This window comes from Shigella dysenteriae (assembly GCF_022354085.1).
GTDB lineage: Bacteria > Pseudomonadota > Gammaproteobacteria > Enterobacterales > Enterobacteriaceae > Escherichia > Escherichia coli.
Genome location: NZ_CP055055.1, coordinates 399,576 through 1,322,321, shown reverse-complemented (window position 1 = coordinate 1,322,321; position 922,746 = coordinate 399,576). Strand labels below are relative to the sequence as shown.

Below are 922,746 nucleotides of genomic sequence, written 5' to 3'. Positions count from 1 at the left end.
CTTTCTTGAGCAATCGCGGTTTATTGCCCTACTGATGTATATCTTACGCAGCAGCGTCCGCGACAGCGTCTGCCGCATTATTCAAAGCGATATTCAGCATTACTGGAATCTGCGAATTGTCGCCAGTTCGCTATGTTTAAGCCCCAGCCTGCTCAAAAAGAAATTAAAAAACGAAAATACCAGCTATAGCCAGATTGTCACAGAGTGTCGTATGCGTTACGCCGTACAGATGTTATTGATGGATAACAAAAATATCACTCAGGTGGCGCAATTATGTGGCTATAGCAGCACGTCATACTTTATCTCTGTTTTTAAGGCGTTTTACGGCCTGACACCGTTGAATTATCTCGCCAAACAGCGACAAAAAGTGATGTGGTGAAGGGCAAAGCGGAAACGGATAAGACGGGCATAAATGAAGAAGAAATGGCGCGCCCTGCAGGATTCGAACCTGCGGCCCACGACTTAGAAGGTCGTTGCTCTATCCAACTGAGCTAAGGGCGCGTTGATACCGCAATGCGGTGTAATCGCGTGAATTATACGGTCAACCCTTGCTGAGTCAATGGCTTTTGATCTGGTTGCTGAACAAGTGAACGACCGCGTCTGATTTTCTGATTTATTTCGCTATAGCGGCAAACAAACGCACACCGCTGCGCGTCTGAATCAAGAAAACCCGTATTTTCATGTATCAAAGTACAATTTACCGCCCTAACGGAAAATTGTCCGCTCCTATGAGACTGGTAACTATGAAACCAACGTCGGTGATCATTATGGATACTCATCCTATCATCAGAATGTCTATTGAAGTTCTGTTGCAAAAAAACAGTGAATTGCAGATTGTCCTGAAAACGGATGATTACCGCATAACCATCGATTATCTCCGAACCCGTCCTGTTGATTTAATCATTATGGATATAGACTTGCCCGGAACAGACGGTTTTACCTTCCTGAAAAGGATCAAACAAATCCAGAGCACAGTGAAAGTGTTATTTTTATCATCGAAATCAGAATGCTTTTATGCTGGCAGAGCGATACAAGCTGGTGCTAACGGTTTTGTCAGTAAATGCAATGATCAGAATGATATTTTTCATGCCGTTCAGATGATCCTCTCCGGATACACTTTTTTTCCCAGCGAAACGCTCAACTATATAAAAAGCAATAAATGTAGTACGAATAGTTCAACGATCACTGTGCTATCTAATCGTGAAGTGACCATATTACGTTATCTGGTTAGCGGATTATCTAATAAAGAAATTGCCGATAAGTTATTACTTAGCAATAAAACAGTTAGTGCGCATAAATCTAATATTTATGGCAAGCTAGGTTTGCATTCAATTGTAGAGCTTATCGACTACGCCAAATTATACGAATTAATATAATATTAATTATAATTGATCATAAATATCGCATCCGCTTTCGCCACACCTGGCTGAACACCGCTGGCTAACGCTCGATAATTGGCAAAAAAGTTTAGTGTGACATTGCCATTTGCATCTACTTCCTCAGTCGGGCTCGCCTCCCCCAGTGCGAGCCGGGAGCGATCGCTATTACGTAATTCGATGGCAACGGTTTGTGCCATTGCGGGATCATCCAGAGCCAGCAGGTTGGCATCAGATGCCGGCGTTCCCGTAAATAAAATCGCAACTGAACCCGGAGGACATCCCTCCAGCCGCAGGCTAAAAGGGACGAGTGCCGTGGTATCGCCAGCGTTCAGTAATTGTGTCGTAGGCCATCTGCCTAAATCTACCGTCTTATCCTTATCCGCTGTGTTTACGGTACAAGAGAAATCAACCACGTTACCGTGCAAATTGATATTAATCGTTCCTAAAGGGTCAGCTGCCCATCCACTGGAACTCCACAGTAACCCGCAGAAACAGCTAAAGAATACTCTTCTCATTCTCCGTACCTCATTGATAATCGACGCGTAAATACCCCAGCGCGCTAAACGGCCCCTCGGTCGGTTTTTGACCGGTAATACTGATAGGCCAGGCGCGAAGTGTGACATTGGCTGCCGCAGCTGCATCCAGACGGAAAGGAATAACGCTATTGAGATCGTTAGGCGTGATCGGCGTATCGTTCTGATCGGCGACAATAAAACCTAAATCCTGATTGTCCGACACCATCGCCTGACCAGAAACGGCACTGGCTTCCAGACGCATTGTTAAATAAGCCTGCGCAGCAACATTCGTACATTTGACCGCAATGCTCTTGGTTTGCGGCATGACACCAGCAGGTCGATTACCCGGCCCTGCCGCACTAAATAACGATGCGCCGATATCACCAAAATCAAATTCAACAATCTGCCCGGCATTTAATTCGCAGTTTTGCGGTACTTCAACCCGGCCACCAAAACTAATGGTATAAACAGGTGTAACCAACGGATCGTAAGGCGTTGATGTCACATACACGGTAAACATCACCTGTCTGGGGATCTCCACCATGTTAATAAAGGGACGAATAACCTTTAAACGAAATATTAAACGAGAATCCATCACCCCGAACGGAAGGTTTTGCGAAACATTAGGATCTGTTCCCATACGAATATAATTTTGCGGGGGAAATTGAATATCCATCACGCTATCAACCAGACTCATCGCACCTAATAGATAATCATTTAATTGCATATATTTATAATTATCGATAGTTTCCTGAACAATAAAGTTGGTGACATAACTACGGTATGTATAATTCACCAGCGTGCCGGGTGGACAAATTGCTGACACACCTACCCAGCCGGATTTGTCCGGTAAAACAACAATCTGCCCTGGCTGGTTATTGGTGCTATTAAAGACATTTGAGAGATCATAGTGTTCATCTTCTGCTACGCCAGTACTATTTGCACAAACAGTAGCCCAGGATATGTTTGCCAGACACAAACATGCCATTGCCAATAATAATCTGCAGATTATCTTCATTGATAATTTCCTTTATGAGCCAGGATGTGTGCAAACTGCCGAAATAACAGTGACGGCTTGCTGTAAGCTTTGCTTCGGCAATACATAGTGCGCAATGCAGCGTGAGTTCGCGCCGTCTCCCCACTGAACCAGTAATTCACCAGACAATGGCGCACCACTTAAATAAACTTGCCCGTCATCACCCACCATACTGGTTATTCCGGTACTGTTTTCCCGTACCAATGATCCAAACGGCACCGGTTTTCCACCCTGGGTAACGGTAATGAGCGCCCGCACGCCTATGCGGGTATCAAAATTGGCACGAACCAACGCGCCTTGCGTCGGCACAACGCTGCTAATATTTTTTTCAACATCGATGGAATTCCCCATCGTATTGGTATCAAGCGCGATACGGTTATACCGATAAACCGTGGCATACGGCATCACCGCATAGCCGCGCCAGTCGGTTAAAATGCCAGTTTGATTTTCAATGCGTACACCGCCTGCGCCAGGCGCTTTAATCAAAACATTGGTATCCCCTAAAGGCTGGCTCAGCGTTATGCCATTTTCATGCCCGACCACACCGCCAGACAGCTGCCAGTTAACGTCATGTTGATCGCGGTCGTAGTTATACCCGACCCCCAGCGTACCGTAAGCGGCCTGCCAGTTTGCCGTGGCGCTGCCCGTGTACCCATTATTCGAAGTATCGCCCTGGCTTACGTGATAACTCAGGTTGTGGCCTTCCAGTAAGGTCCCACCAACGCCTGCCAGCCAACTATTTTGCCCGTTGCTGTTACGGTTAGCGTTCAAGGAGGCATAAGCGCGGTCGAGCGCATTTTCCCGGGTGTAGCGACGTTTGGTCAAAACATTGAAAGGCACTGAAACATTAAGTCCGACAATATGTTCGTTATCGGGGATCCCTACAGATTCATTCCACGAAAATGAGAGCGAATAGCTGATGCCAACCCAGCTGCTGGTATACCCCACCTGATACCACGTATCTGAATCCGAAGTATTCCAGTATTTTTGATGGGTACCAGAGATATAAAGCGAGCCAAAGTCATTAAGTGATTGTGAAATATTTAACTGCAAACGGTCTTTACGGCTAAAGCGTAAATTGTGGTAATTCACGATTATCGGTTCATCGCGATGCTCACCGTCGTAATCGTAATCATATTCGTACCCCTCCATTCGACGATACGCAACATCATCAAGGGTATAAAAACCTTGTGTCGAATAGCGGTAACCCATTAACTGAAAATTGGTGCCGAAGGTGTTCATCGATTTCGCATAGAGGAAGCGAATGGAATCCCCCTCATGACGACTGTCGTCGGCTAACTGACTGCGCGCATGGGTCACATCCAGCGACACTGCGCCCCAGTTCCCGAGGTTGCGCCCCAGCCCTAATAAAAAGGCGGTGTAATTGGCAGATAATTGCGTCCCGCCGTAGGCAGTAAATTCCTGTGGTAAACCGCCGAGTGCCGTGCCCTGAAAAAAGAAAGGCGATGATTGCTGACTATTACCGCTACGAAAATCGCCCGCCGTCAGGTCAAATTTGAAACGCCCTTCGCGTTGTAAAATTGGCACTGTTGAATACGGAATTGTGTAATTCTGCTGATTACCATCGCGCTCGTCGATGGTGACGTCCAGATCGCCATTTGAAGATGTCGGGTGCAAATCAGTAATTTCAAAAGCGCCGGGGGAAACATAGCTTTGATAGATAATAAAACCATTTTGCCGAATCGTTAGCTGAGCCGCCGTACGGGCAATCCCACGTACTGTTGGGGCAAACCCTTGCTGGCTATCAGGATACATATTATCGGAAGAATAAAGCCGTACACCACGAAATCCAACACCATCGAAAATATCACTTCCTGTATTGCCGTCTCCCATTACCAGTTCACTTTTCAGCGGAATAATGGCACGCTGTACCCAGGTGCCAATATTATTCCACTGCTCTGAATGATATCCATTTCCGCGAAAATAGTTCCAGGAACCATTGTTGCGTAAACGCCACGGGCCAATATTAATCCCGCTGAGTTCACTAAAAAAATAGCTATCGTTACCATTACCTCTGTTACCAGTGAAATTATAATTCAGGAGTAAAGCAGGAATACCTTCATCCCACTCTTCAGGCGGAATGTAACCGTGAGCGCTACTCAACAACGCTATCTGAGGAATAGTGATGTTCAGGCGCATCGCTGCAAAATCAAAGTTAATTGTGGCATCAGGTACAGCTTTCAGTAAATCGATACATTTATTATTTTGCTGCTGAGCTAACTCGGGAAATGCACTGCTAATAAGGCCAATTCGTTCAAGGAGTACCTGGTTAAAACAGGGCATTAACCCACCTGATTTATCACCTGTATTTTCTGTTGTCGATTCAAATACGATATCCTGTGAACCAATGAACTCATCATTACGCCAGAGATCCACCCGATACACGCCCGCAGGTTGATGATTACCTCTCTCAAAGCGCGATAAATCAGCAACGGATGTGCCATTCTCTAATAAAAATGCCGGGTTGAAATAACTTTCCGCATAGCTTAAAAAGGAGGGTAAAATGGCAAGAGATGAATAACAAATTCCGGCCAGACACCAGGTATACCTCTGCGGAATATCCGTAGTAGTGGGTATTTTCATAATTAGCTCTGATATTGTCAGATGATTCGGTTAGTTTAAGTTCACTTCTCTGACCGGGGTTACTGAACCATAATCATTAACGGTCTGAAATTTCAGTTTTCCCTGCACTCCTGAGGGTAAGGGAATTTGTGAATTAACTCTGGGTGCAGCCATAGCATTCCCCAACTTTTGGCTGCCCACTTGTAAGTTAACCAGGGTGACATAAAAAGGTGATGGATTATGAACATTGATATAGTTACCGGATCGCGAAAACTTGAGTGTGTCCGGCGCTTCTGCGGGTAATTCTTGTAATTGAACTGGACGGAGAAATAACTTCATGCGCGATAAAATCGCCAGTTGCAAAACATTCCTGCCGTTCAATGCATTTTTATCTACCGAAGGGATCGTCTTAACATTCATCCAGAACAGAGACTCACGATCTGCCGCCAGCGGTGGACCGGTGTAAATAATACGCAAAGTATTTTCGCTTTTGGGTTCACTAACAAATAGTGGCGGTGTAATGATGAATGACTTTTCTTTTACACCGCTGCTGTTTTCAATCCACGAATTGACCAGAAAACGCTCATTGGTATGGCTATTTCTAATCCATACCGCAGTCTGTTTAGCATCAGCGGGATAAATAATACGCGTGGCACCTAATGCGATCCCTCCGGCAGCATGGGCGCTGGCCGAAATGATTAAATAAAATATAATGAGCATCAATAACTTTATTTTAGTCATCATAGTTAATACGCCTTGTGTATTCCTGACGGCAAAAATAAGAAATATAAAGAAATGATTGCTTTGGTTTATTACAACACATCATTCCCTTTTCATTTAATAAAGCGGCATGATACAAAGTGAACATGATTTCGATTTACATTGCCACCATACCGCTTCAGACAACCGGTACATTACTTTGTTATAAGACGTGATATATAATTCAAAACAACGTGGTTTTGATTATTCGTATCTCATAATAAAAGTCGCGTCAGCATTTGCTTGCCCTGCTGATGCACTTGTACCGGTGCCTTTATAACGTGCAGAAAAATGAAGAACGTTGGTCCCGGGGATCAAGTTCTGGTTGGTTGAGAAGCTATTCCCATCAGGTTTGAGAATTGCGGATGTATTATCAAGTATTTCAATACCGACACCTGTTGCTGTTGTTGTATTGGTACTGGATGCAATGGCCAATAAATTATCATTGATTGCATCAGCCTGACCAGAAAATGCAACGGCAGCATTAGCGGCAACAACAGGATCGCAGTCGTTCAACTGTATAGTGAATGGAATTAATGCAGAGGTATTACCAACAGCATTGAAAATATCGGTACGATATTGACCGAGTGTGACAACCTGGTCTGCCGAGTCAGTATTCACTGAACAGGCAGCATTCACCAGTTCGCCTTCAAAGTGAATTGTACCGCCATCTACAACGGCAGCATAACTACCCGTAGCGGCGAATAGTGCGGCAGCCAGCGCAGACGAAATAAATCTTAATTTCATATATATTCCTTCAATCTCATTTATCGACTCCACATCCGTATATAACCGATTACTTTATTTAAGACACTGATAGTAGTAAATTCCTTTTTATCCTCTAAGAATGTCTTAATTGAAAATATGCACTCTATTCTAAAAAATAGAGAGCCCCGTTAGATGAATACTTCCGCGCAAAATATATTCAACACAAATATAGACCTGAAGCGGTAAATTACCAGGCTGAAAATTCTTTTTATATTGTCAGGTATTTCTTAAATTATCTTAATCCTTAAACAAGGAAATAAATCAGTTCCAGATTTACAACGCCATCATGGACGAAAAATGAAGCTTTCAATCTCAGCGACCTCAGCGACGGTGCGCCTCACCTTCGCAAGAGGTCGCTTCACGCGATAAATCTGAAACGAAACCTGACAGCGCGCCCCGCTTCTGACAAAATAGGCGCATCCCCTTCGACCTACGTAACAGATGGAATCCTCTCTCTGATGGCAGCAAAGATTATTGACGGTAAAACGATTGCGCAGCAGGTGCGCTCTGAAGTTGCTCAAAAAGTTCAGGCGCGTATTGCAGCCGGACTGCGGGCACCAGGACTGGCCGTTGTGCTGGTGGGTAGTAACCCTGCATCGCAAATTTATGTCGCAAGCAAACGCAAGGCTTGTGAAGAAGTCGGGTTCGTCTCCCGCTCTTATGACCTCCCGGAAACCACCAGCGAAGCGGAGCTGTTGGAGCTTATCGATGCGCTGAATGCCGACAACACCATCGATGGCATTCTGGTTCAACTGCCGTTACCGGCGGGTATTGATAACGTCAAAGTGCTGGAACGTATTCATCCGGACAAAGACGTGGACGGTTTCCATCCTTATAACGTCGGTCGTCTGTGCCAGCGCGCGCCGCGTCTGCGTCCCTGCACCCCGCGCGGTATCGTCACGCTGCTTGAGCGTTACAACATTGATACCTTCGGCCTCAACGCCGTGGTGATTGGCGCATCGAATATCGTCGGTCGTCCAATGAGCATGGAACTGTTGCTCGCAGGTTGCACCACTACCGTGACTCACCGCTTCACTAAAAATCTGCGTCATCACGTAGAAAATGCCGATCTACTGATCGTTGCCGTCGGCAAGCCGGGCTTTATTCCTGGTGACTGGATCAAAGAAGGCGCAATTGTGATTGATGTCGGCATCAACCGTCTGGAAAATGGCAAAGTTGTGGGCGACGTCGTGTTTGAAGACGCGGCTAAACGCGCCTCATACATTACGCCTGTTCCGGGCGGCGTTGGCCCGATGACGGTTGCCACGCTGATTGAAAACACGCTTCAGGCGTGCGTTGAATATCATGATCCACAGGGTGAGTAACATGGCGACATTTTCTTTAGGTAAACATCCGCACGTTGAACTGTGCGACTTGCTGAAACTGGAAGGCTGGAGCGAAAGCGGCGCGCAGGCGAAAATCGCGATTGCCGAAGGCCAGGTGAAAGTCGACGGTGCGGTTGAAACGCGCAAACGCTGCAAAATCGTCGCCGGTCAGACAGTGAGTTTTGCAGGTCACAGCGTACAGGTTGTTGCCTGATCCCTTTCCCGGCCTGTATCAACAGGCCGGTTCTCTTTTCAGACTTTTGCCCTCTACGCCCCGTTCATCCATGCTGATAGCATCGACATTTTGCCGAAGCGACCATCATGCCAACCGTTATTACGCACGCCGCCGTTCCCCTATGCATTGGTTTAGGGTTGGGTTCGAAAGTCATCCCTCCGCGTCTGTTATTTGCCGGAATCATCCTGGCGATGCTGCCCGACGCAGACGTATTGTCGTTTAAATTTGGCGTTGCTTACGGCAATGTTTTTGGTCATCGCGGGTTTACCCATTCGCTGGTGTTTGCGTTTGTTGTCCCGCTGTTATGTGTGCTGATTGGACGCCGATGGTTCAGGGCTGGGCTGATTCGCTGCTGGCTGTTTTTAACCGTCTCGTTGCTATCGCACAGCATGCTGGATTCGGTAACCACTGGTGGTAAGGGTGTTGGCTGGCTGTGGCCGTGGTCAGATGAACGCTTTTTCGCTCCCTGGCAGGTGATTAAAGTCGCGCCGTTTGCATTGTCTCGTTACACCACAGCGTACGGGCATCAGGTGATTATTTCTGAATTGATGTGGGTGTGGTTGCCGGGGATGGTGCTTATGGGAATGTTGTGGTGGCGCAGGCGATAACCGGATGCGAAAACTCGCATCCGGCAATAGCGCAATTACTTACGACGCCAGGTGGTTCCTTGCGGGCCATCTTCCAGCACGATCCCCATCTCGTTAAGACGGTCACGTGCCGCATCTGCCGCCGCCCAGTCTTTCGCTTTACGGGCATCCAGACGCTGTTGAATTAACGCTTCAATCTCAGCCACTTCGCTGTCGTCTGCCTGCGCACCGCTTTGCAGGAACGCTTCCGGTTCTTGCTCCAGCAGGCCCAATACAGCGGAAAGTTTACGCAGGTGAGATGCCATTGCATTCGCCGCTGCCATATCTTCTGCTTTCAGACGGTTTACTTCACGCGCCATATCAAACAGCACGGAATAGGCTTCCGGGGTGTTGAAATCGTCGTCCATCGCTTCAATAAAGCGCGCTTCAAACGCTTCGCCACCGGCAGGCGCAACGGTTTTATCTGTGCCGCGCAGCGCAGTGTAGAGACGCTCCAGCGCCGCACGCGCCTGCTTCAGGTTCTCTTCGCTGTAGTTCAACTGGCTGCGATAGTGGCCCGACATCAGGAAGTAACGCACGGTTTCGGCGTCGTAGTATTTCAGCACATCGCGAACGGTAAAGAAGTTACCCAGCGATTTGGACATTTTCTCGCGGTCAACCATCACCATTCCGGAGTGCATCCAGTAGTTCACATACTGGCCATCATGGGCACAGGTGGACTGCGCGATTTCGTTCTCGTGGTGCGGGAACATCAGGTCTGAACCGCCGCCGTGGATATCAAAGTGGTTACCCAGCTGCTTGCAGTTCATTGCCGAACATTCAATGTGCCAGCCAGGACGGCCCGCGCCCCACGGAGACGGCCAGCTCGGTTCGCCCTCTTTCGACATCTTCCACAGAACGAAGTCCATCGGGTTGCGTTTGTCGTCGACCACGTCAACGCGCGCACCTGCCTGCAGCTGGTCGAGATCCTGACGCGACAGCACGCCATAAGTCGGATCGGTCGGGACGTCGAACATCACGTCGCCGTTGTCCGCCACATAAGCGTGACCTTTGGCGATCAGTTGTTCAGTAAGTTCAATAATTTCTGCGATATGGTGCGTCGCGCGCGGCTCCATATCCGGGCGCAGAATGTTCAACGCATCAAAATCTTTGTGCATTTCGGCGATCATGCGATCCACCAGCGCCACAAAGCTTTCGCCATTTTCATTGGCGCGTTTGATGATTTTGTCGTCGATATCGGTAATGTTGCGCACATACTTCAGCTTATAGCCGAGGAAACGCAGATAGCGCGCAACCACGTCAAAAGCAACAAAGGTACGCCCGTGACCGATATGACAGAGATCGTAAACGGTGATTCCACACACGTACATGCCGACTTCCCCGGCGTGAATAGGCTTAAATTCCTCTTTTTGGCGTGTCAGAGTATTGAAGATTTTTAGCATCGAAGATTCCGTTTAGACATGTGTGGGTAATTGAGTTGCGTATAATACCCATATTTCCCGCGCGAATCAGCATACATTGCGTGATGATCCGATCGTGCGGTTATGCTATAACACCACCCTATATATGACCCGAACTGGGTTGAAGCACCAATCAAACGGAACAGGATGCAAAAATGGTTACTTTCCACACCAATCACGGCGATATTGTCATCAAAACTTTTGACGATAAAGCACCTGAAACAGTTAAAAACTTCCTGGACTACTGCCGCGAAGGTTTTTACAACAACACCATTTTCCACCGTGTTATCAACGGCTTTATGATTCAGGGCGGCGGTTTTGAACCGGGCATGAAACAAAAAGCCACCAAAGAACCGATCAAAAACGAAGCCAACAACGGTCTGAAAAATACCCGTGGTACGCTGGCAATGGCCCGTACTCAGGCTCCGCACTCTGCAACTGCACAGTTCTTCATCAACGTGGTTGATAACGACTTCCTGAACTTCTCTGGCGAAAGCCTGCAAGGTTGGGGCTACTGCGTGTTTGCTGAAGTGGTTGAAGGCATGGACGTGGTAGACAAAATCAAAGGTGTTGCAACCGGTCGTAGCGGTATGCACCAGGACGTGCCAAAAGAAGACGTTATCATTGAAAGCGTGACCGTTAGCGAGTAATCGTGGCGACACTCTTTATTGCAGATCTTCATCTCTGCGTGGAAGAACCGGCGATCACCGCCGGTTTTCTGCGTTTTTTAGCGGGGGAAGCCCGCAATGCCGACGCGCTGTATATTCTTGGCGATCTGTTTGAAGCGTGGATTGGCGACGACGATCCCAACCCACTCCATCGCCAGATGGCGGCGGCGATCAAAGCGGTGTCCGATTCCGGCGTTCCCTGTTATTTCATTCATGGCAACCGTGATTTTCTGCTCGGCAAACGCTTTGCCCGTGAAAGCGGCATGACGTTATTGCCGGAAGAAAAGGTGCTCGAACTTTATGGTCGTCGGGTGTTGATTATGCATGGCGACACGCTGTGCACCGATGACGCGGGTTATCAGGCTTTTCGCGCCAAGGTCCACAAACCCTGGCTGCAGACGCTATTCCTCGCCCTGCCGTTGTTTGTGCGCAAACGCATTGCCGCGCGAATGCGCGCGAACAGTAAAGAAGCCAACAGCAGTAAATCGCTGGCGATCATGGACGTTAACCAAAACGCGGTGGTCAGTGCGATGGAAAAACATCAAGTGCAATGGCTGATTCACGGGCATACCCATCGCCCGGCGGTACATGAACTTATCGCCAACCAGCAACCTGCTTTTCGCGTGGTACTCGGTGCCTGGCATACAGAAGGTTCGATGGTGAAAGTCACGGCGGATGACGTTGAGCTGATTCATTTTCCGTTTTAAAAAACCCGCAACTTTGCTGATTTCACAGCCACGCAACCGTTTTCCTTGCTCTCTTTCCGTGCTATTCTCTGTGCCCTCTAAAGCCGAGAGTTGTGCACCACAGGAGTTTTAAGACGCATGTCTTCCCGCAATAATCCGGCGCGTGTCGCCATCGTGATGGGGTCCAAAAGCGACTGGGCTACCATGCAGTTCGCCGCCGAAATCTTCGAAATCCTGAATGTCCCGCACCACGTTGAAGTGGTTTCTGCTCACCGCACCCCCGATAAACTATTCAGCTTCGCCGAAAGTGCCGAAGAGAACGGTTATCAGGTGATTATTGCGGGCGCAGGCGGCGCAGCGCACCTGCCGGGTATGATTGCCGCCAAAACGCTGGTGCCAGTGCTGGGCGTGCCAGTACAGAGCGCCGCACTGAGCGGTGTCGATAGCCTCTACTCCATCGTACAAATGCCGCGCGGCATTCCGGTGGGTACGCTGGCGATTGGTAAAGCTGGCGCGGCAAACGCGGCGTTACTGGCAGCACAAATTCTTGCGACTCATGATAAAGAACTGCACCAGCGTCTGAATGACTGGCGCAAAGCCCAGACCGACGAAGTGCTGGAAAACCCGGACCCGCGAGGTGCGGCATGAAACAGGTTTGCGTCCTCGGGAACGGGCAGTTAGGCCGTATGCTGCGTCAGGCAGGCGAACCGTTAGGCATTGCTGTCTGGCCGGTCGGGCTGGACGCTGAACCGGCGGCGGTGCCTTTTCAACAAAGCGTGATTACCGCTGAGATCGAACGCTGGCCGGAAACCGCATTAACCCGCGAGCTGGCGCGCCATCCTGCCTTTGTGAACCGCGATGTGTTCCCGATTATTGCTGACCGTCTGACTCAGAAGCAGCTTTTCGATAAGCTCCACCTGCCGACCGCACCGTGGCAGTTACTTGCCGATCGCAGCGAGTGGCCTGCGGTGTTTGATCGTTTAGGTGAGCTGGCGATTGTTAAGCGTCGCACTGGTGGCTATGACGGACGCGGTCAATGGCGTTTACGCGCCGATGAAACCGAACAGTTACCGGAAGAGTGTTACGGCGAATGTATTGTCGAGCAAGGCATTAACTTCTCTGGTGAAGTATCGCTGGTTGGCGCGCGCGGCTTTGATGGCAGCACCGTGTTTTATCCGCTGACGCATAACCTGCATCAGGACGGTATTTTGCGCACCAGCGTCGCTTTCCCGCAGGCCAATGCACAGCAGCAAGCGCAAGCCGAAGAGATGCTTTCGGCGATTATGCAGGAGCTGGGCTATGTGGGCGTGATGGCGATGGAGTGTTTTGTCACCCCGCAAGGTCTGTTGATCAACGAACTGGCACCGCGTGTGCATAACAGCGGTCACTGGACACAAAACGGTGCCAGCATCAGCCAGTTTGAGCTGCATCTGCGGGCGATTACCGATCTGCCGTTACCGCAACCGATAGTGAATAGTCCGTCAGTGATGATCAACCTGATTGGTAGCGATGTGAATTATGACTGGCTGAAACTGCCGCTGGTGCATCTGCACTGGTACGACAAAGAAGTCCGTCCGGGCCGTAAAGTGGGGCATCTGAATTTGACCGACAGCGACACATCGCGTCTGACCGCGACGCTGGAAGCCTTAATCCCGCTGCTGCCGCCGGAATATGCCAGCGGCGTGATGTGGGCACAGAGTAAGTTCAGTTAACCTGGTGCTCATTTGATTGCCGGATGCGGCGTGAACGCCTTATCCGGCCTACACCGATCCGGTACCCATTGTAGGCCTGATAAGACGCGCCAAGCGTCGCATCAGGCATTGTGCGCCAATTGCCGGATGCGGCACCAATTGTAGGCCTGATAAGACGCGTCAAGCGTCGCATCAGGCACAAATGTCTAATGCCTACAACTACAGCGAAATACAGGTCCCCGCTTCGCCCGCCAGCGTCTCTTCAATTCGCGATAACGCCCCAATCCACGCGGGTTTACCACGGCTTCTGACATAACCACTCACCGCCGTTACCTTCGGCCCCATCGAACCATCGGCTTTGGCAAATGGCGCTAACTCATCCGGTGTGGCATGGCGAATGGCACGTTGCTGCGGCGTTCCCCAGTTTTCATATACCGCATCAGCATCGGTGAGGATCACCAGTCCATCGGCGTTAATTTGCTCGGCGAGCAACGCAGCGGCGAGATCTTTATCAATCACTGCTTCACTCCCTGCTCCGTCATCCGTCACAGGCACACCGCCGCCGCCACTGCAAATCACCACATGCCCCTCTTTGAGCAACAACTCGATGGCTTCGCTGTCGAGAATTTTACGCGGTTGCGGAGACGCCACCACCCGGCGCAAATATTTACCATCACGTTTCATCTGCCAGCCGTAAGCCGCTTCCAGTGCCTCTTGTTCTTCTGGCTGATAAACCGGACCAATAAATTTCTCTGGCTGCAAAAACGCCGGATCATCAGGCGAAACTTCAATGCGCGTCAGCACCGTCGTGACAGGCGGCATCTGCGGCTGTGCGCTCAAACTCTGCGCCAGCATATAGCCAATCATCCCCTGACTTTCTGCCACCAGCACATCCAGCGGATACGGTTCTACCTCTTTCCACGCCAGATTCTGCAATGCCAGCAACCCCACCTGCGGCCCGTTGCCGTGAACAATCGCCAGCCGATAAGAACGGGCCAGGCGCGCCAGCGCGGGTACAGCACTGGCGATATTGCGATATTGATTTTCTGCCGTCAGCGCCTCACCGCGCTGGAGTAAGGCGTTGCCCCCAAGAGCTACAACCAGTGTTTTCATGGTTTTCCTTGTAATAATTGTTGGCCAAGCCAAAACCCCAGCAGCGTATCTGCCCCTGACGTATGCCCCAGCGCCAGCAGCGAATCAATCGCAACAGCGGTACGTTTCGGGCAACTCAGAGCATGAACAAAGTGCAGGAGTGGCGAGGCGAAATATCCTTGCGCGGCATAACGTAAATAACTGACGCTCACCGCTGTGGTAACGAGTTGAAGATTGTCGGAACAGGCAAAAAACTGGCGACCGGAGCGCGCATCTAAAGCACCATAATACCAGGCCGCCAGCAGCATTCCGCTCAGCGTGTCATCATGACTTGGCGTTAATCCGGGGCCTTTACCCAGCCAGTGCCGCCAGTCGGTCTTAACGCCATTGAGCGCGGCCTGAAAACAGTGACGAAACTGGCGTAATTCAGCAGGCAGCGGATCGCTTGCCGCCAACACCAGTGGCCCGAAAAGCCCGGTTTCCTCCGCGCGTTGCATCCATGCAGCTGCAAGCGGTTGAGGATGCGCAGGCGGCGTAATACGCAGCAAACAATAAGGCTGTGGCTGTTTAACCGTGAAACGCCCGAGGCGAATCCCTTGAGCCACAACCTGTGGTCGTTCATTGCCGCATAATCCACCGCATAACGCATCGAATTGCGCACGGCGAAGCACCCATCCTCCGGGGCCGAAACCACTACCCTGACGATGCAGCGTTAACAGTTCGCCGCTTTCCGTCATCAGGTTAATCGCCCGCCGCCACACTCCCGCTAACCGCCAGGACTGGCGATAATTCGGTGCGCTACTACTGGCAAGCAGAGGATGGATGATCGTCATTGCGCGTTCCTCAACCAATCCCCATGCTTTCAGCCAGTGCTTCCAGCGCCTGTTCAAAACACGCCAGCGGTGCCCGCACAGTGCCTGCGCCAATCTGCCCGATCCCCGCCTCTTTATGGGCGATACCGGTATTGATGAGTGGCGTAATGCCGGTTTCTACCACGCGACGAATATCCAGCCCCAGGCACGCGCCCTGGAAATCCCAGCTTGGGATCTGCAACTGCATATTGCGTTCAAGGTAAATTTCCGCCATCTCTTCAGATACCGCCCTGGCCGCTTCCATGCCACCCGCACCGACAAAGCGCGTTACGCCAGGCGCTGCGATCATTGCCGCACCTCCGATACCAAAGGTTTCGGTAATCGCGCTATCGCCCATATCCGGGTTCGCCTGCTCCTGCGAGAAGCCGGTGAAAAACAGACCTTGCGGAGTGTTTACAGGCGCAGTAAACCAGCGTTCGCCCAGCCCGCTTACCCGAATCCCGAACATATTGCCGTTGCGGGTCATTGCCGTGACGATGCTGCCTGCGCGGATCATCGCGCCAGCATCCATCGCCGCCTTGCAGTAAGCCATCGCGAGGTTGAGGAAGAACTGATCGGTCACGCTGAGGAAATCCATCACTTCCGCGATGTGCTGTTTATCATGATCGAGGCGAGCAATTTGTGGGGCCAGCGCACGCATTAACAGTGCTGAGGAAGCAATATTGCGTTGATGGAACTCATCGCCCATCGTAATGCCCTGCGCCATCATCGCGGTAAGATCGATACCGCGCTCCATGCGCCCCAGCGCCGCGCTTAATACTGGCATTAACACATCGCGCATCCAGCGATGGCGAGTCAGGACATCTTCGCCGTAAGCGCCAAAACGCATCACTTTGCCGATACCTTCGTTGAGGTTGCAGTACGCCCGGTTGCCGTCGGTCACGTTCTCGACCACCAGCATCGGCATACTGGCAGAAGTAATACCGCCCATTGGCCCGACGGCATTCACATGGTGACAAGGAATGAAGTTCACTTCCCCCTGCTCCAGTATTGCCAGCGCCTGCGCTTCATCTTTCGCCCAACCTTCGAACAGACATGCGCCCACGCACGCCCCTTTCATGGGTCCGGTCATCTCCTGCCAGCGCATTGGCGGCCCGGCGTGAAGCAGTGTTTTGCCCTCGTTTAGTTCGCTGATAAGTGAAGAAGCCGGTTGCACATCCAGCCAGTGTGGACGAGCGCGACGAATTTGTTCGATAACCGCAGCATTGGCTTGCGCCACTGATGTAAACATGGGAACCCCTTATTGCAAACGTTCTAATAAACGAGCCAGTTTTTTATTGCCGCCGGCGACTGGCGACCATTGGTAATGCACAACCGGTTTGCTGGCGCTTTGTAGCTCCAGCGCAAAACTGCGTAATCCGATGTTAATCACGGCGACGTTTTCCAGTAATGACGGTGTGTGTTGCTGTGCGGCAGGCGAGAGCGGATGAATTAACGCTGCCGCCAGCAAGGTGGCTTCCGGTAGCGAACTCACGACCGCAATCCCCGCATCTTCCAGCGTGGCGATTTGCTGCGAGCGGCATTGCGGGTCACGTTCAGTGCCTGTCACCGTGGCAATGGCATACAGTGGTTGATTGTCTGAACGCGCAGCACAGGCTTTTTGCCAGGCGCTTACCAGCGAGGCGGCAGGATCGGCGGTCGCGCCGAAGCCAATCACGACATCAAGTAGCAATACGCGCACTGACGGTTTAGCGCCGAGATCGGCAATTAACTGGTTGCGTAAGGTTGGGTCGATCATCGGATGGGGACGCCCGACGGTGTAGAAATCATCGCCGAGGTCAATAATCTGGTGACCATCGGCGTCGAGCATCATGCCGTGATGATGGGCATCATCGGCTTCCACGCCAAGGTGTCCGGCAAGTAATCCCGCCGCTTCGGCAGCCAGCGTACCGCCGGTATACAAACCGCAAATAAATCCGCTGCTGGCAGGCGTTATCGCGTTACGTCGCGCCGTAACGCGTGAAAGCAGGCAAGCCAGGCGTGCGGCCTCATCCAGCGAGGAGGCAAACCAGACATTCTCGTCGCGGGTCACCGCCGGGGTATAACCTAAAAACAGCGCCACCGTCGGTTTGCCGGTTGCTTTCATGGCATTAACAATTTTCAGACGCACCGCTTCGGCAGGTGGTTTTGAAACAAATGCCAGCACTTCGCTTTTCTCGTCTGCACTGAGCATCTCCAGCGCCGTCAGCGCACTGATGCCGCCCACTTCACGGCTGAGGTCGCGGCCGCCAAGGCCAATCGCGTGAGTAATTCCCTCCCCTGCCAGCGCAATCTGCGAACACAGCTCCTGAATCCCGGTACCGGAAGCGCCAATGACGCCAATGTTGCCTTCCGGCATCACGTTAGCAAAAGCCAGCGGCGTGCCGGCAATCATCGACGTACCGCAGTCCGGCCCCATCACCAGCAAGCCTTTTTCCCGCGCGCGGGTTTTAAGTTGGATTTCATCTTCCAGCGTGACGTTATCGGAGAACATCATCACGTTGAGGTTGCGATCCAGCGCCTGATTCGCCAGCTCCGCCGCATACTCGCCAGCCACTGAAATCAGCGCCAGATTGGCATCGGGTAATTTCTGACAGGCACTGTCCCAGCGACGCACCTGCGTCAACGCCTGGCTGCTGCCTGACCCCTGCGCCAGTTGTTTTAGCGCCTCTTCAAGCTGCTGCATAATCGCCTGCGCGATCCCCGCATCCGCCGCTTCGCTACGAATTGCCACGCAAATATCGTTCGGCGTGGCGTTATTAAAATCGTCATGCCAGAAACCTGTGGTATCTAATAACGCTTTATTGGCGGGCGTACCCATCATTACGGAAACATCATCAACATTTTCTGATTCGCTGAGTTTTCGTGAAATAATCATTAAACTGACCGAATCCTGAAAACACCCTTTTTTAATAAAGGCGTGGATCATAACAACTCCTTAAAAATTGCACCCATGGCAATTGCACGAGCAGTGTTAATGTGGCGATTACGGTATCGATGACAACGGGTAAATAAGGTGATGAATATCACACAGGGATTATTAACAAAAGAATTCAAATAACCGCCATGCTATTACGTGTTATTTTTTAATAAGCGTGGTTGTTTTAAAAACCAGGTTAAAAGCGCGAAGATTATCAAATAAATTCTAACTATATTTTTTGCCTGTCTGGATCACATAATCCAGATATTTTCCCTGTATGTTAATTGCAGTCATGCTTCACACCGTCGTTAAAAAGGAAGACAGATGAAAATCAGTCGGGAAACACTCCACCAGCTAATTGAGAATAAACTCTGCCAGGCTGGGTTAAAACGTGAGCACGCTGCAACCGTGGCTGAAGTATTGGTTTACGCCGATGCCAGAGGGATCCACTCTCATGGCGCGGTGCGCGTGGAATACTACGCGGAACGCATTTCAAAAGGCGGCACCAACCGCGAACCGGAGTTTCGTCTTGAGGAAACCGGGCCGTGCTCGGCAATTTTACATGCCGACAATGCCGCCGGACAGGTCGCGGCGAAAATGGGTATGGAACATGCCATCAAAACCGCCCAGCAAAATGGCGTTGCGGTGGTCGGTATCAGCCGGATGGGTCACAGCGGCGCAATCTCTTATTTTGTGCAGCAGGCAGCCCGCGCCGGATTAATTGGCATTTCGATGTGCCAGTCCGATCCAATGGTGGTGCCGTTTGGCGGCGCGGAAATTTACTACGGTACTAACCCACTGGCCTTTGCCGCGCCGGGAGAAGGCGACGAGATCCTTACCTTTGATATGGCGACTACCGTACAGGCATGGGGAAAAGTGCTCGACGCCCGCTCGCGTAATATGTCTATCCCGGATACCTGGGCGGTCGATAAAAACGGTGCACCAACAACCGATCCGTTCGCGGTACATGCTCTGCTCCCCGCAGCCGGGCCGAAAGGGTATGGCCTGATGATGATGATTGACGTCCTCTCAGGCGTCTTACTCGGCTTACCGTTCGGGCGACAGGTTAGTTCGATGTATGACGATTTACACGCCGGGCGTAATTTGGGGCAATTACATGTAGTTATTAACCCGAACTTTTTCTCCTCCAGCGAATTATTCCGTCAACATCTTAGCCAGACCATGCGCGAATTAAATGCCATTACCCCCGCGCCCGGTTTTATTCAGGTTTATTATCCCGGACAGGATCAGGATATTAAACAACGCAAAGCCGCCGTCGAAGGCATCGAAATTGTTGATGATATTTACCAGTATTTAATTTCCGACGCGCTTTATAACACGTCATACGAAACGAAAAATCCCTTTGCGCAATAATTATTGAGACAGGACTTTCTTATGATTACACATTTTCGTCAAGCCATAGAAGAAGCGCTGCCCTGGCTTTCCTCATTTGGCGCTGACCCAACGGGTGGGATGACCCGTTTACTTTATTCGCCGGAATGGCTGGAAACCCAGCAGCAATTTAAAAAAAGAATGGCCGCAAGTGGGCTGGAAACACGTTTCGATGAAGTGGGGAATTTATACGGTCGCCTGAGTGGCACCGAATATCCACAGGAAGTGGTTCTGAGCGGTTCGCATATCGATACCGTGGTTAACGGCGGTAACCTCGACGGGCAATTCGGCGCACTGGCGGCTTGGCTGGCAATTGACTGGCTGAAAACGCAATACGGCGCGCCGCTACGTACGGTCGAAGTGGTGGCGATGGCGGAAGAAGAAGGCAGCCGCTTCCCGTATGTTTTCTGGGGCAGTAAAAATATCTTTGGGCTGGCGAATCCTGACGACGTGCGGAATATCTGTGATGCCAAAGGAAATAGTTTTGTCGATGCGATGAAGGCTTGCGGATTTACTCTGCCGGACGCCCCGCTAACTCCGCGTCAGGATATTAAAGCCTTTGTCGAACTGCATATCGAACAGGGCTGTGTGCTGGAAAGTAATGGGCAATCAATTGGCGTGGTGAATGCAATTGTCGGGCAACGTCGCTATACGGTGACGCTGAACGGCGAATCAAACCATGCAGGCACCACGCCGATGGGTTATCGTCGTGATACGGTTTACGCTTTCAGTCGCATTTGCCATCAGTCGATCGAAAAAGCGAAAAAGATGGGCGATCCGCTGGTTCTGACCTTTGGGAAAGTAGAGCCGCGCCCGAATACGGTGAATGTGGTGCCGGGTAAAACCACGTTCACCATTGATTGTCGTCATACCGACGCCGCCGTGCTGCGCGATTTCACCCAGCAGTTAGAAAACGACATGCGGGCGATTTGCGATGAAATGGACATTGGTATTGATATCGATTTATGGATGGACGAAGAACCCGTGCCGATGAATGAGGACCTGGTCGCCACCCTGACAGAATTGTGTGAAAGCGAAAAACTGAATTACCGGGTGATGCACAGTGGTGCCGGGCACGACGCACAAATTTTCGCGCCTCGCGTGCCGACCTGCATGATTTTCATTCCCAGCATCAACGGGATCAGCCATAACCCGGCGGAACGCACCAATATTACCGACCTTGCCGAAGGGGTCAAAACGTTGGCACTCATGCTTTATCAACTTGCCTGGCAGAAATAAGGAGTCATAAATGGGATATTTAAATAACGTCACCGGTTACCGCGATGATTTACTGGCTAACCGTGCGATTGTGAAACACGGTAATTTCGCACTGTTAACACCAGACGGTCTGGTAAAAAATATTATTCCGGGCTTTGAAAATTGTGACGCGACAATCCTCTCCACGCCAAAGCTGGGTGCCTCTTTTGTCGATTATCTGGTCACACTGCATCAAAACGGTGGCAACCAACAGGGCTTCGGTGGCGAAGGCATTGAAACGTTCCTGTATGTGATCTCTGGAAATATCACTGCCAAAGCCGAAGGCAAAACATTTGCCTTAAGCGAAGGTGGCTATCTTTATTGCCCGCCAGGCTCCTTAATGACGTTTGTTAACGCCCAGGCCGAAGACAGCCAAATCTTTTTATATAAGCGCCGCTATGTTCCGGTAGAAGGCCATGCACCGTGGCTGGTTTCTGGCAATGCCAGCGAACTGGAACGCATTCACTATGAAGGTATGGATGATGTGATCCTGCTGGATTTTCTGCCCAAAGAGTTAGGTTTTGATATGAACATGCATATCCTCTCTTTTGCACCAGGTGCCAGCCATGGTTATATCGAAACACACGTTCAGGAACACGGTGCCTATATTCTTTCCGGTCAGGGGGTTTATAACCTCGACAATAACTGGATCCCGGTGAAAAAAGGCGATTACATCTTTATGGGCGCTTATTCTTTACAGGCTGGTTATGGCGTAGGGCGTGGTGAAGCGTTCAGCTATATTTACTCGAAAGATTGCAACCGCGACGTAGAGATTTAAGTCATACCACTCGCCTGATTATTTTTAGCTATGTTGGATTTTGCCACGGTTTATACCGTGGCTTTTTTTGTAGTAAATTCAGGTAAAAAAGATGCGAAATAAATCGCATCCGCTTTAAAGGTAAGGGTCAGTTTTTAATTCCCTGACCTATTTTAATGGCGCAGGCAATATTTCGCGCGCTGTTGAAGAGATTGGTTTCACCGCTGGCGAGCACTTCGGCTAAAGGTGCCAGACGTGGCAAAATGCTGAATACCGCATCAATGCCGTACTGGTGCACCACTTCCACGCCATCACCCAATACGCCAGCAATCCCAATCACCGGTACATTAAACTGCTTCGCCACCGACGCAACGCCCAGCGGCGCTTTACCGCCTGCCGTTTGCGAGTCAATGCGCCCTTCCCCGGTGATCACCAGTGCTGCCCCCTGCACCGCCTGCTCCAGGTTGACCGCCCGCAGTACAATCTCAATACCCGGTTTAATATCCGCATTGAGGAATACCGCCGCCGCAATCCCCATACCGCCCGCAGCGCCGCCGCCCGCCATCTGGCAGACATTAATTTCAGTTTGCTGTTGTAAAACACGGGCGTAATTTTGCAGCCCCTGTTCAAGTTCTTCGACCATCTCCGGCGTTGCCCCTTTTTGCGGGCCAAACACCGCCGCCGCGCCGCGTGCCCCTACCAGCGGGTTATCAACGTCACATGCTACTTCAATATGGCAGTTCGCCAGACGCGGATCGCATTCATCCATCTCAATGCTTGCCACGCGCGCTAAATTGCCGCCGTTAGCCACCAGCACCTGACCGTCGGCATCAAGGAAACGCACACCGAGCGCCTGCGCCATGCCCATACCGCCGTCGACCGTCGCACTGCCGCCAATGCCAAGAATAATATGGCGAATGCCGTTATCCAGCGCATGACGAATTAACTCCCCCGTACCAAAACTGGAGGCCAGCAACGGATTACGCTTTTCAGGCGCGACCAGCATCAGGCCACTTGCTGCCGCCATCTCAATCACCGCCGTTTTCCCGTCGCCGGTAAGGCCATAAAAAGCATTCACTTTTTCGCCCATCGGCCCGCAGACTTCAAGCGTCACGATGTTGCCGCCCGTCGCGGCGACCATCGCATCCACCGTCCCTTCGCCGCCATCCGCTATCGGCAAACAGATATAGTTCGCATCGGGAAAGAGGGTCGAAAACCCGGCTTTAATTGCCTGACAACATTTTTCTGCACTTAAGCTCTCTTTAAAAGAGTCTGGCGCAATGACAATCTTCATTATCAATCCTTTTTCAACAAATTATTCGATGCGTTCCCACGGAATAAGGTTATCCATAAGAACAGCCAGTAAAATCCCGACCAATAAGCCGTTACTGAGCAGAGGACGAAGCGTTAATGGAAGGTCTTGCAGATACACAGGCGGTAATGCCATTAAAAATATGCCGACAAATAACGGCAATGCGAGTCGATAAATATTGCGAGCGGTAAACGTTATTTGCTGGCTAAACACCAGCGCGGAAAAGAGTAAAGGCAGATAAGAAACCAGCATGACCGCACTACTCACGGGTAAAGGGATACTGCAAAACAGTCGCGTGAGTGCCGGAACCAGCGCCACCAGCAGGCAAATAACGCTGCCATAAATAAACGAACGCCGCGTGTAATCGCCAGTCTGGGTTAATAAACCAATGGATGAAACAAACGGTGAAAATGGAATTACTGCCAGCGGCACGGTTATCAGTGTCATAAATCCGGTCGCCACAAAGCTACGACGATAACGCGTATTCCCCGCGCCCTGCTGCGGATAAAAAACATCCGTGCCCCGAATCGCACCGTAGGTATTGCTGATATTCACCAGACCTGTAATCACCGCCGTCAGAATAATCCCCGGCGACAAAGCACCGCCACTGCCGAGCGGGAACCACTGCCAGTGCAACTCACCGGAGAGCGAATGCGAAGAAGGAAAGCAAAAGTACCACAACAACCAGCCGGTTATGGTGCCGACCAGCAGGCCATAACGGGCAAAACGTTGCGGCAGGAAAATAATCATCGCCAGTACCAGGCACATCACCGCCACCGAGAGCGCGAACGGCGGTAACTGAATTTTAAAATTCGGGTCGGCTATGCCAAACGGCAGCCCGAGCATACCTTTGAAAAAGATAGTGGTCAGCTGCGCGCCCAGCATCAACATAAACAAGACCATCACCGACGGCGTAAATAACCGCGCCAGGCGATGACCTAATCCGCTAAAACCAATCAACATCGTCAGCACGCCGGAGAGTGCAATCCCCACCGCCAGGCTGGTAGCGATATCGTTGATCGGTGTCCCGCGCGATGCTTCGCCAAGGGTGATAGTTAGGATGGTTCCCCACCACAGGCCACCTGGCCCTTCCATAATAGCGCGACGATGGCCACAGAACGCCTGAGCGAAGCAGGCCAGTGCGGTAGCAAGAAAAGCATATTGTGTGAGTGTAAGCAGGCTACTTTGCGGCAACTGAAAAGCAGAAAGTAGCGTAGGAGGAACCACAACCGTGTTGCAAAAAATAAAGAAAAACCACTGAAATCCTGATAACAGGCTTTCGCGGCTGACTGCAAAATTGAACATAAACACACCTTAACCGGAGAATGCCCGCCGCAAGGACGGGCATTGCAGGGGCCAGATTACTGCTGATGTTTAAGGATAAATTGACCTTTCGGCGCAACAGGGAAGCCCTGTTCGATGTCGTAAATCACATCACCACGTAAGATGGTTTTCGTGATACGCGCGCCAATGGTACGGCCAACATACGGGCTGACTTTGTGGCGATATTCCAGATCGTCATTGGTAAGAACATAGCTGCTATTCGGCTGAATGAAGACGAAGTCGGCATCTTTTCCTGGGGCGATACGGCCTTTTTGCTGCAGACCGAAAATATCTGCTGCGTTAGTCGCCATTAATTTGCCGAACATTGGCAGAGACATTCCGCGTTTCTGTACCGCTTCATCGAACATCACGTCCATACAGTTTTGCAGACCGGCAATACCGCCCCATGCTTCCATAATGTTGCCGGCTTTCATTTCCGGAGGGCATGGTGAGTGGTCGGAAACCAGGCAGTCGATTTCACCGTTAAACAGTTTTTCCCACATGCCTTTCTGGTTTTCCAGATCGCGGATCGGCGGTGAACACTTCGCCAGAGTACCGATTTCTTCGAACTGATCGGTATCCAGTACAAAGTAATGCGGGCAGGATTCACAAGTAACGTCCTGACCTTCCTGACGTGCACGAGTCACTTCTTCAACGCCTTCCGGGCTGCTGATATGGCAAACGTGCAGACGGCAACCGGCAACTTTCGCCAGATACAGCACGCGGCGAATCGCTTCCACTTCGGTAAATACCGGACGCGAAGCCACATAGTCATGGGCAGTTACGCGACCTTCACGTTTCGCTTCTTCGCCCAGTGCGTCACAGATCAGCGCGTTTTCGCAGTGCACCAGCACCGGCTGCCCCAGTTCGCCCAGCTTCTGCGCACCTTTGAAGAACTGCCAGTCGTTTACATCACGGAAGTCGTTGTCGATACCGCGATCGCCACAGGTCGCAACGAAGCATTTGAAGCCGACAACGCCCACTTCATCCAGCTCATGCAGACGGTCGATGTTGTAAGACACCAGGCCACCGAGTTGTGCCGCATCGATAGTCAGCTTGCCTTTAGCGGCATCGAACTTCAGTTCAATTGAAGCGCGGTCAACCGTTGCAGGCAGCTGGTTGAGCGGCATTTCGATCATGGTGGTGATACCACCTTTTGCCGCTGCGCGAGTACCGGTTTCATAACCTTCCCAGTGGCTACGACCCGGTTCAGAAATATGGGTGTGCGCATCAACCATGCCCGGCGAAACCACCAGACCAGACGCATCCATAACTTCTTTTGCATCGCCCAGATCCTGACCGATAGCAGCAATTTTGCCGCCTTTAACGGCGATATCTACAACGCGAGCTTCGTTTTCTAAAATAACGGTGCCGTTTTTAATGATTAAATCAAAAGACATAACAAACTCCTTGTAAAATACAGATTGGTTTTTAACTCAATGTTCAATATCGGGATTAATTAACCTATGGTTTTTTGCTCTCCTGTTTTTTCTGCTGTTGTACGTTTCTTTAATAAGGCGTAGGCCGCAAAGGCGACGATGACGCCGACAAACCATGAAACACGCGATAACGGTTCCATAAAGGGAATAAACTTACCGCCAAGAGATAAAATAACGGCCACCAGAGTTACTGAAAACGCGGTGAGGTTAAAACCGTTATCGTAATATTTATAATCGCCAGGTGCGGTGTACAGTTCATCAAGATTAATTTGCCCACGCATCACCACAAAATAATGCGCCATCATGACACCAATTACCGGACCCAGCATTCCGCCGATGATATCGAGGAACAGATAAATACTGTCCTGATTTTCCATTAATTTCCACGGGCAGATCAGCAGGCTGATAATACTGGCAATCAGTACGCCGTTTTTATAGGTCAGTTTTGTCGGTGCAATGGCAGCAATCTGATAACCGGCCGGAATAATATTACCGGTGGCGTTAGTGGAAATGGTCGTCATCAGAATAACCAGTACCGCAAAGAACGAGGCAAACAGGCTGTCCCAACGCTGAACAATATCCAGCACGTTCCAGGTATCAGCGCCGTAATGAATACTGGCTCCGGCAATAATACATACCCCGGCGACCGCAAACAGAATATAGGCCACAACTAAACCCAGCGTTTGCCCCAGCGCTTGCTCACGAAACGAGTGGGCGTTTTGCGTAAAGTCGGATGCGCTCACCGCCGGAGCCGCCCAGACCGCAACTACCGCGTTAATCACCACCAGGAACAGGAAGCCACTGTTTTCTGCTTTCTGAATACCGCTCGGAATGTAGTCAAAGATTGGACCGAGCCCGACCAGCGAAATCGCCCAAATCGCCATACCGCCGAAAACGATATAGATGCACGGGTTAAGAATGGCAGTGAATTTATTTAAAACTTTGCCACCGCCAAAACCTATACCAACGTTGACCAGCCAGAAGAGTAAGAAAGTAATTAAGCCCGGTAGAGAAAGGCCTAACAGAGTGAAATCACCACCGAGAGTCAAAAATCCCGGCCAGATTTTGCCAATCAGAATCAAGCAGGCCAGTGACCCTGCGTAACATTGCAGGCCAAACCACATAATGGCAGCAATACCGCCTCTTAATAATCCGGGAAACAGTGCGCCACGTACGCCGTAAGAAGCACGCAGGATCATGGCAAACGGTACGCCGTATTTACTGCCCGCAGCACCGTTTAATACCATTACCGCGGCAATGAAAAAGGCGCTGAGGATAATTGCCAGCATAATACTAAAGGTAGACAAGCCGAGAATAAAAAAGCCGCCGACCATCACATAATTGGGAACGTTATGAACCGAACCCATCCATAAGGTAAAATAGTTAAATGTTTTCCAGGTCCGCTGGCTTTGCGTTTTCGGCAATAGATCTTCGCTATAGCCGCGTTGCTGGAATAGTTTTCTCTGATGTTCCATAAATCCCTCTTAATTTCACGTATCGAATAACGTTGTTTTAATCTAGCTATGAGGAACAAATAAAATAAAAATATTATTTTTAATACTGAAGCAACATCTTTGGCTGCTTTCTTTTTTAATATTGCTGGCCGATTCATTTTCTGATATCGGCCATTTTTATTGCGGGTATCAGGCCAGTTTATGGTTAGCCATTAATTCCAGCGCCTGCACTAACGCAGAGTGATCCAACTGGCTGCCACCGTTTGCCGCACAGGTATTAAATAACTCCTGGCAGGTCGCGGTGTTTGGCAGGTTCAGCGCCAGTGTCTTCGCACTTTGCAGTGCCAGGTTGAGATCTTTCTGGTGCAGCGCAATTTTGAAACCTGGATTAAAGGTGCGTTTAATCATGCGCTCACCGTGAACTTCCAGAATACGTGAGGAAGCAAAGCCGCCCATCAGCGCCTGGCGCACACGTACCGGGTCTGCACCGGCTTTTGAAGCAAACAGCAGAGCTTCAGAGACCGCTTCAATATTGAGCGCCACAATAATCTGATTTGCCACTTTGCAGGTTTGACCGTCGCCGTTACCGCCCACAAGGGTGATATTTTTACCGAGCAGTTCAAACAGCGGTTTAACACGTTCAAATACCGCTTCGTCACCGCCAACCATAATTGACAACGTCCCTTCACGCGCGCCGATTTCACCGCCGGAGACTGGCGCATCGAGATAATCACCGCCCAGTTCATTCACCTGGCGAGCGAAACGTTTAGTTTCAATCGGGGAAATGGAGCTCATATCAACAATGGTTTTGCCCTTTAGCGAGGCTTTGGTACAACCATTTTCACCGAATAGAACTTCTTCAACCTGTGGTGTATCCGGCACCATAATAAAAATGATGTCCGATGCTTCCGTTACCTGGTGCGCAGTTTCAACACTGACGGCACCCAGTGACAGTAATTCATCAGCAACCGGACCAATGGTTGTGACATGCAGTTGATGACCGGCACGCGCCAGATTAATAGCCATCGGTGTACCCATAATGCCTAAGCCAATAAATCCCAGTTTCATAATTAACCTCTTTTAAATTTTGCTTTTCCTGGATTCAGACAACACGATCCCCTGCCAACTTAGCGGCCTAAAAAAGCATTGCCTGAACAGCGTTACGTTTTAACGGTACGGATCCATCCAGCGTAAACCGGCTTCCGTGGTGGTTTGGGGTTTATATTCACAACCAACCCAACCGTTGTAGTCAGAATTTTCGATTACCTTAAAGAGATAATCATAATTAATTTCTCCGGTCCCCGGTTCGCCGCGATGCGGATTATCGGCAATTTGCAGGTGACCAATTTTATCGGCCCACTGAGTCATGGTGTTGGTTAATTCACCTTCCATCCGCTGCATGTGATAAATGTCATACTGAATTTTCAAATTGCAGCAACCAACATCATCAATCAATTTCAGCGCCTGCCGAGTTCCGGTGAGATGGAAACCAGGAATATCAAAATGGTTAATAGGTTCAATCAGTAATAAAATATCTTCTTTCATCAGCATATTCGCGGCATAACGCAGGTTTTCTACAAGCGTTGCGTGAATCTGTTCACTGCTGAAACCAGTCGGCGTTTTACCGACCAGACAGTTAATTTTTTTATTACCCAGCGCACGAGCATAACGAATCGCTGCTGCTACGCCATCCCGAAACTCTTCTTCACGGCCAGGAATACAGGCAATACCGCGCTCCCCCGCCGCCCAGTCACCCGCCGGTAAATTGTGCAGCGTATGTTCGAGTTTATTACTCGCCAGCACCTGTTTTAATTCTTCAATGTCGTAGTCATAAGGAAACATAAATTCAACGCCGCGAAAACCACACTGCGCAGCTTTCTCAAAACGGGCGAGAAAATCATATTCACCAAATAACATCGATAAATTAGCAGAGAAACGTAACATTATTTATCTCCCTTATTCATAGTGCATGAAGCAGGTTTCAGTCGGTGCATCCGCTGCGTTATCGGCGATATCTTCAAATTCCATGACGTTATCCAGTTCGCTGCCCATCGAAATATTTGTCACACGCTCGAGAATAACTTCCACGACTACCGGTACCCGATATTGCGCCATTAAGGCTTTCGCCTGTTCAAAGGCCGGTGCAATATCTTCCGGTTTGAAGACGCGAATAGCTTTACAACCTAAACCTTCCGCTACTTTTACGTGGTCGACGCCGTAACCGTTCACTTCGCTGGAGTTGATATTCTCGAAAGCGAGTTGCACGCAGTAGTCCATGTCAAAGGCGCGTTGTGACTGACGAATCAGGCCGAGATAGGCGTTATTCACCAGCACATGGATGTACGGAATGTTGAACTGCGCGCCAACGGCTAACTCTTCAATCAGGAACTGGAAGTCGAAGTCACCGGAAATCGCCACCACATTGCGTTTCGGATCAGCGGCACAAACCCCCAGCGCCGCCGGAATCGTCCAGCCTAACGGACCAGCCTGACCACAGTTGATCCAGTGGCGGTCTTTAAAGACATGCAGCATTTGTGCCGCAGCGATTTGTGACAGACCGATGGTGGTGACATAACAAACATCGCGACCAAAGGCTTTGTTCATCTCTTCATACACGCGCTGCGGTTTCACCGGCACGTTGTCGAAGTGGGTTTTGCGCAGCAAAGTGCGTTTGCGCTGCTGGCAGTCGGCGACCCATTCTTTACGACACGGCAGACGACCCGCTTTTTGCATCTCCTGCGCCACTTCAACCAGCAGTGTCAGCGCCGCTTTAGCATCAGAGACAATGCCGAGATCCGGACACAGCACGCGGCCAATTTGCGTCGGCTCAATATCGATATGAACGATTTTGCGCCCTTCGGTGTATTTCTCTACCGAACCGGTATGACGGTTAGCAAAACGGTTACCGATACCAAACACCATGTCGGACGCCAGCAGTGTTGCGTTACCGTAACGATGCGCGGTTTGCAGACCCACCATCCCGGCCATCAGTTCATGATCGTCCGGGATACAGCCCCAGCCCATGAGCGTTGGGATCACCGGAACGCTGGTCAGTTCAGCAAACTGTTGTAACAGTGCAGCTGCGTCAGCATTGATTACCCCGCCCCCGGCAACAATCACCGGACGTTCGGCCTGGATTAACATTTCTACAGCTTTTTCGATCTGCATACGGCTGGCAGCAGGTTTGTAGACCGGCAGCGGTTCGTACATGTCAGGATCAAACTCGATTTCCGCAACCTGAACGTCGAACGGTAAATCCACCAGTACCGGACCCGGACGACCAGAACGCATCAGGTGAAATGCCTGTTGCAGCACGCGAGGCACCAGCGCCGCTTCACGTACTGTAACCGCCATTTTGCTGACCGGTTTAGCAATTGCTTCAATATCAACAGCCTGAAAATCTTCTTTATGCAGACGGGCGCGCGGTGCCTGGCCGGTAATGCACAGAATAGGAATGGAATCAGCAGAAGCGGAATAGAGCGCGGTGATCATGTCCGTGCCCGCAGGACCGGAAGTCCCCAGACATACGCCGATATTCCCTGCCGTTGCGCGGGTATAACCTTCCGCCATGTGCGAAGCACCTTCCACATGACGCGCCAGAATGTGACGAATACCGCCGTGCTTACGCATCGCTGAGTAGAACGGATTGATTGCAGCTCCCGGAACACCGAAGGCGGTGGTGATACCTTCTTTCTCCAGCACATACATTGCCGCGTCAACGGCTCTCATTTTTGCCATTTTATTCCTACCTCTATTAATTGGAAAAATTTTCCAACTTTCAAATTTTGTCAAAAAAACCCGCTCCGCAGAGCGGGATGCGACAGACATTATGGATGTGCTTTCAGTCCCAACGCCGTGCTGATATCGCGGGCGGTGTCTCTGACCAGCTCACCCTGACTGACAAAACGATCTTCTGTCAGTCTTGATGAAGGCCCGGAGATGGAGATAGCGGCAACAACACTACCTACATCGTCATAAATTGCTGAAGCTATGCAATTCAGGCCTACAACATGCTCTTCTTTATCTACGGTATAGCCCAGTTCACGCGCTTGTTCCAGGTCCTTCAGCAGGGTGGGCATATCCACAAGCGTAGTTGGCGTAAACTGCTGCAAACCGGTTTGCAGAATGATGCTCATCAACTCCTCTTCCGCCAGCGGATAAAGCAGCGCTTTGCCCGCACCGGAAGCATGCAGTGGCAGACGACTGCCCAGTGGCGCGCACATCCTGACCATCGATTTACACTCTAACTGACCAATTAATACCGCTTCATTGCCGTTACGGATCGCGACATTGACCGTTTCGCCGGAAAGTAACATCAGGCGGCGCATAAACGGTCCGGCGACGGAGAGGACATCACGGTTATGGATGTACGCTGCACCGACGTTAAAGACACCTAATCCTATATGCCACCAGCCTAACTGACTGTCCTGATAGACAAAATCCGCTGCCTGTAAAACCTTCAGCAAGCGAAAGGTCGTGGAGAGCGGCAAATCCAGATTGAGAGAAATATCGCTAACCGACGAACTTCCCCCACTTTTTTCCAGATATTGCAGAATCGCAATTCCCCGCTCTAATGCCTGTGCGCCCTTCTGTGCCACAGGCTCCGCCTGTCCTGGCCTGCCGCGCCGTCTAACTTCCGTCATACCTACGTTAACTCCGACCTACAAGTGAGCATAAACAATGAACAATTAGTTTATCTTATGCAAGTCGGTTGCAGGCGTCACGCAAAACAGAGTTCCTGTTCAGGAATACTTTCAACATCACAGTTGTCACTGCCGCCGCGATCGATGGTCAGAAAATCGGTGACGCGCTGCCAGGCGAAAAGTGGGTGATGCCAGACGTTACGATGGTAATTCACTCCCTGTTCGCCGTTGGTAATAAACGCCCGCAGGGTTGACAGGTCTGGTTTGTCGTCACCTAACGCCACGACCACCACAAACACCTCACCTTTCATCGGGATAAAGGCCTGAGTACCCAGCGGATGACGTTCGAGTTCGTGAATGGTCAGCGGCAGATTCGCCGGTTGCGCGCGGTTAATGCTGATAAGCGTACGGTCTTGCTCAAGAATCTCAACCAGCGCCAAATCGTGGTAACGCTCCACCAGGCCATTGTTAATATGGAAAAAATCCCGTTGCTGCGTTTCGATTACGTCGCCATAAGCACTAAAGGCTTCCTGACTTAACGGTAATACCTGAAGTTTCATCTTTTTGTCCTTGTAACATAATTCCGTTCAACCACCGCCGACCGGTCAGCTTGGTTTCAATAACAGGCAATCTAAAACCTTAAGAGAACAACATCAATACAAAAGTTGGAATATTTTTCCAAAACTAGATTTAGTCCACAAATTGAACAGGGTTATCATGTAAAAATACTGATAAATCAGAGGATAAGAAAATCACGCAACTTGCGGATTTAAAAGGGGATACCTGAAGATGTTCGATCCAGAAACCTTGCGGACTTTCATTGCGGTTGCTGAAACAGGAAGTTTTTCAAAAGCGGCAGAACGATTATGTAAAACCACGGCGACGATCAGTTATCGCATTAAACTTCTGGAAGAGAATACCGGAGTAGCGCTGTTTTTCCGTACGACTCGTAGCGTAACGTTGACAGCGGCTGGCGAGCATCTACTTTCCCAGGCCAGAGACTGGCTGAGCTGGCTGGAAAGTATGCCCAGCGAGCTGCAACAGGTGAATGATGGCGTGGAACGCCAGGTGAATATTGTCATCAACAACCTGCTCTATAACCCCCAGGCCGTCGCCCAGTTGCTGGCGTGGCTGAATGAGCGTTACCCCTTTACCCAGTTTCACATCTCCCGACAAATCTATATGGGCGTCTGGGACTCGCTATTGTACGAAGGTTTTTCGCTGGCTATCGGCGTCACGGGAACTGAGGCGCTGGCAAATACCTTTAGTCTTGATCCCTTAGGATCGGTGCAATGGCGATTTGTCATGGCGGCGGATCATCCGCTGGCGAACGTTGAAGAGCCGCTAACAGAAGCGCAGTTGCGGCGCTTTCCGGCGGTCAATATTGAAGACAGCGCCCGCACCTTAACCAAACGCGTCGCCTGGCGATTGCCGGGTCAAAAAGAGATTATTGTTCCCGATATGGAAACGAAAATCGCCGCCCATCTGGCGGGCGTTGGCATTGGTTTTTTGCCAAAATCGCTTTGCCAGTCAATGATCGATAATCAACAACTGGTCAGCCGGGTAATCCCAACGATGCGCCCTCCTTCGCCATTGAGTCTGGCATGGCGCAAATTTGGCAGCGGCAAAGCGGTAGAAGATATTGTGACCTTGTTTACCCAGCGCAGGCCGGAAATCAGCGGATTTTTAGAAATTTTCGGCAACCCACGCAGTTAAAAATCAAGTTTCCTTGCGCGTTGGCGCGTAAAATAGCGCGCAAGCTGATTTGAGGTTCACTTTTAACTATGCAAGAGAGACACACGGAACAGGACTATCGTGCCCTGCTGATTGCTGATACGCCCATTATTGATGTTCGCGCCCCTATAGAGTTTGAGCAAGGCGCAATGCCCGCCGCTATCAATCTGCCGTTAATGAATAACGATGAACGCGCCGCCGTTGGCACCTGCTATAAACAGCAAGGCTCAGACGCAGCGCTGGCGCTGGGACATAAACTGGTTGCGGGTGAAATTCGTCAGCAGCGCATGGACGCCTGGCGGGCAGCGTGCCTGCAAAATCCGCAAGGTATTCTCTGCTGCGCCCGTGGCGGTCAGCGCTCACATATTGTGCAAAGCTGGTTGCATGCAGCGGGGATTGATTATCCGCTGGTGGAAGGCGGTTATAAGGCACTGCGCCAGACCGCGATTCAGGCGACCATTGAACTGGCACAAAAACCGATAGTGCTGATTGGCGGTTGTACCGGCAGCGGTAAAACGCTGTTGGTGCAGCAACAGCCGAACGGTGTTGATCTGGAAGGGTTGGCGCGTCATCGCGGTTCGGCGTTTGGTCGCACCTTACAACCACAACTTAGCCAGGCGAGTTTTGAAAACCTGCTGGCTGCCGAAATGCTAAAAACCGACGCCCGTCAGAATTTGCGCCTGTGGGTGCTGGAAGACGAAAGCCGGATGATCGGTTCGAATCACCTGCCGGAATGCCTGCGCGAGCGAATGACTCAGGCGGCGATTGCGGTGGTAGAAGATCCGTTTGAGATCCGTCTTGAGCGCCTGAACGAAGAGTATTTCTTGCGTATGCATCATGATTTTACCCACGCGTACGGCGACGAACAGGGCTGGCAGGAATATTGCGAATACCTGCATCACGGACTTTCGGCTATTAAGCGTCGGCTGGGGCTACAGCGATATAACGAACTGGCTGCAAGGCTGGATGCAGCGCTGACAACGCAACTCACCACCGGCAGCACCGACGGTCATCTGGCCTGGCTGGTGCCGTTACTTGAAGAGTATTACGACCCAATGTATCGCTATCAGCTTGAGAAAAAAGCGGAAAAAGTTGTCTTTCGCGGTGAGTGGGCGGAAGTGGCGGAATGGGTTAAGGCGCGGTAATGAGGGACGTATTTGTATTAGTCGCGACTTGATCTGACACATGGCCTTGAAAGGTTGAGAGTTACCGGTTTTGATATGAGTGTCGAATCCTTATCCAAAACAAGAGGTAACTCTCATGCTTCATACTGCCAATCCCGTCATCAAACACAAAGCCGGTTTGCTCAATCTGGCTGAAGAACTCAGCAACGTATCAAAAGCCTGTAAAATCATGGGCGTTTCGCGTGATACGTTTTATCGTTACCGCGAACTGGTCGCTGAAGGCGGTGTGGATGCGCAGATTAATCGTAGTCGCCGCGCTCCTAACCTTAAGAACCGTACCGATGAGGCAACTGAACAGGCTGTTGTTGATTACGCCGTCGCTTTCCCGACACATGGTCAGCACCGGGCCAGCAACGAGCTGCGTAAACAGGGGGTTTTTATCTCCGACAGTGGTGTCCGTTCTGTCTGGTTACTCCATAACCTTGAGAATCTCAAAAGACGATACTGAACAAATTTTATCAGGTGACGTTCCGTAAAAAGTTGTATGGAGTTCTCGATGCAGTCGGCGCGACTATCAGTACCCCCGCTGAACCCTGGACTATCGGGCCGCCGTACTGGGGCATGTCACCCTGGCGTGCCGCTGGTTTTCCGCTAATGGTTTATTTCCTCTTTCTTTCCCGGCAAGAATTTATTTTAATCCGGAAGGATTATTTATTTTCAGATAGGGACTCACATTAAACACGTAACATTTTAATTAATGCATGGCTGAATATGTATTACACAATGTCAGATATCGTAAAAGACCAGTGCAATTCTATGTAAACTCTCTGACTGTTTATTTTATTTGTTGTTTCAGGGTCGGAACTCACCCTCAATAAACAACTGAATACGAGTAGATATTCATCGTCTGAGCTATATGGCTTTACACAATAGCCGACATGTCTTTTCTCAGTCAGAAATTTTACTTTTCCTCACTACGAAGTTGACGACTTCGATATGGGATAGACTCTTAATTCAAGCAATTACTCTGCACAAGCATCAGGCAATCCAGCTCCAATATTTGTTATAAAATAATGCGTAACATTAATTTCACCAACAAAAAAAAGGTTTACGCTATCCCCTTGCCCTGGTATTTTACCATATTTACACCACACTTTTTTTGTATCTGGATCATTCTCTGATACGATTTTCGCCACTTGTTCCCTGGCCCTCACTGTCAATGTTTTCTTAAACCTACCCCCATCATCATTTGTTAGGGAAAAATAAGAAAAAAAATAATCATCTTCTACATTTGTGTATATTGATATATCCACCGCTACGTGCGGAAAAAAATCTGGGAGCCATGTAAAAACTCCATCATTTTCTGGTATTGCCATATAGTTTATGTAATGTTTACTTACAAGAGATTCATCTTTGTATAAATAAAGATAAGTAATTACGCATAAAACAACAATGATTATAATAGCAAAAATAAATATTATCATCTTTGATAGATTACTTGAGATAGCCAGCATCTTGTAAAGCCTTTATCGTTTTTTTATGCTCTGGATTAATATAATCACTACATCTATCTGAGCAATCTGTTGTTGATGGACATGTCAACCCATGGTCATTTACAGCCAAGTCTTTTTTATTATCTTCAATCATTTCAGAATGAGATAGCTTTACTTTTCTGCCGTACATACCGAACAGATTTAACCCGTAATCTCTAATCTCTTTTTCATAACCCAGCCCTTTCGCCGATCGGCTAACACCAGCGTCATTTAATTTAGACACTCGACAAAATGCCATACAATGGAAAAATTGATCAGTCCCACCTAAATTTAATCTCTTCATATCTTCATAAGTATCAGATAATATATCCCATGCTCTTTGATGGTTTAGTTGATCTTTTCTTCTTATTAGCGCTACATCTGCGGGACTTAACCCTAATGGATCAATACCATTCACCGGATTCAGCGGATACGCATACAGACTCCATCCCCCCTCCAGCCCTATCGGGTCCTGAGTGATATACCGCCCCTGCAACGGATCGTAGTACCGGTTCCGGTTGTAGTACAGCCCCGACTCCTTATCATACTGCTGCCCCGGCAGCCGGTACGGCTGGTGCAGGTGATGCGGGTTCTCCTCATTAAGCTGGTTGCCCCATTCATCATATTCCGCGCTCCACGCCGTATTGCCGTCTTCACTGATAAGCGCCAGCGGCAGGCCCCGGTAGTCACAGTGATAAAGATGTATTTTTCGCTCAGGCAAATAAACCGGCTCTATCTGTGCCGCCAGCCGCTCCACCGTCAGCCCGCACTGCGCAAGCCACTGGCGGCTTTCACTGCTCACGCAGTTTGCCCGGATTTCCCCCTCCAGCCTGTCCAGCAGCCCCACCAGTTCAGCCGGGAACACCACACCGTGGCCGTCTTCGCTCCCTTCCTGCTGCAGCTTCTCCGCCAGGCTGCGGCACTGCACTTTCTCCCGTTCACCGTTGTCTGTTTCGATGCGGATGAGCGGCGCGAAGCTCCCCGGCTGGTATACCGTCTGGATACGCGTGGTGTCGGTCTGTACCGTCGTCAGCCGGTCGCCGTCCCATCCGTACCACGTCACCTCCGGTTTACGCGACAGCGACATCCATCCCGTCAGGTCACGCCCGCGACGCCACACCCGTTTTCCCGTCCGGCGGCCCAGCGGGTCGTAGAGGTAGCGGCTCTCGACCAGTGGCTCCTCATGCTGTATCCGCGTGTAAAACACCAGCCGGTGCTGGCTGTCGTAGTGGTAGTGGTGGGTCCGCTCGTCGTCCGTCCGTATCACACCCGTCGGGATGCGGTCCGTCTTCTCCGTCAGCCTGCCGTATTCATCGTAACGGTACAGGTAATGCGCGTCTTTGGTGATGCGGTTATCCGGCCACGCCGTGAGCGTGCTGTCCGGGTGCAGCTCCGGGTCCGGCAGGCGGTTGCCCGCCGGGTCGGTGGCATACGGGATGCGGATGTCCAGGTCCGGTGCGAGGGTGCGCACGCTCTCCAGCCTGCCCGTGGCGCTGTAGCCGTATTCCCGCGTCTGCCGGGGGGCGCTGATGCGCACCAGGTCGCCGTTGTCACTCCACCCGTAGTCACGGTCATATACCAGGCTGTTCAGGTGCTGGCTCTGTAACCGGCCTGCGGGGGTGTATGTGTTGGTCAGTTCATATGCGGCATTACTGCCTGCCATGCTGCCGAAGCTGCGCACCGTCTCCCGGTGCAGGCGGTCGCGCGTGAACTCCAGCAGCGGCGTCCCGCCCAGCTTCATTCCCGCCAGGTAACCGCTGCCATACGTCAGCCACTCCACCGGCGGCAGGCTGTCCGGCGTGACGCGGTTTGCCAGCCCCTGTTCGTTGTATGCGTGTTTCGTCTCATGCTGCCACAGCAGTTCCCCCGTCTCCGGGTTCTCCACCGTCTGGCGTTCGCCGGTCAGGCGGCCCTTATCGTCGTAGCCGTAGTGGGCAGCGACACGGTGGCCTTCACTGAGATGGCTGATGTCTGTCAGCCAGCCGTGGCCGTCATACTGCCACTGCTCTGCCGGTTCACCGTTTACCGTGCGGTGAGTGATACGGTCCGATTCATCGTAGTACCAGAGGGTGACAAGCCCCTCATCTTCACTCTGCGTGAGTTTTCCTGTCAGGTCATAATGATAACGTTGCGTCCGCCCGTCAAAGCCGCCCTGCTGTACCAGCCGGTCCAGCGCATCGTAACTGAAGACGCTGTGGCTGCCGTTCTCGTTGGTCAGGCTGATGACACGTCCGGCAGCATCGTACTCCATACTGCGCGTCAGCCCGCCCTGCGTGGTGCTGACCGCCTTTCCCCACGCATCGTACTGTGTCTCGCTCCGGTTGCCGTCCGGGGTGATAACGGCAGTCAGGTCGCCTGCGGCGTTGTATTCATACCGCGTTTCACGGCCCTGTGCGTCTTTCACCGAGGTTAACCGGCCACGGTTGTCATAGCGGCGGTAAAGGCTGATGCCTTCCTCGCGGTGGACCGCCGTCATCTGGCCGAAGCGGTCGTATTCATAACGGGTCTGGTAGCCCGAGCAGTCGGTGAACGCCAGCAACTGACCGTAGCGGCTCCACGTCATCTGCCGGGTGCTGCCCGTCGCATCTGTTGTTGTGGCCGGTAATTCACTGTGCGCATCATCATAGCGGTAGCGTACTGTCTCCCCGCTGCGCGATGTCTCCGTTACCAGCCTGTCCAGTTCATCATATGCCCGGCGGCTCTCCAGCCCGTCCGGGGACACCACCGCCGTCAGCTGGTTCCCGTCGTTATAGTAAAATTTCGTCTCCCGCCCGTCCGGTGTGGTGATGTCCGTGATATCGCCGGACACCACATTCAGACCGTACTCTGTCCGCCGTCCCGCCGCGTCCGTCTGCGCCGTGAGCCTTCCTGCCGCGTCATACCCGCTGTGCGTGACGCTGCCATCCGCCAGTTCTTTTTTCACCACCCGTTTCAGCCCGCCTTCACCTTCTGTATGCAGCACCTCACGCCGGTTCAGGCTGTCGGTGACGGTGATGCGGTCCTGCTCATAAAGATAGCGGTAACTTAACCCTGCAGGGTTCAGTTGCTCCACCACCCGCCCCGCATCGTCGTAGCGGTAGCGCATCTCCGGCCTTCCCGCATAACGGTGCGCCACCATCCGGCCCGGGTGCTGCGCGTCATACGTGAAAGCGCGCACCTGCGTATTGCTGCGGTCATATACCGCCAGCAGTTCACCGGCTTCCGTATACGTGTACCGCACCAGTGGCGCAGCGGGCAGGCTCTCCGGGTATGCCGGGTCGTGCATCAGCCACACCGCCGAAAGGCGGATACCCCTGTCGGGGCCGTATTCGGTACCGGGCAGTGTGTCGGGGAACGCTGAGGCTGAGAGAGGGCGGGAACTGTCAGAAGAAGATAGCGAAGAGGTGCGGGCCTCTTCCGCACGCTGCGCCTGCGTGGTCAGCACCAGACGGAACTCCCGCCCGGCACCGTCCGTCACGCCGGTGATTTCCCCGGTCAGGTCACCGGCGGCCTCACGCCGGTACGTCAGCGTCCGCCCGAAGCGGTCCGCCAGCCCCGTCAGCTCCCGGTACGGCGGCAGCGGCGCTGGCAGTACGTCCTCAGCACCCGGCACCCGCTCAGACCACCCCAGTATCCACCACGGCCCCTGTGCGCTGTTGGTCGCCAGGTAACGATGCGGGCTTAACCGGATATCCGGCGGCAGCGACGCCCACAGCCGTGCCAGCGTATGGCCGTCCGGCTGCGTTGCCTTACCACCGCGCACCAGCCACATTGACTCGCTGCGGCTGTACACCGCCTCCCCCGGCAGCAGCGGCTCAAAGTGAATGCTCCGCCCGCCGTTGTCGTTGAGTATCAGTCCGTCATCATGTAGCTGTAAGCGGATATCAGAAGGCGCTTTCCAGCCGGGGCCAAAAATCCCCACCGGCGCAGGCGTCTTCGTCCGGTAGCTGCTGTAGGTGCGGGAGAGAATGAACGGCAGCGGGCCGGGCAGCGCAAGGTCCGTCTCGCCGGGCAGCACCTTCGCCCCCAGCAGCGGATTTACCGGGTTGCCCGAAGTCATCCCGCCCGGACACACCGAGCACGCCACGCCAGTTGGCGCGCCAATTCTTACACCTGCCGAACCCTGGACAATGGGACCGCCATACTGAGTCATATCTCCCTGACGCGCCGCTGGTTTTCCGCTCATATAAAGTGCCCTTTTAGTTATTGTTCATATCCCTGTGTTAGCAACAAAAAAAATAAAATGACACACAAGACCAGCTAATGTATTTATATATTTTTCACATAAACTTATTTGTTCTCAATCAACAACAACTGTTATTACAGGTCACTTTCAATATTTTATTAAACTAAAATTTTTAGCACAGATGAATTCATCATCAACAAATTCACTATATGGATAATATCCATTCAACGCATATGATTTATGATTTTATTAGTCTGAGTTATTTTTGTAGGGCTATATTTAAAATTATTAAACTCCACCGATTCAGATTAATATCAGCAATAGAAAGATAGGAAATCACCAATTCAATAACATCATCAATGAAACATATTGTAGAATTAATTTAAACAAGGCGTTCCATTCAACCAGAACGCCCCTTATTTACTCTCATCACCCCGCAAACTGCCTGAACAGCGCCTTACCCTTAACCAGTCTCGCACCCAGCCAGCCGCCGAAAAGCGACAGCAGCAGCGCTCCGCTGCACGGCAGAACAATCCACAATCGCCAGTCTGGCTCCCACGGAAAATCAAACACTTTCGCCTGCAACACTGCCAGTGCCGTTTCCGCACCAATTGCGGCCACCAGGCCGGAAACAAACCCAAGCATGGCGAACTCACACCACAACGTGGTACGCAGCAGTTTTTTCCCCGCACCGAGTGTGCGCCACACCACCAGCTCCTGATGACGCTGACGCATTCCCACCTGCACCTGTGCCAGCAACAGCAACATACCGCAGGCGGTGACCAGCACCACCATCACCTCCAGCGCCCGACTTACCTGCTCCAGCACCTGACCGACCTGTTTTAAAATCGCGCCAATGTCTAACAGGCTAATGGTAGGGAACTGGCGGTTGAGTTGCGTTAACATGCCGTTGCCATTCTCCCAGCGGAAACTGGTAAGCCAGCTCTGCGGTTGCCCGTCTAATGCCCCTTCAGGGAAAATAAAATAGAAATTAGGCCGCAGACTTTCCCAGTCCACTTTGCGCAGGCTGGTCACTTTAGCGCGGAACTCCTGGGTATCGCCCATAAAAGTCACGGTATCACCGAGGGCAACGTTTAAGCGTTTCGCCAGCCCCTCTTCCATCGACACTTCATCGGCTTTTGGCGGCCAGTTACCGGCGACAATCGGATTATGATCGGGCCGCGTATTTTGCCAGGTAAGATTGAGTTCGCGATTGAGCGCCTCATCTTCATTGCCTTCTGTCGGCTTGCCGTTAATCGCCGTCAGTCTCGCCCGCACCACCGGATAAAACGATTCCGGGACTATCTGATGTTCCGCGAGGAACGCTTTTAGCGGTGCTACCTGTTCTGTGGCGATGTTGATTAAAAAGTAGTTCGGGCTTTCTGGAGGTAGCTGCTGCTGCCAGCGGTCGAGCAGATCGCCACGCAACACCAGCAGCAGTGCCAGCAGCATAAAGGAGAGCGAAAATGCCGAAAGCTGGCTTAACGTTGACCACGGCTGACGTAACAGGCGGCTAACCGCCAGGCGCAGAGGCAGCGATTTCAGCGTCATGCGGCGAAGTACATTCAGCAGCATCCAGCCCAGCACACCGCACAGCAAAGCCAGTACTACCGCGCCCGCCAGCACCGCCCAAAGCAGCATGCTGCCACCCATTAATCCGGCGAGCAGCAGCACAACCACCACACTGACAATCGGCAGATAAAACTTCAGCGGCCAGACGTTCGCAACCACATCATTACGTAATACGCGTAAAGGCTGCGTTGCCAGCAACAAGCGGTATGGTCGTAGCCCCACCAGCAGCGAGATGACTGTCATGGTGCCAAGCGCCCACAGCCACGGCCAGAGGCTGGCAGGCGGTAGTGCAGCAGGCAGAACGGGCTTGAGCAGCACCATCAACACGTTTTCGAACAACAGGCCTATCGCCCCACCGGTAACGGCTGAAAGCGCCAGCACCATCAACCACTGACCGACGATTAGCTTACGCAGTTGCGCACGCCCTGCCCCCAGCGTTTTGAGGATCGCCACCAGATCGTAGCGACTGCGACAGTAATGATTCATCGCTACCGCCACTGCTGCCACTGCCAGCAGCAAGGTCAGAAGCGCCGAAAGCAGCAGGAACTGTTGCGAGCGTTCCATCGATCGCCCCAGCGCGCCTTCGTCCTGTTCCAGACCGTACCAGCGTTGTTCGGGTTTAAGCTGAGGTAACAACCATTTCTCATAGCCGTCGAGTTGGTTCTCGTTGCCGCCGAATTTATAGCGCCAGTTGACCCGACTCCCCGGCTGCACGGCTCCGGTTTTATCGACATCCGCCAGATTCATCATCAGACGCGGAGCCATCTGGAAGGGGTTAAAACCGGAATCCGGTTCCTGAATCACTTCTCCGGCAATCCGCAAAGTGGCATCGCCCACGTCAATGGTGTCGCCCGTTTTCAGGTTAAGCAGTGCCATCAGGCGTGGGGCCAGCAATACGCTGCCCGCCTGCGGTTTCAGGCCAGGGGGATTGGTTTGCAGATCGCCATACATCGGGTAGATATCATCCACCGCTTTGACGTTCGCCAGCTGCGGTGTGTCGCCTGCAAATGTCATGGTGGCGAAAGTCAGCTGCTTGCCGACTTTCAGGCCGCGCTTTTGCGCTTCCTCCAGCCATGCTTGCGGCACTTCGCGCGAACTGCGCAACGCCCGATCGCCCGCCATAAACTCCCGGCTTTGTTGGCTTAAGCCCTTCTCCATGCGATCGCTGATATTGCCCAGCGCCAGCACGCAGGCCACCGCCAGGCTTAGCGCCAGCCAGACAATTAATAGCGACGGCGAACGCCATTCGCGCCAGAACCAACGTGCAATCATGCTTCCTCCTGCAACTGCCCGTTCACCAGCCGTAAGCAGCGGTCGCAGCGTGCCGCCAGTTGCAGGTCGTGGGTCACCATAATCAACGTGGTGCCATGTTCACGGTTGAGGGAAAACAGCAGGTCGGCAATTTTATCGCCGGTCTGGCGGTCAAGGTTGCCGGTGGGTTCGTCGGCAAACAGCACATCAGGTCGACCGTTAAAGGCTCGTGCCAGCGCCACTCGTTGCTGTTCACCGCCGGAAAGCTGTGCCGGAAGATGATCCAGACGTTTACCCAGCCCTAACTGTTCGAGCAACGCTTTCGCTCCGTTACGACTTTCCGCGCTACTCTCACCGCGCAGCAGCGCCGGAAGCTCGACGTTTTCCAGCGCGTTAAGGGTAGGAATTAACATAAATGACTGAAAAACAAAGCCGACGTGCTTCGCGCGCAACTTTGCCCGCGCTTCTTCGTCCATATTATGTAGCGGTTGTCCCACCAAACTCACTTCGCCACTGCTGCCGTCATCCAGCCCGGCGAGGATCGCCAGCAAGGTTGACTTACCCGATCCCGACTCGCCCACCAGCGCGATGGTCTCGCCGCGTTTGACAACCAACTCAACTCCGGTGAGGATGGAGAGTTCATGCTCCCCCTGACCGACGGACTTCTTAAGATGATGAACTTCAACAATGTTTTCCGCTGGCATTTGCCCTTCCTGTTCCTGGTCCTGTTAACCTTCCGTGCCGCCGCAGCGGACACGTTATTGATTCTGGGTGATAGCCTGAGCGCCGGGTATCGAATGTCTGCCAGCGCGGCCTGGCCTGCCTTGTTGAATGATAAGTGGCAGAGTAAAACGTCGGTAGTTAATGCCAGCATCAGCGGCGACACCTCGCAACAAGGGCTGGCGCGCCTTCCGGCTCTGCTGAAACAGCATCAGCCGCGCTGGGTGCTGGTTGAACTGGGCGGCAATGACGGTTTGCGTGGTTTTCAGCCACAGCAAACCGAGCAAACGCTGCGCCAGATTTTGCAGGATGTCAAAGCCGCCAACGCTGAACCATTGTTAATGCAAATACGTCTGCCTGCAAACTATGGTCGCCGTTATAATGAAGCCTTTAGCGCCATTTACCCCAAACTCGCCAAAGAGTTTGATGTTCCGCTGCTGCCCTTTTTTATGGAAGAGGTCTACCTGAAGCCACAATGGATGCAGGATGACGGTATTCATCCCAACCGCGACGCCCAGCCGTTTATTGCCGACTGGATGGCGAAGCAGTTGCAGCCTTTAGTAAATCATGACTCATAAAGCAACGGAGATCCTGACAGGTAAAGTTATGCAAAAATCGGTCTTAATTACCGGATGTTCCAGTGGAATTGGCCTGGAAAGCGCGCTCGAATTAAAACGCCAGGGTTTTCATGTGCTGGCAGGTTGCCGGAAACCGGATGATGTTGAGCGCATGAACAGCATGGGATTTACCGGCGTGTTGATCGATCTGGATTCACCAGAAAGTGTTGATCGCGCAGCCGACGAGGTGATCGCCCTGACCGATAATTGTCTGTATGGGATCTTTAACAATGCCGGATTCGGCATGTATGGCCCCCTTTCCACCATCAGCCGTGCGCAGATGGAACAGCAGTTTTCCGCCAACTTTTTCGGCGCACACCAGCTCACCATGCGCCTGTTACCCGCGATGTTACCGCACGGTGAAGGGCGTATTGTGATGACATCATCGGTGATGGGATTAATCTCCACGCCGGGTCGTGGCGCTTACGCGGCCAGTAAATATGCGCTGGAGGCGTGGTCAGACGCGCTGCGCATGGAGCTACGCCACAGCGGAATTAAAGTCAGCCTGATCGAACCCGGTCCCATTCGTACTCGCTTCACCGACAACGTCAACCAGACGCAAAGTGATAAACCAGTCGAAAATCCCGGCATCGCCGCCCGCTTTACGTTGGGACCGGAAGCGGTGGTGGACAAAGTACGCCATGCTTTTATTAGCGAGAAGCCGAAGATGCGCTATCCGGTGACGCTGGTGACCTGGGCGGTAATGGTGCTTAAGCGCCTGCTGCCGGGGCGCGTGATGGACAAAATATTGCAGGGGTGAGTTGAAGCGCGCGCTTAAGCCCCCATGTCAAAGAAAATATCGACAACAGAGAGCGACTCCATGTCCGTAGAAAATATTGTCAACATTAACGAATCTAACCTGCAACAGGTTCTTGAACAGTCGATGACCACTCCGGTGCTGTTCTATTTTTGGTCTGAACGTAGCCAGCACTGTTTGCAGTTAACCCCAATTCTGGAAAGCCTCGCGGCGCAGTACAACGGGCAATTTATTCTGGCGAAGCTGGACTGCGACGCGGAGCAGATGATTGCCGCGCAGTTTGGTCTGCGTGCGATTCCGACCGTGTATCTGTTCCAGAACGGGCAACCGGTAGACGGCTTCCAGGGGCCGCAACCGGAAGAGGCGATCCGCGCCCTGCTGGATAAAGTGCTGCCGCGCGAAGAAGAGCTGAAAGCGCAGCAGGCGATGCAACTGATGCAGGAAGGCAATTACACCGATGCCCTGCCATTGCTGAAAGACGCCTGGCAGTTGTCGAATCAGAACGGGGAGATCGGCCTGCTGCTGGCAGAAACGCTGATTGCGCTGAACCGTTCTGAAGATGCGGAAGCGGTGCTGAAAACCATTCCGTTGCAGGATCAGGACACCCGCTACCAGGGGCTGGTGGCGCAAATCGAACTGCTGAAGCAGGCGGCTGATACGCCGGAAATTCAACAGTTGCAACAGCAGGTGGCGGAGAATCCAGAAGATGCCGCACTGGCGACGCAACTGGCGCTGCAACTGCATCAGGTTGGGCGCAATGAAGAGGCACTGGAGTTGCTGTTCGGGCATCTGCGTAAAGATCTCACCGCCGCAGACGGTCAGACGCGTAAAACGTTCCAGGAGATCCTCGCTGCGCTGGGTACGGGTGATGCACTGGCGTCGAAGTATCGCCGCCAGCTGTATGCATTGTTGTATTGATATTCCGTTGATCGGCACATGAACCACAACGCCGGATGCGATGCTGCGCATCCGGCATCGCATCATTTCTTCTTCAATTGCGTCACCACCAACTGGTGGCGCGAATTATAAAACTTACGATAGGTTAAATAGCAGGCAATAATGGTCGACAAGCTGGCGGTTGAGAGCAGCATAAAGGTCACCATAATCTGATATTTAATCGCCTTCACCGGATCAATCCCGGCAAATATCAGCCCGGACATCATTCCTGGTAAACTCACTAAGCCAACCGTTTTTGCTGAATCGACCGTCGGAATTAAAGCCGCGCGAATACTGTCGCGAATCAATATCGCTGAAGCCTGCTTCGGCGTCGCGCCAAGACTCAGTTTCTCCTGAATCTGTTGCTGTTCGCTAATGACCCGTTGCCCTAAATTGTTGTAACACAACCCCACCGCTACCATGGCGTTACCGGCAATCATCCCGGCGATAGGGATCACCTGCATCGGGATAAATTCAATCGACCCTGAGAGAATCAGCACCGCCAGGGTAATTCCCGCCCCGACCGTAATGGCAATAAACGATGAGATAAAAGCTTTAGCAATATATTTACTGCGTTTTTGCGCGTTCCACGCCGCATTAAAGCAGATAAATAACACCATCAATAATGTCAGGCTGGCATCATCCACGCTGAAAATATACTTCAGCACATAGCCGACAATAATCAGCTGAATTATCGCGCGCCCGACGCTCCAGAGAATATCTTTCTCCAGCGCCAGTTTTTCTTTATGGCTAATTAAGATTGCCACCACCACCAGCATTAATGCCAGTGCTAATGATTCGTTAGTAATATTATGCGAGTTCATAGCGTGCTTCCTGCATTTCTCCGGCATGCGGTTGCAGTGTAATCACTTTATCCGCATGATTAATTTCGTCTTTATCGTGTGTCACCCATAGCACGGCAATATTTTGCTCGCGCACATAACGATGGATCATCTCATTGACGTTATGTTTATTACTTTCATCCAGCGCACTGGTTATTTCATCCAGCAATAAAACCTTCGGCATAAATTGCAGGTTACGAATCAATGAGATGCGTTGTTTTTCACCACCAGATAGCTCGGCGATATTCTTCGTCAAAATGCTGTCCGGCAAGGCGAAGCGTTCGAGAAAATCGAGAAAAATGGCTGGGTCAGGCTGCCGGTTACGGATCTGCCAGGGAAAGATCAGATTATCGTATACCGTATCGCCAAACAGCGTCGGTGTCTGGGCGCAGTAAGAGACTTGTTGGCGGTAGATTTCTGGCTTTAGTGTGCTGACATCCTCACCTTCAAACAGTAACGTTCCGCTGGTTGGGCTGATCAATGAAGCAACTATTTTTAGCAGCGTACTTTTGCCACAACCAGAAGGACCGGTAATTAACTTAAATTCGCCAGCACGCAGCGAAAAATTGATGTTATTAAGAATCTTCGTATCACCCGCCAGATATCCTACGTTTTGTAGCTGAAGCAAAGGACTATTTTCCTGCATCGCTGTTCCCTTTTTCTGATTTTTACTAAAAACAGTTTATCCTTCGCAGGAATAAGGGGGAACTCTCTTTCAGTAATCAGGTATAATTTGTTTAATCAAGCAGCAATTTTGCTGATTATGGACGGTACAACAGGAGGTTTTTCCGATGCTTATCTTTATCCCGATTCTCATTTTTGTCGCGCTGGTCATTGTCGGCGCGGGCGTCAAAATCGTGCCGCAGGGCTATCAATGGACGGTAGAACGTTTTGGTCGCTATACCAAAACGTTACAGCCGGGGCTCAGTCTGGTGGTGCCGTTTATGGATCGCATTGGTCGCAAGATCAATATGATGGAGCAAGTGCTCGATATCCCTTCCCAGGAAGTTATCTCGAAAGATAACGCCAACGTTACCATCGACGCAGTCTGTTTTATTCAGGTGATTGACGCGCCACGCGCGGCTTATGAAGTCAGCAATCTGGAGCTGGCAATCATCAACCTGACCATGACTAACATCCGTACCGTGTTGGGTTCAATGGAACTTGACGAAATGCTCTCTCAGCGCGACAGCATCAACTCACGCCTGCTGCGTATTGTCGATGAAGCCACCAACCCGTGGGGGATTAAAGTCACCCGTATTGAAATTCGCGACGTGCGCCCACCGGCAGAGCTTATCTCTTCAATGAACGCGCAGATGAAAGCGGAACGTACCAAACGCGCTTACATCCTCGAAGCGGAAGGGATCCGTCAGGCGGAAATCCTCAAAGCCGAAGGTGAAAAACAGTCGCAAATCCTGAAAGCGGAAGGCGAACGTCAGTCGGCGTTTTTACAGGCTGAAGCGCGTGAACGTTCCGCTGAAGCAGAAGCCCGCGCCACCAAAATGGTGTCTGAAGCCATTGCCTCCGGCGATATTCAGGCGGTGAACTACTTCGTAGCGCAGAAATACACCGAAGCGTTACAGCAGATCGGTTCGTCCAGTAACAGCAAAGTGGTGATGATGCCATTAGAGGCCAGCAGCCTGATGGGGTCGATTGCCGGGATTGCCGAGCTGGTGAAAGACAGCGCCAACAAGCGGACTCAGCCATGATGGAGTTAATGGTCGTTCATCCACATATTTTCTGGCTCAGTCTCGGCGGTTTGCTGCTGGCAGCCGAGATGCTGGGCGGAAATGGTTATTTGTTGTGGAGCGGCGTGGCAGCGGTGATTACCGGCCTGGTGGTCTGGCTGGTGCCGCTGGGTTGGGAGTGGCAAGGGGTGATGTTTGCCATCCTGACGCTGCTCGCCGCCTGGCTGTGGTGGAAATGGTTGTCGCGGCGGGTGCGCGAACAAAAGCACAGCGACAGTCATTTAAACCAGCGCGGGCAGCAGCTGATTGGCCGACGTTTTGTGCTGGAATCTCCGCTGGTCAACGGGCGCGGTCATATGCGCGTCGGTGACAGTTCATGGCCTGTCAGCGCCAGCGAGGATCTCGGTGCAGGTACGCATGTTGAAGTCATTGCGATAGAAGGGATAACGCTGATCATCCGTGCGGTCATCGCCTGATGCGACGCTGACGCGTCTTATCATGCCTACAAAATATGCCCGAATCGTAGGCCAGATAAGGCGCTTGCGCCGCATCCGGCAGTCGTGCACCGACACCTGATGCGAGGCGGGCGCGTATTATCATGCCTGGAAGTCTGCGCCCGAATCGTAGGCCGGATAAGGCGTTTACGCCGCATCCGGCGGTTATGCGCCGATGCCTGATGCGACGCTGACGCGTATTATCATGCCTACTAACACTGCCAGTCTGTGCGCATCCGGCATGTGGGCGGGTAATGACAATTTACTCTTCTGTGGTTTTACCCATACCTTTTTGGTCTTCATCCGGATAGTGTTTTTTTAGATATTCCAGGACGTTTTTATTGACCTTGTGTTGGGTATACACCCACCCTTTCCAGTAATCAGGCTGGTCCAGGTAAACTTCTGGCGGAATGGTGAAATCAGAAAGCGTTAACCATTCGGCTAACAGATCGGGGTTTCGTTTCTGGATCAACTGCAACAGCATAATCAGCGACATGGCAGAGGCAGGAGCCGTACTATCGCCGCTTAAATACTTCCACACTGTCGACCGGTTCGAACGAAAAAGGATTGGTAGCAATGCCCGGTCCAGATTCATTTCATTAAAAATCTTCTCAAATTCATTCATTTAAATTTTCCTGCCTGGCGTAAACCTCTTAAAAATTGAGATTTATCAAAGAAACGCATTTTAGCACACATCAGGAACCGCTTCACGTTTAGTCCAGAAACAGAATTTATTTCGCTTATCAAAACAAGTCTTTACTCTTTTTTACGCTAAAATAGCACAAAATGATTTTCAAAATTATTTACTTAAGAAACCAATTTAGTTTCTTATAGACAGTGTTTACGCTTACACAAGACAAAAACGCGCTTTACATCACACAAATGGCGGCGTAGATTTCGATTAAATTGCAACGCAAATTAACTCCAATAGAAATATTATTAGTTTCTATTAGAAACCAAAATAAACTTAATTTGATCGAGAAAAAATAAATGAAATCTGTAAAGTTGTCTTTACTGGCAGTCGTTGTTGCTACCATTGTGAGCCCATCTGCTTTTGCAGATGATACGTTTGAAGCGGCAGCGACAGAACTGACAGCGATTCACCCAGGTATGTCTCATGATGAAATCGATCAAAAAATCAATCGCTTCATGATTCGGACAGGTAATACAGAAGCCGCGCAAGATTACCTGTTTTCTCATGGATATATGGACCCACAGACAGGCGATAATATTTACCCTGCCAGTACAGCCGTACAGACTGACAGCAACATCACCGACCAAAACCAGGCTGATCGCGACGCGGCGCAAGATACCGCAATTCAGAACGCACACAATATCGCAAGCATTGCGGCGGCAAATGCAGATGACGCCAAAAAAGCGCTTACCACTGCGCAATCTGCAATTGACGCGAACAAGGGAGCTATTGCTGATACTCAGAAAGATGTCGCAGATGTTAAAGCAAGCGCCGCTCATGCCAACACAAACGCCAATACCGCCCTGATGAATGGCCTGAAACTCTCCGGTGCCGTGAGCGACAACAAAAACCAGATTGAAAAAAACAGCTCCTCTATTGCTGAACAGCAGGAACAGATGGCGTTAAGTGAGCAGAACCAAATACATCGCGATGCCGCACAGGACTCGTCAATTCAGGATGCCCAGCACTCTGCTAACTGGGCTTCGCTTAAAGCCGATGACGCGCACCATGCCATTATGGTGGCGCAAACGGATATCGACGCCAATAAGTCGGCCATTTCCGACACACAAAAAGATGTTGCCGCTGTCCGCACCGATGTGAGTGCAATGAAAGATGATGTCGCAGATGTTAAAGCAAGTGCCGATCATGCCAACGCGAATGCTAATACCGCGCTGATGAATGGCCAGAAACTTTCCGGTGTCGTCAGCGACAACAAAAACCAGATTGAAAAAAACAGTACGGCGATTACCGAACAGCAGGAACAAATCACTGCCACGCAAAAAACCGTTGCCGCCACGGGTGATGTAAAGACCGCTGCTCGTTATCAGAGCATGATTAACGCTCTTCAGACAGCCACTGCTGATGCGCAACAATCACAGTCTGAAGCCCAACAAACGCAGATTACAGAGCAACAGAAGCAGATCGCAGCCACAGAAAAAACGGTCGCTGCAATCGGCGATCCCCAGTCAACTGCGCATTATCAAAAGATGATTAATGCCAAACTGACGGCGCAAAATGAAGCCAATGAACGTTCAACCGCTGATCAGGAGCAGAGAATTAATGAACTGGCTTCCAATGTCGCGACGCAACAGCAAATCGATAGCGTGCAATACGGTGAACAAATTCGAAACCTTGCGCAAGACTCGGCCCAGGCACATGAGCAAATCGAAAGTCTGACACAAGATTCTGCCCAAACGCACCAGCAGTTAACAAACACGCAAAAACGTGTTGCAGATAACAGCCAGCAAATCAATTCGCTCAATAACAACTTCAGTTCGTTGAAACACGAAGTGGAAGATAACCGTAAAGAGGCTAATGCGGGTATTGCGTCAGCCGTCGCTATTGCTTCACAGCCTCAAGTTAAGACAGGTGATTTTATGATGGTGTCTGCCGGGGCGGGTACATTCAACAATGAATCTGCGGTATCTGTCGGTGCTTCGTTTAATGCTGGAATTCATACGGTAATTAAAGCGGGAGTCTCTGCGGATACACAATCTGATTTCGGCGCGGGTGTCGGCGTGGGTTATTCGTTCTAATTTTAATAGCAATTTCTTATTCGCAATATTCCGCAGTTTATTTAAGGTTAACAATGATGAATAGCTCCATTAAATCCTTTTCCCTGCTGGCTGTTATATTACTGGCTGGCTGTAGTTCACCCACTTCCCGCATCGCAGATTGCCAGGCGCAGGGCGTCAGTCATGACACCTGTTATCTCGCAGAACAGCAGCGTCAGACGGCTATTTTAAGTGCATCAGAAGCACAGGCATTTAAAAATGCAGAAGCCGCACAACATGCCCAGGCGGCAAAGAAAGCCATTTATAAAGGATTTGGCATGACCTTTAGAATGAGCAGTAAAAACTTCGCTTATCTCAATGATTCATTATGTGCAATTGATGAAGACAATAAAGATGCCACTGTTTATCAGTCAGGTCTGTATAACGTCATTGTTTATCATCACACAGGAAAAATCGCCTTAATGAAAGAAGGCCAGTTTGTGGGCTATTTAAAATGAAGGAGCAAAGGAAAATACCCCTGACGCATATTATGATTATCGGTGCGTTTATTTTTGCCTTCTTGCAAGTGGTGTTATTAGCCTCCCTGGTTCACGCTGTGAATGTTAACAATGAAATCCAGGAAGGCTTATTTCAATCGGGGCGCATTATGGTAGAAAGTTTGCAGCATATTCTTTCGGTGCAAACGGGGATTAATGGGTAAGGGCACCGTTTCCATTTCCAGAGCAATAGTCACCAGCGTAATTTTCTGGCACAGTTCAGGGAACTGAAATTTTGGCTAAGGAGTGGCCATGCTTTTCCCCTGTCGAAAACCTGAAGTACGTCTACTGAAAAATACCGCTGCAGGCGTCATTTTTTCGGTGAAGTCCGGGAAAGGATTTCTGCGTCAATGTGTGACTTACGATCCGCACCCTTACGGGCTTATCCGTTCGCTCTGCTGGCAAGATGTCCCATTGATACGTTTCTGGTCCGAGGCCGACTGCCCCACCTGCGCGGAATTTGTCTACAGCGGTTTTGCGGATAATGAACAGGGAGCTGCCCGGTTTTTGTCTGCTCTCGAAAACTGGAATCGCCCGTGGTCTGGCATGACGGACGCCTTTGCTACGCTGACGCCGCTGTTCTCATGCCTGGCTGATGGCTATTATCTGCTGGAAGATCGTGAACTTTACCCGACAGATGGCAATGGGCATTTCTTTTGGGCGGCAACGGACCATAGCTCCAGTAATCCAGCAACCGTTGCCGTCTGGGATCAGGAATATTGCTCTTTCAGTGACACCGCGCCCTGCTTTCTTCTACCCGGCCAGCCGCCATCACATTTTAATCCTGAGCGTGCGACGTTTTATCGCGATAAACCGGACGCCCGCGCTCTGGCCTGGTATCTCACTGATTCCTATCTATGCGTTCTACTCGACGGACACCATAAAGCCACTGCCGCCGCGCTGGAAGGTCGACCGCTCAAAACCCTGGTGCTCAGCACGGCAACTCGTTTTAATGATGAGCAGCAAACCCTGGTATTTCCGGGCGGGGAATTTCTGCACAAAACAGAGCTGCAATACCGCATCCCAAAACTCACCGCGTGGAAAAAATTGCCGCCCAGCGCATGGGATAGTTTCGGCCCTGATAAGCACGTAAGCCCACTCGAAACCTGGTCAGAAGAGTTGCAGCAGAGCGTCAGCCGTTACCCTTCACTGGATCAAGTCTGGCAAATTGTTGAGGCCGGGAATTTGAGCGAAACACGTATTAAGCGCATAATCCAACAAGGTTTGGGGGAGGATGAAAAGGCTGATGTAATTTTGCAGGCGCTGTTTTTCACACACTCGCCGCTTTTTGTTGACTTTGCCCGAGTCGTTATCAGTCATCCGGTATACGCCATTTATCGCCCCCTCACCTTCCGGCTAATGGCGCAAACCCGAACGCCGCAAGCAGATGCCTTTTTTCTGGATTTTGCCATCAACGATGACGGCGAACGTCCGGAACTGACGAAAATAATGGACGACTATTTCCGTAAGCCCTAATCACCCCGCCCGATGATGGCAGCAGCCGGAGAGATTTTCGATAATTGGGCAGTCGGCGCTTTCATCGCCAGGGCAGGCATTCGCCAGCGCCAGCAGCTGGTTGCGCATAGATTGCAGTTCCTCAATGTGCCGTTCGATCTCCGCCACTTTCTCCAGCGTGCGCCGTTTTACATCAGCGCTGTGGCGCTGCGGGTCGTTAAACAGATTCACCAGTTCGCCGCTCTCTTCCAGGTTAAAGCCCACCTGGCGCGCCTGGCGCAGTAAGGTCAGTTCGTTGAGATGCTGCTGCGTGTAGGTACGATAACCGTTTTCGCTGCGCATCGGCGGCGTCACCAGCCCCTTCTCTTCATAGAAGCGAATGGCTTTGCTGGTCAGGCCGGTAATTTTTGCTACATCGCTAATGTTCATCGTTCGCGCAACGCCTCCTGTGCTTTGTTAAAGGGTTTCAACAGATAATCCAGCACGCTTTTTTTGCCGGTGCGGATATCGACCGTCGCCACCATACCGGGGAATATCGGAAACTGCTGTTTGCTTTTGTTTTCCAGATGGTTGCTGAAAGTGCGAATGTACACCCGATAGTAATAAACATCGCGCCGCACTTCATCCTGCACGGTGTCTGGTGATATCACCGCCACTTCTCCCGGCAGGCCGCCGTAGATGGAGTAATCGTAGGCAGTTATTTTCACCAGCGATTTTTGCCCCGGGTGGATAAACGCCACATCGCGCGGGGAGATTTTTGCCTCAATCAGCAGTTGCTCATCCAGCGGCACGATGGTCATCAGTTTACCACCGGGGGCGATGACGCCGCCAACCGTGGTGACATCAATATCCTGAACAATGCCTCGCACCGGCGCGGTAAAGTTGAGCCTGGTGAGAGAGTCTTCCCGTCCACGGATCACCGAACGCTGGGTTTCCACTTCCGCATTGGCTTTTGCTAACTCTTCGCGCGCCTGAACGTAGTATTGCGTGCGCACGTCGCTGAGTTTGTTTTCCAGTTCATTGGCCTGGCGTTGCAGGCGCAGCACTTCGACGCTGCTCGCCGCCCCCTGTTTCACCAGCGGCTGGGTCATCGCCAGTTCACGGTTGACCAGGCTAATCCCCTGCGTCAGCCCGGTGGTGGCTTTGTTCAACCCGTCGCGGCGAGTGTTGTACAACGCCGTTTCCGACTCGATAAGTTCGGGGAATTTATTCAGTTCGTCAGGGAAGACCAGCGGTTTATTGCTCACTTCCGCCCGCAGCCGCGCCGAGGTTGCCAGCGCCGCGTACAGCCGCGACATCGCTTCCTGGACGTCGGATTCCGTTTTGGTGCGGTTAAGCTGCGCCAGCGGCTGGCCCTGTTCGACAATATCGCCAACTTTCACGTCGAGATGATACAGAATTCCGCCTTCCAGCGACTGCACCACCTGTTCGCGCCCGGAGGGTTCTACCGTGCCGCTGCCGGTGGTGACTTCATCAAGCTGGAAGTACCACGCCCAGCCGAGAAAACAGAGCAGCATCACAGCGGTAACGCGTACCGCCAGCGCCGAACGCGGCAAGCGGGGTTCAGTCAGGCCACGGTTGTATTGCAGTTGTCCGTTCATGCAGCAGACCCCTTATTCTTCTCCTGCAACACCACCCGTCGCGCCGTGGGTTCGCTCTGTTCACGCAAAATGGCCTCTTTCGCGCCATCCATCACAATCCGCCCCTGATCCATCACGATAATGCGGTCCACCAGTTGCAGCATCGCCGTGCGGTGAGTGGCGATAACCAGCGTGCGATGCCCAATCCACTGTTTCAGTTGTTCGATTAAATACGCTTCCGCCATTTCGTCCAGCGAGGCGCTGGGTTCGTCGAGCAGGACGATATTGGGTTGAGAGATGAGTAGCCGCGCCAGCAGCAGCGTTTGCCGCTGACCACCAGAGAGGCCAAATCCCCCTTCCTGAATCATGTAGTTGAGGCCGTTTTTCTGCTTCTGCACAAAGGGCAGCGCTCCGCTGAGGATTAACGCGCGTTCGATATCTTCATCGCTGGCTTCCGGCATCCCCATGGTGAGGTTTTCCCGCAGCGAACCAAAGAACAGTCGCCCGGTCTGGCTGAGTAGCCCCATGTCTCGCCGCAGATCTGCCGGATCAAGCTGCCCGATGCTGATGTTATCCAGCAGCACCTGCCCCTGTTGGGCGATACGCATTCCGGCGAGCATTTGCAGTAGCGTCGATTTACCCGCGCCGTTGCGCCCGAGAATGGCGATTTTCTCTCCGGCCTGAATGTTGAGTTTACCGATCGCCACATCGGCAATTTTCTCTTCTTCGTCGTAATAAAACACCGCGTTGCTGAACTGATAATTACCGTGCAGCACCGCTTTATGCACCAGTTTGCCATGTTCCGGCTGATCCACGGGGCGCTTCATCAGTTCATCAAGGCCGTTACGTGCTACTTTCGCCTGCTGCCAGCGCGAGAGCACGCCGGATATCTGCGACAGCGGCGCGATGGTGCGCGAAGCCAGGATCGTCGTCCCGACCAGCGCGCCGGTGGTCATGTCGCCGTTCATCACCATAAAGCAGCCCACCAGCAGCACCACCACGTAGACGATGGATTGCACTTCCTGGGTCCAGGTGAGCAGCAGACCGGTGAGAAAACGTTGCTTCATGCTGATGGAAGACGCCACGTCGTTGGTGTGGTTCCACTGATTCTGAAAACGCTGTTCGGCGCGCAGCAGTTTAATATCTTCAATCGACTGCACGGCTTCCACCAGCGTAGCGTTACGTACCGCCGACTCGCGCATCCCTTCGTTCGCCAGCCGCGCCAGCGGTCGTTGCACCAGCAGGCCGGGGATCACCAGCAACGGCAGCGCCAGTAAAACCACCAGCACCAGCCAGCCGCCGATCATCCACAAAATAAAGACAAACAGCAGGAAGAATGGCAGGTCCGCCACCGCGCCGATGGTGGTGGAAGTAATCAGCTCCCGCACTGATTCCAGTTCGCGGATCTGCGAGATAAACGATCCGGTGGATTTCGATCGCACGTTGTTTTTCAGCCGTAATGCGTGACCAAAAACGCGATCCGAAATACGCAGATCCGCCCGCTTGCCGATCACATCAGAAAGATGCGTACGCACCATGCGCATACAGAACTCAAACAGGATCGCCATCATCACCCCGGCGAAAAGCACCCATAGCGTCGGATAGGACTGCGCAGGAACCACCCGATCGTAAACCTGCATCGAGAAAATCATCGCTGCCAGCGCCAGCACGTTCGCCACCAGTGACGCCAGCATAATATCGCCATAGCGCCGCCAGTCTTTTAGCGAGAGGTTCCAGAACCAGTTCGCCTGATACGGGCGAATGTAGTCATCCACCCGCGCGTCAGGGATGGCGCTGAGCGGGCGCAGTAGCGCCAGTTCAACGATTTTATCCTCGACATCCGCGACGTTAAGCGTGGTTTCCAGCCCTTCGTCACCGCTGAACTGAACGCTGATATTGTCATGATTGTCGCGACGGGTGATCACGCCAATCTGCTGATTATCAAACACCGCGATCAGCGGCAGACGCCAGGGGTTAAGCGAATCGGCGGAAAACTCCACCAGCCGTAACCCCATTCCCAACTGCCGCGCCATGTCGGTGAGTAACTCCTCCCGCTTACTGTCGCGCTCCCAGTTGACGGTCGCGCGCACATTCTCCTGAGAAAAATCGAGCCGATAATAGCGCGCCACGGCGATCATCGCCTCCAGCCAGGCTTCCACGGACTGGGCATTTTTTTTCATTATCTACACCACCATCAACTGATGATTCGCCAGCAAGGTGGCGAGGTCGGTGTGCACGCCCGTCAGCGTGACCACGTTAGTTGTCGCAAAAGTGCCGCCCGTGCCGTCGCGGTCGATCTGCACGATGGTGTCGCTGCCGCTCTGGGTGACTTTGACAAAGTCACCGATGTTTCCGGCCTGCGCATCCAGCGTCGCCACGCCGTTGACATAGCTGGCTTTGCCGTTTCCGGTGTAGCCGCTGCCCTGCAACAACTCGCGGATATCAATGCGATCGGTGTCGGCAGTGCCTTCCCAGGTGCCTACCGTAAAGCCATTCACCACATCCGAACCGTTGCCGCCAGTGGCGTCGCTGGCGTTGAGCAGTTTATAGAGCAAGGTGTCATGGCCGCCGTTGCCGATGTTGAGCGTGTCGTTGCCGCCGCGCCCTTCAAGTTGGTTATCGCCGCTGCTGCCGGTCAGAGTGTCGTTAAAATTCGAGCCGGAAATGCCTTCGATATTGGTAAATGTCGAGGTGTTAAAACCGGTGGCCTGCGCGGCAGTGCTGCTTAAGTTAGCCGTCACGCCCACCGTCGAAAGCCGGAAATCAACCACGTCCATCCCGCCGTTCGCCAGCCACGTTCCGGTGCCGGAGCTGTACACCCAGCCGCCGGAACCGTCGTAAGTGTCGGTGCCTGCGGTGGCGAAGAAGGTGTCGTTATAGCCGGTGCCGACGAACTTGCCGTTGTTGCTCGCGGTACCCGCTTCAGCGCTGAGATCGTAAGCGTGAGTGGCATCGGTGGCCTGTAAACCGCCCCAGCTGGTGTTGACCGTCTGGTCGATATTGCTGGCGGTGGTGCCGGTGGATTTGATCAGCACCGCGTTGTAGGTTTCTCCGGCATTCAGCCCGTAGAAGTTGACCAGCGCCGAGGTGTCGTTAACCCCCATACCCGACTGCGGGTTGATGATTTGCGTGGCGACCAGCACTCCCGCCGAGTTGTACAGCTTCACGGTATTGCCGTAATAGACGTTAATGCCGTTGGGATCGGTGATGCGCAGGTGTAGCGAAGTGCCGTAGCTCACCGTGTTGGTGTTGCGGATCAGGAACACGCTGCCCGACTGTTTGGTCACCAGCACATCCACCGCGCCGTCCCAGTCGTAGTCCATTGCCGCCACGCCGCTGGTGGTACCGCTCTGGCTGCCGCCGAGGGCTGATTGTGTCCAGTTGCTGGCACCACCAACGTTGGTGTAAAGATACGATTGTCCGGTCTGGGCGATACGGGCGATATCCATCAGACCGTCATGGTTCCAGTCCACTGCCAGGCTAAACTGGCTGGCGTAGGTGGTTGCCGTTGCGCCCACCGCCACCGGGCTACCCAGTACGCCGTTGGTGTTGAATAACAGCGAGCCGTAGTTAGCTCTTCCCTGGCTGGCGGGCAGGAAGAGATCCATATCGCCGTCACCATCGAAATCGGCCCAGGTCATGGAAACGCTGCTGCTCATAGCGCCACTGCCCGCCCCGCTCAGGAAGGTATTGGTGGTGTTCTGCCCCCAGACAAACGTCCCATTCCCCTGGTTGATGAGCGAAGATAGCGTGTAATAGTTGTTCAGGTTGTAGGTGTGCTGAACCAGGTCGATCCTGCCGTCATTGTTCAGATCGACGCCAGAACCTTCGTTGAGCGAAAGATACCCCGTCACCGCCCCGCCCACCGTGGCGCTACCGCCGCTGTTCGACGTGGTGGAGTTACCTACCAGCGTACCTGCGTTGTTCCACAGGAAGGTGTTGGAGTCCGGCCCGCCCGCGTCGCCAATCCAGAAGTCGAGATAGCCGTCGCCCTCTTTATCAAATGCCACAATCGAGCCGTACCACGTCAGGGTGCCGACGGTGACCTGAATAGCGCTGGAAAAGGTGCCGTCGCCGTTATTGGTAAAGCCGTTGATATAGCCTGTACCGTAGTCATCACGGGTGATAAACAGATCGCCCGTGCCGTTACGGTCGTAATCGGCGATGGAGCTGGTGGCGTAGTTGTTGCCGCTCTGATACAGCGTCAGCGCGGTCTTCGACCAGGTGAGTGGGTCAGTCGATTGCATTACCTGCTGGTTTGCCAGCACCGTCCACATCCCGTGCGAGTCGAGGCCGTAGGTCAACCCCCAGGCGGTGGTTTTGCTGGCGGTGGTCCAGGTCGGTGTGTAATCAATCGCCGCGTTAACCGTCACCGTGCCGTTGCTAATATTGGCGTTATTGCCGTTACCCGCCGAACTTTTTACCTGCGCAGTAACGGTATAGGCGGTCGCGGAAACTGTCAGCGCATCGGTATCCGGCAACTGTACATACCAGGTGTTGTGCGCCGGATCGACCACTACCGCGCCGCCCGGTTCAGAGGTGTAGGTTTTGCCGTTGATCACCACTTCAACATACTGCCCACTGGCAAGCGCGGCGGTGATCACCCCGCTGATAATCGGCGTAGTATCGCGCGTGGTCTGGCTGGTGATTTGCGCCAGCGTGGTCGGAATAGAGGTATCGACCGTCAGGACAAAATCACTGGAGGAGGTGATATTCCCCGCCAGATCCACCACTCGCGCGCTGTAGGTATAGGCACCGCTCACCAGCCCGCTGTCGCTGTAGGTCCAGTTCAGAGCGCCGACCATCGTCACCGCACCTAACAGCAGCCCGTTACGGTAGAGGTAAACCACTTCACCGCTGGCAAGCGGCGCGGAGAGTACACCGTTCAGCAGCGGCGTAGTGTCGTCGGTGGCCTGCGAACTGCTTAATGTCCCCTGCCGCTGCCCGACATCATCGGTATACGACACAATGGTTGGCGTGGCGGTAGGGTTAATCGTATCGACCACCACCGTTTTCGATACCACCGGGCCGGTGTTCCCCGCCAGATCCAGCACCCGCACCTGATAAACGTAGCTGCCGTCGGTCAGCGTGCGGCTGTCGGTGTAAGTCCACTGTGTACCGTTGGTGGTGAGCGTGATCCAGGTCGCGCCGCTATCAAGGCTAATCTGTGCCACTTCGCCGCTGGCAAGCCCCGCCCCCAGCGAACCGGTCAGCGTGAGCGTGGTATCACTGGTGATAAAGTCGGTTGCCGAACTCCCCGTGTCGGTGCTAATGCTGGCGATGGTGAGCACCTGCGCCGGGTTAACGGTGTCAATCTGCGCCGACTGGCTGCCGGTTGCGCCAACGTTGCCCGCCAGATCGACCACCCGCACCTGCCAGGTGGTGGTGCCGTTGGTGAGGGTTCGTCCGTCAACGTAACTCCAGTTCAGACCGTCTGCTGCTAGCGTCACGTTCACCCAGGTTGCGCCGTTGTCGGTACTGATTTGTGCGAACTCATTAGCGCCGAGCGCCGCGCCCAACACGCCGCGCACGGTAAGCGTGGTGTCGCTGGTAATAAAATCGCTGCTGCTGGCTCCGGTGTCATCGCTGATACCGGTAATGGTGATACTTTTCGCCGCTTCCGGGCTGGTGGTGTCGACCACCACGTTTTGCGTTGCGGTCTGCCCAACGTTCCCCGCCAGATCCACCACCCGCACCGTGTAGTTCCAGGTGCCGTCAGTAAGCGTGCGACCATCGGCATAGCTCCAGCTGGTGCCAACGACGGTTAACGTAGTCCAGGTGACACCGCCGTCGAGACTGATTTGCGCCCGTTCATCGGCGGCAAGCGCCGCGCCGAGCGTGCCGCGCACGGTCAGCGTGGTGTCGCGAGTAACAAAATCGCTGCTGCTTAACCCGGTGTCATCGCTGATGCCCGCAATGGCGATGGTTTTGCTCGCCAGCGGCGCGGTGGTATCCACGGTGACTATCTGGCTTGCGGTGGCGCCGATATTTCCGGCGGTGTCGATCACCCGTACCTGATAGTTGTAGTTGCCATCCGTCAGCGTACGCCCGTCAAGCCAGGTCCAGGTCAAACCGCTTACCGAAAGATTCTGCCAGGTGGTGCCGCCGTCGATACTGATTTGCGCGAACTCACCGGCAGAAAGCGCCGCGCCCAGCGTGCCGCTCACCGCAAGCGTCGTGTCGCTGGTGACAAAATCGTTAGTGATCAATCCGGTATCGGTGGTGATCGCGCTGATGGCGATGGTTTTCACCGCGGGATCTGGCGCGGTAGTGTCGATCACCACATTCTGGCTGTCGGTCGCGCCAACGTTGCCCGCTGCGTCAATCACCCGCACCTGATAGAGATAGTTGCCATCGGTCAGCGTGCGGCTGTCGTTATAGTGCCAGGTCGTGCCGGTAACGGTGAGCGTGATCCAGGTTACGCCGCCGTCGATACTGATTTGCGCCGTCTCGTTACTGGCAAGCGCGGCGGTGAGCGAGCCGTTGACCACCACCGGACTGACGCTGGTGATAAAGTCGCTGGCGCTAAGGCCAGTGTCGGCTTGCAGGGAATCGATATTAATACCCATCGCCGGGGCGCTGAGATCGACGGTAATGGTGTGATTGCTGCTGCCGGTGTTGCCGATAGCGTTGCTCACCGAGGCGTTAATCACGTAGGCGTTGCCGTCCGCCAGCGCGGTGACATCGGCGCTGCCGAGGGTGTAGCTCCAGCTACCGCCCGTCTGCACCGTGGTGGTGTAGGTTTTGCCGTTTAAGGTCAGGGTCAGCGTCTGCCCGACTGGGGCGGTGGTGGTGCCGCTGATAACCAGCGACGAGCCGTGTTCCGCTGCATTCACCACATCATCGCCCGCAAAGGTGTTGATGGTGACGGTGGGCACGTCGCCGTTCAGCGTCACGCCACGGCTGGCGCTGCCGGGGTTTCCGGCCTGATCGCTAACCGTCGCGCTAATGGTGTAGCTGCCGTCGCTTAATCCGGCAAACTGCTGCGCCGGAATAAACACCGACCAGCTTCCGCCGCTGCCGACCGTTGCGCTCCAGGTTTGCCCGTTAAAGGTAACGGTCACCGTCTGGCCCACTTCGGCGGTGGTGGTACCGCTAATGGTCTGCCCGGCAAGCTGCTCGGCGTTGTTGATAATATCGTCACCCGCCACCGTGGCGATGGTGACCGTTGGCGCAACGGTATCGACGGTCAGGGCGTGCGTGGCCTGTCCGGGGTTACCGGCGCGATCGTTCACGCTGGCGGTAATGGTCTGCGCGCCCTGCCCGAGCGCGGCCAGATCCGCTGCAGGCACGTTCAGCGCCCAGGTACCATTGGCGGCAACCGTAGCGGTATAGGTTTTGCCGCCAAAGGTCACGGTGACCGTCTGCCCCACTTCCGCGCTGGTCGAGCCGTTAAGGGTTAACGGCTGCTGCTGTTCGGCAGCGTTGAGTCGGTCGTCCGTCGAAACGGTGTTAATACTGATAACCGGCGCGGTGAGATCCACGGCCACGCTGCGCGAGGCCGTGGCGCTGTTTCCGGCACTGTCCTGAGCGGAGGCGCTAACCGTGTAGCTGGTGCCATCACTGAGCGCCGCAACATCCGCCGCAGGCACGTTCACGCTCCAGCTCCCGTTGCTCTGAATGGTGGCGCTGTAGCCTTTGCCGTTAAGCAACACGGTCACCACTGTACCTGTCGCGAAATTAGTGCCAGTGCCGCTCAGGGTCAGCGCACTGCCCGCTTCGGCGGCGTTAATAATATTATCGCCGCTGATGGTGCTGACCGAAAGCGACACTGCCGCCGTGTTCACCTGCACGTTGTGCGTCTGCGTGCTGCTGTTGCCTGCGCTATCGGTAATGGTGGCGCTGATGGTCACCGTGCCATCCGCAAGGCCGGAAATCACGCTGGCAGGCACGCCGACGCTCCAGTTGCCGCTGGCATCGGTGCTGGTGACATACTGCTGCCCGGCGATGGTCACCACCAGGCGGTCGCCCGCCACCGCGCCCGTGGCGGTGCCGCTGATAATCTGCGCCTGAATGTGTTCGACGTTGTTAATCACATCATCGCCCGCCACGGTGTTAAAACTGATCACCGGCGCAGTGGTATCGACGGTCACGCCTTTGCTGGCGCTGCCAGGGTTACCCGCCAGATCGCTGACCGTGGCGGTCAGGGTGTAGCCGTTATTAGCAAGTGCGGTTAAGTCGCTGGCGGGCAGCGTTAAACTCCAGCTGCCGTCTGCCTGCACCGTGGTCTGGTAGTTAGTGCCGTTAAGCGTGACGGTGAGCGTCTGCCCGGTTTGCGCCGTGCTGGTGCCGGACACCGTTACGCCCGCCGCCGCTTCGCTGGCGTTGATGATGTTATCGCTGGCAATGGTGTTGATGGTGACCGTTGGCGCGGCGCTATCGACGCTGTATTCGTGCGTTGCCGTGGCGCTGTTGCCGTTGACGTTAGTCACCCGCACCTGGGCGCTGGCATCGCCGTCACGCAGCGCCGCCAAATCCGCAGCCGGAACGGTGGTGCTCCAGCTACCGTTAGCCGCCACCGTGGTGGTGTAGTTTTTGCCGCCAAAGGTGACGGTGACGGTTTGCCCCGCTTCGACGCCAGACGTGCTGCCGGAGAGCGTTAGCGCCGCGCCTTTTTCGGCGACGTTAATCACATCATCGCTGGTGATGCTGTTCATGCTGACGGCGACGGTCGTGAGATCAACAGTCAGCGGATGGGTAATGCTGGTTTGCGTTCCGGCACTGTTCGCCCCGCTAACGGTAATATTCAGCGTTCCCGCAGGCCAGTTACTGACATCCGTCGCCGGTACGCCGACGCTCCAGGTACCATTCGCCAACACCGTGGCGGCGTAAGTTTGGTTATTAATCACCACGGTCAGCGCCGTGCCTGCGGCAAAGCCGGAGCTGCTGCCGGTGATCACCTGCGCCTGAGCGTGTTCGATGATATTGACCACATCATCACCCGCGACGGTATCCACCCGCAGGCCAGGCAGACTGGCATCGATGGTGATATCGCGCGTGCCGCTACCGGTGTTGCCAACGGCGTTGGTCACCGAGGCATTAACCGTTAACTCACCGTTACCCAGCGCCTGCCAGTCGGCGGCAGGTACGCTCACATTCCAGCTTAAATCAGCCTGGACGGTGGCGGTGTAAGTTTTACCGCCCAGTTCAACGGTGACGGTGCTGCCCGCCGCCGCCCCGGTTACCTGGCCGCTGATAGTTTGCGCGCTGCCTGCCTCTGAAGCGTTGATAATATCGTCCGTCGCCACCGGATTAATGGTGATGCCCGGCAGCGCGGTATTAACCTGCACGTTATGGCTGGCGGTGCTGCTGTTACCCTGAGCATTGGTGACGCTCGCCGTCACGCTGTAGGTCGCTTCGCCCAGCGCACTGACCGCCGAGGCGGGCACGGTTACGCTCCAGTTGCCGGAGGCGTCGGTAGTGGCGCTGTAGTTTTGTCCGTTCAGCGTGACGGTGATCGCCGTACCCGCAGGCTGATCGCTGGTGCCGGAAAGCGCCAGATCGGATCCTTTTTCCGTCGCGTTGATCACATCATCGCCCGCGATGGTGTTGATGCTAATCACTGGCGCGCTGAGGCTGACGGTCACGGTGCGGCTGGCGTCGTCGCTGTTGCCCGCCCGATCGCTGACGCTGGCGGTGATGGTCTGTGCACCACTACCCAGCGCCGTAACATCCGCCGCCGGTACGCCAACGCTCCAGTTGCCGGAGGCATCCAGGGTGGTGGTGTAGGTTTTGCCGTTGAGCACGACGCTCACCACATCGCCCGCTTCCCCGCCCGTGCTGGTGCCGGAAATCACCAGCGCCTGGGCGTGTTCGGCGTCGTTGATGATGTCATCGCCCGCCACGGTGTTAATGGTGAGAACCGGCGCGGTGGTATCTACCGCCAGATTGTGGCTGGCGCTGCCGGGGTTGCCCGCTTTGTCGTTGACCGTGGCGCTGACGGTGTAATTGCTTGCGGTCAGCGCGCCTAAGGCTGAAGTGGGAACGCTGACGCTCCAGCTACCGTCTGCCTGCACATTACCGCTGTAGGTTGCGCCGTTAAGGGTGACGGTGACCGTCTGCCCGGTTTCGGCGGTGCTGGTGCCGCTGATAGTGAGCGGGCTTCCGGCCTCTGTGGCGTTAAGAATATCGTCGCTGGCGATAGTATTAATGGTGAGCGTCGGCGCGCTGGCGTCAACGTTATACGCATGGGTCGCCGAGGCACTGTTACCGCTCGCGCTGCTGACGCTGGCCTGCACGTTCGCCGCGCCGTCTGGCAGAGTTGCCAGATCTGCCGCCGGAACGTTCACGCTCCAGCTTCCGTTGGCGGCGACGCTTGCGGTGTAGGTTTTGCCGCCAAAGGTGACGGTAACGGTTTGCCCGCTTTCAATCCCGCTGGTGCTGCCAGAAAGGGTCAGGTCGGTGCCTTTTTCGGCGGCGTTAATCACGTCGTCGCTGGCAACGGTGTTGATGCTGATTGCCACCGCCGTTAAATCGACGGTGAACGGATGGCTGACGCTGACCGGATTTCCGGCGCTGCTCTGTCCTGCCACGTCAACGGCTAACGGCCCCGCAGGCCATGCGCTGACGTTTGCCGCTGGAATGCCAACGCTCCAGCTTCCGTCCGCCTGTACCGTGGCGGAATACGCCACACTGTTGATGGTAACCGTCAGCACAGCACCTGCATTCAGGCCACTACTGCCGCCGGTGATCACCAGCGCCTGTCCGTGTTCAATGCTGTTGACGATATCATCGCCCGCCACGGTATCCACCCGCAGCCCTGGCAGGTTGGCATCAATGGTGATATCCCGCGTGCCGCTGCCCGTATTGCCATTAGCGTTGGTGACCGAGGCGGTAATGGTCAAATCACCATTGCCCAACGCCTGTAAATCGTCTGTCGGAACGGTGACGCTCCAGCTTAAATCGGGCTGAACCTCCGCTGTGTAAGTGTTCCCGCCCAGCGTCACGGTGACCGTATCGCCAGCGGCGGCGCGAGTCACCACCCCGCTGATGGTTTGATCGGCCCCCGCTTCGGCGGCGTTGATAATATCGTCGCCTGCCACGGTGTTGATGGTGACGCCCGGCAGGCCGCTGTCGACCAGTAAATTCGCCTGGCTGCTGGCGGTGTTGCCCGCCGCACTGGTGGCGCTGGCGCTGACCGTATAGTTGGCCTGACCTAATGCCGCCAGATCGCTCACCGGCACGGTTAAGGTCCAGTTGCCCGACGCGTCGGTGGTGGCGCTGTAGTTGTGACCGTTGAGCGTGACGGTTACCTGCGCGCCCGTCGCCAGCCCCGTACTGCCGCCGCTGATGGTCAACGGCTGGCCTTTTTCATCGGCGTTCAGGACGTTATCGCCGCTGATAGCGTTAAAGGTAATGGTCGGCAGCCCGGTATTGACCATCACCTGATGGGTGGTGCTGCCGCTGTTTCCTCCGGCATCAGTGACGCTGGCGTTAATGGTCACCGTGCCGTTTGCCAGCGCCGAGACGACGCTTGCCGGGACGCCGACGCTCCAGTTGCCGCTGGCATCCAGCACCGTGGTGAAAGTATTTGTGCCGATAGTCACCGTCACGGTGCTACCGGTTGCCGCACCGGTGGCGGAGCCGCTGATGATCTGTGCCTGGGCGTGTTCCGTCGCGTTGATCACATCATCGCCTGCCACCGTGTTGATGGTGACGACCGGAACAGAAGTATCCACCGTCAGGTTGTGATTAACTGAGGCCGGGTTTCCGGCTTTGTCGTTCACCGCCGCGCTAACGGTGTAGTTGCTGGCGGTCAGGGCGCTTAAGTCGGCTGGCGGTACGCTGACGCTCCAGCTGCCGTCCGTCTGTACGGTGCCGGTATAGTTTGTGCCATTGAGGGTGACGGTCACCGTCTGCCCCGCTTCCGCCGTGCTGCTACCAGTGATGGTCAGCGCCGCTCCGGCTTCGGCGGCGTTAAGAATGTCGTCGCCCGCAATGGTGTTAATGGTCACCGTTGGCGCGCTGGCATCGACGCTGTATGCGTGAGTAGTGGTGGCGCTGTTGCCGTTAACATTGCTGACGCTGGCCTGTGCGCTGGCATCGCCATCACGCAGGGCCGCCATATCTGCCGCCGGAACCGTGGTACTCCAGGAACCGTTAGCCGCCACCGTGGCGCTGTAAGTTTTGCCGCCAAAGGTGACGGTAACCGTTTGTCCGGCTTCGACGCCAGAGGTGCTGCCGGAGAGCGTTAACGCCGCGCCTTTTTCAGCGGCGTTAATCACATCATCGACGGTAATGGTGTTGATGCTCACCGCCACCGCCGTGAGATCGACAGTCACCGGATGCGTAACGCTGACCGGGTTTCCGGCGGTGGTGTTGCCGCTGGCTGTAATCGTGACCGTCCCCGCAGGCCAGGCGCTGACATCTGCCGCCGGAACACCGACGCTCCATGAGCCATCCGCCAGCACTGCCGCAACATAGGTTTGCCCGTTTATGGTCAGCGTGACGTTGCTGCCCGCTGCCAGATCGGAGCTGCTGCCGGTAATCACCAGCGCCTGCCCGTGCTCGATAATGTTGACCACGTCATCGCCCGCGACGGTATCCACCCGCAGGCCAGGCAGACTGGCATCGATGGTGATATCGCGCGTGCCGCTGCCGGTGTTGCCAACGGCGTTGGTGACCGAGGCGTTAACGGTTAACTCACCGTTACCCAGCGCCTGTAGCGCGGAGGCCGGAACATCGACGCTCCAGCTTAAATTCGCCTGCACCGTAGCGGTGTAAGTCGCTCCGCCGAGCGTGACGGTCACCGTGTCGCCTGCCGCCGCACCCGTCACCTGCCCGCTGATGGTCTGGTCCACGCCCGCTTCGGCGGCGTTAATAATATCGTCCGTTGCCACCACGTTAATGGTGACGCCCGGCAGCGCGGTATTAACCTGTACGTTATGGCAGGCGGAACCGCTGTTGCCATCGGCGTCAGTGGCGGAGGCGGTCACGGTATAAGTCGCTTCACCAAGCGTACCAACCGCAGACGCCGGAACGGTCACGCTCCAGTTCCCGGAAGCATCGGCTGTGGTGGTGTAATTTTGCCCGTTGAGCGTAACGGTAATCTGCGTGCCCGCAGGCTGGTTGCTGCTACCGGTAATCGCCAGATCCGCGCCTTTCTCCGTGGCGTTGATGATGTCATCGACGGCGATGGTGTTAATGCCGAGTACCGGCGCACCGAGCGCCACGCTGACAGTGTGCGAGGCCGTGCCACTGTTGCCTGCGGAGTCGGTAACCGTGGCGGTAATGGTTACATCGCCCTGCGCCAGTGCGGAAATCACGCTGGCAGGCACGCCGATGCTCCAGTTGCCGTTGGCGTCCAGCACGGTGGTATAGGTGGTCGTGCCAATCGTCACGGAAACCGTATTACCGGTAGTCGCGCCCGTTGCCGAGCCGCTGATAATCTGCGCCTGTCCGTGTTCCGTGGCGTTAATGATGTCATCGCCCGCTACCGTGTTGATGGTAACGACCGGCGCAACGAGATCCACCGTCAGGTTATGCGTCGCCGAGGCCGGATTTCCGGCTTTGTCGCTGACCGAGGCGTTAACGGTATACGAGCTGGCGGTAAGGCTAGCTAAATCGCCGGTTGGTACGCTGACGCTCCAGCTCCCGTCTGCCTGCACATTGCCGCTGTAATTAACGCCGTTTAGCGTCACGGTTACCGTCTGCCCGGCTTCCGCCGTGCTGGTGCCGCTGATGATCAGCGCAGATCCCGCTTCGGCGGCGTTAAGAATATCGTCGCTGGCGATGGTGTTGATGGTGACGGAGGGCGCAGTGGCATCGACGCTGTAAGCATGCGTTGCCTGGGCGCTGTTCCCTGCGACGTTGCTGACGCTGGCCTGAACGTTTGCTGCGCCGTCCGGCAAGGTTGCGAGATCGGCGGCGGGGATCGTCAGCTCCCAGCTATTATCTGTGGCAACCGTGGTGGTGTAGCTTTTACCACCGAAGATAACGGTGATGGTTTGCCCCGCTTCCACGCCGGAGGTGGTGCCGGAGAGCTGCAAATCAGAGCCTTTCTCGGCGGCGTTAATCACATCGTCAGTGGAAAGGGTGTTGATGGTGATCGCCACGGCTGCGAGATCGACGGTCACCGGATGGGTAATACTGGTTGTCGTTCCGGCGGTGTTGGTGCCAGAGACGGCAATATTGACCGTCCCCGCAGGCCAGTTTGTGACATCTGCCGCCGGAACACCAACGCTCCAGCTACCATCCGCTAAAACCGTTGCGCCGTAGGTGACGCTATTGATAACCACCGTCAACGCCGCGCCCGCCGCCAGTCCGCTACTGCTACCGGTGATCACCAACGCCTGAGTGTGCTCGATGCTGTTAATCACATCATCGCCTGCCACGGTATCGACGCGCAGACCTGGCAGGTTGGCGTCTATTACGATGTCGTGCGTTGCGGTGCCGGTATTATTCGCGGAATTGGTCACCGAGGCGCTGATGGTCAACTCACCGTTGCCCAGCGCCTGCAACACGTTCGCAGGTACGCTGACGCTCCAGCTTAAATCTGGCTGTACGGTGGCGGTGTATTGGTTGCCGCCAATGATGACCGTCACCGTGTTCCCCGCAGCCGCCGTTCCCGTGACCTGCCCGCTGATGGTCTGCGCCACAGCGATTTCAGCCGCGTTGATAATGTCATCGCCCGCCACGGTATTAATGATCACCCCAGGCAGGAGCGATTCAACATTCACCGTATGGGTGGTGATGCCGCTGTTGCCCGCGCTGTCGGTAGCGCTGGCGCTAATCTGATACACCGCCTCGCCCAGTGCGCCGACCGCCGAAGCGGGCACGGTAACGCTCCAGTTGCCGGAACCGTCGGTGGTGGCGCTGTACGCCAGGCCGTTCAACATCACGGTGACCGTGGTGCCGGTCGCCAGGCCGCTGGAGCCGCCGCTGATGATTAGATCCTGGGTTTTCTCCGCATTATTAATAATGTCATCACCGGAGACGATACTGATGGTCAGCGTCGGGCCGCTGAGATCAACGGTCACATTATGGGTAGTGCTGTCGCTGTTGCCCGCGCGATCGCTCAGGCTGGCAGTGATCGTCTGGCTTCCGGTTGCCAGCGCCGTGACATCCGCAGCCGGAATACCCACACTCCAGTTACCGGAGGCGTCCAGCGTGGTGGTGTAGTTTTTACCGTTCAGCGTAACGGTCACTACATCGCCGGGTTCCGCGCCCGTACTGATGCCGCTGACGACCAGTGCCTGCCCGTGTTCGATGGCGTTGATGATGTCATCGCCCGAAACGGTGTTTATGGTGAGATCCGGCGCGGTAACGTCCACCGCCAGCGCGTGGTCGGCGCTTTCCGGGTTACCCGCTTTGTCGCTCACCGAGGCGGTCACGGTGTAACTGCTGGCGGTTAATCCGCTTAAATCCGCTGCCGGAACATTCACGCTCCAGGTGCCATCCGCCTGAACGGTGGTCTGGTACGTGTTGTTATTGAGCGTGACGGTGAGCGTCTGCCCGGCCTGCGCCGTGGTGGTACCGCTGATGGTGATCCCCGCGCCAGCTTCGCTCACGTTAAGGATATCGTCGCTGGCGATGGTGTTGATGGTCACAAGTGGCGCGGTGGCATCGACGCTGTACGTACGATCCGCCTGGGCGTTATTGCCGTTGATGTTGCTGACGCTCGCCTGCACGTTGCCCGCGCCGTCCGGCAGCGCAGCGAGATCGGCAGGCGGTACATTCACCGTCCAGCTGCCGTTGGCTTCCACGGTGGTGGTGTAATTTTTGCCGCCAAAGATGACGGTCACCGTCTGCCCGGCTTCCACACCGCTGGTGCTGCCGCTCACAACCAGTGTTTCGCCTTTTTCGACGGCGTTGATCACATCATCACCAGAGAGAGTGTTAATGGTGATGGCGACTGCCGACAGATCGACGGTAACCGGATGGGTAATGGTGGAGGTTGTTCCGGCGCTGTTGGTGCCGCTTACCGTGATATCCACCGTACCCGCAGGCCAGTTGCTGACGTCTGCCGCCGGAACACCGAGGTTCCATGTGCCGTCGGCTAACACCGTCGCGCCATAAGTAACGTTGTTAATCTCGACCGTTAACGCCGTTCCCGCCGTCAGCCCGGTGCTGCTACCGGTGATCACCAGCGCCTGATTGTGCTCAATGCTGTTAATCACATCATCGCCCGCCACGGTATCGACCCGTAAGCCAGGCAGATTGGCGTCGATCGTGATATCGCGCGAGCCGCTGCCGGTGTTGCCGACGACGTTAGTGACCGAGGCATTAATTGTCAGGTCGCCGTTGCCCAGCGCCTGAATATCCGCCGCTGGCACGCTAACGCTCCAGCTTAAATTAGCCTGTACGGTAGCGGTGTAGGTGTTGCCGCCCAGCGTAACGGTAACCGTGTCGCCCGCCGCGGCACCCGTCACCTGCCCGCTGATGGTTTGCGCATTGCCCGCTTCGGCAGCGTTAATAATATCGTCGGTCGCCACCGCGTTAATGGTGACGGCAGGCAAGGCGCTGTTGACCAGCACGTTATGACTGGCGGAATTGCTGTTACCTGCGCTGTCGGTGACGTTCGCGGTTACCGTGTAGTTAGTTTCACCCAGCGTGCTAACCGCTGACGCTGGCACCGTGGCGCTCCAGTTGCCGGAAGAATCAGTTGTAGCAGTGTAATTTTGCCCGTTCAGCGTCACCGTAATGGTGGTGCCCACCGGCTGATTACTGGTGCCGGTAATTTGCAGATCCGCGCCTTTTTCCGTGGCGTTAATCACGTCATCGGTGGCGATGGTGTTGATGCCAATGGTTGGCGCGGTGAGATTTACGGTGACCGTGCGGCTAGCATCATCGCTATTACCCGCGATATCCGTAATCGTGGCCGTGATGGTTTGCGGGCCGCTGCCAAGTGCGGTGACATCTGACAGCGGAACGCCGACGCTCCAGTTGCCGGAAGCGTCCAGCGTGGTGGTGTAGGTTTTACTGTTTAGCGTGACGGTGATGACATCGCCCGCTTCCCCGCCAGTGCTGGAACCGGAGATCACCAGCGCCTGTCCGTGTTCGGTAGCGTTAATAATGTCATCGCCGGAGACGGTGTTAATAGTCAGCACCGGTACGGTGAGATCCACCGCCAGCCCGTGGTTAGCGGACGCCGGGTTACCCGCTTTATCGCTTACCGAGGCGCTAACGGTGTACTGGCTGGCGGTCAGATTGCTGAGATCCGCCGTTGGTACGCTGACACTCCAGCTGCCGTCCGCCTGAACGGTACCGGTGTAAGTCACACCATTAAGGGTGACAGTCACCGTCTGCCCCGCTTCGGCGGTGCTGCTGCCGCTGATGGTTAGCGGATTGCCCGCCTCGGCGGCGTTCAGAATATCGTCGGTGGCGATGGTGTTAATGGCAAGCGTCGGGGCCGTGGCATCGACGCTGTAGGCGTGGGTCGCCGAAGCCGTGTTGCCGTTAATAGTGCTGACGCTCGCCTGTACCGTGGCGTCGCCGTCGCGTAATGCGGCGAGATCGGCGGCAGGTACGCTGGTTGTCCAACTGCCATCGCCTGCTACGGTGGCGGTGTAGGTTTTCCCGCCAAAGGTAACGGTGACCGTTTGCCCCACTTCCACGCCGGAGGTGCTGCCGGAAAGGGTTAAATCTGCACTTTTTTCAGCGGCATTAATCACATCGTCGCCGGAAACGGTGTTAATGGAGATCGCCACAGCTGCCAGATCGACGGTGACTGGATGGGTGATGGTGACCGGGTTTCCTGCGCTAGTAGCACCTGAAACCGTGATATTCACCGTACCCGCAGGCCAGTTGCCTACATTTGCCGCCGGAACGCCAAGGCTCCATGTGCCATCGGCTAATACTGTCGCGCCATAGGTGACGTTATTGATCACCACCGTCAGCGCAGCGCCCGCCGCCAGCCCGCTGCTGCTACCAGTTATCACCAGTGCCTGACCGTGTTCGATGCTGTTAACCACATCATCGCCCGCCACGGTATCGACGCGCAGACCTGGCAGGTTGGCGTCTATCACGATCTCGCGCGAACCGCTGCCGGTATTGCCAACGCCGTTGGTTACCGAGGCGTTAACCGTCAGATCGCCATTACCGATGGCCTGAATATCCGCCGCCGGAACGTCCACGCTCCAGTTTAGATTCCCCTGCACGGTAGCGGTGTAGGTTTTCCCGCCAAGCGTTACGGTAACCGTATCGCCCGCCGCCGCGCCCGTGACCTGGCCGCTGATGGTCTGCGCTACGCCCGATTCGGCAGCGTTAATAATATCGTCGCTCGCCACCGGATTAATAGTTACGCCAGGCAGCGCGGTATTAACCTGCACATTATGGCTGGCGGAATTGCTGTTGCCTGCGCTGTCGGTGACGTTCGCCGTCACCGTGTAGCTGGCTTCGCCCAGCGCACCTACGGCGGAAGCTGGCACTGTGGTGCTCCAGTTGCCGGAAGCATCTGTGGTGGCAGTGTAATTTTGCCCGTTCAGCGTCAGCGTAATTGTGGTGCCTGCTGGCTGATTGCTGGTGCCGGAAATTTGCAGATCCGCGCCTTTTTCGGTGGCGTTAATCACGTCATCGGTGGCGATGGTGTTAATGCCAATGGTCGGCGCGGTAAGGTTAACGGTGACCGTGTGCGTCTCACTATCGCTGTTACCGGCGGCATCGGTAACGGTCGCAGTCACGGTTTGCGGGCCGCTACCCAGCGCGGTGACATCCGCCGCCGGAACGCCGACGCTCCAGTTGCCGGAGGCATCCAGGGTTGTTGTATAGGTTTTACTGTTTAGCGTGACGGTGACGACATCCCCCGCTTCTCCGCCGGTGCTGGAACCGGAAATCACCAGCGCCTGCCCGTGTTCGGTGGCGTTTATAATGTCATCGCCCGCAATGGTGTTGATGGTGAGTACCGGAACGGTGAGATCCACCGCCAGATTATGCGTGGTGCTCGCCGGGTTGCCCGCTTTGTCATTGACTGTGGCGGTCAGGGTGTGGCTGCCATCGGTCAATGCCTCAAGATCTGCCGCCGGAATATTGATGCTCCAGCTGCCGTCCGCCTGCACCGTTGCCTGATAGGTCTGCACGGTCGGGCTATTGAGCGTTACCGTAACAATCTGCCCCGCTTCAGCGGTGGTGCTGCCGCTCACCGTCACACCCGCATCGGCTTCGCTGGCGTTGACGATATTGTCGCTGGCGACGGTATTGATAATGATGGTTGGCGCGCTGCTGTCGACGCTGTAGTTGTGCACCGCCGAGGCGCTATTGCCGTTGATATTGCTGACGCTGGCCTGTGCGGAGGCGCTGCCCTCGGGTAATGACGCCAGATCGGCGGCGGGTACGGTGGCAGTCCAGCTACCATCGCTCGCTACGCTGGCAGTGTAATTTTTCCCGCCAAAGGTGACGGTGACGGTTTGACCGGGTTCTACGTTAGTGGTGGTGCCGGAAAGGGTTAGATCAGCGCCTTTTTCTGCGGCGTTAATCACATCGTCCGTGGCGATGGTGTTGATGGTGATCGCTGCCGGAGTGAGATCCACCGTCACCGGATGCGTAATGCTCACCGAGTTTCCGGCGCTACTTTCCCCGGATACAGCAATATTAACCGTCCCCGCAGGCCAGGTGCTAACCTGCGCCGCAGTGACGCCCACGCTCCAGCTACCATCGGCCTGCACCGCGGTGGTGTATTCCACATTATTAATCGTGACGGTAAGCGGCGTGCCTTCTGCCAGCCCCGAACTGCTGCCGGTGACAACCAGCGCCTGCCCGTGTTCGATGATATTGACCACATCATCGCCCGCCACCGTATCGACCCGCAGGCCGGGCAGATTGGCGTCGATGGTGATATCCCGCGTGCCGCTGCCGGTGTTGCCGTTTTGATTGGTGACTGAGGCACTCACCGTTAAATCGCCATTGCCCAGCGCCTGAATATCTGCCGCCAGAACGCTCACGCTCCAGCTTAAATTGGCCTGAACGGTGGTGGTGTAGGTATTGCCGCCCAGCGTCACGGTTACCGTGTCGCCAACGGCGGCTCCAGTCACCTGCCCGCTGATGGTTTGCGCCACGCCCGCTTCGGCGGCGTTAATAATATCGTCGGTTGCCACCGGGTTAATGGTCACGCCGGGGAGCGCACTGTCGACCAGCACGTTATGGCTGGCAGTGGCGCTGTTGCCGATACTGCTGGTTACCGCCGCCGTTACCGTGTAGTTGGCCTGGCCTAATGCTGTCACCGCCGATGCCGGAACGGTGACGCTCCAGTTGCCGGAGGCATCGGTCGTCGCCGCATAGTTTTGCCCGTTGAGCGTCACGGTGATGGCGGTACCCACTGGCTGATCGCTGGTGCCGGTAATCTGGAGATCGGCCCCTTTTTCGCTGGCGTTAATCACATCATCGCCCGCAATGCTGTTAATGCCGATAAGGGGCGCTGCGGTATTGACCGTGACAGTCAGTGACTGGCTGCCCGTGTTTCCGGCTTTGTCGGTTACCGAGACGCTGACAGGATAACTGCCGTCCGCCAGCCCACTGACCACCGAGGCCGGAACGCCCAGACTCCAGTTGCCGGAACCATCCACCACCGTGGTGTAATCCACATTATTCAGCGTCACGGTGACGATATCGCCCGCCTGAGCGCCAGTAACCGTACCGCTGATGATTTGCGCCTGGGTATGTTCCGGCGTGTTGATGACGTTATCGGTCGCCACCGGATTAATTGTTACCACCGGCGGCGTGGCATCCACCAGAGCCACGCGCGAAACGCTGCTCGGATTACCGGCGACATCGTTCACGCTGGCGGTGACCGTAGCGTTGCCGTCAGCCAGTGCGCCCATGTTGGCGGCGGGCACAGTCACGCTCCAGGTGCCGTCTGACTGCACGACGCCCTGATACGTCTGCCCGTTCAGCGTCACCGTCACCGTCTGCCCTGGCTGGGCGTCGGTGGTGCCGGTGATGGGCAGATCCTGCCCGCTTTCGGCGGCGTTAATGATGTTATCAGCGGTCAGTGGATCAATGCTTAAGGCCGGGGCCTGGCTGTCGACGGTAATGGTGCGGGAGGTGTTGCCGGTATTGCCGCTGAGATCCGTCACAGAAGCGGTAATCGCCACCGCGCCGTCAGGCAGATTTCCCATCGCGGCGGCAGGTACCGTCAGACTCCAGGAGCCATCGGCCTGCACGGTAGTGGTAAAACTCTGTCCAGCCAGGGTTACTGTGACGGTTTGTCCTGTCTCAGCCTGTTGAGTGCTACCGGTAAGGGTCAGTGGCGCACCTTTTTCTGCGCCACTGATAATGTCATCGCCGGAGACGGTGTTAATGGTGATCAACGGAGAAACACCGACCAGCGTGATTGCTCGAGACGCCGCGCCAGTATTTCCTGCAGCATCTGTCACGGTGACGAAAATCGTATTGGCTCCGCGATCCAGCGTGCGGGTTACCGCCGGGTCCAGCGCCACATTCCAGCTGCCATCTGCCAGCACGATGCCCGTCAGGACATGAGTGCCCAATTTCACCGTTACCGTATCGCCAGGAGAAGCACCGCTAACTTGTCCGGAGATGATCTGCGCGACGGCCTGCTCGGCATTATTAAGAATATCGTCGCCCGCCACGGTATTAACACTGACCACGGGTGCTGAGGTGTCTACCGTGAAATTGGCGCTGTGGCTGGTGGTGTTCCCTGCCCGATCGCTGACACTGGCATTGACAGCGTAATTACCCTCTGCCAGTGCCTGGACCTCCGTGGCAGGCAGCGTCACTTGCCAGGTTCCGTCGCTACCGACGGTTGCTGTATGGCTTTTCCCGTTGACGGTCAGTGTTACGGTTTGCCCCGCTTCTGCATTCGACGTGCCGCTCAGTACCAGCGCGACGTTATGTTCCGCAGCACTGATGATGTTGTCCTGGGCGATGGTGTTGATGGCAAGCGTTGGCGGTTGGGTATCGACCGTTAGCAGCTGCGCGCCGGTGACCGTATTGCCTGTGGTGTCTTTCCCACTGACCAGTACCGCCTGATTCCCTTCGCCTAACGCCTGTGCATCGGCGGTCGGCACCTGCACGCTCCAGGCACCGTTAGCCCCTACAGTTGTGGTGTAGGTTTTGCCGTTAAGTGTGACGGTGAGTTCTGTTCCCTGCGCCAGATGGCTACTGGTGCCAGAAAGCGTAAACCCGGCGGCCTGTTCGCTGGCGTTAATAATGTTATCGCCTGCGGTGGTGGCAACCTGCACGCTGGCCTGACTATTGTCGATGGTTAACGTTATCGAACCGGCGTCAGTGATGGTACTGCCGACAATTTGCACCACTGACCAGGTATGTTCACCTGCACTTTGCGTGGGTAACGAGACACTCCAGTGACCGTTGTTGTCTACCTGAGTACTGGCAATAGTATTGCCGTTACTGTCTTTAATCTGAATAGTCGCCCCCGCCTGCCCGCTGCCGCTAAAGGTTGGCGTGGTGTCATCGGTGATGTCATTGGTGGCGAGAATGCCGCGCTGATCGCCCTGATTATCGGTAACTAAAAATGATGGTGTGGCGTTGCCAGGCTCAGCAGGTGGCGTAGGGTTATTAATCACTTCTGTTTTCGAGTCGCCATCGCCACCGCTTGCCAGCAGTGCACCAAGCGCGCCACCACCTACCGCCGCCCCCGCCAGCCAACCCCACGGGAAGGCGCTGGTCTGAGCAACGGTATCAAGAAACGGCGCAATGCTTTCAATCGCAGTGGTCTGGGCAGTCAGTTCTACGGGGGCTAATCCACCCGCAGCAGTATCGGCGAAGGTGACATGGGTTAGCTGTTGCCCATCGGCAAACACCAGTTCCGATTGTTCAGCTGTATTCGCCGCTTGCAGGAAATAACCGTTGCAGCGGATCACCGTGCCGTCCTGCATATAGATCAGCAGGTCATTTCCTTCACGGACGTAACGCGCAACGGCAGAGGCCTGAGCATGAACCTGCACCACGGAAGGCTCATAAATAACAACCGTGACGTCGCCAGGATTAATCAGCGTTTGTTTGACGGATGTTTTACGCGAAATAACATCAATAATCAGGCTCATAATGGCATTCCTGATAAATGGCGCACATCCTTAGCGAGTCCATTTATCTAAATAAGACAAAGGTAATCACTTAACAACGGCCCACTATTAATAATGGCAGGATTATTTCAAGTCGGGTAAGTCGTTGTATAAGCCCTGTTTAATTCCCGCTAATGGAATAAGGTTATTCACCGCAGCGGCATAATTTACGGCGGCGACCCAGCCATCATAATTGGCATTTATTTCAGCCGATTGCGCCTGAAAGACATCTTGCTCGACGGTTAATAGATCATTCAGACTGCGTTTACCCAATTTATATTCATTTTGGTACACATCTCGCGTTTTGTGCGCACTTTCGGATTGCGCTAAACCGGCTTCTTCACGGCCCCGTGCGCCGGTCCAGTTCGCATATGCCACAGACGCTCGTTGCAGCACATCCAGTTTTGCCTGTTCGACCTGCGAGGCAGAGATTTTTTGTTGCCCTTCGGCCTGTTGCACCTGGGCAGAAACCGCGCCGCCCTGATACAGCGGCGCGTTAACGTTCAGTTGTAGCTGATCATCCCAATACGAGCGGTCGCTGGTCTGGTAGCGCGTTTTACCCCCCTGAATACTGAGCGTTGGCCAGTATTGCGCTTTCGTTTTTTCCACGCCGTACTGTGCTGACTGGCGTAAGTTTTCTGCCGCCAGCACCAGCGGGATGGACTGGTAATCAATATTCTTCAGCGATACCGGCTGCTCGGCTAATTCAGCAGGTGGCGCGGCTATCGCCTCCGGCTGTACGCCAGTGAGCACCGCCAGTTGCGCTTTGGCGCTCGCCATCTGCGCCTGATATTGCTCCAGCGTTGAGCGCATTCCGGCAATACGCGTCTGGGCCTGTAATTCATCCGACGATGAGTTCAGGCCTGCGTTAGCGCGCAATGCCGCCATGTTGTAGACGTTTTCCAGCGAGTGAATATTGCGTTGAGCCGCATCGCACAAAGTCTGATAACGACTGACTTCCATGTAGGCAGTCGCCGTTTTCTCTGCAACATCGGTTAAGGTTGCCATCAATTTAAAGCGGTAGCTGTCACGGGCGGCAGTTTGCAGATTGATATCGTTGTTAGTTTTACCAAAGTCATACACCAGCTGTGTCAGGGTTATGCCATACGAAACGTTGTTATCAAGCCTGCCGCTGGAGTCCGTTTGTCGGGACGGCCCCGCGTTGCCGGTTAATCCAACGTGCGGATACCAGGCACTTTTGGCTTCATCAATTTGCGCTTCGCCAATGCCTATCTGCGCCGCCTGTTGAGTGACGTCGGGATTTCGCGCAAAGGCGCGTAATATACTTTCCTGTAAGGATAATTGGGCAACTGGCGTTACCGCTGGGGCGTTCGCCCATTGTGGCAGCGGTGCAGCAATTGTAGCTTCTCCCATCACCATAAAACTTATTAAAAAAATAAACCCATTATTTTTACGGCTTTTAAACTGGAATCGCGCCATAGATAAGTCACTTCCTTCCAGGTCATTATTTTAACTGGTTTTTATAACCAGTCTCATTTTATTAAGAAGGGTAATAACTTGTGCATCTCTTTTGTCGATCATTGATATTGGCAAAGAAATGCAGCTAAAAAGCTTATACGTTATTTATTTAGAATACACTACGACTTTTAGATTACCATCATACACATTAAGAATAATCCACGGTAATAAGTGATTAGCATCACAGATTTATCGCGTATATATCATTTTTTTGTGACTTATTTATTAAAGGAATAAGAAAGGTAATTTGAATTAAAGACAAAGGCGCAGTACAGGCAGTACTGCGCGCAGAGAGGTGTTATACGGTTTTATTGCGCTTCATGACCATTGCCACAATAAGGCTGAGTAAGATTGCACCAATAATCCATATCAACGCACGGCTGCCCTGGGACCACAGGCTGTAGATAAAGCCAACGATCACCAACAACATCACCAACGTACCTACGATAAGAATCGGCAACGAGGCGTGAATATCATGACGCAGGCGGATTGCCACCACAAACACCGCCAGATAGCAAATCAAAAAGGTGGCGCTGGCAACGCTGGCGAGTGAGCCTAAATTTAGTGCCGCCGTCATCAGCATAATCAACACCACGACAATGATGTTGCCCCAGGTACTCTGCCGCCACAGGGATTTATTCATTAGCTTCGGCAGTTCGCGTTCGCTGCCCATGTTGTCCATGATGTTAAACACGGCGAACAGGTTCGCGTTGATGGCTGAAGCCGTCGCCAGTAAAGCGCCGATGACGACGATCACATAACCCACATGCCCGAGCAGCGGAGAAGCTGCCTGCGCTACGGCGGTATCGGCATATTTTTCTAACTCTAATGCCGATACATCGCTAAGCAAAACCAGCGCCAGCGAGATATAAAGCAACGTGGTAACGCCAATTGCCACCAGAAACGCCCGTGGCATAATGACCTGCGGATCTTTCACTTTATCCGCCGCGTTCGCCATCATGCCAAAGCCCGCATAGGCAAGGAAGGTTATCCCGATACAGGAGAAGAACGCACCGGAGCTGGGGGGCGCAGAGACGGAAATATGCGCCGGTTGCAGCGACCAGACACCGGCAATAATCAGCAATAACAGGATCATCATTTTAATGCCGACGAGGATCACCTCCAGCCGCCCTACCGCATGGTTGCTTAAGGAGTTGAAAAGCGTCATCACCGCAATGATCCCCAACGCGTAGAGCAAAATAAGGTGCTCCTCCTGGCTGCCTTCATGCAAAAACTGCACGGCATAAGCGCCAAAAGCACGGGCGACCATGGCGATGCTCACCGCCAGCGTCAACAGGTACAGTAACGAGAGCGCCAGCGAAAAGACGCCGTTGCCTAATCCGCGACGAAAGAAGTCGATAATGCCGCCATTGCTGGGATAGCTCGCCCCCAGACGCGCATAGGCATAACCGGAAAACATCGCCACAATACCGCCAAAAGCAAAGGCGACCCAGGTCGAGGCTTCCATTAGCAACGCAGCCTGCCCCAGCAGCGCGAAGATCCCCGCCCCCACCATTGCCCCAATGCCGATGGAAACGACGTTCCATAGACCGAGGGGTTTGTTACCGTTATTACCTTCCGTGTTCATCATGATCAGCCCTTAAACACGTTATAGCCGAGTTGCTTAGCGACCGATGCCACCATTTTTTGACCGCGAACACTGTTGCCTTCTTCGTCCAGCGGTGGTGAGAACGCGGCAATTCCCATCACTCCAGGGACGACCGCCAGAATACCGCCACCTACACCGCTTTTGCCCGGTAAACCAACACGATACGCCCAGTCACCGGAGCGACCATACAGCCCTTCCATCATCATTTCGGCCAGAATGTACGGCACGTTGTCGGCCTGAAGAACGCGTTTATGCGTCAACGGATTCACACCACCCGCCGCCAGCGTCGCGCCAAGCGTTGCCAGTTCAACAGTATTGATGAGCGTGGAGCACTGACGGGTGTACACGTCACAGGCTTCCATTGCATCACAATAGAGATATCCGGCGGAGTACAGCAGCCAGGCAATGGCCCGGTTATGGAAGTTGGTTGTTTGTTCCGACTGGTTGACTTCGTCAGAGAGCGCTACCAGCTCACCAGCCAGTTGCTGTTGGATATGTAAAATTCGCTGCCAGCGTTGTTCGGCATTTTCAGCGTTAATCAGGCTGGTGGTGGCAATAGCGCCAGCATTTACCAGTGGCGACAGCGGTTTGCCGCCATGCAACTCTAAGGCGATAACTGAGTTAAAGGGCAATCCGGTCGGGTCAGCGCCAATTTTGTCCTGTACCGCCTGCGGGCCGACATCTTCTAACGCAAGGGCTAACGTACAGACTTTCGAGATGGATTCCAGCGCAAAGCGGTAATCACTGTCACCCGCACTATAGACGTTGCCATCGCTGGTCACGATAGCCACTGCTGCCAGTTGACCAGGCACATTCGCCAGAAAGGGAATGTAATCGGCATTTTGTCCGCCGTTAAGTGAGTGAAATTGGGTGTAAGCCTGATCCACTGCCTGCTGTAATTTGTTTGCATCTAACATCTTTTGTTAACTCCTTTTTATAGATGCGGGAGGTAATTCCTCACCCCGGTGCCGATTTTCAGGCATCCTGATTTAACTTAGCACCCGCAACTTAACTACAGGAAAACAAAGAGATAAATGTCTAATCCTGATGCAAATCGAGCCGATTTTTTAATCTTTACGGACTTTTACTCGCCTGGGTTATTAATTTCTTGACCTTCCCCTTGCTGGAAGGTTTAACCTTTATCACAGCCAGTCAAAACTGTCTTAAAGGAGTGTTTTATGTCACAAACTATCGACCTGACCCTGGACGGCCTGTCCTGCGGTCACTGCGTTAAACGCGTGAAAGAAAGTCTCGAACAGCGCCCGGATGTGGAACAAGCGGATGTGTCTATCACTGAAGCGCACGTTACCGGGACTGCCAGTGCAGAACAGCTGATCGAAACCATCAAACAAGCGGGTTATGACGCATCTGTAAGCCACCCAAAGGCTAAACCGCTGGCGGAGTCATCAATCCCGTCGGAAGCACTGACAGCGGTTTCTGAGGCGCTTCCGGCAGCGACCGCCGATGACGATGACAGCCAGCAGTTGCTGCTGAGCGGCATGAGCTGCGCCAGCTGTGTCACCCGCGTACAAAATGCGCTGCAAAGCGTACCGGGCGTCACTCAGGCACGGGTAAACCTGGCGGAGCGTACTGCGCTGGTGATGGGCAGTGCCTCCCCACAAGATTTAGTGCAGGCGGTGGAAAAAGCGGGCTACGGCGCGGAAGCGATTGAAGATGACGCTAAACGCCGCGAGCGCCAGCAAGAAACCGCCGTCGCTACGATGAAGCGCTTCCGCTGGCAGGCAATTGTTGCACTGGCTGTGGGTATCCCGGTAATGGTCTGGGGGATGATCGGCGATAACATGATGGTCACCGCTGACAACCGCAGCCTGTGGTTGGTTATCGGCCTGATAACCCTGGCAGTGATGGTTTTCGCCGGCGGCCATTTTTACCGCAGCGCATGGAAAAGCCTGCTGAACGGTGCAGCGACGATGGATACACTGGTGGCGCTGGGTACTGGCGTGGCGTGGCTCTATTCGATGAGCGTCAACCTGTGGCCGCAGTGGTTCCCGATGGAAGCGCGGCATCTTTACTATGAAGCCAGTGCGATGATTATCGGTCTGATTAATCTCGGTCATATGCTGGAAGCGCGCGCACGTCAGCGTTCTTCTAAGGCGCTGGAGAAATTACTCGATTTAACCCCACCGACGGCGCGCCTGGTTACTGACGAAGGTGAAAAAAACGTGCCGCTGGCGGAAGTTCAGCCAGGCATGCTACTGCGCCTGACGACGGGCGACCGCGTGCCAGTAGATGGCGAGATTACCCAGGGCGAAGCATGGCTGGATGAAGCGATGCTGACGGGCGAACCTATCCCGCAGCAAAAAGGCGAAGGCGATAGCGTCCATGCCGGGACAGTGGTGCAGGACGGTAGCGTGCTGTTTCGCGCCAGTGCGGTTGGTAGCCATACCACGCTATCAAGGATCATTCGTATGGTGCGCCAGGCCCAGAGCAGCAAGCCAGAAATCGGTCAGCTGGCGGATAAAATCTCAGCCGTATTTGTGCCGGTAGTAGTGGTTATTGCGCTTGTCAGTGCGGCAATCTGGTATTTCTTTGGTCCGGCACCGCAGATTGTCTATACCCTGGTGATTGCCACCACGGTACTGATTATCGCCTGTCCGTGTGCGCTGGGGCTGGCGACGCCGATGTCGATTATTTCCGGCGTCGGGCGGGCGGCTGAGTTTGGCGTGCTGGTGCGGGACGCCGACGCGCTGCAACGCGCCAGTACACTCGACACTGTAGTGTTCGATAAAACCGGGACGCTGACTGAAGGGAAGCCGCAGGTTGTCGCAGTGAAAACATTTGTTGATTTTGACGAAGCGCAGGCGCTGCGTCTGGCGGCGGCGCTGGAGCAAGGTTCCAGCCATCCGCTGGCACGGGCGATCCTCGATAAAGCAAGCGATATGCAGCTGCCGCAGGTCAACGGTTTCCGCACATTGCGCGGGCTGGGCGTGAGCGGTGAAGCTGAAGGTCATGCGTTATTGCTGGGCAATCAGGCGCTGTTAAATGACCAGCAAGTTGATACTAAAGCGATTGAAGCAGATATTTCAGCTCAGGCATCGCAAGGGGCAACGCCTGTGCTGCTGGCGGTTGACGGGAAAGCGGTAGCCCTGCTGGCTGTACGCGATCCGTTGCGTAGTGATAGCGTGGCGGCGCTGCAACGTCTGCATAAAGCGGGATATCGTCTGGTGATGTTGACCGGGGATAACCCAATCACCGCCAATGCGATCGCCAAAGAAGCAGGGATTGATGAGGTGATCGCCGGGGTGCTGCCGGACGGTAAAGCCGAAGCGATTAAACGCCTGCAAAGTGAAGGACGTCAGGTGGCAATGGTGGGCGACGGCATTAACGACGCGCCAGCGCTGGCTCAGGCGGATGTCGGCATTGCGATGGGTGGCGGCAGTGATGTTGCTATTGAAACCGCGGCGATTACCCTGATGCGCCATAGCCTGATGGGCGTTGCGGATGCGCTCGCTATTTCCCGCGCAACGCTGCGCAACATGAAACAGAACCTGCTCGGCGCGTTTATCTACAACAGTATCGGTATTCCGGTCGCCGCCGGTATTTTGTGGCCGTTTACTGGAACACTGCTTAACCCGGTAGTTGCCGGAGCGGCAATGGCGCTCTCGTCGATTACCGTAGTGAGTAACGCCAACCGGTTGCTGCGGTTTAAACCGAAGGAATAAGTACATCATTGCGGATGCGCTGCTTTAGGGTGGCGCATTTGGCATCGACGCATGACTGCCGGATGCGGCGTGAACGCCTTATCCGGCCTACGGTTCAGGCACAGGTTTGTAGGCCTGATAAGACGCGTAAGCGTCGCATCAGGCAATGGTGCTCGGATGCCGGATGCGGCGTGAACGCCTTATCCGGCCTACGAGATGAAGCGATGTTTTGGCCTTACGCGACCTTTTTTGCACGCTCTTCACGGCGTGCCAAATATTCAGCCACTGTTTCAATCCGTCCCAATTCTTCCTGGGTACGCATGTTGTTTTCAACTTCCCAAAGATCAACTGCCGCCTGGAGGTTTAGCCAAAAATCGACTGTGGTATCAAAAACTTTCGCCAGACGGAATGCCATCTCAGTGGTGAGTTTACGATTGTTATTGATCAGTGCACTGATGCTATTACGATGAACATGCAGCAACTCTGCTAACTCATTGATTTTCAAATCTAGCGGTTCCAGATATTCATAGAGAAGAATATCTCCGGGTGTCGTCGGTTTTCTTGTTGCCTGTTTCATAGTTTTTAACTGTTGCTTCCCTGTGAATAGCGATACAAGAACATACGGAATCATACAAACACATTAAACAAGTTCCCAACTCCATTTGCGCCATCCCTCCCCGCGCGCTAGCATGATATTTCACAAAGGGAGGTCGTATGGATCTGTTGTACCGGGTAAAAACGCTTTGGGCCGCGCTGCGCGGTAATCATTACTCCTGGCCTGCCATCGATATCACCCTCCCCGGCAATCGCCATTTTCATCTGATTGGCAGTATTCATATGGGTAGCCACGATATGGCTCCCCTGCCCGCCCGTTTGCTCAAAAAGCTCAAAAACGCCGATGCGCTGATCGTCGAGGCGGATGTTTCCAACAACGATACGCCTTTTGCTAATTTGCCTGCCTGCGAGGCGCTGGAAGAGCGCATTAGCGAGGAGCAACTCCAAAAACTGCAGCACATTAGCCAGGAGATGGGCATTTCTCCCTCACTCTTTTCTACCCAACCGCTGTGGCAAATCGCGATGGTTCTTCAGGCGACGCAGGCACAAAAACTGGGGCTGCGGGCAGAATACGGTATCGATTACCAGCTATTGCAGGCGGCGAAGCAACAACATAAACCCGTGATTGAACTGGAAGGGGCTGAAAACCAGATTACCATGTTGCTCCAGCTCCCTGACAAAGGACTGGCACTGCTGGACGATACGCTGACCCACTGGCATACCAACGCACGGTTGCTGCAACAAATGATGAGCTGGTGGCTGAATGCGCCGCCGCAAAATAATGAAATAACGCTGCCCAATACGTTCAGTCAGTCGCTGTACGATGTGCTGATGCATCAGCGAAATCTCGCCTGGCGGGATAAATTACGCGCCATGCCGCCGGGGCGATATGTGGTCGCGGTCGGTGCACTACACCTGTATGGAGAAGGGAATTTGCCGCAAATGTTGCGCTAAAAAAATGGCCAATATCGCTATTGGCCCGTCAAAGAGGAATTTCATTTTTTTATTATTATGCCGTCACTTTAAGCGACGGTGTAACTCGATTGTCGCTCAATCTCACCATCCTGCCAATACTCTTAGGCAAGATGACTCTTTTTTTTGGACCGCCATCAGGCGTATGCTTGCTTCGTTTTTTTGTTTAAGGCAGGAAAATTACCATGACACCCGCAGTTAAATTACTCGAAAAAAACAAGATTTCGTTTCAAATCCATACCTACGAGCACGATCCGGCTGAAACCAATTTTGGCGATGAAGTCGTCAAAAAATTAGGTTTGAATCCGGATCAGGTCTACAAAACGCTGCTGGTCGCAGTGAACGGTGATATGAAACACCTTGCCGTGGCCGTTACGCCGGTCGCAGGTCAACTGGACCTTAAAAAAGTAGCAAAAGCGCTGGGTGCCAAGAAAGTTGAGATGGCCGATCCGATGGCCGCGCAGCGTTCGACGGGGTATCTGGTAGGGGGGATTAGCCCACTGGGGCAGAAAAAACGTCTGCCAACGATTATCGACGCCCCTGCACAAGAATTTGCCACTATTTATGTTTCCGGCGGTAAGCGCGGGCTGGATATCGAACTGGCGGCAGGCGATCTGGCGAAGATCCTCGATGCCAAATTTGCTGATATCGCCCGCCGCGATTAAGCATTGTGCCGGATGCGAACATCCGGCACTTTCGGATTACTGCCAGCTCACCTCACCTTTCGGTTCATAAACACTCACATCCAGCGGCGAGCTTTTCTGGATATACGCTTTCAGCACTTCGGCATCAATAAAGCCGGTATTCACATAGCCCGGTTTGTTATCAAGGCGCGGATATCCATCACCGCCGGTGGCATTGAAGTTTAATGTCGCCATACGGTAAGTTTTCGCTGGATCGACCGGTTCGCCTTTGATTTTAAGGTCGTTCAGTTTGCCGTCTTTCGCCACAAAGCTAACGTTGGCAAATTGCGGGTAGGCACCTGAATCTGGCTTCATCTGCGCGACGGCGGTCAGGTAATCAATCACCTCTTTACCGGTCATGTCGGCATACACCACCACATTGCCGAATGGCTGCACTTTCAGCACGTTTTTATAGCTGATATCGCCTGCTTCGATAGAATCACGAATTCCGCCTCCGCTCATCACCGCAAAGTCGGCACCAGTGCGATCCATTTGTGCTGCCAGAATTAACCGCCCCAGATTGGTCTGTACAAAACGCACTTTGTCACGATCGCCTTCCAGACGACCATTGGTTTCGCCTATTTTCACTTCCAGCTGCGCTTTGCCTTTGTTCTGGAACGGTGATAACAGCGAGATCATTTGCTGGTTTTCAGCGATTTCAGGGGTGTACAGCACGCGCTCGCTTTTCCCGTCTTCCCAGGTCACTTTCTTCTTCAGGTTCACCGGAATCAGCTGGTAGTTAACCATTTTCATTTCGCCATTACGAAACTCAAAATCAGCCCGTCCCACGTATTTGCCCCACTCATGCGCCTGCACAATCCAGATGCCGTTTTGTTGATCCGGTTTGCATGGCGTACCCGGCACGTAATCGACCTGTTTTTTGTTTTCTGCCGCCATGCAGACCGGATCTTGCGAGTGACCACCGACGATCATCGCCAGCGATCCGGCAGGCAGCGCGCGTGCCATCTCCACATCGCCCGGTGCATTAGAGCCGTGCTCACCATTGTCGTAATGCCCCATATGGGTCGCCGCGATAATAATGTCTGGCTTTTCTGTCTGTTGCAGCTCCTGAATCACCAGCTTCGCTTCATCGGCGGGCTTACGGAACTCAATATCGGTGAAGTTTTCTGGGTTGCCTAACTTCGCTGTGTCATCCGTCGTCAGACCAATAACGGCAATTTTCAGATCCTGACGCTTAAACAGCGCCCATGGTTTAAACAGGCGCTCGCCGGTACTTTTCTGGTAGATATTGGCAGAAAGTAACGGGAACTTTGCCCACTTTTCCTGCTGGCGTAATACGGTGAGCGGGTTATCAAATTCATGATTACCGATCGCCATCGCGTCATAGCCCACCAGATTCATACCGCGAAAATCAGGTTCGGCATCCTGTAAGTCAGACTCGGGCACGCCAGTGTTAATGTCGCCACCGGAAAGTAGCAGCACGCTACCGCCTTCAGCCGCAACCTCTTTGCGGATACCATCCACCAGCGTTTTTTGCGCCGCCAGACCATATTCGCCATATTCATTGCGCCAAAAATGCCCATGATGATCATTGGTATGCAGAACTGTAATTTTGTAGGTTTTATCCTGCTCATACGCCAGAGCAGCTTCACTCGCCAGTGTAAATGTGGTTAACAGTGCTAACGCCACGCCCCGCTGCAATAATTTCATACTTCTCTCCCTGACCTGATTTCAACGTGTTGAAAAATAGTATGACGCGACATCATAGACAAGTCTGCGTCCGGTGAAGATAAATCTGCATCCAGATTAGAAATTCTGTATTCAGCGTTGAGACTTCCTTCAGGCGGCGCATACAGGTATGTTAGTCGGGTAATAATCACAAATAAGATCATTCTTTACATCGCAACCCTGAAAAAGTGACTTTCCTATGGCAATGAGTGAACAAACCCAGCCTGTGGCGGGCGCGGCTGCGTCAACGACCAAGGCCCGAACATCGTTTGGTATTTTAGGTGCTATCAGCCTCTCACATCTGCTGAACGACATGATCCAATCGCTGATTCTGGCGATTTATCCGCTGCTTCAGTCAGAATTTTCTCTGACATTTATGCAGATTGGCATGATAACCCTCACCTTCCAGCTCGCCTCTTCGCTACTGCAACCAGTGGTCGGCTACTGGACCGATAAATATCCGATGCCGTGGTCGTTGCCAATTGGCATGTGCTTTACCTTAAGTGGTCTGGTGCTGCTTGCGCTGGCTGGCAGTTTTGGCGCAGTTCTGCTGGCGGCGGCGCTGGTCGGTACCGGTTCATCGGTCTTTCATCCGGAATCTTCTCGCGTGGCCCGTATGGCTTCTGGCGGGCGGCATGGCCTGGCGCAATCAATCTTTCAGGTCGGCGGCAACTTTGGCAGTTCCCTGGGACCCTTGCTGGCGGCGGTGATTATCGCGCCTTATGGCAAAGGCAACGTTGCCTGGTTTGTGCTTGCGGCACTGCTGGCGATCGTGGTGTTGGCGCAAATCAGCCGTTGGTACTCGGCACAGCACCGAATGAATAAAGGAAAACCCAAAGCGACGATTATCAATCCACTGCCGCGCAATAAAGTTGTACTGGCGGTCAGCATTCTGTTAATCCTCATTTTCTCGAAATATTTCTATATGGCGAGCATCAGCAGCTATTACACCTTTTATCTGATGCAAAAATTCGGATTATCTATCCAGAATGCTCAACTTCATCTGTTTGCCTTCCTGTTTGCCGTTGCGGCAGGTACGGTGATCGGCGGGCCTGTAGGGGATAAAATTGGGAGGAAATATGTGATTTGGGGCTCTATCCTCGGCGTTGCGCCGTTTACGCTGATTTTACCCTACGCCAGCCTGCACTGGACGGGGGTTTTAACGGTGATTATTGGATTTATCCTCGCTTCGGCATTCTCTGCCATTCTGGTTTACGCTCAGGAGCTGCTTCCGGGACGTATCGGTATGGTTTCTGGACTCTTTTTCGGTTTTGCTTTTGGCATGGGAGGTCTGGGAGCGGCAGTTCTGGGGCTTATCGCCGATCACACCAGCATCGAGTTAGTCTATAAAATCTGTGCTTTCCTGCCACTATTGGGGATGTTGACCATATTCCTGCCTGATAACCGGCATAAAGACTGATTTCATTGCAGCCAAAGGCAAACTTTGGCTGCATCGTTTTACAGTTGCCATAAGCCTTTCCTCTGTTAAACCGCCTTCTGTTTTCCGATCCGTGCTTTTTTTGCAGCTAATTCCATTTTTCTGCAAAATTCAATAATTATTCATGAACATCATCAATGAAATTGTCATAAACTATTACCTGTAATTTTGGTTTTCCCGGCCAAAAATGGACAATAACCACCAGGAAAAGGAGACGGAATGCATCACGCCACCCCGCTTATCACCACCATTGTTGGCGGCCTTGTGCTCGCCTTTATCCTCGGCATGCTGGCCAATAAACTACGTATTTCTCCTCTGGTGGGATATCTGTTAGCGGGTGTGCTGGCAGGACCATTCACTCCGGGCTTTGTTGCCGATACCAAGCTTGCGCCGGAACTGGCTGAACTGGGCGTCATTCTGTTGATGTTTGGCGTGGGTCTGCACTTTTCGCTGAAGGATTTGATGGCGGTAAAGGCCATCGCCATTCCCGGTGCGATCGCCCAGATAGCCGTGGCGACGCTGCTGGGTATGGCGCTCTCTGCCGTGCTGGGCTGGTCGTTAATGACCGGTATCGTGTTCGGTTTATGTCTTTCCACCGCCAGTACCGTGGTGTTACTGCGCGCACTTGAAGAACGGCAATTAATTGACAGTCAGCGTGGGCAAATCGCCATCGGTTGGTTGATTGTGGAAGACCTGGTAATGGTTCTGACGCTGGTGTTGCTGCCCGCAGTGGCAGGAATGATGGAACAGGGCGATGTGGGCTTTGCCACTCTTGCAGTCGATATGGGGATCACCATCGGCAAAGTGATCGCGTTTATCGCCATTATGATGCTGGTAGGTCGCCGTCTGGTGCCGTGGATTATGGCGCGCAGCGCGGCAACCGGTTCTCGCGAGCTGTTTACCCTGTCGGTGCTGGCGCTGGCGTTAGGGATTGCCTTTGGTGCGGTAGAGCTGTTTGATGTCTCCTTTGCACTCGGTGCGTTCTTTGCCGGGATGGTACTGAACGAGTCTGAACTGAGTCACCGTGCCGCCCACGATACGCTGCCATTGCGCGACGCGTTTGCGGTGCTGTTTTTTGTCTCCGTCGGGATGTTGTTTGATCCGTTAATTCTGATTCAGCAACCGCTGGCAGTGCTGGCGACGCTGGCGATTATTCTGTTTGGTAAGTCGTTAGCCGCGTTTTTCCTGGTGCGACTGTTTGGTCACTCCCAACGTACGGCATTAACTATCGCCGCCAGCCTGGCGCAAATTGGTGAGTTCGCGTTTATCCTGGCGGGACTGGGAATGGCATTGAATTTACTGCCGCAGGCCGGACAAAACCTGGTACTGGCAGGGGCGATCCTGTCGATTATGCTCAACCCGGTACTGTTCGCACTACTGGAGAAATATCTGGCGAAGACCGAAACGCTGGAAGAGCAGACGCTGGAAGAGGCAATCGAAGAAGAGAAGCAGATCCCAGTGGATATTTGCAACCATGCGCTACTGGTGGGTTACGGTCGTGTAGGCAGCCTGCTGGGGGAGAAATTGCTCGCCTCTGATATTCCGCTGGTGGTGATTGAGACGTCACGAACCCGTGTTGATGAGCTGCGAGAGCGTGGGGTCCGCGCAGTATTGGGAAATGCGGCGAACGAAGAAATTATGCAACTGGCGCATCTGGAATGTGCAAAATGGCTGATCCTGACGATCCCCAACGGTTATGAAGCGGGTGAGATTGTGGCATCTGCCCGCGCGAAAAATCCGGATATTGAGATTATTGCCCGCGCCCATTATGACGATGAAGTGGCGTATATCACCGAACGTGGTGCGAATCAGGTAGTGATGGGCGAGCGTGAAATCGCCCGTACTATGCTGGAACTGCTGGAAACGCCACCGGCGGGTGAGGTGGTGACGGGGTAAACGGTGGTTGCCGGATGTAAAATATGAAAAATATGTAGGCATGATAAGACGCGCCAGCGTCGCATCAGGCATCGAGATGCCAAATGCCAGATGCGGCGTGAACGCCTTATCTGGCCTACGAACCGACGATAACTTAACGATCCCAGTAAGACTCTTCCAGGCTGTCTTCACGCTCCGGCAAGCCGCGCGTTAAACGAGGTGAATGCTGGTTCAGTACCTGATAGCTCACACGGTTAGCATATTTACACACCTGCGCTAACGATGAATAAGTTAACCAGGTGAATTTATGTTTGCTGGAGTTTGGTACGTTGCTACGGTGGTAGCTGTTGGCGGTAATGTCATGCAGCAACGCTGCCAGTGCGCCATCCCCTGCTCCGTTGGTGTTCATGATTTTTTCCGGCCCGCCCATGTACGGCGCAATGTGCGAATAGACACGCAGCGGATTCTGACAATCCTTGTGGCGCATGGCGCGGCTAAACTCATACTGGTTGAATTCGGCTATAGCGCCCGGCAGCAACGGATGCTGGGTTTTACGTTTCGCTTCGTCTTCGGTAAAGCCCGCCATATACAAGCCGATTGGCCCGGCGGTGCACAGCACCAGATCAACCCAGTCCAGTGCCTTGTCAGATGCTAACAACGGATCGCTTTCTCCGGTCAACGCTTCGGCTTCATCTTCGTTCATCGCAAGGATAGAGACGTGGTCTTTGAGGAATTGCTGCCACCACTGCGGATTCTCGGCAATGACAAACTTGGTGCCCAGCGTCAGCACCACCGGTACGTTATATTTCTTCGCGTACTCAATGGCTTTCATGGTTGCTTCCGGCATGGGTTCACCCGGCTTGCAACGCACCAGATAAGAGGTGAGAACCAGAGCCGAGGCTCCGGCAATCACATCTTCCGGAATACTTTCAGCCCGCAGCTGGTTCATGTGGCCAGGGCTGATAGCAAAGGTACGTTCCCCGGACTCGCCAATCAGCGTAAAGCAACGACCAATCGGGCCATCCACGCCTTGTAGATAGTTAAGATCGGTACGGCTGGAGGTATTACACAGGTAACGATAGGCATAGCTGCCAATTTCAATATTGCTGCACATGACGCCCAGCAGCACCGAACGGTCGTCCGCGAGCACCGAGTAGTTATGCATGGTGTTACCAATGGTGCCACCCGCAAACTGATGGGTAATCAGGTTTTTCTGTTTTAGTTCCTGATAAAGCGCTTCGGCTACATCATCCTCAATCACCAGTGAATGCCCGGCGCTTAATCCATAACGCTCAATGAATTCATCATCCACTTTCGCTTCAATATCGACCAGCGTTTGATCGATACCCACTACCCAGGCGGCGCTGGTTTCGTTTTCTGGCTGGAATTGCTGAAGCAGCGGATCGCGTGCATTTACGGGGAAGTAATGTTTGGATTTACGTTTACCGGGAAATTTCATGGTTGTTTTTACGGGTGGTTAACTGAGCGGCGAATGTTAACACAATCTGACGGGAGCGCGCGAGACGCAGCCAGTTTCAATATCAGCAGGCGGGATCGCATTTTCATGGCAGTGGTTCCTTACAATGACGTAATTTGAAAGGAGTTTTTGTATGAAGCCGGAAAACAAATTACCTGTTCTGGAGCTCATTTCTGCTGAAATGAAGACCGTTGTGAATACTCTTCAGCCGGATTTACCGCCCTGGCCCGCAACGGGAACGATTGCTGAGCAACGACAGTATTACACGCTTGAGCGCCGATTCTGGAATGCGGGCGCTCCAGAAATGGCAACCAGAGCTTACATGGTTCCAACAAAATATGGGCAGGTGGAAACACGTCTCTTTTGTCCGCAGCCAGATAGCCCAGCGACGCTATTTTATTTGCATGGAGGCGGTTTTATTCTCGGCAATCTCGATACCCACGATCGCATCATGCGCCTGCTGGCAAGCTACAGCCAATGTACGGTGATTGGTATTGATTACACCCTTTCACCTGAAGCGCGTTTTCCGCAAGCGATAGAGGAAATTGTGGCTGCTTGTTGTTATTTCCACCAGCAGGCGGAGGATTATCAAATCAATATGTCCCGCATTGGCTTTGCCGGTGATTCCGCAGGTGCCATGCTGGCGCTCGCCAGTGCGTTGTGGTTGCGTGATAAACAGATCGATTGCGGTAAAGTTGCGGGCGTTTTGCTGTGGTATGGGCTTTACGGATTACGGGATTCCGTGACTCGTCGTCTGTTGGGCGGTGTCTGGGATGGCTTAACGCAACAGGATTTGCAGATGTATGAAGAGGCGTATTTAAGCAACGACGCGGACCGCGAGTCGCCGTATTACTGTCTGTTTAATAATGATCTCACTCGCGAAGTTCCGCCCTGTTTTATTGCCGGGGCGGAGTTCGATCCGCTGCTGGATGACAGCCGTCTGCTTTACCAGACGTTAGCGGCGCATCAGCAGCCCTGTGAGTTCAAACTCTACCCAGGCACGCTGCACGCCTTTTTGCATTATTCACGGATGATGAAAACCGCCGACGAGGCTCTTCGCGACGGCGCTCAGTTCTTTACCGCTCAGCTTTAGCGATACGCGGCAACAAGATTAGCCATCATTTCGATATGTTCCGGCGTGGCATTAAGCGCCGGAATATATTCATATTTTTTCCCGCCGGCACCGAGGAAGACCTCACGGTTTTGCTCGGCAATCTCTTCCAGCGTCTCCAGACAATCCGCAGCAAAGCCCGGGCACATCACCTGTATATGACCTACGCCTTTTTCTCCGAGCATTTTCAGCGTTTCGTCGGTATAAGGCATCAGCCAGGGTTCCCGGCCAAAGCGCGACTGAAAGGTCATCATCACTTTTTCCGGTGCCATCCCCAGTGCGGAAGCCAGTTCGCGAGTCGTTGTGCGGCAACGTTGCGGGTAATCATCGCCTTCATCTGCATAACGCTGGGGAATGCCATGATAAGAGAGCAGCAGCAGATCCGGTTCGCCATGTTTGGCAAAAGAAGCGCGTACGCTGTTCGCCAGTGCATTAATGTAATCGTGGTTATCGGCGTAATCACGTATAAACGATATCCCCGGAATGCTACGTTTGCGCGCCAGAATGCGTGCCAGTTCATCCCATACCGCACCGACCGTAGAACAGGAGAATTGCGGATAAAGCGGCAGCACCACAATATGATCTACATGCTCTGCCAGTAGTTCATCTACGGCGCTTTCCAGTGATGGCGAGCCGTAGCTCATTCCCAGCGCTACGGGCGTCTCCGGTAAACGTTGTGCCAGCGCCTGCTGTTGCTGGCGGCTGTAAACCATCAGCGGCGAGCCACCTTCCATCCAGACAGAGGCATACAGCTTCGCCACACGCGGCGAGCGCAGCGGCAAAATCACGCCGCGCAGCAATGGCCACCATAACAACCGTGAGGTATCAACCACGCGTCTGTCGCTTAAAAATTGTTTCAGATAGCGTTTTACCGCTTCAGGTGTGGGGGCATCGGGCGTACCCAGGTTTGCCAGCAGGATACCGGTTTTAGTCTGACGCATTACCGCCTCTTATCGATTCAACTTGTTGATAATTGTAGCGGAAAAGTGAGGAAGAAGAACTAATTGCTGTGAGAGGTATTGCCTGAGGTGGATGAGCAGACCTGCCCGAAAGCAGATCTGCTGCGGCTTGATTAGCCGAGGATTTTTTCCAGATCAGCGCGAACTTCAGCAACCGGCTTGGTGCCGTCAACTTTCGCGTATTTGGTATTACCCGCTTCCGCTTCTTTGGAGTAGTAGCCGATCAGCGGTGCTGTCATCTGATGGTATTCAACCAGACGTTTACGTACGGTCTCTTCCTGATCGTCTTTACGGGTAGTCAGTTCTTCACCGGTAACGTCGTCTTTACCTTCTACTTTCGGCGGATTGAATTTAACGTGATAAACACGACCAGACGGCGCGTGAACGCGGCGACCGACGATACGGTCAACGATCAGTTCGTCCGGTACGTCGAATTCCAGAACGTAATCAACATTGATGCCCGCTTCTTTCATCGCGTCTGCCTGCGGAATGGTACGCGGGAAGCCGTCCAACAGGAAACCATTACGGCAGTCTTCCTGAGCAATGCGCTCTTTAACCAGCGCGATCACCAGTTCGTCGGTGACCAGTTTGCCAGCATCCATAATGTCTTTTGCTTGTTTACCCAGCTCGGAGCCAGATTTGACCGCAGCACGCAGCATATCGCCAGTGGAGATTTGCGGAATACCATATTTCTCCATGATGAACTGAGCCTGAGTCCCTTTCCCCGCGCCCGGAGCGCCAAGCAGAATGATACGCATTGCGAAAATCCCCTTAAAATGTGTCGAATTTTTTGAAAAAGCGATAAACGATACCACCATCAGGCGATTGCCTCAAGAAAGGCACCAGGGGCTGAAACGGTTAATGGCGAGATAATTTGCGGAAAGTGCAGATAATGAAAAGAAAAATGCCGGATGACACGAAGGTCATCCGGCATTACATCAGGAAACCAGCAGCTGGTTCATACGACGAATAAACAGGTTCGGATCTTCCAGCGTGCCGCGTTCTGCCAGCAGTGCCTGATCCAGCAGCAGTTCTACCCACTCGCTGAACTTCGCTTCATCTTCAGTATCTGCCGCACGTTTCACCAGTACGTGATCCGGGTTCAGTTCGAAGATGTATTTCACTTCTGGCACTTTCTGGCCCGCCGCAGCGAACAGTTTCGCCATCTGAGTGCTCATTTCGTCCGCGTCGGTCGAAACGATCGCTGGCGTATCGGTCAGACGGTGAGTCAGACGGACATCTTTCACGCGCTCGCCGAGCAGGGCTTTCACACGGTCGATGAACGGAGTCAGTGCTTTCTCCGCTTCTTTCGCGCTCTCATCAACTTCGTCAGCCAGTTTTTCCAGCGACTCGTCAACTTTAGACACCGACTGGAACGGTTTACCGTCGAACTCAGTCAGATAGTTCATCATCCACTCATCGATGCGGTCGGAAAGCAGCAGAACTTCGATGCCTTTCTTACGCAGCAGTTCCAGGTGCGGGCTGCTCTTCGCTGCCGCATAGCTGTCTGCAGTGATGTAGTAGATTTTCTCCTGCCCTTCTTTCATGCGGGAAACGTAGTCTTCCAGAGACACGGTCTGCGCAGAAGAATCGGTATGAGTAGAAGCAAAACGCAGCAGTTTGGCGATCGCTTCCTGGTTAGCGAAATCTTCCGCCGGACCTTCTTTCAGTACCAGGCCAAACTGTTGCCAGAAGGTCTGGTATTTTTCCGCGTCGTCTTTCGCCAGTTTTTCCAGCATTTGCAGCACACGCTTGGTCAGCGCATTGCGCAGGTTACGCGTTACCGTGCTGTCCTGGAGGATTTCACGGGAAACGTTCAGCGGCAGATCGCTGGAGTCAATCAGACCACGCACGAAGCGCAGATAGTTCGGCATGAACTGTTCTGCGTCGTCCATGATGAACACACGCTGAACATACAGTTTCAGGCCGTGTTTATGATCGCGGTTCCACATATCCCACGGAGCCTGGGACGGAATGTACAGCAGGCTGGTGTACTCCTGCTTACCTTCAACACGGTTGTGGCTCCAGGTCAGCGGATCGTTAAAGTCGTGGGCGATGTGTTTGTAGAACTCTTTGTACTCTTCATCGGTGATTTCCGACTTGTTACGAGTCCACAGCGCCTGCGCTTTGTTAATTTTCTCCCAGGAGATAACGGTTTCGCCGTCTTTCTCTTCGCGTTTTTCGATCTCTACCGGCAGCGCGATATGGTCGGAGTATTTGCTGATGATGGAACGCACGCGCCAGTCATCGAGGAACTCGTCTTCGCCTTCACGCAGATGCAGGGTGATTTCAGTACCACGATCTTCTTTGGTGATGTCGGCAACGGTGTATTCACCTTCGCCAGCCGATTCCCAGAAGACGCCGTTTTCTGGTTTTTCGCCTGCCGCGCGAGTACGCACGGTCACTTTGTCGGCCACGATAAACGCAGAGTAGAAACCAACACCAAACTGACCGATCAGCTGGCTGTCTTTCGCCTGGTCAGAACCCAGGGATTCGAGGAATGATTTGGTACCGGATTTAGCGATAGTCCCCAGATGGTCAATCACTTCGTCGCGGGTCATCCCCACGCCGTTATCGGAGATGGTCAGCGTGCGCTTGTCTTTATCGAAAGAGACACGAACGCGCAGTTCGCCATCACCTTCGTACAGGTCCGGGTTAGAGAGCGCACGGAAACGCAACTTGTCCGCCGCATCGGAGGCGTTAGAGATAAGCTCACGCAGGAAGATTTCTTTATTGGAATAGAGAGAATGGATCATCAGGTGCAGAAGCTGTTTCACTTCTGACTGAAAACCACGAGTTTCTTGTCCTTTCATGTAGGTCTACCTCAATAATGCCATTTTAAGGTTAAAAACAGGATGAGGGAGAGATGGGGACAAGGGAGAATAATTTCAAGCGAGAGCAGGTGATCCTGCTCTCGTTTGCTTAAAAACGAATCTTATGACGCCCGGCAAGGGAGTGTGACAGCGTGGTGCCATCGACCATTTCCAGCTCGCCGCCAACCGGTACGCCATGAGCGATTCGGCTGGCTTCCACGTCATATTGCGCGCAAAGCTCGGCAATGTAGTTAGCGGTAGCTTCACCTTCAACCGTAGGGTTGGTGGCGAGGATCACTTCAGTGATTTTTTCCTCTGCCAGACGCTGTTCCAGACGATCAAGGCCGATATCATCCGGACCGATGCCGTCCAGCGGTGACAGATGTCCCATCAACACAAAATAACGACCTGAAAACTGCCCCGTCTGCTCAATGGCGTAAATGTCCGCCGGACTCTCCACCACGCAGATTTGACCGTTTTCCTGACGACGCGGATTCGAACAGATGTTACAGACTTCCTGTTCGGTGAAGGTGCGGCAATCGGCGCAGTGGCCGATTTCCGACATCGCCCGGGTGAGCGCCTGCGCCAGACGCATCCCGCCGCTACGATCGCGCTGAAGCAGCGTGAACGCCATACGCTGCGCCGACTTCGGGCCAACGCCCGGCAGACAGCGCAGTGCTTCCATAAGCTGTGTTAACAGCGGGCTGGTTTGCATCAGAACGGCATCTTAAAGCCAGGCGGCAGCTGCATTCCGGAGGATACAGAGGCCATTTTTTCTTTCTGCGTTTCTTCAATACGACGTGCTGCGTCGTTGAATGCTGCAGCCACCAGGTCTTCCAGCATCTCTTTGTCGTCTTCCAGCAGGCTCGGGTCGATCTCTACGCGACGGCAGTTGTGTGCACCGTTGATGGTCACTTTTACCAGACCTGCGCCAGATTCGCCGGTGACTTCCAGCTGCGCGATCTCTTCCTGCATTTTCTGCATTTTTTCTTGCATCTGCTGGGCTTGCTTCATCAGGTTACCCAGACCGCCTTTACCAAACATAGGTTTCTCTCTCAATCACGTTAAGGATGACGAACGTAAGCTGTGCTTACGATCAAATGGGGCGGATACTTTCTTCATCCAGCTCCGCATCGAAGAATCGACGCAGGGTCTGAATATTATTATCCGCAATAATGGACTCGCGCGCCTGCGCAAGTTTTTCTTCGTATATCGCCTGACGCCACTCCAGCGGCGTACGCACCGCGGGATTATCATCTTCAACGATAGTCAGTTCAACCGTTGAACCTTTTAACATGCTCAACGCTTCAGCCAGTTTTTGCTGTGCACCGCGGTTGTTCAAATGCCGCTGAGAGGAGCGCAAATGCAGACATACTGCGTTGTCGCTCTCCTCTTTCCAGGCATTTAACGCCACCTGTTCGACCAGTTTTGGTAGCGAAAGTTGGCTCACCTGTGCCGCCCACGCGTCGCGCTCAATGGCTTCTGCCGCCAGCTTCGCCGCCAGTTCCGGCGTTTTTTCATGTTCCAGCGCTTTTTTCAGCGCCTTCGGTGTGGCGACCACTTCTTTTTGCTGCATCACTGGAGTGGTCGCCTTCCAGCGATACGCTTCTTTTTTAGCTGGCGCTTTTTCCAGCGCCGATGGCACCGGACGCGCCTGAACGCGATCTGTGACCGAAGCCAGTCTTTCCAGCGCAGCGTTATTCACCGGCCGCGCGCGGGTAGCGGCTGCCGGTTCACTCTTTTTTGCTTTGGTTGCTCCCTGCACGCGCTGCAACTGCTGGCGCGCCGCCAGCACCTGGCTGGTGGTTTCCGGGAGCGGTACAGTCGGTGCCTGCTGCGGCGCTGATTGCGGTTGCGGCGGCACCTGGGTTGGCGTCATTACTGCCGTTGGCGCGACGGGTGCAAAGGACTGGCGTGGCACTTCTGGCTCAGGCAGCGGCATACGCGGATGGAACGCCAGCGCGCGCAGCAGCGTCATCTCAACGCCCATGCGGCGGTCCGGCGCATACGGTAATTCTTTGCGACCAATCAACAGCGTCTGATAGTAAAGCTGAATATCCGTCGGCGGTATGGTGCGCGCCAGTTCACGCATCCGCAGCTCGATGGCGGCCATGTCGTTGCCAAGTGCAGCAGGCGAAAGTTGTACCATCGCAATACGATGCAACAGGCCGAGCATTTCCACCAGCAACGCTTCCCACTCGATACCACGGGCAGCGGCTTCATTAATCAGCGCCATTACGCGCTCGCCGTTGGCCTCGACCATCGCTTCAACCAGCGACAGCGCCTGATCGTCGTCAAGCGTACCCAGCATCGCACTGACCGCCTGGGTTGAAACCTGGCCGTCACCGCTGGCAATCGCCTGGTCGGTCAGACTTAAGGCATCTCGCAGGCTGCCTTCAGCGGCGCGCGCCAGCAATTGCAGCGCCCGCGGCTCGTGAGCGATATGTTCTTCATTGAGGATGTGCTCAAGTTGATGACGAATTTGCTCGACATCCAGCGCCTTGAGATGAAATTGCAAACAGCGCGACAAAATCGTCACCGGCAATTTCTGTGGATCGGTCGTCGCCAGCAGAAACTTAACGTGCTCCGGCGGCTCTTCAAGGGTTTTTAACAGTGCGTTAAAGCTGTGGCGCGACAGCATATGCACTTCGTCGATGAGATAAACTTTGAAACGACCGCGCGCCGGAGCGTACTGGACGTTATCCAGCAGGTCGCGGGTATCTTCAACTTTGGTGCGCGAGGCGGCGTCGATTTCAATCAGATCGACAAAGCGCCCCTGCTCGATTTCACGACAGTTATCGCACACGCCGCACGGCGTCGCGGTAATGCCGGTTTCGCAGTTTAGCCCCTTCGCCAGCAGTCGGGCGATAGAGGTTTTTCCGACGCCACGGGTACCGGAAAAAAGATAAGCATGATGAATACGCCCTAACGACAAGCCGTTCGCCAGTGCGGTCAGCACATGTTCCTGGCCGACGACGTCAGCAAAGGTTTGTGGGCGCCATTTTCGGGCTAAGACCTGATAACTCATTGGCAGGCTCTGAAACGCTGGAAGGTGGATTCACGAAGGGGTAATGCTAACACAGCCCCGTCAGAACGGCGAGGCTGAATGCACATCTTGTGCTGTCCGTAGCGTGGGCAGCACAAGACTGGCGATAATTAATGGCCCGGGAACGGGACAAGGCTGTAGCTGGTAATGCCCTGTTTTTCGAGACGCTGTTCGCCGCCGAGATCGAACAGGTTGATAATGAACGCAGCGTCAGCCACTTCACCACCCAGACGACGGATCAGTTTAACGGTCGCTTCGATAGTGCCGCCGGTTGCCAGCAGATCGTCCACCACCAGAACTTTGTCGCCCGGTTTGATGGCATCAACGTGGATCTCCAGCTGATCGGTGCCGTATTCCAGATCGTAAGTTTCACTGATAGTTTCACGCGGCAGTTTGCCCGGTTTACGGACCGGTACAAAGCCAACGCCCAACCCCAGAGCTACCGGAGCGCCAAACAAGAAGCCACGCGCTTCGGTGCCGACAACTTTGGTAATGCCCGCATTTTTGTAACGCTCAACCAGCAAGTCGATGCTGAGAGCGTAAGCTTTCGGGTCTTCCAGTAAGCTGGTGACATCGCGGAAAAGAATGCCGGGTTTTGGGTAGTCCTGAATGCTTTTGATGCTATTTTTGAGATACTCAAGCTGCTGTGCAGTCGCGGTCATAAGTGTATGCCTGCTTGTTACGGTGGTACTCACGGCGCGTTTTAAACGTATCAAAAGTAACAGTTGTTTAACCTTTGACCGCCTGCGCCTGTGCTCGAAAACGCCAGAATGTACTGGCTGTACGCAATAATTGCAACTGCGATTGTTGTGCTTCAGTGCTTTTCTTGCTTTTCATCAATCACCGGAATTCGCCACATATAGAAAAGCAAACAGGCGAGAATTACCAGCAACATGATGCGCACCCATGGCATCTGGACGAACCACAGAGAAATGGCAAACGTGAGCAAAATAAGCAAAATCGCCCGCGGTTTGACGCCGCGCGGCATCGCATGATGTTTCTGCCAGAAACGTAGATAGCTGCCAAACCATGAGCGGTACAGCAACCAGGCGTGAAAGCGCGGGGAAGAACGGGCAAAGCACCAGGCCGCCAGCAGGATAAACGGCGTCGTCGGTAATACCGGTAATACCACGCCCAGCGTACCCAGCACTACCGCCAGCCAGCCAATGATGATTAAAATGATTCGTTGCATATTGAGTGTTGTCAGCTTACAGAGTGGCTACTTTAGCATAACAATTATCATTTTCATTGAGGTCTTATCGTGAAAACCGCCCTGCTGCTGGAAAAACTGGAAGGACAGCTCGCTACGCTGCGTCAGCGTTGTGCCCCGGTGTCACAGTTCGCCACGCTAAGTGCTCGTTTCGACAGGCATCTTTTTCAGACTCGTGCGACAACACTACAGGCTTGTCTCGACGAGGCGGGCGATAATCTGGCTGCGCTTCGTCATGCAGTTGAGCAGCAACAGCTGCCGCAAGTGGCCTGGCTGGCGGAACATCTGGCGGCACAACTGGAAGCCATCGCGCGTGAAGCCTCCGCCTGGTCATTGCGCGAGTGGGACAGTGCGCCACCGAAAATTGCCCGCTGGCAGCGTAAACGTATTCAGCATCAGGATTTTGAGCGGCGGCTACGTGAGATGGTTGCCGAACGCAGAGCCCGCCTGGCGCGGGTGACCGATCTCGTGGAACAGCAAACGCTGCATCGTGAAGTGGAAGCCTATGAAGCGCGCCTGGCACGCTGCCGCCATGCGCTGGAAAAAATCGAAAACAGGTTAGCGCGTTTAACCCGCTAGCAATGGAGAGAGTATGTCACTGGAAAATGCCCCCGACGATGTCAAACTGGCCGTCGATTTAATTGTGCTGCTGGAAGAAAATCAGATCCCAGCCCGCACCGTGCTGCGCGCGCTGGATATTGTAAAACGCGATTATGAAAAGAAATTAACGCGCGATGATGAGGCGGAAAAGTGAGAAATAAATGGGGTGGCTAAATGTCCCCTAAGGTTGCGGGCAAACGCAAAACTGCCTGATGCGCTACGCTTATCAGGCCTACACCGATCCTGCAATATATTGAATTTTTGCGGTTTCGTAGGCCGGATAAGGCGGTCACGCCGCATCCGGCATGAACAACGCGCACTTTGTTAGCAATCTCGGGGCAACAAAATGTCGCCCCCTTTCGTTATTACCCTACCGCTGGCGTCGGATCGTCGCCTTTGTAGTCGCGTTTTACTTCCGTCACCTCATCGCCCTTCTCGTTGTGCAGATGCACTTCAAGCTGGTTAAAGGCAATGTTGATGTCGTTTTCACGGCACAGCTGATCGATAGTACGGTTCAGCTCATCGACAGTACGACTACGGTCACGCAGTTCACGCACATACAGACGCAGCTCATGATCCAACGTGCTGGCACCAAATGCCGTAAAGAAGACTTCCGGCATTGGTTCGTGCATCACCCTTGGGTGCTCAGTCGCCGCCTTCAGTAACACTTTACGCACTTTTTCCAGATCGGAGCCATAGGCCACGCCGAGACGGATCACCAGACGCGTAGTAGTGTCAGTCAACGACCAGTTGATCAGACGCTCGGTAACAAACGCTTTGTTCGGGATGATCACTTCTTTGCGATCGAAATCGGTAATCGTTGTCGCACGAATACGGATCTTACTTACTGTCCCCGAGAAGCTACCAATGGTTACCGTATCGCCAATACGCACCGGACGTTCGAACAGAATGATCAAACCGGAGACGAAGTTACCGAAAATTTCTTGTAAACCAAAACCAAGACCTACGGATAATGCTGCTGCCAGCCACTGGAGTTTATCCCAAGAGACGCCCAGCGATCCGAACACCGTCATCGCACCAACAGCAATAATGATGTAGTTAAGGATGGTAGTAATGGCATACGACGCGCCCTGGCGCATATTCAGTCGCGAGAGCACCAGCACTTCCAGCAAACCAGGCAGGTTGCGAATCAACGCCCAGGCCACCATTGAGGCGATAATCGCAAACAACAGACTACCCATGGTGACGTTTTTCACCACCGCAGCACCAGCTTCAGTACCGTTGTAATGCCACAGCGTAATGCTGTCGAGATAGCTGAACACGGTGATCAAATCGGACCAAATTGCCCAGAACATGACACCGAACAGCGCAAACATCAGCAACATGGTAATACGCAGCGTCTGCTGGTTAACCTGCTCCAGTGCAATGGTGGGTTCTTCCGGCGGTTCGGCACCTTCTGCGCCCTCTTTCACCAGATTCTGCCGACGCGCCAGCGCACGACGCCAGGCGATACGCCGCGCCGCTACGCTTAAGCCGCGCAATACCGTCTGGTAGAGCAAGTTCCAGATGATCACCAGATAAACGGTTTCAATCCAACGCCCGGAGAGGCGCAGCGTGGTGTAGAAATAACCCGTGGCAGTCAGCACCATCAATGCAATCGGGATAATCGACAGCACGGTAATGGTGACCAGTCGCATGGTGTGCGACTCTTTATCACGCCAGCTTTCGCGGCACATTGGCCATACCAGGAAGGCAATCAGCAGCAGGTTGAAGAAAATCATCGCCTGCCCCAGCACATCATCCATCAGATGCAGCGGGGAAAGTTCTGCCACCACAGACCAGAAATGGATAGGCAGCAACGCGAGACTGATGCGGACAATTTGCCGACGCCAGTGGCTGGTCTGCTGTTCCGGCATGCCGAAGTGACGCACGGCAACGCCGTTCTTCTCCAGCACTTTCCAGCACAGGCCAAACACCAGCCAGAAAATCGCCAGTTTTTTGCTGAACGACCATAGCAGTTCGCTGATGTTGAGCTGCATGGTCAACAGAATCAGGCCAACCGCGAGAATAATCAGGCACACCGGCAGTGCACGGATCAGGTCGATAAGGATCGCTTTTGGTGTGTTGAGCTGGCTGTCGTTACGCAGGGAACCCACAGCGGAAGCCAGTTTTTGTTGATACGCTTTCAGCCACCCCAGACGCCAGTGGATCAGCCCGGCAATCAACAGCAGCGGCAAACCAGCGAGGAAAGCGATAAAAACGGCGGGCCAGGCTTTTTCCCAGTTAACCGTAATTTTCATCGACTTAAATTCATCTTTCAGGCTTTGCGGGAACGCTTTGATCCAGTCCCAGTCCATTGGACGGTTACTGTTCACCCAAAAGATTTGCTGAGTCAGGATGGATTTCAGGTTTTTCGACACACTCATTAACTGCTGCTGGTTGATTTGCAGGTTAATGGCCATCATCAGCTGGTTACCCAACTGTTTGTTGAGTTGATCCAGCAATTCGCGACGCATATCAACCACTTGCAATAACGCATCGTGAACTTCGCTGTTGACTTCGTTGGTGTGACCTTCTTCCAGTTTGTTGACGAACGCATCGCTCTGGAAGAGTGCATCACGCTGCTGGTTAACTTCAAACTGTTCGAGACGCAAATCCGCGATGCGGTTGGTCATGTTTTCCAGTTCATCCGCCGAGGGCAGCGTTTGTTGTTGCTGGTAAAGGATACGAGACAACAGCAGGCTGCCCTTCAGGACGGCAATCTGCTCTTTAATATTGCGTTCCGATTGCAGCGCCCGCTCCAGCCAGTTTTTGACTTTAATGTTTTGCTGCATCAACTGATTACCGTTTTCAGTCGCGGTAATCAGACGCTGACTTAACTGCTGGTTAATTTCCAGTTCCTGCTTCACCAGCGGATTAGCCTGAATACGCGCGGCTTCATCCGGGGAGACGGCTTCCTGCGCCGTTTTTTCGGTTAAAGTCAGGCGCTTGCTGTTTACCGCTTCTTGCAACAGCTGCAACTGGTGTTCCAGACGGGCGCTGTTCGCCGTCACGTAATCACGTTGCTTTTGCAAGGTATCCTGCAAGACGGTATTCCCTTCCAGGCTTTTACGCTGCTGGTCAATCTCCGCATTCAGCAACGCCTGCTGAGCCTGCATTAACACTTTCTGGCTGGGACGTAAGGCAGTCTCGCCGACATCAGTCCCATCCAGACGACTGCGAATTTGTTGCAGCTGCTGCGAAGCGTTATACATCGCATTTTGCACGCGTTCGGGCTGCGTCTGTAACGAAACCAGCTGGCTGTTATAAGACGCCAGATCGTTTTGTGCGTTTTGCAAATCGTCCAGCGCCTGGGCAACGCGAGTTTCCAGCTGGCGCAACGAAAGCGTGCTCAGAATTTTGCGCGTTTCTTCGTCGTTATCGACATCGCTAAGTGCTGTTAACGCCGCGGTCGCCTGGCGCATTTTTTCCGGCGCTTCAGCGACTTTTTGCCGTAGCTGAACGGTCTCTTCTTTTACGCGATCGATTTTATCGAGGGTGGCTAATGTATCTGTCAGATCCTGCTGCACCAGTTTGTCCTGAGCAGAAAGATCTTTTTGTTTATTTAGTGAGTCAAGTTGCGCCTGCAGGTCCGCTTTTGTCGGCAGATCACCATTCGATGACGCCCGCGCAAACGCCGTGTTCTGGCATAACAAGACAAAAACAAAAGCAATAAATGCTGAAAAAACAAAATGCCGTGATCGTTTGTAATACTGGAACATAGTCATGATGAATGAAGGTTTCTGAACCTGAAGAACGACCTGAAAAAGTCAAACCGCAAGAATATCACGACGCAGTGAACCAGAATAGCAACGACGAAAATGTCCAGGAAAAATCCTGGAGTCAGATTCAGGGTTATTCGTTAGTGGCAGGATTACGAAGCGTGGGGCACAGGAGATACATCTCCAGTAAGATGGCAACGTAATCGCGGGCTTCTTTTTTAAGATCAAAAGATTGCGGGGCAAAGAGCCAGTTTTCCATCAGGCCGGAAATATAGCCGCGCATAATAATTGCTGCGCGACGCGTCATTAAATCCGCAGGCAACATTTTCGCTTCAATACAATGTTTTAACGTTTGTTCTATACGGTCATAACTTTCCAGACAGAGATTACGTTGTGCCTGTTGCACAACAGCCATTTCTCCGACAAATTCGCATTTGTGGAATATAATCTCCATCAATAATCGACGCCGTTCTTCTGTCACCGTGGATTCAAGAACATGAATTAATATCTCTCTTAATACTGAGAGTGGATCGCCAGGGAATTTTGCCTGATACTCAAGCTCTAGTTCACCAATATTGGATTCTGACAGTTCCCAGATCTCACTGAACAAATCCGACTTGTCTTTAAAATGCCAGTAGATTGCACCGCGCGTAACGCCAGCTGCTTTTGCAATCTCGCCCAGCGAGGTGGATGATACCCCCTGCTGTGAGAAAAGACGTAGAGCCACATCGAGGATGTGTTGGCGCGTTTCTTGCGCTTCTTGTTTGGTTTTTCGTGCCATATGTTCGTGAATTTACAGGCGTTAGATTTACATACATTTGTGAATGTATGTACCATAGCACGACGATAATATAAACGCAGCAATGGGTTTATTAACTTTTGACCATTGACCAATTTGAAATCGGACACTCGAGGTTTACATATGAACAAAAACAGAGGGTTTACGCCTCTGGCGGTCGTTCTGATGCTCTCAGGCAGCTTAGCCCTAACAGGATGTGACGACAAACAGGCCCAACAAGGTGGCCAGCAGATGCCCGCCGTTGGCGTAGTAACAGTCAAAACTGAACCTCTGCAGATCACAACCGAGCTTCCGGGTCGCACCAGTGCCTACCGGATCGCAGAAGTTCGTCCTCAAGTTAGCGGGATTATCCTGAAGCGTAATTTCAAAGAAGGTAGCGACATCGAAGCAGGTGTCTCTCTCTATCAGATTGATCCTGCGACCTATCAGGCGACATACGACAGTGCGAAAGGTGATCTGGCGAAAGCCCAGGCTGCAGCCAATATCGCGCAATTGACGGTGAATCGTTATCAGAAACTGCTCGGTACTCAGTACATCAGTAAGCAAGAGTACGATCAGGCTCTGGCTGATGCGCAACAGGCGAATGCTGCGGTAACTGCGGCGAAAGCTGCCGTTGAAACTGCGCGGATCAATCTGGCTTACACCAAAGTCACCTCTCCGATTAGCGGTCGCATTGGTAAGTCGAACGTGACGGAAGGCGCATTGGTACAGAACGGTCAGGCGACTGCGCTGGCAACCGTGCAGCAACTTGATCCGATCTACGTTGATGTGACCCAGTCCAGCAACGACTTCCTGCGCCTGAAACAGGAACTGGCGAATGGCACGCTGAAACAAGAGAACGGCAAAGCCAAAGTGTCGCTGATCACCAGTGACGGCATTAAGTTCCCGCAGGACGGTACGCTGGAATTCTCTGACGTTACCGTTGATCAGACCACTGGGTCTATCACCCTACGCGCTATCTTCCCGAACCCGGATCACACTCTGCTGCCGGGTATGTTCGTGCGCGCACGTCTGGAAGAAGGGCTTAATCCAAACGCTATTTTAGTCCCGCAACAGGGCGTAACCCGTACGCCGCGTGGCGATGCCACCGTACTGGTAGTTGGCGCGGATGACAAAGTGGAAACCCGTCCGATCGTTGCAAGCCAGGCTATTGGCGATAAGTGGCTGGTGACAGAAGGTCTGAAAGCAGGCGATCGCGTAGTAATAAGTGGGCTGCAGAAAGTGCGTCCTGGTGTCCAGGTAAAAGCACAAGAAGTTACCGCTGATAATAACCAGCAAGCCGCAAGCGGTGCTCAGCCTGAACAGTCCAAGTCTTAACTTAAACAGGAGCCGTTAAGACATGCCTAATTTCTTTATCGATCGCCCGATTTTTGCGTGGGTGATCGCCATTATCATCATGTTGGCAGGGGGGCTGGCGATCCTCAAACTGCCGGTGGCGCAATATCCTACGATTGCACCGCCGGCAGTAACGATCTCCGCCTCCTACCCCGGCGCTGATGCGAAAACAGTGCAGGACACGGTGACACAGGTTATCGAACAGAATATGAACGGTATCGATAACCTGATGTACATGTCCTCTAACAGTGACTCCACGGGTACCGTGCAGATCACCCTGACCTTTGAGTCTGGTACTGATGCGGATATCGCGCAGGTTCAGGTGCAGAACAAACTGCAGCTGGCGATGCCGTTGCTGCCGCAAGAAGTTCAGCAGCAAGGTGTGAGCGTTGAGAAATCATCCAGCAGCTTCCTGATGGTTGTCGGCGTTATCAACACCGATGGCACCATGACGCAGGAGGATATCTCCGACTACGTGGCGGCGAATATGAAAGATGCCATCAGCCGTACGTCTGGCGTGGGTGACGTTCAGTTGTTCGGTTCACAGTACGCGATGCGTATCTGGATGAACCCGAATGAACTGAACAAATTCCAGCTAACACCGGTTGATGTTATTACCGCCATCAAAGCGCAGAACGCCCAGGTTGCGGCGGGTCAGCTCGGTGGTACGCCGCCGGTGAAAGGCCAACAGCTTAACGCCTCTATTATTGCTCAGACGCGTCTGACCTCTACTGAAGAGTTTGGCAAAATCCTGCTGAAAGTGAATCAGGATGGTTCCCGCGTGCTGCTGCGTGATGTGGCGAAGATTGAGCTGGGTGGTGAGAACTACGACATCATCGCAGAGTTTAACGGCCAACCGGCTTCCGGTCTGGGGATCAAGCTGGCGACCGGTGCAAACGCGCTGGATACCGCTGCGGCAATCCGTGCTGAACTGGCGAAGATGGAACCGTTCTTCCCGTCGGGTCTGAAAATTGTTTACCCGTACGACACCACGCCGTTCGTGAAAATCTCTATTCACGAAGTGGTTAAAACGCTGGTCGAAGCGATCATCCTCGTGTTCCTGGTTATGTATCTGTTCCTGCAGAACTTCCGCGCGACGTTGATTCCGACCATTGCCGTACCGGTGGTATTGCTCGGGACCTTTGCCGTCCTTGCCGCCTTTGGCTTCTCGATAAACACGCTAACAATGTTCGGGATGGTGCTCGCCATCGGCCTGTTGGTGGATGACGCTATCGTTGTGGTAGAAAACGTTGAGCGTGTGATGGCGGAAGAAGGTTTGCCGCCAAAAGAAGCCACCCGTAAGTCGATGGGGCAGATTCAGGGCGCTCTGGTCGGTATCGCGATGGTACTGTCGGCGGTATTCGTACCGATGGCCTTCTTTGGCGGTTCTACTGGTGCTATCTATCGTCAGTTCTCTATTACCATTGTTTCAGCAATGGCGCTGTCGGTACTGGTGGCGTTGATCCTGACTCCAGCTCTTTGTGCCACCATGCTGAAACCGATTGCCAAAGGCGATCACGGGGAAGGTAAAAAAGGCTTCTTCGGCTGGTTTAACCGCATGTTCGAGAAGAGCACGCACCACTACACCGACAGCGTAGGCGGTATTCTGCGCAGTACGGGGCGTTACCTGGTGCTGTATCTGATCATCGTGGTCGGCATGGCCTATCTGTTCGTGCGTCTGCCAAGCTCCTTCTTGCCAGATGAGGACCAGGGCGTGTTTATGACCATGGTTCAGCTGCCAGCAGGTGCAACGCAGGAACGTACACAGAAAGTGCTCAATGAGGTAACGCATTACTATCTGACCAAAGAAAAGAACAACGTTGAGTCGGTGTTCGCCGTTAACGGCTTCGGCTTTGCGGGACGTGGTCAGAATACCGGTATTGCGTTCGTTTCCTTGAAGGACTGGGCCGATCGTCCGGGCGAAGAAAACAAAGTTGAAGCGATTACCATGCGTGCAACACGCGCTTTCTCGCAAATCAAAGATGCGATGGTTTTCGCCTTTAACCTGCCCGCAATCGTGGAACTGGGTACCGCAACCGGCTTTGACTTTGAGCTGATTGACCAGGCTGGCCTTGGTCACGAAAAACTGACTCAGGCGCGTAACCAGTTGCTTGCAGAAGCAGCGAAGCACCCTGATATGTTGACCAGCGTACGTCCAAACGGTCTGGAAGATACCCCGCAGTTTAAGATTGATATCGACCAGGAAAAAGCGCAGGCGCTGGGTGTTTCTATCAACGACATTAACACCACTCTGGGCGCTGCATGGGGCGGCAGCTATGTGAACGACTTTATCGACCGCGGTCGTGTGAAGAAAGTTTACGTCATGTCAGAAGCAAAATACCGTATGCTGCCGGATGATATCGGCGACTGGTATGTTCGTGCTGCTGATGGTCAGATGGTGCCATTCTCGGCGTTCTCCTCTTCTCGTTGGGAGTACGGTTCGCCGCGTCTGGAACGTTACAACGGCCTGCCATCCATGGAAATCTTAGGCCAGGCGGCACCGGGTAAAAGTACCGGTGAAGCAATGGAGCTGATGGAACAACTGGCGAGCAAACTGCCTACCGGTGTTGGCTATGACTGGACGGGGATGTCCTATCAGGAACGTCTCTCCGGCAACCAGGCACCTTCACTGTACGCGATTTCGTTGATTGTCGTGTTCCTGTGTCTGGCGGCGCTGTACGAGAGCTGGTCGATTCCGTTCTCCGTTATGCTGGTCGTTCCGCTGGGGGTTATCGGTGCGTTGCTGGCTGCAACCTTCCGTGGCCTGACCAATGACGTTTACTTCCAGGTAGGCCTGCTCACAACCATTGGGTTGTCGGCGAAGAACGCGATCCTTATCGTCGAATTCGCCAAAGACTTGATGGATAAAGAAGGTAAAGGTCTGATTGAAGCGACGCTTGATGCGGTGCGGATGCGTTTACGTCCGATCCTGATGACCTCGCTGGCGTTTATCCTCGGCGTTATGCCGCTGGTTATCAGTACTGGTGCTGGTTCCGGCGCGCAGAACGCAGTAGGTACCGGTGTAATGGGCGGGATGGTGACCGCAACGGTACTGGCAATCTTCTTCGTTCCGGTATTCTTTGTGGTGGTTCGCCGCCGCTTTAGCCGCAAGAATGAAGATATCGAGCACAGCCATACTGTCGATCATCATTGATACAACGTGTAATCACTAAGGCCGCGTAAGCGGCCTTTTTTATGCATAACCTACGAACATTAAGGAGTAATTGAACCACCAACTCAGGATCTCATACGAAAACCAGTATTAACCACGGATAAATTCATAAAAAATACTGATTGTTAGTTAATTTATATTAAGTAGCGCTAATAGATTTAATAATCCATAATCATTTAGAGGCTATTCTTAATTATTTGCGGTAATTCTTTATTCATTCCTCGGTTATTACGTCATATTCAGAGCAATCCTGGTATTAGTGTCACCAATTTCATCTGGCGATAATCCTGAAATGTTATGAACAGTTCGAGCAAACTGCTTTTACCTGCTGCGGGTTGGTGCTAGTATGAAAAAGTGAGCCCTGTCCCGCTTCCTTCCTAATTGTAATTTTTCGTAATAATGCGATGAAAACCTGCAAAGAGTGGCTTATAGTTAAGCTAACAAACGAGAGGGCAAGTCCAGGTCAGTAAGTTTTTTCCATCCCGAAAGGTGTCCGTTAGTTCAACCGCTAAGAAGGGGACGCGTTATGGATGAATACTCACCCAAAAGACATGATATCGCACAGCTTAAGTTTCTCTGTGAAACTCTGTATCATGACTGCCTTGCAAACCTTGAAGAAAGCAATCATGGCTGGGTTAACGACCCAACCTCGGCGATCAACCTCCAGTTGAATGAACTGATTGAGCATATTGCGACCTTCGCACTTAATTACAAAATTAAGTATAATGAAGACAATAAGCTCATTGAGCAGATCGACGAATATCTGGATGACACCTTTATGTTGTTCAGCAGTTATGGTATTAATATGCAGGATCTTCAGAAATGGCGGAAGTCAGGTAATCGACTATTCCGTTGTTTTGTCAATGCGACGAAAGAGAATCCTGCGAGTTTATCTTGTTAGAATTATTACAACCATGGGTAGAAGTATGTCCGAAAAACCTTTAACGAAAACCGATTATTTAATGCGTTTACGTCGTTGCCAGACAATTGACACGCTGGAGCGTGTTATCGAGAAAAATAAATACGAATTATCAGATAATGAACTGGCGGTATTTTACTCAGCCGCAGATCACCGCCTCGCCGAATTGACCATGAATAAACTGTACGACAAGATCCCTTCCTCAGTATGGAAATTTATTCGCTAATAAAAAATTCGCTTTCGGAGCTATAACCGGCTGTTTATTAAGAATTTTATACTTTTTCGCCATGAAGACATACCCTATGTGATCTTTATCACACAGATGTAATGGGAACGTTCTCTTCACTGACTTTTCGTCTTACTGTGTTGCCGCATTTTCAGCAACCGGAGGTCAGTAATGAGCACAGAAAAAGAAAAGATGATTGCTGGTGAGTTGTATCGCTCGGCAGATGAGACGTTATCTCGCGATCGCCTGCGCGCTCGTCAGCTTATTCACCGATACAATCATTCCCTGGCGGAAGAGCACACATTACGCCAGCAAATTCTCGCTGATCTATTCGGTCAGGTGACAGAGGCTTATATTGAGCCAACGTTTCGCTGTGACTATGGCTATAACATTTTTCTCGGTAATAATTTTTTCGCCAACTTCGATTGCGTGATGCTTGATGTCTGCCCTATTCGCATCGGTGATAACTGTATGTTGGCACCAGGCGTTCATATCTACACGGCAACACATCCCATCGACCCTGTAGCACGTAATAGCGGTGCTGAACTGGGGAAACCCGTCACCATCGGTAATAACGTCTGGATTGGCGGACGCGCGGTCATTAACCCTGGTGTGACCATTGGTGATAACGTCGTGGTAGCCTCAGGTGCAGTTGTCACAAAAGATGTCCCGGACAACGTTGTCGTGGGCGGTAATCCAGCCAGAATAATTAAAAAATTGTAATCGGTTTTTCGCAACTGTTATGCAAAATTGTGGTAAATCTGTTACTTTCCCTCTACTATTCCCACGTTAAAATAGGGTGTTCCCTGGAAAGTTGCAGATACCACGAAGGCAAACGATGACCGAAATACAACGCCTGCTGACCGAAACGATTGAGTCTCTGAATACCCGCGAAAAACGCGACAACAAACCCCGCTTTAGTATCAGTTTTATCCGTAAACATCCGGGGCTGTTTATCGGTATGTACGTTGCTTTTTTTGCCACCCTGGCGGTGATGTTGCAGTCCGAAACGCTTTCAGGCTCTGTCTGGCTACTGGTTGTATTATTTATCCTGCTTAATGGTTTCTTCTTTTTCGATGTCTACCCACGCTACCGCTATGAAGATATCGACGTGCTGGATTTCCGCGTTTGCTATAACGGCGAATGGTACAACACGCGCTTTGTACCTGCCGCGCTGGTTGAAGCCATCTTGAACTCTCCGCGTGTCGCGGATGTTCATAAGGAACAACTGCAAAAAATGATCGTCCGTAAATGTGAACTGTCTTTTTACGATATTTTTACCCTCGCTCGCGCCGAATCAACATCTTAAGTTAGGATTACATACCAGGCGTAAAGCTCTGCGCCTGGTCAAATGACAACGATCGTTTCCACCCATCACTTCATGAAATACCAGCTCTACCTCCTTATCTCCTGCCAGCCTTTTTCCACAATCAGATATACTTTCCCTACACTGTGTTAATAAGGATATGCTGGTGAGAACACGACATCTGGTCGGTCTTATTTCGGGAGTACTGATTCTTTCAGTATTGCTGCCTATCGGCTTAAGCATCTGGCTGGCCCATCAGCAGGTAGAAACATCGTTTATTGAAGAGCTGGATACCTATTCCTCCCGCGTCGCTATTCGGGCCAATAAGGTGGCGACACAAGGGAAAGATGCGCTGCAAGAGCTGGAAAGATGGCAAGGCGCTGACTGTAGTGAAGCCCATCTCATGGAAATGCGTCGGGTATCTTACAGTTATCGCTATATTCAGGAAGTGGTTTATATCGATAACAACGTTCCCCAATGTTCGTCTCTGGAACATGAAAGTCCGCCCGATACCTTCCCCGAGCCAGGTAAAATTTCGAAAGATGGTTATCGTGTCTGGTTAACATCACATAACGATTTAGGCATTATCCGTTACATGGTCGCCATGGGAACGGCACATTATGTCGTCATGATCGACCCCGCTTCCTTTATTGATGTCATTCCCTATAGCTCATGGCAAATTGATGCCGCCATTATTGGCAATGCCCATAACGTTGTCATAACCAGCAGCGATGAAATTGCTCAGGGAATTATTACCAGGCTACAAAAAACACCCGGTGAGCATATCGAAAATAATGGAATCATTTACGATATCCTGCCCTTCCCGGAGATGAATATTTCAATTATCACCTGGGCTTCAACGAAAATGTTGCAGAAAGGCTGGCATCGGCAAGTCTTTATTTGGTTACCGCTCGGGTTGGTGATTGGCCTGCTGGCAGCGATGTTTGTGCTGCGTATTTTGCGCCGTATCCAGTCACCGCATCATCGGCTGCAGGATGCTATCGAAAATCGTGATATTTGCGTGCACTATCAGCCGATTGTCTCCTTAGCCAATGGCAAAATTGTCGGTGCTGAGGCACTGGCGCGCTGGCCGCAGACAGACGGTAGTTGGTTGTCACCAGATAGTTTTATTCCGCTGGCACAGCAAACGGGCCTTTCTGAGCCATTGACGCTACTGATTATAAGAAGCGTCTTTGAAGATATGGGCGACTGGCTGCGTCAGCATCCACAGCAGCATATTTCGATCAATCTTGAATCCACCGTGCTCACCTCGGAAAAAATCCCGCAATTGCTGCGTGAAATGATCAATCACTATCAGGTTAATCCCAGACAGATCGCGCTTGAACTCACTGAACGCGAGTTTGCCGATCCGAAAACCAGCGCCCCGATAATTTCTCGCTACCGGGAGGCGGGCCATGAAATTTATCTTGATGATTTTGGTACGGGGTATTCAAGTTTAAGTTATTTACAGGATCTGGATGTCGACATTCTGAAGATCGATAAATCTTTCGTTGATGCGCTGGAATATAAAAATGTCACGCCGCATATCATCGAAATGGCAAAAACACTGAAACTGAAAATGGTAGCGGAGGGAATCGAAACCAGTAAACAAGAAGAGTGGCTACGCCAGCATGGCGTGCACTACGGTCAGGGCTGGCTCTACAGCAAGGCATTACCGAAAGAAGATTTCTTACGCTGGGCCGAGCAACATTTGTGAATTTTTGGGCTGACGGCACGCCGCACAGCCCGTCACGCTACCTATTCGTCGATGATTGACTCGAATCCGCCATAGATCATTCGCTTGCCGTCAAACGGCATGGACTCGCCGAACTCTTTCATCCGTGGGTCCGACATCATCTTTTGATTAGCTGCGTCGCGGACCTCTTTTGAAGGGTATTCAATCCAGCTAAAGACAACCTCTTCATTCTCTTCCGCTTTCACCGCCATACGAAAATCGGTCACTTTGCCATCCGGTACATCGCTGGCCCAGCATTCGACAATACGAAGCGCGCCGAACTCTTTAAATAATGGCGCAGCCTTAGCGGCCATTTCCCGATAGGCATCCTTTTTATCGGCAGGAACGGCAACCACAAAACCATCAACATACTTCATCAGACATACCTCCGAAGCGTACTGCGCAGCCAGACAATTCTTGCGACGTCAGTTGTGGTTAAAGTTTAGTCACGCTGGGATTTTTTGACGAAACGGTGGGAAGCAGAAATGGGTGGGGGCCCTGCCAGCTACATCCCGGCACACGCGTCATCTGCCTTGGCTGCTTCCTTCCGGACCTGACCTGGTAAACAGAGTAGCGTTGCGGGAGAACCAACAGAGCCCCCATTGAGAGCGTTGAGAACCAACGCGCAGGCGCATTATCACTGCTGCCCCGGCTAATTGCAACCCATTGCGTGCCAGATGCTGGTTTCTTGCGCAATGCGACTTCACTCGGGCGTTTTTCCAGATTATGCTGAAAAATTACCTCAGGAAGAAAAGATGGAAAAAGAAGATTCATTTCCCCAACGCGTCTGGCAAATCGTCGCCGCTATTCCCGAAGGCTATGTAACCACTTACGGTGATGTGGCGAAACTGGCGGGATCGCCCCGCGCCGCGCGCCAGGTGGGCGGTGTGTTAAAGCGTCTCCCTGAAGGCAGCACCTTACCCTGGCACCGGGTGGTTAATCGCCACGGCACAATTTCGCTAACCGGACCGGATTTACAGCGTCAGCGACAGGCATTACTGGCAGAAGGTGTGATGGTATCGGGAAGCGGGCAAATCGACTTGCAGCGTTATCGCTGGAACTACTAACCCTCTCCGGGCGGAGAGGGTTAACGTCGCTTAATATTGCGTAGGAGCTGGAACTGCCGAAGACGGATTCACCTGAGTTGGTGAAGTCGAAGGTACGGTAGTCGTTGCGCCACCGCTGGCCTGAACCGGCACGGCAGTTTGCTGTACCGGCACCAATGTCAGGTCGGCTTTAGTTCCGCCCTGGTTGATCACCGGCTGAACGGTATCGGTGATAAATACCAGTTTGTCATTCACGGTAATCGCCGCACTCAACAGAATACGCGCGTTCGGCTGAACATCTGCCGGGTTAAATGGCAGAACAAAGCTGAATGGTGACTGTTTACCTTCAGTACGCACCGCTTTCTGCGCCAGCACTTTTGACGGTGCATCGGCTAACGACGCGTCAGAAAGTGTCACGGTCAGCACAGCATCAGGCGGCAGTGCGACTTTCTGACGGATCCAGACGGTACCGGAGACATTCGGTTGCTGGATAGCAGGTTGTTGTGTTGCTGAAATAGACGTATTTGCAGCCGGGGCTGGCGTCTGAATATCCGCGCTTTTATCTGCGCAAGCCGCCAACGCAATCGCAACCGCTAAACCACTGGCCATGTGCACGAGTTTCATTCATTTCTCCTTATTATCAATGCACCAGCGGGCTAACTTTCCTCGCCGGAAGAGTGGTTAACAAAATAGTAACGTCAACAAGTGTGGCACACATCACGCATTTCTGCCTGTAATTAGCCCGTAATTCAGACCATTGCACCCATCGGACCAGTAGCAAATTTGCGTTATACTCAACTCACTTTGGCTTGCTGCGGCAGCTTTGTTACTGGAGAGTTATATGAGTCAGGCGCTAAAAAATTTACTGACATTGTTAAATCTGGAAAAAATTGAGGAAGGACTCTTTCGCGGCCAGAGTGAAGATTTAGGTTTACGCCAGGTGTTTGGCGGCCAGGTCGTGGGTCAGGCCTTGTATGCTGCAAAAGAGACCGTCCCTGAAGAGCGGCTGGTACATTCGTTTCACAGCTACTTTCTTCGCCCTGGCGATAGTAAGAAGCCGATTATTTATGATGTCGAAACGCTGCGTGACGGTAACAGCTTCAGCGCCCGCCGGGTTGCTGCTATTCAAAACGGCAAACCGATTTTTTATATGACAGCCTCTTTCCAGGCACCAGAAGCGGGTTTCGAACATCAAAAAAAAATGCCGTCCGCGCCAGCGCCTGATGGCCTGCCTTCGGAAACGCAAATCGCCCAATCGCTGGCGCACCTGCTGCCGCCAGTGCTGAAAGATAAATTCATCTGCGATCGTCCCCTGGAAGTCCGTCCGGTGGAGTTTCATAACCCACTGAAAGGTCACGTCGCAGAACCACATCGTCAGGTGTGGATCCGCGCAAATGGTAGCGTGCCGGATGACCTGCGCGTTCATCAGTATCTGCTCGGTTACGCTTCTGATCTTAACTTCCTGCCGGTAGCTCTACAGCCGCACGGCATCGGTTTTCTCGAACCGGGGATTCAGATTGCCACCATTGACCATTCCATGTGGTTCCATCGCCCGTTTAATTTGAATGAATGGCTGCTGTATAGCGTGGAGAGCACCTCGGCGTCCAGCGCACGCGGCTTTGTGCGCGGTGAGTTTTATACCCAGGACGGCGTGCTGGTTGCCTCGACCGTTCAGGAAGGGGTGATGCGTAATCACAATTAAAAAAACAGCCGGAGGTGAAAACCGTCCGGCTGTTTTTTGCAGTGCTTGTTACGCGTTATAGGCATTCTCGCCGTGGCTGTTGACATCCAGCCCTTCTCGCTCCTGCTCTTCCGGTACACGCAGACCAACCGTCAGATCCGCCAGTTTGTAGCCAATAAATGCCACCACACCGGACCAGACGATCGTAATGGCGATGCTTTCCAACTGTACCAGCAACTGATGGCCCATCGTCACACCTTCAGCGAAGCCCACGCCGCCCAGCGAGCTGGCGGCAAAAATCCCGGTCATGATACAGCCGACAATGCCACAAACGCCGTGCACACCGAAGACATCGCAGGGATCATCCACCCGCAGCAAGCGTTTGAGCATGGTAACGCCCCACAAGCCCGCCAGACCAGCTACCACGCCGATAATCAACGCGCCGCCAACACCAATGTAGCCACAGGCTGGCGTCACGCCGACCAGACCGGCAATCGCGCCAGAACACGCCCCCAGCAGTGAAGGCTTACCACGCAGCGCCCATTCACCGAAGATCCAGCCAAGAATTGCCGCCGCCGTTGCGACCACAGTATTCACAAATGCCAGTGCCGCGATTTCATTCGCCGTGCCCGCTGACCCGGCGTTAAAGCCAAACCAACCGATATAGAGAATGGCAGTCCCGGTGAAGACCATCGGCAGGTTGTGCGGTTTAAACGCCTCTTTGCCGAAGCCCACGCGTTTGCCTATCAGATACGCGCCCACCAGACCGGCGATTGCGGCGTTAATATGCACCACCGTGCCACCCGCGAAATCCAGCGCACCGTGAGAAGCCAGCAAACCACCGCCCCACACCATATGCGCAATCGGAATGTAAGAGAGCGTCAGCCATACCACCACGAAAATCAACACAGCTGAGAAGCGGATTCGTTCCGCCAGCGCCCCAACTATCAAGCCTACGGTAATGCAGGCAAACGATCCCTGAAACGCTACGTGGATATACTGATAAATGCTGCCCATCACCGCCGTCAGTTCGATGTTTTTCAGCATCAACCAGTTAATGTTGCCGAAGAAGTTGTTGCCCTCACCAAACGCCAGCGAGTAACCGTAAACCACCCAGAGAATACAGACCAGTGCAAATGTCACCGTCACCTGCGTCAGCATCGACAGCACGTTTTTGCCGCGAATCAACCCACCGTAAAACAGGGCAATCCCCGGAATAGTCATAAACAGCACCAGCGCAGTACAAATCATCATAAACGCATTGTCGGCTTTATCGGCCACCGCAGGTGCAGCCATTACCAGTCCCGGCAGCATCGCCAGTGAAGCAAGCCCAGTTTTTATCGTCGCTATCTTCATTTTTCGTTCCTGTTGCTGTGTGCCAGAGATTACAGCGCCGCTTCGTCGGCTTCGCCGGTACGAATACGAATGACGCGTTGCAATTCAGCGACGAAGATTTTGCCGTCGCCAATTTTTCCGGTGTAAGCCGCCTTACTGACGATATCGATCACTTCATCGAGTTGGTCATCAGCAATCGCCACATCAATTTTTACTTTTGGCAGGAAGTTGACACTGTATTCCGCCCCCCGGTACAGCTCGGCATGCCCTTTCTGACGCCCGAAACCTTTCACTTCGGTGACGGTCAGGCCCTGAATACCAATGGAAGATAACGCTTCACGAACGTCTTCCAGCTTGAATGGTTTGATTATCACGGTCACCAGCTTCATAGATCCCCTCCGGTCAGAATTCGGTAATGGTTCTGCTACACGAAGAAGGTATTGCAAGCGGTGTGCCAGAAATGAAAAACGAGAAAGAGAGCAGGAAGTTAAGAAGTTTGAAAATGAAAACGCACTATGACAGTGCACAGTGCGTTACATTTTTGCACCAACGATGAAATATTGCGCTATTCAGGCGCTCAATGATTCCTCTTCACGCACGCTTGCTGCCAGCTCTTCGCCCGCAAGTTGCAGTTGATACATCTGCCAGTAGCGTCCTTGGGCCGCCAGCAGTTGCTGGTGAGTGCCCTGCTCCACGGCTTGCCCACGATGAAGCACCAGAATGGTGTCGGCATCGACAATTGTCGATAAGCGGTGAGCAATCACCACCAGCGTGGTATGTTCACGCACCGCTGCCAGAGCATGTTGAATCGCCTGTTCAGTACCGGAGTCAATGCTGGCGGTTGCCTCATCAAGGATCAGGATTTGCGGCGTCTCCACCAACACGCGTGCCAGTGCCAGCAGTTGCTTTTGCCCGACAGAGAGATTATTCCCCTGCTCGCCCAGCGGCGTGTAAATACCGTCGCTCATGCTACGCGCCAGCTCCGCCAGTTGCACGGTTTCCAGCGCCTGCCAGACGCGTTCTTCGGAGATATCACGCCCCAGCGTCACGTTGGCGAGGAAGGTATCCGCCAGCACCACCGGATCTTGCTGCACCATTGCCACGCCCTGGCGCAGCGCGCTGTGACTTAGCGAACTTAATGGACGACCATCAAGGCGAATCTCACCTTCCGTTAGCGGGTAATAGCCCATCAATAAACTGGCGAGGGTACTTTTACCACTGCCGGTATGCCCGACCAGCGCCACAAAGTTACGCGAAGGCACAGAGAGATTAATGTTCTTTAGCACCAGATTGTCATCGCGATAAGCAAATGACACGTTATCGACTTCGATGGTGCCGCTCTGTAACGGGCGATCATCATTGCCATATTGCTGGCGCGGTCCGTCCATCAGCTCAAACACGCGCTCACCAGCAACAACAGCCTGTTGCAGCATCGCCTGCTGCGTGGTCAGTTCGATTAAGGGTTCGTTAAGTCGCCCAAGATAGCTGATAAACGCATACAACACGCCCACTTCAATGGTGCCGCTGGCGGAGAAGCCAAACAGCATCAACAAGCCACAGAGAATGAGCGATGAAAACAGACTCAGCAGCGGACGCAGCAGAAAACCGTCGAGGCGCAGGGTTTGCATCCTCGCCATATAGTGTGAACGACTGGCCTCACCCATGCGTTCGCCAAATCGCGCCTGCTGGCGGAACTGCTGGATAACGCTCATGCCATTGATGATTTCGTTAAAGCCGTCGTTGATATCCGCCAGATAGGCGCGCACACGACGGACAATCGGCGTACTGTAACGCTGGTATATCACCATTACCACCAGCACCACCGGGAAAATCATTATCGCCACCAGCGCCATTCGCCAGTCGAGGCTGAACATCGCCACCAGCATCGCGCCCACCAGTGCGGCACTGCGCAGGACAGTTGCCACTACGGTAACGTAGAGATCGCGGATCACTTCAGTGTCATTAGTGACGCGGGAAATCACCTGCCCGACGGGTTGGGTATCAAACTCGCTTAATGGCTGGCGTAACGCAGCATCCATCACGTCGGTACGCAACTGTTGCACTACGCCTACTGCCGCCCGATTAAACAGCAGCGATTGCGCGTAATGTAGCCCGGCGGCAAACAGTTGTAGCCCAACATACGCCGCAGCCAGCCCTGCAACCACTTTCAACGGCAGGTTATTTTTCGCTACCATATTGTCGATAAAATAGCTGATAAGCAGCGGCCCACTGACTTCTGCCGCTGCCGCAACCCACATCATCAGGAGCGCAATCCCCAGCGGTTTACGCCACGGCGAACCGTACGCTAACAGACGCTTGAGAGTCGGCCACAGTTGGCTAAAACTACGCATCGACGGCCTCCTCGCGAATTTCCGGAGCGTCGTCGAGCGCCGCCTCCAGTTGTTGATAGCGATACATATCGCGATACCAGCCGCTTTGTTGTGCCAGCTCATCATGATTGCCACGCTGGGCGATATGTCCGTGCTGCATCACAATAATTTCACTGGCTTCCGTCAGTGCCGAAAGGCGATGGGCACTGATGATTACCGTTCTTCCCTGTCCCCACTGGCGCAGGTTATGCAGGATCTGGTACTCAGTGCGTCCGTCCACCGCCGAAAGCGCATCATCAAGGATGAGGATTTCCGCGTTGACTAATAACGCACGAGCAATGGAGATACGCTGTTTTTGCCCGCCGGAAAGCATCACACCGCGCTCGCCCACCTCTGTATCGTAACCTTGCGGTAGACGCAAAATATCGTCATGTACGCTGGCTAACCGCGCGACATGCTCAATCTCTTGCTGGGTGGCATTCGGGCAACCCAGCGCGATGTTATTCGCCACGGTGTCAGAAAAAAGGAATGGCGTCTGGCTAACTACCGCCAGGCGGCTACGCCAGCTATCGAGTTGTAACTTCGTCAGAGGAATATCATGAAAGCGAATATCCCCCTCGCTGACGTCGAAATGACGCTGAATGAGCGACAACAGGGTACTTTTGCCGGAACCAGTCGGCCCGCAGATACCCAGCATCTGACCGGGTTTCAGGGCGAAATTGACGTTTTCCAGCGCAGGATGGTCAGTCTGCGGATACATGAACTGGTGAATATTTACATCCAGTTCGCCACGCCCTTCCGGCACGGGTTCGCTACCATCGTTCACCACCGGCGCTTCCGCCAGCATCGCGCGAATACGGCTGTACGCAGCACTACCACGTTCCACAATGTTAAACATCCATGCCAGCGCCAGCATTGGCCAAATCATCAGACCTAAATACATCATAAAACTGGTGAGCTGGCCCAGCGTTAAACTGCCCTGCACCACCATCCAACTACCGCCGCCAATCGCCAGCAAGTTCGCCATACCAATCGCGATATAGATGGTCGGGTCGAAACGAGCATCAATACGCGCCACCCGCATGTTTTTTTTGCCGGTATCTTCGGCATCCGCGGCAAATAACGCCGACTGGCGATCTTCCAGACCAAAGGCTTTGATCATGCGGATACTGGTGAGGCTTTCCTGGGTGCGGTCATTAAGACTGGAAAACGCCGCCTGTGCCAGCTTAAAGCGTTCATGCAAAGCATCGCCGTTGCGCTTAATCATGATCGCCATCACTGGCATCGGTAACAGGGCAAATAAGGTCAACTGCCAGCTAATTTGCGTAGACATCATAATCAACACAGCGCAGCCCATTACCAGTGAATCCACCAGCGTCAGCACCCCTTCTCCGGCGGCAAACACGACGCGATCGACGTCATTAGTCGCACGAGCCATGAGGTCACCCGTGCGATGACGCAGGTAAAACTCAGGATGCTGCCGGCTTAGCTGACGGTAATAATCTTCACGCAGTTCAACAGCCAGTTGATAAGACGCACCAAACAGCAATACGCGCCAGACGTAACGCAGGAGATAAACCACAACGGCAATCAGCACCATGGTGGCGATCCACATCAGGATCTGCCCGGTAGTAAAGTGTTGTTCTGTCACGCCATCGACAACAATACCAACCACTTTTGGTGGAACCAGTTGCAGCATCGCGATAATGACAAGCAAGGCGACAGCCCCGAGATAGCGACGCCATTCCCGACGGAAATACCAGCTTAATTGAGCAAATAATCGCACGCGTTGTGTCCTGACCTGATTCTGGATATTTATTCGATGGGTAAAGAAGTGGTGTATTTAATCTGTTCCATCGCGAAGCTGGAAGTGACGTCCGACAGCCCCGGCACGCTGTTTACCAGACGCTTATAAAACTCGTCGTAGCGTTTCATGTCGGCAACCTGGACGCGCATCAGATAATCGTATTCACCAGCCATGCGCCAGAACCCCAACACTTCTGGCATTTCGGTAACCACCGTGACAAAGCGGCAATACCATTCGCTGCTGTGATGTTGCGTTTTTATCAGCACAAAGGCGGTCAGACCGAGGCCTATTTTTTCCGGATCCAGCAGGGCGACTTTGCCGATAAGGATACCGTCGTCCTCCAGCCGTTTCAGGCGCTTCCAGCAAGGGGTGGTTGTCAGATTAACGGCTTCAGCCAGTGCCTGCAAAGAGAGGGTGCAATCCTGCTGCAGTAAGGCCAGCAGCTTACGGTCAATTTTATCTAACATAGCCCTTCCACAGAGAATTTTTTTCTCTTTTAATTCTATTTTAAAGGTGAAATCGCGACAATTTATTCTGTGCGGTTTAAACACCACGGCACAAAATGACAAATTCAACGCAAAAAAAAACCGGGCAATTGCCCGGTGCTGGAAGGAATCTCGTTATTCGGGGGAATAAGGTAGATGTGGATAGTCCAGCCAGTGCGTCAAATAGTGAGAGACAGCCTGATTTCGGCAATGTCCAATCACCGGTAAATGCGGGAGCTCCGCGCGCAGTTGCGGCATCGCATTGCCCATAATAAATCCGCTACCGACGCTGCCTAACATTTCGCGATCGTTCATCGCATCACCAAAGGCCATGCAATCGCGCAACGATAAACCTAAATGTTGGGTCAGTACCGTCAATGAAGCGCCTTTATTGCAGCCCACCGGCAGCACTTCAAGGCAATCCGTGGCGGAAAAACACAAATGTGCACGCTCGCCTAATGCTTCGTATAGCTGGATCTGCAAACGTGTAAGATCGTCGTGATCGCCACAGAAGCAGATCTTGGTGACGCTGCCGAGTGGCATTTTTTTGACATCGATTATTTGATAACGAAAACCGCTATAGACAAATGCCTGCAACAACGCAGGGATCTCTTTCCCGGTAAACCAACCGTCGTCATTGAAAATATGCATGCTGGCTCGGGTATCCCATTGCTGATACAGCACCAGCTCCGCGACATCCGCAGGTAAATCATCACGATGTAAAAGTTCACCTTCCAGAGAATGCACGCGCGTTCCGTTGCCGGTAATCAAATACGCATCCAGCGATATCGCCCCGAGAATATGCTGCATCTCCAGCGCATGACGCCCCGTGGCAAAAGTGAGGGTAATGTTGCGTTCACGCAGTCGCGCCAAAGTAGAGAGGGTTTTCTCACCTAAATGATGGTCAGGCATCAATAAAGTGCCATCCATATCAAATGCTGCCAGACGAGCCATTTCTTTCTCCACTCTGTGACACGGTTAATGGTGATTGAGTATCACCTGATATATACGGAAGTAATAGTGAATAGTTAAATAATATTGTTCCGGGTTTATATGCGACTGCTCAACCGTCTTAACCAGTATCAACGTCTGTGGCAACCTTCCGCCGGAAAGCCGCAAACCGTCACCGTCAGCGAACTGGCCGAACGCTGTTTTTGCAGCGAACGCCATGTTCGTACGCTGTTGCGTCAGGCACAGGAGGCGGGATGGCTGGAGTGGCAGGCGCAGTCAGGACGCGGAAAGCGCGGACAATTACGCTTTCTGGTCACGCCAGAATCGCTACGCAATGCGATGATGGAAAAGGCACTGGAAACCGGAAAACAGCAAGATGTGCTGGAGCTGGCGCAACTGGCCCCAGGTGAGCTGCGCACTCTGTTACAGCCGTTTATGGGCGGACAATGGCTAAACGATACACCCACGTTGCGTATTCCCTACTATCGCCCGCTCGAACCGCTACAACCGGGCTTTTTGCCCGGCCGTGCCGAGCAGCATCTCGCCGGACAGATATTTTCCGGCCTGACCCGCTTCGATAATAATACCCAGCGCCCGATTGGCGATTTAGCGCATCACTGGGAAACCTCTACTGACGGATTACGCTGGGACTTTTATCTTCGTTCAACCCTACACTGGCATAACGGCGATGCAGTAAAAGCCTCACACTTACACCAGCGATTATTGATGCTGTTACAACTGCCAGCACTGGATCAATTATTTATTAGCGTGAAGCGTATTGAAGTCACCCATCCGCAGTGTCTGACCTTCTTTTTACATCGCCCTGATTACTGGCTTGCACACCGGCTGGCGAGCTATTGCAGCCATCTGGCGCATCCGCAATTCCCACTGATCGGCACGGGTCCTTTTCGCTTAACACAATTCACAGCGGAGCTGGTGCGCCTGGAAAGCCATGATTATTACCATTTACGTCATCCGCTACTTAAAGCGGTTGAGTACTGGATAACTCCGCCGCTTTTCGAAAAAGATTTGGGAACCAGTTGTCGGCATCCCGTGCAAATCACCATCGGCAAACCGGAGGAGCTGCAACGGGTCAGCCAGGTCAGTAGTGGCATCAGTTTAGGTTTTTGCTATTTAACGTTGCGCAAAAGTCCCCGACTCTCCCTCTGGCAGGCGCGAAAAGTGATCTCCATTATTCATCAATCCGGTTTATTACAAACGTTAGAAGTCGGAGAAAACCTGATCACCGCCAGTCATGCATTACTGCCAGGCTGGACTATTCCGCATTGGCAAGTACCGGATGAAGTCAAACTACCGAAAACCTTGACGCTGGTTTATCACCTACCGATAGAACTTCATACCATGGCAGAACGTCTACAGGCGACACTGGCAGCGGAAGGCTGCGAACTCACAATTATTTTTCATAACGCAAAAAACTGGGACGACACGACCCTACTGGCACACGCAGACCTCATGATGGGCGACAGATTAATTGGCGAAGCACCGGAATATACCCTGGAGCAATGGCTGCGTTGCGATCCACTGTGGCCACATGTTTTCGACGCTCCAGCATATGCACATTTGCAATCGACACTGGACGCGGTGCAAGTAATGCCTGATGAGGAAAACCGATTTAATGCCCTGAAAGCGGTTTTTAGCCAGTTAATGGCAGACGCGACGCTGACGCCGCTATTCAACTATCACTATCGCATTAGTGCCCCTCCCGGCGTGAACGGTGTGCGGCTGACACCGCGCGGCTGGTTTGAATTTACCGAAGCCTGGCTTCCCGCGCCGTCGCAATGAATAGCTGGTCCGGGTTAATCGCAGGCGTTACCATAACGCTTTTATTATTCAAGCAGGATTATCTATGAAACGTGCTGTCGTTGTGTTCAGTGGAGGCCAGGATTCCACCACCTGTCTGGTGCAGGCATTACAACAATATGATGAAGTCCATTGCGTGACGTTCGATTACGGTCAGCGCCATCGCGCAGAAATCGACGTGGCACGCGAACTGGCGCTGAAACTGGGGGCACGCGCGCATAAGGTTCTTGATGTAACGCTGCTCAACGAGCTGGCGGTCAGCAGCCTGACGCGTGACAGCATTCCGGTGCCTGATTATGAACCTGAAGCCGATGGCATCCCGAATACGTTTGTCCCAGGGCGTAATATTTTGTTCCTGACGCTGGCGGCAATATATGCGTATCAGGTAAAAGCAGAAGCCGTAATTACTGGCGTCTGCGAAACGGATTTCTCCGGCTACCCGGATTGCCGCGATGAGTTTGTGAAAGCACTAAACCATGCCGTCAGTTTGGGCATGGCGAAAGATATTCGTTTTGAAACGCCGCTGATGTGGATTGATAAAGCGGAAACCTGGGCGCTGGCAGATTATTACGGCAAACTGGATTTAGTCCGTAACGAAACGTTGACCTGCTATAACGGCATTAAAGGCGACGGTTGCGGTCATTGTGCGGCATGTAATTTACGCGCCAACGGTTTGAATCATTATCTGGCCGATAAACCGACGGTGATGGCAGCGATGAAGCAGAAAACCGGGTTGAAGTAATTATTCCGGGTGTCGCCGGATGCGGCTTGAGCATCCGGCACCACAAAACGTTTACTTAACCATCTGCTCCAGCTTTTCGCGCAATTCCCCTTCCAGAGCTAATGCTTTCTGCGTTTTAAGATCAATACAAACAAACGTAATAAGCGCATCCGCTACCACCTGCCCTTCCGGCTCCAGTGTAATGACCTGGCTTAAGATGCCGCTTTTACCGTTTAATTGCTGCAACTGACTGGTAATAGTTAACAGGTCGCTTAATACCGCCGGGCGACGATAGTTAATATTGATATTGACCACGACGAAGGCGATGTTATGGGCCGTCATCCACTGAAAACTCTCACTATTTTCCAACCCATCCCAGCGGGCTTCTTCGAGAAATTCAAGGTAGCGGGCGTTGTTGACGTGCTGGTAAACGTCGAGATGATATCCACGAACTTTGATTTGTGTTTGCATAGCGCAATAACCTTACGTTGTTTTTATAAAAACTGTTATAAGTACAGAGGTCATAACTGGTATGACCTCTTCAGTCTGGCAAAAAATTGCCACTATGCAAATTAATTACAGGGTTAATACCGCCAGATTACGTTCCACCAGCGAATTGCCCATCCCCGGCACCTGCTTTAGGTCCTCCACCGTTTTAAACGGACCGTACTCTTCGCGATAACTGACAATCGCCTGCGCTTTCTTCAGGCCAACGCCATTCATCGCGCGGGCTAGCTCTTCCGCGCTGGCATTATTAATGCTGACCCGGGTGCCTTCTTCGTCACTGGCTTTCGCCGGTACTGCTGCTTTACTTTGTGCTGCAGGAGCTTCCGCTTTGGTTTCTACCGCCGTCGGTTTCGCCACAGAAGCTGCCGCCAGCGCGCTATGAGACATTCCGGCACAGGCCAGGGACAGGGTAATGAGCAGTGCTTTAATTCCGTGTTTCATACTGTTTTCTCCTTGTTTGTTAACAGTGGAATCACCTTAACGGGAGTGAAAACAGTAAACAAATGGCAATGTTCAGAAATGGAAAAGGCCGCGAAAGCGACCTTTTCTTGTTACAGCTGCAAAGCATTTTTTTGCGAGGCGGCTTCAGGATTATTGCTGTTCCAGCGCATCGCCAATTTTGATTTTCGCCTCTTTACGCAGGTTACTCATCAGAGCTTCAAAGACGATTTGTGCGTTGTTCTGGGTGATACCCTGCACCATCGCTTTTTTCTGATCTTCCGGCATTGAACCTTGTTTCACTTCATCCAGCGCCAGCAGAACCACATTACCTTGCATATCGGTCGCCATACCGTAGCTCGGTTTGTCTTTCGCTGGCAGTGGCAGTGCAAACGCCGCCTGGCTAATCGGGTCACGACCGGAACGGCTTAAGGTTTTCGGCTCGCCAAATTTCAGACCGGCAGCCTGCATAGATTCCGCACCTTTGCCGGCTTTCAAATCAACCAGCAGTTTCTCAGCATCCACTTTCGCCTGTTGTTCAGCTTTGTTGTGCTGAACCAGTGCCTTAACTTGTTCCTGAACATCTGCCAACGGTTTCACCGCTTCCGGTTTGTGCTCGCTGATGCGCAGCACGAATGCGCGGTCGCCGTCTACGGTGATGATGTCAGAGTTGATGCCCGGCGCGCCGTTTTCACCTACCAGACCGCCGTTAAAGATAGCGTCGGCAACCGGCTTGAAGTTCAACTCTTCCGGCAGGTTATCTTTGCTGAACCAACCCGTCTGAGTGGCTTTAACGCCGGCAGCTTGCTCTGCACCGGCCAGAGACTCGGTGTCGTTGCTTGCCGCATCGCTCACTTTCTGCTGCAGCGCGTAGTACGCATCGAGGGCTTTTTCGTGTTTCACTTTCGCCGCAATGTCGTCACGTACTTCGTCTAACGATTTCACTTTCGCTGGCTGAATGTCGTCCAGACGTACAATCAGGAAACCGACCGAAGATTTGATGACACCAGACAGTTGGCCTTTTTCTTTCAGACCAGCATTTTTCAGTTCATCCGGGATAGTGGCATCTTCTAACCAACCCATATCGCCGCCGTTACGAGCAGAGATAATATCGGCAGATTTTTCTTTGGCTAATGCAGCAAAATCACCGCCTTTATTCAGCTCATCAAGTACCGCTTTCGCTTCATCTTCAGTTTTGGTCTGGATGATGCTGTAGCGGGTACGCTGCGGCTGGGTGAATTGATCCTGATGCTGGTCGTAGTAGCTCTGGATATCCGCATCGCTAACCGGTTGCTGCATCGTTGCGGCATCCAGCTTGATGTAACTCACGCGGAATTGTTCCGGCGTCATGAAATTGTTTTTGTTTTGTTCGTAGTAGCTGGCAATCTCCTGTTCGGTCACAGGCTGCTTCGCCGCCAGCGCGTTAACATCGATAGTCGCTTCACGTACCACGCGTTGTTGAGCGACCAGTGCCGCCAGCTCGTCGGTTTCACCTTTCAGCATAAAATCGGTACCGGCAACGCCGTTAATCAGCTGTTGGGTAGTGAGCTGGTTACGCAGCGCCTGGGCGTACTGATCGGCGGTCATCCCCATCTGGTTGAGGATACCGTTATAGCGGCTGTTATCAAATTTGCCGTCAACCTGGAAGGCTGGGGTCGCGAAAATCGCCTGTTTAACCTGCTCATCGCTGATACCCAGTTTCAGCTCACGTGCGTACTGATCCAGCAGCGCCTCGTCGATCAGACGATTCAGCACCTGTTGACGCAGGGTTTTCATATAGCCTTCGTTCGCTGCCAGCTCGGAGTATTGATCGCCCAACTGTTGCTGCATGCGATTACGCTCGCTGTTGAAGGCGTTCTCGAATTGCCCACGGCTGATTTCCTGGTCATTCACTTTTGCGGCGTAGTTATTGCCTCCGCCAATCAGGTAACCACTCACGCCGGTCAATATGAACGACACGATAATGATACCGAAAATAATCTTGAGCACGAGACTGTTTGCAGCCGTGCGTAAGCTGTCCATCATGGTGTAACAACACTCCGCTGTAGATGACTGTGTACCTCACGCAACGTATCGATGCGCGCAAAGGCCTATTGTGACAAGAAACGGGGGCAATTGTCAGCCCACAAGACACAGAAAGTCACCGAATACAAATAAAAAAGGCACATCAGTAGATGCGCCCTTGAACTTCGTCACATCCCCACTGGGGACAACGCTTAGTTTACCGCGTCTTTCAGTGCTTTACCTGCACGGAAGCTCGGTACTTTAGCGGCAGCGATGGTGATCTCTTTACCGGTCTGCGGGTTGCGGCCAGTACGGGCAGCACGCTCTTTAACGGCAAAAGTACCAAAACCTACCAGTGCTACATCATCCCCTTCTTTCAGAGATTCAGTTACGGAAGCAATAATAGCATCTAACGCACGGCCAGCCGCAGCTTTAGAGATATCAGCCCCTGCAGCAATCTTGTCGATCAATTGAGATTTATTCACTCTTCTCTTCCTCTTTATAATTTATATCGCACTTGAATCCTTCAAGGTACGAACGCGCAGCAGTTATATCAGGCCAGCCATCCCCTTACAACACCCCTTAATAAGGGCAAGCCCGATCCGCCATCTAACTTAGCGAGACAAAAAAAGGCTGGCAAGCCCGAATTAGCCTGCCAGCCCTGTTTTTATTAGTGCATTTTGCGCGAGGTCACTATTTTGCAGTCACAACCTGCATGCCAGACGGTTCATTTTGCAGCGCCAGAGTCAGAACTTCCTCAATGCGCTTCACAGGATGAATGTCCAGATCGGCAATTACGTTGTCAGGAATCTCTTCCAGATCGCGTTTATTTTCGAACGGAATTAACACTGTTTTAATCCCGCCGCGATGCGCTGCCAGTAGTTTTTCTTTCAAACCACCGATCGGCAGTACCTGCCCACGCAGAGTGATCTCACCGGTCATTGCCACATCGGCACGAACCGGGTTACCGGTCAGGCAAGAAACCAGCGCGGTGCACATAGCAATACCGGCACTCGGACCATCTTTCGGCGTCGCACCTTCCGGTACGTGGACGTGGATGTCACGTTTTTCGTAAAAATCAGGGTTGATCCCCAGTTTTTCCGCACGCGCACGAACCACCGTTAACGCCGCCTGAATAGACTCCTGCATCACTTCGCCGAGCGAACCGGTATAGGTCAGTTTGCCTTTACCCGGAACACATGCGGTTTCAATGGTCAGCAAGTCACCGCCCACTTCAGTCCACGCCAGACCGGTTACCTGACCGACACGGTTTTCGTTATCCGCGCGTCCATAGTCAAAACGCTGAACACCGAGATAGTCATGCAGGTTATCGCCGTTAATTTCGATATGTTTTAATGACTTATCGAGCAGTAACTGCTTAACCGCTTTACGGCACAGTTTGGAGATTTCACGCTCCAGACCACGCACGCCCGCCTCACGGGTGTAGTAACGAATAATGCCGATAATGGCGCTATCGTCGACGGTCAGCTCACCTTTTTTCAGTGCATTACGTTCAATCTGCTTCGGCAGCAGGTGACGTTTGGCGATGTTCAGTTTTTCATCTTCGGTATAACCGGAGAGGCGAATCACTTCCATACGATCCAGCAGCGGTGCCGGAATGTTCATGGAGTTCGACGTCGCGACAAACATCACGTCGCTGAGATCGTAATCCACTTCCAGGTAGTGGTCGCTGAACGCTACGTTCTGCTCTGGATCCAGCACTTCAAGCAGTGCAGAGGCCGGATCGCCTCGCATGTCAGAAGACATTTTGTCGATCTCATCGAGCAGGAACAGCGGGTTTTTCACGCCCACTTTCGCCATTTTCTGGATCAGTTTACCCGGCATAGAACCGATGTAAGTACGGCGGTGACCACGGATTTCCGCTTCATCACGCACGCCGCCCAGCGCCATACGGACATATTTACGACCAGTGGCTTTGGCGATGGACTGACCCAGGGACGTTTTACCTACCCCCGGCGGCCCTACCAGGCAGAGGATCGGTCCCTTGATTTTGTTGACACGGCTTTGAACCGCAAGATACTCAAGGATTCGATCTTTCACGCGCTCCAGACCATAATGGTCGGTATCAAGGATTTCCTGCGCCTGACGCAGGTCTTTTTTGACCTTGCTGCGCGCATTCCACGGTACCTGTACCATCCAGTCGATATAACCACGCACTACGGTCGCTTCTGCCGACATCGGAGACATCATTTTCAGCTTCTGCAGCTCTGCTTCCGCTTTCTCTTTTGCCTCTTTCGGCATTTTCGCCGCGTCGATTTTGCGCTTCAGGGCTTCGTTTTCGTCCGGCGCGTCGTCCATTTCACCGAGTTCTTTCTGAATAGCTTTCATTTGCTCGTTCAGATAGTACTCACGCTGGGATTTCTCCATCTGCTTTTTAACGCGGTTGCGAATGCGTTTCTCAACCTGCAGCAGATCGATTTCCGATTCCATCATTGCCATCAGATATTCCAGACGTTCGTTAACGTCGGACATCTCCAGAACGGACTGTTTGTCAGCCAGTTTCAGCGGCATATGTGCAGCAATGGTATCCGCCAGACGCGCCGGATCGTCGATGCTATTCAGCGACGTCAGCACTTCTGGTGGGATTTTTTTGTTCAGCTTGATGTAGCCTTCGAACTGGCTGATTGCAGTACGCACCAGCACTTCCTGTTCTCGCTCATCAATGGTCGGCGACTCCAGATACTCCGCCTTCGCAGAAAAGTGTTCGCCATTGTCAGAGAGCGCAGAAATACGCGCGCGCTGTAACCCCTCGACCAGCACTTTGACGGTGCCGTCAGGCAGTTTCAGCATCTGCAATATAGAGGCCACGGTCCCGACGGTGAAAAGATCGTTTACACCCGGCTCATCCGTTGAAGCTTCTTTCTGCGCGACCAGCATAATTTTTTTATCATGGTCCATCGCCGCTTCCAGACAACGGATAGATTTTTCCCGCCCGACAAATAAGGGGATGACCATGTGCGGATAAACCACCACATCGCGCAGCGGCAATACGGGGATTTCAATGCGTTCAGAACGCTCAGGATTCATAGAGCTCTCTCTTAGTTTAATTTCCGCCAGGTAATCAGATGACACGACTGTGCTTCACGCCATCTATTAACATGTACGTCAGTATATGGGGATGTTTCCCCCACATTCAACGCCGAGAATAGAGGAAAAATTAAAGGGGAGATAAAATCCCCCCTTTTTGGTTAACTAATTGTATGGGAATGGTTAATTATTCACCAGATGCCTGTTGCGCTTCCGGCTTGCCATAAATCAGCAACGGTTTGCTTTGACCATCAATTACCGACTCGTCGATAACCACTTTTTCGACATCTTCCATGGACGGCAGATCGTACATGGTATCGAGCAGTGCGGCTTCTACGATGGAACGCAGGCCACGGGCACCGGTTTTACGCGCCATCGCTTTCTTAGCGATAGCATCCAGCGCCTCGTCACGGAATTCCAGATCCACGCCTTCCAGATTAAACAGCGCCTGATACTGCTTGGTCAGGGCGTTTTTCGGCTCTTTGAGGATCTGAATCAGAGCTTCTTCGCTCAGTTCATTCAACGTTGCGACAACCGGCAGACGACCAATAAACTCAGGGATAAGACCAAACTTGATCAGATCTTCCGGTTCAACCTGCGCCAGCAGCTCGCCTTCGCTTGCTTTGTCGGACTTCGCTTTTACCGTCGCGCCAAAACCAATGCCGGAGCCGGTTTCTACACGATGGGAAATCACTTTATCCAGACCGGCAAACGCACCGCCACAAATAAACAGGATCTTAGAGGTATCAACCTGCAAGAATTCCTGCTGCGGATGTTTACGCCCACCTTGCGGTGGAACAGCAGCTACCGTACCTTCGATCAGTTTCAACAGTGCCTGCTGTACGCCTTCACCGGAAACGTCACGGGTAATAGACGGGTTGTCTGACTTACGAGAAATCTTGTCGATTTCATCGATGTAGACAATCCCGCGCTGCGCTTTCTGTACGTCGTAATCGCACTTTTGCAACAGCTTCTGAATGATGTTTTCAACGTCTTCGCCCACATAACCGGCTTCGGTCAGCGTGGTTGCGTCGGCCATGGTGAACGGGACGTCCAGCAGGCGCGCCAGCGTTTCAGCCAGCAGCGTTTTACCGGAACCGGTCGGACCGATCAGCAGAATGTTACTTTTGCCCAACTCGACGCCATTGCTAGTATCGCCGTTGCGCAGACGTTTGTAGTGGTTGTATACCGCGACCGCCAGCACTTTTTTCGCCTGTTCCTGGCCGATAACGTAATCGTCCAGGTGGTTACGAATTTCATGCGGCGTCGGTAGCGCACTGCGTTCACGATGCGGTGCAACTTCTTTAATCTCTTCGCGAATGATGTCGTTACATAAATCAACACATTCGTCGCAGATATACACGGATGGACCGGCAATCAGCTTGCGCACTTCATGCTGGCTTTTGCCGCAAAAAGAGCAATACAGCAATTTGCCTGAGCCATCTTTGCGTTTATCTGTCATGGGTCAAAACCTCTTCTTTGTTCTTTGTGCCGCACACGACGACGCAAATGCCATTCTCAGGCGCAAGCCGCTTACAGCGTTGTGCCGCCCTGGATAAGTATAGCGGCACAGTTGCGCCTCTGGCATCAATTACGATGGGTCAGAATCGAATCGACCAGACCGTATTCCACCGCTTCAGGGGCGGAAAGGAAGCGATCGCGCTCGGTATCACGTTCAATCTGTTCTAATGATTGACCCGTATGAAGCGCCATAAGTTCATTCATACGCCCTTTAACTTTCAGAATTTCACGGGCATGAATTTCGATATCGGTCGCCTGGCCCTGGTAGCCGCCCAACGGTTGGTGAATCATCACGCGCGAATTCGGCAGGCAAAAACGTTTACCTTTTGCCCCTGCGGTCAGCAAGAAAGCGCCCATCGAGGCCGCCTGGCCCATACAGATGGTGCTGACATCAGGCTTGATAAACTGCATGGTGTCATAGATAGACATCCCGGCAGTGATCACCCCGCCTGGGGAGTTAATGTACAGATAGATATCTTTTTCTGGGTTTTCTGCTTCCAGGAACAGCATCTGCGCCACAATCAGGTTAGCCATGTGGTCTTCAACCTGGCCAGTCAGAAAAATGACGCGTTCCTTAAGTAGACGAGAATAGATATCAAAAGAGCGCTCACCACGTGAGGTCTGTTCAATGACCATCGGCACCAGCGCCATATGGGGTGCAAAGTTATCTCGTTCGCCGCTGTATGACATTTCCGTCTCCTGGATAAAATTGAAAAAACCTGCTGTACCGATTGTAACCTTATGGACGGATTATCAGCTAGTCCCTGTGTTATGGGTACGGCATCACCATATTTCAAGCATAACAATCTTTTGTTGTTACGCTAACACCGAAAGAGGCTTTTCGCACGGTTCCATGCAAAATTCATGACAAAAAAAGCCCACCACCTGGCGGTGACGGGCCTTTGTGCGAATTTAGCGCGTTATGCTGCGTAAATTACGCCTGCTGGTTCATCAGCTCGTTGAAAGTGGTTTCTTTTTCAGTCACTTTCGCTTTCGCCAGTACAGCTTCAACAGCCTGTTCTTCCAGAGCAACATTGCGCATGTTGTCCATCAGTTCTTTGTTTTTGCTGTAGAACTCGATAACTTCTTTCGGATCTTCGTACGCAGAAGCCATCTCTTCGATCAGGCCTTTCACGCGCTCTTCGTCAGCTTTCAGCTCGTTGGTGCGGATAACTTCGCCCAGCAGCAGGCCAACAACTACGCGGCGTTTAGCCTGTTCTTCGAACAGTTCGCGCGGCAGTTCCAGAGCTTGTTTTTCGTTGCCACCGAAACGCTGTGCAGCCTGACGACGCAGAACGTCGATTTCGCTGTCGATCAGCGCAGCCGGTACGTCGATGTCGTTAGCTTTTACCAGACCTTCGATCGCCTGAGACTTAACGCGGTTACGGATGGCGCTCTTCAGCTCGCGCTCCATGTTTTTACGCACTTCAGCGCGCAGACCTTCTACGGAACCATCTTCAACGCCGAAACGTTTGATGAATTCTGCAGTCAGTTCCGGCAGTTCACGCTCTTCAACTTTCTTCAGGTTGATAGCGAATTTCGCTGCTTTACCTTTCAGGTTTTCTGCGTGGTATTCTTCCGGGAAGGTCACGTCGATGGTGAACTCTTCGCCAGCTTTGTGGCCTTTGATACCGTCTTCAAAGCCCGGGATCATACGACCCTGGCCCATCGCCAGTACGAAATCAGACGCTTTACCGCCTTCGAACTCTTCGCCGTCTACAGAACCGGTGAAGTCGATGGTTACGCGGTCTTCTGCTTCAACAGCGCCGTCTTTTTCTTTCCAGGTCGCCTGCTGTTTACGCAGAGTATCCAGCATGCCGTCAACGTCAGCGTCGGTCACTTCAACGATCGGTTTTTCAACTTCGATCGCTTCCAGACCCTGCAGTTCAACTTCCGGATAAACTTCAAACTCTACAGAGTAGGTGAAGTCTTCACCCAGCTTGTATTCGCCCGGAACATAAGTCGGTGCGCCAGCCGGATTGATTTTTTCTTTAATGATGGCGTCAATGAAGTTACGGCTCATCAGGTCACCCAGAACGTCCTGGCGTACAGACGCGCCATAACGCTGAGCAACGATATTCATTGGCACTTTGCCTTTGCGGAAGCCGTCAATACGTACTTTTTTCGCAACGTTGACCAGCTCGCTTTTAACAGCGGTCTCGATGCTGTCAGCAGCGATAGTAATCGTTACACGGCGGCCAAGGCCTTGAGTGGTTTCAACTGAAACTTGCATCTTGTTACCTCAAAAAATCACAGTGCTCGGTCAACTCTTACCCCGCAAGCACAGGTTGTTGGCTTCGCGGAACCGGGATGTTCTTATAATCAATCACATTCCCTGTTACCAGAATCATCCCGAAAGCATTCAAATAGGACGCGGCATTATAGCGGCATCACTTTTATGAGTCGAGAACGGTTATTGCGCGCTGTCGCGTATTTTTTCACAATTCCCGGGCAATTTTCGTCTGAATGCTGGGCAAAAAGCGCAAAATCCAGACAAAACAAAACGGCCCGCAGGCCGTTTTTCATAAAATCTTTAGCAACATACTGGAAAAGCGCCGACAGTTGCAAATGCGTTTTTACGCGATGCTTCCTGCTCCACGACAGGGAGGAGAGGCAAAGACGGTGTCCTGCAACCCTTCCCACTCCTTAATAGTGTAAGTATGCAGAGCCAGCGCATGAACGGTAGTAGAGAGTTCCTCCGCTAAAGTACTGTAAATCATTCGATGACGATTCAGAAAACGTTCACCCGTAAAACGATCGCTGACCAGCACAACTTTAAAATGGCTTTCAGAGCCGGCTGGGACATTGTGACGATAGCTTTCATCCACTACTTCGAGGAATACGGGTTGGAACGCCGCCCTTAATTTTTCTTCTATCCGCTCACGTATCATCATGAAATATCTCCTCCGACAACGCTGAGATGTCATCCATCCCTTTAAATACTAGCCGCTTTTACCGTTTCCATTGCAGCTTAACAACAAATATTTAGGTTTCGTCCTGGTTTTTCCGTCAAGCGTATGAAGTTTACTGATTTAAAGATTGAAACACAGGCCTCGCATCAGCGTTTCTTTTACCAGGGGCGATTATTTCGTCAACATGATGAATTTACATGCCTTACCTACTTCCCCTCGCCGTTGGCAATGTTATGATGGCGGGAATTTTTACCAAACACGCTTAAGAGTCTCTGAGAGCCCGAACATGTTCAAAAAAATCCTCTTCCCGTTAGTTGCTCTGTTTATGCTTGCAGGATGCGCAAAACCGCCAACAACTATTGAAGTTTCCCCGACGATTACACTGCCACAGCAGGATCCAAGCCTGATGGGCGTCACCGTAAGCATTAATGGTGCCGATCAGCGTACCGATCAGGCGCTGGCAAAAGTCACCCGCGATAATCAAATCGTTACCCTGACCGCCTCCCGCGATCTGCGTTTCCTGCTGCAAGAAGTGCTGGAAAAACAGATGACCGCGCGTGGTTACATGGTTGGTCCGAATGGCCCGGTTAATCTGCAAATCATCGTTAGCCAACTGTATGCTGACGTGTCCCAGGGCAACGTGCGCTACAACATCGCTACCAAAGCGGATATCGCCATCATCGCTACCGCGCAGAATGGCAACAAAATGACCAAAAACTATCGTGCCAGCTACAACGTTGAAGGTGCGTTCCAGGCCTCTAACAAAAATATCGCCGATGCGGTTAACAGTGTGCTGACCGATACCATCGCTGATATGTCTCAGGACACCAGCATTCACGAGTTCATCAAGCAGAACGCGCGTTAATTTCTGCCCTCTGGCCCGGTGCAAGCCGGGCCTGTAGACGCCCATGTCCAGTCAATATTTACGTATTTTTCAACAGCCGCGTTCAGCCATATTGCTGATCCTGGGTTTTGCTTCCGGGCTACCGCTCGCCCTGACATCCGGCACCTTACAGGCCTGGATGACGGTCGAGAATATCGATCTCAAAACCATTGGTTTCTTCTCTCTGGTAGGCCAGGCTTACGTTTTTAAATTCCTCTGGTCACCGCTGATGGACCGCTACACGCCCCCATTTTTTGGGCGGCGGCGCGGTTGGCTGCTCGCCACGCAAATCCTGTTATTAGTCGCCATTGCGGCGATGGGTTTTCTCGAACCAGGCACCCAACTCCGCTGGATGGCGGCGCTGGCGGTGGTGATCGCTTTTTGCTCTGCCTCCCAGGATATTGTCTTCGATGCGTGGAAAACCGATGTGCTCCCGGCAGAAGAACGTGGTGCGGGCGCGGCAATCAGCGTTCTGGGTTACCGTTTAGGGATGCTGGTTTCCGGCGGCCTAGCCCTGTGGCTGGCAGATAAATGGCTGGGCTGGCAGGGCATGTACTGGTTGATGGCGGCGCTGTTGATCCCCTGTATTATCGCGACGTTGCTTGCACCAGAACCAACCGACACCATTCCTGTGCCAAAAACGCTGGAACAAGCGGTTGTTGCACCTCTGCGAGATTTCTTTGGTCGCAATAATGCCTGGCTTATTTTGCTTCTTATCGTGCTGTATAAGCTGGGCGACGCATTCGCCATGAGCCTGACAACCACGTTTTTGATTCGCGGCGTCGGGTTTGATGCGGGTGAAGTAGGCGTGGTAAACAAAACGCTTGGCTTACTAGCGACCATTGTTGGCGCATTGTACGGTGGGATTTTGATGCAGCGCCTGTCTCTGTTCCGGGCACTGCTGATTTTCGGCATTTTACAAGGTGCGTCTAACGCTGGTTACTGGCTGCTGTCGATTACTGATAAGCATCTCTACAGCATGGGCGCAGCCGTCTTTTTCGAAAACCTCTGTGGCGGGATGGGCACATCAGCCTTTGTCGCGCTGTTAATGACGCTATGTAATAAGTCATTTTCCGCTACTCAATTTGCCCTGCTCTCAGCACTTTCTGCTGTAGGGCGAGTTTATGTCGGCCCCGTGGCGGGTTGGTTTGTTGAAGCACACGGCTGGTCGACATTCTATCTATTCTCCGTCGCCGCTGCCGTACCAGGGCTTATTTTGCTGCTGGTTTGCCGCCAGACGCTTGAATATACACGAGTAAATGACAACTTTATCTCCCGTACCGCATATCCGGCAGGTTATGCCTTTGCCATGTGGACACTGGCGGCGGGCGTCAGCCTGTTGGCCGTGTGGTTACTGCTGTTGACGATGGACGCGCTGGATTTGACGCACTTCTCTTTCCTGCCTGCTCTGCTGGAAGTCGGGGTTTTAGTCGCCCTTTCTGGCGTCGTGCTTGGTGGTTTGCTGGATTATCTGGCGCTACGAAAAACGCATCTGACGTAATCTGTAAATATTATTTAGCTGTAGTAATCACTCGCCGTAATTATTACGGCTAAATAAACATCAGCATCGCTTATTAATATTTGTTCTTTTGTGCGGCTTAGCGTTTGGAAATTATTGGCGCCATTTATAAATTCTATTTTTCTTACACGATTCAGCTAATGAGTCTTTATTTTCTCACCACCCAGTTGTCACTCCAATGATAATTATTTGTTAAATAATTGTTTTATTTCGCATTGGTTATACCAATTGCCCGTCCAGACTCCTTCTGCACTCCCCTTTTGTTATAACGCCCTTTTGCAACAGCTTCTTAAAATCAACCTGATATGTTTTGCAACATATGTGACCTGACAGCCAAATCCAAGTAACAGGAATTTAATCATGTTTACAGTAATGTAACCTTCCCGTAAAATGCCCACACACTTTAAACGCCACCAGATCCCGTGGAATTGAGGTCGTTAAATGAGACTCAGGAAATACAATAAAAGTTTGGGATGGTTGTCATTATTTGCAGGCACTGTATTGCTCAGTGGCTGTAATTCTGCGCTGTTAGATCCCAAAGGACAGATTGGTCTGGAGCAACGTTCACTGATACTGACGGCATTTGGCCTGATGTTGATTGTCGTTATTCCCGCAATCTTGATGGCTGTTGGTTTCGCCTGGAAGTACCGTGCGAGCAATAAAGATGCTAAGTACAGCCCGAACTGGTCACACTCCAATAAAGTGGAAGCTGTGGTCTGGACGGTACCTATCTTAATCATCATCTTCCTTGCGGTACTGACCTGGAAAACCACTCACGCTCTTGAGCCTAGCAAGCCGCTGGCACACGACGAGAAGCCCATTACCATCGAAGTGGTTTCCATGGACTGGAAATGGTTCTTCATCTACCCGGAACAGGGCATTGCTACCGTGAATGAAATCGCTTTCCCGGCGAACACTCCGGTGTACTTCAAAGTGACCTCCAACTCCGTGATGAACTCCTTCTTCATTCCGCGTCTGGGTAGCCAGATTTATGCCATGGCCGGTATGCAGACTCGCCTGCATCTGATCGCCAACGAACCCGGCACTTATGACGGTATCTCCGCCAGCTACAGCGGCCCGGGCTTCTCAGGCATGAAGTTCAAAGCTATTGCAACACCGGATCGCGCCGCATTCGACCAGTGGGTCGCAAAAGCGAAGCAGTCGCCGAACACCATGTCTGACATGGCTGCGTTCGAAAAACTGGCCGCGCCTAGCGAATACAACCAGGTGGAATATTTCTCCAACGTGAAACCAGACTTGTTTGCTGATGTGATTAACAAGTTTATGGCTCACGGTAAGAGCATGGACATGACCCAGCCAGAAGGTGAGCACAGTGCACACGAAGGTATGGAAGGCATGGACATGAGCCACGCGGAATCCGCCCATTAAAGGGGTTGAGGAAGAATAAAGATGTTCGGAAAATTATCACTTGATGCAGTCCCGTTCCATGAACCTATCGTCATGGTTACGATCGCTGGCATTATTTTGGGAGGTCTGGCGCTCGTTGGCCTGATCACTTACTTCGGTAAGTGGACCTACCTGTGGAAAGAGTGGCTGACCTCCGTCGACCATAAACGCCTCGGTATCATGTATATCATCGTGGCGATTGTGATGTTGCTGCGTGGTTTTGCTGACGCCATTATGATGCGTAGCCAGCAGGCTCTTGCCTCGGCGGGTGAAGCGGGCTTCCTGCCACCTCACCACTATGATCAGATCTTCACCGCGCACGGCGTGATTATGATCTTCTTCGTGGCGATGCCTTTCGTTATCGGTCTGATGAACCTGGTGGTTCCGCTGCAGATCGGCGCGCGTGACGTTGCGTTCCCGTTCCTCAACAACTTAAGCTTCTGGTTTACCGTTGTTGGTGTGATTCTGGTTAACGTTTCTCTCGGCGTGGGCGAATTTGCGCAGACCGGCTGGCTGGCCTATCCACCGCTATCGGGAATAGAGTACAGTCCGGGAGTCGGTGTCGATTACTGGATATGGAGTCTCCAGCTATCCGGTATAGGTACGACGCTTACCGGTATCAACTTCTTCGTTACCATTCTGAAGATGCGCGCACCGGGCATGACCATGTTCAAGATGCCAGTATTTACCTGGGCATCACTGTGCGCGAACGTACTGATTATTGCTTCCTTCCCAATTCTGACGGTTACCGTCGCGTTGTTGACCCTGGATCGCTATCTGGGCACCCATTTCTTTACCAACGATATGGGTGGCAACATGATGATGTATATCAACCTGATTTGGGCCTGGGGCCACCCGGAAGTTTACATCCTGATCCTGCCTGTTTTCGGTGTGTTCTCCGAAATTGCGGCAACCTTCTCGCGTAAACGTCTGTTTGGTTATACCTCGCTGGTATGGGCAACCGTCTGTATCACCGTGCTGTCGTTCATCGTTTGGCTGCACCACTTCTTTACGATGGGTGCAGGCGCGAACGTAAACGCCTTCTTTGGTATCACCACGATGATTATCGCCATCCCGACCGGGGTGAAGATCTTCAACTGGCTGTTCACCATGTATCAGGGCCGCATCGTGTTCCATTCGGCGATGCTGTGGACCATCGGTTTTATCGTCACCTTCTCGGTGGGCGGTATGACTGGCGTGCTGCTGGCAGTACCGGGCGCGGACTTCGTTCTGCATAACAGCCTGTTCCTGATTGCGCACTTCCATAACGTTATCATCGGCGGCGTAGTCTTCGGCTGCTTCGCAGGGATGACCTACTGGTGGCCTAAAGCGTTCGGTTTCAAACTGAACGAAACCTGGGGTAAACGCGCGTTCTGGTTCTGGATCATCGGCTTCTTCGTTGCCTTTATGCCACTGTACGCGCTGGGCTTCATGGGCATGACCCGTCGTTTGAGCCAGCAGATTGACCCGCAGTTCCACACCATGCTGATGATTGCAGCCAGCGGTGCAGTAATGATTGCGCTGGGTATTCTCTGCCTCGTTATTCAGATGTACGTTTCTATTCGCGACCGCGACCAGAACCGTGACCTGACTGGCGACCCGTGGGGTGGCCGTACGCTGGAGTGGGCAACCTCTTCCCCGCCTCCGTTCTATAACTTTGCCGTTGTGCCGCACGTTCACGAGCGTGATGCATTCTGGGAAATGAAAGAGAAAGGCGAAGCGTATAAAAAGCCTGACCACTATGAAGAAATTCATATGCCGAAAAACAGCGGTGCAGGTATCGTCATTGCAGCTTTCTCCACCATCTTCGGTTTCGCCATGATATGGCATATCTGGTGGCTGGCGATTGTTGGCTTCGCAGGCATGATCATCACCTGGATCGTGAAAAGCTTCGACGAGGACGTGGATTACTACGTGCCGGTGGCAGAAATCGAAAAACTGGAAAACCAGCATTTCGATGAGATTACTAAGGCAGGGCTGAAAAATGGCAACTGATACTTTGACGCACGCGACTGCCCACGCGCACGAACACGGGCACCACGATGCAGGCGGAACCAAAATCTTCGGATTTTGGATCTACCTGATGAGCGACTGCATTCTGTTCTCTATCTTGTTTGCTACCTATGCCGTTCTGGTGAACGGCACCGCAGGCGGCCCGACAGGTAAGGACATTTTCGAACTGCCGTTCGTTCTGGTTGAAACTTTCTTGCTGTTGTTCAGCTCCATCACCTACGGCATGGCGGCTATCGCCATGTACAAAAACAACAAAAGCCAGGTTATCTCCTGGCTGGCGTTGACCTGGTTGTTTGGCGCCGGATTTATCGGGATGGAAATCTATGAATTCCATCACCTGATTGTTAACGGCATGGGCCCGGATCGCAGCGGCTTCCTGTCAGCGTTCTTTGCGCTGGTCGGCACGCACGGTCTGCACGTCACTTCCGGTCTTATCTGGATGGCGGTGCTGATGGTACAAATCGCTCGTCGCGGCCTGACCAGCACTAACCGTACCCGCATCATGTGCCTGAGCCTGTTCTGGCACTTCCTGGATGTGGTTTGGATCTGTGTGTTCACTGTTGTTTATCTGATGGGGGCGATGTAATGAGTCATTCTACCGATCACAGCGGCGCGTCCCATGGCAGCGTAAAAACCTACATGACAGGCTTTATCCTGTCGATCATTCTGACGGTGATTCCGTTCTGGATGGTGATGACAGGGGCTGCCTCTCCGGCCGTAATTCTGGGAACAATCCTGGCAATGGCAGTAGTACAGGTTCTGGTGCATCTGGTGTGCTTCCTGCACATGAATACCAAATCAGATGAAGGCTGGAACATGACGGCGTTTGTCTTCACCGTGCTAATCATCGCTATCCTGGTTGTAGGCTCCATCTGGATTATGTGGAACCTCAACTACAACATGATGATGCACTAAGAGCGGCGGTTATGATGTTTAAGCAATACCTGCAAGTAACGAAACCAGGCATCATCTTTGGCAACCTGATCTCGGTGATTGGGGGATTCCTGCTGGCCTCAAAGGGCAGCATTGATTATCCCCTGTTTATCTACACGCTGGTTGGGGTGTCACTGGTTGTGGCGTCGGGTTGTGTGTTTAACAACTACATCGACAGGGATATCGACAGAAAGATGGAAAGGACGAAGAATCGGGTGCTGGTTAAAGGCCTGATCTCTCCTGCTGTCTCGCTGGTGTACGCCACCTTGCTGGGTATTGCTGGCTTTATGCTGCTGTGGTTTGGCGCGAATCCGCTGGCCTGCTGGCTGGGGGTGATGGGCTTTGTGGTTTATGTCGGCGTTTATAGCCTGTACATGAAACGCCACTCAGTCTACGGCACATTGATTGGTTCGCTCTCCGGCGCTGCGCCGCCGGTGATTGGCTACTGTGCAGTAACCGGCGAGTTCGATAGCGGCGCAGCGATCCTGCTGGCTATCTTCAGCCTGTGGCAGATGCCTCACTCCTATGCCATCGCCATTTTCCGCTTTAAGGATTACCAGGCGGCAAACATTCCGGTATTGCCAGTGGTAAAAGGCATTTCGGTGGCGAAGAATCACATCACGCTGTATATCATCGCCTTTGCCGTTGCCACGCTGATGCTCTCTCTTGGCGGTTACGCTGGATATAAATATCTGGTGGTCGCCGCGGCGGTGAGCGTCTGGTGGTTAGGTATGGCCCTGCGCGGTTATAAAGTTGCTGATGACAGAATCTGGGCGCGCAAGCTGTTCGGCTTCTCTATCATCGCCATCACTGCCCTCTCGGTGATGATGTCCGTTGATTTTATGGTGCCGGACTCGCATACGCTGCTGGCTGCTGTGTGGTAACACAACCTCTCTATTAAAAAGGTGCTACGGCACCTTTTTTCTTAGCATTAGAAACATATCCCTCTCGAAATATTTACTAAAAAATCCGCATGTTTACCCCATTCGTTTGCCGCTTTACACTAGTCGCGAATTTAAAACAGAGGTGGTAATGAACGATTATAAAATGACACCAGGTGAGCGGCGCGCGACCTGGGGTTTAGGGACCGTATTCTCGTTGCGCATGCTGGGCATGTTCATGGTTCTGCCGGTTCTGACCACGTACGGCATGGCTCTGCAAGGTGCCAGCGAAGCATTAATCGGTATTGCCATTGGTATTTATGGTCTGACTCAGGCCGTTTTTCAGATTCCGTTTGGCCTGCTTTCCGACCGCATTGGTCGCAAACCATTAATTGTCGGTGGGCTGGCAGTGTTTGCCGCCGGTAGCGTTATCGCTGCGCTTTCTGACTCCATCTGGGGAATTATTCTGGGCCGGGCGCTACAAGGCTCCGGTGCGATTGCCGCTGCCGTTATGGCGCTGCTTTCCGATCTCACGCGCGAACAAAACCGCACCAAAGCAATGGCGTTTATCGGCGTGAGCTTTGGCATTACCTTTGCCATTGCGATGGTGCTTGGCCCGATCATCACTCACAAACTTGGGCTGCACGCGCTGTTCTGGATGATCGCTATTCTGGCAACAACCGGCATTGCGTTGACCATTTGGGTTGTACCCAACAGTAGCACTCACGTACTTAATCGTGAGTCCGGAATGGTGAAAGGCAGTTTCAGTAAAGTGCTGGCGGAACCGCGGCTGCTAAAACTCAACTTTGGCATTATGTGTCTGCATATTTTGTTAATGTCGACGTTTGTTGCCCTGCCAGGGCAACTGGCTGATGCGGGGTTCCCGGCGGCTGAACACTGGAAGGTCTATCTGGCGACAATGCTAATCGCCTTTGGCTCGGTCGTGCCTTTCATTATCTACGCTGAAGTTAAGCGCAAAATGAAGCAAGTCTTTGTCTTCTGCGTCGGGTTGATCGTGGTTGCGGAAATTGTGTTGTGGAACGCGCAAACGCAGTTCTGGCAACTGGTGGTCGGCGTGCAGCTTTTCTTTGTGGCGTTTAATTTGATGGAAGCCCTCCTGCCCTCACTTATCAGTAAAGAGTCGCCAGCAGGTTACAAAGGTACGGCGATGGGTGTTTACTCCACCAGCCAGTTTCTTGGCGTGGCGATTGGCGGTTCGCTGGGCGGCTGGATTGACGGCATGTTTGACGGCCAAGGCGTATTTCTCGCTGGCGCAATGCTGGCCGCAGTGTGGCTGGCAGTCGCCAGTACCATGAAAGAACCGCCGTATGTCAGCAGCTTACGCATTGAAATCCCGGCGGACATTGCCGCAAACGAGGCGTTAAAAGTGCGTTTGCTGGAAACTGCGGGTGTCAAAGAAGTGTTGATTGCAGAAGAAGAACATTCAGCTTATGTGAAAATCGACAGCAAAGTGACGAATCGCTTTGAGGTTGAGCAGGCAATTCGCCAGGCGTAAAAAAACAGGCGAAATTGCCTGCTGTGCTACGTTTATCAGGCCTACAAAGTTCCTGAATTACAAACCTTTGTAGGCCGAACCAGGCGTTCATGCCGCATCTGACATGAACAAAGCGCAGGTTGTCGCGATTAATCGCGGAAGTTTTTGAACTGGAACGGCTGACCCAGATCGCCACCGCGCACCATCGCCATGACAGCCTGCAAATCATCACGAGATTTGCCCGTCACACGGATCTCATCGCCCTGAATTTGCGCCTGCACTTTCAGTTTGCTGTCTTTGATCATCTTGACGATTTTTTTCTGAGTGGCGCTCTCAATGCCCTGTTTCAGTTTCGCTTCCACAAACCAGGTTTTACCGCTATGAACGATATTTTCCGGTACATCCAGTGAACTGCCTTCAATGCCGCGCTTCAGCAGCTTGGCACGCAAAATATCCAGCAACTGATTGACCTGGAAGTCGGACTCGCTCAACACTTTGATGGTTTTGCTGGCGTCGTTCAGCTCAAATGAGGCTTCAACGTTACGGAAGTCAAAACGGGACTCCACTTCGCGGCTCGCGTTATCGACCGCGTTACGTGCTTCCTGAAGATCAACTTCAGAGACAATATCGAAAGATGGCATCTTTTCCTCTCCCTTCATTTTTGATGCGAAGCATAATACCTGCAAAGTTAAATAACCAACAGTCCTGCACCAGGACGTATCCCTTAATTGTGCATAGTCGCAACAGCATGCACAATTAAGGGATAGCCTTATTGAACACCCGGAGTGGTTGCGGGTGAGGAGGAACAATGAAAATTACCGTATTGGGATGCGGTGCCTTAGGGCAATTATGGCTTACAGCACTTTGTAAACAGGGTCACGAAGTTCAGGGCTGGCTGCGCGTACCGCAACCTTATTGTAGTGTGAATCTGGTTGAGACTGATGGTTCGATATTTAACGAATCGCTGACCGCCAACGATCCCGATTTTCTTGCCACCAGCGATCTGCTCCTGGTGACGCTGAAAGCATGGCAGGTTTCCGATGCCGTCAAAAGCCTCGCGTCCACACTGCCTGTAACCACGCCAATACTGTTAATTCACAACGGCATGGGCACCATCGAAGAGTTGCAAAACATTCAGCAGCCATTACTGATGGGCACCACCACCCATGCCGCCCGCCGCGACGGCAATGTCATTATTCATGTGGCAAACGGTATCACGCATATTGGCCCGGCACGGCAACAGGACGGTGATTACAGCTATCTGGCGGATATTTTGCAGACAGTGTTGCCTGACGTCGCCTGGCATAACAATATTCGCGCCGAGCTGTGGCGCAAGCTGGCAGTCAACTGTGTGATTAATCCACTGACCGCCATCTTCAATTGCCCGAACGGTGAATTACGTCATCATCCGCAAGAAATTATGCAGATATGCGAAGAAGTCGCGGCGGTGATCGAACGCGAAGGGCATCATACTTCAGCAGAAGATTTGCGTGATTACGTGATGCAGGTGATTGATGCCACAGCGGAAAATATCTCGTCGATGTTGCAGGATATCCGCGCGCTGCGCCACACCGAAATCGACTATATCAATGGTTTTCTCTTACGCCGCGCCCGCGCGCATGGGATTGCCGTACCGGAAAACACCCGCCTGTTTGAAATGGTAAAAAGAAAGGAGAGTGAATATGAGCGCATCGGCACTGGTTTGCCTCGCCCCTGGTAGTGAAGAGACTGAAGCCGTCACCACGATCGACCTCATGGTTCGCGGCGGTATCAAAGTCACCACTGCCAGCGTAGCCAGCGATGGCAACCTGGCAATTACCTGCTCGCGCGGCGTGAAGCTGCTGGCGGATGCGCCGCTGGTCGAAGTGGCTGATGGCGAATATGACGTGATCGTACTGCCTGGTGGCATTAAAGGCGCGGAGTGTTTTCGCGATAGTACCCTGCTGGTTGAAACCGTTAAACAGTTCCACCGTTCCGGGCGTATCGTCGCGGCTATTTGCGCCGCGCCAGCCACCGTGCTGGTGCCGCACGATATCTTTCCGATTGGCAATATGACCGGCTTCCCGACGCTGAAAGACAAAATTCCCGCTGAACAATGGCAGGACAAGCGCGTCGTCTGGGATGCACGGGTAAAATTGCTGACCAGCCAGGGGCCGGGTACAGCTATCGACTTTGGTCTGAAAATTATCGACCTGCTGGTTGGGCGCGAGAAAGCCCATGAAGTGGCATCACAACTGGTGATGGCGGCAGGGATTTATAATTATTACGAGTAGTGTCGGATGCGGCAAACGTCGCATCTGACCAGATGCGACGTAAAAACCACAAATTACGGGCGATATACCTTCACATTGTTAAAGCCCTGCTCGCGCAGATAGAGCGCCTGCAGACGGCTCATCACCCCGCGCTCACACCACAGCAGCCAGGTTTTGTTCTGGTCGAGATCGCCAAATTTGGTGCTCAGTTTATAGAACGGCAGAGAAACCACATCAATCCCTTCGACTTTCAGTGGCTTATCTTCCTGTTCATCGACAGAACGGATATCGAGGATCACGTCGTTCGGGCCAAAGCCATTGACGGTTTCCACTTCCACCACTTCCTGCTCGGTCTGCTGGGCGATTTCGCGGATATCAACGTTATTCGCTTCCTCAACCACTTTATCGAGAATACTGAAGTCGAACTTCTCTTCTTCCGCTTCAATCTTCGACTTAACCGCTTTCACCGTCGGGCTTTTGGAGATAACACCGCAATATTCCGGCATCGTGCGAGCAAAGTCTTCGGTGCCAATCTGGCGAGCCAGGTTGATGATGTGCTCTTTGTCGTAAGAGATCAGCGGACGCAGGATCAGCGTATCAGAGACGTTATCAATCAGGCGCAGGTTGGTCAGCGTCTGACTGGACACCTGGCCGAGCGCTTCGCCGGTGACCAGCGCCTGTACGCCGTAACGTTCAGCCACTTTAGACGCGGCACGCACCATCATACGTTTGAGGATAACGCCCATCTGACCGTCGTCGATTTTCTCGAGAATTTCCCCGACGACCGGCTCGAAATTAATAGCGACAAAACGCACGCGGTGGGAGCTGCCAAAGCGGTTCCACAGATAATGTGCCACCTGACGCACGCCAATTTCATGCGCTGCGCCGCCGAGGTTAAAGAAGCAGTAATGCACGCGGCAGCCGCGACGCATCAACATATAACTGGAAACACCGGAGTCGAAACCACCGGAAATGAGCGACAGCACATCTTCCTGGGTGCCGATCGGGAAACCGCCAATACCTTCGTAGCGGCCTTTAATCAGCAGGAGACGATCGTCTTCCACTTCCAGATGGACAGTCACATCCGGATTGGTCAGCTTCACGCGCGCGGATTCAATATGCTGATTTAAACCGCCGCCGACGTAACGTTCCACATCAATCGAGCTAAAATCATGTTTGCCACGGCGCTTCACGCGTACGCAGAAGGTTTTGCCTTCCAGCTGATCGCGATACTGAACCAACGCTTTCTCGAAAATATCGTGCATGTCGGTAAACGGCACGTCTTCGACTTCGAGAATATGGTGGATACCAGGAATACGGGTCAGGGCGTCGCGAATAGTCAGACGCTGGTTTTCATCTTTCGCGCGAACTTCGATGTTATCCCAGTGGCGGACGACAGCGAGCGTTTCATCATAGTGCTTTAAAACGTTACGAATGTTCCCGGTAAGGATTTTTATAAAGCGCAAGCGCACAGATTGGCTTTTGATGGTGATTTCCGGGAACAATTTAATGATAAACTTCATGGCGGCAATGGTTCGTTGGCAAGCCTTAAGCGACTTGTATAGGGAAAAATACAGCAGCCCACACCTGCGGCTGCATCCAGGCGCGGAAGTATACCACTAACATCGCTTTGCTGCGCACATCACCTTACCATTGCGCGTTATTTGCTATTTGCCCTGAGTCCGTTACCATGACGGGGCGAAAAATATTGAGAGTCAGACATTCATTATGCCGAAGAAAAATGAGGCGCCCGCCAGCTTTGAAAAGGCGCTGAGCGAGCTGGAACAGATTGTAACCCGTCTGGAAAGTGGCGACCTGCCGCTGGAAGAGGCGCTGAACGAGTTCGAACGCGGCGTGCAGCTGGCACGTCAGGGGCAGGCCAAATTACAACAAGCCGAACAGCGCGTACAAATTCTGCTGTCTGACAATGAAGACGCCTCTCTAACCCCTTTTACACCGGACAATGAGTAATGGACTTTCCGCAGCAACTCGAAGCCTGCGTTAAGCAGGCCAACCAGGCGCTGAGCCGTTTTATCGCCCCACTGCCCTTTCAGAACACTCCCGTGGTCGAAACCATGCAGTATGGCGCATTATTAGGTGGTAAGCGCCTGCGACCTTTCCTGGTTTATGCCACCGGTCATATGTTCGGCGTTAGCACAAACACGCTGGACGCACCCGCTGCCGCCGTAGAGTGTATCCACGCTTACTCATTAATTCATGATGATTTACCGGCGATGGATGATGACGATCTGCGTCGCGGCTTGCCGACCTGCCATGTGAAGTTTGGCGAAGCGAACGCGATTCTCGCTGGCGATGCTTTACAAACGCTGGCGTTCTCGATTCTAAGCGATGCCGATATGCCGGAAGTGTCGGATCGCGACAGAATTTCGATGATTTCTGAACTGGCGAGCGCCAGCGGTATTGCCGGAATGTGCGGTGGTCAGGCATTAGATTTAGACGCGGAAGGCAAACACGTACCTCTGGACGCGCTTGAGCGTATACATCGTCATAAAACTGGCGCATTGATTCGCGCCGCCGTTCGCCTTGGTGCATTAAGCGCCGGAGATAAAGGGCGTCGTGCTCTGCCAGTACTCGACAAGTACGCAGAGAGCATCGGCCTTGCCTTCCAGGTTCAGGATGACATCCTGGATGTGGTAGGAGATACTGCAACGTTGGGAAAACGCCAGGGTGCCGACCAGCAACTTGGTAAAAGTACCTACCCTGCACTTCTGGGTCTTGAGCAAGCCCGGAAGAAAGCCCGGGATCTGATCGACGATGCCCGCCAGTCGCTGAAAAAACTGGCTGAACAGTCACTCGATACCTCGGCACTGGAAGCGCTAGCGGACTACATCATCCAGCGTAATAAATAAACAATAAGTATTAATAGGCCCCTGATGAGTTTTGATATTGCCAAATACCCGACCCTGGCACTGGTCGACTCCACCCAGGAGTTACGACTGTTGCCGAAAGAGAGTTTACCGAAACTCTGCGACGAACTGCGCCGCTATTTACTCGACAGCGTGAGCCGTTCCAGCGGGCACTTCGCCTCCGGGCTGGGCACGGTCGAACTGACCGTGGCGCTGCACTACGTCTATAACACTCCGTTTGACCAATTGATTTGGGATGTGGGGCATCAGGCTTATCCGCATAAAATTTTGACCGGACGCCGCGACAAAATCGGCACCATCCGTCAGAAAGGTGGTCTGCACCCGTTCCCGTGGCGCGGCGAAAGCGAATATGACGTATTAAGCGTCGGGCATTCATCAACCTCCATCAGTGCCGGAATTGGTATTGCGGTTGCTGCCGAGAAAGAAGGCAAAAATCGCCGCACCGTCTGTGTGATTGGCGATGGCGCGATTACCGCAGGCATGGCGTTTGAAGCGATGAATCACGCGGGCGATATCCGTCCTGATATGCTGGTGGTCCTCAACGACAACGAAATGTCGATTTCCGAAAATGTCGGCGCGCTTAACAACCATCTGGCGCAGCTGCTTTCCGGTAAGCTTTACTCTTCACTGCGCGAAGGCGGGAAAAAAGTTTTCTCTGGCGTGCCACCCATTAAAGAGCTGCTCAAACGTACCGAAGAACATATTAAAGGCATGGTAGTACCTGGCACGTTGTTTGAAGAGCTGGGCTTTAACTACATCGGCCCGGTTGACGGTCACGATGTGCTGGGGCTTATCACCACGCTTAAGAACATGCGCGACCTGAAAGGCCCGCAGTTCCTGCATATCATGACCAAAAAAGGTCGTGGTTATGAACCGGCAGAAAAAGACCCAATCACTTTCCACGCCGTGCCTAAATTTGATCCCTCCAGCGGTTGTTTGCCGAAAAGTAGCGGTGGTTTGCCGAGCTATTCAAAAATCTTTGGCGACTGGTTGTGCGAAACGGCAGCGAAAGATAACAAGCTGATGGCGATTACTCCGGCGATGCGTGAAGGTTCCGGCATGGTCGAGTTTTCACGTAAATTCCCGGATCGCTACTTCGATGTGGCAATTGCCGAGCAACACGCGGTGACCTTTGCCGCCGGTCTGGCGATTGGTGGGTACAAACCCATTGTCGCGATTTACTCCACTTTCCTGCAACGCGCCTATGATCAGGTGTTGCATGACGTGGCGATTCAAAAGCTTCCGGTCCTGTTCGCCATCGACCGTGCGGGCATTGTTGGTGCTGACGGTCAAACCCATCAGGGCGCTTTTGATCTCTCTTACCTGCGCTGCATACCGGAAATGGTCATTATGACTCCGAGCGATGAAAACGAATGTCGCCTGATGCTCTATACCGGCTATCACTATAACGATGGCCCGTCCGCGGTGCGCTACCCGCGCGGCAACGCGGTTGGCGTGGAACTGACGCCGCTGGAAAAACTACCAATTGGCAAAAGCATTGTGAAGCGTCGTGGCGAGAAACTGGCGATCCTTAACTTTGGTACGCTGATGCCAGAAGCGGCGAAAGTCGCCGAATCGCTGAACGCTACGCTGGTCGATATGCGTTTTGTGAAACCGCTTGATGAAGCGTTAATTCTGGAAATGGCCGCCAGCCATGAAGCGCTGGTCACCGTAGAAGAAAACGCCATTATGGGCGGCGCAGGTAGCGGAGTGAACGAAGTGCTGATGGCCCATCGTAAACCAGTACCCGTGCTGAACATTGGTCTGCCGGACTTCTTTATTCCGCAAGGAACTCAGGAAGAAATGCGCGCCGAACTCGGCCTCGATGCCGCCGGTATGGAAGCCAAAATCAAGGCCTGGCTGGCATAATCCCTACTCCACTCCTGCTATGCTTAAGAAATTATTCATGGCAGGAGTGGCAGCATGCAATACAACCCCTTAGGAAAAACTGACCTTCGCGTTTCCCGACTTTGCCTCGGCTGTATGACCTTTGGCGAGCCAGATCGCGGTAATCACGCATGGACACTGCCGGAAGAGAGCAGCCGTCCCATAATTAAACGCGCGCTGGAAGGCGGCATAAATTTCTTTGATACCGCCAACAGTTATTCTGACGGCAGCAGCGAAGAGATCGTCGGTCGCGCACTGCGGGACTTCGCCCGTCGTGAAGACGTGGTCGTTGCGACCAAAGTGTTCCATCGCGTTGGTGATTTACCGGAAGGATTATCCCGTGCGCAAATTTTGCGCTCTATCGACGACAGCCTGCGACGTCTCGGCATGGATTATGTCGATATCCTGCAAATTCATCGCTGGGATTACAACACGCCGATCGAAGAGACGCTGGAAGCCCTCAACGACGTGGTAAAAGCCGGGAAAGCGCGTTATATCGGCGCGTCATCCATGCACGCTTCGCAGTTTGCTCAGGCACTGGAACTACAAAAACAGCACGGCTGGGCGCAGTTTGTCAGTATGCAGGATCACTACAATCTGATTTATCGCGAAGAAGAGCGCGAGATGCTGCCGCTGTGTTATCAGGAAGGCGTGGCGGTCATTCCGTGGAGTCCGCTGGCGCGGGGGCGACTGACGCGTCCGTGGGGAGAAACCACCGCACGGCTGGTGTCTGATGAGGTGGGGAAAAATCTCTATAAAGAAAGCGATGAAAATGACGCGCAGATCGCAGAGCGGTTAACGGGCGTCAGTGAAGAACTCGGTGCAACACGAGCACAAGTTGCGCTGGCCTGGTTGTTGAGTAAACCGGGCATTGCCGCACCGATTATCGGTACATCGCGGGAAGAACAGCTTGATGAGCTGCTGAACGCGGTGGATATCACGTTGAAGCCGGAACAGATTGCTGAACTGGAAACGCCGTATAAACCGCATCCGGTCGTAGGATTTAAGTAAATTTCGCTTTTCACCCATTTTATCTGCTGAATTCCCCATCGTCTGCGATGATGGGGACAAGGTACGTCCCATCACCTTCTGTAACCATAATCCACCTCTGCAAGAGAAATTCTTCGTGAATGAGTTTGCAGCTATTCATCGTCTTCATCCCTTTGAGCGATTTTTGATAGTTTCTCCAAGTAATATCCCCTAAAACTGTCTTATTTAGTCAACGTAAGAGGATTACAATCATGATGAAAACCATCACCAAACAACCGATCCTGTTTACTGATGTACCGGTTGCAGATTTAAGAAACTCAATGAAGCAAGATTTAAATCAAAATCTTATTGAAAGGCTATGGAACAAAATTCGTGATTTTTTTCTGGACAGTGATAAACAAAAGGCATTTAAATCGATTCATAAATACATCAATACATTGTCAGTTCTAAATTATAATTCAGCGTTAAATCCAGATCCCAATTTTAATATAGATGCATCGTCAGATTTAGACTCATATTTAAACCTGAAATTTGATAACCTCTCGCCCAAACAAAAGCAGACCACGCTTTGTTGTTTCTGGAATAAAATTGCATCCTCATTGCCAGAGCCATACAACAGCACCATCAAACATAACATTATTTTTTATAAAGTCGGAGAAAATCTGATGATGCGTGGAACTATCTCTATTGTTAACGAGGTAGTAAAGACTTATTCACTCCCAATAGAAAAGGATGACAATGGATATTACGATTTCAGCGGTCTATATCTAGCACACAGCAATATTTCCGGTAAAGATCCCAATAAAGATCCCGATATAGATTTCGGTATAGATCTGGGAAACTGTAACTGCTCAAATGTCAACTTCGAACATACTTATTTTGATAGCGTCAAGTTTACAAATACGAATTGTACAAATGCGAATTTTAACAGTTGTAGATTTATCAAATGCGATCTAACAAATATGAATTGCACTGGCGCAATTCTTGATAATGCGGTGATATATGGTAAAGAAAAAGAACCTGAGATGCAATATCCAGAAGCAGATCAAATAATACAAAGGATAACTTATCAGAAATCACATGGGAATGAAACGAAAGGGATGATTCTAACTAACTGCTCCTGTGTTAAAACCACTTTTAATTGGGCAGATTTATCAGAAAGTGATTGCCAATATGTGGACTTTAGCGAGGCTAATCTTTCAAACACTATTCTTCCTGACATCGTCAGGATGAAAGGCACGAAACTTTACCGTACCGACCTTTTTAATCCGATATTAAAAACAGAAGCAGAATCAACAGAAGAAAAAGACATTAGCCCATTAGCAAAAATTATTCTTGACTATATTGAATCAGATAAAAACCCTGAGTCATTAAACTTTGAAGAAAAATCAACAGTTATTAAAATAAAACAAGATATCTATAATTTTATTTTCTACAATCAGCATTTAAAGAAAATATTCAATCGCGCAATGAATCTTCAAGGAAAAATAAGCAGGAAAAAGTATAATGAATTTTTTAAATATATACAAGCAGAAGCCAAACAATATTTCAAAGACCAGTATAAACTAACAAAAAATGATTATTTGAAGAAAGTACCTTTAACTGCACAATTAATTGCAAAATACAAAATGGATGATCAATTGGACCAACTTTTGGTTACCCGTGAAATTCAAGATGAAATAAAATCAAAGATTCAAGACAAAATAGATGAACTTTCTAAAAATTTATTCAACACTATGACCGAAACCATTGAGAATAATTTTGATGATATTTTTCGTCAACAGTCAGAGAATATGAGCAATTATTATGAGTTCATCGACTGACGATATTTCAGTGTCATTGAATTATGAGTGACAAAGATACACCTTGAAATATCGCCGCATAGTATATTCGGCGATGTCGGGTTTTACTTTAACAGAGTGCCCCAAAATTGGGGCACTGTTCATTTATAAATCAAACCGGGTGGTCTGGAATCGCCTACACCTCCCGGTCAATGGCATTCAAAGAATACCCAGCGGCCAGTGATGACCGATAAAGTACAGGATGCCTGCGGAAATCACCCCGGCGACAATATCATCGATCATGATCCCCATGCCGCCATGTACATTGCGATCAAACCAGCGGATCGGCCACGGCTTCCACATATCCAGAATACGGAAAATCACAAACCCGGCGGCGACCCACTGCCAGTCATTGGTCGGCAGCGCCATCAGGGTGATCCACATGCCAATAAACTCATCCCAGACGATGCTACCGTGATCGTGCACACCCATGTCTTTCGCCGTTTGATGACAAAGATAGACGCCGATACAGATCCCCAACATCACCACCAGCGAGTAGAGCTGCCAGGGCAAAAAGGTCATCAGATACCAGAACGGAATCGCCGCCAGCGATCCCATCGTGCCAGGAACGATTGGGCTTAATCCACTTCCGAATCCGACAGCAAGCAGATGCCACGGATTACTCATCTTCAGGCGACTTTTCGCGACATCTTTATGGCGTGGCAAAATGGTCATATCCTTTCCAGTCTAACGTGACAGGTTCGCCGTCACGAATAAAACAAAGCCCTTCGATATCGGCGGTCATTTGCCCGATACAGGTAAACGGTACGCCCAGATGACCGAGAGCCACATCCAGCGCGCCACGGTTCAGTTCCGGCACCGTGAAACACAACTCGTAATCTTCACCGCCAGAGAGCGCCCAGCGCAGCGCCTGTTCCGGTACAACATGGCGAGAAAGCGCATCAGAAAACGGCAGCAATGCCAGGTCAATACGTGCGCCGCAGTCGCTGGCTTTCACGATATGCCCGAGATCGGAAATCAGACCGTCAGAGAGATCGATAGCTGAATTTGCCAGATCGCGCAGTGACTGCCCCTGTAAAATACGCGGCGATGGACGGAGATGACGTTTGATCAAGTAGTCCGCATCTTTAGCATCGGCAACCTGCAAACGGTTTTGCAAAATCGCCAGCCCGGCGGCGCTATCGCCCGGTGTACCGGTCACATAGATCCAGTCACCCGGTTTCGCCCCAGAGCGCGTTAAGGCTCGTCCCATCGGAACAAAGCCGTGGATACCCAACGTCATTGATAATGGCCCACGCGTGGTATCGCCGCCAATGAGTTGCATATCGTAATAATTGAGAAGATCAAACAAACTGTCGCTGAAGGACTCAAGCCACGCTTCGTCTACGTCCGGTAAGGTTAATGCCAGCGTCAGCCAGGCCGGATCGGCCCCCATCGCTGCCAGATCGCTTAGGTTCACCGCCAGTGCTTTACAAGCCAGATCAGCAGGATCGATATCAGGGAGGAAATGGTTGCCCGCCACCAGCGTATCAGTGCTGATCGCCAGGGTCTGTTTCTCGGGGATATTGAGAAGAGCGCAATCGTCGCCGATGCCCAGTTCGACATCAAGACGAGAACTTCTTACACGGTCAAAATAACGGGCAATCAGGGAGAACTCGCCACATGCCATACGTTATGCCTCAGCAGGTAAAAAAGAAAAGGCCGGCGATCGCGGAACAGTCTTCCGTGAATCTACCGGCCTGGATATCACTTTTTGTTAGGGCGAATCACAGGTGCTGCTTTATCGAGTACGCCGTTGACGAACTTATGGCTGTCTTCTGCGCCGAACGATTTCGCCAGTTCGATCGCTTCGTTAATGGCCACTTTGTATGGCACATCGCTACGTTTAGACAGTTCGTACAGCGCAATGCGCAGTACTGCTTTTTCTACCTGTCCCAGTTCTTCCAGCAGGCGGGACAGGTATGGCTTCATCAGTCCGTCGAGGTATGCGGTATTAGTCGCCACCCCGGCCAGCAGCTCACGGAAGTACAGGACGTCAACGTCTTTTACATCCTGTTCAGCCAGGAACTGGTATTCAACATCAGCGATGTCGTTCTGGGACAACTGCCAGGAGTAGAGCGCCTGGACGGCACACTCACGAGCGCGGCGACGAGCAGCAGGTTTCACGGATTTCCCCTTACTAATTTCAGGCCTTGATGGCTTTCAATACATTAATCATTTCAAGCGCGGTCAGTGCAGCTTCTGCACCTTTGTTGCCAGCTTTGGTGCCAGCACGTTCGATCGCTTGTTCAATGCTTTCAGTGGTCAGAACCCCAAAAGCAACCGGAATTTCGCTGTCCTGGGCAACATGCGCCAGGCCGTTGCTTGCACCACCAGCGACATATTCAAAATGGGCAGTGCCACCACGAATAACCGTACCCAGCGCAATCACCGCGTCGTATTTACCGGTTTTAGCCAGTGCACCCGCCGCCAGCGGCAGCTCATAGGCACCAGGCACCCAAACAACGGTAATGTTTTCATCTTTTACCTGACCGATACGTTTCAGTGCATCAATTGCACCTTCCAGCAGGCTGTCATTGATAAAGTTGTTGAAACGCGCGATGGTGATGGCGACGCGAGCGTCCGGGGTAGCAACGTTAGCTTCAATAATGTTCATTTTCTTCCTTCGGGTTCGAGTATGGCCCCGCAGGGGGGCGGATTTTAGCATAATATTTCGTGCGCTGCTTCCCTTTCGAGCCGGGAGATCATGCACCCACTAAATGCAGGCAAACATCCGGGCCTACATGACGTATCTCTTTGAATTTAAATTGGGGGGCGTCAGCTAATTTCTCAAGCCCTGGCAGTGTGCATAATCCACGGGCGTCGCTGCCTAATAGTTTAGGTGCGATATAGACAATCAGCTCATCGACTAAACCCGCCTGCAGCAATGCGCCAGCGAGCGTTGGCCCCGCTTCCACCCAGATGCTGTTAATCTGCTGTTTACCCAGTTGCATCATCAGTACAACCAGATCCAGATGACCTTTATGCTCTGGAATCAGCAAGGTACGCACCGTTTCCGGCCACTCACGAGAATCTTCCTGCGTACGCGCGAACCAGGTTTCGCCGGGCTGCTGCACAATGTGATGTTCCGGCGTCACGCGATTTTGGCTATCAATCACAATACGTACCGGCTGACGGAGATTTTGTTGCGGATAGAGCGCCTGAGTTTGTTCATCCAGTTCAGACCAACGCACCGTTAAGGCAGGATCATCCGCCAGCACCGTAGCGCTGCTGGTTAAAATGGCATGACTTTGTGCGCGCAGTCGTTGTACGTCGCGCCGCGCCTGAGGCGAAGTGATCCACTGGCTTTCGCCGCTCGCCATCGCCGTGCGGCCATCAAGCGATGCGCCAAGTTTTAACTGAATATAAGGAAAGCCGGTGCGCATCCGCTTGAGAAAGCCTTTATTCAATTGCTCGGCTTCACTCATCATCAGCCCGTGGCTGACGTCAATGCCAGCCTGTTGCAAACGGTAAAGTCCACGCCCAGCGACCTGCGGGTTCGGGTCCTGCATCGCAGCGACCACGCGCGCTACGCCAGCGGCGATGAGTGCGTCACAGCACGGTGGCGTACGACCATGATGGCTACAGGGTTCGAGTGTGACATAAGCGGTCGCACCTTTGGCTTTTTCACCCGCCATACGCAACGCGTGTACTTCGGCATGTGGTTCACCCGCTCGTTGGTGGTAACCTTCACCGACAATTTCGCCATCTTTGACAATGACGCACCCGACATTCGGGTTGGGGTGGGTGGTAAAACGTCCTCGTTGCGCCAGCTTTAGCGCCCGCGCCATGTAATACTCGTCCTGCACGGCTTAGTCCTCCAGGCGCGCGATCTCTTCGCCAAATTCTTTGATATCTTCGAAACTGCGGTAGACAGAGGCAAAACGGATATAGGCGACTTTATCGAGCTTTTTCAATTGCTCCATCACCAGATTGCCAATCATCTTGCTCGGCACTTCGCGCTCACCGGTGGCGCGCAGCTGCGATTTAATATGATTGATTGCCATTTCGACGTCATCGGAACTCACCGGACGTTTTTCCAGCGCCCGCAGCATTCCGCTACGTAATTTTTCTTCATTAAACGGTTCACGCACGTCGTTGCTTTTTACAACACGCGGCATAACCAGCTCCGCCACTTCAAAGGTGGTGAAACGTTCATTACACACCAGACACTGCCGACGGCGGCGTACGGATGAACCCTCGCCCACGAGACGAGAGTCAATTACCTTAGTGTCCACGGCGAAACAGAATGGGCAATGCATACGGCGTCCTGACCAGGTGGTTAACAGAAATCTATTTTACCCTGAACTGACGATACAACAAAGGCGCAACGCTTTTGAGATAAAGGATCGATGCTTTCGCTGCTTTTACCCTCTACCATTAGGCTAATTGCGACGAGAAAGGGACGACCTATGAATACTAACGTTTTTCGACTGCTCCTGCTGGGAAGCCTGTTCAGCCTTAGCGCCTGTGTGCAGCAAAGCGAAGTGCGACAGATGAAACACAGCGTCAGCACGCTGAACCAGGAGATGACGCAACTCAATCAAGAAACAGTCAAAATCACTCAGCAAAACAGGCTGAATGCAAAATCCAGCAGTGGGGTTTACCTTCTGCCTGGAGCGAAAACACCGGCAAGACTGGAAAGCCAGATCGGTACTTTACGTATGTCGCTGGTGAATATTACGCCTGATACAGATGGCACCACCCTGACGCTACGTATTCAGGGCGAGTCGAATGATCCCTTGCCCGCATTCAGCGGAACTGTTGAATATGGGCAAATTCAGGGAACAATAGACAACTTTCAGGAAATCAATGTGCAGAATCAATTGATTAATGCCCCTGCCAGCGTCCTCGCCCCCAGCGATGTTGATATTCCGTTACAGTTAAAGGGGATTTCTGTGGATCAGTTAGACTTTGTACGTATCCACGACATTCAACCTGTTATGCAGTAAACGTATTGCGGGGCAATTTTGTGCGTCCCGCAACATCTTTCCCCGTCATTTTGTTACTCCGCTTACATCACCCAGATTGATAGTAAAAGTTTGCAACAAGGGTGAAAGTCAGTACAATCCCTGCCCGAATGTGTGTAAACGTGAACGCAATCGATTACGTAAATGATAGAACTGTGAAACGAAACATATTTTTGTGAGCAATGATTTTTATAATAGGCTCCTCTGTATACGAAATATTTAGAAACGCAATTTGCGCCTTTTTCACTCCCGCAAGGGATTTTCAAACAGTGGCATACATATGAAAAAAACATTACTGGCAGCCGGTGCGGTACTGGCGCTCTCTTCGTCTTTTACTGTCAACGCAGCTGAAAACGACAAACCGCAGTATCTTTCCGACTGGTGGCACCAGAGCGTTAACGTTGTCGGAAGCTATCACACCCGTTTCGGACCGCAGATCCGCAACGATACCTACCTTGAGTACGAAGCATTCGCTAAAAAAGACTGGTTCGACTTCTATGGTTATGCGGATGCGCCGGTATTCTTCGGCGGTAACTCCGATGCAAAAGGTATCTGGAACCACGGTTCTCCGCTGTTTATGGAAATCGAACCACGTTTCTCCATCGACAAGCTGACCAATACTGACCTTAGCTTCGGTCCGTTCAAAGAGTGGTACTTCGCGAACAACTACATTTACGACATGGGTCGTAATAAAGATGGTCGCCAGAGCACCTGGTACATGGGTCTGGGTACCGATATCGACACTGGCCTGCCGATGAGCCTGTCCATGAACGTCTATGCGAAATACCAGTGGCAGAACTATGGCGCAGCGAACGAAAACGAGTGGGACGGTTACCGTTTCAAAATTAAATACTTTGTGCCGATTACCGATCTGTGGGGCGGTCAGCTGAGCTACATCGGCTTCACCAACTTCGACTGGGGTTCCGATTTAGGGGATGACAGCGGTAACGCAATCAACGGTATTAAGACCCGTACTAATAACTCTATCGCTTCCAGCCATATTCTGGCTCTGAACTACGATCACTGGCACTACTCTGTCGTAGCTCGTTACTGGCACGACGGTGGGCAGTGGAACGACGATGCAGAACTGAACTTCGGCAACGGCAACTTCAACGTTCGCTCTACCGGCTGGGGTGGTTACCTGGTAGTAGGTTACAACTTCTGATTATGAAAATGCCGGGATTTATTCCCGGCATTTCAGATTGTTAACAACGTGCGCTTTGTTCATGCCGGATGCGGCGTAAACGCTTTGTCCGGCCCACAAAAGCACGTAAATTCAATATATTGCTGAAATAACGTAGGCCTGATAAGCGTAGCGCATCAGGCATTTTTACGTTTTAATCACTTCTTCTTGTTCATCATCGCTTTCAGGTCAGCGAATGGGTTGTACTTCGCTTCACCGACATCTTTCTGCGCATCTTCCCCTGCGATAACGGTCGTACCATACTGATCCGCTTCGGTATATTTCGAATGCTCATGATCGTGGCAATAGAGACAAAGCAATTCCCAGTTACTGCCATCTTCCGGGTTATTGGTATGGTCGTGATCAATGTGGTGAACGGTAAGTTCACGCATGTTGGAATAAACAAACTCGCGGGAACAGCGACCGCAGACCCACGGATAGATTTTTAATGCTTTTTCGCGATAGCCGCTTTCTAACCGCGCATAGTTTTTTGGGATGATAGCCATGAAAAGTTACCTGGATGAAATGTAGGGTTACGCGCAGTTTCCCAAGATGCGGGGATTTTCGCAATCTCCATACATCAAAAAAAATCCCGATCTTCTGACCGGGATTTTCAACATCAACGGGAACTTGATTACGGCAGAATTGACGGCTGATCCGCCCCTTCTTTTTCCACTTTCTGCTGCAACATGTGTTCGCGCTTCATACCCAGTTTCAGAGCCAACGCAGATGCCACATAGATGGAAGATGCAGTACCGATGGAAACACCGATAAGCATGGTCAGCGAGAAGCCTTCCAGTACCGGACCACCGAAGAGATACAGCATCAGGATAACCATCAAGGTAGTACCGGATGTGATCAAGGTACGGTGCAGCGTCTGGGTCAAGGACACGTTAAAGATTTCGTAAGGCGTACCGCGACGGATCTTGCGGAAGTTTTCACGAATTCGGTCCGATACCACGATACTGTCGTTAAGCGAGTAACCGATAACCGACATCAACGATGCCACAATGGTCAGGTCAATCTCGATATGGAATAACGACAAAATACCCAGCGTAATGATAACGTCGTGCGCCAGCGCAATAACCACCCCTGCCGCCAGTCGCCACTCAAAGCGGAAACCTACGTACACGAGGATAGACAGCAGCGCTGCCATCAACGCCATCGCACCGGTTTGCGCAAGGTCTGCCCCCACGCTCGGACCGACGAACTCAATACGCTTCACTGCTGCATTCTGATTGGTGGATTCGTTAATCACCTTCAGAACCTGGCTGCCCAGCACCTGACCGCCGGTTTCGCCTTCAGCAGGCGGCATACGGACCATGATGTCGTGGCTGCTACCAAAGTTTTGCAGCATTGGCTCTTCAAAACCGGCTTTTTGCAATGCATCACGCATTACGTCAATTTCAGCCGGTTTTTCGAGCGTAATTTCGATAACCGTACCACCGGTGAAATCCAGCCCCCAGTTAAAGCCGCGCACGCCCATAATAACGATAGCAGCGATTAACAGCAGACCAGAGATGCCGAAAGCCCAGTAGTCCCAGCGCATAAAGTCATAGACTTTACGGCCGTGGTTTAGTTGTTCAACAGTATATTCCTGTGCCACATCGCACTCCTCAGATTGACAGCTTCTTGACGCGCTTGCCGCCATATAGCAGGTTTACGATGGCACGCGTACCGACAATCGCGGTAAACATCGACGTCGCCACACCGATACCGGTAGTAATCGCGAACCCTTTAATTGCCCCGGTACCCACTGCGTACAGGATGATGACTTTAATCAGCGTGGTGATGTTCGCATCGAAGATAGAACTGAATGCGCCACGATAACCTTCATCAATTGCCTGTTGAACAGTACGTCCGTTGCTCAACTCTTCTTTAATACGTTCGTTGATCAGTACGTTCGCATCGACCGCTACCGCAAGGGTTAAGACGATACCCGCGATACCTGGCATACTCAGTGTTGCGCCTGGCAACAGCGACATAATACCGACGATCAAGATCAAGTTGGCAATCAGAGCACTGGTCGCAATCAGACCAAACTTCTTATAGAAGATGATCATGAACAGAATAGAAACCAGCAGACCGGCAAGGCAAGCCTCCAGCCCCTGCTCAATGTTCTGCATACCCAGGGTCGGGCCAATTGTACGTTCTTCAACAATCTGAATCGGCGCGATCAACGCACCGGCACGCAGCAGCAGTGACAGCTGACGGGCTTCGTTCGGGTTGTTGATGCCGGTGATACGGAAGCTGTTACCCAGACGAGACTGGATGTTGGCGATGTTAATCACCTCTTCCTGTTTCACCAGAACCGCACGACCATTTGCATCTTTCTTACCGCTGTCTTTGTACTCCACAAACAGGGTTGCCATCGGTTTGCCGATGTTGTCCTTGGTGAAGTTAGACATAATGTTGCCACCAGCGCTATCGAGCGAGATGTTAACCTGCGGCTGGTTGTATTCGTCCTGGCTGGAAGTGGAGTCGGTGATATGGTCACCGGTCAGAATTACGCGTTTGTACAGCACAACCGGCTGACCTTCGCGGGTCTGTTTCACTTCAGAGTCGCCCGGTACGCGACCGGATGCCGCAGCGGCCTGATCAACGTTGGTGTTTACCAGACGGAATTCCAGCGTTGCCGTCGCACCCAGAATCTCTTTCGCACGCGCAGTGTCCTGAATACCTGGCAGTTCAACAACGATACGGTCAGCACCCTGACGCTGAACCACCGGCTCCGCCACGCCAAGTTGGTTTACACGGTTACGCAGGATATTGATGTTCTGCTGCACCGCATATTCACGCGCTTCACTCAGACGAGCATCGCTCATTACCGCACGCAGCTGGTTGCTGCCCTGGCTGCTAATCACCAGGTCCGGATGGCGCTTGCTCAGATACGCAATGGCTTCATCACGAGCTTTAGCATCGCGGAAAGTAATGCTCAGGCCGTAGTTGTTTTCTTTACGAACGGTGGTATACGGGATGCCTTTTTCGCGCAGGTCGCTGCGCAGGCTATCGATATTTTGTTCCTGGAGTTTGCCAAGCGCGGTGTCCATATCCACTTCCATCAGGAAGTGAACGCCGCCACGCAGGTCAAGGCCGAGCTTCATCGGCTCAGCGTGAATAGCTGCCAGCCAGCGCGGCGTTGCCGGGGCAAGGTTAAGCGCCACGACGTATTTGTCACCCATAACGCCCATTAATGCTTCACGAGCGCGCAGCTGGGTGTCAGTGGAGTCGAAGCGCGCAAGAATAGCGCCCTCTTCCAGTGCCACAGACTTAGCAGTTATTTTTTCTTCTTGTAACGTTTTCTGGACCTGGATCAGCGTTTGCTCACTGGCGGCGACTCCGCGCGCACCAGTGATCTGAACAGCCGGATCCTCACCAAACAGGTTGGGAAGCGCATACAGCAGACCGATGACAATCACCACGATCAGCATGACGTACTTCCACAAAGGATAACGGTTTAACACGGCAATTCCCTTAGGGAAAAATTTTAATTACAGCGCCTTCATGGTGCCTTTCGGCAGGACGGCAGCTACGAAGTCACGTTTAATAACTACTTCAGTGGTGTCATTCAGCGCGATAGCAATGTAGCCGTTTTCCGCTACTTTGGTTACACGACCGACCAGGCCACCGTTCGTCAGAACTTCATCACCTTTGGCAATGGAGTCCATCAGCTTTTTGTGTTCTTTAGTGCGCTTCTGCTGTGGACGCAGGATCATGAAATAGAAAATCAGACCGAATACCACCAGCATCAAAATCAAAGACATCGGGCTACCTTGCGCCGGTGCACCCGTTGCCGCTACCGCATCAGAAATAAAAAAGCTCATTAAATTTCCCTCATTATTAATATTAATCAACGTTCAAAGGTGGTACTTCTCGCCCCTGACGCTGGTAAAAATCAGTTACGAAGCTCTCTAATTTACCCTCTTCAATAGCCTTGCGTAAACCCGCCATCAAACGCTGGTAGTAACGAAGGTTATGAATGGTGTTGAGTCGCGCGCCTAATATTTCGTTGCAACGGTCGAGATGATGCAAGTAAGCGCGTGAATAATTGCGACAGGTGTAGCAATCACACTCAGGATCGAGTGGGCCAGTATCGCTCTTATACTTCGCATTGCGGATTTTCACCACGCCATCGGTCACGAACAAATGACCATTTCGGGCGTTGCGGGTTGGCATTACGCAGTCAAACATATCGATACCGCGACGTACGCCTTCAACCAGGTCTTCTGGTTTACCAACGCCCATCAGGTAACGCGGTTTGTCTGCCGGAATTTGCGGGCATACATGCTCCAGAATGCGGTGCATATCTGCTTTCGGCTCACCCACAGCCAGACCGCCGACAGCGTAGCCATCAAAACCGATATCTACCAGACCTTTAACAGAAATATCACGTAAATCTTCGTAAACGCTGCCCTGAATGATACCAAACAGCGCATTTTTGTTTCCGAGACTGTCAAAACGCTCACGGCTACGCTTCGCCCAACGCAGAGACATCTCCATAGAGCGTTTTGCGTAATCCCAGTCAGCAGGATACGGCGTACACTCATCAAAGATCATGACGATATCCGAACCAAGATCGTACTGAATCTCCATCGACTTTTCCGGGTCGAGGAAAATCGGGTCGCCGTTGATCGGGTTACGGAAGTGAACGCCCTGTTCGGTGATTTTACGAATATCACCAAGGCTGAAGACCTGGAAGCCGCCGGAGTCGGTGAGGATCGGTCCCTTCCACTGCATAAAATCGTGCAGATCGCCGTGCAGTTTCATGATTTCCTGGCCCGGGCGCAGCCACAGGTGGAAGGTGTTGCCGAGGATAATTTGTGCGCCAGTGGCTTCAACTTCTTCCGGCGTCATCCCTTTTACGGTGCCGTAGGTGCCAACAGGCATAAAACAAGGCGTTTCCACTACGCCACGATCAAAGACCAGGCGGCCACGGCGTGCGCGACCGTCGGTGGTGTCCAGTTCAAATTTCATTTTTTCTCCACTACGTCAGAAAAACAGTCCAACGTTTAAACCAGCGCCGCGGAATTACTCCCCGACGCGCTCATTAATTGCCTGCGGATTGTACGTGATAAACATCGCATCACCGTAACTAAAAAAGCGATATTTCTCTTCTACCGCCGCTTTATAGGCATTCATGGTGTGTTGATAACCGGCAAAGGCCGAAACCAGCATAATCAGCGTCGACTCTGGCAAGTGGAAGTTCGTCACCAGCGCATCGACCACTTTGTACTGGAAGCCCGGATAGATAAAGATTTGGGTATCGTCAAAGAACGGTTCGATAAGATCGTTTTTTGCCGCCTGTGCCGCGCTTTCCAGCGAACGTACTGAAGTGGTGCCAACCGCAATCACCCGGTTACCGCGCGCTTTCGCCGCCAGTACCGCGTCTACCACATCCTGCGGTACTTCAGCGTATTCCGAGTGCATGATGTGATCTTCAATGGTGTCGACGCGCACCGGCTGGAAGGTGCCCGCACCAACGTGCAACGTCACAAACGCCATCTCCACGCCTTTGGCGCGTAATTTTTCCAGCAAAGGTTCGTCAAAATGCAGACCAGCGGTCGGGGCTGCAACCGCGCCCGGTTTTTCGCTATAAACGGTTTGATAAAGTTCGCGGTCAGCGTCTTCGTCCGGACGGTCGATATACGGCGGCAGCGGCATATGGCCGATGCTGTTGAGAATATCCAGCACCGAACGATCATCATTAAATTCGACTTCAAACAGTGCGCCGTGGCGCGCGGTCATTGTTGCGTTGATACTTTCGTCATCGCCCAGCAACAGTTCTGCGCCAGGTTTTGGCGCTTTCGAGGCGCGAATATGCGCAAGAATGCGTTTGTCGTCGAGCATCCGCTCAACCAGCACTTCAATCTTGCCGCCGCTGGCTTTACGCCCAAACAGGCGCGCCGGGATCACGCGGGTATTATTAAAAACCAGAAGATCGCCGGGGTTGAGCTTATCGAGTAAATCGGTGAAAGTACCGTGCGTCAGCGCGCCCGTCGGCCCGTCCAGCGACAGTAAACGACAGCTACTGCGTTCAGGCATCGGATAGTGGGCAATCAGGGATTCGGGCAATTCAAAGGAGAAATCGGTAACGCGCATGACACTGACTCAGACTAAAATAAGAGGCGGGTAGTCTAGTGCCGGGGCGCTCTCCCTGCAACCTTTACCCCCCTTTGGATAGAATATAATCGATGAATTTTTTAGCACACCTGCATTTAGCCCATCTCGCGGAAAGCTCGCTTTCCGGCAATTTGCTGGCTGATTTCGTACGCGGAAATCCTGAAGAAAGTTTTCCGCCCGACGTCGTGGCTGGCATTCATATGCATCGACGTATCGACGTATTGACTGACAATCTGCCGGAAGTCCGCGAAGCACGGGAGTGGTTTCGTAGTGAAACTCGCCGCGTTGCGCCTATTACGCTGGATGTCATGTGGGATCACTTTCTTTCCCGTCACTGGTCGCAGCTGTCGCCGGACTTTCCGCTACAGGAATTTGTTTGTTATGCCCGCGAGCAAGTGATGACAATTTTGCCGGACTCACCGCCACGCTTTATCAACCTGAACAACTACTTATGGTCAGAGCAGTGGCTGGTGCGCTATCGCGATATGGATTTCATCCAGAACGTGTTAAACGGCATGGCAAGCCGTCGCCCACGTCTGGATGCCCTGCGTGACTCCTGGTACGATTTAGACGCCCATTATGCCGCCCTCGAAACCCGCTTCTGGCAGTTTTATCCACGGATGATGGCGCAGGCGTCACGCAAGGCGCTCTGAAACTTCAAGTTCCGGCGTCACTATTTTTTAGCATTCACATCCAGCGGAGCGGCATAACAACTGTAAGAAAAACATTCGCTGGAATGATTGGCGATATCTTTAAAGTTGCTTTCAGCAACCCCCTCGAACATGAGTACCGTTCTGGACAACTCTCCGTTGTCATTTATATGTGGAAAATCAAATTGTGTACTGAATCGCCATACATCTGTCTTTTCTGGCTCGCTGTTCACAGAGATACGTCGATGGAAGACTCCTCCTGAAAACGTGCGCCAGAACAATTGTTGATCAAAATCTTGTAATATCGCACACTTGGATGCTATTTGTTGTAGTAAACCTGCATACCGTGGACTGCCATCACGAGCAACATTATACAAACACTGACTAAAAGCATCGAACAAACAATAGATGTGATCACTAGTGAAAAAAGGTCTTAATTTTTTTTGTTCTTCGTCGCTGTAATCCAGGAGCATCTCATTGATTTCTTCCTGTGAGAATTTTAAGACAAAATTATCTTCAGGATTTGTTTCTTTCTTGTTTTTTTCAATATTCTTCTCCTCAATGCTATTCGCATTTTGTTTCGCAATTATTTCCGAATTTTTTTTCGCAGTTTTTTCCGCAGTTTTTTTCGCAATTTCTTCTGCAATTCTTTCCCGAGTTTTAAATTTTAAACTGACACCATCGATGTCAACCGGTGTTGTTTTAAGATCTCTCTGCGCGTCTTTCAAATTTAACTCATAGAGTTTGGGCAGTTTATCTGCAGATACGTATCCGGATGAAGAAATCTGGTGTGTACGCAGGGGCGGCTGTTCACAAAGCATCGAGGTTATATCGTCTTTAAACTCTTTTACATTAAACTTCTCGGCATTAACCTTCCCTGTTATAAACCCCGCATCGGTAATTTTCTTCTCTAATTGTTTTGTACGTTTAGAATAATAAGCGTTGTTATCATAAAACTTTTCAAGAAGAGCCCACTCCTCAAGTTGCTTTATGTGATTTTTCAACTGTTGATGATCTATTTTATATTCATGTGTACTAGGGTAATGACTCCAACTTATTGATAGTGTTTTATGTTCAGATAATGCCCGATGACTTTGTCATGCAGCTCCACCGATTTTGAGAACGACAGCGACTTCCGTCCCAGCCGTGCCAGGTGCTGCCTCAGATTCAGGTTATGCCGCTCAATTCGCTGCGTATATCGCTTGCTGATTACGTGCAGCTTTCCCTTCAGGCGGGATTCATACAGCGGCCAGCCATCCGTCATCCATATCACCACGTCAAAGGGTGACAGCAGGCTCATAAGACGCCCCAGCGTCGCCATAGTGCGTTCACCGAATACGTGCGCAACAACCGTCTTCCGGAGCCTGTCATACGCGTAAAACAGCCAGCGCTGGCGCGATTTAGCCCCGACGTATCCCCACTGTTCGTCCATTTCCGCGCAGACGATGACGTCACTGCCCGGCTGTATGCGCGAGGTTACCGACTGCGGCCTGAGTTTTTTAAATGGCGGAAAATCGTGTTGAGGCCAACGCCCATAATGCGGGCGGTTGCCCGGCATCCAACGCCATTCATGGCCATATCAATGATTTTCTGGTGCGTACCGGGTTGAGAAGCGGTGTAAGTGAACTGCAGTTGCCATGTTTTACGGCAGTGAGAGCAGAGATAGCGCTGATGTCCGGCGGTGCTTTTGCCGTTACGCACCACCCCGTCAGTAGCTGAACAGGAGGGACAGCTGATAGAAACAGAAGCCACTGGAGCACCTCAAAAACACCATCATACACTAAATCAGTAAGTTGGCAGCATCACCCGACGCACTTTGCGCCGAATAAATACCTGTGACGGAAGATCACTTCGCAGAATAAATAAATCCTGGTGTCCCTGTTGATACCGGGAAGCCCTGGGCCAACTTTTGGCGAAAATGAGACGTTGATCGGCACGTAAGAGGTTCCAACTTTCACCATAATGAAATAAGATCACTACCGGGCGTATTTTTTGAGTTATCGAGATTTTCAGGAGCTAAGGAAGCTAAAATGGAGAAAAAAATCACTGGATATACCACCGTTGATATATCCCAATGGCATCGTAAAGAACATTTTGAGGCATTTCAGTCAGTTGCTCAATGTACCTATAACCAGACCGTTCAGCTGGATATTACGGCCTTTTTAAAGACCGTAAAGAAAAATAAGCACAAGTTTTATCCGGCCTTTATTCACATTCTTGCCCGCCTGATGAATGCTCATCCGGAATTCCGTATGGCAATGAAAGACGGTGAGCTGGTGATATGGGATAGTGTTCACCCTTGTTACACCGTTTTCCATGAGCAAACTGAAACGTTTTCATCGCTCTGGAGTGAATACCACGACGATTTCCGGCAGTTTCTACACATATATTCGCAAGATGTGGCGTGTTACGGTGAAAACCTGGCCTATTTCCCTAAAGGGTTTATTGAGAATATGTTTTTCGTCTCAGCCAATCCCTGGGTGAGTTTCACCAGTTTTGATTTAAACGTGGCCAATATGGACAACTTCTTCGCCCCCGTTTTCACCATGGGCAAATATTATACGCAAGGCGACAAGGTGCTGATGCCGCTGGCGATTCAGGTTCATCATGCCGTTTGTGATGGCTTCCATGTCGGCAGAATGCTTAATGAATTACAACAGTACTGCGATGAGTGGCAGGGCGGGGCGTAATTTTTTTAAGGCAGTTATTGGTGCCCTTAAACGCCTGGTTGCTACGCCTGAATAAGTGATAATAAGCGGATGAATGGCAGAAATTCGAAAGCAAATTCGACCCGGTCGTCGGTTCAGGGCAGGGTCGTTAAATAGCCGCTTATGTCTATTGCTGGTTTACCGGTTTATTGACTACCGGAAGCAGTGTGACCGTGTGCTTCTCAAATGCCTGAGGCCAGTTTGCTCAGGCTCTCCCCGTGGAGGTAATAATTGACGATATGATCATTTATTCTGCCTCCCAGAGCCTGATAAAAACGGTTAGCGCCGGGGTTGGATTTTTCAGCGTTCCAGCTAAGGCTAAGGCATTCCTGTTCAAGCGCAAGCCGGGCTATAAAGCGCATTATCGCTTTACCCGTGCCCTTATTTCGATCGCACTGAGAAACATACAGCTCTTTAATATGCAGCTGACCGCTGTATCGGGGCGAGGGATAAAGAATATTGCAACATGCCAGGCCAGTAATGTTATTGCCGCAGCGCGCTCTGATCACCAGGGTACCGGAAAGCCGGTTGAATAACTTTTTACAGAGATAATCCTTCATCAACGCTTCCTGAATGATACCTTCGCCATAATAGGGGTCGTCTCAGAAAACGGAAAATAAAGCACGCTAAGCCGGTTGCAGAGGCCGTAGCGGCCTGGACTTCCCCGCGCCGATCTTGGCGCTGCTGCGCCATAGGTAATCACCGGTCAGGTTGATGTGCTCCCAGCCGAGTGGCGACAGGTACTGCAATAGCGAGTCATCGACGGCATGACCATTGCCGCGCAACGCATGCGCCGCACGCTCCAGGTAGACCGTGTTCCACAGCACGATGGCCGCCGTCACCAGGTTGAGGCCGCTGGCCCGGTAGCGCTGCTGCTCGAAACTGCGGTCACGGATTTCACCAAGGCGGTTGAAGAACACGGCACGGGCCAGCGCATTGCGCGCCTCGCCCTTGTTCAGCCCGGCATGCACGCGGCGGCGTAGCTCGACGCTTTGCAGCCAGTCGAGGATGAACAGCGTGCGCTCGATGCGGCCCAACTCGCGCAGCGCGACGGCCAAGCCGTTCTGGCGCGGGTAGCTGCCGAGTTTCCTGAGCATCAGCGAGGCCGTCACCGTGCCCTGCTTGATCGAGGTGGCCAGCCGCAGGATTTCGTCCCAATGGGCGCGGACGTGCTTGATGTTGAGCGTGCCGCCGATCATCGGCTTGAGCGCGTCATAGGCGGCATCGCCCTTCGGGATGTAGAGCTTGGTGTCGCCCAGGTCGCGGATGCGCGGCGCGAAGCGGAAGCCCAAGAGGTGCATCAGGGCGAAGACGTGATCGGTGAAGCCCGCCGTGTCGGTGTAGTGCTCCTCGATCCGCAGGTCGGATTCGTGGTACAGCAGGCCGTCGAGCACGTAGGTTGAGTCGCGCAGGCCGACATTGACCACCTTGGTGTGGAATGGCGCGTATTGGTCGGAGATGTGGGTGTAGAAAGTCCGTCCTGGGCTGCTGCCATATTTTGGGTTGATGTGCCCCGTGCTCTTTGCCTTGCTAGCGGTTCGGAAATTCTGTCCGTCCGATGATGATGTGGTGCCATCGCCCCAGTGCCCGGCAAAGGGATGCCGAAACTGAGCGTTGACCAGTTCAGCCAACGCTGTCGAGTACGTTTCGTCGCGGGTATGCCAGGCTTGCAGCCAAGCGAGCTTCGCGTAGGTCGTGCCGGGGCAGGACTCGGCCATCTTGGTCAGGCCCAGGTTGATCGCGTCGGCCAGGATCGTGGTCAACAACAGGTTCTTGTCCTTGGCCAGATCGCCCGATTTCAAGTGCGTGAAGTGCCGGGTGAAGCCCGTCCACTCATCGACTTCGAGCAGCAGTTCGGTGATCTTGACGTGCGGCAGGACCATGGCTGTCTGGTCTATCAGCGCCTGCGCGGTGTCGGGCACCGCCGCATCCAGCGGCGTGATCTTCAAGCCCGACTCGGTGATGATGGCATCCGGCAGGTCGTTGGCTGCCGCCATGCGGTTGACGGTGGCAAGTTGTGCTTCCAGCAGCGTCAGCCGCTCATGCAGATATTGTTCGCAGTCGGTGGCCACGGCCAGCGGCAATTCGCTGGACTGCTTGAGGCTGGTGAACTTCTCGGGCGGTACCAGGTAGTCCTCGAAGTCCTTGAACTGGCGTGAACCCTGCACCCAGATGTCGCCCGAGCGCAGGGAGTTCTTCAACTCGGACAGCGCGCACAGTTCGTAGTAGCGCCGGTCGATGCCGGCGTCGGTCATCACCAGTTTCTGCCAGCGCGGCTTGATGAAGCCGGTCGGTGCATCGGCTGGCAGCTTGCGGGCGTTGTCGGTGTTCATGCCGCGCAGCACCTCAATGGCATCAAGCACGTTTTTGGCGGCGGGCGCGGCCCGCAGCTTGAGCACGGCAAGGAATTCCGGTGCATAGCGGCGCAGGGTGGCGTAGCTCTCGCCGATGCGATGCAGGAAATCGAAGTCATCGGGTTGCGCGAGCTTCTGCGCCTCGGTGACGCTCTCGGCAAAGGAATCCCAGGACATGACGGCCTCGATGGCGGCAAACGCATCGCGGCCTGATTGCTTGGCGTCGATCAGCGCCTGACCGATGCGCCCGTACAGACGTACCTTGGCGTTGATGGCCTTGCCTGACGCCTGGAACTGCTGCTGATGCTTATTCTTGGCAGCGTTAAACAGCTTACCCAGGATGCGGTCGTGCAGGTCGATGATTTCGTCGGTGACGGTGGCCATGCCCTCGGTGGCCAGCGCCACGAGAGTGGCGTAGCGCCGTTGCGGCTCGAATTTGGCCAGGTCGGCGGGTGTCATCTGGCCGCCCTCGCGGGCAATCTTGAGCAGGCGGTTCTGGTGAACCAGCCGCTCGATGCCGGTAGGCAGATCGAGTGCCTGCCATGCCTTGAGGCGTTCGATGTGTTCCAGCATATGCCGCGAATTTGGCTTGGCCGGAGACTGGCGCAACCAAGCCAACCAGGTCGTCTTGCCGTTGTCCCGGCGCTTGAGCAGATCGTCGAGGCGGCGGCGATGCGCGTCCGCCAGTGGTTCGGCCAAGGCGTCGTAGATGCGCCGGTTAGCACGGGTGATCGCCTCGGCACTCGCCCGCTCGACGGCGTTGAGGGCGGGCAGAATGACCGACTGCCGCCGCAGGTGCCCGATCAAGGCGCTGGCCAGCACGATGCCTTTGTCGGTTTGCATCGCCAGCTCGGTCAGCATCTGGACGGCCTGCCGGTAATGGCTCATGGTGAAGGGCCGGAAACCGAACACGGTTTGCAGCTCGCTCAGGTGCTCGCGCCGGCACTGTTGCAAAGTTAGCGATGAGGCAGCCTTTTGTCTTATTCAAAGGCCTTACATTTCAAAAACTCTGCTTACCAGGCGCATTTCGCCCAGGGGATCACCATAATAAAATGCTGAGGCCTGGCCTTTGCGTAGTGCACGCATCACCTCAATACCTTTGATGGTGGCGTAAGCCGTCTTCATGGATTTAAATCCCAGCGTGGCGCCGATTATCCGTTTCAGTTTGCCATGATCGCATTCAATCACGTTGTTCCGGTACTTAATCTGTCGGTGTTCAACGTCAGACGGGCACCGGCCTTCGCGTTTGAGCAGAGCAAGCGCGCGACCATAGGCGGGCGCTTTATCCGTGTTGATGAATCGCGGGATCTGCCACTTCTTCACGTTGTTGAGGATTTTACCCAGAAACCGGTATGCAGCTTTGCTGTTACGACGGGAGGAGAGATAAAAATCGACAGTGCGGCCCCGGCTGTCGACGGCCCGGTACAGATACGCCCAGCGGCCATTGACCTTCACGTAGGTTTCATCCATGTGCCACGGGCAAAGATCGGAAGGGTTACGCCAGTACCAGCGCAGCCGTTTTTCCATTTCAGGCGCATAACGCTGAACCCAGCGGTAAATCGTGGAGTGATCGACATTCACTCCGCGTTCAGCCAGCATCTCCTGCAGCTCACGGTAACTGATGCCGTATTTGCAGTACCAGCGTACGGCCCACAGAATGATGTCACGCTGAAAATGCCGGCCTTTGAATGGGTTCATGTGCAGCTCCATCAGCAAAAGGGGATGATAAGTTTATCACCACCGACTATTTGCAACAGTGCCATATCAAGCGACTTCTCCTATCCCCTGGGAACACATCAATCTCACCGGAGAATATCGCTGGCCAAAGCCTTAGCGTAGGATTCCGCCCCTTCCCGCAAACGACCCCAAACAGGAAACGCAGCTGAAACGGGAAGCTCAACACCCACTGACGCATGGGTTGTTCAGGCAGTACTTCATCAACCAGCAAGGCGGCACTTTCGGCCATCCGCCGCGCCCCACAGCTCGGGCAGAAACCGCGACGCTTACAGCTGAAAGCGACCAGGTGCTCGGCGTGGCAAGACTCGCAGCGAACCCGTAGAAAGCCATGCTCCAGCCGCCCGCATTGGAGAAATTCTTCAAATTCCCGTTGCACATAGCCCGGCAATTCCTTTCCCTGCTCTGCCATAAGGGGTCTGACGCTCAGTGGAACGAAAACTCACGTTAAGGGATTTTGGTCATGAGATTATCAAAAAGGATCTTCACCTAGATCCTTTTAAATTAAAAATGAAGTTTTAAATCAATCTAAAGTATATATGAGTAAACTTGGTCTGACAGTTACCAATGCTTAATCAGTGAGGCACCTATCTCAGCGATCTGTCTATTTCGTTCATCCATAGTTGCCTGACTCCCCGTCGTGTAGATAACTACGATACGGGAGGGCTTACCATCTGGCCCCAGTGCTGCAATGATACCGCGAGACCCACGCTCACCGGCTCCAGATTTATCAGCAATAAACCAGCCAGCCGGAAGGGCCGAGCGCAGAAGTGGTCCTGCAACTTTATCCGCCTCCATCCAGTCTATTAATTGTTGCCGGGAAGCTAGAGTAAGTAGTTCGCCAGTTAATAGTTTGCGCAACGTTGTTGCCATTGCTGCAGGCATCGTGGTGTCACGCTCGTCGTTTGGTATGGCTTCATTCAGCTCCGGTTCCCAACGATCAAGGCGAGTTACATGATCCCCCATGTTGTGCAAAAAAGCGGTTAGCTCCTTCGGTCCTCCGATCGTTGTCAGAAGTAAGTTGGCAGCAGTGTTATCACTCATGGTTATGGCAGCACTGCATAATTCTCTTACTGTCATGCCATCCGTAAGATGCTTTTCTGTGACTGGTGAGTACTCAACCAAGTCATTCTGAGAATAGTGTATGCGGCGACCGAGTTGCTCTTGCCCGGCGTCAACACGGGATAATACCGCACCACATAGCAGAACTTTAAAAGTGCTCATCATTGGAAAACGTTCTTCGGGGCGAAAACTCTCAAGGATCTTACCGCTGTTGAGATCCAGTTCGATGTAACCCACTCGTGCACCCAACTGATCTTCAGCATCTTTTACTTTCACCAGCGTTTCTGGGTGAGCAAAAACAGGAAGGCAAAATGCCGCAAAAAAGGGAATAAGGGCGACACGAAAATGTTGAATACTCATACTCTTCCTTTTTCAATATTATTGAAGCATTTACCAGGGTTATTGTCTCATGAGCGGATACATATTTGAATGTATTTAGAAAAATAAACAAATAGGGGTTCCGCGCACATTTCCCCGAAAAGTGCCACCTGACATCTAAGAAACCATTATTATCATGACATTAACCTATAAAAATAGGCGTATCACGAGGCCCTTTCGTCTTCAAGAATTTTATAAACCGTGGAGCGGGCAATACTGAGCTGATGAGCAATTTCCGTTGCACCAGTGCCCTTCTGATGAAGCGTCAGCACGACGTTCCTGTCCACGGTACGCCTGCGGCCAAATTTGATTCCTTTCAGCTTTGCTTCCTGTCGGCCCTCATTCGTGCGTTCTAGGATCCTCCGGCGTTCAGCCTGTGCCACAGCCGACAGGATGGTGACCACCATTTGCCCCATATCACCGTCGGTACTGATCCCGTCATCAATGAACCGGACTGCCACGCCCTGAGCGTCAAATTCCTTTATCAGTTGGATCATATCGGCAGTGTCGCGGCCAAGACGGTCGAGCTTCTTAACCAGAATGACATCACCTTCCTCCACCTTCATCCTCAGCAAATCCAGCCCTTCCCGGTCTGTTGAACTGCCGGATGCCTTATCGGTAAATATACGGTTTGCTTTCACACCTGCGTCTTTGAGTGCTCTGACCTGAAGATCAAGAGACTGCTGACTGGTTGAGACCCGAGCGTAACCAAAAAGTCGCATAAAAATGTACCTTAAATCGAATATCGGACAACTCATGTCTATTATTACAAATTTACGATTTAATAGACATATTAATGTAACAGTTTTACGATGTCCGATAATTTATAACATTTCGTACGGTTGGAAAAATGTTACTAAATGCCCGTCAGGCAGGGAGGCCGATATGCCCGTTGACTTTCTGACCACTGAGCAGACTGAAAGCTATGGCAGATTCACCGGTGAACCGGATGAGCTTCAGCTGGCACGATATTTGGCACTGTTGCAAATAGTCGGTGGTGATAAACTTATCATCCCCTTTTGCTGATGGAGCTGCACATGAACCCATTCAAAGGCCGGCATTTTCAGCGTGACATCATTCTGTGGGCCGTACGCTGGTACTGCAAATACGGCATCAGTTACCGTGAGCTGCAGGAGATGCTGGCTGAACGCGGAGTGAATGTCGATCACTCCACGATTTACCGCTGGGTTCAGCGTTATGCGCCTGAAATGGAAAAACGGCTGCGCTGGTACTGGCGTAACCCTTCCGATCTTTGCCCGTGGCACATGGATGAAACCTACGTGAAGGTCAATGGCCGCTGGGCGTATCTGTACCGGGCCGTCGACAGCCGGGGCCGCACTGTCGATTTTTATCTCTCCTCCCGTCGTAACAGCAAAGCTGCATACCGGTTTCTGGGTAAAATCCTCAACAACGTGAAGAAGTGGCAGATCCCGCGATTCATCAACACGGATAAAGCGCCCGCCTATGGTCGCGCGCTTGCTCTGCTCAAACGCGAAGGCCGGTGCCCGTCTGACGTTGAACACCGACAGATTAAGTACCGGAACAACGTGATTGAATGCGATCATGGCAAACTGAAACGGATAATCAACGCCACGCTGGGATTTAAATCCATGAAGACGGCTTACGCCACCATCAAAGGTATTGAGGTGATGCGTGCACTACGCAAAGGCCAGGCCTCAGCATTTTATTATGGTGATCCCCTGGGCGAAATGCGCCTGGTAAGCAGAGTTTTTGAAATGTAAGGCCTTTGAATAAGACAAAAGGCTGCCTCATCGCTAACTTTGCAACAGTGCCCAAGGAAGTGTATGAAAAATGTCTGGTATAATAAAGATATCATCTTGAAAATCGAGTGTTGCTCTGTGGATAACTTGCAGGGTTTAATAAGTATCTTTACTCAAAAGTTGCAATCAATAATTTATTGAAAAAGATTGAAAGGTGGTGGTAAATAATGTTACAATGTGGGAGTATCAGTTTAAATTCTTCGTGAAATAGTGTTCTTTTAAGCTAATAAAAAATGCACGTGGAATTTAGGTCAAAGAAAAGTAAAGAAAAATTTATTTATGGAGGTAAAAAAGGATGAGTCAAGTTGTTGATTTTTTAAATGAAGCAAAAACTTTTTATTTTGCAACCGTTGAAGGAGACCAGCCAAGGGTCAGACCGTTTAATGCAGCCATGGAGAGGAATGGCAAGGTCTATCTTGGTACAACCAATCAGAAAAAAGTTTATCAGCAGTTATTGGCAAATTCAAAGGTGGAAGTCTCAGGTATGGCAAAAGGAAAATGGATTCGGCTCACCGGCGAAGCCGTAATTGATGATACCGTGGAAGCAAGGGAAGCAATGCTTGAAGCAAATCCGCCTTTGAGAGATTGGTATAGCGCTGATGATGGGAAATTCACCGTATTTTATTTGAAAAACATGCAGGCAGTTTTATATTCCTTTACAGGAGATCCGGAGATATTAGATAATTAATCAAAACATGCAGCCCAAGTGTAGAATGAACTGACCCCCATAAGTTAGACCAAAAATCTAACTTATGGGAGGTCATTTTTTATGGCAAAATACAGTTATGAATTTAAGTTACAAGTTGTTCAAGCATATTTAGATTTTTATTTTGTCCGTTTTGTCTAGCTTACCGAAAGCCAGACTCAGCAAGAATAAAATTTTTATTGTCTTTCGGTTTTCTAGTGTAACGGACAAAACCACTCAAAATAAAAAAGATACAAGAGAGGTCTCTCGTATCTTTTATTCAGCAATCGCGCCCGATTGCTGAACAGATTAATAATAGATTTTAGCTTTTTATTTGTTGAAAAAAGCTAATCAAATTGTTGTCGGGATCAATTACTGCAAAGTCTCGTTCATCCCACCACTGATCTTTTAATGATGTATTGGGGTGCAAAATGCCCAAAGGCTTAATATGTTGATATAATTCATCAATTCCCTCTACTTCAATGCGGCAACTAGCAGTACCAGCAATAAACGACTCCGCACCTGTACAAACCGGTGAATCATTACTACGAGAGCGCCAGCCTTCATCACTTGCCTCCCATAGATGAATCCGAACCTCATTACACATTAGAACTGCGAATCCATCTTCATGGTGAACCAAAGTGAAACCTAGTTTATCGCAATAAAAACCTATACTCTTTTTAATATCCCCGACTGGCAATGCCGGGATAGACTATTATTCTCCCCGGAGCCACTACGCTGACCCGGTTGATTTCAGAGGTAAGGGAAAAGGCGACGTTGCGCCTGTGGAACAAACTGGCACTGATACCGTCAGCCGAACAGCGTTCACAGCTGGAGATGCTGCTGGGGCGGCACTGTTGCAAAGTTAGCGATGAGGCAGCCTTTTGTCTTATTCAAAGGCCTTACATTTCAAAAACTCTGCTTACCAGGCGCATTTCGCCCAGGGGATCACCATAATAAAATGCTGAGGCCTGGCCTTTGCGTAGTGCACGCATCACCTCAATACCTTTGATGGTGGCGTAAGCCGTCTTCATGGATTTAAATCCCAGCGTGGCGTTGATTATCCGTTTCAGTTTGCCATGATCGCATTCAATCACGTTGTTCCGGTACTTAATCTGTCGGTGTTCAACGTCAGACGGGCACCGGCCTTCGCGTTTGAGCAGAGCAAGCGCGCGACCATAGGCGGGCGCTTTATCCGTGTTGATGAATCGTGGGATCTGCCACTTCTTCACGTTGTTGAGGATTTTACCCAGAAACCGGTATGCAGCTTTGCTGTTACGACGGGAGGAGAGATAAAAATCGACAGTGCGGCCCCGGCTGTCGACGGCCCGGTACAGATACGCCCAGCGGCCATTGACCTTCACGTAGGTTTCATCCATGTGCCACGGGCAAAGATCGGAAGGGTTACGCCAGTACCAGCGCAGCCGTTTTTCCATTTCAGGCGCATAACGCTGAACCCAGCGGTAAATCGTGGAGTGATCGACATTCACTCCGCGTTCAGCCAGCATCTCCTGCAGCTCACGGTAACTGATGCCGTATTTGCAGTACCAGCGTACGGCCCACAGAATGATGTCACGCTGAAAATGCCGGCCTTTGAATGGGTTCATGTGCAGCTCCATCAGCAAAAGGGGATGATAAGTTTATCACCACCGACTATTTGCAACAGTGCCAGTTTTATTGTTACATTTAAATCCACGCCGGGATCGCGGTTTTTTATCCCCCCCCTGGACCGCACATAAAGTGCAACAATTATTCTTGCACTTAGTTAAGCGCCTTCCTACAATCGCCGCGATAGTGTATTCGAAATTGTTACAGTTTTGTGGCGATGATCGACACAAATGGCCTTAAGCCAGCCCGGACAAAGGAAGTGGCGCGGCTTCTCACGCTGCGTCTTGCCCGGCGGCTACATTTACCGGAATAAAAATAATGAGCCTGCAAAAAACCTGGGGAAACATTCACCTGACCGCGCTCGGCGCGATGATGCTCTCCTTTCTGCTCGTCGGCTGCGACGACAGCGTCGCACAGAATGCTGCGCCTCCCGCCCCGACGGTCAGCGCCGCTAAGGTGCTGGTGAAGTCGATCAGTCAGTGGGATAGTTTTAACGGTCGCATTGAAGCGGTGGAGAGCGTTCAGCTTCGCCCTCGCGTCTCGGGATACATTGATAAAGTGAATTACACTGACGGCCAGGAGGTGAAAAAGGGCCAGGTGCTGTTCACGATAGATGACAGAACCTATCGCGCCGCGCTGGAGCAGGCGCAGGCGGCGTTGGCAAGAGCCAAAACGCAGGCCAGCCTCGCGCAAAGCGAGGCGAACCGCACCGATAAATTAGTCCATACCAACCTCGTCTCCCGTGAAGAGTGGGAGCAGCGCCGGTCAGCCGCGGTTCAGGCGCAGGCCGACATTCGCGCCGCGCAGGCGGCGGTGGATGCCGCGCAGCTTAACCTCGACTTCACCAAAGTGACCGCCCCTATTGACGGCCGCGCCAGCCGGGCGCTGATCACCAGCGGTAACCTGGTCACCGCGGGCGACACCGCCAGCGTGCTCACCACCCTGGTCTCGCAAAAGACGGTGTACGTCTACTTTGACGTCGACGAGTCAACCTACCTCCACTATCAAAACCTCGCCCGCCGCGGGCAAGGCGCGTCCAGCGATAATCAGGCGCTCCCGGTGGAGATTGGCCTGGTGGGCGAGGAGGGTTACCCCCACCAGGGCAAAGTGGATTTTCTCGATAATCAGTTAACGCCGAGTACCGGCACCATCCGCATGCGTGCGCTGCTGGATAACTCGCAGCGTCTGTTCACGCCGGGGCTGTTTGCCCGCGTGCGTCTGCCGGGCAGCGCAGAGTTCAAAGCCACGCTGATCGACGACAAAGCGGTACTGACCGATCAGGATCGTAAATACGTCTATATCGTTGATAAAGATGGTAAAGCACAGCGCCGCGACATTACCCCAGGGCGGCTGGCAGACGGTTTACGCATCGTTCAGAAGGGGTTGAATCCTGGGGATAGCGTCATCGTCGACGGCTTACAAAAAGTGTTTATGCCGGGTATGCCGGTTAACGCCAAAACCGTTGCCATGACCTCCAGCGCCACCCTTAACTGATCCCTAATCAGAGAATCCAAGACATGGACTTTTCCCGCTTTTTTATCGACAGGCCGATTTTCGCCGCGGTGCTGTCGATTTTAATTTTTATCACCGGGTTAATCGCTATCCCACTGCTGCCGGTGAGCGAATATCCGGATGTCGTCCCGCCGAGCGTCCAGGTGCGCGCGGAGTATCCCGGCGCCAACCCGAAAGTGATTGCCGAGACCGTGGCGACGCCGCTGGAGGAAGCGATCAACGGCGTTGAAAACATGATGTACATGAAATCGGTCGCCGGCTCCGACGGCGTGCTGGTCACCACCGTCACCTTCCGCCCGGGTACCGACCCGGATCAGGCGCAGGTTCAGGTGCAGAACCGCGTCGCGCAGGCCGAAGCGCGTCTGCCGGAGGATGTACGCCGTCTGGGGATCACCACCCAGAAGCAGTCTCCGACGCTGACCCTGGTGGTGCATCTGTTCTCCCCCGGCGGGAAGTACGACTCGCTGTATATGCGCAACTACGCCACGCTGAAAGTGAAGGATGAGCTGGCGCGCCTGCCCGGCGTCGGCCAGATCCAGATTTTTGGCTCCGGTGAATATGCGATGCGCGTCTGGCTGGATCCCAATAAGGTCGCTGCCCGCGGTCTGACGGCCTCGGATGTGGTGACGGCGATGCAGGAGCAAAACGTCCAGGTGTCTGCCGGACAGCTTGGCGCCGAGCCGCTGCCGCAGGAGAGCGATTTCCTGATCTCCATTAACGCCCAGGGCCGTCTGCATACCGAAGAAGAGTTTGGCAATATCATTCTGAAAACGGCGCAGGATGGCTCGCTGGTCCGCCTGCGCGACGTGGCGCGCATCGAGATGGGTTCCGGTAGCTATGCGCTGCGCTCCCAGCTCAACAATAAGGATGCGGTCGGGATCGGTATCTTCCAGTCACCCGGCGCTAACGCCATCGATCTGTCGAACGCGGTACGCGCCAAAATGGCCGAGCTGGCCACCCGCTTCCCGGAAGATATGCAATGGGCGGCGCCGTACGACCCGACGGTTTTCGTCCGCGACTCCATCCGCGCGGTGGTGCAGACGCTGCTGGAGGCGGTAGTGCTGGTGGTGCTGGTAGTGATCCTGTTCCTGCAGACCTGGCGCGCGTCGATTATCCCGTTGATCGCTGTGCCGGTATCGGTGGTGGGTACCTTCAGCATTCTCTATCTGCTGGGCTTCTCGCTGAATACCCTGAGCCTGTTCGGGCTGGTACTGGCTATCGGTATCGTGGTGGACGACGCCATCGTGGTGGTGGAGAACGTCGAGCGTAATATCGAAGAGGGGCTTGCGCCGCTTGCCGCGGCGCATCAGGCGATGCGTGAGGTCTCCGGGCCGATTATCGCCATTGCGCTGGTGCTGTGTGCGGTGTTCGTGCCGATGGCGTTTCTCTCCGGGGTCACCGGCCAGTTCTACAAACAGTTCGCGGTGACCATCGCCATCTCGACGGTGATCTCGGCCATCAACTCGCTGACGCTCTCCCCGGCGCTGGCGGCCCTGCTGTTAAAGCCGCACGGCGCGAAGAAAGACCTCCCTACCCGGCTGATCGATCGCCTGTTTGGCTGGATTTTCCGTCCGTTTAACCGCTTTTTCCTGCGCAGCTCGAACGGCTATCAGGGACTGGTAGGCAAAACGCTTGGACGCCGTGGCGCAGTGTTTGCGGTGTACCTGCTGCTGCTCTGCGCCGCTGGGGTGATGTTTAAAGTCGTCCCCGGCGGGTTTATTCCCACCCAGGATAAGCTGTATCTCATTGGCGGCGTGAAGATGCCGGAAGGGTCGTCGCTGGCGCGCACCGACGCGGTGATCCGCAAAATGAGCGAGATCGGGATGAATACCGAAGGGGTCGACTATGCGGTCGCTTTCCCGGGGCTTAACGCGCTGCAGTTCACCAACACGCCGAATACCGGGACGGTCTTTTTTGGCCTGAAACCGTTCGACCAGCGCAAACACACGGCGGCGGAAATTAACGCGGAGATCAACGCCAAAATCGCGCAAATCCAGCAGGGCTTTGGCTTTTCCATCCTGCCGCCGCCGATTTTAGGTCTGGGTCAGGGTTCCGGCTACTCCCTGTACATCCAGGATCGCGGAGGGCTGGGCTATGGCGCGCTGCAAAGCGCGGTGAATGCGATGTCCGGGGCGATTATGCAGACGCCGGGGATGCACTTCCCGATCTCGACTTACCAGGCTAACGTGCCGCAGCTGGACGTGCAGGTCGATCGCGATAAGGCGAAAGCGCAGGGGGTATCGCTAACCGATCTGTTCGGTACGCTGCAGACCTATCTCGGCTCGTCTTATGTCAATGACTTTAACCAGTTCGGGCGTACCTGGCGCGTGATGGCCCAGGCTGACGGACCATACCGCGAGAGCGTGGAAGATATCGCCAATCTGCGCACCCGCAATAATCAGGGCGAAATGGTACCGATCGGCAGTATGGTGAATATCAGTACCACCTACGGGCCGGATCCGGTGATCCGCTACAACGGTTATCCGGCGGCGGACCTGATTGGCGATGCCGATCCGCGGGTCCTCTCTTCTTCGCAGGCGATGACGCATCTGGAAGAGCTGTCGAAGCAGATCCTGCCGAATGGGATGAATATTGAGTGGACGGATCTCAGCTTCCAGCAGGCCACCCAGGGCAACACGGCGCTGATCGTCTTCCCGGTGGCGGTGCTGCTGGCATTCCTCGTACTGGCCGCGCTGTATGAAAGCTGGACCCTGCCGCTGGCGGTGATCCTTATCGTACCGATGACGATGCTCTCCGCGCTGTTTGGCGTCTGGCTGACCGGGGGCGATAACAACGTCTTCGTGCAGGTGGGTCTGGTGGTCCTGATGGGCCTGGCCTGTAAAAACGCCATTCTGATCGTCGAGTTTGCCCGCGAGCTGGAGATCCAGGGGAAAGGCATCATGGAAGCGGCGCTGGAGGCATGCCGCCTGCGTCTGCGCCCGATCGTGATGACCTCCATCGCCTTTATCGCCGGGACCATTCCGCTGATCCTCGGCCACGGCGCGGGGGCGGAAGTCCGCGGCGTCACCGGGATCACGGTGTTCTCCGGGATGCTGGGCGTGACGCTCTTCGGTCTGTTCCTGACGCCGGTGTTTTACGTGACGCTACGGAAACTGGTGACCCGCAGGAAGCCGGTCCAGGAGGATCTGCCCGCCTAGCCTGCAGCAGATAACAAAAAAACCGCCTTCACAATTTGAAGGCGGTTTTTTTTCGTCACCAGAAAATGATTAATGCGCTTTTTTAAAGCGGGCGATCATTTCCGGCACCGGGTCGCAGCCGCTGGTATCGGCGTTTTTGACCGCCTCCAGCGCGCTGGCCACGGTATGGCGAGCGAGGACGTTTAACGAAGCCTGCTCTGCTTCATCGGCAACCGATTTGAAGTACCAGCAGGCGTTGGCGCTGACCACGCAGCGGGCCGGGACGTCAGGACGCGACGCCCACAGTTTTTTATCTTCGATAACCGAAAGATAGATATCACGCAGGGTGATCTTGTCCGCCGGACGGCCAAGATGAATTGAGCCGTTGCGACCAAGCGTGGAGACGATAATGCCGTCACGAGTTAGCGGAACCATTAGTTTACGGATAAAGCTCGGGTTCGCTTCCAGGCCGTAGGCCAGAATCGCACTCGTCGAACGTTCACCCATCTGCTCCGCCATTGCTACGCTGAGAACCATCTGCAAAGCTGTCGGGAAGCGGTAATCTAACATGGCAGTGTCCTGGGTTGCGGTGAATCTTGTTCTTTTTAGCACCGCAGAGGGCACTGTTGCAAAGTTAGCGATGAGGCAGCCTTTTGTCTTATTCAAAGGCCTTACATTTCAAAAACTCTGCTTACCAGGCGCATTTCGCCCAGGGGATCACCATAATAAAATGCTGAGGCCTGGCCTTTGCGTAGTGCACGCATCACCTCAATACCTTTGATGGTGGCGTAAGCCGTCTTCATGGATTTAAATCCCAGCGTGGCGTTGATTATCCGTTTCAGTTTGCCATGATCGCATTCAATCACGTTGTTCCGGTACTTAATCTGTCGGTGTTCAACGTCAGACGGGCACCGGCCTTCGCGTTTGAGCAGAGCAAGCGCGCGACCATAGGCGGGCGCTTTATCCGTGTTGATGAATCGCGGGATCTGCCACTTCTTCACGTTGTTGAGGATTTTACCCAGAAACCGGTATGCAGCTTTGCTGTTACGACGGGAGGAGAGATAAAAATCGACAGTGCGGCCCCGGCTGTCGACGGCCCGGTACAGATACGCCCAGCGGCCATTGACCTTCACGTAGGTTTCATCCATGTGCCACGGGCAAAGATCGGAAGGGTTACGCCAGTACCAGCGCAGCCGTTTTTCCATTTCAGGCGCATAACGCTGAACCCAGCGGTAAATCGTGGAGTGATCGACATTCACTCCGCGTTCAGCCAGCATCTCCTGCAGCTCACGGTAACTGATGCCGTATTTGCAGTACCAGCGTACGGCCCACAGAATGATGTCACGCTGAAAATGCCGGCCTTTGAATGGGTTCATGTGCAGCTCCATCAGCAAAAGGGGATGATAAGTTTATCACCACCGACTATTTGCAACAGTGCCCGAAAACTCACGTTAAGGGATTTTGGTCATGAGATTATCAAAAAGGATCTTCACCTAGATCCTTTTAAATTAAAAATGAAGTTTTAAATCAATCTAAAGTATATATGAGTAAACTTGGTCTGACAGTTACCAATGCTTAATCAGTGAGGCACCTATCTCAGCGATCTGTCTATTTCGTTCATCCATAGTTGCCTGACTCCCCGTCGTGTAGATAACTACGATACGGGAGGGCTTACCATCTGGCCCCAGTGCTGCAATGATACCGCGAGACCCACGCTCACCGGCTCCAGATTTATCAGCAATAAACCAGCCAGCCGGAAGGGCCGAGCGCAGAAGTGGTCCTGCAACTTTATCGGCACTGTTGCAAATAGTCGGTGGTGATAAACTTATCATCCCCTTTTGCTGATGGAGCTGCACATGAACCCATTCAAAGGCCGGCATTTTCAGCGTGACATCATTCTGTGGGCCGTACGCTGGTACTGCAAATACGGCATCAGTTACCGTGAGCTGCAGGAGATGCTGGCTGAACGCGGAGTGAATGTCGATCACTCCACGATTTACCGCTGGGTTCAGCGTTATGCGCCTGAAATGGAAAAACGGCTGCGCTGGTACTGGCGTAACCCTTCCGATCTTTGCCCGTGGCACATGGATGAAACCTACGTGAAGGTCAATGGCCGCTGGGCGTATCTGTACCGGGCCGTCGACAGCCGGGGCCGCACTGTCGATTTTTATCTCTCCTCCCGTCGTAACAGCAAAGCTGCATACCGGTTTCTGGGTAAAATCCTCAACAACGTGAAGAAGTGGCAGATCCCGCGATTCATCAACACGGATAAAGCGCCCGCCTATGGTCGCGCGCTTGCTCTGCTCAAACGCGAAGGCCGGTGCCCGTCTGACGTTGAACACCGACAGATTAAGTACCGGAACAACGTGATTGAATGCGATCATGGCAAACTGAAACGGATAATCAACGCCACGCTGGGATTTAAATCCATGAAGACGGCTTACGCCACCATCAAAGGTATTGAGGTGATGCGTGCACTACGCAAAGGCCAGGCCTCAGCATTTTATTATGGTGATCCCCTGGGCGAAATGCGCCTGGTAAGCAGAGTTTTTGAAATGTAAGGCCTTTGAATAAGACAAAAGGCTGCCTCATCGCTAACTTTGCAACAGTGCCAGTTTTCGTTCCACTGAGCGTCAGACCCCTACTTGCCAGCAGTGCCGTTTATGCCAAACGCGCTTGGTACGACAGCGAGCACAATTCAGCTTACGCTGACAACGTACTTGGTCATGATTGGTGCCGGTCAGCTCTTGTTTGGACCGCTATCGGACCGACTGGGGCGCCGCCCCGTTCTACTGGGAGGTGGCCTCGCCTACGTTGTGGCGTCAATGGGCCTCGCTCTTACGTCATCGGCTGAAGTCTTTCTGGGGCTTCGGATTCTTCAGGCTTGTGGTGCCTCGGCGTGCCTTGTTTCCACATTTGCAACAGTACGTGACATTTACGCAGGTCGCGAGGAAAGTAATGTCATTTACGGCATACTCGGATCCATGCTGGCCATGGTCCCGGCGGTAGGCCCATTGCTCGGAGCGCTCGTCGACATGTGGCTTGGGTGGCGGGCTATCTTTGCGTTTCTAGGTTTGGGCATGATCGCTGCATCTGCAGCAGCGTGGCGATTCTGGCCTGAAACCCGGGTGCAACGAGTTGCGGGCTTGCAATGGTCGCAGCTGCTACTCCCCGTTAAGTGCCTGAACTTCTGGTTGTACACGTTGTGTTACGCCGCTGGAATGGGTAGCTTCTTCGTCTTTTTCTCCATTGCGCCCGGACTAATGATGGGCAGGCAAGGTGTGTCTCAGCTTGGCTTCAGCCTGCTGTTCGCCACAGTGGCAATTGCCATGGTGTTTACGGCTCGTTTTATGGGGCGTGTGATACCCAAGTGGGGCAGCCCAAGTGTCTTGCGAATGGGAATGGGATGCCTGATAGCTGGAGCAGTATTGCTTGCCATCACCGAAATATGGGCTTTGCAGTCCGTGTTAGGCTTTATTGCTCCAATGTGGCTAGTGGGTATTGGTGTCGCCACAGCGGTATCTGTGGCGCCCAATGGCGCTCTTCGAGGATTCGACCATGTTGCTGGAACGGTCACGGCAGTCTACTTCTGCTTGGGCGGTGTACTGCTAGGAAGCATCGGAACGTTGATCATTTCGCTGTTGCCGCGCAACACGGCTTGGCCGGTTGTCGTGTACTGTTTGACCCTTGCAACAGTCGTGCTCGGTCTGTCTTGTGTTTCCCGAGTGAAGGGCTCTCGCGGCCAGGGGGAGCATGATGTGGTCGCGCTACAAAGTGCGGAAAGTACATCAAATCCCAATCGTTGAGAGAATGTGGCAAGCTATCGCCCAACAAATCGCTGCAGCCGACCCAAAACCGCTACGCGGTTTCGGTCGGCTGAGCTCAGGCGTTAAACATCATGAGGGAAGCGGTGATCGCCGAAGTATCGACTCAACTATCAGAGGTAGTTGGCGTCATCGAGCGCCATCTCGAACCGACGTTGCTGGCCGTACATTTGTACGGCTCCGCAGTGGATGGCGGCCTGAAGCCACACAGTGATATTGATTTGCTGGTTACGGTGACCGTAAGGCTTGATGAAACAACGCGGCGAGCTTTGATCAACGACCTTTTGGAAACTTCGGCTTCCCCTGGAGAGAGCGAGATTCTCCGCGCTGTAGAAGTCACCATTGTTGTGCACGACGACATCATTCCGTGGCGTTATCCAGCTAAGCGCGAACTGCAATTTGGAGAATGGCAGCGCAATGACATTCTTGCAGGTATCTTCGAGCCAGCCACGATCGACATTGATCTGGCTATCTTGCTGACAAAAGCAAGAGAACATAGCGTTGCCTTGGTAGGTCCAGCGGCGGAGGAACTCTTTGATCCGGTTCCTGAACAGGATCTATTTGAGGCGCTAAATGAAACCTTAACGCTATGGAACTCGCCGCCCGACTGGGCTGGCGATGAGCGAAATGTAGTGCTTACGTTGTCCCGCATTTGGTACAGCGCAGTAACCGGCAAAATCGCGCCGAAGGATGTCGCTGCCGACTGGGCAATGGAGCGCCTGCCGGCCCAGTATCAGCCCGTCATACTTGAAGCTAGACAGGCTTATCTTGGACAAGAAGAAGATCGCTTGGCCTCCCGCGCAGATCAGTTGGAAGAATTTGTTCACTACGTGAAAGGCGAGATCACCAAGGTAGTCGGCAAATAATGTCTAACAATTCGTTCAAGCCGACGCCGCTTCGCGGCGCGGCTTAACTCAAGCGTTAGATGCCAGATTTGGCGTTGCGTATGCTCACAGAAAATCGACAGCCGCAAGACTGTTTTTGGCAACTCATAGCCACCACTATTTATCCTTCATACCGTAGAGGAGATTGCACGTGAAGAACTGGCTCTTTCTGGCTATTGCAATATTTGGTGAGGTCGTCGCAACTTCCGCACTGAAGTCCAGCCATGGATTCACCAAGTTAGTTCCTTCTGTTGTAGTTGTGGCTGGCTACGGGCTTGCGTTCTATTTCCTCTCTCTCGCACTCAAGTCCATCCCGGTCGGCATTGCTTATGCTGTTTGGGCTGGCCTCGGCATCGTACTTGTGGCAGCTATCGCTTGGATCTTCCATGGCCAGAAACTAGACTTGTGGGCGTTCGTTGGCATGGGACTTATCGTTAGTGGCGTCGCCGTTCTAAATCTGCTATCCAAGGTCAGCGCACATTGATCGGGCTGGCATCTAACAGTTCATTCAAGCCGACGCCGCTTCGCGGCGCGGCTTAATTCAGGTGTTAGTCGGACGCCTACGGCGCCGAGGAAAAAAGAAACCAAACCATTCTTGCTGCCAAAGAGAAAAACCCCTTACGGTGGCGTACTGGGAAAGTGCGTATCTACGACGCCTTGCCGGTCTCAATGTCATGCCGTCCTCTTTCGAAGGCTGCTTGATGCAAACCTCTCAAAAATCTGGCATAAACTATCTTGACATATTCCGATTGAACACCTTCCGAATATCAGCGGCTATCAGCGGGATCTCATCTTTTTTCGTGACGTAGGAGTGGGCATTCTGCTGCAGATGAAACTGGCAGCGTTGCCACAGAATTCCAGGGAAGACAGCATCGATTGCCGCGCGCAGTCCTGAGTGGTCATCACTGGTGATCATTCGCAGGCCGTGCATCCCTCGTCGTACGAGACCCTCGAGAAAGGAACGCCAGTTTACCTCTGCCTCACTGTTCGCGACTTCGGCGTCAAGAATATGCCGATTCCCGCTGTAATCAACGCCAATAGCCACTAGAAGCGCCTGCTTGACCACATGGGAACCGACGCGAACCGATTCATAGGTCGCATCAAGTACCAAGTATTGAATCTGTCCGACAGGCTGCGCCTTCCAAGACGTAATCTCTTCATCGAGCTCCTTTGCCAGCCTGCTGACCTGGGACGAGCTGACTTCGGTGCCACAAAGAATTTCGACGATATCCGAGACCCTGCGGGTACTTACTCCTTTGACATACATTTCGGCGATGGCGAGCTTGAGAGCACGCTCACTGCGCATGCCTTTCTCGATGCAGCTGGGATAAAACTCCATCCCGCGAACTTGTGGTACTTTCAAGAGGACTTTCCCGGTCGCAAGATTGAATATTGGATTATTTGGATTTACCAACAAACACTACTATTTAGCTACGAAAACTCAAGAGAAGTACACAAAACCTTTTGGAAGTGATGGAAGTTTAAGTCCTCTTGATTATAGTGTAGGTATTGGAACAGGTTTAGAATTAGGACATTTCCAGTTTATGTTTGGCTATGATTACCCTCTTAGTAACAGTTCGAAAGATCCAGACCTAAGTCAAGTACGCCAACACAACTTCAGAGCAAGTATAGCATATTCATTTAGAAAGCTAAAAAAATAAAACTAACCTAGGGCTTTGGATATTTTCAAGGCATCTGATAAAGACTTAACATCATGGGTGCGGAGATAATCTGCACCTTTTTTGTATGCATACATTTCTGCTGCAAGAGTTGGTGCTAAACGAGATTTCACATCGGTTCCAGTTATTTTACCTAAGAATGATTTCCGTGACACTGCAATCATTACTTGCAAATTAAAAGCTTCTTGAATTTCAGGGAAACGCTTCAAAACAAGAATAGATGTTTCTGGATTAGAGCCTAAAAAGAAGCCCATACCCGGATCAAGAATAATTCGTTCACGCTTTACACCAGCCTCAACTAAAGCAGCAATTCTTTCTTTAAAAAATTCCATCATGGAAGTAAAAACCTCTTCCGGATTCGTTTCAACTTTAGTAGCTGCACCAATTCGCTGAACGGAGTGCATCAACACAAGTTTGCAATCTGACTTTGCCAAGCCTGAATAAATCTCAGGATAAGGAAAACCTTGAATATCATTAATAAAATCAACCTTTTGTTCTATGCAAAAACTCTGAACCTCAGGTTTAAATGTATCAACAGAAATAGAAATGCCTTTTTCTTTTAAAGCCTTAATGACAGGTTTGAGTCTTTTGATTTCTTCCACAACGCCCACTTCAGTTGTATCAGGATTACTGGAAGCGGCTCCCAAATCAATCACATCTGCTCCATCTTCAACCAAATGCAGAGCATGCTCAATTGCCTTATCTGTATCTAAATAAAGTCCTCCATCGGAAAAACTATCGGTGGTTATATTTACGATTCCAAAAATCTTGCTCATATCATTTTGCTTTGATTACAAAAGTAGCATTTATCTTAATTGACTAATTATCACTTACGCAAATTGACACATTTTCCCTATCTTTGCAGCCTAATTTTTTTGTTTTAATTCATTATGAAAACTGATAGGAACTGTCATTTCGAGTTTTTCGCGGTTTTGGGTCAAAATTCGGTTTTTTCCCCGAACTACGACTGTTTTCGCACCCCGAACAACTAATCCAATCAGAATTTTCCGGCAACGCCGACTCCAAGAAGTGTAATTCCAGTCTATTTCTGCCGTCAACCCCTGATTCGCGTTAATGCGACAAAGCTCAAACACATAACTCCCCCACGAAGCCATATAAACTCCGATTTCGAGGTGTTATCCTGTTCCGCATAAACTTCGTTTTTGGGTATTATACCTACACCAAAGCAAGAAGATTATGGGTCCAAACTTCATTTGTATATTTTGCAAACAAATATCTGCCTGTCATATCTGTCGGAGTGTGGTGATACTCCTTTGCATTAAAAATGCGCTGATAAAAGGTAGTTCAGCAAAAGGCGAAACGCCAATAAATATATCTATAACCGGTTTCGCCCGTTGATTGGGTATCGCCGTGCTTCCGATATGTTCAATGGCTACGGCATGAGAACCGAAAAAATGGAGCAATTTTATTTTCTCTTCTTCAAAATTCTTTGTCCAATCCGGGTTATATTCCATAATTTCAATTTTCATGATAGTTTCGTCCTTGCCTCAAAAACCATGTTTGGTATTATACTCCATATCTCTCCGGTGCAGGAATAGCCTTTTCTGATGCACGGCTAACAGCTTCCCATTCTTCCCAGGTAGCCATCCGTGCTTTTAAGGTATCCATCGCCAAATCGTATACCATGCTGCCAAGGATAAGCCTCAAAGGCGGATTATTGCTGGCTACTAATTTCATAAGGGCTTCCGCTGCCAAGGAAGGATCACTATCGACCGAATCTTCGGAATACTGTTTCGCCAGCTCATCGCGCAGTGTACCGTATGAATCTAATGGATTGCTGTAACTCATCGAAGTGTATAAATCTGTCCAATATCCTCCTGGTTCCACCATAGTGAGTTTCACTCCGAAATGTTCCGCTTCTTTTGCTAAGGCTTCACTCATTCCTTCCAGCGCAAATTTACTTGCACTGTAAATACCAGACATCGGACCCGAGATAATAGCGCCAATGCTTGTAATCTGTATGATATGTCCAGAACGCTGCGACCTCAAATAGGGCATCACTGCCTGACAAACCCAAAGAGCTCCAAAAAAGTTTGTGTCCATTAGTTTCCGAGCATCGGATTCGTTTAGTTCTTCAATCATACCCATAGTCATGATACCCGCATTATTAACAACAATATCAAGCCTACCGAAATGTTTAACTGCTGTTTCAACCGTAGAAAAAACAGCCTCCCTATCTGTAACATCGAGGTTTAATGGCAGTAAGCTCTCTTGATATGTTTCTTCTAGCTTCGCCAAATTATCGATAGTCCTTGCAACTGCAACAACTTTATCCCCGGCTTTCAAGGCGGCGCATGTAAAAGCATAGCCAAGCCCCTTGCTTGCTCCGGTAATAAACCATACTCTTTTATTTTCGCTATTAGGTATCATAGATATTCTCCTTTAGGCTATTATAGAAAGATTATTATAAGCGAAATTAATACCGTTAAACGCCATGAGCCCGACAATTTTGAGCACTTTGTTTTGTACTCCCAGAAGCTCACCACTACAAATTATCATCAACCCGGTCCTTTTTTCAGTCCACTTGCGGTTTCATTGTTACTTTGTCATAGCGTCGTGTCAGAATGCGGCAGAGAACAGCGTTTACTATCAACGCAACACCAGACCAGAAAAACCATGTATTAACACCTATAACCTCAACAACCGGACCTGCAACAAGTAAGCCTATCGGCATAGAAAGAGTCATGGCGGTCATCAAAAGGGAAAACACCTTGCCCATCATTTCAGGGGCAATGCTTTCTTGAACATAAGCCATAACAGGAACATTCATAAATGTGCCAGAGGCGCCCAAGAAGAAGCAGCATATAACAAATATCCAAAAACCGCTTGTCGGTAGCGCTCCGCTAATCAGTGTAGCCAGACCCATTAAGCCAATAGCTAAGGATGCCATGAAAAACCTTCTTTTCATGCCGCCCCATACACCGATAACCAAAGATGAAAGAAGCAATCCACCTGCAAAGACAAATTCCACAATGCTATTGTGCCAGGCTTCACCCATAAAGTGGCTGCGTGCCAGTAGAGGGAACAGAGAACCTAATGGCATATAAAGTATGGTCATCAGCAGCATGGGGGAAAACACAGCCATTAAAGGTTTATTTGCTTTCATTGCGATAAAGCCCTGCTTCATGTCAGACAATACACTCATCTTCTCATTGGTTTGCGTAATGTCTGGAATTATAACAAATAGGAGGCAAACTATCGCAAAAGCGGCTCCCAGTATATCCACAATCATAATGGAGGAAATAGGTAGAAATGACATAAGCGCAGCACCCAGCACAGGCCCCATCATGTTGGATATTGATTGGATCATATTTCCCCAGCCCCCTGCTTTGGTCAACATATCTGCTGGCACAAACATGGGTATCGCCGCTTGCATAGCTGGACCGTGAAAGGTATTCCCCAATCCACGCAAAAATAAAACAATGTAGATAAACCAAATAGGGGGTGTTTCCACAAGTAAAAATGCTGCCCCAAGGATGATGCTGGATACAGCTACCAGACCGTCAGCTAAAATCATTACTGTTCGGCGGTTGTATCGGTCGATCCACACACCGGCAAAGGGTCCGATTAACATATTGGGGAGAAAGGCAACTAAGGATGCAATCGTCAAGGTGATTGCGGATTCAGTCTGGATGGTCAGCCACCAGATAACAGCGAACTGCACTGCGGCAGAACCCAAGATTGAAAAAGCCTGCCCTGTGTATATTACAGCAAATTGTTTCTTCCAATTTTTTATTCTGTTCATTATAGAAATCTCCTTATATAAAATTAAAAACGAACAACTGCCTAAGCGTTGTTCGTGCAGAAAGACATAATTTTACAAGGAGGTCTTCAAAAGCGAGGATATACTCATGTAAATATGTCTTTAAGCACAACAAATAAACCCTTAAAAGGGCAGTGCTTAAAAACTAAATTACATGAATATCAAATACATATTTCTACCCCGCTTCAATTTTTTTATTGTAGCACGTTTTTAGTGTAATTTCAAGAACGACAGCGTACTACGAATGCCGACCCTCTTTTCCTGAATATTTTGGGCACTGTTGCAAAGTTAGCGATGAGGCAGCCTTTTGTCTTATTCAAAGGCCTTACATTTCAAAAACTCTGCTTACCAGGCGCATTTCGCCCAGGGGATCACCATAATAAAATGCTGAGGCCTGGCCTTTGCGTAGTGCACGCATCACCTCAATACCTTTGATGGTGGCGTAAGCCGTCTTCATGGATTTAAATCCCAGCGTGGCGCCGATTATCCGTTTCAGTTTGCCATGATCGCATTCAATCACGTTGTTCCGGTACTTAATCTGTCGGTGTTCAACGTCAGACGGGCACCGGCCTTCGCGTTTGAGCAGAGCAAGCGCGCGACCATAGGCGGGCGCTTTATCCGTGTTGATGAATCGCGGGATCTGCCACTTCTTCACGTTGTTGAGGATTTTACCCAGAAACCGGTATGCAGCTTTGCTGTTACGACGGGAGGAGAGATAAAAATCGACAGTGCGGCCCCGGCTGTCGACGGCCCGGTACAGATACGCCCAGCGGCCATTGACCTTCACGTAGGTTTCATCCATGTGCCACGGGCAAAGATCGGAAGGGTTACGCCAGTACCAGCGCAGCCGTTTTTCCATTTCAGGCGCATAACGCTGAACCCAGCGGTAAATCGTGGAGTGATCGACATTCACTCCGCGTTCAGCCAGCATCTCCTGCAGCTCACGGTAACTGATGCCGTATTTGCAGTACCAGCGTACGGCCCACAGAATGATGTCACGCTGAAAATGCCGGCCTTTGAATGGGTTCATGTGCAGCTCCATCAGCAAAAGGGGATGATAAGTTTATCACCACCGACTATTTGCAACAGTGCCCTCTGATGTTACATTGCACAAGATAAAAATATATCATCATGAACAATAAAACTGTCTGCTTACATAAACAGTAATACAAGGGGTGTTATGAGCCATATTCAACGGGAAACGTCTTGCTCGAGGCCGCGATTAAATTCCAACATGGATGCTGATTTATATGGGTATAAATGGGCTCGCGATAATGTCGGGCAATCAGGTGCGACAATCTATCGATTGTATGGGAAGCCCGATGCGCCAGAGTTGTTTCTGAAACATGGCAAAGGTAGCGTTGCCAATGATGTTACAGATGAGATGGTCAGACTAAACTGGCTGACGGAATTTATGCCTCTTCCGACCATCAAGCATTTTATCCGTACTCCTGATGATGCATGGTTACTCACCACTGCGATCCCCGGGAAAACAGCATTCCAGGTATTAGAAGAATATCCTGATTCAGGTGAAAATATTGTTGATGCGCTGGCAGTGTTCCTGCGCCGGTTGCATTCGATTCCTGTTTGTAATTGTCCTTTTAACAGCGATCGCGTATTTCGTCTCGCTCAGGCGCAATCACGAATGAATAACGGTTTGGTTGATGCGAGTGATTTTGATGACGAGCGTAATGGCTGGCCTGTTGAACAAGTCTGGAAAGAAATGCATAAGCTTTTGCCATTCTCACCGGATTCAGTCGTCACTCATGGTGATTTCTCACTTGATAACCTTATTTTTGACGAGGGGAAATTAATAGGTTGTATTGATGTTGGACGAGTCGGAATCGCAGACCGATACCAGGATCTTGCCATCCTATGGAACTGCCTCGGTGAGTTTTCTCCTTCATTACAGAAACGGCTTTTTCAAAAATATGGTATTGATAATCCTGATATGAATAAATTGCAGTTTCATTTGATGCTCGATGAGTTTTTCTAATCAGAATTGGTTAATTGGTTGTAACACTGGCAGAGCATTACGCTGACTTGACGGGACGGCGCTTCCCTACCCTCATGGCCGCCTCCCAGGAATCGACCCAGGTGCTTATCGTGGACATAATCCTTTACTCATAAATTGGCACTGTTGCAAAGTTAGCGATGAGGCAGCCTTTTGTCTTATTCAAAGGCCTTACATTTCAAAAACTCTGCTTACCAGGCGCATTTCGCCCAGGGGATCACCATAATAAAATGCTGAGGCCTGGCCTTTGCGTAGTGCACGCATCACCTCAATACCTTTGATGGTGGCGTAAGCCGTCTTCATGGATTTAAATCCCAGCGTGGCGCCGATTATCCGTTTCAGTTTGCCATGATCGCATTCAATCACGTTGTTCCGGTACTTAATCTGTCGGTGTTCAACGTCAGACGGGCACCGGCCTTCGCGTTTGAGCAGAGCAAGCGCGCGACCATAGGCGGGCGCTTTATCCGTGTTGATGAATCGCGGGATCTGCCACTTCTTCACGTTGTTGAGGATTTTACCCAGAAACCGGTATGCAGCTTTGCTGTTACGACGGGAGGAGAGATAAAAATCGACAGTGCGGCCCCGGCTGTCGACGGCCCGGTACAGATACGCCCAGCGGCCATTGACCTTCACGTAGGTTTCATCCATGTGCCACGGGCAAAGATCGGAAGGGTTACGCCAGTACCAGCGCAGCCGTTTTTCCATTTCAGGCGCATAACGCTGAACCCAGCGGTAAATCGTGGAGTGATCGACATTCACTCCGCGTTCAGCCAGCATCTCCTGCAGCTCACGGTAACTGATGCCGTATTTGCAGTACCAGCGTACGGCCCACAGAATGATGTCACGCTGAAAATGCCGGCCTTTGAATGGGTTCATGTGCAGCTCCATCAGCAAAAGGGGATGATAAGTTTATCACCACCGACTATTTGCAACAGTGCCCATCGGCGTAGTAGTGGATGTGGTCGATGACAAAGCCGGTGCGGGTCAGCGTGCGCCGGAGGATCGGCAGAAAATCGACCAGGAACGAAGTAGCGCGTGTGACGACGGCCGGTACGCCGACACGCGCCACGGCCTCGGCCCAGCGCGCGGCCGGCGGTTGGAGCAGGCCGTTGTGCACCGAACCGTGGTAGGTGCCGACCGCCAATGTGAGCCAGCGCTCTAGCTCGCGCAGCGTCAGGGCGGCCTTGTTTTCGGAATCGTAGTCGCCGCGCTGGTCAGGGTTGGAGAAGGTCGTTCCCGGCAGTTCGTCGTGAATCATCTGCATCGCCGTGCCGATGATCCGTTCCACGATGCCGCCATAGTGCGGCTGTCCCAGCGGGCGATAGTCCAGCCGGATGCCATGCTGCTCGCAACCCCGGCGCAGGGCCTCGCTCTTGAACTCGGCCGCGTTGTCTAGGTAGAGCAGCAAGGGCTTGCCGCTCATCTGCCAATCCATTTCCACGTTCAGTCCTTCCAGCCAAGGGCGCTTGTCGCAGGCGACATGCACGAGGCACAGGCCAACCGAAACGGCAGACGGCGCTTCCAGCGTGACGACCATGCCGAGCACGCAGCGGGTGAACACGTCGATGGCGAGGGTCAGGTACGGGCGGCCAATAGGTTGCCGGTCGCGGTCATCGACCACGATCAGGTCGATGACCGTATGGTCTATCTGCACCTGCTCCAGCGGCGCGGTCACGGCAGGAGGCTCGCCGCCCACACCTTGTAGGTCACGAGCGGCATCCTGGCCTTCCCGCCGGCGGATGACCTTGCGCGGGTCAAGGCTAGCGATCCGTAAGGCCACGGTATTGCGCGCCGGCACTCGCAGTTTTTGAGCCTTGCACACCTGAGTGACTTCGCGGTGAAAGGCCGCTAGGCTGCGCTTCTGCTTGGTCAGGAACCGCTTTTGCAGTAGCTCGTGGATGACGCGCTCGACCGGTTCCGGCAAGCGCCCCTTACCTTTACCTCCACCGGACTGGCCGGGCACCAGATCCGTCACGAGGCCGCTGCCTTGCCGGGCACGCCGGATCAGAACGTATACCTGGCGCCGAGACAAGCCCAGCGCCTGAGCCGCCATATCGGCCGCTTCGTGCCCGACCGTCTCCGACTGCGCCAACGGACTGATGATCTCCGCACGACGGCGCGCACGCTCCCAAGCCTCATCAGGCAGAGTGGCCACGCCTTGTTCTGGAATCCGTGGGGTGTCCGTCGCCATGCTCACCTCGCTTTGGTGCACACGAGTATTGAGCATAGTCGAGATTGGTGCAGATCACTTCTGATATTGAACTGTCAGGAGCTGGCTGCACAACAGCCATTACGCCCAATCAACTGGTGCAGTCGTCTTCTGAAAATGACATCCATGCCCAGCCCGTGCGCGAGCTGGATCACCGCCCGCACGATAGTTTGGTCACGGGCATCATCCGGGAGCCTGGCGACAAAGGATTGGTCGATTTTCAATGTGGTGATGGGGCAGCATTTCAGATGTTGCAGGCAGGAATAGCCGGTGCCGAAGTCGTCGGCGGCGAAGCGCACGCCGATGGCGCGCAAGGCGTCGAAACTGGCGAACAGGGCTGGATTGCCGAATGCGACCGATTCGGTCAGTTCGATCTCCAGAAGCTCGGCGGGCAGGGCCATATCGGCCAGCACCCGCTTTACCTCGTCGTCGAACGTTGGCCCAACCTGGCTGGCGGACACATTGATGGCAAGACGGAACGGTTGCCATGCCGGTCCTTGCCACTTGTGCATCTGGCGACAGGCCTCGCCCAGCACCCACGCGCCTATTTCCGGCATCAGGCCGAACGACTCGGCCAGCGGCAGGAACTGGCCGGGCGGCAACAGGCCAAGCCTCGGATGCCGCCAGCGCATCAACGCTTCCGCGCCAGCGATCCGGTGATCGCGCAGATCGACCAGCGGCTGGTAATGCAGGTCAAGCTGTCCGCGCGCCGCCGCCTGCGCCAACTCGGCCGCCGTCCATCCGGCGGGCTGCGAACTCGTCATGATCCGCCCCGGAAGGCGCGCAGCAGCCGCGTTACGGCCAGAACGAACAAGCCGGTCAGCGCGAGCGCGGCAACACCCCAATGCTCGCCAAGGAAGGCACCGGCGGTCGTCCCGGCCAGCACGGCGGCGAGAATCGGCAGATGGCAGGGGCAGGTCAACACGGCCAGCGCACCCCACAGGTAGCCGGAAACGGGTTGGCGCGTCTCGGGCGGCAGTTTGTCAGGGGCGTTCACGGCAATGCCTCCTCGTGCGCCCGCTCGGCTGGCATGGAGGCCAGTTGCGCGTCCAGATGGGCCAACGCCGCGCGCCGCCGCTCGACCAACTGGCGCAGCACGGCAAGCTGCGCTGCGGCTTGTGCGCCGTCCGCTGCGTCGAGCGCACGGCACAGCCGCGCCAGGGCATCCAGGCCGATACCCGCCTCGAAGGCCGCGCGCACGAAGCACAGCCGTTGCAAGGCCGCATCGTCGAACACGCCGTAGCCGCCCGTGGTGCAGGCCACCGGCCGTAACAAGCCGCGCACCAGGTAGTCGCGCACGATATGTACGCTCACCCCAGCGTTATGGGCCAGTTGCGATACCGTGTAGGCGCTCATCGCACACCTCCTTGTCCTCACCCGGCGCAGCAGGAAAGCTGCTTCACATCCTTGTTGAAGGTCTGCGCCGCGAGCTTCAACCCTTCGACCATCGTCAGGTAGGGGAACAACTGGTCGGCCAGTTCCTGCACCGTCATCCGGTTGCGAATCGCCAGTGCGGCCGTCTGGATCAGTTCGCCCGCTTCCGGGGCCACTGCCTGCACGCCGATCAGTCGTCCGCTGCCTTCTTCAACCACCAGTTTGATGAAGCCGCGCGTGTCGAAGTTGGCGAGCGCGCGCGGCACGTTGTCCAGCGTTAGCGTGCGACTATCAGTTTTGATGCCGTCATGGTGCGCTTCCGCCTCGCTGTAGCCTACGGTCGCCACTTGCGGGTCGGTGAACACCACGGCCGGCATCGCGGTCAGGTTCAGGGCCGCGTCACCGCCGGTCATGTTGATCGCGGCGCGAGTGCCGGCCGCTGCCGCCACATAGACGAACTGCGGCTGGTCGGTGCAGTCGCCTGCGGCGTAGATGTGTTCCACGCTTGTACGCATGCCGGGGTCGATGACGATAGCGCCTTGCGGGGTGAGCGTGACGCCCGTCGCATCCAGTGCCAGCTTGCGTGTGTTGGGCGCGCGGCCGGTGGCGACCAGCAGCTTGTCGGCGCGCAGTTCGCCGTGCGCCGTGGTGAGCACGAATTCGCCGTCCCCTTCACCATTGATATACGCGACCTGGCTGGCCTGGGTGTGTTCCCTCACCTCGATGCCCTCCATGCGGAATGCGGCCGTGACGGCTTCGCCTATAGCTGGGTCTTCGCGGAAGAACAGCGTGCTGCGAGCCAGGATCGTCACCTTCGCTCCGAGTCGGGCGAACGCCTGCGCCAGCTCCAGCGCCACCACTGATGAGCCAATCACGGCCAGGCGCTTAGGAATCGTCTCGCTGACCAGCGCTTCAGTGGAAGTCCAGTACGGAGTGTCTTTCAGGCCGGGAATCGGCGGCACGGCCGGGCTCGCGCCGGTGGCGATCAGGCAGCGGTCGAATGCCACCACGCGCTCGCCGCCGTCGTTGAGTTGCACGATCAGGTTGCGATTGTCCTTAAAGCGGGCGGAGCCGTGCAGCACAGTGATCGCCGGATTGCCCTCCAAGATGCCTTCGTACTTGGCGTGGCGCAGTTCATCGACGCGGGCCTGCTGCTGGGCCAGCAGCGCCGTGCGCTGGATGGTCGGCGTGGTAGCGGCGATGCCGCCATCGAACGGGCTTTCCCGGCGCAGATGGGCGATATGGGCGGCGCGGATCATGATCTTGGACGGCACACAACCGACATTGACGCAGGTGCCGCCGATGGTGCCGCGCTCGATCAGCGTGACACGTGCGCCTTGCTCGACGGCCTTCAGCGCCGCTGCCATCGCGGCCCCGCCGCTGCCGATGACGGCGATATGCAATGCGCCGCTGCTACCCGTCTTGTCGTTTCTGCCCAGCAGATCGCGCATCTTGTCGAGCAATCCGCCCGGCGTCGAAACTGAGGGGGCATCGGCCAGCGTGGCCCGATAACCGAGTCCAGCTACAGCGGCCGTCAGCGCGTCGGGTGACGTGCCGACCTCAATGGCGAGCTTGGCGCTGCCCTTGGCGTAGGAGACATCCGCTGATTGCACGCCGGGCACTTTCTCCAGGGCGTCCTTGACATGCACTGCGCACGAGTCGCAAGTCATGCCGGTGATTTTGAGAGTGCTCATACCATCGTTCCTTATTCGTGTGGGCCGCCGTGTCGCACGGTCAGCCGTCTTTCACAAGCGCTTGGCGGGGAGTTCGCAGCCGTCCGGTCCGCAACGGCGATGCGCCGGCGACACGAAGTCCCAGATCGACACCCCAATCATCAAGGCCAGGCCGACGTACATCAGGTTCGCCGTCCACCAGTTGCCGAGCAGCCAGACCGTGGCCGCAAACACGATGGCCGGGCCGATCATGCCGAGCAGACTGCGCAGCCATTGCCGATGACTGAACCAACCCAGCGCGTTCGCCAGGAAGGCCAGCGCGGCAAACAGCGGCAGCAGGCGGCTGATGAACAGTCCCTCGTACTGGCTCAAGAAGCCCAGCCCGATGGCCGCGCCGAAGCTGGCGAGGGCTGGAAAGCAGGCGGCGCAGCCCATCGCGGAAACGACGCTGCCGAGCGCGCCGGTTTTATCGGCAATGCGTGTCATCAGTCCCATGAAGCGGCTCTCGCTGTTGTCGTTGGCTTGCTGGCTCACTGCTTGACGCTGGACGGATAGCCGGCGTCTGCGGTGGCCTTGGTCAGCTTCTGTACGCTGGCCTTGGTGTCGTCAAAAGTGACGACGGCCTCGCGCTTCTCGAAGCCCACATCGACCTTGCTCACGCCTTCGACCTTGGAGAGCGCTTTCTTGACTGTGATCGGGCAGGCGACGCAAGTCATGCCGGGAACCGCTAGCGTGACGGTCTGGGTAGCGGCCCACACCGGGGCAACAGCGGCGGCGAGGGCAAGGGAGGCAAACAGTTTCTTCATGATGAACTCCTGGTTAATAGAAAAATGGAACGACATAGGGAAATCCAAGCGCGACCAGGACCAGCACGGCCACGATCCAGAAAATCAGCTTGTAGGTGGCGCGCACCTGCGGAATCGCGCAGACCTCACCTGGCTTGCATGCCTGCACGGGCCGGTAAATCCGCTTCCAGGCGAAGAACAGCGCCACTAGCGCCGCGCCGATGAACAACGGTCGATAGGGTTCCAGCACCGTCAGGTTGCCGATCCAAGCACCGGAGAAGCCCAGGGCGACCAGTACTAGCGGCCCCAGGCAGCAGGTCGATGCAAGAATGGCGGCCAGCCCGCCGGCGAAGAGCGCACCGCGCCCGTTTTGTGGTTCAGACATACGTTGGCCCTTTTGAATTTGGATTGGATAGCGCAACCTTACTTCCGTACTCATGTACGGAGTCAAGCGATATGGAAAATAATTTGGAAAACCTGACCATTGGCGTTTTTGCCAAGGCGGCCGGGGTCAACGTGGAGACAATCCGCTTCTATCAGCGCAAGGGCCTGTTGCGGGAACCGGACAAGCCTTACGGCAGCATCCGCCGCTATGGGGAGGCGGACGTGGTTCGGGTGAAATTCGTGAAATCGGCACAGCGGCTGGGGTTCAGTCTGGACGAGATTGCCGAGCTGTTGCGGCTCGACGATGGCACCCACTGCGAGGAGGCCAGCAGCCTGGCCGAACACAAGCTCAAGGACGTGCGCGAGAAGATGGCCGACTTGGCGCGCATGGAAACCGTGCTGTCTGAACTCGTGTGCGCCTGCCATGCACGAAAGGGGAATGTTTCCTGCCCGTTGATCGCGTCACTACAGGGCGAAGCAGGCCTGGCAAGGTCAGCTATGCCTTAGCGTGCTTTATTTTCCGTTTTCTGAGGTGCCCCCTAATAGTGTTCTTCCATTTCGGTAAAAATCCCTACCATGGATTCCCACTCGTCCGGGGGGTAATGACTCCAACTTATTGATAGTGTTTTATGTTCAGATAATGCCCGATGACTTTGTCATGCAGCTCCACCGATTTTGAGAACGACAGCGACTTCCGTCCCAGCCGTGCCAGGTGCTGCCTCAGATTCAGGTTATGCCGCTCAATTCGCTGCGTATATCGCTTGCTGATTACGTGCAGCTTTCCCTTCAGGCGGGATTCATACAGCGGCCAGCCATCCGTCATCCATATCACCACGTCAAAGGGTGACAGCAGGCTCATAAGACGCCCCAGCGTCGCCATAGTGCGTTCACCGAATACGTGCGCAACAACCGTCTTCCGGAGCCTGTCATACGCGTAAAACAGCCAGCGCTGGCGCGATTTAGCCCCGACGTATCCCCACTGTTCGTCCATTTCCGCGCAGACGATGACGTCACTGCCCGGCTGTATGCGCGAGGTTACCGACTGCGGCCTGAGTTTTTTAAATGGCGGAAAATCGTGTTGAGGCCAACGCCCATAATGCGGGCGGTTGCCCGGCATCCAACGCCATTCATGGCCATATCAATGATTTTCTGGTGCGTACCGGGTTGAGAAGCGGTGTAAGTGAACTGCAGTTGCCATGTTTTACGGCAGTGAGAGCAGAGATAGCGCTGATGTCCGGCGGTGCTTTTGCCGTTACGCACCACCCCGTCAGTAGCTGAACAGGAGGGACAGCTGATAGAAACAGAAGCCACTGGAGCACCTCAAAAACACCATCATACACTAAATCAGTAAGTTGGCAGCATCACCGTGTACTAGAATCATTTTGGTTGCAGGAGTTACAGATTTTTAAGCATAATTTTCCATCAGATTTATTATCTATGGTATCAGTGAAAATATAGGACACTTCAATACTCTGCCCGTACTTATCAGTCATCTCATATGACCATTGCCCCGTTCGTTTCGCATTCTTAATGAATTCGATGGACTCTGCAGGACAACCATGAAGAATAGGCAGAATTTTATCAGGATGCTTAATGAGTAAAATTATTATATTTACAATGTTTGAAAAGAAATTTTTGCTATTTTTTATTTCATCGATTTTTTCCGCTGAAATGTTTACTAAGTTTTCATTTCCGGAAATGAAAAGCGATTTGCCATGGGGGCTTTTTTTAAATTGTTCTTCTGTTTTAGAAAAGACATCATCCTTAAAAGGTAGCAACTTAGAACCAGTAATAAACGGTTTTAATAAATTCGAATTTGAAATTGTCATATCTTTGCTCCACTACAGGGTTATCCTGGAGCATGTTGTACATAACATCATGGGCAAAGAATACCAAAAATCGCTCATATCGATCGGGACAAATATTTAACAAATTCAGCCCTGACATTGAGCAGCTTTTTTGCGCTGCGTAGTGTCAGGGCTGGTGACTAACGACGTAACAAATAAAACAGATGCTTTAGTTCATCCACACCGTAGCCGAAATGGCAGGCAAAGCCAGAATCCCGTCTGTCAGTTGCCCATGGCCTTCTTTGCGTTGCCATTGCACGACATTAAGAAACGGTGACGCGGGTAGCACCACTTCACAGGCTTCGCCACGGTTAATTGCCACCAGTACACGCTGCTGATTCAGCACGCGGACAAATACCACCACGTTATCTTCCGCATACAGCACCTGACAGCCGCCACGACGCAGCGCCTGACTTTTCTTACGCAGCACAATCATTCGCTGGTACAGCGCGAATAACGCCGTATCCTGCTTTTCCACCTGCCAGGGAAACGGTTTACGGCAAAACGGATCGTTTTTACCATCCAGTCCCACTTCATCACCGTAATAAATGCACGGTACACCAGGCCAGGTGAACAGCCAGACCACCGCCAGGGGCAGGCGCGCAACATCCCGACCGAGCAGCGTTTTAAATCGCGCAGTATCGTGGCTGTCGAGCTGATTAAACATACGTAATTGCTGTTGATGAGAAAGCCCTGCGCGGTAATTATCCATCCAGGCCATACAGGTTTGAGCGTCAATTTGCTGCGGATCGTAAGAGATGTCGGTATTGGCAAGAAATCCCCACAACGGGAATGTGAAGCCGCGATAGTTCATGGCGGCATCTTCCACATCGGCCTGTAACCATTGCCGTGCATCGCCAAAATGCTCTCCAACTATATACGCTTCTGGCTGGGTTTCTTTCGCCGCTTCGGTGATCCCGGCAACGTGCTGCAAATTATTGCGCGCCCCACCCGCTTCCCCCAGCATATGCACCACATCCAGCCGCCAGCCGTCCATATTCCACGGCGCTTTCAGCCAGTGGCGGACAATACTGTCTTCCCCGCGATAAATTTCATTCACCAGACTTTCCGACTGATAATCCAGCTTCGGCAAGCTGGCATAGCCAAGCCAGTCGAGCGCCGTGCCATCATCACTAAACGAGTACCAGTCGCGCCAGGGCGATTCGGGGTTGTGACAAGCTCCCCCCGTGCCACGATTGTGCCTGTCAAACCAGGCATGGGAATCGCCACTGTGGTTAAACACGCCGTCCAGCACCAGCCGCATTCCCAGCTGCTGCGTATTGTGTCGCAAACGCAGCAACGCCCCATCACCGCCAAACTGCGGATCGACATGGCGATAATCCTCGGTATCGTATTTATGTACGCTGGGAGCTTTAAACACCGGATTGAGATACAACGCCGTCACGCCAAGTTTTTTCAGATACGGCAGTTTTTCGCTTATCCCGTCCAGATCGCCGCCATAGAACGTTGATCCGCCCGCCTGCGCCGTGACCGGTTCATCCCAGTCACGCAATATGATCTCTTGTCCGGCTGCGTGATGGTAATAGACATGATCCTGTTCAGCTTCACGAGGAAGGCTACGGGCGAAACGATCAGGGAGGATCTGATAAAAAATCTGATCCGCAGCCCATTGTGGGCCGATATCCGGTACATCGATGGCAAACTGCTCCAGTCGTGCTGGCGGCATTCGGCTGAAGCCCTGCGGTGTAAACCAACGCTGGCGATCGTGCCATAGCAATTTGAAACTATAACGCCGCCGAGGTTGTCCGCTGGAGAGATCGATCGCCGCCCGCCATGCGGTGACACCAGGCTGCGGCTGACTGCGCTGCTTATGCATCGGTACTGACATTTCTTCGTTATCGTGTTCTGTACGCAGCATAATGCGCTGCGGTGGGTCTTCGCCCGTCAGCCACAGTGTAATGAGCAGTTGATCTTTGCTTTGTTTAACAAATGGGGGCACCGGCAGGTGCCATGCATTTAACATCATAATTCCCCTGTGATGAAAATCTGATCACCTTGCCATAGCCTAATGCAGGATCACTCATCATCTGAAGGATATTTGGGGGAGGAGGACGGGGGCGGATAACTTTCGGAATAGCCGGATCAGGATTTCCTCCTGAACCGGCTTACAGAACGCAAGGATTACTGGTTTTCAGCCAGCTGACGATCGTGGCGGCGTTTAAACATCCAGCCAATCAACAGCACAACAATCCACGCGAAACCGACATACAGCGAGATACGCGTATCCGGGTGATAACCAATCAACCCGATAATAAAGAGCAGGAAAATCAGCCCGCCGATGGTCGTTGCTACCCCACCCGGCACTTTAAATTTCAGCGCCTTAACTTCTTCTGGCGGCAAACGGCGACGGAAGGCAATTTGCGACAGCAGGATCATAATCCACACCCATACCGTGGCGAAGGTTGCCAGCGAAGCGATCACCAGGAAGACGTTTTCCGGCATGATGTAGTTCAGATACACCGCAAACAATAGCGCGGTAGTCATCACCAGCACCGTAACCCACGGAATACCGCGACGCGACGTTTTGCTGAAAATTTTCGGTGCGCTGCCCTGCTCTGCCATACCGTGGAGCATACGGCCTACGCCAAATACGTCACTGTTAATTGCCGACAGCGAAGCAGTCAGCACAACAAAGTTAAGAATGCTGGCGGCAAAGGTAATGCCCATATGCTGGAACGTCAGCACGAACGGGCTACCGGCAGTGCCAACCTGATTCCACGGGTAGATAGACATAATGACGAACAGCGTACCGACGTAGAACACCAGAATACGCATCGGCACGGAGTTAATCGCACGCGGTATCGATTTCTCAGGATCTTTCGCTTCACCGGCGGTAATCCCGATAATTTCGATCCCACCGTAAGCAAACATCACCATTTGCAACGACATCACCATCCCAAGCCAGCCGTTACTGAAGAAGCCGCCGTTGCTCCACAGGTTATGAATACCGGTCGGTTGCCCGCCGTTGCCAATCCCCCAGATGATGATGCCGAAACCGGCGACAATCATGATGATGATAGTGGCGACTTTAAAGAACGAGAACCAGAATTCCAGCTCACCGAATACCTTCACGCTCATCAGGTTTACGGCGCAAATGATCAGCACCACGCTCAGTACCCAAATCCAGTGCGGCACCGTCGGGAACCAGACACCCATATAGATACCAAAAGCGGTCACATCGGCGATGGCGACAATAAGGATTTCAAAGCAGTAGGTCCAGCCGGTAATGTAACCTGCCAGCGGGCCGAGGTTTTCCTGCGCATAACGCGAGAAAGAGCTGGCGGCCGGGTTATGTACCGACATTTCCCCCAGCGCACGCATAATGATATACGCCGCGATACCACCGATAATATAGGCCAACAACACGCTCGGACCGGCCATTTTGATGGCGTCTGCCGAACCGTAAAACAGCCCGGTGCCAATTGCTGAACCCAGTGCCATAAAGCGTATGTGGCGGGTACTTAGCCCACGCTTTAGCTTGTTCTTACTTTCCATCAATTCCTAACCCATCAACACAATAAAAAACCACGGGGCATCGCAGCCCCGTGGTTAAAACAAATGTTCAGTGATTTAGTGAGCGCTGGAGGTCACCTGACGACCTGCCGCGCGATCCCAGATAATGGCCAGAACCACCATCACCACTGTTGGCATTAACCACGCCAGACCTTGTTCGGCCAGCGGTAAACGCTGCGCCCAGGACGGTAAGATATCGCTGAATGCAGATGCTTTGATCCCGTCGAGAATACCAAAAAGCAGGCTGATAAACATCGGCGGAGCAATCACGCGGGACGAATTATGCCACCATGAGCGTGTAAAACTTAATACAACCAGTGCGATACACGGCGGATAAATAGCGGTCAGCACCGGTACGGAGATCTGGATCAGCTGGCTTAAGCCGAGGTTAGAAACCACCATCGAGAAGCCGCCGAGGATAAACACCAGCGTACGATAAGAGAGCGGTACGTACTGGGCAAAGAATTCTGCACAAGCACAGGTCAGGCCAACTGCCGTTACCAGGCAGGCGATGAAGATTAACGCCGCCAGCAGGAAGCTACCGCCGCCGCCAAAGGTGTGCTGAACGTAAGCATGCAGAATAGCAGCGCCGTTTGCAGACTGATCGACCAGCGACGCGCTGTCTGAACCCAGACGGAACAGCGCCAGGTACAGCAGAGTCAGACCAACACCCGCCATCAGGCCAGCCCAGACGGTATAACGGGTCAGCAGACGCGCTTCGGTAACGCCACGAGAACGCGCCGCGTTAACAATAACGATACCAAACACCATTGCGCCCAGCGTATCCATGGTCAGATAGCCGTTAACGAAGCCGTTAGAAAACGCAGCGTTTTGATAAGCCTCAGTCGCCGTGCTGATAGAACCCGCCGGCCAGACAATCGCGGCAACGGACAGGATAACCAGCGCGATAATTTTCAGCGGCGCAAGGAAGTTGCCCACGGTATCCAGCAGTTTGCCCGGATAGAGAGAAACCAGAATAACGATAGCGAAATAAACCAGGCTGTAGATAAACAGCGGCAGTGCGGAATCACCCGTCAGCGGCGCAATGCCCACTTCAAAAGAAACGGTAGCTGTACGCGGCGTAGCGAAAAGCGGCCCCACAGCCAGGTAACAAACCGTTGCCAGCAGCACGCCAGCGACTTTACCGATTGGCGTGCTGAGGCTGTCAACACCGCCGCCAACTTTTGCCAGCGCCACTACCGTTAATACCGGCAGACCAACGGCAGTAATAAGGAAGCCGAATGCCGCAGTCCAGACGTGTTCGCCTGCCTGTAAGCCGACCATTGGAGGGAAAATAATGTTACCTGCGCCGACGAACAACGCAAATGTCATAAAGCCCAGAGCGATGATATCGCGCGATCTTAATTGATGGGTCATAAATCATACTGCCTGTGGATGTGGTGTTGTAACGTTAAATTTTTGTGCCAATCCCTGGGGATGATACAGCGGTATATTTAAACAATTTTAGCGGGAAATACTCCCAACCAGGCGCGGCGAAGAATAGTTTTTCGATTTACCGCGTGAATGCAGTCAGTATGACAGCACCTGAAGCGCAATTTAAACGCTTATAACGTTTTAAAGCAAGGAGGGATCTAAAAACCAGAGGTATATAGCGATAAGAAATCACCAACCAGTATAAAACACTATTTCCGTGAAAAAGACATGGCTAATCATGCGAACAAAAAATCACCAACCGTTGTAAAATCTAGCGCCCGTATTTTGACTGCAAAGAAAATAAGCCAGCATCGGCTGGCTTATGGCAATAAAAGATGACAAAGGCGGATTAATCGCTGTTTTTGGCAATTAAACGTTCCGGGATAACAAAACTGAAACGTGTTCCTTTTCCTACTGTACTCTCAATATTCAGGCGACTTTCGTGATGATTCACCGCATGTTTCACGATCGCTAACCCTAATCCGCTACCGCCGGTTTGCCGGGAACGCGCTTTATCAACGCGATAAAAACGCTCGGTCAGGCGCGGAATATGCTCCGGTGCAATGCCCGGTCCGTTATCTTCAACGCTAAATTCGGCACCGTGCGGCACTCGCTGCCAGCGTACGGTGATATGCGTGCCTTCCGGCGTATGATTCACGGCGTTATAGACCAGGTTCGAAATCGCACTGCGTAGCTGATCTTCGTTGCCAGACACCTTGAGGCCGTTATCTATCTCAAAGGTAAATGTCTGTTTTTTCTGACTCAGAGTCTGAGCCTCGCGCTCAACAACGCGCAGCATCATCGGCACATCAACCTTTTCATTGAGCAAATGCGTCGGCGCGGCTTCAATTTTCGACAGCGTCAGCAATTGCTTCACCAGCCCTTCCATCCGCTGGGTCTGCTCGCGCATGGTGTGCAACGCTTTTTCACGTACCGCGCCTTCCAACGGTTGCTCATCCATCATCTCCAGGTAACCCTGTAACACGGTCAATGGCGTGCGTAACTCATGGCTTACGTTGGCGAAAAAGTTGCGCCGCGCCCCTTCCAGTTGATGCATTTGCGTGACATCACGCGCCACCATCAGCAACTGTTTGTGGGTATAAGGCATGACGCGAATTTCCAGATGCCGCCCGGTGTTGAGCACCAGATTGAGCGGGCGAGAAAAATCACGCGTTTTCAGATATTGCGTAAACTCCGGGTAACGCAGCAGGTTAAGGATGTTCTGCCCGTTATCTTCCGGCCAGCGCAAACCAAGAATCTGTTGCGCCAGACCGTTACACCAGAAAATACCGCCCTCTTCCGTGGTCAGCACCACTGCGTCGGGCAGCGACTCCGCGCCGCTACGAAAGCGTTTAATCAGATTGCCCAGTTCACGGCGGCGTTTTTTATTTCGCAGCTGCATCTGGTGTAAGCCGTATAGTAGCGGTTCCCAGCTACCACGCCCCGGTGGCGGGGTCATACTACGATCCACCCACAGCCACCATGAAAGGCGCAATAAATTCCAGAAATGCCAGATAAGCAGTCCCGTTACCGATGCCAGCAAAAACCAGGGCAGGTAACCAAAAAATGCACCCAGGATGAAAACCGGGAGGCAGCAAAGTAGCAGCTCCAGCACCAGCCTTTTCCACGACAGCCGTTCCAGCACGTAAGATACTCCAGTTAAGAAATCATAAGCCCTGCTCTGCGTCCGATGAGCAAGGCGTTAAAAGCGGGTTGAAAAACGATATCCTGTACCGCGCACGGTCTGCACCATGCGGTCATGCCCGCCGGGCTCCAGTGCTTTACGCAGGCGACGAATGTGGACATCGACCGTGCGGTCTTCCACATACACGTTAGTTCCCCAGACGTGGTTTAACAGCTGCTCGCGGCTGTACACGCGCTCAGGATGCGTCATAAAAAAGTGCAGCAGTTTAAATTCTGTCGGCCCCATCTCCAGCGGCTCTCCGCCCGCCATCACCCGGTGAGATGTCGGGTCGAGACTTAATCCCTGCATCTCAATCACCTCTTCCACCGCCATTGGCGAAATACGGCGCATTACCGCTTTGATTCGCGCCACCAGCTCCTTCGGCGAAAACGGCTTGGTGATATAGTCATCCGCGCCGGTTTCAAGGCCGCGCACGCGATCTTCTTCTTCCCCTCTGGCGGTCAACATCACCACTGGAATATCCCGGGTCATCGACTCGCGCTTGAGGTGTTTGATGAACTGGATACCGGAGCCGCCAGGTAACATCCAGTCAAGGAGAATTAAATCCGGCCAGGGTTCATTCAGTTGATTCACAGCACTGTCATAATCTTCCGCTTCGACCGGCTGAAAGCCATTTTGTTCGAGCACGAAGCAGACCATTTCGCGAATTGGAGCTTCATCTTCTACGACCAGAATACGTCTCGCCATGATTTGCCCTGTTGTAATAAATAGGTTGCGATCATTAATGCGACGTCATTATGCGTCAGATTTATGACAGATTTATGAAAAGCTCGTCGCACATATCTTCAGGTTATTGATTTCCGTGGCGCAGAAAAAAGCAAATGGCACATCTGTTTGGGTATAATCGCGCCCATGCTTTTTCGCCAGGGAACCGTTATGCGCATCCTTCACACCTCAGACTGGCATCTCGGCCAGAACTTCTATAGTAAAAGCCGCGAAGCTGAACATCAGGCTTTTCTTGACTGGCTGCTGGAGACAGCACAAACCCATCAGGTGGATGCGATTATTGTTGCCGGTGATGTTTTCGATACCGGCTCGCCGCCCAGTTACGCCCGCACGTTATACAACCGTTTTGTTGTCAATTTACAGCAAACTGGCTGTCATCTGGTGGTACTGGCAGGAAACCATGACTCGGTCGCCACGCTGAATGAATCGCGCGATATCATGGCGTTCCTCAATACGACCGTGGTCGCCAGCGCCGGACATGCGCCGCAAATCTTGCCTCGTCGCGACGGGACGCCAGGCGCAGTGCTGTGTCCCATACCGTTTTTACGTCCGCGTGACATTATTACCAGCCAGGCGGGGCTTAACGGAATTGAAAAACAGCAGCATTTGCTGGCAGCTATTACTGATTATTATCAACAACACTATGCCGATGCCTGCAAACTGCGCGGCGATCAGCCTCTGCCCATCATCGCCACGGGACATTTAACGACCGTGGGGGCCAGTAAAAGTGACGCCGTGCGTGACATTTATATTGGCACGCTGGACGCGTTTCCGGCACAAAACTTTCCACCAGCCGACTACATCGCGCTCGGGCATATTCACCGCGCACAGATTATTGGCGGCATGGAACATATTCGCTATTGCGGCTCCCCCATTCCACTGAGTTTTGATGAATGCGGAAAGAGTAAATATGTCCATCTGGTGACATTTTCAAACGGCAAATTAGAGAGCGTGGAAAACCTGAACGTACCGGTAACGCAACCCATGGCAGTGCTGAAAGGCGATCTGGCGTCGATTACCGCACAGCTGGAACAGTGGCGCGATGTATCGCAGGAGCCGCCTGTCTGGCTGGATATCGAAATCACTACTGATGAGTATCTGCATGATATTCAGCGCAAAATCCAGACATTAACCGAATCATTGCCTGTTGAAGTATTACTGGTACGCCGGAGTCGTGAACAGCGCGAGCGTGTGTTAGCCAGCCAACAGCGTGAAACCCTCAGCGAACTCAGCGTCGAAGAGGTGTTCAATCGCCGTCTGGCACTGGAAGAACTGGATGAGTCGCAGCAGCAACGTCTGCAGCATCTTTTCACCACGACGTTGCATACCCTCGCCGGAGAACACGAAGCATGAAAATTCTCAGCCTGCGCCTGAAAAACCTGAACTCATTAAAAGGCGAATGGAAGATTGATTTCACCCGCGAGCCGTTCGCCAGCAACGGGCTGTTTGCCATTACCGGCCCAACCGGTGCGGGGAAAACCACCCTGCTGGACGCCATTTGTCTGGCGCTGTATCACGAAACTCCGCGTCTCTCTAACGTTTCACAATCGCAAAATGATCTCATGACCCGCGATACCGCCGAATGTCTGGCGGAGGTGGAGTTTGAAGTGAAAGGTGAAGCGTATCGCGCGTTCTGGAGCCAGAATCGGGCGCGTAACCAACCCGACGGTAATTTGCAGGTGCCACGCGTAGAGCTGGCGCGCTGCGCCGATGGCAAAATTCTCGCCGACAAAGTGAAAGATAAGCTGGAACTGACGGCGACGTTAACCGGACTGGATTACGGGCGCTTCACCCGTTCGATGCTGCTTTCGCAGGGGCAATTTGCTGCCTTCCTGAATGCCAAACCCAAAGAACGCGCGGAATTGCTCGAGGAGTTAACCGGCACTGAAATCTACGGGCAAATCTCGGCGATGGTTTTTGAGCAGCACAAATCGGCCCGCACTGAGCTGGAGAAGCTGCAAGCGCAGGCCAGCGGCGTCGCGTTGCTCACGCCGGAACAAGTGCAATCGCTGACAGCGAGTTTGCAGGTACTTACTGACGAAGAAAAACAGTTACTTACCGCGCAGCAGCAAGAACAACAATCACTAAACTGGTTAACGCGTCTGGACGAATTGCAGCAAGAAGCCAGCCGCCGTCAACAGGCCTTGCAACAGGCGTTAGCCGAAGAAGAAAAAGCGCAACCTCAACTGGCGGCGCTCAGTCTGGCACAACCGGCACGAAATCTTCGTCCACACTGGGAACGCATCGCAGAACACAGCGCGGCGCTGGCGCATACTCGCCAGCAGATTGAAGAAGTAAATACTCGCTTACAGAGCACAATGGCGCTTCGCGCGAGCATTCGCCACCACGCGGCGAAGCAGTCAGCAGAATTACAGCAGCAGCAACAAAGTCTGAATGCCTGGCTACAGGAACACGACCGCTTCCGTCAGTGGAACAACGAACTGGCGGGTTGGCGTGCGCAGTTCTCCCAACAAACCAGCGATCGCGAGCATCTGCGGCAATGGCAGCAACAGTTAACCCATGCAGAGCAAAAACTTAATGCGCTTGCGGCGATCACGTTGACGTTAACCGCCGATGAAGTTGCTAGCGCCCTGGCGCAACATGCCGAGCAACGCCCACTGCGTCAGCGCCTGGTCGCGCTGCATGGGCAGATTGTTCCCCAACAAAAACGTCTGGCGCAGTTACAGGTCGCTATCCAGAATGTCACTCTGGAACAGACGCAACGTAATGCCGCACTTAACGAAATGCGCCAGCGTTATAAAGAAAAGACGCAGCAACTTACCGATGTGAAAACCATTTGCGAGCAGGAAACGCGCATCAAAACGCTGGAAGCCCAGCGCGCACAGTTACAGGCGGGTCAGCCTTGTCCACTTTGTGGTTCCACCAGCCACCCGGCGGTCGAGGCGTATCAGGCGCTGGAGCCTGGCGTTAATCAGTCTCGATTACTGGCGCTGGAAAACGAAGTTAAAAAGCTCGGTGAAGAAGGTGCGGCGCTACGTGGGCAACTGGACGCCTTAACAAAGCAGCTTCAGCGTGATGAAAACGAAGCGCAAAGCCTCCGACAAGATGAGCAAGCACTTACTCAACAATGGCAAGCCGTCACGGCCAGCCTCAATATCACCTTGCAGCCACAGGACGATATTCAACCGTGGCTAAATGCACAAGATGAGCACGAACGCCAGCTGCGGTTACTCAGCCAACGACATGAATTACAAGGGCAGATTGCCGCGCATAATCAGCAAATTATCCAGTATCAACAGCAAATTGAACAACGCCAGCAGCAGTTCTTAACGGCATTGGCGGGTTATGCACTGACATTGCCACAGGAAGATGAAGAAGAGAGCTGGTTGGCGACACGTCAGCAAGAAGCGCAGAGCTGGCAGCAACGCCAGAACGAATTAACCGCGCGGCAAAACCGTATTCAGCAGCTGACGCCGATTCTGGAAACGTTGCCGCAAAGTGATGAACTCCCGCACTGCGAAGAAACTGTGGTACTGGAAAACTGGCGGCAGGTACATGAACAATGTCTCGCATTACACAGCCAGCAGCAGACGTTACAGCAACAGGACGTTCTGGCGGCGCAAAGTCTGCAAAAAGCCCAGGCGCAGTTTGACACCGCGCTACAGGCCAGCGTCTTTGACGATCAGCAGGCGTTCCTTGCGGCGCTAATGGATGAACAAACACTAACGCAGCTGGAACAGCTCAAGCAGAATCTGGAAAACCAGCGCCGTCAGGCGCAAACGCTGGTCACTCAGACAGCAGAAACGCTGGCACAGCATCAGCAACACCGACCTGACGGGTTGGCTCTCACTGTGACGGTGGAGCAGATTCAGCAAGAGTTAGCGCAAACTCACCAAAAGTTGCGTGAAAACACCACGAGTCAAGGCGAGATTCGCCAGCAGCTGAAGCAGGATGCAGATAACCGTCAGCAACAACAAACCTTAATGCAGCAAATTGCTCAAATGACGCAGCAGGTTGAGGACTGGGGATATTTGAATTCGCTAATAGGTTCCAAAGAGGGCGATAAATTCCGCAAATTTGCCCAGGGGCTGACGCTGGATAATTTAGTCCATCTCGCTAATCAGCAACTTACCCGGCTGCACGGGCGCTATCTGTTACAGCGCAAAGCCAGCGAGGCGCTGGAAGTCGAGGTTGTTGATACCTGGCAGGCAGATGCGGTACGCGACACCCGTACCCTTTCTGGCGGCGAAAGTTTCCTCGTCAGTCTGGCGCTGGCGCTGGCGCTTTCAGATCTGGTCAGCCATAAAACGCGTATTGACTCGCTGTTCCTTGATGAAGGTTTTGGCACGCTGGATAGCGAAACGCTGGATACCGCCCTTGATGCGCTGGATGCCCTGAACGCCAGTGGCAAAACCATCGGTGTGATTAGCCACGTAGAAGCGATGAAAGAGCGTATTCCGGTGCAGATCAAAGTGAAAAAGATCAACGGCCTGGGCTACAGCAAACTGGAAAGTACGTTTGCAGTGAAATAACTATTCAGCAGGATAATGAATACAGAGGGGCGAATTATCTCTTGGCCTTGCTGGTCGTTATCCTGCAAGCTATCACTTTATTGGCTACGGTGATTGGTAGCCGTTCTGGTGGTTGTGATGGTGGTATGAAAAAAGTCATTTTATCTTTGGCTCTGGGCACGTTTGGTTTGGGGATGGCCGAATTTGGCATTATGGGCGTGCTCACGGAGCTGGCGCATAACGTAGGAATTTCGATTCCTGCTGCCGGGCATATGATCTCGTATTATGCGCTGGGGGTGGTGGTCGGTGCGCCAATAATCGCACTCTTTTCCAGCCGCTACTCACTCAAACATATCTTGTTGTTTCTGGTGGCGTTGTGCGTCATTGGCAACGCCATGTTCACGCTCTCTTCGTCTTACCTGATGCTTGCCATTGGTCGCCTGGTTTCCGGCTTTCCGCATGGCGCATTTTTTGGCGTCGGAGCGATCGTGTTATCAAAAATTATCAAACCCGGAAAAGTCACCGCCGCCGTGGCGGGGATGGTTTCCGGGATGACAGTCGCCAATTTGCTGGGCATTCCGCTGGGAACGTATTTAAGTCAGGAATTTAGCTGGCGTTACACCTTTTTATTGATCGCTGTTTTTAATATTGCGGTGATGGCATCGGTCTATTTTTGGGTGCCGGATATTCGCGACGAGGCGAAAGGAAAGCTGCGCGAACAATTTCACTTTTTGCGCAGCCCGGCCCCGTGGTTAATTTTCGCCGCCACCATGTTTGGCAACGCAGGTGTGTTTGCCTGGTTCAGCTACGTAAAGCCATACATGATGTTTATTTCCGGTTTTTCGGAAACGGCGATGACCTTTATTATGATGTTAGTTGGGCTAGGGATGGTGCTGGGAAATATGCTAAGTGGCAGGATTTCAGGACGTTATTCACCACTGCGCATTGCAGCAGTGACTGACTTTATAATTGTACTGGCACTGCTGATGCTCTTTTTCTGCGGCGGTATGAAAACAACGTCGCTTATTTTTGCTTTTATTTGTTGCGCGGGATTATTTGCCCTTTCAGCACCTCTGCAAATATTGTTACTGCAAAACGCCAAAGGCGGAGAGTTATTAGGTGCCGCAGGTGGGCAAATAGCCTTTAACCTCGGTAGCGCCGTCGGCGCATATTGCGGTGGTATGATGCTGACGCTGGGGCTGGCATATAATTACGTGGCGCTGCCTGCCGCCCTGCTTTCGTTTGCTGCGATGTCGTCATTGCTGCTGTATGGTCGCTATAAGCGCCAGCAAGCGGCGGATAGTCCGGTGCTGGCGAAACCTCTGGGGTAGATTGCAGTCACGGAGCACGTTGCTTATTGCCGGATGCGGCGTGAACGCCTTATCCGCCCTACGCGGTTCTGGCACATTTTGTAGGCCTGATAAGACGCGGCAAGCGTCGCATCAGGCATGATGCGCCAATTGCCTACGTTTTTTACTCTTGTGGCCATAACCACGCAGCGCCGCGTACGCCGCTGGAATCACCGTGCTTCGCCTTACGCACCGGCGTTTCACATTCGCCGCCGAAGACAAATTGTTTAATCAACTGCGGAACCGTTTGATATAAACGGTCTACATTGCTCATCCCGCCTCCCAGGACAATCACATCCGGATCGAGAATATTCACGACATGTGCCAGCGATTTTGCCAGCCGCAGCTCGTAGCGACGCAATGCCAGTTCCGCTACCGGATCGCTTTCTTCAACCAGGCGGATAATTTCACTGCCTTTCAGCGCATGTCCGCTCAAACGACGATAATCCGTCGCGAATCCCGTGCCCGAAATAAAGGTTTCAATACAACCTTGTTTACCGCAATAACAAGGGACTTCCTCGCGATAACGCAGTTCGTCTTCGTCCATCCACGGTAGCGGATTGTGTCCCCACTCACCTGCCGTGCCATTGCCGCCGATATGCGCCCGCCCATTGAATGCCACGCCCGCGCCGCATCCCGTGCCGATAATCACGGCAAATACCGTCTGCGCTCCCGCTGCCGCGCCATCTACTGCTTCTGAAACCGCCAGACAGTTGGCGTCATTTGCCAGCCGCACTTCCCGCTGCAACCTCGCGCTTAAGTCTTTATCGAATGGCTGACCGTTGAGCCAGGTTGAATTGGCATTCTTCACCACACCGGTGTAAGGCGAAATTGAGCCAGGAATGCCCATACCTACCGTTCCGCGCTGCCCCGTCGCCTGCTCCGCCATATCAACCAACGTGGCGATCGTTTCAATAGTCTGCCGGTAATCATCACGCGGCGTGGGCAGACGATGGCGGTACAACTGCTCCCCTGCATCGCCCAGTGCAATCACTTCAGTTTTGGTGCCGCCTAAATCGATACCTATACGCACGGTACTCTCCTTATTTTTTTCAATATCAATAGCGTAGAGACGGACAACCGGATTGGCAATGCAAGGCCGCCGACAATTCGTTATCATGCCCGCTAAATTTAACGACAAGGCCGTGGAAATTATCATGCTGTGGTTCAAAAATTTAATGGTTTACCGTCTTAGCCGCGAGATTTCGCTGCGTGCAGAAGAGATGGAAAAACAGCTAGCCTCGATGGCATTTACCCCATGCGGCAGCCAGGACATGGCGAAGATGGGCTGGGTTCCTCCGATGGGATCGCACAGCGATGCGTTAACGCACGTTGCCAATGGTCAAATTGTTATCTGCGCACGCAAAGAAGAAAAAATCCTCCCGTCTCCGGTGATTAAACAGGCGCTGGAAGCGAAAATCGCCAAACTGGAAGCGGAACAGGCGCGTAAGCTGAAGAAAACCGAAAAAGATTCGCTGAAAGACGAAGTGCTGCACTCTCTGTTGCCGCGTGCTTTCAGCCGTTTTAGCCAGACAATGATGTGGATCGACACGGTTAACGGTTTGATTATGGTGGACTGCGCCAGTGCCAAAAAAGCGGAAGATACGCTGGCACTGCTGCGTAAAAGCCTGGGGTCGTTACCGGTTGTACCATTGAGCATGCAAAACCCGATTGAACTGACGCTGACCGAATGGGTACGTTCCGGTAGTGCGGCACAGGGCTTCCAGCTGCTTGATGAAGCCGAGCTGAAATCGTTGCTGGAAGATGGCGGAGTGATCCGCGCGAAGAAACAAGATCTGACCAGCGAAGAGATCACCAATCACATTGAAGCCGGAAAAGTGGTGACTAAACTGGCGCTCGACTGGCAGCAGCGCATTCAGTTTGTGATGTGCGACGATGGTTCGCTCAAGCGTCTGAAGTTCTGCGACGAGCTGCGCGATCAAAACGAAGATATCGACCGTGAAGATTTCGCCCAGCGTTTTGATGCCGATTTCATCCTGATGACTGGTGAACTGGCAGCGTTAATTCAAAACCTGATTGAAGGATTAGGTGGCGAAGCACAACGTTAATTGCTGATTTTCCTTTAATGCCGGATGCGACGCCTGCCGCGTCTTATCCGGCGTACGAAGCCACACCAGGCATATAATTATTCGCTACGGCGGGCAATAATTTTTAGCGCAGCAATATTATGCGTTTTACGCCGTAACTGATCTAATCGCCTCATCCCTATTCGCCTGTCAGCAGCACGCAGAATATTCACTACCCCCCATTTATCGCTGGTAAATTGTTTTGTTAACAACTCCGCTTTTGGGGTGTCAATATATTCACGCAATAAATCAGAAATTGAACAAATATCCGTCAGGTAAGGATACCAGCAAGTTTCACCGTGAAAATTACGCACTCCACCGTTACCTGCAATAAAGTCTTTCGGGTAATCCCAGATCACGTTTTTATCCAACGTGATCCAATAACGCGGTAAATCGGTGCTTCCACCATTTTGGCTGCGCATGGGATAACGGGTACAGTGAATTTGCAGGTTGATCGTTGGCGTCAGTAAGTCATAGATCTCCCGCTGTAACTTGCTCCAGGGGCGTTGTGTCATTGTTTTTCCTCAAGCCGGTGACGCGCTTCATTGCGAATTTTCCGCGTTGCCCCGGTTTTCACTAAATCCCGTAACTGCGAAAGATCGGGTTGATCGACAAATAAAAGTAATGATGGATCCTCATTTAGCCACACCGTTTTCACATCGGCAGCCAGCTGTGGATTATTAATAGCCAGCGACCGATCCTGAGACTCAGTCAATGTCGTTAACAACGACGCCGGGGTATGTGCGTTGCGTAATGCCGTTTGGCGCAAATGATCATTGCGACTTTGCAGCAATGCACGCCACCATTCATCATCTGATTTATCTTTTATCGTCGCCAGTTCCGCAAAAATATCGCTATCCTCATGGTTCCAGCGGTGTAATCCTCTTTCACTTTGTCTACGGGTGCTATTTTTCATACTGACAACAGCCAGCGCCCAGTCAGAGTTGAAGCGATACTGTTGATCGAGTTTGTTGATAATTCCGGAAGGTAAATCTTTATTATCAAATAATTGGTTACGCATTCGATAGCGGTATTCAGCGGGTAAATCAACCAGTAAATCAATGGCATTATTTAACATCTCTTCGTCAACAATACCATTATCAATCAGTGCCAGCTGTACTTCGTAGGCTTGCTCTTGATCTTCTTGCCGTTTGCTCATCATTAAATTTAATGTGCGTTGCCATAACTGTTTCTTATATTCCAGCGGCAATAATTTATCGCGTGCCAGCTCATCCCAGACGGTGGGAACATCATGCTGAGTCAATAGATAACTAATCACGTCCTTCGATGTCAGATAACGCGCACCTTCGCGCAAATTGTGCACATCTTCTTTTGCCAGAGACAGTTGACGCATCTCCGGCAACGCTATCAATAACGCCTTTACGATATTTTTATTTTCTTTATTATCCAGATACATTTGTTCTGCGATACGTTCAATATCCTCTGTACGCAGGGTTGCTGACAGTTGGGTAATTTTTAATTCAGTAAGCGTCCGGGCTAATGCTTCACGAACTTTCAGTGATCTATCTTTACTCAACATCACTGCTTGTTGTGCGGTTAAATCTGCTCCGGTAATTCTTTCACGTAACTCCGGGTCTTCGTTATTTATCAACTCATCGGCCACTGCAGTCGGAACCAGCCAGGCGTAATCGTAATGGCTGAGTAATGTCTTGCGTACACTGAGAAAGGGGCTATGACTTAACGACGCAACAATATCTGGAGAAAGATTATCCTGTCTGGCCTGCTCCAGCTGTACGCTCTCGACGGGTACAGACATTAATTTTTTATTCACATCGGCGGAAATATTACTGTTTTTAACCAGCCCTCTGGCAACAGCCTCATCTTTAATTAATTCATCGGTAAGCAAATGCATCTGTTGAGCGGGCCAGGACTGCGCCATCGATTCACGCGTCTGGTCATCGGGGTGCTGTAACAGTTGCAGCATAACGGCGGGTGATAAACTCTCTGTATGAGTCAGAAAACGTGCCACCAGTGGATCTTGATGCTTTATTTTATTCGCTGGGAAATTATCGAGTTTCCCCGTTTCAATCCATTTTAATTTCTCATTAATTTCAGGAGCGGCTTTATCTCGAAAAAGCGGTAAACCCTGAACGATGTTGTCTGCGACGCTATCATAGTCAGGATACGCATTGGAAATGTTATCGGTTTCGATTTCAGTGTGATCATAAAGATCGGCAGTCACCAGTGAATAGGCTTTTTGAATATTCTCATCCCAGTTATATCCTTCACCGCTTTCATCTTCATTGATATAAAACTCAGCTTTGATGACCTCAAATTGCGTTGCTTTATCGGAAACAATAATGCCTCGCGCGCTAATTCCCTTCATCACTTCAAAGTTGTGATCATTGTAATCAGCATAAACTAAACCTTTCGCTGTCATCTGTCCTTTGACATACGCGAAATCATGATTAATAAAGTTATCGACAATAACATTACCTAATACAATCAGATGACCATTACCTGACAGATAATCATCATAATCGCCGGAAATCGTTAAATTACCGTTCACCACCAGTTTATTTTGATTGCTGAAGTTAGCGGGTAATGATAGGTTACCATTATGATAATACCAGCGGATATTATCTTTTAGCATATAAGCAGCTTCCATACTATCGTCGGTTGCCGCTTTAACCACGTTGCGCTCATCTGCCGTCATAAGATGAAAGTCAGAGGTGATAAGGTCCTCGCTACTGATCCACTCTGTGGCACATGCATTGCCAGTCATAAAAAATAAGACCATACAGATGACCAATATATTAATTCTATTCATAATCTTCAATGATATTTATATCAACCTTGATGAATTATGAATATATCGGAAATTGAAAAAATCGCAGCAAAGGAAATATTATTATGGGTTAAAGAGAGGATATTTCAGAAAAATGCCCTCCCGTTCAAGGGGAAGGCGAGGAATTACAGATAGCGGCACAGATAAGAGGTGGGTTCGGCAACTTGCAGATGAAACTCACTGTGACCGGGAACATTAAACACCGAACCGGCTTCATACACTTGCCAGTCGGTCGCGTCAGGCAGTAACACATTCAGCGCGCCACTGATTACCGTCATCTCTTCCGGCTCAGCGGTGCTGAAGGTGTATTCGCCTTCAACCATAACACCCACGCTGGCGCGACCAGTGCTGCTGCTGGAAAAGCCGATCGATTTCACTTTGCCGGAAAAGTACTCATTACTTTGAAGCATAAACTGGCCCTGTCTGGTAGTTGAACATCTACTTCACTATAGGGGCCAGAGGCGCTGGCTGTCACGCAAAATTACACCAGTAATTCCGCAGCCAACCGTGCAATCAATACGTTAGAGAGCAAGACAGGAACATCGAGCTGTTTTTGCAGTAAATCGCGATGACGCTGGTTAAATCCCAAACAATCCAGCATGATGACATCTGCGCCTTTCGCCAGTAATTCTTTCCCGGCATCAATGATTTTTTGTTCTGAATCATGAATGGGGTTACCCAATGAAAATACCGGCGGTTTCTGCAAAATTTGCCATTTTTGCGCCTGAACGGTCAGCAACTCCTCAACCGGTACGATAACCCCCACCTGATGATCTTCAACAATAGAGGAAACCAGCGGTGGCAATATCCGCGACGGCTCAAGAAAGATCGTATTACGCGCAGTCATACTACTAATGTTTGCCGTACTCATTAATATAATGACGTCGTAGCCCTGATTATCGAGCACTTCAACCACACCTTGCAGGTCACGCTCTACTTTGCGACGCGAAACATGGGCCAGATGGTTGTCATTTAATAATGTGAGAATTGTGTCTTCGCCTGCTTCTGGCGCGTACTCCGCCATCACTTCTTCGCGGCTTAACTTCCCCAGCAGGCTATGATGGGAAATATTATCTTCGTCAATGTATTCTGTCAGGAGCGGCAAAACTTCCTGCATAGGTACAATGCCGATGGTTAGAATCGCCAACGACGCACTCATTGTTCTTCCACCTTACTTTTATTTCGTCGTTAATTACCGGGCAAGTGTTAAGCACCACTGCTGACACTTACTTGTGCTACAAATGACAAAAAGCGTAGCAGCAGACGTGCACGGCATAATGTAAAGATTCCAAATGATTCCAGTAATGGATTGTTATTGTTTAATATTCTAATTATTTGAAAAACATGAATTATGAAAAATGTGACGCAGATCCCTTGTAGTGGCACTCAGAATCCCTTCCGAGCAGTCTGATGCGGTCACTCTTTGTCAGGGTCCTCATAGCGTTTTTTCGCATCCATCGCTTCCTGAGCGGTCGGATGTTCACTGATCAACGAGTCTGGTTTAGGATGATCGGCTCTGAGTTGGTACCAGGTTACCGTCTGTCCTGGCTTTCCTTTTTCAATCGTCACTATATATGCTTCACGAGGATAAGGCGGTTTCGTTGGCATCGTTCTTCCTTATTTCACGGGATGAACGTTAAGTATAGGCGCTCGAAAATCAACAATTGATCGTCTGTGCCAGGGCGCTGCGAATTTCAGAAATCACCTGGCTGGGTTCGTTTGTTGCGTCGATGATAATATGCGCAACTTCGCGATATAGCGCATCGCGTTCTTCCAGCACTTCCTGAACTTCTTCGCTCAGCGGTTTTCCCGTTAAGGTTGGCCGTAAATCTTCTTCCGGTGCAGCTTGCAGTCGGTTAACCAGGACTGATACTGGCGCACACAAATAAACCACGATCCCGTTATTTTGCATGAAGTGACGATTAAATTCCGTCAGAATAATGCCGCCGCCTGTAGCGATAACGGTGGATGGCGCAGTTACCGCTTCCAGCGCCGCCGTTTCTCTGGCGCGAAATCCCGCCCACTCTTCCCTTTCGACGATCTCCGCGACCGTCATATTGAGCTGTGATTGCAACCACTGATCGGTATCGACAAACCGACGGTTAAGCGAATCGGCAAGGGCCATTCCGACCGTTGTTTTACCACAGCCCCGAGGCCCAATCAGAAAAAGAGGTTGTGTCATCGTGGGTTTTCCCCAATAGGTCGCAATGCGGCGAAAGCCGGTGTCATGAGAATAGCGATCATACCATCAAACTAGTACAATTTCGATTGTAAAGAAAAAATTCCACTTAAAGTGAAAATCTCAATACATCCCTTACTATACCAATAAATATTCAAGAATGAAGTGTAAATAATAAATTACATTTAGCCACGACTACGTTGCACTTCCAGCCACCACTTCTCCAGCTCCGCGGCAAATGCCTGGCGGTCACGTTGTGAAAGGCTATCTGGTCCGCCGGTCTGGATCCCACTGGCACGTAAGGTATCCATAAAATCGCGCATCGTCAGGCGCTCACGAATGGTCGCTGGCGTGTAACGTTCACCGCGCGGATTAAGCGCCGCAGCGCCTTTCTCGATGGCTTCAGCAGCCAAAGGTATATCTGCGGTGATCACCAAATCGCCCGCTTCACACTGCCGGACAATTTCGTTATCGGCAACGTCGAAACCTGCCGCGACGCGCAGCGTACGAATAAATCGCGATGGCGGCACGCGTAAACTCTGGTTTGCTACCAGTACCAGCGGCATCTGCATACGTTCCGCCGCGCGATACAAAATCTCTTTAATTACATTGGGACACGCGTCGGCATCCACCCAAATTGTCATAAAGTCATCCTTTGTTGGGTAATCCTCTATTGTGTCGCGCTTTTGCCTTCCGGCATAGTTCTGTTTATGCTTCTGCCAGCGATTATCAAAACAATGAATTTCACGGCAGGAGTGAGGCAATGGAAAAGAAAATCGGTTTTATTGGCTGTGGCAATATGGGAAAAGCCATTCTCGGCGGTCTGATTGCCAGCGGTCAGGTGCTTCCAGGGCAAATCTGGGTATACACCCCCTCCCCGGATAAAGTCGCCGCCCTGCATGACCAGTTCGGCATCAACGCCGCAGAATCGGCGCAAGAAGTGGCGCAAATCGCCGACATCATTTTTGCTGCCGTTAAACCTGGCATCATGATTAAAGTGCTTAGCGAAATCACCTCCAGCCTGAATAAAGACTCTCTGGTCGTTTCTATTGCTGCAGGTGTCACGCTCGACCAACTTGCCCGCGCGCTGGGCCATGATCGGAAAATTATCCGCGCCATGCCGAATACTCCCGCGCTGGTTAATGCCGGGATGACCTCGGTAACGCCAAACGCGCTGGTAACCCCAGAAGATACCGCTGATGTGCTGAATATTTTCCGCTGCTTTGGCGAAGCGGAAGTAATTGCTGAGCCGATGATCCACCCGGTGGTCGGTGTGAGCGGTTCTTCGCCAGCCTACGTATTTATGTTTATCGAAGCGATGGCCGACGCCGCCGTGCTGGGCGGGATGCCACGCTCCCAGGCGTATAAATTTGCCGCTCAGGCGGTAATGGGTTCCGCAAAAATGGTGCTGGAAACGGGAGAACATCCGGGGGCACTGAAAGATATGGTCTGCTCACCGGGAGGCACCACCATTGAAGCGGTACGCGTACTGGAAGAGAAAGGCTTCCGTGCTGCAGTGATCGAAGCGATGACGAAGTGTATGGAAAAATCAGAAAAACTCAGCAAATCCTGATGACTTTCGCCGGACGTCAGGCCGCCACTTCGGTGCGGTTACGTCCGGCTTTCTTTGCTTTGTAGAGCGCCAAATCTGCCGATTTCAACCACTCACGATAGTGACTCATTTGTGGGTTCAGCGGCGCAACCCCCACACTAATCCGTAAAGTTACCTGTGGCGTATTCGGCAAGCGTAATGTGTTTAGCCCTTCATGCACCCGTAACATGGCGGTAATGGCGCTCTCAGCTGGCGTACCGGACATGATTACCGCAAACTCATCGCCGCCAAACCGACCAATCACATCGCTACCGCGCAGGGTAATTTGTAACTGTCGGGTAAGCGCCACAATCGCTTCATCGCCCACATCATGGCCCCAGGTATCGTTGATGCTCTTGAAATGGTCGATATCGATAATCAGTAACGTTGCATCGCGATTATGCCGCCGACAGTTATCAAATTCATTGCGTAACATAGTTTCCCAATGACGTCGGTTATACACGCCCGTCATGCCGTCGCGGGTACTCATGACCTGCAACCTGCGTTTATGTTCCGCCAGTTTAGTCGCCGTCTGGTAGCTGACCCAGCCAAACAGCAGAGGATAAATGACAATAATGGGAAGGGAGAGCCACCATTCCAGCGGCGCACTATTGAACGACACGGTGATGCCCGTCAGCTCGAGGGTGACAAGGCAGGAAACCACCATCAACACCAGACCCGCGACAAACAGACGGGGGCCGCCTGCCCCCATCAAATTCAGACACATAATCATCAACATCGCGGTGGAAGGCAGCACGTTTACGCCCATTACGCCTACCCACATTCCCGCTAATACTGCATCGGTTTTTAAGTTGTAAATTTCCCGGCTAAGCGGATCGACGGCCCTGCTCGCTATCTGCCAGGCTAAATGCGGCCAGACGAACGCCCAGCCGACCAACACCAGCCACCACCAGCCCGGCGGCGGGTGTGAAACCAGCGTTGAAGCAATCGGTAAGAACATGCCAGCCAGGCCAACCGCACGGGGTAGTCTGACGCGACGGGCGAAGCGCAGCCCGGACCGCTGATGTTCGTTTTGAGGAGTTAAAGGAGGTTCCTCCCCGTGCGCCGCCGCTTTTTTGAAAAAGTTTTCATCATTCATTATTTTTGGGAACATTCAGAAACAATTTTCCCAAATTATAGAGACGGGGCTAAAGGCAGAAGTATGAAATTTCGGGTGAGCCATTTTAGTAGCTCACCCGTTAGCACTATCAGGTATCAGGCGGCTTTCTTGAGGCAGGCGCTCATAAACTTATTACGATCATCACCTTTCAGTGATTGTTGCGTTGCTTGATTATTACATTCGCGCATCTTTTGCTGCTGTGGCGTCAAACTTTTTTCACCAGGCGCAGACTTGCTGTTCTTCAGGCAATCACTCATGTAGGTCTTACGAGCATCCCCTTTCAACGCCTGTGCCGTCGCCTGCTGATTACAGGAGGTCATACGCTGTTGTTGTGGGGTTAAGGTTCTCTCGGCAGCGCCGACGGTGGTTAAAAAAACCAGACCGAAAAGCAAGGTAACCAGTAATGTAATTTTCATCGCACCATCCCTCTTCATGTTTTAACCATGAGCGTATGCGCCCGTGATCTGCCATTAAGTCTGGTTGCTAACAGCAAAAAAACCACCCGGCAGCGAAAATTCACTGCCGGGCGCGGTTTTATTTCAGCCCCAGGGCGGCTTTCATGGTGTAGAAGAGATCGGTCTGGTCGGTCAGTCCAACAACATTGGCGGCATGCGGGCCATACGCCGCAATACGCAACTGACTGCCTGTATGTTCTTGTGAATCCTCTTCGGAGTTCCCGTAACTCATCACCATCACTGCGCCATCTTTGGTATTTAGCGCCTGGGTGAGGCCCGGAGCTTTGGTATCCGGCGCAACAATCTGGCTGGCGTGGGCGTGATCAGCGGTGACTATAACCAGCGTGTTACCATCCTTTTTGGCGAATTCCAGCGCCCGTTGTACGGCTTCATCGAGATCGACCGTCTCGCCAATTTGCCCACAAGGATTCGCAGCATGATCCTGTTTATCGATTGACGCACCTTCAACTTGCAGGAAAAAGCCTTTCTCATTTTTACTCAACAATTCAATGGCTTTGTCGGTCATCTGTGCCAGGGTCGGTACACTGTCATTACGTTGCGGATTAGGCGTACAGGTGACTGCGGGCTTATCGATATTACCGTGGTACGTTGTTTTCGGTCCTAGCCAGCGCACTGGCATATTGCCGTCAGCAAACAGGCCAAGCAGGGGTTTTTGCTGATTCGCTTCCGTCACCGAATTCAGTGAGGCAGCATCGCTCACCAACTGATAACCACGCGCCTGTGCCTGTTCACGCAGCGTTTTTCCCTGCCATTCACCAGCGGTTGCCGTTTCAGCAAAGGTTTTTGCGCCGCCGCCAAGCGTAACGTCGGCACGAGTGTTAAGCAGCTGTTCGGTAATCGATCCTTTTCCGCCTTTTTCCAGAGCGTTACCCGGACATTTTTCACTGGTCGCGCTCGGACCGTAGCATTTGCGCGAGGTCACATGTGCCACCAGCGCAGCGGGCGTGGCATCCTGCAACTCTGCGGTAGAAACGTTACCGGTCGCCAGACCTGCGGCTTTTGCCATTTCCAGAATCGTTGGGTGATCTTTTTCGTGAATATCGACGCCCAGCGCGCCGTTATAGGTTTTGACACCGGTTGACCAGGCGGTTGCTGATGCAGCCGAGTCGGTGACGTAGTCCGGTTTGCCGGTTTTTTTATTCAGCGCATAGTGAGTGTATTGCCCGGTAAGCGGTAAGGCATCGATACCTTTAAAAAAGCCGCCCGCACCTTCGGCATAATTACGTGCGGCAGTAATTTCCGAATCCCCCATCCCATCGCCAATCAGCAAAATAATATTTTTTGCAGATTTATCGCTAAGAGAATCACGCAGAGCGGCGGTCTGATCAGCCGTTAAGCGGCGAGCACCGCCGGGTGCAGTAATATCGCCCTGAGCAGCCCGGTTTTCCAGAACAGGCATTTCTGGTGTCCGGGCTTTTGTCACAGGGGTAAACAGTAACGGTAAGAGTGCCAGTGCAATAGTGCTTTGTTTCACTTTATTTTCTCCATGTACAAATACATTAAAAAATAAAAACAAAGCGACTATAAGTCTCGGCCGTGACAACTTTATGACAGCTGTTGAAAAGATTAACTTTTTACTGACGAGGATGCTTCAATAACTTCTTTACGTAATCGCGCAGCAGCTCCGTATCGTCGTCAGGAATGCTGGCATCGGGCTTTACCTCGTACAGCGCCCCCTCTACCTGATCAATCAACCGCTGTTGGTCATTTTGCGCCATATTGCGAAGCATTGCAGTGACGATAATCTCCAAAGCTTCTACCTGCGCACACAGTTCTTTCGACTCTTCTTCTTTTTGGGCAAGCTTAAATAACAACTCGGCAATGAGATTTTTCATGTCTGTATTTCCTTATCCAAAGTATGGAGAAGTTAACATTATGTTTCACAACTTCATAGTGTCTGGAAGTATTATTTTTATGACAAAGGAAATACTTTGCGCAAATATTTTTTGTTTGATTACCAGCGAAACGTTTCTCTTATTTAAATAATTACCCATACAAAATATAGGCTTTTAATTATCAACCTTTATTATAAATAAAAGTTATGAAATATATTCTCTTCGTTAACTTATAATTAAGAGAAAAAAACTCACCGCATGGCCATTTAAGCCAGGAATAAATTAGCTTCCCGTTCATCATTTTTGTGATCTTGCGCACATCTTTGAGATAACGCACTTTCTTCATCAGTACGTTGCACGCTTTGTCAGCAGAAGATTGCAACAATCTTTCAGAAGGCCGCGAATCCCCCGTTTTGTCGTGGTAATGTATGCACTTTGTGTTAGACGGGATAGGTTTTTAAGATGGAAAAACTGCGGGTAGGAATCGTTTTTGGTGGTAAATCAGCGGAACATGAAGTGTCTCTGCAATCGGCAAAAAACATTGTCGATGCCATTGATAAAAGTCGCTTCGACGTTGTGCTGCTGGGCATTGATAAACAAGGGCAATGGCACGTCAGCGATGCCAGCAATTATCTGCTAAATGCAGACGATCCTGCCCATATTGCGTTGCGCCCTTCGGCGACCAGCCTCGCCCAGGTGCCAGGTAAACATGAGCATCAGCTTATCGACGCGCAAAACGGTCAGCCGTTGCCGACGGTGGATGTCATTTTCCCGATTGTCCACGGTACGCTGGGCGAAGATGGTTCCTTGCAGGGAATGCTGCGGGTCGCCAATTTACCGTTTGTAGGTTCTGATGTTCTGGCTTCAGCAGCCTGTATGGATAAAGATGTCACCAAACGTCTGCTACGCGATGCCGGGCTGAACATTGCGCCATTTATTACCCTGACGCGCGCTAATCGTCACAACATCAGTTTTGCCGAAGTGGAGTCTAAACTGGGGTTACCACTGTTTGTAAAACCGGCTAATCAGGGCTCTTCTGTTGGTGTCAGCAAAGTAACCAGTGAAGAACAGTACGCAATTGCCGTCGATCTGGCGTTCGAGTTCGATCATAAAGTGATCGTTGAGCAAGGGATCAAAGGTCGTGAGATCGAATGCGCAGTTCTGGGCAACGACAATCCGCAAGCCAGCACCTGTGGCGAGATCGTACTCACCAGCGATTTCTATGCCTACGACACCAAGTACATTGACGAAGATGGCGCGAAAGTGGTAGTTCCGGCAGCCATTGCGCCAGAAATCAACGATAAGATCCGGGCGATTGCCGTTCAGGCTTATCAGACGTTGGGATGCGCAGGCATGGCGCGTGTAGACGTGTTTTTAACCCCAGAGAACGAAGTGGTGATCAACGAGATCAACACACTGCCTGGCTTCACCAACATCAGTATGTATCCGAAGCTGTGGCAAGCCAGCGGTCTGGGTTACACCGATCTGATCACACGTTTGATTGAGCTGGCGCTGGAGCGTCACGCTGCGGATAACGCATTGAAAACCACAATGTAATATTTTAACGCCCGATAATATTCTTATTGGGCGTTTTCAGTTTCTTCATCGCGACGACGAATAATCAACCCCGCCAGCCAGAAACTAATCACCCACGTCACCAGACCGACGGCATAGGTCTGCCAACCTTTTGCTTCAAATCCCAGTAACCCCACCACGCCATTAAGAATGAATATAAGGCCAATGGCGAACGCATAGTAGTGCCAGTCACGGCGGATTTTTACAGGCAGATTCATGGCTGCTCCGTTAACGAAAAACAACATCCTTGCATATTCTGCAACAACCGTCTGTGGTGTAGACAACATTTTCGCAATTATTAATAAATTTAACTTAAAGTTGCTATTTTGTGACTCGCAACGAAGATTCACGCTTCGGGAATATTCCCAACATCAATTTACCATGATTCTGATATTGACAATCTAAATGACCTGTCAGACTTGCCATAAGCCGCTGGTATCACACCAGAAGAGAAGCAGATGACTTCCGGAGGTTTTTATGGCTGATTTCACCCTGTCAAAATCGCTGTTTAGCGGAAAATATCGCAATGCCTCTTCAACGCCTGGCAACATTGCCTATGCGTTGTTTGTGCTGTTTTGCTTTTGGGCTGGGGCGCAATTGCTGAACCTGTTAGTGCATGCGCCCGGCGTCTATGAGCGTTTAATGCAGGTCCAGGAAACAGGTCGCCCACGGGTGGAAATTGGTTTAGGTGTCGGCACCATTTTCGGGCTGATCCCGTTTTTAGTAGGCTGCCTCATTTTTGCAGTGGTGGCGCTATGGCTGCACTGGCGACATCGCCGCCAGTAAGATTTACGTTGCCAGATACGGCCTAAAACGCCTTATCTGGCCTGACATTCCTGTTTGATCACTGTTTCATACAACGCGCCCGCCGTTCGTCTACGCGCTTCGCAAACCAGGCCGTAGTCAGGTTGCGCGTGATTTTCGGGCTTTCCAGTTGAATGCCAGGCAACATTTCGCGGGGGAGTGATTTACCCGTTTTCGCTTCGGCAAGTTGATAAACTTTCTTGTACAGCGCCGTCTCCTCAAAAGAGAAGCTGTCACCTTTCTCTAGCTGACGACGAATTTCGCTGTCGCTCATCCCCAGTTTTGCCGCCAGTTTGCGCGTTGCCAGTTCGGTTTTCCCGGGTTCTTTACTGTCGTAACGAATTAAATCACCGTCCAGTGCCAGCTTCACGCCGCTGGCCTTACTGACCGCGTTCTGAAACGCGGCATTACGGCTGGCGTACCAGCCAGCGTTAAAATCAGCAAAACGGTATATCGGTGCGCTATAACTGGCGGGATAATTCAGTAAATGGTAAGTACCAAACCACAACCCGCCGCGGCGACTAAAGACTTCCTGACGGACTGTACCGTCCATTTTCCACGGATACCCTTTGGTATGCTGTTCGGCAAAAGCAATGCTGACCTGCATCGGCCCACCGGTGCGCACCGGATTAAGCGAACCAAACAGCGTCTGCCCCATTGGCACCATGCTGATCAGATCGTCAAAAATCGCGCTCAATTGCTTTTCTGTACGCACCGAATCTAACCGTTCGCTATAACTTTTGCCGTTTGGCGATTTGATTTTTAGCGCGGTATGAACCAGAAAAGGAGGAATGTGCATCCGTTCAGCACGACGGTCAATCTCTTGCCAGGCGATCTTGCTTAAGCCCGGAACGGCCGGATCTGCCTGATAATTTGACTCCTGCTGCGCCACCGCCAGCACCGAGCAGACGTTTTCCAGCGTCGGTGCCAGCCCCTGACTTTCAAAGGTGGTGGCGAGATCTTTCGCCCAGGCATCGCGGTCTTTCACGCTCGCAGGCATCTTCTGCCGCACGACGCTCGCTACATCTATCGCTTTTTCGCCCTTTTTCAACGGTTGCGGAGCCTGACTACTACACCCCGCTAAAACCAGAACCGCCAACAATGACAGCGAAGATAGATGATTGACGCGCGACATTACTTCTCCTTTTTAGCTCAAGGTATGGGTTACTTCCTGAATTTTGTCACCATCCAGCTCATGTTCAAAGCTGCGCAGACGTTTGTAGATAGACATCAACTCAACCAGTGTGGTCCATGAGTTAATCAGGTACTGAAAAGCACCGCGAACCTGACCAAAAACGTTGGTAATCTGCGTCATCAGGCCGAGCGTAATCGTACCGGCAACAATTGACGGAAACAGCAAGAACAAACCGAAAACGTTATCGACCTGCAAATAGAGAATGCGGGCGATGTTGAAATACATATAGTGAAAATAGAGGCGGAAATAGTTTTTCCGTACGGCGCTAAACAGCTCGCGTACCGTAGGCGGCGTCGCGCGCGTGGCATCGTCTTCACCATAAACCAGCTCTTTACGGTAGGCAGCCTCTACTCGCTGGTTTTTAAACTCCAGCCCCGGCAGTTTGATCCCTACCACTGCCAGCAATCCGGTCCCCATCAGCGACCAGACGATAGCGGCAATCACCAGACCATACGGAATGTGCCCGATAATCGGCAGCTCCGGCACATGCGCGGAGAGCGTTACCAGCACCGGCAGGAAGGCGATCAACGTCATGATGGCGTTGATAAAACTGACACCCATATTCTCCAGCGCTGAAGCAAAACGCATGGTGTCTTCCTGCACACGCTGTGCGGCCCCTTCGATATGACGCAGTTGTTGCCAGTTCGCCATGTAATATTCGTTCATCGCCGTACGCCAGCGGAACACGTAGTGACTGACAAAGAAGTTATTCAGCACACTGATCACTACCGCGATCAGCGCAATCCCCAGAAAGACGCCCACTTCGCGGTAAAATTGTTCGATAGTGACTTTATGCGGCGAACTTAGCGCGGTTTGAATCAGATCATAGAACGGTGCATACCAGGCGTTGACGGCAACCCCGACTTCCACCAAAAACCAGGTGACGAAGATGATCAGTGCAGTACCGAGTATTGACCAGTATTGCCAACGGTGCGGGCTGTAGATAAACCAGAACAATGCAAAAAGTCCTACGCAAACAATGTAGTAAGCGTAAAAAATCAGGAAATCCAACGACCAGAAACGCGCGGCGCTAATCGGGATCTGCCCGGAAGCGCCGGTGATACGCGCCACCCAGTCACCCCCACCGGCTTGCCAGAAGATAACGGCAATCAATGCCCAAACGAAGGCCGAGAGAAAAAACGTTCCCGGCTTTGGGAAAAAAGACTTAAACATATGCACTCCTGCTAACTTCTTATCGTTTTAACAACTGCTGTGTATTAACCGCATGACCGCTACAAAGCGTCAGCCAAATGAAATCGCCCATTGTGACCCATAGCAAGGCGCTTAGTTCGCCAGCCTGACCATAAGAATTGTTTCGACGGATTTCACAAACCAAAGATTGTTTACATAAGCGGATTAACACGCGCAGGATCACAAATGCAGGCATTGGTGAGCAGGAAAAAGATCGTGTTTACGCGCCGTTACGTTTTTAACACTATTATTGCACTAATTCGCCCTTTGCAATCCATCAATGAGTAGTATAAATACGCTCAGTTACCTTCATTCAATTTATGGACACCACCGTTGAAACGTAGTCTGTTTTTTTCTGCCGTGCTGTGTGCGGCGTCATTGACCTCCGTCCATGCGGCACAGCCGATCACTGAACCGGAGTTCGCTTCTGATATTGTTGATCGTTATGCCGATCATATTTTTTACGGCAGCGGTGCTACGGGGATGGCGCTGGTTGTTATCGACGGTAACCAGCGCGTCTTTCGCAGTTATGGCGAAACGCGACCTGGTAATAACGTTCGCCCGCAGCTGGATTCGGTCGTGCGTATTGCTTCCCTCACCAAGCTAATGACCAGTGAGATGCTGGTGAAATTGCTCGACCAGGGGACCGTGAAGTTAAACGATCCGCTAAGTAAATATGCTCCGCCAGGCGCACGCGTGCCAACCTACAATGGAACGCCCATTACGCTGGTCAATCTGGCAACCCATACCAGCGCCCTGCCCCGTGAACAGCCCGGTGGCGCGGCACATCGTCCGGTTTTTGTCTGGCCAACGCGCGAGCAACGCTGGAAATACCTTTCTACGGCGAAGCTGAAAGCCGCGCCAGGCAGTCAGGCGGCGTACTCTAACCTTGCGTTCGACCTGCTGGCAGATGCACTGGCGAATGCGTCCGGCAAGCCTTATACCCAGTTGTTTGAAGAGCAGATTACCCGTCCGTTGGGGATGAAAGACACCACCTACACCCCCTCACCGGATCAGTGCCGCCGTTTAATGGTTGCAGAGCGCGGTGCCAGTCCATGCAATAACACGCTGGCGGCAATTGGCAGCGGCGGCGTCTATTCCACGCCTGGCGATATGATGCGCTGGATGCAGCAGTATTTGTCATCTGATTTTTATCAGCGCAGTAACCAGGCAGATCGCATGCAGACGTTGATTTATCAGCGCGCGCAGTTTACGAAAGTGATTGGCATGGATGTCCCCGGCAAAGCGGATGCGCTTGGTTTAGGCTGGGTATATATGGCCCCGAAAGAGGGTCGTCCGGGGATTATTCAGAAGACAGGCGGTGGTGGCGGTTTCATTACCTATATGGCGATGATCCCGCAGAAGAATATTGGCGCGTTTGTGGTGGTCACTCGTTCGCCGTTGACGCGCTTTAAAAATATGAGCGATGGCATCAATGACCTGGTGACCGAGCTAAGCGGGAATAAACCGTTGGTTATCCCCGCGTCCTGATTAATACTCTGAAGGCAAACGGTTGATAGCGACCAGTTTGCCTTTATTCATTTCGATATAGCCGCCTTTACGCAAAGCAGCGAGAACTTCTGCGACGACAGAACGCGATATGCGTGTACGTTGATGGATATAATTCATCACACCAATACGTGATCGCAATTCTTCATTCCAGTCAATCATTGATAATAACGTTGCGCGGATTTGTTCGTAGGAATTATGCCCAATGAGCTGCACGTCGCGTAATTCCAGAATTCTATTTTGCCAGGCTAACCAGTAAAAAGCGTCTCGCCAGAGTTGATTTTGTTCAATAAGCGTAATGGTTTGTTTGGCTGGTAGATGATATCCCGTACAATTTCCTTCTGATATTAATTTGTATGGTATATCGTTTTTCATTAAACCATCAGCCAGCCCCATAATATAAGGAGCCTGGGTAATACCGATAAGTACGTTTTCTTCTCTACGCAGAGAGATAACGCCCTCTAAAATAACGAAAGTATCTTCGTTATTGACATCACTGGAAAATATAACTTGCTTTTCATTATTAAACTCGAAGCGCGTACCGTATCTGGACAAACATTTATCGAGCTTACCAAATTCCTGAAGAGGTTTAACTACAGATAACATTTGCGCGTCCTTTGCAGTAATGCCCGTCAAATCCTTGACGGGCATTATTTAGATTAAATTACCAGAATTTCTTCGGAGTGAAGAATATTACCAGGTATATTTAACACCCACGTTCGCGGACCAATCTTGATCTACGTCACCACCACCGAGGTAGTTAGCATCGGTATAGGCGCTGAAGTTCTTGGTGAAGCTGAACTGAGTACCCAGACCAACACGTACCGCAGACCCTTCAGTACCGTTATCGATGGAATCACCGTTCACATCGTTATCGTTGTTAGAGTCGTCGTAGACGTAAGCCAGTTTGAAGTACGGAGTCAGAGCCTGGTCTTCGCTGTAAGTGAAGGTATAACCTGCATCTACACCCAGTTCATAACGCATGCTGTCGTAAGACTGACCGTCAACTTTCATGTCGTTGCTCAGCTGGTAGTCATCACCAGACTGGAACAGACCAGAAATGCTGCCGTAAGGAGTCACGTAACCAGCATCACCCAGTTTGAAGTCGTAACCGGCTTTCAAACCGAAGCCCCAAGCGTCGGAGTTGGTGCTACCGTCAACGTAAGTACCGTTGCTCATGGTTGCAGACAGGTCGTTGTTGAAGTGAGAGTAGCTCAAGCTACCATCAACAAAGACGTTGTTCGCGAAGTGAGCAGAAGAGTAGATGTAGGCAGTCTGGCTGTCTTGATCCACCTGACCAGAACGGTCATTCATGTCACCTTTAGCGAAGCCTGCAGCCGCACCGACGATCCACTTAGCGTTGTTACCGTCAATTTTGGTATCAACACCGACCATGATGCCGTTAACATCCTGATCATAGTTGATGGTGCCGTTGTCGCCGTTGAAGTTACCACCGAAGTAGCTTACCCATGCGCCGCCGTTATCAGCCAGGCCATGACGAGAGTTGGTCAAACGAGTACCAACGGTGTCTTGTTCCAGGTTCCAGATATTGGTGTTCGCAGATGGGATGCTCAGCGCCATGTTAGCGTAGTCGGTCAGCTCCATCTGTTGCAGAACAACGGTGTTACCGCGCTGTTCAGCCTGATAGGTGTATGCACCCAGGTCAGCTTTGTTAGCAGCAGAGAAGGTCGCGTTGGTGTTGACGTCGTTTACGTAGATAATTTCTTTATCTTTGTAATCAGCGATAGCGCCAGCGCCTGTTGCGTTGTCGATACGAACTTTGTAGTTACCGGTTGCAGCAACAACGTTGTCAACAGAGCTGTTATCCAGTTCGTCGCCGTTGTTCATGTCACCGTTACCGTTGATAGTCAGATGACCATCAGAGTTCATAGCAACAATACCGTAGCCGTAGTTAGACTTGGAAGTATCCCAGGTACGGTCGTTCACCAAATCAGCGTTCAGAACATAATCGCTGCTATGGATATCGAATACACCAGATACTACATTACCGTTATTGTCAGCAATGTTGCCGCTAGTCAGTTCCAGTTTATCGGTACGGAAAGCTTCGGTATCGAACTGATCAACGTTCACATCCAGGACACCACCGTTAGTTACGGTGATAGTATTAGCATACAGGTTGGAATAGATGCCCCAGCCTGTTGATTCGGTCAAATCAACAGAACTATAGGAGTTAATAGTCAGATGATCGGTATCAACATAACCACTTTCACCAATGTTCAGAGAAGAGCCATTAGTTAAATCGATAGTGTCTGAAGTTAAACTAGAATCAGAAACATTGACTTGAGAACCATTATTAACGGTCAGGGTATCAACAAGCGAATCACCTGTAGTATCCCATTCAGAACCGTTATTCAACGCTACGTTAAATACACCACTCTGGAATACTTTATTGTCGATGATGCGATTCCAACCATTAGCTTCAGCTGTGCCACCAGGGGTCAAACTGTTAGTTGCAACATCATACATTGTGTCTGGAGAAATGGTTTCAGCATTGAATGTAGCCTGACCAACCCACTTGCTACCATTATTAAGAGTAATATTCAGCTCATCAACGTTCAGGCTATCATCAACCCAACCAGCATTGGTATCTTTTACGCCGTCACCGTTAGAATCATGACCACTTGGATCAAAATTAGCATTCCAGGTGCTGGTAAACGCAACATCACCCATCAGAGTAGAATTGCTGAAATATACATTGTTCTTCATTGCATAGTCTGAAGTACTATCAGTGAAAGACAATGCAACGTCACCCGGGCCAGCATAATCACTCGGCTCACCAGAGTTACCGAAATGACCATAACCAGAACTTTCCAACACGGTATTTGAACCGGTAGTTACGGTTGAGTTAGAGACATTAATATTGTTATCCCAAGTATGGGATTCAGTGGTGTAGGTATTGTTGTAAGTATTACCTTGAGATAACGCAATACCTGCAACGCGGGAGTTATTGGAGATATTGATGTTACTTTCTACATTAAGATTAACAGCAACGCCTTCGCTAACGTCAAAGGTGCCATTCGTTGATTTAGTTACATCGCCATCTTTGTAGTAATCAGTGAAGTAAAGTGCTTCATAGTCATCATCAATGGTGGAGTTAGCAATATTCAGAGTGAATACATCACCGTCATACCACGTTGTATCAATAACTGTATCACCAGCCTGAATGTAGCCATAGCTTTGATCATAAGCACCATTATGCCAGAGATCACCCCCAGGAAGCATGGAAGTGATTGAGCCATGAATTACTGAATTAGCAATATCAAGCTGGTTAGCATTACCATTTGTACCGTCAGTGTAGTCGTGGTTCAGATAGTATGTAGAAATCGTGCCGTTAACAGTATCACCGTTAAAAGACTGATCGAAGTCGCCATTGGTGTTGTTATAGTAGACAAAGCCACTATAATTCACATAGTTACCATCTACAGTACCCGGATTATCCATATTGGTCCAGTTAAGACCAGTAGCCGCGTTATCGACATAAGTCCAGGTGTCATAAGTAGTTGCATTAGCCTGAGAGGTGATAGCCAGAGTGCAAGCCAATGCTAATTGTGATACTACAAGTTTCTTTTTCCAGGAGTGCATTTGTCATCCCTCCTCAGGGACGTAATAAGTTGATCCATCAATTATCAATGCATAGAAAACATATTATGTTTCGCGTTGACGATTATGCGGCGTTATAGAGGAATGGTTCAATTATTCTTTCCCCTAAGTCCGATTGCGGACATATATAAAGCACGTGAACACACACACAGAAAGAAATAACAAAAACACAATATTTCAATACGTTAATGAAAGCGTTAATTTTAAAACATAGACCATGAAAATATAAAACAACTAAAACAGACAAATAATGTATCAATAAGCAATGAACTTTAAGTTATTCACTTTTTGAAAACGTCACCAAATCCCCCAAAACAATAATCTATGGCTATAAATAAAAATTAAAAATATTTTCAGTGAATATGAAATTATTGCTATTTCTATTACAAAGATGTCTTGGCCTCTCTTCCATTCTCTTCTTGTCAACATCGCGACAACTTTCGTAAAACATCCCCACCCTGCTTCAGGTATACTATGCCCCTCGATTCCACAAACATCAGGCAGACCATGACAGACTTAATCCAACGCCCTCGTCGCCTGCGCAAATCTCCTGCGCTGCGCGCTATGTTTGAAGAGACAACACTTAGCCTTAACGACCTGGTGTTGCCGATCTTTGTTGAAGAAGAAATTGACGACTACAAAGCCGTTGAAGCCATGCCAGGCGTGATGCGCATTCCAGAGAAACATCTGGCACGCGAAATTGAACGCATCGCCAACGCCGGTATTCGTTCCGTGATGACTTTCGGCATCTCTCACCATACCGATGAAACCGGCAGCGACGCCTGGCGGGAAGATGGATTGGTGGCGCGTATGTCGCGCATCTGCAAGCAGACTGTGCCAGAAATGATCGTCATGTCAGACACTTGTTTCTGTGAATACACTTCTCACGGTCACTGCGGTGTGCTGTGCGAGCATGGCGTCGACAACGACGCGACTCTGGAAAATTTAGGCAAGCAAGCCGTGGTTGCAGCTGCTGCAGGCGCAGACTTCATCGCCCCTTCCGCCGCGATGGACGGCCAGGTACAGGCAATTCGCCAGGCGCTGGACGCTGCGGGCTTTAAAGATACGGCGATTATGTCGTATTCGACCAAGTTCGCCTCCTCCTTTTATGGCCCGTTCCGTGAAGCTGCCGGAAGCGCATTAAAAGGCGACCGCAAAAGCTATCAGATGAACCCAATGAACCGTCGCGAGGCGATTCGTGAATCACTGCTGGATGAAGCCCAGGGCGCAGACTGCCTGATGGTTAAACCTGCTGGAGCATACCTCGACATCGTGCGTGAGCTGCGTGAACGTACTGAATTGCCGATTGGCGCGTATCAGGTGAGCGGTGAGTACGCGATGATTAAGTTCGCCGCGCTGGCGGGTGCTATAGATGAAGAGAAAGTGGTGCTCGAAAGCTTAGGTTCGATTAAGCGTGCGGGTGCGGATCTGATTTTCAGCTACTTTGCGCTGGATTTGGCTGAGAAGAAGATTCTGCGTTAATTTTTTTCCTCTCAGAAAGGGGGAGTTAACCTGTTGAAAGTACGGTGAACGCCCCCTCACCCTAACCCTCTCCCCAAGGGGGCGAGGGAACCGTCCGCACTCGTATCACCCCGCCCGATAAAACGGTTTATCCCCAAGGATCGTCGCCCGATGCATAATCCGCCGCTGTGGCAGGTAATCGGCATTGGCATAGTGCTGAGTCACGCGGTTATCCCAAATCGCAATATCATTCGGTTGCCAGCGCCAACGCACCTGAAACTCCGGTTTAGTGATATGGGCGAATAAAAAGCCTAACAAGGCTTCGCTCTCTTTCTCGCTGACATCGACAATTCGCGTAGTAAAGCCTTCATTCACAAACAGCGCCTGTTTACCGCTCACCGGATGCGTTCGCACCACCGGATGTAGCAACGGAGGATTTTTCGCGACCGCCTCGCGCCAGCGTTGATGTTCCTCCTCGGTTTTGCGGTATTTGTATTCCGGGAACGATTTACGGAAATCATGCTCCGCACGCAGCCCGCTCAGCAGCTGGCGGAAGGGAACAGAGAGCGCCTCATAGGCCGCAATACCGCTGGTCCAGAGCGTATCACCGCCGGTCGAAGGTAACTCTTTAGCTGCCAGAATCGCCCCTGCGGGAGGCGTTTCAATAAATGTCACATCGGTATGCCAGTTGTCGTTATCTGGCGGATTATCGTTATGGGTATCCAGCACGATGATCTCGTCAACCCCTTCGGCATGAGGGTAAACAGGGTGAATATGCAGTTCGCCAAAACGCTGGGCCAGCGCGCGTTGCTGCAGCGGTGTAATAGCTTGATCGCGCAGAAACACCACCTGATGGCGCAGCACCGCATGGTAAAGCTGTTCAAACTGATTATCGCTTAACGGGCGCGTCAGGTCGGCACCCGAAATTTGTGCGCCAATATACGGCCCCAGCGGGGTAATGCTCAGACGTTCACTCATTGTACTTCTCCATGCCAGGGCGTCAGTCGGCGCTGTAACGCGCGCAAACCCAGTTCTAAAAGAAAGGCGATAATCGCAATCACCGCGATCCCCGCCAGCACCACGTCAGTCGCGAGAAATTCACCCGCTGACTGAACCATAAATCCTAAACCGCGCGTCGCGGCAATCAGCTCCGCCGCTACCAGGGTAGACCAGCCCACCCCCAGACCAATGCGTAATCCGGTGAGGATTTCCGGCAGCGCGCCGGGCAAAATGACAAACCACAGCACCTGCGCACGGCTGGCACCCAGCGACTGGGCGGCACGAATGCGAACCTGCTGCGCGCTTTTCACCCCTGCCAGCGCCGACATCGCCACCGGCGCAAAAATCGCTAAATAGATCAGTAAGATCTTCGACGTCTCGCCAATACCAAACCAGATCACCATCAGTGGTAAATAAGCCAGCGGCGGCACCGGACGATAAAGTTCGATTACCGGATCCAGAATGCCGCGCACCGTCGGGCTTAGCCCCATGGCGATCCCGACCGGAATGCCGATCAACACCGCCGCGAGTAGCGCCAGCACAATGCGCGTCAGGCTGGCTGCCAGATGCTGCCACAGCGTGGCGTCCATAAATCCCTGCGGTCCGGCAATGGTGAGCAGTTTTGCCAGTACTTGTTGCGGCGGCGGCAAAAACAGCGGGCTAATCAGTTGCAGCGCCGCCACCGTCCACCATACAGTGAGTAAAACCGCTAACGTGCCAATGCTTAAGGTCACCTGACGCGAGAGCGGCCAGCGCCATTTCAGCCGCCGCGAATGCAGTTTTTCATTAATGAGCACACTCATGAGAACGCCTCCCGTTGCTCAAATACGCGGCTTAAAACATATTCGCGCATGGCGATGAATTGTGGATCGGACTTGATGCTGCGGCTCGACTCTCCCGCAACAAAGCGGCGAGCAAAGTTGAGCGGCAGCCGCTCCAGCACGCGGCCAGGGCCGGGTGAAAGCAGAACCAGTTCAGTCGCCATAAACACCGCTTCTTCTATATCGTGGGTAATCAACAGCACCTGCTTGCCCGTCTCCTGCCAGAGTTTCAGCAGCAGGGTTTGCATCTGGTCGCGGGTGAAGGCGTCCAGCGCACCAAACGGTTCGTCGAGTAATAACAGCTGGGGATTCGCCGCCAGCGCGCGGGCAATCCCCACCCGCTGACGTTGACCACCGGAAAGCTGCCAGATATAGCGTTTTTCCGCCCCTTCAAGGCCGACTTTTTTCAGCATCTGGTGCGCGATTTCCAGTCGCTGCATTTTCTCTATACCTGCCAATTGCAGGCCGAACGCCACGTTGTCCTGTACATTGCGCCACGGTAGCAGCCCTTCATTCTGAAAAACCACCCCGCGCTCTGCTCCCGGTCCCTCAATACGCTTACCCGCCAGTTGAATGCTGCCATGCTGATAAGGCACAAAACCGGCAATCAGATTCAGCAGGGTGGTTTTACCGCAGCCGGACGGCCCCAGCACCACCAGTAGCTCGCCGCTTTCCAGCGTCAGGTTGATATCTTCCAGTGCCGGTTTGCCGCCATAATCGGCATAGAGATGAGAGATTTGCAGCATCTGCGCCTCCTTTTATTGCACGAAGCGCGAGGTAACGTACTGGCTGTAATCATTCGCTACAGCCGGGACCTTGCCCTGCTCTTTCAAAAACTGCGCGGTGTCGATGATTGCTTTGTTCACCGGTCCGGTCAGTTCTGCCGTTTGTTGCTGCGGCGTCAGATAGGTATTTCCCTTCACCAGCCCCGGAACGTCACCTTCAGGCACGCCGCTTAAACGCGCCAGTTTGCTGATGTTTTCCGGCTGTTTCAGCCACGCGTCTGGGTTAGCAATGTACGGTTGCTGAGCATCGATGGCGCTTTTAGCGAACGCTTTCACGACCTCAGGATGTTTCTCGGCAAAATCTTTGCGCACCACCCAGACGTCCAGCGTTGGCGCACCCCACTGCCCGACCTGTTCAGAATCGGTCAACACCTTGCCGTCTTTTTCCAGGGCGTTAACCGCCGGTGCCCAGACATAAGCACCATCAATATCTCCCCGCTGCCAGGCAGCGATAATCGCGGGCGGCTGCAGGTTCACAATCTCCACTTGCCCGGGTTTAATGCCCCAGTGTTTCAGCGCCGCCAGCAGGCTGTAGTGGGTGGTAGAGATAAACGGTACGGCTATGCGTTTGCCAATCAGATCTTCCGGTTTGCTGATAGTTTTCTTTACCACCAGCGCTTCGGAGTTACCCAGTTTTGACGCCAGCAAGAAAACTTCAATCGGCACCTGTTGGCTGGCTGCAACCGCTAACGGGCTGGAACCGAGGTTGCCGATTTGCACATCGCCAGAAGCCAGCGCCCGCACGATGCTGGCTCCGCTGTCAAACTTACGCCAGTCCACGGTTGCTCCGCTTTCTTTAGCAAAGGTGTTGTCGGCCTGAGCCACTTTCGCCGGTTCGGCTGAGGTTTGATACGCCACGGTGACGTTCACCGCCTGTGCCTGAAAAGCGATGAATGCCAGTGCGGCAAGAAGTGTGTTACGCGATGAAATTGCCATGATTGCCTGCTCCCCTGTCTTGTTATGGGAGCAGTATTTCGTTGCGGGTCAGTTTGATAAAGGAATTAAAACGTCTTGTTAAGAACAAAGCGTTTTTAGAAAAAAATCGGCAATGGTTAGCGAGTTTGCGCATTTTGCGGTTTTGGCGAACGTATCCCGCCGGTTCACAAGCCAGATAAGATGTGCGCGCTCCGGCAAATTATTGCCATTTTGTTACATCCATTCCATATCTGTCGCTGGTTGATTGCCAGCGCCGCGCCGTGATGCATGATAGGAGAATTAGATAATAAGAGAAGAAAAGTATGATTCGGGTAGTGCTGGTGGATGACCATGTGGTGGTGCGCTCTGGCTTCGCACAATTACTCTCTCTGGAAGACGATCTGGAGGTCATTGGTCAGTACAGTAGTGCCGCGCAGGCATGGTCGGCATTAATCCGTGATGACGTCAATGTTGCCGTCATTGATATTGCCATGCCGGACGAAAACGGCCTCAGTTTGCTTAAGCGCCTGCGTGCACAAAAACCGCAATTTCGCGCCATTATTCTTAGCATTTATGACGCGCCAACCTTTGTGCAAAGCGCGCTGGATGCCGGTGCCAGCGGGTATTTAACCAAACGCTGTGGGCCGGAAGAGTTAGTGCAGGCGGTGCGCTCGGTCGGGCTGGGCGGGCATTATCTCTGTGCCGATGCGATTCGGGCTTTACGCGGCGGCGGGCAACCCGCCCAGGCGCTGGAAATTCTCACCCCACGAGAACGTGAAGTGTTTGATTTACTGGTCAAAGGAGACAGCGTTAAAGAGATCGCCTTTAAACTCGAACTCAGTCATAAAACGGTACATGTGCATCGCGCCAATGTGCTGGGAAAACTGAACTGCCATAGCACCATTGAACTGGTACATTTTGCGCTCGACCACCATCTGCTGGCGGGGCATTAATGTCGCGCAATCTTCGTCATTGGGTGATTTCGCTGTTTATTGTGCTGGCCTGGGGAACCGGCTGGCTGATGCTGTGGACGCTCAGCTTTTATCTGACCAATAACGGTCAACAGGCGGTGTTGTTTCTCCCGCAGGGAGTTTATCTCGCCCTTGTTATTTTGCTCTCTCGCCGCTACTGGCCTGCGTTGGTGCTCCCCCCTTTGCTGATGATGTTCTGGCTCCATAGTGAACAGCTATTGAACGGTTATCTCATGCTGGCAACGCCGGTTATTAGCCTGTTTCCTGCCCTCCTTGCGCAAAACTTCTGGCACCGTTTTCCACTTTACTGGCAGCGTCTGACGTTGCTGTTAGCCACTGTCACGGCAGCTTCATTGTTGAATACCGCCCTGCTCTCCCCTTTTATGTCAGGCCCAATAATGCTGCCGGGTTTGACCTCATTTACCGGCGGCGTATTACTGACGCCGTTTGTCTATCTTATCTTTGAGTTTCTGCGCCAGCAGCATCGCTACCAGCTCCTGGGACTCGATACGCATAATCCCCCCTTGCGTACCTCTTTAATCATCTGGTGTAGCCTGTTTTTTATTATTGGTATCGGCACTCAGATAGTGCTGTCACCTGAAATTGAACGTCTGCTGTTGATCGTGGTCTTTTTGCCCAATGTGGTGATGGCGTGGAAATTTGGCTGGCAAGGTGGCGTACTCTCCGGGCTTTTGGGCAGCATGATGATCACCATCGCCCGCCAGATTGGCGTGGGCTTTAGTAACCTGGTGGAGCTGGAGATTTTCCTCGCGACCCAGGCCTTGCTGGGAATTGGCCTGGGCATTGCCATCAGTCGCCAGCAACATCTGGCGCTAAACCTGCACCATTACCGACAACGGCTGGAGGCCGAGCTGGCAGCGCGGCGGGCATTGGCGGAAAAGCTGATCCACACCGAGGAGGACACGCGAAAAAACCTGGCGCGAGAGCTGCACGACGAAATCGGTCAGAACATCACCGCCATTCAGATCCAGTCGCAACTGGTGAAGCGGGCGCGTGATCCGGCGCAAATTCAATCCGCAGCCAGCCAAATCAATGAGCTCGCCCGCCGCATTCATCTCTCCACCCGCCAATTGCTGCGCCAGTTGCGGCCTCCCGCGCTTGATGAACTGACATTTCGCGAAGCGTTGCTGCATCTGATTAATGAATTTGCCTTTAGTGAACGCGGCATTCATTGCCAGTTTGCCTATCAACTGAACTCCACACCAGAAAACGAAACGGTGCGCTTTACCTTGTATCGGTTATTGCAGGAGTTGCTCAATAACATCTGTAAACACGCCGAAGCCAGCGAAGTGACGATTATCCTGCGCCAGCAGGGAGAGGTATTGCATCTGGAAGTCAGCGACAACGGTGTGGGGATCGCCAGCGGGAAAATGGCCGGATTTGGCATTCAGGGGATGCGTGAGCGCGTCAGCGCCCTGGGCGGCGACTTAACGCTCGAAAAACAGCACGGCACGCGGGTAATTGTTAACTTGCCCACATTTTTGCAACAAATCGCCGGATAACCAGGAAAAAGTCTTAGGTATCCCGGATTTTCTCTCATCCCCTTTCACTTTCATTTTCATATAGTCAGCAACATGGAGACAACCATGCACGCGCGTTCAGCGAGAGAAATTGATCAATGCTACCGGACATTACGTCCGCGATTGCTGATGTGCATGATTATTGGCTACGCCGCATTTTATCTGACGCGAAAAAGCGTGAATTATGTCCTTCCGGCGCTACAAACCGACCTCGGACTGGATAAAGGCGACATTGGCCTGCTGGGTTCGCTGTTTTATCTCAGCTACGGATTGTCGAAATTTACCGCCGGACTGTGGCATGACAGCCACGGACAACGCGGTTTTATGGGCGTCGGCTTGTTCGCCACCGGGTTATTGAACGTGGTGTTTGCCTTTGGCGAATCACTTACGCTTCTGCTTGTGGTCTGGACACTGAACGGTTTTTTTCAGGGCTGGGGATGGCCACCGTGTGCCCGCTTGCTGACCCACTGGTACTCACGCAATGAGCGCGGTTTCTGGTGGGGCTGCTGGAATATGTCGATCAACATTGGCGGAGCGATTATTCCGCTGATTAGCGCCTTTGCCGCCCACTGGTGGGGCTGGCAGGCCGCGATGCTGACACCGGGGATAATCAGCATGGCATTAGGGATCTGGTTAACGCTACAACTCAAAGGCACGCCCCAGGAAGAGGGATTACCGACAGTTGGTCACTGGCGTCACGATCCGCTGGAGTTACGTCAGGAACAACAAAGTCCGCCGATGGGGCTGTGGCAAATGTTGCGCACCACCATGCTGCAAAATCCGCTGATCTGGCTACTGGGCGTCTCTTATGTACTGGTTTATGTGATCCGGATTGCGCTTAACGACTGGGGCAATATCTGGCTGACGGAAAGCCACGGTGTCAACCTGCTCAGCGCCAACGCCACGGTAATGCTGTTTGAAGTGGGCGGCTTACTCGGCGCGTTATTTGCCGGATGGGGATCGGATTTGCTGTTTAGCGGGCAACGAGCGCCAATGATTTTGCTGTTCACGTTGGGGTTGATGGTGTCAGTCGCCGCACTGTGGCTGGCACCGGTTCATCACTACGCTCTGCTGGCAGTGTGCTTTTTTACCGTGGGCTTTTTCGTCTTTGGCCCACAAATGCTGATTGGACTTGCGGCGGTGGAGTGTGGGCACAAAGCTGCGGCGGGTTCAATCACCGGATTTCTCGGCCTGTTCGCTTACCTTGGCGCGGCGCTGGCAGGCTGGCCGCTGTCGCTGATCATCGAACGCTACGGCTGGCCGGGAATGTTCAGTTTACTCTCGGTCGCCGCAGTACTTATGGGTTTACTGCTGATGCCGTTACTGATGGCGGGCATCACCACCACTCACGCTCGAAGGATAAAACAATGAAAATGACCTTTACCTCTACTCTGATTGCTTCTGCCGTTGCGCTGGCGACTTTAACGGGTGCCGCGCAGGCAAAAGGCCGGCTGGTGGTCTATTGCAGCGCCACCAATGAAATGTGTGAGGCCGAAACCAAAGCGTTTGGCGAGAAATATGATGTAAAAACCTCGTTTATCCGCAACGGTTCCGGAAGCACCCTGGCAAAAGTCGATGCTGAAAAGAAAAACCCCCAGGCTGACGTCTGGTACGGCGGCACTTTAGACCCGCAATCGCAGGCTGGCGAGATGGGCCTGCTACAGGCGTATAAATCCCCTAACCTTGAGCAGATCATGGAGAAATTCCGCGATCCGGCAAAAGTGAAAGGGAATCTGTCCTCTGCCGTTTATGTGGGGATCCTCGGTTTTGGCGTAAACACCGATCGTCTGAAAGAGAAAAACCTGCCGGTGCCGAAGTGCTGGAAAGATCTCACCAAACCGGAATATAAAGGCGAAATTCAAATTGCCGATCCGCAAAGTTCCGGTACTGCCTACACCGCCCTGGCTACTTTTGCGCAGCTGTGGGGGGAAGATCAGGCCTTTGATTATCTAAAACAACTGAACGCCAACGTCTCTCAGTACACCAAATCAGGCATAGCCCCGGCACGTAACGCCGCCCGTGGCGAAACGGCGATTGGTATTGGCTTCCTGCATGACTACTCGCTGGAAAAAGAACAGGGCGCGCCGCTGGAGTTGATTTCCCCGTGTGAAGGTACAGGCTACGAAATTGGCGGCGTCAGCATTCTGAAAGGCGCGCGCAACCTCGACAACGCCAAACTGTTTGTGGACTGGGTATTATCAAAAGAAGCGCAGGAACTGGCGTGGAAGAAAGGGAAGTCTTATCAGATCCTGACCAATACCACCGCCGAAACGTCGCCAAACTCACTGAAGCTCGACGACCTGAAATTAATCAACTACGACATGGACAAATACGGTTCCACGGATGTTCGTAAGGCATTGATTAATAAATGGGTTAGCGAAGTAAAAATGGGTAAATAAACCCGCATTAGGCGCATTTGCCGGGTGCAGCGCAGACGCCTGCCCCGGCCAACCATACCGGAACTGCTATGTCACAGACACTTGCACTCCATCCCGTGAAAAAGCGGGATGCGATTTTCCTTTGGGTTTTGCTGGGTTGGCTGGCATTTGTCCTGTTGCCGAGCTGGAGCCTCGATTATGGCCTGCTGGAGTCCACGAGTGATGAGATCCTCGGGGCGTACGGCTGGTCGCATTTTAATATCAGCTGGCTGTGGTATTTACTCCCGAGCCTGTTGCTGGTCCGCCCGTTTAGTGAGGCCACGCGCGAACAACGTAGCCGTCATTATTTCGATGCCGGCTGGGCATTGCTCTGTATGGCGTTTATCGTCATCAGCGCCACCGTGGTTGGACGCGGTTTAGGCTACGCCGCCATCGTGCTGTTTGTCGAACTAGGCGCGATTATGACGCTGGCCTTAACCCGCCTCGAATGGCTGGGTGGCGACCGCTTCGTGATCGGCTCACTGATTGCGATTGTGGCGCTGATTGGCATTTTTATCGTCTGGCCGAGCATCGCCATTTTTATCCCGATGTTCACCAACGACGCGGGAGAGTTCGCCCCGCTGGCGTTTATGACCGTGCTCTCGCAGGCACATATTGTTCAGGTGATCGTCAACTCTATCGTCTTGTCGATAGCGGTGGGGATAGGCTGTACTTTCTTCGGCCTGGTGCTGGCGATTTATACCACGCGCATCGCTAAACGCAGCGCCATTATTGGTCGCATCTTTTCCATTTTGCCCATCGTTACGCCACCGTTTGTGGTCGGCTTAGGCGTGACGCTCATGATGGGGCGCTCCGGCTATGTTACGGAATTTATGGTGGAGTGGTTTGGGCTGACCAACACCAACTGGCTGTACGGTTTTACCGGGATCTGGCTGGCACAGGTTCTGGCATTCACGCCAATGGCTTTTATGATCCTCGACGGGGCCATTAAAACCATTCATCCCTCGCTGGAAGAGGCCTCCTACACCCTGCGCGCCAGCCGCTGGCAAACCTTTAACGGCGTGTTTGTGCCGTTGTTGAAGCCCGCGCTCGCCAATGCCTTTTTAATCGTCGTGGTACAGTCACTGGCTGATTTCAGTAACCCGCTGGTACTTGGCGGTAACTTCGACGTACTGGCGACGCAAATTTACTTCTATATTACCGGCTCGCAGCTGGATTATCAGGCCGCCAGCACGCTTGGCGCTTTCCTGCTGCTGTTCTCGCTGCTGGTGTTCTGCATCCAGTATATGTGGATTGGTAAACGCTCTTACGTCACGGTTTCCGGCAAATCCTACCGTGGCGACGTCCAGCCGCTACCGGTCACCCTGGTGTGGAGCGTGGTCGCCATACTTGCGATATGGATTGCCTTTAACGCCCTGCTCTACGGCAGCATTTTCTACGGCAGCTTCACGGTGAACTGGGGCGTGGACTACACCCTGACGCTGGATAACTTTATCAAGCTATTTGGTCAGGGAATGAGCGACGGCGCGTGGCCTTCACTGCTGGATACCCTGCTCTACGCCGGGATTGCCGCTCCCATTACCGCTATCTTTGGCCTGCTCATCGCCTGGGTGGTGGTGCGTCAACAATTCAAAGGCAAAAAGACCATCGAGTTCACCACCATGCTGTGCTTTGCCGTACCGGGTACGGTGGCGGGCGTTTCGTATATTCTTGCCTTTAACAGCGCTCCGGTTTATCTCACCGGAACGGCGGCAATTGTGATTATCTCGATGGTGATGCGTAACGTTCCGGTGGGTATTCGCGCCGGGATTGCGGGTCTGGGGCAGATCGACAAATCGCTGGATGAAGCCTCACTCAGCCTGCGCGCGGGTTCCTTGCGAACCATAACCCACATTTTACTGCCGCTGCTGCGTCCGGCCATTCTCTCGGCCCTGATCTACAGCTTTGTGCGGGCCATCACGACGGTCAGCGCCATCGTCTTTCTCGTCACGCCGGACACCCGCGTGGCAACCGCCTACATTCTTAACCGCGTTGAAGACGGCGAATATGGCGTAGCCATCGCCTATGGTTCGATTCTGATCGTGGTGATGCTGGCGATTATTTTCCTCTTTGACTGGCTGATCGGAGAAGCTCGTATCTCCCGTTCTAAAGCCAAAAACCAGGCGTAATGGAGCGCACTATGAGTCAGAAAAATTTTGTTGAACTGCGCAACGTCACTAAACGATTCGGCAGTAATACGGTTATCGACAATATCAATCTCACCATTCCACAAGGGCAAATGGTGACGCTGCTCGGTCCTTCCGGCTGTGGCAAAACCACCATTTTGCGTCTGGTTGCCGGGCTGGAAAAACCGAGCGAAGGGCAAATTTTTATTGATGGCGAAGATGTCACGCATCGTTCCATTCAACAGCGCGATATCTGCATGGTGTTTCAGTCATACGCTCTGTTCCCGCATATGTCGCTGGGTGAAAACGTTGGCTACGGGCTGAAGATGCTTGGCGTCTCGCGTAGCGAAGTGAAACAGCGGGTGAAGGAGGCGCTGGCAATGGTGGATCTGGAAGGCTTCGAGGACCGCTATGTCGATCAGATTTCCGGTGGTCAGCAACAGCGTGTGGCACTGGCCCGCGCGTTGATCCTCAAGCCAAAGGTGCTGCTGTTTGATGAGCCGTTAAGTAACCTCGATGCCAACCTGCGCCGCAGTATGCGCGATAAGATCCGCGAGCTGCAAAAGCAGTTTAATATCACGTCGCTCTACGTCACTCACGATCAAAGTGAAGCTTTCGCGGTGTCCGACACTGTGCTGGTGATGAATAAAGGTCACATCATGCAGATTGGCTCACCGCAGGATCTCTATCGTCAGCCAGCCTCCCGATTTATGGCAAGTTTTATGGGCGACGCCAACCTGTTCCCGGCGAACTTTAGCGAAGAGTATGTCGATATCTACGGTTATCGCCTGCCGCGCGCGGCGCATTTCCCGGCGCAAGGTAGCGGCACCGTCGGCGTTCGCCCGGAAGCCATCACCTTAAGCAATCACGGCGAAGAGAGTCAGCGTTGTGTTATTCGCCATGTCGCCTACATGGGGCCGCAGTACGAAGTGACCGTAGAGTGGCATGGACAGGAGATTTTATTACAAGTAAACGCCACCCGTTTACAGCCCGATATTGGTGAGCACTATTACCTCGAAATCCATCCTTACGGGATGTTTGTTTTAGCGGATGCGGCATAAAAATAGCACATAAACGGTCCCCATCTGTCTTGAGGGACCGTTCACCTGGTTAGGCTTCGGACAACAATTATTCTCCAGTGTTATATACTATAGGGGGGTATGTATTGACATATAGTATACCCCCCTATAGTATATTGCGTGCAGATGATGAGGTGCGAAATGCCCAGTACTCCGGAAGAGAAGAAAAAGGTCCTTACTCGAGTTCGTCGTATTCGGGGGCAGATTGATGCTCTGGAACGGTCGCTGGAGGGTGATGCCGAATGCCGTGCCATACTCCAACAGATCGCTGCCGTTCGGGGCGCGGCTAATGGGCTGATGGCAGAAGTGCTTGAAAGCCATATCCGGGAAACGTTTGACCGAAATGACTGCTACAGCCGCGAAGTCAGCCAATCCGTTGACGACACTATTGAACTGGTTCGTGCCTATCTTAAATAGCTGAATCTATTACCATATTGAGGAAGAGCGAGAGATGAAATCACGTGCTGCCGTTGCATTTGCTCCCGGTAAACCGCTGGAAATCGTTGAAATTGACGTTGCGCCACCGAAAAAAGGTGAAGTGCTGATTAAAGTCACCCATACCGGCGTTTGCCATACCGACGCATTTACCCTCTCCGGCGATGACCCGGAAGGTGTATTCCCGGTGGTTCTCGGTCACGAAGGGGCTGGCGTTGTGGTTGAAGTCGGTGAAGGCGTAACCAGCGTCAAACCAGGCGACCATGTGATCCCGCTTTACACCGCAGAGTGCGGCGAGTGTGAGTTCTGTCGTTCTTGCAAAACTAACCTCTGTGTTGCGGTTCGCGAAACCCAGGGTAAAGGCCTGATGCCAGACGGCACCACCCGTTTTTCTTACAACGGGCAGCCGCTTTATCACTACATGGGGTGCTCTACATTCAGTGAATACACCGTAGTCGCGGAAGTGTCTCTGGCAAAAATTAATCCAGAAGCAAACCATGAACACGTCTGCCTGCTGGGCTGTGGCGTGACCACCGGTATTGGCGCGGTACACAACACAGCTAAAGTCCAGCCAGGGGATTCTGTTGCTGTGTTTGGTCTTGGCGCGATTGGTCTGGCAGTGGTTCAGGGCGCGCGTCAGGCGAAAGCGGGACGGATTATCGCTATTGATACGAACCCGAAGAAATTCGATCTGGCGCGTCGCTTCGGTGCCACCGACTGCATTAACCCGAATGACTACGACAAACCGATTAAAGATGTCCTGCTGGATATCAACAAATGGGGTATCGACCATACCTTTGAATGCATCGGTAATGTCAACGTGATGCGTGCGGCGCTGGAAAGTGCGCACCGCGGCTGGGGTCAGTCGGTGATCATCGGGGTCGCGGGTTCCGGTCAGGAAATCTCCACCCGTCCATTCCAGTTGGTCACTGGTCGCGTATGGAAAGGTTCCGCGTTTGGCGGCGTGAAAGGTCGTTCCCAGTTACCGGGCATGGTTGAAGATGCGATGAAAGGTGATATCGATCTGGAACCGTTTGTCACGCATACCATGAGCCTGGATGAAATTAATGACGCCTTCGACCTGATGCATGAAGGCAAATCCATTCGAACCGTAATTCGTTACTGATTTCCCGCTGGTTTACCCCGTCCACTTCAGACGGGGTTCTTAATACTCTCCCCGGGCAGCCGTCCGGGGGATTAACCGTGAGATAATGACTGATGGAACTCATTGAAAAACATGCCAGCTTTGGCGGCTGGCAAAATGTGTATCGGCATTATTCCCAATCATTGAAATGTGAAATGAATGTCGGCGTCAATCTCCCGCCAAAGGCCGCAGGTGAAAAATTACCGGTGCTGTACTGGCTTTCGGGCCTGACCTGCAATGAGCAGAATTTCATTACTAAATCGGGGATGCAGCGTTACGCGGCTGAGCACAACATTATTATTGTTGCGCCGGACACCAGTCCGCGAGGCAGTCATGTCGCAGATGCCGACCGTTACGATCTCGGGCAAGGTGCCGGGTTTTACCTGAACGCGACGCAAGCGCCGTGGAATGAACATTACAAAATGTATGACTATATCCGCAACGAGCTGCCGGATTTAGTGATGCATCATTTTCCGGCAACGACCAGAAAGTCTATCTCTGGTCATTCTATGGGCGGACTGGGCGCGCTGGTGCTGGCGTTACGTAACCCAGATGAATATGTCAGCGTCTCGGCGTTTTCGCCCATTGTCTCCCCATCGCAAGTACCGTGGGGACAGCAAGCCTTTGCCGCATATCTTGGTGAAAATAAAGAGGCCTGGTTGGATTACGATCCGGTGAGTCTTATTTCACAAGGTCAACGCGTTGCGGAAATCATGGTTGATCAGGGGTTGAGTGATGATTTTTACGCAGAACAGCTGCGGACTCCAAATCTTGAAAAGATCTGCCAGGAGATGAATATCAAGACGTTAATCCGTTATCACGAGGGTTACGACCACAGCTATTATTTTGTCTCCAGTTTTATTGGCGAGCATATTGCCTACCACGCCAATAAACTGAATATGCGTTGATAATAGTGCACGACTGCCGGATGCGGCGTGAACGCCTTATCCGCCTACATTTCGCCCGCAGGCCGTAGGCATGATAAGACGCGCATAGCGTCGCATCAGGCATCTGCGCACGACTGCCGGATGCGGCGTGAACACCTTATCCGGCCTACATTTCGCCCGCAGGCCGTAGGCCTGATAAGACGCGCATAGCGTCGCATCAGGCATTTGCGCACGACTTATCTATGTTTACCACATCAAATCATCAGGCACTTTGAAGTCGGCATACGGGTCGTCTTCATCCTGCTCTTCGGCACTGAGCGCGCTGTGCAACACAATACTGCTGGCATCACGCTGAGCAATTTTATCGGCAACGCTGGCGGGAATAATGGCGTATTCACCTTCGCTATTGTTATCGACCAACAAGCGGGCAATCGCCAGACGACCATTAATCAACTGCGCTTGTGTGAGCTTATCGACAAAAATCTTCTTAATCAGATTGCCATCAGTGAAGTTAAAACCAATATCGCCATTGGCAATGGTGATCCGGTTCATTTCAATAAGCTGCTTCACCTGAGCTTTATATTCTTTTGCCAACGCCGCTTGTTTTTGCTGTTCGCTAAGCTGTTTATCACGCTCAAGCTGTGCCTTTTTATTTTCTTCTACCGCCGCCCGAGCTTCACGCGCCTGAACGCGCGATTTTTTCGCCGTTCTCTCGACCTTCGCCGCTTTTTTGCTGGTGACTAATCCTGCTTTGAGCAACTGCTCTTGTAAGGTAAGTTTTGCCATCTTTGTTTCCAAACCCGCTGAATAATTTTTAGCGAGTATACCTGTAAACGCCGTGGGTGTATTGGGGCAAGTCCCTTTCGCCCCTGCTTAATAAGGCGCGTCAGGCATCGGCACACGGCTGCATTCTTGATCTCCGACTCATCAAAATAAACACCGCCAACCCAGCAACAAGAATACCCGGTGCAGAAGCGGCCATTACGCCGACCGTGCCAGTGCCTAATGCCAGCATTTTCCCGGCCAGTAACGGACCGCTCATAGCCCCCAGACGCCCTACCGCCACGGCTGTTCCCACACCTGTTGCGCGGATCTGCGAACTGTAAAACAACGGTGCCAGGGCATACAAAACGCTTTGCCCACCTGTCGCAAACAACCCCGCGACAAATCCCGCCAGCAACATACCGTTAAATGACGACACCGTTCCAAGCGCCAGCAGCGAAGCTAACATGCCGCTATAAATCAGTAGCGACATGGTTACTGGACGCAGCTTATCCATCAATGCGCCCAACATTAACGTCCCGCTCGCCGCACCCATTTGCAGTGCAAACATCACCCCTGCCGCCTGCGATGGCTGGAATCCTTGCTCCACCAAAAGCAGCGGTAGCCAGTTGATCAACATGTAGACCACCAGCAGAGTGAAGAAATAACACAACCACAGCAGCAGCGTCGCGGTTGCCGTTTCTGGCGCAAATAACGCACGCAGTGGTGGCGCAGCCTGTTTATCGCCAGCGAAAACCGCCGACTCCGGCAGCCAGCGCATTAATAGCGGCACCAGAATCAACGGCACCACACCACCTACCCAAAACACCGTTTGCCATGCTAAGTTTGCCCCCGCGAAACCCAGTGTCGCCGCCAGCGCCGCGCCAATGGGAACACCGCAATACATCAGGCTCACTGCCGTCCCACGAAAACGTGGACCCGCGGCTTCAGACGTCAGGGCGATAAGATTCGGCAACGCCGCCCCCAGCCCGACACCGGTCATCAGCCGCGCAAAGACCAGTGAGGGGAAATCCCAGGCAATCGCCGTTGCCAGCGAGAACAAACCAAACAGCGCAACTGAGCCAATCAAAATACGCTTACGACCATAACGGTCCGCCAGCATTCCGCCAACCAACGCGCCGGGTAGCAAACCGAGTATTCCGGCGCTAAATATCCAGCCCATTTGCATTTTATCGAGTGCGAAAGCCTGGGCGATGCCACCCGCCGCAATGCCAGCCGCCTGAAGATCCAGCCCTTCCATCAGAGCGACCAAAAAACAAAGCCCGATGGTCAGCATCAGGCGGGATGAAGATGATGAAGGGGTACGAGTCGACATAAGATGAACCTCGTTGCGAGTGCAGGTGAATCGCGACTGATACATTGCCAGCCGCGTCATCAGAACCATTTAATGACTGCCTACGGGCGAAATGTAGGCCGGATAAGGCGTTCACGCCGCATCCGGCAGTCGTGTGCAGATGCCTGATGCGACGCTTGCGCGTCTTATCAGGCCTACAAATGCCCGCGCCATCCGTAGGCCGGATAAGGCGTTCACGCCGCATCCGGCAGTCGTGTGCAGATGCCTGATGCGACGCTTGCGCGTCTTATCAGGCCTACAAATTCTCGCGCCATCCGTAGGCCGGATAAGGCGTTTACGCCGCATCCGGCAGTCGTGCGCAGATGCCTGATGCGACGCTAACGCGTCTTATCAGGCCTACAAATTCCCGCGCCATCCGTAGGCCGGATAAGGCGTTCACGCCGCATCCGGCAGTCGTGCGCAGATGCCTGATGCGACGCTAACGCGTCTTATCAGGCCTACAAATTCTCGCGCCATCCGTAGGCCGGATAAGGCGTTTACGCCGCATCCGGCAGTCGTGCGCAGATGCCTGATGCGACGCTAACGCGTCTTATCAGGCCTACAAATTCTCGCGCCATCCGTAGGCCGGATAAGGCGTTCACGCCGCATCCGGCAGTCGTGCTGGGATGCGCATACAAAATGCACGTTCTCGTGCAGTCAATATTATTTGTTGTTGCGCAGATCCAGCGCCACGTCGACGATCATATCCTCCTGGCCGCCAACCATCCGGCGTTTGCCCAGCTCAACGAGAATATCCACCGCGCTTAAGCCATAACGCGCCGCCGCCGTTTCACAGTGACGCAGGAAGCTCGAGTAAACACCGGCGTATCCCAGCGCCAGCGTTTCGCGATCGACTCGTACCGGACGATCCTGCAACGGACGCACCAGGTCGTCAGCGGCATCCATTAACGCATAGAGATCGGTCCCATGCTGCCAACCCAGTTTATCCACGGCGGCAATAAATACTTCCAGCGGCGCGTTACCTGCGCCCGCGCCCATTCCCGCGAGGCTGGCGTCGATTCGGTCGCAGCCCTCTTCCACCGCCGCGATAGAGTTCGCCACGCCAAGACTCAGGTTATGGTGAGCGTGCATGCCAGTTTGCGTTTCTGGTTTCAGCACTGCTTTCAGGGCGCGGAAACGGTCACGGATATCGCTCATGTTCATCGCACCGCCAGAATCCACCACATAAATACAGGTCGCACCGTAGCCTTCCATCAGCTTTGCCTGCTTGGCGAGATTCTCCGGCGTGGTCATATGGCTCATCATCAGAAAACCAACGGTGTCCATTCCGAGCTCGCGGGCATACTGAATATGCTGGGCGGAAACATCAGCTTCGGTACAGTGCGTAGCCACACGAACCACCCGCGCGCCAGCCTGCCAGGCATTTTTCAGATCGTGAATAGTGCCGATTCCTGGCAGCAACAACGTCGCTATTTTGGCGTGCTTCACCACATCCGCCGCCGCTTCAATCCATTCAAGGTCGCTATGTGCGCCGAAACCATAGTTAAAGCTGGAACCCTGCAAACCGTCGCCATGGGCCACTTCAATCGAATCCACGCGGGCATCGTCCAGTGCTTTGGCAATCTGGCGAACGTTTTCCAGCGAATACTGATGACGAATGGCGTGCATACCGTCACGCAACGTGACGTCCGAGATATAAAGTTTTTTACCGTTCATGCCGCTTCTCCTGCCTTGCGCGCCAGTGACTGGGCCATTTTTTCCGCTGTCGCCAGCGCACTGGAAGTCATAATGTCGAGGTTGCCCGCATAGGCAGGCAGATAATGCGCTGCGCCTTCGACTTCCAGCCAGACCGCCGTTTTCAGACCTGAAAACTGACCCACGCCCGGTAAATTGACCGGTTTATCCTGCGGGATAACTTCAAACTGCACGCGCTGTTTCAGGCGATATCCCGGTACGTAAGCCTGCACCGCCTCAGCCATTTCATTGATTGAGGCTTCGATATCATCTTGTGAAGCTTCGTCGCTCAATACATACACCGTGTCACGCATCATCAACGGTGGCTCTGCTGGGTTAAGCACGATAATTGCCTTCCCTTTTGCCGCGCCGCCCACCACTTCAATGGCTCGGGAAGTGGTTTCCGTAAATTCATCGATATTGGCACGCGTGCCAGGTCCGGCAGATTTACTGGCGATAGAGGCGATAATTTCGGCGTAATGAACACGCACCACGCGTGAAACTGCCGCCACCATTGGAATGGTGGCCTGGCCGCCGCAGGTGACCATGTTGACGTTCAGTTGATCGACGTTCTCCTCGAGGTTAACCACCGGCACGCAGTAAGGGCCGATGGCAGCAGGCGTCAGGTCAATTAAGCGAATATCCGGTTTCGCTTCGCGCAAAGCGGCATCGTTTTTCACATGAGCACCGGCGCTGGTCGCATCAAATACAATGTCGATATCAGCAAATTCAGGCATGTTCATCAGCCCGATCACCCCTTCATGGGTGGTGGCGACGCCCATACGTCTGGCACGCGCCAGACCGTCGGACTGAGGATCAATACCGACCATCACCGCCATCTCCAGATGCTGACCGTGACGCAAAATTTTAATCATCAGATCGGTGCCAATGTTGCCAGAACCGATAATGGCGACTTTACGCTTACTCATGACAGACTTCCTTTTGGGGCTGCGCTTGAAAATGTCGCAGCAACTGAACCTATGCCTTCAATATGGGCTTCAAAACGATCGCCCGCATTCACTGCCACCATCGGACCTAATGCCCCGGTAAGAATGATATCTCCGGCGCGCAGCGGTTCACCCAGACTGGCCATTTTGCGTGCCAGCCAGACGGCGGCATTAAGCGGATGTCCCAGGCATTCGCTGCCGCGCCCGCTGGAAACCTCTTCGTTATTACGCGTCATCTTCATGGCGCAGTTTTTCAGGTCTACCCCCGCCGGACGTTGCGCCGGACCGCCGATGACATACACCCCGCAGGAAGCGTTATCTGCCACGGTATCGACAAACTGAATCGACCAATCGCGAATGCGGCTCCCCACCACCTCCAGCGCCGGAAGTACCCATTCAATGGAGTTATACAATTCGTCGAAGGTGATATCGGTTGCGGGCAAATCGCGGTTCAACACCAGTGCGATCTCCGCTTCAATGCGGGGTTGCAGAACACGGGAAAAAGGAATGATTTCGTTATCGCCATAACACATGTCGGCAAATAATGTCCCGAAATCCGGTTGATCAACGCCCAGTTGTTGCTGCACTTTCGGATGTGTCAGGCCCACTTTACGCCCCACCACGCGACGCCCCTGCGCAACGTCATATTGCACATTTATGTGCTGAATGGCGTAGGCCGCTTCAGCGTTATCGATACCAAGCAGATCGTGCAGCGGCGCAATCGCTTCGCCCTGCTCTGCGGCGCGGCGTAAATCCGCCGCCAGTTGCTCAAGAGTATGCTTCGTCATGACCGTTCCTTAAGCACGTGCGAGGAAATTCAGCACCAGTTGATTGAAAGCGTCGGCATGTTCCCACTGCGCCCAGTGACCACAGTCGCGGAAGATATGCAGTTCAGAACCAGCAATGCCGGACAGTAGACGCAGCCCCGCATCCATCGGCACAAAGCGGTCGTTGCGCCCCCAGACAATCAGGGTTTGCGCTTTGATTTCCGCCAGACGTGGGCCAAAATCAGGGAACTGTTTCGGATTGGCTTCCAGGCTCTTAACAAAGTTTTCCAGGTGATCGCGGCGCGACAGCATATTATTCAGGCGCGCTTCAAACAGGGCGTCGGTCAAATCGCTGGTATCAAAAACGAAGATATCCATCATCAGCTTCAGGTTTTCGATAGTCGGCTGACGATAAAGCTGATTCAGTCGCTTAATACCTTCGGTTGGCATCGGCGTAAACAAACTCATGCCGCCCGTACCGCCGCCCATCAGCACCAGTTTGCCGACGCGCTCCGGCCAGTTAAGGGTGAACGCCACAGAACTATGGCCACCCATCGAGTTGCCCAGCAGGTGGATTTTGGCGATATCCAGTTGATCCACCACGCTTTTCAGGATTCGTGCATTAAGATCCGATCGCGAACCACTATTAACGATCGAATCGCTCTTGCCCCAACCCGGACAATCCAGCAGGATCACCCGATAGCCCGCCTCTACCAGCGGATCGATATTGCGGCTGAAGTTCGCCCAGCCAGTAGCACCCGGGCCGGAACCATGCAGCAGGACAACGGTTTCGTCGCCTTGTCCGCAGTCATTAAAATGGATGCGCAGCGTTTTACCCGCTTCTTCTACATTCAGAAAACGGCTGGTGGCGGCTTCGGTTTGTGGCTGATAACTCATCATCTTCTCCTGCATATTCAGTTCTCTGTTCTGGCGCTTAACGAGCCAAATCCGGCAATCCACTCCGGGATTGGGCGGTAATAACGCCCTTCGCTACGCCAGTTGCCAAATGCAGAAATAGCGGCAAAAGCGGCGACCCAGGTTTTGATTTCATGTGTCGACTTTCCGGCAATGGCGGAAAGCTCTTCGTTACTGACGGCATCCAGTTCCTGTATGCGTCCCTGCTCCAGCAAAGTCATGAACTGGTTATCCCAAATCGGGTTGAGCGGATGCAGAGTTCTCTGATCCTCAACAAACTTCTCAGCGGCGCTAATCACCCGTTGCTGACGCAATTCGCGCTCACTGGCGGGTAAATCTTTCCCGCTCCCCAACAGGCGGTCGCGCATATGGGCATCGGCTTTCGCCAGTTCGGGCACCGGCGGCTGATGGGAAAGCCCACCGGAACCCAGGAACAGCACGCGTTTATTGAGAGTGCTGGTGAAACGTCCAATGGCTTCACCCAACATGCGGGTACGCTGGAAACCGGGCAGCGGCGTGGCGACACCGTTGATGAACACAGGCAGAACTGGCACCTTATCCAGCCCACCGAACAGGAACTCCAGCGGCTGGGCGAACCCGTGGTCCACCTGCATACAGTAAGAAACGGCAAGATCGATCCCGCTCTTCATGACGGCATGCGCACAGGCCTCCGCCAGCTCCACAGGCACGGGCAGCTCTCCTGCCGCACTGCCGAAATCACCAATTGCCGTCGCTCCAACGCCTAAACAGAACGGTGGCATCACGTCATAGAAAAAGCCGTTGTAGTGATCTGGCGCAAACAGCACCACCAGTTCAGGGGAGAAAGCCGCAATACGCTCGCGGGCGCTGGCAATCACGCCATTGACCTCATCGAGTACCTCTTGTGCCGGGTCGACATACCCCACCAGCGGCGAGTGGGAAAGACAATGAAGATAAGCGTGCATATCAGGCTACCTTTTCGACAGAAACGTCGGCATCAGGGCGGGTCAGCGTCATCACCGACGCCAGTTTATTCAGGGTCTTGCCCAGAGTTTGCGGAATGGCGGTGGCGGCAACAAAGCGATCCGGGCGCATCACCACCAGCGAAGCATTGTGTTGCGCGAACCAGCTACGCAGGCGACCTTGCGTATCCCCCACGCGTAGTACGCCGTCGTGGTTATCCTGTGCGGTATGAATTTGCACTTCCGGCACCACCTGAATGAAGCGTGTGCCCAACGCGCGCCACTGCTGGATTTGCTCGTCGCTCATCCCCCACAGTGGATTGCATCCCCAGCCAATTACCGCGAAGTTCGCGCCGATCGCGTTATCGAGCAGCGTCACGTCGCCGTTTTCCAGCGTGACTTTCGGCTGAATAAACATCTTGCCGACCGGAGAGTGCTTCGCTTCGCCCTCACGTACCAGCGCACCGCCGTAATATTGCGGCATCGGCTTGAAGCGCATTTCGAGGAAGTAGCGTTTTACTGGCGGCAGATAATTCAGCAGCCAGGAAACGCCGTCACGTAACGTACCCTGCCAGCGTTTCGGCGGAGCCAGCACGTTGCCCGCCGTCACGGACAGGTCAATCATCGCTTTGGCGTGATCGCGACGTTCTTGTTGATAGGTATCGAGCAGCGCATCGCGGGCTTTCCCCTGGATAACCAACGCCAGTTTCCATGCGAGGTTAAAGGCGTCGCGCATACCACTGTTATAGCCCTGCCCCTGCCATACCGGCATGATGTGTGCGGCATCGCCCGCCAGCAGTACGCGATCAATACGGAAACGTTGCGCCAGTCGCGCGTTGTGGGTGTAGATACGCTGGCGAATCAATTCAACATTGTCCGGATTAGGCAGCACTTTGCTTAACAGCTTGCGCATATTTTGCGGCTCACGCAGCTGTTCTTCGGTTTCTCCTGGCATCACCATAAATTCAAAGCGACGTACCGCATGAGGTAGCGCGGCAGAAACATACGGGCGCACCGGATCGCAACACAAATAGATATGCGGCGTACTTAACGGATCGTTGGCGATATCTACCACAATCCACTGATTTGGCGCAGTTTTACCTTCAAACGGCACATTCAGGGTGCGACGGACAAAACTTGCCCCACCATCACAGGCCACCAGCCACTGGGCTTTGACTATTTCCCGCTGCCCTTCTGCCGTTTTCAGGTGCAAGGTCACTTCGTCATCTTGCTGACTGAAGGCCTCCAGCTCGCGGGAAAACAAGCAGCGCACATTCGGAAAACGCGACACCCCTTCCAGCATCACCGCATCGACCTGCGGCTGAATAAAGGCGTTACGGCGCGGCCAGCCAAATTCATCGGTCATTGGCTGAATATCAGCAAAACAGCGGCCCTTCGGGGTGAGAAAACGCATCGCGTGCCACGGCGTAGTATGCGGCAGTACATTATCGACCAGGCCGACCGACTGCATGGTGCGCAGCGCCTCGTCATCAATACCAATCGCACGCGGGTAGTCGATCAACTTATCGAGTTTCTCCACCACAAGCACGTCAATGCCCATCTGGCCGAGATAGTTCGCCATCATCAGCCCGACCGGACCGGCACCAGCGATCGCCACCTGAACGCTATGGTTAACAGCAGGCTGGATGTCAGGGTGTTGTATTGCCATTTCAGTACCTCACGACTCGGACAAAATGCCGTTGCGCGCACAGTACAGCGCAACTTATTTTGTTAAAAACATGTAAATGATTTTTTATTGTGCGCTCAGTATAGGAAGGGTGTTTTCGGCTACAATCAAAACATGCCCGAATGTGCACCAGGTGCACAACGTTGTTTTAACTATAGAAATGTCAATTAATATGCAGAACAATGAGCAGACGGAATACAAAACCGTGCGCGGTTTAACCCGCGGTCTAATGTTATTAAATATGTTAAATAAACTTGACGGCGGTGCCTGCGTCGGGCTACTGGCGGAACTCAGCGGCCTGCATCGCACCACTGTGCGGCGACTGCTGGAGACGCTGCAGGAAGAGGGATATGTCCGGCGTAGTCCCTCCGATGATAGTTTTCGTCTGACCATCAAAGTGCGGCAATTAAGCGAAGGATTTCGTGACGAACAGTGGATTTCTGCACTGGCGGCCCCACTGCTGGGCGATCTGTTGCGCGAAGTGGTATGGCCGACAGATGTGTCCACGCTGGATGTTGATGCAATGGTGGTACGCGAAACCACCCACCGTTTCAGCCGCTTATCCTTTCACCGGGCAATGGTCGGGCGACGTTTGCCGCTTCTGAAAACCGCCTCGGGCCTGACCTGGCTGGCCTTTTGCCCGGAACAAGAACGCAAGGAATTAATCGAAATGTTAGCCTCCCGCCCCGGTGATGACTATCAACTGGCACGAGAACCGTTAAAGCTGGAAGCCATTCTGGCGCGCGCGCGCAAAGAGGGTTACGGACAGAACTACCGCGGCTGGGATCAGGAGGAGAAGATCGCCTCTATCGCCGTACCGCTGCGCAGTGAACAACGGGTGATTGGCTGTCTGAATCTGGTGTATATGGCGAGCGCAATGACCATCGAACAGGCAGCGGAAAAGCATCTTCCGGCGCTACAACGGGTAGCAAAACAGATCGAAGAAGGGGTTGAATCACAGGCTATTCTGGTAGCCGGACGGCGAAGCGGCGTGCATTTACGCTAGTTACGCCAATGTGTAATTTGGCCCATTCTCATCGTTATTCGCCCATTTGCCCACATGCACAGTACGGGCTGCACGCTACGCTAATGACATCAATACTGTGATGTGGAGCAAATCATGAAAATTACGCAAATTCGTAATGCCACCCAAATTATCCAATACGCTGGCAAAACATTTCTTATCGACCCGTTACTCGCGCCTAAAGGAAGTTATCCGGGTTTTGCCGGAACGGCACGCGCAGAAATCCGCAATCCAACGGTAGAATTACCGTGCGATTTAACAACGTTACTCAACGTTGACGCCCTAATCGTAACCCATTTGCATGAAGATCACTGGGACGAAACAGCCTCCCGCGTCGTCCCTAAAGATAAACCGATTTATGTGCAAAATGAGCAAGATGCTGAATCACTGAATAAACAAGGATTTACGCATCTTACCGTACTTACCGACGAGACTAAATTTGGCGATATTACTCTGCATAAAACGACAGGGCAGCACGGCTCCGATCGCACCTATGCCGACCCGGCTATGGCGAAGCGTTTAGGCGCAGCCTGCGGCGTTGTTTTCCAGCACCCGACAGAGAAAACGCTCTATCTCGCTGGCGATACCCTCTGGCGTGACGACGTCGAGGTTACAATGCTAACTTTCCAACCAGAAGTGGTTGTGTTGAATGCCGGATTTGCGCATGTTCTGGGGCATGGCGCGATAATTATGGGAGCAGAAGATATTCTCAAAACACATTTTACCCTGCCAGAAGCGCAAATTGTCGCGACACATATGGAGGCCGTAAACCACTGTTTGCTGACGCGTGATGCGCTCAAGGAATACGCCAGAGATAATCAAATTATCGAATTTGTGAACGTACCAGAAGATGGTGAAACGTTGACATTCTAATTCGGAGATAAAGAGTGTTATGCGCCCGCTAACTGTTGCCATTATCGCCGTTGCCGGTTTTAGTCCTTTTCACCTTTCCGTACCGTTTATCGTATTTAGCGAAAAAATGGCGGAGAAAAAACACTTTCACGTAATTATCTGCGCTGAAAAGCCGGGAAACGTGGACTCTGCCGATGGGTTTTCCGTAACCGCCACCCATGACTATACCGCAGTCATCCAGGCGGATATTGTGATAATTCCTTACTGGGGAACAATTACACAAAAACCGCCACAAAAACTGCTGGAAGCCTTAACGACCGCACGGGATAACGGCGCACAGATTGTCGGGCTTTGCCTGGGCACGTTTGTGCTCGGCTATGCAGGTTTACTGAAAAATAAGCGTGCCGCCACGCACTGGGAGTTCGAGCGTGAATTTCAGGCACGTTTTCCACAAACACATCTGGATATTAACGCGTTGTACGTAGACGATGACGGCATTATTACCTCTGCTGGTACTGCCGCGGCGCTGGATTGCTGTTTGTATATTGTTCGGCAACATTTTGGCAGCGACGATGCTAACCATATTGCCCGACGGATGGTCGTACCGCCATATCGCACCGGCGGTCAGGCGCAGTTTATTGAGCAACCAGTGCCGAAAAATACCCATGATGAACGCATTAATCTCCTGCTGGATTACCTGCGGCAAAACATTGCGCAACAGCATGATCTCGACTCGCTGGCGCAGCGAGTAATGATGAGTCGCCGCACATTAACTCGCCATTTTATGAAAGCGACCGGTTCGAGTATCGCCGAATGGCTCATTACTGAACGCTTACGCCGTAGCCAGGAACTGTTGGGATCCAGTCAGTTGCCCGTTGAGCGGATAGCAGCTGAGGTGGGTTTTCTCTCACCTGTGACCTGGCGTCAGCATTTTAAATCTCACTTCGGCGTCAGCCCCGCCGAATGGCGCAAAACCTTTCGCGGTATGGCATGATAGCGCCCGGAAGAGAGTCAATTCAGGGTGGTGAATGTGAAACCAGTAACGCTATACGATGTCGCAGAGTATGCCGGTGTCTCTTATCAGACCGTTTCCCGCGTGGTGAATCAGGCCAGCCACGTTTCTGCGAAAACGCGGGAAAAAGTGGAAGCGGCGATGGCGGAGCTGAATTACATTCCCAACCGCGTGGCACAACAACTGGCGGGGAAACAGTCGTTGCTGATTGGCGTTGCCACCTCCAGTCTGGCCCTGCACGCGCCGTCGCAAATTGTCGCGGCGATTAAATCTCGCGCCGATCAACTGGGTGCCAGCGTGGTGGTGTCGATGGTAGAACGAAGCGGCGTCGAAGCCTGTAAAGCGGCGGTGCACAATCTTCTCGCGCAACGCGTCAGTGGGCTGATCATTAACTATCCGCTGGATGACCAGGATGCCATTGCTGTGGAAGCTGCCTGCGCTAATGTTCCGGCGTTATTTCTTGATGTCTCTGACCAGACTCCCATCAACAGTATTATTTTCTCCCATGAAGACGGTACGCGACTGGGCGTGGAGCATCTGGTCGCATTGGGTCACCAGCAAATCGCGCTGTTAGCGGGCCCATTAAGTTCTGTCTCGGCGCGTCTGCGTCTGGCGGGCTGGCATAAATATCTCACTCGCAATCAAATTCAGCCGATAGCGGAACGGGAGGGCGACTGGAGTGCCATGTCCGGTTTTCAACAAACCATGCAAATGCTAAATGAGGGCATCGTTCCCACTGCGATGCTGGTTGCCAACGATCAGATGGCGCTGGGCGCAATGCGCGCCATTACCGAGTCCGGGCTGCGCGTTGGTGCGGATATCTCGGTAGTGGGATACGACGATACCGAAGACAGCTCGTGTTATATCCCGCCGTTAACCACCATCAAACAGGATTTTCGCCTGCTGGGGCAAACCAGCGTGGACCGCTTGCTGCAACTCTCTCAGGGCCAGGCGGTGAAGGGCAATCAGCTTTTGCCCGTCTCTCTGGTGAAAAGAAAAACCACCCTGGCGCCCAAGACGCAAACCGCCTCTCCCCGCGCGTTGGCCGATTCATTAATGCAGCTGGCACGACAAGTTTCCCGACTGGAAAGCGGGCAGTGAGCGCAACGCAATTAATGTGAGTCAGCTCACTCATTAGGCACCCCAGGCTTTACACTTTATGCGTCCGGCTCGTATGTTGTGTGAAATTGTGAGCGGATAACAATTTCACACAGGATACAGCTATGACTATGATTACGGATTCACTGGCCGTCGTATTACAACGTCGTGACTGGGAAAACCCTGGCGTTACCCAACTTAATCGCCTTGCAGCACATCCCCCTTTCGCCAGCTGGCGTAATAGCGAAGAGGCCCGCACCAATCGCCCTTCCCAACAGTTGCGCAGCCTGAATGGTGAGTGGCAATTTGTCTGGTTTCCGGCACCAGAAGCGGTTCCGGAAAGCTGGCTGGAGTGCGATCTTCCTGTCGCCGATACTGTCGTCGTCCCCTCAAACTGGCAGATGCACGGTTACGACGCGCCCATCTACACCAACGTGACCTATCCCATTACGGTCAATCCGCCATTTGTTCCCACGGAGAATCCGACGGGTTGTTACTCGCTCACATTTAATGTTGATGAAAGCTGGCTACAGGAAGGCCAGACGCGAATTATTTTTGATGGCGTTAACTCGGCGTTTCATCTGTGGTGCAACGGGCGCTGGGTCGGTTACGGCCAGGACAGTCGTTTGCCGTCTGAATTTGACCTGAGCGCATTTTTACGCGCCGGAGAAAACCGCCTCGCGGTGATGGTGCTGCGCTGGAGTGACGGCAGTTATCTGGAAGATCAGGATATGTGGCGGATGAGCGGCATTTTCCGTGACGTCTCGTTGCTGCACAAACCGACCACACAAATCAGCGATTTCCATGTTGCCACTCGCTTTAATGATGATTTCAGCCGCGCGGTACTGGAGGCAGAAGTTCAGATGTACGGCGAGCTGCGCGATGAGCTGCGGGTGACGGTTTCTTTGTGGCAGGGTGAAACGCAGGTCGCCAGCGGCACCGCGCCTTTCGGCGGTGAAATTATCGATGAGCGTGGCGGTTATGCCGATCGCGTCACACTAGGTCTGAACGTCGAAAACCCGAAACTGTGGAGCGCCGAAATCCCGAATATCTATCGTGCGGTGGTTGAACTGCACACCGCCGACGGCACGCTGATTGAAGCAGAAGCCTGCGATGTCGGTTTCCGCGAGGTACGGATTGAAAATGGCCTGCTGCTGCTGAACGGCAAGCCGTTGCTGATTCGCGGCGTTAACCGTCACGAGCATCATCCTCTGCATGGTCAGGTCATGGATGAGCAGACGATGGTGCAGGATATCCTGCTGATGAAGCAGAACAACTTTAACGCCGTGCGCTGTTCGCATTATCCGAACCATCCGCTGTGGTACACCCTGTGCGACCGCTACGGCCTGTATGTGGTGGATGAAGCCAACATTGAAACCCACGGCATGGTGCCAATGAATCGTCTGACCGATGATCCGCGCTGGCTACCCGCGATGAGCGAACGCGTAACGCGAATGGTGCAGCGCGATCGTAATCACCCGAGTGTGATCATCTGGTCGCTGGGGAATGAGTCAGGCCACGGCGCTAATCACGACGCACTCTATCGCTGGATTAAATCTGTCGATCCATCCCGCCCGGTGCAGTATGAAGGCGGCGGAGCCGACACCTCCGCAACCGATATTATTTGCCCGATGTACGCGCGCGTGGATGAAGACCAGCCCTTCCCGGCTGTGCCGAAATGGTCCATCAAAAAATGGCTTTCGTTGCCTGGAGAGACGCGCCCGCTGATCCTTTGCGAATACGCCCACGCGATGGGTAACAGTCTTGGCGGCTTCGCTAAATACTGGCAGGCGTTTCGTCAGTACCCCCGTTTACAGGGCGGCTTCGTCTGGGACTGGGTGGATCAGTCGCTGATTAAATATGATGAAAATGGCAATCCGTGGTCGGCTTACGGCGGTGATTTTGGCGATACGCCAAACGATCGCCAGTTCTGCATGAACGGTCTGGTCTTTGCCGACCGCACGCCGCATCCGGCGCTGACGGAAGCAAAACACCAGCAGCAGTTTTTCCAGTTCCGTTTATCCGGGCAAACCATCGAAGTGACCAGCGAATACCTGTTCCGTCATAGCGATAACGAGCTCCTGCACTGGATGGTGGCGCTGGATGGCAAGCCGCTGGCAAGCGGTGAAGTACCTATGAATGTCGCTCCACAAGGTAAACAGGTAATTGAACTGCCTGAACTACCGCAGCCGGAGAGCACCGGGCAACTCTGGCTAACGGTACACGTAGTGCAACCGAACGCGACCGCATGGTCAGAAGCCGGACACATCAGCGCCTGGCAGCAGTGGCGTCTGGCGGCAAACCTCAGCGTGACACTCCCCTCCGCGCCCCACGCCATCCCGCAACTGACCACCAGCGAAACGGATTTTTGCATCGAGCTGGATAATAAGCGTTGGCAATTTAACCGCCAGTCAGGCTTTCTTTCACAGATGTGGATTGGCGATAAAAAACAACTGCTGACGCCGCTGCGCGATCAGTTCACCCGCGCACCGCTGGATAACGACATTGGCGTAAGTGAAGCGACCCGCATTGACCCTAACGCCTGGGTCGAACGCTGGAAGGCGGCGGGCCATTACCAGGCCGAAGCGGCGTTGTTGCAGTGCACGGCAGATACACTTGCCGACGCGGTGCTGATTACCACTGTCCACGCATGGCAGCATCAGGGAAAAACCTTATTTATTAGCCGGAAAACCTACCGGATTGATGGTAGTGGTCAAATGGCGATTACCGTTGATGTTGAAGTAGCGAGCGATACACCGCATCCGGCACGGATTGGCCTGACCTGCCAGCTGGCGCAGGTAGCAGAGCGGGTAAACTGGCTCGGATTAGGGCCGCAAGAAAACTATCCCGACCGCCTTACTGCCGCCTGTTTTGACCGCTGGGATCTGCCATTGTCAGACATGTATACCCCGTACGTCTTCCCGAGCGAAAACGGTCTGCGCTGCGGGACGCGCGAATTGAATTATGGCCCACACCAGTGGCGCGGCGACTTCCAGTTCAACATCAGCCGCTACAGCCAACAACAACTGATGGAAACCAGCCATCGCCATCTGCTGCACGCGGAAGAAGGCACATGGCTGAATATCGACGGTTTCCATATGGGGATTGGTGGCGACGACTCCTGGAGCCCGTCAGTATCGGCGGAATTCCAGCTGAGCGCCGGTCGCTACCATTACCAGTTGGTCTGGTGTCAAAAATAATAATAACCGGGCAGGCCATGTCTGCCCGTATTTCGCGTAAGGAAATCCATTATGTACTATTTAAAAAACACAAACTTTTGGATGTTCGGTTTATTCTTTTTCTTTTACTTTTTTATCATGGGAGCCTACTTCCCGTTTTTCCCGATTTGGCTACATGACATCAACCATATCAGCAAAAGTGATACGGGTATTATTTTTGCTGCTATTTCTCTGTTCTCGCTATTATTCCAACCGCTGTTTGGTCTGCTTTCTGACAAACTCGGGCTGCGCAAATACCTGCTGTGGATTATTACCGGCATGTTAGTGATGTTTGCGCCGTTCTTTATTTTTATCTTCGGCCCGCTGTTACAGTACAACATTTTAGTAGGGTCGATTGTTGGTGGCATTTATCTTGGTTTCTGTTTTAACGCCGGTGCGCCAGCAGTAGAGGCATTTATCGAGAAAGTCAGCCGTCGCAGTAATTTCGAATTTGGTCGCGCGCGGATGTTTGGCTGTGTTGGCTGGGCGCTGTGTGCCTCAATTGTCGGCATCATGTTCACCATCAATAATCAGTTCGTTTTCTGGCTGGGTTCTGGCTGTGCACTCATCCTCGCCATTTTACTCTTTTTCGCCAAAACGGATGCGCCCTCTTCCGCCACGGTTGCCAATGCGGTAGGTGCCAACCATTCGGCATTTAGCCTTAAACTGGCGCTGGAACTGTTCAGACAGCCAAAACTGTGGTTTTTGTCACTGTATGTTATTGGCGTTTCCTGCACCTACGATGTTTTTGACCAACAGTTTGCTAATTTCTTTACTTCGTTCTTTGCTACCGGTGAACAGGGGACGCGGGTATTTGGCTACGTAACGACAATGGGCGAATTACTTAACGCCTCGATTATGTTCTTTGCGCCACTGATCATTAATCGCATCGGTGGGAAAAACGCCCTGCTGCTGGCTGGCACTATTATGTCTGTACGTATTATTGGCTCATCGTTCGCCACCTCAGCGCTGGAAGTAGTTATTCTGAAAACGCTGCATATGTTTGAAGTACCGTTCCTGCTGGTGGGCTGTTTTAAATATATTACCAGCCAGTTTGAAGTGCGTTTTTCAGCGACGATTTATCTGGTCTGTTTCTGCTTCTTTAAGCAACTGGCGATGATTTTTATGTCTGTACTGGCGGGCAATATGTATGAAAGCATCGGTTTCCAGGGCGCTTATCTGGTGCTGGGTCTGGTGGCGCTGGGCTTCACCTTAATTTCCGTGTTCACGCTTAGCGGCCCCGGCCCGCTTTCCCTGCTGCGTCGTCAGGTGAATGAAGTCGCTTAAGCAATCAATGTCGGATGCGGCGCGAGCGCCTTATCCGACCAACATATCATAACGGAATGATCGCAATGAACATGCCAATGACCGAAAGAATAAAAGCAGGCAAGCTATTTACCGATATGTGCGAAGGCTTACCGGAAAAGAGACTTCGTGGGAAAACGTTAATGTATGAGTTTAATCACTCGCATCCATCAGAAGTTGAAAAAAGAGAAAGCCTGATTAAAGAAATGTTTGCCACGGTAGGGGAAAACGCCTGGATAGAACCACCTGTCTATTTCTGTTACGGTTCCAACATCCATATAGGCCGCAATTTTTATGCAAATTTCAATTTAACCATTGTCGACGACTACACGGTAACGATCGGTGATAACGTATTGATTGCACCCAATGTTACTCTTTCCGTTACGGGACACCCTGTACACTATGAATTGAGAAAAAACGGTGAGATGTACTCTTTTCCGATAACGATTGGCAATAACGTCTGGATCGGAAGTCATGTGGTTATTAATCCAGGCGTCACCATCGGGGATAATTCTGTTATTGGCGCGGGTAGTGTCGTCATAAAAGACATTCCACCAAACGTCGTGGCTGCTGGCGTTCCTTGCCGGGTTATTCGCGAAATAAACGACCGGGATAAGCAATATTATTTCAGAGATTACAAAGTTGAATCGTCAGTTTAAATTATAAAAATTGCCTGATACGCTTCGCTTATCAGGCCTACAAATTCAGTGATCTACGTAGGCCGCATCCGGCGTGAACAAAGCGCAGAAACAAGCGTCGCATCATGCCTCTTTGACCCACAGCTGCAGAAAACGTGCTGGTGCAAAACGCAGGGTTATAATCATCAGCCCAACGACGCACAGCGCATGAAACACCCAGTCCATCAGGTAATTGCCGCTGATACTACGCAGCACGCCAGAAAACCACGGGGCAAGCCCGGCGATGATAAAACCGATCCCCTGCATAAACGCCACCAGCTTGCCAGCAATAGCCGGTTGCACAGAGTGGTCGAGCGCCAGCAGCAAACAGAGCGGAAACGCGCCGCCCAGACCTAAACCACACACCATCGCCCACAATACTGGTAATTGTAGCGGCAGCCAGATAAAGCCGCAGAAACCCACCAGTTGTAACGCCAGCGCCAGCATCAAAAGTTTGCGCCGATCCTGATGGCGAGCCATAGCAGGCATCAGCAAAGCTCCTGCGGCTTGCCCAAGCGTCATCAATGCCAGCAAGGAACCGCTGTACTGCGCGCTGGCACCGATCTCAATATAGAAGGCGGGTAACCAGGCAATCAGGCTGGCGTAACCGCCGTTAATCAGACCGAAGTAAACACCCAGCGTCCACGCGCGGGGAGTGAATACAACGCGAACCGGAGTGGTTGTTGTCCTGTGGGAAGAAGCGGTCTGGCGGGAGCTTTGCCACCACCAGGCAAAGAGCGCAACAACGGCAGGCAGCGCCCACCAGGCGAGTGTTTGATACCAGGTTTCGCTATGTTGAACTAACCAGGGCGTCAGGGCGGCACCAAGTCCACCGCCGCCCATCAGAGCCGCGGACCACAGCCCCATCACCAGTGGCGTGCGCTGCTGAAACCGCCGTTTAATCACCGAAGGCATCACTGCCTGAATGATGCCGATCCCCACCCCACCGAGCAGTGCGCTGCTAAGCAGCAGCGCACTTTGGGGGTAAAGCTCACGCATCAATGCACCGACGGCAATCAGTAACAAACTGATGGCGACGCTGCGACGTTCGCTGACATGCTGATGAAGCCAGCTTCCGGCCAGCGCCAGCCCGCCCATGGTAACCACCGGCAGAGCGGTCAACAGGGCAGCCACGCTAAAGCTCATTCCGCTTGCCTGGCGCAATTGCGGTAGCAGTGGCCCGACGGAGGTGAGCAGTGGTCGCATATTAAGACCAATCAGCACCAGAACCAGCAGCATCGTGAACGTCTTTTGATGGTTGCGCATGGCTGTCAGAACGGTTTGGTCGGCAGATATTTACCATCTAAGGTGATGACCGCACGTTCGCCACCTTCCGGGTCCGCCACCTTCTTAACGTCGAGTTTGAAGTTAATCGCGCTGATAATGCCATCGCCAAACTTCTCATGAACCAACGCTTTCAGGGTTGTGCCGTACACCTGCAACATTTCATAGAAACGATACATCGTTGGGTCGGTTGGAATACGGTCATCAATGCAGCCACGCAGTGGGATCATCTGTAACAGTAGAATGGCGTCTTCGTCGAGATCCAGCTTCGCCCCGACCTGGCGGGCGGCGTCGGCAGGAAGCGCCTGCTGACCCAGCAAAGCCGCGGTCACAAAGGCTTCTGCCAGACCGGTGCCGTCGGCAATCTCGGCAAATGAGAGATCTTTTTTAGCTTTGCTGAGCAAAATGGCATCGGCAAGATCAAGACGAATATTGCGATTAATTTGCGACTGAATCATGGTGCATCTCCTGATGGTTTAAAAATAAGGTTACGCTGCGGTCGGTTGGCGTAGCGGTATGGCACAAACGCGAGGATTAGCGGCCAGTGGCACAAACTGGCGGGTTGCGCCGTCAAACGCTGCGATGCTGCCGCTTTCAATGTCGTAGACCCAGCCGTGCAGGGCGATCCGCCCCTCTTCGAGCGCCAGGCGCACCGATGGATGAGTTTGCAAATTAGACAACTGAGCAATGACGTTTTCACGTACCATCGCCGCAGCTTTTGACGGTAAATCGGGATGCGGGCGCGCCTCATTAACGACGCGGGCTGAATCGGCATAACGCAGCCAGTGGGAGACGGCAGGCATATGGTCCATGCACTGACAGCTGGCAATGGCGGTCATTGCGCCACAGTTGGAATGACCACAAATCACAATGTCAGATACCCGAAGCGCAGCGACGGCATACTCCACCGAAGCAGAAACGCCACCGGGTTCCGGCCCGTAGGAAGGGACGATATTGCCCGCGTTGCGAATAACGAACAGATCGCCAGGCTCACGTTGCGTCACCAGCTCAGGGACCAGACGGCTGTCGGAGCAGGAGATAAAAAGGGTGCGCGGGCTTTGCTGTGTCGCCAGCTGTTTAAACAAGGCTTCCCGCTTCGGAAATGCCTCGCGCTGGAATTTAAGGAATCCATCAATAATCTCTTTCACCGTTAACCTCTGTCTGTCTCTGGAATGAGAGGCAGATTACTCGCCGATTGTCATAAGGTAAAAGTCTCATTTATGATGAGTTCTATTGGATTTACTTATAGGTTGGCGAATGCTCTCTCGACATATCAATTATTTTCTTGCCGTGGCTGAACATGGCAGCTTCACCCGTGCCGCCAGTGCGTTGCACGTCTCTCAGCCTGCGCTTTCCCAGCAGATTCGCCAGTTAGAGGAGAGTTTAGGCGTGCCGCTGTTTGACCGTAGCGGGCGAACGATTCGTCTCACTGATGCAGGAGAAGTCTGGCGACAGTACGCCAGCCGGGCGTTACAGGAACTGGGAGCGGGTAAACGGGCGATTCATGATGTTGCCGATTTGACGAGAGGATCGCTGCGTATCGCCGTCACCCCCACCTTTACGAGCTACTTTATCGGCCCCTTAATGGCGGATTTCTATGCGCGCTACCCCGGCATCACGCTCCAGCTACAGGAAATGTCGCAGGAGAAAATCGAAGATCTGCTTTGCCGCGACGAGTTGGACGTTGGGATTGCCTTCGCGCCTGTGCATTCGCCGGAGCTGGAGGCAATTCCTTTACTGACAGAAAGTTTAGCGTTAGTCGTGGCGCAACATCATCCGCTGGCCGCCCATGAACAGATGGCGTTGAGTCGCTTGCATGATGAAAAACTGGTCCTGCTCAGCGCGGAATTTGCCACCAGAGAGCAAATTGACCACTACTGCGAGAAAGCGGGGCTGCATCCACAGGTGGTCATTGAGGCGAACTCAATTAGCGCGGTTCTGGAGCTGATTCGCCGCACTTCCCTTTCCACATTGTTACCAGCAGCGATTGCCACACAACATGACGGGCTTAAAGCTATTTCTCTTGCCCCGCCACTACTGGAGAGAACGGCGGTTTTGTTGCGGCGGAAAAATAGCTGGCAGACAGCCGCCGCGAAGGCATTTTTGCACATGGCGTTGGATAAATGCGCGGTTGTTGGCGGGAATGAATCGCGGTAACCACTGACACAATTGCCTGATGCGCTACGCTTATCAGGCCTACGAGTTCAGTGCTCTACGTAGGCCGGATAAGGCGTTCACGCCGCATCCGGCATAAACTACGCTCGCTTTGTCAACACACAGCCCAGCCGATCACCGTTTGTAATCGATGGCTTCTGGCTGCTCCAGATATACGGTGGTTTGTGCCGGTTGTGTGCTGGCAATCACCTTGCCGCCACGTACAGAATAACGTACCGGAACCTGACGGCGCAGCGCATCAAATCCATTTTCAGCCGGCAGGATAATCAGGTTGGCGCTGTTTCCGGCGGCAATGCCGTAATCCTGCAAATTCAACGTCCTGGCGCTGTGGTGGGTGATTAAATTCAGGCCATCGTTAATTTGCCCGTAGCCCATCAACTGACAAACATGCAGCCCCATATGCAGCACTTGCAGCATATTCGCCGTTCCCAGCGGATACCACGGATCGAAGACATCATCGTGACCAAAGCAGACGTTAATGCCGGACTCCAGCATCTCTTTAACGCGCGTGATGCCGCGACGTTTTGGATACGTATCGAAACGCCCTTGCAGATGAATATTGACCAACGGGTTGGCGACAAAGTTAATACCGGACATTTTCAGCAAGCGGAACAGGCGTGAGGTATACGCCCCGTTATAGGAGTGCATTGCCGTGGTGTGGCTGGCGGTAACTCGCGCGCCCATGCCTTCACGGTGCGCCAGGGCAGCAACGGTTTCGACAAAGCGCGACTGTTCGTCATCGATCTCATCACAGTGAACGTCGATCAGACGGTCGTATTTTTGCGCCAGGGCGAAGGTTTTATGCAGCGACTCCACGCCGTATTCACGGGTAAATTCAAAATGCGGAATCGCCCCCACTACGTCTGCCCCTAAGCGTAACGCCTCTTCCAGCAACGCTTCACCGTTGGGATACGACAAAATCCCTTCCTGAGGGAAGGCGACGATTTGCAGATCAATCCACGGCGCGACTTCCTGCTTCACTTCCAGCATTGCTTTCAGCGCAGTTAGCGTTGCATCCGAAACATCGACATGGGTACGCACATGCTGAATGCCGTTGGCAATCTGCCATTTCAGCGTTTGCCATGCGCGTTGTTTCACATCGTCATGGGTTAATAACGCTTTGCGCTCGGCCCAGCGTTCAATGCCTTCAAACAGCGTGCCGGACTGATTCCAGTTCGGTTGTCCGGCGGTTTGCGTGGTGTCCAGGTGAATATGTGGCTCCACAAACGGCGGTATAACTAAACCTTGTTCGGCATCCAGGCTGTTTTCAGTTATGGGCATCACGCCGGATTGCGCATCAATGGCGCTGATTTTTCCGTCCTGCAGATGAATCTGCCACAGCCCCTCTTTGCCTGGTAACCGGGCGTTAATAATTGTTTGTAAAGCGTTATTCGACACTGTTAGCCTCCACATGCGTCATTGCTGCTGTCGTTTTACGATTCAAAATCGGGTTAAGGATCAGATAGCTCAGCGCGCCACCTAATACCGCGTTGACCGGAACAATTCCTGGTAACCAGTGGCCTGCAGCAATCCCCAAGGCGACCGCCAGAATCGCCACCCAATTGACACTCATCATACGCGTGGTCGCAAAGTGCTCATAGCGGCGACGGTTCATCAGATAGTCGGCAATGATCACGCCACCCACCGGAGGAATAGCTGCCGAAAGGAAGGTCAACCAGCCGACAAAATTGTTATACAGCCATAATGCACAGATCGTACCGATAATACCGTTGATTACCGAAAGGGTTTTGCTCGACATCCCGGTAATGTTGGCGAAACCTAAACCCGACGCATAGAGCGCGTTATCGTTGGTGGTCCAGATATTTAGCCCCAGCACCACAATCGCAGGCAGCAGCAGGCCCTGAGCAATCATCACATCAGAGATATCTGCCATCCCCAGTGCCGCAGCGCCCGCTGCACCGAAAATAAACATCAACGAGTTGCCGAGGAAAAAGGCCACCATCGCCACCAGCACCGCCAGTTTGGCATTGCGACCAAAGCGGACAAAGTCAGCGGTGAGCGTACCCGCGCTGATAAATGACCCCACAACTAGCGCCAGCGCGACATTGAAATCTAATGGTTGTGCGGGAACGACCGCTTTTAAGGCGTCCAGGCCGCCCATGCCGTTAACAGCCAGCCACACGGAATAACCGCCAAGACAGGCGATCGCCGGAACCGCAATCACCGAAAGAACTGTCAGCGCCGAAATGCCAAAGAAGACGGTGACGGTCATCAGTAAACCGGAAACGGCAATCAGCAAATTAATATCCAGCCCGGTTGCCTTACCCACCGGAATGGCAAACATCGCCACGCCAACGCCAAACCAGCCAACCTGGGTGCCGCCCAGCAGCAGTGAAGGCAGCCATGAGCCTTTAACACCAAACGAGAAGCGAGCAAGAAGATGGGTGGTCAGGCCGGTTTTTGCGCCAATGTAACCGAGAAATGAAGTGTAAATACCGAGGAGAAGATTGCCGATGAGAACTGCGAGGAAGAAATCATGATAGCTAAGACCGGTTCCAAGAGTGCCGCCAGTCCACATACTGGCGGAAAAGAAGGTTAATCCCAGCATGACGAACGTCAATGCCAATACCCCTTTCCGCGCCGACTGCGGGACTGGCCCCTGGCTAAAGTTGTTATCTTGCGACACGAAATTCCTCCGTTTGCTGTTTGAAACCCAAAAAATCCGCCGCATTCTATTCATCTGAAGATAAAAAGCAATCGTTTTCGTGGGGAAATATATTTTTTATATGAATGAGTGCAAAAAGGTGGGGGAAAAATTATCGGTGTAAAAACAGTGGGTCGGCATAATAAGACGCGTCAGCATCGCATCAGGCATCGGCGCACGGTGTCGGATGCGGCGCGAGCGCCTTATCCGACCTACGGTTCAGGCTTGTAGGCATGATAAGACGCGTCAGCGTCGCATCTGGCGTCTGCGCACGGTGTCGGATGCGGCGCGAGCGCCTTATCCGACCTACGGTTCAGACCTGTAGGCATGATAAGACGCGCCTGCGTCGTATCAGGCATCTGCGCACGGTGTCGGATGCGGCGCGAGCGCCTTATCCGACCTACGGTTCAGGCCTGTAGGCATGATAAGACGCATCAGCGTCGCATCAGGCATCGGCACACGGTGTCGGATGCGGCGCGAGCGCCTTATCCGACCTACGGTTCAGGCCTGTAGGCATGATAAGACGCGCCTGCGTCGCATCAGGCATCGGCGCATGGTGTCGAATGCGGCGCGAGCGCCTTATCCGACCTACGGTTCAGGCCTGTAGGTATGATAAGACGCGCCTGCGTCGCATCAGGCACTGAGCACGGTGTCGGATGCGGTGCGAGCGCCTTATCCGACCTACGGTTCAGGTCCGTAGGCATGATAAGACGCGCCTGCGTCGCATCAGGCATCTGCGCACGGTGTCGGATGCGGTGCGAGCGCCTTATCCGACCTACGGTTCAGGCCTGTAGGCATGATAAGACGCGCCAGCGTCGCATCAGGCATCTGCGCACAACTGTCGGATGCGCCACGCGACGCATCCGACAATACCTTACTCTTCCATCGCCTGGCGGATCTGATCCAACGACGCCGGATCATCAATGGTCGTCAGATCCCCAGGATCGCGTCCTTCGCAAATCGCCTGGATCGTGCGGCGCAGCATTTTTCCGGATCGCGTTTTTGGCAATTGCGAGACAAACCAGACGTGCGCCGGGCGGCCAAAGTTGCCAATCTGGCTGTCCACCAGCGCCATAATCGCCTTCTCTTGCGAATGCGCCACATCACGATCTTCCAGACTGTCGCTCTCTTTCGGAATGACAAACGCCACCGCCACCTGCCCTTTCAGCGCATCTTTCACCCCAACCACCGCCACTTCGGCAACGCCCGGATGACTGGAGATACTCTCTTCAATCTCGCGCGTCCCCAGCCGATGCCCGGCAACGTTAATCACATCGTCAGTGCGCCCGAGAATAAAGTGATAACCGTCAGCATCGCGGATGCCCCAGTCAAAGGTGGCGTACACCGGGCGGGAAAACAGCGACCAGTACGTCTTCACAAAGCGGTCGTCGTCGCCCCAGATGGTCTGAATACACCCCGGCGGCAGCGGCCCTTCCACCACCAGCATCCCTTTCTCGTTGACGCCACACGGTTCGCCGGTGACTTCATTAAGCAACTGCACGTTATAGCCATACATCGGCACGCCGGGGCTTCCCAGACGCGTCGGCCTGTCGTCCAGACCGCGAGCAATCGCCATAATCGGCCAGCCGGATTCGGTCTGCCAGTAGTTGTCGATGACCGGCACATCCAACGTATTGCTCACCCAACTGGCGGTCGGCTCGTCCAGCGGTTCTCCAGCCAGATAGAGCACTTCCAGCGACGAGAGATCGTGTTTACGAATTTCAGCGGTAGGGAATTTTTTCAGCACGCGAATGGCGGTCGGCGCTGAGAACATCCGGCTAACTTGATATTTCTCGACGATTTTCCACCACACGCCGCAGTCCGGCCAGGTCGGTAATCCTTCGTAAACGATAGTCGCCATCCCCGCCAGCAGCGGCGCGTAGACGATATACGAATGCCCCACCACCCAGCCGATATCCGAAGCACAAAAGAACACACCGCCCGCTTTGCCGCCAAAAATGGTGTCCATCGAGGTCGCCAGCGCCACCGCATATCCGCCGACGTCACGCTGCACGCCTTTAGGTTTGCCGGTCGTGCCGGAGGTGTAGAGAATGCAGGAGGTTTCGTTTGATTCCAGCCAGGCCACCGGCACCCGCGCGCCGATGTGCTGATGGCGCAACGACGCGAAATCGACATCCCGCCCGCTAACGCGCGCCATTTTCGCCAGCCCACGATCTACCAGCAAAACATGGCGCGGCTGATGCTGCGCCTGACTTATCGCATCGTCGAGCAATTTTTTATAGGGAATGATTTTGCCACCGCGCGCTCCGGCATCTGCCGAGACAATCAGCACCGGTTTAGCGTCATCAATTCGCGCCGCCACACTGTGCGAGGCGAATCCCCCAAACACCACCGAGTGAATAGCGCCAATGCGCGCGCAGGCCAGCAGGGTAATATGCGCTTCGGCAATCATCGGCATATACACCAGCACCCGATCGCCACGCTGCACGCCCAGTGAGCGCAGCATTGACGCCACCGCGTTCACTTCGTCATGCAGCTGGCGAAAGGTAAAGGTGCGCTCTTCTTCTGTTTCCGAAGAGACGGCAATCAATGCCAGCGCCTCTGGCTGTTTCTCCAGCCAGCGGTCGATAGCGTTGTGACACAAGTTGGTTCGGCCTTCACAAAACCAACGGGCAAACGGCGGATTGCTGTGATCGAGCGTTTGCGTAAAGGGCGTCTGCCAGTCAATACGCCGGGCCTGCTCGGCCCAGAACTGCTCCGGTTCGTTAATCGAACGCTGATAAAATTCGCTAAAAGACATAATGCTCTCCTGTTGAACTTACGCCTTACCGCCGTTTACTTAAATGACGTACAGGTCGAGATACTCATTGACCGGCATCTGTTCCAGGCGAGCTCTGTCGAGAGAAACCTCCAGAATGCGCTGCTGCTGGCGAGTCGGGAACTGGCGCGCGAGATTGATTTTGAATTTATCCACCAGCTTCGGAATACCATCCTGACGGCGGCGAGCATGACCAATGGGGTACTCCACCACCACTTCTTCAAAGCGCGTGCCGTCGGTGAACTCAAGGGTTATGGCATTGGCAATAGCGCGTTTTTCCGGGTCGTGGTAGTCAGCGGTAAATGACGGATCTTCAAAGCAATTGATCTTCTCGCGCAGGGTGTCGATGCGTTTATCTTGCGCAACGTTGTCCTCGTAATCTGCCGCCGTTAAGCGCCCGAACAACAGCGGGATCGCCACCATGTATTGAATGCAGTGGTCGCGGTCAGCCGGGTTATTGAGCGGCCCTTTTTTGTCGATGATGCGAATACAGGCTTCGTGGGTGCGAATGGTCACTTTTTCGATATCCGCCGCCGTTTTGCCTGCTGCCTGCATCTGTTCATAGAGCGTCATCGCCGCTTCAACTGCCGTCTGGGAGTGGAACTCCGCCGGGAAGGAGATTTTGAACAGCACATTCTCCATGACGTAAGAACCGTACGGACGCTGGAAGCGGAACGATTCACCTTTAAAGGAGACGTCGTAGAAGCCCCATACCGGCGCAGTCAGGGCTGACGGGTAACCCATTTCGCCCGTTTTCGCCATCAGTGCCAGACGTACCGCGCGGGAAGTGGCATCGCCCGCCGCCCAGGATTTACGCGTACCGGTGTTCGGCGCATGGCGATAGGTGCGCAGCGACTGACCGTCCACCCACGCCAGCGAAACAGCGTTGAGAATTTCCTCGCGGGTCAGGCCGAGCATTTCGGCGACCACGGCGGTGGAAGCCACTTTCACTAACAGAACGTGGTCGAGGCCGACGCGGTTAAAGGAGTTTTCCAGCGCGATGCAGCCCTGAATTTCATGGGCTTTGATCATTGCGGTCAGCACCTGTTTCATGGTCAACGGCGCTTTGCCGCTGGCGACCGCGTTGCGCGAAAGCCAGTCTGCCGTTGCCAGAATGCCGCCAAGGTTGTCGGAAGGATGCCCCCACTCCGCCGCCAGCCAGGTATCGTTGAAATCGAGCCAACGGATCATCGCGCCGATGTTAAATGCCGCCTGGACGGGGTCGAGCTGGAACTGAGTTCCGGGGACGCGCACGCCGTTAGGTACGACGGTGCCGGGGACAATTGGCCCCAGCAGTTTTTTACAGGCTGGGTATTCGAGAGCTTCAAGACCGCAGCCGAGCGTGTCGAGCAGGCAGTAATGTGCGGTGTCGTAGGCTACTTTGGAGCTGATTTCGTAGTTCATGACGTAATCGACGATATCAACGATTTCACGATCAAATTCCGGGCGGATGTTGTTGATTTGAGCTGACATTGGGTACGTTTCCTTATTGTTATTCGTAGAGGTTTACTGGCGCTTATCCAGCGCGACAAACTGGCGGTCTTCCGGTCCAACATAATTGGCGGAAGGACGGATAATTTTGTTGTCCTGACGTTGTTCGATAATGTGCGCCGCCCATCCGGTGACGCGGGCGATAACAAACAGTGGTGTAAACATCTCGGTGGGAACGCCCATCATGTTGTAGGAAACAGCGGAGAACCAGTCGAGATTGGGGAACATCTTTTTGCTCTCCCACATCACCGTTTCCAGACGATCGGCGATGTTGTACATCTTCAGCGAGCCGCCTTCCTGCGAGAGCTGCTTCGCCACACGTTTAATCACCTGGTGGCGCGGGTCGGCGATGGTATAAACCGGATGCCCAAAACCAATGACCACTTCTTTGTTTTCCACGCGCTTGCGGATATCTGCTTCGGCTTCGTCTGGCGTTTCGTAGCGTTGCTGGATCTCCAGCGACACTTCATTCGCCCCGCCGTGTTTCGGCCCGCGCAGTGCGCCAATCGCGCCAATAATCGCGGAATACATATCAGAGCCAGTACCCGCAATCACCCGGCTGGTAAAGGTGGAGGCGTTAAACTCGTGTTCGGCGTACAGCACCAGCGAAATATGCATCGCCTTTTCCCAGCTTTGCGATGGCTTTTCGCCATGCAGCAGATGCAGGAAGTGACCGCCGATGGAGTCGTCATCGGTTTCCGGCTGGATACGTTCGCCGTTATGGCTGTAGTGATACCAATAAAGGAGAATCGAGCTAAGTGATGCCAGCAGTTTGTCGGCAATATCCCGCGCGCCAGAGACGGTATGCCCCTCTTTTTCTGGCAGCGTGCAGCCGAGCGCGGAAACGCCGGTGCGCATAACATCCATCGGGTGTGACGCCGCCGGTAAGGCTTCCAGCACGGTACGCACGTTAGCCGGTAAACCGCGCAGGGCTTTCAGTTTCGTTTTGTAGGCGGCGAGTTCGTCACGGGTCGGCAGTTTGCCGTGGATCAGCAGATGCGCCACTTCTTCAAATTCGCAATGTTCCGCCAGATCAAGAATATCGTAACCACGGTAATGCAAGTCATTGCCACTTTTACCCACGGTGCAGAGCGCCGTATTGCCCGCCGGAACGCCAGAAAGCGCCACAGATTTTTTCGGTTTAATGACATGGGTACTGTTTTGCAGGATCGTTGTGTCGCTCATATTGTCCTCGTCATTGTTATCATTTGTAGGGTCGAGATTGTTGTCGGATGCGACGCCATGCGTCTTATCCGACCTACAGTTCACCCCGTAGGCCTGATAAGTCGCGTCAGCGGCGCATCAGGCATCGGTTGTCAAATACAACCAACGGGCGTTTTTTATTTCGCCTGGCTACGGGCAAACAGGTCGTCGAGCTTCTCTTCGTACTGGTAGTAGTTGATGCTTTCGTACAGCTCGTTGCGGGTCTGCATGGTGTCGATGACGCTTTTCTGCGTGCCTTCCTGGCGCAGGACGTTGTAGACATGTTCGGCGGCGCGGTTCATGGCGCGAAACGCTGAAAGCGGGTACAGCGCCATCGCGACATGAGCGCTGCGTAATTCGTCGGTGGTAAACAGCGGCGTGGCGCCAAATTCGGTAATGTTGGCGAGGATTGGCACCTGCACCGCATCGGCAAACTGGCGGTACATGGCGAGTTCGGTAATCGCCTCCGGGAACAACATCTCGGCACCCGCTTCAACATAGGCCTGCGCACGCTCGATCGCCGCATCCAGCCCCTCTACCGCCAGCGCATCGGTGCGCGCCATGATCACAAAATCAGGATCGGTTTTCGCATCCACCGCCGCGCGGATCCGATCCACCATCTCCTCTTTCGAGACGATCGCTTTATTCGGACGATGACCGCAGCGTTTCGCACCAACCTGATCTTCAATATGCAATCCTGCCGCACCAGCTTTAATCATCGATTTCACGGTGCGCGCCACGTTAAAGGCCGAAGAACCAAAACCGATATCCGCATCCACCAGCAGCGGCAGCGAACAAACGTCGGTGATACGGCGAATGTCGGTCAGCACATCATCAAGGGTAGAAATACCGAGATCGGGCAGCCCCAGCGACCCTGCCGCCACGCCACCGCCGGAGAGATAAATTGCCTGATATCCGGCACGCTGCGCCAACAGCGCATGGTTGGCGTTAATGGTGCCAACAATCTGCAATGGATTTTCTTTAGACAGTGCAGCGCGAAACGCTTTACCTGGAGAGTGTAGAGACATAGCCCATCCTTTGTTATCAACTTGTTATTTGCGTTGATAAACACAAAGCAAGGGGTGTGCCACAATTACCTTAATAAAATTAAATCTTTAATTTCAATTTGTTAGAGATAAAGTCATGAACTAATCCGCAAATATGCGTTTCAGTTAACGTTTCAGGCAATGTTTCACCGCGTTTCATTGCAACAATTATGAAACAAGGCTAAACCCAATATTCGGTTTCTTAACTTTGCGGTGCGCTATGGCACATCCACCAAGGCTGAATGACGACAAACCGGTTATCTGGACGGTATCTGTAACGCGCCTGTTCGAGCTGTTTCGCGATATCAGCCTCGAGTTTGATCACCTGGCGAACATTACCCCTATTCAGCTTGGCTTTGAAAAAGCAGTGACCTACATCCGCAAGAAACTGGCAAACGAACGCTGTGACGCCATCATCGCTGCTGGCTCTAACGGCGCGTACCTGAAAAGCCGCCTGTCAGTGCCAGTTATTTTGATTAAACCAAGCGGCTACGATGTGTTACAGGCACTGTCAAAAGCCGGAAAACTCACCTCTTCTATCGGCGTTGTCACTTATCAGGAAACTATTCCGGCACTGGTGGCGTTTCAAAAAACCTTTAATTTGCGCCTCGATCAACGTAGCTACATTACCGAAGAAGACGCCCGCGGGCAGATTAACGAGCTCAAAGCTAACGGCACCGAAGCGGTGGTCGGTGCGGGGCTGATTACCGATCTGGCAGAAGAAGCCGGAATGACCGGAATTTTTATCTATTCCGCCGCCACCGTGCGCCAGGCGTTCAGCGATGCGCTGGATATGACGCGCATGTCGTTACGCCATAACACTCACGATGCCACCCGCAACGCCCTGAGAACTCGTTACGTGCTGGGCGATATGCTCGGTCAATCACCACAGATGGAACAAGTACGGCAGACTATTTTGCTGTATGCCCGCTCCAGTGCAGCGGTGTTGATTGAGGGGGAAACGGGGACGGGCAAAGAGCTGGCGGCCCAGGCAATTCATCGGGAATATTTTGCCCGCCACGATGCGCGACAGGGCAAAAAGTCGCATCCGTTTGTTGCCGTCAACTGCGGGGCGATTGCCGAATCGCTGCTGGAAGCGGAGCTGTTTGGCTATGAGGAAGGGGCGTTTACCGGCTCGCGACGCGGAGGTCGTGCCGGGCTGTTTGAAATCGCCCACGGTGGCACGCTGTTTCTGGATGAGATTGGCGAAATGCCGCTACCTTTGCAGACCCGGCTGCTGCGGGTGCTGGAAGAAAAAGAGGTCACCCGCGTCGGCGGGCATCAGCCTGTTCCGGTAGATGTACGGGTCATTAGCGCCACTCACTGCAATCTGGAAGAAGATATGCGGCAAGGGCAGTTTCGCCGTGATCTGTTTTATCGGCTGAGTATTTTGCGTCTGCAATTGCCACCACTGCGCGAGCGGGTGGCAGATATTCTGCCACTGGCGGAAAGTTTTTTGAAAGTGTCTCTGGCGGCGCTCTCCGCCCCATTTTCTGCTGCATTACGCCAGGGGTTACAGGCAAGTGAAACTGTGCTGCTGCGCTACGACTGGCCGGGCAATATTCGAGAACTGCGCAATATGATGGAGCGACTGGCGCTATTTTTAAGTGTGGAACCGACGCCGGATTTAACGCCGCAATTTTTGCAGCTGCTACTGCCGGAACTGGCGCGCGAGTCGGCGAAAACTCCCGCTCCACGCTTACTGACACCACAACAGGCACTGGAGAAATTTAAAGGCGATAAAACAGCAGCGGCGAATTATTTAGGCATCAGCCGGACGACGTTCTGGCGGCGGCTGAAAAACTGAACTGCCGAATGCAGCGCGAACGCTTTATCCGGCATAAATTTCAATAGATGATGATCACCGATAAACTTACGCATCGGGATGTTTACATAGGGTTCAGAATTACTTCTTCTTATAAATATTTGCCGTGCCGTGGATCTTATTGTCAGTTTGACCAGAGGTCAGTACCAACACATCAGCCCCTTTTTCATCCGCTTTTTTGATCAAATCCTCTTTCGCATCTGCGGTCGACATTTCATTACTGGTTGAAATATCACCTATTTTTTCATATTGCGATTCGACTTTTTCAAATTCCGCTTTAGTCATCAATTCAGCGGCATAGACATTGGTAACGGCAAACGCTAACGCACCGACTAACATTTTAGAGATTATTTTCATATTACGGCTCCAGAGTTGTTATCACACTATCACCCACCCACATTATTGGGTTGATTAATAATTAGTTCAGTCAGGGCATAAACGCCAGTAACCGGAAATAAGACACTTTGTGATCTCTCTCGCACCCGATTATTTTTGGTAGAAATATGATGAAGTTACTTCACTTATTTATGGATGAAATCACTATGGATCCTTTGCACGCCGTTTACCTGACCGTAGGACTGTTCGTGATTACTTTTTTTAATCCGGGAGCCAATCTCTTTGTGGTAGTACAAACCAGCCTGGCTTCCGGTCGACGCGCAGGGGTGCTGACCGGGCTGGGCGTGGCGCTGGGCGATGCATTTTATTCCGGGTTGGGTTTGTTTGGTCTTGCAACGCTAATTACGCAGTGTGAGGAGATTTTTTCGCTTATCAGAATCGTCGGCGGCGCTTATCTCTTATGGTTTGCGTGGTGCAGCATGCGCCGCCAGTCAACACCGCAAATGAGCACACTACAACAACCGATTAGCGCCCCCTGGTATGTCTTTTTTCGCCGCGGATTAATTACCGATCTCTCTAACCCGCAAACCGTTTTATTTTTTATTAGTATTTTCTCAGTAACATTAAATGCCGAAACACCAACATGGGCACGTTTAATGGCCTGGGCGGGGATTGTGCTCGCATCAGTTATCTGGCGAGTCTTTCTTAGTCAGGCGTTTTCTTTGCCCGCTGTGCGTCGTGCTTATGGGCGTATGCAACGCGTTGCCAGTCGGGTTATTGGTGCAATTATTGGTGTATTCGCGCTACGCCTGATTTACGAAGGTGTGACGCAGCGGTGAGCAGATAATTTACTCTCTACGTAATCAACCTGATTTGCCGAATCCCGACCATCGGCGATGATAGCCCCCGTAATGCGTGGTCCTTATTTCCGATAAGTTTACTTGAGTCTTTAGCTTCCCATTTCAGCCCACTCTCCCCTGTGTGGGCTTTTTTCATTGGTATGACCCGTCCTGAATAGCCAAACAATGGCAATGTTCCACTTTGCAGGGATGATAATAAGGGGATCTGATTCAGAAGAGTTTTGAAAAGTTGGACCGCCATCGAGGCCTCGAACCCCGTACCATACAACAATCCTGGTTGTCGTCTGCTCTTCCTGATGAGCTAATGGCGGTTTTTGATATGAGCCTTACAGCATATTTTCTGTCAGGCTTGAGTGCGATGCGTAAGGTACAGAAAAGACCCCACACAAACATGATGGAATTATGATTTTTTTCATATGAATGTCAACCCACACATTCACAAAACATCTGCATGAGTTCATTTTTTATACACCGCATGGCTGCGAAACCACTACTGGTGCTTTTTTAAGCGAAGTGTCGCCGATCACAACAAAATATCGGCGAAAAAAGAGATGGAATGCCAGTTGGCATACAGATATACAGATGAAATGATTACCTGCATTGCGATTCACTCTCTGGTGGAATAACAACTTGCAGGTGGAACCCTTTCTGACCTAAAGAGTGTAGCGGATTTTAACGTGCTTATTTACAGGATAATATCTGTCACCTAATTCCTGGACTCTATTAGATATCCATTGATTTAATCGCGCATCATCTCTGTATGTTTTTACGTCCAGAACAGAGAGCAATAACATCACCAGTGATTCAGGAAAAACAGGGTAGATATTTTTTAAGTGTAATAATAATCCATGCGCAAGCGCCTGCTTAATGGGCGCGTCTGTCTCCGGAATAGACGACATTTCGCGAAGCCATTTTTCCACATGCATACACTCTTTCCCTTTAGGGAAAAGTCTCAGCAAAGGCATATGGTGTTCAAGAAGAATACATTTGCAATCTGTTCGCACTGAATCGATAAACTGCACTAATTTCTTAAGCCCGGTAAAGCGTCCAGCCTGCACGTTTGCTTTAATATCAAGAAACGCATCATCCTGGTCATATACCCAAACTGTCCCTTTTTGATTTTCAAGTATGCGAAAAACAAACTTAACCGGGTGATCAGGGTAATCCATCCAGTCATAAAATCCAGGGAAATCATTAAACTGCACATTTATGGTGAGTGCGTTATCGTCTGACCACTCACAGTCTCGTACGGCAGCCATGAGATGAATGAGTTTGTCGTCATCGACTAAATCATCACGACAATCATAAGGATAATCATAATATTGTTTAATCAAAACCTTGAATATATCGACACAGGAAACCAGGGAGCTTTTGATATCCTCTGGTAACTGATTGTTTTTAACCGTATTAAGTATGCTTTGTTGCGTATATGGCATCAAATTATTGTGCGGAGCTTTTAATGATATCATCGCGATCTCTCTTAAATAAAAATAAACGTCGCAGATAATAAAGCTCTGATTAAACCAGGCACTATCAGAAATCGCTCATAACTAACGTGTGAAGTATTGTGTACTGGAGGGAGTTAATTTAACAATTTGAATTTACATTATAGGTTTTACTGCTACTTTGATATTATTTCGCTCTCCTTAACTAAAAAGTTAAGTGGAGAGCGAAGTTAATATGTTAAACCACAGGGTATTTATTAATTTTTTCAGTCTGTTAGTGTGCGATTATCGATAACAAAACGATATTTCACATCACCACGCAGCATTCGCTCATAGGCTTCATTAATTTGATCGGCCCGAATCATCTCTATATCAGCCACGATGCCATGTTCGGCGCAAAAATCGAGCATCTCCTGAGTTTCTGGAATGCCGCCAATCATAGAACCGGCTATCGCACGGCGTTTCATGATCAGGTTGAAAACTTCCGGCGATTTATGCGGTGTCGCAGGCGCACCAATCAGCGTCATGGTGCCATCACGCTTCAGCAAGGTGGTAAAATCGTCGAGATTATGTGGCGCAGCTACTGTATTCAAAATGAAATCGAAACTCTTCAGATGAGCCGCCATCTCATCGGCATTGCGTGAGTTAACAACTTCATCGGCCCCCAGGGCTTTTGCCGCTTCGCGTTTTGCCTCAGAAGTGGTAAATGCCACCACATGTGCCCCCATCGCGTGGGCCAGCTTAATCCCCATATGTCCCAGACCGCCGATGCCGACCACGCCCACTTTTTTACCCGGCCCGGCCTGCCAGTGACGTAGCGGCGAATACGTGGTGATCCCTGCACACAACAAAGGAGCCACCGCCGCCAGCTGCTCTTGCGGGTGACGAATACGCAGAACATATCGCTCATGAACGACGATCTGTTGTGAGTAGCCGCCCAGAGTATGGCCCGGTTCATCCGGCGTTGGCGAGTTATAGGTGCCGGTCATGTGATCACAGTAGTTTTCCAGCCCGTCTTCACACTCTTCGCAATGTTTACAACTGTCGACAATGCAGCCGACACCGACCAGATCGCCCAGCGCATGTTTTTCTACCTGATCACCAACGGCTACCACACGCCCCACAATTTCATGACCCGGCACGCAGGGATAAACCGTCCCCGCCCACTCGGAACGGACCTGGTGGAGATCGGAATGGCAGACGCCACAGTAAGCGATTTCGATTTTGACATCATTCGGTCCCGGTTCACGCCGGGTGATATCCATCGGTTCAAGTGGTTGTTTAGCGGAATATGCACCAACAGCTTTGATCTTCATTGTGTTTACTCCTGATTAGCTATGTGTATTTGGCGACGCCTGATATGTCATCGCGGCAAAACGCGTCCATTGAATATAGCCAATATTTAAACCACCCGATCCAGCCCCAACATGCCGCGAGCCTGAATGAAACAGAGCAGCAACGTTCCCCATAAGGCCATCGTCAGGTAGGGGCTTATACCGAGAATATTGAATCCGCTTTCAATAATTTGCAGAAGAAACAGCGCCAGCACCATACCAATTATCCGCCCGCTGCCGCCGTCCGGATTAACCCCGCCGAGTACTGCCGCGAGGATTGACACCAGCAAGTACGATTCGCCATAAGAGGCCTTAGCCGAGTTGAGTTTCGACATCATCAAAAATGCCGCTACCGCACAAAGCAAGGCGGAAATGACATAAACCCAAATCAGCACCCGACGAGTGTTAATGCCGGAGTAAAGTGTTGCTCGTTCGTTAGACCCAATCAGGTAAATGGCTTTACCGAGCGGCGTTTTCTCCAGCAATATCCACAGCCCCAGTGCCACTGCGGCAAACAACCACATCGGTAGCGGAATACCGAACCATTGCGCATGATTCAACCACAGCACCCATGAGGGATAATTGGCAATGGCGCTACCACCTGTCACCAGAATATTTATCCCTTTGAGCAACGTCATCATCCCAAGCGTTGCAAGAATTGGCGACACTCGAATACCAGCAATCAATACGCCGTTACATAAACCGATTATCACCGCCGCGCCAGCGCCCGCCAGTAACGTAGCGACAACCGTAGCAATACCCGGTGGATACTGAGTCGCCACCCACGCCATCACCAGTGAACAGGCGTTAGCAGTGGCTATAATTGACAAGTTAATGCCACCGCAAAGCATGGTCACCGCCATAGCCAACGCCAGAATGCCCAGCACGGGCATTTGCGAAGCGACGGACTGGAAATTACTTATCGACCAGAAAATCTCCGGCATAGTAATGCTGAACGCGGCAACAGTTAGCACCAGCAGGCCGATCAAGTAAAACTCAACGTTATTACGCCACGATTTTTTCATAGCAGACTCCGGTTCTGATGCTGACTCCACGCCGTGGCACTAATGCTGGCAACGATGATGATGCCGGTGATCAATGTTTGCCAGTAAGACGAGACTCCCAATAAATTTAGCCCGTTTTGCATCACTGCCAACAACACCACGCCGAGCAAAGTACCGGTTAACGTGCCGCGCCCGCCGAGCAAACTAGTGCCGCCAAGCACCACCGCAGCCAGTACTGTCAGCTCATAACCCAGAAGAGAGTCGGGGGCGACAGTCATCACCGTCCACGACTGCACTACACCCGCAGCGCCAGACATCAATCCCATATAGCCATAGACGAAAAGTTGCAGTTTCAGCACGCTAAAGCCGATGCGACTGGCTGATTCGCGGTTCCCGCCAAGGGCATAAATTTTGCGCCCTACACTGGTGAAATTCATGATAAACGCTGTTAGCAGCACCACCGTAATCATGGCGATCAGCGGCAGACCAAGGCCATAGTCATAGCCATCAGCATCGGTATACTTGAACAACATAACCCCCTGCTCAAACCACGGCGGAAAGTCGTACAGCCACACACCTTTACTCAACCATAACAGCAGGCCATAGAAAATATTCAGCGTCGAGATAGTGATGATGATAGAAGGCACCCGTAGGCGATTAACCAGTAAGGCGTTAATTAAGCCAAGTAAAATGCCGATGCAGCCCGCCAGTGCAAACGCGACAGCGAAGTTGCCACCAATTTTTTGCAGCAACAGCACCATGCCGTATTGCGCAATGATGGTCATTGCTGGAAACGAAATATCAATTCCACCGGAAATCAACACCACAAACAAACCACAGGCGAGAATAGTCAACATGGCATAGTTATTGGCGAGATCGTACAAATTACCGAATGTCAGAAACTCGTCGCTGCGCCAGGCAAGGCCAACAAACATCACCACAATCAGTAATGCCAGCCAGAATTCATGGCGTTTTTTCAGTTCAGCCATTTACCACCTCCGCAATCCTGGCCTGAGAACTGCTGTCAGGCAGGAAGCTATGGGTGATCTGACCTTTTTGCATTACCAAAATCCGGTGGCTTTGATACCACGCTTCTTCAATTTCATCGCAGATCATCAATACCGCAATGCCATGAGCCGCCAGATCGCTGATAATGCCGTATATTCCTGCTTTGTTGGCGATATCAACACCGACTGTCGGGCTATCGAGAATCAACAGTCGTGGCCCAATCGCCAGCCATTTGGCGATCGATACTCGCTGCGCGTTACCACCAGAAAGCGTATTCACCGGGAGATGAGGATCAGAGACTTTGATGGTCAATGCCTTGATTAGCCTGTCCACCAGGTCACGCACTTTAGTTTCACTCAGAAAGCCGAAGCGATCTTTTACCTTGTGAAAAACAGTGCTAATGATGTTGTCTTCAATAGATTGCGCCATCACCAAACCGCGCGACATGCGATCTTCCGAAACATAACCAATACCGTGGCGGATGGCGTCCTGGTTACTATGCAGTGTAACCGGCTGGCCGTTGATGAGGATCTCGCCAGCATCCGGTCGGGTCATACCAAACAGACTCAGACATAATTCCGTGCGCCCCGCACCAAGCAGGCCAACAATCGATACCACTTCGCCCGCTTCCACCCGCAAGTTAATATTTAGATATTCCCCATGACGACTTAAATTACGCACCTCCAGCACCGGGGTGCTGGATTTTCCCTGCCACAACTCTCGCACCTGATATTCAAACTCCTGGCCGGTCATCAGGAAACCGAGTTGTTTTGTGGTCATCTCTGCAGCCGGAAAAGTCCCGACCAGCTCACCATCTTTCAGCACTGAAATACGGTCGGAAACTTCCATCACTTCTTCCAGACGATGACTGACAAAGACCACGCAGATCCCGCGTTCACGCAATTGATGCACCACCTGTAATAACCCTTGCACTTCCTGATGGGTCAGCGAAGCGGTTGGTTCATCCATCACGATCAACCGTGCGTCCTGCGCCAGTGCACGGCAAATAGCCACCAGCTGACAGCGGGCAATTGAAAGCTCAGAAACGAGTGTATCCAGTGGCAATGTGACGTTAATACTGGTCATTGCCGCCTGCGCCACCTCACGCAGACGACGGCGGTTAACAAACAGACCGTGGTGATAGTGATTCACGGCGATATTCTCCCAGACACTCAGGTTAGGAAATAAAGAGAGGTCCTGATAAATCACCTGAATCCCCTGCGCCACCGAAGCGGCTGGTGTCAGCTTTGACCAGTTTTTCCCACCAAGCGTAATTTCCGCTCCCTCATCCGGGCGATAAACACCGGACATAATTTTAATCAACGTCGATTTACCACAGCCGTTTTGCCCGGCAAGGCAGTGCACTTCACCCGACATAAAGTCGAGAGAAACATCGCGCAGCGCTCGCGTGGCATGAAACGTTTTGTTGATATGACGAAGGGAAAGGAAGGTTTCCATAACATCCCCTGGCAATAAGAATCGGGGCTTTCGCCCCGAAGAAATGGATTAATAAAGTGAGTCGATATTGTCTTTGTTGACCAGTAATACCTTATGGAAACGGATAATTCGCTTATCCATATCTACGTCGGCCTTACCCAGATTCTGCATTTCTAATCCAGGCTTGATCTCTTCACCCTTCAGCAATGTGCTGGCGACGGCTGCGAGTGCGTAACCTGCAGAGGCCGGATCGTAAGTAATCCCTTCGGTGATATCACCACTTTTAATCAGTGATGCCGCCTGTGAAGGGATCATCATGCCATAGACTGCGACTTTATTTTTCGCCCGTTTCTCTTTCACCGCACGTCCCGCGCCAATCGGACCGTTTGAACCAAAGGAGACAACCGCTTTCAAGTCAGGATAGGTTTTCATCAGGTCCAGTGTGGTACGACGTGAGTCATCCACACTCTCGGCAACCGGCATGCGGCGGGTAACTTCATGCATATCCGGGTAATGCTCTTTCTGGTATTTCACCAGCAAGTCAGCCCATAAGTTATGCTGCGGCACGGTCAAACTACCCACGTAAATCACATAGCCGCCCTTGCCACCCATGCGTTTCGCCATATGCTCAACATATTCAGCGGCAAATTTTTCGTTATCAATGATTTCGATATCCCAGTTAGCACTTGGCTGACCGGGGGATTCGTTGGTCAGAACCACAATTCCGGCATCTCGCGCTTTTTTGAATACCGGTTCCAGCACGTTAGCATCGTTTGACACGATAGTAATTGCATTAACCTTACGGGCGATTAAATCCTCAATAATTTTAACTTGTTGCGGAGCATCAGTACTTGAAGGCCCCACCTGTGAGGCATTAACACCAAAGGCTTTACCCGCCTCAACCACACCTTCGCCCATGCGATTAAACCACGGCATACCATCGACTTTAGAAATATTCACCACGACTTTTTCCGCTGCCTGGAGCGGCGCAGAAATTAGCGCAGCGCCTAATAACAGCGAAGACACCATATTGATAACAAAACGTTTATTCATCATTTCAGCCTCATTGCAGGGTAGTCAGGAAGTGTTCGCCCAAATTAGCGCGCTGGAGAGAATAAGAATTTTCGAATATTTTTATGCAGAATAAACAGCTCTATTTCAGGCAGCTATTAAAAATATGGTTATAAATATGGACAAAACGGGCAGCAATAATAAGTGTGACATTCATCACGTAAAAAACAGCAAAATAAACAAAATTAGCGATATTTTATGTTTGTGAGCTTATTTCGTGTAGATAAATAGTTATCTACACAACGTCGGTGATGCTGCCAACTTACTGATTTAGTGTATGATGGTGTTTTTGAGGTGCTCCAGTGGCTTCTGTTTCTATCAGCTGTCCCTCCTGTTCAGCTACTGACGGGGTGGTGCGTAACGGCAAAAGCACCGCCGGACATCAGCGCTATCTCTGCTCTCACTGCCGTAAAACATGGCAACTGCAGTTCACTTACACCGCTTCTCAACCCGGTACGCACCAGAAAATCATTGATATGGCCATGAATGGCGTTGGATGCCGGGCAACCGCCCGCATTATGGGCGTTGGCCTCAACACGATTTTCCGCCATTTAAAAAACTCAGGCCGCAGTCGGTAACCTCGCGCATACAGCCGGGCAGTGACGTCATCGTCTGCGCGGAAATGGACGAACAGTGGGGATACGTCGGGGCTAAATCGCGCCAGCGCTGGCTGTTTTACGCGTATGACAGGCTCCGGAAGACGGTTGTTGCGCACGTATTCGGTGAACGCACTATGGCGACGCTGGGGCGTCTTATGAGCCTGCTGTCACCCTTTGACGTGGTGATATGGATGACGGATGGCTGGCCGCTGTATGAATCCCGCCTGAAGGGAAAGCTGCACGTAATCAGCAAGCGATATACGCAGCGAATTGAGCGGCATAACCTGAATCTGAGGCAGCACCTGGCACGGCTGGGACGGAAGTCGCTGTCGTTCTCAAAATCGGTGGAGCTGCATGACAAAGTCATCGGGCATTATCTGAACATAAAACACTATCAATAAGTTGGAGTCATTACCCACAACGTCAATAAGGGCATATTCTTCAAAGATAACGTCCATTTCTGGTGAATAGCTTCCTTCTGCCTGGAAAAAACGACGGTGTTCATTACGCCAATATTCAAGACTGAGGTCACCTTCACCTTCCTTACGGGCAAGCTCCGCGGTGACATCAGAAAAGCGCAGTAAATGCAGGCCAATCACTCTGATAACACATACAGGCTCACCACGGCTATTTTCTACAATCTTATACTCACCAATCATCGGAAATGCGTTGTCTTCAATACATCCCGCCAGCGAACCACAGGAAGCTGTTTTAATACCAGTCGCAATCAACGTTGCGAGGTGATCGGCCAACGCGGCTGAATCGCCAAAAGTACAAAAGGAAGCATGGGGATATTTTTGTGAGAATTTTTCTTTTATGGTCATGGCAATATTTTTGCGATTACGGAAAAACAAATCACATCTTAATTACTGTTGGTAACCATCAGCAAGAGTATCATTGGTTTTTCGATACTGAATCTTTTTTATCCGAAGCAGGTCACATTTATGGCCTGATAAATACCTTTGTTAAAACTCACTTTTGTGTATTTCTCTCAAATAATCCCCTGGAAATTATGCCGGGAGATTATAAAGTTCAGGATCATTCATTAGCAAACCATTCCCGCTCCACTCCCTGGGGCTTAAATCTCTTACTATTCACCGTTGCAGGCGTTTCAAATGCGCATCAACCTGCCACACTCCCCCACACCAGTTGCCCTTTATGGAACGTTGCGGTTCTCGGCGAGATACGCGCCACCGCCTCGGCAGAACAGGAGGCGTCCACCAGCACAAAGCTGGCGTCATCCTGCGCTTTTGGCCACACACGCTCGCCTTTTCCGTTGAGCGGCAATACATCTCCAGTGGCTAAAAACAGCGAACGGGAGAGGTTCTGTTCGTTAGGACGAATATAGAGCTGCGCGTACAGATTGGCTTTTTCCAGCATGTCGCCCAGACCATAAGGCGACCAGTGGTCGATAACGCTGTCAGTGCCAGTCATCACTTTTACGCCTTTGTCGTGCAACTGTTTGAGCGGCATATGCAGCGTGCCAATCGGCACCGTCGAGGCGATAGAAATTTGCTGCGCCGCCATCCGGTGCGCCAGTTCATCTACCTGTTGTTCGTTGAGCGTAGCCAGCGCGAAGGCGTGACTGATGGTCAGCTTGCCCTTCAGTTGCGGCGTTTTCTCTACCGTTTCAACCATATAATTGATGGCTGCCACGCCTGCCGGAGTGGTTTCGTGCAGGTGAATATCGACGCCTTTGTCGTAGTCCAGCGCAATCTGGAACATGGTGTCGAGGGATTTTTCCATCGCGCCATCAACACTGGTCGGGTCCAAGCCGCCGACGTAATGCGCCCCCGCCTGCATTGCTTCACGCATTAAGGGTTCCGATTTCGACAGCAGCAAACCGTGCTGCGGGAAGGCGACGATTTCACACTCAAAGCCCGCCTGACGTCGCGCCAGCACCGCCTGCAAATTTTGCAGATTTTTCAGGCCGGAAACCGGTTCGATATTGCAGTGGCTTCGGGCAATGGTGGTGCCTTTCGACTGCAATAAATCAATCAGTTTTTCTGCCCGCTCCTGAGTGTACGGTTGCAGCTCCGGCAGCATTTTCTGCTCGAGTTTGATCATGTCCTGGATGGTGGTGCCTGCCGGGCGATTGAGCGAGCGCCACGGCCCGCCGTAAAACGTTTTGTCGAGATGAATATGCATGTCGCGGGTGGTGGGCAGCATCAGCTTACCGCCAGCATCATAGTGCGGCAGCGTGGCATCCGGGTGCTGCTTATTCTCGCGCAGCGCGACAATTTTGCCGTTCTGAATCTCCACGGTCTGGCGCGCCGTGCGGGTCTGCACCGCCACGCCATTTTCGTAGTCAAATCCAGTTTCCAGCAGCACGTTGTCGAGATAGTAATGCGGGTCAGTGATTTTCATGGTGTTATTCGCGTCGCAGTGGGTTGTGCCAGAGACTGCCGCATGGGCGAGCGGCACAGACGTACCAAACAGCGCGGCGGCGGTGACCATCTTACCGCTCTGGCTCAGAAATTCACGGCGGCTATTGCTTTCTTTCATCTTACGTCCTTACGTTTTAATAATATGGGTGCCCGTTTCGCCACGCAGCGCCGCGGGCAGGCATTCCGGCGTGGTGATAATCACTTCTTTACCGCCCTGTTCCAGGAACGTCAGGCTGGCGATGATTTTTGGCAACATGCTGCCGGGCGGGAAATGTCCTTCCTGCATATAGCGAGTCATGGTGGCAATATCCACCCGATCGAGCGCCTGCTGCTCGGGTTTGCCAAAATGAATACACACTTTTTCCACGCCGGTGGTGATCACCAGAATGTCGGCGTGAATTTCACGGGCCAGCAGCGCGGTAGAGAGATCTTTGTCGATAACCGCGTCCACGCTTTGGTAATCCCCCGCTTCAGTACGCACTACCGGAATTCCACCGCCGCCCGCGCCAATCACCACAAAGCCTTGTTGGATCAGCGCCTTAATGGCGGGTGCTTCGACAATACGTTTCGGTTCCGGCGAGGCGACCACGCGGCGATAGCCCCGTCCGGCATCTTCAACAAAACGCCAGTCAGGGTTTGCCTTTTGTAATTCGTCACGCTGGCTGTCACTAAAGAATGCGCCGATGGGCTTGGTGGGATGGGCAAATCCCGGATCGTTTTTATCCACTTCCACCTGAGTCACCACGGTGACGGCTTTTTTCTCACCGTGACGCACCAGCCGGTTATTCAGCGCCTGTTGGATCAGATAGCCGATGCCGCCCTGCGTATCTGCCACACAGTTCGCCAGCGGCGTTAAGGGGAGCCCTTCGCGCTCGTGGGCAATCTCCGCACGGCGTAAATCCAGCCCGACCTGCGGCCCGTTGCCGTGGGTCAGCACAATGTCGTAATCGGAAGCCAGCATTTCCAGCACCGTATCGGCGACGGCTTTCACCGCCTCCGCCTGATGCTCAATCGACTGGCTGGCGTTATCTTTGATAATGCTGTTGCCACCAATGGCAACGACCACAAGTTCTTTCATGTTGTTATGTCCGCTACAGAGGGTGATGGGGTTATGACCAACGCCAAATTGCCTGATACGCTACGCTTATCAGGCCTACAAATTCTCGTGCCACTCGTGGGCCGGATAAGGCGTTCACGCCGCATCCGGCAATGGTGACAAATGCCTGATGCGCTACGCTTATCAGGCCTACAGATTCTCGCGCCACTCGTAGGCCGGATAAGGCGTTCACGCCGCATCCGGCAATGGTGACAAATGCCTGATGCGCTACGCTTATCAGGCCTACAGATTCTTGCGCCATTCGTAGGCCGGATAAGGCGTTCACGCCGCATCCGGCAATGGTGACAAATGCCTGATGCGCTACGCTTATCAGGCCTACAAATTCTTGCGCCACTTGTAGGCCGGATAAGGCGTTCACGCCGCATCCGGCAATGGTGACAAATGCCTGATGCGCTACGCTTATCAGGCCTACAGATTCTCGTTCCATTCGTGGGCCGGATAAGGCGTTCACGCCGCATCCGGCATGAACATGTAGGTCAGACGCCGTAACGTTCGCACCAGCCAAGAATGGCTTTCTCGAAGCAGGCAAAAGGTGGATGCACAATGCCCGCACCAATCATGCCGACGCCCGCATCTTTATGGGCGATGGCGGTGTTGATCACTGGCAGAATGCCGCTGCTACCCACGCGGGTGATGTCGATTGCCGACGGCACGCCCATAAAACCGAGCAGCGGAATGGTGACGTTGGGGTTTTCGCCAAGGGTGATTTCGCGCATCTGACGGGAGAAATCGATAGCCTCTTCCACCGTGCCACCCACCAGCGCAACGATTGCAGGCGCGGTCGCCATGGCAAATCCGCCAATGCCGTAGGTTTCAGTGATGGCGCTGTCGCCGATATCCAGCCCTGAATCTTCCGGCTTATAACCGGCAAACATCGGGCCGATGACCTGCTGCGCCGGGCCGGTAAACCACTGCCCCGGCAGGCCGCTGACCCGCAGGCCGAACTCGACGCCATTACGCGCCATGGTGGTGACCACGGTGCTGTATTCAATGCCGTGCGCCGCATCCATCGCCGCTTTACACATCGCCATCCACGTCGGGCCGGAGAAGTAATCGCTACTGGCAACAAACTCAAACACTTCGCGCTGTTGCTCGACGGAATAACCTGCCTGAATGATCCCCGGCGTCAGCGCCTGAATCAGCAGCGTCGTCCCGGCGTTATTGCGGTTATGGCACTCATCGCCCATATGCAGCGCCTGCGCCAGCATTAAGCGCAGATCGATTTCGCCGATAATTTTCATCGCGTCGCGCAGTATTGGTCCCTGCACATCACGCATCCAGTTCAGGCGGTCAATCACGCTCTGGTCGTTAGCGCCCATACGCAAAATCTTCGCCATCTGCTCGCTCATGTTGGTATAAGCGATGTTGCCGTAGGTTTTGTTTTTTACGATGTGCATAAACATCGAGGCCGAGGTAACACCCGCCATCGATCCCACGCAGTCGTGCTCGTGACACGGCGAGAAGGTGATCTCCCCGGAAGCCGCCAGGTCAGCCGCCTCGTCGAGATCTTTCGCCAGTCCTTCGAACACCAGCGCTCCGGTGACCGCGCCTTTCATCGCGCCGCACATTTTTTCCCAGGTGATCGGCGGCCCGGCGTGAAGAATGGTTTTCGGCGTCATGCCCGGCACCACGTTAATCGCCTGATCAAAACCAATCAGCACCGGATGCGACTGGATAATGCGCTCCAGCGCCTGCTGGTTAGCGGCGGCGATTTTGTCTGCCAGCGGCGAATCGGCAATGTTATCCAGCGCCTGCACCACCTGCATATTGCCCTGCCCCGGCGGCGTCCAGTCGAGTTGAGTCACTTCTACATGCTGCTTTTTCAGGTCATCGCTAAACATGGCGATGCCGACGTTAATAACGTTCAATGGTTGGCTAAACAGTGACTGGCTCATCAGGCTTCCTCCCCTTTGCAGATAAATTCACGCGCCAGCAATCCGGTATTGGTGCTGCTGCTCGCCAGAATCACTCCGGCATCAAGCAGCATCTGGTTTTGTTGTTCTAACGATGGCGTATCAAGATCGGTACCCAGCACATAGGCGAGAATGATCAACTCGCGTCCTTCGGCAGCGGCGATCGCTTTCGCTTCTTTGATCGCCTCGATGGTGGAGCCGACCGGATCTTCATGCGATCCAAATCCGAGCACAAAATCCATCACGATCACCGCCACTTCTGGATCGTGCGCCTCTTCGATCAAGCGACTGATGCGGTTGGTGGGGTCAATCATTGGATGCGGCTTGCCGTTGGTGAAGTCGTCATCGCCAAAGTCGAGGAAGGTGTGTTTGATGCTGCGGTTGATATCTTTCAGGCGGAATTCCGGATCGGGCTGAATGTTGCTGTAGACATCGCCATGTTTTTCCATCACCGCGAACATGGTTTCGTCGCACAACGTGCCGCCGCAGAACAGGCCACGAATGTATTTCTGCTGCGGTTGCAGACGCGCACGCACATCCGCAATCAACGGCTGGTTCAGGGTATGCAGGTCGAGATGTTCTTGTTTCACGCCGGAGAGCATCACCGCTTTTAGCGCCGCCTCTTTGCTGCCGCGGGCAAACTGTAGCCCCTGCTCATCCACTGGCGTTTCGCCACGACCGAGGAAGCAGACCACCACCGGCTTGCGGCAGGCGCGGGCGCGTTCCAGCACTTTACGGGCCACCGCAGGCGCGGGAGGTTTTGAAATCAGCGCGATAATTTCAGTTTGCGGATCGTTTTCCAGCATCCCGATGGCGTCGAGCATCATCAGGCCGCCGATTTTCTCGCTCAGGTCGCGCCCGCCGGTGCCGATGAGTTGTGAAACGCCGCCACCAAATTCATGAATGCGGACGCTCAGCTCCTGGCTGCCGGTGCCGGATGCGCCAACAATACCGATGTTGCCGCGACGCACGGCGTTACCAAAGCAGAGCGCCGCACCGTTGATAATCGCCGTGCCGCAGTCTGGCCCCATCATCAGCAGCCCTTTTTCGTGGGCCAGTTGCTTGAGCGCCAGTTCATCTTCAACTGAGACGTTATCGGAAAACAGCATCACGTTGAGATCGTTTTGCAGCGCCTGACGCGCTTCGCGAGCGGCAAACAGACCGTTGACCGAAATCACCGCCAGGTTACTTTCCGGGATATGCTTTTTGGCGCTGGCAATAGTGGCGTAACGCGCCTCGTGCGAGCCGCTTTGCGCTTTGGTGTTGAACAGTTCTTCAATCTCCGCCAGCAACTGCTCATTGTCCGCACCCGATTTACCATTGATGACAATCATCAGGTCGCCGTTTTTCGCCTGTTCCAGCTCCGGCGTCAGCAGTCCTAAATTTTTCAGCACACCTTTGTTCATTTCGGTCGCCATCGCCACAAATGCCTGCTCGACGCCGTCGAGTTTATTTGCACGCGTGGAGATAGACATCAGCGAGACAGAATCAAAATAGGTATTCGGTTTAATGACTATTTTAACTGACATAATTCCCTCCGTAGGTTTGGCTCAGCGCACAACCATCGGCCATGCCATACAGCATGTCGCAGCCGGAACTGGAGCCAATATGTTTAATTTTTTCTATTGCCTGAGTTGCGTTCCCAGGGATGTCATAAATAATATTGTGAATAAAACGATGAATATTTTCCCGGCAGCGTTGTTGTAATGCGGCCTCCAGCGTAATAGCACTTAATAACGTGGTATTTTTTCTGCCGCGTTGCAAACCGAGATAAAATTCCTCTTTGTATTTTTCTGCCGGATGCCCACAAATAAATAAAATAAGTACCAGCCCGGTCAGATAATCGTCGGCTGATGGCGTAAGGCCAATCCCTAACCCCATCATATTAGCGACCGCTGAGGCGATATTTTGTTTATCGTTTACGGCCTGAATAACTGCCTGTCGTTTAATATGTAATTCTTTATTTAATGCCTGATAAAACGGATTATCGCCGCGATAATTAAACAGGGTTTCATTTTCCCCCAGGTGCTGATGAATAATGTCGTACCACTGTTGCCAGGCGATAAGGTGAAAATTTTCAGCGGTCATTTGCAAAGTTGGGGACAGCCAACGCCGACAACGACTCATCTCTATATGAAGATGTTGACCAACCGTAATGCCTTGATCGTCAAACTGAACCTTATCACCATGCCGAAACAGACCATCAAAGTGAGTGAGTGCCAACCGACAACTGTTTGGCGCATTGTCGTACTCTTCACAAAGCAGCGTCAGCAACTGCTGGCGAGCCGGGAGTGCGATATTTACCGCTCTGGCAAAGACCTGTTCAACCTGTCCTTGCCCCCGCTGCGCCAGAAAATCCGCATCCGCAGTTAGCGCCCACACACACCGTTTTTCTGGTGTGTTGATAGCAAGCCTCCCGGTTTATGCACCTGCGGCAATCAGCAACTGAGCAATCTCTTCAAAGCCCCGTTCCCGCGCCAGTTCCAGCGGCGTTTTGCCATATTTATCCGTCATGTGCGGACTGGCACCGTGTTCCAGCAATAGCTGGACAATCGCCTGCTGTTTAATACCGCCATCATTAAGCACAATCGCTTCCAGTAGCGGCGTCCAGCCTACATGGTTGGTCTGGTTAACGTTAATTTCCGTATGCGCCAAAAGCTCTTTTACAATACTTAAATGGCCTTTTTCACAGGCAGGCGTCAGGCCGACACCGCCAAAACGGGTTACGCAATTAAGATCAGGTTTAGCCGGTAAAATAATTCGTAGTAGCGTTAAATCATCGTTCAGACAGCTAATTAAAAAAGGATTTAAACAGGTATGATCTTGCTTATTAATATCCGCTCCGGCATCAATTAATGCCTGAACGCAAGCATATTGCTGATATAAACTTGCCAGCGTAATTGCCGTTTTCCCCTGACGATCGCAGGTATTAATATCGACACCCAGCGCAAGGCAGGTTTTTACTTTATCGATATCACCCTGTTGTGCAGCCAATAAATAGTCGGCAGGTAGATTTTTTATACTCATTCACATTCCCCTGGTTTTTGTGGCTGTTTTCGATGAATTGAGAATAGCAACGATAATCTGATAAAAGAACCCGCTTAAATTTAATTCGCCGTATTTCGCCTTTTTGTTGAATGATGTTCAACAATCTTTTCGCAGTGTGCGGTAGTGCAATATTTGTTTCTTTGACCCGATACCCTTTCACTCAATCAGGTTTTATTTCTCTATAGTCTGCACATGTAAGAGTAGCTTTCGTCCATGTCTAACCAGAGGGGAACAAGATGAACGGACTCACGGCAACGGGTGTCACCGTCGGTATTTGTGCAGGGCTTTGGCAGTTAGTGTCTTCACATGTCGGGCTCTCTCAGGGATGGGAATTATTAGGAACCATTGGCTTCGTCGCCTTTTGCAGTTTTTATGCCGCAGGCGGCGGTAAATCGGGGTTTATCAGAAGTCTGGCGGTTAATTATTCCGGGATGGTGTGGGCGTTTTTCGCCGCGCTGGCTGCTGGTTGGCTGGCCTCTGTAAGTGGACTGTCCGCGTTCTGGGCGAGCGTAATTACTACCGTACCCTTCTCGGCGGTGGTGGTCTGGCAAGGGCGTTTCTGGTTACTGTCATTTATTCCCGGTGGCTTTCTCGGCATGACGCTGTTTTTTGCCAGCGGTATGAACTGGACGGTGACATTACTGGGTTTTCTGGCGGGTAACTGCGTGGGGATAATTTCAGAATATGGTGGACAAAAATTAAGCGAAGCGACGACTAAACGCGACGGGTATTAAAAGTTATTCAAAAATGATTATCTATCTTTAACCGATACCTCTACAGTCATAGCTGGAGAAATTCATAGTAGATAATGGCGGGAATGGTTTAATGAACTCAATTTTTACCGAAGAGAATCTGTTGGCATTTACTACCGCTGCGCGTTTTGGCAGCTTCAGTAAAGCCGCAGAAGAGTTGGGTTTAACCACTTCCGCCATTAGCTACACCATTAAGCGTATGGAGACGGGGCTGGATGTGGTGCTGTTCACTCGCAGTACCCGCAGCATTGAGTTAACGGAGTCCGGGCGTTATTTTTTCCGCAAAGCTACCGACCTGCTGAATGATTTTTATGCCATCAAACGTAGCATAGATACTATTTCGCAGGGCATAGAAGCGCGTGTGCGCATTTGTATTAATCAGCTGCTTTATACGCCCAAACACACCGCGCGCTTATTACAGGTGCTGAAAAAGCAGTTTCCTACCTGCCAGATTACCGTGACGACCGAAGTGTATAACGGCGTCTGGGATGCGATTATTAATAATCAGGCCAATATCGCCATCGGCGCACCCGATACACTACTGGACGGCGGCGGTATTGATTACACTGAAATTGGCGCGATTCGCTGGGCTTTTGCTATCGCCCCGGATCACCCGTTAGCCTTTGTGCCGGAACCCATCGCCGAAAGCCAGCTGCGTCTCTACCCTAATATCATGGTGGAGGACACCGCGCATACGATTAATAAAAAAGTGGGCTGGTTGCTGCATGGGCAGGAGTCGATTCTGGTGCCAGATTTCAACACCAAATGTCAGTGCCAGATTTTAGGTGAAGGAATTGGTTTTTTGCCGGATTACATGGTCCGTGAGGCGATGGCGCAATCCCTGCTGGTTACCCGACAAATCCATAATCCGCGCCAGGATTCGCGCATGTTGCTGGCGACTCAGCATTCTGCTACGGGTCAGGTGACGCAGTGGATTAAAAAACAATTTGCGCCGAATGGCATATTAACGGGGATCTATCAGGATTTACTGCATCGGGAGAATTAATCGCTGCCAACCTCCCGATGCGCTGTGAATAGCGGTTTACATTAACCACCTGCTTTCATTACCCATTCAGAGATAAATTTATTACCCGGTACTGGCGGAGAGTACAAATAGCCCTGCAAAAAGTGAACGCCTTTACCGATCATTAAATCCGCCTGCTCCTGGGTTTCTACCCCTTCCGCCACGATACTCAGACCAGGCTTACGCGCCAGTTCGACAATATTGTCCACAATATGACCGGATATTTCGTCGACACTCGCCATTTGCACAAACGACTTGTCAATTTTAATAAAATCGACCGGAAACGCCTGCAGATAACGATAGGTCGCATAACCCGTACCAAAGTCATCCAGCGCAAAGGTAATGTTGTGCTGATGAAGGCTGTCAAATATCGCTCTGGCTTCTGGCGTTACCGGAATAGGGTTACGTTCCGTTAGCTCGAGAACCAGTTTGATTTTATCGTTTCCTAATTTCTTGACCAGGTTCAGGCATTCTTTTTCAAATCCCGCGGCCAAAAAACAACCCGCCGAGACGTTGATACCAATATGGAAATTATCCGGCAGCAAATGTTTTACCGGCATCAGAATATCCGCAGTCTGTTTCATCAGTTGGCGGGTCATTATGACAATAAGACCGGATGACTCCGCCAGAGGAATAAACTGATCCGGTGGGATAATTCCCGTTTGTGGATGTTCCCAGCGGACAAGCACCTCACAGCCCGTCAGTACCCCAGTCTGCGCGCAGAAAACCGGTTGGATCCACGGTTTGAATTCGTGGTTTTCCAACGCCAGACTGATGGCTTCAGGCGTGACGATATGGTGATAGTGATTATCATTAATATATCTATGACTATTACTACCCGTGGCGGATATGATCTCCGGATTGTACTGAAAGAAAATATCGCGCCAGAAAGTAATATCGCTCTGAATCCCCAGTTTCTCAAAGAGCTGTTTCTTTTGATGTGAAATTGTCTTTGCACTGCGATTTCTGTACTGTGATATTTCTGTTACAGACATTCCCTGCATCAGCAGCTTGAGTAGCAGTCGTTCTTTCTCGGATACGCTACCAGGCAATGACAAATGAACCGTTGTACCGAACTCTTGCAGAAAAACACGAAAATCACATGAATTCATGAACACACCTTTTATCTTTTATCGCTGTTCAGTATGAGTGATTACCTGTGGATTCCTGAGCACACATAAGGGGTAACCATAAACATTAGCGATGCCATACGTATAACATCCCACATCACTATCAAGAAGATTATCTTTACCTCTGATGCTCGCTCAAAAACAGTTACGCTAAATACCTTAAAAAGGTAATCACAAGTCAAACTCAGGAGATAATCACGCAAGAATGCAATATTAAAATTCAGATACTCATTTTTGGTAATAAAGAAGTAGTTGGACTATTTCGATATTTATAATTTCCCACTACGTATTGATGCCCACTCATGAGTAAAGGCGCATTATATGAATTTAACAATCCAGATCAACTGAAAATACCTCAACCTCATAAACACATAGCGTCAACATTCAATGACATAATGAGTAAAGATGTTGGTTATGCATACACGTCATTACTCTATGCCTATCCCTTAACAACCTGCCTTTTAAGACTGAATCCATTCAGCAATAGATAGCCAACATTATAACAATGACAATAAAAACAATATTTAAAACAATCAATAAAATATCAGACACAGACAATTAAACCTTATACAACAAACGGTTACATTGATTTTAGTTGATTTGCGCTACGCGTTCCCCATGAATAAAGCGTCATTTCAAATTAGCACCAATATTTACATTAAATAAGACTAAGCTTATTGAACATTCACAACAGTCCAAATGTAGGTTTTGGGCTTCAATAGTTCTTTTCTTTTTTATTATCTGTTGCCTGGCAATCATCAATCGATACTAAGGGCTTAACCGTACAGATATAACGTATCAAGAGGTAAGAGAAACCGCGCCATATGCAAACATGGCGCGGTTTTATGCAATAACAATCACGCGTCCGGGAACATCACGCTATGGCCCGGCGCTTCACGATGGAGATGAATAAAGTTAAGGTGCCGCTCGTACTGGTCAAGAATATCGGTGATCACCTGCTCTTTGCTGTAGTCCATCAGGTCGTTGCCCTGGCTGCCTTCTAACAGGAAAGTTTCCAGCCGGTAGTAAGTCGATTTACCGCTACGTGCGCGGTAGGTAAAGCCCGGCACCGAATATTGCTGCGGCCAAATCTGATAGACAAAGTTTTGCTCTTCGCCCATATGCACCAACAAATCCAGATGCCCCAACTGTTGTCCCTCTTCCGGCGGCAGGCTTTTTAGCTCCACGTACGCGCCGCGCAACCGCAGCTCCTGCGCCACTTCTTCCATTGCCGGGTAACAGACCGTCTCCATCATCTGTTTAGTGTAACGCGTGCCCGGATAATTCATCAGGCGCGAGAGACGTTTTTTCCAACTCAGGCGATCCTGAAGCCCCAGCGGTCGCGGCGCGGTATCGCGGTTGGCACTTTCACGGCGGTAATCTTCTACTTTCAGAGATTTATACAACCCCGCCATCACGAAGAAAATCACAAAGCTGAACGGCAGCCCCATAATCACCGTGGTGTTTTGCAGCGCGGATATCCCGTTGGTCATCAGCATGCCGAGCGTCAGCAGGCCAATCGCCACCGACCAGAAGACGCGCAGCCAGCCGGGGGCGTCGCTGTTGATATCTTTAAGCTGCGAGGTGAAATTCCCCAGCACCAGCGCCCCGGAGTCCGCCGAGGTCACATAAAACAGCAGGCCAGTAATGGTGGCGACGGAGGCGCTAAAGGTAAACGCCGGATACTGCGCCAGCAGGCTGTAGAAGCCGCGCTCCGGATGGACCATCGCTTCCTCTGCAAATGCCGCGCCGCCGTGGATGATTTCATACAGCGCGCTATTGCCGAACACCGAGAGCCATAACAGCGTGAAGGTAAACGGAATAATCAACGTACCCAGCACGAACTGGCGAATGGTACGCCCACGCGAGATACGCGCCAGGAACAAGCCGACAAACGGCGACCATGCCACCCACCATGCCCAGAAGAAGAGCGTCCAGTTATTCATCCACTCAACTGGACGGTCGAAGGCAAAACTGTTGAGCGTCATGCCCATAAAGCGATTCACATAGTCGCCAACATTCAGCACCAGTGCATTAAGCAGGAACGAAGTGTCGCCCATAAACAACACGAACAGGATCAATCCCAGCGCCAGCGCGACATTAAGCTCCGATAACACGCGAATGCCCTTATCGACACCGGATGTCACCGAGATAGTGGCGATTATCACCGACAAGGCGATCAGTGCCGCTTTTGCCGCCATCGAATCGGGAATATCAAACAGTACGCTCAAGCCATAGTTAAGCTGCACCACACCGATACCGAGCGTAGTGGCAATACCGAAGATAGTGCCGATCACCGCTGCAATATCCACTGAGTGACCTATCGGCCCGTTAATCCGTTTACCGAAGATCGGGTACAGCGCCGAGCGGATGGTGAGCGGCAAATTATAACGATAGCTAAAGTATCCGAGCGCCATGCCCATCAGCGCATACATCGACCAGCCGGTTAAGCCGTAGTGAAACAGCGTCCAGACCATCGCCTGACGCGCGGCCTCAATCGTCTGTCCCGCGCCTTCCGGCGGCTGCATATACTGCGTTACCGGTTCGGCTACGGAAAAGAACATCAGATCGATACCGATCCCGGCAGCAAACAGCATCGCCGCCCAACTCAGCAGGCTGAATTCCGGTTTGGATTGTTCTGGCCCGAGCTTCACCGAACCAAAACGCGAACAAGCGATACAGACCACAAAGACAATATAGAGCGTTGCCGCCAGCAGATAGTACCAACCGAAGGTTTTAGAAACCCAGTCCAGCGTGCGGCCAATCCACAGGGCCGAGAAGTCGCGAAACAGGATCGTTGTCAGGGAAAACAACAAAATCAGTCCGGCGGAGGTGTAAAACACCACCGGATTGATTTTGTCCTTTTCCCTGCTGTGTGAAAGGTCTGTCATCCAGTATCCCCACTGTTATTGTTACCATTTAAAATCAAATTCGTAACAATTAAGACACATTTTATATTGAACGTCCAATCAATAACCGCTTTAATAGATAAACAACGCTGATGAATGGAGTGGCGAAAATGCCCAAATTGGGGATGCAGTCGATCCGGCGCAGACAACTGATCGACGCCACACTGGAAGCAATAAATGAAGTGGGCATGCACGATGCAACGATCGCGCAGATCGCCCGCCGTGCAGGCGTTTCTACGGGGATCATCAGCCACTATTTCAGGGACAAAAATGGTCTGCTGGAAGCAACCATGCGCGATATCACCAGTCAGCTGCGTGACGCGGTTTTGAATCGATTACATGCACTTCCGCAGGGCAGTGCAGAGCAGCGATTACAGGCGATTGTTGGCGGAAACTTCGATGAAACGCAGGTGAGCAGTGCGGCGATGAAAGCCTGGCTGGCGTTCTGGGCCAGCAGTATGCATCAGCCGATGCTCTATCGTTTACAGCAGGTCAGCAGCCGCCGCTTGCTGTCGAATCTGGTGAGCGAGTTTCGCCGCGAATTGCCGCGCCACCAGGCACAGGAAGCGGGCTACGGCCTTGCCGCACTGATTGACGGATTATGGCTGCGCGCGGCACTGAGCGGCAAACCGCTGGATAAACCTCTCGCACACTCGCTGACCCGTCACTTTATTACTCAGCATTTACCCACCGATTAACCGAGGAGACGTGATGTCCCGAATGGCAGAACAGCAGCTTTATATACATGGTGGTTATACCTCCGCCACCAGCGGTCGCACCTTCGAGACCATTAACCCGGCCAACGGTAACGTGCTGGCGACCGTGCAGGCCGCCGGGCGTGAGGATGTCGATCGCGCCGTGAAGAGTGCCCAACAGGGGCAAAAAATCTGGGCGGCGATGACCGCTATGGAACGCTCGCGTATTCTGCGTCGGGCCGTTGATATTCTGCGTGAACGCAATGACGAACTCGCAAAACTGGAAACCCTCGACACCGGAAAAGCATATTCGGAAACCTCAACCGTCGATATCGTTACCGGTGCGGACGTGCTGGAGTACTACGCCGGGCTGATCCCGGCGCTGGAAGGCAGCCAGATCCCGTTGCGTGAGACGTCATTTGTTTATACCCGCCGCGAACCGCTGGGCGTGGTGGCGGGGATTGGCGCATGGAACTACCCGATCCAGATTGCCCTGTGGAAATCCGCCCCGGCGCTGGCGGCAGGCAACGCAATGATTTTCAAACCGAGCGAAGTCACCCCGCTTACCGCGTTAAAGCTGGCTGAAATTTACAGCGAAGCGGGCCTGCCGGACGGCGTATTTAACGTGTTGCCGGGCGTGGGCGCGGAGACCGGGCAATATCTGACCGAGCATCCGGGCATTGCCAAAGTGTCATTTACCGGCGGTGTCGCCAGCGGCAAAAAAGTGATGGCTAACTCGGCGGCCTCTTCCCTGAAAGAAGTGACCATGGAACTGGGCGGTAAATCACCGCTGATCGTTTTCGATGATGCGGATCTCGATCTCGCCGCCGATATCGCCATGATGGCAAACTTCTTCAGCTCCGGTCAGGTGTGTACCAATGGCACCCGCGTCTTCGTTCCGGCGAAATGCAAAGCCGCATTTGAGCAGAAAATTCTGGCGCGCGTTGAGCGCATTCGCGCGGGCGACGTTTTCGATCCGCAAACTAACTTCGGCCCGCTGGTCAGCTTCCCGCATCGCGATAACGTGCTGCGCTATATCGCCAAAGGCAAAGAGGAAGGCGCGCGCGTACTGTGCGGCGGCGATGTACTGAAAGGCGATGGCCTCGATAACGGCGCATGGGTCGCGCCGACTGTGTTCACCGATTGCAGCGACGAAATGACCATTGTGCGCGAAGAGATCTTCGGGCCGGTGATGTCCATTCTGACCTACGAGTCGGAAGAGGAAGTCATTCGCCGCGCTAACGATACCGACTACGGCCTGGCGGCGGGAATCGTGACGGCGGACCTGAACCGCGCGCATCGCGTCATTCATCAGCTGGAAGCGGGTATTTGCTGGATCAACACCTGGGGCGAATCCCCGGCAGATATGCCCGTTGGCGGCTACAAACACTCCGGTATTGGCCGCGAGAACGGCGTGATGACGCTCCAGAGTTACACCCAGGTGAAGTCCATCCAGGTTGAGATGGCTAAATTCCAGTCCATATTCTAACCAGGAGGTTTATTTGCAATTTGACTACATCATTATTGGTGCCGGCTCAGCCGGCAACGTTCTCGCTACCCGTCTGACTGAAGATCCGAATACCTCCGTGCTGCTGCTTGAAGCGGGCGGCCCGGACTATCGCTTTGACTTCCGCACCCAGATGCCCGCCGCGCTGGCGTTCCCGCTACAGGGTAAACGCTATAACTGGGCCTATGAGACCGAGCCGGAACCGTTTATGAATAACCGCCGCATGGAGTGCGGACGCGGTAAAGGCCTGGGTGGATCGTCGCTGATCAACGGCATGTGCTACATCCGTGGCAATGCGCTGGATCTCGACAACTGGGCGAAAGAACCCGGCCTGGAGAACTGGAGCTACCTCGATTGCCTGCCCTACTACCGCAAGGCCGAGACCCGCGACGTGGGCGAGAACGACTACCACGGCGGCGATGGCCCGGTGAGCGTCACCACCTCCAAACCCGGCGTCAATCCGCTGTTTGAAGCGATGATTGAAGCGGGCGTGCAGGCGGGCTACCCGCGCACGGACGATCTCAACGGTTATCAGCAGGAAGGTTTCGGCCCGATGGATCGCACCGTGACGCCGCAGGGTCGTCGCGCCAGCACCGCGCGCGGTTATCTCGATCAGGCCAAATCGCGCCCAAACCTGACCATTCGTACTCACGCCATGACCGATCACATTATTTTTGACGGTAAACGCGCGGTGGGCGTCGAGTGGCTGGAAGGCGACAGCACCATTCCGACCCGCGCGACGGCGAACAAAGAAGTGCTGTTATGTGCAGGTGCGATCGCCTCTCCGCAGATCCTGCAACGTTCCGGCGTGGGTAGCGCTGAACTGCTGGCGGAGTTTGATATTCCGCTGGTGCATGATTTACCCGGCGTCGGCGAAAATCTTCAGGATCACCTGGAGATGTATCTGCAATATGAGTGCAAAGAACCGGTTTCCCTCTACCCTGCCCTGCAGTGGTGGAATCAGCCGAAAATCGGTGCGGAGTGGCTGTTTGGCGGCACCGGCGTTGGTGCCAGCAACCACTTTGAAGCAGGCGGATTTATTCGCAGCCGAGAGGAATTTGCGTGGCCGAATATTCAGTACCATTTCCTGCCAGTAGCGATTAACTATAACGGCTCGAATGCAGTGAAAGAGCACGGCTTCCAGTGCCACGTCGGATCGATGCGCTCGCCAAGCCGTGGGCATGTGCGGATTAAATCCCGCGACCCGCACCAGCATCCGGCGATTCTGTTTAACTACATGTCGCACGAGCAGGACTGGCAGGAGTTCCGCGACGCAATTCGCATTACCCGCGAGATCATGCATCAACCGGCGCTGGATCAGTATCGTGGCCGCGAAATCAGCCCCGGCACGGAATGTCAGACGGATGAGCAGCTCGATGAGTTCGTGCGTAATCACGCCGAAACCGCCTTCCATCCGTGCGGTACCTGCAAAATGGGCTACGACGAGATGTCCGTGGTTGACGGCGAAGGCCGGGTGCATGGGCTGGAAGGCCTGCGCGTGGTGGATGCGTCAATTATGCCGCAAATTATCACCGGCAATTTGAACGCCACGACGATTATGATTGGCGAGAAAATAGCGGATATGATTCGCGGGAAGGATGCGTTGCCGAGGAGCACGGCGGGATATTATGTGGCAAATGGGATGCCGGTGAGAGCGAAAAAAATGAGTCGTGATTTGAACTGACTCAGGAACCGATCAGATTGAGAGTTACCGTTCCAGGTATGGGGACAGAATCGTTATATAAAACATAGGGGTAACTCTCATGCTTCATAGTGACAACCTCGCCAGCAAATTCTAAGCTGACTCGTTCAATCTCGCTGATGAAGGTACTATGAATGCACTGATAAACCGCAGGTGAAATGCCACTCAGCTTAAGAATTACGCCGCTAGTGTTCCTGGCTATGGTGACTTGTTCACTCCCGCTCACGGTTAGCATATACGAAAAGGGGGTAATGACTCCAACTTATTGATAGTGTTTTATGTTCAGATAATGCCCGATGACTTTGTCATGCAGCTCCACCGATTTTGAGAACGACAGCGACTTCCGTCCCAGCCGTGCCAGGTGCTGCCTCAGATTCAGGTTATGCCGCTCAATTCGCTGCGTATATCGCTTGCTGATTACGTGCAGCTTTCCCTTCAGGCGGGATTCATACAGCGGCCAGCCATCCGTCATCCATATCACCACGTCAAAGGGTGACAGCAGGCTCATAAGACGCCCCAGCGTCGCCATAGTGCGTTCACCGAATACGTGCGCAACAACCGTCTTCCGGAGCCTGTCATACGCGTAAAACAGCCAGCGCTGGCGCGATTTAGCCCCGACGTATCCCCACTGTTCGTCCATTTCCGCGCAGACGATGACGTCACTGCCCGGCTGTATGCGCGAGGTTACCGACTGCGGCCTGAGTTTTTTAAATGGCGGAAAATCGTGTTGAGGCCAACGCCCATAATGCGGGCGGTTGCCCGGCATCCAACGCCATTCATGGCCATATCAATGATTTTCTGGTGCGTACCGGGTTGAGAAGCGGTGTAAGTGAACTGCAGTTGCCATGTTTTACGGCAGTGAGAGCAGAGATAGCGCTGATGTCCGGCGGTGCTTTTGCCGTTACGCACCACCCCGTCAGTAGCTGAACAGGAGGGACAGCTGATAGAAACAGAAGCCACTGGAGCACCTCAAAAACACCATCATACACTAAATCAGTAAGTTGGCAGCATCACCGGTGTTGTCGTTGCTTCTTGCCGGACACAGCTGGGAATACAGTGCGCAGTTTCTCAAAACGGGGATAAGACAGATATGGCTTGCCGAGCAGTCGCTAAAAAAGCGTTGGGGAATACCGGACAGCATGTCATTGCGGGAAGCCCTGCTGCTGAGCAGCAATAAATTTCACGGTGATGGAAATGCATTGGAAAAAACGAATGCCATGACATTGCGTGAAAACGGAAATACCAACAGGTATTCCGTGGTGGTAAATGCAGGGACGCAGGCTTTATCTCTGCATAAATATAAATAAGTGGAAAATTGAAATTAGTTACCAGAATGGAGAATTTCTTCATGAAAAACAGTAAGGCATTTTACCGCAGCGCATTAGCAACAGCTATTGTTATGGCTCTTTCTGCCCCAGCATTCGCTGCTGATAACGCGGTATCAACTGATTCGGTTACGCTGAATAAAGATAAGACGACTCTGGATCAAGATGTTGTTATTAACGGTGATAAAAAGATTACAGCCGTAACAATTGAAACGTCAGATTCAGATAAAGACCTTAATGTTACTTTTGGTGGTCATGATATTACCGCCGCATCAACGGTAAACCAAGATTTCGTTGAAGGTGTAAAAGTTAGTGGTAACAAAAATGTTGTGATTAATGCTACAGACTCCACCATCACAGCTCAAGGTGAAGGCACCTATGTCCGGACTGCAATGGTCATTGATTCAACTGGCGATGTTGTTGTTAATGGCGGTAATTTCGTTGCAAAAAATGAAAAAGGTAGTGCGACAGGGATATCTCTGGAAGGGGCCCAGGGAAATAATGTCACGCTTAATGGCACAACCATAAATGCTCAAGGTAATAAGAGTTCCAGCAACGCCTCCACGGCAATTTTTGCTCAAAAGGGTAGCGTATTGAATGGTTTTAACGGTGATGCAACAGACAACATTACCCTTGCTGGCTCAAATATTATTAATGGTCGGATTGAAACAATACTTATTGCTCAGGAGAATAAGGGAACTCATACAGTCAACCTGAATATTAAGGATGGCTCAGTAATTGGGGCGGCTAATAATAAACAAACAATTTATGCCTCTGCTTCGGCACAAGGCACAGGTTCAGCAACGCAAAATTTAAATTTGTCTGTTGCTGATTCAACCATCTACTCTGATGTCCTGGCCCTTTCTGAAAGCGAGAATTCAGCCGCTACCACAACAAATGTAAACATGAACGTTGCCCGCTCTTACTGGGAAGGTAATGCTTATACTTTCAATAGCGGCGATAAAGCGGGTAGTAATCTGGATATAAATCTTTCCGATAGTTCAGTCTGGAAAGGCAAAGTTTCAGGGGCAGGAAATGCCAGTGTATCTCTGCAAAACGAGTCTGTCTGGAATGTTACGGGATCCTCAACTGTTGATGCTCTGGCAGTAAAAGACAGTACGGTTAATATCACGAAGGCTACAGTCAATACTGGCACGTTTGCTTCTCAAAACGGCACTCTGATTGTTGATGCCTCTTCTGAAAACACTCTGGATATCAGCGGTAAAGCGAGCGGTGACTTGCGTGTTTACAGTGCGGGTTCATTGGATCTTATCAATGAACAAACGGCATTTATTTCTACCGGCAAAGACAGCACTCTAAAAGCCACAGGCACAACGGAAGGTGGTCTGTATCAATATGACCTGACACAGGGAGCTGATGGTAACTTTTATTTCGTAAAAAACACGCATAAAGCATCCAACGCCAGCTCCGTGATTCAGGCAATGGCAGCTGCTCCGGCTAACGTCGCTAATCTGCAGGCTGACACGCTCTCAGCCCGTCAGGATGCTGTCCGTCTGAGCGAAAATGACAAGGGCGGCGTATGGATTCAGTACTTTGGCGGTAAACAGAAACATACCACCGCGGGAAATGCATCCTATGACCTGGATGTAAACGGTGTAATGCTGGGTGGTGATACCCGCTTCATGACTGAAGATGGTAGCTGGCTGGCCGGTGTGGCGATGTCTTCTGCGAAAGGTGACATGACCACCATGCAGAGCAAAGGCGACACTGAAGGTTACAGCTTCCACGCTTACCTGAGCCGCCAGTATAACAACGGTATCTTCATTGATACTGCTGCACAGTTTGGTCACTACAGCAACACGGCAGATGTTCGCCTGATGAATGGTGGCGGTACCATCAAAGCTGACTTTAACACCAATGGTTTCGGTGCGATGGTTAAAGGCGGTTACACATGGAAAGACGGTAATGGCCTGTTTATTCAGCCATATGCCAAACTGTCTGCGCTGACGCTGGAAGGTGTGGATTATCAACTCAACGGCGTGAACGTTCATTCTGACAGCTATAACTCTGTGCTGGGTGAGGCCGGTACGCGCGTGGGTTATGACTTCGCTGTGGGCAACGCGAGCGTTAAACCTTATCTGAATCTGGCCGCACTGAACGAATTCTCTGATGGCAACAAAGTCCGTCTGGGTGATGAGTCTGTCAATGCCAGCATTGACGGTGCAGCATTCCGCGTGGGTGCAGGTGTACAGGCTGATATCACCAAAAACATGGGAGCATATGCAAGCCTTGACTACACCAAAGGTGACGACATTGAGAATCCGCTACAGGGTGTAGTTGGTATCAATGTGACCTGGTAAGAATAAAGCAGTCGGTTCCCCTGTCGACTGTTATACCCCCTGCAGGCAGCAGTATGCTGCCTGCAGGCTATAAATATCCAGTATTCATGATGCTGGCTTTTTGCTGATATTTAACCCGAACATTCCTGATACAGACTATTAATTCATTTATCTGCGGCAGATTTTATTTTCTGGATATATTATGAGTGAACAAATCAAACAGGATATCGATCTAATTGAGATTTTATTTTATCTGAAGAAAAAGATTCGTGTTATCCTTTTTATTATAGCTATCTGTATGGCAATGGTGCTGTTGTTTCTGTATATCAATAAAGATAATATAAAAGTGAGTTACAGCCTAAAAATAAACCAGACAACGCCAGGCATACTTGTTAACTGTGATAGCAATAATAACTTTGCCTGTCAGACCACAATGACTGAAGATGTTATTCAGCGAATTACTACATTTTTTCACACCAGCCCAGATGTCAAGAACAGAGAAATAAAGCTGGAATGGTCAGGAGATAAGAGAGATTTACCAACTGCTGAAGCGGAAATATCTCACGTGCAGGCGTCTATTATCAAATGGTATGCGTCAGAATACCATAATGGCAGGCAAGTTCTCGATGAGATACAAACGCCTTCAGCAATTAACAGTGAGCTTTATACAAAAATGATATACCTGACCAGGAACTGGTCATTGTATCCGAACGGTGATGGCTGTGTAACTATAAGCTCACCAGAAATAAAAAATAAATACCCTGCTGCCATTTGCCTGGCTCTGGGATTTTTTCTAAGCATTGTAATTTCTGTAATGTTTTGCCTTGTCAAAAAAATGGTAGATGAATACCAACAAAACTCTGGTCAGTAATAAACAGCATTCTGATAGAGAGTGCCTGTATAAAGCTGAAGTGACAATGACCGGGAAGGGAACCCGTTTTCAGGAATGGATGCCTGTCTTTTTCACTGTAAATATCCTGGCATTACTAATGCCAGGATATTTACAGAAGAGCAGCATAACCATGACGGAACGGGGTTAAGTCAGGTTGTCCTTAGCGCTATTCGCAACCTCGTGCCGCCTTCAGGTTTATGTCCAGACTTCATATCTCTCTCAGCAATCCTCAATAATCAGATACACCGCTTTCACCGGACCATGAACCCCGACGACTTTGATAAGCTCAATATCCGCCGTTGAACTAGGGCCGCTAATGATGTTAATGCAGGACGGCATGCGTTCACCGGCCTGCGCTTTCTGATGCAATTTTTCTGCGAGTTGCGCTACACGCGGCAGGATTGTGCTTTTACGCAGGATAAAAAGAGAAGATTCCGGGAGCAGGCTCAATGAACGCCCGCGCTCGGCGGCGGAAAAAAGAACCACGCCTCCCGATTCGGTTAAACCATATTCAGCATACACGACACCCACTTTAGCCTGCTCTGCCTGCGAGATATTCTTGGCACCTTTCGCCGGATCCCAAACAACGGCATTGCATTCCTGCTGCAAACGTTCGCTAATCCCTAATTCCTCCAGCCTCGTGTCACCGCTAATCACGACCGACTGATCTCCCAGCTCTTTACACAGACGTATTGCAGCTTCTGCCGCCTTCGCCTCGCTGGTCAGTTCACAGCGCGTCAACATAACATCGCTGGCAAACTGGATAAACGCGTCACAGCGCTGCTGTTGGTTAAGTTCGGTAAGCCGCTCGTTAGCATAGTTATTAAGCGGCGCATCTTCTGCTTGCGGTTCAAGTCGCAGCGGGCGACCCAGTGCCTGAGCAACGTTATTCAAAAATTCGCCTCGATTATCCATTCTTTTTCTCCTGCGCCTGATGTTTCTTAAACCAACTACGGAAACTCTCTCCGTCAGCTTCAGGAAGATCGCGTGCTTCCATCCAGTCGCTAATCGCGCCAAATTTGAGTGGTGTTTTGCCGCCATTGATAAACCAGCTTGCCGCATGAGCACCGGCCATCATCCCGACTTTCCACAATCCTGGATGACTATTGGCATAAGCGAACATTTTTATCGCCCGTTGCTCTGCTTTTGCGGTGATCCCTTTTTCAGCCATCACCCGACGATGACGCAAAATCAGTTTTGACAGCGGAATACGCACCGGACACACGCTGTCACAAGCAGTGCATAAAGAGCAGGCGTAGGGTAAATCTTTAAAATCTTTATAGCCGCCAAGTAGCGGAGAAATCACCGCACCAATTGGCCCTGGATAAATAGAGCCATATCCATGACCGCCAATATGGCGATATGCCGGACAAGTATTCATACAAGCCCCGCAGCGAATACAGCGCAGCACATCCCGAAATTCAGAGGCCAGCACCTCAGAACGCCCGTTATCGACAATAACCAGATGAAACTCTTCAGGACCATCAACGTGCCCCGCTTCGCGCGGTCCTGTCAGCCAGGTGTTGTATCCCGTCAAACGTGCACCAACGGCACTGCGCGCCAGCATGGTGATCAATACATCTACCTCGGCAAACGTGGGGGCAATACGCTCCATTCCCATCACTGCAATATGCGTTTTAGGCAGCGTGGTACACATTCGCGCATTACCTTCATTGGTCACCAGGCAAACCGAACCGGTCTCTGCCACCGCGAAATTACAGCCGGTAATACCTATTTCAGCACTGAGGAAATCTTCGCGGATTTTTTGCCGGATGAATAAGGTCATCGCTTCAGGCGTTTCCGGCCCCTCATAGCCCAGACGTTCGTGTAGCACTCGACGGATCTGATGGCGATCTTTATGAATTGCCGGGACCACAACATGAGATGGCGGATCTTGATCCAGCTGGAGAATATATTCACCCAGATCGGTTTCAATCACCTGAATGCCAGCATCCTGCAACACATGATTGACACCAATCTCTTCGGTCACCATCGATTTAGATTTCACCACCTTCCGGGCATTTTTGCGTTGGGCAACCTGTAAAATGTAGCGGGTAGCGTCTTCTTTGGTTCTTGCAAAATAGACGTGACCGCCGTTTTGCGTCACTTTTTCTGAGAGCTGGTACAGATAAGCGTCGAGATTACTCAGAACATGATCACGTATCTGGGCGGCCCGATCGCGCCACTCCTCCCAGTGCCCCAATTCATCGACCATTTTTTGCCGATTTGCCCCAATACGCTGCTGCGCGTTTGCCACCGCTTTGCGCATGATCGGATCTTCAATTTGCTGACGGATGCGTGTCTTAAAATCTGTATTACTGGTTTTGATCGACATCTTTATATCCTCAGCGGCTCATCAACACTTCAGCAATATGCATCACTTTGACTTTCTGCCCTTCCCGTTGTAATCGCCCACTGATGTTTAGCAGGCAACTCACGTCAGCACCAATTAAATACTCAGGGCGGACTTCCATCAGGTGCGCAACCTTTTCTTTCACCATCTCGCCGGATATTTCGGCCATTTTGACCGAGAACGTGCCGCCAAATCCGCAGCAGGTATCCTGTTCAGCAAAGGTCAACAGCTCCAGTCCACGCACATTTTTCAGCAGCGTAAGTGGCTCGTCCTTCACTCCCAGCTTACGGGCCAGGCTACAAGATGGGTGATACACCGCTCTCCCTTGCAAACTGGCACCTACATCGACTACCCCTAATTTATTAACAATAAAAGAGGTGAGATCCTGCATACGCGCGGCAACCTTTGCGGCACGTGATGCCCATTCAGGTTCATCCGCCAGATACGTCGGGTAACTTTTTACGGCATAGGTGCAAGAGCCAGCTGGTGAAATAATGGGATCGTCGTTATCCTCCAGTGCGGCGATCAGATTTTTCATCCCTGGAATCGCTTCTTTGATATAACCGCTATTGATCGCAGGCTGACCGCAGCATCCCTGTTTCTCCGGGAAATTTACGCGACAGCCGAGTTTTTCCAGTAGCAGCACGGAGTCTCGTGCCATTCTTGATTTCAGGGCGTCACCAATACAGGTGACAAAGAAATTGACATTCACAACTAATACTCCATTACTTCATGCCCATTTATGCCCGATGTTTCCCCCCACCGGGGGATCAATCATCAATAAATATGGCGTTCTTTTTTAATTGGCTAGCAACATACCACCCCTCATTTGTATGACAAATGATAATCTTTCATCCAAACTTCAAATGCAATAACTAATTTTATTTCTTTCGGCATCGCTCACATTTTATGGGGAAATCGACGATCATTTTTGGCATAAGAAATCCATTTAAAAATGGCTACATCCCTTATACCTATTCAGAGCTACTTATTCAGGGGTTATTGAGATATACACTGATGGTGTACAAAAAAATCACCGACAATAATCACGTATCAAGTAATAGTCGGGATTTTATTTAATTGAAGCAATTTAGTTTGCATTTTTATTTAAAAACTGAGCTAGAGTCCATCAGAAAAAAATATATAAAGCCCAAACCACCGTTGGAAATAGAAATAGTTGAAAGGCTTACAACTCCCGGAATGCGGATTATCTTTGCCCTGATTTCTGGCGGTTTTATTCAGGGTGCAAGCTGTCTGACCCTTTCCCGATATTCTCCCGGAGTACAACCAAACTCGCGGACAAACGCCTTGTGAAAAGATGATTCACTGGCATAGCCTACTGACTCAGCGATCACCACAACAGGGAGCATTTCCCGGGAAAACATCTGGGCCGCTATTTGTAGACGCAACTTTGTTAATACAGCCAGCGGCGTGGTTCCGGAAACATCACGGAAAAGCTGGGCAAAACTTGCCCGGGACATGTGGGCGATGCTGGCCAGCGATTCGACGGTCCAGGCGTGTCCTGGCATTTCCAACATTTGCTGTATTACCGCACCAAGACGTGGATGCAGAAGCAAACTGAGAATGTTTTTCTCAGTATTAACCTGTGCAATCCACTCACGCACCGCGAGGGTAAAGAATGTAGCGCAGATCTGGCTACACAGTGCATCCACTCCCGGCATTGCCAATCTGGATTCCTGTTGTAAAAACGGGATCGCCTCCCTCAGCCAGTTATATTCTACGCTGTGGTTAACCGGTGCTAAAAACAGCGTTTCCGGCAAAGACGTTAAAAAATAACGCGCCGAATGTTGCAGCCGAAGAGTGCCGCAGACAATACAGGTTGATTCATTATCGACATGACTCAGGCGATGGGCTGAATTTTGTGGTAGCAGGACCACATTTCCCGGGCGTAATGTAAAAATCTCCCCCGTCGGCATTTCCAGCTTCGCCGCTCCTTGCGTTAACGCATGCCAACGAATAACCGATAATTCCCCGGCACCATGTGGAAGCTGCCAGTCACTTCCTAACACGCAATTCTTATCGATCGTTCCTTGTGGAGCGTTAAGCATCAACAAACGGCTAAGGGCATCCATATCAGACTCCTGAGTGGTTTTTGATTACAAACACCAACAATCTTAGTAAATAACTAATCTAATACCATCAAATGGTTAATCATGATTTTTGTTTTGTGATTCTGATTAAGAAAAAGAAAATACCAGACGATAAGACAAAATATCAAGCGTTGTGAAGAAATGGTATTTGCTCTTTTGCGTCTATAGTCATGATGTCAAATGAACGCGTTTCGACAGGAAATCATCATGAATAAATATCAGGCAGTGATTATTGGTTTTGGCAAGGCTGGAAAAACATTAGCCGTCACGCTGGCAAAAGCAGGTTGGCGAGTGGCTCTCATCGAACAATCAAATGCAATGTATGGCGGGACCTGTATTAATATCGGCTGCATCCCAACCAAAACATTGGTTCATGACGCACAGCAGCACACAGATTTTGTCCGTGCCATACAGCGTAAAAATGAAGTGGTTAATTTTTTACGTAATAAGAATTTTCATAATCTTGCGGATATGCCCAATATCGACGTGATCGACGGCCAGGCGGAGTTTATCAATAATCATAGTCTGCGTGTTCATCGGCCTGAGGCAAATCTGGAAATTCATGGCGAGAAAATTTTTATTAATACCGGTGCACAAACCGTGGTTCCGCCAATTCCTGGAATTACCACCACGCCAGGAGTATATGACAGCACCGGATTACTTAATCTAAAAGAATTGCCTGGGCATTTAGGTATTTTGGGCGGCGGATATATTGGCGTTGAGTTCGCCTCTATGTTCGCTAATTTTGGCAGCAAGGTAACCATTTTAGAAGCAGCTTCGCTGTTTTTGCCTCGGGAAGATCGGGATATTGCTGATAATATCGCGACGATTTTACGCGATCAGGGCGTCGATATTATCCTCAATGCCCATGTGGAGCGAATCAGTCACCATGAAAATCAAGTGCAAGTGCATAGCGAGCACGCCCAACTGGCGGTGGATGCACTGTTAATAGCTTCCGGTCGTCAACCGGCTACCGCTTCGTTACATCCAGAAAATGCCGGTATCGCAGTAAACGAGCGCGGGGCAATTGTCGTTGACAAGCGATTACATACGACCGCAGACAATATTTGGGCGATGGGAGATGTTACCGGCGGGCTGCAATTTACTTACATATCACTGGATGATTACCGCATTGTACGTGATGAGTTACTGGGTGAAGGCAAACGTAGTACTGATGATCGGAAAAATGTGCCTTATTCCGTATTTATGACACCGCCCCTGTCCAGGGTTGGTATGACAGAAGAACAAGCCAGAGAGAGTGGTGCTGATATTCAGGTGGTGACATTGCCTGTAGCTGCAATTCCGCGCGCCAGAGTGATGAACGATACCCGTGGGGTATTAAAAGCGATTGTTGATAATAAAACCCAACGTATATTAGGGGCATCGCTGCTGTGTGTTGACTCCCACGAGATGATTAATATAGTAAAAATGGTGATGGATACCGGGCTGCCTTATAGCATATTACGCGATCAGATATTTACTCATCCGTCGATGAGCGAATCACTCAATGATCTATTTTCATTAGTCAAATAAACTCAAAATCAGACGCCAGAACAAATATTCTGGCGTCTCAGAGAAAAGAATCTTATTAATTCCCTGTTACTCTATAACTTCTTAATCACTTCATTGATGGTATTTTATATGTTTAAAAAATCCGTTTTATTTGCAACACTATTATCTGGCGTTATGGCATTTTCCACCAATGCAGATGATAAAATAATTCTGAAACATATCAGCGTCTCGTCAGTATCAGCATCACCGACAGTTCTGGAGGATGCCATTGCTGATATAGCCAGAAAATATAATGCTTCATCCTGGAAAGTCACATCGATGCGAATTGATAATAATTCAACCGCAACAGCAGTATTGTATAAATAAGGATGTTCACAATGGAAAAATACCTGCACCTGTTAAGTCGGGGAGATAAAATTGGCCTGACATTGATTCGTCTGAGTATTGCAATTGTTTTTATGTGGATTGGGTTATTAAAGTTTGTCCCTTACGAGGCAGACAGCATTACACCATTCGTCGCAAACAGTCCACTAATGTCGTTCTTTTATGAACACCCGGAAGACTATAAACAGTATCTGACTCACGAAGGCGAATACAAACCAGAAGCAAGGGCATGGCAATCGGCCAATAATACCTATGGTTTTTCCAACGGTCTTGGCGTCGTGGAGGTGATTATTGCTCTGCTGGTTTTGGCTAATCCTGTCAATCGCTGGTTAGGTTTATTGGGAGGGCTGATGGCATTTACCACACCGTTGGTAACACTCTCATTTTTAATCACCACCCCGGAGGCATGGGTACCCGCATTGGGTGACGCTCATCATGGTTTCCCTTATTTATCCGGTGCTGGTCGCCTGGTATTGAAAGATACTCTGATGCTGGCAGGTGCAGTCATGATAATGGCAGATTCGGCGCGGGAAATTCTTAAACAACGCAGTAATGAATCCAGTTCAACGTTAAAAACTGAATATTGATAATCCGAACACTGTCTGTTGTTCACTTTTTCAGGCGTCAGGCCCCCTTTCTGATGATGAAGCCTGACGCCATATTACCGGAGATATGACAGAGTGAAGATCAATATCACTCCCTGTTAAAAGGTTTTTGTCGTCTTAGGTAAAATACATGATTAATATCAATCATGTATTTTTACAGCAAGACAACCACGAACAAATTCAGGATTAAAATGTTTTACCGACTCCCCAACATAACCCAAATCAAGCGAACTAATTTGTGCCATTTCTTTATCTGTCAGTGAGAAATCGATTTTTGATGGGCATCTGCAATACTCTGAAGCAGACTATACGGAAAATTCCACTGTCAGTCCCTCCATTAGGCATGAACAATGAGTCTACGTTAAAACGTAACCTCAAAGTAGTATGTGGATTTTGATATCACTTATGCAAAAAATTCATTAATAATGTAGGACTGAAACCTCTCTATTTTCGGGGACAACGAAGCAGACGCTACCAGTGCTTTTGCCTTCGCCCTTGCTATTTTTGATACACTTAGGGCCCAGGGTATAACGAAAATGTGCGATATGACAAAGAATTAACGGAGAATGAGATGATCAGGCAGAAGATTCTACAGCAGCTCCTGGAGTGGATTGAGTGCAATCTTGAGCACCCTATTTCAATCGAAGATATCGCACAGAAATCTGGCTACAGCAGACGCAACATCCAGCTTCTGTTCCGAAATTTCATGCATGTGCCTTTGGGAGAATACATTCGCAAACGAAGGCTTTGCCGTGCCGCTATTCTTGTCCGGCTCACCGCGAAATCTATGCTTGATATTGCACTCTCTTTGCATTTTGATTCACAGCAGTCATTCAGCCGCGAATTTAAAAAGTTATTCGGCTGCTCTCCCCGTGAATACCGCCACCGTGATTATTGGGATCTCGCAAATATCTTCCCTTCTTTTTTAATACGTCAACAGCAAAAGACGGAGTGTAGATTAGTCAACTTTCCTGAGACACCTATTTTTGGCAACTCATTTAAATATGACATTGAAGTGTCGAATAAATCACCGGATGAAGAAGTCAAACTGCGACGTCATCATTTAGCCAGATGTATGAATAATTTTAAGACGGATATCTATTTCGTCTCCACGTTTGAACCGTCAACAAAATCGGTCGATTTGCTCACGGTTGAAACTTTTGCTGGTACGGTATGTGAATATGCTGACATGCCAAAAGAGTGGACAACGACCCGAGGACTTTATGCCTCTTTCCGTTATGAAGGAAACTGGGAAAATTATCCTGACTGGGTGCGTAACATCTATCTGATAGAGTTGCCTGCCAGGGGGTTAGCCAGAGTGAACGGCAGCGATATTGAGCGCTTTTATTACAATGAAGATTTCGTAGAAAAGGATGGCAATGATGTTGTTTGCGAAATTTTTATTCCCGTTCGTCCGATTTAGCTGTCGCTATGTCTAAATGAATTTATAACGAGACTACTGTCAGGAAATTCAATAAATAATGGCGTTGAAGATGTCAACGCCATTATTGTTTATTAGAATGTTACTTTCATACTCTTAATATTATTTCATCGCCTCCTCGCCCGTTGCCGTATTGGCATCCACCGCGGTAATGGTCACCGTCACTGGCTTCATTTCGTACCCGCCATAGGTCAGGGCGTTAAATGTGAATGTATAGACACCAGGCTTGCTGGTACTAAATGTACGCGTGATTTTTCCGCTCACGAAATGGTCATTTTTCGACGGCAGGAACTGATAATCCTCCTCCGTCACCCCTTCCGGCGTCTGAATGTCGACCCACATATTCCCGCCAACGGGGTTATTTGCCGACATCAGGGTCACCTCCAGCTTCGCAGTCGATTTCCCATCCGCCACCAGAGATTGCATATCAGATGATGCGGTGAGCACCGCGTTTTTATCATCCGCGACGAATTTAGATTCGGCAGTTTTCGTTGATACCTGACCGTTGGTCTGACTCACTTGCGCCGTGAGTTTATATGTCGCCGCAACAGTAGTGGTGGCGGTGAAAATAGCCTGCCCTTGCTCATTCGTTGTCGCAGTGCCATTAGGTTCCAGGTTTAACGAAGCCGGGCTGGCAGTCAGCGTCACTTCGCTATCTTTCACCAAATTGTTATTGGCATCAGTCACCGTAACTTTATACGTTTGTTTGGCTTTGCCGTCCGCCAGCGCATAGTTGCCCATCACCTCAATACCGGAGACGGTTGCGGTAGCCTTATCGGCTACAAACGTTATAGTCTGCGTATTCGAAGGCTGGCTATTCCCTGCCGATGCCGTGATCTCATACGTTCCGGCAGTCACTGAAACCACCTGCAACTCGGCTTTCCCCTCATCGTTGGCTTTCACCCAGACATTATCGCCTGTAAGCGGCTTGACACCCCGGGGCAGATTAAAGGTCACCAGGCTCCCTGGAACAGGGTTACCATTTTTATCCTCAACGGTCGCCGTCAGCGTAAAGGCATCTTTGCCGTTTGCTACTTTTTGAACGGCGGTGTCTACCTGCAGGTTTGCCTGACCGGTGCTGGCATCCGCGTTGAATTTCACCGTGACCGTCTTCTGAGAGTTTTTCACCGCGGCCGCGATTTCAAGTTCCCCTGCAACGGTTGATATCAACTCAATATCCGATTTACCTGCCGCATTGGTTGTTACTGTATTCCCCGTCTTGCTGGTCACACCCTGCGGTAAATTCAGCGTAACTTCTTGCCCCTGCAACGGGTTACCATAGGTGTCCACAACGGTCAGGGTTACCTGGTTAGTCGATTGTCCATTAGCCAGCTGGTTATCAACCTTCACTGTCATATCACCAATCTCAGCCTTAGATGCGTCACCTGCAACATTCAGCACCAGTGGCTGAGCAACGGCATTTTGGCCGTTCACTCGCGGCATCACAGACAACTGACCCGCGGCAGATCCCAGCGTTAAGGTCGACACGTAGACCCCATTACCTTTCTCTGTCCAGTTTCCTGCTGAAGGACGCTCACTCCCCGTGTTGGCGGCACCGCTAAACACTGGTGCATCTGGCTTCATCCCGGTGACCGGGTTCCCGTACGCATCCTTCACGGTGAAGGTGAGTTTCGTCGTCGTTTTGACGGTCGGAGCCTTATTGTCAGCAACAAGCGTAGAGTTCGCTGATGACATCTCCCCCGCAATGACAGTCAACTGCGCGGCTTCGGTGGCTGCTGGCTGGCCGTTGAATAGCGGCATGACGAGAAGCTCACCCGTCTTTCCACCTGTTGTCAGCGTAGCGACATAGGAACCATCACCTTTTTCGGTCCAACCAGAAACAGTCGCCCCTTCAGACGCAGCACCCGTCAGGCTTGCCGACAGGGAAAGACCACTGATAGCGTTGCCATGTGCATCTTTTGCAATAAGCGTCACGGTTGTGCTTTCGCCTGCTTTTACGCGATCTGCGGCTACAGACACTGTCGACTGGCCTGAAGATAACGCATCAGCCACCACGGTTACTTTAGCCGCATTCGCTGCCGCATCCTGTCCATTTAGCTTCGGCATAACCTCTAATTCACCCGCCGTAGTGCCGAGAGAAATCTGCGCAGTCCAGGTCCCGTCGCCATTATCCGTCCAGCCTGATGCCGTAGAACCTACAGCAGCTGCGCCCGATAATGACGGTGCATCCGGATTGAGACCAGTTACAGGGTTGTCATTAGCATCTTTTGCCGTCCAGATTGCCGTAACTGTACCGCCAACCACCGGTTTATCAGGATTCAGGGTGATGGACGAATGTGCTGCATCAAGCGGCCCGGCAACAAACTTCAGCGTTTGTTGTAATGTGCCCAGCTGATACTGCTCGCTGAAAGCACGCACAACAACGTTTCCGGCACGGGTCGAAGAAACCGTGGCGCTGTAAACGCCTGGTTTTATTTCCGAAATGGCACCAACGGTTACACCATTAGTGTCTTGCGGAACAAATCGCAAGCGGCTGGCTTCTCCCGTCACCGGATTACCCTCGGAGTCCACCGCAGTCAACGTCAACGTATAGGCTTGCTGACCATCAGCAACCACGTCACCTGACGGCTCGTTAGCGCTCAGGGTGGAGTTTGCCACATCCATCATCGTGGCCCGCAGTTCTGCAGTGACGGTTTTGCTCATGCCATCAACGCTAACAGTAATCGTTGCCTCACCTGACTGCGTTCCGGTAGTAAAGACAGACTGATACACCCCGGCTTCAGTTTCGGTGAACTCACCCAGTGTTGGCTTTGCCTGTGATTTAGTGGCCTTCAGGGTACGAGTCACAATATTTCCAGCCGGTTTGAAAGTTAGTTCAGTCTTGATCTGATCTTTCATGCCCGTGACTGGCTGGCCCTCGGCGTCGCGCAGAGACAGCACCAGCGGTCTTTGCTCATTACCGTTAGCAAGCATTTGAATACGGCTCTGACCGTCAAGCGTTAACGCCGTGCGATCGGCGCTCATACCAGCTCCGGTAATGACCACCTCTGTCTGCACGCGTTTTGAGGTATTGCCTTTGTTATCGTAGGCAACCGCAGAAATCGCATAATAATTGTCTTTGCCTGGACGATAAGCCGGGAGCGTTACTTGCCACTGACTACCCTGACCGGTAATTTTGCCACCTTCAGCCAGTAATGACGGCGCTTCCCACTGCACATTTTTCAGTCCGTGAGTTGCTTTGCTGACCACAAGCCCGAGGGAAAGTGTCTGACCGCCCTTGCCTTCAATACGCTCAGGCAGAGCAATACGGATCACTTCAGATTTGCGGTACTCAAGAACGATGTTGTTATTACGCTCAACCAGGTCATAGCGGCTGCCTGCCAGCATGCGACGCTCGCGAATGCTGTCTGTATCGAGTTGTTTCTCCAGAGGTTCGCCAATCCGGTAGTTAACTTCCAGGCCAAAGCGAGTGTCATTCTCACCGCTCTTGCCCTGCTTATGCCCGGCGCTCAGTGTCAGAAGAGGCACTGGCGTATAGGTCACCTCGGCAGAAATAGCATGCGGGTCTTTCTGGCGCTTATCTTTACCAAACAGCCCGACTTCATCGCCATAATACTGTTCATACATCAGGCTTGCGCCAAGCTGCGGCCAGGCAGGTAAATAGCCCTCTGCGCGGATATCCCAACCATTCGCCGGGCGTTCCTGATAATCCTCAATATCCGGCGATTTTTTCCAGCCAGAAGCCCGAATATAACCATTGGCGCTCAGTTTCAGATAATCGCGCCAGTATTCCGCACCAACACCAATGCGGGTATGACTACGGGATAAATCATGATCGATAAAAGTATTCACCCCCGCCATCCAGTCATTTCCTGAAAAATGACGCCAGCCAAAACCAATATTTGACTGAGTACGATCGTCTGTACGATGTATTGCCCCCTGAGTGAACAACATATTTGTCGGCGTATCATAAATCGGATAAAGCATTTCCAGCGAAGAGTCCTTCAGCGAGAAATCTTTATCGACATTCAGTTTGACGCGCGCAGTACCGTATTTCCCGAGCCACTCCTGTATTTCCTGGTTAGCTTTAGCGGTGGCCATTCCGGTAATAAAATTACGTGTCGCATCGCTATCTGGCTGACTGCTTAAAAATGTCCCGGCATTTGCGGCAAACGACGCGACATTTTTCTCCACATTATTATCAGCAGTTACCGTGGTATTTTCCATGCTCAACCGTGGCTGAACCGCATGCTGCGCATGTGCCGCCATTACTGGGGTAAAGGTGACAGCGAGTGGAAAAAGAACCTGAACAGAGATATTTGCCCACGCCACGCAGCGGGCCAGAACTGAATAACGAAATAGTGGTTGTTTATGACCTGTTTTATAACGTGACATTGAGATAATTTCCTGATGAACGAATTAACGAACATAGGCAGACACAAATAATGGCGTCTGCTTGTCAGAAAAACCGGGGATTTCCCGGTTTCCTTTTCCGCAGAAAAGGAAATACCTTTATGTAAGAAAGTACACCGCCACCTAATATATCCAGTGCCTGTAGCCACTCATCAGGTGGTTGGGCGCGGGATTATATTTTTATTTATGGGTAAAAATTTAGCTTTTTGTGCAAGTCATTAAATAGATACCTAAGTTATATTTCTTACTCTGCGGACAGTGAATAATTCATTATTCAGAGTGAATAATAATGACCTGTCTTTAATTTACCACGATTGGCAATACATCGAAGTAGGTATATACGCCAGGATAAACCAATATATTTTTTATGGATATTCATTTTCATTCATCAGACTGTAAATTGCGGAGATATCGAACTTGCACTACCCATCGCAACACTCAAACAGATTTATGAATTTCGTTCATAACCCCTGACAAATCCTGCCGTCTAATCGAGCTTTTCCCTTTACGTTATGCTTCTCATGAACGATAACACAACTTGTTCATGAATTAACCATTCCGGATAAACTATGGGATCAAATTCAGGCATCGAAAGGAACTGACTGGTTTCCGTTAATGAATTAAATATCTATTACTCTCCCGAGAGTAAAACTATCAAACCAATGAGTAACCGATACAGCCTCGCAAATTCTTTCAGATAATTAACCCGTCACTGCGGCACGTTCTCTCATAAGGCGTGCCTGCAGTGTAATCCAGTATGTATCCGGCATAGTTGACGGTTTAATAGAGCTCAATTCCTCGCCCAGGTTACCAACAACGATATCTTGTATAACACCCCAGGAGATACGACATTATGATGAGATGCGATATGCTCCTCAGCGCCAATCAACGCCAGGACTGAGCCAGTCTTGAGATCAGACTCATTCCCGGAACTGACTTCAGGCGACATATATCAATGACGTTGGTGCAATAAAAGATAGCCGATGTAATACATCTATTCAAATTTGTGATACATGTCAAAAAATTGGTTGACCAAACTCGTTATTTATATAAGGGCACTTACGAAGTGCGCTCTTTTTTAAAGCGAGGAAGTACCAATGAAAGAGAATAAAGTACAACAAATCAGTCATAAACTGATTAATATCGTTGTTTTTGTCGCAATTGTAGAATACGCCTATTTATTTCTCCATTTCTATTAATAACGGCAATAAACTGTTCACTTCAGTGATATTTAAAATATGCATCCTCTCCCTTTTTGTAAGTAATTATTATATCCGTGGGAGAGGAATACACGCTGTCAGGTAATCAATCATACTGCGATAAATCATCGGCCAGTAAAGTGGAGATAACCTCCATTCTCGAAAAATCCATACTCTCAGCGAAACTATCATCAATCACTCATCCAGGCGTTTATGGGAGCGTCGCCAATGGCTGTTAACAATGCCAGACTTCCCCGTTGAGGAAATTCCACATACCACTAATGGTCACAGGGATTGGGTGTTGAAATGATCCGGATGAGCATGTATCTTTATGGTTATGTTATAACATAACAGGTAAAAATGATGAAGCCCAATATCCATCCTGAGTATCGTACTGTGGTGTTCCACGACACCAGTGTTGATGAGTACTTTAAAATCGGCTCGACTATCAAAACAGACCGTGAGATTGAGCTGGATGGCGTAACGTATCCGTACGTAACAATTGATGTCTCTTCGAAATCGCACCCGTTCTATACAGGGAAGCTGAGAACAGTGACATCAGAAGGAAATGTTGCACGGTTCACCCAACGTTTTGGTCGTTTTGTTAGCACGAAAAAGGGGGCGTGATGAAAGTTCTTAACTCTCTTCGTACCGCAAAAGAACGCCATCCAGACTGTCAGATTGTGAAGCGAAAAGGACGGCTATATGTGATTTGTAAATCTAATCCACGTTTTAAGGCCGTTCAGGGTCGTAAGAAAAAACGTTGATTCAAAATTCGACGGATTAACGATATTTGTCTGATTAATAATCAGATCGGTTTAATGTTGGTGTGTTTATAACACCAACATTAATTTCCCTGGGGATATATTCTTCCTGTTCATTTGAGGCCAACTGCCTGACGTTTCTCTCCGAATATTCCATTATCTTAATGTTGACTTGTTGACCAGCTTCGCCCCTGTATGCTGGCATCAACTCTCTTTTAGACTGAACACACCACTCAGTCTCCTCCCTTTGCGGCGCAGCCTGCATTTTCACTCAAACTGTTAAGATGATAAATGTGGTAAATCTGTTGGTACTGACATAAAAACGTTTACGCCACAGGAACAGTCTGATCCACCGGTAACCCCGTCGCCGACGTTCGAGTGCCAGTTAGAGTAACGCGCACAGATAACTGCACTCAGTGCCCTGACAAAGAGGCCATCGTTCCTGTGACAGCTGGCAGCCTTCGTTTAACTTCACTTAATCTGGCTCTTGGGGGCTTACCGAACAGATGACGTACATACGCCCGTTCAATTTTCCATCACTTATTGTAATGAACACCTATAACCATTTTGTGCGGCATGTTAATCCATTAAAATTTCTTACTGATTGGCAAATCATCTTCAATGACAGCTCATTATAGTTTTATATTCTATCCCTTACCCTTAAAACTTGTTTTTTTACTAGTCCATCACACAGCGCATTAAGACTATTCCTAACACTTCAGGGCAAAGTTCCTGACCAATATAAAATGCAAGTAAGAAATGAACGTTATATTGCAAATAACCTTATGAAACTAAATGTCTTTTTCTTCTTATCAAAAAAGCAATATTTTCAGTTTTTCTAAATATTGACTTAACCATTGAATTCCTTTTCCGTTCACATATTGACACTCATCGGGAAAAAAACATAAATTTAAGCCCAATCGAAAATAATTAAACTTAATCTCGTTTAACCTTTATTGATATGTACTACGTATCTTATTTACTTCCGGTTTACTAAGGAAACTGAATGCACCTGTAAAAATTACAGGTTTGGAAAGTAGTGACATGGCAAAGTGATTACAGCAGGGACTATGAGGTTAAAAACCATATGGAATGTCAAAACCGTTCTGATAAATACATCTGGTCTCCCCATGACGCCTACTTCTATAAAGGACTATCTGAACTGATTGTGGATATCGACAGATTAATTTATCTATCGTTGGAGAAAATTAGAAAAGATTTCGTGTTTATCAATCTCAATACGGATTCTTTATCTGAATTTATAAACCGTGATAATGAATGGTTATCCGCGGTAAAGGGGAAACAGGTCGTATTGATTGCGGCCAGAAAGTCAGAAGCCTTAGCAAATTATTGGTATTACAACAGCAATATTAGGGGCGTGGTATACGCTGGACTGAGTCGTGATATTAGAAAAGAACTGGCCTATGTGATTAATGGCAGGTTCCTGAGAAAAGATATTAAGAAAGATAAAATCACTGACCGGGAAATGGAAATTATCCGCATGACGGCCCAGGGAATGCAACCTAAATCGATTGCCAGAATTGAAAATTGTAGTGTGAAGACAGTGTATACCCATCGGCGTAATGCTGAGGCCAAGCTGTACTCAAAAATATATAAGTTGATTCAGTAAACTCCAGGCAAGTTAGTTTTAAAAAATGACTCACTGGGACATCACGTCCTCAATTCAACTCGGGAAGAAATGCAATGAAAAAAAAGGTTCTGGCAATAGCTCTGGTAACGGTGTTTACCGGCATGGGTGTGGCGCAGGCTGCTGACGTAACAGCTCAGGCTGTAGCGACCTGGTCGGCAACAGCCAAAAAAGACACCACCAGTAAGCTGGTTGTGACGCCACTCGGTAGCCTGGCGTTCCAGTATGCCGAAGGCATTAAAGGTTTTAACTCACAGAAAGGTCTATTTGACGTGGCTATCGAAGGTGACTCAACGGCTACCGCCTTTAAACTGACCTCACGTCTTATCACCAACACATTAACCCAGTTGGATACCTCAGGTTCCACACTGAATGTGGGCGTGGATTATAACGGCGCGGCAGTCGAAAAAACTGGCGATACCGTGATGATCGATACCGCCAACGGCGTACTGGGCGGCAACCTTAGCCCGCTGGCTAACGGTTACAATGCCAGCAATCGTACCACCGCACAGGATGGTTTCACCTTCACCATCATCAGCGGCACCACCAATGGTACCACCGCAGTAACCGACTACAGCACTCTACCGGAAGGCATCTGGAGCGGCGACGTTAGCGTACAGTTCGACGCGACCTGGACCAGTTAATCTCTCTGATGTACCAGCAGGGGTAGCCCCCCTGCTTTATTCCTGGACGGAATTGTTATGAAAAAGCACCTTCTGCCTCTCGCTCTGCTGTTTTCCGGAATATCTCCGGCCCAGGCGCTGGATGTCGGCGATATATCATCGTTTATGAACAGTGACAGCAGCACGCTGAGCAAAACGATCAAAAACAGTACCGACAGTGGTCGCCTTATCAATATCCGTCTCGAACGGCTCTCTTCACCGCTTGACGACGGGCAGGTTATCGCAATGGACAAGCCGGATGAGTTGCTACTCACTCCCGCCAGCTTGCTGCTACCCGCCCAAGCCAGCGAAGTGATCCGCTTCTTCTATAAGGGACCCGCAGATGAAAAAGAGCGCTACTACCGCATTGTCTGGTTTGATCAGGCCCTCAGTGATGCGCAGCGCGATAATGCCAACCGCAGCGCTGTGGCCACTGCTTCCGCCCGCATCGGCACCATTCTGGTCGTCGCACCCCGCCAGGCAAACTACCACTTTCAGTACGCCAACGGCTCCCTGACAAATACAGGAAATGCGACGCTGCGGATCCTCGCCTACGGCCCCTGCCTGAAAGCCGCCAATGGTAAAGAGTGTAAAGAGAATTACTACCTGATGCCGGGCAAGTCGCGTCGTTTTACCCGCGTGGACACGGCGGATAACAAAGGACGGGTTGCACTTTGGCAGGGTGATAAGTTCATTCCCGTGAAATAGATAGCTGTGCAGATGGATAACGACAATGCCTTTACGACGGTTCTCCCCAGGACTGAAAGCCCAGTTTGCCTTCGGCATGGTCTTTTTGTTCGTTCAGCCCGATGCCAGCGCTGCTGACATAAGTGCGCAGCAAATAGGTGGGGTGATTATTCCGCAGGCCTTCAGTCAGGCGCTCCAGGACGGCATGAGCGTCCCGCTTTATATTCATCTCGCCGGTAGCCAGGGTCGCCAGGACGATCAGCGAATCGGCAGCGCTTTTATCTGGTTGGATGATGGACAGCTACGCATCCGGAAAATACAGCTGGAAGAGAGTGAAGATAACGCCAGTGTCAGCGAACAAACTCGACAGCAGCTGATGGCTCTGGCGAACGCCCCGTTCAATGAGGCCCTTACCATCCCCCTGACTGACAACGCGCAGCTGGATCTCAGCTTGCGCCAACTGCTGCTGCAGCTGGTGGTCAAGCGCGAAGCGCTGGGCACTGTACTACGCTCACGTAGCGAAGACATCGGGCAGTCCAGTGTTAACACCCTCAGCAGTAATCTGAGCTATAACTTCGGCATCTATAACAACCAGTTGCGTAACGGCGGGAGCAACACATCCAGCTATCTGTCGCTGAATAACGTTACTGCACTGCGCGAACATCATGTGGTGCTCGACGGCTCGCTGTACGGGATCGGTAGCGGTCAACAGGACAGTGAATTATATAAAGCGATGTATGAACGCGATTTTGCCGGTCACCGATTTGCCGGTGGAATGCTCGACACCTGGAACTTGCAGTCCTTAGGGCCGATGACCGCCATTTCAGCAGGGAAGATTTACGGCCTTTCCTGGGGAAACCAGGCCAGCTCCACCATCTTCGACAGCAGCCAGTCAGCCACGCCAGTGATCGCCTTTTTACCGGCGGCGGGTGAAGTACATCTCACCCGTGATGGGCGGCTACTAAGCGTTCAGAACTTCACTATGGGCAATCATGAAGTGGATACCCGGGGTCTACCGTACGGTATTTACGATGTGGAAGTTGAGGTGATCGTTAACGGTCGCGTGATCAGCAAACGCACTCAACGGGTCAATAAGCTGTTTAGCCGGGGGCGCGGCGTCGGTGCACCACTGGCGTGGCAGGTATGGGGCGGTAGCTTTCATATGGATCGCTGGTCGGAAAACGGGAAAAAGACGCGACCAGCTAAGGAGAGCTGGCTAGCAGGTGCCTCGACCTCCGGCTCATTGAGTACGCTTAGCTGGGCGGCAACGGGATATGGATACGATAATCAGGCGGTGGGTGAAACCCGTCTGACGCTGCCGCTTGGGGGAGCGATCAACGTTAACCTGCAAAATATGCTGGCCAGTGACAGCTCATGGAACAACATCGCCAGCATCAGCGCCACTCTACCGGGAGGCTTTAGTTCGCTGTGGGTTAACCAGGAAAAAACCCGCATTGGCAATCAATTGCGACGTAGCGATGCCGACAACCGTGCAATCGGCGGCACACTCAACCTGAACTCACTGTGGTCGAAGCTGGGCACATTCAGCATCAGCTACAATGATGACCGCCGTTACAACAGCCATTATTACACGGCAGATTACTATCAAAATGTCTACAGCGGTCCCTTTGGTTCGCTTGGCCTGCGGGCCGGTATTCAGCGCTATAACAACGGCGACAGCAACGCCAATACAGGGAAATATATCGCTCTCGATCTCTCGCTACCACTGGGCAACTGGTTTAGCGCAGGGATGACTCATCAAAACGGCTACACCATGGCAAACCTGTCAGCACGCAAGCAGTTTGATGAAGGGACCATTCGCACTGTTGGTGCCAATCTGTCACGAGCCATCTCCGGCGATACCGGTGGTGACAAAACTCTCAGTGGTGGGGCGTATGCACAGTTCGACGCTCGCTACGCCAGCGGAACGCTGAACGTCAATAGCGCGGCGGACGGCTACGTCAATACCAATTTAACCGCCAATGGCAGCGTCGGCTGGCAGGGTAAAAACATTGCTGCCAGCGGGCGGACTGATGGCAACGCTGGGGTGATATTCAACACCGGGCTGGAGGACGACGGTCAGATCAGCGCCAAAATCAACGGGCGGATTTTCCCGCTTAACGGCAAGCGTAACTATCTCCCGCTATCTCCCTATGGAAGATATGAGGTGGAGTTACAGAACAGCAAAAACTCACTCGACAGTTACGATATCGTCAGCGGCCGCAAAAGCCATCTGACTCTCTATCCAGGCAATGTCGCTGTCATTGAGCCAGAGGTGAAGCAGATGGTTACCGTCTCCGGCCGTATCCGTGCGGAAGACGGCACACTGCTGGCTAACGCACGGATTAACAACCATATCGGCCGAACCCGAACCGATGAAAACGGCGAGTTTGTCATGGATGTGGACAAGAAATACCCCACTATCGATTTTCGCTACAGTGGCAATAAAACCTGCGAAGTGGCACTGGAACTCAACCAGGCGCGCGGTGCCGTCTGGGTCGGTGATGTGGTCTGCAGCGGCCTCTCATCGTGGGCAGCCGTGAAGCAGACAGGAGAAGAGAATGAGAGTTAACCTACTGATAGCGATGATAATCTTCGCGCTAATCTGGCCAGCAACCGCGCTCAGAGCGGCAGTGAGCAAAACAACCTGGGCGGATGCACCGGCAAGCGAGTTTGTGTTTGTCGAAAACAACTCAGACGACAACTTTTTCGTCACTCCTGGCGGGGCGCTGGATCCGCGCCTGACCGGTGCCAACCGCTGGACCGGCTTAAAATACACTGGCTCAGGAACCATTTATCAGCAAAGCCTCGGCTACATTGATAACGGTTACAACACCGGCCTCTATACCAACTGGAAGTTTGATATGTGGCTGGAAAATTCGCCGGTTTCATCTCCTTTAACTGGCTTACGCTGCATCAACTGGTACGCAGGGTGTAATATGACCACCAGTCTTATCCTGCCGCAAACCACCGACGCCAGTGGATTTTATGGCGCGACGGTGACCAGTGGCGGCGCGAAGTGGATGCACGGCATGTTGTCAGACGCGTTTTACCAGTATATGCAACAAATGCCCGTCGGCAGCAGCTTTACAATGACCATCAATACCTGTCAGACCTCTGTGAACTATGACGCCAGCAGCGGCGCGCGTTGTAAGGATCAGGCCTCCGGAAACTGGTATGTTCGCAATGTCACCCATACGAAAGCAGCAAATCTGCGGTTAATAAATACCCACTCGCTGGCGGAGGTATTTATCAACAGCGACGGAGTACCGACTCTGGGCGAAGGGAACGCCGACTGCCGGACGCAAACCATCGGCAGCCTTTCAGGATTAAGTTGTAAGATGGTCAACTACACCCTGCAAACAAACGGACTCAGCAACATCTCAATCCATATATTCCCGGCGATCGCCAACTCGTCATTAGCCTCGGCCGTCGGGGCGTACGATATGCAGTTCAGTCTGAATGGCAGTTCATGGAGACCAGTGAGCAATACCGCCTATTACTACACCTTCAACGAGATGAAGAGCGCAGACTCGATCTATGTTTTCTTCTCGAGCAACTTCTTTAAGCAGATGGTGAACCTGGGAATCAGCGATATCAACACCAAAGATCTATTCAACTTTCGCTTTCAGAACACTACATCACCGGAGTCTGGCTGGTATGAATTTTCTACCTCCAACACGCTACTTATCAAACCCCGTGATTTCAGCATCAGTATTATCTCCGATGAATATACTCAGACACCGTCGCGGGAGGGATATGTCGGCAGCGGTGAGTCGGCACTCGATTTCGGCTATATCGTAACCACCAGCGGTAAAACAGCTGCCGACGAAGTGCTGATCAAGGTGACCGGACCCGCGCAGGTGATTGGCGGGCGCTCCTATTGTGTCTTCAGCTCCGATGACGGTAAGGCGAAAGTACCGTTCCCGGCGACACTTTCCTTTATTACCCGCAACGGAGCTACAAAAACCTACGATGCCGGGTGCGATGATAGCTGGCGGGATATGACCGATGCGCTGTGGCTGACCACACCGTGGACTGATATCTCTGGCGAAGTGGGGCAGATGGATAAGACCACAGTCAAATTTTCGATTCCAATGGATAACGCCATTTCGCTGCGTACGGTAGATGATAACGGCTGGTTTGGCGAAGTCAGCGCTTCAGGAGAAATTCATGTTCAGGCGACGTGGCGTAACATTAACTAAGGCCCTGCTGACAGCGGTCTGTATGCTGGCGGCACCTTTGACACAGGCGATTTCGGTCGGCAATCTGACATTTTCGCTGCCGTCCGAGACTGACTTTGTCAGCAAACGTGTAGTGAATAACAACAAAAGCGCACGGATATACCGTATTGCCATCAGTGCTATTGATAGCCCGGGCAGCAGTGAATTGCGCACCCGACCGGTGGATGGTGAACTGCTTTTCGCCCCCCGCCAGCTGGCGTTGCAGGCTGGTGAGAGCGAGTATTTTAAATTTTACTATCATGGTCCACAGGATAACCGCGAGCGCTACTACCGGGTCTCATTTCGCGAGGTCCCCACTCGTAACCTGACAAAACGCAGCCCTACCGGCGGTGAGGTCAGCACGGAGCCGGTGGTGGTGATGGATACCATTCTGGTAGTACGACCACGTCAGGTTCAGTTTAAATGGTCCTTCGATCAGGTGACCGGAACGGTAAGTAACACCGGCAACACGTGGTTTAAGCTACTGATTAAACCAGGATGTGATTCGACCGAAGAGGAAGGCGATGCCTGGTATCTACGTCCGGGAGACGTGGTTCATCAGCCTGAGTTACGTCAGCCGGGGAATCACTATCTGGTCTATAACGACAAATTCATTAAGATTAGCGATTCCTGTCCGGCTAAGCCCCCTTCGGCGGACTGATACTTATCCATCGGTCGAGGGAAGAATTCCACCTCAGAGACTCAAAAATCGTTTAAATGATGTGGAAGCGATCGTCAATATCACCTGTAACGATGGGCTTTCCCATATGCACACCATAGTGTTCAGGAGACATGGAAAGGTATCAGGCTGCCTGCTAACGAGTGGTTTATTCACGAATTAGTACGTAAAATCGGTAACGGCTGGAAATCATTCAATACTCACACTATCGAAAGTACACCAGCCAACCGCGGTACGTTCTTACATACGATGTACCGCTGTTCTCTTTACGATTTATAGCTGTACTGGTGAATTATGAGCAATCTGAATCCATGCATGACGTGTGGTGCCTGTTGTGCATTTTTCCGCGTCTCTTTTTACTGGGCCGAAGCCGACGATGCTGGCGGCACTATTCCCGCCAGGCTCACTGAACAAATATCCCCTTTTCACCGATGCATGAGCGGTACCAATCAGAAAAACCCCCGATGTATTGCCCTTGCAGGAACCCCGGGCAAAAATGCCTGCTGCACGATATATAAAAATCGATCGTCCACATGCAGAGAATTCGCCATGTCTGGTGAGAACGGAGTCGTCAATGAGGCTTGCAATCGTGCAAGGGCTAAATACGGGCTGACACCGTTATAAACATACAATAATTAATTGCACTGCCCCGCCTACTGTAATAGCGGGGCTTCGTTTTTAGGGGCAACAAAACCCGAAACTTCTTCTATTTGCCAGCAACAATGCCTCTCTTCTGTAGCGTTCTTCGGATCTACATCATCCTGAAGTGGCACGATATACTCACTGGCTATCTGCATCAGAATATAAAAAGCAATGTTTTTAACCTATAAAAATGGCGCTGTATTTGCGCCATTTTTATCATTCAATGCATTATCTGTTTGAGCCTAAAGGGATCTCAGGGTCTGGCTCATGAGTAATTCTGTTTCGTAAATCTCTGCGAATAATTTCAATGGACCAGAACCAGACTAAATGTCCAAAAATTTCAGAAACATTCTCATACCACGGGAGATCAAACAGAGGTGGTGTCAGTCCCATGAGAGGGAATGAAATCATATGAACAAAAAGTTGGGCTAAAGCACCTGCCAGTAAGCCCTGCCAGAGTTTAATTTTTGGAAATACTTCAGCGACCACACAATAACCGACAGCAAACACTATCGAAAAGATAATGTGCGTAACACCAACCCAGTTAAAGACATGCCCGGCAAAGGTATAAACAGCCGCATTGGGATCTGTCAGCCCCAGCCAGTCTCGAAGAAAAATATACGGAGGATTGAGAAAATTACGCGAGCAATCAATTTGCCCAGCAGCCCTGATTAATGATTCCGGGCCACACGCTGCATTAAACATATCCACCGGGCTACGTGGCGGCAATGGAACTTCAGCCCCCCACTTCACAAATGCGGAAACAACGCCAGCAATCAGCCCAATGAATGCAGCAAGACCATAACGTCTGCGGTTCGGTGGAGTTTGTTCAAATATATTCATATCTACCCTGCTTGTACCATTATGTTATACACCTCTTTAGGAGTATTCATAAAACAAGGTAAATGTAAAGAACTGTATTTTTTTGTATAACAAGATGGTTGTCTAATCGCCAAAGAATATAAGCACCATCATTTCTCCCTATTTTTATATTAGAAGTGACATAGATTTGCAGGGTGATGCAGAGCTGACAATCACAGGTTTCCTTATCGGTTTTTGCATCGTACAACTAAAGCAATAAACCTGCTCCCATCATCATCAACATCCCGGCGAACATGAATTTATTAGCCGGGCTCATAGCTGCATTCGCGTTTTAAGAATAATCCTCCTGCTGTCGCCGACTATGCTTAACGTTTAAAAAAGCATCAGCACTCTCGCAACGCACTCTTATTTTCCCCTTTAGAATACCGGAGGCCTGGTATGAGCAACCAAGGCGAATACCCCGAAGATAATCGGGTTGGGAAGCACGAGCCGCACGATTTTAGTTTGACCCGTCGCGATCTGATTAAAGTGAGCGCCGCAACGGCGGCGACCGCCGTGGTTTATCCTCATTCTACGCTTGCGGCAAGCGTTCCGGCAGCTACACCCGCGCCAGAGATAATGCCCCTGACACTTAAGGTGAATGGCAAAACCGAGCAGCTTGAGGTGGATACCCGAACCACGCTACTGGACGCTTTGCGTGAAAATCTGCATTTGATCGGTACCAAGAAAGGTTGCGATCACGGACAGTGCGGAGCCTGTACCGTGCTGGTCAATGGTCGCAGGCTTAATGCCTGCCTGACGCTGGCAGTCATGCATCAGGGGGCCGAGATCACCACTATTGAAGGCCTGGGTTCACCAGATAATCTTCACCCCATGCAGGCGGCCTTTATCAAGCATGATGGCTTCCAGTGCGGCTACTGCACCTCCGGGCAAATTTGCTCATCAGTAGCGGTGCTAAAAGAGATTCAGGACGGCATTCCCAGTCACGTCACGGTCGATTTGGTTTCCCCTCCAGAAACAACTGCCGATGAGATCCGTGAACGTATGAGCGGCAACATCTGTCGCTGTGGTGCATACGCTAACATCCTTGCCGCCATTGAAGACGCTGCAGGGGAGATAAAATCATGAAGGCGTTTACCTATGAACGAGTGAACACCCCAGCCGAGGCGGCACTTAGCGCTCAGCGCGTACCCGGCGCAAAATTTATCGCGGGCGGGACCAATCTGCTGGACCTGATGAAGCTGGAAATTGAAACGCCCACCCACCTTATCGATGTGAACGGCCTCGGGCTCGATAAGATCGAAGTGACCGACGCGGGTGGGCTGCGCATCGGCGCACTGGTACGGAACACCGACCTGGCGGCTCACGAGCGCGTGCGTCGTGATTACGCGGTACTCTCCCGCGCCCTGCTCGCTGGCGCGTCTGGTCAGTTACGCAATCAGGCAACCACCGCAGGTAATCTGCTCCAGCGCACGCGCTGCCCCTATTTTTACGACACCAATCAGCCCTGCAATAAGCGCCTGCCCGGGAGCGGCTGCGCGGCGCTTGAAGGCTTTAGCCGTCAGCACGCGGTGGTAGGCGTAAGCGAAGCCTGCATTGCCACCCATCCGAGCGATATGGCGGTCGCAATGCGGTTGCTGGATGCGGTGGTGGAAACCATCACGCCGGAGGGAAAGACTCGCAGTATCACACTGGCTGATTTTTATCACCCACCGGGGAAAACGCCGCACATTGAAACCGCCCTGCTTCCCGGTGAGCTTATCGTTGCGGTGACGTTACCTCCGCCGCTCGGCGGAAAACATATTTACCGTAAGGTGCGCGATCGCGCCTCCTACGCCTTTGCCCTGGTATCGGTCGCGGCGATTATTCAGCCTGACGGCAGCGGGCGCGTCGCGCTGGGTGGAGTAGCACATAAGCCCTGGCGCATTGAGGCTGCGGATGCTCAGCTATCCCAGGGGGCGCAGGCCGTATATGACGCGCTGTTCGCCAGCGCCCATCCCACCGCTGAAAACACCTTTAAACTCCTGTTGGCGAAGCGAACGCTTGCCTCCGTACTGGCTGAAGCGAGGGCACAAGCATGAAATTTGATAAACCCGCAGGGGAAAACCCGATCGATCAGCTGAAGGTTGTCGGTCGTCCCCATGACCGCATCGACGGACCGCTGAAAACTACCGGCACGGCACGCTACGCCTACGAATGGTTTGAAGAAGCTCCCAACGCCGCCTATGGCTATATCGTCGGTTCCGCCATTGCCAAAGGACGCCTCACCGCCCTTGATACGGACGCCGCGCAAAAAGCGCCGGGCGTACTGGCTGTCATTACCGCCAGTAACGCCGGGGCACTCGGCAAAGGCGACAAAAACACCGCCAGGCTGTTAGGCGGCCCCACTATTGAGCACTATCATCAGGCCATTGCGCTGGTAGTGGCCGAGACCTTCGAACAGGCGCGAGCGGCGGCCTCGCTGGTGCAGGCGCACTATCGCCGTAATAAAGGAGCTTACTCCCTGGCGGACGAAAAACAGGCCGTCAGTCAGCCGCCGGAAGACACGCCCGACAAAAACGTCGGTGACTTTGACGGGGCTTTCACCTCCGCTGCGGTGAAGATTGATGCTACCTACACGACCCCGGACCAGAGCCATATGGCGATGGAGCCGCATGCCTCGATGGCCGTCTGGGATGGAAATAAGCTTACTCTCTGGACCTCAAATCAGATGATTGACTGGTGCCGCACCGATCTGGCAAAAACGCTAAAAGTGTCCGTGGAGAATGTGCGTATTATCTCCCCGTATATCGGCGGAGGGTTTGGCGGCAAGCTCTTCCTGAGAAGCGATGCGCTGCTGGCAGCCCTCGCCGCCCGAGCGGTGAAACGTCCGGTTAAAGTGATGCTCCCCCGCCCCACTATTCCCAATAACACCACGCACCGCCCCGCCACCCTTCAGCACTTGCGTATCGGTGCCGACCAGAGCGGGAAAATCACCGCTATCTCACATGAAAGCTGGTCCGGAAACCTGCCCGGCGGCACGCCGGAAACGGCGGTACAGCAAAGCGAATTACTCTACGCCGGGGCAAACCGTCATACCGGCCTGCGGCTCGCCACGCTTGATTTGCCGGAAGGGAACGCCATGCGTGCGCCCGGCGAAGCCCCCGGTCTGATGGCGCTCGAAATCGCGATCGACGAACTGGCGGAAAAAGCGGGCATCGATCCCGTCGAGTTTCGTATCCTGAATGACACTCAGGTTGACCCCGCCGACCCGACGCGCCGCTTCTCTCGCCGTCAGCTTATCGAGTGCTTGCGCACCGGAGCGGATAAATTTGGCTGGAAGCAGCGCAACGCCACACCCGGACAGGTACGCGACGGAGAGTGGCTAGTCGGCCACGGCGTCGCGGCGGGCTTTCGCAATAATCTGCTGGAAAAATCGGGGGCTCGGGTTCACCTCGAACCAAACGGCACCGTTACCGTGGAAACGGACATGACCGACATTGGCACCGGCAGCTACACCATTCTGGCCCAGACGGCAGCGGAAATGCTTGGCGTACCGCTGGAGCAGGTTGCGGTTCACCTCGGCGATTCCAGTTTCCCGGTTTCTGCGGGTTCTGGTGGACAATGGGGCGCGAATACCTCCACCTCCGGCGTTTACGCCGCCTGTGTGAAGCTTCGCGAAATGATTGCCTCGGCAGTCGGGTTTGATCCTGAGCAGTCGCAGTTTGCCGACGGCAAGATTACCAACGGTACCCGAAGCGCCATGCTACATGAGGCCACCGCAGGCGGCAGACTGACAGCGGAAGAGAGCATTGAATTCGGAACACTGAGCAAGGAGTACCAGCAGTCGACCTTTGCCGGGCATTTTGTGGAGGTCGGCGTGCATAGCGCGACGGGAGAAGTTCGGGTCCGGCGTATGCTCGCTGTGTGTGCTGCAGGACGCATCCTGAATCCGAAAACTGCACGCAGCCAGGTCATTGGCGCAATGACTATGGGCATGGGCGCGGCACTGATGGAGGAGCTGGCGGTGGATGACCGTTTGGGTTACTTCGTTAATCACGATATGGCGGGGTATGAGGTGCCGGTCCATGCGGATATCCCAAAACAGGAAGTGATTTTCCTGGATGATACCGACCCCATATCCTCCCCGATGAAGGCCAAAGGTGTCGGTGAGCTGGGCCTGTGCGGCGTGAGCGCGGCTATCGCCAACGCGGTGTATAACGCCACCGGTATTCGGGTACGGGATTATCCCATCACTCTGGATAAGCTGCTCGATAAGCTGCCGGATGTGGTTTAAGGAGGAACAATGTCATACTCGCTTTTTGATAAAGACGAACACTGGCATAAGCCAGAGCAGGCGTTTCTCACCGATGACCACCGGACCATTCTGCGCTTCGCCGTAGAGGCGCTAATGTCCGGTAAAGGAGCGGTGCTGGTGACGCTGGTGGAGATACGCGGCGGCGCGGCGCGCCCGCTCGGGGCGCAGATGGTGGTGCGCGAAGATGGTCGTTACTGCGGTTTTGTCTCTGGCGGCTGCGTGGAGGCCGCTGCCGCTTTTGAAGCGCTGGAGATGATGGGCTCAGGCTGCGATCGCGAAATTCGCTATGGCGAAGGTTCGCCGTGGTTTGACATCGTTCTGCCCTGCGGCGGTGGGATCACGCTGACGCTCCATAAACTACGCTCGGCACAGCCTCTGCTCGCCGTGCTGAACCGCCTGGAACAGAGAAAACCGGCGGGGCTGCGCTACGATCCGCAAGCACAATCGTTGGTGTGCCTGCCCACGCAAACCCGAACGGGCTGGAATCTCAATGGCTTTGAGGTGGGGTTCAGGCCATGCGTCAGGCTGATGATTTACGGACGTTCTCTTGAGGCGCAGGCAACCGCGAGTCTTGCAGCAGCCACAGGCTATGACAGCCATATCTTCGATCTTTTTCCGGCCTCAGCCAGCGCTCAGATCGATACCGATACGGCGGTCATTTTGCTGTGCCATGATCTCAACCGGGAGCTGCCAGTGTTGCAGGCCGCGCGAGAAGCAAAACCCTTTTATCTCGGCGCATTGGGCAGCTATCGAACCCACACTTTACGTCTGCAAAAGCTCCACGAGCGGGGATGGTCCAGGGAGGAGACAGCGCAAATCCGGGCACCCGTCGGGATATTCCCCAAAGCCCGGGATGCGCATACTCTGGCACTCTCCGTGCTGGCAGAAGTCGCCTCTGTACGTCTCCATCAGGAGGAGGATTCATGCCTGCCCCCGTCGTGCTGATCCTTGCGGCCGGGCGTGGAAAGCGCTTTCTCACCTCCGGGGGAAATACCATAAATTAAGAGAAAAATCTGCAGTAGCCGTTTTAGAAAATCACCTAAATCGTTTAAAAGAGCGCCCTACCCATAGTGGGTGCTCATCGCCTTGTGTAACTTATTCAGCAACGCGCGCCCTCACCGGACTAAAGCGCACCGGCCTTCAGGCGTGCGGTAACAAAGGTCAGTACGCCCGCGCAAAGGAGCAGCACACTACTCATGGCAAACGTACTCTGCCAGCCAAGGCGGTCAAACACGATGCCTCCAGCCGTTGATCCAAGGGCGATTGAGAGCTGAATCACCGCGACCATGAGCCCGCCTCCGGCTTCGGCATTGTCAGGCAACGTACGCGCAATCCATGTCCACCATCCGGTTGGCGCGGCGGTGGCCAGCATGCCCCAGAGTCCTAACAGCAGCGAGACCGTCCAGACGTGATGCCCGGTAAGCATCAGACCGATGGCAATGACGGCCATCAGTCCGGGTATGGCCATCAGCGTGGGGTAGAATTTTCTGTTGAGAAATGTCGAAACAACCAGCGTGCCAATAAAACCGGCCACGCCGATAATCAGCAAAATCCACGACAAGCCTAAGGAATTAACCCGTGTCACCGACTCCAGAAACGGGCGCACATAGGTGAATAGCGCAAACTGCCCCATGAAAAACAGGCCACAAGCTATCATGCCGACCACAACCATGCGGCGGCTAAATAAGCGGAATACCGCGCCACATGACGTGTGGCTTTTATTCGCATCCATGCTGGGCAGACTAATGCACTGCCAGATAAAGGCGACAACCGCCATGGGCACCAGGCACAAGAAAGCGCCTCGCCATCCGACCGTAGCCCCCAGATAGCTTCCCAGCGGCGCGGCCACGACCGTCGCCAGCGCATTACCGGCGTTGAAAATCGCCAGCGCACGCGTGACCTGATGCTGCGGCACCAGACGAATCGCCGTTGCCGCTGACATCGACCAGAATCCGCCAATGGCCACACCAATCATCGCACGACCGACCATATACATCAGATAACTGGTAGCCAGCGTAATAATAAGCCCCGATACGGCCATCAGAACCGTCATCCCCAGCAGCAGGAACTTACGATTCATCTTTCCAGCTAGCGTTGAAAGCGTCAGGCTGGTCAGAACCGCCAGCGCACCGGAGATAGCAATCCCCTGCCCTGCAAGCCCCTCCGTCACGCCTAAATCGCGGGTAATCGGCGTGAGCAGGCTGACGGGCATAAATTCAGAAGCAATCAGCACAAATACGCACAGGGTCATAGCAAAAATACCGCCCCAGTATGCGCGCTGATGATGAGGTGTTGGTGTTTGGCTTAGTGTCGACATAGTGGAATTTCACAAAGATCAGGATAAAAGCCACCGGCCATAGACCGGTGGCTTTGCATCAATTCAGGAGAGGTTTTATTTCAGTTTGGTCTGGAAAAATTGTTCGAACTTCGCGAAAGGTATTTTTCCGGCCACGTTATCGTACAGGTCCACGTGATTTGCCCCTGGTACCACCACCAACTCTTTGTCATTACTGCCAACCGCCTTGTAAGCATCTTCAGCAAAATAGCGTGAATGCGCTTTCTCACCGGTCACAATCAGCGTCGGGATGGTGATTTCACTGGCGTAGCTCAGCAGCGGCATATTCATAAATGACAGCGGCATCGTTGCCGTCCACGCCCCGGTAGAGTTAACGGAACGTTCGTGGAAGCCGCGCGGCATGCGATAGTAGTCAAAGAACTCTTTCAGTACCGGATGAGGATTTGCCGGCAGCGTTTCTGGCAGAATACGCTCGCCCGCACTGACCTTGCCGTTGCTATCGACATTAATATCATGACCACCGTGAGCGAACGTTCCGCTCTGCGCATCCTTCCAGCGCTGTTCATTCAGATATTGCAGAACAGCACGACGGTCGGCGGTAGAATAACGGTCTTCGCCATCCCCCACACCATGGCCCATCGCCCGGCTCATGTCATACATCACGCTGGTAGCAACCGCTTTAACGCGGGTATCCATCGCCGCGTCGTTCAGCGCCATGCCGCCCCAGCCACAAATACCGAGCAGCCCGATACGGTTGTGATCTACCTCTTTTTGCAGCCCTAAGAAATCCACCGCCGCGCTGAAATCTTCAGTGTTGATATCCGGTGAGGCGACGTTTCGCGGATAGCCGCCGCTTTCCCCGGTGTAAGAAGGATCGAACGCCAGGGTAACAAACCCTCGTTCCGCCAGCGTCTGCGCATACAGGCCGCTGGATTGCTCTTTCACCGCGCCAAATGGCCCACTGACCGCAATCGCCGCCAGCTTGCGATCGCCACGGTCTTTAGGCAGGTAAAGATCGCCCACTAAGGTGATGCCATATCGGTTCGGGAACGAGACTTTACGGTGATCGACTTTCTGGCTCTCGGCGAACGTTTTATCCCATTTATCTGTCATGGATACAGGGACATTAGGATTGGTTGAATCAGCATAACTCATTGTCGTGACTCCACTTAATGATGCGAAAAGCAGCATGGCCGGCATCGCGGTTTTTAGCGTTCGGGTGAAGGCTTTCATAAAAATCCCCATAAAAAACAACAGAGAGATACAGGTTTCCGACGGGCAACGCTGCAGTGCTTTGCTTTGATGGGGTCATTATAGTGAGCAGAATTAGTGCTGATTAGGTGGCGATTAATGCTAAGATTAATACCATTTTGTTATAAATTAATACTGAGATTGCCGGCATGAAGGGGGATGTTTCAATGGCAAAAAGGGAGAACTACAACGAGCTGTACCTGTTTATGCAAGTGGTGCAGGAAGGCAGTTTTACCGCAGCGGCTAAACGGCTGGGTCTTGCGCAGTCAGGAGTCAGCCGTTCTGTTCGCGAGCTTGAAGAAAGGCTGGGCGTCCAGCTGCTGGTGCGCACCACGCGTAAACTGTCTCTGACGCAAGCAGGCGAGCAGCTCTACCAGAAGACGGCATCTGGATTTGAAATGTTAGATCTTGGGCTTGCCACGCTGGCGCACTATCGAGAGACGCCCTCCGGCACGGTGCGTATCAATGCCAGCCAGCATGCGATTGATAAATGCCTGCTGCCAAAGCTGGCGGTATTTAAACAGCGATATCCTGATATCCGGCTTGAACTGATAAATGAGAGCCGGTTCGTCGATATCATCGAGGAAAGATTCGATGCAGGTGTCCGCCTGGGGCCTGAAGTCGGCCAGGGTATGGTCGCGGTACGCATCACGCCCGATATGGAGATGGCAATTGTGGGGACTCCGGAACATTTTCGTCGCTATGGTTTTCCGCAAACTCCGGCGGATTTAAAGGCGCATCCCTGTATCGCCTATCAGTTTGCCGACGGCAGCGTATACCAGTGGGAACTCAATCAGGATGATAAAAAAATCACTCATCGCCCTGAAGGGCAATGGGCCCTATCCGACAGCTATATGGAAGCAGAAGCAGCCCGGCTGGGCCTCGGATTGGCCTATGTTCCTGTTGAACTGGTCGCGGATGATTTAGAACACGGTAAGCTTATCAGAGTGTTGCAGCGTTACAGCCTGCGAATGGAGGGATTGTTTCTCTATTACCCTCATCGCAACGTCTCCCCCGCTCTGCGGATGGTCATTGATACATTGAAAATCTGAACGTTAACAACGACCGACTCTTCACGGTGCAATATTGTGTCAGGTAGTCACTCTGCGTTCAATTCCAGGGTCTGCTTTGAGCGAGAAAGAGCGGACTTATCTGTACAAGGGGACTATCCAGCAATGGAGATCACCCAAAAGAAAAAACTACCTGGCTCCCTCAACAACCTTCATCCGGGAATTTAGCCTCAATCAACATTTTTATATCTGTCAGGTTACTTCATTATGAAAACCGATCAATATCGTTGTTTTTGTTGCAATAGTAGAATACGCGTATTTATCCCTCCATTTCTATTAATAACGGCAATAAACTGTTCATTTCACTGATATTTAAAATATGCATCCTTTTCAAGCTGTTCAGCGGCGTAAGAAAACGTATTAAATATGAATTCGACGATTTAATCATTTCTGTCTGATTGGTAATCATCTGTGATTAATGCTGGTCTATTGATTACGCCAGCATTAACCGCTTAGGGATGTATTCTTCCTGTTGATATACAGCCCTCGAAAAAGAGAGAAAATAAAACTGTGTCCAATATTACTTTACTACTCCAGACCGAAGCATCGGTAGAATTAGCAGAACGACTGGTACAGAAGGTGGGTATAGCGTCATTTGTCGGGCATTCCATTGCCTGACAAATGACAATTTTGAGTCAATAGACGTGCTTCTTGATCATGTCTTAAAAATTATACCATGAGCCTTATGAAGCATCATTTTTACTGACTGGTGTTAACTTTGCTATCATATAAACTCTGTTCTTAAAAAACGCGCCCAGAATTTTATATGATTTCCCTTGTTTTTCTGCCTGTAAAGAAATTTCTTTTTCAGTGCTGTTAATGGTTGAACCGACGGCAGTAATCGTTTTGGCGACGCTACTGAATGATAATAAAGACAGTGCAACCACAACAATTAAAGAACAGATAGTATTCACGCTAATTCTCCTGACAATTGAGAGGATGAGTTTTATATATAAAGGCATTAAACATGAGTCATGTTTACTTCCTGTGAAAATAATCTTTCTGTAATTAAACCTTCATCTCCTTCGGGGTGAGCAATACATAATGCATCTTGCTATGAAAAACACAGGGATATATAAATCTTCCTTCTGACCTATTTAATAAAACGTGAATGTAAAAGTTATTCTTCAGTTTGCAGATGCAGTGGGTCTGATGGTAATTTCGGTTGTATCAACGCTTTCGGGAGATTCAATAATATGCCTTACCGCACGGGCAATATCCGCGGGTTGAAGTGCAACAGAACGGTAGGCGTCCATTGCCTTCATGGTTTCCACATGGGTAATGGTTGAAGCCAGTTCACTTTCGACAACGCCAGGATTTACGCAGGTCACACGGATTTTCGAGCTTTCCTGCCGTAAGCCATCAGAAATAGCCCGTACTGCAAATTTTGATGCACAATAGACTGCGCCTGTGGGCACAACAGAAAGGGCACCAATAGAACCAAGATTGATTATCTGACCGGAACCCTGTGCTTCCATCACCGGAAGTACAGCGCCAATTCCCCACAGTACACCTTTGATATTCACGTCAATAGTGAGCTCCCATTCATCCTGTTTTCCTGCTGCAAGCGGTGAAAGCGGCATAACGCCCGCATTATTGATAAGAACATCAACTCGCCCCCAGCTATCCAGCGCTGCTTGCACGAAATCGGCCATGGACTGTCGGTCTGTGACATCCAACTCCCGAGCTTTAGCAATTCCTCCTGCGCGGCAAATTTCGGTTGCAATGGCTTCGATACGCTCAACTCTGCGTGCTCCCAGTAAAGTCTTTGCACCTGTCGTTCCCAGCTCTCTGGCAATACCTTCCCCAATACCACTTGATGCGCCGGTAATTAATATGACCTTATCCATTACGTTCTCCTTCAAATGTGTTCGGAGAGAGAATAGAACTTTATGATTGGTTCCAGTATCCTGCTTTCAATGTACTCAGTGGTTAGCGGCATTAAACAATGAAAATCGATCTTAATCTTTTACCCATTTTTATCGCGGTAGCAGAAGAGAGTAATTTCAGTAAAGCCGCCGCACGGCTGGGCGTTACCCGTTCAGCGGTCAGTCAGGGAATAAGACGCATTGAAGATGCATTCGGGACAATGCTTGTAATGCGGACCACGCGCTCAGTTAATTTGACAGAAGCGGGAGAACGGCTGCATAAATCGCTGTCATTACCTTTATCCGGTATTGAGGCAGCGTTCGAAGAGATGGTTTCTGACCATGTACCACGCGGACTTCTCAGAATCGCGGTGACGTCGATAGCAGAAGAATTTCTTTCAGGTCCGCTAATCGCTTCGTTTGCAGCTGCCAATCCAGCCGTTACGCTTGATATTGTTGTAACGGATGAGGAATTCGATATCGTGGCCGCAGGTTACGATGCTGGCGTAAGGCTCGGAGAGGTCATTGAAAAAGACATGATTGCTGTGCCCCTTACCGGCAGGCAGCGTGAAATGGTCGTTGCCTCTCCCTCCTATCTCGCAGCCAACAGCACACCTGTTCATCCGCGTGAACTTGTGAATCATAAGTGTATCGGCTGGCGTCAATCCCCGGATGTTGCGCCTTATCGCTGGCCATTTGAAGAAAACGGGAGAGCTTTCGACCTTGCGATTGAACCACAGATTACGACTAATGATCTGCGTCTGATGTTGAGGCTGGCTCTTGCCGGCGGAGGAATAACAATTGCCACTCAGGAAACTTTCAGGCCATATATTGAAAGCGGTAAGCTTGTATCTCTGCTTGATGACTTTCTTCCACAATTTCCGGGCTTCTATCTGTATTTCCCACAGCGTCGCAATATTGCACCAAAGCTCCGCGCTCTGATTGACCACGTTAAGGAATGGCGGCAGCAATTGGCTTAAATGTCTGCACATGCACTCTACAAGCAGTGCTGAGTATCTGGATGCGCCAGAACGGCTTATAGAACTTCTGTTGAATCATGTTCCGAAAGACAGATTAATCAGAACTTATCAGGTCGGGCAGCAGGCGGAAAAATTACGGGATCTTTTTTTGAAATGGGGGGATTTTATTAGCATGAGATCATCAGATCTAACAATGATGCTCCAGATAATGTTATTCAGATCAGCTTTGGAAAGAGATAGTTTCGTATTTCCACGAGCAGAGATCGTCTAATCACTCAGCGATCTCTTACTCGATGGTGCTATGTATTGAATTAAATGAATATGTTTGAGTTATTGCCACGAAGTTATTCATATAACCAAAGCATCATGGCCCAATTCAGAGTCCCTGAACAGCGCTAAGAATATTACTCCAGCACCCTCTCTAGCTTATTCACCGCCGCCACATACTTCGCCGGATTTTTATCTTTAAGCACCGCCAGATTGCGTTGCTTCCAGCGAATAGCCGGAAGATGCTGAATTTCAGGATAGCGATACCGCGACCAGTCAGGGCTGTTTTGCTTAAAACTGAGCAAGAACTCGCGATCCAGATCCGTAAGATGTGACTTCAACGCCTGCGGCAGCAAAGTCGTTACTGACAGCAGCGATTCCAGCGACGTTTCCTGCTGAGTCATCCCCGAAAATTCCTGAGCGTATAACGTGGCAATCCGATCTGTATCCCAGTTTGGAGCCAGCAACTCGGCAATGGGACGGGGATGGCCTGCCAGATAACAAATAAAACCGTCAAAGATCTCCCGCATCAGTCCCGGTTTCTCCAGCATATTCAGCACATCAAACAGATCGCGCGGGTGTTGACGATCAAGCGCCGCGCAGATTTTACCGCCATAAAGATCCGCCAGAGAAACGACACTCATAGTGGTGAAGCCATACTCCATTTCCACACGTTCGCACACCGACATTTCTGCCGGAGGCAACAACAGCCCGCGCCAGACTGGGCTAACCTCGATCTTAATCTTTGCATCAGCGGTATTTACAATGATGCGCTTTTCATCCGCTTTATTTTCCTGCCGAATCGCGGTAATCCCCGGTTTACTGTTCAGCGATGCAGTAATTCTCTTCAAAGCGTCGTTGATAGCCGCCAGATCGGTATCGCGATCCGCAAAGCTCTTATAAGCCAGATCAATATCCACCGACAGACGGGGAAAATCCTGCACAAACAAATTGATTGCCGTGCCGCCTTTCAACGCGAAACAGGACTCCTTCGCCACATGCGGCAGAGCAGCCATCAACAGCTTAACCTGCCTGGCATAGCTATCACGCAGATCCATCTTCGACTCCTTCCGGTTTAAATGCGCGTGGAACAGTAATTTGATAATCCGGCTCCAGCCAGCCACCGGGTATGATTTGCCGCTTTCCCGTACCTGTTTCTATACCGCTTTGATCAAGATACTGAAAATAAGGATGTCCATTACGCCGGGCAAGGAAAAGCATCACCCGGTTGGTTTTAATCGAATGACTGGCGCGAAGCAGTGCCTGCAATTTGCGTGGGCTGAGAAGATTCAACCCCTGAAACAGAGCATCGGCATGTTCGAACGAGATTAACGAAGGAACGCCGCAGGCGATCTCATACGCAGCCAGTTCCAGGGCACTGCCTGCTAACTGCCGGTCGCCAATTTTCAGTTCCGTAGTAAATGACGTGACATCAGCGGTAAGGCCGGAAGTATACAGCGTGATAAATGTTGCAGATTGTTCGAAGGCAGCAAACCATCCCGGCAGCTTAACGTAAGCCGGAAGCGCGAGCCAGACCTGCGGCCTGCCCGGTTCGGTATAGTGCGCATGGCCCTGTAGCGCAAGGCTGGTTAGCCCCGCCACCCGAACAGGCTTTTCCCACTGTGTTTGCAGGCAGTAAACCGCGTCTACCCAATCCGGCTCACGGCCCGTCCGGCAGTACACGCCGTGAGCGATGCGCCTGAGCCAGCCATTTTGAACATAGAGATAAGAAAGCTTACGATCTACGCCGTTGCGGGTAAGCCATGACTGGAGCAGCACCTGACCGGGTAGCGTGTTTTGCATCAACCAGTTTAGATAGTTTGGCAAATGTCGCCTCTGAATAGACATTAACAATAATATATAAACTAGTGTAGATTCAGGGATACGCCACAGCAAGAAATAGTTTACTTATTCCTCATTTTGTCTACTTAAACTCGACATTGAACAAAAAATTCAAACCTACCCATTTTCGGGAAAAATGTGACAAATATATGCTCGGACTGGTTGCGGGGAGCGTGTAACATGGATACAAATCAAGATTATTGCCAGCCTCACTGATGGATTACTGGTGTCAAGAGCACCCCTTCGGGCATGAAACGGCTGGCTAATTCTGTACAGACTGTAATCTAAGGACGATAACGCATGACATATCAGGCAATTTTCACTGGCTGGGATGCTCTGACGATTGAAGACCTTCTGGTCGCTTACCGGAAAGCAAAAGCCGATAGCTTCTTTGAGAATACATTTCCTGTTGCTATCAAATTTGCCGAGTATGAGCAGGAATTACTTGAAAACCTGCAAAAACTCTTAGATCTTTTGCAGAGCGAAGATGGATTCAGTAGCAATAAGAAGTTGATTGGCAAATTTCGTTTGTTACCGAAAAAATTAACCACAAAGAAAAAACATGAATCCCAAAATGGACACGTCCACTTTTCTAATCCTAAACGAGCAGCCGACCATTTATTTAATAATTTTGATCTGATACCAGAGTTTCGTATTATTGGTGACTTCCCGGTTGATAGTCACATTATCTCTGCACTATGGATTAATATGGTCGGGCATAAATTTGATGCCAGCTTAGATAACTGTTGCTATGGCGCGCGGCTAAAGCGCATTCGTAATGATGAATTATTTAGCAATGAGCAGGATAATCCATTCCATATCAGTGCAGTGGGTTCTTTTAGCCCCTACTTCCAGCCCTACCAAAAATGGCGTGGTGATGGCTTAAAAGCTATACGTGACGAGTTGGAAAAAGATCGTGACATTATCGCCGCCTCACTGGATTTAAAAAGTGGTGATGCTGCCAACTTACTGATTTAGTGTATGATGGTGTTTTTGAGGTGCTCCAGTGGCTTCTGTTTCTATCAGCTGTCCCTCCTGTTCAGCTACTGACGGGGTGGTGCGTAACGGCAAAAGCACCGCCGGACATCAGCGCTATCTCTGCTCTCACTGCCGTAAAACATGGCAACTGCAGTTCACTTACACCGCTTCTCAACCCGGTACGCACCAGAAAATCATTGATATGGCCATGAATGGCGTTGGATGCCGGGCAACCGCCCGCATTATGGGCGTTGGCCTCAACACGATTTTCCGCCATTTAAAAAACTCAGGCCGCAGTCGGTAACCTCGCGCATACAGCCGGGCAGTGACGTCATCGTCTGCGCGGAAATGGACGAACAGTGGGGATACGTCGGGGCTAAATCGCGCCAGCGCTGGCTGTTTTACGCGTATGACAGGCTCCGGAAGACGGTTGTTGCGCACGTATTCGGTGAACGCACTATGGCGACGCTGGGGCGTCTTATGAGCCTGCTGTCACCCTTTGACGTGGTGATATGGATGACGGATGGCTGGCCGCTGTATGAATCCCGCCTGAAGGGAAAGCTGCACGTAATCAGCAAGCGATATACGCAGCGAATTGAGCGGCATAACCTGAATCTGAGGCAGCACCTGGCACGGCTGGGACGGAAGTCGCTGTCGTTCTCAAAATCGGTGGAGCTGCATGACAAAGTCATCGGGCATTATCTGAACATAAAACACTATCAATAAGTTGGAGTCATTACCCGCTGTTCGGGTGATGCTGCCAACTTACTGATTTAGTGTATGATGGTGTTTTTGAGGTGCTCCAGTGGCTTCTGTTTCTATCAGCTGTCCCTCCTGTTCAGCTACTGACGGGGTGGTGCGTAACGGCAAAAGCACTGCCGGACATCAGCGCTATCTCTGCTCTCACTGCCGTAAAACATGGCAACTGCAGTTCACTTACACCGCTTCTCAACCCGGTACGCACCAGAAAATCATTGATATGGCCATGAATGGCGTTGGATGCCGGGCAACAGCCCGCATTATGGGCGTTGGCCTCAACACGATTTTACGTCACTTAAAAAACTCAGGCCGCAGTCGGTAACCTCGCGCATACAGCCGGGCAGTGACGTCATCGTCTGCGCGGAAATGGACGAACAGTGGGGCTATGTCGGGGCTAAATCGCGCCAGCGCTGGCTGTTTTACGCGTATGACAGGCTCCGGAAGACGGTTGTTGCGCACGTATTCGGTGAACGCACGATGGCGACGCTGGGGCGTCTTATGAGCCTGCTGTCACCCTTTGACGTGGTGATATGGATGACGGATGGCTGGCCGCTGTATGAATCCCGCCTGAAGGGAAAGCTGCACGTAATCAGCAAGCGTTACACTCAGCGCATTGAGCGACATAACCTGAATCTGAGACAACATCTGGCAAGGCTGGGACGGAAGTCGCTGTCGTTCTCAAAATCGGTGGAACTGCATGACAAAGTCATCGGGCATTATCTGAACATAAAACACTATCAATAAGTTGGAGTCATTACCCCTTTTTTTGACTTCTTTCATGTGATGGCCTCTGACAGAAATAACGTCATAGTCTCTGTTATGTGCAACGAGGTGCTTTGTCCATGGTTGATAGCATCAAAATAGTTTAATCAGGCAATAATATACTTGCTTACGAACTATGTAATTTATTGATTCATTAAGAAACTTAAAAAGTTAAAAGATTTCCGGGAGTCAACATTGAGGATTAAGCACGTTTTCCTTAATGCTACTTTTAGCATCTTATCTAAAATTAACCGCTGGTGCGAAGTAATACGGAGATATTATCATGGAAAAAATAGGTAATGACATTCCGCATCTTAAAGATCAAGCTATAGATTTTATGGCATCAACCCAGGCGTTCCGAGAGTATTTGAAAAAACTCCCCCCCCGTAACACAATTCCGTCCGATATTCCTGAGGAAAAAGTGCCGTTATATCTACAACGTCTGGAATATTATCGCCAGCTTTACAGGCCAAAGTAGATAAAATGTGCCCTCAGAGGAAATTGTTTACTTTTGAAAGGTATTTTTAAGCTGATTATTTGAAATCAGAACTGTCAGAGAGAGGACCATTGTTGATCACACAGCCTGTTGATAGAGTAAAAGACCACCTCCTGAGGAGGTGGCTTTTCAGAATGCCCCCTATAAGGGGGGCAAATGTCATATTCCGTTTTCTACTCTAGCAACTCCATCTGCTGTTCATGTGTTTGTTCCATCTTTTCCTGATGCCTCACATATCGTCTGATAATTTCTTCGTTCACGCCTACCGTATCGACAAAATAACCCCGCGACCAAAAATGGTTTCCCCATAACTTCTTCCTGATATGCGGGAATCGATTGTAGAGCCTAATTGCACTGCGACCTTTCAGGTGCCCCATCAGAGTAGATATTGAGATTTTTGGCGGCACTATTACGACAAGATGCACGGTGATGCTGCCAACTTACTGATTTAGTGTATGATGGTGTTTTTGAGGTGCTCCAGTGGCTTCTGTTTCTATCAGCTGTCCCTCCTGTTCAGCTACTGACGGGGTGGTGCGTAACGGCAAAAGCACTGCCGGACATCAGCGCTATCTCTGCTCTCACTGCCGTAAAACATGGCAACTGCAGTTCACTTACACCGCTTCTCAACCCGGTACGCACCAGAAAATCATTGATATGGCCATGAATGGCGTTGGATGCCGGGCAACAGCCCGCATTATGGGCGTTGGCCTCAACACGATTTTACGTCACTTAAAAAACTCAGGCCGCAGTCGGTAACCTCGCGCATACAGCCGGGCAGTGACGTCATCGTCTGCGCGGAAATGGACGAACAGTGGGGCTATGTCGGGGCTAAATCGCGCCAGCGCTGGCTGTTTTACGCGTATGACAGGCTCCGGAAGACGGTTGTTGCGCACGTATTCGGTGAACGCACGATGGCGACGCTGGGGCGTCTTATGAGCCTGCTGTCACCCTTTGACGTGGTGATATGGATGACGGATGGCTGGCCGCTGTATGAATCCCGCCTGAAGGGAAAGCTGCACGTAATCAGCAAGCGTTACACTCAGCGCATTGAGCGACATAACCTGAATCTGAGACAACATCTGGCAAGGCTGGGACGGAAGTCGCTGTCGTTCTCAAAATCGGTGGAACTGCATGACAAGGTCATCGGGCATTATCTGAACATAAAACACTATCAATAATTTTGAGTCATTACCTGAATCGCTATGGGGCTTTGTTGAATAAATCGAACTTTTGCTGAGTTGAAGGATCAGATCACGCATCTTCCCGACAACGCAGACCGTTCCGTGGCAAAGCAAAAGTTCAAAATCACCAACTGGCCCACCTACAATAAAGCCCTCATCAACCGTGGCTCCCTCACTTTCTGGCTGGATGATGAAGCTATTCAGGCCTGGTATGAGTCGGCAACGCCTTCATCACGGGGAAGACCTCAGCGCTATTCTGATCTCGCCATCACCACCGTTCTGGTCATTAAACGCGTGTTCAGGCTGACCCTGCGGGCTGCACAGGGTTTTATTGATTCCATTTTTACACTGATGAATGTTCCGTTGCGCTGCCCGGATTACACCAGTGTCAGCAAGCGCGCAAAGTCGGTTAATGTCAGTTTCAAAACGTTCACCCGGGGTGAAATCGCACACTTGGTAATTGATTCCACCGGGCTGAAGGTCTTCGGTGAAGGCGAGTGGAAAGTCAAAAAGCATGGCCAGGAACGCCGCCGTATCTGGCGTAAGCTGCATCTCGCCGTTGACAGTAAAACACATGAAATCATCTGCGCTGACCTGTCGCTGAACAACGTTACGGACTCAGAAGCCTTCCCGGGTTAATCCGGCAAACCCACCGGAAAATCAGGTCAGCCGCCGCCGATGGCGCTTACGATACCCGGCTATGTCACGATGAACTGCGGCGTAAGAAAATCAGCGCGCTTATCCCTCCCCGAAAAGGTGCGGGTTACTGGCCCGGTGAATATGCAGACCGTAACCGTGCAGTGGCTAATCAGCGAATGACCGGGAGTAATGCGCGGTGGAAATGGACAACAGATTACAACCGTCGCTCGATAGCGGAAACGGCGATGTACCGGGTAAAACAGCTGTTCGGGGGGGCACTGACGCTGCGTGACTACGATGGTCAGGTTGCGGAGGCTATGGCCCTGGTACGAGCGCTGAACAAAATGACGAAAGCAGGTATACCTGAAAGCGTGCGTATTGCCTGAAAACACAACCCGCTACGGGGGAGACTTACCCGAAATCTGATTTATTCAACAAAGCCCACGTTAACAACAAATCCACGCGATAACTTACGATGGTTCGGGCATAAGCCCCCGTAATTCAGTTATGTCGTGGTCGGCCGCGGTTACTTTTTTCGGGAAGCCTGCTACGGCCCAGAATAATACCGTGTTCTTTCTGATCTTGTTTAGCCAGGTAGCTGAGGGCGTAACGTAAGTCGTCTACCGCAGACTTATCACTATAGTGAATCACGTGATCGATACGCACCGGGTATTTATCTTTAGCCCGGCACAGATGAAAATAACCCTCCCCTTCCGTGATCCGCCTCCAGATATCTCCCAGTTGCCTGGATATCTGATAAGAGTTCTTGTGACGTTGCCCATCCAGATAGCCGATAAAATGAATATGAAGCCCTTTGTCTGGTGTATATTCCATAACCCAGTAATATCCTGCCAACATCGTCTGGGTTTCGCTAAGTAAACGGTATATTTCCATACACATACTGTGCTTACAGGAATGCCCGAAACTGGGCGTGTCTTTCCTGTAGGCAAAATCAATTCTGAAAGGTAACAGTTTAGAAAAACGTTGAAACAATTCCTCCATGTGTTCATTCACATCTTTCAGAATCGCGAAATTCATTTCGTAATTGGGATTGGCATTATACATTTTATAGTCCTTAATTTATAAAACTCACAGGAAGAGGAAATTATGTAAATACTGAGAGAACATAAACGCCGTAGCACGGCATTAATAAACGAAGTAAACCAGCAGCACAGACACCCTGATAAAACTGTTTTGTATTACCGCATCGCTGTAACAAGGTAATACTTCAGAATACAGTGAGGCTCTCTTAAACAGAGGACCAGTAATAATTACAATGGCAAAAACACACCTCAATATAATTGAATTTAAGAAAGCACCATTCAATCACTTACAGGAAGTAATCTGATCTTCACAAAAGTCAGCTATCGAATAGCCACAGGCAACACCGCTATTGATACCCCACACACCATAAGAAGATTATTCCATACAGAAAAAATTATATTTACCCATACTTATAAACTGTAACGGAGCTATGACGTACGAACTAAAGACACTACACTCTAATAGAGTTCTGGTACCTAACCAGTGTTAAATACGAACCAGACATACATTCTATGGATTAATTTTCTCAATATTACGCTATGAGTGTAGTAACATAATTTACACCACATACACCACCACACTGTAGTTAGTATATGGGGAGACATTACGATAAAAAGAGATAAGTTATACCACAGATACCACCACACAATACCATAACTCCCATTAATAATACTAATTAACCTAAATTATTTATTGAATACGAAAACAATGAAGGCCCCACCTCATCTCAGACTAAAGCCGACAATATCCTGAGCAACAGGATATCCAATAGTAAATAGTGGTTACACCAGTTATATTTACTGACTGACCTGTACCAGAGTTTTCTAATACAACGCTGACATGGTAAAGGCATTAGTCTCCTCCGCAAGTAGCAGAGGAGACTATATGTTAGTCAACGATTAAGTCGTTCAGAGGTCAAAGTTAGGTGCGACACACAACGTTTTTCCCTCAATAACCGGTACAACTCTGTTTTGTTCATACAGTAAATCCAGTAACCAGTTGATTTTATCCTTTTTCCGGAAACGGTTCGGACCACGCTGTAAAATATCATTTTTTTTCATACAGGGGATCCCCTTCTCAATGCAATAGCTTTTTATCCAGTTGAAAAGTTCAAGCTCCTCTGGAATGAGTCGCACAGGTACGGTCAGGGCAGGGTTGTCAAAAGTTAACGGATTAGACAACCGCACATACTCATTACCGTACCATATTGCTAATTCTCTCGCCATTTCTGCAGTGTAAGGGGAAATGTCCCCCTCTTCACCGCTCGAATGGTGAATAAGTCCTGCCAGTCTTGCCATATACTCTGCATTTTTAGCAGCATATTCCCGGCAATGTCTTAAAGGCCCCAATCCCCCCAGCTTCGATTCCACATCGTTGTAATAATCCGTCCAGATTCTGGCAGCCTGAGGAGAAAAGTGAAGGCAACGTCGTTCACCACTCATCGCCAGATTTTCATCAATAAGCTCATTGATCCTCTGTTCAAACAAATCCTGATACTGTGATGAATAATTATCTCCGGTTATTATCCTTGTCCCCTGCGTTGATGTTGGTTGACACATCAAAAACCTTGCATGATGTCCTGACGTTTTCACAAGTTCTTTTTTTCGCGTACAAAAACCTTTCTGGTAAACATCAGGCTGAATCATCACCGATACCGTCAGTCTTGGATCCTTCAAAATAATTCCGGGAGATGATTTCCTGTCGATGAAAAGAGAACCACCATCCCACAAAGAGTTAAGTATTCCAAGTTTACTCATTGCCCGGCCATCAAAAATTATTCCTCCTTCACTGGATACAAGAGCAAAAGAGCGATTGCTGTCGGAATAATATTTTAACATTCCCTCTATCGTTGTCTCATTGAAAATTGTCCGGCGTATCTGCGGCGGAACAGGACATTTATTCAGATGTCTTTTAAGCTCTGACTCTGTTGCCTTACAATCTTTACCGGCGCGAATTTCTTTATGCAATTTTGACTCCAGTGCTTTTTGCTTTTGCTCCCATATTTCCTTTTCTGTACTGTAATTCTCAACCAGTTTCGCGTATTCTTCCGCCAGGGCTTCATCCCTGAGATAAAATGCTTTCATAAACACTTTATCCACGGTCGTTTTCCTTTCACCGGAATCAGCCAGAATCAGAGAGTAAAGATTAACAGGCCCACGTAAATTTCCAGGTCTGCACACGTCAATCTGATTCTGACAGGCACTTGAGAACGCTGTTAATGCGGATGTCGCCACCATAGCCAAAGGTGCCTGTGTATTTTTTTGAGTTTCAATTATTGCATTTCTCACCAGCGGTGGTAGTGCATATATCGGATAAGGATTTTCTGGTGCAAGTAAGCACATAAAAGCCTCTCTTTTCATTAATGGGTTAGTAAAGTAGCAGCAACTCCCGCTATAATAGCGAAATAGCTGCTGTTCAGACCTAATGTTCTGAGAAATACAGAATATCTGTAGATCTGATGTTTAATAAACCGATAAGGTTAATTCAGTTCATACTGTGTTATTTACCACGAAATATCATTCATGTTTCTCATTCTTAACACCTCCTAAAATTATTTCACTAACACCTTCCCCCCGGTCTTTTTCCTTTCTCAGGAATCAGCCAGAACCATAGTGTAAATATTAACAGGCCCACGTAAATTCCCGGGGTTGCACACGTCAATCTGATTCTGACAGGCAATTGACATCGCTGTTAATAATGATGTGGTAGTCATAGCCAGAGATGCTTTTTCATTGTGTTGAGTTTCAATTATTGCATTTCCAGTCATTGATGGTTGCGCATATACTGGATACGGAGTATCCGGTTTGATGTAAGACATAAATATTTCCTTTTTTCGTAATAACTTTCGGTTATAGCAGCTATTTCCGCTACAATAGCAACAATAGCTGCTATACAGACTGGATATACTGAAAATACAGACAGTTCATCTGGTCTGTATCCAGCAAAGAAGGTCACTTAACAACCATCCGCAAGATTTCTTTCCGATAGACTTACGTGGTGGAAATTTTCCCTCCCGTTCAAGTTTCCACGCTTGTGTACGAGAAATTGACGTGATCTCATATCGTTCCTTTTCACGTACCAGTCTGTCGCATTCAATCCCATAAGCTTTCAAAATGACCAGACGCTGTTCATCTGTTAATGGAAGCCACATACTACCCTCCTGATATATCAATACTTTTTATTTCCGGCATGAGCATGAAATGACTAAGTTTCCCGGATAAACAATGAGTGAAAGTCACTATCATTCATCCAGTCAACGCCTTGCAAATAAAATGTAATACTATGATTTTTATAGGTCAAAATACTAAATTACAATGTTAAAATGGCTTTTAACAGAAAAAATAAAGACATATGGAACCAAATAAAAACAAGCCACGACCAATAAAAACAAAAGATTAATATTAAAAATCCATTATGACGATTTTTGTTGACTAAAATTAGGTTGGGATATATAAATAAATCCATGTAAAATTCAAACAAGGCATAGAGGAGCCGCAGGAAGGTGAAATATTTCCATCTAATTTGTGATAATCATCACAAAAATAAGCTACAACAAGCGGAGGAAAAGACAATCTGTTGCTGAACAGACAGAAGCAGGCTACGAATGATCGGAAAATGAAGCAAATACGCTTATACAGAAGACGCAGAGGTAACTGACGGAGACAATCACAATCAGGAGAAAATTATCGTAAATAATGTATAAAATCTCAGGATATAAACAAATGTACACAAGCTATCCACGTAATCAGCGGCTGGCTCAGGATTGACGTTTCATTTCAGTGGACAACATCGATTCTGTCTGACAGCGGACCAATATGTAGCAAGCAGAAACTTCTGACATCATGGTAACTCGGACAATGCAACAAAAGTATCAGTATGATCGTGTTTTATCCGGCGAACTCCACCCATTCCCTGGCATATACGAGGCGGTTTCCGAACAAATCCTTTTGCTCATTTTTAAAGCACGTCAACTATATCAGGATCCAGAATATCGCCCCTGGTTTGAAGAACAGCACAGAGTACTCTCTGCATTACGTGCCAATACAGAGCTCCTGAGAATCTTTAGAGAACAAAGAAGCGCTGAAGAACCAAAGCTTACTATTGAAGAGTCTACCTCCCCCCAACCCACTCCTTCTGCTCTTACAGATGCGCTTAATGTGATGTGCCATTTATACAATGGTTTTGATGAAGGAAATATCAGTCTGAAAACCTGGGGGGCGATGCAAGAGGTACAGACAACATCAACCTTTATCAGCCCAGGACCGAGAACCTGGAAAACACCTGAACTGGCAAAGTTTGTAGGAGATGATTTATTTAATATTCTGACTGAATGTAAGGCCTGGAGTTCACCAATTCCAGCAGAAACCCGACAGGGGTATTGCCATCAGGATCTGTCTGTTGCACACTCCTGCACCTCAGAGTTACTGGCACACCTGAATCAATATCATGAAATTGATGAATCAGCAATACTTGCCAGAGTTATTGGTATAACAGTTAACGGATTCTACAAGAAAAATAATACAGACCTTCCAGAATGGCTATCCCCCTTTAAAGAGGAACATAAAATATTCAAAGATTGTCCGGAGCAAAATACCGGGGATGTAATCAGACGGAAAGAACAACTGTTGAAAACAGGACGTACAGAATTCGTGAATAATTTGTGTCGGGTCGCCAACTGGTATGAAATTGAGTCAATATACGATGAATACGTCCGTCTTTATGCCAATGAAATCATTGACTGGTTCAACAAAACCATGAAGTATTTTAAACCAACAGATTTTATCCGATATACATGGAAATTCGCAACAGTTACTCCGGATAAAGATACAGAAACCGGGCATACAACTGCATGGGAAAAGGATTATTGCCAGATAACCATACAACGTGATGAACTTCTGAGGTTGATTCACACTAATACCCTTCAGGATGCTGTAATTTATCTTTGTCATTGTCTGCAGGAGAAATACAAGAAATCATCCCAGAATGAGACAGAGTTTCCAGGAATAAAACCTCCGGCATCAGAGAGTGAAATTAATATAACAGATAATTTTGAATTTCATTCTCTTCTGGAGCTAAGTAAAGATAATGAGAAGCGGCTGGAAACATTTCAAAAATGGTATGAAAAAAATAAAGTTTTGTTAGAAAGTCATAAACAAAAACGAACAGAGAAGATTGACGTTGCCGTACGACTTGTAGGGCTGAAAGCCTATGATCTGCATGAAGGGATTCCGGATAGTCCAAAACGAAAAGTTAAAGATGGCATAAATGAAGACATCAAAGCCGATACCAGTTTACGCCTGTCAAAGACAAATATAAGTGATACGTCGCTAAACCGTTATCGCCGCACTGTTAAGGAGATTATCAATAACGAAATCGACGCATTCCTGTTGGAACAGAAGAAAAAAAATAAAAGATTTCCCTACAGTGAAGATAGAGATGTGATTCGCCCTTTATGGGGAAAATGCCTGACCGGGCAGTAGATCACAGATGGGATAACATCCCGGTTATCCCCTGTTTGTTCTGCTTCAGGTTGCCGGAGCTCCAGGAACACGAGGCAATCGGCAAATTATGCGGCTTTTCCATTAACAGATTCGGCCACAAGAACAACACCGTGTTTGTTTCGATCAGGATGTTCACTCCAGATTTCTGATTCAGGAATACTTTCCCCATCATAGCAGATCCGATCACCATCAAACGAATAATACCGTGCGGAATCTGTATCTAAGATAAACACCTTAAAATTCGTTGAACGACGCGCTATATGCTGCCAGAGGGCTTTACCTCCTTCATATTGCTCGTTATCACTTAATAGTATAACGCCTGCTTTTGTGGCTATTGTTTCATAAACAAACGTAGCAAGGCTAACATCACGTACAGCGCCATCGACAACAATCCCTTCAATCTGAGCAACGTCCTGTTCTTCCCAGAATTTCCGGACAAACACCCCTTCAAGCTGTGAACGACGCTGAAGCTCCAGAGTGGCAACAACCTTATGGCGAATATCACCATCAATAACAGAAGGTGCAGCTTCGATTACCGCAGCGAACGGAGTCTTTGGATCCCAGATGATCTGGTAAAGCACACCCTGAATAGTTACTCCATCCAGTATCGAAAAACGACGAGCTACAGTAGCAGGGGAGTAAGACATTGGAATGACAGCCATTTTATGGCCTAAAATTTGAAAACATCAGTATCAATACTGACCTCATCAGTCTGAGCATATATTGATAAAGTTTTTATGTTTACACTCAATAAATACCTTGCCAAACAACTAATAGCGATGTCTACATTGCCATTCGACATGCTTACAATTTTTGTCAACAAGAAAGTGAATTTATATCAACGGTAAGAAGTAAACACGAGGACACCAAAACCAAATGTACACACTTTTGTGCTTTGTGTCCCCTGTGTGTACCCAAATGACAAACTGCAAGAAAATCTAGGCACACACTTATCTAACTTATTGATTTAAATGGTGCGATAATAGGAACAATACACATAGGCGATAACCTTTGTTTTTGTTGCCTTTTTTATTGTTCATTTTTTATAGATACCCCCAAAAGTACCCCCATATCTTTTTCCGCCCCTGAAATTTGGTTGTTATTCATACAGCATATCAGGCGGTAACGCTCTCCCTTTAACCCACTTATTGTATGATAGTGCTATCCCACAATAAGGAATCAGCCAGCCATGAGAATGACCAGCCGCAAAAAAGAGATACTTAGCTACTTTGAACCGGATAACCTCGAATGGGTGACTGGTGAGATTGGTGCGCCGCCGTTCGATGTGTCGGGTGTGGCCTACCTGCTTCATGGCATGGTGTCGTTCGATAAGCGTCACCAGCTCGAATCAACCCGGCGCACACTGGAAAGCATGGTTGCTGGTGGACTGCTTGAGCGGGTGACAGTGTATGAATCGCGCCAGATACGGCGCGGCGGTGAGACTAACGCAACGGTCGTGCGTTACGGTTTACCCGGTCATTGTGCTGTTATGCGCGATACTGGCGGCGCTGATAACGCAATATCAGGTGAATACATGCGGGTCAGTTAATAGCCTGCAATCTGTCGTTGATGCGGCTCAGGTCGTAAACCCGGCGTTCAATATCCAGCATCAGGAAATTGTGGATCTCGGCCTGCTCAGGATTATCAGACTCTCTGGCCTGTAATAGCAATTCATTGTAACCATGCAAGCCGCCTGAGTTTTCCGCCGGGGTGGTGCCTTTCCCACGCAGGCAGCTAATGGGCTGATTACTCGTATCGTGTGTTTGCTTCTCCAGCACAATGACGCAATCCCACCAGTCGCCAAAGTCATACGTGTAAACCAGCTTGTCACCCTCATTCTGGAGCGCCGCCCATAGTGGCGTGATTGCCGCGTTACCCATGCTTTCATCCTCACCCCATACGCGATACTCGCTACCTGGATCACCTTTACGCCCTTTCTCGAACATATACAGGTGTTCGTCATTCCAGCCAAAAGCTAACTGGATCACGGCATGAAGTTTACTAAAGGGGATTTGCTCTGGAACCAGCACACGCCGCCATATAGGTGGTTTGCTGTCTCGGATGGTTATCTTTAGCTGGTACATGCAAATCCTGAATAAATGCGAATCGGAAGGATAACGATACTGACGTACTCACAATTCTGTAAAGGTGAATAAAGGAAATTTTCTTAATACGCATAAGTTACATGTGGAATAATCCCATATCTACCTGCGCGGCGCTGGCTTCTTCCACTGGTAGGCAGGTGCTCGCATCATTTCGCGGAACCTGTCGCGCCGGGCTATATCGGCATTAACTGAGCGTTCTATCTCCCGTTGATCTGCCTGTGTAAGCTGGTGGCCTCCGTGCTCAAGTTTGGCGATGGTCAATAAGGCTATTTCGCGTGGTGTCATACGTCATACCCTCTGGAAGGATGAAACACGCCCGGATTAAATTTCATTTTTCGCGGGTATGAAAAAACGATGGGGCGGGCAGTCCCGGACAGTCAGGGCTGTAGAGATTTGACTACCCCCTCCCCGCTGGTGGTCTACCTTTGCCTCTTGCCGCCATTTAACCGGAAGGCGTTACCGTTCGGTTGCGCTATCCCCATGCGGTGTTGCGTTTCGGTAACAGCTTTATGCAGGTCGCCAAAGTCCTCAACCTTCACGGGCGGGCGCTTCACGTTCTCCAGACACGTTTCACGGCGGCGCTTTATCCATTCCCGATCATCGTCCTCGGTGCATAACAGCATGACTTCCATCCATCGCGCTGCGGCGCGTCGGTACAGCCCTTTTGCTTCCAGATCCTCGGCTTTACTGTCGTTTACCATGTTTATCTCCCTCAGAATGGCGTTTCATCGTCGAATGGTGGGCGTTGGTCAAAATCATCAGGGGTATTATATGACTCCCATCCCGGCGCGGATTGTGTTGCGTGGCCTCCTGTGTGCCTGTAGCCTGGCTGATTCCGGTAATACTGCGGAGTTAGGTCTACCGGCATAGCTTACCCGTGGAGAAATGAATCATCGAATGAGTTTGGTCGGGAGTTATTCCACCAGCAAAAATGGCGTTGCCCGGTCTATGACGTTGATGCCAATTAACGAGCTAACATTTCGACCATTCACAATGCTATCCCGTTCAAGCAAATGCGCTATTTTTTCTACTTCATACCAGTATTGAGCCATGAGGGCTTTGGTCTTTTCAACGAGTTTAGAAAGCATTAACTCCCTGTTAATTTGCTTATCTGTAGCGCAGATTAAATCGAGCATGTCATTTACGTTAGCCATGTCATAGCGATGAGGTAGCGAATACTTTTTGTTGAAAATATCGTTGTTTTCGTAAAGGGCTTCGCTTACTGGTCCGGCGAGGGATACAAAAGCGGCCTTTTTTGCATCGCGCTTTATACCATCCGCATAGTAACGTATGAAAGGGATAACTTTACCATTCTGCTCAACTACACCAGATTTACTATCCCGCAAACGCCCGAGATCGTGGCTGTGAATTATGCTGTGTTTAACAACGCCCAAACACTTGGCCTCATGTACATGTTCGCCAGCAACGTAACCGTATTCATCCATAACGGCGATAACCTGTATATCTAAGCGAATAAGCCATGCAGCTACTGCATGTCCCGCTTCGTGGAATGCTACACATCGTTTACCATCACCTATCCAGTTATAGAACATTTCATGCTCATATATCTGGTGAATGGCGCCCATTACGCGCCCTCGCTTGCCAGTGAGGCCAGCGCCTTATCCATTAATCCCCGAGCAATTTCGTGGATCGTTGGCGCAACTCCTACCTCTGATTTTTTACGCTGCTCCTCCTGAATTTTCTTTATCGCTTCCATTTGCTTCTCACTTATCAATACCGGCTTTGCTGAAATAGCCATAACGCCCCTTAGAACTGTATAAAACAACAGTTATTATAGTTTCACAAATAGCAATATTTATCACCGTAATTGCAAAATATGAAACAAATAGCACAAAAAAATGCCACCGCTCAGTAGCTGGTGGCATCGTTCTGTGTGTCAAGTTTTGACAAGTTTTTTATGGGCTCTAAAAACTATATTTATGGTGTCGCATTACTCTTCACGGCAGGCGCTTTTCATTTCTTCCCTTAAAGGCCACTGCTCCGCCATTGCTGCGGTCGAGTGATTCCCGTCATCACGTCCGGCCTGTGCCGCCGTCCAGTGTGTTGCATATTCTGTAAATCCAATTTCTGCTGGCTGCCTCATCCAGTGGGCGATCATCCTCAAGGTCATTTGCAGGCTTTGGGTGTCGCCCTGTAATGCGCGTTTGTCAGTAAACCCCTTCAATGCTTCACGCTCCTGATAGGTCATTTTCTGGCTGGTTTCTGTATTCATTGCCCACCTTCGTTATAAGCTACCCCCCCCATAGAATCTTTTTGGGGGTGTAATATCCCTACCAATCCCTACTAACTGGCTCAGGCCACGAATGGCAAGGCTTTCAGACTGGTAGGCATTCAATTTTGTTGCCCTACATAACCCTACTTATCCCTACTAAATCACTTCAACGGCATTTTACTGCCTGTTTTATTTGGTAGGGATAAGTAGGGATAAGTAGGGATAAAAATATATATCCCTACCTAGTTTAAAGCCTTGCTACGTCTGGCCTCGTCTCGTTTTTAGTAGGGCAGTAGGGATAAGTGCCGCCGTAAAAGTTTCAATCATCACTCTGCCCGCTCTCCACGCCGTAAGCGCGTGGCATGAACTCCTCAGCCTTCTCGTTATAGCCAACGTTGGTTTGCGCTCTGCCGTTAATGCTTCTCGTCAGGTAGCTGGCTCGGTACTCTTTTGCTGCTGATTTTATGGCGCGTGAAAACTTATTGACGGAAAGCGGTTTACCCAGGCCGTGATACTCCATAAACGCCAGATAAAGATGATAAAGATATGTCCTCGGCTCTGGCTGGCCTGCCCATGTACCTCCGCCCATCATCATGCCTTTGGGTTCGTTCATGAAAAAAAGCGCCGCACACATATCGACAACCGGATCTGTGCCGCGTTTAACCTCTAGCGCCTCCTGCGAATCGCGCTGCTCTAGTAATAGTGCCTTTGCTTTGTTCTGGTCGGCAAAGGTGGTTAGCAGGTGGCGGATAATCACCGGGATTTCTCGCCTGATTTTTGCGGTTAAATCCGGGTCTTTGTCTGCGTCTGATACCGGGTTATTAAACGGGAATATCACGCGGCGGCGGGCAATGCCCCCGTTTCGCTCCGTGAATGTCATCGGCTCGTTGTTGGTTGCCATAACAACGGCATTTATCACGGTTGTGAACTGCTTTTCATATTTCCCATCAATCTCTACCGGATCGCCGCCCGTAATGGCTTTAATCCCCGCACCCTCTCCAACGTAGCGGGTCTGGTCAGGCATAATAATCAGGCTTTTCCCTACGAACTGCGCCCGTCCCCGTGCGGTGTCCAGCGTCAACATGCTACCGCTGGCGGTGTTGTGTTCACCTGCCAGCGTGGTTGCTATGCTGCTGAATACGGATTTCCCACTGCCGCCCTCGCCAGTTATCTCAATGAATAGCTGCCAGTCGTGACGCTTCGCCAGCACCATAAACAAGGCTGCTTTGATACGCTCGGCCTTATGATGGTCGCCAGCCGTTGCATGATTCAGCCAACGGGTAAAATTGGGGGCGCTGGTGGTAATATTTTCCCCCGGCGCTGGCGGGGTGTAGGTGATCCCATTGTGGTTCATCAGCCAGTTACCCGGCGAATGGGCGGAAAACGTCTGCGTAGCGAGGTCATAAACGCCGTTATCAAAACCAATCAGATCCCCGCTCCGCTCACCAATTACCGGTATTTGCAGCTTCATGGTTGCGACAACCGATTTAATCCCCTTTTCGGTGTAGTGGGCTTCGTGCTCGTCGAAAATTGCCACCATAACCCTTTCTAATTCGCTGTCTGGTAGCTTCACCCATACGCCAGATTCGTAGCAGTAAACAGTGCCACTATCAGGGTTAACCGCCAACATATCCCATCGAGATGAAAGCAACCGCGCTTTCTGGCTGGCTGCCATTTGTGCAATATCTCCGACTTCGGCTTTACGGCGGGATTTACCGCCCGCAATGGCCTGTAGTTGTGGTTTCACGGCTTCCCCCTGAATCTGGTACATCGAATCGTTAAACGCAGCCGTAGCGACTTCCAGCCCGTTTTGCTGGCGGTAGTCGTCCCAGTCGGCTTTGTAGTCTGTCGGCGGCAGCGCCACCCAGCCAGCCACGGATAAGGCGGCTTTCTCTGCGGCATCTTTGCCCGTGTTCGCCTGTTCGTCCTGCTGGTGGTCGTTATCTGCGGCAATGATAATTTGCGACTGCGGGTGTTTCCGGCGCATTACTCCGGCAACGTGGATCAGGTTCCCGGCGTCAATTGCCGCCACTGTAAGCGCGTCCGGGCGCATCAGGTGAACGGACAGGGCCGTCGCCAGCCCCTCGGCAATTAATACGCTCTGCGGCTGTTCTGGTGCGTTTACGGCGTGATATGCCCCGCGCTTTGCTGAACCTGTCAGAAGTCGCTTCTCTCCCTGCGGTGTAATGGTTTGCGCTGCTGCCACTGCGCCGGATTCGTCCACCAGCTCCAGCAATAACGAACCATCCGGCATAACCGGATAGTTAAACCCGGTCAGCCCTTTTGATTGCAGGTAATCAGATTCGCCCTGTGTGGCACTCTGGCGCATTCCGGCATACAGATGGGCAAACGTAGCCCTTCGCTGCTCTGCGTCCTCTGCTGCCTGTTTCTGGCGCTCCTGCTCACGCTGCTGGCGGTCAGCTTCCAGTTGCTCTCTTCTATGGCTCGCTGCCACCGGGTCGGTTTGCGCTGCCCGGTAATCAATACCCAGCACGTCAGCGGCAAGCTGTGCCGCCTCCGTAGTGTCGCAGTTGTTAACCCGCTTGATTAAATCCAGCCCGTCACCAGCGCCACACTGGTTGCAGATAAAGCTACCGCGCCCGTTGTCGTCGAATCTGAAACGGTCTTTTCCACCACATGCAGGGCATGGAGAATGGCGGCGCGATGAATCAGGCACGTCGATAGACAATCCAGCCAGCACATAAGGCCAGCGCCCGGCGGCGGCACTGGTCACTTCGCGGATAAGGTCGATATTACGCATGATTGCCTCCTGCCACGGTCGCGCCCATGTCTTTAACCATGCTTTGCCATATCTCGCGCCCGACGTCAGTCAATCCGTCCTTAGTGACGCAACGCTCAAGAAGCTCGACCCCCACGGTTTCCCACTGCAGGTAGGACACTTTCATGGCTGCCAGTGTGTAGCTATCGATCAGGCTGCGAACGCCTTTTACTCCATTGACGATTTCCACACGGACGGCGAGGCCGTCCGCATCAACCATGAAATAGTCACCGCCGCTGGTGGAGGTAATGTGGTTATACAGTGCCGACGCATATTTATTCGCCAGCGCATTCAGTCGGAAATTTTTAGTAATCATGTCGCCCCCTCAGTGCGGCAGCGGCATTTCAGGCCAGCCGTTTTCATCCAGTTCAGCTATAAAGCTGTTGTGAAGTTCAGCAAGCGTTTCACGCCCGAACGGGGTCAACTCGCCGCGCTCCGTGTCGATCATGGCCTGATAAAAAACAATGGCGTTCGCTGTTCCCTGCTCAATGCCGTAGCGCTCAACCATTGCGCCCTCCATGTTGTTAGCCATCGCCAGACGTTCCGCGAACGGGTAAACCACAATCCCCGCCGTGCCATTGGAGTAAATCGCCACCTGCGATGAAGTGCCGTCAGACTCAGTTACCGTGGTTGTGCCGTTTTCGCGCTTCATCTCAGAAATGAACGTCGCAGCAATCAGCCAGCGCCACATAGTGACGTTATGCTGCGCGGTGAAGTCGAACCAGCCACGCGCCCCGCCATCAGCAACGGCAAAATGAATGGCGTATCCGATATCTGGCTTATCGTCGTACTCTCCGGCGTCAAGGCCGTTCACGGCGCTCTCGTAGCTGATAAGAGCAACCTGCTCATATCCCCCGGCATCATTGCGGGTCATGATATTGACGCCGTGCGGTGTGGCTTCGGCGTGTAATAAGTCGGCATTTCCCGATTTAATGGTCGGTGCGTTGCTCATGCGCTGCCCTCCGCATCAATTCTGGCTATATCGACAATCGTCAGGACTTTACTCAGCCAGCAATACGCGATGGCTGCTTGCTCAACTTCGAGGAGTGGTAATAAATCGGTCATAACGTGAGCCAGCCCATTGCGGGCGCGGGTCATGCGTTCTGCTGTTCGGTCTGCCAGCGTAAAATCATCCGGGTATGATTCTTTGCGAGATAGCATCGCTTCGGCTTCCAGCTCTGCCGGGTGGCGGTAGATGGTATTTATGTTCATGCTGCCACCTCACGAATGCGGGTAATCTGGATGTGGGAAAGGCGTTCATTTCTGGCCTGATTTAGCGCCTCAGCTTTGGCGCTGATCGCGCTGCGGGCGTCAACGATATAAACGAACTCGACTAATTCGCCGCTCCGGGCGGTGGCGCATCCTGCAACACGGAAGTAATTAAGCATGTGCGCCCCCTGTGCGAATACGTCCGGCAAAAAAGCAAACGTGATCCCGCGCCAGAATGCGGCGGGCTTCCTGCTCAGTCTCTGCGGCGATATGGTGAATTTTGGCGGTAATTGTCGGCATATCGCGGCGAACTGCTGCGATAATCCAGATAAATTGCGGTTTTTGGGTAGGGGTAGTAGCCATTATGGCAGCCTCCTGTAACTGGGATTTATTCCCACCACCGGAAACGCCAATTTCACTGGTGGTGAGCTGAACAGGGTTGGCGTAACCGGCGTTACAGGAAACCGGCGCGGATCGCTCCGCCCCCATCCAGCCCACCATTACTTTTTGAGCAATATGGGCTATAGCCATATCGCTGGGAAAGAGGTGTGCAGATGCGAGGACACAAAAAAAGACGCTCGGCGCGTCATGTGTCGCCTGTAACATTATCAGGACGCCAATCCCGGCACCAGATTTTGCTGGTGCGCTATAACCATAAACCGGGTTGGCGATAGTCGGCAAGCCCTTTTTTATGGACTCCGAATACTCACCTTCTCGCGTAACGACCCCTAATAAATCTTCCAGCGCACGCGTATTTGTCGCGAAAGTCGATGTGGAACGGTTCACAACGGTAGCAATCCAGTTCATACCACCAGCCAGCAGGGGGAATTTATTCCCCACAATCAGCTTTTTAGAGGTGATTATTTCTTGGTTTAAAATGTCATCATTTGTCGTCATTCCCCGTGCGTGGATGTCAGGTTTTGTGAGGTTCAGGCTAAGTTTTGCTAAGTCATTAACCATAACAATTGATAACAGGCAGCCGTTCGCGACCTTTGGTTTTATAAGGTTGTAAGGGTTAACATTTGTTAACAGGCTAGCCAGATTAAAGGCTTCTTTCTGGGCGGCAGGTTCATTCAGTATCACGGCGCACCTCCACGAACTCATTAACGAATCTCTCCAAAGGCTGAACACATGGCGACTGATAGCCCTCGCGGTAAAAGGTCACTCGGTTATGCTCGACGCGCTGTACGGTCACTACAGCCCCGTGACTGTCCTTGTAACGGCTTCCCGGCATCGGATTATGGTTACGCATGGTTTACCTCCAGACGTTTAGCGAGCCAGCGTTGCGACAGGCGGGTGAGTTCTCCTTTGCGCTGCTCATATTCCATGCCCATATCAATTAACGTGATATTGGTGCTTTCGAGATAGGCGAGGTGTTCAAGCTGTGCTGCGTTCATGCTGTCCCGTGGTTCGCCAGTAATGCCATTTGCCTGCGCCCACTGCTTCGCCGTCATGCCACCCAGCACGATACGGGCGATCATGTTGCTCTCGTTGCTGTAGTGGCGCTGCTGCGTCGTTTTACCCAGCTCGGCACGGGCCATATTCAGCGCATCGCACATCGGCTTAAAGTTGTTTGCGGCACTGATACGGGCTTTTAGCTGGCGACGATAGCGGGCGGCGATTTCAGGCACGCTACGCTGTAATTCTTCCTCGCACTGGATGAAATAACGGCGGATAGCGCGGCCCTGTTCGGTGCGTTCGATCATTGCCAGTTCTTTCGCCATTCCGACACTTAACAGATAGTCTTTGCCGGGTCTGCCAGAGTGCTTAATCTTGCTGTAAGCCGCGCCATTCGGGCTTCTCCCCAAATTTGGGGAAATAGTTTTATGGACTGAGTAATCGTGCCCAATGGTGAAGTCATATTCAGAGATGCGATCAGTGATCCATGTAGAGAAGTCTTTTCCCACGCCCAACGCTTTGTGTAACGCTTTTGCGCTAACAATATTGGTTTCACGCCCACCGATATGACCAGGAATAACCGGGACAATTGCGGCAAATTCATTACCGTTAATTGTGCCCTGATAGGCGTTCAGATGAGGGGCGGCCTCAGAAATTAATCTGCTTTTTTCGATGTTCATTTTCAGTCTCCGTTAGGCGGCGGTGAGATTGTCCGGGTATAGATTGAGAATGTCGGCAATTTCAGGCTGAGAAAGTCCCTGATAGCCGCCAGCGTCGGCGTTATGGTTCACAAGCCGAATAACTTTTAGAACGTCACCGCGCCCGGTAAAGCGATAGCGTAAATGTGACCCTATCCCGTCGGGGTTCTTTTCGTCTATACGCTCAAGCTGAATATCAAGCCTGCGCTCTAACTCGCTGGCGTAGTTCCTTCCAGACGAAAGGCGGCAATAACGCAGAATATCGTTTTCTGTCCATCCCTCTATACCAGTACGCAGCATATAGACGCGGGCGCGGTGTTTCTTTGGGGTACGCCTAGGTACTTGTACCGGGCTGGTGGTCGGCGTAATATCAGACGTGCGAATATCTGAGTTAGCCGCCTGTAATGGGCGGTTTTTCTTTTCCATCAGGCCACCTCGTCTCTAGATTCTAATATACACTTCTCAATCCATTCATCTATTTCAGACTCAACAAAAGCAATTGCCCGACTTCCAATTTTTACCTGTTTAGGGAACCTCCCCTGACTAATAAGACGATAAATCCATGCTTTGCTATAACCAGTTCGCCTTTGAACTTCAGAGAGACGAATTAATGAATTGTAATTAGCCATTTATTAATATCCTGTACTAATGACGCAATAACCCCCTCCTGCAACGAATGGCGAGAGTTTTATTTGCGTCAAATGTCGAATACACCAAAGACCACAATATGAAAAACATATTGCGGTCTTTTATAAAAGATAGTCAGATTGTTTTGGTTTGTTTGCTCCACAAGGGTAGAGCTACCCTGCATTTCGGCAGGATCACGCTATTAGGCGTGACATCCAGTAGTTTTAAAGAACGCCCTTTTTCAGGGCATGGTGGGCAGGCAAGAGAGCAATTGCGCTTTGTCAGCGCCGTAGATTCATATTTGAATCATTGTATGTTTCCCGATAGAAATCTATCGGTCACTGCGGGACGAACCATCCCGCCCACATCAATGTTAAAGAGCAATTGCGCTTTGTCAGCGCTCCGCAGCCTCATGGATGAATCATTACATGCATTGTAAAGGTGCATGTATCCCTATTCTTTCCTGCATCAGGAAAGCACCAAAGGCTGTTAAAGAGCATCCAGCTTTTCAGCTGCGTAGAAGATTCCATCTTCGTTGTTAAAAGAGCAATTGCCCTTCTCCATGGCTAACTGTTAAATAGCAATCCTCTGTGAGTTTTTATCAATCTACTCCCTTATACTTTAGTAAACCTCTGTATACTTGTCCAGTTGTTTCATGCGTGTTTTTCAAACACCATATGCACCACATTTCCGCCATGCTCGAGAGAATCCATATAGTCGGCATACCATTGAAGCATCTCCCGCCTTCCATCCAGATATTGCGCATGGTTGTATGTGCCACGAATTGAGTTCTTATCAACGTGAGCGAGCTGCGTTTCTATCCACGCAGTGTTATAGCCCTGCTCATGCAAAATCGTACTCATAGTGTGCCGGAACCCATGACCAGTTACACGTCCAGCGTAGCCAATGCGCTTAAACACTTGGTTTATGCTGGCCTCGCTCATTGTTTTCCTTGGATCATTGCGCCCGGGAAACATAAGAGGGTAATTGCCTGTTATTTCTCTAATCTTCCCAATAAGCGAAAGAGCCTGCTCAGACAATGGCACAATATGAGGCCGCCGCATTTTCATACGTGAAGCGGGTATCTCCCAGATAGCCTTGTTGAAATCAATTTCATCCCATAATGCGCCACGTAGTTCGCCAGTCCGCAAGCCGGTGATAATCAGTAGACGAGCCGCCATAACAACCAATGCGCTTCCTGAGTAACTGGACAATGCCTTGAAAAAATCAGGTAATTCTTTGGCTGTAAGGAAAGGGTAATGATTAGATTCATGACCTTGCATCGCGCTAGTAAGGTCTGGTGCAGGGTTATACTCTGCGCGACCAGTGACTATTGCATAGCGGAAAACTTCCCCGCACCGTTGCCTCACTTTTTTGGCTTTTTCTGTAGCACCGCGCCCCTCGATGCGACGCAGCACATTCAGAAGTTCAAGTGGTTTGATTTCGGCGATGGTTTTTTTGCCAATGTAAGGGAACACATCTTTGTTGAAGGCTTCGAGGATGTCTGAAGCATAACCAGCAGACCATTTTTTTAATTTGCTGCTGTGCCACTCAAGGGCAATATCTTTGAAGGTGTTGTTTAACTGCGTTTCCCGGGCAATCTTTTCCTCTCGTTTCGCTTCCATCGGATCGATACCACCAGCGATACCTCTTTTCGCATCTTCACGTTTTGCCCGAGCATCGGCTAGAGTAACCTCAGGATACACACCTAGTGCCAATAGCTTCTCTTTACCAGCTACACGATATTTAAGTCGCCAGTATTTACCTCCATTAGGTTTTACCAAGAGATACAAACCGCCACCATCGGCCAGCTTGTAAGCCTTCTCTTTTGGCTTGGCTGTGTCTATTTGACGGGCATTGAGTTTCACTTGGGGGTACCTCCACTAAACCGAACAGCAAATACCCCCATAAGTACCCCCATCTGACCGTAGATTTTGAGGGACTTTAGTAGACGTCAAAAGACGAACGGGGCTTTAATACGCGGATTATAAGGGGTTTTGAAAGACTTTAGTAGACTTGGGGAGATGTTTGAATGGTGCCGATAATAGGAGTCGAACCTACGACCTTCGCATTACGAATGCGCTGCTCTACCAACTGAGCTATATCGGCCCTGAAAGGACATGTTCACGAACGTGAATCACGGTGGACAAGGTTAAAACTAACCGGGCGATGCGTCAATGGCCTTGTGAATCAAATGGCTACTTTTGCATCACCCGGTTTTATTTACGCACGAATGGTGTAATCACCAATGCCGATCCACTTGTAAGTGGTCAGTGCTTCCAGCCCCATTGGGCCACGCGCGTGGAGTTTTTGTGTGCTTACCGCCACTTCCGCACCCAGACCAAACTGGCCGCCGTCGGTAAAACGCGTAGAGGCGTTAACGTAAACAGCGGACGAATCCACTTCGTTAACAAAACGCTGGGCGTTGCGCATATCGCGGGTCAGGATCGCATCGGAGTGTTGTGTGCCGTGTTCACGAATATGGGCGATGGCATCGTCAAGATCGCTGACGATTTTGACGTTCAAATCTAATGACAGAAACTCATCGTCATACTCTTCGGCTTTAACAGCAACCACCTTCGCAGGGCCTGCCTGCAACTGCGCCAGTGCAGCTGCATCTGCGTGTAATGTCACGCCGCTTTCCGCCATTTGTTTGCTTAATGCGGGCAGGAAGCTATCGGCGATGTTTTTATTCACCAGCAACGTTTCAACCGTATTACATGTGCTCGGACGCTGAGTTTTCGCGTTGACGATCACTTTTAATGCTTCAGCGATCTCTACACTTTCATCAACGTAAATATGGCATACGCCTATACCACCTGTGATCACCGGGATTGTCGACTGTTCACGGCACAGTTTATGCAAACCAGCGCCACCACGCGGGATCAGCATGTCGATGTATTTATCCATACGCAGCATTTCACTGACCAGCGCACGGTCAGGATTATCAATCGCCTGCACGGCACCCGCCGGTAAGCCGCAGGATTTCAGGGCGTCCTGAATCACCGCCACCGTTGCAGCGTTAGTGCGACACGTTTCTTTGCCACCGCGCAGGATCACCGCATTACCGGTTTTCAGGCACAGCGAAGCGACATCAACCGTCACGTTCGGGCGCGCTTCATAAATCACGCCAATAACCCCCAGCGGTACGCGACGACGCTCAAGACGCAGGCCGCTGTCCAGTACGCTGCCATCGATTACCTGCCCCACCGGATCGGCGAGGTTACACACCTGGCGCACATCGTCGGCAATGCCTTTCAGCCGTGCGGGCGTCAGTGCCAGACGGTCAAGCATCGCTTCGCTAAGGCCATTGGCTCGCGCGTCAGCAACATCCTGGGCGTTAGCGTTGAGGATGATTTCGCTTTGTGCTTCCAGTTCATCGGCGATTTTTTCCAGCACGCGATTTTTTTCGCGGCTGGAGAGTTGCGCTAATTTATACGAGGCTTGCTTCGCGGCAATGCCCATTTGTTCCAGCATCGGCCAGCTCCTTAACGGGTAATCATGTCATCACGGTGAACGGCAACCGGGCCGTATTCATATCCCAGTATTGCATCAATTTCTTGCGAGTGGTGTCCGGCAATACGGCGTAATGCATCGCTGTTGTAACGACTGACGCCGTGGGCGATATCGCGACCTTCGAGGTTACAAATGCGGATGACTTCACCACGCGAGAAGTTGCCAGTCACGCTTTTAATGCCTTTCGGCAACAGGGAGCTGCCGCGTTCAAGAATGGCGGCGGTTGCCCCTTCATCTACCGTGATTTCACCCGCCGGCGGCGCACCGAAAATCCAGCGTTTACGGTTTTCAAGCGGAGTCGCCTGGGCATGGAACAGCGTACCGACGGAAATGCCTTCCATCACATCACCAATGACGCCCGGCTTGCTGCCCGCGGCAATAATGGTGTCGATACCCGCACGGCAAGCCACGTCCGCGGCCTGCAATTTGGTACTCATGCCGCCAGTTCCGAGGCCTGAAACGCTGTCACCGGCAATCGCGCGCAGTGCGTCATCAATACCGTAAACATCTTTAATCAATTCTGCCTGCGGATTACTGCGCGGGTCAGCGGTATACAAACCTTTTTGATCGGTCAGTAACAACAGTTTATCGGCACCCGCCAGAATCGCCGCCAGTGCAGAAAGGTTGTCGTTATCGCCGACTTTAATCTCTGCCGTAGCGACAGCATCGTTCTCATTGATTACCGGAACGATATTGTTATCGAGCAACGCACGCAGGGTGTCGCGGGCGTTCAGGAAGCGTTCACGGTCTTCCATATCAGCACGGGTCAGCAGCATTTGCCCGACGTGAATGCCATAAATCGAAAACAGCTGTTCCCACAGTTGAATCAGTCGACTCTGCCCTACCGCCGCCAGCAGTTGTTTCGAGGCGATAGTCGCTGGCAGTTCCGGGTAACCCAGGTGCTCACGTCCGGCGGCGATCGCGCCCGACGTCACAATAACAATCCGATGCCCGGCGGCATGTAACTGCGCGCACTGGCGAACAAGTTCAACGATATGGGCACGGTTCAGGCGGCGCGATCCGCCTGTTAGCACACTGGTGCCGAGTTTTACCACCAGCGTCTGGCTGTCACTCATGATTCTCTGCCATTCAATTTTAGGAAAAATGATATCAAACGAACGTTTTAGCAGGACTGTCGTCGGTTGCCAACCATCTGCGAGCAAAGCATGGCGTTTTGTTGCGCGGGATCAGCAAGCCTAGCGGCAGTTGTTTACGCTTTTATTACAGATTTAATAAATTACCACATTTTAAGAATATCATTAATCTGTAATATATCTTTAACAATCTCAGGTTAAAAACTTTCCTGTTTTCAACGGGGCTCTCCCGCTGAATATTCGCGCGTTAATTAAAATCAGGAATGAAAATGAAAAAGAGCACTCTGGCATTAGTGGTGATGGGCATTGTGGCATCTGCATCCGTACAGGCCGCAGAAATATATAACAAAGACGGTAATAAACTGGATGTCTATGGCAAAGTTAAAGCCATGCATTATATGAGTGATAACGACAGTAAAGATGGCGACCAGAGTTATATCCGTTTTGGTTTTAAAGGCGAAACACAAATTAACGATCAACTGACTGGTTATGGTCGTTGGGAAGCAGAGTTTGCCGGTAATAAAGCAGAGAGTGATACTGCACAGCAAAAAACGCGTCTCGCTTTTGCCGGGTTGAAATATAAAGATTTGGGTTCTTTCGATTATGGTCGTAACCTGGGCGCGTTGTATGACGTGGAAGCCTGGACCGATATGTTCCCGGAATTTGGTGGCGACTCCTCGGCGCAGACCGACAACTTTATGACCAAACGCGCCAGCGGTCTGGCGACGTATCGGAACACCGACTTCTTCGGCGTTATCGATGGCCTGAACTTAACCCTGCAATATCAAGGGAAAAACGAAAACCGCGACGTTAAAAAGCAAAACGGCGATGGCTTCGGCACGTCATTGACATATGACTTTGGCGGCAGCGATTTCGCCATTAGTGGGGCCTATACCAACTCAGATCGCACCAACGAGCAGAACCTGCAAAGCCGTGGCACAGGCAAGCGTGCAGAAGCATGGGCTACAGGTCTGAAATACGATGCCAATAATATTTATCTGGCAACTTTTTATTCTGAAACACGCAAAATGACGCCAATAACTGGCGGCTTTGCCAATAAGACACAGAACTTTGAAGCGGTCGCTCAATACCAGTTTGACTTTGGTCTGCGTCCATCGCTGGGTTATGTCTTATCGAAAGGGAAAGATATTGAAGGTATCGGTGATGAAGATCTGGTCAATTATATCGATGTCGGGGCTACATATTATTTCAACAAAAATATGTCAGCGTTTGTTGATTATAAAATCAACCAACTGGATAGCGATAACAAATTGAATATTAATAATGATGATATTGTCGCGGTTGGCATGACCTATCAGTTTTAATGATTATTGCCGGATGTGATGCATCCGGCACATTTCACTCACGCCGTTAACTTCACCGGCTCGTCACGAAAATCATCCGCCGGTTCCAGCTTCAGATTCAGCGTCGTCAGCAGTTCACGCAGCTTCTCGTGAAACTCACGCAGGGTGTGCTCCAGTCGTTCAACCACTTCAGTATCTTTTACCGGAACACTCTTCCAGTCGCCTGCTTTATCGAACAGACCAAACTGGTAACTGTAGGTAAAACGGGATTCCTGCGCTTCAAGCTCCATCCACCAGCCCCAGAACTCACGCACTTCCGGTGCCGGTTTCACGTTGACGCATACAGCCAGACAATCGAAAAAGAATCGATTATCTTCGCACTTACCTTCACGAATATACGGGCCTAGTGCGGTAAATTTTTTGATCAATCTGCTCTTCGGGTGTCCACTCGGTAACGTCATTGCTATCTCCTGTTGTGATGCAACTGTTTTACCAAATTGGCAAAATTTAGCAAATTTTTAACACAAGCGTTTTTCGATCCAGTCGGTGATTTCCTGAAGACCTTTGTCAAAATTCCGATACACCGGGTTAAATGGGATCTCTAATAATTTACCGTCAGCAGATGATGAGGTGATTAAGCGTGAGTCCTCTTCCGGGCTGAACGGATCGTTCTTCCAGTAGCCTGATAACATTGGCGTTGGGCAGCGACGTCCCAGCAATCCTTGCACTTTTAATGAATAGCGATTCAGCTCCACGCGCAACGCTTCATCGGAAGCATCATGCATCCCCAAACGACTGGCCAGAACGTCAAGATACATTTCCGGCACCTGTTGCTGGCACTTAAAATCACTCAACAGGGTATGAACTACCGGACCAAGACAGGCAACCGCTTTCAGACGCGGCGATTCAAGGTATGCCAGACGCACGGCAACGTTAGCGCCGAAACGGAAACCAAAGGCCGCGACGCGAGTGTGATCCACCCACGGTACGTTAGGCAGCGCCTTTAAGACGTGCTGATGCAACAGGCTGGAGTCCTGGGTGAGCTTCCATTTTGAAGAAAAGCCCACCGACGGCATATCAATAGTCAGCATCGCAATGCCGCGCGGCGCAAAATAACGTTCATACAGGCTGTAATAGTCCGTCTGCATCGCATCCAGACCACCACACATTAATACCGTCGGGAACGGGCCATCGCCTTTCGGCATATGCAAAAAGCCGGTGATGGGCGCACCGCCGGGTACGGTAAACTCCATCTGCCGCATCGTGCCCGGCAGACGCTGAGCGGCCTCTTCATAGGCGCGGTTTGACAAAGCCTGCGCTTGCTCGGCCAGGTCATCTCCTTTCAGATGAGGATAGGCGGCAATGTTGTACAACGTAGCCGCATGCAGCCAGTGACGCCCACTGAGTTGCGGATCTTCTTCCGCACAGGCTTTTTGTTGCCACACCATCGCCTGGGTGGCCCACTCATAAATCCAGTTGCCACCACGGTAGCCAATCACCGTATCGTATAAATCATCGTCGGTACGTTCGGCATCGCTCATCACAATACGCGCCTGGACGTCGAGGATTTCACGTGGGTCAATGCCGCGCCAGATCCACATCAGACGGTTAATCATGCGATACCAGTGAGGGATGGTTTTACCATCAAGGGCCGACTGCACAGGCGGTTGTGCGCCGTGATTAAAGCGGCGGACTAGCGTCGAGGTTTCAGGATGTTTAAAGCGGGGTTTGAACAGGGTTTCGCTCAGGTTTGCCTGTGTCATGGATGCAGCCTCCAGAATACTTACTGGAAACTATTGTAACCCGCCTGAAGTTAAAAAGAACAACGCCCGGCAGTGCCAGGCGTTGAAAAGATTAGCGACCGGAGATTGGCGGGACGAATACGACGCCCATATCCCACGGCTGTTCGATCCAGGTATCTTGCGGGATATCAACAACATAATCATCAACCAGCGGACGACCAGCCGGTTTTGCAAAGATGGTGACAAAGTGCGCTTTTGGATACATTTCACGAATCGCAACCGCAGTACCACCGGTATCCACCAGGTCATCAATAACGATGAAGCCTTCGCCATCGCCTTCTGCGCGTTTCAGCACTTTAAGCTCGCGCTGGTTGTCGTGATCGTAGCTGGAAATACAAACGGTATCGACATGACGAATACCCAGTTCACGCGCCAGTAACGCACCCGGTACCAGACCGCCACGGCTTACGGCAATAATGCCTTTCCATTGTTCAGAAGGCATCAGTCGGCTTGCGAGTTTACGTGCATGGATCTGCAACATGTCCCAGGTGACGATGTATTTTTCGCTCATGTGAAGTGTCCCAGCCTGTTTATCTACGGCTTAAAAAGTGTTCGAGGGGAAAATAGGTTGCGCGAGATTATAGAGATCTGGCGCACTAAAAACCAGTATTTCACATGAGTCCGCGTCTTTTTACGCACTGCCTCTCCCTGACGCGGGATAAAGTGGTATTCTCAAACATATCTCGCAAGCCTGTCTTGTGTTGACAACATTTTCTGCTAACCCTGTGACCTGCAATACTGTTTTGCGGGTGATCGACAAGGAGACTTAACGTGTCTGAACTGTCTCAATTATCTCCACAGCCGCTGTGGGATATTTTTGCCAAAATCTGTTCTATTCCTCACCCGTCCTATCATGAAGAGCAACTCGCTGAATACATTGTTGGTTGGGCAAAAGAGAAAGGTTTCCATGTCGAACGCGATCAGGTAGGTAATATCCTGATTCGTAAACCTGCTACAGCAGGTATGGAAAATCGTAAACCGGTCGTCTTGCAGGCCCACCTCGATATGGTGCCGCAGAAAAATAACGACACCGTGCATGACTTCACGAAAGATCCTATCCAGCCTTATATTGATGGCGAATGGGTTAAAGCGCGCGGCACCACGCTGGGTGCGGATAACGGCATTGGTATGGCCTCTGCACTGGCGGTTCTGGCTGACGAAAACGTGGTTCACGGTCCGCTGGAAGTGCTGCTGACCATGACCGAAGAAGCCGGTATGGACGGTGCTTTTGGCTTACAGAGCAACTGGTTGCAGGCTGATATTCTGATTAACACCGACTCCGAAGAAGAAGGTGAAATCTACATGGGTTGCGCGGGGGGTATCGACTTCACCTCCAACCTGCATTTAGATCGTGAAGAGGTTCCAGCTGGTTTTGAAACCTTCAAGTTAACCTTAAAAGGTCTGAAAGGCGGTCACTCCGGCGGTGAAATCCACGTTGGCCTCGGTAATGCCAACAAACTGCTGGTGCGCTTCCTGGCGGGTCATGCAGAAGAACTGGATCTGCGTCTTATTGATTTCAACGGCGGCACACTGCGTAACGCCATCCCGCGTGAAGCCTTTGCGACCATTGCTGTCGCAGCTGATAAAGTCGACGCCCTGAAATCTCTGGTGAATACCTATCAGGAGATCCTGAAAAACGAGCTGGCAGAGAAAGAGAAAAATCTGGCCTTGTTGCTGGACTCTGTAGCGAACGATAAAGCTGCCCTGATTGCGAAATCTCGCGATACCTTTATTCGTCTGCTGAACGCCACCCCGAACGGTGTGATCCGCAATTCCGACGTGGCAAAAGGTGTGGTCGAAACCTCCCTGAACGTCGGTGTGGTGACCATGACTGACAATAACGTAGAAATTCACTGCCTGATCCGTTCTCTGATCGACAGCGGTAAAGACTACGTGGTGAGCATGCTGGATTCGCTGGGTAAACTGGCTGGCGCGAAAACCGAAGCAAAAGGCGCATATCCTGGCTGGCAGCCGGACGCTAATTCTCCGGTGATGCATCTGGTACGTGAAACCTATCAGCGCCTGTTCAACAAGACGCCGAACATCCAGATTATCCACGCGGGCCTGGAATGTGGTCTGTTCAAAAAACCGTATCCGGAAATGGACATGGTTTCTATCGGGCCAACTATCACCGGTCCACACTCTCCGGATGAGCAAGTTCACATCGAAAGCGTAGGTCATTACTGGACACTGCTGACTGAACTGCTGAAAGAAATTCCGACGAAGTAATTATTTGATTTGCTGCCGGATGGCGTTCAATCACCTTCCGGCAGTTTCATCCTTCATTATCCTTCGATAAAAGCCATCCCTGTAAATGTCCGTCGCGGGTTGCCACGTTCAATCTGGTGATGGAACATTCGCCGCTGCGATTTCAGCGCCGCGCTATTTTCCTGTTGCTGTTGCTCCAACTTCCAGGCAATCAGCAATCGCGCCAGCCGTTTGTTAGCATGCTGGCTGCGCTCTGACTGAACCTTCACGCTAATACCGGATGCCAGATGCGTGGCGCGTACCGCCGAGTCGGTTTTATTGACATGTTGACCGCCCGGCCCCGACGAACGCAGCGTGTCAGGATAACACCCGGCTTCGGTTTCCAGCACCGTTACCGCGACGTCTTGCCGGGTAAAAACGACCAACAGAGAAGAACGCTGCGCCAATCGGGTAGCCGCGTCCGGGGTGTAAATCTGGCATCCCCACTACGCGCTGCATGTTGGGTAAATTTGCCGTGGTGTGTAATTGTTGGATCGCTAAACTCTCGATCCACAGGTCATCAGATGCGATGGTAAATACCGCATCGGATAAGGGACGAATATATTTGCCCATGTACCATTCCATTTATACTCGTCATACTTCAAGTTGCATGTACTGCGACTGCGTTCGTTCACCCCAGTCACTTACTTATGTAAGCTCCTGGGGATTCACTCGCTTGTCGCCTTCCTGCAACTCGAATTATTTAGAGTATATAAATATAAAAATCAGGAAATGGCAGACGAATCCAGGGCAAGAAAAAAAGAATTAATCCTGGAAAGGTCTGCAAAGAGTCATTGATAAAGGATTTGTCATGATTTACCTCCTTGCAGTTTGTGGAATAAGAAAACGCGCACATACCAGGCGGGCGTTATTTTCATTGCAAGCTGGATTTAATGTTGCGGTTTATATCGCATATAAAAATTAGTAAACCACGCTCCCCGGCATTCAACGCGCTGCTGCTTAACTGTCTGAAAACCATAACGTTCAAAAAAGGGTTTTGCGGTTATGCTGGCGTCCACCGTAAGTTCGGATTCAGACTTAATCCAAGGTTTTAACAAAGCACTGGCAACCCCACGGCGGGTGTATTCAGGGTCAACAAATAACATATCGATATAATGTTCAATGCGGGAAATAAAACCAACCGGTTGTGCATTAATGACTGCAACCCGCACTTGTGATTTCGCGAGTTTCTCCTTCCAGCGAGATTCGTCAATCTGCGCCCAGGCGGCAATTTGTTGTGGTGAATAATGCTGACTGGCGGTCATCATAACCGCTCTAATGAAAATAGCGCATAGTTGCTGAAAATCGCCAGGCTGATAGTTTCTTATTTGTATGTTATTCATAATCCCAGCACCAGTTGTCTTTCCATTTGCGGGTCAAGCAACGTCACATGCAGCCCCACCAGTCGCACACCGCGCCCGCCGCGGCGTTCATCCCAGGTTTTACGCGCGGTGGCGATTAAGTCAGCTTTATTCAGCCGCGGCCAGACGTGCTCCTGGGTGGTTTGCTGAAAATCGTCGAACTTTAATTTCACCCCCTGGCGAGCAATCAGTAAATCAGGTTTTACCTTTGCCAGACGGCGTTCAAGTTCCGGATACAGCCGCTCGATAATCGCTACACATTCAGACCAGTGATGAATATCTTCCGCCATCGTGCGTTCCACGCCGACGGATTTTCGTAACCGTTCGCTGTTAACGTCGCGCTCGTCAATCCCCTGACTACGCTCCCACAAAATGCGGCCAAATTTGCCAAAGCGTTTAAGCAGAATCACCAGATCACACTTTTGTACATCACCGCAGGTCCGCAGCCCCATCGCTTCCAGCTTTGCCGCTGAGACTTTGCCAACACCGGGAATTTTTGCCAGCGGTAAGGTTTGCAGAAATGCCGGAACTTCCGCCGGCGTAATCACAAACTGGCCGTTGGGTTTATTCATGTCGGAGGCGATTTTGGCGAGAAACTTTACTGGTGCCACGCCCGCAGACGCCGTCAGTTGCAGCTCGTTGAAGATCATCTGGCGGATTTCCTGGGCGATGAGGGTCGCAGAACCGTGGCAATGGACGCTATCAGTGACATCGAGATAGGCTTCATCCAGTGACAACGGTTCAATACGCGAGGTGTAGCGCGAGAAGATTTCACGGATATGATTTGAGGCTTCTTTGTAGGCGTCAAAGCGCCCCGGAAGCAAGGTGAGATGTGGGCATAATTTGAGCGCCATCCCTGTCGGCATAGCGCTACGTACGCCAAATTTACGCGCGGGATAATTGGCGGTGCTGATCACCCCCCGACGTTCGCGGCTACCGCCAATAGCAATAGGGATATCGCGCAGGGCGGGATTGTCGCGCATCTCCACCGCTGCGAAAAAGCAGTCCATATCCACATGAATGATTTTACGCATTGCTCACCTCTCAACACTGGTAAAGTATACAGTGATTTCAGGGTTTGAGAAATGCGTAAAGATTCAGCATTTAGCGCATTCGCTGCGAAAGCACCTGCTGCTTATCCAGCTTTTGCACCAGCGGCTGCACCACTTTATCCCCATGCTGACCAAAGTATTGATACAGCGTATCGGACGCACTTTTGGTCAGCACCATAATCTCAATACGCCGATTGCCCGCGCTTTGCGGATTTTTGGCATCCAGCAGCATCTGGTCCGCCATTGCGCTTACCTGCATCACTTTATCTTCCGGCATTCCGGCCTCTTCCAGCACCCGACGAGCCGAAAGCGCGCGGTCACCCGAAAGGTTCCAGTTGTTGTAGATATTGTTTTTGTAGGCCATCGCATCGGTATGCCCGGTAATAATAATTTTATTATCGAGCGAGTCGAACACTGGCGCTAACTCCACCAGCAGCGTTTTAAAGAACGGCATAATCTGCGCGCTGCCGCGTTCGAACATATTGCGATTCTGGTCGTCTTTAATCAGCACGCGTAATCCCTGCGGGACAATCTCCATCTCCAGATTCGCTTCCATATGCGCATCACGGGCAATGGTGTTGATACTGGTTGCCAGCTCACCAAGCTCGGTGGCGGATTTCTTCTTCAGCAGCGCCGTTTTCTCGTTGACGTCGCGCGCTTTTTTCTCCGTCTCTTCCGGCACCGCCACGGTGGCAGGTTTTGGCGGATGAGACGGGCTGATTTTATTTAACGGCGACAACCCGCCACCGTTGAAAATCGACTGCCCGTGCAGCGCGGCGATAATGCTTTCACGCTCGGATTTACTGACGCTGTTGACAATCCACAGCGTCATAAACAGCGCCATCATTGCCAAAGTAAAGTCGGCGAACGCCACCTTCCACGCCCCGCCGTGATGCCCGGCATGATTCTTTTTGATCTGCCGCCGGACGATGGTGGTTTTTGCCCCACGATCGCGGCGGTTGCCCGTCTTTCTCATGCTTATTCTTGCTCCAGCATCGCATTCACCCACGCGTCGAGGTTGGCGAAGGTCGGTTTAGATGCCAGATGCAGCAGCTTACGCCCGGCATCCACCGCCAGCAGCGTCGGTTTGCCGCCTGCCTGCGCCACCAGCACGGTACGCACGCATTCCAGCAAAGAATGTTCTGCCCGCGCCTGTTGTTCCATGGCGTTGGCGAGCGGGTCCATCAGGCAGTAGCAAATGAAGACGCCTAAAAACGTCCCCACCAGCGCTGCCGCCACTTTCAGGCCAATCAGGGCGATAGAGCCGTCAATCGACTGCATGGTGATGATGATGCCCAACACCGCCGCACAAATGCCAAACCCCGGCATCGCTTCGGCGGTACGTTGCAGCGAGCGCGACGGCGTTAGCAGCGACTCTTCCGCGGTGTCCAGTTCCTGATCGAGAATGCCTTCCAGTTCATGGGCGTCGATTTTACCCATCGCCATCAGGCGAAAGTTATCGGCAATAAAGGTCACCAGCCGCTTCTGGGTTAACACCAGCGGGTATTTCTGGAAAATAGTGCTCTCTTCCGGCTGCTCGATATGCTGATCCAACATGCGCAGGCCGCCGTTTTGCACCATTTCGAGCAACTCATACAGGCACATTAATAGCTGACGCTGAAACTCCGGCCCGAGCTGTTTTTTACTGATCACACCTTTAATTTGATGGGCAATCTCTTTCAGCACATGTTTCGGGTTACCAATAATCATCGCCCCGAAACCGGCACCTAAAATAATGATCATTTCCGCCGGTTGCCAGATAGCCACTAATTGCCCGCCCGCTTCAAAATAACCGCCAAATACGCAGCCGAGCACCACCAGTAAACCTAATATTTTTTGCATGATTTCTTCACTTTAATTCGGATAGACAAAATCACGAATTTTCTGCGCGATCTGTTTATTCAGTTGACAAATTCGGGCCTCGGTTAGCCCTAATACCAGCGCAATCTCTTTGAGATTCATCTCATGCTGGTAATACATGGAGAGGATCAGTTGCTCTTTTTCGCTTAATTGTGAAAGCGCGTATTGCAGCATTTGCTGAGTGACAAACTGATCTTCCAGTTCCCGGCCAGCAAGCGGAATACCAGGCCCTTCGCCGTTCAGCAGTTCATCAAGGCTGGCGAGCGTTTCCGCCCCTTCCAGTTGCTGATATTCGAGATAATCTTCATGCGAGATCCCTTCCATGGCCAGTTCTGACCATTCCGGTTCGTGCCCCAGTTTTTTGCGCGTTTCGCGAATCAGATCTTTCATCTGATGATATTTCTGTCGCAGCTGGCGCGGTCGCCAGTCGAGAGCGCGCAGCTCATCCAGGATCGCGCCGCGAATACGGTGCACGGCATAGCCCGCAAAACCTTCGTCCGGCAGCCCGTAGCGGCGAATGGCGTTAAGCAGACCCATTAACGCCGTTTGTTCCATATCCTGACGGTCAATAATGCAATTACACTGCGGGGCAAGTTGCCGCACCACTTTACGCACCAACGGTAAATAGGCCTGCAAGTAGTGGCTCTCCTGCTGCGGGGTTAATACCGGCGCGGCAGCAAATTCTTCCGACTCGAATACATCCTGTAGCATATTTATATCCGCCTGGTGATTACTGGAAGACCACTTTTTTCACCAGCAAATCCTTATACGGTGCGCTCATTTTGCGACGCTGAAGATCTTTCTTTAACGCATCCGAAATCAGTTTGCGGATGGCAGATATTTTCATGCCGCGCAAATCTTCAAATTTCATTTCCGTCAGGCATTCAACCGCAATACTTTGATACAGCGGCTCCTGATGTTTTATTTTTTCCGCTTCTTTGTCACTGGCGACCACCATCACTAATTCCGCCGACAAATAATGGTCCGCGCCGTTGTTGTCATGCAGCGTGACAATGGTTTCCGGCAACGTCACAAACACGCTTTTGCTTTCATCCAGGGTTTCCACCGTTTCCGTCTGCGCGGCGGCAGTCGGTTTTCCTTTTCCGGCATAATGATGCCAGACACCCCATCCAGCTCCGGCCCCCACCACCAACGCCAGAACGGCGCTGACCACGCCCGCCACCACGATTTTCTTCATATTGCCTTTACACTTTGATCAAAACGGATTCGTTCTGTTGAAATTGAGGCGCATCATCAAGCTGTAAGGCGGCACTCACCTCTTCCTGCTGATGGCCCGACTGTTGTTGTTGCTGCGACTGCCCTTCGGAGGAAACCTGTACGTTCACCTCCATAAAATTTTGCGCCGTCAGATGCTGGCGGAGATCGTCGCTAAACTGCTGTAACGCGCGGCAAACTTCACTTTGGTTCGCGCCGATGTGCACCATCAGTTTGCCGTTGTCGAGTTGTACGGCGATCTCGAGCTTGCCAAGCGACGGTGGATCGAGACGGATGGTGGAGATCTGCTGTTGTTTGTTGAGCTGAAAGTGGATCTGATCTTTCAAAAGCGTCGTCAGTTTTTCGCCCAGTTCGTCCATCGAAAGCGTGGCTGGTTTGGCGACAATCTCCTGATGATCGCTGAGCAGCTCCGGCGTCTTAACCTGCAACACCGCACGCGCAATAACCGGTTCGCTGTCCGGCACTTTTTCTGTTTTACGCTCGACCTGCGGGCGCGCGGTCACACGGGTTAGTTCAGGTTTCGGGCGAGCTGGCTGTGTTGAGACGCGCGGCTGCGTCGGCGCAATGGCATGTAAATCTTCACTGGCGTAAGTCGCCAGTCTGGCCTGCTGTTCGGGCTTCGCCTGCGGCAACTGACTGATCAGTTCTTGCAACTGCGGCGGCAACGGCGTGAGTTCCTGCTGTTGCGTCTGGCGTTGCGGCGCGTTTTGCACCACCGCTTTCGTCAATTGCTGGATAACCGGCGATGTTGCGACGTTTCGCGGCTGCGGTGTGTCCTGATGCGGCGCGGCAGGTTGTGGAAGTAACAGCGCCATTAGCGCCTGCATCGCCACCGGATCGTTCTCCTGCGGGCGCGTCGCCTGTTGCTGACTGGTTTTAGCGCTATGAACGCGCTCCGCCACCGCCGCGACCGCCATTTTCGGCAGGGTAAACGCGGGCGCGTTTTCACCGCTCACCGGCGGTAAAATATCCGCCTTCAACGAAGCGGTTTCCGCAAGCGTTCCGAGCGTGGCAAGCAATGCCGGATTCATGACTTCTCCGAAAGTAAATTAACAATTGAGTAGGCCAGTACGCCTTCCTGATGCCGCTGATGCTGTTCCATACGCGCTTTCAACACTTCTGCGCGCTGCTCGCGCCGTTTAATCAGGGTATTAAACGCGTCATACAGCCGCGCCTTCACCGCATCCAACTGCGCCGCGTCGGTTTCCGCCGCCGCGTAATCGTGAAACTGGCGCATCAACTGCTGATGCAGTGCCGGAAGGCGTCGCCAGCGTTGCTTGTCGAGGGCTTCATTCATCGCCTCGACCAATGCGAAAAGTTGCCTGCGTTGTTTTTCCATCGTCTTAACCCAGCTTGCCCGAAAGCCCTTCCCAGCCTTCGCGCAGGTTGCTTAAGATCAGCATCACTTCATCGATTTTCTCTGCCGACAATTCGCCGCTGGCTTCATACAATCGGTAAACGCAGTGGTCATAGAGGCGCGAAAGGTTGACCACCAGCTCGCCGCCAGTTTCAAACTCCAGCGAACTGGTGAGCGCATTGAGAATGTCGATGCATTTATTGATGCTCTGGGCTTTCTTCTCGAAACGCCGCCCTTCAATATGGCTTTTGGCGCGTTCCAGCTCATCCATCAGGCCAGAAAACAGCACCAGCACCAGTTCCAGAGGCGATGCCGCCGCAGTACGCGCCGCGAGATCGATCTCTTTATATTGCGAATAGCCGTCCTGTACTTGGTACATCTTTAGGGATATTCCTTCTGAGTTACGCGAATGCCGCCATGCTGGCTTTCATGGTGTACACCTCGACCAGCGTGTTGGTGTACTCCTCGAGATAACGGTCGTAGTTGGCGTTATAGGTATCAGTAAGCTGATCGCCTTCGTCCTGAATTTTGCTCATCTGATCGTCAATGTTCTGCTGGCGCAGGGTGATGATGCCGTTGCTGGAGTCCGTGTAGGTGTTAATCAGGTCGTCCATCTGTGCCACCATGCTGTTGTCGCCAACGAAAATAGAGGTCAGACCGTCAGGGTTTTTCGCCATTTCGTCGTTGAACTGGTCGGAGTCAATCTGTAAGTGGCCGTGAGAATCGAGGGTGATGCCATAGTCAACAATCGACACGCCGTTGTAGCTGGCATGGGCGATGTCATCGAGCTGGTTCGCCAGTGAACTAAGTCCGGCGTCGCCTGCAAATACCCCGGCGCTGGTACTGTCATCACCGTGGGTGGTCAGCGAATCAACCGTATCAATCAAGGTGTTATAGGCATCGACAAAGGTCTGTACTTTCTCCTGGCTGGCGCTGGAATCTTCGCTGATGTTAAAGGTAGTGAGATCGCTGTCAGAATCGCTGACTTCGGTGAAAGTCATGGTGACGCCGGGGATCACATCATCAAACGTATTGCTGCTGTTGGTGATCGCCGGGCCCGTGGCGCTACCGAGATGAATAATCGCGTCCTGAGCGGAGGAAACATCCGTGGCAACGGGCGCGCTGGTGCTATCGTTGCTGGTGTCATGCCCCGTTACGCTCACCGAAAACGCGCTCTGCGCCCCGGTGCTATCCGAGGTGAGCATAATCGTGGTGGTACCGTCGGTTTTTACCAGCGCCGCCGACACGCCCGGATTGTCATCGGAGTCGTTAATCGCATTCACCAGTTCACTAGCGTCGATAAAACCGTCGCCGTCACCGTTCTGATCCGCCGCCGACAGATCAATATCCACGGTGCTGTCGCCCATCGTCAGTTCGAAGGTGCCGGTGGCGGAAAAGGCGTCGTCGCCCATACTGAACGTGGTTTGCTGCCCCTGCGCAAGTTGCTCAACGAAAAACGAGTAGCTTCCCGCCTGCGCCTGCGAGTTAGCGGAAACGGTCGCCGAGTCATTATTGCTGGTGGCGGCAAACGTCACCGGGCCGTCGGTATCGCTGTTCAGCGCGTCAACGGCGCTCTGGAAATCGCTCAACGCTGAGCTGAGCGAATCCAGACCGCTGCTTTCGGCATCCAGCTCCGTTTGCTTTTCCTGCAAGTTTGCCGCCTGAGTGGCAACGTCGGCATAGGCGATTTCTTGCGCAATGGTTCTTGGGTTGATCATTGATGACTCCGGGTAACGATGTCAGGTTATTGGCAAAAGGCGTGCCAATATTTTTTATGTGAATAATCAATAAATTGAAAAAGGGGCGGAAATGGCTTTTCCGGTCTGGCGGAAAAAAGCCTGCCGCAGAAAGCACAACACCGCCCGCAGGCGGTGTTGAGACTGATGACAAACGCAACACTGCCTGATGCGCTGCGCTTATCAGGCCTACAAGGTTTCTGCAATATATTGAATTTGCAATATTTTGTAGGCCGGATAAGGCGTTTACGCCGCATCCGGCAAGTCCGCCATTACTGCAGCAGGCTGGAAACCATGCTGGACATGCTGTTGGACTGTTTCAGCATGGTGATGCCGGTTTGCATCAGCACCTGCTGTTTGGTCATGTTGGACGCTTCCGTCGCGTAGTCGGTATCCATGATGTTACCGATAGCGACTTCGGTGTTGTCCTGCATGCTGGTCAGGTTGTTGGCAGTGTCGTTCAGACGGTTAATAGACGCACCCAGCTTGGACTGGATCTGCGAAACATCATCCATCGCGGTAGAAATGCTGGTGATCATCTGGTTAGCCGAGCCAGACGCAGTCAGCTCAGTACCGCCAGACACGCCTGCAGTACCCGTGGTGTCTGCCTGATCCGCACTGAAGGAGTTGCTGATAGCAGAAAGATCCGTCACCAGGGTATTCAGCTGGCTTGAAATATTCACGGTCATGGTGTCGGAAGATTCCGCGCCCACCTGGAAAGTCACCGCGCTCTGGAACAGACCGTCAGTACCGGTGTTGCTGGTGCCGGAAACACCGAACAGGTTGGTGCCGCCGTAAGTGGTGTTTTGCAGCATGTCAGACATCTGCTGACCCAGTTCGTCGTATTCGTCCTGCATCGCCTGCAGATCGTCGTCGCTGTAGGTGCCGTTCGCTGCCTGAGTTGACAGGTCTTTCATACGCCCCAGCACGTCAGACATTTCGTCGAACATGCTGTCAGCGGTTTGCAGCATCGCGGTGGCATCATTGATGTTGCTCAGCGCCACACCCATACCGCTGGACTGTGCTGTCAGACGGTTAGCAATTTGTTTGCCCGCTGCGTCATCGGCAGAAGAGTTAATCCGGTTACCTGTCGCCAGGCGTTCCATAGATGTAGACAGAGAAGAGCTGCTTTTGCTGATTGCATTAACGGCGGCCATTGAGGCGTTATTGGTGTTAATAGATAACATGATACTGCTCCTTGGGATTAATCGTTTTCGTTTCGATACCCTGTAAAAACGACACATCAGGAGCAAACTTAAAATCGCTATGAAAAAATTTTCGCTACGTATTATCTGATGCCACTTTTAGCTAAAAAAAGCAGAGTTTAAATTCAGATAAAAAGATTATTAGCAATATCTGCCACATGGCCAGGTATCAAAATATGTCTTTATCAAACTCTTGATATAGTTAAGGTTATCATCAATTAACGCGTTTTTTCCTCAATCTACTGATGCTAAAATTTACATTGCGTTGCAAATAGTACATATTTGGCTATTGTACCTGTCGTGTCATTTCGTTACATTTCCACGCCATATAGTGATTAAGAATAATCCTATTACCATAAAATATTAATTATCACGCAGAAAAATCATCTTCTCAGGGACGTATAAGACTGTGCTTTATGCAAAGCACTATCAGGAAACATTTATCCCTTGCTAAGGTAAACTCAACTATGAGTATTATTATCAACAACTGGCGGATGGACCCGTCGCTTAATGCCTTAATACATTGCGAAACGGGTGAAACACGTCGTCTCGGCGAATACCATTTTATTTTGCTGGAAACATTAGCAAAAAATGCCGATGTAGTTTTATCGCGATCTTTTTTATGTGCCGAAGTATGGAAGAACCGCATTGTCGGCGGTAACAGCCTGCCGACGGCGATCCATGCGTTGCGCGTTGCTATCGACGATGATGGCAAACAACAGAACATTATTAAAACAATTCCGAAGAAAGGTTACTTATGCAATAAAGAGTATGTGTCTTTGCCGGAGTCATCGCCTGCAGAAGCGCTGATTATTACCGACCAGATAAAGGAAACAGTGCCAGAAGAGATATCTTCGACAACACCGCCTGTACCTGTCAGAAAAAAACATAAAGGACTGATGGGCTTAGCGTTGACCGCGGCTGTTATATTTATTGGCTCGACCGTGGGGTATTCACACTTGAAAAGTACACCTGACGCCCCGCAACTGGTAAAAGAGTCAATTAACAGTCCAAGAATAAAAATATTTCATCTAACTTCTGCTGGAGAAAATAATTCTGCACCGTTACTTTCACAAACCCTCGCACCAGGGAAAGACAAACTCGATAATTTATTGTCAGCGCATAATATGACAATGACAACCTATTATAAATATGTTCGTAACCGACTGGAAAGTGATATTGTTCTGCGTAACCAGTGCAATGGTAGCTGGCAATTAACCTTTAATGTGGATAGCTGGCAGAATAGTGATATTAATAGCGCGATGTATCAGAATTTAGAGAAGTTATTAAATACTGTGCAGAAATGCTGATGAGCGCTAATAAATGCCGGATGCGACGCTAAACGCGTCTTATCCGGCCTACGAAAATTCCGAATGAAATCAATCGGAATTACTGATAGTTGTAGTTATTGGTAACTCTAATCTTTTATTAATTATAGTTTGCCGGATTCGTTCTGCTTTTTTAATTATTCGCCTACGACTTTCGGGGCTTTGCTTATCCATCAGTTGCTTGAGAGTGGCCATTTCATTCCTTTTTAACCCGCAGATTTATAGCATATTCTGCACTGAAATGATTTTTTGCGACAGCCTCATTTGTTTGATTTTCAATAACCCTACCCCAATAAATTCCTCACCGTCTGGCTGGAAATTCGCGCCTGGCCGTTCACCGCCTGCAATAACACCTGATAGTTATGATTGGCGCTGTCCAGCACGCCGCCGAGGTTTTCCGACGCCTGCACCGCGTTTTCCGTTTGCGGGAAGCGCGACATGCCGTCGATCAACTGCCGTGCTTTTTCCTGCTGCACTGCCATTTGCGCGCGCTGCTGATTAATGTTTTCTAGTATTTGAGAAATCCCCGCCCCGCCTTGTTGCAGGCTTTGTTTTAACCGCTCGGCCTCAGAGGGTTCGGCAAAAGTTTTTAGCGGCATAAACGCCGACTTATCGCCATCGGTGCGCACGCTTAAGGTTCGCTCGATATCAGGCCACTGTTTTTCCGTGGTGGAGAAACTGATGCCATCCGCTTGCTGATGCAACTGAACGCCCACGCGGCGCAGGGCGTTGGTCAGCCGCGTCTGATACTGCCCGGCGCTGTCATCCTCAGACAACATCACCGCCGAAAGCTGGGTCTGCCGCCCGTCAGAGACGCTGAACATGCGCGTTCCCGGAGTAGGGTTGTGTATCAGATTCGCCAGATCCGGCGAGTGAAAGGTCACCCGCGCTTCGCCCTGCAACACTGGCTGCAACTGGCGGTCCACCGCACCGCCGGAAAGCGCGGTGCGTTTGTCCAGCATCTGCATCAGCGCCGTATTCTGCGCCTGCCCGCCTTTACGCTGGCTGTGACGATAGTCGAGCAACTGCTGCTCCAGTTGCCCGAGGTAGTGATCCGCCTGCTGCAACGTGGTGAGCTGATCGTTAAGCTGCACGCTGTAACGCTGCGGGCGAGTGGTAATCAGCGGCGAGGCCGGATATTCACTCGCCGTCACCGGGAGTTTTTGCCGCACCGCCTGAGTGGGCGCAACGGTTGACGACGATACCGCGGCGCTATGCGCGCCGCCGGTGGCGAGTGACGAAGAAGTAAGTCCGACCTGCATACTGTTCCTGAACGAGTTAGAGAACGCTGAACAAATTCAACTCACTCACTTTTGAGTAAGTCTTGAGGGTAGCTTCCATTGCCACTTCCAGTCCGGTAAAGGTGATCGACGCCGGGCCGTAATCGAGATCCTGCAATGAACCGATCAACTCATCATTAGAAGTAGAGATATCGGTCTGTGCATCGCTCAGCATCGACATGGTGTTCTGCGTCTCGCCGAGCGACGCAATCGAGGCGTTGAGGTCGTCCGAGGCGGTGTCCACCACATCAACGGCGTTCTGAATATCGCTCTGCACCTGCGGATCTGCCGGGTCGACGTCCGGGTTTTGCAACTCCTGGGACAGGGAATTCAGGGTGTTGAGCACGTCTAAATTGCTACCGAAGAAATCGCTCGCCGCCACGTTGGTATCCACTTCGACGCCGTTCGACACGGTGGTCTGGCGGTGGTCGCTGTTACCCTGATAGCTGTAGCTGTCGGTCACGCCGTCGCCGTCATCGTCCACCGCCACAATCGGCGGCCGATCGTTGATAGTACCGCCAAACACGTAGTGCCCGTCTTCATCCTGATAATTGAGCGCTGCGACCATCGATTCGGTGAGCGACTCAATATCCTGGCCGAGGCTTGCGAGCGAGTCGGCGGTATTGGTGCCGTTCGCCGCTTCCAGCAGGTCGTCGCGCACTGCCAGCAAGCTGTTGTTGACGCCATCAAGGATTGATTCCTGCTGGCTTAAGCCCGCCGACGCAGAATCGATATTGCTCTGATACTGTTCAATCGCCGACTGCTGGCGGTTTAACTGGGTGATGCGCGTGGCGGCGATCGGGTCATCCGACGGCTGCAAAATTTCCTTGCCAGTTGCCATCTGCTCGACCACATGCGCCAGATCGCCGGAGAGATTATTAAAACTTTGCGTCATCGAGACGTAGGTTTGTTGGGTGGTTACTCGCATTTTCGCGCTCCCGCTTAGCTGCACATTTCCAGCACCGAATCGAAAATCTCGGCCCCGGCGGAAATGACTTTCAGATTGGCTTCATAAATTTGTTGATAGGTGATCAGGTTCACCGCCTCTTCGTCCATGCTGACGCCGCTGACGCTGCTCTGCTGGTTTTGCGCTTCAGAATAGACATTGGACGCAGCATCGACTTCCGTTTGATTCTGCTGACTGTAAATGCCGATATTGCTGATGATTGACGAGCACGCCTGCCCGACCGTCACGCTGCCCAGATTGTCAATCTCCAGCGGTTCGGTGGAGATATTGATCAGCGCCTGGAGGTTGTCGCTGTTCCCGCTTTCGTCCGGCGAACTGGAGAACGCCAACTCGTCGGCGGTGATATCCGGGTTAACGGTCAGCGGGCCATCGGCGTTGCTGGCGTCATAGATAAACAGCGGCTCACCGGGATTACCGTTGAGATCGTAGCCCTGCGCAAGCTGGTTGTTGACCGCATCGGCAAACTGCGACGCCATGCTGTTGATGGTGTCGGTCAGCGGCGTCAGGACGTCGTTTTGATAATCAAACAGTGCGCCTAATGAACCGCCGGTGTCGGTGGTCATCGTCGAGGTGGTGCCAGCGAAAGTCAGCGACATGGTCGGCGTGCCGTCGGCGTTGGTTTCCAGCGCGATGGTCGAGCTTTGCTGCCCGCTCACCAGCGGCTGACCGTTTTTCAGGGTGACGTTGTAGTTGCCCTGGTCGTCGATATTAACCTGCACATCCATCATCCCGCTGAGTTCTTCCACCATCTGATCGCGAGCGTCGTACAGCGCGGAGGCGTTATCGCCGTTGGCTTCGGCCTGCGCGATTTGCTGGTTATAGCTGGCGATGCCGCTGGTGAGGGTATTGATTTGCGACACCATCGCCTGCTGCTGGCTGATGATTTCCGTACTTTGCGAGTCGATGTAATCCAGCGTGTTATCGATACGCAACGACAGCGCCCCGGCTTCGCTGATCACCTGCTGGCGCAGGGCGGAATCATCGGGGCTGGTGGTTGCTTCGTTGAGGGCGGCGAAGAAGTTATCGAACCCGCCGCTCAGGCTGCTGTTATCGTCGCTCAATACCGCTTCCAGCTGGCTGAGATACCCTTGCTGGGTGCTGTAATAGCCGTAATCGCTGGCGGCATACCACACCTGATTCACCTGATACTGGTTAGAGACGCGGCGAATGCTGTCGACCTGCACGCCGTTACCGGCGCTGTTCGGCGAACCGCCGCTGGCACCGATGGTGCTGATCTCGGCCACCTGACGGGTGTAGCCCGTGGTCATGGCGTTAGCGGTGTTTTGCGCCGTGACGTTCAGCTCCACCTGCGCGGTTGATGCGCCGCTGTAGCCGATGTTAATCATGTCCATGTTGGATCCTTACCGGTAAATCGTGCCGGTTAAAAGCGGCGTGAAGTTGGGGATTCTTAAGTTCCATAAACCGGGTGCCAAATGCCGGATGCGGCGTGAACGCCTTATCCGGCCTACATACGGGCGACTCGTAGGCCTGATAAGACGCGTCAGCGTCGCATCAGGCACCGTGCGCCGAACGCCGGAACCTCATTTATGCTTCGGCGACAACTGCTTCACAATCATCGCCGCAATCCCGATCCCATGCTGCTGCGCCAGGGTGTTACACAATTCATCGTCATAAAACCCCTGCATCATGCGCACCGAATCGCTGTTAAACGGGTTATCTTTCGAATCAAACAACTCGTTGGTTTTACGCATCTCTTTCAGCATGTTGCGTAAAAAAATCGCCTCAAACTGTTCGGCGGCCTGCTTAATATCATTGGCCCGAACCTTCGGCCCCATTAACGCATCGCTGCCGTCAATCCCGCCGCTGGCGTTAACTTTCATCAGATCACCTCCAGGTCGGCATCCAGCGCGCCCGCTTCATGCAGCGCCTGCAAAATCGACATAATGTCGTCCGGCGTCGCACCTAAACTGTTCAACGCATTGACCAGCGTTTTCAGGCTGCTCGACTCCGGCAAACTCACCACGCCAGGGCGCGCATGATTCACCGCGATATTGCTCTGCGGCGTTACCGCCGTGCGCCCGCCCGCAAAGGCATTCGGCTGGCTGACGTTGCTGGTTTCGTTAATCGAGACAGTCAGGCTGCCGTGCGACACCGCCGCCGCATGCAGCGCAACGCCATCGCCCATCACCACCGTGCCGGTGCGCGAGTTGAACACCACGCGGGCGCGGATTTTCTCCGCCTGCACCTGTACATCGTCCAGTTGCGACATAAACGCCACCCGCGCGCCGGGGCTGGTGGGCGCGCGCACGGTAACGTTGGTGGAACTCTGCGCGGTGGCAATGCCGCCAAACGAGGCGTTAATCGCCGCCGCAATGTTGTTAGCATCTTTAAACGACGGACGTTTCAGGTTGAGCGTGATGGTGTCGCCCATTTGAAAATCGCTGGGGATCTCGCGCTCCACCGTTGCACCGTTGGGAATTAACCCGGCGGTCGGCGTATTAACCGTCACGCTGGAACCGCTGGCCCCGGTGGCGTTCATCCCGCCCACTACCACGCTGCCCTGCGCCAGGGCATACACTTCGCCATCTGCGCCGTGCAGTTGGGTCAGCAGCAAGGTGCCGCCGCGAATACTTTTGGCATCGCCAATCGACGAAACGGTGACATCAATGGTCTGCCCGCGCGAGTACATCGGCGGCAATGTGGCGCTCACCGCCACTGCTGCGACGTTTTTCACCTTCGGGTCGATTTTATTCGGCAACTGCACGCCAAACTGGCGCAGCATATTGGTGATGGTCTGGTTAGTGAATTTGACCTGGTTTTTATCGCCGGTACCGTCGAGGCCAACCACCAGGCTGTAGCCGACCAGTTGGTTTTCACGCACGCCTTGTACGTTGACCAGCGACTCCAGCGATTGCGCCAGCGCCACGCCGGGTAACGCCAGGCTTACGGCGATAACTGCGGCCTTTATCCAGTTTTGCATTGCACTCTCCGGCATTAAATCGGGAACAGAGGATGGTTAAACAGTCGCGTCAGCCAGCCTGCGGCGTTAGCGTCGCTTAACGCGCCGCGTCCGGCATAGGAGATGCGGGCATCGGCGATCCGCTGAGAGGAAACCGAGTTGTCGTTCTGAATATCGTCGGCGCGCACAAGGCCGCTTAAGCGGATGTACTCATCGCCCTGGTTGAGGGTGAGCCATTTCTCGCCGCGAATTTCCAGGATACCGTTGGGCTGCACCGCATGGACGGACACGGTGATCTCCCCGCGCAGACTGTTCTGCTGCTGGGAGGTGGCGCTGCCGTCAAAGTCACGGTTGGCATCGATGGAGCCGGAAAGCTTATCTTTGGTGTGACCAAAAATCGTCGGCGCACCGATATCGACGGTGTTGTTTTTGCCGAAGTTGGTTTTCGCCTGTTTGCTCGACTGGGTGGATTCTTCGAGGATCACCGTCAGGATATCGCCCACGCGATAAGCCCGCCGGTCGGCGGTTAGCGACCAGTTGTAGCCGGTTTCAAATACACCGCCAGCACGCCCGTCTGCCGGAGGCGGCGCTTCGGTTTTCGGTGGCGCAAAGTATGCGTCGTCTTTTTTGACCAGAATGGCCTGCGATTCACACCCGCTAAGGAGTGGAAGCAGCGCCACCAGCCAGAGATAATTTTTCACGTTCTGCCTGTTTAGTGTTGCAGGCCACGGGAGTGGCCGGTTGTTTGGTGGGTGAGGAGCGGTTTGTTTCCCCTCACCCTAGCCCTCTCCCTCAAGGGAGAGGGGACTGACCTGTGCGCGTTGTAACATCGTGCACTGCTTTTCTCCCTCTCCCTGTGGGAGAGGGCCGGGGTGAGGGCATCAGCGCGCATGTTCCCCCTCACCCTAACCCTCTCCCTCAAGGGAGAGGGGACTGACCTGTGCGCGTTGTTACATCGTGCACTGCTTTTCTCCCTCTCCCTGTGGGAGAGGGCCGGGGTGAGGGCATCAGCGCGCACATTGCCCCTCCCTTACAGCGTCTGGCTGATGTACTGCAACATATCGTCCGCCGCCGACACCATTTTGGCGTTCATCTCGTACGCGCGTTGCACCGTGATCATCGCCACCATTTCGTTGACGATATCCACGTTCGAGCCTTCCAGCGCGTTATCCTGCAAGGTGCCAAGCCCATCTTCGCCCGGTACGCCTTCGGTCGGCTGACCGCTGGCGGCGGTTTCCAGATAGAGGTTGTCGCCCTCGGCGGAAAGCCCTGCCGGGTTAGCGAAGTTCACCAGCGTCAGTTGCCCCAGTTCCGTGGGGTCGCTGTCGCCGGGTAAGATCGCCGTCACCGTGCCGTCCTCGCCAAACGCAACATTAGTCGCCCCCGCCGGAACGTCGATTTCCGGCTGCAACGGCAAGCCCTGCGAGTTGGTCAGCACGCCGTCGGCGTTCACCTGCAAATTGCCGTCGCGGGTATAGGCAATATCGCCATTAGCCTTTTGCACCTGCAAAAATCCCTGCCCCATAATGGCGACATTCATCGCGTTGTCGGTGGTTTCAACGTTGCCTTCGGTGAAGGTTTTCTGGGTGCCGACAATGCGCACGCCGCTACCGAATTGCAGCCCGGTCGGCATGATGTTGTTCTGGTCGAGCATCGCGCCCGGCGCTTCCTGGGTCTGGTAGAACAGATCCTGAAACATCACCCGGTCGCGCTTGAAGCCGGTGGTGTTAACGTTGGCGATGTTGTTGGCAATCGCGCTCATTTCAGCATCCTGCGCCGAAAGGCCGGTTTTGCTGATCCATAATGCTGCGTTCATGGTGGTAAATTCCGTGTTATTTTTGGGCCGCGGTTGCCGGATGCGGCGCGCACGCCTTATCCGGCCTACGATGTGCGGTTACGAGCCGCGCAATAAGCGGTTGCCCGCGTCGCTGATATCTTCGGCGGTTTTCATCATCTTGATCTGCGCTTCGAACTGGCGGTTCATAGCGATGGAAGACATCATCTCGCTCACCGCCGAGACGTTGCTGCCCTCCAGAAAACCGCCGCTGACTTTGATGTTTTCATCGCGCTGGGCCGGAACGCCGTCGCCAGTCACCAGCATCCCTTCAGGATTTTTCGCCAGGTTAGCGACCGGAATATCCACCAGCTTCAGGCGGTCGATATCCATCGTCGCGGTTACGTCGCCGTCATCGGGCGTCACCGACAGCGTGCCGTCACTGCCAAACGAAGCAATGGCGTTCGGCGGCAGAATGATCGGCCCGTTATCCCCCAGCACCAGATTGCCGTCGATGGTCAGTTGCCCCTGGTCGTCCTGCTGAATGTTGCCGTTGCGGGTATACACTTCGTTACCGTTTTTATCCTGCACTGCAATGTAACCCGCGCCCTGAATCGCCACGTCGAGCGGGCGTTCGGTTTTCTCCGCTACACCCGTGCTGTCGTTCACGCCGCTGGCCCCTTCCTGCGCCATATAGCGCGTGTCGAAGCCGCCACCTTTCACCTTGTCGTTGGTCGCCATCGCCATATCGGCGCGAAAACCGTTGGTGTTGACGTTCGCCAGGTTGTTGGCGCTGATCTGCTGCTCGTACAGGGTCTGAGAAGCACCGCTCAGGGCGGTATAAATCAAACGGTCCATTACATTGCCTGGAACAGCGCGTCATCGAGCTGCGTGCTGGTGGCGATAACTTTGGTGTTGGCCTGATAGTTACGCTGGGCGGTCATCAGGTTGACCAGTTCGCTGGTGATATCGACGTTAGAGCTTTCGAGCACGCCGGACGACAGCGTGCCGCAGGTGCCGGAGCCGGGAACGCCAATCAGCGGGGTGCCGGATTCGCCGGTTTGTACCCACGCGGTGCCGCTCACCGCCTCCAGGCCGTTTTCATTCGGGAAAGTCGCCAGCACCACCTGGCCCTGCAACATGCGCTCGCCGTTGCTGTAGGTGGCGTAAACTTTGCCATCGTCATCAACCTGCACGCCGTTTTGCGTTGCGGAAGCGTAGCCGTTGGCGGCGTTGGTGGTGACCGAGAAGTCCGAGCCGTATTGCGTACAGGTGGTGTAATCGACGGTTAAGTCGATGGGTGCGGCGGCGTCGGTCTGAAATTCAATGGTCTGCGGTGTGGTTGGCGAAGTCAGCTTCCCGGTGTTCGGGTCGAAGGTTAAGGTGGTCGCCGGAACGCCGGTCTGCTGCTGACCGTCGAAGGTGTACTGCACTTCCCAGGTGTTGTCGCTGGTTTTAGTGAAGTACTGGCATACCGAGTGTTCGTTACCTAAGGAGTCATACACCGTGGTGGTGTAGCTGTCGGTATACGAGCTGCTGTTGGTCGCGTCGAACGGCACGGTAGTGCGGTCGATAGCGTCGTCGCTGGCGTTGAAGTTGGCGGTAAAGGTCAGGTTGCTGCTGGCCTGCGCCGGGATATTGCCGGTTTTGATCTGGATGTCCGTTACCGTACCGGTTTGCAGGGTGCCCGTGTCATCGACCGGATAACCCTGCAAATAGTCGCCCGAGGCGTTGACGATATAGCCGTCCTTGTCGGTTTCAAACGATCCGGCGCGGGTATAGGAGATGTTGCCCGCACTGTCACACATCACAAAAAATCCGTCGTCATTAATCGCCAGATCCAGCGCGTTGCCGGTGGAGACCAGCGAACCACCGCGCGAAATACTTTGCGCGGTGCCCGCCACGCTGACGCCCATCGCCTGGCTTCCGGCATACATGGCTGAAAACTGGGTGGTCATCGACTTATAGCCCACCGTTCCGGCGTTAGCGATGTTGTTACTGATCCCGTCGAGCTGTTCGTTAACGGCATTCAGCCCCGTCGCGGCAATTTCATAACTCATTGTGTCTTCCTGTTAATTCAAATTTTGACAGCGTGCCCGTTGTTTTGCCGGATGCGGCGTGAACGCCTTATCCGGCCTACAAAACCATGCAGTTTCATGTAGGCCTGATAAGCGAAGCGCATCAGGCAATTTGGCACCGGACATCACGCCACATCACTGTCGGCATCGGGTACGCCAAACTGGCTAATCATGGTGAACGGTACTTCGCCCACGCCTGCAACGTTAAGCACCGGAGAGCTGCCGTCGAGCGGGATGCGCACATCTTCCACTTCGCCGGAGACTTCAATCGGCACCTCTTCTTCCCCGGTGTTGGTGACCACCGAAACGTCGTAATCCCCCGGCGGGATACCGTAATCGGCAGGGTTCACCGAGAAATCGACCTGGCCTGGCCCGACGGACGAACTGCCTTCCGGGATCAGCGACACCGTATAGTCATCGCCTGCGGCATCGGTAAAGTGGAGATCGGCGGTAGTACAGGCGTCGTCCAGCGTAGCGCGACCGTTAATGGTCTGGTCGCTCACCTGCAAGGCGGTGGTCTGCACCATAATGTCGTCGCCCACCAGGTTGCCGAGCGCCATTACCTGAATGTTGCTCATCAGCACCGCGTTGGTATTCGCCTGCACGCTCATCTCTTCCATCATTGCCACCTGCGCCATCGACGAAAGCTGGTCGATATATTCGGTGGCATCGGTCGGGTCGGTCGGGTCCTGGTTTTGGATCTCGGCGACAAACAGCGTCAGGAAAGTATCAACGGGCGAGCTATCGCTGCTGCTTTGCGTGTCGCTGGCCGCCACGGTGTTGTTTTCCGCCGTGGCGGTCGGCTGAGGCGATTGCGCATTAAGCGCCAGGGTATTCATCAGGCTTCTCCCAGTTTCAGCAAACTTTGCTGCATACTTTTCACGTTGTTGAGCACATCGACGTTGGTTTCAAAATCGCGCGAAGCCGACATCATGTCCGCCATCTGTTCCACCACGTTGACGTCGGGATACCAGACATCCCCGTTAGCATCCGCCAGCGGCGAATGCGGTTCATAGCGTTTCACCGCCCCGCCGGTTTGCAGCACGTCCTGCACCTGCACGCTGGCGCCGTCGATCGCGTGGCGATGCGTTCCCGCCAGCAAGCTGTTGTGATACACCGCCGCAAACACCGGGCTGCGCGCTTTATACGCCTGCGCCTCGCTACCGGCAGGCGCCTCGGCGTTCGCCAGGTTACTGGCGACGGTATTCAGGCGAATGCTTTGCGCCGTCATCGCCGAGCCGGAAATCTGATAGATATCAGTAAATGACATGCTTATTTCCCTTCAATGGCCTCTCTGATGCCGCTGATTTGCAGATTCAGAAAGGTCAGACTGCTTTGATAATCCATACTATTTTGTGAAAACCGCGCCTGTTCGCTGTTCAGTTCCACGGTGTTGCCATCTTCCGACGGCTGCATCGGCACGCGGTACTGGACATCCACCGCCGCGTTATTTGCCCGTTGCATCTCCCTGGCAAAATCAATATCTTTAGCCTTGAAATTTGGCGTATCGACGTTCGCCAGATTCGCAGTCAGTAGCTCGGTCCTCTCAAGACGTAACTTCACTGCCTGCGGATGTACTCCCAATGCCTGCTGAAAACTGATCCCCATTTCCTGCGTCACTCCTGCTTCATTCCGCATACGCTAGGCAATTACCGTGCCATTTTTTAAGTGACTGAAGAGAAAGGGTTTATGAGTTTTCAATTTTGCAGGCGGAAGTTTTATTTCCTCCTGGCGCTGGCCATACCGGGCTACGCCGCCGTCCACCCCGTGCAACACAGCGCGCGGGAACAAGTCAACGCCCAGGTGCTGAATGCCGCCAGCCAGCAGATTGAATCGCTGGCACAACAGCGGCAGTGGCATGACTATCGCTACATCTTTAAGGTCTATATTCCGTCGCAGATTGCGACCGCCGCGCCCTGTACTAAAACACCAGGCGTCACGCTGACTTCGCCTGCGGAAATCGCCCTCAACCGGATGAACTTCACCGTTAGTTGCCCGCAAAGCTGGCAGATGAACGTGGCGGTGCGCCCGGATGTACTGGTGCCGGTGGTGATGGCAAAGTCAGTGGTTGCCCGCGACACGCCGCTCACGGCAAATGATGTGGAGTTGAAGCCCTACAACGTCAGCGCCCAGCGCCGGGATGTGTTGATGGAGCTCGATGACGCGATTGGTTTAAGCAGTAAGCACGCGCTGCAACCGGGCAGGCCGCTCACCAAAGAAGAACTGGTTTCGCCAGTGCTGGTCGAACGCGATCAGCCGGTGATGATTGTTTACCAGAACGCGGGGATCACCGCCTCGATGCCCGGCGTGGCGCTGAAAAATGGTCGCAAAGGCGAGATGGTGAAAGTACGTAACGCCAGCAGCCAGCGGGTCATCAGCGCAATGGTGGCAGAAAGCGGCGTGGTAACGACGGTAAGCGCGGAGTAATTTGCGCAGGCGATTAAAGTTTTGCCGCCTGTTAACCGCTTTACTGGAGTAACCCACCCAAATACCGAGACGAGGTTGCGATGAAAATCACCCCGACTATGCCAGGCAATCGCCCGACAGCCACGACGGCAGGCTCCAGCCAGCCGCGTAAAAGCACGGCGACCACCACCACGACGCTGAGTGCCGACGACATTACTCAGGCGGGATTGCAGTCTGCCCAGCAAACGCTGAACGACCAGCAAGAGAGCGATATCGACAGCAACAAAGTGGCGCAAATTCAGGCGATGCTGGCCTCCGGCAGCCCGCAAGTGGACACCGAACAGTTAGCCAGTGACATGCTGAGTTTTTTCCAGAACTAAGAGGCCGATGAAGTGAGTATCCGGTTACAACAGGTGAAGGCGTTGTTGCAAGGGATCCGCGATGACAACAAAAATTATGATGGCTTGCGGGCGCTCCTTGAGCAGCAACGGCTGTGCATGATCCGTCGAGCCAGCGACGAGTTGCTGGCGGTTAATGAGACCATCATGCAGCACTACGAGCGGCTCAACAGTACCAGCCTGCAACGCCGTTCCCTTTTGCAGCTGCTTGGCGTCAGCGTAAATCGCGCCGGTCTGGAGCAGGTTTTTGGCTGGCTGCCCGCAGCGCAGAATAATGCCGCACGCCACTGGTGGCAGCGGTTGGAGCAAAAAGCCGGAAGTTGCAAAGCCTACAACGATAAAAACGGCGAGCTGTTGATTCGCCAGTATGAATTTATTCAGTCTTTTTTAGGCAGCGAAGCGGATTTTTTATATCAGGAATAACGACAATACCTTCCCCCATAGCGGAAACGGATTTTCCGCATGATTCTCAATCCTTTGTTTTTGATTACAAAAATTCCCGGCACGCTTATTGCAAATCCTGCAAAGCATTAAAGACTGGAAGCCACCTATGAGTTTTATTGAATGTTACGAACCGGAATACGTGCGCAATTTTATGACGCAACACCCCGGTTCGCCTTTATACGTCCGCAAGGTGTGGAAAAACGAGATTCGCCTGAGCCTGATGCTGACAGAGCCAGAAAGCTGTGAAGCGATGCTCAACGATGCCAGGGCCTTTGATTTACAGCTCACCTATCGCTCTGTGGAAGGAAATGCCGCAGAGCTTTCCGCGCGCGATGCGATACTAAACCAGGTCATTTTGAGCACCCTTACGCTCCCCAATTTACCCCCAGAACTATCACTGTACGCCGTTGGGATTTTGCTCTCCCGCGCCAGCAAAATGCCGGGAAGAGATGGCGACATTCTTGCCCGGCTGACAACACTGCCACAGGCGCTGGGCGATCATGCGAAAAAAGGCACGCTACAGGCACAGTTCGCCCAACTACCGTCCGTGCCACAGCTGGCACGCCAGTTGATGACGCTGCTCGGCAGTTGTGCGTTTAACTGGTCGATTTTGCCGGAAAGCCCGCGCAAAACGTCCCTGCCGTTGCAGATGCCTTTGCTGACCCTACATGACGCCAACAGCGAAGCCCTGTTGCAGCAGCAGCTTCAGGGGCAATGGCAAACCACCTGGCAACAGCATTTTGCCACCGCGCCCTGGATGATGCGTAACTGGCTGATTTACCGCGTTTACCACGATGTGATTGGGCAGACCGACGGCGCAGATTATTGCCCGCTGGTGTGTGATTTTTATCTCATCCGCACGTTAATCAGTTTATGGACGCTGGATGGATCGCCACTGCGGCAGGATGATATTTTCGCGCTCTTCGCCATGTTTGAACGCTGGCGAGTGAGTGAAAATGCTGCGGCGATTCGCCAGCAAATTCAGTCGTTATGTGCCGCAGAGCCACTGCTTTCAGCGTTTTCGCTGCTTACCTAACGCCGCGCTCGATCGGTTCCCTCGCCCCTCCGGGGAGAGGGTTAGGGTGAGGGGCAAAGCGCGCACTGCTCCCCCTTACCCATCAAATTAACCCCTAAACTCACCCAAACACCATGCCAACACCAACCATCATCAAAACACTCGCTACCCACCGCGAAAAACCCTTCGTGAGCGTCGTCACGCCTACCTGGAACCGTGCCACCTTCCTGCCGTACCTGCTCTACATGTACCGCTATCAGGACTACCCGGCAGACCGCCGCGAACTGGTCATCCTCGACGACTCCCCGCAAAGCCATCAACACATCATCGACCGCCTGACCAATGGCACGCCGGAGGCCTTCAACATCCGCTACATCCATCACCCGGAAAAACTGCCGCTGGACAAAAAACGCAACATGCTCAATGAACTGGCAGTGGGGGAATATATCCTCTGCATGGATGACGACGACTACTACCCGGCAGATAAAATCTCCTGGACTATCGCCATGATGCAAAAACACCGGGCGCTCATCTCCGGTTCCGACCAGATCCCCATCTGGTACAGCCATATCAGCCGCATCTTTCAAAGCCGCAGCTTCGGCCCGCATAACATCCTCAACGGCACCTTTTGCTATCACCGTAACTACCTGAAAAAGCACCGTTACGATGACGATTGCAATTTAGGCGAAGAGAAAAGTTTCACCGACAATTTCAGCGTAAACCCGCTGCAACTGCCCGGCGAGCGCACGATTCTGTGTATCTCGCATAGTCACAACACCTTTGATAAAGATTTTATTCTCGGGGCCAGCACGCCAGTAGACGCGGCGCTTACGGATATCGTCAGCGATCCGTTGTTACGTAATGCTTATCTGAGTCTGCATAACGCCACCCATCATCAGGCGATCAACCATCAGGCGATCGATCAGGTGATCATCGTGAATCTGGATAAACGCCCGGATCGCTTACAGCAGATCCGTGAAGAACTGGCATTGCTGCATATTCCGCCCGAGAAGATCATCCGCCTTGCCGCCAGTGAAGATGAAAACGGTCAACGTGGCCGCCGCCAGTCACACTTGCAGGCGCTGCGCCTGGCGCAACAACGCGGCTGGCAAAACTACCTGCTGCTGGAAGATGACGCGGTCATTCTCAAGCAGGAGAAACATATTCAGGTACTGAACACGCTGCTGGCGAGCCTGGCGAAAATTCCCTGGCAGGTGATGATCCTCGGCGGCGAAATTTCGCAAGGAACGATGCTAAAAAGTTTGCCGGGGCTGGTACACGCGCGGGACTGCCGCAAAGTGTGCGCTTATCTGGTAAACAGCCGCTACTACCCGCAACTGGCGCAGCAGATGAGCAACGATGAGCACTCGCTGGAAGACTGCTGGCAACCGCTGCTACGCGCCGACAAATGGCTGGCCTGTTATCCGAGTATTTGTTATCAGCGACCGGGCTTTAGTGATATCGAGAAAAAAACGACTGACAACATTGCTCACTATTTCAATAAGTTACCCGTAGCCACCAAGCCATCTACATTACCCATCGCCGATACCATCGGCTTTTTTATGGAAACCTCATTCCACTACACGCTGTACCGCCCAATCATCACCGCTCTACAGGCGCAGGGGTTGAGCTGCACACTAGTGATCAATGACCGCGTGTTTAAACCGTTTCTTGATGAGATGCTGGAAACACTGAAAAACATCGACGATCCGCAGCTTAAAGGTATGCGTCTGTCAGAAATGCAGGCACATGGTCAGCGAGTGAAATGCCTGGTCAGCCCCTACCACACGCCTGCGCTCAATGGCCTTTCACCCGTGAACATCCGCGCCATGTACGGCTTAGCTAAAGAGACGTGGAACCACGCCGACTGGAACCGTTTTTATCAGCGCATTTTGTGTTACAGCCACTACAGCCAGCAGGCGCTGGAACATTTCGGCAGCGCAAAAGTGGTCGGCAACCCGCGCTTCGACGCCTGGCATAACGGCACGTTTGATCGCGCGTTGCCGGGAAATATCGAACTGGATGACCGTAAACCTACGGTGCTCTACGCCCCAACGTTTGGCGCACTAAGCTCCCTGCCCCACTGGGCAGAAAAATTGGGCCGCTTAAGCGGTGATGTGAACCTGATTTGCAAACTGCACCACGGCACCTGCTCGCGCCCGGAAGAAGCCGCATCGCTGACCCTGGCGCACAGGCATTTAAAACAGCGCACCAACTCCGCCCCCCACACGCTGGCGCTACTGGCAAAGGCCGATTACGTGCTGACCGATAACAGCGGTTTTATTTTCGATGCTATCCACGTTGATAAACGGGTGATCCTGCTCGACTTTCCGGGCATGACGGAACTGCTCGACGGTGAGAAAAGTTACTCCACGCCCGAAAGCGCCGACCAGCGGATTCGCGAAATATTGCCGGTGGCTCATAATGTCGCGGAACTGCGTTATTTGCTGTCAGAGGCGTTTGACTGGGGGGCGGTGCAGACGAAGCTGGCGGAAATTCGCCATCATTATTGCGATGCGTTTATGGATGGCAAAGCGGGAGAACGGGCGGCGATGGTGATTGTAGAGGCGTTGGGGTAAGCCGCAGAAGTGCCTGATGCGCTTCGCTTATCAGGCCTACGCGCCGCTGCAATCATTTGAATTTGCGAGGATTTGTAGGCCGGATAAGGCGTTTACGCCGCATCCGGCACGAACAGCGCACTTATCTACCCTTCGATTTCAAACACATCTCTTTATGGCTGGTTAATCGGTAAAAGTTGCACATTTTGAAAGCGGGAAGAGCTGTCTTTATGGATTCCGAAAAACGCCTTTCTACCGTCAATAACCATTCTTTTTTACCTGTATTGGCCGCAACATACCTCATCCTGGAAAGGGGCTAAAGCATTTGCTGGAAATATCTATCACTACAACAGGCCTGAGCAATATGGAACAGGAGGGCGGTAGCGTTGCTGCAACAATGAGCTCCGGGACTTGTTTTGCAGAATTATTTTCATGTATAAGGCTCATCGCTATGAATAATTTTACAAATGATAAGGTATTCAAGGCAGGGCCGAGACGTAAGATAAGAGAAACAGCCATGAACAGAAACCACCTAGCGTCAGTTCTTGCGGAATGCGGACTTTCTTAATCTTGCCCTGACTTATTATACTTTCAACATGATTAATAAATTCTTTTAGAGATAAAATAAGTGAGAACAATTTTTATAATATTCGTTTGTTTTTTCATCGAGAATAGTTATGGTAGTGACCATCTTAAGATTATCTCTTTGAATGAAGTTACGTTTAAAGTTCCTGTTAATTGGTTCATTACTAAAATCAAAGATTGCTTATTTATTAGCAAAGAATATAAGAATACAACTGCATATCTTAAAGTATGTGAATACATATCACGTACGGGAAGTGACTTTTTCACAGTAAACAATGAAGGGAAATGGGAGGCGGCAAGCGAAGGCATTCCCGTTTTAGCTGACATAAATATTACGCCAGAATTTGTTGGCATGAACGCAATCGTTTCATGCCGTATTAATGATGATTCTGGATATCATGTAGATCAATGTTTTCAGGCAGAGATAACTTTCCCAGAAAATCATTTTATTATTTTTACAGGCACAGGAGATTCAGCCTTATTTATGGTTTACAAGAATATATATGCATCGCTTAAAGTAAAAGATCACGTTCTGAGGAGATAGCCTCTTATGATGGGGTGACTCTCTTATTCAGCTTTAACAGCTTGCATAGAAAAAACAAAAATACAACTTTCGAAACACATCTGATAATTCATTTATTTTATCGCGATCGTATAAACATGAATAAAACATCACTCGCATTACTGACTCTTATTCTTTTTATTACTACCCACTGTGCGAATGCTAATAAAAAAGCACTAACGATACCATTAGACTCTACAAAAATAACACCACTTGTGATTTTTTATAAAAACATCACCAACGGAATTACAGAACTCTTCTTATCTGAAACCGAAAAATCCCAAACAATACCTTTCAATCAGCAAGAAATTACCATCCCTGTCAAAGGCGAGAATTTCCTCTCACCCTGGATAGCTAACGATACTCATTATTACGAATTGGGTCAGTTCGAAGATAAAGATAATATCTTCAAAATTATTATTTATAACACCATAGGTGAAAGTGATACCCCATTACTCAATGTCCAACTGAATAGCTATGACAGGAAAGGCATTCTCCTAGATGCCCTATTGCTCAGCACTTTCTTTGGCTACGAAGATATCATCCGCTTTTCACATTTTAAAATTAGCCCGGACTATACGATAGCGATAAATAACTATGTTATCCATCCTTACGAACCTAGTGAATATGGAACAACACCGCACAAGAAGAACCCAAAACCTGAAGTGTATATACGAGCAAAGTACAAAATAGTGAAAGGATACTTTGACTTAACATTCAGGGATGAATATAAATAAACTAAATCTATTGCTTTATAATAATGGGAAATTGATTTTAACCTGCAATCAAAGCAGTTTTAATGATCACCGGAAAAATAAATCAAATGATTAGTATTATATTGAGAATCTTGATTCTATTATTCATGATAATAGTGTATCCAGATTATAATAAAAACCTACCTGCCTTTGAAGTATATGGGAAAAATGACATACTTAAGGATATGGTTATTAATATGAAAACTTATAGTAACCATAGTAAGAAAAACTCTTCCCCAACAACTATAGTGCAAACCATCCTTTTTAAAGGGAATATACAGCAAGTTTTTTGAAAGCAACGATATGGGTGCAGCGAGCTTCTTTTTTTCTTATAATAACAAGGTTGAAACGCTGGTAACAGACGCTTTCTTTTTGAATAGAAAATTAGACAAACTGCATGATGCAAATATTTTTGAAGTTATAAAGGATGGGGAAGATATCGTTATTAGATATTATAAGTGCAAAATTGAATATATGAAAAAAGAAAAATTCATTGAAATAGAGATATCAACAAACAAAAACGTTTATTTTAGCAAAAATGGAATAAAACAAAAAGACAAAAATAAATATAACACATATTTCTTCAATTACTTTGAGGCTCAAAAATAAATTTTATTTTGTCATGCATTCCCCCTAATCACCTCAATAATCCCCGTCGTCGATACCGACGGCGTACGGGGAAAATAGACCACCTCACAGACACACGAGAAATCGTCAAACTTCCCTGCCCAGTCATCCCCCATCACTAAAATATCCGCACTGTACCCCCGCAAATACTCCTCTTTCTGCGCCAGCGATTCCTCCAGAAATACGCCATCCACGCACGCCAGCCCGGCGATAATCGCCATGCGGTCATCCTGATGGTAAACCGGCGCTCTGCCTTTTTTAGCGATGTTCAGGGTGTCGGACGATACGCCGACCAGCAGCCGTTCGCCCAGCGTGCGGGCGCGTTGTAAAAGGCGCAGATGACCGACATGAAACACATCGAAGGTGCCGAAGGTGATGACCGTTTTCATGGCTACTCCGCTAATTTATGCCGCAGCCAGCACTGCACGGCGATGTCGTCCACCGCTTTTTGCGCTTTCGCCGTGGCGCTTTCTTGTTGCTCGCGGCGTTTGTCGTCCAGCGTCAGGGCCACCACTTTCTCTTCGCACGCCGCCGCCGTCAGGTTTTTCTGCATTCGCGTGGCTTTGATGTTAGCCAGCGTTTTTTCCTGCTCCTGCCAGGCGATCACTTTACGCAAGGTGCCTTTGTAGCCGCTGACGTTTTTCAGCGACTCCACCGACGCTCCCGCGCCCGCAGACGTTTTCTCCACCAGGTAGCCTAACGCCTTGATATTGTTGTCATAGCCCGCGCAGATCTGTTTTTGCTTTGCCAGCTCGACAGTTTTGTCTTTGACCGATTTATCCCGCAGGCGCTGCAACTGCGCCAGGGTGTCGATGATTTGTCGCATAGTTACTGTTCTGCCTTTTTGACACCAGGAAAGAGGATTTGCAGGCGGCTTTGCACCAGTTCGAGGGAGGCGGGTTCGCGCATCTCCTGGCGCAAAAATCGCTCGATAGCCGGAAACATTTTTACCGCTTTGTCGACGCTGGCGTCCGCGCCTGCCACATAACCACCGAGCGGGATCAGCGGTTTGATCTCCATGTAGGCGGCGTAGTTTTGCTTTAACACGCGGGCGGATTGCTGATGTTCCAGGCTGGTGACCTGATTCATGCAGCGGCTGATCGACTGGCCGATATCAATGGCCGGATAGTGCCCCGCTTCCGCCAGTTTGCGGGTTAATACGATATGCCCGTCCAGCACCGCACGGGCGCAGTCAACGATGGGATCTTGCTGGTCGTCGCCTTCCGCCAGCACGGTGTAGATGGCGGTCATCGATCCTGCGCTTTCGCTGTTGCCTGCGCTTTCGACCAGTTTGGGGATCATGCCGAATGCCGATGGCGGATAACCTTTGGTGGCGGGCGGTTCGCCGAGCGAGAGGGCGATTTCCCGCTGGGCCATCGCGTAGCGGGTCAGGGAATCCACCAGCAGTAAAACGTGATGCCCGCGGTCGCGAAACCAGGCGGCGATGGAGTGGCACAGTTCGGTGGCTTTCAGTCGCATCAGCGGCGATTCATCGGCAGGCGCGACAACAACGATAGACTTTGCCAGCCCGTCCGCGCCCAGCGAGTGGTCGATAAACTCTTTCACTTCGCGCCCGCGTTCGCCAATCAGCCCGACCACCACAATGTCGGCTTTGGTCTGGCGGGTGATCATCCCCAGCAGCACGCTTTTCCCGACGCCACTGCCCGCCATCAGCCCGACGCGCTGGCCTTTGCCGATGGTCAGCAGGCCGTTGATCGCTTTCACGCCCACGTCTAACGGCTCGTCCACTGAACGACGGGTTAAGGGATTGACCGACGGCGGCAGCGGCGGCAGAAGGTCGTTGCCGTTCAGGCGGCCTTTGCCATCCAGCGGTTCGCCGAGGCCATTCACCACGCGGCCTAACCAGCTTTCGCCAATCAGGATGTCGTGGGCTTTCTCTTCCGGGAAGACGCGCGCGCCTGCCATCAGGCCGACCGGCTGTTTAAACGGCATTAAGTAAGTGATGTCGCGATTAAAGCCTACGGCCTGCGCGTCGATAAGCGTGTGATTGGCGCTTTCGATGCGGCACAGCTGCCCGGTCATTAGCGGGCAGCCGACGCTCTCCAGCAGGATGCCGTTAAGGCGCACCAGCCGCCCGGCGACGCGGGCCAGCGGGATCGACTCCAGCGAGCGCAACGCGTTATCGAACGCAGAAAAATCACTCACCCTGCGACTCCGGCGTGAGGGTTTCTTTCAGCGCGGTCATGCATTGTTCCAGGCGATGCTCACAGCCGATATCCAGTTCGGATTTATCGGTGATCACCCGGCATTCGCCCGGCGGCAGATCCGGCGAAGGCGTCAGCCCCCATTCGCTGACCTTTTCCGGCACCGCGTCGCGCAGGCGGTTAAACTCTTCCGTGCTCAGCATCACTTGCAGGGTTTCTGGCATCGCCGGGAAGGCCGCCAGCGCCTCTTCCACCAGCGCCAGTAACTGCGTGGGTTGCAGCGCCAGTTCGCAGCGGATCACCTGGCGGGTGACTTTTTCCACCAGTTGCAGCAAATCTTCCCGCTGTTTGCGTTCGATATGGGCGAGAAAGTCGTTCACTTTACCGGTGATGGCTTCCAGCGGCTGCGCCGCCTCAACAAATTGTTTGCGCCCTTCCTGCTGCCCGGCGAGGCTGCCTTCGGTGTAGCCCTGGCGTCGCCCTTCGGCAAAACCTTGCTGATGACCTTCGCTAAAGCCCTGCTCCTGACCTTCGGTCATTCCCTGAGCAAACCCTTTTTGCAGCCCTTCCTGAAAACCGTCCATCAACTGGCGCTGGTAATCGGCGGCGCTAATGCTGGCGGTGAGCGGCTCTCCGGTCACCGCACGCTGGCGCGGCGGGAAGCGGTGCAGGCGATAGCGCCCGCGCAGTGTTTCAATGGTCATGGGTTACTCCGCCGTCTGTTCCGCAAAAAGCTGTAGCTGAATTTCGCCCGCCTCTTCCAGTTCACGGGCGATGCCCATGATTTCGCGGCGGATCTGTTCGATACGGCTGACCGGCACCGGCCCCAGGCGCGCGGTGATCGCTTCCAGTTGTTGCACCTGACGTTTTGGCATTACCGCGTAAATCGAGCGGCGCAGCAGAGCTTCGGTGCCTTTCAGCGCCACCGCCCAGTCTTCCATCGGCACTTCATCGAGCAGGCGTCGGCGCACCTCTTCGTTCTGGCGGCTGAGGATAAAGAAGTCGTACATCTCATCCTGGAGCTGCTCCAGCACGTCCTCGTCGCGCTCGCGCATCTGGTCGAGGATCACCTGCTGGTTACCCTGGAAGCGGTTGACGATATCCGCCGCCTGTTTGATGCCTTTCACCTTCGATCCGTGTTCCGAAAGTACCGACAGGCCGCGCTCGATCAGCCTGTCCAGTTCATCCACCACGTCGCGGTTAACGTCGTTGAGTTTCGCCACCCGGTAGAGAATCTCATTTTGCACCGATTCGTTGAGATACGAGAGCACCGCCGCTGAAATTTCCGGCGTCAGAAACGCGAGGAACACCGCCTGCAATTGCAGATGTTCTTCGGAGATCAGCATCGCCAGCTGGCGTGGTTCCACCCATTGCAGGCGCGCCATCCGCGAGCGGATCTCATCGCCGTAGATGCCGTTGATCACGCTGCTGGCGATCTCGGTGCCGAGCGCTTTGTTAAGAATGCCCTGCAACATGGATCGCGATGCGCCGTTGATCCCGCTCTGTTCGCGGAACTCATCAAAGAAGTTATTGATCACTTTGCGCGCCATACTGGTTTTGACACCGGAAAGCCGCGCCATGTTTTCGCTCAGGCGCACCACTTCTTCGCGGCTGAGTTTTTGCATCACCGTCGCCGCCGCTTCTTCGCCCAGACACAGTAGCAGGATCGCCGCCTGTTCCAGGTAGCTGTTGCTCTTATTTATTGTCAATTCGCTCATTGCTGGTGATCCATTGTCTGAGAACTTCGGCTACGCGATCGGTGTCGCTCATGGCCAGTTTTTGCAGGAACTCGAGTTTCACTTCGAGGCCGGAACTCTGCGAAGGCAGGCTGTCATCGCCAGGTAGCGACGGCAGGTCGACGTTTTTGCGTTCTTCTTCCGGCGTAGCGATCCACGGTTCGCTGACGGCTTCCGGTTCTGGTGTGATAACCGGCGCACGTACCGCCGTCAGTCGTTTCATCAGCGGGCGCACCACGAAGAACAGCAGCAACAGCGCCAGCAGGCCGCAGCCAATCAGCCGCACCCAGGCCAGCACGCTGCCATCTTTCCACAGCGGAATAATTGGTTCGACCGGCACCGCCTGCGGCACAAAGTTAAGCAGCGATAAGGTGAGATTGTCACCGCGCTGGACGTCGATCCCGGCGGCATTGTTCAGCAATGCGGTAAGCTGCGTGGTCTGTTCCGGCTTCCAGTTTTTCAGCGCCGGGGCATTTTGATTGAGCACCACCGCCACGTTGAGGCGTTTCACCGCAAAGCCGGGATGCTGAATATGCTGGACGCTGCGGTCGTAAGAGTAATCGCGCTTGCTTTCGCTGTGTTTTGAAAGCGCTTCCGGCGAGCGGTTTTCGTCGGCGGGCGTCGCACCGTTGGTGATCTGATTAGGCGCAACGGGCGGGCGGTTGCTGAGCGAACCGGGTACACCCATCGCCACCTGATTGGTGTCGCTGTCCAGCACGCTCTCTTCGCGGTTGATTTTCGGCGCGTCGCCGTAGTGTTCCTGGGTTTCTTCGATGGTGCTGAGATCGAGATCCGGCATTACGCTGACGCGGTAATTCCCGCTGCCGACCAGCGAATCCAGCACGTTCGCCACGCTGGCGCGGGTTTTGTCCTGGATGTCTTTAAGGATCTGATCGCGTTTACGGGTAGCGGCAGAAACCGCCTCGCCTGCGCCGATGCCGTCGGTCAGCAGATTTCCCGCCTGATCGACGACGCTGACTTTGCTGGCGTGCAGCCCCGGAATACTGCCGGAAACCAGATGCACGATGGCGTTCACCTGGTCCATGTTCAGCTTCGCGCCATAGTGCAGGCGCACCACTACCGAGGCGCTGTTTTGCGGCACATCGCTGACCACAAACGAGCTTTCTTCGTTGAGCGCCAGATGCACCCGCGCGCTCTCCACCGCGTCCAGCGACATAATGCTCTGCGCCAGCTCCCCTTCGAGGCTGCGTTTGTAGCGCACGTTCTGTACGAACTGGCTGCTGCCGAGCACTTCGTCTTTGTCCATCAGCTCGTAGCCGCTGGGCAAGATCGCCTGCACGCCTTTCGCGGCCAGTGTCATGCGCGTTTTCGACAATTCATCTTCCGGCACCAGTATCTGCCCGCTCTGCGGGTCGATGCGGTAGGTGAGCTTTTCGCCATCCAGCACGGTGACAATCTGCGATACGGGCAGATTTTCCTGGCGTCCGTAGAGCGAGACGTAGCCGCGATTACCGTTCCACAGCACGCTGACGATAATCGCCGTCGCCGCCACGGCAAGCCCCACTCCCGCCATCAGCGCCCAGCGTTTGTTATCTGCGAGACGCAGTCGAAACGCCGGAAACGCCTGAGTTAACTTCTTTATTTGTGCATTCATAGGGTTAGATCGACATACTCATCAGGTCATTAAACCCGGTGGCGATTTTATTGCGCACCTGAACCAGCGCGGAGAAAGAGAGCGACGCCTGCTGGCTGGCGATCATCGCGCCGGCCAGGTCATCGCTTTTACCCAGGTCGATAGCCGTTTGCTGCTGCTCCGCCACCTGCTGGAACTGGTCAACGTGACCGAGCGCGCCCTGCATAATGCGGTTAAACGAAACGTCCGGGTCAGTGGAACTGAAGGTCATGGCGGGCAGCACCGGCGCCTGGGCGTTGGCCTGCATCCGCTGCACGTCCTGCATGATTTGCGCCTGCATGGTGCTGTTGATTGTGGTAATGCTCATTTTTAACTTCCGGGTCAGGAGAAAACTTCGATACCTTGCTTGCGCATGGAGGCCAGTCGATAGCGCAGTGCGCGCGGGGTAATGCCTAACAGGTCGGCGATTTTGCTGCGGTTGCCCTGATATTTACGCATCAGGTCGGCGATATATTGATATTGCGCGCTTCGTCCGTGTTGGCCTAAATCGCTGGTTTCGGCGATGTGGACGGCGGGCTGAACAGGCCATTGCAGTTCGCTGTGATCGGCAATGGTCGTTTCCGGCAGGCCTAAGGCGTCCGGGTAAATCACGCCGTCGCGGTTTAAGATCATTCCCCGCTGAATGGCGTTCTCCAGCTGGCGCACGTTGCCTGGCCAGCGGTAATTCAACAGCGCCCGGCGGGTGGATTCTGACAGGGTGATGTTTTTCACCAGCACAGTGGAGTATTTTTTAATAAATGACTCTGCCAGCGGAATAATATCGTTCAGACGTTCGCGCAGCGGCGGCATGGTAATAGGAATAACCGCCAGACGATAATAGAGATCTTCACGAAAACGCCCGGCAGCCACTTCCTGTTCAAGGTTTTTATTGGTGCAGGCAATCAGGCGAAAATTGAGTTTAATTTGTCTGTTGCTGCCTAATCGCTCAACCTGCTGTTCCTGCAATACGCGTAATATTTTGGCCTGTAATGCCAGCGGCATATCGCCAATTTCATCGAGCAATAAGGTGCCGTTATTCGCCAGTTCCATTTTTCCTGGCACGCTGGCAATTGCGCCGGTAAATGCGCCTTTGTCGTAGCCAAATAAGGTTGCTTCCAGCATGTTTTCCGGGATCGCAGCGCAGTTCACGCCGATATAGGGCGCGTTCTCATTTTCACCAAAAGCTACGGTGTGAATATATTTCGCCACACACTCTTTACCCGCGCCGGTTTCGCCCTGAATGAGCACCGGCACGTTAAATGCGGCGACACGCTTTGCCAGAGTAAAAGCGTTAATGCTGGAAGCGGCAGTTGCAATAAGTTCAGACATAGGGTGAACGATATAAGTAGCGACAGAAAACAGGATGTTCTGAAGCGTATCATCGGCGGGATTAACAAGTTCGAATTAAACGATAATAAAAATATTATTTTATATTAAACAATAGGTTATGACCGTAGACCGGGTAAGGCGTTTACATCGCATCCGGCAATTGTGCGCCGATGCCTGATGCGACGCTGGCGCGTCTTATCAGGCCTACAGTTCGTGCAATGTTTTATGACGATGCCCGACATCTCACCCTTTAATAATTTAATTATTTTTTCACTCTATTAATAATTTGCCCCTTTCACGCCCTCTCTATTTAATACCTCACCTTGTGTCACTGCCGGATTTGCGTGCACAAAAACGCCCATACCATTACAGCAGAGAAAGTAAGCCATGCTGAAGTACAGTAAAACGCCAGGCATCTTTAAATTAGAAGGTAATCGGCTCGGACGCCCCTACCATCGCCTGCCGACCCTGTTTACGGGGAATTTTGACGTGATTGATTCGCATCTTGGCAGCTACTTTCTCAAAAAGCATCGCAGCAATATCACTTTAAAAAAGATTGGCTGCGAAATGGATATTATTAATAAAAACGCCGAACTGATGGTTTCCCAGGTCGGGCATCTGGCGTTTGATATCGATCGCTCCCTGCTGTTAATGCTGCTGGGCAATTTTTATGGTCTGGAATCCTCTCTTGAAGAGGCGAAAGCGCATAACGGCCTGCCGACCAAAACCGAAACGCGGTTAAAGAACCGTCTGGCGCTGGATATCTGCACGCTGATATTTAATCTGCAAACCTCCGGTATTGCGCTGAAATTAAAGCTGGACAGCAGCACGGTAATTACCCACTGGGCGTATCAATTAACCTTTACCCTTGCGGGTGATGAAGAGAGCAGTTTTCGTATTTTGCTCGACGACGCCCATACCGATTTTATTTTAAATCTGATCCGCCACAGCGAGCACAGTAAACCGCAGCAGGTGGCGAAATCGGTCAATAAACCGGCCCTGATTAAAGAAATTATCCGCTCCTTGCCGTTGACCCTGAACGTCAAAATCGCCGAGCTGTCGCTGAATGTCGCGGATCTCACGCAGATAAAAGCCGGGGATATTTTACCCATCTCGCTGGGAGAAACCTTCCCGGTGGCGATTGGGCAATCTGAATTATTTAGCGCCCTGATTGTGGAAGACAAAGACAAACTGTTTTTGTCGGAGCTGGCAGGCAAGAATGAGAATAGCCATGAGTAAGCAAGAAGATATTTTAGCCGGAGATTTTAACCTGACGGATGAAGCCGTTCCGACGGTGAAGTCTCCCGATGCCGAAACCCTTGTCACCCGCCTGGAAGACCGCTTTTCTGACTCGATGACGCTGCTGAAACGCATTCCGGTGACCTTAACGCTGGAAGTGTCGTCGGTGGAAATTATGTTGGCCGACCTGCTTAATATCGACGACGACACAGTGATTGAGCTGGATAAACTCGCCGGGGAGCCGCTGGATATTAAAGTGAACAATATCCTGCTGGGCAAAGCGGAAGTGGTGGTGGTCAACGAGAAGTACGGCCTGCGCGTGCTGGAGTTTAACACCCGCGACATCAACGACCTGGCACCATGAAACGCCGCACTCAACTGACGCTGGGCCTTGGGCTGCTGGCGCTTGCGCCGCTGGCAATCGCCCAGGGCGGCGATATTGCGCTGCTTAACGTGGTGACCCACGGCAACACTCAGGAGTACAGCGTCAAAATTCAGGTACTGATTCTGATGACCCTCGTCGGTTTACTGCCGACGATGGTGCTGATGATGACCTGCTTTACGCGCTTTATTATCGTGCTGTCGCTGCTGCGCCAGGCGCTGGGGCTGCAACAAACGCCGCCAAACCGCATTCTGATTGGCATTGCGCTCTCCCTCACCCTGCTGGTGATGCGCCCCATCTGGCTCAATATTTACGACCACGCGGTGGTACCGTTCGAAAACGATCAGATTACCCTCACCGATGCGCTAAGCACCGCCGCGACGCCGCTGAAACGCTTTATGCTGGCGCAGACCGACAAAAAAGCGATGGCGCAAATCATGACCATCGGCGGCGCGAAGGGCAATGCCGCCGACCAGGATCTCACGATTGTGGTGCCTGCCTATGTGTTGAGCGAGCTGAAAACCGCCTTCCAGATTGGCTTTATGATTTACATCCCGTTTCTGGTTATCGACCTGATTGTCGCAAGCGTCCTGATGGCGATGGGGATGATGATGCTGTCGCCGCTGATTGTTTCGCTGCCCTTTAAACTGATGCTGTTTGTGCTGATCGACGGCTGGTCGCTGACCATCGGCACGCTCACCACCAGCATTCGCGGGCTGGGGCTGGGCTGATTATGCTGACCGTTGACGTAGCCGCCGACATTGTCGCCAGCGGCATTAAAGTGGTGATTTTACTGGTTTCGGTACTGGTCGTGCCAAGCCTGCTGGTTGGCCTGCTGGTGAGCGTGTTCCAGGCGGTGACGCAGATTAACGAACAGACCCTGAGCTTTTTGCCGAGGCTGATTGTCACGCTGGTGGTGCTGGGCGTGTGCGGCAAATGGATGATTATCCAGTTGCATGACCTGTGCATTCATCTGTTTACCCAGGCCGCCCTGCTGGTGCATTAAGATGCGCACAAGCGACGTTACGCAACTGATGGATCTGGCGCTGGGGCTGTGGTTTCCCTTCGTGCGCATTATGGCGTTTCTGCGCTATGTGCCGGTGCTCGATAACAGCGCCCTGACCGTGCGCGTGCGGATTATTTTGTCGCTGGCGCTGGCAATCATCATCACGCCGTTGATCCCCCATCCCATTCCCCACGACCTGCTATCGCTCAACAGCCTGATCCTGACGGTGGAGCAAATCTTATGGGGTATGTTGTTCGGGCTGATGTTTCAGTTTCTGTTTCTGGCGCTGCAACTCGCCGGGCAAATTCTCTCGTTCAATATGGGGATGAGCATGGCGGTGATGAACGACCCAAGCAGCGGCGCATCAACCACCGTGCTGGCGGAGTTAATCAACGTCTATGCGATCCTGCTGTTTTTTGCCATGGACGGGCATCTGCTACTGGTGAGCGTGTTGTACAAAGGCTTCACCTACTGGCCGATTGGCAACGCGCTGCATCCGCAAACCCTGCGCACCATCGCGCTGGCCTTTAGCTGGGTGCTGGCGTCAGCATCACTGCTGGCGCTGCCGACCACCTTTATCATGCTGATTGTGCAGGGCTGCTTTGGCCTGCTAAACCGCATTGCGCCGCCGCTGAACCTCTTTTCGCTCGGTTTTCCCATCAACATGCTGGCGGGGCTGGTCTGCTTCGCCACCCTGCTCTACAACCTGCCGGATCACTACCTGCATCTGGCGAATTTTGTGTTACAGCAGCTCGACGCGCTGAAAGGTCACTATGGCGGATAGCAGCAGCGAAGAAAAAACAGAGAAACCCTCGGCGCAAAAGCTGCGTAAAGCGCGTGAAGAGGGGCAGCTACCGCGCTCAAAGGATATGGGGCTGGCGGCGAGCCTGTTTGCGGCGTTTGTGGTGATCTCCAGCAGCTTCCCGTGGTATGCCGATTTTGTGCGCGAGAGTTTTATCAGCGTGCATCAGTACGCGCAGGAGATTAATAACCCGCAGGTGATCGGCCAGTTTCTGCGCCATCACCTGTTAATTCTCGGCAAGTTTATTCTCACCTTACTGCCGATGCCCGCCGCCGCGCTGCTCTCTTCGCTGGTACCGGGCGGCTGGCTGTTTCTGCCGAAAAAAATCCTCCCGGACTTCAGCAAAATCAGCCCGTTAAAAGGCATTGGGCGGCTCTTTTCCAGCGAGCATCTGGCGGAAACGGGAAAGATGACGGTGAAGTCTGCCGTGGTGCTGGTGATGCTGTGGGTAAGCCTGCGCAATAACTTTGCCGCCTTTCTCGGCCTGCAGGCACTGCCGTTCAAACTGGCGATTAATGACGGTTTGTCGCTCTACGCCAGCGTGATGCGCAACTTTGTCATCCTGTTTATCTTCTTCGCGCTGCTCGACGTGCCGCTGGCGAAAGCCCTGTTCACCAAAGGGCTGAAGATGACCAAGCAGGAGCTGAAAGAAGAGTACAAAAATCAGGAAGGTAAGCCGGAAGTGAAGGCGCGCGTACGGCGGCTGCAACGGCAGCTGGCGATGGGACAAATCCGCAAAGTGGTGCCGAAAGCCAACGTGGTGATCACCAACCCGACCCACTACGCCGTGGCGTTGCAGTATGATCAATCGCGCGCCGCCGCGCCGTTTGTGGTGGCGAAAGGCACCGATGAAATCGCTCTCTATATTCGCCAGGTCGCCGCTGAGAATCAGGTGGAAGTGGTCGAGTTCCCGCGGCTGGCGCGCTCGGTTTACTACACCACCCAGGTGAACCAGCAAATTCCTTTTCAGCTTTACCGGGCCATCGCCCACGTTCTGACCTACGTCCTGCAAATGAAACACTGGCGCGAGGGCGCACAGCCGCGCCCGGCCCTGAACAGACATATTTCCATTCCCAAAGAGGTCCTTAAACTGGATGGCGAAAACAACTAAATCGTTCCTCGCGCTGCTGCGCGGCGGCAATCTCGGCGTGCCGCTGGTGATCCTGTGTATTCTGGCGATGGTTATTCTGCCGCTGCCGCCTGCGCTGCTGGATATTCTGTTCACCTTCAACATTGTGCTGGCGGTGATGGTGCTGCTGGTGGCGGTGTCGGCGAAACGACCGCTGGAATTCAGCCTGTTCCCGACCATTTTGCTGATCACCACCTTAATGCGCCTGACGCTTAACGTCGCCTCCACGCGCGTGGTGCTGCTGCACGGGCATCTCGGCGCGGGCGCGGCGGGTAAGGTGATTGAGTCGTTTGGTCAGGTGGTAATTGGCGGCAACTTTGTCGTCGGTTTCGTGGTGTTTATCATCCTGATGATCATCAACTTTATCGTCGTCACCAAAGGGGCCGAGCGTATTTCCGAGGTTTCTGCCCGCTTTACCCTGGATGCGATGCCCGGCAAACAGATGGCGATTGACGCCGATCTTAACGCCGGATTGATCAACCAGGCACAGGCGCAAACCCGGCGTAAAGATGTTGCCAGCGAGGCCGATTTCTACGGCGCGATGGACGGGGCATCGAAGTTTGTGCGCGGGGACGCCATCGCCGGGATGATGATTCTGGCGATCAACCTGATCGGCGGCGTCTGTATCGGGATCTTCAAATACAACCTGAGCGCCGACGCCGCCTTCCAGCAATATGTGCTGATGACCATCGGCGATGGGCTGGTGGCGCAGATCCCTTCCCTGCTGCTCTCCACCGCGGCGGCGATAATCGTCACCCGCGTCAGCGACAACGGCGATATCGCCCATGACGTGCGCCACCAGCTGCTGGCAAGCCCGTCGGTGCTCTACACCGCTACCGGGATCATGTTCGTGCTGGCGGTGGTACCGGGGATGCCGCACCTGCCGTTTTTGCTGTTCAGCGCCCTGCTTGGCTTTACCGGCTGGCGGATGAGCAAACGCCCGCAGGCAGCGGAGGCGGAGGAGAAAAGTCTCGAAACGCTGACCCGCACCATCACCGAAACCAGCGAGCAACAGGTCAGTTGGGAAACGATACCGCTGATCGAGCCTATCAGTTTAAGCCTCGGCTACAAGCTGGTGGCGCTGGTCGATAAAGCGCAGGGTAACCCGCTCACCCAGCGTATTCGCGGCGTGCGACAGGTGATATCCGACGGTAACGGCGTGCTGCTGCCGGAGATCCGCATTCGGGAAAACTTCCGCCTTAAGCCCAGCCAGTACGCCATTTTCATCAACGGTATTAAGGCTGATGAAGCGGATATTCCGGCGGATAAACTGATGGCCCTGCCCTCCAGCGAAACCTACGGCGAGATTGACGGCGTGCTGGGGAACGACCCGGCGTACGGGATGCCGGTCACCTGGATCCAGCCCGCGCAGAAAGCGAAAGCGCTGAATATGGGGTATCAGGTGATCGACAGCGCCAGCGTGATTGCCACCCATGTGAACAAGATTGTCCGCAGCTATATTCCTGATTTGTTTAACTATGATGACATCACGCAACTGCATAACCGTTTGTCGTCGATGGCACCGCGACTGGCGGAAGATTTAAGCGCGGCGCTCAATTACAGCCAGTTGCTAAAAGTGTATCGCGCGCTGCTGACCGAAGGCGTTTCCCTGCGCGATATCGTCACCATCGCCACCGTGCTGGTCGCCAGTAGTGCGGTGACTAAAGATCATATTCTGCTGGCGGCCGATGTGCGCCTGGCACTGCGGCGCAGCATTACCCATCCGTTCGTTCGCAAGCAGGAGCTGACGGTGTATACGCTGAATAATGAGCTGGAAAATCTGCTGACCAACGTGGTGAATCAGGCGCAACAGGGCGGGAAAGTGATGCTCGACAGCGTGCCGGTCGACCCGAATATGCTCAACCAGTTCCAGAGCACGATGCCGCAGGTGAAGGAGCAGATGAAAGCGGCGGGGAAAGACCCGGTGCTGCTGGTGCCACCGCAGCTGCGCCCTTTGCTGGCGCGCTACGCAAGGTTGTTTGCGCCGGGGCTGCATGTGCTGTCGTATAACGAAGTGCCGGATGAGCTGGAGTTGAAGATTATGGGGGCGCTGATGTAGATATCCGGCATCGGCGCACAACTGCCGGATGCGGCGTAAACGCCTTATCCGGCCTACCGATCCGGCACAAATTTGTAGGCATGATAAGACGCGCCAGCGTCGCATCAGGCATCCGTGCACAACCGCCGGATGCGGCGTAAACGCCTTATCCGGCCTACCGTTCAGGCACAGGTTTGTAGGCATGATAAGACGCGCCAGCGTCGCATCAGGCATCCGCGCACAATTGCCGGATGCGGCGTGAACACCTTATCCGGCCTACCGATCCGGCACAGGTTTGTAGGCATGATAAGACGCGCCAGCGTCGCATCAGGCATCCGCGCACAACCGCCGGATGCGGCGTGAACGCCTTATCCGGCCTACCGATCCGGCACAGGTTTGTAGGCATGATAAGACGCGCCAGCGTCGCATCAGGCATCCGCGCACAATTGCCGGATGCGGCGTGAACGCCTTATCCGGCCTACCGTTAAAGCACGATTCGTAGGCCGGATAAGCGTAAGCACATCCGGCACCAGCGCAAAATTATAAAATGATACGCTCCCCGGCACTAAAATCCGTTATGTCTCCCGCCCAATCAATGGGATATAACCCTCGCGCCACATCGCGATGGAACGTTGAGAATGGCCAATCACTCACTTGCTTTACCCAGCCATGTTTTACTGGATTTATATAAATATAATCAACATGATGGCGATAGTCTTTGGTATTGCGGATGGTGTGCTCCCAAAAACGTGGTTGCCAGATATTTTTCAATCCACAAGCATGGGTGAATTGCTTTTTAATCTCCCGCCAGCGAGAGGAAAAATCATCATCGCTTTCAGGTAATGTCCAGATACAGTGCATATGCTCCGGCAAAACTACCCAGGCATTAATTTCAAAAGGTCTGGCTCGCTTAACTTTAATAATGGCGTTACGGAGCGTCTGGTACTGGGTAGTCAAAAGTTGGCTTCGACGATTCCGTAAATTCACCGTGAAAAACCAGCTTCCCCCCTTGAGGTAATAACGACGATATTCAGACATAGCGACTCCTTTTTCTCAACGGTAAGAAGAAAAGGAAAGGTTGGCAATGAGGTTGTTTTATATCGGGAAAGCGGCTCGCAAATATTCGCGGGCTCGTAGGCATGATAAGACGCGCCAGCGTCGCATCAGGCACCTGCGCACAACCGCCGGATGCGGCGTAAACGCCTTATCCGTCCTACAAAATCGTCTCTTCCGTCAAGATCCGCCGCGCGCCCAAAAAATGATCCTGCCAGAAAGGTTCAGCTAACCGGCTTACCCGAATGGTTTCCCCCGTACGCGGCGACTCGATAAATTGCCCATCGCCCAGATACACGCCCATATGGTCGGCAATCTCGCGGCTGTGGATATGGAAAAAAAGCAAATCTCCCCGGCGCAGGTCGTTGTTTGCCACAATTGTTGCCCGATGGTAGTGATACATCTCATTGGCCGTGCGCGGGAGCTTCGCCTCGAGGATCTTGTTGTAGGCATAAAAGACCAACCCGCTACAGTCGAAGCCTTTATCGGGCCGCGTGCCGCCCCAGACGTAAGGCTTGCCAAGCTGCTGCTCCAGGCGGTGGATCGCCACTTCAGTGATGTTGTGCAGGTGATCGCTGCTTAAAAAGTGGTTGTTTTCCGCCAGCGCCTGCCAGCGTCGGTCGCTCAATTTCAGCGGGCCAGGGAACCACTCCGGGTGCTGTTTTATCTGCTCACGGTTGTGTTGGCGCAGCGCCCGTCTGCTTTCGGCATTGCCTTCCACAATATAGCTGGCCTGTTTTTTCAGATGTGCCTGGTACAGTTTGAGTACCCGCGCACGGTTTTGCATCCGCTGGCGAGCGGCGTAGCTGAGGGAGGTGTGCGGTGTGGCAGCGCTGGCGAGTAAAGGAAGCAAAAGGGGCAAAGAAAACACGCCCAGGCGCAGCAATCTGTCGTGAGAGAACAAATACATGGAAGATATAAACCGGCTGAATGAAGATGAGAATATTAGAGGACAGGAAGGAGAAGCGGGATTATTAATTGCTTATTTGCATATTACTATCGAGGTTTCATAATCTTAGGAAATAAGAAATAAATCCGTTTTACATGCGCTTTTCGGACTTTTGAAAATCGCTACTTATGCTAAATTTGTAAACCCAGCGCCGACAGACTTGCGTAAAACTCTTTTGGTGATAATGTGAGCCTTCCAAATCCAGACTATTCCGATTTGGGATCCATTTTGCCGTCCTGGCGTGTGTAACCGTTTTATCAAGGAATAAGCAGTATGCGTAAAATCGCATTAATTCTTGCGATGTTGTTGATCCCGTGCGTTTCGTTTGCCGGTTTGCTGGGCAGCAGTAGCTCGACCACGCCAGTGAGCAAAGAGTATAAGCAGCAGTTGATGGGATCCCCTGTCTACATCCAGATCTTCAAGGAAGAACGTACGCTCGATCTCTACGTCAAAATGGGCGAGCAATATCAACTGCTCGACAGCTATAAAATCTGTAAATATTCCGGCGGCTTAGGGCCAAAACAGCGTCAGGGCGATTTCAAAAGCCCGGAAGGGTTTTATAGCGTCCAGCGTAATCAATTAAAACCAGACAGCCGTTACTACAAAGCGATTAATATTGGATTCCCCAATGCCTATGACCGTGCGCATGGTTATGAAGGGAAATACCTGATGATCCACGGCGATTGTGTTTCCATCGGCTGCTACGCAATGACCAATCAGGGCATTGACGAGATTTTCCAGTTCGTTACTGGCGCACTGGTATTTGGTCAGCCGAGCGTGCAAGTGAGCATTTACCCGTTCCGCATGACCGACGCTAATATGAAGCGCCACAAATATTCCAACTTTAAGGACTTCTGGGAGCAACTGAAGCCGGGTTACGACTACTTTGAGCAAACCCGTAAGCCACCGACCGTTTCTGTGGTCAATGGTCGTTACGTGGTCAGCAAGCCGTTAAGCCACGAAGTTGTGCAACCACAGCTGGCATCAAACTACACGCTCCCCGAGGCAAAATAAGCGCCATTCGCCTGGCATAATTTTTTGCCAGGTTTCATTGCCCGTCAGCGGCTGTGTCGCAATCACCGTGACCACATCATTCGGTGTGGTCTGCGAGCTGAAGTCGATTTCCACATCCTGATCCAGCAACGTTGCCACGCCAAACGGCGCGCGGCGGGTGATCCAGTGTAAATTAGTCGAGCAATACGCCATTACATAGCGCCCGTCCGAAAGCAGCATGTTGAAAACGCCCTTCTGCCGCAGTTCATCCGCCAGTGAGGCGATATATTTAAATACCGCCGCCATGTTGCCCGGTGTGCGCGGGTAACGCTGCGTTAATTTATGCAGGAGCCAGCAGAAGGCTTTTTCACTGTCGGTTTCGCCTACCGGGCGGAAGTTGCCGGTTTCCAGTGATTTGTAGCCCGTCAGTTGTCCGTTATGGGCATAAGTCCAGTTACGCCCCCATAACTCGCGGGTAAATGGGTGAGTATTTTCCAGCGCCACCTCGCCCCGATTAGCCTGGCGAATATGAGCCACCACCGAACAGGATTTTATCGGGTAGTCCTGGACCAGTTTGGCGATAGGTGAGTTAAAGCTGGGTTGCGGATCTTTAAATGTGCGACAGCCTTTACCTTCGTAAAAGGTAATGCCCCAGCCATCTTTATGTGGCCCGGTTCCACCACCACGCTGCACCAGACCGGTGAAACTAAAGCAGATATCGGTAGGGACGTTGGCGCTCATCCCGAGCAATTCGCACATGGGTAACCTCCACAACAGCGGGAGCGCATGGCCCCCGGCGAAGATTGATTTAAGAATTTTCAGGTCGGATGCGGCGTGAACGCATTATTCGGCCTACGGTTCGCGTACAGATTTGTAGGCATGATAAGACGCGTCAGCGTCGCATCAGGCATCGGTACACAATTGCCGGATGCGGCGTAAACGTCTTATCCGGCCTACGCCAGACTTACTTAACCATCTCTTTTTCAATCAACTGGATCAGGATATGGATCACTTTAATGTGAATCTCCTGAATGCGGTCGGCATAACCAAAGTGCGGTACGCGAATTTCGATATCCGCCGTGCCAGCCATTTTGCCGCCGTCTTTACCGGTCAGGGTGATCACTTTCATTCCCTTCTCACGCGCCGCTGCGATCGCTTTGATCACGTTTGCAGAGTTACCGGAGGTGGAGATCCCCAGCAGTACATCGCCTTCGCGACCTACCGCTTCAACGTAACGGGAGAAAATATCATTGAAACCGAAATCGTTACCGACGCATGAAATATGACTAACGTCAGAAATAGCAATCGCCGGGTAGCCCGGACGGTTTTCACGGTAGCGACCGGTCAACTCTTCGGCAAAGTGCATGGCGTCGCAATGGGAGCCGCCGTTGCCGCAGGAAAGCACTTTGCCACCGGCTTTAAAGCTGTCTGCTAACAGGACCGCCGCGCGCTGAATGGCGTGAATATTGGCGTCATCTTTTAAAAAGTTAGCCAGCGTTTCCGCCGCTTCGTTCAGTTCGTTACGAATAAGATCCTGGTACATGAGGATATCCTTCAGCATAAATGTAATAGACAAAATGCAGTGTACCGGATACCGCCAAAAGCGAGAAGTACGGGCAGGTGCTATGACCAGGACTTTTTGACCTGAAGTGCGGATAAAAACAGCAACAATGTGAGCTTTGTTGTAATTATATTGTAAACACATTGCTAAATATTTTTACATCCACTACAACCATATCATCACAAGTGGTCAGACCTCCTACAAGTAAGGGGCTTTTCGTTATGATGATTTTGAGTATTCTCGCTACGGTTGTCCTGCTCGGCGCGTTGTTCTATCACCGCGTGAGCTTATTTATCAGCAGTCTGATTTTGCTCGCCTGGACAGCCGCCCTCGGCGTTGCTGGTCTGTGGTCGGCGTGGGTACTGGTGCCTCTGGCCATTATCCTCGTGCCATTTAACTTTGCGCCTATGCGTAAGTCGATGATTTCCGCGCCGGTATTTCGCGGTTTCCGTAAGGTGATGCCGCCGATGTCGCGCACTGAGAAAGAAGCGATTGATGCGGGCACCACCTGGTGGGAGGGCGACTTGTTCCAGGGCAAGCCGGACTGGAAAAAGCTGCATAACTATCCGCAGCCGCGCCTGACCGCTGAAGAGCAAGCGTTTCTCGACGGCCCGGTAGAAGAAGCCTGCCGGATGGCGAATGATTTCCAGATTACTCATGAGCTGGCGGATCTGCCGCCGGAGTTGTGGGCGTACCTTAAAGAGCATCGCTTCTTCGCGATGATTATCAAAAAAGAGTACGGCGGACTGGAGTTCTCAGCTTATGCCCAGTCTCGCGTGCTGCAAAAACTCTCCGGCGTGAGCGGGATCCTGGCGATTACCGTCGGCGTGCCGAACTCATTAGGCCCGGGCGAGCTGCTGCAACATTACGGCACTGACGAGCAGAAAGATCACTATCTGCCGCGTCTGGCGCGTGGTCAGGAGATCCCTTGTTTTGCGCTGACCAGCCCGGAAGCGGGTTCCGATGCGGGTGCGATCCCGGATACCGGGATTGTCTGCATGGGTGAATGGCAGGGCCAGCAGGTGCTGGGGATGCGTCTGACCTGGAACAAACGCTACATTACGCTGGCACCGATTGCGACCGTGCTTGGTCTGGCGTTTAAACTCTCCGACCCGGAAAAATTGCTGGGTGGTGCAGAAGATTTAGGTATTACCTGTGCGCTGATCCCGACCACCACGCCGGGCGTGGAAATTGGTCGTCGCCACTTCCCGCTGAACGTACCGTTCCAGAACGGACCGACGCGCGGTAAAGATGTCTTCGTACCGATCGATTACATTATCGGCGGACCAAAAATGGCCGGGCAAGGCTGGCGGATGCTAGTGGAGTGCCTCTCGGTAGGCCGCGGCATCACCCTGCCTTCCAACTCAACCGGCGGCGTGAAATCGGTAGCGCTGGCAACGGGCGCGTATGCTCACATTCGCCGTCAGTTCAAAATCTCTATCGGTAAGATGGAAGGGATTGAAGAGCCGCTGGCGCGTATTGCCGGTAATGCCTACGTGATGGATGCTGCGGCATCGCTGATTACCTACGGCATTATGCTCGGCGAAAAACCTGCCGTGCTGTCGGCTATCGTTAAGTATCACTGTACTCACCGCGGGCAGCAGTCGATTATTGATGCGATGGATATCACTGGTGGCAAAGGCATTATGCTCGGGCAAAGCAACTTCCTGGCGCGTGCTTACCAGGGCGCACCGATTGCCATCACCGTTGAAGGGGCTAACATTCTGACCCGCAGCATGATGATCTTCGGACAAGGAGCGATTCGTTGCCATCCGTACGTGCTGGAAGAGATGGAAGCAGCGAAGAACAATGACGTTAACGCGTTCGATAAACTGTTGTTCAAACATATCGGTCACGTCGGTAGCAACAAAGTTCGCAGCTTCTGGCTGGGCCTGACGCGCGGTTTAACCAGCAGCACGCCAACCGGCGATGCCACTAAACGCTACTATCAGCATCTTAACCGCCTGAGCGCCAACCTCGCCCTGCTTTCTGATGTCTCGATGGCAGTGCTGGGCGGCAGCCTGAAACGTCGTGAGCGTATCTCGGCACGTCTGGGGGATATTTTAAGCCAGCTTTACCTCGCCTCTGCCGTTCTGAAGCGTTATGACGACGAAGGCCGTAATGAAGCCGATCTGCCGCTGGTGCACTGGGGCGTACAGGATGCGCTGTATCAGGCAGAACAGGCGATGGACGACTTACTGCAAAACTTCCCGAACCGCGTGGTTGCCGGGCTGCTGAATGTGGTGATCTTCCCGACCGGACGTCATTATCTGGCACCGTCTGACAAGCTGGATCATAAAGTGGCGAAGATTTTACAAGTGCCGAACGCCACTCGTTCACGTATTGGTCGCGGTCAGTACCTGACGCCAAGCGAGCATAACCCGGTTGGTTTACTGGAAGAGGCGTTGGTGGATGTGATTGCCGCCGACCCGATTCATCAGCGGATCTGTAAAGAGCTGGGTAAAAATCTGCCATTTACCCGTCTGGATGAACTGGCGCACAACGCGCTGGCGAAGGGGCTGATTGATAAAGATGAAGCCGCTATTCTGGTGAAAGCGGAAGAAAGCCGTCTGCGCAGTATTAACGTTGATGACTTTGATCCGGAAGAACTGGCGACGAAGCCGGTAAAGTTGCCGGAGAAAGTGCGGAAAGTTGAAGCCGCGTAATTGAATAACGGAGCCGAAAGGCTCCGTTTCTTTATCCGCTAATTATTTAAAATTAAAGCCATCCGGATGGTTTTCCAGGCTGCCGGTCAACGCCGCGAACAGCACCGTTTTACCATCAATCGAAAGCGCATCGTTCACATTCAGCCAGGTGAGTTTCTCTTGCGACGTTTTCTCATCAATAGTCGAGAACAGCCCCGTCATCTGATTAGATTTCTCGGACCACATCACAGCGATACGTTGCGAGCCACAGTCATGCGGTTTGCACGCGCTCATCACCTGATACGTCTCATCTCCCAACGTTACGGTTTGTGCGGGAGTATAAGTACCGCCTTTCATCACCCATGCAGGTAGCTTATGCCCTTGCACCATCTGATTAAACGCAGCTTTGGTGGTTTCGCCCTTTGCCAGGCTGCTAATGGTTAAATCATCCTGCGCCATTGCACTGGTGGCGATGACCAGTGCGGCGACTGTCGTTATTGCCTTAAACATCATTCCTCCCGAGCTTATCCTGCCCATGTTATTAACCTCCTAAAGCCTGGCGATAACACGATAATTTGCAAATCAGATATTTCCAATATCAGCATTTGTTATCAATTTATTCTGCGCTAAGGCAACTGCCTGATAAGGTGTTAAAGTTATAAAACCCTTCGCATAAAGGAGTTGTACACCGTGCCTGGTTTGAAGATTACGCTTTTGCAGCAACCACTGGTGTGGATGGATGGTCCTGCCAACCTGCGTCATTTTGATCGTCAACTGGAAGGTATTACCGGGCGCGATGTGATCGTTCTACCGGAGATGTTTACCAGCGGCTTTGCCATGGAAGCGGCAGCTTCGTCGCTAGCACAAGATGACGTAGTGAACTGGATGACAGCTAAGGCGCAGCAGTGCAATGCGCTGATTGCAGGCAGTGTTGCATTACAAACGGAGTCTGGTTCGGTTAACCGCTTTTTGCTGGTTGAGCCGGGCGGCACGGTACATTTTTATGATAAGCGTCATCTGTTCCGCATGGCAGATGAGCATCTACATTATAAACCGGGCAATGCGCGAGTGATTGTGGAATGGCGCGGCTGGCGTATTTTGCCGCTGGTGTGCTACGACTTACGTTTTCCTGTGTGGTCGCGCAATCTCAACGATTATGACCTCGCCCTGTACGTCGCCAACTGGCCTGCTCCGCGCTCTCTGCACTGGCAGGCATTGCTGACGGCCCGCGCGATTGAGAATCAGGCGTATGTGGCGGGATGCAATCGCGTCGGCAGCGATGGCAACGGCTGCCATTATCGCGGTGACAGCCGGGTGATTAATCCGCAAGGCGAGATTATCGCTACTGCCGACGCGCATCAGGCAACGCGCATTGATGCGGAGCTGTCGATGATGGCATTGCGGGAATATAGAGAAAAGTTTCCGGCATGGCAGGATGCGGATGAGTTTAGGTTGTGGTGAGTGGGGGTTGTGTTTAGGGCCGGGGAGAGTCGGGGTAAGACTACGAAAGCCCGCTCTCCTGCGACCACTTTTATCATAGGAGTGTGGAAGCGCTTTTCCATCAATTGCGATGACGTCTTTATCATTTGATGAATGGCAATCTCGCATCCAGTTAATAAAGCATTCGTGAAATTTTGCAGGACTGATACAGGATACAACTCTGGCAATGGTATCGTGAACAGGAATACCATTTTCAAAATCACCATATTGCTTCAAAAAATCGAGATGTGTTTCCCCAAAATCCTCTATATCTTCCCAACCTTCTGCACCAGAAATAACGGCACAAATAGTCAACAGTAGAATATCCGATAATTTATGTTCCACGTTCCAGGCTTGTCTGTAATCGGGGATAACAGAAATATGTTCCATCAATTTTTTAAGTTCCATTTTGTTCTCCTTAATTATGTAAGGAGTATTTGATCCAGGGCAAGATTACGAAAGCCCGCTCCCCGCAAGGACTGACGCCAGATAGTTTCTGTCCATGGCTGCTTTTCGCATCTTACGTCTTAACCCTGCCTTGAATACCTTATCATTCGTCAAAATATTAATAGCAATGTGCCGTATCCCTGAAAATAATTCCGCTGCATTTCCTCTTCTTATTCTGCAGTCGTCTTCATTCATTACCACGTCCAGGCGCCAGTGCAGCTTATTTTCCACGTGCCAGTGATTTCGGATCGCTGTGGCGAACTTCTCTGCAGTTAAATCAGCAGAGCTGATATAATATCTGACCGTCATTTCGGGTTCTTTCTTTTGTTCTGCTATTATTGACCGAAAGGAGACTGCCATGCATAATTTTTTTAGTCCTTTCAATTCAAACGTGAAATCAATAAGTTCATCAGGGACATCGCAAACAATATGAAGACGGATTTCTTCTCTGCCGTGACTCTTTTCACTGATTGCGTAACTGTCATGCTCTGGATTATTTAATTCTTTCAGCGGAAATTTTTCCTCAAAGGCTTTATTTAGCCGCCCCTGGTTTCCTTTTACCGCGAATAAATAATCACCTCCCTGTTTTTGTATCTTCTCTGCAATATCTTTCTGGCAACCCATCGCATCAGTTGTGATGATTTTTCCTTTAATATCCAGCATGTTAAGAAGTTCTGGGATAGCTGTAATCTCATTAGATTTCTCATCCGTCCTGATCTGTCCGATGACCAGACTGTGCATTGTTGAGAACGCACTAATGACATGAATCGCTCCCCTGCGGCGACTCTTGTCATAAGAGTGCCGGAGCGTTTTTCCATCAATTGCAATGACATCTTTATCATCTGAAGAATGGCAGTCACGCATCCAGTTAATAAAGCACTCGTGAAATTTTGCAGGACTGATACAGGATACAACTCTGGCAATGGTATCGTGAACAGGAATACCATTTTCAAAATCACCATATTGCTTCAAAAAATCGAGATGTGTTTCCCCAAAATCCTCTATATCTTCCCAACCCTCTGCACCAGAAATGACGGCACAAATAGTCAACAGTAGAATATCTGACAATTTATGTTCTACTTTCCAGGCTTGTCTGTAATCGGGGATAATAGAAATATGTTCCATCAGTTTTTTAAGTTCCATTTTGTTCTCCTTATTTATGCAAGGAGTATTTGATCATATATAAGCTATGAAAAATAGTTTTAGGTAATAAGGAATATCTCAATTATTGAACATTTAGCGCGAATTATTTAGTACAAAAAGTGTACTTCTGATGACCTTTCCCTGCTCCAAAGTCTTCTAAAATCAACAACGTAGACTCTTAATTATATTTATCAACACAATAATCTATCCTATTACTATCTTGACAAGAGAGAACCGTTTTTTATTTAAATATATGATACACATCATTAAATATATAACCATACTTTTTCATAAGGCAATCTAACTTAGCTCTTAAATCACCAAAACCCATCACACCATAACATCTAATAGCCATTGCCACACGTCACCATGGATTTATTTCCACCTGCAATTACTTCGTCCTAACTTTAATTTAATCTCAAGAAGCATTAAGATCTCAATAGCGAGCTTAATACTTCTTGAATAATATCACTCCTGACCAAAATTTTTCCACACTAATGCATGAGACTTTGATTTGTCACCCAGAAATTTACTTACATCTTGCCAAAGTAAAGAATTGCTATCGGTCGCAGTGACTATTGCCTCTATAAGCCCTGTAGCTACAACTGTGGCCAATTCATCATCAAGCGAGACCATACCATCTTCGACATGTTTAAATATTTTTTCTCTTTCAATATCCCCCATTTCATAAAAATTTTTTACAATCGTTTTTCCAACCTGAGAGAACAACATAACCACCGGTGGCGTTTCTGGATGCCAGTATTCATTAGCTAATGAGACTGTCTCAGACAAAACAGTGGAAAATGATGCCATTTTTTCTATATAACTAGCAATATATTGGTTCATTACTTGCCTCCCAAAGCATTCTGTAAATCCTGAAGAACGTTTTCTGCTGCTGCTCGATCCCCTGGAGATGCTGTTGGATTCTTATCCAACCAATCCTGTAAAGCCCTTGTATAATCCTGTGCTTTCAATACATGTCCTCTACCACCAACTTTTTCACCTGTGGCCAATTCATAACGAACAGCATCTGCTGTGCTTCCACTTCCTACTTTTGCATTTGGCCGATAAAGATCGTCTATAATATTTTTCAAATTTGAATCTGTAACGTCGGGTTTTCCCATTTTCTATCGCAATTCATCTTTATACCGTTCATGCTGCATACGATCCCTTGCGCTATTCTCATCTTCTGGTCCCCATCCTCCCGGGCTTCCCGTACTGCCGCCGGCCAGGCAGTTCTTCTCTTCATCCGTCAAATCCTTCCCAACATTCGGCTGACTCCCTGACGAATTATCATTCTCATGTGGGCTATCTAAAGGACAACTACTGGTCCAGTAACACATTTCAGCCTGAGAATTTATTAACTGCCCATCGCTCAGAGCCTTCCCGGCACGCCCATCATTAGCGAGAAGGTCATATCCCATTGGCCCAGCGACCACAGCCATTGCTCCAAGAGCAGGGGCAGCAGACGCCATAGCCGCCGTGACTGCATCAAAAGTCGCCGCCCCACCCGAAAGTAACGCCCCCCCAAACTCTGTTCCTGTTACTGTTGTGGCAGAACCAAGAACCAGTGTCTCACCAGACAACCCAAGAGGATCCCCCCGCTGCACCGGGTTCAGCGGATACGCATACAGGTTCCATCCCCCCTTCAGCCCAATGGGATCCTGGGTGATATAGCGTCCCTGCAACGGATCGTAGTACCGGTTCCGGTTATAGTACAGCCCCGACTCCTCATCATACTGCTGCCCCGGCAGACGGAGTGACTGTTGAAGGTGCTGCGCACTGGTTTCGCCCAGCAGGTTTCCCCACTCGTCATACTCCCCCTGCCACGCCGTTTCCCCTTCCGGGCTGATAAGCGCCAGCGGCAGCCCACGGTGGTCACAGTGGTAAAGATGAAGTTTCCTCTCCGGGATGTATTCCGCCTCCAGTTGCGCGGCCATCTGCGCCGCCGTCAGCCCGCACTGCGCAAGCCATGCCTCACTCTCCGCACTCACCGCTCCCGCGCGCAGTTCCCGCTCCAGCCTCCCCAGCATCACCGACAGCTCCGCCGGTAGCGTCACACCCGTGTCCTCCTGCAACACCTCCGCCAGGCTCCGGTGCCGCGCCTTCGCCTGTTCGCCATTCTCTGTTTCGATTCTCAGGAGCGGCGTGAAGCTCCCCGGCTCGTATACCGTCTGGATACGCGTGGTGCCGGTCTGTATCGTCGTCAGCCTGTCACCGTCCCACCCGTACCATGTCACCTCCGGTTTACGCGACAGCGACATCCACCCCGTCAGGTCACGCTCCCGCCGCCACACCCGTTTTCCCGTCCGGCGGCCCAGCGGGTCATAGAGGTAGCGGCTCTCCACCTGCGGCTCACCGTGCTGTATCCGCGTGTAGAACACCAGACGGTGCTGGCTGTCGTAGTGGTGGGTCCGCTCGTCGTGCATCCGTATCACCCCTTCCGGGATGCGGTCCGTCTTCTCCGCCAGCCTGCCGTATTCATCGTAGCGATAGACATAGTGCGCATCTTCCGCGATGCGGTTATCCGGCCACGCCGTGAAGGTACTGTCCGGGTGCAGTTCCGGGTCCGGCAGCCGGTTTCCTGCCGGGTCCGTCGCATACGGGATATCGATATCCAGGTTCGCTGCCGTGGTGTGGACGCCCGTCAGCCTTCCCGTGTCACTGTAACGGTACTCCCGGCTCTCCTGCGGGCCGCTGATGCGGATTAGCTGTCCGTTGTCGTTCCAGTCGTAGTCACGGTCAAGCTGCGGAAGGTTCAGGTGCCTGCTCCGGAGCTGGCCGCTGGTATTCCAGGCGGTGGCAAGTTCATATGCCTCCCCGCCGAAGCTGCGGGCCGTCTCACGGTGCAGCCGGTCCCGCGTGTACTCGACCAGTGGCATTCCGCCCAGCTTCATCCCCGCAAGATAACCGCTGCCATACGTCAGCCACTCCACCGGCGGCAGACCGTCCGGCTCCTGACGGGTCGCCAGCCCCTGTTCGCTGTACGCATGCCCCGTCTCATGCTCCCACAGCATCTCCCCCGTCTCCGGGTTCTCCACCGTCTGCCGTTCACCCGTCAGGCGGCCTTTATCGTCATAGCCGTAGTGGACCGACACGCGGTGGCCTTCACTGGTATGGCTGAGGGTGGTTAACCACCCGTGCTCATCATACTGCCACTGCTCTGCCGGGTCGCCGTTCACCGTCCGGTGCGTGATGCGGTCCGACGCATCGTAGTGCCAGAGGGTGATAAGCCCCTCGTCTTCACTCTGCGTGAGTTTTCCGGTCAGGTCATAGTGGTAACGTTGCGTCCGGCCGTCAAAACCGCGCTGTTCAGTCAGCCTGTCCACCGGGTCATACCGGAACGTGGACTGGCTGCCGTTCTCGTTGGTCAGCACGGTGATGCGCCCGGCAGCGTCATACCCCATGCTGCGCGTAAGACCGCCTTCCGTCACACTCACCGGACGCCCGCGTTTATCATATTCGATGGTGCTGCGTTTACCGTCCGGTGATATCGTTGCTGTCAGGTCGCCTGCGGCGCTGTACTCATAACGGGTCTCCCGCCCCTGCGCATCCTTCTGACTGACCAGTTGCCCACGCGGGTTATAACTGCTGTAAGTGCTGATGCCTTCCTCCCGGTGAACGGCGATTTGTTGACCGTACCGGTCGTACTCATACCGCGTCGTGTACCCCGAGCAGTCCGTGAACGCCTGAATCTGACCGTACCGGTTTCGCGTTATTCTCCGCCTCACCCCGGTTCCGTCTTCCACCGCACAGGGCAGGCCACTGCGTGAAGAATCATAAAACCAGCGCGTAATGTTACCGTTGCGCGAGGTCTCTTCCGCCAGTCGGCCCTGACGGTCATATTTCCGGCTGCTGCGTAAACCATCCGGATATGTCACTGACGTCAGTTGCAACTGGTTGTTGTAACCATACCGTACCGTCCTGCCGTCCGGCAGTATCACTGAAGTCAGCTTTCCAGACGCCATATGCAGCCGGTACTCCGTCCGCCGCCCCGCCGCATCCGTCTGCGCCTTCAGCCTCCCCGCCTCATCATACTCGCTGCGGGTGATGCTCCCGTCCGCATGCCCCTTCTTCACCACCCGCTTCAGGCCGCCTTCGCCCTCCGTGTACAGCACCTCCCGCCGGTTCAGGCTGTCCGTGATGGTCACACGGTCCTGCCCGTACTCAAAGCGGTAGTCCAGCCCCTCCGGGTTGACCTGTTCTGTCACCCGACCGGTGTCATCATACCGGTAGCGGCTCTCCGGCCTCCCCGCATAATGGTGCGCCACCATCCGCCCGGCGTGCTCCGCATCATAAGTAAACCCGCGCACCTGCGTCCCGCTGCGGTCATACACCGCCCGCAGTTCTCCGCTGGCCGTGTACGTGTAGCACGCCAGCGGCGCAGTCGGCTGTTCATCCGGGTATGCCGGGTCGTGTGTCAGCCACACCGCCTCCAGCCGGATACCGTTATCGGCACCGTATTCTGTACCGGCGGGCAGCGTGTCGGGGAAAGCTGAAGAAGAGGAAACAGAACGGGGACCGGCAGGGGAAGATAAAGACGTGGCGCGCTGTTTACGGAAGGCTTCCGCCCGCTGCGCCTGTGTGGTCAGCGCCAGGTGAAAACGGCGGCCCGCGCCGTCCGTCACCCCCGTCACCGCGCCCGCCACGTCACCCTCCGCCGCCCGGTGGAAGGCCAGCGTCCGACCAAAGCCGTCCACCACGCCCGTCAGCACCCGGTATGCGGGCGGCTCCGGCGGCAGCACCTCGTCCGCCCCCGGCACCCGCTCCGGCCAGTTGAGTATCCACCACGGCCCCTGAAGGCTGTTTGTCGCCAGGTACATATGCGGACTCAGGCGAACATCTTCCGGCAGCACCTGCCAGAGCGCGCTTAGCGGCTGCGAACTGTGCTGCTCCGCCACCCCGCCCCGCGCCAGCCAGAACGACTCGCTGCGGCTGTAGCTTATCTCGCCGGGAAACAGCGGCTCAAAGTGAATGCTCCTGCCGCCGTTGTCGTTGAGTATCAGTTCCCGCTCATGAACCTGTAAGCGGATATCGAAGGGTGCTTTCCAGCCGGGACCGAACACCCCCACCGGCGCGGGCGTCCTGGTCCGGTAACTGCTGTAGGCGCGGGAAAGGATGAACGGCAGCGGGCCGGGCAGCGCAAGGTCCGTCTCGCCCGGCAGCACCTTCGCACCCAGCACCGGGTTCACCGGGTTAGCATAGGTAATCCCTCCCGGACACACCGAGCAGGCCACGCCCGTCGGCGCACCTATCAGCACCCCCGCTGAACCCTGCACAATATCCAGTCCCTTGCGGGTCATGTCACCCTGCCGCGCCGCCGGTTTTCCGCCCATGAATCAATCCCTTCTGCTTTTAATATGGTTCATCTGGTCACTGCACCAGTTCCGTTTTAATTTTTTGCACCTGACTCAAAATTGCCGCATATCCGGCATTCCGGGGGGTAAATCTTTCGGCACAGGCGCATCCGGTACAGGTTGTGTGGCACCACAGTTCCAGTTAATCACTGGCGCATCACCGTTCACATCCGACTCCCCTTCCAGATGAATGTGCGTACCATTGAGAAATATGCTTCCGTCCTTCGTCAGCACCAGCCTTGCCTTACCACAGCAGAGTTCAAGATGCTCACCGGCAGAATAAACTGCTGTTTGTCCGGTGTTTTCCTTCATCGTCTTGCCCACCGAGAAGGTGACGTTATTCCCCACATTGACGCTGTAGCCCATTCCCACCATCAGTGATTTATGCAGCCCTACCTGTGAGGACTGCAACAACGCCACCGAGGTATTCATAATGCCGCCTACCGTCGTCTGGTAAGCCACACCCACCGTCAGCGCACGAATGATCCCCACCTTTTCAACCTGGTTTGATCCCACTTTGATAATCTGGTTACTGCCTACCGTTTCCACCTGGTTGACACCAACCGTCTGTATCTGATTAACGCCAATGTTCTGGATCTGGTTATTGGTAACGGTGATCGCCTGGTTGTTACCTATTTTTTCGGCATGGTTGTTTATCACATCAGTGGTGCGGTTATTCAGCACCTCGGTGTTCATGTTCTTCTGCGCGTGGATGTAGACCTGTTCTTTCCCTGTCGCATCGTCAAACTTCAGTTCATTAAACCCGCTGCCCTTATAGGTTTTCGAACGAATGGTCATCTGCGTCTTTGTTCCCGGCAGGCTGCCGGGTGTGCGGTTTTCCTGGTGGTAGGTGCGCCCCATAATGATCGGCTGGTCCGGATCGCCGTTGAGGAAGTCCACAATCACCTCCTGACCCACGCGCGGTATCGCAAGGTTACCGAATCCGGTGCCTGCCCACGCCTGTGCCACACGGATCCAGCATGAACTGTCCTGGTTTGACGGGTTATAACGGTCCCAGTTAAATTTCACCCGCACGCGGCCATGTTCATCACAGAAGATTTCCTCGCCTGCCGGTCCCGTCACGACGGCGCTCTGCGGGCCGTCCACCAGCGGTTTCAGCAACGGCTGTGGTCGCCATGTTCTGTCTGCCGGTATTACCGCAAAATGGTTATCCAGCGTGGTGCCTGAACCCCTGCGTCCCGGTACCGCCTGCGGCTGTTCGCCGTGAAGATCACTCGCCACCACCTGCCATTCCCGGTTCAGGTTCGCCTGCGGATGCCCCGTCAGCACAATTCGCCGTCCCGGCCATATCTCCGGCGAACGGCTTGTTCCGCGCGCCACTTCTGCGTTGTTGCGCCAGCCATCCATCTGCCAGCGGGCAAAGTTCTGCCCGTGGGCACCCTTGAAACGTCCGGGGTAGTCATACACTTCATACTGTGTGCGCTGGTAATCCTGGTACTGGCCTTCCTGATCAAAACGCCCTGCCCAGCCGGGTCGTTTAAAGGTGTAGTCTTTGGTCACCACGGAAGAAGGGCGGATTTGTGCGCTGTAGCGAAACTGGCTGATGCAGAGGGTGCTCACCTCGGTACGGGTGTTCGGATTCCAGGGGATCTCAAAGGACTCCGGCAGATAACGCACGGTATCGCACAGGACCAGGCTCTGGTCGGTACTTTTTTGCGCGTGCTCCTCATAAAAGAAGATGCCTTCCTCCGCCGCCATCCGGCACAGGAAATCGTAATCAGTCTCACCGTACTGGACACAAAACTCACGGGAAGGATGTGGCTCGCTGAACAGCGGGCTCCACTCGGTCACCCCGTTTTCCTGCAATATCGTGCCGAGGATGCTTTCGATGTCCTCATTCTGGAAGATACGGAAGTTCTGGCGCAGCCCTGTGCGCCACAGCGGCGGGCATACCTTCATGCTGTACAGCTTCTGGTTTTTGTCGTTCTCCCCCAGTTCAAACCAGGTCACCACACCTTTCACCCGGCGCTGTACGTCATCGCCCTGCCATATCGTCAGGTAGGCCATTTTGTCGAGGATCTGCTGGAATTCAAGGGAGAGAAACTGCTGGCTGACCAGAGAGAGATCGAGGGAAAAAAGCGAAGAGAGTGACTGGTTCAGATGAAAGGAGACCACCGCAAAAGCATCCGGTGGCAGGCCGTCCACTTCCAGCGTGAAACGTAATCCGGTTGACATAGCAACCTCCGGGGTTAAGGAAAAACAGACAGTTCGCTGTTAAAGCGGCTGTGACAGTACAGTGTTACGCTTGCGTTCAGGCACGCTACCGCCGAAGTTTCCGGCAGCCGCCATCTCCCGTGAACGTAACCCCTTACTGACAACCTTTCTTTCTACGGCGTAATACAAAAACAGCATCCGGCCTGATAGCCGGATGCTGTTGGCTTAACTTATGCTTCCAGCGGTGCGCGCCAGTCGTCGGCACCGGAGGTGCCAGATTTGACGTGTTCCCATTCAATTTTGCGGTAGGCCAGTGAAACTTCGAGCAACTGGGTGAACTCGCGTTTCGCCGGGTCCTGGCAATGCGGCATATGCAGTTTCATATCGACAATCGTCGAATCAGTCAGGCGGGTAGTGAAATAATGCTCCTGTTTGCCTTCCACAGAGGTACGCCACCAGTGAAGTTCAGTGGTTGGCAGCATTTCGCCGGAGGCCAGTGCGTTGTACATCAGCGGAACCGCTTTGTTCAGCGCCACGGTAAAAATGAAAGGCTTGTGAGCACGCTGACCCGCAGGCTGACCGGACTGAGGATCGGTCGGGACAGTAACGTTATGCAGGAATTCCTGCACCAGCATCTCGTCTTCGTGCCCCTGCACATAGATGTTGCCGACAGAATCAGCGGTAAATGCACCTGCAGTAATATTTCCCTGGGTCTGACCAGTGATGGAGATATAACACGGTGTTGGCATTTGTAAACTCCTTGTTAACGTGGTTAATTACTACTTACAATGACCTGCCGTTAATCCCAGACAGGCAGATGCAGCTCACTTCACGGAACCGCATCATTTTTCAGTATTTTTTACATACAAACCGAGCTAGAATTTACGGTTGTCGTAAAAACTATTTTTAAAATCATTAAATCTCTTATTCAGCAATAACTTAATAATATATATCTGGATAACCATACCCAACTGTTCAAAGTCCGTATTGCCTCCATAAAATGGCCAAAGCTGAATCATGAATAAATATTGTATTTATCCTTTCTGAATTATCATTTTGATAATTTTTGAGATATTCCTTAAAAATACCCACTTAATCAATCACAAAACAAATATATAAACAAGCAATCATCAGATTAGCTTATGTTTAATAAAATTATTATATACTTCAATAGGATACATAAAAACTCTATATTTAAATTATTGCCATAATACACCTGACGCGAATTGCACAGGTTCACACAATCTATTTAACGCTTGCAGAATACCCCTCTTTACGATCGATAAAAAGTCCTTTTCTTATTTATTTTGAAGCGTAAAATGCGGGGTGATGAAGGAGTGGTGATTTTATTTTCACCGCCATCAAGGCGGCATTTCCGATATTTTTTTCGGTACGAATATGCCGTGTTCATGGCCTGTACGAGATAACATGACGGATCACTTTTATGAGCAAAAAATTTGAAGGCAGCGTCGCGCCTCGCGAGCGTATTAATATATCGTATGTCCCAAAAACAGATGGCCAGTCGGCTGAAGTGGAACTTCCGCTTAACATGCTCGTTGTCGGCGATACCGGAAATACGCAGGAAACATCCTCACTGGATGAACGTCAGGCAGTTTCCGTTAACAAGCACAATTTCGGTGCAGTGATGGCTGAAGCAGCCATTGGCCTCAATTTTACCGTCCCCGCCACGCTGAAGGGAAGCACAACGGACGATGAGCTGAATGTGGCGCTGAATATCAAGTCACTGGATGATTTTTCACCAGATAGCGTGGCCCGGCAGGTTCCGGAAGTGAATAAATTGCTGGAACTGCGTGAAGCACTGACTGCACTGAAGGGGCCGATGGGTAACCTTCCGGCATTCCGTACCCAGCTCCAGGCATTGCTGGAAAATGAAGAGTCCCGCGAGCAGTTGCTCAAAGAAATCGGCCAGGTGAGCAATAAATAACCACCACTATTTCATTAAACAGGGTTATCCAGGCATGACGGCACACAAAAATATCTCCGGGACATACCACCTCTCTGTTGCAGACATTCTGCAGGTGGTTTACCAGGTATGTTTCAGCCCGTCCGTTGAAATCAACCAGGATGGTGTGGCTGCGCTGATTACAACACTGGATCGCCGTATCAGTGATCTATTGGATGAGATTATCCATTTTTGTGAGTTTCAGCAGAGCGCGTCGCACTGGCAGCGCGTACTTCACTGACGGCGAAAAGCCGGTTTCAGAAACACAGCTAAAACAGAAGGATTTTCAGTATGTCTTTACAGGAAGAGGAACTCGTTTCCAGTCATGCCGGGCAGCCTGAGCAGGCATCGTCGCTGCTTGATCAAATCATGGCACAGACCCGTATTCAGCCCGGTTCGGAAGGTTATGACGTTGCCCGCCAGGGTGTGACAGCCTTTATTGCCAGCATCCTGCAATCCACTGCATCTGCCGAACCGGTCAATAAACTGGCCGTGGACAGCATGATTGCAGATATTGATGAACGCATCAGCCGCCAGATGGATGTCATCATCCATGCGCCTGCCTTTCAGCAGGTCGAGTCGTTCTGGTGCTCACTGAAAACCATGGTGGATCGCGTTGATTTCCGTGAAAACATCAAGGTCAACGTGCTTCATGTCACCAAGCAGGAACTTCTGGAAGACTTTGAGTTTGCGCCAGAAATTATTCAGTCCGGATTTTATAAGCACGTTTATTCGTCCGGTTTCGGACAGTTTGGCGGTGAACCCATCGCTGCCGTGCTGGGCGCTTATGAGTTCAAAAATACCGCGCCTGACATGAAACTGCTGCAATACGTCAGTGCCGTGGGCGCAATGGCGCACGCACCGTTCCTGTCCTCCGTTTCCCCGGAGTTTATGGGGCTGAACTCGTGGACCGAACTGCCTAATATCAAAGATCTTTATGCCATCTTTGAAGGTCCGGCCTACACCAAATGGCGCGCCCTGCGTGACTCGGAAGATTCGCGCTATTTAGGGCTTACGGCACCCCGCTTCCTGCTTCGCCAGCCCTATTCACCAACAGATAACCCTGTTAAGAACTTTAACTATTACGAAGATGTCAGCCAGAACCACGAAGATTATCTGTGGGGTAATACGGCCTGGATGCTGGCATGCAATATCGCAGACAGTTTTGCCAAATACCGCTGGTGTCCAAACATTATCGGTCCGCAAAGCGGCGGCGCAGTGAAAGATCTGCCGGTGCATCTGTTCGAAACGATGGGGCAGATTCAGGCCAAAATCCCAACCGAGGTGCTGGTCACCGATCGCCGCGAATTTGAACTGGCTGAAGAGGGTTTTATCACCCTTACCATGCGTAAAGACTCTGATAATGCAGCCTTTTTCTCTGCAAACTCGGTACAAAAACCGAAGCACTTTCCGGGAAAAGATGCAGAAACCAACTATAAGCTGGGTACGCAGCTTCCTTATCTCTTCATCATCAATCGGTTAGCGCACTACATCAAGGTGTTGCAGCGTGAACAACTGGGGTCATGGAAAGAAAGGAGCGACTTAGAAAGAGAGCTTAATACCTGGATCCGTCAGTATGTTGCCGACCAGGAAAACCCGCCTGCAGACGTGCGCAGCCGCAAACCTCTGCGCGCTGCCAAAGTTGAGGTTATGGATGTAGAAGGCGAACCCGGCTGGTACCAGGTTGCGCTAAGCGTGAGACCTCATTTTAAATTTATGGGGGCAAATTTTGAGCTTTCCCTGGTTGGCCGGTTAGACAGGGAGTAACACACCATGATACCGGATCGGGAAAGAACCACAGGTTCTCTTTTTGAGCGTATGGAAGCCTCTTCGGCCAGAAACCGGCAGGGAGGCAGTATTCATTCGCTCAGGCAATCCATTCGCCAGAACCTACGAAACATTCTTAATACCCGGTCCGGTAGTTGCCGGGGTGCGCCTGAGCTGGGCATTGATGAACCGGAAGGGGCTGAAAACTTCCGCGAATCCATGAGTCGGGCCATCGAGCAATGTATAGAACGCTATGAACCCCGGATCTCACACGCTGAAGTGCAGGCAGTGGTTTCATCCGCCTCCAGCCCGCTGGATATGACGTTTCATATTACAGCCTGGGTGACATTTAACGAAACGCATGAGGTGCTTGAATTTGATATGGCACCGAATGGCAGCCAGCATTACCGGGTGGACTGACAAATGGAATTTGAAGAACGCTATTTTCGGGAAGAACTCGATTACCTGCGCCAGCTTAGCAAGCTGCTGCCAACGGAAAAACCCCATCTGGCCCGCTTCCTGGCCGAAAAAGATGCGGATCCGGATATTGAACGCCTGCTGGAAGGGGTGGCTTTTCTTACCGGCAATCTCCGCCAGAAAATTGAGGATGAATTCCCAGAACTGACGCACGGGCTTATTAAGATGCTATGGCCTAATTACCTGCGTCCGGTTCCGGCAATGACCCTTATTGAATATACGCCGGATATGGATAAGTCTTCTGTACCGGTGTTAATCCCCCGTAATGAGCAGTTTACAACCAACGCCGGGGAAATCAGAGTTGATGAAGTGCTGCCCTCTGATGCTAAAAAGGAGGAGCCGCCTCCCTGTACCTTCACCCTCTGCCGGGATATCTGGCTGCTGCCCGTTCGCCTGGAGCAGATTGAAAACCGCAGTACGACCCGTAATGGTGTTATCAACATCACCTTTTCGGTCGCACCGGGAACGGACTTCCGCACGCTGGATCTGAACAAACTTCGCTTCTGGCTCGGCAATGACGACAACTATACCCGTGACCAGCTTTATTTATGGTTCTGCGAATACTTGCAGGGTGCCGACCTGACTGTGGGTGAACAGCATATTCGCCTGCCTGAGTTTATGCTAAAAGCTGTTGGTTTTGAGCCGCAGGATGCCATGCTGCCCTGGCCGAAAAACGTCCACAGCGGCTACCGGATCCTTCAGGAGTATTTCTGTTACCCCGATGCGTTTCTCTTTTTTAATCTTTGTGGTTGTCCGGCTTTGCCTGACGGATTGCAGGCGGAATTCTTTACCCTGCAACTGCGTTTTTCGCGCCCTTTGCCCGTGGACATCCGGCTGCGCCGCGATTCCCTGCGCCTGTATTGCGCACCTGCCATTAATTTATTTATCCACCATGCAGAAGCCATCACGCTGGACAACCGGCGGGCAGACTATCCGCTGGTTCCCAGCCGCCATTACCCACAACATTACGATGTATTTTCCGTTAACAGTGTGGTGAGCCAGGTCCAGGATATGTTCAGGAAAAAAGATCTGGGGCGTCCTGTTTCGACGCAGGCCGCGCGCCAGTGGCCAGCCTTTGAAAGTTTCAGCCATCAGATGGAATACAGCCGGAAGCGGGAAGTGGTGTACTGGCATCACCGGACCAAAACATCCCTGTTCCATCGCGGCTTTGATCATACCCTTGCCTTTATACATGCTGATGGCAGTTATCCGTCAGACGAATCTCTGCTCAGTAATGAAGTGGTTTCGGTATCGCTGACCTGTACCAACCGTGAGCTTCCGTCACAAATTCGTTCCGGCGATATCACCGGCACAACCGGTAAAAATGCGGCTGTTGCTTCCTTTCGCAACATTACCCGCCCGACGCAACCACTCTGGCCGGTCATTGATGGCAGCCTGCACTGGTCCCTGCTCTCCGCCATGAACCTGAATTATCTGTCATTACTGGATACGGACGCGCTGAAGCAGGTCATCGCCAACTTTGATCGCCACGCAATCCACCATCCGCAGACGGCGCGGCTGTCACAACAAAAGCTGGATGCCATTGAGCGTCTGGAGACCCGCCCCGTTGATCGCCTGTTTACGGGTATTCCCGTCCGGGGACTGGCCTCCACGCTGTATCTGCACCCGGAGCCGTTTGTCTGTGAAGGGGAAATGTATCTGCTCGGTACGGTGCTTTCGCATTTTCTGTCGCTGTACGCCAGCGTTAACTCATTCCACATGCTGACCGTTGTGAACACAGAAAGCCAGGAGACATGGAAATGGACGGAAAGAATCGGGCAGCATCCTCTTATCTGAGTCCGGGAAATCCCCCGGCAGATAAAGAGCAGAATGATCCGCTGGCACAGGTTTTCCATAATGCCTGCTCTTACAATTTTTTTGCGATGGCGGAGCTGTTGCACCGCCTGGCAAAGGGTGAAAAGGGGACGCCAGAATTATCCCTGCGCGACGATCCGGCACAGGAAACCCTGCGTTTCAGCGCCGATGCCAGCCTTGCCTTCCCGTGCAGTGATATCAGTGCGCTGAAACGGGATACGTCAGGGGCATTCAGGATGACCACCACCTTTATGGGGTTACAGGGGAGCCAGTCGCCTCTCCCCGGTTATTACCTCGATCACCTGGCCTGGAAAGCGGTACATGAACAAAGTCCGGTAGGTGATTTTCTGGATATGTTCAGCCACCGCCTGACCCAGTTTGTCTGGCATATCTGGCGTAAGTACCGCTATCACATCAGTTTTCGTAACGGCGGTGTGGATGCGTTCTCGCAGCGCATGTACTCCCTTGTCGGGCTGGGCCACCGCCAGCTTCGCGATAAGCTGGCGATTAATCACAGCAAAATGCTGGCGTATTCCGGGATCCTGGCAAATCCGGGACGATCCCCGGAAATTATCTGTGGCCTGGTGTCCCACTGCTTTGATTTGTCAGAAGTGACGCTGCAAAACTGGCAACGTCGCAAGGTGGATATTGAACCGGATCAGCAAAATAGTCTGGGGAGCTATTCTCTTAAAAATGGCGAAAAACTGGCGGGAAGATCGGTACTGGGCAACTTTGTTCTGGGTACACGAGTGCCCGATCTCAGCGGAAAATTCCAGCTCAGTATTACCAGCCTGACCCGAAAACAGTTCCTCTCTTTTCTGCCGTCCGGCGAAAACTTCCTGCCACTGACGATGTTCGTGTCCTTCATCCTGCGCGATCAGCTTGCCTGGGACTTACATCTGGGGCTGGCGCCGGAGCAGGTGGGCGCAATGCGCCTGGGCGATAACAAAAGTGCGCTGCTGGGCTGGACCAGCTTCCTCGGCACACCGGAAGAACGACCCTCAGTCACCATCAGGGTACGGTCGTAAATTATGATAATCACGGAGCAGAATATGCCGGAAGAGAAACTACAGACGCTTTCATTGCAGGTCATTAACGGCAGTGAGCTGGAAAGCGGGCGGGCGGCGCGCTGTCTGTTCACACAGCAGGGAAATGTCGGCCATGGCCCCGAATGCCACTGGTCGGTACAGGATCGTCAGCAGAGCATTCCGGCCCAGGCTTTTACCGTTATCCTGCACGATGGCACATTTTGTCTGCGCCCGCAGACGGCACAACTGTGGCTGAATCAGGCAAAAGTCACAGCAACATCAGACCTGATACAGTTGCGCCAGGGCGATGAGATCCAGATCGGACGGCTGATGGTGAGGGTTCATCTGAACCGGGGAGATATTCCCCATTACGATGAGGAAATGGCCACTCCCGAAACCATCGTTACCAATCGCGATATGCTCACGGATACCCTGCTATCAACGGAGGGTGCGCCACACTATCCGGGAATGACTCACCGGCACCAGCTTGCAGACACCGTGGTAAACGGTTTTTCTGCCGATCCACTCCAGGCACTTCAGTCCGAAAGCCTGATTACCACGGGCGATCCGCTTTCAGGCATTGCGGCTGTCCGGCCATCGGCACCGCTGTCCGATCCGGCAAGTAATGGGGGGATCAATACTCCGTTTATGGATCTGCCGCCCATTTATGCCAGCCCCGGCGATCGTAATGACGACGTCTCTGCGGCAGAAATGGCGCAACGCCACCTTGCGGTCACCCCCTTACTGCGCGGTCTTGGCGGCTCGCTTACCATGAGCAATTCCGACGATGCGGATGATTTTCTGGAGGAGGCCGGACGAACGTTACAGGCCGCAATAAAAGGTCTGCTCGATTTGCAGCAGCAGCGTAACAGCCTCTCAGACAAACATTTGCGCCCGCTGGAAGATAACCCACTGCGCCTGAACATGGATTACGCCACCGCGCTCGACGTGATGTTTGCCGAAGGTAAAAGCCCGGTACATCTGGCGGCTCCCGCCGCCGTCAGTGAAAGCCTGCGCAATGTCCGCCACCACGAAGAAGCTAACCGGGCAGCGATTGTGGAGTCGCTTCGTGTCCTGCTGGATGCTTTCTCACCACAAAATCTGCTGCGCCGCTTTGTGCAGTACCGCCGCAGCCATGAACTGCGCCAGCCGCTGGATGATGCCGGAGCATGGCAAATGTACAGCCATTATTACGAAGAACTGGCCTCCGATCGCCAGCAGGGGTTTGAGATGCTGTTTAACGAGGTCTACGCCCAGGTCTATGACCGGGTGCTTCGTGAAAAACAGCGGGAGCCGGAAGCATGAACAGGAAGGCGTTTCTGGCCTGCGTGCTGATGTGCGTCATATTAACCGGCTGCGAAACGGCGAAAAAAATCAGCGAGGTGATCAAAAACCCGGATATCCAGGTCGGGAGCCTGAAGGAGCAACCTTCGGAAATAACCGTCACCCTGCTGACTGAACCGGACACCAATACCAATGCGGAGGGTGAATCAGCCGCCGTGGATGTGCAACTGGTGTACCTGACTGACGACTCAAAATTGCAGGCAGCCGACTATGACCAGATAGCCAGTACGCCGCTACCGGATGTGCTGGGTAAAAACTATATCGACCACCAGGATTTCAACCTGTTGCCGGACACCATCAAAACCCTGCCGCCGATAAAGCTGGATGAGAAAACGCAGTTTATTGGTGTCGTGGCCTATTTCTCCGATGACCAGGCCACTGAATGGAAACAAATCGAGACGGTGGAAGGAACCGGCCACCATTACCGCCTGCTGGTGCATGTACGTCAAAGCAGCATCGAAATGAAAAAAGAGGATGAATAATTATGGCAACCACCCGCAACAAGGTGATGTGGCAGGAAGGGATGCTGATGCGCCCACACCATTTCCAGCAACAGCAGCGTTACAACGACTACCTGGATAACCAGCGTTTCCGGGCCATGAATGATTTATCCTGGGGATTTACCGAACTCACCCTCAACAATGAACTGCTGGCGCAGGGTAAGATCATGATTGACAGCGCGTCAGGCACACTGCCTGACGGCACCGTCTTTTCTATCCCCGACCAGGACGCACTGCCCGATCCGCTGCACCCGCAAAATTTTCCGGACGAAAGAAGCCGCAATATTTACCTCGCTCTGCCGGTCGCCAGTGATGTGAGAAATGAAATCAGCGACGGGCGGCGAATCGGGCGTTACCGGCTGAATTATGCCGATGTCCGGGATCTGCATTCAGAAGAAGGCGACGCGCGAACACTGACGCTGGGACAACTGACGCCGCGCATTATGAGCGGTGCAGAAGATATGAGTGCCTATATTACGCTCCCGCTTTGCCGTATCAGCGATCGCCATGCCGACGGCTCCCTGACGCTGGATGACGATTTTATCCCCTCCTGCCAGAATATTCAGGTCAGTAAGAAACTGCGTGTTTATCTCAAAGAGGTACAGGGGGCCATTGGCGGACGGGCAAGCGATCTGGCAAACCGTATTGGCTCTCCGGCGCAGAGCGGCATCGCGGATGTGGCGGAATTTATGATGTTGCAGTTGCTTAACCGTAACCAGACCCGGTTTACCCATCGCGCCCGCCGATCCCAGCTCCACCCGGAAGATTTCTACCTTGATCTTGCCGGGTTGCTGGGTGAACTGATGACCTTTACAGAGCCGTCACGCCTGCCCTGCCCGCTTGATGTGTATGATCATCATGACCTGACCAAAACATTTAAAACACTGTTACCGGAAGTCAAACGGGCGCTGCATACCGTACTGTCGCCAAGAGCGGTCAATCTGCCGCTGCATCTGCGTGACGGCATCTGGCAGGCCGATGTTCATGACTCGGAACTGCTACAGTCTGCCACCTTTGTACTGGCCGTGGCAGCAAATATGCCTGTCGATCAGATCCAGCGTCAGTTTATCCAGCAGTCGAAAATTTCCTCGCCGGAAAAAATCCGCAATATGGTCAGTGTGCAGATCCCGGGTATTCCTCTGCGCGCACTGATGGTGGCCCCCCGCCAGCTTCCCTACCATTCCGGGTTCAGCTATTTCGAACTCGACAAGAGCGGCCAGGCCTGGACAGAAATGGCTGCCGCCGGGGCCGTTGCACTGCATGTATCCGGCAGTTTCCCGGATCTGAACATGCAACTGTGGGCGATAAGAGGGTAAGACGATGGATGAGGGGTCACTGTCTCTGCCACCATTTACCGGATACGACGAAAAAAGCCTGCGCGACTACCATCTCGCGCTTCGTGGCAACAGCCTGAATCCGATGATCGACGCGGCGACGCCGCTACTCGGTATGGTAATGCGCCTTTCCACCATGAACAGCCAGACGATGCCGGAGCATCTTTTTGCTCAGGTGGTGACAGATGTTCAGGCCGTGGAGCAACTGCTTCAGGAACAGGGCTACGAACCGGGCGTGATTATCTCGTTTCGCTACATCCTCTGCACGTTTATTGATGAAGCGGCGCTCGGTAACGGCTGGTCGAACAAGAACGAGTGGATCAAGCAGTCATTGCTGGTCCATTTCCATAACGAAGCCTGGGGTGGCGAGAAAGTTTTCATCCTGCTGGAGCGCCTGATCCGTGAACCCAAACGTTACCAGGATCTGCTGGAATTTCTCTGGCTCTGTTTTTCTCTGGGATTTCGCGGGCGCTACAAAGTGGCAGTACAGGATCAGGGGGAATTTGAGCAGATCTACCGCCGTCTGTACCACGTTCTGCATAAACTGCGCGGCGATGCCCCTTTCCCGCTGTTACACCAGGACAAAAAAACCCAGGGCGGGCGTTATCAGCTCATCAGTCGCCTGACTGTTAAACATATTTTTTGTGGTGGCGTTGTCGTGCTGGCGTTGTTTTACCTGTTCTATCTGTTGCGGCTGGACAGCCAGACGCAGGACATCCTGCACCAGCTAAACAAATTACTTCGATAAGGACGTTTATGATCCAGATTGATCTTCCCACGCTGGTAAAACGGCTGAACCTGTTCTCCCGCCAGGCGCTGGAGATGGCCGCCTCAGAATGTATGAGCCAGCAGGCAGCGGAAATTACCGTCAGCCATGTGCTTATTCAGATGCTCGCCATGCCACGCAGTGACCTGCGGGTTATTACCCGCCAGGGCGATATTGGCATGGAAGAGTTGCGCCAGGCGTTGACGGTAGAGAACTACACAACCGCCCGTTCTGCGGACAGCTACCCGGCGTTTTCCCCGATGCTGGTTGAGTGGCTTAAAGAGGGCTGGCTGCTGGCGTCGGCTGAGATGCAGCACAGCGAACTGCGCGGCGGCGTGTTGCTGCTGGCCTTGCTGCATTCGCCGCTGCGTTATATACCGCCTGCTGCCGCCCGGCTGTTGACCGGCATTAACCGTGACCGTCTGCAACAGGACTTTGTGCAGTGGACACAGGAGTCGGCGGAATCAGTCGTGCCGGATGCAGACGGTAAAGGCGCAGGCACACTGACGGACGCCTCTGACACCCTGCTTGCCCGCTACGCCAAAAACATGACAGAAGACGCCCGTAACGGCAGGCTAGACCCAGTACTGTGCCGCGACCACGAAATCGACCTGATGATCGACATTCTCTGCCGCCGCCGTAAAAACAACCCGGTGGTGGTGGGCGAAGCAGGCGTGGGTAAAAGCGCGCTGATTGAAGGGCTGGCACTGCGCATCGTGGCAGGCCAGGTGCCGGACAAACTGAAAAACACCGATATCATGACCCTTGACCTGGGCGCATTGCAGGCCGGGGCATCGGTGAAGGGTGAGTTTGAAAAACGCTTCAAGGGGCTGATGGCGGAGGTCATTTCCTCTCCGGTGCCGGTCATTCTGTTTATCGACGAAGCGCATACCCTGATTGGCGCGGGCAACCAGCAGGGCGGGCTGGATATCTCCAACCTGCTCAAACCGGCGCTGGCGCGCGGCGAGCTGAAAACCATCGCCGCCACCACCTGGAGCGAGTACAAAAAATACTTCGAGAAAGACGCCGCCCTGTCGCGCCGCTTCCAGTTGGTGAAGGTCAGCGAACCCAGTGCCGCCGAAGCCACCATTATTCTGCGCGGTCTGTCGGCGGTCTATGAACAGTCTCACGGCGTCCTGATTGATGATGACGCCTTGCAGGCCGCTGCGACATTAAGTGAACGTTATCTCTCCGGGCGTCAGTTGCCGGACAAAGCGATTGATGTGCTGGATACCGCCTGCGCCCGTGTGGCAATCAACCTGTCATCGCCACCGAAACAAATCTCGGCGCTGACCACCCTGAGCCACCAGCAGGAGGCGGAAATTCGCCAGCTTGAGCGCGAGCTTCGCATCGGACTGCGTACCGACACATCACGGATGACCGAGGTGCTGGTGCAGTATGATGAAACGCTGACGGCGCTGGATGAACTGGAAGCGGCCTGGCACCAGCAGCAGACGCTGGTCCGGGAGATTATCGCGCTGCGCCAGCAGTTACTGGGCGTGGCAGAGGACGATGCGGCGCCGTTGCCGGACGCAGATACCGTGGAGGATACGCAGCCAGAGTCAGAACAGGATAATACCGGTGCTGTACCGGCTGATGAAGCTGGCAGCGTACAGCCGGAAGAGACCGCTGAAACAGTTTCCCCGGTACAGCGGCTGGCCCAGCTCACTGCCGAGCTGGACGCCCTGCATAACGACCGGTTGCTGGTCTCCCCGCACGTCGATAAAAAACAGATTGCGGCGGTGATTGCCGAATGGACCGGCGTGCCGCTCAACCGCCTGTCGCAGAATGAAATGTCGGTCATCACCGACCTGCCGAAATGGCTGGGCGACACCATCAAAGGCCAGGACCTGGCGATTGCCAGCCTGCATAAGCATCTACTGACCGCACGCGCCGACCTGCGTCGTCCGGGACGCCCGCTCGGTGCGTTCCTGCTGGCTGGCCCCAGCGGTGTGGGTAAAACCGAAACCGTCCTGCAACTGGCAGAGCTGCTCTACGGCGGTCGCCAGTACCTGACCACCATCAATATGTCCGAATTCCAGGAGAAACACACCGTCTCGCGGCTGATTGGTTCGCCTCCGGGCTACGTTGGCTACGGCGAAGGCGGCGTACTGACCGAAGCGATTCGCCAGAAACCCTACTCGGTAGTACTGCTCGATGAAGTGGAAAAAGCGCACCCGGATGTGCTCAACCTGTTCTACCAGGCGTTCGATAAGGGCGAAATGGCAGACGGTGAAGGCCGCCTGATTGACTGCAAAAATATCGTCTTCTTCCTGACGTCCAACCTCGGCTACCACGTAATAGTCGAGCATGCCGATGACCCGGAAACCATGCAGGAAGTACTGTATCCGGTGCTGGCCGACTTCTTCAAACCTGCCCTGCTGGCGCGTATGGAAGTGGTGCCGTATCTGCCGCTGTCGAAAGAGACGCTCGCCACCATTATCGCCGGGAAACTGGCCCGTCTGGATAACGTGCTGCGCAGTCGCTTTGGTGCAGAAGTGGTCATTGAACCGGAAGTGACGGACGAAATCATGAGCCGCGTCACCCGCGCGGAAAACGGCGCGAGGATGCTGGAATCGGTCATCGATGGCGACATGCTACCGCCGCTCTCGCTGCTGCTGTTGCAGAAAATGGCGGCTAACACGGCGATTGCCCGGATTCGGTTGTCGGCAGTGGACGGCGCATTTACGGCAGACGTGGAAGATGCTCAGAACGACGAGTCCGTCACAAAGGATGAAACGGTTTTATGAGCAGGTTGCGCGTTTTCCGGCAGACAGGATGGTTTATCGCGGGCCTGATGACGGGCTTACCCGCCACTGCCGCGCCCGCAGAAGCATCGTCAATGGCCGGTGTGGCGGTCGCCGTCGCCACCACGACCCCGCCGGATGCGACAGCCACGTTACAGGCCATGCAGTCCTGTCGGCGGGAGTCCGCGGCGCTGGAGCGGCTTGACTGCTATGACCGCCTGCTGGCACCGCTGTCCCCGTCAGGGTTTGACGGGGCGCTGGTCAAAGCCGGTTTTGTGGGCGAGGCCTGGACCCGCGCCACAGAGCAGGAAAAACGCCGCGAGGGCAACACCACAGAACTGCTGGTGACGCAGGTGCCGGGGGAGCGCCCGACGGTGGTGATAACCACCCCGGCTATCGGCCATGTTCCGCCGCGCCCGGTGCTGATGTTCAGTTGCGTGGACAATATCACCCGGATGCAGGTGGCGCTGATGCACCCTCTGGATGTCCATGATATCGCCGTCACTCTGAATGCCGACAGCCGGGCATTGCGCAGCCACTGGTTTGTGCGCGAGAACGGCACCCTGCTGGAGTCCAGCCGGGGGCTGTCCGGGATTGATGAAATTAAGCAACTGTTCGGCGCAAAAACGCTGACAGTGGATACCGGCGCAGATAACGCCGCAGGAAAGCTGACCTTTAACATTGACGGGCTGGCAAGGGCGATTGCCCCCCTGCGCGATGCCTGCCACTGGGCGGGAGAATAAAAATATGGCAATGGACTTACGCGATCCGAATGTCTGGATATCGCACCTGCTGGAAAACCTGCCGGAAGAAAAACTGGCATCGGCGCTGAAAGATGACAACCCGGACTGGGAGTATATCGACGGCGAAATCGTCAAACTGGGATCTCTGGCCCACAGTCAACTGGATATCCCGGAACTCCAGCGCCGGGGGCTGGTCATTCTGGCTTCGGAGAGTAAGGACTTTCGTCTGCTGGCGCATCTGCTGAGAACCCTGCAACACGCCGGTGATCCTCATCTCGCATTGCGCCTGCTGGCGCTGTATGTGGAGCATTACTGGTCGGTGGCTGCGCCGCAGAATATGGCACATAAAAAACGCTTTGCCAGCCAGGTCATTAAACGCTTTGAAACAGGTATTGAAGGCTTTTCACAGAACGCCGCCACAGCGCAGCGCGACGCGCTGTCAGGGGAACTGGCGAAACTGGCGCAGTGCTGGCAGTCACATAACGCCCCGGAACTGGCACTGGCTACCGATGATCTTTTTGCCCTGTACCAGCGTGCGTTTAATCGTGCAGCACCGGCTCCTGTCCCCACTCCGGCGGCCTCCGGTAGTTCACCACAGACCACCGCCACGTCTGAAAGCGGCGTGACGCAACCCAGTGCTCCGGCTCCACAAATAGCCATTGACAGTCACGACGACAAAGCCTGGCGCGACACGCTGTTAAAAGTGGCGGCCATTTTATGTGAACGCCAGCCGGACTCGCCGCAGGGCTATCGCCTGCGCCGCCATGCCCTGTGGCAATCCATCACCAGTACACCCCAGGCGGAAAGCGATGGACGTACCCCATTGGCTGCGGTCTCTGCCGATATGGTGGCGGATTACCAGTCCCGGCTTGCCAGCGCGGATATGGCGCTGTGGCAGCAGGTTGAGAAAAGCGTATTGCTGGCTCCTTACTGGCTGGACGGTCACTGTCTTTCTGCACAGACGGCACTGCGTCTGGGTTACAAACAGGTGGCAGACACCATCCGCGATGAGGTCATCCGCTTCCTTGAGCGTCTGCCCCAGCTTACCGGGCTGCTGTTTAATGACCGCACACCGTTTCTCAGTGAGCAGACGAAACAATGGCTGGCTGCTTCGCCCGACGGCAAAGTTGCACCGGTTGCGCAAATCGGTGAGGAATCGCAGGCAGCCAGAGCCTGTTTTGCTGGGCAGGGTCTGGAGGCGGCGCTGCGATATCTGGACATGCTACCCGAAGGCGATCCCCGCGATCAGTTTCACCGCCAGTACCTTGCCGCACAGTTGACGGAGGAGGCGGGGCTGATACAGCTTGCGCAGCAACAGTACCGGATGTTGTTGATGATAGGGAGTCAGATGATGGTGTCTGACTGGGAGCCATCATTACTTACGCAGCTTGAACAAAAATTCACGGCAGAACAATAAAAGAGAACAGGAGTTTTTGTGTTCAGATTACCAACACCCCGACTACTCAGCGGACTCAAATCAGCCCTACGCCCGGCGATGCCCCGGTTTAAAGTCTCCGCTTTCTGGCTGCTGATACTGGCGTGGATTTTTCTGCTGGTATGGATCTGGTGGAAAGGCCCGACGTGGACGCTGTATGAAGAACAGTGGCTCAAACCACTGGCGAACCGCTGGCTGGCAACGGCGGCATGGGGGATTATCGCCCTGGTGTGGCTTACCGTCCGGGTGATGAAGCGCCTGCAACAACTTGAAAAAATGCAAAAGCAGCAGCGCGAGGAGGCCATTGATCCGCTCAGTGTGGAGCTGAACGCCCAGCAGCGTTACCTTGACCGCTGGCTGCTGCGCCTGCAACGCCATCTCGACAACCGCCGTTTCCTGTGGCAGTTGCCGTGGTATATGGTCATCGGCCCGGCGGGCAGTGGCAAAACGACACTGCTGCGCGAGGGGTTTCCGTCAGACATTATTTATGCCCCGGAGGGCGCGCGCGGCACAGAACAACGCCTGTACCTTACGCCCCATGTCGGTAAACAGGCGGTTATCTTTGATATCGACGGCACACTCTGCGCTCCCGCTGATGCGGATATCCTGCATCGCCGTCTGTGGGAACATGCCCTCGGCTGGCTGAAAGAAAAGCGCGCGCGCCAGCCGCTGAACGGGATTATTCTGACACTCGATTTACCCGATCTGCTTACCGCAGACAAACGCCGCCGCGAGCATCTGTTACAGACGCTGCGCAGCCGCTTGCAGGATATACGCCAGCATCTTCACTGCCAGTTACCGGTTTACGTGGTACTCACCCGGCTTGATTTATTGCAGGGTTTTGCCGCCCTGTTCCAGTCACTGAACAGACAGGATCGCGATGCGATTCTGGGCGTCACGTTCACCCGCCGCGCCCATGAAAATGATGACTGGCGAACAGAGTTGAATGCTTTCTGGCAGACATGGGTGGATCGAATGAACCTAGCGTTGCCGGATCTGATGGTCGCTCAGACTCACACCCGCGCGTCTTTATTTAGTTTTTCCCGCCAGATGCAGGGAAGCCGTGAACCGCTGGTGTCACTGCTTGAGGGTCTGCTTGATGGCGAAAATATGAACGTGATGCTGCGTGGTGTCTATCTCACCTCTTCGCTTCAGCGTGGACAGATGGATGATATATTCACCCAGTCTGCCGCCCGCCAGTACCGGCTGGGCAATAACCCACTGGCGTCCTGGCCTCTGGTGGACACCGCGCCTTATTTCACCCGCAGCTTGTTCCCGCAGGCATTACTCGCAGAGCCTAATCTGGCAACGGAGAGCCGCGCCTGGCTGATGCGTTCCCGTCGCCGCCTGACGGTTTTCTCTACCACAGGAGGCGTGGCGGCACTGCTGCTCATCACCGGCTGGCATCACTATTACAACGGTAACTATCAGTCCGGCATCACCGTGCTTAAGCAGGCCAAAGCCTTTATGGACGTGCCGCCTCCGCAGGGGGAAGATGACTACGGCAACCTGCAACTGCCGCTGCTGAACCCGGTACGCGATGCCACACTGGCCTATGGCGACTGGGGCGACCGCAGCCGTCTGGCCGATATGGGACTGTACCAGGGACGACGTATCGGGCCTTATGTGGAACAGACCTATCTGCAACTGCTGGAGCAACGTTACCTGCCCTCGCTGTTTAACGGGCTGGTTAAAGCGATGAATGCCGCGCCGCCGGAGAGTGAAGAAAAACTCGCGGTGCTGCGCGTGATGCGAATGCTGGAGGACAAAAGCGGACGTAACAATGAGGTGGTGAAGCAGTATATGGCAAAACGCTGGAGCGAAAAGTTCCACGGCCAGCGCGATATCCAGGCACAACTGATGTCCCATCTTGACTACGCGCTGGCTCATACTGACTGGCACGCAGAGCGTCAGGCGGGCGACGGTGACGCCATCAGCCGCTGGACGCCATATGACAAGCCCGTGGTATCAGCACAGAAAGAACTGAGCAAACTGCCTGTCTACCAGCGGGTTTACCAGAGCCTGAAAACGCGGGCGCTGGGCGTTCTTCCTGCCGACCTCAATCTGCGTGACCAGGTAGGGCCAACCTTTGACCAGGTATTTACATCTGCCGATGACAACAAACTGGTTGTTCCACAGTTTCTTACCCGTTACGGCCTGCAAAGCTATTTTGTAAAACAGCGCGATGAACTGGTTGAACTGACGGCGATGGATTCCTGGGTACTTAACCTTACCCGCAGCGTGAAATACAGTGACGCCGACCGCGCGGAAATCCAGCGCCAGCTCACCGAGCAGTATATCAGCGACTACACCGCCACCTGGCGGGCCGGGATGGACAATCTGAATATCCGCAATTTTGAGTCCATCGGACAACTGACCGGGGCGCTGGAGCAGGTTATCAGCGGCGACCAGCCTTTGCAGCGGGCGCTGACCGTGCTGCGTGACAACACACAACCAAGCGTCTTTTCTGAAAAACTCTCTGCCAAAGAACGGGATGAGGCCCTGGCAGAGCCGGACTACCAGTTACTCACCCGTCTCGGGCATGAGTTCGCCCCGGAAAACAGTACCCTGGCAGTACAGAAAGACAAAGAAAGCACGATGCAGGCAGTATATCAGCAACTCACCGAGTTGCACCGCTATCTGCTGGCGATCCAGAACGCGCCTGTACCAGGGAAATCGGCGCTGAAAGCCGTGCAGTTACGGCTTGATCAGAACAGCAGCGATCCGATATTCGCCACCCGCCAGATGGCAAAAACGCTGCCTGCTCCGCTCAACCGCTGGGTTGGCAGGCTGGCTGACCAGGCCTGGCATGTGGTGATGGTGGAGGCCGTTCACTATATGGAAGTGGACTGGCGCGACAGCGTGGTGAAACCGTTTAACGAGCAACTGGCAAATAACTATCCGTTTAATCCGCGTTCTGCACAGGATGCCTCACTGGATGCCTTCGAACGCTTCTTTAAACCGGATGGCATACTGGATACCTTCTACCAGCAGAACCTGAAGCTGTTTATCGATAATGACCTGAGTCTGGAGGATGGCGATAACAACGTCATTATTCGCGAAGATATTATTGCGCAACTGGAAACTGCGCAGAAAATCCGTGACATCTTCTTCAGCAAACAGAACGGTCTGGGAACATCCTTTGCCGTGGAAACGGTATCGCTTTCAGGCAATAAACGCCGCAGTGTACTGAACCTTGACGGTCAGTTAGTCGATTACAGCCAGGGCCGTAACTATACCGCCCATCTGGTCTGGCCTAACAACATGCGCGAAGGCAACGAAAGTAAGCTGACGCTCATCGGCACCAGCGGCAACGCGCCGCGCAGTATCAGCTTCAGCGGGCCGTGGGCGCAGTTCCGCCTGTTCGGGGCCGGACAACTGACCGGAGTACAGGATGGCAACTTTACCGTGCGCTTTAGCGTGGACGGTGGCGCGATGACCTACCGTGTGCATACCGACACGGAAGATAACCCGTTCAGCGGTGGGTTGTTCAGCCAGTTTGGTCTGTCAGACACACTGTACTGAGGAGGCAGGGATGAATAGTAACGTACTGACACAAACTATCGTTACCGGCAGTGACCCGCGCGGGCTGCCGGAATTCAGCGCCATCCGCGAGGAAATAAACAAAGCCAGCCACCCGTCACAGCCTGAGCTGAACTGGAAACTGGTGGAGTCGCTGGCGCTGGCGATTTTTAAAGCCAACGGTGTGGATTTACACACCGCCACCTACTATACGCTTGCCCGGACACGGACACAGGGACTGGCGGGATTCTGCGAAGGTGCGGAACTGCTGGCGGCAATGGTAAGCCACGACTGGGATAAGTTCTGGCCGCAGGGCGGCCCGGCGCGTACTGAAATGCTGGACTGGTTTAACTCCCGAACCGGCAATATTCTGCGTCAGCAAATCTCCTTTGCGGAATCTGATCTGCCGCTGATCTACCGCACAGAGCGGGCATTGCAGCTTATCTGCGACAAGCTTCAGCAGGTAGAGCTGAAGCGCGTTCCGCGCGTGGAGAATCTGCTCTATTTTATGCAGAACACGCGTAAACGGCTTGAACCCCAGCTGAAGAGTAACACTGAGAACGCCGCACAGACCACGGTCAGAACGCTGATTTATGCCCCGGAAACACAGCCATCTTCCACACCAGAAGCGGTAGTGCCTCCCCTGCCCGGCCTGCCTGAGATGAAAGTGGAAGTGCGCAGTCTGACAGAGAATCCCCCACAGGCCAGTGTGATAAAGCAAGGCAGTACGGTAAGAGGGTTTATCGCAGGGATCGCCTGTTCAGTGGCTGTCGCCTCAGCATTGTGGTGGTGGCAGGTCTATCCGGTGCAGCAGCAACTGTTACAGGTTAACGACACCGCTCAGGGCGCAGCAACGGTGTGGATGGCCTCACCTGAACTCGAAAACTATGAGCGCAGGCTGCAACAACTTCTTGATACCTCCCCGGTACAGCCGCTGGAAACCGGGATGCAGATGATGCGTGTTGCCAACAGTCGCTGGCCGGAAAGCCTGCAACAGCAACAGGCCTCGACACAATGGAATGAGGCACTCAAAACCCGCGCACAGAATAGCCCGCAGTTGCGTGGCTGGTTGCAGACCCGCCAGGACTTACATGCTTTTGCAGATCTAGTGATGCAGCGCGAGAAAGAGGGACTCACCCTTTCCTATATCAAAAATGTCATCTGGCAGGCGGAGCGGGGACTGGGGCAGGAAACACCCGTTGAGTCTCTGTTGACGCAGTACCAGGATGCCCGTGCGCAGAAGCAGAATACAGATGCGCTGGAAAAACAAATTAATGAGCGACTCGAAGGCGTGTTAAGCCGCTGGCTGCTGCTGAATAATAATACGATACCGACGATAAAAAAAGGCATTGAATTTCAATAACATTCATGAATACAAAGGAGTTTTAAATGGCGAATTTAATTTATTTAACACTAAATGGTGATAATCAAGGGCTCATTTCAAGTGGTTGTTCATCACAACCATCCATTGGAAATAAAGCTCAAACAGCACACATTGATCAAATTATGATTTATGAATTCATGCATGGATTAAATCGAGATCAAAACGTCAACCATCATCATTTGACAATAAAAAAACCTATAGATAAAGCATCACCCTTATTAGGCAAAGCAATTTGCGACAATGAATTATTGACATGTGATTTTTCCTTTTATCGTACAAATAAATTTGGAATTAATGAACTGTACTATAAAATCAAATTAACTGGAGCAAAGATAAGCGACATTCATGTCGCTATATCACATATTGTTGTTGATAACAGCGTTCAACCCGAAGAGTCAGTTTCTTTCAGTTATGAGTCAATTATATGGGAGCATTGTTCCGCTGGCACTAGTGCATACAGTTTATGGGAAGATCGTCTTTTTTAAAAACATATGGGATTATTATAATGGCTAACAATATTTTACACTCTTCAACATCAGACAGTGAAAGCAAAAATACAAGCACTGACAGTACGTTATTTAATGAAAAATTCCCATTTCAACTAAGACAAGATTTCGCATCAAGAATAACAGAAGATGAAAGTGATTTTTTTAAATGGAAAAAAATAAGAGAGTTGGCATTTGTGAGCAATCATAAAGAATGGAATAAATATGACTTATTAATTTTAAAATCTGTTAATGAAATCAACATTCATTTGTCCAGCACTCCATACTTTCAGCCGTTGGATTGGTATATAATAAAAGCCATGCTCTGGACTGAAAACGATGCGGAAAATACTTCTCAGTGGAATGGTTATCCATTACAAATTGGTCGTTTTCGGAAAGATAAAGCGATGCCAGCTTTAATCTCTGGAGAAAAATCTACAGCCCTTGTTACCCCACCACAATGGAGAAACAAAGCATTCAATGGGTTAAAAGATCCAGAAAGAAATTACTGGGCAAAAGAACAAATAACTGGCTCTCCAGAAGAGAATATCAAAGCAGCAATTACTTACTTAATGATGAAACTTTCTAATACAAAGGAAGAATCAACTATCGATCAATATGACTCAACTCTATATAGCGCCATTGTCCAAAAAGGCGATTTGGCTGACAACATCAGAAAAGAGAGAAAAACGACCATACCTAACTTAACGAAAAACAATCCTGGAAAAAATCTCGATAAAATACACCCGGGAGATATTTTATATTATCAAAAAGCATCCATGAAAGTAATAATTACTGGATGGAAACCTATCACAATAAAAAATGTAGCGATGAATTATAATGGTGGTGGCGATCCCAAGTATGCAATAAAACTTCAGTTCGTTTATACATTACTCACAAAAAACAGAGTATTATGAGAATGCGAAAAATAACAATTATTCTACTGCTGACATTCTCATGTACAAAAGGTCTGGCATTTGACATTTCCATGTCTAAAGAATGTAGTGGTGTTGATGAACTTGAATTTATTGATTGTGTTAAAAACTCATTTATTATGAGCACTATTACACTTAAAAAAGCAGAAGCAAATATAAAAGAGAAAATTCAAAAATGGAATAGTGATGAGGACGAAGCAATAAGAAAAGAAGCAGTTATTTCTTTAAAAAGACTAGAGTCTTCTAATAGGGAATTTATACGTTACAGATTTGCTCAATGCTCTTTTACTCTAACCTGGGGGGCCAGAGTAGGGCGACTGGCATTCTCTCGGCTATATCCATGCTATACTGAGTTAAACAAAATAAGAGCCATGCAACTAAACAATGCTTACATTTCTGACTTTCAAAATCCAGATGAGATATCCAGCAAATGATTATTATAAATTTAAGATTAACATTACTATTTATACTGGCCACATTTACATATTCAGTACAATCAGACGAATTCGATGATCAAACCACTTACACGCAATACCGTTATTTTTCCACTGCTATACCGGAAGATATACGTAGATTTATGTTCTACGTAGATTATTGCTTTGTAGATTTAGCATTCGATATCGAAACTGACTCAATGACAGCTAAGAATGATATTATTAATGAATGTACTCCATTAATAGAAAGAAACAAGACATTAAAAGAAAAATATAAAAAAAATGAAGAGATAATAGCAATTCTTTCCATTGCAGATGATACTATTTTAATTTATGAAGAATTAAAAAAATAACTCACATGCAATACACTGGTAATATATATTATAACTTTATAAAAACAATCATATTTACATTATAAAAATACTCAACTCCTGTTTGCTGCCACCCTAAACTACAGGCGGCAGCATAACAATAACGATTACTGGAATCGACTCACCAAGTCTTTCACCATCGATACATATGTTTTTTGTTTCAAATTAAACAGTTGCGCTTCCGTAACATGGTCATTTGATAGTTCTTTATTGCTCGTTTTTGTTATTCCAGCCGGCGGAAAAATTACTCTCGATTCATAATTCACCGGCGACCAGGTAGCCCACTCACCTGTTGCCACATCCACCAGCGTGAAACGTACCAGGTAGCGCAGGGAGATAGCGTCAGTGAGTTTTTCATTTTTATAGTCGGACCATACTGTTGATTTCAGCGCAGAGTCATATTTTCCTGTCTGCAACATATCCTGGTAAACAATAATCGCTTTCTGATGTCCTTTTGCAGCCACAAAACGCAGTGCCTGCATCCAGTTCATATTCTCAGCACGGGCAACATCCTCGTTCTCATTTTTATCTTTGTTTTTGTTACAAGTCAGAGGCTTTTGCCTGTCCGGGATACCAGAGAATGTGGAAACAGTATAATATTTTCGCATCTCCTCCTGCATAATGGTTTCCGGTGCGCGGTTGCCGGATTGAACAAGTATTACAGGAGAATTAAGGGGAACGCGGAACTCATCTCCATCAAGCGCTGCTTGAATATCCTCTTCGGATACGGCCAGAGTGGTTTCATTACCGAATAAATCTTTGTCTGTCAGTTGCTGGGGAGTGTTTTTATTAATATTACTTTGTGTGACTTGAGCTTTTTTCTTCTTTTCATCAATAGAAGATTCAGAGGCACATCCTGCAAGCAGCGAGAATAACACACATATGCAACAAAGCTTTTTTGAATTCATAATTGGACACTCCCTCGCCTGTCATAATGATTAGAATATTTAGCATTGATAACGGACTCTAATTATATACCCCACTTAAATAATAACAAACAAAATCAATTTGAAATATACATTCATTTAATCAATATAAATTTATTCTCTGGAAATATATTTAAGCTGAATGGTTCGATATCATTATTGAATTTTAATGAATGAGACAACAAGCGAGAATCACGCACTTACGCCAGAGTAAAATCATTGAACAGAGAAATGGTGGAATTCAAATACAAAAAAACCGCAAAATTAAAAATCTTGCGGTTCTCTGAACTCATTTTCATGAGTGAATATTGGCGGAACGGACGGGACTCGAACCCGCGACCCCCTGCGTGACAGGCAGGTATTCTAACCGACTGAACTACCGCTCCGCGTTGTGTTCCGTTGGGAACGAGGCGAATATTACGGATTGCCTCGACCTTCGTCAACGGTTTTTCTCATCTTTTGAATCGTTTGCTGCAAAAATCGCCCAAGTCGCTATTTTTAGCGCCTTTTACATGTATTTATGCCCGCCAGAGGCAGCTTCCGCCCTTCTTCTGCACCAGATCAAGACGGGCTTCATGAGCTGCAAGCTCTTCATCTGTCGCAAAAACAACGCGTAACTTACTTGCCTGACGTACAATGCGCTGAATTGTTGCTTCACCTTGTTGCTGTTGTGTCTCTCCTTCCATCGCAAAAGCCATCGACGTTTGACCACCGGTCATCGCCAGATAAACTTCCGCAAGGATCTGGGCATCGAGTAATGCCCCGTGCAGCGTTCGTTTACTGTTATCTATTTCGTAGCGGGCACATAACGCATCGAGGCTGTTGCGTTTACCGGGAAACATTTTCCTCGCCACCGCAAGGCTATCGGTGACCTTACAGAAGGTATTAGTCTTCGGAATATCGCGCTTGAGCAACGAGAACTCGTAGTCCATAAAGCCGATATCGAACGCTGCGTTATGGATCACCAACTCCGCGCCGCGGATATAGTCCATGAACTCATCGGCTACTTCGGCAAACGTGGGCTTATCGAGCAAAAATTCATCGGCAATACCATGTACGCCAAAGGCTTCCGGATCCACCAGCCGATCGGGTTTGAGATAAACATGGAAGTTATTGCCCGTCAGGCGACGGTTCACCACTTCAACGGCACCAATCTCAATGATCTTGTGGCCTTCATAGTGCGCACCAATCTGGTTCATACCGGTGGTTTCGGTATCGAGAACGATCTGGCGTGTAATTGCAGTGCTCATAGCGGTCATTTATGTCAGACTTGTCGTTTTACAGTTCGATTCAATTACAGGAAGTCTACCAGAGATGCTTAAACAGGTAGAAATTTTCACCGATGGTTCGTGTCTGGGTAATCCTGGACCTGGGGGTTACGGCGCTATTTTACGCTATCGCGGACGCGAGAAAACCTTTAGCGCAGGCTACACCCGCACCACCAACAACCGTATGGAGTTGATGGCCGCTATTGTCGCGCTGGAGGCGTTAAAAGAACATTGCGAAGTCATTTTGAGTACCGACAGCCAGTATGTCCGCCAGGGTATCACCCAGTGGATCCATAACTGGAAAAAACGTGGCTGGAAAACAGCAGACAAAAAACCAGTTAAAAATGTCGATCTCTGGCAACGTCTTGATGCTGCGCTGGGGCAGCATCAAATCAAATGGGAATGGGTTAAAGGCCATGCCGGACACCCGGAAAACGAACGCTGTGATGAACTAGCTCGTGCCGCGGCGATGAATCCCACACTGGAAGATACGGGCTACCAAGTCGAAGTTTAAGCCTGTGGTTTACGACATTGCCGGGTGGCTCCAACCGCCTGGCGAATTCGTGGCTTGTTTTTACTCTGTTTCATCGGATTTAGCGTTAAAGGAATAGTCCGTTTCCGGGCAACAATAAGTTGTAAGCAACCAAGCGCAGGAATATGCGCATTCAAAAGTTTTCCTCCGTGTTTGTTCCACGGGAGAACGTGGAAACGGCTGGCGTGTAGCACTTCAAAATTCAACAAAGAGAGCCAGTCCAGCTGCCGCATCAGAGTAAACATCCGGCTGTTATAGGGCGAGGTTTTGCGCAATACCGGCACAAGTTTGCGTAATCCCATTAAACTAATGGGATTGAAGCCACTAATCACCAGCCAGCCATCATCAATCAATACCCGATCAGCTTCACGCAATAAACGATGCGGATCGGTGCACCACGGCAATGTATGTGCCAGTAGACAAACATCAACGGATTTATCGGCAAAAGGAAGATGAAGTGGATCCGCCTGCACCTGGACGGGCATTCCTTGCGCAGAAACATTCACTTGATGAGAAACCGCGCACGCTTCGCAATTGATTTCTGCGCTTAAATTGCCAATCTTAAGCAGATGAAAACCATACATTTTAGTGAACCACGGGTTGAGCTGGCGCTCCAGCGCCTTGCGATAAAGCTCTCCCCAGGGCAAATCGCCCCAGCGATCAGGAGCCACGACAGTTTGAGGGACTCTTGCCGGTTTCATCACAACCTTCCGTTTCACACTGAGAGGTAATCTATGAATCTTAACAGTATTCCCGCCTTTGATGACAATTACATCTGGGTTTTGAATGATGAAGCAGGTCGCTGCCTGATTGTCGATCCCGGAGACGCAGAGCCAGTATTAAACGCCATTGCCGCCAATAACTGGCAACCGGAGGCCATATTTCTCACCCACCATCATCACGATCACGTTGGCGGCGTAAAAGAACTGGTGGAAAAGTTTCCGCAAATTGTGGTGTATGGTCCACAAGAGACACAAGATAAGGGAACAACACAGGTAGTCAAAGATGGCGAAACTGCCTTCGTTTTGGGGCATGAATTTAGTGTAATTGCCACGCCGGGTCACACTTTAGGACATATCTGTTACTTCAGTAAACCTTATCTATTTTGCGGCGACACGCTGTTTTCTGGTGGGTGTGGTCGGTTGTTTGAAGGGACAGCATCACAAATGTATCAATCACTTAAAAAGTTAAGTGCGTTACCTGACGATACATTGGTATGTTGTGCTCATGAATATACGTTATCAAATATGAAGTTTGCTTTGAGTATTCTTCCGCACGATTTGTCCATAAATGATTATTATCGTAAAGTTAAGGAGTTACGGGCAAAAAATCAAATAACACTACCCGTAATTCTGAAAAATGAGCGGCAAATTAATGTTTTTTTAAGAACAGAAGATATTGATTTAATTAATGTAATTAATGAAGAAACATTATTGCAACAACCTGATGAACGTTTTGCATGGTTAAGGTCAAAGAAAGATAGGTTCTGATAAAACTTTCTTGTCATCGGCTCCGTTCGCCGTTATGATCGGTCGTCTTTTAAGCAACTATTGACACACACATGAAGGCAAAAGCGATATTACTCGCCTCTGTCCTGCTCGTGGGTTGCCAGAGTACCGGCAACGTTCAACAGCACGCACAGAGCCTTTCTGCAGCTGGTCAAGGGGAAGCAGCAAAGTTTACAAGTCAGGCACGATGGATGGACGATGGGACGTCTATCGCGCCAGATGGTGACTTGTGGGCTTTCATTGGCGACGAGCTAAAGATGGGAATTCCGGAAAATGACCGGATTCGCGAACAGAAACAGAAATATTTACGCAATAAGAGCTATCTCCACGATGTAACTTTACGGGCAGAGCCGTATATGTACTGGATAGCCGGGCAAGTTAAAAAACGTAACATGCCTATGGAACTGGTACTACTACCCATAGTGGAGAGCGCTTTTGATCCTCACGCAACGTCTGGCGCCAATGCCGCAGGCATCTGGCAGATCATTCCGAGCACGGGGCGCAATTATGGTTTGAAACAGACCCGCAATTATGACGCGCGTCGCGATGTTGTTGCTTCCACAACTGCCGCGCTGAACATGATGCAGCGTCTGAACAAGATGTTTGACGGCGACTGGCTTCTGACCGTAGCGGCTTATAACAGCGGCGAAGGTCGGGTCATGAAGGCAATTAAAACGAACAAAGCGCGTGGGAAATCCACGGACTTCTGGTCGTTACCTTTGCCGCAGGAAACGAAGCAGTACGTGCCTAAAATGCTGGCATTGAGTGATATTCTCAAAAACAGCAAGCGTTATGGCGTACGTCTGCCAACGACCGATGAAAGCCGTGCTCTGGCGCGTGTGCACCTGAGCAGCCCGGTTGAAATGGCGAAGGTTGCAGATATGGCGGGGATTTCCGTCAGCAAGCTGAAGACATTCAACGCTGGCGTGAAAGGCTCCACGCTGGGCGCAAGTGGTCCGCAATACGTGATGGTGCCAAAGAAGCATGCAGATCAACTGCGTGAATCTCTGGCTTCAGGCGAAATTGCTGCTGTACAGTCGACGCTGGTTGCCGACAATACGCCGCTTAACAGCCGTGTTTACACCGTACGCTCTGGCGACACGCTTTCAAGTATCGCTTCACGTCTCGGCGTAAGCACCAAAGATTTGCAGCAGTGGAACAAACTGCGCGGATCTAAGCTGAAGCCAGGCCAAAGTTTGACGATTGGTGCAGGCAGTAGCGCACAGCGACTGGCAAACAACAGCGATAGCATTACGTATCGTGTGCGCAAAGGCGATTCGCTTTCAAGCATTGCTAAACGCCACGGCGTGAACATCAAAGATGTGATGCGCTGGAACAGCGACACTGCGAATCTGCAACCAGGCGATAAGCTGACGTTGTTTGTGAAAAACAACAACATGCCAGATTCCTGACAAACCAGATAATAAAAAGGCACCGATTCCCCCGGTGCCTTTTTTATTTATGCCGCTTTATGTGCATCTACCATGATGATATCACTGGTGAAAGAGCCATCATTCTGCAAGGCAAAATACGTTCTCACCTCTGTCGATGCGCTCTGTTGGTAAATGCGAATAGCGTCTACTAACGCTTCTGGCGTACGCATTCTCGCGACCCATGAAGAAAATTCCAGCGGTAACTTATCTGTAATTAAATTATCAACTATCAGATTGGCTTCATTGATTAACCTCAACCACTCACCGCTGGCGTAGTTTCGTACGTGAGAGGTATCGCGTAATGCTTCTACCGTCTGTAACCAGATGTCGCGCACTGGGTGGCCCGGAGACATTACGTCCATCACAATCAGCCTCCCGCCAGGTTTCAATATCCGGTTCACTTCACGCAGTGCTGCACCAACATCATGCCAGTGATGGGCAGAATAACGGCTGATAACAATATCAAATGCGTTATCGGCAAATGGCAGACTTTCGGCATACCCCTGGCGGGTGGTGATATTTTTCAGTTGCCGGACTTCGGCAGCTTGTGCCACGACATCCAGCATTTGGGCAGATAAGTCATACGCCACCACCGTGCTCACGTTTTGCGCAGCGACAAAGCTGGCATGCCCTGCTCCGCAGCCCATATCAAGTACACTTGCATCAGGATAATCAGCCAGACACACCGCCAGGCGCTGTAAATCTCGTCCGGATGCATGTACGGTACTGGTCAGATATTCGCTGGCTTGAGAGCTAAACTGCTTTTCTACGTGGTCATGGTGGGATTGTGTTGTCACTGCACTGTCCTTTTGTTGTTTGAGTATAAAAGGGCAGCTCCAAACGTTGGTCTGCCCTGTGGCAGACCTGACATACCTTATTTATCAGGCTTGCCGGGACTGAATTCAACGAGTAGCGGATTGTGATCGGACGCGCGCGTAACCAGTACAGAAGCTTCGCTGACGTTCAGACCACGGTAGAAAACAAAATCGAGCGGGCGACCAAACGCCCGACGGCGCTGATCATCGGTAAAACGCACCTGACGCAGCGACATTTCCCGCGCAAAACGATATAACGCGTTCATCCTTCTACGGCTCCAGGCATTGAAATCTCCCGCCATAATGACCGGGCCGCTGTGGTGAGCTATCTGATCACCAATAGGAAGTAACTGCTTACTATAAACATCCACGCCCAGACTGAAGTTGACGGCGTGTATATTAACCACCATTAACAGGCGGGTGTCAGGTAATGGATAGACCGTCACCAGTGCCGACTTCGCCAGACGCAAAATGGGTTCTCGTTCACGTAACGGGCAGCAATACACTGGATGTGCCGCCGAAAGGGTCATTACGCCAGAAGGATGTTGTGGCAGCACGAAAGCGGGTACCTGATCGGCGGCAAGATAGTTAGCAGTCGCAAACTGTACCAACTCTGGCGTTGTTTGCGCTTCCTGCAATAACACCAGATGTGCGTCTTTGCCGTAATTCTTTAATACCGACAACCATTCAGCGCGTTGCTGTTTGTATATGTTCCACACCAGGATCCGAATACGCTCTTCGGTACTTAACGGTTCTCCGGGTGGTAATGCCTGGCCGATGCTCGCAAAAGACCCCGGCGGTAAGATCCTTTCCGCAGGTTGTCCGGCAACATAGCGCATGGCATAGGTGTTTTTTCGCACTTTTGACTTTGAAACCTCTATTACGTCAACCCTTCCGCACTCGGGAGGGTTCTACTGTTATAGGGATTTTAGCTCACTCTTTCAACGAGCAATTGTATATTGTTATGTAAGCAAGTGCTTACACCGGTCAGAATTTTGCTCATTATTGAGAACATTAAATCGGATGACATATCACGCATCCTGATGGTTTAATGACAAATAAATTCAAAATATCTCTTCTATTTTGCAACAGGAGCAAAAATGAAAGCCACGTCGGAAGAACTCGCCATTTTTGTTTCGGTCGTAGAAAGCGGCAGCTTTAGCCGGGCAGCGGAACAATTAGGGCAAGCAAACTCTGCGGTAAGCCGGGCGGTGAAAAAGCTGGAGATGAAACTTGGCGTTAGCCTGCTTAATCGGACCACGCGACAACTTAGCCTGACGGAAGAAGGCGAGCGTTATTTTCGTCGCGTACAGTCAATTTTGCAGGAGATGGCAGCGGCAGAATCAGAAATTATGGAGACGCGTAATACACCGCGTGGACTGTTGCGCATCGATGCCGCAACTCCAGTGGTGCTGCACTTTCTGATGCCGTTAATTAAGCCTTTCCGTGAACGCTATCCGGAAGTCACTTTATCGCTAGTCTCCTCCGAAACGATTATTAATTTGATCGAAAGAAAAGTGGATGTCGCGATACGCGCTGGTGCGTTAACGGATTCCAGCTTACGTGCCAGGCCGTTATTTAACAGTTATCGAAAAATTATCGCCTCCCCCGATTATATTTCCCGCTACGGGAAGCCAGAAACGATCGACGATTTAAAGCAACATGTTTGCCTGGGATTCACTGAACCCGCTTCCCTCAATACCTGGCCGATAGCCTGTAGTGATGGACAATTACATGAGGTGAAGTACGGTTTGTCATCCAATAGTGGGGAAACACTGAAACAGCTTTGCCTGAGTGGCAACGGGATTGCGTGTTTGTCCGACTATATGATCGACAGAGAAATCGCTCGCGGAGAATTGGTGGAGTTAATGGCAGATAAAGTGTTGCCAGTGGAAATGCCATTCAGTGCCGTCTATTACAGCGACCGTGCGGTAAGTACGCGCATCCGGGCTTTTATCGATTTCCTTAGCGAGCATGTAAAAACAGCTCCCGGAGGAGCTGTCAGAGAGGCTTAATCCCATTCAGGAGCCAGACCTTCCGGGCTAACCAGGCGGTCGTTGCAATCCAGTGCGGCGATCGCTTTTTTATCTTCGGCATCAAGCTGTAAATTTTGTGCCTTAAGATTACTCTCCAGGTTTTCACGTTTAGTAGAAGAAGGAATTACTGAGTAACCTTCCCCCATAGCCCACGCCAGAATCACTTGTGCCGGAGTCGCATTGTGTTTAGCTGCGATACGAGCAATAACCTCATCTTTCAGGGCCTTACCATACGCCAGCGTCATATAGGAAGTAATATGGATGCCGTGCTGTTTAGCCCAGGCAACCACTTTACGGTTTTGCAGATAAGGAGAGAGTTCAATCTGGTTAGTAGCGATGTTTTCAGCGCCAACAGCAGCAATCGCCTTTTCCATCAATGGGATCGTGAAGTTGGAAATACCGATCTCACGCGTCAACCCTTCTTTTTTGGCTTCCAGCAGCGCCTGCATAAACTCTTCAACAGAGACTTCATCGTTTGGTGACGGCCAGTGGATTAGCGTCAGATCAACATAATCGGTACGCAATTTTTGCAGGCTCTCTTTCAGACTTGGGATCAATTTGTCTTTGCTGAGATTTTCAATCCAGATTTTAGTGGTGATGTAGAGTTCATGACGTGGCACGCCACTTTCTGCAATCGCCTGACCTACTGCGGCTTCGTTATCATAGATTTGTGCGGTATCAATTGCGCGATAACCAAGTTCAAGCGCCGTTTTCACAGATGAAATAACAACGTCGTCTTTCAGACGGAAAGTACCTAAACCAAATGCAGGGATAGCCATAATATGCCTCTTTTAATGCTATTTTCGTTAACTGAGGTGATTATGGGCTTCAGACTGTTGAGGAAAAAGAGCGTAAAATGCAGAGGATTTTTGCGATTCTGGCAATAATAGATATACAGACGAAAAAAAACCTCGAGCGTTAACTCGAGGCTTCTTAATAAGTGGCGGAACGGACGGGACTCGAACCCGCGACCCCCTGCGTGACAGGCAGGTATTCTAACCGACTGAACTACCGCTCCACCGAATTCTTTTACAACCACCGGTTTTATGACCGGCTTACTGCTAAATTTGATGCCTGGCAGTTCCCTACTCTCGCATGGGGAGACCCCACACTACCATCGGCGCTACGGCGTTTCACTTCTGAGTTCGGCATGGGGTCAGGTGGGACCACCGCGCTACGGCCGCCAGGCAAATTCTGTTTTATCAGACCGCTTCTGCGTTCTGATTTAATCTGTATCAGGCCGAAAATCTTCTCTCATCCGCCAAAACACCTTCGGCGTTGTAAGGTTAAGCCTCACGGTTCATTAGTACCGGTTAGCTCAACGCATCGCTGCGCTTACACACCCGGCCTATCAACGTCGTCGTCTTCAACGTTCCTTCAGGACCCTTAAAGGGTCAGGGAGAACTCATCTCGGGGCAAGTTTCGTGCTTAGATGCTTTCAGCACTTATCTCTTCCGCATTTAGCTACCGGGCAGTGCCATTGGCATGACAACCCGAACACCAGTGATGCGTCCACTCCGGTCCTCTCGTACTAGGAGCAGCCCCCCTCAGTTCTCCAGCGCCCACGGCAGATAGGGACCGAACTGTCTCACGACGTTCTAAACCCAGCTCGCGTACCACTTTAAATGGCGAACAGCCATACCCTTGGGACCTACTTCAGCCCCAGGATGTGATGAGCCGACATCGAGGTGCCAAACACCGCCGTCGATATGAACTCTTGGGCGGTATCAGCCTGTTATCCCCGGAGTACCTTTTATCCGTTGAGCGATGGCCCTTCCATTCAGAACCACCGGATCACTATGACCTGCTTTCGCACCTGCTCGCGCCGTCACGCTCGCAGTCAAGCTGGCTTATGCCATTGCACTAACCTCCTGATGTCCGACCAGGATTAGCCAACCTTCGTGCTCCTCCGTTACTCTTTAGGAGGAGACCGCCCCAGTCAAACTACCCACCAGACACTGTCCGCAACCCGGATCACGGGTCAACGTTAGAACATCAAACATTAAAGGGTGGTATTTCAAGGTCGGCTCCATGCAGACTGGCGTCCACACTTCTAAGCCTCCCACCTATCCTACACATCAAGGCTCAATGTTCAGTGTCAAGCTATAGTAAAGGTTCACGGGGTCTTTCCGTCTTGCCGCGGGTACACTGCATCTTCACAGCGAGTTCAATTTCACTGAGTCTCGGGTGGAGACAGCCTGGCCATCATTACGCCATTCGTGCAGGTCGGAACTTACCCGACAAGGAATTTCGCTACCTTAGGACCGTTATAGTTACGGCCGCCGTTTACCGGGGCTTCGATCAAGAGCTTCGCTTGCGCTGACCCCATCAATTAACCTTCCGGCACCGGGCAGGCGTCACACCGTATACGTCCACTTTCGTGTTTGCACAGTGCTGTGTTTTTAATAAACAGTTGCAGCCAGCTGGTATCTTCGACTGATTTCAGCTCCATCCGCGAGGGACTTCACCTACATATCAGCGTGCCTTCTCCCGAAGTTACGGCACCATTTTGCCTAGTTCCTTCACCCGAGTTCTCTCAAGCGCCTTGGTATTCTCTACCTGACCACCTGTGTCGGTTTGGGGTACGATTTGATGTTACCTGATGCTTAGAGGCTTTTCCTGGAAGCAGGGCATTTGTTGCTTCAGCACCGTAGTGCCTCGTCATCACGCCTCAGCCTTGATTTTCCGGATTTGCCTGGAAAACCAGCCTACACGCTTAAACCGGGACAACCGTCGCCCGGCCAACATAGCCTTCTCCGTCCCCCCTTCGCAGTAACACCAAGTACAGGAATATTAACCTGTTTCCCATCGACTACGCCTTTCGGCCTCGCCTTAGGGGTCGACTCACCCTGCCCCGATTAACGTTGGACAGGAACCCTTGGTCTTCCGGCGAGCGGGCTTTTCACCCGCTTTATCGTTACTTATGTCAGCATTCGCACTTCTGATACCTCCAGCATACCTCACAGTACACCTTCACAGGCTTACAGAACGCTCCCCTACCCAACAACACATAGTGTCGCTGCCGCAGCTTCGGTGCATGGTTTAGCCCCGTTACATCTTCCGCGCAGGCCGACTCGACCAGTGAGCTATTACGCTTTCTTTAAATGATGGCTGCTTCTAAGCCAACATCCTGGCTGTCTGGGCCTTCCCACATCGTTTCCCACTTAACCATGACTTTGGGACCTTAGCTGGCGGTCTGGGTTGTTTCCCTCTTCACGACGGACGTTAGCACCCGCCGTGTGTCTCCCGTGATAACATTCTCCGGTATTCGCAGTTTGCATCGGGTTGGTAAGTCGGGATGACCCCCTTGCCGAAACAGTGCTCTACCCCCGGAGATGAATTCACGAGGCGCTACCTAAATAGCTTTCGGGGAGAACCAGCTATCTCCCGGTTTGATTGGCCTTTCACCCCCAGCCACAAGTCATCCGCTAATTTTTCAACATTAGTCGGTTCGGTCCTCCAGTTAGTGTTACCCAACCTTCAACCTGCCCATGGCTAGATCACCGGGTTTCGGGTCTATACCCTGCAACTTAACGCCCAGTTAAGACTCGGTTTCCCTTCGGCTCCCCTATTCGGTTAACCTTGCTACAGAATATAAGTCGCTGACCCATTATACAAAAGGTACGCAGTCACCCCATAAAAGAGGCTCCCACTGCTTGTACGTACACGGTTTCAGGTTCTTTTTCACTCCCCTCGCCGGGGTTCTTTTCGCCTTTCCCTCACGGTACTGGTTCACTATCGGTCAGTCAGGAGTATTTAGCCTTGGAGGATGGTCCCCCCATATTCAGACAGGATACCACGTGTCCCGCCCTACTCATCGAGCTCACAGTATGTGCATTTTTGTGTACGGGGCTGTCACCCTGTATCGCGCGCCTTTCCAGACGCTTCCACTAACACACACACTGATTCAGGCTCTGGGCTCCTCCCCGTTCGCTCGCCGCTACTGGGGGAATCTCGGTTGATTTCTTTTCCTCGGGGTACTTAGATGTTTCAGTTCCCCCGGTTCGCCTCATTAACCTATGGATTCAGTTAATGATAGTGTGTCGAAACACACTGGGTTTCCCCATTCGGAAATCGCCGGTTATAACGGTTCATATCACCTTACCGACGCTTATCGCAGATTAGCACGTCCTTCATCGCCTCTGACTGCCAGGGCATCCACCGTGTACGCTTAGTCGCTTAACCTCACAACCCGAAGATGTTTCTTTCGATTCATCATCGTGTTGCGAAAATTTGAGAGACTCACGAACAACTCTCGTTGTTCAGTGTTTCAATTTTCAGCTTGATCCAGATTTTTAAAGAGCAAAACTTCGCAGTGAACCTTTGCAGGTACACTCTGAAGTATTTTTTATTTAATCACTACAGAGATGGTGGAGCTATGCGGGATCGAACCGCAGACCTCCTGCGTGCAAAGCAGGCGCTCTCCCAGCTGAGCTATAGCCCCATAACATGTAGTTAAAACCTCTTCAAATTTGCCGTGCAAATTTGGTAGGCCTGAGTGGACTTGAACCACCGACCTCACCCTTATCAGGGGTGCGCTCTAACCACCTGAGCTACAAGCCTGTAGAGGTTTTACTGCTCATTTTCATCAGACAATCTGTGTGAGCACTGCAAAGTACGCTTCTTTAAGGTAAGGAGGTGATCCAACCGCAGGTTCCCCTACGGTTACCTTGTTACGACTTCACCCCAGTCATGAATCACAAAGTGGTAAGCGCCCTCCCGAAGGTTAAGCTACCTACTTCTTTTGCAACCCACTCCCATGGTGTGACGGGCGGTGTGTACAAGGCCCGGGAACGTATTCACCGTGGCATTCTGATCCACGATTACTAGCGATTCCGACTTCATGGAGTCGAGTTGCAGACTCCAATCCGGACTACGACGCACTTTATGAGGTCCGCTTGCTCTCGCGAGGTCGCTTCTCTTTGTATGCGCCATTGTAGCACGTGTGTAGCCCTGGTCGTAAGGGCCATGATGACTTGACGTCATCCCCACCTTCCTCCAGTTTATCACTGGCAGTCTCCTTTGAGTTCCCGGCCGGACCGCTGGCAACAAAGGATAAGGGTTGCGCTCGTTGCGGGACTTAACCCAACATTTCACAACACGAGCTGACGACAGCCATGCAGCACCTGTCTCACAGTTCCCGAAGGCACCAATCCATCTCTGGAAAGTTCTGTGGATGTCAAGACCAGGTAAGGTTCTTCGCGTTGCATCGAATTAAACCACATGCTCCACCGCTTGTGCGGGCCCCCGTCAATTCATTTGAGTTTTAACCTTGCGGCCGTACTCCCCAGGCGGTCGACTTAACGCGTTAGCTCCGGAAGCCACGCCTCAAGGGCACAACCTCCAAGTCGACATCGTTTACGGCGTGGACTACCAGGGTATCTAATCCTGTTTGCTCCCCACGCTTTCGCACCTGAGCGTCAGTCTTCGTCCAGGGGGCCGCCTTCGCCACCGGTATTCCTCCAGATCTCTACGCATTTCACCGCTACACCTGGAATTCTACCCCCCTCTACGAGACTCAAGCTTGCCAGTATCAGATGCAGTTCCCAGGTTGAGCCCGGGGATTTCACATCTGACTTAACAAACCGCCTGCGTGCGCTTTACGCCCAGTAATTCCGATTAACGCTTGCACCCTCCGTATTACCGCGGCTGCTGGCACGGAGTTAGCCGGTGCTTCTTCTGCGGGTAACGTCAATGAGCAAAGGTATTAACTTTACTCCCTTCCTCCCCGCTGAAAGTACTTTACAACCCGAAGGCCTTCTTCATACACGCGGCATGGCTGCATCAGGCTTGCGCCCATTGTGCAATATTCCCCACTGCTGCCTCCCGTAGGAGTCTGGACCGTGTCTCAGTTCCAGTGTGGCTGGTCATCCTCTCAGACCAGCTAGGGATCGTCGCCTAGGTGAGCCGTTACCCCACCTACTAGCTAATCCCATCTGGGCACATCCGATGGCAAGAGGCCCGAAGGTCCCCCTCTTTGGTCTTGCGACGTTATGCGGTATTAGCTACCGTTTCCAGTAGTTATCCCCCTCCATCAGGCAGTTTCCCAGACATTACTCACCCGTCCGCCACTCGTCAGCAAAGAAGCAAGCTTCTTCCTGTTACCGTTCGACTTGCATGTGTTAGGCCTGCCGCCAGCGTTCAATCTGAGCCATGATCAAACTCTTCAATTTAAAAGTTTGATGCTCAAAGAATTAAACTTCGTAATGAATTACGTGTTCACTCTTGAGACTTGGTATTCATTTTTCGTCTTGCGACGTTAAGAATCCGTATCTTCGAGTGCCCACACAGATTGTCTGATAAATTGTTAAAGAGCAGTTGCGACGCGGCTTTCAGCTCACTGTCGCGAGGTGGCGTATATTACGCTTTCCTCTTTCAGAGTCAACCCTGAATTTCAGGATTTTTTCTCTTCAACCGAACCAGCTGTTTGTGTGAAGTGATTCACATCCGCCGTGTCGATGGAGGCGCATTATAGGGAGTCGGCTCAGGAAGACAAGCGGAAAAATGCATTTTTATTTCAACCGCTCATCTTTTAATCATTGCGCCGGTTTTTGCTGCTTTTTTATCGCTTGCGGCAGGTCTGCCAGGCTATTTAACACCCAATCTGCCGCGTTTTCTGCTTCAGGTGTAATAGGTTTACCCGTACGCACCAGCACTTTTGTTCCCACGTTCGCCGCAACCGCTGCCTGCATATCTTCTAATTTATCGCCCACCATATAAGAAGCGGCCATATCAATATGCAAATAATCGCGTGCTGACAAAAGCATCCCCGGATGTGGTTTGCGGCAATCGCAGACCTGGCGAAACTCTTCAACACTACCCTGCGGATGATGCGGGCAATAATAGATACCATCCAGATCGACATCTCGGTCCGCCAGCGACCAGTCCATCCACTCGGTCAGCGTTTCAAACTGTGCTTCGGTAAATTTACCGCGAGCAATGCCAGACTGGTTGGTTACTACCACCAGCGCAAAGCCCATTTTTTTAAGCTCGCGCATGGCGTCAATAACACCGTCGATAAATTCAAAGTTGTCGATCTCATGGACATAGCCGTGATCGACATTAATGGTGCCATCACGGTCAAGAAAAATTGCGGGTACGCTCTTCGCCACCTTTTATAGCTCCTTAATAAGGCATGTGACGCTAGTATCGCATGTTTCGACCTGCAAGAAAGTGCTCTTCGCATAAACCTGATTGATTTAGACGTCTGGATGCCTTAACATCCATTTCATTGACGGCGTTGCCCGTTTCAGGCATTCGAGATGCCACGACTAACTTAATGACGATAATAAATAATCAATGATAAAACTTTCGAATATCACCAAAGTGTTCCACCAGGGCACCCGCACCATCCAGGCGTTGAACAACGTCAGCCTGCATGTGCCAGCTGGGCAAATTTATGGCGTTATCGGTGCCTCAGGCGCGGGTAAGAGTACGCTTATACGTTGTGTAAACCTGCTGGAGCGCCCAACCGAGGGTAGTGTGCTGGTCGATGGCCAGGAACTGACCACGCTGTCAGAATCCGAGTTGACCAAAGCTCGCCGCCAGATTGGTATGATTTTCCAGCATTTTAACCTGCTCTCTTCGCGTACTGTTTTTGGCAACGTGGCTCTGCCGCTGGAGCTGGACAATACACCGAAAGACGAGATCAAACGTCGCGTGACGGAATTGCTGTCATTGGTTGGTCTTGGAGATAAGCATGATAGCTACCCGTCGAATCTTTCCGGTGGGCAGAAACAACGTGTGGCGATTGCCCGTGCATTAGCCAGCAATCCCAAAGTATTGCTGTGTGATGAAGCCACCAGCGCGCTAGACCCGGCAACGACACGTTCTATTCTCGAACTGCTGAAAGACATTAACCGCCGTCTGGGTTTGACGATTCTGTTGATCACCCACGAAATGGACGTTGTGAAGCGCATTTGTGATTGCGTGGCGGTTATCAGTAATGGCGAACTGATCGAGCAGGACACGGTAAGTGAAGTGTTCTCGCATCCGAAAACGCCGCTGGCGCAGAAGTTTATTCAGTCGACCCTGCATCTGGATATCCCGGAAGATTACCAGGAACGTCTGCAAGCGGAGCCATTTACTGACTGCGTGCCGATGCTGCGTCTGGAGTTTACCGGTCAATCGGTCGATGCCCCACTGCTTTCTGAAACCGCGCGTCGTTTCAACGTCAACAACAACATTATTAGCGCGCAGATGGATTACGCCGGTGGCGTTAAGTTCGGCATCATGCTGACTGAAATGCACGGCACACAACAAGATACGCAAGCCGCCATTGCCTGGCTGCAGGAACACCATGTAAAAGTAGAGGTACTGGGTTATGTCTGAGCCGATGATGTGGCTGCTGGTTCGTGGCGTATGGGAAACGCTGGCAATGACCTTCGTATCCGGATTTTTTGGGTTTGTGATTGGTCTGCCGGTTGGCGTCCTGCTTTATGTCACGCGTCCGGGGCAAATTATTGCTAACGCGAAGCTGTATCGTACCGTTTCTGCGATTGTGAACATTTTCCGTTCCATCCCGTTCATTATCTTGCTGGTATGGATGATTCCGTTTACCCGCGTTATTGTCGGTACATCGATTGGTTTGCAGGCAGCAATTGTTCCGTTAACCGTTGGTGCAGCACCGTTTATTGCCCGTATGGTCGAGAACGCTCTGCTGGAGATCCCAACCGGGTTAATTGAAGCTTCCCGCGCAATGGGTGCCACGCCAATGCAGATCGTCCGTAAAGTGCTGTTACCGGAAGCGTTGCCGGGTCTGGTGAATGCGGCAACTATCACCCTGATTACCCTGGTCGGTTATTCCGCGATGGGTGGTGCAGTCGGTGCCGGTGGTTTAGGTCAGATTGGCTATCAGTATGGCTACATCGGCTATAACGCGACGGTGATGAATACGGTACTGGTATTGCTGGTCATTCTGGTTTATTTAATTCAGTTCGCAGGCGACCGCATCGTCCGGGCTGTCACTCGCAAGTAACGTTCAACACAACATAAATAATTGAAGAAGGAATAAGGTATGGCGTTCAAATTCAAAACCTTTGCGGCAGTGGGAGCCCTGATTGGATCACTGGCACTGGTAGGCTGCGGTCAGGATGAAAAAGATCCAAACCACATTAAAGTCGGCGTGATTGTTGGTGCCGAACAGCAGGTAGCAGAAGTCGCGCAGAAAGTTGCGAAAGACAAATATGGCCTGGACGTTGAGCTGGTAACCTTCAACGACTATGTTCTGCCAAACGAAGCATTGAGCAAAGGCGATATCGACGCCAACGCCTTCCAGCATAAACCGTACCTTGATCAGCAACTGAAAGATCGTGGCTACAAACTGGTCGCAGTAGGCAACACTTTTGTTTATCCGATTGCTGGTTACTCCAAGAAAATCAAATCACTGGATGAACTGCAGGATGGTTCGCAGGTTGCCGTGCCAAACGACCCAACTAACCTTGGTCGTTCACTGCTGCTGCTGCAAAAAGTGGGCTTGATCAAACTGAAAGATGGCGTTGGCCTGCTGCCGACCGTTCTTGATGTTGTTGAGAACCCAAAAAATCTGAAAATTGTTGAACTGGAAGCACCGCAACTGCCGCGTTCTCTGGACGACGCGCAAATCGCTCTGGCAGTTATTAACACCACCTATGCCAGCCAGATTGGCCTGACTCCAGCGAAAAACGGTATCTTTGTCGAAGATAAAGACTCCCCGTACGTAAACCTGATCGTAACGCGTGAAGATAACAAAGACGCCGAGAACGTGAAGAAATTCGTCCAGGCTTATCAGTCTGACGAAGTTTACGAAGCAGCAAACAAAGTGTTTAACGGCGGCGCTGTTAAAGGCTGGTAATTTTTAGGCTGTTTCCACAATTTGTAATATCATTCAGGACGGGCGCTTGCCCGTCTTGTCATTTTTACAAGCTCCTGATTCAATATTGACGTTTTGATCATACATTGAGGAAATACTATGCGTGCTTTACCGATCTGTTTAGTAGCACTCATGCTAAGCGGCTGTTCCATGTTAAGCAGATCCCCTGTCGAACCCGTTCAAAGCACTGCACCCCAGCCGAAAGCGGAGCCTGCAAAACCGAAAGCGCCGCGCGCCACGCCGGTCCGAATTTATACCAATGCAGAAGAATTAGTCGGCAAACCGTTCCGCGATCTCGGTGAAGTCAGTGGCGACTCTTGCCAGGCCTCTAATCAGGACTCTCCGCCGAGCATTCCAACCGCGCGTAAGCGGATGCAAATCAACGCCTCGAAAATGAAAGCCAATGCGGTATTACTGCATAGCTGCGAAGTCACCAGCGGTACGCCGGGCTGCTATCGTCAGGCTGTATGTATCGGCTCTGCGCTTAACATTACGGCGAAATGAGCAGTTTCCAGTTCGAGCAAATAGGCGTTATTCGCTCGCCCTATAAAGAAAAGTTCGCCGTTCCGCGCCAGCCAGGTCTGGTAAAAAGCGCCAACGGCGAACTGCATCTCATTGCTCCCTACAACCAGGCCGACGCCGTTCGCGGCCTGGAAGCGTTCAGCCATTTATGGATCCTTTTCGTCTTTCATCAAACGATGGAAGGCGGCTGGCGTCCGACTGTGCGTCCACCGCGCCTCGGCGGTAACGCCAGAATGGGGGTTTTCGCAACACGCTCTACTTTCCGCCCTAACCCAATTGGCATGTCGCTGGTAGAGCTGAAAGAGGTTGTTTGCCATAAAGACAGCGTGATTCTGAAGCTCGGCAGTCTGGATCTGGTCGATGGTACGCCGGTAGTGGATATCAAACCGTATCTCCCCTTTGCCGAATCGCTTCCCGATGCCAGTGCCAGCTATGCGCAAAGTGCGCCAGCTGCAGAGATGGCGGTGAGTTTTACCGCAGAGGTCGAAAAGCAGCTTTTGACGCTGGAGAAGCGTTATCCGCAGTTAACGCTGTTTATCCGCGAAGTACTGGCGCAGGACCCGCGCCCGGCCTATCGTAAAGGTGAGGAAACGGGCAAAACCTATGCCGTCTGGCTACATGATTTTAACGTTCGCTGGCGCGTCACCGACGCAGGTTTTGAAGTCTTTGCGCTGGAACCGCGTTAAATTCACGCCCTTCTCTTTTGACATTTCTTTTGCACTGGTAAACTAAATCACTTTTTTTGTCCCAGGCTCGCCTTGAGCCTGTTCTACCTTCCAACTGGAACCGTAACAACATGCGTACTAGCCAATACCTGCTCTCCACTCTCAAGGAGACACCTGCCGACGCCGAGGTGATCAGCCATCAGCTGATGCTGCGCGCCGGGATGATCCGCAAGCTGGCCTCCGGGTTATATACCTGGCTGCCGACCGGCGTGCGCGTTCTGAAAAAAGTCGAAAACATCGTGCGTGAAGAGATGAACAACGCCGGTGCGATCGAGGTGTCGATGCCGGTGGTTCAGCCAGCCGATTTGTGGCAAGAGAGTGGTCGTTGGGAACAGTACGGTCCGGAACTGCTGCGTTTTGTTGACCGTGGCGAGCGTCCGTTCGTACTCGGCCCAACTCATGAAGAAGTTATCACTGACCTGATTCGTAACGAGCTTAGCTCTTACAAACAGCTGCCGCTGAACTTCTATCAGATCCAGACCAAGTTCCGCGACGAAGTGCGTCCGCGTTTCGGCGTCATGCGTTCCCGCGAATTCCTGATGAAAGATGCTTACTCTTTCCATACTTCTCAGGAATCCCTGCAGGAAACCTACGATGCAATGTATGCGGCCTACAGCAAAATCTTCAGCCGCATGGGGCTGGATTTCCGCGCCGTACAGGCCGACACCGGTTCTATCGGCGGCAGCGCCTCTCACGAATTCCAGGTGCTGGCGCAGAGCGGTGAAGACGATGTGGTCTTCTCCGACACCTCTGACTATGCAGCGAACATTGAACTGGCAGAAGCTATCGCGCCGAAAGAACCGCGCGCTGCTGCTACCCAGGAAATGACGCTGGTTGATACGCCGAACGCGAAAACCATCGCGGAACTGGTTGAACAGTTCAATCTGCCGATTGAGAAAACGGTTAAGACTCTGCTGGTTAAAGCGGTTGAAGGCAGTAGCTTCCCGCTGGTTGCGCTGCTGGTGCGCGGTGACCACGAACTGAACGAAGTTAAAGCAGAAAAACTGCCGCAGGTTGCCAGCCCGCTGACTTTCGCGACCGAAGAAGAAATTCGTGCCGTGGTTAAAGCCGGTCCGGGTTCACTGGGTCCGGTAAACATGCCGATTCCGGTGGTGATTGACCGTACCGTTGCGGCGATGAGTGATTTCGCTGCTGGTGCTAACATCGATGGTAAACACTACTTCGGCATCAACTGGGATCGCGATGTCGCTACCCCGGAAGTTGCGGATATCCGTAACGTGGTGGCTGGCGATCCAAGCCCGGATGGCCAGGGTACGCTGCTGATCAAACGTGGTATCGAAGTTGGTCACATCTTCCAGCTGGGTACCAAGTACTCCGAAGCACTGAAAGCCTCCGTACAGGGTGAAGATGGCCGTAACCAAATCCTGACGATGGGTTGCTACGGTATCGGGGTAACGCGTGTAGTAGCTGCGGCGATTGAGCAGAACTACGACGAACGCGGCATCGTATGGCCTGACGCTATCGCGCCGTTCCAGGTGGCGATTCTGCCGATGAACATGCACAAATCCTTCCGCGTACAAGAGCTTGCTGAGAAACTGTACAGCGAACTGCGTGCACAAGGTATCGAAGTGCTGCTGGATGACCGAAAAGAACGTCCGGGCGTGATGTTTGCCGATATGGAACTGATCGGTATTCCGCACACTATTGTGCTGGGCGACCGTAACCTCGACAACGACGATATCGAATATAAATATCGTCGCAACGGCGAGAAACAGTTAATTAAGACTGGTGACATCGTCGAATATCTGGTGAAACAGATTAAAGGCTGATGCCAGAAAGGGTCCTGAATTTCAGGGCCCTTTTTTACATGGATTGTATAAAATGGATAAACCAAAGGCGTACTACCGCCTGCTTCTCCCCTGCTTTCTTTTACTTTCGGCCTGTACCGTTGATATCAGCCAGCCAGACTCCTCTGCCACAGCGGTAGATGTTGAGGCAAAAACATGGGCTGTCAAATTCCAGCATCAAAGCTCTTTCACCGAACAATCAATAAAAGAAATAACGGTACCTGATCTCAAACCCGGCGATTTGCTGTTCTCCTCAAGCCTGGGGGTAACCTCATTTGGGATCCGCGTTTTCAGCACCTCCTCTGTGAGTCACGTTGCAATCTATCTGGGTGAAAATAACGTTGCAGAAGCGACAGGCGCTGGCGTCCAGATTGTTTCCCTTAAAAAAGCGATGAAGCATAGTGATAAACTTTTCGTCTTACGAGTCCCGGATCTTACCCCGCAACAAGCCACAGAAATCACCGCGTTCGCCAATAAAATCAAAGATAGCGGTTATAACTATCGCGGCATTGTCGAATTTATCCCCTTTATGGTGACTCGCCAGATGTGCTCACTGAATCCGTTCTCCGAGGATTTTCGCCAACAGTGCGTCAGCGGCCTGGCGAAAGCGCAGTTAAGCAGTGTGGGCGAAGGAGACAAAAAGTCGTGGTTTTGTTCGGAATTTGTCACTGATGCATTTGCCAAAGCCGGGCATCCGCTTACGCTGGCGCAATCGGGCTGGATTAGCCCTGCCGATCTGATGCATATGCGTATTGGTGATGTCTCTGCGTTTAAGCCAGAAACGCAGTTACAGTATGTTGGGCACCTGAAGCCAGGGATTTATATCAAGGCGGGTCGCTTTGTTGGGCTGACCCGGTGATAAAGTAAATGCCTTATCCGCCTTAAGGTATGAGGGGGGTTGTAGGCATGATAAGACGCGCCAGCGTCGCATCAGGCGTTGAGCACCATTGCCGGATGCGGCGTAAACGCCTTATCCGGCCTACAAAAAACGTGCAAATTCAAAATGTTGAAATATATCCTTCTGGCCTGTTTTGCGTTTGTTTCTGTCTCAAGACGGGTTACTGCCCCAAACTACTGCAATCCTGGTTTGGGTAAAATTTCCCTGCCGTATCGGGTGCTAATACTTTGGTTGGCGCACCGGTATCCGGATTAGCCTCAAGCGTAAAGTGACCTTCTACTGACAGTAACACCGGTTTTTCACTGTGACCGCGCGCAGCCAGGTAGCCACGCTCCAGCTCTGCGTTATTCGCTACCATGAAACGTTTTCCGGTCGCGCAATCAGTGAAGGTCGCCGCATCAGCCATATAAAAATACATGCCCCGCAGGGTCATCGGCGTCATGGGTAAACTGGATTGTGCCGCTTCCAGCGTATAGTTGAACTGCGATTCAATCGGATTGCCTTCACGATCGAGCATCTCCAGCGCATCGCCTTTCGCCCGATAATATGACTTTTCACCTTTGCTGTCGGTTAATACCAGCTTGTCAGCGGTTCGCGCCCATGTACCGTAGGAAGCGAAGGAGGAAGGTTCTTCACGAGCACCGAGATAACGCTCATTCATCACCCATGTTCCGTCTTTTTCGAGGAACAGAGAGGTTTCGATTCCTTCGCAATCGGCACACGGCAGCACGCCGCGCCAACTTTGCGGCATCGGTTTCAATTCGGCAGCCTGCGCCGGAGAAAGCGTATCGACTTCGGCCCGATTATTACAACCCATCAGAGTAAAGAGGCTGATTACAGCCATCGCTGTCACTATCGCTTTTTTCACCATCCATTCCTTCTTTTTATTCCCGACCGCTGCGCACTTTGCCGCGCATCGCCTTCACGCTTGATTTTTGTGCTTTCGATGCCAGCCTGCGCTCTTTCGATGCACGGGTGGGCCGCGTGGGTCGTCGGGCTTTTTGTTCTGTTGTTAATTCTTTAATCACAGCCACCAGCCGGGCCAGAGCTGCTTCGCGGTTCAGTTCCTGACTGCGGTATTCCTGTGCCTTAATGACAATCACGCCATCACTGCTGATCAAATGATGGCTGGCGGCGAGCAGATGCTCTTTGTAATACTCTGGCAGGCTGGACGCCCGAATGTCAAAACGCAGATGAATAGCCGTTGAGGTCTTATTAACATGCTGCCCGCCCGCGCCCTGCGCACGAATGGCGGTGATCTCAAGCTCACCATCGGGAATAGCAACATGTCGGGAAATCACAATCATGAAGGTTGTTGCCAGGCGGTTAAGTTCACTTCCAGATTATTCTTATCATCCGATAACCAGATCACGCCATCCTGAATCGTTGCCTGCAGCGTCATGGTACGATCGGCAAAGGCGCTTACTTTCGCCAGTTGTTCATCGTCCAGATACCAGACGGAAAGATTGGCAAACTGCACACATTTGCTCTGATTTTGCTGCCACCAGATTTGCGCCGCCCGACTATTATAGGTAAACAGCGCCACTTCTGCGGCCTGGGTGCAGGCTTTCTTAATCCGCCGCTCATCCGGCAGCCCCAGCTCAATCCACAAATCAATGCCCAGGTGATCGTTACGCAGCCACGCTTCCGGCTCATCATCGGCACACAAACCACGGGTAAATTGCAGACGTTCATCAGCATATTTCAGCCACGCCAGCAAGCGCAGCATCATACGCTCCTGGGTTTCTGAAGGATGGCGCGCCAGCGTCAGAGAGGCATCGAGAAACTGGTTGCGGTCGAGATCGGCCACATTAACCGTCGCTTTATAAATTGTCGCTTTAAGCGCCATAAGAAAACTCCTTTCGAATCAGGAGGCCATTGTAACGGAATACGTGCAGTTGCGGCGCTGATATTGCAGAAATGAGTGTGGTATAGTCACCTTGCGAAACAGAGTTTATCTTCGTAGGCTTAGACTTGCATCCACGGTTAAGTCAGAGTGCTGACAGGAGGGCATGTGGAAAAATATTGTGAGTTAATACGCAAGCGGTACGCGGAAATCGCCAGCGGAGACTTAGGATACGTTCCGGACGCGCTGGGCTGCGTTTTGAAAGTGCTGAATGAAATGGCTGCCGACGACGCCCTTTCTGAGGCTGTCAGGGAAAAAGCAGCATACGCTGCGGCAAACTTACTGGTGAGCGATTATGTCAATGAATGATACGTATCAACCAATCAATTGTGATGATTACGATAATCTTGAGCTCGCCTGCCAGCATCATTTAATGCTGACACTTGAGCTGAAAGATGGCGAAAAATTGCAGGCAAAAGCCAGCGATTTAGTCTCCCGCAAAAATGTGGAGTATCTGGTCGTCGAGGCCGCTGGCGAAACCCGTGAGCTACGTCTGGATAAAATTACCAGCTTTAGCCACCCGGAAATCGGTACGGTGGTGGTGAGCGAGTCCTGATTGACTTTCGCCGGATGCGACGCTTAATGCGTCATATCCGGCCTTCACTTAACTAAGCGTTTCGCTGCCAGACAAAACTTATGCCATTCTCACCTTCAGCCACACCTCCTTGCGTCACAAATACCCCTGCCGCCGCAATCAGCGTTTCGCCATAAAACAGCAGTGGCGTGGTGTCACGTAGCCACGGCGGCACGCCCAGCTCTTGCCAGATTTTCTTTAGCTTACGTCCGCCGTTACGCCCGACAATATGCAGCAATCCTGGCGCTTTGAAACGCACGCTGACCGCTTCGTCTGCACGCGGAGGGCGAATAGCACCTCCCGCATTAAGCTGTACACTTCCCAGCCCCGCCGGTAATTCCAGCGGTTGAAGCCACGTCTGCCACGGCACAATGTTTTCGCTTTGCCCGGTGACGGATTTAATCCACCACAGTTGCGACTGATAGCGTCGGATTTCAAACGCGCCCAAACGTAAACAGGGGGAGGCATCTTCCCGCGCCAGCGCCACTTCCTGCCAGATCCTCACCAACGCGTCGCGGGAAGGCATCGGTGCATTCTGCCCTGCCAGCCAGCGGCGGATAATCGCCGCGCGGCGGGCATCACTCATCGCCAGCATTGGCACAATCTGCAGCGTCCCCTGCGGCGATTGACAGTGTGCTAAATCATCTGCCAGCAGTTCATCCAGCAGGCTCTCTTGTTCAGCACAAAGTGCGGCGCTGCGGGCCGTTGTTTCGGCAAAATGCGGCCAACGCTGCTGCAATAACGGCACTACGCGCAGGCGCAGAAAGTTACGATCGTATGAGTCGTCCTGATTACTTTCGTCTTCAATCCAGAGTAAACCATGCGCCAATGCCCACTGCGCCAGTTCCCCCCGCGTGCGGGCAAGCAACGGGCGGATAAGCCGTGTTCCGGCAAACTCCGAAACTTCCGCCATAGCCGAAAGCCCGGCAGGGCCGCTACCGCGTTTTAGCGCCAGCAGAAAAGTTTCACATTGATCGTCGAGATGTTGCGCGGTGACCAGCACTTCACCGGGCAACAAGGTGCGGGCAAATACCTGATAACGCGCCTGCCGCGCCTGGGCCTCAATCCCCAGCCCCTCTTGCGCAAGTTGTACGCGTTCGACCACCAGCGGCACCTGCCACTGTTGGCAGACGTTTTCGCAATGCGTAACCCAGGCATCGGCATTGGCACTTAAACCGTGATGCACATGAATAGCGCGCAGAGCGACACCCGGATTTTCCGTCCGCCACTGCACCAACTGATGCAGCAGAACGGTGGAGTCAAGCCCGCCGCTAAAGGCCACCAGAATCTGGCGTGAGGTGAGAAGTTGTCTATTGAGCGTGAGTGTCATGATGGTGCGATTTTACAGTAGCAATGCCCGGCACGTTACCGGGCAAATGCGGCGATGACAAGCCTTACTGCTCATACAGTTCCAACGGCAGCCCGTCCGGATCGTTAAAGAAGGTGAAGCGTTTTTGCGTGTATGGATCGACACGGATGGCTTCACACTTCACGTTATGGCTTTCAAGGTGCGCCACTGCCGCATCGATGTCATCAACGCTAAAAGCCAGATGACGCAGGCCGCAAGCTTCCGGTCGGCTGGGGCGCTCCGGCGGGAACGGAAATGAGAAAAGCTCAATCACATATTGCCCATTAAGCGCCAAATCCCCTTTCCACGAGTCGCGCGCTTCGCGATAGACTTCGCTTTGCAGCGTGAAACCAAGAATATCGCAGTAGAAAGCTTTGCTCACCGCATAATCCGTCGCAATAATCGCAATATGGTGAACCTGTTTTAAACCCAGCATAACGTCTCCTTTATTTGTTAACAGCACGTTACTCGCCCGGAAGCCGCTCTGGCAAGTTATCCCGCCATTTTTAGGACTCGTACGCGGTAAACGCCGTCTTCGTCCTGTTTCGCGCCGTGAATATCCGTTTCAAAACCGGGGTAATGTTGCCCTACGGAACAAAGCATCAGTAGAAAATCGAGTACCGTGCGGCTCTCTTTGGTCAGCATTTCTCCAGGCATCAACAGCGGTACGCCAGGAGGATAAGGCAGGATCATATTTGCCGATACTCTACCGACCAGTTGTTCCAGCGCAATGGTTTCTACTTCACCTTTAATCTGTCTCTGCCATGCCTGATGTGGCGTCATGATCATTTCCGGCAAAGTATCGAATGCCCGCAACATCAAACCGGGAAGATCGTGTTTACGAATTAGCTTATGGATCCCTTGCGCCAGATCCTGAATACGCATATTGCGGTAGAAATCGGGATCTTCAGCATAGAGATCGGGCAGCATATTTTTGATCCGCAGGTTGAGATCGTAAGAGCGCTTAAATTCCGTCAACCCACGCAATAATCCCATTGCTTTGGTTTTATCGATGCCAATACTAAAGAGAAACAGCAGGTTATAAGGGCCGGTTTTCTCTACTACGATCCCACGTTCGTCGAGGAATTTTGCCACCAGCGCCGCCGGGATCCCCTCCTCGCTCATATTGCCCTGTTCGTCCATCCCCGGTGTCAAAATAGTGACTTTAACCGGATCGAGAAACATATGATCGGCATCCGCATCGTTAAAGCCGTGCCACTCTTCGCCAGGCGCAACGGGCCAGCATTCGGCTTCATCCACCTGCGGCGGTTGCCAGATATCGAAAAACCAACCGTCAGACTCTTCCCGCAACCGCTGGACCTCTTTGCGAAAATGCAGCGCCCGCTCCACCGAACGGTTAATCAGCCGTTTGCCCGGATTACCACGCAGCATCGCCGCCGCCGTCTCAACCGAAGCAACAATGGGATAACTGGGCGAGGTGGTGGTATGCATCATAAAGGCTTCGTTAAACGCCTCTTCGTCATACTCACCTTTAATGTGGATCAGCGAAGCCTGCGATAACGCCGCCAGCATTTTGTGGGTCGATTGCGTTTCGAAGATCACTTTTCCCGCAACACGCTCACCGCTCATACCACTTTTACCCTGGTAGATCGGATGAAAATGGGTGTACGGCACCCAGGCAGAATCGAAGTGAATCGACGGGACATCCAGCGTCTGTTTGATCCAGTCGGTGTTGTAGAGCAAGCCATCATAGGTGGAGTTGGTGATCACCGCATGAACCGGCCATTGTGCTTGCGTGGTGGCAGCGACTTTCTCTTCGATGCTGTCGCGAGTAAATTCACGGCGCGGGATCCCACCCAGAATCCCCAACGCATTACGCGTCGGTTTCAGCCAGACTGGCACTACATCGTTCATCATCAACAGATGCGCCAGTGATTTATGGCAGTTGCGGTCGATCAACAGCGTACTGCCGGATGGCGCGGCGTACATACCCACAATTTTGTTCGACGTCGATGTTCCGTTGGTAACGATATAACTCTGTTCCGCGCCGAAAGTCCGCGCGATGTACTCTTCCGCTTCCAGGTGTGGCCCGGTGTGGTCGAGCAACGAACCAAGCTCGGTGACCGAAATAGAGACATCAGCCTTAAGGGTATTCCCGCCGAAAAAATCATAAAACAGACAGCCAACCGGGCTTTTTTGATATGCGGTGCCGCCCATATGCCCCGGCGTACAAAAGGTGTACTTCCGCTCTTTGACGTAGGTAAACAAGGCTTTCGTGAACGGTGGGGTAATGTTATCAAGATATTCGTTGGTATACTGACGCATACGAATGGCGATATCTTCCGCCTGCCCCAGCGCATATTCAAAAAACCAGAGCGCCATCCGCATATCCTGCACGCTGACATCCATCGTCGAGTGGGTGTTGATGAAGGCATAAAGCGGGAGATATTCATTAAGCTGATTGATATCGCTACATAAATCGAGACTGTACTCATCCCAGTCAAAAATCACGCCGCAAATTCGTGGGTTATGTTCGATAAACTTCAGCAAATCAACGCTGTTTTGTGGCCAGATAATCTGAAAGCCTTGCGCCACCAGCGCCGACTCCAGTTCTTTAATGGGTTCATCTTTATAAAAGACGCCATGCGGTCCCATAATGGCAATGATGTTCATGTGTTCCTCCTGGAAAATCCTTCCTTAATCATAGCCTGCTCAAACCGTGGCGATAAAAAAGGGCCACCGAAGTGACCCTTTTTCAGAACTTTTGCGAATTACGCGTAACCGTAGCTCATCAGGCGCTGATAACGACGATTTTTTAAATCTTCAGTGCTTAACACGTCGAGATCGGCCAGATCCGCCAGCAGTTGCGCTTTCAACGATGCCGCCATCGCTTCCGGGTTACGGTGAGCGCCGCCCAGCGGTTCCGGGATGATGGAGTCGATCAGTTTCAGCTCTTTCAGACGCGGAGCGATGATACCCATCGCTTCAGCCGCCAGCGGCGCTTTGTCGGCGCTCTTCCACAGAATGGACGCACAACCTTCCGGCGAGATAACGGAATAGGTGCTGTATTGCAGCATATTCACTTTATCGCCCACGCCAATCGCCAGCGCACCGCCAGAACCACCTTCACCGATAACCGTACAAACTACCGGTACGCCGAGGCGAGACATTTCACGCAGGTTGCGTGCAATGGCTTCAGACTGACCACGCTCTTCTGCGCCCACGCCAGGATAAGCCCCCGGGGTGTCGATAAAGGTGATGATAGGCATCTTAAAGCGTTCAGCCATTTGCATCAGACGCAGTGCTTTGCGGTAACCTTCTGGCGCTGGCATACCAAAGTTACGGCGAATTTTTTCTTTGGTTTCACGACCTTTTTGATGACCAATGATCATCACCGGACGACCATCGAGACGGGCGATACCACCGACGATAGCTTTATCGTCTGCATACGCGCGGTCGCCAGCCAGTTCGTCAAATTCATCAAATGCCAGGCGAACGTAATCCAGGGTATAAGGACGCTGTGGATGGCGTGCCAGTTGCGCAATCTGCCATGCACCGAGATCGGCGAAGATTTTACGCGTCAGTTCTACGCTCTTTTCACGCAGACGATGCACTTCTTCATCGATGTTAATATCCAGTTTCTCATCCTGACGGCTAACCGCAGTCAGAGAATCGATTTTCGCTTCCAGCTCTGCAATCGGCTGTTCAAAATCAAGGAAATTCAGACTCATAGTATTCCTGTATTAGTCAAACTCCAGTTCCACCTGCTCCGAACCAATGAGGCCACGGAGATCGTTTAATAAACGATCGCTCGGAGAGACACGCCACGTCGCGCCAAAACGCAACCGCGCGCGTGCATCCGCCCTCTGATAGTAGAGATGTACTGGAATTGTCCCAGAGCGGTGGGGTTCCAGAGACTGACGGAGTCGGTTTAAAAGCTGGTCATCAATTTGCCTGTCCGTCAGCGAGATAGCAAGCCCGCGAGCATATTTTTCCCGGGCTTCGTCAATATCCATCACTTCGCGAGCGGTCATTTTAAGCCCACCGCTGAAGTCATCAAAGCTGACCTGTCCGCTGACGATAAGTATGCGGTCTTTTTCCAGCAATTGCTGGTATTTATCCAGGGCGTCAGTAAACAACATCACTTCCAGCCGCCCGGAACGGTCATCCAGCGTGCAGATACCGATACGATTGCCGCGCTTGGTGACCATAACCCGCGCGGCAACAACGAGCCCCGCAGCCGTGATGACTTTACCACGTTCTGTCGGGTGCATGTCTTTCAGCCTTACGCCTCCGACATAACGCTCAATCTCTTTTAAATACTGGTTGATAGGGTGTCCGGTCAGGTACAGGCCTAACGTTTCACGTTCCCCATCTAATACCACCTGCTCCGGCCACGGTTGGCAGCTGGCGTAGGATTGTTCAATTTGTTCCGGCTCTTCGGCCAGCACGCCGAACATATCGGCCTGACCGATAGCTTCCGCTTTCGCGTGTTGATCTGCCGCTTTTAACGCATCGCCCAGCGAGTTCATCAGCGCTGCGCGATGTGGCCCAAGACGGTCAAACGCCCCGGACATGATCAGTTTTTCCAGCACTCGCCGGTTTAACTTTTTGGTGTCGGTTCGGGCGCAGAGATCAAACAGTTCGCGGAAGTAGCCGCCTTTATTACGGGCTTCGATGATGGCCTCAATCGGACCTTCACCGACCCCTTTGATCGCGCCAATACCATACACGATTTCGCCGTCGTCGTTGACGTGGAAATGGTAAAGACCGGAGTTTATATCTGGTGGCAGGATTTTCAGCCCCATCCGCCAGCACTCATCCACCAGACCCACCACCTTCTCGGTGTTGTCCATATCGGCGGTCATTACCGCCGCCATAAACTCCGCAGGATAGTGCGCTTTCAGCCATAACGTTTGATATGACACCAAAGCATAGGCCGCAGAGTGCGATTTGTTAAATCCGTAACCCGCGAATTTCTCCACCAGGTCGAAGATTTTCATCGCCAGTTCGGCGTTGATTCCGTTCTTTTCTGCACCTTCAGCAAATACAGAACGCTGCTTCGCCATCTCTTCCGGCTTTTTCTTACCCATCGCACGACGCAGCATATCCGCGCCACCGAGGGTATAACCAGAAAGCACCTGGGCAATCTGCATGACCTGTTCCTGATACAGGATAATGCCGTAGGTTGGCTCCAGTACCGGTTTCAGGCTTTCATGCTGCCACTGCACGTCCGGATAGGAGATCTCTTCGCGACCATGTTTACGGTCGATAAAGTTATCCACCATCCCTGACTGCAACGGACCAGGGCGGAACAGTGCCACCAGTGCGATCATATCTTCGAAGCAGTCAGGTTGCAGACGCTTGATCAGGTCCTTCATGCCGCGCGATTCAAGCTGGAATACCGCCGTGGTTTCCGAGCGTTGCAGCATGTCGAAGCTTTTCTTGTCATCCAGCGGGATCGCGGCGATATCCAGCGGCGGCTCGCCATTCTTCGCCCGCCGCTTGTTGATCATCTCCAGCGCCCAGTTGATGATGGTGAGCGTACGCAAACCAAGGAAGTCGAACTTCACCAGTCCGGCGTATTCAACGTCGCTTTTATCAAACTGGGTGACCGGATGTTTGCCCTCTTCATCGCAATAAAGCGGCGCAAAATCGGTAATTTTGGTCGGCGCGATAACCACCCCACCGGCGTGCTTACCGGCGTTACGGGTGACCCCTTCCAGTTTGCGCGCCATGTCGATCAGCGCCTTAACTTCTTCATCCGCTTCGTAGATTTCCGGCAGCTGCGGCTCGGCTTCAAACGCTTTCGCCAGCGTCATCCCCGGATCGGGCGGGATCAGTTTCGAGATACGATCGACAAAGCCGTACGGATGCCCCAGCACGCGGCCTACGTCGCGGATCACCGCTTTCGCCGCCATCGTACCGAAGGTGATAATCTGCGATACCGCATCACGACCGTACATGTCCGCTACGTGTTCGATAACCTGATCGCGTTTCTCCATACAGAAGTCAACGTCGAAGTCAGGCATGGAGACACGTTCCGGGTTAAGGAAACGTTCGAACAGCAGGTCAAATTCCAGCGGATCGAGGTCGGTGATTTTCAGCGCGTAGGCCACCAGTGAGCCTGCGCCGGAGCCACGGCCTGGCCCTACCGGTACACCGTTATCTTTCGACCACTGGATAAATTCCATAACGATGAGGAAGTAGCCCGGGAAGCCCATCTGGTTGATAACCTGAAGTTCAGTCTCCAGACGTTCGTCATATTCCGAGCGGCGCTTAACACGTTCTTCCTCATCAGGGAATAAAAAGGCCAGACGCTCTTCCAGGCCCTCTTTTGCACGCTTGACCAGATAATCTTCGGTGCTCATGTCCCCGGTCGGGAACTGCGGCAGGAAGTATTCACCAAGACGCACGGTTACGTTACAACGTTTGGCGATCTCAACGGTGTTGGCAAGAGCTTCGGGGATGTCGGCAAACAGCTCGCACATCTCCTCTTCGCTACGCATATATTGCTGCGGCGAATAGTTACGCGGGCGTTTAGGATCGTCGAGGGTAAAGCCGTCGTGGATCGCGACGCGGATTTCGTGTGCGTCAAAGTCGCTGCTGTCGATAAAGCGCACATCGTTAGTCGCCACGACGGGCAAACCGCGCGCTTCCGCCAGTTCCACCGCCGCGTGCAGATAGCTTTCTTCATCCGGCCTGCCGGTGCGGATCAGCTCGAGAAAATAGCGATCCGGGAAGTGTTCTTCATAAAACGCGACACACTCATCTACCAGCGCGCTGTTACCACGCAAAAGACTGCGTCCGACGTCGCCCATGCGCCCGCCGGAAAGAAGGATCAACCCTTCGTTTAATTCGATAAGCCAGTCGCGATCGATGATCGGCCCGGCGGCACCGTACCCGCGCTGATACGCTTTTGAGATCAGCAACGTCAGATTCTGATAGCCGGTATTGTTCGCCGCCAGTACCGTCAGGTGGGTTAACTCATCACCCAGCAGGTCGCACTGGACGTTAAAATCTGCCCCGACGATAGGCTTAATCCCTGCGCCATGTCCCGCTCCGTAGAACTTCACCAGACCGCAAAGGTTGGTGAAATCGGTGATCGCCAGTGCTGGCATACCCAACGCCGCCGCCTTTTTTACCAGCGGTGCGGTTTTGGCCAGGCCATCGATCATCGAGTAGTCGCTGTGCACCCGCAGGTGTACGAAACGTGGTTCAGACATCTTCAGATTCCGGTTTACTTAATCTCGACACAAGAATCAGGACGCAAGTCCCAGTGCGCGTTTGACAGGCCCAAAGCTGCGCCGATGGTGTTCGGTCGCGCCGTGTTCAGCCAGTTTTTCCAGATGAAAAGCGGTTGGATACCCTTTGTGTTGGGCAAAACCATATTGCGGGAAAACAATATCCAGCGCCGCCATTTCGGCGTCGCGCGTCACTTTCGCCAGGATAGACGCGGCACTGATTTCCGGTACGCGGCTATCGCCTTTCACCACAGCCATCGCAGGCATCGGTAATTTCGGGCAGCGGTTACCATCAATCAACACATATTCCGGCGCAATATGCAGCCCAGCGACGGCACGCTGCATCGCCAGCATGGTCGCATGAAGAATGTTCAGCTCGTCGATTTCGTGGGGTTCCGCGCGGCCCAGACTCCAGCTCAACGCTTTCTCTTTGATCTCTTCATAGAGCGCCAGACGGCGTTTTTCGCTCAGCTTTTTGGAATCATTCAGCCCGGCAATCGGGCGCGCCGGGTCAAGGATCACCGCAGCGGTGACGACCGCGCCAACTAACGGCCCGCGTCCGACTTCATCCACACCCGCAACCAGCTGCGTGTGCGGATAGACAAATTCGATCATTGTGCTAACTCCAGAACGGCTTGTGCCGCCTGCTCATCGGCATTGCAGCGGATCTGCTGATGCAGTTCACGGAAGGTATCGTGCATCGCGTGGCTGGTTTTCCCGTTCGCCAACAGCGGTAACAGCGCCGCAGCCAGTTTTTGCGGCTCACACTCTTCCTGCAATAATTCTTTGACTAACTCTCTGCCCGCCAGCAGATTTGGCAGCGAGACATATTCAGTTTTCACCAGCCGCTTCGCCAACCAGAAGGTAAAAGGCTTCATGCGATATCCCACCACCATCGGGCATTTCGCCAGCATACACTCCAGGGCTGCCGTCCCCGACGCCAGTAGTGCCGCATCGCTGGCGACCATCGCCTCACGGCCCATCCCATCCAGCAAATGAACTGAAAGGTCTGGCGCGACTTCAGCTTTGATGCGTTCAAACTGCTCGCGGCGTTTGGCATTCACCAGCGGCACCACGATCTCCAGATCAGGGTACGTCTGGCGCAAAAGCTGGGCCGTTTTCAGGAAATCGGCGCTAAGCATCTCAACTTCCGCGCCACGACTTCCCGGCAACAATGCCAGACAGTGAGTATCGTGCGGGATCCCCAGCACATCACGGGCGGCATTTTTATCTGGATCTAATGGCATGGCATCAGCCATGGTATGACCGATAAAGCGGCACGGTACGTTGTATTTGTCATAAAACGCTTTTTCGAAAGGCAGAAATGCGAGCACCAGATCGGTGGCTCTGCCTATTTTGAAAACGCGTTTCTGTCGCCACGCCCAGACGGATGGACTGACGTAATGAATGGTTTTGATACCCTGCTTTTTAAGGTTACCTTCGAGGGTAATATTGAAGTCAGGCGCATCAATACCAACAAAAACATCTGGCTTCAGTTCGCCAAAACGCTTTGTCAGATCGGCACGAATATGCAGTAAGCGACGCAGACGACCGAGCACTTCAACAATGCCCATTACCGCCAGTTCTTCCATTTCGTACCAGGCTTCGCAGCCTTCAGCCTGCATTCGTGGCCCGGCAACGCCAACAAAGCGGGCGTTGGGCACACGTTCTTTCAGAGCGCGGATTAAACCGGCCCCCAGGATATCGCCGGAGGTTTCTCCGGCGACCAGGGCAATCGTTAATGGACGCTGTTCAGTCATTAACGAATCAGACCGCGCGTTGAGCGTGCAAAGAAATCGGTAAAGGCTTTCACTTCCGGATATGTTTCCGCCAGTTCAGCAATTTCCGGTTTCACTTCATCGAGCGTTTTACCGCTACGATAAATCAGCTTATACGCATTGCGGATAGCGGTAATCGCCTCACGGCTGAATCCGCGGCGCTTCAGCCCTTCGATATTGACACCGAACGGCGTGGCGTGGTTACCCTGCGCAATGACATAAGGAGGGACGTCCTGCGCCACACCGGAGCAGCCGCCAACCATCACATGCGCACCAATGATGCAGAACTGATGGACTGCGGTCATGCCGCCGATGATCGCGAAGTCGTCAACCGATACGTGACCCGCCAGCGTTGCGTTGTTGGCGAGAATACAGCGGTTACCTACCGTACAATCGTGCGCAATGTGCGCGTTGATCATCAGTAAGTTGTCGCTGCCCACCTTCGTCAATCCACCGCCCTGGACTGTGCCACGATGAATGGTGACGCTTTCGCGAATGCGGTTACGATCGCCGATTTCCACGCGGGTCGGTTCGCCAGCATATTTCAGATCCTGGTTAACTTCGCCGATGGAGGCGAACTGATAAATCTCATTATCGCGGCCAATTTTAGTATGACCATTCACGACAACGTGAGATTTCAGTACGGTACCCTCACCAATTTCGACATGGGGTCCAACGATACAAAAAGGACCAATGTGAGCGTTCGCGCCAATCGACGCGCCCTCTTCCACAATGGCGGTTGGATGCACAAAGGCGGATTTATCAATCACGTATCAGGCCTCCCGGCTACGAGCACACATCATCGTTGCTTCGCAAACTACTTTACCGTCGACCAGAGCAACCCCTTTAAAACGGGTCAGGCCGCGGCGCGTTTTTTCGAAAGTGACTTCCATGATCATTTGATCGCCAGGCACGACCGGGCGCTTGAAGCGCGCTTCGTCAATACCGGCGAAGTAGTACAGCTCACCCGGTTCCAGTTTTCCTACGCTTTTAAACGCCAGAATACCTGTTGCCTGTGCCATTGCTTCCAGAATCAGCACACCCGGGAAAATCGGTTTTCCAGGGAAATGGCCCTGGAAGAATGGCTCATTGACAGAGACATTTTTTACTGCGCGCAGAAAACGACCTTCTTCAAAATCCAGCACGCGATCCACCAGTAAGAACGGGAAACGGTGCGGCAGAAGTTCTAAAATCTCTTCAATCTGCAGAGTATGAGTGTTAGTAGTCAAGATACTCTTCCTGTCAAAATATAAGAAACGACAATAATAACACGGCCTGCCGCAATCGTAAGAATGAGACAGGCCGTAAAGTTTGGCGAACAAAAGATGGAACGTTAGTCTTGTTGATTAACCTTGCGCTCAAGCGATTTCAGACGCTTGCTCATGTCATCAATGTTCATCACCAGTGCAGCGGTTTTGCGCCAGACTTTGTTGGGTTGCAGCGGAATGCCTGAGGAATAGACGCCTGGTTCAGTGATGGGACGCATCACCATACCCATGCCCGTAACCGTCACTTTGTCGCATATTTCCATATGCCCGTTGATTACGCTGGCTCCGCCGATCATGCAGTAACGACCAATTTTCAGGCTGCCCGCCATAATGACGCCACCGGCAACCGCCGTATTGTCGCCAATCACGACGTTATGTGCAATCTGGCACTGGTTATCAATGATCACGCCATTGCCAATAACCGTGTCATCCAGCGCGCCGCGATCGATGGTTGTGCAGGCACCGATCTCCACGCGATCGCCAATAATTACGCGACCAATCTGTGGGATCTTCACCCAGTTACCACGATCGTTGGCATAACCAAAGCCGTCTGCGCCTACCACTGTTCCGGACTGGATCAGGCAATTCTGACCGATCTGGATCTCATGGTAAATGGTTACGTTCGCCCAGAGACGCGAACCTGCACCGATTTTGCTGTTTTTACCTACGAAGCAACCGGCACCGATAATCACGTTATCGCCCAGTTCAACGCCGGAGTCAATCACCGCGTTAGCGCCAATCGATACGTTGTTACCCAGCTTCGCCGTCGCGTCGATCACCGCACTGGGTGCAATGTTCTGCGCGGGCTGCGGCGTGGTATCTAAAATTTGCGCCATGCGCGCGTAAGTCAGGTAGGGATTCTTCACTACCAGCGCGGCACTTTTCGCGAAAGGAAGATCGTCCTGGGTCATGACAACCGCGGACGCCTGGCACAAGCCTAAATGCTCACGGTATTTTGGGTTAACCATGAACGTAATGTGACCTGTTTGTGCAGATTGCATGGACGCAACGCCGGTGATGACGATATCGCCATCACCGTGTAGTTCTGCATCCAACTGCTGCGCTAAATCAGCCAGTCGAATTGAAGGCATTACTTATTTAACCTGTTTCAGTACGTCGGCAGTGATGTCTTTTACATCGCTGCTGTTGTAAGCAACGGCGTTTGCATCAACAACCAGATCGATATCCTGGCTGTTGGCAACGGATTTCACAGCAGTCTGGATACGAGTAACCAGTTTGCCGCGTTCTTCGTTGGAACGACGTGCGCGATCCTGCTCAAAAGCCTGCGCTTTCTGAGCAAAAGTCTGGCGCTGAGCCATCACGTCTTTTTCCAGCTTAGTGCGATCGCTGCCCGCTTTCATGGACTGCAGCTTTTTCATTTTAGCCTGCAGATCGGTTTCCATACGCTGCAGTTCGCTGGCACGGCCTTTGAACTCATTTTCCAGCGTGTTAGAAACACCGGTTTTCTGCGCTACCTGCTGGAACAGGCTGCCCATATTGACGATTGCAATTTTGTCAGCCGCCTGAGCAGCAGTTGCCAGTGCTAAACCGAGACCTGCCGCTAATAACCACTTTTTCACAATAAACTCCTTACCATCCCATTTGCACCGGAGGGTGCAGTTCTTTGCGTGGCCCGGCGATCTTATATTGATCGCCTAAAGTCATCGCTACACTACCACTACATTCCTTTGTGGAGAACACTTACCAGGTTTTACCGATGTTAAACTGGAACTGTTCTGCCTTGTCTCCATCGTACTTTTTGAACGGCTGGGCGTAGGAGAACACCAACGGCCCCAATGGGGACATCCATTGTAATGCGATACCCGCAGACATACGGATATTGCTTGGATCACTATAGTCCGGATATCCAGAATATTGGCTGGAATCCCAGTTTGTATCCCAAACGGTACCCATATCCCAGAAGAAAGAAGTACGAACCGAGTTAGCATACTTATCGCTAATAAACGGCGTCGGGGTGATGAACTCGAGGCTGGCAACCGCCATGGCGTTACCGCCTACAGCATCATCCGATTTACACAGGTCTTTCGCGCCGTCCTGAGTCGCACATTCGTAATCATAGTCCGGATCATAATTACTGGCCTGATGCGGGAAGTAAACTGCTTTCGGACCAATGGTATTGGACTGGAAGCCACGCACGGTGCTGGAACCACCGGCATAGAAGTTCTCGTAGAACGGCATCTCTTTGCCGCCTAAACCATCACCATAACCCCAGCGGGTACGACCCAGAACAACCCATTTGTGATCGTCATCGATCGGCACATAAGTCGCCGTGTCTAACGTCACTTTGTAGTATTCGTTATCCGATCCCGGAATGGTCACTTTACCGGTCAGGTTGACACGTGAACCATCTGTCGGGAAGTAACCACGGTCAAGCTTGTTATAGGTCCAACCATAGTTGAACGTGAAGTCGTCCGTTTTGAAGCTGTTATCCTGATCAGAGGTGCTCGGATGTTCACCCATAGAGTACAGATAACGCCACATCGCAACCTGCGGCTGCATGTTGGACAGGGAGTTATGTACATAACCCAGACCTGCACGCAGCGAGTTATATTCGTTAATCGGGAAGCCCAACGTCACGTCTGTACCATAACTCTTGTTGGTATAGTCGGACAGGTCGGCGTCATCTGCCTGGAAGTCATTATAGAAGAGACGACCACCGAGGCTTACGCCATCTACGGTGAAGTACGGGTTGGTTACCGACAGTTCAGCATAGGTCTGGTAATCGTTTTTGGTCCCGTTGATACCAACAGCATAACCTGTACCTAACCAGTTATCCTGTTGCACGCCAGCCTGGAAGCTCACGCCACTTTCAGTACCGTAACCAATCCCGAAGTTGAAGCTACCAGTGTTACGTTCTTTCACCTTGTAGACTACATCAACCTGGTCCGGGCTACCCGGAACACGTTGGGTATCGGTATCGACAGTTTCAAAGAAGCCCAGACGATTCAGACGCTCCTTACCCTGATCGACCAGATCGCTCCCCAGCCATGCACCTTCCATCTGACGCATTTCGCGACGCAGGACGGCATCTTTCGAGGTATCGTTACCTTCAAAACGGATCTTACGCACGTAGAAACGGTTACCCGCATCAACGTTCACGCGTAATTTAACGGTTTTGTCGGCATCGTTAATTTCGGGCATCGACTGTACGCGCGGATAGGCATAACCATAGCGACCGAGAAGCTTTTTAATGTCATCTTCCATCTTGGTCACTTTGGTGCCGTTATACAGCTCACCCGGCTCGATCTTAGTCAGCTGCTCAATTTCAGCGGAGTGCCCGGCAAGGTTGCCGCTCACTTCAACGCCAGAAAGCTTGTACTGATCGCCTTCGGTGATGTTCACCGTGACGTAAATACCTTTTTTATCTGGCGTCAGACTGACCTGGGTAGAGTCGATGTTGAAACGGGCATAACCGCGATCCAGATAGTAGCTGCGCAGGGTTTCAAGGTCGCCCGCCAGTTTCTGTTTCTGGTATTTACGATCGCCTACCACGTTCCACCACGGCACTTCGTCACGCAGTTGGAAATGAGAGATCAGTTCGTCGGTGGTGAAAGCATGGTTACCAACAATGTTAATTTGCTGGATTTCAGCTGACACACCTTCCTGGAACACCAGTTTTAGGTCAACACGGTTGCGCGGCAGCGGGGTCACGACAGCTTTAACGCTGGCGCTATATTTACCGACGCTGTAGTAGAAGTCTTCCAGACCTTTCTCGATATCGGCAATGGTGGTGCGATCGAGGGATTCGCCCACACGCACACCAGAAGCCTCGAGGTTTTGCTTCAGCATGTCATCTTTCACCGATTTGTTACCGGAGAAAGTAATGCTGGCAATGGTCGGACGTTCTTTTACCTGAACCAGAAGGGTATCACCATCACGAAGGACGCGAACATCCTCAAAGTTGCCGGTAGCAAACAGAGCGCGAATGGTATTACTGATATCTTCATCATTAACCGTGTCGCCTGTGCGCACCGGCATACTGAGGAGGGCCGCACCAACGGCGACACGCTGAAGGCCTTCGAAATGAATATCTTTCACTACGAACCCTTCAGCACCGTATACGGTGGCGCTGCTAAACAGCAGCGACGCTATGAGCAACTTTTTCATCGCCATCGTTATTATGCGTTCTTCCTAACTAACTCTCATAACCGAGAGAAATCATTGAAAAGTGCAAGCCCCATTAACAGCACCAGCAGAATCGAGCCAATGCGATAACAAAAGTCTTGAACCCGCTCGGATACCGGTCCGCCCTTGATCTTTTCGATCGCAAGGAACAGCAGATGCCCCCCGTCAAGTACGGGCAACGGAAACAGGTTAATTATCCCTAAGTTCACGCTAATAAGCGCAAGAAACGGCAGGTAATAAACAACCCCGAGTTCCGCTGTCATCCCAGCCCCCTTGGCGATAGAGATCGGCCCACTGAGGTTGTTCAGTTTCACATCACCGGTGATCAATTTTCCCAGCATACTGACCGTCAGCTTCATCAGCTGCCACGTTTTGTCCGTGGCTTCGACAATGGCGTTGAACGGCCCATACTGGCGTACAACTTTATACTCATCTGGCAAAGGAATGACTTTCGGCTCAATACCGACAAAACCAATCGCTTTACCATTACCCGGTTTACTCTCCGGGATTAATGTCAAAGACAAGGGACTTCCCTGCCTTTCGATTTCTAACGCTAAGGATTTACCCGGGTTATCCCGGACAAGCATCACAAAGGTCACCCACTGCGTTAAGGGCTGACCATCGACTTTAACGATCCTGTCGCCTGCTTGCAAACCTGCCTTGCTTGCCGCCGAGTTTGGTTGCACATTTTCCAGTACAGGTTCAATTTGCGGCCCACGAGGACGAATCCCCAGCGAAGATACCGGATCTTCTTTATCAGGCTCAAACGCCCAGTGACGTAAATCGAGCTTTACATCCCGCTGTTGGTCGCTGCCAAATGGCGCTACTGTAATGGTGGTGCTTTCATCGCCAATTTTATCGACCAACTGCAAACGCACGGCATCCCAATCAGGCGTTTCGATACCATCTACGGCTTTTAGTTCCGTACCTGGTGCAATTTGTGCTTCCGCAGCTATCGAATTGGCTGCTATTTCGCCAACCACCGGACGTACGCCAGGCACACCAATAATAAAAACCAGCCAGTAGGCAAAGATAGCAAAAATGAAGTTTGCAACCGGACCTGCGGCAATAATCGCCGCTCGTTGGCCGACAGATTTATTATTGAAGGCATGGTGGCGGAGTTCCGGAACGACCGGTTCTGCGCGCTCATCCAGCATTTTGACATAACCGCCCAACGGGATCAGGGCGATAACATATTCGGTGCCGAGCTTATCAGTTCGCCGCCAGAGCGCCTTACCAAACCCTATTGAGAAACGCTCAACGCGAACACCACAACGCCGGGCAACCCAGAAATGACCAAATTCATGCACGGTGATAAGTACACCCAGTGCAACGATGAACGAAGCCAAATCCCAGAGAAAACTCAGCATATTACCTTCCGTTAAAGCGTCCTGAATACCAGTAACAACAAGCAAGCAAAGACCGGTACCGCAGCCGTCAGGCTATCAATACGATCTAAAATACCACCGTGTCCTGGAATTAAATGACCGCTGTCCTTAATTCCTGCTTCACGCTTAAACATACTCTCAGTCAGATCGCCGAGCACTGAGGCTAACGCTGCGACAATAGAGCAAATGAGTAAGGTGACGGGAGCGACGTCGAGATTCGCCCACATGCCATAACCCCATGAGATTACTGCTGCGGTCGCGAGTCCACCTATAAAGCCTTGCCAGGTTTTACCCGGAGAAACCTTCGGTGCCAGCTTATGTTTACCAAACAATTTGCCAAACATATATGCGCCAGAGTCAGCGCCCCATACCAGGATCATGACATAGAGCAGCCATATTGCGCCACTGTAATGATTCTCGTCGTAGTGCCAGGCCCGTAACGCCAGCATGCCCCAGAAGAAGGGAACAATGGTTAGCACGCCAAAAATAAGGCGCAATGTTTTAGAGTTACGCCAGATTGCTGCGGAACCTGGGTAAAACAGCACCAGCAATAGCGCGACAATCCACCAACCCAGCGAAGCCCAAAGTGAGATTTCAACCAGCGGTTGATGAATATTTCGGTGATATTCCGGCAACAGAAAAAGCATCAGCGCCAACAATAACCCGCATAACACCGCCAACCATACTCGCTGCGAACGAGTGGTAAAACCGCTAAGCTGTCCCCATTCCCACGCTGCCAGCATGCAGACCACCAGCGTTACAATGGCGAACCCTACCGGCGGCAACAGAAACAACGCCGCGATGACGACGGGTATTAACACAAAAGCAGATATCAGGCGATACTTCAGCAAAAGCGACCCCCATCAGGCTGTTTCATCACCGGGCTCGGTGCCGCCGAAACGACGCTCTCGATTAGCAAAGGCATTTAACGCCCCTTCAAAGTCTTGTTCATCGAAATCGGGCCAGAGAACATCTGTAAAGTAAAGTTCGGCATAGGCAATTTGCCAAAGCAAAAAGTTACTAATGCGATGCTCCCCCCCAGTCCTAATTACTAAATCTACAGGGGCCAGTTCATGCATACAGACATGCTGGTTTAGCATCTCTTCATCTATCTGATCTGGTTGCAGGTTTCCTTGCTGCACCTTTTCAGCCAGTTGCCTGACTCCCTGGACTATATCCCAACGTCCACCGTAGTTCGCCGCAATATTCAGCGTCAGACCGGTATTCCCGGCTGTTAGCGCTTCAGATTTACGAATACGTTCTTGCAAACGCGAGTTAAAGCGACTGGTATCGCCAATAATACGCAGACGCACGTTATGTCGGTGCAGACTTTTTACTTCGCTATCGAGCGCCCACACAAACAGTTCCATTAACGCACTGACTTCCTGCGCTGGTCGGTTCCAGTTTTCACTACTAAAGGCATACAGCGTTAACGCCTCAATACCGTTGTTGGCCGCAAAAGAGACAGCCCGGCGGACGGATTTTGCCCCGGCTTTATGCCCAAAGGCACGAATCTTCCCTTGCTTTTTTGCCCAGCGACCATTGCCGTCCATAATGATCGCTACATGACGGCAGCCATGCGCTGGCAATTTTTCGCTAAGTGGTTGAGTAGCAGACAACATCACGCGTTTTTTATTCCCTGACAGGGTTTACGGTACTCAGGAATACTGAAGCCTATACAAAAAAAAGCCGTGTAAAACCACGGCATACCTGACCTTATAAAGCCAACTACTTACGATCAGATAGCGCAGACTATATCACTGAAGCCCTACGCTAACAAATAGCGCGACTCTCTGTAGCCGGATTATCCTCAGCTTGCGAGACGCATCACCTCTTTTCTGGCGACTTCACGCGCGTTCGCATCAACAGATAACACATCGTCCACACATTGTGGTTCGCGCATATCCATTTTTTCCAGTACGGATAAATTCAACGCAGCGATATCCGTAAAGCGGATTTGTTGCGCAAGAAAAGCAGCAACGGTGATTTCGTTTGCGGCATTCAATGCTGTCGTCGCTGCCTGGCCTTGTTCGAACGCCTCCATCGCCAGTTTCAGGCATGGATAACGATCATAATCCGGTGCGGCAAATGTCAACGCACTTAGTTTGCAAAAATCGAGCGGCTTCACGCCAGAGTTCACGCGATTCGGCCATGCCATGGTGTGGGCAATTGGCGTACGCATATCCGGTTCACCCAGCTGCGCCAGAACACTGCCGTCCTGGTAGCGTACCATTGAGTGAATCACTGACTGCGGGTGAATCAGCACTTCCATCTGGCTGGCGCTGGCGTTAAACAGCCAACGCGCTTCAATGTATTCCAGACCTTTGTTCATCATGGTAGCCGAATCGACAGAAATTTTACGTCCCATCGACCAGTTCGGATGACGGCAGGCTTGATCGGGCGTCATTGTTGCCAAATCGCGCAATGGCGTCTCACGGAAAGGGCCACCAGACCCGGTAAGTAAAATGGACACCACGCCATTTTGCTCAAGGTCAGCGTATCCCAGATTATGCTGGATAGGTTGCGGTAAACTCTGAAAAATGGCGTTATGTTCGCTATCGACCGGTAACAATTGCGCTTTGCTCTGCTTTACGGCGTCCATAAACAGACGTCCGCAGGTAACCAGTGATTCTTTATTGGCCAGCAAAATGGTTTTACCTGCGCGGATCGCAGCAAGCGTAGGTAACAGCCCAGCAGCGCCAACAATGGCTGCCATCACCTGATCAACATCCTCAAGCGCTGCCATATCGCAAGCGGCTTGTTGCCCACTTAAGACTTCGGTGCGGCTACCCTGTTGCTGTAGCATCGTTTTAAGAAGTTTCGCACTCGCTTCATCGTCCATTACGGCATAGCGGGGAGAGAATTCCAGGCACTGTTCTACCATGCGAGTGACATTTTTGCCTGCCACCAGCGCAACTACGCGGAAGTGTTCGGGATTATGGCGCACCACGTCCAGCGTGCTGCAACCAATCGAGCCGGTCGAGCCCAGAATGGTGAGTTGCTTCATGAAACATCCAGAGTTGAGACAGAATAAAAAGCAAAACGCCGCCAGCCGATCCGCAAGGATCTACTGAGCGGCGTTTTTGTCGTTCAAGAAATCAGAACTGCATCAGTTCTGCTTCTTTGTCTGCCAGCGCCGCTTCAATTTTCTTGATTGCAGCATCAGTCAGTTTCTGTACATCGTCCTGAGAACGGCGATCGTCGTCTTCGCTGATCTCTTTATCTTTCAACAGTGCTTTCACTTTGTCGTTCGCGTCACGACGCACGTTACGTACTGCAACACGCGCTTGTTCTGCTTCACCACGAACGATTTTGGTCAGATCTTTACGACGTTCTTCCGTCAGCGGCGGCAGCGGAACACGGATGTCGCTACCCGCAGAGTTCGGGTTCAGGCCAAGATCGGACGCCATAATCGCTTTTTCAACGGCCGGAGACATTGAACGATCAAACACGTTGATTTTCAGAGTACGGGAATCTTCTACCGTTACGCTTGCCAGCTGACGCAGCGGCGTCGGCGTGCCGTAATATTCCACGACAATGCCATCCAGCAGGCTGGGAGAAGCACGACCCGTGCGTATTTTGCTGATTTGGGTTTTGAACGCTTCTACGCATTTGTCCATGCGTACTTCAGCATCTTTTCTGATATCGCTAATCACGTTACGAATCCTTGAAAACTTGTCTCAGTCAGACCAGACAGTCACACACAGTGGAAGTGTGCTAAGTATAGCCCTGATTAAACATATTACGGGTAAGATCCCCCGCGATACTTACGCGGAATCTTACCCTTATTTATCCATCACGGGAATTATTCCGTGATTAAAGTCCCTTCTTTTTCACCCATTACCACACGGCGCAGCGCACCCGGTTTGTTCATGTTGAAAACACGAATCGGTAATTTATGGTCACGAGCCAGCGTGAAGGCCGCCAGGTCCATGACTTTCAGCTCTTTTTCCAGCACTTCGCTGTAAGTCAGTTGCTCGTACATGGTTGCGGTTGGATCTTTCGCCGGATCAGCGGTAAACACGCCGTCAACTTTGGTTGCTTTCAGCACCACATCGGCTTCAATTTCGATACCACGCAGGCAAGCTGCTGAGTCGGTGGTAAAGAACGGGTTACCTGTACCGGCGGAGAGGATCACCACACGGTTGTTGCGCAACAGGCTGATAGCTTCTGCCCAGCTGTAGCTGTCGCACACGCCATTCAATGGAATAGCGGACATCAGACGAGCGTTCACATAGGCGCGGTGCAGTGCATCACGCATTGCCAGGCCGTTCATTACGGTCGCCAGCATCCCCATGTGGTCGCCCACAACGCGGTTCATACCCGCTTTCGCCAGACCAGCGCCACGGAACAGGTTACCCCCACCAATCACCACACCAACCTGAATACCCAGTTCAACCAGTTCTTTGATTTCCTGAGCCATACGATCCAGTATGCTTGCATCAATACCGAAGCCTTCAGTGCCCTGCAGAGCTTCGCCACTCAACTTAAGCAGAATGCGTTTATAGACGGGTTTTGCATTGGTAGCCATGTTTCTTTCCTGAGACTGTCAACGATTGAAATGAATTAATACTAGCGACATTGTACGTCGCTTTTCAGCGCAGCCCCACAAGGGTTAGCTGAATTTACAAGATGGGCACAAAAAGAAGCCGCCCTCAGGCGGCTCCTTTTTGATAATTAAGACTGCTTGGACATCGCAGCAACTTCTGCTGCAAAGTCAGTCTCAACTTTCTCGATGCCTTCACCCACTTCGAAGCGGATGAAGCCAGTCACTTCAGCGTTATGCTCTTTCAGCAGCTGACCAACAGTTTTGCTTGGTTCCATAACGAACGGCTGACCGGTCAGAGAAACTTCGCCGGTGAATTTCTTCATGCGGCCTTCAACCATTTTCTCTGCGATTTCTTTCGGCTTACCAGACTGCATCGCGATATCCAGCTGTACCTGGTATTCTTTTTCTACCACTTCAGCGGATACGTCTTCTGGTTTGATGAATTCTGGCTTGCTTGCAGCAACGTGCATAGCGATGTGTTTAACCAGCTCTTCGTCAGCGCCTTTAGCAGCAACCAGAACGCCGATACGCGCACCGTGCTGATAAGAACCCAGAACGTCGCCTTCCAGCGCAGCAACGCGGCGAATGTTGATGTTTTCACCAATTTTCGCTACCAGCGCAACACGTTCTTCTTCGAACTGTGCTTTCAGAACTTCAACGTCAGTGATTTTGCCAGCAACAGCTGCGTCCAGAACTTTGTCTGCGAACGCCTGGAAACCAGCGTCTTTTGCAACGAAGTCAGTCTGGCAGTTAACTTCCAGAATGATGCCGTAGTTGCCGTCGATTTTGGTTTTGATCACGCCGTCAGCAGCAACGTTGCCTGCTTTTTTCGCTGCTTTAATAGCACCGGACTTACGCATGTTTTCGATTGCCAGCTCGATGTCGCCGTTAGCTTCAGTCAGTGCTTTTTTGCAATCCATCATGCCTGCGCCAGTACGCTCACGCAGCTCTTTTACCAGGGATGCGGTAATTTCAGCCATTCTAAAATCCTCGGAGATGTGATCTGCCCGGCATTAAACCGCACAGATATAAAAGTGAAAAAGGGGGCCATATGCAGGCCCCCTAACCAAACGTGTACTACCTGGTCTATAAGGGCTCGTACGAGCGTGCCTTATTACTCAGCTTCTACGAAGCTTTCTTCCGCCTGGGAAGCCAGATCCTGAGAACGGCCTTCACGTACGGTTGCAGCAACAGCGCCCAGGTACAGGGTCACAGCACGGATTGCGTCGTCGTTACCCGGGATAACGAAGTCAACACCGTCCGGATCAGAGTTGGTATCAACGATAGCAAATACCGGAATACCCAGGTTGTTTGCTTCTTTGATAGCAATGTGTTCGTGGTCAGCATCGATTACAAACAGAGCGTCCGGCAGACCGCCCATGTCTTTGATACCGCCCAGGCTGTTTTCCAGTTTCTCCAGCTCACGAGTGCGCATCAGCGCTTCTTTCTTGGTCAGCTTGTCGAAAGTACCGTCCTGAGACTGAGTTTCCAGGTCTTTCAGACGTTTGATGGACTGACGAACGGTTTTCCAGTTAGTCAGCATACCGCCCAGCCAGCGATGGTTCACGAAGAACTGGTCGCAGCTCAGAGCAGCGTCTTTCACCGCTTCGCTTGCAGCGCGTTTAGTACCAACGAAAAGGATTTTACCTTTGCGAGAAGCAATCTTGTTCAGTTCAGCCAGAGCTTCGTTGAACATCGGTACAGTTTTCTCAAGGTTGATGATGTGAACTTTGTTACGCGCACCGAAGATGAACGGCTTCATTTTCGGGTTCCAGTAACGGGTCTGGTGACCGAAGTGAACACCAGCCTTGAGCATGTCGCGCATGGAAACAGTTGCCATGATTAAAACCTCTATATAAAAGTTGGGGTTATGCCTCCACGTATCCCATATTACCGACCCCAAAGGGCACCCCGGAATATGTGCCGATACGTGTGTGTTGTTACACAAAGTGAGATTGTCGCTTCCGTCCAGTCTGTGTATACGAAATGGATCGGAAGTCCGGCGCGCTTTATACCACAAATACGTCATGGACACCAATAATTGTTGGCGCTGTGTACAGCATCAGACGTCGAATTTTCTATTATAGAAAACCTTCAGTGGCACGTTTGGCGAAATTCAGAATGATTCTCAATTTGCCCGGGTGTGATACCATTGACGGCACTTACATATATATTGTCGGTATCACCGACGCTGATGGACAGAATTAATGGCTATCTCAATCAAGACCCCAGAAGATATCGAAAAAATGCGCGTCGCTGGCCGACTGGCTGCCGAAGTGCTGGAGATGATCGAACCGTATGTTAAACCGGGCGTCAGCACCGGCGAGCTGGATCGCATCTGTAATGATTACATTGTTAATGAACAACACGCGGTTTCTGCCTGCCTCGGCTATCACGGTTATCCGAAATCCGTTTGCATCTCAATTAATGAAGTGGTGTGCCACGGTATTCCGGACGATGCTAAGCTGCTGAAAGATGGCGATATCGTTAACATTGATGTCACCGTAATCAAAGATGGTTTCCACGGCGATACCTCGAAAATGTTTATCGTCGGTAAGCCGACCATCATGGGCGAACGTCTGTGCCGTATCACGCAAGAAAGCCTGTACCTGGCGCTACGCATGGTAAAACCAGGCATTAATCTGCGCGAAATCGGTGCGGCGATTCAGAAATTTGTCGAAGCAGAAGGCTTCTCCGTCGTTCGTGAATATTGCGGACACGGTATTGGTCGCGGCTTCCATGAAGAACCGCAGGTGCTGCACTATGACTCCCGTGAAACCAACGTCGTACTGAAACCTGGGATGACGTTCACCATCGAGCCAATGGTCAACGCGGGTAAAAAAGAGATCCGCACCATGAAAGATGGCTGGACGGTAAAAACCAAAGATCGCAGCTTGTCTGCACAATATGAGCATACTATTGTGGTGACTGATAACGGCTGCGAAATTCTGACACTACGCAAGGATGACACCATCCCGGCGATAATCTCGCACGACGAATAAAATGAAGCCGGCGAATGCCGGCTTTTTTAATGCGATAATTTAATCTTATGGGTGGCGCACAATGAATACCCTTCCAGAACAGTACGCAAACACCGCTCTCCCCACCCTGCCCGGTCAACCGCAAAATCCATGCGCCTGGCCCCGTGATGAATTAACCGTCGGTGGGATAAAAGCCCATATCGATACTTTCCAGCGTTGGCTGGGTGATGCCTTTGACAATGGGATCTCTGCAGAACAGTTGATTGAGGCGCGCACCGAGTTTATCGACCAGCTCCTGCAACGATTATGGATTGAAGCGGGATTCAGCCAGATTGCCGACCTGGCATTGGTCGCCGTCGGTGGCTACGGTCGTGGCGAGCTGCATCCACTTTCTGACATCGATTTACTGATTTTAAGCCGTAAAAAGCTCCCGGACGATCAGGCGCAAAAAGTGGGCGAGCTGTTAACGCTGCTCTGGGATGTAAAGCTGGAAGTGGGTCATAGCGTGCGCACGCTTGAAGAGTGCATGCTGGAAGGGTTATCGGATTTAACCGTCGCCACCAATTTGATCGAATCCCGCTTATTAATTGGCGATGTTGCGCTATTTCTTGAACTGCAAAAACATATTTTCAGCGAAGGATTCTGGCCTTCCGACAAGTTCTACGCGGCGAAAGTTGAAGAACAGAACCAGCGCCATCAGCGTTACCACGGCACCAGCTACAATCTTGAACCAGACATCAAAAGTAGCCCTGGCGGCTTGCGCGATATCCACACTCTGCAATGGGTGGCCCGCCGTCATTTTGGCGCAACATCGCTGGATGAAATGGTTGGGTTTGGCTTCTTAACCTCAGCGGAGCGGGCGGAATTAAACGAATGTCTGCATATATTGTGGCGTATTCGCTTTGCCCTGCATCTGGTCGTCAGCCGTTACGATAATCGCCTGTTATTCGATCGCCAGCTTAGCGTCGCCCAGCGTCTGAATTACAGTGGCGAAGGTAACGAACCGGTCGAGCGGATGATGAAGGATTACTTCCGCGTGACACGCCGCGTCAGTGAACTCAACCAGATGCTGCTGCAACTGTTCGATGAAGCCATCCTCGCCCTTCCCGCCGACGAAAAACCACGTCCAATCGACGATGAGTTTCAGCTACGCGGTACGCTAATCGACCTGCGTGATGAAACACTATTTATGCGCCAGCCGGAAGCCATCTTGCGTATGTTCTACACCATGGTGCGCAACAGTGCGATCACCGGCATTTACTCCACCACACTGCGCCAGTTACGCCATGCCCGTCGCCATCTGCAACAACCGCTGTGTAATATTCCGGAAGCACGAAAACTGTTTTTGAGCATTCTGCGTCACCCCGGAGCGGTGCGGCGCGGGCTATTGCCAATGCATCGCCATAGCGTGCTCGGCGCGTATATGCCGCAATGGTCGCATATCGTCGGGCAGATGCAGTTTGATCTGTTCCACGCCTACACGGTGGATGAACATACTATCCGCGTGATGCTGAAACTGGAGAGTTTTGCCAGTGAAAAAACGCGCCAGCGCCATCCGTTGTGTGTGGACGTCTGGCCGCGCCTGCCGTCACCTGAGCTGATTTTCATCGCCGCGCTGTTTCACGATATCGCCAAAGGACGCGGCGGCGACCACTCCATTCTCGGTGCTCAGGATGTAGTGCATTTTGCAGAGCTCCACGGGCTGAACTCACGCGAAACACAGCTGGTTGCCTGGCTGGTTCGCCAGCACTTGCTGATGTCGGTGACAGCACAACGCCGCGATATTCAGGACCCTGAAGTCATCAAGCAGTTTGCCGAAGAAGTGCAAACAGAAAACCGACTTCGTTATCTGGTATGCCTGACAGTGGCCGATATATGCGCCACCAACGAAACGCTGTGGAATAGCTGGAAGCAAAGTCTGTTGCGCGAACTCTATTTTGCCACCGAAAAGCAGCTACGACGCGGAATGCAAAACACGCCGGATATGCGCGAACGGGTTCGCCATCACCAACTCCAGGCACTGGCACTACTGCGCATGGATAACATCGACGAAGAGGCGCTGCACCAAATTTGGTCACGCTGTCGTGCTAACTATTTTGTCCGCCATAGCCCAAATCAACTGGCCTGGCATGCCCGCCATTTATTACAGCATGATTTAAGCAAACCGCTGGTATTGCTTAGCCCGCAGGCTACGCGTGGAGGCACCGAGATTTTTATCTGGAGCCCGGACCGCCCCTATCTGTTTGCCGCCGTCTGTGCCGAATTAGACCGCCGCAATTTAAGTGTCCACGACGCACAAATTTTCACCACTCGCGACGGTATGGCGATGGATACCTTCATCGTGCTGGAACCCGATGGTAGCCCGCTATCCGCAGATCGTCATGAGGTTATTCGGTTTGGTCTGGAGCAAGTACTGACACAAAGTAGCTGGCAGCCACCACAGCCGCGTCGTCAACCGGCTAAACTACGTCACTTTACTGTTGAAACCGAAGTGACGTTTTTGCCGACCCATACCGACCGCAAATCGTTCCTTGAGCTTATCGCTCTCGACCAACCAGGACTGCTGGCAAGAGTCGGGAAAATTTTTGCCGATCTGGGAATTTCGCTTCATGGTGCCCGAATTACAACCATTGGCGAGCGAGTAGAAGATTTATTCATAATTGCCACCGCTGACCGGCGTGCACTTAATAACGAGTTGCAGCAGGAAGTGCATCAGCGGTTGACAGAGGCCCTCAATCCAAACGATAAAGGGTGATGTGTTTACTGATATGAAAAGAGTTTAACAATGCAGCAGTTACAGAACATTATTGAAACCGCTTTTGAACGCCGTGCCGAGATCACGCCAGCCAATGCAGACACCGTTACCCGCGAAGCGGTAAATCAGGTGATCGCCCTGCTGGATTCCGGCGCACTGCGTGTAGCGGAAAAAATTGACGGTCAGTGGGTGACGCATCAGTGGTTGAAAAAAGCGGTGCTGCTCTCTTTCCGTATTAATGATAATAAGGTGATCGAAGGGGCAGAAAGCCGCTACTTCGACAAAGTGCCGATGAAATTCGCCGACTACGACGAAGCACGTTTCCAGAAAGAAGGCTTCCGCGTTGTACCACCTGCGGCGGTACGTCAGGGTGCGTTTATTGCCCGTAACACCGTGCTGATGCCGTCTTACGTCAACATCGGCGCATATGTTGATGAAGGCACCATGGTTGATACCTGGGCGACCGTCGGTTCTTGTGCGCAGATTGGTAAAAACGTCCACCTTTCCGGTGGCGTGGGCATCGGCGGTGTGCTGGAACCGCTGCAGGCTAACCCAACCATTATTGAAGATAACTGCTTCATCGGCGCGCGCTCTGAAGTGGTTGAAGGGGTGATTGTCGAAGAAGGTTCCGTCATTTCCATGGGCGTATACATTGGTCAGAGCACCCGTATTTACGACCGTGAAACCGGCGAAATCCACTACGGTCGCGTTCCGGCGGGGTCTGTGGTTGTTTCAGGTAATCTGCCGTCGAAAGATGGCAAATACAGCCTCTACTGTGCGGTTATCGTTAAGAAAGTTGACGCGAAAACTCGCGGCAAAGTCGGCATTAACGAACTGCTGCGTACCATCGACTAAAAGTATGCACACGGGCAGCACGACGCTGCCCGATTGATTTCTGGTTCAGAATAATTCGTCCTACTCATTCTTCCTCCCCCTTTTTTAAATACTTTTTCATCTTGTTTCGGACTGTCATGTAATTCGCAAAACGAAGATAAATGTGCTAATCCATCCCATGGAATATCGCCACAATAAAGCAGGTAATTTTTTGATTTTTACGCCATGATAGAAGTCTGGAAGAAAAAGGCTTTCTGCGATCACAGTCGAGCCGGGCGGGCCAGGCCAAATGCTAAAATAAGCACAATTTACTGACTCATTTTGAGGTAACGCTATGTACGACAATCTGAAAAGTCTGGGTATTACCAATCCTGAAGAAATTGATCGTTACAGCCTCCGGCAGGAAGCCAACAACGATATTCTGAAAATCTATTTCCAGAAAGACAAAGGCGAGTTTTTCGCCAAGAGCGTTAAGTTTAAATATCCGCGTCAGCGTAAAACGGTCGTCGCTGATGGTGTGGGTCAGGGTTATAAAGAAGTCCAGGAAATCAGCCCGAATCTACGGTATATCATTGATGAGCTTGATCAAATCTGCCAGCGTGACCGCAGCGAAGTTGATCTTAAGCGTAAGATCCTCGACGACTTACGTCACCTGGAGTCAGTCGTAACCAATAAGATCAGCGAGATTGAAGCCGATCTGGAAAAACTAACGCGTAAATAATCCCGAATTGACGGTTAATTCGGGCATTCCCCTCTCCCCTTCGGGCTGAGGGGAATGAGCCAGCGCCGCCTCAACCTTAACGCATAACCTACCGCTCTTCATCCAGTTGTAACGCCACATACAGCAGCAACCTGTCATCAAAATTGCCCAAATCAAGCCCGGTCAGTTCCGATATACGATTAAGCCGATACTCCAGGGTATTACGATGAATAAACAACGCCTTTGACGTTGCCAGCGGTTGCACATTGTGACGAAACCACGCCGCCAGCGTTCGTCGCAGCAAGCCGTTATTGTCCATCGCTTTCAGCCGCGCCAGCGGTCGCGCCAGTTCGTTGGCCTGCCAGTCGCCACGCAAACTGTCGAGTAACACAGGTAACATCAGATCCTGATAAAAATAGCAGCGACTTTCTGGCATCCGCTGTTTACCCACCACCATCGTCGTTTTCGCCGTACGATAGGATCGGGCAATACTGCCAGGACCGGTAAAATAGTTGCCCAGTGAAACGCGAAAACGCAGCTGGCCGTACTCTTTCATGCGGGTAATCAGTTGTTCAACTCGCTTACGATGATCTTCTGCATCCCAGCGCCCAAAAGAGTTCAACGCCGGTTTCAACACCACCATTTCGGTCAGCGAGACAATTGCCACCAGATTATTACGCTCGGGCGTAGTCAGCGCGTTTTGCAGTTGTTGTAACTCCGCCATTGCGCTGTCCACGCCAAGCTGACCGCTGTCGACCTCAACAATAGCCACCACTCGCGGTTGATTGAGATCGATCCCCAGCCGTTGCGCCCATTCAGTAAGTGCGGGAGTATTCTCCTCTGCCTGAATCAGGTTCATCACCAGTTCCTCCCGCAAACGGCTATCCTGCGCCAACAAGTGCATCAACCGCGACTGTTCCAGCATCATTTCAGCCGTCATGCAGACCAGTTCGCCATATTTACGCAGATTCTCTGGTTCACCTGTCAGGCCAATTACGCCGACAATTTCACCTTCCAGCCGTAACGGTAGATTAATCCCTTGCCGCACACCGTGCAGATGACGTGCCACCGCGTCATCGATATCGACGACTCGTCCCTGTGAAAGTACCAGCAATGCACCTTCGTGCAATTCACCAATACGCTCACGATCGCCGCTGCCGATAATTCGCCCGCGGGCATCCATTACGTTGATATTGGTATCGATGATGCGCATGGTACGTGCCACGATATCCTGCGCCATTTTGGTATCAAGATGCCAGCCAGCCATAAGTCCTCCGTTATGCACGGCTTAGCATAAGGAAGTACGTAACGTACGGCATTGTGCAAATGCCTAAAGGATGATGAAGATGTATGGAGTTGTGGTGAAGTTCACAGATTGTAAGGAGAACCCCTTCCCGTTTTCAGGAAGGGGTTGAGGGAGATTACTGCATTAACAGGTAGATGGTGCTGTCGCCGCGCTGAATGTTCAGTGCCAGCACAGACGGTTTGCTGTCGAGAACTTTACGCAGTTCAGCGATGTTTTTCACTGCCTGCTGGTTCGCGCCAATAATCACATCACCTTTCTTCAGGCCGATCTGCGCAGCCGGAGTGCCCGTTTTCACGTTGTTCACTACCACGCCCTGATCTTTGCCTTTGTTGCTCATCTCAGCGCCTTCAATGCCGTTGAAGATGGAGCTGGAATCAACCTGATTCTGGCTGCTCTGCTGCAGTTCCAGGTTCACGTTAACCTGCTTACCGTCGCGCAGTAAGCCCAGGGTCAGTTTGCTGCCCACCGGCATAGTACCCACCTGAGCACGCAGGGCGGCAAAGCTGCTGATCGGCTTACCGTTCAGTGAGGTGATCACATCACCCGCTTTAATGCCCGCTTTTGCAGCGGAGGAATTAGGCAGAACCTGGCTTACGAAAGCACCGCGCTGGGCGTCAACTTTCATCGCTTTCGCCAGTTCGGAGTTCAGCTCAGTCCCCATAATACCCAGCTCACCGCGTTTCACCTGGCCGTATTCCACCATCTGCGAGGTCAGGTTTTTCACCATGTTACTCGGGATAGCAAAACCGATACCGATGTTACCGCCGTCCGGTGCTAGGATCGCGGTGTTGATACCGATCAGTTCGCCGTTCAGGTTAACCAGCGCACCACCGGAGTTACCACGGTTGATCGCTGCATCGGTCTGGATGAAGTTTTCGTAGTTTTCGGCATTCAGGCCGCTACGCCCCAGCGCAGAGACAATCCCGGAAGTTACCGTCTCGCCCAAACCAAACGGGTTACCAATCGCTACGGTGTAATCACCCACGCGCAGTGCATCAGAATCCGCCATCTTAATTGCGGTCAGGTTTTTCGGGTTCTGGATTTGGATCAGCGCGATATCAGAGCGCGGATCTTTGCCAACCATCTTCGCGTCGAACTTACGGCCATCGCTCAGTTGAACTTTAATGACCGTCGCGTTATCAACAACGTGGTTGTTGGTGACGACATAGCCTTTATCGGCATCAATGATGACGCCGGAACCCAGCGCCATGAATTTCTGTTGCTGGCCGCCACCATTACCGCCCTGGCCACCCTGGCAGAACGGAGAGCTCTGGAACGGAGAACCTTCCTGGCAGAACGGAGAATCATCACCGAAGAACTGCTGGAAATTACGCGGCATACGCGGCGTATTAACGGTTGTGCTACCTTCTACGTTAATGCTGACCACTGAAGGCATCACCTTTTCGAGCATCGGTGCAAGGCTTGGCATCTGCTGGGCTGTCGTTGCTGAAGAAGTCTCAGCCGCCGTTGCAGAGAGCGGAGATAACGCCAAACCTAAACTCAGAGCCAGTGCACTCAGTGCTAATGTGGTTTTTTTCATGTATTTCAGTCTCGATTAACAGATAACGCAAAATTGCTGTGTTCTTCAGATTCGTTTTATAGCGCGAAGTTCCGAACTAAAGTTTCTGCAAAAGGTAAAAATTTATTGTTCGTCTTTACAAAAGCCTGGTTATTGTTCTACGGCCATCAGACGTCGGTATTCATCCCACGCATAGAGGTCGGTCATACCGCTGATATAATCCTGCAGCAGGCGGCAACGGTAATAATATTCCCATAGCGGAAACTCAGGAGAATCTGACGGTAATTTACTGACAGCCTCGACATAGGCCAGCCGATGGCGCGTCGAGAGTTTGTGGAATAAGCGCGTTTCAATAGGGAAACGTTTCACCCGTTCTTTTTCTACCAGTTCAGTAAAGTCGGATAACGACAGGCTTAATAAAGGACGATAAATCTCTAATAATCCGCTAATGACCCGATAGCCCTGCAATTCAAGCTGCTCGACATCTGGATGGCTAAACACATGTTTTACCGCGACATTTTTATATAGCTTAAGAAGATCGCTGCATTCGCTGGCATCTTCCAATAATGCATGATTAAACGTTCCGGCGAAAATCGCAGGCAGATTATCAATAAATCGTTGTGCCGCATAGGGTACCAGTTTATTTAGGGTGTTTACCCGTAAATACATAAAAAACTGATCTTCCGTACTGCGGCTTAAACTATTTGAGCGTGATTTTTCCCAGGCATTTTCAACCACCAGCGAAAAGAGCGAACCTTTCTCATGCTGGCCCCACGCTTCGTGCAAATGATGATAAAGCTGCTCAACGGTAAATATTCTTTTCTCTACCGCATCTTCAAGGTCTGCCACACAATAGGAGATGTCGTCGGCAGCTTCCATAATCCACGTTAATGGAAAACGACTGTAAAGCGCCAAATTAAGTTCTTTACGCAACCGGGCAATATAGGCTTCTTCAGAAAGATAATAACCCGGCTTTTTCATTAAATAGTGATGTGTCTCAGGCGTTTCGCCACGCCACCACGTCGGACGGGTATATTTTAAAATACCGCCAACCTGTGCCCAGGTGAGATTCATCCGCATCAATGTATGCACCAGACGAATGCCTTGTGCATTCCCCTCAAAATGACATAAGTCCTGACGAATCTTGCGCCGCAGCTCGTTAAGCGGTTCTTCCCCGTCCCGTAAACGTAGTGCCGCCACGCTGCAGCGATCATCAGTCAGAGGCTGGCTTTCGGCATCTTCCGGGTGCAAACGTTGGCGAAACCAGTCATTTATCGCTGCTTCGCCAAAATGACCAAACGGCGGATTGCCGATATCGTGCATCAGGCATGACATCTCAACAATGCTTTCAAAAGGTCCGGTCAGTTCATCCAGGCCGTATGCTTCCAGCAATTTAAGCTCTTTCAGACGGCTTAAAATTTCTTTGGCGATGTAGCGCCCCACCTGCTGGACTTCCATCGAGTGGGTAAGACGCGTGCGCACGGCGGCATTGCGCTCCAGTGGAAAAACCTGGGTCTTTTGTTGCAGACGACGAATTGCCGGAGAGTTGATGATACGCCCGCGATCGCTCTCGAAGATCCGCAGGATCTCATGTTCGGTTTTAACGCCCTGCGGTGAACGGTAACGACGATGCCAGTTTATTTTTTTTCGGAAATCAATCTGTGCCATGTCCTCTCCCGCGTGAGAAATACGCTTCCCCGTAAGCGCATGGTAAACTATGCCTTCAAATCGGGCTTATCGCGAGTAAATCTATGAAAATCGGCATCATTGGTGCAATGGAAGAAGAAGTTACGCTGCTGCGTGACAAAATCGAAAACCGTCAAACTATCAGTCTCGGCGGTTGCGAAATCTATACCGGCCAACTGAATGGAACCGAGGTTGCGCTTCTGAAATCGGGCATCGGTAAAGTCGCTGCGGCGCTGGGTGCCACTTTGCTGTTGGAACACTGCAAGCCAGATGTGATTATTAACACCGGTTCTGCCGGTGGCCTGGCACCAACGTTGAAAGTGGGCGATATCGTTGTCTCGGACGAAGCACGTTATCACGACGCGGATGTCACGGCATTTGGTTATGAATACGGTCAGTTACCAGGCTGTCCGGCAGGCTTTAAAGCTGACGATAAACTGATCGCTGCCGCTGAGGCCTGCATTGCCGAACTGAATCTTAACGCTATACGTGGCCTGATTGTTAGCGGCGACGCTTTCATCAACGGTTCTGTTGGTCTGGCGAAAATCCGCCACAACTTCCCACAGGCCATTGCTGTAGAGATGGAAGCGACGGCAATCGCCCATGTCTGCCACAATTTCAACGTCCCGTTTGTTGTCGTACGCGCCATCTCCGACGTGGCCGATCAACAGTCTCATCTTAGCTTCGATGAGTTCCTGGCTGTTGCCGCTAAACAGTCCAGCCTGATGGTTGAGTCACTGGTGCAGAAACTGGCACATGGCTAAGTCACTGTTCAGGGCGCTGGTCGCCCTGTCTTTTCTCGCGCCACTGTGGCTCAACGCGGCACCGCGCGTCATCACGCTTTCTCCCGCCAACACTGAACTTGCCTTTGCCGCCGGGATCACGCCGGTTGGGGTCAGCAGCTATTCCGACTATCCTCCACAAGCGCAAAAGATTGAGCAGGTTTCCACCTGGCAGGGGATGAATCTGGAACGCATTGTCGCGCTGAAACCCGATCTGGTGATTGCCTGGCGTGGAGGTAATGCCGAGCGGCAGGTTGACCAGCTGGCTTCGCTGGGAATAAAAGTGATGTGGGTCGATGCGACAAGCATTGAACAAATTGCCAATGCGTTACGTCAACTGGCCCCCTGGAGTCCGCAACCGGATAAGGCTGAACAAGCCGCGCAATCCCTGCTGGATCAGTACGCGCAATTGAAAGCGCAATATACTGATAAACCTAAAAAACGTGTTTTTCTGCAATTCGGCATTAATCCGCCATTTACCAGTGGAAAAGAGTCGATTCAAAACCAGGTACTCGAAGTTTGTGGCGGAGAAAACATCTTTAAAGACAGCCGGGTTCCCTGGCCGCAAGTTAGCCGCGAACAGGTGTTAGCACGCTCGCCACAGGCGATTGTCATTACAGGCGGACCGGACCAAATTCCTAAAATCAAACAATACTGGGGTGAACAGCTCAAAATTCCCGTTATTCCTCTCACGAGTGACTGGTTTGAACGTGCAAGCCCACGTATTATCCTCGCTGCACAACAGCTCTGTAATGCGCTTTCACAGGTAGATTAGCGCCTGACCTTTTTAGGTGCTCAGTGGGGATTGAACAATGCTCGTCTATTGGCTGGATATAGTCGGCACAGCGGTATTTGCCATCTCCGGCGTTTTGTTAGCCGGAAAATTGCGTATGGACCCTTTTGGTGTTCTGGTATTGGGCGTGGTTACCGCAGTAGGCGGCGGAACAATTCGCGACATGGCGCTGGATCACGGCCCGGTATTTTGGGTGAAAGATCCCACCGATCTGGTCGTTGCAATGGTAACCAGCATGCTGACCATCGTGCTGGTTCGCCAGCCAAGACGCTTACCAAAATGGATGTTGCCGGTGCTGGACGCCGTTGGTCTGGCGGTGTTTGTCGGCATTGGCGTGAATAAAGCCTTTAATGCGGAAGCCGGTCCGTTAATCGCGGTTTGTATGGGCGTCATTACTGGCGTTGGCGGCGGGATCATTCGTGATGTTCTGGCCCGCGAAATCCCCATGATTTTACGTACAGAAATCTACGCAACTGCCTGTATTATCGGCGGTATTGTCCACGCTACGGCTTATTACACATTTTCCGTACCACTGGAAACAGCCAGTATGATGGGCATGGTCGTGACGCTATTGATTCGGCTGGCGGCTATTCGTTGGCATCTTAAGCTACCGACGTTTGCGCTGGATGAGAATGGGCGTTGAAGAGAGAAGATGTGCCGGATAGTTTATCCGGCACATGAACAACAGATTAGATACTAAAGGAAGAACCGCAACCGCAGGTGCTTTTCGCGTTCGGGTTGGTCACGATGAAACGAGAACCTTCCAGTCCTTCGGTATAGTCAACGGAACCGCCGACCAGATATTGCAGGCTCATCGGATCAACCACCAAGCCAACGCCCTGTTTTTCGATGGTCATATCGCCTTCGTTCACCTGATCATCAAAGGTGAAACCATACTGGAAGCCGCTGCAACCGCCACCGGTGATATACACGCGTAATTTCAGATTCGGGTTATCTTCGTCAGCGATCAGGCTTTTAACTTTGTTGGCTGCTGCGTCGGTAAACTCCAGCGGCAGTGCTACGTCATCACTCATATTTTGCTCCAAACGACATCGGCAATTGGGCAAATTCTAACCCAATAATAATCGCCATTATCTAATACCCTGGTATTTCGTTCAAGTATTCTCGCTGGCTGATGCGGCCTTGCTTCGCGCCAGTTGCTCAGCTTCCTGTTTTGCCAGCGTGCGCGCAAGAATCGCCGAGTATAGCGGTTTCCCGCCGGTAAATTGCGCTAATAGTGTTGCGCCAAGACCGGTAATAATCATTGGCAAAATGAGCTGGTAGTTATCGGTCATCTCCAGAACCAGAATGATCCCCGTTAACGGCGCGCGAATAGATGCCGCCAGTAACGCCCCCATTCCGGCAATAGCAAACGTCCCCGCCTCAAGGTGATATTGCGGAAACAGCTCAACGACAACCATTCCGAAAGCGGTTCCCAGCACAGTACCCAGCGCCAGCATCGGGGCAAAAATACCGCCCGGCGCGCCGGAAGAGAAGCAGAGTAAGGTGGTAATGACCCGCGCGACGAAGATAAACACCAGCATTCCCATGCTGAAATTCCCCGCGGTAGCGATAGGAATCAGGTTAAAACCGCCGCCCGACGTTGCTGGTGCCACAAACCCCAGCAATCCACACAGACCGCCAATCGCACCGCCCATCAGCACCCATTTGGTAATATTGCCGCCGTGCACACGGTGCAGCAAATCCTGCATCCCCAGCACCCATTTATTAAAAATAGGGCCGAAAATGCCAAAAATAATACCGAGGATCAGATAAAGCCACAGCGTATTAAGCGGCGCGTCAGAAAGTTTACCGACGTCAATCAACGCAACTTCATGATTAAAAATCCGGTACATAATGGTCGACATAATGACGCCAATAAATACCGCTTTAATCGAAATTAACGTATAGCGAAACTGCGGACGCATCTCTTCGATAATAAACAAAATACCCGCCAGCGGCGCGTTAAAGGCCGCCGCCAGACCCGCCGCCGCACCGGTTGCCAACAGCGTATGGCGAGCTTCATCACCTTTCAGGCGGAAAATATCAAGCACCATGCGACCGATATTGCCGCCGATCTGCACGGTTGGTCCTTCGCGCCCTAGCACCATGCCTCCGCCGAGTGTCCCCAGCCCGCCAAAGAATTTCACCGGCAATACACGCCACCAGCGAACAGGACGTTGATCTTCCAGCGCCCCTTCAATTTCCGGGATCCCCGATCCCCCTGCTTCGGGCGCGTATTTGCGCACCAAAAAGTAGCCGAACATCGCCAGCACCGCCGAACAGAGAAAAGCGACGGTTAACAGTAGCGGATAATTATCAGCAGTATGTACCAGCGCCCCCATACGTTGGTTCTGCAACCAGGCGACACCTTTGTCAAAAGCAACCGCAGCCAGCCCGACAAGCGTGCCGACGACTGCCGCCATAAACAAAATGGCTAACGGGGTTTTATCGCGCTCAAGAAGTTGGCGAATCAGTTGTCTGCGTCGCAGGCGCGCGGCCTGCGGTGTTTCTAAAGAGGGAGTATCAGTTTTCATCCAATGATCACTTATTGGTCATACAAATAAGATGACGGCATTTTACTCGCACGTTCCATGAAAATCCTTTGCAAAGCGTAATGTTTCAAATGCACAAAACTTTTATACTCTAAGAAATCAGGATTGCACCAGTACAAGCAGCCTGATGTTTGACGAGTATTTAACTTGTTATGAATAACATAGAATAGCAGCCATTCACTTTTTCTACGAATCAGGAACCCTCCATGAGTAAGTCTGAAAATCTTTACAGCGCAGCGCGCGAGCTGATCCCTGGCGGTGTGAACTCCCCTGTTCGCGCCTTTACTGGCGTGGGCGGCACTCCACTGTTTATCGAAAAAGCGGACGGCGCTTATCTGTACGATGTTGATGGCAAAGCCTATATCGATTATGTCGGTTCCTGGGGGCCGATGGTGCTGGGCCATAACCATCCGGCGATCCGCAATGCCGTGATTGAAGCCGCCGAGCGTGGTTTAAGCTTTGGTGCACCAACCGAAATGGAAGTGAAAATGGCGCAACTGGTGACCGAACTGGTCCCGACCATGGATATGGTGCGCATGGTGAACTCCGGCACCGAGGCGACGATGAGCGCCATCCGTCTGGCCCGTGGTTTTACCGGTCGCGACAAAATCATTAAATTTGAAGGGTGTTACCACGGTCACGCTGACTGCCTGCTGGTGAAAGCCGGTTCTGGCGCACTCACGTTAGGCCAGCCAAACTCGCCGGGCGTTCCGGCAGATTTCGCCAAACATACCTTAACCTGTACTTATAACGATCTGGCTTCTGTACGCGCCGCGTTTGAGCAATACCCGCAAGAGATTGCCTGTATTATCATCGAGCCGGTGGCAGGCAATATGAACTGTGTTCCACCGCTGCCAGACTTCCTGCCAGGTCTGCGTGCGCTGTGCGACGAATTTGGCGCATTGCTGATCATCGATGAAGTAATGACCGGCTTCCGCGTGGCACTGGCTGGCGCACAGGATTATTACGGTGTGGAACCGGATCTCACCTGCCTGGGCAAAATCATCGGCGGTGGAATGCCGGTAGGCGCATTCGGTGGTCGTCGTGATGTAATGGATGCGCTGGCCCCGACGGGTCCGGTCTATCAGGCGGGTACGCTTTCCGGTAACCCAATTGCGATGGCAGCCGGTTTCGCCTGTCTGAATGAAGTCGCGCAACCGGGCGTTCACGAAACGTTGGATGAGCTGACAACACGTCTGGCAGAAGGTCTGCTGGAAGCGGCAGAAGAAGCCGGAATTCCGCTGGTCGTTAACCACGTTGGCGGCATGTTCGGTATTTTCTTTACCGACGCCGAGTCCGTGACGTGCTATCAGGATGTGATGGCCTGTGACGTGGAACGCTTTAAGCGTTTCTTCCATATGATGCTGGACGAAGGTGTTTACCTGGCACCGTCAGCGTTTGAAGCGGGCTTTATGTCCGTGGCGCACAGCATGGAAGATATCAATAACACCATCGATGCTGCACGTCGGGTGTTTGCGAAGTTGTGATCCAGCATGGTTTGTCGGATGCGGCGTGAACGCCTTATCCGACCTACGATTCGGGGCCGTTTGTAGGCCCGATAAGACGCGCCAGCGTCGCATCGGGCATCCGTTGTCGCGTAAACGCTTTATCCGTCCAGGCGTACAGGGCCGTTATATGGAAAAATTAACGGCTCTGCTTTCTCAGCAAATAGATAAAATATGGCGCGCCGATAAAGGTCGACAGCAGCCCCGCTGGGATCTGGAATGGAAACAGCACCATCCGCCCACACCAGTCAGCGAATACCAGCAGTAAACCACCCACCAGCGCCGAAATTACGATGTGTGGCATCGTCCGTCGAAAGCCCATCATCCGCGCAATATGCGGTGCCATTAAACCAACAAAACTCAACGGTCCAATGGTCATCGTCGCGGTCGCCGTCAGGCAAGCCGCTAACAGCAGCAGCGCAATTCGCGTCGGCGTTAACGCCACCCCCACGGCCCGCGCGGTATCACCACCCAGCGGTAAAATGGTCAGCCAGCGGCGGCACAGCGGGGTAATCGCCAGCAAAATCACCATCACAATTCCGGTGCGCCAGACCTGCGCATCGGTGGCGTTGTAGGTCGAACCGGAAATCCAGGTCAGCACTTGCGCCATTCGCGGGTCACCACTTGCCTGCAACATCATCAAAAGCATGGTGAACGCGGTGCTTAACGCCATCCCCGCCAGTAACATGCGGTGTGGGGAAAATCCACCGCGGCCGGCGGCGATCATAATGATCAACAGCGTCACCGCCGCGCCGAGACTGCCTGCAGGTAACAGCCAGCCAAAGGCATTACCCGGCACCAGAAACAGCATCAACACCACGCCAAACGCTGCGCCAGAGCTAATCCCCAGCACTTCCGGGCTTGCCATCGGGTTTCCGGTCAGCCGCTGAATAATACAGCCCGCCACCGCCAGCATGACGCCCGCAAACAGCGCCGCCATAATTCGCGGCCAGCGCCAGGGCATCAAATCCTCAAGCAACGCCCCGCTCGCCCACGTCCAGCCGTGCGCATCACGACCAAACGACAGCGCCACCACCACAGCCATCAACAGCAGCACGCCGCCCGCGAGGGCAAACGCCAGCACATGTTGGCGTTCAGCCGCGACACGATCGTTGACCTTCATATCCGGCGCGCTAATGCTGCGTAAACGCGGCAACAGCCACAGTAGCAGCGGCGCACCGATCAACGCAGTGACCGAACCGGTGGACACTTCCATCCACACGCGAGTCAGCCAGAGGATGATTTGATCGGAAAGCCAGAGGATCAGCGCCCCAATCAACGACGCCAGCATCAGTCGTGGCAGCAGACGCCGCGCCCCCAGCATTTTTGCCAGCAGCGGCGCGAACAACCCGATAAAGCCGATAATCCCCACAGCGTTCACCAGCAGCGCACTGATGACAATCGCCAGCGACAGCGCTGCCAGACGCGCGAGCGACAAGGCCAGCCCGAGATTGCGCGCCACGCCATCATCAAGCCCCATCAGGGTTAACGGGCGAAGTAGCAATAACGTCAACATCACGCCGCCCAGCAACTGCGGCCATAAACGCTCAACGCCGCCCCAGTCGGTTTGCGTCAGCGTTCCGGTGCTCCACAGGAACATGCTTTGCAGCTGGTCATGATGGAAGATAACCAGTAGCTGATTAATTGCCCCGCAATAAAGGCTCACCACCAGCCCCGCGAGAATAAGCGTAACCGGCGAAAGCCGTTTCCCCCACGCGACGCCAAAGACGATTAAGCCAACGACACAAGCGCCCACCAGTGCGGCAAACTGGCTCGCCATCGCACCAGGGATCGCCCAAAGTGTGGTGACGGTAATTCCCAGTTGCGCGCCTGTAGCAACGCCAAGTGTCGTCGGTTCCGCCAGCGGATTACGCAGCACTTGCTGAAACAGCACGCCCACCAGCCCCAGGCCTGCGCCCACCAGCAGCGAAATCGCCAGACGCGGCAACAAGCTGTAGTGAAAAATCATCTGCTCGATGACGTCAATATCCGGCGACCAGGCGGCCTGCGCCCACTGACTGCGCGGCAGCGCCTGTGAGAAGTTCATCCAGGTTAGCGCCGTAGCGACAATCACTAACAGCGCCAGCAATAACGCCGGGAAAAGCGCAATTCGTTTACTCACGCTTTACCTCCGATGGCGTTATCCAGAACACGCACAAAGTGCATTGCCGAAAGCGTCGCACCATAAAACCAGACTGCAGGTACGCGCTGAAAGCGTCCGGCGCGGACAAACGGCATGGCCTGCCACAGCGGGGTTGCCATTAGCGCATCCATGTCTTTGCTGTTGTCGTGATCAAAACAGAGCACATCAACGTCTTTATACGCCGCCAGACGATCGATACTGACGGCGGTACTGCCCCAGAAGTTGGTTTCCCCTTGCCAGGCATTTGGGATGCCGTACTCATCGAGAATTTCCTGGAACAAGCTGTTTGGACCGAAGACCAACATATGGCGCGGATCGATAAGCGTCGTCAGCAGTAACGGACGCGCACCACGCTTCACAAAGCGGGGTTTCATGCTGCGGATAAAGTCTTCATATTGCGCTAAATGCGTTTCTGCTGCGCTTTGCAGGTTAAGTAAATCCGCCATTTCCGTCAGCGATTTACGCGCCATCGCCAGCGGCTGTTTGCCGTCGCTGAAGTTAAATCCACGCCCCGGCGCAATACGAGCCAGCATTTCTGGTGAAGGGCCATATCCTGCCGACCAGACCATAAACGACGGTTTCATTTCGGTCAGCAGTTCAAGGTTAGGTTCTGTACGCAAACCGACGTCAATCACTGAGTCCGGCAATGGTGGTTCGCTGACCCACAGGCGATAGTTGATGGTATCCGCCACGCCGTAAGGCACGATGCCGAGCGCCAGCAGTAATTCCACCGGCAACCACTCCAGCGCCACAATACGATTGGGGTCAATAGCCGCCGCGTGGGCGGTATTCATCTGCCATAACAACGGAGAAAGCGCCATCGCCGTTAACAGTCGACGGCGCGAAATAAGAGGTAAGCCGCTCATCAATAAACAAAACTCACAGGTGCAGCACCCGCCGGATGCGGCAAAATACCCATCGGGATGCCATAAATCATTTCGAGGGTTTCGCCGCGCATAATTTCCGCAGGCGTTCCCTGAGCAATCATTTCACCACCGCGCAGGGCGACCAGATAATCACAGTAGCGTGCCGCCATATTGATATCGTGCAGCACGGCAATGACCGTCAGGCCACGTTCCTGACTTAAACGGTGCACCAGCGCCAGCACATCAACCTGGTGGGCGATATCCAGCGCCGAAGTCGGTTCGTCGAGCAACAGACAACGGCTATCCTGCGCCACCAGCATGGCGATCCACGCCCGCTGACGTTCGCCGCCAGAGAGACTATCGACCAGCCGATGCGCCAGCGGTTTTAAGCCAACCAGCGAGATAGCTTCCTCGACCTTTTCGCGATCTGCCGCACCAAAGCGCCCCAGCGCGCCATGCCACGGGTAACGACCAATCGCCACCAGTTCACGCACGGTCATCCCTTCTGCCGGAGGAAGCTGCTGCGGCAAATAAGCCACTTTGCGGGCAAACGCTTTGCTGCTCCAGCTTTCCAGCGGCTGGGCATCAAGAAGAATCTCCCCTTCTGACGGAGGCTGATGACGGCCAAGCATTTTGAGCAGAGTGGATTTACCAGAACCGTTGTGACCAATCAGACCGGTCACTTTCCCGGCAGGAAAGGTTAACGACAGCGGATGCAAAAGCGTGCGCCCGGGCACACGAAAGGAGATATTACGCAGTGCAAAAGTGGTATCGGAATGATTCGTGTATTCCTGCATAACAGCCAACTTGTGAAATGGGCACGGAAATCCGTGCCCCAAAAGAGAAATTAGAAACGGAAGGTTGCGGTTGCAACGACCTGACGTTCTGCGCCCCAGAAGCAGCCATAAGTGTTAAAGCAGCTGGCGACGTATTCACGATCGAACAGGTTGTTAACATGCAGCGCCACGTTGGAGCCCGCCATGCCGACTCGCGCCAGATCATAACGCACTAACGCATCCACGACCGTATAACTTCCCACTTTAAAGGAGTTAGCCGGATCACCATAGCTGGAGCCAGTATAACGACCACCGGTGCCCAGCGTCAGACCTGAAAGCGGACCGTCAAAGAAGGTATAGTCAGCCCACAGCGAAGCCATGTGTTTTGGCACCTGTGCAGGCGTATTGCCTTTATAGGTAGTATCGGTGGTGTATTCCGCATCGGTGTAAGTATAAGAACCGACTACGTTAACACTCGCCGACAGCGCCGCTTTCGCTTCGATTTCTACGCCACGTGCGCGGATCTCGCCACCTTCAACCGAGAAGAAGGAACCCTCAGGGTCCGCCATCAGGTTGTTGGTTTTAGTGAGATTATACACGGCACCAGTAACTACAATCGGACGATCTTCCGGTACATATTTCACGCCGACTTCATACTGCTTACCTTTAGACGGTGCGAAAATATTACCATCCTTCCCAACTTGCGAAGAAGGTTCAAACGATTCGCTATAGCTGAAGTAAGGTGTTACACCATTATCAAACAGGTAGTTAACACCACCACGCCAGGTAAACTGTTTGTCATCACGTTTATCGGTCGTCCCGGCAACGCGGTTAAGAGATTCTTGATCTGCCCAGTCATAACGACCGCCCAGGGTGACCAGCACTTTATCCCACTGCGCCTGATCCTGAACATAAACGCCCGTTTGTTTCTGCTTATTCAGAATGCGGTAAGGGCCGGAGTTTGCCGGATCTTTGGCATTGAAGTCGAAATCGGTATTCACCGGATTGTACAGATCGAGCAGCGGTACGGAGTCGTCGTAACCAAACCAGGCGTTGATGTCATTACGCATACGCATAAAGTCGACACCGGTCAGCAGGGTGTGGTCGATATCGCCAGTGGCAAACTTGCTCTGCAACTGGGTATCAACGGAGAAGTTTTGCAGCTTCTCATCATCAACGACGTATTTACGTGCCAGATAATGGCCTTTATCCGCTGGCGCTAATGCCGCACACTGTTTGCTGTAAGCATTCGCCGGATCGGAGCAGACGCCGTAACCATAAACGCTGTTTTGCGAGGTTTTGTTTTCAGCAAAGCGCAGGTTCTGACGCACAGTAAAGGTGTCGTTAAATTCGTGATCGAAGCTGTAGCCCACCATCTTCTCATTACGAGAATAGGTGTTGTTCTTCGCCCCTTCGTTAAAGTCTGTCGGCAGACGCTTACCGTTCGGCAGCGGCTCAACGGTTCCCTCTTTCGGCAACCAGCCGTAATAACCCGTTTCCGGCTCGTTCTGGAAGTAAGAGAGGAAGGTGAAATTGGTTTTATCATCCGGACGCCAGGTGAACGCCGGTGCAATAGCATAACGCTGCTCTTCTGACCCTTTCTGCTGGGCATTGGCAGAACGCGCAAGACCGGTCAGGCGATAAGAGTAAACACCGTCATCATCCAACGCATCGCTAAAGTCAAAACCAGTCTGGAACAGGCTGTCAGTACCGGCTTTAAACTGAACTTCTTTCAGCGGTTCGGTGGTCGGACGCTTGCTGACCATATTCAACAGGCCGCCAGGACTGCTTTTACCGTAAAGCACGGAAACCGGGCCACGCATAATTTCAGCGCGTTCCAGCATATATGGATCAATGACCGCATCGTTATAGAAGTTGCCCTGCAACTTCAGGCCATTCAGATAGTTATTCTGGCTTTGGCCTTCTGCCGCAAAACCGCGAATGATCAGGTGGTCATAGGTGTTGGATGCGCCACGCGTACCAACAGAGACACCCGGCGTGTAGCTAAGCGCTTCTTTTACCGACTTCGGCTGATGCAGCGCCATCTCTTCGGCGGTCACAACAGAAATAGACTGTGGCACTTTTTGAATCGGCGTATCGGTTTTAGTGCCGGTAGCTGACTGTCGCGCCGCAATAGTTGCAGCAGGCCCCCATGCGCTTTCTTGCGGCGCAGGTGCAGCGGTAACGGTGATAGTGTCTTCTTTCGGTTCAACCGCTGCCTGTGCATAAACAGACATGCCGCTAACCGCTGTGGCTACTACAACTGCGATTTTACGCAGTGAGTGTTTTGGCTGAGCAGTTTTGGAACGCGCCATTGGTATATCTCTGATGTAAAGTGAATGATAACGTAAACGAGAATGATTATTATAAAGATAAGATAATATTCGAAACGCTGGCGGGTTCGCAAGCGGTACGCAATCTGAGCGTTCCTGAAGGGTTAATAAACAACCAGATGAAAAGAAAGGGTTAATACTTTGGGTGGGATGTTATTTTACCGGATGGCAACTCGCCATCCGGTATTTCACGCTTAGATGTTAATTACTACCAAACATATCCTTAATCCAACCGGCTACACCGTCGCTATCTTTCTGCTCTTGCTGAGCAGGTTGCTGTTGCGGCTGTTGCTGCGGCTGTGAAGACTGATCAAACGGGTTGCCTGACGGCTGCTGCTGCATCTCACTCTGCTGGCACAGCGATTGCGGATCGCTGGTCCAGACCGGCAAGACACGCATGCCACCGCTGCAAACAAAGTTGCCGTCGTAGTCCACGCCCATATCTGCAATATCTTCTGGCGGAACAAGATTCAGCGGCGTTGGCGTCTGGTTAGCCAGATAACGCTGATAAATCGACATTGCCCCGCTGGCTCCATACAGTTTGGTCGGCTGGTTGTTATCACGGCCGACCCAGGTGATGGTCACCGTGCTGCCGTCAATGCCCGCAAACCAGGTATCTACGTTATTGTTGGTAGTCCCTGTTTTCCCTGCCAGATGCAGGTTCGGGTATTTCGCCCCAAGCTGACGCCCAGTACCGCGTTGTACCACCTGCTGCATGGTCCATAGTGTCAGATACGCCGCCTGTGCCGGAACAGCGCGTTCCGCCTGCGGGAAGCTCTGATACAGCACTTTGCCATCTTCCGCAATTACCGAACGCAGCGCAGAAAGCGGTGCACGGTTACCGCCGCTGGCGATAGTCTGGAATGCCTGCGCCACTTCGATTGGCGTTAAGTTCAACGCCCCCAGCAGCATTGCCGGAACCGGATGCAACTGATCTTTCGGTACACCCAGTTTGATCCAGGTCTCCGTAACCGCAGGCAGCCCCAGCGCCATCCCCAGATTTACCGTCGGCACGTTCATCGAACGGGTCAACGCATCCACCAGCATCACTCTGCCGCTTTCGCTATAACGACGGTCATCGTTCTGCGGTGACCAGACCTGGCCATTCGGCTGACGCAGCGCGATTGGCGCATCCGCAATCCACGTATTCAGACGATAGATTTTCGGCTGGCTTAAGGCCGTCAGATAAGTCGCTGGTTTTGCAAGGGAACCAATCGAACGCCGCGCCTGCATCGCACGGTTGTAGCCCGCAAACTGCGGCTCAGAACCTCCGACCATCGCACGAACTTCACCACTAAAGCGGTCGACGACCACAATCGCGGTTTCCAGATCGCTCAGCTTACGCTGTTTCTTAAGTGCCGGAATGCCTTCCACGGCGGCTTTTTCTGCCGCGTCCTGGGCCACCGAGTCAAAGGTAGTGAAGATCTTCACGCCGGAGAGATCTTTTACCTTATCGCCTAATTTAGCCTGAAGCTCCTGACGCACCAGTTGCATAAAGGCTGGCTGAGGAGAGATCACCCCACCGCGCGGCTTAACCCCCAGCGGACGCGCACTCAACATGTCATAGAGTTCTTGATCAATAATCTGTTGCTGTTGCAGCAGACGCAGTACCAGATTACGTCGCTCCAGCGCCAGTTTCGGGTTACGCCACGGGTTGTAGATGGACGCCCCTTTCACCATACCAACCAACAGCGCCTGCTGATCGAGGCTCAATTCTTCTACCGGGCGACCAAAGTAATACAAGCTCGCCAGCGGGAAGCCGCGGATTTCGTTGTCGCCGCTCTGACCGAGATACACCTCGTTCATATACAGCTCAAGAATACGGTCTTTGCTGTAACGCGCGTCCATGATCAGCGCCATGTAGGCTTCATTCGCTTTACGCCAGTAAGAACGTTCGCTGGAGAGGAACAGGTTTTTCACCAGCTGTTGCGTCAGTGTACTCGCTCCCTGCACCGTGCGTCCGGCAGTCAGGTTTGCCAGCACCGCACGTCCGATGGAGTAGAGGCTGATGCCGTCATGCTCGTAGAAATGACGGTCTTCTGTCGCCAGCAAAGTATCCACCAGCAAATCCGGGAAACCACTGCGCGGCACAAACAAACGTTGCTCACCGTTTGGCGAAGAGATCATGGTGATCAGGCGTGGATCAAGACGGAAGAAGCCAAACTGACGGTTGTTCTCCATATTGACGATCGTCGCCAGATGATCGCCATCAAAGGTCAGACGCGCACGCACCTGCCCTTCTTTACTGTCCGGGAAATCAAACGGACGGCGGATCATCTCAATGCTGTTGGCCTGCACGGTAAATTCGCCAGGGCGGGTCATTTTCGACACCTGACGATACTGGGTTGCCTCCAGCAGCTTCACCATCTCGTTCTTGCTGATGGTCATGTCTGGCTCAAGGTTGACCATTCGGCCATAAACTGCCGCGGGCAATTGCCAGACCTTGCCATCAATACGACTACGAATTTTTTGATCGAGATAAACGCCGTAAATGGCGATCAGCACGGCAAAAACGATAGCCAGTTTTAACAGCAGCCATAGCCAGCCGCGTTTGCCACGAGGCTTACGCCCTTTGCCCTTACCTTTGCGCGGCATCGGTTCTTCTTCCTCATAGTCATCATAATCGTCGTAGTCGTCATCTTCGTAACGACGACGGCTTACCTTTTGTTTGACCGGACGCGTCGGTTTCCCTTTGCGTCCAATTGGCTCGCGGTCATTCCCGGCCATGCTTTTTCTCCGCAATATTCAGGCGCAAAAGCCCGATTTTCTGTTCTTCTGTTGCAAGACAGAAGAAGATATCTCTCAAATTTGCTTTTCTCCCTCTCCCTGTGGGAGAGGGCCGGGGTGAGGGCATCAGCGCGCACATTACCCCTCACCCTATCCCTCTCCCCATAGGGGCGAGGGGACTGCTCATACCCGTTTTACGAATACTTTTTCGTCCGTCGCGTCGGTGCCGTGTTTGCCGGGTCGTCCGGCCAGACGTGTTTGGGATAACGCCCTTTCATCTCTTTTTGCACCTCACGATACGCCCCTTTCCAGAAGGCCCCCAAATCACGCGTGATTTGCAGCGGCCTTTGGGCAGGTGAAAGCAATTCCAGCACCAGCGGCACGCGCCCCTGGGCGATCGTCGGATTAGTGGCCTCACCAAACATCTCCTGCATTCTCACCGCCAGCGCGGGCGGGTTATCTTCATGATAACGAATGGCGATCCGGCTTCCCGTCGGCACAGTGTAATGCGCAGGCAATTCACTATCCAGACGTTGCTGCATTCCCCAATCAAGTAATCCGCGTAGTGCCTGATAAATGTCGAGTGATTTCAGGCCGCGTAGTGAATGTACACCGGCCATATGTGGCAGCAGCCACGTTTCCAGCGTCGCCAACAAACTTTCATCATCAACCGCTGGCCAGTCATATTCTGGCAACCACTTTCCGGCGCATAACAAACGCAAGCGTAGCTGTTCCGCTTCCGCCGTCCAGTTGAGCACGCTTAAACCTTTATCACGGATGCCGTTAAGCATCGCCTGATGCAACTCGTCTTCTGACGGTTTCGCCAACGGCTGCACTTTCACCGTCAACTGACCGATTTGCAGCCGACGCCAGGCTTTCAGCGTACCTTGCGCGTCATCCCATTCCACGGTGTCAGATTGCTGCACCAGCTGCGGACAGCGTTGTACTAATTCATCAATATCGACCGGTAACGCCAGTAAAATCCGCGCATCCGGCGAGGCGCTGCCCTGCAATAATAACGGCGCGATCAACCATTCGTGGCGACTTAGCGCGTCGTCGGCATCAAGCATCGCCCCCATGCCGTTTGCCAGTTGATAGCGTCCATCTTGCCCACGGCGGCGAGCAATGCGATCGGCAAACACCCCGGCAAGTAGCGGCGCGATAAGCGAACTGTCTGCCTCACCGCCGCGTACGTTTAAGCGTTTTAACAGTTGCTGACTACGTTGCTGCCAGGCTGGTTGATTGCGCGAAAACGCCACACCCAGGTCACTATTGCCCATCCGTGGCGGCTCTTCGAGAATGGCGGCAATTTTTGCCGCGGTAGCAGCTTCGTCGTCGCTCTTTGCGCTAACCAGCATTGCCGCTAAACGCGGATCGTTACCCAGCGCTGCCATTTTTTGCCCTTGCGCACTAAGCCGTTCACCGTCCAGCGCCCCCAGCATCCGTAACAGGCGTTTCGCGGCCAGTAGATTCACCGTTGGCGGTTGATCCAGCCAGCTCATCTGCGCCGGATCGCTGCATCCCCATTGCAGTAATTCCATCAGCAAACCGGAAAGATCGCTTTGTAATATTTCCGGTTCACTTTGCGCCGCGGCGCGTTCTGCTTGTTCCTTGGCGATTAAATGCAGGCAGATACCCGGCTCCAGACGCCCGGCGCGCCCGGCACGCTGCGTCATGGATGCCTGGCTAACGCGTTGAGTAATCAGTCGCGTAAGCCCCGTGCGCGGATCAAAACGCGCCACACGCTCCTGGGCACAATCCACCACCAGACGAATACCTTCAATGGTTAAACTGGTTTCAGCAATATTGGTCGCCAGCACCACTTTGCGCATCCCTTGCGGTGCCGGGAGGATCGCTTTTCGCTGATCGTTCAGCGACAACGCGCCATACAGCGGGCAGAGCAACACATCACTGCCGATGCGCGAAGCCAGTTGTTCCTGCACACGCTGAATTTCTCCGACGCCAGGTAAAAATAACAGTAATGATCCACTTTCCTGACGCAGCATTTCGGCGGTGGCAACCGCGACGGCTTCGTCAAAACGCTGATGCGCGGGCAGCGGTAAATAACGGCGTTCAACCGGAAACGAGCGCCCTTCTGAGATGACGACGGGCGCTTCTGGCAGCATTTGCTGCAAGCGGTCGTTATCCAGCGTAGCCGACATAATCAGCAGTTTAAGGTCATCACGCAGACCTTGTTGCACATCGAGTAACAGCGCCAACGCCAAATCCGCCTGCAAGCTGCGCTCATGAAATTCATCAAGGATCACCAGTCCAACACCGCTCAGTTCCGGGTCACGCTGGATCATCCGCGTCAGCACGCCTTCGGTAACCACTTCCAGGCGGGTATTCGGCCCGACGCAGTTTTGCGCACGCATCCGGTAGCCAACGGTATCGCCTGGCTTTTCGTTAAGCAGTTCCGCCAGCCGTTGCGCGACGTTACGCGCCGCCAGACGACGCGGCTCCAGCAGGATAATTTTCCCGTTAATGCCGGGATGCGCCAGCAGTTGCAGCGGCAGCCAGGTTGATTTCCCGGCCCCGGTCGGCGCACTTAATAACACCTGCGGCGCACAATCGAGAGCGGTAAGTAATTCAGGTAAGACGGCAGCAACGGGCAACGACGACACAAAACGCTCCAGAGGGTTAACATTCTTCGCGCCACATTGTAGCATCGCGGTAATTCATAACCGAGTGCCTCACATGTCTGAACCGCAACGTCTGTTCTTTGCTATCGACTTACCTGCAGAAATCCGCGAACAGATTATCCACTGGCGCGCCACACACTTCCCACTTGAGGCGGGACGTCCGGTCGCCGCCGATAATTTGCATCTGACTCTGGCATTTTTAGGCGACGTGAGCGCCGAGAAAGAGAAGGCGCTTTCTCTTTTAGCCGGACGGATTCGTCAACCTGGTTTCACACTCACGCTTGATGACGCCGGACAATGGCTGCGTTCGCGTGTGGTGTGGTTAGGGATGCGTCAGCCTCCACGCGGCTTAATCCAGCTGGCGAATATGCTCCGTTCACAGGCTGCCCGCAGCGGTTGTTTTCAAAGCAATCGTCCGTTTCATCCACATATTACCTTATTGCGCGACGCCAGCGAGGCGGTGACAATCCCGCCGCCAGGTTTTAACTGGTCGTATGCGGTGACGGAGTTCACCCTTTACGCCTCCTCGTTTGCCCGTGGACGCACACGCTACACGCCGCTAAAACGCTGGGCGCTAACGCAATAACAAGGATTGTCGCAATGGAATTTTCTCCCCCTCTACAGCGCGCGACGCTAATTCAGCGTTACAAACGTTTTTTAGCCGATGTGATCACACCCGATGGTCGCGAATTAACGCTACACTGCCCGAATACGGGTGCGATGACCGGTTGTGCAACGCCTGGCGATACCGTCTGGTATTCGACTTCAGACAACACCAAACGGAAATACCCACACACCTGGGAATTAACTCAAAGCCAGAGCGGCGCATTTATTTGCGTCAACACGCTTTGGGCTAACAGGTTGACGAAAGAGGCTATCCTTAATGAATCAATTTCAGAACTGTCAGGCTATAGCTCGCTGAAAAGCGAAGTAAAATACGGCGCAGAACGCAGCCGTATTGACTTTATGTTGCAGGCGGATTCGCGTCCAGACTGCTATATTGAAGTGAAATCGGTTACGTTAGCGGAGAACGAACAGGGATATTTTCCCGATGCGGTCACTGAACGAGGTCAGAAACACCTTCGGGAGTTGATGAGCGTAGCGGCTGAAGGCCAGCGTGCGGTTATCTTTTTCGCCGTGCTGCATTCAGCCATTACACGGTTTTCACCCGCGCGCCACATCGATGAGAAATACGCGCAACTATTGTCAGAAGCTCAACAGAGGGGGGTAGAAATTCTGGCTTACAAAGCGGAAATTTCTGCTGAAGGCATGGCTCTTAAAAAATCACTGCCGGTTACATTGTAGTAAAGTAAGTAACTGGTTAATTTACATTCTGGTCGCGTGCGCAAATACGCTTTTCCTCACACAGTTGTCAAGTGTTACGTTTAGATAATTGCTATCCGGAAAAGCATCTGCTATTTATAGCGGCCTCATTTTTCCCCCGAACATGGGGATCGATAGTGCGTGTTAAGGAGAAGCAACATGCAAGAAGGGCAAAACCGTAAAACATCGTCCCTGAGTATTCTCGCCATCGCTGGGGTGGAACCATATCAGGAGAAGCCGGGCGAAGAGTATATGAATGAAGCCCAGCTGGCGCACTTCCGTCGTATTCTGGAAGCATGGCGTAATCAACTCAGGGATGAAGTCGATCGCACCGTTACACATATGCAGGATGAAGCAGCCAACTTCCCGGACCCGGTAGACCGTGCAGCCCAGGAAGAAGAGTTCAGCCTCGAACTGCGTAACCGCGATCGCGAGCGTAAGCTGATCAAAAAGATCGAGAAGACGCTGAAAAAAGTGGAAGACGAAGATTTCGGCTACTGTGAATCCTGCGGTGTTGAAATTGGTATTCGCCGTCTGGAAGCGCGCCCGACAGCCGATCTGTGCATCGACTGCAAAACGCTGGCTGAAATTCGCGAAAAACAGATGGCTGGCTAATTACAGCCGTTCCATCACGTTTACCACAGGCGGGAAATGCTCCCGCCTTATTTTTTGTTCGAAGAGATGACAGACACACACTATATTGGCCGCTTCGCCCCCTCTCCTTCCGGCGAGCTTCATTTTGGTTCTCTGATTGCTGCGCTTGGCAGCTATTTGCAGGCTCACGCCCGGCAAGGTCGCTGGCTGGTACGCATAGAAGATATCGACCCGCCTCGTGAAGTTCCCGGTGCCGCAGAAACTATCCTGCGCCAGCTGGAACATTACGGCCTGCACTGGGACGGCGATGTTCTCTGGCAATCGCAACGTCACCACGCCTATCGCGAAGCACTCGCCTGGTTACTTGAGCAAGGACTAAGTTATTACTGCACCTGCACGCGTGCACGTATTCAAAGCATTGGCGGTATTTACGACGGTCATTGCCGGGAATTGCATCATGGACCAGACAACGCCGCAGTGCGTATCCGCCAGCAGCATCCGGTCACCCAGTTTACTGACCTGCTGCGAGGCAGCATTCACGCCGACGAAAAACTGGCACGGGAAGATTTTATTATTCATCGCCGTGATGGTTTGTTTGCCTATAACCTGGCGGTGGTGGTCGATGATCACTTCCAGGGCGTGAGCGAAATTGTCCGCGGGGCAGATTTGATCGAACCGACAGTGCGGCAAATCTCGCTGTACCAGCTTTTTGGCTGGAAAGTGCCAGATTACATTCATCTGCCGCTGGCGCTTAATCCACAAGGCGCTAAACTTTCCAAGCAGAATCATGCGCCTGCGTTGCCGAAAGGCGATCCACGCCCGGTACTAATCGCGGCACTTCAATTTCTGGGGCAGCAGGCAGAAGCACACTGGCAGGATTTCAGCGTCGAGCAAATCCTTCAGTCAGCCGTCAAAAACTGGCGGCTTACCGCAGTGCCTGAGTCGGCAATTGTAAATTCAACATTCTCAAATGCGTCATGCTGAGCTATGATTAGCCGCTATTTTTTTGTCCTGAATGATGTTTGACACTACCGAGGTGTACTATTTTTACCCGAGTCGCTAATTTTTGCCGCAAGGTGCTAAGCCGCGAGGAAAGCGAGGCTGAACAGGCAGTCGCCCGTCCACAGGTGACGGTGATCCCGCGTGAGCAGCATGCTATTTCCCGCAAAGATATCAGTGAAAATGCCCTGAAGGTAATGTACAGGCTCAATAAAGCGGGATACGAAGCCTGGCTGGTTGGCGGCGGCGTGCGCGACCTGTTACTCGGCAAAAAGCCGAAAGATTTTGACGTAACCACTAACGCCACGCCTGAGCAGGTGCGCAAACTGTTCCGTAACTGCCGCCTGGTAGGTCGCCGTTTCCGTCTGGCTCATGTGATGTTTGGCCCGGAGATTATCGAAGTTGCAACCTTCCGTGGACACCACGAAGGTAACGTCAGCGACCGCACGACCTCCCAACGCGGGCAAAACGGCATGTTGCTGCGCGACAACATTTTCGGCTCCATCGAAGAAGACGCCCAGCGCCGCGATTTCACTATCAACAGCCTGTATTACAGCGTAGCGGATTTTACCGTCCGTGATTACGTTGGCGGTATGAAGGATCTGAAGGACGGCGTTATCCGTCTGATTGGTAACCCGGAAACGCGCTACCGTGAAGATCCGGTACGTATGCTGCGCGCGGTACGTTTTGCCGCCAAATTGGGTATGCGCATCAGCCCGGAAACCGCAGAACCGATCCCTCGCCTCGCTACCCTGCTGAACGATATCCCACCGGCACGCCTGTTTGAAGAATCGCTTAAACTGCTACAAGCGGGCTACGGTTACGAAACCTATAAGCTGCTGTGTGAATATCATCTGTTCCAGCCGCTGTTCCCGACCATTACCCGCTACTTCACGGAAAATGGCGACAGCCCGATGGAGCGGATCATTGAACAGGTGCTGAAGAATACCGATACGCGTATCCATAACGATATGCGCGTGAACCCGGCGTTCCTGTTTGCCGCCATGTTCTGGTACCCACTGCTGGAGACGGCACAGAAGATCGCCCAGGAAAGCGGCCTGACCTATCACGACGCTTTCGCGCTGGCGATGAACGACGTGCTGGACGAAGCCTGCCGTTCACTGGCAATCCCGAAACGTCTGACAACGTTAACCCGCGATATCTGGCAGTTGCAGTTGCGTATGTCCCGACGTCAGGGTAAACGTGCATGGAAACTGCTGGAGCATCCTAAGTTCCGTGCGGCTTATGACCTGTTGGCCTTGCGAGCTGAAGTTGAGCGTAACGCTGAACTGCAGCGTCTGGTGAAATGGTGGGGTGAGTTCCAGGTTTCCGCGCCACCAGACCAAAAAGGGATGCTCAACGAGCTGGATGAAGAACCGTCACCGCGTCGTCGCACTCGTCGTCCACGCAAACGCGCACCACGTCGTGAGGGTACCGCATGACAGTGGCGTATATTGCCATAGGCAGCAATCTGGCCTCTCCGCTGGAGCAGGTCAATGCTGCCCTGAAAGCATTAGGCGATATCCCTGAAAGCCACATTCTTACCGTTTCTTCGTTTTACCGCACCCCACCGCTGGGGCCGCAAGATCAACCCGATTACTTAAACGCAGCCGTGGCGCTGGAAACCTCTCTTGCACCTGAAGAGCTACTCAATCACACACAGCGTATTGAATTGCAGCAAGGTCGCGTCCGTAAAGCTGAACGCTGGGGACCGCGCACGCTGGATCTCGACATCATGCTGTTTGGTAATGAAGTGATAAATACTGAACGACTGACCGTACCGCACTACGATATGAAAAATCGTGGATTTATGCTGTGGCCGCTGTTTGAAATCGCGCCGGAGTTGGTGTTTCCTGATGGGGAAACATTACGTGAAATACTCACTTCACTAGCAGTACCACAACCTGCCATCTGGTAATAGCTGTATTATTTTATTTTCTTAACGAGAGGAATACAAAATGATACGGCTATTTCATCCACCAAGAAAAAATTATTTTCTTATCTTACTCCTCACATCCCCCCTTACACATTAAATATACTTAATTTACATTTTAGTTTTTTTTAATTCATTCATGAAATAGCACTTCATGCAAATAGATTAGGCATTTTTTGTTTAAACGACCTAAAATAACAACAATTCAATACGCCACATAAATATATTCACACCCGTGATAATTCACCTCTATTACATCCTCCAAAAACTTTGAGTAATATCCGCTCGCAATATTAATTTCATATAATTTTTGTAAGGATGCATGTAATGAAAAAAGCACTTCTCGCAGCCGCTCTGGTTATGGCTTCTGGTTCCGCCCTGGCTGTAGATGGTGGTCATATCGACTTTAACGGTATGGTACAGTCCGGTACCTGTAAAGTGGGTGTGGTAGATACTGGTATGCACAGCGTTACCACTGATGGCGTGGTTACCCTGGATACTGCGAATGTTACTGATACTTTTGCTGAAGTTAGCGCAACTGCTGTCGGTTTACTGCCGAAAGAGTTCATGATTTCTGTTGAGTGTGATCCAGGTGCTCCGAAGAATGCTGAGTTAACTATGGGTTCTGCAAGCTACGCGAACACCAGCGGTACCCTGAATAACAATATGAACATCACTGTTAACGGTATTGCACCGGCTCAGAACGTAAACATTGCAGTTCATAACATGAAAAACAAAGCTGGCGCTGCTGAAATTAAGCAGGTCCATATGAACAACTCTTCTGAAGTTCAGGAACTGACATTAGACGCAGAAGGTAAAGGCCAGTACGTATTTAACGCATCTTACGTTAAAGCACCGAACAGCCCGGCTGTAACTGCTGGTCATGTAACCACTAACGCGCTGTACACCGTTGCTTATAAGTAATTGATGGTGTGTTGAGCATAAGGTTTGCCAGCAGGCAAACCTTATTTTCGCGAATTTAATCTTTCTACAGACAGCAAGGAGTGCTTATGTTTCCCTTGGTTAAAAAAACGGTTAGTGCATTATTTGTGAGTACTCTGTTAGCCAGTGCACCAGCATTCGCTGACATTATTATTTCCGGAACACGTATCATTTATAACGCTGATAAAAAAGATGTTAACGTTCGCCTGGAAAATAAAGGGAATCGTCCCTTACTGATTCAAAACTGGTTGGATACGGGCGATGACAATGCCGATCCCAGCCAGATCAAAGTGCCGTTTACCGCGACCCCGCCCGTTTCACGCGTAGAGCCAAAACGCGGTCAAACCGTAAAAGTGATGTACACCGGTGCAACAGCCCTGCCGAAAGACCGTGAAAGCGTCTACTGGTTTAACGTGCTGGAAGTGCCGCCTAAGCCGAAAGATGCTGAGGCTGACAAAAACTTGTTACAGCTGGCTTTCCGTACGCGCATCAAACTCTTTTATCGCCCGAGCGGTTTACAGGGAGAACCGGCTGAAGCACCGGCGAAAATCACCTGGAAATTAAACAACGCTCAGTTACAGGCAAATAACCCAACGCCATATTACGTGTCCTTTAATGAGGTCAAGCTGGAAAGCGGCGGCAAAACCTACAACGTCAATTCCAGCATGGTCGCGCCGTTCAGCCAGGCAAGCTTTGGCGTAACCGGTCTGCCAGGAAGCGTTTCATCCGGAAAAGTGGTCTTTAAAGCGATCAACGACTTTGGCGGCAACATTGATGGTTCCGCAACATTCTAAAAAATAAACGGATTCTTTTTAACATCGCCAGGAATGCAACCTTGTACCAGTTTACTCATCAAAAAAGCCGTATCCCGAAAAAAACGCTACTTGCGGCCTGTTGCGCCCTTTTTTACAGCGGCAACAGTTCTGCGGCGGACACCGTGGAATATGACAGTTCCTTCTTAATGGGAACTGGCGCATCAACGATTGATGTTAAACGTTATGCTCAAGGCAACCCGACACCGCCGGGTCTCTATAATGTCCGCGTGTTTGTAAACGGTCTGGCTACGTCCAGCTTAGAAATTCCGTTTGTGGATATTGGCGAAAACAGTGCGGCGGCCTGTCTTACCCGCAAAAACCTGGCGCAGCTACACATTAAGCAACCAGAACAGCCTGTCACTTTACTCGCCAGGGAAGGTGAAGAAGAGGATTGTCTGGATCTGGCAAAGTCATACGAAAAGGCGGATGTGCGCTTTGACAGCAGTGACCAGTTTCTCGATCTGACTATCCCTCAAGCTTATGTTCTGAAAAACTACGGTGGTTATGTCGACCCCTCACTGTGGGAGTCAGGGATTAACGCTGCCACACTGGCATATACCCTGAACGCGTATCACACAAGTTCAGATAACAACAATAGTGACAGCGTCTATGGCGCGTTTAACTCAGGTATCAACTTAGGTGCCTGGCACTTCCGGGCGCGTGGTAACTATAACTGGACAACAGATAACGGCAGCGATTTCGATTTCCAGGATCGTTACTTACAACGTGACATTCCGGCAATCCGGTCACAAATAATCATGGGTGACGCCTACACCACCGGTGAAACGTTTGACTCTGTCAACGTCCGTGGTGTTCGTCTATACAGCGATAGCCGTATGCTGCCTTCCGCGCTGGCCAGTTACGCTCCGACCATCCGCGGTGTGGCAAACTCCAACGCCAAAGTCACGGTGACGCAGAACGGTTATAAGATCTATGAAACCACCGTTCCGCCCGGTGAGTTTGTTATAGACGACCTCAGCCCCTCCGGCTTTGGTAGCGAACTGGTCATTACCATTGAAGAAGCGGATGGTTCCAAACGCACCTTTACGCAGCCCTTCTCCTCCGTTGTGCAAATGCAGCGGCCTGGCGTAGGTCGTTGGGATTTCAGTGCGGGTAAAGTCATTGATGACAACCTGCGCTCAGAACCGAATATGGGGCAAGCCTCTTATTACTATGGTCTGAATAACCTCTTCACGGGGTATACCGGCATTCAGTTCACCGATAACAACTATCTTGCCGGACTGTTAGGTGTGGGTATTAACACCAGTATCGGTGCTTTTGCGGTAGACGTTACCCACTCCCGTGCTGAGATTCCGGATGATAAAACCTATCAGGGGCAAAGTTATCGCGTGACCTGGAACAAACTTTTCCAGGATACCGGAACATCATTTAACCTCGCGGCATACCGCTATTCCACCCAGGATTACCTGGGCCTGCATGATGCGTTAGTCCTCATTGACGACGCCAAACATTTGTCTGCCGATGAAGACAAAAACACCATGCAGACGTACTCACGTATGAAAAACCAGTTTACCGTGAGTATTAACCAGCCATTGAATATCGCCTATGAAGATTACGGTTCGCTGTTTATTTCCGGTAGCTGGACAGACTACTGGGCGGCTAACAATAGCCGCACTGAATATAATGTTGGTTACAGTAAGAGCGTTTCCTGGGGCAGCTTCAGCGTCAACCTGCAACGTAGCTGGAACGAAGATGGCGAGAAAGATGATGCAATGTACGTCAGCGTTAGCGTACCTATTGAGAATATTTTAGGTGGCAAACGTAAGTCTTCTGGTTTCCGCAATTTAAATACTCAGCTCAATACCGATTTCGATGGTTCACATCAGTTGAATGTTAACAGTTCCGGTAACACTGAAAACAATCTGGTGAACTACAGTGTCAACGCAGGTTATAGCCTCGATAAAAACTCCGGCGATTTAGCCTCTGTTGGTGGTTATCTCAACTATGAATCAGGGTTAGGCGGTATTTCCGCTTCGGCCTCGGCCACTTCGGATAACAGCCAACAGTACTCCATCTCCACCGATGGAGGCTTTGTATTACACAGTGGTGGTTTAACGTTCACTAACAACAGTTTCAGCAGTAACGACACGCTGGTGTTAATCAACGCCCCAGGTGCTAAAGGCGCACGAATCAATAACAGTAATAACGAAATCGATCGCTGGGGATATGCCGTAACGTCCTCTGTCAGCCCCTACCGTGAAAACCGGGTAGGTCTGAATATTGAAACGCTGGAAAACGATGTTGAACTGAAAAGTACCAGCGCCACCACCGTACCACGCAGCGGCTCCGTTGTTTTGACCCGTTTCGAAACTGACGAGGGGCGTTCTGCCGTGCTGAATATTACCGCTGCCAATGGCAAATCCATTCCGTTTGCTGCGGAGGTTTATCAGGATGAAGTGATGATCGGCAGCATGGGTCAGGGTGGTCAGGCATTTGTGCGCGGCATTAACGACAGCGGGGAATTAATCGTTCGCTGGTATGAAAACAACCAAACCATTGACTGTAAGTTGCACTACCAGTTCCCGGCCCAACCACAAACACTGGGAAGCAGCAATACCTTATTACTTAACAATCTTACCTGTCAGGTAGCAAATCACTAATATGGAAAATTCTATGAAAAGGATACTACTAACATCCGCGTTAATAGGTCTGGGTTTACCGGCGGTTGAAGCTGCAACAACTCTTAATGTCGATTTTACGGCCACCGTATTAGCCACCACCTGTACGATAACTATAGTACAAGATGGTGGCCCAGTAGTGACGGGTAGTAACGGTGAATACAGCCTGACAATTCCTGATGTTGGCCTGGATAAAGTTGTCACTGGAGATGTTGCAGCTCAAGCCAACTTTAAATTACTGGCTTCCGATTGCAGCAATGGTTACTCAAAGATTTTTACCACACTTACAGGTGCAACTGTTTCAGGTAAGTTGATTGTCAATGAAGCAAGCTCTGGCGCTACGGGTGTGGGTATGGGGATTAAGCGTAGAGATACCGCAGACTCAGCTTTCTTTACGCCAAATAATACTGACAAATTTGAATGGACCGCCGATGAGAAAACTAGCGGTGTGCCTCTGACCGTAGCACTGCGCGAAACAACGGCGGGAGCAGGACGCACCGGTGCGTTTCAGGCAAAAGCCACCTTTAACTTCACCTACGAATAACAGGGACAGCCACCATGAAATTAAAAGTCATCGCTACACTGATTGCTACTGTTGCCGTGGGTGCCAGCGTTAGCAACAATTTCACTTATGCGAGTACGACATCCGCCTCTTTAACCGTAAACAGTAACCTGACTATGGGTACCTGTAGTGCGAAGATACTGGATACCAGTGATACCGAGATCAATACCGTCGCCTTTAACAATGTTTATATTTCTGAACTGGCAGCCAAAAGCAAGGTACAACCTTTTAAAATCCGCTTCAGCGATTGTGCCGGCCTTCCAGGAAAGAAAGCTCAACTCGTATTGTCGCCCAAAACTGGTGTCAATTGCGCTGGTGGCCTGTCTAACACTGCCGGCTTTGCAAATACAATTTCCTCCGGCAATGGTGGTTCAAGCAGAGCCGCAGTCGAAGTATGGACGACAACGACACCTGGGGGAAATGGCAGCCAGCAGTTCAGTTGTGTACAACGAAACGTCATCAATGTCGATCTTTCTAATGCCAGCACAACACAGCCTTATGATTTCGATTTAAGCGCGCGAATGATTATCGCTGACGGGTGGACAGTCAATGACGTATTACCGGGTGATTTCCTCTCTCCCACAACTTTCACTATCACTTATCAGTAATAGCGGATAAGGATATTAGAATGCTATGCAGGCATCATAAAATCGTACGTTTTTTGGGGCTGGCAGCAGCCCTTATTACGCCTTTCGGCTATGCAGGTCAGGATGTGGATCTCACCGCGAAGATTGTGGCCAGCACCTGTCAGGTGGAAGTCAGTAATAATGGCGTGGTAGATCTCGGCACAGTGACGCTGGACTATTTTGCTGACAATGTGACCCCAACGACGGATTACGCGGGTGGCAAAACGTTTAATGTTAATGTGGTCTCCTGCGACAACATTCAAACGACGCAATCACAAATGAAATTAGATTTTCAGCCGCAGGCGGGATCGCTTGCGCAGGCAAATAATCAAATATTTAGTAACGAATATGAACAGCAGGCTACCGGGGCAAAAAACGTCGGCATTGTGATATTTTCGGCACAGCCGAATCAGCAGACATTTAATGTACGCGGGACGGATGGTTCCTCAACAGCGATTTATTCAGTCGCGCCTGGCAATGCTGTTCCCTCAACCTGGACCTTTTATTCCCGTATGCAGCGAGTGAATAATGCCCTTCCTCCCGAATCAGGGATGGTGAGAAGTCAGGTTATTGTTAACGTTTCTTACGAATAATAAGGATAATTATGCAAAGGAAAGGCAATAGACTGTTAATTCAGTTATGCAGTGCGATACTGCTATTTTTTACCACATCCTGGTATGCATTGGCGAATGAATGTTATATAGAACGCAATGCTGAAGGGCCTTATGAGATGGTGATAACCTCAAAGCCCTTCAGTATACCGACACGAATGGTGACAGCACCGGAAGAAATAGCCTTTGCGACCTGGGATGTGCATATTGACCTTCGGGGGGATAAGATTGGCTGTAAATCCTTAGGGAGTGACACAAGCTCAGTACATTTTGTTAACTATGCAGATGCTGATTTGTTATCAACCTATACCACCACTAATGGCTTTGCCTTATTGAAAACAACCGTTCCTGGTGTTGTTTATTCTGTGGAACTTGTTTGTGTAAGTTGTGGTGCCGCAGAGGAACTAGATTTGTATCTTCCAGCACAGAGTGGCGCAGATAACCATACGGGGAATGCTGGTAACAAATGGGCCTATGAGTACAGCGATGATAGTTGGTATTTGAGGTTTCGTTTTTTCACGACTCCTGAATTCAAACCCCAAACTGGGGTTTCAGAAGGATACGCCAAACCAGGTAGAATCGCCTCCTGGTATATAGGTAATACTGACCAGCCATGGATAAATTTCTACGTTAAAGATACCTCCGTACATTTTTATGTGGACGAACCGACCTGTCAAACAGTTGCCCTGGCTCAAGACCTGGGTAATGTCAGCGGCAACCAGGTAACGCTTGGGAACAGCTATGTTTCGGAAGTGAAAAATGGGCTTACACGGGAAATTCCTTTTTCTATCCGCGCTGAATACTGTTACGCCAGTAAAATTACGGTTAAGTTGAAAGCGGCAAATAAACCCAGCGACGCCACACTAGTAGGTAAAACGACTGGCTCTGCTTCAGGCGTGGCTGTAAAAGTGCATTCGACTTACGAAAATAGCAAAGTCTTATTAAAAGCGGACGGTAGCAACTCCGTTGAGTACAACTTCGCAATCTGGGTAAACAACCTGCTGAATTTGCCCTTTACGGCACAGTTGGTACCGGATGGTAGCGGTAATGCTGTCGGTGTTGGAACCTTTTCAGGTAACGCGACCTTCTCCTTTACCTACGAATAAGTAAAACGTCATTCCTTCCTCATCGCACCAGAGTTCTGCTCTGGTGCGAACATTTTCCCCACACTAAAAACCATTGCCCCCCTGATTTCGACTGTTAGAATGCGATCGATCTGACTTTAGCCATCAGGATACGTTATGAAACCGACCACCATTGCTTCATTGCAAAAATGCAAACAGGAAAAAAAACGTTTCGCGACCATCACCGCTTACGACTATAGCTTCGCCAAACTCTTTGCCGATGAAGGACTTAATGTCATGCTGGTAGGCGACTCGCTGGGCATGACGGTTCAGGGGCACGACTCCACCCTGCCAGTTACCGTTGCTGATATCGCCTACCACACTGCCGCCGTACGTCGTGGCGCGCCAAACTGCCTGTTGTTGGCTGACCTGCCGTTTATGGCGTATGCCACGCCGGAACAAGCTTTTGAAAACGCCGCAACGGTTATGCGTGCCGGTGCTAACATGGTCAAAATTGAAGGCGGTGAGTGGCTGGTCGAAACCGTAAAAATGCTGACCGAACGTGCCGTTCCTGTATGTGGTCACTTAGGTTTAACCCCACAGTCAGTGAATATTTTCGGTGGCTACAAAGTTCAGGGGCGCGGCGATGAAGCGAGCGATCGACTGCTTAGCGATGCATTAGCCTTAGAAGCCGCTGGTGCACAGTTGCTGGTGCTGGAATGCGTGCCGGTTGAACTGGCAAAACGTATTACCGAAGCGCTGGCGATCCCGGTTATCGGTATTGGCGCAGGCAACGTTACCGATGGGCAGATCCTCGTGATGCACGATGCGTTCGGCATTACCGGCGGTCATATCCCTAAATTTGCCAAAAATTTCCTCGCTGAAACGGGCGACATCCGCGCGGCTGTGCGGCAGTATATGGCTGAAGTGGAGTCCGGCGTTTATCCGGGCGAAGAACACAGTTTCCATTAAGGAGTGACGTTGTGTTAATTATCGAAACCCTGCCACTGCTGCGCCAGCAAATTCGCCGCCTGCGTATGGAAGGCAAGCGCGTGGCGCTGGTACCTACCATGGGCAACCTGCATGATGGCCACATGAAGCTGGTCGACGAAGCCAAAGCCCGCGCCGATGTGGTCGTCGTCAGTATTTTCGTTAACCCGATGCAGTTCGACCGCCCAGAAGACCTGGCTCGTTACCCACGGACCTTGCAGGAAGACTGCGAAAAACTGAACAAGCGCAAAGTGGATCTGGTTTTCGCGCCCTCGGTAAAAGAGATCTACCCGAACGGTACTGAAACCCATACTTACGTTGACGTTCCAGGGCTTTCGACCATGCTGGAAGGCGCCAGCCGTCCGGGGCATTTTCGCGGCGTGTCGACTATCGTCAGCAAGCTGTTTAACCTGGTCCAGCCGGACATCGCCTGCTTCGGTGAAAAGGACTTTCAGCAACTGGCGCTGATCCGCAAAATGGTTGCTGATATGGGCTTTGATATTGAGATTGTTGGCGTCCCGATTATGCGCGCCAAAGATGGCCTTGCGCTCAGTTCCCGTAACGGTTATCTGACGGCGGAACAACGTAAAATTGCGCCCGGTCTGTACAAAGTTTTAAGTTCAATTGCCGACAAATTGCAGGCTGGCGAACGGGATCTCGATGAAATTATTGCTATTGCCGGGCAAGAACTGAATGAAAAAGGCTTCCGCGCCGATGATATTCAGATTCGCGATGCCGACACGTTGCTGGAAGTCTCTGAAACCAGCAAACGAGCTGTGATTCTGGTAGCCGCCTGGCTTGGCGATGCCCGCCTGATCGACAACAAGATGGTCGAACTGGCGTAATACTTAACTGGCGCTACGGCTGATGGCGCCAGTTATTAATTTGCCCTACGTCATGGCGATGACGTCTGTAAGTGATTATTCATATCGCTGGCAATTTAGTTAGAGTTAATTAGCTTATCAATCTCTGTAAGAGGTAAAGTTGTCACCTCTGCAACGTCTTCCCGAGACATCCCTTTACTTAGAAAACGCTGGGCGAATTCCTGTCTTACCTTCTGGAGTTCCTCTTGATATCCCTTCTGAAATCCCTTCTCTTCAAACCACTGCGCCAACGTCTGCCTGGTTTCTCTCCGTGTCTTTATTTCCATAGGTTCCCTTAATTATCTGGTCAGTTAACAATAACAATTATCTGGCTATAACTGATGATGCAGACAACTTAGTTAATCAGCTTATCAATCTCGGCAAGGGGTAAATTTGCCATCTCTGCAACGTCTTCCCGAGACATTCCTTTATTCAGAAGACGCAGGACGAATTCTTGCCTTTCCTCCTGTCTTCCCCTCTCTTCAAACCACTGCGCCAGCGTCATCATAGACTCCCCTCCCGTTTCCCTGTCTCTCAGCACACCATAAAACAAATCCGCTTGTTCAGTATGACCGCGTTGCAGCATATAGTTTTGCATGGCAACTAACTGACTTCCGCTAGTGTACCCTTCGTCAATCAGCGTGACCAGTTGCTCCAGCAATAACATTAAGTCGCGCTGGCGAATATGCTTTTGCAGTAGTTCGAGAATCGCAATCCGCCGATGTTGCATGATTTCGTCATCCGGTGTGATAGTGATATCCACCAGCGGAAAAGGACTGTTATAGACGCGTCGCGCCAGCTCCGGCGAGTAAAACATATCAAACCAGCACATTGAGAGCGGATAAGGTGTGGTCTCGCCCTGATAAAACAGTATCGGCACCACCAGCGGCAGCTTATCGTGATCCGCCTCCAGATGCCGGTGCATGGCAGCAATAGAATAACGCATCATGCGAAAGGCCATTTTCTTATCCGGCTTGCTTTGGTGTTCAATCACAACATGCAGATAACCGGGATTGCCCTGCATTTGCACGGAATAGAGCACGTCCGTGCTGTGTCCTTTCAGGCTCTCTTCAATGAAACTCCCCGACTCTAAATGAAGCGTGTTGAGGTCACAAAGTTCTCGTAATTCCACTGGCAAATGTATCTCCAGAAAGTCGCGAGCCGTCTCCGCGTGCATTAAAAATTGTTTAAACACTGCATCATGCGGTGTGGTACTCGGTGCATCCATCTTCCCTGCCTTCCGTGTTGTCTTGCGTGAAGGCAGTATCCAGTCAAGGTGTACCATCGTCAGCCACCTCTTTAGTGTTTACCGAGCAGCGTTCAGAGAAATTTCAATTGGTTACAGCCGTTACATGGCACGCTTCGGCGCGGTACGCAAACTGCTGATGCAAATGCCGTCAGATGAGTAGACACTAAACAAAAATCGGGCAATACTGCGTGAGAATTTCCTCAAAGCAGGCACCGCCTGCTTCGTTAACGACAGGGTAGAAAGGTAGAAGTTATGATTCGCACGATGCTGCAGGGCAAACTCCACCGCGTGAAAGTGACTCATGCGGACCTGCACTATGAAGGTTCTTGCGCCATTGACCAGGATTTTCTTGACGCAGCCGGTATTCTCGAAAACGAAGCCATTGATATCTGGAATGTCACCAACGGCAAGCGTTTCTCCACTTATGCCATCGCGGCAGAACGCGGTTCGAGAATTATTTCTGTTAACGGTGCGGCGGCCCACTGCGCCAGTGTCGGCGATATTGTCATCATCGCCAGCTTCGTTACCATGCCAGATGAAGAAGCTCGCACCTGGCGACCCAACGTCGCCTATTTTGAAGGCGACAATGAAATGAAACGTACCGCGAAAGCGATTCCGGTACAGGTTGCTTGATTGTTATCCCTGCGGCTGGTTACTCACCAGCCGCGACATCGTCTCCAGCGAATCCGTTCTTAAGATATAAAGTCGTTTTAGTAACAACGGATTATCCCCCGGTTTTACTTTGCCTTTCATGGTTGTCACCGCCAGGTGAAATCCGGCATCGTTTGCTGCCTTCACGGCTTTGTCATTAAATCCGCCAAACGGATACGAAAGATACCAGACATGCGGATTAAATTGCGCCAGAGCGCGGCGTGAACGTGCAAAATCAAACAGAATATTGTGCTCACTACGACTCAGTAATATGGGGCGGCGATAACCATCTACCCGATGCAAAAAATGGGTATGTGACTGGAAATCAAATACATCGCGAATTTCGTTAAGCTCAGAAACGCTCATAAATTGCAGCGATTTTGGTTCCCACTTCTGCGGGTGACGTTTGATGCGCGAGGTAACAATAAACGCCGTCGCCTTCATGCCATATTGTTTCAACACAGGATACGCATAGCGGCTCACCGACTTGAGGCCATCATCAAAGGTAATCACCACCGCTCGCGCAGGGAGATTGATCTTATTCTTCACGTAACCTTCCAGCTGCGCCATGCTCAGTGTCGCGTATCCCCTGTCGCGCAGCCAGGCCATCTGGTTATTGAAAGCGCGTACCGAGGTGGTCGTCGAAGTATGGCGAAAACGGGTGTTTTCTTCGTCGCGCAGAATATGGTGATAAGTTAGCACCGGAAGGCCATTATCGGGTTGGGCATCCAGCGCGCTGATATAGGCCAGTCGATCGCCAATACGGACCTGATACCAGGTTTGATTTAACCTGTCTTTCAGTTTATGCAAAATCGGGTAGCGCAAATTGTCCGCCAATCCCCCAAATGGCGCACTGCCCACACTCGGCGCGTTATAGACCGGCGTATCTTTCCAGGTAACTAAGTTCTGATTACTCAGCGGCTTGTTGAGGTCACCCAAACCGTCTTCAACTTTTTGTCGCCCCTGAACCGGCTCGAGATGGCCTTTATCGATAAACCCTTTACCAAAGCCAAAATTAAATGCGTAATAACTTGCGGCAGTGGGCTCCACGGCAATGATTTGTCCGGCCCGAATATTCCCCACGGTCACCATCTTGTCGCCAATTTGAGCCCAGACCGCAGCATTTTCGATGGTTTGCATATAACGGGCAGGTAACGCGGCACTGACACTTGCGGTAAACAGCATCAGCAGGAGAATAACAGCTTGTTTGTACATGAAAAAATAACCGAGGGTGAAACAACGCTTTTATTGTAGCAAAAGCGCCATCAGAATCGCGGGTTAATACTCATACAAATTATGTTTGAGGACGAAAGGCGGATTTTTTTGTTGTTGGTGCCAAAGACTACTCACCTCCGGCGCACCCAGTTCGACAATACGCTCGCGAAACTCTGAACTGGTCATGGTTTCACGGCAAGCCATCATCTGTTCAATTAACGGTAACGTGACACCAGAAATCACTTCGCAACGGGAGTGTTTGTGGCTTAATAATGAAGCCACGCGATACGGTGGCGCTCCGGCTATATCGGTTAAGAAGATGACACCCTCACCAGAGTCCGCTTCATGCAGAGCATCGCACATCATGCGGCTGAGCATATTAGAGCTTAACCCACGCCAGAAATTCACGGCCCGGCACTGAAGAAGCGCCCCATGTTTTTTCTCCAGCGCATCCAGTATCTCTTGCGCCCGGTCATCGTGACAGGTAATTACCCAACCTAACATCGCCTTCCTCCTTAGCCGAAAATCAGTCTACCCTGACCATTGTTGATAAAGGGTGATAGCCGTCAAAACTCCTCTCCCCCAAATCCAGAGGAGAGGAAATAGCCTTAGCTACGCAAACCACGTCCACGTTGGATCAGCGACCAACAGATCAAATAAAACGCCACAATAAAGACCACCAGTACGCCAAAGGTAGTGACCAGCGGAACATCATTGATACCGAGGAAGCCGTAGCGGAAACCACTGATCATATAAACGATTGGGTTCAGGTGCGACAGCCCTTGCCAGAACGGCGGCAACAAAGTCAGTGAGTAAAAGACCCCACCCAAATACGTGAGTGGCGTTAACACAAAGGTTGGCACCAGGCTGATGTCATCGAACGTTTTGGCAAACACACCGTTCAGCAAACCCGCAAGGGAGAACAACACCGCCGTGAGCACCAGGGTTAAGGCAACGAATACCCACGAATGCACCTGAAACGGCACAAAAAACAGTGAAATTGCCGTCACCAGAATGCCAACAAACAGACCACGCGCCACGCCACCGCCGACATATCCGGCAATAATGACGTGAGTCGGAACCGGCGCTACCAGCAGCTCTTCAATATTACGCTGGAATTTGGCACCAAAAAATGATGACGCGACGTTGGCGTAGGCGTTGGTGATCACCGACATCATGATCAGCCCCGGTACGATGAACTGCATGTAGCTGAAGCCATGCATATCGCCAATACGCGAACCAATCAGGTTACCGAAAATAATAAAGTAAAGGGTCATGGTGATGACTGGCGGCACCAGCGTCTGCACCCAGATACGCATAAAGCGATGGATCTCTTTCGCCCAGATGCTTTTTAGCGCCACCCAGTAAAGATGCATCATGCGCGATCTCCTTGTTTTTCATTAACCAGTGAAACAAACAGCTCTTCCAGACGGTTAGCTTTGTTACGCATACTTAATACCTGAATGCCCTGCTCACTTAACTGCGTAAATACGCTGTTGATCCCCTGCTCACGCAGCACTTCAACTTCCAGCGTCGCGGTATCGACCAGTCGATACTGATAGCCATCGAGCTTCGGTAACGGACTTTTCGGTGCGAGATCGAGAATAAAGGTTTCCGATTTCAGCTTCGCCAGCAGCGCCTTCATCGAGGTATTTTCCACCAGCTCACCGTGTTGAATAATGCCGATATTGCGGCACAGCATTTCTGCTTCTTCCAGGTAGTGTGTGGTGAGAATGATGGTGGTGCCTTTGTTGTTTAAATCCTTCAAAAAGCCCCACATTGAGCGGCGAAGTTCAATATCCACGCCTGCAGTCGGCTCGTCGAGAATCAGTAGTTTAGGTTCATGCATTAACGCACGGGCAATCATTAAACGGCGCTTCATCCCGCCAGATAACATGCGCGCACGTTCGTTGCGTTTTCCCCATAAATCGAGCTGCTTAAGATATTTTTCGCTGCGGATGTACGCCTCTTTGCGCTCCACACCGTAGTACCCTGCCTGATTCACCACAATTTGCTGCACGGTTTCAAACGGGTTGAAGTTAAATTCCTGCGGCACCAGTCCCAACTGACGTTTAGCGTTCACGACATCTTTCTCGAGATCGTAACCAAATACGCTGACCCGCCCGGAGGTTTTATTTACCAGAGAGCTGATAATACCGATAGTGGTCGATTTCCCGGCCCCGTTCGGCCCGAGAAGCGCATAAAAATCACCCGCTTCGACCTGCAAATCTATTCCACGAAGCGCCTGAACGCCGCCTGGATAGGTTTTTTTAAGCTGTTGAAGTTCCAGTGCAATGGTCATAAATTTTTACTTACCTTACGTTCTTACACTTTATCTGTGGTTTAAATCGTCCCGGAGTTGCCCTATATTAGCCAAACGTAATTATTTGGTTACAGGTCGTTAACCTCCATGAAAGACATAGATACACTCATCAGCAACAATGCACTATGGTCAAAAATGCTGGTGGAAGAGGATCCCGGGTTTTTTGAGAAACTGGCACAAGCGCAAAAACCGCGCTTTCTATGGATTGGATGTTCCGACAGTCGCGTTCCTGCAGAACGTTTAACCGGTCTTGAGCCGGGCGAACTCTTTGTTCACCGTAATGTTGCTAACCTGGTCATTCACACCGACCTGAACTGCCTTTCCGTGGTTCAGTATGCAGTGGATGTACTCGAAGTTGAACACATTATTATCTGTGGCCACTACGGTTGCGGCGGCGTACAAGCCGCAGTTGAAAACCCGGAACTGGGGCTTATCAACAACTGGCTGCTGCATATCCGTGATATCTGGTTCAAACATAGCTCATTGCTCGGCGAAATGCCGCAAGAGCGCCGTCTGGATACCTTGTGTGAACTGAACGTCATGGAACAGGTGTATAACCTGGGCCACTCCACCATTATGCAATCAGCGTGGAAACGCGGGCAGAAAGTTACCATTCACGGCTGGGCCTACGGTATTCACGACGGCTTGCTGCGTGATCTGGATGTCACAGCGACCAACCGCGAAACCCTTGAGCAACGTTACCGTCATGGGATTTCCAACCTCAAGCTGAAACACGCCAACCACAAATAAAAATGCCATGCCGGATGCAACACATCCGGCAACTTCACACTTACTCGTCCAGCAGAATCACTTTGCCGATATACGGCAGATGACGATAACGCTGTGCGTAATCAATGCCGTAACCCACCACAAACTCATCCGGGATCGAGAAACCGATAAATTCAACCGGGACGTTCACTTCACGACGGGACGGTTTATCCAGCAGCGTACAAATCGCCAACGACTTCGGTTCGCGCAGGCTTAAGATCTCACGCACTTTCGACAGTGTATTCCCCGAGTCGATGATATCTTCAACAATCAGCACGTCCTTGCCACGGATATCTTCATCCAGATCTTTGAGGATTTTCACATCACGGGTGGTGGACATGCCGCTACCGTAGCTGGAGGCGGTCATAAAGTCGACTTCATGAGATACCTGAACTTCACGGCACAGGTCCGCCATAAACATAAATGAGCCACGCAGCAGACCCACCAGCACCATATCGCTGCCGCTGTCTTTGTAACGCTCAGTAATCTGACGACCCAGTTCGGCGATACGCGCTTTAATCTCCGCTTCGGGGATCATTACTTCTACAGTATGTTTCATATCTCTAACCATATGATTTAAAAACAAATCACTTCGCACGGGCAGGTTTTGGCACCGCAACAAAGCGCAAGACACGCAGTATACCAGTAAAACTATTCATTCGCGGAATCTGTTAATAAAGCTCGAATTGTGATGACGGTCACACATGTTAAAACCTATAATTAATTGCTACCAAAATATTAATGAATTGAAATGGTGTCTCTTTATGGCAATTAACAATACAGGCTCGCGACGATTACTCGTCACGCTAACAGCCCTTTTTGCAGCGCTTTGCGGGCTGTATCTACTCATTGGCGGAGGCTGGCTGGTCGCGATTGGCGGCTCCTGGTACTACCCTATCGCTGGCCTTGTGATGCTCGGCGTCGCCTGGATGCTGTGGCGCAGTAAACGTGCCGCGCTTTGGCTATACGCCGCCCTGCTACTCGGCACCATGATTTGGGGCGTCTGGGAAGTTGGTTTCGACTTCTGGGCGCTGACTCCGCGCAGCGATATTCTGGTCTTCTTCGGCATCTGGCTGATCCTGCCGTTTGTCTGGCGTCGCCTGGTCATTCCTGCCAGCGGCGCAGTTGCCGCACTGGTGGTGGCACTGCTGATTAGCGGTAGTATCCTGACCTGGGCCGGATTTAACGATCCGCAGGAAATCAACGGCACCTTAAGCGCCGATGCCACACCTGCGGAAGCTATCTCACCCGTTGCCGATCAGGACTGGCCTGCCTATGGTCGCAATCAGGAAGGTCAACGCTTTTCACCTCTGAAACAAATTAACGCCGATAACGTCCATAATCTGAAAGAAGCCTGGGTGTTCCGTACTGGCGATGTGAAGCAGCCGAACGATCCGGGCGAAATCACCAATGAAGTGACGCCGATTAAAGTGGGCGACACCCTTTACCTGTGTACCGCTCACCAGCGCCTGTTTGCGCTCGATGCCGCCAGCGGCAAAGAGAAATGGCATTACGATCCTGAGCTGAAAACTAACGAGTCTTTCCAGCACGTAACCTGCCGTGGCGTCTCTTATCATGAAGCCAAAGCAGAAACGGCTTCGCCGGAAGTGATGGCGGATTGCCCGCGTCGTATCATTCTTCCGGTCAATGATGGTCGACTGATTGCGATTAACGCTGAAAACGGCAAACTGTGCGAAACCTTCGCCAATAAAGGCGTGCTCAATCTGCAAAGCAATATGCCAGACACCAAACCGGGTCTGTATGAACCGACTTCGCCACCGATTATCACCGATAAAACCATCGTGATGGCAGGTTCAGTTACCGATAACTTCTCAACCCGCGAAACGTCTGGCGTGATCCGTGGTTTTGATGTCAACACCGGGGAGCTGCTGTGGGCTTTTGATCCGGGCGCGAAAGATCCGAACGCAATCCCGTCTGACGAACACACCTTTACCTTTAACTCGCCAAACTCGTGGGCACCAGCGGCCTATGACGCGAAGCTGGATCTGGTGTATCTGCCGATGGGCGTGACAACGCCGGATATCTGGGGCGGTAACCGCACACCGGAACAGGAACGTTATGCCAGCTCGATTCTGGCGCTGAATGCCACAACCGGGAAATTGGCGTGGAGCTACCAGACCGTTCACCACGACCTGTGGGATATGGATCTTCCGGCACAGCCGACGCTGGCGGACATCACCGTTAATGGTCAGAAAGTGCCAGTTATTTACGCTCCGGCGAAAACCGGCAACATTTTTGTGCTCGATCGTCGTAATGGCGAACTGGTGGTTCCGGCACCGGAAAAACCGGTTCCCCAAGGTGCTGCCAAAGGCGATTACGTTACCCCTACTCAACCATTCTCGGAACTGAGCTTCCGTCCGACGAAAGATTTGAGCGGTGCGGATATGTGGGGAGCCACCATGTTTGACCAACTGGTGTGCCGCGTGATGTTCCACCAGATGCGCTATGAAGGCATTTTCACGCCGCCATCTGAACAGGGCACGCTGGTCTTCCCGGGTAACCTGGGAATGTTTGAATGGGGCGGGATTTCCGTTGATCCAAATCGTGAAGTGGCAATTGCCAACCCAATGGCACTGCCGTTTGTTTCGAAACTGATCCCACGCGGTCCGGGTAACCCGATGGAGCAGCCGAAAGATGCCAAAGGCACGGGTACGGAATCCGGCATTCAGCCACAGTACGGTGTACCGTATGGTGTCACGCTCAACCCGTTCCTCTCACCATTTGGTCTGCCATGTAAACAGCCAGCATGGGGTTATATCTCGGCGCTGGATCTGAAAACTAATGAAGTGGTGTGGAAGAAACGTATTGGTACGCCGCAGGACAGTATGCCGTTCCCGATGCCTGTACCGGTGCCGTTCAATATGGGTATGCCGATGCTGGGCGGGCCAATCTCCACGGCGGGTAACGTGCTGTTTATCGCCGCTACGGCAGATAACTACCTGCGCGCTTACAACATGAGCAACGGTGAAAAACTGTGGCAGGGTCGTTTACCAGCGGGTGGTCAGGCGACGCCAATGACCTATGAAGTGAATGGTAAGCAGTATGTGGTGATCTCCGCAGGCGGTCACGGTTCATTTGGTACGAAGATGGGCGACTATATTGTGGCTTATGCCCTGCCGGATGATGTGAAGTAAGACTTGCTCAGATTGCTGACAACGTGCGCGTTGTTCATGCCGGATGCGGCGTGAACGCCTTATCCAGCCTACAAAATTGTGCAAAATCAATGGATTGCACAGGTGGCGTAGGCCTGATAAGCGTAGCGCATCAGGCAGATTTGCGTTTGTCATCAGTTTAATGCCCGGAGAGATCCGGGCATATTCCCGAATACGGTCTTTTTATACCGTAAACCCTAACATCATCCCCGTATCTTCATGCTCCAGCAGATGGCAGTGCGCCATATAAGCATGTTCTTTCGGTGCGTCGTGATTAAACTTCACCAGCACTTCACTGACATTGCCTTCTACCTTAACGGTATCTTTCCAGCCCGCGCGATGAGCCGCTGGCGGTTTGCCATTTTCTGACAAGATACGGAACTGCGTGCCGTGAATATGGAACGGATGCAGCATCATGTCGCCCACGCCAGAGATAACCCAACGTTCGTACTGCCCTTTCGCCGCCGCAAACATCGGCTTATTCATATCAAACGCCTGACCGTTGATTTTATTGGCATGGTGGAAATCGAACTTCCCGCCGTGGTTCATATGATTCATATTGCCGTGCCCCATATGGCCCATCATCTGGCTGTGATCCATTCCGGCCATCGCCTGATCGCCATATTTCTCCATTAGCATCTGCATCCCCATCATATCGAGCATCGGGTCCATAGAAAGTTGCAGCTTGCGTACCGTCAGCCCTTCCAGCGAAGGTAACGCAGGCAGGCTACTTAATGTGTCTGGCAAAGCACCGGAGGCACTAATAGCAATCGGCTGAATCCGCATTACCGGATGCGGCTTGTCAAACGGTGCAATCGCCATCCCCATCTGGCTGACCGGCAGCGTCACCAGGTCAAAGGGTTTGTTGTCGTTAACCTCCACCAGCACTTCAAAACGCTCGCCCATCAGCACCGGCAGCTCGTTCACCTTCACCGGTTCAGGTAGCAGACCACCGTCGCTGGCAATCACATAAAGCGGGCGATTGTCGCTGGTGGCGAAATTGAGCGAGCGGGCATTACAGCCATTGAGCAAACGCAGGCGCAGCCAACCACGCGGGGCAGCGTGTTGCGGGTAGATTGCACCGTTGGTCAGCAACGTATCGCCAAACCAGCCCACGGCGGCGGTCATCACATCCAGTTGATAATCAATCTGCCCGTCGGCGCTAAATTTCTTATCCTGAACGATCACCGGAACATCATCGATACCCCACTGTTTTGGCAGCATTAATTTCAGGATCTCGTCATCTTCAATCACCACCAGACCAGCCAGCCCCATCGCCACCTGTCGCCCGGTCTTGCCATGTTGATGTGGATGGAACCAGCAGGTAGCGGCAGGTTGATCAACGTTCAACGTCACCGAGCGCTTGCCACCTGGCGGAATAATTCCCTGTGGGCCGCCGTCGACTTCACCCGGTACTTCCAGCCCGTGCCAGTGCAACGTCGTCTCTTCCGTCAGTTGGTTATAGATATCAACCGTTACCGCTTTGCCGCGCTGTAATTTCACCGCCGGCCCCAGCAGATTGCCGTTATAGCCCCAGGTAGTTGCAGTTTTCTCGCCAAAGGTAGACTGACCTGCGCCAATAGTTAACTGAATGCGATTACGGGCATCGGTCGTGAGCAAATCAGGGATCGGTAACGTTGGGCGTTCCGCCGCAAAGACTGCACGGCTCCACAGTGGCAAGGCTGAAGCCACACCCAGTGCGACGGAATATTTCAAGAAATCACGACGTTGCATAGTTATTTCCTTATTTTTAAGCAGGCGAAACAAAATCAAACGTTGAGCATAGTCCTTCCCCTTACGGGAAGGTCAAGCCGCAGACACAATTTAATCGACAATAATGGTCGTCGCCTCGCTCGCAGTGTGCTAACGTTTATCTTCTTTAAGCCCCTGGTAGAAGCAATGAAGACGTTTTTCAGAACAGTGTTATTCGGCAGCCTGATGGCCGTTTGCGCAAACAGTTACGCGCTCAGCGAGTCTGAAGCCGAAGATATGGCCGATTTAACGGCAGTTTTTGTCTTTCTGAAGAACGATTGTGGTTACCAGAACTTACCTAACGGGCAAATTCGTCGCGCACTGGTCTTTTTCGCCCAGCAAAACCAGTGGGATCTCAGTAACTACGACACCTTCGACATGAAAGCCCTCGGTGAAGACAGCTACCGCGATCTCAGCGGCATTGGCATTCCCGTCGCTAAAAAATGCAAAGCCCTGGCCCGCGATTCCTTAAGCCTGCTTGCCTACGTCAAATAATCCCTGATACCTTTTTGTAGAAATATTGACCGTGCATCCGCGGTCAATGTTAGCTATTATGTTGCGCCCTTTTTTTACGGGTGTTAACAAAGGAGGTATCAACCCATGGCCGAAAAAAAACAGTGGCATGAAACGCTACACGACCAGTTTGGGCAGTACTTTGCGGTAGATAACGTTCTGTATCATGAAAAGACCGATCACCAGGATCTGATCATTTTTGAGAACGCTGCATTTGGTCGCGTAATGGCGCTGGATGGCGTAGTACAAACCACCGAGCGCGACGAGTTTATCTATCATGAGATGATGACCCATGTTCCGCTACTGGCCCACGGTCACGCGAAACATGTGCTGATTATCGGCGGCGGCGACGGTGCCATGCTGCGTGAAGTAACCCGACATAAAAACGTTGAGTCAATCACGATGGTGGAAATCGATGCGGGTGTCGTATCGTTCTGCCGTCAGTATCTACCCAACCATAACGCCGGTAGCTACGACGATCCGCGCTTTAAGCTGGTGATCGACGATGGCGTCAATTTCGTTAATCAAACCAGCCAGACCTTTGATGTCATTATCTCCGACTGCACCGATCCTATCGGTCCCGGCGAAAGCCTTTTCACTTCGGCATTTTATGAAGGCTGCAAACGTTGCCTGAATCCTGGCGGTATCTTCGTCGCACAAAACGGCGTCTGCTTTTTACAGCAGGAAGAAGCCATCGACAGCCATCGTAAACTCAGCCATTACTTCAGCGACGTTGACTTTTATCAGGCGGCGATCCCGACCTATTACGGCGGTATCATGACTTTTGCATGGGCGACAGATAACGACGCCTTACGCCATCTCTCAACCGAAATTATTCAGGCGCGTTTTCTCGCCTCTGGCCTGAAATGCCGTTATTACAATCCGGCAGTCCATACGGCAGCTTTTGCCTTACCCCAGTATCTGCAAGACGCACTGGCTTCACAGCCGTCCTAAGGAGAAGATAAGAAATTGAAAAAACTGAAACTGCATGGCTTTAATAATCTGACCAAAAGTCTGAGTTTTTGTATTTACGATATCTGCTACGCCAAAACTGCCGAAGAGCGCGACGGTTATATTGCTTATATCGATGAACTCTATAATGCCAACCGTCTGACCGAAATCCTGTCAGAAACCTGTTCCATTATCGGGGCTAATATTCTTAACATCGCCCGCCAGGATTACGAACCACAGGGTGCCAGCGTCACTATTCTGGTGAGTGAAGAACCGGTTGACCCGAAACTTATCGACAAAACAGAACACCCCGGCCCACTGCCAGAAACGGTCGTTGCCCATCTCGATAAAAGTCATATTTGCGTACATACCTACCCGGAAAGTCATCCTGAAGGCGGTTTATGTACCTTCCGCGCCGATATTGAAGTCTCTACCTGCGGCGTGATTTCTCCGCTGAAGGCGCTGAATTACCTGATCCACCAGCTTGAGTCCGATATCGTAACCATTGATTATCGCGTGCGCGGTTTTACCCGCGACATTAACGGTATGAAGCACTTTATCGACCATGAGATTAATTCGATTCAGAACTTTATGTCTGACGATATGAAGGCGCTGTATGACATGGTGGATGTAAACGTCTATCAGGAAAATATCTTCCATACCAAGATGTTGCTTAAAGAGTTCGACCTTAAGCACTACATGTTCCACACCAAACCGGAAGATTTAACCGACAGCGAGCGCCAGGAAATTACCGCTGCGCTGTGGAAAGAAATGCGCGAGATTTATTACGGGCGCAATATGCCAGCTGTTTAACGGCTCTGGCGGAGCTCCCAGGCTCCGCCAGATTTATTTACTTCTGCTGCACGAAATTGCGGTAAGCCGCCACGACCTGCAGAAAATCCTCAACGCCGCATAGCGACAGGCTTTCTTCGTCGTAGTAGTTCATCCCCTCTTCCATTTCATCGCCAGCGAATTCCAGTTGATTGGCGCGAACCATCACCTCTTCACCGTCCATCCACAGGGTGTATTCATGCCCTGCCCGTTGCCAGGACCGTTCGCTACCTTTCAGTGCGTGCGCTGCTTGTTCCACTTCATCAAGCAAGGCCAGGTTTTCTTTCACCTCTTCATTAAACCAGTGCCCGACCACTTCATGCCCCATGGACATACGCACCTTTACCACTCCGGTAATATCGCGCAGAAATTCGTAATCCATAGTGTGTTCCTCTGCTCCCGGCAATGCACCGAAATCGCATTGCGCCATTGATGTAATTATCGCAGCCTTACCGGAGAAAAACAGCGGAACGGCGATGGTTTAGAAATAAAAAATGCCCGGGAATCTCATTCACCGGGCATTATGTCGTTTATGCGCAGCGCGTGCGCTGACTTTTTAAACTGCAGTCTGGAAAATCACACCATCGGCTTTTTCAGTGTACTGAGAAAGCTGGTTGAAGTTCAGGTAACGGTAAGTATCAACGGCAGTTTTATCCACCTGCGCCACGTAGGTCTGGTACTCTTCCGGCGTCGGTAGTTTGCCAATCAGCGCCGCAACAGCAGCCAGTTCCGCAGAAGCCAGGAAGACATTCGCGCCAGTCCCCAGACGGTTCGGGAAGTTACGGGTAGAGGTGGAAACCACCGTCGCACCGTCTGCTACACGCGCCTGGTTACCCATACACAGGGAACAGCCAGGGATCTCGATACGAGCCCCGCTCTTACCGAAGACGCTGTAGTAGCCTTCTTCAGTCAACTGTGCGGCGTCCATACGGGTTGGCGGTGCCACCCACAGGCGGGTCGGCAACTGGCCTTTATGCGCATCCAGCAGTTTACCCGCAGCACGGAAGTGACCGATGTTGGTCATGCAGGAACCGATAAACACTTCGTCGATCTTCTCACCCTGTACCGCAGACAGCGGACGCGCGTCATCCGGGTCGTTCGGAGCACACAGGATTGGCTCTTTAATATCCGCCAGATCGATGTCGATCACTGCCGCGTATTCCGCATCTGCATCGGCTTCCAGCAGCTCAGGATTCGCCAGCCATTTTTCCATGCCCTGAATACGACGTTCCAGGGTACGACGATCGCCGTAACCTTCCGCGATCATCCACTTCAGCAGGACGATGTTAGAGTTCAGGTATTCGATGATCGGTTCTTTGTTCAGCTTGATGGTACAACCGGCAGCAGAACGCTCGGCGGACGCATCGGTCAGCTCAAAGGCCTGCTCAACTTTCAGATCCGGCAGACCTTCAATTTCCAGAATGCGGCCAGAGAAGATGTTTTTCTTGCCTTTCTTCTCAACGGTCAGCAGACCTTGTTTGATGGCATACAGCGGAATGGCGTGTACCAGATCGCGCAAGGTGATGCCCGGCTGCATTTTGCCTTTGAAGCGCACCAGAACGGATTCCGGCATATCCAGCGGCATTACGCCTGTTGCGGCTGCAAATGCCACCAGACCAGAACCCGCCGGGAAAGAGATACCGATCGGGAAACGGGTATGGGAGTCACCACCGGTACCGACGGTATCCGGCAGCAGCATACGGTTCAGCCAGGAGTGGATGACGCCATCGCCCGGACGCAGCGACACACCGCCGCGGTTCATAATAAAGTCCGGCAGCGTGTGGTGCGTGGTGACGTCAACCGGCTTCGGATACGCCGCCGTGTGGCAGAAGGACTGCATCACCAGGTCAGCCGAGAAGCCCAGGCACGCTAGGTCTTTCAGTTCATCACGGGTCATCGGGCCGGTGGTGTCCTGCGAGCCGACAGAGGTCATTTTCGGTTCGCAGTACGCGCCCGGACGAATGCCTTTCACGCCGCAGGCACGACCGACCATTTTCTGCGCCAGCGAGTAGCCACGGTCGCTTTCCGCCACATCTTTCGCCTGACGGAACACGTCACTGTGCGGCAGGCCGAGTGATTCACGCGCTTTGGTAGTCAGGCCACGACCGATAATCAGCGGAATACGACCGCCCGCACGCACTTCATCCACCAGCACGTCGGTTTTCAGCTCAAAGGTCGCCAACAGTTCGTTGGTTTCGTGGTTACGCACTTCACCTTTATATGGGTAAACGTCGATCACATCACCCATGTTCAGGCGCGATACGTCCACTTCAACCGGCAGCGCGCCCGCATCTTCCATGGTGTTAAAGAAGATAGGTGCAATTTTGCCGCCCAGGCACAGACCGCCGCCGCGCTTGTTCGGCACATGCGGGATATCGTCACCCATGAACCACAGCACGGAGTTGGTCGCGGATTTACGCGAAGAGCCGGTACCCACAACATCACCCACGTAAGCCAGCGGGAAACCTTTCTGTTGCAGCGCTTCGATCTGTTTAATCGGGCCAACGACGCCCGGCTGATCCGGTTCGATCCCTTCACGGGCGTTTTTCAGCATCGCCAGCGCGTGCAGGGGGATATCCGGGCGTGACCACGCATCCGGTGCCGGAGAAAGGTCATCGGTGTTAGTTTCGCCAGTGACTTTGAAGACGGTAACGGTCAGTTTTTCAGCCAGCGCCGGGCGATTCAGGAACCATTCGGCATCCGCCCAGGACTGCATTACCTGCTTCGCATATTCGTTGCCTGCTTTGGCTTTCTCTTCTACGTCATAGAAGTTATCGAACATCAGCAGTGTGTGAGAAAGTGCTTTGGCAGCGATCGGTGCCAGTTTGGCATCATCCAGCGCGTCGATCAGCGGATGAATGTTGTAACCACCCTGCATGCTACCCAGCAGTTCGATGGCTTTTTCCGGAGTCAGCAGAGGGGATTTGGCTTCGCCTTTAGCGATAGCAGCCAGGAAGCCTGCTTTGACATAGGCGGCTTCATCGACGCCTGGGGGAACACGGTTGGTTAACAGATCTAACAGGAATTCTTCTTCGCCCGCGGGCGGGTTTTTCAGCAGCTCTACAAGTGCGGCCATTTGGTTTGCATCCAGGGGTTTGGGCGCAATCCCCTCAGCGGCACGCTCAGCTACGTGCTTACGGTATTCTTCTAGCACGACGGTTCTCCTCGCTCTCATTGTCATAGTGCGGCAGGCGATTCTCTTCACGCTCCTGTGAGACAGCAGTTTGTAGGGTAAATGCCCAGTACCGCAACGGGCAGAATAGCAGGATTTTGACGACGTGTTAATCTGTTTACAAAAAAGCAACATAAAAAAGTGGCTGAATCGTTAAGGATGGTCTAGAGATTGTTTCCCTCCGTAAAAACTTCGTTAATTCGCATGGTGATAATCACCTTTCTCAACGAATCCCAAGATTAGTCAAAATTTAAACTACCGCCTCTTTATACTCGGATTCACAGCACCTGCGGGTGGCAGTTCGCCGACCATTGCGATTTCCTTGAGATCCGAATTATGAAAATGACTTTGCCGTTTAAACCCCATGTGCTGGCACTAATTTGCAGTGCCGGGCTTTGTGCCGCCTCTGCCGGGCTCTATATAAAAAGCCGCACAGTGGAAGCGCCTGTGGAACCGCAATCGACACAACTGGCTGTGTCTGACGCTGCCGCGGTTACGCTTCCTGCAACGGTTTCCGCGCCTCCCGTAACACCCGCCGTCGTTAAATCCGCATTCAGCACTGCACAAATCGATCAATGGGTTGCACCTGTCGCGCTATACCCCGACTCTCTGCTTTCACAAGTGTTAATGGCATCAACCTATCCGGCAAACGTTGCTCAAGCAGTGCAATGGTCACACGATAATCCACTTAAACAAGGCGATGCTGCTATTCAGGCGGTATCTGACCAGCCGTGGGACGCTAGCGTCAAATCACTGGTGGCCTTTCCACAATTGATGGCGTTGATGGGCGAAAACCCGCAATGGGTGCAAAACCTGGGCGATGCTTTTCTGGCGCAGCCGCAGGACGTGATGGACTCGGTACAGCGATTGCGGCAACTGGCGCAACAAACCGGTTCGCTGAAGTCATCAACCGAACAGAAAGTTATTACCACAACGAAGAAAGCTGTACCGGTAAAACAGACAGTCACGGTTCCCGTCATACCATCCAATACCGTTTCAGCTGCCAACCCTGTCATTACAGAGCCTGCTACAACCGTCATTTCCATTGAGCCCGCCAATCCTGATGTGGTCTATATTCCCAACTACAACCCAACCGTGGTTTACGGGAACTGGGCCAATACTGCGTATCCGCCGGTTTATCTGCCACCACCAGCCGGAGAACCGTTTGTTGACAGCTTTGTACGCGGATTCGGCTATAGCATGGGCGTTGCTACCACGTACGCACTATTCAGCAGCATCGACTGGGACGACGACGATCATGACCATCATCATCATGACGATGATGATTATCATCACCACGATGGCGGTCATCGTGACGGTAATGGCTGGCAACACAACGGCGACAACATCAATATCGACGTCAATAATTTCAACCGTATCACCGGTGAGCATCTTACTGATAAGAATATGGCATGGCGGCACAATCCAAACTACCGTAATGGTGTGCCCTATCATGATCAGGATATGGCAAAGCGGTTTCATCAAACCGATGTCAACGGCGGAATGACTGCCACGCAGCTACCTGCTCCAACACGCGACAGCCAGCGTCAGGCGGCAGCAAGTCAGTTTCAGCAACGAACACACGCCGCCCCCGTCATTACACGAGATACCCAACGTCAGGCAGCGGCACAGCGGTTTAATGAAGCTGAACACTATGGGAGCTATGACGACTTCCGCGACTTCAGCCGTCGCCAACCACTGACCCAGCAACAAAAGGACGCCGCTCGTCAGCGTTATCAGTCACCTTCTCCTGAGCAGCGCCAGGCAGTTCGCGAGAGAATGCAGACTAACCCGCAGATCCAGCAGCGAAGAGAGGCAGCGCGTGAGCGCATTCAGCCCGCCTCGCCTGAGCAGCGCCAGGCAGTCCGCGAGAAAATGCAGACTAACCCACAGATCCAGCAGCGAAGAGACGCAGCGCGTGAGCGTATTCAGTCAGCCTCGCCTGAGCAGCGCCAGGTGTTTAAGGAAAAAGTACAGCAGCGCCCACTGAACCAACAGCAACGTGATAACGCCCGCCAGCGTGTTCAATCAGCATCACCTGAACAACGTCAGGTTTTTCGGGAGAAAGTTCAGGAGAGCCGCCCACAACGTCTAAACGACAGTAACCATACTGCCAGGCTGAATAACGAGCAACGGTCAGCAGTACGCGAACGTCTCTCTGAGCGCGGAGCAAGGCGACTGGAAAGGTAAATTACAGGCGTAAAAAAAGCGGCGTGGTTAGCCGCTTTTTTAATTGCCAGATGTCCCGGCAAACGAAAAATTACTTCTTCTTCGCTTTCGGGTTCGGCAGGTCAGTAATGCTACCTTCGAACACTTCTGCCGCCAGGCCCACAGACTCGTGCAGAGTCGGGTGCGCGTGGATGGTCAGTGCGATGTCTTCAGCATCACAACCCATTTCGATTGCCAGGCCGATTTCACCCAGCAGCTCGCCGCCGTTAGTACCGACAATCGCACCACCGATCACACGGTGAGATTCTTTGTCGAAAATCAGCTTGGTCATACCGTCTGCGCAGTCGGAAGCGATAGCACGACCAGAAGCAGCCCACGGGAAGGTGGCGGTTTCATAGCTGATGCCTTTCTCTTTCGCTTCTTTCTCAGTCAGACCTACCCATGCAACTTCTGGTTCGGTATAGGCGATGGACGGGATAACTTTCGGATCGAAGTAGTGTTTCTTACCGGCGATAACTTCAGCGGCAACGTGACCTTCGTGAACACCTTTGTGTGCCAGCATCGGCTGACCGACGATATCGCCGATAGCAAAGATGTGCGGTACGTTGGTACGCAGCTGTTTGTCAACGCGGATGAAACCACGGTCGTCAACTTCCACACCAGCTTTGCCTGCGTCGAGGTTTTTACCGTTCGGCACACGACCAATCGCTACCAGCACGGCGTCGTAACGCTGCGGTTCAGCGGGTGCTTTTTTGCCTTCCATCGTCACATAAATGCCGTCTTCTTTCGCTTCAACGGCGGTAACTTTGGTTTCCAGCATCAGGTTGAATTTCTTGCTGATACGCTTGGTGAAGACTTTAACGATGTCTTTGTCAGCTGCCGGGATAACCTGGTCGAACATTTCAACCACGTCAATCTGTGAACCCAGCGCGTGGTAAACGGTGCCCATTTCCAGACCGATGATACCGCCACCCATTACCAGCAGGCGTTCTGGTACTTCTTTCAGTTCCAGCGCGTCAGTGGAGTCCCAGATACGCGGATCTTCATGCGGAATAAACGGCAGTTGAATCGGGCGAGAACCCGCTGCAATGATCGCGTTGTCGAAGTTGATCACGGTTTTACCGTTCTCACCTTCAACTTCCAGGGTGTTAGCCCCGGTAAATTTACCCAGACCGTTGACCACTTTGACTTTGCGGCCTTTCGCCATACCAGCCAGACCACCGGTCAGCTGATTGATCACTTTCTCTTTCCAGGTACGAATCTTGTCAATATCGGTTTTCGGTTCGCCGAAGACGATACCGTGTTCAGCCAGCGCTTTGGCTTCTTCGATAACTTTTGCTACGTGCAGCAGTGCTTTAGAAGGGATACAGCCGACGTTCAGGCAAACACCGCCAAGGGTGTTGTAACGTTCTACGATTACGGTTTCCAGACCTAAATCAGCGCAACGGAAGGCAGCGGAGTAACCTGCGGGGCCTGCCCCAAGTACCACGACCTGAGTTTTGATTTCAGTACTCATCATGACCTCTATATATTTATCTCCGGCGGGTCTGACGTTTTTTTTATGACGCCCATTATCCACCGGGTCGTTCTATCCGTCGGTATTTTACAAAATTGTTAACAATTTTTAAACAACAAACGGCAACCGATTTGTCTATTCGCTAATAACCTCAATACATTCATGAGATTACCAGAAAAAAGCCGGCCGTTGGGCCGGCTCTTTTACTTACATCACCAGACGGCGAATGTCAGACAGCGTGTTGTTAATGATGGTAATGAAACGGGCACCATCAGCACCGTCGATCACGCGGTGGTCGAAGGAGAGAGAAATCGGCAGCATCAGACGCGGCACGAACTCTTTACCATTCCACAACGGCTCCATCGCGGACTTGGAAACGCCGAGGATAGCCACTTCCGGCGCGTTCACAATCGGCGCGAAGTGGGTAGTACCCAGGCCGCCGATGCTGGAGATGGTGAAGCAACCGCCCTGCATTTCGCCCGCAGTCAGCTTACCGTCACGCGCTTTCTTAGAAATAGTCATCAGCTCGCGAGACAGTTCGATGATGCCTTTCTTGTTGACGTCTTTGAATACCGGAACAACCAGACCGTTCGGGGTATCCACCGCCACACCGATGTTGATGTATTTCTTCAGGGTCAGACGCTGACCGTCTTCCGACAGCGAACTGTTGAAGCGAGGCATCTGCTCAAGCGCTGCAGCAACGGCTTTCATGATGAAGACAACCGGGGTTATCTTCACATCCAGCTTACGTTTCGCCGCTTCTTCGTTCTGCTGTTTACGGAACGCTTCCAGCTCGGTGATATCGGTTTTGTCGAAGTGAGTAACATGCGGGATCATCACCCAGTTACGGCTCAGGTTCGCACCAGAAATTTTCTGGATACGGCCCAGTTCCACTTCTTCGATTTCACCAAACTTGCTGAAGTCCACCTTCGGCCACGGCAGCATGCCTGGGATACCGCCGCCAGTCGCCGCCGGAGCTGCTTCTGCACGTTTGATAGCTTCTTTCACGTAAGCCTGAACGTCTTCGCGCAGGATACGACCTTTACGGCCAGTGCCCTTCACTTTCGCCAGGTTAACGCCAAACTCGCGTGCCAGACGGCGGATCAGCGGAGTCGCGTGAACGTAAGCGTCGTTTTCAGCAAATTCAGATTTGCCTTCCGCTTTCGCAACCGGTGCTGCTGCCGGGGCTTCAGCTTTTGCTGCCGGAGCCGGCGCTGCCGCTTCCTGTTTCGCAGGAGCTGCCGCAGGCGCTGCGCCTTCAACTTCGAAGATCATAATCAGCGAGCCAGTTTTCACTTTATCGCCAACGTTGACTTTCAGTTCCTTCACGACGCCTGCAAACGGAGCCGGAACTTCCATAGAAGCTTTGTCGCCTTCTACGGTAATCAGTGACTGTTCAGCGGCAACTTTGTCGCCCACTTTCACCATCACTTCGGTCACTTCAACTTCGTCACCGCCGATATCCGGAACGTTAACTTCTTTCACGCCAGCTGCTGGTGCAGGGGCCGCTGCCGGAGCCGCTTCCTGTTTAGCCGCCGGAGCTGCCGCGCCTGCTTCACCCGCGACTTCGAAGACCATAATCAGCGAGCCGGTAGACACTTTGTCACCCACGTTCACTTTGATCTCTTTCACGGTACCTGCAAACGGAGCCGGAACTTCCATAGAAGCCTTGTCGCCTTCTACGGTGATCAGCGACTGTTCAGCTTCAACTTTATCGCCAACTTTCACCAGGATTTCGGTCACTTCAACTTCGTCGCTGCCGATATCCGGAACGTTAACGTCTTTTGCCGCCGCAGCCGCGGGTGCTGCTGCCGGAGCTGCTTCTTTCTTCTCTTCTGCCTGAGCAGGTGCAGCGTCTGCTGCACCGTCGGCGGAATCGAAAATCATAATCAGTGCGCCGGTCTGGGTTTTATCGCCAACAGAGACTTTGATCTCTTTAACAATACCCGCCTGCGGAGACGGAACTTCCATAGAGGCTTTGTCGCCTTCTACGGTGATCAGCGACTGTTCGGCTTCAACTTTGTCGCCCACTTTGACCAGGATCTCGGTGATTTCAACTTCATCAGCCCCGATGTCCGGTACTTTGATTTCGATAGCCATTATTCTTTTACCTCTTACGCCAGACGCGGGTTAACTTTATCTGCATCGATGTTGAATTTGGCGATTGCGTCAGCAACCACTTTCTTATCGATTTCGCCACGTTTAGCCAGTTCGCCCAGCGCCGCAACCACGACATAAGAAGCATCAACTTCGAAGTGGTGACGCAGGTTCTCACGGCTGTCGGAACGACCGAAGCCATCAGTACCCAGTACGCGGTAGTCGTCAGCCGGTACGTAAGTACGGACCTGCTCAGCGAACAGTTTCATATAGTCGGTAGATGCCACTGCCGGAGCGTCGTTCATCACCTGAGCGATATACGGAACGCGCGGAGTTTCCAGCGGGTGCAGCATGTTCCAGCGTTCACAATCCTGACCATCACGCGCCAGCTCGGTGAAGGAGGTCACGCTATAAACGTCAGAACCTACGCCGTAATCTTTCGCCAGGATCTCTGCCGCTTCACGGACGTGACGCAGGATAGAACCGGAGCCCAGCAGCTGAACTTTACCTTTGCTACCTTCAATGGTTTCGAGTTTGTAGATACCTTTACGGATACCTTCCTCAGCACCTTCCGGCATTGCCGGCATGTGGTAGTTTTCGTTCAGCGTGGTGATGTAGTAGTAAACGTTCTCTTGTTTTTCACCGTACATACGCTCCAGACCGTCATGCATAATGACAGCAACTTCGTAAGCGTAAGCCGGGTCGTAAGAGATACAGTTCGGAATAGTCAGCGACTGAATGTGGCTGTGACCATCTTCGTGCTGCAGACCTTCACCGTTCAGGGTGGTACGACCGGAAGTACCGCCGATCAGGAAGCCACGCGCTTGCTGGTCGCCAGCCGCCCAGCACAGATCGCCAATACGCTGGAAGCCGAACATCGAGTAATAGATGTAGAACGGGATCATCGGCAGATTGTTGGTGCTGTAAGAGGTCGCCGCTGCCAGCCAGGAACAACCTGCGCCCAGCTCGTTGATCCCTTCCTGCAGAATCTGACCTTTCTCGTCTTCTTTATAGTAAGCAACCTGCTCGCGGTCCTGCGGGGTGTACTGCTGACCGTTCGGGCTGTAAATACCAATCTGACGGAACAGACCTTCCATACCGAAAGTACGCGCTTCGTCGGCGATGATCGGTACCAGACGATCTTTGATCGACTTGTTCTTCAGCATCACGTTCAGGGCACGAACGAAAGCGATAGTGGTAGAGATCTCTTTGCTCTGCTCTTCCAGCAGCGCGCCGAAGTCTTGCAGGCTCGGCAGCTCAAGCTTCTCGGTGAAGTTCGGCTGACGGCTTGGCAGATAACCGTGCAGTTTCTGACGCTGAGCGTGCAGATAGGTATGCTCTTCAGAACCTTCCGGGAAGGTGATGTACGGCAGTTTTTCGATATCTGCATCAGACACCGGCACATTGAAACGGTCGCGGATGTGACGCACACCGTCCATGTTCATTTTCTTAACCTGGTGCGCGATGTTTTTACCTTCAGCCGCGTCGCCCATGCCGTAACCTTTAATGGTATGAGCAAGGATTACCGTCGCTTTGCCTTTGGTTTCCTGCGCTTTCTTGAATGCAGCGTAGATTTTCTTCGGATCGTGACCACCACGGTTCAGTGCCCAGATCTGCTCGTCAGTCCAGTCTGCAACCAGTGCTGCGGTTTCAGGATATTTACCGAAGAAGTGTTCACGAACGTACGCACCATCTTTCGATTTGAAGGTCTGGTAGTCGCCGTCAACGGTTTCGTTCATCAGCTGGATCAGTTTACCGCTGGTATCTTTACGCAGCAGTTCATCCCAACGGCTACCCCACATCACTTTGATCACGTTCCAGCCAGCACCTTCGAAGATGCCTTCCAGTTCGTTGATGATCTTGCCGTTACCGGTGACCGGGCCGTCAAGACGCTGCAGGTTACAGTTGATAACGAAGACCAGGTTATCCAGTTTTTCACGGGTAGCGATGGTGATCGCACCTTTGGATTCCGGTTCGTCCATTTCACCGTCACCGAGGAACGCGTAAACGGTTTGTTTAGAGGTATCTTTCAGGCCACGGTGTTCCAGATATTTCAGGAATTTAGCCTGGTAAATAGCACCAATCGGACCCAGACCCATAGATACGGTCGGGAACTGCCAGAATTCCGGCATCAGTTTCGGGTGCGGATAGGAAGAGAGGCCATTGCCGTGAACTTCCTGACGGAAGTTATCCAGCTGCTCTTGAGTCAGACGACCTTCCAGGAAAGCACGAGCGTAAACGCCCGGGGAGATGTGGCCCTGGAAGTAAACCAGGTCGCCGCCATCCTGCTCGTTGCGTGCACGGAAGAAGTGGTTAAAGCACACATCATAAATGGTTGCGGAAGACTGGAAGGACGCCATGTGGCCGCCCAGTTCGAGGTCTTTTTTCGACGCACGCAGAACCGTCATGATGGCGTTCCAGCGGATAGCTGAACGAATACGGCGTTCCAGTTCCAGATTACCCGGATACTCCGGTTGTTCTTCAACGGGGATGGTGTTGATGTAGTTGCTGATACCGGTGCCTGCGGCTACGTTGACACCGCCTTTGCGGGCTTCAGCAAGCAGTTGGTCGATCAGATACTGAGCACGCTCAACACCTTCTTCACGGATGACCGATTCGATCGCCTGGAGCCAGTCGCGAGTTTCGATCGGATCCACGTCATTTGGGAAACGTTCTGACATGGGTTATTCCTTATCTATCTAATAACGTTGAGTTTTCTGGAACCTGTCCCATTGAACTCTCGCCGGAAAGCTCAATAAGACAGGTTCTACGTTTAGTTGCCGCGCTTTTATATGCGCTTGATTTACAACATCTTCTGGATAATTTTTACCAGAAAAATCACTAATTCTTTCGTTGCTCCAGACGACGCAGAGAACGCTCACGGCGGCTCTCTTCACGGCTTCTGTCGAGCAAAATTTCTTCGATAAAGGCCAGATGGCGATGCGATGCTTCGCGCGCTTCTTCCGGCTTACCGGCCATAATCGCTTCAAATATGCGGGTGCGGTGACTACTCACCAGCGGCAGCATCTCGCGACGCGAATAGAGCAATTCGAAGTTTTGGCGGACATTCTGGGCCAACATCGGCTCCATACACCTTAGCAGATGAAGCAGAACCACATTGTGGGCCGCTTCGGTGACGGCAATCTGATACTGGAGGACGGCGTTTGATTCCGCGTCCAGATCGCCAGACTGCTGCGCCAATTCTATGGCGTGGTGGAGTTCACGGATGCGTTCCTTGTCTTCATCGGTACTACGCAGCGCGGCGTAATAAGCGGCGATACCTTCCAGGGCGTGTCGTGTTTCGAGCAAGTCATACTGTGATTCAGGATGGTCGGAGAGCAGCTCCACCAGCGGATCGCTGAAGCTTTGCCATAGGCTGCTCTGGACAAAAGTGCCGCCACCCTGGCGACGAAGCAACAAGCCCTTCGCTTCGAGACGTTGAATCGCCTCACGCAAGGAGGGACGGGAGACGTCAAACTGTTTTGCCAGTTCGCGTTCCGGTGGGAGTTTTTCGCCCGGGCGGAGAGTGCCTTCGAGGATCAAAAACTCCAGTTGCTGCTCAATCACATCGGAGAGTTTTGGTTGGCGGATTTTGCTGTAGGCCATGAGTTCCTGTCTTAAGCCACTTGCCGAAGTCAATTGGTCTTACCAATTTCATGTCTGTGACGCTAAAGTAACAAAGTATTCACCTTATGTCCATACAGGTTTTGATTGAAATCATGAAACTGTGCACATTTTAACAACTTGACATATATAACGTTTCAAAGTTGTAACTATGCACAAATGTAGACTTTACGTAGGAAAGGGATTTTTTAACGATTATTAAACTATAAAAATCCGAATTGAACCGATTCACTTACCAATTTTATGGTTTTTAATTCAATTAAAACGAATTTAAATTCATTCTGCATAATGAGAGGGGTTGAGGCTGAGCTTTACAAACGGTTTCTTTTTAAGCAACTCATCTTCAACCATGCATAAAGCGGGTGCATTCGCTGCCGCATACCATTATTCTTGATCTGACGGAAGTCTTTTTGTAACAATTCAAACTTCTTTGATGTAAACAAATTAATACAACAAACGGAATTGCAAACTTACACACGCATCACTGCGTAGATCAAAAAAACAATCACCGCACGAGGTTTCATGATGGAAGGTCAACAGCACGGCGAGCAGCTAAAGCGCGGCCTTAAAAACCGCCATATTCAGCTTATCGCGCTGGGTGGCGCGATAGGGACAGGGTTATTCCTGGGTAGCGCCTCCGTAATACAGTCCGCAGGGCCAGGGATTATCCTGGGTTACGCCATTGCTGGTTTTATCGCCTTTCTGATCATGCGTCAGCTGGGTGAAATGGTGGTCGAAGAACCTGTCGCAGGCTCCTTTAGCCACTTTGCTTATAAATACTGGGGCAGCTTTGCTGGCTTCGCTTCTGGCTGGAACTACTGGGTACTGTACGTTTTAGTTGCCATGGCAGAGCTGACTGCTGTGGGTAAATACATTCAGTTCTGGTATCCGGAAATCCCAACCTGGGTTTCTGCCGCCGTGTTCTTTGTGGTGATTAACGCCATCAACCTGACCAACGTAAAAGTGTTTGGTGAGATGGAGTTCTGGTTTGCCATTATCAAAGTTATTGCGGTAGTAGCGATGATCATCTTCGGCGGCTGGCTGCTGTTCAGTGGTAACGGCGGTCCGCAGGCAAGCGTTAGCAACCTGTGGGATCAGGGTGGTTTCCTGCCACACGGCTTCACCGGGCTGGTGATGATGATGGCGATTATCATGTTCTCGTTCGGTGGTCTGGAACTGGTGGGGATCACCGCAGCAGAAGCTGATAACCCGGAGCAAAGTATCCCGAAAGCGACTAACCAGGTTATCTACCGCATCCTGATTTTCTATATTGGTTCGTTAGCCGTTCTGCTCTCACTGATGCCGTGGACCCGCGTTACCGCCGATACCAGTCCGTTTGTGCTGATCTTCCACGAGTTAGGCGATACCTTTGTGGCGAATGCGCTGAACATCGTGGTACTGACTGCGGCGCTCTCCGTGTACAACAGCTGCGTATATTGCAACAGCCGTATGCTGTTTGGTCTGGCACAACAGGGTAATGCGCCAAAAGCGCTGGCGTCTGTCGATAAACGCGGCGTACCGGTTAACACCATTCTGGTGTCTGCGCTGGTTACAGCATTGTGCGTATTGATTAACTATCTTGCTCCGGAATCCGCATTTGGCCTGTTAATGGCACTGGTGGTATCCGCACTGGTGATCAACTGGGCGATGATCAGTCTGGCGCATATGAAGTTCCGTCGCGCCAAGCAGGAACAAGGCGTGGTAACTCGCTTCCCTGCTCTGCTTTATCCGCTGGGTAACTGGATCTGCCTGCTGTTTATGGCGGCGGTACTGGTGATTATGCTGATGACCCCAGGAATGGCGATTTCGGTATACCTGATCCCGGTATGGCTGATCGTGTTAGGTATCGGCTATCTGTTTAAAGAGAAAACCGCCAAAGCCGTAAAAGCGCATTAATCTCTCTACGCCCTCACCCGTACAGGGTGAGGGCAATAATCTTTACACCAACGCCCCGTAAATCGTCAGTAGCGCAATCACCACCACGACCACGAACGAGGTTTTCTTCGCCATTGAAACCGCTGCCTTCGGCGTCTCAACCTTATCGACATGCGGTTCACGCGCCAGTGAGAACTGTGCCAGACGCGTTAATACCTGGTATTGCGATGTATGGAAATCGGTCAGTGAAGCAAACCAGGCTGGTAACGCTTTCTCACCGTGACCAATCAAGGCATAAACTACGCCCGCAAGGCGAACTGGTACCCAATCCAGTACATGAAGCACGGCGTCAATGCCGGACTGTAAACGATGATGCGGCGTCTGATATCGCGCCAGCCAGTATTGCCATGCACGCAAGAACGCATACCCCATCAGCGTAACGGGTCCCCAGGTTCCCCCCACAATCAGCCAGAACAGCGGTGCAAGATAAAAACGAAAGTTAATCCACAGCAATGCATTTTGCAGCTCACGCAAATACTCACGTTCGTCGCAGCCTGCCGGGACGCCGTGAATCATGGTGAGTTCGCCAGCCATCGTGGCACGGGCATGGCTATCATTACGTGAAGCTGCTGTCAGATAAGCATGATAATGAAGACGAACTTTACCTGCGCCAATACACAGCAAACCAATCAGCAGCCACACCAGCAGCGTGGGGACGTTGAACAATACTCCCTGCAATGCGTGTAACAGTAAAAAAGTCACGCCCATCGCAATAATGGTCATGCCTAACGTGCGCCCGAGAGAAAAATGTTTCACCCGCCGAAAGAACGCTTCAAGACGATGATCAAGCTGCCAGTGCTCGCCCAACTTAAACAGGCGCTCGAAAATTAACACCAGTAAGGTTGTAAATAGCGTCATGTTGTCTCCTTGCTGACCAGCGCACGAAACCGTGTCCAATCAAATGCAGGGCCGGGATCGGTTTTCCGATCCGGCGCAATATCACAATGGCCCGTCATGTTATTAGCGATATCCGGATAGCGATCAATCAGTGCCCGCGTAACCGCCGCAAGCTGTTGATACTGCGCATCGGTATACGCCAGCGTATCGGTGCCTTCAAGCTCAATCCCAATAGAAAAATCATTGCAGCGTTCGCGCCCCTGATACTGAGAGACTCCCGCATGCCAGGCACGTTTATCGAAAGGAACATACTGGACTATTTCACCATCACGGCGAATCAAACAGTGAGCGGAGACGCGCAAATGGGCGATCTCAGCAAAGAAAGGATGTGCCTGCGGATCAATAGTTCCAGTGAATAATGCGTCGATCCACGGACCGCCAAACTCGCCTGGCGGCAGGCTAATATTGTGCACCACCAGCAGGGTGGGTGTTTCGTCGTCCGGGCGGCAATCGTAATGTGGTGAGGGAACGCGGCGCGCGCCAACCAGCCACCCCTGTTCTAACAACATGCAGGATCTCCTTATATGTGGTGCTAATACCCGGTTCAGAGTAGCATGTTTCTACCTTATGATTCGTTAGCTATCTGGAGTTTTAACATGCCGCCTCGCCGCTATAACCCTGACACCCGACGTGACGAGCTGCTGGAACGCATTAATCTCGATATCCCCGGCGCGGTGGCCCAGGCGCTGCGGGAAGATTTAGGCGGAACAGTCGATGCCAACAATGACATTACGGCAAAACTTTTACCGGAAAATTCTCGCTCTCATGCCACGGTGATCACCCGCGAGAATGGCGTATTTTGCGGCAAACGCTGGGTTGAAGAGGTGTTTATTCAACTGGCAGGCGACGATGTCACCATAATCTGGCATGTGGATGACGGCGATGTCATCAACGCCAATCAACCCTTGTTCGAACTTGAAGGCCCATCCCGCGTGCTGTTAACGGGCGAACGCACTGCGCTTAATTTTGTGCAAACCCTTTCAGGAGTTGCCAGTAAGGTACGCCACTATGTCGAATTACTGGAAGGCACCAACACGCAGTTGTTGGATACGCGTAAAACCTTACCCGGTCTGCGTTCAGCGCTGAAATACGCGGTACTTTGCGGCGGCGGAGCGAATCACCGTCTGGGGCTTTCTGATGCCTTCCTGATCAAAGAAAACCATATTATTGCCTCCGGCTCAGTGCGCCAGGCGGTCGAAAAAGCGTCCTGGCTGCACCCGGATGCGCCAGTAGAAGTCGAAGTAGAGAATCTGGAAGAACTTGATGAGGCCCTGAAAGCCGGAGCCGATATCATCATGCTGGATAACTTCGAAACAGAACAGATGCGCGAAGCCGTCAAACGCACCAACGGCAAGGCGCTACTGGAAGTGTCTGGCAACGTCACTGACAAAACACTGCGCGAATTTGCCGAAACGGGCGTGGACTTTATCTCCGTCGGTGCGCTAACTAAACACGTACAAGCACTCGACCTTTCAATGCGTTTTCGCTAATAGCTGACAGATTTATCCGCTCCATAGTGGGCGGATAATCTCCCCTTCCCCAACCTTCTTCGTAACGCCTCGCAAATTTCTTGTCTTTCGCTGCAACGAAATAAAAAACCTCGGAAGCAGCTTTCCCGTTTCGTTTTTTGCCCCTCGCCTGTGCTGATGGCGTTTGCCAAAGTAGCACCAACCAAATCAAGGAGCGAAACAGATGGACAAGCAACGCGGTTTTACACTTATCGAACTGATGGTGGTTATTGGCATCATTGCCATTTTAAGCGCCATTGGTATTCCCGCTTATCAAAACTACCTGCGCAAAGCCGCACTCACCGACATGCTACAAACCTTTGTGCCTTACCGTACCGCCGTAGAGTTGTGCGCGCTGGAACATGGTGGATTAGATACCTGCGACGGTGGCAGCAATGGCATTCCCTCGCCTACCACCACCCGCTATGTTTCAGCCATGAGTGTGGCAAAGGGCGTGGTGTCGCTGACCGGGCAAGAAAGTCTCAATGGGCTAAGCGTCGTCATGACGCCAGGTTGGGATAACGCAAACGGCGTCACCGGCTGGGCGCGCAACTGCAATATTCAAAGTGACAGCGCATTGCAGCAAGCCTGCGAAGATGTCTTCCGCTTTGATGACGCCAACTAAGGAGCGGCAATGAATATTCCACAGCTCACGGCCCTGTGCCTGCGTTATCAGGGAGTCTTGCTGGATGCCAGCGAAGAAGTGGTTCATGTTGCGGTGGTCGATGCCCCCTCACATGAGTTGCTGGACGCATTGCATTTCGCTACCACCAAACGTATTGAGATCACCTGCTGGACGCGCCAACAAATGGAAGGTCACGCCAGTCGCACACAACAGACATTGCCCGTAGCTGTTCAGGAGAAGCATCAGCCCAAAGCAGAGTTGCTGACTCGAACGTTACAATCTGCGCTGGAACAACGCGCGTCTGATATTCATATCGAACCAGCGGACAATGCCTACCGCATCCGCTTGCGTATCGACGGCGTATTGCATCCTTTACCGGATGTTTCACCGGATGCCGGAGTCGCGTTAACCGCCAGATTAAAAGTGCTGGGAAACCTGGATATTGCGGAACATCGCCTGCCGCAGGATGGGCAATTCACTGTCGAACTGGCAGGAAACGCCGTCTCATTTCGTATTGCGACCTTACCATGTCGGGGTGGTGAAAAGGTGGTATTAAGGTTGTTACAGCAGGTGAGCCAGGCACTGGATGTCAACACGCTTGGAATGCAGCCGTTACAACTGGCGGACTTTGCTCATGCCTTGCAACAACCACAGGGACTGGTGCTGGTAACTGGCCCTACAGGCAGCGGCAAAACGGTCACGCTTTATAGTGCCCTGCAAACGCTGAATACCGCTGACATTAATATTTGTAGCGTCGAAGATCCGGTTGAGATCCCCATAGCCGGACTAAACCAGACGCAAATCCATCCGCGTGCCGGGCTCACCTTTCAGGGCGTTTTGCGTGCGTTATTGCGCCAGGATCCTGACGTCATCATGATCGGAGAGATCCGCGATGGCGAAACAGCAGAGATCGCTATTAAAGCCGCGCAAACCGGTCACCTGGTGTTGTCTACCCTACACACCAATTCCACCTGCGAAACGCTGGTACGTTTACAGCAAATGGGAGTCGCCCGCTGGATGCTCTCATCAGCGCTTACGCTGGTAATAGCCCAGCGTCTGGTACGTAAACTTTGCCCACATTGTCGCCAGCAGCAAGGGGAGCCCATCCATATTCCAGACAATGTATGGCCGTCGCCGCTGCCCCACTGGCAGGCACCCGGTTGTGTACATTGCTACCACGGTTTTTATGGTCGCACGGCCTTATTTGAAGTTCTGCCCATAACACCGGTCATACGTCAGCTTATTTCCGCTAATACCGACGTTGAATCGCTGGAAACTCACGCCCGACAGGCGGGTATGCGTACGCTTTTTGAAAACGGCTGCCTCGCCGTGGAGCAAGGCTTAACCACCTTTGAAGAGTTAATCCGCGTACTGGGGATGCCGCATGGCGAGTAAGCAACTCTGGCGCTGGCATGGCATAACCGGCGACGGCAATGCGCAAGATGGGATGCTATGGGCAGAGAGCCGTACTTTACTGCTTATGGCACTACAGCAACAGATGGTTACCCCACTAAGCCTGAAGCGAATCGCCATCAATTCTGCGCAGTGGCGAGGAGATAAAAGCGCGGAAGTCATTCATCAACTGGCGACGCTACTCAAAGCCGGGTTAACGCTTTCTGAAGGGCTGGCACTGCTGGCGGAACAGCATCCCAGTAAGCAATGGCAAGCGTTGCTGCAATCGCTGGCGCACGATCTCGAACAGGGCATTGCCTTTTCCAATGCCTTATTACCCTGGTCAGAGGTATTTCCGCCGCTCTATCAGGCGATGATCCGCACGGGTGAACTGACCGGTAAGCTGGATGAATGCTGCTTTGAACTGGCGCGTCAGCAAAAAGCCCAGCGTCAGTTGACCGACAAAGTGAAATCAGCGTTGCGTTATCCCATCATCATTTTAGCGATGGCAATCATGGTGGTTGTGGCAATGCTGCATTTTGTTCTGCCGGAGTTTGCCGCTATATATAAGACCTTCAACACCCCACTACCGGCACTAACGCAGGGGATCATGACGTTGGCAGACTTTAGTGGCGAATGGGGCTGGCTGCTGGTGTTGTTCGGCTTTCTGCTGGCGATAGCCAATAAGTTGCTGATGCGCCGCCCGACCTGGCTTATCGCGCGGCAGAAATTGCTGTTACGCATCCCGATTATGGGGTCACTGATGCGGGGACAAAAACTCACGCAGATCTTTACGATTCTGGCGCTGACTCAAAGTGCAGGCATTACTTTTTTACAGGGCGTAGAGAGCGTCAGAGAAACAATGCGCTGCCCGTACTGGGTGCAACTTCTGACACAAATCCAGCAAGATATCAGTAACGGTCATCCCATCTGGCTGGCGCTAAAAAATGCCGGTGAGTTTAGCCCGCTCTGTTTGCAATTAGTGAGAACGGGAGAGGCCTCCGGCTCGCTGGATCTCATGTTAGACAACCTCGCCCATCATCATCGGGATAACACAATGGCGCTGGCGGATAACCTAGCAGCCTTACTGGAACCGGCGTTGCTGATCATAACGGGAGGAATTATCGGTACGCTGGTGGTGGCGATGTATCTGCCAATTTTCCATTTAGGCGATGCGATGAGTGGGATGGGATAACGCTGGCGTGTTGCTCCACACCAGCGTTGGGAGATTACAGGTTGTTGAAGATGCGGTTTTCTTGTTCCTGCACACGGATAAATGTGGTGCGCTTGGTCAGTTCTTTCAGGCGTGAAGCCCCAACGTATGTACAAGCTGAACGCAGGCCGCCCAAAATATCACGCGCGGTATTTTCAACCGGGCCTCGCAGCGGCAGCTTAACGGTTTTACCTTCTGCTGCGCGATATTCCGCAACGCCGCCAACGTGACGTTTCATCGCAGACTCGGAGCTCATGCCGTAGAACAGCATAAATTTCTCGCCGTTCTCCTCAACGATGCGACCGCCGCTCTCTTCGTGGCCCGCCAGCATGCCGCCAAGCATGACGAAATCGGCACCGCCGCCAAAGGCTTTCGCCACATCGCCCGGCGTGGTGCAGCCACCATCGCTGACGATCATTCCGCCCAGACCGTGCGCAGCATCGGCACATTCGATTACCGCAGAAAGTTGCGGATAACCGACGCCTGTTTTGACACGAGTTGTACAAACAGAACCTGGGCCAATGCCAACTTTAACGATATCGGCACCGGAGAGGATAAGCTCCTCACACATTTCACCAGTCACTACGTTGCCAGCACAAATGGTTTTGGTCGGCCACGCTTCACGCGCTTTCGCAACGAACTGCACGAAGTGTTCGGAATAACCATTCGCCACATCAATACAAACGAAGTTTAATGCCGGGTTCAGGTCGAGAATCTGTTTAGTTTTTTCGAAATCCGCATCAGACGTACCGGTAGAAACCATCACATGTTTCAGCACATCAGCGGAAGAATTGTTGATAAACGCTTGCCACTCTTCGACAGAATAGTGTTTATGCACAGCAGTCAAAATATCAAAAGAAGCCAGCGCAGAGGCCATAGAAAATGTGCCTACGGTGTCCATATTTGCGGCGATAATCGGCACGCCGGACCAGCTCTGACCTGAATGTTTGAAGGTGAATTGACGTTCCAGTTCAACATCGGAACGGCTTTTAAGAGTGGAGCGTTTAGGGCGGATGAGAACGTCTTTAAAACCTAACTTCAGATCTTCTTCAATACGCATGTGCGGATTCCTGGGGTTAATGGCTATAAGGGTAAGAGCGCAACTCCAGTGACGCTATCATACGCACTAATCAATGCGGCGCAAGACTGCGAAATTGTCTTTTTTTACGCTACAATCCCATAAATTTACCTGGTAAATAGTGAGCGAACGTTTCATCAATTTCGCTTTCGTGCGCTCATTTTTAACGTTTTGATAATCATGATGAATTCCCGGGAATATAAATTATGAGGTTTATAGTTGCCTTAACGGGAGGCATTGGCAGTGGCAAGAGTACCGTTGCCAATGCGTTTGCTGATCTCGGAATTAACGTCATTGATGCCGATATTATTGCGCGTCAGGTGGTTGAACCAGGTGCACCTGCGCTACATGCCATTGCTGATCACTTTGGCGCTAACATGATTGCTGCTGATGGAACATTGCAGCGCCGGGCCTTGCGCGAGCGGATCTTCGCCAACCCGGAAGAGAAAAACTGGCTTAACGCCCTGCTGCATCCGCTGATTCAACAAGAGACGCAACACCAGATCCAGCAAGCAACTTCCCCCTATGTACTGTGGGTTGTGCCATTGCTGGTAGAAAACTCACTGTATAAAAAAGCGAATCGAGTGCTGGTGGTGGATGTCAGCCCAGAAACGCAACTTAAGCGCACCATGCAGCGCGATGATGTAACTCGCGAGCATGTCGAACAAATCCTTGCTGCTCAGGCAACGCGCGAAGCCCGCCTTGCCGTGGCAGATGACGTCATTGATAATAACGGCGCACCGGATGCTATCGCATCGGATGTTGCCCGCCTGCACGCACACTATTTGCAGCTTGCGTCGCAGTTTGTCTCACAGGAAAAACCGTAATGCAGACCCAGGTCCTTTTTGAACATCCACTAAATGAAAAAATGCGTACATGGCTGCGCATTGAGTTTTTGATTCAGCAACTCACCGTTAATTTACCCATCGTTGACCACGCTGGCGCGCTGCATTTCTTCCGTAATGTCAGTGAATTACTGGATGTTTTCGAGCGCGGCGAAGTCCGCACTGAGCTGTTGAAAGAACTTGACCGGCAGCAACGTAAACTCCAGACCTGGATTGGCGTGCCTGGCGTGGACCAGAGCCGTATTGAAGCATTAATTCAGCAGTTAAAAGCGGCGGGGAGCGTATTAATTTCCGCGCCGCGTATCGGGCAATTTCTGCGTGAAGATCGTTTGATTGCTCTGGTGCGTCAGCGACTGAGCATCCCAGGCGGCTGTTGCAGCTTTGATTTACCAACATTGCACATTTGGCTGCATCTACCCCAGGCGCAGCGCGACAGCCAGGTAGAAACCTGGATTGCCAGCCTGAACCCGCTCACCCAGGCACTTACCATGGTGCTGGATTTAATTCGCCAGTCGGCCCCCTTCCGTAAACAAACCAGCCTGAATGGTTTTTATCAGGATAACGGTGGCGATGCCGACTTGCTGCGCCTGAATCTGTCGCTCGATTCACAGCTTTATCCGCAAATTTCCGGACATAAGAGCCGTTTTGCCATTCGTTTTATGCCGCTGGACACTGAAAACGGGCAGGTACCGGAACGTCTGGATTTCGAACTGGCCTGTTGCTAAGGAGTAAAAATGTCAGAAACTATTACGGTGAATTGCCCAACCTGCGGGAAAACGGTGGTGTGGGGTGAAATCAGCCCGTTTCGGCCATTTTGCTCCAAACGTTGTCAGCTGATCGACCTCGGAGAATGGGCTGCTGAAGAAAAACGAATCCCCAGCAGTGGCGATCTTTCCGAAAGCGATGACTGGAGCGAAGAACCAAAGCAGTGACATTTGTCTGATGCCGCACGTAGGCCTGATAAGACGCGGACAGCGTCGCATCAGGCATCTTGTGCAAATGTCGGATGCGGCGTGAACGCCTTATCCGACCTACAAAAACAAATTTATCAATGAGTTAGAAATCCACGTAGGCCTGATAAGACGCGCCAGCGTCGCATCAGGCATCGTGTGCGAATGTCGGATGCGGCGTAAACGCCTTATCCGACCTACAAAAACAAATTTATCAATGAGTTAGAAATCCACGTAGGCCTGATAAGACGCGCCAGCGTCGCATCAGGCATCGTGTGCAAATGTCGGATGCGGCGTGAACGCCTATCCGACATACACACGCTTAAGCTTCGCAATTACCGGTTCATTGGCTGGCGGAAAATCATCGGCATTAAGACCGACTAGCGACATCCACTCACCGGGTTGCCCTTCTTTACCCCACGGCTCCCCTTCCCAGCTTTCGACCAGCCAGAACCACAGAGTTATATGCCTGTCCGGGAATTCATATTCCAGTTTTTCAAATAGCGAAAAATGTTGTGGGGTAATCCCGACTTCTTCCTGAAGTTCACGCACCACCGCCTGTTCCGGCGTTTCACCCATTTCAATTTTACCGCCGGGAAACTCCAGTTTATTCGCCATGTGCGCATCTGCTGCGCGACGCGTTATAAAGATTTCATTGTTCTCGTTGCGAATAATACCTACCGCAATTTGCAGCTTTTTCATTGTCTTAAACCTATAAAAAAGGCGCAGAATCCTGCGCCTTTTACTTCAACAGTTAGCTTTTATTGCAGGCGGCCATGGCACTGCTTGTATTTTTTACCAGAACCGCACGGGCAAGGATCGTTACGTCCTACTTTGCGCTCACCGGTTTGCGCCGCCAGTGCAGCTGCGGCTGCAGAGTCGTCATCCTGATGGCTAAGCTGCTGCATTTGCGCTAAACGCTCGGCTTCCATACGACGCTGTTGTTCCAGCTCCTCAACCTCTTCAGGCATACGTACCTGAACTTTGCTCAGCGTGCTGATAACTTCATATTTCAACGACTCCAGCATCGCTGCAAACATGGAGAACGATTCACGTTTGTATTCCTGCTTCGGATCTTTCTGTGCGTAGCCACGCAGGTGGATACCCTGACGCAGATAGTCCATCGCTGCCAGGTGCTCTTTCCACAGGGAGTCAAGCGTTTGCAGCATGACGCCTTTCTCGAAGTGACGCATCATCTCTGCACCAACCACTTCTTCTTTACGCTGATACACTTCGATGGACTGCGCCAGAATGCGCTCACGCAGCGTCTCTTCATGCAGTTCTGGTTCTTTATCCAGCCACTCAGCAATTGGTAAATCGAGGTCGAAATCGTTCTTCAGACGTTCCTGCAGCCCCGTAATATCCCACATTTCTTCCAGCGACTGTGGCGGAATGTAGGCATCAATGGTGGCTTTGAACACATCTTCACGAATGCTGTTAATGGTTTCGCTCACATCGCTGACATCCAGCAGTTCGTTACGCTGGGAGTAAATGGCGCGACGCTGATCGTTAGCCACGTCATCATATTCCAGCAGTTGCTTACGAATGTCGAAGTTACGGCTTTCAACTTTACGCTGGGCGTTAGCAATCGCTTTGGTCACCCACGGGTGTTCAATGGCTTCGCCTGGCTTCATACCCAGTTTACGCATCATGCCGGATACTCGGTCGGAAGCAAAAATACGCATCAGCGCATCTTCCATCGACAGGTAGAAACGGGAAGAACCAGCATCCCCCTGACGACCAGAACGACCGCGCAACTGGTTATCGATACGACGGGATTCGTGACGCTCGGTACCGATGATATGCAGGCCACCTGCTGCCAGTACCGCATCGTGACGTACCTGCCAGTCGGCTTTAATTTTTTCAATTTGCTCTGCGGTCGGATTTTCCAGCGCGGCAACTTCTGCCTGCCAGCTACCACCGAGCACAATATCTGTACCACGACCCGCCATGTTGGTCGCGATAGTCACCGCAGCCGGATAACCTGCCTGAGCAACAATCGCCGCTTCGTTGGCGTGGAATTTGGCGTTCAGGACATTGTGCTTAATACCGGCTTTGGTCAGTTCGTTTGACACCAGCTCCGATTTTTCGATGGAGATAGTACCCACCAGCACCGGCTGGCCTTTCGCAGTACGTTCTTTGATATCTTCAATGATCGCCTGAATTTTTTCCGCTTCAGTCATGTAGACCAGGTCCGGCAGATCTTTACGAATCATTGGACGGTTGGTCGGAACAACGACGGTATCCAGTTTGTAGATGGAGCTAAATTCGAAAGCTTCGGTATCAGCAGTACCGGTCATCCCCGCCAGTTTTTCATACAGACGGAAGTAGTTCTGGAAGGTGATCGAAGCCAGCGTTTGGTTTTCGTTCTGGATCTGCACACCTTCTTTCGCTTCCACAGCCTGGTGCAGACCATCGGACCAGCGACGGCCCTGCATGGTACGACCGGTGTGTTCGTCAACGATGATAACTTCACCATCTTTAACGATGTAGTCGACGTCACGGGTAAACAGCGCATGAGCGCGCAGCGCCGCCGTTACGTGGTGCATCAGCATGATGTTGGCCGGAGAGTACAGAGACTCCCCTTCATCCATGATGCCCTCTTTCACCAGCAGTTCTTCAATCAGGACCAGACCACGTTCGGTCAGGTTCACCTGGCGAGATTTTTCGTCCACCGAGAAGTGGCCTTCGCCCTGGAAGGTTTCGGAGTCTTCTTTTTCCTGGCGGATCAGGTGTGGAATAATTTTATTCACGCGTTTATACATTTCCGAGCTGTCTTCTGCCGGACCGGAAATGATCAGCGGTGTACGCGCTTCATCGATCAGGATGGAGTCCACTTCGTCCACCAGCGCATAGTGCAGTTTACGCTGTACACGTTCTTCAGGGCTGAACGCCATATTGTCGCGCAGGTAGTCAAAGCCGTATTCGTTGTTCGTACCGTAAGTGATGTCAGCTGCGTAAGCTTCGCGCTTTGCCGGTGCTGGCATGCCCGGCAGGTTGATACCGACAGTCAGGCCAAGGAATTCAAACAGCGGACGGTTGTTTTCGGCGTCACGTTGCGCCAGGTAGTCGTTGACGGTAACTACATGCACGCCTTTACCGGTTAGTGCGTTCAGGTAAGCAGGCAGCGTTGCGGTCAGGGTTTTACCTTCACCGGTACGCATTTCGGCGATGCAGCGTTCGTTAAGAACCATACCGCCGAGTAACTGAACGTCGAAGTGACGCATACCAAAAACGCGCTTACTTGCCTCACGCACCACGGCGAAAGCTTCCGGGATCAGATTTTCCAGCACTTCGCCTTTTTCCAGACGCGCACGAAACTCTGCGGTTTTCCCTTTCAGTTCTTCGTCGGAGAGTTTTTCCATCTCCGGTTCCATGGCATTGATGATGTTGACCACTTTGCGCATCCGGCGCAGGGTGCGATCGTTACGACTACCGAAAACTTTAGTTAATAATTTGATTAGCATAATAAAATCTCAAACGCCCCGCGTTGCGGAGTTAATAAAATGAAGTAAAGGTTTATTGTTGTTAGCTGAGGCGTTGAGGGCCAGCGCGGATGCCTTGCGCCTGGCTTATCCAGACGGGCGTGCTGAATTTTGCTTGTGGGGTAAAATGCGCATAATCAATGCGATAACCCTTTTCAGACGGCGTGCCTTCCTGGGTCAGCAGCGCGCTGAGCGTATCCAGTAATGCAAGATGTTGCGCCTGAAGAGGCAAAGATTCTTCAGCAACGGGCAGCGTTTGCGGTGCCATTGCGAAGGAAAGATGACGGATTACCGTGCGAATGGCATGTTGATGCCAGTAATCAACGGAATAGTTCGAATTCGGGCGGCGCGTGTTCGCTTCCAGCAAGGCCAATTGACCAAAGTTAACTTTGGCTGAAGGCTCGTGGTTGCGGGTTGTCGCTTTTGCGGGCGCGTTTGGTTCGGCGGCGTTGCTGAGCGCAGGCAAACCTAAACTCGCCGCAACCATCCCTAATAAGAGATGCGGCCAGAAGTAGCGTTTACCAAACTGTCGCCAGCGCGTCAGTATTCCACTCACGTTATTGCCATCCCGATCGTATTCAAACGTATTTAGCGCACAAATCTTATCATTAAAGCCTGAAGTCCACAGCACGAATGAAGATAAGTTGTGCGTAAAAGTGCTTAAGAAAACAGCGTTCGCACCGTTTTTTATAGCTCTTATAAAATTCAAAAAAAAACGACTGGTTCACCTGGCCGGAGAGAGTGCCAGATTTGCCAGTCGAATTTTATACGACAGTATAAATGTCGTTATGCCAGTACGGCTGAAGGCGCTTTGAAGGCCAACGGCAGTTCTGCGTCGTCCTGGAAGGTCACATATTCCCAGGCTTCCTGTTTCGCCAGGACAGCCTGCAGCAGTTTGTTATTCAGTGCATGACCGGATTTATAAGCGGTAAATGCACCAATAATATTGTGACCACACATGAACAAGTCACCGATCGCATCGAGCATTTTGTGACGCACAAATTCGTCTTCAAAACGCAGGCCGTCTTCGTTCAGTACGCGATAATCGTCAACAACGATGGCACAATCGAAGCTGCCGCCCAGGCACAAACCACGGGACTGCAGATATTCGATATCACGCATGAAACCGAACGTACGCGCGCGGCTGATCTGGCGCATAAACGCATCAGCGGAGAAGTTCATCGCATAGCGCTGGTTGCTGGAATCAATAGCCGGATGGTTAAAATCGATGGTGAAATCCAGCGAAAAACCATTGTACGGCTTAAATTCAGCCCACTTATCGCCATCTTCGACACGAACAGTCTCTTTGATGCGAACAAATTTCTTGGCGCAGTTCAACTCGTCGATACCGGCGTCAAGCAGCAGGTATACAAACGGAGCGGCGCTGCCGTCCATGATCGGGATTTCCGGCGCGTTAACTTCGATAACAATGTTATCGATGCCCAAGCCCGCGAGAGCAGCATTGAGGTGCTCTACGGTTGAAATCCGTACATCATGCTCGTTGACCAGACACGTACAGAGCATGGTATCACGCACAGATTTGGCATCGGCCGGGAAATCTACCGGTGGATTCAAGTCGGTGCGACGATAGATGACCCCGGTGTTGGCCGGCGCAGGGCGTAACGTCAGGGTGACTTTCTTGCCGGTATGTAAACCGACACCCGTCGCCTGAACGATACGTTTAAGTGTCCTTTGTTTGATCATCGTATTATCTCGCCAAATTACCTATCCAACCGAAGTGTACTATACATTCGGCGGGCCAGTTTAGCACAAAGAGCCTCGAAACCCAAATTCCAGTCAATTCTTAATCAGCTTGCTTACGCAGGAATGCTGGGATATCCAGATAATCCGGCTCTTTCGCAGTTTGCGGCGCATTGTCATTCACGACTTTAGCAACCGGCTTCTGCTCCTGGGTCAGCGGAGCCATCCCGTGCTGCTGGTAGCGATCCATCACTGGCTGCTGAACCTGCTTATTGGTCACCAGAGTGATTTCAGGACGTTTGTCCATGCCGATACCTGTCGCAACAACAGTTACGCGCAGCTCGTCATTCATATCCGGGTCAAGAGAAGTACCGATAACCACAGTCGCGTTGTCGGAAGCAAATGCACGGATGGTGTTACCTACCGTTTCGAACTCATCCAGACGCAGGTCGAAGCCCGCTGTGATGTTAACCAGCACGCCGCGTGCGCCAGATAGGTCGATATCTTCCAGCAGCGGAGAAGAGATAGCCATTTCAGCAGCTTCTTCCGCACGGTCTTCACCGCTCGCCACGCCAGAACCCATCATTGCGTAGCCCATTTCAGACATTACGGTGCGTACGTCTGCAAAGTCCACGTTCATCAAACCCGGACGAGTAATCAGTTCGGCGATACCTTGCACAGCGCCTTTCAGTACATCGTTCGCTGCACCAAACGCATCCAGCAGGGAGATACCGCGGCCCAGAACTTTCAGCAGTTTGTCGTTCGGGATAGTGATCAGAGAGTCCACATGCTTGGACAGTTCAGTGATCCCCTGCTCGGCGAATGCCATACGCTTCTTGCCTTCAAAGTTGAAAGGCTTAGTGACGACAGCAACGGTCAGGATACCCAAATCTTTTGCCACTTCAGCGACGACTGGTGCTGCACCTGTACCGGTACCACCACCCATACCCGCAGCAATAAAGACCATGTCTGCACCTTCCAGCGCCGCACGCAATGCATCGCGATCCTCATCAGCCGCATTGCGGCCAACTTCTGGATTAGCGCCAGCGCCCAGTCCTTTGGTGATACCGCTACCGATTTGAATCGTCTGTCCAACCGCTGTTTTACGCAGCGCTTGTGCATCGGTATTTACCGCGAAGAATTCAACACCTTCAATGCGCTCGCGCACCATGTGTTCAACAGCATTACCGCCGCCGCCGCCGACGCCGATGACTTTAATCACCGCGTCATTGGTAAGTTCCATTGGTTCAAACATAGTTTCTCTCCGATTTGTGCCTGTCGCCTGAGGCCGTAATCATCGTCGGCCTCATAAAAATTAAAACTCTTTTCGCAGCCAACTATTGAGTCGCTTGATCCACGAGCCAACTGATGCTGTAACACGTTTTTCTACTTCAGCTTCACCGTTAAGATGTGACTCTTTCCCATAGTGAAGCAATCCCACCGCCGTCGAATAATACGGCTCCTGAGCATAATCCGTTAAACCGGTAATGTTCAGCGGCGCGCCGATACGCACTTGCGTATGAAACACGCGCTGAGCACAGGCTGCAAGACCTTCGATCTGCGCTGCGCCACCGGTTAATACAATGCCTGCCGCCAGGTGATGTTTAACCCCTTGTTGGCGAAGCTTTTCCTGCAACTGCAATATCTCTTCGTTGACCAGGTTGAGCAGCTCGGTATAGCGCGGCTCGATCACCTCTGCCAGGGTCTGACGTTGCAGACTCCGCGGCGGACGACCACCTACGCTCGGCACTTCCACGCTCTCATCTTTTCCAACGATGGAACCCAGCGCACAACCGTGGCGAACTTTAATCGCTTCGGCGTCGCTTGGCGGCGTGCCAAAGGCGTAAGCGATATCACTGGTCACGACATTGCCAGCATAAGGAATTACCTTAGTGTGGCGCAATGCCCCACCGGTATAAACGGCGATATCCATTGTACCACCACCGATATCGACGACGCAGACACCCAGTTCACGTTCATCTTCCGTCAATACCGAATAACTTGATGCCAGTCCGGCAAATATCAGTTGGTCAACTTTCAGCCCACAACGTTCAACCGCTTTGACGATGTTTTTCGCCATATCGTTGTGACATGTGATCAAGTGCACTTTTGCCTGCATCCGCACGCCCGAAAGTCCTACCGGATTCTTGATCCCTTCCTGATAGTCAATCGCATACTCTTGCGGGATCACATGCAGCACACGATGCTCATCGCGCACACGCACCGATTTCGCGGTATGGACGACGTTTTCCACATCTTCTTGCGTTACTTCTTCTTCAGAAATAGGCACCATACCAATTTCATTCTGGCAGCTGATATGCTTACCAGAAAGCGCCAGATATACCGAAGAGATCTGACAATCTGCCATCAATTCTGCCTGGTCAATGGCACGCTGTACGCACTTGACCACGGATTCGAGGTCGTTCACCCCGCCTTTATCCATACCACGCGACGGGCAGCTGCCCACGCCAATGATATTGACCATACCGTCGGGCAGAACTTCCCCTACTAAAGCGGCAACCTTCGCGGTACCAATCTCCAGTCCTACTACCAGTTTTCTGTCCGTCGCCTTGATCATTGTTGTTCTGCCTGTGCCTGATTTTGTTGCTGAGTAGATTCCTCTGGCGGCAAGGGCGCCCAGCCTACTGCCGCTCCAGAGTCATAACGCAAATCAACGTAGCTAATCCGTTTGCCATCGGTTTGCGCCTGCTGCTGTAAAACCGGATAAAGTTCTACAAAGCGAGCCAAACGTTTCATCGTATCGCCCCGGCCAAGATTGAGCTTAATATCGTTATTCAGCGTCAACTGCCAGGAACGCCGCGCGGTCATCGCCGCTTCCTTCAGAGTAAATCTGTCCTTTGCCAGCATCTGCCCCATTTCGCGATAGCCCTGCAACACTTCATTGGCGCTGCCTTCCGGGCCATACAGCATTGGAAGCACCTGCTTGCTGGTGCGATCTGGCGGCACGCTGAAGGTGTTTCCTTCCGCGTCTACCATGTGTTGATCATTCCACCGCGCAATCGGCACATATTCAACCAGATGAATCTTCAATTCATCAGGCCACTGCTTTCTGACGCTCACCTGCTTAATCCACGGCAGGCGTTGTTCTATTTGCGTCTGGATGATGTTGACATCCTGGGTCATAAAGGTACCCGGCTCACCCAATGCCAGGATCGACTGCCGGATATCGTCATTACGCGTGTAATGGCGTTCACCGGTCAACACCAGCTTTGAGAGCGGCAGGCGTTGCGCATCTTCCATCCAGCCCAACACGACCCAGCCGCTCACCAACACTGTCGTTAAAACGGTCAGCAGGAAAAGGATCCCCGCCAGACGCGTTCCATTATTGCGGCGAGAAGAAACCTCTTCTTCGCTGTTTCGCGTGTTCAGAGCAGCCTGCGACATATTAGTCCGCCAGTTCCAGAATTCGTACTACCAACTGCGAGAAGCTCATACCTGCCTGACGTGCCGCCATCGGCACCAGGCTGTGGCTGGTCATACCCGGTGAGGTATTGGCTTCCAGCAGATAAAACTGTCCATCGCTGTCCAGCATAACGTCAATACGTCCCCATCCTTTGCAACCTAACGTCGTCCATGCTTTCAGCACTAATGCCTGCAAATTGGCCTCTTGTGACGCTTCCAGACCAGCGGGGCAGAAATACTGTGTCTCATCAGAGAGATACTTCGCCTCATAATCATAGAAGGTTCCGGCCGGTTGAATACGTATTGACGGTAAAATTTCTTCACCGAGTATCGCAACCGTGAACTCCGGCCCACTTAGCCATTTTTCAATCAATACTTCTTCATCGTGCTGAAATGCCAATCTTAATGCATCTTGTAGAGCATTTTCTGCTACTACTTTTGACATTCCCACACTGGAACCTTCGCGGCTCGGCTTAACGATAACCGGCAAACCCAGAGCAGAAATTTCTGCTAACTGCTTATCGCTAAGGCCTTTTTCAAACTCTGCGCGGGTTAACGCTACCCACGGCGCGACCGGTAAACCAGCACCTTGCCACAGCAGTTTGCTGCGTAGTTTATCCATTGAAAGCGCAGATGCCATCACTCCGCTGCCGGTATAAGGCAAGCCCATCAGCTCGAGCATGCCCTGCAGCGTACCATCTTCACCGCCGCGACCGTGTAGCGCGATAAACACTTTCTGAAAGCCCATCGACTTTAGTTGCGTCACGTCGACTTCTTTCGGGTCGACAGGATACGCATCAATACCGCCTTCACGCAGCCCGGCTAACACCGCTGCGCCAGAATTCAGAGAAACTTCCCGCTCAGCGGAAGTCCCGCCCAACAGGACCGCGATTTTATCAGTCATGTTGTTCTTCCTCCGGAGTTTGCGGCTTCAGTTTGATTTCAGCTAAAGAACGGGCAATTTTTCCGATATTACCAGCCCCCTGAACGAGAATCAGGTCGTTACCGGTTAATACCGGTGCCAGCATCTCGGCTACCTGCGCCGGGTCAGGCACCAGAATGGGATCAATTTTCCCACGTCCACGAATTGTGCGACACAGCGAACGGCTGTCCGCTCCCGGAATTGGCGCTTCGCCAGCCGGATACACTTCCAGCATCAACAGGGTATCAACCTGCGTCAGCACATTGGCGAAATCATCATACAGGTCGCGCGTACGGGTAAAACGGTGCGGCTGAAACAGCATTACCAGGTTTTTATCCGGCCAGCCTGCACGCGCCGCTTTAATGGTGGCGTCAACTTCCGTCGGGTGGTGGCCGTAGTCATCGACCAGCATTGCCGTACCGCTTTTACCATTCACTGGCTCCAGCGGGAATTCACCAAGGAAATCAAAACGGCGACCAGTCCCCTGGAAGCTCTCCAGCGCACGCAAAATAGCCTCGTCGTCAATGCCCTCTTCCGTAGCAACCGCAACCGCAGCTGCGGCGTTCAGCGCGTTATGACGACCTGGCGCATTCAGGGTGACGCGCATCGGCTCTTTGTCCTGGCGCAGCAGCGTAAAGTGCCCCTGCGGGCCAATCTGCTGATAATCTTCTACACGCACGTCGGCATCTTCGCTGAAGCCATAAGTTGTGGTCTGACGTCCCACACGCGGTAACAATTCGCGGATCACCGGATCATCAACACACATCACCGCACGACCGTAAAACGGCAGGTTGTGCAGAAAATTAATAAAAGTCTGTTTTAAATTCTCAAAGTCGCCCTGGTAGGTATCCATGTGGTCGGCTTCGATATTGGTGACAATCGCCACCATCGGTTGCAGATGCAGGAACGATGCATCACTCTCATCTGCTTCGGCAATCAGGTACCGACCATGCCCCAAACGCGCATGAACCCCCGCCGCTTTTACCAGCCCGCCGTTAACGAAGGTTGGGTCGAGCCCCGCTTCTGCGTAGATGCTGGAGACCATCGCGGTAGTTGTCGTTTTGCCGTGCGTTCCTGCAATGGCGATGCCATGACGAAAACGCATTAACTCAGCCAGCATTTCGGCACGACGGATCACCGGAATACGCGCTTCATGAGCTGCGACAATTTCCGGGTTATCGGCAGAAATGGCGCTGGAAACAACGACCACGCTGGCATCACGTACGTTTTCCGGGCGATGGTTGAAATAAATCGTCGCTCCCAGATTCATTAACTGCTGCGTGACCGGATTTGGCGCTAAATCGGAACCACTGATCTGATAACCTTCATTGGCCAGAACTTCGGCAATACCACCCATACCGGCACCACCGATGCCGACAAAATGTATGTGCCGAACGCGACGCATTTCGGGCACGATGGAACGCAGTTTTGCCAATTGTTGTGTATTCATTCTTTACGCCATTAACTTCTTAAATTCATACGATGCAAAAGGCATCGCTACAATTACGCCCGGGCAGCCCGGCTCACTTCATTTGCCACTCGCTCGGTGGCATCCGGAATGGATGCAGCGCGGGCGCGTTCTGCCATGGTTAATAAGGTTTCTCGCGACCACCCGGCCAGGGTGTTGGCGACAGCATCCACGCTAAGCTGTGGCTGCTCGATAATTTTGGCTGCGCCCGCTTTTTCCAGCGGTAGCGCATTCCAGTATTGCTGGCGGTCTTTATGTTGAAACGGCACAAACAACGCCGGTAGTCCTGCCGCGGCGATTTCACTCACCGTTAACGCACCGGAGCGGCAAACGACGACATCCGCCCACGCATACGCCGCCGCCATATCATCAATAAATTCCGTCACTTTATGCTGCGGTTGCCCCGCTTCGGCATACGCCTGTTCAACGGATTGTTGCGAACCTTTGCCGCTCTGATGCCAGATAGTGACTGAATCACCCAGTTTCGCAGCAACCTGCGGCATTGTCTGGTTAAGAATGCGTGCGCCCTGGGAACCACCCACTACCAGCACACGAACCGGACCTTCACGTCCAGCCAAACGTTGCTGCGGCAACGGTAGCGCCAACACATCGGTACGCACCGGGTTACCCACCACTTCCGCATTGGGGAAAGCACCTGGAAACGCCTGCATCACTTTGGTGGCAATCTTCGCCAGCCATTTATTGGTTAAGCCCGCAATACCGTTTTGTTCATGAAGTACAACCGGAATGCCTAACGACCACGCGGCCAGACCACCAGGACCTGATACGTAGCCGCCCATACCGAGCACCACGTCAGGTTTGTACGCTTTCATAATCGCCCGCGCCTGACGCCAGGCATTGAAGATACGCAGCGGCGCAGCTATCAGTGCTTTTATACCTTTTCCACGCAGACCAGAGATACGAATGAAATCAATTTCGATGCCATGTTTTGGCACTAAGTCCGCTTCCATACGGTCGGCAGTCCCCAGCCAGCGAACTTGCCAACCCTGAGCCATTAGATGGTGCGCAACCGCCAGTCCCGGGAATACATGTCCACCGGTTCCGCCTGCCATCACCATTAATCGCTTTCCTTGACCACTCATCGTGAACCTCGTACAAACGCCTGCGCTTTCTCCAGACGCGTTTCATAATCAATACGCAACAGCATCATGATGGCTGTCGACATAATCAGTAAGCTCGAACCACCGTAACTGATCAGCGGCAATGTCAGACCTTTGGTCGGTAACATCCCTGCCGCCGCGCCTACGTTAACCAGCGCCTGGAAGCTAAACCAGATGCCAATGGAACAGGCGAGAAAACCGGAAAAACGGTGGTCAATTTCTAACGCTTTGCGGCCAATCGACATCGCGCGAAAAGCGACGAAGAATACCATTAAAAGTGCCAGCACCACACCGACATACCCCAGTTCTTCGCCGATAATGGCGAAAATAAAGTCAGTGTGCGCTTCCGGCAGATACTCCAGTTTTTGTACCGAGTTACCTAAACCTTGCCCCCAAAGTTCGCCGCGACCAAACGCCATCAGCGATTGCGTTAACTGATAGCCGCTGCCAAAGGGATCTTCCCACGGGTTCCAGAATGCGGTAACACGGCGGATACGGTACGGTTCGGCGAGGATCAGCAACACAACCGCTGAAATGCCCATACCGATAATGGCAATGAACTGCCACAATTTCGCTCCCGCAAGGAACAACATCGCCAGCGTAGTCACAAACAACACCACCACCGTACCAAGGTCTGGCTGTGCCAGCAGTAACACTGCCAACACCAGAATCACGCCCATCGGTTTCAGGAAGCCGCGCAGGTTATTACGTACTTCGTCACCTTTACGCACCAGATAGTTGGCGATATAGCAAAACAGCGACAGTTTTGTCAGCTCCGCAGGCTGGATACGCAGCAAACCGAGATCGATCCAACGCGATGCCCCTTTAACAGAGCTACCCACTACCAACACAATCATCAGCAGGATGATAGATCCGAGCAGCATCGTGGCACTGTAGCGTTGCCAGAACTCCATCGGCAGACGCAGCGTAATGATCGCCAGAATGAATGCCAGGATCAGATAGACGCCATCACGCTTCGCGAAGAAGAACGGATCGTTGGTTAAGCGTTGCCCTATGGGCATTGACGCCGAGGTCACCATGATAAAGCCAATCGCCGCGAGGCCGAAGGTCAGCCACAGTAAGGTGCGATCGTACATGATCAGGCTGTCGGTATCTTTTTCCCGCGAGCCCATCACCCAGCCCTTTAGCGCCGTGGAGATCCAGACCAGGATACTGAATCCTGGCAGGCGCGGCATTTTCAGGCGAGGGAGAGATAAACGCATCAACCTAACTCCTTCGCCAGACGGGCAAACTCATTGCCTCGTTGTTCAAAGTTCTTGAACTGATCAAGGCTGGCACAGGCCGGGGAGAGCAGAACCATATCTCCTGGTTGAACACGCGGAGCCAGCAAGCGCATCGCCTGTTCCATAGTTTCGGTTTGTTCTGCCACTTCCGGGCGTAACGCCGCCAGCTGCGCGCCGTCACGACCGAAACAATACAGACGTACGTTATCGCCATTCAGGTAACGCGCCAGTGGGCTAAAGTCCGCCGATTTACCATCGCCGCCCAGCAACAAATGCAGCGTGCCGTCTACGTGCAGGCCATTCAGCGCCGCTTCCGTACTGCCGACGTTGGTCGCTTTTGAATCGTTAATCCAACGTACGCCGTTATGCTCCAGCACAACTTCAAAGCGATGCGGCAGACCAGTGAATGTGGTTAACGCTTTCAGGCTGCTGGCTCGCGGTAACCCTGCGGCATCTGCCAGTGCCAGCGCCGCCAGCGCATTGGTGTAGTTATGCTGCCCGGAAATTTTCATTTCTTTCACGTTCAGCACTTTCTCGCCTTTCACCCGCAGCCAGGTTTCGCCCTGCTGATGATTCAGGTGATAGTCACCCATGTTGACGCCAAAGCTGACGCAGCGTTCATCCGCACCGCGAATCGGCATTGTTAAGGCATCATCAGCATTAACCACGCAAACTTTCGCGTTTTCGTAAATGCGCAGTTTTGCTGCACGATACTGTTGTAAACCAAACGGATAGCGATCCATATGATCTTCAGTCACGTTCAGAATGGTCGCTGCTACCGCCTGTAAGCTGGAGGTGGTTTCCAGCTGGAAGCTCGACAGTTCCAGCACGTACAGTTCACACTCATCATCCAGTAGCATCAACGCAGGCAGGCCAATATTGCCACCCACACCAACGTTAACCCCCGCCGCTTTCGCCATTTCACCCACTAGCGTGGTGACCGTGCTTTTGCCGTTAGAACCGGTAATCGCCACAATCGGTGCTTGTGCTTCGCGACAGAACAGCTCGATATCGCCAACGATTTCGATTCCGGCATCAGCGGCAGCGCTTAAGGATGGATGCGCCAGTGCAATACCGGGACTGGCGACAATCAGATCTGCCGCCATCAGCCATTCATCATTCAGACTGCCCGTGTGGCGTTCAACGGCTTCGGGTAATTTATCCAGGCCAGGCGGTGTCATACGCGTATCCATAACGCGCGGCGTCACACCGCGAGCGAGGAAAAAGTCCACGCAGGAAAGCCCGGTGAGGCCCAGGCCGATAATGACAACATTTTTACCCTGGTAATCAGCCATGATTAACGTACCTTCAGCGTTGCCAGACCAATCAGGACCAGCATCAGCGAAATAATCCAGAAACGCACAATGACGCGCGGTTCCGGCCAGCCTTTCAGTTCATAGTGGTGATGAATCGGTGCCATGCGGAAAATACGTTGTCCGCGCAGTTTAAAGGAGCCGACCTGCAGGATGACAGAAAGCGTTTCTACCACGAACACGCCCCCCATAATCACCAGCAGGAATTCCTGACGTAGCAGTACGGCGATAATGCCTAACGCACCACCTAACGCCAGCGAACCTACATCGCCCATAAAGACCTGCGCCGGATAGGTGTTAAACCACAGGAAGCCCAGTCCTGCCCCGACTATCGCGGTACAGACAATAACCAGTTCCCCGGCGTGTCGCAGATACGGTATGTGTAAATAGCTGGCAAAGTTCATGTTGCCGGTCGCCCACGCCACCAGCGCAAAACCACCGGCGACAAATACGGTCGGCATAATTGCCAGACCGTCAAGACCATCGGTCAGGTTTACCGCGTTGCCAGTACCCACAATGACGAAGTAAGCCAGCAGAATGTAGAACAGCCCCAGTTGCGGCATCACATCTTTAAAGAATGGGACCACCAGCTGCGTTGCGGGCGTGTCTTTGCCAACAAGGTACAGCGCGAAGGCGACACCCAGCGCAATGACCGACATCCAGAAATACTTCCAACGAGCGATCAACCCTTTGGTGTCTTTACGCACTACTTTGCGATAATCATCAACAAAGCCAATAACACCGTAACCTACCAGCACCACCAACACGCACCAGACGTACGGATTGGACGGGTAAGCCCACAGCAGTACGGAGATCACAATCGCCGTCAGGATCATAATCCCGCCCATGGTCGGCGTACCGCGCTTGCTGAAGTGTGATTCAGGACCGTCGTTACGCACCACCTGACCAAAGGAGAGTTTTTGCAAATGAGCAATCATGCGCGGGCCCATCCACAATGAGATGAACAGCGCGGTCAGCAGGCTGACGATGGCGCGAAACGTCAGATAGGAAAAGACGTTAAAGCCGGAATAATATTTGACCAAATGTTCGGCCAGCCAAACTAACATGTCCCATTCTCCTGTAAAGCGCGTACTACCTCTTCCATGGCGGCACTACGTGAACCCTTAACTAAAATCGTAATTACCTGTTGCTCAGCAATCAGTGATTTAAGACGCGTAATTAACGCAGTTTTATCAGCAAAATGTTCGCCAACGCCGCTGGCGGTGCTGATAGCATGGCTTTGTTTACCCACGCTTAACACGCGGTCAATACCAGCAGCTTTTGCCGCCTCGCCCACCTGTACATGGCAGGCTTCGCTTTCAGCGCCCAGTTCCGCCATATCGCCCACCACCAGCACGCGGTAGCCCGGCATTTCAGCCAGTACCTGGACTGCTGCGGTCATTGAACCGACATTGGCGTTGTAGGAGTCGTCGAGCAGCAACTGGTTTTCTGCCAGTTGGATGGGGAACAGACGGCCTGGAACAGCTTTCAGATTTGCCAGCCCCGCTTTGATAGCATCAAGCGTTGCGCCCACGGACATGGAGAGCGCAGCGGCTGCCAGCGCATTCGCAATATTGTGACGCCCCGGCAACGGCAGCAGAACATCCACGCTACCGGTTGGGGTTTGCAGGGTAAATTCCGTACCGTGCGAAGTCACATGGATATTGGTGGCGGTGAAATCGCTGTTGGCGGCATTAGGTGAGAAACGCCACACTTTGCGTGAGCCAATTACGCTCTGCCAATTCAGCCAGTCGTTGTTGTCGGCGTTCATAATGGCGATACCGTTTTCCGGCAGGCCGCTAAAGATTTCACCTTTCGCTTTCGCGACACCCGCAAGCGAGCCAAAACCTTCCAGATGCGCCGCTGCCAGGTTGTTGACCAGCGCAGCTTCCGGGCGAGTCAGACTCACAGTCCAGGCAATTTCGCCCTGATGGTTCGCGCCAAGTTCAATAACTGCGTAATCGTATTCCGGCGTTAAGCGCAACAGCGTCATCGGTACACCGATGTCGTTGTTGAGATTGCCTGCCGTATAAAGCGTGTTGCCGCACTGGCTTAAAATCGCCGCCGTCATCTCTTTAACGGAGGTTTTGCCGGAGGACCCCGTCAGAGCAACCACGCGCGCCGGAACTTGCTGGCGAACCCATGCAGCCAGTTCACCAAACGCCAGACGCGTATCCTTGACGATTAACTGCGGCAGGTCGATATCCAGCGGACGGCTAACCAGTAGTGCGCCTGCGCCGCCAGCTTTCGCCTGGTCGGCAAAATCATGAGCATCGAAACGTTCGCCTTTCAGGGCAACAAACAGGCAGCCCGGCGTCAGTTTTCGGGTATCAGTGGTTACAGCATCAAGGGTGATATCTGCACCTTGCAGTTCACCGTTGAGAATGTCGGTAAGTTGGCTAAGGGTTACGCTAATCATGCAATCACCCCCAGCAGACGCGCCACCGTGACGCGATCGGAGTAGTCCAGACGCTGATTGCCAACAATCTGGTAATCTTCATGGCCTTTGCCCGCGACCAGCACCACATCGTTCTCTTTAGCCTGCATAACGGCGCAAGTCACCGCTTCAGCACGGCCTTCCATCACTTTTGCATGTCCGGCATCTAACATTCCCGCCAGAATATCGTTGATGATGGCACGCGGTTCTTCGGTACGCGGGTTATCGTCCGTCACCACCGCCACGTCAGCAAACTCTTCGGCAATTGCGCCCATCAGTGGACGCTTACCTTTATCGCGATCGCCACCACAGCCAAAGACACACCACAGCTTGCCCGCACAGTGCAGACGCGCCGCCTGTAAGGCTTTTTCCAGTGCATCCGGTGTATGCGCGTAATCCACCACCACCGTCGGTTTGCCTGGCGCAGTGAACACTTCCATACGTCCGCAAACCGGTTGCAGACGCGCGGCGGTTTTCAACAGATCAGCCAATGGATAGCCGAGTGCCAGCAGTGTCGCCAGCGCGAGCAGCAGGTTGCTGACGTTAAAAGCGCCCATCAGATGGCTTTCAATTTCGCCATCGCCCCAACTTGAGCTAAAGCGAATGGTCGCACCGCTGTCGTGATAGTTCACGTCGATCGCTTTTAACCAGCGTCCGTGACAGTTCGGATTGATATGCTCTTCCATTGATACCGCAACCGCGTCCGGCAGTTTTGCCAGCCAGCGGCGGCCCACTTCATCGTCGGCGTTAATAATCGCCTGACCGCAATGATGCTCAGAATAAAGCAGCCATTTCGCGGCTTCGTAGTGTTCCATATCACCATGATAATCAAGGTGATCGCGGCTTAAGTTGGTAAAGACCGACGCCGCAAATTTCAATGCCGCCACACGGTGCTGTACCAGCCCGTGGGAGGAAACTTCCATTGCGCAAAACGTCGCGCCCTGATCCACCAGCCCCGCCAGCTCATGCTGAACATCGACTGCCGAACCAGTGGTATTTTCTGTCGGGATCACTTTCCCCAGCAGACCGTTACCAACGGTGCCCATTACCGCGCTGGTTTCGCCAAGCAGTTGGCTCCACTGCGCCAGCAGCTGGGTCGTCGTGGTTTTGCCGTTGGTGCCCGTTACGCCCACGAGACGTAAATTGTCAGAGGGTTCATGGTAAAAGCGGCCCGCCAGTGCAGATAAACGCTCGTTGAGCTGGCTGAGATAGATGACCGGTACGCCGTGCATTTCACGGATTTCACCGTCGGTCGCCTCACCTTTCGCCTCTGCAATAATGGCAGCCACACCTTGCGCTATCGCCTGCGGGATATATCGACGCCCGTCCGCCTGATGACCTACTACAGCTACAAAGAGATCGCCCGCCGCAGCCACACGGCTGTCGAGTGTCATCTCTCGCAGTGCTCGCGAAGGTGCGTCTGGCACCCACGGAGCAAGAAGGTCGCGCAAATTACGATCTGCCACCTGTCCCCTCGCCTTGATTAATCACAAATTCATTTTTATCGCCCGTTGTCAGCGCATCCGGCTCGATGTTCATGGTACGCAATACGCCGCCCATGATGGCACCAAAGACCGGCGCGGAAACGGCGCCGCCGTAGTATTTACCCGCCTGCGGATCGTTGATAACAACAACCAGCGCGAAGCGCGGCTGACTCGCAGGCGCAACGCCTGCGGTATAAGCAATATATTTATTGATGTAGCGACCGTCCGGCCCGACCTTTTTCGCGGTACCGGTTTTAATGGCGATACGATAGCCTTTAATCGCCGCCTTCACGCCGCCGCCGCCCGGTAGCGCCACGCTTTCCATCATATGCACCACGGTGCGGACAATGGATTCCGGGAAGACACGTTCACCGGGAACCGGGGGGTCAACTTTCGTAATCGACAGTGGGCGATAAATGCCGTAGCTGCCGATAGTTGCGTAGACTCGCGCTAACTGTAACGGTGTTACCATTAGCCCGTAGCCGAAAGAGAAGGTGGCCCTCTCTATGTCAGACCACCGTTGTTTTTGAGGATATAAGCCACTGCGTTCTCCGACCAACCCCAAATTGGTCGCTTTTCCCAGTCCAAAACGTGAGTAAGTATCTACTAACGCTGAGGACGGCATCGCTAACGCCAGCTTGGAAACACCGACGTTACTCGACTTCTGTAATACCCCGGTCAGGGTTAATTCGCTGTAGCGTGCCACGTCTTTGATTTCGTGGCCGTTAATTCGATAAGGAACGGTATTGAGTACCGAGTTTTCCCGCACCACGCCACGTTGCAACGCAGTCATCACCACCATCGGTTTAACCGTTGAGCCCGGTTCAAACACGTCGGTGATGGTACGGTTACGCATCGCCTCTTTCGGCGTGCCACTCAGATTGTTAGGGTTGTATGATGGGCTGTTAGCCATCGCCAGCACTTCACCGGTGTTGACATCCACCAGCACGGCGCTACCAGATTCAGCCTTGTTAAAGGCCACCGCATTGTTCAGTTCGCGATAAACCAGCGCCTGCAGGCGTTCATCAATACTCAGCGCCAGGTTGTGCGCAGCCTGGCTGTCAGTAGAAGAAATATCTTCAATTACGCGACCATAGCGGTCTTTACGCACAATGCGCTCACCCGGCTGCCCGGTAAGCCATTTATCGAAACTCTTCTCGACGCCCTCAATCCCCTGGCTATCGACGTTAGTAAAGCCGATGAGGTGAGCAGTCACTTCGCCGGATGGATAATAACGGCGAGATTCTTCACGCAGATGAATCCCCGGCAGTTTCAGTTTTTTGATGTAGTCCGCCATGTCAGGGTTTACCTGACGCGCCAGATAAATAAAGCGCCCTTTCGGGTTGGCGTTAATGCGGGCTGAAAGCTGATCCAGCGGAATATTGAGCGCGTTAGCCAGCGCCTTCCAGCGGTCACCGACGCTGATACCGCCAGCGTCATGCACTTCTTTCGGGTCAGCCCAAATCGCTTTTACCGGCACGCTCACCGCTAACGGGCGACCAGAACGGTCAGTAATCATGCCGCGGGAGGTGGAAACTTGCTGAACGCGAAGAGAACGCATGTCGCCCTCTTTCACCAGCATATCCGGGGAGATAACTTGTAACCACGCTACGCGTCCGAGCAGAAAAGCCAGCGCCAGGAGAATACAGCCGCATAACAACGCAAAACGCCAACTGATAAAGTTGGCATGTTCTTCCTGACGTTTTGGTTTCTGCGTTTTCGCCGCTGCTTTCATGCGTCGCGTTTATCCTTATTTTTGCACTACGATATTTTCTTGTGACGGATCAACATGCTGCATTTGCAGCTTTTCCGTGGCGATCCTTTCCACCCGGCTATGGTCGCCGAGCGCATTCTCTTCAAGGATCAGGTTGCGCCATTCAATGTCTAAAGCATCTCGCTCCAGCACCAGTTGTTCGCGCTGAGCGGTCAGTAAACGGGTATGGTGCGCCGTGGTTACCACGGTCACCGCCGTCAAAATAATGCAAATGAACAGGCAGAGTGGCAGCTTCCCAAATCGCAAAAGATCGTCACCGATAACACCAGGCAATGCATGGCGCTCGTGGCTTCCCATCGATCCTTTAACTTTGCTTAGAGCTTCTGTCACTCTGCTGATCATGCGTTCGTCCTCTCTGCAATACGCAGAACTGAACTACGGGCACGAGGGTTCTCAGCCACCTCTTCTTCGCCCGGCATTAACTTGCCTAGTGCTCGCAGCTGACGGCCACCCAGTTTTTTGAGCTGCTCTTCAGTCATCGGTAACCCTGCCGGAACTTGCGGACCGCGGCTGTTTTCACGCATAAAACGTTTCACAATACGGTCTTCCAGCGAGTGGAAGCTGATGATCGAAAGCCGCCCACCCGGGGCCAGCACGTTGAGCGAGCTTTTTAGCGCCTGCTCTATCTCCTCCAGTTCACTGTTTACCCAAATGCGCACCGCCTGGAAGGTACGGGTCGCGGGATGTTTAAACTTATCTTTCACCGGCGTTGCAGCAGCCACGACTTCCGCCAGTTCTTTGGTGCGGGTCATCGGCTGTTCGCGGTTACGCTCGACAATGGCGCGGGCAATGCGTTTGGCAAAACGCTCTTCACCATAGGTTTTCAATACCCAGGCGATATCGGCTTCTTCTGCGGTTTGTAGCCATTCAGCGGCTGACTGCCCACGGGTTGGGTCCATACGCATGTCCAGCGGACCATCGCGCATAAAGGAAAAGCCGCGCTCAGCATCATCAAGTTGCGGTGAAGAGACGCCAAGATCGAGGAGAATGCCGTCGATCTTGCCGATAAGATCGCGCTCGGCAACGTATTCGCCCAGCGCGGAGAAAGGTCCGTGGATGATGGAGAAGCGCGGATCATCAATAGTCTTCGCAACGGCGATAGCCTGCGGGTCGCGATCGATCGCCAGCAAACGCCCCTCTTCGCCAAGCTGCGAGAGGATCAGACGTGAGTGACCACCGCGACCAAAAGTCCCATCAATGTAGATGCCATCAGGACGGATATTGAGGCCATTAACGGCTTCATCCAACAGCACCGTAGTATGTTTATAGTTTTCCATCATTTTATAGAGACAAGTCCTGCAGTCGCTCCGATAAGTCTCCGGTAGCCAACTGCTCTGCGTCGATATCTTCCTTGACCTGTTGATGCCAGGTTGTTTCATCCCACAGCTCAAACTTGTTGAACTGTCCAACCAGCATCACTTCTTTTGTCAGCCCGGCATGTTGCCGCAGTACTGGCGCGATTAACAATCGACCTGCGCCATCCATCTGACATTCGCTGGCATGACCTAACAGTAGGCGCTGCACACGGCGCTCAACCGGGTTCATGCTCGACAGACGCGATAATTTTTGCTCGATAATTTCCCATTCAGGCAGGGGGTAAAGCAGCAGGCACGGGTGATGAATGTCAATGGTGCAAACCATTTGACCGGCAGCGTTCTCAAGCAGCTGTTCCCGATAACGGGTAGGCACTGATAAGCGCCCTTTGCTGTCGAGATTGACTAACGTTGCTCCCCGGAACATGCCAGCCTCACCCCTTATTCCCACTTTGCCCCACAATTTCCCACTGAAAGGAGTTTACGGAGCGGAGGAAAAGCTTGTCAAGCCAGTCACAAGGCATACCGAGGTAAAAAACCCGATGTTTACGGCTAATATCAGCGTTGTTTATTTTACGTCCAACGTGCGAAGCAAATTAACGTTATGAATAGCTGTAAGAAAAAATCCCTCATCGTCATCACCGTTTTAAAATGACTCACTATTTTCCACAGCAAATATAAAGTGTCAGTTTGCGACGCGAGCGGCATTTTAGGACATATCTTCCCCGGTTAACAGTCCCTGTTGCGTCTGTGTGGCGCTTGATGCCAGCGGGTTTGCGCAAAAGCAAAGAAAAGTGTTTGTTAAATCGGCAACTCATCGCCGCATGTAACAAAATAATGCAAAAACGCGCTGTCGATATCACTTAATTATTGTGAATTTCAGTTGGAGAGTTAATTAACGGGCGGGTTTAAAAGCATTTATCAATAATAGTCAGGAATAGTCTTATTTACTTTAAGGATATTGATGTCCAGTCCCGTACTCTACGCGCCAGAGGGAAATTCACCTGGCGCGTATTTTTGTTCGCGGCTTAGCTACGGCTGAGCACACCGCGGCGATAGAGATTACGTTTAATGCGCGTTAAACCAGGTTTTGGCTTACGCGGTTCGTCCAGGCTTGCCAGGACAATCTCCAGCACACGCTCTGCGACATCGCGGTGACGTTGAGCCACTGCCAGCACCGGGCACTGTAAGAAGTCGAGCAGTTCGTTATCGCCAAAGGTGGCAATTGCCAGGTCAGAAGGCAGTTTACCATCGCGACGTAGCGTGACATCCATCACCCCTTGCAACAACGCAAACGACGTTGTGAACAGCGCCTGCGGCATCGGATGCGTTTCCAGCCATTTTTCGAATAACTGGGCAGCCGCCTCCCGCTCATAGCTGTTGGCATACAGAAAATGCACTTCGCGCGGATCATCTTTCCAGGCAGTACGGAAACCTTGTTCACGCAGGAAGCTGACAGAAAGCTCCGGCAGCGCGCCAAGATAAAGCACCGTCTCGGCGGGAAACTTACGTAACTCTTCCGCCAGCATTTCGGCATCATCCTGATCGGCACCAACCACGCTGGTGAAATGTTCACGATCGAGGGCGCGGTCCAGCGCGACAATCGGGAACGGGTCGTTAGCCCAGCGTTGATAAAAAGGATGCTCAGGTGGCAACGACGTCGAAACAATAATGGCATCAACCTGACGCTGTAAAAGGTGCTCAATGCAGCGCATTTCGTTGTCTGGCTGATCTTCTGAGCAGGCAATCAGCAGTTGATAACCCCGTTGCCGCGCCTGGCGTTCAAGATAGTTAGCGATGCGGGTATAGCTGGTGTTCTCCAGATCGGGGATCACAAGACCAATAGAACGTGTGCGTCCAGCACGAAGCCCAGCTGCCACGGCGTTCGGGTGGTAATTGTGCTCACGCACGACAGCCATGACTTTTTCAACGGTTTTGTCGCTCACACGGTATTGCTTCGCTTTGCCGTTAATAACATAGCTTGCAGTGGTCCGCGACACTCCCGCCAGCCGAGCGATTTCATCCAGTTTCACAATTGCCCCTTGCGTAAAATGTAAAAGCCATAGCCATTGTACTGGTATGGGTTAAATTCATTAACATCTAAGCGCAGAAAATTAACTGCGGCAACTGCTTTTATTCCAGGTTCCCACTGATTTCGCAAAAAAAGCCCAACGTGACATGTTGGGCTGCAAATTGCGCATTGAGATCATTCTCAACGCATTATTTTATCGCCGCGCGAAAGTCCGACCACACCAGAGCGAGCAACTTCCACAATTTTCGCCACATCGCGAATCGATGCTAAAAATGCATCAAGCTTATCGCTGGTGCCTGCTAATTGAACGGTATAAAGCGAGGGTGTGACATCGATAATTTGCCCACGGAATATTTCCGTATTACGTTTCACTTCGTCACGCCCGTAACCGCTGGCCTGAATTTTCACCAGCATGATTTCCCGCTCAACATGCGCGCCCTGCCCCAACTCACTCACGCGCAAGACATCGACCAGCTTGTGTAATTGCTTTTCGATCTGCTCAAGTACTTTTTCATCGCCCACGGTCTGGATGGTCATACGCGATAATGTCGGATCGTCGGTTGGCGCAACGGTCAGGCTTTCAATGTTGTAGCCACGCTGGGAAAAAAGGCCAATCACGCGGGATAACGCGCCTGATTCATTTTCGAGTAAGACTGATAATATCCGGCGCATAATCAGGTTCTCTCCGTTTTGCTTAACCACATTTCATCCATTCCGCCCCCGCGAATCTGCATCGGGTAGACGTGCTCGCTGCCATCGACGGTAACATCAACAAACACCAGGCGATTATTGCGCACCTGTTCCAGCGCCTCGCTAAGTTTGCTTTCCAGCTCATGCGGATGAGAAATCTGGATCCCGACATGCCCATAGGCTTCCGCCAGACGGACGAAATCGGGTAGCGATTGCATATAAGATTGTGAATGACGGCCGGAATAGATCATGTCCTGCCACTGCTTCACCATCCCCAGATAGCGGTTATTGAGATTCACCACCAGTACGGGCAACTCGTATTGCAACGCGGTAGACAGTTCCTGAATGTTCATCTGAATACTGCCGTCGCCAGTGACGCAAACCACGGTTTCTTCTGGCAACGCCATTTTGACGCCCAGTGCCGCAGGTAAACCAAAACCCATCGTTCCGAGGCCACCGGAATTGATCCAGCGACGCGGTTTGTCGAATGGATAATAAAGTGCAGCAAACATCTGGTGCTGCCCGACATCGGACGTCACGTAAGCGTCTCCCTTCGTCAACCGCCAAAGAGTCTCGATCACCGCCTGCGGTTTAATCTTTTCACTGTGAGTGTCATATTTCAGGCACTGACGAGCGCGCCACTGTTCAATTTGCTGCCACCAGTCGCGGATCTCATCCAGTGGTTGATGGGCGGATTCTTGCGACAAGAGTTCAAGCATTTGTTCGAGGACCTGGCGAGCATCCCCCACAATCGGGATATCCGCAGTCACGGTTTTAGAAATGGAAGTAGGATCAATATCGATATGCAGAACAGTGGCATTTGGGCAGTACTTTGCCAGATTGTTCGTCGTTCGGTCATCAAATCGTACCCCGACGGCGAAAATCACATCCGCGTTATGCATCGTCATATTGGCTTCGTAGGTACCGTGCATTCCCAGCATGCCCAGTGCCTGACGATGCGTTGCCGGAAACGCCCCCAGCCCCATCAATGAGGAAACAACGGGCAGATTCAACGCCTCCACCGTTTCTTTCAACTGCTGATGGCAGCCCGCCGTGATTGCCCCACCGCCTACGTAGACAACCGGTTTTTTTGCCGCTACCAGCGTTTGCAGAGCACGCTTAATTTGCCCTTTATGTCCGGTAGTAGTGGGATTGTAAGAACGCATACTGACCGACTCCGGCCAGACATAGGGTAATTTGTTCGCCGGATTAAGAATATCTTTCGGTAAATCAACGACCACTGGTCCTGGGCGACCACTTGCCGCCAGCCAGAAAGCCTTTTTCAGCACCTGCGGAATGTCTTCCGTTTGCTTAACCAGAAAACTGTGTTTAACCACCGGTCGCGAAATCCCCACCATGTCGCACTCCTGAAAGGCATCGTAACCTATCAACGAGGTCGCTACCTGCCCGGAAAGGACAACTAATGGAATGGAATCCATATAAGCGGTGGCGATGCCAGTAATCGCATTGGTCGCCCCTGGACCCGACGTTACCAGCACGACGCCGACTTCCCCGGTCGCGCGCGCCAGACCATCGGCCATATGCACTGCCGCCTGCTCATGACGAACTAAAACATGATCGATACCACCCACGGTATGCAATGCATCGTAAATATCAAGGACTGCGCCTCCGGGATAACCGAATACTTGTTTAACGCCCTGATCGATAAGCGATCGGACGACCATCTCGGCTCCAGACAACATCTCCATGGCCTGCCTCACTGTTTGACGGAAAAAATGTGTAAAACACATTAACCGTCCGATCTTGCTTAAGCAATTGGCAGCCAGAGACATAAACGCCGGGTAATAAGAATAAACAGGGGGAAAGGTGAAAAGAAACGATAAAATCCTCCATTACGAAGGATAAAAATGATAATAAATCGGCTAAATCCCACCACTTACAGCAATTTCTCTATTTTTTTAATTAATCCTAAAATAGAGAGCCCACACATTCAGAATAAAATTCTACATTCAATAAAAAATGCAGAATAAACCAGACATTCATGTCTGACCTATTCTGCATTCAGTTAGCGTTTGCAAATTGAGACTAATTGCTCTTCCATCCACTGATGGCCTTTATCGCGCCCGGCAGCTTCATGCCAGGAGAGATAACAGGTTCTGCTATTTAGTTTTAACGGCAGCGGTAATACCTGTAATTCTAAGGATTCAGCGAACTCTTCAGCCAGCCAACGCGGCGCAATAGCGACCAAATGCGTTTGCGACACCACGCTAAGTACGCTCATCATTGCCATGCCCTGATACGCGATACTGGCTTGCTTATCTACCGTGTCATACCAAGGTTGACTAAATGACGCGAAACGATCGAGCGAAACCGCCGCATGTTGTTCGTTATAAACATCATGTTTCAGTAACGGGCCCTTAATTGTTGGGTGATTTTTGCTGGCTACCAGCACCATTTCATCTTTAAATAATGGCACGCTGGTAAATTCAGGACGATGGAAGTCTTCATAACTAATCACAAACTCCGTTTCCTGATAACGCAGCTGATGTTCAGTGTTCTGATTTAATGAAGACTTGAACATAACATGTATATTTGGCGCAATCTGCTCAATGTGATTATAAATCTGCGAGGTCAGAATACTGTCTAACGGGCTGCAAACACAAAGATGAAATACACGTTCACTGCTCGCGGGTTCAAAACCTGAACCAGGCAATTCATTTTGTACTAGTTGCAATGCCTGACGAACTGAACCAAAAAGTTGAAATGCGCGAGCAGTCGGTTGAATACCACGGCCATAACGAACAAAAAGCTCGTCATTAAACATCACCTTCAGGCGTGCAACAGCGTTACTGACCGCAGGTTGCGACATTCCCAGAACATGAGCAGCACGGGTAATGTTTTGCTCCTGCATCACGGCATCGAAAACGGTTAATAAGTTGAGATCGACCATGCGTAGCTGTGGCTTGCTGAACTCCGCCGTCTCTGGATGATCTGTTTGTACCTCTGGCATACTTAACTCCACTGTCACACTTAACTCCCTTTCCCTTATTGGAATGCAGAGAAATAATCCTCGAGAATATGATTTATCATGCATATAAAATAAGAAAAAGGAAAATGAGTAAAATTAGGAAAACATAAAGATACGGGTTCTTATAAAAACAGAATCCATTGCCGTGGAAAGCGTCATTTACCACAGCATAATAATCCATAATGTTCTTGTTGCGTAAACAATCTAATCATAACTACCGCGAATACTCAATCATCCACAAAATGGATTAAATGTGCTTTTTAATAATTTATTTATATGTTTAATGCATTAATTCTTAACATTAATTGATCAATAATATTCACCAAATCAATATCAAAAAATCCGCAAAACATATAATTCAATACAAATCATCAGGATAGGTTTTGCAACGCGTGCATTTTGTCCCCTTTTTCCTCGTGGATTAGATGCAAAAATTTATTCTGAAATATGTCAACCGATGAAAAGCATCGGTAGTTAAGCAGAAATTAATATCGCTTGTTTTAACCACAGCAGCACAATTAGCTAATCTTACGGATGCAGAACTCATGCTGGCGGGACGTTTTTATTGCGTCAGGGTTGACATCCGTTTTTGTATCCAGTAACTCTAAAAGCATATCGCATTCATCTGGAGCTGATTTAATGACTCACATCGTTCGCTTTATCGGTCTACTACTACTAAACGCATCTTCTTTGCGCGGTAGACGAGTGAGCGGCATCCAGCATTAAGCCAGCACGCAGTCAAACAAAAAACCCGCGCCATTGCGCGGGTTTTTTTATGCCCGAAGCGAGGCGCTCTAAAAGAGACAAGGACCCAAACCATGAGCCAGCAAGTCATTATTTTCGATACCACATTGCGCGACGGTGAACAGGCGTTACAGGCAAGCTTGAGTGTGAAAGAAAAACTGCAAATTGCGCTGGCCCTTGAGCGTATGGGTGTTGACGTGATGGAAGTCGGGTTCCCCGTCTCTTCGCCGGGTGATTTTGAATCAGTGCAAACCATCGCTCGCCAGGTTAAAAACAGCCGTGTATGCGCGTTAGCTCGCTGCGTGGAGAAAGATATCGACGTGGCGGCCGAATCCCTGAAAGTCGCCGAAGCCTTCCGTATTCATACCTTTATTGCCACTTCGCCAATGCACATCGCCACCAAGCTGCGCAGCACGCTGGACGAGGTGATCGAACGCGCTATCTATATGGTGAAACGCGCCCGTAATTACACCGATGATGTTGAATTTTCTTGCGAAGATGCCGGGCGTACACCCATTGCCGATCTGGCGCGAGTGGTCGAAGCGGCGATTAATGCCGGTGCCACCACCATCAACATTCCGGACACCGTGGGCTACACCATGCCGTTTGAGTTCGCCGGAATCATCAGCGGCCTGTATGAACGCGTGCCTAACATCGACAAAGCCATTATTTCCGTACATACCCACGACGATTTGGGCCTGGCGGTCGGCAACTCACTGGCGGCGGTACATGCCGGTGCACGCCAGGTGGAAGGTGCAATGAACGGGATCGGCGAGCGTGCCGGTAACTGTTCCCTGGAAGAAGTCATCATGGCGATTAAAGTTCGCAAGGATATTCTCAACGTCCACACCGCCATTAATCACCAGGAGATATGGCGCACCAGCCAGTTAGTTAGCCAGATTTGTAATATGCCGATCCCGGCAAACAAAGCCATTGTTGGCAGCGGCGCATTCGCACACTCCTCCGGTATCCACCAGGATGGCGTGCTGAAAAACCGCGAAAACTACGAAATCATGACACCAGAATCTATTGGTCTGAACCAAATCCAGCTGAATCTGACCTCTCGTTCGGGGCGTGCGGCGGTGAAACATCGCATGGATGAGATGGGGTATAAAGAAAGTGAATATAATTTAGACAATTTGTACGACGCCTTCCTCAAGCTGGCGGACAAAAAAGGTCAGGTGTTTGATTACGATCTGGAGGCGCTGGCCTTCATCGGTAAGCAGCAAGAAGAGCCGGAGCATTTCCGTCTGGATTACTTCAGCGTGCAGTCTGGCTCTAACGATATCGCCACCGCCGCCGTCAAACTGGCCTGCGGCGAAGAAGTCAAAGCAGAAGCCGCCAACGGTAACGGTCCGGTCGATGCCGTCTATCAGGCGATTAACCGCATCACTGACTATAACGTCGAACTGGTGAAATACAGCCTGACCGCTAAAGGTCACGGTAAAGATGCGCTGGGTCAGGTGGATATTGTCGCCAACTACAACGGTCGCCGCTTCCACGGCGTCGGCCTGGCCACCGATATTGTCGAGTCCTCCGCCAAAGCCATGGTGCACGTACTTAACAATATCTGGCGTGCCACAGAAGTCGAAAAAGAGTTGCAACGCAAAGCTCAACACAACGAAAACAACAAGGAAACCGTGTGATGTCGAAGAATTACCATATTGCCGTTTTGCCCGGAGATGGGATCGGGCCGGAAGTGATGACCCAGGCGCTGAAAGTGCTGGATGCCGTGCGCAACCGCTTTGCGATGCGCATCACCACCAGCCATTATGATGTAGGCGGCGCAGCCATTGATAACCACGGGCAGCCGCTGCCGCCTGCGACGGTTGAAGGTTGTGAGCAAGCCGATGCCGTGCTGTTTGGCTCGGTAGGCGGTCCGAAGTGGGAACATTTACCACCAGACCAGCAACCAGAACGCGGCGCGCTGCTGCCTCTGCGTAAGCACTTCAAATTATTCAGCAACCTGCGCCCGGCAAAACTGTATCAGGGGCTGGAAGCATTCTGTCCGCTGCGTGCAGACATTGCCGCAAACGGCTTCGACATCCTGTGCGTGCGTGAACTGACCGGCGGCATCTATTTCGGTCAGCCAAAAGGCCGCGAAGGTAGCGGACAATATGAAAAAGCGTTTGATACCGAGGTGTATCACCGTTTTGAGATTGAACGTATCGCCCGCATCGCGTTTGAATCTGCCCGCAAGCGTCGCCACAAAGTCACCTCAATCGACAAAGCTAACGTGCTGCAATCCTCTATTTTATGGCGTGAAATCGTCAACGAGATCGCCACGGAATACCCGGATGTCGAACTGGCGCATATGTACATCGACAACGCCACCATGCAGCTGATTAAAGATCCATCACAGTTTGACGTCCTGCTGTGCTCCAACCTGTTTGGCGACATTCTGTCTGACGAGTGCGCAATGATCACTGGCTCGATGGGCATGTTGCCTTCCGCCAGCCTGAACGAGCAAGGTTTTGGTCTGTATGAACCGGCAGGCGGCTCGGCACCAGATATCGCAGGCAAAAACATCGCCAACCCGATTGCACAAATCCTGTCGCTGGCACTGCTGCTGCGTTACAGCCTGGATGCCGATGATGCGGCTTCCGCCATTGAACGCGCCATTAACCGCGCATTAGAAGAAGGCATTCGCACCGGGGATTTAGCCCGTGGCGCTGCCGCCGTTAGTACCGATGAAATGGGCGATATCATTGCCCGCTATGTGGCAGAAGGGGTGTAATCATGGCTAAGACGTTATACGAAAAATTGTTTGACGCTCACGTAGTGTACGAAGCCGAAAACGAAACCCCGCTGTTATATATCGACCGCCACCTGGTGCATGAAGTGACCTCACCGCAGGCGTTCGATGGTCTGCGCGCCCACGGTCGCCCGGTACGTCAGCCGGGCAAAACCTTCGCTACCATGGATCACAACGTCTCTACCCAGACCAAAGACATTAATGCCTGCGGTGAAATGGCGCGTATCCAGATGCAGGAACTGATCAAAAACTGCAAAGAATTTGGCGTCGAACTGTATGACCTGAATCACCCCTATCAAGGGATCGTCCACGTAATGGGGCCGGAACAGGGCGTGACCTTGCCGGGGATGACCATTGTCTGCGGCGACTCGCATACCGCCACTCACGGCGCGTTTGGCGCACTGGCCTTTGGTATCGGCACTTCCGAAGTTGAACACGTACTGGCAACGCAAACCCTGAAACAGGGCCGTGCGAAGACCATGAAAATTGAAGTCCAGGGCAAAGCCGCGCCGGGCATTACCGCAAAAGATATCGTGTTGGCAATTATCGGTAAAACTGGCAGCGCAGGCGGCACCGGGCATGTGGTGGAGTTTTGCGGCGAAGCAATCCGTGATTTAAGCATGGAAGGTCGGATGACCCTGTGCAATATGGCAATCGAAATGGGCGCGAAAGCCGGTCTGGTTGCACCGGACGAAACCACCTTTAACTATGTCAAAGGTCGTCTGCATGCGCCGAAAGGCAAAGATTTCGACGACGCCGTTGCCTACTGGAAAACCCTGCAAACCGACGAAGGCGCAACTTTCGATACCGTTGTCACTCTGCAAGCAGAAGAGATTTCGCCGCAGGTCACCTGGGGCACCAATCCAGGCCAGGTGATTTCCGTGAACGACAATATTCCCGATCCGGCTTCGTTTGCCGATCCGGTTGAACGTGCGTCGGCAGAAAAAGCGCTGGCCTATATGGGGCTGAAACCGGGTATTCCGCTGACCGAAGTGGCTATCGACAAAGTGTTTATCGGTTCCTGTACCAACTCGCGCATTGAAGATTTACGCGCGGCAGCGGAGATCGCCAAAGGGCGAAAAGTCGCGCCAGGCGTGCAGGCACTGGTGGTTCCCGGCTCTGGCCCGGTAAAAGCCCAGGCGGAAGCGGAAGGTCTGGATAAAATCTTTATTGAAGCCGGTTTTGAATGGCGCTTGCCTGGCTGCTCAATGTGTCTGGCGATGAACAACGACCGTCTGAATCCGGGCGAACGTTGTGCCTCCACCAGCAACCGTAACTTTGAAGGCCGTCAGGGGCGCGGCGGGCGCACGCATCTGGTCAGCCCGGCAATGGCTGCAGCCGCGGCTGTGACCGGACATTTCGCCGACATTCGCAACATTAAATAAGGAGCACACCATGGCAGAGAAATTTATCAAACACACAGGCCTGGTGGTTCCGCTGGATGCCGCCAATGTCGATACCGATGCAATCATCCCGAAACAGTTTTTGCAGAAAGTGACCCGTACTGGTTTTGGCGCGCATCTGTTTAACGACTGGCGTTTTCTGGATGAAAAAGGCCAACAGCCAAACCCGGACTTCGTGCTGAACTTCCCGCAGTATCAGGGCGCTTCCATTTTGCTGGCACGAGAAAACTTCGGCTGTGGCTCCTCGCGTGAGCACGCGCCCTGGGCATTGACCGATTACGGTTTTAAGGTGGTGATTGCGCCGAGTTTTGCTGACATCTTCTATGGCAATAGCTTTAACAACCAGCTGCTGCCGGTGAAATTAAGCGACGCAGAAGTGGATGAGCTGTTTGCGCTGGTGAAAGCCAATCCGGGGATTCATTTTGATGTAGACCTGGAAGCGCAAGAGGTGAAAGCGGGTGAGAAAACCTATCGCTTTACCATTGATGCCTTCCGCCGCCACTGCCTGATGAACGGTCTGGACAGCATTGGGCTTACCTTGCAGCACGACGACGCCATTGCGGCTTATGAAGCGAAGCAACCCGCGTTTATGCGTTAGTTTGTACACCGTCCGGTACTCAATCGCCAAAAAGAAAAAAGCCAGCAGATAATCACTGCTGGCGTGGCGATTAACACCAATACTCAGTCACACATGATGTCCGCAAATCAGTAGTCAGAATGACTCCCCTCCCACTGCATCAGTTCTTCAAGCATGGTTAATCGTTGTGGGACGCTTAACCAACGCAACCAGCACAACTTCGCTGTCGCGGTAAAATAGTGCTGATAAAACTGACGCATGGGGCACCTCCTTGCTTCATCGTTAGGAATTATTGACTTAATATAGGGAAAATAAAATTGCTGTCTTTTGCGCAGGAGTTCCCCTTTTATGCCATCTGCTCGTCTGCAACAACAGTTCATCCGCCTGTGGCAATGCTGCGAGGGTAAATCGCAGGACACAACGCTCAACGAACTGGCAGCGTTATTGAGCTGCTCGCGTCGTCATATGCGCACCCTGCTCAACACCATGCAGGATCGCGGCTGGCTGACGTGGGAAGCGGAAGTCGGGCGTGGTAAACGCTCGCGTCTGACATTCCTCTATACCGGGCTGGCGCTTCAGCAACAGCGGGCGGAAGACCTGCTGGAGCAGGAGCGTATCGACCAACTAGTGCAGTTAGTTGGCGACAAAGCGACTGTGAGGCAAATGCTGGTTTCTCATCTGGGCCGCAGCTTCCGCCAGGGGCGGCACATCCTGCGCGTGCTCTACTATCGTCCGTTGCGTAACCTGCTACCTGGCAGCGCATTGCGCCGTTCCGAAACCCATATCGCCCGGCAAATCTTCAGTTCGCTAACGCGCATAAATGAGGAAAATGGGGAACTGGAAGCAGACATCGCCCACCACTGGCAGCAAATATCACCGCTTCACTGGCGTTTCTTTTTGCGTCCAGGAGTCCATTTTCATCATGGTCGTGAACTGGAAATGGACGACGTGATCGCCTCTTTAAAACGAATCAATACGCTGCCGCTCTATTCGCATATTGCTGACATTGTGTCGCCGACGCCCTGGACGCTGGATATCCACCTCACGCAGCCGGATCGCTGGTTGCCGTTACTGCTGGGACAAGTTCCGGCGATGATCCTGCCGCGCGAATGGGAAACCCTCAGTAACTTTGCCAGCCATCCCATCGGCACCGGTCCGTATGCGGTGATCCGCAACAGCACCAATCAACTGAAAATTCAGGCATTCGATGACTTCTTCGGTTACCGGGCATTAATCGACGAAGTTAACGTCTGGGTTCTGCCGGAAATTGCCGACGAGCCAGCCGGAGGTCTGATGCTAAAAGGTCCACAGGGCGAGGAAAAAGAGATTGAAAGCCGCCTGGAGGAAGGTTGCTACTATTTACTGTTCGATAGCCGCACCCATCGCGGGGCGAATCAGCAAGTCAGGGACTGGGTAAGCTATGTGCTTTCTCCAACTAATCTGGTCTATTTCGCTGAGGAACAGTACCAGCAACTGTGGTTCCCGGCTTATGGACTGCTCCCCCGTTGGCATCATGCCCGCACCATAAAGAGCGAAAAACCGGCTGGTCTGGAAAGCCTCACCCTGACCTTTTATCAGGATCACAGTGAGCATCGGGTGATTGCCGGGATCATGCAGCAGATTCTGGCAAGCCACCAGGTCACACTGGAAATCAAAGAGATCAGCTACGATCAGTGGCATGAAGGAGAGATCGAGAGCGATATCTGGCTTAACAGCGCCAACTTTACGCTACCGCTGGATTTTTCGCTGTTCGCGCACCTGTGCGAGGTGCCGCTGCTCCAACACTGTATTCCGATCGACTGGCAAGCCGACGCCGCCCGCTGGCGCAATGGCGAGATGAATCTGGCGAACTGGTGCCAGCAACTGGTCGCCAGTAAAGCAATGGTGCCACTTATCCACCACTGGCTGATCATTCAGGGGCAACGCAGTATGCGCGGCCTACGCATGAACACCCTCGGCTGGTTCGATTTTAAATCAGCGTGGTTTGCGCCGCCGGATCCAGAGTAGCTTGCGCCTTTTGGCGGTCATGAGCGCATTTTTTATATTCAGACGGAATGATAAAATACATTACTTTTATATTTTCTCTGTTTTATGCATCGTCTGATTAGCGTCGCAAATAAGATTAAAGAAGGGGCATTCCAGCCCCTCTTTCATATTCTGAGTTAATCAATAACGGCGCAGTCTAGCCTTGTTCTGGCCGGAAAGATCATCTTTTTCAGGTTAACCTCGCGCAGGTCAGTCATACCATCTGCTATTGTTCGTTTCAGCATTGCTCATGTCAACCTCGAGACAGTCAATACCACAAATGACAACACCGTTAAAGTAAGCATTACTCAGGTCAATGCACCCGGTCCTGGTGTTCTCTTTCAGCTGCAACTTCAGAGTAAATATCGCCTCATCGCCAATAAAAAAACTGACGCATAACGTATCTTTTGGCGAGAGTGAGGCCTTCGCGGCCATATTTTCCGGATCTCTTGCGTGTTCTTTGAGTTCATTAAATTTTATCAGCCAGTGAGTTAACTGATCACGCGCCTTCCCGTCGACAGCCCCGGTAAAGTATTTTGAGTAGTCATCACTATTCTGGAAATAAAATGCATCCTTCAGAATTTGCCTTGCCGCAGTCTGAGAATGTTTATCTGACCGAAAGAGATTGCGTAACGTCTCCCATAGCTCTTCAAAGATATTCATATTCTCGGTCTTTTGGACCAAGTTAACTATCCTGATAATCTGAGAATTAGTAAGGCCTGGATCTTTAGTGGTATTACTAGCAGGGATACTAATCTGTTCTGGGTTTCTTACTTTCATGCTGATAGCTCCACTCTGAGTAAAAAACTCAGAATAAGCGTCCTGAATAAGAATACTGTCAAAAATCGCTCATTCACGCAATAAACGGTTACGTTACCTATTCTGACTGTAGCTAAGGGATTCTTTCGGATCAACGCTCTCCAGCTATGCAAATACGCTCTTGATAGCTGAACGAATATTGGCTTTTTTAATACGCCTTCTCTATGGATTGCTGGTTGATAACAAAATCACTACACTAACGCCGTTCTCAACGGGGTGCCACGCGGACGCGTGCGCTGAGAAAATACCCGTCGAACCTGATCCGGATAACGCCGGCGAAGGGATTTGAGGCTCCTTCTCAAGTCCTTTGCCACTCTTTTTTGAGGTGCAAAGTGTTAAAAAAATGTCTTCCCCTGCTGTTGCTGTGCACAGCGCCCGTTTTCGCTAAACCCGTTCTGACTGTTTATACCTACGATTCCTTCGCCGCCGACTGGGGGCCTGGTCCGGTGGTTAAAAAAGCCTTTGAAGCCGACTGTAATTGCGAACTGAAACTGGTGGCGCTGGAAGATGGCGTTTCGCTTCTCAACCGTCTACGGATGGAAGGCAAAAACAGTAAAGCCGATGTGGTGCTGGGGCTGGATAACAACCTGTTAGACGCCGCCAGTAAAACCGGACTGTTTGCCAAAAGCGGTGTGGCAGCGGATGCCGTTAACGTTCCCGGCGGCTGGAATAATGACACTTTCGTACCGTTTGATTATGGCTACTTCGCCTTCGTTTATGACAAGAACAAACTGAAAAACCCGCCACAAAGCCTGAAAGAACTGGTTGAGAGCGATCAAAACTGGCGGGTGATTTATCAGGATCCGCGCACCAGTACACCGGGGCTGGGTCTGTTGCTATGGATGCAAAAAGTCTATGGCGATGACGCCCCACAAGCCTGGCAGAAACTGGCGAAGAAAACCGTCACCGTCACCAAAGGCTGGAGCGAAGCCTACGGCCTGTTTTTAAAAGGTGAAAGCGATCTGGTACTGAGTTACACCACCTCTCCGGCTTATCACATTCTCGAAGAGAAGAAAGATAACTACGCCGCCGCGAACTTCAACGAAGGTCACTATCTGCAAGTGGAAGTCGCCGCTCGCACCGCTGCCAGCAAGCAGCCGGAGCTGGCGCAAAAATTCCTCCAGTTTATGGTTTCTCCGGCTTTCCAGAATGCGATCCCAACCGGCAACTGGATGTATCCGGTGGCAAACGTCACGCTGCCTGCCGGTTTTGAAAAATTGACCAAACCCGCAACCACGCTGGAGTTCACGCCAGCCGAAGTGGCGGCACAACGTCAGGCATGGATTAGCGAATGGCAACGCGCCGTCAGCCGTTAATTCCCGGCTGGTTAATTCCAGGTGTAAGCGCCGCCACGCTGGTGGTAGCGGTTGCGCTGGCGGCGTTTCTCGCCCTGTGGTGGAACGCGCCGCAGGGTGACTGGTCGGCAGTCTGGCGGGACAGCTACCTGTGGCATGTGGTGCGCTTCTCCTTCTGGCAGGCGTTTCTCTCGGCGCTGCTCTCTGTCGTACCCGCGATATTCCTCGCCCGCGCACTCTATCGCAGGCGCTTTCCGGGTCGGCTGGCGCTGTTGCGTCTGTGCGCAATGACCTTGATCCTCCCGGTGCTGGTCGCCGTTTTCGGCATTCTTAGCGTCTATGGTCGCCAGGGCTGGCTGGCATCGCTCTGCCAATCGCTCGGTCTGGAGTGGACCTTTTCGCCCTACGGCCTGCAAGGCATTTTGCTGGCCCATGTGTTTTTTAATCTGCCGATGGCGAGCCGTTTATTACTTCAGGCACTGGAAAACATTCCCGGCGAACAACGTCAACTTGCCGCCCAGCTTGGGATGCGTGGCTGGCACTTCTTTCGTTTCGTCGAATGGCCGTGGTTACGGCGACAAATCCCGCCAGTTGCTGCGCTTATCTTTATGCTCTGTTTCGCCAGCTTCGCCACCGTACTGTCGCTGGGCGGCGGTCCGCAGGCGACCACTATCGAGCTGGCTATTTATCAGGCGCTGAGTTACGACTACGATCCTGCCCGCGCGGCGATGCTGGCGCTGATCCAGATGATGTGTTGCCTTGGGCTGGTGCTGTTGAGTCAGCGACTAAGTAAGGCCATTGCGCCCGGCACCACGCTGCTGCAAGGCTGGCGCGACCCGGACGATCGTCTGCATAGCCGCATTTGCGACACGGTGTTAATAGTGCTGGCGCTGCTGCTGTTGCTGCCACCGTTGCTGGCGGTGATCGTCGATGGGGTAAATCGCCAGTTGCCGGAAGTGCTGGCACAACCGGTGCTGTGGCAGGCGCTGTGGACCTCGTTGCGTATTGCGCTGGCGGCAGGTGTATTGTGCGTAGTGCTGACCATGATGCTGCTATGGAGCAGTCGCGAACTTCGGGCGCGGCAAAAAATGCTGGCGGGCCAGGCGCTGGAGATGAGCGGCATGTTGATCCTCGCTATGCCGGGGATTGTGCTGGCAACGGGCTTCTTTTTACTGCTCAACAGCACCATTGGCCTGCCGCAATCTGCTGACGGCATTGTGATTTTCACCAATGCGTTAATGGCGATCCCCTACGCCCTGAAAGTGCTGGAAAACCCGATGCGCGATATCACCGCCCGCTACAGCATGTTATGTCAGTCGCTGGGGATTGAAGGCTGGTCACGCTTAAAAGTGGTGGAGCTGCGCGCCCTGAAACGCCCGCTGGCGCAGGCGCTGGCTTTTGCCTGCGTGCTGTCGATTGGTGATTTTGGCGTGGTGGCGTTGTTCGGTAACGATGATTTCCGCACCCTACCGTTTTATCTCTACCAGCAAATTGGCTCCTATCGCAGCCAGGACGGCGCGGTCACCGCGTTAATTCTGCTACTACTCTGTTTTCTGCTGTTTACCGTGATTGAAAAACTACCGGGGCGAAATGTTAAAACTGACTGATATCACCTGGCTTTACCACCATTTGCCGATGCGTTTTAGCTTAACAGTAGAACGCGGCGAGCAGGTGGCGATCCTCGGGCCAAGCGGCGCGGGTAAAAGTACCCTGCTGAATTTGATCGCCGGTTTTCTGACGCCAGCCAGCGGTTCGCTGACTATCGACGGCGTTGATCACACCACGACGCCGCCGTCACGCCGTCCGGTGTCGATGCTGTTTCAGGAGAACAACCTGTTCAGCCACCTGACGGTTGCGCAGAACATCGGGCTGGGGCTAAATCCGGGATTGAAACTGAACGCGGCACAGCAGGAGAAAATGCACGCGATTGCCCGTCAGATGGGGATTGATAATTTAATGGCGCGGTTACCTGGCGAGCTTTCCGGCGGTCAGCGACAGCGCGTGGCGTTAGCGCGTTGTCTGGTACGCGAGCAGCCGATTTTATTGCTCGATGAACCGTTCTCTGCGCTCGATCCGGCGTTACGTCAGGAGATGTTGACGCTGGTGAGCACGAGCTGCCAGCAGCAAAAAATGACGCTATTGATGGTGTCGCACAGCGTGGAAGATGCGGCGCGGATCGCCACGCGCTCGGTGGTGGTCGCCGACGGGCGCATCGCCTGGCAGGGTAAAACCGATGAGTTGTTAAGCGGTAAGGCGAGTGCTTCGGCGCTGTTGGGAATTACAGGTTAGTATGCACTGTCGGATGCGGCGTGAACGCCTTATCCGACCTACGGGTAGTGCGTTTTGTAGGCCTGATAAGACGCGGCAAGCGTCGCATCAGGCAACCCGCACAAGACTATCTCCTAAACTCCAACCACTTTACGCAAAATATCGATATACACCGGCATTAACGGATGGCGAACTAACACCACCAGCGCCACCACGCCGATGGCAGAAATCAACGGCGTCAGCCACAACAAACGACCGCGGGACAAATAATGACTCAAACGATCGGTTGCTTTGCCGCTGCGCCATAACCGCCAGCACAGCCAGCCACCAACCCACAAAAATACCGCCGTCGCCAGCAGCAACCATTTAAACTCGCCACTCTGCATTCCGGCAGGAATATCGATCGCCGCGCCCGCCAGAATCCCTGGCAGGAAGTAAAACGGCGGCCACAGCAGGCAGCCGATAATATTCGGCGTAATAAATTTAGCCACCGGCAGATCCAGCATTCCCGCCACCATTGGCACCAGCGGACGCGTCGGGCCAACAAAACGACCGACCAGAATGGTGAACATGCTGTGTTGATGCAACGCATGTTCAGTTTTATCGAGTAATGCTTTGTTCTTCTTCAGAAATGACCAGCGATGCAATGGCTTTTTAAAACGCCAGCCCAGCCAGAAGGAGATCCAGTCGCCCAGCAGACAACCGACGATCCCTGCCAGCCAGGCGTGCCAGAAACTTAACTCGCCGCTGCCAATCAGCGCTCCCAGCCCCGCCATCAGCACCGTACCGGGTAGAATCAAACCGACCAGCGCCAGCGACTCCAGAAAGGCCACCAACACCACCGCCATCAATGAATACACGGTGGATTGGGTAATAAAGTGTTCCAGCAATGCTTGCATAATGTGCCTGTCAAATGGACGAAGCAGGGATTCTGCAAACCCTATGCTACTCCGTCAAGCCGTCAATTGTCTGATTCGTTACCAATTATGACAACTTGACGGCTACATCATTCACTTTTTCTTCACAACCGGCACGGAACTCGCTCGGGCTGGCCCCGGTGCATTTTTTAAATACCCGCGAGAAATAGAGTTGATCGTCAAAACCAACATTGCGACCGACGGTGGCGATAGGCATCCGGGTGGTGCTCAAAAGCAGCTTCGCCTGGCTGATGCGTTGGTCCTCGCGCCAGCTTAAGACGCTAATCCCTAACTGCTGGCGGAAAAGATGTGACAGACGCGACGGAGACAGGCAAACATGCTGTGCGACGCTGGCGATATCAAAATTGCTGTCTGCCAGGTGATCGCTGATGTACTGACAAGCCTCGCGTACCCGATTATCCATCGGTGGATGGAGCGACTCGTTAATCGCTTCCATGCGCCGCAGTAACAATTGCTCAAGCAGATTTATCGCCAGCAGCTCCGAATAGCGCCCTTCCCCTTGCCCGGCGTTAATGATTTGCCCAAACAGGTCGCTGAAATGCGGCTGGTGCGCTTCATCCGGGCGAAAGAAACCCGTATTGGCAAATATTGACGGCCAGTTAAGCCATTCATGCCAGTAGGCGCGCGGACGAAAGTAAACCCACTGGTGATACCATTCGCGAGCCTCCGGATGACGGCCGTAGTGATGAATCTCTCCTGGCGGGAACAGCAAAATATCACCCGGTCGGCAGACAAATTCTCGTCCCTGATTTTTCACCACCCCCTGACCGCGAATGGTGAGATTGAGAATATAACCTTTCATTCCCAGCGGTCGGTCGATAAAAAAATCGAGATAACCGTTGGCCTCAATCGGCGTTAAACCCGCCACCAGATGGGCGTTAAACGAGTATCCCGGCAGCAGGGGATCATTTTGCGCTTCAGCCATACTTTTCATACTCCCGCCATTCAGAGAAGAAACCAATTGTCCATATTGCATCAGACATTGCCGTCACTGCGTCTTTTACTGGCTCTTCTCGCTAACCCAACCGGTAACCCCGCTTATTAAAAGCATTCTGTAACAAAGCGGGACCAAAGCCATGACAAAAACGCGTAACAAAAGTGTCTATAATCACGGCAGAAAAGTCCACATTGATAATTTGCACGGCGTCACACTTTGCTATGCCATAGCATTTTTATCCATAAGATTAGCGGATCCTACCTGACGCTTTTTTTCGCAACTCTCTACTGTTTCTCCATACCCGTTTTTTTGGATGGAGTGAAACGATGGCGATTGCAATTGGCCTCGATTTTGGCAGTGATTCTGTGCGAGCTTTGGCGGTGGACTGCGCCAGTGGTGAAGAGATCGCCACCAGCGTAGAGTGGTATCCCCGTTGGCAAAAAGGGCAATTTTGTGATGCCCCGAATAACCAGTTCCGTCATCATCCGCGTGACTACATTGAGTCAATGGAAGCGGCACTGAAAACCGTGCTTGCAGAGCTTAGCGTCGAACAGCGCGCAGCTGTGGTCGGGATTGGCGTTGACAGTACCGGCTCGACGCCCGCACCGATTGATGCCGACGGTAACGTGCTGGCGCTGCGCCCGGAGTTTGCCGAAAACCCGAACGCGATGTTCGTATTGTGGAAAGACCACACTGCGGTTGAAGAAGCGGAAGAGATTACCCGTTTGTGCCACGCGCCGGGCAACGTTGACTACTCCCGCTACATTGGCGGTATTTATTCCAGCGAATGGTTCTGGGCAAAAATCCTGCATGTGACTCGCCAGGACAGCGCCGTGGCGCAATCTGCCGCATCGTGGATTGAGCTGTGCGACTGGGTGCCAGCTCTGCTTTCCGGTACCACCCGCCCGCAGGATATTCGTCGCGGACGTTGCAGCGCCGGGCATAAATCTCTGTGGCACGAAAGCTGGGGCGGCCTGCCGCCAGCCAGTTTCTTTGATGAGCTGGACCCGATCCTCAATCGCCATTTGCCTTCCCCGCTGTTCACTGATACCTGGACTGCCGATATTCCGGTGGGCACCTTATGCCCGGAATGGGCGCAGCGTCTCGGCCTGCCTGAAAGCGTGGTGATTTCCGGCGGCGCGTTTGACTGCCATATGGGCGCAGTTGGTGCAGGCGCACAGCCTAACGCACTGGTAAAAGTTATCGGTACTTCCACCTGCGACATTCTGATTGCCGACAAACAGAGCGTTGGCGAGCGGGCAGTGAAAGGTATTTGCGGTCAGGTTGATGGCAGCGTGGTGCCTGGATTTATCGGTCTGGAAGCAGGCCAATCGGCGTTTGGTGATATCTACGCCTGGTTCGGTCGCGTACTCGGCTGGCCGCTGGAACAGCTTGCCGCCCAGCATCCGGAACTAAAAGAGCAAATCGACGCCAGCCAGAAACAACTGCTTCCGGCGCTGACCGAAGCATGGGCCAAAAATCCGTCTCTGGATCACCTGCCGGTGGTGCTCGACTGGTTTAACGGCCGCCGCACACCGAACGCTAACCAACGCCTGAAAGGGGTGATTACCGATCTTAACCTCGCTACCGACGCTCCGCTGCTGTTCGGCGGTTTGATTGCTGCCACCGCCTTTGGCGCACGCGCAATCATGGAGTGCTTTACCGATCAGGGGATCGCCGTCAATAACGTGATGGCGCTGGGCGGCATCGCGCGGAAAAACCAGGTCATTATGCAGGCCTGCTGCGACGTGCTGAATCGCCCGCTGCAAATTGTTGCCTCTGACCAATGCTGTGCGCTCGGTGCGGCGATTTTTGCTGCCGTCGCCGCGAAAGTGCACGCAGACATCCCATCAGCCCAGCAAAAAATGGCCAGTGCGGTAGAGAAAACCCTGCAACCGCGCAGCGAACAGGCACAACGCTTTGAACAGCTTTATCGCCGCTATCAGCAATGGGCGATGAGCGCCGAACAACACTATCTTCCAACTTCCGCCCCGGCACAGGCTGCCCAGGCCGTTCCGACTCTATAAGGACACGATAATGACGATTTTTGATAATTATGAAGTGTGGTTTGTAATTGGCAGCCAGCATCTGTATGGCCCGGAAACCCTGCGTCAGGTCACCCAACATGCCGAGCACGTTGTGAAAGCGCTGAATACGGAAGCGAAACTGCCCTGCAAACTGGTACTGAAACCGCTGGGCACCACGCCGGATGAAATCACCGCTATTTGCCGTGATGCTAATTACGACGATCGTTGCGCTGGTCTGGTGGTGTGGCTACACACCTTCTCCCCGGCCAAAATGTGGATCAACGGCCTGACCATGCTCAACAAACCGTTGCTGCAATTCCACACCCAGTTCAACGCGGCGCTGCCGTGGGACAGCATCGATATGGACTTTATGAACCTGAACCAGACCGCGCACGGCGGTCGCGAGTTCGGCTTCATTGGCGCGCGTATGCGTCAGCAACATGCCGTGGTTACCGGTCACTGGCAGGATAAACAAGCCCATGAGCGTATCGGCTCCTGGATGCGTCAGGCGGTATCTAAACAGGATACCCGTCATCTGAAAGTCTGCCGATTTGGCGATAACATGCGTGAAGTGGCGGTCACCGATGGCGATAAAGTTGCCGCACAGATCAAGTTCGGTTTCTCCGTCAATACCTGGCCGGTTGGCGATCTGGTGCAGGTGGTGAACTCCATCAGCGACGGCGATGTTAACGCGCTGGTCGATGAGTACGAAAGCTGCTACACCATGACGCCTGCCACACAAATCCACGGCGAAAAACGACAGAACGTGCTGGAAGCGGCGCGTATTGAGCTGGGGATGAAACGTTTCCTGGAACAAGGTGGCTTCCACGCGTTCACCACCACCTTTGAAGATTTGCACGGTCTGAAACAGCTTCCTGGTCTGGCCGTACAGCGTCTGATGCAGCAGGGTTACGGCTTTGCGGGCGAAGGCGACTGGAAAACTGCCGCCCTGCTTCGCATCATGAAGGTGATGTCAACCGGTCTGCAGGGCGGCACCTCCTTTATGGAGGACTACACCTATCACTTCGAGAAAGGCAATGACCTGGTGCTCGGCTCCCATATGCTGGAAGTCTGCCCGTCGATCGCCGCAGAAGAGAAACCGATCCTCGACGTTCAGCATCTCGGTATTGGTGGTAAGGACGATCCTGCCCGCCTGATCTTCAATACCCAAACCGGCCCAGCGATTGTCGCCAGTCTGATCGATCTCGGCGATCGTTATCGTCTGTTGGTTAACTGCATCGACACGGTGAAAACACCGCACTCCCTGCCGAAACTGCCGGTGGCGAACGCGCTGTGGAAAGCGCAACCGGATCTGCCAACTGCTTCCGAAGCGTGGATCCTTGCTGGTGGTGCGCACCACACCGTCTTCAGCCATGCGCTGAACCTCAACGATATGCGCCAGTTCGCCGAGATGCACGACATTGAAATCACGGTGATTGATAACGACACCCGCCTGCCAGCGTTTAAAGACGCGCTGCGCTGGAACGAAGTGTATTACGGATTTCGTCGCTAAGTAGCCGCATCAGGTGTGTAACGCCTGATGCGACGCTGACGCGTCTTATCAGGCCTACACGCTGTGATTTTGTAGGCCGGATAAGCAAAGCGCATCCGGCATTGTTTTCCCCCTCGCCCCTTTGGGGAGAGGGCCGGGGTGAGGGGAAACGACCTCTCAGGAGTCAACATGTTAGAAGATCTCAAACGCCAGGTATTAGAAGCCAACCTGGCGCTGCCAAAACATAACCTGGTCACGCTCACCTGGGGCAACGTCAGCGCCGTTGATCGCGAGCGCGGCGTCTTTGTGATCAAACCTTCCGGCGTCGATTACAGCATCATGACCGCTGACGATATGGTCGTGGTCAGCATCGAAACCGGTGAAGTGGTTGAAGGTGCGAAAAAGCCCTCCTCCGATACGCCAACTCACCGACTACTCTATCAGGCATTCCCGTCCATTGGCGGCATTGTGCACACGCACTCGCGCCACGCCACCATCTGGGCGCAGGCGGGTCAGTCGATTCCAGCTACCGGCACCACCCACGCCGACTATTTCTACGGCACCATTCCCTGCACCCGCAAAATGACCGACGCAGAAATCAACGGCGAATATGAGTGGGAAACCGGTAACGTCATCGTAGAAACCTTCGAAAAACAGGGTATCGATGCAGCGCAAATGCCCGGCGTCCTGGTCCATTCTCACGGCCCATTTGCATGGGGCAAAAATGCCGAAGATGCGGTGCATAACGCCATCGTGCTGGAAGAGGTCGCTTATATGGGGATATTCTGCCGTCAGTTAGCGCCGCAGTTACCGGATATGCAGCAAACGCTGCTGGATAAACACTATCTGCGTAAGCATGGCGCGAAGGCATATTACGGGCAGTAATGACTGTATAAAACCACAGCCAATCAAATGAAACCAGGCTATAATCAAGCCTGGTTTTTTGATGGATTTTCAGCGTGGCGCAGGCAGGTTTTATCTTAACCCGACACTGGCGGGATACCCCGCAAGGAACAGAGGTCTCCTTCTGGCTGGCGACGGACAACGGGCCGTTGCAGGTTACGCTTGCACCGCAAGAGTCCGTGGCGTTTATTCCCGCCGATCAGGTTCCCCGCGCTCAGCATATTTTGCGGGGTGAACAAGGCTTTCGCCTGACGCCGCTGGCGTTAAAGGATTTTCACCGCCAGCCGGTGTATGGCTTTTACTGTCGCGCCCATCGCCAGTTGATGAATTACGAAAAGCGCCTGCGTGAAGGTGGCGTTACCGTCTACGAGGCCGATGTGCGCCCGCCAGAACGCTATCTGATGGAGCGGTTTATCACCTCACCGGTGTGGGTCGAGGGTGATATGCACAATGGCGCTATCGTTAATGCCCGTCTGAAACCGCATCCCGACTATCGTCCGCCGCTCAAGTGGGTTTCTATTGATATTGAAACCACCCGCCACGGTGAGCTGTACTGCATCGGCCTGGAAGGTTGCGGGCAGCGCATCGTTTATATGCTGGGGCCAGAGAATGGCGACGCCTCCGCGCTCGATTTTGAACTGGAATACGTCGCCAGTCGCCCGCAGCTACTGGAAAAACTTAACGCCTGGTTTGCCAACTACGATCCTGATGTGATCATCGGTTGGAACGTGGTGCAATTCGATCTGCGAATGCTGCAAAAACATGCCGAGCGTTATCGTATTCCGCTGCGGCTGGGGCGCGATAACAGCGAGCTGGAGTGGCGCGAGCACGGCTTTAAAAACGGCGTCTTTTTTGCTCAGGCTAAAGGTCGGCTAATTATCGACGGTATCGAGGCGCTGAAATCCGCGTTCTGGAATTTCTCTTCATTCTCGCTGGAAACTGTCGCTCAGGAGCTATTAGGCGAAGGAAAATCTATCGATAACCCGTGGGATCGAATGGACGAAATTGACCGCCGTTTCGCCGAAGATAAACCTGCGCTGGCAACTTATAACCTGAAAGATTGCGAGCTGGTGACGCAGATCTTCCACAAAACTGAAATCATGCCATTTTTACTCGAACGAGCAACGGTGAACGGCCTGCCGGTGGATCGGCACGGCGGTTCGGTGGCAGCGTTTGGTCATCTCTATTTTCCCCGTATGCATCGCGCTGGTTATGTCGCGCCTAATCTCGGCGAAGTGCCGCCGCACGCCAGCCCTGGCGGCTACGTGATGGATTCGCGACCTGGGCTTTATGATTCGGTGCTGGTGCTGGACTACAAAAGCCTGTACCCGTCGATCATCCGCACCTTTCTGATTGATCCCGTCGGGCTGGTGGAAGGCATGGCGCAGCCCGATCCGGAGCACAGTACCGAAGGTTTTCTCGATGCCTGGTTCTCACGGGAGAAACATTGCCTGCCGGAGATTGTGACTAACATCTGGCACGGGCGCGATGAAGCCAAACGTCAGGGTAATAAGCCGCTTTCGCAGGCGCTGAAGATCATTATGAATGCCTTTTATGGCGTGCTCGGCACCACCGCCTGCCGCTTCTTCGATCCGCGCCTTGCATCGTCGATCACCATGCGTGGTCATCAGATCATGCGGCAAACCAAAGCGTTGATTGAAGCGCAGGGCTACGACGTGATCTACGGCGATACCGACTCAACGTTTGTCTGGCTGAAAGGCGCACATTCGGAAGAAGAAGCGGCGAAAATCGGTCGTGCACTGGTGCAGCACGTTAACGCCTGGTGGGCGGAAACGCTGCAAAAACAACAGCTGACCAGCGCACTGGAACTGGAGTATGAAACCCATTTCTGCCGTTTTCTGATGCCAACCATTCGCGGAGCCGATACCGGCAGTAAAAAGCGTTATGCCGGGCTGATTCAGGAGGGCGACAAACAGCGGATGGTGTTTAAAGGGCTGGAAACCGTGCGTACGGACTGGACGCCGCTGGCCCAGCAGTTTCAGCAGGAGCTTTACCTGCGTATCTTCCGCAACGAGCCATATCAGGAGTACGTCCGCGAAACCATCGACAAACTGATGGCGGGTGAACTGGATGCGCGGCTGGTTTACCGTAAACGCCTTCGCCGTCCGCTGAGCGAATATCAGCGTAATGTTCCGCCTCATGTACGCGCAGCTCGTCTTGCCGATGAAGAAAACCAAAAGCGCGGTCGCCCCTTGCAATATCAGAACCGCGGCACCATTAAGTACGTATGGACCACCAACGGCCCGGAGCCGCTGGACTACCAACGTTCACCACTGGATTACGAACACTATCTGACCCGCCAGCTACAACCCGTGGCGGAGGGAATACTCCCTTTTATTGAGGATAATTTTGCTACACTTATGACCGGGCAACTTGGGCTATTTTGAGCAAAAAAAGAGTTCGCCAGATACCATTTTGATGCGTGACGAATGCTTTGCCATCCAGTACCATAGCGCCCTTTCCATTCCTGGACCTGAATAACACCACTACCTCATAAGCACGGTAGCGGGTGGTTATTGCCTGCAATTAAAGATATAGAGCCGAACACATATGCCTTTTACACTTGGTCAACGCTGGATCAGCGATACAGAAAGCGAATTGGGACTTGGAACCGTTGTCGCGGTGGATGCGCGAACTGTCACTTTACTTTTCCCATCTACTGGTGAAAACCGTCTGTACGCACGCAGTGATTCCCCAGTGACCCGCGTGATGTTCAACCCTGGTGATACCATTACCAGCCACGACGGCTGGCAGATGCAAGTCGAAGAAGTAAAAGAAGAAAATGGCTTGCTGACCTATATCGGTACTCGCCTGGATACTGAAGAGTCCGGCGTGGCCCTGCGTGAAGTTTTCCTTGATAGCAAACTGGTGTTCAGCAAACCGCAGGACCGCCTGTTTGCCGGGCAGATTGACCGTATGGACCGCTTTGCGCTGCGTTATCGCGCGCGTAAGTATTCCAGCGAACAGTTCCGTATGCCTTACAGCGGCCTGCGCGGTCAGCGTACCAGCCTGATCCCGCACCAGCTCAACATCGCTCATGATGTTGGTCGCCGCCACGCGCCGCGCGTCCTGTTGGCTGACGAAGTGGGTTTAGGGAAAACCATTGAAGCCGGGATGATCCTGCATCAGCAACTGCTCTCTGGCGCTGCTGAACGTGTGCTGATTATCGTCCCGGAAACTTTACAGCATCAGTGGCTGGTAGAGATGCTGCGCCGTTTCAACCTGCGCTTTGCTTTGTTTGATGATGAGCGTTATGCCGAAGCTCAGCACGATGCTTACAACCCGTTCGACACCGAACAGCTGGTGATTTGCTCGCTGGATTTTGCCCGTCGTAGCAAACAGCGTCTGGAACATCTCTGTGAAGCCGAGTGGGACCTGCTGGTGGTCGATGAAGCGCATCACCTGGTGTGGAGCGAAGATGCGCCAAGCCGTGAATATCAGGCCATTGAACAACTGGCAGAGCACGTGCCGGGCGTTCTGCTGCTGACCGCGACCCCGGAACAGCTGGGGATGGAAAGCCACTTCGCCCGTCTGCGTCTGCTGGACCCGAACCGTTTCCACGATTTTGCGCAGTTCGTTGAAGAGCAGAAAAATTATCGTCCGGTTGCGGACGCCGTTGCCATGCTGCTGGCAGGTAACAAACTGAGCAATGACGAACTGAACATGCTCGGCGAGATGATCGGCGAGCAGGATATCGAGCCGCTGTTGCAAGCAGCAAACAGCGACAGCGAAGATGCCCAGAGCGCCCGTCAGGAACTGGTTTCGATGCTGATGGATCGCCACGGCACCAGCCGCGTGCTGTTCCGTAACACCCGTAACGGTGTGAAAGGATTCCCGAAACGCGAGCTGCACACCATTAAGCTGCCGCTACCGACGCAGTATCAGACGGCTATTAAAGTCTCCGGCATTATGGGCGCACGTAAAAGTGCGGAAGATCGTGCTCGCGATATGCTCTACCCGGAGCGTATTTATCAGGAATTTGAAGGTGATAACGCCACCTGGTGGAACTTCGATCCGCGCGTTGAGTGGCTGATGGGCTACCTGACCAGCCATCGCTCTCAGAAAGTGCTGGTGATCTGCGCCAAAGCTGCCACTGCGCTGCAACTGGAGCAGGTACTGCGCGAACGTGAAGGTATTCGCGCTGCGGTGTTCCACGAAGGTATGTCGATTATCGAACGTGACCGCGCTGCCGCCTGGTTTGCCGAAGAAGACACCGGCGCACAGGTACTGCTGTGCTCAGAAATCGGTTCTGAAGGACGTAACTTCCAGTTCGCCAGCCACATGGTGATGTTTGACCTGCCATTCAACCCGGATCTGCTGGAGCAGCGTATTGGTCGTCTGGATCGTATCGGCCAGGCGCACGATATTCAGATCCATGTGCCTTATCTGGAGAAAACCGCTCAGTCGGTGCTGGTGCGCTGGTATCACGAAGGTCTGGATGCATTTGAGCACACCTGCCCGACCGGACGCACTATTTACGATAGCGTATACAACGATCTGATTAACTATCTGGCTTCACCGGATCAAACCGAAGGCTTTGACGATCTGATCGAAAACTGCCGCGAGCAACATGAAGCGCTGAAAGCACAGCTGGAACAGGGTCGTGACCGCCTGCTGGAAATCCACTCCAACGGTGGCGAAAAAGCCCAGGCACTGGCAGAAAGCATTGAAGAGCAGGATGACGATACCAACCTGATCGCCTTCGCCATGAACCTGTTCGATATTATCGGTATCAATCAGGACGATCGCGGCGACAACATGATCGTGCTGACGCCGTCCGATCATATGCTGGTGCCGGACTTCCCTGGCCTGTCGGAAGATGGCATCACCATCACCTTTGATCGTGAAGTGGCGCTGGCGCGTGAAGATGCACAGTTTATTACCTGGGAGCATCCGCTGATCCGCAACGGTCTGGATCTGATCCTTTCTGGCGATACTGGTAGCAGCACGATTTCACTGTTGAAAAACAAAGCGTTACCGGTAGGTACGCTGTTGGTGGAACTGATTTACGTGGTCGAAGCCCAGGCGCCGAAGCAGTTGCAGCTCAACCGCTTCCTGCCACCGACGCCGGTACGTATGCTGCTGGATAAAAACGGCAACAACCTGGCGGCCCAGGTGGAGTTTGAAACCTTTAACCGCCAGCTTAACGCGGTTAACCGTCACACCGGCAGCAAACTGGTTAACGCCGTGCAGCAGGATGTTCACGCTATCCTTCAGTTGGGTGAAGCACAGATCGAGAAATCTGCCCGTGCACTGATTGATGCCGCACGTAACGAAGCCGACGAAAAACTGTCTGCCGAGCTGTCTCGTCTGGAAGCGCTGCGCGCAGTGAACCCGAACATTCGTGACGACGAACTGACCGCCATTGAGAGCAACCGTCAGCAGGTAATGGAAAGCCTGGATCAGGCAGGTTGGCGTCTGGATGCCCTGCGTTTGATCGTTGTAACGCATCAGTAACGGAGCCGAAAATGGGGATGGAAAACTACAATCCACCGCAGGAACCCTGGTTGGTTATCCTGTATCAGGATGACCATATTATGGTGGTCAACAAGCCGAGCGGTTTGTTGTCAGTGCCGGGTCGTCTGGAAGAGCACAAAGACAGCGTGATGACGCGCATTCAGCGTGATTATCCGCAGGCAGAATCGGTGCATCGTCTGGATATGGCTACCAGCGGCGTGATTGTAGTGGCGCTGACCAAAGCCGCGGAGCGGGAGTTAAAACGCCAGTTCCGCGAGCGCGAGCCGAAAAAGCAGTATGTGGCCCGCGTCTGGGGGCATCCATCCCCCGCAGAAGGTCTGGTGGATCTGCCGCTGATTTGCGACTGGCCAAACCGCCCGAAACAGAAAGTCTGTTACGAAACGGGTAAACCTGCGCAGACGGAATATGAAGTGGTGGAGTATGCGGCGGATAACACGGCAAGAGTGGTGTTAAAACCGATTACCGGGCGTTCGCATCAATTGCGTGTGCATATGCTGGCGCTGGGGCATCCGATTCTCGGCGATCGTTTTTATGCATCACCAGAAGCGAGAGCGATGGCACCGCGTTTGTTGCTACATGCAGAGATGTTGACGATTACCCATCCGGCGTATGGCAATAGTATGACGTTTAAAGCGCCAGCGGATTTTTAATCGTCACGCTGGCGCAGTTCGGTAGGCGGATAAGGCGTTCACGCCGCATCCGGCAATTGTGCGCCGATTGCCTGATGCAGCGCGGGCCGCGTCTTATCAGGCCTACAGTTTGAAACTTATTTAAACCCTTTCTGCTGTTTTATCAGCTCATAGGCCTGCTGAATTTCCTGCGCTTTCTGCTTCGCCATCTCCATCATCTCTGGCGGTAAACCTTTCGCCACCAACTTATCGGGATGGTGTTCACTCATCAGCTTACGGTAGGCACGTTTGATGGTGGTCGCATCATCCGTCGGCTTCACGCCCAAAACATTACAGGCATCTTCCAGCGTCGGGCCACGCTGCGCTTGCTGCCAGTTACCACCGCCAGATTGCTGCTGATACCCGCCGCCAAACTGTGCACCGCCCTGCATCATGCGCAAAAACTGGTCAAACTGGGCGCGGGAGATCCCTAATTCTTCAGCAATAACATACAGCACCGCCCGTTCATTCGGGTGCAGTGAACCATCAGCAAACGCCGCCTGAATCTGGATCTCCAGAAACATACGAATTAAGTCAAAACGACCAAAGCAAACACTGCGAAACTGGCGCATCTTTTCGCGCAGCGGGTAATTGTCTGATTTTCCCACCCGGAACGCGTTTTGCGCCGCAGTACGGGAAGCGCCATGAAGATTCATTCGGTCCATCAACTGGCTGGCAATATGAATATCAGCCTCCGTGACGCGACCTTTGGATTTTGTTAAATGCCCCATCACTTCAAAAGTGGTGGCAAAAAACAGCGCCTGACGCTCACGCTGGTTGGCAAACCACGCCATTTTACGGCTACGGGCTTTATCAAACATATGGCCAATTAACAGGCCTAACACTACGCCCCAAAAGCCGCCGCCCATCAGTAAGGCCACGGCCACGCCAATGATTTTTCCCCAATACTGCATATATTCCCCAAATCGACACACGGATATCAGGGCTATCTCCCACAATATAAAGGTGCTTCTACCGTTTTCCGGCTGCGGTCAATTGTGGGACATCGCCTATAATTTGCATTATCATACCTGTCATTCAATGCCGTGCCTAACACCACTGACGCTATTCGGACAGGATTAACACTAGCGTAGAGATGACGAGTACGTTAGTCTCTGACCGTTTGTCACGCGCAACGTTACCGATGATGGAACAATAAAATCAACGTATGAAAAAACGTATCCCCACTCTCCTGGCCACCATGATTGCCACCGCCCTTTATAGTCAACAGGGACTGGCAGCCGACCTCGCCTCACAGTGCATGTTGGGCGTGCCAAGCTATGACCGTCCTCTGGTACAGGGCGATACCAATGACTTACCCGTGACTATCAATGCTGACCACGCGAAAGGGGACTACCCGGATGACGCCGTGTTTACTGGCAGCGTGGATATCGTGCAGGGTAACAGCCGTCTGCAGGCCGACGAAGTGCAGCTCCATCAAAAAGAGGCACCAGGACAACCGGAGCCGGTACGAACCGTTGATGCGCTCGGTAATGTCCATTACGACGATAACCAGGTGATCCTCAAAGGGCCGAAAGGCTGGGCGAATCTGAACACCAAAGATACCAACGTCTGGGAGGGTGATTACCAGATGGTGGGTCGCCAGGGCCGCGGTAAAGCGGACCTGATGAAACAACGTGGCGAAAACCGCTATACCATTCTGGATAACGGTAGCTTTACCTCCTGTCTGCCGGGTTCTGACACCTGGAGCGTGGTAGGTAGCGAAATTATTCATGACCGCGAAGAACAAGTGGCCGAAATCTGGAACGCCCGTTTTAAAGTTGGCCCGGTGCCAATCTTCTACAGCCCCTATTTGCAGTTACCGGTGGGTGACAAACGTCGCTCTGGTTTCTTGATCCCGAACGCCAAGTACACCACCACCAACTACTTTGAGTTCTACCTGCCATATTACTGGAACATCGCGCCAAATATGGATGCCACCATCACGCCGCATTATATGCATCGTCGTGGCAACATCATGTGGGAGAACGAATTCCGCTACCTCTCCCAGGCGGGCGCTGGTTTGATGGAACTGGACTATCTGCCTTCAGATAAAGTCTATGAAGATGAACACCCGAACGATGATAGTTCACGTCGTTGGTTGTTCTACTGGCAACACTCCGGGGTCATGGATCAGGTGTGGCGTTTCAACGTCGACTACACCAAGGTCAGCGATCCTAGCTACTTCAATGATTTCGATAACAAGTACGGTTCCAGTACTGACGGCTACGCAACGCAAAAATTCAGCGTTGGCTATGCAGTGCAAAACTTCAATGCCACCGTTTCAACCAAGCAGTTCCAGGTCTTCAGCGAACAGAACACCAGTAGCTACTCGGCAGAGCCGCAGTTAGACGTTAACTACTACCAGAATGATGTTGGTCCGTTTGATACGCGTATTTACGGCCAGGCAGTGCACTTTGTTAACACCAGAGACGACATGCCTGAAGCAACTCGTGTTCACCTGGAACCGACCATCAATTTGCCGCTCTCTAATAACTGGGGCAGCATCAATACCGAAGCGAAGTTGCTGGCAACCCATTATCAGCAAACCAATCTTGACTGGTATAACTCCAGAAACACAACCAAGCTGGACGAATCCGTTAACCGCGTAATGCCGCAATTCAAAGTTGACGGCAAAATGGTCTTTGAACGCGATATGGAAATGCTGGCTCCGGGTTATACCCAAACGCTGGAACCGCGCGCGCAGTATTTGTACGTGCCGTATCGCGATCAGAGCGACATCTATAACTACGACTCGTCTCTGCTGCAATCTGACTACTCTGGCCTGTTCCGGGACCGGACTTACGGCGGTCTTGACCGTATAGCCTCCGCTAACCAGGTGACGACCGGTGTCACATCTCGCATATATGATGATGCTGCCGTTGAACGTTTTAATATTTCCGTTGGTCAAATCTACTATTTCACGGAGTCTCGCACTGGCGATGACAACATAACATGGGAGAATGACGACAAAACGGGCTCACTGGTGTGGGCAGGCGATACATACTGGCGTATCTCCGAGCGTTGGGGATTGCGTGGCGGGATTCAGTACGATACACGTCTGGATAACGTAGCGACCAGTAACTCCAGCATTGAATACCGTCGGGATGAAGACCGTCTGGTACAGCTGAATTACCGTTACGCCAGCCCGGAATATATTCAGGCTACGCTGCCTAAGTACTATTCCACTGCTGAGCAATATAAGAATGGTATTTCGCAGGTAGGTGCTGTCGCCAGCTGGCCAATTGCCGATCGTTGGTCCATTGTTGGGGCCTACTACTACGACACCAATGCGAACAAGCAAGCTGACTCTATGTTAGGTGTGCAATACAGCTCCTGCTGCTATGCAATTCGCGTCGGTTACGAGCGGAAGCTGAACGGTTGGGATAACGATAAACAACATGCGGTATATGACAACGCAATCGGCTTTAACATCGAACTTCGCGGCCTGAGCTCCAATTACGGTCTGGGTACGCAAGAGATGCTGCGTTCGAACATTCTGCCGTATCAAAACACTTTGTGATTTGTTGATTTACCACGTAATCCGCAGTGCGGTTAATTGAAATGGAAAAAGTATGAAGAACTGGAAAACGCTGCTTCTCGGTATCGCCATGATCGCGAATACCAGTTTCGCTGCCCCCCAGGTAGTCGATAAAGTCGCAGCCGTCGTCAATAACGGCGTCGTGCTGGAAAGCGACGTTGATGGATTAATGCAGTCGGTAAAACTGAACGCTGCTCAGGCAAGGCAGCAGCTTCCTGATGACGCGACGCTGCGCCACCAAATCATGGAACGTTTGATCATGGATCAAATCATCCTGCAGATGGGGCAGAAAATGGGAGTGAAAATCTCCGATGAGCAGCTGGATCAGGCGATTGCTAACATCGCGAAACAGAACAACATGACGCTGGATCAGATGCGCAGCCGTCTGGCTTACGATGGTCTGAACTACAACACCTATCGTAACCAGATCCGCAAAGAGATGATTATCTCTGAAGTGCGTAACAACGAGGTGCGTCGTCGCATCACCATCCTGCCGCAGGAAGTCGAATCCCTGGCGCAGCAGGTGGGTAACCAAAACGACGCCAGCACTGAGCTGAACCTGAGCCACATCCTGATCCCGCTGCCGGAAAACCCGACCTCTGATCAGGTGAACGAAGCGGAAAGCCAGGCGCGCGCCATTGTCGATCAGGCGCGTAACGGCGCTGATTTCGGTAAGCTGGCGATTGCTCATTCTGCCGACCAGCAGGCGCTGAACGGCGGCCAGATGGGCTGGGGCCGTATTCAGGAGTTGCCCGGGATCTTCGCCCAGGCATTAAGCACCGCGAAGAAAGGCGACATTGTGGGTCCGATTCGTTCCGGCGTTGGCTTCCATATTCTGAAAGTTAACGACCTGCGCGGCGAAAGCAAAAATATCTCGGTGACCGAAGTTCATGCTCGCCATATTCTGCTGAAACCGTCGCCGATCATGACTGACGAACAGGCGCGCGTGAAACTGGAACAGATTGCTGCTGATATCAAGAGTGGTAAAACGACTTTTGCTGCCGCAGCGAAAGAGTTCTCGCAGGATCCAGGTTCTGCTAACCAGGGCGGCGATCTCGGTTGGGCAACAGCGGACATTTTTGATCCGGCTTTCCGTGACGCCCTGACCCGCCTGAACAAAGGTCAAATGAGTGCACCGGTTCACTCTTCATTCGGCTGGCATTTAATCGAACTGCTGGATACCCGTAATGTCGATAAAACCGACGCTGCGCAGAAAGATCGTGCATACCGCATGCTGATGAACCGTAAGTTCTCGGAAGAAGCAGCAAGCTGGATGCAGGAACAACGTGCCAGCGCCTACGTTAAAATCCTGAGCAACTAATGGTTAAAACCCAACGTGTTGTGATCACTCCCGGCGAGCCCGCCGGGATTGGCCCGGACTTAGTTGTCCAGCTTGCACAGCGTGAGTGGCCGGTCGAACTGGTTGTTTGTGCCGATGCCACTCTCCTTACCGACCGGGCAGCGATGCTCGGTTTGCCGCTCACCCTCCGCACTTATTCCCCCAACTCTCCTGCACAACCGCAAACTGCGGGCACATTAACGCTACTTCCTGTCGCGCTACGTGAATCTGTCACTGCGGGGCAGTTAGCGGTTGAAAATGGGCATTATGTGGTGGAAACGCTGGCGCGAGCGTGCGATGGCTGTCTGAACGGTGAATTTGCTGCGCTGATCACAGGCCCCGTGCATAAAGGCGTCATTAACGACGCAGGCATTCCGTTTACCGGTCATACCGAGTTTTTCGAAGAGCGTTCGCGGGCGAAAAAGGTGGTGATGATGCTGGCGACCGAAGAACTTCGCGTGGCGCTGGCAACGACGCATTTACCGCTGCGCGATATCGCAGATGCTATCACCCCTGCGCTTTTGCACGAAGTGATTGCTATTTTGCATCACGATTTGCGGACCAAATTTGGTATTGCCGAACCGCGCATTCTGGTCTGCGGCCTTAATCCGCACGCGGGAGAAGGCGGTCATATGGGTACGGAAGAGATAGACACCATTATTCCGGTGCTCAATGAGCTGCGGGTGCAGGGGATGAAACTCAACGGGCCGCTGCCTGCCGATACCCTGTTTCAGCCGAAATATCTCGATAACGCCGATGCCGTGCTGGCGATGTACCACGATCAGGGTCTTCCCGTGCTAAAATACCAGGGCTTCGGGCGCGGTGTGAACATTACGCTGGGCCTGCCCTTTATTCGCACATCAGTGGACCACGGCACCGCGCTTGAACTGGCGGGACGTGGCGAAGCCGATGTCGGCAGTTTTATTACGGCGCTTAATCTCGCCATCAAAATGATTGTTAACACCCAATGAATAATCGAGTCCACCAGGGCCACTTAGCCCGTAAACGCTTCGGGCAAAACTTTCTCAACGATCAGTTCGTGATCGACAGCATTGTTTCTGCCATTAACCCGCAGAAGGGCCAGGCGATGGTCGAAATCGGCCCCGGTCTGGCTGCATTGACCGAACCGGTCGGCGAACGTCTGGACCAGCTGACGGTCATCGAACTTGACCGCGATCTGGCGGCACGTCTGCAAACGCATCCATTCTTAGGCCCGAAACTGACAATTTATCAGCAGGATGCGATGACCTTTAACTTTGGCGAACTGGCCGAGAAAATGGGTCAGCCGCTGCGTGTTTTCGGCAACCTGCCTTATAACATCTCCACGCCGTTGATGTTCCATCTGTTTAGCTATACTGATGCCATTGCCGACATGCACTTTATGTTGCAAAAAGAGGTGGTGAATCGTCTGGTTGCAGGACCGAACAGCAAGGCGTATGGTCGATTAAGCGTCATGGCGCAATACTATTGCAACGTGATCCCAGTGCTGGAAGTACCTCCGTCAGCCTTTACACCACCACCCAAAGTGGATTCCGCCGTCGTGCGCCTGGTTCCTCATGCAACGATGCCTCACCCGGTTAAAGATGTTCGCGTGTTGAGCCGCATCACCACCGAAGCCTTTAACCAGCGTCGTAAAACCATTCGTAACAGCCTCGGCAACCTGTTTAGCGTCGAGGTGTTAACGGGAATGGGGATCGACCCGGCGATGCGAGCGGAAAATATCTCTGTCGCGCAATATTGCCAGATGGCGAACTATCTGGCGGAGAACGCGCCTTTGCAGGAGAGTTAACGATGATCAATTCGCCCCGAGTGTGTATTCAGGTTCAAAGCGTCTACATTGAGGCTCAATCTTCACCTGATAATGAACGTTACGTTTTTGCTTATACCGTAACCATACGCAATCTGGGGCGAGCGCCAGTGCAGTTGTTGGGGCGTTACTGGCTGATCACTAATGGCAATGGCCGTGAAACCGAAGTCCAGGGCGAAGGAGTGGTTGGCGTCCAGCCACTTATCGCGCCTGGCGAAGAGTACCAGTACACCAGCGGTGCAATCATTGAAACCCCGCTGGGCACCATGCAGGGTCACTACGAAATGATCGATGAAAATGGCGTCCCTTTCAGCATCGACATTCCCGTATTCCGACTCGCCGTTCCCACACTCATTCATTAAAAGAATATGGCGACATACCTTATTGGCGACGTTCATGGTTGTTACGATGAACTGATCGCATTGCTGCATAAAGTAGAATTTACCCCTGGGAAAGATACCCTCTGGCTGACGGGCGATCTGGTCGCGCGCGGCCCGGGTTCGCTGGATGTTCTGCGCTATGTGAAATCCTTAGGCGACAGCGTACGTCTGGTGCTGGGCAATCACGATCTGCATCTGCTGGCGGTATTTGCCGGGATCAGCCGCAATAAACCGAAAGATCGCCTGACACCGCTGCTGGAAGCGCCGGATGCCGACGAGCTGCTTAACTGGCTGCGTCGCCAGCCTCTGCTGCAAATCGACGAAGAGAAAAAGCTGGTGATGGCCCACGCAGGGATCACGCCGCAGTGGGATCTGCAGACCGCCAAAGAGTGCGCGCGCGATGTAGAAGCGGTGCTGTCGAGTGACTCCTATCCCTTCTTTCTCGACGCTATGTACGGCGATATGCCAAATAACTGGTCACCGGAATTGCGGGGGCTGGGAAGACTGCGGTTTATCACCAACGCCTTTACCCGTATGCGTTTTTGCTTCCCGAACGGTCAACTGGATATGTACAGCAAAGAATCGCCGGAAGAGGCCCCTGCCCCACTGAAACCGTGGTTTGCGATTCCTGGCCCTGTCGCTGAAGAATACAGCATCGCCTTTGGTCACTGGGCATCGCTGGAAGGCAAAGGTACGCCGGAAGGTATTTACGCGCTGGATACAGGCTGTTGCTGGGGCGGTTCATTAACCTGCCTGCGCTGGGAAGATAAACACTATTTTGTCCAGCCGTCGAACCGGCATAAAGATATGGGTGAGGGAGAGGCGTTCGCGTCTTAAATCCCGTCGAGCATAAAATCTAATGCTCCTTTAATCAACGTTCGGTGCGCGCTGGCATCGCAAAATTTCGTTCCCAGCGCGTTAACTGGAACAGTTGCAGTCTCATGCGTCATGAGCACATATTCTTTGCCGTCTACCAGTAAAAGGATTGGGTTAAGCCGTTCTGGTGGGCGAATACGGATAAATCGTTCAATAGGTGTTAATGGAATAACAATACGGCGATTAATCACACCAATAATGTCGCTGGTAACATCGATAACAAAGGGAAACGCGGCGTTCCTGCTGCGACTGCGGTATACCGTAAATTGCATCGCTAGAAGCTCCGGTACTCATCAGAGAAACATCCGGTTTCATCAGCCAATTGATTTAACGCAGCGATAGCTTCTGCGTTCTCTTCACGCCAACGTGTTGCTGCATGTTTTTTAAGTTCAGCATTGAGCGCAACCGTAAGGGTGGCGCTCATATTTAAGCCTGCATCACGAGCGCGATTGACTAACTCACGGTCGACGGTGACGGTCACACTTTGTGTGGTACGTTTTGCAGTCATGATATCGTGCTCCTGTACAATTTATACGTCTAGTATACACGGATATCTGCACGTATCAGTGATGCCGGAATTCTAATATACAAAATTACCGCCGCTCCAGAATCTCAAAGCAATAGCTATGAGAGTTCTGCGCATCAGCGTCGTGGAATTCGCTGAATACCGATTCCCAGTCATCCGGCTCGTAATCCGGGAAATGGGTGTCGCCTTCCACTTCTGCGTCGATATGCGTCAGATACAGTTTTTGCGCTTTTGGCAGGAACTGCTCATAAACGCGACCGCCGCCAATCACCATGATTTCTGGTACGTCACCACACGCCGCGATGGCTTCATCCACCGATTTCACCCACGTTACGCGATCGTCCGTACCCGGTTGACTGCTGAGGATAATATTTTTGCGTCCTGGCAACGGACGGCCGATGGATTCCCAGGTATGGCGGCCCATAATCACGGGTTTATTTAAGGTGTTGCGTTTAAACCAGGCGAGATCGGCAGGCAGGTTCCACGGCATGGCGTTTTCCATGCCGATAACGCGATCTACCGCTAACGCCGCAATCAGACTGATCATTGAGATTTCCCGATAAAAAAAATTGTCGCCACTATACGTAAAGCGTAAACCGTCGTCGACTGGTGCGAGGATGATGTTGAGGAAAATTTTATATTCTGCTGGCGAGTCCACGCTCTCCCCCTGGAATCGCCGCATTACAATGAAACAAAAACAAACAGTTAGCTGTAAAGTGTGATTTACGTCACTCTTTATTAGGATGAGGGTTTCGTTTCCGGTTCATCCGCCATGTTGCCGGTATGTTTACCTTCTTCTGTTCCCTGCCAGCCATGTCGTTGAATTAATGACAGATGTTCGCGGTCCTCGGTGATGATCTCACTTAACATCGCGCTGGTGCGTTTATAGACCGCCGCGCGGGCTTTGGTGTCATTCTCAACCATTGCCATCTCTTCCACCATCTGAATATTAAAGCGGCGGAACACATCGGCACGTTCTCGCGCTTCATACGGCCCCAGACCTAAACTTTCCAGCGCCAGACGCCCGGTTTTCAGCGCACCTTCAAAGGTTTCACGCTCCGGCTTTTCAACGCCTGCCTGACGCAAACGAATGTAGTGGTCGACATCGCGGGCGCGGGCAATAATCTGCAAATGCGGGAAATGTTCTTTCACCATCTCCGTCAGTTGCAGGTTGGTTTGCGGATCGTCAATAGCGTTAATCAGCACTTCCGCTTTCGCTGCTCCGGCAGATTCCAGTAAATCCATCCGCGTGGCATCGCCGTAAAACACTTTCATACCAAATTTACGCAGCGTTTCGATATGGTCCGGATCGTGATCGAGCACCACCATTTTCACCCCGCTGGAGAGCAGTAAACGTCCGGTAATCTGTCCAAAACGACCGAATCCGGCGATAATCACGCGCGGCTGTTCTTCATCGATCTCATCGGCTTCACGCGCTTCCTCAGTAGAAGATTGCTCAAGGCGATTGAGGATCACCAGCAGAATCGGCGTTGCTGCCATCGACAGCGCCACCGCCAGGGTCAGCGATTTCGCCCACTCCGGCTCCAGCACATTCGCCATCTGCGCCGCGCCAAATACCACAAAGGCAAACTCACTGCCCTGCCCTAACAACACCGCAAACCAGCGACGCTGTTTATTTGGCACCTGCAACGGTCGGGCAATCAGCCACAGCATGGCGATTTTGATGATGAGGAAACCGAGCAGCAAAATGACAATGCGCAATGGGTTTTCAAGCAGCGTGCCAAAATCTATCGACATGCCAACACCGATGAAAAACAGCCCCAACAGCAAACCTTTAAACGGTTCGATATCGCTTTCCAGCGCATGACGGTATTCCGAGCTTGCCAGCAGTACGCCCGCCAGAAACGCGCCCATCGCCATCGACAAGCCGACCTCTTCCAGCAGCAAACCAAAGCCAAACACAAGGAATAACGCCACGGCACTAAACACTTCCCGCAAGCCAGAGCGGGCAACAAAACGCAGCGCCGGACGCGTAACATAGCGCCCCAGCAATACCACCAGTACCAGCGCACCCGCCACTTTTAACGCCGAGAGAGCAAATGCGCCCATCGTCGTCGAGGCACTGCTCGCCGCCAGTAGCGGAATCATCGCCACCAGCGGGATCGCCGCAATATCCTGGAACAGCAGCACCGCAAAGGCGCTGCGACCCATTTGCGTCACCATCAGATTGCGTTCATTCATCGCCTGCATGGCAATCGCCGTAGAGGAGAGCGCCAGCGTCATGCCGATCAATTCCGCGACCTGCCAGCGCAGCCCAAGTAACATGCAGAACAGCCCCAGCAGGCCGCCGCAAATCACCATCTGCAATGCGCCACCGCCGAACACTGCCGCACGCAGCTTCCACAGCCTTTGTGGATCGAGTTCGAGGCCGATAATAAACAGCATCAGCACCACCCCAATCTCGGCAAAGTGCAGAATAGATTCGGCATCGGTCACCAGTCGCAGCCCCCACGGGCCAATAATGCAGCCGGCGATCAGGTAGCCAAGTACCGATCCCAGACCAAGACGTACCGCAATGGGTACAATCAGCGCCGCCGATCCGAGGTAGATCAGCGCCTGAACCAGCGTATGACTATCCATGATGGGCCTCCTGCCATTCCAGCAGACGTTGCTTATAGTGACGCGCCTGCCCTTCGAGGGTTTCGTCGTCACAAATAAAGGTGCAGTGCATGGCAAACGGCGGCAGCCAGTTCAGCCCACAGTAGATTGCCGTCGCCTGTAGCGGCTGCGACAGCACATCAAAGCCCGGATGATCGCCAATCTCAAAATGGCTTTCTCCACCGCCGGTCGTCACCGCCCACAGCAAATGTTTGCCATGCAGCGCCGTACCGCCGTGACCGTAAGCCCAGCCGTGCGAGAAAACTTTATCGATCCAAAGTTTGAGGAGCGGTGGAATGCTGTACCACTGCATCGGGTGCTGCCAGACGATCAGATCGGCGCGAGACAGCGCCTCCTGCTCGGCGGCAATATCGATATTGAAGTCAGGATAGAGTTGATAAAGAGAGCGAATTTCGACGCCTTCCAGCGTCCTTGCCTGTTCAAGCATCCGTTTATTCGCATGGGAATGATGCGGATACGGATGCGCATAAATTATAAGGATCATAGGTAGCCCGCGTGATTACGCCTTTGTTTTCCCACAAAGTGTAGTCATATATTCACGCGGCTTATAGTCAATAATATTGATTCAGAAAAGAGATAAATCTGAATAAATTATCCCGCTCGCTGCCTGCGGATCGTCATATTGCTGGTCTGCGCCAGTGACATCCCACGTGTTTCCGGGGCAAATGCTACGGAAATCAACAAGCCAAACAGCGAGATACCCGCCCCCATTAGCATCGTGTTACTGATACCGTAATTATTGATAAAGATCGGTAGTGCCCAGGTCGAAACAATGGTGCCAATACGACTTAAGGACATAATCACGCCCACGGCAGAGGCGCGGATATCTGTCGGGAAGAGTTCATTAGGATAGAGCCACTGCAAATTACCCGGCCCGCCAGAGAAAAAGGCATACACCGCAAAGGCCATCACTACCAGCCAGATCCCCATATCCGGGATTAGCCCCAAAACCGCCAGCGCCAGCGTCATCATGGCAAAGCTGCCAATCAACAATGGACGCCGTCCGGCAGTGTTTAACCACAGCATCGGCGGAATACAGCCGAGCATAAAGAACAGGCTAATCACCACATTCCCTAGTGCCGCGTTTTTGCCAACCCCCAATCCCAACAAACCAACGATTTGCGGGCCAAAGGTGTAAATGGCGAACATTGGGATCACCTGGCAGGTCCAGATGGCGGCAACAAACAGAACAAAAGGAAAATGGCGGCGATTAAACAGATCGCGAAAACGGGTTTGCTGCGGCTGCTCTTCATCGAAAGCCACCGGTTCGCCAAACAGTTTTATCATCATCTCTTCGCACTCTTTTACTCGCCCTTTGCGTAATAACCAGCGGGGAGATTCAGGCAGTTCGAATCGACCAATCAAAATCAACAAACAGGGGATCGCTGCGCTACCCAGCATCCAGCGCCAGCCGCCTTCCACATCATAAAGCCAGTAGCCGACCAGATCGGCGCAGGTCGCGCCGACATACCACATGGCGGCGATAAAGCTGATGGAAAATGCCCGCTGACGGGTACTGGAGAACTCGGTGATCATTGAGGTGGCGATGGGATAATCTGCACCGATGACAATGCCGATAAGTACCCGCATCACCAACAGTTCGACGGGGGATGAAACAAACATCGTCGCCACCGATATCACGCCGATGGCGATGATATCAATGAGGAACATTTTGCGCCGTCCGACTTTATCGGAAATATAGCCAAACAGCGATGTGCCAACGAACAGCCCGGCGAGCGTTCCCGCGCCCAACAAGCCAATCCAGTCAGCGTCCAGTTTTAGCGCCGGAGTCAGTTGCTCCAGCGCCACGCCAATCATTACCAGTACATAACCATCCAGAAACGGACCACCGCTTCCCCACAGCAAAATGCGGCGGTGAATAGAGGAGAATTTGAGATCGTCAAAGTTTCTGGACGGTTGCATGGGTTATTCCTGTTTTTTGCAATGAGAGTCAGTGCGGCGTTACGTATCAAACCAACATCAGCCGTAACGGAACTCCACACCAAAGGTGCCGCGCGGGTATTCCCACTGTTCCAGCGCCGACCCCAGCCCCAGAATGCGACAGGTGCCGCACTCCAGACATCCGGCGTAATCGAAGCGCACACTGCCGTCATCCTGCTTCTTGTACAGACCTGCGGGGCACGCTTTCACCAGCAGCTCCAGCACCTGTTTATCAGCATCGGCCTTCACAACAATGTGCGGATGCTCTTCATCGACATTGAATTTATTGACGCCCAGTTTGACGTCCACATTGACGGGAGAAGTCATAAAACGGTCACTCCTTTCATGCCATCCTTGATTAGATTGATGAAGCCCACTTTCTTACCGTGGCGGAGGATTTTCTTGCGCATCAGTTCTGGCGCACTGCCGTCAATGGTGAACAGGTCACGCGCCACGCCCACCGCCAGCTCCGGGTAGCCGCTGAACATGCGTGGGTTATCAAGGAACGCCGGTAGTTTCTGGTACATGCGCATATCGCGCAGCGGGCCACTCTCAAGATGCTGACGATATTCCGCCAGTTTTTGCTTACTGAAATCGTCGCTTTTCATCGCTGAAAGCACGGTTTTTGCTGCAGCTTCCCCGGCGGCAATCGCCAGATCCATACCGCGAATGGTAAAACCGAGGTTCATACACATTCCGGCGGCATCGCCGGCAATCAATACGCCGTCACCGACCAGCTCCGGCAGCATGTTGATGCCTGCTTCCGGCACTACGTGAGCGGAATATTCCACCAGCTTGCCACCCGCGATCAGCGGTGCAACGGCCGGATGTTGTTTGAAATCTTCCAGCATTTGCGGCACCGATTTTTTTGCGTCATGCAGATGATGCAGACCACAAACCAGCCCCAGCGACAGGGTATTTTCATTGGTATAAAGGAAGCCGCCGCCCATCAGGCCATCGGTGGGTGATCCCGCAAACAGACAAGCCGCGCCCTGATTACCCTGCAACTGAAAACGGTCTTCGATTACCGACTTCGGTAACTCGATCAGTTCCTTCACGCCAACCGCCACATCCGTCGGTTTAACGCGTTTTGCCATCCCCAGCTTTTCGGCAAGGATGGAGTTCACTCCATCAGCAAGGATCACCGTTTTCGCTTCAATCACATCGCCATCGGCTTCTACACCGACGACTTTGCCATCGCGCTGTACGAGGTTATCGACGCGGATCCCGGTAATTAACTGCGCGCCCGCTTCTTCGGCCTGCTCCATCAGCCAGGCATCAAATTTACTGCGCAAAACGGAGTAAGAACGCTGGGATGGCGAGGTTTCGTCACCATTGCAGTAGTCCATAGTCATCGCTGACTTTTCCGTCATAAACGCGAGTTTTTCATGGGTGATCAGGCGTTCTACGGGGGCGGAGTCGGCGAAACCAGGAATAATGTGTTCCAGGCTGTGGGCATAGAGACGCCCGCCGGTGACGTTCTTGGCACCTGCGGAATTGCCACGCTCGATAACTAACACTTGCGCCCCTTCGCGGGCGAGCACCAGTGCGGCAACCGAACCGGCAAGCCCAGCACCGACGATGATGGCGTCAAAGATATCTTCGGACATAAGAGCTCCCTGTCAGCGGCAGGGCCAAAATGCAGCCCTGCCAGAGTGGATCAACGCGCTAAAGCTGCGGTCAGCGCCGGAAGGATCTTCACGGCGTCACCAACAATGCCGTAATCCGCGTACTGGAAGATCGGCGCATTTTTATCTTTATTGATGGCGAAAATGGTTTGCGATGCATTAGCGCCAACCATGTGCTGGATCTGCCCGGAGATCCCCACCGCCAGATACAATTCAGGTTTCAGCATCAGGTTGGAGATACCGACATAGCGTTCGTGCTCCATCCATTTTTCGTTTTCCGCCACCGGACGAGAACAGGCCAACTCCGCACCTATCGCCTTGCAAAGCTGTTCTGCCAGCGCAATGTTCTCTTTGCTTCCAATGCCGCGACCGACGCTGACCACCAGACGGGCTTTGTCGAGATCGACGCTGTTGCTTTGGCGCGCCTGGGTTGCCGTGCGGGTAATCGCCACAGCCGGAGCCTGCCACTCCACGGTGTGCGTTTCGCCAGTGCGTGACGCGTCTGGCTGAGCCGCATCGAACGTGCCGCTGCTGATGGTCAGTACCGCATACGGCGTGGCAATGCGTTCTTCGCCAATCGCCAGACCACCGTAAACCATATGTTTCACTGCTGCTTTACCGTCCTGTACGCTGACGGTGCTGGCATCGTTAGACACCGCCGCTTTAAGGCGATAACCCAGTTTTGCCGCCAGTAATTTGCCGCGACGGGTGTTTGGCAACAGCACCAGACCGTCTGCGCCGTGCTGGCGAATAGTGTCAGCCATGACACCGGCGTAATCTTCGATCATCCGATCGTCCGGTTTGCCGTTTAATTTCCAGACATGATTAGCGCCGAGCTGGATTGCCTGTGCGCCGTCGGCATCATTGAGGACAAAGGCATTGATTTGATTAGCTAAAGCCTGCGCACCGTTCATCAGTTCCGGCAGACGAGAAGGGGTATCGCTGAATACCCAGACTTGAGAAAACGTGTTCATAGCATCCCCTGTAATTAAATGACTTTGCGAAGATTTTCAGCAAATGCGGCGATCTGTTCTTCGCCGTCGCCTTCAATCACGATGCGCTGACGCTCGCGCTGTTTCGGCGCAGCAACCTGTTGTTCTGACCAGGCTGCCTCTGCGTTAAAACCGATATCCGCCGCCGACCATACCTGGACTGGCTTTTTCGCCGCGCCGAGAATGGCTTTCATCGAAGGAATTTGTGGGGAGTTGATATCAGTGGAAACAGCAACAACCGCAGGCAGCGGAATGCTTAAGGTTTCGGTTTCATCTTCCAGTTCGCGCTCAACGGTGAGTGTATCTGCCGTCAGGGAGATAATTTTGCTGACGCCGTTAACTGCCGGAATATTGAGGATTTCGCCCACCAGCAGACCAACCTGCTGGGCATAAAGGTCGGAAGAACCATCGCCACAGAGGATCAGATCAAAGCCTGCTTTCTGGGCGGCTGCAGCCAGTGCGCTCGCCGTTTGTTGCGGCAGTGCCTGCTCGAACTGGTCATCAATCACCACAATCAGTTCATCCGGGCCGCGCGATAGCACATCTTTACGCCCTTTGGCGTTGGTCAGGGCTTTACCGCCCACACTTAAGGCTGTCACCTGCGCCTCTGCTGCCTGTTGCTTTAGCTGGCAAGCCGCTTCAATAGCGTTGAGATCGTATTGGCTTATTTTGGCATCGGCTTTGCTGAAGTCTAATGAACCATCAGCATTATTGACCGCAATATCCTGTTCATCAGGCACGCACTTATAGCAAGTAATAATCTTCATTGCATCTCCAGAAATCATGAAGGAAACGTCGTTCATATCGGTGGTGTTAATTACAGATATCACGCCCTTTAATTTGGAAATAAAACTTTAATCACCAATATTGAAAATGTCACACGCAGATAAATCCAACTTTCAATATTGTTAAGTTCCTCACCAATATTGAAAACATGGCGTAGCAAAAAGAAATTTTCAATATTGTTTTATGGATCACCAATATTGAAAGTCAGATGCTATTTTTTCACTCACAACATAACATAACAATCTGATTAATAATCAAAATTAACGAGAAAAGCGCCCTCTATTCACCCGAAACAAAAATGTGATAACAATCACAGAATGCAGCTTATTGAATACCCATTATGAGTTAGCCATTAACGCGTCCACGAGGTTAATAATAATTATATTAAATGTTAACAAAAATAAAACAAACGGGAACGCAAAATAAATATTCGTTTTCACAGTGGAATTAACTCATGAAGAATGAAAAGAGAAAAACGGGAATAGAACCGAAGGTTTTCTTTCCGCCATTAATAATCGTCGGCATACTTTGTTGGCTTACAGTCAGAGATCTGGATGCGGCGAATGTCGTTATTAATGCTGTATTCAGTTACGTCACCAATGTATGGGGATGGGCATTTGAATGGTATATGGTGGTGATGCTTTTCGGTTGGTTCTGGCTGGTGTTTGGCCCGTATGCCAAAAAGCGTTTAGGTAACGAACCGCCAGAATTTAGCACCGCCAGTTGGATCTTTATGATGTTCGCCTCCTGTACGTCTGCTGCCGTACTGTTCTGGGGATCGATTGAGATCTACTACTACATCTCCACCCCGCCGTTTGGCTTAGAACCGAACTCGACAGGAGCGAAAGAGTTGGGGCTGGCTTACAGCTTGTTCCACTGGGGACCTCTGCCGTGGGCCACTTACAGCTTCCTTTCAGTCGCCTTCGCTTACTTCTTCTTTGTCCGCAAAATGGAAGTGATTCGCCCCAGCTCGACACTGGTGCCGCTGGTAGGTGAAAAACACGCCAAAGGGTTGTTCGGCACTATCGTCGACAACTTCTATCTCGTCGCCTTGATCTTCGCGATGGGTACCAGTCTGGGCCTTGCCACGCCGCTGGTGACCGAGTGTATGCAATGGTTGTTTGGCATTCCGCATACCCTGCAACTGGACGCTATCATCATTACCTGCTGGATTATCCTCAACGCCATTTGCGTCGCTTGCGGTCTGCAAAAAGGGGTACGTATCGCCAGTGACGTGCGTAGTTACCTGAGCTTCCTGATGCTGGGTTGGGTGTTCATTGTCAGCGGTGCCAGCTTCATCATGAACTACTTCACCGATTCGGTGGGGATGTTGCTGATGTATCTGCCGCGAATGTTGTTCTATACCGATCCCATCGCTAAAGGCGGCTTCCCGCAGGGCTGGACCGTGTTCTACTGGGCATGGTGGGTGATTTACGCCATCCAGATGAGTATCTTCCTCGCCCGCATCTCCCGTGGTCGTACTGTGCGTGAACTGTGCTTCGGCATGGTGATGGGGCTGACAGCATCCACCTGGATCCTGTGGACCGTGCTCGGTAGTAACACTCTGCTGTTGATGGATAAAAACATCATCAACATTCCAAATCTGATCGAACAGTACGGTGTGGCGCGCGCCATCATCGAAACCTGGGCCGCTCTGCCACTCAGCACCGCCACCATGTGGGGCTTCTTCATCCTCTGCTTTATTGCCACCGTTACGCTGGTTAACGCCTGCTCTTATACCCTGGCGATGTCCACTTGCCGCGAAGTACGCGATGGTGAAGAACCACCGCTGCTGGTGCGTATCGGTTGGTCAATTCTGGTTGGCATTATCGGTATTGTTCTGCTGGCGCTCGGCGGCCTGAAACCGATTCAAACCGCCATTATCGCCGGAGGATGCCCGCTGTTCTTCGTCAACATTATGGTGACGCTCTCCTTTATTAAAGACGCGAAACAGAACTGGAAAGATTAATTAACCCCCAAAATATCAAGAGGTTGAAAGATGGATTTTAATTTAAATGATGAGCAGGAACTGTTTGTCGCCGGTATCCGCGAACTGATGGCCAGCGAAAACTGGGAGGCCTATTTTGCCGAGTGCGACCGTGACAGCGTCTACCCGGAACGTTTTGTCAAAGCACTGGCGGATATGGGTATCGACAGTCTGCTGATCCCTGAAGAGCACGGTGGTCTGGACGCGGGGTTTGTTACTCTCGCCGCCGTGTGGATGGAGCTGGGACGTCTGGGGGCACCAACCTATGTGCTGTACCAGTTGCCGGGCGGGTTCAACACCTTCCTGCGCGAAGGCACACAAGAGCAGATCGACAAGATTATGGCTTTCCGCGGCACCGGTAAGCAGATGTGGAACTCAGCGATTACCGAACCGGGCGCGGGCTCCGACGTGGGTAGCCTGAAAACGACTTATACCCGTAGAAATGGTAAGATTTATCTTAATGGTAGTAAGTGTTTTATTACCAGCAGCGCCTATACCCCGTACATCGTGGTGATGGCGCGCGACGGGGCTTCTCCGGACAAACCTGTCTACACCGAATGGTTTGTTGATATGAGCAAACCGGGCATCAAAGTGACCAAACTTGAAAAGCTCGGTCTGCGTATGGATAGCTGCTGTGAAATCACCTTTGACGACGTGGAACTGGACGAGAAAGACATGTTCGGTCGGGAAGGTAACGGCTTTAACCGCGTCAAAGAAGAGTTCGACCATGAACGTTTCCTGGTAGCCCTGACCAACTACGGTACGGCGATGTGCGCCTTTGAAGATGCGGCGCGCTACGCCAACCAGCGCGTGCAGTTTGGCGAGGCTATTGGTCGTTTCCAGTTGATTCAGGAAAAATTCGCCCACATGGCGATCAAATTAAACTCCATGAAAAACATGCTGTATGAAGCAGCGTGGAAAGCAGACAACGGCACCATCACCTCTGGCGATGCAGCGATGTGCAAATACTTCTGCGCCAATGCGGCATTTGAAGTGGTGGATAGCGCAATGCAGGTGCTGGGCGGTGTCGGGATTGCGGGCAACCACCGCATCAGCCGCTTCTGGCGTGACCTGCGTGTAGACCGCGTCTCCGGGGGATCTGACGAAATGCAGATCCTGACGCTGGGTCGTGCGGTGCTGAAGCAATACCGCTAAGTCAATGCGCTGCCTGATGCGACGCTGATGCGTCTTATCAGGCCTACGGGAGCACGAATGTAGGCCGGATAAAGCGTTTACGCCGCATCCGGCAGTCATGCGCTACATAAATTTTTCAGGAGCAAATAATGGATCATCTACCCATGCCGAAATTCGGGCCGTTGGCCGGATTGCGCGTTGTCTTCTCCGGTATCGAAATCGCCGGACCGTTTGCCGGGCAAATGTTCGCAGAATGGGGCGCGGAAGTTATCTGGATCGAGAACGTCGCCTGGGCCGACACCATTCGCGTTCAACCGAACTACCCGCAACTCTCCCGCCGCAATTTGCACGCGCTGTCGTTAAATATTTTCAAAGATGAAGGCCGCGAAGCGTTTCTGAAATTAATGGAAACCACCGATATCTTCATCGAAGCCAGTAAAGGTCCGGCCTTTGCCCGTCGTGGCATTACCGATGAAGTACTGTGGCAGCACAACCCGAAACTGGTTATCGCTCACCTGTCCGGTTTTGGTCAGTACGGCACCGAGGAGTACACCAATCTTCCGGCCTATAACACTATCGCCCAGGCCTTTAGTGGTTACCTGATTCAGAACGGTGATGTTGACCAGCCAATGCCTGCCTTCCCGTATACCGCCGATTACTTTTCTGGCCTGACCGCCACCACGGCGGCGCTGGCAGCACTGCATAAAGTGCGTGAAACCGGTAAAGGCGAAAGTATCGACATCGCCATGTATGAAGTGATGCTGCGTATGGGCCAGTACTTCATGATGGATTACTTCAACGGCGGCGAAATGTGCCCGCGCATGAGCAAAGGTAAAGATCCCTACTACGCCGGTTGCGGTCTGTATAAATGCGCCGACGGCTACATCGTGATGGAACTGGTGGGCATTACCCAAATTGAAGAGTGCTTTAAAGATATTGGCCTCGCACATCTACTCGGTACGCCGGAAATCCCGGAAGGCACTCAGCTTATCCACCGTATCGAATGCCCTTACGGCCCACTGGTAGAAGAAAAACTCGATGCCTGGCTGGCGGCACATACCATCGCAGAAGTTAAAGAACGCTTTGCCGAACTGAATATCGCCTGTGCCAAAGTACTGACCGTACCGGAACTGGAAAGCAATCCACAGTATGTTGCCCGTGAATCAATCACTCAGTGGCAAACGATGGATGGTCGCACCTGCAAAGGGCCGAACATCATGCCGAAATTCAAAAATAACCCCGGACAAATCTGGCGCGGAATGCCCTCACATGGCATGGACACGGCTGCCATTTTGAAAAATATCGGCTACAGCGAAAACGACATTCAGGAGTTGGTCAGCAAAGGTCTGGCCAAAGTTGAGGACTAAACGCGTGGCGTCAGTCGGCTTGCCTGACTAGCGCCCGCCCAATAACAAACGAACAAAAATGGATAGAGGTGCAATGGATATCATTGGCGGACAACATCTACGTCAAATGTGGGACGATCTTGCGGACGTTTACGGTCATAAAACGGCGCTGATTTGTGAATCCAGCGGCGGAGTCGTTAACCGGTATAGTTATCTTGAGTTAAATCAGGAGATTAACCGCACGGCAAACCTGTTTTATACGCTGGGGATTCGCAAAGGCGACAAGGTTGCACTACATCTCGACAACTGCCCGGAATTTATCTTTTGCTGGTTCGGGCTGGCAAAAATTGGCGCGATTATGGTGCCGATTAACGCCCGCCTGTTACGCGAGGAAAGCGCGTGGATCCTGCAAAATAGCCAGGCGTGCCTGCTGGTGACCAGTGCGCAATTCTATCCTATGTATCAACAGATTCAGCAGGAAGATGCCACTCAATTGCGGCACATTTGCCTGACAGATGTGGCACTTCCCGCTGATGATGGCGTGAGTTCGTTTACTCAACTGAAAAATCAACAACCTGCCACCTTGTGCTATGCACCGCCGCTATCGACTGACGATACGGCGGAAATTCTCTTCACCTCCGGCACCACCTCCCGACCGAAAGGTGTGGTGATTACCCATTACAACCTGCGCTTCGCTGGATATTACTCCGCCTGGCAGTGTGCACTGCGTGACGATGACGTCTACCTGACGGTAATGCCTGCGTTTCATATCGATTGCCAGTGTACTGCGGCGATGGCGGCGTTTTCTGCCGGGGCCACCTTTGTGCTGGTCGAGAAATACAGCGCCCGCGCCTTCTGGGGACAGGTGCAGAAGTACCGCGCCACCATTACCGAATGTATTCCGATGATGATCCGTACGTTGATGGTGCAGCCGCCTTCAGCGAACGATCGGCAACACCGCCTGCGGGAAGTGATGTTTTATCTCAACTTGTCGGAGCAGGAAAAAGATGCGTTTTGTGAACGCTTCGGCGTTCGCTTGCTGACGTCTTATGGGATGACGGAAACCATTGTGGGCATTATCGGCGATCGCCCTGGCGATAAACGACGCTGGCCGTCGATTGGTCGGGCGGGGTTTTGCTACGAAGCGGAGATCCGCGACGATCACAATCGCCCGCTCCCGGCAGGTGAGATCGGTGAAATCTGTATTAAAGGCGTACCAGGGAAAACCATCTTCAAAGAGTATTTTCTCAACCCGAAAGCCACTGCGAAAGTGCTGGAAGCCGACGGCTGGCTACATACCGGCGATACCGGATACTGCGACGAAGAGGGCTTTTTTTATTTCGTCGATCGCCGCTGCAATATGATCAAACGCGGTGGCGAGAATGTCTCCTGCGTGGAGCTGGAAAATATCATCGCCACCCATCCAAAAATTCAGGATATCGTGGTTGTGGGTATTAAAGATTCGATTCGCGATGAAGCCATCAAAGCATTTGTGGTGCTGAATGAAGGTGAAACATTGAGCGAAGAGGAATTTTTCCGCTTCTGCGAACAAAATATGGCGAAATTTAAAGTGCCCTCTTATCTGGAGATCAGAAAAGATCTGCCACGTAATTGCTCGGGGAAAATAATTAGAAAGAATCTGAAATAAATGAAACAGCAGGGAACTACCCTGCCAGCTAATAATCACGCTATAAAACAATATGCATTTTTTGCAGGGATGTTGTCGTCCCTGAAAAAGCAAAAATGGAGAAAAGGAATGAGTGAATCATTACATCTGACCCGCAATGGATCAATTCTGGAAATTACCCTTGATCGTCCAAAAGCGAATGCTATTGATGCAAAAACCAGCTTTGAAATGGGCGAAGTATTTCTAAATTTCCGTGACGATCCGCAATTACGTGTCGCCATTATTACCGGTGCCGGAGAGAAGTTCTTTTCCGCGGGCTGGGATTTAAAAGCGGCAGCAGAAGGCGAAGCACCGGATGCTGACTTTGGCCCGGGTGGATTTGCGGGATTAACCGAAATTTTCAATCTCGACAAACCGGTTATCGCAGCTGTGAACGGCTATGCCTTTGGCGGCGGCTTTGAACTGGCGCTGGCGGCAGATTTTATTGTTTGTGCTGATAATGCCAGCTTCGCCCTGCCGGAAGCCAAACTGGGCATCGTTCCTGACAGCGGCGGCGTGCTGCGTCTGCCGAAGATCCTGCCGCCTGCCATCGTCAATGAAATGGTGATGACCGGCAGACGAATGGGCACAGAAGAGGCGCTGCGTTGGGGGATAGTCAACCGCGTGGTTAGCCAGGCGGAACTGATGGATAACGCCCGCGAACTGGCGCAGCAGCTGGTTAACAGCGCCCCGCTGGCGATTGCGGCGCTGAAAGAGATCTACCGCACCACCAGCGAAATGCCGGTAGAAGAAGCGTATCGCTATATTCGCAGCGGCGTGTTGAAACACTATCCGTCGGTTCTGCATTCGGAAGATGCCGTTGAAGGGCCGCTGGCGTTTGCCGAGAAGCGCGATCCGGTATGGAAAGGACGTTAACAACCGTGAGCTATTACGCCTTTGAGGGGTTAATTCCGGTGGTTCACCCGACGGCGTTTGTCCATCCCAGTGCCGTCTTGATTGGCGATGTGATTGTGGGAGCCGGTGTCTACATCGGCCCACTCGCCTCACTGCGTGGTGACTACGGGCGGTTGATCGTGCAAGCGGGAGCCAATATTCAGGATGGCTGCATTATGCATGGCTACTGCGACACTGACACCATCGTTGGGGAAAACGGCCATATCGGGCACGGAGCGATCCTGCATGGTTGTGTGATTGGTCGCGATGCATTGGTCGGGATGAACAGCGTGATTATGGATGGCGCGGTCATTGGCGAAGAGAGCATTGTTGCCGCCATGAGCTTTGTCAAAGCAGGCTTTCACGGCGAGAAACGCCAGTTGTTGATGGGTACGCCAGCCCGCGCTGTACGCAGTGTTAGTGACGACGAGTTACACTGGAAACGGTTGAATACCAAAGAGTATCAGGATCTTGTCGGGCGCTGTCATGCATCGTTACATGAAACACAGCCACTGAGGCAAATGGAGGAAAATCGCCCCCGTTTGCAGGGGACGACGGATGTGACGCCTAAACGGTGATCTTGCCGGATGCGACCTGGTTGCTGGATAAGATGCTACAACATCGCATCTGGCAAGCAGGACGCCCGGTATCAACGAGATAAAATTAACGACGCATACTCTTTGACAACATCATCTGCCACTTCTGCTCGCGGTTAAGTTCCGTGAGCGGAACGGCAGGAATACGCGGCGTCTTTCTTACGCCGACTAATTTATCCCGGCTGTTATTGCGCAGGCGCGCGTAAATTTGCTCATCGATATCGACCACTTTTACCAGTCGCTGGCACTGGCATCCCCGTCCTTCCAGCTTATTAGGGATCATCTTAACTTCGCAGCTTATTTCTGCGACTTCCGACAGAATATAAGTCAGGGTATTAACCGCCTTGCTGTGTTCAATATCGAAATGAATAGAGATCTCTCTTGCTATCACCCACCGATTTTCAGCCATCATCCATTCGGCGATTAACAAGTAGAGTGGTTTTTCAACATATCCTTCACACATACGAACTCCAGTTTCACAAATTAAAAGTCTGGCTATGACTCGTTTTGAAGCAATTAAACAAGGCCATATTAAAATTGTGGATATATCGATAGTATGCAACTTCACCGTCGATAAGTGTGAGCTAAATCCTGCTTATGTCATCAAAAATATCGATTCCCCAAAAGATTTACTTAATGGGCAAAAAAAACGGTCCTCATCAGAGAACCGTATTACTTATTCGATCAAATTAGCGGATGAAAAATATCCGCCATGACACGCTATTATTTGATCTGCGCGTGCATTTCCTGCACCGAAACTACTTTTTCGGTCGCGTCGGCATTCAGCGCCATCGCGGTAGCGAAACCACCGTTCAGGGTGGTGTCATAATGCACTTTATATTGCAGCGCACTGCGACGGATCACGCGGGAGTCTTCAATCGCGCGACGGCCTGAGGTGGTGTTGATGATGTAGGTATATTCGCCATTCTTGATACGGTCCTGAATGTGCGGACGGCCTTCATGCACCTTGTTTACCAGACGCGGATTGATACCCGCTTCGCCCAGCACAATCGCCGTGCCGTGGGTCGCATCCAGCTCGAAGCCCTGTTTCAGCAGTTTTGCCGCCAGGTCCACCACGCGTTCTTTATCGCCTTCGCGCACGGAAAGCAACGCACGACCGTGTTTCTTCATGGTGGAGTTGCTGCCCAGCTGCGCTTTGGCAAACGCTTCAGCGAAGGTGCGGCCCACGCCCATCACTTCCCCAGTGGAGCGCATTTCTGGCCCTAACAGCGGGTCAACACCCGGGAATTTATTGAACGGCAGCACCACTTCTTTCACCGAGTAGTACGGCGGGATAACTTCTTTGGTTACGCCCTGCTCAGCCAGCGATTTGCCAGCCATCACACGCGCCGCCACTTTTGCCAGCGGTACGCCGGTGGCTTTGGAGACGAACGGAACGGTACGCGCCGCACGCGGGTTAACTTCAATCAGGTAGACTTCGTTGTTTTTCACCGCAAACTGCACGTTCATCAGACCGCGCACCTGCAATTCGAAGGCCAGTTTCTGCACCTGCTGGCGCATCACATCCTGAATTTCCTGACTTAAGGTGTAGGCTGGCAGAGAACATGCGGAGTCACCGGAGTGCACGCCCGCCTGCTCGATGTGCTCCATGATGCCGCCAATCAGCACCATTTCGCCGTCGCAGATGGCATCCACGTCAACTTCTACCGCGTCATCAAGGAAGTGATCCAGCAACACTGGCGCATCGTTAGACACGCTGACCGCCGTCTGGAAGTAGCGACGCAGGTCAGCTTCGTCATAGACGATTTCCATCGCCCGACCGCCGAGAACGTAAGACGGACGTACCACCAGCGGGTAGCCAATCTCTTTCGCCTTCTCTACCGCCATTTCAATAGCGGTAACGGTGGCGTTCGCCGGTTGTTTCAGTTTCAGACGCTCAACCGCATGCTGGAAGCGTTCACGGTCTTCTGCACGGTCGATAGCATCCGGGCTGGTGCCGATAACCGGTACGCCAGCAGCTTCCAGCGCGCGCGCCAGTTTCAGCGGGGTCTGACCGCCGTACTGAACGATAACGCCTTTCGGCTTCTCAATACGCACGATTTCTAGCACATCTTCCAGAGTTACCGGCTCGAAGTAGAGGCGATCGGAAGTGTCGTAGTCGGTGGAGACGGTTTCCGGGTTACAGTTAACCATAATGGTTTCGTAACCGTCTTCGCGCAGCGCCAGCGAGGCGTGTACACAGCAGTAGTCGAATTCGATACCCTGACCGATACGGTTCGGGCCGCCGCCGAGAACCATGATTTTTTCACGGTCGGTAGACGGATTCGCTTCGCACTCTTCTTCATAAGTGGAGTACATGTAAGCGGTGTCGGTGGCGAACTCTGCCGCACAGGTATCCACGCGCTTATAAACCGGGTGCAGGTCATACTGGTCGCGCAGCTTGCGGATTTCCGCTTCGCGCACGCCCGCCAGTTTTGCCAGACGCGCATCGGCAAAGCCTTTGCGTTTCAGCTGGCGCAGGAATTCAGCGTTCAGGCCAGTGATGCCCACTTCCGCTACTTTCTCTTCCAGACGCACCAGTTCTTCAATCTGTACCAGGAACCAGCGGTCAATATTGGTCAGGTTGAACACGCCGTCCACAGACAGGCCCGCACGGAAGGCATCGGCGATGTACCAGATACGCTCTGCGCCAGCATCTTTCAGTTCGCGACGGATTTTGGTTAACGCTTCCGGGTCATCGAGGCTCACTTTCGGGTCGAATCCAGTCGCACCGACTTCCAGGCCGCGCAGCGCTTTTTGCAGGGATTCCTGCTGCGTGCGACCAATCGCCATCACTTCGCCAACCGATTTCATCTGAGTGGTCAGACGGTCGTTAGCACCAGCGAATTTTTCGAAGTTGAAGCGAGGAATTTTAGTAACCACATAGTCGATGGACGGCTCGAAGGAGGCCGGAGTACGTCCGCCAGTGATGTCGTTCATCAGTTCGTCGAGGGTGTAACCCACCGCCAGTTTCGCCGCCACTTTAGCAATCGGGAAACCGGTCGCTTTCGACGCCAGCGCCGAAGAACGGGACACGCGTGGGTTCATTTCGATAACAATCAGGCGACCGTTTTTCGGGTTCACCGCAAACTGGACATTGGAACCACCGGTTTCAACGCCGATTTCACGCAGCACCGCCATCGAGGCGTTACGCATGATTTGATATTCTTTGTCGGTCAGCGTTTGGGCTGGCGCGACAGTGATGGAGTCACCGGTATGGATGCCCATCGCATCAAAGTTTTCGATAGAGCAGACGATGATGCAGTTGTCGTTTTTATCACGCACCACTTCCATCTCGTACTCTTTCCAGCCGATCAGCGACTCATCAATCAGCAGCTCTTTGGTTGGGGAGAGATCCAGACCGCGGGCGCAAATTTCTTCAAACTCTTCGCGGTTATAAGCGATACCGCCGCCGCTACCGCCCATGGTAAAGGATGGGCGAATAATGCACGGGAAGCCCACGTCAGCGGCAACCGCCAGCGCTTCTTCCATCGTGTGTGCGATACCGGAACGCGCGGTTTCCAGACCAATTTTCTTCATCGCTACGTCGAAACGACGGCGGTCTTCTGCTTTATCAATCGCATCGGCGGTCGCACCAATCATAGTCACGCCGAACTCTTCCAACACGCCCTGACGCTCCAGCTCCAGCGCGCAGTTCAGCGCCGTCTGACCGCCCATCGTTGGCAGCACCGCGTCCGGGCGCTCTTTTTCAATAATCTTGCGTACTACTTCCCAGTGAATCGGCTCGATGTAGGTCGCATCGGCCATTTCCGGGTCGGTCATGATGGTCGCCGGGTTGGAGTTCACCAGAATGACGCGGTAACCCTCTTCGCGCAGGGCTTTACATGCTTGCGCGCCAGAGTAGTCAAACTCACACGCCTGACCGATAACAATCGGGCCCGCACCCAGAATCAGGATACTTTTTATATCTGTACGTTTTGGCATGGCTCTTTTACTCCTGATTACTTAGCGGTTTTACGGTACTGCTCAATTAACTCGATAAAGTGGTCGAACAACGGCGCTGCGTCGTGTGGCCCAGGGCTGGCTTCCGGGTGACCCTGGAAGCTGAACGCCGGTTTATCAGTGCGATGAATGCCCTGTAACGTACCGTCGAACAGGGATTTATGCGTGACACGCAGGTTTGCAGGTAATGTTGCTTCATCCACCGCAAAACCGTGGTTCTGGGCGGTGATCATCACCACGTTTTTCTCCACATCTTTAACCGGATGGTTGCCGCCGTGGTGACCAAATTTCATTTTGACAGTCTTCGCACCGCTCGCCAGCGCCAGCAGCTGATGACCGAGGCAGATGCCGAATACCGGAATATCGGTTTCGAGGAATTTCTGGATGGCGGTAATGGCGTAATCGCACGGGGCCGGGTCGCCAGGACCGTTGGAGAGGAAGATGCCGTCTGGATTCATTTTCAGCACATCTTCCGCAGAAGTTTGCGCCGGAACGATGGTCAGGCGACAGCCTCTATCCACCAGCATCCGCAGGATGTTGCGCTTGGCACCAAAATCATAAGCCACGACGTGGAACGGCAGCTCGTCTTCTTTTTTCGCTTCTGGCAGGCCGCCGGTCAACGTCCAGCTCCCTTGTGTCCAGCTATAGGCTTCTGCGGTGGTCACTTCTTTTGCCAGATCCATGCCATTCAGACCTGGGAACGCGCGGGCTTTTTCTAACGCCAACGCCGCATCCGGGTTATCGCCTGCGATAATGCAGCCATTCTGTGCGCCTTTCTCGCGCAGTAAACGCGTCAGCTTACGGGTATCGATATCGGCAATCGCCACGATGTTATGGCGCTTCAGGTAAGAAGAGAGGTCTTCGGTATTACGGAAGTTGCTGGCAATCAGCGGCAGGTCGCGAATCACCAGACCTTGTGCATGTACCTGAGAAGATTCTTCATCGGCGTCATTAGTGCCGACATTGCCAATATGGGGATAAGTAAGAGTAACGATTTGACGAGAATAGGAAGGATCAGTGAGGATTTCTTGATAACCGGTCATTGAAGTATTGAAAACGACTTCCCCAACCGCCGAACCTGTTGCCCCTATGGCCCGACCGTGAAACTGGGTTCCGTCTTCCAGAACCAATAGCGCTGACTTAATCAAAACACCCTCCAGAGAATATTCACTCACTTTATTTGCATATTAATTCACAATGATGACGTAAATCAATGCAAATCTGCTTACCGACGAATTTCTGGCAAACGGCGGCATTCTGGAGATATGGGCGCTAAAAGTCAACTTAATGGCGGGATTTTTTATATTATTTTGTGGCTCATGCATGTTTTACAGGCATTAAGCGGCAAAAAGATCATATAACCTGTTCTAGAAAACGCTTGCGCAGCAAGAAGATTGCATGAAATAAAAGCGAGTAGGGAAAAGTGGACCAAATGGTCAAAATTTACATTAAAACAACAAAAACCGAAGACAAAACATGTAATTTTTGGCACTTATAGACAATTTAAAAACATAACACTAAAAATAAAAGGGCCAAAAATTAAAGCCCTTTATAATCAATAAATTAAATGTGTTATTCTTGCACCATAACAAATATTTTGTGGTTACAAACTATTGAGATCAAGCACATCTCGCATATCAAAAAGACCACTTTCCTTACTACTCAACCACAAAGCCGATCTTACCGCGCCGTTAGCAAATGTCATGCGGCTGGACGCCTTATGGGTGATCTCCAGACGCTCGCCAATATCGGCAAACATCGCGGTATGTTCGCCAACGATGTCACCTGCACGCACGGTGGCAAAACCAATGGTGCCAGGCACACGTTCACCGGTGTGGCCTTCACGACTGTAGACCGCGCAATCTTTCAGATCTTTATCAAGGGCGTGGGCGATCGCCTCTCCCATTGCCAGTGCGGTGCCTGACGGCGCATCAACTTTATGTCTATGATGTGCTTCAATAATTTCGATATCGGTGTAGTCACCCATCACTTTGGCTGCTTTCTCCAGCAGCTTAAGCATGACGTTAACGCCAACGCTAAAATTGGCGGCAAAGACAATCGCAATATCGGCGGCGGCGTCACGAATCGCCTGTTTACCGGCTTCGTCAAACCCCGTAGTGCCGATCACCATCCCTTTGCCATGCTGGCGACAAAAAGCGAGATGGTTCAGCGTACCTTCCGGACGGGTAAAATCGATAAACACATCAAAATCATCTTTTACCGCATCGAGGCTGCTTTGCACGGTAACGCCTGTTTTCCCTGCACCAGCCAGCTCACCGGCGTCGCTGCCCAGTAAAGAAGATCCTTCGCGCTCCAGCGCCGCGCCCAGCTGCACGCCTTCTAATGCCAGCGCCGCCTGAATCAACTGGCGGCCCATACGCCCCCCGGCTCCCGCGATGGCAACGCGGATGTTTGCATCATGCATAGCTATTCTCTTTTGTTAATTTGCATAGACCGTTTTCAGAGTAACCAGCGCATCGCTACGCCGCCAGCCAAAAACGCTGATAATTAGAAATTAATGATAAATAGGGAGGGATATCAGTGAAAGGCATGAGTCGATGAATGACTGCATGCCAATAACATGTGACAGGTTACGACGCCAGAGCCAGCACCTCAGCCACCCACTGCTGGAAGCCTTTCACATCCAGATCCAATGCCACCTGTACATTGGCTGGCTTGCCCAGGCAACCGTCGATATCAACCACCGTCGTGCCTGAGGTAAATTCGCCCTGAGTTTCCACTGCCACAAAACAGGGTTTGAGAGTGAACAGGTCCGGGCGCACCAGCCAGGCGATGGCGCAGAGATCGTGCATTCGCAAGCCGCTTTGCATACTGCCGCTACGGTAGTGGCTAAACAGGGCGTGAAGCATTTTCCCGGTACGGTTTAACTGCGGCAGTGTAGAGAGATAGTCAGGAGTTAATATTGCCTGATTGGTGACATCCAAACCGCACATGACGATTTCAATACCGCTACGGAAGACACAGGCAGCCGCTTCTGGATCGGCAGCAATATTAAACTCGGCGTTTGGCGTACAGTTTCCGCGTCCGGCAGAACCACCCATGATCACCAGACGGCGAATATACGGTTTACATTCCGGGCATTGTGAAAGTAACAGCGCAATATTGGTTAACGGGCCGATGGCCACCAGGGTAACGGGCTCTGGTGCACGCATCAGGGCATCCCGAATCGCCAGAAACGCCGGTATCCCGAGTGGCTTTCGGTTGTGCTCAACAAAGTCGTAGCCAGCCATTCCCGATTCGCCGTGCACAGATGCTGCATCACGCGGTGCGCGTACCAGCGGCACAGCGGCTCCCTGGGCGAGCGGAATCTCCGCATTCCAGAAATGCAGCAGTTGCAGGGCGTTGCGGGTGGTTTTCTCAACCGAGACATTACCCGCGACGGTGGTCATCAGTTGCAGGTCGAGTTCGGGGGCAAAAATCGCGGCGGCAATGGCGACGGCATCGTCAATGCCGGGGTCAGTATCGAGGAAGATAGGTAAACGCATGTTTTCTCCATAAAAAATGCCGATAACAAGACCGGCATTTTCGCATAACTTAGGCTGCTAATGACTTAATCGACTTCACGAATATCGACACGCAGCTCTTTCGGCACTTCGAAAACAATATTTTCTTCACGGCCTTCCAGCGGAATGGCTTCACCACCACCCAGCTGCTGCAAACGTGCCACCACATTCTGCACCAGAATATCCGGAGCCGATGCGCCCGCAGTCACGCCGACGCATTTAACCTCTTTCACCCACTCTTCCTGGATATCTTTCGCATCGTCAATCAAAAACGCGCGTTTGCCCATACGCTGGGCCAGCTCCGCCAGACGGTTGGAGTTGGAGGAGTTTTTCGAACCGACCACCAGCACAACTTCCGCCTGTTCTGCCAGGGCACGTACCGCTTCCTGTCGGTTAGTCGTGGCGTAGCAGATGTCATCTTTGCGCGGACCGACAATTTTCGGGAAGCGTTTACGCAGCGCGTCGATCACATCAGACGTGTCATCCACCGACAGCGTGGTCTGGGTCATAAAGGAGAGTTTCTCTTCGTTTTTGACCGTCAGTTTCCACACATCGTCCGGCGATTCGACCAGATACATTCCCCCTTCCGGGTTGCTGTACTGACCCATTGTCCCTTCCACTTCCGGGTGCCCGGCGTGACCGATGAGAATAGATTCTTCGCCACGACGGCTGGCGCGGGCGACTTCCATATGCACTTTGGTCACCAGCGGACAGGTGGCATCAAACACCGTCAAATCGCGGCTTTTTGCTTCGTTACGTACCGCCTGAGAAACACCGTGTGCGGAGAAAATCAGGATCGCGCCGTCCGGTACTTCGCTAATCTGCTCAATAAAGATAGCCCCACGCTCACGCAAGCTATCGACCACATAGCGGTTATGTACCACTTCGTGACGGACATATATCGGTGCGCCGTAAATGGCCAGCGCGTTTTCAACAATGCTGATAGCGCGGTCTACCCCGGCACAAAAACCACGCGGGTTGGCCAACAGGATCTGCATGTTACGCCTCCAGTGCCGGATCGATTTCCAGCACTTCAATATCAAAATGAACGGTCTGCCCGGCCAGCGGATGGTTGAAATCAACGGTAATGGAGTCGCCGTTAATTTCGCGGATCACGCCAGGCATCTCACTGCCATCCATTGCGGTAAAAAGCATAATTGCGCCAATTTCTGGCTCGCCTGCATCCATAAATTCACGGCGGGAGAAGTACTGAATCAGGTCCGGTGACGGCACGCCAAACGCCGCATCTGGCTCCAGCGAGAAGGTGGTTTTATCGCCCACTTTCAGCCCCAGCAGGTGTTGCTCCAGCCCTTCAGAAAGAGAAGCATCGCCCAGGCGGAACAGCGCCGGTTTACCGTTGTTGCGGGTAGACTCGGCGGTGGTGCCATCGTCGAGTTTTAGCGTGAAGTGCACCAGGACGGCGCTATTGCTCTGTACAGATTCAGACATGCAGGTTTGCTCTTATATTTTGAGGATTTTTGCCGGATGCGGCCTACGATTTCGCAGCAATCTGTAGGCCTTATCCGGCAGGGTTTATTATTGTTTTTTCGCTTTAGAAGGCAAAAAACCTTCCAGCACAATCAGTGCCGCACCGACACAAATGGCAGTATCGGCAAGGTTGAAGGTGGCGAAGTGCCAGTCGCCGACGTAGAAGTCGATCATATCGACAACGAAGCCGTGCCACAGGCGGTCGAACAGGTTGCCCAGCGCGCCGCCAATAATCAGCGCATAAGCGATATTGTTTAGCTTCTGCGTGGCCTTCGAGCGATACATCATCACTGCCAGGATCACGCTAATACCAATCGCAATACCGGCAAAGAACCAACGCTGCCAGCCGCCGCTATCGGCAAGGAAACTAAACGCCGCGCCATAGTTACGCGCATAATGCAGATTAAGCGACGGGAACAGCGGGACCGTATCCCCCAGAGCAAAGTTCTGGAGGATCAGGTATTTGCTGCCCAGATCGATAATCAGCACGACTACCACCAGCCACAGCCAGCGTAGCCCTGTTGAACAGATCGATTGACTCATCAGGCAAACTTACGTTTTTCACCGTCACCGGCGACGTTGCTGACACAGCGGCCGCAGATTTCTGCGTGTTCCGCCACCTTGCCGACATCCTGGGTGTAGTGCCAGCAGCGTGGGCACTTCTCACCTTCGGCTTTACTCAACGCGACTTTCAGTCCTTTGAGTACTTCGCTCTGCTGAGCATCAGCAGGTGCGTCGTTATAGTCTGCAACGGTAGCGCCGGAGGTCAACAGGACAAATCGTAATTCATCGCCCAGCGCGGTCAGTTTCGCCGCCAGTTCCGGTTCTGCATACAAGGTTACTGCCGCTTCCAGCGAGCCACCCACTTTCTTGTCGGCACGCGCTTGCTCAATGACTTTGTTCACTTCGCCACGCACTTTCAACAGCTCGTCCCAGAACGCATCGTTCATTGCTTCACTGTCTGCCAGACCAAACAGGCCTTCGTACCACTCACCGGTGAAGACGTATTTTTCACGTTCGCCCGGCAGATAGCCCCACACTTCATCAGCGGTGAAGGAGAGGATTGGTGCCATCCAGCGCACCAGCGCTTCAGCGATGTGATACAGCGCAGTCTGGCAGCTACGACGCGCCACGCTATCCGCTTTGGCGGTGTACTGACGGTCTTTGATGATGTCGAGGTAGAAGGAACCCATCTCAACGGAGCAGAAGCGCATCAGACGCTGTACCACTTCGTGGAAATCGTATGCTTCGTACGCCTTGAGGATGTCTTCCTGTGCCGCTTTCGCACAACCTACGGCCCAGCGATCCAGTACCACCATCTCTTCCGGTTTCACCATATCTTTTGCCGGATCAAAACCGTTCAGGTTTGCCAGCAGGAAGCGCGCGGTGTTACGGATACGACGATAGCTGTCGGCTGCACGTTTCAGGATCTCGTCAGAAACGGCCATTTCACCGGTGTAGTCGGTTGATGCCACCCACAGACGCAGAATATCCGCGCCCAGTTTGTTCATCACATCCTGCGGCGAAACGGTGTTGCCGATGGATTTAGACATCTTGCGACCCTGACCATCCACGGTAAAGCCGTGGGTCAGTACCTGACGATACGGCGCTTTGCCCTTCATCGCGGTGGAGATCATTAGGGAAGACATGAACCAACCACGGTGCTGGTCAGAACCTTCCAGATACATGTCCGCTGCGTGACCGGCAAATTCCGGACGCACGTCAACAACAGAAGAGTGGGTAGATCCGGAGTCAAACCATACATCCAATGTGTCCGGCACTTTCACGTACTGATCAGCTTCATCGCCGAGGATCTCTTTCGCATCAAGATCCCACCACGCCTGGATGCCGTCAACTTCAACGCGTTTTGCCACTTCTTCCATTAGTTCGAGGGTACGCGGATGCAGCTCTTCCGTGTCTTTGTGCACGAACAGTGACATCGGTACGCCCCAGGTACGCTGACGGGAGATACACCAGTCAGGACGGTTAGCAACCATCGACTCGATACGCGCCTGGCCCCAGTCCGGGATCCACTGCACGCCTTTGATCTCTTTCAGTGACTGCGCACGCAGACCTTTCTGATCCATGCTGACGAACCACTGCGGTGTCGCGCGGAAGATGATCGGCGTTTTGTGACGCCAGCAGCACGGATAGCTGTGCTGCATTTTCTCAACGTGCAGCAGCGCGCCTTTTTCCTGCAGCAGCGCAACGACGATGTCGTTCGCTTTGAAGACGTTCACACCATCCAGCGTCGGATAAGTGCCCGGCAGATAAGTGCCGTCCGGGCCAACCGGGTTAGCGGTTTCCAGGCCGTATTTCTGACCGATCACATAGTCGTCCGGGCCGTGGCCAGGCGCGGTGTGAACGGCACCGGTACCGGCATCCAGGGTAACGTGATCGCCGAGGATTGCCGGAACGTCGAAGCCCATAAACGGATGGGTAAAGCGCAGCAGCTCAAGCTCTGCACCTTTTACCGTGCCGAGAATGGTGTAATCGGTCACGCCGATACGCTGCATTACGCTTTCAACCAGATCTTTCGCCAGAATCACGGCCTGACCGTCGATCTGCACCAGCGCATAGTCGAAATCAGGTGCAATAGAGATTGCGCGGTTCGCAGGCAGAGTCCACGGCGTAGTGGTCCAGATCACCAGCGAGATTGGGCCGTTAACGTTGCTGACGCCAAATTTCGCTTTCAGCGCATCCTGATCGACCGCCTGGAAAGCGACGTCAATGGACGGAGAAGTTTTGTCGTAATACTCAACTTCCGCTTCTGCCAGTGCAGAACGGCAGTCTACGCACCAGTGCACCGGCTTCGCGCCTTTGTGCAGGTGACCATTGCCGATGATTTTGCCCAGCGCGCGGATGATATTGGCTTCAGTTTTGAAGTCCATGGTCAGGTACGGGTGCGACCAATCGCCCAGCACGCCCAGACGGATAAAGTCTTTGCGTTGACCGTCAACCTGGGTCGCCGCGTATTCGCGGCACTTGGCGCGGAACTCGGCGGCGGTGAATTTCTCACCCGGCTTACCGTATTCTTGCTCTACTTTCAGCTCGATCGGCAGACCGTGGCAGTCCCAGCCAGGCACATACGGCGAGTCATAACCGGAAAGCCCTTTGGACTTCACGATAATGTCTTTCAGAATCTTGTTAACCGAGTGACCAATATGAATGCTGCCATTCGCATAAGGAGGGCCATCATGCAGAATGAAGGTTTTTTTGCCTTTTTTAGCCGCACGGATGATGCCGTACAGATCATCATCAGTCCAACGCGCCAGCATTCCCGGTTCGCGCTTGGCGAGATCGCCACGCATCGGGAACCCTGTTTCCGGCAAATTCAGGGTTGATTTATAGTCACTCATCAGATTCTCGGTTCCGTGTTTCGGTTTGATTACATAACAGGCTTAAGCCGGTTTTGTTAGCCCAAAAAATTCGCGGGCGGTTAATTCATCACGCGCAATCTGCGCTTTCAGTTCGTCCAGCGACGCAAATCGCTGCTCATTGCGTATTTTTTTACGCAGCACTACTTGTATATGGCGACCGTAAAGGTCCATTGCAACATCTAACAAATGCACTTCCAGCTGCTGGCGAATACCGGCAACCGTTGGGCGTGTTCCGATGTTTGCCACGCCGGGTAACGGCTTTTCACCGAGGCCCAGCACTTCTACCGCATAAACCCCTTTCACCGGGGAAACCTGACGGCGTAGCGGTACATTCGCCGTCGGGAAACCTATAGTGCGCCCTAATTCATCACCGTGGACTACACGCCCGGAGATGGCAAACGGGTGCCCCAGTAAACTTTCTGCCAGAGCCAGATTGTCATCAGCCAGCGCCTGACGCACGGCGGTGCTGCTGATACGCACACCACCTTCGCAAAAAGTTTGCGTACTGGTGATATCGAAGCCGTATTCCATGCCAGCTTTCTGTAATAACAAGAAATCGCCTTCACGACCAGCGCCAAAGCGGAAATCATCACCTACGGCAAGAAATTTTACGCGCAAATGCTTCACCAAAAGATCGCTGATGAAATTTTGCGCGGTTAACGCCGCAAAACGCCTGTCGAAACGCACGCACAGCACGTAATCAACGCCACACTCTGCAAGGTAACGCAGTTTTTCCCGCAGCCGGGTCAGCCGTGCCGGGGCTTTATCGATAGCAAACAGTTCCAGTGGTTGAGGTTCAAAAAGCATCACCATCACCGGTAAGTTGCGCTTGCGCCCTTCTTCCTGCAAGCCCTGTAACAGCGCGCGATGACCGCGATGCACGCCGTCGAAATTACCAATAGTCAGCACACACCCTTCTTGCGGGGCCTGGCTGAGATTATGTATGCCGCGTATCAGCTTCATGTCTGGCTCAAAACAGTGAAAATCGTCCGAGTATACCTTGTACAGCGGTCAAGGTTAACCGGCGATTGAGTACCGAAATCAGAAAGAAGTGGCTTTTCATTGCCATGGCGCAAATCACGGGAAGAAACTGACCGCCTGCTGCAATTTTTATCGCGGAAAAGCTGTATTCACACCCCGCAAGCTGGTAGAATCCTGCGCCATCACTACGTAACGAGTGCCGGCACATTAACGGCGCTTATTTGCACAAATCCATTGACAAAAGAAGGCTAAAAGGGCATATTCCTCGGCCTTTGAATTGTCCATATAGAACACATTTGGGAGTTGGACCTTGGCTAATATCAAATCAGCTAAGAAGCGCGCCATTCAGTCTGAAAAGGCTCGTAAGCACAACGCAAGCCGTCGCTCTATGATGCGTACTTTCATCAAGAAAGTATACGCAGCTATCGAAGCTGGCGACAAAGCTGCTGCACAGAAAGCATTTAACGAAATGCAACCGATCGTGGACCGTCAGGCTGCTAAAGGTCTGATCCACAAAAACAAAGCTGCACGTCATAAGGCTAACCTGACTGCACAGATCAACAAACTGGCTTAATCGCCAATTTGCTGAAGCTTTGTGAAAAAGCCCGCGCAAGCGGGTTTTTTTATGCCTGCTGCTTTTGTGATGCGTGAGAGAACACACTGCCGGTTGCCAGATAGTCAAAAGAGACATGCCGTTGTACTATCTGAACTCTTCGTGGCTTAAGAATCGTAGAACCATCGGCTGATACATTCTGAACAAGAATATCTACTCAATCTCCAGACTCCCCCACAAAGAATATGGATATTGTGATACACATTGAGGTATTAAACTTAAGACCACTCTATTTTTGAATTAAATTCCTATATACTTTAACCATTCATAAATATCTCCTCATTAGACCTTGTAAATTATTAACAGCAATCAACACAGGTTAAATACCTATTTATATTGTACTTCTTAAAATTAATGAGCGATTTTTGATAGTAGTCACATTCACTCATAAATTAAATTAATAAAAATTCATCAACTTCAAGGACTGATAATGACAGATGGTATCTCAACTTCGCCACATTGTCTTTATAAATCAAATATAGTAGATGATGTAATAATAAATAAAACAAGACAAAATGAGTTAGTAAAAGTGTTTTGCGAGTATAAAACAGAGTTCTTAATTTTGTTTGATGACTTTTTCAGAAGCCAGGATTTGCCTAAACCATCTCCAGTCCTTCATCATTTTTTTCAATATACTCATCTGAGAGATGCACATTTTTATAGATGTAAACTCATAGAACATACAGTTCAATTTTCTTTTTTTAAACACAAAGGCATCACATTACTTAGATTGGATGTTTTTGATGACAGAACAAGCGAATGTCTTTCTGAAGAGATTAAGATATATCAAGAATGCTATGAAAAATTTATTAAATTTTTAAAGGCAAACTTCAACCAGGAAATATACCCAGAGCTATACACTCCTGGAATATTTTATGAGGCCTGCAGAAATCTCCAGTCATTTTATGCTCATCAGGAGACGTCACAAAACGCTAAATATAGTGCACTAGACAAGAAAAAAAGTCATCTTAACCAGGAAATCAAAAAGCTAATTAAAAAAAATATTTTCCCTGAGCTATACAATGAGCAATGCAATAAAATCCCCTCCTCATCGACAGATGATAACCAGCAAATAACATGGCAGAATTTTAAAACTAGCAATTCGGCATATTCACAACTATGTGAAAAATTATCTTTATTTAAAAGCGTGCCCAGTCGGTTAATAGAAAAATCAGCTTACTGCTCAACTGAAAACATGATCACCAATAAATTTGATGTTGTCTTTTCTTACTGCGGAGATAATATAAAGGAATTTATACTTTTATTACCCTATAATAAATCGCTGGAGATGTATGAACTTAACGAGCAAAAGATCCAGTATGTGACTACCCCTAATATTAATATAAATAAACTGTTGCTATCAAATATAACAATAAAAAAGAGCAACCTTTCACATGGGTATTATTTTGGTTGTGTATTATCCAATATATCATGTTTTGAAAGCGACTTATCAAACACCATCTTTTCAAATGGAGAAATAAACAACCTCTTCATTAAAAAAAGCAACATATTTGGAACATCGTTCACTAATACCATGATAAAAAATTTGCGCTGTGAAGATATTATGCCTGGCCGATGGACCACTCAACTTGTCAATAAGCACTTAGGTTACAGATACACAGGAGTATTCAAAACCCTGGCAAGTATTGATGACAAACCGTCCCGTTTCGAAATTTTGATACCATTGGTACAAACTTTAGTTCGCGACAATGTAAAGCTAAATAATGATGTGTATAAAGAACTGAAAAAGTTTATGCACGATTACGACAAAACATCCCCAGAAATGAGAAAATACCTTCAGAGCATCAACGAGTCTATGTTCCTTATGAAAAAAATATCTCATCAAGATTAAAATACCCCAAAAAAGAAGTAATTTCAGAATGAAATTACCTGTGATAATTATTAATTAACTGCAGAGAAATAAAAAATAATCTGAAGCATGCTCTGAAACATCCTACTCTGTCACTCTAATGATGGCACCTTGCTCTTCTTATAAAGAAGGGAACAATTAAGAATATTAAATTTTCAAACTTTCATCAACTTCACATCAAGAAATTAAAAAATTTAAACATTAATCTAAATAATAACAACCTGATCACATAATCGGGTTTGAAAACGAGTGACCTTCCATACCAGTTAATTAAGGATGATTTATGAAAAAGTATATTATTCCCTTCGTTGCGACAACGTTGATGTTTAGCGCAACAACCTTCGCCAAGGATGTCGATCAAGGAACACTAACCATTAGAGGAGAAGTTGTTGATACAACGTGTTACTTTGTTAATGGTGATTCGACAACAGATATCGTTGTCGAAGATGTTGTAACCAGTGCAATGAATCAACTTATCAATAATGAAATCTATACTTTAAAAACCGGTTCAACCTCTCATGACTTAGAAATTCAGTGTGACGGAAATACAGCCCCAAGTATCGAAGTACTAGCATCAGAGTTTGATGCTAATAACTTTACGCTGAATAAAGGAACTGCTGAGAACATTGGCTTTGCCATTTTCCTCGATGATGGGACTTTGACCAGAATGAGACCAGGGTTAAAAACACCGCTGAAAGATAATGGCTCTGGTCAATATTTTCTTAATTTGAATGCACAATATGCCCGCACAAGTGGCAATCCAGTTACAAAAGGCTCCGTAGAGTCAACCGTAACGATTAAAATCAGTGCAGATTAACGTTTTTTGCCGGTAGCTCTGCTACCGGTATTATTTACGGAGTGATTACGTGAGAATAATAACAGCATTACTGATGTCATTTTTTATTTTACCTGTTCATGCCGGTGTGGTCATCTATGGTACGCGCATTATTTATCCTGAAAAAAACAGAGAAGTTCTCGTACAGTTAATGAATCAAAGTAAAAATGCCTCTTTAATTCAGGCATGGATCGATGATGGGAACACCACTATCGCGCCAGAAAAAATTCAGGTCCCATTTATTCTCACACCGCCAGTAAGTCGTGTAGCAGGTGGTTCTGGCCAACAACTTAAAATAAGAAAAATGCCAAACAACTTGCCTCACAATAAAGAAAGTTTATTTTATCTAAATGTTCTGGATATCCCTCCAAACAACCCACAAAATGCAGGAAAAAACAAAATTAAACTTGCATTGCAAAACCGTATAAAGCTACTTTGGCGTCCAAGCGGAATAGCTCCGGTAGATAAAAAAAGCCTTTCTCAATTAAATATCAAAAAGAAAAATAACGCCATCTCAATAAACAACGAAACAGCCAACTGGATAACGGTTACAACTATCAAAGCACAAAACGTGAAAGTTAATAATGAAAGTATCTTACTGCCTCCATTTTCAAATAACGACATTACATTAAAAAATAACCACGCATCAGAATATGAACTAACGGTAGTTGATGATTACGGGAATAACATCCATAGTAAAATCGCCGCGAGATAACAGGAAAAAGTCATGTTAAGGACGACACGATGGGTCGCTGCTATTATTTTTTTGTATTCTTTTCCGGGTTATGCTGAAGAAACTTTTGATACGCACTTTATGATTGGCGGCATGAGAGGAGAAAAAGTTTCCGAATATCGTTTCGATAATAAACAACCGCTTCCAGGAAACTACGAACTTGATTTTTATGTAAATAACCAGTGGCGTGGAAAACAAGATATCACGATCCCAGAGTCACCAGTCAAACCATGTCTGCCTAAGGTGCTACTAACCAAACTGGGGGTAAAGACCGGTAACCTCAATACAGAAGATAATTGTATTTTACTGGATGAAGCGGTTCATGGTGGACAATATCAGTGGGATATCAGTGAACACCGACTAAATTTAACAGTACCACAGGCGTATATCAATGAACTTGAAAGAGGCTACGTTCCCCCAGAAAGTTGGGATCGCGGCATTGATGCTTTTTATACCTCCTATAATTTAAGTCAGTATCGCTCTTATGACAGCAATAATAACAGTCATACAGCCAGTTATGGCCGGTTTAACAGCGGATTAAATTTATTTAGTTGGCAGTTACACTCTGATGCCAGTTATAGCAAACCTGATGATATGAAAGGCAAATGGCAAAGTAATACTCTTTACCTGGAACGTGGCTGGTCGCAGATATTAAGCACAGTTCAGATAGGAGAAAATTACACATCCTCACTCATATTCGACTCTCTGCGATTTAGCGGAATACGCTTATTTCGCGATATGCAAATGCTACCTGATTCTATGCAAAGCTTTACACCTTTAGTACAAGGTGTTGCGCAAAGTAACGCCTTGATAACGGTTTCGCAAAATGGCTATACCATTTACCAAAAAGAGGTTCCCCCAGGACCATTTACTATCGCAGATTTGCAACTTTCGGGCAGCGGCTCTGATCTCGATGTCAGCATTAAGGAAGCAGATGGTAGTGTTCGTTCCTTTTTGGTGCCCTACTCTTCCGTGCCCAATATGCTGCAACCTGGTATTTCAAATTTCGATTTTATAGCCGGACGTAGTCAGATATATGGTGTCAAGAATCAGGAGGACTTTCTCGAGGCAAATTATATATATGGCCTCAACAATCTTTTGACACTTTATGGCGGTACGATTTTATCCGATAACTATAATGCTATAACTCTGGGAAATGGTTGGAATACACCGCTGGGTGCCATCTCTTTTGACGCTACCCGATCGAGTAGTAAGTTAAATAATGATACCAGACACGAAGGTACGAGCTATCAGGTCGCCTATAATAAATATCTATTGCAAACGGCCACTCACTTTAGCGTGGCCGCCTGGCGTTATGCTTCGCAGGATTACAGGACATTCAGCGACCATCTTTACGAAAATGATAAAATAAATCATCAGAGTGACTATGACGATTTTTATGATATCGGCAGAAAAAATAGCCTTTCTGCCAATATAATGCAACCTTTATCCAATAATCTGGGAAATGTATCATTAAGTGCACTTTGGCGGAATTACTGGGGGCGAAGTGGAAATGCTAAAGATTACCAATTCAGTTACTCCAATAACTGGCAACACATTAGTTATACTTTCTCTGCCAGCCAATCCTATGATGAAAACGATAAAGAAGAGGAGCGTTTTAATCTGTTTATCTCCATTCCTTTCTACTGGGGTGATGATATTGCCAAAACACGTCACCAAATTAACTTATCGAATTCTACCTCATTTTCCAAAGATGGCTATTCCTCCAACAATACTGGAATTACTGGCATAGCCGGTGAACATGATCAGTTAAATTATGGTATATATGTTAATCAGCAACAACAAAATAATGATACCTCGCTTGGTACGAATTTAAGCTGGAGAACTCCAATCGCCACAATAGATGGCAGCTATAGCCATTCTAAAAACGCCTGGCAAAGTGGTGGAAGTATTAGTAGTGGATTAGTTGTCTGGCCCGGTGGTATTAATATCACTAACCAGCTATCCGATACATTTGCAATTCTGGATGCGCCTGGGTTAGAAGGCGCGCATATTAATGGACAAAAATACAACCGAACAAACAACAAAGGCCAGGTTGTTTACGACCTGATGATACCTCATCGTGAAAACCATCTGGTACTTGATACAGCAAACAGTGAAAGTGAAACAGAATTGCAGGGCAATCGTCAAATTATTGCGCCTTACCGTGGAGCAGTTTCTTATGTGCAGTTTACAACTGACCAACGTAAGCCCTGGTATATACAGGCACTGCGTCCCGATGGTTCGCCATTAACTTTTGGCTATGATGTACTGGATCTCCAGGAAAACAATATTGGAGTCGTTGGCCAGGGTAGTCGCCTTTTTATTCGCGTAGATGAAATTCCAACTGGCATAAAAGTTGCTCTCAATGATGAACAGAATTTATTCTGTACTATTAATTTTCAACACGTTATAGATGAAAACAAAACATATATATGCCAGTAAAAGGAGTTTACTATGAAGTGGCTTTTATTAATCACCTTGAGTCTATATTCTTTTATTGTGCAAAGTGCTCCCTGTGGATTGACCAATGTCGGGGAACAACGTGGAACATATATACTCAAGCCACTGAGTATGAAAGGTAATCTCACCGCCGAAAAAATTGAAAACACCGGAAATATCATTGAGTGTGCAGACTTGCAAGAGACGACTAACGCCATTAAAGTTCATTTTTTAACACAGAACGCTTTAAGGTTTAAAGTCGGAAGTCGTCATTATATTATTAATTTCCCCTTTGAATCTGACGGTAAAAAAATAGAGCTTCCAGGGAAGTCATCTTATAATTTAGAAGAGATGCTATCTGCGATAAATTTCACCATTCCATACTCTATCGCATCTGTATCAGATAGTTCCAACACCGCAGATATTTTTCCAGGAACTCCTTTTCCTTTGTTGTTCGAAATTGAAGTGAGTTCATGTACAGGGAATAACACTAATTGTAATAGCGTCCGCTTTAATTTTAATTTAAATACTATTTTACAGGTAAATTTAATGACCTGTGGTTTTGAAGATCAATCCATCGACACTGGACGATTTGTACTGTCTCGTATCAATAATGAAAATTATCAGTTTCATCATATAAGATTTGACTGCATCCAGGGCGAGCAAGGTGAATTAGTTTTTGAACCCAGTGACGTTGAATATTACTTTGAACCAGTGACGATACAGGAGTCAGGAACCAGCATATTAAAAAATGAGTTAGAAAACAGTGAGGACGGTGCGGGTCAAATAGGCTTTCAACTCTCCAATGATGGTACGAATGAAATCCAGTATGGTAAAAGCAATTACTACTCTTTTCAGCATCCCCATGAAGGAAGTAATCAGATTCCTCTATTTATTCGCCCGCGTACATATGGAAATAATGTCTCAAGCGGGCAAATAATGAACCGAGTCAAAATCGTGGTTATGTACAACTAATCTATCTCCCCCACCTTAACTTTGGGGGAGGTGCCGATTAACGCGCCGCTGGACTAAAAAGCGCAGAATAATCCGTATTGCAGATTCGCTGTACCGCCGGGTGCTGAATCATCCGCTCAGCAAAAATAGCATGGTACTCTTCCATCACATTCTCGACGCGACCAATTTCTACGACAGTTTTATCGGCATAAAAGTCATATGCATAAAGCGTTGGGGCAACGAAGATTGCATTGTGCATCGCACCAAAAGCTTTCATCAAAGCGGCATCATCAAACTCGCCAAGGATTTCTACGTTTAATCCCTGGGAGTTAAACCAGTTAAGTAATTTGCGCCCTAACATTGAACGTCGCCCAGGAATCAAAAGCCGCCGTTCTTCAAGACAAGCTGGGAACGGTTTTTCCGGCGGTGGATTTGTACACCAGAAACTCACGCCACATTCGCCAATTCTCACGGAGAACAGGCCTTCCTGCTGCGTAGAATCTATCGGACAGTCGGAAATGATCATATCCAGTTTATGCTGGCTTAATTGCTCCAGCAGCATTTCGTGGGTGGATTCGAAGCAGCGAAGATGAATTGGCTCACCTTCTACTACTGCAGCATTCAGCACGCTACTGACCAGACGTTTGGAAAGTGCATCAGCCACGCCAACGTCAAACAATAAATTGGATTCTTTGCGATAGTTCACGATATCCAGCATTTCCTGGCTCAAGGTGAACATTTTATCGGCATAGCGATAGACCAGCTCCCCCAGCTCGCTGGGCTCGAGACCACGTCCCTTGCGCTTAAATAATTTGCCTTGCAGGCGCTCTTCCAGCGCCCGAATCTGTCCGGTAATGGTTTGTGGTGTTAAATAAAGCGCCTCCGCTGCGCCAACCACAGAACCTTCTTTATAAACATGCCAGAAGTAATACAAGTGGTTGTAATTGATATGAGACATGCTCATTTCTCTCCCTGATAACAATGAAAAGGGAGCCGTTTATGGCTCCCCGGTAAACCGTCCTGTCAAACTGATGGACGCAAACGAACGCGTAACCAGCTGTATCCAATTACCGCCGAAGAGATAGAACCGACCAGGATACCGAGTTTCGCCCAGTTAATCAGTTCTGGATCTACGCTACCAAAGGCCAGGCTGGCAATAAAGATAGACATAGTAAAACCGATACCGCACAGGATCCCCACCGCCATAATTTGCTGATAAGTCGTTCCCTCAGGCAGATGCGCCAGTTTCAAACGCAGCGCCAACCAGCAGAACAGACTAATCCCCAGCGGTTTGCCAATCAGCAAGCCAGCGATGATCCCCAATGGCAGAATGGAGGTCAAGCCATCCAGCGTGACGCCTTGCAGTGAAACGCCAGCATTAGCAAATGCAAACAGTGGTAAAATCAGATACGCCACCCACGGGTGCAACACATGCTCCAGTCGCTTCGCTGGAGAACGCCCATGCTTCTCTTTCAAAGGAATAAAGAAGCCGACAATTACCCCCGCCAGGGTTGCGTGAACCCCCGATTTCAACACTGCAGTCCACAACACTACGCCAACCAGAATATAGACGCCCGTGCGGCGTACACCACACAGATTCAATACCGCGAGTACCGCAATTGCTACAGCCGCGACGCCAAGAGAGGCCATCGATAAGTCATTAGTGTAGAACAATGCGATGATAATGATGGCCCCAAGATCGTCGATAATAGCCAGAGCCATCAAAAAGATCTTCAGCGCTAACGGAACACGACTTCCCAATAGCGCCAGCACACCAAGTGCAAAGGCAATGTCAGTAGCCGCCGGGATCGCCCACCCTTCGCGGGTAATCGGATCGGCATAGTTAAAGGCCAGATAGAGTAATGCCGGCACAATCATCCCACCAATAGCGGCGATAACTGGAAATGCGGCCTGCCGTAAGCTGGCTAGCGATCCTTGCATCAGTTCACGTTTAACTTCCAGACCGACTAACAGGAAAAATACCGCCATCAGCGCGTCATTTATCCATAACAGCATGTTTTTGTTGATTTCGAGTGAACCAACCCGGAGCTGAACCGGCGTCTCCAGAAAGTCGTGATACCATCCACTGGTTGCGCCGCTGTTGGCCATCATCATCGCCAGGATAGCGGCAATGATAAGAATAATGCCTCCCGAGGCATCACTGCTAAAGAATCGATGCAGATGTTTCACTTTTTATTTCTCTTTCAGGTGAATAGATCGTTTTTACTATTTTACCCCGCACGAATCATCGTTAAAATCAGATTATAGTGTATGAATAATTCGTTTTTTACGATCTATAGAAGAATTTGTGCCATCAGCGGTGAGATGCGTTTTTGACGGCTGTAAGCGCTGACGGGTGACCCTAAGCCCTGATAATCATAGCTTAAGGTGAGGATTTCTGAGGGATTAATTAGGAAAAGTAATAATTAATTTGTTGTCAGTCGGCGATGTTTGTTAGGCCAATATTTCAAAAATAATCCAGCTTGTCGTCAATAATTGCGATGAAGAGATAAATTAAAGTTAAATAATTAAATCATTAAAAAATTACGCCATAAAAATGCGAGGCGTCTTCCGGATTAGAATCGATAAAACAGAATGGGTTAAAGAGAGCGATATAATAGCGGCGGGTGCTTGAGGCTGTCTGTCTCAGGCATTAGCTGAACGGCAGATAGAGAAAAGCCCCGAGTGATATTTTACCATCAACCCGAGGCCCCCTATATGCTGAACACATGTAGAGTGCCTCTTACTGACCGTAAGGTCAAGGAGAAGAGAGCAATGAAGCAGCATAAGGCGATGATTGTCGCCCTGATCGTCATCTGTATCACCGCCGTAGTGGCGGCGCTGGTAACGAGAAAAGACCTCTGTGAGGTTCACATCCGAACTGGCCAGACGGAGGTTGCTGTTTTCACGGCTTACGAATCCGAGTAAGAGCAACGGCGGGGAGTGATCCCCGCCACTTTACAGGTGCTCGCATATCTTCAACGCACCCTATTTTTACCCAGGCCTGCCCACGGGCAGGCTTTTGGGGAGGTTAGCGGGTCAGGTCGTCAAAAAACTTCTTCACACCATCAAAGAAGCTCTTTGAGCGCGGGCTGTTGTGCTCGCCGGTTGGGCCACCGAAGCTTTCTTGCAGCTCTTGCAGCAGCTGTTTCTGCTTCTCGTTCAGGCCTACAGGTGTTTCGACGACAACGCGGCACAGCAAATCACCCTGTGCGCCACCGCGGACAGACTTGACGCCTTTACCGCGCATACGGAATAGCTTACCGGTCTGGGTTTCGCCAGGCACTTTCAGTTTGACGCGACCATCAAGGGTCGGTACTTCGATTTCGCCACCCAGCGCCGCCATAGCGAAGTTGATCGGGACTTCGCAATACAGGTTGTTGCCTTCACGCTCGAAAATCGGGTGCTGTTTAACCTGAACCTGAACGTACAGATCGCCTGCCGGTGCGCCATGCTCGCCCGCTTCACCTTCGCCCGCAAGACGGATGCGGTCTCCAGTGTCCACCCCTGCCGGGATTTTAACGGACAGCGTTTTGCTGCGCTCAACACGACCATGACCATGACATTTGTTGCACGGATCTTTGATCAGCGTACCGCGGCCCTGACAGTGTGGACAGGTCTGCTGCACGGCAAAGAAACCCTGGCGCATCTGCACCTGACCAGAACCATGACAGGTCGGACAGGTCTGCGGCTGTGTACCTGGTTTTGCACCGCTACCGTGGCAAACGTCACACTCTTCCAGAGTCGGAATGCGGATCTCTTTGGTCACGCCACGTACAGCTTCTTCGAGGGTGAGCTCCATGTTATAGCGTAAATCAGCACCGCGCGCCGCACGTTGACGACCACGTCCGCCGCCAAAAATATCGCCGAAAACGTCACCAAAAATATCGCTGAAGTCTGCGCCGCCGCCAAAACCGCCGCCGCCCATGCCACCTTGCTCAAACGCAGCATGACCATACTGATCGTATGCCGCACGTTTTTGCGAGTCGGTCAGAACTTCATAAGCTTCCTTGATCTCTTTAAATTTCGCCTCGGCCTCTTTGTCACCCTGGTTACGGTCCGGGTGGTATTTCATGGCCAGGCGTTTGTAGGCCTTTTTGATTTCACGCTCTTCCGCTGTTTTGGAAACGCCTAAAATCTCGTAATAATCTTGCTTAGCCATCTTTTTTAAATTGCCCCTAGATGAATGCACGGGCGGAGAGGAAATTCCCCTTCGCCCGTGTCAGTATAATTACCCGTTTATAGGGCGATTATTTTTTGTCTTTGACTTCTTCAAATTCAGCGTCGACAACATCGTCATCTTTCGCGTTGTTTGCAGAAGCATCAGCACCGGCAGTCTGCTGCTGGGCATGTTGCTGCTGGGCGATTTCCATCAGTTTCTGGGAAACCTGTGCCAGTTCCTGCATTTTCGCTTCGATAGCGGCTTTGTCTTCACCTTTCAGAGCAGTTTCCAGTGCAGTCAGCGCAGACTCGATAGCAGTTTTGTCGTCAGCCGGCAGTTTGTCGCCTGCTTCTTCAACCTGCTTACGGGTGCTGTGCAGCAGATGGTCGCCCTGGTTGCGAGTCTGTACCAGCTCTTCAAACTTACGGTCAGCTTCGGCGTTAGCTTCTGCGTCGCGTACCATTTTCTGGATTTCATCTTCGTTCAGACCAGAAGACGCCTTGATGGTGATCTTCTGCTCTTTACCGCTGTTTTTATCTTTCGCGGAAACGTGCAGGATACCGTCAGCATCGATATCGAAGGTAACTTCGATCTGCGGCATGCCGCGCGGTGCCGGGTTGATACCATCCAGGTTGAACTGACCCAGAGATTTGTTATCAGCCGCACGTTTACGTTCACCCTGCAGCACATGGATGGTTACCGCAGACTGGTTGTCTTCAGCGGTAGAGAACACCTGGCTGTGCTTGGTCGGGATAGTGGTGTTTTTCGCGATCAGCGTCGTCATCACACCGCCCATGGTTTCGATACCCAGAGACAGCGGGGTAACGTCCAGCAGCAGTACGTCTTTTACGTCACCAGTCAGAACACCACCCTGAACAGCAGCACCGATTGCTACAGCTTCGTCCGGGTTAACGTCTTTACGCGGCTCTTTACCAAAGAACTCAGCAACTTTCTTCTGAACCATTGGCATACGAGTCTGACCACCAACGAGGATAACGTCGTCGATATCAGATACAGACAGGCCAGCGTCCTGCAGTGCAACTTTCAGCGGCTCGATGGAACGGTTAACCAGATCTTCAACCAGGCTTTCCAGTTTCGCACGAGTCACTTTGATGTTCATGTGTTTCGGACCGGTCGCGTCTGCAGTGATGTACGGCAGGTTAACGTCGGTCTGCTGAGCGGAAGACAGTTCGATTTTCGCTTTTTCTGCCGCTTCTTTCAGGCGCTGCATTGCCAGCGGATCGTTGCGCAGGTCAATGCCCTGATCTTTCTTGAATTCTTCAACCAGGTAGTTGATCAGACGGCTGTCGAAGTCTTCACCACCCAGGTGAGTATCACCGTTGGTTGCCAGAACTTCGAAGGTTTTTTCGCCGTCAACTTCGTCGATTTCGATAATAGAAATATCGAAAGTACCACCACCCAGGTCATAAACCGCGATAGTACGGTTGCCAGTACCTTTGTCCAGACCGTAAGCCAGCGCAGCTGCGGTCGGTTCGTTGATGATACGTTTTACTTCGAGACCAGCGATACGGCCTGCGTCTTTGGTTGCCTGACGCTGAGCATCGTTAAAGTATGCCGGTACGGTGATAACAGCTTCAGTTACCGGTTCACCCAGGTAATCTTCAGCGGTTTTCTTCATTTTTTTCAGCACTTCAGCAGAAATCTGCGGCGGTGCCATTTTCTGGCCTTTAACTTCGACCCATGCGTCGCCGTTATCAGCAGCAATAATTTTGAACGGCATGATGGAAACATCACGCTGTACTTCTTCGTCCTGGAAGCGGCGGCCAATCAGGCGTTTAATCGCAAACAGGGTGTTTTGCGGGTTCGTCACTGCCTGACGTTTAGCCGGCTGACCAACCAGAGTTTCACCATCCTGGGTATAGGCAATAATAGAAGGCGTGGTGCGATCGCCTTCGGCGTTCTCCAGCACGCGAGGAGTGGTGCCATCCATAATCGCTACACAAGAGTTGGTAGTACCCAGGTCGATACCAATTATTTTACCCATCTAAACGTCTCCACTATATATTCGGTCATCATGTGGTTGTGAGTCTGTAATAGGGGCGAAACGTCTGGTTTCAACTGCCCAATTTCATTTTTTTGCAGACTCACTCACTGCGGTTGACTACTAAATGGGGTCGTAACCCACGTCATCAAGGGGGAGATGCAAAAATTTTTTGTGCTTTTGCGCAGAAATTTCGCGATATGGCAGGACAAGACGTAAAATTGACAGCAATTTTATTCATATAAAGAATGAATCGCAGTCAAGGTATTCATCAAAAAATTGTAATAAAAAGAAAAGATTACGTGCCTGAATCTTCTCTTTATCAGCAGTAAACTAGTGGGTATTCATCCCCCTACCTCTTCCCACTAAGAGAATCCTTATGAAATCCGTTTTTACGATTTCCGCCAGCCTGGCGATTAGCCTGATGCTGTGCTGCACGGCGCAGGCAAACGACCATAAACTCCTCGGCGTCATTGCAATGCCGCGTAACGAAACCAACGATCTGGCGCTGAAACTTCCTGTTTGTCGCATTGTGAAACGCATACAACTCTCTGCCGACCATGGCGATTTACAGTTAAGCGGTGCATCGGTTTATTTCAAAGCCGCCCGTAGCGCCAGTCAGAGCCTGAATATTCCTTCAGAAATAAAAGAAGGGCAAACCACTGACTGGATCAACATTAACAGCGATAACGACAATAAACGCTGCGTCTCAAAAATCACCTTTTCCGGTCATACGGTGAACTCATCGGATATGGCCACGCTGAAAATTATCGGCGACGACTAACGCCAGAATATAGAAGCCACAAAAAATGAATGTTAATTACCTGAATGATTCAGATCTGGATTTTCTCCAGCATTGTAGTGAGGAACAGTTAGCAAATTTCGCCCGGCTGCTCACCCATAATGAAAAAGGCAAAACTCGCCTCTCCAGCGTACTGATGCGCAACGAACTGTTTAAATCGATGGAAGGACATCCCGAGCAACATCGCCGCAACTGGCAGCTGATTGCTGGAGAATTACAGCATTTTGGTGGCGATAGTATCGCCAACAAACTGCGCGGACACGGTAAATTGTATCGGGCCATTTTGCTCGATGTTTCAAAGCGATTGAAGCTGAAAGCCGACAAAGAGATGTCTACGTTTGAAATTGAGCAACAGTTACTGGAACAATTTCTGCGTAATACCTGGAAGAAAATGGACGAGGAACATAAGCAGGAGTTTCTGCACGCGGTCGATGCCAGGGTGAATGAGCTGGAAGAGCTGCTGCCGCTGCTGATGAAAGACAAATTATTGGCAAAAGGTGTGTCGCATTTGCTTTCCAGCCAATTGACCCGCATTTTACGCACCCACGCAGCAATGAGCGTGCTTGGGCATGGTTTGCTGCGCGGCGCGGGTCTGGGAGGCCCTGTGGGCGCAGCATTAAATGGGGTTAAAGCGGTCAGCGGCAGCGCCTATCGCGTGACGATTCCAGCCGTACTGCAAATCGCCTGCCTGCGCCGGATGGTTAGCGCCACTCAGGTCTGATACCGGAAACCGGGGAAAATTTTCATTTTCCCCTCAAAAGATCGTAGACACTGCCCCACTGGCTGATTATTATGCCGCGCCCTGAAAACACTACAGTTATTCAGGGAAATTATTTCACCATTCATTCGATGATGATTTTTGAGGAATTATGGGCAACACTAAGTTGGCTAATCCGGCACCGCTGGGCCTGATGGGCTTCGGCATGACCACCATTCTGCTTAACCTGCACAACGTGGGTTATTTCGCTCTGGACGGTATTATTCTTGCCATGGGCATTTTCTACGGCGGCATCGCGCAAATTTTTGCCGGTCTGCTGGAGTACAAAAAAGGCAACACTTTCGGTTTAACCGCATTCACCTCTTACGGTTCTTTCTGGCTGACGCTGGTTGCGATTCTGCTGATGCCGAAACTGGGTCTGACCGATGCGCCAAATGCACAGTTCCTTGGTGTCTACCTGGGTCTGTGGGGCGTATTTACGCTGTTTATGTTCTTCGGCACTCTGAAAGGCGCACGCGTCCTGCAATTCGTTTTCTTTAGCCTGACCGTGCTGTTTGCCCTGCTGGCGATCGGTAACATTGCCGGTAATGCCGCGATCATCCACTTTGCCGGCTGGATTGGTCTGATCTGCGGTGCCAGCGCAATCTATCTGGCGATGGGTGAAGTGCTGAACGAGCAGTTTGGTCGCACCGTTCTGCCGATTGGTGAATCCCACTAATTGTTTTGAGATCCCCCCGCTCGGGGGGATTTTTTTATTCGCTAACGTCGCGTCTTGCACTCTTCGGTCTGAATGCAGCAACCACTTCTGGTGCCGTTTCAACGTATGGCCCTTCCAGCAACTGAATGCAGTACGGTACGCTGGCAAAAATACCGTGTACCACAACGTTACCCTCAGCGTCCTTCACACCTTCCAGCGTCTCTTTAATAGACTTCGGCTGACCAGGTAAGTTAAGGATCAGCGCCTGTTTGCGAATCACACCCACCTGACGCGAAAGGATCGCAGTTGGTACAAAATGCAGGCTGATCTGGCGCATCTGTTCACCAAAGCCAGGCATCTCGCGGTCCGCTACTGCCAGCGTCGCATCGGGCGTTACGTCACGACGCGCCGGGCCAGTTCCGCCCGTGGTGAGCACCAGATGGCAACTCATTTCATCCACCAGCTCACACAACGTTTGCTCGATGATCGCCTGCTCATCGGGGATTAAGCGGGTTTCCAGTTCAAACGGCGTGGTTAGCGCCGATGTCAGCCATTCTTCCAGCGCAGGGATACCTTTATCCTGATAAACGCCGCTGGATGCGCGATCAGAGATGGAAACTAAGCCAATACGTAAAGTATTCATCAAGATTTTTCCGTTTAAACAGTCTCGTTAAACAGAATGATACACTGCGAAGGGAGTGACAGACAGGCTTCAGAAGAGGTAGCGTGACCGACTTCCCGGTCACGCTAAGAATGATTACAGCAGATCGCCGATCATTTTTTCCAGTTTTTCCTGGTCAATAGCAAACTTACGGATACCTTCCGCCAGTTTATCTACTGCCATTGGATCCTGGTTGTGCTGCCACAGGAACTCGGACTCAGTGATACGCGCCGGACGCGCTTTCACTTCGCCGGTGTAAGACAGTTTACGTTCGATAGCCCCTTCGCTCTCCGCCAGCTCTTTCAGCAGTGCCGGTGCGATGGTCAGACGGTCGCAGCCTGCCAGTTCCAGAATTTCGCCGATGTTACGGAAGCTTGCGCCCATAACCACGGTTTCATAACCGTGCTCTTTGTAGTACTGGTAGATTTCAGATACAGAAACCACGCCCGGATCTTCTGCCGGAGCGTACTCTTTCTTATCGGTATTCGCTTTGTACCAGTCAAGAATACGGCCAACAAACGGCGAGATCAGGAACACGCCCGCTTCCGCACAAGCACGAGCCTGAGCGAAGGAGAACAGCAGGGTCAGGTTACAGTTGATGCCTTCTTTTTCCAGCTGTTCTGCAGCACGGATACCCTGCCAGGTAGAAGCCAGTTTGATCAGAATACGATCGTTGCTAATACCTGCATCGTTGTAGAGTTTGATCAGGCGTTTTGCTTTCGCAATTGACGCTTCGGTGTCATAGGAAAGACGCGCATCAACTTCAGTTGAGATACGGCCCGGAACCAGTTTCAGGATTTCCAGACCAATATTTACTGCCAGTTTGTCGGTCGCGTCCACGATCTGCTGCGCGCGATCGTTGCTCTGCTGTTTCGCCCAGGCGACAGCATCATCAATCAACTTACGATATTCCGGAATCTGCGCTGCGTTAAGAATGAGAGAAGGGTTGGTTGTGGCATCCTGCGGTTGATACAGCTTCATTGCCGCGATGTCCCCAGTGTCGGCCACTACGGTGGTGTACTGACGAAGGGAGGTCAATTTGTCCGTCATGATAGTATTTCTCTTTAAACAGCTTGTTAGGGGGATGTAACCGGTCTGCCCTGATGATATCACGACGCAACGTCAGCGCAACCGCCGACAAGACGGTTATCGCCAGGCGAGACTGTTTCGGATTTCTGACACTGCGTTGATATCGCCCGCCATTTTTAAACAAAACCTCATGTATGCTACGCAGAAGTTATCAAGTACCTCGTAGCGTATATACTTCTTAAACAATTGGTAACGTTTACACAGGAAAGTCATCGCGACCGGCAATAAGAGGGATATGCATGCCAGATTTTTTCTCCTTTATTAACAGCGTCCTTTGGGGATCGGTAATGATTTACCTGCTCTTCGGCGCAGGTTGTTGGTTCACTTTTCGCACCGGATTTGTGCAGTTTCGCTACATCCGCCAGTTTGGCAAAAGTCTTAAAAATAGCATTCATCCACAGCCAGGCGGTTTAACCTCATTTCAGTCATTGTGTACCAGTCTTGCGGCGCGCGTGGGTAGCGGCAACCTGGCCGGCGTTGCGCTGGCTATTACCGCCGGTGGACCTGGAGCCGTCTTTTGGATGTGGGTTGCCGCGTTTATCGGCATGGCGACCTCGTTTGCCGAATGTTCCCTTGCACAACTTTATAAAGAACGTGACGTCAATGGGCAGTTTCGTGGCGGACCGGCATGGTATATGGCGCGCGGGCTGGGGATGCGCTGGATGGGCGTTCTGTTCGCCGTCTTTTTGCTCATCGCCTACGGCATAATTTTCAGCGGAGTTCAGGCAAACGCTGTTGCCCGAGCTCTGAGTTTTTCTTTTGATTTTCCCCCGCTGGTGACAGGCATTATTCTTGCTGTCTTTGCTCTGCTGGCAATCATTCGCGGTCTTCATGGCGTCGCCCGGCTCATGCAGGGGTTTGTCCCGTTGATGGCGATAATCTGGGTACTGACCAGCCTGGTGATTTGCGTAATAAATATCGGGCAACTTCCCCACGTCATTTGGTCTATTTTTGAGAGTGCTTTTGGCTGGCAGGAAGCGGCAGGCGGCGCGGCGGGATATACCTTAAGCCAGGCGATTACTAACGGTTTTCAGCGCAGTATGTTTTCCAATGAGGCGGGAATGGGTTCGACGCCAAACGCGGCAGCGGCAGCGGCAGCGGCGTCCTGGCCTCCGCATCCGGCAGCGCAAGGAATTGTCCAGATGATTGGCATTTTTATCGACACCCTGGTCATCTGTACGGCAAGCGCCATGCTGATATTACTGGCGGGTAACGGCACAACCTACATGCCGCTGGAAGGTATTCAGCTTATCCAGAAGGCGATGCGGGTGCTAATGGGTTCCTGGGGTGCTGAGTTTGTTACCCTCGTGGTTATTCTGTTTGCCTTCAGCTCCATCGTTGCCAACTACATTTATGCCGAAAACAATCTCTTCTTTTTACGCCTGAACAACCCTAAAGCGATCTGGTGTTTGCGGATCTGCACCTTCGCAACGGTCATCGGCGGCACCTTGCTAAGTCTTCCGCTGATGTGGCAACTGGCAGATATCATAATGGCCTGCATGGCTATTACCAATTTGACCGCCATTTTACTGCTCTCGCCTGTGGTTCATACCATTGCCAGTGATTATCTACGCCAGCGTAAACTCGGCGTGCGCCCGGTGTTTGATCCGTTGCGTTATCCGGATATCGGTCGCCAGCTTTCTCGGGACGCGTGGGATGATGTTTCGCAGGAGTAATCACAACTATCGATCAACTCATTCTCGTTTTTTGCTAAAGTCGGCATAAATTTCCTGCAAGGACTGGATATGCTGATTCTTATTTCACCTGCGAAAACGCTTGATTACCAAAGCCCGTTGACCACCACGCGATATACACTGCCGGAGCTGTTAGACAATTCCCAGCAGTTGATCCATGAAGCGCGGAAACTGACGCCTCCGCAGATTAGCACGCTGATGCGTATCAGCGACAAACTGGCAGGTATCAACGCCGCTCGCTTTCATGACTGGCAGCCAGATTTCACGCCGGAGAATGCCCGCCAGGCGATTCTGGCGTTTAAAGGTGATGTCTACACCGGCTTGCAGGCCGAAACCTTCAGCGAAGACGATTTCGATTTTGCCCAACAGCATTTGCGAATGCTTTCCGGCTTGTATGGCGTACTGCGCCCGCTCGATTTAATGCAGCCTTATCGTCTGGAAATGGGGATCCGTCTTGAGAATGCCCGAGGGAAAGATCTGTATCAATTCTGGGGAGATATCATCACCAACAAGCTGAACGAGGCGCTCGCAGCACAAGGCGATAATGTGGTGATTAATCTGGCGTCAGATGAGTATTTTAAATCGGTGAAGCCGAAGAAATTGAATGCCGAGATTATCAAGCCGGTGTTCCTCGATGAGAAGAACGGCAAATTTAAGATAATCAGCTTCTACGCTAAGAAAGCACGCGGTCTGATGAGTCGTTTCATTATTGAAAATCGGCTGACCAAACCAGAGCAACTGACTGGTTTTAATAGCGAAGGTTACTTCTTTGATGAAGCTTCCTCCAGCAATGGCGAACTGGTGTTTAAACGCTACGAGCAGCGTTAAGTTTGTAGTCAATGCCGGATGCGGCGTGGACGCCTTATCCGGCCTACAAAAGCATGCAGATTCAATATATTGCAGAATTCATGTAGGCCTGATAAGACGCGCCAGCGTCGCATCAGGCGCTGAATGCCGGATTGTTACCCGGCATTTGTCATTTAGCGGTGATGTTTGCCTGGACCATGACCGCCGTGATGATCATGATGAGCTTTCTTATGGTGACGCGGCGGTGGCGGCGGTCCGTGTGGGTGCCAGCGATTGCCTCGCCATTCATAATGTTGTTTCCACCAGCCGTGGTCGCGCCAGTGACCGCCATCCCAGTAATAGCCACGATTATCACGATCGCCTATCTGTAATTTTACTGACGGGACTAACGTAATTTCCGCAGCCTGCGTTGCCATGGGAGCGACCAGAACCAGGGAAAGTGCGAGTACGATAGATTGCATCTTTTTCACAGGTTACTCCTTTTATCATTGCCCGTTATGGGTCGATATCCGGAGATTACGCGATGAGAACGGCGGTTGTTATTCTCCGCAATCCTAATCTCTAAGTTACCGCATTTATTGAGAATTTCTCCTTTTTCCCTGTCGTTTCTCTCCATATTTTCTTCACAAAAAAGCCGGGCTGCATAAAAGCAAACCCGGCCTGATTGAGATAATGAATAGATGTTACTGATGATTCATCATCAATTTACGCAACGCAGCAAAATCGGCGGGCAGATTATGCGAAAGCAAGGGTAAATCGGCACGTTCTGCCAGCTCTTTTGGCAGATCCAACGTTTCACCGAGAATCGCTTCCACGCTCTCTTTAAATTTCGCCGGATGCGCGGTGCCGAGGAACAAGCCATATTCGCCTGGATTCAACTGGTCACGCAGCGCACGATACGCTACGGCAGCGTGCGGCTCCGAAGTGTAGCCCAGTTCTTTTAACTCACGCATTGTCTGTTGCGTGGTTTCATCATCCACGGCTGCATAACCCAGCTCTTTCAGTTGCCAGATTTTGCGGCGGAACAACTCTTCCACACGCGGCCAGTTGTTCGGCTGACTCACGTCCATCGCGTTGGATAACGTCGCCTGAGTCGCTTTGGGTGACCACTGACCGTCGTGCAGGAAACGTGGCACGGTATCGTTCACGTTGGTCGCAGCAATAAAACGTTTCACCGGCAGACCGAGTGACTTCGCCAGCAGACCCGCCGTCAAATCGCCGAAGTTTCCGCTTGGCACCGAGACAACCAGCTGGTTGCGCGCCTCCTGCGGCAGCTGCGCAACAGCTTCAAAGTAGTAGCAAATCTGCGCCAGCAAGCGGCTGATGTTAATCGAGTTAGCTGAGTTTAACCCCAGCGCCACTTTCAGCTCTTCATCATCAAACGCCTGCTTCACCAGCGCCTGACAGGCATCGAAATCGCCGTCGATGGCAACAGTTTCGATATTGCCGCCCAATGTACAGAACAGTTTTTCTTGCAGTGGACTGATTTTGCCTCGTGGATAGAGGATAACCACTTTCACATTCGGTAAACCGTAGAAAGCATGAGCCACTGCCGCTCCGGTATCACCGGAGGTCGCGGTCAGAATGGTCACTGGCTTATCGCCCGCAATATGGGTCAGCATTTGTGCCATAAAGCGACCGCCGAAATCTTTAAATGCCAGCGTTGGCCCGTGGAACAATTCCAGACAACCGACATCGCTTTCAACATTGGCGACCGGAGCCGGGAAGGCAAACGCCGCGCGCACGCGCTCTTCCAGGATTTCCTGCGGGATTTCATCACCAATAAACGCCGAGAGGATCTTCGCACTGCGGGTGACAAAATCCAGCTTCAGCATCTCATCAATTTCAGTCAGGCTGAATTCCGGCAGGTCGTGCGGAAAAAACAGCCCCTGATTTTTGCCCAACCCCTGGGTTACGGCTTGCGCAAAGCTGACCTGCTCATTGTGATCTTTCAGATTGTAGAGTTTCATTTAGTTTTCCAGTACTCGTGCGCCCGCCGTATCCAGCCGGCAAATATGAACAAAACCTTCCTGATTTTGCAGGTAGTTCTTACCCAACCAGTCGGCAACGCGCTGGGCGGTATCCGGCTTGTCACACAGAGCGAACAAGGTCGGGCCGGAGCCGGAGATACCGCTCGCTACCGCGCCGATTTCCGCGACCGCCTGCCGCGCCTGCCGGAAGCCAGGCAGTAACCGTTCACGGTAGGGTTCTGCGATAACATCTTTCATCAGCTTCGCGGCAAGCTCAGGCTGACGGGAATAGCAGGCGTGAATGAAGCCTGCCAGATGTCGCCCGTGCGCAATGCAATCCTGGCGGCGATACTGCGCCGGTAAAATAGCCCGGGCTTCTGCCGTCGAGACTTTAATCCCCGGATACGCCAGCACCCACAGCCACTCATCAAACCCTGGCACTTGCTGGCTGATGATGTCGTTTTCTTCGATCATCAACTGCATACCACCAAGAAAACACGGTGCCACGTTGTCGTAATGAATGCTGCCGGAGATTCGTCCTTCCAGCTCGCCCATCAAAGCCAGCAAACGAGAGTCATTAAGCGGCTTGCCACAGTGTTCATTCATCGCCATCAGCGCCGCGACCACCGAACAGGCGCTGGAGCCTAAGCCCGAACCGATCGGCATATTCTTTTCCAGAGTCATCGCCACTGGAATTTGCTTCCCAAGCTCCTGGCAAAAACGCTCCCAGCACTGATAAACGATATTTTCCCGTGGTTCTGACGGCAGCTTATCGGCAAAGCGTCCGAGGTTGTTGAGACTGAATGTCTCTGCCGCCTCAACCGTGACTACATCTCCGAGCAATGCACCATCAACGGGTGTCACCGCCGCCCCGAGCACATCAAACCCGACGCTCATATTGGCACTGGAAGCCGGGGCATAAACTTTAACCATGTCAGACTCCTAACTTCCATGAGAGGGTACGCAGCAGATCGGCAAAGACACCAGCAGCGGTAACGTCATTGCCCGCACCATATCCGCGCAGCACCAATGGCAGCGGCTGATAATAGTGGCTATAGAAGGCAAGGGCGTTTTCGCCATTTTTCACTTTGAACAGCGGATCATTACCATCCACTTCGGCAATCTTCACGCGGCAGACGCCATCTTCATCAATATTGCCAACATAGCGCAAAACTTTTCCTTCATCACGGGCCTTCGCCACGCGCGCGGCAAAGAGATCGTCGAGCTGTGACAGATTCGCCATAAAAGCGGCAACATCACCCTCGGCGTTAAACTCTGCGGGCAGCACTGGTTCAATTTCAATATCCGCCAACTCCAGTTCACGTCCCGTTTCACGAGCGAGGATCAATAGTTTACGCGCCACATCCATACCAGAAAGATCATCTCGCGGGTCCGGTTCGGTATAACCCATTTCCCGCGCCAGCGTAGTCGCCTCGGAGAAACTCATGCCTTCGTCTAACTTGCCGAAGATATAAGAAAGCGAACCTGAAAGAATGCCGGAGAACTTCATCAATTCATCACCTGCATTGAGCAGATTTTGCAGGTTCTCAATAACCGGTAATCCAGCCCCAACGTTGGTGTCATAGAGGAATTTACGTCGCGATTTTTCCGCCGCATAACGCAACTGATGGTAGTAATCCATCGACGAGGTGTTGGCCTTTTTATTCGGCGTGACAACGTGGAAACCTTCGCGCAGGAAGTCGGCATATTGATCCGCCACTGCCAGGCTGGAGGTGCAGTCAACAATGACCGGGTTCAGCAGATGATATTCTTTCACGAGGCGAATTAAGCGCCCGAGATTAAACGGCTCTTTGGCTTGTGCAAGTTCTTCCTGCCAGTTTTCCAGATTAAGGCCATGCACATTGGTGAGCAGAGCCTTCGAGTTAGCAACACCGCAGACACGTAAGTCGATATGTTTATTCTTCAACCAGCTTTGCTGACGCTTCAGTTGCTCCAGCAGCGCACCGCCAACGCCACCGACGCCAATCACAAACACTTCGATAACCTGATCGGTATTGAACAGCATCTGATGAGTAACGCGCACGCCAGTGGTCGCATCATCGTTATTTACCACGACAGAGATTGAGCGTTCAGAAGATCCCTGAGCAATGGCGACAATGTTGATATTGGCGCGGGCCAGCGCGGCAAAGAATTTCGCCGAGATCCCACGCAAGGTGCGCATACCATCACCTACCACCGAGATAATGGCCAGCCGTTCCGTCACCGCCAGCGGCTCCAGTAAGCCTTCTTTCAGTTCCAGGTAGAACTCTTCCTGCATTGCCCGTTCAGCTCGCACACAGTCGCTTTGCGGAACGCAGAAACTGATACTGTATTCGGAAGATGATTGCGTAATCAGCACCACGGAAATACGGGCGCGTGACATTGCAGCAAAGACGCGCGCCGCCATGCCGACCATTCCTTTCATCCCCGGGCCGGAAACGCTGAACATTGCCATGTTATTCAGATTGGAAATGCCCTTGACCGGTAATTCGTCTTCATCACGACTGGCACCAATGAGCGTACCTGGTGCTTGAGGATTTCCGGTATTTTTAATCAGGCACGGGATCTGGAACTGGGCGATGGGGGTAATGGTGCGGGGGTGAAGAACTTTAGCGCCGAAGTAGGAAAGCTCCATCGCTTCCTGGTAGGACATCGATTTCAACAACCTCGCATCGGGCACCTGACGCGGGTCGCAGGTATAAACCCCGTCAACGTCCGTCCAAATCTCGCAACAATCGGCGCGTAAACAGGCAGCCAGCACCGCCGCGGAGTAGTCGGAACCGTTGCGTCCAAGTACCACCAGTTCGCCTTTTTCATTACCGGCGGTGAAACCTGCCATCAGCACCATGTGATCAGCCGGAATACGACTTGCCGCAATACGGCGGGTGGACTCAGCAATATCGACGGTAGATTCGAGGTAATGCCCCACTGCCAGTAGTTTTTCGACCGGATCGATAACGGTAACGTTGTGACCACGCGCTTCTAACACGCCGGCCATAATGGCGATCGACATTTTCTCGCCACGGCAAATCAGCGCAGCGTTAATGCTATCCGGGCACTGCCCTAACAAACTAATGCCATGCAGGACATGTTTTATTTGGGCAAATTCCTGGTCGACGAAAGTTTTCAATTGCGCCAGCGGGAATCCCGGCTGGGCGGCGGCGAGTCCCGTCAGAAGTTCGGCAAAAATACGTTCGGCATCGCTGATATTGGGTAAAGCATCCTGGCCGCTAATGGTTTTTTCAATCATCGCCACCAGGTGGTTGGTTATTTTGGCGGGGGCAGAGAGGACGGTGGCCACCTGCCCCTGCCTGGCATTGCTTTCCAGAATATCGGCAACCCGCAGAAAACGTTCTGCATTTGCCACTGATGTACCGCCGAACTTCAACACTCGCATGGTTGTTACCTCGTTACCTTTGGTCGAAAAAAAAGCCCGCACTGTCAGGTGCGGGCTTTTTTCTGTGTTTCCTGTACGCGTCAGCCCGCACCGTTACCTGTGGTAATGGTGATGGTGGTGGTAATGGTGGTGCTAATGCGTTTCATGGATGTTGTGTACTCTGTAATTTTTATCTGTCTGTGCGCTATGCCTATATTGGTTAAAGTATTTAGTGACCTAAGTCAATAAAATTTTAATTTACTCACGGCAGGTAACCAGTTCAGAAGCTGCTGTCAGAGACTCTTTTTTTAATCCACACAGAGACATATTGCCCGTTGCAGTCAGAATGAAAAGCTGAAAAATACTTACTAAGGCGTTTTTTATTTGGTGATATTTTTTTCAATATCATGCAGCAAACGGTGCAACATTGCCGTGTCTCGTTGCTCTAAAATCCCCAGGCGTTGTTGTAACCAGTCGACCAGTTTTATGTCATCTGCCACTGCCAGAGTCGTCAGCAATGCCATGGCTCGTTCGCGTAAAGCTTGCAGTTGATGTTGGTCTGCCGTTGTGTCACTTTTCGTCGGTTGTTGTATTAATGTTGCTAATTGATAGCAATAGACCATCACTGCCTGCCCCAGATTGAGCGAAGGATAATCCGCCACCATCGGCACACCAGTAAGAACGTCAGCCAACGCTAACTCTTCGTTAGTCAGCCCGGAATCTTCGCGACCAAACACCAGCGCGGCATGGCTCATCCATGAAGATTTTTCCTCTAACAGCGGCACCAGTTCTACTGGCGTGGCGTAGTAATGATATTTCGCCCGACTGCGCGCAGTGGTGGCGACAGTGAAATCGACATCGTGTAACGATTCAGCCAGCGTCGGGAAAACTTTAATATTATCAATAATATCACCAGATCCATGTGCGACCCAGCGGGTGGCTGGCTCCAGATGTGCCTGACTATCGACAATCCGCAGTTCGCTAAACCCCATCGTTTTCATTGCCCGCGCCGCTGCCCCAATATTTTCTGCTCTGGCGGGTGCGACCAGAATAATCGTTATACGCATATTGCCACTCTTCTTGACCAAATAACCGCGAACAGGGTGATCACTGTCAACTTATTACGCGGTGCGAATTTACAAACTCTTAACGTAAGTCGCAGAAAAAGCCCTTTACTTAGCTTAAAAAAGGCTAAACTATTTCCTGACTGTACTAACGGTTTAATTGTTAAAAAATGCTACATATCCTTCTGTTTACTTAGGATAATTTTATAAAAAATAAATCTCGACAATTGGATTCACCACGTTTATTAGTTGTATGATGCAACTAGTTGGATTATTAAAATAATGTGACGAAAGCTAGCATTTAGATACGATGATTTCATCAAACTGTTAACGTGCTACAATTGAACTTGATATATGTCAACGAAGCGTAGTTTTATTGGGTGTCCGGCCCCTCTTAGCCTGTTATGTTGCTGTTAAAATGGTTAGGATGACAGCCGTTTTTGACACTGTCGGGTCCTGAGGGAAAGTACCCACGACCAAGCTAATGATGTTGTTGACGTTGATGGAAAGTGCATCAAGAACGCAATTACGTACTTTAGTCATGTTACGCCGATCATGTTAATTTGCAGCATGCATCAGGCAGGTCAGGGACTTTTGTACTTCCTGTTTCGATTTAGTTGGCAATTTAGGTAGCAAACATGCAGACCCCGCACATTCTTATCGTTGAAGACGAGTTGGTAACACGCAACACGTTGAAAAGTATTTTCGAAGCGGAAGGCTATGATGTTTTCGAAGCGACAGATGGCGCGGAAATGCATCAGATCCTCTCTGAATATGACATCAACCTGGTGATCATGGATATCAATCTGCCGGGTAAGAACGGTCTTCTGTTAGCGCGTGAACTGCGCGAGCAGGCGAATGTTGCGTTGATGTTCCTGACTGGCCGTGACAACGAAGTCGATAAAATTCTCGGCCTCGAAATCGGTGCAGATGACTACATCACCAAACCGTTCAACCCGCGTGAACTGACGATTCGTGCACGTAACCTGCTGTCCCGTACCATGAATCTGGGTACTGTCAGCGAAGAACGTCGTAGCGTTGAAAGCTACAAGTTCAATGGTTGGGAACTGGACATCAACAGCCGTTCGTTGATCGGCCCTGATGGCGAGCAGTACAAGCTGCCGCGCAGCGAGTTCCGCGCCATGCTTCACTTCTGTGAAAACCCAGGCAAAATTCAGTCCCGTGCTGAACTGCTGAAGAAAATGACCGGCCGTGAGCTGAAACCACACGACCGTACTGTAGACGTGACGATCCGCCGTATTCGTAAACATTTCGAATCTACGCCGGATACGCCGGAAATCATCGCCACCATTCACGGTGAAGGTTATCGCTTCTGCGGTGATCTGGAAGATTAATCGGCTTTACCACCGTCAAAAAAAACGGCGCTTTTTAGCGCCGTTTTTATTTTTCAACCTTATTTCCAGATACGTAATTGATCGTCCATTGTAACGTCTTTACTGGCTTTCATTTTCGGCAGTGAAAACGCATACCAGTCGATATTACGAGTCACAAACATCATGCCGGCCAGCGCCACCACCAGCACACTGGTTCCCAACAACAGCGCGCTATCGGCAGAGTTGAGCAGCCCCCACATCACACCATCCAGCAACAACAGCGCGAGGGTAAACAACATGCTGTTGCGCCAGCCTTTCAATACCGCCTGCAAATAAATACCGTTCATTAACGCCCCAATCAGACTGGCGATTATCCATGCCACGGTAAAACCGGTATGTTCAGAAAGCGCCAGCAAGAGCAAATAAAACATCACCAATGAAAGCCCCACCAGCAAATATTGCATTGGGTGTAAACGTTGCGCGGTGAGCGTTTCAAAAACAAAGAACGCCATAAAAGTCAGCGCAATCAGCAGAATGGCATACTTAGTCGCCCGGTCAGTTAATTGGTATTGATCGGCGGGTGTCGTCACTGCGACGCTAAACGCGGGGAAGTTTTCCCAGCCGGTATCATTGCCTGAAGCAAAACGCTCACCGAGATTATTAGCAAACCAGCTGCTTTGCCATTGCGCCTGAAAACCTGACTCACTAACTTCCCGTTTGGCTGGTAGAAAATCACCTAAAAAACTGGGATGCGACCAGTTGCTGGTTAAGGTCATTTCGCTATTACGCCCCGCAGGCACCACAGAAAGATCGCCGGTACCGCTTAAATTCAGGGCCATATTCAGCTTCAGGTTCTGCTTGCGCCAGTCCCCTTCGGGTAAAGGGATATGCACGCCCTGCCCGCCTTGCTCTAACCCGGTGCCGGGTTCAATGGTCAGCGCCGTTCCGTTAACTTCAGGCGCTTTCACCACACCAATACCACGCGCATCCCCGACGCTAATCACAATAAATGGCTTGCCTAAGGTGATATTTGGCGCGTCGAGTTCGCTAAGACGCGAAACATCGAAATCGGCTTTTAGCGTTAAATCACTGTGCCAGACCTGACCGGTATAAATCCCTATCTTGCGTTCTTCCACGTTCTGATTGCCATCAACCATCAATGACTCAGGTAACCAAAAATGGATAAAACTTCGTTTCCGCTCCACGGTTTTATCCTCTTCCTGCACCGTATAAAGCTCGGTCACAGGAATAGCGATAAGCGGCCCAACGAGTTTTTGCGGCCCGCTGGTACTTTGGCGAATCGCATCTTCCACATCGCTACGGTAATCGGCACGTTCGACAATCACCTGCCGAATCAGCATTATCGGAATCAACAACAGCAATACTGCACCAAACAGGGTGGTCATTTTCCAGAACAGGGGGGATTTCAACATAGTCTTCTCCTTTGCAATGGCAGCAGGATACGAAGGCTATGTGGGAAGAATTTGAAGCTATGTGAAGTGACGGTGAAGTCGAAGCGAGGCCAGCACGCCACCTTCCTGCACGTTGCGCAGCGTGACTTCGCCGTTAAACAAACGGGCGACCTCACTGACAAACGCCAACCCCAGACCGCTGCTTTTTTGCCCATTTGCACGCGGCAAAGAGTAAAAGCGTTCAAAAATACGTGACAGCGCGTAGTAAGGAATACCACTACCGGTATCCAGCACCTTAAGCGTGACGTGTTCATGATCCACTTCGGCGCTTAGCGTGATGCAACCGCTCTCGGGAGTAAAATCGATGGCGTTATCCAGTAAATTCCCCAGCGCCTGCTCCAGTAACGCCGGTTCAGCAGCAACGTTAACCTCAGTAGGCATAACATGCAAAGTGATGTTTTTTTCTGCCAACTGCACGGTGCGCGCTTCGCTGACGCGGCGAAATAATGCCGCCACATCAACAGCAGTCAGAACGACTTCCTGACGATTCTCCAGTCTTGCCTGGCGTAGTAACGTTTCCACCAGCGCCTGCATTCGCGCATTTTGCGTCAGAATGTTGTCAGTAAAACGAGCTACCACTTCCGGCGGCGGACCTTCGCGTAAAATTTCCGCCGCGCCACGAATCGCCGCCAGTGGGCTTTTTAGCTCATGGGTTAACGCATAAACATACTGCTCAATATAGTTTTTCCCTTCCAGCTTCACGCGCATACTTTCCAGCGCCTGCGCAAGCTTACGCAACTCGCTACTGCCGAGTTCAGGAAGAGGAACGGGCTTATTGTCAGTGACGGAATCGGCATAGCGAGTGAGCCGGGCAATGGAGCGGTTGATCCACCAAACCATGCCTGCGCCAATCACCAGTGCAATCCCCAGCAAAATGGCGCTGGCCCATAAAATTCGCCGCTCGCTGCGCTTAATGACCGGAGCCATCGCCGCGTTCGGTTTGCCTACGCTCAAAACGCCAATAAGCCGCGAGCCGTCCATAATCGGCGCGGCAACATACATCACCGAACTTTCGGGATCGGCAGGATTTTGCAACGTGCTGCGCGCACCATACTGACCACGCAACGTTAGCCAGACGTCATTCCAGCGCGAATAATCCTGTCCAACGGCTTTATTTGCCGAATCGAACAATACTTTGCCCTGCGCATCGGTCATATAGACATGATATTCATTGCGCACTTTGTTAATGCCACCGATATTGGCGCGAAACGGGCGATATTGTAGCTGATTAAACGCCTGCGCCAGTTGCCCATGCGTTGGGTCCCCAGAGAGCAAATCGGGACGCGCCAGCTCCGCCAGCAACGTTGCGGTATCGATTAACGTCCCCTCCGTTGCTCTTCGCACGCCCGGTTTAACTTCTTTGACAAAAATAGCCAGTACGAACCAGGCCGCCACCGCCACCAGTAAAAAATAGCCCAGCAGCAACCGCATGCCGATACGCATTACAGGCCCCTCAGGCTATATCCCATGCCGCGATGAGTATTAATCGGAGAAAGATCGGGGTTGATGGCGCGCAGCTTGGCACGCAACGTTTTAATGTGGGTATCGACGGTGCGATCGTAGGTGTCCTGCGCATCTTCCCACACGCTATCCATTAGTTGCTGGCGGGACCAGACGCGGCCTGGCGACTTGAGTAACGTCTTCAGCAATAAAAACTCATACCGCGTCAGCGTTAATGGCGTGTCAAACCAGCTGATCTGCGCCGCGGGTTCATTCAATTCAAAATGACCAATACGGATGACGGGAGACGGCGACGAGAACTTCTTCACCCGACGCAGTAAGGTGCGCACCCTGGCGCACACTTCGCGGGGTGAAAACGGTTTAGCCACATAGTCGTCAGCGCCAATTTCCAGCCCAAGCAGGCGATCGACCTCTTCACTTCGGGCCGTCAGGAACAGTACAGGTAACGCCGGATGGAGCGCCAGTAACTGGCGGCACAATTCAAAGCCGCTGATATCAGGCAAACCAACATCGAGAATCATGACGTCGGGAACCTGCTGGCGAGCTTTATCCAGCACCGGCAAGCCTCGCTCAAAGACCTCGACGGCAAAACCTTCCTGCTGCAACATGTAGACCAGCGTGTCGGCTATCCCTTGCTCATCTTCCACTAACCAGACCGTTTCCCGTTGCATAAATCGCCTCTGTTATTGCCGCCACGGCATGACAGGAACCGCGCTAATCGCGTTTTTCGGCGAACCTTCTACAACTTTGTCGGAGTAAGCCAGATAAGCGAGCGCGTTGCGTTTGGCGTCATAAAAGCGCACGACCTGTAACGACTTAAAGACCAGGGACGTGCGTTTTTTGAATACTACCTCGCCCTGAGCTTTGCCGTTTTTAATACGATCCGACAGTTCAATCGGCCCGACTTGCTGACAAGAAATAGCCGCATCGGAGGTATCTTCCGCCAGACCCAATCCCCCTTTAATACCACCTGTTTTCGCCCGGCTCACATAACAGGTGACATTTTTCACATCGGGATCGTCAAAGGCTTCCACAACAATTTTGTGATCCGGGCCGATCATTTTAAATACGGTGTCGACCGAACCAATCTCTTCTGCATGAGCCAATGGCCCCAGCATTATCAGGCTTAAAGACAGGATCAAATGCTTGTATTTCATATTGTTACCATTTTTATCTATTACACGAGCAATTAGTTCGTCACGGTAAATAACATATTGATTAAGAACAAAATCTCAATACTTTTATTTCCGTCAAGACCTAAAACATACTCTACTAAGAAAAAAACACTGAATGCTAAAACAGCAAAAAATGCTATTATCCAATTACCTGATGTCAGGTGCTCGTTGTTGAAAGGATGAGGATATTTTATGGATCAGGCCGGCATTATTCGCGACCTTTTAATCTGGCTGGAAGGTCATCTGGATCAGCCCCTGTCGCTCGACAATGTAGCGGCGAAAGCAGGTTATTCCAAGTGGCACTTACAGAGAATGTTTAAAGATGTCACTGGCCATGCTATTGGCGCGTATATTCGTGCTCGTCGTTTGTCGAAATCGGCGGTCGCACTACGCCTGACTGCGCGTCCGATTCTGGACATCGCGCTGCAATACCGCTTCGACTCTCAACAGACATTTACCCGCGCATTCAAGAAGCAGTTTGCCCAGACTCCTGCACTTTACCGCCGTTCTCCTGAATGGAGCGCCTTTGGTATTCGCCCGCCGCTGCGTCTGGGTGAATTCACCATGCCAGAGCATAAATTTGTCACCCTGGAAGATACGCCGCTGATTGGTGTTACCCAGAGCTACTCCTGTTCGCTGGAGCAAATCTCTGATTTCCGCCATGAAATGCGTTATCAGTTCTGGCACGATTTTCTCGGCAACGCGCCGACCATTCCGCCAGTGCTCTACGGCCTGAATGAAACGCGTCCGAGTCAGGATAAAGACGACGAACAAGAGGTATTCTATACCACCGCGTTAGCCCAGGATCAGGCAGATGGCTATGTACTGACGGGGCATCCGGTGATGCTGCAGGGCGGCGAATATGTGATGTTTACCTATGAAGGTCTGGGAACCGGCGTGCAGGAGTTTATCCTGACGGTATACGGAACGTGCATGCCAATGCTCAACCTGACGCGCCGTAAAGGTCAGGATATTGAGCGATACTACCCGGCAGAAGACGCCAAAGCGGGAGATCGCCCAATTAATCTGCGCTGTGAACTGCTGATTCCGATCCGTCGTTAACGCTGCAGCTCATCTAATGCAGGGGCGTCCAGATGCGAGATGTCCCCTGCGGTTTCAACGACCCAGCCAGACGCCAGCCACAGGCTTTCCTGATAATCCACGCGCGAAATAGAACAGTTACGCAGACGTAAGCGGCGCTCTGCCCATGCTGGTAATCCGAGAATCGTACTCACCAGGCATCCCAGTGCAATACCATGACTCACCAGCAGCGGTCGGCTTCCCTGCGGTAAGTCCCGGCAAGATTCCAGTGCCGCATTGACGCGATCGCTGAGCTCCTGCATTGACTCGCCTTCAGGAATACGCCCGTCAACGGTGCCATTGACCAGCTGCCGACGCCAGTTCTCTTCTTCTTCGGTCAGAGAATCGATATGTCTTTTTTCCAGCACACCCATGTTTAATTCACGCAGGCGAGAATCAAAGATGATGTCACAGCCGCAGGCCTGGGCGATGATTTCCGCCGTACGCCGGGTGCGCCCTAAATCGCTACTGATGATATGCGTAATGCCAAGCTCTTTGGCACGCGTCGCCACCTGCATCGCCTGTTGCTCACCTTTGGCGGTCAGCGGGCTGTCAGACTGGCCCTGAATACGTCGCTCGGCGTTCCACTGCGTTTCACCGTGGCGGACTAGGTATACCTGTAACATGCTTTTTTTCCGTATACTGCTGTAACGTTAATTTTCTGAGTAATGCTGATTATGCACCAAGTTGTCTGTGCGACCACCAATCCCGCTAAAATTCAGGCCATTCTGCAGGCATTTCACGAGATCTTCGGCGAAGGATCCTGCCATATTGCATCCGTTGCCGTCGAGAGCGGTGTACCGGAACAGCCCTTTGGCAGTGAGGAAACGCGCGCTGGCGCACGAAATCGGGTAGCAAATGCCCGCCGTTTACTTCCAGAGGCTGATTTTTGGGTGGCGATTGAAGCTGGCATTGATGGCGACAGCACTTTCAGTTGGGTGGTGATTGAAAACGCCAGCCAGCGCGGCGAGGCGCGTTCGGCTACTTTGCCGTTGCCTGCGGTGATTCTGGAAAAAGTGCGTGAAGGTGAAGCGCTTGGTCCCGTGATGTCGCGTTATACCGGTATTGATGAGATTGGTCGTAAGGAAGGGGCGATCGGCGTGTTTACCGCCGGGAAACTCACCCGCGCCAGCGTCTATCACCAGGCGGTGATCCTGGCGCTGAGTCCGTTTCATAATGCCGTGTATTAAGCGCCTGATGCGACGCTGCCGCGTCTTATCATGCCTACCAAACATATTGAAATTACGGGTATTTGTAGGACGAATAAGGCGTTCACGCCGCATCCGGCATTCGGTGCACGATGCCTGATGCGCCACGTCTTATCAGGCCTACAAAATCAATCGCTTTTCAGCAACACCTCTTCCAGCCACTGGCGCAGCTCAACGGGCGCGGCTTTCAGGCTGTTAGATCCACGCGTAATCGTCGCGATGCCCGCGCCGAGTTCATTTTTTAACTCACGCTGGCTCATTTCGCCGCGCAACAGCTCTTCGACAATACGCACGCGAGTCCCCAACGCTTCGCGCTCATCTGGCGTCAGCATCAGGTTTAACAACGGTAAATGGAGATCGTTTTGGTAGGCATTCTTAAGCAGGTCGACAAAACGTAACCACTCCTGGTGACGCTGTTCTGCCATCGCTGCTGAATAGGGTGATTGTTGGGCCATAATATGTCGCCATTGTTAGCGGGGGAAGCAAAATGCCTCCCCCGGTTGTACTCGCTAAAGAGTACGATAGCATATCATAAACGTGCGGATCAGTAACGACGTCCCCATTCCGTGGCGCTCATCAACGTCGGTTTATCCCCCATGAAATAGCGGTAGTAAGCGTCATAAGCCAGCACGTTCTTCACATAACCGCGCGTCTCGGAGAATGGAATACTCTCGACAAATGCCACTGCGTCGATACGCCCGGCGCTGTTGCCAAGCCAGGTTCGCACCCGCCCTGGTCCGGCGTTATAAGCTGCTGAGGAGAAAATACGATTATTGCCAAATTGCTGATAAACATATTGCAGGTAACTGGTGCCAATGTTGATATTCGTTTCCGGATCCAGCAATTGCCCAGGGCTGCTATAACCAGGAATAGAGAACATCTTCACCGTATGGGTCGCCGTGCCCGGCATAATCTGCATCAGGCCGCTGGCCCCTACCGGTGATTTCACTTTCGGATTCCAGGCGCTCTCCTGACGGGCAATCGCCATCGCATAGCTTTGCGGGATCTCCTTCCCACTGGTGTAACGTTTGAAAAGATCGTTGTAAGCCAGCGGGAATCGCTCTTCCAGATGATCCCAAAGCTTCCCGGCGATCGTTGCCTGAACGCTAAGATCCCACCATTGGTTGTTGAAAGCATACCGCGCCAGTTGAGCTTGCTCTGTTTTTGACTTGCTCTTCACCAGATTGGCCCACTCGCTACGCGCGGTATTATCGAGATTCCAGTACATCAACTCGCGCACGCGCGCCATCTCCGGCCCCTCAGTCAGGGTGCTGTCAACGTTCTGCGGCGCTTTATCAATCTTCAGCTCATACTCTTCGCCGATGCGTTGCGCTGCAACCATCGGGTAGAAACCACGCTGTTGCATGAGTTGATGCAAAATCTCTTTTGCTTCAGCTTCACGTCCGCGTTCCAGCAATAAATCCGCTTGCCAGTAACGCCATTCATCTTTCTCTTTCGCCTCCATCGGCAAACGCGCCAGCCAGGTATTCAGGCCGCGACGATCGCCAGTGCCAAGCGCCATTCGCACACGGCGTTCAATAAGCGAAGTAGATTGCGAGCGCATAATGGCGTCATCGCGCCATTTCGCCTGCTCGTCGGTGACATCGTTGCCCATCAAACGCCAGGCGACGATATCGCGCAGCTCCTGAATCTGATCTTCATTAAGCTGCTGCGCCTGGGCAAGCGATGGGATCATCAGCCGTGCATTTTCAGCATCCTGCCGCGCCACACTGGCAAACGCCACCGCCGCCATTTGACGGGTAAAATCGGTCGCTCCGGTTGTACGCGCGAAGGTCAGTACCGTATTAGGGTTGTTCGCCAGTGAAATGATTGCCGAGGCGATAGTCTGGTAATCGGCAGGCATCTGCCCTGCCAGCACTGTTACCAGGCCAGTGTTACCCGCTTTCATCGCCAGACGGATACGCTCTAAATACGCCAGCGGATCTTGTTTACCTGACGCACGCCAGACGCTAAATAACTTGTCACAGGCGTTAGGCTGGCTCTTGCCGGTTAGCCACAGCTCTTTCGCCCCTTGCCAGGCTTCTTCACTCTGCCCGGTGTTCCATTTCGCATAGTAGTAATTACATTGCGCTTCGGTAGTTCCGGGCTTTTCCGGGCTAAAGGCTAACAAGCCACGCCAGTCTTCACGCCGCGCCAGTTCATTGACGAAACGAGATTGCAGCGTGCGAGCGGGAGGAAGCGTGGGGTTAGCGCGAACAAAGTTAGTGACCGTCACCGCCGGTTGATTCATCAGGTCATCGGTGATCTGGCGGTATTCCAGGTAGGGATAAAGCGGATAATCCTTCAGTCCAGGCATCATTTGTTCGACCACATCCATTTGTCGATTATCCCAGGCCTGCTTGATTTGCGCGTAACGACTACGCTGCTCATCCAGTGAGTCGGCTCGCGCCACGCTGCTGACCGTCAGCAGACAGACACCGGCAGCCAACAGCCGCCAGGTAACTTGTTTGGCTTTTTCCACAAGCGCATCCTCTAAGTGTAAATACATCAATGCAGCGTCATGCCGCGTAATAGATTTATGCTAACCAGTCATTGCCGTTTACGCCACGTTACGGACACTTTTTTACTTTTACTGCGAAGGTGATCGACCAACTGGGATTAGGCGGGGAAAAAGGCTACACTTCGCCTTTGAAAACTCATCATCACGATAAACATAGAGGCGAAGTCCAACGTGGCTCAATTCGTTTATACCATGCATCGTGTCGGCAAAGTTGTTCCGCCGAAACGTCATATTTTGAAAAACATCTCTCTGAGTTTCTTCCCTGGGGCAAAAATTGGTGTCCTGGGTCTGAACGGCGCGGGTAAGTCTACCCTGCTGCGCATTATGGCGGGCATTGATAAAGACATCGAAGGTGAAGCGCGTCCGCAGCCAGACATCAAGATTGGTTACCTGCCGCAGGAACCGCAGCTGAACCCGGAACACACCGTGCGTGAGTCCATTGAAGAAGCGGTTTCTGAAGTGGTTAACGCCCTGAAACGCCTGGATGAAGTGTATGCGCTGTACGCCGATCCGGATGCCGATTTTGACAAGCTGGCCGCTGAACAAGGCCGTCTGGAAGAGATCATTCAGGCTCACGACGGTCATAACCTGAACGTACAGCTGGAGCGTGCGGCGGATGCGCTGCGTCTGCCAGATTGGGACGCGAAAATCGCTAACCTCTCCGGTGGTGAGCGTCGTCGCGTGGCGTTGTGCCGCCTGCTTCTGGAAAAACCAGACATGCTGCTGCTCGACGAACCGACCAACCACCTGGATGCCGAATCCGTGGCCTGGCTGGAACGCTTCCTGCACGACTTCGAGGGCACCGTGGTGGCGATTACCCACGACCGTTACTTCCTCGATAACGTTGCAGGCTGGATCCTCGAACTTGACCGCGGTGAAGGTATTCCGTGGGAAGGCAACTACTCCTCCTGGCTGGAGCAGAAAGATCAGCGCCTGGCGCAGGAAGCTTCACAAGAAGCGGCGCGTCGTAAGTCGATCGAGAAAGAGCTGGAGTGGGTACGTCAGGGAACTAAAGGCCGCCAGTCGAAAGGTAAAGCACGTCTGGCACGCTTTGAAGAGCTGAACAGCACCGAATACCAGAAACGTAACGAAACCAACGAACTGTTTATTCCACCTGGACCGCGTCTGGGCGATAAAGTGCTGGAAGTCAGCAACCTGCGTAAATCCTACGGCGATCGCCTGCTGATTGATGACCTGAGCTTCTCGATCCCGAAAGGGGCGATCGTCGGGATCATCGGTCCGAACGGCGCGGGTAAATCGACCCTGTTCCGTATGATCTCCGGTCAGGAACAGCCGGACAGCGGCACCATCACTTTGGGTGAAACGGTGAAACTGGCATCGGTTGATCAGTTCCGTGACTCAATGGATAACAGCAAAACCGTTTGGGAAGAAGTTTCCGGCGGGCTGGATATCATGAAGATTGGCAACACCGAGATGCCAAGTCGCGCCTACGTTGGCCGCTTTAACTTTAAAGGGGTTGATCAGGGTAAACGCGTTGGTGAACTCTCCGGTGGTGAGCGCGGTCGTCTGCATCTGGCGAAGCTGCTGCAGGTTGGCGGCAACATGCTGCTGCTCGACGAACCAACCAACGACCTGGATATCGAAACCCTGCGCGCGCTGGAAAACGCCCTGCTGGAGTTCCCGGGCTGTGCGATGGTTATCTCGCACGACCGTTGGTTCCTCGACCGTATCGCCACGCACATCCTGGACTACCAGGATGAAGGTAAAGTTGAGTTCTTCGAAGGTAACTTTACCGAGTACGAAGAGTACAAGAAACGCACGCTGGGCGCAGACGCGCTGGAGCCGAAGCGTATCAAGTACAAGCGTATTGCGAAGTAATGCGTAAAATGCCGGATGCGGCGCGAACGCCTTATCCGGCCTACAAAACCAGCAATTTCAATACGTTGTAAAACTGTAGGCCTGATAAGACGCGGTAAGCGTCGCATCAGGCATTGAGCACCGAATGCCGGATGCGGCGTGAACACCTTTTCCGGTCTACAACAGCCTTAGCATCCTCAATTTCGTGGCGGGTCACCCGTGCAGGTTTTTTCAAACTTTGTTTAATCTCGACAGTCTCTTCCAGAGAGGTTTTCAACTCATCAAAAAAACTCATTTTATACCTCGCCTTTGAGCAGTTTCGTCACGGTTATCTCTGCTCCCCCATCATCTCCCGCACCAGCTCCACGCAGCGCAGGAAACGGCTGTCGTAATCTTCCTCTTCAACCCGCACAAATTCGATATTGTTCTCTTCCAGCATCTCCACCAGCAAGTTCTGGAACTCTTTGCGATCCACCGAACTGCCGAGGCTGCGTAAACCATCCGCCACCCACGGCGTGTTGTTCTCCAGCAGGATCACCAGATCGAAACGGTATTCATCAATTAACGCCTGCACGAACGGATGCTCACGCCCTTCGTACTTTTTGCAGAACGCCTGGGTAGTGACAAAATCAGTGTCAATAAACGCCACTTTATTAGCATATTTCACTGCAAAATCAATGTATTGAGCGTGGCCCAGCGCGATTTTATCGTAGTCGGAATACTGCAATGCGATCTCATCACCGCCGAGGTGTGAAAAGACATAATCGCGACCATATTCCCACGCACTGGTGGTATTGAAGATATTGGCAAGTTTGTTTACCAGGGTGGATTTACCGCTCGACTCGCCGCCAAGGATCGCCACGGTACGCACAAAGAACGGCTTCACTTCCGTAGGAATATATTCCCAGTAGCGGAACGGGTTTTCGCGGATCTGTGCACCGCTGATACTCATAAAGGTACGTTTCGGATCTACCAGCACCGTTTCGATCCCCAGATGTTCCATATACTGTGGCGCATCGGCTTCTTCCGAGGTGTAGATCAGGTCCGGCTGAATCCCCTTTTCAGCCATAAACTTTTTGATGCCGTTGCTCCACACATCCCAGCCGTGCGGATACGGCTCCATGCCCTCTTCGTTGAAAGCATGAATGCGAATATTTTTCTGATATTTAAAAGTTTGCAATAACCAGCGCAGACGATCCGGCACGGTCGGCTGCTGCGACATGGCACTGTCTTCGAACAACGCGCGGTCACGGGTATCGTCAAAACCCATAATGATATGCAGCTCGTCAACCTGGCTACAGGCGCGCTGGATAAGGTAGATATGTCCGGTATGCAGTGGGTAGAACTTACCGAATACGACACCGATCGTTTTCTTCTGCCGGGGAAACTCAAGCCCCAAAAAACGGTGCAACGCCTCCAGCTTTTGCGCGCTGGGGCTTTTGATTTTGGCATTCAGTAACTGGCTTAAATACCCTTTGGTCATACCGCTGGCATCAGCTACCTGCTGTAGCGTGCAGCCCTGTTGCTTGATGGCAGTTTTCAGGTAATCAAATGACGACATATCTCCCTCCGTATTTCTCATTATAAGTCGTCGAACACGCTAAGCGCGTCGGAGAGTTTTTTAACGCCAAAAATCTGCATCCCTTCCGGCGCTTTTTTCGGTACGTTAGCCGCCGGAACAATCGCCCGGCGAAAACCGTGTTTCGCCGCTTCAGAGATTCGTTCCTGACCGCTGGGCACCGGGCGGATCTCCCCTGCCAGCCCGACTTCACCAAACACCACCAGATCCTGCGGTAGCGGTCTGTCACGCAGGCTGGAAACCATCGCCAGCAGTAACGCTAAGTCGGCGCTGGTTTCGGTTACCTTCACGCCGCCGACCACGTTCACAAACACATCCTGATCGGCCATTTGCAGACCACCGTGACGGTGCAAGACAGCCAGCAGGATTGCCAGACGGTTTTGTTCCAGCCCCACTGCCACGCGGCGCGGATTCGCCATCATCGAGTGATCGACCAGCGCCTGAATCTCCACCAGCAACGGACGCGTTCCTTCCCACACCACCATCACGGAGCTGCCGGAGGTCACTTCATCGCCACGGCTTAAAAAGATTGCCGAAGGATTGCTGACTTCACGCAGCCCCTGTTCGGTCATCGCGAATACGCCCAGCTCATTCACCGCGCCGAAGCGGTTTTTATGGCTGCGTAAGGTGCGAAAACGGGAGTCGGCATCGCCATCCAAAAGCACCGAACAGTCGATACAGTGTTCCAGCACTTTCGGGCCAGCCAGCGAACCATCTTTGGTTACGTGCCCCACCATGACAATCGCCACACCGCGCGTTTTGGCGAAGCGTGTCAAATAAGCCGCCGTTTCACGCACCTGCGCCACGCTACCAGGCGATGACTGTACATCCGCCATATGCATCACCTGGATCGAGTCAATTACCATCAGCTTCGGTTGCTCTTCTTCGGCAATCAGGCAGATCTGTTCGATGCTGGTTTCCGACAACATATTGAGATTGTCAGTCGGCAGGCCAAGGCGATGAGCGCGCATTGCCACCTGTTGCAGCGACTCTTCGCCGGTGACATACAGCGTTTTCATCTGCTGGGCCAGTTTGCACAGCGTTTGCAGTAGCAGCGTGGATTTCCCCGCACCAGGGTTACCGCCAATCAGAATGGCACTTCCCGGCACCACGCCGCCGCCTAGTACGCGGTCGAACTCTTTAAATCCGGTGGAAAAACGCGGCAGCTCTTCAAGGCTGATATCGGAGAGTTTCTGGACTTTTGCCACCCCGGCGCTACCGGCATAGCCGCTGAGACGCTCGTTACGCGCCACCGTTGGCGACGCAGCAAGACGCACCTCGGTGATGGTGTTCCAGGCATGACAGGCACTGCACTGCCCCTGCCAGCGCGGATAATCGGCCCCGCATTCATTACAAACAAAGGCGCGTTTTGGAGCTTTTGCCACGGTGTACCTCGTTAATGCTGTGCCGCCCGCAGGATGGCGGGCGAGCAATTACTTCTGATTCAGGCTACCTGAGAGGATGCAGAATACCCCCATCAGGTCAGCGTGACGGATGGTGACTTCCGCCTTTTCATTCACTTTTGGCTTGGCATGGTAGGCAATCCCCAGCCCTGCCGCTTTGATCATCGGCAGGTCATTGGCTCCATCGCCAATCGCCACGGTCTGCGCCAGCGGGATTTCATACTCCTGCGCGAGGCGAGTCAGAGTTTTCGCTTTGTACTGCGCGTCTACGATGTCGCCGATCACATTGCCGGTAAATTTACCGTCCATGATCTCCAGTTCATTGGCTACCACGGCTGTCAGGCGCAGCTTGTCGCGCAGGTATTCAGCAAAGAAAGTAAAGCCGCCGGAGGCAATCGCCACTTTCCAGCCCAGCGTTTCCAGCTTGAGCACCAGTTGCGTTAAGCCTGGCATCAGCGGCAGATTTTCACGCACCTGTTGCAGAATATTGGCGTCAGCGCCTTTCAGCGTCGCCACGCGGCTGCGCAGGCTGGCGGTAAAATCGAGTTCGCCGCGCATCGCCCGTTCGGTTACCTCCGCCACCATCTCGCCCGTTCCGGCCAGTTTGGCAATTTCATCAATACATTCAATCTGGATGGCGGTGGAATCCATGTCCATCACCAGCAAACCCGGCGTGCGCAGGTGCGGGATTTTCCCCAGCGGGGCGACATCCAGCTGCGCTTCGTGGGCCAGGCGTGTAGCCCGTGCGGTGAGTGAACCTGCCAGACGAATCACCTGATAATCTTCCACGCACCAGGCGGCAACAATCACCATCGCCGCACCCAGTTTGCTCTGGTATTGGGTCAGACGCTGTTTATCCAGCCCACGACCATACAGCAGCCAGCCGCTACGACCTGCGTGGTAATCCAGTGGCATCACTTCATCACCACTTAATGAAAGAGGCAGACCCGGCCATAAAGAGACATCTTCAGGCAGGTCGCACCAGGTAATGTTAGGCATTAAGGCTCCTGTAAAATCGTTCGAAGCAGGGAAAATAACGCATGAGGCTACCTTGTATCCATTGCTTCTGGCAACATTAAGTCTCAAATTTTCAAAGGGTGGAAGATGGCTCGCACAAAACTGAAATTCCGGCTACATCGGGCAGTGATTGTCCTGTTCTGTCTTGCCTTGTTAGTGGCACTGATGCAGGGGGCGTCATGGTTTAGTCAAAACCACCAGCGACAGCGTAATCCACAGCTGGAAGAACTGGCCCGCACCCTGGCGCGGCAGGTGACGCTGAACGTTGCACCACTGATGCGTACCGACTCACCGGATGAAAAACGCATTCAGGCGATCCTCGATCAGTTAACGGATGAAAGCCGCATTCTCGACGCGGGCGTGTATGACGAACAAGGCGATCTTATCGCCCGTTCTGGCGAAAGCGTCGACGTGCGTGACCGGCTGGCGCTCGACGGGAAAAAGGCGGGCGGCTATTTTAACCAGCAGATTGTCGAACCAATTGCCGGGAAAAACGGACCGCTCGGTTATCTGCGCCTGACACTCGACACCCATACGCTCGCCACCGAAGCCCAACAGGTGGATAACACCACTAACATTTTACGCCTGATGTTGCTGCTCTCACTGGCAATCGGCGTAGTGCTGACCCGCACGCTGCTACAGGGTAAACGCACCCGCTGGCAGCAATCGCCCTTCCTGTTAACCGCCAGCAAACCGGTGCCGGAAGAGGAAGAAAGCGAGAAAAAAGAGTGACCCATTACTACAAGAAAGGAAATCGTTATGTCCACATTACGCCTGCTCATCTCTGACTCTTACGACCCGTGGTTTAACCTGGCGGTGGAAGAGTGTATTTTTCGCCAGATGCCCGCCACGCAGCGCGTTCTGTTTCTCTGGCGCAATGCCGACACCGTGGTGATTGGTCGCGCGCAGAACCCGTGGAAAGAGTGTAATACCCGGCGGATGGAAGAAGATAACGTCCGCCTGGCGCGGCGCAGTAGCGGTGGCGGCGCGGTGTTCCACGATCTCGGCAATACCTGTTTTACCTTTATGGCTGGCAAGCCGGAGTACGATAAAACCATCTCCACGTCGATTGTGCTCAATGCGTTGAACGCGCTTGGCGTCAGCGCCGAAGCGTCTGGACGTAACGATCTGGTGGTGAAAACCGCCGAAGGCGACCGCAAAGTCTCAGGCTCAGCCTATCGCGAAACCAAAGATCGCGGCTTCCACCACGGCACCTTGCTGCTCAATGCCGACCTCAGCCGCCTGGCAAACTATCTCAATCCGGATAAAAAGAAACTGGCGGCGAAAGGCATTACTTCAGTGCGTTCCCGCGTGACCAACCTCACCGAGCTGTTGCCGGGGATCACCCATGAGCAGGTTTGCGAGGCCATAACCGAGGCCTTTTTCGCCCATTATGGCGAGCGCGTGGAAGCGGAAATCATCTCCCCGGACAAAACGCCAGACTTGCCAAACTTCGCCGAAACCTTTGCCCGCCAGAGTAGCTGGGAGTGGAACTTCGGTCAGGCTCCGGCATTCTCGCATCTGCTGGATGAACGCTTTAGCTGGGGCGGCGTGGAACTGCATTTCGACGTTGAAAAAGGCCATATCACCCGCGCCCAGGTGTTTACCGACAGCCTCAACCCCGCGCCGCTGGAAGCCCTCGCCGGACGACTGCAAGGCTGCCTGTACCGCGCAGATATGCTGCAACAGGAGTGCGAAGCGCTGTTGGTCGACTTCCCGGAACAGGAAAAAGAGCTACGGGAGTTATCGGCGTGGATGGCGGGGGCGGTGCGGTAACTCGCTGATTAAAATACCAAAGGAAGGGAATATGATCGTTCTGGAAAACCAGGAGCGGGAGATTATCAACTTAATGTTCAGCCAGCATATTTCCTGGCTAGCCGCTGTGCGTATCAGGCATAAATTATCGCTTGCTGAAGTAAGTAAAATGTTAGGTATCTCGATTAATTCTCTAAAACAGATCGAAAAGACGGAACGGCTTAGTTCAAACATCAAAAGCAAAATGGCAGAAATTTATGGTTGTCCACCAGAGTTGCTGATATGCCCTTCCTGGATGACGGCTGAACATAAATGAATAGATTCGTGAATAGATACTTGAATGTATTTTATTTTCTATCCATATGAAAAATAATAGTAAATCTATAAATCAGTTGCTATTGATGAATAGATACTAAAAAGCCGGAGCAGTCTCCCGCTCCGGCTTAACACAACAATCGCCTTTCAGCGAAACACAATTACTCTTTATCGCCCAGCAGAACGGATTCCAGTGCGATTTTGATCATGTCGTTGAAGGTGGTCTGACGCTCAGCGGCAGTGGTCTGCTCGTGAGTGCGGATGTGGTCAGACACGGTACAGATGGTCAGGGCTTTCGCGCCAAATTCTGCAGCGACGCCGTAGATACCAGCCGCTTCCATTTCCACGCCGAGGATGCCGTATTTTTCCATCACGTCGAACATTTCGCCGTCCGGAGAGTAGAACAGGTCAGCGGAGAACAGGTTACCAACGCGAGCATCAATGCCCAGTGCTTTAGCCGCGTCTACCGCGTTACGCACCATGTCAAAGTCAGCGATAGCGGCAAAGTCATGATCTTTAAAACGGATGCGGTTAACTTTGGAATCGGTGCAGGCACCCATACCGATAACGACGTCGCGCAGTTTTACGTGCGGCAGAACTGCGCCACAGGAACCCACGCGGATAATTTTCTTCACGCCGAAATCGGTGATCAGTTCTTTGGTGTAGATGGAGCAGGACGGGATACCCATACCGTGACCCATTACGGAAATTTTGCGGCCTTTGTAAGTACCGGTGAAGCCCAGCATACCGCGAACGTTGTTCACTTCACGGGCATCTTCAAGGAAAGTTTCAGCAATATACTTCGCACGCAGCGGGTCGCCTGGCATCAAAACTACGTCAGCGAAATCGCCCATTTCTGCATTAATGTGTGGGGTAGCCATTGTTTTATCCTTATCAACATGTTTTCACCCTCTCCCTGTGGGAGAGGGCCGGGGTGAGGGCATCAAGCCGCACCCATTATCAGAACATGGCTTTGCCATATTCCATATCAGAAGTACCAAAATATTTTGCCAGAGTCTGGCCGATATCCGCGAAGGTTTCACGGTGACCCAGTGAGCCCGGTTTTACTTTCGGGCCGTAAACCAGTACCGGAATGTGTTCACGCGTGTGGTCAGTACCGGTCCAGGTCGGATCGCAACCGTGGTCAGCGGTGAGGATCAGGATGTCGTCATCGCGCAGCAGAGACATCAGCTCCGGCAGACGGCGGTCGAACAGTTCCAGACCCGCAGCATAACCGGCGACGTCGCGACGGTGGCCCCAGGAAGAGTCGAAGTCAACGAAGTTGGTGAAGACGATGGTGTTATCACCCGCTTCTTTCATCTCTTTGATGGTGGCGTCAAACAGCGCGTCCAGGCCCGTCGCTTTCACTTTTTTGGTGATACCGCAGTTGGCGTAGATGTCTGCAATTTTACCGACAGAAACCACCTGGCCGTGTTTTTCATCAACCAGTTTCTGCAGCACGGTCGGTGCTGGCGGCTCAACAGCCAGGTCGTGACGGTTACCGGTACGCTGGAAGTTACCGGCTTTGTCACCGATAAACGGACGAGCGATAACACGACCGATGTTGTAGCCGCCGTTGGTCAGCTCTTCACGGGCGATTTCGCACAGTTCGTAGAGTTTATCCAGACCGAAAGTTTCTTCATGGCAGGCAATCTGGAACACAGAGTCAGCGGAGGTATAGAAAATCGGCTTGCCGGTTTTCATGTGCTCTTCGCCCAGTTGATCCAGAATGACCGTACCGGAAGAGTGGCAGTTACCGAGGTAACCCGGCAGATTAGCGCGTTCGACCAGTTTATCCAGCAGCTCTTGCGGGAAGCTGTTTTCGTGATCGGAGAAGTATCCCCACTCAAACAGAACCGGGACACCGGCGATTTCCCAGTGACCAGACGGGGTATCTTTACCGGATGACATTTCGTGCGCCCATGCGTACGCGCCGATAACTTCAGCGTTGCCGTCCATTCCCGCCGGAATGAAACCGGTAGAACCTTCGTGTGCTTTCGCCAGCCCCAGACGGGTCAGATTTGGCAGATTGAGCGGGCCTTTACGACCGTTATCAGCTTCGCCTTTGGCACAAGCTTCTGCGATATGACCCAGGGTGTCAGCCCCGACGTCACCAAAGCGTTCTGCATCTTCTGTAGCGCCGATGCCGAATGAGTCCAGCACCATAATAAATGCACGTTTCATATGTTCTCCGTACTCAGTGCTTCAAATTTAAATGATCAGATCAGTATACCGTTATTCACTGATACGACGATAGACAGTTGGTGTGCTTTCCGGTGCTTTATCGGCAAGTTTAATTGCCGCTTTCACCGCTTTCGCCGCTTCCTGCCAGCTGTTTTCGTCTTTCGCGTGGATAACCGCCAGCGGACGCTGACCGTCTACCTGGTCGCCCAGACGCGCCATATCAGTGAAGCCGACGCTGTAATCAATGGTGTCAGATGCCTGACGGCGACCGCCGCCCATTGCAACCACTGCCATCCCCAGCGCGCGGGTATCCATTTCACTGACAAAACCTTCGGTATCAGCATAGACTGCTTTCGTCAGCATCGCTGTCGGCAGATACTTCGCGTAGTTCTCAACGAAGTCAGTCGGGCCTTTTTGTGCCGCTACCATACGACCAAAGACTTCTGCCGCTTTACCGTTGTCCAGCACCGCCTGCAATTTCGCGCGCGCTTCGGCGTCATCTTTCGCCAGTTTGCCGGAGATCAGCATCTCCACGCACAGCGCCATCGTGACATCAAACAGACGCGGGTTACGATATTCACCCGTCAGGAACTGCACCGCTTCACGAACTTCAACCGCGTTACCTGCACTGGAGGCCAGCACCTGATTCATATCGGTGAGCAGCGCGGTGGTGCGCACGCCAGCGCCGTTAGCCACGCCAACAATCGCTTCGGCAAGGGCTTCAGAGAGTTCGTAGGTCGGCATAAACGCGCCGCTACCCACTTTCACGTCCATCACCAGCGCGTCCAGACCTTCCGCCAGTTTCTTCGCCAGGATCGAGGCAGTGATCAGCGGGATGGAGTCCACGGTTGCGGTAATATCACGGGTCGCGTAGAAACGTTTATCAGCCGGAGCCAGTGAACTGGTCTGACCGATAATCGCCACGCCGACGTCTTTAATAATTTCGCGGAAACGGTTGTCATCCGGGAAAATGTCGAAGCCAGGGATGGATTCCAGTTTGTCGAGCGTACCGCCAGTATGACCGAGGCCGCGACCGGAGATCATCGGAATATAGCCGCCGCAGGCTGCGACCATCGGCCCCAACATCAGCGAAGTGACATCGCCGACGCCACCGGTGGAGTGTTTATCAACAATCGGTCCATTCAGATGCAGGCTTTTCCAGTCGAGAACGGTTCCTGAATCTCGCATCGCCATGGTCAGCGAGACACGCTCAGGCATTGTCATATCGTGGAAGAAAATGGTCATCGCGAGGGCGGCAATCTGCCCTTCGGATATAGTGTTGTCGCGAATACCGTTGATAAAGAAACGAATTTCTTCATCGCTCAGCGCATGACCATCACGTTTTTTACGAATAATTTCTTGTGCGAGAAACAAGGTAACCTCCCGAGGAAAAGAGTATGAGGCGGCTTTTGCCGGATGCGTCTACGCCTTATCCGGCCTACGGGTAGATACGTCTCGTAGGCCTGATAAGCGCAGCGCATCAGGCGTAAAGCATCTTACTTAGTAGCTGCTGGCGCTCTTACCGTCGCCGTGACCCAGCGCTTTCAGCAGGCTTGCCAGCAGGCTGGAAGCACCAAAGCGGTAGTGACGCGCATCAGCCCAGTCAGCACCGAACAGTTCATCTGCGATGGCGAGATATTTCTGCGCATCTTCCGCAGTACGCACGCCGCCCGCCGGTTTGAAACCAACGGTTTTTTCTACGCCCATATCACGGATCACTTCCATCATGATGCGCGCGCTTTCCGGCGTCGCGTTCACAGCCACTTTACCGGTAGAGGTTTTGATGAAGTCCGCACCCGCTTTGATGGAGATTTCAGACGCTTTACGGATCAGCGCTTCGTCTTTCAGTTCGCCGGTTTCGATGATCACTTTCAGCAGTACATTCGCTGCCGCGCAAGCCTCTTTACAGGCTTTCACCAGGTCAAAACCAACCTGCTCGTTACCCGCCATCAGCGCGCGGTACGGAAACACCACGTCAACTTCATCAGCACCGTAGGCGATTGCCGCACGGGTTTCTGCCAGCGCGATTTCGATGTCGTCGTTACCGTGTGGGAAGTTGGTTACCGTAGCAATACGGATTTCCGGGGTGCCCTGCTCTTTCAGTGTTTTGCGAGCAATCGGGATAAAGCGAGGATAGATACAGATAGCGGCGGTATTGCCGACCGGGGTTTTGGCCTGATGACACAGAGCAATTACTTTCTCGTCGGTGTCGTCGTCATTCAGGGTGGTCAGGTCCATCAATTTCAGTGCACGCAGGCTGCTTGCTTTCAGATCAGTCATTTCATTCTCCTGGCTTGTCGCCAATAAAATTCACCTTGCGAGTTTGTTAGTATTCTAACATCTACTCCGCAACACACTTCGATACACATCACAATTAAGGAAATCTACTTACAAGTTTGCATCACTGTAATGCGATCTGGTTCAAATAATTCACTTTCAAATGAATGCGTCAGTGGTGGCAAACGCATCAGGATCAAAGTGAACATCACGAAACTTCTTACAATGGCGCATCACCTTCGGCATAAAAGGAAAAGAAGATGCCCACTTCTCATGAAAATGCACTGCAACAACGTTGCCAGCAAATTGTCACCAGCCCAGTGCTTAGCCCGGAGCAGAAGCGCCATTTTCTGGCACTGGAAGCAGAAAACAATCTGCCTTACCCACAGCTTCCTGCCGAAGCCCGCCGCGCGCTGGATGAAGGTGTAATCTGCGATATGTTTGAAGGTCATGCGCCGTACAAACCGCGCTATGTCTTACCCGATTACGCCCGTTTTCTGGCGAACGGTTCCGAATGGCTGGAGCTGGAAGGCGCGAAAGATCTTGATGACGCACTCTCTCTGCTGACCATTCTTTACCACCACGTACCGTCGGTCACATCGATGCCGGTCTACCTGGGGCAACTGGATGTGTTGTTGCAACCGTATGTTAGAATTCTAACACAAGACGAGATCGATATTCGAATAAAACGTTTCTGGCGTTACCTCGACAGAACCCTGCCAGACGCCTTTATGCACGCCAATATCGGCCCGTCTGATTCGCCCATTACCCGTGCAATCTTACGTGCAGACGCAGAGTTGAAGCAGGTTTCACCGAACCTGACCTTTATCTACGATCCTGAAATCACCCCTGATGACCTGCTGCTGGAAGTGGCGAAGAACATCTGTGAATGTAGCAAACCGCACATCGCCAACGGTCCGGTGCATGATAAAATTTTCACAAAAGGGGGCTACGGGATTGTGAGCTGTTACAACTCACTGCCGCTGGCGGGTGGTGGCAGCACGCTGGTACGCCTTAACCTGAAAGCCATTGCCGAGCGCAGCGAATCGCTGGATGACTTCTTTACGCGCACTCTACCGCACTACTGCCAGCAGCAGATCGCCATCATCGATGCGCGGTGTGAATTCCTCTATCAACAATCACACTTCTTTGAGAATAGCTTCCTGGTGAAAGAAGGGCTGATTAACCCTGAACGTTTTGTGCCAATGTTTGGCATGTATGGGCTGGCGGAAGCGGTTAACTTGCTGTGTGAGAAAGAAGGGATTGCCGCGCGCTACGGTAAAGAAGCCGCCGCAAATGAAGTGGGTTATCGCATCAGCGCGCAACTGGCGGAGTTTGTCGCCAATACCCCCGTGAAATATGGCTGGCAAAAACGCGCCATGTTACACGCACAGTCGGGGATCAGTTCCGATATCGGCACCACGCCGGGCGCGCGTTTGCCGTATGGCGATGAGCCAGATCCGATCACCCATCTGCAAACTGTCGCCCCGCATCATGCTTATTATTATTCCGGCATCAGCGACATTCTGACGCTCGACGAAACCATCAAACGTAATCCGCAGGCGCTGGTACAGCTTTGCCTCGGTGCCTTTAAAGCCGGAATGCGTGAATTTACCGCCAATGTCAGCGGTAACGATCTGGTTCGCGTTACCGGTTATATGGTGCGTTTGTCGGATTTAGAAAAATATCGCGCCGAAGGTTCACGCACCAACACCACCTGGCTGGGCGAAGAAGCCGCACGCAACACTCGTATTCTGGAACGCCAGCCGCGCGTGATAAGCCATGAACAGCAGATGCGCTTTAGTCAGTAAGATTATCCCCTTCTCCTGCGTTGACGGGCCAGGCAGTCGTCTGGCTCTGTTTTTGCAGGGCTGCAATCTGCGCTGCAAAAACTGTCACAATCCGTGGACGATGGGACGTTGCAATGACTGTGGGGAGTGCGTGCCACAGTGTCCGCATCAGGCGTTGCAGATTGTTGACGGCAAAGTGGTGTGGAACGCTGTGGTCTGCGAGCAATGTGATACCTGCCTGAAGAGGTGTCCGCAACATGCCACGCCAATGGCGCAATCCATGAGCGTGGATGAGGTGCTTAGCCATATCCGCAAAGCGGTGCTGTTTATTGAAGGGATAACGGTAAGCGGCGGCGAAGCCACGACCCAACTGCCGTTTGTAGTGGCGCTGTTTACTGCCATCAAAAACGATCCGCAACTGTGCCATCTCACCTGCCTCGTGGACAGTAACGGTATGTTGAGCGAAACCGGCTGGGAAAAATTGCTCCCGGTGTGCGACGGCGCAATGCTCGATCTCAAAGCGTGGGGGAGCGAATGTCATCAACAATTAACCGGACGCGATAATCAGCAGATTAAGCGCAGCATCTGTTTGCTGGCAGAGCGCGGCAAGCTGGCGGAACTGCGTTTGCTGGTAATCCCTGGCCAGGTGGATTATTTGCAACACATCGAAGAACTGGCGGTGTTTATCAAGGGACTTGGCGATGTTCCGGTACGCCTGAACGCGTTTCATGCCCACGGCGTGTATGGCGAGGCGCAAAGCTGGGCGAGCGCCACGCCGGAAGACGTTGAGCCGTTGGCTGATGCGTTACGGGAGCGCGGGGTGAGCCGGTTAATATTTCCGGCGCTGTATTTGTGACATGCCGGATACGGCCTACGGTTCGGCACAGACTTGTAGGCCTGATAAGACGCGTCAAGCGTCGCATCAGGCATTGTGCGCCAACTGCCGGATGCGGCGTGAACGCCTTATCCGGCCTACGGTTCGGCACAAACCTGTAGGCATGATAAGACGCGTTAAGCGTCGCATCAGGCATTATGCGCCGACTGCCGGATGCTGCCTACGAAGGGCAAACTACCCACGAACGTTAAACACCGCATACGTGTTATTAAGCAACACTTCGGCAATCTCATTCACCGGTTCCCGGCGCAACTCGCAAAGCACGGCAAACACACGGGCAGCCTGTTCCGGGCGGTTAGGCTGCCCCTGAAAACCGTTGAGCGGCATATCCGGCGCATCGGTTTCCAGCAACAACGATGCCAGCGGTAATTTTGCGATGACATCGCGGGTTTTACTGGCGCGTGGATAGGTGATAGTACCGCCTACGCCGATTTTGTAGCCCAGCTGTACAAACCGCTCGGCCTGTTGCAGGCTGCCGGAAAAACCGTGAACCACGCCAGTGCGCGATAAATCGTGGCGTTTAAGATGCATCGCCAGTTTGTCGTGTGTGCGCCGTGAATGCAGGATCACCGGCAGATCGTAGCGTTTCGCCAGTTTCAGTTGTTCGTCGAGTAACCACTGCTGCCTCTCAAATTGCGGATCGTCGCCAAAGAGATCCAGACCGATCTCCCCCACCGCCACCACCTTCGCCGGACGCCTTTCCAGCGCCTGCTGTAGCTGCTCAAGAGACACATCGCTATGTTTTTCCAACATACCAGGATGCAAGCCCAATGCGGCATACAGCGGTTGATAATTTTCCGCTAACGCCTGCACGCGGGCAAAATTTGCCGCCTCGGTTGCCGGAACAATGATCTTGCCTACGCCCGCTTGTGCCGCGCGTTGCAGGCTAGCCTCTTCATCACCGCTAAACGGCGGAAAATCAAAATGGCAGTGAGTGTCGATAAAACGGCAAATCAAGCCAGATCCTCATTGTTAAATGTCGGGTCGTTCGCCTGCGGAGCGTCGCTCACTTCGGCAACCAGTGTATCGTTGGCGACTGGCGCAGGCGGAATGACAATCGATTCCGGCGTCACCACTGGCACCAGATGGCGGGTAAGCGGCGCTTTTTCAGTTAATAGCTTGCCAACCGTGGCGAGGAAATAACGACCGCATAAACGCCCAAGTTTATAGTCTTCGCGCAGCGCCGGAATCCGACTGCCAAGCGCGATACTATGTAATGGCTTCGGCGGATAAATTTCGAATATCCGCAGCTTGCCCGGTGGTTTCTCAATAAATTGCTGAATGTCACGATAGCTGGTTTCATGATGCTGTACCAGATTGACCAGCGGTTGCAGGCTACTGTCGCCCAGCCAGCGTTCCATGCGTTTAAACCACTGCGGCGTATAGTACATTTGCGACGGCACAGTGCGGATGACGACCAACGTTTTAGCGCCCTGCCTTGCCGCCTCTTTAACCGGAATCGCATCACTGATCCCGCCATCCAGGTAGTTAATGCCTTCCAGCGACACTCCGCTACGATAAAAGCCAGGTATCGCACTGGAGGCGCGAATCACATCCAGCCAGTTTTGTTTGGTTGGTAAAAAGTAATTCGGCGCGTAGTCATCCTGACGACAGGCGCACATATAAAACGATTTGCCGCTGTCAAACAACCGCGCGGCGGTATCCATTTGCAACGGCATCTGGCTTGCGGTGGCCTCCACCAGCCAGTCGAGATCGATAAGATTTCCTCCACGGACAAAGCGCAATGGATCGAAAAATTCGCGTTTTGTGGTATAGCGCATGATGACTTTGCGCGCGTAACCGGGCTGATTGCAGATAAACGCCGAGAGGTTCTGCGCCCCGGCAGATGTGCCGAGATAAAGATCGAAAGGATTAAACTGCGCGCGCATAAACTCATCCAGCACGCCAGCCGTGAAAATTCCACGCTGCCCGCCGCCTTCGCACACCAGAGCTATTCGTCCAGGCTGGAACGGCCTTAGCGACAACGGCGCAATATTACCAAGCGTTACAGGTATTCGCTGCCCCACTTCTGCCTTCCTGTTTTTGTTGTGAAAGAAAGACAAAGTAACGCAATTTATTATTCGCTAAAACCGCAAAAGCCAGTCCGCTGGACTGGCTTTGGATAAAATTTTCTTAATGGTCTGAAATCTAGGGTCGTTTTCGGCCCATGAACAAACTCACCAGGAACAGAATAATCCCGACGACAAAGACAATTTTAGCTGCGCCTGCAGCGGTACCGGCCAGACCACCAAACCCAAGTGCGGCGGCGATTAACGCGATAACCAGAAATATGATGCCCCAACGAAACATAAGCGTCTCCTTTACCATAGTTAATGTCACCGCTTGATATGAGCGTGAAAATCACTCAATGCGATATTTTTAGTGTGGTGCACATCGCGCCTCCCGACAAAGTTCGGGAGGACGAATTACGACGAATTACTTAGTTTTCAGATCATTTTTAACGCTTTTCACACCATCTACCGCTTTGGCGATACTTTCAGCACGGTCACTTTGTGCCTGAGAATCTACGGTACCGGAGAGCTGAACCACGCCATCGGTGGTTTCAACTTTCACTTTACGTGAAGGGACGATATCGTCCGCCAGCAGTTTGGCTTTGATTTCACTGGTGGTGGCGGTGTCACCCGCGTAGCCCTTCACCGAGCCTTCTTTAGCGTCGCGAACGTGCAGTTTGTCGCTGACAGAGGTCACGCCTTCAACGCCTTTCGCCACTTTCACTGCCTCTTCGGCCTGGGCCTGACTTTCAACGAAACCGCTCAGGGTCACGACTTTTTGATCGGTTTTGACAGAGATATCGGTGCTCTTGATGTTGTCATGATCCACCAGCGCCGCCTTCACTTTCGCGGTGATGGCGCTGTCATCCATGAAATTACCGACTTTATTCATAGAGCTATCGACTTTTTGCCCTGCGCTTTCATTGGTAGTCTGCGCGTTGTTTTCCGCGTAGGCAGAGCCGGTCGCGACGGCAGAGGTCAACATTACAGCCAGCAGAGTTTTCGAAATCTTCAGTCTTGTCATAGTCATCGATTTATTCCTGTATGTTTGCTCGTAATTTGAGCCTGGCAACACGAGGTTGCATTGCTGAATAGGGAGAGACTTCACCCTCTACAGAAGTCAATGGTCGCCATCACAAAAGCGATGAGTGATGAATAACGACCATTACAGCCTCTGAATCAGTTATTAATATCGGTAGAATGACAATCGACGGCTTTAGATACTGATATCTACGCATTGAACGGTATTTAACGCCGTCAGAAATGTCATTACTTTGTTAAATATAGATCACAATTTTGAAACCGCTCGGGATATCAGCGAAAACATAAGCAAAAGTGAATGTTTTAAGAACATTCCGTAAGCGGCTAATAAGGAAGGGAAATTGACAGGGCGCAGCGGCTACCGCGCCCTGGAGGCAAGAATTAATGCTCGCGGGTCTGGTGGAACTGAACGTCCGGATAACGTTCCTGCGCCAGGCGCAGATTGACCATGCTGGTAGCGATGTAAGCGAGGTTATCGCCGCCATCAAGCGCCAGTTGGCTTTCGTTCTTACGCTTGAACTCTTCGAATTTCTTCGCGTCCGCACATTCTACCCACCGGGCGGTGGCAACGTTGACTGATTCATACACTGCTTCAACGTTGTATTCGCTCTTCAGGCGCGATACCACCACATCAAACTGCAGCACACCAACTGCACCAACGATCAGGTCGTTGTTGGAGATCGGACGGAACACCTGCACCGCGCCCTCTTCGGAAAGCTGTACCAGCCCTTTGAGCAGCTGTTTTTGCTTCAGCGGATCTTTCAGGCGGATACGACGAAACAGTTCTGGTGCGAAGTTCGGAATACCGGTGAACTTCATCATCTCACCCTGGGTAAAGGTGTCGCCGATCTGAATGGTGCCGTGGTTGTGCAGGCCGAGGATATCGCCCGGATACGCTTCTTCAACGTGCGAACGGTCGCCCGCCATAAAGGTCAGCGCGTCGGAGATCACCACATCTTTCGCGGTGCGCACCTGGCGCAGCTTCATGCCTTTTTCATATTTACCGGATACCACGCGCATAAACGCCACGCGGTCGCGGTGTTTCGGGTCCATGTTGGCCTGAATTTTAAATACGAAGCCGGTAAATTTGTCTTCGCTCGCTTCTACGGTACGGGTATCAGTCTGACGCGGCATCGGCGCAGGTGCCCACTCCACCAGGCCATCCAACATATGATCGACGCCGAAGTTACCCAGCGCAGTACCGAAGAATACCGGGGTGATTTCGCCCGCAAGGAATAATTCTTTGTCGAACTCGTTAGACGCGCCTTTCACCAGTTCCAGTTCGTCACGCAGCTGCTGTGCCAGATCTTCACCAACCGCAGCATCGAGATCCGGGTTATTCAGCCCTTTAACAATACGGACTTCCTGAATGGTGTGCCCTTTACCGCTCTGATAGAGATAGGTTTCATCTTTATAAAGGTGGTAAACGCCTTTAAACAGCTTGCCGCAGCCAATTGGCCAGGTGATCGGTGCGCAGCCAATTTTCAGCTCGTTCTCAACTTCATCGAGCAGTTCCATCGGGTCGCGGATATCACGGTCAAGTTTGTTCATAAAGGTGAGGATCGGCGTGTCGCGCAGACGGGTAACTTCCATCAGCTTACGGGTACGATCTTCAACACCTTTTGCGGCGTCGATAACCATCAGGCAGCAGTCCACCGCCGTCAGGGTACGATAGGTATCTTCCGAGAAGTCTTCGTGCCCCGGGGTGTCGAGCAGGTTAACCAGGCAATCGTGATACGGAAACTGCATCACAGACGTAGTAATGGAGATCCCACGCTGCTTTTCCATCTCCATCCAGTCCGACTTAGCGTGCTGGTTGGAACCACGGCCTTTTACTGTACCGGCGGTCTGAATGGCCTGTCCGAACAGCAGCACCTTCTCGGTGATGGTAGTTTTACCGGCGTCCGGGTGAGAAATAATGGCAAAAGTGCGGCGCTTCGCCACCTCTTGCAAATAAGGAGACAACGTCATAATTCTTTCTTCTTGAGTAAGCGGCATCGCGCCGCGCTTGTTGAAAACGAAAAATTGCGGCTATTTTACCCATCAACGGGGGGGAGGCAATCAGTGTTTACACAGGAGCTGCTCCAGTTCGTGCAACGAAGAAACGGTCCAGGTGGGCGCGATGCCTTCTGGTTGCTCGCGATGGTGTGCATTCAGCCAGCAGGTCGCAAGCCCGGCGTTGATGCCACCGAGAATATCGGACTCGGCAGTGTCGCCAACCATCAGCACGCGTGAACGGTCAGGATTGCCCGCCTGTTCCAGCGCATAATCGAAAATTTTCTTATTCGGTTTAGCAACGCCAACTTCTTCGGAAATCACCAGCAAATCGAAGTAATCACGCAGGCCCGTCCGTTCCAGACGCACTTGCTGCAAGGCGCTAAAACCGTTGGTGATGATGCCGATTTTGGCGTTGCCACGAATGGCGTTAAGCAGAGAAACCGCGCCCGGCAGCGGCGTACAGATTTCCGCCATCGCATTAATAAAGGCTTCGTTGAGTTTACCCGGCTCGACGTTCAGCCGTTCGGCCCAGCTCTCAAACCGCCCGTGCTGAAGCTGTAATGAAGTGATCGCGCCGTTTTGATAATCCACCCACAGTGGCTTGTTAACGGCCTGATAGTCCTGAAAATCTTCAGCGGTAAAGGTGACGCTGTAATCAAGAAACATCCGCTGCAGGCCGGTGAATGAGTCAAAGGTAAACAGCGTTTCATCGGCATCAAAGAAAATCCAGTCCCACTTCATTATTCCACCTTGTCTTACATACTGATTGGCAACGCCATGATGATGGCGTCTTCGCGACCGTCCGTGGTGGGGTAGTAATTGCGGCGAATCGTCGCCTCGTTAAAGCCTAAACTTTCGTACAGGGCAATGGCGGCAGCGTTTGAGGCACGGACTTCCAGCCAGAGCGTCGCCACGCCGCGTTTTTCCAGTTCGTCGATCAGATGTTCCAGCAGCGCCCTTCCCAATCCCTGACGCTGATAGTCAGGATCGACCGCAATATTGAACAATGTAGCTTCATCCAGCACCACTTGCGTAATCGCAAACGCCGCCATTTTGCCGTTTTGCGTTAACTGAAAGTTGAGATAACGCTCGCCCTGGTTGCTGGCAAAGGTTTTTTCACTCCACGGAAAGGCGTGGGCGCGTTGTTCAATGTGGTAAGCCGCTGGTAAATCAGTCGTTTCGAGGGAAGAAATCGTGTTCATATGTGCAAATTTGTTGCCATAACGCGGCGCGTGCCGTTGGGTTTGCCCGTAATTCGGTGAGCGCCGGTGATGCCACCTGAGCGCCTTCCAGTGATAGCGGTTCGTCAGTACCCAACCGCCAGCTGTTGCAGCGACTGCCTTGCGGCAGCATCGCGATTTTTTCTGGCGTCAGTTGCAGCACCTGGTCGGGGCTGACGGTTAATGCACGCAGAACATCGCTCACTAAAGGATCAGTCAGGGCGGGAAGATCGTTTGCCACCATCACCAGACGGACGTGTGCCGGGATCGCAATGGCAATCTCCCCCTGCAACGCGCCAGGGCGACGCAGCGACCACTGGGTAATGCCCAGTTGCTGTAACTGCCAGTCTCGTCGGGATGTCATAGCGAATCGCTCCTGTTGTCAGGGGCGCAAATATAGCAAATTCGTCGATACCGCGCCAACATATGGCTATAATCGCCGCCAGTATCAATTGAGGAGCATTCCATGTCTGCATTTACCCCGGCAAGTGAAGTCTTGCTGCGTCACAGTGATGATTTCGAACAAAGCCGTATTCTGTTTGCCGGAGACTTACAGGATGACCTGCCCGCGCGTTTAGATACCGCGGCCAGCCGTGCTCATACCCAGCAATTCCACCACTGGCAGGTGTTAAGCCGCCAGATGGGGGATAACGCCCGTTTTAGTCTGGTCGCCACGGCGGATGACGTCGCAGATTGCGATACGCTGATTTACTACTGGCCGAAGAACAAACCGGAAGCCCAGTTCCAGTTGATGAATTTACTTTCTCTGCTTCCGGTGGGGACGGATATTTTTGTTGTTGGCGAGAACCGCAGCGGCGTGCGCAGCGCCGAGCAGATGCTGGCAGATTATGCGCCGTTGAATAAAGTCGACAGCGCTCGTCGCTGTGGCCTCTATTTTGGTCGTCTGGAAAAACAGCCGGTATTTGATGCCGATAAATTCTGGGGCGAATACAGCGTCGATGGCCTGACGGTCAAAACGCTGCCTGGCGTGTTTAGCCGCGACGGTCTGGATGTCGGTAGCCAGTTGCTGCTCTCGACGTTAACTCCGCACATGAAAGGTAAAGTGCTGGATGTCGGCTGTGGCGCGGGTGTACTTTCAGTTGCCTTTGCGCGCCATTCGCCGAAAATTCGTCTCACCTTGTGCGATGTCTCTGCCCCGGCGGTAGAAGCCAGCCGCGCAACACTTGCGGCCAACGGTGTTGAAGGTGAAGTCTTTGCCAGCAACGTCTTTTCCGAGGTGAAAGGTCGTTTTGATATGATCATCTCCAACCCGCCGTTCCACGATGGGATGCAAACCAGCCTGGATGCGGCGCAAACGCTGATTCGCGGCGCGGTGCGTCATCTTAATAGTGGCGGCGAGCTGCGAATTGTAGCGAACGCCTTCCTGCCTTACCCGGACGTGCTGGATGAGACATTTGGCTTCCATGAAGTTATCGCGCAAACCGGGCGCTTCAAGGTGTATCGCGCCATTATGACCCGCCAGGCGAAGAAAGGTTAATTATCTCGCCGAATACCGTGTCGGATGCGGCGTGAACGCCTTATCCGACCTACAAAACCTGCACGTTAGCCCTTCGTAGGCCAGATAAGACGCGCCAGCGTCGCATCTGGCATCTGCCCCCGCATGCCTACCAAACCTGCACGCTAGTTTCCTGATGGACATTTTTCCAGCAATTACACCTCTGTCGATAATTAACTATTGACGAAAAGCTGAAAACCACTAGAATGCGCCTCCGTGGTAGCAATTCTTTTTAAGAATTGATGGTATGCGAAGGTGGCGGAATTGGTAGACGCGCTAGCTTCAGGTGTTAGTGTCCTTACGGACGTGGGGGTTCAAGTCCCCCCCCTCGCACCAAAAACCACGTTGATATTGCTCGCACTGGGCGAAGGTGGCGGAATTGGTAGACGCGCTAGCTTCAGGTGTTAGTGTTCTTACGGACGTGGGGGTTCAAGTCCCCCCCCTCGCACCAAACGAGGCGATATCAAAAAAGTAAGATGACTGTGCGAAGGTGGCGGAATTGGTAGACGCGCTAGCTTCAGGTGTTAGTGTCCTTACGGACGTGGGGGTTCAAGTCCCCCCCCTCGCACCAATTATCTTTACTTCCTTTCTTGTTTCTTCCTTGATTTTTCATCCCTGATTCAAATTCATTATCATCAGCATGATGCCAGCAATAAGTGCCAGGCACGATGGTAGCAAAATGTAATGCCGCAACTGTTTGTGATACAGCATCATCGGCGTCAATACTAATCCCATCAGAATGACAATCCGCCACTGATCCGGCGATAAATCCGCATACATCAGCCCTGCAATCAGCAATCCCGGCAGCAACACTCCCCAGCCACTGCCCAGCGTACGTTGCAACATGGTTTCATCTCTTTCATTGATAATGATAACCAATATCATATGATAATTTTTATCATTTGCAAGCCAGAGAAATCCCTTGCTATCGGGTAAACCTATCGCTAGGATTAACAATCATTATCATTTAGATTACTATCCCGATTATGGCCTATCGTTCCGCACCGCTCTATGAAGATGTCATCTGGCGAACGCATCTCCAGCCGCAGGATCCCACGCTTGCGCAAGCCGTGCGGGCGACGATCGCAAAACATCGTGAACATTTGCTGGAGTTTATCCGCCTGGATGAACCTGCCCCATTTAACGCCATGACGCTGGCGCAATGGTCATCACCGAATGTGCTAAGTTCTCTGCTGGCGGTCTATTCCGATCATATCTATCGCAACCAACCAACGATGATCCGCGAGAACAAACCGCTGATCTCACTATGGGCACAATGGTATATCGGCCTGATGGTGCCACCATTAATGCTGGCGCTACTGACGCAGGAAAAGGCATTAGATGTGTCGCCGGAACATTTCCACGTTGAGTTTCACGAAACCGGCCGTGCCGCCTGTTTCTGGGTCGATGTGTGTGAAGATAAAAACGCAACACCACATTCGCCGCAGCAGCGAATGGAAACGTTAATCAGCCAGGCGCTGGTTCCGGTTGTGCAGGCACTAGAAGCGACCGGAGAGATCAACGGCAAACTTATCTGGAGTAATACCGGTTATTTGATCAACTGGTATCTCACTGAGATGAAGCAACTGCTCGGCGAGGCGACGGTTGAATCGCTGCGCCATGCCCTCTTTTTTGAGAAAACGCTCACGAACGGTGAAGATAATCCACTCTGGCGTACCGTGGTACTGCGCGACGGCCTGCTGGTGCGCCGCACTTGCTGCCAGCGTTATCGCTTACCGGATGTGCAGCAATGTGGCGATTGTACGCTGAAATGAAAGCACTGCCGGGGAAGTAAACCCGGCATCATGCGGATTAATAGGGATGCAACACATTACTTGCTTCGCAATGCCGCATACATAACAGAATATCTGCGGCCTCCAACAACCCTGCATCAGAACTGACGCCCAGTTTCGACATCACATTAAATTTATGTGCACGGATCGTTTTGATATTGCGTTTAAGCTGCTCGGCAATTTGTGTCATTGAGTAGCCACGCGACATAAAGCGCAATATTTCTCTCTCCGTCGGGCTTAGCGTCCGGCTTTGGTTAATGTACCACTGATTGTTCAGTCGGTCGGTCGCCTGACGTACACCATTTAATGACAAAAAGAGTTCCTGATGAAAAATCTCCAGCGTTGACGCTTTACTTAATACACCGTCCAGCGGTGATGGCGACAATGAACCAATCAGCCGAGCTTCAATATCATCATCCGCAATAACTAAACGCCGGGTACGCGGAAACTTAATCGCCAGTTCAGTCAGGCAAGATAATCCCTCTCTGCGCTCACTTCTCATGGCAGAAAAAGAAAAAATGACCGCCGCAAATGAGATCCGCGACATGGCATCCTGAAATGACTCCTGACTGGTATAGGTATGGAGCTTATAAGGGTTACCCGCAAACTTTCTGAATAAACTCTCAATACCGATACTGCTCATGACGCATTTTTCTATGAGTGCGACATTTCTCTTCTTAATTCGGCTGTGTTCCATTCTGCGGCATCTCCATAAACAGAAGGCAAGTTAAGTTCTCTTGCACCCTGCGCGCTATTTATCCATGCATACATTTCAGCGTTGCTGTGAATTGCCAGTCGACGCATCGCACTGTTTTTTTGGGCGCTGATAGTTTTATTACTTTTCTTAAGCAACGAAGCTATCTGGTTGATGCCCCATCCTTTACCTAATAGCCGCAGTACCTTGCGCTCTGAAAGAGTGAGAATGACGGAGCGATAGCTAAAATCATGAGTTTCATTCATTGCCGGAGAGGTCAGCATGGCGCTGATACGCTCTGCGTGCGTATTGCCGGAACGTACGGTCTTGACCAGATTCTCAATGGGTTCAACATCAGACAATAACGTCGCCGTAGGGCACATGAGCAATTCTACTGCCTGGGAATACCAGGAGCGTGACACCATGAAAACCCAGTGAATTTCCCGATATTGTGAGATTAAAGAATAATAATGTTCACAAACAGAACGTGGATCTTCACTTTCACCGGCTAAATCAGCAATGACTAATCCGGAACGACGTAATTGTAATAAGGTAAGGTCCTCCGCAGAGGCGCTGGATATTATTTCATATTCAGGGAAGTGAGTCCTCATGACCTCTTTTAGCCCTGCTTGCATAACAGGTATTTTACTGATAACAATTCCATTTTTGCAGCATCCTGGCAACATATTTCCTCCACATCCACTGTCTAAAAATTATGATGGTTTATTCAGGATATTCATTCCTTAAATGTTTCCAGCAAATTAATAGATTAAGCGAATAAATTATCCTTAGCATTCACTTTCATATCAGCATACTCCTGCTGCACAACAACTCCACTGCATGTGTCAGAAGGTTAGCATCAAATGATAACCTGGTGAAATAGCCTGGAGACATTTAAAATATCTACATTAAGTTGTTAGGAATACTTAATGAAAAACAGAAATCACATTCATTTAATTTATAATTAAATGATATCCCTTCCCGCAGAATGAAAAATCACACAACCAATATTTATTCAATGAAATCTGATGGTTTTAACTTGTTAACATTAAAAAACGTGCCCGGTTATCTATTATCCTGATTCGTAAAGGCCAAACAATAAATTCATTATGATGATAATATTCATGTGATAGTTTGTTTGCGGCGAGAGATAATTCGCTTTTTATCACCGAGCTTCTCCCGATAACCAGGATTAATCAGCGCAATTTTGATCTTAACCTACCGCAAAACAACCGTGCTTCATGATACAAATGGATTCTCATTATCTGAACAATACGCAGCACGTCTATGACAAAGGGCGAGTTATGCAAACTGAGCAACAGCGAGCCGTAACGCGGCTTTGTATCCAGTGTGGATTATTTCTTCTGCAACATGGTGCGGAAAGCGCGTTGGTTGATGAGCTTTCCTCACGACTGGGTCGGGCGCTGGGAATGGACAGCGTTGAAAGTTCTATCTCTTCGAACGCCATAGTGCTGACAACCATTAAAGATGGGCAATGCCTGACATCGACACGTAAAAATCACGATCGCGGCATTAATATGCATGTGGTGACTGAAGTCCAGCACATTGTGATTCTGGCGGAGCACCATCTGCTGGATTACAAAGGCGTAGAGAAACGATTTAGCCAAATTCAGCCATTACGTTACCCAAGATGGCTGGTAGCCTTAATGGTTGGCCTTTCCTGCGCCTGTTTCTGTAAACTCAATAAAGGTGGCTGGGATGGTGCCGTCATCACCTTCTTTGCCAGTACGGCCGCGATGTATATCCGCCAGCTACTGGCACAACGTCATCTTCATCCACAGATCAACTTTTGCCTCACCGCTTTCGCCGCCACCACTATTTCCGGTTTGCTTTTGCAACTTCCCACCTTCAGCAATACACCCACCATTGCGATGGCCGCCAGCGTTCTGCTGCTGGTGCCGGGATTTCCGTTGATAAATGCCGTCGCCGATATGTTTAAAGGCCACATCAATACCGGACTGGCACGCTGGGCGATCGCCAGTCTGCTGACACTGGCTACCTGCGTCGGCGTGGTGATGGCACTGACGATTTGGGGGCTACGCGGATGGGTGTGATCGAGTTTCTGTTTGCATTGGCGCAGGATATGATCCTCGCCGCCATTCCAGCGGTCGGCTTTGCGATGGTGTTCAACGTTCCCGTTCGGGCATTACGCTGGTGTGCGCTGCTTGGCGCGATTGGTCATGGTTCACGAATGATCTTAATGACCAGCGGGCTGAATATTGAGTGGTCAACCTTTATGGCTTCTATGCTGGTCGGCACCATTGGTATTCAATGGTCGCGCTGGTATCTGGCGCATCCGAAAGTGTTTACCGTGGCGGCCGTTATCCCTATGTTCCCGGGCATATCGGCTTATACCGCAATGATTTCGGCGGTAAAAATCAGCCAGTTAGGTTACAGCGAACCGTTGATGATTACCCTGTTAACCAACTTTCTTACAGCTTCATCGATTGTTGGTGCGTTATCCATCGGTCTTTCCATTCCTGGATTATGGTTGTACCGCAAGCGCCCTCGCGTATAAAATTGCCTCGCTTAAGCACACGGATGAGAGACAGCCTCCTCTCCTCCGTGTGTTACTATAAAAGTTATCTCCCTTCTCGTTCATCGTTCCATATTTGAGAAACAGTATGTCTTCCAGAGTTTTGACCCCGGACGTCGTTGGTATTGACGCCCTGGTACACGATCACCAAACCGTTCTGGCAAAAGCTGAAGGCGGTGTGGTTGCCGTATTTGCTAACAATGCCCCGGCGTTTTATGCCGTCACGCCTGCACGCCTGGCTGAACTGCTGGCGCTGGAAGAAAAGCTGGCGCGTCCGGGAAGCGATGTCGCTCTGGACGATCAACTCTATCAGGAACCGCAAGCCGCTCCCGTTGCTGTCCCCATGGGGAAATTCGCCATGTATCCGGACTGGCAACCCGATGCCGACTTTATCCGCCTGGCGGCGCTATGGGGCGTGGCGCTAAGAGAGCCGGTGACCACCGAAGAACTGGCCTCATTCATTGCCTACTGGCAGGCGGAAGGTAAAGTCTTTCACCATGTGCAGTGGCAACAAAAACTGGCGCGCAGCCTGCAAATCGGTCGTGCCAGCAACGGCGGACTGCCGAAACGAGATGTGAATACGGTCAGCGAACCTGACAGCCAAATTCCACCAGGATTCAGAGGGTAACGATGAAAAACGTTGGCGACCTGATGCAACGCCTGCAAAAAATGATGCCTGCCCATATCAAACCTGCATTCAAAACGGGTGAAGAACTACTGGCCTGGCAGAAAGAACAAGGAGCGATCCGCTCCGCCGCTCTCGAACGTGAAAATCGGGCGATGAAAATGCAGCGCACCTTTAACCGCTCCGGTATTCGTCCACTGCATCAGAACTGCTCCTTTGAGAACTATCGCGTTGAGTGTGAAGGGCAGATGAATGCGTTAAGCAAAGCGCGCCAGTACGTCGAAGAGTTTGACGGCAACATCGCCAGCTTCATCTTTTCTGGTAAGCCAGGAACCGGCAAAAACCATCTGGCGGCGGCAATCTGCAACGAGCTGCTGCTACGCGGTAAATCCGTATTGATCATCACCGTGGCCGATATTATGTCGGCGATGAAAGATACCTTCAGGAATAGCGGTACCAGCGAAGAACAACTGCTTAACGATCTGAGCAACGTTGATCTGCTGGTGATCGATGAGATCGGCGTGCAGACCGAATCGAAATACGAAAAAGTGATCATCAACCAGATCGTCGATCGCCGCTCTTCTTCCAAACGCCCAACCGGGATGCTGACCAACAGTAATATGGAAGAGATGACCAAGTTGCTGGGCGAACGCGTGATGGACCGTATGCGCCTGGGTAACAGTTTGTGGGTGATCTTCAACTGGGATAGCTACCGTAGCCGGGTAACAGGTAAAGAGTATTAATCCCCGTTTCTGGCGGTATACTGCGACACAATTCCACCTTGAGTAATGATGATGAAAACTGTTAAACATCTTCTGTGCTGTGCCATTGCCGCCAGCGCATTAATTTCCACCGGGGTGCATGCTGCGTCCTGGAAAGATGCGCTCTCCAGCGCCACCAGCGAACTTGGCAACCAAAACAGCACGACACAGGAAGGCGGTTGGTCGCTCGCGTCATTAACTAACTTGCTTAGCAGCGGAAACCAGGCCTTAAGCGCAGATAACATGAACAATGCCGCAGGCATTCTGCAATACTGCGCGAAGCAAAAGCTGGCGTCGGTAACCGATGCCGAAAACATCAAGAATCAGGTGCTGGAAAAGCTGGGCCTGAACAGTGAAGAGCAAAAAGAAGACACCAACTATCTGGACGGCATTCAGGGTTTGCTGAAAACCAAAGATGGTCAGCAACTCAATCTGGATAACATCGGAACGACTCCGCTGGCAGAAAAGGTGAAAACCAAAGCCTGCGATCTGGTGTTAAAGCAGGGGCTGAACTTCATTTCCTGAACCGCGAAACGCCGCGTTTTAGCTGTTACCCGGCTGACGCGGCTCTCTCCTGCCCTTTTCCCTGCTCCTGGACGGTTTTCCCCCTGTTACACGGGAAGCGACCGCGATCAAAAAAGTCTGTTTATAAACTAATTCCTAACAACATCGCATTTTTTTGACACTAGAATTGCAGCAATATGGCGACGCCATTACATTGTGCTTCTCAAAAAGCTTAAACGTTGGCTAAACGGCCCGGTTTAGTGAGGATCGCCCGTTGTCAGAACTACTCTCTTTCGCCCTTTTTCTCGCCTCTGTGCTGATTTACGCATGGAAAGCGGGACGTAACACCTGGTGGTTTGCAGCCACATTAACGGTGCTGGGGCTATTTGTCGTTTTAAATATCACCCTGTTTGCCAGCGACTATTTTACTGGCGATGGTATTAACGACGCGGTTCTCTATACCTTAACCAACAGCCTGACCGGTGCTGGCGTCAGCAAATACATCCTGCCGGGTATCGGCATTGTGCTGGGGCTGACAGCGGTGTTCGGTGCGCTGGGCTGGATCCTGCGCCGTCGTCGCCATCATCCGCACCATTTTGGTTACAGCCTGCTGGCGCTCTTACTGGCGCTGGGTTCGGTGGACGCCAGCCCGGCATTTCGTCAGATAACGGAACTGGTGAAATCCCAGTCACGCGATGGCGACCCGGACTTTGCGGCTTATTATAAAGAGCCGTCGAAAACTATCCCTGACCCGAAACTCAACCTGGTTTATATCTACGGCGAAAGTCTCGAGCGGACCTATTTTGATAACGAAGCTTTCCCGGATCTCACGCCTGAACTGGGCGCGTTGAAAAATGAAGGCCTGGATTTCAGCCACACGCAGCAGCTGCCAGGAACGGATTACACGATTGCGGGCATGGTGGCTTCTCAGTGCGGCATACCGCTGTTTGCCCCCTTTGAAGGCAACGCCTCCGCCTCTGTCTCCAGCTTCTTCCCGCAGAACATCTGTCTGGGCGATATCCTGAAAAACTCGGGTTATCAGAACTATTTCGTGCAGGGCGCGAATCTGCGTTTTGCCGGTAAAGATGTGTTCCTGAAGTCGCATGGCTTCGACCACTTATACGGCTCAGAAGAGCTGAAAAGCGTGGTGGCCGACCCGCACTATCGCAACGACTGGGGATTCTACGACGATACCGTTCTCGATGAAGCGTGGAAAAAGTTTGAAGAGCTTTCCCGCTCAGGTCAGCGATTCTCACTGTTTACCCTGACAGTCGATACCCATCACCCGGATGGTTTTATCTCGCGTACCTGTAACCGCAAAAAATATGATTTTGACGGTAAGCCGAACCAGTCATTCAGCGCGGTAAGTTGCAGCCAGGAGAATATCGCGGCGTTTATCAACAAAATCAAAGCGTCACCGTGGTTTAAAGATACCGTCATCGTCGTCTCTTCTGACCATTTAGCGATGAACAACACGGCGTGGAAATACCTTAATAAGCAGGATCGCAATAACCTGTTTTTTGTCATTCGTGGCGACAAGCCGCAGCAAGAGACGCTGGCAGTGAAGCGTAACACGATGGATAACGGCGCGACGGTGCTGGACATTCTCGGTGGCGATAACTATCTCGGACTTGGTCGTAGCAGTTTATCCGGGCAGTCGATGTCGGAAATCTTCCTCAATATCAAAGAGAAAACATTGGCGTGGAAGCCAGATATCATCCGCCTGTGGAAATTCCCTAAAGAGATGAAAGAGTTCACTATCGACCAGCAGAAAAACATGATTGCCTTCTCGGGTAGCCATTTCCGTTTGCCGCTGCTGTTGCGGGTTTCAGACAAGCGCGTAGAACCGCTGCCGGAAAGTGAATACTCAGCACCGCTGCGTTTCCAGCTGGCCGATTTCGCTCCACGCGACAATTTCGTCTGGGTTGACCGTTGCTACAAGATGGCACAACTTTGGGCTCCGGAACTGGCACTCTCCACCGACTGGTGTGTCTCGCAGGGGCAGCTTGGCGGTCAGCAAATTGTCCAGCATGTTGATAAAACAATGTGGAAGGGCAAAACGGCATTTAAAGATACGGTCATCGACATGGCGCGTTACAAAAGCAATGTCGATACGCTGAAAATTGTTGATAACGATATTCGCTACAAAGCCGACAGTTTCATCTTCAACGTCGCCGGTGCGCCAGAAGAGGTGAAACAGTTTAGCGGGATTTCCCGTCCGGAGTCGTGGGGCCGCTGGTCCAACGCTCAGCTGGGCGATGAAGTAAAAATCGAGTACAAGCATCCGCTGCCGAAGAAATTTGACCTGGTGATTACCGCCAAAGCATACGGCAATAACGCCAGCCGTCCTATTCCGGTACGCGTAGGCAATGAAGAACAAACCCTTGTGCTGGGCAATGAAGTGACCACCACCACACTGCATTTCGATAACCCAACCGATGCCGACACACTGGTAATTGTGCCGCCGGAACCTGTCTCAACCAACGAAGGGAATATCCTCGGACACTCGCCGCGTAAGCTCGGGATCGGCATGGTGGAAATTAAAGTGGTGGAACGTGAAGGATAATTCCTGACTGATGTGTAGGTCGCATAAGGTGCGACCTACACACCTTCTGCGGCCTACAAAACATCATTGAGAAACAGAAAAAAACAGCGCCCAACACTTCCCCGGACGCTGCATGGCAACTTTAATAATCTCGCCTTATCAGAAAGTAATTACACCCTTAATCAACTCACGATTGTTAATCACATTGCGCTCGTAGGTTTCTGCCAGCGTGGCGAACGGATAGCGATGGGTTAACATCATGTCGGCAGTGATTTTTCCTTCCGCCATCAGTCGACCGACTTTAGCAAAATCTTCCGGCGTGGCGTTGCGGCTGCCCATCATCGTCGTTTCTTTTTTATGGAATTCCGGATCGGAGAACTGCAACTCACCTTTAAACAGGCCGACAAATACCACCGTGCCGCCGTGACGAATCAGATTTACCGTGTTATTCATCGCATGTTGATTACCTGTCGCGTCGATCACTTTCTGCGCCAGCGAACCACCAAACTGCGCCCGTAGCTGCGCGTCAAAATCTTCGGCTGACGGGTCCAGTACAGGTAATTCCAGACGCGTTGCCACATGTTCACGGCGCGCCGGACTGGTATCCGCCACCACCACCTGTGCGCCATCGGCTTTAGCGATTGCCGCCGCGCCCAGACCGATTGGCCCCGCCCCGACCACCAGCACCTGCTCGCCGGGAGCAATGGCTGCGCGACGCACCGCATGAGCGCTAATAGCGAAAGGTTCAATCAATGCTGCCGCCTGCGGGTCAATACCGTCTGCGGGCAAAATGTTCGCCACCGGCACGCTCAAATACTCACTAAAACCGCCATCCTGATGCACGCCAATGACTGAAATTTTTTCACAGCAATTGGTACGCCCGCTTTTACACGCCGGGCATTGCTGACAGGCAACATAAGGGATCACAGCAACTTGCTGACCATTTTTAAGATCAGCAATATTTTTACCCAGCCCAACAATCTCCCCACATATTTCATGGCCTAAAACACGTGGATAACTAAAAAATGGTTGATTTCCACCCCAGGCATGAATATCGGTACCGCAAATCCCGACAGACTTAATTTTTATTAATGCTTCATTGTCACCCGGAATAGGTATCTCGCGTTGTTTCCAGACTAATTCTTTCGGCTGCTGGCAAATTAAAACATTCATCGTAGACATGATTCGGCTCTCCATTTTTTGTTGCCTTAGATATCAATGAAAATGAAAAATGGCAGCGGAACGGAAAATCTGTTTTGTGAAAACACACGCATAAAAATGTTTTAAATCGGGTTTTAATGGACTCACAAGGAGGAAAATATGAGTCGTTCACAAAATTTACGCCACAATGTGATTAACCAGGTCATTGATGATATGGCGCGGGGTCATATCCCTTCCCCACTTCCATCGCAAAGTGCGCTGGCGGAAATGTACAACATCAGCCGCACCACAGTGCGTCATATTCTCAGCCATTTACGCGAATGCGGCGTCTTGACGCAGGTTGGAAACGACTATGTTATTGCGCGTAAACCTGACCACGATGACGGTTTCGCCTGTACTACCGCTTCAATGAGTGAACAAAACAAAGTGTTTGAGCAGGCTTTTTTCACGATGATAAACCAGCGCCAGTTACGCCCAGGGGAAACTTTTTCTGAACTGCAACTGGCTCGGGCCGCGGGTGTCAGCCCGGTGGTTGTAAGAGAATATCTTTTAAAATTCGGCCGTTATAATCTTATTCAAAGCGAAAAGCGCGGCCAGTGGAGCATGAAGCAATTCGATCAATCCTACGCCGAGCAGCTGTTTGAGCTACGCGAAATGCTCGAAACACATTCACTTCAGCACTTTCTCAACCTGCCTGATCATGATCCCCGCTGGCTGCAGGCGAAAACCATGCTCGAACGTCATCGGCTACTGCGTGACAACATCGGCAATAGCTTTCGCATGTTCTCGCAACTTGACAGAGATTTTCACTCCTTACTGCTTTCAGCTGCCGACAATATCTTTTTTGATCAATCGCTTGAGATCATCTCAGTCATCTTTCATTTTCACTATCAATGGGACGAAAGCGATCTTAAACAGCGCAATATCATTGCCGTCGATGAGCATATGACCATTCTCAGCGCTCTGATTTGCCGCAGTGACCTTGATGCCACCCTTGCGCTCCGTAACCATTTGAATTCAGCTAAACAATCAATGATTCGATCCATTAATGAGAACACGCGTTATGCTCATTAAGTACGGATTAAAAACAGCAAACTATTAGCGGGTGCACGGTTTTATCAAAAGATAAATACCGAGAAATTCCCGCTTACCTATGCTCACAATCAGTCGACTAAAAATTTTTTTGTGAGCGGTAGTAAAGTCCTAAAACTTTAACCTGCCGTTAATGTCAACCTTGCGTAATTCACAATTACGTAAACAATTAAAATTATAAATACAGGAGTCCGGCGTGGAAAAAGAAAATATCACCCTCGATCCGCGTTCTTCATTTACTCCATCTTCGTCGGCAGATATTCCCGTGCCACCAGATGGATTAGTTCAACGCAGTACCCGAATTAAACGCATTCAAACCACCGCCATGTTGTTATTATTTTTTGCGGCGGTAATCAATTATCTCGACCGCAGTTCGCTGTCGGTAGCAAATTTAACGATTCGTGAAGAATTGGGATTAAGTGCCACCGAAATCGGCGCTTTGCTCTCCGTGTTTTCACTCGCTTACGGGATTGCGCAACTTCCTTGCGGCCCACTATTGGATCGTAAAGGCCCACGCCTGATGCTGGGACTGGGGATGTTCTTCTGGTCACTGTTCCAGGCCATGTCTGGCATGGTGCACAGCTTTACGCAGTTCGTGTTGGTGCGTATCGGTATGGGGATTGGTGAAGCGCCGATGAACCCATGCGGTGTAAAAGTCATTAACGACTGGTTCAACATCAAAGAGCGCGGACGCCCGATGGGCTTCTTCAACGCAGCTTCTACCATTGGCGTTGCCGTAAGCCCACCGATTCTGGCGGCGATGATGCTGGTGATGGGCTGGCGCGGGATGTTTATTACCATTGGTGTACTGGGGATTTTTCTCGCCATCGGCTGGTATATGCTCTATCGCAACCGCGAGCACGTAGAACTGACTGCCGTTGAACAAGCTTATCTCAATGCAGGTAGCGTCAATGCCCGCCGAGATCCGCTCAGTTTTGCCGAATGGCGCAGCCTGTTCCGTAACCGCACAATGTGGGGAATGATGCTCGGATTCAGTGGTATCAACTACACTGCGTGGCTGTATCTGGCCTGGCTTCCTGGTTACCTGCAAACAGCCTATAACCTGGATTTAAAAAGCACAGGGTTGATGGCGGCTATCCCTTTCCTGTTTGGGGCTGCCGGGATGCTGGTCAACGGTTACGTTACTGACTGGCTGGTCAAAGGGGGAATGGCTCCGATTAAAAGCCGTAAGATCTGCATTATTGCCGGGATGTTCTGTTCTGCCGCCTTTACGCTGATAGTACCACAAGCGACAACATCCATGATGGCGGTTCTGCTGATTGGCATGGCACTGTTCTGTATTCACTTTGCCGGAACATCCTGCTGGGGCTTGATCCACGTCGCAGTTGCTTCTCGCATGACTGCGTCGGTGGGCAGTATCCAGAACTTTGCCAGCTTCATCTGCGCCTCTTTCGCGCCGATCATTACTGGTTTTATTGTTGATACAACCCACTCATTCCGTCTGGCACTAATCATTTGCGGTTGCGTCACCGCAGCGGGAGCACTGGCGTACATCTTCCTGGTTCGTCAGCCGATCAACGACCCGCGTAAAGATTAAACTCCCTATGCCCGATAACATTTTGCTTATCGGGCATTTTTATGGCGATTAAAACGTTTCCCAGTTCTCCCCGCTATCTGCCACTGCCATTTTACGCGGCGTAGCTGGCGTCACGGTTTTTACCACAGCCGATGTTTCACGCTGATGTTGCTGCTGTTGCTGAATCCGGAACACTGCCACAGCTTCGGTCAGGCGACTGGCCTGCTCTTCCAGCGCGGCAGCGGCGGCGGCAGATTCTTCCACCAGCGCGGCGTTCTGTTGAGTTACCCGGTCCATCTCAGCAACCGCTAAGCCAACCTGATCGATACCACGGCTCTGCTCATCAGAAGCAGAAGCTATTTCGCCCATAATGTCCGTCACGCGGGTCACGGCGCTGACAATCTCCGCCATTGTTTCCCCGGCGCTTTCGACCAGTGTAGAGCCAACATCCACTTTCCCCACCGAGTCTTCAATCAGGCTTTTAATTTCACGAGCCGCCTGGGCGCTACGCTGGGCCAGATTACGCACTTCTCCCGCAACCACCGCAAAACCACGTCCTTGCTCACCCGCACGCGCAGCCTCAACCGCCGCGTTCAAAGCCAGAATATTGGTCTGGAAGGCAATGCCGTCAATTACGCTGATAATATCGGCGATTTTCTGCGAACTAGTGGAGATATCGCGCATAGTCTGCACCACGTTATCCACCACTTTGCCGCCGCGTTGCGCCGTTTCAGAAGCACTTAACGCCAGGTGGCTGGCCTGGCGCGCATTCTCGGCGTTCTGTTTCACCGTTGCGGTCAGTTGCTCCATGCTGGCTGCCGTCTCTTCCAGCGAAGCGGCCTGTTGCTCGGTGCGCGAAGAGAGATCGTTATTACCGGTAGCGATTTCGCTGGCACCGCTATAGATGGCATTGGCCCCGTTGCGCACATCACCGACGGTACGCATCAGTTCTCCCTGCATATGGCGCAAACTCTCTGCCAGTTGCCCCATCTCATTAGAGCCATCCACCTCAATCGGTTTCACCAGATCGCCGCCTGCAATATGACGAATGCTGTCAATCAGGCGATTCATTGGCGCTACCAGCGAGGCTTTAATACCGAACCAGACGGCGAAGATGACCGCCAGTACGACGATCATCACGCCCACCAGAATCCACATCGCCTGGCTGTAGGAGGCATTGTTATCGCTGACGGCGATATCATAGAGCCGATCGTTTTGCTCCATGTAAGCCACATACTGCTTCTCGAAACCGTCTTGATATCCCTGGGTCGGCTGATCAAAGAACTCGTTGATTTTGCCTGCACCTAACAGTTGGATCAGCTCCGCCAGCGCATTGTGATAAATATCGTAATTACGTTTGATCTCTGCCGCTGCGGCGGTGCTCTGACGCGGGTCACGCGGCAACGCTTCGTAATCCGCCCAGTTTTTTTCCGCCTGTTTCAGCGAAATACTGGCACTCTGCATCAGCTCAGCAACGGTTGAACCGCTACCAATATTATTCTGATCCATCATGTAGCGGATACCCGCGCGGTTGAGGGTGTTACGCGTCTGCAACAACGCGACCCAGCTGCCATTCAGCGTGGATTGCTGCTGGCGAATGGTTTGTAAAACAGTGAAATTTTCTTTGTCATTCTTTAAGGCATTAAAGAACAGACCGCCTGATGTCAGTTGTAAAAGGCCAAAAACGGCCAAAACCAGCAGTAAGCTGGTCACGATCTTGATACGTTTTAACATGGTTTCTCTTTCCTGTGGACCGATGCAAGATTTTCGGCCTGGAATGAGAAAACTTTATAGGTAGCGACTTGAAACTGGTTAATTTTACCTCACTTTTTTAATTTTTGTTCAAAAATACAATAACCACTTATTGATACATTTTCTGTTCTTATTTTTTTCACACGAATTGTATCTATTTTGAACGAAATATTTTATAGAGTGTGGAATTTTAAGAAAGGACATCTGAAATGTTAAACCGTGACTTCGATCATCTCTCAACGCTATTACATCTCTTTTTTGAACGTGAGGATATTTGCCAAAAGCTTAATATTATTGACCAAAACAATATCACCGGTTGGGAAGTGTGGTTCCAGGTAGAGTTTGCTAATATGCTCTGCTCAACAGACCATGAATGGTGGCGTGAACAAGCACTTTCCTGTGATATGCGCAAAAAACCTGAGCGCCCGACACTACGCACAGATTTCTTACTACGTAAAAAAGGCTGGGCACAAGATAGCTATATCGCGCTTGAAATAAAACAAAACAGAGACGCGACCAGTTGTGTTAAAAATATGATCGCAGACTTAGAAAAAAGCGCAAAAATAAAACGTTCCGAACTCGATTTACGCAGTTTCTGGACCTTGGGTATCACCCCTATGATAGACAGGGAAAGGCTGGACTCTCTCATCGATTGCTATTTAGATGAGAAATTTTATCTTACTAAATCTCGTAAAAAACACGTTTTACTTAAAGAAATAAATAACACACCATATTGCTATATTGTTATTTAATATTTATAGCATGAATATAATTTTTAAATGAGTTACACAACCGAGGGCTAAAAATCGCTTCGGTTGTGATCATCATCACATAAATAACCTTCATAAACCTTGCTCAAAACCGCTCAACCGCAAAACTGACCGCTTACGTCCCTAAAATAACCACTCAGTTATTTACCTTACTTTACGCGCGCGTAACTCTGGCAGCATCACTGCAGGATAGCGGTCAATTTACCTCCTCAAACGCAACGCAAACCTAGAACGGCTTCGGCCAACTATTAATCAATACATGCCAGGTTTTACTATGGATACGAAAAAACTATTCAAGCACATACCCTGGGTGATTCTCGGAATCATCGGTGCATTCTGCCTCGCGGTAGTTGCATTACGTCGGGGGGAGCACGTCAGTGCCCTGTGGATCGTGGTCGCCTCTGTGTCGGTGTATCTGGTGGCGTATCGCTACTACAGTCTGTACATCGCCCAGAAGGTGATGAAACTCGACCCTACGCGCGCGACGCCTGCGGTTATTAACAACGACGGTCTGAACTACGTTCCGACCAACCGTTACGTGTTGTTTGGTCACCACTTCGCCGCTATCGCCGGTGCCGGTCCGCTGGTCGGTCCGGTTCTCGCCGCACAGATGGGCTACCTGCCTGGCACGCTGTGGCTGCTGGCGGGGGTAGTACTGGCCGGTGCGGTTCAGGACTTTATGGTGCTGTTTATCTCCTCTCGCCGTAACGGCGCATCTCTCGGTGAGATGATCAAAGAAGAGATGGGACCAGTACCGGGGACTATCGCGCTGTTTGGCTGTTTCTTAATCATGATCATCATCCTCGCCGTTCTGGCGCTGATTGTGGTTAAAGCCCTGGCCGAAAGTCCGTGGGGTGTCTTCACCGTTTGCTCAACCGTACCGATTGCGCTGTTTATGGGTATCTACATGCGCTTTATCCGTCCGGGGCGTGTGGGTGAAGTCTCTGTCATTGGTATCGTGCTGCTGGTTGCCTCTATCTACTTCGGTGGCGTGATTGCTCACGATCCGTACTGGGGTCCGGCACTGACCTTTAAAGACACCACCATTACCTTCGCGCTGATTGGCTATGCGTTTGTTTCCGCGCTGCTGCCGGTGTGGCTGATCCTCGCACCACGCGACTATCTGGCAACCTTCCTGAAAATCGGCGTTATCGTCGGCCTGGCGCTGGGTATCGTGGTGCTGAACCCGGAACTGAAAATGCCTGCGATGACCCAGTACATTGACGGTACTGGCCCGCTGTGGAAAGGCGCTCTGTTCCCATTCCTGTTCATCACCATCGCCTGTGGTGCGGTATCTGGCTTCCACGCGCTGATCTCTTCCGGTACGACGCCGAAACTGCTGGCTAATGAAACCGACGCGCGTTTCATTGGCTACGGCGCAATGCTGATGGAGTCCTTCGTGGCGATTATGGCGCTGGTTGCTGCGTCCATCATCGAACCGGGTCTTTACTTCGCGATGAATACCCCGCCTGCTGGCCTTGGCATCACCATGCCTAACCTGCATGAAATGGGTGGCGAGAACGCGCCGATCATCATGGCGCAGCTGAAAGACGTTACCGCACACGCGGCGGCAACCGTCAGCTCCTGGGGCTTCGTGATTTCGCCAGAGCAGATCCTGCAAACCGCGAAAGACATTGGTGAGCCTTCTGTCCTGAACCGTGCAGGTGGTGCGCCGACGCTGGCGGTAGGTATCGCTCACGTGTTCCACAAAGTGCTGCCGATGGCTGACATGGGCTTCTGGTATCACTTCGGTATTCTGTTCGAAGCCCTGTTCATCCTGACCGCGCTGGATGCGGGTACCCGTTCTGGCCGCTTTATGCTGCAAGACCTGCTGGGTAACTTCATCCCGTTCCTGAAAAAAACCGACTCTCTGGTTGCCGGTATCATCGGTACTGCGGGCTGTGTGGGTCTGTGGGGCTACCTGCTGTATCAGGGCGTGGTCGATCCGCTGGGCGGCGTTAAGAGCCTGTGGCCGCTGTTCGGTATCTCCAACCAGATGCTGGCAGCCGTGGCGCTGGTACTGGGTACCGTTGTGCTGATTAAGATGAAGCGCACCCAATACATCTGGGTAACTGTTGTTCCGGCTGTATGGCTGCTTATCTGCACCACCTGGGCACTGGGTCTGAAACTGTTCAGCACCAACCCGCAGATGGAAGGCTTCTTCTACATGGCAAGCCAGTACAAAGAGAAGATTGCTAACGGTACTGACCTGACGGCGCAGCAGATTGCCAACATGAACCACATCGTTGTGAACAACTACACCAACGCAGGTCTGAGTATTCTGTTCCTGATTGTGGTGTACAGCATCATCTTCTACGGTTTCAAAACGTGGCTTGCGGTGCGTAACAGCGACAAACGTACTGACAAAGAAACACCGTACGTTCCAATCCCGGAAGGCGGCGTGAAGATCTCTTCGCACCACTAACCGTGTTTAGCCCCGCTTCGGCGGGGCTTTGTTCTTATCAGAGTGAACTATGTTTGGTAACTTAGGACAGGCAAAAAAATATCTCGGCCAGGCGGCGAAGATGGTGATTGGCATTCCAGACTACGACAACTACGTCGAGCATATGAAGACCAACCATCCCGACAAGCCGTACATGAGCTATGAAGAATTCTTCCGCGAACGCCAGAACGCGCGCTACGGCGGCGATGGTAAAGGCGGTATGCGCTGTTGTTAATGGAGAGAGCATGAACCCGATTGCAGTGACCCTACTCACCGGTTTTTTAGGCGCGGGCAAAACCACCCTGCTGCGCCATATTCTTAACGAACAACACGGCTACAAGATTGCCGTGATTGAAAACGAATTCGGCGAAGTCTCCGTTGATGATCAACTGATTGGCGACCGCGCCACGCAGATCAAAACGCTGACCAACGGCTGCATCTGCTGTTCGCGCTCCAACGAGCTGGAAGACGCACTACTCGACCTGCTGGATAATCTCGACAAGGGCAATATTCAGTTCGACCGTCTGGTGATTGAATGCACCGGCATGGCCGATCCCGGGCCGATTATTCAGACCTTTTTCTCCCATGAGATTTTATGCCAGCGTTACCTGCTGGACGGCGTGATTGCGCTGGTGGATGCGGTACATGCCGATGAGCAGATGAACCAGTTCACCATCGCCCAGTCCCAGGTTGGCTACGCCGACCGTATTCTGCTGACCAAAACCGACGTCGCAGGCGAAGCAGAAAAACTGCGCGAACGCCTGGCGCGCATCAACGCCCGTGCACCGGTCTACACAGTTACCCACGGCGACATCGACCTGGGCCTGCTGTTCAACACCAACGGTTTTATGCTGGAAGAGAACGTCGTCAGCACCAAACCGCGTTTCCACTTTATCGCGGATAAACAAAACGATATTTCGTCGATTGTGGTGGAACTGGATTACCCGGTAGATATCAGCGAAGTTTCCCGGGTGATGGAAAACCTGCTGCTGGAATCGGCGGATAAACTACTGCGTTACAAAGGGATGCTATGGATTGACGGCGAACCTAACCGCCTGCTGTTCCAGGGCGTCCAGCGCCTCTACAGCGCCGACTGGGACCGCCCGTGGGGCGATGAAAAACCGCATAGCACGATGGTGTTTATCGGGATTCAGTTGCCGGAGGAAGAGATTCGGGCGGCGTTTGCGGGGTTGAGGAAGTAATTATGGATGATGGCCGCCATGTGGCGGCCTGAATTATTTTTTGTTCTGATCGCGCAGCATCGCTTCACGTAAAATTGCGTTCAGGCGAGTTTGATAGCCTTTACCAGGTCGCTTCAGCCATTCCATCACATCAGCATCAATACGCACCGAAGCCTGGGTTTTCAATGGCCGATAAAACTTACCGCGTTCTGCGTTAGACCATTGCTCATCGCTGGAAGGCGGGATATCACTGTAATCAATATCTTCGTCGAATTTATTCGCCAGCGCCTTCAGTTCGGCCTCATGCTGCACATCGAGTGTAGAGGAGGTCCCTCGTTTATGTTTAACCATGCTCATAGCGACTCCGTTCGTTGTGGATCATCAAACACCAACACCGCATCTTCAAAGCGGATGCCATGTTTCACCCAATTACTTTTGGCCTTGTTTGCATCCCATTCAAACTCCATTGGCATAGTTGCCATCCCTAATTGTATATACAAAAATGTATCTACAATTATTCTGCAATTATAGCGTTGATGTTGGAAATAGCATCACGTTTTGGATAATCAACCATGAAATTGACAATGAGTAAGTTGGACTTGATTCATCCAATAGAATTTCTCGCCTGACATGGCACACTAAGCGCCTCGCTGTCGTTAAGGGATTACCGTGAAAAACTATAAAGTTATTACCCCGCTTTTTCCTACCTATGCACAGGTTAAAGCTATGATGAAAGCCGTCTCAGGCTATTCCCTGAAAGCGGTACGCAATATGATTACCGCCATTCACGAGCAAACCGGTACGCCGCAAAAACCCGTTGACTGGTCGGAACCCGACCTGTGGATCAGCGAGCGCTTAACGGGTGAAGATGCCGACATCGCCCGTCGTATTTGGGATACCGATAATCACATATTGAACCCGCGCCACAGCTACGGCTGCTACTTATTCCTCAACTATCCCCAGTTTGAGCTGATGGAAAGCACACCAGATGATACCTGGCAGCCCACCTCACGCGGGCAAAAATTCCTGCAAGATGACGAAAAAACGCTGCGTTCACTGGACGACCAGGAAGGCATTCTGCAACTGCTTGAGCTGCTGGCTGGCCGGGAAATGTCGCGCCGCGCCGATTTATTACCGGAATGGCAGGCCTTTTTGCATCAGCATTCGAAATTCGCGTCAGCAAGTTCAGTGAAAAGCACGCTCTACTCCCGTCTCTATAACCTTATCGACCGTGACATGGTTAACCGTGAAGGCATGAGCTATCGCATCACCGATACCGGGCGCGCCTGGCTTGGAAAAGCGTTGCCAGCACGAAAAAGCGATCCGCGTAAAGAGCTGCTGGAAGCGGTGAAACGCTACAACGAGCAGCAAAAAGAGCTGCTGCGCGAACAAATCAGCACAATGAACCCGTACAAATTTGAACAACTGGTCGGTCAATTACTGGAAGCAATGGGCTACGAGCAGGTCGAAGTGACCAAAGCCTCAGGCGATAAAGGTGTGGACGTGATTGGTCAGGTGCAGGTCGGCATCACCACTATTACCGAAGTGGTGCAGGTCAAAAGAATGCAGAACACCATCACTCGACCGTATATCGACCAGTTGCGCGGAGCGTTGCCTTACCACAAGGCCATTCGCGGTACGCTCATCACCACCGGGAAATTTGCGGCGAAATGCGCAGAAGCTGCGCTCTTTCCGGGGGCCGCGCCCATTACGCTTATCGACGGCGATCGCTTACTGGAACTGTTAATCGAAAATAACGTCGGCATTCGCCGCAGCAATGCAGTGGAATTACTGGATGTGGATTTGCAGTTGTTTGATGAGCTGGAGATGGATTAAAGGGCGAAATCTGCCGCCTCTACCATTACAATAGCGACCTAATTTATCTGAACAGAGTTCATCATGGCCAAAGCACCAACTAAAAAAGCCAAAGCAAAGAAAGGCTTTGAAGAAACATTATGGGATACAGCAAACCAGCTTCGCGGTAGCGTTGAGTCCTCCGAATACAAGCACGTGGTGTTGAGCCTCGTATTCCTGAAATTCATCAGCGATAAGTTTGAAGCACGCCGCAAAAAAATGATTGCCGATGGGCAAGCAGACTTCCTTGAGATGGAAGTGTTCTACCAGCAGGACAACATTTTCTACCTGCCGGAAGAGGCGCGCTGGTCGTTTATCAAACAAAATGCCAAACAGGACGATATTGCGGTCCGAATTGACACCGCCCTCTCGACCATTGAGAAACGTAACCCAACCCTGAAAGGCGCGCTGCCAGACAACTACTTCAGCCGTCAGAATCTGGAAACCAAAAAACTGGCGTCACTGATTGATACCATCGACAACATCGAAACGCTGGCACACGAAACTGACGTTGAAACGTTATCGAAAGAAGACCTGGTCGGACGCGTTTACGAATACTTCCTCGGTAAGTTTGCCGCAACTGAAGGCAAAGGCGGGGGTGAGTTCTACACGCCCAAATGTGTGGTTACGCTGTTAACTGAAATGCTCGAACCCTTTCAGGGCAAAATTTATGACCCGTGCTGCGGCTCGGCAGGGATGTTCGTGCAGTCGGTGAAGTTTGTCGAAAGCCATCAGGGTAAAAGCCGTGATATCGCGCTGTATGGTCAGGAACTGACAGCCACGACGTATAAACTGGCAAAAATGAACCTCGCCATTCGCGGTCTTTCAGCTAACCTCGGCGAACGACCGGCAGACACCTTCTTTAGCGACCAGCACCCGGACCTGAAAGCCGACTACATTCTGGCGAACCCGCCCTTCAACCTGAAAGACTGGCGTAATGAAGCCGAATTAACCAAAGACCCACGTTTTGCTGGGTATCGTATGCCGCCAACCGGTAACGCCAACTACGGCTGGATTTTGCATATGCTCTCCAAGCTGTCGGCTAACGGCACAGCAGGTTTTGTGCTGGCAAACGGTTCGATGAGTTCTAACACCAGCGGTGAAGGCGAGATCCGTGCGCAGATGATCGAAAATGATCTGATCGACTGCATGATCGCCCTACCTGGTCAGTTGTTTTACACCACGCAGATCCCGGTGTGTTTATGGTTTATGACCAAATCGAAGGCTGCCGACCCGGCCAAAGGTTATCGTGATCGTCAGGGCGAGACGCTGTTTATTGATGCGCGTAACCTCGGCACCATGATTAGCCGCACAACTAAAGAGTTAACGGCGGAAGATATTGCCACAATCGCCGATACCTACCATGCCTGGCGCAGCACGCCGGAAGAACTGGCTGCACGGATTGCGCGTGGTGACAGCAAGCGGGAAAAATATGAAGACCAGGCAGGCTTTTGCAAAGTTGCGACCCTGCAAGATATTAAAGATAACGACTACGTACTGACACCGGGCCGCTATGTAGGTGCAGCCGAGCAGGAAGAAGACGGCGTGGCATTTGAGACCAAAATGCGTGAATTGTCGAAGACGTTGTTTGAGCAGATGAAGCAGGCGGAAGAACTGGATCGTGCGATTCGCCAGAATCTGGAGGCGCTAGGTTATGGGGAGTAATTATATAGAAATGCGCCTTGAAGATTGTATGGACGCTATTATTGATTACAGGGGTAAAACCCCAAAAAAAGTTGATAACGGCATCCCCTTAATCACGGCAAAAATAATTAAAAATGGCAGAATTCAAGAAGTAAATGAATTTATTGCTATTAATGATTATGATGACTGGATGGTTCGTGGGTTACCATTGGAAGGTGACGTAGTGCTAACTACAGAGGCACCACTAGGTGAAGTAGCACAATTAGATGCACGCAAAGTAGCATTGGCTCAGAGAGTTATTACTCTAAGGGGTAAAAAAGGAATCCTAGAAAATGATTACCTTTTATATCTATTGCAGTCTTCTTTTGTCCAAAACCAGCTGGATGGAAGAGCCTCCGGAAGCACTGTTACAGGTATTAAACAGTCTGAACTTCGAGAAATAATACTAAGACTGCCTCCAGTCTCTTTACAAAAATCAATTTCTCATCAATTAAAGTGTCTTGATAAAAAAATTGATTTAAATAATAAAATTAATAAAACCCTAGAACAAATGTCCCAAACCTTGTTCAAATCCTGGTTTGTGGATTTTGATCCGGTGATTGATAACGCTCTGGATGCGGGAAACCCCATCCCGGAGGCTCTGCAATCTCGTGCCGAGTTGCGTCAAAAAGTACGTAATAGTACAGATTTTAAACCGCTTCCGGCGGAAATCCGCTCGCTTTTCCCAAGTGAATTTGAAGAAACAGAGTTAGGTTGGGTGCCAAAGGACTGGTTAATAACATCTTTCAATGATTTGATAGAATTAATTGGTGGTGGTACTCCTAAAACAATAGTAGAAGAATACTGGAATGGAGACATTCCGTGGTTCTCAGTTGTCGACGCACCTAACGAATCCGACGTATATGTATTATCCACAGAGAAAAGTATTACCGCTGAAGGACTAAAAAATTCCTCTGCAAAACTATTAAGAAAAGGAACAACAATAATTAGTGCCAGAGGAACTGTCGGAAAATGTGCAATGGTTGCAGTTCCGATGGCAATGAATCAGTCTTGCTATGGTGTTATTGGTAAAAATAAAATCTCGGATGAATATGTGTATTTTCAATTAAAAAATGTTGTTCAGACGCTTCAACAGATGGGGCACGGGTCCGTTTTTAATACAATAACAAGAGATACTATTAAAAATATTAAAGTTCCATTTTGCAATGAGGAATTAACGAATACATATTCTACCTATGTTAAAAAGTATTTTTCCAAAATACTTAACAATAATTATCAAAATATTGCTTTGACGAAACTCCGAGACACCCTGCTCCCCAAACTCATCTCCGGCGAGCTATCCGTGGAGGAGCTCCCGGATCTAATCCAAAAAACCGAAGCTGCATAACGCATTTTGCCCCTGTAAAATCAGGGGCTTTCTGGTAAGGTTTTCTACTGATACGGGAATGCTTACCAGAAATTAGCCAGGGTTGGAGCGCGATATGAGTCTCTCTTTCAGTGAAGCAAAATTAGAACAAGCGATCATTGAACTGCTACAGGATCAGGGATATCAACACCTGATCGGCGATAATGTCCCACGTTCGAGTCTCGATCAGGTCATTATCGAAGACGATCTCCGTCATTATTTAGCGGCACGCTACCAGCCTGATGGCATTACTGAAGAAGAGATTCAGCGACTGATCAAACAGTTCACCACGCTTCCGGCCTCCGACCTTTATGAAAGCAACAAAACATTTTGTCGCTGGCTGGCAAATGGTTTTCTGTTCAAACGCGACGATCGGCAACAAAAAGATCTCTATATTGAATTGCTCGACACCCGGCATCTACCTGCCGCACTGCGCCAGATATTTGACGCCGAAGATGTCCCGTTGCAACAGGCGGCGGAACTCCCGCCTTCCTATATGAATCCGCCGCTTAACCGGATTAAGATTGTTAACCAGCTTAAAATCTCCGGCAAAGATAATCAGACTCGTATTCCTGACGGCATTCTCTATATCAATGGTCTGCCATTGGTCGTCTTTGAATTTAAAAGTGCGGTGCGCGAGCAGGAAGCCAGTATTGGCGATGCCTGGAAGCAGCTCTGTAAACGCTATCGCCGGGATATTCCGCAACTGTTTATCTACAACACGCTCTGCATTATTAGCGATGGCGTAAATAACCGGATGGGCAACCTGTTTGCGCCCTATGAATACTTTTACTCATGGCGCAAAGTCACCGGTAATGAAAACCGTGAACAGGACGGAATTCCATCATTGCACTCAATGATTCAGGGGCTGTTTCATCCGGTACGTCTGCTGGATGTGATTAAAAACTTTATCTGCTTCCCGGATAAAGCCAAGCACGAAGTAAAAATTTGCTGCCGATATCCGCAGTACTATGCCGCCCGCAAACTCTATTACAGCATCAAGCAAGCGCGTAAACCTTTCGGTAGCGGTAAAGGCGGCACCTACTTTGGCGCAACGGGCTGTGGCAAAAGTTACACCATGCAATTTTTAACGCGTCTTTTGATGAAGAGCGTGGAGTTTGCCAGCCCGACCATTGTTTTGATCACCGACCGCACCGATCTGGACGATCAGCTTTCTGCGCAAATGTGCAACGCCAAAAATTACATTGGCGACGACACCATCGTTCCTGTTACCAGCCGTGAAGATTTGCGTAATCAACTGGCGGGACGCAATAGTGGCGGTGTATTCCTGACAACGATCCATAAATTCACCGAAGACACCGAACTCCTTTCTGAACGCAGCAATATCATTTGCATCTCGGACGAAGCACATCGCAGCCAGGTTAACCTCGACCAGAAAGTCATCGTCGATAAAGAAAGCGGAAAAGTGCGCAAAACGTATGGCTTTGCGAAATACCTGCACGATTCACTGCCAAACGCCACCTATGTTGGCTTTACCGGCACACCGATTGACGCGACGCTCGATGTCTTCGGTGAGGTGATCGACAGTTACACCATGACCGAATCCGTTCAGGATGAAATCACTGTACGCATCGTGTACGAAGGCCGTGCGGCTAAAGTGATCCTGGACTCCAGCAAACTGGAAGAAGTCGAAAAGTATTACGAAGAGTGCGCAAACGCAGGCACCAATGAGTGGCAAATCGACGAAAGCAAAAAAGCCACCGCAACCATGAATGCGGTACTGGGTGATGAAGATCGGTTAAAAGCCCTCGCGGAAGATTTTGCCAAACATTATGAAAAACGCGTAGCCGAAGGTTCCACCGTAAAAGGCAAAGCCATGTTTGTTTGTGCCAGCCGTGAAATTGCCTGGGATTTCTACCGTCAGCTTAAAGCTATTCGCCCTGCCTGGTTTGAAGTGAAGCAAGCACCCGATGGCGTCGTCCTGACGGAACAGGAACAAAAAGAGTTACCGCCTTCTGAAATGGTGAAGATGGTCATGACGCGCGGTAAAGATGACGACGAGGCGCTTTATGATTTACTGGGCACAAAAGAATATCGTAAAGAGCTGGATAAGCAGTTCAAAAACGCTAAATCGAATTTCAAAATTGCCATTGTTGTTGATATGTGGCTGACCGGTTTCGACGTCCCGGAACTGGATACCATCTATATTGATAAACCCTTACAAAAACATAATCTTATCCAGACCATTTCTCGCGTTAACCGTAAACTGGAAGGCAAAAGTAAAGGGTTAGTGGTGGACTACATCGGCATTAAAAGTCAGATGAACCAGGCACTGGCAATGTATTCCCGCATTGATGCCACCAACTTTGAAGATATTCAGCAATCGGTAATAGAAGTTAAAAACCATCTCGATTTGTTGGGGCAAGTCTTTTACGAATTTGACAGTCGGGATTATTTTAGTGGTGAGTCACAAGCGCAATTATCCTGCCTCAACCGCGCGGCGGAATTTGTTCTGCGTACCCAGAAAGTTGAACGTCGTTTTATGGGACTGGTTAAACGCATGAAAGCCGCCTACGATGTCTGCTGCGGCAGCGAAGCATTATCACAGACAGAACGTGACTATATTCACTATTATCTTGCTGTTCGTTCAATTGTTTTCAAACTGACGAAAGGCGACGCACCGGATGTTACCCAGATGAATGCACGCGTTCGTGAAATGATTGCAGAAGCGTTAAAAGCTGATGGCGTAGAAGAAATTTATTTTCTTGGCGATAAAAAAGCGGAATCCATCGATATTTTTGACGAAGATTATCTGGCGCGAATTAACAAGATCAAACTTCCGGCAACGAAGATCCAGTTATTACAAAAATTACTGGAAAAAGCGATCAGCGACTTCAAGAAAGTGAACCAGTTGCAAGGGATTAACTTCACCCGCCGCTTCCAGGCGATTATAGATCGTTATAATGAGCGGCGAGAAGATGATGTACTCAACGGTGAAGAATTCGATACATTCAGTCAGGAAATGACCGATATTATCTATGATATTAAAACCGAAATGGGCACCTGGGCCGATTTAGGCATTGATATTGAAGAAAAAGCCTTTTTCGACATTCTTGCTCATATGCGCGATAAATATCAGTTCACCTATGACGATGAAAAAATGCTGTCACTGGCAAAAGAGATGAAAAGTGTGGTTGACAACACATCGAAATATCCTGACTGGAGTAAACGCGATGATATTAAAGCGAAACTGAAAGTTGAACTTATTCTGCTTCTACACAAGCATAAGTTCCCGCCAGTAGCGAATGATGATGTTTATATGGGTGTGCTGGCACAGGCAGAGAATTTTAAAGAACATCATATGAGTGCTTTAAATTAATTATGAAGGCCGGATACACTTTGTTATCCGGCCATTCTGAATTAACGTTAATTTCTCTTCCAGATCTTTCCAGTAACGCTTCTATTATTTTCTATTTTTAGCTGGACTTTCCCTGTATTTACTGATGATATATCCAGGTATTTAGCGCGGTGCGGATGTGCGCCAACACACCCGCACCGCTCATCACAATCCCTATTTCACGAGAATAGTAATCATGACTGACACGCATTCTATTGCACAACCGTTCGAAGCAGAAGTCTCCCCGGCAAATAACCGTCAATTAACCGTGAGTTATGCGAGCCGCTACCCGGATTACAGCCGTATTCCCGCCATCACCCTGAAAGGTCAGTGGCTGGAAGCCGCCGGTTTTGCCACTGGCACGGCGGTAGATGTCAAAGTGATGGAAGGCTGTATTGTCCTCACCGCCCAACCACCCGCCATCGAAGAGAGCGAACTGATGCAGTCGCTGCGAAAGGTGTGCAAGCTATCGGTGCGTAAACAAAAGCAGGTGCAGGAATTTATTGGGGTGATTAGTAGCAAAACGCCACGCTAAGTTTCTCTCCCCTTCCCCACACGGGAAGGGGAATTTTCCCCCTCACTCCACATCCTCCCTGCGTAACCCAATATCCCTCAACCGCTCATCACTCATCTGCTGTAACACTCGTCGGGTCTGCATTTGCCGCCGCCAACGCCTCATCGCCTGCCAGAGTTGCACAAGTCTGATAAACGGCGTTTTGGCTTTGTTTTCGTAAAATTCCATCTGCTGCCTCCTCATCTTTCAGAGGCTTCATCATCCGCCTTCTGGCAGTTCACAATACAGATGCAAATATTAGTTTTATTTAACATACAGACAGGTTAAAACAGCATCTGCATCCGGTTTTTTAGCCTCATCTGTACCGGTTTCTCTCTCTGTATGGTCCAAATAAGGAATACAGCATGACGCGTTATCAACATCTGGCGACTCTACTTGCTGAGCGGATTGAGCAAGGGCTGTATCGTCACGGGGAGAAATTGCCGTCGGTGCGCAGCTTAAGTCAGGAGCACGGCGTCAGTATCAGCACCGTGCAGCAGGCGTACCAGACGCTGGAGACGATGAAGCTCATCACTCCGCAGCCGCGTTCGGGTTATTTTGTCGCACAACGGAAAGCCCAACCGCCAGTGCCACCAATGACGCGTCCGGTGCAGCGCCCGGTGGAAATTACCCAGTGGGATCAGGTGCTGGATATGCTGGAGGCGCATAGCGACAGTTCCATTGTTCCGTTAAGCAAAAGCACGCCGGATGTCGAAACGCCCAGCCTGAAACCGCTGTGGCGGGAGCTAAGCCGGGTGGTACAGCATAATCTGCAAACCGTTCTCGGTTATGACTTGCTAGCCGGTCAGCGGGTATTGCGAGAGCAGATTGCCCGCCTGATGCTCGACAGCGGCTCGGTGGTCACCGCCGATGACATCATCATCACCAGCGGCTGCCATAACTCGATGTCGATGGCGTTAATGGCGGTGTGTAAACCGGGCGATATTGTCGCGGTCGAATCCCCCTGTTATTACGGTTCAATGCAGATGCTGCGCGGCATGGGCGTGAAAGTGATTGAAATCCCAACCGATCCAGAAACAGGCATCAGCGTTGAAGCGCTGGAACTGGCGCTGGAACAGTGGCCGATTAAAGGCATCATTCTGGTGCCAAACTGTAATAATCCGCTGGGATTTATTATGCCGGACGCGCGCAAACGGGCCGTTCTCTCTCTCGCTCAGCGTCATGATATTGTGATTTTTGAAGATGATGTCTACGGCGAACTGGCAACGGAGTATCCGCGCCCGCGGACCATTCATTCATGGGATATCGACGGGCGAGTGCTGTTGTGCAGCTCGTTCAGTAAAAGTATTGCTCCAGGCCTGCGCGTGGGTTGGGTCGCACCGGGACGTTATCACGATAAACTGCTGCATATGAAATATGCCATCAGCAGCTTTAATGTACCGTCTACGCAAATGGCGGCGGCGACGTTTGTGCTGGAAGGTCACTATCATCGCCATATCCGGCGGATGCGGCAGATCTATCAGCGCAATTTGGCGCTTTATACCTGCTGGATACGGGAATATTTTCCCTGCGAAATCTGTATTACGCGCCCGAAAGGCGGATTTTTACTGTGGATAGAATTGCCTGAACAGGTCGATATGGTTTGCGTTGCGCGGCAGCTATACTGCATGAAAATCCAGGTGGCGGCAGGCTCGATTTTCTCAGCTTCCGGCAAATACCGTAATTGTCTGCGCATCAACTGTGCTTTGCCACTCAGCGAAACTTATCGCGAAGCGCTGAAGCAAATTGGCGAGGCCGTGTATCGGGCAATGGAATAATTTCGAATTAGTGGCGAGGCCCCTGATTTCCTCTCACGAATCGCCTGTGACTCGTTTTATCTTTGCAGGGGCATCGCCACGTTCCAGCATGGCTTAGGCAAAGTGTGCTTTGTTCATACCGGATGCGGCGTGAACGCCTTATCCGGCTTACAAATCGCGCAAATTCAATAGATTGCAGAGGTAATGTAGGTCTGATAAGCGTAGCACATCAGGCAGCTTTGCGTTTGTCATCAGTCTCTGATTAGTACTCGATCCATGGATCGCGCTTGCTTTCAGGCAAGGGTTGCTCTAATGCCTGCATTTGCTCTGCCGAAAGTCCAGTATATCGTTGTATCCATTCAGGATCCGCACCGTTCTGCAAAAGCAATCTAAGGAGGCGTTGTTCCCCTTCTTCTTTCCCCTTTTCCATCCCTAACAGCCATCCATCATTATGAATTCGCTCTGCAATCGTCATTATTCGCTCCCTGTGTTGAGGCATTCGACTGGTTAGTTCACTGATAAACTCATTAAAACGCTCTTCATCGCCAGTCAGTAAAATGTAATTTAACAGCGCAGTTATCTGGCTGTCATTAGCACACTCTGTAACCAGTAATACTACCAGTTGATCGATAAGCCCCATCAGATCGCGCTGGCGAATATGCTTTTGGATCAACTCCAACAGGGCGACTCTGCGGTGCTGCACAATCTCGTCGTCTGGCACGACAGTGACATCCACCAGCGGGAACGCGGCATTATAAAGTTTCCGTGCGGTAGTCGGGTCGGCAAATTCGTCCAGCCAGCACAGGGACCAGGGGTAAGGACTACGGCTACCGTGATAAAACAGCATCGGGATGACCAGCGGTAGCTGCCGGCGTTTATCATGCTCGATATGGCGCTGCATCACCGCCATGGAATATCGCATCAGGCGAAACGCCATATGAATATCCTCGCGGCTCTGATGTTCAATCACCACATAGATATAACCATCGCCTTCGCGGGTCTTTACCGACCACAGAATATCGGAATGTAGCGCCCGCAATTTTTCATCGACAAAGCTGGCGGATTCCAGTTTTAAGCTGTCGAGATCGCACAGTTCACGTAAATCTTTGGGTAAGTGGATCTCCATAAAATCCCGCGCGGTGTCAGGGTGAGTGAGAAAGGATTTAAATAATGCGTCATGCGGCGTGCTGGTTGTGAAGTTTGTCATGGCGATCCGTCACCTGTTGATAAGATGGCCCGACTTTAGCGACTAACAAAACCATTCTCACCCGGCAATTTCCCGTTCCCCGAGGCGCTTTCCAGCGCTATTTTTATTCTTCTGCAAACGATACATTTTTCCGGAAACAGGCTCGCGTTTTACATTTCCTGTACCCGGCAGATATTCCCCTTTCCACCGCGCTCTTTTGATTAACCGCAAATTTTAATTACACTTAAGGTGTATATTTTCTATGCAACCCATCAATTAAAGAGGTGTAATGTGCTGATGACTATTTGTAATCGTTATACATTCTGACCTGGAGTCAGAAGGTATTTCTCTGTCTGTGTGTTCACAGGCAGTGTGGTTGATTACATGAAATTCAGTACATTTGTCCTTCTCGCCTACCTTTCGTCATTACCGACGGTATTGAATTTCGTTTTCCCCGTTGGGGTTCTCCGGACAAGGAGTTGTTTGTTATGCCACGTTTTTTTGCCCGCCATGCCGCTACGCTGTTTTTCCCGATGGCGTTGATTTTGTATGACTTTGCCGCCTATCTTTCGACGGATCTGATCCAGCCTGGAATTATCAATGTGGTCCGTGATTTTAATGCCGATGTCAGTCTGGCCCCGGCTGCCGTCAGTCTCTATCTCGCTGGAGGCATGGCATTGCAGTGGCTGCTGGGGCCGCTTTCCGACAGGATTGGCCGCAGGCCGGTGCTGATTACCGGGGCGCTCATTTTTACCCTTGCCTGCGCCGCGACAATGTTCACAACGTCTATGACACAGTTTCTTATCGCGCGTGCAATTCAGGGCACCAGTATCTGTTTTATTGCTACCGTTGGTTATGTCACGGTGCAGGAGGCGTTCGGACAGACAAAAGGGATCAAGTTGATGGCGATTATCACCTCCATCGTACTGATTGCGCCGATTATTGGCCCGCTTTCCGGCGCAGCTCTGATGCACTTTGTGCACTGGAAAGTCCTTTTTGCCATCATTGCGGTTATGGGTTTTATCTCATTTGTTGGCTTACTGCTGGCGATGCCAGAGACAGTGAAGCGCGGCGCGGTTCCATTTAGCGCCAAAAGCGTCTTGCGCGATTTCCGCAATGTCTTTTGCAATCGGCTGTTCCTCTTTGGCGCAGCAACCATCTCTTTAAGCTATATCCCGATGATGAGTTGGGTGGCTGTCTCGCCGGTGATCCTGATTGACGCAGGCGGCTTAACGACCTCGCAGTTCGCCTGGACACAGGTTCCGGTATTCGGCGCGGTGATTGTCGCGAATGCCATCGTGGCGCGTTTCGTTAAAGATCCGACCGAACCGCGCTTTATCTGGCGTGCCGTACCCATTCAACTGGTTGGCCTCGCGCTGTTGATTATCGGCAACCTGCTGTCACCGCACGTCTGGCTGTGGTCGGTGCTGGGCACCAGTCTGTATGCTTTCGGGATTGGTTTGATTTTCCCGACCTTATTCCGCTTTACGCTTTTTTCCAATAACTTACCGAAAGGGACCGTCTCCGCATCGCTGAATATGGTGATCCTGATGGTGATGTCTGTCTCGGTCGAAATCGGCCGCTGGCTGTGGTTTAACGGCGGTCGCTTGCCGTTTCATCTGTTAGCCGTCGTGGCGGGCGTTATCGTCGTTTTCACCCTGGCGGGATTGCTTAATCGCGTGCGCCAACATCAGGCTGCCGAGCTGGCAGAGGAGCAGTGATTTTTGCGCGATCCTGCCGTCAGGCTCTATTCTTAACGTTATGAATAAACTCATTGAACTCAGACGCGCCAAAATGTTGGCGCTCTCTTTACTGCTTATCGCCGCTGCTACCTTTGTCGTTACGCTGTTTTTGCCGCCCAATTTTTGGGTGAGCGGCGTGAAGGCGATTGCTGAAGCGGCGATGGTCGGCGCGCTGGCGGACTGGTTTGCGGTGGTGGCGCTGTTTCGCCGCGTGCCGATTCCGATCATTTCTCGCCATACGGCGATTATCCCGCGTAATAAAGACCGGATTGGCGAAAATCTCGGCCAGTTCGTGCAGGAAAAATTTCTTGATACTCAATCCCTGGTGGCATTGATTCGACGCCACGAACCGGCGTTGCTGATTGGCAACTGGTTTAGCCAGCCAGAAAACGCCCGCCGCGTTGGTCAGCATCTGTTGCAGATCATGAGCGGTTTTCTCGAACTTACCGATGATGCGCGTATTCAGCGCCTGCTTAAGCGCGCGGTCCATCGGGCGATTGATAAGGTCGATCTTTCCGGCACCAGTGCGTTGATGCTGGAGAGTATGACCAAAAACGATCGTCATCAGGTGCTGCTGGATACGCTGATCGCACAGTTGATCGCCCTTCTCCAGCGCGATAAATCGCGCAAGTTTATCGCCCAGCAAATTGTTCGCTGGCTGGAGAGCGAGCATCCACTGAAAGCCAAAATTCTCCCCACCGAATGGTTGGGCGAACATAGTGCGGAGTTGGTTTCTGACGCGGTGAATTCTTTACTTGATGATATCAGCCGCGATCGTGCGCATCAGATCCGCCATGCATTTGATCGCGCCACCTTTGCCCTGATCGACAAGCTGAAAAACGATCCTGAAATGGCAGCGCGAGCCGATGCCGTAAAAAGTTATCTGAAAGAAGATGAAGCTTTTAACCGCTATCTCAGTGAATTGTGGGGGGATTTACGGGAATGGCTGAAAGCGGATATCAACAGTGAAGATTCTCGTGTGAAAGAACGTATCGCGCGGGCGGGTCAATGGTTTGGCGAAACGTTAATTGCCGATGATGCCTTGCGGGCGTCGTTAAATGGTCACCTGGAACAAGCCGCGCACCGCGTCGCGCCTGAGTTTTCCGCATTCCTGACGCGCCACATCAGCGATACGGTAAAAAGCTGGGATGCCCGGGATATGTCGCGGCAAATAGAGTTAAATATCGGCAAAGATCTGCAGTTTATCCGTGTCAACGGTACGCTGGTTGGCGGTTGTATTGGGCTAATTTTATATTTGCTGTCACAGCTCCCGGCCTTGTTCCCCCTCGGCAATTTTTAGAAATCCATGAAAAACTAAGTGGCTAACCGCGAGAGAGATCAAATAAACCATACTAAAAGAATGGTAATAATGTGGCCTCTTTTCATTATCTCCCGTGGTACGGGGAAGGAAAATCATGTCACTTGTCACCGATCTACCCGCCATTTTCGATCAGTTCTCTGAAGCTCGCCAGAAAGGCTTTCTCACCGTCATGGATCTCAAGGAGCGCGGCATTCCGCTGGTTGGCACTTACTGCACCTTTATGCCGCAAGAGATCCCGATGGCAGCCGGTGCGGTTGTGGTTTCACTCTGTTCCACCTCTGATGAAACCATTGAAGAAGCGGAGAAAGATCTGCCGCGCAACCTCTGCCCGCTGATTAAAAGTAGCTACGGCTTCGGCAAAACCGATAAATGCCCCTACTTCTACTTTTCGGATCTGGTGGTCGGTGAAACCACCTGCGACGGCAAAAAGAAAATGTATGAATACATGGCGGAGTTTAAGCCCGTTCATGTGATGCAGCTGCCACACAGCGTTAAAGACGATGCCTCGCGTGCGTTATGGAAAGCCGAGATGCTGCGCTTGCAAAAAACGGTAGAAGAACGTTTTGGGCACGAGATTAGCGAAGATGCTCTGCGCGATGCCATTGCTCTGAAAAACCGCGAACGTCGCGCACTGGCTAATTTTTATCATCTTGGGCAGTTAAATCCTCCGGCGCTTAGCGGCAGCGACATTCTGAAAGTGGTTTACGGCGCAACCTTCCGGTTCGATAAAGAGGCGTTGATCAATGAACTGGACGCGATGACCGCCCGCATTCGTCAGCAGTGGGAAGAAGGCCAGCGACTGGACCCGCGTCCACGCCTTTTAATCACCGGCTGCCCGATTGGCGGCGCAGCAGAGAAAGTGGTGCGCGCGATTGAAGAGAATGGCGGCTGGGTGGTCGGTTATGAAAACTGCACCGGGGCGAAAGCGACCGAGCAATGCGTGGCAGAAACGGGCGATGTCTACGACGCGCTGGCGGATAAATATCTGGCGATTGGCTGCTCCTGTGTTTCGCCGAACGATCAGCGCCTGAAAATGCTCAGCCAGATGGTGGAAGAATATCAGGTCGATGGCGTAGTTGATGTGATTTTGCAGGCGTGTCATACCTACGCGGTGGAATCGCTGGCAATTAAACGTCATGTGCGTCAGCAGCACAACATTCCTTATATCGCTATTGAAACAGACTACTCCACCTCAGATGTCGGGCAGCTCAGTACCCGTGTCGCGGCCTTTATTGAGATGCTGTAAGGAGTGGCAGTGACATATTCGATTGGCATTGATTCTGGTTCTACCGCCACCAAAGGGATCTTACTGGCAGACGGCGTGATTACGCGCCGTTTCCTCGTTCCAACCCCCTTTCGCCCGGCAACAGCAATTACTGAAGCCTGGGAAACTCTGCGCGAAGGGTTAGAGACAACGCCGTTTCTGACGCTCACCGGCTACGGGCGGCAACTGGTGGATTTTGCCGATAAACAGGTGACGGAAATCTCCTGTCACGGGCTGGGCGCACGGTTTCTTGCGCCAGCAACGCGCGCGGTAATCGACATCGGTGGTCAGGACAGCAAAGTGATTCAGCTTGATGATGACGGTAACCTGTGCGATTTCCTGATGAATGACAAATGCGCGGCGGGCACCGGGCGTTTCCTGGAGGTGATCTCGCGCACGCTTGGCACCAGCGTCGAGCAGCTCGACAGCATTACTGAAAATGTCACACCGCACGCCATCACGAGTATGTGCACAGTGTTTGCCGAATCAGAAGTGATCAGCCTGCGCTCAGCGGGCGTCGCGCCAGAAGCGATTCTCGCCGGAGTGATTAACGCGATGGCGCGGCGGAGTGCCAATTTCATTGCTCGTCTCTCCTGTGAATCGCCGATTCTGTTTACTGGTGGCGTTAGTCATTGCCAGACGTTTGCCAGGATGCTGGAATCTCACCTGGGAATGCCGGTAAATACCCATCCTGATGCGCAATTTGCTGGCGCAATTGGCGCGGCGGTAATTGGTCAACGAGTGAGGACACGCCGATGAAAGAGTTTTTATTTTTATTTCACTCCACGGTCGGCGTCATACAAACCCGCAAGGCGTTGCAGGCAGCGGGCATGACTTTTCGCGTCAGCGATATTCCCCGTGATTTACGCGGCGGCTGCGGGTTATGCATTTGGCTGACCTGTCCCCTCGGCGAGGAAATACAATGGGTGATCCCTGGGCAAACCGAAGCGATATATTGCCAGCAGGGCAGCGACTGGCAGTGCGTGGTGCATTACGATGCAGAAGCGTCAACCAGGCAATAAGATCTTTAAATATACCAACCGGATAATTGGCTGCGCATAATCCTGCATGAAGGAAGTTGTAGTAAATATCTCGCCTGCCATGAAATATTTCCCATCCACAAAATGAGCGATTTTTGATAGCACCTTACTATTTTACGTCTAAAATATAAAATACATTTTATTATACTTAAACCCATAATTATGCATAGAGAAATAAAATGATTACCGGGTGAGATAATGATAAAAGATAAGTTTCTGTGCGAAGCTTATCTTTACCCATCCCCCTGATTATTTTAGATTTAGAAGAACATTTCACAATTCAAGGATAAAAATATGGGCTCCCTAAACATATACCAGGATATTTTCCCAACACTCGGCATGTATTCGGGACTAAAAGCTTGCCATGAAAAAAACAACCTACCATTTGATATTAACACGGAAATTGAAACCATACAAAAACAAATTAATTATGATATAAATCATTTGAATGACGGTTTGATTAAGCGTGTACTGAATCTTTTTATTCACCTTATCTCTAATCCCGACAATCTCGAATTAACCTTAAATCGATACTCATCAACAACAGAACAAATCATCGCCAAAACCAAAAGAAATGGTTTACATGAGTTTGACGTTGGCGATCTAAAAATAATATTTAATCGACACGATGATAATGAAAGCGTATTAACTGTTAAATATAAAGATAAAGATAAAGATATAAGTCATCACTGCAATGTTAAAACCGAGCAACTGCAGCAGTTTATTAAAATAATGGAACAAAAAGCGCAACTACCAATCTATATTGACAAGAAAAATTTGAAAGAGAGTATTTTCTCTGTTTTGCACAATGACCCACAACACGTAGATAAAGATCAACACCTTCCCTGTGAAAAGTTTTTAAAACATGCCTGCAAAAGTTCAAATTCATTTGAAGTGAAATTAGATGCCACTCATCAATATCAACACCTGAATAACTTCATGATTTCTTTTGACCCAGTAGAAAATCAATTAACCATACGGGATAACAATAACAAGACTGAAACTTTCTCGTTTACAAACTTACAATGGGAAAATTTGCAGCAATACTACAAAGAAAACCACCAGCAGCCAAATATAGCAGGATCGCGAAATCTCACGGATAATATAGATAAAATTAAAAATACAATATCCACCTCTGAAATTATTGAGTGCGCCTCTCCTGAAATAAGAAGTAGCGTCCTGAACGATCTTTATAGCATTGCTAATTTCCTCCCGGACAATAATCTGACCCCAAATGAGAGCTGGAAAAGATTTTGTGACACATGCGAGCGCTTTTACGTTGCTCAGAAGAGTATCACTGGAGATAAGAGTGAACGTCTTACGCGAAAACTCTCTATCTCTGATGCAGGAATTACAATGACCTTCACGATAGGTGATGTTGTCATCAATACTATTAGCACTGCTATTCCAGAAGATTCAACGTGGCAACGGTGTATCGAAGGGTTGAATTTAGCAGAAATGGATTTAACCGGTATAGACTTGTCTAAAATGGTTCTAAGGAATGTCAATTTTAATGGCAGCATTCTTAGAAATGCCAAGTTCTCCGGTACAATCTGTGAAGGCGTGGATTTTACTGATTGTGATCTGCGTAATGCAAAATTTAAAAACGCCGCATTAGAAAATAATGATTTTCGTAAAGTTCGCCACTTGACTTATGTAAATTTCAAAAACGCAAATCTACGGAACAGTAACTTCAGCGGAAAAGTTCTCACTGGCGTAAACTTTACTGGAAGTGACCTTAGTAACGCTTATCTTGAACACATAGATTTCACAACCGTGATTCTATATGAAACATCTAAAATACCTGGAATACCTGGAACACCTGCAACATCTGAAACTCCTAAAATACCTGAAATACCTGGAACACTTAAAATACCTGGAACACATAAAATACCTGCAACGCCTAAAATACCTGTAACACCTCAAATACCTGAAACACCTAAAGTAATTCTTACAGGAGCAATACTAAATTATTCAGATCTATCCGGGAAAGATCTTTCAAAATATAATCTTACTGGTATTGTCTGCATGTACACCAACTTTTCAAACGCTAATTTAACAAATTGTAAAATCTCTAATGCAAACTTTTCGAATGCAAAATTCTACAATACTAATTGTACTGGTGCAAATTGTTCGAATATCCTATTTGACTACGCATGGCTTGACAATACAATATTTATAAAAACGCTTTTTAAAAATACCTGTTTTTACAATGTCAGAGCGAAAAATGTCTATCTTGAGGGAGCATATCTGAACAATGATAATATCGTGAAACAAGCCAATAACAGTACCGAGAAACAAGCCAATGACAGTACGGTGCAACAATCCATTGACAGTACGGTGCAACAAGCCAATGACAGTACCGATAAACAAGCCAATGACAATATCGATAAACAGGTCAATGACAGTACCGATAAACAAGCCAATAACAGTACCGATAAACAAGCCAAGAACAGTACCGAGCAACAGGACAGTAACAGTTTTAATCAAGCCCGTTTAAAGAAAGAAGTGAATAGGAGATTTTCCATTCCGGGTTTAACGTCTTATCAGCCAACGTATATAGTTGAAGAATAGTTCAATAATCACCCAAACAGAGTGGGTATGGCAGACGATATAGATTAACATTTAAACGTTAACCGCCTCATCTATCATTCATGGATGAGGCGCATTTATCAGTCGATGTAAGCTGAAAATGTTCTGCCATCCAGAGACAACCGCCGTCCCCCTGCGGCGTTTACTATTTCATCGCCCGCGTTAAGAATTCATTAAGCTTCATCCGTATACTCCTTATCTGTCGCACTAAATTTGACGAGAAAAAAGCAATAATAAGGAGCAACAAGTTGAAAAAGCGCATCACCTTTATCGTTTTTCTTTGCGCCATCGTGGCGGCAAGCCTGTTTTTTGTGCAATCCTGCGTCCGTAAAAGCCAGCATGTCGCAGGGTTTCAGAATTATCAGGCCACTATCGATGGTAAAGAGATTACAGGAGTAACTAAAAATATCTCCTCACTGACCTGGTCAGCGCAGAGCAATACCTTATTTAGCACTATCAACAAACCTGCAACCATCGTTGAAATGACGACCGAGGGCGACCTGATCCGCACCATTCCGCTCGATTTTGTTAAGGATCTCGAGACGATTGAATACATTGGTGATAATAAATTTGTCATCAGTGATGAACGTGATTACGCCATTTATGTGATTTCACTTAACGCTGACTCGGAAGTGAGCATCCTCAAAAAAATTAAAATCCCATTGCAGGAAACGCCTACTAACTGTGGCTTTGAAGGACTGGCTTACTCCCCTCAGGACCATACCTTCTGGTTTTTTAAAGAGAAAAATCCGATAGAGGTCTACAAAGTAACCGGGCTATTGCGTAGCGATGAGTTGCATATCAGCAAAGATAAAGCGTTGCAGCGTCAGTTTACTTTAGACGATGTTTCTGGCGCGGAATTTAACCCACAGAAAAATACGTTGCTGGTGTTGTCACATGAGTCACGCGCCCTGCAGGAAGTGACCGTGATAGGTGACGTGATCGGCGAAATGTCGTTAACCAAAGGTAAGTATGGCCTTTCACACAACATCAAGCAGGCGGAAGGGATAGCGATGGATGATAGCGGCAACATCTATATCGTTGGCGAACCGAATCTTTTTTATCGCTTTACGTCGACAAAATCACGATAACAGTCTGGCAGGTTCTCCTTTTTTGTTATTAACTTGTTAACTCAAAATAATACAAACCAGGCAGAACATGAATTCGACATCGCATCCCGTAGAACGTTTTTCTTTCAGCACCGCGTTATTCGGGATGCTGGTTCTGACCTTAGGTATGGGTTTAGGCCGCTTTCTCTATACGCCGATGCTGCCAGTCATGCTGGCGGAAGGCGAGTTTTCATTTAGCGAACTCTCATGGATCGCCAGTGGTAACTATGCCGGGTATCTGGCGGGGAGCCTGCTGTTTTCATTCGGCGCGTTTCATTTACCCTCACGCCTGCGCCCGTTCCTGTTAGCTTCCGCCCTCGCAACCGGATTATTAATCCTCGCGATGGCGTGGCTGCCGCCGTTTCTTCTGGTTTTCATCATTCGCTTTCTGGCGGGAGTCGCCAGCGCCGGGATGTTGATTTTCGGCTCAACGCTCATCATGCAGCATACTCGTCATCCCTTTGTCCTTGCGGCGCTATTTTCTGGTGTTGGCGTCGGCATCGCTCTGGGCAATGAATATGTGCTGGCAGGCCTGCATTTTGCCCTCTCTTCACAAACGTTGTGGCAAGGTGCCGGAGCACTTTCTGCCATTATATTGCTTGCTCTGGCGCTGCTCATCCCGTCGAATAAACACGTTATCCCGCCAGCGCCATTGGCAAAAATCGCGCAACAACCCATGAGCTGGTGGTTACTGGCGATTCTGTATGGTCTGGCGGGTTTTGGTTATATCATCGTCGCCACCTACCTGCCGCTCATGGCGAAAGACGCGGGCCAGCCTGTGCTGACGGCTCACCTCTGGACACTGGTTGGCTTGTCGATTGTCCCAGGTTGCTTTGGCTGGCTGTGGGCAGCCAAACGGTGGGGAGCATTACCTTGCCTGACCGCGAATTTGCTGGTGCAGGCGATCTGCGTGCTGTTAACCCTCGCCAGCAGCTCTCCTTTATTACTCATCATCAGCAGTATTGGTTTTGGCGGCACCTTTATGGGAACGACCTCGCTGGTTATGACCATCGCCCGCCAGCTTAGCGTGCCGGGAAATCTTAACCTTTTGGGCTTTGTGACACTCATTTATGGTATCGGGCAAATTCTTGGCCCGGCGCTGACCAGTATGCTCGGCAACGGAACGTCGGCGCTCGCCAGCGCCACACTCTGCGGCGCAGCGGCGCTATTTATCGCAGCATTAATCTGCGGGATGCAAATATTCAAATTGCATACGAATTATTCTTAAGTAATTTAACGAATTTAACTTTTCAGTACATCACGTAAAATAATTAAAACATCCTTTTTCTTTGGAGGTACTCAGCCACCGCCGTTTTTGTTCCTGGTTTAGCAATTCCACGGCCAATTCATTATTTCTGGTCACATTATAGTCAGGATCGCTTTATATCTCCGTGCTAGAAAAAACAAGTTTAATTCTGTTTTTTCACGGAAGGTCACTATGGCTTCAACAAATGCGCATCAAATAAAAAATAATGTTCAAAACTCTTTATGTGGTCTGGGTGACAAAATACGCCGCCTGACCGCCGGAGTTTGTTTATTTACACAAATTTTTTTCCCCGTCATGGCGACGGCACAAAATGTGGTACATGCTAAACCTCAGACGACAGTTTCATCTGCCCCCCCTCTAATAGAAAATAATACTGTGCCTTACACGCTTGGTGCGCTGGAATCAGCGCAAAGCGTTGCTGATCGCTTCGGTATTTCACTGGAGGAGCTTCGTCGTCTTAATCAGTTCCGTACTTTTGCTCGCGGCTTTGATAACGTGCGCCAGGGTGAAGAACTGGATGTTCCGGCAACAACCTCGCAGAAAAGCCATGAGCAACAAAATGCCGTACCGCCTGCGAATGGCGAAAACACGCTGGAGAATCAAATAGCCAGCACCTCGCAGCGAGTTGGCACTCTGCTTTCACAAGATATGAATAGTGAGCAGGCCAGCGGCATGGCGCGTGGTTGGGCGTCTTCAGAAGCCTCAGGCGCGATGACTGATTGGTTAAATAACTTTGGTACTGCGAGAATCTCTCTGGGTGTGGATGAAGATTTTAGCCTGAAAAATTCGCAATTCGACTTCCTGCATCCGTGGTATGACACACCCGATTATATGCTCTTCAGCCAGCATACCCTTCACCGAACAGACGATCGTACCCAGATCAACACCGGTTTGGGCTGGCGTCATTTCACCTCCAGCTGGATGTCAGGCATCAACCTGTTTTTTGACCACGACCTGAGCCGCTATCACTCCCGCGCAGGGCTTGGCGCAGAATACTGGCGTGATTATCTGAAGTTGAGCAGCAACGCTTATATTGGCCTGACCGGCTGGCGTAGCGCACCAGAATTGGATTATGACTACGAAGCCCGCCCGGCCAACGGCTGGGATTTACGCGCGGAAGGCTGGTTACCTGCCTGGCCACAACTGGGGGGAAAACTGGTCTATGAACAATACTATGGCGATGAAGTGGCGCTGTTTGACAAGAACGATCGCCAAAGTAATCCCCATGCTATTACCGCGGGCCTCAACTATACCCCCTTCCCGCTTCTGACTCTCAGTGCGGAACAGCGTCAGGGGAAGCAAGGTGAAAATGACACACGTTTTGCCGTTGATCTGACCTGGCAACCCAGCAGTTCAATGCAGAAACAGCTTAATCCGGACGAAGTGGCCGGACGGCGCAGTCTGGCCGGTAGTCGTTATGACCTGATTGATCGCAACAACAACATCGTTCTGGAATACCGCAAGAAAGAGCTGATTCGCCTGAGTCTGCTGGATCCGGTGAAAGGGAAGTCTGGAGAAATAAAACCGCTGGTTTCCTCGCTACAGACCAAATATGCCCTGAAAGGCTATAACATCGAAGCCGCTGCGCTGGAAGCTGCCGGTGGTAAAGTCAGCACTTCTGGAAAAGATATCACGGTCACGCTGCCAGGTTACCGCTTCACTAACACCCCAGAAACCGATAATACATGGTCGATAGACGTTACCGCCGAGGATGTAAAAGGTAACCTGTCACGTCATGAACAAAGCGTGGTCGTCATTCAGGCTCCGACATTAAGCCAGAAAGATTCTCTGTTATCCGTCAATCCGCTAACCGTGGCTGCAGATAAAAAATCGACGACCACATTGACCGTTACTGCACACGATTCCGACGGAACTCCGGTGCCGGGGCTGGCGCTGCAAACCCGCAGTGAAGGCGTTCAGGATATCACCCTGTCTGACTGGACAGATAACGGTGATGGTAGTTACACACAGATGCTGACCGCCGGAACGACATCAGGTTCAGTAACACTGACGCCGCAAATTAACGGTGAGAGTGCGGTAAAAGAATCCATCGTCGTTAATATCGTCCCTGTTGTCTCATCCCGCGACCATTCATCAATAACAATTGATAACGTATCGTATTATGCCGGAGACGACATCAAGGTTAGGGTGGAACTGAAAGACGATAGCAATCAACCGGTTGCATATCAAAAAGAGGAATTGGTAAAAGCCGTTACTGTCGAAAACAGCAAACCTGGCACCACGATTGTCTGGCACGAAGAGCAGCCGGGCGTTTATACCGCGAATTATCCGGCCCATAAGCAAGGGACTGCACTAAGGGCACAACTTAGCCTTCACAACTGGAATGCTCCACTGCAATCGCATATTTATAACATTGAGGCAAACCAGAATAAGGCTCGCGTCGCCACATTATCAGCGACAAATAATGACGTTTACGCCGATAAAAAGACATTTAATACCCTCACGATCAACGTCACTGATGAGAGTGATAATCCCCTGACAAATCATCAGGTAACCTTTAAGAATGAAAAAGGAAGCGCGGAGTTTGTCGAACCGCCGCAGCAAAATACGGATGCATATGGTGTTGCCACAATAAACATGGTAAGTCAGGTTGCGGAAGAAAATACGATTAGCGCCACGCTGCCAAATGGTTTCTCACAACGGATAATTGCGAAATTCGTTAGCGATTCGAGTACGCCAAAATTCAAACAACTGGTTGCCGATCCAGATACCATTATTGCTGGTAACAGCCAGGGCAGTACTCTGACCGCCATCGTCACAGACTTTCATAACAACCCGTTAAAAGATATGAAAGTGAATTTTGTGGCACCTGGTGGCTCGCAACTGGACAACACGACCGCCACAACAGACCAGTCCGGTATTGTGCGGGTGCACCTGACCAGTTCAAAAGCTGGTAGCTATTCCGTCGATGCCTCGCTTGAGGTGGATAAAAATATTCACCAGTCGGTCACGATCACCGTGGTCCCAAACAGGGAACAATCGGTAATGACCTTGAATGCCGGGTCGGGCAGTGCGATCGCTAACAATACAAATATCGTTACCCTGACTGCCAGTGTGAAAGATGTTTATGGACACCCGTTGCCGGATGAGGATGTGAAATTTACCTTGCCAGCCTCCATGACCGGGAACTTCACGCTAAGTAGTGAAACCGCCCGCACCGATGCAAACGGTGATGCCGTGGTCACATTGCGAGGCACAAAAGCGGGTGAGTTTACAGTTACAGCGACGCTGACCAGAAATAATACCGTTGCTTATCAGCAAGTCACTTTTATTGGGGATACAAACAGTGCGCAGCTCCAGCCGCTGACTGCCTCATTAAATTCCATTGTTGCGGGTAACAGTACGGGGAGTACCCTGACGGCAACGATCCTGGACGCTTACCAAAATCCGCTTAAAGACCAGTTGGTCACTTTCCAGAGTAACGATGTCACTCTAAGCGAAACAGAAGTCACCACCAATACGCTGGGTCAGGCGACGGTAACAATGACCAGCAATATTGCCGGACAACATAACGTCGTGGTGAGCCGGAAAGCGCAAGCTTCCGATAATAAAACGTTTAGTTTATCAGTGCTGCCGGATGAAAGTTCGGCGAAGGTAATAAGTATAACCGGAGCCGAAAAAACGATAACGGTGGGCGAAAACATCACGCTACGGATACTCGTCCAGGACGCGTTTAACAATGTAATCGCGGGTCAACGCGTCAGATTAAGTGCGCAGCCAACAACTAACATTACGATAGGCGATACGGCTTACACCGATAATAACGGTTATGCGTACGTTAACCTTCTCAGCACCCAACCTGGGGTTTATCAGGTGACGGCAACGCTGGACAATAACAGTAGTAGTAAGGTTGACGTGAATGTGGCAAATGGCAAACTCGAGTTAACATCATCGAAACCAGAAACCACGGTCCATAATAGTGAGGGTATTACGCTGACCGCAACGGCGAGAAATGCGCGGGGTGAATTGATGCCAGGGCAAATTATCACCTTTAGCGTAACGCCTGAAGGTGCAACGCTAAGCAATACAGGGGAAGTCCTTACTGACCAGTCAGGTCAGGCCAAAGTGACGCTGACCAGTGACAAAGTGAATGTCTATACCGTTACGGCCATAATGGGCAAAGATGTTCCCGTTCAGAGCCAGGTAACGGTTGCGGTTAAGGCAGATGCTAAAACGGCACATGTTGTGAGCGTCGTGGCTTCTCCTGACACCATCACCGCCGACGGCATCGATAGCAGCACCATCACTTCACGAGTAGAAGATGATTACGGATTCCCGGTTGAAGGTGTCGATGTTAGTTATGCCTTAGACACCAAAGGCAGCCCGGTAGTTAATATTACAACTACGCGTACCGATCAGTCCGGGCAAGTCACGGCGACAATAACCAGTACATTGGCAGAAACCTTAACAGTCAATGTGCAAGTTCCTGGTACAGCCAACCAATCCGCAACCATTACATTGGTTGCCGGCACGGCCGATGAAAGTAAGTCAATTTTGAAATCCGATGTTGGCACTCTGAAGGCTGACTACCAGCAGAGCGCAAAACTTACGCTAACATTGCAAGACAAGTACGGTAACCCGATAGTGACGTCTGATCATCTGGAATTTGTCCAGTCAGGCCCCTTCGTGAACTTTCTCAAGTTGAGCGATATTGATTACAGCCAAAGAAATTATGGCGAGTACACCGTGACTGTCACTGGCGGAAAAGAGGGGACAGCGACCCTCATTCCCATGCTGAACGGGGTTCATCAGGCAAACTTAAGCATATCGCTGAATCTCATCCAATCGATAAAAGAAATGTCCGGTCATGTCACTGCAAACAACCATACCTTCTCCACGGCTAAATTCCCGAGCGAAGGCTTTGCAGGGGCGTATTACACACTCAACAATGATAACTTTGAAGCGGGTAAAACCGTTGATGATTATATGTTTTCAAGTTCACAGGGTTGGGTGTCTGTCGATGCTTCGGGTAAAGTTTCTTTCGCAAATATCGGCGATCAAACGTCAGTCACAATAAGCGCTATTCCCCGACAAGGAGGTACAACCTACCAGACCTTAATTAAGCTGAAAGGCTGGTGGGTGAATAATGGAAATCATACCAATATCTGGCTAGCTGCCAATGCGCTCTGTCATGCTAAAAATGATGGATATAATCTCCCTGGCATCGCACATTTGACGTCTGGCGAAAACAAACGCACGCAGGGATCGCTGTATGGTGAATGGGGGAACGTTGGAGCGTTTTCCAGTAATTCGCAATTTACACCGGGAGCTTACTGGACAAGTGAATCTGATGATTACAGTCGGCACTACTATGTGCAGATGCTAACCGGTATGACCGGAAGCGACGCTGATTCCAGCCCCCAACTGACCGCCTGCCGTAAATCACTTTAATTTCAGCAGTTGTTATTAAAGGATACCCTTTTACGAGGGTATCCTTTCAGACTGATAACAAACGCTACATTGCCGGATGTGCTGCGCTTATCAGGCCTATATAACCCCTGCAATATATTGAATTTATTGTTTTTGTACCCCAGCCGGCATAAACGACTACTCAAGAAATTCAACAGCAACCGTTGATGTCAGCCAGACCCCGTTTTCCGCTTGCCAGAAAGGGATGCCTCGTTTCGCCATCTCCTGTGCTTTGACGGTTAAGACAACCGGCGATCCGTGTCTTGCTCCCACTTTGCGTGCCGTTGCTTCATCAGCAGAGAGATGCACGTAATGACGATCCCCTGCAATCAGCCCCTGTTTTTTTATCTCGTCAAGGAAACGGCTTGCCGTACCGTGGTAGAGAAACTGTGGCGGTGTTTTTTCGGCAAAGGAAATAGCGACCTGCGAAGTCGAATGCCCCTGAACCGCGCGGATGCACCTACCATCACTGGAATAACTAAAACGCTTTTTATCGCTGGTTGCGACCACGGTATCCAGCAATGCACGGGTTAATCGCTTGCCCGCTTTTTGGGCACAAAGTATGAGCTTATCGATATTCGCCCATCCTTCACGGTCCAGTACGATACCAATCGCCTCCGGTTTGTGTCGGAGGACAAAACTTAAAAACTTGCTCGTATCCGCCAGCTCTTTTTCGTTGTACTTTGCCATCGCGTTTTCGTCCCTGGATTTTCTGTTTTTATTTACCAATATCATTGTCACTGGGTTTATGAATTTTCTGCAACTCAATCCTGCGCAGAACCTTTTCAACACAGCGTAATTTTTCCGCTATGCAAAAAACGCATAGCCAGAAACATACTTGCATTTTCCCCATACCCACATGGCTGATAAGGTTTTTCAGTTCCAGGAATTTTCCTGGCTCAAGCAACACACAAACACAAAAAAACAATGGGGATTGTTATGACACAACAAGGGGATGCTGTAGCCGGGGAGCTGGCGACAGAAAAAGTGGGCATTAAAGGGTATCTGGCTTTTTTTCTCACCATAATCTTTTTTTCCGGTGTTTTTTCCGGAACAGACAGCTGGTGGCGCGTTTTTGATTTTTCCGTTCTGAACGGATCGTTTGGGCAACTGCCTGGTGCGAACGGAGCCACCACCTCATTTCGCGGCGCGGGTGGTGCGGGGGCTAAAGATGGCTTTCTCTTTGCGCTGGAGCTGGCACCGTCAGTCATTCTCTCTCTGGGGATTATTTCAATTACCGATGGTCTTGGTGGATTACGCGCCGCGCAGCAGTTAATGACACCTGTGCTAAAACCGTTGTTGGGCATTCCAGGGATCTGCTCGCTGGCGCTGATCGCTAACTTGCAAAACACTGATGCCGCCGCCGGTATGACCAAAGAGCTGGCGCAGGAAGGTGAAATTACCGAACGCGATAAAGTGATTTTCGCCGCATATCAAACCAGCGGTAGCGCCATCATCACCAACTACTTCTCTTCCGGCGTCGCGGTGTTTGCCTTTCTGGGCACGTCCGTAATCGTACCTTTAGCCGTCATCCTGGTGTTTAAATTTGTCGGAGCCAACATTTTGCGCGTCTGGCTTAACTTCGAAGAACGTCGCAACCCAACGCAAGGAGCGCAAGCATGACAACTCAGGTCCGCAAAAACGTCATGGATATGTTTATCGATGGCGCGCGCCGTGGCTTTACTATCGCCACGACCAACCTGCTGCCAAACGTGGTGATGGCGTTTGTCATCATTCAGGCGCTGAAAATTACCGGCCTGCTCGACTGGGTGGGGCATATCTGTGAACCCGTAATGGCGCTGTGGGGATTACCCGGTGAAGCGGCAACCGTCCTTTTAGCCGCATTAATGAGTATGGGCGGCGCAGTCGGTGTTGCCGCCAGTCTGGCAACCGCTGGCGCATTAACCGGCCACGATGTCACCGTTTTACTGCCCGCAATGTATTTAATGGGCAACCCGGTGCAAAATGTCGGTCGCTGCCTAGGGACAGCCGAAGTGAATGCCAAATATTACCCGCATATCATTACGGTCTGCGTGATTAACGCATTGCTGTCGATCTGGGTTATGCAGCTTATTGTTTAACAAGGAGTTACCATGATTGATTATACCGCAGCCGGTTTTACCCTGCTGCAGGGAGCGCATTTGTATGCGCCGGAAGATCGGGGAATTTGCGATGTCCTCGTCGCTAACGGCAAAATTATCGCCGTTGCCAGCAATATCCCTTCTGACATTGTACCGAACTGCACGGTTGTCGATCTCAGTGGGCAGATCCTCTGCCCAGGTTTTATTGATCAACACGTCCATTTGATTGGCGGTGGCGGCGAAGCAGGTCCCACGACGCGCACGCCGGAAGTGGCGCTAAGTCGCCTGACAGAAGCGGGCGTCACGTCAGTGGTTGGTCTGCTGGGCACCGACTCTATCTCTCGCCACCCGGAATCCCTGCTCGCCAAGACCCGTGCGCTCAATGAAGAAGGCATCAGCGCCTGGATGCTGACCGGCGCTTATCATGTCCCTTCCCGCACTATTACGGGTTCCGTGGAAAAAGACGTGGCGATTATCGATCGTGTGATTGGCGTGAAATGCGCCATCTCTGATCACCGTTCTGCCGCACCGGACGTTTATCACCTGGCTAATATGGCGGCAGAATCCCGCGTTGGCGGTTTGCTCGGCGGTAAACCTGGCGTTACCGTGTTCCACATGGGCGACAGCAAAAAGGCGTTACAGCCTGTCTATGACCTGCTGGAAAACTGCGATGTGCCGATCAGCAAGTTGCTGCCGACCCACGTTAACCGCAACGTACCGTTGTTTGAGCAGGCGCTGGAGTTCGCGCGCAAAGGCGGCACCATCGATATCACCAGCAGCATTGACGAACCGGTCGCCCCTGCCGAAGGTATTGCCCGCGCCGTTCAGGCGGGTATTCCGCTGGCACGCGTCACCCTCAGCTCCGACGGCAACGGTAGCCAGCCGTTCTTCGATGACGAAGGGAATTTAACCCATATCGGTGTTGCAGGTTTTGAAACGTTGCTGGAAACCGTGCAGGTGCTGGTCAAAGACTATGATTTCAGTATCAGCGATGCCCTGCGCCCGCTCACCAGTAGCGTAGCCGGTTTCCTTAACCTGACCGGGAAAGGCGAAATTCTGCCTGGCAATGACGCAGACTTACTGGTCATGACGCCAGAATTGCGCATTGAGCAGGTATATGCTCGCGGCAAACTGATGGTCAAAGACGGCAAAGCCTGCGTGAAAGGAACGTTTGAAACGGCTTAAACGGTTGTCAGCCGCCCTAATGGACGTAGAATGCCCGCAAGGGCGGCTGACAGAGTAAAACGTAATGGATGACTGTGGTGCGGTTTTGCATAATATTGAAACCAAATGGCTTTATGATTTTCTGACCCTGGAAAAATGCCGCAATTTTTCCCAGGCGGCAGTCAGTCGTAACGTCTCGCAACCGGCATTCAGCCGCCGCATCCGCGCGCTGGAACAGGCGATTGGCGTTGAATTGTTTAACCGCCAGGTGACGCCGCTGCAACTCTCAGAACAAGGGAAAATCTTCCATTCGCAGATCCGCCATCTGTTGCAACAGTTAGAAAGTAACCTTGCAGAGCTGCGTGGCGGCAGCGATTACGCGCAACGTAAAATCAAGATAGCCGCTGCACACTCTCTTTCCCTCGGTCTGTTACCGTCCATTATCAGCCAGATGCCGCCGCTCTTTACCTGGGCAATTGAAGCCATTGATGTCGATGAAGCGGTCGATAAACTGCGTGAAGGGCAAAGTGACTGTATTTTTTCCTTTCACGACGAAGATTTGCTGGAAGCGCCGTTTGACCACATTCGCTTATTTGAATCTCAATTGTTCCCTGTCTGCGCCAGTGACGAACACGGAGAAGCACTTTTTAACCTCGCGCAGCCACACTTTCCGTTACTGAATTACAGCCGCAACTCCTACATGGGGCGATTGATTAATCGCACCCTGACGCGCCACAGTGAGTTAAGTTTCAGCACCTTTTTTGTCTCTTCGATGAGCGAGCTTTTAAAGCAGGTTGCCCTCGACGGCTGTGGGATTGCCTGGCTGCCGGAGTATGCCATCCAACAAGAAATTCGCAGCGGGCAGCTCGTTGTACTGAATCGGGACGAACTGGTGATCCCGATTCAGGCCTACGCATACCGGATGAATACCCGCATGAATCCCGTTGCCGAACGCTTCTGGCGTGAACTGCGCGAGCTGGAGATTGTGCTTAGCTGACATTCTCAAGCGTCGCACTGCGCCAACCGCCATTATCCCAGACCAGATCAAACGTTAGCGGTTCATCGTCGTGGTACAGCATTATCTCAAGGCTGATCGCCAGAGTGTGGCAGTACGCTTCTTTCAAATTAACCTGCAACGCCGCAATCCGTGGCTCATGAAATAACAGTGCAGAACGCAGCTGACGGCAATACCAGCTCTGGAGATGTTTGTCGCTCGGGTTATGCACTTGCCACTCGGGCATGCCTGAAACAAGTAATGACGGTAATGCCGAATGAGGAGAATTAAAAAGAGTGAGGAGATCGCTGCATACCGATTTACGCAGCAATGACGTTTTATTGCCTGAAATTTTAGGTAAAACAGCCTGAAGTGATTGGCGCATCATTTTGCGCACTCCTGACGTTTAGCAACATATGCGGCTTGCCCTGAACACCGGGCACCACTGTATTGATGCTCATTTTCCATAGCCATTCCCTTTTGTTCATTACATCCATGTCAGTCTGAGACAGGCTTGAATCCTGTCAGCAAAGTATAAAACCTTACTTGCCTATGAATATCTACTGACTTTTCAGGAAAAAAGTCATGATTTGATAAAAATCATCAAACTCAAAAAAAAACCGCTAGTATATTCTGAATATTCCGAATAGTTACGTAGATGAAAATACTTGTCACCGCTGCTACTTAATTCCGGTGGGAAATTATTTATTTCCGCATAATCAGCCATGTATCATTTGAAACAATTAGTTTGTAAATAATATAAATTGATAACATATCAAATACATCAAAAATACCATTCACAGGCATTATTAATATAGACCTCAATATAGCAACATCAAATTCCAATTAGTAATAAGATATGCTTTTAAATTGCATGCAAATAATTTTAAATGAGCGTTTTTTGATACTTTAGAGTGTTTCCTACCCTTTAATATCACTGTGTAGAGTTGATATCACTACAACAGAAACATGCATGTCATTTTTTTACTTCTTTTTTACTACAGAAAAATTTATCTATTTTTCTAAACATCAGTGAAATACTCATAAAAGGTAACTATTATGTCTATGCCATTAAGCAATGCCCTTCAGAGTCAAATTATTACAGATAATCACTTCCTTCATCATCCCAAAGTCGACAATAAGTTAACACGTGAATATGAATATGCACGCATGGATACGGAAAACATCTATCTTCTGCCTCTTACTCGTGGCAATAACCATAATTATGATGGAAAAAGCGTTGTCGAAATTAGAAAACTTAATATTGGCAAACAGTCCTGGCCATTTAATTATGTGACAGATACATGCAGAGAATTCAATGGTATTACAACAACAGGACGTATGCTCTATCGAAACTTGAAAATCACCTCAGCTTTAGACGAAATATATGGTGGTATATGTAAAAAGGCGCATGCTGCTACAGAATTAGCAGAAGGTTTACGGCTAAATTTATTTATGAAGAGCCCTTTCGATCCTGTTGAGGACTATACAGTTCATGAAATAACATTAGGCCCTGGTTGCAATGTTCCAGGTTACGCCGGAACCACGATAGGATATATTTCAACCCTTCCAGTTTCTCAGGCAAAAAGATGGACCAATGAGCAGCCAAGAATTGATATCTATATTGATCAGATAATAACTGTCTCAGGGGTAGCAAATTCTTCCGGATTCGCCCTTGCCGCATTACTTAATGCTAATATTGAGATGGGAAATGACCCAATCATTGGTATAGAAGCCTATCCTGGTACCGCGGAGATCCATGCAAAAATGGGATATAAAGTTATCCCCGGTGATGAAGATGCGCCACTCAAACGCATGACTCTGCAACCGTCATCTCTTCCAGAACTGTTTGAATTAAAAAATGGTGAATGGAATTATATTGGTAAATAGCCACTGAGAAGAATGAGTACTAATATTCAGGTTATACAGATATTTAAACAATACCCTGCAATTTACAAAGTAATACTCATTGCGACTTCTTAATTTAAGAAAGCGCAAGGAACGTTTACCCTTGCGCTTATTATAATAAGTCAGGCGTCGACTTTATCCAGCGGCCATGAATCAAACAGATAGCCGTCAAAATAAATATCGTCAACGTTCGAGAATTCCAGCAGACGTTGCTTAACGTTTTCCAGATGCTGCCACATTGCCAGCTTCGCCGCTCGGGCATCTTTTTTGATTAACGCGGCGAGGATCTGTTTGTGATCGCCCAACCACTCTTTGCGATACAGGCTGTCATCCAGATGGCTGTGCAACTGGATCCACATTGGATTGTTTTCCCGCCACTGCCAGGACTGACGGAATAACTCCACCAGCATGCTGTTATGCGTTGCTTCGGCAATGGCGAGATGGAACTGCATATCACCGCTTTCGCTGCTACCCGGCGCGCTGGAAGCCAGTTCACGCTCTTCCAGTTGCAATGCCTGACGCATTTTGACGATATCTTCGCGGGTAGCCTGCAAAGCGGCAAACTCGGCGATGTTGCTCTCCAATAACTGCCGCGCCTGTAACAGCTCAAAAGGACCGGCATCGTTGCAGACGTTGGCATCCGGACTGTCTGTGTTCTGGCTGCCTGAGTTATCAAGAACATAGATACCGGCACCCCGGCGTACTTCCACCAGCCCTTTGATCTCCAGCATGATCAGCGCTTCACGTACCACCGTCCGCGTGACATCAAGCATTTCTGCAATTTCACGCTCCGGCGGCAGCCGTTCGCCAGGATTGTACGGCGTCTTTATGATCAGATCGCGGATCATCGCCCCGACTTCCTGGTAAGGTCTTTGCGCAGAGGTGGCAGATTTCATGGTGTTGTGTCCGTTAGGTGCGGTTAATCAAATTTTTGCCGGATGCGGCGTGAACGCCTTATCCGGCCTACAACGGGCAATTTTACGGCCCGTTAATCTCAAACTATACCATTAGCACTGGAAGTTGGCACGTACAGGTGGACAAAAAAATGAAAACTGGTCAACCAAATATCAGTTTGATTGACCAGTAAGTCTGTAGGGTAATCAGTTAGTTACAGCGCAGCCACACACTCGCGCGCACCGCGTTCGCACAGCTGCTGATATGCCGCCGTCACCGCGCCAACAAAGTCGGCATTCTGCGGCAGATCATCGGCAAAAATACCGCTCAGGCCCAGCAGCGCTTTCACGCGGTCTGCGCCCTGATACTGCGCGTTAATCTTCTGGAACTCGGCCAGCATCGGGTCGACCACGTCAATGGCATTACCCTGCTCATCCACGCCCTGGGTGTAACGCATCCAGCCAGCCACGCCCAGCGCCAGGTGACGCCAGCTGCCGCCGTTTTGCAGGTGCAGACGCACCGGATCCAGCAGACGCTGCGGTAACTTCTGGCTGCCGTCCATCGCAATCTGCCAGGTACGGTGACGCAGAGACGGGTTGCTGAAACGCTCGATCAGCAGCGTCGCATAGGCGTTCAGGTCCGTACCCTCCGGCATCGACAGCGTTGGCGCTTGTTCCTGCATCATCAGGGCAAAGGCCGCTTTGCGATAATCCGGGTTAGTCATGGTGTCGGCAATAGTTTCATAGCCGCCGAGGTAACCGAGGTACGCCAGGAAAGAGTGGCTGCCGTTCAGCATACGCAGCTTCATCATTTCGAACGGCACAACGTCTGCAACGAACTGTGCGCCCACTTTATCCCAGTCCGGACGACCATTAACGAAGTTATCTTCAATCACCCACTGACGGAAGGGTTCGCAGGCAATGGCGCACGGGTCGTAAACACCCAGCTGGTCAGCAATTTCCTGTAAGGTTTCTGGCGTCGCCGCCGGAACGATGCGGTCAACCATGGTGCACGGGAAGGTGACGTTCTCTTCAATCCATGCCGCCAGCTGCGGATCACGCGCCTGAGCCAGCCCCAGAACCGCGACCTTTGCCACATGACCGTTCTCACGCACGTTGTCGCAGGACATGACAGTAAACGCTTTCAGCCCTTTTTCACGACGCAGACGCAAGGCTTCGACGATGTAACCAATTGCAGACTTCGGCGCAGTCGGGTTTTCCAGATCGTGCTTGATCAGCGGGTTATTGAGATCCAGTTGACCGCTTGCCGCATCAGCGCAGTAGCCTTTTTCCGTGACCGTTAGAGAGACAATCGCCGTTTGCGGACGCGCCATCGCGTTGAGAATACCTTCGCAGCCGTCGATTTCCGGATGCAGCGCTTCTTTCATCGAACCGATAATTTTCAGCTCGGTGCTTTCTGCGCCTTTTTCCGCTACGGTGTACAGCAGTTGCTGTTTTTTCAGGTTTTCGATCAGCACGCGGTCGTTGCCTGGCATCAGGTTAACTTCGCAGATGCCCCAGTCGCTGTCGGTGCTTTCCAGCAGATGATGGGTATACAGCGCCTGGTGCGCGCGGTGAAACGCCCCGCAACCGAGATGCACAATGCGTGATTCCAGACGAGAATGATCCCATGACGGGCGGGCAACCGGCAGATTGCTGTCAACAATAGTAGTCATCGTAAACTCCAGAATCCGTCTTCAGAGAGTGACGGCAAGGAAGAAGGAACCGGCACGGCGCGCAGCCATGCCGGTGGATATTAACGGCTAAAGAAAGCGCGCTGGATCGCCAGTTCGACACCGCGAACTTCGGCCAGGCCTTTCAGACGACCAATTGCGGAGTAACCTGGGTTGGTTTTCTTCTTCAGGTCGTCCAGCATCTGATGACCGTGGTCCGGACGCATCGGGATCAGGTCTTCTTTGCCTTCCGCTTTACGACGGTGTTCTTCTTCAACAATCGCTTTCACCACTTCGTACATATCAACGTCACCGTTCAGGTGCGCCGCTTCGTGGAAGGTTTTCGGGTTATCTTCACGCATGGTGGAGCGCAGATGGGTGAAGTAAATACGCGGACCGAACTGCTTGATCATATCAACCAGATCGTTGTCAGCACGCACGCCGTAGGAACCGGTGCACATGGTGAAACCGTTCGCCATGCTGTTTACGGTATCAACCATCCACTGCATATCTTCAATGGTGGAAACAATGCGCGGCAGGCCGAGGATCGGGCGCGGCGGATCGTCCGGGTGAACCGCCATACGCACGCCAACTTCTTCAGCAACTGGAATAATCGCTTTCAGGAAGACGGCAAAGTTTTCGCGCAGCTTCGCTTTATCGATATCTTTGTACAGCTCCAGGTGCTTACGGAACTGGTCGAGGGTATACCCTTCTTCCGCGCCCGGCAGACCGGCAATGATGTTACGCGTCAGACGCGCTTTGTCTTCGTCGCTCATAGTGGCGAAGCGTTCAGCTGCCTGAGCAATTTCTTCTTCGGTGTAATCCGCTTCCGCGCCTGGACGTTTCAGGATATGCATTTCGAATGCAGCGAATTCGATCTGGTCGAAGCGCAGAGCTTTGGAGCCGTCTGGCAGCACGTATTCGAGGTCAGTACGGGTCCAGTCGAGCACCGGCATGAAGTTGTAGCACACGGTGCGAATGCCGCACTGCGCCAGGTTGCGCAGAGTCTGCTGATAGTTAGCGATCCACTGCTCATAGTTGCCAGTGTGGGTTTTGATATCTTCGTGAATTGGTACGCTTTCTACGACAGACCACACCAAGCCTGCGTCTTCAACGATCGCCTTGCGTTTGAGGATCTCTTCTACGGACCATACTTCGCCGTTCGGGATATGGTGCAGCGCGGTAACCACGCCAGTGGCGCCCGCCTGACGGACATCAGCTAAAGAAACCGGATCGTTTGGGCCGTACCAGCGCCAGGTCTGTTCCATGATTTTTCCTCTTTCACATAGTGGGTTCCACAGCAAAGAGACGCGGAACCCTGGAGTTGTTTAGGTATCCGGATGAACAACCAGACCGCAGCCGTGGCGTTGCATCGGATGAGATGGCGTATAAGTTCTACCTTTTGGTAAGACATGTCAACCCGAATTCTGAAATTGGTTAACCACATCACAAGAATTTCACTCTCCTGGTTGTTGCTGCAAATTGCAGCAAAAGGTAATCGATGGTTATTGATCAGAGGATGTGACATTCATCGCAACAATGGTTGACCAATTTACATAACATGTCGCCCAAAATAACAACGGTTCAACCAGGTAAGGTAAAACGTTATGCATGTGCTTAACATTCTCTGGGTGGTATTCGGCATTGGTCTGATGCTGGTACTGAATTTGAAGTTCAAAATCAATTCAATGGTGGCTTTGTTGGTGGCGGCGCTGTCCGTCGGGATGCTGGCGGGCATGGATTTGATGTCGCTGCTGCACACCATGAAAGCGGGCTTCGGCAACACGCTGGGGGAACTGGCTATCATCGTGGTGTTCGGTGCGGTCATCGGTAAATTGATGGTCGACTCCGGCGCGGCTCACCAGATAGCACATACGCTGCTGGCGCGTCTCGGTCTGCGCTATGTACAGCTGTCGGTGATTATCATCGGCCTGATTTTTGGTCTGGCGATGTTCTATGAAGTGGCCTTTATCATGTTAGCGCCGCTGGTTATTGTCATTGCCGCCGAAGCTAAAATTCCGTTCCTGAAACTGGCGATCCCGGCAGTAGCAGCTGCCACTACCGCACATTCACTGTTCCCACCGCAGCCGGGTCCGGTGGCGCTGGTGAATGCTTATGGCGCAGATATGGGGATGGTTTATATCTATGGCGTACTGGTGACGATCCCAAGTGTAATCTGCGCAGGTCTGATCCTGCCGAAGTTCCTCGGCAATCTTGAGCGCCCAACGCCATCATTCCTGAAAGCAGATCAACCGGTAGATATGAACAATCTGCCCTCTTTCGGCGTTTCGATTCTGGTGCCGCTGATCCCGGCGATCATTATGATCTCTACCACCATCGCCAATATCTGGCTGGTAAAAGATACCCCTGCCTGGGAAGTGGTTAACTTTATCGGTTCCTCGCCGATTGCAATGTTTATTGCGATGGTGGTTGCATTCGTACTCTTTGGCACCGCACGTGGTCATGACATGCAGTGGGTGATGAACGCTTTTGAAAGTGCGGTGAAAAGCATTGCAATGGTGATTCTGATCATCGGTGCGGGTGGCGTGCTGAAGCAAACTATCATCGACACCGGCATTGGCGACACCATCGGCATGTTGATGTCCCACGGCAATATCTCGCCCTACATTATGGCATGGCTGATCACTGTGCTAATTCGTCTGGCGACGGGTCAGGGTGTCGTTTCGGCGATGACCGCCGCCGGGATTATCAGTGCTGCAATCCTTGATCCAGCAACTGGTCAGCTGATTGGCGTGAATCCGGCGCTGCTGGTGCTGGCGACGGCTGCGGGTTCCAACACCCTCACCCACATTAACGATGCATCTTTCTGGTTGTTCAAAGGTTACTTTGACCTGTCAGTAAAAGACACGTTGAAAACCTGGGGTCTGCTGGAGCTGGTCAACTCCGTGGTTGGGCTGATTATTGTGCTGATTATTAGCATGGTAGCGTAAAAGAACACCAGAGCCTGCCAATGGCAGGCTCAGTTCGGATTGTCGGCAAAGTGCGCTTTGTTTATGCCAGATGCGACGCTGACGCGTCTTATCTGGCCTACAAAGGGCTAACGTGCAGGTTTTTAGCTTCAGGTAATATTGCGTACCTGCATTAGCAATGCCCTGTGATTTCTTTATTGATAAACAAAAGTCACGCCAATAATCGATTGCACATTCCCTGCAGTCACCTGCCCTCCGGTACGTGCGTAATTTGCCGTTAATCCCAGACTTACCGCCGAAGTTCCTACTGCTCCTAACGATACCGTGTTATTCGCTGGAATAATCGCACCGTTGCGCGTCAACTGTACGCCGACGCCCTGCGCTGGTGAAAACGACGCGGTATTGGTGAAAATCGAGTTGCCCGCATCTGCGGTTGTGCCGGAGAGGTAATACCCCAGGTTTTGGCTTTTCGCACAATAAACGGTAAGAGGAATTGGCACTGAACCAGGGTAGTCCGGCAGAGTAACGGTGACATCACGAGCAGAAACATCACAGCCGCCAGTAGGCACCACCACATCATTATTGGCGTAAATATTCCACACAAACTGAAAATCATCGCTGTTATAGTTGTTGGTCTGTCGCAAAATAAGCACGGCAATTAATGAGCCAGCTTTAATCGCCACCCCGCCCGCACTGCTCACAGGCGTCAAATAAAGCGCCACCGGCCACGGCTTATCCGTTCTCGAATTATAAACAACCCGCGGCGTTTCGCTGGTGGTCGGAAATGGATAGCTACTGCCACTATATTTTACGGTCCCGGAAAAATTAGCTAACACGCCGCCATAAGCCGAGCCTCGTTGCAGTGTGACATAGTCTGTAATGGTTTCCGGATAATCGTTATGGCAAAAGATTTGCGTCGAAAGATCTACGACCAGGTTTTGCCCCACATTCACGGCAGGCGCAAGGTTTACATAAACATTAGCGCTGCCACCGCCAATAGGGATAGCGGTACCATTGGCGGTTTTACAGGCGAATGACCAGGCATTTACCGACCAGCCCATCAGCAGTACAGCAAACAGGGTAATAACTCGTTTCATTACAATTATCTCTTCGGGTTCAGCTGTAGGTATAGGTGATGCTAATCACTGCCTGAATGGTTCCCTGAGTGGCTCCGCCATTTACCGTCAATGCTCTGACCTGTAACGGGAAGTGCGCTGATTGTGAGGAATCATCCACCTGAACTGTTTTGGTTGCGCCAGTATTCAATGTGTTGCCACTGTCATCCTGTAGCTCTAACTGGATGTTTTGCGCGGTCCCCTGGTTTTTATAATATCCGGTACTGTCGGCTGCCCCGCTGAAGCTGGCAGTGACCCTCGACGTTCCCACCGGACAATTAGTCAACTCAAGCGCAACATCATGCCAGGCCGATGCCGCCCCGGCAGACATCAGACTGAAAGAATAAAGATCGCCGAGATCAACCGTGGCATTGGTGGTGGAAACTGTGCACGGTTTGGCGACGACCTTACCGTTCACCGTGATGGTGACATCGGCTGCCTGTATCGTCGCACTTGCGAGCGCCAATATTGCCGCCAATAAATACCCACGTTTGCGCCATTTCATGAGCATCTCCAGTTACTGATATTCAAGAGTGAAGGTAGCCGTGGCATTGATATGCCCCGCAGTGACAGGCACCTGTGTCGCCATTAGCCGGGCGTAAAAATTCAGCGTATTTGGTTTACCCGGCGTCAGGGTCGTCCACGAAATCGCGGACGATGGAGCATTAAGGGGTATTTGATTTTGCTGCTCATTCAGAAGCTGTATTCCCAGTCCCGCAGCCGCTGACACCGTATTTTCAAGTGCAAGCAGGTTGGCATTGTGGCTATCTGCAACGCCGGTAAACCCAACTTTTACGGCAGAAACGGCATTACCACAGGGTGACAGCAAAATACGAAATGGAACGACAGGAGTCGTCGCGCCAATGTTGTTAAATTGCTTCGCCGCGTTTTCCATCAGATCAACAGTAAAATTGGTTGATTCAGCGGCCACACTACAGCCGTTATCTCTGACATAGCCGCGGATAGTAATCGTGCTATCCGCAGCCAAAACGCGACTTACCGCCAGCCACAAAAAAGCGCACAGAAGATAAAAAGGTTTGTTTCTCATCACGCCCCCTTAACGACATTCAGCTGATAGCTGGGTTAATAACTGCTGCTGACTCTCTGGTGGCAGTTGATAATTGGCGACACAGTGAGCATTTTCCTCTTCTCCCCATTTCACCTGAACTTTTCCCGCTAGAGGCATTCCGCTGAGGTAAACCTGACCATTATCCGCAACAATGCCGCTACTCTGGCTACTCTCTGATGTCACCATCGCCCCAAACGGCAGCGGCTTATTATTGTGGGTTAGCGTCATGAGCAGTTTTATCCCAACGCGCGCTTTAAACTCTGCTCGCACGATCGCCCCACGAGTGGGAACAACGTTAGCGACCGCGTTATCTAAATCGACGTTATCAGCCAGGGTATTGGTATCCAGCGCCACTCTGTTTTCCCGATATTCAGTGGCATAAGGCAGCACGGCATAACCACGCCAGTCGGTACGCACCCCCGTCTGGTTTTCGACTTTTGCATCTTTTGCGCCAGGCGCTTTAACAAGCACCACCGTATCGTTTAACGGCTGCCCCAGCGTTACGCCATTGGCATGAGCCAGTACCCCACCGCTGACTCCGTAATAGAGCTGCTTAATATCATCGCTATGGCTGTAACCGATATTGGCATTGCCGTAACCACCGCGATAATTCAGCGTGGCGTAGCCTGTGCTTCCGCTATTACCATCGCCTCCCCCGGCATAGCCGGTTTGCACGCTATAGCTGAGGTTGTTGTCTTCCAGCAACGTACCGTATACACCAGCCAGATTGGTCATTCGACCGTTGAGATCGTGTGACATGCTGTAGCTGGCACTGGCATGTCGCCACTGAGATTTACTGTCAGAACGCAGCCAGTGGCTGAAAGGAATATTGACGTTAAGCGCTAACATCTGATCCCGTCCTTTTTGCCAGGCGTTTTTCGTCAGGCTATAGCTGAGCGTCCAGTTGATATCTTCGAACGCAGTATTTAATCCAGCCTGGAATTGCTCATCGACATTACTCGTTCCCCAATAAGTTTGATGGCTACCACTCAAATACAGTGTTGATGTGCGCCCGAGTTGCTGAGTAACGGTGAGCTGTAATTTCCCGCGTTTGTTATAAGCGAGGTTGTAATAGTCGGTGAATTTCGGCTTAACCTGAATCACTCCATCCTGTGTTTCGATGTTGTAGCCATTCATTCGACTGTATGTTGTATCAGCGAAATTAAAATATCCGCTGGTCGAATAACGGTAACCTACTAACTGAATATTCGTGCCTGACTCATTGAGCGATTTGTTATAGAGAAAACGCACCGATTGTCCGTCATGCTGACTGTCATCGGGAAGTGTGGAATTAGCCTGAGTCATATCCACAGACAGAGCGCCCAGTGCCCCCATATTTTTCCCGATACCAAAATTAAAAGCACGATAACGATCTGCCAGTTGCGTTCCACCATATATTGTCCAGCCAGCCGGAAGGCCGTGGAGTAATGTACTTTGGAAAAAGCGGGGTTTTTCCTGTTGCGCATTTCCACTACGGTATTCTCCTGCCGTAATGGAATAACGAGTATGCCCTTCACGTTGCAAAAGCGGGACTGACGAATAGGGTACGGTAAAAATCTGCGTGCTGCCGTCAGCCTCTTTGATCGTTACCTGCAAGTCACCACTATTACCTGCGGCATAGATATCGTTGATGGTAAAAGGCCCCGGTGGCACCGTACTATTATAAATGTCATACCCATTTTGTTTAATAGTGACCTGTGCAGTACCACGAGCAATACCGTGGATCACCGGGGCAAATCCTCTTTGGCTATCGGGTAACATATTGTCATCTGAGGCCAATTGTGCGCCGCGAAAGTTAATACCATCGAAAATATCGCCCTGAGTATAACCATCACCCAGCGTCAGCCGGGAACGTAACGGTATTATGTCTCGCTCAAGCCAGGTATTGATATGCTGCCATTTATTTTTGCTACCTGATGATCTGTCGCTACTGTTATAACTCCAGGTGGTATTGTCGCGTAAACGCCACGCACCAATATTTAACCCACTCTGTAGGTTTAAATATGCATAATGGCTGTTACCCCCAATCCGATTCTGTACACTATTTCCGCTGAAATTATAATTGAGCAATCCGGCATTAATACCGGGATCCCATAACTCAGGAGGAATATAACCACGCGCGCGATTACTCATAAATGCCTGAGGGATCGTCAGGTTGAGTCGCTGCTGACCAACATCTAAATGCGCAGTAGCGTCATGGATCATGGAGGTTAAGGGCACGCAGGCATCATCCGCCAGCAGATTCATACCGGAGACAGAAGCCGTATTCAGCCCCATACTGGCAAGTTGCGCGCGTGTCAGGCAGGGAACAATCCCTTGTTCGCTGTCGCCCGTATTAAATGTGACATCACGCGTTGCCATATAACCATTATTCAAATAGATATCGACACGATACGTCCCTGGCGGTAATTCTTGCCCATTTTCAAAACGCGATAAATCGGCCACAGCCTGGGGATCATCCGCTAAAAAGCGCGGATTAAAATAGAGTTCGGCAGATGACAAAGGTGCCTGTGCGGCAAAAGCACAGGCGACAAAGAGCCGGACAAAAAAACCAGCCAAACGATGCTTACGAATATGCAAGCATTGTGTGTTTCGCTGGTAAAGTCTTAAATTCAGATATGACATTATTCCTCCGGTTTAAAATCACCCGGCAGTCAATTCTTTTTATTCAGGCGAAAAATTCCCCCTGCGTTATTCCATTACGCCCGTCATTTTGGGGGTAAGTGCGCCATAATCATTTATTGTTCGGTAAGTAATATTGCTTCCTGCATCAGAAGGCAATTTAACAGTGCTTTCGCCCATTGGAGGCACCAAGGCATTTTCAAGAACCCGGGCTCCGGCATTCAACTCTGTTACCGTCAGGTAATAGGGTGTCGGGTTAATCAGCGTCAGAGAATTCGCGCTACGACGAAATCTTAATTTTTCTGCGGCCTGATCGGGTGGCAACGCTAATTTAGCCGGACGATAGTACAGTTTAATGCGGCTGATAATTGCGAGCTGTAGCGTATTCTCAGTCAATTTTGATTTATCCATTGACGGAATCGCTTTAACGTTCATCCAGAATAAACTTTCCCGGTCCTGTGGCAATTGGTTATTTGTTGCATCAAGAATACGCAAGGTATTCTCTTTTTTTCCCTTCATCGCAAACAGAGGAGGCGTCACGATAAAACGACCATCCTTTACACCATCGGCATTTTCCACCCATGATTGAATTAAATAGGTGCTATTTTCATCATTATTTGTCACGGCAAGTTGCACTTGTTTTTGCCCTGCCGGATAAATTACGCGAGTCGCACCTAAGGCCACTCCCGCTTCAGCGCGTCCGGCAACCATCATTGCCATGAACATCAGGATACCTGCCAGCAAGCAGAATGTTATTTCCTGCGATTTCCTTACATTGACGTTTTTATTACTCACTGTCCTGTTCCTGTTATCACATTATCTGCTGAACAATTACTGATAGGTTAAAGAGAACCAGGCCTGGGCATTGGCGATGCCGCCAGTAACCCGACGCCCGGTAGCACGATATTTGGCGATGAAATGTAGCGAAGTAGAGCCTGAGTAAAGCCGTTTCCAGTTTGCTGGAGGACGATTAATCGGTACGAGGTTTCCTTCATCATCAAACAACGCTACGCCAATATTGGCGGCTATCCCTGGCCCCTCTCCCACGGAAAGCACATCCGGATTTTTACCATCCGCGACACCGTGAAACGCCACACCTACACGTTCGCTCACCACCGTGCTACATTCCCGTAAATGAATAACAAAAGGCACCGGTGCGCTATCTTCCCCTACCGCATGAAACCGGTTACTGCTGATTTGCCCCATATTGACCGTCATTTGTTTATCACCGGCTTCAATCCGGCAAGTTTCCGCAATAATGACGCCCTGAAATTGCATATTTCCGCCGGGCAGCGTGGTATTCCATTTATTTCCGGCCAGAGCAAACATTGGCAGCAACGACGCTAATAGAAATAATCTCTTCCTTTTCATCGTTATTTTTATCGCACAAGGGTGGGCATCCCTGCCCGTAATGACGTCCCTGAACCTGGGTAGGTTATTGATACTGAACCTTGAAGGTCGCATCCGCATTAGCTGCGCCAGGGGTTGCGGCACCAATTGCATAATAACGCGCCTGGAACGGAATGGTGTTGGTTCCGTTATTCAGGGTTGTTTGTGCACTAAATGACGCACCATCCAAAGCCAACGCAGCCCCTGTTTTATCCAGGATCTGCACACCAACGTTTGTTGCGCTACCCGCAGCAGAACTCTGCAGAGCCAGTACGTTGGTATGATTCGTGTCAATTGTTGTACCTAAGAAGGCAACAGCAGCTTTGCTTGCAACATCGGTATCGCAATCATTCAGCTGAATGTTAAAACCAACGGCAGAGCTGGTCGCTCCATCCTGGTCCAGCGAAGCGGTACGAACCTGACCTAACTGAACGGTTTGATCAACAGAGCCGGCATCAACCGCACAAGCGGCGTTAACAACCTCCCCTTTAAAGTGAACTGTCCCACCATTTACCGTCGTGACAGCGGCCAGAGCCGCTGTAGAACTGAGGGACAGAGCCGACAGAACAACGATTGCCAGAGTTTTAATTTTCATGCTGCTTTCCTTTCAAAAAACTATTTCTAAATCGACATGGGCAGTCGTTCTGTACACTTTGTTTTGTCAACGAGTTTGACTGCCAACACTGCACAGTTTTCCCCCAAAAGATGAAACATTTGGGGCCATTTTGACTCATAGAGGAAAGCATCGCGGACAAACTTTTTCAGTTTATTTGTTGGCTTAATATTCTATTGTTATCTTTATTTATAGATGTTTATATTGCATGAGGTGGTTTTTGGAGAGAAGAATGAGGAAGATGCGTCGAGCCACAGAAACGTTAGCTTTACATATAGCGGAGGTGATGTGAAATTAATTTACAATAGAAATAATTTACATATCAAACAGTTAGATGCTTTTTGTCGTTTTTTAATATTTTTATGCTTGAGAAAAAATACGTAACTTATTTATGATATGGACAGTTTGGCCCCAATTGTCTTGTATTTATTTGTTTTTTAACTTTATTATCAATAAGTTAAATCAAACCTCTTCTCTTTTTAATTTTTCGTTTATGAGATTATTTCTTTCCCATAATCCGGCAAAACGAGCAGCATTACTGGCGGTATAACGCACAGTATGGCGAATATTTCGATGCCCGAGATAATCCTGAATTAAACGAGTATCTGCACCACGCTCCGCCAGTTCATAACCGCAAGCATGCCTTAACATATGAGGATGAGTCTGCGTTACGGTTCCAGCTTCAATACCGGCATCGCGAATAATGCGATAGGCCTGCTGGCGAGAAAGCCGACTCCCGCGGCGAGAAATAAATATGGCGTCGGTCCGGTCAGCGCCTTTCCAGTTAGCACGTTCCAGGGTCCAGCGTTCCACAGCTTCACGCTCATCAAAACGTAACGGGTGAACGGTAGAAAATCCGTTCTTCAGTCGGCGAATATTTATTCGACCTTCATTAAGGTCAAGATCCTGATAATGCAGATCAAGCAGTTCACTAATACGCATCCCATGCCGATATGCCAACAGAATAAGACAATAATCTCTGGCTCCCGTTGCCCCGTAACAAACCGCCTGCATCATGGCCTGAACTTCTTTACCGGTAAGATAACGACGTTTACTCACAATAGTAGTACTCCTGACTGAGATATATTTAAATGAATACCTATAGGAAACCTCAATCGGTCAAAATTAGCCCAATAGATAAAAAGATAACCACACACGAAGTGATGTGGCTATCAGTCAATTACATTAAATATCATACAAAAATAAAATATCACTGATGTGACAACATCTATTTTCATTGATTTGATTCAATATAACAATAGATTGCAGTGGATTAACTTCCAGTTGCTTAAAAAATAAAGAAAAAAGTGCGAAAACAGGAGAATTTAAGTGATGTGTAAATTTATGAATGATTTTGTTTATTTATTTTGAAGAACATAAACCATTGTATTTTGTATGGATATGGTTAACTTAATGTTTATTATGATAATTAAGAATCATACTTACAATAACATCAATTAATAAATGGTTAATCATTTTTGATATATCGTAAGAATAATGTAGTTTTTAACACCATCCCTGGTATCTCAACTATCTCTATAAAACAGCGTGACGCTGTCGTCCTCTGGCTCTATCCCAGATGCCGTAAAAACGCCCTGCATTGCTGGCGGTATACCAGACAGTATGACGAATATTGCGATGCCCAAGATAATCCTGGATAAGTCGCGTATCTATTCCCATATTCGCCAAAGCAAAACCACACGAATGGCGTAACATGTGCGGATGAATCTCCAGTGACAACCCGGCATTACCACCGGAAGTCGAGATAATATGGTAAAATTGTTGCCGAGAAAGCGGATTCCCCTTACGCGATAAAAATACCCACTCGCTCTCAGCATGCGGATACGAAGTACGGATACTCAACCAGTTTTTTAAAGCCTGAACTTCTTTGTTCAATAGCGGGTGCGTTGTTGAAAAGCCTTTTTTTAATCGATGGATATATATACACTTTGCCTTAAGATCAATATCCGAAATCCTCAATCGACAAATTTCACTCGCCCGGAAACCATGAATAAAACAAAGCAAAGTCAGACAATAATTACGTGCTGCATGAGGCCCGGTATTTGCTGCTTTAAGGAGTGATTCGATTTCACTATGGGTCAGGAAGTTCCTTTTTTTGTTATCAGCCTTATTCTTCATCGTTTTTCCCTTATAATTACAGACGCGCACTAGCTGTGCTGGGTTAGCAATAATCCAACATTTTTATCCTGATTATGTTTATAAAAGCGAACGTTTGCTTAATAACTAACGTAAGTGGACCAGTTCTTCTGAGTGAACTTAAATGGAGTAGCAACAGTTAATTATAATAACGTTGCCATACAAACGCTATGCTCTTGCATGCTATGTACCTTTATATATTTATCAATCGGATACGAATCTAATAATAACCCTCATCATTAATGCAACTAATCTTATCTATATATCATGTGATATGTTCTGTAACAAGTAAAATCAACATAAAAAATTCAGCAAAATTTAATATTCGTTCAACTAGCCGTCTCACATATGACATTATTAGTCAACTCCATTTGCCACAAAATGGCTATTTCATGGAACACAGTAATTTCTTAGTGGCTATTATCAAGCTAATTCTTAGGTCCCTAGCGATTATTCCTGGCTGGTTCGTCAGTTTAAGCCATGAGATTGTTACATTCCTTTTTATCCTGGAGATATGGGGGAACGCAGGAGACGTTTTTTTCATCTACATTCGTTGGTAAATATGGCTTTGGTCACTGCGACTTAAACCTTCCTCAATCACAGCCATTCGCCGGGCGATACGGCAAACAAACTAAGTGAAACATCATCCTGAAAACACCAACATCAACAAGCCTCTCCAGATCGACTTCAGAAGTGACCAGTTACAAGCCACAAACCAGGAAACATATTTCATGATGAGAATTATGCTCAGCCTGATGGCGGGTAAACACTGATTTTCATCAAACTCACTGAGTTAGCTTGCAAAGCTTTCCTTGTTTAGACTCTAAATAAATTATTTATAAAACAAATAGTTAAACGAAGATCTTTAGTTTTTGAAGACCACCGCAAGTGTTCGTCTGGCTTCACATGGCATCTTCCTCTTAGAAAAAGATCAACATATTTTGTGACACGAATTGCAAATCTGGTTTTGTTGTATGGATTGCGTGATTTTTGATCTGGTATAACAGGTATAAAGGTGCACCAAGATAGTCAATGAGACAGGGCATCTCGCAATCTCTGGCAAACATCACTTCAGTTCTTTCTCATCGGGTGATGAAAACGCACTTCAGTCTGAAAGGAATATGAAAATGAGATCAACAGACACTCTATTTTATGACTCTGGGTAAAATGAATTGAGTAAGTGATATAGCTTACGAACATTCAAATCAATTAAACATCAGAAGAGATTTTATACTCAGGTATTTAATCTGGCTCTCTGTTTATTTAAATAATGTGGAAAGAGAATTTTCACAGGAGACCTTATACAAAAAATATAAAATAAGCTACCCGTTGCCAAAGACACTATAAGCCTGGCAAAAAATATTACACAACATAAATGCTAATTGTTTATGCGGGCTTTGTATTGCTTTCTGTATCCTACAAATGAGTGAAATTTATGAAAAAGGCTAAAATACTTTCTGGCGTATTATTACTGTGCTTTTCGTCACCATTAATTTCTCAGGCTGCGACACTGGACGTACGTGGTGGATATCGTAGCGGAAGCCATGCCTATGAGACTCGACTCAAAGTCAGTGAGGGATGGCAAAATGGATGGTGGGCAAGCATGGAAAGTAATACCTGGAATACCATTCATGATAATAAAAAGGAAAATGCCGCACTCAATGATGTTCAGGTTGAAGTTAATTACGCGATTAAACTTGATGAGCAATGGACGGTGCGCCCGGGAATGTTAACGCATTTTAGCAGCAACGGCACACGCTACGGACCCTACGTAAAACTGTCCTGGGACGCGACAAAAGATCTTAATTTTGGCATTCGCTATCGTTACGACTGGAAAGCTTACCGACAACAAGACTTATCCGGTGATATGTCTCGTGATAACGTTCATCGTTGGGATGGATATGTCACTTACCATATTAATAGTGATTTCACCTTCGCATGGCAAACGACGCTATACAGCAAACAGAACGATTATCGCTATGCAAACCATAAGAAATGGGCGACGGAAAATGCATTTGTTCTACAATACCATATGACGCCCGATATTACGCCATACATAGAATATGACTACCTGGACCGTCAGGGTGTTTACAACGGCAGAGATAATTTATCGGAAAACAGTTATCGCATTGGTGTGTCATTTAAACTGTAGTAGACAGGAGACAGTCACAATGAATAAAACAATAACGGCGCTTGCTATCATGATGGCTTCATTTGCCGCAAACGCGTCTGTATTACCGGAAACTCCTGTGCCATTTAAAAGTGGTACCGGAGCAATTGATAACGACACTGTCTACATTGGTTTAGGTAGCGCAGGTACGGCATGGTACAAGCTGGATACACAGGCCAAAGATAAAAAATGGACAGCGTTAGCTGCATTCCCTGGTGGAACAAGAGATCAAGCAACCTCGGCATTTATTGATGGCAATCTGTATGTGTTTGGCGGCATTGGCAAAAATAGCAAGGGCTTGACTCAGGTATTTAATGACGTACACAAATACAACCCCAAAACCAATAGTTGGGTTAAATTGATGTCGCACGCACCGATGGGCATGGCAGGTCATGTGACTTTTGTACACAACGGCAAGGCTTATGTTACTGGCGGTGTTAACCAGAATATCTTCAATGGCTATTTTGAAGATCTCAACGAGGCTGGAAAAGATTCAACCGCTGTAGATAAAATCAACGCTCACTATTTTGACAAAAAAGCAGAAGATTATTTCTTCAATAAGTTTCTGTTGTCTTTTGATCCCTCAACACAGCAATGGAGTTACGCTGGCGAATCTCCCTGGTACGGAACGGCTGGTGCGGCGGTTGTGAATAAAGGTGATAAAACCTGGCTTATTAATGGTGAAGCCAAACCAGGATTGCGAACGGATGCCGTATTTGAACTTGATTTCACCGGTAATAATTTAAAATGGAATAAGCTTGCTCCCGTCTCATCACCAGATGGCGTCGCTGGCGGTTTTGCGGGGATAAGCAATGATTCTCTTATATTTGCCGGAGGGGCCGGATTCAAAGGTTCACGAGAAAATTACCAAAACGGTAAGAACTATGCGCATGAAGGCCTGAAAAAATCATATAGCACTGATATTCATCTTTGGCATAACGGGAAATGGGATAAATCGGGTGAATTATCGCAAGGTCGGGCCTACGGAGTATCATTGCCCTGGAATAATAGTCTATTGATTATTGGCGGTGAAACTGCAGGCGGCAAAGCGGTGACGGATTCAGTTTTGATCTCTGTGAAGGATAATAAAGTTACAGTACAAAACTAACGCTTCAGGGCCCCAGTAAAGGGGCCCTGCTATCAATTTGTCATTTCAATTACGCGAAATTTATATGAACGCAATAATATCGCCTGATTATTACTATGTTCTTACCGTTGCTGGTCAGTCTAATGCCATGGCGTATGGCGAAGGACTGCCATTACCGGACAGGGAAGATGCGCCTCATCCAAGAATTAAACAATTAGCGAGATTTGCGCATACGCATCCCGGAGGCCCGTCATGTCACTTTAACGACATTATTCCACTGACTCACTGCCCACACGATGTTCAGGATATGCAGGGTTATCACCATCCTCTGGCAACGAATCATCAAACACAGTACGGCACCGTTGGCCAGGCACTGCATATTGCACGGAAATTACTGCCCTTCATTCCTGATAATGCAGGGATTCTCATCGTTCCGTGTTGCCGTGGCGGATCGGCTTTTACCGCAGGCAGCGAAGGGACATATTCAGAACGGCACGGAGCCAGCCATGATGCTTGTCGTTGGGGAACGGATACTCCGCTGTACCAGGATTTAGTCAGCAGAACGCGAGCCGCACTGGCAAAAAATCCGCAGAACAAATTCCTCGGCGTATGCTGGATGCAAGGCGAATTTGACTTAATGACCAGTGACTACGCGTCACACCCTCAACACTTTAATCATATGGTTGAAGCCTTTCGTAGGGATCTAAAACAATACCATTCTCAGCTTAATAATATTACTGATGCGCCCTGGTTTTGCGGCGATACCACCTGGTACTGGAAAGAAAATTTCCCTCATGCGTATGAAGCTATTTATGGCAATTATCAAAATAATGTTTTAGCCAATATTATTTTCGTCGACTTCCAGCAACAAGGTGAAAGAGGACTGACGAACGCGCCTGATGAAGATCCGGACGATTTAAGCACGGGATATTACGGTTCAGCGTACCGGTCACCGGAGAACTGGACGACGGCACTGCGAAGCAGTCATTTCAGCGCGGCAGCCCGTCGGGGGATTATTTCTGACAGTTTTGTAGAAGCAATTTTGCAGTTTTGGCGCGAAAAGTGAGCGTTCATTAATTTGATTTATTCGCATCCATCAACGCTTTTAACTCCTCCGGCGTGCGGCACTATAACGACTTCCACAACAAGGAGCCATTTTCTTATACCACTTTCAGTGACCATCCGCTTATGCCACCACCCTCTACGCAACTGTTTGCAGAGCACCTTCCCACCGAGTGGATACAGCACTTCCTGACGCTTTCTGCTCATGCGACCGTTCGTCGTCTTAACCTGAGCGTGGATGGCGAAGCGGGGATGAACCTGCTGGCGCCCGCAGCGCTGTCACCCAGGCGCGTCAGCGCGTGGGGGCCGCCCCGGTGGAATGGCTCTTCCGCCAGACCACACAGACATGGGGCGCGGAACGTTACCTGAAGGATGACTGGCACGGCCTGCAGCTTTTTGCCATTGATGGCGCACAGTTCAGGACACCTGATGAACCCGAGCTGCGTGAATATTATGGCTCTGCCAACACATCCACTGAGCGGCAGAGCGCCTACCCCGTCATGCGTCTGGTGGCGTTAATGAATCTGGGAATCACATTCTACTGAATGCCATGACCGCGCCTACCAGCGGAGCGATACGGCGTGAGGCAACAAAAGCGGCGTCAGAGATCAGCTTTAAGTTCGCGTTCCAGTTTATCGTGACAGAAATGATAGTGCTGGGAAACACGGCGTCACCGGGGACTATCCCGAAACGACTGGAGCATCTGCGGGGGCTCTGGAAGTGGTGTTCATAACAAAACGCCCCCGACCATCAAGGGCGAGGGCGGTTAAGATATCAAAAACCCGTTATCCTGTGAAACACAGTGCCGCCCCGCTTAAGTGAACGGCATTGTGTTTCTGAGGGACCTTAATTTTCCCTGATTCTCTGACGTTCCTTACCATTGATATTTCCTTCATTCCTCACCAGAGAAATAAAAAATCGCTATACTCATCAAAATATGAGATTACCTTTATTCAGGTGATCACCTTACTATTTTTTACGGAAAATAAATTATGAATAACAAGAAATCACTGACAAACCACCTGTAAAATGTCAATCATTTTAGTTCAATTGCCTTTGTCATGATTATCTTTTTATCGTCCTGACGATACTATTAACAATTGCAATTTTTATACCCCTCCTGAACAAATAGAAAAGAACTAATATATTCGTTTATAATTCTGGTAATCCTGGCATCATACGTTTAAAACTTAAGATATTTATTTTATCATCATCATGGTTCCAGAGACTATTGGTCAGCTGGAAATGCCAGCCTTTTCGTGCCAGCTATATTTGTCCAGTGTGTCACCCCATCCAAAAATCATCCACATCCTGACGTTACGTTAGATATAGAGAAAACAGGTTGTACTGTGCAATATGCAAACCGCATAAGCGAATATAATTTCTAAGTTGATATTGTCTGGCTGTTGGGAGCTAAGCAATATAAATATCGCCAGTTGCCAGAACGGTTATATAGACCAGGAGCGTTTCGGCTCCTGGCCTGTTTTGGACATATTATCAGTCAGCCACTAATAGCGGACTAGGGACACCAGATGATGAAACAAACAGCCCTTTTACGGCACGGGTTGCAGCCACATGCAGTAACGCGCGCTCATTAAATAATGCATCACGCTGTTCAACGGGATCATCGGATGCTAATGCTTTTATTTCCGGCACAACGCCTTCGTTAATCCCCACCAGGAACACATACTGGAACTCAAGCCCTTTAATACGGTGCATCGTTGCAACCCGCACGCCAGGGCGTGCATCGCTGTCACCGCTATCATTGCCTAAATTAAATGTCTCAATTCCGGCGTCATTCAGTGCTGATGCGTAGCGGTCACAAGCATGTTTAGTACGCGCAGTAATGCAGATATCCTGAGAACGAACCTGATTCGCCAGCAATGCCTGAATTTGCTTGACGAGCGTTGCAGCCTCTTCTTTGAAATCTGCCGCATGCGTAATCATGGGCTTTTCCCCGTGCAGTAATGACAAATAATCATTACTGGTATCCGCTTCGCCATCGAGGTTATCAACCTTCACACCAGTTAACAGCCCAACAGCAAATTGACGCGTCTCTTCTGTGGTCCGATAGTTAATCTTCAATTTTTTACTGCGACGACCACGGACGTTAATACCACACTGACCAAGAACGACCTTATTGCGATAAATACGCTGATGCCCATCCCCGACAATAAACAGATCGTTGGGCGACTCGGGAACCAGGCTGCGAATAAGAGTAAATGCCGGGGCACCGATATCTTGAGCTTCATCGACCACAATACTGCTATAAGGTAGTTGAACCTGTTTTTCTTTAAACAGAACAATAGCCTCATGCATGGCATCGCCCATTTCGCGCAGTTTGGCACGCGCCATTTGTGCTCTGAATTCTTCAAAGACTGGCCAGATTTTCGCCCGTTGAATACGGGATAACGCTGTACCACGTCCAACCCGGCTGACTTTGAGGTATTCCTCCCGGGTGTAAACCGCATTTGGCTGGACAACGCGTTGCCACTCTTCAGCATAGAAATTGTCAGGTAGCCCCAGTTCGGCAGGTGCCTGCTGCAAGGCATAGTTCCAGCATTTGCGTCGCCCTTCATCGCTGTCGTATACCACGCGGAAATCATAACCGTGGCGTTTTAGTTGGTCGCTCATCCAGGCATCAATGTTAACGACGTCAATACGCGCCATCTCTTCTCGCGTACACAACCGCTGGAGATTAGCGCGAATATCTGCCGCCAGGTTACGCGTAAAGGTCGTGAAAAGTACTTTCTTACCGGGTTTATCTGCCAGACGCTGAGATAACCACCGCGCACGGTGCATCGCAACAACCGTTTTCCCTGTACCTGCACCGCCCAGTACTCGTACCGGACCATTAGCGGGCGACTCCACCAATTTTCGCTGGCTCGGATGCAGAAATACACGCCATTTTTCTAAAGGCGCATTAAGCATCTGCAACAGCTCCTGTTCATTTTCAACGACATGGAAGCGACGTTTACTTCGTTCAATCGCCTCCATAAAGTCGTTGGTATCAACAGGCTCATCACGATGATCGTTAAACTCTTCCAGCACTTCCTGGTAATCCAGCCCTTCTGCCAGCCAGTGCAGAGGTTCCCAGGCTTCTGCTGGCATTATGCTTTCAAGTTGATTAAGCCCGGCTTCATCGGTAAGCGCCATCACCTGATCAATAAAGACAGGCGGCACGCCCAGGGCCAGAATCTGTTCCGCGCTGTAAGCCGCGAAGAGTTTCGGTTTATCAACCACCGCTTCCGGTGCCGGTTTGATATAGCTAATATCAATGACCTGAATCGCGCCGGTAACCGGGTGAATCGAACAATCATGCCGCCGCGCCCAGTCGTATGCTTCGTCGTGTTTATCCACCCACATCAGCATATACAGGGCACCCTGTTCAGGTTTCAGAACAATGCCGCGATAAGTTTGATCGATTCGCACCGAATGAACATTTTTACTGCGCGCATCGTGGATCTTTTCATAGTTAAGTCCATTACTGGTCGGGTCCTGACGGAATTTGGAGATGAATTCCTGCACCTTTTTTTGCTGTGCTTTTGGGATCCGCGCGAATGCGCCCAGAAAACCATCAGAAAGTGCCACCTTGGGCGTTTGCACCGTCATTTGTCACCTCCGGACAGATGTTGCAATGTATTTTCGTCAATTGGCCCGAATGCAACGTGCCAACCCCTGGTTGTGAATAATGGAATAAATTCTTGATTATCAATAATCAATGCCCATTTTTGTGATGGCCAGGCGAGATCGGCTTCCGCAATAATTTCACCTTCATCATTTTGCAATTCGTAGCCGAGAGTCGGCGCAGAGAGAGAATGAGACTGAAGCAACGCGATCTCTTCAGCGCTTAATAAGCCAAACTCAATAATCTCAGCCCAACTCTCATCAGTCTCTGGTACTGCCTCTGGCGTTGCCGAAACTTTAGTGTCAACGCTTTCCTGCGGTAAATGCACGGCTTTACGGCTGGTAAAGGTCATATCCGGCAGGAACTGTAACAGGTTTATCAGTCGCCAGAAGCCATTGAGTCCCGCTTCATAACCGTCATCCTGCGTATAGCGATCGTCAAAACAGATATGCAAACGCAGCCAGCTGCGCATTTGTGCGACGCTGGTCGTCGGTTTAATGGCTTGTTGTGGCAACACCGAAGCCAGCTCAATAAATTGCTGCGATGAGTTACAGCTATCGAGTAAACCACCAAAGACAAACGGTTCGTCTGGCAAAAGCTCTGCTAGCCGCCAGGCTGGCGCGTTTTCCTGCATTTCATAGGCATACTTTTGTTTCGTTCCCGCGTCCTGTGACTTCTTCACATCCAACCACACCCAGGCATGTGCAGCAGCCATTCTCTGCCATAACTGCGTTCTTCCGCCCGGATCGGCGAGATAATCCAGCAGCAGTGCAAAACTGTTGCGTTCCCGGAACGACGCTTCAAGGGCCGCAAAGTTGGTATCATGAAACAGGTTATAAAACTTAGGCTGTTTCATATCCGGGTTATGCCCAAGTCCCAGGACATCCTGAACATGTTTAAGCCCAGGCTCTTTGAGATCGGCCCACGTGACTGTCCACACCCAGAAATTACCGCTATCCCGAATCGCCTGGCGTTTTTGCACATCCTCTGCGACGCTATTTTTGTGGAACGCAAAGCCATCAAGGAAAATAGCCACCGGTTTAATGGCATCAGACTGCATAAGCGGATATAGCACGTAATCCGGGCGACAAGGGATCCCCACCGCCTCTTTAGCGCCTAAATCCACCTGAGCTTTAAGATGCCAGCTCATCATCGGTTCGCTGCGGGTGTTAATAATCCACCCAGCGCCCTGATGCGCGTAACTGCGACTGACAATCAGGTTTTTATTTTCTTGCAGGCAGCTAATAAACCGTTTTTCCAGCTCACTGCCCATCATGGCTTCGAGGGAAATGTTTTTGATGGAATCAATTACCCGTATCGAATCTCTTGCCTGCAAAATTTTCGCCAGCAAGAGACGCGCCTGATCGCGGGAGACATACTTCATGCGCCCACGGTCACGGTAAGCGTAAACGCAACGATAACAACCATCTTTATGCGTATCATTGTTGCAACTGCATTCCACTATTGCCTGATAGGCCAGTTCAAGTAATTTCAGCAAATTGTCGGGAGTGCGCATCAGCTCTTTAAGAGAACCAGTTCCCCCCGGGACGGTATCGTAAATCACCAGATACTGCCGCCAGGATTCGCCTTCATTTTCCGGCTCGCGGTACACAACACCTTTCAGGTGATCGACATTCCCCTTGAAGTAATGCTTAAGGCCGAGCTGGATCGCCGCCCCAAGAGAAGCCTCCACGACACGGTCATTACTGTAACTGCTTACCGGGAGCAGAATACGCAACGCTTCTGACTCCAGCTGGCGATAGAGATAGAGATAATCTTCGAACTTCGCCTTTTCCGGTTCCGTGCGATATTTGCAGCTCAAATCATGACGTGGTTCATGATCGCGAGGACGCTGCACCATGCCGCACCCGAGGCAAACTTTAAACCCGGTTCGCTTCTTCGCTTCTCCGGCAATCATCAACTCATTGGCATCATCCGCCATTTTGCCGAAGTTGATATCCCGCAGGGTGACTTTGCTTAAAAATTCAAAACCAAACGGAACTTCGCCTTCCTCAATCGCGTATGCCGCCGATACATCTTCTTTTTCGAAACTAACCAATAGCTGACGCTGGAAGAAAGCAGGTTCACGGCTGTCGCTCTCGTCGCTGATCTGGCTATCACGTGCGCTGGCGCGGGCATAAACCTGGCGAAGTTTCAGCAGCGTGGTTTTTTGTCCGGCATCGGCCCACCCCGGTGTGCCACATTTCGGGCAATATTTATGCTGGTCGCCCGTCTGGTCGATATTTTCGCTGTAGTTACAGTGGCTACAGATACGCCAGTTCTCCGGCTCAGAGACCTTCAGGTCTATCTGCTCAATTTCAACTTTATGCCCACCGGCATAGAAATTATTCAGCGGAGCCAGCTCAGCCAGCGCCGTTGATGCCGGGCGTTCATATTCGAAAGTGGTGTTTTGATATTCACGTGCTTCCCCGCCTTCTTTACGCCGCCAGAGCACAGAACGTAACGTAATACCGGCTTCCGGGAAGGCGTAGTTAGGCAGCAGACCTTCATCCGTGAGGAAATTCAGCGTTTGCTTATTGTTGATTTGATTGACCAGCGCCATCAGCGCCTGCCGTTCCGAAGTTAACTCGCGCATATCGCTATCAAAGTTTTGATCGCGCGGCGCGTTCTCCAGTTTATCGATACTGCGCTTGAGTTTATCGATGCGTGAGCGCAAAGATTTGCGATCTTCCACCAGCAGTTTTAACGCTTCTTCGATACGCTGCACCAGCGAGCGTTGTCCTGGCGCGCCCTGAAGATAAGACAACAGCTGTTGGCGAGTTTCTGCGGCAAGATCGGGGAAGATTGCCGTAAATTGCGCAGCAATCTCCGCATGATGCTGTTCGATATATCGCAGTAAGTTATACGGAAAACCCGATTTACGCCCGAACTCCAGCTCATCGAGCATCTGTTTGACGTTTTTACAGATAGCGGATTCTGGTACACCGGTTTTCACCCAGTTATCCATACAAAAAGCTGCCAGCTGGCGTTCGAGAATAGCCGTTGCATTGAGGAAGACACCAGGAGCCTGCACCTGGCCCTGCATCATCTCCAGCGGTTCTTCAAAGAAAAACTGATCGTGCGGGTTCCCTTCTGCCACGGTAATGTTTAACGCGTTACCATCTTTACGACCGGCGCGACCAATACGCTGCAAGTAGTTGGCCTGAGCAGGTGGGACAGAACAGAGTAAAACGGTGGAAAGATCCCCAACGTCAATACCCATCTCCAGCGTCGGTGTTGCCGACAACAGGTTGATATTCCACGGTTGGTTGCCGCGGTAGAACGATTTTTCGGTGGCTTCGCGATCTTCACGGCTAAGCAGCCCCGTGTGTTCTGCGCCCTGCACGCGCGCGATGTCCATGTTCTCCCAACGCCAGGTCGCCATATTGTCGACTTCCTGGTAACAACCTTCACAACGTAAAGAGAGACAAGGCGCATTACGCCACTGCCAGCCTTGATCGGCCGGAGCCCGGACAACCTCACGGCAACATGAACAATTAAGCTGAACGACGTCACGGCTCACCACCAGCGCCGAAGGCACCAGTCCCCAGGCTTCACGCCCTTTGGTGTCAAAATCTTTTACTACTCCGGCTATTTTCAACGCCGTAAACAGGCGTCGTAACACTGTTTCCGCAACGCTACTGATAAACAGATTATTGCCGTTACTCAGCGTGCGATTGATCCAATGCTGATACCAGCTGGGGTTAGACTTCGCGCCAATCAGGCGATGGAAACCATTAATTTTTTCAAACGACGCATAAGCCGGTTTACGTGTTTTCGGACCGATAGAAGGCATATAGCGCGAGGTACGCTCTTTTTGCGTCATCATAAAGGTCGTGCCATCACGGCGATAACTTTCGAACGCCGGATGCATAACGGCCCCGGCCTGGCGTTGATACCAGATAACCCCCAGCGCCAGGTGCGCGACCTGCTCGACGCTCACACCGGACATCTCATCACCCAGCTCTTCACAAAGCTGTTGATGCAGGGCGGTAATTGCCGGATTAAAGCGTTCTTTATCCACTCCGGCAACGGCATAACCGGTGGCTTCCAGCGTACGTCCGATACGCGCGCGCAGGGTGAATTCGCTGTACACCTCCCAGTCGAGGCGCAGGGAAACCAGCTCCGGCAGATCGGAGTTCTCCGCCAGTTTGCCTTCATTTTTCAGCGTCTGATAATCATTCAGCCACTGCATATTTGGTGCGATGAAGTTCGCTGCAAAATGAGCATCGTCCGGTGAACGTTCACGCGTTTGTTGGCAAACACGCGCCGCGAACGCATCCAGCGGTAATGTCTCTTTTTCGCCAAGAACACTGGCAATTTGCCCACGAATCATCAGCGGCCATGTGCGGGCAGTAAAGAAGCTGGCACGATGCGCGGCGTCTTGTACCGAGTCAGAAAACGTAATCAGCTTTTTATGTTCGTTGAACTGGCTGCCATAAAGCTGGTGAATCATCACCGCCGACAGACTGGCAGCCCGTGACCCCAGAATCGAAATCCCCTGTTTGCTGTTGCAGTACGGGCATTCATTAGCAAACTCCAGCTCGTCCTTACGCTCTTTGAGCATATCCGGGATCAGTACCTGCAACAGTTCCGTATGACCGCAATGTCCACACTGGACGCTGGACTGTCGGTTCAGTTTCAGACAGGTAGGGCACAGTTTCTGGTGTGCGCCACTGACCGCTTTTTCGTTGTTATCCGGGAAAGCGAGGACGATGGAGCGCCCTTTTTCAAAGAACTGGCGATAAATGCCGTCGAGGTCTGTTTCCAGCTGAACGCTTTGCCCATGACGCAGGCTGGCCCAGCCTGTTGCGTGGCAGTCACGGCAGTGGATAACCGGCAAATAGTGTTCGCGGTCTTCCACCGCCACATCATCGGCAAACACCAGTCTCGGCGTTTTCGCCACGCTGGCGACCAGACGACGCATCTCACGAAGCCACAACTGGGAGCGCAGTTGCACAAACGGCAGCACCGGACGCGCTTTCTTCGCCTGGAGACGTTTTTGCCGATCGTGTTCCGTTTCCGGTACTTCGAGACGTGCCTGTGCGATCAGCGCCAGAATGCTTTGCAGCACGCGTCGGGCATGGTCGGCGCTTTCTGCCAGCATGACCTGGAGATTTTCCAGACACTCTCGTTCAGAGAGGATCCCGCCTTGCAGATCATGGAGTAAGACATGCATCACGCTGTGGCGGCGTAACAGTGACCCCAGCGCAATACGCTTTTCACGCCCGTCGTCGCTCTCCAGATCGTCCGGAAGCTGCAAGTCGCTGTCGGGGAACCACAAAGGAATTTGCCCGTTGAGATACGCCACCGGGGTAGCGTAACCCTGCGGGTCCAGGGCCGAAGCGACCTCCGGCCCCGGATACTGACTGTACGCAATGGCGTAATTCTGCAAGTACTCCGCTGCCGTGTAGCGATCTTCGCGAATAACGGCGTCATCGGTAAACGGCTGGTCAAAGATTGTTTTTGCGTAATCGAGCAGTTGCCCCAGTTCGTCGCCGACGGTAGCTGATGTCCCGACGCAGGCGAATCGTTGGTTATCCACACCTATGTGATGCTTCAGACGTCGCACCAGACAGGCCAGATCCGACCCTTGCGCGCCATCAAACGTATGCAATTCATCCACGACCAGGTAACGCAATGAACCGGGCTGGTTGTAACGCCAGAGCGGCTGATCGCCAGGGCGCATCAGCAGGTAGTCGAGCATTTTGTAGTTGGTCAACAGGATGTCCGGCGGGCTTTCGCGCAGTGTGTGCTTGCAGGTAATGACCTTTTCTGCCGACATTTTTTTGCTGGGTTCGATTTCGCTGTCGCCGACAAACAGGCCGACGGTCACCTTGCCATGCAGTTGTGGATCGCTGGCGATGGTTTTGGCGAAACGGCTGGCCTGATCGGTTGCCAGGGCGTTCATCGGGTAGATGATAATCGCTTTAACCCCGGCTTGTGACGCGCCCGCGCAGTGGTTGAGCAGCGGGAACATAAAGCATTCTGTTTTACCGGAGCCGGTACCGGTAGCGACCAGCGTCGGCTGTGGCGCGTCGCTTCCCAGACGCTGAAATGCCCGGGCCTGATGCGCGTGCGGCGGGAACGGCAGCGTCAGATTAGGGAAGAAATTCAGCGGTAAGTCACTTTTACGAAACGGCAACTGGGCGGAAAGGTATGGTCCTTTCAGCAGCGTTTCGGGCTGGGCCAGAAATTGCTCCAGCATTGAGACATTATCGTTATTCTCACCGTTAAACAGCGGGCTGTTTAGCGGGAACGCCGCCCGTAAAAAGGCGGCAACGCTGTCGGCGACCTGCCGACTGACAACGGACGGCAACATCAGGCGCTCTCCTTATCTTGTGCAAAGAACGCCCAGGCCACTTTGTAGTCATCTTCGCGATCTGGCTTGATAAACGGAGCCTGCCAGGTGACGGTACGGCGCTCGCCTTCGTCGCTGCGGGTATAGTCATCAAAGGTGACGCTGACGGTACCTGTTTTAAGATGTTTGACATCATCCCAGCCGATAGCTTGGTCGGTGCAGTCACCGCCGGTCCACTCCGGGCTGTCGACGTTAAAGACAAAGCCGTTTTTCAGGTCAGCTTTACGCGCGGTACGCGGCAAGCCAACGCCCACCAGCCCTTTGCTTGGGGTAAAGATGATGCGGCCGTTTTGATCGTACCAGGTATCCGCTTCGTACTGGCGCATCACCGGGAACTGTACACGGTAAATGGTAAGCAGCTCTTCGAGGGTTAACCCCAGCGCCTGCGCCACCAGTACGTCGATTTCCACCAGCGCCTGACGACGACTATAGTCGGAGCGTAAGGCGCAGTTACGCTGCCACTCTGGGGTCAGGTTGGTGAAGAAATCTTGTGGGAGCTGCGGGAGATCGCGGCTCCAACTTTGATTTTGGAAATCATCGTTGTAACAGATGTTCCATAACTCTGAAAAATTTATAGTCAAAGAGGAAAGGGATAATGCCCTGACTCTAGCTGCATTCTTTATATAACTTGCTAAGTTTATAATTGGAAATTTCGAAATTACACTTTTATTTGCATGACCCGCACCAGTGCTCTTCACTTGAAAGTCTACCGGTAGTGATAATGAGCCGACATAAAAATCAAGCAGCTTATTGTAATCGTCAAAAACTTGTTGAATACATGTGTTTATATTTGCAACACCTTTTGGAATTAGTGTCCCTACTAGAGTTCTCTCACCCGACTGACTTAACATTTCTCGACTAATAAAACGATAATAATCTGTTACCTTTCTCGGTTCATCTTCCCCCGGTTCCGTCCACGACACCCGAGGGGTGCGCTTTGCATATTCCTGTGCATCACAGGCTGGAATATAGTTAGTGCGCGGCAAATAGTCGTCGGGCAGAGTTAGCAAGTCCAGGCAGTCATAATGTCCTTTCTCTGTGCAAATTTCTCTCGGCGTCTTATAAAGCGGTGTTCCAACATAGAAGTGCGGACCAGACAAAATCCATTGGGATGCGTCTTCCGGGAATTGGGTTTCGCGTCTGATTATCCCATCATCCTGAGCATTAACTTCGTTCCAATGTTGGGTTGAATAATAGTCTTTTTCTAAGTCACTCAATCTAGTTGGCTGCTTAGCAAATTTCTCAAGCACAGACACCAAGTGATCCGCATGAAGAGCAGGTAATCTGGCCTCAATCGCAGGTATACCTAGCTCATCATACAAATTAGCAAACAAGGAAAGCCGCTCTAACGATACTTTCAATATGCGGCTTTGGTGTCCTGATTCGTTCCATGAGTCGGTTTCGTCATCTTTAATACCACCCACTTCTCCAGTTCCATCATGCGACAAACACAGTTCAATCGTTTTTGCCGAGAATAAGTTTGCAATACTAATGAAGCCAATATGATCACTTACAAACGCGGTGTAGATATTAATACTAAACTTAACCCTGTCACCGATAGGGAAAAGCATATGCTGATTTTGAAACTGAAAATGAGCTCTTAACCTTGGATAGACCGCCCCACGCAGTTTTCCCCCTTTCGGGTCTTCATAAATTCCTTCCGGATGCAGGAACCCTACGACACCTTTCTGCGCCCCTAAGCGCCACCCCAGAGGTAGAAAACATTTATACAAATTCGCTTTTTGTCCTGCTAGTACCGGGTAGTTCTGCTGCGCATTGAGGAAGTTTTGCATCCCTTCACAGCCTTCATACTCGCTGCGCCAGGCCGCTTCCAGTGCCGGGATCTGGTTAAAGGTATCAACACGCAACGTTGCCAGCTTCGAGGCGCTCAGCTTACGCAGCACAAATTCCGGCTCGTAATCACCCAGCACGCCCGCTTCCTGCCATTCCACTTTCAGCCACGGCGGGTTTCCGAGCATCAGGTCAAAACCGCCGCGCTCGGCAAACAGGTCGCAGAACTCCAGATCCCAGTGGAAGAAACGGTGCTGCTTTCTCAGGGCATCGACAATCGCCAGACGCGGCAAATGGCGGAACAGCACCTCGGTTTTCAGACGACCAGCAACGGAAAACAGCGAAGACTCTTCTCGCAGCAGGCCTTCTTCGGCAAACAGATCGCCAGTAGTGTGCTCCGCAACTTCAGTGACTTTTTCCGTAATCACAATCCCGTCGAGCAGGGTTTCAATCTCAAACAACCAGGTACCGCGATCCGGTAACTCATCGGCTTTGTCGATCGGCCAGAACCACAGCGCGCACCAGTAGTCCATCACCCAACGCAGCTTCTGGTAGGCGCTGTTATCTTCAAGACGACCGCTAAAGGTTTCATCTTTACTGCTCAGCGAAGAACGCGTCTGCTCGCTGTTTTCTGCCGGCCACACCGGGTAGCTGTCGGCGGTTTTCAGACGTTCTGCTTTAAGTTGCTGGCGATAGATGTTCCACAGTGCTTCCACCTTTTCGCTGATACGCTGCACATCAGCAATCTCATGCCCGGCAAAGCTTTTAATAAACTCTTTGCGCCAGCTGTCCAGCGCTTTGACGTCATCCGGATAACGCTGCTTAACAGTTTTATCGCTGTAGTTAGCCATACCGCCGTCGGGCAGCAGGAAGTGGAAAATCTGCGTCTCTTCACGCGGCGTGTTCATCGCCAGTTCGACCGGCTCGCTGTTAAGCCAGCTCGGATCTTTGACTTTTTTGTAGGTCAGTTCGCTCTTGTTGAACACCTGACGGCGCGCGCCCACCAGCGAGTTACCGCAGTGCAGCTGGTAACCAAACCACGGTACAAAGGCATCGCCACTGATGGCGTTCAGCCACAGTGACACTTCCGCCAGCTCCACCGCCACCGGGTTTAAGTCCACGCCGAAAACGTTGTTGTCGGCAATGTACATTTTCACCCGCTGTAGCTCCTGGGTGTAACGATCCTGCGGAATACGGCGACCTTCCGCCTGCTGCTTGTGGAACAGATACGCTTCCGCCAGCTGGTTGATGGCTTCGTTAAGGAACGCCGCGCTGCCCATCGCCGGTTCGCACACGGTGAGGTTTAAGATGGCGTCGGCTTTGGCGTGCGGATCGCTAATGGGATCAATCTGCTCCTTAAACAGTTCTTTCAGGGCATATTTAACCAGTGAGCGGGTCAGCACTTCCGGGGTGTAATAAGAGGCAGATTTCTCACGGTCGCGCCCGGCCATACGGTAGATAAAGCTGCCTTTGCGGTGAATGCGCAGACTGCCGTCTTTCTCGTAGACCTTCTCGTCTTCGTGGTATTTGCCAATCTCATCCTTACTGACGAAGTAACCCGTCTCCAGCTCGTTAAACTCTTCCCCGGCTTTCTTCACCTCGTAGAGATCTTCGCTGGCGAAGAATCCGCGATAGGAGAGCAGCGCCTCATACACCGCACCCAACTGGTTGATACCCAACTGGCGATAAGAAATACGTCCGCGGCGGTTAAAGCGCCCTTTGCCCGGGCGGCTTAACGACATCGCCTGGATAATCTGTTGCAGGGTTTCGTTACGGAATACCACGCGGTTAAGAATGCGGGTGTTGTTGGCATCAAACAGATGACTTTCCAGACGCGGGACGCTGAACTGATGACTATGGATGGTGATCCGGTCGCCGCTCTCCAGGTCACTCTGCATTTTCACGCCGCCGTTGTAGCCTTCGCGCACCAGTTTAAACAGCATATTCAGGCTGTCGTGGAAGTAGCGCCCGTTGCGATCTTCTTCGCTGGTCAGCGGGATCATCTCCAGATCGCGCAACGTTTCCAGGCTGTAACCTTGCAGATAGGTTTTGGCGGTCATTGGCGCATAACCCAGCTCCGGGCGCGCTTCAATGTAGAACAGGAACAGCAGGCGGTACATGTAACGCAGACATTCGCGGCTCAGTTCATCCGGGTCCACCGCACGGTTACCAGTATAGTTTGCCAGGCCACGGTCGATCAGATAATGCATCGCTTCGTTGCCCAGCAACTCAATGCTTTCGCGCAGGGCATATTTCAGATCTTCCGAAACACCAAACGCATGTTTGTGCGAATTGTCATCCAGCGAGTCAAGATAAGGTGCCCCACTGCCCGGCAGCAGAGAATCTTTATGTAACAACACCGCAGTCGCTTTCAGCGTATCCGTTTCACGACGACTTAAAATCTCTTCAAAATCAAAACGCAGCAGACGGTTTTGCGCCCATTTGGTACGGTCCAACAACAATAGCTGACGGTTACCGAGCAGCAGCACAAAACGCGGCGGTTCATTTTGGGTGAAGACCGCCGTAGAGAGCAAATCCTGCCAGCTGCGATATTCACCGTTGGCTTTTTTGCGCAGGCTGTCGCGCTTATGTTTGTCGGTATCCGCCGGGAATTGCGCGGTCAGTAAGGAGAGCGCCAGCGGATCCAGCGTTCCTTCTTCCTGATCGTGTGCTTCAACAATCCACAGCCACGGGCTACCGTCAGTGCTGTTGTAACGCGCCAGTACCGGCAGCGGGGTATCGTCATCCAGCATTTGGATCTGTGGCGTAATTTCGTAGCCCAGCGCCTTTAACAATGGCTGCCAGCGATTACGTTGATCGGCCAGACGCTGCGGGATCTGACGCTGTTTTTCGTGCTCGGCAAGTTTGCGGAAAAACTCAGTCGCCAGACTGTTAAACTGGTTCCACGGAGCGCGGTATCCCGGCTCCACGTCTTTGCCCTGTTCACGAGCGGCACGCTCCGCTTCACGCGCTGCATTTTCCTGGGCTATCCAGGGTTCCAGCACATCGCGGATATCACTGGTGAAAACCTCACCCAAATAGTGGTTAGAGTAAAATTCGTTTTCGTTATTAATACCGACCAGCGCCATGATTAACCCTCCGCTCCGGTGATAACAGCAATTACCTGAATGTAGGGTTCTTTTTCAGTCGTCATGGTGTCCTCAATCCATTCGATATAGCTGTCAAAATTGTGTTCGATTTCGCGTTGTCTCTGCTCTTTACGGCTCTGCTTGACTGACAATTGCTGTTTGTTATCGGCAAAATCCAGCTCAAGTTGGCTCAACTGCCGCCCACGCAAAACGTCCAGCTTTTGCAGATGCTCATTCAGTTGCTGGTTAATGTGCGTTTCAAACGCATTCCGATCATGGATGAATACCTCCCGGGCATGAGCAATAGCCGCTTCCAGTAAATCCTGCTGGCGTTGGTGATTACGATCTTTACCGCCGCTGTTAGTCAGCTTGTTACTCAACTGCGGATGACGTTGTAAAAACTCAGCGAAAGGCTGACTGCCGATTAGCGATTCACGGTTAAAGCTCACCACTATCCACGGGTTCACCATCGGATGTGATTTACGGTTCGGGAATAACCCGGAAAGAATGAAGTGATCTTCATCGGGTTCAAGCAGGTATGGCAGCCGGATAACCGGAGCCTGATGACGACCAAAAGCCGAAGAGATTTTATCGTCCAGCCACTGCACTACCGGGTTGATTTGCCAGAGATACTGCACATCGGGCCAGGCATGTTGCTCACCGCGAGCGCGCGCAATCGCGTCGGTGATGACGGTTTTATCCTGACTTAAATAGAGCTGCCAGTTCTCCGGGGCAATTTCAGGCGGTAGCTGGTTGAAGCGGCGGCGTAACTCCTCCGGTGCCACCAGCGACAAGGTATTATCAGGCAAGGTTTCATACTGGATAGTTTGACCACTGGCTTTCAGGTAACCCAATGCTCTTTCGCAGTACGCCTGTTCGCTGGCAAACAAGCTGGTGTCTGTTTCGGTGACCATTGAGGCATCGCTGGAAACCGCACTGCATATTTCGCCAAACAGATCGTGTTCGGCGCTTTCCGAGACGTTGCTGTTCAGCAGTTGATCAAACAGGCTGGCACCATCATCCTGCATCATGAACTCTGCAACCTGCTCTTCTTCCTCTTCCTGGGTAAATTTGCCGGTAAACTCCGAACTGTCCCCAATGTTCTTCTGCGCCTGTTCGTCTTTGTTGATCAACACTTCCAGTACGCGCATATCGCCATTGATCTGTGGTTCGCTGGCCTCGGTAAGCAGATAGCGGATTTGGGGCTGATGTTTTTGCCCATAGCGGTCAATACGCCCGTTACGTTGCTGGAATACCATCAACGACCACGGAATATCAAAGTGAATCATTTTGTGGCTAAGGTGATGCAGGTTGATCCCTTCAGATGCCACATCCGAACAAACCAGAAGACGCAACGGCGACTGCGTTTTACCAAAGGCTTCTACGGTTTCCATCAATACCGTATCGCCCTGATCGCCGCGCAGCGTGGCGATCTGGTCATCTTTCAATTTCAGATCCGCTCGCAGTTGCTGTTCGAGGAACTCCAGCGTTTTAATACTTTCGGTGAAGATCACCAGGCGATCTTCCGTGTTATTGGCTTTCCAGGCGAGGTCTTTTCGGATGGTGTCGAGCAGCAACTGGTATTTGCTAAACTGGCTGGCATCAATGTTATTCAGCGCCAACAGCAATGACTCCAGTTCGTTGATCTGGCTCTGGCTATTATGATCTTTACGGCTCTCAAGACGCTTCAGACGATTCGCCACGACGCTGGCACACGCCATCGGGCTGGAAAATAGCGCTTTTTCGAGGGTTATCTTGAACAGACGACCTTTGTTAGACTGGGCCTGTTCATCGTCATCATCACGGAACTGGCTCTCAACCAGACGACGGTATGCTTCTTCTTCGGCACCGGATGCCAGGCGAGTCAATTTGACAATATTGCGCTCGGGGAACTCGCCGGACATCTGATCTTTCACGTCTTTTTTGAAGCGACGGACAACCAGATTTTTATCGGCAAAATCGGCGTATTCATACTCTTTCGGGTTGGCGATCGCCGTCGGGTCAAGCATGTTCATCAGGCTGGCAAAACTTTCAGCCTTACCATCATGCGGTGTTGCTGAAAGCATAATCAGCGTATCGCTGCGCCCGGCGAGCAGTTTTGCCAGTTTACTGCGTAACGAACTGGTTCCACGTTCTGCGACGTTATGGGCCTCATCAATGACAATAATATCCCACCAGGCATTTTCCAGATGGTGACGATATTCAATGTCTTGTTTCAGCGTATCGATGGAGATAATGGTCTTGTCAAAATAGTGGAACGGGTTGTGGTTGGTTGGGATGCGGTTACGCACCTTTTGTAAACCAGCAGAATCCAGGCGGGTCAATGGGATCGCAAAACGGCTCCAGAACTCCTTCTGGAATTGTGTCAGCATCGATTTAACCGCCAGAACCAGAATACGTTTTCCGCGCCCACGACGGATCAGTTCCGAAACCAGAATACCGGCTTCCAGCGTTTTACCCAGACCAACAGCGTCGGCAATGAGTATCCGCTGACGCGGTTGTGCCAGCGCCATCCGCGTAGGATCGAGCTGAAACGGCATGGAATCCATCGCCGCCAGATGACCAAAATGGACTTTACTGTCTGTCGGTACGCGTTGGCGTAACTGACTTTCAATATACAACTGTGCCGCTTGATAATTGGCGGATTCATCTTCCACCAAATGCGTTTTTGCGGGATCCAGGATCTCTACTTTTTGTTCCAGTTTGGTCAGAAATAACCCTTCTTTACCGCGCACAAGCTCTGAAATACCATCGCAGGTCAGCAAATACCCACCATCACCACTGTCATCCGCCCGGCGAATACGCCATTCGGCATCACGAATAACCACCCGCATACCAGGTGCATAATTTTGCTTATTCATCGGTTTTTCTGTCTATTTGGGGCAGTGGCGGTAACGTCATCCTGAAAAATGTGGCGCGGCACACTGCGATAAAAAAGAGGGCCTTAAAGATATCATGAAGGCCCCCGGCAAAGTGACAAAATGGGAGGGAATGCGCATAAATTGCGCATGATTTTCAAACAAAAATTATTAAAAAGTGAGCTGGGTCAACTCCCCTGGAAGATATCCCCAGGGGAGCAATTATTTATCCAGCGATAATATAACTCCTAAGGTCATTACCCGGGGCAACAGCTCGCGCTCGCGTGTTTGCCAGCCGTTCAACTTGCTGCGGTACTCGCAGGGCAAAATCAAAGAAGGTATCTTCAATACAGCGCCAGTAGCTAAGCCCCATGTCGAGCAGGACATAATGCTGACTGCCATCGCTGAAGGTGACTGTCAGTTCTCGTCCATGCTCCGTACTCTGGTTATCCCCCGTTAACCAGCTAATTGCTCCCGGCCACGCAGGCCCCAGATATCCTTCTTCAAGTAAAGTGGTCACAACCTGCTGACGATCTTCCTCATTAAGCCACGCGTTATAGAGAGCGTCGTGTTGGCGAGAGTTGTAATCCAATTTTTTGACGCAAACAGTGAGGCTGGCGCGTTCCGCCATTCCCTGTTCAACCAGCTCGGTTAAGATTTCACCTAACAAACGCGCCGTGAATGGGCTATTAAGATAACGATCGCTGTACTCAACATGCGTTATCTCTTTGTGGCGGGTAAATGCCTGCTTCCAGCCAGCGTGCTGTTGCGTGACTAACGACCAGAAACGCGAACCAAAACCTTCCAGCGGCCCGTCCAGTTGTTCACAGAGATTGATGCGCACCGCCCCGGTGGGTAAGGCGGGCAGTAAATCTTCTGCACTTAAGGTCTGACCCGAGAAGGTTTTTCCGGACGTTCCTTTAAGTGTCACTACTGGTGAAGACGCACTTTGTCCCCATAATTCACCAGGTGCAACGGTAGCGCTGTCGTCTGCGGCCCACTGTTGGCTTTGCCCTTCGCGAGTCACCTGCGCAAGCCAGCGCCCCTTTCCTTGCATGAGCTGCGCAGTGGCAATGGATTTCACTTGTAAGCGACCTCCCGGCATCGCCGCCAACGCGGAAAGCTGATGTCTGGAGCTATCAGTTAAGTTTGCCAGCGGCGTGGCCACCAGCAACTCAACATTCCCACCGGAGGAGGCAAACTGGAGCAACTCTTTAAATAATGGCCATTGGGCAAAGTCCCACTGTTCCTGCGGCCCCGCAAGAACCAGCGAGCAGGAGTCATAAATCTCGCTGTTCAGGCATTGCGCAATACGTAAACTCAGAGGGTTAGTTTCAACCCGGCTACCATCGCCGAAGTACTGATATTCTGGCGCGAGGTTAAGTCGCTGCAACCGTACATTGGTAAGCAGGGTTAATGCATAGTGACGATCTAATCTGTTGACATAATGCTGACTGTCGTAGCTGAGCAAGCAGTGGTGACAGAATTTATCGCAACTGCAATCGAGCAATTTTCTGGCGTAATTAAAGACATCAGCCCAATGGTCGATCAATTGCACTGCATAACCTGCACCACCCGCATTATTGTCGTAAATGAAGATGGAATATCCGGTATAGCCATTGATATCGCGCGCTTGCTGCGTCGTCACGCCCAGCTCAGTATTTTCGATACCCAATTTATGCGCTAACCCTTCACGCAAAGCGACCGCAAGGGAACGCGCGGCAACCTCATCACGGATCAACAGGCCATTATCATCATTGAGTTGCAGCTCAACCATATCTGTACGACTGCTATATCCCAACCACAGATCTTTATGCACATGACCGTGGCACAATTTATTGCTCCCCTGACGATCGTTACTGCCCCCTCGCAACAGGTAATGCGTATTTTCCCGCTCTGGGTTCTTTAGATTTTCAGGGGTACGCTGGGGTTGAGTTTGAGATTCTGCCCGACCACATGAGAGGCAAATTGCGTAGCCGTGCCCAAATTCCCCTTCACTGAAGTGGAACAATTCCCCACTATGGCTAAAACGGTAACGTCCTAGCCCAGCATCGGGTAAAGAAACCCACACCGAAGACGGTACAAGAACACGTGGATCTTTCCAGGGAAGTTGTGCAGGCATGGATACATCATTATGTGCCTGATAACGAATATCTGTCGCAAAACCAACAGGCTGTAAATAACGCTTCACATCAAGTTGCTGTATATCCGCTTTGCAGTGACTACATTCGACAGGACGGGTAGTACTGGTTGCCCCCGCACCACATTTACGGCAATGCCAGAACCACGGAATATGATGATCGCCTGACAGCTCCTGCCCGCTGGCAAGCACCTTGCCAAGCATAATGCCCGAGGAACGATATACTTTTCCGCCCAATACCACATCTGCACCAGGCGCATACTCGCGTAATGCTGTAGGCAAATCACGGCTGGGCAATTTTTCAATACGACGAGAAAAGCTTTCTCCCCCTTCATTAGGGTCAGCCTGAGTGGCTTTTATTGCGCGACGTTTTTCCAGCTCATCTGCCGTCAGATAATTGAAATTGACGACGCCAACCGGGAAACCATGCCCCGGCAGGAACGCTTCACTAATGAGTTTAGAAAACAGATATGCACCGCGATAATCACGAAGCTGATAAGCGATGGCTTTACCTGCTGGTGTTTCTTCCCACGCGCTGTTATCCGCCTTCAACGCTTCGATATTTTCCAACAGTATCGCAAGTTGGCTTCTCCAGCGGATATCAACCTGCTGCATCATTGCTTGTGTGCGGGTCAAGAGCTGGGTTGTCGTCAATGACATCAGGACGGTTCCCTGAGTAAGGCGTTTAAGTTTATCCGCCAGCTGATCGGCCTGGTGATTTAACCAATGGAGAAAACGAAGACACTGGCTCTCATCACCTTCAAAGAACCATTTGCAACTCAGTTTTGTCGCATCAGGAACTTCAGCTCGTAAAAACAGACCTAAAACCAGGGCATTAACATGTCGTTGAACAATACTACTGCTCCCAAAACGAACCCGTGGCGCACTGGCAGTAGTGTTGAACGCCCAGAGGGGGTCTTTGAATACCTCCATTCCATGCGCCGTGTTTTTACATAACGTAATGGCAGCAGATGCACTCTCTCCACGACGCCCCGCGCGACCTGCACGCTGCAAATAATTTGCCGGAGCTGGAGGAACGTTGTTCATTGCCACCAAACTCATACCACCAATGTCCACCCCCATCTCCATGGTCGTGGAGCAGTTCAGCACATTAACTTTGCCTGACTTAAATTGCTTTTCATTAAACTGGTTCTGCTCAGGCGTTCTCTGCGCAGAGTGTTCCTCCAGACGATACCAGCTATCTTTCAGGGCCAGTCGGTCGCTGCGAGTAGACCATAATCCTTCCTCGCGGGCATGTTGAATCAGCGCATTACTTTCCAACCACTCCAGACGTTCTTCTCGGGCGATTTCTCCACCACCAGACAAACGCCAGTGACGTACAGGAAGCTCAGGCATTTCAATCAACACTGCTTTTTCAGGTGCAATTTCTTTGCTACCCGGCAAATACGGAGAGTATCCCAGCAACGTGACGTCTAACGCACGTCGAGTATAGGGGCAACGCCACACTTGCTTTGGACTGTAAAATTCAGCCTGTTGTTTAATATCCAGCTGATAACCCGACTCAAACTGACGTAAGCAGGGTCGAATTGCATCCCAGACCTCAATCATTAAGTGGTTAACTAACGATTTCCAGTGAGCCTGCTCAGGTTGTATTGCCGGAAAGACTGCGATTAATAGCTTAATGACCCGGTTATAATGGCGATCGCGTATTTGTGGCCAAAGTTGATCACGTTTCTGCCCTTTGTTTTTTTTATCTGGCCCCTGGAGCATTTTTACCGGGAAACGTGCCCCCATCCAGCGAGGGTATTGCTCGTTTTCGTAAAAAACGGCACTGTTTTCACGGATAAAGAAATCAAGAGTAATCTTCAATAAATTACGCCATTCCGCTAATTGCTTATCGGGATCGGGTAATAATGTCTTCCAGTCCTGCGGGCAGGTTGTAACTTTATCAATAAATGGATAGTGAATGGCTACCAGACCCAGACTTTCGAGGGTCCAGGCATTTTTAGGGCGGCGACCAAACTCGCTGTATAAACAAAAATCTGCAAACTGTTGTTTAGTAAGATCAAGCCCCGACAATTCTTTAAAACTGCCTCTCATTCTATCGGCAAGGTCCACACTGCCAACCAGCTGTTCAGACAGCGTTTGCCATGACATGGTTTTCTTCTGCTGATTGCCAGAGTTAGCCTGAATTATTTGCATCGCTTCAGCATGATCCGGGCTTAAGGAACTCACCATCGGCTCAATAATTTTAAGTGCCTGAATGTCCGTCGGGCTAAGCTCCTCATTCGCAGCCATCGCTTTTTTCAGCGCGTCGATGGAATTTTTTAAAGGGAGGACAGAAAACTGGCTAATAACTTTCTCTAACAGTGCACAGTGTGCCGGGCTGAGTTTTGCTGAAGGCTCTGTAATATTTGCCAGCTCCTGGTAACAAAGAGCTCGCAACGTCGCTTTATCGGCATCCTGCTGTAAGCGGGCTGAAATGCGAGCGGTACCCTGACGCGAATCCGTAAAGGTGAGCAAGCGTCGACCATTAAACGGTCCTAACTGCTCTTCTCTTGTTTGCGGTAATGGAGAAAACTCCAGCAGAGTAGGAATAATTTCATTTAAAAAAAAGGGCGCGCCGAGCCGAAGCGGACGGAATAAAGGATTATTTTTCCGTTGAGTGTCACCACAGCAAACACAAGCAAAGGAGTTATTGCGTCCCTCACCTCGAGATTCCGGTCTTAACAGGTTTATTTCATAGTGCTTTTGCGCTTCACTATCAATTTTCCCCGCCGTCGTTTCTTCCAGTGAAATGATATATTTTTCACCATCGCTCGCAATCAGACGATCAAATTGAGAGTTATTGTCTAATTCGTCGTTGTCTTCATCTTCAGAATAAACATCTACATCAAGAGCAAACTCATCCACTTCGGCAGCGGCTGGTTGCGCTACCAACCAGTTCGTTCCATCACCGCGCATCTCCTCTTTGGCAGACAAATAAGCTGAACCACACCCGGAGCAACGTAAAACTTCAAATACCGGCGCTCCACAGTCACAATATTGGCGCTGCTCAAACCATACCTGACCAAATGGCCAGTCACTCTGATTTAATTCATGTGCTTTATGTGAGCATTGTTTGTTTGAACATGCCCATAGACCCGCCAGTGTTCTGATAAACCCATGCATACGTAATGGCGTAAAAGCCAGTTCACCTTCTCGCGATCTTGCCATTAGATCGAGGAGTTGCAGTAGCTCACGGTGATTAATATCTGGCCAGGTTCTTCTGGCAACATTGAGCAACTCACTCAAACGTACTGCCTGCCGTCCGGGATGAGTTAACGCCTGACGCAATTGCTGGGCCACACGGTAATGACAAAGCTGTTGGTAAAGATCCTGAGGGCTCAGGGATTTAAGAGAAGTTAAAGATGTGGGGTATTCATGACGAATCAGCGACTCCGATACCCGCGGTATTTGTCGATAACCGCGAACCACTTTGACATCACGTTCTGTAACGCCCGCGAGATCAGCGACAAATTTAGCAAGCTCCTTATTACCTTCAGGAGAGTCTTCACCAATAGTGGCAGAGGTCGCGATAATCTGCACAGGTTTATCTGTGCCGGGTCCAACATTGAAAGCCTGCATAACACGACGTAAAAGCAGCGCTAACTCAGCAGCCTGAGAACCAATATAACTATGGGCTTCATCCAGGACGATATACTTTAACATCCCCTGAGACTTTTCGATGATTGGGGCATCTTTACGACGAATCAGCATATATTCCAGCATGGTGGTATTCGTCACCATGATGGAAGGTGGTGCTTCATAAATGGCTTCCCGACTCAAAGCTTGTTCAGGTACTTTCAACTGATCTTCCTGAATTTCGTATTTGGTATGCCGGGTTTCGCCATTATATAGCGCGAAGCGTATTTTCCCCTTAAATCCGCGCGTCCATTCGCGAAGCCGCTCCTGTTGGCTGTTAATTAATGCATTTAACGGATACAAGAAAATAGCTTGTGTCCCTGTTAGTGACTGGCGGGTCGATTTTTGCTGACGAATAAGATCTTCCAGAACCGGTACCATAAAGCATTCTGTTTTCCCGGATCCCGTACCGCTGCTCACTAACAAGGATTTTTTGTCTTCCAGAATCGTTCGCCACGCAGTAAGTTGATGACGAAATGGCACTGGCGCTTTGCTCAATGCATCAACCAGCGGGCTGGAGATCAGCTTGTCCCGCAAATCCTCCATTGTTTCATCCGCAGGCATCCAGCCGAATGTACTTTCGAATACCGGGTCTGCAAGCAGTGACCCCTCCTGACCGGGAGGCTGAAAATATTGTGATTCCAGATAATGAGTCAACGACTTGCTCCGCAATGCCAACTGACTTACCACCGACCTCACCGCACGCTGATGAAGCTGATTTAGAAGTGGCGCATAATGCAGTTGCTGAACGTCCATCAATGACATACTCCTGCTTGTTCAAAATAATATTGATAGATTACCCCTAATTGCTGTGGGGCTTGCTGATAGTGAAATTCAAAAAGCGCAGACAGTTGATGTATCAGGTTATTATCTTTTTGGGTTAACAGCGCTGCGACTAACATCAAATTAAAACGTTTTTCAAGCCGTGAGTGATATTTATCTTCAATCCAAAGCTTATTAAAAACAGATTTTAACTCTGGAGTAATAGCACTAGACCAAAGTTCTTTAGGGAAGATACTGATACGCCCAAAGCTGTCGGGGTTCCTTAATAGCATCTGTTTAGCTTCATTAAACTGCTCACGACTAACAGTTGGCAATACATCACAACCGGTTGGTAGGCTCTCACTATATGTAAGTAACATATTCGCAATCGGAGCCAGCCGACGATCGATATGTGCACGATGGTTCATAAAAGCAATAAAGGGTTGCAATATATGTAATGCTAATGTTTTATCGTTAATCTGTTTCTCCAGATAAGTCCAACATTTTTGGAAAACATCTTTCCAGATTGAAACGGGAATCCATCCCCATGAAAAGGGTAATTCTTCCTGTATATCATAAATCGTATCGCTATCACCAGAAAGACATGATGATATTAACAATTGAACAACCACGCGGTAATTACTCGAAATACCTCTGAACAAGTCCAGATCCAGCAAGGATAAGCCATTATTCATTTTGTATTTCTTAATATACTCTGTTAATAAACAGCAATAATTTTGCAATGGGTTGTTATCTATTTCAAAAATTAGCTCATTAAAATTTTTTTTGCGCTGTTCTGGGTCTGCTTCGCATAGAGCATTTAGTAATAAATCATTTGTCTGCAATACAGGTAGCATCCATTTAATTACTGGTGCAATGCGAGCTGTACCATCAAGTTTTCCCACAATTAACCATGGACTATCCTGAACATTCAGAGCTGAAAGATCATAAGCAAACTCATCTTTTTTTAACAATGATATGTGTAAGCCAGGATTCTTAAGAGAAATAGCATCAACAACCAGTTCGTCTATTCTATTTGCAGGAAAAACAACAGAATTTTTTATATCAACCAGTAACCCTTGATCGTGTTCAATAAAACTACCATCGTAGCGTTTAATATTGAGTGTTGCTTTATCCTTTCCAAATCTGTCAGAGTAAAAATCAACACATAATGTACTATTGCTGTTCCATGCACATGCCAGCATAGCATTTAGCAAATTATAGTTCTCATAAAGTGAAATTTGTTGTAATTTGTCATTGCGTCCTGATAAAAGAGGAAGGTCGGCATGTAAATAGCGGAATTTTTCAGCTACTGGATTTTCATCCAATAACTCGATATTAAGATATCCTCTTCCAGCACATGATATGGTTAATAACTCAGCATCTATTCCATGCAAATGTGCTATAGATGCCACACCATCAAAATGAACAGAACCATCATTAGTTACAAATCGGCCACCGCTAACCGGCTTAGGTAATAATAGTTTAAGATTAGAACCATCTTTCCAGGAGACCCGTAAATCAACGGTATTTTCCAGCATCAGCGATGAATTATAATAAATAGCACACTCGTTTTGTGAATAATCGGACTTAAGTGTTACTTTTTCATTGTTTGAATATTTATCAATTCTAGTATCCGTTATACCAGAAAGCATAATAATGCCTTGCTGAGCACTCTCAGGTATAATATTAATATCGAAGTCTGCTGGTAAAACTACAACTTTACCGCTAAATAAAACCTCATCATTAACTATTCGCCGGACTTCTATCTGTCCTTTTGGCATTTCTGATGCGACAGAATACCAGGCATTATTACCTGAACGAATGGAACGCCAAAAAAGTTCTTTCTCCGGTACAATACCATATTGCAGATCCTTTTTCCAACCGATCTTCGGCCAGGCTCGATGGACAGGATAATCCGATTTAACCAGTTCAACTTCTGTCGATTTAATATAATATTCAATCGCAGAATCATAAAGTTGCTGGGTGCGAATTGTACAAACTGCACCATCATGTAAAACAACGCTAAATACTCCACTTATTTTAGTTAAGCTGCGTTCACTGTTTTTCAGCAACCTTGGGATATCAAACTCACCTTCTCCACTAATATCTAAATGGCTATTTTTCGGTAGCGAAATAAACAGAGCATTTAGACTGGAACTCACAGACCCCATACCAACAAGTTTTAGCTGCGATTCACTCTCATTCATCGCTTCAAAAACCCAGGGAAGTTCTTCAGTAAGTTCATAACCGCCTTTTGGAATTGTGTGGCCTAACAGAATTGGACCTTCATGAAGCGACAATGAGATTTCGGCCATTGCATCTGCACCAGAGAGTTTTTGCATCGCAATAGGTAATAACTCGACCCGCCAATCTTGCTGCTCGTAACGGCTTAGCATTGCCAACCTTGCCCCGCCATTTTTCCATTTTCCTGAAATGATGAGTCGGGTCTGCTCCGGCTGAATATAGCATTCAAACAAAGAGGTTAACTGTTCTGTACGCATTGTGGCCGGGAATCGGAACCGGGCATCGCAATACCAACTGTCATCAACATCGACCCAGATTCTTTCAACCTGAAGACTACTTGCACTGCGTATTTCAGAAGATTGAGATAGTAATCGCCTTACAATCTCTGCAGCATTCGCTTCGGGGAGAACGAGTGGAAGTTGAAGATGCCAGTCTGGAGAGAGCTTACGTAATGCAGAAACGGGATCACTGCTTTGAGGAGGTTGCTCACTAAGTAATCGGCAGAGAGTCTCGCAGAATTCACCGGCTATTTCATAGACCAGTTCGTTTTGCATTGTGACAGGAATCGTATCGCCTAATTCTTGTGCAATTTTAGCGGCAGGATATTGAGATGATTGCCCACGAAGCGCCTGATATATCCTTCTGAAATAGGTAATCAAATAACCGCTCTCATTTTCAATCATGCGGATAGGTAAACCACCTTCACAAGCCAGTGTATGGAGATAACCCGAAGCTTGCCCCAGGTTTCTTATCTTTCTTTTCCAGTAGCGAATGCCATCATTAACCAGCTTCTGTCGATGAACATACGGAACTTTCCAGTTAATAGAATCTAAAATTGTGTCCCATTTAGGGTGTCCGACCGTATGAGTCCGGCGGATAAACTCTGCGGCATATATGCTAAATAGAACATCGCTATAGGAAATGAATATCGTTCTTGGATAACTACGGGGGGCATATGTACGCAGTAGTTCTGCCAAACTATCGTACTCTGTATCAGTACAACGGTAAGCATATAACGCCCGTCCATCAGCTCCGGATAATGAACGGCGACTAAAAAACATGTTAAGCCATTGCAAAAGTGGGTTAACTGGAGTTTTCACAAGCAACCTGCCTTCCTTTGATACAATTCGTAACAGGTTACTATCATCATAAAAAAGCTCAACCCGATGAACTCGCTAAAAATGAGACAAATCATTTATATCTCGAAAAAACTTGTTACAATCATGAGCGCTACACCGAACTTAACCATATAAATTATGTGTGTTTTGTTTATTTTTTAAACGATTACAACTATCCATTATTTACACAGGTATCAAAATGTTAGCGCAGCTTTTTGAGCAGTTGTTTCAATCGATAGACTCTACACTGATCACCAATATTTTCATCTGGGCTGTTATATTCGTATTTTTATCAGCGTGGTGGTGTGACAAAAAAAATATACATAGTAAGTTTAGAGAATATGCTCCAACCTTAATGGGGGCATTAGGTATTCTGGGTACTTTCATTGGTATTATTATTGGTTTACTCAATTTTAATACCGAAAGTATTGATACCAGCATCCCCGTATTATTAGGTGGCCTAAAAACAGCATTCATTACAAGCATTGTAGGTATGTTTTTTGCCATTTTATTTAATGGAATGGATGCTTTCTTTTTTGCCAATAAACGAAGTGCGTTAGCAGAAAATAACCCTGAATCTGTTACACCTGAACATATCTATCATGAATTAAAAGAGCAGAACCAGACTCTGACTAAATTAGTCTCGGGTATTAACGGTGATAGTGAAGGTTCTCTTATTGCTCAAATAAAATTACTACGTACTGAGATTAGCGATTCCTCGCAGGCACAATTAGCTAATCACACTCATTTCAGTAATAAGCTTTGGGAACAACTTGAACAATTTGCAGATCTAATGGCAAAAGGTGCTACAGAACAAATTATTGATGCTTTGCGACAAGTCATTATTGATTTTAATCAAAATTTAACTGAACAGTTTGGTGAAAACTTTAAAGCTCTTGATGCCTCTGTAAAAAAACTTGTTGAGTGGCAGGGAAATTATAAAACGCAAATTGAGCAGATGTCAGAACAATATCAACAAAGTGTCGAGTCCCTGGTTGAAACAAAAACTGCGGTTGCAGGGATTTGGGAAGAATGTAAAGAAATTCCTCTGGCTATGTCTGAACTGCGTGAAGTGCTTCAGGTGAACCAACATCAAATCAGCGAACTCTCCCGCCATTTAGAAACCTTTGTCGCCATCCGCGATAAAGCTACAACCGTATTACCTGAAATACAGAACAAAATGGCTGAAGTGGGTGAACTGCTGAAATCCGGAGCTGCAAATGTTAGTGCATCTCTTGAGCAAACCAGCCAGCAAATACTTCTTAATGCAGATTCAATGCGCGTTGCCCTGGATGAAGGTACCGAAGGATTCAGACAATCGGTTACCCAAACACAACAAGCATTTGCCTCGATGGCACATGATGTCAGCAATTCCTCCGAAACCTTAACCAGCACGTTAGGTGAAACAATTACTGAAATGAAACAAAGTGGTGAAGAATTCCTGAAATCACTAGAGTCGCACTCGAAAGAATTGCATAGAAATATGGAACAAAATACGACGAATGTGATTGATATGTTCAGTAAGACTGGTGAAAAGATTAACCATCAACTATCCAGTAATGCCGATAATATGTTTGATTCAATCCAGACATCATTTGATAAGGCAAGTGCAGGGCTGACTTCTCAAGTCAGAGAATCAATTGAAAAATTTGCTCTATCCATCAACGAGCAGTTACATGCTTTTGAGCAAGCAACTGAACGTGAAATGAACCGTGAAATGCAATCATTAGGTAATGCTCTGCTTTCAATCAGCAAAGGTTTTGTCGGTAACTATGAAAAACTTATTAAAGATTACCAAATAGTTATGGGGCAGTTACAAGCATTAATTTCTGCTAATAAACATCGCGGGTAATCGATCATGGATAAGATTATAGGGAAACAATTACCTAAAAAAGATCAAGATAATGAACATTGGGTATCCATGTCAGACCTAATGGCAGGGCTGATGATGGTTTTTATGTTCATATCTATTGCTTATATGCACTACGTACGTATTGAAAAAGAAAAAATTAAAGAAGTTGCCGTAGCCTACGAGAATGCTCAGTTACAGCTTTATAATGCTCTGGATATTGAGTTTGCAAAGGATTTACAAGACTGGGATGCAGAGATCGATAAACAGACTCTGGAGGTTCGATTTAAATCACCGGATGTTTTATTTGGCTTAGGAAGCACAGAGCTAAAACCAAAGTTTAAACTCATTCTTGACAACTTCTTTCCTCGCTACCTAAAAGTTCTAGATAATTATCAGGAACATATTACTGAAGTCCGCATTGAAGGTCACACAAGTACTGACTGGACAGGAACAACGAATCCTGATATTGCTTATTTTAATAATATGGCACTATCGCAAGGTCGTACACGTGCAGTATTACAATACGTTTATGACATAAAAAATATCGCGACACACCAACAATGGGTTAAAAGTAAATTTGCCGCAGTAGGTTATTCATCTGCACATCCCATTCTTGATAAAACCGGCAAGGAGGATCCTAATCGCTCTCGTCGTGTCACCTTCAAAGTTGTAACAAATGCCGAGTTGCAGATTAGAAAGATTATTCAGGAGTAAGAGATGAAATTATCTATCGACCTTTCAGAACTTATTCAATTAGGGAAGAAAATGTTACCAGAAGGAGTCGATTTTTTTCTGGATGAATCCCCTATTGACTTTGATCCTATAGATATTGAGTTATCCACGGGTAAAGAAGTTAGTATCGAAGATCTTGACCCTGGTAGCGGGCTTATCTCTTATCATGGCCGCCAGGTTCTTTTATATATTCGGGACCATTCAGGGCGTTATGATGCGGCTATCGTAGATGGCGAAAAAGGAAAACGTTTTCATATTGCCTGGTGCAGAACTCTTGATGAAATGCGCCATAAAAATCGATTTGAAAGGTATCATGCAACTAACCGCATAGATGGTTTATTCGAAATTGATGATGGTTCAGGTCGGAGCCAGGATGTTGATTTACGGGTATGTATGAATTGCCTCGAACGACTTAATTATAAAGGAAGTATTGATAAACAACGAAAAAGAGAGATTTTTAAATCATTCTCATTAAATGAGTTTTTTTCAGATTATAGTACCTGTTTTCGTCATATGCCTAAGGGTATCTATGACAAAACAAATAGTGGGTATGTCGAAAACTGGAAGGAAATATCTAAAGAAATACGAGAAAAGGCCAATTATGTTTGTAATGATTGTGGCGTGAATTTATCAACCGCCAAAAACTTGTGCCATGTCCATCATAAAAATGGCATCAAATATGATAATCACCATGAAAACCTTCTTGTTCTGTGCAAGGATTGCCATCGAAAACAGCCCCTCCACGAAGGTATATTCGTTACCCAAGCTGAGATGGCTATCATTCAACGTTTACGTTCCCAACAAGGGTTATTAAAAGCAGAATCCTGGAATGAAATATATGACCTGACTGATCCATCAGTGCATGGTGATATTAATATGATGCAACATAAAGGCTTTCAACCTCCTGTTCCTGGGTTAGATCTTCAAAACTCAGAACATGAAATTATTGCAACCGTAGAAGCTGCATGGCCAGGCCTTAAAATTGCAGTTAACCTTACTCCCGCCGAAGTCGAAGGATGGAGAATATATACCGTGGGTGAGCTGGTTAAAGAAATACAAACCGGAGCCTTTACGCCAGCAACTTTGTAAATTCTAACACTCCGTGAAAGTTAAGACTTTCACGGAAGATAAATAAAACTTCCCTGATTTGTGACTCAAATTACAAAAGTAGTTTATGGCATAACTTGTCTATCTTTATGGTGTAATAGGTATAAAGGTATATGCTATGGTTCGCCTCATACTTAAAACTTCCCTCATACGGGTGAAGGTTAAAGCTTTGTAGATAGGAGACAGTCACAATGAATAAAACAATAAATTGATGTCGCACGCGCCGATGGGCATGGCGGGTAATGTGACTTTTGTACACAACGGCAAGGCTTATGTTACTGGCGGTGTTAACCAGAACATCTTCAATGGCTATTTTGAAGATCTCAACGAGGCTGGAGAATATTTAGCAGCTATAGACAAGATCAATGCCTATTATTTCGACAAAAAAGCAGAAGATTATTTCTTCAATAAGTTTTTGTTGTCTTTTGATCCCTCAACACAGCAATGGATCTTCACTTGCAGGTTTGAACAGCAGAAAATTTGCGAGCATGATTGCAATTATTTCACTGCCTGGGATATCAATGGCTTCCAGTAAATCGCTACAGCAGGCAATTGCCAACATAAAAATTTGGCACAAGGGTGAACAGCGCGCGCCGCATAAACCATTGTTACTGCTATACGTATTAGCGGGATACCTGAATGGGCATCCGCGCCTTTTCGATTATGGATCGGAAATCTACGAACCTCTGCACAGTTTACTGGAACGTTTTGGGCCACAGCGTTCACAGTACCGACCTGATATGCCGTTCTGGCGATTACAAGGCGACGGATTCTGGCAATTACACAATGCCGAGCTTTGCTCAACAGCAGGGAGCAACCGACAACCGCCAGTGAAGGAACTGAACGAATACCACGTTGCAGGCGGTTTCGATGAACAGCACTACGCCCTGGTAACCGGCAATAAAAAACTCATCAACACTCTGGCGCAACAGATACTCGAAGCGCACTTCACCGAGAGTATTCAGGAAGAAATTGCTGACGAGCTGGGTTTTGATCTCCAGCAAATCCGTAAACAGCGCGACCCGTTATTTCGCAAAAATGTATTACGCGCTTATAACTACCAGTGCGCGATATGTGGCTTTAATATGCGCCACGACGACACCACCGTCGCGCTGGAAGCGGCGCATATAAAATGGAAACAGCACGGCGGTCCTTGTGAAATTCCTAATGGCCTGGCGCTTTGCGCAATACACCATAAAGCCTTTGATAAAGGATCGATTGGCCTGGATGAAAATATGTGGGTACTGGTCTCGGATGCGGTAAACGGCGGAGGGATCGTTGAGAGATTATTCTGGGATTTTGACGGGAAAACTATTGCGTTGCCGCAGGTGCGTAAAAATTACCCTTATGAGGGGTTTGTGGAGTGGCATCGGAAAGAGGTTTTTAGGGGGTGAGGTTGATAACTATCGCAGTATGTTCAATATTGCTGACATAATCAGTGCAGGATCTTGCCGCTAGTTTACAACTCGCCTTCGATAGCGGCGCAAAACGAGTTCTGTTGCCGATATCCTCGGCTATGGATATTCCAACAGTTCCGGCAGAGTTGTTTACCAAGTTTCAGGTAAGTTTTTACTCAGAACCGGTTGATGCGGTTTATAAGGCGCTGGATGTGAATTAACACATTCCTCAGCTTATTTATAAAAGGATTATTCCCATTTGATATAATATCAGTGCCAATTTACTTTTTTCAATGGAATATATCTCGGCTAAATAACAATAAAACTTATCGCTAATGGATTAAATAAACAATTTTCTAATTCATTTCACCACCTTTGATATAGAAATTGATGGTGTTGTCGCTGCCATTGCTTATGGTGATGATAAAATCCACGTTTCTGGATCGTTGCGTAGAAAATCATCACTACCTTGATATTTTGATGCGATATGATCATACCGTTCCGTAGTACCAATTTCAATTTCAGGCTAAACCCCAACATTAAAAAAATTAGAGTTATTCACTGATTATATTATCAATAATATAATCAGTGAATAACATGGACTATATAATAAATTGCTCTAATCATTTCCCTTACGAATATATGGGCCAAAAGCCCAAGAATCATAATAAGGGTGATGGACTAGTTTTTCATTAAATCGAACACTATAAGTTAATTTTTTTATATTTTTACGTACAGCATTAATACTGGGCAAAGAGGAAAGATAATCTATAAACTTATCGATAGTGATTTCCCCTTCGCAACACTCAAACCCATCAATGATATTTTTCGCCATTTTTCCATTTTCATTTGTTTGATATATCACTCCAGGTATTCGTTGAAAAAAACTAGATAATGCATATTTGTCCGCTACATATGTATCATCCACATGATATTTCCCACCGAGCATAGTTGTAGTAACAATAAGCTTATACACACCTTTGGGTTGCCATGTTGATGGTAGTTCGAATTCTTTAATGATCACATCAAGATGATTAAGATAATGTTCAGAAATTCGATTTATTTGTTGAAAATAAGAACGCATAAATTTATTATTATGATCATGTATTAATGAGCTATCTCCAACGATGTTACACACTTGCTGATAGTACTTACCATAATATATTGGTTGACCATTTGATTTTAGTTCTGTAAAAATCAAACAATCATCCAGGAGAATCACGCAATCGCACTGATAATTAGCATGAGCATCAATTGGAGAAGCTTTAATCCCCGCATCACGAACTTGTTTTATAAATTGTTGCTCATGAAATCGCCCTTTACTTGCTTGAGAAATTTTTTTGGAACCAAATAATGACATTAGAGAGCGAGTCACTGAGCTATTTGCTATTAATGCAGGCATTAAGCATAAACCGTCCATACAGGGAATAAATGGGCAATCATTAAGATCATGTGATTTTGAATTGAAGGTAAAATAATCTATCAGTTTTTTTGCTGCATCTGCTGCAATCCCCTTACGTTGAAAGAATGATAACCAACTCTCACGGCTTTTTATGATCAGCCAGCGATCCAACTGTAGGGGTATAGGTTTTGTCGATGAAAATCTTTTGCTCATTTCTTCTTTAGATAACTCGACTAAACATTGATAAGCGTGCACCCAATTAAATAATGATATATCCCCATATTCTTCATGAAGGTCATCAGGAGACATATTTTCCAACTCGCTTAGATGAAATGAGCTAAAAACGCCATCAGAATTTAAGTAAGATGGCATATGATCCTTTACCCAACTATTTAGATGAAAATGTTTGTTACTAAATTCATGAACTTCGCTATATAGATGTGACGCTCTCATCATTAGTCTATTTCTTGCAATCTCATAATCTCGGTATAAACAAAAAATATCAACCTCAAGAGAGTAAATGTTATTATCCAATTTTGTAAATACTGCACTACTTAGTCTGAAAAAGTCTCTTACTCTGCTTAATGAGTCAAAAACATTCCACTCATTAAGGTACCCTCCCATTGAAAGCAAGGTTTGTTTATTCACACAAGAAGTTAGTTTCAATGGCTCATGAGTCCGTAAATAAGAAAATATTCTTCCGGTGTAATTGGCTACCTCATCAAATGCCCTATCGATAACTCGAAAATATTCGATATCAGGTTCAGCATGAATATTAATATTTTCAGAAACGATAAATAATGGAAAAATCCTCTTCATTTTTTTAGGATCATTGACCACAACCAAGGATGATAATGATGATAAAAACATCTCACAAAACATGATGAGATTAAGTATTAATGCATGTGATTTTTTTGTATTTTTACGCCAAATACCAGCACATTTTGTAGCCGCAAAGAAAGAATTATTTATATCATGCATAATTTTACATTGACTCTCGAACTCAGAAATTAGTTCAATGTTATCAGGAAACGAGTTTACTAGCTCATTAATACATTTTTTGAATGTATTGTTATACTCAACTTCAGTCTGAACTGAAAATCTATTATAATAGATGGAAGATATTCTCAGCACATCCAAGGCGATATCTATACTAATATCATCTCTTTTTATGTACTCACAAAAAAAAGAACAAAACTGTTTCGGGTCGTTAGCAAGATTACTAATTCTAGTGGTATCATAAACTTTTTCCATTTTTCCATACATCCTATTGTCTAAATTACTATAAAACTAGCCACTTAACTAATAATTATAAATTTCATCTTTTACACCTTGCATTTTTATAACCAATGAAATCTACAACAAGCAACTGATGGATAATCCGATATTGGTCGCATTTAATGGCATGGTAGCAAAGTTTTCATCACATACCTCCTTTGCACCAGAATAAACGCCAGAGATCTGAAATTGCGAGTACACTACAGAAATTGTACTGCCGGTCCCATCAGCATAAAACCATAGTTACACAGGTAATCATCATTATTCGCCAAGATCATAAATATTATTCGGTAGAATAGCGTTCTCAGGTGGTCAGTAAAATTGTCTTCAACAAGATGTCTGCGCATCTCGTCTGCTAGCCCTACATAACTGCTCTCGACCGAAACTATTTATTGAATGTTCACCAAGGTGGGCGTGGAGACAAAATGACGTCTTTTGATATTAGCTACCTGAGCCACATGGTCAAAACGTTCAAGTAGCATAGCGAAACCACCCTGCCCACGTAATGTGGACGATGCAGCTTCCAGCCAGAGCAAACTTGGGACCATCGACTACAAAATGAAGAATACTGAACTGCTTTTCTGGCAGGCCTATATACTGCACGGATATGGGTGATTTCAGACACAAAAAAAGCCGCTCTTGAGCGACTCGATTTGCATACGGTGTGGTGCCGAAGGCCGGACTCGAACCGGCACGTATTTCTACGGTTGATTTTGAATCAACTGCGTCTACCGATTTCGCCACTTCGGCACTGAAGAGGTATGCGGAAAACGTTGTGGATTATACCTGTCGCACGCCACCATGCAAGCGCCAGCTTGCACCCACTTTGCTAAGTGCTGAAATTTTCAGCATTACACTCAGCGATGTGTAACCTTTGTCACACTCCAGGCACCCCGCCCTGCCATGCTCTAAACTTCCCAGACAACACCAGAGAAGGACCAAAAAATGTCGATGATAAAAAGCTATGCCGCAAAAGAAGCAGGCGGCGAACTGGAAGTTTATGAGTACGATCCCGGTGAACTGAAGCCACAAGATGTTGAAGTGCAGGTGGATTACTGCGGGATCTGCCATTCCGATCTGTCGATGATCGATAACGAATGGGGATTTTCACAATATCCGCTGGTTGCCGGGCATGAGGTGATTGGTCGCGTGGTGGCGCTCGGGAGCGCCGCGCAGGATAAAGGTTTGCAGGTCGGTCAGCGTGTCGGGATTGGCTGGACGGCGCGTAGCTGCGGGCATTGCGATGCCTGTATTAGCGGTAATCAGATCAACTGTGAGCAAGGTGCGGTGCCGACGATTATGAATCGCGGCGGCTTTGCCGAGAAGTTGCGTGCGGACTGGCAATGGGTGATCCCACTGCCAGAAAATATTGATATCGAGTCCGCCGGGCCGCTGTTGTGCGGTGGTATCACGGTCTTCAAACCACTGTTAATGCACCATATCACTGCCACCAGCCGCGTTGGGGTAATTGGTATTGGCGGGCTGGGGCATATCGCTATAAAACTTCTGCACGCAATGGGATGCGAGGTGACAGCCTTTAGTTCTAATCCGGCGAAAGAGCAGGAAGTACTGGCGATGGGTGCCGATAAAGTGGTGAATAGCCGCGATCCGCAGGCACTGAAAGCACTGGCGGGGCAGTTTGATCTCATTATCAACACCGTCAACGTCAGCCTCGACTGGCAGCCTTATTTTGAAGCGCTGACGTACGGCGGTAATTTCCATACGGTCGGTGCAGTTCTCACGCCGCTGTCTGTTCCGGCCTTTACGTTAATTGCGGGCGACCGCAGCATCTCTGGTTCTGCTACCGGCACGCCTTATGAGCTGCGAAAGCTGATGCGCTTTGCCGCCCGTAGCAAGGTTGCGCCGACCACCGAACTGTTCCCGATGTCGAAAATTAACGACGCCATCAAGCATGTGCGCGACGGTAAGGCGCGTTACCGCGTGGTTCTGAAAGCTGACTTCTGATCTCTTTGCCGGGTGCCTGTCGCCCGGCACTTAAATCTCTTTGGAAGGCGTCTCGCAATCTGCTGAATTTAGCGGTGAAGAGTGCGCAGCCGTTGCCTATACTCCAGGCAGGAAACTGGAGGAAATCTCATGAGCGAACCCCTGTTAATTGCCCGTACGCCGGACACAGAACTTTTTTTACTGCCGGGAATGGCTAACCGTCACGGGCTGATTACTGGCGCAACGGGGACGGGTAAAACCGTTACGCTGCAAAAACTGGCAGAGTCATTGTCGGAAATCGGCGTGCCGGTGTTTATGGCTGATGTGAAAGGCGATCTGACCGGTATCGCGCAGGCAGGAACGGCGTCGGAAAAACTGCTCGCAAGGCTTAAAAATATCGGCGTCAATGACTGGCAACCGCATGCTAATCCGGTGGTGGTGTGGGATATCTTTGGCGAGAAAGGCCATCCGGTGCGGGCGACGGTTTCAGACCTGGGGCCGCTGTTGCTGGCGCGGCTGTTGAATCTCAACGATGTGCAATCTGGCGTGCTGAATATCATCTTCCGTATTGCTGACGATCAGGGATTGTTGCTGCTCGACTTTAAAGATCTGCGGGCAATTACCCAGTACATCGGCGATAACGCCAAATCCTTCCAGAATCAGTACGGTAATATCAGTAGCGCATCGGTTGGTGCCATCCAGCGCGGGCTGTTGTCGCTGGAACAGCAAGGCGCAGCACACTTCTTTGGTGAGCCGATGCTGGATATCAAAGACTGGACGCGCACCGATGCCAACGGTAAAGGCGTTATCAATATCCTCAGCGCCGAGAAGCTTTATCAGATGCCGAAACTGTATGCCGCCAGCCTGTTGTGGATGCTCTCGGAGTTGTATGAACAATTGCCGGAAGCGGGCGATCTGGAGAAACCAAAACTGGTGTTTTTCTTCGACGAAGCACATCTGCTGTTTAACGATGCACCGCAGGTACTGCTGGATAAGATTGAGCAGGTGATAAGGCTTATTCGCTCAAAAGGCGTGGGCGTCTGGTTCGTTTCGCAAAACCCGTCTGATATTCCGGATAATGTGCTCGGCCAGCTCGGTAATCGCGTTCAGCACGCTTTACGGGCTTTTACGCCAAAAGATCAGAAAGCAGTGAAGGCAGCGGCGCAAACCATGCGGGCCAATCCGGCATTTGATACCGAAAAGGCAATCCAGGAACTGGGGACCGGCGAGGCGTTAATCTCGTTTCTCGATGCAAAAGGAAGTCCTTCTGTGGTGGAACGGGCGATGGTGATTGCGCCTTGTTCGCGGATGGGACCGGTGACGGAAGATGAGCGTAATGGCTTGATTAATCACTCTCCGGTGTATGGCAAGTACGAGGATGACGTGGACCGGGAATCCGCCTATGAGATGTTGCAAAAAGGCGTACAGGCAAGCACCGAGCAGCAAAATAATCCTGCCGTGAAAAGGAAAGAGGTAGCGGTAGATGACGGCATTCTTGGTGGATTGAAGGATATTTTGTTTGGCACTACCGGACCACGCGGCGGGAAGAAAGATGGTGTTGTGCAAACAATGGCGAAAAGCGCCGCCCGCCAGGTGACGAATCAGATTGTGCGTGGAATGTTGGGGAGTTTGCTGGGGGGGAGAAAAAGGTAAGCCAGGTGCGATTTGTCTTTGCCTGATGCGACGCTGGCGCGTCTTATCATGCCTACACCACTGCAATACATTGGATTTTCATGATTTTTCAGGCATGAACGAAGCACACTTTGCTAATAATAATAAAGGGAGCTTTCGCTCCCTTTATGCGTTCATCAGGTTACGATTTTCTCATTAACAGCCACAGGCTGATTAAGAAGAAGCTGGCGCTTGGCAACAGTGCGCCAATGATCGGCGGGATGCCATAAACCAACGTCAGCGGGCCGAAGATCTGGTCCAGTACGTAGAAGACAAAACCGAAGCTGATACCGGTGACCACACGCACGCCCATCGGTACGCTACGCAGTGGGCCAAAGATGAACGACAGCGCCATCAGCATCATCACCGCCACGGATAGCGGCTGGAAGATTTTGCTCCACATGTTGAGCTGATAACGTCCGGCATCCTGACCGCTCGACTTCAGATACTTCACGTAGTTGTGCAAACCGCTGATTGAGAGTGCATCCGGGTCCAGCGCCACCACGCCCAGTTTGTCTGGCGTGAGGTTGGTTTTCCAGGTGCCGCTCACCGTCTGCGAACCGGTGATCTGTTTCGGATTGGTCAGATCAGATTCATCAACCTGCGACAGACGCCAGACTTTATGTTCCGGGTCAAACTTCGCGGTAGCGGCATAGCGTACGGATTGCAGACGACGATTCTCGTTAAAGGCATAAATACTGATGCCACCTAACTCTTCGTCACCTTTAACCCGCTCAATGTAGACGAAGTTGTTGCCATCTTTCGCCCATAAACCTTGCTGGGTAGAGAGCAACGAGCCGCCGTACATCGCCTGCGCACGGTAGTTACGCGCCATCTGCTCGCCCTGCGGCGCGACCCATTCACCAATCGCCATCGTCAGTAAGACCAGCGGAATGGCGGTTTTCATCACCGACAGCGCAACCTGCATACGGGTGAAACCAGAAGCCTGCATCACCACCAGTTCGCTGCGCTGCGCCAGCATCCCAAGACCAAGCAACGCCCCAAGCAGAGCCGCCATCGGGAAGAAGATCTGCACATCTTTCGGCACGCTCAGCAAGGTATACATTCCTGCGCCTAACGCGTCGTAACTCCCCTGCCCGGCTTTTTTCAGCTGATCGACAAATTTGATAATGCCCGACAGCGACACCAGCATGAACAGCGTCATCATGATGGTGGTGAAAATAGTTTTACCGATATAGCGGTCAAGTACGCCAAAAGGTTGCATCACACCGCTCCTTTACGCGAAAAACTGGCGCGCAGGCGGCGGACCGGCACGGTGTCCCAAAGGTTGAGAACAATCGCCAAAGCCAGATAAATCAGGTTAACGGTCCACATCCACAGCGTCGGGTCCAGCTTACCTTTACCGCCGTTCGATTTCAGGGAGGTCTGGATCAGGAAGAAAAGTAGATACAGCAGCATGGCTGGCAGCATCGACAGTACGCGTCCCTGACGTGGGTTAACCACGCTCAGCGGTACGACCATAAGTGCCATCATAAACACGGTGAATACCAACGTGATACGCCAGTTCAGTTCTGCGCGAGCACGATCGGTGTCAGTGTTCCACAATGTGCGCATGTCCATCTGGTCGGTATCGTTCGGGTCGAGCGCCACCGCCTGGTGACCAATGATCGCCTGATAATCCTGGAAATCCGTAATGCGGAAATCACGTAACAGTGCAGTGCCTTCGAAGCGCGTTCCCTGGTTGAGAGTGACGACCTGGGAGCCGTCGCGCAGCTGGGTTAAATGTCCGGAATCGGCCACCACCACAGAAGGACGTGCATTACCTTTTGGTCGAATTTGCGCGAGGAACACATCTTTGAAATCGCTGCCGTCAACGCTTTCGATGAACAGCACCGAGCTGCCATTAGTCGCTTGCTGGAATTGCCCTTGCGCCAGCGCCGCCATGCCAGGGTTCGCTTTCGCTTCTGCTAACACTTCATCCTGATGACGCGATGACCACGGTCCCGCCCACATCACGTTAACCGCCGCGACGATTGCCGTGAATACCGCAAGGATCATTGCCGCTTTCACCAGAACCGCTTTGCTCAGGCCGCAGGCATGCATTACCGTAATTTCACTTTCGGTATACAGTTTGCCCAGCGTCATCAGCAGCCCGAGGAACAGGCTTAATGGCAGGATAAGCTGCGCCATTTCCGGCACGCCCAACCCGAGAAGGGAGAGCACCAGATTCGCCGGAATATCGCCGTCAACCGCTGCGCCGAGGATCCTCACTAACTTTTGACAGAAGAAGATCAAAAGCAAGATGAAGAGTATCGCCAGCTGGCTTTTGAGCGTCTCCCGCACCAGATATCTTATGATTATCACTTTAAATACGCCCGTAAAAACTCGTCTTTTGCAGGATTTTAGCTTGTTTCATGGCTTAAACGTCATTTATTCTCTTGAGTCGTCGAAATCGTCGCTAAGATAATTATACTCAACGGATTCACCTCTCAGATTTTGTTCTGACGTGCCAATGCCGTAATAACGTTAAGATTAACACGAAGTCATCGCAACAGCGGACATGAGTTACGAAAGCTTGCAATTCTATCTGTAGCCACCGCCGTTGTCTTTAAGATTCAGGAGCGTAGTGCATGGAGTTTAGTGTAAAAAGCGGTAGCCCGGAGAAACAGCGGAGTGCCTGCATCGTCGTGGGCGTCTTCGAACCACGTCGCCTTTCTCCGATTGCAGAACAGCTCGATAAAATCAGCGATGGGTACATCAGCGCCCTGCTACGTCGGGGCGAACTGGAAGGAAAACCGGGGCAGACATTGTTGCTGCACCATGTGCCGAATGTACTTTCCGAGCGAATTCTCCTTATTGGTTGCGGCAAAGAACGTGAGCTGGATGAGCGTCAGTACAAGCAGGTTATTCAGAAAACCATTAATACGCTGAATGATACTGGCTCAATGGAAGCGGTCTGCTTTCTGACTGAACTGCACGTTAAAGGCCGTAACAACTACTGGAAAGTGCGTCAGGCTGTCGAGACGGCAAAAGAGACGCTCTACAGTTTCGATCAGCTGAAAACGAACAAGAGCGAACCGCGTCGTCCGCTGCGTAAGATGGTGTTCAACGTGCCGACCCGCCGTGAACTGACCAGCGGTGAGCGCGCGATCCAGCACGGTCTGGCGATTGCCGCCGGGATTAAAGCAGCGAAAGATCTCGGCAATATGCCGCCGAATATCTGTAACGCCGCTTACCTCGCTTCACAAGCGCGCCAGCTGGCTGACAGCTACAGCAAGAATGTTATCACCCGCGTTATCGGCGAACAGCAGATGAAAGAGCTGGGGATGCATTCCTATCTGGCGGTCGGTCAGGGTTCGCAAAACGAATCGCTGATGTCGGTGATTGAGTACAAAGGCAACGCGTCGGAAGATGCACGCCCAATCGTGCTGGTGGGTAAAGGTTTAACCTTCGACTCCGGCGGTATCTCGATCAAGCCTTCAGAAGGCATGGATGAGATGAAGTACGATATGTGCGGTGCGGCAGCGGTTTACGGCGTGATGCGGATGGTCGCGGAGCTACAACTGCCGATTAACGTTATCGGCGTGTTGGCAGGCTGCGAAAACATGCCTGGCGGACGAGCCTATCGTCCGGGCGATGTGTTAACCACCATGTCCGGTCAAACCGTTGAAGTGCTGAATACTGACGCTGAAGGCCGCCTGGTACTGTGCGACGTGTTAACTTACGTTGAGCGTTTTGAGCCGGAAGCGGTGATTGACGTGGCGACGCTGACCGGTGCCTGCGTGATCGCGCTGGGTCATCATATTACTGGTCTGATGGCGAACCATAATCCGCTGGCCCATGAACTGATTGCCGCGTCTGAACAATCCGGTGACCGCGCATGGCGCTTACCGCTGGGTGACGAGTATCAGGAACAACTGGAGTCCAATTTTGCCGATATGGCGAACATTGGCGGTCGTCCTGGTGGGGCGATTACCGCAGGTTGCTTCCTGTCACGCTTTACCCGTAAGTACAACTGGGCGCACCTGGATATCGCCGGTACCGCCTGGCGTTCTGGTAAAGCAAAAGGCGCAACCGGTCGCCCGGTGGCGTTGCTGGCACAGTTCCTGTTAAACCGCGCTGGGTTTAACGGCGAAGAGTAATTGCGTCAGGCAAGGCTGTTATTGCCGGATGCGGCGTGAACGCCTTATCCGACCTACACAGCACTGAACTCGTAGGCCTGATAAGACGCGCAAGCGTCGCATCAGGCAATGCTGTTATTGTCGGATGCGGCATGAACGCCTTATCCGACCTACACAGCACCGAACTCGTAGGCCTGATAAGACGCGGCAGCGTCGCATCAGGCAATGCTGTTATTGTCGGATGCGGCGTGAGCGCCTTATCCGACCTACACACAGCACTGAACTCGTAGGCCTGATAAGACACAACAGCGTCGCATCAGGCGCTGCGGTGTATACCTGATGCGTATTTAAATCCACCACAAGAAGCCCCATTTATGAAAAACGCGACGTTCTACCTTCTGGACAATGACACCACCGTCGATGGCTTAAGCGCCGTTGAGCAACTGGTGTGTGAAATTGCCGCAGAACGTTGGCGCAGCGGTAAGCGCGTGCTCATCGCCTGTGAAGATGAAAAGCAGGCTTACCGGCTGGATGAAGCCCTGTGGGCGCGTCCGGCAGAAAGCTTTGTTCCGCATAATTTAGCGGGAGAAGGACCGCGCGGCGGTGCGCCGGTGGAGATCGCCTGGCCGCAAAAACGCAGCAGCAGCCCGCGCGATATATTGATTAGTCTGCGAACAAGCTTTGCAGATTTTGCCACCGCTTTCACAGAAGTGGTAGACTTCGTTCCTTATGAAGATTCTCTGAAACAACTGGCGCGCGAACGCTATAAAGCCTACCGCGTGGCTGGTTTCAACCTGAATACGGCAACCTGGAAATAATGGAAAAGACATATAACCCACAAGATATCGAACAGCCGCTTTACGAGCACTGGGAAAAGCAGGGCTACTTTAAGCCTAATGGCGATGAAAGCCAGGAGAGTTTCTGCATCATGATCCCGCCGCCGAACGTCACCGGCAGTTTGCATATGGGTCACGCCTTCCAGCAAACCATCATGGATACCATGATCCGCTATCAGCGCATGCAGGGCAAAAACACCCTGTGGCAGGTCGGTACTGACCACGCCGGGATCGCTACCCAGATGGTCGTTGAGCGCAAGATTGCCGCAGAAGAAGGTAAAACCCGTCACGACTACGGCCGCGAAGCTTTCATCGACAAAATTTGGGAATGGAAAGCGGAATCCGGCGGCACGATTACCCGTCAGATGCGCCGTCTCGGCAACTCCGTCGACTGGGAGCGTGAACGCTTCACGATGGACGAAGGCCTGTCCAATGCGGTGAAAGAAGTTTTCGTTCGTCTGTATAAAGAAGACCTGATTTACCGTGGCAAACGCCTGGTAAACTGGGATCCGAAACTGCGCACCGCTATCTCTGACCTGGAAGTGGAAAACCGCGAATCGAAAGGTTCGATGTGGCACATCCGCTATCCGCTGGCTGACGGTGCGAAAACCGCAGACGGTAAAGATTATCTGGTGGTCGCGACTACCCGTCCGGAAACCCTGCTGGGCGATACTGGCGTAGCCGTTAACCCGGAAGATCCGCGTTACAAAGATCTGATTGGCAAATATGTCATTCTGCCGCTGGTTAACCGTCGTATTCCGATCGTTGGCGACGAACACGCCGACATGGAAAAAGGCACCGGCTGCGTGAAAATCACTCCGGCGCACGACTTTAACGACTATGAAGTGGGTAAACGTCACGCGCTGCCGATGATCAACATCCTGACCTTTGACGGCGATATCCGTAAAAGCGCCCAGGTGTTCGATACCAAAGGTAACGAATCTGACGTTTATTCCAGCGAAATCCCGGCAGAGTTCCAGAAACTCGAGCGTTTTGCTGCACGTAAAGCGGTCGTTGCTGCGGTTGACGCACTCGGCCTGCTGGAAGAAATTAAACCGCACGACCTGACCGTTCCTTACGGCGACCGTGGCGGCGTAGTTATCGAACCAATGCTGACCGACCAGTGGTACGTGCGTGCCGATGTACTGGCGAAACCGGCGGTTGAAGCGGTTGAGAACGGCGACATTCAGTTCGTACCGAAGCAGTACGAAAACATGTACTTCTCCTGGATGCGCGATATTCAGGACTGGTGTATCTCTCGTCAGCTGTGGTGGGGTCACCGTATCCCTGCATGGTACGACGAAGCAGGTAACGTTTATGTTGGCCGTAACGAAGAAGAAGTGCGCAAGGAAAATAACCTCGGTGCCGACGTTGCCCTGCGTCAGGACGAAGACGTTCTCGACACCTGGTTCTCTTCTGCACTGTGGACCTTCTCTACCCTTGGCTGGCCGGAAAACACCGACGCCCTGCGTCAGTTCCACCCAACCAGCGTGATGGTATCCGGCTTCGACATCATCTTCTTCTGGATTGCCCGCATGATCATGATGACCATGCACTTCATCAAAGATGAAAATGGCAAACCGCAGGTGCCGTTCCACACTGTTTACATGACCGGTCTGATTCGTGACGACGAAGGCCAGAAGATGTCCAAATCCAAGGGTAACGTTATCGACCCGCTGGATATGGTTGACGGTATTTCGCTGCCAGAACTGCTGGAAAAACGTACCGGCAATATGATGCAGCCGCAGCTGGCGGACAAAATCCGTAAGCGCACCGAGAAGCAGTTCCCGAACGGTATTGAGCCGCACGGCACCGATGCCCTGCGCTTCACCCTGGCGGCACTGGCGTCTACCGGTCGTGACATCAACTGGGATATGAAGCGTCTGGAAGGCTACCGTAACTTCTGTAACAAGCTGTGGAACGCCAGCCGCTTTGTGCTGATGAACACAGAAGGTCAGGATTGCGGCTTTAACGGCGGTGAAATGACGCTGTCGCTGGCGGATCGCTGGATTCTGGCAGAGTTCAACCAGACCATCAAAGCGTACCGCGAAGCGCTGGACAGCTTCCGTTTCGATATTGCCGCAGGCATTCTGTATGAATTCACCTGGAACCAGTTCTGTGACTGGTATCTGGAGCTGACCAAGCCGGTAATGAATGGTGGAACAGACGCCGAACTGCGCGGTACTCGCCATACGCTGGTGACTGTACTGGAAGGTCTGCTGCGCCTCGCGCATCCGATCATTCCGTTCATCACCGAAACCATCTGGCAGCGTGTGAAAGTACTTTGCGGTATCACTGCCGACACCATCATGCTGCAGCCGTTCCCGCAGTACGATGCATCTCAGGTTGATGAAGCGGCGCTGGCCGACACCGAGTGGCTGAAACAGGCGATCGTTGCGGTACGTAACATCCGTGCAGAAATGAATATCGCGCCGGGCAAACCGCTGGAGCTGCTGCTGCGTGGTTGCAGCGCGGATGCAGAACGTCGCGTAAATGAAAACCGTGGCTTCCTGCAAACCCTGGCGCGTCTGGAAAGCATCACCGTGCTGCCTGCCGATGACAAAGGTCCGGTTTCCGTTACGAAGATCATCGACGGCGCAGAACTGCTGATCCCGATGGCTGGCCTCATCAACAAAGAAGATGAGCTGGCGCGTCTGGCGAAAGAAGTGGCGAAGATCGAAGGCGAAATCAGCCGTATCGAGAACAAGCTGGCGAATGAAGGCTTTGTCGCCCGCGCACCGGAAGCGGTCATCGCGAAAGAGCGTGAGAAGCTGGAAGGCTATGCGGAAGCGAAAGCGAAACTGATTGAACAGCAGGCTGTTATCGCCGCGCTGTAATCAAAACACAGTGATGAAAACGAAGGCCGGAGCATGCTCCGGCCTTTTTTATCTCTTACAGAAATGGTAAAGAAGGCATAATTCCCCGTGAAATACTGGCTAAGAATCCTTTATCTGGTTGTTCTTCTTTATTGATTAAAGGAAGGTCATCCAAATCGCCCAGCAAATACGTATTTTTTGCCTGCCAGTCAATCATCCATATTTTCAGCAGTGGATAAGCCAGACCGCCCGTAATCCCGGATATCACCACCAACGCACACATGCGATAAAGCATACCGTGGTATGTTAAAGTTGAGCGAAAACGAATACGCCCATCATTCAGTGACAGGTTGCTCATAAAATGATTTCGCAACGACACCGTTAAATAACTGGTGCTAACAGCAATCCCAAAATAATAGATTAACTGCGCGATTATCATTTTACGTTGCATTTCCATAAATTGCTGTAAATTCTCAATATCATCATTTGCATACACAGAACTATCATACGCATTTAATATTTGATCGAAGATAATATAACCAGCAACAGCGAGAAAAGGTAATAAAGCTAAAAATGCGAGAATGGCATATTTTATACAATACGTAGTATCTAATTTCACCTTGAAACGATGTATACCGAAACTGGTATTGCTCCAGAGAAAACTCATTACCAGACTATATAAAGTACCATTAAAACTACCAATGGAAACAATACCAACTATTGCCATCAGAACCACAGATATAATAACACTACTTGAACTATTGGCATGTAGCATCTTTGTCGAGATAAAGAAAACAGTCCCCATCCCAATGGCCATTAAAATCGGCAAGAAAAAGGTTACCCACCAGAACCCTTTCAAAGAGCAATTAAAACTAAATCTTACGCCGTTGAGACTGGTCATCAAGGCCTGATAACGCAGTCCTTTTGCTGCCATAAATATAAGCAAAACCAACAGTGACAAAGTCAAAACACAGCCAACAAGCGGCATATCTGCTGACACTGTCATTAAGATTGCGAAATAGAAAAAAACAAAAACAAGACAACTAAAAAAAACATTCCCACCAGTAATTCCATAAGAAAATCGTTGTCCGTTAACTTCCATATTAGCATAGAGATAACGCCTACATTTCATTAATGCCCATGGTAAATAGATACCTAGCGTTATAATCGTTAACAACACATTCACCACACAAATAAGAAAATATCTCTCACCTGTACCATGAAAAACAAACGAATGGGACGGAACATCCATTTCATTAATAACTTGAGCCATAAAAATTCCCTGAATTAAAAAATCCATTGATATAATTTATAGATACAGACAGTAAAATGTTCTGCCACGTTACAATACTCTTATCAGTAATAGGCTGGCAAAAACTTTATTGCTTTATAAGATGCTTGCGCACGTAAGAAGAGAGTGGTATTAAACAAATGTATAATTACTTTATTTTTATTGGGTTAAACTATGAATAACATTGCGCCGCAATCACCTGTAATGCGTCGCCTGACGTTGCAGGATAATCCTGCTATCGCCCGCGTCATTCGTCAGGTATCCGCCGAATACGGTCTTACCGCTGATAAAGGCTACACCGTCGCCGATCCGAATCTTGACGAGCTGTATCAAGTGTATAGTCAGCCTGGTCATGCATATTGGGTGGTTGAGTACGAGGGTGAAGTGGTCGGCGGCGGTGGGATTGCGCCATTAGCAGGTAGTGAATCGGACATTTGCGAACTGCAAAAGATGTATTTTCTTCCGGCTATTCGCGGCAAAGGGCTGGCAAAAAAACTGGCCTTAAAGGCGATGGAGGAGGCAAGAGAAATGGGCTTCAAACGCTGCTATCTGGAAACGACCGCTTTTTTGAAAGAAGCGATTGGTTTGTATGAACATTTAGGTTTTCAACATATCGACTATGCACTTGGCTGCACGGGCCATGTTGATTGTGAAGTGCGGATGTTGCGCGAACTCTAAAAAAATGCCCGCTAGTGTGTGCTATCGGGCATTTTAATCAATTAATTAGTGGCGAACCCCGTCATCGTCTTCATCGACAAAATCTTCATCGTCGCCATCTTCGCCGTTGGGATCTTCAAAGTAAGTGCCCCAACCGTCGTACTCAACGTCAAATTTCTCCGCCAGCGTCATCAGTTGTTCAACCTGGGCATCGATCAGATCGGCATTCAACGCGCACTCGCTGAGGATGTCGCAGCAAATCACGATATCACCATCTTCAACTTCCAGCTCTTCTGGATCGGTCACTTCGTAACCGAGTTTAAACGCTTCAACTGCGGCTTTTTCCAGGGTTTCCAGATCGTCTGCGGAAAGATGGTGTTCGATGGTGTACAGCGCGTCCGGATCGCTGCCATCTTCCAGTAATTCTTCAATAATCAAACGTGTTTCTTCACGCTGTTCTTCCAGTTGTTCCGGGTTTGCCATGGCTCATTCCTCTTAATGTCCTGCCGATACTCTTATTGTCACACACCACTGACATTGCCTCCACCTTTGTGACAAAGATTTATGCTTTAGACTTGCAAATGAATAATCATCCATATAAATTGAATTTTAATTCATTGAGGCGTTAGCCACAGGAGGGATCTATGTCCGGGTTTTATCATAAGCATTTCCTGAAATTACTCGATTTCACGCCAGCTGAACTCAACAGCCTGCTGCAGTTAGCCGCGAAGCTGAAAGCCGATAAGAAAAGCGGCAAAGAAGAAGCCAAACTCACTGGTAAAAACATCGCGCTCATCTTCGAAAAAGACTCGACCCGTACCCGATGCTCTTTCGAAGTTGCCGCATATGACCAGGGTGCTCGCGTGACTTATCTCGGCCCAAGCGGCAGTCAGATTGGTCATAAAGAGTCGATTAAAGACACTGCCCGCGTGCTGGGTCGCATGTATGACGGTATTCAGTATCGCGGCTATGGTCAGGAGATTGTCGAAACACTGGCGGAATACGCTGGCGTGCCGGTATGGAACGGCCTGACCAATGAGTTTCACCCCACGCAGTTGCTGGCGGATCTCCTCACCATGCAGGAGCATTTACCCGGTAAAGCATTCAACGAAATGACGCTGGTCTATGCAGGTGACGCACGTAACAACATGGGCAATTCGATGCTCGAAGCTGCGGCGCTTACCGGTCTGGATTTGCGTCTGGTCGCGCCACAGGCATGCTGGCCGGAAGCTGCGCTGGTTACGGAATGCCGCGCTCTGGCACAGCAAAATGGCGGGAATATTACGCTAACGGAAGATGTAGCCAAGGGAGTAGAAGGTGCTGACTTTATCTATACCGATGTGTGGGTGTCGATGGGGGAAGCAAAAGAAAAATGGGCTGAACGCATTGCATTACTGCGTGATTATCAGGTGAACAGCAAGATGATGCAGTTGACCGGTAACCCGGAGGTCAAATTCCTCCACTGCCTGCCCGCGTTCCATGATGACCAAACGACGCTTGGTAAGAAAATGGCGGAAGAGTTTGGCCTACATGGCGGAATGGAAGTGACTGATGAGGTCTTCGAATCTGCCGCCAGCATTGTTTTTGATCAGGCGGAAAACCGCATGCATACCATCAAAGCGGTGATGGTCGCGACGCTCAGTAAATTAAATAATTAATATCTCTATAAAGATGCCGGGAAATACAAAAAAATCCCGGCATCACATTATTTTATGCAGTGATAGTTTTTTTATTCCAGCCAAATTTTTCTATTGCTATACGTAAATTTTCCGGAGGATTTAGTGTATTTAAACGCTGTTGGTCAATAAATGGCAATATATTAACCTCCGATTTCAAGATAGTTTGCATCATTCTAAACCTAAGTTTTAATTCATTATTAAATTTTTCTTTAATAACATCTTTTGGTTGATTTTCCATAATCTCTTCATTAGACTCTTTATTATTAAAATTATACCCTAACTTATCAAAATAAATCTTTTCATCCTCATAGCTCTTAAGTAACTGAGGGAAGTACCAATTAACCATCTCAGGATTTTTCATAAAAAACTCCTTCATAAAAATATCATTCACTAAAATGCTGACAGGTACTTTATTAAATATAGACTCAACATTACTAAATAGCCTTTGGATTAAATATATTTTTTCTCGATTGCTTAAGTTAAAATCATTGACATATACAACCAACTTATTCCAAATCAACTCCTGTAATTCAGGACTATTGTTATAGGGTTCTTTATCGAGATTGAAAAATAATGTCTCAGCTATTTTAGACTGATCGCTGCGAAGATTAATATGATTTATTACGGAGCATGCATGTTTTATCTTTTTAGCATCATCAGAATATTGCATGCTTTTATTAAAACACCACTCCAGTATTCTTACATCATTAATATATGGAAATTTTAAAAAAGTCTCCAGCATCGAATCGATGACCGGTGTAAGGTTAACCTTTGCATCATCTAAGGATTCAATAAGAATATGAGACAGGTTAATCATGATGTCATTAATTTCATTGTTACCTTCTTTGTAATTATCAATTCCGTGATCATTTAATTCGTAGAGCTTATCTATTTCTTCAAGTATACCATTTTCGCCCAGTAAGTATGAAATCGATTCACTACATACATGAGGCATTAATAGCAGATGTTCGTTCCTTATTGCTAATAATGCATTATTCAATGATTTTTCTAATAAATCCGTAATCGTAGAATCAACTGAACCTTTACAACTCACCTGCGAATTATTTAAGTCCTGCGAGTTATTTAACTCCTGCGAATCATTTAACTCCTTTGGATTATTTAACTCCTGCGAATTATTTAACTTCTGCGAATTATTTAACTTCTGCGAATTATTTAACTCCTGTATATTATTTAACCCCTGTATATTATTTAACTTCTGTAGATTATTTAACTTCTGTAGATTATTTAACTTCTGTAGATTATTTAACTTCTGATGATTATTTAATAGACGCGCTATTTCCTTGTTAGCTTCGCGTTGGTAACACGCCAGAACCTTGTTAGTAATCAGGTGTAATGAACTATCATCTTTTCTTTCAAAAGACTTCCCTTCATAACGATTAGTCGAACCATCAGATTGTTTAAATATAATGACTGTATGTCCTTCACGAATCCCTTTAGTAGAAGCTGAGGCAAGTGTAATTTCTATCTTCACCTTAGATAAATCCGCTCGCTCCCCTTCAGGATTATTCATGTAAAACTTCATTTTTTCATTGCCATCAGTATCTTTAGAATAAGATGAGGACTCAATATGAGCCATCATATTTCTACCCGCTTCGTTGGAGCGTTTGCTAAAATCCACATAACCCAGGGTAAATATCTTTGCCAAAAACTCCAAAAATGCTCTAGGAGAAAGAATATTGCTTCTGCTATTCTGCCCCCCGGCAATTCGGGCAAAATCATTCATTCCCACATACCAGGTATCTAAGGCTTCATTTTTTTGTTTAAAATTGTCGGCTAATGTAATGTGTTGAGAATAATTCAAATCTGATATTTTGCTCATGACGAACTCCTTGAGTTAATAAGAACGTCTAAGCATTACAAATTTTACTCACAAAAAAATATCAAAAAACGCTCTTTTCACAAACTCGCCGTAAACCTGGAGTTATTTACGGCGAAAAGTCATCACGCCATCAGCATCTTCACTACTGCTTTGCGAACCCGGGCTGGCGCGCCCACTGCGCACAGCGGTTTATGCACTTCCCCCGGATAAAACACAACAAAATCACCTTCATTAAGGATAACTGTTTTCTCATCAACACCTTCCGGCAAAAATGCGATGTCTTTATCAGCTAACCAGTCGGTATCCGGCGTACCTGCCGGTTGTGTGCTGAAGGTCATGCCTTCCTGACCTTTTAACACAATCTGAATGTCGAGATAGCGGGCATGGTACTCCGCACGGCGAGCTTCGTACGGCTCGGTCATATCTTCCGAGATAAGATAAAACAGACGATTGCCTTCGATATCGTGCTTGCCCTTTGGCGTTTCTGCCGTAACGTGTGCTTTGATATGCTCAATCGCCTGGCGTAACTCCTGGGGTAGCCACGGCTGAAGATTATGAATATTTCCGATGATCATCTTTTCCACTCCTTAATTAAAACAACGTTTCATTTCCATCGTTATACGAAAAGATGATCAATTCCGCTAGCCTTAACGCGTGAATTATTGTCTTATCACAACTTATCGGCAGGCGCGTTCCCGCCTTTCGGGTCAAGGCCCGCATCACTCCTTGAGAATAGTTTTTATCGCTTCCCCCGCCAGTGCAGCTGTTGCACAGAGTTGTTCGATGGAGTGCCCCTCCCGTGCCTTCGCAGAAAGCCCTGACATCACGGTACTCATAAAATCAGTCACACATTGTGCGCTTTGTGGATGCCGCCTGGCGATATAGTCATAAATGGCCGTTTCTGCGGCGTGATAATATTGAACGGCAATATCACGCGCTTGTGGATCATGACTATGAATGCCTTCAAGAACCATACAGCCAGCGCAGCCGCCGTTTTGGCTATATCTGCGCGCCGCTTCTTTTAATACCTCAGCCAGGCACTCCCCTACCGGACGATCATCACGAAGAATATCGGCAAGCGGAATAGCTTCCGTACCGACATATTCATTGAGTACACGGCTAAATAACCCAGCCTTACTGCCAAAAGCCGCGTAGAGGCTCGGGGGGTTAATACCAAGATAATCAGTAACTTCAGCAACACTGACAGCATCGAAACCTTTTTGGTGAAAAAGCACTTTTGCCGCAGAGACTGCCTGCTCAGGAGCGAAACGTCTGGGACGACCTGGAACGCGAGATTGTTTTTTAGTGACCATTACAAAACTTGTTGACAGAAAGTTAAAACAGTTTTGTAATGCATGTTACATAATAAATCAAGGAGTCCTTATGGGCGCTTTTACAGGTAAGACAGTTCTCATCCTCGGTGGCAGTCGTGGTATCGGTGCCGCTATCGTACGTCGTTTCGTCACCGATGGGGCCAATGTACGATTCACCTATGCGGGGTCGAAAGATGCCGCTGAACACCTGGCACAAGAGACTGGAGCGACAGCAGTATTCACAGATAGTGCTGACAGAGACGCTGTCATTGATGTCGTTCGTAAGAGCGGCTCATTGGATATCCTGGTGGTAAATGCAGGTATTGGCGTCTTTGGCGATGCCCTGGAATTAAATGCCGACGATATTGATCGCCTTTTCAAAATCAATATTCATGCTCCTTACCATGCCTCTGTTGAAGCCGCCCGGCAGATGCCCGAAGGCGGGCGCATCTTAATCATCGGCTCCGTGAATGGCGATCGTATGCCTGTTGCAGGCATGGCTGCTTATGCCGCCAGTAAATCTGCCCTACAAGGCATGGCGCGCGGGCTGGCCCGTGATTTTGGACCGCGTGGGATCACCATCAACGTCGTCCAGCCAGGGCCAATTGATACCGACGCTAATCCCGCCAACGGGCCAATGCGCGATATGTTGCATGGTTTTATGGCCATCAAAAGACATGGGCAACCGGAAGAGGTCGCTGGTATGGTCGCATGGTTAGCAGGGCCAGAAGCCAGTTTTGTTACCGGCGCGATGCATACCATTGATGGCGCGTTTGGCGCATAACCGACTACGCTCAATTAAGCCCAGCCATTTCCCATGATGTCTGGGTTTTGTTTACTCACGTCGTCCGCTAAAAGCGGCTCCTGGTAAATATAAATCTTCTGTTCATGTCGTAAATCTTGAGGATAACCAAATGGTAGAAAGAACCGCTGTTTTCCCTGCTGGACGACATTCACTGTATGCTGAGCATCGTTATTCTGCGGCTATTCGTTCCGGCGATTTGCTGTTTGTTTCCGGGCAAGTAGGAAGTCGAGAGGACGGAACACCAGAACCCGATTTTCAGCAACAAGTCAGACTGGCATTTGATAATTTGCATGCGACCCTGGCAGCTGCGGGATGCACTTTTGACGATATCATTGATGTTACGAGCTTTCATACCGATCCAGAAAAACAATTCGAAGACATCATGACGGTGAAAAATGAAATATTTAGCGCCCCACCTTATCCAAACTGGACGGCGGTGGGTGTTACATGGCTGGCAGGCTTTGATTTTGAAATTAAAGTGATAGCGCGCATCCCTGAGCAGTAAGCAATAGTGTTAGCCGTTCGTTTTCACACTCCGCCCTATAAGTCGGATGAATGGAATAAAATGCATATCTGATTGCGTGAAAGTGAAAAAGAAAAAAGCAGGAAATGTCTGCAATTATTGATACCGAACGACAGTTCCCCTCCAGAATCACAGTAAATAAAAATGCATATATTTTGACTTTAAATTCATATAAACCGTTTGCGCTGACAAAATATTGCATCAAATGCTTGCACCGCTTCTGACGATGAGTATAATGCCGGACAATTTGCCGGGAGGATGTATGGTTCAGTGTGTTCGACATTTTGTCTTACCGCGTCTGAAAAAAGACGCTGGCCTGCCGTTTTTCTTCCCGTTGATCACCCATTCCCAGCCCCTCAATCGAGGGGCTTTTTTTTGCCCAGGCGTCAGGAGATAAAAGATGGCTAATCCGCTATATCAGAAACATATCATTTCCATAAACGACCTTAGTCGCGATGATCTTAATCTGGTGCTGGCGACAGCGGCGAAACTGAAAGCAAACCCGCAACCAGAGCTGTTGAAGCACAAAGTCATTGCCAGCTGTTTCTTCGAAGCCTCTACCCGTACCCGCCTCTCTTTCGAAACTTCCATGCACCGCCTGGGTGCCAGCGTGGTGGGTTTTTCCGACAGCGCCAATACATCACTGGGTAAAAAGGGCGAAACGCTGGCCGATACCATTTCGGTTATCAGCACTTACGTTGATGCGATAGTGATGCGTCATCCGCAGGAAGGTGCGGCGCGCCTGGCCACCGAGTTTTCCGGCAATGTACCGGTACTGAATGCCGGTGATGGCTCCAACCAACATCCGACGCAAACCTTGCTGGACTTATTCACTATTCAGGAAACCCAGGGGCGTCTGGACAATCTCCACGTCGCAATGGTTGGTGACCTGAAATATGGCCGCACCGTTCACTCCCTGACTCAGGCGTTAGCGAAGTTCGACGGCAACCGTTTTTACTTCATCGCGCCGGACGCGCTGGCAATGCCGCAATATATTCTGGATATGCTTGATGAAAAAGGGATCGCCTGGAGTCTGCACAGCTCTATTGAAGAAGTGATGGCGGAAGTTGACATCCTGTACATGACCCGCGTGCAAAAAGAGCGTCTGGACCCGTCCGAGTACGCCAACGTGAAAGCGCAGTTTGTTCTTCGCGCCAGCGATCTCCACAACGCCAAAGCCAATATGAAAGTGCTGCATCCGCTGCCGCGTGTTGATGAGATTGCGACGGATGTTGATAAAACGCCACACGCCTGGTACTTCCAGCAGGCAGGCAACGGGATTTTCGCTCGCCAGGCGTTACTGGCACTGGTTCTGAATCGCGATCTGGTACTGTAAGGGGAAATAGAGATGACACACGATAATAAATTGCAGGTTGAAGCTATTAAACGCGGCACGGTAATTGACCATATCCCCGCCCAGATCGGTTTTAAGCTGTTGAGTCTGTTCAAGCTGACCGAAACGGATCAGCGCATCACCATCGGTCTGAACCTGCCTTCTGGCGAGATGGGCCGCAAAGATCTGATCAAAATCGAAAATACCTTTTTGAGTGAAGACCAGGTAGATCAACTGGCATTGTATGCGCCGCAAGCCACGGTTAACCGTATCGACAACTATGAAGTGGTGGGTAAATCGCGCCCAAGTCTGCCGGAGCGCATCGACAATGTGCTGGTCTGCCCGAACAGCAACTGTATCAGCCATGCCGAACCGGTTTCATCCAGCTTTGCCGTGCGAAAACGCGCCAAGGACATCGCGCTCAAATGCAAATACTGTGAAAAAGAGTTTTCCCATAATGTGGTGCTGGCCAATTAATTGCGGTTGGTAATAAAAGTCTGGCTCCCTATAATGAGCCAGACTTTTTACCGCTGTAATAAAGGAGAAATCATGAGCAAAACTATCGCGACGGAAAATGCACCGGCAGCTATCGGTCCTTACGTACAGGGCGTTGATCTGGGCAATATGATCATCACCTCCGGTCAGATCCCGGTAAATCCGAAAACGGGCGAAGTACCGGCAGACGTCGCTGCACAGGCACGTCAGTCGCTGGATAACGTAAAAGCGATCGTCGAAGCCGCTGGTCTGAAAGTGGGCGACATCGTTAAAACTACCGTGTTTGTAAAAGATCTGAACGACTTCGCAACCGTAAACGCCACTTACGAAGCCTTCTTCACCGAACACAACGCCACCTTCCCGGCACGTTCTTGCGTTGAAGTTGCCCGTCTGCCGAAAGACGTGAAGATTGAGATCGAAGCGATCGCTGTTCGTCGCTAATCTTGATGGAAATCCGGGCTATCATGCCCGGATTAAGTCTGATGACAAACGCAAAATCGCCTGATGCGCTACGCTTATCAGGCCTACGTGATTCCTGCAATTTATTGAATTTGTTGGCCGGATAAGGCATTTACGCCGCATCCGGCATGAACAAAACTCACTTTGTCTGCAATCTGAATCCGGGTCACCATGCCCAGTTGATTCTTTATTGCCAGCCGTAACGACGGCTATAGAACCCTTTCACCAACTGGGTTAATGTCATATACCCTGCCAGAATCGCAACCAGCCACGGGAAATAGCTTAACGGCAGCGCCTGCAGCTGCAGATAACTGGCCAGCGGTGAAAACGGCAATGCGATACCGACAATCATCACGATCACGGTCATGATCATTAACGGCCACGATGCACAGCTCTGAATAAACGGCACACGGCGCGTGCGGATCATATGCACAATCAGCGTTTGCGACAGTAAGCCCACCACAAACCATCCCGACTGGAACAGCGTTTGCGTTTCCGGCGTGTTGGCATGGAATACCCACCACATCAGGCAAAACGTCAAAATATCGAAGATCGAGCTGATCGGTCCGAAGAAGATCATAAAGCGCCCCAGATCCGCCGGATTCCAACGCTGCGGCTTTTGAATTTGCTCGTCGTCGACGTTATCAAACGGGATCGCCACCTGTGACACATCGTACAGCAGGTTCTGAATAAGCAAGTGTAACGGCAACATCGGCAGGAAGGGCAAGAAAGCACTCGCCACCAGCACGCTGAACACATTACCGAAGTTAGAACTCGCCGTCATTTTGATGTATTTCAGCATGTTGGCGAAAGTGCGACGTCCCTCAATAACCCCCTCTTCCAGCACCATCAGGCTTTTTTCCAGCAGGATGATATCAGCCGCTTCACGGGCAATATCTACCGCGCCGTCCACAGAAATGCCGATATCCGCAGCGCGTAAGGCGGGCGCATCATTAATACCATCGCCCATAAAGCCAACCACATGCCCTTCGCGCTTCAGTAAGGTCACAATGCGTTCTTTATGCATCGGCGTCAGGCGGGCAAACAGCGTGGTGCGCTGTGCAAGATTTGCCAGTTCGTCGTCAGATAGCGTTTCAATATCACTACCAATGACCACCTCTCCCGCGTCCAGCCCCACTTCATGGCACACTTTCGCTGCAACTAACTCACTGTCGCCAGTAAGGATTTTTACGGTAATTCCACTCGCTTTTAATGCCTTCAGTGCCGGAGCGGTTGTCTCTTTTGGCGGATCAAGGAAAGCAATATATCCTTCGAGGATCAGGTCGGATTCATCCGCCCGCTGGTAATCTCCTTCACGCGCTGGCAGGTATTTCGTCGCCACCGCAACCACGCGCAGCCCCTGACGATTCAGCGTATCAGTAACCCGCTTAATCTTACGCAGCATGGTGTCATCGAGCGGTACAATCTCGCCATTGTGACGCACTTGCGAACACACATTGAGGATTTCCTGCAATGCGCCTTTGCAAACCAGCTGATGGTGCTCGGTATTTTCTGCCACTACCACCGACATCCGGCGACGCTCGAAATCAAACGGAATCTCATCGATTTTTTGCCAACGACTGGCCAGCGAGCGCGCTGACTCTTCATCCGTACCTTCGAGCACCGCTGTATCGAGCAGGTTTTTAAGTCCGGTCTGATAATGACTGTTCAACCACGCGCTATGCAGCACGCGTTCGCTGGTTTTACCGGAGATATCGGTATGATTCTCCAGCACAATTTTATCCTGCGTCAGGGTGCCGGTTTTATCAGTGCACAGAATATCCATTGCGCCAAAGTTCTGAATAGCATCCAGATGTTTGACGATCACTTTCTGTTTCGACAGCTTTACTGCGCCGCGCGCCAGCGTCGAGGTAACAATCATCGGCAACATTTCCGGCGTTAGGCCTACCGCGACCGAAAGCGCAAACAGCGCCGCTTCCCACCAGTCGCCTTTGGTGTAGCCATTGATTAACAGCACCACCGGTGCCATCACCAGCATAAAGCGAATCAGCAGCATACTGACGCGGCTGATCCCTTGCTGAAAGGCATTCGGCTCGCTTTCCTGCTCACTAACACGCCCCGCCAGTTGACCAAACCAGGTATTGGCACCTGTAGCAATCACCATTGCTTGTGCCGTGCCGCTCACCACGGTGGTGCCCATAAAACACAGCGTGTCGCACTCCAGCGGATTGCTGTGCTCCGGCTGGCGAGTGGTAGCGGCTTTTTCCACGGGCAGAGACTCACCGGTTAACGACGCCTGAGCGACGAACAGATCCCGCGCTTGCAAGATACGTAAATCTGCCGGGATCATATCCCCCGCCGCCAGTTTTATAATATCGCCGGGCACCAGCTGGTCGATCGGGATCTCCAGCCAGCCATTTTCGCCTTTGTCGTTAATTACGCGCAGCACCGTCGCGGTATTGCTGACCATCGCTTTCAGGGCATCTGCCGCTTTAGTGGAACGTGCTTCCTGAATAAAGTTCAGCAACGTTGAAATAGCGACCATTAGCGCGATAACGCCCGCAGCAAATAAATCTTCCGTGGCGTAAGAAATAGCGCCGAGAATGGTGAGTAAAATATTAAAGGGGTTGCGATAGCAGACCCATAAATGTACCCACCACGGCGACGGTTGTTGTGCGGGTAATTTATTTTCACCATGTTGTTCGCGGGCAGATTCCACTTCCGCCTGATTTAACCCTTCCGGATGGGTGTCGAACGTTTTCCACAATTCTTCTTCGGGCATCACCGCCATTTTCAGGCAATGCGCACTTAAGGACGGCGGGACCACCGTATTCACTGTCTGCTGCGCGCCAGGCAATGGATCACGATGAACCAGACGGGAAGGTAAATGGCGAATGAGCCGGGTAAAAATTTCTTTAAACATAAGGAGTCCCTCCGCACTGTCTGAAACAGTACAGAAATGTCTTCAGGCGTGGCGAAGCCTTACCTGAAGGTAATAAAGCTGAGCAGGGACGTTAAAACGTCACGGCCTTACGCATCCGGTAACGCCGTGAAAAGACGGGCTTACCGGAAAAGTTTTAATCTCCGTCGAGGGAGAGGCGTGGGATCAGGTTCCATATAACCTCCGGTAAGTGAAAAAAGCGCCGCAAATAATAAGGAGAATCCAATAATATTCGTAGCATCTATGGCGATATAATACCTGCTGGCAACTAAACCAACGATAAACCAGACTTTACCCATTGCTGAATGCACGGGTAAAGTTAGGCTCAAATAATTAAACAACACGTTACAGGACAACAGGATGCAAAATCGGCTGACCATCAAAGACATCGCGCGCTTAAGCGGCGTGGGGAAATCTACAGTTTCCCGGGTGCTGAATAACGAAAGCGGCGTGAGCCAGCGCACCCGCGAGCGTGTTGAAGCAGTGATGAATCAGCATGGATTTTCCCCTTCCCGCTCTGCGCGCGCTATGCGTGGGCAAAGCGATAAAGTGGTCGCCATCATTGTTACCCGTCTGGATTCGTTGTCAGAAAATCTCGCCGTTCAAACCATGCTGCCAGCGTTCTATGAACAAGGTTACGACCCAATCATGATGGAAAGTCAGTTTTCCCCGCAATTAGTTGCCGAACATTTGGGGGTGCTGAAACGGCGTAATATCGACGGCGTAGTGCTGTTCGGTTTTACTGGCATAACAGAAGAAATGTTAGCCCACTGGCAGTCATCGCTGGTTCTGCTGGCGCGTGACGCAAAAGGCTTTGCTTCGGTCTGTTATGACGACGAAGGGGCAATCAAGATCCTGATGCAACGGCTGTATGACCAGGGGCATCGTAATATCAGTTATCTCGGCGTGCCGCACAGTGACGTGACAACCGGTAAGCGACGTCACGAAGCCTACCTGGCGTTCTGCAAAGCGCATAAACTGCATCCCGTTGCCGCCCTGCCAGGCCTTGCTATGAAGCAAGGCTATGAGAACGTGGCAAAAGTGATTACGCCTGAAACTACTGCGTTACTGTGCGCAACCGACACGCTGGCACTTGGCGCAAGTAAATACCTGCAAGAGCAACGCATCGACACCTTGCAACTGGCGAGCGTCGGTAATACACCGTTAATGAAATTCCTCCATCCGGAGATCGTCACCGTAGATCCCGGTTACGCCGAAGCTGGACGCCAGGCGGCCTGCCAGTTGATCGCACAGGTAACCGGGCGCAGCGAACCGCAACAAATCATCATCCCCGCCACCCTGTCCTGATCGTTTCCTAAACGATAAATTGTGATCTTCGCTGCGTTTCGGGAACGTTCCCGTTTTTAAATTTTTCCGCGCAATATATTCTGCAGCCAACCAAAAATGTCATCTGCCATGGGGCTTTATGATGAGCAAAATAAACCAAACGGATATCGATCGGTTGATTGAACTGGTCGGCGGGCGCGGCAATATTGCGACGGTGAGCCACTGTATTACTCGCCTGCGCTTTGTCCTCAACCAACCGGCCAATGCCAGACCGAAAGAAATTGAGCAACTCCCCATGGTGAAAGGCTGTTTCACCAATGCCGGGCAATTTCAGGTGGTGATTGGCACCAACGTGGGTGATTACTATCAAGCACTGATAGCGTCAACCGGACAGGCGCAGGTTGATAAAGAGCAGGTAAAAAAAGCCGCCCGGCAGAATATGAAATGGCATGAGCAGTTGATCTCTCATTTCGCGGAGATCTTCTTCCCGTTGCTGCCCGCGTTGATCAGCGGCGGTTTGATCCTCGGTTTTCGCAATGTGATCGGCGATTTGCCCATGAGCAACGGTCAAACGCTGGCGCAAATGTACCCTTCCCTGCAAACGATCTACGATTTTCTGTGGTTGATCGGTGAAGCGATCTTCTTCTACCTGCCGGTCGGGATTTGCTGGTCAGCGGTGAAAAAAATGGGCGGCACGCCGATCCTTGGTATCGTACTTGGCGTAACGCTGGTTTCTCCACAGCTGATGAACGCTTATCTGCTCGGACAGCAGCTGCCGGAAGTGTGGGACTTTGGCATGTTCAGCATCGCCAAAGTGGGCTATCAGGCGCAGGTGATCCCAGCACTATTAGCCGGGCTGGCGCTGGGCGTTATTGAAACTCGCCTTAAACGCATCGTGCCAGATTACCTCTATCTGGTGGTGGTGCCCGTCTGTTCGCTGATCCTCGCGGTGTTCCTCGCCCATGCGCTGATTGGTCCGTTTGGTCGCATGATTGGCGATGGCGTTGCCTTTGCGGTACGTCACCTGATGACCGGCAGCTTTGCTCCGATTGGCGCGGCATTGTTTGGCTTCCTGTACGCCCCGCTGGTGATCACCGGGGTACACCAGACCACGCTTGCTATTGATTTGCAGATGATTCAAAGCATGGGTGGTACGCCAGTGTGGCCGCTGATTGCGCTGTCGAATATCGCTCAGGGCTCCGCCGTGATAGGCATTATCATTTCCAGCCGCAAGCACAATGAACGCGAGATCTCCGTGCCTGCGGCGATCTCCGCCTGGCTTGGGGTCACTGAGCCTGCAATGTACGGCATCAACCTGAAATATCGCTTCCCGATGCTGTGCGCGATGATTGGTTCTGGTCTGGCAGGATTGCTATGCGGCCTGAACGGCGTTATGGCGAATGGCATCGGCGTAGGCGGCCTGCCGGGAATTCTCTCGATTCAACCGAGCTACTGGCAGGTGTTTGCGCTGGCAATGGCTATCGCCATCATCATCCCGATTGTACTCACCTCGTTTATCTACCAGCGGAAATACCGCCTGGGCACGCTGGACATTGTTTAATTTTCTTCGGGGCGCAATTGCGCCCCCTCGCATTTGCAGGAATAACGTAATGACTAATCTTCCCCACTGGTGGCAAAACGGCGCTATCTACCAGATTTATCCAAAGAGTTTTCAGGACACCACGGGTAGCGGTACCGGCGATTTACGTGGCGTTATCCAACGCCTGGACTATCTGCATAAACTGGGCGTTGATGCCATCTGGCTAACCCCCTTTTATGTCTCTCCCCAGGTCGATAACGGTTACGACGTAGCGAACTATACGGCGATTGATCCCACCTACGGCACGCTGGACGATTTTGACGAACTGGTGACGCAGGCAAAATCGCGCGGGATTCGTATCATTCTCGATATGGTGTTTAACCATACCTCTACCCAACATGCCTGGTTTCGCGAGGCGCTGAACAAAGAAAGCCCTTACCGCCAGTTTTATATCTGGCGCGATGGCGAACCAGAAACGCCACCGAACAACTGGCGTTCAAAATTTGGCGGTAGTGCGTGGCGCTGGCATGCGGAAAGCGAACAGTACTATTTGCATCTCTTTGCACCAGAACAAGCGGATCTCAACTGGGAGAATCCAGCGGTACGCGCAGAGCTGAAAAAAGTCTGTGAGTTCTGGGCCGATCGTGGGGTCGACGGGTTGCGCCTGGATGTGGTGAATCTGATCTCCAAAGACCCGCGTTTCCCTGATGACCTGGATGGCGACGGGCGTCGCTTCTACACCGACGGGCCACGAGCACACGAGTTTTTGCACGAGATGAACCGCGATGTGTTTACGCCACGCGGGTTAATGACCGTAGGTGAAATGTCCTCCACCAGCCTTGAGCATTGCCAGCGATACGCGGCACTGACAGGCAGTGAATTATCGATGACCTTTAATTTTCATCACCTGAAGGTCGATTATCCCGGTGGTGAAAAATGGACGCTGGCTAAACCTGACTTTGTGGCGTTGAAAACATTGTTCCGCCACTGGCAACAAGGAATGCACAACGTAGCATGGAATGCCTTGTTCTGGTGTAACCACGATCAGCCGCGCATTGTTTCTCGCTTTGGTGATGAAGGTGAATACCGCGTGCCTGCGGCAAAAATGCTGGCGATGGTGCTGCATGGCATGCAGGGAACGCCGTATATCTACCAGGGCGAAGAGATTGGCATGACCAACCCGCATTTCACGCGCATTACTGACTATCGCGACGTAGAGAGCCTCAATATGTTTGCCGAGCTGCGCAACGATGGTCGTGATGCCGACGAGTTATTGGCAATCCTCGCCAGTAAATCCCGTGACAACAGTCGCACGCCCATGCAATGGAGCAACGGCGATAATGCCGGGTTTACGGCTGGCGAACCGTGGATTGGCCTGGGTGATAACTATCAACAAATCAACGTAGAAGCCGCGCTGGCCGATGATTCCTCGGTGTTTTACACCTACCAAAAGTTAATCGCACTGCGTAAGCAAGAAGCCGTTCTGACATGGGGCAATTACCAGGATCTGCTGCCAAACAGCCCTGTATTGTGGTGCTATCGCCGTGAATGGAAGGGGCAAACCTTGCTGGTCATTGCTAACCTTAGCCGTGAGATCCAACCCTGGCAGCCAGGGCAAATGCGCGGCAACTGGCAGCTTGTGATGCATAACTACGAAGAAGCCTCACCACAACCCTGTGCCATGACTTTACGGCCTTTTGAGGCTGTCTGGTGGTTACAGAAGTAAATCTTCCCTAAGCCCCGGTAATGCCGGTCATTCCGGGGTTTTGTCTGTCAGCATGTTGTTTTTGTTGATTTTTCAACCAGCAAATTCATTAAAAAATTTACATAACGCTGTAGCGCCCGTCATCCGTACGCTCTGCTTTTTACTTTGAGCTACATCAAAAAAAGTTAAAACATCCTTGATGCAAAGCACTATATATAGACTTTAAAATGCGTCCCAACCCAATATGTTGTATTAATCGACTATAATTGCTACTACAGCTCCCCACGAAAAAGGTGCGGCGTTGTGGATAAGCGGATGGCGATTGCGGAAAGCACCGGAAAACGAAACGAAAAAACCGGAAAACGCCTTTCCCAATTTCTGTGGATAACCTGTTCTTAAAAATATGGAGCGATCATGACACCGCATGTGATGAAACGAGACGGCTGCAAAGTGCCGTTTAAATCAGAGCGCATCAAAGAAGCGATTCTGCGTGCAGCTAAAGCAGCGGAAGTCGATGATGCCGATTATTGCGCCACTGTTGCCGCGGTTGTCAGCGAGCAGATGCAGGGCCGCAACCAGGTGGATATCAACGAGATCCAGACCGCAGTTGAAAACCAGCTGATGTCGGGTCCATACAAACAACTGGCTCGTGCTTACATCGAGTACCGTCACGATCGCGACATTGAACGTGAAAAACGCGGTCGCCTGAACCAGGAGATCCGTGGTCTGGTCGAGCAGACCAACGCCTCGTTACTCAACGAAAACGCCAACAAAGACAGCAAGGTGATTCCAACCCAGCGCGACCTGCTGGCCGGGATCGTGGCTAAACACTATGCACGTCAGCACCTGCTGCCGCGTGACGTGGTGCAGGCACATGAGCGTGGCGATATTCACTATCACGATCTCGATTACTCGCCGTTCTTCCCGATGTTCAACTGCATGTTGATCGACCTGAAAGGCATGCTGACCCAGGGCTTTAAGATGGGGAACGCCGAGATTGAACCGCCGAAGTCGATCTCTACGGCAACCGCTGTAACTGCGCAGATTATTGCTCAGGTCGCCAGCCATATTTATGGCGGCACCACCATTAACCGTATCGATGAAGTGCTGGCACCGTTTGTCACCGCCAGCTACAACAAACATCGCAAGACCGCAGAAGAGTGGAACATCCCGGACGCCGAAGGCTACGCTAACTCTCGTACCATTAAAGAGTGCTACGATGCCTTCCAGTCGCTGGAGTACGAAGTAAACACCCTGCACACCGCCAACGGTCAGACGCCATTTGTAACCTTTGGTTTTGGTCTGGGCACCAGCTGGGAATCGCGCCTGATTCAGGAATCGATCCTGCGTAACCGTATCGCAGGCCTCGGTAAAAACTGTAAAACTGCGGTGTTCCCGAAACTGGTGTTTGCGATTCGCGATGGCCTGAACCATAAAAAAGGCGATCCGAACTACGACATCAAACAGCTGGCGCTGGAGTGCGCAAGCAAGCGCATGTATCCGGATATCCTGAACTACGATCAGGTAGTGAAAGTCACCGGTTCGTTTAAAACCCCGATGGGCTGCCGCAGCTTCCTCGGCGTGTGGGAAAATGAAAACGGCGAGCAGATCCACGATGGTCGTAACAACCTCGGCGTGATCAGCCTGAACCTGCCGCGTATTGCGCTGGAAGCAAAAGGCGATGAAGCCACCTTCTGGAAGCTGCTGGATGAACGTCTGGTGCTGGCACGTAAGGCGCTGATGACCCGTATCGCTCGTCTCGAAGGCGTGAAAGCGCGCGTGGCCCCGATCCTCTATATGGAAGGTGCTTGTGGCGTGCGTCTCAATGCTGACGATGATGTTTCTGAAATCTTCAAAAACGGTCGTGCGTCTATTTCGCTGGGTTACATCGGCATCCACGAAACCATTAACGCGCTGTTCGGCGGCGAGCATGTTTACGACAACGAGCAGCTTCGCGCGAAAGGTATCGCCATTGTTGAACGTCTGCGTCAGGCAGTGGATCAGTGGAAAGAAGAAACGGGTTATGGTTTCAGTCTCTACAGCACGCCGAGTGAAAACCTGTGCGACCGCTTCTGCCGTCTCGATACTGCTGAGTTTGGCGTGGTGCCGGGCGTGACCGATAAAGGTTACTACACCAACAGTTTCCACCTCGATGTGGAGAAGAAGGTGAACCCGTACGACAAGATCGACTTTGAAGCGCCTTACCCGCCGCTGGCGAACGGTGGTTTCATTTGCTACGGCGAGTATCCAAACATTCAGCACAACCTGAAGGCGCTGGAAGATGTCTGGGATTACAGCTATCAGCATGTACCGTATTACGGCACCAATACACCGATTGATGAGTGCTACGAGTGTGGCTTTACCGGTGAGTTCGAGTGCACCAGCAAAGGCTTCACCTGCCCGAAATGTGGTAACCATGACGCCTCCCGTGTGTCGGTAACTCGCCGCGTGTGCGGATATTTAGGTAGCCCGGATGCACGTCCGTTTAACGCCGGCAAGCAGGAAGAAGTTAAGCGCCGCGTTAAACATTTGGGAAATGGGCAGATAGGTTGATCTGCACTAAGCAAATGCCGGATGTGATGTGAAAGCGTCGCATCCCGCGTTGATTGCCGGATGCGGCGTAAACGCCTTATCCGGCCTACATTTGGCAACGGCTGTAGGCCTGATAAGACGCGACAGCGTCGCATCAGGCATTGATTACCGGATGCAGTCTACACGCGGACTGATAAGCCAGGCGAAATAATGAATTATCATCAGTACTATCCTGTCGACATCGTCAACGGCCCCGGCACTCGCTGCACCCTGTTTGTCTCCGGGTGTGTTCATGAATGCCCCGGTTGCTATAACAAAAGCACATGGCGGGTAAATTCCGGTCAGCCATTTACCAAAGCAATGGAAGACCAGATCATTAACGATCTGAATGACACTCGTATCAAACGCCAGGGGATTTCCCTCTCCGGCGGCGATCCGCTGCATCCGCAAAACGTGCCGGATATTCTGAAACTGGTACAACGCATCCGCGCCGAGTGTCCGGGTAAAGACATCTGGGTGTGGACAGGCTATAAACTCGACGAACTCAACGCTGCGCAAATGCAGGTTGTTGATTTGATTAACGTGCTGGTCGACGGCAAATTTGTGCAGGATTTAAAAGACCCTTCCCTGATCTGGCGCGGCAGCAGCAATCAGGTGGTGCATCATTTGCGATGATAAGTTCCCTGTTACCTGAGTGCAGGCAACAGGGAAATGAGGAATTAACGATACTTCTGGTGATAGGCGTTGCGGGTCGTTTTCAGTTGCTCTGCGGCAGCCTGCGCTTCTTTTACTTTACCTTCATTTGCCAGCTTCAGCGCGTCGTCAATCTGACCGACCAGAATATCGAAACCGTGGCGGAAGTCTTTCATTTCCGGGCTGTCTGGCGATTTTCCTTCCAGCTTCGGCGGCGTTGCTTTTTGCGCATCCAGCGCCGCGGCACGCATTTTGGTTAACGCGTCTTTGACTTGCGCCGCGTTATCGGCTTTTTCGACCACTTTTAAATTGTCGTTGAGGGTTTCCATATTGTCTTCAAGATCAGCGGCAAACGACGCCGAACTGAATACCAACGAGGAGACTGCAAGAATAGCTAACAGGCTTTTTCGCATTGCTCACTTCCTTTTTTATTTACACTTCATCATTCACACTGCCTCATCGACGACTACGCTCATTCGACCGGGTCACGTACTGCGAGTACGCTCCCCGGCCCTCATTCACTTTCCGTCTCGATGCAGTGCGAATGATTTTGTGTAATTTTTTAGTTTATAGCGCGACAGGTCGCGCCAGTTTTTTTACTGTCCGGCGATTTTCATCTCCGGCAACAGCACAGAACCACACTGTATATTACTGCGTGTTTCAATATCGTTACCGACGGTGACAATATTGCGCCACATATCTTTTAAATTACCTGCGATGGTGATTTCGCTAACCGGATACTGAATTTCGCCGTTTTCTACCCAGAAGCCCGCCGCACCACGGGAATAATCACCGGTAATTGCACTCACGCCCTGGCCCATCAATTCCGTCACCACCAGCCCGGTGCCCATCTCTTTGAGCATCTGCTCGAAGCTTAGACCTTGTCCGGCAATCCGCCAGTTGTGAATACCGCCCGCATGTCCGGTGCTTTTCAGCCCCAGTTTTCGCGCCGAATAGCTGGTCAGCAGCCACTGAGTCAGGATGCCATCTTTAATAATATCGCGACGCTCGGTGCGCACACCTTCGCTGTCGAATGGCGTCGACGCCAGCCCTTTCAGCAGATGCGGATGCTCTTCAATGGTCAGCCAGTCCGGCAGAATTTGTTTACCCAGCGAATCCAGCAGGAAGGTAGATTTACGGTAAACCGATCCACCCGCTATCGCCCCCACCAGATGGCCAAAAAGCCCGGTTGCCACTTCATTGGCAAAAATGACCGGCGCTTTCATGGTGGAGAGTTTACGCGGTGACAGGCGCGATAAAGTACGGCGAGCACAGTCGGCCCCAACCCACTCTGGCGTTTGCAGATCGCTCATCGCACGACCAATGGTGTAGGCGTAATCACGCTCCATATCGCCATTTTCTTCGGCAATTACACAGCTGGAGAGCGAATGACGCGTTGAGCAGTAACCCTGCAACATGCCGTGGCTGTTGCCAAAAACTTTGACACCGTAGTGGCTGTTAAAGCTGCCACCTTCGGTATTGGTGATGCGTTTGTCCGCCTGCAATGCCGCCTGTTCTGCGCGGGCCGCCAGTTCAATGGCTTCATCCGGGGAAACTTCCGCAGGGTGGAACAAGTCGAGATCTGGTGCGTCAAAGGCCAGCAGCTCTTTGTCTGCCACGCCGGCACAGGGATCTGGCGAGGTATAACGGGCAATATCCAGCGCCGCCTGTACAGTACGGGCAATGGCCTGCGGGCTTAAATCGGTGGATGATGCGCTACCTTTGCGGTTCTGGTGATAAACAGTGATCCCCAGCGCGCCATCGCTATTGAATTCAACATTCTCCACTTCACCATAACGCGTGCTTACGCTAATGCCGGTGGTCTTGCTGACGGCAACTTCCGCACCGTCCGATTTGCCTGAGGCCAACTCCAGCGCAGTGGAAACTGCTTCTTCCAGAATCTTGCGCTGCGCTTCAACTTGAGAGATTACTTTCATTGCAAGTGCCATAATGTAGAGAGTTTCTCTGAAGTCTAACAGAGAACCGTTTTTCAGTGCGCATCTTAACTGGTAACATTAGCCTCTTTTTTTAAGGAGCCTGAGATGACTAAGCAGCCCGAAGACTGGCTCGACGACGTTCCCGGTGATGACATCGAAGACGAAGACGATGAAATTATCTGGGTCAGTAAAAGTGAAATTAAACGTGATGCCGAGGAGCTAAAACGCCTTGGCGCGGAAATTGTTGATCTGGGGAAAAACGCGCTGGATAAGATCCCGTTAGATGCGGATCTGCGCGCGGCTATTGAGCTCGCCCAGCGTATTAAGATGGAAGGTCGCCGCCGCCAGTTGCAGCTCATCGGTAAGATGCTGCGCCAGCGCGATGTAGAACCGATCCGTCAGGCGCTGGATAAGCTGAAAAACCGTCACAACCAGCAGGTGGTGCTGTTCCATAAACTGGAAAACCTGCGCGATCGTCTGATCGATCAAGGTGATGACGCCATCGCTGAGGTATTAAATCTGTGGCCCGATGCCGATCGTCAGCAACTGCGTACTCTGATCCGCAACGCGAAGAAAGAGAAAGAAGGGAATAAGCCGCCGAAATCCGCACGCCAGATTTTCCAGTATCTGCGCGAACTGGCGGAGAATGAAGGGTAATTTTCGTTGTTGATGTGAGTATGGTTTGCCGGATGCGGTGCACCTGTAGGCCTGATAAGACGCATCAAGCGTCGCATCAGGCACTATGCTCAAATGCCGGATGCGGCGTGAACGCCTTATCCGGCCTACGCACACTATATCAGGCTAAGGCCGAATTACTGCGCGGCTTCCGCCTTCTTCGCCAGACCATCCAGCAGTTTCTGATGGATCCCACCAAAACCGCCGTTGCTCATCACCAGAATATGGTCGCCAGGCTGAGCGGTTTTCACCACCATATCTGCCAGCGTATCCACATCGCCACTCCAGTGTGCAGGCTGAACGCAGGCTTCTGCCACTTCTGCCACCTGCCACGGAATATGCGCCGGTTGCAGCAGGAAGACTTCATCGGCACGACCTAATGAAGGTGCCAGATCGTCTTTGCAGATCCCCATTTTCATGGTATTCGAGCGCGGCTCCAGCACAGCAATAATGCGCGCCGTACCACCAACTTTGCCACGCAGCGCCGCAAGCGTTGCCAGAATCGCCGTCGGATGATGGGCAAAATCGTCATATACCGTGACGCCATTCGCTTCACCACGCAACTCCAGACGGCGGCGAGCGTTAATAAACGAACCCAGCGCGTTAGCGGCATCTGCCGGCGCTACACCAACATGACGCGCCGCCGCAATCGCCATCAGGCCATTGTGCATATTATGTTCACCGACCAGCGACCATTTCACTTCGCCCACTTTTTCGCCATCCAACAAGACTTCCCATTCAGAAGCGTCAGTGGTTAGCTTTTTCGCCTGCCAGTGACCCTGCTCGCCCACCAGCTCCTGCTCGCTCCAGCAGCCCATCGCCATGGTCTGTTTCAGGTTGATGTCGTTTTCTGGCCAGATAATACGGCCCTGCCCCGGAACGATACGCACCAGATGGTGGAACTGTTTCTGGATCGCTTTCAGGTCGTCAAAGATATCGGCGTGATCGAACTCAAGGTTGTTGAGGATCAGCGTACGCGGGCAGTAATGGACAAATTTAGAGCGTTTGTCGAAGAAGGCGCAGTCATACTCATCCGCTTCGATAACAAAGAAGTCGCTTTCGCCCAGACGAGCCGAAACCTCAAAGTTCCCCGGCACACCGCCGATCACAAATCCCGGTTTGTAACCGCACTGTTCCAGAATCCAGGTCGCCATTCCCGCGGTGGTAGTTTTGCCGTGTGTACCGGCAACGGCCAGCACCCAGCGATCGCGCAGCACAAAATCGTGCAGCCACTGTGGACCTGACATATAAGGGATGTTTTTTTCCAGTACCGCTTCCACACACGGATTTCCACGGGTCATGGCGTTGCCAATAATCACCAGATCCGGCTGCGGATCGAGCTGGCTGGCATCGTAACCCTGAATCAGTTCAATGCCTTGCTTCTCAAGTAAGGTGCTCATCGGCGGATACACATTGGCGTCCGAACCCGTTACTTCATGGCCTAACTGGCGCGCCAGCATCGCCAGACCGCCCATAAACGTGCCACAAATTCCTAAAATATGAATGCGCATACGTCACTATCCTTTTTTAATCTGCCGCTCATTTTACGCATATGTCGGGCAAGTGAGAAACGCATTTCAGGATAATCCGCAATTTGCTGGCGCGATTCACCTGAGCGCAACATTGAGATTATTTGTTAAGATTGTTGCGGTCGCTTTACTCCATAAACATTGCAGGGAAAGTTTTATGAAAACGTTAGGTGAATTTATTGTCGAAAAGCAGCACGAGTTTTCTCATGCTACCGGTGAGCTCACTGCTTTGCTGTCGGCAATAAAACTGGGCGCCAAGATTATCCATCGCGATATCAACAAAGCAGGACTGGTTGATATCCTGGGTGCCAGCGGTGCTGAGAACGTGCAGGGCGAGGTTCAACAGAAACTCGACTTGTTCGCTAATGAAAAACTGAAAGCCGCACTGAAAGCACGCGATATCGTTGCGGGCATTGCCTCTGAAGAAGAAGATGAGATTGTTGTCTTTGAAGGCTGTGAACATGCAAAATACGTGGTGCTGATGGACCCACTGGATGGCTCGTCCAACATCGATGTTAACGTCTCTGTCGGTACCATTTTCTCCATCTACCGCCGCGTTACGCCTGTTGGCACGCCGGTAACGGAAGAAGATTTCCTCCAGCCTGGTAACAAACAGGTTGCGGCAGGTTACGTGGTATACGGCTCCTCTACCATGCTGGTTTACACTACCGGATGCGGTGTTCACGCCTTTACTTACGATCCTTCGCTGGGCGTTTTCTGCCTGTGCCAGGAACGGATGCGCTTCCCGGAGAAAGGCAAAACCTACTCCATCAACGAAGGAAACTACATTAAGTTTCCGAACGGGGTGAAGAAGTACATTAAATTCTGCCAGGAAGAAGATAAATCCACCAATCGCCCGTATACCTCGCGTTATATCGGTTCACTGGTTGCGGATTTCCACCGTAACCTGCTGAAAGGCGGTATTTATCTCTACCCAAGCACCGCCAGCCACCCGGACGGCAAACTGCGTTTGCTGTATGAGTGCAACCCGATGGCATTCCTGGCGGAACAAGCGGGCGGTAAAGCGAGCGATGGCAAAGAGCGTATTCTGGATATTATCCCGGAAACCCTGCACCAGCGCCGTTCGTTCTTTGTCGGCAACGACCATATGGTTGAAGATGTCGAACGCTTTATCCGTGAGTTCCCGGACGCGTAATCTCCTGCGCCTCTCCACACGGAGAGGCGTTTTTATCGCTGCGCAATGTTGACTCTTGTCACTGGCGAACTCTGACGATTCTCCCACAGCACCGTTAATCCACGCTGTAATGCTATAAAAATAAACAACAAAATACCGATGGCGATTTTCGTCCACCATGAGCTCAGCGTGCCATCAAAGTTTATGTAAGTCTGAATCAGTCCCTGAATCGCCACGCCAAAAAGCGTCCCTAATACCGTTCCAACGCCACCGCTCAAAAGCGTACCGCCAATCACCACTGAGGCGATAGCGTCCAGTTCCACACCTACGCCCGCCAGCGCATATCCGGCTTGGGTATAAATCGAGAAGACAATCCCCGCCAGCGTTGCCAGTCCGGTGGAGAGCATATAAATGCGAATAGTAGTGCTACGGGTAGAAATCCCCATCAGGTTTGCCGACGTCGCATTGCCGCCAATGGCGTATACCTGATTACCAAAACGGGTACGATGCGCGAGGAATATGCCGATAACCACCACCGCCAGCATCAGCAGCCCCATCGCACTTAAGCGACCGCCGCCAGGGATTTTCCACGCAAGGCTTGAGAGCGTGTCATAAATGGGATGGTTTATCGGGATCGACTCTTCCGAAACGAGATAGCTGACGCCGCGCAAAAAGAACATTCCCGCCAGCGTAATGATAAATGCCGGGATCTTCAGGGCGTCGATCAGAAGCCCCATAAATGCGCCAAAGGCACAGCCCATTACCAGCACCAGCGGAAATGCCAGCAACGGCGAGAGGCCGAAATCGCCAATCACTTTTGCCAGAAACACGCCGGTAAAGGCGATCACCGAACCGACGGAGAGATCGATCCCACCGGAGAGGATCACAAAGGTCATGCCAACGGCAATGATCCCAAGAAAGGCGTTATCGGTCAGGATATTGCAGATCACTCTTGTGGAAGCAAAACCGGGAAACTGGGTCAGGCAGTAAAGATAACCCAACACAAAGACGCCGATGGTGATCATAAGCGGCAAGTTACGTTTTATCACGGCTACGCACTCCTTTAATCAGACTGATAAAGCGTTGCGACTGAACAATCAGCACGCAAAGCACCACCACCGCTTTCACCACCTGGTTCATCTCTGGCGGAAAGCCCGAAAGCAAAATTCCGGTGTTCATCCCCTGAATAATCAGCGCCCCCACCACCGAAAGCAGCAGGTTAAAGCGCCCGCCCATCAGCGATCCGCCGCCAATCACCACCGCGAGAATGGCGTCCAGCTCCAGCCATAACCCGGCGTTATTGGCATCGGCACCGCGAATATCCGCCGCCACGATAATGCCCGCAATCGCCGCACATAGCCCGCTCAACACGTAGGTGAGCATGACGATGATTCGCGTGTTGACTCCGGCATTTTTTGCCGCCCGAATGTTGATACCAACGGCTTCGATAAACATCCCCAGCGCCGTTTTGCGGGTCAACAGCCAGAACAGGAGAAGCGTCAGCACCGCGATAATGACCGGCGTTGGCAGGAACAATAGCGATCCACTGCCAAACCATGAGAGATCCGGCGAGTTAAACGTGACGATCTGTCCGGAGGTGATCAGTTGCGCCACGCCGCGCCCGGCGACCATCAGGATCAGAGTGGCGACAAACGGCTGAATTTTGAGGATCGCTACCAGTATGCCGTTCCACAATCCCGCCAGGATGCCAGTGCTCAGGGCGCTTAACAAAACAATCGGCAGGCTGAATCCCGCGACCGTCATCGCAGCCGTTGTGGCTCCGGCGATAGCCATCACCGCCCCCACAGAGAGATCAATCCCTCCTGTTGCGATCACCAGCGTCATGCCAATCGCCAACAGCGCAACGGGGGCCGCACGGTTAAGAATGTCGATAGGGCTACCGAACAAACGCCCATCCTGAAGCACCACCTGCCAGAAATGCGGGGCCACCAGGCTATCGACCAGCAGCACCAGCAACAGTGCCGCCAGCTGCGGCATTCCCGTTGGCCAGCGAAAGCGCCTTTTTGGCGTAGTGGTGTCCGGAAGAGATTGAGGCATCACACTGTTCTCCTTACGCCGCAATGGCGTTCATGATCGCCGGAACGGAAAGCTCTGCCAGCGGGATCTCCGCCACCTGTTTGCGATCGCGCATGATGATCACCCGATCGGCATAGCCCACCAGCTCTTCCAGTTCGGAGGAGATCACCAGCAGCGCCAGACCATCGGCGCATAGCGTTTCAATCAGGCGGATGATCTCGGCGTGGGCACCAACATCAATGCCGCGGGTTGGCTCATCAAGGATCAGAAATTGCGGTCGGGTCAGTAGCCAACGTGAAAGCAATACTTTTTGCTGATTGCCGCCGGAGAGAAATTCAATCGGTTGTTCAGTTGAAGGTGTGCGAATGCCAAGCTGGCGGATAAAGCGTTCGGCAATCTCTTGCTGTTCTTTACGGGAAATAGGTCGTAGCCAGCCGCGCTGGGCCTGGAGAGCGAGGATGATATTTTCCCGCACCGAGGCAGCAGCGATGATGCCATCGGTTTTCCTGTCTTCCGGGCAGAAGCCGATACCCAGTACCGACGCCTGATGTGGCGATCGCAGGGTTTGCGGTTTGCCTTTGATCAACGCAGTGCCGCTGTCAGCAGGTTTGATACCGAAGATCACTTCGGCGGTTTCGGTACGTCCTGATCCCAGCAAGCCAGCCAGACCGACGATCTCGCCGGGGCGTACTTCGAGATCAAACGGTGCGATCGTTCCTTTTTTGCCGTAATTTTTGAACGCTGCAACGGGTTTGTCGCTCAACAATGTTCGCCCGGCACGCTGTAGCGCGTGGGTATCCAGCTCGCGCCCCAGCATCATTTTTACCAGTTCGATCTGCGGTAGCTCGCGCGTTTCCCGACAGCCTACGAAACTGCCGTTGCGTAAGACGGTGATCCGATCGCTGACCTGATAGACCTGATCGAGAAAGTGAGTGACAAAGATCAGGCTGACGCCGCGATCGCGCAACTGACGCATCAGGCCAAACAGTAACTCTACTTCCTGGGTGTCGAGACTGGCGGTGGGTTCATCGAGGATCAGCACTTTGGCAGAGAGATCGATAGCCCGGCAAATGGCGACGATTTGCTGCATCGCGACTGAAAAGCGGTTAAGCGGTTCACGCACGTCGAGGGAGAAACCGTAAGATGCCATCAGTTCGGTGGCGCGCTTTTCCATCTCTTTACGGCGTAGAAGCCCGAAACGTTTGGGTTCGCGACCTATGAATAGATTATCAGCGACCGACATATTGGGTAGCAGGTTGACTTCCTGATAAACGGTTCCGATGCCGAGTTGTTGTGCATGGGCGGTATTTTTCGGTGAGATAGCCTGGCCTTCCAGCCAGATGGTGCCGCGATCGGCGTGGTAAACACCGGTTAATGCTTTGATTAGCGTCGATTTTCCCGCCCCGTTTTCACCGAGCAGCGCCATGATTTCGCCACGGCGCAGGCTGAAATCAACGTTGTCTAACGCTTTGACGCCGGGGAAAAATTTACTTAATCCTTCGGTGCGGAGGATTTCCTGGTGTTGGTCGGTCGTCATGGTTTCCCCCGGTGTAAAGCGTGCTCCCAGTAGGCATGATAAGACGCGGTAAGCGTCACATCAGGCTTCAGTGCACCATCGCCGGATGCGGCGCGAGCGCCTTATCCGGCCTACGAATCGGCATCAGGCATAGCAACCCTCAATACCCCATATTTTTCTTCTTCTCTAACTCTTCTTTTGCGGTATCAGGCAGGTAAAGGGTGGATTTGGTTAACGTCAGCTTTTCAGGCATGGTGCCGTCTTTTTTGTATTTCTCCAGCGCGTCAAAAGCGGGTCCCGCCATGTTCGGCGTCAGTTCAACACTGGCGTTCGCTTCGCCATCCATCATCGCTTTGTAGATGTCCGGTACACCGTCAATGGAACCCGTGAGGATATCTTTGCCCGGTTTCAGGCCCGCTTCTTTAATTGCCTGAATTGCACCAATCACCATGTCGTCGTTATGGGCGTAAACCATGCAGATGTTTTTGCCGTTGTTTTCCGCTTTGATAAAGCTCTCCATGACTTCTTTGCCTTTACTGCGGGTGAAGTCACCTGACTGCGAGCGGATGATTTTGATATTTGGCGCATTCTTAATGGCTTCGGCAAAGCCTTTCTTACGGTCAATGGCGACGCTGGCCCCAACGGTGCCCTGCAGCTCCACCACGTTGCATGGTTTGCCATTCACTTCTTTTACCAGCCAGTCACCGATCAACTTACCTTCGAGGATGTTGTCGGCAGTAACGGTGGTCATATAGAGAGATTTGTCTTTCACATCGATGGAACGGTCGAGCAAGAAGACCGGGATTTCGGCATCTTTCGCCTCTTTTAATACCGGTTCCCAACCTGTCGCGACCACCGGAGCGATAAAGATCGCATCCACCCCTTGTGCAACGAAGGAACGTACCGCTTTAATCTGGTTTTCCTGCTTTTGCTGACCATCGGCAATTTTCAGCGTAATTCCGCGTTTTTCGGCCTCACTTTTCGCCACATTGGTTTCTGCGGCGCGCCAGCCGGATTCCGATCCGACCTGCGAAAATCCTACGGTTAATGGAGCGGCCAACGCCATAGACGACATGGCTGCCGAGACTGCAGAGACTACAAGTAAGCGTTTCCACATAGGGTTGTCCTCGTCGGGGTAATTATTATTGGTGAAAAGATGTTCGCGAAAAAACTATAGACAATTCGTTATGTAACGGATTGCGTTACATCACACTTCAAAAAAGTAAATAAAACGTTAATCACAAGTTTGTAATCGCTTTCATCTCACTATGAAAAATGCGGCTACGGTTATGGATTTTCCTGCTCTGTATACCGTCTTAAAACTGGCGAAAAAGGAAAATGAAGACGAAAACAAGCGAAGACATTCGGCGCGAGTTGGCTATAATACTCGGCACTTGTTTGCCACATATTTTTAAAGGAAACAGACATGAGCTTACTCAACGTCCCTGCGGGTAAAGATCTGCCGGAAGACATCTACGTTGTTATTGAGATCCCGGCTAACGCAGATCCGATCAAATACGAAATCGACAAAGAGAGCGGCGCACTGTTCGTTGACCGCTTCATGTCCACCGCGATGTTCTATCCGTGCAACTACGGTTACATCAACCACACCCTGTCTCTGGACGGTGACCCGGTTGACGTACTGGTCCCGACTCCGTACCCGCTGCAGCCGGGTTCTGTGATCCGTTGCCGTCCGGTTGGCGTTCTGAAAATGACCGACGAAGCCGGTGAAGATGCGAAACTGATTGCTGTTCCGCACACCAAGCTGAGCAAAGAATACGATCACATTAAAGACGTTAACGATCTGCCAGAGCTGCTGAAAGCGCAGATCGCTCACTTCTTCGAGCACTACAAAGACCTCGAAAAAGGCAAGTGGGTGAAAGTTGAAGGTTGGGAAAACGCAGAAGCCGCTAAAGCTGAAATCTTTGCCTCCTTCGAGCGCGCCAAGAATAAATAAGTTCTTATAGCGCAATAACCCTGAACGCCGGGCTTCGGTTAGTAAGGGTTTTTTTATGCCCGCGATAAATAAACACACCTTATTCCACCACCGCCTGCAAGCGTAATAACGCCTCTTCCACCACCTCATCCGCAGCCAGACCAATACGCTTTGCCAGCCGGGCGCGTAGATCCATCATCCGCACCTGATTAACCAGCACCACGCCGTGCACATCGCCTTCTTCGCAATGTAAAGGAACGCTAAATCCGGCATAACGGGCAAAATTTCCACCCTGCGTAATGGGGGCCACCAGCGTCATTCCCAGTTGATTAAAGGCTTGAACGGAGAGCACAAGCGCAGGTCGACCAGCACCTTGCTGTTCATGGCCGCTTGCTGGATCAAAGCCAACCAGCACAATGTCTCCCCGTTCAAATTCACTTTTCTTTACCATATTTCGTCACCCGCAGGGGTGGATTTACCCCAGACATCCTGCTCGCTAAGTTCCGCGGCGTTCATGTCACACTGTGCCAGCAGTTCATCAAGCGAGTAGCGCCTGGAGATGGGTGTCAGAATCAGTTGGTTGTTGCTCACCTGCGCTTCCACGCTCTGCCCCGGCTGTAAGTTAAGTTCTTTCATTACGATATTGGGAATGACCATACCTGCACTGTTCCCCCATCTTTTTATGGTAATACGCATCTGCACCTCCTTAAGTTATACAAAGTATAACTCACGGTGCTACAGGAAACGTTTTACCCCTGCGCATTTGTGAATGCCAGCAGAGTTTTTTATGCGTTAATAGATATGGAAAGCGGCTCGGAGAGAAAAGCAAAAGGTGAGGGAATTACAAAACAGAATGCGAGTCGTCTCGCAAAAAACAACGCCACCCGAAGGTGGCGTATGCATATGGTTACTTATCCCTGTCTAACCAGTCGCCGCTTTCAATTAGCTTTAATCCATCGACGGGTCGTTGATAAACGTACATCCATGCACTCCCGTACGGCGTCTGAATCAACTGGCGCGCGTATTCACCGCCCCTGGTGCGCAAGGCATCAAGTTCGGCCAGCGTGGCGTTGTCAATACGATAAACTTCACCGTGTACTGTTCCGTTCCCCGGAACTGCGCCTGGATAGTGGCCCAGGCTATACAACTGGTAGTTATCGATACTGAAATCGCCCAGTAACTGGGCATTGGTCATCCAGTGACTGTTGCCTTGTTTGTGGCGTAAACTGCCGTAGACAAATATTCGCATTGCTAAAACTCGAACTGATAGAGCAAATCCAGTGCCTGGTCTACACCAGACACGGCTTCCAGATATAGCTTAGGCATCAGGCGATAACGTAACGTGAGTGTTGCTATAGAGTCAAATATACCCACGCCGTATTTCACTTGCAGACCTGGCAATACATAGCCGCTGACCACCACCTGGGAGGAGTCGCCTACTCCCTGGGTGTCGAGCGCTAAATTGCTTACGCCAAACGTCTCGCCGATTTTACCCACAATCTGGCCACTTTGCGCAACCCCCAGACCAATCAGCATCGAGGTCATTGCCGCACTGTCGCTCTGATCGCTCTCCAGCCCTTGTCCACGTAGCAAATAAGACAATGCAGCTTGTTGCGACATCGCCGGGTCAGAGAAGATCTCCGCTTTCGGTTCGTCCGCCAGACCAGTGACGCGAACTCCGGCGATTACGTCGTCTTCTGTAGCATCCGGGTTCCGAATAGCTTCAATATTAAGATACGGTTGATCCGGCGGACCAGAGAACAGTAACTCACCCTTACGCACAATCAGATCCTGACCATAGGCATGGAAGCGCCCTTCAGGGATGTTGATCTGCCCGTTCAGGCCCAGCCCTTGTTTGTCCTGAACGACGTTAAGATCGCCCGTCAGCCGCGCTTTCAGGCCAAAGGCGTCAATGCGCACATTGTTGCCAACGTGGACAATCAGGTTACTGTTAATCGGAATCGACGCCGTTTTCGGCTCTTCCGGTTGCAGGTTATCGTTAAGCATCACCACATCGCTGGAGACGCCTACTGCGCTTTCCGGCAGATCGTGCACCACGATGCGCGCCCACGGGACATCTACGCGACCATCGAGGGTAAACAGGTTTGGTGTAGCCTCGAATACAACATCTGGCGATACATCCATTCGTACCATCGGCGGCACGGTGATCCGCACTTTACTGCCTTTCGCCGTTACCCGCGCCCGCCAGTTTTCAATTTGGCTCCAGTCGGCATCACCGTTCAGGTAGATTTCCCCCTGCTGGGTCCGTACTGTACCGGCAAGCGTCGAGCGCATACCGTTAAAGTTGACCGCAAGCTGGCTCGGTTGCATATCAAACGGCATAAAGTTGCCGTCGATATCCACACCAGTAACCTGAAGTTGACCAAACAACTGCGGGCTTTGCACATCACCACCCAGACGCAAGTTGGCACTCACCATCCCCGCTGCTTTTTCCCCACGGGTAAAGATGGGGTTTATCATCGCAAGGTTGAAGTTACGGATATTGACGTTGCCACCAAGATTACGGCGGCCTTGCGGATCGGTCACCTGCACCTGTCCATCAAACTGGCCGTTATTGGTCAGGCGGATGGTCCAGCCCAATTCGGCACGGTTGTTACGCAATTCCGCCGTCAGATTCAGCGTCTGAAACGCCACGGGCAGCGCCGCATCGTTGACGGTTTGCGTTACCTGCACGTTACGCCCCGAAAGGGTGATACTGCCCTGCGGCAGCCCCTCTTTGGTGGTGTCCCAGGCAACGTCCGCTTTACCCGTGAAGATACCGCTGGCCTGAGTGTTTTCTGGCATAAACGGTTTCAGCATGGCGAGGTCGAAGCGGTTGAGATTCACCACCGCACGCCCTTCGGCCCCCGCATCGATAGTTTGCGGCACACACAATTCCGCATTCGGGTTAAGCCAGCAGTGTGGCCCGATGCTGATTTTTTGCTCCTTATTGCGGTAATCCAGCGCAATATCGCGGGTCAGCGACCACGGGCCGACCGGCGTCTGGAAGCGGGTATTGCTAAGAGTTCCCTTCCAGCGTTCTTCTTTGCGATCAAAACTTCCTGCCAGATTAAGCTGCCCGGAGACAGGCTCGCCCTGAATCCGCAACTGTAGCTCGTGCTGCTTTTCGCTGCCTTTGGCATTCAGGGTGACGAGGTTGATATTTACATCCGGCTGCGAAATTTGCTCAACGCGTACGTCGAGTTTCCCGGCGATCTGATCGGTGGATTTAATGTCGCCTTCCACGCGAACCTGCGCCACGGAAAGTTCCTGCCAGCGCAGGCCGCGCGCGGTGATATCTGCCAGTAGTTGTGGCGCTTCCACCGTGCCGCGTACTTTCACCAGCCCTTTCGCTGTACCGCCAAGCCCCGGCAGCGCGTTATCCAGCCCCGGCGCGTTGATGGTGGCATCAAGATTGAGATCTTTTACCCCCAGCTCGCCTTTCACTTCGGCACTGTTTGGCCCCAGTTCCAGATGAAGCCCTGGGATCATCCACTGCATATAACTGTTGCCTTTCAGCGTGCCGTCAACGTTCACTTTGTTCTGTTTGACGTTACCGGTCAGCTTCAGTTCTGGCACCTCCATCTGCCAGGTGCCGCCGTACAGGCTACCGCGGGTTTTAATCAAGCCATTGAGTTTCGACGGCCACTCCGGGAACTCTTTGGCGGTGTTAATGCCATTAAGCGTTAGCTCACCGCGCCAACTAATGGCCTGTTGCCAGTCGAGCAACGCCTTGAGTTCAGTTTTCCCTTCCAGCGCCGCGACGGTGAGTTTGTCGAGATTGACCTGCTGTTCATTACCTTTGGCGTCGAGGGTAATAGTCGCGGGCGGGATCTCCTGTCCCTTCACTGCCGTACGCATAGAGAGCGTGTAATCGGTCATTTTGCCGGTAAGTTTCAGTTTCAGATCATCCGCCTGATACTGCTTCTCACCAGTGAACGGCCAGTAAAGCTGTTTGCTGTTCACTTCCACGTTGAGCGGCAATCCGGCTTCCGCCAGTCGCGTCTGGGCGCGTAAATCCATATCCACCGGACCGGAAAGGTTAACGCCTATCTCCAGCTGTTCGCGCAGCGCGCCGCCCACTTTCAGCTTCACCTTTTCACCTTTCAACGGCTCCACGTTCAGTGTGCTGTTGAGGGTGATATCCACCGGCCAGTTGTCTGACAGCTGCGCCGTGCCGCTGGCGTTGACGATCCCTTGATTGGAATCGATATCCAGGGCGTCCAGTTTAGTATTGCCGTCAATGCTGCTCACTTTCAGCAGCATGGTGCTCACGGTGATGTCCGTGTCGCCCGTCACGCGCAGCTGCTCGCCCTTAAACTCTTCAATGTTCAGGTTAAGCGGCAAATGCACGTCGGTCATTTCCGGCAATACCGGGCGAGAAAAGAGATCTTTGAGCGTTTCGCCGAGCGGCTTTTCCTCCGGCTGCGGATTTTCAATTTTCGGTTCGACCACTTCTTCCTGCGCCACTTCCGCCACTTTCGGCAGAGCAATCAGCAGGCCTTTCAGCGACGTCGGTTTCAGGGTCAGGGTTTTCTCCTGCCAGTTCAGGCCGGAGGTGAAGTCCATCACCGATACCGTGGTGTCATCAATCTTGATGTTGACGTTGTCCAGTGCCACCCGTGTCAGGGTGATGGGATACGGCGTGGAGAGATCCAGCGGACCGCTATCTTCCTCTTCTTCAACCTGTTCAGAAGGAGGCATTTTTTTACTGTCGATGTTGACCTGAATGTCTTTCAGCGCCAGGTCATTAATACAAACGCTACTGTTCCACAGGCACTCAAGCCCGACCGCCAGATGCAGATTGCCTGCTTTTACCGCCACGCCTGGCTGCTCATAACGAACGTCAGACAAGGTGAGATCGCGCCAGCCGCCGGTGACCTTGCCAATATCCAGTCCTGGCACCCAGCGATCCGCCGCTTTAAATACCAGATGCAGGCCGCTGGTGGTGCCCACCAGAAACGCCACCGATCCCAGCAACAGTAAGATAACGATAACCACGCCGAGGCTGATTTTTTTCCATAAACTCATAATTCTGGCCCCAGACCGATGTAAAACTGTAACCCGTGTTCGTCTTTATCCGCGACCGGTACGGCAAAATCGAGTTTGATTGGCCCGACCGGCGATTCCCAGCGCACGCCGACCCCGGTACCGGTTTTAAAGTCGCTGCGGCGAATATCGCTTACCGCTTCGCCACTATCGACAAACACCGCGCCCCACCATTTTCCGGTCACGTTGTACTGGTACTCCAGCGATCCGGTTATCAACTTCGATGCCCCTTTCAGGTCACCGTTGGCGTATTTCGGGGCGATAGATTTGTATTTGTAGCCGCGAATACTGCGATCGCCCCCGGCGAAGAAACGCAGATCCGGCGGTACTTTGTCGAAATCACCGGTTTCAATCCAGCCCAGCGTGCCGCGTGTAACAAAACGATGGCGATCGTACAGTGTGCGGATCCAGACGTTCTGCGCCTGGAAAACGGAGAAATCGACATCTGAACCCCAGGCCGTGTTGGAGTAGTCGATAGAGTAGCGTTGCGAGTCGCCCCAGGTTGGCATCAGGCCACCACGAGAACGCGTGCGGCTAATCATCACCCCAGGATAAAACAGCATCGTGGTGTTGGTAATTTCACCCTGAGTAAAGTGGTCGAGACTCCAGCGCAGGTTAATGGCACGCTGCCAGCCGCTGGAGAGATCCCAGTAGCGAGAAGCCACCAGCGTAGTGGAGTCAGACTCGGTATCGTTCAGGTCAGTGCGCTTAAAACCGCCCTGCACCAAATAATATTGTTCCAGTGGATTCTTCAGCAGCGGCATTTTATAGCTGAAGTCGAGGATCTGTTCCGGCGCGGAAATACTGGTACTGGTGGTCAGACTGTGACCATAAGAGTTCATCCACGGCTTTTTCCACGTCGCTTTCACGCGCGGTCCCACGTCCGTAGAGTAACCGACCCCGGTTTCGATGGTGTTTTCTGTTCGCGGCGAAACCACGCCCGTCAATGGTAATACTTTCGTTTCGCGCGCTTTATCAAATTGTGGAGCCACCACCACCGAGTTAAACCAGCCGGTAGCAGAAAGTCGGCGGTTCAGTTCTGCCAGATCTTTCGATTCGTACTCATCGCCCTCTTTAAACGGCACCAGATTTTGCAGGTATTCATCGCGGATTTGTGATCCTTCAAAGGTCACATGCCCAAAGCGGTAACGTTCGCCACTGTTATAATCAATATCCCAGAAGGCTTTATGCAGGCCGAGCGCAATGCCCAGCTGCGCTTTGGTAAATTCGCTATCGAAATAACCTTTACGCAACGCAATGCTGGTTAAGGACTTTTTGAAATTTTCATAATCGCCCTGGTTCAGTACCGTGCCAATAGCCGGGCGAGTATCGAGCAATTTCAAATAGTCTTTATCGGTCCGCGCGCCGCCGCGCAATACCACATCGGTGCCGCCAATTAACACCGGCACGCCTGGCGTGACTTTGGCGATCAATACCTGCCGCCCTTTCTTTGGCGGTGGACGGAGATCAAATTCAATGGTCGGCTGGTAATAACCCAGCGCTTTCAGACCTTCGCGGATAGCATCATCGACGCGTGCGCGAAAGCGACGGTCTGGCGTCACTTCATCACTTTCAATCGTAGAAAGCTGCGCACGAACGTTCTTTTCCAGCTGTCCCGATAACCCCTCGACCTGTAGACGGACGTTCGCGGCGACGGCAGATCCGCTTAAGCAGAGTAAGCTTACACAGCATAACTGTCGGATATAGCGCACATTTTCTCCTGAATATCCTTTTTTCCTGCCCCTGGAACGCCGTTAAACGGCTTAACAAAAATCCAGTAATATGGATTAAAAAGCAGACTAAACCCCAAATATTTCTTATGTTTTACTTTAGACCTATTCACGGTGGTTATTGTGTGCAAATACGCCTCTTGTTACAACCTTAACCCCAATGACCGATTTTCGGGAGAGCGACACCATGAGTTTATTTGATAAAAAGCATCTGGTTTCCCCCGCCGATGCCCTGCCTGGACGTAACACCCCGATGCCCGTAGCCACGCTGCATGCGGTCAACGGTCACTCAATGACCAATGTACCTGACGGAATGGAGATTGCCATTTTTGCGATGGGTTGTTTCTGGGGTGTGGAGCGTCTGTTCTGGCAGTTACCCGGCGTTTACAGCACCGCCGCAGGCTATACCGGCGGCTATACGCCAAATCCGACTTATCGGGAAGTGTGCTCCGGTGATACGGGTCATGCCGAAGCGGTACGCATTGTTTACGATCCTTCCGTCATCAGCTATGAGCAGTTGCTACAGGTATTTTGGGAGAATCACGATCCCGCCCAGGGAATGCGTCAGGGCAATGACCACGGCACGCAGTATCGTTCAGCGATTTATCCGCTGACCCCAGAACAGGATGCCGCAGCTCGCGCCAGTCTGGAACGTTTTCAGGCGGCGATGCTTGCCGCCGATGACGATCGTCACATCACCACGGAAATCGCTAACGCCACACCGTTTTATTATGCCGAAGATGACCACCAGCAATATCTGCATAAAAACCCGTATGGTTACTGTGGAATTGGCGGAATTGGCGTCTGTCTGCCACCGGAAGCATAGCGTTACGGGTACAAATGTAGATTGTTGATAAAGTGCGCTTTATTTATGCCGGATGCGGCGTAAACGCCTTACCAGGCCTACAAAATCGTCCAAATTCAATATATTGCAAGGACTGCGTAGGCCTGATCGGCATAGCGCATCAGGCAGTATTGCATTTATCAGCAGTCTGAATTTTAACCCTCTGGCGACTTTACAGTACCTTACGCTATACTAGCCACTGAAAATGCCGGTTCACTTTCTTCGAATCGGCTTTCAATGTGTATTTCACACAAATTAATCAACTTCCCCTTCCGAGGATCTGGCCTGAAAGGTCGGATAAGATATGTTAAACAGTATTTTAGTCATACTCTGCTTGATCGCTGTAAGTGCGTTCTTCTCGATGTCCGAGATCTCGCTTGCCGCCTCACGCAAAATCAAACTTAAACTGCTGGCTGATGAAGGCAATATAAATGCCCAACGCGTTCTGAATATGCAGGAAAATCCCGGCATGTTCTTTACCGTGGTCCAAATCGGTCTGAACGCAGTGGCGATTCTCGGCGGTATCGTCGGTGATGCGGCATTTTCTCCAGCTTTTCACAGCCTGTTCTCCCGCTATATGTCGGCAGAGCTCTCTGAGCAACTGAGCTTTATTCTCTCTTTCTCGTTAGTGACTGGCATGTTTATCCTGTTTGCGGATTTAACCCCGAAACGCATCGGTATGATTGCGCCAGAAGCGGTGGCTTTGCGTATCATCAACCCGATGCGCTTCTGCCTGTACGTTTGCACCCCGCTGGTGTGGTTCTTCAACGGCCTGGCGAACATGATCTTCCGTATTTTCAAACTGCCAATGGTACGTAAAGATGACATCACTTCTGATGACATCTACGCGGTAGTGGAAGCCGGTGCGCTGGCGGGCGTGTTACGTAAACAGGAACACGAGCTGATTGAAAACGTCTTTGAGCTGGAATCCCGTACCGTTCCGTCGTCAATGACACCGCGTGAAAACGTGATTTGGTTTGATCTCCACGAAGATGAGCAAAGCCTGAAGAATAAGGTGGCGGAACATCCGCACTCTAAGTTCCTCGTCTGTAATGAAGATATTGACCACATCATCGGTTATGTCGATTCTAAAGACCTGCTGAACCGCGTGCTGGCTAACCAAAGCCTGGCACTGAACAGCGGCGTACAAATTCGCAACACGCTGATTGTGCCGGATACGTTAACCCTTTCAGAGGCGTTGGAAAGTTTTAAAACCGCAGGTGAAGACTTCGCGGTGATCATGAACGAGTACGCGCTGGTGGTGGGGATCATCACCCTCAACGACGTGATGACCACGCTGATGGGCGATCTGGTCGGTCAGGGGCTGGAAGAGCAGATTGTCGCCCGTGATGAGAACTCATGGCTGATTGACGGCGGTACCCCGATTGACGACGTCATGCGCGTGCTGGATATTGACGAATTCCCGCAGTCGGGCAACTACGAAACCATCGGCGGCTTTATGATGTTTATGCTGCGTAAGATCCCGAAACGCACCGATTCGGTGAAATTCGCCGGCTACAAATTTGAAGTGGTGGATATCGATAACTACCGCATCGACCAGCTGCTGGTGACCCGGATCGACAGCAAGGCCACCGCCCTTTCGCCAAAACTGCCTGACGCTAAAGATAAAGAAGAAAGCGTCGCGTAACCCCCAGAAACATCAACGGCTCCTGAATCAGGAGCCGTCTTATTACTGCATAGCACTTTTTACTGCATAGCACTTTGGTTAAGCCATCTCTGTTTGCAGACGCATAACCTGACGGTTAACTTCGGACATCACTGACAAATGCAGCTTATCCTTCACTTTTGGGATAAGAATCTTACCCTTATCAAATTCAAAAGCGCCAACGTCCTTGATGTATAACCGTCCACGGAACAGGATCTTTACGTACTTCGCCACCTGAAGTGGGTTGTACCGTTGGAAAATTTTCATTGTTATCTCCTGCTGAGTATTACGCCTGTGCGGTGCCACAATCGGCCCAACTATTATGAGGCGCAAATTTTAATGCTTAGTGACTATAGACTATCCGGGCAATGTTTCCACCGCGTATAACTTTTTTTACCTAAAGGTTACAATTATTCAGAATTATCTTTTTACCGAAGCGCGGTCTTCAGTATAAGCATTCATTTTTCATATGATTTGTGCGCTTGACCGCAAACTGGCATCACACTTGCGGGAAATTCGATAAATAGCACATATGATTAAAACTCAGACCCAAGTGGTCGGATCACCTGCATATCATAAGAAGGAAACACCATGACCCTACGCAAGATTCTGGCACTCACCTGCCTGCTGTTGCCGATGATGGCTTCCGCACATCAGTTCGAAACCGGTCAGCGAGTGCCGCCGATTGGCATTACCGATCGGGGCGAGTTGGTGCTTGATAAAGATCAGTTTAGCTACAAAACCTGGAACAGCGCGCAGTTAGTGGGAAAAGTGCGAGTACTGCAACATATTGCTGGTCGCACCTCTGCAAAAGAGAAAAACGCGACGCTGATTGAAGCGATTAAATCAGCGAAGTTACCGCACGATCGTTACCAGACCACCACCATTGTTAACACCGACGACGCGATTCCGGGTTCCGGCATGTTTGTGCGCAGCAGTCTGGAGAGTAATAAAAAGCTTTATCCCTGGTCGCAGTTTATTGTCGATAGCAATGGCGTCGCGCGCGGTGCCTGGCAGCTGGATGAAGAAAGTTCTGCTGTAGTGGTGCTGGATAAAGACGGTCGCGTGCAATGGGCCAAAGACGGGGCGCTCACACCGGAAGAGGTGCAGCAAGTGATGGACCTGCTGCAAAAGTTGCTCAAATAATGGCAATAACATAAATTCTGGAAAAATAATTTTCCCCTATCGTTATCTATGGGATAGGGGAATTAAGTCTCTGAGTTCTTACGCCGAACTAATACTGGTAACGCTAGTTGCTCTTTTTTAAACGCCTCAATGGTCGATTTATATTTCTCGCAAATCTTTTCTTTGGTAATATCACTATCTGCGGCCAGATTCGCACTTACTATCGCATCCACTTGTTCGGCTAATTCGACTTGTTGGCAACCTGCATTAACCAGAAAATTATAAATAAGAGAGTAATCTTCATCCTCCAAAACAACAGAGGAACCATTACGAAAACTTTCATCCCCTCCATAGATTTTAAGCGCAAAGCCCAAAGATTCTATGACTATGGCAAAATTATCATCAATTATTTTTTCGTAAATATACCATCCATCGCATTCTTTAATTCCACCTCCTGGTATTTGGAGTTCAAATTTACCTCGTTTTAATTTGCTTACTATATCCTCCAATAAGGCATAACCTAAAGACACGTCACCAATCGCCTGGTGAATATAACCTTTAATCCTTTTCGGTATGTCAGACTGTTTTTTCTGCAAAATATCCCAGGCATACAATCTTCTGTTTTGTTCTAACGGAAACTCGCGGTTTTTGAAATCCATGAATGAGTTATATTCATTTATTGTTATGGGTATTTCTTCGTATTCAAATCCACTGCCTCGCAATGTCATTGTATATTCGGCACCGTTATCTTTAAGGCTGAAACTGATAAGAAACTTATCCATGGCGTTAACAGTTTCATTTTTTGATGAAAGCACCTGATAACTACTTTTATCAATCTGAGTTGCGCAACGAAAGAACTCCCTCAAAGTTAACAGGCTATCATAATTCGAAATCCAATCTTTTTTCTTAAATGCATGATAGATGTTGTTAAAAAAATTGTTTGAATGTGTTTTTGTATACGAAGACTTTACAAATAACTCCACCGCACCAATAAAATTATTGTGTCTGATCCTGGGTAACATATGACAACCTTATTTTATTTGGTTACTTTATGTCGCCATTAAATATCTCACTATAGAAGTAAACTATCAAAAAACGCTCATTATTAAAATGTAACTTATTAGCAATTGAATTTTTGCACTTTAAATACAATCTCTTTTTATTTATAACTTTTTAGGTTGGGAGAAATCAGGATGGCAGAATCAGGAAATACACTGTTTCTGCCATCTGAATTTAGTAAATAGACACTCTGAACCCCGGATTCAGGAACGACTCGCGCGGAGTGTAATCCAGCGGTTTACCCTGCCAGTCGTGAACGTGCGCTCCGGCAGCTGCAGCCACAGCATGTCCAGCGGCGGTGTCCCAAATATTCGTTGGTCCGAAGCGCGGGTACAGCTGCGCCTGCCCTTCCGCCACCAGGCAGAATTTCAGCGAAGAGCCGATGGACGTGGTCTGATGTTCGCCAAGCTGTTGCAGATACTCTTTCAGCTCCGCATCTGCATGGGAACGGCTGATCACCACCAGTGGCGGGCGCGCATCGCGGACCTGAATCTGCTTGCGCACACCGCACTCTTCTTTCCAGGCCTTGCCTTCTGCCGCGCTGTACATTACGTTCATTACCGGCGCATACACCACGCCTAAAATCGGTTTGCCATGGTCAATGAGCGCAATGTTAACGGTGAATTCGCCATTACGTTTAATAAACTCTTTAGTACCATCCAGTGGGTCTACCAGCCAGTAACGCTGCCAGTGCTGACGGACTTCCCAACCGGGAGGATCTTCTTCAGAAAGGACCGGAATATCCGGTGTCAGCGTACGTAAACCGTCCATGATAACGGTGTGTGCGGCAATATCCGCTGCCGTTACCGGGGAATTGTCCGCTTTGCTGACGACGTCCATCGGTTTCGTCCCGTCGTAGACCTGCATAATGGCATCGCCTGCATTCCGTGCAAGCTGGCATACTTGATCTAACATTTCTCCACCTCGTCTCTGTGAGCGGTGTTAACTTATTGTTTTACTTATACCCTATCGTTAATGAATGCGCCAACTGTGATAGTGTCATCATTTTCAAAGCGTAAAATTGTGGCATTCTTCACTGTTCTATAAGTAAGGCGTTTATTCTCCCTTTTCTTTCGTATTCCCGATGATAAAAGGATGTCCCTGATGATTAAGTTTAGCGCAACGCTCCTGGCCACGCTGATTGCCGCCAGTGTGAATGCAGCGACGGTCGATCTGCGTATCATGGAAACCACTGATCTGCATAGCAACATGATGGATTTCGATTATTACAAAGACACCGCCACGGAAAAATTCGGACTGGTACGTACGGCAAGCCTGATTAACGATGCCCGCAATGAAGTGAAAAACAGCGTACTGGTTGATAACGGCGATTTGATTCAGGGGAGTCCGCTGGCCGATTACATGTCGGCGAAAGGATTAAAAGCAGGTGATATTCACCCGGTCTATAAGGCATTAAATACGCTGGACTATACCGTCGGAACGCTTGGCAACCACGAGTTTAACTACGGTCTGGATTACCTGAAAAATGCGCTGGCAGGAGCGAAATTCCCTTATGTAAATGCCAACGTCATTGACGCCAGAACCAAACAGCCAATGTTTACACCGTATTTAATTAAAGACACCGAAGTGGTCGATAAAGACGGAAAAAAACAGACGCTGAAGATTGGCTATATTGGCGTCGTGCCGCCGCAAATCATGGGCTGGGATAAAGCTAATTTATCCGGAAAAGTGACGGTGAATGATATTACCGAAACCGTGCGCAAATACGTGCCTGAAATGCGCGAGAAAGGTGCCGATGTCGTTGTCGTTCTGGCGCATTCCGGGCTGTCTGCCGATCCGTATAAAGTAATGGCGGAAAACTCAGTTTATTACCTCAGTGAAATTCCGGGCGTTAACGCCATTATGTTTGGCCATGCTCACGCCGTTTTCCCGGGTAAAGATTTTGCTGATATCGAAGGGGCTGATATCGCCAAAGGCACGCTGAATGGTGTTCCGGCGGTAATGCCAGGCATGTGGGGCGATCATCTTGGGGTGGTCGACTTACAACTCAGTAATGACAGCGGTAAATGGCAGGTGACGCAGGCGAAAGCGGAAGCACGGCCGATTTACGACATCGCCAATAAAAAATCCCTCGCGGCGGAAGACAGCAAGCTGGTAGAAACACTCAAAGCCGATCACGATGCTACACGCCAGTTCGTCAGCAAGCCAATCGGTAAATCTGCCGACAATATGTATAGCTATCTGGCGCTGGTGCAGGACGATCCGACCGTGCAAGTAGTGAACAACGCGCAAAAAGCGTATGTCGAACATTACATTCAGGGCGATCCGGATCTGGCAAAACTGCCGGTGCTTTCAGCTGCCGCACCGTTTAAAGTTGGTGGTCGCAAAAATGACCCGGCAAGCTATGTGGAGGTGGAAAAAGGCCAGTTGACCTTCCGTAATGCCGCCGATCTTTATCTCTATCCCAATACGCTGATTGTGGTGAAAGCCAGCGGTAAAGAGGTGAAAGAGTGGCTGGAGTGCTCCGCCGGACAGTTTAACCAGATTGATCCCAACAGCACGAAACCACAGTCACTCATCAACTGGGACGGTTTCCGCACCTATAACTTTGATGTTATTGATGGTGTGAATTATCAGATTGATGTTACCCAGCCCGCCCGTTATGACGGCGAGTGCCAGATGATTAATGCCAATGCGGAAAGGATTAAGAACCTGACCTTTAATGGCAAGCCGATTGATCCGAACGCTATGTTCCTCGTTGCCACCAATAACTATCGCGCTTACGGCGGCAAATTTGCCGGTACGGGCGACAGCCATATCGCTTTTGCTTCACCGGATGAGAACCGCTCGGTGCTGGCAGCGTGGATTGCTGATGAGTCGAAACGTGCGGGGGAAATTCACCCGGCGGCAGATAACAACTGGCGTTTAGCACCGATAGCTGGCGATAAGAAACTGGATATCCGTTTCGAAACCTCTCCGTCAGATAAAGCCGCAGCGTTTATTAAAGAGAAAGGGCAGTATCCGATGAATAAAGTCGCGACCGATGATATCGGGTTTGCGATTTATCAGGTGGATTTGAGTAAGTAAAACACTTCTTTTTCGGCCTATAAATCATCAACCGCATCCGGCATTTATTGGCGGATGCGATGCTGGCGCATCTTATCCGCCCTACAAGCCATGAACCGTCGACCGGATAAGCGCAGCGCAGCCGGCAGTTATGCCGCACGTTCATCCCGCACCGCCAACACCTCGGGCAAATTCAACTCAATCCAGTCCGCCAGTGCAGCAACCTTTTCACTCACCTGCTCGCCCAGTGGCGTGAGGCTGTATTCAACATGCGGTGGCACCACCGGATACGCGATACGGTTAAGAAAACCATCCTGTTCTAACGCCTGTAACGACTGCGCAAGCATCTTTTCGCTCACCCCGCCGATTTTGCGCCGCAGGTCGCTAAAGCGATGAGTACCTTCGCGTAGCGCCACCAGAATCAACACCCCCCAACGGCTGGTGACGTGTTTCAACACCTCGCGCGACGGGCACTGTTCCGCAAAGAGATTACCCTCTTTCAGTTGTTGCGACAGGCTAACCTGACTCATTCCATACTTACCTTTTTGTGCGTACTTACTAAAAGTAAGTTTAGGTGTTAGCGTATTTAAACACAAGACAAAACGATGGAGACTTCCCATGATCGCTATTACTGGTGCCACTGGCCAACTTGGTCACTATGTTATTGAGTCCCTGGTGAAAACCGTTCCTGCCAGCCAAATAGTGGCTATCGCACGTAACCCGGCAAAAGCCCAGGCCCTGGCAGCACAAGGCATTACCGTGCGTCAGGCTGACTACGGCGATGAAGCCGCACTGACATCTGCACTTCAGGGAGTGGAAAAACTACTGCTGATCTCTTCCAGCGAAGTGGGCCAGCGTGCCCCGCAGCATCGCAATGTGATTAACGCGGCGAAGGCGGCGGGCGTGAAATTTATCGCTTATACCAGTCTGCTTCACGCGGATAAATCTCCGCTCGGCCTCGCCGATGAGCACATCGAGACGGAGAAAATGCTGGCTGATTCTGGCATCGTTTACACCCTGCTGCGCAACGGCTGGTACAGCGAAAACTACCTCGCCAGCGCACCGGCAGCACTGGAGCACGGCGTATTTATCGGTGCCGCGGGCGATGGCAAAATTGCCTCAGCAACGCGGGCAGATTATGCGGCAGCTGCGGCACGCGTGATTAGCGAAGCCGGTCACGAAGGCAAGGTTTACGAACTGGTGGGCGATAGTGCCTGGACGTTGACACAGTTAGCGGCAGAGCTGACCAAACAGAGCGGCAAACAGGTTACCTATCAAAATCTGAGCGAAGCCGATTTCGCCGCGGCACTGAAAAGCGTCGGACTGCCCGACGGACTGGCGGATATGCTGGCGGATTCTGACGTTGGCGCATCGAAAGGCGGTCTATTTGATGACAGCAAAACGCTTAGCAAATTGATTGGCCGCCCAACGACAACGTTAGCCGAAAGCGTAAGCCATCTTTTTAATGTTAATAACTAGTTAATTAAAGTGGCATCCTCCCGCATCCTCTCTGATAATGACGGGATGCCGGGAGCAATCATGTCTGCTTCCTGAACTTTCTTCTGACAGATCAATGGATGCCAGTAATGATTAGCGGCGTGCTGTACGCCCTGTTAGCAGGGTTGATGTGGGGGCTTATTTTTGTCGGGCCGTTGATCGTGCCGGAATACCCGGCGATGCTGCAGTCGATGGGGCGTTATCTGGCGTTAGGGTTAATTGCGCTGCCCATTGCCTGGCTGGGACGCGTGCGTCTGCGTCAGTTGGCGCGTCGGGACTGGCTTACCGCCTTGATGCTCACTATGATGGGCAACCTCATCTATTACTTCTGCCTTGCCAGTGCCATTCAACGTACTGGCGCGCCTGTTTCCACGATGATTATCGGCACCCTGCCGGTGGTCATTCCTGTCTTTGCCAATCTGCTTTATAGCCAGCGCGACGGCAAACTCGCGTGGGGAAAACTCGCCCCAGCACTGATTTGTATTGGCATCGGCCTGGCGTGTGTGAATATTGCTGAGTTAAACCACGGACTCCCCGATTTTGACTGGGCACGTTATACCTCTGGCATCGTGCTGGCGTTAGTTTCCGTGGTCTGCTGGGCGTGGTATGCCCTGCGCAACGCCCGCTGGCTGCGGGAAAATCCCGACAAACATCCGATGATGTGGGCAACAGCGCAGGCGCTGGTCACACTGCCGGTTTCACTTATCGGCTATCTCGTCGCTTGTTACTGGCTGAATACGCAAACGCCGGACTTCTCCCTACCCTTTGGCCCCCGTCCGCTGGTGTTTATTAGTCTGATGGTTGCGATAGCCGTGCTTTGCTCATGGGTTGGCGCACTCTGCTGGAACGTCGCCAGCCAGCTATTACCGACAGTGATTCTCGGGCCGCTGATTGTTTTCGAAACGCTGGCAGGTTTGCTGTACACCTTTTTACTCCGCCAGCAAATGCCGCCGCTAATGACGCTGAGCGGTATCGCGCTGTTAGTGATTGGCGTGGTCATCGCGGTCAGAGCAAAACCAGAAAAACCTTTAACTGAATCTGTCTCAGAAAGTTGACACGCTGGCAGTGAGTTAAATAAGCCTCTGCTACGTAAGGGTTATAGCTTTTGCCTTAAAGATGCATTTAAAATACATCTTATCTTATTAAGAATGAGGTATCAGCTATGGCTTATCGCGACCAACCTTTAGGTGAACTGGCGCTCTCTATTCCTCGCGCTTCAGCTCTGTTTCGTAAATATGATATGGATTACTGCTGTGGCGGTAAGCAGACGCTGGCGCGCGCGGCGGCACGTAAAGAACTGGATGTTGAGGTCATTGAAGCTGAACTGGCAAAGCTCGCTGAACAACCGATTGAGAAAGACTGGCGTAGCGCCCCGCTGGCAGAAATCATCGACCATATCATCGTGCGCTACCACGATCGTCACCGCGAGCAACTGCCGGAGCTGATTCTGCAAGCGACTAAAGTCGAGCGCGTTCACGCCGACAAACCGAGCGTGCCAAAAGGGCTGACAAAATACCTGACCATGCTGCATGAAGAGCTTTCCAGCCACATGATGAAAGAAGAGCAGATCCTCTTCCCGATGATCAAACAAGGCATGGGCAGCCAGGCAATGGGGCCAATCAGCGTAATGGAAAGCGAGCACGATGAAGCGGGCGAACTGCTGGAAGTGATTAAACACACCACCAATAACGTCACACCGCCGCCAGAAGCCTGCACCACCTGGAAAGCGATGTATAACGGCATTAATGAACTGATTGATGACCTGATGGATCACATCAGTCTGGAAAACAATGTACTGTTCCCACGCGCGCTGGCGGGTGAGTGATCTAAAAGCTGGATGGCATTGCGCCATCCAGCATGATAATGCGGTTATTTCCGCAGTTCAGCAGCCCGCTTCTTACCAATAAACAGCCAGCCCAACCCCAGCGCGATAAACCACAGCGGGGTAACCAGCAGCGCCTGGCGAGTGTCATCTTCCAGTGTCAGCAACACGACCACGAACACAAAGAACGCCATACATACCCAGCACATCAGCTTGCCGAGCGGCATCTTGTAGATCGACTTCTCATGTAGATGAGGACGCTGTTTGCGATACACAAGGTACGAGCAAAGGATAATCGTCCAGACGAACATAAACAGAATCGCGGAAACGGTTGTAATCATCGTGAACGCGCCAATCACACTAGGATTCACATACAACATCACCACGCCGCCGAGCAGACAGATACACGAGAACGTCAGCCCTTTCGCGGGTACTGCGCGCTTAGAAAGTTTAGCGAACGCTTTCGGTGCCACACCTTCCTGCGCCAGACCAAACAGCATACGGCTGGTAGAGAAGACGCCGCTGTTAGCGGAAGACGCCGCAGAGGTCAGCACCACAAAGTTGATCACGCTTGCGGCAGCAGGCAGCCCTACCAACACGAACAGTTCAACAAACGGGCTTTTCTCCGGGACTACCGAACTCCACGGCGTCACGGACATAATCACAATCAGCGCGAAGACGTAGAACATAATGATACGGATCGGAATGGAGTTAATCGCGCGTGGCAGTGATTTCTCTGGATCTTTGGTTTCCGCAGCTGTTGTACCTACCAGCTCAATCCCCACGAAAGCGAAAACCGCTATCTGGAATCCGGCAAAGAAGCCACTTAAACCTTTCGGGAACCAGCCGCCGTCATTCCACAAATGCGCGAATGACGCTTCCACACCAGTCGGTGACTGAAAGTGCATCGCCACCATGACCAGGCCGACGACAATCAGCGACACAATGGCGACGATTTTGATCATCGCAAACCAGAACTCCATCTCACCGAACATTTTCACGGTGGCGAGATTGAGCGTCAGCAGCAGCACTATCACCGCCAGCGAGGCGACCCAGTCGGAGAGATCGGGGAACCAGAACTGAGCATAAGCCGTGATCGCCACCACGTCTGCCATACCGGTTACAACCCAGCAGAACCAGTAAGTCCAGCCGGTGAAATATCCTGCCCACGGCCCGAGTAAATCGGAAGCGAAGTCACTAAAAGATTTGTATTCCAGATTCGAAAGCAGCAATTCCCCCATTGCCCGCATCACGAAAAAGAGCATAAAACCGATGATCATATAAACGAAAATGATCGACGGCCCGGCAAGGCTAATCGTTTTGCCAGACCCCATAAACAACCCCGTACC

At 51.4% G+C, this 922,746-nt stretch carries 795 protein-coding genes, 10 tRNA genes, 3 rRNA genes, 1 other RNA gene, 30 pseudogenes, 1 riboswitch and 2 other annotated features (2 of these 842 running past the window's edge); of the genes and pseudogenes, 360 read left to right on the top strand and 479 right to left on the bottom strand.

Translation table 11 applies throughout. The features are described 5' to 3' along the window. Positions 1 to 379, top strand: the end of a protein-coding gene (envY, locus tag HUZ68_RS06200; RefSeq protein WP_001177464.1) for a DNA-binding transcriptional regulator EnvY. The gene continues 383 nt to the left of window position 1, outside the view; the window shows 379 of its 762 coding nt (coding positions 384-762); its start codon lies beyond the left edge, outside the window; the stop codon is at positions 377 to 379. A gap of 45 nt (positions 380 to 424) precedes the next feature. Here envY and HUZ68_RS06195 read toward each other — a convergent pair. After that, positions 425 to 501 (bottom strand) — tRNA-Arg (locus HUZ68_RS06195). A 242-nt stretch (positions 502 to 743) separates the two neighbouring features. Here HUZ68_RS06195 and fimZ point away from each other — a divergent pair. Next, positions 744 to 1,376 carry a fimbria biosynthesis transcriptional regulator FimZ gene (fimZ, locus tag HUZ68_RS06190; RefSeq protein ID WP_000805422.1) on the top strand — a complete coding sequence of 211 codons (633 nt, stop codon included), beginning with the start codon at positions 744 to 746 and terminating at the stop codon, positions 1,374 to 1,376. A gap of 2 nt (positions 1,377 to 1,378) precedes the next feature. On the opposite strand, the gene sfmF is transcribed toward fimZ, so the two are convergent. From sfmF to fimA (HUZ68_RS06165), 5 genes are all read right to left on the bottom strand, one after another. Further along, on the bottom strand, positions 1,379 to 1,894 hold the full coding sequence (sfmF, locus tag HUZ68_RS06185) for a fimbria assembly protein (protein WP_033815241.1): 516 nt from the start codon (positions 1,892 to 1,894) through the stop codon (positions 1,379 to 1,381). A 10-nt stretch (positions 1,895 to 1,904) separates the two neighbouring features. Continuing rightward, on the bottom strand, positions 1,905 to 2,912 hold the full coding sequence (gene fimH, locus HUZ68_RS06180; RefSeq protein WP_239594069.1) for a type 1 fimbria D-mannose specific adhesin FimH: 1,008 nt from the start codon (positions 2,910 to 2,912) through the stop codon (positions 1,905 to 1,907). A gap of 12 nt (positions 2,913 to 2,924) precedes the next feature. Continuing rightward, the gene (locus HUZ68_RS06175) at positions 2,925 to 5,534 is read right to left on the bottom strand and encodes a fimbrial biogenesis usher protein (protein WP_033815242.1); all 2,610 of its coding nucleotides are present in this window, start codon (positions 5,532 to 5,534) and stop codon (positions 2,925 to 2,927) included. Between the two features lie 30 nt (positions 5,535 to 5,564). Beyond that, complete coding sequence (gene fimC, locus HUZ68_RS06170; protein ID WP_000988370.1) at positions 5,565 to 6,257, bottom strand: type 1 fimbria chaperone FimC; 693 nt, start codon at positions 6,255 to 6,257, stop codon at positions 5,565 to 5,567. Positions 6,258 to 6,476: 219 nt separating this feature from the next. After that, positions 6,477 to 7,019, bottom strand: a complete 543-nt coding sequence (fimA, locus tag HUZ68_RS06165; RefSeq protein WP_000776555.1) for a type 1 fimbrial major subunit FimA — start codon at positions 7,017 to 7,019, stop codon at positions 6,477 to 6,479. A 479-nt stretch (positions 7,020 to 7,498) separates the two neighbouring features. Between fimA (HUZ68_RS06165) and folD the strand changes: the two genes are divergently transcribed. The 3 genes from folD to HUZ68_RS06150 all read left to right on the top strand — a co-directional run bounded on the left by folD (position 7,499) and on the right by HUZ68_RS06150 (position 9,208). Continuing rightward, a complete protein-coding gene (folD, locus tag HUZ68_RS06160) occupies positions 7,499 to 8,365 on the top strand; it encodes a bifunctional methylenetetrahydrofolate dehydrogenase/methenyltetrahydrofolate cyclohydrolase FolD (protein WP_000729155.1) in 867 nt (288 codons plus the stop codon). A gap of 1 nt (position 8,366) precedes the next feature. Beyond that, positions 8,367 to 8,579, top strand: a complete 213-nt coding sequence (gene ybcJ, locus HUZ68_RS06155) for a ribosome-associated protein YbcJ (RefSeq protein WP_000190288.1) — start codon at positions 8,367 to 8,369, stop codon at positions 8,577 to 8,579. A gap of 107 nt (positions 8,580 to 8,686) precedes the next feature. After that, positions 8,687 to 9,208 (top strand): metal-dependent hydrolase, encoded by a 522-nt coding sequence (locus tag HUZ68_RS06150; RefSeq protein ID WP_033815243.1) that lies wholly within the window; start codon positions 8,687 to 8,689, stop codon positions 9,206 to 9,208. Positions 9,209 to 9,243: 35 nt separating this feature from the next. On the opposite strand, the gene cysS is transcribed toward HUZ68_RS06150, so the two are convergent. Next, entirely contained in the window at positions 9,244 to 10,629 is a 1,386-nt protein-coding gene (gene cysS / locus HUZ68_RS06145) for a cysteine--tRNA ligase (protein ID WP_000912345.1), read from the bottom strand. Positions 10,630 to 10,802: 173 nt separating this feature from the next. Here cysS and ppiB point away from each other — a divergent pair, with 173 nt between their 5' ends. The 4 genes from ppiB (at position 10,803) to purK (ending at position 13,713) form a co-directional block, all read left to right on the top strand. Further along, positions 10,803 to 11,297, top strand: a complete 495-nt coding sequence (ppiB, locus tag HUZ68_RS06140) for a peptidylprolyl isomerase B (RefSeq protein ID WP_000256002.1) — start codon at positions 10,803 to 10,805, stop codon at positions 11,295 to 11,297. Between the two features lie 2 nt (positions 11,298 to 11,299). Next, on the top strand, positions 11,300 to 12,022 hold the full coding sequence (lpxH, locus tag HUZ68_RS06135; protein WP_000212266.1) for a UDP-2,3-diacylglucosamine diphosphatase: 723 nt from the start codon (positions 11,300 to 11,302) through the stop codon (positions 12,020 to 12,022). 117 nt (positions 12,023 to 12,139) lie between these two features. Next, a complete protein-coding gene (gene purE, locus HUZ68_RS06130; RefSeq protein ID WP_001295318.1) occupies positions 12,140 to 12,649 on the top strand; it encodes a 5-(carboxyamino)imidazole ribonucleotide mutase in 510 nt (169 codons plus the stop codon). Further along, complete coding sequence (gene purK, locus HUZ68_RS06125; RefSeq protein WP_033815244.1) at positions 12,646 to 13,713, top strand: 5-(carboxyamino)imidazole ribonucleotide synthase; 1,068 nt, start codon at positions 12,646 to 12,648, stop codon at positions 13,711 to 13,713. The genes purE and purK overlap by 4 nt, the downstream gene beginning before the upstream one ends. A 198-nt stretch (positions 13,714 to 13,911) precedes the next feature. Here purK and HUZ68_RS06120 read toward each other — a convergent pair whose 3' ends face one another. The 4 genes from HUZ68_RS06120 to HUZ68_RS06105 are packed head-to-tail and all read right to left on the bottom strand — an operon-like array spanning position 13,912 to position 18,564. Continuing rightward, positions 13,912 to 14,805 (bottom strand): carbamate kinase, encoded by an 894-nt coding sequence (locus HUZ68_RS06120; RefSeq protein WP_000855378.1) that lies wholly within the window; start codon positions 14,803 to 14,805, stop codon positions 13,912 to 13,914. Then, positions 14,802 to 15,617: an oxamate carbamoyltransferase subunit AllH family protein gene (locus HUZ68_RS06115; RefSeq protein WP_112925298.1), complete on the bottom strand. Its 816-nt coding sequence runs from the start codon at positions 15,615 to 15,617 to the stop codon at positions 14,802 to 14,804. Before HUZ68_RS06115 ends, HUZ68_RS06120 begins: the two co-directional genes overlap by 4 nt. Before the next feature lie 10 nt (positions 15,618 to 15,627). Next, the gene (locus tag HUZ68_RS06110) at positions 15,628 to 16,887 is read right to left on the bottom strand and encodes a YlbE family protein (RefSeq protein ID WP_000495367.1); all 1,260 of its coding nucleotides are present in this window, start codon (positions 16,885 to 16,887) and stop codon (positions 15,628 to 15,630) included. 9 nt (positions 16,888 to 16,896) lie between these two features. Beyond that, positions 16,897 to 18,564, bottom strand: coding sequence for an acyl-CoA synthetase FdrA (locus HUZ68_RS06105; RefSeq protein ID WP_033815246.1), 1,668 nt, complete (start codon positions 18,562 to 18,564; stop codon positions 16,897 to 16,899). Between the two features lie 315 nt (positions 18,565 to 18,879). Between HUZ68_RS06105 and allD the strand changes: the two genes are divergently transcribed. From allD to allE, 3 genes are read left to right on the top strand one after another with little or no spacing between them, the layout of a single operon-like run. Further along, positions 18,880 to 19,929: an ureidoglycolate dehydrogenase gene (gene allD / locus HUZ68_RS06100; protein WP_033815247.1), complete on the top strand. Its 1,050-nt coding sequence runs from the start codon at positions 18,880 to 18,882 to the stop codon at positions 19,927 to 19,929. Between the two features lie 21 nt (positions 19,930 to 19,950). Then, the gene (gene allC / locus HUZ68_RS06095; protein ID WP_033815248.1) at positions 19,951 to 21,186 is read left to right on the top strand and encodes an allantoate deiminase; all 1,236 of its coding nucleotides are present in this window, start codon (positions 19,951 to 19,953) and stop codon (positions 21,184 to 21,186) included. A gap of 10 nt (positions 21,187 to 21,196) precedes the next feature. Then, on the top strand, positions 21,197 to 21,982 hold the full coding sequence (gene allE, locus HUZ68_RS06090; protein WP_000540946.1) for a (S)-ureidoglycine aminohydrolase: 786 nt from the start codon (positions 21,197 to 21,199) through the stop codon (positions 21,980 to 21,982). Between the two features lie 127 nt (positions 21,983 to 22,109). Here the strand turns inward: allE and glxK are convergent, their stop codons facing one another. The 9 genes from glxK to allA form a co-directional block, all read right to left on the bottom strand. Then, on the bottom strand, positions 22,110 to 23,255 hold the full coding sequence (glxK, locus tag HUZ68_RS06085; protein ID WP_000706356.1) for a glycerate 3-kinase: 1,146 nt from the start codon (positions 23,253 to 23,255) through the stop codon (positions 22,110 to 22,112). Between the two features lie 21 nt (positions 23,256 to 23,276). Continuing rightward, a complete protein-coding gene (locus HUZ68_RS06080) occupies positions 23,277 to 24,578 on the bottom strand; it encodes a uracil/xanthine transporter (protein ID WP_001302767.1) in 1,302 nt (433 codons plus the stop codon). A 56-nt stretch (positions 24,579 to 24,634) separates the two neighbouring features. Next, a complete protein-coding gene (gene allB, locus HUZ68_RS06075; protein ID WP_000006887.1) occupies positions 24,635 to 25,996 on the bottom strand; it encodes an allantoinase AllB in 1,362 nt (453 codons plus the stop codon). 59 nt (positions 25,997 to 26,055) lie between these two features. Next, positions 26,056 to 27,510 carry an allantoin transporter gene (locus HUZ68_RS06070; RefSeq protein ID WP_000401139.1) on the bottom strand — a complete coding sequence of 485 codons (1,455 nt, stop codon included), beginning with the start codon at positions 27,508 to 27,510 and terminating at the stop codon, positions 26,056 to 26,058. 168 nt (positions 27,511 to 27,678) lie between these two features. Beyond that, a complete protein-coding gene (glxR, locus tag HUZ68_RS06065; RefSeq protein ID WP_000765827.1) occupies positions 27,679 to 28,557 on the bottom strand; it encodes a 2-hydroxy-3-oxopropionate reductase in 879 nt (292 codons plus the stop codon). A gap of 99 nt (positions 28,558 to 28,656) precedes the next feature. After that, positions 28,657 to 29,433 carry a hydroxypyruvate isomerase gene (gene hyi / locus HUZ68_RS06060; RefSeq protein WP_000943564.1) on the bottom strand — a complete coding sequence of 259 codons (777 nt, stop codon included), beginning with the start codon at positions 29,431 to 29,433 and terminating at the stop codon, positions 28,657 to 28,659. Positions 29,434 to 29,445: 12 nt separating this feature from the next. Continuing rightward, on the bottom strand, positions 29,446 to 31,227 hold the full coding sequence (gcl, locus tag HUZ68_RS06055; RefSeq protein ID WP_001096881.1) for a glyoxylate carboligase: 1,782 nt from the start codon (positions 31,225 to 31,227) through the stop codon (positions 29,446 to 29,448). Between the two features lie 89 nt (positions 31,228 to 31,316). Continuing rightward, entirely contained in the window at positions 31,317 to 32,132 is an 816-nt protein-coding gene (gene allR, locus HUZ68_RS06050; protein WP_000141275.1) for an HTH-type transcriptional repressor AllR, read from the bottom strand. Between the two features lie 77 nt (positions 32,133 to 32,209). Beyond that, positions 32,210 to 32,692, bottom strand: a complete 483-nt coding sequence (gene allA, locus HUZ68_RS06045; RefSeq protein ID WP_000776388.1) for an ureidoglycolate lyase — start codon at positions 32,690 to 32,692, stop codon at positions 32,210 to 32,212. A 229-nt stretch (positions 32,693 to 32,921) separates the two neighbouring features. Between allA and allS the strand changes: the two genes are divergently transcribed. The 3 genes and pseudogenes from allS to HUZ68_RS06030 all read left to right on the top strand — a co-directional run. After that, positions 32,922 to 33,848: an HTH-type transcriptional activator AllS gene (gene allS, locus HUZ68_RS06040; RefSeq protein ID WP_000460145.1), complete on the top strand. Its 927-nt coding sequence runs from the start codon at positions 32,922 to 32,924 to the stop codon at positions 33,846 to 33,848. Positions 33,849 to 33,916: 68 nt separating this feature from the next. Beyond that, a complete protein-coding gene (gene mnmH, locus HUZ68_RS06035; RefSeq protein WP_001157988.1) occupies positions 33,917 to 35,011 on the top strand; it encodes a tRNA 2-selenouridine(34) synthase MnmH in 1,095 nt (364 codons plus the stop codon). A 115-nt stretch (positions 35,012 to 35,126) separates the two neighbouring features. Further along, positions 35,127 to 35,492: pseudogene (locus HUZ68_RS06030) on the top strand (helix-turn-helix domain-containing protein); the annotation flags it as partial. A gap of 58 nt (positions 35,493 to 35,550) precedes the next feature. Here the strand turns inward: HUZ68_RS06030 and HUZ68_RS25115 are convergent. From HUZ68_RS25115 to ybbA, 5 genes and pseudogenes are all read right to left on the bottom strand, one after another. Continuing rightward, positions 35,551 to 35,646 (bottom strand): annotated as a pseudogene (locus tag HUZ68_RS25115) (hypothetical protein); the annotation flags it as partial. 366 nt (positions 35,647 to 36,012) lie between these two features. Then, on the bottom strand, positions 36,013 to 36,504 hold the full coding sequence (locus HUZ68_RS06025; RefSeq protein WP_000879783.1) for a YbbD family protein: 492 nt from the start codon (positions 36,502 to 36,504) through the stop codon (positions 36,013 to 36,015). Next, positions 36,485 to 40,687, bottom strand: coding sequence for an RHS element core protein (locus HUZ68_RS06020; protein WP_239594068.1), 4,203 nt, complete (start codon positions 40,685 to 40,687; stop codon positions 36,485 to 36,487). Before HUZ68_RS06020 ends, HUZ68_RS06025 begins: the two co-directional genes overlap by 20 nt. 429 nt (positions 40,688 to 41,116) lie before the next feature. Then, positions 41,117 to 43,531, bottom strand: coding sequence for a putative ABC transporter permease subunit YbbP (gene ybbP / locus HUZ68_RS06015; RefSeq protein WP_000561832.1), 2,415 nt, complete (start codon positions 43,529 to 43,531; stop codon positions 41,117 to 41,119). Then, entirely contained in the window at positions 43,528 to 44,214 is a 687-nt protein-coding gene (ybbA, locus tag HUZ68_RS06010) for a putative ABC transporter ATP-binding protein YbbA (protein ID WP_001110573.1), read from the bottom strand. Before ybbA ends, ybbP begins: the two co-directional genes overlap by 4 nt. On the opposite strand from ybbA, the gene tesA reads away from it, so the two are divergent. From tesA to cnoX, 3 genes are read left to right on the top strand one after another with little or no spacing between them, the layout of a single operon-like run. After that, positions 44,185 to 44,808, top strand: a complete 624-nt coding sequence (gene tesA / locus HUZ68_RS06005) for a multifunctional acyl-CoA thioesterase I/protease I/lysophospholipase L1 (RefSeq protein ID WP_001295836.1) — start codon at positions 44,185 to 44,187, stop codon at positions 44,806 to 44,808. The genes ybbA and tesA overlap by 30 nt on opposite strands. Next, positions 44,798 to 45,607: an NADP(+)-dependent aldehyde reductase gene (ybbO, locus tag HUZ68_RS06000; protein ID WP_000148959.1), complete on the top strand. Its 810-nt coding sequence runs from the start codon at positions 44,798 to 44,800 to the stop codon at positions 45,605 to 45,607. Before tesA ends, ybbO begins: the two co-directional genes overlap by 11 nt. Positions 45,608 to 45,667: 60 nt before the next feature. Beyond that, positions 45,668 to 46,522, top strand: coding sequence for a chaperedoxin (gene cnoX / locus HUZ68_RS05995; protein WP_001295322.1), 855 nt, complete (start codon positions 45,668 to 45,670; stop codon positions 46,520 to 46,522). Positions 46,523 to 46,584: 62 nt separating this feature from the next. Here cnoX and fetB read toward each other — a convergent pair whose 3' ends face one another. Next, complete coding sequence (gene fetB, locus HUZ68_RS05990) at positions 46,585 to 47,364, bottom strand: iron efflux ABC transporter permease subunit FetB (protein ID WP_001295323.1); 780 nt, start codon at positions 47,362 to 47,364, stop codon at positions 46,585 to 46,587. Further along, positions 47,351 to 48,028 carry an iron efflux ABC transporter ATP-binding subunit FetA gene (gene fetA / locus HUZ68_RS05985; protein WP_033814880.1) on the bottom strand — a complete coding sequence of 226 codons (678 nt, stop codon included), beginning with the start codon at positions 48,026 to 48,028 and terminating at the stop codon, positions 47,351 to 47,353. The genes fetB and fetA overlap by 14 nt, the downstream gene beginning before the upstream one ends. Before the next feature lie 145 nt (positions 48,029 to 48,173). Here fetA and HUZ68_RS05980 point away from each other — a divergent pair, with 145 nt between their 5' ends. Both HUZ68_RS05980 and HUZ68_RS05975 read left to right on the top strand, forming a co-directional pair. Further along, a complete protein-coding gene (locus HUZ68_RS05980; protein WP_000904502.1) occupies positions 48,174 to 49,091 on the top strand; it encodes an SPFH domain-containing protein in 918 nt (305 codons plus the stop codon). Beyond that, positions 49,088 to 49,546: an NfeD family protein gene (locus HUZ68_RS05975; protein ID WP_000970324.1), complete on the top strand. Its 459-nt coding sequence runs from the start codon at positions 49,088 to 49,090 to the stop codon at positions 49,544 to 49,546. The genes HUZ68_RS05980 and HUZ68_RS05975 overlap by 4 nt, the downstream gene beginning before the upstream one ends. A 280-nt stretch (positions 49,547 to 49,826) precedes the next feature. Here HUZ68_RS05975 and HUZ68_RS05970 read toward each other — a convergent pair whose 3' ends face one another. Continuing rightward, positions 49,827 to 50,189 (bottom strand): hypothetical protein, encoded by a 363-nt coding sequence (locus HUZ68_RS05970; protein ID WP_001001640.1) that lies wholly within the window; start codon positions 50,187 to 50,189, stop codon positions 49,827 to 49,829. Between the two features lie 365 nt (positions 50,190 to 50,554). Here HUZ68_RS05970 and HUZ68_RS05965 point away from each other — a divergent pair, with 365 nt between their 5' ends. The 4 genes from HUZ68_RS05965 to HUZ68_RS05950 all read left to right on the top strand — a co-directional run bounded on the left by HUZ68_RS05965 (position 50,555) and on the right by HUZ68_RS05950 (position 54,285). After that, positions 50,555 to 52,294, top strand: coding sequence for a YadA C-terminal domain-containing protein (locus HUZ68_RS05965; protein ID WP_033814879.1), 1,740 nt, complete (start codon positions 50,555 to 50,557; stop codon positions 52,292 to 52,294). 53 nt (positions 52,295 to 52,347) lie between these two features. Continuing rightward, complete coding sequence (locus tag HUZ68_RS05960) at positions 52,348 to 52,770, top strand: hypothetical protein (RefSeq protein WP_033814878.1); 423 nt, start codon at positions 52,348 to 52,350, stop codon at positions 52,768 to 52,770. Continuing rightward, positions 52,767 to 52,973 carry a hypothetical protein gene (locus HUZ68_RS05955; RefSeq protein WP_000664217.1) on the top strand — a complete coding sequence of 69 codons (207 nt, stop codon included), beginning with the start codon at positions 52,767 to 52,769 and terminating at the stop codon, positions 52,971 to 52,973. The genes HUZ68_RS05960 and HUZ68_RS05955 overlap by 4 nt, the downstream gene beginning before the upstream one ends. An 88-nt stretch (positions 52,974 to 53,061) precedes the next feature. Then, a complete protein-coding gene (locus HUZ68_RS05950; RefSeq protein ID WP_033814877.1) occupies positions 53,062 to 54,285 on the top strand; it encodes a hypothetical protein in 1,224 nt (407 codons plus the stop codon). Here the strand turns inward: HUZ68_RS05950 and cueR are convergent, their stop codons facing one another. The 7 genes from cueR to glsA form a co-directional block, all read right to left on the bottom strand. Then, complete coding sequence (gene cueR, locus HUZ68_RS05945; RefSeq protein ID WP_033814876.1) at positions 54,286 to 54,693, bottom strand: Cu(I)-responsive transcriptional regulator; 408 nt, start codon at positions 54,691 to 54,693, stop codon at positions 54,286 to 54,288. It abuts the gene before it with no gap. Beyond that, positions 54,690 to 55,865 carry an HlyD family type I secretion periplasmic adaptor subunit gene (locus tag HUZ68_RS05940; RefSeq protein WP_001014327.1) on the bottom strand — a complete coding sequence of 392 codons (1,176 nt, stop codon included), beginning with the start codon at positions 55,863 to 55,865 and terminating at the stop codon, positions 54,690 to 54,692. Before HUZ68_RS05940 ends, cueR begins: the two co-directional genes overlap by 4 nt. Further along, positions 55,862 to 58,024, bottom strand: coding sequence for a type I secretion system permease/ATPase (locus HUZ68_RS05935; RefSeq protein ID WP_033814875.1), 2,163 nt, complete (start codon positions 58,022 to 58,024; stop codon positions 55,862 to 55,864). The genes HUZ68_RS05940 and HUZ68_RS05935 overlap by 4 nt, the downstream gene beginning before the upstream one ends. Positions 58,025 to 58,027: 3 nt before the next feature. Further along, entirely contained in the window at positions 58,028 to 78,805 is a 20,778-nt protein-coding gene (siiEA, locus tag HUZ68_RS05930; protein WP_239594067.1) for a BapA-related adhesin SiiEA, read from the bottom strand. A 102-nt stretch (positions 78,806 to 78,907) separates the two neighbouring features. Next, a complete protein-coding gene (locus HUZ68_RS05925; RefSeq protein ID WP_239594065.1) occupies positions 78,908 to 80,263 on the bottom strand; it encodes a TolC family outer membrane protein in 1,356 nt (451 codons plus the stop codon). A gap of 337 nt (positions 80,264 to 80,600) precedes the next feature. Continuing rightward, entirely contained in the window at positions 80,601 to 81,893 is a 1,293-nt protein-coding gene (locus HUZ68_RS05920; protein ID WP_000982170.1) for an APC family permease, read from the bottom strand. 2 nt (positions 81,894 to 81,895) lie between these two features. Next, complete coding sequence (gene glsA / locus HUZ68_RS05915) at positions 81,896 to 82,828, bottom strand: glutaminase A (RefSeq protein WP_000883037.1); 933 nt, start codon at positions 82,826 to 82,828, stop codon at positions 81,896 to 81,898. Between the two features lie 261 nt (positions 82,829 to 83,089). Between glsA and copA the strand changes: the two genes are divergently transcribed. Further along, positions 83,090 to 85,594, top strand: a complete 2,505-nt coding sequence (gene copA, locus HUZ68_RS05910; RefSeq protein WP_033814873.1) for a copper-exporting P-type ATPase CopA — start codon at positions 83,090 to 83,092, stop codon at positions 85,592 to 85,594. A gap of 214 nt (positions 85,595 to 85,808) precedes the next feature. On the opposite strand, the gene HUZ68_RS05905 is transcribed toward copA, so the two are convergent. Further along, the gene (locus tag HUZ68_RS05905) at positions 85,809 to 86,150 is read right to left on the bottom strand and encodes a HigA family addiction module antitoxin (RefSeq protein ID WP_024192004.1); all 342 of its coding nucleotides are present in this window, start codon (positions 86,148 to 86,150) and stop codon (positions 85,809 to 85,811) included. A gap of 137 nt (positions 86,151 to 86,287) precedes the next feature. Here HUZ68_RS05905 and HUZ68_RS05900 point away from each other — a divergent pair, with 137 nt between their 5' ends. Both HUZ68_RS05900 and ybaK read left to right on the top strand, forming a co-directional pair. Beyond that, complete coding sequence (locus tag HUZ68_RS05900) at positions 86,288 to 87,082, top strand: TraB/GumN family protein (protein ID WP_033814872.1); 795 nt, start codon at positions 86,288 to 86,290, stop codon at positions 87,080 to 87,082. A 203-nt stretch (positions 87,083 to 87,285) separates the two neighbouring features. Beyond that, positions 87,286 to 87,765: a Cys-tRNA(Pro)/Cys-tRNA(Cys) deacylase YbaK gene (gene ybaK, locus HUZ68_RS05895; RefSeq protein WP_000186627.1), complete on the top strand. Its 480-nt coding sequence runs from the start codon at positions 87,286 to 87,288 to the stop codon at positions 87,763 to 87,765. A 36-nt stretch (positions 87,766 to 87,801) separates the two neighbouring features. Here ybaK and ushA read toward each other — a convergent pair whose 3' ends face one another. Beyond that, on the bottom strand, positions 87,802 to 89,454 hold the full coding sequence (ushA, locus tag HUZ68_RS05890) for a bifunctional UDP-sugar hydrolase/5'-nucleotidase (RefSeq protein ID WP_033814871.1): 1,653 nt from the start codon (positions 89,452 to 89,454) through the stop codon (positions 87,802 to 87,804). Between the two features lie 217 nt (positions 89,455 to 89,671). Between ushA and fsr the strand changes: the two genes are divergently transcribed. Beyond that, a complete protein-coding gene (gene fsr, locus HUZ68_RS05885) occupies positions 89,672 to 90,892 on the top strand; it encodes a fosmidomycin MFS transporter (protein ID WP_001251634.1) in 1,221 nt (406 codons plus the stop codon). A gap of 237 nt (positions 90,893 to 91,129) precedes the next feature. Continuing rightward, positions 91,130 to 92,806 carry a YbaL family putative K(+) efflux transporter gene (ybaL, locus tag HUZ68_RS05880; protein WP_000546228.1) on the top strand — a complete coding sequence of 559 codons (1,677 nt, stop codon included), beginning with the start codon at positions 91,130 to 91,132 and terminating at the stop codon, positions 92,804 to 92,806. Positions 92,807 to 92,939: 133 nt separating this feature from the next. On the opposite strand, the gene gsk is transcribed toward ybaL, so the two are convergent. Next, entirely contained in the window at positions 92,940 to 94,244 is a 1,305-nt protein-coding gene (gsk, locus tag HUZ68_RS05875) for an inosine/guanosine kinase (protein WP_000671574.1), read from the bottom strand. A 151-nt stretch (positions 94,245 to 94,395) separates the two neighbouring features. On the opposite strand from gsk, the gene aes reads away from it, so the two are divergent. Then, a complete protein-coding gene (gene aes / locus HUZ68_RS05870) occupies positions 94,396 to 95,355 on the top strand; it encodes an acetyl esterase (RefSeq protein ID WP_033814870.1) in 960 nt (319 codons plus the stop codon). Here aes and hemH read toward each other — a convergent pair. From hemH to HUZ68_RS05830, 8 genes are all read right to left on the bottom strand, one after another. After that, positions 95,352 to 96,314, bottom strand: coding sequence for a ferrochelatase (gene hemH, locus HUZ68_RS05865; protein WP_001250105.1), 963 nt, complete (start codon positions 96,312 to 96,314; stop codon positions 95,352 to 95,354). The genes aes and hemH overlap by 4 nt on opposite strands. 131 nt (positions 96,315 to 96,445) lie before the next feature. Beyond that, positions 96,446 to 97,090 (bottom strand): adenylate kinase, encoded by a 645-nt coding sequence (gene adk, locus HUZ68_RS05860; protein ID WP_001220233.1) that lies wholly within the window; start codon positions 97,088 to 97,090, stop codon positions 96,446 to 96,448. A gap of 180 nt (positions 97,091 to 97,270) precedes the next feature. Then, positions 97,271 to 99,145, bottom strand: coding sequence for a molecular chaperone HtpG (htpG, locus tag HUZ68_RS05855; RefSeq protein WP_000678201.1), 1,875 nt, complete (start codon positions 99,143 to 99,145; stop codon positions 97,271 to 97,273). 109 nt (positions 99,146 to 99,254) lie between these two features. Beyond that, a complete protein-coding gene (recR, locus tag HUZ68_RS05850; protein ID WP_001195025.1) occupies positions 99,255 to 99,860 on the bottom strand; it encodes a recombination mediator RecR in 606 nt (201 codons plus the stop codon). After that, positions 99,860 to 100,189 (bottom strand): YbaB/EbfC family nucleoid-associated protein, encoded by a 330-nt coding sequence (locus HUZ68_RS05845; protein WP_000467098.1) that lies wholly within the window; start codon positions 100,187 to 100,189, stop codon positions 99,860 to 99,862. Before HUZ68_RS05845 ends, recR begins: the two co-directional genes overlap by 1 nt. Positions 100,190 to 100,241: 52 nt before the next feature. Continuing rightward, the gene (dnaX, locus tag HUZ68_RS05840; protein WP_000122007.1) at positions 100,242 to 102,173 is read right to left on the bottom strand and encodes a DNA polymerase III subunit gamma/tau; all 1,932 of its coding nucleotides are present in this window, start codon (positions 102,171 to 102,173) and stop codon (positions 100,242 to 100,244) included. Beyond that, positions 100,845 to 100,909 (bottom strand) — a sequence feature (DnaX frameshifting element). (Overlaps the previous gene by 65 nt.) Positions 102,174 to 102,301: 128 nt before the next feature. Next, a complete protein-coding gene (gene apt, locus HUZ68_RS05835) occupies positions 102,302 to 102,853 on the bottom strand; it encodes an adenine phosphoribosyltransferase (RefSeq protein WP_000127356.1) in 552 nt (183 codons plus the stop codon). A 152-nt stretch (positions 102,854 to 103,005) separates the two neighbouring features. After that, positions 103,006 to 103,383, bottom strand: a complete 378-nt coding sequence (locus HUZ68_RS05830; RefSeq protein ID WP_001188905.1) for a DUF454 family protein — start codon at positions 103,381 to 103,383, stop codon at positions 103,006 to 103,008. 69 nt (positions 103,384 to 103,452) lie between these two features. On the opposite strand from HUZ68_RS05830, the gene priC reads away from it, so the two are divergent. Then, positions 103,453 to 103,980, top strand: a complete 528-nt coding sequence (priC, locus tag HUZ68_RS05825) for a primosomal replication protein N'' (protein ID WP_000844874.1) — start codon at positions 103,453 to 103,455, stop codon at positions 103,978 to 103,980. Between the two features lie 13 nt (positions 103,981 to 103,993). Then, positions 103,994 to 104,155 (top strand): pleiotropic regulatory protein RsmS, encoded by a 162-nt coding sequence (gene rsmS / locus HUZ68_RS05820; protein WP_000051146.1) that lies wholly within the window; start codon positions 103,994 to 103,996, stop codon positions 104,153 to 104,155. Positions 104,156 to 104,366: 211 nt separating this feature from the next. On the opposite strand, the gene mscK is transcribed toward rsmS, so the two are convergent. Further along, a complete protein-coding gene (gene mscK, locus HUZ68_RS05815) occupies positions 104,367 to 107,729 on the bottom strand; it encodes a mechanosensitive channel MscK (RefSeq protein WP_000177746.1) in 3,363 nt (1,120 codons plus the stop codon). 127 nt (positions 107,730 to 107,856) lie between these two features. Then, positions 107,857 to 108,504, bottom strand: coding sequence for a multidrug efflux transporter transcriptional repressor AcrR (acrR, locus tag HUZ68_RS05810; protein WP_000101737.1), 648 nt, complete (start codon positions 108,502 to 108,504; stop codon positions 107,857 to 107,859). Between the two features lie 141 nt (positions 108,505 to 108,645). On the opposite strand from acrR, the gene acrA reads away from it, so the two are divergent. The 7 genes from acrA to pdeB all read left to right on the top strand — a co-directional run bounded on the left by acrA (position 108,646) and on the right by pdeB (position 117,197). Further along, on the top strand, positions 108,646 to 109,839 hold the full coding sequence (acrA, locus tag HUZ68_RS05805; protein ID WP_001295324.1) for a multidrug efflux RND transporter periplasmic adaptor subunit AcrA: 1,194 nt from the start codon (positions 108,646 to 108,648) through the stop codon (positions 109,837 to 109,839). Between the two features lie 22 nt (positions 109,840 to 109,861). After that, positions 109,862 to 113,011 (top strand): efflux RND transporter permease AcrB, encoded by a 3,150-nt coding sequence (acrB, locus tag HUZ68_RS05800; RefSeq protein WP_001132469.1) that lies wholly within the window; start codon positions 109,862 to 109,864, stop codon positions 113,009 to 113,011. 544 nt (positions 113,012 to 113,555) lie between these two features. Then, positions 113,556 to 113,930, top strand: a complete 375-nt coding sequence (gene tomB, locus HUZ68_RS05795) for an Hha toxicity modulator TomB (RefSeq protein WP_000344800.1) — start codon at positions 113,556 to 113,558, stop codon at positions 113,928 to 113,930. Between the two features lie 25 nt (positions 113,931 to 113,955). Beyond that, positions 113,956 to 114,174, top strand: coding sequence for an HHA domain-containing protein (locus tag HUZ68_RS05790; RefSeq protein ID WP_001291435.1), 219 nt, complete (start codon positions 113,956 to 113,958; stop codon positions 114,172 to 114,174). A 171-nt stretch (positions 114,175 to 114,345) separates the two neighbouring features. After that, positions 114,346 to 114,897, top strand: coding sequence for a maltose O-acetyltransferase (gene maa / locus HUZ68_RS05785; protein ID WP_000102564.1), 552 nt, complete (start codon positions 114,346 to 114,348; stop codon positions 114,895 to 114,897). Between the two features lie 115 nt (positions 114,898 to 115,012). Further along, positions 115,013 to 115,483 (top strand): YlaC family protein, encoded by a 471-nt coding sequence (locus HUZ68_RS05780; protein ID WP_033814868.1) that lies wholly within the window; start codon positions 115,013 to 115,015, stop codon positions 115,481 to 115,483. Positions 115,484 to 115,646: 163 nt separating this feature from the next. Further along, complete coding sequence (pdeB, locus tag HUZ68_RS05775; RefSeq protein WP_024210825.1) at positions 115,647 to 117,197, top strand: cyclic-guanylate-specific phosphodiesterase PdeB; 1,551 nt, start codon at positions 115,647 to 115,649, stop codon at positions 117,195 to 117,197. Between the two features lie 41 nt (positions 117,198 to 117,238). Here pdeB and HUZ68_RS05770 read toward each other — a convergent pair whose 3' ends face one another. Together HUZ68_RS05770 and ffs are read right to left on the bottom strand one after the other, a co-directional pair. After that, the gene (locus tag HUZ68_RS05770; protein WP_000878140.1) at positions 117,239 to 117,592 is read right to left on the bottom strand and encodes a DUF1428 domain-containing protein; all 354 of its coding nucleotides are present in this window, start codon (positions 117,590 to 117,592) and stop codon (positions 117,239 to 117,241) included. 119 nt (positions 117,593 to 117,711) lie between these two features. Beyond that, an RNA gene (ffs, locus tag HUZ68_RS05765) (signal recognition particle sRNA small type) lies at positions 117,712 to 117,808 on the bottom strand. 162 nt (positions 117,809 to 117,970) lie between these two features. Between ffs and HUZ68_RS05760 the strand changes: the two genes are divergently transcribed. Beyond that, positions 117,971 to 118,282, top strand: a complete 312-nt coding sequence (locus HUZ68_RS05760; protein WP_000409911.1) for an MGMT family protein — start codon at positions 117,971 to 117,973, stop codon at positions 118,280 to 118,282. A 30-nt stretch (positions 118,283 to 118,312) separates the two neighbouring features. On the opposite strand, the gene HUZ68_RS05755 is transcribed toward HUZ68_RS05760, so the two are convergent. Beyond that, on the bottom strand, positions 118,313 to 118,885 hold the full coding sequence (locus HUZ68_RS05755) for a YbaY family lipoprotein (RefSeq protein WP_000779831.1): 573 nt from the start codon (positions 118,883 to 118,885) through the stop codon (positions 118,313 to 118,315). A gap of 217 nt (positions 118,886 to 119,102) precedes the next feature. On the opposite strand from HUZ68_RS05755, the gene tesB reads away from it, so the two are divergent. Beyond that, entirely contained in the window at positions 119,103 to 119,963 is an 861-nt protein-coding gene (tesB, locus tag HUZ68_RS05750) for an acyl-CoA thioesterase II (protein ID WP_021577087.1), read from the top strand. Positions 119,964 to 120,011: 48 nt separating this feature from the next. Here tesB and amtB read toward each other — a convergent pair whose 3' ends face one another. From amtB to cof, 6 genes are all read right to left on the bottom strand, one after another. Then, on the bottom strand, positions 120,012 to 121,298 hold the full coding sequence (gene amtB / locus HUZ68_RS05745) for an ammonium transporter AmtB (protein ID WP_000685029.1): 1,287 nt from the start codon (positions 121,296 to 121,298) through the stop codon (positions 120,012 to 120,014). A gap of 29 nt (positions 121,299 to 121,327) precedes the next feature. Then, positions 121,328 to 121,666, bottom strand: a complete 339-nt coding sequence (gene glnK / locus HUZ68_RS05740) for a P-II family nitrogen regulator (RefSeq protein WP_000780338.1) — start codon at positions 121,664 to 121,666, stop codon at positions 121,328 to 121,330. Positions 121,667 to 121,846: 180 nt separating this feature from the next. After that, complete coding sequence (locus HUZ68_RS05735; RefSeq protein WP_033814866.1) at positions 121,847 to 123,628, bottom strand: SmdB family multidrug efflux ABC transporter permease/ATP-binding protein; 1,782 nt, start codon at positions 123,626 to 123,628, stop codon at positions 121,847 to 121,849. Beyond that, entirely contained in the window at positions 123,621 to 125,393 is a 1,773-nt protein-coding gene (locus HUZ68_RS05730) for a SmdA family multidrug ABC transporter permease/ATP-binding protein (protein ID WP_033814865.1), read from the bottom strand. Before HUZ68_RS05730 ends, HUZ68_RS05735 begins: the two co-directional genes overlap by 8 nt. 29 nt (positions 125,394 to 125,422) lie before the next feature. Next, positions 125,423 to 125,881: a DNA-binding transcriptional regulator DecR gene (gene decR / locus HUZ68_RS05725; RefSeq protein WP_000884589.1), complete on the bottom strand. Its 459-nt coding sequence runs from the start codon at positions 125,879 to 125,881 to the stop codon at positions 125,423 to 125,425. Between the two features lie 153 nt (positions 125,882 to 126,034). After that, positions 126,035 to 126,853 (bottom strand): HMP-PP phosphatase, encoded by an 819-nt coding sequence (cof, locus tag HUZ68_RS05720; RefSeq protein WP_033814864.1) that lies wholly within the window; start codon positions 126,851 to 126,853, stop codon positions 126,035 to 126,037. 99 nt (positions 126,854 to 126,952) lie between these two features. Here cof and HUZ68_RS05715 point away from each other — a divergent pair, with 99 nt between their 5' ends. Both HUZ68_RS05715 and queC read left to right on the top strand, forming a co-directional pair. Further along, on the top strand, positions 126,953 to 128,653 hold the full coding sequence (locus HUZ68_RS05715; protein WP_033814863.1) for an SgrR family transcriptional regulator: 1,701 nt from the start codon (positions 126,953 to 126,955) through the stop codon (positions 128,651 to 128,653). Positions 128,654 to 128,717: 64 nt separating this feature from the next. Continuing rightward, the gene (gene queC / locus HUZ68_RS05710; RefSeq protein ID WP_000817227.1) at positions 128,718 to 129,413 is read left to right on the top strand and encodes a 7-cyano-7-deazaguanine synthase QueC; all 696 of its coding nucleotides are present in this window, start codon (positions 128,718 to 128,720) and stop codon (positions 129,411 to 129,413) included. Positions 129,414 to 129,464: 51 nt separating this feature from the next. Here the strand turns inward: queC and fadM are convergent, their stop codons facing one another. The 9 genes from fadM to bolA all read right to left on the bottom strand — a co-directional run bounded on the left by fadM (position 129,465) and on the right by bolA (position 139,804). After that, entirely contained in the window at positions 129,465 to 129,863 is a 399-nt protein-coding gene (gene fadM, locus HUZ68_RS05705) for a long-chain acyl-CoA thioesterase FadM (RefSeq protein ID WP_001194548.1), read from the bottom strand. A gap of 105 nt (positions 129,864 to 129,968) precedes the next feature. Further along, a complete protein-coding gene (locus HUZ68_RS05700) occupies positions 129,969 to 130,340 on the bottom strand; it encodes a helix-hairpin-helix domain-containing protein (protein ID WP_000680312.1) in 372 nt (123 codons plus the stop codon). 150 nt (positions 130,341 to 130,490) lie between these two features. Next, complete coding sequence (gene ppiD, locus HUZ68_RS05695; protein WP_033814862.1) at positions 130,491 to 132,362, bottom strand: peptidylprolyl isomerase; 1,872 nt, start codon at positions 132,360 to 132,362, stop codon at positions 130,491 to 130,493. A gap of 191 nt (positions 132,363 to 132,553) precedes the next feature. Then, positions 132,554 to 132,826 carry a nucleoid-associated protein HU-beta gene (gene hupB, locus HUZ68_RS05690; RefSeq protein WP_001043542.1) on the bottom strand — a complete coding sequence of 91 codons (273 nt, stop codon included), beginning with the start codon at positions 132,824 to 132,826 and terminating at the stop codon, positions 132,554 to 132,556. A 208-nt stretch (positions 132,827 to 133,034) separates the two neighbouring features. Next, positions 133,035 to 135,389, bottom strand: coding sequence for an endopeptidase La (lon, locus tag HUZ68_RS05685; protein ID WP_001295325.1), 2,355 nt, complete (start codon positions 135,387 to 135,389; stop codon positions 133,035 to 133,037). A 187-nt stretch (positions 135,390 to 135,576) separates the two neighbouring features. Continuing rightward, on the bottom strand, positions 135,577 to 136,851 hold the full coding sequence (gene clpX, locus HUZ68_RS05680; RefSeq protein ID WP_000130305.1) for an ATP-dependent protease ATP-binding subunit ClpX: 1,275 nt from the start codon (positions 136,849 to 136,851) through the stop codon (positions 135,577 to 135,579). 125 nt (positions 136,852 to 136,976) lie between these two features. Then, a complete protein-coding gene (gene clpP / locus HUZ68_RS05675) occupies positions 136,977 to 137,600 on the bottom strand; it encodes an ATP-dependent Clp endopeptidase proteolytic subunit ClpP (protein ID WP_000122253.1) in 624 nt (207 codons plus the stop codon). Between the two features lie 244 nt (positions 137,601 to 137,844). After that, positions 137,845 to 139,143 carry a trigger factor gene (gene tig, locus HUZ68_RS05670; RefSeq protein WP_001198386.1) on the bottom strand — a complete coding sequence of 433 codons (1,299 nt, stop codon included), beginning with the start codon at positions 139,141 to 139,143 and terminating at the stop codon, positions 137,845 to 137,847. A gap of 343 nt (positions 139,144 to 139,486) precedes the next feature. Beyond that, entirely contained in the window at positions 139,487 to 139,804 is a 318-nt protein-coding gene (gene bolA / locus HUZ68_RS05665) for a transcriptional regulator BolA (protein ID WP_000973448.1), read from the bottom strand. A 304-nt stretch (positions 139,805 to 140,108) separates the two neighbouring features. Here bolA and HUZ68_RS05660 point away from each other — a divergent pair, with 304 nt between their 5' ends. The 8 genes from HUZ68_RS05660 to HUZ68_RS05625 all read left to right on the top strand — a co-directional run bounded on the left by HUZ68_RS05660 (position 140,109) and on the right by HUZ68_RS05625 (position 148,974). Continuing rightward, positions 140,109 to 140,687, top strand: coding sequence for a lipoprotein (locus HUZ68_RS05660; protein ID WP_001295326.1), 579 nt, complete (start codon positions 140,109 to 140,111; stop codon positions 140,685 to 140,687). Positions 140,688 to 140,730: 43 nt separating this feature from the next. Continuing rightward, complete coding sequence (gene ampG, locus HUZ68_RS05655; protein ID WP_000098429.1) at positions 140,731 to 142,206, top strand: muropeptide MFS transporter AmpG; 1,476 nt, start codon at positions 140,731 to 140,733, stop codon at positions 142,204 to 142,206. A gap of 459 nt (positions 142,207 to 142,665) precedes the next feature. Beyond that, positions 142,666 to 143,613 carry a cytochrome o ubiquinol oxidase subunit II gene (cyoA, locus tag HUZ68_RS05650; protein WP_001239436.1) on the top strand — a complete coding sequence of 316 codons (948 nt, stop codon included), beginning with the start codon at positions 142,666 to 142,668 and terminating at the stop codon, positions 143,611 to 143,613. Positions 143,614 to 143,634: 21 nt separating this feature from the next. Beyond that, on the top strand, positions 143,635 to 145,626 hold the full coding sequence (cyoB, locus tag HUZ68_RS05645) for a cytochrome o ubiquinol oxidase subunit I (RefSeq protein ID WP_033814861.1): 1,992 nt from the start codon (positions 143,635 to 143,637) through the stop codon (positions 145,624 to 145,626). Continuing rightward, complete coding sequence (locus HUZ68_RS05640) at positions 145,616 to 146,230, top strand: cytochrome o ubiquinol oxidase subunit III (RefSeq protein WP_000179819.1); 615 nt, start codon at positions 145,616 to 145,618, stop codon at positions 146,228 to 146,230. The genes cyoB and HUZ68_RS05640 overlap by 11 nt, the downstream gene beginning before the upstream one ends. Beyond that, positions 146,230 to 146,559: a cytochrome o ubiquinol oxidase subunit IV gene (locus tag HUZ68_RS05635; protein ID WP_000019869.1), complete on the top strand. Its 330-nt coding sequence runs from the start codon at positions 146,230 to 146,232 to the stop codon at positions 146,557 to 146,559. Before HUZ68_RS05640 ends, HUZ68_RS05635 begins: the two co-directional genes overlap by 1 nt. Positions 146,560 to 146,570: 11 nt before the next feature. After that, entirely contained in the window at positions 146,571 to 147,461 is an 891-nt protein-coding gene (gene cyoE / locus HUZ68_RS05630) for a heme o synthase (protein WP_000971336.1), read from the top strand. A gap of 148 nt (positions 147,462 to 147,609) precedes the next feature. Next, positions 147,610 to 148,974: an MFS transporter gene (locus HUZ68_RS05625; RefSeq protein ID WP_001000953.1), complete on the top strand. Its 1,365-nt coding sequence runs from the start codon at positions 147,610 to 147,612 to the stop codon at positions 148,972 to 148,974. A 128-nt stretch (positions 148,975 to 149,102) separates the two neighbouring features. On the opposite strand, the gene yajQ is transcribed toward HUZ68_RS05625, so the two are convergent. Beyond that, positions 149,103 to 149,594, bottom strand: coding sequence for a nucleotide binding protein YajQ (yajQ, locus tag HUZ68_RS05620; RefSeq protein WP_001138904.1), 492 nt, complete (start codon positions 149,592 to 149,594; stop codon positions 149,103 to 149,105). A 167-nt stretch (positions 149,595 to 149,761) separates the two neighbouring features. On the opposite strand from yajQ, the gene panE reads away from it, so the two are divergent. Both panE and yajL read left to right on the top strand, forming a co-directional pair. Continuing rightward, positions 149,762 to 150,673, top strand: a complete 912-nt coding sequence (gene panE, locus HUZ68_RS05615) for a 2-dehydropantoate 2-reductase (protein ID WP_000705862.1) — start codon at positions 149,762 to 149,764, stop codon at positions 150,671 to 150,673. Further along, a complete protein-coding gene (gene yajL / locus HUZ68_RS05610; RefSeq protein WP_001276334.1) occupies positions 150,636 to 151,226 on the top strand; it encodes a protein deglycase YajL in 591 nt (196 codons plus the stop codon). Before panE ends, yajL begins: the two co-directional genes overlap by 38 nt. Before the next feature lie 53 nt (positions 151,227 to 151,279). On the opposite strand, the gene thiI is transcribed toward yajL, so the two are convergent. Beyond that, positions 151,280 to 152,728: a tRNA uracil 4-sulfurtransferase ThiI gene (gene thiI, locus HUZ68_RS05605; protein ID WP_000668704.1), complete on the bottom strand. Its 1,449-nt coding sequence runs from the start codon at positions 152,726 to 152,728 to the stop codon at positions 151,280 to 151,282. A 205-nt stretch (positions 152,729 to 152,933) separates the two neighbouring features. On the opposite strand from thiI, the gene xseB reads away from it, so the two are divergent. The 5 genes from xseB to espY3 all read left to right on the top strand — a co-directional run bounded on the left by xseB (position 152,934) and on the right by espY3 (position 158,793). Beyond that, positions 152,934 to 153,176 (top strand): exodeoxyribonuclease VII small subunit, encoded by a 243-nt coding sequence (gene xseB, locus HUZ68_RS05600; protein ID WP_001124935.1) that lies wholly within the window; start codon positions 152,934 to 152,936, stop codon positions 153,174 to 153,176. Then, positions 153,176 to 154,075 (top strand): (2E,6E)-farnesyl diphosphate synthase, encoded by a 900-nt coding sequence (ispA, locus tag HUZ68_RS05595; protein ID WP_021577079.1) that lies wholly within the window; start codon positions 153,176 to 153,178, stop codon positions 154,073 to 154,075. The genes xseB and ispA overlap by 1 nt, the downstream gene beginning before the upstream one ends. A 24-nt stretch (positions 154,076 to 154,099) precedes the next feature. Further along, a complete protein-coding gene (gene dxs, locus HUZ68_RS05590; protein ID WP_033814860.1) occupies positions 154,100 to 155,962 on the top strand; it encodes a 1-deoxy-D-xylulose-5-phosphate synthase in 1,863 nt (620 codons plus the stop codon). A gap of 54 nt (positions 155,963 to 156,016) precedes the next feature. Then, the gene (gene yajO, locus HUZ68_RS05585; RefSeq protein ID WP_001199800.1) at positions 156,017 to 156,991 is read left to right on the top strand and encodes a 1-deoxyxylulose-5-phosphate synthase YajO; all 975 of its coding nucleotides are present in this window, start codon (positions 156,017 to 156,019) and stop codon (positions 156,989 to 156,991) included. A 230-nt stretch (positions 156,992 to 157,221) separates the two neighbouring features. Further along, positions 157,222 to 158,793 (top strand): T3SS effector pentapeptide repeat protein EspY3, encoded by a 1,572-nt coding sequence (espY3, locus tag HUZ68_RS05580; protein WP_239594064.1) that lies wholly within the window; start codon positions 157,222 to 157,224, stop codon positions 158,791 to 158,793. A 177-nt stretch (positions 158,794 to 158,970) separates the two neighbouring features. Here the strand turns inward: espY3 and pgpA are convergent, their stop codons facing one another. The 6 genes from pgpA to nrdR all read right to left on the bottom strand — a co-directional run bounded on the left by pgpA (position 158,971) and on the right by nrdR (position 163,073). Beyond that, complete coding sequence (gene pgpA, locus HUZ68_RS05575) at positions 158,971 to 159,486, bottom strand: phosphatidylglycerophosphatase A (RefSeq protein ID WP_000154043.1); 516 nt, start codon at positions 159,484 to 159,486, stop codon at positions 158,971 to 158,973. Continuing rightward, complete coding sequence (gene thiL, locus HUZ68_RS05570) at positions 159,464 to 160,441, bottom strand: thiamine-phosphate kinase (RefSeq protein WP_000742093.1); 978 nt, start codon at positions 160,439 to 160,441, stop codon at positions 159,464 to 159,466. Before thiL ends, pgpA begins: the two co-directional genes overlap by 23 nt. Before the next feature lie 77 nt (positions 160,442 to 160,518). Further along, entirely contained in the window at positions 160,519 to 160,938 is a 420-nt protein-coding gene (nusB, locus tag HUZ68_RS05565) for a transcription antitermination factor NusB (protein ID WP_000801125.1), read from the bottom strand. A gap of 19 nt (positions 160,939 to 160,957) precedes the next feature. Beyond that, positions 160,958 to 161,428 (bottom strand): 6,7-dimethyl-8-ribityllumazine synthase, encoded by a 471-nt coding sequence (ribH, locus tag HUZ68_RS05560; RefSeq protein ID WP_001021161.1) that lies wholly within the window; start codon positions 161,426 to 161,428, stop codon positions 160,958 to 160,960. Positions 161,429 to 161,516: 88 nt separating this feature from the next. Continuing rightward, positions 161,517 to 162,620, bottom strand: a complete 1,104-nt coding sequence (gene ribD, locus HUZ68_RS05555; RefSeq protein WP_001150437.1) for a bifunctional diaminohydroxyphosphoribosylaminopyrimidine deaminase/5-amino-6-(5-phosphoribosylamino)uracil reductase RibD — start codon at positions 162,618 to 162,620, stop codon at positions 161,517 to 161,519. 3 nt (positions 162,621 to 162,623) lie between these two features. Then, positions 162,624 to 163,073 (bottom strand): transcriptional regulator NrdR, encoded by a 450-nt coding sequence (nrdR, locus tag HUZ68_RS05550; RefSeq protein ID WP_000543535.1) that lies wholly within the window; start codon positions 163,071 to 163,073, stop codon positions 162,624 to 162,626. A 150-nt stretch (positions 163,074 to 163,223) separates the two neighbouring features. Between nrdR and HUZ68_RS05545 the strand changes: the two genes are divergently transcribed. Together HUZ68_RS05545 and tsx are read left to right on the top strand one after the other, a co-directional pair. Then, positions 163,224 to 163,763: a SadB/YajI family lipoprotein gene (locus HUZ68_RS05545; protein WP_001362411.1), complete on the top strand. Its 540-nt coding sequence runs from the start codon at positions 163,224 to 163,226 to the stop codon at positions 163,761 to 163,763. 298 nt (positions 163,764 to 164,061) lie between these two features. Continuing rightward, on the top strand, positions 164,062 to 164,946 hold the full coding sequence (gene tsx, locus HUZ68_RS05540; protein WP_001295328.1) for a nucleoside-specific channel-forming protein Tsx: 885 nt from the start codon (positions 164,062 to 164,064) through the stop codon (positions 164,944 to 164,946). A gap of 176 nt (positions 164,947 to 165,122) precedes the next feature. Here the strand turns inward: tsx and yajD are convergent, their stop codons facing one another. The 6 genes from yajD to queA form a co-directional block, all read right to left on the bottom strand. Then, positions 165,123 to 165,470, bottom strand: a complete 348-nt coding sequence (yajD, locus tag HUZ68_RS05535; RefSeq protein WP_112338134.1) for an HNH nuclease YajD — start codon at positions 165,468 to 165,470, stop codon at positions 165,123 to 165,125. Between the two features lie 128 nt (positions 165,471 to 165,598). Continuing rightward, positions 165,599 to 166,570, bottom strand: a complete 972-nt coding sequence (gene secF / locus HUZ68_RS05530; RefSeq protein WP_000046637.1) for a protein translocase subunit SecF — start codon at positions 166,568 to 166,570, stop codon at positions 165,599 to 165,601. Between the two features lie 10 nt (positions 166,571 to 166,580). Further along, positions 166,581 to 168,428 (bottom strand): protein translocase subunit SecD, encoded by a 1,848-nt coding sequence (gene secD / locus HUZ68_RS05525; protein ID WP_000934822.1) that lies wholly within the window; start codon positions 168,426 to 168,428, stop codon positions 166,581 to 166,583. 27 nt (positions 168,429 to 168,455) lie between these two features. Beyond that, a complete protein-coding gene (yajC, locus tag HUZ68_RS05520; RefSeq protein WP_000007629.1) occupies positions 168,456 to 168,788 on the bottom strand; it encodes a preprotein translocase subunit YajC in 333 nt (110 codons plus the stop codon). Positions 168,789 to 168,810: 22 nt separating this feature from the next. Beyond that, positions 168,811 to 169,938 carry a tRNA guanosine(34) transglycosylase Tgt gene (tgt, locus tag HUZ68_RS05515; RefSeq protein WP_000667319.1) on the bottom strand — a complete coding sequence of 376 codons (1,128 nt, stop codon included), beginning with the start codon at positions 169,936 to 169,938 and terminating at the stop codon, positions 168,811 to 168,813. A 54-nt stretch (positions 169,939 to 169,992) separates the two neighbouring features. Continuing rightward, a complete protein-coding gene (gene queA / locus HUZ68_RS05510) occupies positions 169,993 to 171,063 on the bottom strand; it encodes a tRNA preQ1(34) S-adenosylmethionine ribosyltransferase-isomerase QueA (RefSeq protein ID WP_001266492.1) in 1,071 nt (356 codons plus the stop codon). 92 nt (positions 171,064 to 171,155) lie between these two features. Here queA and acpH point away from each other — a divergent pair, with 92 nt between their 5' ends. Beyond that, the gene (gene acpH, locus HUZ68_RS05505) at positions 171,156 to 171,737 is read left to right on the top strand and encodes an ACP phosphodiesterase (protein ID WP_001009882.1); all 582 of its coding nucleotides are present in this window, start codon (positions 171,156 to 171,158) and stop codon (positions 171,735 to 171,737) included. A gap of 20 nt (positions 171,738 to 171,757) precedes the next feature. Here the strand turns inward: acpH and HUZ68_RS05500 are convergent. Both HUZ68_RS05500 and HUZ68_RS05495 read right to left on the bottom strand, forming a co-directional pair. Next, positions 171,758 to 172,771, bottom strand: a pseudogene (locus HUZ68_RS05500) (hypothetical protein); the annotation flags it as partial. 17 nt (positions 172,772 to 172,788) lie between these two features. Then, a protein-coding gene (locus tag HUZ68_RS05495; protein WP_095033700.1) for an IS1-like element IS1B family transposase occupies positions 172,789 to 173,486 on the bottom strand; the annotation gives its coding sequence in 2 pieces (ribosomal slippage) (positions 172,789 to 173,237 and positions 173,237 to 173,486; 699 coding nt in all). 278 nt (positions 173,487 to 173,764) lie between these two features. Here HUZ68_RS05495 and HUZ68_RS05490 point away from each other — a divergent pair. Further along, on the top strand, positions 173,765 to 174,424 hold the full coding sequence (locus tag HUZ68_RS05490; protein WP_000412211.1) for a type A-1 chloramphenicol O-acetyltransferase: 660 nt from the start codon (positions 173,765 to 173,767) through the stop codon (positions 174,422 to 174,424). A gap of 200 nt (positions 174,425 to 174,624) precedes the next feature. Here the strand turns inward: HUZ68_RS05490 and HUZ68_RS05485 are convergent, their stop codons facing one another. The 6 genes and pseudogenes from HUZ68_RS05485 to HUZ68_RS05460 form a co-directional block, all read right to left on the bottom strand. After that, positions 174,625 to 175,002 (bottom strand): GNAT family N-acetyltransferase, encoded by a 378-nt coding sequence (locus HUZ68_RS05485; RefSeq protein ID WP_000656305.1) that lies wholly within the window; start codon positions 175,000 to 175,002, stop codon positions 174,625 to 174,627. Positions 175,003 to 175,068: 66 nt separating this feature from the next. Continuing rightward, positions 175,069 to 177,747: pseudogene (locus HUZ68_RS05480) on the bottom strand (Tn3-like element TnAs3 family transposase); the annotation flags it as partial. 42 nt (positions 177,748 to 177,789) lie between these two features. Further along, positions 177,790 to 178,494, bottom strand: a complete 705-nt coding sequence (locus tag HUZ68_RS05475; RefSeq protein ID WP_001067855.1) for an IS6-like element IS26 family transposase — start codon at positions 178,492 to 178,494, stop codon at positions 177,790 to 177,792. Positions 178,495 to 178,663: 169 nt separating this feature from the next. After that, a pseudogene (locus HUZ68_RS05470) lies at positions 178,664 to 178,933 on the bottom strand (IS91 family transposase); the annotation flags it as partial. Between the two features lie 158 nt (positions 178,934 to 179,091). Then, positions 179,092 to 179,952 (bottom strand): broad-spectrum class A beta-lactamase TEM-1, encoded by an 861-nt coding sequence (locus tag HUZ68_RS05465; protein ID WP_000027057.1) that lies wholly within the window; start codon positions 179,950 to 179,952, stop codon positions 179,092 to 179,094. 182 nt (positions 179,953 to 180,134) lie between these two features. After that, complete coding sequence (locus HUZ68_RS05460; protein ID WP_001235713.1) at positions 180,135 to 180,692, bottom strand: recombinase family protein; 558 nt, start codon at positions 180,690 to 180,692, stop codon at positions 180,135 to 180,137. A gap of 163 nt (positions 180,693 to 180,855) precedes the next feature. On the opposite strand from HUZ68_RS05460, the gene HUZ68_RS05455 reads away from it, so the two are divergent. The 3 genes from HUZ68_RS05455 to HUZ68_RS05445 all read left to right on the top strand — a co-directional run bounded on the left by HUZ68_RS05455 (position 180,856) and on the right by HUZ68_RS05445 (position 182,439). Next, the gene (locus HUZ68_RS05455) at positions 180,856 to 180,996 is read left to right on the top strand and encodes a hypothetical protein (RefSeq protein WP_020219413.1); all 141 of its coding nucleotides are present in this window, start codon (positions 180,856 to 180,858) and stop codon (positions 180,994 to 180,996) included. A gap of 11 nt (positions 180,997 to 181,007) precedes the next feature. Continuing rightward, entirely contained in the window at positions 181,008 to 181,712 is a 705-nt protein-coding gene (locus tag HUZ68_RS05450) for an IS6-like element IS26 family transposase (RefSeq protein ID WP_001067858.1), read from the top strand. A gap of 334 nt (positions 181,713 to 182,046) precedes the next feature. Next, positions 182,047 to 182,439: a pyridoxamine 5'-phosphate oxidase family protein gene (locus tag HUZ68_RS05445; protein ID WP_000084745.1), complete on the top strand. Its 393-nt coding sequence runs from the start codon at positions 182,047 to 182,049 to the stop codon at positions 182,437 to 182,439. A 319-nt stretch (positions 182,440 to 182,758) separates the two neighbouring features. Here HUZ68_RS05445 and bleO read toward each other — a convergent pair whose 3' ends face one another. Further along, positions 182,759 to 183,145, bottom strand: coding sequence for a bleomycin binding protein (gene bleO / locus HUZ68_RS05440; protein WP_063102497.1), 387 nt, complete (start codon positions 183,143 to 183,145; stop codon positions 182,759 to 182,761). Positions 183,146 to 183,338: 193 nt separating this feature from the next. Beyond that, on the bottom strand, positions 183,339 to 184,043 hold the full coding sequence (locus HUZ68_RS05435) for an IS6-like element IS26 family transposase (RefSeq protein ID WP_001067858.1): 705 nt from the start codon (positions 184,041 to 184,043) through the stop codon (positions 183,339 to 183,341). A 319-nt stretch (positions 184,044 to 184,362) separates the two neighbouring features. Here HUZ68_RS05435 and oqxA point away from each other — a divergent pair, with 319 nt between their 5' ends. Then, on the top strand, positions 184,363 to 185,538 hold the full coding sequence (gene oqxA / locus HUZ68_RS05430) for a multidrug efflux RND transporter periplasmic adaptor subunit OqxA (RefSeq protein ID WP_002914189.1): 1,176 nt from the start codon (positions 184,363 to 184,365) through the stop codon (positions 185,536 to 185,538). Between the two features lie 23 nt (positions 185,539 to 185,561). Beyond that, positions 185,562 to 188,714: a multidrug efflux RND transporter permease subunit OqxB gene (gene oqxB / locus HUZ68_RS05425; protein WP_000347934.1), complete on the top strand. Its 3,153-nt coding sequence runs from the start codon at positions 185,562 to 185,564 to the stop codon at positions 188,712 to 188,714. A 69-nt stretch (positions 188,715 to 188,783) separates the two neighbouring features. Here the strand turns inward: oqxB and oqxR are convergent, their stop codons facing one another. From oqxR to HUZ68_RS05410, 3 genes and pseudogenes are all read right to left on the bottom strand, one after another. After that, a complete protein-coding gene (gene oqxR / locus HUZ68_RS05420; RefSeq protein WP_000888203.1) occupies positions 188,784 to 189,263 on the bottom strand; it encodes an efflux pump transcriptional repressor OqxR in 480 nt (159 codons plus the stop codon). A gap of 101 nt (positions 189,264 to 189,364) precedes the next feature. Continuing rightward, entirely contained in the window at positions 189,365 to 190,069 is a 705-nt protein-coding gene (locus HUZ68_RS05415; RefSeq protein ID WP_001067858.1) for an IS6-like element IS26 family transposase, read from the bottom strand. Positions 190,070 to 190,258: 189 nt separating this feature from the next. Next, positions 190,259 to 190,486 (bottom strand): annotated as a pseudogene (locus tag HUZ68_RS05410) (class A beta-lactamase); the annotation flags it as partial. Between the two features lie 63 nt (positions 190,487 to 190,549). On the opposite strand from HUZ68_RS05410, the gene HUZ68_RS05405 reads away from it, so the two are divergent. The 4 genes and pseudogenes from HUZ68_RS05405 to qac all read left to right on the top strand — a co-directional run bounded on the left by HUZ68_RS05405 (position 190,550) and on the right by qac (position 193,885). Then, positions 190,550 to 191,254 (top strand): IS6-like element IS26 family transposase, encoded by a 705-nt coding sequence (locus HUZ68_RS05405; RefSeq protein ID WP_001067858.1) that lies wholly within the window; start codon positions 190,550 to 190,552, stop codon positions 191,252 to 191,254. A 75-nt stretch (positions 191,255 to 191,329) separates the two neighbouring features. Beyond that, positions 191,330 to 192,499, top strand: a pseudogene (locus HUZ68_RS05400) (CmlA family chloramphenicol efflux MFS transporter); the annotation flags it as partial. A gap of 92 nt (positions 192,500 to 192,591) precedes the next feature. Continuing rightward, positions 192,592 to 193,383 carry an ANT(3'')-Ia family aminoglycoside nucleotidyltransferase AadA1 gene (gene aadA1 / locus HUZ68_RS05395; RefSeq protein ID WP_001206316.1) on the top strand — a complete coding sequence of 264 codons (792 nt, stop codon included), beginning with the start codon at positions 192,592 to 192,594 and terminating at the stop codon, positions 193,381 to 193,383. A gap of 169 nt (positions 193,384 to 193,552) precedes the next feature. Continuing rightward, positions 193,553 to 193,885, top strand: a complete 333-nt coding sequence (gene qac / locus HUZ68_RS05390; protein WP_000800531.1) for a quaternary ammonium compound efflux SMR transporter QacL — start codon at positions 193,553 to 193,555, stop codon at positions 193,883 to 193,885. A gap of 246 nt (positions 193,886 to 194,131) precedes the next feature. Here the strand turns inward: qac and HUZ68_RS05385 are convergent, their stop codons facing one another. Further along, positions 194,132 to 194,764 carry an IS256 family transposase gene (locus HUZ68_RS05385; protein ID WP_020802982.1) on the bottom strand — a complete coding sequence of 211 codons (633 nt, stop codon included), beginning with the start codon at positions 194,762 to 194,764 and terminating at the stop codon, positions 194,132 to 194,134. A gap of 22 nt (positions 194,765 to 194,786) precedes the next feature. Here HUZ68_RS05385 and HUZ68_RS05380 point away from each other — a divergent pair, with 22 nt between their 5' ends. After that, on the top strand, positions 194,787 to 195,062 hold the full coding sequence (locus HUZ68_RS05380; RefSeq protein WP_109023896.1) for a hypothetical protein: 276 nt from the start codon (positions 194,787 to 194,789) through the stop codon (positions 195,060 to 195,062). A gap of 2 nt (positions 195,063 to 195,064) precedes the next feature. Here the strand turns inward: HUZ68_RS05380 and sul3 are convergent, their stop codons facing one another. The 5 genes from sul3 to HUZ68_RS05355 all read right to left on the bottom strand — a co-directional run bounded on the left by sul3 (position 195,065) and on the right by HUZ68_RS05355 (position 199,894). After that, positions 195,065 to 195,856 carry a sulfonamide-resistant dihydropteroate synthase Sul3 gene (sul3, locus tag HUZ68_RS05375; protein WP_000034420.1) on the bottom strand — a complete coding sequence of 264 codons (792 nt, stop codon included), beginning with the start codon at positions 195,854 to 195,856 and terminating at the stop codon, positions 195,065 to 195,067. A 468-nt stretch (positions 195,857 to 196,324) separates the two neighbouring features. Then, a complete protein-coding gene (locus tag HUZ68_RS05370; RefSeq protein WP_001354008.1) occupies positions 196,325 to 196,570 on the bottom strand; it encodes a GrpB family protein in 246 nt (81 codons plus the stop codon). Positions 196,571 to 196,607: 37 nt separating this feature from the next. Next, positions 196,608 to 197,471 (bottom strand): SDR family oxidoreductase, encoded by an 864-nt coding sequence (locus HUZ68_RS05365; RefSeq protein ID WP_000612791.1) that lies wholly within the window; start codon positions 197,469 to 197,471, stop codon positions 196,608 to 196,610. A 145-nt stretch (positions 197,472 to 197,616) separates the two neighbouring features. After that, positions 197,617 to 198,846, bottom strand: coding sequence for a macrolide efflux MFS transporter Mef(B) (gene mef(B) / locus HUZ68_RS05360; RefSeq protein WP_032492336.1), 1,230 nt, complete (start codon positions 198,844 to 198,846; stop codon positions 197,617 to 197,619). A 343-nt stretch (positions 198,847 to 199,189) separates the two neighbouring features. Continuing rightward, the gene (locus HUZ68_RS05355; RefSeq protein WP_001067855.1) at positions 199,190 to 199,894 is read right to left on the bottom strand and encodes an IS6-like element IS26 family transposase; all 705 of its coding nucleotides are present in this window, start codon (positions 199,892 to 199,894) and stop codon (positions 199,190 to 199,192) included. Between the two features lie 150 nt (positions 199,895 to 200,044). Here HUZ68_RS05355 and aph(3')-Ia point away from each other — a divergent pair, with 150 nt between their 5' ends. Beyond that, positions 200,045 to 200,860 (top strand): aminoglycoside O-phosphotransferase APH(3')-Ia, encoded by an 816-nt coding sequence (gene aph(3')-Ia / locus HUZ68_RS05350; protein ID WP_000018329.1) that lies wholly within the window; start codon positions 200,045 to 200,047, stop codon positions 200,858 to 200,860. Positions 200,861 to 201,049: 189 nt separating this feature from the next. On the opposite strand, the gene HUZ68_RS05345 is transcribed toward aph(3')-Ia, so the two are convergent. The 9 genes from HUZ68_RS05345 to HUZ68_RS05305 all read right to left on the bottom strand — a co-directional run bounded on the left by HUZ68_RS05345 (position 201,050) and on the right by HUZ68_RS05305 (position 207,304). Continuing rightward, entirely contained in the window at positions 201,050 to 201,754 is a 705-nt protein-coding gene (locus HUZ68_RS05345; protein WP_001067855.1) for an IS6-like element IS26 family transposase, read from the bottom strand. Between the two features lie 46 nt (positions 201,755 to 201,800). Beyond that, a complete protein-coding gene (locus HUZ68_RS05340) occupies positions 201,801 to 203,069 on the bottom strand; it encodes a DNA-binding domain-containing protein (protein ID WP_000179845.1) in 1,269 nt (422 codons plus the stop codon). 74 nt (positions 203,070 to 203,143) lie between these two features. Next, the gene (locus HUZ68_RS05335; protein WP_001300294.1) at positions 203,144 to 203,812 is read right to left on the bottom strand and encodes an EAL domain-containing protein; all 669 of its coding nucleotides are present in this window, start codon (positions 203,810 to 203,812) and stop codon (positions 203,144 to 203,146) included. A gap of 35 nt (positions 203,813 to 203,847) precedes the next feature. After that, positions 203,848 to 204,084 carry a broad-spectrum mercury transporter MerE gene (gene merE / locus HUZ68_RS05330; RefSeq protein WP_000993386.1) on the bottom strand — a complete coding sequence of 79 codons (237 nt, stop codon included), beginning with the start codon at positions 204,082 to 204,084 and terminating at the stop codon, positions 203,848 to 203,850. Further along, on the bottom strand, positions 204,081 to 204,443 hold the full coding sequence (gene merD, locus HUZ68_RS05325; protein WP_001277456.1) for a mercury resistance co-regulator MerD: 363 nt from the start codon (positions 204,441 to 204,443) through the stop codon (positions 204,081 to 204,083). Before merD ends, merE begins: the two co-directional genes overlap by 4 nt. Before the next feature lie 17 nt (positions 204,444 to 204,460). Next, positions 204,461 to 206,155 (bottom strand): mercury(II) reductase, encoded by a 1,695-nt coding sequence (merA, locus tag HUZ68_RS05320; RefSeq protein WP_000105636.1) that lies wholly within the window; start codon positions 206,153 to 206,155, stop codon positions 204,461 to 204,463. A 51-nt stretch (positions 206,156 to 206,206) separates the two neighbouring features. Further along, positions 206,207 to 206,629 (bottom strand): organomercurial transporter MerC, encoded by a 423-nt coding sequence (gene merC, locus HUZ68_RS05315; RefSeq protein WP_001340589.1) that lies wholly within the window; start codon positions 206,627 to 206,629, stop codon positions 206,207 to 206,209. Between the two features lie 35 nt (positions 206,630 to 206,664). After that, complete coding sequence (gene merP, locus HUZ68_RS05310) at positions 206,665 to 206,940, bottom strand: mercury resistance system periplasmic binding protein MerP (RefSeq protein ID WP_000732293.1); 276 nt, start codon at positions 206,938 to 206,940, stop codon at positions 206,665 to 206,667. A gap of 13 nt (positions 206,941 to 206,953) precedes the next feature. Beyond that, the gene (locus tag HUZ68_RS05305; RefSeq protein WP_001294663.1) at positions 206,954 to 207,304 is read right to left on the bottom strand and encodes a mercuric transport protein MerT; all 351 of its coding nucleotides are present in this window, start codon (positions 207,302 to 207,304) and stop codon (positions 206,954 to 206,956) included. A gap of 71 nt (positions 207,305 to 207,375) precedes the next feature. Here HUZ68_RS05305 and merR point away from each other — a divergent pair, with 71 nt between their 5' ends. Beyond that, the gene (gene merR, locus HUZ68_RS05300; protein WP_000429836.1) at positions 207,376 to 207,810 is read left to right on the top strand and encodes an Hg(II)-responsive transcriptional regulator; all 435 of its coding nucleotides are present in this window, start codon (positions 207,376 to 207,378) and stop codon (positions 207,808 to 207,810) included. Positions 207,811 to 207,916: 106 nt separating this feature from the next. On the opposite strand, the gene HUZ68_RS05295 is transcribed toward merR, so the two are convergent. From HUZ68_RS05295 to phoB, 7 genes and pseudogenes are all read right to left on the bottom strand, one after another. After that, positions 207,917 to 208,614 (bottom strand): IS1-like element IS1B family transposase gene (locus HUZ68_RS05295; RefSeq protein ID WP_095033700.1). Its coding sequence is split into 2 segments (ribosomal slippage): positions 207,917 to 208,365 and positions 208,365 to 208,614, totalling 699 coding nucleotides; the frame shifts between segments, so codons are not numbered across the junction. A 56-nt stretch (positions 208,615 to 208,670) separates the two neighbouring features. Beyond that, positions 208,671 to 209,132 (bottom strand): annotated as a pseudogene (locus HUZ68_RS05290) (hypothetical protein); the annotation flags it as partial. A 187-nt stretch (positions 209,133 to 209,319) separates the two neighbouring features. Further along, the gene (gene malZ, locus HUZ68_RS05285) at positions 209,320 to 211,137 is read right to left on the bottom strand and encodes a maltodextrin glucosidase (RefSeq protein ID WP_033814857.1); all 1,818 of its coding nucleotides are present in this window, start codon (positions 211,135 to 211,137) and stop codon (positions 209,320 to 209,322) included. A 155-nt stretch (positions 211,138 to 211,292) separates the two neighbouring features. After that, a complete protein-coding gene (gene proY / locus HUZ68_RS05280; protein WP_001295329.1) occupies positions 211,293 to 212,666 on the bottom strand; it encodes a proline-specific permease ProY in 1,374 nt (457 codons plus the stop codon). A gap of 75 nt (positions 212,667 to 212,741) precedes the next feature. Further along, positions 212,742 to 214,061: a branched-chain amino acid transporter carrier protein BrnQ gene (gene brnQ / locus HUZ68_RS05275; RefSeq protein WP_000149639.1), complete on the bottom strand. Its 1,320-nt coding sequence runs from the start codon at positions 214,059 to 214,061 to the stop codon at positions 212,742 to 212,744. A 406-nt stretch (positions 214,062 to 214,467) separates the two neighbouring features. Continuing rightward, positions 214,468 to 215,763, bottom strand: coding sequence for a phosphate regulon sensor histidine kinase PhoR (phoR, locus tag HUZ68_RS05270; protein WP_239594063.1), 1,296 nt, complete (start codon positions 215,761 to 215,763; stop codon positions 214,468 to 214,470). 57 nt (positions 215,764 to 215,820) lie between these two features. Beyond that, positions 215,821 to 216,510, bottom strand: a complete 690-nt coding sequence (gene phoB / locus HUZ68_RS05265; protein WP_033814856.1) for a phosphate response regulator transcription factor PhoB — start codon at positions 216,508 to 216,510, stop codon at positions 215,821 to 215,823. A 189-nt stretch (positions 216,511 to 216,699) separates the two neighbouring features. On the opposite strand from phoB, the gene sbcD reads away from it, so the two are divergent. From sbcD to araJ, 3 genes are all read left to right on the top strand, one after another. After that, complete coding sequence (sbcD, locus tag HUZ68_RS05260; protein WP_033814855.1) at positions 216,700 to 217,902, top strand: exonuclease subunit SbcD; 1,203 nt, start codon at positions 216,700 to 216,702, stop codon at positions 217,900 to 217,902. Further along, the gene (sbcC, locus tag HUZ68_RS05255) at positions 217,899 to 221,042 is read left to right on the top strand and encodes an exonuclease subunit SbcC (RefSeq protein WP_033814854.1); all 3,144 of its coding nucleotides are present in this window, start codon (positions 217,899 to 217,901) and stop codon (positions 221,040 to 221,042) included. Before sbcD ends, sbcC begins: the two co-directional genes overlap by 4 nt. 125 nt (positions 221,043 to 221,167) lie before the next feature. Further along, positions 221,168 to 222,352, top strand: coding sequence for an MFS transporter AraJ (araJ, locus tag HUZ68_RS05250; protein WP_001306939.1), 1,185 nt, complete (start codon positions 221,168 to 221,170; stop codon positions 222,350 to 222,352). 142 nt (positions 222,353 to 222,494) lie between these two features. On the opposite strand, the gene mak is transcribed toward araJ, so the two are convergent. Then, on the bottom strand, positions 222,495 to 223,403 hold the full coding sequence (gene mak / locus HUZ68_RS05245) for a fructokinase (RefSeq protein ID WP_001219315.1): 909 nt from the start codon (positions 223,401 to 223,403) through the stop codon (positions 222,495 to 222,497). A gap of 124 nt (positions 223,404 to 223,527) precedes the next feature. Between mak and rdgC the strand changes: the two genes are divergently transcribed. Then, on the top strand, positions 223,528 to 224,439 hold the full coding sequence (gene rdgC, locus HUZ68_RS05240) for a recombination-associated protein RdgC (RefSeq protein ID WP_239594061.1): 912 nt from the start codon (positions 223,528 to 223,530) through the stop codon (positions 224,437 to 224,439). Positions 224,440 to 224,516: 77 nt separating this feature from the next. On the opposite strand, the gene HUZ68_RS05235 is transcribed toward rdgC, so the two are convergent. From HUZ68_RS05235 to HUZ68_RS05205, 7 genes are all read right to left on the bottom strand, one after another. Beyond that, positions 224,517 to 224,972: an SF0329 family protein gene (locus HUZ68_RS05235; protein ID WP_032300837.1), complete on the bottom strand. Its 456-nt coding sequence runs from the start codon at positions 224,970 to 224,972 to the stop codon at positions 224,517 to 224,519. Further along, positions 224,969 to 227,248 (bottom strand): DUF2773 domain-containing protein, encoded by a 2,280-nt coding sequence (locus HUZ68_RS05230; RefSeq protein WP_143434445.1) that lies wholly within the window; start codon positions 227,246 to 227,248, stop codon positions 224,969 to 224,971. Before HUZ68_RS05230 ends, HUZ68_RS05235 begins: the two co-directional genes overlap by 4 nt. 143 nt (positions 227,249 to 227,391) lie before the next feature. After that, positions 227,392 to 227,676: a pyrimidine/purine nucleoside phosphorylase gene (gene ppnP / locus HUZ68_RS05225; RefSeq protein ID WP_000941942.1), complete on the bottom strand. Its 285-nt coding sequence runs from the start codon at positions 227,674 to 227,676 to the stop codon at positions 227,392 to 227,394. Positions 227,677 to 227,747: 71 nt separating this feature from the next. Then, positions 227,748 to 228,425: an AroM family protein gene (locus HUZ68_RS05220; RefSeq protein WP_001276403.1), complete on the bottom strand. Its 678-nt coding sequence runs from the start codon at positions 228,423 to 228,425 to the stop codon at positions 227,748 to 227,750. A 257-nt stretch (positions 228,426 to 228,682) separates the two neighbouring features. After that, positions 228,683 to 228,874 carry a protein YaiA gene (yaiA, locus tag HUZ68_RS05215; RefSeq protein ID WP_001142439.1) on the bottom strand — a complete coding sequence of 64 codons (192 nt, stop codon included), beginning with the start codon at positions 228,872 to 228,874 and terminating at the stop codon, positions 228,683 to 228,685. A 49-nt stretch (positions 228,875 to 228,923) separates the two neighbouring features. Then, positions 228,924 to 229,448, bottom strand: a complete 525-nt coding sequence (gene aroL / locus HUZ68_RS05210) for a shikimate kinase AroL (RefSeq protein WP_000193393.1) — start codon at positions 229,446 to 229,448, stop codon at positions 228,924 to 228,926. A gap of 182 nt (positions 229,449 to 229,630) precedes the next feature. After that, a complete protein-coding gene (locus HUZ68_RS05205; RefSeq protein ID WP_000158159.1) occupies positions 229,631 to 230,089 on the bottom strand; it encodes a YaiI/YqxD family protein in 459 nt (152 codons plus the stop codon). 119 nt (positions 230,090 to 230,208) lie between these two features. On the opposite strand from HUZ68_RS05205, the gene proC reads away from it, so the two are divergent. Beyond that, complete coding sequence (proC, locus tag HUZ68_RS05200) at positions 230,209 to 231,018, top strand: pyrroline-5-carboxylate reductase (RefSeq protein ID WP_033814853.1); 810 nt, start codon at positions 230,209 to 230,211, stop codon at positions 231,016 to 231,018. Between the two features lie 16 nt (positions 231,019 to 231,034). On the opposite strand, the gene adrA is transcribed toward proC, so the two are convergent. The 5 genes from adrA to HUZ68_RS05175 form a co-directional block, all read right to left on the bottom strand. Further along, entirely contained in the window at positions 231,035 to 232,150 is a 1,116-nt protein-coding gene (adrA, locus tag HUZ68_RS05195) for a diguanylate cyclase AdrA (RefSeq protein WP_000484048.1), read from the bottom strand. Positions 232,151 to 232,251: 101 nt separating this feature from the next. Then, positions 232,252 to 232,572 carry a phosphate starvation-inducible protein PsiF gene (gene psiF, locus HUZ68_RS05190; RefSeq protein ID WP_001295332.1) on the bottom strand — a complete coding sequence of 107 codons (321 nt, stop codon included), beginning with the start codon at positions 232,570 to 232,572 and terminating at the stop codon, positions 232,252 to 232,254. Between the two features lie 118 nt (positions 232,573 to 232,690). Further along, on the bottom strand, positions 232,691 to 234,106 hold the full coding sequence (phoA, locus tag HUZ68_RS05185) for an alkaline phosphatase (protein WP_033814852.1): 1,416 nt from the start codon (positions 234,104 to 234,106) through the stop codon (positions 232,691 to 232,693). 100 nt (positions 234,107 to 234,206) lie between these two features. Continuing rightward, positions 234,207 to 234,467, bottom strand: a complete 261-nt coding sequence (iraP, locus tag HUZ68_RS05180) for an anti-adapter protein IraP (protein ID WP_000792970.1) — start codon at positions 234,465 to 234,467, stop codon at positions 234,207 to 234,209. 181 nt (positions 234,468 to 234,648) lie between these two features. Next, positions 234,649 to 234,852, bottom strand: a complete 204-nt coding sequence (locus HUZ68_RS05175) for a hypothetical protein (protein WP_077778265.1) — start codon at positions 234,850 to 234,852, stop codon at positions 234,649 to 234,651. A 77-nt stretch (positions 234,853 to 234,929) separates the two neighbouring features. On the opposite strand from HUZ68_RS05175, the gene ddlA reads away from it, so the two are divergent. After that, positions 234,930 to 236,024 (top strand): D-alanine--D-alanine ligase, encoded by a 1,095-nt coding sequence (ddlA, locus tag HUZ68_RS05170; protein ID WP_000413677.1) that lies wholly within the window; start codon positions 234,930 to 234,932, stop codon positions 236,022 to 236,024. 23 nt (positions 236,025 to 236,047) lie between these two features. On the opposite strand, the gene HUZ68_RS05165 is transcribed toward ddlA, so the two are convergent. Then, positions 236,048 to 236,260 (bottom strand): DUF2754 domain-containing protein, encoded by a 213-nt coding sequence (locus HUZ68_RS05165; protein ID WP_001295334.1) that lies wholly within the window; start codon positions 236,258 to 236,260, stop codon positions 236,048 to 236,050. Between the two features lie 259 nt (positions 236,261 to 236,519). Here HUZ68_RS05165 and HUZ68_RS05160 point away from each other — a divergent pair, with 259 nt between their 5' ends. Next, complete coding sequence (locus HUZ68_RS05160; protein ID WP_000763151.1) at positions 236,520 to 236,828, top strand: YaiY family protein; 309 nt, start codon at positions 236,520 to 236,522, stop codon at positions 236,826 to 236,828. A 58-nt stretch (positions 236,829 to 236,886) separates the two neighbouring features. Here the strand turns inward: HUZ68_RS05160 and yaiW are convergent, their stop codons facing one another. Both yaiW and sbmA read right to left on the bottom strand, forming a co-directional pair. After that, complete coding sequence (gene yaiW, locus HUZ68_RS05155; protein WP_033814850.1) at positions 236,887 to 237,981, bottom strand: surface-exposed outer membrane lipoprotein YaiW; 1,095 nt, start codon at positions 237,979 to 237,981, stop codon at positions 236,887 to 236,889. A gap of 12 nt (positions 237,982 to 237,993) precedes the next feature. After that, on the bottom strand, positions 237,994 to 239,214 hold the full coding sequence (gene sbmA, locus HUZ68_RS05150) for a peptide antibiotic transporter SbmA (RefSeq protein WP_239594060.1): 1,221 nt from the start codon (positions 239,212 to 239,214) through the stop codon (positions 237,994 to 237,996). 351 nt (positions 239,215 to 239,565) lie between these two features. On the opposite strand from sbmA, the gene ampH reads away from it, so the two are divergent. Then, complete coding sequence (gene ampH / locus HUZ68_RS05145) at positions 239,566 to 240,723, top strand: D-alanyl-D-alanine-carboxypeptidase/endopeptidase AmpH (protein ID WP_001612488.1); 1,158 nt, start codon at positions 239,566 to 239,568, stop codon at positions 240,721 to 240,723. On the opposite strand, the gene iprA is transcribed toward ampH, so the two are convergent. Both iprA and HUZ68_RS05135 read right to left on the bottom strand, forming a co-directional pair. Continuing rightward, positions 240,724 to 241,347, bottom strand: coding sequence for a hydrogen peroxide resistance inhibitor IprA (iprA, locus tag HUZ68_RS05140; RefSeq protein ID WP_001295335.1), 624 nt, complete (start codon positions 241,345 to 241,347; stop codon positions 240,724 to 240,726). Between the two features lie 87 nt (positions 241,348 to 241,434). Next, the gene (locus tag HUZ68_RS05135) at positions 241,435 to 244,344 is read right to left on the bottom strand and encodes an autotransporter outer membrane beta-barrel domain-containing protein (RefSeq protein ID WP_001612486.1); all 2,910 of its coding nucleotides are present in this window, start codon (positions 244,342 to 244,344) and stop codon (positions 241,435 to 241,437) included. A 525-nt stretch (positions 244,345 to 244,869) separates the two neighbouring features. On the opposite strand from HUZ68_RS05135, the gene hemB reads away from it, so the two are divergent. Next, positions 244,870 to 245,844: a porphobilinogen synthase gene (gene hemB / locus HUZ68_RS05130; RefSeq protein WP_001295337.1), complete on the top strand. Its 975-nt coding sequence runs from the start codon at positions 244,870 to 244,872 to the stop codon at positions 245,842 to 245,844. A gap of 105 nt (positions 245,845 to 245,949) precedes the next feature. On the opposite strand, the gene tauD is transcribed toward hemB, so the two are convergent. The 4 genes from tauD to tauA are packed head-to-tail and all read right to left on the bottom strand — an operon-like array spanning position 245,950 to position 249,364. Next, the gene (gene tauD, locus HUZ68_RS05125; RefSeq protein ID WP_033814848.1) at positions 245,950 to 246,801 is read right to left on the bottom strand and encodes a taurine dioxygenase; all 852 of its coding nucleotides are present in this window, start codon (positions 246,799 to 246,801) and stop codon (positions 245,950 to 245,952) included. Beyond that, positions 246,798 to 247,625: a taurine ABC transporter permease TauC gene (tauC, locus tag HUZ68_RS05120; protein ID WP_000114602.1), complete on the bottom strand. Its 828-nt coding sequence runs from the start codon at positions 247,623 to 247,625 to the stop codon at positions 246,798 to 246,800. Before tauC ends, tauD begins: the two co-directional genes overlap by 4 nt. Then, positions 247,622 to 248,389 (bottom strand): taurine ABC transporter ATP-binding subunit, encoded by a 768-nt coding sequence (gene tauB, locus HUZ68_RS05115; protein WP_000939373.1) that lies wholly within the window; start codon positions 248,387 to 248,389, stop codon positions 247,622 to 247,624. The genes tauC and tauB overlap by 4 nt, the downstream gene beginning before the upstream one ends. A gap of 12 nt (positions 248,390 to 248,401) precedes the next feature. Next, on the bottom strand, positions 248,402 to 249,364 hold the full coding sequence (gene tauA, locus HUZ68_RS05110; RefSeq protein WP_001018416.1) for a taurine ABC transporter substrate-binding protein: 963 nt from the start codon (positions 249,362 to 249,364) through the stop codon (positions 248,402 to 248,404). A 302-nt stretch (positions 249,365 to 249,666) separates the two neighbouring features. Between tauA and HUZ68_RS05105 the strand changes: the two genes are divergently transcribed. From HUZ68_RS05105 to fghA, 9 genes are all read left to right on the top strand, one after another. Next, on the top strand, positions 249,667 to 250,296 hold the full coding sequence (locus HUZ68_RS05105; RefSeq protein ID WP_000621915.1) for a response regulator transcription factor: 630 nt from the start codon (positions 249,667 to 249,669) through the stop codon (positions 250,294 to 250,296). After that, positions 250,296 to 251,837, top strand: coding sequence for an MASE1 domain-containing sensor histidine kinase (locus HUZ68_RS05100; protein WP_033814846.1), 1,542 nt, complete (start codon positions 250,296 to 250,298; stop codon positions 251,835 to 251,837). Before HUZ68_RS05105 ends, HUZ68_RS05100 begins: the two co-directional genes overlap by 1 nt. A gap of 84 nt (positions 251,838 to 251,921) precedes the next feature. After that, positions 251,922 to 253,226 (top strand): MFS transporter family glucose-6-phosphate receptor UhpC, encoded by a 1,305-nt coding sequence (gene uhpC / locus HUZ68_RS05095; RefSeq protein ID WP_033814845.1) that lies wholly within the window; start codon positions 251,922 to 251,924, stop codon positions 253,224 to 253,226. Continuing rightward, entirely contained in the window at positions 253,223 to 254,254 is a 1,032-nt protein-coding gene (locus tag HUZ68_RS05090) for an ABC transporter substrate-binding protein (protein WP_000784324.1), read from the top strand. The genes uhpC and HUZ68_RS05090 overlap by 4 nt, the downstream gene beginning before the upstream one ends. Before the next feature lie 68 nt (positions 254,255 to 254,322). After that, positions 254,323 to 256,401: an ABC transporter permease gene (locus HUZ68_RS05085; protein ID WP_000084165.1), complete on the top strand. Its 2,079-nt coding sequence runs from the start codon at positions 254,323 to 254,325 to the stop codon at positions 256,399 to 256,401. 11 nt (positions 256,402 to 256,412) lie between these two features. Next, positions 256,413 to 257,459 carry a ferric ABC transporter ATP-binding protein gene (fbpC, locus tag HUZ68_RS05080; protein ID WP_000078831.1) on the top strand — a complete coding sequence of 349 codons (1,047 nt, stop codon included), beginning with the start codon at positions 256,413 to 256,415 and terminating at the stop codon, positions 257,457 to 257,459. 159 nt (positions 257,460 to 257,618) lie between these two features. Further along, a complete protein-coding gene (frmR, locus tag HUZ68_RS05075; protein WP_001141271.1) occupies positions 257,619 to 257,894 on the top strand; it encodes a formaldehyde-responsive transcriptional repressor FrmR in 276 nt (91 codons plus the stop codon). Between the two features lie 34 nt (positions 257,895 to 257,928). After that, entirely contained in the window at positions 257,929 to 259,038 is a 1,110-nt protein-coding gene (frmA, locus tag HUZ68_RS05070) for an S-(hydroxymethyl)glutathione dehydrogenase (RefSeq protein WP_239594059.1), read from the top strand. 92 nt (positions 259,039 to 259,130) lie between these two features. Beyond that, positions 259,131 to 259,964 (top strand): S-formylglutathione hydrolase, encoded by an 834-nt coding sequence (gene fghA / locus HUZ68_RS05065; RefSeq protein WP_239594057.1) that lies wholly within the window; start codon positions 259,131 to 259,133, stop codon positions 259,962 to 259,964. A 225-nt stretch (positions 259,965 to 260,189) separates the two neighbouring features. Here fghA and HUZ68_RS05060 read toward each other — a convergent pair whose 3' ends face one another. From HUZ68_RS05060 to HUZ68_RS05025, 8 genes are all read right to left on the bottom strand, one after another. Then, positions 260,190 to 260,729 (bottom strand): DUF2058 domain-containing protein, encoded by a 540-nt coding sequence (locus HUZ68_RS05060; protein WP_001096705.1) that lies wholly within the window; start codon positions 260,727 to 260,729, stop codon positions 260,190 to 260,192. A gap of 100 nt (positions 260,730 to 260,829) precedes the next feature. Beyond that, a complete protein-coding gene (gene mhpT, locus HUZ68_RS05055) occupies positions 260,830 to 262,041 on the bottom strand; it encodes a 3-(3-hydroxy-phenyl)propionate transporter MhpT (protein ID WP_000107616.1) in 1,212 nt (403 codons plus the stop codon). Between the two features lie 681 nt (positions 262,042 to 262,722). Continuing rightward, on the bottom strand, positions 262,723 to 263,736 hold the full coding sequence (mhpE, locus tag HUZ68_RS05050; RefSeq protein ID WP_112925248.1) for a 4-hydroxy-2-oxovalerate aldolase: 1,014 nt from the start codon (positions 263,734 to 263,736) through the stop codon (positions 262,723 to 262,725). Further along, positions 263,733 to 264,683 (bottom strand): acetaldehyde dehydrogenase, encoded by a 951-nt coding sequence (gene mhpF / locus HUZ68_RS05045; RefSeq protein WP_000044325.1) that lies wholly within the window; start codon positions 264,681 to 264,683, stop codon positions 263,733 to 263,735. The genes mhpE and mhpF overlap by 4 nt, the downstream gene beginning before the upstream one ends. Then, positions 264,680 to 265,489, bottom strand: a complete 810-nt coding sequence (gene mhpD / locus HUZ68_RS05040) for a 2-keto-4-pentenoate hydratase (protein WP_112925250.1) — start codon at positions 265,487 to 265,489, stop codon at positions 264,680 to 264,682. Before mhpD ends, mhpF begins: the two co-directional genes overlap by 4 nt. A 9-nt stretch (positions 265,490 to 265,498) precedes the next feature. Then, the gene (gene mhpC, locus HUZ68_RS05035) at positions 265,499 to 266,365 is read right to left on the bottom strand and encodes a 2-hydroxy-6-oxonona-2,4-dienedioate hydrolase (protein WP_000121896.1); all 867 of its coding nucleotides are present in this window, start codon (positions 266,363 to 266,365) and stop codon (positions 265,499 to 265,501) included. Positions 266,366 to 266,382: 17 nt separating this feature from the next. After that, positions 266,383 to 267,327, bottom strand: coding sequence for a 2,3-dihydroxyphenylpropionate/2,3-dihydroxicinnamic acid 1,2-dioxygenase (gene mhpB, locus HUZ68_RS05030; protein WP_057777613.1), 945 nt, complete (start codon positions 267,325 to 267,327; stop codon positions 266,383 to 266,385). Position 267,328: 1 nt separating this feature from the next. Next, positions 267,329 to 268,993 (bottom strand): bifunctional 3-(3-hydroxy-phenyl)propionate/3-hydroxycinnamic acid hydroxylase, encoded by a 1,665-nt coding sequence (locus HUZ68_RS05025; RefSeq protein WP_112925254.1) that lies wholly within the window; start codon positions 268,991 to 268,993, stop codon positions 267,329 to 267,331. A gap of 190 nt (positions 268,994 to 269,183) precedes the next feature. Here HUZ68_RS05025 and HUZ68_RS05020 point away from each other — a divergent pair, with 190 nt between their 5' ends. The 7 genes from HUZ68_RS05020 to lacA all read left to right on the top strand — a co-directional run bounded on the left by HUZ68_RS05020 (position 269,184) and on the right by lacA (position 278,179). Beyond that, the gene (locus tag HUZ68_RS05020; protein WP_024248246.1) at positions 269,184 to 270,017 is read left to right on the top strand and encodes a DNA-binding transcriptional regulator; all 834 of its coding nucleotides are present in this window, start codon (positions 269,184 to 269,186) and stop codon (positions 270,015 to 270,017) included. Between the two features lie 114 nt (positions 270,018 to 270,131). Then, positions 270,132 to 270,908, top strand: a complete 777-nt coding sequence (locus HUZ68_RS05015) for an MBL fold metallo-hydrolase (protein ID WP_021577061.1) — start codon at positions 270,132 to 270,134, stop codon at positions 270,906 to 270,908. 19 nt (positions 270,909 to 270,927) lie between these two features. Then, entirely contained in the window at positions 270,928 to 271,881 is a 954-nt protein-coding gene (gene ovrA / locus HUZ68_RS05010) for an OI-19-encoded virulence regulator OvrA (RefSeq protein WP_044867026.1), read from the top strand. Between the two features lie 36 nt (positions 271,882 to 271,917). Continuing rightward, entirely contained in the window at positions 271,918 to 273,000 is a 1,083-nt protein-coding gene (gene lacI, locus HUZ68_RS05005) for a DNA-binding transcriptional repressor LacI (RefSeq protein WP_000805884.1), read from the top strand. 122 nt (positions 273,001 to 273,122) lie between these two features. Beyond that, on the top strand, positions 273,123 to 276,197 hold the full coding sequence (lacZ, locus tag HUZ68_RS05000) for a beta-galactosidase (protein WP_062883198.1): 3,075 nt from the start codon (positions 273,123 to 273,125) through the stop codon (positions 276,195 to 276,197). 51 nt (positions 276,198 to 276,248) lie between these two features. Continuing rightward, the gene (gene lacY / locus HUZ68_RS04995; protein ID WP_000291541.1) at positions 276,249 to 277,502 is read left to right on the top strand and encodes a lactose permease; all 1,254 of its coding nucleotides are present in this window, start codon (positions 276,249 to 276,251) and stop codon (positions 277,500 to 277,502) included. A 65-nt stretch (positions 277,503 to 277,567) separates the two neighbouring features. Next, on the top strand, positions 277,568 to 278,179 hold the full coding sequence (lacA, locus tag HUZ68_RS04990) for a galactoside O-acetyltransferase (RefSeq protein ID WP_239594056.1): 612 nt from the start codon (positions 277,568 to 277,570) through the stop codon (positions 278,177 to 278,179). A 102-nt stretch (positions 278,180 to 278,281) separates the two neighbouring features. On the opposite strand, the gene cynX is transcribed toward lacA, so the two are convergent. From cynX to cynT, 3 genes are read right to left on the bottom strand one after another with little or no spacing between them, the layout of a single operon-like run. Then, complete coding sequence (gene cynX / locus HUZ68_RS04985; RefSeq protein WP_024248242.1) at positions 278,282 to 279,436, bottom strand: cyanate transporter CynX; 1,155 nt, start codon at positions 279,434 to 279,436, stop codon at positions 278,282 to 278,284. Positions 279,437 to 279,468: 32 nt separating this feature from the next. Continuing rightward, entirely contained in the window at positions 279,469 to 279,939 is a 471-nt protein-coding gene (gene cynS, locus HUZ68_RS04980; protein ID WP_000616247.1) for a cyanase, read from the bottom strand. A gap of 30 nt (positions 279,940 to 279,969) precedes the next feature. Beyond that, on the bottom strand, positions 279,970 to 280,629 hold the full coding sequence (cynT, locus tag HUZ68_RS04975; protein WP_000658643.1) for a carbonic anhydrase CynT: 660 nt from the start codon (positions 280,627 to 280,629) through the stop codon (positions 279,970 to 279,972). Between the two features lie 109 nt (positions 280,630 to 280,738). Here cynT and cynR point away from each other — a divergent pair, with 109 nt between their 5' ends. Next, positions 280,739 to 281,638, top strand: a complete 900-nt coding sequence (cynR, locus tag HUZ68_RS04970) for a transcriptional regulator CynR (protein WP_021577055.1) — start codon at positions 280,739 to 280,741, stop codon at positions 281,636 to 281,638. 132 nt (positions 281,639 to 281,770) lie between these two features. Here the strand turns inward: cynR and codA are convergent, their stop codons facing one another. The 6 genes from codA to prpB all read right to left on the bottom strand — a co-directional run bounded on the left by codA (position 281,771) and on the right by prpB (position 290,822). Then, a complete protein-coding gene (gene codA / locus HUZ68_RS04965; RefSeq protein WP_001299008.1) occupies positions 281,771 to 283,054 on the bottom strand; it encodes a cytosine/isoguanine deaminase in 1,284 nt (427 codons plus the stop codon). Further along, complete coding sequence (codB, locus tag HUZ68_RS04960) at positions 283,044 to 284,303, bottom strand: cytosine permease (RefSeq protein ID WP_126680567.1); 1,260 nt, start codon at positions 284,301 to 284,303, stop codon at positions 283,044 to 283,046. The genes codA and codB overlap by 11 nt, the downstream gene beginning before the upstream one ends. 892 nt (positions 284,304 to 285,195) lie before the next feature. Next, positions 285,196 to 287,082, bottom strand: a complete 1,887-nt coding sequence (prpE, locus tag HUZ68_RS04955) for a propionate--CoA ligase (protein WP_000010270.1) — start codon at positions 287,080 to 287,082, stop codon at positions 285,196 to 285,198. A 39-nt stretch (positions 287,083 to 287,121) separates the two neighbouring features. Then, the gene (gene prpD / locus HUZ68_RS04950; protein WP_021577054.1) at positions 287,122 to 288,573 is read right to left on the bottom strand and encodes a 2-methylcitrate dehydratase; all 1,452 of its coding nucleotides are present in this window, start codon (positions 288,571 to 288,573) and stop codon (positions 287,122 to 287,124) included. A 33-nt stretch (positions 288,574 to 288,606) separates the two neighbouring features. Beyond that, positions 288,607 to 289,776, bottom strand: a complete 1,170-nt coding sequence (gene prpC / locus HUZ68_RS04945; protein ID WP_001285909.1) for a bifunctional 2-methylcitrate synthase/citrate synthase — start codon at positions 289,774 to 289,776, stop codon at positions 288,607 to 288,609. A 155-nt stretch (positions 289,777 to 289,931) separates the two neighbouring features. Beyond that, on the bottom strand, positions 289,932 to 290,822 hold the full coding sequence (gene prpB / locus HUZ68_RS04940; RefSeq protein WP_000052172.1) for a methylisocitrate lyase: 891 nt from the start codon (positions 290,820 to 290,822) through the stop codon (positions 289,932 to 289,934). 238 nt (positions 290,823 to 291,060) lie between these two features. Between prpB and prpR the strand changes: the two genes are divergently transcribed. Next, on the top strand, positions 291,061 to 292,647 hold the full coding sequence (prpR, locus tag HUZ68_RS04935) for a propionate catabolism operon regulatory protein PrpR (RefSeq protein ID WP_021577053.1): 1,587 nt from the start codon (positions 291,061 to 291,063) through the stop codon (positions 292,645 to 292,647). A gap of 99 nt (positions 292,648 to 292,746) precedes the next feature. On the opposite strand, the gene yahO is transcribed toward prpR, so the two are convergent. Next, on the bottom strand, positions 292,747 to 293,022 hold the full coding sequence (gene yahO, locus HUZ68_RS04930) for a DUF1471 family periplasmic protein YahO (protein ID WP_000691953.1): 276 nt from the start codon (positions 293,020 to 293,022) through the stop codon (positions 292,747 to 292,749). Between the two features lie 146 nt (positions 293,023 to 293,168). On the opposite strand from yahO, the gene HUZ68_RS04925 reads away from it, so the two are divergent. Next, positions 293,169 to 293,840 (top strand): LysE family transporter, encoded by a 672-nt coding sequence (locus HUZ68_RS04925; protein WP_000976977.1) that lies wholly within the window; start codon positions 293,169 to 293,171, stop codon positions 293,838 to 293,840. Positions 293,841 to 293,856: 16 nt separating this feature from the next. Here HUZ68_RS04925 and yahM read toward each other — a convergent pair whose 3' ends face one another. The 7 genes from yahM to HUZ68_RS04890 form a co-directional block, all read right to left on the bottom strand. Beyond that, complete coding sequence (yahM, locus tag HUZ68_RS04920) at positions 293,857 to 294,102, bottom strand: protein YahM (protein WP_021577052.1); 246 nt, start codon at positions 294,100 to 294,102, stop codon at positions 293,857 to 293,859. 412 nt (positions 294,103 to 294,514) lie between these two features. Continuing rightward, positions 294,515 to 295,330, bottom strand: coding sequence for a protein YahL (gene yahL / locus HUZ68_RS04915; protein ID WP_001309286.1), 816 nt, complete (start codon positions 295,328 to 295,330; stop codon positions 294,515 to 294,517). A 242-nt stretch (positions 295,331 to 295,572) separates the two neighbouring features. After that, positions 295,573 to 296,622 (bottom strand): NADPH-dependent aldehyde reductase YahK, encoded by a 1,050-nt coding sequence (gene yahK / locus HUZ68_RS04910; RefSeq protein ID WP_239594054.1) that lies wholly within the window; start codon positions 296,620 to 296,622, stop codon positions 295,573 to 295,575. Positions 296,623 to 296,708: 86 nt separating this feature from the next. After that, positions 296,709 to 297,665 (bottom strand): ABC transporter permease, encoded by a 957-nt coding sequence (locus tag HUZ68_RS04905; protein WP_000750339.1) that lies wholly within the window; start codon positions 297,663 to 297,665, stop codon positions 296,709 to 296,711. Further along, positions 297,662 to 298,633 (bottom strand): ABC transporter permease, encoded by a 972-nt coding sequence (locus HUZ68_RS04900; protein ID WP_000818904.1) that lies wholly within the window; start codon positions 298,631 to 298,633, stop codon positions 297,662 to 297,664. The genes HUZ68_RS04905 and HUZ68_RS04900 overlap by 4 nt, the downstream gene beginning before the upstream one ends. Beyond that, on the bottom strand, positions 298,626 to 300,110 hold the full coding sequence (locus tag HUZ68_RS04895) for a sugar ABC transporter ATP-binding protein (RefSeq protein ID WP_000447335.1): 1,485 nt from the start codon (positions 300,108 to 300,110) through the stop codon (positions 298,626 to 298,628). The genes HUZ68_RS04900 and HUZ68_RS04895 overlap by 8 nt, the downstream gene beginning before the upstream one ends. Before the next feature lie 48 nt (positions 300,111 to 300,158). Next, positions 300,159 to 301,142, bottom strand: coding sequence for an autoinducer 2 ABC transporter substrate-binding protein (locus tag HUZ68_RS04890; protein ID WP_239594229.1), 984 nt, complete (start codon positions 301,140 to 301,142; stop codon positions 300,159 to 300,161). Positions 301,143 to 301,462: 320 nt separating this feature from the next. Here HUZ68_RS04890 and HUZ68_RS04885 point away from each other — a divergent pair. Then, positions 301,463 to 302,160 (top strand): IS1-like element IS1B family transposase gene (locus tag HUZ68_RS04885; protein WP_095033700.1). Its coding sequence is split into 2 segments (ribosomal slippage): positions 301,463 to 301,712 and positions 301,712 to 302,160, totalling 699 coding nucleotides; the frame shifts between segments, so codons are not numbered across the junction. A 15-nt stretch (positions 302,161 to 302,175) separates the two neighbouring features. Here the strand turns inward: HUZ68_RS04885 and HUZ68_RS04880 are convergent. The 8 genes and pseudogenes from HUZ68_RS04880 to HUZ68_RS04845 form a co-directional block, all read right to left on the bottom strand. Continuing rightward, positions 302,176 to 302,583, bottom strand: a pseudogene (locus tag HUZ68_RS04880) (ASCH domain-containing protein); the annotation flags it as partial. Positions 302,584 to 302,881: 298 nt separating this feature from the next. Continuing rightward, positions 302,882 to 304,264: an amidohydrolase family protein gene (locus HUZ68_RS04875; protein WP_021577050.1), complete on the bottom strand. Its 1,383-nt coding sequence runs from the start codon at positions 304,262 to 304,264 to the stop codon at positions 302,882 to 302,884. Positions 304,265 to 304,273: 9 nt separating this feature from the next. Then, entirely contained in the window at positions 304,274 to 305,224 is a 951-nt protein-coding gene (locus HUZ68_RS04870; protein WP_239594051.1) for a carbamate kinase family protein, read from the bottom strand. A gap of 31 nt (positions 305,225 to 305,255) precedes the next feature. Then, positions 305,256 to 305,690, bottom strand: coding sequence for a hypothetical protein (locus HUZ68_RS04865; protein ID WP_080030305.1), 435 nt, complete (start codon positions 305,688 to 305,690; stop codon positions 305,256 to 305,258). A 49-nt stretch (positions 305,691 to 305,739) separates the two neighbouring features. Next, a complete protein-coding gene (locus HUZ68_RS04860; RefSeq protein ID WP_001612464.1) occupies positions 305,740 to 307,158 on the bottom strand; it encodes a YlbE family protein in 1,419 nt (472 codons plus the stop codon). Continuing rightward, entirely contained in the window at positions 307,158 to 308,705 is a 1,548-nt protein-coding gene (fdrA, locus tag HUZ68_RS04855; protein WP_239594049.1) for an acyl-CoA synthetase FdrA, read from the bottom strand. The genes HUZ68_RS04860 and fdrA overlap by 1 nt, the downstream gene beginning before the upstream one ends. After that, complete coding sequence (locus HUZ68_RS04850) at positions 308,695 to 309,558, bottom strand: oxamate carbamoyltransferase subunit AllH family protein (RefSeq protein WP_021577046.1); 864 nt, start codon at positions 309,556 to 309,558, stop codon at positions 308,695 to 308,697. Before HUZ68_RS04850 ends, fdrA begins: the two co-directional genes overlap by 11 nt. 39 nt (positions 309,559 to 309,597) lie before the next feature. Beyond that, positions 309,598 to 310,203, bottom strand: a complete 606-nt coding sequence (locus tag HUZ68_RS04845; protein ID WP_000023636.1) for an ankyrin repeat domain-containing protein — start codon at positions 310,201 to 310,203, stop codon at positions 309,598 to 309,600. 257 nt (positions 310,204 to 310,460) lie between these two features. Between HUZ68_RS04845 and HUZ68_RS04840 the strand changes: the two genes are divergently transcribed. Together HUZ68_RS04840 and HUZ68_RS04835 are read left to right on the top strand one after the other, a co-directional pair. Then, positions 310,461 to 310,958, top strand: a complete 498-nt coding sequence (locus HUZ68_RS04840; protein WP_001013880.1) for a DUF1097 domain-containing protein — start codon at positions 310,461 to 310,463, stop codon at positions 310,956 to 310,958. A 91-nt stretch (positions 310,959 to 311,049) separates the two neighbouring features. Next, positions 311,050 to 311,982 carry a LysR substrate-binding domain-containing protein gene (locus HUZ68_RS04835; RefSeq protein ID WP_001084397.1) on the top strand — a complete coding sequence of 311 codons (933 nt, stop codon included), beginning with the start codon at positions 311,050 to 311,052 and terminating at the stop codon, positions 311,980 to 311,982. A gap of 41 nt (positions 311,983 to 312,023) precedes the next feature. On the opposite strand, the gene pdeL is transcribed toward HUZ68_RS04835, so the two are convergent. Both pdeL and betT read right to left on the bottom strand, forming a co-directional pair. Next, on the bottom strand, positions 312,024 to 313,112 hold the full coding sequence (gene pdeL / locus HUZ68_RS04830; protein ID WP_001324749.1) for a DNA-binding transcriptional activator/c-di-GMP phosphodiesterase PdeL: 1,089 nt from the start codon (positions 313,110 to 313,112) through the stop codon (positions 312,024 to 312,026). Positions 313,113 to 313,987: 875 nt separating this feature from the next. Then, positions 313,988 to 316,021, bottom strand: coding sequence for a choline BCCT transporter BetT (betT, locus tag HUZ68_RS04825; RefSeq protein WP_000131044.1), 2,034 nt, complete (start codon positions 316,019 to 316,021; stop codon positions 313,988 to 313,990). Between the two features lie 128 nt (positions 316,022 to 316,149). Between betT and betI the strand changes: the two genes are divergently transcribed. Genes betI through betA form a run of 3 tightly spaced genes read left to right on the top strand, consistent with a single transcriptional unit; the run spans position 316,150 to position 319,925 of the window. Next, the gene (betI, locus tag HUZ68_RS04820) at positions 316,150 to 316,737 is read left to right on the top strand and encodes a transcriptional regulator BetI (RefSeq protein WP_001301903.1); all 588 of its coding nucleotides are present in this window, start codon (positions 316,150 to 316,152) and stop codon (positions 316,735 to 316,737) included. Positions 316,738 to 316,750: 13 nt separating this feature from the next. Then, positions 316,751 to 318,223, top strand: coding sequence for a betaine-aldehyde dehydrogenase (gene betB, locus HUZ68_RS04815; protein WP_021577045.1), 1,473 nt, complete (start codon positions 316,751 to 316,753; stop codon positions 318,221 to 318,223). Between the two features lie 13 nt (positions 318,224 to 318,236). Further along, on the top strand, positions 318,237 to 319,925 hold the full coding sequence (betA, locus tag HUZ68_RS04810; protein WP_021577044.1) for a choline dehydrogenase: 1,689 nt from the start codon (positions 318,237 to 318,239) through the stop codon (positions 319,923 to 319,925). Positions 319,926 to 320,205: 280 nt separating this feature from the next. On the opposite strand, the gene HUZ68_RS04805 is transcribed toward betA, so the two are convergent. Next, positions 320,206 to 320,903 (bottom strand): IS1-like element IS1B family transposase gene (locus HUZ68_RS04805; RefSeq protein ID WP_095033700.1). Its coding sequence is split into 2 segments (ribosomal slippage): positions 320,206 to 320,654 and positions 320,654 to 320,903, totalling 699 coding nucleotides; the frame shifts between segments, so codons are not numbered across the junction. Positions 320,904 to 320,959: 56 nt separating this feature from the next. Between HUZ68_RS04805 and hyxA the strand changes: the two are divergent. The 3 genes and pseudogenes from hyxA to ykgH all read left to right on the top strand — a co-directional run. Continuing rightward, positions 320,960 to 321,250, top strand: a pseudogene (gene hyxA / locus HUZ68_RS04800) (protein HyxA); the annotation flags it as partial. Between the two features lie 41 nt (positions 321,251 to 321,291). Beyond that, a complete protein-coding gene (gene hyxB / locus HUZ68_RS04795) occupies positions 321,292 to 323,589 on the top strand; it encodes an outer membrane autotransporter HyxB (RefSeq protein ID WP_216348340.1) in 2,298 nt (765 codons plus the stop codon). Between the two features lie 181 nt (positions 323,590 to 323,770). Beyond that, on the top strand, positions 323,771 to 324,439 hold the full coding sequence (gene ykgH, locus HUZ68_RS04790; protein ID WP_112925289.1) for a protein YkgH: 669 nt from the start codon (positions 323,771 to 323,773) through the stop codon (positions 324,437 to 324,439). Between the two features lie 240 nt (positions 324,440 to 324,679). On the opposite strand, the gene HUZ68_RS04785 is transcribed toward ykgH, so the two are convergent. The 4 genes from HUZ68_RS04785 to rclR form a co-directional block, all read right to left on the bottom strand. Continuing rightward, positions 324,680 to 325,375, bottom strand: coding sequence for a LutC/YkgG family protein (locus HUZ68_RS04785; protein WP_001382867.1), 696 nt, complete (start codon positions 325,373 to 325,375; stop codon positions 324,680 to 324,682). Beyond that, positions 325,368 to 326,795, bottom strand: a complete 1,428-nt coding sequence (locus tag HUZ68_RS04780) for a LutB/LldF family L-lactate oxidation iron-sulfur protein (protein WP_000023928.1) — start codon at positions 326,793 to 326,795, stop codon at positions 325,368 to 325,370. Before HUZ68_RS04780 ends, HUZ68_RS04785 begins: the two co-directional genes overlap by 8 nt. A 10-nt stretch (positions 326,796 to 326,805) precedes the next feature. Then, the gene (locus HUZ68_RS04775; protein ID WP_001102108.1) at positions 326,806 to 327,525 is read right to left on the bottom strand and encodes a (Fe-S)-binding protein; all 720 of its coding nucleotides are present in this window, start codon (positions 327,523 to 327,525) and stop codon (positions 326,806 to 326,808) included. Between the two features lie 526 nt (positions 327,526 to 328,051). Further along, positions 328,052 to 328,906 (bottom strand): reactive chlorine-specific transcriptional regulator RclR, encoded by an 855-nt coding sequence (rclR, locus tag HUZ68_RS04770; protein WP_000339586.1) that lies wholly within the window; start codon positions 328,904 to 328,906, stop codon positions 328,052 to 328,054. Between the two features lie 225 nt (positions 328,907 to 329,131). Between rclR and rclA the strand changes: the two genes are divergently transcribed. The 3 genes from rclA (at position 329,132) to rclC (ending at position 331,407) form a co-directional block, all read left to right on the top strand. After that, positions 329,132 to 330,457, top strand: coding sequence for a reactive chlorine resistance oxidoreductase RclA (gene rclA, locus HUZ68_RS04765; protein ID WP_227454907.1), 1,326 nt, complete (start codon positions 329,132 to 329,134; stop codon positions 330,455 to 330,457). 108 nt (positions 330,458 to 330,565) lie between these two features. Beyond that, positions 330,566 to 330,802, top strand: coding sequence for a reactive chlorine resistance periplasmic protein RclB (gene rclB / locus HUZ68_RS04760; protein ID WP_000474077.1), 237 nt, complete (start codon positions 330,566 to 330,568; stop codon positions 330,800 to 330,802). A gap of 11 nt (positions 330,803 to 330,813) precedes the next feature. After that, a complete protein-coding gene (gene rclC, locus HUZ68_RS04755) occupies positions 330,814 to 331,407 on the top strand; it encodes a reactive chlorine species resistance protein RclC (protein WP_001306921.1) in 594 nt (197 codons plus the stop codon). 158 nt (positions 331,408 to 331,565) lie between these two features. On the opposite strand, the pseudogene HUZ68_RS04750 reads toward rclC, so the two are convergent. Beyond that, positions 331,566 to 331,694: pseudogene (locus HUZ68_RS04750) on the bottom strand (aldo/keto reductase); the annotation flags it as partial. Positions 331,695 to 331,996: 302 nt separating this feature from the next. Between HUZ68_RS04750 and HUZ68_RS04745 the strand changes: the two are divergent. Continuing rightward, a complete protein-coding gene (locus HUZ68_RS04745) occupies positions 331,997 to 332,848 on the top strand; it encodes a helix-turn-helix domain-containing protein (protein ID WP_122992186.1) in 852 nt (283 codons plus the stop codon). Positions 332,849 to 332,968: 120 nt separating this feature from the next. Here the strand turns inward: HUZ68_RS04745 and fdeC are convergent, their stop codons facing one another. Beyond that, positions 332,969 to 337,222: an inverse autotransporter adhesin FdeC gene (fdeC, locus tag HUZ68_RS04740; protein ID WP_115740051.1), complete on the bottom strand. Its 4,254-nt coding sequence runs from the start codon at positions 337,220 to 337,222 to the stop codon at positions 332,969 to 332,971. A gap of 552 nt (positions 337,223 to 337,774) precedes the next feature. Between fdeC and HUZ68_RS04735 the strand changes: the two are divergent. The 4 genes and pseudogenes from HUZ68_RS04735 to ykgO all read left to right on the top strand — a co-directional run. Then, positions 337,775 to 337,864: pseudogene (locus HUZ68_RS04735) on the top strand (hypothetical protein); the annotation flags it as partial. A gap of 473 nt (positions 337,865 to 338,337) precedes the next feature. Then, positions 338,338 to 338,439 (top strand): small membrane protein YkgR, encoded by a 102-nt coding sequence (ykgR, locus tag HUZ68_RS25110; RefSeq protein ID WP_000662258.1) that lies wholly within the window; start codon positions 338,338 to 338,340, stop codon positions 338,437 to 338,439. Positions 338,440 to 338,802: 363 nt separating this feature from the next. Beyond that, positions 338,803 to 339,066 carry a type B 50S ribosomal protein L31 gene (locus HUZ68_RS04725; protein ID WP_000804001.1) on the top strand — a complete coding sequence of 88 codons (264 nt, stop codon included), beginning with the start codon at positions 338,803 to 338,805 and terminating at the stop codon, positions 339,064 to 339,066. Beyond that, the gene (ykgO, locus tag HUZ68_RS04720; RefSeq protein WP_000866436.1) at positions 339,066 to 339,206 is read left to right on the top strand and encodes a type B 50S ribosomal protein L36; all 141 of its coding nucleotides are present in this window, start codon (positions 339,066 to 339,068) and stop codon (positions 339,204 to 339,206) included. The genes HUZ68_RS04725 and ykgO overlap by 1 nt, the downstream gene beginning before the upstream one ends. Before the next feature lie 34 nt (positions 339,207 to 339,240). Here ykgO and ykgL read toward each other — a convergent pair whose 3' ends face one another. Next, on the bottom strand, positions 339,241 to 339,468 hold the full coding sequence (gene ykgL / locus HUZ68_RS04715) for a protein YkgL (RefSeq protein WP_069913653.1): 228 nt from the start codon (positions 339,466 to 339,468) through the stop codon (positions 339,241 to 339,243). An 822-nt stretch (positions 339,469 to 340,290) separates the two neighbouring features. Here ykgL and ecpR point away from each other — a divergent pair. The 7 genes from ecpR to HUZ68_RS04680 all read left to right on the top strand — a co-directional run bounded on the left by ecpR (position 340,291) and on the right by HUZ68_RS04680 (position 347,726). After that, positions 340,291 to 340,833, top strand: a complete 543-nt coding sequence (gene ecpR / locus HUZ68_RS04710; RefSeq protein ID WP_069913654.1) for an ECP biosynthesis operon DNA-binding transcriptional regulator EcpR — start codon at positions 340,291 to 340,293, stop codon at positions 340,831 to 340,833. A gap of 74 nt (positions 340,834 to 340,907) precedes the next feature. Next, positions 340,908 to 341,495 (top strand): common pilus major fimbrillin subunit EcpA, encoded by a 588-nt coding sequence (gene ecpA, locus HUZ68_RS04705; protein ID WP_000730974.1) that lies wholly within the window; start codon positions 340,908 to 340,910, stop codon positions 341,493 to 341,495. A gap of 57 nt (positions 341,496 to 341,552) precedes the next feature. After that, positions 341,553 to 342,221 carry a fimbrial chaperone EcpB gene (gene ecpB, locus HUZ68_RS04700; RefSeq protein ID WP_000716394.1) on the top strand — a complete coding sequence of 223 codons (669 nt, stop codon included), beginning with the start codon at positions 341,553 to 341,555 and terminating at the stop codon, positions 342,219 to 342,221. Positions 342,222 to 342,246: 25 nt separating this feature from the next. After that, positions 342,247 to 344,772, top strand: a complete 2,526-nt coding sequence (gene ecpC / locus HUZ68_RS04695) for a fimbrial usher EcpC (RefSeq protein ID WP_112044231.1) — start codon at positions 342,247 to 342,249, stop codon at positions 344,770 to 344,772. After that, complete coding sequence (gene ecpD / locus HUZ68_RS04690; RefSeq protein ID WP_080030310.1) at positions 344,762 to 346,405, top strand: fimbrial adhesin EcpD; 1,644 nt, start codon at positions 344,762 to 344,764, stop codon at positions 346,403 to 346,405. Before ecpC ends, ecpD begins: the two co-directional genes overlap by 11 nt. Next, positions 346,374 to 347,084 (top strand): fimbrial chaperone EcpE, encoded by a 711-nt coding sequence (gene ecpE / locus HUZ68_RS04685; RefSeq protein WP_001359370.1) that lies wholly within the window; start codon positions 346,374 to 346,376, stop codon positions 347,082 to 347,084. Before ecpD ends, ecpE begins: the two co-directional genes overlap by 32 nt. Before the next feature lie 312 nt (positions 347,085 to 347,396). After that, positions 347,397 to 347,726, top strand: coding sequence for a YkgJ family cysteine cluster protein (locus tag HUZ68_RS04680; protein ID WP_001303809.1), 330 nt, complete (start codon positions 347,397 to 347,399; stop codon positions 347,724 to 347,726). Between the two features lie 246 nt (positions 347,727 to 347,972). On the opposite strand, the gene HUZ68_RS04675 is transcribed toward HUZ68_RS04680, so the two are convergent. Continuing rightward, positions 347,973 to 348,587, bottom strand: a complete 615-nt coding sequence (locus HUZ68_RS04675; RefSeq protein WP_001019920.1) for a YagU family protein — start codon at positions 348,585 to 348,587, stop codon at positions 347,973 to 347,975. A gap of 417 nt (positions 348,588 to 349,004) precedes the next feature. On the opposite strand from HUZ68_RS04675, the gene paoA reads away from it, so the two are divergent. Genes paoA through paoD form a run of 4 tightly spaced genes read left to right on the top strand, consistent with a single transcriptional unit; the run spans position 349,005 to position 353,808 of the window. Then, on the top strand, positions 349,005 to 349,694 hold the full coding sequence (gene paoA, locus HUZ68_RS04670) for an aldehyde dehydrogenase iron-sulfur subunit PaoA (RefSeq protein WP_000070681.1): 690 nt from the start codon (positions 349,005 to 349,007) through the stop codon (positions 349,692 to 349,694). Further along, on the top strand, positions 349,691 to 350,647 hold the full coding sequence (gene paoB, locus HUZ68_RS04665) for an aldehyde oxidoreductase FAD-binding subunit PaoB (protein ID WP_000643332.1): 957 nt from the start codon (positions 349,691 to 349,693) through the stop codon (positions 350,645 to 350,647). The genes paoA and paoB overlap by 4 nt, the downstream gene beginning before the upstream one ends. Continuing rightward, positions 350,644 to 352,842, top strand: coding sequence for an aldehyde oxidoreductase molybdenum-binding subunit PaoC (paoC, locus tag HUZ68_RS04660; protein WP_069913656.1), 2,199 nt, complete (start codon positions 350,644 to 350,646; stop codon positions 352,840 to 352,842). Before paoB ends, paoC begins: the two co-directional genes overlap by 4 nt. Positions 352,843 to 352,851: 9 nt before the next feature. Next, positions 352,852 to 353,808, top strand: coding sequence for a molybdenum cofactor insertion chaperone PaoD (paoD, locus tag HUZ68_RS04655; protein ID WP_069913657.1), 957 nt, complete (start codon positions 352,852 to 352,854; stop codon positions 353,806 to 353,808). Positions 353,809 to 353,986: 178 nt separating this feature from the next. Here paoD and HUZ68_RS04650 read toward each other — a convergent pair whose 3' ends face one another. Continuing rightward, positions 353,987 to 355,114, bottom strand: a complete 1,128-nt coding sequence (locus HUZ68_RS04650) for an MFS transporter (protein WP_047670831.1) — start codon at positions 355,112 to 355,114, stop codon at positions 353,987 to 353,989. A 141-nt stretch (positions 355,115 to 355,255) separates the two neighbouring features. Beyond that, a complete protein-coding gene (locus HUZ68_RS04645; protein WP_239594048.1) occupies positions 355,256 to 356,314 on the bottom strand; it encodes an alpha/beta hydrolase in 1,059 nt (352 codons plus the stop codon). A 245-nt stretch (positions 356,315 to 356,559) separates the two neighbouring features. Here HUZ68_RS04645 and HUZ68_RS04640 point away from each other — a divergent pair, with 245 nt between their 5' ends. Together HUZ68_RS04640 and ykgR (HUZ68_RS25015) are read left to right on the top strand one after the other, a co-directional pair. After that, the gene (locus tag HUZ68_RS04640) at positions 356,560 to 357,462 is read left to right on the top strand and encodes a LysR family transcriptional regulator (RefSeq protein ID WP_122986360.1); all 903 of its coding nucleotides are present in this window, start codon (positions 356,560 to 356,562) and stop codon (positions 357,460 to 357,462) included. 229 nt (positions 357,463 to 357,691) lie between these two features. Then, positions 357,692 to 357,760 (top strand): annotated as a pseudogene (gene ykgR / locus HUZ68_RS25015) (small membrane protein YkgR); the annotation flags it as partial. Positions 357,761 to 358,163: 403 nt separating this feature from the next. Here the strand turns inward: ykgR (HUZ68_RS25015) and HUZ68_RS04635 are convergent. Both HUZ68_RS04635 and HUZ68_RS04630 read right to left on the bottom strand, forming a co-directional pair. After that, positions 358,164 to 358,442: a hypothetical protein gene (locus HUZ68_RS04635; protein ID WP_001695465.1), complete on the bottom strand. Its 279-nt coding sequence runs from the start codon at positions 358,440 to 358,442 to the stop codon at positions 358,164 to 358,166. A 165-nt stretch (positions 358,443 to 358,607) separates the two neighbouring features. Further along, positions 358,608 to 359,330 carry an SDR family oxidoreductase gene (locus tag HUZ68_RS04630; RefSeq protein ID WP_047670827.1) on the bottom strand — a complete coding sequence of 241 codons (723 nt, stop codon included), beginning with the start codon at positions 359,328 to 359,330 and terminating at the stop codon, positions 358,608 to 358,610. Positions 359,331 to 359,428: 98 nt separating this feature from the next. Between HUZ68_RS04630 and HUZ68_RS04625 the strand changes: the two genes are divergently transcribed. Further along, the gene (locus HUZ68_RS04625; protein ID WP_069913659.1) at positions 359,429 to 360,328 is read left to right on the top strand and encodes a LysR family transcriptional regulator; all 900 of its coding nucleotides are present in this window, start codon (positions 359,429 to 359,431) and stop codon (positions 360,326 to 360,328) included. Between the two features lie 16 nt (positions 360,329 to 360,344). After that, positions 360,345 to 360,568 (top strand): annotated as a pseudogene (locus HUZ68_RS25010) (site-specific integrase); the annotation flags it as partial. 164 nt (positions 360,569 to 360,732) lie between these two features. Here the strand turns inward: HUZ68_RS25010 and HUZ68_RS04620 are convergent. Together HUZ68_RS04620 and HUZ68_RS04615 are read right to left on the bottom strand one after the other, a co-directional pair. Further along, complete coding sequence (locus HUZ68_RS04620; RefSeq protein ID WP_033815309.1) at positions 360,733 to 361,653, bottom strand: nucleotidyl transferase AbiEii/AbiGii toxin family protein; 921 nt, start codon at positions 361,651 to 361,653, stop codon at positions 360,733 to 360,735. Next, positions 361,640 to 362,422 carry a type IV toxin-antitoxin system AbiEi family antitoxin domain-containing protein gene (locus HUZ68_RS04615; protein WP_069913661.1) on the bottom strand — a complete coding sequence of 261 codons (783 nt, stop codon included), beginning with the start codon at positions 362,420 to 362,422 and terminating at the stop codon, positions 361,640 to 361,642. Before HUZ68_RS04615 ends, HUZ68_RS04620 begins: the two co-directional genes overlap by 14 nt. A 315-nt stretch (positions 362,423 to 362,737) precedes the next feature. On the opposite strand from HUZ68_RS04615, the gene HUZ68_RS04610 reads away from it, so the two are divergent. From HUZ68_RS04610 to HUZ68_RS04595, 4 genes are all read left to right on the top strand, one after another. Continuing rightward, complete coding sequence (locus HUZ68_RS04610) at positions 362,738 to 363,415, top strand: hypothetical protein (protein WP_239594047.1); 678 nt, start codon at positions 362,738 to 362,740, stop codon at positions 363,413 to 363,415. Between the two features lie 28 nt (positions 363,416 to 363,443). Further along, positions 363,444 to 364,141, top strand: a protein-coding gene (locus tag HUZ68_RS04605; protein WP_095033700.1) for an IS1-like element IS1B family transposase whose coding sequence is annotated in 2 segments (ribosomal slippage) — positions 363,444 to 363,693 and positions 363,693 to 364,141 — 699 coding nt in all. Because the reading frame shifts where the segments join, the coding sequence is not laid out codon by codon here. Positions 364,142 to 364,220: 79 nt separating this feature from the next. Then, positions 364,221 to 364,918, top strand: a protein-coding gene (locus HUZ68_RS04600; protein WP_103215986.1) for an IS1-like element IS1A family transposase whose coding sequence is annotated in 2 segments (ribosomal slippage) — positions 364,221 to 364,470 and positions 364,470 to 364,918 — 699 coding nt in all. Because the reading frame shifts where the segments join, the coding sequence is not laid out codon by codon here. Positions 364,919 to 365,219: 301 nt separating this feature from the next. Then, on the top strand, positions 365,220 to 365,414 hold the full coding sequence (locus HUZ68_RS04595; RefSeq protein ID WP_152918890.1) for a hypothetical protein: 195 nt from the start codon (positions 365,220 to 365,222) through the stop codon (positions 365,412 to 365,414). Between the two features lie 191 nt (positions 365,415 to 365,605). On the opposite strand, the pseudogene tnpA reads toward HUZ68_RS04595, so the two are convergent. Continuing rightward, positions 365,606 to 365,857 (bottom strand): annotated as a pseudogene (tnpA, locus tag HUZ68_RS04590) (IS200/IS605 family transposase); the annotation flags it as partial. Positions 365,858 to 365,912: 55 nt separating this feature from the next. Between tnpA and HUZ68_RS04585 the strand changes: the two are divergent. Together HUZ68_RS04585 and HUZ68_RS04580 are read left to right on the top strand one after the other, a co-directional pair. Continuing rightward, positions 365,913 to 366,610, top strand: a protein-coding gene (locus HUZ68_RS04585; protein ID WP_103215986.1) for an IS1-like element IS1A family transposase whose coding sequence is annotated in 2 segments (ribosomal slippage) — positions 365,913 to 366,162 and positions 366,162 to 366,610 — 699 coding nt in all. Because the reading frame shifts where the segments join, the coding sequence is not laid out codon by codon here. Between the two features lie 60 nt (positions 366,611 to 366,670). Continuing rightward, positions 366,671 to 367,638: pseudogene (locus HUZ68_RS04580) on the top strand (IS5 family transposase). A 115-nt stretch (positions 367,639 to 367,753) separates the two neighbouring features. Here HUZ68_RS04580 and HUZ68_RS04575 read toward each other — a convergent pair. The 4 genes and pseudogenes from HUZ68_RS04575 to HUZ68_RS04560 all read right to left on the bottom strand — a co-directional run bounded on the left by HUZ68_RS04575 (position 367,754) and on the right by HUZ68_RS04560 (position 371,447). After that, entirely contained in the window at positions 367,754 to 368,317 is a 564-nt protein-coding gene (locus HUZ68_RS04575; RefSeq protein WP_196041852.1) for a YagK/YfjJ domain-containing protein, read from the bottom strand. Positions 368,318 to 369,204: 887 nt separating this feature from the next. Continuing rightward, positions 369,205 to 370,638, bottom strand: a complete 1,434-nt coding sequence (locus HUZ68_RS04570; protein ID WP_000335694.1) for a YfjI family protein — start codon at positions 370,636 to 370,638, stop codon at positions 369,205 to 369,207. A 251-nt stretch (positions 370,639 to 370,889) separates the two neighbouring features. After that, positions 370,890 to 371,114 (bottom strand): annotated as a pseudogene (locus HUZ68_RS04565) (DUF3987 domain-containing protein); the annotation flags it as partial. 105 nt (positions 371,115 to 371,219) lie between these two features. Next, positions 371,220 to 371,447 (bottom strand): helix-turn-helix transcriptional regulator, encoded by a 228-nt coding sequence (locus HUZ68_RS04560; protein WP_039022145.1) that lies wholly within the window; start codon positions 371,445 to 371,447, stop codon positions 371,220 to 371,222. Positions 371,448 to 372,138: 691 nt separating this feature from the next. Between HUZ68_RS04560 and HUZ68_RS04555 the strand changes: the two genes are divergently transcribed. Next, positions 372,139 to 373,776, top strand: coding sequence for a hypothetical protein (locus tag HUZ68_RS04555; RefSeq protein ID WP_039025855.1), 1,638 nt, complete (start codon positions 372,139 to 372,141; stop codon positions 373,774 to 373,776). Positions 373,777 to 373,862: 86 nt separating this feature from the next. On the opposite strand, the gene HUZ68_RS04550 is transcribed toward HUZ68_RS04555, so the two are convergent. Then, positions 373,863 to 374,459 (bottom strand): hypothetical protein, encoded by a 597-nt coding sequence (locus HUZ68_RS04550; protein WP_047643993.1) that lies wholly within the window; start codon positions 374,457 to 374,459, stop codon positions 373,863 to 373,865. 527 nt (positions 374,460 to 374,986) lie between these two features. Here HUZ68_RS04550 and HUZ68_RS04545 point away from each other — a divergent pair. Next, positions 374,987 to 375,346, top strand: coding sequence for a hypothetical protein (locus tag HUZ68_RS04545; protein ID WP_001405000.1), 360 nt, complete (start codon positions 374,987 to 374,989; stop codon positions 375,344 to 375,346). Here HUZ68_RS04545 and HUZ68_RS04540 read toward each other — a convergent pair. The 20 genes from HUZ68_RS04540 to proB form a co-directional block, all read right to left on the bottom strand. Further along, a complete protein-coding gene (locus HUZ68_RS04540) occupies positions 375,339 to 375,881 on the bottom strand; it encodes a plasmid pRiA4b ORF-3 family protein (RefSeq protein ID WP_000284450.1) in 543 nt (180 codons plus the stop codon). The two genes, HUZ68_RS04545 and HUZ68_RS04540, sit on opposite strands and share 8 nt — an antisense overlap. A 120-nt stretch (positions 375,882 to 376,001) precedes the next feature. Further along, the gene (locus HUZ68_RS04535) at positions 376,002 to 376,187 is read right to left on the bottom strand and encodes a hypothetical protein (protein ID WP_000188903.1); all 186 of its coding nucleotides are present in this window, start codon (positions 376,185 to 376,187) and stop codon (positions 376,002 to 376,004) included. A 134-nt stretch (positions 376,188 to 376,321) separates the two neighbouring features. Continuing rightward, entirely contained in the window at positions 376,322 to 376,603 is a 282-nt protein-coding gene (locus HUZ68_RS04530) for a PerC family transcriptional regulator (RefSeq protein ID WP_001565836.1), read from the bottom strand. Between the two features lie 213 nt (positions 376,604 to 376,816). Then, entirely contained in the window at positions 376,817 to 377,488 is a 672-nt protein-coding gene (locus HUZ68_RS04525) for a peptidase M41 family protein (protein ID WP_239594045.1), read from the bottom strand. Next, positions 377,488 to 377,661: a hypothetical protein gene (locus HUZ68_RS04520; protein ID WP_061093185.1), complete on the bottom strand. Its 174-nt coding sequence runs from the start codon at positions 377,659 to 377,661 to the stop codon at positions 377,488 to 377,490. The genes HUZ68_RS04525 and HUZ68_RS04520 overlap by 1 nt, the downstream gene beginning before the upstream one ends. 192 nt (positions 377,662 to 377,853) lie before the next feature. Continuing rightward, complete coding sequence (locus HUZ68_RS04515) at positions 377,854 to 378,135, bottom strand: hypothetical protein (protein ID WP_061093184.1); 282 nt, start codon at positions 378,133 to 378,135, stop codon at positions 377,854 to 377,856. A gap of 319 nt (positions 378,136 to 378,454) precedes the next feature. Then, positions 378,455 to 380,896, bottom strand: a complete 2,442-nt coding sequence (locus HUZ68_RS04510; RefSeq protein WP_198869528.1) for a phage/plasmid primase, P4 family — start codon at positions 380,894 to 380,896, stop codon at positions 378,455 to 378,457. Beyond that, positions 380,889 to 381,230, bottom strand: coding sequence for a hypothetical protein (locus HUZ68_RS04505; protein ID WP_096148178.1), 342 nt, complete (start codon positions 381,228 to 381,230; stop codon positions 380,889 to 380,891). The genes HUZ68_RS04510 and HUZ68_RS04505 overlap by 8 nt, the downstream gene beginning before the upstream one ends. Positions 381,231 to 381,239: 9 nt before the next feature. Then, positions 381,240 to 381,866, bottom strand: a complete 627-nt coding sequence (locus HUZ68_RS04500) for a hypothetical protein (protein WP_040075116.1) — start codon at positions 381,864 to 381,866, stop codon at positions 381,240 to 381,242. Next, positions 381,863 to 382,126: a hypothetical protein gene (locus tag HUZ68_RS04495; RefSeq protein WP_016244015.1), complete on the bottom strand. Its 264-nt coding sequence runs from the start codon at positions 382,124 to 382,126 to the stop codon at positions 381,863 to 381,865. The genes HUZ68_RS04500 and HUZ68_RS04495 overlap by 4 nt, the downstream gene beginning before the upstream one ends. After that, the gene (locus tag HUZ68_RS04490; protein WP_016244014.1) at positions 382,123 to 382,302 is read right to left on the bottom strand and encodes a hypothetical protein; all 180 of its coding nucleotides are present in this window, start codon (positions 382,300 to 382,302) and stop codon (positions 382,123 to 382,125) included. Before HUZ68_RS04490 ends, HUZ68_RS04495 begins: the two co-directional genes overlap by 4 nt. Next, the gene (locus tag HUZ68_RS04485) at positions 382,295 to 383,206 is read right to left on the bottom strand and encodes a host cell division inhibitor Icd-like protein (protein WP_106416725.1); all 912 of its coding nucleotides are present in this window, start codon (positions 383,204 to 383,206) and stop codon (positions 382,295 to 382,297) included. Before HUZ68_RS04485 ends, HUZ68_RS04490 begins: the two co-directional genes overlap by 8 nt. After that, positions 383,193 to 383,375, bottom strand: coding sequence for a DUF4222 domain-containing protein (locus HUZ68_RS04480; protein WP_001244025.1), 183 nt, complete (start codon positions 383,373 to 383,375; stop codon positions 383,193 to 383,195). Before HUZ68_RS04480 ends, HUZ68_RS04485 begins: the two co-directional genes overlap by 14 nt. Continuing rightward, positions 383,368 to 384,201, bottom strand: coding sequence for an antA/AntB antirepressor family protein (locus HUZ68_RS04475; RefSeq protein WP_239594044.1), 834 nt, complete (start codon positions 384,199 to 384,201; stop codon positions 383,368 to 383,370). Before HUZ68_RS04475 ends, HUZ68_RS04480 begins: the two co-directional genes overlap by 8 nt. Positions 384,202 to 384,213: 12 nt before the next feature. Next, positions 384,214 to 384,645 (bottom strand): hypothetical protein, encoded by a 432-nt coding sequence (locus tag HUZ68_RS04470; RefSeq protein WP_047663122.1) that lies wholly within the window; start codon positions 384,643 to 384,645, stop codon positions 384,214 to 384,216. Then, complete coding sequence (locus tag HUZ68_RS04465; protein ID WP_000035054.1) at positions 384,645 to 384,848, bottom strand: helix-turn-helix transcriptional regulator; 204 nt, start codon at positions 384,846 to 384,848, stop codon at positions 384,645 to 384,647. The genes HUZ68_RS04470 and HUZ68_RS04465 overlap by 1 nt, the downstream gene beginning before the upstream one ends. A gap of 651 nt (positions 384,849 to 385,499) precedes the next feature. Next, the gene (locus HUZ68_RS04460; RefSeq protein ID WP_016235909.1) at positions 385,500 to 386,714 is read right to left on the bottom strand and encodes a tyrosine-type recombinase/integrase; all 1,215 of its coding nucleotides are present in this window, start codon (positions 386,712 to 386,714) and stop codon (positions 385,500 to 385,502) included. A 165-nt stretch (positions 386,715 to 386,879) separates the two neighbouring features. Next, positions 386,880 to 386,955 (bottom strand) — tRNA-Thr (locus HUZ68_RS04455). A gap of 114 nt (positions 386,956 to 387,069) precedes the next feature. Then, positions 387,070 to 388,323 (bottom strand): glutamate-5-semialdehyde dehydrogenase, encoded by a 1,254-nt coding sequence (gene proA / locus HUZ68_RS04450; protein ID WP_124056638.1) that lies wholly within the window; start codon positions 388,321 to 388,323, stop codon positions 387,070 to 387,072. A gap of 11 nt (positions 388,324 to 388,334) precedes the next feature. Next, a complete protein-coding gene (gene proB, locus HUZ68_RS04445; RefSeq protein WP_001285288.1) occupies positions 388,335 to 389,438 on the bottom strand; it encodes a glutamate 5-kinase in 1,104 nt (367 codons plus the stop codon). A 287-nt stretch (positions 389,439 to 389,725) separates the two neighbouring features. On the opposite strand from proB, the gene phoE reads away from it, so the two are divergent. Then, the gene (gene phoE, locus HUZ68_RS04440) at positions 389,726 to 390,781 is read left to right on the top strand and encodes a phosphoporin PhoE (RefSeq protein ID WP_000749881.1); all 1,056 of its coding nucleotides are present in this window, start codon (positions 389,726 to 389,728) and stop codon (positions 390,779 to 390,781) included. A gap of 38 nt (positions 390,782 to 390,819) precedes the next feature. Here the strand turns inward: phoE and crl are convergent, their stop codons facing one another. From crl to gpt, 3 genes are all read right to left on the bottom strand, one after another. Then, the gene (gene crl / locus HUZ68_RS04435) at positions 390,820 to 391,221 is read right to left on the bottom strand and encodes a sigma factor-binding protein Crl (RefSeq protein ID WP_000174677.1); all 402 of its coding nucleotides are present in this window, start codon (positions 391,219 to 391,221) and stop codon (positions 390,820 to 390,822) included. A gap of 57 nt (positions 391,222 to 391,278) precedes the next feature. Continuing rightward, a complete protein-coding gene (gene frsA, locus HUZ68_RS04430) occupies positions 391,279 to 392,523 on the bottom strand; it encodes an esterase FrsA (protein ID WP_000189541.1) in 1,245 nt (414 codons plus the stop codon). Between the two features lie 91 nt (positions 392,524 to 392,614). Then, positions 392,615 to 393,073 carry a xanthine phosphoribosyltransferase gene (gene gpt / locus HUZ68_RS04425; protein WP_001291990.1) on the bottom strand — a complete coding sequence of 153 codons (459 nt, stop codon included), beginning with the start codon at positions 393,071 to 393,073 and terminating at the stop codon, positions 392,615 to 392,617. Between the two features lie 260 nt (positions 393,074 to 393,333). Between gpt and pepD the strand changes: the two genes are divergently transcribed. Then, complete coding sequence (gene pepD / locus HUZ68_RS04420) at positions 393,334 to 394,791, top strand: cytosol nonspecific dipeptidase (RefSeq protein ID WP_033815283.1); 1,458 nt, start codon at positions 393,334 to 393,336, stop codon at positions 394,789 to 394,791. 56 nt (positions 394,792 to 394,847) lie between these two features. Here the strand turns inward: pepD and HUZ68_RS04415 are convergent. The 13 genes and pseudogenes from HUZ68_RS04415 to lafA all read right to left on the bottom strand — a co-directional run. Beyond that, positions 394,848 to 395,129: pseudogene (locus HUZ68_RS04415) on the bottom strand (peptide chain release factor-like protein); the annotation flags it as partial. A 46-nt stretch (positions 395,130 to 395,175) separates the two neighbouring features. After that, positions 395,176 to 395,382, bottom strand: a pseudogene (locus HUZ68_RS04410) (RNA ligase RtcB family protein); the annotation flags it as partial. Between the two features lie 317 nt (positions 395,383 to 395,699). Further along, positions 395,700 to 396,152, bottom strand: coding sequence for a GNAT family N-acetyltransferase (locus HUZ68_RS04405; protein ID WP_001059872.1), 453 nt, complete (start codon positions 396,150 to 396,152; stop codon positions 395,700 to 395,702). After that, the gene (dinB, locus tag HUZ68_RS04400) at positions 396,149 to 397,204 is read right to left on the bottom strand and encodes a DNA polymerase IV (protein ID WP_239594043.1); all 1,056 of its coding nucleotides are present in this window, start codon (positions 397,202 to 397,204) and stop codon (positions 396,149 to 396,151) included. The genes HUZ68_RS04405 and dinB overlap by 4 nt, the downstream gene beginning before the upstream one ends. A 70-nt stretch (positions 397,205 to 397,274) precedes the next feature. Then, positions 397,275 to 398,198 carry a putative lateral flagellar export/assembly protein LafU gene (lafU, locus tag HUZ68_RS04395; protein WP_021553260.1) on the bottom strand — a complete coding sequence of 308 codons (924 nt, stop codon included), beginning with the start codon at positions 398,196 to 398,198 and terminating at the stop codon, positions 397,275 to 397,277. Positions 398,199 to 398,200: 2 nt separating this feature from the next. Continuing rightward, positions 398,201 to 399,064 (bottom strand): flagellar motor stator protein MotA, encoded by an 864-nt coding sequence (motA, locus tag HUZ68_RS04390; protein ID WP_001169518.1) that lies wholly within the window; start codon positions 399,062 to 399,064, stop codon positions 398,201 to 398,203. A 12-nt stretch (positions 399,065 to 399,076) separates the two neighbouring features. Beyond that, positions 399,077 to 399,793 (bottom strand): FliA/WhiG family RNA polymerase sigma factor, encoded by a 717-nt coding sequence (locus HUZ68_RS04385; RefSeq protein WP_239594041.1) that lies wholly within the window; start codon positions 399,791 to 399,793, stop codon positions 399,077 to 399,079. Between the two features lie 19 nt (positions 399,794 to 399,812). Then, complete coding sequence (locus HUZ68_RS04380) at positions 399,813 to 400,280, bottom strand: flagellar basal body-associated FliL family protein (RefSeq protein WP_000725257.1); 468 nt, start codon at positions 400,278 to 400,280, stop codon at positions 399,813 to 399,815. Between the two features lie 7 nt (positions 400,281 to 400,287). Continuing rightward, complete coding sequence (locus tag HUZ68_RS04375; protein ID WP_089521865.1) at positions 400,288 to 401,349, bottom strand: flagellar hook-length control protein FliK; 1,062 nt, start codon at positions 401,347 to 401,349, stop codon at positions 400,288 to 400,290. After that, on the bottom strand, positions 401,346 to 401,657 hold the full coding sequence (locus HUZ68_RS04370; RefSeq protein WP_033815279.1) for a hypothetical protein: 312 nt from the start codon (positions 401,655 to 401,657) through the stop codon (positions 401,346 to 401,348). The genes HUZ68_RS04375 and HUZ68_RS04370 overlap by 4 nt, the downstream gene beginning before the upstream one ends. A 4-nt stretch (positions 401,658 to 401,661) precedes the next feature. After that, positions 401,662 to 402,054, bottom strand: a complete 393-nt coding sequence (fliS, locus tag HUZ68_RS04365; protein ID WP_000285319.1) for a flagellar export chaperone FliS — start codon at positions 402,052 to 402,054, stop codon at positions 401,662 to 401,664. A 22-nt stretch (positions 402,055 to 402,076) separates the two neighbouring features. Continuing rightward, complete coding sequence (gene fliD, locus HUZ68_RS04360) at positions 402,077 to 403,393, bottom strand: flagellar filament capping protein FliD (protein WP_113455370.1); 1,317 nt, start codon at positions 403,391 to 403,393, stop codon at positions 402,077 to 402,079. 290 nt (positions 403,394 to 403,683) lie between these two features. Next, entirely contained in the window at positions 403,684 to 404,598 is a 915-nt protein-coding gene (lafA, locus tag HUZ68_RS04355; RefSeq protein WP_000949083.1) for a lateral flagellin LafA, read from the bottom strand. Positions 404,599 to 405,083: 485 nt separating this feature from the next. Here lafA and HUZ68_RS04350 point away from each other — a divergent pair, with 485 nt between their 5' ends. Beyond that, on the top strand, positions 405,084 to 405,926 hold the full coding sequence (locus HUZ68_RS04350; protein ID WP_033815277.1) for a transcriptional regulator: 843 nt from the start codon (positions 405,084 to 405,086) through the stop codon (positions 405,924 to 405,926). A gap of 123 nt (positions 405,927 to 406,049) precedes the next feature. Here HUZ68_RS04350 and HUZ68_RS25105 read toward each other — a convergent pair. The 13 genes and pseudogenes from HUZ68_RS25105 to HUZ68_RS04290 all read right to left on the bottom strand — a co-directional run. Then, a pseudogene (locus HUZ68_RS25105) lies at positions 406,050 to 406,139 on the bottom strand (helix-turn-helix domain-containing protein); the annotation flags it as partial. 89 nt (positions 406,140 to 406,228) lie between these two features. Next, entirely contained in the window at positions 406,229 to 407,206 is a 978-nt protein-coding gene (locus HUZ68_RS04345; RefSeq protein ID WP_033815276.1) for a hypothetical protein, read from the bottom strand. Positions 407,207 to 407,222: 16 nt separating this feature from the next. Next, the gene (flgL, locus tag HUZ68_RS04340; protein ID WP_033815275.1) at positions 407,223 to 408,152 is read right to left on the bottom strand and encodes a flagellar hook-associated protein FlgL; all 930 of its coding nucleotides are present in this window, start codon (positions 408,150 to 408,152) and stop codon (positions 407,223 to 407,225) included. Between the two features lie 14 nt (positions 408,153 to 408,166). Beyond that, complete coding sequence (flgK, locus tag HUZ68_RS04335) at positions 408,167 to 409,543, bottom strand: flagellar hook-associated protein FlgK (protein ID WP_033815274.1); 1,377 nt, start codon at positions 409,541 to 409,543, stop codon at positions 408,167 to 408,169. Between the two features lie 189 nt (positions 409,544 to 409,732). Beyond that, entirely contained in the window at positions 409,733 to 410,032 is a 300-nt protein-coding gene (locus HUZ68_RS04330) for a rod-binding protein (RefSeq protein ID WP_033815273.1), read from the bottom strand. Further along, positions 410,032 to 411,132, bottom strand: a complete 1,101-nt coding sequence (locus HUZ68_RS04325) for a flagellar basal body P-ring protein FlgI (protein ID WP_001181888.1) — start codon at positions 411,130 to 411,132, stop codon at positions 410,032 to 410,034. Before HUZ68_RS04325 ends, HUZ68_RS04330 begins: the two co-directional genes overlap by 1 nt. Positions 411,133 to 411,146: 14 nt before the next feature. Next, positions 411,147 to 411,812, bottom strand: a complete 666-nt coding sequence (gene flgH, locus HUZ68_RS04320; RefSeq protein WP_000800864.1) for a flagellar basal body L-ring protein FlgH — start codon at positions 411,810 to 411,812, stop codon at positions 411,147 to 411,149. A gap of 329 nt (positions 411,813 to 412,141) precedes the next feature. Next, positions 412,142 to 412,927, bottom strand: a complete 786-nt coding sequence (flgG, locus tag HUZ68_RS04315) for a flagellar basal-body rod protein FlgG (RefSeq protein WP_033815272.1) — start codon at positions 412,925 to 412,927, stop codon at positions 412,142 to 412,144. A gap of 78 nt (positions 412,928 to 413,005) precedes the next feature. Then, complete coding sequence (locus HUZ68_RS04310) at positions 413,006 to 413,743, bottom strand: flagellar basal body rod protein FlgF (RefSeq protein ID WP_033815271.1); 738 nt, start codon at positions 413,741 to 413,743, stop codon at positions 413,006 to 413,008. Next, positions 413,743 to 414,945, bottom strand: coding sequence for a flagellar hook protein FlgE (gene flgE / locus HUZ68_RS04305; RefSeq protein WP_033815270.1), 1,203 nt, complete (start codon positions 414,943 to 414,945; stop codon positions 413,743 to 413,745). The genes HUZ68_RS04310 and flgE overlap by 1 nt, the downstream gene beginning before the upstream one ends. 143 nt (positions 414,946 to 415,088) lie before the next feature. After that, positions 415,089 to 415,802, bottom strand: coding sequence for a flagellar hook capping FlgD N-terminal domain-containing protein (locus HUZ68_RS04300; protein WP_033815269.1), 714 nt, complete (start codon positions 415,800 to 415,802; stop codon positions 415,089 to 415,091). After that, positions 415,802 to 416,233: a flagellar basal body rod protein FlgC gene (gene flgC / locus HUZ68_RS04295; RefSeq protein ID WP_033815268.1), complete on the bottom strand. Its 432-nt coding sequence runs from the start codon at positions 416,231 to 416,233 to the stop codon at positions 415,802 to 415,804. The genes HUZ68_RS04300 and flgC overlap by 1 nt, the downstream gene beginning before the upstream one ends. Before the next feature lie 2 nt (positions 416,234 to 416,235). After that, positions 416,236 to 416,571: a flagellar basal body protein gene (locus HUZ68_RS04290; protein WP_000512950.1), complete on the bottom strand. Its 336-nt coding sequence runs from the start codon at positions 416,569 to 416,571 to the stop codon at positions 416,236 to 416,238. A gap of 81 nt (positions 416,572 to 416,652) precedes the next feature. Between HUZ68_RS04290 and flgA the strand changes: the two genes are divergently transcribed. From flgA to HUZ68_RS04245, 9 genes and pseudogenes are all read left to right on the top strand, one after another. Continuing rightward, complete coding sequence (flgA, locus tag HUZ68_RS04285) at positions 416,653 to 417,390, top strand: flagellar basal body P-ring formation chaperone FlgA (protein ID WP_033815267.1); 738 nt, start codon at positions 416,653 to 416,655, stop codon at positions 417,388 to 417,390. Between the two features lie 80 nt (positions 417,391 to 417,470). Continuing rightward, positions 417,471 to 417,749, top strand: coding sequence for a flagellar biosynthesis anti-sigma factor FlgM (gene flgM / locus HUZ68_RS04280; protein ID WP_033815266.1), 279 nt, complete (start codon positions 417,471 to 417,473; stop codon positions 417,747 to 417,749). 12 nt (positions 417,750 to 417,761) lie between these two features. Beyond that, positions 417,762 to 418,190 carry a flagellar protein FlgN gene (locus tag HUZ68_RS04275; protein WP_033815265.1) on the top strand — a complete coding sequence of 143 codons (429 nt, stop codon included), beginning with the start codon at positions 417,762 to 417,764 and terminating at the stop codon, positions 418,188 to 418,190. Between the two features lie 127 nt (positions 418,191 to 418,317). Beyond that, positions 418,318 to 419,247 carry a hypothetical protein gene (locus HUZ68_RS04270; protein WP_033815264.1) on the top strand — a complete coding sequence of 310 codons (930 nt, stop codon included), beginning with the start codon at positions 418,318 to 418,320 and terminating at the stop codon, positions 419,245 to 419,247. A 113-nt stretch (positions 419,248 to 419,360) separates the two neighbouring features. After that, positions 419,361 to 421,805, top strand: coding sequence for a glycosyltransferase (locus HUZ68_RS04265; protein ID WP_239594040.1), 2,445 nt, complete (start codon positions 419,361 to 419,363; stop codon positions 421,803 to 421,805). Positions 421,806 to 422,202: 397 nt separating this feature from the next. After that, a pseudogene (locus tag HUZ68_RS04260) lies at positions 422,203 to 422,352 on the top strand (ISAs1 family transposase); the annotation flags it as partial. 138 nt (positions 422,353 to 422,490) lie between these two features. Further along, positions 422,491 to 422,913, top strand: coding sequence for a hypothetical protein (locus tag HUZ68_RS04255; RefSeq protein ID WP_215413265.1), 423 nt, complete (start codon positions 422,491 to 422,493; stop codon positions 422,911 to 422,913). Between the two features lie 116 nt (positions 422,914 to 423,029). After that, the gene (locus tag HUZ68_RS04250) at positions 423,030 to 423,668 is read left to right on the top strand and encodes a hypothetical protein (protein ID WP_021556461.1); all 639 of its coding nucleotides are present in this window, start codon (positions 423,030 to 423,032) and stop codon (positions 423,666 to 423,668) included. A gap of 321 nt (positions 423,669 to 423,989) precedes the next feature. Further along, positions 423,990 to 424,295, top strand: coding sequence for a hypothetical protein (locus tag HUZ68_RS04245; RefSeq protein ID WP_239594039.1), 306 nt, complete (start codon positions 423,990 to 423,992; stop codon positions 424,293 to 424,295). An 11-nt stretch (positions 424,296 to 424,306) separates the two neighbouring features. Here HUZ68_RS04245 and HUZ68_RS04240 read toward each other — a convergent pair whose 3' ends face one another. The 8 genes from HUZ68_RS04240 to HUZ68_RS04205 are packed head-to-tail and all read right to left on the bottom strand — an operon-like array spanning position 424,307 to position 431,176. Further along, on the bottom strand, positions 424,307 to 424,702 hold the full coding sequence (locus HUZ68_RS04240) for an FAD synthase family protein (protein WP_113455371.1): 396 nt from the start codon (positions 424,700 to 424,702) through the stop codon (positions 424,307 to 424,309). 2 nt (positions 424,703 to 424,704) lie between these two features. After that, positions 424,705 to 425,139 carry a flagellar export protein FliJ gene (fliJ, locus tag HUZ68_RS04235; RefSeq protein WP_088172313.1) on the bottom strand — a complete coding sequence of 145 codons (435 nt, stop codon included), beginning with the start codon at positions 425,137 to 425,139 and terminating at the stop codon, positions 424,705 to 424,707. 2 nt (positions 425,140 to 425,141) lie between these two features. After that, the gene (fliI, locus tag HUZ68_RS04230; protein ID WP_088172312.1) at positions 425,142 to 426,479 is read right to left on the bottom strand and encodes a flagellar protein export ATPase FliI; all 1,338 of its coding nucleotides are present in this window, start codon (positions 426,477 to 426,479) and stop codon (positions 425,142 to 425,144) included. Continuing rightward, complete coding sequence (gene fliH / locus HUZ68_RS04225) at positions 426,472 to 427,182, bottom strand: flagellar assembly protein FliH (RefSeq protein WP_000151519.1); 711 nt, start codon at positions 427,180 to 427,182, stop codon at positions 426,472 to 426,474. The genes fliI and fliH overlap by 8 nt, the downstream gene beginning before the upstream one ends. A gap of 3 nt (positions 427,183 to 427,185) precedes the next feature. Beyond that, positions 427,186 to 428,196 (bottom strand): flagellar motor switch protein FliG, encoded by a 1,011-nt coding sequence (locus HUZ68_RS04220; RefSeq protein WP_001293120.1) that lies wholly within the window; start codon positions 428,194 to 428,196, stop codon positions 427,186 to 427,188. After that, positions 428,174 to 429,829: a flagellar basal-body MS-ring/collar protein FliF gene (gene fliF / locus HUZ68_RS04215; RefSeq protein ID WP_088172311.1), complete on the bottom strand. Its 1,656-nt coding sequence runs from the start codon at positions 429,827 to 429,829 to the stop codon at positions 428,174 to 428,176. Before fliF ends, HUZ68_RS04220 begins: the two co-directional genes overlap by 23 nt. Before the next feature lie 4 nt (positions 429,830 to 429,833). After that, complete coding sequence (fliE, locus tag HUZ68_RS04210) at positions 429,834 to 430,175, bottom strand: flagellar hook-basal body complex protein FliE (protein ID WP_000029084.1); 342 nt, start codon at positions 430,173 to 430,175, stop codon at positions 429,834 to 429,836. Between the two features lie 14 nt (positions 430,176 to 430,189). Beyond that, positions 430,190 to 431,176 (bottom strand): sigma-54 interaction domain-containing protein, encoded by a 987-nt coding sequence (locus HUZ68_RS04205; protein ID WP_088172310.1) that lies wholly within the window; start codon positions 431,174 to 431,176, stop codon positions 430,190 to 430,192. 387 nt (positions 431,177 to 431,563) lie between these two features. Between HUZ68_RS04205 and HUZ68_RS04200 the strand changes: the two genes are divergently transcribed. The 7 genes from HUZ68_RS04200 to flhA are packed head-to-tail and all read left to right on the top strand — an operon-like array spanning position 431,564 to position 437,793. Beyond that, positions 431,564 to 432,415, top strand: a complete 852-nt coding sequence (locus HUZ68_RS04200; RefSeq protein ID WP_000922509.1) for a FliM/FliN family flagellar motor switch protein — start codon at positions 431,564 to 431,566, stop codon at positions 432,413 to 432,415. Beyond that, positions 432,408 to 432,779 (top strand): FliM/FliN family flagellar motor switch protein, encoded by a 372-nt coding sequence (locus HUZ68_RS04195; protein ID WP_088172309.1) that lies wholly within the window; start codon positions 432,408 to 432,410, stop codon positions 432,777 to 432,779. Before HUZ68_RS04200 ends, HUZ68_RS04195 begins: the two co-directional genes overlap by 8 nt. Continuing rightward, complete coding sequence (gene fliP / locus HUZ68_RS04190; protein WP_113455372.1) at positions 432,776 to 433,528, top strand: flagellar type III secretion system pore protein FliP; 753 nt, start codon at positions 432,776 to 432,778, stop codon at positions 433,526 to 433,528. The genes HUZ68_RS04195 and fliP overlap by 4 nt, the downstream gene beginning before the upstream one ends. A 2-nt stretch (positions 433,529 to 433,530) precedes the next feature. After that, positions 433,531 to 433,803 (top strand): flagellar biosynthetic protein FliQ, encoded by a 273-nt coding sequence (locus tag HUZ68_RS04185; protein WP_000958542.1) that lies wholly within the window; start codon positions 433,531 to 433,533, stop codon positions 433,801 to 433,803. Between the two features lies 1 nt (position 433,804). Further along, on the top strand, positions 433,805 to 434,587 hold the full coding sequence (fliR, locus tag HUZ68_RS04180) for a flagellar biosynthetic protein FliR (RefSeq protein WP_001260503.1): 783 nt from the start codon (positions 433,805 to 433,807) through the stop codon (positions 434,585 to 434,587). Beyond that, the gene (gene flhB, locus HUZ68_RS04175; protein WP_113455373.1) at positions 434,577 to 435,716 is read left to right on the top strand and encodes a flagellar type III secretion system protein FlhB; all 1,140 of its coding nucleotides are present in this window, start codon (positions 434,577 to 434,579) and stop codon (positions 435,714 to 435,716) included. The genes fliR and flhB overlap by 11 nt, the downstream gene beginning before the upstream one ends. Continuing rightward, on the top strand, positions 435,700 to 437,793 hold the full coding sequence (gene flhA / locus HUZ68_RS04170; protein ID WP_096962124.1) for a flagellar biosynthesis protein FlhA: 2,094 nt from the start codon (positions 435,700 to 435,702) through the stop codon (positions 437,791 to 437,793). The genes flhB and flhA overlap by 17 nt, the downstream gene beginning before the upstream one ends. Before the next feature lie 519 nt (positions 437,794 to 438,312). Here the strand turns inward: flhA and rayT are convergent. Both rayT and HUZ68_RS04160 read right to left on the bottom strand, forming a co-directional pair. Beyond that, on the bottom strand, positions 438,313 to 438,810 hold the full coding sequence (rayT, locus tag HUZ68_RS04165) for an REP-associated tyrosine transposase RayT (protein WP_033815252.1): 498 nt from the start codon (positions 438,808 to 438,810) through the stop codon (positions 438,313 to 438,315). 175 nt (positions 438,811 to 438,985) lie between these two features. After that, a complete protein-coding gene (locus HUZ68_RS04160) occupies positions 438,986 to 439,735 on the bottom strand; it encodes a C40 family peptidase (RefSeq protein ID WP_033815251.1) in 750 nt (249 codons plus the stop codon). A 312-nt stretch (positions 439,736 to 440,047) separates the two neighbouring features. On the opposite strand from HUZ68_RS04160, the gene dpaA reads away from it, so the two are divergent. Next, positions 440,048 to 440,788 carry a peptidoglycan meso-diaminopimelic acid protein amidase gene (gene dpaA / locus HUZ68_RS04155; RefSeq protein WP_001225679.1) on the top strand — a complete coding sequence of 247 codons (741 nt, stop codon included), beginning with the start codon at positions 440,048 to 440,050 and terminating at the stop codon, positions 440,786 to 440,788. On the opposite strand, the gene HUZ68_RS04150 is transcribed toward dpaA, so the two are convergent. Continuing rightward, complete coding sequence (locus tag HUZ68_RS04150) at positions 440,759 to 441,526, bottom strand: class II glutamine amidotransferase (protein WP_000333380.1); 768 nt, start codon at positions 441,524 to 441,526, stop codon at positions 440,759 to 440,761. The two genes, dpaA and HUZ68_RS04150, sit on opposite strands and share 30 nt — an antisense overlap. A 205-nt stretch (positions 441,527 to 441,731) precedes the next feature. Beyond that, complete coding sequence (gene lpcA / locus HUZ68_RS04145; protein ID WP_000284050.1) at positions 441,732 to 442,310, bottom strand: D-sedoheptulose 7-phosphate isomerase; 579 nt, start codon at positions 442,308 to 442,310, stop codon at positions 441,732 to 441,734. 239 nt (positions 442,311 to 442,549) lie between these two features. Between lpcA and fadE the strand changes: the two genes are divergently transcribed. Then, a complete protein-coding gene (fadE, locus tag HUZ68_RS04140; protein WP_000973081.1) occupies positions 442,550 to 444,994 on the top strand; it encodes an acyl-CoA dehydrogenase FadE in 2,445 nt (814 codons plus the stop codon). Positions 444,995 to 445,036: 42 nt separating this feature from the next. Here the strand turns inward: fadE and ivy are convergent, their stop codons facing one another. Further along, positions 445,037 to 445,483, bottom strand: coding sequence for an Ivy family C-type lysozyme inhibitor (ivy, locus tag HUZ68_RS04135; protein WP_001308392.1), 447 nt, complete (start codon positions 445,481 to 445,483; stop codon positions 445,037 to 445,039). A 180-nt stretch (positions 445,484 to 445,663) separates the two neighbouring features. Here ivy and yafV point away from each other — a divergent pair, with 180 nt between their 5' ends. Beyond that, a complete protein-coding gene (yafV, locus tag HUZ68_RS04130; protein ID WP_033815250.1) occupies positions 445,664 to 446,434 on the top strand; it encodes a 2-oxoglutaramate amidase in 771 nt (256 codons plus the stop codon). Between the two features lie 51 nt (positions 446,435 to 446,485). Here yafV and HUZ68_RS04125 read toward each other — a convergent pair. From HUZ68_RS04125 to HUZ68_RS04095, 7 genes and pseudogenes are all read right to left on the bottom strand, one after another. Further along, positions 446,486 to 446,860 (bottom strand): annotated as a pseudogene (locus HUZ68_RS04125) (ISAs1 family transposase); the annotation flags it as partial. A gap of 45 nt (positions 446,861 to 446,905) precedes the next feature. Beyond that, positions 446,906 to 448,042 carry an ISAs1-like element ISEc1 family transposase gene (locus HUZ68_RS04120; RefSeq protein WP_129468620.1) on the bottom strand — a complete coding sequence of 379 codons (1,137 nt, stop codon included), beginning with the start codon at positions 448,040 to 448,042 and terminating at the stop codon, positions 446,906 to 446,908. A 468-nt stretch (positions 448,043 to 448,510) separates the two neighbouring features. Beyond that, the gene (locus tag HUZ68_RS04115) at positions 448,511 to 448,888 is read right to left on the bottom strand and encodes a hypothetical protein (protein ID WP_001077738.1); all 378 of its coding nucleotides are present in this window, start codon (positions 448,886 to 448,888) and stop codon (positions 448,511 to 448,513) included. Beyond that, positions 448,888 to 449,166: a type IV secretion protein Rhs gene (locus HUZ68_RS25005; RefSeq protein WP_176551833.1), complete on the bottom strand. Its 279-nt coding sequence runs from the start codon at positions 449,164 to 449,166 to the stop codon at positions 448,888 to 448,890. The genes HUZ68_RS04115 and HUZ68_RS25005 overlap by 1 nt, the downstream gene beginning before the upstream one ends. A gap of 3 nt (positions 449,167 to 449,169) precedes the next feature. Beyond that, positions 449,170 to 453,378: an RHS element core protein gene (locus tag HUZ68_RS04105; protein ID WP_239594038.1), complete on the bottom strand. Its 4,209-nt coding sequence runs from the start codon at positions 453,376 to 453,378 to the stop codon at positions 449,170 to 449,172. 75 nt (positions 453,379 to 453,453) lie between these two features. Then, on the bottom strand, positions 453,454 to 455,595 hold the full coding sequence (locus HUZ68_RS04100) for a type VI secretion system Vgr family protein (protein WP_021556443.1): 2,142 nt from the start codon (positions 455,593 to 455,595) through the stop codon (positions 453,454 to 453,456). Between the two features lie 209 nt (positions 455,596 to 455,804). Then, on the bottom strand, positions 455,805 to 456,323 hold the full coding sequence (locus HUZ68_RS04095) for an Hcp family type VI secretion system effector (RefSeq protein ID WP_001142958.1): 519 nt from the start codon (positions 456,321 to 456,323) through the stop codon (positions 455,805 to 455,807). A 695-nt stretch (positions 456,324 to 457,018) separates the two neighbouring features. On the opposite strand from HUZ68_RS04095, the gene tssB reads away from it, so the two are divergent. The 20 genes and pseudogenes from tssB to HUZ68_RS03995 all read left to right on the top strand — a co-directional run bounded on the left by tssB (position 457,019) and on the right by HUZ68_RS03995 (position 478,606). Next, positions 457,019 to 457,519, top strand: a complete 501-nt coding sequence (tssB, locus tag HUZ68_RS04090; protein ID WP_033814601.1) for a type VI secretion system contractile sheath small subunit — start codon at positions 457,019 to 457,021, stop codon at positions 457,517 to 457,519. A 34-nt stretch (positions 457,520 to 457,553) separates the two neighbouring features. Next, on the top strand, positions 457,554 to 457,778 hold the full coding sequence (locus tag HUZ68_RS04085) for a hypothetical protein (RefSeq protein WP_000123970.1): 225 nt from the start codon (positions 457,554 to 457,556) through the stop codon (positions 457,776 to 457,778). Between the two features lie 50 nt (positions 457,779 to 457,828). Further along, positions 457,829 to 459,304, top strand: a complete 1,476-nt coding sequence (gene tssC / locus HUZ68_RS04080; RefSeq protein ID WP_033814600.1) for a type VI secretion system contractile sheath large subunit — start codon at positions 457,829 to 457,831, stop codon at positions 459,302 to 459,304. A 6-nt stretch (positions 459,305 to 459,310) separates the two neighbouring features. Beyond that, complete coding sequence (gene tssE / locus HUZ68_RS04075; RefSeq protein WP_000611742.1) at positions 459,311 to 459,724, top strand: type VI secretion system baseplate subunit TssE; 414 nt, start codon at positions 459,311 to 459,313, stop codon at positions 459,722 to 459,724. 3 nt (positions 459,725 to 459,727) lie between these two features. Continuing rightward, positions 459,728 to 461,578, top strand: a complete 1,851-nt coding sequence (gene tssF / locus HUZ68_RS04070) for a type VI secretion system baseplate subunit TssF (protein WP_239594037.1) — start codon at positions 459,728 to 459,730, stop codon at positions 461,576 to 461,578. Continuing rightward, the gene (gene tssG / locus HUZ68_RS04065; protein WP_000348793.1) at positions 461,542 to 462,624 is read left to right on the top strand and encodes a type VI secretion system baseplate subunit TssG; all 1,083 of its coding nucleotides are present in this window, start codon (positions 461,542 to 461,544) and stop codon (positions 462,622 to 462,624) included. The genes tssF and tssG overlap by 37 nt, the downstream gene beginning before the upstream one ends. 24 nt (positions 462,625 to 462,648) lie before the next feature. Next, complete coding sequence (gene tagH, locus HUZ68_RS04060) at positions 462,649 to 463,929, top strand: type VI secretion system-associated FHA domain protein TagH (RefSeq protein WP_001113713.1); 1,281 nt, start codon at positions 462,649 to 462,651, stop codon at positions 463,927 to 463,929. Continuing rightward, a complete protein-coding gene (tssJ, locus tag HUZ68_RS04055; protein ID WP_001080153.1) occupies positions 463,926 to 464,450 on the top strand; it encodes a type VI secretion system lipoprotein TssJ in 525 nt (174 codons plus the stop codon). The genes tagH and tssJ overlap by 4 nt, the downstream gene beginning before the upstream one ends. 2 nt (positions 464,451 to 464,452) lie before the next feature. Then, the gene (tssK, locus tag HUZ68_RS04050) at positions 464,453 to 465,784 is read left to right on the top strand and encodes a type VI secretion system baseplate subunit TssK (protein ID WP_000246440.1); all 1,332 of its coding nucleotides are present in this window, start codon (positions 464,453 to 464,455) and stop codon (positions 465,782 to 465,784) included. A gap of 4 nt (positions 465,785 to 465,788) precedes the next feature. Further along, the gene (icmH, locus tag HUZ68_RS04045) at positions 465,789 to 466,550 is read left to right on the top strand and encodes a type IVB secretion system protein IcmH/DotU (RefSeq protein ID WP_000343294.1); all 762 of its coding nucleotides are present in this window, start codon (positions 465,789 to 465,791) and stop codon (positions 466,548 to 466,550) included. 8 nt (positions 466,551 to 466,558) lie between these two features. Beyond that, complete coding sequence (gene tssH / locus HUZ68_RS04040; protein WP_033814599.1) at positions 466,559 to 469,318, top strand: type VI secretion system ATPase TssH; 2,760 nt, start codon at positions 466,559 to 466,561, stop codon at positions 469,316 to 469,318. Next, complete coding sequence (gene vasI, locus HUZ68_RS04035) at positions 469,315 to 470,058, top strand: type VI secretion system-associated protein VasI (protein WP_000088863.1); 744 nt, start codon at positions 469,315 to 469,317, stop codon at positions 470,056 to 470,058. The genes tssH and vasI overlap by 4 nt, the downstream gene beginning before the upstream one ends. A gap of 4 nt (positions 470,059 to 470,062) precedes the next feature. Further along, a complete protein-coding gene (gene tssA / locus HUZ68_RS04030) occupies positions 470,063 to 471,475 on the top strand; it encodes a type VI secretion system protein TssA (RefSeq protein WP_021576980.1) in 1,413 nt (470 codons plus the stop codon). Between the two features lie 78 nt (positions 471,476 to 471,553). Beyond that, on the top strand, positions 471,554 to 475,018 hold the full coding sequence (tssM, locus tag HUZ68_RS04025; protein WP_077778250.1) for a type VI secretion system membrane subunit TssM: 3,465 nt from the start codon (positions 471,554 to 471,556) through the stop codon (positions 475,016 to 475,018). Between the two features lie 10 nt (positions 475,019 to 475,028). Then, positions 475,029 to 476,439, top strand: a pseudogene (locus HUZ68_RS04020) (VasL domain-containing protein). After that, positions 476,405 to 476,884: an Hcp family type VI secretion system effector gene (locus HUZ68_RS04015; RefSeq protein WP_033814596.1), complete on the top strand. Its 480-nt coding sequence runs from the start codon at positions 476,405 to 476,407 to the stop codon at positions 476,882 to 476,884. Before HUZ68_RS04020 ends, HUZ68_RS04015 begins: the two are co-directional and overlap by 35 nt. Positions 476,885 to 476,904: 20 nt before the next feature. Next, positions 476,905 to 477,123: pseudogene (locus HUZ68_RS04010) on the top strand (hypothetical protein); the annotation flags it as partial. Between the two features lie 81 nt (positions 477,124 to 477,204). Further along, entirely contained in the window at positions 477,205 to 477,801 is a 597-nt protein-coding gene (locus HUZ68_RS04005) for a hypothetical protein (RefSeq protein ID WP_000964776.1), read from the top strand. A gap of 2 nt (positions 477,802 to 477,803) precedes the next feature. Next, positions 477,804 to 478,253: a lysozyme inhibitor LprI family protein gene (locus HUZ68_RS04000; RefSeq protein ID WP_001302684.1), complete on the top strand. Its 450-nt coding sequence runs from the start codon at positions 477,804 to 477,806 to the stop codon at positions 478,251 to 478,253. Continuing rightward, positions 478,250 to 478,606, top strand: a complete 357-nt coding sequence (locus HUZ68_RS03995; protein WP_223718868.1) for a hypothetical protein — start codon at positions 478,250 to 478,252, stop codon at positions 478,604 to 478,606. The genes HUZ68_RS04000 and HUZ68_RS03995 overlap by 4 nt, the downstream gene beginning before the upstream one ends. 125 nt (positions 478,607 to 478,731) lie before the next feature. On the opposite strand, the gene HUZ68_RS03990 is transcribed toward HUZ68_RS03995, so the two are convergent. The 3 genes from HUZ68_RS03990 to dnaQ form a co-directional block, all read right to left on the bottom strand. Continuing rightward, the gene (locus tag HUZ68_RS03990) at positions 478,732 to 479,532 is read right to left on the bottom strand and encodes a lipoprotein YafT (RefSeq protein ID WP_001086136.1); all 801 of its coding nucleotides are present in this window, start codon (positions 479,530 to 479,532) and stop codon (positions 478,732 to 478,734) included. Between the two features lie 327 nt (positions 479,533 to 479,859). Beyond that, a tRNA-Asp gene (locus HUZ68_RS03985) sits at positions 479,860 to 479,936 on the bottom strand. 132 nt (positions 479,937 to 480,068) lie between these two features. After that, positions 480,069 to 480,800, bottom strand: a complete 732-nt coding sequence (gene dnaQ, locus HUZ68_RS03980; protein ID WP_001366128.1) for a DNA polymerase III subunit epsilon — start codon at positions 480,798 to 480,800, stop codon at positions 480,069 to 480,071. Between the two features lie 64 nt (positions 480,801 to 480,864). Here dnaQ and rnhA point away from each other — a divergent pair, with 64 nt between their 5' ends. Next, positions 480,865 to 481,332: a ribonuclease HI gene (gene rnhA / locus HUZ68_RS03975; RefSeq protein WP_000917883.1), complete on the top strand. Its 468-nt coding sequence runs from the start codon at positions 480,865 to 480,867 to the stop codon at positions 481,330 to 481,332. Here rnhA and HUZ68_RS03970 read toward each other — a convergent pair. Beyond that, positions 481,329 to 482,051 carry a class I SAM-dependent methyltransferase gene (locus tag HUZ68_RS03970; protein WP_001307587.1) on the bottom strand — a complete coding sequence of 241 codons (723 nt, stop codon included), beginning with the start codon at positions 482,049 to 482,051 and terminating at the stop codon, positions 481,329 to 481,331. The two genes, rnhA and HUZ68_RS03970, sit on opposite strands and share 4 nt — an antisense overlap. A 33-nt stretch (positions 482,052 to 482,084) precedes the next feature. Between HUZ68_RS03970 and gloB the strand changes: the two genes are divergently transcribed. Together gloB and mltD are read left to right on the top strand one after the other, a co-directional pair. Then, on the top strand, positions 482,085 to 482,840 hold the full coding sequence (gene gloB / locus HUZ68_RS03965) for a hydroxyacylglutathione hydrolase (RefSeq protein WP_001052714.1): 756 nt from the start codon (positions 482,085 to 482,087) through the stop codon (positions 482,838 to 482,840). A 71-nt stretch (positions 482,841 to 482,911) separates the two neighbouring features. Next, the gene (mltD, locus tag HUZ68_RS03960) at positions 482,912 to 484,270 is read left to right on the top strand and encodes a murein transglycosylase D (protein ID WP_000644685.1); all 1,359 of its coding nucleotides are present in this window, start codon (positions 482,912 to 482,914) and stop codon (positions 484,268 to 484,270) included. Between the two features lie 47 nt (positions 484,271 to 484,317). Here mltD and HUZ68_RS03955 read toward each other — a convergent pair whose 3' ends face one another. Together HUZ68_RS03955 and HUZ68_RS03950 are read right to left on the bottom strand one after the other, a co-directional pair. Continuing rightward, positions 484,318 to 485,088 (bottom strand): class I SAM-dependent methyltransferase, encoded by a 771-nt coding sequence (locus tag HUZ68_RS03955; protein ID WP_000211698.1) that lies wholly within the window; start codon positions 485,086 to 485,088, stop codon positions 484,318 to 484,320. A 77-nt stretch (positions 485,089 to 485,165) separates the two neighbouring features. Then, on the bottom strand, positions 485,166 to 485,966 hold the full coding sequence (locus tag HUZ68_RS03950) for an endonuclease/exonuclease/phosphatase family protein (RefSeq protein WP_001230983.1): 801 nt from the start codon (positions 485,964 to 485,966) through the stop codon (positions 485,166 to 485,168). A gap of 240 nt (positions 485,967 to 486,206) precedes the next feature. Between HUZ68_RS03950 and yafC the strand changes: the two genes are divergently transcribed. After that, complete coding sequence (gene yafC, locus HUZ68_RS03945; RefSeq protein WP_000648556.1) at positions 486,207 to 487,121, top strand: DNA-binding transcriptional regulator YafC; 915 nt, start codon at positions 486,207 to 486,209, stop codon at positions 487,119 to 487,121. On the opposite strand, the gene dkgB is transcribed toward yafC, so the two are convergent. From dkgB to gmhB, 8 genes are all read right to left on the bottom strand, one after another. Beyond that, positions 487,118 to 487,921, bottom strand: a complete 804-nt coding sequence (dkgB, locus tag HUZ68_RS03940) for a 2,5-didehydrogluconate reductase DkgB (RefSeq protein ID WP_033814594.1) — start codon at positions 487,919 to 487,921, stop codon at positions 487,118 to 487,120. The genes yafC and dkgB overlap by 4 nt on opposite strands. 162 nt (positions 487,922 to 488,083) lie before the next feature. Then, positions 488,084 to 488,160 (bottom strand) — tRNA-Asp (locus HUZ68_RS03935). Positions 488,161 to 488,214: 54 nt separating this feature from the next. Next, a 5S ribosomal RNA gene (gene rrf / locus HUZ68_RS03930) occupies positions 488,215 to 488,330 on the bottom strand. 94 nt (positions 488,331 to 488,424) lie between these two features. After that, positions 488,425 to 491,327 (bottom strand): 23S ribosomal RNA (locus HUZ68_RS03925). A 183-nt stretch (positions 491,328 to 491,510) separates the two neighbouring features. Further along, positions 491,511 to 491,586 (bottom strand) — tRNA-Ala (locus tag HUZ68_RS03920). A 42-nt stretch (positions 491,587 to 491,628) separates the two neighbouring features. Further along, positions 491,629 to 491,705 (bottom strand) — tRNA-Ile (locus HUZ68_RS03915). A gap of 68 nt (positions 491,706 to 491,773) precedes the next feature. Beyond that, positions 491,774 to 493,315, bottom strand: a 16S ribosomal RNA gene (locus HUZ68_RS03910). The 16S, 23S and 5S rRNA genes sit together here with 3 tRNA genes alongside, the layout of an rRNA operon. Before the next feature lie 363 nt (positions 493,316 to 493,678). Beyond that, positions 493,679 to 494,254, bottom strand: coding sequence for a D-glycero-beta-D-manno-heptose 1,7-bisphosphate 7-phosphatase (gmhB, locus tag HUZ68_RS03905; protein WP_001140187.1), 576 nt, complete (start codon positions 494,252 to 494,254; stop codon positions 493,679 to 493,681). Between the two features lie 187 nt (positions 494,255 to 494,441). Here gmhB and metN point away from each other — a divergent pair, with 187 nt between their 5' ends. The 7 genes from metN (at position 494,442) to HUZ68_RS03870 (ending at position 500,906) form a co-directional block, all read left to right on the top strand. Beyond that, positions 494,442 to 495,473, top strand: a complete 1,032-nt coding sequence (gene metN, locus HUZ68_RS03900) for a methionine ABC transporter ATP-binding protein MetN (RefSeq protein WP_000593994.1) — start codon at positions 494,442 to 494,444, stop codon at positions 495,471 to 495,473. Beyond that, positions 495,466 to 496,119 carry a methionine ABC transporter permease MetI gene (locus HUZ68_RS03895; RefSeq protein WP_001294600.1) on the top strand — a complete coding sequence of 218 codons (654 nt, stop codon included), beginning with the start codon at positions 495,466 to 495,468 and terminating at the stop codon, positions 496,117 to 496,119. Before metN ends, HUZ68_RS03895 begins: the two co-directional genes overlap by 8 nt. Before the next feature lie 39 nt (positions 496,120 to 496,158). After that, the gene (gene metQ, locus HUZ68_RS03890) at positions 496,159 to 496,974 is read left to right on the top strand and encodes a methionine ABC transporter substrate-binding lipoprotein MetQ (RefSeq protein ID WP_000874227.1); all 816 of its coding nucleotides are present in this window, start codon (positions 496,159 to 496,161) and stop codon (positions 496,972 to 496,974) included. A 117-nt stretch (positions 496,975 to 497,091) separates the two neighbouring features. Continuing rightward, positions 497,092 to 497,496, top strand: coding sequence for an Rcs stress response system protein RcsF (rcsF, locus tag HUZ68_RS03885; protein WP_001202329.1), 405 nt, complete (start codon positions 497,092 to 497,094; stop codon positions 497,494 to 497,496). Next, positions 497,493 to 498,200 (top strand): tRNA (N6-threonylcarbamoyladenosine(37)-N6)-methyltransferase TrmO, encoded by a 708-nt coding sequence (gene tsaA, locus HUZ68_RS03880; protein ID WP_000094011.1) that lies wholly within the window; start codon positions 497,493 to 497,495, stop codon positions 498,198 to 498,200. Before rcsF ends, tsaA begins: the two co-directional genes overlap by 4 nt. 110 nt (positions 498,201 to 498,310) lie before the next feature. Further along, complete coding sequence (gene proS, locus HUZ68_RS03875; RefSeq protein WP_001260712.1) at positions 498,311 to 500,029, top strand: proline--tRNA ligase; 1,719 nt, start codon at positions 498,311 to 498,313, stop codon at positions 500,027 to 500,029. A 52-nt stretch (positions 500,030 to 500,081) separates the two neighbouring features. Beyond that, positions 500,082 to 500,906, top strand: a complete 825-nt coding sequence (locus tag HUZ68_RS03870) for a YaeF family permuted papain-like enzyme (protein ID WP_001351928.1) — start codon at positions 500,082 to 500,084, stop codon at positions 500,904 to 500,906. Positions 500,907 to 501,105: 199 nt separating this feature from the next. Here HUZ68_RS03870 and nlpE read toward each other — a convergent pair whose 3' ends face one another. From nlpE to HUZ68_RS03855, 3 genes are read right to left on the bottom strand one after another with little or no spacing between them, the layout of a single operon-like run. After that, positions 501,106 to 501,816 carry an envelope stress response activation lipoprotein NlpE gene (nlpE, locus tag HUZ68_RS03865; RefSeq protein ID WP_000239162.1) on the bottom strand — a complete coding sequence of 237 codons (711 nt, stop codon included), beginning with the start codon at positions 501,814 to 501,816 and terminating at the stop codon, positions 501,106 to 501,108. 13 nt (positions 501,817 to 501,829) lie between these two features. Next, positions 501,830 to 502,252 carry an alternative ribosome rescue aminoacyl-tRNA hydrolase ArfB gene (gene arfB, locus HUZ68_RS03860; RefSeq protein ID WP_000635532.1) on the bottom strand — a complete coding sequence of 141 codons (423 nt, stop codon included), beginning with the start codon at positions 502,250 to 502,252 and terminating at the stop codon, positions 501,830 to 501,832. Further along, positions 502,249 to 502,794 carry a YaeQ family protein gene (locus HUZ68_RS03855; RefSeq protein ID WP_001185290.1) on the bottom strand — a complete coding sequence of 182 codons (546 nt, stop codon included), beginning with the start codon at positions 502,792 to 502,794 and terminating at the stop codon, positions 502,249 to 502,251. Before HUZ68_RS03855 ends, arfB begins: the two co-directional genes overlap by 4 nt. A 165-nt stretch (positions 502,795 to 502,959) precedes the next feature. Between HUZ68_RS03855 and HUZ68_RS03850 the strand changes: the two genes are divergently transcribed. Both HUZ68_RS03850 and rof read left to right on the top strand, forming a co-directional pair. Next, positions 502,960 to 503,160 carry a YaeP family protein gene (locus HUZ68_RS03850; RefSeq protein ID WP_000417058.1) on the top strand — a complete coding sequence of 67 codons (201 nt, stop codon included), beginning with the start codon at positions 502,960 to 502,962 and terminating at the stop codon, positions 503,158 to 503,160. After that, the gene (rof, locus tag HUZ68_RS03845; RefSeq protein ID WP_000062312.1) at positions 503,147 to 503,407 is read left to right on the top strand and encodes a Rho-binding antiterminator; all 261 of its coding nucleotides are present in this window, start codon (positions 503,147 to 503,149) and stop codon (positions 503,405 to 503,407) included. The genes HUZ68_RS03850 and rof overlap by 14 nt, the downstream gene beginning before the upstream one ends. A 52-nt stretch (positions 503,408 to 503,459) precedes the next feature. Here the strand turns inward: rof and tilS are convergent, their stop codons facing one another. The 20 genes from tilS to rpsB all read right to left on the bottom strand — a co-directional run bounded on the left by tilS (position 503,460) and on the right by rpsB (position 526,947). Beyond that, on the bottom strand, positions 503,460 to 504,755 hold the full coding sequence (gene tilS / locus HUZ68_RS03840; protein WP_239594036.1) for a tRNA lysidine(34) synthetase TilS: 1,296 nt from the start codon (positions 504,753 to 504,755) through the stop codon (positions 503,460 to 503,462). Between the two features lie 64 nt (positions 504,756 to 504,819). Then, entirely contained in the window at positions 504,820 to 505,209 is a 390-nt protein-coding gene (locus HUZ68_RS03835; RefSeq protein WP_000901098.1) for a VOC family protein, read from the bottom strand. Positions 505,210 to 505,265: 56 nt separating this feature from the next. After that, positions 505,266 to 507,407, bottom strand: a complete 2,142-nt coding sequence (ldcC, locus tag HUZ68_RS03830; RefSeq protein WP_021576974.1) for a lysine decarboxylase LdcC — start codon at positions 507,405 to 507,407, stop codon at positions 505,266 to 505,268. 98 nt (positions 507,408 to 507,505) lie between these two features. Continuing rightward, positions 507,506 to 508,465, bottom strand: coding sequence for an acetyl-CoA carboxylase carboxyl transferase subunit alpha (gene accA / locus HUZ68_RS03825; RefSeq protein WP_000055741.1), 960 nt, complete (start codon positions 508,463 to 508,465; stop codon positions 507,506 to 507,508). A gap of 12 nt (positions 508,466 to 508,477) precedes the next feature. Beyond that, positions 508,478 to 511,960 carry a DNA polymerase III subunit alpha gene (dnaE, locus tag HUZ68_RS03820; protein ID WP_001612380.1) on the bottom strand — a complete coding sequence of 1,161 codons (3,483 nt, stop codon included), beginning with the start codon at positions 511,958 to 511,960 and terminating at the stop codon, positions 508,478 to 508,480. Between the two features lie 36 nt (positions 511,961 to 511,996). Continuing rightward, positions 511,997 to 512,593, bottom strand: coding sequence for a ribonuclease HII (gene rnhB, locus HUZ68_RS03815; RefSeq protein ID WP_000569430.1), 597 nt, complete (start codon positions 512,591 to 512,593; stop codon positions 511,997 to 511,999). Further along, complete coding sequence (gene lpxB, locus HUZ68_RS03810) at positions 512,590 to 513,738, bottom strand: lipid-A-disaccharide synthase (RefSeq protein WP_033814561.1); 1,149 nt, start codon at positions 513,736 to 513,738, stop codon at positions 512,590 to 512,592. The genes rnhB and lpxB overlap by 4 nt, the downstream gene beginning before the upstream one ends. After that, a complete protein-coding gene (gene lpxA / locus HUZ68_RS03805; protein ID WP_000565966.1) occupies positions 513,738 to 514,526 on the bottom strand; it encodes an acyl-ACP--UDP-N-acetylglucosamine O-acyltransferase in 789 nt (262 codons plus the stop codon). The genes lpxB and lpxA overlap by 1 nt, the downstream gene beginning before the upstream one ends. A gap of 3 nt (positions 514,527 to 514,529) precedes the next feature. After that, on the bottom strand, positions 514,530 to 514,985 hold the full coding sequence (fabZ, locus tag HUZ68_RS03800; RefSeq protein WP_000210739.1) for a 3-hydroxyacyl-ACP dehydratase FabZ: 456 nt from the start codon (positions 514,983 to 514,985) through the stop codon (positions 514,530 to 514,532). A gap of 104 nt (positions 514,986 to 515,089) precedes the next feature. Continuing rightward, complete coding sequence (gene lpxD / locus HUZ68_RS03795; protein WP_033814562.1) at positions 515,090 to 516,115, bottom strand: UDP-3-O-(3-hydroxymyristoyl)glucosamine N-acyltransferase; 1,026 nt, start codon at positions 516,113 to 516,115, stop codon at positions 515,090 to 515,092. A 3-nt stretch (positions 516,116 to 516,118) separates the two neighbouring features. After that, positions 516,119 to 516,604, bottom strand: coding sequence for a molecular chaperone Skp (gene skp, locus HUZ68_RS03790; protein ID WP_239594035.1), 486 nt, complete (start codon positions 516,602 to 516,604; stop codon positions 516,119 to 516,121). Between the two features lie 121 nt (positions 516,605 to 516,725). Then, the gene (gene bamA, locus HUZ68_RS03785) at positions 516,726 to 519,158 is read right to left on the bottom strand and encodes an outer membrane protein assembly factor BamA (RefSeq protein ID WP_001240896.1); all 2,433 of its coding nucleotides are present in this window, start codon (positions 519,156 to 519,158) and stop codon (positions 516,726 to 516,728) included. A gap of 29 nt (positions 519,159 to 519,187) precedes the next feature. Beyond that, complete coding sequence (gene rseP, locus HUZ68_RS03780) at positions 519,188 to 520,540, bottom strand: sigma E protease regulator RseP (RefSeq protein ID WP_033814563.1); 1,353 nt, start codon at positions 520,538 to 520,540, stop codon at positions 519,188 to 519,190. Between the two features lie 11 nt (positions 520,541 to 520,551). Then, positions 520,552 to 521,409: a phosphatidate cytidylyltransferase gene (gene cdsA / locus HUZ68_RS03775; protein WP_000922446.1), complete on the bottom strand. Its 858-nt coding sequence runs from the start codon at positions 521,407 to 521,409 to the stop codon at positions 520,552 to 520,554. Between the two features lie 12 nt (positions 521,410 to 521,421). Further along, complete coding sequence (ispU, locus tag HUZ68_RS03770) at positions 521,422 to 522,180, bottom strand: (2E,6E)-farnesyl-diphosphate-specific ditrans,polycis-undecaprenyl-diphosphate synthase (RefSeq protein WP_001295562.1); 759 nt, start codon at positions 522,178 to 522,180, stop codon at positions 521,422 to 521,424. Between the two features lie 188 nt (positions 522,181 to 522,368). After that, a complete protein-coding gene (ispC, locus tag HUZ68_RS03765) occupies positions 522,369 to 523,565 on the bottom strand; it encodes a 1-deoxy-D-xylulose-5-phosphate reductoisomerase (RefSeq protein WP_000811923.1) in 1,197 nt (398 codons plus the stop codon). A 91-nt stretch (positions 523,566 to 523,656) separates the two neighbouring features. Continuing rightward, on the bottom strand, positions 523,657 to 524,214 hold the full coding sequence (gene frr / locus HUZ68_RS03760) for a ribosome recycling factor (RefSeq protein WP_000622418.1): 558 nt from the start codon (positions 524,212 to 524,214) through the stop codon (positions 523,657 to 523,659). A gap of 149 nt (positions 524,215 to 524,363) precedes the next feature. Continuing rightward, on the bottom strand, positions 524,364 to 525,089 hold the full coding sequence (pyrH, locus tag HUZ68_RS03755; protein WP_000224573.1) for a UMP kinase: 726 nt from the start codon (positions 525,087 to 525,089) through the stop codon (positions 524,364 to 524,366). A gap of 146 nt (positions 525,090 to 525,235) precedes the next feature. Further along, positions 525,236 to 526,087 (bottom strand): translation elongation factor Ts, encoded by an 852-nt coding sequence (gene tsf, locus HUZ68_RS03750; RefSeq protein ID WP_000818114.1) that lies wholly within the window; start codon positions 526,085 to 526,087, stop codon positions 525,236 to 525,238. 134 nt (positions 526,088 to 526,221) lie between these two features. Next, complete coding sequence (gene rpsB, locus HUZ68_RS03745; protein WP_000246882.1) at positions 526,222 to 526,947, bottom strand: 30S ribosomal protein S2; 726 nt, start codon at positions 526,945 to 526,947, stop codon at positions 526,222 to 526,224. Between the two features lie 367 nt (positions 526,948 to 527,314). Between rpsB and map the strand changes: the two genes are divergently transcribed. The 4 genes from map (at position 527,315) to HUZ68_RS03725 (ending at position 532,398) form a co-directional block, all read left to right on the top strand. Continuing rightward, positions 527,315 to 528,109: a type I methionyl aminopeptidase gene (gene map, locus HUZ68_RS03740; protein ID WP_001018194.1), complete on the top strand. Its 795-nt coding sequence runs from the start codon at positions 527,315 to 527,317 to the stop codon at positions 528,107 to 528,109. A gap of 61 nt (positions 528,110 to 528,170) precedes the next feature. Then, entirely contained in the window at positions 528,171 to 530,843 is a 2,673-nt protein-coding gene (gene glnD, locus HUZ68_RS03735) for a bifunctional uridylyltransferase/uridylyl-removing protein GlnD (protein WP_085008346.1), read from the top strand. Between the two features lie 30 nt (positions 530,844 to 530,873). Next, positions 530,874 to 531,698, top strand: coding sequence for a 2,3,4,5-tetrahydropyridine-2,6-dicarboxylate N-succinyltransferase (gene dapD, locus HUZ68_RS03730; RefSeq protein ID WP_033810455.1), 825 nt, complete (start codon positions 530,874 to 530,876; stop codon positions 531,696 to 531,698). A 313-nt stretch (positions 531,699 to 532,011) separates the two neighbouring features. After that, positions 532,012 to 532,398, top strand: coding sequence for a DUF3461 family protein (locus HUZ68_RS03725; RefSeq protein WP_000272188.1), 387 nt, complete (start codon positions 532,012 to 532,014; stop codon positions 532,396 to 532,398). Positions 532,399 to 532,486: 88 nt separating this feature from the next. On the opposite strand, the gene cdaR is transcribed toward HUZ68_RS03725, so the two are convergent. The 3 genes from cdaR to dgt form a co-directional block, all read right to left on the bottom strand. Then, positions 532,487 to 533,644 (bottom strand): DNA-binding transcriptional regulator CdaR, encoded by a 1,158-nt coding sequence (cdaR, locus tag HUZ68_RS03720; RefSeq protein WP_000929439.1) that lies wholly within the window; start codon positions 533,642 to 533,644, stop codon positions 532,487 to 532,489. Between the two features lie 154 nt (positions 533,645 to 533,798). Then, the gene (gene degP, locus HUZ68_RS03715; protein ID WP_000753946.1) at positions 533,799 to 535,223 is read right to left on the bottom strand and encodes a serine endoprotease DegP; all 1,425 of its coding nucleotides are present in this window, start codon (positions 535,221 to 535,223) and stop codon (positions 533,799 to 533,801) included. A gap of 129 nt (positions 535,224 to 535,352) precedes the next feature. After that, complete coding sequence (dgt, locus tag HUZ68_RS03710) at positions 535,353 to 536,870, bottom strand: dGTPase (protein WP_239594034.1); 1,518 nt, start codon at positions 536,868 to 536,870, stop codon at positions 535,353 to 535,355. Between the two features lie 83 nt (positions 536,871 to 536,953). On the opposite strand from dgt, the gene mtnN reads away from it, so the two are divergent. From mtnN to HUZ68_RS03695, 3 genes are read left to right on the top strand one after another with little or no spacing between them, the layout of a single operon-like run. Further along, the gene (gene mtnN, locus HUZ68_RS03705; protein WP_001717685.1) at positions 536,954 to 537,652 is read left to right on the top strand and encodes a 5'-methylthioadenosine/S-adenosylhomocysteine nucleosidase; all 699 of its coding nucleotides are present in this window, start codon (positions 536,954 to 536,956) and stop codon (positions 537,650 to 537,652) included. Next, a complete protein-coding gene (btuF, locus tag HUZ68_RS03700) occupies positions 537,645 to 538,445 on the top strand; it encodes a vitamin B12 ABC transporter substrate-binding protein BtuF (protein WP_085008344.1) in 801 nt (266 codons plus the stop codon). Before mtnN ends, btuF begins: the two co-directional genes overlap by 8 nt. A gap of 37 nt (positions 538,446 to 538,482) precedes the next feature. Further along, complete coding sequence (locus HUZ68_RS03695; protein ID WP_000964221.1) at positions 538,483 to 539,106, top strand: TRIC cation channel family protein; 624 nt, start codon at positions 538,483 to 538,485, stop codon at positions 539,104 to 539,106. A 46-nt stretch (positions 539,107 to 539,152) separates the two neighbouring features. Here the strand turns inward: HUZ68_RS03695 and erpA are convergent, their stop codons facing one another. The 4 genes from erpA to yadX are packed head-to-tail and all read right to left on the bottom strand — an operon-like array spanning position 539,153 to position 541,059. Next, complete coding sequence (gene erpA / locus HUZ68_RS03690) at positions 539,153 to 539,497, bottom strand: iron-sulfur cluster insertion protein ErpA (RefSeq protein WP_001295564.1); 345 nt, start codon at positions 539,495 to 539,497, stop codon at positions 539,153 to 539,155. Next, positions 539,490 to 539,555 carry a small protein YadW gene (gene yadW / locus HUZ68_RS03685; RefSeq protein WP_120795373.1) on the bottom strand — a complete coding sequence of 22 codons (66 nt, stop codon included), beginning with the start codon at positions 539,553 to 539,555 and terminating at the stop codon, positions 539,490 to 539,492. The genes erpA and yadW overlap by 8 nt, the downstream gene beginning before the upstream one ends. Before the next feature lie 23 nt (positions 539,556 to 539,578). Beyond that, positions 539,579 to 541,000, bottom strand: a complete 1,422-nt coding sequence (clcA, locus tag HUZ68_RS03680) for a H(+)/Cl(-) exchange transporter ClcA (RefSeq protein WP_000845398.1) — start codon at positions 540,998 to 541,000, stop codon at positions 539,579 to 539,581. Positions 541,001 to 541,011: 11 nt separating this feature from the next. Then, complete coding sequence (gene yadX, locus HUZ68_RS03675; protein WP_211180485.1) at positions 541,012 to 541,059, bottom strand: protein YadX; 48 nt, start codon at positions 541,057 to 541,059, stop codon at positions 541,012 to 541,014. A 165-nt stretch (positions 541,060 to 541,224) separates the two neighbouring features. On the opposite strand from yadX, the gene hemL reads away from it, so the two are divergent. Then, positions 541,225 to 542,505, top strand: coding sequence for a glutamate-1-semialdehyde 2,1-aminomutase (gene hemL, locus HUZ68_RS03670; protein WP_000045275.1), 1,281 nt, complete (start codon positions 541,225 to 541,227; stop codon positions 542,503 to 542,505). 157 nt (positions 542,506 to 542,662) lie between these two features. Here the strand turns inward: hemL and fhuB are convergent, their stop codons facing one another. The 6 genes from fhuB to hrpB form a co-directional block, all read right to left on the bottom strand. Beyond that, positions 542,663 to 544,645, bottom strand: coding sequence for a Fe(3+)-hydroxamate ABC transporter permease FhuB (gene fhuB, locus HUZ68_RS03665; RefSeq protein ID WP_085008342.1), 1,983 nt, complete (start codon positions 544,643 to 544,645; stop codon positions 542,663 to 542,665). Next, positions 544,642 to 545,532 carry a Fe(3+)-hydroxamate ABC transporter substrate-binding protein FhuD gene (gene fhuD, locus HUZ68_RS03660; protein WP_001310529.1) on the bottom strand — a complete coding sequence of 297 codons (891 nt, stop codon included), beginning with the start codon at positions 545,530 to 545,532 and terminating at the stop codon, positions 544,642 to 544,644. The genes fhuB and fhuD overlap by 4 nt, the downstream gene beginning before the upstream one ends. Next, the gene (gene fhuC / locus HUZ68_RS03655; RefSeq protein ID WP_001158929.1) at positions 545,532 to 546,329 is read right to left on the bottom strand and encodes a Fe3+-hydroxamate ABC transporter ATP-binding protein FhuC; all 798 of its coding nucleotides are present in this window, start codon (positions 546,327 to 546,329) and stop codon (positions 545,532 to 545,534) included. Before fhuC ends, fhuD begins: the two co-directional genes overlap by 1 nt. 50 nt (positions 546,330 to 546,379) lie before the next feature. Then, a complete protein-coding gene (fhuA, locus tag HUZ68_RS03650; RefSeq protein WP_000124416.1) occupies positions 546,380 to 548,623 on the bottom strand; it encodes a ferrichrome porin FhuA in 2,244 nt (747 codons plus the stop codon). Positions 548,624 to 548,842: 219 nt separating this feature from the next. After that, entirely contained in the window at positions 548,843 to 551,368 is a 2,526-nt protein-coding gene (mrcB, locus tag HUZ68_RS03645) for a bifunctional glycosyl transferase/transpeptidase (protein WP_239594033.1), read from the bottom strand. 194 nt (positions 551,369 to 551,562) lie between these two features. Then, a complete protein-coding gene (gene hrpB / locus HUZ68_RS03640) occupies positions 551,563 to 553,992 on the bottom strand; it encodes an ATP-dependent helicase HrpB (RefSeq protein ID WP_021576966.1) in 2,430 nt (809 codons plus the stop codon). A gap of 73 nt (positions 553,993 to 554,065) precedes the next feature. On the opposite strand from hrpB, the gene thpR reads away from it, so the two are divergent. From thpR to panC, 15 genes are all read left to right on the top strand, one after another. Continuing rightward, positions 554,066 to 554,596: an RNA 2',3'-cyclic phosphodiesterase gene (thpR, locus tag HUZ68_RS03635; RefSeq protein ID WP_021576965.1), complete on the top strand. Its 531-nt coding sequence runs from the start codon at positions 554,066 to 554,068 to the stop codon at positions 554,594 to 554,596. Between the two features lie 14 nt (positions 554,597 to 554,610). Then, positions 554,611 to 555,315, top strand: a complete 705-nt coding sequence (gene sfsA, locus HUZ68_RS03630; protein ID WP_000396036.1) for a DNA/RNA nuclease SfsA — start codon at positions 554,611 to 554,613, stop codon at positions 555,313 to 555,315. Positions 555,316 to 555,492: 177 nt separating this feature from the next. Further along, positions 555,493 to 555,948, top strand: a complete 456-nt coding sequence (gene dksA, locus HUZ68_RS03625; protein WP_001155227.1) for an RNA polymerase-binding protein DksA — start codon at positions 555,493 to 555,495, stop codon at positions 555,946 to 555,948. Between the two features lie 66 nt (positions 555,949 to 556,014). Then, positions 556,015 to 556,911 (top strand): tRNA glutamyl-Q(34) synthetase GluQRS, encoded by an 897-nt coding sequence (gene gluQRS / locus HUZ68_RS03620; RefSeq protein WP_032151270.1) that lies wholly within the window; start codon positions 556,015 to 556,017, stop codon positions 556,909 to 556,911. A 59-nt stretch (positions 556,912 to 556,970) separates the two neighbouring features. Further along, positions 556,971 to 558,368: a polynucleotide adenylyltransferase PcnB gene (gene pcnB / locus HUZ68_RS03615; protein ID WP_010723084.1), complete on the top strand. Its 1,398-nt coding sequence runs from the start codon at positions 556,971 to 556,973 to the stop codon at positions 558,366 to 558,368. Further along, positions 558,365 to 558,844, top strand: coding sequence for a 2-amino-4-hydroxy-6-hydroxymethyldihydropteridine diphosphokinase (folK, locus tag HUZ68_RS03610; RefSeq protein WP_000215140.1), 480 nt, complete (start codon positions 558,365 to 558,367; stop codon positions 558,842 to 558,844). The genes pcnB and folK overlap by 4 nt, the downstream gene beginning before the upstream one ends. Positions 558,845 to 559,186: 342 nt before the next feature. Then, complete coding sequence (locus tag HUZ68_RS03605; protein ID WP_000709670.1) at positions 559,187 to 559,783, top strand: fimbrial protein; 597 nt, start codon at positions 559,187 to 559,189, stop codon at positions 559,781 to 559,783. A gap of 86 nt (positions 559,784 to 559,869) precedes the next feature. Further along, the gene (locus HUZ68_RS03600) at positions 559,870 to 560,595 is read left to right on the top strand and encodes a fimbrial chaperone (protein WP_000484309.1); all 726 of its coding nucleotides are present in this window, start codon (positions 559,870 to 559,872) and stop codon (positions 560,593 to 560,595) included. Between the two features lie 41 nt (positions 560,596 to 560,636). Beyond that, entirely contained in the window at positions 560,637 to 563,237 is a 2,601-nt protein-coding gene (locus HUZ68_RS03595) for an outer membrane usher protein (protein ID WP_044807972.1), read from the top strand. A gap of 13 nt (positions 563,238 to 563,250) precedes the next feature. Continuing rightward, the gene (locus tag HUZ68_RS03590; RefSeq protein ID WP_033814568.1) at positions 563,251 to 563,799 is read left to right on the top strand and encodes a fimbrial protein; all 549 of its coding nucleotides are present in this window, start codon (positions 563,251 to 563,253) and stop codon (positions 563,797 to 563,799) included. 14 nt (positions 563,800 to 563,813) lie between these two features. Next, complete coding sequence (locus tag HUZ68_RS03585) at positions 563,814 to 564,425, top strand: fimbrial protein (RefSeq protein WP_033814569.1); 612 nt, start codon at positions 563,814 to 563,816, stop codon at positions 564,423 to 564,425. Positions 564,426 to 564,445: 20 nt separating this feature from the next. Further along, the gene (locus HUZ68_RS03580) at positions 564,446 to 565,036 is read left to right on the top strand and encodes a fimbrial-like protein (protein ID WP_033814570.1); all 591 of its coding nucleotides are present in this window, start codon (positions 564,446 to 564,448) and stop codon (positions 565,034 to 565,036) included. Positions 565,037 to 565,047: 11 nt separating this feature from the next. Further along, entirely contained in the window at positions 565,048 to 566,160 is a 1,113-nt protein-coding gene (locus HUZ68_RS03575) for a fimbrial protein (RefSeq protein WP_023155106.1), read from the top strand. A 135-nt stretch (positions 566,161 to 566,295) separates the two neighbouring features. Next, a complete protein-coding gene (gene panB / locus HUZ68_RS03570; protein WP_000805469.1) occupies positions 566,296 to 567,090 on the top strand; it encodes a 3-methyl-2-oxobutanoate hydroxymethyltransferase in 795 nt (264 codons plus the stop codon). 11 nt (positions 567,091 to 567,101) lie between these two features. Beyond that, positions 567,102 to 567,953, top strand: a complete 852-nt coding sequence (gene panC, locus HUZ68_RS03565) for a pantoate--beta-alanine ligase (protein WP_000905372.1) — start codon at positions 567,102 to 567,104, stop codon at positions 567,951 to 567,953. Positions 567,954 to 568,048: 95 nt separating this feature from the next. On the opposite strand, the gene HUZ68_RS03560 is transcribed toward panC, so the two are convergent. Then, on the bottom strand, positions 568,049 to 568,258 hold the full coding sequence (locus HUZ68_RS03560; protein WP_000404127.1) for an RpnC/YadD family protein: 210 nt from the start codon (positions 568,256 to 568,258) through the stop codon (positions 568,049 to 568,051). A gap of 68 nt (positions 568,259 to 568,326) precedes the next feature. After that, on the bottom strand, positions 568,327 to 569,199 hold the full coding sequence (rpnC, locus tag HUZ68_RS03555; protein WP_000339964.1) for a recombination-promoting nuclease RpnC: 873 nt from the start codon (positions 569,197 to 569,199) through the stop codon (positions 568,327 to 568,329). A gap of 273 nt (positions 569,200 to 569,472) precedes the next feature. Here rpnC and panD point away from each other — a divergent pair, with 273 nt between their 5' ends. Beyond that, positions 569,473 to 569,853, top strand: coding sequence for an aspartate 1-decarboxylase (panD, locus tag HUZ68_RS03550; protein WP_000621515.1), 381 nt, complete (start codon positions 569,473 to 569,475; stop codon positions 569,851 to 569,853). Positions 569,854 to 569,856: 3 nt separating this feature from the next. Here panD and HUZ68_RS03545 read toward each other — a convergent pair whose 3' ends face one another. The 4 genes from HUZ68_RS03545 to HUZ68_RS03530 all read right to left on the bottom strand — a co-directional run bounded on the left by HUZ68_RS03545 (position 569,857) and on the right by HUZ68_RS03530 (position 573,388). Beyond that, positions 569,857 to 571,086: a polysaccharide deacetylase family protein gene (locus HUZ68_RS03545; protein ID WP_033814571.1), complete on the bottom strand. Its 1,230-nt coding sequence runs from the start codon at positions 571,084 to 571,086 to the stop codon at positions 569,857 to 569,859. A gap of 63 nt (positions 571,087 to 571,149) precedes the next feature. Then, positions 571,150 to 571,590, bottom strand: coding sequence for a PTS sugar transporter subunit IIA (locus tag HUZ68_RS03540; RefSeq protein WP_000901987.1), 441 nt, complete (start codon positions 571,588 to 571,590; stop codon positions 571,150 to 571,152). 104 nt (positions 571,591 to 571,694) lie between these two features. Further along, positions 571,695 to 572,465 (bottom strand): ABC transporter permease, encoded by a 771-nt coding sequence (locus tag HUZ68_RS03535; protein WP_000972203.1) that lies wholly within the window; start codon positions 572,463 to 572,465, stop codon positions 571,695 to 571,697. Then, a complete protein-coding gene (locus tag HUZ68_RS03530; RefSeq protein WP_239594032.1) occupies positions 572,462 to 573,388 on the bottom strand; it encodes an ABC transporter ATP-binding protein in 927 nt (308 codons plus the stop codon). Before HUZ68_RS03530 ends, HUZ68_RS03535 begins: the two co-directional genes overlap by 4 nt. A 108-nt stretch (positions 573,389 to 573,496) precedes the next feature. Between HUZ68_RS03530 and can the strand changes: the two genes are divergently transcribed. After that, positions 573,497 to 574,159 carry a carbonate dehydratase gene (gene can, locus HUZ68_RS03525; protein WP_000651599.1) on the top strand — a complete coding sequence of 221 codons (663 nt, stop codon included), beginning with the start codon at positions 573,497 to 573,499 and terminating at the stop codon, positions 574,157 to 574,159. Positions 574,160 to 574,199: 40 nt separating this feature from the next. Here can and hpt read toward each other — a convergent pair whose 3' ends face one another. After that, positions 574,200 to 574,736 (bottom strand): hypoxanthine phosphoribosyltransferase, encoded by a 537-nt coding sequence (gene hpt / locus HUZ68_RS03520; protein WP_000683335.1) that lies wholly within the window; start codon positions 574,734 to 574,736, stop codon positions 574,200 to 574,202. 205 nt (positions 574,737 to 574,941) lie between these two features. Here hpt and gcd point away from each other — a divergent pair, with 205 nt between their 5' ends. Continuing rightward, positions 574,942 to 577,332, top strand: a complete 2,391-nt coding sequence (gene gcd, locus HUZ68_RS03515) for a quinoprotein glucose dehydrogenase (protein ID WP_001297052.1) — start codon at positions 574,942 to 574,944, stop codon at positions 577,330 to 577,332. Positions 577,333 to 577,533: 201 nt separating this feature from the next. On the opposite strand, the gene cueO is transcribed toward gcd, so the two are convergent. Further along, positions 577,534 to 579,084: a multicopper oxidase CueO gene (cueO, locus tag HUZ68_RS03510; RefSeq protein ID WP_001189610.1), complete on the bottom strand. Its 1,551-nt coding sequence runs from the start codon at positions 579,082 to 579,084 to the stop codon at positions 577,534 to 577,536. A gap of 165 nt (positions 579,085 to 579,249) precedes the next feature. On the opposite strand from cueO, the gene HUZ68_RS03505 reads away from it, so the two are divergent. The 3 genes from HUZ68_RS03505 to speD all read left to right on the top strand — a co-directional run bounded on the left by HUZ68_RS03505 (position 579,250) and on the right by speD (position 581,379). Beyond that, the gene (locus HUZ68_RS03505; protein ID WP_001295568.1) at positions 579,250 to 579,597 is read left to right on the top strand and encodes a YacC family pilotin-like protein; all 348 of its coding nucleotides are present in this window, start codon (positions 579,250 to 579,252) and stop codon (positions 579,595 to 579,597) included. A 105-nt stretch (positions 579,598 to 579,702) separates the two neighbouring features. Then, positions 579,703 to 580,569 (top strand): polyamine aminopropyltransferase, encoded by an 867-nt coding sequence (gene speE / locus HUZ68_RS03500; RefSeq protein WP_021576957.1) that lies wholly within the window; start codon positions 579,703 to 579,705, stop codon positions 580,567 to 580,569. Between the two features lie 15 nt (positions 580,570 to 580,584). After that, positions 580,585 to 581,379: an adenosylmethionine decarboxylase gene (speD, locus tag HUZ68_RS03495; RefSeq protein WP_000734287.1), complete on the top strand. Its 795-nt coding sequence runs from the start codon at positions 580,585 to 580,587 to the stop codon at positions 581,377 to 581,379. A gap of 37 nt (positions 581,380 to 581,416) precedes the next feature. On the opposite strand, the gene yacL is transcribed toward speD, so the two are convergent. After that, complete coding sequence (yacL, locus tag HUZ68_RS03490) at positions 581,417 to 581,779, bottom strand: protein YacL (RefSeq protein ID WP_000384306.1); 363 nt, start codon at positions 581,777 to 581,779, stop codon at positions 581,417 to 581,419. Positions 581,780 to 581,953: 174 nt separating this feature from the next. After that, positions 581,954 to 584,551 carry a bifunctional aconitate hydratase 2/2-methylisocitrate dehydratase gene (acnB, locus tag HUZ68_RS03485; RefSeq protein ID WP_239594031.1) on the bottom strand — a complete coding sequence of 866 codons (2,598 nt, stop codon included), beginning with the start codon at positions 584,549 to 584,551 and terminating at the stop codon, positions 581,954 to 581,956. 354 nt (positions 584,552 to 584,905) lie between these two features. On the opposite strand from acnB, the gene HUZ68_RS03480 reads away from it, so the two are divergent. After that, a complete protein-coding gene (locus HUZ68_RS03480; protein ID WP_239594030.1) occupies positions 584,906 to 586,759 on the top strand; it encodes a DUF3300 domain-containing protein in 1,854 nt (617 codons plus the stop codon). 70 nt (positions 586,760 to 586,829) lie between these two features. Here HUZ68_RS03480 and lpdA read toward each other — a convergent pair whose 3' ends face one another. From lpdA to pdhR, 4 genes are all read right to left on the bottom strand, one after another. After that, positions 586,830 to 588,254: a dihydrolipoyl dehydrogenase gene (gene lpdA / locus HUZ68_RS03475; RefSeq protein ID WP_000102485.1), complete on the bottom strand. Its 1,425-nt coding sequence runs from the start codon at positions 588,252 to 588,254 to the stop codon at positions 586,830 to 586,832. 207 nt (positions 588,255 to 588,461) lie between these two features. Beyond that, positions 588,462 to 590,354, bottom strand: a complete 1,893-nt coding sequence (gene aceF, locus HUZ68_RS03470) for a pyruvate dehydrogenase complex dihydrolipoyllysine-residue acetyltransferase (protein ID WP_239594029.1) — start codon at positions 590,352 to 590,354, stop codon at positions 588,462 to 588,464. Positions 590,355 to 590,368: 14 nt separating this feature from the next. Next, positions 590,369 to 593,032: a pyruvate dehydrogenase (acetyl-transferring), homodimeric type gene (aceE, locus tag HUZ68_RS03465; RefSeq protein WP_000003820.1), complete on the bottom strand. Its 2,664-nt coding sequence runs from the start codon at positions 593,030 to 593,032 to the stop codon at positions 590,369 to 590,371. Positions 593,033 to 593,192: 160 nt separating this feature from the next. Continuing rightward, positions 593,193 to 593,957, bottom strand: coding sequence for a pyruvate dehydrogenase complex transcriptional repressor PdhR (gene pdhR / locus HUZ68_RS03460; protein ID WP_000331776.1), 765 nt, complete (start codon positions 593,955 to 593,957; stop codon positions 593,193 to 593,195). Positions 593,958 to 594,497: 540 nt separating this feature from the next. Between pdhR and aroP the strand changes: the two genes are divergently transcribed. Beyond that, complete coding sequence (gene aroP, locus HUZ68_RS03455) at positions 594,498 to 595,871, top strand: aromatic amino acid transporter AroP (protein WP_000969912.1); 1,374 nt, start codon at positions 594,498 to 594,500, stop codon at positions 595,869 to 595,871. Positions 595,872 to 595,913: 42 nt separating this feature from the next. On the opposite strand, the gene ampE is transcribed toward aroP, so the two are convergent. Further along, on the bottom strand, positions 595,914 to 596,768 hold the full coding sequence (gene ampE / locus HUZ68_RS03450) for a beta-lactamase regulator AmpE (RefSeq protein ID WP_000171987.1): 855 nt from the start codon (positions 596,766 to 596,768) through the stop codon (positions 595,914 to 595,916). Further along, positions 596,765 to 597,316 carry a 1,6-anhydro-N-acetylmuramyl-L-alanine amidase AmpD gene (ampD, locus tag HUZ68_RS03445; RefSeq protein WP_000923728.1) on the bottom strand — a complete coding sequence of 184 codons (552 nt, stop codon included), beginning with the start codon at positions 597,314 to 597,316 and terminating at the stop codon, positions 596,765 to 596,767. Before ampD ends, ampE begins: the two co-directional genes overlap by 4 nt. 87 nt (positions 597,317 to 597,403) lie before the next feature. Here ampD and nadC point away from each other — a divergent pair, with 87 nt between their 5' ends. The 4 genes from nadC (at position 597,404) to hofC (ending at position 601,527) form a co-directional block, all read left to right on the top strand. Next, positions 597,404 to 598,297, top strand: coding sequence for a carboxylating nicotinate-nucleotide diphosphorylase (gene nadC / locus HUZ68_RS03440; RefSeq protein ID WP_001135168.1), 894 nt, complete (start codon positions 597,404 to 597,406; stop codon positions 598,295 to 598,297). 202 nt (positions 598,298 to 598,499) lie between these two features. Then, entirely contained in the window at positions 598,500 to 598,940 is a 441-nt protein-coding gene (gene ppdD / locus HUZ68_RS03435; protein ID WP_000360900.1) for a prepilin peptidase-dependent pilin, read from the top strand. A 9-nt stretch (positions 598,941 to 598,949) separates the two neighbouring features. Continuing rightward, entirely contained in the window at positions 598,950 to 600,335 is a 1,386-nt protein-coding gene (gene gspE / locus HUZ68_RS03430; protein WP_001025192.1) for a type II secretion system protein GspE, read from the top strand. Then, positions 600,325 to 601,527, top strand: coding sequence for a protein transport protein HofC (gene hofC / locus HUZ68_RS03425; protein WP_033814575.1), 1,203 nt, complete (start codon positions 600,325 to 600,327; stop codon positions 601,525 to 601,527). Before gspE ends, hofC begins: the two co-directional genes overlap by 11 nt. Before the next feature lie 34 nt (positions 601,528 to 601,561). On the opposite strand, the gene guaC is transcribed toward hofC, so the two are convergent. Continuing rightward, positions 601,562 to 602,605, bottom strand: coding sequence for a GMP reductase (gene guaC, locus HUZ68_RS03420; RefSeq protein WP_001217338.1), 1,044 nt, complete (start codon positions 602,603 to 602,605; stop codon positions 601,562 to 601,564). Between the two features lie 155 nt (positions 602,606 to 602,760). Beyond that, a complete protein-coding gene (locus tag HUZ68_RS03415) occupies positions 602,761 to 602,805 on the bottom strand; it encodes a protein YacM (protein ID WP_120795372.1) in 45 nt (14 codons plus the stop codon). 24 nt (positions 602,806 to 602,829) lie between these two features. On the opposite strand from HUZ68_RS03415, the gene coaE reads away from it, so the two are divergent. The 3 genes from coaE to yacG are packed head-to-tail and all read left to right on the top strand — an operon-like array spanning position 602,830 to position 604,400. Then, positions 602,830 to 603,450 carry a dephospho-CoA kinase gene (coaE, locus tag HUZ68_RS03410; RefSeq protein ID WP_033561373.1) on the top strand — a complete coding sequence of 207 codons (621 nt, stop codon included), beginning with the start codon at positions 602,830 to 602,832 and terminating at the stop codon, positions 603,448 to 603,450. Beyond that, on the top strand, positions 603,450 to 604,193 hold the full coding sequence (gene zapD / locus HUZ68_RS03405) for a cell division protein ZapD (protein ID WP_001194734.1): 744 nt from the start codon (positions 603,450 to 603,452) through the stop codon (positions 604,191 to 604,193). Before coaE ends, zapD begins: the two co-directional genes overlap by 1 nt. Positions 604,194 to 604,202: 9 nt before the next feature. Further along, on the top strand, positions 604,203 to 604,400 hold the full coding sequence (gene yacG / locus HUZ68_RS03400) for a DNA gyrase inhibitor YacG (protein WP_000005042.1): 198 nt from the start codon (positions 604,203 to 604,205) through the stop codon (positions 604,398 to 604,400). 321 nt (positions 604,401 to 604,721) lie between these two features. On the opposite strand, the gene mutT is transcribed toward yacG, so the two are convergent. The 23 genes from mutT to ilvI form a co-directional block, all read right to left on the bottom strand. Beyond that, positions 604,722 to 605,120 carry an 8-oxo-dGTP diphosphatase MutT gene (mutT, locus tag HUZ68_RS03395; RefSeq protein ID WP_000736016.1) on the bottom strand — a complete coding sequence of 133 codons (399 nt, stop codon included), beginning with the start codon at positions 605,118 to 605,120 and terminating at the stop codon, positions 604,722 to 604,724. A gap of 59 nt (positions 605,121 to 605,179) precedes the next feature. Then, positions 605,180 to 607,885 carry a preprotein translocase subunit SecA gene (gene secA / locus HUZ68_RS03390; protein ID WP_000905784.1) on the bottom strand — a complete coding sequence of 902 codons (2,706 nt, stop codon included), beginning with the start codon at positions 607,883 to 607,885 and terminating at the stop codon, positions 605,180 to 605,182. A gap of 61 nt (positions 607,886 to 607,946) precedes the next feature. Further along, complete coding sequence (gene secM, locus HUZ68_RS03385; RefSeq protein ID WP_000014320.1) at positions 607,947 to 608,459, bottom strand: secA translation cis-regulator SecM; 513 nt, start codon at positions 608,457 to 608,459, stop codon at positions 607,947 to 607,949. A gap of 230 nt (positions 608,460 to 608,689) precedes the next feature. Beyond that, positions 608,690 to 609,607, bottom strand: a complete 918-nt coding sequence (gene lpxC / locus HUZ68_RS03380; RefSeq protein ID WP_000595482.1) for a UDP-3-O-acyl-N-acetylglucosamine deacetylase — start codon at positions 609,605 to 609,607, stop codon at positions 608,690 to 608,692. Between the two features lie 100 nt (positions 609,608 to 609,707). After that, positions 609,708 to 610,859 (bottom strand): cell division protein FtsZ, encoded by a 1,152-nt coding sequence (gene ftsZ, locus HUZ68_RS03375; RefSeq protein ID WP_000462776.1) that lies wholly within the window; start codon positions 610,857 to 610,859, stop codon positions 609,708 to 609,710. A gap of 60 nt (positions 610,860 to 610,919) precedes the next feature. Continuing rightward, on the bottom strand, positions 610,920 to 612,182 hold the full coding sequence (ftsA, locus tag HUZ68_RS03370; RefSeq protein WP_000588474.1) for a cell division protein FtsA: 1,263 nt from the start codon (positions 612,180 to 612,182) through the stop codon (positions 610,920 to 610,922). Further along, complete coding sequence (gene ftsQ / locus HUZ68_RS03365) at positions 612,179 to 613,009, bottom strand: cell division protein FtsQ (protein WP_000075744.1); 831 nt, start codon at positions 613,007 to 613,009, stop codon at positions 612,179 to 612,181. Before ftsQ ends, ftsA begins: the two co-directional genes overlap by 4 nt. Before the next feature lies 1 nt (position 613,010). Further along, positions 613,011 to 613,931, bottom strand: a complete 921-nt coding sequence (gene ddlB / locus HUZ68_RS03360; RefSeq protein WP_000130051.1) for a D-alanine--D-alanine ligase — start codon at positions 613,929 to 613,931, stop codon at positions 613,011 to 613,013. Then, a complete protein-coding gene (gene murC / locus HUZ68_RS03355) occupies positions 613,924 to 615,399 on the bottom strand; it encodes a UDP-N-acetylmuramate--L-alanine ligase (protein WP_001096048.1) in 1,476 nt (491 codons plus the stop codon). Before murC ends, ddlB begins: the two co-directional genes overlap by 8 nt. A 53-nt stretch (positions 615,400 to 615,452) precedes the next feature. Further along, the gene (gene murG, locus HUZ68_RS03350; protein ID WP_000016559.1) at positions 615,453 to 616,520 is read right to left on the bottom strand and encodes an undecaprenyldiphospho-muramoylpentapeptide beta-N-acetylglucosaminyltransferase; all 1,068 of its coding nucleotides are present in this window, start codon (positions 616,518 to 616,520) and stop codon (positions 615,453 to 615,455) included. Next, positions 616,517 to 617,761 (bottom strand): cell division protein FtsW, encoded by a 1,245-nt coding sequence (gene ftsW / locus HUZ68_RS03345; protein ID WP_001295532.1) that lies wholly within the window; start codon positions 617,759 to 617,761, stop codon positions 616,517 to 616,519. Before ftsW ends, murG begins: the two co-directional genes overlap by 4 nt. After that, a complete protein-coding gene (gene murD, locus HUZ68_RS03340; RefSeq protein ID WP_000796476.1) occupies positions 617,761 to 619,077 on the bottom strand; it encodes a UDP-N-acetylmuramoyl-L-alanine--D-glutamate ligase in 1,317 nt (438 codons plus the stop codon). Before murD ends, ftsW begins: the two co-directional genes overlap by 1 nt. 2 nt (positions 619,078 to 619,079) lie before the next feature. Continuing rightward, complete coding sequence (gene mraY, locus HUZ68_RS03335) at positions 619,080 to 620,162, bottom strand: phospho-N-acetylmuramoyl-pentapeptide-transferase (protein ID WP_000964134.1); 1,083 nt, start codon at positions 620,160 to 620,162, stop codon at positions 619,080 to 619,082. After that, positions 620,156 to 621,514 (bottom strand): UDP-N-acetylmuramoyl-tripeptide--D-alanyl-D-alanine ligase, encoded by a 1,359-nt coding sequence (gene murF / locus HUZ68_RS03330; protein ID WP_000626688.1) that lies wholly within the window; start codon positions 621,512 to 621,514, stop codon positions 620,156 to 620,158. Before murF ends, mraY begins: the two co-directional genes overlap by 7 nt. Then, positions 621,511 to 622,998, bottom strand: a complete 1,488-nt coding sequence (gene murE, locus HUZ68_RS03325; RefSeq protein WP_021556411.1) for a UDP-N-acetylmuramoyl-L-alanyl-D-glutamate--2,6-diaminopimelate ligase — start codon at positions 622,996 to 622,998, stop codon at positions 621,511 to 621,513. The genes murF and murE overlap by 4 nt, the downstream gene beginning before the upstream one ends. Then, positions 622,985 to 624,751 (bottom strand): peptidoglycan glycosyltransferase FtsI, encoded by a 1,767-nt coding sequence (ftsI, locus tag HUZ68_RS03320; protein ID WP_000642204.1) that lies wholly within the window; start codon positions 624,749 to 624,751, stop codon positions 622,985 to 622,987. Before ftsI ends, murE begins: the two co-directional genes overlap by 14 nt. A 15-nt stretch (positions 624,752 to 624,766) precedes the next feature. After that, positions 624,767 to 625,132: a cell division protein FtsL gene (gene ftsL / locus HUZ68_RS03315; RefSeq protein ID WP_000625658.1), complete on the bottom strand. Its 366-nt coding sequence runs from the start codon at positions 625,130 to 625,132 to the stop codon at positions 624,767 to 624,769. Then, on the bottom strand, positions 625,129 to 626,070 hold the full coding sequence (gene rsmH / locus HUZ68_RS03310) for a 16S rRNA (cytosine(1402)-N(4))-methyltransferase RsmH (protein WP_000970479.1): 942 nt from the start codon (positions 626,068 to 626,070) through the stop codon (positions 625,129 to 625,131). The genes ftsL and rsmH overlap by 4 nt, the downstream gene beginning before the upstream one ends. 1 nt (position 626,071) lies before the next feature. Further along, positions 626,072 to 626,530, bottom strand: a complete 459-nt coding sequence (gene mraZ, locus HUZ68_RS03305; RefSeq protein WP_001295770.1) for a division/cell wall cluster transcriptional repressor MraZ — start codon at positions 626,528 to 626,530, stop codon at positions 626,072 to 626,074. Positions 626,531 to 627,131: 601 nt separating this feature from the next. Then, positions 627,132 to 628,136, bottom strand: a complete 1,005-nt coding sequence (gene cra, locus HUZ68_RS03300) for a catabolite repressor/activator (protein WP_000762401.1) — start codon at positions 628,134 to 628,136, stop codon at positions 627,132 to 627,134. Positions 628,137 to 628,217: 81 nt separating this feature from the next. Continuing rightward, positions 628,218 to 628,304, bottom strand: coding sequence for a fruR/shl operon leader peptide (locus HUZ68_RS03295; protein WP_001303787.1), 87 nt, complete (start codon positions 628,302 to 628,304; stop codon positions 628,218 to 628,220). An 11-nt stretch (positions 628,305 to 628,315) separates the two neighbouring features. After that, on the bottom strand, positions 628,316 to 628,807 hold the full coding sequence (ilvN, locus tag HUZ68_RS03290; protein ID WP_001252744.1) for an acetolactate synthase small subunit: 492 nt from the start codon (positions 628,805 to 628,807) through the stop codon (positions 628,316 to 628,318). Between the two features lie 2 nt (positions 628,808 to 628,809). Continuing rightward, positions 628,810 to 630,534, bottom strand: coding sequence for an acetolactate synthase 3 large subunit (gene ilvI, locus HUZ68_RS03285; protein WP_000425668.1), 1,725 nt, complete (start codon positions 630,532 to 630,534; stop codon positions 628,810 to 628,812). Positions 630,535 to 630,652: 118 nt separating this feature from the next. Here ilvI and HUZ68_RS25100 point away from each other — a divergent pair. Continuing rightward, positions 630,653 to 630,691: pseudogene (locus HUZ68_RS25100) on the top strand (hypothetical protein). 160 nt (positions 630,692 to 630,851) lie between these two features. On the opposite strand, the gene leuO reads toward HUZ68_RS25100, so the two are convergent. Next, positions 630,852 to 631,796 carry a transcriptional regulator LeuO gene (leuO, locus tag HUZ68_RS03280; protein WP_001302209.1) on the bottom strand — a complete coding sequence of 315 codons (945 nt, stop codon included), beginning with the start codon at positions 631,794 to 631,796 and terminating at the stop codon, positions 630,852 to 630,854. Positions 631,797 to 632,453: 657 nt separating this feature from the next. Between leuO and leuL the strand changes: the two genes are divergently transcribed. The 5 genes from leuL (at position 632,454) to leuD (ending at position 637,314) form a co-directional block, all read left to right on the top strand. Continuing rightward, a complete protein-coding gene (leuL, locus tag HUZ68_RS03275; RefSeq protein ID WP_001300467.1) occupies positions 632,454 to 632,540 on the top strand; it encodes a leu operon leader peptide in 87 nt (28 codons plus the stop codon). A 92-nt stretch (positions 632,541 to 632,632) separates the two neighbouring features. Continuing rightward, entirely contained in the window at positions 632,633 to 634,204 is a 1,572-nt protein-coding gene (leuA, locus tag HUZ68_RS03270; protein WP_000082847.1) for a 2-isopropylmalate synthase, read from the top strand. Continuing rightward, complete coding sequence (leuB, locus tag HUZ68_RS03265) at positions 634,204 to 635,295, top strand: 3-isopropylmalate dehydrogenase (protein ID WP_000042356.1); 1,092 nt, start codon at positions 634,204 to 634,206, stop codon at positions 635,293 to 635,295. The genes leuA and leuB overlap by 1 nt, the downstream gene beginning before the upstream one ends. A gap of 2 nt (positions 635,296 to 635,297) precedes the next feature. Next, complete coding sequence (gene leuC / locus HUZ68_RS03260) at positions 635,298 to 636,698, top strand: 3-isopropylmalate dehydratase large subunit (protein WP_001140652.1); 1,401 nt, start codon at positions 635,298 to 635,300, stop codon at positions 636,696 to 636,698. Between the two features lie 10 nt (positions 636,699 to 636,708). After that, positions 636,709 to 637,314 carry a 3-isopropylmalate dehydratase small subunit gene (leuD, locus tag HUZ68_RS03255; protein WP_000818225.1) on the top strand — a complete coding sequence of 202 codons (606 nt, stop codon included), beginning with the start codon at positions 636,709 to 636,711 and terminating at the stop codon, positions 637,312 to 637,314. A gap of 107 nt (positions 637,315 to 637,421) precedes the next feature. Here leuD and sgrT read toward each other — a convergent pair whose 3' ends face one another. After that, complete coding sequence (gene sgrT / locus HUZ68_RS03250; protein WP_001248768.1) at positions 637,422 to 637,553, bottom strand: glucose uptake inhibitor SgrT; 132 nt, start codon at positions 637,551 to 637,553, stop codon at positions 637,422 to 637,424. Positions 637,554 to 637,641: 88 nt separating this feature from the next. On the opposite strand from sgrT, the gene sgrR reads away from it, so the two are divergent. Further along, positions 637,642 to 639,300 carry a DNA-binding transcriptional regulator SgrR gene (sgrR, locus tag HUZ68_RS03245; RefSeq protein WP_239594028.1) on the top strand — a complete coding sequence of 553 codons (1,659 nt, stop codon included), beginning with the start codon at positions 637,642 to 637,644 and terminating at the stop codon, positions 639,298 to 639,300. A 228-nt stretch (positions 639,301 to 639,528) separates the two neighbouring features. On the opposite strand, the gene espY2 is transcribed toward sgrR, so the two are convergent. Continuing rightward, positions 639,529 to 640,098 (bottom strand): T3SS effector EspY2, encoded by a 570-nt coding sequence (espY2, locus tag HUZ68_RS03240; RefSeq protein WP_072686437.1) that lies wholly within the window; start codon positions 640,096 to 640,098, stop codon positions 639,529 to 639,531. 241 nt (positions 640,099 to 640,339) lie between these two features. After that, positions 640,340 to 640,439, top strand: a riboswitch (TPP riboswitch). Between the two features lie 30 nt (positions 640,440 to 640,469). Here espY2 and thiB point away from each other — a divergent pair. The 3 genes from thiB to thiQ are packed head-to-tail and all read left to right on the top strand — an operon-like array spanning position 640,470 to position 643,721. Beyond that, positions 640,470 to 641,453 (top strand): thiamine ABC transporter substrate binding subunit, encoded by a 984-nt coding sequence (gene thiB / locus HUZ68_RS03235; RefSeq protein ID WP_171461425.1) that lies wholly within the window; start codon positions 640,470 to 640,472, stop codon positions 641,451 to 641,453. Next, the gene (gene thiP, locus HUZ68_RS03230; protein ID WP_191655085.1) at positions 641,429 to 643,039 is read left to right on the top strand and encodes a thiamine/thiamine pyrophosphate ABC transporter permease ThiP; all 1,611 of its coding nucleotides are present in this window, start codon (positions 641,429 to 641,431) and stop codon (positions 643,037 to 643,039) included. Before thiB ends, thiP begins: the two co-directional genes overlap by 25 nt. Beyond that, positions 643,023 to 643,721, top strand: a complete 699-nt coding sequence (thiQ, locus tag HUZ68_RS03225) for a thiamine ABC transporter ATP-binding protein ThiQ (protein ID WP_000916287.1) — start codon at positions 643,023 to 643,025, stop codon at positions 643,719 to 643,721. The genes thiP and thiQ overlap by 17 nt, the downstream gene beginning before the upstream one ends. 113 nt (positions 643,722 to 643,834) lie before the next feature. On the opposite strand, the gene HUZ68_RS03220 is transcribed toward thiQ, so the two are convergent. Both HUZ68_RS03220 and araC read right to left on the bottom strand, forming a co-directional pair. After that, positions 643,835 to 644,599 carry a DedA family protein gene (locus HUZ68_RS03220; protein WP_001148407.1) on the bottom strand — a complete coding sequence of 255 codons (765 nt, stop codon included), beginning with the start codon at positions 644,597 to 644,599 and terminating at the stop codon, positions 643,835 to 643,837. Between the two features lie 85 nt (positions 644,600 to 644,684). Continuing rightward, positions 644,685 to 645,563, bottom strand: coding sequence for an arabinose operon transcriptional regulator AraC (gene araC, locus HUZ68_RS03215; RefSeq protein WP_001300811.1), 879 nt, complete (start codon positions 645,561 to 645,563; stop codon positions 644,685 to 644,687). 338 nt (positions 645,564 to 645,901) lie between these two features. Between araC and araB the strand changes: the two genes are divergently transcribed. From araB to rluA, 6 genes are all read left to right on the top strand, one after another. Further along, positions 645,902 to 647,602: a ribulokinase gene (gene araB, locus HUZ68_RS03210; protein ID WP_135941597.1), complete on the top strand. Its 1,701-nt coding sequence runs from the start codon at positions 645,902 to 645,904 to the stop codon at positions 647,600 to 647,602. A gap of 10 nt (positions 647,603 to 647,612) precedes the next feature. Further along, positions 647,613 to 649,115 (top strand): L-arabinose isomerase, encoded by a 1,503-nt coding sequence (araA, locus tag HUZ68_RS03205; protein WP_239594027.1) that lies wholly within the window; start codon positions 647,613 to 647,615, stop codon positions 649,113 to 649,115. A 168-nt stretch (positions 649,116 to 649,283) separates the two neighbouring features. Continuing rightward, positions 649,284 to 649,979 carry an L-ribulose-5-phosphate 4-epimerase gene (gene araD / locus HUZ68_RS03200; protein WP_000888654.1) on the top strand — a complete coding sequence of 232 codons (696 nt, stop codon included), beginning with the start codon at positions 649,284 to 649,286 and terminating at the stop codon, positions 649,977 to 649,979. Positions 649,980 to 650,053: 74 nt separating this feature from the next. After that, the gene (gene polB / locus HUZ68_RS03195; RefSeq protein WP_001717641.1) at positions 650,054 to 652,405 is read left to right on the top strand and encodes a DNA polymerase II; all 2,352 of its coding nucleotides are present in this window, start codon (positions 650,054 to 650,056) and stop codon (positions 652,403 to 652,405) included. A 163-nt stretch (positions 652,406 to 652,568) separates the two neighbouring features. Next, positions 652,569 to 655,475 (top strand): RNA polymerase-associated protein RapA, encoded by a 2,907-nt coding sequence (gene rapA, locus HUZ68_RS03190; protein WP_001717640.1) that lies wholly within the window; start codon positions 652,569 to 652,571, stop codon positions 655,473 to 655,475. A gap of 11 nt (positions 655,476 to 655,486) precedes the next feature. Next, positions 655,487 to 656,146: a bifunctional tRNA pseudouridine(32) synthase/23S rRNA pseudouridine(746) synthase RluA gene (gene rluA / locus HUZ68_RS03185; protein WP_000525176.1), complete on the top strand. Its 660-nt coding sequence runs from the start codon at positions 655,487 to 655,489 to the stop codon at positions 656,144 to 656,146. Positions 656,147 to 656,262: 116 nt separating this feature from the next. Here rluA and djlA read toward each other — a convergent pair whose 3' ends face one another. Continuing rightward, positions 656,263 to 657,078, bottom strand: a complete 816-nt coding sequence (gene djlA / locus HUZ68_RS03180) for a co-chaperone DjlA (RefSeq protein ID WP_001200573.1) — start codon at positions 657,076 to 657,078, stop codon at positions 656,263 to 656,265. 254 nt (positions 657,079 to 657,332) lie between these two features. Between djlA and lptD the strand changes: the two genes are divergently transcribed. Genes lptD through apaH form a run of 6 tightly spaced genes read left to right on the top strand, consistent with a single transcriptional unit; the run spans position 657,333 to position 664,068 of the window. Beyond that, entirely contained in the window at positions 657,333 to 659,687 is a 2,355-nt protein-coding gene (gene lptD / locus HUZ68_RS03175; protein WP_094317826.1) for an LPS assembly protein LptD, read from the top strand. Between the two features lie 52 nt (positions 659,688 to 659,739). Beyond that, positions 659,740 to 661,026, top strand: a complete 1,287-nt coding sequence (surA, locus tag HUZ68_RS03170) for a peptidylprolyl isomerase SurA (protein WP_000800453.1) — start codon at positions 659,740 to 659,742, stop codon at positions 661,024 to 661,026. Beyond that, complete coding sequence (pdxA, locus tag HUZ68_RS03165; protein ID WP_069913599.1) at positions 661,026 to 662,015, top strand: 4-hydroxythreonine-4-phosphate dehydrogenase PdxA; 990 nt, start codon at positions 661,026 to 661,028, stop codon at positions 662,013 to 662,015. Before surA ends, pdxA begins: the two co-directional genes overlap by 1 nt. Next, entirely contained in the window at positions 662,012 to 662,833 is an 822-nt protein-coding gene (gene rsmA / locus HUZ68_RS03160) for a 16S rRNA (adenine(1518)-N(6)/adenine(1519)-N(6))-dimethyltransferase RsmA (protein WP_001065381.1), read from the top strand. Before pdxA ends, rsmA begins: the two co-directional genes overlap by 4 nt. A 2-nt stretch (positions 662,834 to 662,835) precedes the next feature. After that, positions 662,836 to 663,213, top strand: coding sequence for a Co2+/Mg2+ efflux protein ApaG (gene apaG / locus HUZ68_RS03155; protein WP_000610901.1), 378 nt, complete (start codon positions 662,836 to 662,838; stop codon positions 663,211 to 663,213). 6 nt (positions 663,214 to 663,219) lie between these two features. Continuing rightward, on the top strand, positions 663,220 to 664,068 hold the full coding sequence (apaH, locus tag HUZ68_RS03150) for a bis(5'-nucleosyl)-tetraphosphatase (symmetrical) ApaH (protein ID WP_069913600.1): 849 nt from the start codon (positions 663,220 to 663,222) through the stop codon (positions 664,066 to 664,068). On the opposite strand, the gene HUZ68_RS03145 is transcribed toward apaH, so the two are convergent. From HUZ68_RS03145 to HUZ68_RS03100, 10 genes are all read right to left on the bottom strand, one after another. Next, positions 664,065 to 664,379, bottom strand: a complete 315-nt coding sequence (locus tag HUZ68_RS03145) for a CcdB family protein (protein ID WP_001160974.1) — start codon at positions 664,377 to 664,379, stop codon at positions 664,065 to 664,067. The two genes, apaH and HUZ68_RS03145, sit on opposite strands and share 4 nt — an antisense overlap. Before the next feature lie 2 nt (positions 664,380 to 664,381). Further along, positions 664,382 to 664,615, bottom strand: a complete 234-nt coding sequence (locus tag HUZ68_RS03140; protein ID WP_000125566.1) for a type II toxin-antitoxin system CcdA family antitoxin — start codon at positions 664,613 to 664,615, stop codon at positions 664,382 to 664,384. Between the two features lie 85 nt (positions 664,616 to 664,700). Then, positions 664,701 to 665,180 (bottom strand): type 3 dihydrofolate reductase, encoded by a 480-nt coding sequence (gene folA, locus HUZ68_RS03135; RefSeq protein WP_000624375.1) that lies wholly within the window; start codon positions 665,178 to 665,180, stop codon positions 664,701 to 664,703. A gap of 191 nt (positions 665,181 to 665,371) precedes the next feature. Beyond that, on the bottom strand, positions 665,372 to 667,234 hold the full coding sequence (gene kefC, locus HUZ68_RS03130) for a glutathione-regulated potassium-efflux system protein KefC (protein WP_000377191.1): 1,863 nt from the start codon (positions 667,232 to 667,234) through the stop codon (positions 665,372 to 665,374). Further along, complete coding sequence (kefF, locus tag HUZ68_RS03125; protein WP_072686445.1) at positions 667,227 to 667,757, bottom strand: glutathione-regulated potassium-efflux system oxidoreductase KefF; 531 nt, start codon at positions 667,755 to 667,757, stop codon at positions 667,227 to 667,229. Before kefF ends, kefC begins: the two co-directional genes overlap by 8 nt. A gap of 107 nt (positions 667,758 to 667,864) precedes the next feature. Further along, on the bottom strand, positions 667,865 to 669,196 hold the full coding sequence (locus tag HUZ68_RS03120) for an MFS transporter (RefSeq protein WP_001183199.1): 1,332 nt from the start codon (positions 669,194 to 669,196) through the stop codon (positions 667,865 to 667,867). A gap of 57 nt (positions 669,197 to 669,253) precedes the next feature. Then, complete coding sequence (gene fixX, locus HUZ68_RS03115; RefSeq protein ID WP_000203747.1) at positions 669,254 to 669,541, bottom strand: ferredoxin-like protein FixX; 288 nt, start codon at positions 669,539 to 669,541, stop codon at positions 669,254 to 669,256. Next, positions 669,538 to 670,824 (bottom strand): FAD-dependent oxidoreductase, encoded by a 1,287-nt coding sequence (locus HUZ68_RS03110; RefSeq protein ID WP_001287715.1) that lies wholly within the window; start codon positions 670,822 to 670,824, stop codon positions 669,538 to 669,540. Before HUZ68_RS03110 ends, fixX begins: the two co-directional genes overlap by 4 nt. Before the next feature lie 50 nt (positions 670,825 to 670,874). Further along, positions 670,875 to 671,816, bottom strand: coding sequence for an electron transfer flavoprotein subunit alpha/FixB family protein (locus HUZ68_RS03105; protein ID WP_097489704.1), 942 nt, complete (start codon positions 671,814 to 671,816; stop codon positions 670,875 to 670,877). 14 nt (positions 671,817 to 671,830) lie between these two features. Beyond that, complete coding sequence (locus HUZ68_RS03100) at positions 671,831 to 672,601, bottom strand: electron transfer flavoprotein FixA (RefSeq protein WP_000692204.1); 771 nt, start codon at positions 672,599 to 672,601, stop codon at positions 671,831 to 671,833. Between the two features lie 473 nt (positions 672,602 to 673,074). On the opposite strand from HUZ68_RS03100, the gene caiT reads away from it, so the two are divergent. From caiT to caiE, 6 genes are all read left to right on the top strand, one after another. Continuing rightward, positions 673,075 to 674,589 (top strand): L-carnitine/gamma-butyrobetaine antiporter, encoded by a 1,515-nt coding sequence (gene caiT, locus HUZ68_RS03095; RefSeq protein WP_000787111.1) that lies wholly within the window; start codon positions 673,075 to 673,077, stop codon positions 674,587 to 674,589. A gap of 30 nt (positions 674,590 to 674,619) precedes the next feature. Beyond that, on the top strand, positions 674,620 to 675,762 hold the full coding sequence (gene caiA / locus HUZ68_RS03090) for a crotonobetainyl-CoA dehydrogenase (RefSeq protein WP_000347117.1): 1,143 nt from the start codon (positions 674,620 to 674,622) through the stop codon (positions 675,760 to 675,762). A gap of 128 nt (positions 675,763 to 675,890) precedes the next feature. After that, positions 675,891 to 677,108 (top strand): L-carnitine CoA-transferase, encoded by a 1,218-nt coding sequence (caiB, locus tag HUZ68_RS03085; RefSeq protein ID WP_000349932.1) that lies wholly within the window; start codon positions 675,891 to 675,893, stop codon positions 677,106 to 677,108. A gap of 73 nt (positions 677,109 to 677,181) precedes the next feature. Continuing rightward, positions 677,182 to 678,735 (top strand): crotonobetaine/carnitine-CoA ligase, encoded by a 1,554-nt coding sequence (gene caiC, locus HUZ68_RS03080; protein WP_001297614.1) that lies wholly within the window; start codon positions 677,182 to 677,184, stop codon positions 678,733 to 678,735. Between the two features lie 108 nt (positions 678,736 to 678,843). Beyond that, positions 678,844 to 679,629 carry a crotonobetainyl-CoA hydratase gene (gene caiD, locus HUZ68_RS03075; protein WP_000004404.1) on the top strand — a complete coding sequence of 262 codons (786 nt, stop codon included), beginning with the start codon at positions 678,844 to 678,846 and terminating at the stop codon, positions 679,627 to 679,629. Between the two features lie 5 nt (positions 679,630 to 679,634). Beyond that, positions 679,635 to 680,225 (top strand): carnitine operon protein CaiE, encoded by a 591-nt coding sequence (gene caiE, locus HUZ68_RS03070; protein WP_000122876.1) that lies wholly within the window; start codon positions 679,635 to 679,637, stop codon positions 680,223 to 680,225. 85 nt (positions 680,226 to 680,310) lie between these two features. Here caiE and caiF read toward each other — a convergent pair whose 3' ends face one another. From caiF to HUZ68_RS03015, 11 genes are all read right to left on the bottom strand, one after another. Continuing rightward, a complete protein-coding gene (gene caiF / locus HUZ68_RS03065; protein ID WP_000333120.1) occupies positions 680,311 to 680,706 on the bottom strand; it encodes a carnitine metabolism transcriptional regulator CaiF in 396 nt (131 codons plus the stop codon). A gap of 260 nt (positions 680,707 to 680,966) precedes the next feature. Further along, complete coding sequence (carB, locus tag HUZ68_RS03060; RefSeq protein ID WP_001126377.1) at positions 680,967 to 684,188, bottom strand: carbamoyl-phosphate synthase large subunit; 3,222 nt, start codon at positions 684,186 to 684,188, stop codon at positions 680,967 to 680,969. Between the two features lie 17 nt (positions 684,189 to 684,205). Then, on the bottom strand, positions 684,206 to 685,354 hold the full coding sequence (gene carA, locus HUZ68_RS03055) for a glutamine-hydrolyzing carbamoyl-phosphate synthase small subunit (RefSeq protein WP_000597260.1): 1,149 nt from the start codon (positions 685,352 to 685,354) through the stop codon (positions 684,206 to 684,208). Between the two features lie 455 nt (positions 685,355 to 685,809). Next, the gene (gene dapB, locus HUZ68_RS03050; RefSeq protein ID WP_000543608.1) at positions 685,810 to 686,631 is read right to left on the bottom strand and encodes a 4-hydroxy-tetrahydrodipicolinate reductase; all 822 of its coding nucleotides are present in this window, start codon (positions 686,629 to 686,631) and stop codon (positions 685,810 to 685,812) included. Positions 686,632 to 686,797: 166 nt separating this feature from the next. Then, on the bottom strand, positions 686,798 to 687,712 hold the full coding sequence (gene rihC, locus HUZ68_RS03045) for a ribonucleoside hydrolase RihC (RefSeq protein WP_001239142.1): 915 nt from the start codon (positions 687,710 to 687,712) through the stop codon (positions 686,798 to 686,800). 65 nt (positions 687,713 to 687,777) lie between these two features. Next, positions 687,778 to 688,728, bottom strand: coding sequence for a 4-hydroxy-3-methylbut-2-enyl diphosphate reductase (gene ispH / locus HUZ68_RS03040; RefSeq protein ID WP_001166395.1), 951 nt, complete (start codon positions 688,726 to 688,728; stop codon positions 687,778 to 687,780). Position 688,729: 1 nt separating this feature from the next. Beyond that, positions 688,730 to 689,179, bottom strand: coding sequence for an FKBP-type peptidyl-prolyl cis-trans isomerase (gene fkpB, locus HUZ68_RS03035; protein ID WP_000004655.1), 450 nt, complete (start codon positions 689,177 to 689,179; stop codon positions 688,730 to 688,732). Between the two features lie 87 nt (positions 689,180 to 689,266). Further along, a complete protein-coding gene (gene lspA, locus HUZ68_RS03030; RefSeq protein WP_000083369.1) occupies positions 689,267 to 689,761 on the bottom strand; it encodes a signal peptidase II in 495 nt (164 codons plus the stop codon). Further along, the gene (gene ileS, locus HUZ68_RS03025) at positions 689,761 to 692,577 is read right to left on the bottom strand and encodes an isoleucine--tRNA ligase (RefSeq protein ID WP_001286887.1); all 2,817 of its coding nucleotides are present in this window, start codon (positions 692,575 to 692,577) and stop codon (positions 689,761 to 689,763) included. The genes lspA and ileS overlap by 1 nt, the downstream gene beginning before the upstream one ends. Before the next feature lie 42 nt (positions 692,578 to 692,619). Next, positions 692,620 to 693,561 carry a bifunctional riboflavin kinase/FAD synthetase gene (gene ribF, locus HUZ68_RS03020; protein ID WP_033814589.1) on the bottom strand — a complete coding sequence of 314 codons (942 nt, stop codon included), beginning with the start codon at positions 693,559 to 693,561 and terminating at the stop codon, positions 692,620 to 692,622. Positions 693,562 to 693,568: 7 nt separating this feature from the next. Then, positions 693,569 to 693,787, bottom strand: a complete 219-nt coding sequence (locus HUZ68_RS03015; RefSeq protein ID WP_001300728.1) for a DUF2575 family protein — start codon at positions 693,785 to 693,787, stop codon at positions 693,569 to 693,571. A 102-nt stretch (positions 693,788 to 693,889) separates the two neighbouring features. Here HUZ68_RS03015 and rpsT point away from each other — a divergent pair, with 102 nt between their 5' ends. The 6 genes from rpsT (at position 693,890) to HUZ68_RS02985 (ending at position 701,047) form a co-directional block, all read left to right on the top strand. Then, positions 693,890 to 694,153: a 30S ribosomal protein S20 gene (gene rpsT / locus HUZ68_RS03010; protein ID WP_001274021.1), complete on the top strand. Its 264-nt coding sequence runs from the start codon at positions 693,890 to 693,892 to the stop codon at positions 694,151 to 694,153. A gap of 469 nt (positions 694,154 to 694,622) precedes the next feature. Next, on the top strand, positions 694,623 to 696,044 hold the full coding sequence (gene espX1 / locus HUZ68_RS03005) for a type III secretion system effector EspX1 (protein ID WP_033814590.1): 1,422 nt from the start codon (positions 694,623 to 694,625) through the stop codon (positions 696,042 to 696,044). A gap of 301 nt (positions 696,045 to 696,345) precedes the next feature. Then, positions 696,346 to 696,879 carry a fimbrial protein gene (locus tag HUZ68_RS03000; protein WP_000759928.1) on the top strand — a complete coding sequence of 178 codons (534 nt, stop codon included), beginning with the start codon at positions 696,346 to 696,348 and terminating at the stop codon, positions 696,877 to 696,879. A 49-nt stretch (positions 696,880 to 696,928) separates the two neighbouring features. After that, a complete protein-coding gene (locus HUZ68_RS02995; RefSeq protein WP_001306194.1) occupies positions 696,929 to 697,612 on the top strand; it encodes a fimbria/pilus periplasmic chaperone in 684 nt (227 codons plus the stop codon). A 12-nt stretch (positions 697,613 to 697,624) separates the two neighbouring features. Next, positions 697,625 to 700,075: a fimbrial biogenesis outer membrane usher protein gene (locus tag HUZ68_RS02990; protein ID WP_033814591.1), complete on the top strand. Its 2,451-nt coding sequence runs from the start codon at positions 697,625 to 697,627 to the stop codon at positions 700,073 to 700,075. 12 nt (positions 700,076 to 700,087) lie between these two features. After that, positions 700,088 to 701,047 (top strand): hypothetical protein, encoded by a 960-nt coding sequence (locus HUZ68_RS02985; RefSeq protein WP_033814592.1) that lies wholly within the window; start codon positions 700,088 to 700,090, stop codon positions 701,045 to 701,047. Between the two features lie 37 nt (positions 701,048 to 701,084). On the opposite strand, the gene nhaR is transcribed toward HUZ68_RS02985, so the two are convergent. After that, positions 701,085 to 701,984 (bottom strand): transcriptional activator NhaR, encoded by a 900-nt coding sequence (gene nhaR, locus HUZ68_RS02980; protein ID WP_001300855.1) that lies wholly within the window; start codon positions 701,982 to 701,984, stop codon positions 701,085 to 701,087. 65 nt (positions 701,985 to 702,049) lie between these two features. Further along, the gene (gene nhaA / locus HUZ68_RS02975) at positions 702,050 to 703,216 is read right to left on the bottom strand and encodes a Na+/H+ antiporter NhaA (protein WP_000681368.1); all 1,167 of its coding nucleotides are present in this window, start codon (positions 703,214 to 703,216) and stop codon (positions 702,050 to 702,052) included. A gap of 585 nt (positions 703,217 to 703,801) precedes the next feature. Between nhaA and mokC the strand changes: the two genes are divergently transcribed. After that, positions 703,802 to 703,954: a type I toxin-antitoxin system toxin MokC gene (gene mokC / locus HUZ68_RS02970; RefSeq protein ID WP_000809168.1), complete on the top strand. Its 153-nt coding sequence runs from the start codon at positions 703,802 to 703,804 to the stop codon at positions 703,952 to 703,954. Positions 703,955 to 704,057: 103 nt separating this feature from the next. Here the strand turns inward: mokC and dnaJ are convergent, their stop codons facing one another. Then, the gene (gene dnaJ, locus HUZ68_RS02965; protein WP_001118464.1) at positions 704,058 to 705,188 is read right to left on the bottom strand and encodes a molecular chaperone DnaJ; all 1,131 of its coding nucleotides are present in this window, start codon (positions 705,186 to 705,188) and stop codon (positions 704,058 to 704,060) included. An 88-nt stretch (positions 705,189 to 705,276) separates the two neighbouring features. Next, positions 705,277 to 707,193 (bottom strand): molecular chaperone DnaK, encoded by a 1,917-nt coding sequence (gene dnaK, locus HUZ68_RS02960; protein WP_000516135.1) that lies wholly within the window; start codon positions 707,191 to 707,193, stop codon positions 705,277 to 705,279. A 376-nt stretch (positions 707,194 to 707,569) separates the two neighbouring features. Between dnaK and HUZ68_RS02955 the strand changes: the two genes are divergently transcribed. The 3 genes from HUZ68_RS02955 (at position 707,570) to satP (ending at position 709,428) form a co-directional block, all read left to right on the top strand. Next, entirely contained in the window at positions 707,570 to 707,974 is a 405-nt protein-coding gene (locus HUZ68_RS02955) for a DUF2541 family protein (protein WP_000843568.1), read from the top strand. 25 nt (positions 707,975 to 707,999) lie between these two features. Further along, on the top strand, positions 708,000 to 708,713 hold the full coding sequence (gene msyB / locus HUZ68_RS02950; RefSeq protein ID WP_001102367.1) for an acidic protein MsyB: 714 nt from the start codon (positions 708,000 to 708,002) through the stop codon (positions 708,711 to 708,713). Positions 708,714 to 708,861: 148 nt separating this feature from the next. Further along, the gene (gene satP, locus HUZ68_RS02945; RefSeq protein ID WP_000528538.1) at positions 708,862 to 709,428 is read left to right on the top strand and encodes an acetate uptake transporter; all 567 of its coding nucleotides are present in this window, start codon (positions 708,862 to 708,864) and stop codon (positions 709,426 to 709,428) included. Between the two features lie 34 nt (positions 709,429 to 709,462). On the opposite strand, the gene mog is transcribed toward satP, so the two are convergent. Together mog and tal are read right to left on the bottom strand one after the other, a co-directional pair. Then, positions 709,463 to 710,050, bottom strand: a complete 588-nt coding sequence (gene mog / locus HUZ68_RS02940) for a molybdopterin adenylyltransferase (protein WP_001295414.1) — start codon at positions 710,048 to 710,050, stop codon at positions 709,463 to 709,465. Between the two features lie 114 nt (positions 710,051 to 710,164). Further along, positions 710,165 to 711,118 carry a transaldolase gene (tal, locus tag HUZ68_RS02935; protein ID WP_000130185.1) on the bottom strand — a complete coding sequence of 318 codons (954 nt, stop codon included), beginning with the start codon at positions 711,116 to 711,118 and terminating at the stop codon, positions 710,165 to 710,167. A 278-nt stretch (positions 711,119 to 711,396) separates the two neighbouring features. On the opposite strand from tal, the gene HUZ68_RS02930 reads away from it, so the two are divergent. Continuing rightward, a complete protein-coding gene (locus tag HUZ68_RS02930; RefSeq protein ID WP_231255731.1) occupies positions 711,397 to 712,833 on the top strand; it encodes an alanine/glycine:cation symporter family protein in 1,437 nt (478 codons plus the stop codon). Between the two features lie 69 nt (positions 712,834 to 712,902). Next, complete coding sequence (gene yaaA / locus HUZ68_RS02925) at positions 712,903 to 713,679, top strand: peroxide stress protein YaaA (protein ID WP_000906203.1); 777 nt, start codon at positions 712,903 to 712,905, stop codon at positions 713,677 to 713,679. A gap of 152 nt (positions 713,680 to 713,831) precedes the next feature. Here the strand turns inward: yaaA and HUZ68_RS02920 are convergent, their stop codons facing one another. The 7 genes from HUZ68_RS02920 to yjjY form a co-directional block, all read right to left on the bottom strand. Further along, positions 713,832 to 714,128: a DUF2502 domain-containing protein gene (locus HUZ68_RS02920; protein WP_000738742.1), complete on the bottom strand. Its 297-nt coding sequence runs from the start codon at positions 714,126 to 714,128 to the stop codon at positions 713,832 to 713,834. A 213-nt stretch (positions 714,129 to 714,341) separates the two neighbouring features. Beyond that, entirely contained in the window at positions 714,342 to 715,628 is a 1,287-nt protein-coding gene (thrC, locus tag HUZ68_RS02915) for a threonine synthase (RefSeq protein WP_000781063.1), read from the bottom strand. Further along, positions 715,629 to 716,561, bottom strand: a complete 933-nt coding sequence (gene thrB / locus HUZ68_RS02910) for a homoserine kinase (protein WP_098031310.1) — start codon at positions 716,559 to 716,561, stop codon at positions 715,629 to 715,631. A 1-nt stretch (position 716,562) separates the two neighbouring features. Next, positions 716,563 to 719,025, bottom strand: a complete 2,463-nt coding sequence (thrA, locus tag HUZ68_RS02905; RefSeq protein ID WP_239594026.1) for a bifunctional aspartate kinase/homoserine dehydrogenase I — start codon at positions 719,023 to 719,025, stop codon at positions 716,563 to 716,565. A gap of 25 nt (positions 719,026 to 719,050) precedes the next feature. After that, positions 719,051 to 719,170: a sequence feature (Thr leader region), on the bottom strand. Beyond that, entirely contained in the window at positions 719,106 to 719,171 is a 66-nt protein-coding gene (gene thrL / locus HUZ68_RS02900) for a thr operon leader peptide (protein WP_001386572.1), read from the bottom strand. (Overlaps the previous feature by 65 nt.) A 213-nt stretch (positions 719,172 to 719,384) precedes the next feature. Then, positions 719,385 to 720,071, bottom strand: coding sequence for a tRNA/rRNA methyltransferase (locus HUZ68_RS02895; protein WP_033814736.1), 687 nt, complete (start codon positions 720,069 to 720,071; stop codon positions 719,385 to 719,387). Positions 720,072 to 720,470: 399 nt separating this feature from the next. Continuing rightward, complete coding sequence (yjjY, locus tag HUZ68_RS02890) at positions 720,471 to 720,611, bottom strand: YjjY family protein (protein WP_001303782.1); 141 nt, start codon at positions 720,609 to 720,611, stop codon at positions 720,471 to 720,473. Positions 720,612 to 720,706: 95 nt separating this feature from the next. Between yjjY and arcA the strand changes: the two genes are divergently transcribed. Further along, the gene (gene arcA / locus HUZ68_RS02885) at positions 720,707 to 721,423 is read left to right on the top strand and encodes a two-component system response regulator ArcA (RefSeq protein WP_001194358.1); all 717 of its coding nucleotides are present in this window, start codon (positions 720,707 to 720,709) and stop codon (positions 721,421 to 721,423) included. Between the two features lie 59 nt (positions 721,424 to 721,482). Here the strand turns inward: arcA and creD are convergent, their stop codons facing one another. The 4 genes from creD to creA are packed head-to-tail and all read right to left on the bottom strand — an operon-like array spanning position 721,483 to position 725,492. Further along, complete coding sequence (gene creD / locus HUZ68_RS02880) at positions 721,483 to 722,835, bottom strand: cell envelope integrity protein CreD (protein ID WP_033814737.1); 1,353 nt, start codon at positions 722,833 to 722,835, stop codon at positions 721,483 to 721,485. A gap of 57 nt (positions 722,836 to 722,892) precedes the next feature. Beyond that, a complete protein-coding gene (gene creC / locus HUZ68_RS02875; protein WP_089527164.1) occupies positions 722,893 to 724,317 on the bottom strand; it encodes a two-component system sensor histidine kinase CreC in 1,425 nt (474 codons plus the stop codon). Further along, positions 724,317 to 725,006: a two-component system response regulator CreB gene (creB, locus tag HUZ68_RS02870; protein ID WP_001188666.1), complete on the bottom strand. Its 690-nt coding sequence runs from the start codon at positions 725,004 to 725,006 to the stop codon at positions 724,317 to 724,319. The genes creC and creB overlap by 1 nt, the downstream gene beginning before the upstream one ends. A 12-nt stretch (positions 725,007 to 725,018) precedes the next feature. Beyond that, positions 725,019 to 725,492 (bottom strand): protein CreA, encoded by a 474-nt coding sequence (gene creA, locus HUZ68_RS02865; protein ID WP_000875487.1) that lies wholly within the window; start codon positions 725,490 to 725,492, stop codon positions 725,019 to 725,021. Between the two features lie 210 nt (positions 725,493 to 725,702). Here creA and robA point away from each other — a divergent pair, with 210 nt between their 5' ends. After that, the gene (robA, locus tag HUZ68_RS02860) at positions 725,703 to 726,572 is read left to right on the top strand and encodes an MDR efflux pump AcrAB transcriptional activator RobA (protein WP_000371666.1); all 870 of its coding nucleotides are present in this window, start codon (positions 725,703 to 725,705) and stop codon (positions 726,570 to 726,572) included. Here robA and gpmB read toward each other — a convergent pair. After that, positions 726,569 to 727,216 carry a 2,3-diphosphoglycerate-dependent phosphoglycerate mutase GpmB gene (gpmB, locus tag HUZ68_RS02855; RefSeq protein ID WP_000942344.1) on the bottom strand — a complete coding sequence of 216 codons (648 nt, stop codon included), beginning with the start codon at positions 727,214 to 727,216 and terminating at the stop codon, positions 726,569 to 726,571. The two genes, robA and gpmB, sit on opposite strands and share 4 nt — an antisense overlap. A gap of 51 nt (positions 727,217 to 727,267) precedes the next feature. Here gpmB and yjjX point away from each other — a divergent pair, with 51 nt between their 5' ends. Continuing rightward, positions 727,268 to 727,780 carry an inosine/xanthosine triphosphatase gene (gene yjjX, locus HUZ68_RS02850; RefSeq protein WP_001338221.1) on the top strand — a complete coding sequence of 171 codons (513 nt, stop codon included), beginning with the start codon at positions 727,268 to 727,270 and terminating at the stop codon, positions 727,778 to 727,780. Between the two features lie 146 nt (positions 727,781 to 727,926). Here the strand turns inward: yjjX and trpR are convergent, their stop codons facing one another. Then, positions 727,927 to 728,253: a trp operon repressor gene (gene trpR, locus HUZ68_RS02845; protein ID WP_000068679.1), complete on the bottom strand. Its 327-nt coding sequence runs from the start codon at positions 728,251 to 728,253 to the stop codon at positions 727,927 to 727,929. Between the two features lie 89 nt (positions 728,254 to 728,342). Next, entirely contained in the window at positions 728,343 to 730,280 is a 1,938-nt protein-coding gene (gene sltY / locus HUZ68_RS02840) for a murein transglycosylase (protein WP_000409457.1), read from the bottom strand. A 210-nt stretch (positions 730,281 to 730,490) separates the two neighbouring features. On the opposite strand from sltY, the gene ettA reads away from it, so the two are divergent. After that, entirely contained in the window at positions 730,491 to 732,158 is a 1,668-nt protein-coding gene (ettA, locus tag HUZ68_RS02835; RefSeq protein ID WP_000046749.1) for an energy-dependent translational throttle protein EttA, read from the top strand. Positions 732,159 to 732,264: 106 nt separating this feature from the next. Here the strand turns inward: ettA and nadS are convergent, their stop codons facing one another. From nadS to serB, 4 genes are read right to left on the bottom strand one after another with little or no spacing between them, the layout of a single operon-like run. Continuing rightward, positions 732,265 to 732,432 (bottom strand): NadS family protein, encoded by a 168-nt coding sequence (gene nadS / locus HUZ68_RS02830; RefSeq protein WP_033814739.1) that lies wholly within the window; start codon positions 732,430 to 732,432, stop codon positions 732,265 to 732,267. Between the two features lie 33 nt (positions 732,433 to 732,465). Continuing rightward, positions 732,466 to 733,698 carry a multifunctional transcriptional regulator/nicotinamide-nucleotide adenylyltransferase/ribosylnicotinamide kinase NadR gene (nadR, locus tag HUZ68_RS02825; protein ID WP_000093814.1) on the bottom strand — a complete coding sequence of 411 codons (1,233 nt, stop codon included), beginning with the start codon at positions 733,696 to 733,698 and terminating at the stop codon, positions 732,466 to 732,468. A 20-nt stretch (positions 733,699 to 733,718) separates the two neighbouring features. Next, positions 733,719 to 735,101: a DNA repair protein RadA gene (gene radA / locus HUZ68_RS02820; protein ID WP_001029698.1), complete on the bottom strand. Its 1,383-nt coding sequence runs from the start codon at positions 735,099 to 735,101 to the stop codon at positions 733,719 to 733,721. 48 nt (positions 735,102 to 735,149) lie between these two features. Continuing rightward, entirely contained in the window at positions 735,150 to 736,118 is a 969-nt protein-coding gene (serB, locus tag HUZ68_RS02815) for a phosphoserine phosphatase (protein WP_001132955.1), read from the bottom strand. Positions 736,119 to 736,223: 105 nt separating this feature from the next. Here serB and HUZ68_RS02810 point away from each other — a divergent pair, with 105 nt between their 5' ends. From HUZ68_RS02810 to HUZ68_RS02800, 3 genes are read left to right on the top strand one after another with little or no spacing between them, the layout of a single operon-like run. After that, entirely contained in the window at positions 736,224 to 736,868 is a 645-nt protein-coding gene (locus tag HUZ68_RS02810; protein WP_000124608.1) for a YtjB family periplasmic protein, read from the top strand. A 27-nt stretch (positions 736,869 to 736,895) separates the two neighbouring features. Then, positions 736,896 to 737,912: a lipoate--protein ligase gene (lplA, locus tag HUZ68_RS02805; RefSeq protein ID WP_001464960.1), complete on the top strand. Its 1,017-nt coding sequence runs from the start codon at positions 736,896 to 736,898 to the stop codon at positions 737,910 to 737,912. A 31-nt stretch (positions 737,913 to 737,943) separates the two neighbouring features. Further along, positions 737,944 to 738,207 (top strand): helix-turn-helix domain-containing protein, encoded by a 264-nt coding sequence (locus tag HUZ68_RS02800; RefSeq protein ID WP_000636199.1) that lies wholly within the window; start codon positions 737,944 to 737,946, stop codon positions 738,205 to 738,207. A gap of 160 nt (positions 738,208 to 738,367) precedes the next feature. Here HUZ68_RS02800 and deoD read toward each other — a convergent pair whose 3' ends face one another. The 4 genes from deoD to deoC form a co-directional block, all read right to left on the bottom strand. Beyond that, complete coding sequence (gene deoD, locus HUZ68_RS02795) at positions 738,368 to 739,087, bottom strand: purine-nucleoside phosphorylase (protein WP_000224877.1); 720 nt, start codon at positions 739,085 to 739,087, stop codon at positions 738,368 to 738,370. Between the two features lie 79 nt (positions 739,088 to 739,166). Continuing rightward, complete coding sequence (deoB, locus tag HUZ68_RS02790; protein ID WP_000816471.1) at positions 739,167 to 740,390, bottom strand: phosphopentomutase; 1,224 nt, start codon at positions 740,388 to 740,390, stop codon at positions 739,167 to 739,169. Between the two features lie 51 nt (positions 740,391 to 740,441). After that, the gene (gene deoA / locus HUZ68_RS02785; protein ID WP_000477811.1) at positions 740,442 to 741,764 is read right to left on the bottom strand and encodes a thymidine phosphorylase; all 1,323 of its coding nucleotides are present in this window, start codon (positions 741,762 to 741,764) and stop codon (positions 740,442 to 740,444) included. Between the two features lie 126 nt (positions 741,765 to 741,890). Further along, on the bottom strand, positions 741,891 to 742,670 hold the full coding sequence (deoC, locus tag HUZ68_RS02780; RefSeq protein WP_001295412.1) for a deoxyribose-phosphate aldolase: 780 nt from the start codon (positions 742,668 to 742,670) through the stop codon (positions 741,891 to 741,893). Positions 742,671 to 742,927: 257 nt separating this feature from the next. Here deoC and HUZ68_RS02775 point away from each other — a divergent pair, with 257 nt between their 5' ends. Both HUZ68_RS02775 and HUZ68_RS02770 read left to right on the top strand, forming a co-directional pair. Continuing rightward, positions 742,928 to 744,478, top strand: a complete 1,551-nt coding sequence (locus tag HUZ68_RS02775; protein ID WP_033814741.1) for a YjjI family glycine radical enzyme — start codon at positions 742,928 to 742,930, stop codon at positions 744,476 to 744,478. Then, positions 744,450 to 745,313 carry a YjjW family glycine radical enzyme activase gene (locus tag HUZ68_RS02770; protein WP_023308656.1) on the top strand — a complete coding sequence of 288 codons (864 nt, stop codon included), beginning with the start codon at positions 744,450 to 744,452 and terminating at the stop codon, positions 745,311 to 745,313. The genes HUZ68_RS02775 and HUZ68_RS02770 overlap by 29 nt, the downstream gene beginning before the upstream one ends. Before the next feature lie 213 nt (positions 745,314 to 745,526). Here HUZ68_RS02770 and HUZ68_RS02765 read toward each other — a convergent pair whose 3' ends face one another. From HUZ68_RS02765 to holD, 8 genes are all read right to left on the bottom strand, one after another. Next, entirely contained in the window at positions 745,527 to 746,309 is a 783-nt protein-coding gene (locus HUZ68_RS02765; protein WP_001564413.1) for a metal-dependent hydrolase, read from the bottom strand. Further along, positions 746,306 to 747,379: a patatin-like phospholipase family protein gene (locus tag HUZ68_RS02760; RefSeq protein WP_001299799.1), complete on the bottom strand. Its 1,074-nt coding sequence runs from the start codon at positions 747,377 to 747,379 to the stop codon at positions 746,306 to 746,308. The genes HUZ68_RS02765 and HUZ68_RS02760 overlap by 4 nt, the downstream gene beginning before the upstream one ends. Before the next feature lie 121 nt (positions 747,380 to 747,500). Next, on the bottom strand, positions 747,501 to 747,662 hold the full coding sequence (locus HUZ68_RS02755) for a DUF1328 domain-containing protein (protein WP_000490275.1): 162 nt from the start codon (positions 747,660 to 747,662) through the stop codon (positions 747,501 to 747,503). Positions 747,663 to 747,788: 126 nt separating this feature from the next. After that, complete coding sequence (osmY, locus tag HUZ68_RS02750; protein ID WP_001295410.1) at positions 747,789 to 748,394, bottom strand: molecular chaperone OsmY; 606 nt, start codon at positions 748,392 to 748,394, stop codon at positions 747,789 to 747,791. 392 nt (positions 748,395 to 748,786) lie between these two features. Beyond that, positions 748,787 to 750,376 (bottom strand): peptide chain release factor 3, encoded by a 1,590-nt coding sequence (prfC, locus tag HUZ68_RS02745; protein WP_000175943.1) that lies wholly within the window; start codon positions 750,374 to 750,376, stop codon positions 748,787 to 748,789. Positions 750,377 to 750,466: 90 nt separating this feature from the next. Next, a complete protein-coding gene (yjjG, locus tag HUZ68_RS02740; protein WP_000870710.1) occupies positions 750,467 to 751,144 on the bottom strand; it encodes a pyrimidine 5'-nucleotidase in 678 nt (225 codons plus the stop codon). A 14-nt stretch (positions 751,145 to 751,158) separates the two neighbouring features. Further along, a complete protein-coding gene (gene rimI, locus HUZ68_RS02735) occupies positions 751,159 to 751,605 on the bottom strand; it encodes a ribosomal protein S18-alanine N-acetyltransferase (protein WP_001092461.1) in 447 nt (148 codons plus the stop codon). After that, positions 751,574 to 751,987 (bottom strand): DNA polymerase III subunit psi, encoded by a 414-nt coding sequence (gene holD, locus HUZ68_RS02730; RefSeq protein ID WP_000204018.1) that lies wholly within the window; start codon positions 751,985 to 751,987, stop codon positions 751,574 to 751,576. Before holD ends, rimI begins: the two co-directional genes overlap by 32 nt. 102 nt (positions 751,988 to 752,089) lie before the next feature. Here holD and rsmC point away from each other — a divergent pair, with 102 nt between their 5' ends. The 4 genes from rsmC (at position 752,090) to HUZ68_RS02710 (ending at position 753,710) form a co-directional block, all read left to right on the top strand. Next, positions 752,090 to 753,121 (top strand): 16S rRNA (guanine(1207)-N(2))-methyltransferase RsmC, encoded by a 1,032-nt coding sequence (rsmC, locus tag HUZ68_RS02725; RefSeq protein WP_033814742.1) that lies wholly within the window; start codon positions 752,090 to 752,092, stop codon positions 753,119 to 753,121. Positions 753,122 to 753,388: 267 nt separating this feature from the next. Then, a tRNA-Leu gene (locus HUZ68_RS02720) sits at positions 753,389 to 753,475 on the top strand. Positions 753,476 to 753,503: 28 nt separating this feature from the next. Beyond that, positions 753,504 to 753,590, top strand: a tRNA-Leu gene (locus HUZ68_RS02715). A gap of 33 nt (positions 753,591 to 753,623) precedes the next feature. Beyond that, a tRNA-Leu gene (locus HUZ68_RS02710) sits at positions 753,624 to 753,710 on the top strand. A gap of 38 nt (positions 753,711 to 753,748) precedes the next feature. Here the strand turns inward: HUZ68_RS02710 and HUZ68_RS02705 are convergent. Beyond that, a complete protein-coding gene (locus HUZ68_RS02705; RefSeq protein ID WP_021557506.1) occupies positions 753,749 to 753,985 on the bottom strand; it encodes a DUF1435 domain-containing protein in 237 nt (78 codons plus the stop codon). Between the two features lie 140 nt (positions 753,986 to 754,125). Here HUZ68_RS02705 and fhuF point away from each other — a divergent pair, with 140 nt between their 5' ends. Next, positions 754,126 to 754,914 carry a siderophore-iron reductase FhuF gene (gene fhuF / locus HUZ68_RS02700; RefSeq protein ID WP_239594025.1) on the top strand — a complete coding sequence of 263 codons (789 nt, stop codon included), beginning with the start codon at positions 754,126 to 754,128 and terminating at the stop codon, positions 754,912 to 754,914. 37 nt (positions 754,915 to 754,951) lie between these two features. Here fhuF and bglJ read toward each other — a convergent pair whose 3' ends face one another. Beyond that, positions 754,952 to 755,629 (bottom strand): DNA-binding transcriptional activator BglJ, encoded by a 678-nt coding sequence (bglJ, locus tag HUZ68_RS02695; RefSeq protein ID WP_001300509.1) that lies wholly within the window; start codon positions 755,627 to 755,629, stop codon positions 754,952 to 754,954. Continuing rightward, positions 755,587 to 756,312 carry a helix-turn-helix domain-containing protein gene (locus HUZ68_RS02690; protein ID WP_000936630.1) on the bottom strand — a complete coding sequence of 242 codons (726 nt, stop codon included), beginning with the start codon at positions 756,310 to 756,312 and terminating at the stop codon, positions 755,587 to 755,589. The genes bglJ and HUZ68_RS02690 overlap by 43 nt, the downstream gene beginning before the upstream one ends. Positions 756,313 to 756,930: 618 nt before the next feature. Here HUZ68_RS02690 and HUZ68_RS02685 point away from each other — a divergent pair. From HUZ68_RS02685 to opgB, 6 genes are all read left to right on the top strand, one after another. Then, positions 756,931 to 757,701, top strand: coding sequence for a threonine/serine exporter family protein (locus tag HUZ68_RS02685; protein WP_001340933.1), 771 nt, complete (start codon positions 756,931 to 756,933; stop codon positions 757,699 to 757,701). Continuing rightward, positions 757,692 to 758,165, top strand: coding sequence for a threonine/serine exporter (locus HUZ68_RS02680; protein WP_000538176.1), 474 nt, complete (start codon positions 757,692 to 757,694; stop codon positions 758,163 to 758,165). The genes HUZ68_RS02685 and HUZ68_RS02680 overlap by 10 nt, the downstream gene beginning before the upstream one ends. Before the next feature lie 106 nt (positions 758,166 to 758,271). Beyond that, positions 758,272 to 758,811: a primosomal protein DnaT gene (gene dnaT / locus HUZ68_RS02675; protein ID WP_000098818.1), complete on the top strand. Its 540-nt coding sequence runs from the start codon at positions 758,272 to 758,274 to the stop codon at positions 758,809 to 758,811. Positions 758,812 to 758,813: 2 nt separating this feature from the next. Then, the gene (gene dnaC / locus HUZ68_RS02670) at positions 758,814 to 759,551 is read left to right on the top strand and encodes a replicative helicase loader DnaC (protein WP_000799911.1); all 738 of its coding nucleotides are present in this window, start codon (positions 758,814 to 758,816) and stop codon (positions 759,549 to 759,551) included. Positions 759,552 to 759,599: 48 nt separating this feature from the next. Then, complete coding sequence (yjjA, locus tag HUZ68_RS02665; RefSeq protein WP_021533162.1) at positions 759,600 to 760,094, top strand: DUF2501 domain-containing protein YjjA; 495 nt, start codon at positions 759,600 to 759,602, stop codon at positions 760,092 to 760,094. Between the two features lie 253 nt (positions 760,095 to 760,347). Further along, the gene (opgB, locus tag HUZ68_RS02660) at positions 760,348 to 762,639 is read left to right on the top strand and encodes a phosphatidylglycerol--membrane-oligosaccharide glycerophosphotransferase (protein ID WP_001292657.1); all 2,292 of its coding nucleotides are present in this window, start codon (positions 760,348 to 760,350) and stop codon (positions 762,637 to 762,639) included. 138 nt (positions 762,640 to 762,777) lie between these two features. Here the strand turns inward: opgB and lgoD are convergent, their stop codons facing one another. Further along, a complete protein-coding gene (gene lgoD / locus HUZ68_RS02655; RefSeq protein WP_000106035.1) occupies positions 762,778 to 763,800 on the bottom strand; it encodes an L-galactonate oxidoreductase in 1,023 nt (340 codons plus the stop codon). A gap of 138 nt (positions 763,801 to 763,938) precedes the next feature. On the opposite strand from lgoD, the gene HUZ68_RS02650 reads away from it, so the two are divergent. Next, a complete protein-coding gene (locus HUZ68_RS02650) occupies positions 763,939 to 764,853 on the top strand; it encodes a GntR family transcriptional regulator (protein ID WP_000091572.1) in 915 nt (304 codons plus the stop codon). 214 nt (positions 764,854 to 765,067) lie between these two features. Further along, positions 765,068 to 766,429 carry an MFS transporter gene (locus HUZ68_RS02645; RefSeq protein WP_000410140.1) on the top strand — a complete coding sequence of 454 codons (1,362 nt, stop codon included), beginning with the start codon at positions 765,068 to 765,070 and terminating at the stop codon, positions 766,427 to 766,429. A 48-nt stretch (positions 766,430 to 766,477) separates the two neighbouring features. Here HUZ68_RS02645 and tsr read toward each other — a convergent pair whose 3' ends face one another. Then, positions 766,478 to 768,142 (bottom strand): methyl-accepting chemotaxis protein, encoded by a 1,665-nt coding sequence (tsr, locus tag HUZ68_RS02640; protein WP_054494984.1) that lies wholly within the window; start codon positions 768,140 to 768,142, stop codon positions 766,478 to 766,480. 227 nt (positions 768,143 to 768,369) lie between these two features. On the opposite strand from tsr, the gene HUZ68_RS02635 reads away from it, so the two are divergent. From HUZ68_RS02635 to yjiA, 4 genes are all read left to right on the top strand, one after another. Continuing rightward, positions 768,370 to 768,912 (top strand): hypothetical protein, encoded by a 543-nt coding sequence (locus tag HUZ68_RS02635; protein ID WP_000934391.1) that lies wholly within the window; start codon positions 768,370 to 768,372, stop codon positions 768,910 to 768,912. Positions 768,913 to 769,204: 292 nt separating this feature from the next. Continuing rightward, complete coding sequence (gene btsT, locus HUZ68_RS02630) at positions 769,205 to 771,355, top strand: pyruvate/proton symporter BtsT (protein ID WP_001298933.1); 2,151 nt, start codon at positions 769,205 to 769,207, stop codon at positions 771,353 to 771,355. 49 nt (positions 771,356 to 771,404) lie between these two features. Beyond that, positions 771,405 to 771,608 carry a YbdD/YjiX family protein gene (locus HUZ68_RS02625; RefSeq protein ID WP_239594024.1) on the top strand — a complete coding sequence of 68 codons (204 nt, stop codon included), beginning with the start codon at positions 771,405 to 771,407 and terminating at the stop codon, positions 771,606 to 771,608. Positions 771,609 to 771,618: 10 nt separating this feature from the next. After that, complete coding sequence (gene yjiA, locus HUZ68_RS02620; protein ID WP_001297640.1) at positions 771,619 to 772,575, top strand: GTPase; 957 nt, start codon at positions 771,619 to 771,621, stop codon at positions 772,573 to 772,575. Between the two features lie 33 nt (positions 772,576 to 772,608). Here yjiA and HUZ68_RS02615 read toward each other — a convergent pair whose 3' ends face one another. Together HUZ68_RS02615 and HUZ68_RS02610 are read right to left on the bottom strand one after the other, a co-directional pair. Next, on the bottom strand, positions 772,609 to 772,911 hold the full coding sequence (locus HUZ68_RS02615; protein WP_096840005.1) for a BrnA antitoxin family protein: 303 nt from the start codon (positions 772,909 to 772,911) through the stop codon (positions 772,609 to 772,611). 14 nt (positions 772,912 to 772,925) lie between these two features. Further along, positions 772,926 to 773,027, bottom strand: a pseudogene (locus HUZ68_RS02610) (BrnT family toxin); the annotation flags it as partial. Between the two features lie 196 nt (positions 773,028 to 773,223). Between HUZ68_RS02610 and HUZ68_RS02605 the strand changes: the two are divergent. The 5 genes from HUZ68_RS02605 (at position 773,224) to symE (ending at position 781,350) form a co-directional block, all read left to right on the top strand. Next, positions 773,224 to 774,390 (top strand): restriction endonuclease, encoded by a 1,167-nt coding sequence (locus tag HUZ68_RS02605; RefSeq protein ID WP_000800829.1) that lies wholly within the window; start codon positions 773,224 to 773,226, stop codon positions 774,388 to 774,390. A 63-nt stretch (positions 774,391 to 774,453) separates the two neighbouring features. Further along, positions 774,454 to 776,073 (top strand): type I restriction-modification system subunit M, encoded by a 1,620-nt coding sequence (locus tag HUZ68_RS02600; protein WP_096840004.1) that lies wholly within the window; start codon positions 774,454 to 774,456, stop codon positions 776,071 to 776,073. Further along, positions 776,063 to 777,439 carry a restriction endonuclease subunit S gene (locus HUZ68_RS02595; RefSeq protein ID WP_096840003.1) on the top strand — a complete coding sequence of 459 codons (1,377 nt, stop codon included), beginning with the start codon at positions 776,063 to 776,065 and terminating at the stop codon, positions 777,437 to 777,439. Before HUZ68_RS02600 ends, HUZ68_RS02595 begins: the two co-directional genes overlap by 11 nt. 94 nt (positions 777,440 to 777,533) lie before the next feature. Next, entirely contained in the window at positions 777,534 to 780,797 is a 3,264-nt protein-coding gene (locus tag HUZ68_RS02590) for a type I restriction endonuclease subunit R (protein ID WP_096840002.1), read from the top strand. A gap of 214 nt (positions 780,798 to 781,011) precedes the next feature. Continuing rightward, positions 781,012 to 781,350: an endoribonuclease SymE gene (symE, locus tag HUZ68_RS02585; RefSeq protein WP_001672350.1), complete on the top strand. Its 339-nt coding sequence runs from the start codon at positions 781,012 to 781,014 to the stop codon at positions 781,348 to 781,350. A 42-nt stretch (positions 781,351 to 781,392) separates the two neighbouring features. On the opposite strand, the gene HUZ68_RS25095 is transcribed toward symE, so the two are convergent. Both HUZ68_RS25095 and HUZ68_RS25090 read right to left on the bottom strand, forming a co-directional pair. Next, a complete protein-coding gene (locus HUZ68_RS25095; RefSeq protein WP_087890150.1) occupies positions 781,393 to 781,473 on the bottom strand; it encodes a YjiS-like domain-containing protein in 81 nt (26 codons plus the stop codon). Further along, the gene (locus HUZ68_RS25090; RefSeq protein ID WP_231238713.1) at positions 781,439 to 781,591 is read right to left on the bottom strand and encodes a cytoplasmic protein; all 153 of its coding nucleotides are present in this window, start codon (positions 781,589 to 781,591) and stop codon (positions 781,439 to 781,441) included. Before HUZ68_RS25090 ends, HUZ68_RS25095 begins: the two co-directional genes overlap by 35 nt. 142 nt (positions 781,592 to 781,733) lie before the next feature. Here HUZ68_RS25090 and HUZ68_RS02575 point away from each other — a divergent pair, with 142 nt between their 5' ends. Further along, positions 781,734 to 783,146 carry an aminotransferase-like domain-containing protein gene (locus HUZ68_RS02575; RefSeq protein WP_001672349.1) on the top strand — a complete coding sequence of 471 codons (1,413 nt, stop codon included), beginning with the start codon at positions 781,734 to 781,736 and terminating at the stop codon, positions 783,144 to 783,146. Positions 783,147 to 783,387: 241 nt separating this feature from the next. On the opposite strand, the gene HUZ68_RS02570 is transcribed toward HUZ68_RS02575, so the two are convergent. Then, positions 783,388 to 784,332, bottom strand: coding sequence for an Rpn family recombination-promoting nuclease/putative transposase (locus HUZ68_RS02570; protein ID WP_239594023.1), 945 nt, complete (start codon positions 784,330 to 784,332; stop codon positions 783,388 to 783,390). A 467-nt stretch (positions 784,333 to 784,799) separates the two neighbouring features. Between HUZ68_RS02570 and mdtM the strand changes: the two genes are divergently transcribed. The 9 genes from mdtM (at position 784,800) to iatD (ending at position 800,058) form a co-directional block, all read left to right on the top strand. Continuing rightward, entirely contained in the window at positions 784,800 to 786,032 is a 1,233-nt protein-coding gene (gene mdtM / locus HUZ68_RS02565) for a multidrug efflux MFS transporter MdtM (protein ID WP_001719432.1), read from the top strand. A 40-nt stretch (positions 786,033 to 786,072) separates the two neighbouring features. Further along, positions 786,073 to 787,353 carry a DUF445 domain-containing protein gene (locus HUZ68_RS02560; protein ID WP_001037376.1) on the top strand — a complete coding sequence of 427 codons (1,281 nt, stop codon included), beginning with the start codon at positions 786,073 to 786,075 and terminating at the stop codon, positions 787,351 to 787,353. A 115-nt stretch (positions 787,354 to 787,468) separates the two neighbouring features. Next, entirely contained in the window at positions 787,469 to 788,620 is a 1,152-nt protein-coding gene (locus HUZ68_RS02555) for a double-cubane-cluster-containing anaerobic reductase (protein WP_239594022.1), read from the top strand. 9 nt (positions 788,621 to 788,629) lie between these two features. Then, entirely contained in the window at positions 788,630 to 789,397 is a 768-nt protein-coding gene (gene yjiL, locus HUZ68_RS02550) for a putative 2-hydroxyacyl-CoA dehydratase activator YjiL (protein ID WP_023308647.1), read from the top strand. Beyond that, positions 789,394 to 789,660 carry a putative Se/S carrier protein gene (locus tag HUZ68_RS02545; RefSeq protein ID WP_062883007.1) on the top strand — a complete coding sequence of 89 codons (267 nt, stop codon included), beginning with the start codon at positions 789,394 to 789,396 and terminating at the stop codon, positions 789,658 to 789,660. The genes yjiL and HUZ68_RS02545 overlap by 4 nt, the downstream gene beginning before the upstream one ends. A gap of 312 nt (positions 789,661 to 789,972) precedes the next feature. Then, positions 789,973 to 792,252: a pentapeptide repeat-containing protein gene (locus HUZ68_RS02540; RefSeq protein WP_239594021.1), complete on the top strand. Its 2,280-nt coding sequence runs from the start codon at positions 789,973 to 789,975 to the stop codon at positions 792,250 to 792,252. 266 nt (positions 792,253 to 792,518) lie between these two features. Further along, positions 792,519 to 793,361 carry an SdiA-regulated domain-containing protein gene (locus tag HUZ68_RS02535; protein WP_122996445.1) on the top strand — a complete coding sequence of 281 codons (843 nt, stop codon included), beginning with the start codon at positions 792,519 to 792,521 and terminating at the stop codon, positions 793,359 to 793,361. A gap of 67 nt (positions 793,362 to 793,428) precedes the next feature. Further along, positions 793,429 to 794,607: an MFS transporter gene (locus HUZ68_RS02530; RefSeq protein WP_001089435.1), complete on the top strand. Its 1,179-nt coding sequence runs from the start codon at positions 793,429 to 793,431 to the stop codon at positions 794,605 to 794,607. A 210-nt stretch (positions 794,608 to 794,817) separates the two neighbouring features. Then, positions 794,818 to 800,058 (top strand): inverse autotransporter IatD, encoded by a 5,241-nt coding sequence (gene iatD / locus HUZ68_RS02525; RefSeq protein ID WP_218069427.1) that lies wholly within the window; start codon positions 794,818 to 794,820, stop codon positions 800,056 to 800,058. 156 nt (positions 800,059 to 800,214) lie between these two features. Here the strand turns inward: iatD and kptA are convergent, their stop codons facing one another. Continuing rightward, complete coding sequence (gene kptA / locus HUZ68_RS02520; protein WP_001151867.1) at positions 800,215 to 800,766, bottom strand: RNA 2'-phosphotransferase; 552 nt, start codon at positions 800,764 to 800,766, stop codon at positions 800,215 to 800,217. A gap of 249 nt (positions 800,767 to 801,015) precedes the next feature. Between kptA and HUZ68_RS02515 the strand changes: the two genes are divergently transcribed. From HUZ68_RS02515 to hypT, 4 genes are all read left to right on the top strand, one after another. Beyond that, positions 801,016 to 801,699 (top strand): nucleoside recognition domain-containing protein, encoded by a 684-nt coding sequence (locus HUZ68_RS02515; RefSeq protein ID WP_001295597.1) that lies wholly within the window; start codon positions 801,016 to 801,018, stop codon positions 801,697 to 801,699. Further along, entirely contained in the window at positions 801,696 to 802,157 is a 462-nt protein-coding gene (locus tag HUZ68_RS02510; RefSeq protein ID WP_000211971.1) for a YjiG family protein, read from the top strand. The genes HUZ68_RS02515 and HUZ68_RS02510 overlap by 4 nt, the downstream gene beginning before the upstream one ends. A gap of 12 nt (positions 802,158 to 802,169) precedes the next feature. Next, positions 802,170 to 803,342: a beta-aspartyl-peptidase gene (gene iadA, locus HUZ68_RS02505; RefSeq protein ID WP_001388839.1), complete on the top strand. Its 1,173-nt coding sequence runs from the start codon at positions 802,170 to 802,172 to the stop codon at positions 803,340 to 803,342. Positions 803,343 to 803,406: 64 nt separating this feature from the next. Beyond that, the gene (gene hypT / locus HUZ68_RS02500; RefSeq protein ID WP_000340758.1) at positions 803,407 to 804,318 is read left to right on the top strand and encodes a hypochlorite stress DNA-binding transcriptional regulator HypT; all 912 of its coding nucleotides are present in this window, start codon (positions 803,407 to 803,409) and stop codon (positions 804,316 to 804,318) included. Here hypT and iraD read toward each other — a convergent pair. The 4 genes from iraD to HUZ68_RS25085 all read right to left on the bottom strand — a co-directional run bounded on the left by iraD (position 804,311) and on the right by HUZ68_RS25085 (position 805,089). Beyond that, the gene (gene iraD / locus HUZ68_RS02495; RefSeq protein ID WP_000986224.1) at positions 804,311 to 804,703 is read right to left on the bottom strand and encodes an anti-adapter protein IraD; all 393 of its coding nucleotides are present in this window, start codon (positions 804,701 to 804,703) and stop codon (positions 804,311 to 804,313) included. The two genes, hypT and iraD, sit on opposite strands and share 8 nt — an antisense overlap. After that, complete coding sequence (idlP, locus tag HUZ68_RS02490; RefSeq protein ID WP_120795393.1) at positions 804,700 to 804,783, bottom strand: iraD leader peptide IdlP; 84 nt, start codon at positions 804,781 to 804,783, stop codon at positions 804,700 to 804,702. The genes iraD and idlP overlap by 4 nt, the downstream gene beginning before the upstream one ends. Positions 804,784 to 804,898: 115 nt before the next feature. Continuing rightward, on the bottom strand, positions 804,899 to 805,042 hold the full coding sequence (gene ytiD, locus HUZ68_RS24900) for a protein YtiD (RefSeq protein WP_001301448.1): 144 nt from the start codon (positions 805,040 to 805,042) through the stop codon (positions 804,899 to 804,901). Next, on the bottom strand, positions 805,021 to 805,089 hold the full coding sequence (locus HUZ68_RS25085) for a hypothetical protein (protein WP_420315554.1): 69 nt from the start codon (positions 805,087 to 805,089) through the stop codon (positions 805,021 to 805,023). The genes ytiD and HUZ68_RS25085 overlap by 22 nt, the downstream gene beginning before the upstream one ends. A gap of 285 nt (positions 805,090 to 805,374) precedes the next feature. Between HUZ68_RS25085 and HUZ68_RS02485 the strand changes: the two genes are divergently transcribed. Further along, a complete protein-coding gene (locus HUZ68_RS02485; protein WP_239594020.1) occupies positions 805,375 to 806,205 on the top strand; it encodes a DUF2686 family protein in 831 nt (276 codons plus the stop codon). Between the two features lie 140 nt (positions 806,206 to 806,345). Here HUZ68_RS02485 and uxuR read toward each other — a convergent pair whose 3' ends face one another. From uxuR to uxuA, 3 genes are all read right to left on the bottom strand, one after another. Next, positions 806,346 to 807,119: a Uxu operon transcriptional regulator gene (gene uxuR, locus HUZ68_RS02480; protein WP_000833679.1), complete on the bottom strand. Its 774-nt coding sequence runs from the start codon at positions 807,117 to 807,119 to the stop codon at positions 806,346 to 806,348. 212 nt (positions 807,120 to 807,331) lie between these two features. Next, complete coding sequence (locus tag HUZ68_RS02475; protein WP_000208194.1) at positions 807,332 to 808,792, bottom strand: fructuronate reductase; 1,461 nt, start codon at positions 808,790 to 808,792, stop codon at positions 807,332 to 807,334. Positions 808,793 to 808,872: 80 nt separating this feature from the next. Beyond that, the gene (gene uxuA, locus HUZ68_RS02470; protein WP_000438582.1) at positions 808,873 to 810,057 is read right to left on the bottom strand and encodes a mannonate dehydratase; all 1,185 of its coding nucleotides are present in this window, start codon (positions 810,055 to 810,057) and stop codon (positions 808,873 to 808,875) included. A gap of 339 nt (positions 810,058 to 810,396) precedes the next feature. Here uxuA and gntP point away from each other — a divergent pair, with 339 nt between their 5' ends. Next, positions 810,397 to 811,740 carry a gluconate permease GntP gene (gene gntP / locus HUZ68_RS02465; protein WP_000558250.1) on the top strand — a complete coding sequence of 448 codons (1,344 nt, stop codon included), beginning with the start codon at positions 810,397 to 810,399 and terminating at the stop codon, positions 811,738 to 811,740. Between the two features lie 173 nt (positions 811,741 to 811,913). On the opposite strand, the gene fimH (HUZ68_RS02460) is transcribed toward gntP, so the two are convergent. The 9 genes from fimH (HUZ68_RS02460) to fimB form a co-directional block, all read right to left on the bottom strand. After that, complete coding sequence (gene fimH / locus HUZ68_RS02460) at positions 811,914 to 812,816, bottom strand: type 1 fimbria D-mannose specific adhesin FimH (RefSeq protein ID WP_080030351.1); 903 nt, start codon at positions 812,814 to 812,816, stop codon at positions 811,914 to 811,916. 19 nt (positions 812,817 to 812,835) lie between these two features. After that, positions 812,836 to 813,279 (bottom strand): type 1 fimbrial minor subunit FimG, encoded by a 444-nt coding sequence (gene fimG / locus HUZ68_RS02455; RefSeq protein ID WP_077897989.1) that lies wholly within the window; start codon positions 813,277 to 813,279, stop codon positions 812,836 to 812,838. A gap of 72 nt (positions 813,280 to 813,351) precedes the next feature. Further along, the gene (fimF, locus tag HUZ68_RS02450) at positions 813,352 to 813,882 is read right to left on the bottom strand and encodes a type 1 fimbria minor subunit FimF (protein ID WP_001244836.1); all 531 of its coding nucleotides are present in this window, start codon (positions 813,880 to 813,882) and stop codon (positions 813,352 to 813,354) included. A 9-nt stretch (positions 813,883 to 813,891) separates the two neighbouring features. Then, on the bottom strand, positions 813,892 to 816,528 hold the full coding sequence (gene fimD, locus HUZ68_RS02445; protein ID WP_000120939.1) for a fimbrial usher FimD: 2,637 nt from the start codon (positions 816,526 to 816,528) through the stop codon (positions 813,892 to 813,894). Between the two features lie 66 nt (positions 816,529 to 816,594). Then, a complete protein-coding gene (gene fimC, locus HUZ68_RS02440) occupies positions 816,595 to 817,320 on the bottom strand; it encodes a type 1 fimbria chaperone FimC (RefSeq protein WP_000066557.1) in 726 nt (241 codons plus the stop codon). 36 nt (positions 817,321 to 817,356) lie between these two features. Continuing rightward, the gene (gene fimI / locus HUZ68_RS02435) at positions 817,357 to 817,896 is read right to left on the bottom strand and encodes a type 1 fimbrial minor subunit FimI (protein ID WP_000824111.1); all 540 of its coding nucleotides are present in this window, start codon (positions 817,894 to 817,896) and stop codon (positions 817,357 to 817,359) included. A gap of 64 nt (positions 817,897 to 817,960) precedes the next feature. After that, positions 817,961 to 818,509 carry a type 1 fimbrial major subunit FimA gene (fimA, locus tag HUZ68_RS02430; RefSeq protein ID WP_000695574.1) on the bottom strand — a complete coding sequence of 183 codons (549 nt, stop codon included), beginning with the start codon at positions 818,507 to 818,509 and terminating at the stop codon, positions 817,961 to 817,963. Between the two features lie 480 nt (positions 818,510 to 818,989). After that, positions 818,990 to 819,586 carry a type 1 fimbria switch DNA invertase FimE gene (gene fimE / locus HUZ68_RS02425; RefSeq protein ID WP_000044700.1) on the bottom strand — a complete coding sequence of 199 codons (597 nt, stop codon included), beginning with the start codon at positions 819,584 to 819,586 and terminating at the stop codon, positions 818,990 to 818,992. A gap of 477 nt (positions 819,587 to 820,063) precedes the next feature. Continuing rightward, entirely contained in the window at positions 820,064 to 820,666 is a 603-nt protein-coding gene (fimB, locus tag HUZ68_RS02420; RefSeq protein ID WP_000790583.1) for a type 1 fimbria switch DNA invertase FimB, read from the bottom strand. 1,453 nt (positions 820,667 to 822,119) lie between these two features. On the opposite strand from fimB, the gene nanC reads away from it, so the two are divergent. The 3 genes and pseudogenes from nanC to HUZ68_RS25080 all read left to right on the top strand — a co-directional run. Beyond that, positions 822,120 to 822,836 carry an N-acetylneuraminic acid outer membrane channel NanC gene (nanC, locus tag HUZ68_RS02415; RefSeq protein ID WP_071607568.1) on the top strand — a complete coding sequence of 239 codons (717 nt, stop codon included), beginning with the start codon at positions 822,120 to 822,122 and terminating at the stop codon, positions 822,834 to 822,836. A 19-nt stretch (positions 822,837 to 822,855) separates the two neighbouring features. Beyond that, positions 822,856 to 823,962 carry an N-acetylneuraminate epimerase gene (nanM, locus tag HUZ68_RS02410; protein ID WP_032301169.1) on the top strand — a complete coding sequence of 369 codons (1,107 nt, stop codon included), beginning with the start codon at positions 822,856 to 822,858 and terminating at the stop codon, positions 823,960 to 823,962. 64 nt (positions 823,963 to 824,026) lie between these two features. After that, positions 824,027 to 824,593, top strand: a pseudogene (locus HUZ68_RS25080) (sialate O-acetylesterase); the annotation flags it as partial. A gap of 332 nt (positions 824,594 to 824,925) precedes the next feature. Here the strand turns inward: HUZ68_RS25080 and HUZ68_RS25075 are convergent. Continuing rightward, positions 824,926 to 825,015 carry a hypothetical protein gene (locus tag HUZ68_RS25075; protein WP_419145891.1) on the bottom strand — a complete coding sequence of 30 codons (90 nt, stop codon included), beginning with the start codon at positions 825,013 to 825,015 and terminating at the stop codon, positions 824,926 to 824,928. Positions 825,016 to 825,129: 114 nt separating this feature from the next. On the opposite strand from HUZ68_RS25075, the pseudogene HUZ68_RS02400 reads away from it, so the two are divergent. Further along, positions 825,130 to 825,825 (top strand): annotated as a pseudogene (locus tag HUZ68_RS02400) (transposase domain-containing protein). A 675-nt stretch (positions 825,826 to 826,500) separates the two neighbouring features. On the opposite strand, the gene HUZ68_RS02395 reads toward HUZ68_RS02400, so the two are convergent. The 6 genes from HUZ68_RS02395 to HUZ68_RS02370 all read right to left on the bottom strand — a co-directional run bounded on the left by HUZ68_RS02395 (position 826,501) and on the right by HUZ68_RS02370 (position 852,630). After that, positions 826,501 to 828,615, bottom strand: coding sequence for a UvrD-helicase domain-containing protein (locus HUZ68_RS02395; RefSeq protein ID WP_000218182.1), 2,115 nt, complete (start codon positions 828,613 to 828,615; stop codon positions 826,501 to 826,503). Continuing rightward, positions 828,612 to 834,953 carry a DEAD/DEAH box helicase gene (locus HUZ68_RS02390; protein WP_097435520.1) on the bottom strand — a complete coding sequence of 2,114 codons (6,342 nt, stop codon included), beginning with the start codon at positions 834,951 to 834,953 and terminating at the stop codon, positions 828,612 to 828,614. The genes HUZ68_RS02395 and HUZ68_RS02390 overlap by 4 nt, the downstream gene beginning before the upstream one ends. Next, the gene (locus tag HUZ68_RS02385; protein ID WP_097749636.1) at positions 834,953 to 839,872 is read right to left on the bottom strand and encodes a DNA methyltransferase family protein; all 4,920 of its coding nucleotides are present in this window, start codon (positions 839,870 to 839,872) and stop codon (positions 834,953 to 834,955) included. The genes HUZ68_RS02390 and HUZ68_RS02385 overlap by 1 nt, the downstream gene beginning before the upstream one ends. Before the next feature lie 2 nt (positions 839,873 to 839,874). Then, positions 839,875 to 842,733, bottom strand: a complete 2,859-nt coding sequence (locus tag HUZ68_RS02380; protein ID WP_001041505.1) for a DEAD/DEAH box helicase — start codon at positions 842,731 to 842,733, stop codon at positions 839,875 to 839,877. 223 nt (positions 842,734 to 842,956) lie between these two features. Then, a complete protein-coding gene (locus tag HUZ68_RS02375; RefSeq protein WP_112925116.1) occupies positions 842,957 to 849,271 on the bottom strand; it encodes a motility-regulating DEAH-box RNA helicase in 6,315 nt (2,104 codons plus the stop codon). Beyond that, positions 849,271 to 852,630 carry an STY4851/ECs_5259 family protein gene (locus tag HUZ68_RS02370; protein WP_187208221.1) on the bottom strand — a complete coding sequence of 1,120 codons (3,360 nt, stop codon included), beginning with the start codon at positions 852,628 to 852,630 and terminating at the stop codon, positions 849,271 to 849,273. Before HUZ68_RS02370 ends, HUZ68_RS02375 begins: the two co-directional genes overlap by 1 nt. 211 nt (positions 852,631 to 852,841) lie before the next feature. Here HUZ68_RS02370 and zorA2 point away from each other — a divergent pair, with 211 nt between their 5' ends. The 6 genes and pseudogenes from zorA2 to HUZ68_RS02340 form a co-directional block, all read left to right on the top strand. After that, on the top strand, positions 852,842 to 854,494 hold the full coding sequence (gene zorA2 / locus HUZ68_RS02365) for a type II Zorya anti-phage system protein ZorA2 (RefSeq protein ID WP_000880885.1): 1,653 nt from the start codon (positions 852,842 to 852,844) through the stop codon (positions 854,492 to 854,494). Positions 854,495 to 854,500: 6 nt separating this feature from the next. Further along, positions 854,501 to 855,208 (top strand): type II Zorya anti-phage system protein ZorB2, encoded by a 708-nt coding sequence (gene zorB2 / locus HUZ68_RS02360; RefSeq protein WP_033815199.1) that lies wholly within the window; start codon positions 854,501 to 854,503, stop codon positions 855,206 to 855,208. A gap of 3 nt (positions 855,209 to 855,211) precedes the next feature. Further along, entirely contained in the window at positions 855,212 to 856,315 is a 1,104-nt protein-coding gene (zorE, locus tag HUZ68_RS02355) for a type II Zorya anti-phage system protein ZorE (RefSeq protein WP_000777278.1), read from the top strand. Positions 856,316 to 856,538: 223 nt separating this feature from the next. After that, positions 856,539 to 856,787 (top strand): annotated as a pseudogene (locus HUZ68_RS02350) (N-acetylneuraminate epimerase); the annotation flags it as partial. A 67-nt stretch (positions 856,788 to 856,854) separates the two neighbouring features. Beyond that, positions 856,855 to 857,727, top strand: a complete 873-nt coding sequence (locus tag HUZ68_RS02345; RefSeq protein ID WP_033815201.1) for a phosphorothioated DNA-binding restriction endonuclease — start codon at positions 856,855 to 856,857, stop codon at positions 857,725 to 857,727. Positions 857,728 to 857,771: 44 nt separating this feature from the next. Next, a pseudogene (locus tag HUZ68_RS02340) lies at positions 857,772 to 857,951 on the top strand (hypothetical protein); the annotation flags it as partial. A gap of 398 nt (positions 857,952 to 858,349) precedes the next feature. On the opposite strand, the gene HUZ68_RS02335 reads toward HUZ68_RS02340, so the two are convergent. Both HUZ68_RS02335 and HUZ68_RS02330 read right to left on the bottom strand, forming a co-directional pair. Beyond that, a complete protein-coding gene (locus HUZ68_RS02335) occupies positions 858,350 to 860,386 on the bottom strand; it encodes a hypothetical protein (protein ID WP_239594019.1) in 2,037 nt (678 codons plus the stop codon). A 689-nt stretch (positions 860,387 to 861,075) separates the two neighbouring features. Further along, positions 861,076 to 861,160: transfer RNA gene (locus tag HUZ68_RS02330), tRNA-Leu, on the bottom strand. A gap of 195 nt (positions 861,161 to 861,355) precedes the next feature. Here HUZ68_RS02330 and ahr point away from each other — a divergent pair. Then, positions 861,356 to 862,375: an NADPH-dependent aldehyde reductase Ahr gene (gene ahr / locus HUZ68_RS02325; RefSeq protein WP_001382682.1), complete on the top strand. Its 1,020-nt coding sequence runs from the start codon at positions 861,356 to 861,358 to the stop codon at positions 862,373 to 862,375. A 129-nt stretch (positions 862,376 to 862,504) separates the two neighbouring features. After that, positions 862,505 to 864,007 carry a helicase HerA-like C-terminal domain-containing protein gene (locus HUZ68_RS02320; RefSeq protein WP_032301160.1) on the top strand — a complete coding sequence of 501 codons (1,503 nt, stop codon included), beginning with the start codon at positions 862,505 to 862,507 and terminating at the stop codon, positions 864,005 to 864,007. Between the two features lie 160 nt (positions 864,008 to 864,167). Here HUZ68_RS02320 and lptG read toward each other — a convergent pair whose 3' ends face one another. The 3 genes from lptG to ytgA form a co-directional block, all read right to left on the bottom strand. Next, positions 864,168 to 865,250: an LPS export ABC transporter permease LptG gene (lptG, locus tag HUZ68_RS02315; RefSeq protein ID WP_001295681.1), complete on the bottom strand. Its 1,083-nt coding sequence runs from the start codon at positions 865,248 to 865,250 to the stop codon at positions 864,168 to 864,170. After that, positions 865,250 to 866,350, bottom strand: a complete 1,101-nt coding sequence (lptF, locus tag HUZ68_RS02310) for an LPS export ABC transporter permease LptF (RefSeq protein WP_000584114.1) — start codon at positions 866,348 to 866,350, stop codon at positions 865,250 to 865,252. Before lptF ends, lptG begins: the two co-directional genes overlap by 1 nt. Positions 866,351 to 866,412: 62 nt before the next feature. Further along, entirely contained in the window at positions 866,413 to 866,463 is a 51-nt protein-coding gene (gene ytgA, locus HUZ68_RS02305) for a protein YtgA (RefSeq protein WP_211180521.1), read from the bottom strand. A 153-nt stretch (positions 866,464 to 866,616) separates the two neighbouring features. Here ytgA and pepA point away from each other — a divergent pair, with 153 nt between their 5' ends. The 3 genes from pepA (at position 866,617) to valS (ending at position 871,780) form a co-directional block, all read left to right on the top strand. Beyond that, the gene (gene pepA, locus HUZ68_RS02300) at positions 866,617 to 868,128 is read left to right on the top strand and encodes a leucyl aminopeptidase (RefSeq protein ID WP_000397144.1); all 1,512 of its coding nucleotides are present in this window, start codon (positions 866,617 to 866,619) and stop codon (positions 868,126 to 868,128) included. 353 nt (positions 868,129 to 868,481) lie between these two features. Further along, entirely contained in the window at positions 868,482 to 868,925 is a 444-nt protein-coding gene (holC, locus tag HUZ68_RS02295) for a DNA polymerase III subunit chi (protein WP_000786399.1), read from the top strand. Further along, positions 868,925 to 871,780, top strand: coding sequence for a valine--tRNA ligase (gene valS, locus HUZ68_RS02290; protein ID WP_001719355.1), 2,856 nt, complete (start codon positions 868,925 to 868,927; stop codon positions 871,778 to 871,780). The genes holC and valS overlap by 1 nt, the downstream gene beginning before the upstream one ends. 55 nt (positions 871,781 to 871,835) lie before the next feature. Here valS and HUZ68_RS02285 read toward each other — a convergent pair whose 3' ends face one another. Further along, on the bottom strand, positions 871,836 to 873,032 hold the full coding sequence (locus HUZ68_RS02285; RefSeq protein WP_033815204.1) for a YjgN family protein: 1,197 nt from the start codon (positions 873,030 to 873,032) through the stop codon (positions 871,836 to 871,838). 192 nt (positions 873,033 to 873,224) lie between these two features. Between HUZ68_RS02285 and HUZ68_RS02280 the strand changes: the two genes are divergently transcribed. Continuing rightward, on the top strand, positions 873,225 to 873,728 hold the full coding sequence (locus tag HUZ68_RS02280; RefSeq protein WP_001059397.1) for a GNAT family N-acetyltransferase: 504 nt from the start codon (positions 873,225 to 873,227) through the stop codon (positions 873,726 to 873,728). 45 nt (positions 873,729 to 873,773) lie between these two features. On the opposite strand, the gene rraB is transcribed toward HUZ68_RS02280, so the two are convergent. Further along, positions 873,774 to 874,190: a ribonuclease E inhibitor RraB gene (rraB, locus tag HUZ68_RS02275; RefSeq protein ID WP_000002953.1), complete on the bottom strand. Its 417-nt coding sequence runs from the start codon at positions 874,188 to 874,190 to the stop codon at positions 873,774 to 873,776. A 161-nt stretch (positions 874,191 to 874,351) separates the two neighbouring features. On the opposite strand from rraB, the gene argF reads away from it, so the two are divergent. Next, positions 874,352 to 875,365, top strand: coding sequence for an ornithine carbamoyltransferase (gene argF, locus HUZ68_RS02270; protein WP_000012908.1), 1,014 nt, complete (start codon positions 874,352 to 874,354; stop codon positions 875,363 to 875,365). Between the two features lie 52 nt (positions 875,366 to 875,417). Here argF and yjgL read toward each other — a convergent pair whose 3' ends face one another. From yjgL to HUZ68_RS02255, 3 genes are all read right to left on the bottom strand, one after another. Then, on the bottom strand, positions 875,418 to 877,226 hold the full coding sequence (gene yjgL, locus HUZ68_RS02265) for a protein YjgL (protein ID WP_044807953.1): 1,809 nt from the start codon (positions 877,224 to 877,226) through the stop codon (positions 875,418 to 875,420). Positions 877,227 to 877,348: 122 nt separating this feature from the next. Further along, entirely contained in the window at positions 877,349 to 877,801 is a 453-nt protein-coding gene (gene tabA / locus HUZ68_RS02260) for a toxin-antitoxin biofilm protein TabA (RefSeq protein WP_001336307.1), read from the bottom strand. A 144-nt stretch (positions 877,802 to 877,945) separates the two neighbouring features. After that, entirely contained in the window at positions 877,946 to 878,539 is a 594-nt protein-coding gene (locus HUZ68_RS02255; protein ID WP_005138394.1) for a TetR/AcrR family transcriptional regulator, read from the bottom strand. Positions 878,540 to 878,609: 70 nt separating this feature from the next. Here HUZ68_RS02255 and bdcA point away from each other — a divergent pair, with 70 nt between their 5' ends. The 6 genes from bdcA to ridA all read left to right on the top strand — a co-directional run bounded on the left by bdcA (position 878,610) and on the right by ridA (position 882,136). After that, positions 878,610 to 879,323: an SDR family oxidoreductase gene (bdcA, locus tag HUZ68_RS02250; protein ID WP_033815206.1), complete on the top strand. Its 714-nt coding sequence runs from the start codon at positions 878,610 to 878,612 to the stop codon at positions 879,321 to 879,323. A 130-nt stretch (positions 879,324 to 879,453) separates the two neighbouring features. Further along, positions 879,454 to 879,849, top strand: coding sequence for a RidA family protein (locus HUZ68_RS02245; RefSeq protein WP_000230274.1), 396 nt, complete (start codon positions 879,454 to 879,456; stop codon positions 879,847 to 879,849). Between the two features lie 280 nt (positions 879,850 to 880,129). Then, positions 880,130 to 880,264, top strand: a complete 135-nt coding sequence (pyrL, locus tag HUZ68_RS02240) for a pyr operon leader peptide (protein ID WP_001296693.1) — start codon at positions 880,130 to 880,132, stop codon at positions 880,262 to 880,264. A gap of 3 nt (positions 880,265 to 880,267) precedes the next feature. Next, positions 880,268 to 881,203 carry an aspartate carbamoyltransferase gene (gene pyrB, locus HUZ68_RS02235; RefSeq protein WP_000013046.1) on the top strand — a complete coding sequence of 312 codons (936 nt, stop codon included), beginning with the start codon at positions 880,268 to 880,270 and terminating at the stop codon, positions 881,201 to 881,203. Between the two features lie 12 nt (positions 881,204 to 881,215). Continuing rightward, on the top strand, positions 881,216 to 881,677 hold the full coding sequence (gene pyrI / locus HUZ68_RS02230; protein ID WP_033815207.1) for an aspartate carbamoyltransferase regulatory subunit: 462 nt from the start codon (positions 881,216 to 881,218) through the stop codon (positions 881,675 to 881,677). A gap of 72 nt (positions 881,678 to 881,749) precedes the next feature. Beyond that, positions 881,750 to 882,136 (top strand): 2-iminobutanoate/2-iminopropanoate deaminase, encoded by a 387-nt coding sequence (ridA, locus tag HUZ68_RS02225; protein WP_000047539.1) that lies wholly within the window; start codon positions 881,750 to 881,752, stop codon positions 882,134 to 882,136. Positions 882,137 to 882,341: 205 nt separating this feature from the next. Here ridA and mgtA read toward each other — a convergent pair whose 3' ends face one another. Next, entirely contained in the window at positions 882,342 to 885,038 is a 2,697-nt protein-coding gene (mgtA, locus tag HUZ68_RS02220) for a magnesium-translocating P-type ATPase (protein ID WP_001522416.1), read from the bottom strand. A gap of 140 nt (positions 885,039 to 885,178) precedes the next feature. Beyond that, positions 885,179 to 885,232, bottom strand: a complete 54-nt coding sequence (mgtL, locus tag HUZ68_RS02215; RefSeq protein WP_001387276.1) for a mgtA regulatory leader peptide MgtL — start codon at positions 885,230 to 885,232, stop codon at positions 885,179 to 885,181. 184 nt (positions 885,233 to 885,416) lie between these two features. Here mgtL and treR point away from each other — a divergent pair, with 184 nt between their 5' ends. From treR to nrdG, 5 genes are all read left to right on the top strand, one after another. Further along, positions 885,417 to 886,364, top strand: coding sequence for a trehalose operon repressor TreR (treR, locus tag HUZ68_RS02210; RefSeq protein WP_001181324.1), 948 nt, complete (start codon positions 885,417 to 885,419; stop codon positions 886,362 to 886,364). A 118-nt stretch (positions 886,365 to 886,482) separates the two neighbouring features. Then, on the top strand, positions 886,483 to 887,904 hold the full coding sequence (gene treB, locus HUZ68_RS02205) for a PTS trehalose transporter subunit IIBC (protein ID WP_001299664.1): 1,422 nt from the start codon (positions 886,483 to 886,485) through the stop codon (positions 887,902 to 887,904). Positions 887,905 to 887,953: 49 nt separating this feature from the next. Continuing rightward, positions 887,954 to 889,609, top strand: coding sequence for an alpha,alpha-phosphotrehalase (gene treC, locus HUZ68_RS02200; protein WP_089627482.1), 1,656 nt, complete (start codon positions 887,954 to 887,956; stop codon positions 889,607 to 889,609). Positions 889,610 to 890,002: 393 nt separating this feature from the next. Continuing rightward, positions 890,003 to 892,141 (top strand): anaerobic ribonucleoside-triphosphate reductase, encoded by a 2,139-nt coding sequence (gene nrdD / locus HUZ68_RS02195; protein WP_100030614.1) that lies wholly within the window; start codon positions 890,003 to 890,005, stop codon positions 892,139 to 892,141. Between the two features lie 189 nt (positions 892,142 to 892,330). Continuing rightward, positions 892,331 to 892,795, top strand: coding sequence for an anaerobic ribonucleoside-triphosphate reductase-activating protein (nrdG, locus tag HUZ68_RS02190; protein WP_001106233.1), 465 nt, complete (start codon positions 892,331 to 892,333; stop codon positions 892,793 to 892,795). A 44-nt stretch (positions 892,796 to 892,839) separates the two neighbouring features. Here the strand turns inward: nrdG and cybC are convergent, their stop codons facing one another. Both cybC and pmbA read right to left on the bottom strand, forming a co-directional pair. After that, positions 892,840 to 893,226, bottom strand: a complete 387-nt coding sequence (cybC, locus tag HUZ68_RS02185) for a cytochrome b562 (protein WP_001232246.1) — start codon at positions 893,224 to 893,226, stop codon at positions 892,840 to 892,842. Between the two features lie 183 nt (positions 893,227 to 893,409). Then, positions 893,410 to 894,762: a metalloprotease PmbA gene (pmbA, locus tag HUZ68_RS02180; RefSeq protein ID WP_001162171.1), complete on the bottom strand. Its 1,353-nt coding sequence runs from the start codon at positions 894,760 to 894,762 to the stop codon at positions 893,410 to 893,412. A gap of 93 nt (positions 894,763 to 894,855) precedes the next feature. Here pmbA and yjgA point away from each other — a divergent pair, with 93 nt between their 5' ends. Beyond that, the gene (gene yjgA, locus HUZ68_RS02175; protein ID WP_000166270.1) at positions 894,856 to 895,407 is read left to right on the top strand and encodes a ribosome biogenesis factor YjgA; all 552 of its coding nucleotides are present in this window, start codon (positions 894,856 to 894,858) and stop codon (positions 895,405 to 895,407) included. Between the two features lie 155 nt (positions 895,408 to 895,562). Here the strand turns inward: yjgA and mpl are convergent, their stop codons facing one another. Next, on the bottom strand, positions 895,563 to 896,936 hold the full coding sequence (gene mpl, locus HUZ68_RS02170; protein ID WP_001219792.1) for a UDP-N-acetylmuramate:L-alanyl-gamma-D-glutamyl-meso-diaminopimelate ligase: 1,374 nt from the start codon (positions 896,934 to 896,936) through the stop codon (positions 895,563 to 895,565). Between the two features lie 175 nt (positions 896,937 to 897,111). Between mpl and fbp the strand changes: the two genes are divergently transcribed. Continuing rightward, positions 897,112 to 898,110, top strand: a complete 999-nt coding sequence (gene fbp, locus HUZ68_RS02165; protein ID WP_000853753.1) for a class 1 fructose-bisphosphatase — start codon at positions 897,112 to 897,114, stop codon at positions 898,108 to 898,110. Between the two features lie 32 nt (positions 898,111 to 898,142). On the opposite strand, the gene yjfF is transcribed toward fbp, so the two are convergent. The 4 genes from yjfF to ytfQ form a co-directional block, all read right to left on the bottom strand. Beyond that, positions 898,143 to 899,138 carry a galactofuranose ABC transporter, permease protein YjfF gene (gene yjfF, locus HUZ68_RS02160; RefSeq protein ID WP_000596015.1) on the bottom strand — a complete coding sequence of 332 codons (996 nt, stop codon included), beginning with the start codon at positions 899,136 to 899,138 and terminating at the stop codon, positions 898,143 to 898,145. Next, positions 899,125 to 900,147 carry a galactofuranose ABC transporter, ATP-binding protein YtfT gene (ytfT, locus tag HUZ68_RS02155; protein ID WP_033815210.1) on the bottom strand — a complete coding sequence of 341 codons (1,023 nt, stop codon included), beginning with the start codon at positions 900,145 to 900,147 and terminating at the stop codon, positions 899,125 to 899,127. Before ytfT ends, yjfF begins: the two co-directional genes overlap by 14 nt. 13 nt (positions 900,148 to 900,160) lie before the next feature. Beyond that, complete coding sequence (gene ytfR, locus HUZ68_RS02150; protein WP_000205813.1) at positions 900,161 to 901,663, bottom strand: galactofuranose ABC transporter, ATP-binding protein YtfR; 1,503 nt, start codon at positions 901,661 to 901,663, stop codon at positions 900,161 to 900,163. A gap of 139 nt (positions 901,664 to 901,802) precedes the next feature. Continuing rightward, on the bottom strand, positions 901,803 to 902,759 hold the full coding sequence (ytfQ, locus tag HUZ68_RS02145; protein WP_000265942.1) for a galactofuranose ABC transporter substrate-binding protein YtfQ: 957 nt from the start codon (positions 902,757 to 902,759) through the stop codon (positions 901,803 to 901,805). 309 nt (positions 902,760 to 903,068) lie between these two features. Between ytfQ and ppa the strand changes: the two genes are divergently transcribed. Next, positions 903,069 to 903,599 (top strand): inorganic diphosphatase, encoded by a 531-nt coding sequence (gene ppa / locus HUZ68_RS02140; RefSeq protein WP_239594018.1) that lies wholly within the window; start codon positions 903,069 to 903,071, stop codon positions 903,597 to 903,599. 79 nt (positions 903,600 to 903,678) lie between these two features. Here ppa and chpB read toward each other — a convergent pair whose 3' ends face one another. The 5 genes from chpB to tamA form a co-directional block, all read right to left on the bottom strand. Then, the gene (gene chpB, locus HUZ68_RS02135; protein ID WP_000239579.1) at positions 903,679 to 904,029 is read right to left on the bottom strand and encodes an endoribonuclease toxin ChpB; all 351 of its coding nucleotides are present in this window, start codon (positions 904,027 to 904,029) and stop codon (positions 903,679 to 903,681) included. Continuing rightward, the gene (gene chpS / locus HUZ68_RS02130; RefSeq protein WP_001223208.1) at positions 904,023 to 904,274 is read right to left on the bottom strand and encodes a type II toxin-antitoxin system antitoxin ChpS; all 252 of its coding nucleotides are present in this window, start codon (positions 904,272 to 904,274) and stop codon (positions 904,023 to 904,025) included. The genes chpB and chpS overlap by 7 nt, the downstream gene beginning before the upstream one ends. 211 nt (positions 904,275 to 904,485) lie before the next feature. Then, entirely contained in the window at positions 904,486 to 904,827 is a 342-nt protein-coding gene (locus HUZ68_RS02125) for a gamma-glutamylcyclotransferase family protein (protein WP_001219160.1), read from the bottom strand. A 2-nt stretch (positions 904,828 to 904,829) separates the two neighbouring features. Next, complete coding sequence (gene tamB / locus HUZ68_RS02120; RefSeq protein ID WP_239594017.1) at positions 904,830 to 908,609, bottom strand: autotransporter assembly complex protein TamB; 3,780 nt, start codon at positions 908,607 to 908,609, stop codon at positions 904,830 to 904,832. Next, on the bottom strand, positions 908,606 to 910,339 hold the full coding sequence (gene tamA, locus HUZ68_RS02115; RefSeq protein ID WP_001269316.1) for an autotransporter assembly complex protein TamA: 1,734 nt from the start codon (positions 910,337 to 910,339) through the stop codon (positions 908,606 to 908,608). Before tamA ends, tamB begins: the two co-directional genes overlap by 4 nt. Positions 910,340 to 910,544: 205 nt before the next feature. On the opposite strand from tamA, the gene msrA reads away from it, so the two are divergent. Both msrA and paeA read left to right on the top strand, forming a co-directional pair. Beyond that, on the top strand, positions 910,545 to 911,183 hold the full coding sequence (msrA, locus tag HUZ68_RS02110; protein ID WP_001295196.1) for a peptide-methionine (S)-S-oxide reductase MsrA: 639 nt from the start codon (positions 910,545 to 910,547) through the stop codon (positions 911,181 to 911,183). 322 nt (positions 911,184 to 911,505) lie between these two features. Next, complete coding sequence (paeA, locus tag HUZ68_RS02105; protein WP_000935042.1) at positions 911,506 to 912,849, top strand: polyamine export protein PaeA; 1,344 nt, start codon at positions 911,506 to 911,508, stop codon at positions 912,847 to 912,849. Between the two features lie 78 nt (positions 912,850 to 912,927). Here the strand turns inward: paeA and HUZ68_RS02100 are convergent, their stop codons facing one another. Continuing rightward, positions 912,928 to 913,134 (bottom strand): DUF1107 domain-containing protein, encoded by a 207-nt coding sequence (locus HUZ68_RS02100; protein ID WP_000689228.1) that lies wholly within the window; start codon positions 913,132 to 913,134, stop codon positions 912,928 to 912,930. 324 nt (positions 913,135 to 913,458) lie between these two features. On the opposite strand from HUZ68_RS02100, the gene HUZ68_RS02095 reads away from it, so the two are divergent. After that, positions 913,459 to 914,013: a YtfJ family protein gene (locus HUZ68_RS02095; protein ID WP_000175284.1), complete on the top strand. Its 555-nt coding sequence runs from the start codon at positions 913,459 to 913,461 to the stop codon at positions 914,011 to 914,013. Positions 914,014 to 914,075: 62 nt separating this feature from the next. On the opposite strand, the gene ytfI is transcribed toward HUZ68_RS02095, so the two are convergent. Together ytfI and cysQ are read right to left on the bottom strand one after the other, a co-directional pair. Further along, positions 914,076 to 915,014 carry a protein YtfI gene (gene ytfI, locus HUZ68_RS02090; RefSeq protein ID WP_000937664.1) on the bottom strand — a complete coding sequence of 313 codons (939 nt, stop codon included), beginning with the start codon at positions 915,012 to 915,014 and terminating at the stop codon, positions 914,076 to 914,078. A 211-nt stretch (positions 915,015 to 915,225) separates the two neighbouring features. Next, on the bottom strand, positions 915,226 to 915,966 hold the full coding sequence (gene cysQ, locus HUZ68_RS02085; RefSeq protein WP_000886909.1) for a 3'(2'),5'-bisphosphate nucleotidase CysQ: 741 nt from the start codon (positions 915,964 to 915,966) through the stop codon (positions 915,226 to 915,228). 189 nt (positions 915,967 to 916,155) lie between these two features. On the opposite strand from cysQ, the gene cpdB reads away from it, so the two are divergent. Continuing rightward, entirely contained in the window at positions 916,156 to 918,099 is a 1,944-nt protein-coding gene (gene cpdB / locus HUZ68_RS02080; RefSeq protein WP_000589431.1) for a 2',3'-cyclic-nucleotide 2'-phosphodiesterase, read from the top strand. A 128-nt stretch (positions 918,100 to 918,227) separates the two neighbouring features. Here cpdB and HUZ68_RS02075 read toward each other — a convergent pair whose 3' ends face one another. After that, the gene (locus HUZ68_RS02075) at positions 918,228 to 918,608 is read right to left on the bottom strand and encodes a winged helix-turn-helix transcriptional regulator (RefSeq protein WP_000084622.1); all 381 of its coding nucleotides are present in this window, start codon (positions 918,606 to 918,608) and stop codon (positions 918,228 to 918,230) included. Positions 918,609 to 918,696: 88 nt separating this feature from the next. Between HUZ68_RS02075 and qorB the strand changes: the two genes are divergently transcribed. From qorB to ytfE, 3 genes are all read left to right on the top strand, one after another. Beyond that, positions 918,697 to 919,557, top strand: a complete 861-nt coding sequence (qorB, locus tag HUZ68_RS02070) for an NAD(P)H:quinone oxidoreductase (RefSeq protein ID WP_021578251.1) — start codon at positions 918,697 to 918,699, stop codon at positions 919,555 to 919,557. 107 nt (positions 919,558 to 919,664) lie between these two features. Then, the gene (locus tag HUZ68_RS02065) at positions 919,665 to 920,630 is read left to right on the top strand and encodes a DMT family transporter (RefSeq protein WP_001350569.1); all 966 of its coding nucleotides are present in this window, start codon (positions 919,665 to 919,667) and stop codon (positions 920,628 to 920,630) included. A gap of 107 nt (positions 920,631 to 920,737) precedes the next feature. Further along, positions 920,738 to 921,400, top strand: coding sequence for an iron-sulfur cluster repair protein YtfE (gene ytfE / locus HUZ68_RS02060; RefSeq protein ID WP_000331456.1), 663 nt, complete (start codon positions 920,738 to 920,740; stop codon positions 921,398 to 921,400). Between the two features lie 44 nt (positions 921,401 to 921,444). Here the strand turns inward: ytfE and cycA are convergent, their stop codons facing one another. Further along, positions 921,445 to 922,746: the 3' portion of a D-serine/D-alanine/glycine transporter gene (gene cycA / locus HUZ68_RS02055; RefSeq protein ID WP_000228346.1), read on the bottom strand. 111 nt of this gene lie beyond the right edge of the window; the window shows 1,302 of its 1,413 coding nt (coding positions 112-1,413); its start codon lies beyond the right edge, outside the window; the stop codon is at positions 921,445 to 921,447.

Excerpts from the sequence above, each read along its gene's own strand:
- fimZ (WP_000805422.1), top strand. The coding sequence starts at position 744 with ATGAAACCAACGTCGGTGATCATTATGGATACTCATCCTATCATCAGA.
- sfmF (WP_033815241.1), bottom strand. The coding sequence starts at position 1,894 with ATGAGAAGAGTATTCTTTAGCTGTTTCTGCGGGTTACTGTGGAGTTCC.
- fimH (WP_239594069.1), bottom strand. The coding sequence starts at position 2,912 with ATGAAGATAATCTGCAGATTATTATTGGCAATGGCATGTTTGTGTCTG.
- HUZ68_RS06175 (WP_033815242.1), bottom strand. The coding sequence starts at position 5,534 with ATGAAAATACCCACTACTACGGATATTCCGCAGAGGTATACCTGGTGT.
- fimC (WP_000988370.1), bottom strand. The coding sequence starts at position 6,257 with ATGATGACTAAAATAAAGTTATTGATGCTCATTATATTTTATTTAATC.
- fimA (WP_000776555.1), bottom strand. The coding sequence starts at position 7,019 with ATGAAATTAAGATTTATTTCGTCTGCGCTGGCTGCCGCACTATTCGCC.
- folD (WP_000729155.1), top strand. The coding sequence starts at position 7,499 with ATGGCAGCAAAGATTATTGACGGTAAAACGATTGCGCAGCAGGTGCGC.
- ybcJ (WP_000190288.1), top strand. The coding sequence starts at position 8,367 with ATGGCGACATTTTCTTTAGGTAAACATCCGCACGTTGAACTGTGCGAC.
- HUZ68_RS06150 (WP_033815243.1), top strand. The coding sequence starts at position 8,687 with ATGCCAACCGTTATTACGCACGCCGCCGTTCCCCTATGCATTGGTTTA.
- cysS (WP_000912345.1), bottom strand. The coding sequence starts at position 10,629 with ATGCTAAAAATCTTCAATACTCTGACACGCCAAAAAGAGGAATTTAAG.
- ppiB (WP_000256002.1), top strand. The coding sequence starts at position 10,803 with ATGGTTACTTTCCACACCAATCACGGCGATATTGTCATCAAAACTTTT.
- purE (WP_001295318.1), top strand. The coding sequence starts at position 12,140 with ATGTCTTCCCGCAATAATCCGGCGCGTGTCGCCATCGTGATGGGGTCC.
- purK (WP_033815244.1), top strand. The coding sequence starts at position 12,646 with ATGAAACAGGTTTGCGTCCTCGGGAACGGGCAGTTAGGCCGTATGCTG.
- HUZ68_RS06120 (WP_000855378.1), bottom strand. The coding sequence starts at position 14,805 with ATGAAAACACTGGTTGTAGCTCTTGGGGGCAACGCCTTACTCCAGCGC.
- HUZ68_RS06115 (WP_112925298.1), bottom strand. The coding sequence starts at position 15,617 with ATGACGATCATCCATCCTCTGCTTGCCAGTAGTAGCGCACCGAATTAT.
- HUZ68_RS06110 (WP_000495367.1), bottom strand. The coding sequence starts at position 16,887 with ATGTTTACATCAGTGGCGCAAGCCAATGCTGCGGTTATCGAACAAATT.
- HUZ68_RS06105 (WP_033815246.1), bottom strand. The coding sequence starts at position 18,564 with ATGATCCACGCCTTTATTAAAAAAGGGTGTTTTCAGGATTCGGTCAGT.
- allD (WP_033815247.1), top strand. The coding sequence starts at position 18,880 with ATGAAAATCAGTCGGGAAACACTCCACCAGCTAATTGAGAATAAACTC.
- allC (WP_033815248.1), top strand. The coding sequence starts at position 19,951 with ATGATTACACATTTTCGTCAAGCCATAGAAGAAGCGCTGCCCTGGCTT.
- allE (WP_000540946.1), top strand. The coding sequence starts at position 21,197 with ATGGGATATTTAAATAACGTCACCGGTTACCGCGATGATTTACTGGCT.
- glxK (WP_000706356.1), bottom strand. The coding sequence starts at position 23,255 with ATGAAGATTGTCATTGCGCCAGACTCTTTTAAAGAGAGCTTAAGTGCA.
- HUZ68_RS06080 (WP_001302767.1), bottom strand. The coding sequence starts at position 24,578 with ATGTTCAATTTTGCAGTCAGCCGCGAAAGCCTGTTATCAGGATTTCAG.
- allB (WP_000006887.1), bottom strand. The coding sequence starts at position 25,996 with ATGTCTTTTGATTTAATCATTAAAAACGGCACCGTTATTTTAGAAAAC.
- HUZ68_RS06070 (WP_000401139.1), bottom strand. The coding sequence starts at position 27,510 with ATGGAACATCAGAGAAAACTATTCCAGCAACGCGGCTATAGCGAAGAT.
- glxR (WP_000765827.1), bottom strand. The coding sequence starts at position 28,557 with ATGAAACTGGGATTTATTGGCTTAGGCATTATGGGTACACCGATGGCT.
- hyi (WP_000943564.1), bottom strand. The coding sequence starts at position 29,433 with ATGTTACGTTTCTCTGCTAATTTATCGATGTTATTTGGTGAATATGAT.
- gcl (WP_001096881.1), bottom strand. The coding sequence starts at position 31,227 with ATGGCAAAAATGAGAGCCGTTGACGCGGCAATGTATGTGCTGGAGAAA.
- allR (WP_000141275.1), bottom strand. The coding sequence starts at position 32,132 with ATGACGGAAGTTAGACGGCGCGGCAGGCCAGGACAGGCGGAGCCTGTG.
- allA (WP_000776388.1), bottom strand. The coding sequence starts at position 32,692 with ATGAAACTTCAGGTATTACCGTTAAGTCAGGAAGCCTTTAGTGCTTAT.
- allS (WP_000460145.1), top strand. The coding sequence starts at position 32,922 with ATGTTCGATCCAGAAACCTTGCGGACTTTCATTGCGGTTGCTGAAACA.
- mnmH (WP_001157988.1), top strand. The coding sequence starts at position 33,917 with ATGCAAGAGAGACACACGGAACAGGACTATCGTGCCCTGCTGATTGCT.
- HUZ68_RS06025 (WP_000879783.1), bottom strand. The coding sequence starts at position 36,504 with ATGCTGGCTATCTCAAGTAATCTATCAAAGATGATAATATTTATTTTT.
- HUZ68_RS06020 (WP_239594068.1), bottom strand. The coding sequence starts at position 40,687 with ATGAGCGGAAAACCAGCGGCGCGTCAGGGAGATATGACTCAGTATGGC.
- ybbP (WP_000561832.1), bottom strand. The coding sequence starts at position 43,531 with ATGATTGCACGTTGGTTCTGGCGCGAATGGCGTTCGCCGTCGCTATTA.
- tesA (WP_001295836.1), top strand. The coding sequence starts at position 44,185 with ATGAACTTCAACAATGTTTTCCGCTGGCATTTGCCCTTCCTGTTCCTG.
- ybbA (WP_001110573.1), bottom strand. The coding sequence starts at position 44,214 with ATGCCAGCGGAAAACATTGTTGAAGTTCATCATCTTAAGAAGTCCGTC.
- ybbO (WP_000148959.1), top strand. The coding sequence starts at position 44,798 with ATGACTCATAAAGCAACGGAGATCCTGACAGGTAAAGTTATGCAAAAA.
- cnoX (WP_001295322.1), top strand. The coding sequence starts at position 45,668 with ATGTCCGTAGAAAATATTGTCAACATTAACGAATCTAACCTGCAACAG.
- fetB (WP_001295323.1), bottom strand. The coding sequence starts at position 47,364 with ATGAACTCGCATAATATTACTAACGAATCATTAGCACTGGCATTAATG.
- fetA (WP_033814880.1), bottom strand. The coding sequence starts at position 48,028 with ATGCAGGAAAATAGTCCTTTGCTTCAGCTACAAAACGTAGGATATCTG.
- HUZ68_RS05980 (WP_000904502.1), top strand. The coding sequence starts at position 48,174 with ATGCTTATCTTTATCCCGATTCTCATTTTTGTCGCGCTGGTCATTGTC.
- HUZ68_RS05975 (WP_000970324.1), top strand. The coding sequence starts at position 49,088 with ATGATGGAGTTAATGGTCGTTCATCCACATATTTTCTGGCTCAGTCTC.
- HUZ68_RS05970 (WP_001001640.1), bottom strand. The coding sequence starts at position 50,189 with ATGAATGAATTTGAGAAGATTTTTAATGAAATGAATCTGGACCGGGCA.
- HUZ68_RS05965 (WP_033814879.1), top strand. The coding sequence starts at position 50,555 with ATGAAATCTGTAAAGTTGTCTTTACTGGCAGTCGTTGTTGCTACCATT.
- HUZ68_RS05960 (WP_033814878.1), top strand. The coding sequence starts at position 52,348 with ATGATGAATAGCTCCATTAAATCCTTTTCCCTGCTGGCTGTTATATTA.
- HUZ68_RS05955 (WP_000664217.1), top strand. The coding sequence starts at position 52,767 with ATGAAGGAGCAAAGGAAAATACCCCTGACGCATATTATGATTATCGGT.
- HUZ68_RS05950 (WP_033814877.1), top strand. The coding sequence starts at position 53,062 with ATGCTTTTCCCCTGTCGAAAACCTGAAGTACGTCTACTGAAAAATACC.
- cueR (WP_033814876.1), bottom strand. The coding sequence starts at position 54,693 with ATGAACATTAGCGATGTAGCAAAAATTACCGGCCTGACCAGCAAAGCC.
- HUZ68_RS05940 (WP_001014327.1), bottom strand. The coding sequence starts at position 55,865 with ATGAACGGACAACTGCAATACAACCGTGGCCTGACTGAACCCCGCTTG.
- HUZ68_RS05935 (WP_033814875.1), bottom strand. The coding sequence starts at position 58,024 with ATGAAAAAAAATGCCCAGTCCGTGGAAGCCTGGCTGGAGGCGATGATC.
- siiEA (WP_239594067.1), bottom strand. The coding sequence starts at position 78,805 with ATGAGCCTGATTATTGATGTTATTTCGCGTAAAACATCCGTCAAACAA.
- HUZ68_RS05925 (WP_239594065.1), bottom strand. The coding sequence starts at position 80,263 with ATGGCGCGATTCCAGTTTAAAAGCCGTAAAAATAATGGGTTTATTTTT.
- HUZ68_RS05920 (WP_000982170.1), bottom strand. The coding sequence starts at position 81,893 with ATGATGAACACGGAAGGTAATAACGGTAACAAACCCCTCGGTCTATGG.
- glsA (WP_000883037.1), bottom strand. The coding sequence starts at position 82,828 with ATGTTAGATGCAAACAAATTACAGCAGGCAGTGGATCAGGCTTACACC.
- copA (WP_033814873.1), top strand. The coding sequence starts at position 83,090 with ATGTCACAAACTATCGACCTGACCCTGGACGGCCTGTCCTGCGGTCAC.
- HUZ68_RS05905 (WP_024192004.1), bottom strand. The coding sequence starts at position 86,150 with ATGAAACAGGCAACAAGAAAACCGACGACACCCGGAGATATTCTTCTC.
- HUZ68_RS05900 (WP_033814872.1), top strand. The coding sequence starts at position 86,288 with ATGGATCTGTTGTACCGGGTAAAAACGCTTTGGGCCGCGCTGCGCGGT.
- ybaK (WP_000186627.1), top strand. The coding sequence starts at position 87,286 with ATGACACCCGCAGTTAAATTACTCGAAAAAAACAAGATTTCGTTTCAA.
- ushA (WP_033814871.1), bottom strand. The coding sequence starts at position 89,454 with ATGAAATTATTGCAGCGGGGCGTGGCGTTAGCACTGTTAACCACATTT.
- fsr (WP_001251634.1), top strand. The coding sequence starts at position 89,672 with ATGGCAATGAGTGAACAAACCCAGCCTGTGGCGGGCGCGGCTGCGTCA.
- ybaL (WP_000546228.1), top strand. The coding sequence starts at position 91,130 with ATGCATCACGCCACCCCGCTTATCACCACCATTGTTGGCGGCCTTGTG.
- gsk (WP_000671574.1), bottom strand. The coding sequence starts at position 94,244 with ATGAAATTTCCCGGTAAACGTAAATCCAAACATTACTTCCCCGTAAAT.
- aes (WP_033814870.1), top strand. The coding sequence starts at position 94,396 with ATGAAGCCGGAAAACAAATTACCTGTTCTGGAGCTCATTTCTGCTGAA.
- hemH (WP_001250105.1), bottom strand. The coding sequence starts at position 96,314 with ATGCGTCAGACTAAAACCGGTATCCTGCTGGCAAACCTGGGTACGCCC.
- adk (WP_001220233.1), bottom strand. The coding sequence starts at position 97,090 with ATGCGTATCATTCTGCTTGGCGCTCCGGGCGCGGGGAAAGGGACTCAG.
- htpG (WP_000678201.1), bottom strand. The coding sequence starts at position 99,145 with ATGAAAGGACAAGAAACTCGTGGTTTTCAGTCAGAAGTGAAACAGCTT.
- recR (WP_001195025.1), bottom strand. The coding sequence starts at position 99,860 with ATGCAAACCAGCCCGCTGTTAACACAGCTTATGGAAGCACTGCGCTGT.
- HUZ68_RS05845 (WP_000467098.1), bottom strand. The coding sequence starts at position 100,189 with ATGTTTGGTAAAGGCGGTCTGGGTAACCTGATGAAGCAAGCCCAGCAG.
- dnaX (WP_000122007.1), bottom strand. The coding sequence starts at position 102,173 with ATGAGTTATCAGGTCTTAGCCCGAAAATGGCGCCCACAAACCTTTGCT.
- apt (WP_000127356.1), bottom strand. The coding sequence starts at position 102,853 with ATGACCGCGACTGCACAGCAGCTTGAGTATCTCAAAAATAGCATCAAA.
- HUZ68_RS05830 (WP_001188905.1), bottom strand. The coding sequence starts at position 103,383 with ATGCAACGAATCATTTTAATCATCATTGGCTGGCTGGCGGTAGTGCTG.
- rsmS (WP_000051146.1), top strand. The coding sequence starts at position 103,994 with ATGTCACTGGAAAATGCCCCCGACGATGTCAAACTGGCCGTCGATTTA.
- mscK (WP_000177746.1), bottom strand. The coding sequence starts at position 107,729 with ATGACTATGTTCCAGTATTACAAACGATCACGGCATTTTGTTTTTTCA.
- acrR (WP_000101737.1), bottom strand. The coding sequence starts at position 108,504 with ATGGCACGAAAAACCAAACAAGAAGCGCAAGAAACGCGCCAACACATC.
- acrA (WP_001295324.1), top strand. The coding sequence starts at position 108,646 with ATGAACAAAAACAGAGGGTTTACGCCTCTGGCGGTCGTTCTGATGCTC.
- acrB (WP_001132469.1), top strand. The coding sequence starts at position 109,862 with ATGCCTAATTTCTTTATCGATCGCCCGATTTTTGCGTGGGTGATCGCC.
- tomB (WP_000344800.1), top strand. The coding sequence starts at position 113,556 with ATGGATGAATACTCACCCAAAAGACATGATATCGCACAGCTTAAGTTT.
- HUZ68_RS05790 (WP_001291435.1), top strand. The coding sequence starts at position 113,956 with ATGTCCGAAAAACCTTTAACGAAAACCGATTATTTAATGCGTTTACGT.
- maa (WP_000102564.1), top strand. The coding sequence starts at position 114,346 with ATGAGCACAGAAAAAGAAAAGATGATTGCTGGTGAGTTGTATCGCTCG.
- HUZ68_RS05780 (WP_033814868.1), top strand. The coding sequence starts at position 115,013 with ATGACCGAAATACAACGCCTGCTGACCGAAACGATTGAGTCTCTGAAT.
- HUZ68_RS05770 (WP_000878140.1), bottom strand. The coding sequence starts at position 117,592 with ATGAAGTATGTTGATGGTTTTGTGGTTGCCGTTCCTGCCGATAAAAAG.
- HUZ68_RS05760 (WP_000409911.1), top strand. The coding sequence starts at position 117,971 with ATGGAAAAAGAAGATTCATTTCCCCAACGCGTCTGGCAAATCGTCGCC.
- HUZ68_RS05755 (WP_000779831.1), bottom strand. The coding sequence starts at position 118,885 with ATGAAACTCGTGCACATGGCCAGTGGTTTAGCGGTTGCGATTGCGTTG.
- tesB (WP_021577087.1), top strand. The coding sequence starts at position 119,103 with ATGAGTCAGGCGCTAAAAAATTTACTGACATTGTTAAATCTGGAAAAA.
- amtB (WP_000685029.1), bottom strand. The coding sequence starts at position 121,298 with ATGAAGATAGCGACGATAAAAACTGGGCTTGCTTCACTGGCGATGCTG.
- glnK (WP_000780338.1), bottom strand. The coding sequence starts at position 121,666 with ATGAAGCTGGTGACCGTGATAATCAAACCATTCAAGCTGGAAGACGTT.
- HUZ68_RS05735 (WP_033814866.1), bottom strand. The coding sequence starts at position 123,628 with ATGCGTAGTTTTAGCCAACTGTGGCCGACTCTCAAGCGTCTGTTAGCG.
- decR (WP_000884589.1), bottom strand. The coding sequence starts at position 125,881 with ATGTTAGATAAAATTGACCGTAAGCTGCTGGCCTTACTGCAGCAGGAT.
- cof (WP_033814864.1), bottom strand. The coding sequence starts at position 126,853 with ATGGCTCGTCTGGCAGCATTTGATATGGATGGCACTTTATTGATGCCT.
- HUZ68_RS05715 (WP_033814863.1), top strand. The coding sequence starts at position 126,953 with ATGCGACTGCTCAACCGTCTTAACCAGTATCAACGTCTGTGGCAACCT.
- queC (WP_000817227.1), top strand. The coding sequence starts at position 128,718 with ATGAAACGTGCTGTCGTTGTGTTCAGTGGAGGCCAGGATTCCACCACC.
- fadM (WP_001194548.1), bottom strand. The coding sequence starts at position 129,863 with ATGCAAACACAAATCAAAGTTCGTGGATATCATCTCGACGTTTACCAG.
- HUZ68_RS05700 (WP_000680312.1), bottom strand. The coding sequence starts at position 130,340 with ATGAAACACGGAATTAAAGCACTGCTCATTACCCTGTCCCTGGCCTGT.
- ppiD (WP_033814862.1), bottom strand. The coding sequence starts at position 132,362 with ATGATGGACAGCTTACGCACGGCTGCAAACAGTCTCGTGCTCAAGATT.
- lon (WP_001295325.1), bottom strand. The coding sequence starts at position 135,389 with ATGAATCCTGAGCGTTCTGAACGCATTGAAATCCCCGTATTGCCGCTG.
- clpX (WP_000130305.1), bottom strand. The coding sequence starts at position 136,851 with ATGACAGATAAACGCAAAGATGGCTCAGGCAAATTGCTGTATTGCTCT.
- clpP (WP_000122253.1), bottom strand. The coding sequence starts at position 137,600 with ATGTCATACAGCGGCGAACGAGATAACTTTGCACCCCATATGGCGCTG.
- tig (WP_001198386.1), bottom strand. The coding sequence starts at position 139,143 with ATGCAAGTTTCAGTTGAAACCACTCAAGGCCTTGGCCGCCGTGTAACG.
- bolA (WP_000973448.1), bottom strand. The coding sequence starts at position 139,804 with ATGATGATACGTGAGCGGATAGAAGAAAAATTAAGGGCGGCGTTCCAA.
- HUZ68_RS05660 (WP_001295326.1), top strand. The coding sequence starts at position 140,109 with ATGTTCAAAAAAATCCTCTTCCCGTTAGTTGCTCTGTTTATGCTTGCA.
- ampG (WP_000098429.1), top strand. The coding sequence starts at position 140,731 with ATGTCCAGTCAATATTTACGTATTTTTCAACAGCCGCGTTCAGCCATA.
- cyoA (WP_001239436.1), top strand. The coding sequence starts at position 142,666 with ATGAGACTCAGGAAATACAATAAAAGTTTGGGATGGTTGTCATTATTT.
- cyoB (WP_033814861.1), top strand. The coding sequence starts at position 143,635 with ATGTTCGGAAAATTATCACTTGATGCAGTCCCGTTCCATGAACCTATC.
- HUZ68_RS05640 (WP_000179819.1), top strand. The coding sequence starts at position 145,616 with ATGGCAACTGATACTTTGACGCACGCGACTGCCCACGCGCACGAACAC.
- HUZ68_RS05635 (WP_000019869.1), top strand. The coding sequence starts at position 146,230 with ATGAGTCATTCTACCGATCACAGCGGCGCGTCCCATGGCAGCGTAAAA.
- cyoE (WP_000971336.1), top strand. The coding sequence starts at position 146,571 with ATGATGTTTAAGCAATACCTGCAAGTAACGAAACCAGGCATCATCTTT.
- HUZ68_RS05625 (WP_001000953.1), top strand. The coding sequence starts at position 147,610 with ATGAACGATTATAAAATGACACCAGGTGAGCGGCGCGCGACCTGGGGT.
- yajQ (WP_001138904.1), bottom strand. The coding sequence starts at position 149,594 with ATGCCATCTTTCGATATTGTCTCTGAAGTTGATCTTCAGGAAGCACGT.
- panE (WP_000705862.1), top strand. The coding sequence starts at position 149,762 with ATGAAAATTACCGTATTGGGATGCGGTGCCTTAGGGCAATTATGGCTT.
- yajL (WP_001276334.1), top strand. The coding sequence starts at position 150,636 with ATGAGCGCATCGGCACTGGTTTGCCTCGCCCCTGGTAGTGAAGAGACT.
- thiI (WP_000668704.1), bottom strand. The coding sequence starts at position 152,728 with ATGAAGTTTATCATTAAATTGTTCCCGGAAATCACCATCAAAAGCCAA.
- xseB (WP_001124935.1), top strand. The coding sequence starts at position 152,934 with ATGCCGAAGAAAAATGAGGCGCCCGCCAGCTTTGAAAAGGCGCTGAGC.
- ispA (WP_021577079.1), top strand. The coding sequence starts at position 153,176 with ATGGACTTTCCGCAGCAACTCGAAGCCTGCGTTAAGCAGGCCAACCAG.
- dxs (WP_033814860.1), top strand. The coding sequence starts at position 154,100 with ATGAGTTTTGATATTGCCAAATACCCGACCCTGGCACTGGTCGACTCC.
- yajO (WP_001199800.1), top strand. The coding sequence starts at position 156,017 with ATGCAATACAACCCCTTAGGAAAAACTGACCTTCGCGTTTCCCGACTT.
- espY3 (WP_239594064.1), top strand. The coding sequence starts at position 157,222 with ATGATGAAAACCATCACCAAACAACCGATCCTGTTTACTGATGTACCG.
- pgpA (WP_000154043.1), bottom strand. The coding sequence starts at position 159,486 with ATGACCATTTTGCCACGCCATAAAGATGTCGCGAAAAGTCGCCTGAAG.
- thiL (WP_000742093.1), bottom strand. The coding sequence starts at position 160,441 with ATGGCATGTGGCGAGTTCTCCCTGATTGCCCGTTATTTTGACCGTGTA.
- ribH (WP_001021161.1), bottom strand. The coding sequence starts at position 161,428 with ATGAACATTATTGAAGCTAACGTTGCTACCCCGGACGCTCGCGTCGCC.
- nrdR (WP_000543535.1), bottom strand. The coding sequence starts at position 163,073 with ATGCATTGCCCATTCTGTTTCGCCGTGGACACTAAGGTAATTGACTCT.
- HUZ68_RS05545 (WP_001362411.1), top strand. The coding sequence starts at position 163,224 with ATGAATACTAACGTTTTTCGACTGCTCCTGCTGGGAAGCCTGTTCAGC.
- tsx (WP_001295328.1), top strand. The coding sequence starts at position 164,062 with ATGAAAAAAACATTACTGGCAGCCGGTGCGGTACTGGCGCTCTCTTCG.
- yajD (WP_112338134.1), bottom strand. The coding sequence starts at position 165,470 with ATGGCTATCATCCCAAAAAACTATGCGCGGTTAGAAAGCGGCTATCGC.
- yajC (WP_000007629.1), bottom strand. The coding sequence starts at position 168,788 with ATGAGCTTTTTTATTTCTGATGCGGTAGCGGCAACGGGTGCACCGGCG.
- tgt (WP_000667319.1), bottom strand. The coding sequence starts at position 169,938 with ATGAAATTTGAACTGGACACCACCGACGGTCGCGCACGCCGTGGCCGC.
- queA (WP_001266492.1), bottom strand. The coding sequence starts at position 171,063 with ATGCGCGTTACCGATTTCTCCTTTGAATTGCCCGAATCCCTGATTGCC.
- acpH (WP_001009882.1), top strand. The coding sequence starts at position 171,156 with ATGAATTTTTTAGCACACCTGCATTTAGCCCATCTCGCGGAAAGCTCG.
- HUZ68_RS05490 (WP_000412211.1), top strand. The coding sequence starts at position 173,765 with ATGGAGAAAAAAATCACTGGATATACCACCGTTGATATATCCCAATGG.
- HUZ68_RS05485 (WP_000656305.1), bottom strand. The coding sequence starts at position 175,002 with ATGAAGGATTATCTCTGTAAAAAGTTATTCAACCGGCTTTCCGGTACC.
- HUZ68_RS05475 (WP_001067855.1), bottom strand. The coding sequence starts at position 178,494 with ATGAACCCATTCAAAGGCCGGCATTTTCAGCGTGACATCATTCTGTGG.
- HUZ68_RS05465 (WP_000027057.1), bottom strand. The coding sequence starts at position 179,952 with ATGAGTATTCAACATTTTCGTGTCGCCCTTATTCCCTTTTTTGCGGCA.
- HUZ68_RS05460 (WP_001235713.1), bottom strand. The coding sequence starts at position 180,692 with ATGCGACTTTTTGGTTACGCTCGGGTCTCAACCAGTCAGCAGTCTCTT.
- HUZ68_RS05455 (WP_020219413.1), top strand. The coding sequence starts at position 180,856 with ATGCCCGTTGACTTTCTGACCACTGAGCAGACTGAAAGCTATGGCAGA.
- HUZ68_RS05450 (WP_001067858.1), top strand. The coding sequence starts at position 181,008 with ATGAACCCATTCAAAGGCCGGCATTTTCAGCGTGACATCATTCTGTGG.
- HUZ68_RS05445 (WP_000084745.1), top strand. The coding sequence starts at position 182,047 with ATGAGTCAAGTTGTTGATTTTTTAAATGAAGCAAAAACTTTTTATTTT.
- HUZ68_RS05435 (WP_001067858.1), bottom strand. The coding sequence starts at position 184,043 with ATGAACCCATTCAAAGGCCGGCATTTTCAGCGTGACATCATTCTGTGG.
- oqxA (WP_002914189.1), top strand. The coding sequence starts at position 184,363 with ATGAGCCTGCAAAAAACCTGGGGAAACATTCACCTGACCGCGCTCGGC.
- oqxB (WP_000347934.1), top strand. The coding sequence starts at position 185,562 with ATGGACTTTTCCCGCTTTTTTATCGACAGGCCGATTTTCGCCGCGGTG.
- oqxR (WP_000888203.1), bottom strand. The coding sequence starts at position 189,263 with ATGTTAGATTACCGCTTCCCGACAGCTTTGCAGATGGTTCTCAGCGTA.
- HUZ68_RS05415 (WP_001067858.1), bottom strand. The coding sequence starts at position 190,069 with ATGAACCCATTCAAAGGCCGGCATTTTCAGCGTGACATCATTCTGTGG.
- HUZ68_RS05405 (WP_001067858.1), top strand. The coding sequence starts at position 190,550 with ATGAACCCATTCAAAGGCCGGCATTTTCAGCGTGACATCATTCTGTGG.
- aadA1 (WP_001206316.1), top strand. The coding sequence starts at position 192,592 with ATGAGGGAAGCGGTGATCGCCGAAGTATCGACTCAACTATCAGAGGTA.
- sul3 (WP_000034420.1), bottom strand. The coding sequence starts at position 195,856 with ATGAGCAAGATTTTTGGAATCGTAAATATAACCACCGATAGTTTTTCC.
- HUZ68_RS05370 (WP_001354008.1), bottom strand. The coding sequence starts at position 196,570 with ATGAAAATTGAAATTATGGAATATAACCCGGATTGGACAAAGAATTTT.
- HUZ68_RS05365 (WP_000612791.1), bottom strand. The coding sequence starts at position 197,471 with ATGATACCTAATAGCGAAAATAAAAGAGTATGGTTTATTACCGGAGCA.
- HUZ68_RS05355 (WP_001067855.1), bottom strand. The coding sequence starts at position 199,894 with ATGAACCCATTCAAAGGCCGGCATTTTCAGCGTGACATCATTCTGTGG.
- HUZ68_RS05345 (WP_001067855.1), bottom strand. The coding sequence starts at position 201,754 with ATGAACCCATTCAAAGGCCGGCATTTTCAGCGTGACATCATTCTGTGG.
- HUZ68_RS05340 (WP_000179845.1), bottom strand. The coding sequence starts at position 203,069 with ATGGCGACGGACACCCCACGGATTCCAGAACAAGGCGTGGCCACTCTG.
- merD (WP_001277456.1), bottom strand. The coding sequence starts at position 204,443 with ATGAGCGCCTACACGGTATCGCAACTGGCCCATAACGCTGGGGTGAGC.
- merA (WP_000105636.1), bottom strand. The coding sequence starts at position 206,155 with ATGAGCACTCTCAAAATCACCGGCATGACTTGCGACTCGTGCGCAGTG.
- merC (WP_001340589.1), bottom strand. The coding sequence starts at position 206,629 with ATGGGACTGATGACACGCATTGCCGATAAAACCGGCGCGCTCGGCAGC.
- merP (WP_000732293.1), bottom strand. The coding sequence starts at position 206,940 with ATGAAGAAACTGTTTGCCTCCCTTGCCCTCGCCGCCGCTGTTGCCCCG.
- HUZ68_RS05305 (WP_001294663.1), bottom strand. The coding sequence starts at position 207,304 with ATGTCTGAACCACAAAACGGGCGCGGTGCGCTCTTCGCCGGCGGGCTG.
- merR (WP_000429836.1), top strand. The coding sequence starts at position 207,376 with ATGGAAAATAATTTGGAAAACCTGACCATTGGCGTTTTTGCCAAGGCG.
- malZ (WP_033814857.1), bottom strand. The coding sequence starts at position 211,137 with ATGATGTTAAATGCATGGCACCTGCCGGTGCCCCCATTTGTTAAACAA.
- proY (WP_001295329.1), bottom strand. The coding sequence starts at position 212,666 with ATGGAAAGTAAGAACAAGCTAAAGCGTGGGCTAAGTACCCGCCACATA.
- brnQ (WP_000149639.1), bottom strand. The coding sequence starts at position 214,061 with ATGACCCATCAATTAAGATCGCGCGATATCATCGCTCTGGGCTTTATG.
- phoB (WP_033814856.1), bottom strand. The coding sequence starts at position 216,510 with ATGGCGAGACGTATTCTGGTCGTAGAAGATGAAGCTCCAATTCGCGAA.
- sbcD (WP_033814855.1), top strand. The coding sequence starts at position 216,700 with ATGCGCATCCTTCACACCTCAGACTGGCATCTCGGCCAGAACTTCTAT.
- sbcC (WP_033814854.1), top strand. The coding sequence starts at position 217,899 with ATGAAAATTCTCAGCCTGCGCCTGAAAAACCTGAACTCATTAAAAGGC.
- araJ (WP_001306939.1), top strand. The coding sequence starts at position 221,168 with ATGAAAAAAGTCATTTTATCTTTGGCTCTGGGCACGTTTGGTTTGGGG.
- rdgC (WP_239594061.1), top strand. The coding sequence starts at position 223,528 with ATGCTGTGGTTCAAAAATTTAATGGTTTACCGTCTTAGCCGCGAGATT.
- HUZ68_RS05235 (WP_032300837.1), bottom strand. The coding sequence starts at position 224,972 with ATGACACAACGCCCCTGGAGCAAGTTACAGCGGGAGATCTATGACTTA.
- HUZ68_RS05230 (WP_143434445.1), bottom strand. The coding sequence starts at position 227,248 with ATGAATAGAATTAATATATTGGTCATCTGTATGGTCTTATTTTTTATG.
- ppnP (WP_000941942.1), bottom strand. The coding sequence starts at position 227,676 with ATGCTTCAAAGTAATGAGTACTTTTCCGGCAAAGTGAAATCGATCGGC.
- HUZ68_RS05220 (WP_001276403.1), bottom strand. The coding sequence starts at position 228,425 with ATGAGTGCGTCGTTGGCGATTCTAACCATCGGCATTGTACCTATGCAG.
- yaiA (WP_001142439.1), bottom strand. The coding sequence starts at position 228,874 with ATGCCAACGAAACCGCCTTATCCTCGTGAAGCATATATAGTGACGATT.
- aroL (WP_000193393.1), bottom strand. The coding sequence starts at position 229,448 with ATGACACAACCTCTTTTTCTGATTGGGCCTCGGGGCTGTGGTAAAACA.
- HUZ68_RS05205 (WP_000158159.1), bottom strand. The coding sequence starts at position 230,089 with ATGACAATTTGGGTGGATGCCGACGCGTGTCCCAATGTAATTAAAGAG.
- proC (WP_033814853.1), top strand. The coding sequence starts at position 230,209 with ATGGAAAAGAAAATCGGTTTTATTGGCTGTGGCAATATGGGAAAAGCC.
- adrA (WP_000484048.1), bottom strand. The coding sequence starts at position 232,150 with ATGTTCCCAAAAATAATGAATGATGAAAACTTTTTCAAAAAAGCGGCG.
- psiF (WP_001295332.1), bottom strand. The coding sequence starts at position 232,572 with ATGAAAATTACATTACTGGTTACCTTGCTTTTCGGTCTGGTTTTTTTA.
- iraP (WP_000792970.1), bottom strand. The coding sequence starts at position 234,467 with ATGAAAAATCTCATTGCCGAGTTGTTATTTAAGCTTGCCCAAAAAGAA.
- ddlA (WP_000413677.1), top strand. The coding sequence starts at position 234,930 with ATGGAAAAACTGCGGGTAGGAATCGTTTTTGGTGGTAAATCAGCGGAA.
- HUZ68_RS05165 (WP_001295334.1), bottom strand. The coding sequence starts at position 236,260 with ATGAATCTGCCTGTAAAAATCCGCCGTGACTGGCACTACTATGCGTTC.
- HUZ68_RS05160 (WP_000763151.1), top strand. The coding sequence starts at position 236,520 with ATGGCTGATTTCACCCTGTCAAAATCGCTGTTTAGCGGAAAATATCGC.
- yaiW (WP_033814850.1), bottom strand. The coding sequence starts at position 237,981 with ATGTCGCGCGTCAATCATCTATCTTCGCTGTCATTGTTGGCGGTTCTG.
- sbmA (WP_239594060.1), bottom strand. The coding sequence starts at position 239,214 with ATGTTTAAGTCTTTTTTCCCAAAGCCGGGAACGTTTTTTCTCTCGGCC.
- iprA (WP_001295335.1), bottom strand. The coding sequence starts at position 241,347 with ATGTTATCTGTAGTTAAACCTCTTCAGGAATTTGGTAAGCTCGATAAA.
- HUZ68_RS05135 (WP_001612486.1), bottom strand. The coding sequence starts at position 244,344 with ATGCACTCCTGGAAAAAGAAACTTGTAGTATCACAATTAGCATTGGCT.
- hemB (WP_001295337.1), top strand. The coding sequence starts at position 244,870 with ATGACAGACTTAATCCAACGCCCTCGTCGCCTGCGCAAATCTCCTGCG.
- tauD (WP_033814848.1), bottom strand. The coding sequence starts at position 246,801 with ATGAGTGAACGTCTGAGCATTACCCCGCTGGGGCCGTATATTGGCGCA.
- tauC (WP_000114602.1), bottom strand. The coding sequence starts at position 247,625 with ATGAGTGTGCTCATTAATGAAAAACTGCATTCGCGGCGGCTGAAATGG.
- tauB (WP_000939373.1), bottom strand. The coding sequence starts at position 248,389 with ATGCTGCAAATCTCTCATCTCTATGCCGATTATGGCGGCAAACCGGCA.
- tauA (WP_001018416.1), bottom strand. The coding sequence starts at position 249,364 with ATGGCAATTTCATCGCGTAACACACTTCTTGCCGCACTGGCATTCATC.
- HUZ68_RS05105 (WP_000621915.1), top strand. The coding sequence starts at position 249,667 with ATGATTCGGGTAGTGCTGGTGGATGACCATGTGGTGGTGCGCTCTGGC.
- HUZ68_RS05100 (WP_033814846.1), top strand. The coding sequence starts at position 250,296 with ATGTCGCGCAATCTTCGTCATTGGGTGATTTCGCTGTTTATTGTGCTG.
- uhpC (WP_033814845.1), top strand. The coding sequence starts at position 251,922 with ATGCACGCGCGTTCAGCGAGAGAAATTGATCAATGCTACCGGACATTA.
- HUZ68_RS05090 (WP_000784324.1), top strand. The coding sequence starts at position 253,223 with ATGAAAATGACCTTTACCTCTACTCTGATTGCTTCTGCCGTTGCGCTG.
- HUZ68_RS05085 (WP_000084165.1), top strand. The coding sequence starts at position 254,323 with ATGTCACAGACACTTGCACTCCATCCCGTGAAAAAGCGGGATGCGATT.
- fbpC (WP_000078831.1), top strand. The coding sequence starts at position 256,413 with ATGAGTCAGAAAAATTTTGTTGAACTGCGCAACGTCACTAAACGATTC.
- frmR (WP_001141271.1), top strand. The coding sequence starts at position 257,619 with ATGCCCAGTACTCCGGAAGAGAAGAAAAAGGTCCTTACTCGAGTTCGT.
- frmA (WP_239594059.1), top strand. The coding sequence starts at position 257,929 with ATGAAATCACGTGCTGCCGTTGCATTTGCTCCCGGTAAACCGCTGGAA.
- fghA (WP_239594057.1), top strand. The coding sequence starts at position 259,131 with ATGGAACTCATTGAAAAACATGCCAGCTTTGGCGGCTGGCAAAATGTG.
- HUZ68_RS05060 (WP_001096705.1), bottom strand. The coding sequence starts at position 260,729 with ATGGCAAAACTTACCTTACAAGAGCAGTTGCTCAAAGCAGGATTAGTC.
- mhpT (WP_000107616.1), bottom strand. The coding sequence starts at position 262,041 with ATGTCGACTCGTACCCCTTCATCATCTTCATCCCGCCTGATGCTGACC.
- mhpE (WP_112925248.1), bottom strand. The coding sequence starts at position 263,736 with ATGAACGGTAAAAAACTTTATATCTCGGACGTCACGTTGCGTGACGGT.
- mhpF (WP_000044325.1), bottom strand. The coding sequence starts at position 264,683 with ATGAGTAAGCGTAAAGTCGCCATTATCGGTTCTGGCAACATTGGCACC.
- mhpD (WP_112925250.1), bottom strand. The coding sequence starts at position 265,489 with ATGACGAAGCATACTCTTGAGCAACTGGCGGCGGATTTACGCCGCGCC.
- mhpC (WP_000121896.1), bottom strand. The coding sequence starts at position 266,365 with ATGAGTTATCAGCCACAAACCGAAGCCGCCACCAGCCGTTTTCTGAAT.
- mhpB (WP_057777613.1), bottom strand. The coding sequence starts at position 267,327 with ATGCACGCTTATCTTCATTGTCTTTCCCACTCGCCGCTGGTGGGGTAT.
- HUZ68_RS05025 (WP_112925254.1), bottom strand. The coding sequence starts at position 268,993 with ATGGCAATACAACACCCTGACATCCAGCCTGCTGTTAACCATAGCGTT.
- HUZ68_RS05020 (WP_024248246.1), top strand. The coding sequence starts at position 269,184 with ATGCAGAACAATGAGCAGACGGAATACAAAACCGTGCGCGGTTTAACC.
- HUZ68_RS05015 (WP_021577061.1), top strand. The coding sequence starts at position 270,132 with ATGAAAATTACGCAAATTCGTAATGCCACCCAAATTATCCAATACGCT.
- ovrA (WP_044867026.1), top strand. The coding sequence starts at position 270,928 with ATGCGCCCGCTAACTGTTGCCATTATCGCCGTTGCCGGTTTTAGTCCT.
- lacZ (WP_062883198.1), top strand. The coding sequence starts at position 273,123 with ATGACTATGATTACGGATTCACTGGCCGTCGTATTACAACGTCGTGAC.
- lacY (WP_000291541.1), top strand. The coding sequence starts at position 276,249 with ATGTACTATTTAAAAAACACAAACTTTTGGATGTTCGGTTTATTCTTT.
- lacA (WP_239594056.1), top strand. The coding sequence starts at position 277,568 with ATGAACATGCCAATGACCGAAAGAATAAAAGCAGGCAAGCTATTTACC.
- cynX (WP_024248242.1), bottom strand. The coding sequence starts at position 279,436 with ATGCTGCTGGTTCTGGTGCTGATTGGTCTTAATATGCGACCACTGCTC.
- cynS (WP_000616247.1), bottom strand. The coding sequence starts at position 279,939 with ATGATTCAGTCGCAAATTAATCGCAATATTCGTCTTGATCTTGCCGAT.
- cynR (WP_021577055.1), top strand. The coding sequence starts at position 280,739 with ATGCTCTCTCGACATATCAATTATTTTCTTGCCGTGGCTGAACATGGC.
- prpE (WP_000010270.1), bottom strand. The coding sequence starts at position 287,082 with ATGTCTTTTAGCGAATTTTATCAGCGTTCGATTAACGAACCGGAGCAG.
- prpD (WP_021577054.1), bottom strand. The coding sequence starts at position 288,573 with ATGTCAGCTCAAATCAACAACATCCGCCCGGAATTTGATCGTGAAATC.
- prpC (WP_001285909.1), bottom strand. The coding sequence starts at position 289,776 with ATGAGCGACACAACGATCCTGCAAAACAGTACCCATGTCATTAAACCG.
- prpB (WP_000052172.1), bottom strand. The coding sequence starts at position 290,822 with ATGTCTCTACACTCTCCAGGTAAAGCGTTTCGCGCTGCACTGTCTAAA.
- prpR (WP_021577053.1), top strand. The coding sequence starts at position 291,061 with ATGGCACATCCACCAAGGCTGAATGACGACAAACCGGTTATCTGGACG.
- yahO (WP_000691953.1), bottom strand. The coding sequence starts at position 293,022 with ATGAAAATAATCTCTAAAATGTTAGTCGGTGCGTTAGCGTTTGCCGTT.
- HUZ68_RS04925 (WP_000976977.1), top strand. The coding sequence starts at position 293,169 with ATGATGAAGTTACTTCACTTATTTATGGATGAAATCACTATGGATCCT.
- yahM (WP_021577052.1), bottom strand. The coding sequence starts at position 294,102 with ATGGCGGTCCAACTTTTCAAAACTCTTCTGAATCAGATCCCCTTATTA.
- yahL (WP_001309286.1), bottom strand. The coding sequence starts at position 295,330 with ATGATATCATTAAAAGCTCCGCACAATAATTTGATGCCATATACGCAA.
- yahK (WP_239594054.1), bottom strand. The coding sequence starts at position 296,622 with ATGAAGATCAAAGCTGTTGGTGCATATTCCGCTAAACAACCACTTGAA.
- HUZ68_RS04905 (WP_000750339.1), bottom strand. The coding sequence starts at position 297,665 with ATGAAAAAATCGTGGCGTAATAACGTTGAGTTTTACTTGATCGGCCTG.
- HUZ68_RS04900 (WP_000818904.1), bottom strand. The coding sequence starts at position 298,633 with ATGGCTGAACTGAAAAAACGCCATGAATTCTGGCTGGCATTACTGATT.
- HUZ68_RS04895 (WP_000447335.1), bottom strand. The coding sequence starts at position 300,110 with ATGGAAACCTTCCTTTCCCTTCGTCATATCAACAAAACGTTTCATGCC.
- HUZ68_RS04890 (WP_239594229.1), bottom strand. The coding sequence starts at position 301,142 with ATGAATAAACGTTTTGTTATCAATATGGTGTCTTCGCTGTTATTAGGC.
- HUZ68_RS04875 (WP_021577050.1), bottom strand. The coding sequence starts at position 304,264 with ATGAAAGAAAGCAATAGCCGCCGTGAATTTCTGAGCCAGAGCGGTAAG.
- HUZ68_RS04870 (WP_239594051.1), bottom strand. The coding sequence starts at position 305,224 with ATGAAAGAACTTGTGGTCGTTGCCATTGGTGGCAACAGCATTATCAAA.
- HUZ68_RS04865 (WP_080030305.1), bottom strand. The coding sequence starts at position 305,690 with ATGGAACGAGAATCTGTAGGCCTGATAAGCGTAGCGCATCAGGCATTT.
- HUZ68_RS04860 (WP_001612464.1), bottom strand. The coding sequence starts at position 307,158 with ATGAGCCAGTCACTGTTTAGCCAACCATTGAACGTTATTAACGTCGGC.
- fdrA (WP_239594049.1), bottom strand. The coding sequence starts at position 308,705 with ATGTCAGTTAAAATAGTCATTAAACCGAATACCTATTTTGATTCTGTC.
- HUZ68_RS04845 (WP_000023636.1), bottom strand. The coding sequence starts at position 310,203 with ATGAGTATAAAAAATCTACCTGCCGACTATTTATTGGCTGCACAACAG.
- HUZ68_RS04840 (WP_001013880.1), top strand. The coding sequence starts at position 310,461 with ATGAACGGACTCACGGCAACGGGTGTCACCGTCGGTATTTGTGCAGGG.
- HUZ68_RS04835 (WP_001084397.1), top strand. The coding sequence starts at position 311,050 with ATGAACTCAATTTTTACCGAAGAGAATCTGTTGGCATTTACTACCGCT.
- pdeL (WP_001324749.1), bottom strand. The coding sequence starts at position 313,112 with ATGAATTCATGTGATTTTCGTGTTTTTCTGCAAGAGTTCGGTACAACG.
- betT (WP_000131044.1), bottom strand. The coding sequence starts at position 316,021 with ATGACAGACCTTTCACACAGCAGGGAAAAGGACAAAATCAATCCGGTG.
- betI (WP_001301903.1), top strand. The coding sequence starts at position 316,150 with ATGCCCAAATTGGGGATGCAGTCGATCCGGCGCAGACAACTGATCGAC.
- betB (WP_021577045.1), top strand. The coding sequence starts at position 316,751 with ATGTCCCGAATGGCAGAACAGCAGCTTTATATACATGGTGGTTATACC.
- hyxB (WP_216348340.1), top strand. The coding sequence starts at position 321,292 with ATGAAAAACAGTAAGGCATTTTACCGCAGCGCATTAGCAACAGCTATT.
- ykgH (WP_112925289.1), top strand. The coding sequence starts at position 323,771 with ATGAGTGAACAAATCAAACAGGATATCGATCTAATTGAGATTTTATTT.
- HUZ68_RS04785 (WP_001382867.1), bottom strand. The coding sequence starts at position 325,375 with ATGGATAATCGAGGCGAATTTTTGAATAACGTTGCTCAGGCACTGGGT.
- HUZ68_RS04780 (WP_000023928.1), bottom strand. The coding sequence starts at position 326,795 with ATGTCGATCAAAACCAGTAATACAGATTTTAAGACACGCATCCGTCAG.
- rclR (WP_000339586.1), bottom strand. The coding sequence starts at position 328,906 with ATGGATGCCCTTAGCCGTTTGTTGATGCTTAACGCTCCACAAGGAACG.
- rclA (WP_227454907.1), top strand. The coding sequence starts at position 329,132 with ATGAATAAATATCAGGCAGTGATTATTGGTTTTGGCAAGGCTGGAAAA.
- rclB (WP_000474077.1), top strand. The coding sequence starts at position 330,566 with ATGTTTAAAAAATCCGTTTTATTTGCAACACTATTATCTGGCGTTATG.
- rclC (WP_001306921.1), top strand. The coding sequence starts at position 330,814 with ATGGAAAAATACCTGCACCTGTTAAGTCGGGGAGATAAAATTGGCCTG.
- HUZ68_RS04745 (WP_122992186.1), top strand. The coding sequence starts at position 331,997 with ATGATCAGGCAGAAGATTCTACAGCAGCTCCTGGAGTGGATTGAGTGC.
- fdeC (WP_115740051.1), bottom strand. The coding sequence starts at position 337,222 with ATGTCACGTTATAAAACAGGTCATAAACAACCACTATTTCGTTATTCA.
- ykgR (WP_000662258.1), top strand. The coding sequence starts at position 338,338 with ATGAAAGAGAATAAAGTACAACAAATCAGTCATAAACTGATTAATATC.
- HUZ68_RS04725 (WP_000804001.1), top strand. The coding sequence starts at position 338,803 with ATGAAGCCCAATATCCATCCTGAGTATCGTACTGTGGTGTTCCACGAC.
- ykgO (WP_000866436.1), top strand. The coding sequence starts at position 339,066 with ATGAAAGTTCTTAACTCTCTTCGTACCGCAAAAGAACGCCATCCAGAC.
- ykgL (WP_069913653.1), bottom strand. The coding sequence starts at position 339,468 with ATGCAGGCTGCGCCGCAAAGGGAGGAGACTGAGTGGTGTGTTCAGTCT.
- ecpR (WP_069913654.1), top strand. The coding sequence starts at position 340,291 with ATGGAATGTCAAAACCGTTCTGATAAATACATCTGGTCTCCCCATGAC.
- ecpA (WP_000730974.1), top strand. The coding sequence starts at position 340,908 with ATGAAAAAAAAGGTTCTGGCAATAGCTCTGGTAACGGTGTTTACCGGC.
- ecpB (WP_000716394.1), top strand. The coding sequence starts at position 341,553 with ATGAAAAAGCACCTTCTGCCTCTCGCTCTGCTGTTTTCCGGAATATCT.
- ecpC (WP_112044231.1), top strand. The coding sequence starts at position 342,247 with ATGCCTTTACGACGGTTCTCCCCAGGACTGAAAGCCCAGTTTGCCTTC.
- ecpD (WP_080030310.1), top strand. The coding sequence starts at position 344,762 with ATGAGAGTTAACCTACTGATAGCGATGATAATCTTCGCGCTAATCTGG.
- ecpE (WP_001359370.1), top strand. The coding sequence starts at position 346,374 with ATGTTCAGGCGACGTGGCGTAACATTAACTAAGGCCCTGCTGACAGCG.
- HUZ68_RS04680 (WP_001303809.1), top strand. The coding sequence starts at position 347,397 with ATGAGCAATCTGAATCCATGCATGACGTGTGGTGCCTGTTGTGCATTT.
- HUZ68_RS04675 (WP_001019920.1), bottom strand. The coding sequence starts at position 348,587 with ATGAATATATTTGAACAAACTCCACCGAACCGCAGACGTTATGGTCTT.
- paoA (WP_000070681.1), top strand. The coding sequence starts at position 349,005 with ATGAGCAACCAAGGCGAATACCCCGAAGATAATCGGGTTGGGAAGCAC.
- paoB (WP_000643332.1), top strand. The coding sequence starts at position 349,691 with ATGAAGGCGTTTACCTATGAACGAGTGAACACCCCAGCCGAGGCGGCA.
- paoC (WP_069913656.1), top strand. The coding sequence starts at position 350,644 with ATGAAATTTGATAAACCCGCAGGGGAAAACCCGATCGATCAGCTGAAG.
- paoD (WP_069913657.1), top strand. The coding sequence starts at position 352,852 with ATGTCATACTCGCTTTTTGATAAAGACGAACACTGGCATAAGCCAGAG.
- HUZ68_RS04650 (WP_047670831.1), bottom strand. The coding sequence starts at position 355,114 with ATGACCCTGTGCGTATTTGTGCTGATTGCTTCTGAATTTATGCCCGTC.
- HUZ68_RS04645 (WP_239594048.1), bottom strand. The coding sequence starts at position 356,314 with ATGAGTTATGCTGATTCAACCAATCCTAATGTCCCTGTATCCATGACA.
- HUZ68_RS04640 (WP_122986360.1), top strand. The coding sequence starts at position 356,560 with ATGAAGGGGGATGTTTCAATGGCAAAAAGGGAGAACTACAACGAGCTG.
- HUZ68_RS04635 (WP_001695465.1), bottom strand. The coding sequence starts at position 358,442 with ATGCCTTTATATATAAAACTCATCCTCTCAATTGTCAGGAGAATTAGC.
- HUZ68_RS04630 (WP_047670827.1), bottom strand. The coding sequence starts at position 359,330 with ATGGATAAGGTCATATTAATTACCGGCGCATCAAGTGGTATTGGGGAA.
- HUZ68_RS04625 (WP_069913659.1), top strand. The coding sequence starts at position 359,429 with ATGAAAATCGATCTTAATCTTTTACCCATTTTTATCGCGGTAGCAGAA.
- HUZ68_RS04620 (WP_033815309.1), bottom strand. The coding sequence starts at position 361,653 with ATGGATCTGCGTGATAGCTATGCCAGGCAGGTTAAGCTGTTGATGGCT.
- HUZ68_RS04610 (WP_239594047.1), top strand. The coding sequence starts at position 362,738 with ATGACATATCAGGCAATTTTCACTGGCTGGGATGCTCTGACGATTGAA.
- HUZ68_RS04595 (WP_152918890.1), top strand. The coding sequence starts at position 365,220 with ATGGAAAAAATAGGTAATGACATTCCGCATCTTAAAGATCAAGCTATA.
- HUZ68_RS04575 (WP_196041852.1), bottom strand. The coding sequence starts at position 368,317 with ATGTATAATGCCAATCCCAATTACGAAATGAATTTCGCGATTCTGAAA.
- HUZ68_RS04570 (WP_000335694.1), bottom strand. The coding sequence starts at position 370,638 with ATGTGCTTACTTGCACCAGAAAATCCTTATCCGATATATGCACTACCA.
- HUZ68_RS04560 (WP_039022145.1), bottom strand. The coding sequence starts at position 371,447 with ATGTGGCTTCCATTAACAGATGAACAGCGTCTGGTCATTTTGAAAGCT.
- HUZ68_RS04555 (WP_039025855.1), top strand. The coding sequence starts at position 372,139 with ATGGTAACTCGGACAATGCAACAAAAGTATCAGTATGATCGTGTTTTA.
- HUZ68_RS04550 (WP_047643993.1), bottom strand. The coding sequence starts at position 374,459 with ATGGCTGTCATTCCAATGTCTTACTCCCCTGCTACTGTAGCTCGTCGT.
- HUZ68_RS04545 (WP_001405000.1), top strand. The coding sequence starts at position 374,987 with ATGAGAATGACCAGCCGCAAAAAAGAGATACTTAGCTACTTTGAACCG.
- HUZ68_RS04540 (WP_000284450.1), bottom strand. The coding sequence starts at position 375,881 with ATGTACCAGCTAAAGATAACCATCCGAGACAGCAAACCACCTATATGG.
- HUZ68_RS04535 (WP_000188903.1), bottom strand. The coding sequence starts at position 376,187 with ATGACACCACGCGAAATAGCCTTATTGACCATCGCCAAACTTGAGCAC.
- HUZ68_RS04530 (WP_001565836.1), bottom strand. The coding sequence starts at position 376,603 with ATGGTAAACGACAGTAAAGCCGAGGATCTGGAAGCAAAAGGGCTGTAC.
- HUZ68_RS04525 (WP_239594045.1), bottom strand. The coding sequence starts at position 377,488 with ATGGGCGCCATTCACCAGATATATGAGCATGAAATGTTCTATAACTGG.
- HUZ68_RS04520 (WP_061093185.1), bottom strand. The coding sequence starts at position 377,661 with ATGGCTATTTCAGCAAAGCCGGTATTGATAAGTGAGAAGCAAATGGAA.
- HUZ68_RS04515 (WP_061093184.1), bottom strand. The coding sequence starts at position 378,135 with ATGAATACAGAAACCAGCCAGAAAATGACCTATCAGGAGCGTGAAGCA.
- HUZ68_RS04510 (WP_198869528.1), bottom strand. The coding sequence starts at position 380,896 with ATGCGTAATATCGACCTTATCCGCGAAGTGACCAGTGCCGCCGCCGGG.
- HUZ68_RS04505 (WP_096148178.1), bottom strand. The coding sequence starts at position 381,230 with ATGATTACTAAAAATTTCCGACTGAATGCGCTGGCGAATAAATATGCG.
- HUZ68_RS04500 (WP_040075116.1), bottom strand. The coding sequence starts at position 381,866 with ATGAGCAACGCACCGACCATTAAATCGGGAAATGCCGACTTATTACAC.
- HUZ68_RS04495 (WP_016244015.1), bottom strand. The coding sequence starts at position 382,126 with ATGAACATAAATACCATCTACCGCCACCCGGCAGAGCTGGAAGCCGAA.
- HUZ68_RS04490 (WP_016244014.1), bottom strand. The coding sequence starts at position 382,302 with ATGCTTAATTACTTCCGTGTTGCAGGATGCGCCACCGCCCGGAGCGGC.
- HUZ68_RS04480 (WP_001244025.1), bottom strand. The coding sequence starts at position 383,375 with ATGCGTAACCATAATCCGATGCCGGGAAGCCGTTACAAGGACAGTCAC.
- HUZ68_RS04475 (WP_239594044.1), bottom strand. The coding sequence starts at position 384,201 with ATGAACATCGAAAAAAGCAGATTAATTTCTGAGGCCGCCCCTCATCTG.
- HUZ68_RS04470 (WP_047663122.1), bottom strand. The coding sequence starts at position 384,645 with ATGGAAAAGAAAAACCGCCCATTACAGGCGGCTAACTCAGATATTCGC.
- HUZ68_RS04465 (WP_000035054.1), bottom strand. The coding sequence starts at position 384,848 with ATGGCTAATTACAATTCATTAATTCGTCTCTCTGAAGTTCAAAGGCGA.
- proA (WP_124056638.1), bottom strand. The coding sequence starts at position 388,323 with ATGCTGGAACAAATGGGCATTGCCGCGAAGCAAGCCTCGTATAAATTA.
- proB (WP_001285288.1), bottom strand. The coding sequence starts at position 389,438 with ATGAGTGACAGCCAGACGCTGGTGGTAAAACTCGGCACCAGTGTGCTA.
- phoE (WP_000749881.1), top strand. The coding sequence starts at position 389,726 with ATGAAAAAGAGCACTCTGGCATTAGTGGTGATGGGCATTGTGGCATCT.
- crl (WP_000174677.1), bottom strand. The coding sequence starts at position 391,221 with ATGACGTTACCGAGTGGACACCCGAAGAGCAGATTGATCAAAAAATTT.
- frsA (WP_000189541.1), bottom strand. The coding sequence starts at position 392,523 with ATGACACAGGCAAACCTGAGCGAAACCCTGTTCAAACCCCGCTTTAAA.
- gpt (WP_001291990.1), bottom strand. The coding sequence starts at position 393,073 with ATGAGCGAAAAATACATCGTCACCTGGGACATGTTGCAGATCCATGCA.
- HUZ68_RS04405 (WP_001059872.1), bottom strand. The coding sequence starts at position 396,152 with ATGAATAACATACAAATAAGAAACTATCAGCCTGGCGATTTTCAGCAA.
- dinB (WP_239594043.1), bottom strand. The coding sequence starts at position 397,204 with ATGCGTAAAATCATTCATGTGGATATGGACTGCTTTTTCGCAGCGGTG.
- lafU (WP_021553260.1), bottom strand. The coding sequence starts at position 398,198 with ATGAGAAAGACGGGCAACCGCCGCGATCGTGGGGCAAAAACCACCATC.
- motA (WP_001169518.1), bottom strand. The coding sequence starts at position 399,064 with ATGCAAAAAATATTAGGTTTACTGGTGGTGCTCGGCTGCGTATTTGGC.
- HUZ68_RS04385 (WP_239594041.1), bottom strand. The coding sequence starts at position 399,793 with ATGCTACAGGATGTATTCGAGTCGGAAGAATTTGCTGCCGCGCCGGTA.
- HUZ68_RS04380 (WP_000725257.1), bottom strand. The coding sequence starts at position 400,280 with ATGAAGAAAATCGTGGTGGCGGGCGTGGTCAGCGCCGTTCTGGCGTTG.
- HUZ68_RS04375 (WP_089521865.1), bottom strand. The coding sequence starts at position 401,349 with ATGAATCCGGCATTGCTTGCCACGCTCGGAACGCTTGCGGAAACCGCT.
- HUZ68_RS04370 (WP_033815279.1), bottom strand. The coding sequence starts at position 401,657 with ATGGAAAAACAACGCAGGCAACTTTTCGCATTGGTCGAGGCGATGAAT.
- fliS (WP_000285319.1), bottom strand. The coding sequence starts at position 402,054 with ATGTACCAAGTACAGGACGGCTATTCGCAATATAAAGAGATCGATCTC.
- fliD (WP_113455370.1), bottom strand. The coding sequence starts at position 403,393 with ATGATCAACCCAAGAACCATTGCGCAAGAAATCGCCTATGCCGACGTT.
- lafA (WP_000949083.1), bottom strand. The coding sequence starts at position 404,598 with ATGTTATCTATTAACACCAATAACGCCTCAATGGCCGCCGTTAATGCA.
- HUZ68_RS04350 (WP_033815277.1), top strand. The coding sequence starts at position 405,084 with ATGAGTATTATTATCAACAACTGGCGGATGGACCCGTCGCTTAATGCC.
- HUZ68_RS04345 (WP_033815276.1), bottom strand. The coding sequence starts at position 407,206 with ATGCAGGTCGGACTTACTTCTTCGTCACTCGCCACCGGCGGCGCGCAT.
- flgL (WP_033815275.1), bottom strand. The coding sequence starts at position 408,152 with ATGCGAGTAACCACCCAACAAACCTACGTCTCGATGACGCAAAGTTTT.
- flgK (WP_033815274.1), bottom strand. The coding sequence starts at position 409,543 with ATGGACATGATTAACATCGGCTACAGCGGCGCATCAACCGCGCAGGTG.
- HUZ68_RS04330 (WP_033815273.1), bottom strand. The coding sequence starts at position 410,032 with ATGAAAGTTAACGCCAGCGGCGGGATTGACGGCAGCGATGCGTTAATG.
- HUZ68_RS04325 (WP_001181888.1), bottom strand. The coding sequence starts at position 411,132 with ATGCAAAACTGGATAAAGGCCGCAGTTATCGCCGTAAGCCTGGCGTTA.
- flgG (WP_033815272.1), bottom strand. The coding sequence starts at position 412,927 with ATGAACGCAGCATTATGGATCAGCAAAACCGGCCTTTCGGCGCAGGAT.
- HUZ68_RS04310 (WP_033815271.1), bottom strand. The coding sequence starts at position 413,743 with ATGGACCGTTTGATTTATACCGCCCTGAGCGGTGCTTCTCAGACCCTG.
- flgE (WP_033815270.1), bottom strand. The coding sequence starts at position 414,945 with ATGAGTTATGAAATTGCCGCGACGGGGCTGAATGCCGTTAACGAACAG.
- HUZ68_RS04300 (WP_033815269.1), bottom strand. The coding sequence starts at position 415,802 with ATGAATACCCTGGCGCTTAATGCGCAATCGCCTCAGCCGACCGCCACG.
- flgC (WP_033815268.1), bottom strand. The coding sequence starts at position 416,233 with ATGTCATTTACTGATATCTATCAGATTTCCGGCTCGGCGATGACGGCG.
- HUZ68_RS04290 (WP_000512950.1), bottom strand. The coding sequence starts at position 416,571 with ATGGGGATCAGTTTTCAGCAGGCATTGGGAGTACATCCGCAGGCAGTG.
- flgA (WP_033815267.1), top strand. The coding sequence starts at position 416,653 with ATGAGTTTTCAATTTTGCAGGCGGAAGTTTTATTTCCTCCTGGCGCTG.
- flgM (WP_033815266.1), top strand. The coding sequence starts at position 417,471 with ATGAAAATCACCCCGACTATGCCAGGCAATCGCCCGACAGCCACGACG.
- HUZ68_RS04270 (WP_033815264.1), top strand. The coding sequence starts at position 418,318 with ATGAGTTTTATTGAATGTTACGAACCGGAATACGTGCGCAATTTTATG.
- HUZ68_RS04265 (WP_239594040.1), top strand. The coding sequence starts at position 419,361 with ATGCCAACACCAACCATCATCAAAACACTCGCTACCCACCGCGAAAAA.
- HUZ68_RS04250 (WP_021556461.1), top strand. The coding sequence starts at position 423,030 with ATGAATAAAACATCACTCGCATTACTGACTCTTATTCTTTTTATTACT.
- HUZ68_RS04245 (WP_239594039.1), top strand. The coding sequence starts at position 423,990 with ATGGGTGCAGCGAGCTTCTTTTTTTCTTATAATAACAAGGTTGAAACG.
- HUZ68_RS04240 (WP_113455371.1), bottom strand. The coding sequence starts at position 424,702 with ATGAAAACGGTCATCACCTTCGGCACCTTCGATGTGTTTCATGTCGGT.
- fliJ (WP_088172313.1), bottom strand. The coding sequence starts at position 425,139 with ATGCGACAAATCATCGACACCCTGGCGCAGTTGCAGCGCCTGCGGGAT.
- fliH (WP_000151519.1), bottom strand. The coding sequence starts at position 427,182 with ATGACCATTGAAACACTGCGCGGGCGCTATCGCCTGCACCGCTTCCCG.
- HUZ68_RS04220 (WP_001293120.1), bottom strand. The coding sequence starts at position 428,196 with ATGAGCGAATTGACAATAAATAAGAGCAACAGCTACCTGGAACAGGCG.
- fliF (WP_088172311.1), bottom strand. The coding sequence starts at position 429,829 with ATGAATGCACAAATAAAGAAGTTAACTCAGGCGTTTCCGGCGTTTCGA.
- fliE (WP_000029084.1), bottom strand. The coding sequence starts at position 430,175 with ATGAGCATTACCACAATCAACAGCACCATGCAGGCGCAAATCATGCAG.
- HUZ68_RS04205 (WP_088172310.1), bottom strand. The coding sequence starts at position 431,176 with ATGTCTGAACTTATTGCAACTGCCGCTTCCAGCATTAACGCTTTTACT.
- HUZ68_RS04200 (WP_000922509.1), top strand. The coding sequence starts at position 431,564 with ATGCTGAAGTACAGTAAAACGCCAGGCATCTTTAAATTAGAAGGTAAT.
- HUZ68_RS04195 (WP_088172309.1), top strand. The coding sequence starts at position 432,408 with ATGAGTAAGCAAGAAGATATTTTAGCCGGAGATTTTAACCTGACGGAT.
- fliP (WP_113455372.1), top strand. The coding sequence starts at position 432,776 with ATGAAACGCCGCACTCAACTGACGCTGGGCCTTGGGCTGCTGGCGCTT.
- HUZ68_RS04185 (WP_000958542.1), top strand. The coding sequence starts at position 433,531 with ATGCTGACCGTTGACGTAGCCGCCGACATTGTCGCCAGCGGCATTAAA.
- fliR (WP_001260503.1), top strand. The coding sequence starts at position 433,805 with ATGCGCACAAGCGACGTTACGCAACTGATGGATCTGGCGCTGGGGCTG.
- flhB (WP_113455373.1), top strand. The coding sequence starts at position 434,577 with ATGGCGGATAGCAGCAGCGAAGAAAAAACAGAGAAACCCTCGGCGCAA.
- flhA (WP_096962124.1), top strand. The coding sequence starts at position 435,700 with ATGGCGAAAACAACTAAATCGTTCCTCGCGCTGCTGCGCGGCGGCAAT.
- rayT (WP_033815252.1), bottom strand. The coding sequence starts at position 438,810 with ATGTCTGAATATCGTCGTTATTACCTCAAGGGGGGAAGCTGGTTTTTC.
- HUZ68_RS04160 (WP_033815251.1), bottom strand. The coding sequence starts at position 439,735 with ATGTATTTGTTCTCTCACGACAGATTGCTGCGCCTGGGCGTGTTTTCT.
- dpaA (WP_001225679.1), top strand. The coding sequence starts at position 440,048 with ATGCGTAAAATCGCATTAATTCTTGCGATGTTGTTGATCCCGTGCGTT.
- HUZ68_RS04150 (WP_000333380.1), bottom strand. The coding sequence starts at position 441,526 with ATGTGCGAATTGCTCGGGATGAGCGCCAACGTCCCTACCGATATCTGC.
- lpcA (WP_000284050.1), bottom strand. The coding sequence starts at position 442,310 with ATGTACCAGGATCTTATTCGTAACGAACTGAACGAAGCGGCGGAAACG.
- fadE (WP_000973081.1), top strand. The coding sequence starts at position 442,550 with ATGATGATTTTGAGTATTCTCGCTACGGTTGTCCTGCTCGGCGCGTTG.
- ivy (WP_001308392.1), bottom strand. The coding sequence starts at position 445,483 with ATGTTTAAGGCAATAACGACAGTCGCCGCACTGGTCATCGCCACCAGT.
- HUZ68_RS04120 (WP_129468620.1), bottom strand. The coding sequence starts at position 448,042 with ATGGAACTTAAAAAACTGATGGAACATATTTCTATTATCCCCGATTAC.
- HUZ68_RS04115 (WP_001077738.1), bottom strand. The coding sequence starts at position 448,888 with ATGAACCAATATATTGCTAGTTATATAGAAAAAATGGCATCATTTTCC.
- HUZ68_RS25005 (WP_176551833.1), bottom strand. The coding sequence starts at position 449,166 with ATGGGAAAACCCGACGTTACAGATTCAAATTTGAAAAATATTATAGAC.
- HUZ68_RS04105 (WP_239594038.1), bottom strand. The coding sequence starts at position 453,378 with ATGGGCGGAAAACCGGCGGCGCGGCAGGGTGACATGACCCGCAAGGGA.
- HUZ68_RS04100 (WP_021556443.1), bottom strand. The coding sequence starts at position 455,595 with ATGTCAACCGGATTACGTTTCACGCTGGAAGTGGACGGCCTGCCACCG.
- HUZ68_RS04095 (WP_001142958.1), bottom strand. The coding sequence starts at position 456,323 with ATGCCAACACCGTGTTATATCTCCATCACTGGTCAGACCCAGGGAAAT.
- tssB (WP_033814601.1), top strand. The coding sequence starts at position 457,019 with ATGAGCAAAAAATTTGAAGGCAGCGTCGCGCCTCGCGAGCGTATTAAT.
- HUZ68_RS04085 (WP_000123970.1), top strand. The coding sequence starts at position 457,554 with ATGACGGCACACAAAAATATCTCCGGGACATACCACCTCTCTGTTGCA.
- tssC (WP_033814600.1), top strand. The coding sequence starts at position 457,829 with ATGTCTTTACAGGAAGAGGAACTCGTTTCCAGTCATGCCGGGCAGCCT.
- tssE (WP_000611742.1), top strand. The coding sequence starts at position 459,311 with ATGATACCGGATCGGGAAAGAACCACAGGTTCTCTTTTTGAGCGTATG.
- tssF (WP_239594037.1), top strand. The coding sequence starts at position 459,728 with ATGGAATTTGAAGAACGCTATTTTCGGGAAGAACTCGATTACCTGCGC.
- tssG (WP_000348793.1), top strand. The coding sequence starts at position 461,542 with ATGGACGGAAAGAATCGGGCAGCATCCTCTTATCTGAGTCCGGGAAAT.
- tagH (WP_001113713.1), top strand. The coding sequence starts at position 462,649 with ATGCCGGAAGAGAAACTACAGACGCTTTCATTGCAGGTCATTAACGGC.
- tssJ (WP_001080153.1), top strand. The coding sequence starts at position 463,926 with ATGAACAGGAAGGCGTTTCTGGCCTGCGTGCTGATGTGCGTCATATTA.
- tssK (WP_000246440.1), top strand. The coding sequence starts at position 464,453 with ATGGCAACCACCCGCAACAAGGTGATGTGGCAGGAAGGGATGCTGATG.
- icmH (WP_000343294.1), top strand. The coding sequence starts at position 465,789 with ATGGATGAGGGGTCACTGTCTCTGCCACCATTTACCGGATACGACGAA.
- tssH (WP_033814599.1), top strand. The coding sequence starts at position 466,559 with ATGATCCAGATTGATCTTCCCACGCTGGTAAAACGGCTGAACCTGTTC.
- vasI (WP_000088863.1), top strand. The coding sequence starts at position 469,315 with ATGAGCAGGTTGCGCGTTTTCCGGCAGACAGGATGGTTTATCGCGGGC.
- tssA (WP_021576980.1), top strand. The coding sequence starts at position 470,063 with ATGGCAATGGACTTACGCGATCCGAATGTCTGGATATCGCACCTGCTG.
- tssM (WP_077778250.1), top strand. The coding sequence starts at position 471,554 with ATGCCCCGGTTTAAAGTCTCCGCTTTCTGGCTGCTGATACTGGCGTGG.
- HUZ68_RS04015 (WP_033814596.1), top strand. The coding sequence starts at position 476,405 with ATGGCGAATTTAATTTATTTAACACTAAATGGTGATAATCAAGGGCTC.
- HUZ68_RS04005 (WP_000964776.1), top strand. The coding sequence starts at position 477,205 with ATGCTCTGGACTGAAAACGATGCGGAAAATACTTCTCAGTGGAATGGT.
- HUZ68_RS04000 (WP_001302684.1), top strand. The coding sequence starts at position 477,804 with ATGCGAAAAATAACAATTATTCTACTGCTGACATTCTCATGTACAAAA.
- HUZ68_RS03995 (WP_223718868.1), top strand. The coding sequence starts at position 478,250 with ATGATTATTATAAATTTAAGATTAACATTACTATTTATACTGGCCACA.
- HUZ68_RS03990 (WP_001086136.1), bottom strand. The coding sequence starts at position 479,532 with ATGAATTCAAAAAAGCTTTGTTGCATATGTGTGTTATTCTCGCTGCTT.
- dnaQ (WP_001366128.1), bottom strand. The coding sequence starts at position 480,800 with ATGAGCACTGCAATTACACGCCAGATCGTTCTCGATACCGAAACCACC.
- rnhA (WP_000917883.1), top strand. The coding sequence starts at position 480,865 with ATGCTTAAACAGGTAGAAATTTTCACCGATGGTTCGTGTCTGGGTAAT.
- HUZ68_RS03970 (WP_001307587.1), bottom strand. The coding sequence starts at position 482,051 with ATGAAACCGGCAAGAGTCCCTCAAACTGTCGTGGCTCCTGATCGCTGG.
- gloB (WP_001052714.1), top strand. The coding sequence starts at position 482,085 with ATGAATCTTAACAGTATTCCCGCCTTTGATGACAATTACATCTGGGTT.
- mltD (WP_000644685.1), top strand. The coding sequence starts at position 482,912 with ATGAAGGCAAAAGCGATATTACTCGCCTCTGTCCTGCTCGTGGGTTGC.
- yafC (WP_000648556.1), top strand. The coding sequence starts at position 486,207 with ATGAAAGCCACGTCGGAAGAACTCGCCATTTTTGTTTCGGTCGTAGAA.
- dkgB (WP_033814594.1), bottom strand. The coding sequence starts at position 487,921 with ATGGCTATCCCTGCATTTGGTTTAGGTACTTTCCGTCTGAAAGACGAC.
- metN (WP_000593994.1), top strand. The coding sequence starts at position 494,442 with ATGATAAAACTTTCGAATATCACCAAAGTGTTCCACCAGGGCACCCGC.
- HUZ68_RS03895 (WP_001294600.1), top strand. The coding sequence starts at position 495,466 with ATGTCTGAGCCGATGATGTGGCTGCTGGTTCGTGGCGTATGGGAAACG.
- metQ (WP_000874227.1), top strand. The coding sequence starts at position 496,159 with ATGGCGTTCAAATTCAAAACCTTTGCGGCAGTGGGAGCCCTGATTGGA.
- rcsF (WP_001202329.1), top strand. The coding sequence starts at position 497,092 with ATGCGTGCTTTACCGATCTGTTTAGTAGCACTCATGCTAAGCGGCTGT.
- tsaA (WP_000094011.1), top strand. The coding sequence starts at position 497,493 with ATGAGCAGTTTCCAGTTCGAGCAAATAGGCGTTATTCGCTCGCCCTAT.
- proS (WP_001260712.1), top strand. The coding sequence starts at position 498,311 with ATGCGTACTAGCCAATACCTGCTCTCCACTCTCAAGGAGACACCTGCC.
- HUZ68_RS03870 (WP_001351928.1), top strand. The coding sequence starts at position 500,082 with ATGGATAAACCAAAGGCGTACTACCGCCTGCTTCTCCCCTGCTTTCTT.
- nlpE (WP_000239162.1), bottom strand. The coding sequence starts at position 501,816 with ATGGTGAAAAAAGCGATAGTGACAGCGATGGCTGTAATCAGCCTCTTT.
- arfB (WP_000635532.1), bottom strand. The coding sequence starts at position 502,252 with ATGATTGTGATTTCCCGACATGTTGCTATTCCCGATGGTGAGCTTGAG.
- HUZ68_RS03855 (WP_001185290.1), bottom strand. The coding sequence starts at position 502,794 with ATGGCGCTTAAAGCGACAATTTATAAAGCGACGGTTAATGTGGCCGAT.
- rof (WP_000062312.1), top strand. The coding sequence starts at position 503,147 with ATGTCAATGAATGATACGTATCAACCAATCAATTGTGATGATTACGAT.
- tilS (WP_239594036.1), bottom strand. The coding sequence starts at position 504,755 with ATGACACTCACGCTCAATAGACAACTTCTCACCTCACGCCAGATTCTG.
- HUZ68_RS03835 (WP_000901098.1), bottom strand. The coding sequence starts at position 505,209 with ATGCTGGGTTTAAAACAGGTTCACCATATTGCGATTATTGCGACGGAT.
- ldcC (WP_021576974.1), bottom strand. The coding sequence starts at position 507,407 with ATGAACATCATTGCCATTATGGGACCGCATGGCGTCTTTTATAAAGAT.
- accA (WP_000055741.1), bottom strand. The coding sequence starts at position 508,465 with ATGAGTCTGAATTTCCTTGATTTTGAACAGCCGATTGCAGAGCTGGAA.
- dnaE (WP_001612380.1), bottom strand. The coding sequence starts at position 511,960 with ATGTCTGAACCACGTTTCGTACACCTGCGGGTGCACAGCGACTACTCG.
- rnhB (WP_000569430.1), bottom strand. The coding sequence starts at position 512,593 with ATGATCGAATTTGTCTATCCGCACACGCAGCTGGTTGCGGGTGTGGAT.
- lpxB (WP_033814561.1), bottom strand. The coding sequence starts at position 513,738 with ATGACTGAACAGCGTCCATTAACGATTGCCCTGGTCGCCGGAGAAACC.
- lpxD (WP_033814562.1), bottom strand. The coding sequence starts at position 516,115 with ATGCCTTCAATTCGACTGGCTGATTTAGCGCAGCAGTTGGATGCAGAA.
- bamA (WP_001240896.1), bottom strand. The coding sequence starts at position 519,158 with ATGGCGATGAAAAAGTTGCTCATAGCGTCGCTGCTGTTTAGCAGCGCC.
- rseP (WP_033814563.1), bottom strand. The coding sequence starts at position 520,540 with ATGCTGAGTTTTCTCTGGGATTTGGCTTCGTTCATCGTTGCACTGGGT.
- ispU (WP_001295562.1), bottom strand. The coding sequence starts at position 522,180 with ATGTTGTCTGCTACTCAACCACTTAGCGAAAAATTGCCAGCGCATGGC.
- ispC (WP_000811923.1), bottom strand. The coding sequence starts at position 523,565 with ATGAAGCAACTCACCATTCTGGGCTCGACCGGCTCGATTGGTTGCAGC.
- pyrH (WP_000224573.1), bottom strand. The coding sequence starts at position 525,089 with ATGGCTACCAATGCAAAACCCGTCTATAAACGCATTCTGCTTAAGTTG.
- tsf (WP_000818114.1), bottom strand. The coding sequence starts at position 526,087 with ATGGCTGAAATTACCGCATCCCTGGTAAAAGAGCTGCGTGAGCGTACT.
- rpsB (WP_000246882.1), bottom strand. The coding sequence starts at position 526,947 with ATGGCAACTGTTTCCATGCGCGACATGCTCAAGGCTGGTGTTCACTTC.
- map (WP_001018194.1), top strand. The coding sequence starts at position 527,315 with ATGGCTATCTCAATCAAGACCCCAGAAGATATCGAAAAAATGCGCGTC.
- glnD (WP_085008346.1), top strand. The coding sequence starts at position 528,171 with ATGAATACCCTTCCAGAACAGTACGCAAACACCGCTCTCCCCACCCTG.
- dapD (WP_033810455.1), top strand. The coding sequence starts at position 530,874 with ATGCAGCAGTTACAGAACATTATTGAAACCGCTTTTGAACGCCGTGCC.
- HUZ68_RS03725 (WP_000272188.1), top strand. The coding sequence starts at position 532,012 with ATGTACGACAATCTGAAAAGTCTGGGTATTACCAATCCTGAAGAAATT.
- cdaR (WP_000929439.1), bottom strand. The coding sequence starts at position 533,644 with ATGGCTGGCTGGCATCTTGATACCAAAATGGCGCAGGATATCGTGGCA.
- degP (WP_000753946.1), bottom strand. The coding sequence starts at position 535,223 with ATGAAAAAAACCACATTAGCACTGAGTGCACTGGCTCTGAGTTTAGGT.
- dgt (WP_239594034.1), bottom strand. The coding sequence starts at position 536,870 with ATGGCACAGATTGATTTCCGAAAAAAAATAAACTGGCATCGTCGTTAC.
- mtnN (WP_001717685.1), top strand. The coding sequence starts at position 536,954 with ATGAAAATCGGCATCATTGGTGCAATGGAAGAAGAAGTTACGCTGCTG.
- btuF (WP_085008344.1), top strand. The coding sequence starts at position 537,645 with ATGGCTAAGTCACTGTTCAGGGCGCTGGTCGCCCTGTCTTTTCTCGCG.
- HUZ68_RS03695 (WP_000964221.1), top strand. The coding sequence starts at position 538,483 with ATGCTCGTCTATTGGCTGGATATAGTCGGCACAGCGGTATTTGCCATC.
- erpA (WP_001295564.1), bottom strand. The coding sequence starts at position 539,497 with ATGAGTGATGACGTAGCACTGCCGCTGGAGTTTACCGACGCAGCAGCC.
- clcA (WP_000845398.1), bottom strand. The coding sequence starts at position 541,000 with ATGAAAACTGATACTCCCTCTTTAGAAACACCGCAGGCCGCGCGCCTG.
- hemL (WP_000045275.1), top strand. The coding sequence starts at position 541,225 with ATGAGTAAGTCTGAAAATCTTTACAGCGCAGCGCGCGAGCTGATCCCT.
- fhuD (WP_001310529.1), bottom strand. The coding sequence starts at position 545,532 with ATGAGCGGCTTACCTCTTATTTCGCGCCGTCGACTGTTAACGGCGATG.
- fhuC (WP_001158929.1), bottom strand. The coding sequence starts at position 546,329 with ATGCAGGAATACACGAATCATTCCGATACCACTTTTGCACTGCGTAAT.
- fhuA (WP_000124416.1), bottom strand. The coding sequence starts at position 548,623 with ATGGCGCGTTCCAAAACTGCTCAGCCAAAACACTCACTGCGTAAAATC.
- mrcB (WP_239594033.1), bottom strand. The coding sequence starts at position 551,368 with ATGGCCGGGAATGACCGCGAGCCAATTGGACGCAAAGGGAAACCGACG.
- thpR (WP_021576965.1), top strand. The coding sequence starts at position 554,066 with ATGTCTGAACCGCAACGTCTGTTCTTTGCTATCGACTTACCTGCAGAA.
- sfsA (WP_000396036.1), top strand. The coding sequence starts at position 554,611 with ATGGAATTTTCTCCCCCTCTACAGCGCGCGACGCTAATTCAGCGTTAC.
- dksA (WP_001155227.1), top strand. The coding sequence starts at position 555,493 with ATGCAAGAAGGGCAAAACCGTAAAACATCGTCCCTGAGTATTCTCGCC.
- gluQRS (WP_032151270.1), top strand. The coding sequence starts at position 556,015 with ATGACAGACACACACTATATTGGCCGCTTCGCCCCCTCTCCTTCCGGC.
- folK (WP_000215140.1), top strand. The coding sequence starts at position 558,365 with ATGACAGTGGCGTATATTGCCATAGGCAGCAATCTGGCCTCTCCGCTG.
- HUZ68_RS03605 (WP_000709670.1), top strand. The coding sequence starts at position 559,187 with ATGAAAAAAGCACTTCTCGCAGCCGCTCTGGTTATGGCTTCTGGTTCC.
- HUZ68_RS03600 (WP_000484309.1), top strand. The coding sequence starts at position 559,870 with ATGTTTCCCTTGGTTAAAAAAACGGTTAGTGCATTATTTGTGAGTACT.
- HUZ68_RS03590 (WP_033814568.1), top strand. The coding sequence starts at position 563,251 with ATGAAAAGGATACTACTAACATCCGCGTTAATAGGTCTGGGTTTACCG.
- HUZ68_RS03585 (WP_033814569.1), top strand. The coding sequence starts at position 563,814 with ATGAAATTAAAAGTCATCGCTACACTGATTGCTACTGTTGCCGTGGGT.
- HUZ68_RS03580 (WP_033814570.1), top strand. The coding sequence starts at position 564,446 with ATGCTATGCAGGCATCATAAAATCGTACGTTTTTTGGGGCTGGCAGCA.
- HUZ68_RS03575 (WP_023155106.1), top strand. The coding sequence starts at position 565,048 with ATGCAAAGGAAAGGCAATAGACTGTTAATTCAGTTATGCAGTGCGATA.
- panB (WP_000805469.1), top strand. The coding sequence starts at position 566,296 with ATGAAACCGACCACCATTGCTTCATTGCAAAAATGCAAACAGGAAAAA.
- HUZ68_RS03560 (WP_000404127.1), bottom strand. The coding sequence starts at position 568,258 with ATGGAAATAAAGACACGGAGAGAAACCAGGCAGACGTTGGCGCAGTGG.
- rpnC (WP_000339964.1), bottom strand. The coding sequence starts at position 569,199 with ATGGATGCACCGAGTACCACACCGCATGATGCAGTGTTTAAACAATTT.
- panD (WP_000621515.1), top strand. The coding sequence starts at position 569,473 with ATGATTCGCACGATGCTGCAGGGCAAACTCCACCGCGTGAAAGTGACT.
- HUZ68_RS03545 (WP_033814571.1), bottom strand. The coding sequence starts at position 571,086 with ATGTACAAACAAGCTGTTATTCTCCTGCTGATGCTGTTTACCGCAAGT.
- HUZ68_RS03540 (WP_000901987.1), bottom strand. The coding sequence starts at position 571,590 with ATGTTAGGTTGGGTAATTACCTGTCACGATGACCGGGCGCAAGAGATA.
- HUZ68_RS03535 (WP_000972203.1), bottom strand. The coding sequence starts at position 572,465 with ATGATGCATCTTTACTGGGTGGCGCTAAAAAGCATCTGGGCGAAAGAG.
- HUZ68_RS03530 (WP_239594032.1), bottom strand. The coding sequence starts at position 573,388 with ATGACCATTGCACTGGAACTTCAACAGCTTAAAAAAACCTATCCAGGC.
- can (WP_000651599.1), top strand. The coding sequence starts at position 573,497 with ATGAAAGACATAGATACACTCATCAGCAACAATGCACTATGGTCAAAA.
- hpt (WP_000683335.1), bottom strand. The coding sequence starts at position 574,736 with ATGAAACATACTGTAGAAGTAATGATCCCCGAAGCGGAGATTAAAGCG.
- gcd (WP_001297052.1), top strand. The coding sequence starts at position 574,942 with ATGGCAATTAACAATACAGGCTCGCGACGATTACTCGTCACGCTAACA.
- cueO (WP_001189610.1), bottom strand. The coding sequence starts at position 579,084 with ATGCAACGTCGTGATTTCTTGAAATATTCCGTCGCACTGGGTGTGGCT.
- HUZ68_RS03505 (WP_001295568.1), top strand. The coding sequence starts at position 579,250 with ATGAAGACGTTTTTCAGAACAGTGTTATTCGGCAGCCTGATGGCCGTT.
- speE (WP_021576957.1), top strand. The coding sequence starts at position 579,703 with ATGGCCGAAAAAAAACAGTGGCATGAAACGCTACACGACCAGTTTGGG.
- yacL (WP_000384306.1), bottom strand. The coding sequence starts at position 581,779 with ATGGATTACGAATTTCTGCGCGATATTACCGGAGTGGTAAAGGTGCGT.
- HUZ68_RS03480 (WP_239594030.1), top strand. The coding sequence starts at position 584,906 with ATGAAAATGACTTTGCCGTTTAAACCCCATGTGCTGGCACTAATTTGC.
- lpdA (WP_000102485.1), bottom strand. The coding sequence starts at position 588,254 with ATGAGTACTGAAATCAAAACTCAGGTCGTGGTACTTGGGGCAGGCCCC.
- aceF (WP_239594029.1), bottom strand. The coding sequence starts at position 590,354 with ATGGCTATCGAAATCAAAGTACCGGACATCGGGGCTGATGAAGTTGAA.
- aceE (WP_000003820.1), bottom strand. The coding sequence starts at position 593,032 with ATGTCAGAACGTTTCCCAAATGACGTGGATCCGATCGAAACTCGCGAC.
- pdhR (WP_000331776.1), bottom strand. The coding sequence starts at position 593,957 with ATGGCCTACAGCAAAATCCGCCAACCAAAACTCTCCGATGTGATTGAG.
- aroP (WP_000969912.1), top strand. The coding sequence starts at position 594,498 with ATGATGGAAGGTCAACAGCACGGCGAGCAGCTAAAGCGCGGCCTTAAA.
- ampE (WP_000171987.1), bottom strand. The coding sequence starts at position 596,768 with ATGACGCTATTTACAACCTTACTGGTGTTAATTTTCGAGCGCCTGTTT.
- ampD (WP_000923728.1), bottom strand. The coding sequence starts at position 597,316 with ATGTTGTTAGAACAGGGGTGGCTGGTTGGCGCGCGCCGCGTTCCCTCA.
- nadC (WP_001135168.1), top strand. The coding sequence starts at position 597,404 with ATGCCGCCTCGCCGCTATAACCCTGACACCCGACGTGACGAGCTGCTG.
- ppdD (WP_000360900.1), top strand. The coding sequence starts at position 598,500 with ATGGACAAGCAACGCGGTTTTACACTTATCGAACTGATGGTGGTTATT.
- gspE (WP_001025192.1), top strand. The coding sequence starts at position 598,950 with ATGAATATTCCACAGCTCACGGCCCTGTGCCTGCGTTATCAGGGAGTC.
- hofC (WP_033814575.1), top strand. The coding sequence starts at position 600,325 with ATGGCGAGTAAGCAACTCTGGCGCTGGCATGGCATAACCGGCGACGGC.
- guaC (WP_001217338.1), bottom strand. The coding sequence starts at position 602,605 with ATGCGTATTGAAGAAGATCTGAAGTTAGGTTTTAAAGACGTTCTCATC.
- coaE (WP_033561373.1), top strand. The coding sequence starts at position 602,830 with ATGAGGTTTATAGTTGCCTTAACGGGAGGCATTGGCAGTGGCAAGAGT.
- zapD (WP_001194734.1), top strand. The coding sequence starts at position 603,450 with ATGCAGACCCAGGTCCTTTTTGAACATCCACTAAATGAAAAAATGCGT.
- yacG (WP_000005042.1), top strand. The coding sequence starts at position 604,203 with ATGTCAGAAACTATTACGGTGAATTGCCCAACCTGCGGGAAAACGGTG.
- mutT (WP_000736016.1), bottom strand. The coding sequence starts at position 605,120 with ATGAAAAAGCTGCAAATTGCGGTAGGTATTATTCGCAACGAGAACAAT.
- secA (WP_000905784.1), bottom strand. The coding sequence starts at position 607,885 with ATGCTAATCAAATTATTAACTAAAGTTTTCGGTAGTCGTAACGATCGC.
- lpxC (WP_000595482.1), bottom strand. The coding sequence starts at position 609,607 with ATGATCAAACAAAGGACACTTAAACGTATCGTTCAGGCGACGGGTGTC.
- ftsZ (WP_000462776.1), bottom strand. The coding sequence starts at position 610,859 with ATGTTTGAACCAATGGAACTTACCAATGACGCGGTGATTAAAGTCATC.
- ftsA (WP_000588474.1), bottom strand. The coding sequence starts at position 612,182 with ATGATCAAGGCGACGGACAGAAAACTGGTAGTAGGACTGGAGATTGGT.
- ftsQ (WP_000075744.1), bottom strand. The coding sequence starts at position 613,009 with ATGTCGCAGGCTGCTCTGAACACGCGAAACAGCGAAGAAGAGGTTTCT.
- ddlB (WP_000130051.1), bottom strand. The coding sequence starts at position 613,931 with ATGACTGATAAAATCGCGGTCCTGTTGGGCGGGACTTCCGCTGAGCGG.
- murC (WP_001096048.1), bottom strand. The coding sequence starts at position 615,399 with ATGAATACACAACAATTGGCAAAACTGCGTTCCATCGTGCCCGAAATG.
- murG (WP_000016559.1), bottom strand. The coding sequence starts at position 616,520 with ATGAGTGGTCAAGGAAAGCGATTAATGGTGATGGCAGGCGGAACCGGT.
- ftsW (WP_001295532.1), bottom strand. The coding sequence starts at position 617,761 with ATGCGTTTATCTCTCCCTCGCCTGAAAATGCCGCGCCTGCCAGGATTC.
- murD (WP_000796476.1), bottom strand. The coding sequence starts at position 619,077 with ATGGCTGATTACCAGGGTAAAAATGTTGTCATTATCGGCCTGGGCCTC.
- mraY (WP_000964134.1), bottom strand. The coding sequence starts at position 620,162 with ATGTTAGTTTGGCTGGCCGAACATTTGGTCAAATATTATTCCGGCTTT.
- murF (WP_000626688.1), bottom strand. The coding sequence starts at position 621,514 with ATGATTAGCGTAACCCTTAGCCAACTTACCGACATTCTCAACGGTGAA.
- ftsI (WP_000642204.1), bottom strand. The coding sequence starts at position 624,751 with ATGAAAGCAGCGGCGAAAACGCAGAAACCAAAACGTCAGGAAGAACAT.
- ftsL (WP_000625658.1), bottom strand. The coding sequence starts at position 625,132 with ATGATCAGCAGAGTGACAGAAGCTCTAAGCAAAGTTAAAGGATCGATG.
- rsmH (WP_000970479.1), bottom strand. The coding sequence starts at position 626,070 with ATGATGGAAAACTATAAACATACTACGGTGCTGTTGGATGAAGCCGTT.
- mraZ (WP_001295770.1), bottom strand. The coding sequence starts at position 626,530 with ATGTTCCGGGGAGCAACGTTAGTCAATCTCGACAGCAAAGGGCGCTTA.
- HUZ68_RS03295 (WP_001303787.1), bottom strand. The coding sequence starts at position 628,304 with ATGCGCAATTTGCAGCCCAACATGTCACGTTGGGCTTTTTTTGCGAAA.
- ilvN (WP_001252744.1), bottom strand. The coding sequence starts at position 628,807 with ATGCGCCGGATATTATCAGTCTTACTCGAAAATGAATCAGGCGCGTTA.
- ilvI (WP_000425668.1), bottom strand. The coding sequence starts at position 630,534 with ATGGAGATGTTGTCTGGAGCCGAGATGGTCGTCCGATCGCTTATCGAT.
- leuO (WP_001302209.1), bottom strand. The coding sequence starts at position 631,796 with ATGCCAGAGGTACAAACAGATCATCCAGAGACGGCGGAGTTCAGCAAG.
- leuL (WP_001300467.1), top strand. The coding sequence starts at position 632,454 with ATGACTCACATCGTTCGCTTTATCGGTCTACTACTACTAAACGCATCT.
- leuA (WP_000082847.1), top strand. The coding sequence starts at position 632,633 with ATGAGCCAGCAAGTCATTATTTTCGATACCACATTGCGCGACGGTGAA.
- leuB (WP_000042356.1), top strand. The coding sequence starts at position 634,204 with ATGTCGAAGAATTACCATATTGCCGTTTTGCCCGGAGATGGGATCGGG.
- leuC (WP_001140652.1), top strand. The coding sequence starts at position 635,298 with ATGGCTAAGACGTTATACGAAAAATTGTTTGACGCTCACGTAGTGTAC.
- leuD (WP_000818225.1), top strand. The coding sequence starts at position 636,709 with ATGGCAGAGAAATTTATCAAACACACAGGCCTGGTGGTTCCGCTGGAT.
- sgrT (WP_001248768.1), bottom strand. The coding sequence starts at position 637,553 with ATGCGTCAGTTTTATCAGCACTATTTTACCGCGACAGCGAAGTTGTGC.
- sgrR (WP_239594028.1), top strand. The coding sequence starts at position 637,642 with ATGCCATCTGCTCGTCTGCAACAACAGTTCATCCGCCTGTGGCAATGC.
- espY2 (WP_072686437.1), bottom strand. The coding sequence starts at position 640,098 with ATGAAAGTAAGAAACCCAGAACAGATTAGTATCCCTGCTAGTAATACC.
- thiP (WP_191655085.1), top strand. The coding sequence starts at position 641,429 with ATGGCAACGCGCCGTCAGCCGTTAATTCCCGGCTGGTTAATTCCAGGT.
- thiQ (WP_000916287.1), top strand. The coding sequence starts at position 643,023 with ATGTTAAAACTGACTGATATCACCTGGCTTTACCACCATTTGCCGATG.
- HUZ68_RS03220 (WP_001148407.1), bottom strand. The coding sequence starts at position 644,599 with ATGCAAGCATTGCTGGAACACTTTATTACCCAATCCACCGTGTATTCA.
- araC (WP_001300811.1), bottom strand. The coding sequence starts at position 645,563 with ATGGCTGAAGCGCAAAATGATCCCCTGCTGCCGGGATACTCGTTTAAC.
- araB (WP_135941597.1), top strand. The coding sequence starts at position 645,902 with ATGGCGATTGCAATTGGCCTCGATTTTGGCAGTGATTCTGTGCGAGCT.
- araA (WP_239594027.1), top strand. The coding sequence starts at position 647,613 with ATGACGATTTTTGATAATTATGAAGTGTGGTTTGTAATTGGCAGCCAG.
- araD (WP_000888654.1), top strand. The coding sequence starts at position 649,284 with ATGTTAGAAGATCTCAAACGCCAGGTATTAGAAGCCAACCTGGCGCTG.
- rapA (WP_001717640.1), top strand. The coding sequence starts at position 652,569 with ATGCCTTTTACACTTGGTCAACGCTGGATCAGCGATACAGAAAGCGAA.
- rluA (WP_000525176.1), top strand. The coding sequence starts at position 655,487 with ATGGGGATGGAAAACTACAATCCACCGCAGGAACCCTGGTTGGTTATC.
- djlA (WP_001200573.1), bottom strand. The coding sequence starts at position 657,078 with ATGCAGTATTGGGGAAAAATCATTGGCGTGGCCGTGGCCTTACTGATG.
- lptD (WP_094317826.1), top strand. The coding sequence starts at position 657,333 with ATGAAAAAACGTATCCCCACTCTCCTGGCCACCATGATTGCCACCGCC.
- surA (WP_000800453.1), top strand. The coding sequence starts at position 659,740 with ATGAAGAACTGGAAAACGCTGCTTCTCGGTATCGCCATGATCGCGAAT.
- pdxA (WP_069913599.1), top strand. The coding sequence starts at position 661,026 with ATGGTTAAAACCCAACGTGTTGTGATCACTCCCGGCGAGCCCGCCGGG.
- rsmA (WP_001065381.1), top strand. The coding sequence starts at position 662,012 with ATGAATAATCGAGTCCACCAGGGCCACTTAGCCCGTAAACGCTTCGGG.
- apaG (WP_000610901.1), top strand. The coding sequence starts at position 662,836 with ATGATCAATTCGCCCCGAGTGTGTATTCAGGTTCAAAGCGTCTACATT.
- apaH (WP_069913600.1), top strand. The coding sequence starts at position 663,220 with ATGGCGACATACCTTATTGGCGACGTTCATGGTTGTTACGATGAACTG.
- HUZ68_RS03145 (WP_001160974.1), bottom strand. The coding sequence starts at position 664,379 with ATGCAATTTACGGTATACCGCAGTCGCAGCAGGAACGCCGCGTTTCCC.
- HUZ68_RS03140 (WP_000125566.1), bottom strand. The coding sequence starts at position 664,615 with ATGACTGCAAAACGTACCACACAAAGTGTGACCGTCACCGTCGACCGT.
- folA (WP_000624375.1), bottom strand. The coding sequence starts at position 665,180 with ATGATCAGTCTGATTGCGGCGTTAGCGGTAGATCGCGTTATCGGCATG.
- kefC (WP_000377191.1), bottom strand. The coding sequence starts at position 667,234 with ATGGATAGTCATACGCTGGTTCAGGCGCTGATCTACCTCGGATCGGCG.
- kefF (WP_072686445.1), bottom strand. The coding sequence starts at position 667,757 with ATGATCCTTATAATTTATGCGCATCCGTATCCGCATCATTCCCATGCG.
- HUZ68_RS03120 (WP_001183199.1), bottom strand. The coding sequence starts at position 669,196 with ATGCAACCGTCCAGAAACTTTGACGATCTCAAATTCTCCTCTATTCAC.
- fixX (WP_000203747.1), bottom strand. The coding sequence starts at position 669,541 with ATGACTTCTCCCGTCAATGTGGACGTCAAACTGGGCGTCAATAAATTC.
- HUZ68_RS03110 (WP_001287715.1), bottom strand. The coding sequence starts at position 670,824 with ATGTCCGAAGATATCTTTGACGCCATCATCGTCGGTGCTGGGCTTGCC.
- HUZ68_RS03105 (WP_097489704.1), bottom strand. The coding sequence starts at position 671,816 with ATGAACACGTTTTCTCAAGTCTGGGTATTCAGCGATACCCCTTCTCGT.
- HUZ68_RS03100 (WP_000692204.1), bottom strand. The coding sequence starts at position 672,601 with ATGAAGATTATTACTTGCTATAAGTGCGTGCCTGATGAACAGGATATT.
- caiT (WP_000787111.1), top strand. The coding sequence starts at position 673,075 with ATGAAGAATGAAAAGAGAAAAACGGGAATAGAACCGAAGGTTTTCTTT.
- caiA (WP_000347117.1), top strand. The coding sequence starts at position 674,620 with ATGGATTTTAATTTAAATGATGAGCAGGAACTGTTTGTCGCCGGTATC.
- caiB (WP_000349932.1), top strand. The coding sequence starts at position 675,891 with ATGGATCATCTACCCATGCCGAAATTCGGGCCGTTGGCCGGATTGCGC.
- caiC (WP_001297614.1), top strand. The coding sequence starts at position 677,182 with ATGGATATCATTGGCGGACAACATCTACGTCAAATGTGGGACGATCTT.
- caiD (WP_000004404.1), top strand. The coding sequence starts at position 678,844 with ATGAGTGAATCATTACATCTGACCCGCAATGGATCAATTCTGGAAATT.
- caiF (WP_000333120.1), bottom strand. The coding sequence starts at position 680,706 with ATGTGTGAAGGATATGTTGAAAAACCACTCTACTTGTTAATCGCCGAA.
- carB (WP_001126377.1), bottom strand. The coding sequence starts at position 684,188 with ATGCCAAAACGTACAGATATAAAAAGTATCCTGATTCTGGGTGCGGGC.
- dapB (WP_000543608.1), bottom strand. The coding sequence starts at position 686,631 with ATGCATGATGCAAACATCCGCGTTGCCATCGCGGGAGCCGGGGGGCGT.
- rihC (WP_001239142.1), bottom strand. The coding sequence starts at position 687,712 with ATGCGTTTACCTATCTTCCTCGATACTGACCCCGGCATTGACGATGCC.
- ispH (WP_001166395.1), bottom strand. The coding sequence starts at position 688,728 with ATGCAGATCCTGTTGGCCAACCCGCGTGGTTTTTGTGCCGGGGTAGAC.
- fkpB (WP_000004655.1), bottom strand. The coding sequence starts at position 689,179 with ATGTCTGAATCTGTACAGAGCAATAGCGCCGTCCTGGTGCACTTCACG.
- lspA (WP_000083369.1), bottom strand. The coding sequence starts at position 689,761 with ATGAGTCAATCGATCTGTTCAACAGGGCTACGCTGGCTGTGGCTGGTG.
- ileS (WP_001286887.1), bottom strand. The coding sequence starts at position 692,577 with ATGAGTGACTATAAATCAACCCTGAATTTGCCGGAAACAGGGTTCCCG.
- ribF (WP_033814589.1), bottom strand. The coding sequence starts at position 693,561 with ATGAAGCTGATACGCGGCATACATAATCTCAGCCAGGCCCCGCAAGAA.
- HUZ68_RS03015 (WP_001300728.1), bottom strand. The coding sequence starts at position 693,787 with ATGTGCCGGCACTCGTTACGTAGTGATGGCGCAGGATTCTACCAGCTT.
- espX1 (WP_033814590.1), top strand. The coding sequence starts at position 694,623 with ATGACAGATGGTATCTCAACTTCGCCACATTGTCTTTATAAATCAAAT.
- HUZ68_RS03000 (WP_000759928.1), top strand. The coding sequence starts at position 696,346 with ATGAAAAAGTATATTATTCCCTTCGTTGCGACAACGTTGATGTTTAGC.
- HUZ68_RS02990 (WP_033814591.1), top strand. The coding sequence starts at position 697,625 with ATGTTAAGGACGACACGATGGGTCGCTGCTATTATTTTTTTGTATTCT.
- HUZ68_RS02985 (WP_033814592.1), top strand. The coding sequence starts at position 700,088 with ATGAAGTGGCTTTTATTAATCACCTTGAGTCTATATTCTTTTATTGTG.
- nhaR (WP_001300855.1), bottom strand. The coding sequence starts at position 701,984 with ATGTCTCATATCAATTACAACCACTTGTATTACTTCTGGCATGTTTAT.
- mokC (WP_000809168.1), top strand. The coding sequence starts at position 703,802 with ATGAAGCAGCATAAGGCGATGATTGTCGCCCTGATCGTCATCTGTATC.
- dnaJ (WP_001118464.1), bottom strand. The coding sequence starts at position 705,188 with ATGGCTAAGCAAGATTATTACGAGATTTTAGGCGTTTCCAAAACAGCG.
- dnaK (WP_000516135.1), bottom strand. The coding sequence starts at position 707,193 with ATGGGTAAAATAATTGGTATCGACCTGGGTACTACCAACTCTTGTGTA.
- HUZ68_RS02955 (WP_000843568.1), top strand. The coding sequence starts at position 707,570 with ATGAAATCCGTTTTTACGATTTCCGCCAGCCTGGCGATTAGCCTGATG.
- msyB (WP_001102367.1), top strand. The coding sequence starts at position 708,000 with ATGAATGTTAATTACCTGAATGATTCAGATCTGGATTTTCTCCAGCAT.
- satP (WP_000528538.1), top strand. The coding sequence starts at position 708,862 with ATGGGCAACACTAAGTTGGCTAATCCGGCACCGCTGGGCCTGATGGGC.
- mog (WP_001295414.1), bottom strand. The coding sequence starts at position 710,050 with ATGAATACTTTACGTATTGGCTTAGTTTCCATCTCTGATCGCGCATCC.
- tal (WP_000130185.1), bottom strand. The coding sequence starts at position 711,118 with ATGACGGACAAATTGACCTCCCTTCGTCAGTACACCACCGTAGTGGCC.
- HUZ68_RS02930 (WP_231255731.1), top strand. The coding sequence starts at position 711,397 with ATGCCAGATTTTTTCTCCTTTATTAACAGCGTCCTTTGGGGATCGGTA.
- yaaA (WP_000906203.1), top strand. The coding sequence starts at position 712,903 with ATGCTGATTCTTATTTCACCTGCGAAAACGCTTGATTACCAAAGCCCG.
- thrC (WP_000781063.1), bottom strand. The coding sequence starts at position 715,628 with ATGAAACTCTACAATCTGAAAGATCACAATGAGCAGGTCAGCTTTGCG.
- thrB (WP_098031310.1), bottom strand. The coding sequence starts at position 716,561 with ATGGTTAAAGTTTATGCCCCGGCTTCCAGTGCCAATATGAGCGTCGGG.
- thrA (WP_239594026.1), bottom strand. The coding sequence starts at position 719,025 with ATGCGAGTGTTGAAGTTCGGCGGTACATCAGTGGCAAATGCAGAACGT.
- HUZ68_RS02895 (WP_033814736.1), bottom strand. The coding sequence starts at position 720,071 with ATGCGTATAACGATTATTCTGGTCGCACCCGCCAGAGCAGAAAATATT.
- yjjY (WP_001303782.1), bottom strand. The coding sequence starts at position 720,611 with ATGACTAAAGTACGTAATTGCGTTCTTGATGCACTTTCCATCAACGTC.
- arcA (WP_001194358.1), top strand. The coding sequence starts at position 720,707 with ATGCAGACCCCGCACATTCTTATCGTTGAAGACGAGTTGGTAACACGC.
- creD (WP_033814737.1), bottom strand. The coding sequence starts at position 722,835 with ATGTTGAAATCCCCCCTGTTCTGGAAAATGACCACCCTGTTTGGTGCA.
- creC (WP_089527164.1), bottom strand. The coding sequence starts at position 724,317 with ATGCGTATCGGCATGCGGTTGCTGCTGGGCTATTTTTTACTGGTGGCG.
- creB (WP_001188666.1), bottom strand. The coding sequence starts at position 725,006 with ATGCAACGGGAAACGGTCTGGTTAGTGGAAGATGAGCAAGGGATAGCC.
- creA (WP_000875487.1), bottom strand. The coding sequence starts at position 725,492 with ATGAAATACAAGCATTTGATCCTGTCTTTAAGCCTGATAATGCTGGGG.
- robA (WP_000371666.1), top strand. The coding sequence starts at position 725,703 with ATGGATCAGGCCGGCATTATTCGCGACCTTTTAATCTGGCTGGAAGGT.
- gpmB (WP_000942344.1), bottom strand. The coding sequence starts at position 727,216 with ATGTTACAGGTATACCTAGTCCGCCACGGTGAAACGCAGTGGAACGCC.
- yjjX (WP_001338221.1), top strand. The coding sequence starts at position 727,268 with ATGCACCAAGTTGTCTGTGCGACCACCAATCCCGCTAAAATTCAGGCC.
- trpR (WP_000068679.1), bottom strand. The coding sequence starts at position 728,253 with ATGGCCCAACAATCACCCTATTCAGCAGCGATGGCAGAACAGCGTCAC.
- nadS (WP_033814739.1), bottom strand. The coding sequence starts at position 732,432 with ATGAGTTTTTTTGATGAGTTGAAAACCTCTCTGGAAGAGACTGTCGAG.
- nadR (WP_000093814.1), bottom strand. The coding sequence starts at position 733,698 with ATGTCGTCATTTGATTACCTGAAAACTGCCATCAAGCAACAGGGCTGC.
- serB (WP_001132955.1), bottom strand. The coding sequence starts at position 736,118 with ATGCCTAACATTACCTGGTGCGACCTGCCTGAAGATGTCTCTTTATGG.
- HUZ68_RS02810 (WP_000124608.1), top strand. The coding sequence starts at position 736,224 with ATGGCTCGCACAAAACTGAAATTCCGGCTACATCGGGCAGTGATTGTC.
- lplA (WP_001464960.1), top strand. The coding sequence starts at position 736,896 with ATGTCCACATTACGCCTGCTCATCTCTGACTCTTACGACCCGTGGTTT.
- HUZ68_RS02800 (WP_000636199.1), top strand. The coding sequence starts at position 737,944 with ATGATCGTTCTGGAAAACCAGGAGCGGGAGATTATCAACTTAATGTTC.
- deoD (WP_000224877.1), bottom strand. The coding sequence starts at position 739,087 with ATGGCTACCCCACACATTAATGCAGAAATGGGCGATTTCGCTGACGTA.
- deoB (WP_000816471.1), bottom strand. The coding sequence starts at position 740,390 with ATGAAACGTGCATTTATTATGGTGCTGGACTCATTCGGCATCGGCGCT.
- deoC (WP_001295412.1), bottom strand. The coding sequence starts at position 742,670 with ATGACTGATCTGAAAGCAAGCAGCCTGCGTGCACTGAAATTGATGGAC.
- HUZ68_RS02775 (WP_033814741.1), top strand. The coding sequence starts at position 742,928 with ATGCCCACTTCTCATGAAAATGCACTGCAACAACGTTGCCAGCAAATT.
- HUZ68_RS02770 (WP_023308656.1), top strand. The coding sequence starts at position 744,450 with ATGAACAGCAGATGCGCTTTAGTCAGTAAGATTATCCCCTTCTCCTGC.
- HUZ68_RS02755 (WP_000490275.1), bottom strand. The coding sequence starts at position 747,662 with ATGTTTCGTTGGGGCATCATATTTCTGGTTATCGCGTTAATCGCCGCC.
- osmY (WP_001295410.1), bottom strand. The coding sequence starts at position 748,394 with ATGACTATGACAAGACTGAAGATTTCGAAAACTCTGCTGGCTGTAATG.
- prfC (WP_000175943.1), bottom strand. The coding sequence starts at position 750,376 with ATGACGTTGTCTCCTTATTTGCAAGAGGTGGCGAAGCGCCGCACTTTT.
- yjjG (WP_000870710.1), bottom strand. The coding sequence starts at position 751,144 with ATGAAGTGGGACTGGATTTTCTTTGATGCCGATGAAACGCTGTTTACC.
- rimI (WP_001092461.1), bottom strand. The coding sequence starts at position 751,605 with ATGAACACGATTTCTTCCCTCGAAACGACTGATTTACCAGCGGCTTAC.
- holD (WP_000204018.1), bottom strand. The coding sequence starts at position 751,987 with ATGACATCCCGACGAGACTGGCAGTTACAGCAACTGGGCATTACCCAG.
- rsmC (WP_033814742.1), top strand. The coding sequence starts at position 752,090 with ATGTCTGCATTTACCCCGGCAAGTGAAGTCTTGCTGCGTCACAGTGAT.
- HUZ68_RS02705 (WP_021557506.1), bottom strand. The coding sequence starts at position 753,985 with ATGTTGCAACGTACGCTGGGCAGTGGCTGGGGAGTGTTGCTGCCGGGA.
- fhuF (WP_239594025.1), top strand. The coding sequence starts at position 754,126 with ATGGCCTATCGTTCCGCACCGCTCTATGAAGATGTCATCTGGCGAACG.
- bglJ (WP_001300509.1), bottom strand. The coding sequence starts at position 755,629 with ATGGAACACAGCCGAATTAAGAAGAGAAATGTCGCACTCATAGAAAAA.
- HUZ68_RS02690 (WP_000936630.1), bottom strand. The coding sequence starts at position 756,312 with ATGTTGCCAGGATGCTGCAAAAATGGAATTGTTATCAGTAAAATACCT.
- HUZ68_RS02685 (WP_001340933.1), top strand. The coding sequence starts at position 756,931 with ATGCAAACTGAGCAACAGCGAGCCGTAACGCGGCTTTGTATCCAGTGT.
- HUZ68_RS02680 (WP_000538176.1), top strand. The coding sequence starts at position 757,692 with ATGGGTGTGATCGAGTTTCTGTTTGCATTGGCGCAGGATATGATCCTC.
- dnaT (WP_000098818.1), top strand. The coding sequence starts at position 758,272 with ATGTCTTCCAGAGTTTTGACCCCGGACGTCGTTGGTATTGACGCCCTG.
- dnaC (WP_000799911.1), top strand. The coding sequence starts at position 758,814 with ATGAAAAACGTTGGCGACCTGATGCAACGCCTGCAAAAAATGATGCCT.
- yjjA (WP_021533162.1), top strand. The coding sequence starts at position 759,600 with ATGATGAAAACTGTTAAACATCTTCTGTGCTGTGCCATTGCCGCCAGC.
- lgoD (WP_000106035.1), bottom strand. The coding sequence starts at position 763,800 with ATGTCTACGATGAATGTTTTAATTTGCCAGCAGCCGAAAGAATTAGTC.
- HUZ68_RS02650 (WP_000091572.1), top strand. The coding sequence starts at position 763,939 with ATGAGTCGTTCACAAAATTTACGCCACAATGTGATTAACCAGGTCATT.
- tsr (WP_054494984.1), bottom strand. The coding sequence starts at position 768,142 with ATGTTAAAACGTATCAAGATCGTGACCAGCTTACTGCTGGTTTTGGCC.
- HUZ68_RS02635 (WP_000934391.1), top strand. The coding sequence starts at position 768,370 with ATGTTAAACCGTGACTTCGATCATCTCTCAACGCTATTACATCTCTTT.
- btsT (WP_001298933.1), top strand. The coding sequence starts at position 769,205 with ATGGATACGAAAAAACTATTCAAGCACATACCCTGGGTGATTCTCGGA.
- HUZ68_RS02625 (WP_239594024.1), top strand. The coding sequence starts at position 771,405 with ATGTTTGGTAACTTAGGACAGGCAAAAAAATATCTCGGCCAGGCGGCG.
- yjiA (WP_001297640.1), top strand. The coding sequence starts at position 771,619 with ATGAACCCGATTGCAGTGACCCTACTCACCGGTTTTTTAGGCGCGGGC.
- HUZ68_RS02615 (WP_096840005.1), bottom strand. The coding sequence starts at position 772,911 with ATGAGCATGGTTAAACATAAACGAGGGACCTCCTCTACACTCGATGTG.
- HUZ68_RS02600 (WP_096840004.1), top strand. The coding sequence starts at position 774,454 with ATGGCCAAAGCACCAACTAAAAAAGCCAAAGCAAAGAAAGGCTTTGAA.
- HUZ68_RS02595 (WP_096840003.1), top strand. The coding sequence starts at position 776,063 with ATGGGGAGTAATTATATAGAAATGCGCCTTGAAGATTGTATGGACGCT.
- HUZ68_RS02590 (WP_096840002.1), top strand. The coding sequence starts at position 777,534 with ATGAGTCTCTCTTTCAGTGAAGCAAAATTAGAACAAGCGATCATTGAA.
- symE (WP_001672350.1), top strand. The coding sequence starts at position 781,012 with ATGACTGACACGCATTCTATTGCACAACCGTTCGAAGCAGAAGTCTCC.
- HUZ68_RS25095 (WP_087890150.1), bottom strand. The coding sequence starts at position 781,473 with ATGCAGACCCGACGAGTGTTACAGCAGATGAGTGATGAGCGGTTGAGG.
- HUZ68_RS25090 (WP_231238713.1), bottom strand. The coding sequence starts at position 781,591 with ATGATGAAGCCTCTGAAAGATGAGGAGGCAGCAGATGGAATTTTACGA.
- HUZ68_RS02575 (WP_001672349.1), top strand. The coding sequence starts at position 781,734 with ATGACGCGTTATCAACATCTGGCGACTCTACTTGCTGAGCGGATTGAG.
- HUZ68_RS02570 (WP_239594023.1), bottom strand. The coding sequence starts at position 784,332 with ATGACAAACTTCACAACCAGCACGCCGCATGACGCATTATTTAAATCC.
- mdtM (WP_001719432.1), top strand. The coding sequence starts at position 784,800 with ATGCCACGTTTTTTTGCCCGCCATGCCGCTACGCTGTTTTTCCCGATG.
- HUZ68_RS02560 (WP_001037376.1), top strand. The coding sequence starts at position 786,073 with ATGAATAAACTCATTGAACTCAGACGCGCCAAAATGTTGGCGCTCTCT.
- HUZ68_RS02555 (WP_239594022.1), top strand. The coding sequence starts at position 787,469 with ATGTCACTTGTCACCGATCTACCCGCCATTTTCGATCAGTTCTCTGAA.
- HUZ68_RS02545 (WP_062883007.1), top strand. The coding sequence starts at position 789,394 with ATGAAAGAGTTTTTATTTTTATTTCACTCCACGGTCGGCGTCATACAA.
- HUZ68_RS02540 (WP_239594021.1), top strand. The coding sequence starts at position 789,973 with ATGGGCTCCCTAAACATATACCAGGATATTTTCCCAACACTCGGCATG.
- HUZ68_RS02530 (WP_001089435.1), top strand. The coding sequence starts at position 793,429 with ATGAATTCGACATCGCATCCCGTAGAACGTTTTTCTTTCAGCACCGCG.
- iatD (WP_218069427.1), top strand. The coding sequence starts at position 794,818 with ATGGCTTCAACAAATGCGCATCAAATAAAAAATAATGTTCAAAACTCT.
- kptA (WP_001151867.1), bottom strand. The coding sequence starts at position 800,766 with ATGGCAAAGTACAACGAAAAAGAGCTGGCGGATACGAGCAAGTTTTTA.
- HUZ68_RS02515 (WP_001295597.1), top strand. The coding sequence starts at position 801,016 with ATGACACAACAAGGGGATGCTGTAGCCGGGGAGCTGGCGACAGAAAAA.
- HUZ68_RS02510 (WP_000211971.1), top strand. The coding sequence starts at position 801,696 with ATGACAACTCAGGTCCGCAAAAACGTCATGGATATGTTTATCGATGGC.
- iadA (WP_001388839.1), top strand. The coding sequence starts at position 802,170 with ATGATTGATTATACCGCAGCCGGTTTTACCCTGCTGCAGGGAGCGCAT.
- hypT (WP_000340758.1), top strand. The coding sequence starts at position 803,407 with ATGGATGACTGTGGTGCGGTTTTGCATAATATTGAAACCAAATGGCTT.
- iraD (WP_000986224.1), bottom strand. The coding sequence starts at position 804,703 with ATGATGCGCCAATCACTTCAGGCTGTTTTACCTAAAATTTCAGGCAAT.
- idlP (WP_120795393.1), bottom strand. The coding sequence starts at position 804,783 with ATGGAAAATGAGCATCAATACAGTGGTGCCCGGTGTTCAGGGCAAGCC.
- ytiD (WP_001301448.1), bottom strand. The coding sequence starts at position 805,042 with ATGGCTGATTATGCGGAAATAAATAATTTCCCACCGGAATTAAGTAGC.
- HUZ68_RS02485 (WP_239594020.1), top strand. The coding sequence starts at position 805,375 with ATGTCTATGCCATTAAGCAATGCCCTTCAGAGTCAAATTATTACAGAT.
- uxuR (WP_000833679.1), bottom strand. The coding sequence starts at position 807,119 with ATGAAATCTGCCACCTCTGCGCAAAGACCTTACCAGGAAGTCGGGGCG.
- HUZ68_RS02475 (WP_000208194.1), bottom strand. The coding sequence starts at position 808,792 with ATGACTACTATTGTTGACAGCAATCTGCCGGTTGCCCGCCCGTCATGG.
- uxuA (WP_000438582.1), bottom strand. The coding sequence starts at position 810,057 with ATGGAACAGACCTGGCGCTGGTACGGCCCAAACGATCCGGTTTCTTTA.
- gntP (WP_000558250.1), top strand. The coding sequence starts at position 810,397 with ATGCATGTGCTTAACATTCTCTGGGTGGTATTCGGCATTGGTCTGATG.
- fimH (WP_080030351.1), bottom strand. The coding sequence starts at position 812,816 with ATGAAACGAGTTATTACCCTGTTTGCTGTACTGCTGATGGGCTGGTCG.
- fimF (WP_001244836.1), bottom strand. The coding sequence starts at position 813,882 with ATGAGAAACAAACCTTTTTATCTTCTGTGCGCTTTTTTGTGGCTGGCG.
- fimD (WP_000120939.1), bottom strand. The coding sequence starts at position 816,528 with ATGTCATATCTGAATTTAAGACTTTACCAGCGAAACACACAATGCTTG.
- fimI (WP_000824111.1), bottom strand. The coding sequence starts at position 817,896 with ATGAAAAGGAAGAGATTATTTCTATTAGCGTCGTTGCTGCCAATGTTT.
- fimA (WP_000695574.1), bottom strand. The coding sequence starts at position 818,509 with ATGAAAATTAAAACTCTGGCAATCGTTGTTCTGTCGGCTCTGTCCCTC.
- fimB (WP_000790583.1), bottom strand. The coding sequence starts at position 820,666 with ATGAAGAATAAGGCTGATAACAAAAAAAGGAACTTCCTGACCCATAGT.
- nanC (WP_071607568.1), top strand. The coding sequence starts at position 822,120 with ATGAAAAAGGCTAAAATACTTTCTGGCGTATTATTACTGTGCTTTTCG.
- nanM (WP_032301169.1), top strand. The coding sequence starts at position 822,856 with ATGAATAAAACAATAACGGCGCTTGCTATCATGATGGCTTCATTTGCC.
- HUZ68_RS25075 (WP_419145891.1), bottom strand. The coding sequence starts at position 825,015 with ATGAACGCTCACTTTTCGCGCCAAAACTGCAAAATTGCTTCTACAAAA.
- HUZ68_RS02395 (WP_000218182.1), bottom strand. The coding sequence starts at position 828,615 with ATGACGGTGCAAACGCCCAAGGTGGCACTTTCTGATGGTTTTCTGGGC.
- HUZ68_RS02390 (WP_097435520.1), bottom strand. The coding sequence starts at position 834,953 with ATGTTGCCGTCCGTTGTCAGTCGGCAGGTCGCCGACAGCGTTGCCGCC.
- HUZ68_RS02385 (WP_097749636.1), bottom strand. The coding sequence starts at position 839,872 with ATGGCGCTGGTCGGTATTAATAACGAAAACGAATTTTACTCTAACCAC.
- HUZ68_RS02380 (WP_001041505.1), bottom strand. The coding sequence starts at position 842,733 with ATGAATAAGCAAAATTATGCACCTGGTATGCGGGTGGTTATTCGTGAT.
- HUZ68_RS02375 (WP_112925116.1), bottom strand. The coding sequence starts at position 849,271 with ATGGACGTTCAGCAACTGCATTATGCGCCACTTCTAAATCAGCTTCAT.
- zorA2 (WP_000880885.1), top strand. The coding sequence starts at position 852,842 with ATGTTAGCGCAGCTTTTTGAGCAGTTGTTTCAATCGATAGACTCTACA.
- zorB2 (WP_033815199.1), top strand. The coding sequence starts at position 854,501 with ATGGATAAGATTATAGGGAAACAATTACCTAAAAAAGATCAAGATAAT.
- zorE (WP_000777278.1), top strand. The coding sequence starts at position 855,212 with ATGAAATTATCTATCGACCTTTCAGAACTTATTCAATTAGGGAAGAAA.
- HUZ68_RS02345 (WP_033815201.1), top strand. The coding sequence starts at position 856,855 with ATGGCTTCCAGTAAATCGCTACAGCAGGCAATTGCCAACATAAAAATT.
- HUZ68_RS02335 (WP_239594019.1), bottom strand. The coding sequence starts at position 860,386 with ATGGAAAAAGTTTATGATACCACTAGAATTAGTAATCTTGCTAACGAC.
- ahr (WP_001382682.1), top strand. The coding sequence starts at position 861,356 with ATGTCGATGATAAAAAGCTATGCCGCAAAAGAAGCAGGCGGCGAACTG.
- HUZ68_RS02320 (WP_032301160.1), top strand. The coding sequence starts at position 862,505 with ATGAGCGAACCCCTGTTAATTGCCCGTACGCCGGACACAGAACTTTTT.
- lptG (WP_001295681.1), bottom strand. The coding sequence starts at position 865,250 with ATGCAACCTTTTGGCGTACTTGACCGCTATATCGGTAAAACTATTTTC.
- pepA (WP_000397144.1), top strand. The coding sequence starts at position 866,617 with ATGGAGTTTAGTGTAAAAAGCGGTAGCCCGGAGAAACAGCGGAGTGCC.
- holC (WP_000786399.1), top strand. The coding sequence starts at position 868,482 with ATGAAAAACGCGACGTTCTACCTTCTGGACAATGACACCACCGTCGAT.
- valS (WP_001719355.1), top strand. The coding sequence starts at position 868,925 with ATGGAAAAGACATATAACCCACAAGATATCGAACAGCCGCTTTACGAG.
- HUZ68_RS02285 (WP_033815204.1), bottom strand. The coding sequence starts at position 873,032 with ATGGCTCAAGTTATTAATGAAATGGATGTTCCGTCCCATTCGTTTGTT.
- HUZ68_RS02280 (WP_001059397.1), top strand. The coding sequence starts at position 873,225 with ATGAATAACATTGCGCCGCAATCACCTGTAATGCGTCGCCTGACGTTG.
- rraB (WP_000002953.1), bottom strand. The coding sequence starts at position 874,190 with ATGGCAAACCCGGAACAACTGGAAGAACAGCGTGAAGAAACACGTTTG.
- argF (WP_000012908.1), top strand. The coding sequence starts at position 874,352 with ATGTCCGGGTTTTATCATAAGCATTTCCTGAAATTACTCGATTTCACG.
- yjgL (WP_044807953.1), bottom strand. The coding sequence starts at position 877,226 with ATGAGCAAAATATCAGATTTGAATTATTCTCAACACATTACATTAGCC.
- tabA (WP_001336307.1), bottom strand. The coding sequence starts at position 877,801 with ATGATCATCGGAAATATTCATAATCTTCAGCCGTGGCTACCCCAGGAG.
- HUZ68_RS02255 (WP_005138394.1), bottom strand. The coding sequence starts at position 878,539 with ATGGTCACTAAAAAACAATCTCGCGTTCCAGGTCGTCCCAGACGTTTC.
- bdcA (WP_033815206.1), top strand. The coding sequence starts at position 878,610 with ATGGGCGCTTTTACAGGTAAGACAGTTCTCATCCTCGGTGGCAGTCGT.
- HUZ68_RS02245 (WP_000230274.1), top strand. The coding sequence starts at position 879,454 with ATGGTAGAAAGAACCGCTGTTTTCCCTGCTGGACGACATTCACTGTAT.
- pyrL (WP_001296693.1), top strand. The coding sequence starts at position 880,130 with ATGGTTCAGTGTGTTCGACATTTTGTCTTACCGCGTCTGAAAAAAGAC.
- pyrB (WP_000013046.1), top strand. The coding sequence starts at position 880,268 with ATGGCTAATCCGCTATATCAGAAACATATCATTTCCATAAACGACCTT.
- pyrI (WP_033815207.1), top strand. The coding sequence starts at position 881,216 with ATGACACACGATAATAAATTGCAGGTTGAAGCTATTAAACGCGGCACG.
- ridA (WP_000047539.1), top strand. The coding sequence starts at position 881,750 with ATGAGCAAAACTATCGCGACGGAAAATGCACCGGCAGCTATCGGTCCT.
- mgtA (WP_001522416.1), bottom strand. The coding sequence starts at position 885,038 with ATGTTTAAAGAAATTTTTACCCGGCTCATTCGCCATTTACCTTCCCGT.
- treR (WP_001181324.1), top strand. The coding sequence starts at position 885,417 with ATGCAAAATCGGCTGACCATCAAAGACATCGCGCGCTTAAGCGGCGTG.
- treB (WP_001299664.1), top strand. The coding sequence starts at position 886,483 with ATGATGAGCAAAATAAACCAAACGGATATCGATCGGTTGATTGAACTG.
- treC (WP_089627482.1), top strand. The coding sequence starts at position 887,954 with ATGACTAATCTTCCCCACTGGTGGCAAAACGGCGCTATCTACCAGATT.
- nrdD (WP_100030614.1), top strand. The coding sequence starts at position 890,003 with ATGACACCGCATGTGATGAAACGAGACGGCTGCAAAGTGCCGTTTAAA.
- nrdG (WP_001106233.1), top strand. The coding sequence starts at position 892,331 with ATGAATTATCATCAGTACTATCCTGTCGACATCGTCAACGGCCCCGGC.
- cybC (WP_001232246.1), bottom strand. The coding sequence starts at position 893,226 with ATGCGAAAAAGCCTGTTAGCTATTCTTGCAGTCTCCTCGTTGGTATTC.
- pmbA (WP_001162171.1), bottom strand. The coding sequence starts at position 894,762 with ATGGCACTTGCAATGAAAGTAATCTCTCAAGTTGAAGCGCAGCGCAAG.
- yjgA (WP_000166270.1), top strand. The coding sequence starts at position 894,856 with ATGACTAAGCAGCCCGAAGACTGGCTCGACGACGTTCCCGGTGATGAC.
- mpl (WP_001219792.1), bottom strand. The coding sequence starts at position 896,936 with ATGCGCATTCATATTTTAGGAATTTGTGGCACGTTTATGGGCGGTCTG.
- fbp (WP_000853753.1), top strand. The coding sequence starts at position 897,112 with ATGAAAACGTTAGGTGAATTTATTGTCGAAAAGCAGCACGAGTTTTCT.
- ytfT (WP_033815210.1), bottom strand. The coding sequence starts at position 900,147 with ATGCCTCAATCTCTTCCGGACACCACTACGCCAAAAAGGCGCTTTCGC.
- ytfR (WP_000205813.1), bottom strand. The coding sequence starts at position 901,663 with ATGACGACCGACCAACACCAGGAAATCCTCCGCACCGAAGGATTAAGT.
- ytfQ (WP_000265942.1), bottom strand. The coding sequence starts at position 902,759 with ATGTGGAAACGCTTACTTGTAGTCTCTGCAGTCTCGGCAGCCATGTCG.
- ppa (WP_239594018.1), top strand. The coding sequence starts at position 903,069 with ATGAGCTTACTCAACGTCCCTGCGGGTAAAGATCTGCCGGAAGACATC.
- chpB (WP_000239579.1), bottom strand. The coding sequence starts at position 904,029 with ATGGTAAAGAAAAGTGAATTTGAACGGGGAGACATTGTGCTGGTTGGC.
- chpS (WP_001223208.1), bottom strand. The coding sequence starts at position 904,274 with ATGCGTATTACCATAAAAAGATGGGGGAACAGTGCAGGTATGGTCATT.
- HUZ68_RS02125 (WP_001219160.1), bottom strand. The coding sequence starts at position 904,827 with ATGCGAATATTTGTCTACGGCAGTTTACGCCACAAACAAGGCAACAGT.
- tamB (WP_239594017.1), bottom strand. The coding sequence starts at position 908,609 with ATGAGTTTATGGAAAAAAATCAGCCTCGGCGTGGTTATCGTTATCTTA.
- msrA (WP_001295196.1), top strand. The coding sequence starts at position 910,545 with ATGAGTTTATTTGATAAAAAGCATCTGGTTTCCCCCGCCGATGCCCTG.
- paeA (WP_000935042.1), top strand. The coding sequence starts at position 911,506 with ATGTTAAACAGTATTTTAGTCATACTCTGCTTGATCGCTGTAAGTGCG.
- HUZ68_RS02100 (WP_000689228.1), bottom strand. The coding sequence starts at position 913,134 with ATGAAAATTTTCCAACGGTACAACCCACTTCAGGTGGCGAAGTACGTA.
- HUZ68_RS02095 (WP_000175284.1), top strand. The coding sequence starts at position 913,459 with ATGACCCTACGCAAGATTCTGGCACTCACCTGCCTGCTGTTGCCGATG.
- ytfI (WP_000937664.1), bottom strand. The coding sequence starts at position 915,014 with ATGTTACCCAGGATCAGACACAATAATTTTATTGGTGCGGTGGAGTTA.
- cysQ (WP_000886909.1), bottom strand. The coding sequence starts at position 915,966 with ATGTTAGATCAAGTATGCCAGCTTGCACGGAATGCAGGCGATGCCATT.
- cpdB (WP_000589431.1), top strand. The coding sequence starts at position 916,156 with ATGATTAAGTTTAGCGCAACGCTCCTGGCCACGCTGATTGCCGCCAGT.
- HUZ68_RS02075 (WP_000084622.1), bottom strand. The coding sequence starts at position 918,608 with ATGAGTCAGGTTAGCCTGTCGCAACAACTGAAAGAGGGTAATCTCTTT.
- qorB (WP_021578251.1), top strand. The coding sequence starts at position 918,697 with ATGATCGCTATTACTGGTGCCACTGGCCAACTTGGTCACTATGTTATT.
- HUZ68_RS02065 (WP_001350569.1), top strand. The coding sequence starts at position 919,665 with ATGATTAGCGGCGTGCTGTACGCCCTGTTAGCAGGGTTGATGTGGGGG.
- ytfE (WP_000331456.1), top strand. The coding sequence starts at position 920,738 with ATGGCTTATCGCGACCAACCTTTAGGTGAACTGGCGCTCTCTATTCCT.